The following is a 922,746-nucleotide window of genomic DNA, read 5'->3' on the forward strand; positions in this document are numbered from 1 at the left end:
CTGGCTTGCTCCCAGATCAGCAGGCTGGCGACGCGTCCCGGCTCCGTTTCCAATGCATGCAACAGCGCTCGATTGACCTGAAGCTTTGTGGTTCCGGCGCGGATAGCCAATATATTGCTGAACAGGGCCAGCAGGAAAGTGATTGCGGCTCCAATGCTAAGCATGCTCTGGGCTAGCATAGCCAGTGGGTCTGCTTGTAGCGAGGACAGCAGAAAGCGGCGGTCGAGCAGATTATCGAGCCGCAATGAGTTTGTGAGGGTTTTGCGCACATATTTGAGCGTCGCCTCATCGTTGCTGGTACGCAGCCAGACGTGATTGAGGGGTAGGATAGCCAGACCGTTTTTGATTCGATAGTTGATAAGGCTTTGATAGTCAACCAGCATGCCATTGCTGGTGCCCGGAATGTGAGCGACGCTGGCGAGAACCACATAGCGAACCGCGCGTGCAGTTTTATTGGGCGTCGTATGTTCGTAGAGCGAGAAGGCCATGCCTGGATGCAGAGAGAACATTTGCATGGTCGGGTTATCAACAATAGCTGGCACGACATGAAATTCTGTTGCCATGAGCCGCTGGTCAATCAATTGATCCATCATTTGTGACAGAGAAACTTCTGGATTTTGGCGCGGCCAGAGAGCTGTACGAGCAAATGTTGCCGCATCGACGGCCTGAATCTGGATGGCGTCGCCTGATGCACTATCACTCATGGCACTGGTAATGGCTCCAACGGTGACAGAGGTTGCGCCACGCATATGCAGATAGGGGGCAGCAACAGCCTGAATCGATGGAGAGGTGGTCGTCAGCGTACCGCTAAAGTCGGCTCCAACCACGTTGGCGGCGATATCGTTGATTCGTCGCTCTTGTGATGTGGTAAATATCAGAGCGAAGATAGTAAAGGTAATTGCCAGCACGAGCAGCATTGTCATACGAGCAAGGCCGCGCGGAGAGCGAATTCGATGCATCACAGTCAGCATCGGCGTTGTCGCGTAGCCGGGCTGCATAATCTGGATACCAGCCATCGACAGCAGAGCGATACCACGCAGGCAGAGTGGGAGGATACCGGCAAACAACAGCATTGGAGCAAATGGGGCTGTGAGCGGGAATGGTGCTGGTATGATGCTATCGCGTGGTCTGACAAGACCAAGCAGCAGTACATAGGATGCCAGGCCGATCAGAGCCAGCAGGATCTCGAGTTTCACATGCTCTTTATGCGGTGGCTCGATTTCACGGACTGCCTCGTTGTGCAGGCGCGGCATAGTGCGATGGAGTGTGTAGTATAGCGTCGCGACGATGATCCCAAGAGATAATAGCATCGTTCCACTTGCATAGTGCCAGGTATGCAGGAAGAAGGGGAGCGGGTTATGCCAGAATGCTTGCAACAGGTGTCTGCCGGGAAAGAGAGAGGTGGCGCTCAGATAGGCCAGGGGAGGACTGATGAGACAAGCAAACAGAGCAGCGCCAGCGCTTTGTGGGAGCAGCGAGACGAGCATCTGACGCACGCTGGCACCCCGATGATGCAGAACTGCCAGCGTATCGGCCTGTCGCTCAACCAGCGCCCGCGCCATCAAATGGACGAAGAAGAGTAGCAGCAGGAACACTTGTGACGCGATGCTGAGCAGTGGCAGGTGTGCGGCGCTGAGACGGAGGCGTAGCTCTGTTGTTGGTGACACCTCCATCAGTGCTGGAAGCAAGCAGGCGAGAAAAATCTGCCCGATCATTGCCAGACTCATCAAGAGAAAAAGCAGTCGTTGTTGTCGCCAGTGCCAGATCGCGCACGATATCATAGCGGGAATGGCACGTTGTCGGTCAGTAGGAGTGGTCAATGACCGGGGAATAAGACGCGCCATATGGTTTCCTTCTCTACATGAGATGCCAGAGATGCGGACGCTGCATGATAAATAGAGATGCGAAAGGGAGCAACTACCGTCTGCTGGCTGGCATTGAGTTTGCCTACGTACCATTGTAGCACGAAGATTTCATGTGGGACAAGCATTGTAATGGTTTTGTGTGGGAGAAAAAGGCCGTCGCCACCAGCAACGAGACGAGCGGCAGAGTCGTTGCTGGTGGTAACAGTACCGATGCCACCCATACATCCGGGAAGAGTTCTGCTGGATGTATGGGGGCGCAGGGGTGCTTATGGTTTCAGGACGACCTTGATGCAGCCATCCTCTTTATGTTTAAAGATCTCATATCCATGTGGAGCCTCATCGAGGCGAAGGGTATGAGTGATGATAAACGAGGGGTCAATCTCACCATGTTCAATGCGCTCTAAAAGTGGCTGGAGATATTTCTGTACGTGCGTCTGGCCCATTTTGAACGTCAGCCCTTTATTAAAAGCGGCACCAAAGGGGATCTTATCGAGGAAGCCACCATAGACGCCCAGGATAGAGACGGTGCCACCTTTGCGGCACGCCTGAATCGCTTCGCGCAAAACGTGAGGGCGGTCAGTGCTTAAATGCGTTTTCTGCTTGGTCATATCGATAGCGGCATCCAGCGTATCCCCATGTGCTTCCAGGCCAACGGCATCGATACAGGCATCGGGTCCGCGCCCGCCCGTCATCTGCTTGAGCGCTTCAATGACATCGGTTCCTTCGTAATCGATAACCTCGGCGTGTCCCTGCTCAGAGGCCATGCGCAGGCGTTCGGGGACGCGATCAATGGCAATCACGCGAGCAGCCCCCAGCAAATAGGCGCTTCTAATGGTGAGCTGTCCAACGGGTCCGCAGCCCCAGACCGCTATCGTATCGCCGGGCTGGATGTTGCAGTTCTCTGCTGCCATATAGCCGGTTGCGAAGATATCGGAGAGGAAGAGAACCTGCTCGTCCTTCAGCTGGTCCGGTATTTTGATCGGGCCGACATCGGCGAACGGCACTCGCGCATATTCGGCCTGCCCACCAGCGTAGCCACCGAAGAGATGTGAATAGCCAAAGATGCCAGCTGCCGAGTAGCCATACATCGCTTCGGCAAGGGCAGCGTTGGGATTAGAATTATCGCAGAGCGACCACAGTTGTTGCGAGCAGAAGAAACAGCGGCCACAGGCAATCGGGAATGGCACCACCACGCGATCACCCTTTTTGAGATTTTCCACCCCATTGCCAACTTCGACGATCTCGCCCATAAACTCATGGCCCAGAATATCGCCCTTCTCCATCGTGGGAATATAGCCATCGTATAGATGTAGATCGGAACCACAGATTGCTGTCGTGGTGATCTTGACGATGGCATCGCGTGGATTGAGTATTTTTGGGTCAGGTACGTTTTCTACCCGCACCTTATGAGGACCATTCCAGCATAATGCTCTCATTCTTGCCTCCTGATCTTTTATTGCCTCTGCCTTTTGGTCGTGCCTTTGGGCTGACCCTTGATTGTTGCGATCTCGCCCGCCTCCATCAGTTCTTTAAAGCGGCGCAGATCCTCCAACGCCTCTTTATCGGCCAGATAACTGATTACCTGTTTCATGTTTTTCCGTAAGAAATTGCGGGGCGAGGGATAATCGAGTTCGAGCGTCACAATAGTACCGCGACCATCGGAGGCGGGTACAAAATAGACGCGCCCGGCCTGAGCCACCACGAATTTTTTCCCCAGCACCCTCCATTCGAGCAATTGTCCCGGCTGTTCCTGCGTAAACTCGGCGTACCATTGAAGCTTCTTGCCGGAGGGGAGGCGTGCTGTCCAGTGCGATGTTTTCGCATCCGTTTGCTGGACGTTTTCAACTCCCATCATATATGAAGGGGCCTTCCCGATATCATGCCAGGCACTGTAAAGTTCTTCGGGCGAGCGGTTGATCGTCATAGAACGACGCACTCGCGTTCCTGCCTGTTGTGGTATGGCAACGAGGGTCACTTCTCGTCGCGATGTGCTGATGCCAAGCGCCTTGTATACCAGACTGCGCCCACTGATGCCGCGATAAAGCAGATCAGCACCGAGTAGAGCAACAAAGGTGCCGGGAAGGTCGAGGCGGCGCAGACCATAGAACGTCAGCAGGCCACCTGCGATGCTTGAGAGCCAGCGTTCGGGCTGACCAACGTTGACGTTTGCCTGCCCTGATTGCGTGGGAGCATGCATTCCTTCGCTCCTGGTTGTCTCTGTTGACGTTTTTGTAATAATTGCAGACATGCTTTTCTCTTCCGTAAGGTAAAGGACGTTCAAAGACATAGGTATCACGGCAAGAGCAGCAGAAGGGTTTCGCATGAGGTTTGATCGCTCACAACGACAGCTTCTTATGCGGGGTCATCACAATTTTATGAAAATATTGTCTATTGATTGATTTTATTTGCCATTTCTATTGACAAATTTTACTATCGTATGTTACTATTACCATGTCGTTAATGAAAAATAACAGAGAGAAAGAGATATTCCCTTCATAGGTAGCGATAATCCCTTATGATTGTTGCTACCTGAAGGAGATATGAGTCATCCCAGACTGTTTCCTTGCGGCTCTCGCACGCCTCAGCGCCTTCAGCAGCGAGCCGCTGTGCGGCGAGCAGTGCGGGCAGAGGTCGTCACAAAACAATTCGGGATGCCTCATAAAAGGAGAGCTATAAAAAGATGTACCCACTCATAACGAGAGATCCTGTAAGTGGTGCGGAGCTGATAGTGACCCGGTTGGAGTGTCCCGAGAGCGGAGTCGCGATCGAGGGGCGTTTCAGCCTGGGTTGGATTGGCCGCCTGACGCGCGAGCAGCTCGATTTTGTTGAGATGCTGGTGAAATATCGAGGCAACATTCAGCGTCTGGCAGCTGAGAAGAACATCGCCTACAACACCGCGCGCAGCCGCCTGGACGAGATCGTCGCCGCGCTGGGAGGTACTCCCGAGAACGATGGACGTGTAGATCGTCGGGCCGTTCTTGATAGGCTGGCGGCAAAAGAGATCAGCGTTGAGGATGCTATGCGCTTGCTGAAAGGCTAACCCATGTCTGCGAAGGAAGAGCGAGATCGTATCTTGCAAATGGTTGAGGCTGGTCAGGTATCAGCTATCCAGGCGTCGGAGCTATTGGACGTGCTGGAAGAGGACGCCGAGCCGCCACGCGACCGCAGCCGAGAGCGACGTGATCGGACATTGCGCGTGCGTGTTACGAGCCTGAAGGCGAGGCAGCAGAAAGTATATGCCATTGCCGCACTCCCAATCAGCGTTATTCAGGCCGGTATGCGGCTTGGGGGGCAGATGATCCCGCAATTGAACAACAGCGCTTTACACGATTTATTACAGGCTATTGAAACGGAGTCCTCCGGTCGTCTGTTGGATCTGCAAGACCTGGAAAGAGGCGAGCGTCTGGAGATTTTTGTTGAATAAAGAGCAAAAAGCAAAGCAAAAAGGAGTTTACAATGCAGCAGACTTTTCCTGCGGGTACGGCGCAGCGTGTATTGATACATTCTATTCATGGCGATCTCAAGGTGTATGGCTGGGATCAGCAGACGATCCAGGTCGATGCTGAGGGGAATGTTGAGCGGATGGTGCCCGAGGGCGACACGTTGAGCATTTACGTCAGCCACAATTCTCTCGGGTTACAGGTGCCGGTCGAAACCATTGTTGTTGTGCAGGACGTGCACGGCGAGATGCGGATCGAGAGTGTGCGCCGGGCAGAGATCCGCGAAGTGCGCGGAGATGTTGGCATCAAAAATATTCGTGAGAGCGCGACCCTGACTAATATTGGTGGTGATACAAGCCTCGTCGATATCAGCAACGAGGTCTCGGTTCACAATATTGGTGGGGATATGGAAGTGCGCAATGTGCCTCTGGTGCGTGTTGGCGGCAACTTGAAGGGGGACGCGGCGTTCCTGAACGTGAATCGTCTGGAGGTCGAGCAGATTGCTGGATCGCTGGCGTTAAAAGCTGTTGAGGAGGCTGCGGTTGGTAGCGTTGGCGGTGATCTTGAGGTGACAGAGAGCGTGGCCGTGTTGCGCTGTGGCAATGTTAGCGGCGATTGTCAGGTCCAGGGCGGCGGTAACGCTGAGGTGCAACTGGAAAATGTCGGCGGCGATTGCAAGGTGAACGGAGCCGCTCGCTTGAATGTGAGCAACGTCGGTGGCGATTGTCGCGTGCATGGCAATGCCAGCGCTGAGGTTGCGGTTGGCAATGTTGGCAGCGATCTCTCGATTGTAGGGGCCGCACACATCACTAGCGGCATGATCGGCAGCGATTGTACGTTGCGCGACGTGCAGGGCGACGTCACGCTGGGTCATGTTGGCAGCGATGCGGTACTCACCGGTGTTGGTGGCAACTTGCAGGTCGGCAATATCGGCGCGGATGCGCGTTTGAAGGGGCTGCACGGCAATATTCAGGTTGGCAGCATTGGCGCGGATCTGGAGTTGCAGGCCGATTTCCCGCCTGATAGCAACACGCGGCTCTATGTTGGCAAGGATGCGCGCGTGGTGTTGCCAGAGAGCGCAAACCTGACCATACGTGCCTATGTGGGCGGCAGCGTGAAGGGCCACGCCATTGTCTCCAGTTCTGCCGGTAATCAGGTCAATCTGACCTACGGCGAGGGCGCAGCACAGCTGGATTTGACAGTGGGACATGATCTCGTGCTAAAAAGCAACGATGCACCGCGTAGCAGCAGCAGCACCGCTTCCAGTTGGGATTGGGGCTGGAACGAATTTGGCCGGGAGATGTCTGATTTCGGGCGAGAGATGTCCGAATTTGGGCGCGAACTGAGTCTGGATATTACCGCAGCAGTGCAGGAGGCAACGGCCTCGCTTGGTGCTGAGATTACTGGCAGCTTTGCACAGGCGGCGGAGGAGAAAGTGCGTCGCGCCCAGCAGTATGCGGAAGAGCAGCGGCGCAAGGCTGAGGCCCGAGCGCAGAAGATTACCCAGGAGCAGATGCGACGTGCCGAAGAGGTCCAGCGTAAGGCGATGGAGCGCACGCAAAAGTTTTCTGAAGAGCAGCGACAACGAGCGCAAAAAATGGCGGAGGAGCAGAGAAAGCGAGCCGAGGAGTGGCAGCGCAAGGCTGAAGAGCGAACTCGCCGTTTCACCGAAGAACAAAGAAAGCGGGCTGAGGAACATGCTCGTCGCGCCCGTGAGCATGCTGAGCGCATCAATATCCGCATCAACAACCGCGAGTGGCGCATGGATTCGGAGCGTTTAGAACGTATTCTGGAGCAGGCCCAGCGTGCGGCATCTGAGGGCGTGTATGGAGCTTTAGAGGCTGTGGAGCAGGCATTGAACAATCTGCATATCCCGGTGCCACCACCAGCGCCACCAATGCCACCGGCTGGAGAGGCGATTCCGGGCACGCCAATCCCGCCAGCACCAGCAACGCCGCCAGTAGTTGCGCCAATCCCGCCAGCACCAGCAACGCCGCCAGTGGTTGTGCCAATTCCACCGGCATCACCGATTGAGCATTCCGAAGAGGAAGTCAATCACGAGCAAGAGGATAGTGATCTGGATGCAGCTGGTAGAGAAGAGGAGAAGCCTGCACCTGTTGCGGCCAATCCAGAGCAGGAGCGCGAGGCGATACTCAAGATGATCGCTGAGGGCCGCATTACCCCGGAAGAGGGCGATATGCTGCTAGAAGCGCTGGGCAGCTAATGAAAAAAATGTCGTAGTCGCGCGATTTATCGCGCTTGTGCAGAGATGTGCGATAAATCGCGCGACTACGACATTTTCGCTATTTCGCTAGCTTATGCAGAGCCGTGATCAGCTTCTCGATCTCCTCGTAGGTGTTATAATGCGTCAAGCCCACGCGCACCAGTCCTCCATGATCCTCCAATCCCAGCTGTTCGGTGACGGACAGGGCGTAGAAATTGCCATCCCAGACGTAGATCTGCTCGCCTGCCAGCGCTTCGGCAACGGCGCGGGGAGAGTGGCCTTGCAGCGTGAACGAGAAGGTTGGGACGCGTTGGTTCATGCGTTCTAGATCGGTGATGCCATAGAGATGAAGGCCTGGAACCGAAGTTAGCCCCTTTACCAGCGCCTTGTTGATATCCAGCTCGTAGGCTTCGATGGCGGCCATCCCTTGCTTGAGCGCCAGACCACGACCGCTATAGCTGTTTTGATACTGAGCGGCAAATTCGCTGCCAAACGTGATACCAAGCCAGCTGAGATATTCAAGCACCCCTAATATACCGGAGATCGACTCGAAGCTCTGCGTGCCAGTCTCGAACTTGTCGGGTGGCAGTTTGCCTGAGGGCCGCACTTTATAGGCTGTCAGGCGGTCCAGCAGGTCGTATTTGCCGTAGAGGATGCCGGTATGTGGTCCAAAGAACTTATAAGCGGAGCAGGCCAGAAAATCGCAGTCCAATGCCTGCACATCAATTCCTCTGTGCGGAGCAAGCTGGACGGCATCGATAAAGCAGACCGCACCAACGGCGTGTGCCAGTTGTACCACGCGCTGCACGTCGTTGATCGTGCCAACGGCGTTTGAGGCGTAGCCCACTGCCACAATCTTTGTACGCGGAGTAATCTGCCGCTCCATCTCCTCCATATTCAGTGTGCAATCTTCGGGATGGAAATCGACCCAGCGCACCTGACAGCCGCGATCTTCGGCGATCAGCAGCCAGGGCGCAACATTAGCATCATGATCCAGGCGCGTCGCGACCAGTTCGTCTCCGGGTTGCAGGGTGCGGGCGAGGCTGCGACTGATATGCAGAGTCAGGCTGGTCATGTTCTGACCGAAAACTATCTCCTCTGGTCGGGCCGCGTGCAGAAAATCGGCTACCGCCTGTCGCGCCTCCGCAATGGTGGCATCGGATGCGACGCTGGTATGGAATGCGCCACCATTGTTCGCGTTGCTGGTGAGAAAATACTCTTGCATGCGCTGAATCGTTTCCTGGGCCACCTGCGTTCCGCCGGGATTATCGAAAAATATTGCGCCAGTCTTGAGCGAGGGAAAATGAGTACGAACCGTGTCCGTCTGAAGCATGATATCTCCTCCATCCAATGTGAGCAGCACTGAAACATAGTCGCGTTGCCAGTTGGCAATTGCGCCTGCTTCATTGTATCATCTGATTCTTTGATGAGTTGTTTCATTATGAGGAGCATTGAGTATGGATGCAAACAGGTTGCAAATGCCATCTGAGTTGAGGCGCTTGCTGGGTGATGGCGAGTGGCTGGCCGATACAATGGGGTGTTCCGACTCGCAGGTTTTTCATGTTGGACATGGATATTTGAAGATCGTGCCGCGTGTGTCGTTGATGAACCTGCGGGCCGAAAAAGATCGCATGCTCTGGTTGCAGGGACGCCTGCCCGTTCCCGAAGTCTATTATTATGGCGTCGATGAGCAGAACGAATATCTCTATATGTCTGAAATTCCCGGCGTAATGGCCTGCGATCCGGTTTTTCGTAATGATATGCCCGAACTGATTGCTCTATTGGCGGAGGCCCTGCGTATGATGCATGCTGTGGATATTGCGCAGTGTCCCTTCGATCAGAGCCTCTCGTATCGTCTGGCCCTCGCGTATCAAGGCGTGCAACAGGGCCGTGTCGCTGAGGAGGCGATCACTGCCCGTTATCCCGATCTAATCCCTGCCACGCTCTATGAACATCTGACCAGAGTACGTCCAACCGAAGAGGATCTCGTTTTCACACATGGCGATTTCTGTCTGCCGAATATTCTGCTTGATCGCGAACGGCACCGTGTCAGCGGCTTTATCGACCTGGAATACGCTGGCATGGCGGATCGGTATCGCGATTTCGAGCGGGTGTGCTGGAGTCTTGGCTTCAATTTTAGTCGAGAATGGATACCAGCATTATTGAAGGCGTATGGTCTGGAAGAAGAGGATCAGAAGAAGATGATGTTTTATGCGCAATTGGAAGACCTCTTGTGGGCCAGCGAATTGCCATGAAAGGATGAGTAAGAGCGCTGACCAAGACTGGCATGTAACGCAATGGCGGGATGGCGCGTGTAAAAGGGAGCAATACATCTCCGTCGTTAGATGGAAGAAAGGAAGTGAGGTGTCATGCATACTCGCCAGCTTGGTAACACTGATATGCAGATTACTCCTATCGGATTGGGGGCGTGGGCAATTGGCGGTGGTGGTTATGCATTTGGCTGGGGACCGCAGGAGGATCAGGAATCGATCAAGACGATTCAGCGTGCAATGGAACTGGGCGTGAACTGGATTGATACTGCGGCCGTTTATGGCCTGGGGCATTCAGAAGAAATCGTCGGTCGCGCCATCAAAGGACAGGCCTGGAAACCATATATCTTCACTAAATGTTCTCTTGTGTGGGATAGCAATGGTGAAGTTTCTAATAGCTTGAAAGCCGATTCAATCCGCCGCGAGGTGGAGGCCAGCCTTAAGCGCCTGGGCGTCGATGTGATCGATCTGTACCAGGTTCACTGGCCCAATCCCGACAAGGATATTGAGGAGGGATGGAGCACGCTGGCGCAATTGAAGAAGGAAGGCAAAGTGCGGGCCATCGGCGTCTCGAACTTTAACGTCGAACAGATGCGCAGGGCGCAGAAGATTGCGCCTATCGATTCGTTGCAGCCTCCCTATTCTCTGATCAATCGAGAGGCTGAGCGCGAGATCCTGCCGTTTTGCCAGGAGAATCATATCGGTACGATTGTCTATTCGCCGATGGCTTCCGGCCTGCTCACGGGACAAATGAGCAAAGAGCGTATCGAGAATCTGCCCTCCGACGATTGGCGCAGAAACAATCCAGAATACCAGGAGCCGCGTCTCTCACGTAATCTGAAGCTGGCTAATGTGCTGAACGATATTAGCTTTGTGCATAACGTCACTGCGGGCGTGGTTGCTATTGCCTGGACGCTGCAAAATCCGGCAGTGACCGGGGCTATTGTCGGTTCGCGAAGCCCTGGACAGATAGAGGATCTTCTCATTGGAGCCGAGTTCCGCCTGACCGATACCGAAAAAGAGCAGATCGAAAAGTTTCTGAAAGATAATCCCTGATCCGCTGAGACTGTATTGAAGAGTGCAATGTATGCAGACCGTCATTTCTGAATGAGTGGCGGTCTGCATACATTGCTTTTTGTTATGCCAGAGGAAGCAACCAGCGTTCAAACCAGGCGGAGGCGAGGCGGGCCACCTCGCCAAGCGAGTGCTGATCGGCAAAGAGAGAAGAAACGCCCTGAACTGGCTCAAACTGCTTGTTGTGTTGAAGCAATGCCAGTGCCTCTTGCTGCGATTTGACGGTATCCTCGTCTTGTTCGGCGGCGATTAACAGAGTTGACGCGAGGACGCCTGGGAGCGCTGAACGGGCAGATTCCAGCGGTCCACCGGCCACAACAACCGCAGTTGGGATATCGGGGCGCTCCGCTGCCGCAATCAAAGCTGCTGCACCCGCTATGCCGCTCCCAAAATAGCCGGGAGAGAGATGCGCTGTCTCTGGATTCTCCATGAGCCACTCGGCCAGGCCAATGATGCGTTGTTGCATGACCTCTGTATTGAGCCGAAAATACCTGGTTTGCGCATCCAGTTCCCTCTCTTCGCTGGAGAAGAGATCAACGATCAATGTCGCAATGTTGTGAGTATGGAACACCTGAGCGAGATTGATCGCCGTCTGATGAGGATTCTCTTCGAGCGTCTCGATGCCATAAGTCAGAATAACCTGCCCCTTCGCCTGTTGGGGCAAGAAAATGATGCCATTAAGATCAACCGCGCCTGCTGATACCTGGATCAGGCGTCCATCATATGTGTTTTGAGCCGTTTCATTCTGACGATGCGTTGTGTCTGACATGCTATCTGCTTCCTTTCCGTGACCTGCTCTATGTTATTCAGTTATTACTGTTATCACGATTGTAACTGGCCTTCGTCTCAGCGCGAGGATCTCTACCAGCAGAAAGGGAAAAGTTTGCTGGAGAGGATTCGGGGCATCATAAATGTTGGTGATGTATTAAAAAGTTATCCATCGGAAGTAAAATCTTGCTTTACTATATACTCATATTTTGATTGAAAACAGTGATGGATACCTGTAACTTTTTGTGGAGACATGCCGTGTCCAGATGGAACACCTGATTATAGTAAACCCAGGAATAGTCAGGAAGGGAGTACAGAGATATAAAGCACAGAAGATGTATGAGCATTGAAAAAACAAAGTGGGTCAGATACATTAGAAGCAAAGGAGAAGTTTATGACAACGAGGCGTACAACTGTAGTAGGAGTTTTTAATGATAAGACCCTGGCCGAGCGAGCGATAGATGCGCTCAAAGATGCTGGTTTCAGCAATGATGAGATTCGCTATTCTGGCGCTAGCGGCGGAGGGTTTTTCGATAACTTGAAGGGTTGGCTCGCTGGCGAAGGTACCGGGACGACTGGTAATGTGGAGAGCGATCTGAAAAATATGGGTGTACCGGAGGGCGAGGCCAACTATTATGCCGGAGAATATGAAGCCGGTCATCCTATTGTTGCCGTAAAATCTCCAGGCCATGAAAATGATGCGCTTGCCATTATGCGCAGCAATGGAAGCTCTCATTACGAAATGACCTCTGATGCGACGGGAACCGCTGCCCCATATACCAGCCGCGACAAAGATTACACTGGCACAACGATGGATACGGGAATGAGGACGGGTTACGCCCAGCAGTCTGGCATGACAAGTGATGAGGCGGCAAGGAATGCGCAGCCTGGGATGATCAATGAGACAGCCGTGCCGGATACCGGGACGACAAGCAGGGATATCAATATGATGGGCGAGAATGCACCCCAATCCGTTCGTGTGCGTGAGGAGCAGCTTCGGGCCGAGAAGCAACGCGTACAGAAGGGCGAAGTTCAGGTGCATAAAGAAGTGGTCGAGGAGCAGAAGAGCTTTGAAGTGCCAGTCAGACATGAAGAGGTGGTGGTTGAACGCAAACCAATCGTTGAGCCACGCCCGACCGATGTTCCTCTTGGACAGGATGAGACCATTCACATCCCCGTCAGCGAGGAGCAGGTCAATGTGACGAAGACTCCCGTTGAGAGCGAGGAGATCTCCCTTCGCAAGCGCCAGGTCGAGGAGCAGAAGCGTGTGAGCGATACCGTGCGCCGTGAGGAGGCCCATATTGAGCCAAGCGGCGATGTTCCGATTGTGAACGAAAGCGATGAGGAGAAACGCCCATAACCCCATTTGATAGGATTGTCACTGAAGGGTATGGAAGGAGTGAGCCATCGCTCGTCACCCTCTCGAAGGCCAGATCATCCGGCGAGACAGATGATCTGGCCTTATGTTACGCTCAATCTCCCTATTGTACTAGACTGCATTGGCGCTATTGTGCGATTGTTGCTGGTCGGTTAAACTAAAAGGCATAATCACCTTGCTCTCTTACCGCTATTTATGTGGCTGTAAGGAATAGAACTGTAGTTAGAGAATAGCAATTGACTTTGTGTTTCCCGAAAAAATAAACATGAAGGATTATAAAGAGGAATGGATATGGTCAAGACGACTCTCCCCGAAGATTGGCAGGATTTGCTCGCAGACGAACTCGAAAAGCCCTATTTCCAGCAACTCTATAACTTTGTGCTGGAGGAGCGCCAGAAACATACAATCTTCCCTCCGGCTAAAGAGGTCTTCTCCGCGTTGCGGTTGACTCCATATGAGAGAGTCAAGGTAATGCTGCTGGGTCAAGATCCCTATCACGATCATAATCAAGCACATGGACTCTGCTTCTCAGTGCGCCCTGGTATTACTCCGCCGCCATCGCTGCGCAATATCTTTAAAGAACTGCACGATGATCTCGGTTGCAGCATACCCAACAACGGCTATCTCGTTCCCTGGGCCGAGCAAGGAGTATTGTTGCTCAATGCAGTGCTGACCGTTCGTGCGCATGAAGCCGCATCCCACGCCAACAAGGGCTGGGAGACCTTTACAGACGCCATCATTCGCAAAGTCAGCGATAAGCCCGATCCTGTGGTGTTTGTGTTGTGGGGGAACTACGCGCGTAAGAAGAAAGCTCTGATTGATAAATCTCGCCACGTTATCGTCGAGTCGGCTCACCCCTCGCCTCTTTCCGCTAAACAATTCATGGGTAGCCGTCCCTTCTCCAAGATCAATGATGCCTTACGTGGGTTTGGCAAAGAGGAGATCAACTGGCAATTGCCCGATCTATAACAGCTACGTATCATTTCAGGATACTGTTGCTATCTGCAATGGTATCCTGTTTTATTTTTGGCCTGTCTATTCTGCCTTGAGAGGTGGCGTATTAAGAAGTAGAAGTGATATATAGTTTATGTATACATTCCTTATCAGGAAAAGACGGAATAGAGAGTTAATGTTACCATGACAAACACAGATGCAACACGACAAGGCAGATCTCCTCAAGCTCCCTTGATATTGGCGCTCGACGTTGGCACATCTTCAACGCGTGCCTTGCTCTTTGACGCAGCAGGGACAAGAGTTCCCGATATTGTTTCGCAACACCCATACCAGTTGACAACCGCCAGCGATGGCGAGGTCTCGGTCGATGTCGAAATGCTGGTGGATGTGGTCGCGCAAACCATAGATGAGGTGCTGAGCGCGGCCGGCTCGCTGGCACAGCAGATCGGCGCGGTGGCGATGGATACCTTCTGGCATGGCTTGATTGGGATTGATGCCTCCGGGCATCCGATTACCCCGCTGATTACCTGGGAGGATACGCGTGCCCATCAATCCGTATTGGAACTGCGCCAGCAATTGAACGAACAAGCCGTCCATGATCGAACAGGCGCACGTTTTCATGCCAGTTATTGGCCTGCCAAATTGCACTGGCTAGCAAAGCAGCAGGCCGAAACGTTCTCAAAGGCGGCCCAATGGCTTTCTTTTGGCGAATATTTGCATCGTAAGTTTATAGGCAAATCGGTTTGTAGCCTCTCGATGGCCTCGGGCACTGGCATGTTGACGACGCGTAAACATGCCTGGGATCGCGAGTTGATGGAGATGTTGCACGTGAAACCTGAGCAGTTGCCGGAACTGGGCGATACACATGATAGCGTGCAGGGCTTGAAGGCCGAATACGCTAAACGCTGGCCTGCTTTGCGCGATGTGCCCTGGTTCCCGGTTCTCGGGGATGGTGCCGCGGCCTGTATTGGCTCCGGTTGCACGAACAAAGAACACTGGTCGCTGACTATCGGCACATCCAGTGCCATTCGAGTGGTTGTGCCGCCCGATCTAGTCGTGCCGCCGCCCGGACTCTGGCTCTATTTGGTCGATGGCAAGCGCGGCGTGCTGGGTGGAGCCTTGACGGAGGGCGGTAATCTCCTGGCCTGGCTGGATGAGGTTTTGAAACTGCCCAAATTAAAAGAGGCCGAACCGCTGGTCGCAAAGGTGCCACCTGATGGGCATGGACTGACCATCCTTCCGTTTATTGGTGGCGAGCGCAGTCTGGGCTGGCATGCGGAAGCGCGTATGACCGTGAGTGGCATCTCGATTCATACCTCGCCGGAAGAACTCTTGCGCGCAGGGATGGAGGCGCTGGCCTGTCAACTCCATGCGGTCTATGAGCAATTGCATACAGTGTTGCAGATGGATGGCAAGACGCCGCAGGTTATTTGTAGTGGAGGCGCTCTGCTCAGTTCCACCATCTTGCGGGAAATTGTCTCTGATACCCTGGATGCGGCTCTCTATCCATCGTGGGACACAGAAGCATCAGCGCGCGGTGCCGCACTGCTCGCCCTTGAAGCGCTAGGTTTGGTCGCGGATATTGCGCAGATTTCCCCCGATGTTAGCGAGGGAGTGCAGCCGAATCGTGATCGTGGCGCGATTTATAGAAAAGAAGCTGCGCGACAAAGAGAACTTTATCAAAAGCTACTAGGTAATTAGTCCTGCTTGCTATTGTCTCTTTGTGGTTGCTCGCCCGCTTTACATCAATGGGCGAGAAAATGGTATCCAAATACGCTAAACCAACCTGAAGCCTTGTGTTAGTGCATTTGGATACCACCTTCGCGTTGCCTGTACCTCTTTTCCTGAAAGAAAGTGTATATCCGACAAATGGATATCGTCTTTTCCCTATCCTCCATAGTTATTGCTTCTATTCTTTTTGGCATGAAAGCACACCACAGGCCAATCGGCAGAAATTGATCAACCTGTTGTTCTACTACAACTTTTACTATTTTATGTGGGAATTCCTATAAATGCGTAGTGTGGTTATTTTTGATATAGCAATATATGTGGTGAATTACAGCGGATTCGGATATGGTATTATCCGGGTAGTATGATATACTACTTGCCATTATTCTTTCCTAACCTCTGCTTTTAGCAAGTTAAGAGGGGGCGTCAATGACTGATGTATGGGAGCAAGTACCGCTTTTTTCAACGCAGAAAATCCGTCGCCGCAGTTTGCTTGAACGTGCGCTAATGACTGGCGTATCGCTCATAAGTGTAGGGACAACACTACAATCCTGCACAACTGACACGGGATTGACAGGCAGCAGCCTCAACTTTGCGAACTGGGCTTCTGCTGAAACGGCGACTCGCAGCAATATTGACAAAGCGTTGCAAGCTTTTGAGACCCAGAACCACGTCCAGGTGAATAATATCGGCATGCCGTTTGACGATGTGCTGAACCAATTGACCGCGATGACGAACGCGGGTATTCCACCTGACGTGATGGAATTGAGTGGCAACTGGCCCCACGTGCTCGGCGGTACGGGCGCGCTGGCGGATCTCTCACAGTTTGCCAGCCAGGATTGGCGCAAGGATGCATTCCGCAATAGTTTTGAGGCTGGAACCTATAAAGGTACATTGTATGCCGTTCCGTTTAGTATTACTCCCCATGGCTTTTGGTACAACAAAAAACTGATGACAAATGCCGGCCTGGATGCGACAAAGCCACCGCGCACCATTGGAGAACTGAATCAGGCGATGGAGATGTTGCGCGAGGCGCTCCCGGCAGATGCTTATCCTCTTGGTATCGATATCTCGAAAACAGAATACGCACTGATCGGCTTCTGGCCCTGGATCTGGACCTTTGGCGGGAACCCAATGGTGGACGATGGAAAGGGCAATGTGGCGATCAACTGGGCGGACGATGGCACGGTGGCGGCGTTTCAATGGTTGCAGGATATCGTTAAGAAGCGCTGGACCCCCAATGGGCAGGCGATCAAGGCTGAGCGCGACTTGATGGCATTTGAAAAGCTGGTCTTTAAGCTCGACGGCCCCTATCTGACGGGCATTATGGGCGATTCGAATCCCGATGTCTTCGGTTCGGTCGAGAAAGTCAACGCATCCTTTGGCGTGACAACCACACCGCTTGGCCCTGGCGTCTCTCAGCCCGTCACCTGTGCCGATATCCACAACCTGGGCATGTCCCAACTCGCTCAGAATAAAGCTCTGGCCTGGAAACTCATCGACTTTCTGACTACTTCACGAGATGTCATCCTCTCGTTTTTAATTCCCGAAGGAGGCGTGTTGCCTCACCTGAGCTTTAATACCGACACTCAGCTTTACGCCAAATATTACTCCGACAATATCAGCCGGTCGTTTATTACGGACATCATTCGCACAATGCGCCCACCTGCCTTTGGCATACACTACAGTACCGCAACGATGGCCGTCGTGACCGCTTTACAGGAGATCGCGAATGGCGCTCAAGTCAAACCACGCCTGCGTAAGCTGACGGACGAGGTGAAGGCAATCTATCGGTCCTGACCATGATCATGTTCTCGTGGCTGGCGGGTGCCACGACATCACAGAATGCGCGGTCTGCAAAGAAGAGGAGCATCAATGTTAAAGTTCCTGAAATTTCTTACGAATTTGTCGATATTCCGCCGACTCTTTCTGGCGGCAACGTTGACCGCTCTCATCCCTGGCGTGGTGATCTTTATTCTCGGTAGTTCCTACATTAATACATTGACGACAATCAATGAAACGGTCAAAACGAGTAATGGTGCGGTGAAGCTGGCGACGGATCTACAGGCGGATATTCTGCGTATGAACGCTCTCCTGACGGGATTGGAGAACAATCCTTCGGCCAGCACGGTGATTCAGATTAACAAAGAGGTGCGTGATCTGGGCAACGATTTCAATCAGAAGTTGAATACCTATGAGCAAAATTATCAGATTACGACCTCTGATAATATGAAAAGCGTGCGCGATGTTCTCAACAGCAATGGTCTGGGAGGACAGACGCCGATCAGTCAGCATAGCATGATCTTTGTTGTCAAGATGCAATGGGGCAAGTATCTGAGCGCACAGAACAAGGTTCAGCAAGATTTACAGCAGCACGCCAGCAATGGAACCCTCACAACTGATCTTGCGCAGGCCAACCTGCTCTATCTGCCGCTCAAGGGCAATCTTGATAATCTGGTCGGTCTGACCGAGAATATCAACGAACTGGTTGTCCAGGTGAACGCGTCGCAGATTACCCCGACCATTGTCTGGACGATTGTAGCCTTCCTGTTCAGTACGGTTGTCGTCTTCTTTATTGGCTACATCGTAAACATCACGATTACGACCCCTTTGCGTCAGTTGGCGCTGCTCACACGTCGCATTGCACGCGGCGATACACAGGCTCGTGCGGCCCTCAGTGGGCGCGATGAGATTACGCTGGTTGCTACCTCGATGAATAACATGCTCGACAGTATCGTACGCCTTATGCAAGATGTGCAGTCTCAGCGTGATGTCTTGCAGTCTCAGGTGGAGCGTTTGATTAGTGAGGTGAGCGGTATCGGTGAGGGCGACCTTGGCAGGCAGGCGCAGGTGACGGATGATGCGCTGGGCATCCTGGCCTACTCTTTCAACTACATGATTAAAGAGTTGAGCAGCCTGGTGGTGCGGGTCAAGATGGTAGCCCAGGAGGTGGACAGGCTGACGGCAACTACTCTGGAACATATGACGCAACTGGTAGAGATTGGCGATCATCAGATCGTACGCATTAACAGCGCCGGTGCGGAAGTGGAGCACATGGAAAATCTGACCCGTCAGGTCTCCGAGCGCGCCCACGTCCTCTATAATATTGCGGTCGAGACGCGGCAAATAGCGGAGATGACACGTGGTGCCGTGCAGCATACGATGAATGGGATGAGGCACGTGCATGAGAATGTGCAGGAGACTGGCGGCAAGGTAAAGTCGCTGGGAGAAAACTCACGTGAGATCAACGATATCGTCGCTATTATTACCAACGTTGCCTATCAAACGAATCGTCTGGCGCTCGATGCATCTGTTCAGGCAGCAATGGCGGGTGCCAATGGGAAAGGATTCGCGGCGGTGGCCTCGGATATCCGGCGCTTGTCTGAACAAACAAAGGAGCAGGCCAATAGAATTGCGCGTGTCGTTCGTACCGTCAATGTGAATATTGATAACGTGGCGGCTTCCATGCAGGATACCGAACAGAAGACGGCGGACGGTACGAGAATGGCTATGCAGGCAGGTCGCGCGCTGGAATCGATCTTCGATGCGGTGGAGAGGCAGGCAGGCGAGATCGAGAGCATCAATAAGATGACGATTCAGCAGTTGAGCTACTCCAGTTCTATCGTGAATACGATGCATAGCCTATCGAAAACAACGCTGGAGAGCAGCGATAGCACGCGTTCAGCCTCGCAAAATATGTGGGGACTGGCACAACTGGTTGAACGCTTGCGGGCCTCCGTTGAGGTCTTCAAATTGCGTGAGGATCAGCAACAGTCTCATCTTGTGGAGGCTCAAAGGAGTGGATCACTTCAGAGCCGGGGCAATATTCCATCTGGTCCCATCTATCAACGACAGGCCCAGTACAACAGCGGTAGCCAGCCGCTCAGGAGTGGCTCGAACAACAGCGGCAGCCAGCCGCTCAGGAGTGGCTCGAACTATCAACTCCCTCCTCAAAAAACGTTCACTACTGACGAACGGCAGAGAAGTAATAGACTCCGTAATGCGTGAATAATAGCTGTGGAAGATGGAATAATAATTGCGGTATTCCATCTTCTTTGTTTATATACGTGTGGACGTTATTATCATTGATGCATCTCCCCTAAGATTTCGCAGATATGTTGATCATTTCTCTTTGCAAAAGCGCCTGCATATCTTTTGTTATCCTCTTAACCTCTGCTTCTGTGAATGCCCCCATAATATATTTATCAGGCCTGACTAAAATATACGATGGCAGTTGCTTTTTAAAGAATGGCTGCATCCTTTTTGCCTCAACATCCACGCAGCGTACCCCCAATGCTTGCCATGCTTCATCTACTGCATGTCTGCTCTGCTCTGTCTGCGTTGCATATAGTCGTATCAATGAGAAGGAGTTATCCAGCACTTCGTCGAGCAACATCTGCTTGCCATTGTGCATGATCGTTGGCTGGGGGAGCAGAAGACCTCGATAGCGGTCGTTTTTTCGCTGTGTGCGTGGCAGCAGGAAGCCATTCGTGTATCCTGGCTGCGGTTTGACGCGCATGGACTCGACCGCTTCGCGCAGAGGGGGGATGTGCTGAACGATGCCACGAAAGAAGAGGTCGCGCAAGAGTGCTATTGGGCGCTGGATTGGCATGATGAGCAGGCCGAGGATCGAAGAGAAGAGAACCATCTGTTCTGCGTGCGGGTGGCGTTCCTGGTGATAGGTTTCTAACAACTCAGGACTGGCCTGCTCCTGCACGACCATTGCCAGCTTCCAGCAAAGGTTTTGAGCATCGCGCATTCCGCTATTCATGCCCTGTCCGCCAAAGGGGGGCATCAGATGCGCGGCGTCTCCAAGCAGAAAGACGCGTCCCTGTGAGAAGCGCGTCGCAATGGCGGCATGAAATGTGTAGATGGCCTGTCGAATAATCTGAGATGTCGTCGTTGTGGACGCTTCGGGCTGCGTTGCTCTGGTTTGTTGGATCAGGGCTGCGATCGTTGTGGGACGCAACAGATCTTCTTCGCGATCCCCTGGCAGCAGCATAAATTCCCAGCGCCTCCCGCCGTTGGGAGCCGGAACCGTCACAGCTGGACGCGCAGGATTGCAGAAGAAGATAATCGGTTCCTCCTGACGATCTACCTGCTCAACGCAATCGATCACCACCCAGCGCTCAGAGCTGGATGCCCGCCGCCCGGTTCGGCGCAACGGCAAGAAGCGAGTCAGCGGAGGCTGTAAAGGAATGTTGAGCATGTGTCGAATACTGCTTTTTCCGCCGTCGCAGGCCAGCAGATAGGCGCATGCGATATGGCGAAGCGTTCCCTGGGGAGTGCGCACAGTAATAGAAACACCCTGCTCGTCCTGCTCGAAGTCCTCAAGCGTATGTTGAAACAGGATATCGACACAGGGGAAGCGCTGTACGCCTTGTAGTAAGATACCTTCAAACGTCGGCTGGTGAAAGGTAGAGATCAGCGGATGGCCGTTATGGTAGCTGCTGGGAGAGACTCTGGCAAAATAGCGACCATTAGAGATGTAGTGGGCATCGACAGCAGGCAAGATATGGGCGCAGACCTCGTCAAGCAGCCCGACTGCCTGACAGATACGCAGCCCCTCATCATCGATCGTGATCGCTTTCGGATATTCGCTCAACTGCGCCTGACGTTCTAATAGCAGTGTTGTGATCCCGGCCTGTCCCAGCAGATTTGCGGCGGTCAGTCCAGTAGGACCAGCCCCAACAATCACGACCGCTACAGATGTATCGATGGCCCTATCCATTGTGCGATCCCTTTTTGAGAGCCAGCACCACGTTAGCACCGCCTATGCCACGACCACCAAGCAGAACTGTATCCGGTTCGTGCCGTGCAAACGGTTGAGCCTGCCGAGAGATGATGGGCAACTCATATGCTGGTTCCTGCTCTTCACAGTTGAGAGTGGGAGGAACAACGCCGTGCTTGAGGGCCAGCAGCGCCGTGATTGCGTCGATAGCGCCAGCCGCCGCATAGCTATGCCCGATCATCGTGCGTGGTACGCTCACTGGAACCTGAGAGAGTTGTGAGCCAAAGACCTGATGCAGCGCTCGTGCTTCTCCCTCGTCAGCAGAGGGGAGTGCACGTCCATCGAGGCTGAAGTAAGCGATATCTTCCGCCTGGGTCTGTGCCTCGGCAAGAGCCATCTCGATCGCGCAGGCATAATAGGTGCCGTTGGAAGATGGTGCAACCAGACCGTTCGCCTCGTGTGCCTGCCCATATCCCACGATCTCGCCGTAGATGGGTACACCTCGTTTTCTGGCGTGCTCGTAGGATTCGAGAATGCAGATGCCAGCCCCTTCAGCCAGGATCAAACCTGCTGCTCGTCGATCAAAGGGGCGGTAGGCGTGAGGATCATCGGTGAGCATGCCGACGCCTTGACGAGCCATAACCTGAAGGATCAGAGGGTCCAGAAAGGCTTCGCAGCCGCCTGTGATAATGACATCAGCCACGCCGCGCTGAATCGCCTGATATGCCATGCCCAATGCATTGAGGCCGCCAGCCGTATCGTTCATGGGCACTTTGCAATAGCCTTGAATGCCGTAACGAATAGCCGCCTGACCAACGTTGGTAACATTGAGCCAGGCAATAGCAGTGTAGGCGCTAACGAAGCGTGGTCCGCGCGTATAGAGTGTTTGCAGTTGCTTGAGTACGTAGTCCATGCCCCCCAGCGTATTTGCAATGACGGCTCCGACGCGCTGTGGCTGCTCTTGAACCATATCGATCTGAGCGTCAAACATGGCTTCTTGAATGGCGGCCAGCACAAAATGAGTCATCCGGGCGCTACGGTTCACCATTTTTCGGTCGATATGCTCTTCGGTGATAAAATCGTTGACCGCGCCTGCCACCCATGAGGATGCGTTGTGTGGTGAACTTAAAGGTGTGATGGCGGGAGTGCCCTGACTGACGGCTTGCCAGTATGCCTCTTTGCCGATACCGTTTGCCGCGACGACTCCCAGGCCGGTAATGACGACGCGCTTGCTATCTCTCATGGGTATCTATCCAATCTGGCCGCGCGAGCACCAGTACACTATTTACGCCTCCAAAACCGCTGGAGTGGCTCAATGCGACATCAACGGTAGCCGGGCGAGCAACATTGGGGACGTAATCAAGGTCACAGTCCGGGTCGGGATGCTCCTGGTTCAATGTTGGTGGGATTATCTGCTGATCCAGCACCAGGGCCGTCACAACCGCCTCAATCGCGCTGGCAGCTCCTTGTGTATGGCCAATCATCGATTTAGTGGCGCTGATGGGTATGCGATAGGCCCAATCGCCAAAGACCGCTTTATAGGCTGAAGTTTCTGCTATCTCGTTGGGTAACGTGGAACTGCCGTGCGAGTTGATGTATCCTATGTCGCTGTGGCTGAGGTGGGCCTCGTCTAATACCTGGCGCAATAAAAGTTGTAATGGTTCGCCTTGTGGGGGAAGTGCCGTCATATGGTAGGCATTGCTATTTGAGGCAAAGGTGACAATTTCAGCGTAGATATGTGCTCCCCGCGCCAGGGCGTGTGTGCGTTCTTCTAGCACAACCAGACCAGCTCCTTCTGCCATCACAAAACCGTCGCGTTTGTGATCGTAGGGGCGTGATGCCTGCTCTGGTCGCTCGTTATAGGCTGTGCTAAGGGCACCTATGACGCAAAAAACATCCAGCCCGATAGGACTGATTGCTGCATCGGTTCCCCCGGCCAGCATACAATCAGCTCGCCCTTCCTGGATCTGCCAGAACGCCTCTCCGATGGCATCGTTTCCCGCCGAACAGCCCGTCGCTATGACCATGCAGGGACCATGCAAGCGATGATGGGCGGCAATACTGGTAGCGGCAGCATGGGTCATAAAGAGACTGGCGGTGATCTCTTCTGTTCCTTCCAATAGAGGCGTGTGGCTCCCAGCGTCAGTCAGCTTCACCCACAATTTTTCGCCCTCTTCGACATAATGCATAGCCGTGCCCATATAAACACCTGTGCGCCCACGTTCTGCTTCGGTAGTATCTTCCAATCCGGCGTCTTGCCATGCCTGATGAGCGGCAGCGAGACCAAATTGAATACCTCGATCCATGTGGCGTATTTCATCCGGGGTTAATCCCCAGCGCTCAGGCTCAAAGTGAGCAACTTCTCCTGCGATCTGTGCTGGCAAGTTTTGTGCATCGAAACGAGTAATCCTTTGAATGCCGGAAATGCCGTTTATGCAAGAACGCCAGAACATTTCTTTACCAACGCCATTGGGGGTAACAACACCCAATCCCGTAATAACCACCCGGCGTTGTGGGCGAGGCTGCACTCCACGCATTTAGCTCTCCTGTATTGCTGATTGTCTCACTGTATTGTGTTGAATATTTAGAGTGTATAAGAATGCTTCTATCAGCGGTGTGACCTGCTCAGCCTGCGAATACATAAAGAAACGCTCTTTACCGGCAATGACGTGATAGCCTGCGCAAGAGGGAAGGTGTTTTGCCAGCCAGGATGTTTTCGCCTCTGGTGATAATACATCGTCAGCACGATTAATCAGCAGTATGGGCATCGTCAGTTCGTCAATGTGCTGCCGTATATCGAATGAGTGGATGATTGGCAGGACAGAACGCTTATAAACAAGGGGCCATTCGGCGATCTTGCAAAATTGCTCGTTGATGAGAGAGCGAGGCAAGGCTGGTGCTGTGGTGTTGTCTGGATTACAGGCCGTAATATAGTTGATAACGGTACGGCGTAAAAATGAGGCGGGAAGAACATATTCAACAGGAAGGCGGAGCAGTAGCTCGTGGAGCAGCCAGATAAACGGATGAGGAGCGATTTGATAATCGGCAGCCTGCGCGATAATGGTGAGGGAGCGGCAACGCTGCGGATAGCGGAGCGCAAACTCGAAGAGCACCATTGCTGCATCTCCATGTCCTAGAAGGTCAACCTGCTCCAGCTGTAAACTATCAAGCACCTGGCGCAATTCCTCGGCCCGCTCTTGCAATCCAATTGGTTGCGTGCGCGTCTCTTGACGACGATAGAGAATGACACGTCGAGACTCTTTAAGCGCCTGGATCTGGCGAGCATAGACAAACTCAAGATGTTCAAGAATCGGCACGAAAACCAGTGGTGCACCCTTGCCAAGATCGATCAGGGGCAAATCAACCGGTCCAATGGGGACGCGTTGCCACAGCGATTCGAGCTGGTGAACGTCGCTATGAAAGGTAGAGTCGTCGATCCAGGAATTGTTGTATGCGGTCAATCTTGGCCTCCCGTCATGACGGCTGTACTGTGCGAAGGGTCAAGCGTGGTTCTTTTTGGAGAGATGGGCAACTATACAGCCTAACTGCGTTCTTCTCTCGTTAGTATATAATACAGCAAAGGTTGCAGGAAAGCTGTGACCTGCTGAACAATTTTGGCGTTATCGAAACTGCAATCAGGAATGCTCCTATGAAAACGGATAAGCGACAAAACGGTGTGCTCGATGCGACTGTTCGCCAGTGGATCGAGGCATTTAATGCTCATGAGGTGACAGCAATTGTGCGTCTCTATAAAGACGATGCAGAGCTATTTGATTCGGGCATGGATCGTCCACGTTCGGGTCGTGGCGAGATAGAACAGTGGTTTACATGGCGTTTTCGCAGCACTCCCTCTATTGCATATACGCCCCATGAGCAGCAAGTCGTAGAGAGTGGGGAGATCGCCGTGACGTGGACGGCAAGCGGGGCGGGACCGCGTTTTCTGGGTGGTCGCCCCTTTCAGGTTGAGGGAGAGAGCCGCTTCACACTGCATGACGGACTCATTGCCCGGCAGCGTGGAACCTATGATCATCTCTCTGTGCTCAGACAAATCATTCCTGTGTTAAAGTGGCTGCCGGAGGGAGTGGCTCGTGGCGTGTACTCCCTCTACCTGTGGCGCAATGGGCCGCGCTAAATCATATTATTGGTTCAGCGGCGCACCAGCCTTTGTATCTGACCGAGCATGAAAAACATGTTTTGTGTCAGGATCGAGCGGGTATAGTCAAGCGTGGTTGGTGGGATGGTTAGATCGAGGGTGAATGGCTGAGTGGCTCTGGTCAGTTCCAGCACGGCAATAGCTCGCGCGCCACTCCGCAGATCATCGTAGCGCGCGTTAGCCAATAGTTCGGGCGCTGTTTCGATCCAGTGTTGACGAGGGTTGATCCATTTACGCTCACGAGCAATGCACTGGAGAAACGTCGTTGAGACTGCGTCGTCGGGCAGACCGTATTTTGTCACCAGCAGATCCAGATATGCGGTGCTGGCCTGCACATACCAGCCGCCGTCAATCAGCTTGCCAAATGGGAGCGTAATCAAGGCACGTCCACCATCTTCAAGCAGATCGTAGAGCTTGGCAATGGCTTTGAGTGGGGCTTCTAGATCCGAGCTTTTCTGTTGTTCCCCGAAGTTCCCGAGTGGATCGCAATTCTGTCCCACATGTTCTACCGTAGAGATACAGACAACCGTTTGATATTTTTTGGACGGTTGAATGTCGAAGATATCAATATTTTCGATACCAGAGCCGACCTCGAACTTGTCAACGATATGCCTGTGGCGCAGACCAAGCGAATCACTCAGTGCATTCTCGTAGTGTTGGAGAACGTTGCCTACTTCCAGTATCGGTTCTTTGCCGACCTGCTGGGCGAGAAAATCAAACGCCAGCGGAACTTCGACTGCACGCTCTGCGCTGTTATTAAAGGCGATGCGATTGTAAAATAGCTGTCTGCCCTGGTAAGTGAAATGCCGGTTCCAGGAGCGTGGTTGGTTAGTAAGAAAAGATGACGAGGCTGAAACGTGTGACGTGTCCGTTTGCCCGATATCTACCATGAAGAACAACTCCTTACTTATGTCTGCGTGATGATGAGGAGAAATGCATCAAATCTTTATGCAATGCTAATTTTATTGAACACTATCGGTCGGAAAATGTCCATTCGGAAGAGACGAATAGACCATACGCGAAAATAGTGCCAGTACTGTAAAGAGAGATTGTATTTTTGGTGGTGCCTGCCGAATGTTATAAGTGGGCAAGCAAAAGAAACGACCCGGTTTGATAGATGACTCAAACCGGGTCGTTTCTTTTGCTTGCATATTATGCTGAAGCTTTGTGCTGTGCCATCACTGCATGCTCGTCTGAGATCTCTTCCAGAGAGCGTTGGCTGGTCTCTGGCAGCGTTACCAGTGTCAGTATCAGCCCTGCTCCAGAGACAATCGCTGCAACTCCCATTGCTCCTGGTAGATGGAAAACTGAGAGCAGATAGGGGAAGAGGAGCGCACCCAGAAACGCACCGATCTTGCCCAGCCCGGCAGCTATGCCATGTGCGGTGCTACGAACCATGACCGGGAAGACCTCGGCGGGATAGACAAAGGTTGTCACGTTTGGACCAAACTCGGTGAAGAAGTAGCTCATGCCATAGAGCAGCAGGAATGGAACGACCATTGTTGTCAGACCGGGGAAGAGCGCGAGCACAGCATAAGCCAGCGCCATCATCCCAAAGCCAACGCACTGTATCCACTTGCGGCCCAGCCGATCAATTGTGAGCGCGGAAAGGATGTAGCCGGGCAGCGCCGCCACCACGAAGATGAGCAGGGTATAGAGCATATTTGGGACCAGCTCAGAGTGCGGATTGAGCGATTTCAGGACGAGCGGACTGGAGATGGTCGTGCCATAGTAGGCGATATCGAGTAGGAACCAGGTGCCAGCTGTGCCAATAATCCAGCGTAGGTAGCGTGGGGTGAGCAGCAGATAGGCCCAGGATTTCTTCGGTTGTTTTGACTGCTCGCCCTTCTTTGTGCTGACAACTTTCTTTGCGTTGCCATTCTTCGTGACCATTGCAACGGTATTACTGGCCGCTTCAACATCGCCATGCATTGCCAGCGCAAAACGCGGAGTTTCCGCGATCTGACGGCGCAGATAGAATGTTGCCAGGGCGGGAACCGCACCGAGGGCGAGCATCAAGCGCCAGACCAGATCGTGGTTAAGACCGGATAACAGTAGCCCCAGAGCTACCAGAGGACCAACGACCAGTCCGAGACCCTGCATCGAGAAAACCATTGTGATCAGCTTGCCACGATCACGGCGATTGGCGTATTCGCTCATCAATGTTGCGCTCAGCGGATAATCGCCGCCGATGCCGAGGCCCAGAATAAAGCGGAATATGAGCAACGAGATGATATTTGGCGAGAAGGCGGAGAGAATAGCGCCGATAGCCAGTACAACTAACGTCATCCCGTAGATGGTATGTCTGCCAATGCGGTCGGCTAACCATCCGAAAAGATAGGAGCCGAGCGCCGCCGCAAAGAGAGAGGTGCTACCAACCAGACCCACTTCAAAGCTTGAGAGGTTCCAGAGCGGGGTGAGAATTGCCAGGGCCACACCGATAATGAAAAGGTCGTACGCATCGGTGAAGAAGCCCATACCGGAAGTAATCATGGCTTTCCAGTGAAAACCTGAAATCGGGCTGTTGTCCAATTCTTCCAAAACTGCTTTTGCGTGTGCGTGTGAAGTTGTTGTTTCTTCTATATTGTCTTCTACTATCATGAAATGTTCCTCTCCTTGCTTAAAGGATAGGTCTGCTGGTCAAAAAACATACATCTCAACTATATTACGCCTCAATTGTTATTGGATTGTTAAATGGAAGTTAAGCCTCTGCAAAAATATGCCATGCCGAGGAAGAGTCGAAAAACAGCTCACATTACCCTTGACAATGCCATTGCTGTCTGCTATATTATAAATAGCAAATAGCTATAACTTGAAAATCATTGAAGATGTAACGTCGTTTGTAGTAGAGCGTATTTGTAATAAGTGGTGGGATGGAATGAGGGAGAGTTAGCAAGTTTTTTCTTGCAAGCAGGAGCAGATAAGCATGTATAGATATCATCGCCCCCGGCGTTGGCGAGGCAGATTCTTTCTTCCATTCATTTTCTTTGCGGTTTTTGCCAGTTTTGGTCATGGGCCAATTGGTATTTTAACCTGGGTCGTGCCGATCATTATCTTGCTGGCACTGGGAGCAATAGTCAGGGATCGCTGGCTTATGTATCAGCAGCCGTATCAGAGCAATCAGCCTCCTTATCAACAGAATACTTATAGCGATCAGTATTATCGGCCACAGACCTATACACCTTACCAGCAGGGCTATCGTCCGCAAGAGGCAGCAGAACAGCCACGCGAGACGTATCAGGAAGGTGAGCGGACCTATTCCGGCTCTCAGCAGGAGCAGTATCAAGAATATGAGCAACCACAGGCCCAATATCCTGAGCAACTGCCTCCTATGCAATAAAGCACCCTCTTGTATGTTTATTGGGTCAGCTTTGACAACTGTAGATTTATGGAGATGTGTGCCAGAACGTCGAGACCTCGATGGCTCTGGCACATATTGTTTGTAAGAGTTGGCCCGCTACATTTTCTGCCCGCACTTTGCCTTTATCAGAAATAAGAAGATCTTTAATAAGATATGCTGATATGCGTCGATATAGATATATAGATATTGATGGATATGCATTATCCACCGCCTCTAGAAGAGGAGTAGCTATGTACTATCAGAATCGGCGCGGTTGGCAATACAGACAGAGGCCCGTGTCGAGGACCGTATTCCGTATCTATGCATTGCTCTGGCTTATTCCCGTTGTATTCTTTCTAGCAGCTCCCACCAGCAGCGGTTTGCTGGTAGCGATATGTCTTGCTGTTGTCGTCTGGATCTTTACGGCAACCTGGCAGAAACCTGGAGGTACGCAAGAAGAGGGCAGAAAATATCAATCACTTGAGGGCGAATCGTCTCTCCGAGCGCGTTTAAAGCAGCCATCTCCATCGCGTTATGAGAAGGAAGCGTTGAGCGAGAAAATAGTGCATTATGACGATTACGAGCAGCCCCAGGCTCACTATCCCGGGCAAAGACAGCGAGGAAGCTGAGGTAGAAGAGTAGCCTGTGTTGCTGTCTTGACATTTTGTAGAGAAGGAGGGAACCTATGAATGTATTGATCGAAATAGTAGCAACGATCTTTATGGAATTCGTCGTGAATGCGGTGTTAAGCCGTATGAGCGAGAAAGAGCAATAAGCCCCTCCTAATCTGTATGTTTAAGAAGGGCTTATTGCTCTTTTTTGTGTGTGTTCAGGGAATCATGCTGGTTTCTGCATCGAGGGCCAGGACGAAGCGAGCGAGCAGTTCTGCCACCTCATCAACATCCTTGAGCGAGACGATTTCGGAGCCGGTATGCAGATAACGGCAAGGAATGCTCACCAGCCCGGTTGCGACACCGCCACGTGCGATCTGAATATTGTCGGCATCAGTATAGGTGTAAGATGGTTGAACATCGACCTGCCAGGCGAAGCCAGCCTCCTGAGCCATTTTGACAAGCAATTGATGGACACGTGGATTGACATGGCCTCCAATCGTAATGACGGGGCCACCATTCAGTTTGATATCGCCAAGCTCTTGTTTAGAGGTGCCTGGATGGTCAGAGGTGGGCGTAACATCGACGGCGATAGCGATCAGGGGATCGACGCTGTAGGCGCTGGTACGCGCGCCACGTGATCCGACCTCTTCCTGTACTGCCGAGACGAAGGCGACTTCAGCCTTGAGTTCGGCTACTCGTGGATGGATGCGGCGCATTGCTTCGGCTACTGCGAAGACACCAGATTTATCATCGAGAGCGCGTGAAGTTATGATATCGCCTCGCAGCACCTCCAACTCGGCGGCGCGGGTTGCCACTGTGCCGGGCGGAACAAGACCGAGAGCCTCTTCACGACCGGAAGCGCCAATGTCGATCCAGAGATCGGAGATGCGAGGCAGGCGTTCTCGCTCTTCGCCACGCAAATTATGAATCGGCTTGCGACCAATCACGCCCGGAACCGGACCGTTTGGCGTATGCAGCGTGATGCGGTTGCCCGGAAGAGTCGCGGCATCGAAGCCGCCAATGGTTGCGAAATAGAGGAAACCTGCCTCATCGATATGGCGTATTATAAAGCCGAGTTCGTCACAGTGGGCCGTAAGCATAACACGTGGGTTGCCGCCTGGATGCAGGGTTGCAATCACGTTGCCGTGAACATCGGTGCGTACCTCATTGGTATACTGTTGGATCTCCTCACGAATGACCTGTTGCACAGGCTGCTCAAAGCCCGAAGGACTGGGGCTGGTAATCATCCGACGAAGAAATGCTACGCGATTCTCATCCATACAAACCTCTTCTTCAGAATAAAAAAGAAGGAGCAACGGGCTAGTGAGAGATAGAAAGCTGCTGCTTTCATCTGACAATGGCCTGTTGCTCTTTCTGCAAGATTGCTTAGCGCACGAACTGTTTCAATACCTCATCTACACCGGGATGCATACGATTCAGTCGTAAATCTTCGGCACCAGTAGAATCCGTCTGCACAAGCAAAATACCCTGCTGGATACATAAATTAAGAAGCTCTCGTGCCGATTCGCGAGTTAAACGTCCTCGGAAACGGTTTTTCGGATTCATGGGATCGCCGATAAAATTAGAAACACCAATGATAGTGCGCCATGACCAGTTACGATCGATATAATCAAGGAACTGTAAGAATTGGGGATCGAGGACATCCATAGGCGGTGTCCCATACGGGTTTGGTTGGTACTGTGAAATGGCAGGCATTCCACCTGTGTTGCCGCTGGGAGACATTTGTGTCACATTCGGTACGGGAAGAGCGCCTGTGTTTCCTGTGATGCCGCTGGGCGTAGGTCCACCGGGGACTAATGGGACAAATTGATTTGCACTGCTTATAAGATCTCGGCTGACGGTTCCTGGGATACCTACAACTATAACAGTTTTGTTCAAACGTAACTTTAAACGAGCACTGATACGAGTAAAATCTTTATCGCCAGTCATCAGAACAAAGGTAGAGATGGTGGGGCGATCGAACACGGTTTCGATGATATCCATCAACATATTTAAGTCAACAGTACTTTGCACAACAGTACTTTGCACAATCGTACTACCCCCGCTAGAGTTGACGGCGGGCATATGGCCTGTATTACCTGTATGCTGAGTAGAGGTAGTGGGATATCCTAAAGGACCGGTATTACTCTGCCCAAGAGGGCCGGTGGGGTTTTGACCATAGGCGCTCTGATAGGGTAGAGTGTGACGATAAGACTCGCGCTGCTGATATTCGGAAACTTGATAGTTCTCCTCTGTGGTCGGTTCATCATCCGTCAGGATGTTGTCATCAAGCTCCTCTTCTTGCATCTCAGCATCAGGATCGGAAGACCAGCCATTCTGCGCCGTTTGTGGTGTAATGGCAGGTAGAGAACCTGTATTGCCAGTTCCTCCGGGCCAGGGCTTGGGAAACGAGCCTGTAGAGCCACTGCCACCTTGTTCCGCAACATAGTTGGGCGATCCTAGCGAACCTGTGGGCATATTACCAGAAGCATAATGAATAGTACCCATACGAATACGGTCTCGCTGCTTGGCTGGACAATCAACGCGATCGATCATCGCAGCCGTCAGGCTTCCCTTAAATGGTTCCGGTTGACGAGACCAGTCCGCATAGGCGCGGGCGACCATAACTGTTCCATAGCGACGGGCCACAGCTATTAATTCCTGTGGATCAGGCTCCCGCCGTTGAATATTCAGCATACTGTAACGAATGTTCTCAAAATCGATGAATAAAGCAATATCTTCGGGCACAACCTTTCTCCTCTCTCATTGGGGAGAAACCGCGCAGGCCAAGATTCATGATTGTTCAGGTACTCGGACAACCTTGCAGTACATCCTCATGCTATGAAGCATATCATACTTTATTGGTAAAGTCGAGAGGTCTGCGCTTTACTTTACGTAGCTACTATGGTATATTCTGTATTTGGGAATGGATACGTTTTACAAAAGAGTATAAAAGTAATGGAGCTAACAAAAACTCACCTCGATGATGCGATTTGTCCCGTCGCTCGCACCGCTGAAATTATCAGTGGCAAATGGACGCTACTTATTATTCGCGACCTGACCTCTGGTGTCAAACGCTTCAATCAACTTGAGCGATCTCTATGCGGCATCAGTCCGAAAACTCTCTCCGAGCGCTTGCGCTCTCTGGAGGAGGAAGGTGTGCTTCTGCGCCGGACGTTTGCAGAGGTTCCACCTCGCGTTGAATATTCTCTCACTGAGAAGGGACGCGATCTGGTGGGGGTCATCGAAAGTATGCGTTCCTACGGGAAGCGTTGGTTATGCGACGACCAGACCAACCAGAAATAGCCTATTCTACGCCTATACTTGCCTCCTTCCTGAAGAGAGGAACCGGAGGTGAACCCCGGTTCTCTAGTTCTGCTTAACCCAGTTCATCGTCTAGAGTGTCATTCCCACCAACTCGCGGCGATGATCTGCCAGGAAGCGGTGGAGCACTCCCGTTGTGGGTGTAGCGCTCTGCTCTTCGCTTTGTTCCTCTTGTCTTCTTACCAGTTCGTAAAGGCTGGCAATATCATAGCGCATTTGCACTTGAAGCTGACCTTCACTATTGAACCCTTCTACAAAAAGACCGTCCTCTTCTTCATGAATTGCGATGCTCTTCACACCGATCTGATCAAGAACCTGACCGACTGCGTGCAAAATGCTCGCATAACTGAACGTGGTCGGCATTGAACCCTCCCTAAATATTTGGAGATTGTCTCGAATTTCGAGTAAACTACTTATGATATTGCCATACAACACCGGTTGTATGGTAGTTTCATGCTCTTTTGACGTATACTGGACAAACAGATCTCTATGTTCTATGCTCCAATAAAACGGCTCTTGATTATCTGGTAGAGTTTTCCCGCAACACCACATCATGCTTCGAAACGTGAGCCAGACGAACAAAATGTTCCTTCGCTCCCGTTCCACACGCTATGTTATCTTGAGCGTGTTCTCTATCACCAAACAATTCCATGAGATACAGGTTTTGTTTATCTCACACTGCACTCGGACAATTTTATCATTACCACGCTATAAACGTCAAGTTTACCGTTTTGGCCCCGCTCCGTTCGCAAGCTCGCCATTAGAGCGCCATGAGTTCTCTTTTACTGTGGATGTTGTATTTGTTTTGTCCAGTATTGCCTGGTCCGATGCGCTAAGAATCTCTATCGCTTTTAGACGCCAGAAACGCGCGCTCGCAGGCCGTTTGAGCGAAAGAAGATCTGCTAACGCCTCGTCGGTCGTATTAGGATTGGCTTTTAGTGTTTCAATCGTCATTTGCAATTTGTCGGGGTTGCCGCTTTTGTCGCTGGTGACGGCAGCCGTTGAGCCTGTTGTTGCTGCACTATTCTTGCCTGTGTCAGTGGTTGCGTCGTGAGCAGGCGTCTCCAGTGTCACGAAATGCCCGGTAATGGGTCGATTGTCCTCGCTCTTCTGGTCTATGGCCTCTGGCGTTAGCTCACTCGTGGGGCGTTGCGTCACTGCCGTTGTGACATCAGTTGGGGAGAGGCGAGTACCGCTGGCCAATGCACGGCGCAGGGTCGCCACTGGCAGTTGTGTTTGCTTTGCCAGCTCGCTCAAGGCACTGATTTGTACGGCCTTGTCTTTCTTTTCTTCCGCTGCCGTTTCTGTAATAGTTTCTGCCATCATCGTATAGACGATTCCGAGCAGTGGGAACGCGCTTGCCATAAATGGAAAGACATTGGTGAGCCAGGGGGCAGCAGATTCGGCCGAGCTGAGCATGACGCCATTGTGGAACTGCTTCGCATATGCCCAGTTCACAGCCCAGGAGAAGATGGTACACATAGTGATCAATAGCCAGTGTTGCCAGACTGCTCTGGCTGTACGGTATTTCCTGTACCGTTGAAAGGCGGTCCATGAGAGAAGATAGACAGTAACATCAATACTAATTGCTATTGCATAACTTACAACCCACCACCAGACTCCCTCCGGCCCATTCGTTGGTTCAAATGAGGCGAAGAAGTAGGCTACGTGGGGGATAGAGGCCGCTAGAAAGACGGCAAAAGCGATCCAAAAAAAATATTTCATAGACGTATTGAGAAAGCTCCCTCCACTAACTAATACCCTGAACAACTCAATATGAACAATCTAAAAGTACCTATTATAAAGTTGTGAGTCAATCTCGTGGTATGTCTGTAGTACCATGAGGCTAATTTCTAGGACTTTTGGGGAGGGACTTCTCAAGAAGGAGAGACTTGTCAAGCGCAATGGCTGTAATCCTGTGTAACACACTGTAACCCTGAATCACCTGTTATTGCTGTCAGTTTTGCTGTCATGCTTTCGGTCCTTCCAATGGCTTAACAAGCCGATTTATCAGAAAGTGTACAAAGAATGAAACGTAAGGCAAATGGGTTGGAAGTAGGAAAGAGCCTTCTTTTCTGGGGAGACTGGCAGTGTGTGAAATTACAGCAGCTTCTTCGTCTATTAGAATGGAATACTTTTATCTACCGATCATTCTTGTTGATTATGTTGTACAAGAAGGAATAGTAGTTTATGAGCCAGTCTCCGACCCCGGATTCATCATGGAAGGGCCTACCATCCTGGTTGTTTTTTACCTTTTTAGTTATTGGACCACCAGCTGCTCTCGTGGCCTTTGCTCGCACCATCACACAAAATCCAGTTCACATTGTGCTGCTTGTGCTCAGCTATGAAGTGCTTCTATTCCTTGGTCAATTTGTGGGAAAAGTCTGGAAACAGCTCGAAGAACCCCTGCTCACCTATCTCGTTCTATGGATCACAACCCATGTGAAGGAAATGATCTCACGCTCATACCGACAGTACTGTCGGTATGTGGTGGCTGAACATCAAGTCTTCGATATCAAAGGACTTAGTACACGCACAGCCCATGATCTAGAATTGAAGCAGGTGTTTGTTGACCTCCATCTCCATCCCTTACCCCCTCATCAAGCCTCCGCTGATCCCATTCGTGTACCCGATGCTCTCCAAGGAACTCACTCTCTCTGGGAGTACCTCTCCAATTCTGAGCTTGCAAATCCTCATCTTGTGATCCTTGGCGCGCCGGGATCTGGGAAGACCACCTTGCTCAAACATCTGGTCCTCACATTAGCACAGCCCAAGAAGTTTCGACGGCGACTTCGATCACATTCCTTTCCGATCCTGCTCTTTTTGCGTGATCATGCGCAAGCTATTGCTGAGAAGCCTTCCTTCTCACTAGCGAATGCTGTCGAGGAGCACATGCAGCGAAAGTGGCAACAGAGCATTCCCGCTTCCTGGATTGAGCAATATCTGAAGCGAGGTAAGTGCTTGATCTTGTTGGATGGGTTGGATGAGGTGTCCGATCGAACGATGCGTCAATCTGTAGTAGCCTGGGTCGGGCGACAAATGATTGCCTACGGACACAACCACTTTGTGTTGACTTCCCGTCCTTATGGATATCAAGAGAATCCTCTGGATGGGGTGACTGTGTTGGACGTACAGGCATTTACCTCGGATCAAGTAGAGCGTTTTATCCAGAACTGGTATCTTGCCAATGAACTCAAAAGTTGGGGAAAGGATGATCTAAGTGCTCGGTTGCATGCACGTGAGGGTACACAAGATTTGCTCAGGCGGTTGCAACAGGCTCCTGCACTGCTTTCATTGGCGGTCAATCCCCTGCTACTGACGATGATCGCCACGGTCCATCGCTATCGCAGTTCGCTGCCAGGTAAACGGGTTGACCTCTATGAGGAGATCTGCGAAGTCTTTTTAGGCAAACGGCATGAATCTCGTGGCATCACCCAGGAGCTTTCGCCTGCGCAGAAACAACTGGTACTCCAACCATTGGCCTATTGGATGATGCAGGATGGCAGACGAGAAGTGACTTGCAAAGAAGCGCTTCTGGTAATTGAGCCTGCCTTAGTGCAGGTCAACGCACAAATGCCAGCGGCAGACTTTTTACAGTTTATTGAGAATGAAAGTGGCTTGCTTCTGGAGAAGAATCCAAGCAGCTACGGGTTCGCGCATTTGACCTTTCAGGAATATCTGGCAGCAGTACACATAAAGGAAGAAGGCATGGAGTCTGTTCTGGTCGCACAGGTGAGCAATAGTTGGTGGCACGAAACCATCCATCTGTATTGCGCGCAAGCCGATGCAACGCCAGTAATCCAAGCATGCCTGAACGAATCATCACTTCAGGTAGAGGCGCTAACCTTGGCATTTGAGTGCGACGAGGAGAAGCTGAAGCTTCAGCCACAAGTCCAGGCCCAACTTAACGCCATTTTGAAGACTGACCTGGAGGATGCTAGACCAGAACGGCGACAGATGATCGCTGAAGTACTCTTGACGCGGCGATTGCATCGTATGATTCCCCTGCAACAAGGAACGTATATCGATACCTCTTTCGTGACCTGTGCAGAATACCAAGTGTTTCTCGAAGAACAACGAGTACAAGGCCACTATCACCAACCAGATCACTGGAGTACGTTCTCCTTTTCACAAGGGTCTGCAAGTAGTCCCGTGTTAGGCGTTCGGCAGTCTGATGCGCAGGCTTTTTGTGCTTGGCTCACGGCTCGTGACAAAGAAGGATGGCGGTATCGCCTGCCTCAAATAGGAGAATGGTCGCTCAGAGAGAGGACGCAATGGAAAGCATTGTTGGTAGAGACAGGTTATTGGACTGATGATAAATCTTTTGAGTGGGTACAAGGATCGATGCCTGCTGCTTTGCGGCGAAACCTTGAGGTGGTCTTTACCCTCAACCCCGACCGTAATCTCGACCTCGACCACGTCCTCCAGCGCGCTCTCACTATCAATTTCGACCTCGACTCTGCCCTCACCTTCACCAGCGACCTCGACCACATTCTCTACCATGCCCTCACCAGCAACCGCTTCTACGATCGTTTCCACACCCATTTCCTCGACCGTTCTTTAGCCCTTGCCCATGTCCTCCTCCTCACGTTCGCTCGTTTCTTCGCCAACAACCTCGTCAGCCCTCTCACCCGTATCCTCTTCAGAGATATCCCCATCGGCGTTGTCAACGACTTGGCTAACGACCTTGCCAACCAGGGCGAGATCACAATCGCCGACATCCTCTCGAACGCCCACAATCTTACTCTTGATCTTGTCCACGGCCTCTCCAGTATCCTCGACCGCAACAGCAAACTCGACCGCAACAGCAAACTCAACCGCACCCTCCTCTGCGCTCACATCCTAGCGTGTACCCTCACCAATGCCATCATCCGCCCCCTTGTTCGCCCTCTTGCCTTAGATATATGGATCACACTTCGACTTCTCCAAGAACGTATCAGAGGAAATTTCCCTGCTTATGAGGGAATCTTGCTCGTGAAGGAACACCCATCTGCTGAATGATGGAGATCATTCAGCAGATGGGCAATGGAATAATCCAAAGAGGCAAAGTACATCTTAGAGCCTCTCGATGGCTACATATCCGCTATGGAAGTTTGCTGTGTTAATGAGCCTGCCACATCTCATTTTGACTTTTCACACTGTCAAAATGACTGTCAATCCCCCTTATCTCATGATGCCTGAAAGCGAAAAGGCAAGGAAAACAGCACGCTGAAGAGGTAAAGGACAAGCTCTTCTTGCCAGAAATGGGCGATCTAGCAGTGTCAAGCACTCCATGCGAAAAGCACGATTGCAAGGCTCACGCGCATGTTCTTCGAGCAGTGCAGAGTTGCACACCGTTGCTCAGAATAAAGTACCGTTACTGTCAATCTACTGTCAAAAGATCGTGCCTCAAATGCTCTTCCTGAACGATTATAACACATGCATAATACTCTCACGTTGACTTTTACAAATCGCAATTTTCTGAGCAGGGAGGATAGATGACGCTCAAACGTCGAGAACTGCTCGATTGCTAGAATACCTTATTCATCTCTGGCATGGACAGGAGAAGCATTCTTTGACTTGTACGTTCACAATACCTCTCAACCTTGCTACGCATTCACATCTACATTAGCAAAGGAAACCAAAGAGCATATGATCTTTGAGATAGTACATTAACTCTCCATATCTCTCCATACACTTTTTTAGCATGAAGCGAGATGGAATACTTCTCTTGTGGAGCAGATTAGCTGTTGCATTGTGTTGCACAGGATTGCACAAAATGGACTACTATTGGTGTCAAGCTTGGGGCCATCGGACACATGTTTAGCACACTCCTCGAGCGGTTTCAATGAACCTACACTGTTATGCATTTAGAAGTCCCACTACTCTGTCAATCTTCATGTGTCGAATAAAGATTGACAGAGTAGTGGGACTATGATTCTGAGATATCGTTTGGTTAGCAGCATCGTATTTTCCAATTAGTCGCCCCAAGCATATACAGCTTCCGCGATTTTTCGATAGTTAGCATTGAGTGTAGGTTCGAGTAACAGGATAGCAGCCAGACGGCGAGAGATGCTAGTGACTTCGCGCGCTTCTCCGGTGGTAAGGGAACGGCCAAGAAAAGTATACTCACGGTAGCTAAGCCATTTTTTAATAACCTGATAGCCCCCAATTCGATAATCCCAAATCCGAGATGGAATGTTTTCCCAGTAGATATGCTCATTGAGGTAAATATCATAGGTTTTTGTTCCAAAAGTTGCTTGTACGTCCTCATTGCTCAATCCTGCAACTGCAAACTGCGCTAACTCATCCTCCCTATAGGAACGTTCAATGCTCTTACCTCTGCCTGGCATAGTAACACCGTCTTTGCCTGCATGTCCCCAACCGCCTCGCACTTCAAGGCTTTCAGGGGTGATGTTTTTTTTGCCTGTAGAGATGAGGACGCCTATTTTACGCAATGCAGGGTTTGCTCCGATATCAAAAGGCTGCACAGTATCGAGGAGCGCCGCAAGCTGCGTACCAAGAATGGCTGACTCGCGCAATTGCTCGGCACTCGTAGGAAGGGGAATGCGCGGCCAGTCCTCGCGTATTCCATCAGAGTTTTCCTCCAGATAAGCAGGAGTAAAGCCAATGGCTAGCGAGTGCATCCAGATCAGTGATGCTGCTTCACTATTTGAATCGGGGTCGCTAATTCCTAAATTCACTAAATACTGTCTTGCCTTAACAGAAAGATTTGCCACAATACGCTCACGCATCAGAGAGTCAGTAAAGAGTGGACTTTGAGCAAGGTTTTCAGTTATCTGTTGCACGACAGTTTGGCGGAGGCGTATAGGGAAACAGACGGCATCAGCCATGAGCAGATGGTCATCAGAAAGACCTCCGACAAAGTAAAAAGGAACTCCTTCTGGACTTGCTGTTCCTTTCATTCGACTGAGAACAAAGCTATTACCCTCCCAGCACTGTGCCCAGAGTGATGGGCGTGGCTCGTTCCAGAGCGGTCGCACAGGGCTATAGTAGCACCATCTCATTTCAAACGGGCGTACAAAGTAGCGACGCAGGCGCTCTGATTGATATTTCTCTGCTGCCAGTACTTTAGCTCGTGTTCTTTTAGGATCAAAGCGAGCTGCATCTTTCGTCAAACCGCTGGAGAGTGTAGTCAGTTCTTCCCAGCTTGTATGCGGATCATAATACATTTGCATACGTTGTTCCAGCCGCTTTTTATCAATATCTATGAGTGCCCCACCCCGTTTTTCCATGAGTCCGTTGCTCGCTTCATTAGCAAACTCGTTCAGTTTGGGCCATTCACGATAGCGAGCCGCTACATTTGAGGGACGAAAGGAATAGCGGTTCTCGTGGCAAGGTTCAGCTCGCACATAATGAGATACAAAGCTCGGATCATGTAAACTTGCAAGAAGTTCAGCTCTGCGATCAGCAGCTTTTGCAGCAGTCAAATTATTGCGAAATACTACTTCGGCTTGATCAGTACAACGCATGCCGGATTTTACCCAGAGAGATATTGCTGTTCCTCTAGTTATGCCAGGGGAAAACCCTTGAACCGCAAATATCGTTTCACTCGTTTTACCATCTGGCGCATACTCGGAAATAGCTCGATCTCCGTGTAAATTCTCAATCCAGATTTTGTCGAAAGATGAAAGTAAATGTTGGCGCAGAACTACATATGATGGATCTGCCAGCCAAGAGTAATTGGAAATGAAACAGACAATTCCTTTTCTCGTCATATTTGCAATGCGGCGTTCGGCTAATCGAAAGAAACGAGCATAGAGTTCATCTAAATTAAACTTTTTAATTCCCCACTCGGTGACCAGTCCTTGTTTATAGGGCTGGACCAGATCACCTTCTTCCTCAGGACTGGTTCCAGCAAAAGCATTGTAAGGAGGATTGCCGATGATAACAAGAATAGGTGTTTGTTGTTTAACATGTTGGGCGGCATCACGTTCCTCTTTCAGCTCCGGCCAACCACTTAAAGTGGCCTGGACATACCGTTCTTTCTCTGGGTTAACTGGTATCCATCCAGTAAGCGCATTGGTTAAATAGATGGCTGCACGTTCGTCTTGATCCTCGGCAATAGGCGCTCCCAGCTGCTGCAACAACAATCCTAGTTGGAGATGAGCAACGACAAACGGAGCAGGTAAGATCTCAAAGCCAAAGACACGCTCAGTGGCAGCCCGCTTCACGTCAAGCATTGTGAGGGCATCTGCTCCCTGCTCTTCGAGTGTTTTTGCAATGCGTCGGAGTACGGCCACAACGTAGCTACCCGTACCACAGCAGGGATCAAGCACATAGACGTTCGGGTCGGCCAAACCGCTAGTAATGCCAAGCTCAGTACGCAGCACCTTATCCACCCGCTCTACCATATACTCGATAATCTCACGAGGGGTATACCAAACACCCAGCTGGTCACGCAGTTCGGGATCATAGGCTTCAAGAAAAGGTTCGTAGAAATACTGTACTGCGTGGCCTTCATCAAAGGAGGCAAAAAATGCTTCGCGGTCGATACGATTTAAGGCATTACCTGTCCAGTTCATTACTTCTACAAGGCCAAGAGGTGCCAATTGGTTTCGATTCACTACTTGACTAAAGAGTGAGCTTACCATCGGCACATGCAGGAGCCAACCTGACACCCGCCAGTCGAAGTAAGCTCCAGGACGATTTCCTTCCTCTGTCTTATTCCAAAGCACCCAGGCTGAAAAAACGCCATAGAAGAGAGTCTGAATGAGAGTAGAACGGAAGAAGTGGTCCCCGCGTTCTCCTGTAAACTGCATGCCGAGAGCTTCCTCCAATGCTGTGCGCAAACGAGTGAGAGCGGCGAGTTCTGCATGCTCAATTCTTATGCGAGCATCACGAGCATAGGAAGCAAGAAACCATGCAACATCTTGAGCATGGATCAGGGGAGCGGCCTGAAGCATAACACGCTTCAAATACTCAACCAACTGTTCACCCTTGTCAACTGCAAGCGAACGTGGTTGCTTAGCAGCCTGCCAGAATTTCGCTTCGCTCTCAGCTAAGCGAAAACGCTCAAGTAGTTTGACATTTGTCCCATCTTGCACAATCAGCTGGAAATCATAAAAGTTTGTTACCAAGACCTGCCCGTACTGTTTAAGATACTTAGCAACCTGCTTACTGTTTACAGTGGTCAGCACATCCTCACGCGTACTTTTCACCTCGATCGCGCCACGCTCAGGCGTTTGCGTAAGCATACGATTTGTATCTGGTATAGCAATTTTAAATTGATTGAGCGTAAAAAAACCACCATCCGGTATACCATCACCCTTACTACGCGGATGGATAATACAACGAACTTGGAGCTTTTTGCCAATTTCGTTAAAAAGGTTAGCGAGAGCAGGATAATTAGAGGTTTCTTTAACACCTGTAATGTGATTTTCCCAGAGGCGGTTAAGATATTCAACCACAATATTTATTTCAGCAGACATAACATGACCTTCTAAGTAGCGCGCTACAGAACCTTCAGGTTCAATTGCCTACAGCTAAATAATTCATGAAGAAGTGCCCGGAAATCTATAGGAGTCTTTTAGCTATCTAAGTTGTAGAGTTATACAACTTAGAGCATCTGTTAAGCAGGGAGGAGAATAAGGTGCAATCTAAAAGTTTTCAGCCCCCATATGATACGCGACCACTTAATGTTTTCTAGTGTACTCTACAATGAAGAGATAATGCAAGCTTTCTCGATAAAAAACTTCTATGGGTGCAAGGCATATGATCTGAAGTTCCTAAGGGTCTATTCTACTACTCTAGCACTGAGACGGCTAAACACGGAGTAAGTGTTGCCTCTAGAGTAAATCCCTACCTTACTGATTTATAGCCCAAATCATCATATCGTCAAAAACTGGACTATTTCTCTAAAACATTAAACTTCGGTTTTGAGATCTCGCAGTAATCGATCTAATGATTTTTTATAGGTGTCACATTGTTTCCAACATGTGAAGTCGCCGATGTTACGTGTGTTGCGAATGAGTGTAGGCCAGCCATCTCCGATGTTCATCACAGCGTTATCTAAACGGATTGGAAAGAGCACAATATGACCTCTCTTACGTTCTTTGGCAAGTGCTGTTTCAACTTCCTGTTCAACCCATTGGCTACAAACGGAGTGTTCAGAGAGAATAAGCAGAAGTTTTTCGTAGAGGTGAATGGACTCATCGATACGTGAGCGTATTTTGTCACCCCACTTCAAGTCTTCAGGAGCAAACCAGCAACGGACACCATTGCATTGTAAATCTAAGTAGAGTTGCTCTACAAAAAGCTGATCTTTGGTGGAATAACTGATAAAACATGAATGGAATTTGATATGCTCGGCTATTAGTGACTGTGCATAGAGAATAAAAGGCTCTGGAACACCAGTCCCCCGAAGAAATTTTTCAGAGATCTTCCCATGTGACTGATAAATTGTATCAATGCTAATAGTCGAAGGTCCATAATGTTTTATAGTTGCAAGCCCTTTTGCTAAACTGAGATCAACTGCTCCCCAGATAGTCCATCTGGCCGAAGCTTGCTCAAATATAGTGCCTTTAAGACTAGCTGTTCTAAAGTCAGTTCCATTCAAATGTGCATGGCTTAAATCGGCATGATTAAGATTAGCCCCCATAAAGCTAGCACTGCCTAGATAAGCGCCTCGTAGGTTAGCTCTGCTCAGATTAGCTCCGTTGAAGGCAACAAAGAGAAGATTGGTTTTAAAAAAACTTGCCCCGACCAAATCTGCCACATAAGCAAAAGCTCCATTGAGATTGCTTTCATCGAAAATAGCATAAGACAGATAAGCCTCATAGAGATTAGCATGAATGAGACTCGCTTTTCTTAGGTTCGCTCCGTGAAGGTCGTAGTCGCTAAGATCTGCATTATCCAATGTGGCACTACTGAGATCTGGTTGTACCTCAGCATATTTTTGCCTCCATTGATTCCACGTCTTCGCCCCTTGTCTAAGCAAATTGAGATGCTCTTGATTTGCCATACATTTCCTTCTCGCTAAGTAGCCATACAGCATTCCATCAAGCTGATACGAATGTTGTCCTGCATTCATGCCATTGGCGGCAACTGCTCTGGATATTGCGCTTGTAGCTGATCTTCATATATTGCTGCGGAATCCTCTTTCGGACTCTCATTGGTATGCCCTGGAGCTTGTTCCCGATACCCCTGCTCATAAAGCGGCTGTTCTGGCAGAGAATGCTCCAGGGCAGCTTGTGAGGGCTGCACGTCAGGAGGCGCTGGCATGGGCTTCTCAAAGGAGGAGAGGATCTGCTGAAGCAACCGATAAATCCAGGCCGGGTGCATTGCGGCCCAGAGGATGAGCAAGCCTATTCCTATGGAGAAGAGCATCAGATAGTTTTGAGATGCGAGTCCATAGAGCACAAGCAGGACGGCGAGGACTGGGAAAAGGTTCCGTATTTTCTGTGCGGTCGTGTGTGAGGGCTGATGTCGCATGATGTCACCTCTTTTATTGTGGAAGAAAACACCTACCATAAAGAGTATACGCGGAATATTGCCAGATTTAAAGTGATAGTAGCAATGTGGGTATTATTCTTGTTCTGGCCCGTGCTGCGGACATGATTAGCAAAAGAGCAAATGAGTCTCTCTTTCTTTGTTTCTCCATACATTGACAAACGTAACAGAATATATTATTAAAAAATTATAGCGCGTTTTATAGACTGAAGGTGCATTATGCCGTTCGTTGCAAAAGATAAAACAACAGGAAATCGCATTGATATTACAAAACTTGAGAAACCTCGTTTAATGCTTCGAGCAGATGCTTGTATTTGCCAGTTATGTGAGAAGCCAATGATAATTAAGGCAGGTCTGCACAGACGGGCACATTTTGCGCATCATAAAGGGGAATGTGTTTCTGAATATGAGCGTGATCCAGATACCAATCCAGAAAGCCCACAACATCTGGCTGCAAAAGATTGGTTACGAGTTATGCTTCCTAAGCAGTATGTCGAGTATCGGGATGCGACACTTGAATTTGAGGTTCCAATTATAGAAGTCAGAAGAGTGGTTGATTTATTGGCGGTCTTTCGTACTGGGCATAGAGTAGCCCATGAAGTTCAGTTGTCACCAATCACCCCAGAAGTCTTGCAACAAAGGACGGACGACTATGAACAGGCCGGAATTGACGTTGTTTGGTGGCTTGGTAAAAGTGCGAAGTCAGAACCCAATCAAGACTGGTGTCTACAAACATTTGGACTCGTTTTCCTTATCGATCATGAGCAGATCTACAAGACTATCCATGATCAATCTCACGGATAGTCTTCAATGTTCTTGTATTGTTGAGAATGCATCTGTATCTGCCATTTTTTCAAGTGCAAGTTTTTCTTATGTGGATATATTAGTATCGTGCAGATGTCTTGTAAGAAATGAGGATGAACTATCATCTAATATGGAGCATTCTAATACATTTCCTGAGACACGATTAATGAGGGAAAGAAGATTGAGAATAAGCGAAATATGGAAAGATGTTTCGAGTCCCTCTTTTGAAAGCATGGAAAGGCACAGAAAAGTGTTAAGAAATTGGTTAGCACTTTTCCCAAATATGCCAGATGTAGATGAATTTGGCCGCCCCTGGGAACTCCATAAAAGAACTGGCAGAACTCCAATGCAACTACGATATTTTAAGCTCATCAAAAACAGAATAGTTGATAACTGATGAATAAAAGTAGTTAAGGGATCGCACGCATAGTCCATCTATATAGTAATTTTCATTGCTGATGTTACATGGGTGATGAGGTCTTCTATCTGGAGACCTCATCTTTTGTTCGGGATTTCCTCTATGTATATTTTCGCGCAAATGCTGTATATTTTGCGCGAAGTTCCTTAGCTCGATCTTCCACATCAGATAAAGGCATCCAGCGGCACTCGTAGCCAAGCAGTTTCTTGAAAATCGCCATGTGTCGTTCGCTAAAATGCACCGTTCCGTCGTCATCAATGTGTTCGATCCCATCAAACTGTTGAGCCGTTGTATTGATGCTTACAGCCTCGGTTAGTGTGATTCCATTGGGAAGAACGACTTCCACGCCTTGCGCGTTGACTTTCACAGGAAATGCTCCTGGCAATCCATTAGGACCAGGAGCATGTATAACCGTGCCTCTGTCGTTCACCATCCCATCGAAAATGATGGCTGCTGATGTTGCGGTCATTTGATTACCTGGTGTGCGTTTCAGGGTGCCAGGAAGAAGATCAAACACAGTACTCATCGTCAGTTGTTGTGTGAGATCTTGTCCATCTACTGTGACAGAGAGATGAAATGGAGCGCCGTCAGAAGTCCCTTTACGAGACGCCCAATAATGAACATGATGCTGTGCCACTAAGCGCACATCAATCTTTTCTACTGGCTGACTTAACTTGATGGCGAGGGATTTTTTGAGCGCAGGTATATTGTTCGCTATGTCGCCAATGCCGGTTGTTGGAGCAAGACCAACCTTGTTTAAGATAGCGTGGACGACGTCGGGATAGGTGGCATTCATCACCTTTACGTCTAGACCAGTTTGTTGCACTGCAAGCATCAACTTGTAAACTAGCGTGAGATGGAGTGGCAACCACGGGCCTATTTGAGCTTGATAGAGTCGTTCTGCAACCTGCTTGGGTAGAGCATTGAGTACTCCCCATTTTTGCAACGTTGCCGCGCAGAAAATAATATCTGGCTGAAATTGTGTGATCACTTCAGCCGTGTGTTCCACGTTCATAAGATCAACAGAAGCCAACTCTACTTCAGGGTACAAACCAAATTGCATTGCGGCGAAGAGGGAGAGATTTGTTCGTTGTTGAAGATAATCCTGCTTTCTCCCCCCGATGAGAAAGCGGTGTTGACCTGGAACACGGAGAAAAAGGTCGAAGACGTTGGCCCCAACGTCTCCTAACCCTACAAAAAAGATGCGTTGCACAATGACCTCTTATCTATTCTTTTGTAGTTGGAAGCGTTCGATGATATGTTGGATTGGATCTTCCTTGAGCCAATCTGTTGGCATCTCTTCAGTGAAAATGTTGATCGCCTCATCATACCGTTTTTTGCTCTTGAGTGCGAGAGCGCTGGTCAACCCATCATCAAAACACTCAGCATAGCGATCTAGATCTCTTAACATGATTGCTGCGCGGCCTTGCTGGTTACGGATCTCCAGCCGGTTACGCTCAGGAACAACTATTCCGAGGTCATTGACTGTACCGAACATATGCCATGCTTGCTCATATTCACCTAAATCAAGGTGGACAGAGCCGGTATAGAAAATCAGAAGATATTTTCCATAATCAGCCAGGGCTGCTACTGGATCACGATCGGCTCGTGAAGGAAAGGTTTCTTGTGCTAGCTCAATGTAGAAACGAGCTTCTCGTTTACGGCCAGTTTTTGCAAATGCAGAAGCCGAGGCTGCGTAGACACGTGATTGAAGCAACGGAGAAGCTTGATCAACATAAGTGAGGGCTTCCTGATAGGTTCTGAGTGATTTCTCGGGTTGTTTCGCATATTTGTGCGCTACTGCCAGCTCCGTGAGGGCTGAAACTAATGTATTTCCTTCGCCGGAAAGTCTTGCATGCTCTACTGCCTGCTCGCAGAACGCTACTTTATCTTGTAAACGAAGGTTATGGGCAGTAAGCACACTTTGAAGCCGCAGGCCTTGCGAAGCAAGTCTTGCTGCTTCCTTATGCTGAGGAGCTAATTGTAACATCTTTGGAAGAAAGGTCGATAGCATCTGCCCGGAGACATCCAGTTCTCCGTTATTGCTTAATCCCCAACAACTCGCAATCATCGATTCAAAGTAGGCGTAGGTTTCTTGTGAAGGAGAGGAAGATGTTTGTGCATGGGCAAGTCTTTCCCACGGTTCAGCGGTCGTGAGGATCTGAGGAGCCGCGATAGTCGCTCCTGCTATTTTCATTAATTTTGCGAGGGCATCCCTTTTCGATTTATCAAAAAGTACCATTGCCGTAGTGCCTCCTAGCCTCAATAAGTCAGAGATAGCAGCTTCTTCTTCGCTCGTGAGCAGTAGTATCTGCCGATCGTCATCGGAGTAGAGTAGTTCTACAAATCCTAGATCTGCATCGGAGCAGCCGAAGGCTTCACGTAAGAGTTTGCGAGATTCAAAGTTTGGAGAGTGTGTTCCATGTTCCCATCGTTGGTATGTTCGCACAGAGACTTGTGCTTGCTCAGCTGCCTCCTCCTGAGACCAGCCTTTTCTGATGCGAGCATCGTGCAATCTTTTGTTCACTTCACCAACTCGTTTCTCATCTCATAGAGTACTGACATCTTCTTCTTTGTCCAGGGCAATACAGGTAAAAGATACTTTATGCGAAAAGTGTCGTCAAAGTGACATGCTTCCTTGTTGCTAACCGTGTCGTGTTTTTGACAGGATAATTACGCTATCCTGTCGTGGTACATTACTTCCTTATCCTGTAATCTTCTTCCTAGAAAACAACTGCGCATCGAGGTCCGGTGAATATCCTGGAACGAGACGCATCGGATCTCATACAGAATCGGTTACTACTGTGAGAAATGCGGAAACACACGAATTGTTAGCGCTATCAACAAGTATAGCATACTTGGAGCTATGGCTTCATTTTTCGGGAGAGTCGTATGGAAATCACTGTCATCGATGATGCCTTGCAGGTAGAACAATTCCAGGGCTGGCTCTCTACTCACGCGACCCAAGTTGTTGGACGCGCAGGAATGTGTTTTCTCTCCCCTCTGGCAACGTGGATCTCTGAGCGAACAGGATGCCTTTGTGGGACAGACGATCTGTTCTATGGCCGGGCGGCAGTTGCCAATTGTTCCTGGCACCTGCTTCCCCAATGGGCTGTGCGTTTCAACGCTCGACTAGAGCGCATTGCCTTTTGCCCAGTGACCGGATTAGAAGCCTTACAGGAATTAGCACACATCAAAACGACTATTGTTTTCACTCAAGCCGCGTAGTACTCGCGTTGATGGCAAGACAGCGGAGAAAGGATTTCATAGTATGCCTGATATCAATGTCACAGTGAATCTCTGGTTTATGATTGCTCTTTGTCTGGTCAGTATGATTCTCGGGGGATTGCTTTTCAATAATCGGGCGGGAAACCGGGATAGTTATCGGGATCGCTACTAATTATGGACGAACTGTGGTTGTTAAGTTTTTCTCTCGCTTTCGTGATTTCCTTCATCTCATTGGTGATTGGGTTCTTGATTGGGATAGTCGTTCACTGGTTGGCAACACGTGAGCAGCGTCACATTCTTAAACGGTATCGCGAACGCGAACAGCAACGCAAACGATGGAATCAACCAGTGGAATGAGAATAGGAGCAAAAAACATTTCCCTTATAGAAATTGACCGGCCTGACCGTCAAAGCGGCGTGCCGGGTGCAATTGCCCGGCCAGGCAGTATGTCCAGGTGATGCAATCGTTTGATGAATTTTTAGCCGAGGAGAGGTGCTTTTATGATGAAACGTTCTCGTGAGCCACAACCAATTATTCTCCCGCTGTCGAGATATGAGAAGGCAACACAACCTACATCAGTTGACCAGCCTGGTTCCAATTCGCTATGCGGTAGATGCGATACTCCCACTGAGGTTGGAGGCCGCTTTTGTGGTCAATGTGGCATGCAACTTATACCAATGGGGACGATACTGGTCTCGCTGAACTACGATGGCATAGAGTCAGGGATAGGTGCAGGTACAGCGAGATGAATTGAGGTACTAAGCCTTTTTAGCCACATGAGGATTATTGCCATTTTGAGAGGGGGTAGGCGCTGCATCAGAATGGCTGGTTGATATGGATTTACGACGCCCTTTCGGTCCTGGTTTGCGCGGTTGGGCAAGGAAAGCTTTAAGGGAATCTTCGTAGACCATCCAGTCATGAGCCGGTTTGATCCCTTCAATTGTCTTATTTCTCAGGAGGCGCTGGATATGTTCCCGACTCAGGCCGGATAACTGCATAGCCTCCGTTGTGGAGAGAAGCACGCGACCATCACTAAGAACTTGTGGCATTCGATCCTCTCGTTAGTAATGCTGTATATCCGTCTAAATTTCATCTAAGTATAACATTGATTTAATTTTGTGGCTAGACACTTGACAATTATGCTGTGTATGCTGCATAATATAGTTATGAATTATGACGCATATACGTCATAATTGTCAAGGGCAAATAGAAAGACACCTGCGGCTGCAACCGTAAGTGTCTCCTAGAACCCAACAACGGCATCGGTACTGTCTAGCCTGGAAAACTGTCAGTGCCGATGCTCCAGAATCAGGTCTACAGGCATTATAACCTATTGGACCTGATGGCGCACTTCACACAGATGAATATCGATCCACACCGCAGGTGAGCAGCCACGGCTGATTGAGGTCACTCCGACTGTTTTCATGGATCGATGAGAGAACAGCACGTTAACAAACAGATACCCATTGAGCCTTGAGGGATTGTCTTGAAGGTGCAGGAAGGGGTCTCAAAAGGTCTCGTGGTCTAGCGAGGATGATAGCAAGCTAGAACCAGTGTCGTGACGAAGGAAGCAACGTTGACTCAGCGCGATACAAGCGAGGCTCAAACGCCCAGCTAGTGGCGTGCTCCCACAGAGCAAATAACTCTCGCGCCAGTGAGTGGCGCGTTACGAAGTGGCTCCGCGCCTGGGATCGGTGGCGCGAGACGAAATAAACCACACGCCTGGTTGCGTGGCGTGAAACGAAGTGACGCTTCAGAGGGAGCGAGAGAGGTGATGCTCGGAAAGGATGGGTAGCAAGAGAGCATCCCTCCCGTAAGCCCTCATTGCCTGACCGTCAAGCGGTGTGCCGGAAGTGCAATCCTCCGGCCAGGCAATAGCCAGTCCTTATGGCTGGTAAAGAATAACCACATTTTACTAGAAAGGAAAACGACGTGTCTCTCACACCAGAACAAATAGCGGCGATTGAAGCTAGAGCGCGTGCTGATGCCGATGCTGATGTGCAACGCCTGGCGGCAGCAGGCTATTCGCCCGAGCAAATCAAAGCGATGGCGAGCGAATTAGCCTATGAGAGAGCGACACAAAGCTGGAATGTTCACGCTCACGAGTACACCTCGGAGATGCAGGAGCAATCACCAGTGGAGCCACCTTCAGCCGCGAAACCCTGGTGGAAATTCTGGTAGCCCGTTTTCTCAATACCTGGTCCGTTCAAGCGGGAACTGAGGTGCAATCCCTCAGTTGGGTCTTTCGGATTGAAGTCGTAGTGCGTTCTGCGAACGAGTATCGCCCAGCAAGCCCCTATTAAGACTTCTGCTGGGCAATGTCAGTGCAGCATAGGAGGCCGCAAATGGCACTCTATTCTCCTCCATCTTTTTCAGAGGATGAAGAAGAGAATGAAGACTTCGTTTTTCCAGTGCCCGAAGAGAGCGATGAGGATGACGAAGACACGGAATTGGTTATCACGATTGTCCCGTATGAGGAAGGGCTTGCCATCCTCAATGCAAATGTGTAGTGCTTGCCTGTTGAACTTTTCCGGAGCCTGATCCGTCCAAGCGGGAGCTGGGGTGCAACTCCTCAGTCAGGTCTTGTGCTTGCGGGTTGTAGTGCGTTCCTGTGGTTTCCCTCATAATCTCATCTTAAAGGAATACGGTGATGCAACACCTTTCTGATGCGCCACCGCGCTGTCTGGTCTATCATGCCAAAGATCTCCAGATGAGGCACACTCCCTGTGCAGAGTACTGGTTGACAGACCGTATCCAACACTATCAGTTGGTGGCAGAAGTGGCAGCGAGAGTGGAATATGTGCGCGCCTTCACGACGCATACGCGTCTTTCCTGGATGTCGCGCCAGGAAATTGTCTGGTTTCTTCCTGATGAACCCCTGCGCTCCACTGCTATCGGCGATGTGATCTTTGTGTGTGAAACCGGGACGGCCTGGCTGGTCCAGCATCGTGAACTGCACCATATCCCCGCTGGATGGTATGGAGGCAGTAATATGGATATTCTCAATGCCTTGACGCTTGCCCGCCGCATGCATCACGGCACGATCTACTATCGGGATCAGGTGGGCAATAAGGCAGTAGTGGAACTGACGAAAGAGGAGGGAAACGTCAGCACGGTTCTCGTCAATGGTCGGTATGGCTCCAATCTCAGCGTCTTGCACCACTCTTTCCTGGATTTAGATCATTCTTGGTCTCTTCGTTGTCCTCTCTAATGCGGAAAAGAGCGAGGGCGGGCCTCCTTGCACGGATACTCGCCCCCAAGTGACTGCGATCTCCTCACACACCTGGTCTCTCTTCGAGCATACCGATGCGAGTACTGGTGTCAAGCACACACAACAAGAGTGAAAGGAAACCGTTCATGTCAATGCAACAACTGCCTTCCATCCGTACGCTGAGCAAGGCTTTCGCCAATCCAGAACGCGCCTTTACGCATGCTGATCTGGTTGCATTCTTTCAGACCTCCTTTGGCACCTATCAAGATCCAAGCTATGAGCTGCTGAAAGTTTCCCTTTTACCAGAAATCGCCGTTCCAGCCACGTGGCAAGTGGATTATCGTGCGATCTATCCAGGCGCGCAACCACGTCATTTCAGTACGCTCATCATCCAAAAAGAGGGCTATGATGGCAAGCCGTACCTGAATATCACCATGCCGGAGGAAGTTCCCTCGGGGTTTTCTATGCCCCAGGAGGAGGATGCTGAAATGGAGCGGCGGGAGGTGGACGTGCTGAAAAAATGGAAAGAACAGCGAGCGCGAAAGCAGGAAGAGGATGCGACGGCTCCCCCAGACGAGCCTGCGGAGTAACCCCTTTCCTCAAGGGAGACAACGGAAGCACTCAAGCAGCCAAGCCTTGTGAATACGAGCGTGAGTTGAGTCATTATGATGCCAGATCCGTCAAAGCGGTTGCCGGTGGTGCAATTCCCCGGTCAGGCTTTTTTTCTTGAGCAGTGTAGTGCATTTTGCTGTGACGTGTTCCCGGCGTGCGTCGATGGAGTGTGTCTCTAGAGCAAATGAACGCCCAAACAGTTCTGACTCAACTGTTTGGGCTTCGCATGCCGACATAGGAGGTCGAACATGCTTGGTCTCTATTTTACCTCAGATGACGATGAGGTGGAAGATGTTTCTTCAGAGGAGGTCCATACCCCCTCCAATCCGTATTGTGGCGATCTGAATTGCTGGTGTCATACCAGCGTTTCCTATCATGTGGAAGTCACTGAATTACCTGAAATCGTTGATGCAGCAGCCTACGCAACCGCATTGAACTTTTACGGCGTCTAAGAGGGAAACTGGCAAGAGCCTTGTTTCCCTTCCCTCCGTTTCAACTCATCGCAGCATCTTATGTGTTCATTGTCGTCTGGTCTCTGGTCGCTGTGTTCTTCATCTGGAAACGGTGGCCAGGTGCGAGCCGATAGTGGCCCAGTGCTGGTAGTGCGTTCTCTGTAGAGCAGCGTGTAGGAGTAAATCATGTCACTCCTGCATGTTTGGATATGAATTCTCTGGAGGTTTGATGATGGAAAACAAGACGGCTCAATCAGGGGGTCATCCCCCTGGAGCCGTACCAAACAAGGAAGCGAAGCAGCGAAAAGCAGAACGAGGCGAGGGCAGGAAGCAGACACTTGCTAGCTTGCTAGCTGGAAGCATTTTTTGCGTGATGCTCAATACTGTCGGCATGCTGGTCTACTTCTCCTCTCTCGAAGCCGCCTGGTGGATACGCGGCCTGGTGGCAGTGATACTCCTGGGAGAACTTGTTCTGTACTTCTTATGGGGCATGGTCGTGGAAGGTCGCATCAGCAAACAAACCCTGCTCATGGCTTTGTGCAGGCCAGTGCGCCGCATTGCTCTATTCCTCATACATGTGACAGCTCCCTATGTACAGGAGGAAGGTCTTCTGCTGGTGGTCCTCGATCTTTCAGTGCCTTCCTCTGACACGCAATCACCCGCCAGCGAGGTGCAATGATGGCAGAGCCGGATTTGATCCCTGAAGGGTTTCAGCGCGACCAGCTACCGCCATCAACGAGTGCAGAACTGCCAGGACAGGCGCAAGGGGTGTTTTTTACGCTGGAATTGGATATCCATGAAGCCCTTCTCCACAAAATCGAGGGCTGGTTTGAGGGGCGTGACGAAGTGGTCTTGGTGGACTATGGCAAGACCGATAAAGAGGGTCTCGGTTACATCATGCTTGAGTGGGAAGAATGCGAGGTCGATTCCCTGTTCCTCGCGATCCTGCGAGATGAACCAATGGTGATCGATTTCACCACCTATACACGCGATATCGGCGAAGACGAAGAAGAGGAGAGCTAACTATGACCACTACCAGACGTTCGCGCAACACGCGCGCACCTGCTAGCACGACCGCTGGCTCGGTTGTTGCGCCGGTCTCGACGGTGAGCTATGCGCCGTCTACCCATCCACCCAAGTTTATCACCCTCGTTGGTGTCGGCTTCTTGATCCTGTTCGTGGTCGCGCTGCTCACGCAGATCCAGACGAACGAAGCATTTATCACGAACGCTGGTCAAGTCAACGTCTACAAACCCAATTGGGCCATTTTGTGGCAACCCATTGCACTGATCATGGGCGATCTGTCGCCACAAGATGCCATCGCCACGATCTTTGGCTGGGGCATCGAGTTGATTTACCTGGGTTTTGTCGTCGGCTACGAACTGATGCAACATTCGGTGGCACGCTCAGGCTTGCTCATGGGACGCATTTTCAAGACCGGTTCATGGATTATCGTCGGCTTCAATATGTGGACCGACTACAACTACGGCACGCTCTCGACCGCTGCCTGGGGGCATGCCGCCTTCGCGTTCATCACCGCGTTTATCGTCGGCTTTTTCGGAACCATTGGCCTCGCGCTCATCGAACATGGCTGGTCGCGAGCTTAACACATAAGGGATACGAACATGGAAGATCAACGCCAGCTGCCAACCGCACCTGACCAGATTGGGGAGCCAGCCCTCCCCATCTGGCAGCGCATCACCAAAGGGCAGGTGATCGTGACCAGCGCGGCGCTCGTCGCCTCGGGTGCCGCTGATGTAGCTATGCACTTCGATAAAACGGGCATGTTCTTTGGCTTGTTGGCCGTTGGAGCCATTGCCAGACATAGCGATGAGATCGCGAAATGGTTGGTTCCTGGCAGCGGCGCTGAGACCCATGCTCGTCTTGTTGAGGCCACACAGCACGTCGTGAATACTGTTTCGCCAGCGACTCCGATGGTCTATGTTGACCAATCGGCGCAAGCCAAGCTCAAACGGCTCTTCGGCTTCCGCTCGGAGAAAACCGCTGGCCTCTATCTACAAACGCCAAGCACCGCACCAGTTCCGCCACAACAGAGCGCACTGGCTACCAGCGCCGCGTCAATACAACCGTCATCAGAGATAACTAGCACCAGCCAGGGGCGAGCCTGGAGAAAAGGCGCGCTGAAATGGGGCGAGTCAGTACGCTTTGGCCGTCGCTTCGATCCTCAATTCAACAGTGTCTTTGGGCGTGGATTGCTCATCACTGGCACACAAGGAGCAGGCAAAACCAACTTAATCGGCTCGACCATTCTGAGTGCGGCACGCAACAATGTGCCGTGTTTGCTGGTCGATGTGAAGGATGAATACTATCCCTTACGCGAGAAGCACCAGACAATTATCTCGTGTGGGCATCCCGACTATGCAGATGAGGCAGGCACGCCATACTATAGTGTGACGCCAGAGAACGCCGAAGAGTTTGCGCACGACCTGATGGAGTATGGCGCGCAGGCCATCTTTAACGTCCAGTCCTACGCGGACGCCAATGAGATGGCCGAAACGCTCGCGCTGATCTTGCCCGCGCTGATCGACTGGTCGCGTGGCCTGGACAACGAGGAAGAGCGACCGCCATGTTTGATTGTCACCGACGAGGCGCACAATCTCGTCCCAGAACAACCAGCGCTCTCAGCTCTGCCCATCAGCAAGCCAAACTTTCAACATCTGAAAACGGCCTATAGCATGATTGCCAACATGGGCCGCTCCTATGGCTATACCCTTGTGATGGCAACGCAGCGGCTCGCCAACATCTCGAAAGCCTCGATTGCTAACCTCAATATCCAAATCATCATGAAACAGGACTTAGACAAGGATATCGAGCGTTGCGAGGATTATATTGGGAAAGAATTGTGCAAGCAGTTGCGTGATTTGCCGACAGGTCAGGGCTTTGTACGTGGTCTCTCGAAAAATCCGATGTTAGTGCAGTTTGACAAGCAAGAGGCGCGTCATGTCTCAAAGACACCAAATCTTGAGCGAGCGCAAAAAAGATACAAGCAGAACGCTGATCGCTTGCCAGAGAGAATGCGTGTCCAGGTTACGGCAGCAAATAAGCATGTACGGCCTGGCCAGACGCCGGTTGAGCGTGAAATTTCTCGACGTTACGGCCGTAACGTCACCAGTGAACATCTCGACCAATTTGAGCTTGACAACAGCGATGTTACGGCCGTAACTTACGGCCGTAACAATGCAGTTCCTTCCGCTTCTGGAGCCGCCGTAAGCGGGCAAAATACCGCCGTAACTCCTGGAAGTGAGTTACCAGGTGGCTGGGACGAGAAAAAGCTCGATATGTTACCGGGATTTTACCTCGTGTTTAACAGCCTGGACGACACACTCAAAGCGTTACAACTTTCGACGAGCCAGAAAAACCGCGATTTTGCTCGCAACACGTTGAAGCAGCAAGGAATCTGGAAGGAGGCCAAATAATGGCGGCAACACAAGCGCTTCTCACGAAGAAAAAGCAACTCCCGCTCGCCGTCCGCGCTGGCAAGCGCATCACGAGATGGTCGAAAGCGCTCTCGATTATCCTCGCGGCCAGTGCCGAGCCGCTCATGCGCTACACGACGATCTATCTGGCGCTGGCAACAGCATTGCCAGTTATCAAGGTTGATGCGCTCTATAGCGCGTGTCAGGGTGTCGTGATTGCAGCTCCTGAGTTCGTGATTATTGGCGCGTTCAACATTGCTGACGAGGAGTTGAAGCGCAAAGACGGCCAGCGGACATGGGGCTGGATACTGCGCATGATCTGTCTGCTCATGAGCCTGATCATGATTGCAACGTTCGTGGACATCTTTATCGTGCGCTTCGACGAACTGGCGTTGAAGCTGCTCAACTTTGCCAGATGTTTGATAGCAGTCGGTTTTACAGTGACGTTGGGGAAGCTGGACCGCGACGACGAGGATGAGGAGAGCGCGGCCAGCGCCAACACGCAACCGGCAACGACGAACGGACCGGCTTCCGCATCATCACAAGCAACGCTCGACCAGGCGCTTGCAAAATTGAAAGATGAACTGCTTCAACAGATCCGCGTCGAGGTTCGTTCACATATTCACGTCGCCGAGGTCGTCGAAGCAGCGGACAGGACATCACTTGCAAACAATCTGCTGCCTACTGGCAATAGGACAGCGACCGCCGAAACAGGAGGACAGGACAGCGAAAGCGAGAGGACAACGACCGCGAAAGCCTCGCAATCAATAGGACACGAGAGCGATAGGACAGCGGAAAGCGAACAGGACAGCGACCGCTCAACGGTTAGGACAGCAACCGCAAAAGTCGAGAAGGCAGGCGAAAATAAGCTCGACTTGACACTCGACTTCTTACGAGAGAATCCGGGCCGCGCCATCTCACCAGATATTGACGCGCTGCTCGCTGCCCACCTGGGCCTCAATCGGCCTGCCAGCGCTCGTTTCTGGCGGTTGAAGGCACAAGAACTGCTCGACGCGGAAGCGGGTAACAAGAGCAACGATCAAGGCGCATTCGCACGCGTACTGGCCTACGTTCAGACGCACGAGCCGACCACACAGAGAGAGGTCGCTGGTCATTTGGGTATCACTGAGCGAACAGTGAGACGCCACTTTGCAGCCTTACGCGCAAGCGGACAATTGCCAATCACCTGGACGCGCAATGAAGAGGACAACAACCAAGTAGGAGGACAGGAAAGCACAACGCAACCAATAGGACAGCCGACACCGGAAAGCGACCCATCGAACGAGCGGACAGAGGACAGCGAAGAACAGGACAGCGAAAGCATGGACAATGTTGTCCTCTTCCGGCACGCTGCTCGATAGGACAGCAAAAGAGCCTCATTCGCCAAAGCGAGTGCCAGCGTGCGAACCTCTGGCGAGGCATTTTAAGTTTGGCTCGTAGTGCGTTATGACAAACAAGCTTCCCGCATGATCGATGGAGGAAAGCAAAAAAGTGAGGGAGACATGAAGAACAGTATCTTTTTTAAAGGGTCGGAACACAAACAGCGTTTTGTCGAGGCCATGCAACGCATCGGAGGGAAAATCTACCAGGGGAAGTTTGATCCTGAGTATGCAACAGCTGTGTACGTCTTAACGGCGGATCTTTCCACCTGGCGAAAGGCGGGAGACTATGTAGCCTGCGATGGCATTGATGTTGAAAGACTGCTCGAAGAGGTGGACTTTTCCGGCAGCTATCAAGTCCTCATCAGATGGGCCGGGAATCTGTTCAATGAACAGCAGCACCTTGACCCTATCGAGACACTCCGCCTGGATGAAGGCAACTTTCAGCTCGTCCTCTCTGCACTGCTCATTCGGCGCTACGGCCTCCAGGTGAGCGACTTCACCTCTTGAGCCAGCAAAAGCATCCTCTCGTATCAGAGAATGTGCTACGCGTCGTCACATCGATCCTTCAACCATTGCATCCCTCATTCATCAAAGGAAGGGCCGGAGGGCAACCCTCTAGCGAGGTAGTGGCGTTGGGCTGTCGGGCACTGCAAGAGAAGATGCTGAGAAGGAACCGTGACTGAATCACGGCTCCTCTTGAGCTTTGCATCTGGTGATCAGAATTCTGCCTTCCTCCTTCCTTTCTGCCTTGATTCTACAAGATACTCAACGGCCACCCCAGCAGCATAGAGGAGAAAGAAATTGAACAGAGTCCCACTGACAAAAGACGACAACGTTTGAAGGAGATTCCCCCAGTCAACAAATTTCAGTGTCAGGGCATGAGCTTTCTCGTCGAAGAAGACTGGGAAGTACACCAGAAGCAAGTGAACCATATTGAGGGCGAGAATCATCCAGGCAGCTCGTTTACACCAAGTGCCTACCTCATGATCTTTGAACACATGTAAGAGTCTATCCATAGCAAATCCCTTTCCTGTAGGACGAGGATCACGATGTTTGTGCTATGTCAGCAAGAGTTCTCTCTGCCTTTTTGAAGAAGAAAAAGAGAGGGGTTGTCAGCCTTCACATTGTCTTCCCCAGCGTCTCACTTTCCCTCAAGAGGCTGTCAATGGTCTATGCAGCAAAGAACCTGAGCTGTTCATTGGGTGAGTATACCCTAGAAAGGGTGAGGGTGAGATTGGAAATGGGTTGGAAACGAGTTGGAAACATGAGAAGGGAAAGACTTATCTGACTCGTATCGACGTATGAGTCAGCCAACTCGACGAGGCCGACTCTCAATCTATTCGGTCAGGGATTTCTTGATCCCCATTGTGCTTGGCGCTCCATTAGGATCAGTTCTTTATTGGGTGGAGTGAGAGGAGGGCTGATCAGGTGGGAACAGAGACAGGCTCCAGCCCCACCTGATCAGTCACTTACTGCTGCTGGCGCTCGTTGTTCAACGATTGCACAGCAACGTCGTGGTCCTTATCGACCTCGTCCTGGCTACCCTTTGCCCTGAGAACTCACCCCTCCTCAACTTGTCCAGCCGCCGACTGTCTTCCTCACTTCTCTCATGAGGATCTACTTCATCATGAGAGAAATGAAGAGCGAGGGAGCCTTACGCTTTCTTAGCAGACGGCCGACCGTGGCAGTCTGAGCAATTGCAGTGTTTGGTGGCAACCGCATTGCCTACTCGCATTTGTTTGCAGTGCGAGCCGCATTTGTCAGACACTTGCCCTCTCCTTTCAGGGAAGATTGAGCCGGGAAGAAGAGGCGGGCAGAGAGAGGCCGCAGCTCTACTGCGTACAGCCCCTCTCGCACTCGCTAAAGATCGTCGTTACGGATTAGAAAGAAGGCCGATGCCTACGCGTTCGGGCAGACGGGATCGTGCCCGTACGACTTCTCCTTATCACAGCACCAGTTGTAGGCGCAGTTGTTCTCGCCGGGGGCATGGTCCTCCCAGCAATGGATACACGTTGCCATTACGTTCGTTCACCTCCTCTCAGGAGAGTGATGGAACGGACGGGGGATACTACCTCCTGCCTCATGAAGATCTTGTTATCGGTGCCCGCTTAGTGGTCTCGATTTACCGACCACTGCGGGAGTCGTAGTTCTCGCATGTGGTGTTACCGCAGTAGTACCAGCCGTCTACGAGTGTCATGGCTTTTTTGCACGCGTTACATTTCATCATGTTGGTTCACCTCCTCTCGTTCCTCTACAGGGCAGGGATTCGGGGAACAAAACATGCTGTTCCAGTGTGGCTCCTCATGTGGTGGGAGGTTCCGTCCCGGAACGACGATGTCCGGGACGGAACCCCATCACTCACTCAGGTCAGCCACCGTTGCAGTGGTGGTTGACGCAAGCCAGCCCCATGCAGCAGGTCACGCACTGCGTGTGCTCGCAAGCGGGCGGAGGGCTAGCCATCGGGATCGGGTGCACAGGCACCGGGATCAGATCAGGAAACATGTTGGTTCACCTCCTCTCGTTCCTCTACAGGGCAGGGGTTCGGGAAACGAAACATGCTGTTCCCCGAAGACTTGTCTGACGCACACCTACACGTGGGTCAGCCAACTCTACGAGGCCGACTCCCAATATATCTGCTCAGGGATCAAGGGATCCCTCTTGTGCTCGGCACTCCGTTCGGATCGGTTCTTTCCAACCAAGCCCCAGCGCAAGCGCAGGAACGTGGCTTCTACCGAGGAAGGCGAACCGTGCCTTGAGAGGCGCCTTAAGGTAGTTCTATACAACACTTTTGTTATAGCTCAGAAAAGGAGAAAATACAGTAGGAAAGAGATAGAAAAGAAGTTGAAACTGAGTTGAAAATAGATTTGATAGAGAATAAAATAAGATATTTAGTAGAATATATGATGTTTTATACAAAAGAAACTTTACTGAATAAACTTAATAATTTAATACGTATCGATATGAAGATGCGTGTAAAGGATTTAGAGAGGAGCAGAGAAGCTTTTCCTTCATGATACGATCCACTCACAATGCAGCTTCTTCCAACAACTGAGGGACAAAGAAGAGGTGGAACATCTACCGCACATAGTGGCGTAGCACCACATCCAGGCGATTATGTCCAAGAGCCTGTGAGACCAGAAGAATCGCCTGACGGTCATAGTCTCCTGGATGCAAGCGGCCTGTTGCTTTCGGTAAGGTGCGCCTTGGAGCATGATGCAGATAGAGCGCCTGTGCATAGGCCCGCCGGTAACTATGAATGTCCAGGTGCTTGGGAAGATGTGGAAAGACAAGGGCATCAGCCTCTTTGCCTTCTTGTATGACGGCGAGGACGGCCTGTTCATGGCCCGGAAGCACTGGCACCTCTCGCGTCTTCCCCCCTTTGCCGCTAGCAACATGGACGGAGATCGTGCCATCGTGTGTTTGAGAGATATCTCGAAAGTGCAACATTTGCACTTCTTGGCGACGCAACCCGGTCGCTGAGAGGAATTGAAGCAGCGGCTGCCAGTTGGCTGGTTGAAAGTGGCGATCATGGGCGACTGCAAGACGAGAGCGGGTGATATTCGCTCTGCTGCGACGCGGGAGGGAAACCTCTTGTGCTAAGGTGCGATTGTCAAAAAAGAGCCGGAGGGCAGAGCGCTCAACCTGGAGCGTATAGGGACTTTTTCCTTCGGCAATATGCTCACGGAGCCACGTTGCTACCAGCTCGTTCGCCTGGGTATCCAGATCCTCCAACTGTTTGATCTGATAGGTGCGACGCGCCCAACTGACGAACTTGAGGGTATGTTCCTGGTAGACTGAGCGGGTTTTGAAGGAATGGATCATGCCAGTGGAAACTGACCAGACCTTCCCCTGTTGCGCACGCAACGTCTCTTTGGCTTCGCGGCGGCTCTGCCCGATTGCCATCTTGTGATCCAGGCGCTCTAATGACGCTTTGATAATACTTTTGGAGTGTGTCGCCATGCGCTCACGTCCTTTCAGAGAGGAGGCAGAGGAAAGGGGTACTACCAGAGAAACACATGACGAGGACGGCAGGAGCAGGTCAAACTTGTACGTGATGCAACGCTGGCGCTAGACCGGCGAGGCGCATACGAGACCTCACGACCTGCCTTTTGTTCTCAAGATGACCTCGACACTGTTTAGAACTCCATGCTCTCGCAGAGATTTCTAACCGCGTCGCCCATCTCGAAGCGAGCAGGAGCAGGAACATCCTACAGAAACGCACAACAAGGACATCTCACGATCCTGCCGAAGGACTCTCGCCACCGGCAGGCCATATTACCAACCGTTGGTAATATGCTGTGGCAAAGTTAAAATTATTTTAACTTCTCGTTCTCGTCAAATTTAGAAAATTTCAAAATTTGCGGGAAAGTTAGAACCGTTCTAACTTTGCGAGAAAAGTACAAATTTTGTACTTTTCTTTGAGCAAGTCCGTTATGTGCGGGAGCAAGCTCAACCAACACCAGGAGGACGAGTCCCGGTCATTTCCAGGAGTAAACTCAACTGGGCTTGCAGACTCACAAGAGACACGTGCAGTGCAAGCACTGTTTCAGCGTGTCTGACCGGCTCGCTGCCAAACGCAAGCGAAGCATCAAACAATACGATCATTGTACCAGAGAAGCGGACGAAAAACCAGCCGTGACGCGTCATTTTGCAGAAGGGACATTGGAGGGAATGATTGCATCCATCTCCATAATCGTCAACTGCTCTCGTAGCGGATGCGCGTCTGTGATACGAGCCAAAAAGAAGGTCTGTTTCCTTCCAGATCGAGGAGGTGACTTCTCAAAAGTTGAGAAACGTTTCTCGGAGTTTTGGCCGATCTCTACCTCGTATTGTCAGCCGAGTTTCGGTATCATTGTTTCTTGCTGAGGATGTTCTGGAGCCGAAACTCAGGCCAATCGCACCGAATTTTCCTCAATTTGGAATCCTCCTCATGTTTTGGTGCATTTACTTCTGGTATTGTGGCCTGAAGCTTAGTATGATTGTTCCAGGAACCCATAGCCTTGAGGAGGAAGGAGAAGCGTCGATGAACAGTTCATAGCCAAAAAAGAAAAGTGCTGGCAGATGTGAGGCAACACTTCTACCAGCGTTTGTACCTCGCATTTGTATGGTCATCCATTCGCGTGAATCTCGTGTTTGCACAATCGAGATTCACGCTCTCAAAGGAGTTACAAATTTATGATAACACACGGAATCTATGCAGGAGAACCCCGTGATGCTATGCATGCAACCCTTTCATGTTCACCCCTGAGATACCAGCGGCTCCTGCGCGGCTGGTCGCAGCAAGATGTTGCTGATGAACTCTACAAACGATGCGCAGAGGAAGGCAAAGCCGATGTTGCCATTTGCGCCAAACTGGTTGGACGGTGGGAACGCGGCGAGAGCAAACCACGCCCGATCTACCGCAAGCATCTTTGTACCCTCTATGGTCTCACGGCTGAGCAACTTGGATGGCTCACCGGGTTGGAGGCGTGACCGTGAAGCAAGGAAAACACACACGAGGTGCCGTCGGTTCTCTCACCTATCAGAAGCATCTTGACACCATGACCGTCGAAGAGGGGATCGCCTGGCTCATGGGAATGAAAGAGCGCCTCACCTCCAAACAGCAACGAGAGCGCCGCTATCTGGATCGGCGAGCAGCTCGCGGAACCCAGACGCCGACGGATGATGCCTACGAGCAAGATCAAGTGCTGGAGTCGGAACTGTTAGCGCTGCTTGAAGGCCTCATTGACCAATTTCAGCGCGATATGACAGGAGGCCAGAGATGAAACGCGAGAGCTTATGGGAAGGAGAGCGCCTGACACTTGAGCATGCTCAGGAATTGACCAGAGAGTCGTTGCAGCTTTATGGGGCAGGATATCGTCACTGGGCAATTGCCTACAGCGGTGGGAAGGATAGCACCGCCCTTGTCACGTATGTTGCCTCTCTTATTCAGTCAGAGATGATCCCAGCTCCCTCTTCACTGACGGTCTTGTATGCCGATACCAGAATGGAGTTGCCGCCGCTGCATGCCTGTGCGATGACCATTCTGAGCGAGTTGCAGAAAGCGGGCATCAAGACCCAGATTGTCTTGCCTGCCCTGGATGACAGGTTCTTTGTCTATATGTTTGGTCGAGGTGTCCCTGCACCGAAAAACCTGTTTCGCTGGTGTACTCCTCAGATCAAAGTGGAACCGATGGAACAAGCACTCGTCAGCTTGCGAAGCCAGTATGGGGAGAAGTTCCTGATGCTGACCGGGGTGCGCCTAGGTGAGAGTGCGGCTCGCGATCAGCGCATTGCCCTCTCCTGTTCCCGTGATGGGGCCGAATGCGGACAAGGGTGGTTTCAAGCCAAGACGCCTGAATCCGTCGCCGATACGCTGGCCCCCTTGCTGCATTGGAGAGTGTGCCATGTGTGGGACTGGCTGACCTTCTACGCACCAACTCAGAGCTTCTCAACCCAGCTGGTGGCCGAGTCCTATGGTGGCGATGAGGCCGAAGAGATCAACGCTCGGACTGGCTGTGTGGGCTGCAATCTCGCATCAAAGGACGTTGCTCTCGATACAGTGCTGAAACTTCCTCAATGGCACTATCTTGCCCCTCTCAAACGGTTACGTCCACTCTATCAGGAGTTGATGAAACCTCGCTATCGCCTTCGCAAGCAGGAGGAGCGCAAGAAAGACGGTTCCCTCTCCAAGTCGCCGATGCGTATGGGGCCATATCACATGGATGCCCGACGCTATGGATTGAGTCAGGTCCTCGCCATTCAGAACGAGGTGAATCGGACCGCTAGCGAGCAAGGGCGACCACTGATCGATCTGATCAACGAAGAAGAGCACGCTCGCATTTTAGAGTTAATTGCTTTGAATACCTGGCCGGACCGCTGGACCGGTCAGGAAGTCCGCGCTGATGTTCTGGTGCCACAGATTGTGGCAGAGGGCATTGTCCAGCCTTTGCTAGAGATGAGCGAGGTGCAAGCATGATAACACTGGAAGATTTCCTCATCCGCAAAGCGAGTACTCCAGCGCCAACCATTGTCTGTTTATGCGGTTCAACTCGCTTTTCACAAGCGTTTCAAGAGGCCAACCTACGAGAAACGCTGGCCGGAAAGATTGTGCTTTCCATTGGCTGTGATACGAAATCGGACTACGATCTGGCGCTTGGTCCGGTTGATAAAACCGCCCTGGATCTGCTTCACTTCTTCAAAATCGATCTGGCACATGAAGTTCTGGTGCTCAATGTTGGCGGTTACATAGGTGAATCGACCCAACGCGAGATCGCCTATGCCAGAAAATCAGGCAAAGTGATCCGTTGGCTGGAGCCGGTCTATGAAAGCGAGGGATATCTCCTATGAATGTGCCAGCGCTTCGTTCTCCGCTGAAATGGATTGGAGGAAAGTACGCCTCGGCCTCGCGCATTGTGGCGGCTTTTCCTTCGCCGCATAGCTATACCACCTATCTGGAGCCGTGTGGGGGCGCGGCTCATGTCCTGATGCAGAAGCCCAATTGGGGCCATCGGGAAATTTACAATGATCTGAATGATGACCTGGTGAACTTCTGGCTCCAGGTCCGTGACCACGCGGACGGGCTGGTTGCCTCTCTCAGCACGCTGCCTTACAGCCGCAAACTGTACTACGATGCGCATAGACGGCTTTTTGATGGCAGCGAGAGAGACCCACTTGAGCGGGCGGCCCTGTTCTTCTACGTGTTGCGCGGAACTGGCACTGGTTGGCTCCGAGCAGCGCCAGTTGGCTGGAACAATACAACAAGTAGTGCTGCGGCCTATCGTTCCGTTCTGGATCTCTTTACGCTGGTTCAAGAGCGGCTAACGCAGCCAAAGGTGATCATCGAGAACCGGGATGTGTTGCGTGTGCTTGAAGAGTATGATTCTCCGACCACGTTGCATTATGTCGATCCCCCTTATATTGGAGCAGAATACTATTATCAGGCTGGAATACGCAAGCACCCCAAACAGCGCTTCGATCATGAGCGTTTAGCCGAACGGCTCAATATGCTACAGGGCTATGTCGCCCTCTCCTATTATCCTCACGCTGATCTGGATGTGTGGTATCCCGCACCTCGCTGGCGTCGGCTCGTTTGGCATCAACACAAACCCTCGACACTGGCGGGAGCTGTTGGAGAAGAGATGCGCGAAGCCACTGAAGTGTTGTTGTGCAATTATCCATTGCCTGTGCAATCCCTGTGGTCTGAGTCCTTAGAAGAAGGTGGCGTATGAAACTACTTCTTGGAGGAAATGTGCAGATAATTTGGGGAGTGACAGGAAATGATGGTTGCCTTCTCACGACTTCTCAGGCTGTTGGAAGCTCTATTGTCTCTCAGAGAATAAGCATGCCTTTTCTTACGCATCATCAAATCTGGCTTTGCTTATCTGCTCCCTTTTCCGGTCGGTTTTCAGGTTTCCTTCCAGGTTCTGTTCTGGTTTACAGGTGCTTTTCAGATCGATTTACAGATTTACAGGTTTCCTTCCAGGTTGATTTCAGGTTCAGTCCAGGTTCTATATGCTATATCTCCAATGTCATCAGGAGCAATGCTGTACACCGACTTGCATTGCACTGTCTCATGTTCATGAAAGCGAGGAGATCCTATGGCAACACGTCGCATGCTGCCCACCAAGTTCTTGAAAGACCCTGATGTGATGGCACTCAGTAGTGGCGATGTCCGGCTGATCCTCATCGGCCTAGTCCTTAACGCTGATGACGAAGGCCGGGAGCTGGCCCACACCAAGTTACTAGGTCGGGAATTGGACTATGCCCCGGAGATCATTGAGCAAGCCCTGCAAGAACTGGAGGCCAATGACCTCATTCAACTCTATCAGGGAGGCAAACATCGCTACTATAGCCTGACCCGCTGGTATGAGTGGCAAACACTCAATAAACCCACACGTTCCAAATATCCAGCGCCTCCTTCATCAGAGGACAAACATCAGGAGCTTTCTGAAACGGGAATCATTACCTCCCAACTTTCCCCGGAAAATCCGGGGGAATCCGGGAAAATTCTAGATACTCCCGGAAAAACCCCGCTAGAAGGGGAAGGGGAAGGGAAGAGAACTGAATCTGAAAGGGAAGAGGAAGAGGAAAGTAACGTTATTCCCTTTCCCCCTTTGTCCACCCGCGTCGACGGCAACCAGATACAAGAGCAAGCGGATCAGCAGCAACACGTGACGCAGATGAGTGTCCAGGTGGCTGAGATCCTCAAACTCGCGGCAACTCCCCCTTTGAGGCGATTGGTGGCGGAATTTCTGCGCGTTCCAGGCCTTTCGCTGCTCAGTGAAGCCGACGCCGCTCGTGAATGGATCGATGATCCCGCACGCAACAAGAAACGACAACGGATGACGCTGGCATTTTTCCGGCGCTGGCTCAAACGTGAACGCGAAATGGTGGCCGAACGTCAGGCAAAGTGGCAACAAAGCGCGGAGACAAAGGCCATTGGCACTAGCAGTCGTGCTAGTGGCGCAACTGCTAGTGCTACAGGGCAGAGCGCCACTCATCGCAGTCTGATGCATTTGGAACAGGAATACCGCGCCGCCTTCAATGGGCCTGCACGGGCTAGTGAACGAAAGGAACAGAGCTAAGCCATGATGGAACGAGCGTTACCTTTTAGCATCGAGGCAGAAGAAGGAGTCCTGGGAAGCTTGCTGATTGATCCTGATGCACTGGATCTGGTGATGGATCTGCTCTCGGCGGATGACTTTTACCGCGATGCACATCGCACCCTGTACGAGACGATTCTCACGCTGGCAGCACGCCGGGAACTGGCCGATTTCATCACGTTGTGCAACGAATTGGAACGGGGAGGCAAACTCAAAGCGATGGGAGGCCGTGCCTTCATTTCCTCGCTGGTGAATGTTGTGCCGACCAGTGGCAACATCGAATACTACGGTCGCATTGTGGCATTGAAGGCATTGGCTCGCCGCCTTATTCACGTTGCAGGGCAAATTGCCGGGGCTGCGTACACCGATGAAGAACATGCGCTGGAGACGGCTGAGCAACTGATCTTTGCTCTGGGGCAGAGCCGTCTGACGTCTGAATTCTCCCACATCAGCACCATCATCGAGGAGTGCATGGAAGGCTTACAGGCACTGCACGAACGTCAAGAAAAAGTCATTGGCGTGCCGACGGGCTTTCACCATCTCGATTTTCCGCTAGGAGGCCTGCACCCTTCAGACTTGATTATCCTGGCCGCTCGTCCAGCAGTTGGAAAAACGAGCTTTGCGCTGAGTGTCGCCTCCAATGCCGCCTATCAGTCTGACCGTCATGTCGCCGTCTTCTCTCTGGAAATGAGCAAGAAACAGTTGGGCATGCGCCTGGTGTCGATGACCTCGCAGATCGATCAGCAACGGCTTCGGACGGGATGGATCATGGATGAAGAGTGGGAACAGGTTATCAGTGCTATGAACGCACTGTCCTCAGGGCATTTGTGGATCGATGATACCCCTGCGCTCTCTGTCCCAGCCTTACGCAGCAAGGCCCGACGTTTGCACACCCAACACCCTCTGGATCTCATCGTGGTGGACTATCTGCAACTCATGCATGCCGCTTCAGACAAACGCTCTCAGAACCGGGAGCAGGAGATTGCGGAGATTAGCCGAGGTCTCAAAGCTATTGCCAAAGAGTTACAGGTGCCGGTGCTGGCGCTCGCTCAACTCTCCAGGGCCGTCGAAAGTCGTCGGAACAAGTTTCCACAACTCTCCGACCTGCGCGAATCGGGAGCCATCGAGAACGATGCCGATGTGGTGCTTTTCATCTACCGGGAGGAACTCTACGACCCGGAAAACATAGAGGCCAGGGGCACCGCTGATATCATCATCGCCAAACACCGCAATGGACCTGTCGGCACCATCAGGCTAGGTTTTGATGCTGCTCGCACCCGCTTTCATACGCTTGAATTGAGTTCTTCAGATGAAATTGGCTCTTCACATAGTCAGGAAGACACGGACGCTGAACAATAACGCTTTGTTGTAAGAACAAGCAGGAAGGATATACCTATGGACAAACGAAAGAAAAAGACTCCCGTGAGCGAGGTGCTTGCTCCTCCCATATTGCTGACCATTGGACAAGTTGCTAGTGCCTTGCAGGTGAGCCGTAACCAGGTCTATCGTCATATCAAGCGCAATGGATTGCCTACCGTCAAGATCGACAACGGCTTTATGCGGGTATCGCGTGCCTCTCTGGAACGCTGGATTACCGAACATGAACAGGCAGGTTAGCGAGGGAAGCACATGAAGAAACCATTTGGCTGGTACGGGGGCAAGGAAGCGCTTGCTCCCACCCTCGTCTCACTCTTACCCGTGCATCAGGTGTACTGTGAAGTGTTTGGTGGCTCCGGGGCGCTCCTGTTTGCCAAGTCGCCAAGTCCCCTGGAGATCTTCAACGACCTGGATAGCGGCGTCGTGAATTTTTTTCGCGTGCTACGTGATCCTGAACAGGCCGAGGTGTTGCAACACCAGCTGGCCCTCACCCCCTATGCGCGTGAAGAGTATTATGCTTGTCTCAAACATTGGGAAGAGGCACCAGATCCCATCGAGAAGGCGCGGCAGTGGTATGCGGGCGTGATGCTCAGTATGAATAGCTCCATTCGCAACACCGGCTGGAGCAGTACCAAGAAGCCGGGATCGAACCCTGCACGTGGCTGGACTAGCAACATTGCGAATCTGAGTGCCTGTACCAGCAGGCTCGCCCATGTCCAGATCGATCATCGAGATTTTGAAACGGTCATGCACGCCTATGATAGCCCTCACACGTGTTTTTACCTGGACCCGCCCTATGTGTTGGAGACCAGGCGCAAACACCTGTGTTATCACCACGAGATGAGCGAGGTGGACCATGAGCGGCTGCTCTCTTGCGTTCAGCAGGTGAAGGGGATGATTTTGCTTTCTGGCTACGCTCATCCCCTCTATCAAGAGGCGCTGGCTTCCTGGCATTGTCTGACGCTCAATGTCCGCTGTTCTTCGGCGGTGCGAGTATCTGCTGAAAACGGGGAGGCGACACGCGCCAGCTGGACGCGCACCGAATGCATCTGGATGAATGCAGCTTGTGTGCAGTCCCAACCCTCATTGTTCCATGCTCTCATGGGTGATGAAGATAGGCAGGAGATTCTCCTGAAGCAGAGCCATCATGGTGAAAGGGAAAAGAACGTATGACGCTCGATATCACGGTTACTGATATGTTTTGCGGTGCCGGTGGCTCAACGACTGGCGCAACGCTTGCAGGGGCTTCTGTGCAGCTAGCGATCAACCATTGGCAGCGAGCTATAGAGACACACAATACGAACTATCCCAACACGCTGCATGCGCTGACTGACTTGCACACAGCCAGTCCCAGACGCTTCCCTGGCACAACGATATTGATTGCATCGCCTGAATGTACGTCGCATAGCCTTGCCAAAGGCCGCAAGCGCAAAGAGCAAGGCGCTAGTCTGTGGGATACAGGTGAGCCAGACCTGGCAGCAGAAGCAGAGGAGCGGTCGAGGTGTACGATGTGGACACCCCTTGACTGGGCCGAATATCACGATTATCAAGGAGTCATTCTGGAAAATGTCGTGGATGCTCACCTTTGGCGTCCGTTTCAGGCATGGTTGCAGGCGTGGCAGAGCCTGGGGTATGACTTTGAACTGGTCTACCTCAATTCGATGCACGCGCATCCGACACCCCAGAGTCGAGACCGTATGTACTTTGTCGCCTGGAAGCACGGCAACCGCAAACCGAATGTGAAGATCACACCAGCTGCATACTGTCAGAAGTGTGAGAAGAAGGTGGACGCGGTGCAATGTTGGAAGAAGCCGAGCAGGCGTTACGGCAAGTACAGGCAGCAATATATCTATTGTTGCCCTGGCTGTGCTATTGAAGTGGTGCCCTACTACTATGCCGCCATGAATGCTATTGACTGGTCTCTTCCAGCGCCACGTATCGGCGACCGCACAAAGCCGTTACGAACGAAGACTATGCAGCGCATTGAGTACGGACTAAAAAAGTTTGCTGGTCATCCATTTAGCATCCCAATGACCAGGGTACAGGATCGACTCAGAGATGTGACACAGGAGCCATTCCCGACCCAAACAGCAACGGAAACACAAGGGCTGGTTATGCCTTTTATCGCAGAGTTGCATGGGACATCAACGGCTCGTGGCGTGACCGAAGCGCTGGCGACGGTGTGTGCTGGCGGCCAGCATCACGGTCTGGTCGTGCCATTTCTGCTCAACCTTAACCATCTAAACACACGTGCGACATATGTCACTGCACAGCCATTTCCTACACAGACCGCCTATGACGACAATGCGCTTCTCATACCACCATTTCTTATGGATCATTTGGGAGAATACCGACCACGCGCTATCACCGGACCCTTTTCAACCATCTGTGCGGCAGGCAATTACCACAGCGTTGTCACACCTCCAGCCTGGTTGATGCCCTACTACAACAATGCTCAACTCGTCCCGGCCACTCGGCCTGTGCCGACGGTCACGACATTGGATCGGTGTGCGCTGATCACTGGCAAAACGATCTCCGTCGAGGAGTGCGGATTCAGGATGCTTGTCCCGAAAGAGATACAAGCAGCGATGGCTTTCCCTCCTGAGTATGTCATCACAGGGACGCGGCGCGAGCAAATCAAGCAACTCGGCAATGCCGTTACGCCTCCTGTGATGAAGATACTCATGGAGCGGGTCATTGCCTCGCTTTCTTGAAAGGAATCCTATGAATGCTAACCACATGCAGGTCTATCCCTGTGGCTATAGTCGAGATGCAGCCCTGATCAGACATCTGATGCAGACAGATCCCTGGATGCTGCTGATTGATACCCGTTACACACCTCGATCACAGATGCCAGCCTGGAATGAGGCCGCGCTACGGGCAACGTATGGAGCGCGTTATCGTTGGGCAGGAAAGTACCTGGGCAATCAGAATCATGCGAGAGGAGGGCCAATTAGCTTGAGGGATGCAGAGACCGGGATTGGAGGACTCATCCGCTATCTCCGAGAGGGCTACCCGCTCATACTGCTATGCGGATGTCGTGAATACAGTCAATGTCATGTAAGCATGATTGTCTCGCTGTTACAAGCTGTGCTCTCATCTGTGCAGGTGATCCTGCCAGAGACGCTGCCACAACCAGAGAGTGTGCAGTGCATTAGCGTCCGGCAACCCTGGACCTGGATACTGACGCATCCAGAGATTGTGCAAACCTGTGGCATGCCACCCAAAGCAGTCGAGAATCGGGACTGGTCTACTCGGTATCGCGGCTTGCTCTACTTACATGCTGGATCACAGGTCGATGAAACACTGTTTCATCCCGATGGGCAACTTGATCACGCGTTCTGGCAATGGCGCTTTGGGGAGCCTGGAACACGCTTAGCTGAACGGATGCCACAAACGAAAGAGGCATATTCCCGCAAAGCGATTGTGGGCAAGGCGGAACTGGTTGATGTGGTCGAGGAATCCGACAGCCCCTGGTTTCTTGGCCGCTACGGGCTGATCTTGAACCAGGCTCAGCCCTTTGGCCCGATTCTGAACTATCCTGGAGCGCGGAAACTGTTTGCCGTGCCCCAGACAGTCATTGAGCAGCGAGAGGACAAAACCGCATGAAAACCACGATTGAATGGACGCAGCGATCCTTGCCAGATGGCACAATCGTTCCTGGCTATACCTTCAATCCCTGGTGGGGATGTTGCAAAATCGCCACTGGTTGTAAGAACTGCTATGCAGAAGGGTTCGCCAAACGCGTTGGCAAAAAGATATGGGGGCCAGCCTCAACAACGCCACGATGGACGTTTGGAGAGAAACACTGGAATGAACCATTGAAATGGAATCGAGAGGCCCAGCGGATCGGACATCGCGCCAGCGTCTTTTGTGCAAGCATGGCAGATGTGTTTGAAGAGCATCCGCAGTTGCCGCCAGAGCGCGAGAAATTGTGGGAACAGATTGACAAGACGCCCTGGCTCAACTGGTTGTTGCTGACCAAACGGCCTGAAAATATTCTCTTGATGGCTCCCTGGCAGCGGCAATGGCCCGATAACATCTGGCTGGGAACCTCCGTAGCTGAACAAGAGGATGCAGACGAAAATATCGATCATCTTCTGGGTGTGCCTGTTGTGGTGAGGTTTGTGAGTTATGAGCCAGCACTAGAGGAGGTCGATTTTACTCCCTGGCTTTCCGACCTCCAATGGCTGATTTGCGGCGGCGAGAGCGGTCCAACTTCGCGTCCCTTTGATCTGAATTGGGCGCGTGCCGCACGAGAGCAGTGTCAGGCAGCCAACATTCGCTTTTTCTTCAAACAGGTGGGAGGTCGGTATCACAACAGCGGTGGGCGACTGCTCGATGGACGGACCTGGGATGAACTCCCACCGGAAATACCAGAACTGATGATGCATGGGTAAGTGAAAAACAAGCAGTATGATTTCCCCTGGTGTACCAATCACCAGGGGAAGTGAAAGGAAAGAAACCATGAAGCAATCTCTTCGTGAGAGTGTGCGTGCAATGTCTGACCAGGAGGTTCAGGACCGCTACAGCCAGGAGACGTTGAAGCTGAAAACGTTGTTGCAGGTTCAGAGACCAGGAGATCCATTCTTAGGATATCCCAATACCGCGATGATGAACTGTTGCAAGCAAGAGTTGGAATACAGGAGCCTGCCAGTGCCCCAGGTAGTTTCCCCTGGAGGAGAGAAGCCCCCGCGCTTCCCGGTCACAAAAACGATCAACAGAGCTGTGCTTGACCATCATAGAGGGGTAAATAGTGGCGTGTTCTGTGAGGTTGAACGATCAAGTCAAGAGCGGTTTGTCTATCAGGTATGGGAAGCCAGAACGAGGAGAGGCGTGCTTTACGTACACACGCTCAACGGATGGGCGTTTCCTGACCATGTGTGGGTTTGCTCCACCGAAAATGCGGCAGAGCAGCACACGCTGTGGGAAGCGTCTTGATACGGACAATCAGGGCTTGTTTTGAGAGCACAAAAATCCATCCAGGCCGAACAAGCCCATTTCTCGCCTCTCTGAGCCTCAAAAATGAGTACTCTCGGGAGTATGTCTATTCATCGGATCGTCTTTAACTCTTAGAAAAGTGAGATCATAAATTATGCCTCGGCGGAAGAAAGAAAAAGGCATACGCGGCTTCGGTTCCGTGTATCAGCGCGGCAGCGATGGGCGCTATGTTGCCAAGTATAAGGCTGAAGACACCAGGAGCGGATACAAAGAAGAATATGCTCGTACGGAAGCGGAAGCCTACGCCAAGCTAGAGAAAGCCTGGCTAGCAAAACAGCAAGGACGATTAGCCACCGGGCCACAGCAAACGGTAGAGCAGTTTTTCGAGTATTGGTTAGAGGACGTACATCAAGGAAATATCAGCTATAGCTCATACAGGCAATATAGAAAGTTGCTTCGTAATTATGTTTTGCCTACACTTGGAAAGACGAAATTGCAGAACCTTTCAGCAGATCAAATCAATGCTTTGTATACTAGCATGAAGAAAAGAAAGTATGCGGCGGAAACGATTCGGGCGGTACATCGCATGCTCCATAAAGCGTTGAAAGATGCAGTGAACTGGAGTCGTCTCTCTTTCAATGTGTGTGATAAAGTACAACCCCCTCGTGCTGAGAAGCACGATATTCAACCCCTGGACAAGGAACAAGCTCAGAGGTTACTAGAGGCCGCGAAAGGAACCCGTCTGGAAACCTTACTCATTCTTGCGGTCACGACCGGGATGCGGCAGGGCGAGTTAATTGGTCTTAAATGGCAGGATATCAATTTTGAAGAAGGCGGTTTGCAGGTTCGCCGCTCTGTAGGGCGTGATAAACAGGGCCGTCTGGTTGAGAACCCACCGAAGACGGAACAAAGCAGACGCAAAATTCTGTTACCTCGCTTCGTTATGGAGGCGCTGCTCCAGGAAAGGAAACGTCAGGCCGCTATGCGGGTACGATTTGCCAGTGTGTGGCAGGAGAGAGATATAGTCTTTGCGGCAAGAGCAGGAGGCTTTCGCGATCCATCCGAGATACGAAGAGAGTTCAAAAACCTCTTGAAAGAGGCTGGTTTACCCAATATCCGCTTTCACGATCTGCGTCACAGTGCTGCAACCATCTTACTGAGTATGGGAATACATCCAAAGCTGGTGCAAGAACTTTTAGGGCATAGTAGTATCACAATGACAATGGACCGATACTCTCATGTGTTGCCCTCTATGCAGCGCGAAATGATGAATAAGTTAGATGACCTTTTTACAGGGGAATAGGTTCTTTTGAAACCCCAAGCTGTTGACGCCTCGCTCGTTGAGCCATTAAAATACGGTTGCATTTATCACGAGAAAGCCGACCGCATGGCTCAACTTGGCGTATGGAGTAACGTAGCTGGAATGAGGGAGTTATGGAAGAAAACAAACGCATCATCTTCTACTCTTGGCAGTCTGACCTGGATGGCAAAACGACTCGTTCATGCATCGAGGAGGCACTCAGGCGAGCGATTAAAGCGCTCAAAAAAGATGACACGCTCGATGTGGAGCCGGTGATTGAACGCGACACAAAAGGTGTGCCTGGTTCACCTGACATTGCCAAGACAATTCTAGAGAAAATCAACCGGGCGCACATATTTGTCGGAGATGTCACCATCGTTAACCAGGGCGAAAAGCGTCTGACACCCAACCCGAACGTGGTGTATGAACTAGCGTATGCTCGGAGGGCATTGGGCAGTGAACGTATTATCATGGTGATGAATACTGCCTACGGCGCTCAGCCAGATTTGCCATTCGATCTACGCCAGCACCGGGCAATTGGCTACCTGTTGCCGAAGGATGCGGTGGAGGTTGAGGGGAGAAGCCGGGCAGACATACGTAGAGATTTGGAGAATAGACTCAAAGCGGCACTCCTCGACATTTTGAAATTAGACGAGCCACTGCCGATTGCAGTGGTATCATTTGCAGAAAAAGCCATGAATGCTATCAGAGAAGGACATCCTGATATGCCTGCTCGCGTACGTGACTATATGGCGGATCTGGTTGCGAGAATTCCGCTGATTCCGCCTACCAACAAGCAGGACATACTTGACGAACAGCTGGTCCAGGCGATAGATGCTTCGACCACGCTAGCCGTCGAATTTGCGCATGTCATCACTGTAATTGCTGAGAGAAATGTAGTCGAAGCGGCTCAGACCGTATACGAGGGATTTGCTGATATCCTCAATTTGTATACGTTCCCGCCAGAACAACACTCAAGAGGTGATACCTTCACCCGTGATCTTGCAAAGTTTCTCGGTTATGAACTGTTTATTATGTTCGTTGCCCTTCTGATCCAGAATAAACGCTGGGAACTGCTGGCGACGCTCCTTGACGAAGATCTTTATGCGCGAACCAGCAACTATGCCCAGCCTGCCTTTGTCCCATTCACCGCGCTTTGTCAACCTGTAGCGCTGCTCTACCAACGCAATGAGCGCCTGAGTTGGCATAAGCTGTCACTTCAAGGAAACATACTGTACGACCGGCATGTGGCAGGCGAACTTGCGACTTGCGTGCCGGTAGAGCAGTTTATAGAGGCGGATTATTTTCTTTTTCTACGAGATTTGCTCAAACCAGAAACAAAGCCCAAACAGATGAATTGGCGGGCTTGGACTACTCTACCTATGGGGAAGCCTGCCAGCTATCTTTATAAGGCTGTTCGAGGCGATTTTGCCGAGCAATTGGCTCGTTCACTTGGCGTTCCTGATGTTCCGACGTTACGTAGCCGATTGACCGAGCGGCAAAATACACTTACCATCATGTGGACATCTGGGTCTAACGTGATTTGGTTCGATCCTTTGGAACGGTTCGACATCGACAGCATCGGTAGCCGCTAGTCTGCGGCTGTGTTAACGAGTAAATCTAATTTTCACAGCTATTTTGATGGTTTTGCTGTCAAAATAGCTGTCACGCACAGCTATTGGCCTTATTGGTGGGGCATAAAGCAAGGTGGGAAGGCGGGATATGATACTCTCATTTCCTGATTGTGGCTACGTCTGTAGTACCATGAGGCTAATTTCGCCCGGCTATGAAAATATGCCGAGAAAACTGTTGACAAGCCGCACGATCTGTGGCATATTATGCAGGCACCGGAAACACGGATGCAAAAAGAAAAAAGCACATTCACAACTGAACATAATTCCTTCAATTTTGCTGAGGACTTCAGCAAGAGAAGAAACCGAGAACCATTCCATCAACAGAGGAAAAGACAAGAAGAACGAACAAGCTACACAGAGGACAGGGTGGATGCCTTGGCGCTTTGGACCGAAGAAGGACGCGGAGACCGGCGAAACGTTCCGGGGGAGCTGCATGCAAGCGTTGATCCCGGAGAGTCCGAATGGGGCAACCCCTCCAGAGTGATGTCTGGAGACCCACATCTGAATCCATAGGATGTGAGGAGGTCAGTGGGCGAACTGAAACATCTCAGTAGCCCGAGGAAGAGAAATCAACCGAGATGCCCGGAGTAGTGGCGAGCGAAACGGGAGCAGCCCAAACCGTTCCTTCGCAAGAAGGGGCGGGGTTGTAGGACCGACAACATGTGCGTTTGGTGTACTTGAACAGGCTGGAACGCCTGACCAGAGCGGGTGAGAGTCCCGTAGAGCAAGCACCGAGCAAGCGGGTCGGGATCCTGAGTACCACGAGACACGTGCAATCTTGTGGGAAGCTGGGGGGACCACCCTCCAAGGCTACCTATCCAAAGCGACCGATAGTGAACCAGTACCGTGAGGGAAAGGTGAAAAGCACCCCGAGAGGGGGATGAAAGAGTCCCTGAAACCCTGTCCTTACCAGCAGTCAGAGGTCACTGTATCGTTGCGATACCAAGGACTAATGGCGTGCCTTTTGTAGAATGATCCGGCGAGTGCATCGGCGTCGCCTGGTTAACTCTCGTTAAAGAGAGGGAGCCATAGGGCAACCGAGTGTGAAGAGCGCGTCTGTGGCGTCGATGCGACCCGAAACCGTGTGAGCTACCCATGAGCAGAGTGAAGCGAAGGTGAAACTTCGTCGAGGCTCGCACCCACCAGTGTTGCAAAACTGGGGGAGGACTTGTGGGTAGGGGTGAAATGCCAATCGAACACGGAGATAGCTGGTTCTCCCCGAAATGTATTGAGGTACAGCCACCAGAGAGCATCTGTTGGAGGTAGAGCACTGTTTGGGCTAGGGGCTAAGTGCTAGTTACCAACCCCAGGCAAACTGCGAATGCCAACAGCATAGACTGGTGAGTGAGACGGCGGGGGCTAAGCTTCGTCGTCAAAAGGGAAACAGCCCGGACCACCGGCTAAGGTCTCCAACTCAATGCTCAGTGTCAAAGGCAGTCTCTGCGCAATAACAGCCAGGATGTTGGCTTAGAAGCAGCCACCATTGAAAGAGTGCGTAATAGCTCACTGGTCGAGTGCAGAGGCACCGACAACGTAGCGAGGCTCAAGCATTGGACCGACGCCGTGGATTCTAGTGAACAACTAGAATGGTAGGGGAGCGTTCTGCGTGCCGAGAAGCCAGATCGTGAGGACTGGTGGAGCGCGCAGAAGTGAGAATGCCGGAATGAGTAGCGTAATGTCTGTGTGAATCAGACACACCGAAAGCCTGAGGGTTCCTGGGCACCGTTGGTCGTCCCAGGGTCAGTCGGGTCCTAAGCCGAGGACGTCAAAGTCGTAGGCGATGGCAAGCAGGTAGGATATTCCTGCACCGGAGACGGTCGTTATGAGAGAAGGGGGGACGCGGTAGGGAAGGTGATCCCAGCAAGTGGACAGGCTGGGTGCCTTGTCTGAAGCGCGTGATCGAGGCAAATCCCGATCACACATCGCGTGACAGCAGGGCCGAGTCCGCGCAAGCGGGCGGTAGTCATCGGTCCCCAGGCCGCCAAGAAAAGCCTCTATCCAGAACGTTCTCCGCCCGTACCGCATACCGACACAGGTAGGCAAAGAGGAATCTCTTCAGGTGAACGAGCGACCCTCTGTTAAGGAACTCGGCAATTTGACCCCGTACCTTTGGAAGAAGGGGGGCCTTAGTAATTTGTCCCTTTATGGGATGGATGAGGAGGCGGCACAGAATAGGCCCAACCGACTGTTTACCAAAAACACAGGTCTCTGCCAACACGAAAGTGGATGTATAGGGGCTGACTCCTGCCCAGTGCCGGAAGGTTACGAGGAGCGGTGTGCGTAGCTGCGAATCTAAGCCCCGGTGAACGGCGGCCGTAACTATAACGGTCCTAAGGTAGCGAAATTCCTTGTCGGGTAAGTTCCGACCCGCACGAAAGGAGTAACGAGTTGGGCGCTGTCTCAACAGAGGACTCGGCGAAATTGAAGTACCCGTGAAGATACGGGTTTCCCACGACAGGACAAAAAGACCCCGTGGAGCTTTACTACAGTTTGGCCTGGATACGAGATATGGCGTGCGTAGGATAGGTGGGAGCCGGAGAGACCAGCCTTGTGGGGTTGGAGGAGGCAACAGTGAAATACCACTCTCGTGATGTGTTGTATCTCATCTTTACCCATGATCTGGGAAGGAGACAGGGCCAGATGGGTAGTTTGACTGGGGCGGTCGCCTCCCAAAGAGTAACGGAGGCGCTCAAAGGTTCTCTCAGGGTGGATGGACATCACCCGGACAGAGTGCAAAGGCACAAGAGAGCTTGACTGCAAGACGGACAGGTCGAGCAGGGACGAAAGTCGGACTTAGTGATCCCACTAACCCGCGTGGAAGGTTGGTGGCTCAACGGATAAAAGCTACCCCGGGGATAACAGGCTGATCTTGCCCAAGAGTTCACATCGACGGCAAGGTTTGGCACCTCGATGTCGGCTCGTCGCATCCTGGGGCTGGAGTCGGTCCCAAGGGTTGGGCTGTTCGCCCATGAAAGCGGCACGCGAGCTGGGTTCAGAACGTCGCGAGACAGTTCGGTCTCTATCCGTCGTGGGCGTAGGAAGAGTGAGGGCAGTCATCTTCAGTACGAGAGGACCGAGATGGCTTGACCGCTGGTGTGCCAGTTGGGGGGCCTCCCCCACCGCTGGATAGCTATGTCAAGAAGGGATAAGCGCTGAAGGCATCTAAGCGCGAAGCCGCATCCAAGACGACTCTTCCCATCTCTTCGTGAGATCAAGATCCCAGAAAGAACATCTGGTCGATAGGCTGTCTGTGGACACCTGGTAACAGGCGCAGCCAAGCAGCACTAATGATCGTACGGCTTGTTGTCACCCGTTGTCTTTCTCCTGGTTGATGGGCATGGCTCGGTTTCGCTCTTGCCGTCGTCAGCAAAATTGAGGGAATTATGTTTGGAGTGCTTGAAAAGCCAGTACTATACAGAATATAAAGCATAAACATTCTGTATAGTACTGGCTTTTTTGTGATAAGTTGAGGCGTGGACCATTTTCAGTTGTGAAGATTTATATAGTAGCCTACCGAAATTGGGCAGGAAGAAATGGTAGTACCGATTGTTTTGCTGTGTATTGTCTGGGAAAAGTGGAGGGTCTTCCCGACGAAGCGGGAGACGATGATGAGCGAGGCGTGGAAGAGGGCGAAGCGGGAGGATGTCGCAAACGAACGCGAATACGCTCTAACTCTCGCCTGACACCAACCATGCTTCCAGGACGCATGCGGCTATCTAATTCAAGCATAAAGGCCACCAGTTCCGCAAGCTCTTTTGGCAGAGCAGGGTTATAAAATCCGAGAGGCTGGAAGTGGAAAAGCGGATCGTTGTCTTGCGGATCATGGCCGGTCAGGAGTTGGTGAAGGATAACCCCCAGGCTGTAGATATCGGAGCGCGGCGTCGTCTGTGCTTTTCCATACTGTTCTGGTGCGGCGTATCCTACCGAGCCAAACGCCAGCGTATCTTTAGCTTGCCCACGTTTGAAGAGGCGCGCAACCCCAAAATCGATCAGATAGATGTGCTTCTCAGAGGTAATCATGATATTGAGCGGTTTAAGATCGCGAAAGATAATGGGTGTTGGTCGCGTATGCAAATAGCCCAGGACACGGGTTAGTTGAATACCGATATCGATGACCTCTAATGTAGGCAGCACCCGACCAGATACTTTGGAGGTATAGTCCTCCACCGTTTCCCCTTTAATGAAATCCATTGCCAGATACCAGCGTCCACCCTCTTCAAAATAATCATAGACGCTCGGCAAATTAGGATGGGTCAGGCGAGCCAGCATGTTTGCTTCCTGCCTGAAGCGCTCGGTTGCCTCGTCGATCTCCTGGGCATTTAAGTTGTGCTGGCTCATTTCCTTGATCGCTACCTTGCGCCCAAATTTAAGATCCCGTGCTTTATAGACAGCTCCCATACCTCCTTGTCCCACCATTTCTAGAATACGATAACGGTGATAGAGTATATGTTGCGGCTCCAAGCGGCCGGTGAGACCCCCCTGCCTGGGCGATACGACTGGTGTTGGGAGTGTACCAATGATGAGTTTTTGTCCACAATGAAAGCAAAAGATAGCCTTCATCTGACTGGCTGCCCCACAAACTGAGCAATAGATCACATCAGATGACATCGTGATCCCTCATTTCGGCACCTCTTGGTATTATGAACTTGATAGTATGAAATTGATAATAGCTTCTTTTGGTAATAAAGATAGCATAACATACTTGTCAGCCCCTTGCTATGAACTTTTGCACACTTTGGAGCTGGCTTCTATAGCCAACGCACAGCGTATCTCCTGCTGCACCTCGGCATCTTCTTCCCAAGCGCATGCCTCGTGCAGTGCGTTGATCGCTTCTTCCCCGCCAATGCGTCCCAGCGCCCAGGCAGCATGTCCTCGTACCAGCGCTTCTTCATCATGTAAAGCGCCGATGAGCGCTGGAACGGCCTGGGGATCACCAATATTTCCCAATGCAACGCAGACATTGCGCAACAGTCCACGCCTTTTCGCCCGCTTAATCGGACTGCGGCGGAAACGCTCGCGGAACTGTTCTTCTGTCAGCGAAAGCAGCGGAATGAGTTCGGGACAACTGCCAACAGCCGGACGTGGCTGAAATTCGGGATGTGGATGAAATTCTTTGCCCCGCCTCAGTATTTGTGCTGAAGCAATAAGCTCACCTTGAGGGCGCAACCCCAACCTTCTCTCAGCCACTTTATTGACTGGGCAAACCTCCTGGCAGATATCACAGCCAAAGATGAGGTTGCCCATCAACGGACGCAACTCTAAAGGAATGCTGCCTCGCAATTCTATAGTGAGAAAGGAGATGCAGCGCGGAGTGTCCACCTCGTAAGGATTGGGGAGCGCTTTCGTCGGGCAGGCATGCAGACAGATCTCACAACTGCCGCAATTGGCCTTGAGCGGCTCGTCAGGAGGCAAAGGAAGATTGGTGACGATCTCTGCCAGAAAGAGCCACGATCCCCAGCCCTTTGTCAGAATATTGGTATTTTTGCCGTACCAGCCCAGGCCCGCGCGTTGAGCAACGGCCCGATCCACCATGCGCCCTGTATCAACAAAGAGCCGTGTTGCCAGCTCTTCTCCCACCTCATCACGTGCCCGTTCCTGTAGCCAGGCGGCGAACTGCTGAAGCCGGGGTTTAATGATATCGTGATAGTCGTCTCCCCAGGCATAGCGCGAGATTTTCCCGCGTGGTGCGCCATCTTCGGGCATGTCTGGCTGTTCCGTGAGATAGACCATACCCAGAGCGATGATTGAGCAAGCATCCGGCAAAAGTGCATCGGGATGGCACGACACATCGGCCCGTTCCGCCGTAAACCAGGGCAGGCCATCCATCAGTCCGCGCGCGATACGATCTTTAATGATTCGCTTGGCTTCAGGAAACTCTTGTGCTGTTGTGATATGGACCGTATCGAAGCCAAGCGAATAGGCGTATTCTTTAATCGTCTGTACTGTTAACATGACCGTGTTCGAGTTTCTTATCAGTTGGTAATGTCGCGCCTCTTCGTGATCCACCAGGCCAATCCGATAAAAATTGCCAGATAAAAGATCAGCACGAGCAACGCGTGAATATCGGACGTGAGCGAGAGAGGCCTACCAAGCATATATTCTATCTGATTTTGCAAGAGGGTGTTGACATTGTTGCCAATGAAGTAGGTTGGAATACCTTTCAGGATCTCGCCGAAAACGCCGCCAACCTGTCCTCCAATTGCATCCAGTAATTGTCCCAGAACGCTTTCAAGTACCCACCAGACCAGCGCACCAGCCACCCCTGCGGTGGTTGTGCGGCCCAGCGTGGCCAGGCAGAGCGCGATCATTGCGTACATGAAGAGACCAAGGATCGAGAACAACAGGTAGAGAAGCATATGCAGCACCCAGGAGCCGCTCAAAAATGCACCATCGGTCGCGATGCCGGTAAACAGATTGAGGATCGCCCCGAAGCCCACACCGATGAGTAGAACGATACACAATCCAAAGGCGATACAGGCCAGGATAGCGCCGACTTTGGAGAGAATGAACTGTGTCCGGGTCGGGCCGCGCGTAAACATCAGGCGAATGGTGCTAACGCTGTATTCTCCTCCAACGATAGTGCCAGCCAGGATGACGATTAGCAGCAGGCCAATACTTTGCGCGATGGTATTGGCGGTATAGAGCGAATCGGGTAGGCGCAACGCAACCGAAGCCTGTTTCACGGTCTCCTCTTTGCTCCGTGCTGCCTGTTGAATCTCGCTTGCTGTCGGTTTATGATTCAGACAGGCATCGATTCCTGGCCGGGGAACGGACGAGCAAGGAGGCGGTAAAAAGCTACTGACATCGTTTCTGGCGATGATAATGGGTGTGAGCGCGATGGCAAAGAAGGCAATGAGCATCACGAAGATAGCAATGACGCTCAGGATCTTTGACATGCTGCGGCGGCGAATCTTGTAAAGCTCGACACCAACCAGGCGCAGGACCACACTAAAAAAGTCGGCCCGCCCCATCACAACGGTATCGCGGCGTATGGGCGATGGAATGGCGCTCTCTTTATTTGTACTCATAGCCGCACCCGCTTTCCAGTGTCAGAAATCTCATGAAGGGCGGTATGGTCTTCAGCAGGCGTGCCGGCAAGAGCTTCCATACCAGCGTGCGTGGACGTTGTGGTAACTTCCAGATAAAGATCTTCCAGGCTGCCCTGCTGAGGATGGATTTCAGCAGCAAAAAGGTCGTTATGGGCAAGTAAAGCGTTGATCTCTGCTGAACGGTTGGTTGAGGCGTCAACAATCAATACCGGCTGCTTCCAGCGGTTGGACTCGATATGCACGCCACGTATCCATTCCAGGCCGTTTTCCTGTCGTTGTTGCAGGAACTGGAGCGCCTGTTGCATCTCCTCTTCATTATTCATCCGTACCTCTACCCGTTCGCCTTCTTTTAACAAATCACTTACGTTGCCCTGTGTGACCAGATTGCCTTTCTGCATAATCGCCACACGATTACATACTTGCTGCACCTCATGTAAAATATGGCTGGAGAGAAAAATGGTCTTGCCCAGCGAAGAGAGACGCAGGATCAGGCGGCGAATCTCGATCATGCCAGCCGGGTCCAGCCCGTTGGTTGGCTCGTCGAGTAGGACCAGTTCGGGATCAGTAAGCAGTGCGGCAGCGATGCCGAGACGCTGTTTCATACCCAGAGAATACTGCCGAAACGCCAGCTTTTCATATGCCTGTAGCTCGACAATTTCAAGCACTTCGGCCAGGCGGCGATCGTTGGATTTGCCTGACATCATTCCCGATGCAGCAGCGATCACGCGCAGGTTGTCGAGACCAGATAGATAAGGATAGAAGACGGGGGTTTCCACGATTGCGCCGACGCGCAGGAGGATTTCTGGCAATAGATAGGCATTATCCATGCCAAAGAGGATTGCTCGTCCGGCTGTAGGGCGGATCAGCCCGAGCAGCATGCGTATGGTGGTTGTTTTCCCAGCTCCATTGGGGCCAAGAAAACCAAAAACATCGCCTCGCATGACCTCAAGATGCAGATCATTGACGGCGATCAGGTTGCCATATGCTTTCGTTAATCTATGTGTGCTAATGACTACGGTTCCATCATAATGAGGGATTATCTCATCCACTACCGGCTCCTTATGCTTTTTGGCGGGATTGGTTCTATGTTCTTTCTTCTGGTTATACGAGCTATGGATAGCGAAGTTTCGCACCCGTCTAGTATGCACAGTTTCGAGGGCTATGGCAAGTGTTTGCGGCTGATGCATTTCTCATATCCACATTTTATAATACGTAGGAAGCTAATCTTTATTAAAGAGAGGAAACGTAGTGGCAACATTAACTGAAGAACAGCGTCAATTTTTATTGGGTAAGATCAAAACGGGCAAACTGGCGACGGTACGTACCGATGGGAAACCGCATGTGGTGCCGGTCTGGTATCATCTCGATGGCGATATCATCGTCTTCAATACGGGAAGCAAGACCGTTAAGGCCGTCAATATGCGCAGAGATCCTCGGGTCTGTCTCTGTATCGACGATGAGCAGCCACCGTTTGCCTATATTCGCCTTGAAGGTATTGCGGCGCTGAGCGGCGATCTGGAAGAGGTCAAGCACTGGGCCACGCTTATCGGCGGTCGCTATATGGGCGAGGATCAGGCTGAGGCGTACGGCAATCGCAATGGCGTTCCTGGGGAGTTGTTGGTACGAGTAACATTGACGAAGGTGTATTTTGAAAAGGAGATTGCGAGTTAGTTTTTTTGACATAGCGTTACAGATTTTGAGCATCAATGATCGGTCGCATCTACAGGGTGTATCCGAAAAGCAGTAGGAACAGTATATAATGTACATAGACTATGTGTTCTAAACCTGGGAAGGAGATCGATCATGCACGCACGAGTATCTACAGTACGCTTTCAGGCTGGTGGAGAAGATGAAGCTCTGCATATTTTTCGCGATATCATGTTGCCAAGTGCCAGCAAGCAGAAAGGCTTTAAAGGGGCGCTGATCCTCAAGAGCGATGCAGACCCGGAGGAGCATATTATCATTAGTCTGTGGAAAACGGAAGAGGCGATGCTGGAGAGCCACGCCCCCGAAGATCTTGTTCCTCAATTAGAGCCGCTTGAACAGCTCATCGCTGAAAATAAGCAAGGAACATATGAAGTGCTGCTACATATGGAATAAGACCCATTAATGTACGTGATTGCCTGACAATCAATAGTATGAAAGATCGAGAGACCTGTTGTTGAGCGTGGGACAACCCACGCTTGTTCGGGGTGGGCGTGCTATGCTATAATCTGACGAGGAAAATTGTTCATCAAGGGCGTCTGATACAGACATCAAAGTAATTATCATACCTTCCTCAAACACTCTACATTCAGTGCTTTGAGGTCTCTGAAATATTCAGGTATCTTAACTGCCCATCGTGACGTATAAGCCAATACCTGTCTCCCCTGCTCCATGTGCTAACATATCGCTTTCTTGGTTGGTATACAGGGTACACAGCACTGGAGGCCCAGGAAAGGACTTTTGAAGATGATTGATCCCGATAGCGAGTTGGAACCTAGATACCGATCTATCGCAACAACACCCGATTGGTATCAAACGAATATACCCTGTCAGGTAGGCTGTCCGGCTCATACCGACGTGTCTACCTACATTGGTTTAATTTCGCAAGCCCGTTTTGATGAGGCATATCTGCTCAATCGTAAGGCAAACGTGGTTCCTGGTGTGCTGGGGCGAACCTGCGCCCGTCCATGTGAACCCGTCTGTCGCCGTAACAAGATTGATGGAAAGCCGATAGCTATTTGCTGGCTGAAGCGTGCAGCTGCCGACCACCGCGAGTACCGCCATCACGCCCAGCGGCCTCCTGTCACCAAAGATAAAAAAGTCGCTATTATCGGCGCTGGCTCTGCTGGGCTGGCCTGTGCTCGTGATCTGCGCGAGATGGGCTATCCCGTCACCATGTACGAACAGTATCCGACCGGTGGCGGCGTGATGGTCAACGGCATTCCCGTCTGGCGTCTCCCCCGTGAAGTCACGCGCGAAGAGTGCGACGAATATATGGAGGATATCGGCGTCGAGGTTCAGTACAATACGCGTGTCGGACGCGATGTGAAGCTGAGCCAGCTGCTGAAAGACTACGACGCCGTGTTTATTGCCGCTGGTTGTTACATCCCGAATGCGATGACCGGCCCTGATAATAAGGTCATCCCGGGAGCCAACCTCAAGGGCGTCGAGGATGGTATTCGTCTGCTTGAGAAGACCAATTATGGCGAGCCTGCCTTTATTGGCAAGAAGGTTGCCGTGCTGGGTGCGGGCTTTACCGCTATGGACTGCTGCCGTACCGCGATTCGCTTCGGTGCGGAGAAGGTCTACGTCATGTATCGCCGTTCGCAAGAAGAGCAGCCTTCCGATGAGTACGAGGTGGACGAGGCCAAGCTGGAGCATGTAGAGTTCCAGTATCTTGTCACTCAGAAAGAGGTACTGACGAACGACGGCACCCATGTGAGTGGCATTCGCTTCATCCGCAATAAGCTGGGTGATCCCGATGCCAGCGGTCGCCGCCGCCCAATCGCGATTGAAGGCTCCGAGTTCGATGTAGATGTCGATACCGTGATCCCCGCCTTCGGTCAATATAGCGACACCACCTGGCTGGAGGCTGAGGAACTGGGCCTTGAGGTTAACAAATGGGGCGTGCCTCTGATTGGCTACGACGATTGGATGACGAGCCACCCCGGTCTCTTTGCAGGTGGCGACTACACACAGGGCGCACGCAACCTGATCTCGGCCATCGGCGATGGTCGCGATATTGCCGCCGCAATTAACCGCTACCTGGGTGGAGTTGATAAGCCTGCTGAGTCCGCCGAAGAGGTCGAACTGCCCGACTATCGTCGCGGTATGGTCGATAACTACGAGTCGATCCCCTTTGAGTTGATCCCATCGCTGCCGCTGCACGATCGCTACAGCAATACGCGCGAGACCGAGAGTGGTTTCACGCCGGAGCAGGCGGTTATTCAGGCGAGGCGCTGTCTGCAATGCCAGTTGAATATCATGATCGATCCCTCGATCTGTATCCTCTGTTCTGGCTGCGTGGACATCTGCCCTTATGACTGTATCAGCATGGAAGGTCTCTCTCGCGTGGTGAAAGGTGATCCGATGCATAAAGGCACCGAGAACTGGCGCGGTGGGGCCGATATGATCATCGATGAAGAGAAGTGTATCCGCTGTGGCCTGTGTATCGTGCGCTGCCCAACAGATGCAATCTCGATGGTGCAGTTCGAGGTTTCCAGCCCGAACGATCGCTGGAGCGTCTCGAAGATCCCCATGCTGAATGTGCGTTAATCTAGATTGAGAACATGTGGAACCTCTTCATAACGAAGAGGTTCCTTTTCTTTTTGGAGTTGCAATGATGCGGCTAGCGAAAAAGCGCTCTTGAAAATGAAGAGCATCTTGCATCTGTTCGTGCGAAAAATTCATGTCCACAGGTGCAACAATGAGTTTGTCTTCGTTGTCGTCGTCGCGTACAACGATGCCAATAACCACACCCTGAAATTCCGTGATTGGCGTCGTAATGCCAAGTAGATACGCGTCGATCTCCATTCCATCGCCGCTGACCGTTGCAGGCAGATAACCATAATTGATCGGATAGATGATATCGCTATGTCTGGGATGTACGCTTCCCAATGGACGATCAATGATTACACGCACCGTTCTGCCCATATAATCGCGCAAATCTGGTCTCATTGCTCTTTTGCCCTCGTTTGCACTATACAGAAGATAATCCTTTACGTTACAATCATCGAAAACACGTAAGGAGTAGACACTATGAAACCATATCTGATGCAATTGAGCAAGACAATGGCCTATGCATTGCGCCATCAGCCCGCGCAATTTGGTCTCACGTTGGATGAAGAGGGCTGGGTGCTGGTGGATGACCTGGTGGCAGCTTTGCGTCGTCATCGGCACGACTGGCAGGGCGTGGGGCCGGAAGATTTTGCGCAGGTGATTGCGCAGTCGGACAAGAAACGTTACGAGATGCGCGATGGCAAGATTCGCGCCTATTACGGCCATTCCACGCCGCAGAAGGTCGCCCAGGAGGTCAGCGCTCCTCCAGTTATCCTCTTTCATGGCACAACGCCCCGGGCCGCTCGTATCATTCATGTGGAGGGACTGAAGCCAATGAGACGACAATATGTTCATCTTTCCGCCGATCTGGAAACGGCGCGTCAGGTTGCTTTGCGCAGAACACCCAGGCCCATCATATTGCGAGTTTCGGCTCTGGAGGCGTATCAAGAGGGTATCAAGTTTTATCTGGGAAATGATTCGGTCTGGCTGTCAGAGCCGGTCCCACCACGCTTTATCACAGAGGGACACGATGAAACAGGTTAAGAAACAGAGAGAAAGGACGACTGGCTATAGTATAAATGCCTTAAAAAATTGACGAACTATTATTCATCCCTGTAAGCTCCGGTAGTAGAGTGACGATATTTGTCGGGAAGTTGTTCATAGTCGTGTTTTAGAATAGAGGAAAAGAAGTGTTATGCGTAAAATTACGGCATCTGTACTCGTTGTGGTTGCATTGCTTGCGTTAGGGGGTTCGGCTCTCGTTGCCTTTGCCAAAGGTCCGGCTGTGACTACTCCTTCACATTCAACTACTACATCTTCTGCCAAACCTCGCTGGCATACCTATTGGAAGATGGAGCGCTTCATGCCGCAGATTAATGGTGGTTTCACACCGGCGCAATTGCAGAAAGCATATGGGATGAATACATTACAGAATAAAGGTGCTGGTGTTACGATAGCGATTGTCGACGCATTTGGTAATCCGAATGTCCAGGCAGATCTGAACAAGTATAGCGCGACATTTGGTTTGCCAACAACGACGGTCAAAACAGTGTATCCCCAGGGAAAGCCCGCCACGTTTAATCAGGGTTGGGCGTTAGAGACGAATCTTGATGTGCAGATGGCGCATGCGCTGGCCCCCAACGCGAAAATTGTTGTGGAGGCAGCTATCAGCCCAACGATTGCAAATCTGATGGCAGCTGTGCAGGACGCATATACCAATCAGGGGGCTAATATCGTATCAATGAGCTTTGGGGGAGCCGAGTTCACCAATGAGATCAGCGCGCAGGCTGATGGTATTTTCTTGACTGGTCACAAAAGAGGTGTGTCTTTTACAGCCTCTTCGGGCGACCTGGGGAACGGCGCGCAATATCCCGCCTCTTCGCCGTTTGTCACCGCTGTTGGCGGAACCAGCCTGTTTACACAGCCCGATGGGACGTATGTGAGGGAGACCGCCTGGAACGGTAGTGGTGGTGGTCTGAGCCAGTTTGAGGCGCGCTCGGCATATCAGAGGGCATTCAACAATCATACCAAGCGTGGTGTACCAGATGTGGCAATGGTGGCTGATCCCAATACTGGTGTCGTGGTGTATGACAGCTTTGGCATGGAGGGCGAGAAGGGCTTCTTTATTCTTGGTGGAACCAGCGCCTCGGCCCCCCTTTTCGCAGCTGTGCTGGCCGTTGCCAATCAGCAGCGCGATGTCGATCTCAAGAACACCAATACTGCTTTGTATAACGTGGCTGATACGCATTACGCGACAGATTTTCATGATGTGAAGACTGGCAGCAATGGAACCTGCGGGACCATTTGTCAGGCGCATAGCGGCTATGATTTCGTGACCGGCCTGGGGAGTCCAGTTGGATCGCAACTGGTGTCACATCTGGCACAGGCAGCAGCATAAAGCGAGATGAGCGATAAGCAAGGGTGCAGCATGTAGCATCCTTGCTTTTGCTTTTTGGAGCCGTTTGTGAGGATATATACAAGGAAACAGTGTACATATGTATATTGCCCATTTGTACTAATAATTTGTAATAAATAGAAATAAGTAGCACAATAAAGAATATAAATGAATATTGGTGGATATGTGTTGGTGATCGTTCGATAGAGAAGGTAAAATGCTCTATAAATCTAGACAACAATACGTGATGTTGGCAGCGCTGTCTTTCTGCGCCTGCCTGCTACTTGTTGGTTGTGGTGATGGTATCCCGAATGTGGCCAATGCCGCGAGTGTGGCAACTGGAACGCCTGTGCAGAAAGCGGCATCATCTCCAGGACAGGTGGCAACGATGCCCACGTCAGGCAAGACCGCAACAGTTGGGATTACGGCGGCAGCTGGAACTCCGATTCAAAGCAATGGGGCCGCTCCAATTGAGATTGCTACCTCCACGCCAGTTCCAGGCGGCAGTTCTACCAGTCAGCAAATAGTGTTGAAAGATCGTGCCCTTGTGATCAATACCGTGAGCAGGCAAAAGGGGGCGAATCCCGATCCAGTGGCGATCAATATTGCGATAACGATCAAGAATACTGGCGATCGATCAATTCAGAATCAAGCGGCCTTTTTTCAACTGGTTAGTGCTGGTGGAGACTTCTTTGGTCAGACAAATAGTTCCGATAATTTCTATGGCTCAATTGCTTCTCATACAATCCGCAGTGGTACGATTACCTTTCAACTTCCCGCATTGGCAACCAAAAACCTGCGGCTGATGTATCGCTCGGAAGTCTCGTCGGAGGCGTTGTTGGTTCCAATTAATGCGTAGAGGTGTTGGGTAGACAAATCTGGGAGGGTATAACATGTTTCTCCACAGATTTGTCTATGGTGTGGTATTTGGTGGAACTGGTAATCAAGTCGTCGCCATAAAATCGACGATCAGATGGGCAAATTCTTGCCCCTTATCTTCTTGCAGGAAGTGGCCCGCACCGGTAATCGTCGTGTGAGGCATGCCCTGTGCGCCTGGAACGAGTGACTGGAAGATGGTATCGCAGCCGCGAGTGACAGGATCGGAATCGCTAAAGGCGGTCAGGAAGGGCTTTTTCCATTGCTTGAGTACCTCCCATGCCTGGCGATTGGGTTCGGAAGCTGCATCGTCAGGTGTGGTGGGAACGAGCAGCGGAAACTCGCGCGCTCCTGCCAGATAGCGCTCATCGGGAAAGGGGGCATCGTAGGCGGCGATCACCTCTGGCGATAACTCGGTGACGGTCGCGCCTTTTACGATGCCGCCCGGATGAAAGACAGGTGTCTCCTGGGAATAGCGCTGCCAGCGCAAAAAGGCCGCACCGGGAGGTGTATCTCCGGTAGGAAGGAAAGTGTTCGCGGCGATGATGCGAGCGAAGCGCCACTCGTGCTCGGTCGCCAACCGCAAACCGATCAGCCCTCCCCAATCCTGACAGACCAATGTAATATTCCAGAGATTGAGCGCGCGCATAATGGTGCGCATCCACTCGACATGCCGTTGATAAGAATAGGATGCACGTCGAGCAGGTTTATCTGAGCGTCCGAAGCCCACCAGATCGGGGGCAACGGCGCGGTAGCCAGCCGCAGTCAGGATCGGGATCATTTTGCGATAGAGATAGCTCCACGAAGGTTCTCCATGCAATAACAACACGGGATCAGCATCCTCTGGCCCCTCATCGATATAGTGGACACGCAATCCGTTGATTTCTACATAATGTGGCGTGAAATCGTAGCCGGGCAAGTTGGCAAACCGCTCATCTGGTGTGCGGAGAATGTCCATATTTGCTCCTCAAATCTAGGTGCAGCTCCTGGTGAATGCAAGCGGGAGGCGGCGGCAATGAGAACCGCCTATTTTCCTCGCTATTACGTGTACCGTACACACTGCTAGTATTGTATCACCGATAACAGCATGATTGTTATGTCGCCGAGCTTTTTTGGGCAAATTTTCTCAGCCATATGGAACTTTTCGGAAGTGTGATCTCACTGCATAGCGACGAACGGGCCTGTTCGCTTCTCAAGCCATGTGAGCTGGTATGTTCTCTGCATACATAGCTATGGATGAAGAATGGATGAATGCACCACAATATAAATGCCGCAAAAATTAGGAGCCACTTGATGATCCAAAAAGATACTGTTGACGTATTTATTAGAATGCGTAGGTGTGTGTAGTGCTACCTGGGTAAGGATGGCTGCCCTGGTGGCCTACACATGCCTCTCGTCCCTTCATCTCTGATCCCCTCGAAGAATACGCATATTTTTCTGCTCACCTCCTTGCTCGGGCCTTTCTGTGTCGCTATTTTTCTGTATAGTTGAGAAACGTTTCTGGCGTTAGAATCGTGGACAAGGATGTGGGTGGTTATAGAATTCCTTTTGAACGTCAAAAAGGTGAAGAAAATATAGGAGGTTTGTTTTTATGATGTCAAATGAAGAGAGAGCCACAAACACAAGTAATGCGTACTTTGATCTGGTAAGTGTGTTGTATCATTCATTAGAAGGTGCTCGCACATATGCCATTTATGTGCGTGATGCTCAGAATGCTGGTGATCAAGAACTTGCCCAATTTTTCTCACAGCGGCAGCAAGAGGAGACCAATTGCGCAGATCGAGCCAAGCAGATGCTTTCCTCACGGGTTACGGCTGCGACTATAGGCCAGCAGAATGTCAGTCAGCAGCCACCAGCACAGCAACCCTGGAGCTAGGCTTCTACGACCGGCCTTCGGTCACAAAAAGCACGTGCCTGCCTTTCTACGTAATGGTTTCGGGCAGGCATTCGCTTTTGTATCATAGGGAACACAGTTCGCAAGCTTGCATCTTATCTGTGGGTGTGTGAACCGTGTTCCTGCGATTTACTCTTTGTGGTGAGCTACACTTCCGCCCCCAGACCAACATTCGCTCGTACGTTGGTTTCACTGAAGGTTTCTGCGTCGGCTTCGTCCCGCGTGACCAGCGATCCTATAATGGCAGCTGCAAAGCCAAGCGGTATGGAAACGATGCCCGGATTGGTCAGTTTGAACGGTGCCGCCGCGCCCATAATGCTCGGGCTGATGATGATTAACACCACCGAACTGATGAGGCCGACCAGCATGCCAGCGATCATTCCAGTGGTATTGAAGCGCCGCCAGAAGAGTGTTAGCACAATCGCCGGAACGTTAGCGCTGGCGGCAATGGCGAAGGCCAGGCCAACCAGAAATGCCACGTTCTGATTTTTGAGTGCAATAGCTAAAATGATCGACAATACGCCAATAACGCCAGCTGTCACTTTGGCTACCACCACCTGTTCGCGCTCATCTTCCCGACCACTCTTGACCACGTTAAGCCAGATATCGTGGGCAAAAGCGGAGGCACCAGCAATCGTCAGACCCGCGACCACCGCGAGGATTGTCGCAAAGGCCACCGCTGCAATGAACGCCAGGAAGATCGTTCCCCCGACCTTTTCCGCCAGCAGAGGCGCGGCCAGGTTGTTGTTCAGCACAAATTCCGATCCCTTTTGCACGCCGATATGAGCTTTCCCCAACAGAGTTGCGGCACCGAAGCCCAGGAAGGTCGTCATGATATAGAACGCACCAATAAGGATGGTGGCCCAGACGACCGAGGTTCGCGCCGCTTTTGCGCTGGGAACGGTATAGAAGCGCATGAGGATGTGCGGGAGACCAGCGGTACCAAGAATCAGTGCCAGGCCAAGCGAGATCAGGTCCAATGAGCCGTAGGTGCCGTGATAGAGCAAACCCGGTTGCGTATAGTGTTTAACAATCGGGGCTGCGCCGTTGGCACAGGCGGTGGCACCAGCAGCCAGCGTGCTACCATCGGCACAATATTTGCCCGTGACGTTGAAAATGGCGTCGAAGAACTGGGTAAAAGAGAAGTTGAACTGTGCCATCACGATGATCGAGAGCAGAATCGCACCGCCCATCAACAGCACAGCTTTAATAATCTGTACCCAGGTTGTTGCCAGCATGCCGCCAAAGATGACGTAGATGATCATCAGCACGCCAACGCCGACGATGGCCCAGGTAAAGTCGATAGCCGGGATGAGCAGATTGACGATGGAGCCTGCGCCGATCATCTGTGCCAGCATATACATCAGCGTCACCACTAGCGTTGAGATAGCGGCAACCGTGCGCACCGACTTTTTGCGCAGGCGGAGGGCCAGCACATCGGCCATTGTGAACTTGCCAGTGTTGCGCAGTGGTTCGGCGATCAGCAATAGCACCGTTAGATACGCTACCAGCCAGCCAACCGAATACATAAAGCCATCGTAGCCATTGAAGGCGATCAGGCCAGCAATGCCCAGGAATGAGGCTGCTGACATATAGTCACCGGCTACGGCGATGCCATTTTGTACACCGCTGATCTGGCGTCCCGCCGCATAAAATTCGGTAGTCGTCTTATTGCGACGCGAGGCCCAGAAAGTAATGCCGAGGGTAATGAGGACGATAATGCCGAACATGATCAGCGTTTGGGTTTCTTTTGTCATTTCTTTTCACCTTTTACACGAGTAAGAATATTGTGGGCCAGCCGATCAAAGGTGCCGGCGCGCCTGACGTAGAGGGCCATGACGATCCATGCCATGATGAACTGTGAAAGGGCGAAGAGATAGGCAATGTTGATGTTGCCGATCACATTCACGTCAACGACATCTGGGAAGTAGCCGACGAGAATAAGGAAGCCGAAGTAGTAGACGAGAAAAAAGATAGTTGCGGGGATGATAAAATTGCGTTTCTCGCGTATAAGCTCGCGAAAATCGCTGTTACTTTCAATCGCCTGCCAGTTTACATCCTCAGTCTGCCCGGATACAGGCGAACTGGGAATAGAGCGACGATCCTCACCAGGAGCGGCGAGATCCGACATGGGCCATACCTCCATCTCTGGAATAACCATGACAACGTTGTGCTGATTAACGTACAGATTAGAGTACAGATTCCAAATGGGATGACGGGGGTAGCTGAGACGATGGTTCGTGCGCTGTTGAAATGCTACGTGATAGTGGGGAGCAGCCAGCTGGCTCTTTTCTTCTCCTTAAATAGAGCGCTACTGTAAAAGCATGTGATATAAGTATGTTATTATTGGAATAACGCACCTGATAACCCTGCCAGCCCCCCTCCCTGTTCTGGTCAAGTAGTGCTTTGTACAGCCATACTTGACACGCATGGACACTATGCTGATACAGTATTACGATGAATACCAGTGTATCTGAAGCATACTTGAACCCCTATTTTTTGTCAAGTGGTGATCCCTGCTTCATGTGCCATAGTCTTTGTAGACGATATTTATACAGGATCTTCAGAATGTTTGTTTTGCTGCTCCGCCAGGAAGGCGCGCGCCAGATAGAGGGCCGCGATGGTGCGAGCATCTCGTAAACGCCCACTTTGTATCAGTGTCTCAAATGTGGAGAGTGCAACCTTTTCTTGCTGGATAGGATAACACTCGTCACCTTTTAAGGGACTGGGAATAAGGTCGCGCGCGAGGTAGAGATAGCTGCGCATACTGAAGTATTTGGCGAATGGTTGGAGTTCTCCCAGAAAATCGATCCTGTTAGGAGCCAGCCCGATTTCTTCTCGCAACTCACGTATGGCCGTTTCGCTATGATCTTCGTCGGCCTCCGTCGCACCTCCTGGCAACACTAACACTGGTTCGCCAAAGGCCGGGGAAGGTTCTGTTAGTAGGATCACCTCGTTTTGTTCGGTAAGTGGTACTGCCAGCGCTTCGTTGCCATTCTGCACAAATTCGCCATAAGCATTACTACGGAGAGAAAAATAGTCTCCCTCGTAAAGAATAGTTGCGTCTGTCATAATCTCAGTTCTCCCATATTTGCAACTGGTGAGCTTTCCGAGTATTCGTATAAGCTATACGTAATGCTATACGGGTTCTAAAAGAAGAGCGTTTCAGGTTACGCATAGTACGATCAGTTTGGTAAGCAAGAGGGGAAGATAATCGGCTCGAATGGCAAGGAATGTTCAACGAGGGAAGATTCAGCCCTTATCATGGCAAGAGCACGTAAGGGCCGAAAAGGGATAGCACTATGAAGCAATGATCGCTATAACCCCAGCTTTTCTATGAGATCGGCGCGAGTTGGCGTAAAGATATCGTACATTTCAACGGCAGTAAGTGCAACTGCCCTATGTACAACATTGCTTGGAATGGATATCAGATCGCCCGCTTTTAACACCGTGCGCTCCTCTCCCAGGGTAAACTCAGCCTCTCCACTCACTATGATCGTCATTTGTTCATGGGGATGAGAATGGGCGGCCGGACCAGCACCAGCCTCAAAGAACAGATGAGTCACCATCAGTTGTTCGCCAGCAAAGCCCTGCATTTGCACACCCGGAGCCGTCTCTACAGTGTTCTGGCTGGATAAACTGATCGTTTTCATACGATATCTCCTTCTTAATGCATACTCTAAACACGTTGGAAAACGTTATCTTTTCTAGATCATACTCAATTTGCTTAAGAAAAACAATGACTTTACCTACACCTATCACACGCAATTTCTCAATGAAAAATGGTAATTTTTCACTGCAATACTCCAGCTTGTGAGAGATAATAGCGAAGACTTAGTAAGATTTGGGAAGGAGCCTGAAGAGAGACTATACCTTTTGGGGCATTACATGGACTAACTTCTATTCATTGTGTTATCCTGCGCTGTAAAAAGAGCTTTTCAATGGAAGCTCGTTTGCACGGTAGCTCCCTCAATGTACAGGTAGTTCCAGAAAAGAAGCACTACTGTTCAGCTTAAAGAGACAGCAGCTAGTTCTCTTTGTTGAATGAAGAGATGAGAAAGCGATTACATGTGTAATTTTCTGATTTTATTGTGTTAAGGGAATCTTCTTGAGTATATTTGCACTGCATATTGGGTGAGCGAAGGACTGGCGACCCGTTGAGCTATCAACGGGTTCTGTAGCTATCAGTTAAAGAGGAGAAAACTGTGTCACAAGTATCACCGCAAACTTGCCCAAAATGCCATGCGCCAGCTAGCCCAGGGCAAGCATTTTGTCCAAACTGTGGAGCGAGCCTTACCAATCCGAGTGGCGTCTTTCCGCCAACGATGGCGGCATCGTCGTCGGGCAGTGGAGGGATGTTTCCGCCAACAGTAGCAGCATCGGGGCCGCCATCGCAGCCGGAGGGAGCGGGAACGTTTCCGCCAACGGTAGCAGCTACGCCTGGTTCCGGTCCGAATACGGGTGGAGGATATAATGCATCAGCACCACCACCACCGATTGGACTGCCCAATAGCACCTATGGAACGCCTCCGGGCTATCCGTCATCGAGCTATGATCCCTATAGCGGGACTGCAACGCCACCACCGCCGCCGACAGATCCCTATTCGGGTGCGCCACAGTCCAATCCCTATGGAGCACCACCTCCACAGCCGGGACAATATATGCCGCCGCTAGGCACACCCAATCCTTATGCTATACCGAACAAGAAAAAATCACCTGCGCTTTATATCGTGCTTGGTATCGTGGTTGCCGTTCTCGTCATTTGCGGCGGAAGCGCCTGGGCGATGTCTAAAGCGTTCAGCGGTGGCGATAAAACGGGCACTGGTGGCAGTAGCAGCGGAGGTAATAGCAGTGGAGGACAGTTTGCCGCCGAGCAGAAGGTGGACTTGAGCGTGGTCTATTCCAGCGTTCAATTTACCTTCACTTCTGTTCAACAGGCCGATAAGTTCTCTGATGATTCGCTGTCCGGTTTATCGTATAGCAGCAAGAAAAATTATGTGCGCGTCAATTTCAAGGAGCAGCAGACATCACAAAAATCTTCCTACTTCTCGTATCGCTCCTCGTTTCTGCTGGTCTTGCCTGATAAGACGACCGTTTCGCCTATAAAATCGCTGGAATATAGCGGTCCCGAGGGTGGCGTTGTGCGCACAAACTGGGTGGATTTCGAGTTGAAGGATCAGGTAGATCTGAGCAAACTTTCGTTGCGTCTGGGAGCTTCTGACGAGGCGCAGATGACCTTTGATCTCAAAACCGGGGCAGATGTTAGCAAGTACAAGCCGCAGCAGGTCACTCTCAATAAGTCGTTCCAATATGCCGGTATGGATTGGACGCTGAAGGATGCCACACAGATTTATTATAACAATGGCAAACAGGCAAAAAATGGGAAAGTTTTTGTGCTTGTGAATCTCAAGGCGAATAATCCCGATGGCAACGGAAGCGTTTACCTGTATAGTGGGTTCCTCCGTCTGAAATCTGGCGATACGGTGAGTGCGCCCACATATGACTCCAATCTCGACGATTTTGATATCATTGAAGCGGGAACCTCCAATTTGCAGGGTATGGCGGTCTTCGAGACCCCACCATCCAGTACCTATACGTTGGAGTTTACCTCTGGTAAGAATATCACGGGCACATCAGTCGCTTTCTCGATAGGGAATGGCAGCTAGCCTGTATAAGCATCTGAACCCCGAAGAGCCGTTTCTTCGGGGTTCGTTTTTATTTAGCGTCCTCCTCCAACCGCTAGAATCGCTCCGGTACAGTATGAAGCTTCATCCGAGAGGAGCCATAGAATGGCAGCCGCAACCTCTTCAGGCTTGCCTGCGCGCTGCATTGGCACTCCCGGCGCGATGCGCTGGATACGTCCAGCATCTCCGGCATTCGCGTGAATTTCAGTTTCTATCAGACCAGGGCTGACGCAATTCACGCGAATACCTTCGCTGGCTACCTCGCGAGCGAGGCCCAGGGTGAAGGTCTCTACTGCCGCCTTCGATGCCGCGTACTGGACGTATTCATTGGGGCTACCCAATTGGACGGCGCGCGTCGAGATATTGACAATCGCTCCGCCCTTGCCTCCATTTTTTGTGGACAGGAGGCGCACCGCCTCACGTGAACAGAGCATGGTTCCCAATATATTGACCTCTAGAATACGGCGCAGGCTCTCGGTTTCCTGGTCAACAAAACGACCCAGCTTGCCAGTAATGCCCGCGTTGTTGACCAGGGCGGCTATCGGTCCCAACTGCCTGGTTGCCGTGTCGAAGAGCGCTTTGACGGCTGCTTCATCGCTCACGTCTCCCTGTACCGCCAATGCTTTTCCCCCGCGCCCACGTATGGTGGCAACGACCTCCTTTGCTCGATCAGCTTGATGCGTATAGTTGACGCAGACGGCGTACCCTTTTTGAGCGGCAAGAAGGGCTGCTGCCGCTCCTATTCCTCGTCCACTGCCCGTAACGATAATGGTGTCTGTCATTGATTATGCTCCTGAAAGAGATTTCGCTGTGAGCCATTGCGAGGCCCGCTATTTATTTTAAAACGGGGAAATAAAATAAACCATCCCGGCGTTTTCAATAATGAAATCCTAACTAATAAAAAGTTAGTTTCTTGACAAAATATAGTCAAAGGTATACAATAATTTCTGTAATTAAAGATACTTACTAAAGGTAAGTTGACTTCTCATAACAAGGATGAGCAAAGAAAATGGAGAGCTATACAATGGAAATTTCGCTGGGACTTGCAGTACTACGGATCGTCGTTGGCTTGCTGCTGGCCGGACATGGGGCGCAAAAGCTCTTTGGCTGGTTTGGTGGACATGGTTTTGCCGGGACTGTTGGTTTCTTGCAGGCGAAGGGATTTAAGCCTGCTGTGCTATGGACACTATTGGGCACGCTAGGCGAATTCGTCGGAGGTCTATTGCTGGCGCTGGGTTTCTTGAGTCCCCTCGGCAGTATCGCAGTCTTTGCCAGTATGCTGATGGCCGTTCTCAAGTTTCACTGGAAACAGGGGCTATGGAGTACGCAAAATGGCTATGAATATCCGCTTGTGCTAGGTGTTGTGGGACTGTTCTTTGGGTGGGTTGGCGTTGGCAGCTACTCGCTGGATGCGCTGCTGGGCATTGCTCTGCCGGGCGTCCTGTTCGGGATTGGCGTCGTCGCAGCCATTATCGTTGATCTTATTGGTCTGCTTACCAGCCGTCAACCTGCTCAACAACATCAAACAGCTGAGGCAGCATAAGTACGAAAAGAGAACATACCTACCGTTCTTAGCTGTGTTCCCTGTGTCATACGCCGCTCTTCTGTTCTAACGGAGGAGCGGCGTTTTATTGTCCTCAAAGCCTACCTTTCTGACATCAGTAAAAACACTTTCCATGACGATCTTTATCTATTTGCAAATGGCCGTAGACTATATTGTGTGTGACTGGATACCTGGTACTGCTGCAAAAGTGTCCCTGCGAGGGAACTTGCAATAATGTATAGAATCAAAGAAAGGTGGTTATGTGTATGTTGAGACAGATCTATCGTTCGCGAGCTGCTCGATGGATTGGCGTGATAGGTATTGCACTGCTGTTGCTTGCTGGCGTCGCTGCATTTGCGCATCAGGGTGGTGCAGCACATGCTCAGATGCCTGGTCAAAAGCTTGCAACAGGCGAGCATGCCTCTTCTACTAGAGGCTGTTCGTCTGTTGATAGTATTAGCAATGGCGATTTAGATGTTGCGCTTGATCAGTGTGGCGATACGGGAAGCATGTTTAAGGCGACGGTTATTGATTGGAGCGCGACCTCTACTTCCATCAAAGCGGGGCTACAGGGGCATGGCATGCCCTATACGAACCGCTGTAAAAACTTTGCTTGCTCCACGCCGCAATTTCCTGCCAACGCTGGCGACACTATCTGCTATCAGGGATTTGCAGGTACGACGCAAACGGATGTCGAGTGCTACACAGTTCCAGCAAATAGCAACGGTTCGACAACCCCTATATTCAAATTTCAATAAGCAGCGTATTGATGGGCGAGGTTCCTTATTTGAAGGGGCACTGCTGATCTACCTGGATGGTAGTACTGCTTCAGATTGTGAGTAGTACTACCATCGTCCAGGATGTGCAGCCCATATCCTTTTGTTGTTAGTTTGCGGTGTATTGCAGGAAGGTGGCGGGAAGTTTCCCCTGGGAGCGAGAGAGCGTATCGCTATCGATCATCGATGTTCCCTGGTGTTCTATGGTCTCTAGTCCTTTGACGCTTCCCAGATCGACGTTGTGAAAGACAGTCCAGCCGATTCTGGCTCCGCTCAAATCTGCCTGAGAGAGCGAGGCGCCACTGAAATTGGCTCGTAGGAGGTTGCATTTGCTGAGATTGGCGCGATTGAGGAGGGCAGCAGTGAGATTCGCGCCGCAGAGATCCGCCTCTTCCAGTCGTGCATCGTCCAGGTGGGTCTGTGCCATATATGCTCGATCCAGTTGCGTGTTAGCAAGGTTGGCCCCGGACAGATACGTGCCGTAGAGGTCCGAACCACTCAGTCGGGCACCGTGCAGATCGGCCCCGCTCAAATTCGCTCCGGTCAGGTATGTCTGTTCTAGCGTTGCAAAGGAGAGAACGGCGTGACTGAGATTGGCCTCGCGCACATCAGCCTGCGACAAATCGGCTCGTTCCAGATTTGCTCCTACCAGTCGTGCCTGAAAGAGTTCTGCCTTGCGGAGATCGACACCTCGAAGATCGACCTGATTCAAGTATGCCTCGCGCAGGTGCGCTTTGAGGAGATCGGCTCCTACCAGTGCCGCCGTATGGAGATCGGCGCTGTTTAAATACGCGCCGCGCAAATTCGCCCCGCTCAAATTGGTGTTATCCAGATTGGTCCAGCTTAACGTTGCCCCGCTCAAATCTGCCCGACTGAGGTTCGTCTGGCTAAGATTGCTCCGCGCAAGGTTAATCTCGCGCAAATCGCAGCCACTTAAATCCACCTTACTCAGATCGGGTGCTAGCTTCCTGTTTGCACTCCTCCAGGCATTCCATACCCCGACCCCCTGCTTCAAAATGTGTAAATGCTGTTCATTCGCCATGTATGAATTCCTTTAGTTCGCCAGGATGCTTTTTTGAGATGAAGAAATGACCTCCTTTGAACCATTGTACTCTTCAGGTTGCAGTCCTGCAACATAGTATTACCACATTTACGCATCAGAAGCGCGGATATCGTCCAGCCTGCTGGTACTTTTTCCCTATTCTATCTCCCAAAAAATATGAATGGTTGAGTTACAGAAGCAAATTGTTAACGTACTTTTTAGCTATCTTTACAGTCTCTTTCTAGTACTATTTGCTAAGCATATTGAGCATGTTGCATTGCCCCTATTATAATAGGCACCTGATGAAGCATTACTCCCTTAGCATCTAGGGGAAGTATGCTTTGACTCATACCCGTAAGCTTGTGTTGAATGTCCGGGGTATGAGGCAAGTAGCGATAATAGAAGAGGTCAAAAGCATCTATGGATTTTACTGGAAGCCAGAAGATTAATGCCTCCCGTCAGGCTGTATTTCAGGCTCTTTTGAACCCGGAAGCAATCAAAAATAGCATTCCTGGTTGTGACTCGGCTGAGTTTGTCGATTTCCCAACCGGCCGCCAGCTCAAATTGACCGTCACCACCAGCATTCCAGGTGTCGGTGGCCCTCACACCATCTATTTGCAGACCGGACAGGTCGTGCCTGATTCTCGCGTTGAGTTGATTACCGAGCCAACCAGCTCTCTGGGCACCATTCGCGCTCGCTGCATTGTTGATCTCGCTGATGATGGCGCGAACACGCTGCTCACCTACAACGCACACGCCGATCGCGAGGGAAAGGTTGCTGCCGTTCCTGAGTTGATTGTCAAAGGTGCGGTCAAAGCAGGTCTGGATCAGTTCTTCAAGAACCTGGAGAAGCAGGCCAGCGGCACTCATGCTTAATGGCCTTTGCTGACCAGACAATTGGCAAGAGTGGGTCGGCCCCGCGAGGGTCGGCCCACTTTTGTTCGCGTTTTTATAGGAGCTACAAGAGTTGTTTATTGATGCGTACATGCCGCAGTCCAAAACCGATCAATCGAGCCGGAAACGCCCTGAGCAGGGGAATGCGTTGTAAGAGGCGCAGCGGTAGTGGTGGTTGAAATGATGTATTCATTTGCAGTACTCTGGTGAGGACGAACCGCTGGAGCAATGTCTGAAATGTTTGAATGACGCGCGTTGGTAGTTCGCGCTCGTTCTGAACAGCGGCCAGATCTTGCGTCTGCACAATACCAAACTGGAGCTTGCCAGCGAGATGGTTGCCTGCGACCACTGCATCTTGAATGGCATATACTATCTCCTCCAAGTTCCCTTGAATGGCGTATTTCAGTTCATCCAAATCGAGAGGCAGCAGCCAGATAGGGTAAAGCGCGTTGTCTTGGCGTAACGTATGTTTATTAGCCGTGTTGATGTAGCGGCGCGTCGTGTCATAATCCCCGAAAAGATAGACATCATCCAACTGAGGGCAGACATCACTGTAAGAGGCAGCCTCACATAAGGCCCGATTGCGCCCCGGTAGTGGCAGTCCCGGTTTCCGGCTGACTTCCAACCGTTCCGCTTCTCCCCGGATAGAGACCCAGCTTCGTTTAGGCAGAAGCTTTAATAGTTCCATCTTGGGAGCGTCATAATAATAGTGCCGGATGATATGATCCTCTTCTTCTGTAAACGCACCTGTGCGGTTCGCACCCGATTTCCAAATATAGGCAATATCCAGGCGTGGGCAGATAGCATCCAGCCAGTCAATCGTCAGGCGCAACCAGTGTGTAGAGACGATTTCTATCTCGATGCGGTTGATGAGGATATGAAAGGCCCGCTGCTTCTTCTCGAAGGGAAAGCTAGCCCACACTTTATCAAAATTTCCAAGCAGGTTATGCAGCAGCTCGATTTCTTCCGAGCTATCCATAACGCCGAGCTGTTCCTTCTTCGCCTCCAAAGCTTTTTGCTTCTGCATTAGCTCGACCTTTTCCTCTTCCAGCATGTCGTACATCGGATCATCTACACTGGTTTTCATGCGCTTTTTCGCGTTCTCCACGAGCTGTCTTGTAAGCTCCTCCAGTTGCTCATGGATGCTGACAAAATTCTCAGTATGCTGGGCATAGACCTGCTCTAGCGCGACTTTTACCTTGTCCTGAATGTTCCCGTCGGCAGACTCAAGCGCTTTCAGGCGCTTGATGATGAGAGCATCAAATTGATCTCCCGCAAGATGCAGGAACTTGACTTTCCGCATGTCGCTATCGCGGCTGCACACCCCGATGTAATAAGGTTTCCCCCGATGGGTATCCGGCGTAATATAGGCGTTCAGCTCAGGCCGGGGCGACTTCGCCAGCATCTTGCCGTGCAGGAGCAGTTCCAGCGGTGCTTCACGAACTTCCTTCAGCCGGATAACGCCTCTGTTTTTCTCCAGCGGCTCTCCCTCCAACGTATAGCCGGTTAATTCCGCGTATCCTTCGGCAAAGAGTTCATAATCCAGAATGGGATCGTGATGATCGGTAATGGTATCCGGCCTGTCCATGCGGGGCTGGAACCAACCGATATACATGACATTCTTGAACCATTCCCGAAGTGTATTGGGATCACGCGGTTTATATCCCACGCCAGCAATATGGTGCATATTCGTTTTGAACTGATAACGCTCCCGGTCCTCTTCAGGGATTTCTGGGAAAAGATACTCTTTCGCCGCTACTTCACGGGTGAGCTTGCCCATATGCCAGGAAAGCGCCTGTGCTCTCAGCGCAAGTTTTCGTAGTTCTTTGGCCCACGGCTCATAGATAACGATTTCCTGTTCTTGTTTCTTGCCTTTGACGGCGGGGCCCGGAGGCAAAGCACGCCCGTCATAGCCGCCTTTGTCCGCCTTATTTTGCTTACACAATTGCATATGCTTGACATGCCCTTCAATGTAGCCGTAAGCTTCGCGCATCTTGTCCTGGAAGGCAATCAAATCTCGATAGCTCGTAAAATCATAGACTTTGGTACGTTCACCGTTGGTGGCAGAGGAGAGAGAAGGCACAATCACCTTAATTCGTTGTTCTTCAGCGAGTTTCGTAAACACGCCGACTTGATCGAGATGCTTGTTTCTGAACAACCTATCTTCTCTAGCCAAGACAAGAGTACCTATGAGACCCTTGTGCATATCTCGATAAAGACGGTCAAGTTCTGCCCGCTGGTCAATCCGTTTTTGCCCAGAGACGCCCGCACCTTCATCATAGAGTTGTACCTGTGGCTCCTCGTCATTGTAGAGTAGGCTTGCGTACTCTTGCAGCCCTAGTTGGGTTTCCCGACTTTCCGCCATTGCAGTATCCGCCCCGGTTTTCGACTGCCTCACCAGGACAGCGGTAGCGCGTTTTCGGTCAATATCCGGCAAGACCTTGATGAAGAGATGAGGACGGTGTTCCGCTTGGCGGAGGACAAATGTTTTGGGTTCTGGCATGCCTTTGCTTCCTTTCTCGTTGGCTCAAGCGACGATAGATGAAAAACGCTCTGTCAGCCGAAGTGCCTTGCCTCTTCCTATGATGAGACCAGAAGAAGTGGGCCTGCGTGTCCTCCAAGAGTGTGATGAACAGAACAATAGACTTAGAAATACTATACCATAAAACGATGCTTTTCGCTAGAAACCGTATGATAGCGACACACTTCAGAAAGGACCGTTGCGTAACTCTTGACATCGTCATACTATGAATGGCATACTGGGTGAGAATGAATCTGTGTTTTGGAGGGACTGTAGCGATGACACTTGAAGGATACCGAGTGAAGTTGGGATGGTCGAAGGCGCAACTAGCCCGTGAAGCAGGTGTCCGTGCCGCGACGGTAAGTGATGCGGAAAAGGGCAAGAAAATCTACAAAGCAACCGCCGGAAAAATTGCGAATGCGCTCAGTGCGGCACTCGGACAAGAAATAACATATGAGCAGATTGAAGGGCTGGCTTTTGCCGACTGACAACGAGGCGAGAACGCTCAGCGCCTCTCGTGCGATTTGATACCCTGCCTTTCAAAACGTAGTGAAATGTGTTCACCACAGCCCTAATTGCTGCACATCGGTCGGACAGGGCATCTCCATGACACCTACGCTGTTTTGATCGGGATGCAGTACACCGCACTCTTGGGGAGTGTGTGGCCCTAGCCGGGCAAGAAACCTCATCAGGATATTGTGAGCGCTATTCTCATCTCGATCCATGACGAGTCCACATTCTTTACAGTGATAGGTTCGCTTCCACAGTGGCATCGGTTGCTTGTGTCCACAGCCACTACAGTTTTTCGACGTGTCACGCTCATCTACAATTTGGAGGTCTTTTCCGTACAACTGGCACTTGTAAAGCAACATCTGAATGAAAGTGTACAAGCCCCACTCATTAAACACCGCTCGGTTCAGGTGCTTGTTCCGTTCTCGATGTTCTTTCATGACCATTTGCCGTTGTGAAAGATTTCCAACGACCACAGTTCTCTCAACCATTCGTCGTGCTATGAGATGGGACGCTTTATGCAAGCTATCCCGTTGTTTGCTGCGTTTTTTTTCAGAAACCCGTTTGTAGACGTTGCTCAGATAGCGATACCGACGTGATTTCTTTTTACACCGATCTCGCTTTGAGCGAATCTTGTCGAGTTGGTGATTGTACCACCCAGCGCCTTTGAAGCCACCGACGCGGTAGACCTTGCCTTGCTCGTTGACACCCGTTGCCAATGTCTTGATGCCCAGATCGAAGGCGACTACGCTGTTATTGTCACAGGTTCCCTCCTCTTGCTCTGCGACAAATGAAGCGTAGTAGTGGCCTCTGGCATCTCGGCTGATGGCAACTTCTTTGTATCCGGCTGGGGCTTCCTCAGTGAGATTCGCAAGGATATCAGGGTGCTTCTTGTTTTTGCCCTTGCCTCCTGTCGGAAGTCTGAGCGAGAGACCATCGACTTTAATGTACATCGAAGGATAGACCAGCGTAAAAAAGCAATGACGTGGGCGTACACGTGGAAAACCGGGGTTCTCTCCTGCCTTGAGACGACGGAAAAAAGCTTGCATGGCTCCATCCAGACGGAAGTAGACCTCTGCCAGCAGCTTACCGTAGACCTGACATAACTCAGGATCATGCTGTTTGCTCTCTTGGAGCGTCTTCTTTGCCCCTGCCCAACCGGGCCAGCGCTCTCCATTGCGCAATTTGCAAATCCACCAGTTATACAATCCTCTGCACTTGCCTTGCATGAATTCTAGCGTTGTCGCGTCCTGGGATGAGACTTCAAGCCTGATCTTTGTGCAAAGCAGCATCTTTAATCGCTTTCTTGTAGGAGCGCAACCCGTGAAGACGCGCTCCAAAAACGGTGATGATAGCCATGAGGTCTTGGACAAGTTCTTGCTCAGGCGAGAGGCTATCGCCATTGACCACGATGAGTTGTGTATTGTGACGTTCACAAAAGGCTTCAAAGTAACCGTAGCCAAAGCGAACCAGTCGATCATGGTGCGCGATGATGATGCGTCTGACGTGTCCTAATTCCACCATCTCCATCAGGCGGTTAAACTGCTTGCGTTTGTAATTGAGTCCACTGCCGATATCCTGCATCCATTCATCAATGGGAATGGCGCGTTCTTGGCAGTAAGTCTCAAGTGCCTTGATTTGATTGAGCAGATCAGGTTTTTGTCCCACACCTGACACTCTGGCATACACGATGGTCTGTCCTTTCTCAGCCGCTTTCAATCCTCGATAGTCAAGGTACTGATCGTGGGTATAGTAGCGTCGATTCGTCGGACTGCGATGAGCCTTTAATCTGCCTTCCCGGTCCCATTTCTGCAAGGTATTGGTTGTTCGTCCAATGAGCTTCCCAAATTCTTTCGGTGAATATATATTTGACATACATACGTTTTACTACGTTTCAATATGTTTGTCAAATCTCCTAAACAGAGAGATTGCTCCACTGCCTGTGCAAACTCAACGAAGTATCCAAGTTTCTAGCTTGGATACTTGTCAAGAGAAGAGAGAATATACCGTCTTAATTTCTCGACTTCATCAGGTCGAAGCAATGACAGCGCAATATCGAAAGGAACCTCACTTATTTCCTGTGGTACGCGGGTGCCGGGAGCGTCATCAGAACATCCTTTGGATCTGGTAGAATTTCGCAGCCGACGCTCTCCTCTCTTTTTGTCCGATTCTGGCTGTGGTGGGGTATCTGCTGGTTGCATCATGCATCGCTCCTCTTTTCGTTGTATGACAGGCGTATGACAAGACATCCTTCTCAAAGAAACCCATCTGCGAGTGCTCATGCCTGCCTTCCTGGTGGAGCAGGCAAACAGACTGCTGGGATCATCCCCGCTCTGGGTTTCTGCTCGGCTATTGCTTTGAGTATAGCGGGAGTCTCTCGCAAAGAAAAGAAGTACGTGTACCAAAACGTGAGAAGCTTTTGGTGCAGCGCCAAATTGCGTCTGATAGGGGTCTTCGCAGGAACCTCTGGTGAGGGTGCATAACACAAGCAACGGCGGGAAACATGGCTCATCCCTCGGCCCTCACCGGGAAACTGTTTGTTGTGCAAAGCAAAGTTAAAATTATTTTAACTTTGGGAAAATGACCAACGCTGATCGTGTTCTCCTCAACGTGTTGAGATCACACGACATGCCTCTTGCCCCAAACACTTCGGCAAATTTAGAAATTTTCTAAATTTGCCGAAGTGTTCTCTTCTTCTGTATGATATGCAAAGAGAAGAAAGATCTATGAGGACAAGGCAGTAATGATCGACCAACGAGAGGAACAGGTGCGTCTGCGTCTGCCGCTCTCGGCTTCCCACATCGAACAGGCTGTGGCCGCCTTTCGTGAACAGTTCCACGCTCCGTGCTACCTGTACCTCAAAGGACATGTCACGATTGTCACAGGAGAACTCTGCGTGATCCCAGAGTGGCTGCCAGTGGCCCGCCCTGATCATGAATTGGACCTCCTCGGTCTTGGCGATCCAGAGATCTCCCAAGAAGACGAAACGTTGGTGTGGGTGGCTCCTACACGGGCCTGCTTTCTGCTGCTTTCGACTACCCCATTGCCGTGATCTCGTGCCACACGCCCTCCTATCTCGTCACCCTTGTCCACAAGCGACGAAGTTGGCGAGGCGGACGTGCCTGTATGCATCAGAGACACGCTTGAATAACAAATATGCATGAGGAGAATCTTATGAGTGATGATCTTTTCGCGGCACCTCCATTGAAGGCAACTGGTAAATGTCCTACCATGTGAGCAACTTTTGCCCTCAAACATGAAAGATTGCCCGCAATCTTGAGTATTGAGATGAACGAACCAGGGTAAACCGCTCCACGCCTAGTTTTTTCCATCGATACCTTGTAAATCATCTCAAACTGCCTGAGAAAAAGTGAACATTGGAAGACACGACAAGGTTTCGTACCTGATGGTGCAGCTATGCTGCATGGTTTCTTGGCATACTTTGGGAAGAGCAGAGAGACAGCAAAGACGCACGCTAGCTGTCACCACATGCAGGGTCGTGGGTATCGGCAGGGGCTGAGGTCTGGTATCTGGCCTCGCTCAACCAGATCTCTGTACCCGGTGGCACATCTTCGGGTCTCAGGTCTCCAGCAATAGTGAGGGTCAATACAGGGTTCGAGGGGTCGCTGGTGGTGTAGAAATCGTTCCCTTCGGCTTTCCAGACTTCCTTGCCGGGACCTCCTTCAGCGGCGTAAAGCTGATCCAAGCTTGCCCAGCCCTCGACGCCGAAGCTGGCTATGGTAGCATGCAGGATACGCCCATCGGGCAGAGAGAGTTCAAGCCCTTCACCTGGCATTGGCATCAGCATATTTGGTTTCCGCTCAATCAGGCCACTGATTGGCACGCGTGGCAGAACCTGCAATTGATCGCTGAAGCGCTGCGAACTCTCTACTGTGAGCAAATGGAAACGCATTGGGAAACCTCGACTTCTCTCTTTCTTCTAGAAAGTATATCAGTGCGCGTCTTTGCTGTCTAGATGCTTCTTCTCTCTCTGGAGCTGGAACTTGGTCCATTGAGCTATGATGAGGAACGCAATGTACACGTTTTGGAGAAAGTCTCCCTGATGGGGAGCGGCTTCCCTGGAGAACGTGTGTTTCAGTATTCAAGATTGAGGGCAATCTTTCATGTTTGAGGGCTAGATTGTCTCACTTCGTGGGGCATTTACCAGATGGCTGGTAAATAACTTGAAATGTGGTCACTTTTTGCCCTTAAACCAGCACTTTTGCCCTCAATGTTAAGCTACACTACCACTGATCAGCCTCCGAAACCGCGAAAGACGATGGATTGCAATGCTCTCATTTTTGTACATTCAGGCTGTTCATGCGCCGTCACAAATGGACAACACATCGCTTTGAGTCACCTGCTTGTGATATACTGGAAAGACGATACTGCCTCTATAAACAGAGGCGCATTTTTGTGTCTTGCAAAGAACCAAAGCAACAAGGAGCAAAACAGTATGGCAAATCAGGAACAGCTTGCTCTTCTCAAGCAGGGAGTGGCAGTATGGAATGCCTGGAGAGAGCAGAATCTCGCCATGCTCCCTGACCTCTCTGGTGCCAACCTCTCTGGTGCCGACCTCAATAAAGCCCGCCTCTCTGATGCCGACCTCTCTGATGCCGACCTCTCTGATGCCAACCTCTCTGATGCCAACCTCAGTAGAGCCCTCCTCAACAGAGCCCGCCTCAACAGAGCCCGCCTCAACAGATCCTTCCTCATTGAAGCCGACCTCTCTGATGCCCATCTCAAAGGTGCCGACCTCTCTGATGCCCACCTCAAAGGTGCCGACCTCTCTGGTGCCGACTTCACTGGTGCCCACCTCGATAATGTCGACCTCTCTGGTGTCGACTTCTATAGTGCCGACTTCACAGATGCCACAGGACTCTAAGGGATGTTCGAGGGATGTTCTTCGAGAGGCATCCCTTCTCCTGACGACGCCAACCGACCGTTGCTCTGCGCTTCCTTCCACCAACAGGCTTTCCACCATCCCCATCGCCAATTTACAGTTGCCAGGTATCTTGATCCGCTTCTGAAGCCATATTCTCAATGATGGATCACGACTGTCCACCTATAATGGGGGCGGAAAACTGGACAGGCCAATGAGATAAAAGAGCAGGAAGGAGACAAGTATCCGCAAGGAGGAACGCCGTGGCAAGTTCACCAAAGAAATACAGCAGCGACTTTAAGGCAAAAGTCGCGTTAGAAGCTATCAAAGGCTTGGAAACGCTTAATGAAATTTCTTCGGAATATGGAGTGCATACAACCCAAATAACGCAATGGAAGAAACAGGTGCTGGATGAACTGCCACAGATCTTTGCTCAACCAGGCTCGGAGCGAGCCAAGAACGAGGAAGCGCTCATCGCCACTTTATATCAACAAATCGGCCAACTCAAAGTGGAGTTGGACTTTTTGAAAAAAAAATCAGGCCCCTACCAGCACTGAGCAAAAGCGGCTTCAGGTGGAACCCGATCATCCACACCTCTCAATCGTGCGTCAATGTGAATTGTTGGGTTTAGCCCGTTCAAGTTACTCTTATGAGCCTGCACCTGAAAGCGAGGAAGATGTGCTGTTGATGAGGCTGCTTGATGAACAATACACGCGTCCCCCTTTTTATGGGAAACGCAAGATGGTCAAGTTCCTTCAGGATGAAGGCTATGTCGTGGATCGCAAACGGGTCAGGCGACTGATGCAAAGGATGGGTTTAGAAACGATCTACCCGAAGCCTCAGTTGAGCCAAGCAGGTTCGCCATCTGTGCGCTATCCCTACTTGTTACGAGATGTGAGCATTGATCGTATCGATCAAGTTTGGAGCAGCGATATCACCTACATCCGCCTGGCACGAGGCTTTATCTACTTGGTCGCGATTATCGATTGGTTCAGTCGTTTTGTGCTCGCCTGGGAACTATCTACCACCTTGGATACCAGCTTCTGTTTGGAAGCATTGGAGCGAGCACTGCGAGCTGCATGCCCAGAGATTTTCAATACGGATCAAGGGGTCCAGTTCACGAGCCAGGAGTTTACAGAGCGTTTGCGGTCTGCACACATTCGCATCAGTTGGGATGGACGTGGACGCGCATGAGACAACATCTTTGTCGAGCGCCTCTGGAGAAGCGTGAAATATGAGGAGGTCTATCTTAAAGACTATCAAACCGTTTCAGAAGCAAGATCCAGTTTGAAACAGTACTTTCAATTTTATAATCATGAGCGATATCATCAATCACTAGACTATCAAACGCCCGTTGCTGTGTATCGCTCCCATCGTTCACAATGACTTTTCCTTCCTGCTGAGTTCACTCTCAAAATTGGCCGATTAGTGTCTAGACAAACGGTACCACCATAGATATCACCTTTGGCGGATCGCTGCCACCACAATAAATTCCGATTCAGGGTGCGGATGTACAGGCTTAGGACGGTGGAGCTGGTGGCACATCTTGTTGCAATGCGATCTCTATCAATGGTAATTGACACTGATCCTCGAACAAATGGGACACCAATCATCGAACAACGACAGGAAACCTCGAACAGCTCGGACTTTTGTACAGGGCTTTTGAATAGCCCTGGATAACTCCCCCTGGTCATTCTTGCTAGACTGTAATGACAATATTTCCCTTTTTTTGCCCGCTTTCAGCGTATCGATGGGCCTCGGCAATCTGTTCCAATGGATAGCGCCGATCAATGACTGGTCGGATCTTCCCGGCTTCAAGAAACGCTTTGATGAAGTTGAAGTCTTCTGTGTATTCGCTGGTTGAGCGGGCTTTCCAGGCGATGACTTGCTTGCCATTTCTCCTGCCTAAAATCTGCTGTGACAGCCTGGGATTCGCGAGAAGATAGCGCCCATTCTCTTTGAGCGACCGTCCACCTTGAAGAAAGGTCTTTGCACCAGTCACGTCAAAAATCACATCGTAGGTCTGACCATTTTTGCTGAAATCTTCTTGCGTGTAATCAATGACCTGGTCCGCTCCAATCGCACGCAGCATGTCCAATTTCTCTGTACTGTCTACAGCAGTCACCTCGGCTCCCAGGCACTTTGCTAATTGGACCGCGAACGTTCCCATACTGCCGCCCGCCCCATTAATCAATACCTTCTGTCCACTCTGGATCTTGCCTCTTCTCAGAAGGTACGCGACATCCAGACCGCACACCGCGAGGGTGGCAGTTTCTTCGTACGTTGTATTGGACGGTTTGATGACCAGCGCTCCATTCTCAGGTAAGCAGGCGTACTCAGCATACGCGCCCAGACCAGCCCAGGCAAAAACCTGGTCCCCTTGTTTGAAGCGCGTGACCGCTTTGCCGATGGCTTCGATTTCTCCAGAGAGTTCCTGTCCGAGTATTTTCTTTCTTGGTCTTCTGAAACCAAAAACTATGCGTATAAAGAGCTGCACCGGGAGGGGAAATGCGAGGCTTCGTAGCCCACAGTCCCCTGCTGTGACTGTCGCGCTGTGAACTCTTATCAGGACTTCATGGTCCCTGGGCATGGGCTTCTCTCTGTCTTGAAGCTGAAGAACTTCTGGAGGCCCGTATTTTGTACAGACAATGGCTTTCATGTGCGTTCCCTCCTGAAGGGAAGGACGATTCTTTGAAGAGGTTCTCCAATGACACTGAGGAGGAAACGTACAATTTGTTCGAAAATTGATGTCAGCTATCTCAACGTCAATCTTCGAACAAGAGGCTTTCTCAAGCTCAAATTTGTTCGAGATTCCATGTCAATTACCAAATGAAGAGCTTTCCTACACGTTCCCTACAAAACCATGAACTGATGGAATTTGCCACCTCAGCATTGCCGCTTGTGTACGGTTCATGCAGAAGGGGTAATGAAGGAGAGACGATTATCAAAATTACAAGCGGCATTTGTGGTGTCTTTTGAGCTGTGTAGATTTGACTCCACTTGTCCAACTGGCAGATGATTGACTGCGAGGAACGAGAGCGCATCTATCTGATTACCGCCACACCGTGTGTTCCTCGTTCCGCCTGTCCAGCCTGTGGAAGTCTTGCTGTTGTTAAGCATGCAACGGATGCGCAAACCATCCGTGATTTACCATGCCACGGAAAGCAGGTGCTCATCCAAGTGAATAGGACAAGATACCGCTGTAAGGCATGCCGGAAAACGTGGTTTGAGGTTTTACCTGAAGTGGATGAGCACCGATCTGCGACCTGTCGCCTGATCCGCTATGTGCAACAGCAATCGCTCTTCCGCCCATTTGTTGCGCTGGCCGCTGAGGTCGGACTGGACGAGAAATCAGTACGCACGATCTTTCATAACTATGTGGAAGAGCTAGAACAAGTCATGCAGCAATCCACTCCCAGAGTTCTCGGACTGGACGAGCTGCAACGGAACGGGACAACCACGAGCAATGATCACCGATATCGAGGTCAGGCGCTTTGTCGAGGTCTTGCCCGACCGGAAAAAAGCAACGATTGCACGTTATCTGGAGCATTTGCTTTATAAAGATAGAATTGAGGTAGCAGTCATTGACATGCATGCGCCGTACCTTCAAGCCTTGACTGAGCAATTGCCGCAGGTGTTCGTCGTGATCGACCGCTTCCACGTCATTCAACTTCTGAACCGTGCAGTGGATCAGGCACGTAAGGCCATCCGTGAGTCTCTTCCTGACCGCCAAAGACGACAATTAATGCACGATAGATTTTTACTCTTAAAAAGGCACCGGGACTTAAAAGAGAGTGAGTTGCTGATCCTGGAAGCCTGGCTCAACCAATTCCCACAACTCCAGGCGGTCTATCTCTGCAAAGAGGCGTTCGCGGATATCTATGAGCTGCCCTCCCTGGAAGAGGCGGAAGAAGCTTACGTTGCATGGCTTGAGCGCGTGGAGCAATGCGGCATCAGTGAATCATTCGGCGAGTTCCTGCGAGCGGTAGAGAATTGGTATCCCTGGATTTTCAATTACTTTCTTCACAAGCATACAGGCGGCTTTGTGGAAGGTGCTAACGCGCTGGCTCGTGCTGTAGACCGTGCTGGCCGAGGCTATTCGTTCCCTGTCCTACGGGCGCGACTGCTTTATGGACAACACCTGCTCCGTCAAACCAAGAGGCGGGCACCGAAAATCGCTGATGTACAAGAGTCGTCAGATGTGGATGGTCAGTTGATTGGCATCACGCCATCCACATCTGAAGCACTGTCTGAGTTTTCATGAGAGTAGAGGCCATCCACCATTATTTCCGAAGACCCCTTTTTTTAAGGATGTGTGTGGTAGTGTCGCCATGGTTTTTGACCTGCCTTTCCTACCTTGCCTCTCAACAAAAGCACAACGCTTTCCTAGAATACAGGATAGACGAGACCTGTCACCTACTCATCTCAAAAGCTGCCCAATGCATCACAACTGGCTCACGGTTGGGCATCTCAGGATCTCGTCCGAACATTCAGCTTACGGAAAGTGGTGTCTGGACGGATCTGAATTTACAGCTATCGGACGCTCTCCTCCGCTCCCGGTGGGATTTCCCTGGTAGTCAATGGCTGTGTTGCTCACGCTTCGTGCTGATTGCTCACTTGTCACCTCAAAAGCTGCTTACTTGTGGGTTCTTACACACTCTCGGTGAAAAGGATCTGTCTCCGCTTCGCAATAGCATTTCTTCGTGCTCAAAATGCAAGGACTCTTTTCTGGATAAGCTCATCCTTCACCTAAATTGTGTAAGAACCACTCGTCACCTTATTTACCATCAGGATAAGCACCAGGGACAGGTCTTTTTGCTTGTAGGGGGCAGATTGCCCCCTCAAGCACAACGGAGCGATAAGCAACAAACGAAGCTTGCACACAAGTTCTTCCAACGGGCCAACACAGCTCAGGCAAACGTTTCGACAAAGGACAAGAGGGCGAAGAGATCCTCGACGGTGACACAGCAGTAGAGAATCTGCTGCTCATCATTCTGACGCTGAAATGCATACAAATAGGCTGTTTCGTGTTGCCTGCTCGCCATCGCGGTGCATTCCTCAAAACCGTGTTGCTGGAGTCGGTGGATGGCCTCCTCCACAGTATCGTGGACGCTTGTACTCATAGCTATCTCCCTTTCCTCACCATAGGTGCACTACTCTTTTGAGAGAGAATCTAGAGGGACTGGCACGGATTGTCAATGAAATCTTCATTAAAATATGATGCAGCGAGAGAACAGGTGATGTTCGCCAGTGCCCATAGGATCGAACACAAAGACACCCATGAAACAAACCCAAGTGTTCTCCTTGGGTGATGACAAGTACGATGTCACCACCTTGAGAAGATCACACGTGAGCGGATGTGTTTCTCTTCCTCACTGCCCTGGCTGCTCAGGTAGGGCGCTCCACCAGATCTCCTGCCGACGCTCCGATGTGCTTGCTTTCCGTCATCTCTCTCTTTCCTGAAGAATATGTACATATTCTTCATGTTCTCATGCTGAAGCATCTGCGACCATCAACAGATGAGTAGGCGTGCTGCTTGCTTGCTTGCATGTGCTACTCATGCTCTTTCTTTTCCTTGAAGAACAAAAACAATTCATCAGGCAAAGATTTGAGTTCTTCATCACTCCCTTGCTTCAGCTTTTAGAGAGAGCAGTGAGCTTCCCCTCTTGTTTGGAGGCATCTGCTCACTTTGCAGCATGGTCTGCTCTCAAGCAGTCACATGTCACCTCGTAGTCGAGAACCAGATCGGATAGAGCTTCATCACAGGATGCAAGATGTTTCCTGCGGCATGCCAATGGAGATCACGTGTCGCAAATGAATCATCGTCTCACGTTGTGCTTCCCTGCTCGCGAGGAACACAGGGAAGCGTAAAACAAAAGGTACTCCCCTGCCCTGCGATTCCCGCACTTTCCACCCAAATCCGCCCCCCCATAGCTTCTACTAACTGTTGGCTGACATACAAGCCTAAGCCAGTACCGTACACCTTGCTCATCATATCACGCCTGAGACGGAAAAATTGATCAAACAGGTGTGGAATCTCCTCTGGTGGAATACCAGGGCCAGCATCCTTCACGCAAATACAGACCTCTTGGGCCAGATGCTCCTGGTGTTGGACCGTCGTCGGGTCGTACAAGGCAGCACTGATAATGAGAGGAGTATGCTCTGGAGCATATTTTGTGGCATTGGAGAGCAGATTCCGAAGCACCTGGCGCACAGAGTGAGCATGCGCTCGCACCACGAGACGCTGGGGAACCTGGATGTGAAGATCGTACAGATGCAGGCGACGTGGATCAAAGTGGTCAATCACGTCACGAACCACTTCGCTCACAGACAATGCTTCCAGAGCAAGAGGTTCTCTCTCCTGACGAAGGTACAGGGCATCGAACATCGTATCAACGAGTCTCTGTAATTCTTCACAACTAGAGAGCGCATTGCTCAGAAACGTGGCTCTGCTTGCCACATCAAGCCGCTCATGATATTCCACCAATAATTCCAGATAGCCATAGGTAGCGGTTAAAGGAGTCCGCAACTCGTGGTTCACATTCAGGAGAAATTGCTCTCTGAGTTGGTTCAATTGCTGTTGTTGCTCGTAAACAGCCTCCATTCTCTGCTGTGTCTCATCTGAGACATCGAACAACTCCCGGAAGGAGACCGTGATAAACCCTTCCAGCAAGAGAGCAAACCCTCCAAGCGCAAAGAACAGATAGATGCGGTGCGAGAGAAACAGACCCGTATGAGAGATGCTATGAAAGAGCAGGATGACCAGCAACATCCCAATGAGGCAAACGGCCATTCCGCGCAGCTTAAATAACCAGGAGGCGAGAACAATAGGAAGACTCAGAAAGAGACTGTTTCCGGGGTAAATCTCCTCATACATCAGGATATAAGTTGCCAGGCACATCAATGCTGCCACAATGGCAATGCTCAAGCGGGTGGCAGAGGAGAGATGGAGCATGGAACGGAAGCAGTGGGTCATGTAGCGCAAAGGGCAACCTCCTCTTCAATGAGATGATGGTCAAAAGAATGACCGAGGATATCTCCTCCTATGATCGAAAATCCGCACACAAACGACATCTCTCATAGCGCACCATAAGCAGTAGAAGCAGAGAAAAAAGGTAAAATTGCAGGCATGGTGATAGAATATCATGCGAAGAGCAAGATTGCAATCTCTTTTCACTAGAGAGAGATGTTGGAAGAGAAGAAAGCGAGAGCACTGATAAGGAAGGGGGGGCTCTCGAAGCCGAGGAGGGCATGAAAGTCCCCTTCAAAAGAGGAAAGGGATGTCTTGTATTTGGAATTAAAGGAGTGAGTTGGAGTGATGACCAATGAGTGGAGAGGATCATTCCGAGAGAAACAGCCTGATAAACGGCTGGCTGTGGTCAGTGAGAGCATGGAGCAATCGGCCCCATTGCGGCAGGACTGCCACCGCAGCAGTTCTGCCGCAATGGGAGTTTCCTGACGATCTCATCCTGATGCTGAGTCACCTTGGATCACTTGAGAGTGTCAGGACGTTCCCCTTGCTCAAAACAGGGAAAAACAAGCGCACGAGCAGTGCGACCTGCTCCTCTGCATCCCCTTCTGGCTCTGGCAGTGAAAACGTGCGTTTTGGGCAGTTCTCCGATGAGTAAGCATAGAAGCGAGACCTCTCGTTTCTATCAAGCATCAGAGGAGGTCTGCTTCTCCAAAACGCACGTTTGATGACCCTAAGCGTCCTATCCATGTATTCAGAAAGATATCACACCTCTACAAGACAGAAGAACTCAGATGTTGGACAAGATTACATGCCTGGTCGTGAACTTGCATCGTGAGCGCCACAACGGTGGAACACATCCACTACGGCTTGTTGTTGACCAAGGGCCTCGACGGTGACGATGGGGCGACCTGCTTGAAACTCGCTTTGGTAATAACGGGCCTCCTCTTCCGGTACGCCCAATTTCACCAGTGCGCCTGTGAGCCCTCCTACCAGAGCACCAGCAGCGAGTCCTCCTAGCGTTGCGGCTAGTATACCGCCTGCTATTGCCGGACCAATGCCGGGGATGAGAAGAGCAGCACCAGCTCCCAGAAGACCACCGGCCACACCACCACTAGCCGCTCCAAGCGCAGCTCCTTCGCCCGGCTTTTTTTCAGAAACTTTCCCTCCTGTCTCTTTTTCGTCAGGGACGACATACCCTATCTGCTCGTCCCTAAACCCAAGGCCATGAAGTTCAGTGATGGCTTGTTCTGCATGAGGACGATCAGGAAAGACACCAACTACTGTTGAACGTTGCGTCATAGCCATAGAAAACCTCCTCTGGTTGCAGCAACTCTGCTGCATTCTACTCCTTCACCATCTTTTTCATGTATGGCGAAATATATGTACAGATGATGGCTTTACATTGTTACTATTTCTCTACACTTTGTGACGAACCTGGAAATGGGTAAGTATACATCGATTTTTTGAACGAATACGTCTCCTCATAGATCCTCTCTATATACGTAGCAGAGGAAAAGAAGGAGACACTGTGGACGTGGACGTGTTGTTTCCAGGGGATTGGCACTTCCGACATGCGCACGTACGTTATGAGGCGGATCTAGTCGAGCAGAGGGAAGCAAGGAATTCATGTATCGAGTTTGAGAAAAGAGCGAAGAGTGAGGGTCTGTTGCGACTTCATGGTCAGGAGGAAGAACACATCGCTTGGGTCTTGAAGGAATCCATTCCTCGAATGGATTCCTTGCCATCCTCCTTTCTCTCCTCGTGCTGATAAGCCAACAGGTGCGTGCCTTCTCTGATGGCGCAACCTGGACCCGAGATACTAGCAAGGGGACTCAGGCTTCTCATCCCCAGCACTCCACACAGGCTCAGCCAGGAAAGCTGGCTCAGATAATCCCCTCCGATCCAGACGCCAGGGCGCGAGGGAGCCTCCCAGTCGCTCCCTCACTGGAGGCATGATGACCCTTTGGGTGCCACCTCGCCCAGGGTGATCCCGAGCAGATCGGCCAGTTCGGTGGTAATTTGAATCACGTCATGAGCGATTTCGGGACGAGTCAGTTGATACGCATGTTCCTCCTCAAAACACCATCTCAACATTTCTCCTCATAAGGCAGACCACATCTCGCCGCGCGCTTGCAGCAGGTGGGAAATCGCGCCTATTTGCGCAATCAGCGAGACCTTTGAGGGCAAGGTGTACAGGGTTCTCCAGGGACGCAACGAAGGGGACATCATAGGGATCAGGAACATCTCGATGCCAGCCGAGGTGATACGGGGGATTCGGGGCATGCAGCGGGCTTCTTCATGAGAGGATAGTAGAAAGGTTCATCGGAAATGAACCCGGCATAGATCAATTCCGCTTTTTTCAGTGTCATCCAGAATAGAGCATTATTGACGAGGTTTTTCGTCAAATTCAATGTTTTCAAAGAGGTGAAAGTATTATGGAACCTGATTATGAGAAGATTCTTGCTGATCTTCGACAGGATATGCCAATCTGAGAGACAAGGCAGAATCTGGAAGTTGGCAACGGCAAGCATATAGCCAAATTCACCAATTTATTGAGCAGGCCAGTAACGCCGCGTACACTAGGAAAATGCCGAAGAATCAACATGCTCTCGATACACAGATAGCACTCAATAGCCTTGCACGGGTCATTGATCCTCCACAAGCACGCCCGCTGGTCGTTGCCGCAGTCAACAGGCACACACGTGAAGCGCAGCTACCGATCTTCTATCTACTTATAACTTGATTGCCTTTGCACTGAGGGCCGCCAAACATTCATATCTCAACCATATTCCATAGTCCTCAGTGCAAGAGCAAGGAGATATTACATAACAACTATACACAAAACAACCCTATGGTTTTACGCAACAAGCAAAGAATCCAGGATGATGAAACATCTGCGCAGTCATATGGTAATAGGAAATGCCGATGGCATCTACCGGCTGGGGAGGAACCATCAGTGCTGCCAATGGAGAAGAAGCTCTCCTCCGCTCCCCGATCTTGGTCACACCTGTCATATTGTTCCCTAGTATCTGCTCGTTAGAATCGAACAATATCTGCCCTGAAACCTTTCTCAGACAGAGGTATACATATCAAGCGCACAGCTTGCTGATAACGCGCATCTCGCTCGGCGCGGCGAATGGCGATAGTCCGCGCAACCTGCTTTCCTGGGTCTGGGCGCCACTCTTACACCGCGACAGGCTCCTCGACCTTCGCGAGGATCTCTTCTTCTGCTTGTTGACTCGCGTCTTTCATCTCGGAGAAAACGCGTGCTAAGAGCCGTTGCACTGCATCTGACAAGTTCTACATACATGAAAGCGGTCGGCAACCTGAATCGCCTGCGGGGCACCAGTAGAAGCCGCACTGGCATATTCCGCTCCTCGGTCGCGGCTCACGTGAGTGATTTCTGAGTGAGCGGCCATCCAAGTAGAAGCGGTTTCCGCCTGTCGGTCCGTCCGGCAAAAGGTCGATAATCTGGTGGGCGTCCAGGTCAACCACGACGGTGCCGAACGTTCTGCCACGCCGAAACAAGAAATCATCGAGACCCAGACACTCCACATACTCTGCGAATGAGGTGGGCAGCGCTATGATCCGGCACACAATCGTCATCCGGACGTGGTGATTCCCAGATGCGCGCGTCTGGCCGCGCGCCGAGCCTGCTACGCGTTGCTAACCCGATCGTTTGCAACGTCTCGTTCAAGCGGGTTGTCATTCTGCGCCCACGCAGGTCACGGTCTCACAAAAGAACTTACGGACGTGGAGAATCAATCGCATCTGCTGTCTCGCGCAGGGTAGGTCTTTCACCACTCGACGATAGTGACTATGCAGGCGGGTCGCGAGCTGCTGCTAGAGCGGACACAATGCGCTCGGTGAAATGGCAGTCACATGGAGCACCCATTGATCCTCGCGCTGTTCTATCTGGGTCAGTTCCAATCCCTCGCCCAACGGGTAGAACTGAGATGTTTGAGGAGGAAGTCCTGGTCTGGCTCTTCGGCCATCGCTCTTTCCTGAAAACAGCGCATTCATTTACTCGTCGTGAGGCGTTTCTTCAAATGCTCCCAATGCACGCAGAGATGCCTTTTGAGCTTCAGAGAGTCCTCGGATACCTGTGATGTTGAGGCGCTCGTAAGGCCGGTCGCGGCGTAATGTGCGCACCTGCTCGCCACTGTGCAGGTTCCAAAGTGCGATGACCCCATCATCCCCGCAGCTGGCCAGCAGACGACCATCAGGACTCACCTTGAGCGCCTGTATGGTTCCCTGGTGGGCTTCTTGCACCTGCACGCACTGCCCGCTGTGAGCATCCCACCAGCGCAGCATTCCATCACTGCCTCCGCTGATCAGCCTCTCCCCGCTTGGAGTCCAGATCAGGGCAGAGACCACCCCCGGATGCTCCGCCAGGGCGAACACGCGCTCCCCGCTCTGCACATCCCAGACAAACCCCTCGCCCCTGTCGTGGCTACCTGAGCCCGAGGCCAAGCGAGAACCATCAGGGCTGAAGGTCACGCTCATGACAGCCCCCGAATGTCCCGCCAGCTGCTGGAGCAATGTGCCATTAGAAGCGTCCCACACATACACGTGACCATCGTCACCTCCACCAACGATCCTCGTGCCATCAGGACTCCAGGCCACGCGGCGGATCCAAGTCGCGTGCGAACGCTTCACCCACCGTAGGGAGCGAGAGGCCACGTCCCACACGAGAGCGTTCTGCAGAAAGCTCCCACAGGCGAGGAAACGCCCATCGGGACTCCAGGCCAGACCGAAGAAAACCGTGTCAGCTGAGTCGAGGTCGCGTAGGACATGGACGCAGATCCCGGTAGTTGAGTCCCAGAGATAAATGGCATTGTCCCATCCAGAACTTGCGAGCAAGCTTCCATCTGGACTCCACCCCACACCGGTCACGACCCAACGATGTCCGTGCAACACCCTTAGCAGCGAGCCTCCAGTCACATCCCAAAGAGTCACCGAGGTATCGGGGCCTGCACTGGCGAGTTTGATACCATCCGGGCTCCAGTCGATGTCAAAGAGGGAGGCCGTATAGCCCTGTAGGATCCGCAGCACCTCGCCGCGCTCCACGTGCCACAGCCGCAGCGTGCCATCATCGCTACCACTGAGCAAGCTGCGGCTGTCGGGAGTGAAGACCAGGCCTTCCACCAAATCACTATGTCCCTGCAGCGCCACCCGAGAGCGGCCCTGCTGAACATCCCAGAGTCGGATCGTGTGATCAAAACCACCACTGGCTAGCGTGGCTCCATCTGGACTCCAGGCCACGCAATGCACCCGCTCTGTATGCCCCTCAAGCGTTTGCACGCAACGTCCGCTGACCCATTCCCACAGCTTGATGGTGCCATCCCAGCTTCCGCTGGCGAGTCGGTGCCCATCGGGGGCAAAGGCCAGACCTCGCACCCAGTTGCTATGTCCCTCAAGCGTCTGAGCACAGGTCATCGGCTCGCTCTGCTGCCTCTGCCACAGCCGGATCGTGCCCTCAACGTCACCACTGGCGAGACAGCGCCCATCCGGGCTCCATGCGAGGCCAACGACCGGACCTGGATGTGGCAGCGTTTGCAACTGTTTCCCGCTTTGGAGATCCCAGAGCTGGGCGGTGGCATCATTGCTCCCTGTGACCAACAAGCAGCCATCGGGGGAAAAAACCACACTATTGACATGGTGTGTATGCCGCCCTGACCAGAGCAAGGCATGACTTTCGATGTCCCAAAGTTTGACGCTGCCATCCCAGCTCCCGCTGGCAAGCGTGCGCTCGTTCGGACTCAAGGCGAGGGTCGTCACAATGTCCGTATGCGCCTGCCAGATGCGATGTAAGATCTGGCCTGCCTCGCGCCACACTTGCACTTCTCCCCGCCTGCTGCCTGCGGCCCAGTACAGTCCGCTGTGGCTGATGCCCACAGCGGAGATGGCATCGAAGGTCTCGGTAAAGATGCTCTCACGCATCAGCGCCCCGGACAGCTTCGCATCTTGCATCTGGGCACCTTGCAGATAGGCTCCCCGCAGGACGAGGTGTGAGAGATCCAGCCCACGCAGATCCCCGCGCAGCAACCACAGCAGCGCCACCAGATTCGCCGGGCCATACCCCTGGGCCTGTTCATCCCAGGGACGCAATGTCGAGAGCAGTTCGCGTAAGTGCTCCTCCACCTCGACTCGCTCCCGGTACATCCTTTTAAGGACATCCAGCAGGGGAGTAAGGAGCAGCCGCTCTTGCGTCTGCCGCACATACTCTTTGGCCTGGGCTTGCGAGAGTCCATGTTCACACAACAGCGAGAGCTGCCCACGCTGAATCTCCTGGCTGGCCGTGGTGACCAGCCGGTCGGTCATGTACTCCAGCACCACCGATTGCAAAGTAAAACTGCCAGTCCGTTGCCCCCGCTCGATGAGACTGCGTCGGTGCAACCCATCTATGGCTTCCAACAGTTGCGCAGGCGAAAGCGGAGTCACCAGCACTCGGAAGAGTTCCTCCAGACTCGCCGTCTCGCGCAGAATGGCCAGCCAACACAACACGGTCTGCTCGAGTGCCGAGATGCGGGCGTATTGCTCGTCCAGCAGTGCTCGCACCCCTCCAAAGACCACCTCACCTTGCCTCAGAAACGGAACAATCTCGCCTCCGAAGATCTCCACGATGGTCTGCGCCACGATCTTTAAGGCCAACGGGTTGCCCTGATACACCTCGACCAGGCGCGCCTGATCTTGCCGGGAACCCACTACCTCTTTCTCTGTTAGGATCTGTGTGCCCGCCAGGCCGTCCAGGCCCCTCAGGCGCAAAGCACGGACAGAGGAGCGGTTGCCTTCCAGCAGCCCGAGGTCTGCCAGTTTCTCCCGGCTGGTCAATAGCAGGCAACTCTGGTGCTTGGTTTCCCCAAGGTGGCGAAGGAGTCGGGCATATTCTTGTGCATCTGTACGTAGGTAACCGTGACTCGTCCCTTCCTCTAAGAGAACCTCCACATTGTCCAGCACCAGGAGGACCCGCCGAGCGCGCAACTGCTCCATTAGCCGACGGAGACGTTCTTCCAGGGGGTCCGATACTTCTGGCTGTGATTGAGGCTCAAGAATCTGCAGGCAGCTTTGCACCAGCTTGGCACAGGTGGGACTATCACGCAGGGAACGCCAGATTACCACATCGAAGTGGCTGGCCACCTGGTGCATCACCGTGATGGCCAGTGCCGATTTGCCAATGCCGCCCATGCCCAGTACGCTCACCACCCGACAGCGCTCCTCGACCACCCAGCGTACGAGCGTGGCCAGTTCCGGTTCGCGGCCATAGAAGATGGGGACATCCAGCGCCTCTCCCCAATCCAGCAGTTGCATTGGCGTTGACTGAGTTGAAGGCAGAACATCCGGTCGGAGTGTCTCCTGTGGCTCGGGGTGTAACATGGCCAGCGAGGGGCGCGTGTGGCCGAGCAAGCTAGCAAGCCAGTTTTCATTGAGCAGCACCTTCTGGTGTGCCGCGTGCCACAGCTCGCGAATCTCCTCAGCCTCACGCCCGGCGGGAAAAGCTGAGGCTCGCACTGCCAGCGTGATGAGTTCTTGGAGATGCTCGGCTTTGGGATAACTGTTGCCTCCCTCCCACCCTGCGACCGCTTTACGCGAGACGCCAAGCCGCTTGGCCAGGCCTGTTTGCGTCAGGCCTATCTGCGTACGCAACGTCAGGATCAGTTGCCCGAAGGCATAGTCACGCTCACTATACAAGAATCTGTTCATGGGAAGTCTCCCTTCCGCCTGACCCAGCCTGGACTACCACGAGGAAACGATGGGAAGTGCATTGTCACCTGTTGTCCAGTGACTTCCGCTTCCCACCTGCGGTATACTCCCTTCAGCAAGCCTGATCCAAAGGAGAGGCACATCCTCTCAGATCGGATGATCGAGCAGCGTCGTTCCTGATCTGAAGAAGATCTGATATGAGCGTCGGATGTTCGCTGGCTCCGAACTCAACTGAGAGCGAGTGGATGTACTCTGTACGCGGGTCAACGCCTGTCTGGGATGGGATGGAGGGCCGGTCAAGCAACTACCTCCCATCTCTATTACTAAAATAGTTTGCTCTATGATACCACACGTACTGGCTTTTTGCTTGCTTGGTGAGAAGGAGGTTTCTGAAGTGCTCGTGAGGCCCAGTGTACGATTTTTCGACTTTGGTAGGGAATTGAGAAACGGAACAACCCTCCCCTACCAAAGTCGAAAAATCGTGCAAGAGGTGGCAAGGGATTGGTGACCACTCTACGTTTTGTACGAGGAAGTGATGAGAAGTGCATTATCACCTGTTGTCCAGTGACTTCCACCTCCCGCTCCAGGTATAGTACAGCTAATGTCTTTGTTGTTTCGCGAAAATGGGTTTCATTCGACCCAATCTTTGAAGAAGGAACTTAACATGTCCCATCATCTTGATACGCCTCTGGCACGCCAGAACGGCCAACTCTATATCGACGACCTGTACGTCTTTGCCGGCAACCGCAGCACGGTGTTCGTCATGGACGTCAACTCCACCATCACCGAACGCTATGTGCAACAAGGCTTCCATCCTGAGGCACGCTACGAGTTCAAGGTTCACTTCGAAGGAGCCGATTTCGAAGCCCTGACGTACCGGGTGTCCTTCGGCGAAGCTAACGCAAACGGACGACAGGCCGTCCAGTTGTATGCTCTCACTGGAGACGATGCACGCGAGGACTTTGCAGTCGGCGAACTTCTGCTCGAAGGACGGACCGGCGAGACGGTTACCGGGTCCAACACCCGACTGTGGGCAGGGCGCATCAGCGACTCGTTCTACATCGACCTGTCGCTGCTTGGCATGGTCAACTCAGCTGTGAGAAACGGGACGGCACTCGACCTATCGGGATGGCGCCCGGAGAAGGCGCAGAATAATTTCACTGGCACCACTGTTGAATCGATCGTACTGGAGGTCTCCCACCTGCACCCGCAACTACAGCCTGGGGCCAACATCGGCGTCTGGTGCGTCACCAAGCTTGCCACGGACTCCGGTGGCTGGCGGCAGATCAATCGTGCCGGGCGTCCCATGATATGGCCGATCTTCTGGCCCGATGATACCCACTTCACCAATCCCGCCAACACGCGGCACCCGTCCGAGGACTTCGAAGCCTCCGGCAAGGACATCGGAGACCTCATCGCCGCCACCGTTGAGGCCAGCGGCACCTCCGATGATCCTCAAGGATACGGCCAGACCGTGGCTCGGGAGCTGTTCCCTGACGTCTTGCCCTACGTGGTAGGGACGCCTGCGACCTACAGCTTTGCCGCTCGCAACGGTCGCACGCTGGCCGACAACGCCCCCGAAGCGATGCTGTCCCTTGTGGTGAATACGGCTGTGCCTTCCGGGCTTAAGCCATCCATATCGAAGCAGCTCCGAAGCAGGGAGTTCCCGTACGTTGTGCCAGCGTGAACTGCTGCAAATCTCGGGCTTATTATGCCATCGAGCATACCAGGTTCGTCCATGACCACAGGTTTACGATCATGAGGGCGTCGAAATTCCCGCAGGATACGCTGACATTGGACCGAAAATGAAAAAGTAAGGAAGAACGTTTCCAAACAGGAAGGAGAAAAAAATCCTATGAGTACAGGCACTATCACCACACAAGATGGAATCTCAATCTTCTATAAGGACTGGGGTGCAGGTCAACCTGTCGTCTTCAGTCATGGTTGGCCACTCAACGTTGACGCCTGGGACGACCAGATGCTCCTCGTGGCCTCCCAGGGCTATCGCGCCATTGCCCATGATCGGCGCGGTCATGGCCGATCCAGTCAGCCCTGGGAGGGCAACGATATGGACCATTACGCCGACGATTTGGCGGCGTTGCTCGACACGCTCGATCTAAAAGATGTTGTTCTGGTCGGCCACTCCACTGGTGGCGGCGAGGTGGCCCACTACATCGGTCGCTACGGCACCGCCCGCCTCTCCAAGGCCGTCCTGGTGGGCGCAGTGCCCCCGCTGATGCTCAAGACCGCCTCCAATCCGGGCGGATTGTCCATCGAGGTCTTCGACCAGATCCGTGCGGGCGTCACCGGGGACCGCTCGCAGTACTACAAGGATCTGAGCGTCCCCTTCTACGGGGCCAACCGAACGGGTGCGAACGTCTCACAAGGGGTGTTGGACATGTTCTTGCTCTGGTCGATGCAGGTTGGTCTCAATGCCGCCTTCGACTGTATCAAGGCCTTCTCAGAGACGGACCAGACCGAAGATCTCAAGCGCTTCGACATCCCTACCCTGATCATCCATGGCGATGATGACCAGATCGTGCCAATTGCCAACTCGGCCCTGCTCTCCGCCAGGCTCATCAAGGACGCGACCTTGAAAGTCTATCCAGGTACACCCCACGGCCTGATGAGCACACATAAGCAGCAGTTTAACGAAGATCTACTGGCATTCCTGAGATCATGATCGCGTAAGGCATCCCCAGTGGCACACTGGGGATGCCGATCTAGTTGGAAGTAATTTTTGAAGTTAATCCTTAAAAGGTTAGTCGGTTTTCCCACCAGGTTCCTGGTGGGTCAGTTCTCTTACCTGTGACCCACCAGGCTCCTGGTGGGAATTTTAACAGCAGAAAGGCACTCTCGCCACCTGAGAGAAACAACAAGAGAAAGAGAAATGGATCATTACGTTCAACGCTCTCATAGTAAAAATATGTTGCCCACGCTTGTCGATCACATGCAGGCGAAGCAAGCACTCGCAGGAGATCACGGTTCTTTTGAAGTCTTGATGAAAAAGTATGAGCAGGCTCTCCGTTGCTACATAAAGGGAATCCTCAAAGACCCGGAACTGACAGCTGATGTCCTCCAATCGGTCTTTTTTCAGCTTTATGTCTCTCTGCCAAACTTGAGAACCAATCTCCCGCTCAATGCCTGGCTCTATCGCGTGGCGTATAACCGTTGTGTAGACGAACTGCGCAAGAACGCTCGTCGGCGGGCCGTGCCCTTTTCCCTGTTGCAGGGGGAGGATAACGAAGATGAGCATGCTCTGCTTGAAATGCTCCCAGATACGCTCCTGACCCCAGAAGAAGTCCTTGAACAGCTAGAGCTTCATGAGCAATTAGCTCATGCGGTGGAGACTCTTTCCCAACCATTTCGTGCTGTTGTCTCTCTGCGCTGCTTCAGGGGACTCAGTTTCTCTGAGATTGCGGAAAAGCTGAATATACCGGCGAGCACCGCCAAGACCTACTATCATCGTTCGTTACCACGGCTGCGTGCTGCATTACAGGAGAAAATAAGTTGAGCATTCAAGATTCTTTACCCATGCTGGGTCCTGAGGCTGTGGAGGTGACGCTGCGTATTAATGGAGATGTCTCTACCCTCCTGCTCGATCCCCGCACGAGCTTGCTTGACGCCTTGCGCGAACACCTGGATCTGACTGGCACCAAGAAGGGCTGCGACCAGGGAACGTGCGGGGCCTGCACGGTCTGGGTAGATCAGCGGCGGGTTCTGGCGTGTCTGACGCTGGCTATCACGTGCCAGAGCCACGAGATAACGACCATTGAGGGGCTGGCGCAGGGAACAGACTTGCACCCCATGCAGCGTGCGTTCCTCTCCCACGATGCCTTTCAGTGCGGCTATTGCACTTCTGGTCAAATCATGTCAGCGGTGGCTCTGCTCGATGAGGGGCATGCGAGCAGCGACGCGGAGATCTCTGAGTGGATGAGTGGTAATATCTGCCGTTGTGCCGCCTACCCCAACATTCGTGCTGCTATCCGCGAGATCCGCGATGCGAAAGGAGCAAACCCCCATGAAACCGATTAGCTATGCACGTGCTACCGATATCGCCAGCGCCGTCGCCACTGTCAGCGCTGATCCGACCAGAGCTTTCCTTGCTGGTGGCACCACGGAGATCGACCTGCTGCGCCAGGGTGTGGTCACGCCAAGTGGACTCGTTGATATCAATGAGTTACCACTCAAACAGATTGAGAGCCTTCCCGATGGTGGCCTGCGTATTGGTGCGCTTGCCCGTATGAGCGAGGTCGCCGAAGCATCCGATGTCGTCGAGCGGTTCCCGGTGATCGCCCAGGCATTGGTATTCGGCGCCTCAGCGCAGTTGCGACACATGGCCTCAATGGGGGGCAACCTGCTCCAGCGAGTGCGCTGTAGCTATTTTCGCGATGTGTCCTCCCCTTGCAATAAGCGTGAGCCAGGCAGTGGTTGCGCCGCACTAGATGGCATCAATCGAGGGCATGCGATCTTAGGGACCAGCGACCAGTGCATCGCTACCCACCCTTCGGATGTTGCCGTCGCCCTGGTCGCCCTTGACGCTCTCGTCCATGTCACTGGACCCAACGGTAAACGGACGATCCCCATCGACGATTTCTTCCTGCTACCTGGTGCTACTCCTCACCGTGAACACCCGCTTTCGCATGGTGAACTGATTGTAGCAATCGAAGTACCAGCCTTGCCTCTGGCGCGCCAGTCGCTGTATCTCAAGATTCGTGATCGCTCCTCGTATGAGTTCGCCCTGGTTTCCGTGGCCGTGGCGCTCCAGCTCGATGGAAACGTGATTCGTGATGTTCATCTGGCGCTTGGGGGAATCGCTACCAAACCCTGGCGTGCGCGTCGAGCGGAGCACATTCTACTTGGGGCAGAGGCTCAACGAGCAAACTTTCTCCGAGCAGCACACGAGGAACTCATCGGAGCTGCGCCACGCAAATACAATACATTCAAGGTTGAACTCGCGGAGCGGACCATCGTCCGCGCCCTGGAGATGATTACCACGATGGGAGGCAGAGCATGAGTCCTGCAATCGGGCGGTCCGTTGATCGTGTGGATGGCCGTGCCAAGGTGACTGGGGCCGGTCGCTACTCCGCTGAAATCGCTCTCGATACTATGGCGTATGCCGTCCTCGTTGGCGCACACGTGCCGAGCGGACGAATCAGCATGATCAATACGAGTAATGCTGAGCAGGCCGAGGGTGTACTTGCCATCCTTACTCATCGCAACATCGAACGGATTGCGGCACAACCTCCACTGTTGCCCTCATTGCTTGGTCAATCCGCACCCGGCGAGACCTTCTTTCCGATGCAAGACGATATTGTGCAGTATGCCGGTCAGCCAGTCGCAGTCGTGATCGCCGATACACTCGAACGTGCCCAACATGCCGCAACGTTGATTCAGATCAGCTACGAGGAGACGCCCTCGATCACGACGCTCGATCAGGGGCGCAACCACGCCTATGAACCCGAGCGGATCTTCGGAGGCTTAATCCCTGGGCGAGTGGCTCGTGGCAATGTCGAGGCGAGTCTGGCCGAAGCAGACGTGCGCATTGGCGTGACCTATCGCTTTGCCGCCAACCATCACAATCCCATCGAGCCATCGGCTACCACCGCCGTCTGGGATGGGGACCAGCTGACCCTTTACGACTCGACGCAGGGCATCACTGCCACACAATTAACGGTTGCGGCGCTGCTGGGCCTCTCGCCGTCGAAGGTGCGGGTCATCACGCACTTCATCGGTGGTGGGTTCGGCTGCAAGGCGATGATTTGGCCTCACGTGACGCTCGCAGCACTCGCCGCCCGCCATGTTGGGCGTCCGGTCAAGCTTGCTTTGAGTCGCGAGCAGATGTTTAGTTCCTGTGGACACCGCGAGGAGCAGTTGCAACAGGTTGTGTTGGGCGCGAATCGGGATGGGCACCTCGCTGCATTTCGTCATCACAAGCTCTCGCCAACTTCGCCCTTCGATGATTGGGCCGAGCCATCGCTTGGCATGTCGGCGCAATTGTACACCTGTCCGAACTACGAGGGCATCTACCGGCTCATCCGCACTAATACGATGACACCAACCTTTATGCGCGGCCCCGGTGAGACCACCGGGATGTTCGCGTTGGAGTGCGCTATGGATGAACTTGCGTACGAACTCGGCCTTGATCCACTGGAGCTGCGGCTGCGCAACCATGCCGACGTGGACCCCGCCACGGGTAACCCCTGGTCGAGCAAGGGCTTGAAGGAATGTTACCAGCGTGGAGCCGAACTCTTCGGCTGGCAGGGGCGCAACCCAATCCCCCGAACGCTTCGCGATGGGAACTGGTTGATCGGGACAGGGATGGCGACGGCGGTCTATCCAGTGGCTTTGTTTATGCCGACCCAGCGGGCGCGTGCCCGCCTGTACGCCGACGGGAGCGCCGTCATCCAGGCAGGCACCCAGGATTTTGGTATAGGTATGGCAACTGTCATGACGCAAGTGGCCGCAGATGGACTTGGCGTCCCGCTCAACTGTGTTCGCTTCGAGTACGGAGATACCGAGCTACCCAACAGCTCTGCTGCTGTTGGCTCATCAGGTGCGGGCATGGTGAGCGCCGTTGTCCATAATGCCGTCACTGCCTTACGTGACCAGGTGATCGCCCTGGCTCTTGCCGATGAGCGATCACCGTTGTATCATGCTGATCCTGCTTCAGTGGTGGTCAGCGATGGGCGAATGATGCTGCGTGACCGGCCGAATAGAGGGGAGACCTATGGAGAACTCCTCCTGCGTCATCACCTGCAAGACACCGAGGCACTGGGAAGCTGGACCCCTCCACCGCTGAACACGCCCTATGGCCTCGCGACGTTCGGTGCCCAGTTCGCCGAGGTCGCCGTTGATGCCGATCTTGGGCTGGTGCGCGTCCGGCGTCTGGTGGGCGTTTTCGCTCCTGGTCGCGTCCTCAACCCCAAAACTGCTCGCAGTCAGCTCATGGGCGGCATGCTGTGGGGACTGGGCCAGGCGTTACTGGAGGGTACTTCCATGGATAGCCAGCGCGGGCGTTGGGCGAACGCCAGTCTGGGTGAATATCTGGTCGCAGTGAATGCGGATGCACCCGATGTCGAAGTGGACCTCATCGAAGTCCACGATGAGATCGTCAATCCGCTCGGCGTCAAGGGTTGCGGAGAGATTGGGCAGGTTGGTGCTGCCGCAGCCATCGCCAACGCCGTCTTTCACGCCATTGGTCGCCGCATCCACGAATTGCCGATCAGAATCGAGCACCTCTTATAAACCAGGGCGGGAGCACTGGCGGCATGGTAATGTCAGTGCTGAACAGAGCAATATGCATATCCCAACAAGGAGATGAAAGTGACACAACCCATACAGGAAGTGCCTGCAAAGACAGAGCCTGTGACACTCATTGAAAAAAGGACGCTCAAACCTGGACATGAACACGACTTCTATGCCTGGGTTCAGCGCGCGGTCGCCGCAAGTGAGCGTTTCCCAGGCAATCAGGGAGTGACGATTCTCACGCTGGGAAAGGAACAGCCGGAAGACCGTTATGTCATCCATCGTTTCGCTAATGAAGCCGCAGAGCAAGCCTGGATGCAGTCGGAAGACCGGGCCAAATTAGTGCAAGAGGCAGTGGCCTTCTCGACTGCCTCCACACAAACGTCGAGTGGGCTGGCGGCATGGTTCACCCTGCCTGATCGGTTGGAGGTCTCGCCTCCCAGGTGGAAGCTGTTTCTCGCGATCATCCCCTCAGCCTATCTCGCCAGTCTTCTCATTATCCTGGTGCTTGATGCATTCTTGCATGGCTGGCCGCTTTTCATCACCAATGGGATAGTGACAGTGTGCCTGGCCTTTCTGCTGACGTATGTGGGACTACCACTGACCACACACCTCTTGCATGCGTGGCTCTACCCACAGCAGAAGAGGATACTATGAATATGCCTATGGGGGGCAAGGGTACATGATCATACCTTGTCCACTCGTTCCTACAAAACAGGAGGATTTCCATGATCCAAAGCTCATCTCTCCGTTCACCACTGGTGCGTCGAGCCATCGAAGCCATCAACGAGGGCCGACTTGAAGATTTCCTGGCGTTATTCGCAGAAAACGCCACGCTCATCGATGGTGCCACCTATCGTGGCCGAGAGGCAATTCGAGCGTGGGCCCAACGAGAAACATTTGGAGTCCAGATGCGGATTGACGTCCAGCGAGAAACCAATGCTGATGGCACTTTCCTGGCAATCGAGGCCATGTCTCATGGAGGATATTCCGGTCCAGGCTCGTTTCACTTTACGCTGCGAGGGGACATGATCGAGCGTTTAGTGATCCACTAAGCGAGGGAAGAGCATATGATGCCATCACTCCCTGCGGTAGTTCAGGCGAGGGTTGAACCTTTCCTGGTAATCTCAACTGTTGATTTGATAGTGTACTTTACATGAAAGAGGCTTAAAGATGGATTTTCGTCAACTCGGTTTGACTGGCCCACGCGTTTCTGAGATCGGCCTGGGCTGCATGGGCATGTCCGATCTCTATGGTCCTGCGGACGAGACAGAGAGTATCGCAACCATTCACGCGGCGCTGGATGCCGGGATGACCCTGCTCGACACGGGCGATTTCTACGGCATGGGCCACAATGAGCTGCTCTTGAACAGGGCGTTACAGGGACGCTCTCGTGAACAGGTAACGATCAGCGTGAAGTTTGGCGCGCTGCGCGATGCCGATGGCAACTGGCTGGGGAACGACGGGCGCCCAGCCTCGGTCAAGAATTTCCTGGCCTACACGCTGCGCCGTCTGGGCACGGATTATGTGGATGTGTATCGTCTGACGCGGGTTGATCCGACCGTGCCGATTGAGGAGACGATCGGTGCCATCGCCGAGATGGTCAAGGCAGGTCACGTCCGGCACATCGGGCTCTCGGAGGCCGGGGCAGCGACGATCCGCCGCGCCGCCACCGTGCATCCGATCTCTGATCTCCAGATCGAGTACTCGCTGCTCTCGCGAGGCATCGAGGCCGAGATTCTGCCAATCTGTCGCGAGCTGGGTATCGGCATCACCGCCTACGGTGTGCTTTCGCGTGGCCTGCTGAGCGGTCACTGGTCCAAAGAGCGCGTCCTGGCTCCCGGCGATTTCCGCGGCATCAGCCCACGTTTTAGCGGAGAGAATCTCGATCGCAACCTGGAGCTGGTAGAGGCGCTGCGTGCCATCGCCGAGGCGAAGGGCGCGACCGTCGCACAGATTGCCATCGCCTGGGTCCTCTCGCATAGTCAGGATATCATTCCCCTGGTCGGAGCACGCCGCCGAGAGCGACTCACCGAGGCCCTGGGGGCGACCGCGCTGCAACTGAGCGCGGACGACCTTGTGCAGATCGAGCGCGCGGTGCCAGCCGGTGCTGCAGCGGGTTCGCGCTACGCGACGCCACTGATGACTGAGCTTGATAGCGAGCGCTCATAGCAGCAAATCTGCACAGCAGGGTTCACAAGCAGTAGCGATACGCGGCGCGTTTTCTGGTCGCAGAGCTGGGGTTCGCGTTTGAGCGATTGAAAGCACTGGGCAAGCCATTTGGGAGGAACACATACCCCAGTGGCAATGGCTGGCTTCGCGACTGAGCGATTGAAACCAGTGCAAGTAGTTGTTACTCGTGAGCAACACACAAAGTAGTAATGGAAAGCTTCACGACTGAGAGATTGGAACACAACCGGGCTGGCCGTGATGTTACTATCCTGCAAGCTGGCAAGTACGAGGTTCGCGACTGAGAGAGAGAGAAGCGGGTTGAGCATGGCAAGATGGTTCTATGATTCAGTTGGAAGCCATCAAACCAGACATGGCGAGGAATGCATGAGACGCACTCCTCGCCCTCGGCTCAGTCTTCGCTTTCGCCTCTCCCTTCACCGAGGGAGATCCCAAGCAGTTCGGCCAGTTCCTTCGTCGTCTCAACCACGTCATGAGCGATTTCGGGGCGAGTGAGATGATAAGCATGTTTCTCCTCAAAACGCCATCTCAACAGTTCTCATCACCAAGATCGAGAGCATCTCGCCTCGTGCTTGCAGCAGGTGGGCAGTCGCGCAAGAAGGCAGGTAACGGGGAGAGAGCACATGTTCAGCTATGGTGCGCACTCCTGAGCATCCCTCTTGCTTTGTGATGATCTTTTTGCTCTCTCTACTCTTCCCGCTGTTTTTTTGGAGTGACGGTCTATGTCGGCGTCTACCACGAGCCATCCTGTCTCGTGCTTCCTACGTCACAGGCAGGCCGTTGTAGCCCCTCGACAATACAACAGTGTCGAGGGGCTACACCCTATCCAAAAGATCAATCCTGGGTTATCAGTAGATCACGCAAGACCAACAAGATTTCCTGATAGCCCCCAGTGTGTCAACATTGGGCGTTGGCGGGTACAATCAGCATTGTCCACTCTGCCTACGATACTCGATGGGAGCCTGCTGGCCCAGCGTCATCAGATCGAGATTCATCCTCCAGCCATTTCCACTTCGAGCGAGAAAATAAAAGGGAGTATTGTGTTGCAAATGTCTTGAAATCGGGGACAAGAAGGAAGAGGCGTGACGAGAGCAGAAAGCGTGACGCTAGACAGACGATGTGCTTTCAAAGCCTCTCTGTTCTCTTCAAAAATAGAACGGTTCTACTTTTGAGGGTGAGATGCATACCTTTACAGAAAGGCATCCTCATTTTTCAGCATGAGGACAAGCAAATAAGACTCATCGGTTGCCGTTCCTCTTCCTCACCCCCGTAGCTGAATGTCCCCTTCTCACGCTCCCACTCCTAGAACAGGAGAACGAGAACATCAGGCAATTACATCATCTTACCTCTTCTTAATTTTTGAGGGACGTTTCTCGGTGTTTTGGACAATCTATGTTTCCACACGCACATACATCTTGCTCTATACTACCAACACGACAAAGCAACGGATACAAAGAAGAGCGCTGGCCCTGCTTCCTCTTTTAGGAGACGGAGGAGGGAAAAGGGCACACCTGCTCACGGCCTATCTGGATGAGTGGTTGTGCTTCCTCCAAACAGCAGGTATCCTCCGAACAGCGCTGACAGCGCGATTGATAGTTGATGACGTGTCCGCGCCGATCCAGCTCAAAGTGGCAGCAGTCTAACAACATCTGTCTGAGCTTTTCACGTGCCCGTTGCACCCGTGATTTGGCTCCCGAAAAGGAAATGCCCAGGCGGAGGCTCAGTTCCTTCTGGGTGAGACCCTGATACTCGGTCAGGATTAAGGCTTGACGGTCTGGTACGGGCAAACGCAGCACCATTGCACGGATCGAGGGGAACAGTTCGCTGACGATATCATCATCTGGTAACTCTGCTGGAAGCTCCTGGGCCTCGGGTTCCTCTAGCGACGACGTGCTTTTGTGGCGACGGTAATAATCAATGATGGTATGACGAGTGATCTGATAGACCCAGCCTTCCAGATTTCTCCAAGTGATGATGTCTCTTCTTGAAGAGACGCAGAGCAGACCAAAAGGACGCAGATGTTCTCGGTCCCATCCCTTAGTGCTGGACCACCTCTACCTCCGCGCTTCTTGTCTGTTCCCTCTGTGCGCGGGCACTCAGCAGCAAGACGAATGCCGCCAGCAGGAAGGCTCCCACACACAGCCAGAAAGCCAATTCATAGCGTTGTAACTGGTCATAGAGCCAGCCTGCCGCCAGCGGTCCCAGTCCTCCACAGAGCGCCACTGGAACGCCTTGTACTGCCGTAATGGAACCATAGGCACGACGGCCCACCTGCTCGGCCATTACCGAGGCACGCAGGGGAGAAAACGCTCCATATGCTGTCCCATACAGGAGAACGTAGCAGATCACCCACAGGAGGGAGGGAGCCAGAATCAGCACCGCAATGCCTGCTGCCTGGGCTATTATACTCACCGTCAGCAACGTCTGAGCGCTCATGCGTTGACTGAGCATATTGAAAAGATAACGCCCCGGCAAACTGACCAATCCCAGCATCCCGGAGAGGGTTGCCGCCAGGATCAGATCATACCCACGGCCAATCAGGAAGGCCACCTGATGCACAAAGACCACCGTACCGCCCAGCGTCACCAGCGAGAGAGACGTGGTGATGAGCCAGAAGGAGGAGCGATGGAGCGCCTGATGCAGGGAGAGACCTAACAACACACGCTTTGCCCCCTCCTCACCCAAAGGTTCCCCATCAGGAGAGAGTCCCAGATCTTCCGGGTGCCGCCTCAAGAGCACTGCATGTAAAGGCAGAGCGATTACTAGCTGCGCCAGGCCCAGCACCATCAAGGTAGCACGCCAGCCGATGTGCGCAATCAGCGCCCCAGAGAGGGGAATACAGATGGGAGAGGACAACCCTCCCACCAGGGTCAACACGGCAAGCGCCATCCCACGCTTGCGCACAAACCAGTTGGCGACCACCGTAAAGGTGACGGGATAAAGCGTGAGCGCCATTGCCACCCCCATCCCACCTGACCAGAACAGGTAGAACTGCCAAAGGGTCTGCATCTGCGTCAGACCGAAGAGGGCTATTCCTGCCAGTGCCGACCCTGCGCTCATGAGTAAACGCGCTCCAAAACGATCCAGCAACGGACCAATCGGCACGCCGAGCAGTCCAGAAATGATCAGACCAGCAGCATAGGCTCCAGAGACGCTGGCACGATCCCACTGGAAACTCTGGCTGATGGGAACCACCAGGACCCCGAAGAGGTACTGTGTGGTCCCATAGGAGATGATCGTTGTGATCCCCAGCCCCCCATCAACACCCACCCATAATAGAGCGTTTTTGTTGTTGCTCGCTTCATAGCACCCTGCTAGTGGCTTTTCGCTCCTGTTGCTCGTCGCGGCAGCCCAACGGCGAGCAAGGGACTGGACACCGCCGGAGCGCAGCAGGCTCCTCCATCGCTGGAACAGACGCCCGTTTCAGGCAGGACCAGTTCGACAGCACGGGCGGCTTCCCACTCTCCGCACAGTGCCGCCACAATTGAGCGCACCTGCTCATAGCCGGTGAGCATGAGAAAGGTGGGGGCGCGTCCATAACTCTTCATACCGACGAGGAAGAAATTGGGTTCCGCATGGGTCAGTTCGTCCACCCCATGCGGCGGGACGGTGCCGCAACTATGTACATTGGGATCAATCAACGGAGCAAGGGCCATCGGACTTTCCAGAGCTGGATCAAGGGAGAGTCGCAGCTCACGCAGGAACGAGAAATCTGGGCGAAATCCTGTGGCAGCAATCACCTCATCCACTGGCCCAATCCGCTCCTCTTCGCCTATCATAACAATGCCTGCTGGCGTGCGAGCCAGCGCATGGATCTGCACTCCCGTCACCAGGCGCACCTGCCCACGCTTAAGCAACGCCAGCGCACGTGTGCCCAGGTGTCCACGCTCCGGCAACGCATCACTCTCGCCTCCACCAAACATCTGTCCGACACCAGCACGACGAATCGCCCAGAGGATCTGTGTCTCCGGTTCCTGCTCGGCCAACTGTGCTAACTCTAACACAGCTTGCTGAGCGGAATGTCCACTACCCACCACCAGCACGCGCCGCCCGGCGTAGCGCTCCCGCTCGGTTCCCAGGACATCAGGGATGCCATAGAAGATCTGCTGGTGCAGCGAGCGCTCTCCCAGCGCCATCATGCCATGTGCGCCCAGGGGATTGGGGGTCTGATAGGTGCCTGATGCATCGATCACGGCTCGTGCCAGCAGTTCTTGTTCCTCGCCATCAGCCTGCTGATAGCGCACGACGAACGGAGCCGCCTCGCGGTCAGGCGTTTTCACTTTATCCATTCCCAGGCGGCTCACGGCACTTACCCGTGTCTGGAGCCGCAGGACGGCCCGTATTGCTGGCACCTGAGCCAGAGGGAAGAGATAAGCTTCCACCAGTTGCCGTCCGGTTGGGTAAGCATCGGGATCGGGAGCCTGCCAGCCCTGTTGCTCTAACAACGCCTGGGCTTGCTGATCGACCAGATAGCGCCAGGGAGAGAACAGGCGCACCTGCCCCCATTGCAGCATGGCAGCCCCTACCGTCTCGCCCGCCTCAAAGAGAACGGGCGTCTCGCCTCGGCGCAACAGGTGGGCCGCCGCAGCCAGCCCCACTGGACCCGCACCAATAATGACTACTGGGAGTGTCTGTATGTCTATCTTCATGGTATCCTTCTTCATCCTATGCGATGTATTGCAAGCAGTTTCCTGCTCTGTTTCTAGAGACGGCACTCCGTCCAAAAGGACGCAGAGCAACATGTCACTGAGGACGCTAGGTGAGGTTGTGAGCGAAGAGATACTCGACAATCACCACATCGTGCCACACGCCATCAAGTTGTCCATGCTTCTCATAGGTGCCGACTTCTCGAAACCCAAGTGAGCGCATCAAACGGCGACTGGCCATATTCTCCACGAAGATACGCGAGAGCAATTTCCAGAATCCCGCCTGCTCAGATTCCCGCATGAGATGGGAAAGCGCTAAGCGGCCAGCTCCTTTGCCACGCCAATCACGCCGCACATACACCGAGAACTCGGCAATCCCCTCATACCAGGGACGATGATACCGATAGGGGGAGGTGGAAGCATAGGCAATGATCGCTTGCTTTTCTTCGACGACCACAATGGGATGCCTTTCATCAAACCAGCTTTCGATATCGGCTGACGTTCGCAATCGGGTCTCGAAGGTTCCCACCCGATCTTCAATCCCCTGATTGTAGATCAGTGCGATGGCCTGAGCATCGGCAGAGGTGGCTAGACGCACGTGCATGATGGCCCTCCACCTGTCACAGGAACGTGCTTGTCTTCGGCCAGATCAAGCAACCCCTTTTGTAACCACTCAAGGGCTGTATGAACAGAGGCGCGAACTTCAGTGGGGATGCGTTCGAGCGCCTGATCTGCTAATCCATTGAGCATCTGATGTAACTCCTGAACACGATCTTGTCCAAGCGCCGAGAGGGAGACGCGTACCGTGCGGCGATCCGTCTGGCTGGGAACTTTGACGACCAATCCCTCCTGCACAAGTAGCTCAACTGCTCGGCTGGTCCAACTTTTATCAAAGCCAATACGGTGGACTCAGTTCCGCCAATGTCATCTCTCCCCTGCGTTCTAGTTCGGTCAAGACGGTACATTGGGTGACGGTTGTCCCAGAACATTGGGTGACGCAACTGCGCTGAAGTTGTGTGTGCAAACGCGCCACTTCTCGCAGCAATGCTCCAGTTGAATGAGGCTGTTCCATATCCTGCTCCTGTTTTTCTGGATGATACGTTGCCTCAACGCACCTGTGTTGAAAACTTCAATGTCCATCTATTCGTTGTGACTCGCAACGTTTATGTGAAGAGTATAGACTCCATCGAGATCGTTGTCAAGCGCAACGTTGACAACAGCAACAATTGCAGGGAGTTGCGTCTACACCTTGCTTTCGGCGAGACTGGCATTGCCAGGAGAGGATGCGTTAGTCGAGGAGCGGAGCCAGCGCTTCAGGTGACGGATAATGAACGCAGCATCAGGGCCACCTCCTCGCAAGGTTGCAGAGGCAAACGTGCGCTGGAAGTTGAGTCCTAGATAGTAAAGTCCTGGCGCCGTGAGGCTGATCCCCTGGTGCTGCAACGCTTGCCCCTGGGCGTCAAGTGCACCAAGATCGGCCAGAAAGCCGAAAGAAGGACGGTAGCCCGTCGCGAAAATCACGCTGTCCACTGCTTCCAGACTCCCATCCTCCCAGACCACCCCTGCGTTCGTGAAGCGTTGGAATAGGGGACGCCGGTCGAGCGCTCCGGTTGCAAATGCCTCCTGATAGCGTCCAGTCTCAATGATCGCTGTTGGTGCATGCTGCTCCCAGAAGCGACCCAGCGGGAGGCGATCCAACCCCGTGAGCCAGGCCCAGAAGTGGATATCCCGACCAAGTACTCGTTGTGGACGATAGCGCAACGGCGCTCGGCTGGCAATGGCGACACGTGCCATCCGAGCCACCTCGACGGCAATCTGAACAGCGGATTCACCCGCTCCTACGATCAGTACACGTTGTCCACGAAACGGTTCAGGGCGGCGATAGGCGGCTGAGTGGAGGATCTGTCCCCTGAAGAGATCTTGTCCAGGGAACAAAGGCAAATTGGGATGATGAAAGGCTCCAGTGGCAATAATAATGCTCAACGCTTCGTAGCTCTTTCCAGTAGAGGTATCTACGCGGAAATGCTGTCCTACACGCTCAATTCGCTCAACACGAGTCTGCAACTGGATTGGCAGATGAAACCGCTGGGCATACGATTGCAGATAGGCAATGACCTCATCGCGCTTCGGATAGCGCTCTGGTGGCCCTGGAAATGGCATCCCTGGAAGCGATGAAAACCGAGCGGGCGAAAACAGCGTCAGACTCTCATAATACGCTCCCCATGATCCTGTCGGGGACGATCCAGCTTCCACTATCAGAAAATCAAGCCCAGCTCGTTGCAAGGTGTATCCAGCGGCAAGTCCCGCCTGACCTGCCCCAATCACAAGGGTCTCAAACATAGCTCTTCGTTCCTCTTGTATGAATTCGACCATTCCCGAAATGACGAAATGAAAGAGCGTAGAAAGCAGGGAGAGAGGTGTCTACCATTACGGTTCGCAGCAACGCGTAATCAGTTGGGTAAGATGGGCAAGTTGTGTGAGGGAGCGGTCCTTGTCCGGTCGGTAATAGACCTCCTTGCCCTCGCGACGAGAGGTAAGCAGACCGCTGCGCTTCAGAATGGTTAGATGTTCAGAAGCTGTTGATGCTCCCAATCCCGTCTGTTCGGCTACCTGACTTACGGTATGTTCCTGCCCGTCGAGAAACACGTGAAAGAGGATTCTCTGCCGGGTTTCACTTGCCAATCCGTGCAAAAATTCCTGAAGCTCCGTGGTTAATTCGCTCATAAGGTGCTTTCATTTCAACATTTCGGGAAACGCCGATGTATTTAGTATACAGAGGAAAGGAACGAATGTCAATCGGCTTTAAAGAGTGGTTCAACACACAAAAAAAGACCAGTTCTTCATAATCATTCCTGACCGCAGAACTGGTCTTTCTCGAACAATGTCGATTAGTTGCAACCACGATCCTGTCGCGGCAGTGCCACAGCACTCCTGCTTTTGTGAAGCGTCACAGCAAGATGCTTGCTTCGATGGAGAACAGCATGCCAGAGGGCGTGATCTCTCTCGCATTCCGGGCTTCTGTTGAGTGAGAGAAAGGTCGCTCACGACTTGTTGTTCCGTTGCTTTTTGGGAGTGGGATGTGCTCATAGAGACTGCCTTTCTTTGTGATCCTGGAAACGTAACCATCGTGACTTCATTCAGAAAGACGCATGTCCCCAGAAAAGGACGCATCGGGCCTTCTTGAAGGAAGAAGCAAGATGCTCCACCACTTCTCGATGCAGATGCCATCACCTTTCTCTTGCTTCAGACAAAGCGAGGTTCGTGTTTCGTAGGAAAAGGATACTGACGCTTGTTTTTTCTGTAGCACTCAGGTATATTTATATCAAAGTTTTTTGAAACAAAAAATATTGGAGTAAATAGGTGAACAGCATGGTATTTGCCAGGGAACAAGCTCCTGAGTTCTTCAAAATGTTAGCGCATGAGATTCGCTGGCGTCTCCTCCAATTGCTTGCCCGTAGCGACTACAGTGGGCAAGAACTGGTACGCCTGCTCTCACAGCCACAAAATCTGGTCTCCTATCACCTGAGACTCTTAGCCGAGCATCATCTGGTGAAGGAGCGCAGAAGCAGCGCGGATGAGCGTTCCATCTACTATAGTCTGGACCTTGAGACGCTGCGCACCCTCTACTTTGGTGCAGGAAATATGTTACATCCTCTGTTGGCGACCAGTGAAACGGAAGAGATACTTGCGCGAGAGACGGTCGCACGCCTGGCTCCGCTGCGTGTTCTGTTTCTCTGCACGCACAACAGCGCTCGCTCCCAAATGGCCGAGGGAATTTTGCGTCATCTAGGAGCAGGGCGTATTGAAGTGATAAGCGCAGGCAATTATCCAACCACGCTTCATCCGCTTGCGGTCCAGGCGTGTGCCTCCATGCATATCGATATTCGTCAGCAACGCGCCAAGCACCTCGATGAACTGCACGGTCTCACCTTTGACTACATCATTACCGTGTGTGATCGCGTTCGTGAGTCCTGCCCCACCTGGCCTTCCGACCCGGATCGGCTGCATTGGAGTTTGCCTGACCCGACACAAGCTCAAGGAACTGAACAAGAGCGTGTAGCCATCTTTGAACAGACGTGCCGCGAGTTGCTGATCCGCATCCGTTCCCTATTGATCCGCATCGAGCAGGAACATACTGCGTACACTGAGGAAGGATCGTCCTGCTTGTGAAGAGGTCTCTGATCACGTCTCCCATGCTCGTCATCACAGATGATGCAGACAGATGATTCGTGGAGTCAGCTCTTGTTTCCAGCAGAGCTGAGAGGCAGGCGGCCAGCGATCTGGAGAGAAGATGACCTTCCATTTTTGGAGGAAACATGACACAAGAAACAGTGAGTGGCAGACCAGAACATGCCATGACGCCCTCAACAGTCCCAGTCCACTCACAATGGCAATGGCCTCCCTATGTGGCTGAGGCCATCGGCACCTTTGGCTTGGTCTTTGCTGGCTGTGGAGCGATCATGATTGATACGCTCTCGAAAGGCCAGATTACGCATGTAGGAGTGGGACTGGTCTTTGGTCTCATCATCACGGTGATGATTTATAGTTTGGGACATGTGAGTGGAGCGCATTTCAATCCGGCGGTAACGCTTGGATTTGTACTGGCGCGGCATTTTCCGGTGCGACGACTTGCTGGCTACTGGCTCGCACAACTGCTGGGAGCCGCACTCGCAGCCTTGTGTCTGCGGGTGCTCCTTGGAGATGTGGCTCATCTGGGCAGCACGGTGCCGATGGGCAGCGGAGGCACCTGGCAATCGTTCGGACTGGAAGTGATCCTCACCTTTTTTTTGATGTTTGTTATTATGGCAATGGCAACCGATACGCGAGCCATTGGACAGGCAGCGGCCCTGGCAATTGGATCAACAGTTGCTCTGGAAGCGATCTTTGCCGGTCCCGTCTGTGGAGCTTCCATGAACCCAGCCCGTTCACTTGGCCCAGCACTGGTCAGTGGAACCTGGACCGATCAATGGGTCTACCTGCTCGCACCTTTGCTTGGAGCTGTTGCAGGCGCGCTCGTGTACCGTCTCTTGCGCGATGCTGGGCAGCAGCGCCACATGCCGATCTTATCAGAAAACGGTTTGTGCGAGCAGGAACACATTGGCACGGAGAGTAGGCCAAAGGAGCAAGGGGCAGGAGTAGCAGAGTAATGCTTAGTGGGAACAGACCGTTTTCCCACCTCCTTACATCAGAAGCACGAGGAGCATAATACATGAAACGACGCGTTCTTTTTCTGTGTACCCATAATTCGGCCCGCTCGCAAATGGCAGAGGGGTTGCTCAGATACTTGGGAGGCGAGCAGTTTGAAGCTTATAGTGCTGGAACAGAGGCTGCCCATGTACGTCCCCTGGCGATCCAGGTCATGAGCGAACTGGGCATAGATATTGCTGGGCAGACCTCAAAAACACTGGATCGGTATCTGACCGAACCCTTTGATGAAGTCATTACCGTGTGTGACGCTGCGGCTGAAACGTGCCCCTTTTTCCCAGGAGCCAAGCACAGGCGGCACTGGTCCTTCCCTGATCCTTCCCAGGCCAAAGGTAGCACAGAGGACCAGCGGATGGTGTACCGCACGGTGCGTGATGCCATCCGTACCCGCATTGAAACGGAACTGCTCAACACACCATAGAGAGAGGGGAAATACTCTCCCTCGGACAAGGGATGTCGGTCTCACACCTTCGGCGCGATCGTCACCGTTCCAGTGGTCCCATCAAGTGTCAGGAGGTCTCCGGTCGCAATCCGCTCGGTTGCCCCTGCCACCCCCACGACAGCGGGAATGCCGTACTCACGGGCCACAATCGCTCCATGTGCCATTGCCCCTCCGACCTCCATGACCAGCCCTGCGGCTTTGAGAAATAAGGGGGTCCACCCTGGATCGGTGGAGGGAGCAACCAGAATCTCCCCTGGTGCAAGCTGCGCAGCATGTGGATCAAGAATCACTCGTGCTGGAGCCGTTACCCGACCAGGAGAAGCTGGCGTTCCCCGCAAGGCCATCGCTTCTTCCTGCTCAGCCATTCGTCCCGTTGCCGGTTCAGTGCCGTCTGAGAGCAGGACCAGGGGGACGTGCCGCCGCCCAAGCTTTTGCTCAAAGGTTGCTCGTCGCTCTCCCACGGTTACACGCAGGTTGGCTCCGGCAAGAGCCGCATGGATTTCGGGGAAGGTGAGAAAGAAGACATCTGCGGCCTCGCTTAGCTTCCCCATCTGATAGAGTGCTTCTCCAACCGGCCAAAGCAAGACACGTGCCTGGGCAAGCTGCAAACCGAGGACAAAGCGCGTCATCTCGCGGAAACCAGAAAGGGTATGAGCGCGGGTCAGCAACCAATGCACCAACCATCCACGAACCCGGGACATGCGCTTGGCACGTCGTGAAAGCGTCTCAATCATGGCTTGCGCCACGTCCCTGGCGCGTTGCAGTTGCAGCTCTGGCGCATAGGCGCTCTCCTCCATCTGGACATATCCGCTGAGCAGATGAAACACGTAGGTGGAGTCCTCCGACCAGCGTACGACCCCCAGATCAAGGTCACAGACGCTCTGATGGCCGTACTCCTCCAGGAAATGTGCCATCCCCTCTTGCAAATGAGCGGGGAGCCGCCCCTGCTGATAGTCTCGTGCCAGATGCGCGGCAGGTGTTGTCGTCAGCAGATGCAGGCTTTCCTCATTCCCTCGAAGCTGCATGGAGAGCTTCCACAGAGCGGAATGCATCTGGATGGTGGGATTGGCAGGTGAGCCGCCCAACACAGACTGGCACTCACTCTCCGAAGCCAGATCACCAAGCAGCCGTCTCGCCAGGGCAAAGCTCTGCATGCCAGCCAGCATGACGGGTGAAACACGAAAGGCGACGCGGGCGCTCGCCAGCAACAGATGCTCCGCTTGTCTCAGAGAGGCACTGGCCGGAGTAGCTGGTTGGGTCTGGAAACCGCAACGAAGTCGTGCAACGTCACGCTGCACTCGTCTGATGGCAACGATAGGCGCGAGAAGTGCTTGCAGCAGATACCAGGGCAAGCGGGTACGAGCAAAGAGCAACACCAGGGGACGAGCAACAGCCAGCCAGGACATCGAGAGCGGCTTGAGCCGTGGGTCAGTAGCGAGTTGCGCAAAACTGGTAGCAGCATGGACTTCGGCCTCCCGCATGGCGTTGGTAAGCAAGCGACGCCCAAAGGGACTGCGTAAGGCAGCAGTGACCTCAAAGAACGGACGACTGGCGACCTCTGTCACAAAATTGGGGCCAGACAACAGGTCGGGAGTAGGATGACCAAGAAGCGTGAGAAACCCAGATGAAAGGTATCGCACACTTGAGAGGCCTAGAGGAGTAAAGGGGCGATAGGTGCCTTGCTGGACGCCAATGGCCAGGTAGACACGTAGCTCGTCGGTTTGCAAGACGCCATCCGGGAGGGGAAAGAGCGTCGTAATGGGTCGTGTCTGAAGCAGGAAAATGGAGCCAGTGGCATCAATGGCCCACTCGATATCTTGTGGCGTCCCAAACCAGGCTTCAACATGTGCCCCAAGCGTTGCCAGCGTGTGGATCTGTTCATCAGAGAGACAGAACTGTTCAGATGAGGTAGAGGCTTCCACGGCTCGTGTTCCACCAGAGGGATTGGCCTGGATCACTCCCTGCTTGTTGCCCAAACGCCGCTCAATGATCTCACCAGTGGTGGTTCGGACCACAAAGTGATCCGGGTTGGTAGTCCCGGAGACAACGGCCTCGCCTAAACCAGGGTTCGCATCAATGACGGCTTCTCGTCGTTTTCCAGTCAGGGGATTAGCAGTAAAGAGGACACCCGCCACCGCTGCCTCGACCATCCGTTGCACCACGACAGCCAGATGCACATTTCGCGGAGCAATACCCAAATTAGCTCGGTATTGGGTCGCGCGCTCCGTCCACAGCGACGCAAAACAGCGCTGGACGGCGGCAAGCAGTGCCTCGATGCCAATCACATTGAGAAAAGTTTCCTGCTGCCCTGCGAAAGAGGCTCCAGAAAGATCCTCGGCGGTCGCCGAGGATCGAACGGAAACCGGCATAGGTGAACCCGCAGAGAGGATCTGATAGGCATTTGTTGTGGCCTGGATCACTTCTAGTGGCAGAGGGGTCTGACACAAGGCTGTGCGGATGGCTGTTGCCAGTTCGGTTTGGCGGGTGCTATCCTCACGGGAAACAGCCTCTAATCTCAAAAGAGAAGTATCAAGCAACGCCTGAGTCGCGATCTTGTCATAGGCAACGGTGGTGATACAAAAGCCCGCTGGTACGGCGAAACCAGCATGGATCAGTTCACCCAGATTGGCAGCTTTGCCTCCAACCAACGGAAGTGCTCTTCGATCAAGTGTCTCCAGAGGAACAATAAGAACGCCCTCATCAGGATGGTTCTCATCAATCATGCTCCATGCCTCCTTTGGAATACGTCGTTTCGATGTGAGTATCTATCTCCATTGGAGTGTACCCACATTCGGATAGGACGAGAAGTGAAATTCCTCCAGATGTGACCATGACAAATATCATGAGGGAAGGGTTCAGAGTGAGTACCCTGCGGGTGACGGCTGTTTTTCGCCAGATCACCCACACGATATACCTCCGTCTATGCACAATAGCTCAGGGAGGAGAATACGACCTAGACGTGCGTATGCGCTGTGATGATTTCTGCACCAAATGGCAGCAAGAAATGGGACGCGTAGCTTTTGCGGTACACGTGCTGTAACGTCTTCAAATCCTGCCCGTTGCACATATGTCTTGAGTAGGACCGGACGACAGGCTCCCACCCATCCTGTTGCGTAGAGCGCTTCAAACCAAGTCTTCTCAGGTCGATTTTTACTCATGTTGAGTAAGATCAGCCGACCTCCAGGCTTCAAGACGCGCTGGAATTCGGCCAGAATGGGAGCAAACTGATTGACAGCGAGCAGATCGAACATATAGGAGTTGTAGAGCACATCAAATGTGTGCTCAGGATAAGGCAACTGTCTGGCATCTCCTACATGGGCAACGGTGTCAATCACTTCCTGCACTGTGGGGCAACCCATATCATGAGGCGTCAGAGTAGGATCAGATCGATCATGGACTCCTCATGTGGCCTCATCCTCTTCCCTCCCCTGGATGCAGATCTGCTGGCCCAACGTCACCAGATCGAGATTCATCCTCCACCCTTTGCCGCTTCGAGCGAGAAAATAGAACAGAGTATTGTGTTGCACCTGTCTTGAAATCGGGGGCAAGAAGCAAGAGGCGCGAGCAAGCGGTGAGCCACCAACGACTCTAGAAAACGCCATTCCCTCATTTTATCGCTATTTCTCGCACTAGTACGTTCCCATTTGGGAAGCACGAGCCGTTTTCGTCTATGACTATGAGTCCACCAGTATATGCGAATCTTCTCCAGCTGTAGTATACTAGCCACATCAGGAAAGAAGGGCTTTTCTCTGGAAGTCGAGTGCTTCAGGGAAACAATTTCAAAAGAGGAATGAGATATCCTGTGTTGGAACGAAGGAGTGAGCAGGATCGATGCCGGATGAAGTGACAGACTCGTCACAAGGGGGGCAAGCAGGGAAACGGTTGGCTGTCGTGGTGGGAGTCAATGGGCCATCCGCTCCTGGCCGAGCGCCTCTGCGCTATGCGGAACATGATGCAGAGGCGATGGCTGAGGTCTTGCAGAGTGAGGCATGTGGTTTTGAGTTGTTCGCTCCTCCTCTGCTTGGAGAGCAGGCCACCGCCGCCGCCATCAAAGATATGATTTTTGATCTGGCTGAGTCTCTGGGTGAGGAAGATACGGCACTCTTCTATTTTAGTGGGCATGCCGAGGTGATGCCCATTGGAGCTGATCTCGATGAGGTCTATTTGATCAGCCATGATTTCAAGCCGACGCGGACGCGTTACGACAAAGACGCAGAGCTTTCCTTGCGGTTGCTCCGTCGCTGCTTGTTTGAGCATGAGAAGGCACAAAACATCCTCATCATCCTGGACTGCTGTTATGCAGGTCAATTTCGCGACAGCGCTCCTGATCCGTATCTGGATGAATTGCAACATCGGTTGCGCTATTATTTTGGGGAGCCTGGAGCCGAAAGTCCTGCCCGTCGAGGGGGAGTGCGTTTGGCGCTCACCGCCACAGGAGAAACCGTTGCCAAAGAAGCTGATGGGCATGGTCTCTTAACAGGACATCTGCTCACTGCTTTGAAGGGGGAGCGAGAGCAAGCGACCACGCAGCAAGGAGAAATCACGTTCACCAGCCTCTTTGGATATCTTGCGAAATGTATGCCGCTGGAGCAAACTCCTCATTTCTTTGGAGCGGGTCGTGAGATGATCCTGGCAAGATATCATGACTTTTCACAAGGGCAACGTCAAAAACGAGAGCAGGAGGCACGACATGCGGAGCGAGAACAGCGCCTTCGCTCCCTGCTCGCCGATCATCACGGATTTCTGAACGACCGTCTAGAGAGTTTTGTAGGACGTTCGCAGGAGTTAGAAGACGCACGCCAGCAGGTTGCTGCCCTTCGCTCAACGGGAGGGTATCTCACCATTACAGGGCAAGCTGGTCAGGGCAAGAGCAGTCTGATCGCCAAACTGGTTGAGGAACAAGCCCAAGCACAAGGTAGTCTGGAACGGGTCGTCTTCCACTTCATACCTCTGACGCCTCCTCCCGATTATCAAGTGGCGCTGCTGCGCAATCTGATGGCACGGCTCATCCTCAAATATGATCTCTCGGACTTGTATGTTGCCAGCGAGAGTCGAGCGGCACTTGGAGAAGGCTTTCCCAGAGTCCTGCAAGAGATCGCTGAAAAGGGGAAGCAAGAAGTTCTTTTCATCGACGGGTTGGACCAACTGCAAGCGGACCCGCAGACAGGACTGCGTGATCTGAGCTTTTTGCCGCAAGGTCCAGGTCAACCGCCACCCGGCATTGTCTTTGTCCTGGGAACCCGTCCCAATGATACGTTGCGTCCCTTGAACTGCTCTCGTCCCATCAAGAATATCGCCTTCCCCCTTTGAGCCGTCACGATTTCGATCAGATCTTAGCCCATCGTAGTGTCGTTCTGGCACATTCTCTCGCCGACCGCTTCTACCGTGCGGGAGGGGAGAACGCGCTGTATCTGGATTTGGTGGCAAAAGAATTGGCGGCTCGCCCGCTGTTGTCGGAGCCACATGTCGAAGACATCGTTCGACGCTTGGCAGATGATCCAGCCAATGTGTTTTCTTTGACCATTGATCGGCTTCGTCAATCAGAATCGCTGTGGACGACGGTGATCAAACCAATGCTTGGCCTCCTGTTGGTCACACAAGAACCGCTCCTGCGCGAACAAATGAAACAATTGCTCAACCTTATCCCCTCTTCCCATGTCGATGGAGAACAGCTCAATCAGGGATTAGAGCGGCTGGGCGGTCTGGTGGTGATCGACGCCCAGCGCTGTTATAGTTTGTTTCATCTCAAATTCCGCGAGCATCTCCACCAGAAGGAAGCTCATCTGACCAAGAGATATATTTTTGACATTGAGGATGTGCAACATTTTCACACATATTTCATTGCATGGTGTGAACTCTATGGGGTGGAGGGTATCTGGGAAGAGGCCTCCTCTCATCTCTCGGAGCAGCAACGTCGTCGCTATGCACGAGCGCATTATATTATGCATCTTTATGAGGCCGGTGTGTGGAAGAAATTGTTTCAGATCTTAGATGAGGGCGTTTACGGCAAAGCCAAAATCCGTACTGATCCCAGTATGCGCAGCTATGCTCTGGACCTAGATCTGGGACGACAAGCATTGAGTCATCTAAAGTGGCATTGGAGAGATGCACTCCAATCTCTCCCTCGTCTGTGGCAATATACCCTCTTACGTGGAAGTCTGGCAAGCAGGGCTGATAGCTATCCACGAGAGGCGTTTCTGCTTCTGCTTCTGCTGGAGCAGGAAACAAAAGTGTTGGGTTTGGCTGAATTACTGACGAATCCATACTATAAAGCAGACATTTTCATGTTAATTGCCAACCATTTGATGATGAAACCTGACCGGAAACAGGAGGCGTTGCAACTGTTTGCACGATCCAAACAACTGATACTTTCTCTCTCCGTTTTTCACCAAAGAGAGAGAGCATTAATGACATTGGCAAAAGCGCTAGGGCAAGCAAGGCAGTGGCAGGAGGCAGAACGGATTGTCGTCTCTATCGTTGATCCAGCGGCCAAGGCACAAGTGTTGACCATCATAGGGAGCATGTTAAGACAAGCTGGACATTGGCAAAAAGCCAAGCAAAACTGGAAGAAAGCCGCATACATTTTGCTCTCTATCACTGTTTCTGAAGGGAGAATGGATGGACTGATCGCATTAGTAAAAGCGTTAGGGCAAGCAGGGCAGTGGCAGGAAGTAGAACGGGTCATCCACTCCATGTCTGACGAGTGGTGGCAAGCCAGAGCTGTGAGTGAATTGGTGGTGGCATTGGGGAAAGCAGGATACCAGCAAGAAGCAGAACGGATTTTTCTTGCTATCTCTGACCAAGAACAAAGAATGAATGTCTCTATCAAGCTCGCAATAGCATTAGGACAAGCAGAGCAATGGCAGGAGGCAGAACGGATCATCTCCTCTATGCCTGACGAAGAGAGGAAAGCCGCAGCCTTGAGTGAGTTAGCTCTAGCGCTAAGGCAAGCAGGGCAGTGGCAGGAGGCAGAACGGATCATCTCCTCTATGCCTGACGAAGAGAGGAAAGCCGTAGCTTTGAGTGAGTTAGCTCTAGCACTGGGACGGGTGGGTCAGTGGCAGGAAACAGAACGCATTATCAGCTCTATTCCTGATGAGTGGATGAAAGCGGAAGCCTTGAGTGGGTTAGTAATAGCGCTGAGGCGAGTAGGTCAGTGGCAAGAAGCGAAGTTGGGTATTCTTTCTATTTCTGACCGAGAGCAAAGAGTGAAAACGTTTATCAGGCTCGGCATTGCATTGGGACAAGCAGATAAATGGCAGGAGGCAGAACTATGTTGTCAAGAAGCAGAACGGATTTTTCTTGCTATCTCTGACCAAGAGCAAAGAATGAACGTCTTTATCAAGCTTGCAAGAGTATTGGGACAAGCAGATAAGCGGCAAGAGGCGGAACGAATTATCTCCTCCATGTCTGATGAAGAGAGGAAGGGGGAAGCTTGGGGCGAATTAGCTCTAGTATTGGGACAAGCAGGGCAGTGGCAGGAGGCAGAACGGATCATCAGCTCTATTCCTAATGAAGAGAGGAAAGTCACAGCCTTGAGCAGGTTGGCAGTAGCATTAGGACAAGCAGAGCAGTGGCAGGAGGCAAAACGCATTATTGGTTCTATTCCTGGTGGGTGGGTGAAAGTGGAAGCCTGGAGTGAGCTAGTGATAGCATTAGGACAAGCAAGGCAGTGGCAGGAGGCAGAACGAATTATCTACTCCATGCCTGATAGGCGGGTGAAAGCCATAACATTGAGCAGGTTGACGATAGCGTTGGGACAAGCAGGGCAGTGGCAGAAAGCAGAACGGCTTATCGGCTCTATTCCTGATGAGTGGATGAAAGCGGAAGCCTGGAGTGAGCTAGTGATAGCATTAGGACAAGCAGGGCAGTGGCAGGAGGCAGAACGCATTATTGGTTCTATTCCTGGTGGGTGGGTGAAAGTGGAAGCCTGGAGTGAGCTAGTGATAGCGTTGGGACAAGCAGGGCAGTGGCAGAAAGCAGAACGAATTATCTACTCCATGCCTGATGAAGAGAGGAAAGCCGCAACATTGAGCGGATTGGCGATAGCGTTGGGACAAGCAGGGCAGTGGCAGAAAGCAGAACGAATTATCTACTCCATGCCTGATGAAGAGAGGAAAGCCGCAACATTGAACAGGTTAGCACTAGTATTGGGACAAGCAGGGCAGTGGCAGAAAGCAGAACGAATTATCTACTCCATGCCTGATGAAGAGAGGAAAGCCGCAACATTGAGCGGATTGGCGATAGCGTTGGGACAAGCAGGGCAGTGGCAGAAAGCAGAACAGCTCATCGGTTCTATTCCTGATGAAAGTCGTCGAACGCAGGCAATTTCTCACCTCATACGTGTTTTTGCTCAACAGAAAGAAGCAGACCATATCGTTTCTCTCGTGCAAAAAGAATGGTTACGTGCTGTCAGCAGAGAGCAGGCATGTGAAGTCTTCCCCCTTGTTCTGCCTCTCATTGCTGAGCATACCGAGTTAGGCATAGAGTTGTATCACGCCTTTGCTTGGGTGGATTCCTTCTTACAAGGATAATGTCTGGCCTGAAGTGCTAAGGAACGAGAATAGTTGCTCTTTTTGAAAAAGGGTAGGTTTGAGAGGAGAACCGTCCATGACGCAGATATCCCCTCGGTCAGAGGATGAACAGAAATGTACAGTCATATTAGAATTGGTCACAGACCCGAATGACCACGATCCTGCTCTGCTGAGTGCAATCGGACACGAGGTGGTTCACTTGGCGCAAGCAGAAGGCTACACCACGCGACCTGCACCCTATACCGGAGAACGAGGGATCGAAAGTTTCCTGGTCGAACTGGTCACATTCATTGCAGCCAATCATGCCACCATTGCAGAAGGCATTGCTGATATCAGTGGCCTACTCACGGTCTGTACTTCCCTGGTGCCATTACTCAAACGCACGAAAGAAGCTCATACCCAGCAAGTCGGGCCAACAGGACAGCACGACTCATCCATCAAATTGACCATCGAGATTGACGGCAAACCTCTGGTGATCGAAGCTGCCGATCTCACCCAGGCCGATGCTGTACTCAAATTGGCCCTCAAGTATCGTGCCTTGTACCCGACGACCGCGACCCAAGTAACGCCAAACAGCACGATCAAGGTGCAAGGACAGATGCATGCACGCAAACGCAGGAGGCGTAGATAGAGAGACAAGATTTCTTCCCCAGATCAGTTCTGAGTGGTGAGCAGAACTGGGGCATACGGCAAGGAGTTCGTGAAGCTTTTGCACGGGCAACGGCGGCACGACCTCGGTGTCGGGCTATCCACCTCACACGGCAGCGGAGAGGGATGAGGTCAATCATGGATTTCCGATGAGCCTCCTGCTCTTCGTTCTCTTCGATGAGAGCCTACTGGCTCACTGTCATCAGATCAAGGTTCATCTTCCAGCCGTTCCCACTTCGCGCGAGAAAATAGAACGGTGCATTGTGTTGCAAATGTCTTGAAATCGGGGGCAAGAAGGAGGAGACGTGACAAGAGTGGAAAGTTGCATAGGGAAGAGCAAGCTCTCGTTACCTCAGCTACCGTTGTCGTTGAATTCAACGGAACATCTTTTTTTGAGGAAATAGTAGTGGAGGCGAGTATCTATGAATCAATCACCAAATAACAATCTAAATACATCAAATTTCTACAATGAGCAGACGGAAGCCTATCCAGCGTATCATCCACCACACCCACCGTATCAGCAGCAACCGCTCTATCCACCAGCGCCATATCAGCAGCAGTATCCATTTCAACCACAACTGCCTTCCCAACCGTATCCGCCGCACCCTGGCTCGTTCATCCCACAGCCACCACCTGCACAGAAACCGGGACTCTGGACGCGCTACCGCTCAGCAAAGAAAAGCGTACAGTGGGCGATTGGCTGCGGCTCTCTCCTGCTTGTCTTGATCGCGTGTAGCGTGTGCGCCTCGGCCAGCGCTGCTCCCACTACGCAGCATCCACAAACAGTTCAGGCCAGCGTGACACCGACTGCTCAGGCACAAACCCCTGCTGTCACGCCTACAGAACTGCCGTTCACACCAACGCCAACAGAGGAACCATCTCCGATTATCACACCGTCACCGACGCCTCTGCCAACACAGCCACCAACGCCCACCTTTGTACCGACGCAACCACCAACACCGACACCACCTCCTGCACCAACGCCTACCTCTCTCACGCATACAGGTGTCAACGGAAACCCCCTGGGGATATGACTTTGAGCAGGGAAATTATATCATCGATCCACCTGCTGACTTCTGATCCGGCCAATACTTCTCGTGCATCTCGTCATTTGAAAATGGCACTGGCTATGTCGTGGAGTGTGGCGATGGCCTCTATTCCAAGTCGGGAGGTCAGAAAGGAATCTGCTCGAAACATGGAGGCGAGCAAGCCATTCTGTACTCACACTAACTTCACGAACTGGCTGGCCGAAGGTGAGCCAGCCTCTCAACAAAAAAGATGCACCGCTGAGTGTACGATGTTGTTGGCCTGTGGGTGCATCCCTTCTCTGTTCGTTGTCGTGATGTATCCAAACAGACCGCTTCTCGCCACGCGCTTGCAGCAGTTGGGAAGTCGCGCAAGAGGGTTGGTGACGGATCAAGAGCTAGTGGGCAGCGCTGAGGAGCCATCCCCGGCATCCCTCTTCCTTCGTGATGGTCGTTTTGCTCTCTCTGTACTCTTCCTACTTTTTTATGAAGTTTGATGTTTTTACCGGATGCTCTCAAGAGCGACACCTCTTAGACGTGGCACGCCAAACGGAACAGAGTTGTCTCTCTGCGAGCCAGGGCCGAAGCCTGCATCATCGTTTCATGGAGAGGTGTTGCATGGCCCTTGCCGCTCACCTCTCGCCAAAGGCCGTCAACGTCGAAGAGAGGTGACACTGAGCTTCCCCCAGTTTGAAAGAGCCCCCAAAGCGGAGATATACTAAGTCAAGCTTGGAAAGGAATCAAACATGGGAAAAGTTCAAAAAGTCTACAGCAAAGAGTTCAAAGAGGAAGCCGTGCGGCTGGCCCAAACCAGCGGTAAACCCATTGCACAGATCGCCCGCGAGTTGGGCATCTCCGATTCAGCCATCCATGGGTGGCGCAGAGAGTTGGCAGAGCATGGTCAGGAAGCCTTTCCAGGCAAAGGGCATCAAACTGCACTGGAAGAAGAAAATCGTCGCTTGAAGCGCGAAGTCGAGAGACTCCAACAGGAGCGTGACATCCTAAAAAAGGCGGTGAGCATCTTCTCGCGGGAAAACAGATGAAGTATCAGTTTATCGAACGATACAAGCAAGAATTTCCCGTGGTGGTCATGTGTCAGGTACTTGGTGTTTCTGAAAGTGGCTTTTACGCCTGGCGCAAACGCCCGGTTTGTCAACACAAACGAGAAGATGCTCAGTTGATTGAAAACATTCGCGAGGAATTTCACACGCATCAGGGCCGCTATGGGAGTCCACGCATCTACAGGGAGCTGCGTGATGGGCAGATCAAGTGTTCACGCAAACGGGTTGCCCGGTTGATGCGGGAAGTGGGATTGTGTGCCAAGTGCAAAAGGCGACGGGTGATGACCACCAAACGAGACCCAATACATCCAGTTGCTCCCAATGTCTTGAACCGAGAATTTCGAGCTGAAGCGCCCAATAGAAAATGGGTGTCAGATATTACATATATTCCCACAGCGCAAGGATGGCTGTACTTAGCCGTGATTCTCGATCTCTACTCGCGAATGGTGGTGGGGTGGTCGATGTCGAGTCATTGCGATGAAGAGTTAGTCGAAAAGGCATTGCATCTAGCGCTTGGCCGTCGCCGTCCAGTTTCTGGATTGTTGCATCACAGTGATCGAGGCAGTCAATATACTTCGCAAGCGTATCAGTTACAATTAGAGCAATCTGGAATGATCGTTAGCATGTCGCGTAAAGGAAATTGCTGGGATAACGCCGTAATAGAGAGTTTCTTTAGCACACTGAAAGAAGAGTGTGCTTCCCACACACTCTATGCATCTCATGATGAGGCACGCTTGGCCCTCTTTACTTATGTAGAGATGTACTATAATCGCATTCGACGACATTCAACGCTTGGGTATCTGAGTCCATTCAACTACGAACGGATGGGGAATCAGCCAACGTTACGTTACGTTTGACGTAATACAGTTCATCTGTTAGAATAACAACGTCAACGATACATAACGTCAAAACGTTTTCCTTCATCCTCATCTCAAACCTCTGGAGACTCTACGAAACCGGGGCAAGCTCACACATTCCTCCTGGATGATCAAACGTTGGTGTATATGGTGAGGCGAAGCTGGGCAAATTTAGAAATTTTCTAAATTTGCCACTCCATGCTTCAGCAATCTCTTGCGTGATCTTCCAGCGATGAGGAGCCATCCTGAGCATCCCTCTCCCTTCGTGATAATCGTTTTGCGCTCTCTGCTCTTTCTGCTATTTTTTCTGGAGTGACGGCCTGTGGCGGCGTCCACCACGAGCCTGCCTGCCTCGTGCTCGCCTCGCGTTAAAGGCAAGCCACTGCATGAACATGGGCCAAGACCAACGTCTATCGGAGCCGGAAAACGAACAACAAGAAGCACGAGATCAGGAGGATCTTCTCAGAGAGTGAGTGTTAAGCTTGGATGTTTTACGGAAAAGGAGGAGCGAACAAGGACAGCATGCGTCACATTGGCGGCCTCACACATTGGAAGGACCACGACGCACCTATCGACGAGGGTTGCAATGCTTGTTGCGCAACTTGAAACAGGAAAAGGCATAGCTGCTTGCCCAATGTTGACAGACAAAGAGCAACCAGGCAGCAATCCCATGTAGAGAGCGCACCACGTGTTAGTGTATTCGTGGTGTGGAAGAAGATACTCCATACCCAGCAGAGCTATATTATATGAACAAGAAAACAACTTGGTAGATCTACATCGTTTGACCATATAAGTTGGATTATGAAACGTGCGATTATTCCTGCTATGATTGATGATCCATACCCATTGCTGTATACTCAGGAGAAAACGGTAGAGGTGGACGACATGGCAAATAAAGAACATGTGAAGATTATTCGGCAAGGAATAGCCGTTTGGAACGAATGGAGAAAGAAGTATCCAGAGGTACGACCTGATCTCAGAGACGAGAATTTCAACGGGGCTGACTTTAATGGAGCCGACTTTAACAGAGCCAGACTCAATGGAGCGAGACTCAACGATACCACGCTCAGAGGAGCATGGCTCAATGATGCCAATATGAGCAGTGTGAATCTCAGAAGGGCGGACCTCAGAAGGGCGGATCTCAGAAGGGCTGACTTTAGCGAGGCGAGCTTCAGTGGAGCGTGGTTCGACGATGCCGACTTGAGTGATGCCAATTTGAGTGGAGTCATGCTCAGCGACGCCAACTTGAGTAATACTAACCTCTTTGGGGCCAACCTCAGTAGCGCTCACCTCTTTGGAGCCAAATTTACTAACGCACGTACTGGTTGGACAATATTCAGTAATATTGATCTGCACAGCGTCAAAGAGCTTGAGAGCGTCAAACATGAAGGGCCATCGACCATCGGCATAGATACCCTCATACGCTCGAACGGAGATATCCCTCCATCGTTCCTCAAAGGTGCAGGTGTACCCGATGAATTGATCGAGTATGCTCGGTCCCTGATAGGACGAGCTATCGAGTACTACACCTGCTTTATTAGCTATTCCAGTTTGGATCAGAACTTTGCCGAACGCCTCTATGCCGACCTGCAAAACAAAGGTGTGCGGTGTTGGTTTGCCCCTCACGATATGAAGATCGGTGATAAGATCAGAACACGTATCGATGAGTCCATTCGCATATATGATAAATTGCTCCTGGTCCTCTCTGAGCATTCGGTCAATGCATTCGGTCAATAGTGCTTGGGTCGAGAAAGAGGTGGAGACAGCTTTCGAGAAGGAGAACCGCAACAAGAGTTCGGTGCTCTTCCCGATCAAACTAGATGAAACGGTGATGCACACCGATCAAGCATGGGCCGCTGATATCCGTCGTATGCGTCATATTGGGAACATGACCCAATGGAAAGATCATGATGCCTATCAGCGTGGGTTGCATCGCTTGTTGCGCGACTTGAAACAGGAAAAGGTGTAGCTACTTGCCCAACACGGGGAAGCAAGGAGTAACTAAGCAGTAAACCCATAGAGGTTGCACACCACGTGTTACTGTATTCGTGCCGTGATGATCGAACAAGTGAGTATTTCTGCTACGATTGATGATCTATCTCCATTGCTGTATATTCAGAAGAAAACGGGAGAGGGAAATGATATGGCAAATGAAGAACATATGAAGATTATTTGGAAAGGAAGCGGCATTTGGAACGAGTGGAGAAAGAAGCATCCAAAGATAATACCTGACCTCAGACATGCCGACTTCAGCTATGCCAACCTCAGTTATGCCGATCTCAGCAGTGCCGACCTCAGTTACGCCAACCTCAGTTATGCCGATCTCAGACATGCCAGTTTCAAGGATACCCATCTCAGTTATGCCCACCTCAGCTATGCTCGCCTCATGAATGCGGATTTCAGCTATGCTGACCTCAACGATGCTAACTTGGAGGGTGATCGCTTCATGAATGCTCACCTCGCCCACCTTAGCAATCCCTCCTTCTGGGATACCCACTTCGACAGTGTTAACTTCAGGGGCGCCAACCTCAGGAATGCCAACTTCAGCTATGCCAACCTCAGCAGTTCCAACTTCAGCGACGCCAATCTCAGCGACGCCAATCTCAGACGTACTAATCTCAACGATGCCGACTTGAGGGGCATTCGCCTCATGAAAGCCGATCTCAGCAGTTCCAATCTTAGGGAGGCGGACCTCAGGAATTCCAATCTCAGGGGTGCTGACCTTAGGGGTGCTGATCTTACAAAGGCCATCGTTGCATGGACGATCTTTGGAGACTTGGATCTTCGTAATGTCACAGGGCTTGAGAACATCGAACACACGGGGCCATCGACAATCGGCATGGATACCATCACGCGGTCGGAAGGAGATATTCCTGTCTCGTTTCTCAAGGGAGCAGGAGTCTCTGATGGGTTGATAGAGTACGCAAAATCCCTGATAGGACGAGCCATCGACTATTACACCTGCTTTATCAGCTATTCTAGCCAAGATGACGCCTTTGCCGAGCGGTTGTATGCTGACTTGCAAAATGAGGGTGTACGCTGTTGGTTCGCGCCCCACGACATGAAGATCGGTGACAAGATCAGGCCACGCATTGATGAGTCCATTCGCCTCTACGATAAATTACTCCTGGTTCTCTCCAAGCACTCCATTGATAGTCAATGGGTAGAGCATGAAGTCGAAATGGCACTGGCAAAAGAGCAAAACACGAAACAAATGGTGTTGTTTCCTATTCGTTTGGATAAGGCTATCATGGAGATGAGCCAGGATGGGTGGCCTTCGGAAGTTCGCCACACCCGACACATTGGCAACTTTGAGCACTGGAAAGACCACGATAAGTATCAGGTAGCATTCACCCGCTTGCTGCTTGACTTGCAAGCCAGGAGCGCTCTCAAAGGGGTAAACAGCCTTGATCATGAGAAGGAAAGCAAGCAAACATCCGTGGCGGCGAGCGTCTCTACACCGCCACGAGGGACACAACACGGGAACGAGAAGGCCATTTCCCCTTCTGGTCGTTCCTCTTCGCGAAAGAAAAGAGATCCATAAACCGTGTATGTCATCACGTCAAACCCCATTAGCTCAGCAGTGGCATGCTCGTTTCAGTAGCTCCTGATGAGCTGTCTACCCTGCTCCAGCTTCAACATTCCTGTTCGGAGAGGTCAAGCGCTAGGCTCATTTCTCTGTCCTGGAGTTGCCTTACTTCCCTGAACAATGCCTGCAATTCTAGAAGGATCTCTGCTCTCCGCTTTTGGCGGCACCCGCGAGGAGATGGCATATCTCACCTCTGTCCTCACAACCTTCCATCTGTCCTGGGAACACGTACCGTCGCACACTGCTCTGACAGGCATCATGCTCCAGTTTTTTGTGCCTTCCTTGCTCCTGAGCAGATTGCCTTTCCTTCTGGTAAATTGGGTGAGACTTCGACCGATTTTGAGGGGCCATGTAAGAATTCGGCGTGAAACATAGGAATTGACTGGAAAGACGCTGGAGAAAACGCCTCTTATCCAGGGTATCAACTTAGCCAATATTACAAGTCTTAGTGGCTCCTACGTTTTACAATAGCATCATAGATGAGCAGTAGAATGGGTAGCGCGATGAGGGCAGTGGAATTAGCGAGCATTTGAAAGAGCAATACAGTGAAAAATGGGAGGATATTAAACTGCGCTTTAAAACTATAGGAGATGAGGAGGCTTCCCATAATTATTGCAATTGCACACATGATGATGGCAATGCCCATAGTACGTTTCCTCGCGCTCTGTTTTTTCGTTAGAAGTAGGGTGAGGCCAGGTAAGAAGCCACAAATTGCACTCGCAGTATACCACTGCCAAGAAAACTCTACAGAAACAAATCCAGCACCCATAAAATACCCATTAACAAAAACGAAATAGGGGAGGGAAACAAAGGAACCAGCAAAGGGCCGTCCGAAAAGATTGAATGCAAGGACATCACCAGCTAGGGCAACGACGAGTCCGATCCAAGGGCCAAACTTGATGCTGAGAAAAAAAGGGATACAGAGAGTTAAACCAAACAGTATCTCCATGAAACCAAAGTCCAAGGTGTTGAGTTCGCTAGTGCTGAGCGGGAGTGAAAGAGTAAAAAATATGGGGCCATTGGCACGTAAGAAGAACCATCTCAGGCCACCATAGATGGCAATGCCAAATAGCATAGCGACTGTCTGTCCTTTATCAAGGAGAATATTGCTGGTGCGCCCAGAGCTTAGCGAGGTTAGATTGGTATCTCCTGTCGTAAGTGGGGGTGAACTATTTGCCTTATGGTTTTGGTGTCGATCAAGGATCTGCAAGGTAGCCAGTATCGCAGCTGGCAGAGCGAGACCTAAGCCGAGCAGGGCTATCAATATCGAGAGATCCATGCATGCTCCTTCCTAGTTGCGTGCCTCTTTCCCTTCTTTAACTGCCAACCACTTTCCAATCCGAATCAACCTCGACCCACCGTTTTTCGGTATGAGGCGTATTCATTTTGCGTTTCTCATGAGATTTGAACCGAAGCGCACGCTCGCGCCAAGCAAGGGTGCGCATTCTTCCACAACCAGGACATTCAACAAGCTGTGTGGCGCTGTCTTGAAAACGTTTGAAGTCGATGGAAACAAGCCCTGGAAACGTACATTTGGGTGTTTTACCCTGCACCTGTTCTTCCGCCATTTCTACCGTTTCCGTCATGTTCTGCTGTCCGTTGGTGGATACAGTTTCCCGTTCCGTTTTGCCCCCATTCTCACCTTTCTCTCGTGGAGCTTGGAGAGCTTCGATGCTTGGACCGGCTCCATCGATGATCCGCAGTGTATCACGACGCAACACAAGCAGCGTTGCGGCTTTCTCTAGCATCTCGACCAACACATCCGTGGACTTTGCCTCATACGACCATTCGAGAGCGGCCTTCACGAGCTTCACTAGGGAATTCATCATGACGCGGCCAGAATTGGTCGGGTCATGGACCGATTGCGTGAGCCAGGTGTAGATGGAACTTCCCCATTGTCGCAAGTTGATTTGTGGAAGGGCTTCACGGTACACTTTTTCCAATGCTGCTAAGATCTCTCGCACTTCTTCGCTGGTGTGCCCTTCGATCCGGCAGTATGGTTCGAGTGGGTCGAGGCGGCGGAAAAATTGCTGCCAGGTGGTATCTGGCTGATCGAAAAAATGCTTCAAAGGGATCGTGTTCCCTCGCCCGGCAGCAACCAGACATACGCCAAAGGGATGATTGTACTGTAAGTGCTCCTGGTCCGTCAGTTCCTTAAGGAACATCTGATGTTCCAAAGAGAGATCATGCGCATCATCCACGACCAGGCATTCTGTGCCATATTGGTGCAGGTATCCCATGAGTTTGGGCTTACGAGTACGCCAATTTCCTCGCAACGGGATTCCCAGAGCCGTGAAGAATTGTTTGGTGGAGTAGATTTTTCCCTGCACAGAAATACCCATGGATACGCTTTGCCTCCTCTGAGAAAAACATCCGTGTTGCGCAGTTGTCATTGTTATGTTACCGCAAATGAGTCATCAATCGCAAAGGACTTTTGATCATAAACAAATCTCTACCGTCTTTCTTTGTAACAGGGTATACTTGTTTCACTACCAGAGCTTGCTGGGCCAATGAGAGACGTGCAACATGATGAATGCCTGGAGGACATCGTATGGCAAATCAAGAACATCTCGATATTCTCAGACAAGGGAAGAAGGCGTGGAACCAATGGCGCAAAGAGCATGCAGATATTCAGCCCGATCTCAGCGGGGCCAAACTCAGAGATGCCAATCTCGTATGGGCCAATCTTAGCAGGGTCAATCTCAGCGGGGCCAGTCTTGTCGGTGCCGATCTCAAGTTGGCCGATCTTAGCGATGCCAATCTCAGGGGAGCCAATCTTTACGGTGCCGATCTCACCAGAGCCTGGCTTCACAGAACCGATCTCACCGATGCCAATCTCAACGGAGTTCTGTTAGGCCCTGTGTTAAGAAAGATGCCTTGTAGCCGCAAAGTAGATAAGTGCGGCACAGTTTTTGCTTAGAGTGCTCCAGAGGTGCCCATCATCCGTGCCAGATCATCGACAGAAACACGCGTGTAAATGGTCGTTGTTGCAATATCAGCATGACCCAGTAATTGCTGAATAGCAGGAAGAGGCATCGGAGGGCGGTCCAATCCATAGGCCGCAGGATCAAGAAGTGCTTTCGCGAACGTATGACGCAGGTCGTGAGGGCCGAGAGGGGAAGGGAGCTTTGCGGCCTGGCCCAGTTTGGCAATAATCTCCCGAATGCCGCGCTCCGCCAGAGGACCGCGCTGGCCGAGGAAGAGATGCCCATCAGGCCAGCGACTCCAGGAAGCAACGGCTTCTCCCCAGAGAACTGCCCGCTCACGCCAGTGTTCGGCAAGCTGCTCACGATAGGTGAAATAGGCATCGAGCGGTTCTCGTGCTTCCTGGACCAGCGGGATCTCGCGATGTTTGAGTCCCTTGCCTCGCCGAATAATCAACAATCCGCGTCGGGCGGAGATCTGTACATCAGGGATCTGGAGAGCCGCGACTTCTGAGACGCGCGGGCCTGCATAGCGAAAGAGGGTTGCCAACGCCAGAGCCAGGCCATGATCGCGCCGAGCTACGGCTTCTGCACAACGGCGAACCGCATTCCATTCAGTCTTAGACAAAGCGGCAGGCGCTGGTTCCACGATGTCAATCATGGTCAGGTGGCGAAAAGGATTGGTCCCCTCAATCGTATCGAAGAAGAGCATGAGGCTAATCAGAGCCCGATTGATCGTCGTCGGAGCATAGCGTTTGGTGAGCAAGTGGTCTCGATAGGTTTTGGCATCGGTGGCTGTGACTTCAGTCGCCTTGAGACCAGGGTGTTCTTGTTGCAGCCAGGTGGCAAAGCGGCGAGCATCCTGGGTATAGAGCGCGATGGTTTTGGCAGACAGGTCTGGGCGCAGGTGCAGTTGCTCCCGGCCTGGGTGGCAATCTCGCTCCACATAGCTCCTCCTGGTTATCGGCAGAGTTCCATTATCGGCGCAGTTTTTCGGGAGATAGCGCTCGCAACTCTGCCGATAATATACCACACGGAGGAGAAAACTGTGCCGATAATCCTTCTTTTCGGCACAGTCTCATTTTTCCGCGGCTTGCGCAATGAGGAAAATCGCAGAAAGCGCTCCAATTTGCTTCTGTCCAACACGCAGCGGCTGGTCACCTGGCTTGTCCCGCTCTTCCAGTTGTATGTGTGCCTCCCCGTTACATGCCTGCGCCAACCAGTGGGAGCGCAGCGGGCACGACAATCACAAGCGCGCCGTAGAGGATCAGGGCCAGGCCCACTCCCTGGGCAATGCGTTCTCCTCGTGGGAACATTCTCTCTGCGAAGATCACAACGGTAAGCCCTGCCATCGCTACGATATTCATGATGCCCAGGGGGAAGAGGAGGACAGAGAGCAGCCAGTTCGATCCCAGGCAATAGATGCCATGCTCAAGACCCATACGAAAGGTGCCAGTGGAGCCGTCACGCCACCCACCACGAATGAAATCCAGAGGCGTGCAGCATTTTGTCAGGCAGACCCGTTTGAGGGGGTAAGCTGGTAGAGCCCGGCCAGCACCAGGATACCGCCACTCATGCGGGCCGCGTTCATCATGATCCAGGGGATCTGCCCGGCCAACCCCGAGGCGGCGAGCGCACCGAGATACGCGAACACGCCGAAGAGCGCCCAGACCAGCAGGTACGTGCCCACGAAGATCCAGGGAGCGACATTGGCCCGCCAGCCAGTGTGTTTCTCACGCTGGACCCGTGCGAAAGCCAGGTTCATCGTGGCGGTCGCGGGAAACATCATCGCGATCATCATCACGACCCAGATCGCCAGGAACCACGTGGCTCCCATTCCCATTGTCATGCCCATGTCCATACTCTTCATCATGCTCGACTGCCAGATCAGAATTACCCACGACGCGGCGGCCAGGATCACGAGCCCCGCCAGAAAAAAAGGATGTTCTCGTTGCAAACGCATAGTGCTCTCTCTCATTGTTGCGAAGCCGCGCCTCCAGGGTACGGCAGTTCCCAAACCTGGGGTCTATGCACTCAGTTCTCGTATTTGTTGTGGTGCCAGACCCGGGCCATTTTATTTCCCAGTTCATGATTTTTGCCCCCTTGCACACGTCGCATGGGGAATGCGGACGGGAGCGCGGGACCGATGGGGACCCGGTCCCGCGCCGGTGTTCATGGTTTTACTCCTTGTCGTACTCGTCGTGGCGGCGCCACCAGAGGTCGGTCTCGTTGCGACCCAGTGGCGCACGGTCGAGCCAGGGGTACATGCCCCAGATCGCGTCCAACCCGCGCGCGTAAGTCGAGTAGGTATGGTAGACGACGCCATCCTCAAGCGCGAACGCGCTCATGCCAGGGGTCTGCCGCGCAAACGTGGCGAAGTCCGTGCCGCTACCCGCCGCGAACTTCGCCATGGCTTCAGGTGCCACCTCGTCCGCGATGATGTCCTGGGTGCGTGAGCTGGTGTCGCCCTTGCGATAGTTGTATTCAATGGTCCCCGACTTCTGCTGCTGCTCCGTAAAGGAGACGCTGAAGTCGTAGTTGAAGTCGCTGCCGAACGAAGACGCCCAGGGGAAGCTCCAGCCCATCCGCTGCTTGTATGCCTGCAGTTTCGCGAGCGGAGCCAGTGACACTGCGCAGAGCGTGACGTCGTGATTAGCGAGGTGGACGACTGAGCCATTGAAGCCGTCGGCAATCGACGAGCAGGTCGCACACCCTGCCGTGAACTCGGGTCCGAACATGAAGTGATAGATGAGCAGTTGCGAGCGTCCTCTGAAGAGATCAGCGAGGGAGGCTGTGCCCTCGTCGATCTCGAAGCGGTACTCCTTGTCGATGCGGACCCAGGGCAGTTCCTGCCGGAGCCTGGCCAGTTCGTCGCCGCGCCGCGACAGCGCCTTCTCTTCCTCCAGCAGCTCCAACCGGGCTGCAAGCCACTCTTCACGTGTTCCAGTCTTGTGATTGGTCATGGTTTCTCTCCTTTTTGTCGTTCTATTCCTGTCGTTACGACACCCCAAACCGACGGGCAAGCTGTTCTAGTTTCGTGACGGCATCCCAGACACGCGGACGTGGGACGGGCAAAAGCATGGTTCGTTCGATACGATCAGAAAGGGCCATAGGATCTCCTCTCAAGTGACGCAAAATGCGCCTGTCTTTTTGTATAAAGGCAACTCTCAGGTTGCCTATTAGCGAGTATACCAGAAAAAATGCCAAAAGGCAACCCATAAGTTGCCTTTTTCAGGGATATCAGAAACAAGCGCAAGATTCGCGCGTGTGGTGGGAGCGAACCTACGATACCGGCTTGACCTCCGCTCCAATTTATGCTTTTAGTCACACAATCCTTTCATAAAGAGACATTCCTCTTCTGTCTCTTTTCTGGTTATCTAGTTGACCTGATCTGCTCTTGTCCATACGACATGTGTTTGAGCGAAACGACGAATGGTATCCAGATGAGTTGCATGAGAGAAATCAGCAGGCTCTCATACGACTCTCGCGCAGTCTTGTGATCTTCTTGCGGGGCTTCGCCCCTCGAAATGAAAGGGGTGGATCTCTGTGCCAGGGAGCTTACTCCTCCCTGGCGCTCTGATCTTTCACCGGAGCCGATGGTGTGCTTGGTTCCTCAAGCAGATAGTTCCGCAGGGCAGCCAGACGCTGATCCCATTGGGCTTCAATGTCCTCAATCCAGGTCGTGACGGTCTGCAATCCCTCTGGCCGTGGCATATACCGCCGCTCCCGACCCGTCTCGCGGGCCGTCACGAGACCAGCCTGCTCTAAGGTCACCAGATGCTTGATGATGGCTTGACGCGTGATGGGCAAACGGGTGGCGAAGCCCGCTGCTGTCCCTGAGCCTTCTTCGCATAATTGTTGAAGCAAGAGACGACGCGTGGGATCAGCGAGCGCCAGAAAGACTCGCTGCGAATGTTCATCCGTCATCACCTGTTTCTCCTCTCCGCCTTCGCGAGATGCTTGTATCGATCACCTCCAACCCCCACAGGGGGCACAGCAAGCAATACGAACGGGCCAGGACCGGGGCCGTCACTACACGACTTCCTGGCTCTGGAGGGAAGCACGCAAGCCGTTCAGGCACTCTTGCCAGCCATCAAAGTTGTCGCGATAGGCTTCCTCTGCCGGAATAGGCTGGGGCAGGGAAGCAAACCCCGACTCCACCAGCGTCAAGAGGGTCCCTTCGGCGCGTTCTTCCAGGGTAATGTCCACCAACGTACTGGGTGCGGTGGCAAACGTGAGCCTGGGATGACCCACCGCATAGGAAGGCCAGCGAAAGGCAAAACGCTGCTCTGGCTCAATGACTTCGATCACGCCAGGATAGGGGCACGGTTCATTTTCCCAGGTAAATTGGATGGCACCGCCGACGCGAAAATCCATATCACTCACGACCCCAAACCAACGGGCAAGCTGTTCTGGTTTCGTGATGGCATGCCAGACACGCTCACGCGGGACAGGCAAAAGCGTGGTTCGTTCGATACGATCAGAAAGAGTCATTGGGTCTCCTCTCAGGTGACGCAAAATGCGCATGTCTTTTTTTAATATAGGCAACTTTCAGGTTGCGTATAGAGAGTATACCAGAAAAAACGCCGAAATGCAACCCTGAAGTTGTGTTTTTTAGGGATATGAGAAACAAGAGCAAGATTCGCGCGTGTGGTGGCCGTGGACCCGATGGCACGCTCACGGCACCGGTCAAATGCGCGGTTCTCCCTATTCGGCTCACGCTGTTGTGCAAGCTGCAAGAGCACTGGTTAATGCCCAATGAGAAGCACGAGCAGAGAGGTGAATTTCATCAATAGGATATTCAGGCTGTCTCTCTTGCCAGCGAACACTTTCTCTTGCTACACTCGGCGGGGTTGATACATGCGCTCCGCATGAAAGAGTACCCACGCACTAAGGGGAAGAGATGAAGCGAACGTGGACATCAGAGGAGTTACTCGAACACTTTACCCTCCTATCAGACGAGTTAGATGCGGTCGGTAATAAATCGGGGGCAACACGCCTGGGATTTGCCGTTTTATTCAAATGTTTCCAATATGAAAGCCGTTTCTTGTGTTCCAGGCAAGAGGCAGCTCCTGAAGTGGTTCGCTTTCTCGCGACCCAGGTGGGCGTTGACCCGGCGCTTTTTGCGCAGTATGCCTGGGAGGGGCACACCACCCAGGCCCATCGAGCGCAGATCCGCGCGATCACGAAGGTCCGCGAATGTCGTCGCGCCGATGAAGAAGCCCTGCTCACCTGGCTCTGCACCGACATCCTTCCGCATGAACACCATCCCGAGCGCCTTCGCGAGCTGACTCGTGCCGAATGTCGAACACGTGCGATTGAGGTTCCTGATGATCTTGCCATGCTCATTGAAACAGCATTCGCTTCCTACGAAACGCAGATCTATGCGGTGGTCATGGCCCGCCTTACCCCAGAGATGCAAAGCCGCCTGGATGCTCTTCTGGTGTCTCCTCCGGTGACCGAGGGAGAAGAGGAGGAAGAACTTCCGCTGAACTTGTTACGCCTCGATCTGGGTCCAGTCGGCGTGGAAAGCGCGCTCTCGGAGATTGCCAAGCTGCGCTCGCTGCGTGCCATTGGCTTGCCAGCCGACCTGTTTCAAGGGTATACACCGAAGCTGGTGGAGCGCTTGCGGCGACGTATTACTGCTGAGTCTCCTTCCCATATTCGCCAGCATCCCCAGGCCATTCGTCTGACGCTGCTCGCTGCCCTGGTCGTTCAACGAACCCAGGAAGTGACTGACGCCCTGGTCACGCTGTTGATCCAGATTGTGCATCGTATCGGCAAACGAGCTGAGCACCGCGTTGAAGCTGTTGGTAATTGCCTTACGACATAAGTGGGTTTTGCCCTCAAACCTGGAACATTGCCCTCAATGTTGAGCACTGGTGCTTCATCAGTTGCCCAGAATGGGCTTTACAAGCCAATCACGCTCCTCAAAAAGTGTAAATGAGCGGTGGAATGGATGCAAGACTGCGCTGGTGTGAGATCAAGAGAGGACGAAAATCGAAGGATGTATACGCTCTCTTGAACCACAAAGAAAGATCCCGCGGATCTTCCAAGCAAGGAGGGCCTGAAACATTGGGTGCCCCACAGCTTTTTGCAAAGAGGGAGAAGTCGGCAAAGTCAAGGAGGGACAAGGAGACCAGCCTTGAAGAGGAAGGAAAATTGCACATCTTGCCTTGCTCGCGTAGCGGGATACCATCCTTGGGTTTCTCATTAGGAGAGGCGCATTCGTCCATGTTCTGCCCACTTGCCTTGCGGCAGATACGCCAGTATACTATAGGCAGAGAAAGCAGCAGGGAGGATGCGATGGCAAACCAGGAGCACGTTGACCGACTCCGGCTGGCAGCAGATCCCAGAAAGGTCGTGATGGAGTGGAACCTCTGGCGCACGAACCATCCGGATGAGCGACCTGATCTCGTCGGTGCCGACCTGAGCAAGATTTGGCTGAAGCGCGCCAACCTGAACCACGCCAACCTGAGCGGAGCTAATCTGAGCCATACTGACCTGGACGAGGCTGATCTGAGCTACGCCAGACTGATCCAAGCTAACTTGAGACAGGCTGCGCTCAATCGGGCCAGTCTGCGCTTTGCCAGGCTGATCCAGGCCGATCTGAGTGATGCCAACCTGAGCGGGGCTGACTTGAGCCATGCCAAACTGATCCAAGCCAAGCTTCACCGGGCTGACCTGAGCAGGGCGGGCCTGTGGAAGGCCAGCCTGGGCGAGGCTGACCTGAGTGATGCCAACCTGAGCGGGGCTGACCTGCGCCATGCCTGGCTTGGTAGCGCCAATCTGAGCGGTGCCGATCTGAATGAGGCACGCCTCGTTGAGGCCATCTTGCGGGGAGCCAATCTGGATCACGTGGTGGTGAGCAGCGCGAACTTTGAGGGAGCCGACCTGCGCGGTATTCCCTGGCTGCTGATCATGGAACTCACGCTGCAACCAAGAACGAACTTCGACAAAATTCAATGGGACCGTTTCACCAACGAATAAGGGCTTTGTTTCTCGGCTCCCGCCAAACAGCTTCTCCCTCTTTGCAAAAAGCTGTGGGGCACCCGAAACATTGTGCAACGTTTCTCGTATGGAAACAACGTTGTGCAAACAGGCGAGTGAACAAGCTCCGTGAACGGTGGCCTGGAGAGTGATGAGACATCTCAGACCGTGTTTGAGAATACGCAGAGGTGCGCCGGAACGCAAGAATTTGAGAGGGCGAGCCTCAAGCAGATGCGGTGCTACACTGAGGCTCTGGCGGCGGATGAGGCGATCTGCCTGGCTCCCAGTGATCCCGACAACTGGCGACGTAAAGCCGAGGGGTTGTGTAAGATGCATCGGGGTCGCGAGGCGCGACAGGCCGAGGCGGAAGTGGCACGTTTGAGCCGTGGGTCGCAGGGAATGCCGTAAATCTACACTGAAATAAGTTTGGACCAGAGTGCTGTCCTATCACCAATTTTTGTGGCAGATAGATTCATCTGCTTGTAATACGTTAGTGGAATGTCGCTACCTTTTATGTCTGTGACTGCCCTTGCAACCACCTGATAGATTCTCCCATCCGCTATCTGGTAATATGACCAGTATGGTGAGCCTACCGTCTGTTGAAGCTGCATTTTCCAAAGCACCTTCCCATTTGCTCGTACTGCTTCAACATATTCAGGGCCTAAACCAGAACTTACTGTTACGAAGAGGATGCCTCCTGTGCTGTCGAGGGTAACTCCCCCCATCCCTCCATCGACATGAACGCTCCAGGGGATTGTGCCGCTTTTTGCCTCTATCGCAAGCAATGTATCATCCATAGATTGCGCATAGATGATTCCATTCGCCGTAAAAAGGGAGCCGGGATGATAGTCGATGTCCTTCTTTGCTACATTCCAGAGAAGAGAGCCATTTTTCGTGTTCACTCCGTAAAGTATCCCCTGAGACTCGACACCAAGAATCCCATCAGATGTGATGATAGAATGGACCAGAGGATCTTCAGGGCCCGCAGTGATAGCATGTTGAGGCTCTCCATCTACTGTTGGTGGATGAAAGCTCCAGAGCAGTTTACCATCCTTTTCCTGCACAGCATCAATGATGCTATCTCCTGTTTTCCGCCATCTCGTGAGAAAAACTACGCCACCTGCTCTGATCGGTGATGTCGCATAAGATGACCAGAGCACTTTGCCATCACGCGCCTGGAGGACAAAGAAATTATTCTCTGCGCGTACGAACACGCGGTCCCCCTCCACTTCCACGTCTTGTACACCTCCTCTGTCTAAAGGAGCGATGGTCGTTTTCCAGATCTGCTTTCCATTGGCTGCCTCTAATGCCAGGAGCGAGGGGTCTCCACCATTCCCCGGCGAGACGGTTGCGTAAACGATCCCATTGCTAACTGCATCAGCATAGATCCACCAGGTATCTTGTGCCTCAACATGCCAGCGTTCTTGACCACTTTCCACATCTATGGCAAGAAGCGCTTTTGGTGTCTGAACATAAGCTGTTGTGGCATCAGCCACCTGCATGGAAGAGTAGGGGAAAAGGGAAGAAACGTTCGACTTTCTCCAAAGCAACGCACCAGTATCTGCACGAAACACCGCTAGAGAATTACTCTTGATAGAGTTGCTTGCATACCAGGCATAGATTCTTCCGGAGTTGAGAGTCAACCAGGGAGCAGTTGTGGAGGACCCCACTCTAGGAATGCTGGGCCCTCCCAGACACGCTGTAAGGACCAATGGAGAGACAAGCGTACCTAAGAAGAGGAAGATGAGGGAAGATGGGAGAAAGTATCTGTTCGGAATGTGCTTCATTGAGTATCCTCTTTGACCAATTCCACGACTCATAGCCGAATATGCATCTTTCCTGCTCCTCTTGTTCTACAGAGAGCCTCTATAGAGAGAGAATTGTTGTATCTCATTGTAGATGATACTCGTGCTCTTGGTCAAGGGGATTGGAGGGTCAGAAAGTAGCGGCGCGAGGGATCGAGGACACATGTCAGATGGACAGCGGGGAGTGATCCGTCGGCCATCTGGCATCGAAGCAGAATGAGCGCTCACTGAGCCGCCACGGGTGTCACCTTCTCAGAAGTTAGGATATCTCCTCTCAGAACGTTTTGTGGGAACAGAGCACAACGTTGCGTCACGTTGCTTTTTCTACGATCTTCAGGTTGGACAATGGCTTGGTTGTAGGAGAGACGAGCGTCCTGCTGGAACCTTCCCTCCGCTTACAGAGCGTGTAGAGGGACAAAGGGCGGATAGCTTCTTGCCCAAATTTACAACGACTGACCACAACAAGCCGCCTGGGGAGCCGATAGCTGCGGTGACTGGACTGAAGTCGTTCAACATTGAGGGCAATGTTCCATGTTTGAGGGCCAGATTGTCTCACTTCATAGGACATTTACCAGCTGTCTATATCAACGATCTCAAACGAGTTGCAGGAAAAACGCGCATTCTGTATAAGATCGCTGATGCCGCGCTGGAGCATCCTGATAAATCCGTTCGAGACGTGGTCTTTCCGGTCGTGAACGAACAAACCTTGCGCGACCTGGTGGCTGAATACAAAGCGCAGGGGGGAGCGTACCGGCAAAAGGTGCAAGAGGTCATGCGCTCCTCGTATCGCAATCATTATCGCCAGATTCTCCCGGCCTTGCTGGAGGTGCTCGACTTTCACTCGAACAACACCGCGTATCAGCCCGTGATTGAGGCACTTGCCGTTGTTCGCGAGTACGTGAGTAGCCGGGTCGCCTGGTATCCCCTTGAGGTCAGCCCTCCTCTTGAGGGTGTTGTTCCCGATTCCTGGGAGAACATTGTGACCGAAAAAGATAGCGCTGGGGAAACCCGTGTCAATCGCCTGACCTACGAACTGAGCGTGTTGCAAACCTTGCGCGAGCGCGTGCGGAGCAAAGAGATTTGGGTCTCGGGAGCCGCCCAATTTCGCAACCCGGAAGACGACCTTCCACGTGATTTTGACCAACATCGAGCCACCTATTACGCGGATCTCAACCTGCCCCTTTCGGCTGATGAGTTCATTGCTTCCTTAAAGACGCAGTTGACGACGGCGCTCGCCTCCTTTGAACGCTTCATGGCAAAAAAGCCGAGCGATGTGGCAATTGGCACCAAACGCGGCAAAGGCTGGATCACGCTCTCTCCGCTTCCGAAGCAACCTGAACCCAAACATCTTCCGCGCCTGAAAACGGAAATTCTGCGCCGATGGGGTGTGCTCGGCTTGCTGGATATGCTCAAAGAATCAGTCATGCTCACGGGATGCCTGAACTGTTTCCAGTCAACTGGGAGCCGTGAAGCCATCGACCCCGAATTACTGCAAAAGCGTTTATTGCTGTGCATGTATGGGATGGGAACCAATATGGGACTCAAGAGAATGGCTGGCGTTGACCCAAACATCACTGCCGAAGATTTACGCTATACGCGACGGCGCTATCTCCACAAAGAGCACATGCGCGCTGCCATCGCTCAGGTGGTCAACGCCTTGCTTCGCGCTCGGCTGGAGTCGATCTGGGGAGCGGCGACCTCTACCTGTGCCTCTGACTCCAAACGATTTTACGCGGTCGATCAGAACCTGCTGACGCAATGGCACGCACGCTATCGTGCGCCAGGCGTCCTGGTGTACTGGCATGTGGAGCGTCGCTCTGTCTGCATTTATTCGCAGTTAAAGTCTTGCACGTCCTCTGAAGTGGCTGCCATGCTGGAAGGAGTGCTTCGCCATTGTACCGATATGACGATCAAGCACCAGATGACCGATTCTCATGGTCAGAGTGAAATCGGGTTTGCTTTCAGTCATCTCCTCGGATTTCGCCTGCTGCCTCGCCTCAAGCCGATCCACTCGCAAAAATTAGCGTTGGTGGAGGCGGACACACAGGACAACTACCCACACCTCAAAGAAGCTTTGGGAAAGCCGATCAACTGGGAAGCAATAGCGCAACAATATGATATGATGGTCAAGTACGCCTCAGCTCTCAAGACAGGAACGGCGGAGGCCGATGCGTTGCTACGGCGATTTACACGTAGTAACCTTCAGCACCCCACCTATCAAGGGCTTCACGAGTTGGGCCGTGTGATCAAGACCATCTTCCTCTGCGATTATCTCAGCGATGTGCGACTCAGACAGGACATCCAGGAAGCCCTGAACGTCATTGAGCAATGGAACAGTGTGAATGGCTTCATTTTCTCCGCTCGTGGAGGGGAGCTGCTCTCCAATCGCCCGGAAGATCAAGAGATGGCGCTCCTGTGCCTGCATCTGATCCAGGTCAGCCTCGCCTTGGTCAATACCCTCCTGCTCCAGGAGGTTCTGGCTGAGGAAAAATGGAAGCAGGCCATGAAGCAGGAAGACTGGCGTGGCTTGACTCCGCTCTTTTATCAGCATGTGAACCCGTATGGACGCTTTACGCTCGATATGACTGAGCGCATTCCTCTCTCTCAAACGACCATTGCCTAAAGAGGTGATTCTTCCAAAACTGTGCCGCACTTATCTACTTTGCGGCTAGAGGGCGTCTTCCTTAACGTAGGGCCTGTTAGTGAAAACCGATCTGACAGGAGCGATCCTCACTCGCTGCTACATTTATGGCATAGCTGTCTGGGATGTAAAACTGGAAGGAGCAACACAAAATGACCTAATCATCACTCCATCTCCCGAAGCAACCATTACCATCAATAATCTCAAGCCGGAAGGAGCAACACAAAATGACTTGGTCATTACTCTCGATAATGAGCCAACCATTACCGTTGATAATCTCAAGATAGCTCAGTTTATCTACCTTCTGCTGAAGAACGCAGAAATTCGTGACGTGATCGACACGATCACCTCCAAAGTGGTCTTAGTTCTTGGTCGATTTACTCCCGAACGGAAAGCCGTGTTGGACGCGCTGAGAGAAGAGCTACGCAAACACAATTACTCGCCCGTGTTGTTTGACTTCGACCAACCAATCAGCCGTGATCTGACAGAAACCATCAGTACGCTTGCCCACCTGGCTCGGTTCATCATCGTTGATCTGACAGATCCAAGCAGCGCACCACACGAGGTCGCAACTGTGATTCCTCACACGGTCGTTCCTGTTCAGCCTGTGATTCTGAGTGGCGAGAGAGAATACAGCATGTTTCGTGATCTGAGGCAGAGATATCATTGGGTATTGCCCACCTACTCCTACGCCGATCAAACCCATTTACTTGCCACGCTCAAAGAGCATGTCATTACCCCTGCTGAGCAGAAGGCACAGGAGTTAGAAAAGTGGTAGAGATGAGATGTCACGGTTGTGCTCTTTCCTCGAATCATAGAGATTTGATCAGGAGATACAAAAGAGAGAATCATAGGCAATCGAGAGACCGTTTCAAGTTGGTGGGCGGCATCGTGTTCCTACTATCACAAAGGGTGCGCCGTATGACACGCTGCAATGAGGGCTTTCACGCTTGAGCGATTGAATGCCTGGTCTGGATCGATTTGAGTATTCTGAAGATGATACGACAGCTCAGACAGAAGAAAGCAATACAGACCAAGCGAGGGAGCGAGTGACACCTCCTCGCTCTCAGCTCAGTCTTCGCTCTTGCTTGTTCCTTCAACGGGGGAAATGGCAAGCAGATCTGCCACTTCCTGCGTCGTCTCAATCACGTGTTGCCTCTTCTGTTCCTCTGGCTGCTGTTGCCGTGTGCTCTTGCCATCCCCAGGCATCACGCAGGAAGGTCTGGAACGCTTGCTGGTTGAACTGGGGTGAAGCATAGGCGACATAGCCATCGGGCCGCAGGAAGTAGCATGCCCCGGATTGGAACCCTGCCCGCTCCACCTGCGGGGTAAAAGGGAAGCAGGTCAGAGGAAATTCGGGATGCTGGCGGGCAAAGGCTTCGATCTCAGGCGAGGCAGTTCCGTACACCTGAAGTTGAGGGCGTAAGCTCCCCAGCGCATCATAATTGCCGCCCCCCTCCTTCCAGGCTATCCAGGGCAGACGATCCCCTGCCTGCACCCTGCCCGCCTGTCCCCGGCTTATGGGGCTCTCATGATAGTGAATGCGGGTCTGTGAGATCAGGCCAAAGAAGGCTCGTGGCACCGAAGAAAACCAGGAGAAGACCGTGAAGAGGGTCGAGAGCACGAGGTTGCGCACCAGTTGCACTCCCCTCGAACGGCTGGTCATCAGAGTAAAGATGCGGTCGGTGGTCCTTACCAGCAAACGCGCAAACGCGATGCGCTCCGGTTCGTAACTTGCCAGCAGCCGCTCGTCAGCTTCCCCGTTGAGGACCGCCGCCAGTTTCCAGCCGAGGTTGGAGGCATCCATCAGTCCGGTATTCATACCCTGAGCACCCACCGGGCTATGAATATGGCCTGCGTCTCCTAAGAGGAAGACGCGACCACGACAAAACGCATCGGCGACCCGATGATGAATGTGATAGGTCGTAAACCAGTTCACCTGGCGGATCTGCATATCCGTGCATTGTTCAATCTGAGGGCGAACCTCCTCAAACGTTGGGTCTGCTTGCCCGGCCACCTCTGGGGGAAGCACGCTGATCACCCGATACTTCTCAGGACCAAGAGGAAAGACCGCATGGAGCTGGTTGTGCTCCAGCCACAGACCAATCGTATTCTTTATGCTCTTGGAGGTTCCCATGAGATCTGCGAGAAAGAAGCGCTGGGTGTAGGTTTCCCCGGGAAAATCGAGGCCGAGCAGATGGCGCACCGTGCTTTTGGCCCCATCACAGCCACAGACATACTCAACCTGCAAGGACTCCATCTCCCCGTTAGCACGCCGCAGTTGCACCGTGACCCCTTCCTGGTTCTGCTGGAGATCTACCAGTTCCGTCTGTAACATGATCTCTCCGCCGTGCTCCAGGTAGTGTTCACGCAAGAGCTGCTCCGTCTTCTCCTGGGACATCAGAAACAGGTAGGGGTAGGCACTGAGTCCTTTTCCTATCTCGCCAAGCCTGATGCCCCCGACTCTGCGTTGATTGACCAGTAGATCGAGGCCCTGTGCAGCAACTCCCTGTGCCAGGAAGCGATCAACGATGCCTAACATCCCATACGTTTCGAGGGTGCGAGCCTGGACCCCGATGGCTCGTGTCTCATGAATATTCGCATGCTCCTTTTTATCGATCACGAGCGGGCGTCTCCCCAAACGGACCAGCCAGCCAGCCAGCATCAGACCGGTCGGTCCTGAACCAACAATCAACACCTCTGCCTTCATCTGCTTTCTCCTTCCTTCTTTGCCTTCTGTCATGACTCATGGATACTGTTGCTCTCGCTTCATTGTACTCCTCTTCTCCCCGGTCATGCTTTGTGTTCTCTTCTGACTCCCTCTTCACAGGTCGATCTTCCAGCTCATCAAGAAGCCCTCAGATCTTTCCCTCAGACGCACTCGTCCAAGCATGTGGATGCGTTGTGCCCTATTAATGGGGGAGAAGATCACCTGTGCCGTCAGCGCAGGATTCTTCTGCGTCAGGAGGACGTGAGGCAGGGAGTTCAAACAACGAGATGAGTTCGGGCAGGACATCTGCTAGCCGCTTTTGGCGGTACTTGGAGGAGATCGCGTATGCTCCTTCGCTGGAACGGAATTATGTTGTTGCATCTGCACCTTCTTTCTGACTCACTTTCTGTATGAGCCACTGGTTAATTGGCTGGACAATTAATAAGGGTGATGAAAATTAACATGGCAACAGGCCGTTGAGCATTGTTGTTACGACAATATCTACAATCTGTTGCTGGCTGTACTGTAAAGCGAGTGGATCGCGCAAAACGTGGCGGCGCAACACAAAAGCCATGACGCTGCCGATAAACATTTGAGCTACTAGCATGCTGTCGGCCTGCCGCAGTTCTCCACGTTCCATGCAGGCGGCGAGATAACTGCTCAAGGAAGAGACTACTTCTCCCAGGACATTGGCAATCAATGGTGAAACAGCTTCGTTATGAATTGCTTCTGGCAGCATAACTCGTAATATCTGGACAAAATCGTCGCCCTCCACCCTTTGCAATGCCTGTTGCGTGAGCAGGCGCAGAAATGTTTCGGGTGGAAGCGCCCGCGATTCCTGGGAGAGAGCGCGGACGAGGCGGGCTGGAGAGCGCTCCTCGATCATAGCCTTGAGAACCGCTTCCTTATTCTCAAAGTAATGGTAGATCAGACCCGGAGTAATGCCCGCCTCCTGCGCAATATCTTTATTGGTGGCTCGTGTAAAGCCTTTGCGTGCGAAGGCGCGCATCGCCGCATCGAGAATTTGCTCACGTCGATCTTCGATCGTTTTTGGAGTTCTTGCCATAACACTGATCCCCTTAAAACGCATTACAATAATTAATTGACTGTTTGATTAATTATAATGCGAGAAAAAGGAAAAGTCAAGGGGATGGATGCGTGTTTTGATATGAACTGTTATCCTTTGATATTGACAAAAATAAACATGGCGATGATAGTTGTGACGATCATGACTACGATGACTGCGGGTTGAGGAAAGTGGAAGGCGATATCAAGAAAAATTGTTGCAAATAGAACGATTAGCGAGAAAAGAGAAGCGAAGGCGAGTCTGGCAGGTGGATTCAGGTGTTTCACATGTATTCTCCTAAGAACAAATTAGCAGGGCATCTATCGGGAAAAGATGCCCTTAGCAGCGTACCGGGAGGGAGCCGTTCGCCTGTGATGAGCGACGGCTGTACCGGACGTGAAGTTATGAGACAAGCTCGAAGGTTCGGACCTCAAGCACACGGGCCAATATACGAAGGTGATATGGCTCAGGATCGACGCGTCCGGCTTCGAGATGGGTAATGGTATCCCGGCGCAGGCCCGTCAAATCCGCCAGTTGTCCGAGGCTCAATCCTTTGCGCTGGCGAAGGATGCGGAGATTGGGTAAACCGCGAGATTTGCCCAACTTCACCCTGTTGGTCAATTGTTTCATGTGCCTCTCCTTTGAGGTGTGATGGTATTGCTTCTGTCGCCATTGCCAGAGAGCATTGCTTCCCACGGGGTAAGCATATGGTACTACTAACTAATACATAGCATACCCGATGAAGCAGGATGCTGTCCAGTATTACAAACTTTTTGGGCAGACGTTGCAATTTCTGGCGATGGGAACAGCAACAATATCTTTTAACGAAATAATTGTGGAATAAAGCGGAGAAGCGGTAACTATTTCGCTCATTTCCATGATTATTGTGTTAAAAGAAGTTGACAAATTTCTTTCCTGTCAACTGTTGACGTAATCTTCACTCGTACTCTTCATTAAGTAGTACGCTCTACCCTGCGATCCCGTTGCAGAGGATAGGCCAGAACTCCCAGAATTCAGAATTTAGAGCGAATTTAGAGTGCCTCTTGTTTACCTGGCCCCCATAACAGTCGATACTGATGATCGGCAAAGCGGCGATAGAACCAGGGAATGCCAGCCCCGGACTCGCCACGCAGGTAGGAAAGGACCGGTTCGCAACGGAAGCGCAGAGGATCGGCCTCCAACTGGTTCAGCGCCTCAACAAGCGGCCAGAAGCGAGCCTGGATCACGTGTCCATCAGGATCATTGCAGGCGATATCGCCGCGCCAATCCTGGATCTCAAATACATAGACGACCAACTGGTGGTTTTCTGACAGGTTATCGTACTGAGCAATATAGGCTAAATGGCCTGGATGTATAATTGTCAATCCAGTCTCTTCTCGTGTTTCGCGTGCCAGTGCCTCATGCAGTAATTCGCCCGGTTCAACACTGCCGCCGGGCAAGATCCAGACAGGCACGGGATCATACGGTTCTTGTTGCTCGATCAGGAGAAGTTCTTCATCGCGTCGGATCAGCGCAACGACTGCCTGATAAAGAGATTGTTGAGTTTGCATAGAGTACCTTCCCAGTAATGCATGCGCCAATAGTCCAGGTTTAGAGCCACCAGTCGGCGATATTCCAGGTGTTCATTGATGGATTGGCATTGAGTATGACATTATGCACGCTTGCATCAATAGTATGACTATTGATGTCAGTACACAGAGGAATAACATACATCTGGTTCGCCAATCGCTGTAGAAAGCGATGATAGGCAGCAACCCTCTCAGTAAATGCCATGCTGCTTCGTCCTTGGGCAAGCGCCTGATCGATGATTGCATCATGCACACGCCCATAGTTACCCGCTTCCGGGTGGCTGGTATCAGGGATTTGTGAGGAGTGGAAGACGTTATACTCGTCATCAGGCTCAGGACTGTTGGCATACGTAAACAATGCTAGATCAAATGCACCCGTTGCCAGTATACCACTTTTTGTATAGATGTCAAAAAATCTATTGAGAGAATAGGTCTCTATTTTTACCTGAATGCCGATAGCATACAAATAGCGTTGGATGGCCTGAGCGATAAGCAGGCGGAGAGGAGATTGTGCTGTTGTCGCCAGATGCAACGTCAACGCCTGTCCCTGTTTCGTGAGCATACCACGTACGTCAGGGTGCCAGCCCGCACGCGCCAACAATTGACGAGCGGCGACGGGATCGTAGCGGCTGGCAGCAATTGATGTATCGTAGAATAACGATGGAAGAGGTTCTACTTGCGTTGCGCGTCTGGCACAGTCAGAGGCATGGAGTGTGGTGCGTATGAGGGTACAGATATCAATTGCAAGTTGAATGGCCTGGCGCACATTGCTATCCTGTAGCAGCGGGCGCGATAGATTAAAGTCGAGGTGTTCGTACGCAGCAGTTGCTCTCGTTTGCACTTGAATCGAAGATGGTAGATGGATGAGTGCGCCCAGGTCATCGTCTCTATAGCCCAGAGAAACGCCGACCTGCCCTTGCTGCACGGCCTGAACGAGCACGCTGGTGTTTGCGTAGGTTTGATAGGTCAGGTGAGCGATGAAGGGGCCGCGAAAGCTACTTGAGTGATAATAGGCGTTGGGGATGAGTGTGTAACTTTGATTCTCGACCATGCTCTGTATCACATAGGGGCCACTGGTCACGCGGGGTGTGGAAAAGATTGCGGGTGTGTTTTGCAGATCGATAGGGGCGATTTGCTGCCAGACGTGGCGAGGAGCGGCGTAGGGGAGATACGAGAGGTAGGGGCCAAAGGGACGCTTCATATGCAGGATTACCGTGAAATCGTCCGGCGTCTCGATGTTGTTGATCTGATCGTAGCCTGAGCGAATCGTCGCCCCCGTCAATGCATTTTGGTTGAGCTGCCACCAGTATTGAAAGTCCCCGGCCAGCAGTGGTTGCCCATCGGACCAGTGCAGATCGTGACGCAGATGCATAATAATCATTTTGCCACCATCGATCACTCCACCATTTTCGGGGAGTGGTACCTCCGTTAGCTGATCGGGCAATATACGAAACTGGGCATCATAGATCACTGGTTGGCCCCAGAGCGCGTTATTGATAGCCAGATCAGCGTCGGTGCTGGAGAAGAGAGGGTTTGCTGTGGTGGGAAATGTTGCACTCCCCAGAACAAGTTTTCCGCTGGGTGAGCGAGCGGATGTAGGTGTGGCCGTATAATGGCTCAAGAGAGGAGAGCTGGTATGTTGCTCAGGAGTCGGGTTGCTGCATGCAACGGCCAGCACAAGGAGGCTGAAGAGTGCAAAGATCTGCCTCATCAGCTGGCTCAAATGCGCATGTCTCATGAAAGATGCATCGTGCTTCTCGCGGGCGTGATCGGTTTATCGGGGTCGGGAACTATCAGAATATCGCTGTCATAGATATCGCCGACGTAGGTAAACCCGAGATCGTCTGCTGATTGCTGCAAACCATCGAAGCGGCTCATATGGGCGATGCGCGACACGTCGAGCGGGGTAAGGGATGTTGCGATCTCCGCCAACACCTTGCCATCTTTGTCGATGCCATCGCGCTGGTCGCCTTGAATCCAGAATATGATGCCGTTGCGTTCGTAGATCAGTTCGACGCTGCCATTATCGACCCAGGTATGCGTTGTTTTATTAATGCTATGCCATTGACCATTCACCACCAGCCCTGGTTCTCCATTGGAGCCGATCTTAATTTGATGCGATGAGTTGATCGCGACCCCCTGCAACACTTTGCCATCACCCATCGGCTTGAGTTCCAGGATGATAATGTTGCCGGTGCCGTGTGGCTGGACGCCGGGCAGTGAGAGCGTGCAGACCAGTTGCATGATCGGGCCATCGGTCCAGACATTTTCAGAACCCTTGTAGAGATTCACGCTATCCACGCTGTAATGAGCGGGCAGATAGCTGGGCCAGTGGACCTGGAAATTCAGGTTTTGTTGCATCTCCAGCAGGCTCAAGCGAGGAGGTGAGGTCTCCTGAACTGGTGCTGGCTGTTCGGCCTGCGATTGGTGCGCTGGTGCAGGATAGGCATAGAACTGCACTACCCCGCTGTGTGGACCTGAGAGGAGATAGACCATGCCTGCCGCGAACGAATTGCTGGTGACAACCATTGTTACCAGCATAAAGAGCATGACGGCGGCTACCAGTGCAGCGAGCGAGCGCCGAACTGGATAAAGCTGAGCAAAAGCAGGTTGGGGATGGAAGAGGCGACGCTGCAATTTAAGCTGGCGAAAGACGCGCGCACGTGTTTTCAGTTCGAAGCCATGTTCCACCGGCTGAAAACGCGGGTTTTCAGGTTCTAGCAGCGTTTGAACAAAAGAGGGTGGCATCTCCTCCTTTTCAGGAGAGAAGAGGACACCCAGTTCTTGAGCAAACTCAATATCATCCTCGGAGAAATCATCAGGAAGAGCCTGATGCTGCATGGGAAGATCATCATCTGACGCATGCAGGTTGCTTTCAAATTCGCTCATACTCATATGCATGCTCCTTGAGCGCTTCGCGTAGGCTTTTTCGCGCTCGCCAGAGACGAGTGTCTACGGCGTGACGAGATAATCCCGTCTTGGCTGCCAGTTCCTCCGTACTGGCAAATTTAAAATAGCGTTGATAGATTAAATAACGTTCAAGCTCCGGCAACGTTGCCAGGGCGAGGTGCAATGCTTCGCGCCTCTCACTCTGTTCCAGTAAGTGTTCCATACTGGCTTCTGGATGTGGCGGAAGTGCGACTCTGTTGTCTCCGTCATAGCCCCAACTGGTTGATTTGCGGCTATGTGTTCCATCTGATGTGTGCCATTGGCGATCCTCATCAGCGGACTGGATACTATGTGCCTGGCGACGGCACAGTTGGCGTCTTCGGTCTAACGCAATATACTTTGCGCGCATCGTCAACCATGTGCGCAAAGTTCCTCGACCGGGGTCGAAGGTGTTAATTTCTTGCCAGACAGCTACGAAGAGATCGTTTACGCATTCCTCTGCATCTTGCAGAACGCCAACCCCGTCCAATACCAGACGAATAAAATAAAATACTTCTCTAGAATAGCGGGAAATTAGCGTTTCCAATGCATCGGGATCACGCTCATATAGCCGTTGGGCGAGGTCATCGTCTGACCAATCCTGTCGCACCATCTTCGCTCCTTGCAGACCTGTGTATATCTCTCAGTGATATGGTAAGTCGAGGCACCCTGCTTGTAGTCTCTCGTAAGCAAGACAACTTACTCCTGAAGGGAGAGATAGACATGATTACTGCTCACTCGCCATCCCTATGATACATATACGTTGTGCAGCCCGTATATCTCACATAGTTCTGACTCTCTACAATTTTGCTTAAAAGAACGGTAAATGTCAAGGTCTCTGGTGTACCTGTTCATCGGGCCATGAATATGGAAGCTGACAAATTCGTGTTTGGTATTCAAGTAATAGGAAATATATACGCACGAAAAAAGCATGAAACAGTCTGGCACCTGAGACTTGCTTTACAACAGCATATGCTGCATCGCACCCTGCGGTCACTCCAATTACGAAAACAATGTATGGAGGGAATAGATGACCTTCTTATTGTAGCACCAGATGTAGAGAATGGCGAGAGGTAAATTGTTCAGTTGCGTTCCTGGTGGACTTCTCCAATAGATTTTCTATTGGAGAAACGATGTCACAAACCAACCACCTCATGCATCTCTATATGCAGAGCAGAGTTATGATGTCTGCTGTTGACCCGCACACCATCAGTGGTGCCGTAGGGAGAAAGGATTGCCACATGTTAGGGCTGCACTGGCCTGAGTTGCTCATTATAGTCTCGCTGGGTGTTTTACTTTTTGGCTCGAAGAAGTTGCCCGAGTTGAGCCGCTCTATCGGTAAAGGTATTGTGGAATTTAAGAAAAGCGTGAGCGGGGCAAGCAGCGACGAGAAACTACCGCCCCCGAAGGAATAGTACGCTGTTTTCAATCTCGTACAGGTCAGACAGCTTGTGTATGAGAAGATCTGCTCTCGTTATTTGACCGTGCCAGCTATTGCCAGGATCTTGGGTATCTGGTCGCCTTGTATCTCCAGACAGTGCCAGTTTTCGCCTTTATCGGAACTGGCATAGATATTGCCATCGCTTAAACCCGCGTAGAGCTGCCCTGCTAGACAGGTCAGGGCATAGGGAAAGTGGATCAACGAGGAGAGGACAGGTTTCCAGGGGCCGCTCTGTTGCCAGCGATAAATTGCGGCCTGTGCATTGGGGGAGTAGTGGGCCTGGCGCGGACCTGGACAGGCCGAGATGTACCAGCAATCGGGATCGTCTGCATCGACGGCGAGTCCCCAGGTGTAGTGATGGGAGCGTCCCGCATCGAGGCGTTCCCAGGATTTGCCGCCGTCGCGACTCCATGCCGTGCCACCGCCGCCAGCTTCATAGGCTCGTCCTGCTGCCTGTGGATGCCAGGCGAGGGCGTGAACATCGCGTTGAGCATTAAAGCGATGATCCTCCCACGTTTCTCCTCCATCCTCGCTATACATTAACCCTCCAAGCTCTATGCCGACCAGCAACACCTGTGCATTGTGGGGATTGGGTGCGATCCAGCGAACGTGCGAGGTCCAGGGTCGGGGAGGGAAGCTCCAGGTTGGTGCAGAGGGAATAGCGCGCAAGGCCGCTAATTCGCGCCATGTCTCGCCTCCATCGTTGCTCTTAAACAACATGCTTGGTTCGCAACCTGCGTAGACTGTGCCATCAATGGGGCTGACGGCGAGCGAGAAGATGTTGGCTTGTGGAAGATCGAGATGGAGCCAGGTGATGCCACCGTCCGTGCTTTTCCACATGCCGTTGTCAGAGGAGCCGGCGTAGAGCGTGTTGCTCTGCTGTGGATCGAGGGCCAGACATTGGATGCCTTGACCCTGCAATTTGAGCGAAGCCGTCCAGTTCCCCAATTGTTGCTGGAGGTGCGCAAGACCATCGCCGGTTGCTACAAATAAGTTCATCATTGTGATGCCTCCTGAATCAGGTCATAATCTATCTCCTATGCGTTATTGTACTCTCTATTGCTACTACAACGAAACAAGGACATCCAGTAATTTTGTTACGATAATCTGCTAATTTTGATGGGCGATACGCCAGCACTCAAGGGCAATCTCCCAATCTTCCTCGGTGTGCACGATCAGGACACGCACCGCTGAATCGGCGGCGGCAATATCCTCGTCAACCGGGGAGGCGGCATTTTTCTCAGTGTTCAGGCTCAGGTGGAGATAGCTTAGCCCATCGCAGGCACGCTCACGCACGAGTGGAGAGTTCTCGCCAACGCCACCTGTAAAGGTCAGCACATCTATGCCGCCCAATGCTGCAACCATCATACCGATAAAGAGTCGCAGGCGATAGACATAGATATCAAGCGCGAGCATGGCTCGTTCGTTCTGCTCTTTCTCGATTGCGTGCAAAATCTGGCGTAGATCACCAGAGACGCCAGAGACCCCCTTCAAACCGGACTCTTTGTTGAGGATGCGTTCGAGCTGACCAGTATCATAGCCTTTTTGACGTTGCAGATAGAGCAGGATACTGGGGTCTATCGATCCTGAACGCGTGCCCATCATCAACCCTTCCAGCGGCGTGAAGCCCATCGTGGTATCGATGCTATATCCATGCTGAATGGCTGCTAGCGAACATCCATTGCCCAGGTGACAGTTAACCAATCGCAATGTAGAGGGGTCGCGCCCCAGAATTTGGGCGCTGCGCCGCGTGCAATATTGATGGCTGATGCCATGAAAGCCGTAGCGTCGAATGCCTTGCTCAAACCACTCATACGGACCCGGATAGGTGATGACGTGTGGCGGCATCTGGCTATGGAAACTGGTGTCAAACACGGCAATCTGCGGCTGACCCTCGAATAACTGCTCTGCTGCTTCGATTCCCTCAAGGTTAGCTGGGTTGTGCAGCGGCGCAAACTCTGCTAATTGTTGAATAGCGTCTTTGACCTCTGCGGTAACGCGCGTGCTTGTTCGATAGCGGTCACCACCATGCACGATACGATGCCCAATCATTGCGATGTCGTCTGGTTGCTCAATGACTTTCGTTGGACCGCCCCACAGCATTTGCAGCATTTTGTCGGTGATTTCGGGGCGTGATCGTGTCTCGATCTCCTCTTCGTGCTTCTGTCCGTGTCTATTTTCTATGGAAATGACGGCTTTTCCATTCGTTCTGGTCCAGTCCGCATCTCCCTTCCAGAGTGGCTCAGGTGCCTGCTCCGGTAGCGGTTCCTGTACCTCATACAGACGTATTTTCTGGCTGCTCGATCCAGCGTTTAAGACAAGTATTTTCATGTTGTTGCCAGTATTTCCTTTACTATATGCTGTGTTTAGCAGATAATGTTTCTCAGGTCTGTGGCATCGCACTCTAACTCTTCGTAGAGCCGAAGAATGCTTGCTCTTTGGCTTTGCACTCTAGCATCACATCATACTCTATCCACGTTAGACTGCAATAGAAGGTGCTGTCTTTTCATCCTTCATTGGTAAAGGTGTGATAGCTTTGTGCGAAATTCATCGCTTGACAGAAAGAGATGATGATGGTAGACTGGAAGTACAGACACCAAAACAAACCCTATCCATTATTGGCAGAGAAACGCCTGGTTTTGTTGAGCCAGGCGTTTTTTGCTATCCTGGTCTAATCACGTTTATGAAAAGCAAAAATACATACCAGATCGAATTGAAGAGCATTGAGGTTGAGGGACGGCAGATACAATATAAGATTGTGGGAGAGGGAGAGCCGATCATTCTGGTACATGGACTTTCTGCCTCTTCGCTCTGGTGGAAGCGCAATATTCCCGCCCTTTCGCCACAATACCGCCTGTATCTTGTGGACTTACCAGGGTTTGGTTCGCTAGGATATGCTCGTCATCGTTTTGTTCTCAAGCATGCTGCTACCTGGCTGCTCAAGTGGATGGAGGGCGTAGGATTACAGCAGGCGCATTTCATTGGACACTCGATGGGAGGCTATATCTGTCTCTGGATTGCCGCGCATCATCCCGAAAAGGTTTCGTCGCTTGTATTGGTATCACCTGCTATTTCGCCCAATGCCCACTCAGTTGTTGAATATCTGGTGCCGCTTGTGACCTCTGTTCGCTATTTGACACCGGCCTTCTTTCCCATCCTGGCATACGATGCCCTGCGAGCCGGGCCGCTTGCTATTATCCGAGCTGCAAGCGAACTATTAACGGTGGATGTGCGTGAGGAATTACATATGCTTATTGCGCCGATATTGCTGGTATGGGGCGAACATGATACGTTGGTTCCGCTTTCTATAGGCTATCATATGCGCGATGAAATGAGACATGCCCGCTTCCTGCTCCTCAAGCGGGCCGGGCATGTTAGCATGTTCGATCAGTATCAGCAGTTTAATGCCGCCGTGCTGGAATTTTTGCACTCCTGCCGCTGATGTTCTGAGAAAAAAACATCCACTACAACATTGTAGTGGATGTGATCAGGAAAGATGGGCCTTCTGCTGCGTGGTAGGGACACAGAGAGAGGGTCAGCAGAGAAACCCGTCAGCCACAACGTCTGGTAGTATGCTAGACTTCTTGCTGGCGTAACAGGGTGCTGGCATTTCTCAGTGTCTCACTGAGCGAGACAACATTGCCAATTACTGTCAGCGCGGGCGATGTTAGGCCTTCTTCTCTGGCGCGTTGAGCAATATTCTCGACAGTTCCGGTGACGATGCGCTGGTTTTCCGTTGTACCTTCTTGAATAAGGGCGGCTGGCGTGTCCGCAGACAGTCCACCCTCGATCAAATGTCTGGTAAAATTGGGGAGGGCGGTAACGCCCATCAGGACCACCAGCGTTCCACCCAGGGCTGCCAGTGCCGCCCAGTTGACGGCCTGCTCTTTGTCATGACAGCCCTCGTGCCCTGTAACAAACGTGACTGACGAGGCATGGTCGCGATGTGTGACGGGAATACCTGCATAGGCCGGGACAGCTACAGCCGAACTCACACCCGGCACCACCTCGAAGGGAACGCCAGCCTCCGCCAGCGCCTCCGCTTCTTCGCCACCGCGTCCGAAAATGTAGGGATCGCCACCCTTCAGACGTGCCACTGTACAGCCCTGGCGAGCATAGGTGATCAGGAGAGTATTGATATCTTCCTGGGGTAAGCTGTGATTCTTCGGTCCTTTGCCTACATACATCAGCGCAGCCCCTGGACGTGTCTCCTCCAGAAGCAGCGGACTGATCAGGCGGTCGTAAAGGACGACATCAGCATCACGCAGACAGCGCAACCCCTTCACGGTCATCAGTTCGGGATCACCCGGACCGGCACCGATCAGATAGACTTTGCCGCGTCGTGGCTTTTCATAGAGGTCGTGGAAGTCCTCTATTGTGGTGTAGTGTTGTTCATTTTGTAGTGTCATTGTCACTGCAATCCTCGCTCTGCCAGCCTGGTCGCAAGCGTTGTTGTGGTAGTTGCGACTCCATGTTGCTTTAACAGTTGTACAGTAATGGTGAGCGCCTCCTGCTCGTTGCCAACGGAGAGGAGGTGCAGGATCTCCGATGTGAAAAAGTCGCCGAAAAACTGATCGCGCTGATCGTAGGAGATGTCCTTCCGTTCGCGCAAGAGCGTTCGGGCGACGGTTGCCAGTTGCATATAGCGATCATATGCAGGCGGGAAGGTATCTTCCAATTGCTGCCGAATCCGTTTAGCGAGGCTGGGACTTGCCCCTTCGGTTGAGACAGCGATGGTAAGCTGACCGCGCCTCATGATCGAGGGTAGGATAAAATTGCATCGCGCCGGTACATCGACGATATTCACCAGTTGCCCGCGTTCCTGCGTTTCCTGCCAGATCTGCTCGATTATCTGCGGATCGTTGGTGGCCGCGATCACCACAAAGGCACGCGCCAGATCGCCCGGCTCGTAGGCTTTGCTCAAGAGCGTTACCTCCTGACGAACCGCCTGTTCTTGCAGTTCTGCGCTGAACGTTGGGCTGATAGCGGTGACGCGCGCACCGCTGCGGAAGAGGGCTGCCGCCTTCTCCGCTGCCAGCGCGTCGCCACCAATAACGATAGCTTCTCGACCCCGCACATCAAGCATGATCGGGTAATACTTAGGCATGAAGCTCTTCCACCTGCGCTTGTCTGGCTGCTACACGGGCCTGCAATTCTTCAGCCCCCAGCCGATGATAGAAGTCGCCAAATGTCTCGCCTTCCTTCCGCTCCTCTTTCCAGAGTGCCAGAAGCGGGCGTAATGTTGACGCGATATTTTCGATACGTACATTCTGGAGGAATTTCTCGTTCTGGCGCGTATTGCCCCAGTCACCACCTAGATGGAGATTATAGATCCCTTTGGAGCGTCCCACCAGTCCGATATCGCCCAGGTATGGGCGCGCGCAACCGTTGGGGCAGCCCGTCATACGAATGCTGATCGGCTCTCCACCAACACCGACCTCCTGCATCACCGCTTCGATCTCTTTGACGACATCAGGCAGGATGCGCTCGGCTTCGGCTACGGCCAGACCACAGGTTGGAAGGGCGGGACAGGCCATTGCCCAGCGATATGTACCAGATGCCGAGGGATCAATCGCGATCCCGTACTCGCCTAACGTGGCCTCGATTGCTTTGCGCTGCTCCGATGGGATGTCAATCAGCAGAATATTCTGCCAGGCCGTCAGGCGAACATTGCAGCGGAAGTGCTCGACCACGTGGCGTAGACCAGCCTTCAAATTGTCCCTCACGCGTCCATTGACCACGTGCAGACCCAGGAACCAGCGTCCATCTGCTTGCTGATGCCAGCCGAGATGGTCGTCCACATGGTCAAAATGTACGGGACTTGGATCACTAAGCTCTGTACCCAGGCGGCTCTCTACCTCAGCACGTATCCACTCGATGCCGCGCTCCTCGACCACATATTTCAAACGAGCATGTTTGCGGTTCGTGCGGTCACCGTAGTCCCGCAAAGTCGTGAGAACGCTCTCGACGGTTTTAAGTACCTGATCAGGCGTGATATCGCCTAGCGGCGTTCCCAGGCGAGGATAGGTCTCAGCCTTGCCGTGCGTGGTTCCCATACCACCGCCAACCAATACGGTGAAGCCGACCAGTTCGTCGTTTTCAACCTTTGCTACCAGCCCGACATCCTGCGTGAACACATCAATACAATTATCGTCAGGGTATGCAATGCCTACTTTGAATTTGCGCGTCAGATAAGTGGGGCCGTACATTGGCTCGACATCTTCTTCCGTCTCGCCAACGGTGCTGGCCTTTTCGCCATCAATCCAGATCTCATGATAGGCTCGCGAGCGTGGAGCCAGATGCATCGCGACTTTGTGCGCAATCTCTTGAATCTGAGCCTGAGAGCGATTGGCAATGGGGGCGGGACAGGCCATCACATTGCGGTTGACATCCCCACAAGCCGACAGCGTTGAGAGCAGAGATTTATTGATATTGTACAGGACCGTGCGGATGTTGCCCTTGAGGACGCCGTGCAATTGAATGCTCTGGCGCGTCGTGAAGCGCAACGATCCATTGCCATAGCGGTCTGCCAGTTCATCCTCTACCAGATATTGTTCGGCTGTAAGTGCGCCACCCGGAATGCGTGACCGAATCATGAATTGATAGGCCTTCTCCGCACCGGCTGCCTTGCGCGCCTGCCGTGCATCACGATCCTCCTGCTGATACATGCCGTGAAATTTGATGAGCTGGACCTGATCTTCGCTAAAGCGGCTGCTGTCCTCCGCCAATTCCTCTGCAATGCGCCCACGAAGGTAGTTGCTGTTGGCTTTGATTTGCTCAACTTTACTGCCTACGCCCGGTCCCAGATGCTTGAGCGTAAACGTTGCGGTGTCCTGATCGTCGTGTGTTGTCATTGCATCTCCTCATTTACATGCAAGTTAAGGCGACCACAGGAGGTGCTTCGGCGGTGAATGTGGGATGCCTGGTCACTATGGCTATCCTTTCACATCCTTCGTGGTCAAATGGTGTTACCTTTATCCCTTGTGCTTCCTCTGAATTGTTGATATAGTTAATCAACAAACTAATTTTCTCTCTGTTAAGAGAACTATAAAGTTTGTAGGATGCCCTGTCAAGCCCTACGCAGGTATTGGACATCCAATTCAAGGAAATATGTGAGGAGTATCTACATGCACATTCTTTTGAGTTGCATCTCGACGAAACATTCCATGCTCAAGAAGCATTGGAAGGATTCAAAGGAAGATCGTGAGAAAACGGAGTGTCCTCTGACTGTTCTGGGCAGCCAGGCAAAGCCTAAAGAAGATCAGGGTGGTCTTCTCTGTGTGCTGAATGGCGGCCCATCTGTGCAATCGGCTGTCGAGTTGTCGATGCCTGCTGGGATGGCTCCTTCGGATGGTGGCGTGCTGGTAGCTGCGCTGGATACCATTCATGAAGTGAGCCATGATCTCTCTACAGTCAAGCGCGATGTGATCAGTCTGCCGGTATTTAACCTGTTGCACTCCCTTACACGGACGAAACGCGGTTATCTCGTTGCGAGCACTGGTCTGGACGCTATCTTTGAGTTCACGCGCGAAGGCGAGATCCTCTGGGACTGGTGGGCCACCGATCATGGCTTCGAGTATGCGCCAACCGGAGAGCGCCGTATTCTTGACAAGAACGCCGACCATCGCGGTACCAAATATGGCACTCTGGCGCAGACCACGCACGTCAACTCGGCGGCTGAACTGCCCGATGGACGCATTCTTGCCTCTCTCTTCCATCAGGGTATGATCGTTGCGATTGATCGAGAGACCGGCAACTGGCAGTCTGTACTGGAGGGATTGGATCATCCTCACGCGATTCGAGTGATCGCAGACAATTACATCTCGCTTGCCGATACAGGCCGTGGCCGTGGCTTGATAGTCAAGATTACCGATGGCAAAGGCAGCATTGAAGCAGAGGTGGATGCCAATACAAACTGGTTGCAGGATAGTTATTACGATCAGCGCAGCGACTCCTGGATTCTGGTGGACGGCAAAAATACCCGTGTTACCGTCCGCACAGGCACAAATGGAGATCGCCTGCTGACTCAGTATAACCTTGATCCCGAATGGCGCTTGTACGAGGCCATGCCCCTCTACTAAATATTGTGTGCTGTTTCCAGGCGCGACAATGGCGTCGTGCGTTTTTTCTCCTTCTGAATAGCCTCCTTATCATAAGAGCTAAAAGCGAAAAATGTGAATATACAGCTAATCACACCAACGGCTGATGAAGAACATCACGTTTAGCGCGCTCCGCTCAAACTAGGTGAATAGATCCGTAATAGAAAAGCGAACCTCTTGCTTGCCTGGCGTAGATACTCCTTCGCCTCTTCAGAATCAAAAATCGTTTCATGCTGACTGTTAAACACCAGCACGCCTTGCGGCTTCAGGTTTCTCACAACATCCTCCGGGCCAACTTCAAAAATAGGCGTGAGCGCGGAAGAGCGATAGGGCCAGATGAGGCGATGGGCAGAGAAGTCGATAAAGTGTTCATCGTCGCTCTTCCAGTGTCCATCCTTCGTCTGATGCATATGAGCGATACGCTGCTGTCCTGTCAGGTAGACATTTCCTGCTGAGCCTCGCTTCTTCCTGGCATCGTTGCCTATATAACATCTGGTGCGCTCCACACTGGCTGGTGAAATGCCCCAGTGTGCTCGAATCAGGAGGTCGTCTTCCTCAGGTAAGAAGATTGCCCCGCGATCCACATGATTGTGAAAGCGTGTCGCGGTCAATTCAAGCACTTCGCTCAGTATCTTTTGCCGTGTTTCAGTTGTCACGTGATTCTCCTTCCTTTTCCCATGTCATAAAGAGTGGCAGGTGTGTAAGTACAAGATCGTCAATCTGCTCAATATACTCCTTCTGCTGCATTTTTCGCTCCAAACGCTTATATTTTCGCCACAGCCATGTAAAACTAATGGTTAGACCAATAATAATCAGAATAAGAAACACGATGATGGCATAGAGGTCTGTGGCGGTCATAAGTGCTTGTAGTCGCGTGAACAACGATTGCATAATACCTATTCCGATCTGGCCGAGTGCGTTTTGGGAAATAGCGTCAACAGCATAGAGAATAAATCCCGCTATCGTAACACCGCCGAGAAGCCTGATATGGAGCAAGCGAGACCATTTTCCTGGTCGGGCGGATAGTGTTGTTCGCCTTTGAAGTAGATGTAGTCTTTGCCTCATATTTCTGTATCCTAAATCCCTTGATCGGATGAACGCTGTAAGCCTTCTTGTCAGTATAGATCTATTGCCACATGTCAGCCTTATCTGTATGATGCTGGCAAGAGCGCACGGATAGAGGGTTCGGGACAAGCAAGCATCAGAAACAAATAAGCCTCGCCAGGTGTTCAATTCCTACATTCTCAATAATAAAATTGCCCATCTGTCTGCTTCTGCCAAAAAGCTGACAGAAGCGAGTCAAACAGGCAATATATCCCCTTTAATAAGTATTGACGAGTTTGGTCTGTTTTTTTCAAGCCAGATACCCATGTATTTCTGATTTCTGGTCGGAAATGCGATCATTGTAGGAGTTGGATGTTGGAGAAAGGATGGAGTGAAAGATGAGCAGAGAGTGTACTGAGAAGAAAACCGTTCTTAGTACACTCTCTCGCATGTATATGAATGGTGCGAAGGCCATATGTAAATTACATGAATGATGTGAAGACAGGGTAAGTTTGTATTATCGCTCTGCTCTGTCCTGCCCTTGCTCCCTTTTCATTTGCCGGATCAACTATCCAACGTTCCCTCGCGCAATCCTACAGGAAGTGGCGCGGGACGTTCGCATATGCTTGCTAGCTCCACATGCCGCCCCTCGCGCGAGGCGTCGTGAATGGCGTGCATAATATCGAGGACATGATAGGCCAGTTCGCCGTTTGCACGATGCTGGCGACCCGAACGCAGCGCATAAGCCATATCGGCCACGCCCAGGCCACGACTGTTCTGTGTATAGCCATGCGTCAGTGGCACCTCAGCCCATTCCTGTTCTCGCGCTTTGCGTACGCGCACCACGCCACCAAAGGTGTTGGGATCGGGAACGCTCAGCGTCCCTTCCGAACCGTAAATCTCAATGATCGGCGCGTGATGCCCCCATACGTCGAAGCTGGTGATGATCGTACCAATCGCGCCACTAGCGAAGTCCAACACGCCTGCAATATGTGTTGGTGTTTTCACCGCGATCTTCGTTCCATATTTGGGCTGACTGGTAATGGTGCGCTCAGAGAAGCTAATCCGCGCTGAGCCAGTGACACGACGCACAGGGCCAAGCAGGTTGATGAGCGCAGTTAAATAATATGGTCCCATATCGAACATCGGGCCGCCACCAACCTGATAGTAAAATTCGGGATCGGGATGCCAGCTTTCGTGTCCATGTCCCATCATAAACGCGGTTGCAGCCACCGGCTCACCGATCACTCCGTCGTCAATGAGCTTGCGACACGTTTGCAGACCGCCTCCCAGGAAGGTATCTGGCGCACCACCAACGCGTAGCCCTCGTTCGCGTGCCGTTGTCAGCAGCGGTTGGGCTTCCTCACGCAGCGCGGCCAGCGGCTTCTCGTTGTACACCGATTTTCCCGCCTGGAGCACCGTCAGACCGACCGGGCCATGAGCTTTGGGGATCGTCAGATTGACCACAATGTCAATGTCTGGATCGGACAGCAACTCTTCGACACTACATGCTTTAGGAATGTCGAACTCAGCGGCCCTCGCCTTTGCACGTTCCAGGTCGATATCCGCACAGGCGACCACTTCGAGGATCTCGAAACGCTTGCCCGCTTGCAGATAAATAGGGCTGATGTTGCCGCAGCCGATGATACCAATCCGCGTTCTAGAATCTGTCATTGTTTTTCTGTCTCCCGAGTTGTTCCTTCCTGGCAAACCACCAGGGTTCCCTTCTTGTATAAACAGAATACCTTCTCTATGACCTTGAGATCAACCCCTGCTAGCTGATTTTCGCGTGTTATGCATCATTTTATCTGTTATGTCGCCGCTGTCGATCAATCTCGTACAGAAAAATCGAGGTGGCGCAGGCCACATTTAGCGAAGAGGCAGAACCAGCGATAGGGATTTTCACGATGGTATCGCACAATTCGCGGTATGTTGCGCTCATGCCCCATGTTTCGTTGCCCACTATCAGTATCGTTGGAGTGGTGAAATTGTGTTCCTCAATGCTGTAGTCGGCCTTCTCGTCGCTGCCCACGATCTGTATCTGACCATATTGCTTTTTCAGCGCGTCAAACCAGGGCAACAACTCTTTATGTGAGGGCAGGCGCACAGTGGGCAGAGCAAAGAACGAACCGGTGGATGAACTGATGGTTTCGGGATCGTATAGATCAACGGCGTGACCAGTAATCACCAGCCCATCTACATGCAGGGCATCACACGAGCGCAGGATCGTTCCCAGATTGCCAGGATTGGCCGGTCGATCAAAAATCACAATCAAGGGTTTCTCTTTGAGAGGGATGTGCGCGAGGTTATCGTCAGGCATGGCAACGATAGCTATAAGTTCCGATGCCTCCTCTTTATTGCTCAACTTTTGCATCAGCGGCGAAGGTAACTCATAATGAGTTTGCGCTTGCGAATCGCGGAGGATATTTTTGACCCAATCTGAAGGCTTGTGGTCGCGTGCATACAGGAAGGCGTTGATGGTCCAGCCATGCTTGAGCGCCTGGTTGATTGGTCGCACGCCTTCCACAAAAAATTCCTGGTGTTTGTGTCGCTTCTCTCGTTTGCGCCGCAGTGTCTCCACATGCTGAAAATCATTGTTCTCTGAATATATCTTGACTACTCTTGGCTTCATCTCTTCAACCTCGTTTGTAAGTGTCTGGTCGATAGTGATTCATTCATAGTAGCGCCTTTCGCGCTAACTGGCAATTATGCACTGTTTCTGACGGCCTCATCCTGCTAAGAAGCAGACTTCTTATAGTAATTTTGTGCGTAATTTGAAGAGCAAGAATCAGATAGTTTTCGCATCTGTCTCTTTGTATACTCCAGGTGAGGAAATGCCGCGTGAGATAGCATGTGGCTTGAAAGGAGAACAATAATGACAAAATCCTACTACAGTACGGTATTCCAGGAGTCTGCCGATCAAATCTGGGCAGTTATTCGCGACTTTGGCAACTATACCGTGTGGGTGGAAGGTGTCAGCGAAACGTTCATTGAGGATGGCAAGGCGGGTGATCAGGTTGGAGCCATCCGCAATGTTTGCTATAGAGATAAGAATATCCGTCAGCGGTTGCTGGCACACTCGGATCGCGACCGCTTCCAGATCTACGAGTTCTGTGACCCTATCCCCTATCCATTGCGTCATTTCGAGGCGACTTTGCGCATCACTCCTGTTATCGATGGAAACGGAGCCTTTATCGAGTGGTGGGCTACATTCGACTGCGAAACTGCTGAGGAAGATCATTGGTCGCCGTTCTTTGTCAACTCGTTCGCACAATGGCTAGGGTCGTTACGCGCTCATCTCACTAATTAAGCATCAGGCTTATGGGAAAACGATCTGGTCGGTATGACTAGTGGATGGAAATTTCCTTTCACAAACAAGGCATTTCGTAGTGTAGCGATTTATCGCTACACTACGAAAGATTTTGCCGCTTTTGGTTGTTACGATTTATAATCGCTCTACGACAAGAGACCTTCCCGCCTTTGGCTGACAGGAGCGATTAGATCACTTCCAGGCCATCGACATCGGGTAATGATTGGTATGGGACGTGTGGTTCGGTCTGATACCAGAAAGAAGTTGAGGCGATATCATCTTGCAAAGGGAGATAGCGGTGGCCGCTGCGCCAGCCGAGCGCCTGAATGGTCACGCGCAGATCTTGCTCGAAGCGGATCGGGTCCATGATGTGCCAGCGATACATGCCGAAGCGCTGTTGGCTGCGATAGAGTCCGTCCGGCTTGATCACCTGTGGCAGGCCAAGAAATGGCGTGGAATAGACGCCATAGTTGCCCTGTGGATGCTCAAAGTTCCAGGCACCGCCGAAATAGTCTTCGGTACCGGTCCCACAGATAGTGGGAAAATCGTTATCGCCGTCGAGATAGAATTTGATCTCGCCTTCGCCCCACCAGCCAGTATTGTTACTCTGCCATGCCAGATAGGTGCCGACGTAATGGCCCATGCCCTGCACATTGTCGAGCAAGGTGTGTACCTCTTTATAGGGTAACGGATTACTGCGCCTCCATTGCGCATGGAAGTAGCCAGCATCTTCTGGGACATCGGTTAGCGTGTAATCGATCTGGTAGTAGACGATGGCGTCTTCTGTACCCACATTCTCCAATGTCAGGCGTGCATGCTGGCGAAATGGCATCTCCCAGTACGAGTTCATGCCACCAGCCGGGTTGACCGCAATGGGTTGTGAGTTGACGCTGCAACGCTCGCACCAGCCATTGACGAAGAAGTCGCCCAGCGGACATTCTATCGAGGGCTGTTCCTCGCCATCCCAATAGGCGCGCAGGATCAGTCTGCGCCAGTTGGCGGGAAACGTGGTCAGCCAGAAGTGTTGTATCGCGCCCGGACCATCGATCTCTCCCAGTATAAAGGTGCTGTTGGCAGCAATGTTGACGGACGGCGAGATTTTCCAGCCCTGCCCCAGATCACGCGCACAACTGGCACCCGTTCCCTCCGTCGCCATACCGCCGCGTCCTTTCTCGCCAGTGAAGTTCTCAGGGCTAATCGAGCGTGTTTTTGCTCGTGAAAGCCGCGAAATATTGCCCAGGCCCATTCCCAGACCGTTAAAATTGTACTGCGTTATCACTACGTATTATCCTCTTTCTAACATATGAAAATAGCTATTGGCATCCCTCCGATTTCGTGGATGCATCAATTATTGGTGCATCTGGCAAATGTTCTGGGGGAGAGAAGTTCTCCCCACCCGTAGCGACAAGGGGGGTGTGGAGGGGCTGCGGGGGCCTTGCGCTTGTCGCCCTCCCTTTATCGTCGGTGCAACAGCGACAAGCGCAAGGCCCCCGCCAAGACCCCACAACCCCCCTTGTCGCTACGGGTATCCCAAACATCCTTTGTGCTCAGAGCCATTTCCCCTTCAATTGCCGGATGCATCAATTATGCACGCTGGAAAAGTGGGGCCAGCGCGTTATAAGTCTCTTTATAGAGCGCATAGCCCTCATCGTAGATCGTGTGCGTTGACAGATCAGGTTCTACTGTGATGCCTGGGTGGACCATCTCCTGACCCGCCGTTTGCAGATCGGGATAGGCTCCGGCTCCAACAGCTGCACAGATGGCACTGCCAAGCGAGACCGCATCCGGGACGGTGGTGAGTGTGAGGGGAACGCCCGCGACATCGGCCAGGATTTGCAGCCAGAGCGCGCTGCGTGTCCCTCCACCACAGGCCGTGATATGCGTTGTCGGCACTCCCAACTCGCCCAGCTTTTCCAGAATGTGTCGGTTGCCATAAGCGGTCCCCTCATAAACTGCTCGCAACAGATGGCCCGGCCCATGTGCGGTGGTCAGACCCCAGATGGTGCCGCGTGCGCGTGGATCTTTGATCGGTGTGCGGCTCCCCTGCCAGAAGTCGAGCACCGTCAGGCCATCGGCCCCCGGTTTGATAGCGGCAGCGGCAGCATCGGCGGCAGCATAGCGCTCCGCTCCAACTGGCAATGCTCCTCCTAATAGATCGAGTAACCAGCGTACCGTGCCACCTGTGCTGGCTTGCCCCGCCTCAATCGTCCAATCGCCGGGGATGACAGCATCCTCGAATGGACCCCACAGGCCGGGATCGATAACTGGCCCTGGCGATTGCACAAGCTGACAGGTCGAGGTACCGGTGATGAGAGCCAGCGTGCCAGGAGCCAGTACATTCATGCCGATCATGCCAGCATGGGCATCAATGCCGCTCATCGAAACGGCTATCCCTGCCTGCAATCCCAATTCCTGAGCCGCTTGCGCGGTCAACTCGCCTGCTTTAACGCCCATTGGTACGACTGTACCCGGCGCTTTCTGCGGCAGGTCTTCCAGGCCCACGCTCTGTAATAAACTGAGCGGCCAGCCAGCAGGTGTCGTATCATCCGCGTTGGCGCGATAATGCCACTTGGCGGCGGCGCTGTTCAGAGGAATGGCCCAGGAGCCAGTCAGACGCCAGGTGAGCCAGCCCATTTGCTCCACCAGATAGGTTGCCTGTTCCCAGAGCGCAGGTTGCTGTTGCTTGAGCCAGAGCACTTTAGGGATCGGCCATTCCGCAGGGACATCGCCCCCGCAATAGCGCAGAATCGGATCATGCGTCTCCGTCAGTTGTCGGGCCTGCTGAGTTGCGCGCAGATCCATCCACATAATGCTGTCGGTAAGCGGATTACCTGAAGCATCGGTGAGCAGGATGTCGCATGGCGCGTCGATGGCGAGTCCGATCACACGTGACGTATCTACATTGCTCGCCGCCAGACAGGCGCGCACCGCCGTTACCAGTGCATGCCACCAGTCGGCGGGACGCTGTTCTGCCCACCCTGCCTGGGGATAGAGCGTTGTGTAGCCCTGATCGTAAAAGTGAAGCGGCTCCCCTTGCAGATTGAAGAGACCTGCACGCAGGCTTGTCGTTCCTGCGTCGATGCCCAGGACATAAGCGTTTGACCTGTCCGCTGTACTCATAATCACTCCTCAGATGGATTAGCGGCCCTCGCCATACACGCGCGCCTCGATGCCCAGCAGATTGGCAACCGTGCGCAACTCTTCAACCCAATCGCCATAGACGGCGTGAATATGGTTGCTGGCATATGTTGCGATAAACTCATCGGCGGAACACTCGAAGCGGGTAAAGGCGTGCGGCCACGCCAGATCAGTTTGCTTCATCAGCGACATGTTCTTCTCTGCATCGTATTGTACAAACTCGCCGCGTAGAATCGCCAGCCAGTACTTGCCATTGAGCCGGGTCAGGCGAGCAAACGTTGCCTTGCCTGGATGCGCCAGATGATGCACGCTCGCCCCACCAGCCGGGAAGTAGAAGCCTTCCGGGTAGAAGTGGACATTGGACAGGTTATCTTTAGGGTCAAATGAGCCGCCCGCAAAATAGGTCGCATGCTCGCCGGAGTTACATAGATCCCAGATGCCCAGATCGGCATGATAGTGGCGCACATCGGCGAAGAGAACCGGCGTATGTGCCAGATGCTTGAAGATCTGCATCGTCAGCGCCGCATCCATATCGGCCTCGGTCGCGCAGACGTGTGGCTCGTGTGGCCCGTCCCAATCGTAAGGATCATTGAGGAAGGCTTCGGTGACATCCATTGTGCAGAAGTGATTGGTCAGTTCGGGCTGTGCTTTGATGCCGGAGAAGTCGAGGCGATACTCCTCAATAAGCTGTTTCATCGCATAGGTGGCGCGAATCTGCGTCTGGAGCTTCTCTGGTGTGAGCTGTTGCCCATCGTAATGAATATGTCCGATGTTCTCCTCCAGCCACTTGAAGGCCGAACTTACCTTTGCCTGTGGCACCTCGGCAGCCAGACGGATGATTTCGCCCTGGTCGATGTGTTCGACATCGACGCCGAAGACGGAGAGCCATGTGGCGGGATCGGCGGTTGCGGTATACATTCCCATCGGACGGCCACCAATCAGGCCAAAAGTCTGTCCACGCAGTCTTGACACGGCCCCGGCAGCGCGTACAAATGTGCTGATGCGATTATAAGTGGTGTTATCCTCGATATCGCCATACGCACGTGCATATGGGGTGCCAGCCTGATTCAGTCCGCCGGCGCTGGCAAGCATGCCTACCAATCCAGGGTATTGCGGATTGATATTACTGAAGAGCAGGAAGGGACCGGGCGCAAAACGCGAAGCCAGCGCTGGCAGGTGCGGAAATACCCAGACGGCGAAGTTGAAAATAGTACAATCGCAGCCATTGGCGGCAAGGCGTTTGGCCTCACGCACGGCGCTTTCGTTGGTGCAGATAATCTCTTCACCGGCGATCACGCGATGCCCATCTGCTTCGAGGTGATGGCGAATACGATCCTGAGAACGACGATTCAACTCATCTACCTGCTCAGCAACGAACGGACGGCCATCAGAAAAGGTTAACAAACCTATAGTTGCCATTGAATCTGCGCTCCTTTCAGAGACAAGCGAAAATATTAACGGTGAGATGTCATCTCCTCACAGGCGGAATGCTCTGGCTCAGGAGGGCGAGAAGATCCGCGAATGCAGAGCGTGGGCGCCAGCATAATCTCCTGCCGTGAACATGTTTCCGGCTGTTGTAGGCGTTGAAAAAGGCGTAACGCTGCCGTACTGCCCAGTTCATACACCGGTTGCGTGACCGTGGTGAGTGAAATGGCACTCAGGGCGGCCCAGGGCATCTCGTCGAAGCCCACAAGAGCGATATCGTCGGGAATACGTAGGCCGCGAGCAGTAATGGCCTCAAGCGCCCCTATGGTCATCACATTATTGCCAACAAATAACGCATCGATAGGTGGTTGCACATCTAACAACTCCTGCGTTAGCTGATACCCGTCTTCCTGCTTGAACGTGCCATTGCGCTCAAGCTGCGGATCACGTGGCAGGCCCACATCTTTGAGCGCCTGACGATATCCCTCCAGGCGTTCGCGCCCGGTCGTCACCGTTTTAGGTCCACTGATAATGCCGATGCGCCGATAGCCATTGGTGTGCAGATGCAAAATGGCATCGTAGACGCCACGCTGATTATCGATCAGGATCACATCGGTACTGGCATCTTTAATGCGCCTATCCACCGCAACTACCGGAATATGATGCTGGTGAAATGGTTGTAATATGTGTGGCTGTTCGCGTGTGGGAACTACCAGCACACCAGCGACCCGTTCCGCGCACAACACCTCAATCGACTGCTGCTCCTTCTGCGGATTTTCATCCGAATTGCAGAGAATCAAGCTATAGCCGTTGCGATGTGCGACATCCTCGACTCCGCGAATCAGTGTGGTGAAAAACGGATTTTGAATATCGCTAATCAGCAGACCGATAATGCTTGAATGGTTGGCTCGCAATAGCCGCGCTGCTCGACTCGGCTGATAGTTCAGCGCCTCAATAGCGGCGCGCACACGCGTTACCACCTCTGGATTAACATGTGCTGTCCCGTTGAGGACGCGTGAAACGGTCGCGATTGAGACTTTTGCATGCCTGGCGACATCTTGAATGGTTGCCATGTGTTTACAGTTTTATCTTTCCGGTAGCGAGTAAATGAGTGCCCAGTATTGCCCCACTCATAGCTCTGTACCCGCGCTCGTGTTTCCATGTCTAGCTATGAAATCATTTTCAAGATCCATTCGCTTGATGCCGGGAGAATGAAATAATATGAAAATGATTTCATAGCAATGGAAAATGGATGTCGGGTAACATCTCTTGAGATGAGTATAGTGAACCGCATCTTGCTTTGTCAAGAGCGAAAAAGAAACAGATAAAAAGGTAAAATCAGGGTAAAATGAGAATTTTAATTGAGATTTTAAAATTCCTTGCTGGAGGGTTGACAAGAATAATCCGGCTGTGTACTATGTTGTGTAATGAGACGGCACAAATATGTGAAAACAATTTCAAGGTTCTGATGGGGAATTATCGTTTTTGTAAAGAAAATGTTTTCACATAGTGGCTTTGTTTACTCGCGAGAAACGGCCTCTCTCTATCTGTCAGCTCTCTATTGCCCGGTTTTCCGGCTAGAGATGCTGTATAGAAAATGGTGGGGATGGTGGTTTGGCCTCCTGCAAGGTTGCGCTGGCCTGGCCTCGCCCCTCAACGTCTTTCATGAAAACCGTTGCGGAACGTTACCGCAAAAGAAAGACATGGTGAATGCATGGACACAGAGCGTCCTCAACTGCAAAAGTTTGAGAAACAAGACTTTTCTCGCCGATCATTTTTGAAAGGTGCCGGTGCTACCAGTGCGGCGGCCCTGAGCGTTGGTGGTATTTCTAGCTTGCTGGCGGCTTGCGGAGGGAGTAGTGGCAGCAGCGGTGGTGCGTCTGGCGCAATGCAATTCTGGAATTTCTACGCCCCGGGTGGCAGTTCCAAGCAGCAGGCTCAGTGGTTTGTGTCGATGGTTGATGCCTGGAACAAAGCCAATAAGAGCCAGATCAAGCTCACGTACATTACCGATTACACTAATGGCTCCAAGCTTCAGACCTCGTTTGCTTCGGGTCAGGGACCAGACCTGTTCCTGATTAGCCCCGGCGATTTCTTGCGCTACTACAATGGTGGGGTGCTGAAAGATTTGACGCCGTACATCGATAAATCGGTCCAGGACGATTTTTATCCTGATGTGATAGCCACACGACAGGTTGACGGGAAGATTTACGGTATACCAATGGAAGTGGAGCCGATGGCCTTCTACTATAGCGTCGATGCTTTTGAGAAAGCCGGACTCAACGAAAACGATGTGCCGAAAACCTGGGACGAGTTGTTGGAGGTAGGTGCGAAACTCAAGACCGCCAAACGCTACGGTATTTTATTTGAGACGACCCCCGGCTATTATCAAAACTTTACCTGGTATCCTTTTCTCTGGCAAGCTGGTGGCGAGGTGGTTGATCCCAACACAAAGAAGAGCGGCTTTAACTCTGAGGCAGCGGTAAAGGCATTGAAGCTCTGGCAGGACGCAGTAAAGCGTGGAATCGCACCCCGGACTACTGTTGGCACTGGTGGCTCCGATATTGTGGCGAATATGAACGGCAACTATGCTGCTATCGTAAATTGCGGCATTTGGGGTATTTCGGCGATGCGCGAAAGCGCTCCCAAATTCAAATATGGCGTCTTCAAGTTGCCGATTCCCACTGGTGGCAAGGATAGGACGATTGGCGGCGGTTGGGCGTTCTGTGCCAATGCCAAGGGTCCCAATGCTGAGGAGGCCGCCAAGTTCTGCGCCTGGGCACTTGCTTCTGCAAAAGAAGATTCTATTCAGCGCGGCGTCGATTGGATCATCAAAGCCAAGTCTGATATCGGGCCACGTAAATCGGTGATGGATGCGGCGGCAAAAGATGGTGGCTTTAGCAATGGGCCGATGAAGATCTTTAAGGATGAGATTGCTCCAGGCGTTCGCGGCGAGCCACGCTATCCACCAGAGGTCTATAAGCCCGTTTCCGATGCGATTCAGGCCTGTATGCTCAATGGTGCTGATCCCCAGCAGCAAGCCGAAAATGCTGCTAAAACCATTGATACCTTCCTCAGCGGCTATTCGGGAGCGCCGATGTTCTAATTTATAAAGGCATGACGGTAGTAGCGCCAATCCCTTGCGGTTGGCGCAATTCCTTGCGGTTGTCGCTTGCCGCATGTACTGACCGCAAAATCACAATCAACTGCTATTGATAATGTAGTCTGGTTATTTGGAGGCCAGAGGGTATGAGTACGACTTCCGCTGTTCAGGAGAAAGACGGAGTACGTCAGGTTCGGGGGAGGTATCGCGGTAGCGGCCTCTCTCGCAAACATCGTGAGTGGATTGCCGGGTATCTCTTCCTGGCACCGGACTTGCTAGGATTGCTCGTGTTTCTGGCGGTTCCAATGCTGATTTCGCTTGGTCTGGGCTTCTTTGAAGTTGATGGATTCGGCAATTTTAGTTTTGTTGGCACGCGAAATTATCTTTTGATGTTTGCCGACGCGCAATTTCTTACCAGCTTGCGCGTCACTGTAACCTATGTAGTGCTGGTGGTTCCTGGCATTTTCATTGCTGGATTGCTGCTGGCGCTGCTGGTAAAACAGCGCATCCCTTTTGTGGGTATTTTGCGTAGTATGTTCTTTATTCCTAATGTCGTGAGTCTGGTGGTGGTTGGGTTCGTCTGGAAATACATGCTGGCCGATAATATTGGTCTGGTGACGCAGCTGGTGCAATCAATGGGGCTTGGCTCGTTTTCCTGGCTGGGTGATCCCCGACTGGCGTTGGGAACGGTGCTGTGTGTGGTGATCTGGTTCAGCATGGGCTACAACATGATTATCTTTCTGGCTGGATTGCAGGAGATCCCACGCGAATATTATGAGGCGGCAAGCATTGATGGGGCCGGAGGTTGGACATCTTTCTGGAATATTACCTGGCCGCTGCTCAGGCCAACCAGCTTCTTTGTCCTGCTTACTCTGATGGTCTCTGCTGTGTCGGGTCAGAGCGGCTTTGACCTGATTTATGTGATGACCAAAGGCGGTCCGGTGAATTCAACGGCGCTGGGTATCTTCTACATCTATCAACAGGCATTCCAGTTCGGACATTATGGCTATGCCGCAGCGATGGCCTCGTTCCTGGTCGTGATTATGCTTGTGGCTACCATCATTATGTTTGCTGTGACGAAGGGAGGTCGTTTTGATTTCGAGTAATATGGCCGTGCGCTCCGAATATCTGAGGCCAAAGCGCATCATTGTATTTGTGGTGACGCTTATCCTGGCCCTCTTAACGATCTTCCCGTTGCTCTGGATGCTCTCAGCAGCTTTCAAGGGACCGGACGAGACCGGCTCGAACAGCTTGATTCCACAGGCAGCCACACTGAGCAATTTCATCTACGTCTTTACCCAGGTGCCTTTCCTGACCTATATGCTCAACAGTTTTTTTGTTGCAGTGACTGTGACGGTGGTTGCCCTGCTCTTTCATTCGATGGCGGCCTATGCGCTTTCCTGGCTCAAGTTCCCCGGACGCGATGTAATCTTTCTCGCCATTTTCTCGACGTTTCTAGTGTCGCTCCCGATTATTCTGGTGCCACTCTTTATCCTGGTTAAGACGCTGGGCCTGCTCAACTCCTATGGCGGCCTGATTATCCCTGCTATCTTCAATGCTTTTGGCATTTTTATGCTGCGTCAGTTTTATATTACTATTCCGCGAGAACTGGGCGAGGCGGCAGTACTCGATGGGTGTAGCTACTGGCAAGTCTACTGGCATCTGATCCTTCCTTTAAGTAGGCCGATTATGTCGGCCCTGGCCGTCTTTTTCTTCCTGGCAAACTGGAATAGCTTTCTCTGGCCTCTTACTATCACCAGCGATCAGAACTTTTGGATGGTCCAGATTGGTATTGCGGCCTTTCAACAGCAATACTCCTCAGCCTGGAACTACGTTATGGCGGCATCGGTGGTTGCGGCGATACCAACATTACTGCTGTTTTTCTTCTTCCAGCGCCAACTGATTGAATCGATCAAATCTACCGGTATCAAATAAAATCTCGCTTCTATTGAGGTATGGAGGTAATGGGACTTCTCTAAGGTGGAGAGAGTCTCATTATCTCTTGCCAATCTCCACAAAAAACGTTATGATCGGCGTGTCCTCGGGAAACTTCTATCAAGGGGGGATCAGTGTCTATGCCGGATATTCTGAACTATGTTGTCCTCATCCTTTTTTGTATTCTGGCTGGCTGGTTATTGGGCCGCCTATCTTCTCGTCGTCAGCGCTCACTCCCGCAGGACAGGTCGCGCGAAACGATCTCTGCTCGTCGCTCTGTTCAAGTTCGCCCTATTACATATGAGCGCTTTCCTCGATTGCGCGAGAACATTCGTCAGGTGCAGGTGCGCCGGGAACTGCTCAATACGCTGACCGCGCCTTCTGCCTCGTTCGTCGCCCTGCTGCGTTATCGTGCCATCGATCTCTACCGTTCTCAACACGATGTTTCCTGGGAGGAAGCTGCACAGGCGATCAATGCTTTGTACGATAATGCTGCGTTAGCTTCTGGGCAACAGGGTGCTGATCCTCTTGTGACGGCGCTGCTGCTGCAAGCTGGTTGTCGCCAGGATGCAATGATCTATTTTTGTCAAAGCACTGGTGCTATATCGAGCGAGGCTGTAGGGGCGATAGACTTTCTCCAAAACCTGCTCAATAAGAATGACTGGTCCTTTGCGCAGGGTACGTTTGAGCTTGATTTAGCCTCATTGCAATTTCTTATCCATTGCGGTTACGAAGCACTGGCGATCCGCTATTACCGCGAACGAACTGATGTGAGCCTGACGGAGGCGTACAGGATTGTGCAAGATATGTCCAGAGAGGTATTTAGCCAGAAGAGCAGGTAATGTGTTGGAGCAGTTAGCAAAGGAAGTTGAGCAACGCTGTAAAGCTGTGGTCTCATGACAATCTTCGCTATTAGATCCACTAGTGCGCACAACTCCCATTTTCTAATTCATTTCCAACTCAGTCCCAATTCCATTTTTTCCTTTTTGAAGCTATAACCATAGGTGAAACATTCAGGCTGGTTTACTACATCTTCTGTATCACAATCTTGATCATCTATGGGATTCATCACTTGAAAAAGGAAATACAACGATGAAACAGCTCTTCTCTGTCCGTTTGCCCAGATGGAGATATCACCTGGCTTTACTTGCGATGCTTGTGGCAATCTATGTGCCTGTCAGCGCGTTTTTGCTTGCTTCCAATGCACAGGCGGCATCACAGACCAGCTACGTTGTCGTTCTTGACGCGCTCCACCCTGGCGAAAGTGTCTCTCAGGTGCTTTCTTCTGGGTACGTTGCCGGTAATCAACCCCTGGCAGCGCTCGCCAAATCAACGCTGATTATCAAGTTATTCCCTGATAACAATTGGAAGGGGGGCCAGTGTCAGTTTATGGTTCCAGAGGCACTTGCTCTGAAACGGTCTCCTATGGCATGCCCAATTCTTCCCTCAAGAAGGTCCATTCTTTCTATTCCTATGGCGGCTGTCGGACAACAACGGCTTATACAAAGACCAATTATAAGGGAAGCGCTTATCACTGGGACTTATATAGCCCAAAGTATGTGGGGGAACCGTGGAGATCCCATTTTAGTTCGTTTATTAGCAGTTGTGGATGCGTAATTTTTGGGTAATCTGCAACCCTCAAAGTCCGAGAGGCCATTTCATCTGATAAGTTACAGACGTGTATGAGAAGGATCATAAGCCCTTTCCATACACGTCTGATACTACTACATTATGCGCGTTTTACAGCCGCTAAACGGTGCTGAAATGCTGTAAACGGGCCGCTGTGATTGGCCGGGATATGTCCATGTAGATGCGTTCCGTTCTCTTCATATTCCTCGCTGTCGATAGTACCGAAGCGATGGAAGAGAGCCACCAGATCGCCGCGCTCGTAGGGGATCAACACGTCCAGTTCGACGAATTGCCGGATCAGGGCGTCGCTGATGCAGCGTAAAAGCGCATCAATGCCGGTGCCGTCGATGGCTGAGACGCGCACGCTCGGCATTTTCGCCGCCAATCCTTCCAGATGCAGTTGCATATCGGCAGGCATCTGGTCGATTTTGTTAAGCGCGATAACCACTGGCAGGCCACCAGCGCCGGTTTCCTCCAACACCTGCTCCACGACTTCGATCTGACGCAGCACGTGTGGATGTGAGGCATCGACTACATGTAGCAGGAGATCAGCCTCGCTTGCCTCTTCCAGCGTGGCGCGGAAGGCCGCAACCAGCGTTGTTGGCAGGCGTTGCACAAATCCCACCGTATCGGTCAGGAGAATTTCCTGGCCGCCGGGCAGCCGCACGCGCCGGGTCATGGGATCAAGCGTGGCGAAGAGCTTATCTTCGGCCAGACTTTGTGTTCCAGCCAGACGATTGAGCAGGGTTGATTTGCCCGCGTTGGTATAGCCTACCAGTGCCACGACGGGTGCACCAGTATATTTGCGTCGATCGCGATGGAGTTGTCGCTGTGCGCGTACCTGCTCGATCTCCTCTTCAAGCTGATCTTTCTGGCGACGCAGCATACGGCGGTCAACCTCGATCTGCTTCTCACCTTCGCCGCGCTGCTGTGTGCTACCACGCTGTCGTGAGAGGTGGGACCATTGGCGCGCCAGACGAGGCAGATCATACTCGATCTGAGCTAGCTCAACCTGTAAGCGACCTTCACGAGTGCGGGCGCGCTGTCCAAAGATGATTAAGATCAGCGCTGTGCGGTCGAGAACCGGGACGCCAAGTTCGCGTTCCAGGTTACGGTGCTGAACTGGTTTGAGTTCTAGATCGAAGATGGCGGCGTCGCAATCATGAAATTCGACCAGTTCGGCGACCTCTTTCACTTTGCCCGTTCCAAGCAGCGTGGCGGGATGGGGATGCTCCATCTTTTGCACGATGCGATCGGCACAGGTCACGCCAGCAGTGGAGGCCAGTTGCTCCAGTTCATCCATCGATTCCTGCACGGGCCACTCGTTCTCAGGCATCTCCACTCCCACCAGAATTGCGCGTTGTGGTGCCTGGGAGAGCAGGCCGCTCATCGGTTTATCGTCTTGTATTTGTGTCATCTGTATTTGTGTATTGGGGGCATTGCGTTCTGTCATACGTGTCTCCTTCGCAATAGAGGTTTTCTGCGCCGTTGCATGATTGGTAATGGTGGTGTTTATCTGCTTGCCGTTATCTGTCAATGCAGCCCTCCAATGAATAATATTGTGAATCATGAAAGAAGATGTGTCATCATCTGACGGAGCGGTGAGATAGATGTTGTAGGAAAGCAGGTGGTGAAGCGGCAGGGAAAAGGTGTAATCTGGAAAAAGCCAGATAGTGTGTGTAGAGCACAAAAAAATGATAGCCTTCTTCACCATGTCCCACAACAGCACAGGTCAGACCGCAACAAAGGTTGCAACAGGTCAGATGGATTCTGTGTAATTGTTGTGGAATTAGTTGAAAACTATCACGCTCGTTTGACGCTCCTGATGAATTGATTGTATATAAGTATACACGAAAATGGCCCAAAAATCAAGGGCTGGCGGCGAACGAAGAAAAGCTATAGTGTCGCCAGCCTGTTGCGTTAGTGCGCATGTCTCTTATGTTTGAAGAGATGGAGGCTCGTTCTTGCAGGATGAGAAACGATCAGGGCCAGGGCGAACAACAGTCCAAGCAGACCACTGAAGCTTGCGGCGGCCCAGGGAAGCATGTTGCTCATACCGCCATTGCCGATAGCGACAAGCACAATCGCGACAATACAGCTTAACGAGAACCAGAACTCCCACCAGCGCCATAAGTAGGCGTGAGCGGTATCTGGGACCGTGAGCAACCTTTCTCCAAACAGATAGATGCCAATTGTTGTCAGAATGAGTATCAAAATGTATCCCATTGCCTTACCTCCCTGTGTGGGTCTCGGATCAATTCCTGTTTCGTTGCTTTAACTATAAGCGAGCAACGTCTCTACCCCATCACAAAGCGTTCAGGCAAGGTTACATTGGCGTCACAGAAAACAAGCAATAATCACGAACCAAGCGTCAGAGGTAGTTCATTGAGGCCGCGAAAGATCATAGCGGGAAAGAACTCAACCTCTGCTTCGTTCTCGATTCTAGGGGCGGGCAAACGTCTGATCAAAGCGCCCAGAGCAATCTCGGCTTCGAGCCGGGCCAGCGGCGCGCCCAAGCAATAATGGATGCCCTGTCCAAAAGCGAGGTGACGATTTTCCGCGCGCTGGATGTCCAGCCGGTCGGGATCTGCGAATTGCGCCGGATCGTGGCTGGCGGCTCCCAGAACTGCATAGACGTTTTGTCCGGCCTCGATCTTTTTATCGCGGAGGACCAGATTTTCTTTTGCTTTGCGCGCCGTAACCTGCACCGGCCCGTCGTAGCGCAACAGTTCCATAACCGCCAGTTGCAGCAGGTCGGACTGCTCTTTAAGTAATTGATATTGCGTGGGGTTGCGCAGCAGTGCCAGCATGCCGTTGCCCAGCAGGTGCGTTGTGGTTCCGTGACCAGCGGCAAGCAAAAGAATGCAGTTGCCAAGCAGCTCTTCCTCGCTCAACATACTGCCGCCCTCTTCAGCTGTAATGAGAGCCTGGATCACGTCGTCTTTGGTCTGAGTGCGGCGCTGAGCAATGATCTGGCGGAAATAATCCATAAACTCGCTGACGCCCATAAATGCTTGCACCAGTTGCTCCTGGGTCAGTTCGCCGCCGTCAAGAATTGTACCGAAATCGTTGGTCCATTTAAAAAATATCTCACGATCCTCTGGCGGCACTCCCAACATCTCAGCAATGACAATTGCTGGCAATGGATATGTAAATTCTTGAATAAGATTGATATGTCCCTGAGGTAGCGCTTTGTCGAGTAGATCATCGACGATCTGTTGAATATGTTCGCGCAACCCTTCGATAACGCGTGGTGTGAAGGCTTTTGAGACCAGGCCACGCAGACGTGTATGATCGGGTGGATCGAGAAAGAGCATCTGGCGGGTGAGCGCACGCATGGGGGAGCCAAGCGCCTCCACCATGTCCGTTGGCATCCATTCTTTATCAGTTACGAAACGTTGAGCGGAAAAGCGAGGATCGCGCAGCATTGCCACTACATCGTTGTAGCTGGTCAGCACCCAGCCGCCCAATTGCTCATCCCAGAAGACCGGATCGGCCTTGCGCAACCTATGGTAGAGTTTGTAAGGGTTGGCGACGTATTCAGGTTGGTAGACATCGTTTAAACTGAGTCGGGTATCATTGTTCTGTTGCAATGGATTTCTCCTCTGAAATGAGTGCACATGGTTCTTGCCAACGTCAGATACATGTATATCTATATATGATACTGTACGAATGAGCTGCACTGTTGTTGTCTGTTGTAGAGCGAAAAAGAAGGACAGAACAATGCATCTCCTCGATTTTTAAGATGTCGCTTCGATACTATTAAATGTCCTTTCAATTTTTACGAATTCTTTAAAAGAAGAGCTTCATTGCGTTTTACCATGTAAAAGCAAAACAGTATCTGGAAGGGAGTACAGCTGCAATGCAAGAATCAAACCTGGGCTATGACAGGCAAGCAACTATAGAGGAAGTTTTTGAAAGACTTGATACCGGTACGGTCACTCTCCGTGTGATGCCAATCACTGAAACATACCTCGCCATCGATGACGATTCGGAAGAGGAGGAAGATGACGATTTGGAAGAGGAAGAGGAGGAGGAAGGTGAACCTCTATCAGAGCAAGAAAAATATGTACCAGTAGAGTTAGAAGTTGCAAGAGGTGATGAGTGGTCCCAAAACTTGTTGTACGTGGTAATACCACACATCAGAACGCTCACCACGGAGAGAGTGATAGAATTAACACATCCCACAAAATCTGGATTGTTAATTGCGTACATCGACTACTACGATGTTGCTACAGAAGACATTCTTGCCTATATTCGATGGCGATTAGAACAGGCTCATTGGGTATTCGTCCAAGAATTGGAAGATTGGGAAGATGATGAAGAAGAAGAGAAGTACTATCGTATAATTTACCAAAGGCTCGGATAATTGTAACTTTCATCTGTATTGTAGAGGGAAAGAGAAGGATAGAACAATGCATCTCCCCGATTTTCAGGATGTTTTACAGGCGAGGCGTCGTATTCGACCCTATCTGGCAAAGACACCCTTACATTCCTATCCCGCGTTAAATACACTGATTGGAACTGAGATTTATGTAAAACATGAAAACTATCAGCCAGTGGGGGCGTTCAAGGTGCGAGGTGGCATTAACCTGATCTCGCAATTAAGCGCGGAGGAGCGCGAGCGCGGCGTTATTGCTGCCTCGACTGGCAATCATGGGCAGTCAGTGGCATATGCCGCGCGGCAGTTCGGGGTCAAGGCGATCATTGTGGTGCCAGAGAAGGCGAATCCAGGCAAAGTGGCTGCGATGCGTGGTATGGAAGCGGAAGTTATTTTCTATGGTGCGACCTTCGATGAAGCCAGGCTACATTGTGAAGAATTGGCCCGCGAGCATGGGTATCGCTACATCCATTCTGGCGACGAGCCGCTGCTGATTGCGGGTGTGGCAACGGCGACGCTAGAGTTGTTGGAGGATGAGCCGGGCATAGAAGTGATCATTGTGCCGATTGGCGGCGGCAGCGGCGCGGCGGGAGCCTGTATCGCGGCAAACACACTCAATCCAGCCATTCGTGTAATCGGCGTGCAATCCGAAGCCTCCCCTGCCGCTTACGAAAGCTGGCGACAGCAGCGTTTAGAGACCGCGTCCAATCGCACCATCGCCGAGGGGCTAGCGACGGGAACGGCGTTTGAGTTGCCACAGAAGATTATGTGGGGGCGGCTCAAAGAGTTTGTCCTGGTGAGTGATGAAGAGATTTTGCAGGCAATGGTACATATGATCGAACGTGCTCACACGCTTGCTGAAGCAGCAGGCGCGTCAACCCTCGCCGCCGCCTATCGCATGCGTGATGAACTGGCTGGCAAGAAGGTAGCAATCATCTGTTCTGGTGGGAACACGTCGCTGGAGCATTTGAAACGCGCGTTAAGTCTATAAATTTATAAAGCGCGTAGTGATGATTTTTTGACAATAATGATATGTTCGTATTCGAGCGATTTATCGCAGTGGATACCATATGAAGTAATTCAGGTCACCGCGATAAATCGCTCGAATACGACAGCTTGAGTGCGTTTCTCTTATGCACGCTCCAGTAATTCGTCATAGCGAGTATCATAGAGAACAGTACGTCCCTCCGGCATGAGCAGGAGCGTGTCCGGGTTGAGATGGCGCACGAACTCGATATCGTGCGTGACAGCTATGATGGTACCGTTGTAGCTGCTTAGTGCTTCACCAATAATGTTGCGCGACATCACATCAAGGTGCGTGGTCGGTTCGTCGAGGATTAACAGATTGGGACCATCCAGCACCATCTTTGCCAGCGCTAACCTCGTTTTCTCGCCACCACTGAGCGTGCCGATCTGTTGGAAAACGCGATCCCCGGTGAACAGGAAACGCCCCAGGATGCTTCGTACGCGCTTCATATTATCCGGCAACACGTCGCCCGCCTCGTGAATGACGGTATTGTCGTAGTTGAGTCCCTCGTTCTCCTGAGCATAGTAGCCCAATCGCACGCGGTCGCCGATCACGACATCACCTGCCGTCAGTGGGGTCAGATCGAGCAAGGTGCGTAACAGCGTCGTTTTTCCGGCACCGTTCAGCCCGACGATAACCAGCCTTTGGCCTCGCTCCACCTGGAAGTTGATATCGCGGAAGATCTGCCGCTTGCCATAGCTCTTACAGAGACCTTCGGCGAGCAATACGGTGCGCTCGCTTGCATAGCGAACCGGAAAGTCGATCTTGATGCTGCGGCTGCTCTGGACCTGCTGCGGCTTGCTCTTTTCCAGCGCCTCGATGCGTCTATCGATGGAGTTGCGCTGGCTTACCCTGGTAGCGCCGAACTTGCGTAGTTTTTGCGAGGTTTTGCGCAAGCGCTCGATCTCGCGTTCCTGCAAGCGTCTGGTTTTTTCGATCAAGGCCAGAGCATCGCCGGTGATGGTCAGGTAGTTAGAGTAGGTGCCGCGATACTCCTCAACTTTGTGTGTAAACTCGTTGAGGCGCAGGATCTTAGTAATGCTGCGATCAAGCAGATCGATGTCGTGTGAGATGATCAGGATGGCTCCCTGATAGCTTTCCAGGAACTCCATCAGCCAGCCAGTCGCCTCTACATCGAGAAAGTTCGTTGGTTCGTCGAGTAGCAACAGATCGGGAGACTGGAATAGCAGCCGCACCAGGGCGAGCTTCGTCTTTTGTCCACCGCTGAGCGTGCTGACCGTGCGGTCCAGCGTGACGCCTCCCAGGTTTAAGCCTGCAATCAGTTGTTCGCAGCGAGCATCGGCATCGTAGTAGCCAAGCCGCTCCAATGCATCCTGTGCCAGCGCAAAGCGAGTAAGCTGTGTTTCTAGCTCGCCGTCATCCTGGGCTGCTGCTATGCGTGCTGAATGTTCTTCATAAGCTGCAATGGCTTTATCCAGGCCAGTGCTACTGAAGATGAAGTCGCGCACCAGCTCGCCTCCCGCGATTGGCGCTTCATGGGCGACATCCTGCGATAGATAGCCATAGCTGCGCGGTAGCATAACCGTGCCGCTATCGCTCTCCTGGAAACCAGCAATAATTTTAAGCAGAGAACTTTTGCCTGCGCCGTTCACTCCGATCAACCCGGCTTTTTCTCCGGGGGCGACTGTGAAAGAGACATCATCCAGCACCATGCGCGGCCCGTAAGCAAGATGAATATGATTGATCTGTAACATATATATTTTCTCCTGATATGCGCTTCCTGAGTATTGATTAAGAAAGAGATGTTGGTGGGCTTATGCGTGTTAACATCTGGACAGTTTGAGCGAGCAGACTGCTGATGCGGTGTGAGTGGGCAAACAGTCTCTCGTGGGTGCGTGTGGCGGGAAGCGCAGCGAGTCTCGCAACATAAAACAACGAGAGATCGTTGTCCGGCGACACACGCCATCGAAAGAGAATGAAGTAGAAACAGGAAGTGGGAAGATGCGAGGACAATGCTAATGGGTTTAGCCAATAGCACACAATACCAGGGGCGAGTCGCCCCGACACCTTAACGCCGTATTTCCTGCCGCATAAGCCCTGGCGTGGTCACTCTCATGCGGCGATGCGGGCTGTAAATGGTGATACCCCGTTCATAATGTTACATTCCTGTAGAGTCATAACAAACAAAATCTATCAGCACCAAGATTACCATGCAAGCACATGAATGTCAAGATCGCGTCTCAACCTGAGGGTCCGTCAATTTTTTTACAGTCAGGAAGCGGCTGCAAGGGCCGAAAATAACTCACATCGGGTTAAATCGCCCATTTGCGGTCCGCTGTAAAAGAAACGGTGAACCACTTTTCGTAAGGGATGGTTTGTAGTTGCTGATGCATCTCTTTTCTAACTACATCGGAATCCTCTATAGTCAGCGCGCGAGTTTTTCCTCCGACCACAAAATCAATTTCAATAAAAATGTAGCGCCCAACTTTCGCTACGCGCACAAAGGACTCCGCAAAGGCATAGGACTGCTCTACACGCTGGACGATGGCCTCTATTTCATGTTGTATCTGCGGCTCTGGCGGCATATCGAGGAGTTCTTTGACGTTTTGTACCATTGTAGTAATAGGAATGCGTAGAAAAAAAGGCGACATAATGAGTACCATGAAAGGATCAATGTATGGTAACAGAAAAATGAAGGTGTTGGTGCGAGAAAGAATCCACCCTATTGTAAAGCCTGACAGTACACCGACACTGAGCAGTATACTGAGCAACCACTGCTTTTTCTCTAAATCGACAAAAGCTGAATGAAGTGTTTTGCTGCGTCTAGCAATGTAAAGATAGCAGGCGAGACAGCCCAGCGTTGATACAACCGCGTAAAGAGTTACCAGGCCGAAATCTATGTGACTTCCTCCTGACAATATCACCAGCACAGCTTCAACGATGGCATAGACACACAGAAAGGTGATGCCCAGAGTTTGGATAACAATCGAGAGAGGCTCCATAGCGCTTTTTCCAAACGGAAATCTCTTATCATCCGTTTGCTGGATAAATCTGAACGCGAAAACGCCCACTAAAGAGAAAAGGGTGTTCAAAAAGGAGTAAAGACCATCGAATATCACTATTTGAGAATGGCTAAAGAGGCCCCAGACGATACCGATTAAAGCGAAGGCTAAACCGGCATACACAGAGACGCGCAGAATGTGAGATTCTTGCCGCACATCTGCTACCATAATTATCCTCGCCTTCCATATACCTCGCACTATCTTAGTAAAAAACCATCAAAGACAGGGAGATATCATGTAAAACAATCAAGTATGTGTTGAGTTTTCTCTCATCATGCTCCTCTTGATATTCATATTATATTCCTCCGTCTCAACCACTCAACCATGCCACTGTTTCGCGAAGTGTTGCGTTAAGTTGCGGTAGAGCATAGCTACATATTTGTTTTATTCTAAAGACAGCCAGCGATGAAAACTCATCACTGGCTGCGGCTGACTTGACGATACCGCTCCTTTATTCTGGTGAAATTACGGCTGTGTCCAGGTATACCAGGTGGTATCGTATTGACGGTGGTCATAACTATAAGTAAAGCTGTACTTGAGTATCTGCCCTGAGTGCATACGATGCATATCAAAGCCCCAGCGATTACTATCGCCTGAGTAGTTTGTGTACACATTTTCTGGTGCGTGACCAGGAATGACATAATGCAGGATGATGTAATCTGCTGACCAGCCACAGGGCTGGAACCAGGGGTGTAGATATGTCTGGTCGTTCGCGTCCACCCCATAACTAAAGTTGTATGCGTTGATGCCAGGTGTAGGCGTCAGGCTGGAGCCTGGAGTGGGGGTAGCTGTTGAACATGGTGTACATGTAGATGTTGGATTGGGTGTAAGAGTAGGTGTGAGACCTGGAGTGGGAGTAGATGTCGAACTTGGGGTAGGGGTAGGCGTAGGAGTGGATGTCGAACTTGGGGTAGGTGTGAGACCTGGAGTGGGAGTAGATGTTAGGCATGGAGTAGAGGTAGGTGTGAGAATGGATGTTGGGCATGGAGTAGGGGTGGGAGTGAGAGTAGATGTAGGAGTAGGGCTTGAGGTAGGAGTGGGAGTGGATGTAGGAGTGGGAGTGGATGTAGGAGTGGGAGTAGGAGTAGGAGTAGGGGTGAGAGTGGATGTTGAACATGGGGTGGATGTTGAATTGGGTAGACGAATCTGTCCATCGGTGTAGAGACCGTTGCGGGAAGCGTTCACTGCTTTAGCATAGGCTGCATATCCCAACTGGTTAGGATGAAAAGAGCCATCGATATCGCTATTTGTGACTTCATTGATCCATTCGGCGCTCTGATCTTTGGTGCAGGCCTCGTGTCCCTGGAATGTGTTCACCCCATCTACGAAATATGCATCGCCAAACAAGGTAGCCTCTTGAACCACAGTGTGCAGTTGAGTTGCCAGCGTCCGCATCATTGTCATCTCGCTTGTACTCAGACCAGATTTCGTGATCGCATTATGGCAGACGGCCTGATCTGGAGCGGCAACCAACAGAGGATAGGCGACCACAAAGATATCGGCAGCTGGAGCCGTTTCACGAATCTCTTCGTAGACCTGAATCAGACGACTCTTTAAGTCAGCAATTTTCTGCGACAGGGCGCTCTGTTCAGAGGTACAATCGCTAACAATGCACTTTGTCAATTCTGGAGCAAAGCCGATGTCTCCTCCTCCAATGCTGATGGTAATGATGGAATTGTTTAGCCCGCTGCTGCTCTTCAACTGTTGCAGTTGTGTGCCAGCAGATCTCTGGGCAGTTTTGTCTATATTGTCTGTGGTCGCCCTGGAGCAGGCAATCATCGTGGGTGATGGAACTCCATTCCCAATCTGATAGGCGTAACTATTATTGGAGCGGGCACATGTTGCATCAGTATATGGTGGCGCTCCCTCGCCAGAGGAATATGAGTCGCCAAGTGCGATGTAAGAGCTGTAAGAGCCGGAAAATCCCTTTGTACGTACATCTATGTATGAGGAGGGCAACCCTGTCGTACTTCCATTCAACGGGATGATCTGAAAACGATACCAATGTCCTACCGCAAGTGACTTAACGGTGAACGTATTTGTCGCTGCTTGCAGATCAGAGGTACTTACGGTTCCTGTTGCCAGGTCTGTAGTCTGAATTTTATAAGCCGTAACATCTGATGCAGGTTGCCAACTTAATTGTACCGACTTATCACCTGGAGATGCTGTAAGATCTGTGGGCTGAGATGGAGAGATGCTAGCGGCAAAACTGTTCCCAAGAAACGCACTACCAAATACGATAATGCTGAGTAGAATGATAACGAGGAAAGAGATCCCTCTCACCAGCATAGGTTGGCGATGTCGTTTTTCTGCCTCTCTAGAATCTTTCTGGATAGACATTACGATTTACTCCTTTGGTTGCTCATCCGTGAAAATATTGTACAATAAATTTTTATGGTATACATTACATAAGTAAAAATACTTTTATTTATGTAATGTATACCATAAAAATGTATTTCAGTTTAATCGCTTACAGGGTATCTTTGTTGTGTCCTCGTTTGCCGTGAGGCTCTAAATGCAAATCCTCTGCTAGTCTGAGTATAAAGGAAAAGAGCTTGCTACGTAGGGGGAAGTAGGGAAAGCTTTCTGTTTCTTGAAAACATGTTGAGTGCTGAGTGGGTTGTCAGGAAATATCAAGCTAAAGATTAGCCATGCCACTGTTTCGCGAATTGTTGTGTTAAGTTGAGATAGAGCATGCCATAGGTTGCGCTCGGCTCGATCATTGAACCTTCAAACCATTCGTTAAAGCTGGTAATCGTGATCCATTCTGGATCGCTAGCCATCGCCGCCTGCCACTCTGTTGTGTAGGTTGCTCCGTTGTTGCGGGCGATGCTATAGGCTCCCTGACGTCCGGGGACACGTGTATCATCGTAGCCGGGAATGATGCCAGCAGCCCAGATTTTGTTTGTGCCATTAGCTTTATTGTAGGTGTCAACTTTGTTGCGAAAACCCTGATCCACCGCAGGCATCGTATTGCTTTGCAATCCCCAGTAGCCGCCACTGAAGAGGTGGATGCCGTCGAAAACGTTGAGCATCGTGGTGTCAACGCCTTCTGCGGACCAGATCATCTGATGATTAGGATCAACCTGGCTGCGAATTGAGGCCCACTGGTCCAGCGTGCGTCCGTTTGCCAGTGGTGCCCAGAAAAAGAACACGGGCTTTCCCTGCCAGTGAAAGTAATAGGGGCTGTTGGTGTAATGGGCGCTCATATATTGGAGTGCGCTTACGATCTTGCTGGTGCCTTGCAGGGCGGGTGCGTTGCTTTCAAAATAAATCGTCGAGGCGAAATGAGCACCGGTTTGCTTTTCGAGTGTCGCCGAGTAGCTCAGGACTTTTGCGAAGTTCTTGTCGGTCTGATCGCCCGCGCCCCACCAGGAGCTAATAAAGCCTGTAATGCCAGAGGTGGCAGCTGAGGAGACCTGGCGCTGGATGGTGGCGTCGTCGCTGGAATTGTATTTTGTGCTGGGCAGATCGGACATGGTGTTAGCGTTCCAGGTTGACATATTATACCAGGGGTAGAAGAAGGCCAGCACCGGACGCCCGTTGGCCAGCACTGGTGGCGCGGTGGGAGATGGCTTAGGAGCTGGAGTTGGTGTGATGCGATGTCCAGGCACCTGCATATTCATTGTGCCTTCCGTTGGCGTCGGAGTTGGGATACTTGTCGCCGTTGCCGAACCGACCGGGTTCTTTTGTGCCTTATCCTGATTTGTATCACCCTGACAAGCCGAGAGAAAGATCAATAGAACAATACATATGCATGTGATGATGCATGTTTTGACATCAAACCGCTTGACTGATTTGAACACGCTAAACACACCCCTCTGGTAGTCTTAGCTCGTAGTTGCGCGATAAATCGCGCTTGCCCAAATTGATATATAATTTTTCAACAAGCGCGATAAATCGCGCAACTACGAACTACATTATTATAGTTAAAAATTTCTTGGTTGGAGAGTATAAAAGTAGGACGTTTGGGGAGATTGGACACGACATTCAGCGGTGAAAAATAGGACATTTGGGTGAATACAGGTAGCATTAGAACGCTACCAGTTGAAGGAAGCGTTGTTCATTAAAATGAAGCTGGAAGAACGCGTTGAATGTGGAGAAAAGTGTATCCATAATCAGGCGATAACAGAGATGATCGAACAAGACTGGTATCCAGTTGAGGAAGGGCGAACTGTTGGTACAACAGGAAGTGAAAGGGGTGTGATTCTTCAGGATGAAGAATATGTTCGAGGCGGACGCATTACTCTCGAACAATGCCGATACCCTCCTTTTGCGATTACCTGTGGTGTTTACGGCTGGATGGTTCATACCACCTTTGCTTCATCTCTGGGTGAGGCAAAGGAAACATATGTCGCAATGAAAAAGAGGCTGGAAGAAATCTGTCGGCTCGTCCCCTCTCTTGATGACGTGAATGTGGAAGAGAAGTGCGACCATGTAGTGAATGTTCTCGAAGCGTTTGTAAGAGATTTTTGAGGTTCGTTCCCTGGAAGCTGCATTGGCATGTTCTGGTCAAGCTAAAAGCGATTTGTGCCTCCTCAATTGCCAGGCGTGAGTCAAAGATTCTCGACTCACGCCTGGCAATTGTAATTTATGCTGGCGGTTGGTGGGGGACGATCAGCGCTGCCATAACGTTTTTCATCAATTGTTGTATGCCTGCAATGACCGGCGTTTGCCCCGAACAGTTGATGTCCTGACTGAAACGATACTCATCGAGGGCGCTGGTCCAGTAGATGCTGCCGGTGGCGAAGACCATCGCTTTTGATGGAGCAATATAGAACGTGGTATTGCTGTTATCCTGTTTCCCATCGTCGGTGATGGTTGGACTGGTGGCGAGGATCTGTAATCCTCGTGGCGTAGAGCCATTATTAAACACCTTATCCCATTCATAGCCGACCAGACCACAACCATATACCTTGCCCTGCTCTAGATTGACACCCCGCAACAGATCGGTATGGGTGTTGGAGGCAAATTTCCAGGCATATCCCTTTTGTTTGTGGGTGAGATCTGAGAACATAATACCAACGAGCGCGTTTTCTGGCCGATTGACGACTGGATCGCGCCACTGTGTGGTGACACGGCTGTTGTCTTTGCCATAGAGGGGATCACGGTTTAGATCGTGCTGGTCGGTTAGCACTTTATAGCCAACAACGGTTTGATTGGGGTTGCCTGTGCTGCTGGGTTCAAAGCGAATTTGCCAGTAGCCATCATCGGCCTCCAGAAAGGCCAGCCCAATGCCATGATCGCGTGCCGCCTCCACACCATCACGCATTTCTTTGGACCAGTATTCATCATGTCCGAGCGAGATGTAGGCTTTGTGTTTGAGCAGCCATTCGGGATGGGTATGTAGATCGACGCTGCTCATATAAGAGAGGTCATAGCCATTGCGCTCCATCCAGCGGATCGCGTTGGCCTCAAACATCAACGCTTGATCGGCCCCATCGCCCTGTGTGCTGGGGCGCAAGAACGAGACTTTGACCGCAGGTTGCTTGCCGATGCTGTTGTAGTCATAGAGGCCGCGCCCGCCCCAATTGTTGTACGCGGCATAAGTCGTATCGGCTGTGACCGCAACATATGGGGAGGTGGGATTGCCAAGCACATCAAATGAGGTGTAGGTTTGATAGCCTTGCACATCGGTGAACTTTGCCAGATAGAGGCCGCTGGTCCAGTCGGACGGGATGGTAAGCTTGTACGATGGCTGCCAGCGCGCCTCGATCAGCCCGGTTTGTTCGTCCACATAGCATGTGCGACAATTGACCAGCTTAGAATGGTCGTCATCGTAATAGCCCTGCTCCTGACCAGTTAGCGACGGTACAACAGTCATCAAGCGCGCGCCCATGCCCTGATACCAGCCTAAGCGATAGATGGCGAGGTTGTAGTGTGTTCCCGCATCGTGGGTGCTGACATAGAACGTGAGCTGCTTGCCGGGCGAGATCGAGCGTGCGTCAACATATGCTTGAATCTCGGTCGTGGCAACACGTCCATTCGGGATCTGCCAATCGCTGCTACCCTGCTGCATGTTCTCGCGTGCAATCAGCGTATCTGCTGAGGCTTGCTGCGGGTCGCTATGACTGGTAGTGATCTGCCCCCCATTAGCCGGAGCAGGCCAGAAGAAGCTTTGTCCCAGCATTATGAGCGGGGCCGCCAGGCCAATGATTACGATCAGGACGGTTATAACGATGATGCGTTGCTTCATAGTCTATCTCCACATAAAGTATCAATTCAACTACAGGAGAGAAGATAACATATGAGAGGGGAATTCCTGCTGAATCGACGGTGTGTATATGATAGAAATTGAAGTAAGCAGGTAGAAATATCAGCACTGCATTATAGCTGTACAGCGGCGGCAATTTTCGTATGGATCAGTAAACTGAGCAGAGAAAGGGTTGACAAACCAGAGGCGTCCATGTTATATACTTACACAGACAATTTAAACATAGTAAAAAGCTTTGACGGGACGAGTAACGAGATACTCTACATCTAGAGAGCAGGCGGCTGGTGGAAAGCCTGCATGTTAAGCCTCGTGAAAAAGACCCCGATGCTGCGAGAAGAAATCCCCTGATAGGGTGCCCCAAATCAGGATTGAAAGTAGAACTCGCCGGAGACCCCCGTAATCGGGTTGTAGAGGCAACCTTTATGGTCGCCCCTCAGAGGTTGTTACCGCGAGGTGACAACAAATGAAGGTGGTACCACGAGAGCAAGATTTCAATGAGAATGATCGCTCTTCGTCCTTCCCAGAGCGGAGGATGAAGGGCGTTTTTATTTGCCCAGAAAATCTGCCGCAATCGTAATTAAACAACTGCATAACGTAAAGGCTTTGCTGGGACGAGTAACGAGGTTCTGTAGCATCCAGAGAGCGGGCAATTGGTGGAAAGCCCGTATGTCAGATTCGTGAAAAAGACCCCGAATAGCCGCGAGAAGAAATCATTCCATAGAGAATGAGAGTAGAACTTGTCGGAAGCCTCCGTAATCGGGCAGAAAGCGTGGAAGCAATCGTTCAGGGATTGCTTCTTCCCAGAGATGTTGATGCAACGTTGCATTGACGAATGAAGGTGGTACCGCGAGAGCAGAGAAAGATGATCGCTCTTCGTCCTTCCAGAAAGGATGAAGGGTGTTTTTTTTTGTCATACATGTATCAATTGTACATATCATCGTTGGAGGAAACGACAAATGGCACACTGCCCCGAATGCGAAGCTGAGATCACAGTTGGACAGGATACGCTGGTTGGCGAGATCGTCTTTTGCCCTGATTGCAGCGCAGAACTGGAAGTTTTGAATGTCGAACAGCCCGAAGTTGGCCTGGCACCGCAGGTCGAGGAAGACTGGGGCGAATAGGTTTGTAAGGTAGAGGCAATTCTGCTGGTTGCCTGTGATAAAGAGAGGGAGTAGAAACAATGCGTCTGGCGATTCTAACATCGAGAATTCGTGTGGAAGAGAAACTGCTGGTTGAAGCGTTGAAGCGTCGAGGGGTTGAGTTTGAGCTGATCGATGATGGTGAGTTGCTGCTCGATCTGGCACGCCCGGATGCACGCTGGCGCTCCTATGACGCCGTTTTCTGCCGCAGCGTCAGTCAGTCGCGCGGACTGGCAGTCTTGCAGGTATTGGAGCATTGGGGCATCCCTGTCTTCAATTCGTCTGCCACGACAGCCACCTGTAATGATAAGCTGCTGACTACCCTGGCGTTACTGCGCGACAATATTCCCACTCCACGCACGATGCTGGCTTTTGATGCGCCTCATGCAGTTGAGGGCATTGAGCAGCTTGGCTATCCGGCAGTACTCAAACCCGTGACTGGCTCCTGGGGACGTCTGCTGGCACGCATCAATGATCGCGACGCAGCTGAGGCGGTGCTGGAACATCAGGAGACACTCGGCTCGTATCAACACCATATTCATTATATTCAGCAATATGTAGACAAACCTCAGCGCGACATCCGGGCCTTCGTGGTAGGCGACCGGACCATCTGCGCCATCTATCGCAGCAGCGAGCATTGGGTAACGAACACGGCTCGTGGCGCGGTTACAACCAATTGCCCGGTCACGCCTGAGTTGAACGACCTCTGCGTACGTGCTGCCCATGCGGTAGGCGGCGGCATTCTCGCGGTCGATGTCTTTGAGGACGAGGAGCAGGGCTACCTGGTCAACGAGATCAACGCCACGATGGAGTTCCGCAACAGCATTGCTCCAACCGGAGTCGATATTCCCGGCGAGATGCTCAACTATATCCTGGGCGCGGTCCGTCATACCGGCGAACTGGATCTAGTGCCTGTGAATGTAGTACGTGAAGAGCGCGAGGAGGTAACGGTATGACCTCGACCGCTCGCGTGCGAGCCGCAATTGTTGGCGGCTCCGGCTACACCGGGGGAGAGCTGGCGCGTCTGCTGCTCTTCCATCCCCAGGTGGAGCTGACGCAGGTGGCCTCAAGCAGTCGTGCCGGGCAATTCCTGCATAGCACGCATCCGAACCTGCGAAAGCTGAGCACGCTGCGTTATTGTCATCCAGATGACTTGACAGGCTGTGACGTACTCTTTCTCTGCTTGCCACATGGTTCTGCGGCACAGGCAATCGAGCGTTACCGAGGGCTGGCCCCGCGCATTATTGATCTGTCAGCAGATTTTCGTTTGCGCTCCCCGGCACTCTATGAGCGCTGGTACGGCCATGCTCACCCCGCGCCACACCTGTTGAACGAGGCGGTGTACGGCTTGCCCGAATTGCATCGGGCGCAACTGAGAGATGCTGCAATGGTCAGCGGTCACGGCTGCAACGCCACAACCGCGATTCTGGGACTGGCTCCCCTCTATCGTGCCGGGATTGTTAATCAGGATATCCCGCTGGTGTTGGAGGCCAAAGTTGGCTCGTCGGAGGCGGGTGCGGCTGCGACCATTGGAAGTCACCATCCGGATCGCAGCGGCGCAGTGAGATCGTTCCAGCCGACCGGCCATCGTCACACCGCCGAGCTAATTCAGGAGTTTGGCGTGGTCTCGAATAGTGAATTGAGACAGACCATCGCCTTCTCCGCTACGGCAATCGAACTGGTGCGTGGCGTGCTGGTCACGGCTCATGTCTTTGTCAACGAGCGTATCGAAGAGAAAAATTTGTGGCGCATCTATCGCGAAGCCTATGGCCGCGAGCCGTTTGTGCGCCTGGTCAAAGAGCGCAGCGGCGTCTATCGCTATCCCGAACCAAAGATCCTGGCTGGAAGCAACTATTGCGACGTGGGCTTTGAACTGGACGTTGAGCAGCAGCGCGTGGTAGTCATGGCGGCCCTGGATAATCTGATGAAGGGCGCGGCTGGTGGCGCGGTCCAATCGCTGAACTGCATGTTCGGTTGGGACGAGACGCTTGGCCTTGAGTTCCCTGGATTACATCCTATCTAAAGAAGATTTTTATCTACGCAGGTGTGCGACAAATAAGATTGCATAATGGTGAAAGAACGGAGCTTAACTATGACGCTGGTAGTAAAGATTGGAGGAGCAGAAGGGGTTGCCACGGCAAACGTTGTGCAGGAGATTGCCCATTTTGTTTCGCAAGGGCGACGGGTGGTGCTACTGCATGGTGGCTCTGACCTCACCAATACGCTTTCTGAGCGGCTGGGACACGAGATTCGCATGATTACCTCGCCCAGCGGCATGACCAGTCGCTACACCGATAGTGAGACGATTCGCATTTTTGCGATGGCAGTTGCCGGGCAGATCAACACTGAGCTGGTGGCCCTCTTGCAGCAACACGGCGTCAATGCGCTGGGGCTGACCGGGGTAGATGGTCGCTTGATGCTGGCGAAGCGCAAAGCGGTTGTTCGTTCGGTCACACCAGAGGGACGTGTCCAGATCTTACGCGACGACTATACCGGCCAGATCGAACAGATCAACGCCCAGCTATTGCAACAGTTGCTCGACGCGGGCTATACCCCCGTGATTGCGCCGCTGGCACTGAGCCATCAGGGAGAACGCTTGAATGTCGATGGCGATCGTGCCGCCGCTGCTGTAGCTGCCGCGCTGCATGCCGAAGAGTTAGCGATTATGACCAATGTTCCGGGTTTGCTGAGCGATCCCGCCGATCTCAATACCGTCATTCACACTATTCCGGCGAACCAGTTGAGCGAGTATATGGATTATGCGCGAGGACGAATGCGCAAGAAATTGCTGGGAGCGCAGGAGGCTCTCCAGGGCGGCGTACGGCGCGTCTGCATCGGTAGCAGTTCGCTCCAGGCTGTCCTCAACGGGGCAGGAACCAGTATCGAGACAGCGCCTGCTGAAGTCTCGGAAATCTCATAGGGAAGGAAATGTTATGGTTGATACTGCTATGACCGCGATCATTGAACAGGAAAATACCTACACCAGCGGTGTCTATAGCAAGCGCCCCGTTGCCATCGTTCGCGGAAGCGGCGCGGTTGTCTGGGATGCCGAGGGGCGCGAGTATATCGACTGTATGGCTGGACATGGTGTAGCCAATATTGGGCATGGTCGCTCTGAAGTTGCCTCCGCACTTGCTGCCCAGGCCCAGCGGCTCGTGACCTGCTCCGAAACGCTCTATAACGATGTGCGTGCAAACCTGCTGCAACGACTGGTGAGCCTGTTGCCGGATGGACTCTCGCGCGTCTTCCTCTGCAATAGCGGAGCCGAAGCGGTCGAAGGTGCGTTCAAGTTCGCGCGTCTCGTTACTGGACGCACTAACATCATTGCTACCCTGCGCGGCTTTCACGGACGCAGCATGGGAGCGCTTTCTGCTACCTGGGAGCCACATTATCGCGAACCCTTTGCGCCTTTGTTGCCCGGTGTCAGCCACATTCGCTACAACAATCTGGAGGCCGCTGAGGCCGCAATTAACGATCAGACGGCGGCGGTGATCGTTGAACTGGTGCAGGGCGAGGGCGGCGTCCATGTCGCCACACAGGAATTTATCACGGGGCTGGCCCGCCTCTGCCGCGAACGTGGCGCACTCCTGATTGTCGATGAGATTCAGACCGGTTTTGGTCGTACTGGAAGCCTTTTTGCCAGCGAACAGTATGGCGTGCAGCCTGATATTCTCTGCCTGGCGAAAGCGCTTGGCGGCGGCGTTCCAATGGGTGCGATCTGCCTGGGAACGCGGGCAATCGAAAGCGGACGTATCGGCAAAGGTGTTCATGGTAGCACATTTGGCGGTAATCCGCTGGCCTGTGCCGCAGCCCTTGCGACGCTGGATGTGATCGAGCGTGAAGAGTTGCCAGCCCGCGCCGCGCGACGCGGCGCGTATGCGCTTGAGCGCTTGCAAGCGATCCATTCTCCCCTGATCCGTCAGGTGCGTGGCAAAGGTTTGCTGCTGGGCATCGAGTTGACGAAACGCGCTCAACCCTATCTGGAAAAACTATTGGAGCGTGGCGTTATCGCCTTACCCGCCGGACCAAATGTGATTCGCTTGCTGCCACCCCTGGTCATCACTGAAGAGCAGCTGGCGCACGTGCTGGATGTCATCGAGGAGGTGCTGACCGGAGGGCGCTCAGAGCATTCGACCTCGCCGCTCCCACGCGAAGAGTCGTCGAACGATGCGGAGGCGGTGCTGCTGTACAATATGCTTACCATACCCAGCTATTCCAGCCAGGAGGGGGCGCTGGCCCACTATCTGGCGGAGCAGGCCCGCACGTTTGGTTTGCACGCCTATGTTGATGAAGCTGGCAATTTCGTTGCCAGCACGCACGCAGCTTACGGTGGACAAACAGATGAGGCCGCGCCAGAGACGACACCAATCGTTATGTTAGGCCATATGGATACGGTACACGGCAATATTCCCGTTCGTCTGGAGGATGGCATTCTCTACGGACGCGGAGCCGTTGATGCGAAGGGGCCGCTGGCCGCGTTCGTGTGTGCCACTGCTCGACTCGCACAGAGTGGCAATCTGGCCCGTCCGGTGATCGTGGTTGGTGCGGTCGAAGAGGAGTCGGCTACCTCGAAGGGGGCACGAGCAGTGGTCAATCGTTATCGCCCAGAGGCGTGTGTGATTGGAGAGCCGAGCGGCAGTCAGGGCGTGACGATTGGTTATAAAGGACGCTTGCTCATACATGGTCGCGTCGTTCGCCCCTTGAGCCATAGCGCTGGTCCACAGCAGAGCAGCAATGAAGATGCCACCGCGTTCTGGGAGCGGGTGCGCCAGCACGCCGCCGAGTGGAACAAACAGCACGCCGGGAACTCGCCCTTTGCCTCGTTGATGCCCTCATTGCGTAGCATCAATAGCCAGCAGGACGGCCTGGAAGAGCAAACAAGCTTCATGATTGGCTACCGCCTGCCACCCAATTTCGATATTGCCGAGTTGCGCGAGAAGCTGGGGCGCTGGGCCTACGAAGACGATATCCAACTGAGCTTCACAGGCGAGGAAGCAACCTTTCAGACTACACGTACAACGCCGCTCGCTCGCGCCTTTAACGTAGCTATCCGCGCTACTGGCGAGCAGCCGGTCTTTAAATATAAAACCGGTACATCCGATATGAACGTGGTTGGACCAACCTGGGGTCAGAACATTGTGGCCTATGGGCCCGGTGACTCGCGCCTGGATCACACGCCACAGGAGCATATACGCATCGCTGAATACCATCACGCCATCGACGTACTCGAACGAGTGTTACGTCAACTCGCGGTGCAGGGAGAGAGAACACGATGAGAAGATTAACTCTGCTTGATTCGACGCTCCGCGAAGGCGAGCAGTTTTCGGGGGCGTTCTTCACGCACGAACAGCGCGTGAACATTGCTCGTCTGCTGGATGCCGTTGGTGTGCCTTATATCGAGGTGCCGTCGCCCATCTCTTCTCCCGAAACGACCCAGGCGATCCACGAACTCTGTTCTCTCAACCTGCGCTCACGGATCATTGCCCATGTGCGTTGTGTAGAGGCTGACGTACAGGCCGCGCTTGATACGCCCGTGCATGGAGTCAATCTCTTTTATGGCACTTCGAACGAGTTGCGATCATATAGTCATGGGAGACCCATCGAGCGGATTATCACGGATTCGGTGCCGTTGATCCGCAAGATTCGTGAGGCCGGGCGCTACGTGCGCTTTTCGGCGGAGGATGCATTTCGCAGCGATATCGTCGATCTGTTGATGGTCTTCGATGCCGTTGTCGAGGCCGGTGTGCAGCGCATCGGCCTGCCCGATTCGGTAGGCATTGCCACGCCACGTCAGGTGGAGCGCCTGATCCGCATCTGTGCCGAGCGCTATCCCGATGTGGGTATCGAGTTTCACGCGCATAACGATACCGGTTGCGCCATTGCTAACACTATTGCAGCTTTCGAGGGCGGTGCTGACTGCCTGGATGTTACCGTACTGGGCATCGGTGAGCGCAACGGCATCGCCTCCCTGAGCGGCATCATTTCGCAGTTATACATTCATTACCCCGAACAATTGAACGAATATGATCTGACCCGTCTGATGGAGCTTGACCAGTATGTGGCGAGCTGTTTGAATACCGCTATCCCTTTTAATATGCCGATTACCTCTGCCTATGCCTTTGCACATAAAGCGGGCGTGCATACAAAGGCGGTACTGAGTAATCCACGCGCGTATGAAATACTTGATCCCGGCGATTTTGGCCTCTCGCGTAGCATTACGGTTGGTTCGCGTATCACCGGGCGCTATGCTGTGGGCCATCGTGCGGCCTCGCTGGGGCTTGAGCTCAATAATGATGAAGTGATTCGTTTGACTCAGGCGCTCAAAGAGCGTTCAGAACGTGGTTCGCTGAGTCAGGAAGAAGTTGATACGTTTATTCTCAACTGGTATCAGGAGAAAGGAAACTTGATATGGGAACGCTAGTCGAAGAGATTTTTAGCTACAAACTGGGCCGCCCTGTTGAGCAGGGGGAGACGGTCGTGACCGAGGTTGACCATGTGATGAGTCACGATACGACAACCCCGCTGGCGATGCAGGCATTTCGTAAGCTCTCGAAGTTGACTGGCGGAAAAGTCTTCGATAAAGAGCGCGCTCATCTCGTTTTCGATCACATCATTCCAGCCTCGACCATTGCAGCCGCCACCCTTCAGCGTGACATTCGCGGTTTCGCCAAAGAGCAGGATATCAACATCTTGCAGGAGGGCATCTGCCATCAGGTCTTGCCGGAGAAAGGCTTCGTCACACCCGGCTCCATTATCGTTGGCGCTGACAGCCACTCATGTAGCTATGGCGCGTTTGGTGCCTTTGGAACCGGCATGGGGTCCACCGATATTGGCGTGGCCTATGCAACCGGGCGCTCCTGGTTCCGTGTGCCAGCAACGATCAATGTGAACATGACGGGCGAATTGCCCTTTGGTGTCTTTGCGAAAGATGTGACCCTGGAAATGGTGCGTATCATCGGCGTGGATGGCGCTAACTATCGCGCCCTTGAATATAGCGGCGATCTGGTCGAGAGCTTCTCGATGAGCGAGCGCTTCACCTTCTGTAACATGGCAATCGAGATGGGCGGCAAAGCTGGTATTGTCGCAGCCGATGAGAAGACGGTCGAATATTTGCGCGGTCGTACCGACAAAGAGTATCCTATGATCTCGGCGCGTAATCCCAAATACGAGCGCGTGGTTGAGATCGATGCCTCGAAATTGAAGCCGCTGGTTGCCTGCCCGCCCGATGTCAACAATGTCGTGCCAGCCGAGCAGGTTGAGCATGTCAAAATTGATCAGGTATTCCTGGGAACCTGCACCAATGGTCGTCTCGACGACCTTGAGATTGCAGCAAACATCTTGCGCGGCAAACACATCCATCCTGAGATCCGCATGGTGATCATTCCCGCTTCTCGCGAGATCTACCTTGAGGCGATGCGGCGGGGCTATCTCGAAATCTTTGCCCAGGCCGGTGCTTCGGTTGGCACACCCGGTTGTGGCCCCTGCATTGGCCGTCACTTCGGCGTGCTGGCTCCCGGAGAGCGCGCATTGACCACCATGAACCGCAACTTCACCGGTCGTATGGGCGATCCGACCGCAGAGATTTACCTGGGCAGCCCTGCAACAGTGGCCGCAACCGCTCTGACCGGGCATATCACTGATCCACGCAACATTTTGTAGCTGGTTGGCAAGAAGAGATGAAAGGAACATACCATCATGGGTCGTATCTGGAAACTTGGCGATAACGTTAATACTGATGTGATTATTCCTGGTCGCTACAATGTGACGACGGACCGGGCGCAACTGGCGAAATATTGTCTGTGTGAGGTGCTGCCGGACTTCGCGCCAAATGTACAGCAGGGCGATATCTTGATGGCGGGACACAATTTCGGTTGTGGCTCGTCCCGCGAACACGCGCCCTCCTCGATCCTGGGAACTGGCGTGAAAGTCGTGATTGCTCGCAGCTTTGCCCGCATCTTCTATCGCAACGCCGTTAATATTGGTCTGCCTATCTTGATCTGTGAAGAGGCGGTCCTTGCCAGCGAGGATGGACAGGAGCTTGATGTCGATCTTTCTACCGGTCGCATTCAGAACCTCACCACCGGGCAGGTCTTCCAATCGGAGCCGCTCGATCCCTTTGTGGCGCGCATCGTGGAAGCTGGCGGCATTATCAATTACATTCTCGCAGAAGGAACCTTGCGATGAGCAACACGCCTTCTCAGCTCAATGTCTGTGTGATTGGTGGGGATGACGCTGCTCCCGAAGTGGTGCATCCTACCGTCGAGATCTTGCGTCAGCTCGCGCCGACGATCAACTTTGTGCAGGCGATCAGTGGGCGCGAGGCGCAGGCCGAAATAGGAGAAACCTTTCCCTCCGTTACTCGCGATGCCATCGATTCGGCGGATTGCACGCTCTTTGGCGCGAGTGGTGGTCCCAGTCGTCCGATCCTGTGGTATCTGCGCTGGGGCAAGGAGACGTATGTGAACATACGTCCGGTGCGCTGGCGTCCAGGCTATCTTTCTCCCATGCGCTACCCCGAACGCATCGACTATGTGATTGTGCGCGATAATCTGGAGGGGATGTATCCTCCGCGCGAGGGCGATCTGGCCGAGCTGAGCACGCTTGCCAGCAGCGGTTCGTGGTGGCAGGCTCCTCCGGTTCATGAAAAGGGCGCGTACTCTGTGCGGGTCAGCACGGATCGACAGATGAGCCGCGTGGCAGTGGCAGCCTGTGAGCTGGCTGTACAGCGACAGCAGGCGGGGTATCCTGGACGCGTGACACTGGGAGCCAAGTATTCGATTCAGCCGCGCACGGATGGTCGCTTCCGTGAGATCGTGCGCGAGACGGTCAAGCAGTATTCTGGTCTGAGCTATCAGGAGTTTCTGGTTGACGATCTGGCCCGGCGTATGGTCGCGGTTCCAGAGACGCTTGATGTGGTTGTGCTGGGCAACGAGCACGGCGATATCCTGGCCGATGCTGCCAGCGGAACTATCGGTGGGTTGGGACTCTCGCCGAGCGCCTGCTACGGTGAGAACTACGCCTATTTCGAGCCTGTGCATGGTTCAGCGCCCGATCTGGCTGGAAAGAACGTCATCAATCCCACCGCGATGCTGCTTTCGGGCGCGATGTTCCTCGCGCACTACGGTTTTACGGAGCAGGCGCAAATGCTAGAGAGCGCTGTTGCCGAGACGTATCGTGAAGGAACAACGCTGACCGTCGATCAGGGCGGCAATGCCAGTACAACCGATTTTGTGGCGGCTGTACGACGCCAACTTGGATTATAAATTTTCCACATAGCGACAATCCCTTGCGGTTGTCGCGGTAAAAGATGCAAAAAAACATCTGCCGCGACAGCCGTAAGGGATTGTCGTATATAGTGGTTTCAAAAATGGGCATCATCAGGGCTTGACCCTCACATTAATGGAAGGGTCTATACTTGCACTAAAAGGAGAGGCAGAGAGGCAATGCAGGTTGGAGACTTGGCGAAACAGAGTGGGGCGAGCATTCGTTCGCTGCACTATTATGAGCAGATGGGCGTATTACAGGCCCGTCGTCAGCCCAACGGCTATCGAGAGTACGATGAGCAGGCGATAGAGCGAGTGCGCTGGATTCGCAAACTGCTGGGGCTTGGTCTCTCACTTGAGGATATCAGACTGCTCGCTCCTTGCTTTGAAAGGAACGAGGCGGGAGAGCCGCTCTGTTCGGCGGCTGTTGCGAAATATCAACGGAAACTGGCAGAGATCGACGAGCAGATGCGCGAGCTTCAGGAGTTGCGCGAGCGCATTCAACGCTATCTGAAAACGGCCTCGCCTCAAGAGAAGGAGATGTATTTATGATCATCGATGGTCATGCCCATGTCATTTTGCCAGTCGAGCGGCACCTCGCCCTGATGGATGCCGCCGGGGTGGATCGTACAATCCTGTTTGGCACGCGTATTCATCCCGAACGTGCCGACAATCTCGACGCTCTGGAAAAAGAGCTGCGAGTGCTGGATACTGTGCTGGCGGGCGATGCAAATAACGCCCTGGACACCTATCAGCGCACGACCGCCGAACTTGCTGAGGTAGTGCAAGCATATCCTGAGCGTTTCACCGGCTTTGGAAACTTGCCTCTGAGCCTGACGCATGATGAGGCTGCGAACTGGATACAACAGCATGTGCTGGCAAACGGGTTTCGCGGGTTGGGAGAATTTACGCTTGCACCGGGGCAAATAAGACAACTGGAAACAGTGTTTGAGTTGGCGAGCGATGCTGGCAACCTCCCGCTCTGGGTACATACGTTTGCCCCGCTGCGTTTAGAAGATATCCAGGAACTTATCACGTTGTCTCGTCGTCATTCCGATGTACCTTTGATTTTGGGGCATCTAGGTGGGTTGTACTGGCGCGACATAATCCGACTGGCAAAGGAGAACTCGCAGACCTATCTTGATCTGTCGGCGACGTATACCGTGATGGCACCTCTCATGGCGATTCGCGAGTTGCCGGAGCGCACGATATGCAGTTCTGATGCGCCGTTTGGTTCTCCGCTGGTTGCTCGTGTGACGGTCGAACAGGCAACAGAGAGCCAGGAAGTGCGAGCGCGTGTGTTGGGTGGCACGATCGCGCAACTGTTGCGGATTGGATAGTATTGCTTTTGCGTATAGTCATTATTTGAGCAGGGAGGTGAACTGACAAAAAACACGAAGGAAATGTTGTAGCAAAGCTGGTCTGTATGACAATATAATAAGTATTATGTGTCGTTTTTGTATAGTATAGTGAAAGGAGAGATGATGCAGGGAACGCATTCAAAGAAGAACATCTCTTTTGCTTCTTATTGCTATTGGCTGGGTATGGGCATTCTTTTGATTGGAAGCTTTATGCTGTTTTTTTTCACTCCTGCCAGCGCTCAGGCCAGCACTGCAACCATTGTTACGTATCAGGTGACAGGTCCACAGATCCCGGTGGGACAGAAGGGAACTTTAACCGCAAGTTGTGAGAGCGGAGAGCAGATGTTGAGTGGCGGCTTTTCTGGTGACGCATTTGAGGGCGCGGTTAAGGTTGTGGAGAGCTATCCATCGGCCCCGAATACCTGGACGGTGACGGTTGATAACTCGATAGCGCCGAGTTGGGTGCAAATGACGGTGAGCGTCTATTGTCTGCAAGCCAGCTCCTCAATCGGGACAACGATTGTTCACGCGACGCAATCGACGGCGGGAACGCAGATACTGGCCTGTCCCAGAGGTTCGGTGCTGCTCAGCGGGGGATACACCGGAACTGCACAGCCCTCGATCTCAAAACCAGATGCTAATAGCTGGCAATCCAATGCGGCAACTGTTTATGCTATGTGTGCGAGACGACACGTGACCGCCAGTTCGGTGGCGACGGCGGCTCTGACCACGCCTCCTGTTGAGGCTGAAGCTGGAGCAACCGCCACCTGTGCCTCCAATCAACTCGCGACAGGAGGAGGGTTTAGCGTCGATAGTGGGTCAGTCAGACCTATAGTTAGCAGCCAGGACACGACGACTGGCTGGTCTGTTGCTGTCGCAGGCTCACCCTATGGATCTCCAACGACTATGACCATCTCGGCTGTTTGTACCTCTATTGCGTGATAATATATCAAAACATGATATAAAAATTACGCTTTTGTGCGATTGGCCTGCTGCTCTCGATATTCTGCCATCACAGCAGCATGTTCGGGAGAGCGCAGGCATTCCTCTTGAGCCGTGACAAGTTCTCCCATGAGCGTTGCGGTATCCTTCTCGAAAGCTCCGTTGATCTGGCGTTTAGTGTGCTTCAGAGCCGTGAAGGGAATGGCGAGTAGCTCCTGAGCCAGTGCTAGCGCTCGCTCGTCCATCTGCTCAGGTTGTACTACCTCGTCGATCACACCCAGCGATAATCCCTGTTCGGCGGTGAAGCGCTCCCCAAGAAAGCAGAGACGTTTGGCGGGAGCGGCACCGATCAGACGAGCGAGGCGCATGGGTCCCAGCGCGGCGACGACTCCTTCGCGAACGGCGGGAATGCTGAGAATGGCATCGCTGGCAGCAAGACGGAGATCGCAGGCGAGGGCAACCTGCAAGCCGCCACCGAGACAATAGCCGTGAATAGCGGCGATGGTGATGGCGTTGAGCGAGGCCAGAGTTGTGACGCCACGCTCCCACGTCACAAACCAATCGAGCAAGAGACGTCCCTGTGCCAGTTCTTTGACATCCAGACCACTGCAAAACGAACGCCCTTTGCCACTGACGATCACCACCTGGATATCGGGTTGCTGCGTCAGATGATCGGTGATGGTGATAAGATCCCGTACCCAGGCTTCGTTGGCGGCATTGAGTACTGCGGGGCGGTTAAAATAGAGGCGGGCGAGTGGCCCTGTGGTTTCGCAATACATGGTTTCCAGTGCGAGCGTCGCCATGGTTATATCTCCTTTGATAGTGGAATGTCTGTCGATCACTCATGCAGTCTATAGAAATTGGGCCAGACTGCGAGAAAGTGATATGTGCAATTCTATTGTATCGCATAAAATGAGTGTATACTGCTGTCAGTAGAAGTTGCTATGGATATATCTCTGTCCATGCCTCTTGCCAGTCATAAACAAAGATGTGAGAACAGACAGAAAGGGAAGAACAGGTTATGCAACTGAAAGACAAAGGCGTTTTAGTGACCGGGGGTGCATCTGGCCTGGGAGCCGCCTGCGTGCGCTTATTGACGCAGGCTGGAGCGAGGGTGGTGATTGTCGATCTCAATGAAGAGGCGGGAACTGCCCTCGCAAAAGAGCTGGGATCGGCTGCCCTCTTTGTCAGGACGAATGTCACCGCCGAAGACGAGGTGCAGGCGGCTGTAAAAGCGGCAGTGGAGCATGGTAAGGGTCTCTCCGTCGCCATCAACTGTGCTGGTATCGGGGTTGCGGAAAAGACGTTTGGTAAACGAGGCATACATAGCCTGGAGTCGTTTACACGCGTCATCCAGATCAATCTGATCGGGACGTTCAATGTAATACGGCTGGCCGCGGCAGTGATAGCTGAGAACGCCCCCACTGAGGAGGGCGAGCGAGGCGTCATTATCAACACCGCATCGGTGGCTGCCTTTGACGGGCAGATCGGACAAGCGGCGTATTCTGCTTCAAAGGGCGGTATTGCTGGCATGACGCTGCCCATTGCTCGCGATCTGGCAAGCTACGGCATTCGCGTGATGACGATTGCGCCTGGTATTTTTGATACGCCGCTGATGGGAAGCCTGCCGGAACCTGCACGTATCTCGCTTGGGCAGCAAGTTCCCTTCCCACCGCGCCTGGGACGGCCCTCAGAATATGCCGCGCTGGCCCGGCACATTATTGAGAATCCCATGCTCAACGGCGAAGTGATCAGGCTGGATGGCGCTCTCCGCATGCCATGGAACGTTCGTTAGACAACAAAGACCGGCTCCTTACTTGAGGGGCTGGTCTTTTATAGTAGATTGAGGCATCGTGCAGTGTGATACCTGACCGATTAAGCGTTATGTCGAGCCTCTGTTCTCACTTCCTCGTTAGTCACAGGAGCGGGATTCTCCGTTTCGGCTTCCTCCTCAGCTACCGTATCACGTTGAGATACAGCAGGAGGCTCCTTAGAACGCGCTGCTTCCTCCTCAGCTATCGTATCACGTTGAGATACAGCAGGAGGAACATCAGTACGTGCAGTCGTTGTCCTTCTATCGGCAGGAGTCAGTTCTCGTTCTTCCTCAGCACGAGCGGCCTGCGTCGAAGTGTCTGGTGCAGTGGTTCTGAGACGAGCATTGATATCAAATGCTCCATTCTGACGTAAGAGGCGGAAAGCCTCCTCTGGCCTATCATCAGCATTCATCAGCAATAGTATACGATTAGCCTCCAACTCCTGTTGATAGTGATGTGCTTCGTAGTCTGGCATTCCCATTTTTGTTAAATCATCAACAGTATTTGAAGCCACAGATGCCTGTCCTGTAAACATGCCTTTGAGATTATCAAAAACACTCCCGTTACCGCGCTGTACCAGCCTGATTCGATTATAGCTAAATCCATTACGCCTTAAGTCATCTATTGCCTTTTCAGCACATGCATTATCGGGCAAAACGCCAATTACTGTTGAAATTGGATCTCCACCCATTTATAGTACCTCCTTTTTCAAAACATGATATCTAATGACCATGTTCTAAAATTAAGCTCTATAAAACATTAGAGCATTCATGGTGTAACTGCATACCTCTTTTGTAATAGAGTAGATCAAAGGTGCTCAAATTTCAAATCTATTCTACATTGTCACACGTAATAAAGGTGAAAAAGGATGCAGAAAAGAAAGCGAAACTAACTTAGCTGTTCCAGAGTGTAAGTAACAAGAAGTACCTTAATACGGCATTTGAGAAAAGTGTAAACAAGACTTGAAAAGCTAGGAGGAAGCAGATGCTAAACATTAGCCGGACACGTCCCCTGGGAATTACAATCATCGCTATTATTATGGCAATCTATGGCATATTAGGCATTATAGGTGGAATTACCCTGCTAGGATCTAACTCCACATTTGGAATAATTGCTCTCATCTTGGGCGTTCTTGAACTGGTCCTTGCCTGGGGTATGTGGAGTTTACAAAAATGGGCGTTCTGGGCCACGGTCGTCCTTGAAGTTCTCGCAGTGCTTAACGGTATATTCGCACTCACTGGAGGAAATACTGGCGGTGGTATTACTGGACTTGTGATCGCTCTGATCATCCTGATTTACCTGTTTGCAGACCCTCATGTGCGAAGTGCATTTCGTACGTGAATCTAGCGGACTGCTTTCATTGCAACAAAGCCAGACGCGCAAAAATGGGAACCAGCTTCTGGTGGCACTTGAACCTTCCACGTGCAGTGATTTTACCATAATGAAAGCAGACGGTATGTGCAAAGATGTGTTAAGGTACTTAGATAGCCGATTTCGTTGAGAGGAAGCTTCCTGATAGGGAAAGTCTTCCTCTCACGACTTTTATTGCGAACCGTACTACTTGTGTTCAAGCGCACGGTAGGTAGCTAGTACGTTAAGCCGGTGGGCATGGATGTTGTAGGGATTGGCTACTGGAGCGAAGGGATTGGTGGGTGGCAGTTGCATTGTGTCCGGGAGTGGATGGGCAGCCAGCGTCTCGTCAAGGCTCAAGCCCTGCTTGATGTCAGTACTGATCTGTTGCTGTAACATTTGCAGATAGGCCACCAGGCTATCGAGGGCGGGTGTTGCTTCTGCCATCGGTCCGTGTCCGGGAATCAGGGTTTTGACAGGCAATGTGGCTTGCATCTTTTGGATTGTTTCAATATATGGTTCCGGTCCCCCTTCCAGCAGCATCGGGGCAAAACCATCTTTCACTGTAAAGTTGCCTGTCCATGCGACCTGAGCATCGGGGACATAGACGATTGTATCGCCCAGCGCGTTGCCAGGGCCGAAATGCCAGAGTTCGACGATCTTATTGCCCAGATCGATTGCCATAAAGTGATCGAAAAAGATGTCAGGTAGTCGCCACTCGACCACATCAGCCAGGGCCGCCGCATTGCCCTTCATGTTCTCTGAACGAATCCGTTTCTCGCGCTCCAGATCCCGCATGCTGGCCCGGTTCTGCCGTGAAGAGACAATCTTTACTTCAGCAGGAAAGACATAGTTACCGAAGCTGTGGTCTCCATGATAGGTTGTGTTTACGACATAAAGTAGAGGTTTATCGGTAAGCTGTTGTACTATGTGCTGGATCTGTCGGGCTATATCTCCGTTAATGCCAGCATCGATAACCAGCACGCCTCGCTCTCCGATAATCACGCCGTTGTTGTCTTTAGGTGGCGTATTTGCCATTAATGCATAGACTCCCTCAGAAAGCATCCGAGGTTCCAACACCAGTCCGGCGGGATTAAGATCTGGACCGATATAGCCCGCTGGACGTTCTTCGATTTCCTGACTATTATTGTCAACTTGATACATCAGTTTTCTCCTCCTTGCTGAAAACATCTGATCCTTCTGTTTAACTGCTAATTGCCTTCATAAAAAGATCGATACTCGGCGCTAGTTGAGCAGAGGTAGGCGGCTGTGGAGGTTCGTCACCGCTCAAAAGGCCATTGAGCAGGGCATAGGTAAGCAGGCTGCCGATAAACATGAGGGCCGCCGCGTCCCAGTCGATATGCGTTATCAGCCCCTCTTCCTGCGCCTGCTTTAAGAGCGCCGCAATATAGGCCAGTGATCGTTCGGGGACGGTCGTGCGAAAGCGTGTGGCAAGTTGTGGAAAGCGCGGCGTTTCGGCGATAATGACCCGCAGCAATGCCAGATACTCCGGTTGCATCATAATGGTTGCGATCTCCTGAGCCAGCGTCATCAGAGCCGCTCGTAACGCATCATGATCCTTCAGATCAGGCATGTGATCAATTGCTAGCAATTGATTATGAGGGTTGTTCAGCGTCAATTGCTGTAGTACATCGGCAAAGAGATCTTCTTTGTTGGTGTAGTAACTATAGAGCGTCTGCTTGGAAACTCCCGCCTCAGCTGTGATCATGTCCATGCTTGTAGCCGTAAAGCCTCTTTGTAGAAAGAGACGTTGCGCTGCCACGCGCATTTGCTGGCGCTTCATCTGCACACGCAAAGCCTGTTTTTCAGTCACTATCTTTTCCTCATTGCAATCAAACTAGACCGTACAGTTTGATCATAGGATAGAAGAGAGGGGTTTGTCAAGGGCAAGAAGCTTCGGCTATGGGATCTCCATCGAGATTGTATTTATAATTCAAAGCTGAGTGCTGGTCGCTTGAAGAGTATTCCGTTATGTGATGGTGCTGCATCAGGGTTGGTGACTTGCAGCAAGACCTGGCTGTCGGGGCCAATATACTCGCGAAGGCGGGAATGATTGCTGGCGAGGGTGTAGTAGTTATTGAGTGGAATCTGGTCCCAGGTGCCGGTTTGCCAGTTGTAGAGCGCAGTTCGCAGGGAGCTAAAGTCCTGGAATGCTATCTGATTGTCATCGATATTGGGAACGCTGATCGTGAGTCCTTTGATATGAGAGGTATCCAGAGCGGAGAGGTCAAACGCAAAGTTCATGCTTCCCAACTCCATCATATAGACCCCTGGCAGCACCATTTCATTGTTGAAGCCCGTCGATGCAATCACCTGCCCTTGAATGAGATCAGATGAGAGCTTTGGCGTTACATCCAGCGCGATGTTGAGTGGCATCTGCACAAAGCTCTCGTGAAAGCCTGTGGGAACGGTGCCGTTGACCGTTGTCGTCTGCATGTTGTCCAGTGGCTGATCGGCCCAGCCGATGAGGGTTGCGGGTGTACCGTCGAGCAGCAATGGATCGTCGGTGCTGTTCCAGGGGATGCTCGGCAGACCGGGGCGCAGCGAGGTGATGTTTTGCTTGCTCAGGTTAACAATCGCATTGCCGCGACAGGGACCGCCGCAGGGAGGGAGCGAAGAACCATTCCCGTTCAGTGCTGCCAGGAGCGCCATGTGCCGCTGGAAGTCGGTTTGCGGTTGATCTCCCCGCTCATAGGGGAAATACGAGGCCGGGAGACCGCTACTTTGCGCGAGCTGATCGGCCAGCGAGGTATCCGGGTCGCGAGGCATTTGCAATGCCAGATCGATCTTCTGGGTCTCCCCTGCTGGCAGGGTGCCGATAGCGACGAAGCCGTGTGGCAGCAGAATATAGACATCGCTCAAAGGGGCCAGCGTATTTTTTATTGTGCCAATCAGCCTGTTATTACGAATAGTGAGATGGGTGCTGATGGCCCCGTTCAACTGTCGATCCTGTTGTGCCACCAGTGGATGGAAGGTCCAGGGGCCGCTATCGAGCAGCGCAACGTTGGTGGCATGAGCCTCATAAGTAACGGGCGTTGATGGATCGCCGGAGATCATAAACGCGTTGGACGAAATCAGAGGTAAAGGGATTACCTGGGCCAGCGTGCCAGCCGGGAGCCGGACATGGAAATCGCCCTCGTTCGGCACAAAGATACCCATATATGTTGTGATTGATACGTTTGAGTTGTTCTGGTTGATTTGCACAATCGAGATGCTATTATCGGTGAGTGACGAACCCTTTTGATAGAAGGCGACGCCGTAAGAGAGCAGCGAGAAGACCAACATGCTACTGAGCATAATGCGCCAGTTCCAGAAAGGACGCCGCAACTTCTGTACAATCAGCAAACGCACTGGACCGAGTATGGCCACATATGCGAGCAGCAACAGGACCAGTATCCAGGGCATCGTCCAGATGTTATTTTGCAGGATAGAGAGGATGCCGCCGCGTATATTGACGTTGCCAGGTCCGCTATAAGATTTGGGGGCCAGCGGCGAGATCAATAACTGATCGCCGAGCGTGCGTAGCAGAATTTGTAGCCAGAGCGCGTTGGTGCCGGGCCAGAGGGGAAAGGGAGCCGTAGCGGGATCAAATGCCAGATAGCAGATTGTTCCCTGTCCCTGCTTTGCCGTGACGATCAGCGGGGTAACGCCAGATGCCAGCACAACGTTTCCCCGCAGAGCCGATCCCAGATTCTTCTCTCCCCGTGCTGCCAGCGTTGCAAAGCTCACCTGCAATGGCGCATTGAGCGTAGACGGCGGGGACTGTTGACCGGGCAGGGGTGCGGCAAGGCTGCCAGCGGAGAGCATCGGCGTGCCAGGGGCGAGATCGATGGTGGTGTATACATCGACCGGTAGCAGGTCTGATGGCAGGGGGGATAGTGTATGTCTCCAGTTGGGACCGCCCACCGCGATCAAAGCGCCTCCCTGATTGATCCAGGTTTGCAGTGCTGAACGCTGGACCGCACTGAGCGAACTGGTCGTGAAATTGTCGAGGATGATGACATCAAAATTTTCCAGTTCCGATGAGAGGGCAGGCATCGTTTGAGCGTTCAAATGAGTAAGCTGGATAGATGAAACCTGATTGGAGAGCGTCACATTGGAGAGATAGTTCAGAGTTGTGTTATCGTCGGAAAGCACGCCGACAGAGGTCTGAACACTGCCGATAGTATCGATGCGATGCTCCTGAAATGCTAGCACTTTGCCGTGTTGATCGAGTAGTTCGGCCAGGACGCCGTGAATGTTAAAGGCTCCCACGTTGAAAGGAATATGCAGCACTACCTGTCGCGATTGTCCATGTGGTATCGAAATAGACTGCTCGAAGCGCTGTCTGGAGGCAATATCATTGGCGGTGGGACGATACAGGCCGCTGTAGATTTTCAGTGAGATGATGCCGTTCACGTCCTGCCGACCCGGATTATTGACCGTTACCCACACTGGTAGCCAGTAGCCCATCCGCGCCTGTGCGCTCAGGCCGACGTTGATCCGGAGCGAGATCTGATTGTCCGATGGGGAAACTGAGGAGGCCCAGGCTGAGGAGGCTCCATTGCAGAGGCACAGGGCAAGCGCGATACAAATACTACTCACGACCTTACTGAGTGCCGACAGATGCCAGTTGTGCTGTGTACACGGCATACATCCGAGCCTTTCCTGCTAGCGGAGCATCGTTCAAGTCTTATATGTGCATTTTTTAATGTCTCCTTTCATTATAGTATGTCAGTGCACATCTATCCAGATCTCTGCACACTTTTTGGCAAATTGCGCCGATATTAATGAAGATGAACAATGTATGACGGCGATCTCCCCCGCGATAAATCGCTCGGCTACGACACGGGGGAGGATTACCGGCTTATTCCCTTAATGATATTTGCGTGCTATTTTTGCAGTTTGCGGAGAACAGCAATGCCAACGACGACGCCCGCAGCGAGCAATACTAGAGGAACGGGAGAATTGCTTTTTTGAGGCACGCTTACGGCACCTGCTGGCTGGACGAGAGCGGTAAGCTGATCGAGCATTTGATCGTAGATGCGATGCAGCCCAAGCGGGGCAAATGTGCGCTCAAAGAAGCCGCCAACGCCCTGGCCGCCTTCCCATTCAGTGGCGACGCTGACCCGGCTCTGCTGCCCGCTTTCCAGCGGCGACACCGTCCAGGTCGTGACAAGTGATGAATTGGTGTCGCGCTCTTGAATGACCTGTCCCTTGACGGCCTCGTTCACCTGGATGCGATATGGACGCTCGCGGCGGGCAGCTTGCAAGCGATAACGCACAACAGTTCCCTCCCCATTGCCGCCTTGCTCGACCTGATAATCGAGGAAGTTTGGCGTCAGGAACAGGGGGCGTTTCGCTTTATAGTCTTTAAGGGTATCATACACCTTTTCAGGTTGCGCGTTGACCACGCGCTCATTCTTGACTTCTATCTTGCTCATAGAATTGCCTCGTATCTTGTTTTCAGCACAGAACCCGGTTGCTCTGTACATATCTACATGTATTATAGTGGGAAGGAGCAACTCTATGTGACCGATGCTTCCTCCTTCGGGCTATTAAGATAGTCCTCGATGGCCGGTTCGCACAGAAGCAGTGCCAGGGCGGAGAGGCCGTCGGCAATCTCGCCTTTGCGCGCCATCTCTCTGACCTGCTGATAGGAGACGGCGACAGTATAGAGCAGTTCTGAACGCTCGGGGTGCGTTGGCCGACCCGCTGCTACATCGGATGCAAAAAAGATGGAGCAGACCTCATTCGACATGCTGTTATTTGTCGAGAAGCTACCCATGAGTTGTAGCTGTTCACAGGTCGCGCCCATCTCCTCGTAGAGTTCGCGGCGAACAGCCTCCTCCGCGCTTTCCAGTCGTTCCCCGTCCTGTTCCAACGAGCCTGCGGGACATTCCCAGTACCAGCTATGGGTCGGATAGCGATATTGACGTAGCAGCAGAATCTCGCCGCGACAGGTACATGGAACGACCAGCACAGAGCCAGGATGTTCGATATAAGTATAGCCAATCTCATCTTTTGTATGAGTCAACACCCTGTCCTGACGTAGCGCTAACCAGGGTGATACAAGCCATTGGACCGATTCTAGCGTGCGCCAGGGATCGGGCCGCCTATATTTATTCTCTTCCATTATGTCTCCTTTCAAGCTGCGCAGAGTTCGCGCCTGAAGAAGTAGATGGTTGTGCGAATGCCTTCTTCCAGACTGACGAGCGGTTTCCATTGCAGCAGATGTTCCGCTTTTTTCGGACTGAAATAGGCGCAGGGGATGTCTTCTCCATGCGCCGGAGTATGGATGATCTCGACTTGATAGCCGACCACCTCTGAGAGAAGCTGGTAGATGCGATTGATCGACGTGCCAGCACCTGTTGCGATACAAAACACGTTATTGGAGCCTCGATCCAGTGCAAGCAGATTTGCGCGGGCCACATCGCTCACATAGACGAAATCTTTTTGCTGCTCCCCATCCCCATGAATAGTGATTGGCTGGTGTTCGAGGAAGCGCCTGGCAAACGTGGCAATCACGCCGGATGTGCCGCCGGGGTTCTGGCGCGGACCGTAGATGTTGCTGTTGCGCAGAATGGTATAGGGCAGGCCATAGGTTTGCTGCCAATAGCGGATATACCATTCTCCGGCAGCTTTGGTGATCCCATAGGGAGACTGAGGATGCACCGGAAAGGTTTCATCAACGGGCATGCGCTCAGGAGTGCCATAGACGGTGCCTGACGAGGCGAAAATGATCTTCTGTACGCCTGTGCTGGTGCAGTTCACCAATATGGTTAGCAAACCTTCTATATTGACCTGGGCATCGAGCAGAGGATTGTTGGCTGAGACTACCACGCTTGATTGGGCCGCCTGATGGTTGACGATATCCGGGCGGACATCTTTGAAGATGCGCCTGATGTGATCCTGATTGACAATGCTAGCCTGATAACACTTGATATGCTTCTTCTGCCTGATAAGCTGCTCCCCATAAGCATTATGAATGGTATCCACCACAATAACCTCGTGTCCAGCGGCGAGGTACTGATCTGCAATGGTCGATCCGACGAAGCCCAGGCCACCCGTCACTAGAATTCTCATGGCTATGCTCCTTTTTTGCGCATGCAACATTGACAAGATGTAACAAGTAGTTCGTAGTCTCGCGATTTATCGCGATGCTCTAAGCGCCTATGATGCTGCCCAATCGCGATAAATCGCGAGACTACGAACTACTGGGAGTATTACCGGGTTTAATGTTCATCAGCACGGCACGCTTGCCCTCTGGAAGCCTGTTCAGTAGTGTTTCCAGTGTTTCGGTTTGATACTCTTTATCGGAACGTTGTAGGATCTGGGAGAGTGTATTAAAAAAGCCCGTATGTATGGTTGACCAGGTGAGCGTATCGAGAAGATCAGCTACGGTGCGAGCTGAGCGAAGATCATGCTCTACTTCGCGTGTGATATGTGCATATGATCTATCGGCCCTGTGTAGATCAGGTAGAGTATTGACGCCCTGGCTATCCCATACCGTTCCCATGTTGAGCGCGTAAACCTGTTGGTTGCGTGCCGTCAGCTGCCTGATGAGAGCGAGAAAGTCCAGTTCGCCAGATGGACCGCCCTCTTGTTGCTGTTGCGCCAACGTATGCAACCCGTCGAACAGGCAAGGACCGTTGACGAAAAAGATGCCGCAATCCTGCTCACCGTTGGCTGGTATGACATCGCCTCTTCTTGCCTGCAATACATCGATGATCGTACCGTCAGCGCCACGCAGCAGGCTTACATAAGGGTAACGTTCCCATTTCGTCGGGATGGTCATTGGATTATGGGAGAGCTGGTGAAGGGCGCACCCGGCAAACACGAGGCGCTCGTTGAGCGCGCCCATGTCTCCCCAAACGACGATGAGATTGTCCTGAGAGTGCAGATGTTCTTTGATACTCAAAAGGGCGTGACCTGTCCCACACGGTTGTTCCTGAATGCACCAGAGAGGATCATGCAGGCCATCCTGCTGCACCACTGCCTTAGCGGCGGAGTCACTGGCGCGGTTGACGATGACCAGAGGGTGAGGATCGAAGGGAGCCAGGGCGTCGAGGATGCGCAGCAGGATCGGGCGGCCAATAGTTCCCCGCGCCAGTATCTTCGGCGTGCCGCTCTGGAAGCGGCTTCCTTGCCCGGCGGCGACGACGATCACGCGTGCTGGTTTCAGCACCACCTGATAGATATGGGCGACGTCAGCGGCCTGACAGATGATCTCTTGCACCTCCTGACGAGACAGGCGTGGCTTCTCACGAGCGAGGAGGGCGCGAATCGTCTCCCGGGCGGGTCTCGCTGCTATATGCATTCCTCTACCTCTCTCAGGCTTGTCTGAATGTTTGCTTTGAGCAGCACCGTGCTGAGCGCATCCAGTAATTTCTCGTGCGAATGGACGCCAGGTTGCTGCTGATCTTGCAGTGGCTGCTCCTCTACTTCGACGAGTGCATAAAGTTGCTCACGTGCGATAGGAAGCGCATCTCCCCGCTCTCCAGGAGGACCATCAGGGTGATTCTGCTCCACCAGCACATGAGAGACAAACGGTTCCAGGTGCCAGCGCGAGATAGGGGTGCGAGCATGCGCCCGCGTGACGTTATGCCAGAAGGCGTTCATCAGCCCGGCAACGGTGAGCGGTTCGCACTCCTGCACCAGATTGGCGATCCAGAGGCGCGGCACCTCAAGCGAGGCCAGTTCGGGAGTCAGCAGCATCGCGCTTGGCACAATGCTGGAGAAGAAGGTGCCTGGAGCATACAGAATGCCCTGGGCCTGCCTGACAGCCATTTTTGCTCGTTGCGTTGCCTCAACTCTTGCGGAAAAGGCGCTCTCCAGGGCGTGGCTCGTGCTTGTGGGATCACCAATCTGCTCGATAGTTGCGGCCTCCTGGCGTGACAACTGATGGTGAAGCAGGTGAATGCGCCAGATGGGAGGACCAGGAGGACGATCACATATCTCCGCCTCAGTGGTTAGAATGTGACCATCTTCCAGCACGGCAACCAGATAGGCAATCTCTTCACTGACCACCACAATATCGGCAGGCAGCTTAAACAGTTCGGTGAGGTAATCAATTGCTCGTTGATAGCCCCCATGCAGGTGAGCGCACCCGACGAGCAGAGCATTACGCACCGCTAAATCGCGAAAGTCAAATGGTTGCCCTTTCTGATGCTCGCCCTGTTTCGTCACCGTGAGAAATGCGTTAATGGCTCGCTCAAGCTCCATGAAGATGTGAAAGGGTAGTTCTGGGAGATGGATAGCGTCGTACAGCATGCGTCGGAGATGGGTCGCATTCCCTTCAATGGGGAGCCGGAGCTGCAAAAGGTCTGAAAGCGCCGGGATCTCTCCATCTCGTGCCAGCATTGCGATCAATTTGGCCGGATCAGACGGCCCCAGGCAATCGAGATGGTTGCGAATTCGCCCGGTACTCTTGCCGTCATCGTAGGCGTTCACCAGAAACGTGATGCGCGGAAATCGCTTTGCCAGCATGGACCCGAAGTGGTGAACGCCGCTGCCACCGCAGAAGACAACCAGAGAATGAGGTATGCAATTACCCATGAAGTGTTTTCTCTCCACTTTTTATGCATTACTAGTCATTGCCGCGAACTCGTTTTCTCGACAGGGGTGAGCCAGCCAGACGGTGCGGAGGCTCCACTCTCGCAAATTTCGATATAGTAATCTCGACAGCGCGTTGTAAGCGGTCCGGGCATGCCATCGCCGGGCAGGTAGCCATCGATCCCGACAACGGGCTGCACCTCACAGAGCGTGCCACACAGAAATACTTCGTCGGCCGTATAGAGTTCTGTACGTACTATTTCGCGCTCCTGCACTTCCATAAAGAATTCATCGTGTAATAAGCTGATGATCCTTCTGCGTGTAATACTTTCTAGTATGCCAGCGCTGAGCGGTGGTGTTGCCACCATCGAATCTTTCACGACGAACACTGCGGCACCCGACGACTCGGACACCGTATCGCGATTGTTGAGCAGAATGGCATCATCAAAGCCGCGCTCTCTGGCCTCAATAAATGGGAGTCGGAAGGCCATATATGAACCGCCAGCTTTGATGCGTGGCGAAAGGTTTAACTCGCTCGAACGTCGCCACGAACTGACAGTGCAGCGAATGCCCCGATAGAGCGCATCGCTATGTGGCGAGGGAAAAGCGGCAATATGCATGCCTGATAGCGTATCTTTCGCCCGAGAGCCATATCGCCCATGATCGATGTAAAGTGTGGGACGGATGTAGGCATGTTCTCGCAGATCGAGCGCCGTGAGCAGTGAATTGATGGCTTGCAGCGTGGTGTGGAAGTCGGTGGTGATAGGAAATTTGAGTAGGCGGGCCGATTCGTTCAGACGGCGCACATGGCTCTCAAGGTCAAGCACATAGTAGCGCTGTTCTTCGGGATTCCAGAAAGCGCGGATGCCCTCAAACACGCTGGCCCCGCGAATGGCAAGCTCGGACCAGACATGCACTTTCGCATCTTCCCAGGGCACCAATGATCCATTGAACCATATCAAATCAGGAATGTAAGAGTCCATACATATCTCCTTCTATGGAAATAGTCAGTCGGTACTTTCTATCGTTACTATGTATCGTCGTTTATAGCGTGAAACCGTAGGTTGCTGCCCCGATGACTCCTGCCATCTCATTCAAGATCACATGCACAGGTATTGAGGCCAATAATGTGGAAAGTTGCCCCTTGTTAGTAAAGGCCTGCATGAAGGCGTCGCTTTGCAGGAAGGGGAGAATATAGGGAGGGATGCCGCCTCCGATATAGACGCCGCCAGTTGCCAGCATTCTCAGCGCCATATTGCCAGTCTCGGCACCTAGAAGACTCGCAAATAGCTTAAGTGTCTCAACACACAGAGGTTCCACATCATCTAGCGCCGCCTTGACGATGACCGGAGTTGGGTCATGTGCGTTATTAAGCCGGGTGGCTAACCATTGCGGCTCTCCAAGACCGCTTGTTTCTTTGAGGAATGCGTAGATATGTGGCAGGCCAACGCCACCACAGAGGAAATCATAGCTGACATGGCTGTGCGTGTGAAACAATGCTGTAAGGAGTCCGGCCTCGTGCGCATTGATGGGGGCCACGTTCGCAAGCCCTCCCTCGGATGGATAGACCTGATAGCGTGCGCCGTTCCAGAGCAGAAAGGCTTCGCCCAGTCCCGTGCCAACTGCTGCCACCGCTATCGGTGCGCGGGGAACGGGTGTTCCAGCATTCAACGTGAATAGCTCGCAGGGCGTCAATACTGGAACGGCGTGAGCAATTACTTCCAGATCGTTGAGCAGATGGACTTCGGGAATCGCCAGATCCTCTTGTAACTGGCGCGCATCCACAATCCAGGGTAGGCTAGTAACTTTGACGCGGCCGTTGAGAACCGGGCCAGCGATCCCGAAGACAGCCCGCGTAATGGGATAGGAGATATCGGTCAGAAAAGCCCGGACGAGGGCTGTGAAGCTCTCATAACCGGCACTCGGCAATTTCGCAGTTGCCAGGGGTGCGCGCAGATCATTTGGCGAGGCAAAGAGGGCAAGCTGCGTTTTCGTCGCTCCATTATCACCAGCCAGCAACATAGTTGAACCATCCCTTCCATACGAAAGCGTTTATATATTCGCCGCGTAAAACCCCTACATTCCTGTATGGGGATGGGAGCGGCGTTCCTTCATAGGGTGCTTCACATGTTTCACTATCGTATGTGAATGGTGAATGCTGAAGAAGATGAACAATCTCCTCGTCGTAGTCGAGCGATTTATCGTGGAATCCCGCCTATGCGCGATAAATCGCTCGACTACGACGAGGAGATTGTTGAAGTGCTGCTTATTGATACATGACGAGCATGGGTGGCGGATCGAGTGCTAACACCGCAGAGGGGGGCATCAGCGGTTTGTCCAGGCGATAAAAGAGTTTCATGCCCGGATATTGTATGAGCTGTTGCTTATCGAAGATCCGATAATCATCGATCTTCTCGCCAGGTGTGCCAAAGCCATCTACGCATGTGACGATCTGCACACCTGGCTTGAGATGAATCTTTTGCCAATCGGGGAGCATATCCAGGCGAAACTGGTGAATAATCAGGATCTTGGGCGGCAAATGATGGGTCTGAACGAGCGTGGAGAGCCGGTCGATCACGCCATTAATCTCGGTGGCGGTCATACGACCAAAGACCTCGTCAGGGATAGCGCCAGGCGGCATATCGAACTCGGGATCGAGCGAGAGATCCACTCCTGGCCTTTGCAGATAGTCCCAGACCAGATCGACTTCTTTTTGCACGGTGCTATGGCCGACCTGCATATCAAAAAAGAACAAAGCATGGTGATCATTGGCCAGCTGGATATAATGCTCAACCGATGCGCGCGGCATGCGATACACCCAGGAGTTATCTTTCATCGGGACCGGCTGCACAACGGGTGTTACATAATCGAGCGCGGGAATAACTGGATGAGTCGGATCAAGTTGTGCGTAGGCGGCGGCCTGCTCTTGCAGCTTTGCCATTAGTTGATTGTCGCCATATTGTCCGATTGGACCCATGACATCGGAGAGCGGGTTGCCATAAAACGCTAGCAAGCGATGGGCGGAGAGACTGGTGTTCCACGCCCAGCCATCGGGACCGTGAAGATAGTGCAGGGTTGAAAGCATGTCGCGCAGTTTTTCTTGCGATGAATTGCTGGAAGCATGGTGCGAAGCTGTGGGACTGGTATGTGGCGTAAGGGAGTTAGCAGTTTGTAATGCAGTATGTGGTTGAATATGGAGTGCTGCCTGACTCGGTGGGACGAACAGGTGGCCAGAGATCAGGGCTAGAGTGACGACAATGGCGCACAGCCCTGCCACGCCTGCTACGAATTTTGCACGCATATGTGTATTGCTCACTTCCTGCACGATAATCCTTCACCACCACACCTCCGTCAGAACATGAGTAACACAGATAGGTGTAAATGTCAAGCAGGCAAATATTCTTGTAGATTTTGGCAACGATAGCAGCGCAGATATCGTTTTCAGGCAACGATTTCCTCCTCCTCGCTATCCCAGACGTGGGCATAGACCGTCATTTGACCATCCAGTGCGATCTGCACCCAGTTATTGAGCGTGGAAGGAAGAGTCGCCTTCAAAGAGGAGGCATCGCTACAATCTTTGCTAAATGGTTTTGTCATCTCCCGTAATTCAGGGATGTACATAAAAAAGTCTTGTTGTGGTAAGACCTGATTACCCAATGCTTTGTTCCTTTCTACTTTTCAGGTCCAATGATCTACCTATTAAGAGTATACGCAACGAATGTAAAAAGAATGTGAAGAAACCATCGCAAAATTGTTACAAAAAGTAAGAAGACAATTTCGTACGCATTCTCATTACAAATTGTAATACGCAGGCGGGTTGCAATGCCAAAAAGTGGGTAGATTCTTTGAGGCGGTGCAGGAAATAAGAGTAAATTCTGTCTGGGAAGAAAGACAAACATGGTGTACACATTTCTTGCTTCTTCGTGTTAAAATCAATCTGTTACCAATTTTGTATGTCATGCAAAATGGCGATAAATTTCTGGATACCCAACTGTACCACCTTATATTTTTTGCGATTATGTATAAAAATATATGTATATTTGCATGGTGTATTTGAGCTGTGGATGATTGGTAATGCAAATGGATTATCGGGGAGGGTATGTTCGTGGATAGTTTCCCAGATTTTCAGAAAGACGTAACGAGTCGAGAGCAGATAGTAGAGCTTCAAGAAGAGGCGCGGCGGGCGCGTGAAGAGCTGCGGGTACTTACTAAGGTGAGCAATGTGCTGCTCTCTCCAGAAGCATTGCGCGATCTACAAACTGTATATAGGACGATATATCAGCAGCTAAAATCACTGCTGCCTATCGATTTTTTTGCTATTGACCGTTATGATCAGCGGCAGGAAAAAATCATCCAGGAATTCAAGGTAGAAGATGGCGAGATCCTGTCTTTTCCTGCTAATAAAGCACTGCCACCACTATTTCTTGAGTTTCTCGGGCAGGAAGAGCAGGCATTGATATTTTACTCGACGCAAGAGGAGTGGATGAGGATCAAGGCGGCCATGCCGAGATTAGCAGATACTCTAGAAAATGACTTGTCGCTTCCTTCTGGTAGAAAGCCTCGGTCCGGCATCTCTCTTGTGATCAGGCATGAGAAGGAGCCGCTTGGTATCCTTACTGCACTCAGCTTTAAAGAGCATAGCTTTGAACGGCAGCATCTTGATATGTTGATCGCCATTAGCATGCAGATCGCTATTGCCATCAAAAACGCCTCCATGTATAGCGAGTTACGCCAGGCGCTCAAAATTGCTCAAGAGTCCGAGCGTTTGCAGAATCATTTCCTGATGACCGCCTCCCATGAGTTACGCACGCCGTTGACGGCGGTTCAGGGCTATCTTGAGCTGCTCGATACGTTTAGCGGGACGCTTTCCGAAGACACGAAGAAGCAGTTTCTCAGCAATGCTCATCGTGCCAGCGAGGAGTTAGGGCTGTTGCTGGGCAATATCATGGATGCCAGCCGTATCGATCAGGACAAGGTTGAGATGCATCTGCGTTCCATACGTTTGCTCGATCCCATCTGTACGATAGTAGAGATCATGGAGCCACTACTCATACGCGAGAGCCGTCCGGTAGAGATCCATATCCCGGATACGCTCTACGTCATCGCCGATGAATTACGTTTCAGACAGGTGATGCTCAACTTGATAGGTAATGCGCTGAAATATTCTCCCGCGCCACAGGGGATTGCGATCAGGGCAGAATCGTTGACCTACGACCAGCTTACCGACCGTATTCCGCTGACGAAACAGATCGCACCGCTCTCTGTTCAACAGCGCTATGCAGTGGTTGCTTTGCGCGATTGGGGTCCGGGGATCGCGCCAGAAGATCAGCAACGCCTCTTCACCAAGTTTATGCGCCTCAATAGAGCCATTAACAGTACGCAGCGCGGTGCGGGCCTGGGCCTGTACCTCTGTCGGCAGTTGACCGAAGCGATGAATGGATATATCTGGATGGAAAGTGAAGGTATCCCTGGAGAAGGATCAACCTTTTATGTTGCCCTTCCCCAGAGCGAATAATCAGAACCAATCGGTGCTGGCAAGCCAGGCGTGCCCTGTTGGGAAGAGGATGGAAAGCACGGCAAGCATCTCGTCGGAAGCGTTTGAGATCGTCTGAGCAACAGATCGATAGCCAAAGAGCAGTTGTGTAAAAGCCTGCGGCGTGATCTGTATCGCCTCGACGCCCGATGTGACATGTTCAGGGTCGCCCAGCGTGATCTGTCGCCCATCGATATGCAGCGCGCACAACTCGTCACCGATAGCGAGAACCACTCGTCCGTTCCATTGTGCCAGTCCACGCTGCCAGCGTGCCTGAAGTTCTGGCAGGATCGATTGCAGCAAGGTTGGCAGGTGGACGATGCGCGCCATCCACCCGGCGTGGCGATGGTGATAACTTTCGGCTCGTAGCACCCATTCCTCGGCGGGATGCTGCCAATGCGAGGTGTCAGGCACTTCCAGATGATCAAGCATCCATTGCACGAGCCGATCATGAACCGGCAAGCGATAGCGCAATGTCGCCGGAGGCGTATTGTTCTCTTTGAACATCACAGCATGGTGTTGCATCAGTGCCAGCAGCGCCTCCCAGTTGTCTGCCGCAACTTCTTGCACGAGATTGCCATCAAATCCGCTGAGATATCCCTGCACGGCTCCATCGGGGGTCAGCGCGACCACATCGGGTGAAGAACGCGTCTGAAGGCGATAGCGCTGTCGCTCCAATGTGCGCACAAAACAGCCAGTATATGAGCCGTACTGCTGGTTGTAGAGCCTGAGCGTTGCCTCCGCATCATCAACGGTACATGCACGAACGCTATAGTTGCTGGCCGGTACAGCCAGGATTGCCGAGCGATCAACTTCCACAACGGAGAGATCGAGCATGTCGGTATAGCCATAGCGATAGTAGAACTTGGGGATGCCGTCGAGCAAGAGCAGGGCATGGTTGCGACTGCGAGCGAAATCGATGGCGTCGCGCATAAGGGTCGTTGCCACGCCCTGTCTGCGATGCTCAGGATGGGTGACGACAATGCCGATGCAGCCAGTGGAGATACGAGCCGTGCCCATTCGCATCTCGCGCTCGTACATCATATATCCGCCCGTTTGTTGCTCGCCAAGAAAGGCACCACGCAACTGCTCTGGACGAAAATCGGGCAGGCCTGTCATGAAACGCTGCCAGCGCTCCACGCTTTCAGGAGAGGGATTCGGCGAGAACTCCTGGTCGGCAAGCATGAGTTGGAGATGATATTCTGCGGGCGTTGCCAGTGGTCGCACGATGAGAGAAGTTTCGGTCATAACGGTTGCTCCTTCTTATGATAGTTCATTCTACCATCAGTTGTCTGTGCTTCCAGAAGCATGTGAGAAACAAATGCCTCGACATCGGCAGCGCGGCGGCAACGTACAACTTTGTGCATGAAGGGATGTAGTTTGCGTACGATCTCCACGTTGCCTTCAAAGGCGGGATCTTTGCTCAGATAAAAGCCTCGTGCATAGAGGAGGAAGCGCCAGAGCTTGAGTAGACCTGGATGTCGATTGATACCTGCGAGACTGGTGCGGATGTGACGCGAGACAATACGCCAGGCCGCAATACGCCAGGGCAGATCCAGCCAGACAATATGGTCGGCCGTCCGATAAAGCTCCTCCGTCCAATCCCAGCCACCACCTTCGCAGATCCATGCCGCTTGATCCGCAATCTGGTGAATATCAGCCAATTTGGTTTCTAGAGGGTGCTCGGCACCGTACCCGTTTTCCCACCCGACGACATCCATTTCATAAAAGGGGTGCGAGAGTTGCTGGGAGAGCTGTTTGGCAAGTGTTGTTTTGCCGCTGCCGGGGCCTCCCACAATATATATCCGCATCTTGTCGGACATGGTTGCTCCAATCCATCTATCTTTTCACTTTGTCCGGATATATTACCAGCATTGCCTTTGCATACACAAGCAGGGATTGTAACCAGGCGACCTGTAATCTGCCTTTGTGATAGAATTGTTGTGTAGGCTGATGGATGACGTTTTCTGTGGAGAAACCATCTGACATGACGGTTGGATGGATGACGTTCTTTGTATTTTGTTGCAATGATGCAGATTAGATGTGAGTGAACCAGAGAAGGGAAAGGTATCTATGGCACGATTGCGGGTTGGTCTTATCGGCACAGGAAGAAAGAAGGAGCGGCCAGATGCGACAGGTTTTGCGATGGCTTATGCTCACGCCGACGCTTACCGAACGCTTGCGGATCAGTGCGAGCTGGTAGCATGTGCGGATATTGTACCGGAGAACGCCGAAGCATTTGCACGCGCAAACGGTATCCCGCAGGAGGGAATATTTACCGATTACAAAAAGATGCTGGCCGAAAGCAACCTTGATCTCGTTAGCGTTTGCACCTGGCCGCACCTGCACGCACAAATGGTCATCGATTGTGCCGTTGCCGGAGTGCGCGCCGTCCATTGCGAGAAGCCGATGGCCGATTCGTGGGGAGCCGCTCGCCTGATGGCGCAGGAATGCGAACGGCGCGGAGTGCAGCTGACCTTCAATCATCAGCGCCGCTTCGGTGGCCCGTTTAGAAAGGCTAAAGAACTGCTGACGAGCGGTGCGATTGGCGAACTTCAGCGCGTCGAGATTGCCTGCTCTAACCTCTTCGATTGGGGGACGCACTACATCGATATGGCCGGATTTTATTCGGGAGATCAACCGGCTGAATGGGTGATGGGCCAGATCGATTATCGCACGCAGCACTTCGTTTTTGGCGTCCATATCGAGAACCAGGCCATCGGGCAGTGGCGCTACCGAAACGGCGTCTTTGGCTTTATCGCTACCGGTCTCGGCGAAGAGATGGTTGGCGCGGATAATCGTCTGATCGGCACCGATGGCATTATCGAGGTTGCTGTGAGACCGACTGAGCCAGATGCAAGACCATTTCATAGAGAGCCGCTTTTGCGCGTGAAGCAGCGAGGGAGCAGCGAATGGGAAGTGGTAGATACGGGCGAAGGCATCCATTCGTTCGACTTTATCGGTCGTGGCCTTGCCGATGCTATCGATGCATTGCAGACGGGTCGCGAACCGGAGTTAAGCGCCCGCCGCGCCCTCAACACGACTGAGATCATCTTCGCGCTCTATGAAAGCAGCCGCAAACGAGGCCGCGTCGATCTCCCCCTGATGATCGATGACCACCCATTGGTGGCGATGCTGCAATCAGGCGACTTGCATCCAGAGCCGCGTCCATAGCACAAAAGAAGAGATATTCTCATCCCTGATGGTTGTTGCTTAACAGCTATCGGGGATTTTTTGCCTGGATGGTCGATATGCCTGCATTTGTATGTATCTGTATCATGTATAGAGAAGGGTGTTATACGGATACCTTCTGGTGGTTAAAGAGAGAAGCTTATGAATATTAAACACTATAAAGGTGCAGCATAAAGCGTCGCGCAATTTCTTGACAACCTCCTCTTTTTCAGATATAATAGAACGTACGGTCTAATTGTAGGATGTACTGTTGACATCGCCTGGCAAAATGTGACTTACTATAGAGAGATACGATATGCCCGACCGTTTCTCCTCTCAAAAAGCTGTGCTGATTTTGCAGAACCACGACCATATCTGCCGAGAGAAGCACGAGAGCAGAAGTTAGTGTGCTTGCCTTCCTTACATGATCGTGTCCATCACACATTACAGGTGAGACGCATTCCCCTCACGTTTATTGTGGAATGGTTAACCAAGAAGATGACATTGCCATCTGCCCCAGAGGAGCCGTACGCCATGACTTATACACGCCATAATTATGTTGAAGAGCAGCGAGAGGCACGCCTGTATGCCGATCAAATAGCAGGCATTTGCGAAGAACTTCATCTTACACTCGATCCCATTGATTGGCAAGAGTCCGGCATGCGTGCATTAGTTAAAGTGAACGGTATTGAGATCGCCCCTCTGATGGATCTCAGTCAGCGCGAAAGCGAGAGCATTTTGCGTTGCGTTCGGATCAAGTTGCTGGAACGGGTCGCGCTCGATACTATTCATGCTCGATCAGATTGTAAAGCGATCATGTGGAGTCCCGTCGATGTCGTGCAGCCACAAGCATTTCTCAGCCTCTGGGTAATCACTCTTGAAACCGATGAACGTGTACCTGTTACTGAAACTATCTCTGATGGACAGCGTATCTATAAATACTACAAATTTGAGCGTAATAATCAACAGCAACTTACCGGGTTATTCGGGCCGATGAATAAGGGCGAGTTTAATGTGGGAGATACGATCACAATTCAGGAACGCGAGCGCCAGTATACGGGCGAGGTGATCTATATTATGCCTCCCGGCAAAGCGCCTGCGACCCGTAAATATGCCACAAGAGGATTTCATAACGGCTCGGCAGCAAATACAAATGAGGTGGCGGCACGCTATGTCGTCGATTGCAACGATGGCTTCCCCCATATTATCAATCAGGGACAGGTTGCTCGTTGATGATGGCCGCGTGCCCGATAGGATATGGATAAGAGACAGGAACGATTAGACTTGCTCGAACGGCAGATGGAGCGCCTGAGCAAACGTATTGATCGATTGGATCGACGCAGCAATAGATATTCGTGGACGCGGGTTGCCATCTTTTTTGGTGGCTTAGGAGCGAGCCTGCTGGCATTTTTCGTGAATGGCTGGCTGTGTGCAGCACTGGTAGTGCTCACACTGCTGGCCTTCGCTATTGCTGCCTATTATCATAGCAAGATTGATCGCAGCCTCGCCCGGCATAGCGTGCTGCTTCATATCAGGCGAACGCAGGTTGCGCGCATGCGGCTGGATTGGGAGCATATCCCGGACCGCTACCGGGCAGATCCGCGCCCCGAACATCCCTTTGAGATTGATCTGGACATTACTGGTCCTCATTCGCTCCATCGCCTGCTCAATACAGCGGTTTCGCGTGAGGGAAGTACACGCCTTGCGAACTGGTTGCTCAGCACCAGGCCAGATCTTACAACTACTCAGCAGCGTCAGCAACTTGTACACGAGTTAACGCCACTGGTGCGTTTCCGCGATAAACTGCTGCTCCATTCGCTGATTGCCTCACAACATATGGCCGAGCAGGTGGAGGGCGAGCGTTTGCAGCGCTGGCTCTCGCAACATATGCCATCCAGTTCTTTGCCTCTGCTCTTCTGGATAACTACGCTGCTCAATGCGCTAACCCTGGTTCTGCTGGTGCTCAACCTGTTTGTGGCGATGCCGCAGTTCTGGATATTTACGCTGGTGGGTGGCTTATTGTTCTTCTTTCTCACGGCAAAGCAGCGCGGCGATATCTTTGAGGATGCCAGCTATTTGCGCTACTCTTTTGCCACCCTCAGCGCCGTTTTCACCTATCTTGAGCAGTATCCCTATGGTCGCCACACTCATGTCAGACAACTCTGTGAGCCTTTTTGGGCTGATCATACGCAAAGTCCATCGCGCCTCTTGCACCGTGTTGGGCGTGTCGCTTCTGCTGCGACACTCAAGAATAATGGCCTGCTCTGGTTGATCGTAAATGCGCTGATCCCCTGGGATGCGTATTGTGCCTATCGCTTGAGCCAGTATAAAGAGCGGATCGCGCAACGGCTTCCGATCTGGCTGCATGTCTGGTTTGAGTTGGAGGCGCTCTGCTCTCTTGCCACCTTTGCCTATCTCAATCCTGAATATACGCTGCCCGAAGTGGTGTCGCACGAAGAGGAAGCAGTCCTCTTTGAAGCGCAAGCGTTAGGCCATCCATTGCTGTCAGTCGAGAAGAAGGTGACGAACAGCTTCTCACTGGATCGATCCGGTGAGGTGATTATTATTACGGGATCGAACATGGCGGGCAAAAGCACGTTTTTGCGCACGCTGGGCATCAATCTCTGTCTGGCCTATGCTGGCGGTCCCGTGAATGCTCAACGGTTGCGCGTCTCGCTGTTTCGTATCTTCACCTGTATTCGGGTCAGCGACTCGGTGACAGAGGGCTACTCCTACTTCTATGCCGAGGTGAGGCGATTGCGCCGCCTGCTCGATGCGCTTGAGTTGCCGAACGAGTATCCGCTGTTCTTCCTCATCGATGAGATATTCAAAGGCACTAATAATCGTGAACGCTTGATTGGGAGCCGGTCGTATATTCGGGCGCTGGTGGGTCGCAATTGTGTCGGCGCAATCTCGACGCACGATTTGGAACTGGTGAAGTTGGCCGAGAGCGTGTCGCAGGTGCAAAACTATCATTTCCGCGAAGAGGTTGTGAATGGCAATATGGTATTTGATTATATATTGCGGCCCGGCCCCTGTCCCACGACCAACGCGCTGAAGATCATGCAGATGGAGGGGCTGCCGATAGAGGAGAAAGCATGAAGCACGAGGATCATGTGCATTTGTTACGTAAGGGTGTGCTGGAACCTGGTGGTGTCTGGGCCGACCTGGGCTGTGGCGAGGGAGCGTTTACGCTGGCCCTTGCCGATCTGCTCGGACCGAGCTGCACGATCTATGCGGTTGATAAAAATGCACGGGCGCTTGAGCAACTTGAACGGACCATGCATGCTATGTTTCCCGCCGTGACGCTGCATTGCCTCGCCGCAGATTTCACGCAACCTCTCAGCCTGCCCACGCTAGATGGAATTGTGATGGCGAACTCGCTGCATTATGTGCGCAAGAAGGAGGCGATGTTGCAGAGTGTGCATGGCTATCTGCGATCCGGGGGCAGTCTGTTGCTGGTGGAATACAACACTGATCGTAGCAATCCCTGGATACCGTATCCCCTCTCTTATGAGGCGTGGAGCGCGCTGGCAGGTCGCAGTGGATTGAGAGAGACGCATTTATTAGAGAAGGTGCCCAGCCGCTATGTGCGTGAAATGTATTCTGCCGCGAGCCTGGTTAGTTGAGCATGGCGATAATCTGGCGAATGGTTTTGATATGCTCCAGAATCTCATCGCGATCTTTGGCGTCGGGAGCCTGGTCGAGATAGTCGGTGAGATCGTGCAGGGCGCGTGAATAGCGCTTTAACTGAAGATAGAGGATGCCACGATCCCGTAGCTCGAAGGCGAGATGTGGTGAGAGCATGATAATCATATCGCAGGTGGAGAGCGCGCGTTGATACTCCTCCAGATCGATGTAGGTTTGTTTGAGATTGTTGAGGACGCGTGTTAGCAATTGGCGATGCGTGATTGGCTCGAACCAGTGGGGTTGAAACTTCGCTTTGTTGCGGATGAGGCGGCGAACCAGCGTGTGGCATTCCTGTTCGGTGAGAAACTGTCCATTCTCGAACGGGTCGATATAGATGCGTTCATCAGGTAAGCGATAGCCGACCATGAAGTGATAGGGCAGGCCGATGCCGTCGATCTTGATGCCAACGCGTTTCCCAACTTCCATATACAGCAATGAGAGCGTGATTGGGATACCGGTATGATTATCGAGGACTTTGTTGAGAAAGCTATTATCGGGGTTGTGATAATCGGTCAGGTTGCCTTGAAAGCGTTCCTCGACAAAGAGAACCTGATTTAATGCGTCGAGAACTGCGAACGGTTCGGTCTCTGAGGGAAGTTGTGGGAGGATATCGTGGTCAGGCAGAGCGAGAATCGCCCGTACCCGCCGCGCAAACGCGTCGAGTTGAGATATATAGTGCGCCATATCGAGGTCGGGATACTCGACGCTGGCAATTAAAAGAGCCGCTTGAGCCAGGTCAATCGTTGCATCATCTCCAGCGAGCAGGGCTGCAAACGCTCGATAGGTGCGTTGTTGGGCTGTATCTTTGGGAAATCTTTCTGCCATAATCTTAGCGCATTAAACCATAAAATGAGGCATTTTGCAACACCCCGGCCCTTAGAAAGCTGGGGCGACGGTGGACGCAATCGTACTGCTGAGAAGGTTAATGAAGGAGCGAGGCAACAGTGCTGCCAATATGTTGGGCAATAGCCTGCTCCTCTGCTAAAGACGATAGCCCCTCAGTGTAAATGGTGAGGATATAGGTTTCCTTGCTCCCCATAACGATACCAGACGAGTTCATCGCCCAGAGGCCATCAGGGGCCACGACCCAGCCATTTTTCATAGCAACAGTAGTTCCAGCGGGAGCTGTATCCCCAACCCCTACCTTCTGATCCTGCTCCACCTGTTCCATCAGGCTCAGTGCTAGCGCGCGATGTGATTGATTCAAGATTTTGCCTTGCTGCAAAAGCGTGAGCAGATCTGCCATTGCCTGGGGCGTGATCAGGCTATAGCCCCAGGCATTTGCTGATGGAGTCAGACCATCAATGTCCTGCGCTTTGAGGAGTTGTGTGATGCTGTCAGCTCCATTCATTTCATCGAAGTAGAGGGTGGAAGCGGCATCGTTGTCTGAATTCTCGATCATCGTTGTCAGCAACGTCAGTTCCTCAGCGCCTGGCTCTCGCCCCTGGCGTTCGAGCATGTCAAGAAATGTGAGCATGATAGGTATTTTCATTGCACTGCCAGCAATGAACTGTTGATGTTCTTGATAGGTGTAGTGGCGTTGATGGGAAACATCAAAGATGGAGATTCCCACGTGGAGGCCGAACGGAGCAAGAAATGTGAGCAGTTCTGGAGCAAGAATATCCAATGATGCCCACTCCTCCGCGTCTTCTGAAGGCAAAAATGTTGTGGCTGTTGCTGGTATCCACCCGCTTTTTTTGCCGGTGGGGGTGGACCACGAAACTGCATACCAGAGCGTTTCAGCCGCCCAGCAAGGGTTTTGCAGCAGCGTGAGCGGGAAGTGTAATCCAATATGGGCAATCTCTGAACCAGGATCAGGCGTTGTGAAGAGGGCCGTTGCCTGCCTGCTCCAGATAGTTCGTTCTCCGGCAAATGCGATGGAGGCAGTGATGGGGATGCACCCCAGGCTCTTTTGCTGATGAACCTCACTGGCGACCGTTGCAACGGTTTTCATCTGTGTAGCAGCAGCAACAGAAGATTGTTTGCGAATAGAGGAAAATACGGGCTCTACAGTATCGATGATAAGAACGTGTAATAAGATAGCAAATGCAAACAGGCTGATATACCAGACGAACAATTTGTTGGGTGAAGCATTCATAAGTCATCCCTATTCTGACATTGATTCTCTCTCTTTTATTCTATTCGGCAAAGAAAATATGCTTTTCAACCCCGGATGTTGCCTGTATGGATACAACGCTACCCACAGCGAATTGGTGACTGGCATCTGGCATATGTAGATGGAAAATGGGTCATATGACTCACACTGACTGGCTTTCTCCTGACATATACTAGTGATGTTGATGCCAGACCAGCAGAGGCTCTTCTCTGGTCGATGCATTGTTTATCAGGAGGTAGCTATGTTACGCAATCTTTATCGTTTTTACCTCTATACTGTCTATATTGCTTTGCTCGTTTTTGTTGCTGTCATTACCGGGCGATTATTGAATGCGCTCTTATCGCTTACCCCGTTGCGCGGCTCATATGGCTATGCGGCTTCACAGGCCGAAGTTGTGCAGGCGCTGGTGTTTGCAGTGGTGACGTGGGTAATTGCAGGTGCTCTGGGTGGGCTACATTACTGGTTGATCCATCGAGATATGCGGAGTAATCAATCTGCTGGCACCAGTGCGATTCGCTCTTTTTTCCTGAATGTGACCGAAGCTGTGGCTATAGCGATAGCCGCGCCACTCATCGGCTTTTCTGTGTTTAGCAGTCTTGGCTTTTATGGGGGGACCGATGCCGCCAGTCCTCTGTCATACGCTCTACCGGCTCTGACGCTCTTCGGGTTGTTGGAATGGGAGCGACGGCGCACAGAGATGCAGTCCAGGGCTGCGTTAGCCTTTCAGCGCTTGCATCTCTATGGCGTGCAGATCTTTCTGCTCAGCTATGTCTCGTTTGCTTGCTTTAACGTCGTCAGGCCTTTGGTAGATGGAGTGATTTTTGGTGGCAATGTTGCATTGGAGCAGTGTCGCAGCTATGCAGGCGTGAGCGATTGCCAGGCTCCCAACCTGTTCTACCTGATTGTCGGCTTACTCTGGTTTGTGGCGCTCTGGATTGGTTATGGTTGGCTGGTGAGAGATGATAAGGCGCGCCTGCTCCGTCTCATCCTGCATGGAGCCAGCTTTGCTTATGGTGTAGGCTTTCTCCTGGCTGGCATCTTTTTTGCAGCCCAATTGCTCATTTTACCGTTGTTCAATACGCCCGCCGCGCTTGTCGATATCCTGGGAGCAGGTGCACAGTACGATTTCCTTTCGCCGCTGCTGCTTGGCGTGCTCGTTGTTGTCGTCTACTATCGCTGGCTGAAGAGAGCCGCACGAGAGGGGATGATCGATGAGGATGTACTGATTTTGATGGAGATTGCCATCGCTGATGTACTATCAGCGGCGAGCTTCTGGTGGGGATGTGGAAATCTGCTCTATAACCTCTTTCAAACATTGACGCCGATACCCAACGCGCCTGATGCGAAATCGTGGGTAGCCGCTCTTGCATTTGTCGTTGCTGGGCTGGGTTATATTCCACTGGATCTCTCTCTGCTGCGTCGTAATGCTCGCGAGGCGGCGACTGCTGGCGGACCGCGTCGTGGGGCAGTGTTGGCCTTGCTGGGCGGCGGCATTCTGGCGCTGGCAATTGGCGGCGCGACGGCGCTTTATGCCTGGATGACGGCGCTGTTAGGTTCAGCAATTACGAACTGGCAGATAGTGATGCATACAGGTCTGGCAACCTTTATCGTGGGCCTCTTCCTGGCTGGCATCTATCTCTGGTTTGCGCGCAGAGAACATCTGTTAGGATTGCGTCACAAACAACAGACAACAACCGCTGTATTGCCAGCTGACGAAGCCACTAATGATGTTTCTGCCAGCTCTACAGAGATTGTTGCCCCAAGCACGATTGAAGGTGTGCTTGACGAGCTATTGGCCGGTAAGATCACACGCGATGAGGCCGCAGAGCGTATTCACGCTTTGAGCCATGTGCCTGTGAGCGTCGGTCATCAGGAATAGCTCTACATTATGCGCTTTGTGAGAAGCGGGGGAGCCAGCGCGGAACAGTACGCAGGTAGGTTTCGTAACTCTCGCCAAACTGCTGAAGCAGCTCTGGTTCCTCAACCAATGTCACGAACAGATGAGTCGTTACCCAGAATAGCAGTGCATAGCCAACTAATGGTAGTGAATGAAAAAGAATCGCTTCACCAATGATTGTAGTCAGGACGCCAACATACATCGGATTGCGCACCCATTGATATGGTCCGGCCCTGACCAGAAAGATCGGTGCATCGATGGGTGCTGGCGTCCCTTTGCCGATGAAGCTGAATGCTCCTGCACACCAGAAGTAGAGGCTTACTCCAAGCAGGAGAGGGAGCAAGCCAATCAGCCAGAGTGAGGGAGCAGGCATAATTGCTTCATGGGACCAGCGCAACAGAAGCCAGGGAACTACACCTGTTACCGTTCCCGGCACCAGAATTGTGAAAATGAGTGTTTTTAGCGCGACCATAGTAGCTCTCCTTGCTTTTATCAGGACGACACTACGTCCTGGCGGGTTCAACAACTGATGACGCGACGCGAATAAAATGCTGGACTTTAAGCAGCCGCAAGATAGTTCGCTGAGGCAAAGGGAACTCGGCTCGTGCAACGTCTGAATTCATTGGTTCAGGTTTTCCTATCGTATAGGTTTTTCCTTGCCAGATCAGCGATCCCTGTTCCGCTGCGAGCAGATTACGATACCAGTCTACATGAGGACCGTACGTTAATGCGATAATAAATTCTTTGCCTCTTGACTCGACCATGATAGGGGTTTCGTACGTTTTGCCACTACGTCGTCCAACATGGCGAACGACAGCAAACGAGTTGCGAGAATAGCCGGCAAACTTGAGTATAAAGCGGTTCAAGAAGCGTTTATTGAAGTAGCGCAAACGATTGGGAAACATCATATCCTCCTCGAAGGAATCAGAAAACAATGATCAGGGTGTCAATGCGCGTATCATGACTTCGATGAGCGCGTCGGCCCGGTCGAAAGCTGGAGGTGGTGGCTGTTCTCCTGCAAACATAAGGTTAGTGAAGCCATAGGTTATCAATCCACCGATCAGGGCGCGTGTGACGGCTTCCAGATCAACGTCTGCGACGACGTGCTGCTCCCTGGCCTCTTGCAGCATCGTTGTGACGATCGTGAGACCGCGCTGCGTGATGGTGGAAAAGAACAGGGAGCCGAGTTGTGGAAAGCGCGCCGACTCAGCGATAATCATACGTACCAGAGCCAGATATTCAGGCTGACTCATGATCGACAAAATCTCATGGGAAAGTTGCATGAGAGTCTGACGCAACGACGAGAGATCCTGCGGACGGGGCAACTCTGCAAGCCAGGTGGAGAAGCCCGGTTGCTCCTGTATCAGATGCTCCAAAACATCGATAAACAGTTCTTCTTTACCGGCATAATGACGATAAAGCGTCTCCTTCGAGGAAACACCGGCCTCCGCCAGAATAGCATCGATGCTCGTCGCCAGATACCCGTGCTGAAGAAACAGGTGATGTGCGGCACTGCGGAGCCGCTCTCGTGTTTGTTGAACGCGTTTGTTCTGCCTCTGTTCCATTTTTCTACTCATATCGAAATCGTAACGTACCATACGTTACGATTATGACATAAAAAAGAGAGATTGTCAAGGGTGGAACGAGTTCTGTTATAGCGAATAACCTCATTTTGGTTCTGCACGTAGAATAGCATAAATGGATCAGGGAACATAGAAGTATCATGAAACGAGAGAATATGGAGCAAGAACTATTTCTTGGTGTGAATGCGACAATTGAGCAGCGCTGGCAGGCGTTGAGCCTCAATATTCAGGCGTGCTATGAACGTCTCGCGGGCGATAGGGAAGTTGTGCGTGAGGCTGGAATCATGTGGACCTGCGGCCATGTGGCTATTTCCGCGGTCGATGTTTCTCAAATCAATGAGCAAATAGGTCGTCTCGTGAACTGGTATCGTCGTCAGCTCCCCTTGCAGGGAGCAATTTGCTGGTATTTGACAGCGACGCCACCAGGAGACCTTGCCGCACGCATGTTTGCTCGCGGATTTGAACCAAACTGGCAACCGCACTGGATGTGGTGTGAACTGAGCTATCTCAAAGAGCATCACACGTACCCGTCCAATGTGAGCATTCGAGTGGTTGAAGATGATCCAGTATGGCAGGTAGATAATCTTCCCTACTATAACAAGAAAGATGTTGCAATCCTGGCAGCCCTGGCGCATGTTCAGCCTCGCCGCGTCTGGCACCTGGCTGCGTTTCGGGGGCAGCAGGTGGTCGGACGCTGTTTTCTGAATGTGACGACGGGTGAGCGCGGGATAGGTGGATTATTCAGTATGGGAGTGATACCTGCCGCTCGTAAGCAAGGCATTGGAACCGCTCTTGCACAAGCTGCCTGTGAACTGGCTCGGCAGGTGGGTTGCCATCATGTCGTACTAAATGCAACTGAGATGGGCGAACCTGTTTACCGGCGTGTTGGTTTCCAATCGATGGGATATGGTCACACCTGGTATCTAAGGGATCGGACACTTGCTGCTTCCGCGCTAACCGAGGAGCAAGTAGCATTGCTAGAGGCAGTTGGGCGAGGTGATATTGCTCTGCTCGATGAGGCCAGTAAACGCGTTGAGGAGAGAGTACTGCATGAAGCGGCACCCAATGGCCTGACGCCGCTTGACATTGCTGTGCGTTGTCAACAATCTGCATCGGCTGAATGGTTGGTCAAGCATGGAGTTTGCCTTGATCTTCTCTCAGCCTGGGATCTGGGCTGGAAAGAGCAAATCCCGATCTTGCTTGCCAGCCATCCCGAACTGGTGAATCTTCAACGTGGCGAGTGGCGCGCAACTCCACTGCATACAGCGATCCAGCGAGACGATCTTGAACTGGTTAAACTGCTGCTCGTAGTTCCGCATGATCTGAGTATCAAGGATGGGGAGTTTGGATCAACGGCTTTGGGGTGGGCGAACTACTTTGAGCGTCCAGAGATGATCGCGCTGATTGAGCAATGTCAAACAAGGTGGAAGCGCTAAACACACTATCCCTCTCCACATGAGAGAGGGATAGCAGATTTCTATCTAATAGCAAGTTTACCAGTTGTCGCTGAAATCACCGCCAAAGTCGCCGGCATCAGGGAAGCTCTCTTCGGCGGGTGCAGCATTAGCTTCTTGTGACTCGTTTTCAGCCATTGCCTGCCCCAATCCATAGCCCAGTACACCACCAGCGGCGGCACCTATGCCACCAGCTACCCAGGGATTGACGCCCTGTTGTTGTTGGGCATAGCCTTGCTGTTGCGCCATGTATCCCTGCTGTTGAGGCCCATATCCTGGCCCATCGTTATTGTATGGCCGATAATATTCCTGGGGGCCGTCGCGCTGTTGAAGCGGTGTCTGTCCCCCTGGAAACATGGCATACTGGCGTTCGGCTGCGCGACGACCAAGCATATAGCCAATACCGCCAGCCACAATCGCGACCAGACAGATCAATAAGAGGCCCGTCATGTATCTAATCTCCTCCAAGCCTGGGAAGCCTGTTTGTCTATATATCTCAATTCTGACTACTATCTAAGAAATGTAACGATACGTGTTGCAATGTATCTAGACAGTATGATACTGCATGTTTGTGAATTGATATTGAGAGGTGGCTGAAGTGAACCTGAGAGAGCTCAGCGGTCCAGCGGTTGCAGGGGAGCGGTAGATATGCCTATAGCCTTTTGCGGCCTGTTTTCTTGTAACACGTTTTTCTTACGCTGTCTGATCATTGCTCGCTTTTTACCTTGCCACCACTTCCAGACAAGAAATGCCAGCACGAGAACCGTAAAGATGATTCCACTCGTTTGCCCGATGATTCTTTCCACAAGATCGAAGTTCGCCGCCACCAGATATCCCAGCAGGCTAAAAGCCGTGTTCCAGAGCAGGGCCGCGATTACTTCAAAGAGCAGGAATTGATGGTACTTCATACGGGTAATGCCAGCGCTGAGGGCGACAAACGAGCGCAGATGGCCGACGATATGGGAGATGAGAATGGCCTTGCCGCCATGTTTGTAGAGCATTCTTTGCGCGAGCCGGATATGTCCGGCAAGGCGCAAGCGCCGTCCCAGCGCTGTTTTACCCCAGCGTGTTATCAAATAGGCCAGTGCGTACCGACCGAGCAGATAATCGATATGATAGCCGATGACGGTTCCCAGCCATGCGAAGAAGATGACCCAACCGAGTTGCAGTGTTCCCAAGCGTGCATAGAACGCGCCCAACAGTGCAAGCGAATTGCCGGGAAGCAACAGACCGAGCAGTGCTGTATTTTCACCTAGCGCCCCGAGAAAGACGATGGGATATCCATATTGGTTGTAAAGTGTTTCTAGCGCTTTAATCCATTCAAGCAACGAGAAGGCTGGCATATATAAACTCCGCGAACTGGTCGGCGATTTGAAAAAACAACACTAACAGCTTATCCTGTTTGTCTAAGGGGAGACTGTGAATTTGCTGAAGCCAGCCTGAGAGCTGAAGCAAGCAAGCAATTTCTCAGCTTAGATTCAGATTCTTCCCAGTCTCATTTCATCTACAGAGCATATCCTTGCTATAAGGGAACGAGGTCGTTCTTTGGACTGAGGGGAGAGGCGACGGGGCTTCTCTTCTCTTTTTGCTGAGCAATCCTCCCAGTAAGAGGGGAGCGCTTGATAAACCGGCCGGCAACTGCTGGTGCCTGCTGCCCGGGTTTATCAGTCGCGCCCCTTTTTCTGCCCGCTTACACACCTCACTAAATAATGAAGATTAACCAAATAATCCAGGAAGTCCCTCATGTTGTAGTCGCGCGATTTATCGCGCGACTACAACATGAGGGACGTTTACCGCTATAAGTTGTTAAAACATACCATTGCCACCTTGACAAATACCGCAGTAAGAGGGTATATTACCTATGTCTTCCATATCTTGATAGCTGATTCCAATATATGGAATTCTGAGGTAGAGAAATTGATGGACGGATCAGAAATACGCGAGACAAAGGTGGGGGTGCTGGATAAGGCGATGGCAATTTTGTTGGCTTTTCCGGCTGGGAACGTTGCCCTCTCTCCCCAGGAGATTGCGGCACGCACAAATATGCCACTGCCCACTGTTTATAGGCTGGCTCAGGCATTATGCGAGCATGGAATGTTGATGAGGGATGGACAGCAATTTCGGTTGGGTATGACACTCTTACGCCTGGGGACAATGGTTGCCGAGGGGATCGATGTGCGGCGGCAGGTGCAGGGGTATTTGCGCTGGCTCAATGAGCAGACGGAAGAGAACGCCGAACTGCATATTCGCCAGGATGAGACGCGCATCGTGATCGAAGTCGTGAGCAGCCCACACAATCTACGCCCATTTGCCGATATTGGCGCGCCGCTTCCCTTGCATCGAGGGGCAGCTGGAAAGGTGTTACTGGCGTGGTTGTCCACAGCGGAACGAGATGCGCTGATCGACGCCAGCATTGCTCGCTTTGACGATAAACAGTTCGATAAAAGCGCGTTTGTGCAGGAGTTGGCACAGGTGCGTGCGCAGGGATGGGCCTATAGCGATGGTGAGCGTGCCTCTGGCGTTTCGGCACTAGCCGCACCAATTTTTGAGGTTGGCAACAAGCAGGTTGGAGCTTTGACGCTCGTTGTACCTGCCGCCCGTCTGGGCGAAGAGCAGCGCACCCGTTATATCCCGCTCGTCCAGGAAGCCGCCCGGCGTGCATCATATGATCTGGGATACGCAAAATGACTTTCAATCGTGATAAAGATAGAGGATAGGAGAAAAGGAGGTACAGATGACCTTAGTTGAGAAATTAGCGAGTTTTGTCGTGCGGGCCAGCTATGACGATATCTCGGAGGCGGCCAGACAGCAGCTCAAGATTCGCATTCTGGATGCTCTGGGCTGTGCAATTGGCGCATTGGAGGGTACGCCTATTCAGCGATTGCGCGTCCATATCGAAGAATTCGGCGGTAAGCCTCTGGCTACACTGATCGGCGGCGGCAAGACGGCTCCTGACCGGGCCGCTTTCTACAATTCGGCCCTTGTGCGCTACCTGGACTACAACGATAGCTATCCGACCAGAGGCGAAACCTGCCATCCAAGCGACAATCTGGGGGCTGTGCTGGCCGGGTGTGAATATGCAGCGAAGAGCGGCAAGGAACTGCTCACCGCACTGGCAGTTGCCTATCAGATACAGGGCAGGCTTTCAGAGGTTGCGCCGGTACGAGCAAAGGGCTTTGATCATACAACTCAGGGGGCATATGCTGCCGCAGCAGGTATCGCGAAAGCGTTGAGCCTGGACGTGGCACAAACGGCGAACGCTGTTGCAATCAGCGGAACGGCGAACAATGCGTTGCGCGTGACGCGTACGGGCAAGCTCTCCAACTGGAAGGGGCTGGCCTATCCCAACACGGTCTTCGGCGCAACGCATGCAGCTTTTCTGGCGATGCGAGGCATTACGGGGCCGCTAGAAGTCTTTGAGGGCAACAAAGGCTTTATGGAGGCAATTGCTGGACCCTTTACGCTTGATTGGCAGCACGAAAATCTGGAAGCAGTCCTGAACAGTAGCGTGAAGAAGTACAACGCCGAATTTCATTCTCAATCGGCCATCGAAGGGCTATTGGAGCTACGGGCTGCCCATCAATTGCGCCCCGAAGAGGTAGAGCGCATCGAACTGGACACGTTTGATGTGGCGTATCACATTATTGGTGGCGGCGAGGAGGGCGACAAGCAACGGATCAGCACGAAGGAGGAGGCCGACCATAGCCTGCCCTACATGCTTGCTGTGGCGCTGTTAGATGGCACCGTCTCGCCCGCGCAATATGAGCCGCAACGCATCTTACGCGAAGACGTACAATCGCTCTTGCGCAAAGTGCAGGTGCGATCCGACGCAGACCTCAGCAGCCGTTTCCCGCAAGAGATGCCCTGCCGTTTGCGCGTTGTCCTCAAGAGCGGAGAGCAGTACAGTACTGAGAAGCGAAACTATGAAGGATTTGCTACGCGTCCAATGTCATGGGAGAGTGCGAAGGGCAAGTTTGAGCGCTTGGCAGCTCCCTATGCCGATCAACAATTGTTGCTGATGATTGAAACGATGGTTGCGCACCTGGAAGATGTCGAGGTGCGGCAATTGAGTGAAGTTCTGGCAAAAGTAGGAGGAAAGAACAATGAGTGAGCGAGGATTTTCTTTTATTCGCACCAACGAGCGCGAGGGCAAGCCGCGCATGCGTGGGATCACAGAGATTCGCGGGCCCTATTACACGCCGATGGGCAAGCGTTATCTGGAAGATGTGCTGGAAACGATGGGCGAGTACGTTGATTCGCTTAAATTTGCCGGTGGTTCGTTCTCGCTGATGCCACCACAGGCATTGAAGGACATCATCGATACCGCACATCGGTATAACGTGATGGTCTCTACTGGTGGCTTCATCGAACATGTGCTGACACAGGGCAGCGGAGCCGTTGATCGCTATATTCAGGAGTGCCGCAACGTTGGCTTCGACATTCTGGAAATTTCCAGCGGCTTCATCACTATTCCGGTCGATGACTGGCTGCGTCTGGTTGAGAAGGTGCAGAAGGCGGGATTGAAGGCCAAGCCGGAGGTTGGGATTCAGTTTGGAGCTGGTGGCGCGAGCGCGGCAGAAGAACTCGAAGCCGAGGGGACGCGTGATGTCGAGTGGGCCATCGGGCAGGCGAAGCGCTTTCTGGATGCAGGTGCCTACATGATTATGATCGAGTCCGAGGGCATCACTGAAAACGTCAAGACATGGCGCACGGATGCAGTAGCGAAGATCATTGGCGCGTTGGGATTGGAGAAAGTGATGTTTGAGGGGGCCGATCCCGATGTCTTCGCCTGGTATATCAAGAATTACGGGCCTGAAGTGAATCTGTTTGTCGATCATTCACAAATCGTACAGCTTGAATGCTTGCGTGCAGGTATCTGGGGAACCAAGAGTTTGTGGGGACGCGTGCTGACATTCAAGGGCTAGTGCACCGGTCGAGAAATCAAGCAGCGGCTTGTTTGACCACATCGAAGGATATCCCCGATGTTAAACAAGGCGGGCGAGAAGATGGCTTCTCGTCCGCTTTACCAATTTGCTGCCATCACAAGAGAAGCCCACACGGAAAAAGGGGTTCACTATATTTTTAGCACATATATTTCCCTTTGGATAAAGCCAAATGGTATTATATTGTCACTAATACCATAACTTCGTCATCATCTCAAATCTAAGCGAAAAGCGAGTTCCACTGACAAGGCCTAGCTTACGGGAGTGAGGAAGAAGAAAATCGGATCATGGTAGGGTGATCGACTCAAAGGCCCAGAAGAATCTGCTAAGGAGTATGAAAAAAACATGGCAGTCAAACGAACCGGAGGATATACAGTACAGCACTTTCTCACCATGCTCGTTCTCGTCGGCGGCATGGTCTCGCTGGCACTGGAAATGTGTGCAGAGCGCTTACTGGAAGCCTACTTTGGAAGCTCACTTTTGATCTGGGCTCTTTTGATCGGCACCATCCTGTTATCCCTCACAGTGGGTTATTTTCTCGGAGGCAAATTGGCCGATCACTATCCTTCGGCACAGGTTCTCTGTACTTTGACAGCTCTGGCAGGACTCACTATCTCGCTTGTCTCATTTGCCAGCCCCGCTATCTTGAATTGGTCAACTACCGGATTGAAGAATACTTCTCCTGACGCTTTAGCCTCTACCTTGCTCATCGAAATAACGCTCTTCGCCGTGCCAGTCATCCTGCTTAGCTTTATCTCTCCTTTTGCTATCCGCCTGCTCTCTCGTGAGGTGGGAAGGAGCGGACGCTTGAGCGGCTCGTTGTATGGCCTCTCGACGCTGGGAAGCATTCTCGGCACCTTCTTGCCGTCCCTGCTTCTCATCCCTTCCATCGGCGTACGACGCTCTCTGCTCCTCTTTGGGGTGTTCATTTTTGCCGCTTCACTCTGGGGAATGCGCCGCATCTGGCGCTTCTCAGTGGTAATCCCCTTGATACTACTGGTACTGCCGCTAGGACCGCTCAAAGTGATACCAGACTTGCTTTATGAGAAGGAATCGCCTTATAACTATATCCAGGTGACGCAACTCCCCGATGGCACACGTCAGCTTCTGCTCAACGGCGATGAGAGCATTCATTCCATCTACTATTCAGACCATCGCAGGATACTTACTGGTCGATACTGGGACTATGGCATAGTAGCTCCTTACTTCAATCCAGGCTTTCAGAAACGTCAGTTGCAACGAGTGGGCATTATTGGTCTGGCTGGCGGGACTATGGCACGCCTGTTTACGCAGGTCTATGGTCCTGTGGCTATCGATGGAGTGGAACTCGATCCAGAGGTTGTCAACGTGGGACGCCAATATTTCGATATGAATGAGCCGAATCTACATGTGTATATCCAGGATGGGCGTACCTTTCTGGCTGCCACACAGAAGAAGTATGATGTGGTGATTTTGGATGCTATGAATCAATCGCATATTCCATTCCAACTCGCGACCCGTGAATTCTTCCACCTGATTCGTGACCACCTCTCGCCTACGGGCGTTGTTGTGCTCAACGCATTTCATACCAGGGATTATCGACTGGTGCAGGCCTTTGTGAACACGTTGAGCCAGGTGTTCCCCAGCATATATACTTTTGATGTGCCAGGGAGGCTTACCACCGAAATAATAGCAACCATACAGCCCACTTCTCTGGAGACCTTTCGGGCGAATATGGCACAGTTCTCCCCCATGAGATGATGGGACAACTTGCCAAAGAAGTCGTCCCACAAGCTCAACGGGGACATTCCAATGGGAGGCTGATCTTCACTGATGATCGAGCACCCGTAGAACTGCTTTCCGATCTGGTATTACTGAACTAGGTTAGCACAGTTCTCCCTCCCAAGGCTTCTCGGCCCTGGTTGCTATTGCGGTTCGTCGCCCTGTTCCCAGAAGAGGCCGAGGCGTGCGGTCGTGCCACCATCGACGTAGAGGATTTGTCCCGTGATGAAGTCGGCGGCGTCAGAGACCAGGAAGGCCACCGCCGGAGCAATATCTTTAGGAAGACCTGGGCGTCCCCAGGGAACCAGCGTCGCGCCGAATTCGCTCGTGTAATTTGCCAGATGTTCATAGCGTGGCACCTCGATGAGTCCTGGCCCGATTGCATTGACCCGGATATGATCGGGAGCCAGTTCTATTGCCAGTTCGCGTGTAAAGGCGTTGATCGCGCCTTTAGTGGCGGCATAGACCGAGTGCCGGGGGAAGCCAGCATAGCCATGTACCGAGGTGATATTCACAATCGAGCCACCGCCGCGCTTGAGCATGGAGCGAACCGCTTGCTGAGCGCAGAAGAAATAGCCCTGGATGTTCAAGTTAAATACTTCGTGATAGACTGCTTCGGAAATATTGAGAAATTTGTCGGCCCGTGTCACACCGGCGTTATTGACAAGAATATCCAGCCCACCAAAGGCATTTACTGCTTCATCGACCACGCGGCGACACTCCTGAATCTGCCCGAGATCGCCCTGTATCAACAATGCTCTGCCGCCCATACGTTCGACCTCGGCAACCGTTTCTTTTGCGCCATCCGCGCTATGAGAATAATGGACGCCAACAGTGGCTCCTTGTCGCGCCAGTTCCAGCGCGATGCCCTGTCCGATCCCCAGCCCGGCTCCTGTGACCAGTGCTATTTTCCCTGAAAGTGTACTCATATCATTACTCCTCATCAACGTTCATTCGCAACATTGAACAACCACGAATGGAGGGAAATCTCCGGGTTCATTTGTTACAACTCATCATGGATAAATACCCTTCTATTGCTTAATAGTATCTCAGAGTGCGCACACCGAACAAGTCTTCGCCGTATGTTTGCTCCATTGTGAGAGGCGTTGCGCCTGTGCGATAATAGTTCTGCGTGGCTCGCGAAGAGGCGTCTATGAGGAATGTATGAGATAGCAATCAAAAAGAGGAACGGAGAATTTCATGCAGCTTATTCGTTATCGGCTTTCCCCGACACAGACCGTTGTTGGCATCACAGAAGATGGCAAGCTTGTTGGATATATTCCCGCATCGTTTCATGCGTTGCTTGGTTTGCACACTGATGAATTGCGTATACGGTTGGAACAGGTGACTCAGGCTCAGGAGGCGGCGTTTTCTTTTTCTGATGTGCTGGCACCAATCGATGGCGAGACCGAGGTATGGGCGGCTGGGGTGACTTATAAGCGCTCGATGGATGCCCGACGCGAAGAGAGCGAGACGCCAGATATTTATAGTAAAGTCTACGCCGCAGCACGCCCGGAACTCTTTTTCAAAGCAGTGGCGCGTCGGGTTTCAGGGCAGGATCAACCGATTGCGGTGCGTGCGGATTCGACCTGGGATGTTCCCGAGCCAGAACTGGCGCTGGTGATCAATGCGTATGGCGAAATCGTCGGCTATACAGTTGGCAACGACGTAAGTTCGCGCAGCATTGAGGGCGAGAATCCTCTCTATTTGCCACAGGCGAAGGTCTATGCCGGAAGCTGTGCGCTGGGTCCAGCCATTACACCGGCCTGGGAAATCGCCGACCCCTATAGTCTTACCATGTATATGACGATTGAAAGAAATGGTGAGACCTATTGGACAGGTCAAACGAGCGTGGGCAATCTGCATCGCCGTTTAGAAGAACTGGTGGAGTATCTCTATCGTGAAGACGATTTTCCCGGTGGTGCTATTCTTTGTACGGGAACTGCGCTGGTTCCTGACCATCCGTTTACATTGCAGTCAGGCGACACGGTGAAGATTACCATTGACCAGATCGGGACGTTGCGTAATCCGGTGGTGAGGGGGAAGGCAGCCTATAAAACAGACCGAAGCAACGATGCAGTAAAAAATGGATAAACAAATGTAATCATTTGATATAAACATGTTAAGTACATGATATTTTCATGTTGCCACTCCATCGGTTATGATGCATAGGGGGAATAGCATCACACCCATCCCCATTTTTATTATCTGTCTCGTCGGGGGTATTCGTGATTCATTACGAGTACGAAGGATTGCCGGTTTGTAGTAGTTGTTTGTTTGAATAGGGGAATGGTAGCATGGCTGATTTCAATGACCCGCTGCGTTTTGATCTATTTCAACAGATCGTGTTATGGCTGAATAGTAGTATGTATGGTCATCGTAAGGGAAGGCACTATCTAGAAACCAATCTCGCGTTACTGGAACGCGCCACTGACAGAGAACTTACCAGGTTGATAGAGGCGGAGGCGGAAGATAAACCAGAAATGAAGCAGCAGATGTATCGCCATCGTTTTCTCCTTCAGGATGCACGGAACCGGGGGGAGACGACGGAGGCGATTCGTGAAGCCTATGTCAATATGTATGGTGGGCTGGCCCTGGATATCCCAAACTGGCTGGAAGAGATCGAGCAACAACGTCTATTTTTGAAGCGCTTGCGCCGCCCTGAGCGCACCCGCAAGGCGGAGGTCTCTTTATTGCAAACAGCCTTTGCTCTTATGGCTGACGCTCCCGCGCTCTCTCCTGAAACCGTCGCCGAGTTGCATAACGAGCTGGGGGTTGCATTGCTGCAAGGTGCTTATCAGCCAACGCAGGAGGCTCGTTTACAGGCTTTGCAGATGGCAGTTGCCAGCCATGAGAAAGCCCTTGCCACTTATACCTTTGAACGCTATCCATTGCAATATGCAAAAACTAGGATGTATCTGGGCGCTGCTTATCAGCAGTATGGTCTCTCGGGTCGACTGGATGAGGTGGAGCAAGCGATTGAGTGTTATCAGGAGGCTGCACGCGTCTATACTCCTGATACTGCCTACGACCAGTGGCTCCATTTGCAGACTTCGCTGGGTGCAGCTTATTTGCAGCGAATTGTTGGCGATCCCTGTGACAATATAGAGCAAGCGATTGCTTATGAGCGCGTTGCTTTACAACATGCCCTTACATCAGCCGCGCCCGCTCTCTGGGCTACTATTCAGATTAATCTGGGGGACGCGTATCGACAAAGAATTGTTGGCGTCCATCAGCAAAGTCTGGAGCAGGCCATGGTCTGCTATCGCTCCGCTTTGCAGGTCTTCACCCCGCAACAATATCCCGTTGAATGGGCTGGTATTCATACTCGTCTGGCCTCCATTTTTCAAGAGCAGGCGATGAACGAGAGCGGCGGGCGAGACAAACATTTGCGCTGTGCGATTGTCTGTTATGAAGGCGCTTTGCAGATCTATACGCCCGACGCCTTTATGGTTGAGCAGGCGGCAACTCTGGTCAAGCTGGCACAGGTCCATAGAATGCGCGCTCAGGATGGTTCGCGCTATGAACTGGATCAAGCGGCCCGCTGTTATCGAGCCGCTCTTCAGATCTTTACCAGCAAGGCATTCCCGGCTGAGTATCGCCAGACATTATGCAGCCTTGCCGAAGTCGAGCAACTGCGGCAGGAATGGTTGCAAGGGGGATCAGTGAACCAGCCACAACAGCAGACGGAGTATAATAACTGGAATAATTCATCAATCGTGTATCGCCCATAAACGCGGGTCTACTGATGAAGGGTTGTTGAAGTTCACTCGAACTTCAACAACCCTTCAATTTTTATGGCGTCTTGAGAGTTTGGCGATTGTTTCTTTTTGCTGCTATACTGAAATATTCGGTACGCGGCCCCTGTTAGAAAGGAAGTATTACGTCATGTCTGAAATTGAGAAACCGGCACAACTGAACAGTCGTAGCCGAGCTATTACTGAGGGAGATATTCGCGCCCCCAATCGCTCGATGCTTCGTGCTGTCGGCCTGACCGATGAGGATTTCACGAAGCCGCTCATCGGCGTGGCAAGCACCTGGGCTGAGATTACACCTTGCAACTCACATATCAACCGCTTGGCGGAGAAGGTGCGAGAAGGCGTTCGTGTTGGCGGTGGTGTGCCACAGATTTTCGGGACCATTACAGTCAGCGACGGGATCGCGATGGGAACGGAGGGCATGAAGTTTTCTCTGCCAAGCCGCGAAGTGATCGCTGATTCGATCGAACTGGTCAGCAATGCACAGCGCTTTGATGGTGTGGTTGCAATTGGCGGTTGCGATAAGAATATGCCAGGATGCCTGATGGCGCTGGCCCGGCTCGATATCCCCAGTTTATTTGTTTATGGCGGCACCATCATGCCAGGCACCTGTCGCGGCCACGATGTCGATATCGTCAGCGTCTTTGAGGCTGTTGGACAGTTTAGCGCCGGGAAGATTTCGCGCGAACAATTGAAAGAGGTTGAGTGTAGTGCAATTCCTGGTGCAGGCTCTTGTGGAGGCATGTATACGGCTAACACCATGGCCTCCTCTATCGAGGCGCTGGGCATGAGCCTCCCTGGTAGCTCATCGATGCCTGCTGTCACCGCTCGTAAAGCGCAGGATTGTTACGAAGCTGGACAGGCCATTATCAACCTGATCGAGCGAGGTATTACACCGCGTCAGATTCTCACCAGGGATGCCTTTGAGAACGCGATTATCCTGGTGATGGCGCTTGGCGGTTCTACAAACGCCATACTCCATCTGATCGCGATTGCTCGCCAGTTGGATCTGCCCCTGACTATCGATGACTTTACACGGGTTGGCAAAAAGATTCCCCATCTGGCTGATCTCAAGCCCGGCGGCAGATTTGCTATGACGGATCTTGATCGAGTTGGCGGCGTGCAGGCGGTCTTGAAAATGTTGCTGCGTGCGGGCTTCTTGCATGGGGACACTTTGACCGTGACTGGCAAAACGCTGGAGGAAAATCTGGCCTCCGCTCCTGATCTGGCTGAGGGACAGGATGTCGTGATGCCGCTGGAGAAGCCGCTACATCCCAGTGCGCCGCTCGTTATCCTCAAGGGCAACCTGGCTCCAGAGGGCGCGGTCTGTAAGATTGCGGGCCTCAAGGTCACGAGCCATCGTGGTCCCGCGAAGGTCTTTAACTCTGAAGAGGAGACCTTTGACGCCATTATGAACCATCGCATCACGCATGGTGATGTTGTGGTCATTCGTTATGAAGGCCCGAAAGGTGGTCCGGGCATGCGCGAGATGCTGGCCGTGACTGCCGCGCTGGTGGGACAGGGCTATGGCGAGACCGTCGGTTTGATTACTGATGGGCGTTTCTCTGGTGGCACACACGGCATGGTCGTTGGTCACATCACCCCGGAGGCGCAAGTGGGCGGTCCCATTGCGGCTGTGCAGGATGGCGATATCATCACCATCGATGCCGAGCAAAATCTGCTTGCGGTCGATCTGAGCGAAGAGGAGATTGCTCGCCGCCTACAAACATGGCAGGCACCACCACCCAGGTACAAATCGGGCGTGCTGGCGAAATACGTGAAGCTGGTCGCCTCAGCCTCCAATGGCGCAATTACCGAATAAAACCACTTCGTACAATGGTGCGATGACGAGATAAAATCATTTCGTAGTCGAGCGATTGATCGCGGTGGGGATCGCATGACAAGCGCCCCACTATCAATCGCTCGACTACGAAATGATTTTATTGCAGAGGTAGCTCTGGTTGTTGGATTTCCTTCTTCTTGACCAGGAATTCGTCTAGCACGGGCTTGGCGTGGTGTTCATGGCCGCGTATCAGTTCGTATACTAGAGCGCCCAGCGTTGCTCCAACAAATGGGCCAACAAAATAGAGCCAGATCATGTTTAATGCCTCGCCACCGGCGAAGAGTGCGGGACCGAGACTGCGCGCCGGATTCATGCTTCCCCCTGTGAGAGAATTGGCAAACAGGCCGGAAACGATAATCACGAAGCCAACCGTTAACCCCCCATCGGCACGGATGAAGCGCTTATCTGTGGCAGTTCCCATGCTTACCATCATCAAGAAAAAGGTGAGTAATGTTTCCAGGATCAGACCAGGGAGAATACCAACTTTGAGCATACTCGCGCCATAATGTGCGGCGAGTGCTTTTTCTGGGAAGAGCAGGAAGTGGAGAAAGCTGGCGAAGATTGCACCCACAAATTGTGCGACCCAGTATGGGAGAACGTATCGCCAGGGGAAGCGTCGTGCTACCGCAAAGCCAAGCGTGATGGCAGGATTGAAGACGGCGGCTGAAATGTAGCTGAACATATAGATCATCGCGGCAATGGTCAGCCCAAAACCCAGGTGAACCATCAGGATACCGGCGAAATTATCTGTATCGCCAACCATTGCTCGCACACCACAGCCAAAAAAGACCAGCGCAAAGGTGCCAATAAACTCGGCGGCATAACGTCGTAAATTATCCACGTGCATCATCGCTCCTCGGATAGACTTATCTATCTATGATACGAGCGAGCGGCTTCCAGCAGATACTAAAAAGGATAGGTGACGAACTCATTACTCGTAGCGACAATCCCTTGCGGTTGTCGCTACGAGTTTTAGGATAAATAAGAAAATATACGAATCAGCGTGTTTATATATATTTGCGCACGAAATTGTACATCTCTTCCTGGTGAAAATGGGTGCCGCCCTCATGCCCGTTGTAGGGATAGATCTTGATGGCTTTTTCGCTGCTCAGGTGATTGTAGACCGCAAAGCCGCTGGAGGGTGGACAGGTGGTATCGAGCAAGGCTACGGAGAGTAGGACCGGGCAGGTGATGCGTGGTGCAAAGTTCATGCCATCAAAATAGCTCAGAGTACGATAGCTCTGCTCCACGTCGTATGGATGGTTTTTCCAGTAGTTGACCAGTTCTTGATACGGGCCGGTAGTAAAGACTTCGACTGAGCGGCGGAAATGGCACAGATAGGGCACATTGGGCAGTGCTGCCACAATCCCCTTCTCGCGTGCCAGCGCTGCCACTGCTAGCGTCAGACCTCCGCCCTGACTGGTCCCCATGACCGCAATTGCCCCGGTTTCAGGTTGCGAACGGACGAAATCAACGGCGCGCACACAGTCCATGTAGGCGAAACGATAATAATAATTGGATGGATCGAGAATCCCCTTCGTCATGCAACCAATCGCATAGCCGCTGGGGTAGGCGTGATTATCGGGCGTATCTCCACTCTGGCCGCGCGTATCAACAGTAAAGACGTTATAGCCCTGCAATGCCCAGTGCAGAAACTCGGTCGGTTGCCCCTTGCTACCGCTGTAGCCGTGATAGTGAACAAGCGTGGGGACCTTTCCATCAACATCAAGACGATAGCCAGCCTTTGGCACGATATACCAGCCAGCGACACGCGTTCCCTGACCAAAGCCATCGTAGCGCACCTTGTAGACCGTCACGCGCTCAACGGGATAGGGATATTCTTCGATAGTAGCATTGAGGGGCTGCGCATCGCTTTCCGCCAGCGTTTGTTGCCAGAAAGCATCAAAATCGCTTTTCGCTGTCAGGTCGGGTACGTACTGCTCAAGTTCTGCAAGGGGTTTGTCAACGATCATCAGTGATTGCATCCTTCGTCGTGAAAGAAAGAGGCGCGGTCTATTAATTATGGGAAGTTCCCGGAGCCATAAGTGAAATCTCGTCAACCACGCCTCTTCGTGATCCAAAAAATACCAGGCAAATTTGCCATCGATAAAAATAATGATACGGATGAGCGTGGGCTTTGTCAAATAGAGCCGCTCTGGTCGGGAAAAGAAATGCAGGATCAACGGGTAGAAGGTATGGACGCAAGTTTCTACCCGTTGAGTATCTAATCTAGCACTTCATGAACAATATAGAGTGGACGCGCCCGCACTTCATCGTAAATGCGACCCAGGTATTCGCCAATGATGCCCAGGAAGATGAGCTGAATGCCGCCCAGGAACAACACCAGAATGAGCGTCGAAGCCTGACCAGCAATAGCCCCTGTAAGCAGGCGAAGGATAATCGCAATCACAATTCCGATCAGGCTCAGGCCGGCCAGCAGGAAGCCAAAGCTGGTGGCGAGTTGCAGCGGTACATGGCTGAAACTGGTGATGGCGTCGAGCGAGAAACGGATCATTTTGTTGAGAGGATATTTGGTCTCGCCTGCGAAGCGCTCATGCCGTTCATAAGAGACTGCCTCCTGCCGAAAGCCGACCCAGACTGAGAGACCACGCATGAAACGATGCTGTTCGCGCATCGTAATCAACACATCCACAACGCGCCGATCAAGCAGACGAAAATCGCCAGTATCGCGCGGAATATTGATCGAGGTGATGCGCTCGATCACGCGGTAGAATGCTGCTGCCGTGAGCAGTTTGAAACGCGTCTCGCCCTCGCGTCGTGAGCGCTGGGCATAGACCACCTCGGCACCCTCTTTCCAGCGCTCGATCAATGTGAGTATCACCTCTGGTGGATCTTGCAGATCGGCATCCAGAATAATCACCGCCTGACCGCGCGCGTAGTCCAATCCGGCAGAAATGGCGATCTGATGCCCAAAGTTACGCGAGAAGTTGATAGCATGGACGCGCGGATCTTTGTCGTGTAGCTCCTGCATGATGCGGAATGATGCATCGCGGCTGCCATCGTTCACAAACAGCAGTTCAAATGGCTCACCCAGGCTATCCATAACGGCGATCACACGCTCATAGAAATGTGGCAGCGTCTCCTCTTCGTTAAACACAGGAGCGACAATCGAAAATGTAACAGGCTGCTGCGTTGAATTTGACCGTACCGGCTTACGTGCGGTTTGCAGACCATTTTTTTGCTCAACCATGCTTTGCTCTCCTTACGATGATAGCTAGTATGTTAGCCGATTCCGTTCTGTTTGTGAATGGTTCATTAGCATTTTGCACTTCTTTCCCCATTCTCTGCAAGACTTTCTGTTATTCAGTTCTTGCTCAGTTCCTGGCTTTTTGCCGATGCCGGAAAACTCCTCGGTCGAGCAGCACGAAATTGGCGAGTGCGCCCGCTCCTATCCCGGCTATGGCTGCAAGTTGATCGGGGATCAGCAGATGGGCCAGAAAGAACACAAGCTGGTTGAGCAGCGCCGTGCCCAGGATAGAGCCGTGAAAGGCCAGCCAGCGTGCCAGCAAGCCTTTCCGTTCTGTCTGTATGCGATCGCTCCAGGTAAAACTGATGCTCAATACAAAGTTTACTTGCGCCGAAAACAAGAAGGCGATGATATTCGCCAGCAATGGTTGCCAATCAGCGCGTGTCAAAAGGAGGAACAGGAGCAATTGAATGAGTCCACACAGCCCGCCAGTGAAGACAAAGCGCAATGGCCGCGCTCTCTCAGAGAGCAGTAAAGCGACGAGGCGTTCTTTTTTCATTATCTATCCCTGTGGTGCGCAATCAAACAGCATGGCCTGGACGCTGCGATCGGCGGTCATATCAACGCTGCCGTTGGCATGAGCAACGCCCGGCTCGATTTGATCGGGCGAGACAAGGTGGCAGTGAGCAATCTGCCAGTGCAGAATATCGTTCTGCATAGGAAAGCTATTATCTCGCGATGACTTGTTGCCCTTTCCCTGGAAGGATTTCTCGATCATTTGTAGGATTTGCGGTGGCAACTCGTGAATGTCGATTTTCAGCGAGGGTAGGAGCATATAGCGCACGCTGCCGTTCTTCACCAATGTTTGAAACTGCGCTGCCGTGAGAATCGGATCGCTGCCAATATAGCCACCAATGGCCATCACTGGTTTGCCAGTATCGAGAATGAAGGGTGCTGCGCTGGGAGCATTCAGGGTTGAAACCAGGAAACGCGTCTGCCCCTGATGCGCCAGCAAGTAGCGAACTAACGCAGGATTCGCATGGGCCGTGTGTGGTATGAAGCTGTTCGTCAACGCCGAGAACGATGATGATGCAGACTGAGTCGGACCTGCGGTAACGCTGACCGGTTCAAGCATATGCTCCGTCGTGGCCAGGCTCCACGTTGCAGGCCCAATAAGCAGCACGAGCATTCCTGCCACCACAATAGGCATGAGAGGGAGCGTTTTCAGCAAACGAGGGAACAGTCGTGTGCCAGTCAGCAGGAGCGCGGCGATCAGGCAGAGGCCAACCACAAGCGGGTTCAGCCATTTACTCCAATCGGGATAGGCAGAGAGGATCAGCCATTGCGCGCCAGCGGCGAAGGCAAGCGTGAGCGGTAACAGCCAGCCTTTCCAACCAGGTTGACGATATGCTTCCCATAGCCTGACGCAGCCAATTGCAGCGAGAGCGCAGATGGCAGGCGCTAACATGACCAGATAGTAGCCATGCGGAAAGAGCGCCACGCTGAAGAAGACGAAGAGTGTGATGAACCATGTACACCAGAGAATCAATCCCTGTTGTTCTCTCGTGAGAGGCACTGGTGGAAGCTTGCGTCTGAATGTAATAATCAGGCCGAAGAGCGCGATCACGAGCAACCAGCCGATCTGTCCACCCAGTTGCTTATTGAGCAGGCGAATCGGGCTGGGCAGACCAGTTTCGCCAATGCCAACCAGCGTCACAATCTGCGAAAAGTTCCCGGTCTCGCTGCCGGCTCCCGCATTGCTCAGCTTCATGCCGGTGATACGATTCACGCCATTGTAGCCCAGCGCCAGATTTAGCTCTGAATTGGTGGTGCTGGAACCGACGTAAGGCCGCTGTGTTGGCGGTGTAAGATCAACGGCGAGTAGCCAGGCGAACGAGACGGCGAGTAGCACAACGGCGGCCAGCACTAGATGCAGTATGCGCGTGCGCAGGGACAGCGGTGCTGCCAGGAGGTAGACCAGAATCAGCGCCGGAAGCACCAGATACGCCTCCAGCATCTTGATATTAAAGCCAAGTCCGACCAGGAGCGCACCAAGCAGTAGCCAGCGCAGACGACCCGTTTCAGCGGCAATGCTCACCATCAATACAGCTAGCAACGTGACAAAAACGAGCAGGCTATCGGGCGTGTTGTTGCGACTCGCCGCCACGCTCACCGGCATCAGCGCCAGAGCAAGCGCCGCTAGCACGCCAATTGTTGGCCCGAAGGAGCGACGAACCAGCACATAGAGCAGCGCAACGGAGGCGATCCCGGCCAACGCCTGGGGCAGCAGCAGACTCCAGCCATTGAAGCCAAACACGGCTGCGCTGGCCGCCTGCAGCCAGAAGCCCAGTGGCGGTTTGTCGATGCTCACAAAGCCACCTGGATCAAAGGAAAGGAAAAAGAAATTATGCCAGTTGAGCAGCATACTTTTGACTGCAGCGGCATAATATGTGTTGCCATAGCCGTTCTGATCCAGACGAAAAAAGTTGAGAAAAGCGGCCGCAAGCAGGATCAGAGTCAACGCCACCTTATGCCAGATGGTTGCGGGATGGATATCTTTCCGTTCTATGGGTTGCCGAGAAAGTTTATGTCTATCGGTAGTAATGTCCATACTGGATAATCACCTCTTTAGCGGTAAAAACGATAATGTACAGCTTTGTGAATGAAAGTCCTTGCTGTAGAAAGAATAAGGGAAAGAAGAGTATTTGCCATCGTTCTGATTCGCCATCTTGCTCTCCCCCATTCAGGGGAGTGGTTGAGCATATCAACATAGCGTTTTGAACACCGATGGTTTAAAATGGAATAAGTTGCGATAAATACCTGGCGCGTCGAAGCGCTAATAGCCTATGTTGCAGCAGACGGGCGTTTTTCAAAGAAGGAAACGTGCCAACATGAGACTCGAAAAAAGCATCGTGATTCAGCGTCCAGTTGAGACAGTCTTTGCCTTTATCACTGAAATGCAGAATGTGCCGCGCTGGACACCAGCCTGTGAGATTCGGCAAACGGGCGAGGGACCAATCGGCATCGGCTCGCGTTTTGTGCAGCTTGTTGATGTGCTGGGGCAAAAGTTTGAGATCACCACTGAAATTACAGCCTATGATCCACCTGAAGTTTTTGCGCTCAAAACGATTTCGGGTCCATTTCCCTTAGAAAACATCTTTACGCTTGCCCCCGATGAAGGGGGAACGCTGGTCACGGCTGTTGGCGAGGGCGAACCGGGAAGCGTCTTGAAGCTGGCGAAACCGTTAATGGCGGCAATGGTGAAAAATCAGGTGGAGAGCCAGCTGCGACAGCTCAAGCGCCTGCTTGAAGAAGAGGAAAGCTGAGAGACCAGGTGTAACACTATGCGAATATTACTTTGAGGGGGAGTAGGTATTGAGAATGTTATAATGTAAATAGATCATCTTTGTTCCATGCGACATCCTCACATAGATCAACCAATGATTGTTTGATGTATTGGTCAACGAAGAGCGTCCAATTGATCGGGAAAGGCAGAGAGCGAACGTGGTAACGTCATCTGGCAATGTACGGCCCTTATGGGAACCCTCGGAAGAATTGCAGCAACAGGCGAATGTCACACAGTATATGCAGTGGCTTGCGACGGAGAAAGGCCTGCATTTTCATTCGCGTGCAGAGCTATGGGCGTGGTCGGTGACAAAGATCGAAGATTTCTGGGCCTCGATCTGGGAATATTTTCATATCCAGGCGTCACACCCTTATACTGCTGTACTGGCTGAGCGCAAGATGCCGGGGGCCACGTGGTTTCCTGGCGCTGAGCTGAATTTTGCCGAGCATATATTTCGCAATGCCACCACTGAGCGTCCCGCGCTGCTCTTTCGCTCTGAACGGCATGCGCTGGTAGAGGTTTCCTGGGAAGAACTGAGCCAGAAAGTCGGTGCGATAGCCAGTGCGTTGCGTGCTGCGGGCATTGAGCGTGGTGATAGAGTCGTTGCTTACATGCCCAATATTCCAGAGACGTTGATCGCTTTTCTGGCCTGCGCGAGTATAGGTGCCATCTGGTCAAGCTGCTCTCCTGATTTCGGCACGAGCAGTGTGATTGATCGCTTCAAACAGATCGAGCCAAAGGTGCTCTTTGCCGTCGATGGCTATCAATATGGCGGCAAAACGTTTGATCGGCGCGCTATTGTGGCGGAATTGCAACAGGCGCTACCAACAGTGCAGAAGACGGTGTTGTTCCCTTATCTTCTGGGCGAGGTTGAGCCAATTCCTGAGAGCCTTCAGCGTACCGTCACCTGGAGCGACATGCTGAAAAATCCCGCTTCCTTGCGCTTTGAGCAGGTGCCTTTTGATCATCCGCTGTGGGTTCTTTATTCCTCTGGTACAACCGGCCTGCCCAAAGCCATTGTGCAGGGACATGGTGGCATCTTGATTGAACATCTCAAGAGTTTAGCATTGGATTTCAATATAAAGCCCAATGATCGCTTCTTCTGGTTCACCACGACGGGCTGGATGATGTGGAACTTGCTGCTTAGCTGTTTGCTGGTTGGTGGCGTGATGTTGCTCTACGATGGCAGTCCAGCCTATCCCGATAGCGGCGCGCTCTGGAAATTTGCCCAGGATACGCACATGACGTTCTTTGGCACCAGTGCTGCGTATATTGCAACCTGTATGAAGGCCGGAATAGAGCCAGGTTCTACCTATGATCTGAGTGCATTGCGGGGACTTGGCTCGACCGGTTCACCCTTGCCGCCGGAGGGCTTTCAGTGGATCTATGAGCATGTCAGGCACGATATCTGGTTGGCCTCGGTCAGCGGTGGCACCGATGTTTGCGCGGCATTTGTTGGCGGATGCGTTTTGTTGCCGGTTCATCTGGGCGAGTTGCAATGTCGGGCGCTGGGCGCAAAGGTCGATGCATTTGACGAGCAGGGGCAGCCGCTCATCGACGAAGTGGGCGAACTGGTTATTACGGAGCCGATGCCCTCCATGCCTCTATTCTTCTGGAATGATCCTAACGGGGAACGCTACCAGGAGAGTTACTTTAATATGTATCCAGGTATCTGGCGGCATGGCGATTGGATCAAGATCACGCCGCGAGGCAGTGCTATTATTTATGGCCGCTCCGATTCCACGATTAATCGTATGGGCATTCGGATGGGGAGCAGCGAGATCTATCGTGTCGTCGAGGGTCTGCCGGAGGTATTGGATAGCCTGATGGTTGGTGTCGAGCAGCCTGGTGGGAAATATTACATGCCGCTCTTTGTCGTGTTGAGAGAAAATGTACAACTAGACGACGAACTGAAGGCAAAGATCAAGGCGCGGCTACGCAATAACGTTTCGCCTCACCACGTCCCTGATGAGATTATTGCCATTCCAGATGTGCCGCGCACATTGAGTGGCAAGAAGTTGGAGGTGCCAATTAAAAAGCTCTTTATGGGTGTACCAGTCGAGAAGGCTGTGAGCAGAGGAGCGCTGGGGAATCCTCAATCACTGCAATTTTTTGTGGAATTTGTCAACAAAATACCTCACTGATGATGGATAGCTCTCACATGGATGTGTGGAAATTTCTGAATACAATGGTGCAAAAAATCCTCATATTCTGCGTATAACAGGTGCAAATAGTTGTATCTGTCGGTGTCATTTTTCGGGGAAGAGCAAAGGCTGCGAACCAGGAGACTGCGCTTCCTCAGTCGTTTATAAGGAGATACATGCATTTATGAATCATAATCCAACCTCCTATGGTGGTTCGCAGGGGCAGGGTCAGCCGCCAGACCCCTATCAGGAGACGAGGTTTGCGTCAAATCAGTCTGGCTCAAATCCTAACAATTATCCAAATAATCCCGGCTCAAATCCCAATTACCCGAATAATCCCTATGGTGCGCCGCCTCCCCCACCATCGACACCTGGAGGAGCGCCCTATGATCCCTATGCAATTCCTCCGACGATCTCCGCCAATCCAGCGCAACCACCGTCGAATCCCTATCAATATCCAAATAGCGCGCCCGGCGTTAATACGCCTCCGCCAAACCAGTATCCTTATCCCAATCAAGGGCCACCGTCGAATCCGGCGAATCCGCCAGCGCAGTATCCTTATCCCAATCAAGCGCCACCGGCAAATCCGGCGAATCAGTACTCTTATCCAGGCGGCTTCCCGCCAGCCTATAACGCACCGCCTCCAGCACCGCGCCGCTCTTCGGGCAGCAAGACGGTGCTGATCATCCTGGCGATCCTGGTTGTGGTTGGTGGGCTGGTGGCTATCATTGGTGTAACATCGCGTAACAACCAGATTGCCAGCGATAATCAGCATGCTACTGCGACGGCGAATGCAAACACTGCTGCCACAGCTCAGGCGCAGGTGCAGGCAAAGGCAACCTCCACGGCCCAGGCAAATGCCACTGCAACTGCGGTTGTTTCGACTTATCCCTTCAGCGCCAATCTCAAGCTAAACGATCCGCTGACGGATAACAGCAAAGGGATCGGTTGGGTGACGGATAAAGGCTGTGCGTTTGCGAGCGATGGCTACCATGCCAGTGAGCCGCAGAGCAATGTGTATTATACCTGTCCTGCGCTGAAAGCAAGCTATAAAGACTTCACCTATCAGGTGACGATGAATGTCACAAAAGGGTCGGTTGCCGGAATTACGTTCAGAGGAAATGATAGCGCTCGGAAATATTATTCGTTCATCTTTGATCAAACCGGCGGCTATGTCCTTTTCCTGTACACCCAGGATGGGCAGAAGCCACAGACTTTGCATGAAGGTACAGCGGACAACTATAATGCGCATCAGGCCAATGATCTTGGCGTGGTCGCTCGTGGCAATCAGATCAAGCTGTATCTGAACAAGCAGGAGTTGACGACGGTTAGCGATGGTACTTTTAGCAGTGGTCAGATAGGTACTATTGTCTATAATACGAGTGGACCCGTCGAAGCTGTGTTTAGCAACGCAAAGCTCTGGCAGTTGTAATCGTTCGAGCCACTCTACAGCGTCAATCACGGGGCGTGACCATCAAGGTTGCGCCCTTTTCTTTGTTGGCGTGCCTATTTCACAACCAGCCTGTGAAGGAGGTTGCAGAAATTTTATCGGTTTTTACCTATACTATTACCATATCCTATAGTATGATAGCGATACCATAAATATCTGGGGGGAAGAGCAAAGGCTGTGCCGGGAGATTGTACTTCCTCTGCTGTGTAGTCAAGGAGAAAAACACCGATGAATCACAATCCCACCTCCTATGGTGGTAACCAGGATGGGCAGCCGCCTCAAACGTATCAGGAGACGGTGTATGCGTCAAACCAGCCTGGCTCAAATCCAAATAATTATCCGAGCTATCCACCCAATCCATATGGAGCGCCGCCTCCGCCATCGTCGCCTGGTGCTACGCCGATTGATCCCTATGGAGTGCCGCCAACGGTTGCCGCAAATCCGGCGTCGGGTCCAGCGAATCCGTATGGAGCGCCGCCACCGGCGAACCCGTATCCCTATCCTAATCCGCCATCGGGTCCGTCCAATCCATATGGAGCGCCGCCAAATCCCTATGTAAATAATGCGCCGCCACCAAATCCCTATTCCTATCCGGGTAATGGAGCGCCGCCACCGTATCCTGTGGCACCGCCGCCTGCTCCTCGTCCATCGGGGAATAAGACGGTGTTGATCGTGCTGGCTTTGCTTGTCGTGCTGGGTGGTCTGGTGGCAATTATCGGCATCTCAGCCCGCAACAGTCAGATTGCCAGCGATAATGCTCATGCTACCGCTACTGCCGATGCAGGAAGCAAGGCAACGGCAACTGCACAGGTGAATGCTACCGCCACCGCAGTTGTCTCAAACTATCCTTTTAGCAACAAGCTCACGTTTAGCGATCCGCTGAAGGACAACAGCAAGGGCGTCGGCTGGTATGTGGATAAAGGCTGTAAGTTTGCGTCCGATGGGTATCATGTTATCGAAACGACTGCTAATGTGTATTATACCTGTCCATCGAAGAACACGAATTATAGCAATTTTACCTATCAAGTCTCTATGCAAATTACGCAAGGCGATCTGGCTGGTATCTCTTTCCGAGGTAATGAGAATCAATACAGGTATTATACTTTTGTTTTCAGGAAAAGCGATAGTACATACTGGTTGCTTCTGTATACTGAGAAAGGTGTAAAGCCGCAGACGCTCGATAAAAATACGACCTCCTACTTCAATGGGACCGGCACCAATCAACTGGGCGTGGTTGCACGTGGCAGCAAGATCACGCTGTACGTCAATGGGCATCAGTTGACCTCGACCACTGATAGCACGCTGACCAGCGGGCAGATCGGCACCGTTGTCTATAATGGCGAGAATGAGGGCGATACCGTTGAGGCCGTCTTCTCCGATCTCAAACTCTGGCAGTTGTAACAAGTTACTGCGCAAGTGGGTCATACCGAAAAGGTATGACCCACTTTTTTTTTAAGCAAAGTAAGTAAAATATGATTGAACTCCATAAAAAGAAATAGGGGGCAAGAGCGTCATCAGTTTGTATAGGAGTTCGTCGGCTTACTATTGCTGAAAACCATCTCCTGGCCCTGGATACTCGGGGTGTGGTGGTTGTCCCTGGCTCATTTGATGTCGTTGTGCTTGCGCCAAATCAGCCAGTGGAGTCCAATTAGCCTGCTGATCCCCTTGTGCCAGTCGAGCCAACTCAGCCTGTTGAGCTAAATTATCCAGCGGAGTCCAATTAGGCCGATGATCCCGTTGTGCCTGCCGAACTGATTCAGACCTATTGAATTTTGCCGCGTATGATCGCGCGAAATTTGCCTGTTCTTCCCAGTTAAATCTGTTCACGCTCTCCAGGCGAGTCTTGTATTCTTCATTACCTTTCTTTATTACATCTCGTCGATAACGTGCTTCTAGCGCTCGTTTGTCTAAAGGAGCCTCAGGGAGTTTAGGGTTGCCCGATGATTCCGGTTCAAAGGCGGCGGACCTATGACGGTTTCCCCATTCCATCTGTAGCAAACGGTCTCTGTATGCTTTGTATTCATGATTACCGGGTAAGTCTGAGTTCGATCCCAATGCCTCGGCGCTCGCTGGCTGTGCATACCATTGGAAAGCATCACCACTTGTTGGCGGTTGTCTACTGCTTTCTGGATAGCTTGTCGGCACTTCAAAACTTCTCCCATGTCGGTCAGTCATTTGCCTTCCTTTCACTAAACTCACTAAACATACGTGGAATTGAAGCATACCTGCAACATCGGAGAAAATAAGAGGGATGGAGGGAAAAATAATACTGTATTAAAGGGCCGGCGAACGCCATCATAATTGTTAAGGAGTCCAGACTTTGGCATCTGTAAAAGCCGTATCTGTTAGAGGACCATCGGTACTGACCCCTAAGTTGATCGCCCCACTACTTCCAGTACTATCATCGATACTATGAACGAGAGCGTGATTAATGTAAAGCTCGATGTGGTTCCCAATAGCTACAACGGCTATCAGGTTGGGCTGGTTGAGAGTAGTCTGAATGGCAGCCGAAGAGTCACTGATCAATGTTGTATTACTATGGGGGAAGTAGAGGATCAGATAGTACTGTCCCCCCTGGCAAATTTCAAAGAAGTAGGTACTCGGCGTACTGCCCCGAAACGTCATTCCGGCGCATTCGCCTTTTGTGATGGTGGCCTTGACCTCAAAGGTGAAATCTTTGTAGGAAAGCGTCGGGGTGGGACAAAAATAGGTTCCTCCCTGCGTCTGAGTGAGGTGAAGGGCGCCGTCGTTGAACTGACAACTACTTCCAAAGTTCGTATTTGAGCCGTTCTGCCAGTGGTCAGGCTTACTTAATGGATCAGACAACGCCTGATGCCAGTTGGCAGGAGGGTAGGGGAGGGGAGGAGTTGGCGTCGGAGCCGTGGTTGACGTTGTATGTGGGATGGGGGTGGTGATAGTCCTCGGGATCAATAGAGCCATCCCTCCTGGAATAGTGTAGATCATCGTGCCAAGTACCAACAAGAGAGCCAGCGAGATGAGCGCGATGGTCAGGCTTTTTTGGTGCTTCTTGCGTCCATGTCTTATCTCGACGGTGCCAGGAATTTGTGCAAAGGTAGGAGGCGTAGAGGGAAAAGATGGAAATGGAGGAGTGGGAACGGTTTCTGCTCCGTTGGCGGCGGTCTGAGCATTGTGGGGGAGAACGGTAGGGATGGAGTTGGGGAGAAGCTGGTTTGCTGCACCATTTTGTAAGAATGGTGATGATGAGGGAGACGCAGGGGTGAGTTGGCTGGCGGCCTTGAGGGCTGTAGCAAAAGCGTGGATGCTTGCAAAACGCTGTTTGGGATCTTTGGAGAGCGCAATCATGACAACGCGTTCGACATCGGCGGAAATCAGGGGGTTGTGCAGGCGCAGCGATGGTGGTGAGGCGAGCTGGTGTTGCATGGCGACCTCTACGGTTGTTCCCTGGAAAGGGTGTCTGCCACAAAGCCATTCGTAGACCATCACAGCCAGAGCGTACTGATCGCTCGCCGGTCGCGGCTGGCCATTGAATTGTTCGGGGGCCATGTAGGGAACGGTCCCTGCAACGCTTTCTTGCAAATTGGAAGAGGAGGTACTCTGGGCGATAGTCGAGATGCCAAAGTCGCTCACCAGAACGTCATTGCGAGCATTGAGCAGCATATTTTCTGGCTTGACATCGCGATGGACGAGGTGTTGATCATGAGCGTATTGGAGAGCCTGAGCAATGGGTAGAACGTAATGGATGACCGTGGACACAGAGAGGATCGAACCCTTTGGATGTTGTGCCCGCAATGTCCCGTGAGGCGCAAACTCCATGACCAGAAAGGGAAGATCGTTCTCACCAACCCCAAAATCCAAAAGGTGAATGATGTGTGGATGGTTCAGGCGTATGGTGCGGGCCTCATTGATGAAGTCTTTGAGCGCTTCTTTGCCAGTGAGGGGACGATGAAGTATCTTGACTGCCGCCTGGGTATGATCGCGCTGATGCTCACCTAGATAGACATCGCCACATCCACCTCCCCCCAACTTCTCTACGAGACGATATTCACCGAATTGAACTCCTACAAGATTCATCATATAACGTTCTCTCTCTACTTTTGTCTTTAGAGCAGCCTCAAATGGATCTTGAGCTTACTTATGAAGAACGAGTCATGATCGCATTGCCGTTATTATAGCGACATGAAACTCTGCTGGCAAGCGGGATCTTATGCTTTATCTTGCTTACCCACTTCGTGGGGCAAATCGTTGAGATGTTGATACATGAGGATTTGCTGAACAGATTGGGCATGATATATTGTATATATCGAAAGTATTGGATTTACCGATCAAGGAGGCGAATGTGAAGGCAGAAAAGAAAGACACAGCGATCGAGCATCTGGATGTCCTTATTGTCGGAGCTGGAATCTCCGGGATCTGTATGGCCTATTATCTACAGACGCGTTGCCCACAGAAGCGATTTGCACTTTTTGAAGGCCGCCAGGCAAGCGGGGGAACATGGGATTTGTTCCAGTATCCAGGAGTGCGTTCCGACTCTGATATGTACACGCTTGGATACAGCTTTCGTCCGTGGCAGGATGCAAAAGTGATTGCCGATGGGCAGTCCATCTTGCAGTACTTGCGTGAAACAGCGGCGACGTTTGGTATTGACCAGCACATCCGGTTCAACCACCAGGTGCGGCGCGCCACATGGTTCTCTGCTGAGGCCCGTTGGATGGTTGAAGCAGTATGTGGGCCTGAGCAAAAGATTGTTTCTGTTACCTGCAATTTTCTCTGTATGTGTACCGGCTACTACGATTACGAGCAGGGATATACGCCTGTCTTGCCTGGGATCGAACACTTTACCGGGCGCATCGTCCATCCTCAGCACTGGCCTCTTGATCTCGACTATACAGGAAAACAGGTGGTGGTCATCGGAAGTGGGGCAACCGCAGTGACGTTAGCTCCAGCACTGGCTGAGCAGGCAGCCCACGTTACGATGCTTCAACGCTCGCCTACATATATTGTTGCGCGTTCCGCGAGTGTAGACAAAGGTAGAGGAATACACCGCTTTCTTCCTGCCTGGCTTGCCTATCGTCTGGCGCGCTGGCAGTCAATTCTGTTTGGCATCTACTTCTATACCCTTACAAGACGCCGACCTGAAGTGGCGAAAGAACAACTCCTATACCAGGTGCGCCAGCAGCTTGGTGACTCCTATGACATCGAGACCCATTTGACTCCTGCGTACAATCCCTGGGATCAACGACTGTGTTTGGCACCAGATGGGGATTTCTTCGCTGCGATCAGGGCGGGCAAGGTATCGATTGTCACGGACCAGATTGAGGCGTTCACTGAGCAGGGCATCAAACTCCGTTCGGGCGATGATCTGGCGGCAGATATTATCGTGACTGCCACAGGGCTGACTATGAAGATCATGGGTGGGGTACAACTCGTCGTCGATGATGTTCCTGTGGATCTGGCCAGGACGCTCATCTATAGAGGTATGATGTACCGGGATATCCCCAACCTCGCCTTCGTCTTTGGCTACATCAACGCCTCCTGGACGCTGAAGTGCGAACTGATTACGCAGCGCCTGTGTCGGATCTTAAACTACATGGATCGGCACGCCTACGCCCAATGTACCCCAAGACTCGGAGATCACGCCATCGCTGAAGAACCAATGCTGGTGGCACTTACCTCGGGCTACGTTCAACGAGCGCGAGATATGATGCCCCGTCAGGGTTCCAGCAACCCCTGGAAGATGCACCAGAATTATCTGCGTGACGTGTGGAGCTTGCGCTTGAACCACGTGAATGACGGAACGATGGAGTTTACGCGTCGCACCGATCCGCAGGCATGACCGCATATTCACGGGTGAAAATATATGATCATGCCTGTTTGCTCTGTTAGACGATGCCGAGACAGCTTTCAAAAGCCATCCTGGTTGCCTCGCTCTCCCCCACAATCACTGCCAGATCTTCCACATAACCTTGAATGTTTTGCTGCCGTTTCGCGATAAAGTCGTGTCGTGAGGCGACCGATAAGCCTTTGATTGCCAGTTCCACCGATTCATACTCCAGCGCTATCAACTCTCTGATCCGGGCAATCTCGCTCTTATTCTCAGCACTGTGCATGGAAAGTATCCCTCCTCAGTTATCTAATGATATAATTAGATTGCTACTATATCGCCTGATCCTCCGCGAAGAGATACAGTAGCTCTAGATGGTATGTTATGATACACATCTGTATGCTCCAAGTTTATCTCTCCTATTGAGTAAAAACTACCATAAAAACTACCAGCTATCTTACAGTCTATTACCAGTTGGCTTGCACTTTTTTTCTTAGCGACTTAAAAAATGTACAGAGAGGCGTAGAGGGATTGTAGAGGCCGATATGCAAACAAATGAGGCTGTGTTGGAGAAATATTGTCTGTTGATGGGTCGCACGCCGTTGTGCGACTCCAGGAGCAGCGAGAACGTTCTCGCTACTCTCATCATAATATCCCTCTCCAAATAGATGTACATGAATATCACGTCTCATCAGGTTTTATTTATCGATAGCTTTGCTGCGAAACATGCGCACAAGAGACCAGGCAGAGGGCAGGAGCAAGCTGGCCGCAGCGAGTTTGATCAGGTCTGGCACAAAGAATGGGAGCATGCCGGTGGTGAACGCTTTCGGCAGATCACCATGCAACCAGAAGGTGAGCCAGGTGAGACCGATAAGATAGATTGCCAGCAGCCCGGGCAGCATGGCCCAGATCGCGGTTGTGTAGCGACGATCCAGTTGACGCTCACAGCACCAGCCAATGAGAAATGCTGCAACTGGGTAGGAGAACAGGTATCCAGCGGTTGGTTGTGTTAATAGATAAGCGATGCCACCACCATTGACAAAGACCGGCAGCCCGGTGGCTCCCTCCGCAAGAAAGAGCAACATCGTCAAGGTTCCTCTCCGACTTCCTAATGTCGCAGCTAAGAGCATCACGGCGAATGGCTGCATTGTAAAAGGGACGTAGGGGGAGAACAGATAAAAGCTCATGCGTGAACTCAGGGCCAGCAGGATGCTACCGGCAATGATCAACGCGACATCACGGGCGAATATGCTTACCCGTTGCTGAGGTATAGGAATGATGGTATCGACAATAGTTGTTGCGGTAATCGCCATAGAGTAAAAGCTCCTTTTGCAATGAAATAATACATTCATAGACAATGTCTACCTTACGAACAGGCGTCCGGTGTACATGTTGTCTCTTCGTTGATTGGATGTTCCTCCAGTTCAAAACCCAGATCTGCTATCATCTGCCATGTTTCATGATAGTCTTCTCCTGGTTCTGTGAGGTAGCCCGAAACGAAGACCGAGTTGGCCACATAGAGCGCGAGCGGCTGTAAGCTACGAAGATAACGCTCACGGGCTGCGGAGAGGCGGACCTCCTGACCGGGATTGAGCAGACGGATCAGACAGAGGATACGCAAACAGTCGTTGGGACTCAAGGATTGCTTATAGTGTTCAAAGGGGGTGCCTTTGATGGCGAATAGGAAGTTAACCGGAATCGATTGGGGTTCCAGTTCGCGCAGGGCCAACGCGATATCGATGATATCTTCTTCGCTTTCTCCCTGCCCGAAAATCGCGCCCGAACACAATTTCAGCCCGGCTCGACGTGCGCCCTGGAGCGTCTCGATACGATCCTGGTAGGTGTGGGTAGTACAGATCTGAGGATAGTATTGCTCACTGGTATTGATGTTGTGGTTATACTGCTCTACGCCTGCTTCATAAAGCTGATGAGCCTTTTCTTCTGAAATGAGGCCCAGGCTACAGCAGCAGGCTATCCCCACCTCTTCTCTAATGCGTCGGACGGCCTGAGCGATAAAATTGATCTCGCGCTGAGTCGCTCCACGCGTGCTGATCACGATGCAATAACGGCGACATCTGGCTTGTTTCGCGACATGAGCCTGTTCAAGCAACCGCTGCATGCTGACCATCGGGTAGCGCTCAATATCGGCGGTCGAGATGCGCGATTGCGAGCAGTAGTGGCAATCTTCGGGGCAGAGACCGCTTTTGGCGTTGATGAGCATGTGTAAGTGCATGCGTCTGCCACAGAAATGTTCTCGGACGCGAAATGTAGCGCTCAGCAGATCCAGCAGGTGTGTATCGGAGCAGTGCAAGATCGCCTGGCACTCTGTGCGTGTGAGCGTTTCGCCAGCGATAGATTTGTCTGCCAGCGCTTGAAAATAGTGATTGTGTTCCATAATGGATAGACCTCTTTTGCTGAGTGATCTTTCTTTTTTTGGTCATTGTCATGTGTATTCATTGTGTTGCTGAAAGTGGCGTTTGGATGGATGTTTTGTGCCTTGCAAACATATATATCAACCGACCAAGAACGAGCGCGAAAGCCATGATAATTGTTGCAATCCCCACATATTGGGCGAGCCTGACCTGACCGGGTACAATAGCGAACCTTTGAGGTTGCCAGCGATATTTTCTTCGGCGCGTGAGGTCGATAATTCTGGCCTGTGCGAGAGAAGGTTGGGTGGATCGCTGTTCAATTATGTGTTGCTGTGCGAGAAAGCGAAGCCAGACCCGTTGGAGAGACGCGTCATAATCGGCAGGCAGATAGTAGTTCTGGAGATCGTCGATCATTTCGCGCTCAAGAGCGTGAGCCGCATCTTCATTGGTTGACGGAAGCAAATAATGTGCGATTTGTTGTTCGACTATCCGGGGCGAAAATGCTGAATGTGTTTCTTCCATCAGTTGGTCCCTCTGTTTCTATACATAGTGCGCAACCTATTGAGTGTACGCGATAGCATGGTGCGTACAGCTCCCTCTCGCTTGCGCACGACGGCGGCAATTTCCACACAATTGAGCCCGCAGCCGAAATGCAATTGGAGGACTTCTTGCTGCTTTGCGGGGAGGCTTTGCACGAAACTATGCAGGTGGTGGTAATCCTCCTTCTGTAGCAGCACTGCTTCAGGCGTATTGCGCTCGTCATCGACAACCTCGCTCGCCTGCTGAAAAGGGTTCGTCTGCTGACGGCGAGCGAGGCGTTTGTGAAAATCAATCACCTTATTGCGAGCGACCGTCCAGAGCCAGGCTCGTTGCTCGTCCTCGCTCCTTGCGGCAAGCGTATGTTCGTGTTCAAGAAGCGCAAGAAAAACTTCTAAAAGGAGATCTTCCGCATCCTCTCTCGTCGAGACGTGGCGACAGACATAGGAGAAAAGCTTCACCGCATACCGTTGATACAAGCAAGCGGGTAGCGAATATTGCTCTTCCTGGGAAAATGCTGGTCTTCGGAACATCGTAATACTATACCCATATCTTCCACTTGAATGTGTACTCTCTTCAGTTATTCATTCTATGCAACGACAGAGGAGCAGAAGTGTTACATTTTTTGCTGGGGAAATAAGACGGCTGCAATGATTATTGACAGGTAAGCTATTCTAGAAATATCGGATAAAGCTCGTCCAGAAAGTTTTAAAAAGTGATGAACACATTCTATTGAGACGCCCTGATGAGTTAGCATCTTCCACCAATCGCTAACTCATCGATCAATAAACAGTTATCCTCTCACGCTCCGACCACATTGTTGCGGGGCTATTTCTGTTGCTCACTTTCCACGTGCTCCGCCTCTTTCTCGTTATCATAAAACATTTGATAGAATTGATAACAGGAAAAAGGAGCTTTTGATAATCTTTATGGAAGAAACGACTCACACAAAACAGGCCGGTTCGTTCTGGCGGAATGGTGATTTTCTGCTGCTCTGGAGTGGGCAGGTGGTTTCCACGCTGGGCAGTAGCGTTTCTGAACTGGCACTGCCGTTGCTGGTGTTGATCCTGGTGCATTCGCCTGTCCAGGCCGGGCTGGTGGCGGCTATTCAAATGGTTCCGTATCTCCTTTTTAGCCTACCAGTTGGAGCACTGATAGATCGCTGGGATCGCAAGCTGGTTATGATTGTCTGCGATATAGTGCGCTGGCTGGCGCTTGGCTCGGTGCCGCTGGCCTTTCTTCTGGGACACCTGACCGTCGCGCAGTTATATCTCGTGGCCTTTATCGAGGGAACGGCCAGAGTGCTGTTTGAGCTGGCACAGCTCTCATCGCTGCCACGAGTAGTTCATCCCGACCATGTGCCGCGAGCCTATGCGATGGACGAGGTCACGACCTATCTAGCCTCGCTGCTCGGTCCCAATCTGGGAGCGCTGATCATCAGTCTGGCACGAACCACGATCATAGGAACCATCCTTGCTTACTTGATCGATAGCATCTCCTATCTGGTCTCGGCCCTCTCGCTCGGCTGTATTCGCACTTCGTTTCAAACCGAACGCGTCCTGGTGCAAAAGCGCTCGCTCTGGAAGGAGATGATCGAGGGATTGCGCTTTCTGTGGCAACAACGCCTGTTACGGATGCTGGCGCTGCTGACGATGAGCGTGAATTTCTTCCAGGCCGGGATCAGGCTTGATATCATTGTGCTGGTACGCGATCAGTTGCACCTCAATACCCTGTTGCTCGGCTTGATTCTCAGTGCTGATGGCGTTGGTGGACTGCTGGGTGGACTGCTTGCTCCCTGGATCAAAGAGCGTTTACGCCTGGGACAGATCATTATCGGCTCGCTGTTGATCTGGAGCGTTGCTCTGCTGATGGCGACGCTGGCAAACTCTGCCGTTTTGCTGATCGTCAGCCGGGCGTTGGTTGGCCTGATCTGGCCTGTTTATGCTGTTGCGGTGGTATCCTATCGCCTCTCGCTTGCTCCTGACGAACTGCAAGGGCGCGTCAATAGCTCGTTTCGTTTGCTTACCTTTGGCATCGAGTCGGTTGGGGCGGCAGTTGGTGGCGGGCTGCTCGTTGCCATTGGGCCACGCTTCTCGCTGGGCTTGGTAGCAGCTGGTTTGTTGCTGAGTACGGTTGTAGCAAGCTGTACAAGCTGGCGCGGGGCCAGATAGGGCCAATGCCGGGAAGGTGCAGGGACGCGTCTTCCCGGCAGGCAATGTGCGTGTAAATTATTGCCCCTGTGCAGCGTGTTACTTTTGTCGAAACAAGAGCCGCAGCTCATCCACTCACTACCACGATCAGGATGCTCGCTCTTGCAAGCGTACTAGAACGCATCAGGAGATTGTTGATGTCCCGTTTCGCCTCGTTCTCAACACGATCCGCGCATGCCGGTCGTGGTCCCGCGCGTCCTTCCGTCTCGCGCCCACTGACGCCGCCCATCTATCAGAGCACCGTCTTCGCCTATGAACATCTGGAAGATCTGGATACGCTCAATCCCGATAAACATAGCCACAGCTATTATCGCTACGGCACGCCAACGCACGATGCTTTGGAGGGGGCAATGTGCGAATTAGAGGGAGGCGAGGATGCAGCGCTTGCGGCCTCTGGCACGGCGATACTGACGGCTATTGCTTTCACGCTTGCCAGTGCTGGCGACTATCTTGTTGCGGATCGACATCTATATGGCGGCACGTACACATTTTTGACGGAGGAGCTGCCTCGCCTCGGCATACAGACGCAACTGGTGGATGCCTGCGATCTGGACGAGGTGAGTTATGCGTTGCGGAAGGGAGCAAAGGCGCTCTTCGTTGAGGCTATTACCAACCCGACCATGCGTATCTGCGATTTGCCAGCGCTTTGCATGCTTGGAGAGCGCTATGATGTGCCGGTAATTGTCGATGCAACGTTCGCCTCTCCTGCGCTGATCCGTCCTCTAGAGTATGGCGCGGCGATCTCCTGGCATTCTATCGCTAAATATCTCGGTGGCCATAGCGCGGCGGTTGGTGGTGTGGCGACCGGGGAGCATACGTTGATAGGGGCTATTCGTCAGAAGATCGCGCAACTGGGCGGCTGTCAGAGTGCGATGGATGCATGGTTAACGTTGCTGGGTTTGCCGACGTTGCCATTGCGTATGGCGGCCCATTGTCGGAATGCTCAGGCCATTGCCGACTATCTCGCACGACATCCCGCTGTAGAGGCGGTTTATTTCCCAGGATTATCCATGCATCCACACTATGAGTTCGCCAGCCAGCTCTATCCCAATGGCTATGGTGGTATGCTCTCTTTTACTCTGAATGGCGAGATGGAGGCGGTGCAACGGTTGGTTGAGAGGCTCAAATTGATCGTCTTTGCTCCCAGCCTCGGCGACGTGACCACCACACTTGCCTATCCCTACGCCACCAGCCATTATGGGTTGCCCGATGACGTGCTATGTTCGTTGGGCGTAGAGAGAGGGCTGGTGCGGCTCTCCGCTGGCATTGAAGACTCTGCCGATATCATCGCCGATCTTGAGCAGGCACTCTCCTGATCCCGTTTGCGCCTCCTGCTACTATTCTGGTTTATCTAGTGGATAGCGTGGTCGAGCGGGCTGATTGACCACGTAGCGGAGCGTCTCGCCGCGAGCATAGCGAGCAATATTCTCGGCCAGGACGCGTGCGCCGTTTTGATAAAACGCATCGGTAATACCTGCAATATGCGGTGTCGCCACGACATTTTGCTGGAAAAGAGGATGTGCAGGATCGACTGGCTCTTCCCAGAAGACATCGAGGCCCGCACCTGCAAGGTGTCCACTTTCCAGCGCCTGCAAGAGCGCATCGTGATCCACCAGACCACCGCGTGCGATATTAATCAGATAGGCGCCAGGTTTCATAGCAGCTAACGTCGCCTCGTTGAATAAATGGTGGCTGTTCTGGTCGTAGTTCACGGAGGCGATGACGTAATCGGCGTCGTGCAGAGCGGTGTGCAGAGCACTGGTGGGATAGATATGCTGGAAACGAGTTCCCGCAGGTGCGCCGCGTTCAGGATGTTGACGCACGCCTATGAGCTGCATGCCAAAGGCGTTGAGGCGTATCGCAAGCGCACTCCCGATGTCGCCCAGCCCGACGATACAAACTGTTTTACCCAGCAGGGCGTTGCCAGATGGCTGTCCCCAACGTTGCGTCTGGACAGAGACCTCGCATTGTTTGAGGTGGCGTGAGAGGGATAACATGAGTAAAATGGCATGTTCAGCGACCGAATCGGCGTTGCCCGTGCCGGCAGCTGGCAGGCGCGCGACCCAGATGCCAGCTTCGGTGGCTGCATGTACATCGATCAGATCTAATCCCACACCGAATTGTTGAATGAGGCCAAACTTTCCCCGCTGAAGTAGATCGCGCCCCATTGGTGTCCAGAATGGGACCACGATATCAACATCATCGATAGATGAGGCCAGCGTTTCACGTGTCGAAACGATGATTTCGTGGCCCAGCAAGAGGGGAGCAAGGTTTTCCCAATGCAAGTCAGGTGCAAAATATTCTTTGCCAAACAAAATTTTCATGCTTCATCCTTTTTGGGTGTAATCCTGGTCTTTTAGAACGAAAGACAGGCTGCTATGCCCATCATTGAAGGGAGCATGTGGCTTCGCTGGCACCGCAAATTGGTCAAACACATCCTTCTGCTTGCCGGTTTCTGCATGAAATTACACAATCATGCCGGAATATGCTGTGATCTGTGCATATTTACCCTTGAATTTGCGCGATTTTAAGTGTACACTTTCAAAAGTGTATTACTTATAAGCATATCACACATATGCATCTTTCTTTCAAAGCAAGGGAGCCTTATTTTGTCCTCAAAGCAGAATCCGTTAAAAGCGGCGCGTATCTCTATCTCGCTCATCTTCCTGTTTCATGGCACATTGATGTCAAGCTGGGCCGCACGCATCCCCACTGTTCAGCAGCAGTTGCATCTGGATACAGGCACATTGGGCTTCTCGCTGTGGGGAGCAGCGGCGGGAGCGATAGCAGCTTTCCCACTTACTGGCCTGTTGATCGCTCGTCTGGGAAGCCGCCTGACGACCATAATTGGTGGCCTATTCTTCAGCGCTTCGCTGGTGCTGCCTGCGCTGGCTCCCAATCCACTGCTGCTTGGGCTAGCCCTGACGCTTTTTGGAGGTGGAACGAGCATGTTAGATGTGGCGATGAACGCGCAAGGCTCCGCTGTAGAAGAGAGTTATGGCCGTCCAATTATGTCCTCTTTTCATGGATTGTGGAGTATGGGCAGTATTGTCGGGGCATCCATTGGCGGAATCATGGCGGGATTGAATATCGCTCCTCTGCCGCACTTTCTGGCTGTAGCGGCAATATTGGCTGTGAGCGTGCTGATTGTGAGCCGTTGGCTGTTGCCGATTGCCCCGGAGTCAAGCAAGCAAACGCCTATCTTCGCACGTCCTACAAAAGCCTTATTGGGCCTGGGTTTTATCGCGTTCTGTTCCTTTATGTGCGAAGGAGCAATCACCGATTGGAGCGGCGTCTATCTCCATAGCACGCTGGGAACCAGCACCAGCATTGCGGCGGCAGGATTTGCATTTTACTCGTTCGCGATGACAGTTGCGCGTTTGACCGGTGATCGTTTAACGCAGCTTCTCGGTCCCGTCAGGCAGGTACAGCTCAGCGGTGGTCTTACAATACTGGGCTTATGTCTGGCTCTGCTGATCCCACATCCGGTTGTCGCTATTGTAGGGTTTTGCTTTGTTGGTGTTGGGCTGGCGTGCGTTGCGCCTCTCGCGTTTAGTGCTGCTGGTCGCATGCCGGGTATGTCGCCTGCTGTGGCGCTGGCTGCGGTGGCTACGGTGGCCTATAGCGGCTCTCTGATCGGTCCGCCGCTTTTCGGCCATGTCGCCGATATCATCACGCTACGTGGCTCTCTGGGTCTGGCAGTTTTGCTCGGTGTGGGCATTTTGTTGCTGGCTCGCACGGTCGGTCATGCTCCTCTCCAACAAAACCAGAGCGAGGGGCAGTTGGTAGAGCCGCAAGAATTGATCTCATAGTTGTGCCTGTGAGGAATGAAAAAATTTGTACGGACCTGATTTATCACGTCCCCGATTTATCCTATAATTCATCAAGAAATGTTGGATTGCGCAAGATGATCGTTAGAAATAGTGATTAAGAGAATCATTTCGCTAGGTAATGGATAAATCAGGGGACGTGATAAATCAGGTCCGTACAAACTCCTTTTATCTCCGAAAAGAGCTATTCAAATAGTATAAGCAACATCGCTTGCCTGCACAATATTTTCCCGTCCACTGTACAACGGGATTTTTTTATGCTATAAAAACTGAGTGTCTCTTTCATCTCACAACCAATCACCGAAACCTCGTAGCAAAGTCATAGCTATCATCATGAGTGCTTCTTTGTAGGGCGGCTAACAGCATATTTCTAGAAGTAAAGCCTCATGTCTCCATCTCTTGTGGGCATTATTGCGAATCCTGCATCTGGTCGCGATATTCGCCGCCTGGTTGCTCATGGCACCGTCTTTGATAACAATGAGAAGACGGCGATCATCCGTCGCGTACTGGTCGGACTGGCTTCGGTTGGCGCGACACGCGTTGCCTATATGCCCGAACACGACTTTGGGATCGTGCCTCGTGCGCTCGCTGAACGCTCGGGGCAACGCGCATCGACCTATGCCGCGCTTACAGTCGAGCCGCTGACCATGCCGCTCGCTGGCACCAGCGCCGATTCCACGCTCGCCGCGACCTTGCTTGCCGAAGCCGGAGCGGGTTGTATCATCACGCTGGGCGGCGATGGCACGAATCGCGCAGTGGCAAAGGGGAGCGGAGCCGTCCCGTTGATTGCCATTTCCACCGGTACGAACAACGTCTTCCCTTCGTTTATCGAAGGCACCCTGGCAGGCATCGCTGCCGGTTTGATAGCCAATAGCGATGTTGGTTACACCACGTCTTATCGCTCTCCCTGGATGGAGGTGAGCGTCGATGGAGCCGTCAGGGAGTATGCGCTGGTGGATGTCGTCGCCTCAGCCTATCCTTTCGTTGGAACCAGGGCTATCTGGGATCTCGATCTGGTCCGTGAGGTGGTGCTGGCTCGTGTGGCACCAGCCACGATTGGCCTCTCTTCTCTTGGTGGCATGCTGCTGGATCATGAAATGGATGCGGATCAGCGGCCGGGAATGCATGTCGTGCTGGGATCAGGAGGAAAAGAGGTATTGGCAGCGTTAGCGCCTGGGCTGGTGCAATGGGTGGGTGTCAGGAGCCACCGCCGTCTTGCTGTAGATGATGTTGTTCAGCTTCAGCAATCTGTCGGCACGATTGCGCTGGATGGTGAGCGCGAGATTGAATGTTTAGCGACAACCAGTATTGAGGTACGGTTGTGTGCCGATGGTCCCGTTGTGGTCGATGTGGCGGCGGCGCTGGCGGCTGCGGCCCGTTCCGGTTCTCTGCATCGTTAATCATCCTTTTTGATCGTGAGAGGTTATGCCTGTGTTGCTCAGTGAGGAGAAAGTTTATGTCAACGCAACAGGACACTATGCATCGTATGCAAACGCCCGATTCTGCGCTGCTGCTCAAGATGTATGAGCAAATGGTGAAGATACGACAATTTGAAGAACGGGCAGGACGTGAATTTGCAGCCGGGAAAGTGCCTGGCTTTGTGCATCTCTATGCTGGTGAGGAGGCCGTCGCGGTTGGTGTCTGTAGCCATCTGACCGACGACGATTTTATTACCAGTCATCACCGGGGACATGGACATTGTATCGCGAAGGGCGTTGATGTGCGCGAGATGGTCGCAGAATTGCTAGGACGCGAGGCCGGTGCCTGTCGTGGTAAGGGCGGCTCGATGCATATCGCCGATGTACACAAGGGCATGCTTGGCGCGAACGGGATTGTGGGCGGAGGGTTCCCGCTGGCGACGGGAGCGGGACTGACCGCGAAACAGAACAGGCGTGGGCAGGTCGCCGTTTGCTTCTTCGGCGATGGGGCCGCGAATCAGGGCACCTTTCACGAGAGCCTGAATCTGGCGAGCATCTGGAAATTGCCGGTTATTTTTGTGGCCGAAAATAACGGCTATGCCGAATCAACCCCTGTTACTTATCATATGAGCTGCCGCGATATCGCCGAACGCGCCGTCAGCTACGATATGCCCGGTGTGACCGTTGATGGTCTGGATGTACTCGCCGTCTATGAAGCGGCTGGTGAGGCTATCGCTCGTGCTCGACGTGGTGAGGGGCCAAGCCTGATTGAATGCAAAACTTACCGCTACTATGGTCATTTTGAGGGCGACACCATAACTTATCGCACGAAAGAAGAACTCGCCTCCTATCGAGATCGTGACCCCATTGTTGCCCTGCGCCGAACCCTGGAGGCGCGCGGCATTGCGACGGTGGCAGAACTGGATGCCATTGACCAGCGCGAAGCCAGCAGCATTGATGATGCCTGGAAATTTGCCGAGGGGATGCCCTATCCCGCTCCGGAAGAGGCACTCACCGATGTCTACGTTAGCTATCCCTAGCGCAAAAGAAGGAGAACGATGATGGCTATTGCAATTCGCCAGTTGACTTATGCACAGGCGATCAATGAGGCGCTGCGGTTGGAGATGCGCCGTGATCCACGCGTAATCTTGATGGGCGAGGATGTCGCCGGTGGTGCGGGCATTGCGAATTTCGAGCAAGACGATGCCTGGGGTGGTGTGCTGGGCGTAACGAAGGGGCTGGTGCAGGAGTTTGGTCGTGACCGCGTGCTGGACACTCCCATTACGGAGGCGGGCTTTATCGGTGCTGCTGTTGGAGCCGCTACAACGGGTTTGCGTCCGGTTGTGGAGCTAATGTTTGTCGATTTCTTTGGCGTCTGTTGGGATATGATCTTCGATCAGGGGGCTAAGCTGCGCTATATGTTTGGTGGCAAAGCAAAATGTCCGCTGGTCATCCGTACTATGATTGGTGCTGGCATGGGAGCTGCCGGACAGCATAGTGGTACGCATTATTCAGTTTTTACGCACATGCCAGGCATAAAGACTGTAATACCTTCTACGCCCGCGGATGCCAAAGGGCTGCTTGCCACAGCGATTCGCGACGATGATCTGGTGGTGGTGTTTGAGAACAAGATGCTCTATGCCATGAGCGGCGAGGTGCCAGAGAGCGAGTATACTATTCCCTTTGGCAAGGCGGACATCAAGCGCGAAGGGAGCGATGTGACCATTGTTGCGATCTCGCGCATGGTTCATCAAGCACTGACCGCCGCCGAAGCGCTGGCCGCCGATGGCATCTCAGCAGAGATCGTCGATCCGCGTACGTTGTCGCCACTGGATGAGGAAACGATTCTGCAATCGGTCGCTAAAACGCATCGTCTGCTCGTGGTTGATGAGGATAACCCCCGTTGCAGTGCCGCAACCGATATCGCGGCGCTAGTGGCCGATAAAGCCTTTACGGAACTCGACGCACCTATCAAACTGGTGACAGCCCCTCATACGCCGGTCCCTTTCAGTCCACCGCTGGAACAATTCTATGTGCCCAGCCCGGAGCGCATCGTTGCTACTGTGCAGGAAATCATGGGTTAACAACCAGTGAAGGACGGGAAACAGCGGGTTCGTCCTGCTGTTTCTCTATGAGCGGAGGGTTCTATGGCGACTATTTTAAGCATGCCAAAATGGGGTCTGGCGATGAAGACTGGGCGCGTGGTGGAATGGCTCAAGCGGCCCGGCGACATCGTGCAACAGGGCGAGCCGATTGCTGAGATTGAGAGCGAGAAGGCCGTGAACGAGGTAGAGGCACCAGCAAGCGGCATTGTTCGCCTGCTTGTTGTGGAGGAGGGCGATAGTACGGCGGTCAGCGAACCATTGGCCGTGATCGTGGCTCAGGGCGAGGAGCTATCTGATGAGCAGGTGGCAACGCTATTGCGTGAAGATGCTGAGGCGAGGCGGCAGCAGGCCGAGGCGCTGACAAAAAAGCGTAGCACCGCGAAAGCAACTGCGACTGCTGCTGCTGGAGGAACGCGAGTGGCGAGAAGCGAGGGAGAGCGTGTGCAGGCATCGCCCGCGGCCCGAAGGCTTGCGCAGGAGTTGGGTGTCGATCTCACAACGCTGGTTGGCACCGGGCCAAAGGGCATGATTGGGCGCGAAGATGTTCTGCGTGCCGCTGAAGAGGTGCGAGCAGCTTCTTCAGAGGAGTCGGAAGAGCGCACCATTGATGTTGGTGGCGTTGCCGTACATTGTTTGCTTGCTGGTCCAACGAACGCGCCGCACGTCGTGTTTGTGCATGGGCTTGGCGGCTCGCTCACCACCTGGGCGCTGAACCTGCCTGCATTTGCCGCTCGCTTTCGGACCTGTGCGCTCGATCTCGTCGGTGCTGGTGAGAGTGCCAAGCCAGAGGTGCCTTATAGCGTCAATGCGCTGGCCGACTTTCTCGCACGTTTCTTGCAGGCGCTTGGACCAGACTGGCAGCGTGTGAATCTGGTGGGGCACTCGCTTGGTGGGGCCATCGCCTTAGATTTCGCGAGTCGTTATGCTGAGCAGGTCGAGCGGTTGGTGCTGGTAGATAGCGTTGGGTTAGGGAAAGAAGTTGATGAGGCGTTCCTGCATCTGGTGCATAAGGAGCCAACCCCGGAGCATATCCAGGCGGAACTGGCCTGCTTTTTTGCCAATGCCGATCTTGTTCAGCCAGCGTTGATTGAGCAGCTCTGCCAGTTGCGTCGTCAGCCGGGAGCGAGAGAGGCGCTGCTGGCAATGGCCGATGCAGCATTTCAGGATGGGCAGCAGCGGATCGATCTCCGCCCCACGCTAGCTGGATGTGAGAAGCCTGTATTGCTGATCTGGGGCGCTGCCGATGAAATACTCCCGGTTGCGCACGCTCAAGCTGCCACATCGCCTCGTATACAGATTACGGTTTTCGCGGATTGCGCTCATTGCCCATATATTGAGAGCAGCGAGCGATTTAACGAGATTGTTATGCAGTTTCTCAGTGCAGCATAGAAGAGCGAATTCACGTTGCAAAAGATAGTGCGCTGGCTTCACTGCTTGCCAGGTAGAAGAAAAAGATGTTATGATGTTTTCATACAGGTCGATTTAATTGTGGTGTGAAATTATCAGAGTGAGTCCTCGTGTAGGTGTTCGTAATATGGTAGGGGCGATGGCTTGTCCTCGCTTACCTGAACAATTGAATAACAGCCTTGTAGTGCTGCATCATGCAGAAAGACCTGCATATTTTCGTGCCTGCCAGGGAGGTTTTTATGCATCCCACTCGCCGCCTCACACTGATTATTGTCTCAGCCGTCGTGGTGATTGGCCTGCTTGCCATCACGCTTATTGTGCTCCTCGTATCGCGTCCTGGCTCATCTCAGCAGCAGAAAGCCGCGCATGGTGCTCCATACAGCATTGCTCTGAGCAACTCGTTTATTGGCAATACCTGGCGTGTGGAGATGGAGAACGAGTTTAAGGGTGCCTGTGCGATGCCGCCCTATAGCCAGCTTATCAAGTGTTCTGTGTACAACTCCGGCAATGATGTTACCAAGCAGACGCAGCAGATTGATAATCTCATTTCGTCGCACGTCGATGCTATCGTACTCAATGCCGCCTCGCCCACTGGCCTCAACGGTGTTATTCAACAAGCATGTAATGCTGGTATCCTGGTTGTCTCCTACGATAATGTCGTTACGGCTCCCTGTGCGTTGAAGGTCAACACCGATCAGTACAAATTTGGTCAGCAGTTGGCGCAATTTCTGGTGGATAACTTGCAAGGGAAGGGCAATGTGATTATGGTAACGGGGGTGGCAGGAACAGATGTGGATCAGCAGCGCAACGCTGGTGCCGACGCCGTGTTTAAGGCCAATCCCGGCATCAAGGTTATCGCACGCTACACAGGTATGTGGGCCTCGGATGTGGCTGAGCGGAATACCGCCGCGCAGTTGCCATCTTTGGAAAAGATCGATGGTGTCTGGTGTCAGGGTGGAACTGATGGAGTGATTCGCGCGATCCTTGCGGCCCATCGTCCGCTGCCAAAAGCGATTTCAGGCGAGGCAGAGAATGGCTTCAGGCAGTACATGTTACAGTATCGCTCGCAGGGATTGAAGGCCATGTCGATTGGTCAGCCTCCCTTCCTGGTGCTGGTTTCGCTGGAACTGGCGACGCAGGTATTGCAGGGCAAGCACGCCAAAGCCGATATCACAATCCCTTTCCCCTATGTGACTACCGATACCGTCAAGGAGGGCGAGACGACCTTTAAAGATCAGTCGAGCAGCTTCTTCGCCGATTTTACTGATAGCGGCCCCAATGCCGTCGTTTCCGTCTGCGTGGAGATGGCGACGCAAGGGAAACCCTGTCCGGGGACGCTGACCGTAAAATTACCCTGATCTCTTCTTCTTTTACATTATGAGCAGGAGCGTAGGCTGTGGCGAATATTGAAGGTATTGAGATCTCCCGGTCATTCGGCGGTGTACAGGCACTTCGCCGGGCTTCGTTTGTCGCGGAGTCCGGTGAAGTGCATGCGCTGGTTGGCGAGAACGGAGCAGGCAAAAGCACGCTGATCAAGATCCTCAGCGGCCTGTTGCGACCAGATGAGGGAAAGATTTGTGTGCAGGGTCGAGAGTTTTTGTTAGAGAGTCCCAAGGCGGCGCTTCGCCTGGGCATTGGTACGATCTTTCAGGAATTGACGCTTTTTCCGGCGATGACGGTAGCCGAAAACCTGTTAATGGGCCGTGAGGTGCGTAACGCTGGCCTGATCAATCGGGGCGCAACGGCGGCAACTGTGCGCGATCTCTTACAAGAGTATGGTGTTACAGGTATCGAGCCGCTGGAATTGATCGCCAATCTTTCGCTCGCCCAGCGTCAGATAGTCGAGATTATCAAGGTGGTTTCGCGTCGTCCCCAGATCCTTTTTATGGATGAACCAACCTCCGCGCTGGCAGAGCAAGAGGTCGTCTGGCTGTTTGCTCTGGTGCGCAAATTGCGCGATGAAGGCGCATGCATCGTCTTTACCTCTCATCGCTGGAACGAGATTAAGGATATCGCCAATCGTATCACGATCTTCCGCAACGGCGAGAACGCGGGCACCTACGAGGCAACGGCGCTGAGTGAGCAGGAGGCCGTTGAGCGCATGACCGGGCGTAAATTGGAGATGCTCTATCCCGATCCCGTGCCGTTGCAGGAGCGGGTGCCAATGTTAGAAATGCGCGATCTCACCGGCGCAAACCTCCGTGATATTGCATTGACGGTTCACAAGGGAGAGGTGCTGGGCATCGGCGGGTTGGCCGGGCAGGGACAGCGCGATCTCTTACAGACCTTGTTTGGCATGCATGCGATACACGGTGGCACGATTCTGCTACAAGGCAAAGAGGCGCGGATCGGCAACCCGCGCGAAGCTATTCAACGAGGGATCGCGTTCATTCCAGAGGATCGCAAAACGGAAGGCTTGCTGCTCCCCCTGCCTGTCCGTCAAAATCTCACGCTGCCCATCCTGGGACGCCTCGCCCGGAGCGGTTTTATCCGTCGTCGCCAGGAAGAAGATCTTATTCGCAGCATGATCGATGCCCTGGCGATTCGCACGCCCGATAGCGATCAACCGGTTGGGCTGCTCAGCGGTGGCAATCAGCAAAAAGTGTTGATCGGGCGCTGGCTGTTGACGCAGGCGCGGATTTTTCTACTCTACGATATTACGCGCGGCGTGGATGTTGCCACCAAACACGATATTTACGAATTGATTCACCGTCTGAGCGAGCAGGGACACGCCATTCTCCTCTATTCCACCGATACCGAAGAGATGGCGCACCTCTGTCATCGCGTGCTGGTTATGCGTGAGGGGCGCATCACTGACGAACTGGACGGCCCCCATATCGCACCCGAAGCCATTGTTGCTGCATCTTTGTATGTAACTGCACCTGTTGAATAGATGCGAGGTATCACAAGATGAGTGCGACCGAGACGAGAACGAGCCGACCAATCCCCGTACAGGAGCGCCTGAGCTATTATGGCGCGCAAAACGTGCCATTGTTGCTGAGTATTGGTATTCTGGTAGTGATGATTCTGCTCTACCTGATTTTGTTTGTACTCAGGCAGCAGCGCCTCCCTGGTAGCTTCGAACTGTCAACCACGCTTAATAATAGTATGACGTTGGGATTGGCCGCGCTTGGTCAATCGCTGGTGGTCCTGACGGGCGGCATCGATCTCTCGGTCGGTGGCATCGTTGATGTGACAAATAGCGTGGCGGCGCGTCTGATGCAGGATAATCCAGGTTCTATCGTTGGCGTTACCCTATTGGTTTTGGTGATCGGTGCCGGGGCAGGTCTGCTCAATGGGCTACTGGTGACGTATGGGCGCTTGCAGCCAATTATTGTTACGATTGCAACGCTGGCGATCTGGCAAGGGGTCGCGCTGCTGGTTTTGCCACAACCCGGTGGCTCGATTCCTGCGGTGGTGACAAATCTGCTGGCTGGCGATTTCGCCGGTTTGCCAGCCAGCCTCATTATTTTCATTCTCCTGATCCTGTTCTGGCAGGTGTTGCGTCGTACGCCCTTCCTGGTTACGCTCTACGCTATTGGCAATGACGAGCGAGCCGCACGCGCCAATGGTGCATCTGTGGAATTGGCGAAGGTTGGCGCATACATGCTGGGCGGCGTTTTTGCTGGTGCCGCGGGACTCTATCTGGCGGCATCCTCCACTTCCGGTGACGCGACAACTGGCACTCAGTTCACGCTAACCTCAATAGCAGCGGTTGTGCTCGGTGGTATTAGTCTCTTCGGTGGCAGAGGGAGCGCGGTTGGTAGCCTGATCGGAGCCTGCATCCTCACTCTGCTGCTTAATGTCCTCTTTTTTGCCGGGGTCAATCCGCAGTTGCAGGAGTTCTTTCAGGGTCTTTTCCTGATCCTGGCCGTCGTCGTTAGCACGTTGATTCGCCGTTTGCTTCAGAGTACACGTTGAGTGCAGGAGGAAGAGCTATGAGTACACAGCGCCGCACGCTTCGTTTTAGCTGGCAGCGACTCTCGCGTAGTCAGCGTGGCACTTTGCTGGCATACGTTGCCGTGATAGTCCTGTTTATTGTGGGGGGCATCTATCGTCCGGGTTTCGTCAGACTGGATAACATCGGTCAGTTGCTTTTGCTGGCCTCATTTGTGGGCCTTGTCGCGGCTGGACAGACCTTTGTAATCCTGATCGGTGGCATCGATCTCTCAGTTCCCTGGGTGCTGAATGCAATGGCCGTGTTGCTCACGACAACCTCGTTAGGCCAGGATAGCCGGGCATGGTGGGTCGTGCCGCTGGTGCTGGTACTTGGTGCGGTGATTGGAGCCGTGAACGGGCTGGGCATTGTGTTCTTCGATATCCCGCCAGTAGTGATGACGCTTGGCATGAACGGTATTATGCAAGGGCTGGTGCTCGGTCTGACGGGTGGCTTTACCTGTGCCACCTGCAATTCGGTTGCACCTCCAGCGGTTCAGACGGCCATTGCTGGTCAGGCGGTGTTGGGACTCCCTAATGGGCTGCTGGTCTGGATTATTGTTGCGCTACTCGTTGGTCTGGTACTCAGTGCAACGACGCTGGGCCGTCGCATCTATGCGTTGGGCAATAACGCAGTGGCGGCCTATCTTGCAGGCGTGAACGTGCGAGCTGTCACCTTCATTGTCTATGCGTTGGGAGGACTCTTTGCGGCGCTGGCTGGTATTGCCCTGACTGCTTTTGGGCAGCAGGCAACGCTGGGCATGGGTGATCCCTTCCTGTTCGATAGCATCGCAGCCGTCGTGATTGGTGGCACCTCTATTCTAGGAGGGCGCGGCAACTACTGGGGCAGCATCGCCGGGGCCATCTTCCTTGTCGTGTTGCGTGCTGTGCTGCAACAATATAGTATCTCCGAAGCTGGCCGCAGCATTGTTACGGGTGTTGTGATTCTGGTGGCGCTCTTATTGTATGGGCGGGAGGCTCGCGAGGTTTAGAATACCCGTCGTTTCTTGTCCAATTTTACAGAGAGAATGTGAAGTTCTAGCGTTGCATCATTTTTTCGAGTCGTGTTTTGACAGAAGGCCACTCGCTCTGAATAATGCTGTAGTAGACCGAATGGCGATAGGAACCGTCGGGCATGATGAGATGATTACGCAATGTGCCCTCTCTAACCGCTCCTAAGCGTTCAATAGCCCGCTGTGAATTGGTGTTGAGATGGTGTGTTCTCAATTGGACACGAATTGCTCCCCAGACTTCAAAAGCGTGGTACAGGAGAAGATACTTGCATTCGGTATTGACCCCGGTGCGCTGGACTGAGGGTGTGAGCCAGGTCCAGCCAATTTCCAACCCATGATCCTGAAGCATAAAACTGTGATAGCGTGTTTCACCCACTGCACAACCTCGTTCGAGACTGAAAATAGCAAAAGGAAGGCATGCACCTGCTTGCTGGCTTTGGAGAACAGACGCGATGAGTTGCTTCATTTCTGTAAGGGAGCGAGGTTGCGAAACTGGCTTGTAGGTCCACAAACCTGCATCTCGACTAGCTTCGTACAAGTCACTTGCATGTTCCATCTGCAACGGCTCCAAACACACAAGGCGTCCTTTCAGCGTTACCGGCTCAATCTTCATCATGAAATTGTCTCCCTGTCATGAAAATCTTCATCTCAGCCCAGTGTAACACGCGCCCTGGCAGAGCAAAAAGAACCAATGGACACAAGAAGAAGCCAGCCAAAGAGAAGATACATCTAGGGTGCACCTATCACGGCATGGAAATGATGAGATTGGCAGATTAAGCCAGAGATAGTTAGCTCAGACAAAACAAACCTGAAAGGCGGGAAAAGGAAGATGTAGCCACCGGCGCTCTGGCATATCCTTATCGCGCTTTCCACACCCGTACCGTCTTATCCCACGAGGCCGAGGCGATGCGAGAACCATCGGGCGACCATGCCAGCGAACGGACCGAGGCGGCGTGACCAGTATAAATATAAGAATGCCCGCCATCTACAGCGTCCCAGACCTGAACTGTTTTGTCGTCGCCTGCCGAGGCAATGCGTTTGCCATCAGGCGACCATGCCACCGCGTACACAAAATCGCTGTGTCCGTAATAAACATAGACATGATCGCCGCCTGTCGCGTCCCAGACCTGGACCGTTTTGTTCTCGCAGGCCACCGCAATACGTGTGCCATCGGGCGACCAGGAAGCAGCCCAGAGCGCCGTTCCATAGGGGCTATAGACAAAAATATCGCGCCCGGTGAAGGCTTCCCACTCTCGCGCCGTTTTATCGTTGCTGGCTGAGACAAGATACTGGTTGTCCGGCGACCAGCTCAGACCATAAATATTGCCGCTGTGTTTCTTATAGCTGAAGAGCGTATCGCCATTGGTCGCATCCCAGACCTTGACGGCTCGATCACCTCCGGCAGAAGCGAGGTATTTGCCGTTGCGCGACCATGCGACGGACCAGACCCAGGAGGTATGGCCGGTGTATGTAGTGGGATAATACCCATTGACGGCATCCCAGATCTGCACCGTCTTGTCGTAGCTGGCGGAAGCGATGCGCCTGCTATCGGGCGACCACGCAAGACCATAGACAGTATCGGTGTGGCTGGTATCAGTATAGATCGGGGAGCCGGTAGCGGCCTGCCAGACCTGGACCGTTTTATCGCCGCCAGCTGAGGCCAGTAATTCACCGTTGGGCGACCAGCCGACCGTCCAGACCAGCCCGCTATGCCCTTTGTAGCTATAGAGCGTGCTGCCCAGGCCAACGGTTGGCGTCGCCTGTTGTGCTGCTTCCATGCTCTTTTCGCGATAGATGCCCCAGGCGGCAACTCCACCAGCCGCAACCACGAGGCTACCAGTTAAACCTATCAGTATCGCGCGACGCGAGATTCCAGGGCGTTCGTCAAGCTTGGCCTTTTCTGAGAGGTGCCGTTTCTCAGCGATTTCAGCCGATAATGGAGGCTCCTTTGGCACCGGTTGTTTTTCTGCTTGCGCCATGAAAGCGGATGCAGGCAATACCTCTTTGAGTTGTTCTCCTGGATCGGTTGGCGTGGGCGTACTTAACGTCTCGACAAATGCGGCTGTCTCCTCGTCTTCGTCCAGCAAGGGAACCGTTTTGGTAGATTGCTCATCTTCCGATGGGTACGCTGCTTCAGTAAGCGAGTTTGTGGAGGGGAATTGCTCTGAAGTTGCCACAAGCGCCGGAGCGATAGCCTGATCTGGCAAGAGCGGCGCGAGTCCGGGTGATGACGATGGGTTGGAGAAGGCTGTATCCTCGTTGAGCGACGTTGTGGCAACCGTCTCCCTCCATGCTTGTTCAAGGGCGCTGGCAAATGCTTTAACTGTAGGGTAGCGCTGCTCTGGATCTTTCGAGAGCGCCTTCATGATGACAGTCTCAACCTCGACAGGCAGCTCTGGCACCTTCTCACGTAGAGGTGGTGGCGCGACCAGCGTATGCTTGACGGCAATTTCAGTGAATGAGCCTTGAAATGGCCGTTCGCCACCGAGCCACTCATAAGCAACTACTGCGAGCGAATACTGGTCGCTTGCTGGAACTGCACGCGATTGGATCTGCTCCGGTGCCATATATGCAATCGTCCCGGCCATATCCTGCATGTTGTCCTCCCCATGCAGTTGCCGGGTACTCTGAGCAACGAGAGCAATGCCGAAATCGCTGAGCAGCACTTCATAGCGACGGCCCAGCAGCATATTCTCCGGCTTGACATCGCGGTGAATGATTTTCTGGTCGTGCGCGTATTGCAGCGCTTCGGCGACCTGATTAACATGGCTGACAACGGTAGCCAGTGGTAGCTTTGTTCCTTTGGGGTAGAGCTTGCGCAGCGTCCCGTTTGGCGCATAATCAACCACCAGGAACGGCGTCGTCCCCTCGATGCCAAATTCCAGCACGCGTACGATATTGGGATGAACCAGTCGTGCGATAGTGCGTGCCTCACGCCGGAATTGCTCGGCATCCTCTCTGGCTAATTGCGCGTGCAGTACCTTGATGGCTGCTGGCATATCTAAATAAATATGAGTTCCCAGATATACCTCAGCGAAGCCTCCCCTCCCTATCAAGCGTATCAGTTGGTAGTTCCCGAGGTGCTGTCCTACGCGATTTGCCATATGCCCTTTCTCCTTTTCTCAGCGAAAGACAGGCCGGTGTAAATACGTGTGTCACAGAACAATGCAAACTTGAAAAAGCATTCTTGCACATTTTAGAAAATTATAAAAGATGCGTCAAGAAACGGTTGAGATTCTAGCAACCTAGACTATAAGTCCATCCCATACTATATCATGTATTGTGGTTTTTCTGAACAGGTATGGGAAGGGATGCAAGCGGCGATCAGCCGCTATTTCCCTTCCCTACGCACGATATGTTTCCAGACAGAGTTCCTATTGGGGCTAATATCCCCTGTGAGGATCGTACAGGTTGCGCAAGGGCTGCCCGGCTCGGTAGCGCCGCAGGTTATCCGCAAATATATCGGCCAGACGGGACTCGTAGAACTCGGTGGCACCGGAGATATGGGGGGTCAGGATGACGTTGGGGAGATCATATAAAGGGTTTGTGGACGGCAACGGTTCTTCAACGGTGACATCCAATCCTGCCCCAGCAATCCAGTGCTCTCGTAGCGCACGGATCAGCATTTCTTCGTCGATCACGCCGCCACGTCCAATATTCACAAGATAGGCGTTGGGCTTCATTGCGCGCAGCTCTACCTCGCCGATCAGCTTTTCCGTTTTATCGGTTAATGGCACCGCGATCACAACATAATCGCTGCGGGCCAGCATATCGCGCAGTTGCTCAATGGGGTAGAGTTGTTCGACATCGGGATCGTGCTCGTTGGCGCGTGTGGAGAAGCGGGTCGCCAGGACGTGCATACTGAATGCGTGTGCCACCTGAGCAATATGTCGTCCAATACTGCCCAGGCCGACGATGCCCAGCGTGGTCCCGGTAAGTTCGCGCTCGCGCAACGGATACTCGGAGCCAGTATGCGCCCAGATATGGCGATCCTGAAAGCGGACCATATCAGGCCACGAGCGGTTAAACATCATCATACTGCAAAATACATATTCGGTGATATTAGTAATATGAACGCCGGAAGCCGTAGTTATCAGCACACCGCTATCTGGTTGGAGAATGGGATGGTAGCGTAGTTTGTCGATGCCCGCGCCCGGAAATTGCAGCCAGCGCAGGTGAGGTGCGACCTCTCGCCAGTTTTCCGGGACATCCGAACCACAAAGCACCTCGGCGTCTCGCAACTCTGTCAGCAGCTCATTATCGTTATGGACCGTGATGACCTCTGCATTTGCAGCTTCGCGTATCTTCTCCAGTGATGCTGGCGCAAATCCAAAAGCAGTTACCACCCTGGGATGATCACTCATGGGTTCTCCTTCGCTCGATCTTCTTATAGTAATATTAGGATATCAGCATACTCTTTATTCTTTTCACATTCTGGATCAGAGTGCAATGGAGAGGTCGAATGGGCAATTTATGCGCGATGCTGCGTCAGCCATTGTACCGCAAAATCGATAATAGGCCGCTGAGGAAAGAGACGGACTTGAGCAGAACCTACCTTACCGGTTTTCACTGGCTTTGTCTGTTCAAATTCCTGTCCAATGGTAGGGAAAGTCTCGGAGTCCATTTCTATATCTTTGTATGTTTTCCATACACGTTGCCCATGTTCAAGTATCGGCGCTCCTTGCAGAACTTGGATTGCTCCTGGAGTGCGATACTCAGCTAGATGCAGCGATGTGCAGTTGTCATAGCCAACTCCTAGCAATAGCACAGAACCATCAAGATCATAGACGCGAGCCAGTGGTGAATCTTCACCAAAAGAATAGTTGATGCTATGGTTGGCGGTAATAGCATCTGCATGTTTTCCCCAGGCGGCAAACGAACCCTGGGGATGAGCGCTTCGCATGGTGTCAGGCCAGGTCCGCAATGTTTCTGCAATTTGTCCCATAAAAGATGATGGTGTGATTTGAGGGTCAAAAGCTGGCATGGTATCGTAAATGGCTTGCCACCAGGATTGAGGAACAGGTGGATTCTCCCACTGAGCAGGATCGGAGTAGCCAGGTGTATGCGTTGGCATGACGAGCGTGCCCTCTGTAGTAACTACATCCATGAGTGCCTGTACAACGGCCACTGGCCCGCCACTAACCCAGCCAATGGAGCGTAGCGAAGAATGTACAATCAGGGTCATACCTGCTACAACTCCTATGTGCTGTAGGTCTTTTGCTAGACTGGCTCGTGTACGTGGAAATGGGGTCTCATATATGAGTTGAGACTCGCTCATAAATCTTCTCCTTGATATAATCTTTTCGTCTCTCCCTAAACTAAGGCGGTCTAAATTATATCATCAATCACTTCAAAGCAGGATTGGCTAAGGAGAGAGGCGTTCTGGTATATCAGAAGTCTCTTTCGTAGTGGAGCGATTTGTCACGTTGGTGGAGGCACCTGTGATGCGGCCCCAACGCGATAAATCGCTCCACTACGAAAGAGGTTACCGGGTTTGGTTGTAAAAACTCATAATAGACAGGTACGAGTAATTCTTGCCCTCTATTACTATAATAAAGAGGGAGAATGTAACGGATCGCAAATCGACCTTACGAAGAGAAATGATATACTATTGTGAACGGGAGAAATTACGTAAGACGTGTGCTTTTTTAGGGAAAGTGAAACAGAGAGTACCTTTGGGTAATTTTCATTGTAGCGTTTGATTGCATCTTTACCTACGTGTTAGGATAGAATCGTCTTGTATATCACGCTGCAAGTAGCATATGGCCTGATAGAACGTTCTTTATGGAGAATATGTTCTTAAATGAGGCTACAATGGCAGTGCAGAACAAAGTTGTGCTGTGTTGGAAGAAATCCAGTTCTATGAGAAATCCACCGAAAATTCTAATTATCGATGATAGCTCGACCACTCGCTTCTATATGGCCTCGGTCTTGCAGAAAGCGGGATATCAGGTTATGGCGGTCCCGGATGGAGCAGAAGGGTTCTCCCTTGTGCTGCATGAGCCGCCAGACTGCCTGATCGTAGATGTCGTTCTGCCTGGAATGGGCGGCTTTGAAATCTGTCGGCGGCTACGATCCAGAGCAGCGTTGCGCAGCATGCCTATCATCATGGTTAGCACCAAAAATACACCAGTAGATCAAGCCTGGGGGCTGCGCCAGGGAGCAAATCGCTACTTGCCAAAACCGTTTTCTGAAGAAGATCTGGTGAAGGCAGTAAACGAGTTTTTGCCACCTACATATAAGCATCCATCCGTAACTGTCAAGCCAAGTGCGGAGACAGGGCCACGACCGGCTGTGCAAAGCATAAATGCTGAGCCGCGACCAGTTGTGCAAAATATGAATGCTGAGCATCGATCTCCTGTACAGAGTACGAGTGCTGAGCATCGATCTCCTGTACAGAGTACGCAACAAAAGACTGGTACTGGATCGCGACCCTCTGCCCAGCAAAATGCAACTGGGGCAGGTGGGCCTCGTTTATCCAGTATTCGCCCGATCTGGTTTAAATGGGTTCCTCAGCGGCGCGAGGGCGATAATATGTTGTGGATGAATGATCCACAATCGATTATTGTTCGTGATATGCAAATCCGCTATTTCTATGCCGCCATCGATGGGCAAAGAAATCTGGAGCAGTTAGGCATGATCATGCGCATGAGTACGGACGATATCTTGAGGGTGGTGCGTATCTTAGTAACGCAACATCATATCGTGTTATATGAACCAAATGGGCAACCGGTCGATTATGCTTCTCTTTTTCCTGAGCATTCTTAAAATACTATTTTGCTGTATGATGTTGAGCAAAAGGGGCTGCTTCTATGGCTTGCTCATAATGTCATGATCTGTATGATGTATTGTTGTAGTAAAAAATATCTTCTACTTACTCTTTTGATGTTGTTGTTTCTGGTGTTCCTGCTATTCTTTTGCAATATTGAGCCATCCCTATGAGGGATGGCTCGTTTATCTTATTGTGCCGTAAAACCCCTGCATTCCTGCATGGGGTGCTTCACTTTAGACAATACTGACGCGGCTAACACGGGTATACCAGTTGCCGAGTGCTACCCGGGTCTGATTGCAGGTATAGAGCGGCGATTGGGTTGTATTGGTAAGGTACTGGGCCAGTGTGCAGGTCTGGCCGCTGTACTCGGAAGCAATCCAGACATCGTTGCCAACAGGCACAGCCGCACCATAGTCGCCCCAGCGTGGTCGCGCTACCCCATCGGTGCCATAGTATTTATACTCGCTAAAACCATCCTGCGGTCCCTTGCCTGCTGCGGCAATATGTAGTGGTCCGACGCCATGCACATCGATAGTCGCGTAAGCTGCGCTGGGAAAGTCGTTAGAGCCGGTGAGCGTAAAGGCCATCACGCCCTTGCCTGAAGTTGTCACCCCCACAGCTGGATAGATTAGATTGGCGTTAGCAGCGGCATAATAGCCGTTTTTGACCAACTTTGCCGTCAAGCCGCTGGGCAGCGAAGAGGGGGCGACGATAAACCATTCGATGCCAGCTAGCGTGGTTCCGTTCACTGTCACAGAGGTATCAAGTGCGCTCCACAGCAACCCGGCGGAGTACATGACCTGCTGAATGCGGCTATCGTTGCTGTCTAGTGGCCCCTCTGTTTCAGGTGCGTACTGATCCGGTTCGCCATTGAGGGCTGTTGCGCAGGCAGTATCGTTGAGACATTGCCCGAGCGGGAAATCCCCAGCCTTCTGTGTTGAGTGGTCGGGAATGCTGTAGGATTGCACGCTAAGAACCTGATTGTTGAGCGCGATCTTCGGAGTGCTGGAATTGAGCGAATTGGTGTTGGAGAGCGACCAGACAATTAGATCTTTCGATGTGCCAGTTCCATTGGCTTCTTCTGCCGCATCGGAGCTGAGAAAGTATTCGGTCCCGTTGCGCGCCGAAGAGAACTGGCTATCCGGCGAGAGGGCCGGCCAAACAGTAAAGCCAGGATTGCCGTTGACCAGACCAATTGTATCGATCTGCGTTACCTGTATCGTTGCCTGATTTGCTGCAAGCGCCTGTTTCGAGAAGGCGTAAATCTGGGCGGCGTGGAAGCCATCGCCAAAGAATGGATATTCGTTGGTGGTAATGTAGAAACCTCTGGCGTCCACGCCCAGATGTGGATAGTCGCCCAGGCAGGGGCCACCGTCGCAATTATGATTGGGTGTGCCCTGCGTGCCATCGTCCTGCGTGGGTAGATGGTAAATTGTCCACTTCCCGGTAGGATCAGCCGTCTGGCTCACCGCGATATCGATGTGGTTGACGCCAGTTAATGCTCCGCTTGCACTATCGACCTCAAGGGTGAGGACGATCAAGAACCAGCGATTGGTGGCTCGATCGAAAGTGCAACTTGGATCGGTTGGCTCTGGACCGAAGACCGGAGGCGAGGTACGCTGGATCTCTGCTGGATAGCCGAAGAAGGTGTTGAGATCGGTCACACCCAGAACTGATTTGCCGCTGGCGTCGTAGACATTCAGTACGTCGTTGACGACCTCAAGCTCTTTGCCTCCACCAACACAGAGACCCTGATCGGGCGGCTCCACAGTAAATTGATTGCCATTATTGGCGAGGCGCTGTTGGCGCAGCGTGAGGCCATCGAAACTGGTCTTGAGATAGGTGGTTGTTCTATCCCATGTAGCTCCTGTTGCAGATGGCCCGTTGCTGTTATGTCGGGAGAAGCTGCGGTTAACCCCATGCCATTTTTTGCCACCCTGTCGCGTGGCATTGGCTGTAGCAGCATCGGCGCTCAGCCCTGTGAAAATCTGGTCGATCTCTGGCTTCTGGAACTTGTCGGTGCCGAGCGGCGTAGAGACAATCTGCGTGGTTCCTCCACTGCTGATTTGTCGTGTAACTGGATTTCCGAGATCATGAGCGATTGTCGAGGCAGCATGAACGCTCTGCCCGGTAAAAAGAGTCGCTATGATCGTGAGAAGCATAGCGAAACTGCTCAATACGAGCAAAAGAGGGTGTTGTCTTGTGTTTGGCAAGATAAATACTCCCTGTGCCTGACTAGAGTCACAGTCCAGACGCCCGCAGACATTTTCCTTCCCTGGGCTTCGGGCGGCCTGGTTGCAACTGACGAAATAGAAGAAAAATGAGCTAATTGGAGCAAATGCCTCCACTGGTTTGCCTGCAAAATCATTGGCATTGAGAGTTTCGCAGGCGGCAATTGCGACGAGCGAGAAGAGAAAAAATCTCCATATTCAGTATAAAACATACGATTTAATAATTGAAGAGTGCAAAAGTACTATAGCATGCTTATAGATGAAAGAAGTTAACTGAGAAAATGTGCCGCTAATGCCGCGTTTCATTCCTGGAAGTCACCTCGAAATATGAAATACGATTTTTTATGTTGTAAGAACTGGTATCTAAAAAGCGCTAAATTCGCTTGTATCGGTCCTGAGAATTGTCTTGATGAACATCCTTTTTTGTTTAAAGCTTGCCAAAAAAACTTTTAAAAATGTGGTTATAACTTAAAAATATTCGAGGTTTATAATAAAAATAGATAAATTACATGGGAACTTGCAGATGTAAAGGTTAATATTATATACTTGTAAGCGTTAATGCAATATATTGTTTGTCCATTATTGTCAGATAATATAGCCTCCTGTAAACTTAAAAGATTAGAGATTGTAACGGCATACGTATGAAAGGATTAGATCTATGCGATACAGTAGGAACTTATCTGATAGTGACGATATTTTCGATCCTCATATAGATCTAATGCTCAAGCAATTTGAATATATAGAAAATAATTTTCCTGAACTCTATGCTTGTATTGATTTGGAAAAGGTTATAGCGACTGTCAGCTTATTTCATCGTGATAGTGCGAGAACAGCTGACTTTGAAGCAACACAGCAGGGAGGACGAGGAGAATTATACACTTATGCTCAGAAAAATCTTTCAGTACGGCAGGTAGGCATAACGCAGCTATTTCGTATGATTGCTCCAGAGCAAGATTTACGTAAGTTTTCTAAAAAATACACAGTTCTTGATGCGCTAGGTGGCGATGGTACTCTTACACGTTCTCTTTTAAACGTTCTCTCTTCCAACACTCAACCAAGCATTTTAACAAGCGACATATCAGCATACATGGTTAGCGCTGCACGGGCACATGGTCTGCCCGCTATACGGCAGATGGTACAATCTCTTGTGTTAAAGGATAATTGCTTAGACGCAAGCATTGTTGCCTATGGTTCACATCATATTCCGGTCAACCAGCGTCTACAGGCGTGCCAGGAAACGTTTCGTGTTCTCAAACCGGGAGGGCATATTGTTTTCCATGATTTTGAAAACGCTTCTCCTGTTACGATGTGGTTCGCCAATGTTGTCCATCCCTATTCCTCAACGGGACATAATTTTCCTCATTTCACTTCAGAAGAGCTAAGGTCTTATCTAGAAGGAGCAGCTTTTGAAGATGTTAAGGTTGAGTATATTTACGATCCGTTTATTCTCTCAGCAAAATCCTCTCAGGAGGCGATATACATGTTGGGAGAATATTTGCTAAATATGTATGGATTGGTAAAACTAGCTGATACCTATCCCGGGCAGGATCAAAGAATGCTGGCTTATACTCTGGCCGATAAGTGCTTTCGGTACAATTACCCTGACCTGGGCCTGCCAACATCTTTTGGAGCGGCCCAGATACGTATTTTTCACGACCATAAAGATTGGTTTGTAGAAATGCCTCGTGTTGCTTTAGTTGGAACCGGGGTAAAGCCTGTCCATAAATGAGGCAAGCTTGTTGCGATGCTTGTCAACCTTTTTACTCGTGCATCATGATACTAATGCATTTCAGCCTCCTCTAAATGTGATCCTTTGTCGAAAGGGCCTGGAGACAATTTTAAGGTAAAAACGACATGTGCGGAATAGCTGGTATTATCAATAATGGTGTTGTTCTGAACAGCGAGCGATGCAAAGAAAAGCTTGATCTGATGCTTTTACAAATGAAGCATCGTGGTGATGCAGAGCTTGCTCATGAAACTAAAGTTTGGCCATCTGCTGCAATTGGCTGTAATCGTTTAGCTATTGTAGACCGCGAATTTGCTCGTCAACCGCTGACAGATGAGCAAGGTACAATATTTGCAGTGTTAAATGGCGAAATCTATAATTACCGTGATCTTTATCACGAACTGGTGGCACTGGGCCATCGGTTCAAAACGCTTTCGGATACAGAAGTTCTGGTTCATGGATATCAGGAATGGGGGGAAGATATCACCAGTCATTTAGATGGCATGTTTGGTTTCATCCTTTATGATAGCCGAACAAATATATTTTTAGCTGCCCGCGATCATATAGGAATCAAACCCCTCTACTACCTCTATGAAGATAACACCTACTTTATTGCATCGGAGATGAAAGCACTATTACCACTGGGTCAAAAAATACAGGTTTTGCAACCCGGGCATTATTTGACATTCAATGGTATAAAGAGATATTTTCACTTCCCAAAAGACTGTATTCATGTTGATGAATCGGAAATGATCTCTACATTTAGGGATCATTTTATTCGTGCCGTAAAGAAAATGGTACAAACAGATTTACCTATTGGGGTTATTTTTAGCGGTGGCCTTGATAGCGCAGCTGTGCTAAGTATTGCAGCTCGCTATCATTCCGATGTTACAGCTTTTACTGTTGGATTTGCAGGCGCACCAGACATAGAGGTTGCGCGTAGATACTGCCAGGAAAATGGTATTCGACAACACATTGCCTATCTGCAAGCGGATGCTATGATTAACGATTTTCGCCAGATCATTTATTATGGAGAAACGTTTGAAACAATAGATATTATGGATGCCAGTGTTTTATCACCGGCTTTCAAACTGGCTCAAGAGGCGGGGATAAAAGTTGTGCTTTGTGGAGACGGAAGTGATGAAGTCCTTGCAGGGTATGATTTCTTCAAGTCGTATCCAAACCCTGATTATCTTATGACCTATAGACTCAACAACCTGCATAGAACGGATCTGCAACGTGTGGATCGCAGCAGTATGCGCTATACAGTTGAAGCAAGGGTTCCCTTCATGGATAAACCGTTCTTATGCTATTCCTACAGCTTACCGATGTCTCTCAAATTGCGTAACGGGGTCGAAAAATGGATATTACGGGAAGCCTTGAGGGAATATCTACCAGATTACATTAGCCAGCGACCCAAAATACGTATGCCGGAAGGTTCTGGTCTTCACTATCAGTTGTTAGATTTCGCCCATAAGCAAGGGAAAAATCTTAAAACAAGCTTTGGAGCGGAATTACATATTGAGCAACCAGATGTGGCCTACTTTTTGGATCAATATATACAAATGGGTTATCCATTGCCCCAGGAGCGCTATAAAAAGCCTGTTTTGGATTTTGCAGAGAATGGGTATTTTAAATTTACGAAAGATACATAAAAATAGAAATACTGGTGGCAACGAAAGATGTAGCGGGTCAGGTTTTTTTGTTTTGGGTATTGACTAACGTCATATTAAGCATAATGGCGTTTGAAGATAGGAAGTTATGCAGGTACAGCTGGCTAGTTAGGAAGGGGATCTTGTATGAGAAATGATAGGTTTAACGCTTTTATATACCCTCACGAAGTTTTTACGCTTTTCCAGTTGCTATATGAGCGTAATCCAAAAGAAGCTCAGAAGCTTCTTCCCATTCTCCTCTTGCAAGCTCCAGGAGGTGGAGGGATCAGTATGGTCATCGATCTTCTCGTGGAGCGCTCGATTTCTGCTTTGCCTCATGCTCATCTCGACTTTGCCCATAATAGCACTCCTGCACTATTGCACGAATTACTTCAATATATCTGCAATCAAATAAGTATCTCAGAAAATTCAGGTGGGAAAAAATTGACATTTCCCAGATGTCAGTTAGGTTTAACCGCTATTCTCGAACCCACAAACGAAAATATAGATGAATTACGCAAAAATATAGAGAAAAAGATAGCAAGAAGCTTACCTCTGCATGAACAACTAGATGATTTGATCAGTGCGACATCAAATTTTCTTTTTGTCATTGCTTTATTGCTCGTTTTATTTAAGTGGTTACTCAAAATACTGGAAAGTCTCCCCTCATTACGTGATCTGCTGTGGAGTTCGACAATAAAATGGTATAAACGCCGCAGTCAGGATTTGAGGTTGCCTCCCTCTTCTGACATCGTCGATATTCTTATCGTCTTACGTCAATGGAGCAAATCAACCGAGACCAAGCAGCGGCAGGCGGTTGCGAAAAGACTATTGTTTGATGCGTTTCTTGAAGATTTGCGCGAAGCATTTGACACGAAGAGAATGAAGAGTGCCAGGGAGCGAACAACTCATATAGCGCTTTTTCTCGATAACTATGATTTCTCGCTGTCTGGAGGAGCAGGCAACGAGTTTCTGAATATGTTGATAAAAAATCGTCTTGATGGCAAGACAGATCCCCTTCTAGTTGTTGCTGGTAGCCATCAGCGTCTCTTCGACACGACTGAGCCGGCCCAAAACCCTCCCTTTGATTGGCAGGAAGAAAACCTGACGCAACGAGAAATGAAGGAGCGTGCGCAAGTTCTCTATGACCAGTGGGAGGCACGTCTTTTCAAAGAAAAGCGCCAGCTAGAGCCATTGCTTTGTCTCCCTCTCTGGTTACATGACTTTGGGCTAAATGAGACAGCGTCATATCTCTCCAGAGTTATAGGTCAGGGACAATCCTCAGCGTTTGAGTATTTCACGCTAGCAGAAGATATTCAGAGCGTCACTCATGGGCATCCACTCGCCCTGAGTCTGATCACAGAGGTGCTACAAGATGCCCGTGTACGGGAAAGGCATGTTTCAATGGGGGAGGTGATGAACGAACCTCTCCCTCTGAGCATATCAATAGCACTCAATCAGGAACAAACAACTATTGGAGCATTTCTGCTTTCAGTTCTGCTCCGTCAGATCTCACCGTCAGAACAGATGCAACTGGCCTATTGCTCTGCTCCCCAGACGCTTGATATTCCTATTCTGAAAATGCTATTTGGGCTTCACAGCGAAAAAGAGGCTGGAGAACTTTGGATGCGTTATAGCAAGTTCACTTTTGTTCGCATAAATGAGCAACAAAAAATGATTTTGCATCCGCTTGTACGAGATCTTCTGACGCAATCCCTGCTCTCTCTATCTACTCCGGGCAGGAATTATTACAAAGTAACCCATAGCAATCTGCGAGAGCATTTTGCTGAGCTTGCAGTATCTCAGAATAATCCTGAACAGTGCCAGGATGCTCTGGTTGAAGAGGCCTATCATGCGCTTACGCTAGGTGATCCAGAGCCAGCCATTACATATATTTGTACTGCGACAGAAAAGAAGGATGAGAGATGGAGAGCGGATTTGCAAGCTATTGTCCAGGCTTCTACAAAATTCATGCCTCAAGATAGTAAGCGGGCGGCAGTGAACGCATTATTTCAGGCAAAATTACACCAAAGGCTAAAAGATGTTGTAACAGCGCTTGTCCTGGATTCGTGGTTTCTCCATATCCCAGGGATTAGCACTGTTGAACGTGCTGAAATATACTATGAGTTATCTGAAGCGTATCGTTATCTGCCAGATCATCATCAAGAGGACCAGGAAATAGCCAGTGACTACTTTAGCAAAGCTCAGATGTTATTGCGGCAGAATTTATCGCAGGAAATAGTTTCAGTCTTTCGTGTTCCTATTAAACCCTTTCCCGTTCGGAAGATAAGCAAGGTATGGCGTACTCTGCGCCTCGCACTCGTCGGACTGCTCGTCCTGGCGTCGCTGACCTCGTATCTCTTTATGTATTATGGCCAGTATGCCAGAACCTTTTGCCATCCTTACGGAGTATTGTCCCCACGCAGTGTCATCTATTCGGCGTACTTTTCGCCTGATACGCGTGTGGTTCGGGCAGACGATGGTGAATGTATTGGGATTAGTGATGGCTCATTCGCCTTTGATGTGACGAAAAATCACACAGTAGAGGCGTATAAAACGCAAGCGGCAGATTATTTTATGAATGGAGATGAAAACAACGCAAGCATATACTGGGAAAAAGCTCACGATGAAGATCCCTCCGACGCAGAAACGTTGATCTATGAAGAGAATCAGAATGTGATGAATCTTGTTGCAACAGAGCATTTTTCCTATGTCACAATTGTTGTGTTTACTATGCTGACTTCATCTCCGCAGCATCAAAGAACAGCGCCTGGACGAGATGATCTCAGAGGGGCCTATATTGCACAAAAGCAGCAAAACAGCAATTTCAAGACACCTCTCATACGTATTCTCATCGCCAACGCTGGTGATAGAGCCATTTATGCGGTTCCAGTTGCCGAACAGATCATTGAGGCACAGAAGGTAGATAAAACGATTGTGGGGGTGATTGGTCCGCCTCAAAGTCGAGATGAAACAGTTCAGGCTACTAAGTTACTGGGGAAAGCGCATATCCCGGTTGTCTCCGCTGCTACTTCGAGCGATTCATTTACGAATATATCACCGTATTTTTTCCGTGCCTCTGCTAATAACTCTGATCAGGTGAACATGGCTGCACAATATGCAGAGAGTCGTCTGAATGCACAAACGGCTGTGCTTTTTGAAGATCCTCACGATAATTATAGCGCAAATCTAGCCGAGAAATTTGTCACGCGATTCCAGACGCAAGATCACCATACGATCTTGAAGAGGGAAGAGTATAATGCCAAAGATACTGAAAACTTGAGTAATACGCTGGCGGAAGAGATCAATAATGCCTGTACATATAACCCGGACCTGATCTATTTCAGTGGGCGAGCAGACGAGATGCTGATACTGCTCAACAACTTTCCTTTCTGTGGCAAAGGCAACAAGACAAAGATTATGGCCGCAGATGAACTCGATCAAATCATTAGCGAAGCGGGAGGGAAGTTTCCTGCGACTGCCGGAGGTCGTCTGTATTACACGTCGTTTGCCTCGGTGCATGAGTGGGATCATCCGAGTCAGAATCAATGGTATCCGACCCAGTTTTTTGCAAGTTACCGAGCTATTTTCGATGTGGTGTCCCAATCATCAGGGCAGCAAATAATGCCAAATGGACATGTGATTCTGGCATATGATGCAACAATGCTGTTTTTAGATGCGATTACAAATACTGTAAAGCGGACAAAAACTGTTTTCTTTAGGCTTGAAGAGCTAAGGGATTCCATTGCAGCCATTCATGGGGAGGATGCGATGCAGGGAGTAAGCGGCGTCATCGATTTTGGAGCGAAGCCAACGGGTGATCCTGTTGGGAAAGCCATTGTCATTTTAGCCGTTGACGAGCAGGGCGGTGTAAAACTGGCGGAAACCTTAAATCGATTACACTTAGATGCGCCTGCCGAAAATACTGTCCACCTCCAGGGGAAGTACCCGGAATAGCTCTGATGATGATGTTGATCATTGAGTCAAAGGGAATGTAAAGGCCTTTGACTGGATATTTTTTCGATACCACGATACACCTAGATTGCCCCCTGAGAGATTAATTGCATAGCATGGTCGATCAGCGTACGGACACGTGAACCAAAAATGGCAAAACGCTGATCGTGCGTCTGGCCGCGTAGCCAGCGGATATAGATTTGTTGTACGATCACGCTCAATTTAAAGTAGGCGAAAGTCAGGTAAAAGTGCATCGAAGAGAGGTCTAGTCCGCTTCTTTGGGCGTATCGTTTCATGAATTCGGTACGGTTCATAAAGCCTGGTAGATAGGTGATCGTGGGCAGGATCGCCCGCAGTTCCTCTGAATCGTCGGGCTGTATCCAGTAGCTTAATGTGACCGCAAGATCAAAAAGTGGATCGCCAACGGTTGACATTTCCCAATCCAGGACAGCGACGGGTCGTGCCAGATCCTGGGTATCCAGCAGCATGTTATTGAGCTTGAAATCGTTGTGGATGAGGGTGGGAGCCGGGCTGGTGGGGATATGCTCAACCAGCCAGCGAGTCAATGCAGTCACATCTGGACTTTCATTGGTCTGCGAGCGGTTATAGCGCTCGATCCAGCCTCTTACCTGACGTTCCAGGAAACCCACTGGATGACCAAAAGCAGCCAGACCAGCAGCCTGCCAATCGATGGCATGGATCTCTACCAGGGTGTCAACCACCGTTTCAGAAATGCGCCAACACAGTTCAGGCGTTACCTCTGTTCCGCGTGGGAAGGTGTCGTTGAGGACAATGCCTTTACGTCGTTCCATGATATAGAATGGAACTCCAATGATCTCCAGGTTGTTACAAAAGAGATAGGGCCGGGGAGCCAGGGGGAAAAATGGGTGGATATGCTCTAGCAAGGAACTTTCGCGCTGCATATCGTGTGCTTTAGGAGGCACAGGGCCAAAAGGTGGACGGCGCAGAACTCCCTCCCATTCACCAATTCGCACTAAATAGGTCAGATTGGAAGCTCCAGAAGGGAACTGACGTACCTCCCATGTTCCAGTGCCGATGCCGGGAATGTGAGCGTGTAAGTACTGCTCGACTTTTACCCAATCGAGCTGCTCACCCGGACGTACTTCAATCGTCTCATCATTCATGCTGAGAAGCCCTCTTCATTGAGGAAATAGATGTTTTCTTTGCTGTATCTGTTAAGTATAACATAGCAGCGTATGCACATCTAGCTCGTAGATTGCCGTCTTATTCCTCTGTCTGATTGAGAAGTGTGATCTTGTTCACAAAAACGATACCTCCCACAAAAAGTGAAATTTTTTGGCTCGAGCTGGCGTTATAGCGTGTAGAGGCTGCAAACGCAGCCTCTTTCATTTGTCCAAGAAAAGAGAAGGATTGCTTACAATGGATCGCTCTCACAATAGAGGTAGCAGCAGCTACCGACTGTGGCTTACCACTGCCTCGCTGTTTGTCATGTTGTTTGTACTTGCTGCCTGTGGCTCCGGTTCTGGTGGTGCCACGAACCCGACTCCAGGAGTTACGGCGACGACAACCACAACCAGCGCGGCCACCGCCTCCCCTACAACTGCCGGACCAGCTTCCGGCTCGACAGGTGCGCCAACGAAACCGAAGGTGCCATTGATTGATATTCGTATGTTGGATCGTATGAATGGCTGGGCTTTAACGAAAACGCAGATCTTAAAGACCGCTGACGGCGGCCTGCACTGGAAAGATGTGACGCCCTCTGCTTCTCCGATCACTTCGCAGGCGGTGGGACGATTTGTGGATGCAAACCATGCCTGGGTTGTGAACGCGCTGGAAAATGGTGATAGTGTTACTATTCGCCGTACTATTGATGGCGGCCGGAGTTGGCAGGCTACGACTATTAGTTCAATGGCTCCGAACGTGATTGATCCACCGCACTTTATCAACATGCAAGAGGGATGGTTGGAGATCGTTGGTAGTCCAGGTGCAGGTAATGAACAGGCTGAGATCTGGCATAGCACGGATGGCGGCCTGCACTGGAGCCGCATTTATACCACTGCTCAACCGGGTAAATACCTGACAAATGAGGGCTTTAAATCAGGTCTTTCTTTTAAAGATGCGCTCAATGGTTGGGCTACACTGAGCAGCGATACCGGCAACTCGCTCAATTCGGGTTTGTATGTAACGCATGATGGCGGCAAATCCTGGATGAGGCAGGCAATTCCTGAGCCGCAAAACATTGATGCCATTGGTACGACGCCACCAGTAATCTTCGGCAATACCGCTATCCTGCCTGCATACACCTCTACTAACGGTCAGCAAAAATTGTTGCTCTACGTTTCGCATGATGGTGGCGAATCCTGGGCACCCACAACTCCGGTTGCGCTCCAGACCAGTAATGTCTATGTCATCGATCCCTTGCACATCTGGGCAACTGAGGTGCAAACGGGCCAGTTTTTCTATACCAGTGATGGCGGCAAAACCTGGCAGCATTCGGCAAGTGGCCCCGGTAAAATTCAGGCATTGAGCTTTACTGACACGGCCAATGGCTGGGCCGTCACCGAATCCTCTTTGCTGCATATGGCAAATGGCGGTTCCTGGAACGTTATCAATTATTCCATCCAATAGTATAGTATAAATGCTTTGTGCTGTGACAAAAAGATGCAGATACATGTACCTGCATCTTTTGCTTTTAAAAAGAGCGAAAAGAAGTTTTCAATGCAAGAATGTATTGCTATATATCAAACTCTGCCAGCAGGGGCAAATGGTCGCTGGCGTCTTTACCGGTTATATCCTCTCCGTCTGTATGCACCTCGCAAAATGTGAGGCTGGGGGCAAGTTCCGGGCTGGCAAAAATATAATCGATGCGCGTTCCCGGGATAGCGGCGGGATAGGTATAGCCGAGCTGGTCAGGATGGAGATGGCGGAAACTATCGGTGTAGCCTGCATCCAGTAGCAGATCAATTCCGCCCTTTGCGTAGCGATAGCCCACTATATCCAGCAGCGTGGTGCCTGGAGGTCCACTCAGGAGCGCTTTAATCAGCGCTAGTATGACTCGTCCGCGCAGTGTGCGTGTGATGCGCTTGTAGGAAGAGGCGCGTAGATAGAACTGATAACGGAGGATTGTGCTGGCAGAGAATTTATCACCAGGGGCCAGAGAATTAAAATCCCCCATAACGAGGTGGGTGGTGCCCTGACGAGGCTGCATAATGTTCAATAGCTCCTGTACTTCGCCCCGCCGTTTGAGGTTGCTCTCTGTTCCTCTATACATACTGGCTGTTAGATGAATCACGAAAACGGTCACAGGTTGTCCACTGCTGGTTTCTACACGCACCTCCAACACATGGCGGCGCGTAAAGGTGGTATGGGGGCGCGTATGAACGATGGTTTCCAGGATGGGAAGGCGGCTCAAAACGGCCACATTCCAGTCGTTGAAGCGTGTTCCTCGCCCACTCAAGGCAAAGTGCATCCCTGTGCGCTTTGCCAACTCCTCCACAACATCCGCATTGGTTGCCTCAACCAGTCCCACCACGTCGGGGCGGGCTGCACGGATCATCTTTTCGAGCGCATCGACGCGTGGTGTGCCGCCCAGTAAAATATTATATGAAAGAACGCGCATTATCGCTTACGATCCTTTCCAAAGGCCTCATTGTTGAATGTATATCGCCATAGATATTGTAAAACATTTCGTACGAGTGCGCGCCCTTTTGAATGGTCATTTTTAGTGGCTAAAAACTGAATAGATCGATTCGCTATTCAATAAAAACGGCAACCCGAAGCAGGTCGTGCCTATCGTACATCCCCGGCCCTATACCTCTCGGATTGCCCTTTAAATGAACGGTAGAAGAGGCCGTAATTGGGAAATTATCGCTATAGACATTGTTCTCAAGTCCATGCTATAACAACGCAAGGAGTATAACATGTGACTACTTTTTGAACAACTTTTAGAATCCTTTTTGAGAAAAAGTAATCTTTGTCTTTAGACTCGTTTTGTAGTACTCTACAACAGAACGCTGCCGTTTGGAATTTGTTGTGTGAGGAGCTTTATCACGATGAACATCGAAGTCTATGAAATTAACTTCTCATTGGATCAACCCGGCTATTCTGCCCAGCGTATCCTTGAGAAATTGCAACAAAGGCTCACACAGGCGAAGACACCTACAGGAGGGCAGTTGTTTCAGATACCTCATCATGTCTTACTGGTGGATAATCATAGGGAGCGCGTACGTTACTTTGGATCGCTGTTGAGTGGAGCGGGCTATCAGTATATGGTGACTGCAACAACTGTTGAAGCTTTTACGCTTATTCTGCAAGGAAACTGTATGCCATTTGCCTTAATTATTGGACAGGAAGATGCAAAACAACGCTTCTTTCTGAATCGTCTTTTTCAACGTATGGAGCAACAGTATGATTGGGATCTCCTGTTGATCCGCCTGCAAATGCAGCCCATCAGAAACGCTCTCCCGAAATCTCATTCTCTGCTTCCATTAGATGAGAATGCAACTCCCCCTGCTCTGCCATCTGTTACCCCTCCTCCAATGACTAGCATGAGCGGGTTGCCCCAATTCCCTCCTTCATTTCCGCAACCCAATCCACAGTTGCCAGATGGAGGCTCATTCTCTGGTATAACTTACTCGTCTCCGTCTGCGCCAACATCCACTCCGATAACCCCTTTGCCGCCGGTCGCACAATCGACGGGACCAATTCCCGCCGAGCAATTATCCTTCGCTCAATCCTCGCCCGCTCTATCCATACCAGAAGTGCCGTTACGCCCTGTTGAGAGAACTGCCCCGAACGTTCCGCTGGAAGGGCAGGATATCGGTCGCTATCGCGTCGTTGCTCGGATTGGCACTACACAACAGGTAAGCAATACCTATCGCGCCTATGATCGTCTCCGCGAGAAGGAGGTGGCACTCAAAGCGCTGCATGCCGATACGATACCGCGTCACATGCTGGAGGAAACGACGGATGAAGTGAATCTGTTTCAGCAAGAGGCCAGGCTGATGGAGGATTTGGATCATCCACATATTCTGCGCGTCCTGAATACGGGTCGGTCTTATATCAGTGGGGCATCCTTCATCTATAAAACAATGCTGTTGTGTTCTGGCGGCTCGCTGGCTCAATGGCTGCGCGAACATGGCGCGCGCAGCGTCTTCTCTCCACAGGAGGTGTTGCCATTGATCTGGCAGCTGGCCGACGCTTTACAGTATTTGCATGATCATGGCCTTGTGTATCAAAACTTCAAGTTTTCAAATATATTGATTAAGGGTGAGGTTGACGATCTGCGAGACCTGCAAATTGTTTTGAGCGATATTCCAGCGGTGCAGAACAGGGCGTACATCCCCAAAAGTGTTGACACGTATGCGTATGTGGCCCCTGAGCGCTGGGCGGGAACGGCGCTGCCAGCTTCGGATCAATATGCGCTTGCGGCTATCACCTATGAACTGCTCGTTGGGCGTCCCCCGTTTCAGGGAAGTTCGGAGCATACCATGAGGTTATTGCACACTACTATGCAGGCTCAACCGCCGCGTATGCATAATCCAGCGCTGCTCCCGGTTGCCAACGATATTCTGCTGCACGCGTTGGAGAAAAAACCGGAGAATCGTTTCGCGTCCGTTGCCGCTTTTGCGCAAATCTTTCGGAGTTACTTTGGGCAATGAAGATGGGAGAGCATTTTTTTCAAGACGGAGAAATCTTCTATGGGTATGTACATCTTACAACGTACATTGGCCCATAGAAGGAGCGATGGTGCTTCTCCGTTTACCTGCTAAAGCTTGCTATCAATGCTTCTGGGTAATCGCCTGCATTATTTGGTGAATCTTGCTACTAATGCTTCCGCATAATCGCCCACAATGGGGATCTTCACCTTGGCGCCGCGATATGCCTGAAACATCAGGAAGAGCCAGGTTGCCAATGCCGCAACCGTAATGACCGTTCCAATCAAGCCCAGAATTGGTGCCAGGAGAATAGTGCCGAGGAAAGGGATCGCGCCAATGAGACGGATAATAACCTGTAGGATGGTCACACCACCAAAGAACAGGAATGATTGCGCGGCACTAAAGCGCACGAAGCTGTTTTTTCGCTCCATAACCAAAAAGACCAGCCCGCTTACCCATCCCAGAGCATAGCTAAAAATGGCCGCCTTGTTGGGTTCCATCTTCATACTAGAGGCGCTAGAAGAAGCATGTGTTCTCTGCCTTTTTGTGGCGCTCTCCGGCGGTTGGTAAAACGTTTGTTCTTGTTGCTGCTGCTGTTGCTGGCCGGAGCTGGCTTGTTGTTGATCGTACCCCGCATAGGTGCCCTGTCCAGAACGATCAGCGTATGGGTCATTGGGATCATAAGGCTGTTGAGCAGAAGATGGTGCTTGATATCCCCCGCTATACCCGCCGCCATAACCACCATACGAGTTGTTCTGGTCAGAATTTTGACCTTCATTAGAATTTATACTCATGCCTGGTCCTCTTTCTTGCGAAAAGACATCTCACCTTTTTAATACGCCGCATCCTCTGAAAGGTTGAATGCTTTGCCAATGAGAAAGAATGAGAGCGAGTTTTACTTTTCGGAGGATGGGTGCAGGCGACTTTCCGCCGTTATGTTGGCACTACTATAACATATTCCACGCGAATTCGGCAGACGGTTTTCTCCTGGTACCGGAAATACCAGGAAAGAGAATCTCGAACAAACAGTTACCTCGAAACGTACTACTTTATGATGTCCGTAGATTTGATGTGAATGAGAATTTTGCGTCTGATTGTAAGTGATTGCTGTGCATTTTTCTTAACCGGACTTTCAGCGCTGTTCACATTTTCATGCTGAAAAGGAGTAAATCATATGTCTATTGGACCCGATCCTGAAAATAACTTTGGAACTCCGGTGCCCCCGCCACCTCCTCAATATGGAATGCCTGTTGACGTTCCACCAGTTACACCTTTGCCATTGTCAGAAGCTATTCGTCAATTGCCGGACCAATATGTGCGCGTTGTGACTAGACCTGGGGCAGCTACCTTCGCTCAGGAGCAGGGGAAAGCGTCCTGGGATATTGTTTGGGTCCAGCTTGCGATTTTTACCGTCATCAGTGTAATCGCTAACCTGGTTATCTTCAATGTAACCATGTTCTCTTACCCTGGGATGAACACTTTGCCGCAAGGCGTGCAGATTATGCGGAGCTTTTCTGGCGTGTTCCCCCTGAGCTATATTATCCTGACGCCGTTGAGCTTTTTTATTGGAACGGGGATCTATCATTTGATCGCAAAAGCCTTTGGTGGGCAGGGAACCTTCCTGGCGTATTGCTACAGCTATATGTTGTTCTATGTGCCACTGGGTGTCGTTTCGCTCGTGCTGAGCATGATCCCTTTCCTCAAATACCTGGGCTTCGCGGTTAGCATTTATGAGATTGTCCTTCTGGTCTTTATGACGATGGCGGTGCATCGCTTGAGCGGAGGCAAAGCGACGCTGGCTGTACTCATCTTGCCCATCGCGCTCATCGTGCTTGCTTGTGTGATAGGCGCTATTGCCGTTGGTCTGATGATGAGTACGCACCGCTAAACAATTGGAATAGCTCATCTTCTCAAGTAACCTGATGAGCTATTGCGTCGTAGTGGAGCGATAATGAATTTTGCCTTGAAGTCCTACGGGAACGAACCAGAACCGATGTACAGCACTCTTAATTGTAAGCACGTGAAAGCAAAAAAACAAGACCACATCGCCCCTAAAAAGTTAAAGATGAGGCAACGAACTGTTAAGCGAGATCGAGCAAGCTGGCTATGGGGATGTAAAGGTGGTACGCGAGTTTCGTGATGAGCTTCAAGCATCGCATTACTGGCGTGAGTAAAGCGTTCATACCACCACCAATGGGAAGGGAAAGAACACCTACCTTCCCTTCCCTATCATCAACGTTTAACTGCGTTGAGCAATCAGTGTATTGAGCAAGACGACCACATTGTCAAGTTTCTCATCCTGCTTCTCGAAACGACCCTCCAACTTCTCGAAGCGGCTGTTTACGTTTTGCTCAAACGTATCCAGACGGTTCTCCAGTGAATTTAAACGGCTCTCTTGTGATCCGAAACGGCTCTCCAGAATGGCAAAACGACCTTCGATATTCCCCAAGCGCGTATCAATAGACCCAACACTTGTCTTGATCTCTTTGATATCCATCTCTTGTTTGGATACGATACCAAGCAATATGGTCATATGACGGTTGATCTCGTCGATGTTCACACCAACTCGCTTTTGTGATTGCTCCAAAGCCGTCAACCTTTCTTCAGAAGACAACATTCTAAACCACCTTTCCCAAGACCCAACGTCTCTATTTCAGTATAACAGATTCTTTTGATATTCTCTACTTCCCTCCCACAATCGTCCTCCGCCAATCATGCCTCTATACTAGCAGATGACGCTCTATTTTGCCAATGATTCAAGTATCGCTTGAGCATCATTTTTCTACCACAACACAACACATGCGCGATAAATTACACAACCCTCCCCGTTTCGTAGTGGAGCGATGTATCGCGTTGGGGGGAGCCACACTACAAGCTGCTCCACTACGAAACACATTACCGTCCTTGATCAGCTACCTGCGTGCCGGTCGGGTTTACGCCGCCATCGCCGTAGAGGAAGCAGTTGGTCCAATGTCCAGCACCAAGATCGGTCTTTTTGGGGAAACGTTCGCGGCAGACTGGCATAACGTGTGGGCAGCGAGGATGAAAGCGACATCCCTTTGGTGGATTAATCAGGCTGGGAATCTCGCCACGCTCCGGGATGGTCGCCAGATGTCCCGCCTTCACACGGTCGGGGTCAGGCGCGGCAGAGAGCAGTAATTGCGTGTAGGGATGCTTGGGGCGCTGTGTGATCTCCTCGCTCGATCCTCCCTCCACCATCTGGCCCGCGTACATCACCACCGTATCCTCCGCGAAATAGCGCGCGCTGGCGATATCGTGCGTGATAAAGAGGAATGCCAGTTGCTCCTCATCCTTCAGCCGCAGCAGCAAATTGAGAATATCGAGGCGAATCGAAACATCGAGCATCGAGACCGGCTCGTCTGCCAGCAACACCTCTGGCTGTACGGCCAGGGTACGCGCAATCGCGATACGCTGTCGTTGTCCACCGCTCAACTGATGAGGATACTTCTCGATAAACTGCTCGGCAGGTGTCAGGCTCACACGCCGCAAAAGCGCAAGCACCTGCTCCCGCTCCTCCGCTGCCGTGCGAACATGCTTATAGATACGCAACGGGCGGCTGAGGTGATAGTGGACATTATGCACCGGATTGAGCGAACCAAAGGGATCTTGAAAGATTAGCTGGATATGGCGGCGATATTCGCGCAGAGCGGCCCCACCAGCCAGTTTGACCGGCTCACCACGAAAGCGCAACGTGCCAGATGTGGGATCGTAGAGACGCGCCAGCATACGCGCAACCGTCGTCTTGCCGCTGCCACTCTCTCCCACCAATGCCAATGCTCGCCCAGGATAGAGGGCCAGCGACGCATCATCGACCGCGTGAACGGCTTGCGGGGCGCTAAAGAGCCGAAACTGCCGAAGGGGGAAATCTTTGCGTAAATGTTCGGCCTCCAACACAGGCTGCTTGCCCCGATCACTGCGCGGCATCGTTGCCGATTGATTGAGCATATCCATCAGGCATTACTCCCTTCTGCCAGCGTTCCATAGCGTTGCGTAAATTCTTCCATTGTTGGCGGTGCGGCCTCCCGCGCCCGTTTATCGTACAGCAGGCAAGAAACAAGCTGCCCCGGGTTCTCTGCCAGCGCGGGCTGCAAGACTGGCACAACACTTGAACAAGGATTGAACGCCAGCGGACAGCGCGGGTGAAAGGGGCAACCGGATGGCACTGCTCGCAGGTCGGGTGGAGAGCCAGGAATGCCCACCATCTTTTGCAAGGGGCCGTGCAACCTGGGGAACGAGTTGAGCAGGCCAAAGCTATAGGGATGGCGCGGATGCTCATAAATATCTTTGCTTGGCGCCTTTTCCACCATCTTGCCTGCATACATAATCGCAATCTGATCGGCCAGTTCTAATAATAATGACAGGTCGTGTGTAATAAAGATCAAGGCAGTCGAGAACTCACGACAGAGGCCGCTAATCAACTGGAGAATTTCGCGCTGCACCACCACGTCGAGGGCCGTCGTTGGCTCATCCATGATAATCAGTTCGGGATTGAGGGCCAGCGCAATTGCAATCACCGCTCGCTGTCGCATGCCACCGCTCAACTCGTGGGGATAGCTGTTCAGGCGGTCCGAAGCGATGCCCACCAGATTGAGCAGATCAATTGCACGCTTTTTGCGCCCATCCGCTCCCATCTCAGGCCGGTGCGTCTTCAGCACATCCATGATCTGCGTGCCGATGGTCAGGACCGGGTTAAGCGAGTTCATCGCGCTCTGAAAGACGATTGACATCTCGTTCCAGCGAAACGCCCGCAACTGAGCCGCTGAGAGTTGCAGCACATCGACAGGCTCCCCTGGCACCCGTTTGACCGCGCCACGCTTCGCCACCTTCTGCACCGTCTCCTCTTTGCGTGGAGGATAGTACAGCACCTCACCATCGGTAATATATGCAGGAGGGCGCAACAGGCGAGAAACAGCGTAAGCCAGTGTTGACTTGCCGCACCCGCTTTCGCCAGCCAGTCCGAGGATCTCGCCCCGTTGCAGCGTAAAGCTCACATCATTGACGGCATGAACGGTCCCGTTGGCCGCGAAATAATCGACGCTGAGATGATTGACCTCAAGCAATTTGTTGTTGGTCTGCGCATCTGTTGTCATATTTAAGCAACCACCTTTTTGTTTTTGGGCATCTTTGACCCGGGTTCGGTGCGCAAGCGTGGATTCGCAATCTCATCGATGCCAAAGTTAATGAGCGCCAGTCCCGCACCCAGAACGGCGATACACAGGCCGGGCGGCACGAACCACCACCAGAGGCCCAGCACCAGCGCATTCGCCTTCTGCGCCCAGTAGAACATCGTTCCCCAACTCACCGCATTTGCATCACCCAGGCCAAGAAATTCGAGCGTTGCCGAGGCGAGGATGACGTAGAGCGTGGTGGTGACGAAGTTTGCGGCTACAATCGAGATCTCGTTGGGCAGGATCTCCCAGAAAATGATGCGCAGATTGCTCTCGCCACAAGCACGAGCGGCAGTCACAAACTCACGACTGCGCATTGAAAGCGTCTGCGCCCGCAGCACACGCGCTCCCCACGACCAGCTTGTCACCACAATCACCAGCGCCACCGTCTGTGGGCCGCGCGGGAAATAGGATGCCAGCACAATTGCCAGCGGGAGAGCGGGCAGGATCAGGAAAACGTTGGTCAGCAGCGAGAGGACCTCGTCGATGAGTTCGCCCAGATAGCCGCCAACCAGCCCAACGACCACCGAGAGGACCGTCACCGCGATACCCGTGACGAAGCCCCAGAAGATCGATGAGCGCGTTCCCACAACCAGTTGGTTGAAGACATCCTGACCAGTACTCGTCGTGCCCAGCCAATGAGCCGCCGAAGGAGCTTTGTTCGCATCGTTAGAGAGCAGATTGGGGTCTTGATGAATGAAGACGGGGCCGAAGAGGGCCACCAGCAAAAAGAAGGCCACGATGATACTGCCTGCCGCCACTTTGCGGTTCACAGTCAGTGCCCTCCACACGGTCGCTACGCCATCAAGCACACGTAGATAGACCGGACGATCGAGCGTCAGTGGCACCGGAATCGAAGAAGACCTGCCCATAGCTATGCACTCCTTCCCTGGCGAACACGAGGGTCAAGCGCAGTATACAACAAATCTGCTAAAAAGTTCGCCCCCAAAACGGCCAGAGCGATAATCAAAAATATGCCCTGCAACAGCGTGTAATCTTGCCCCTGGACGGCCTGCAATAGCGAATAGCCGATACCTGGATAGGAGAAAACAATCTCAGTCACCAACTGTCCACCAACGATAAAGCCAAGCGAGAGGGCGAACCCGGCCACATTGGGCAGGATCGCATTGCGAGCCGCATATGCAAACATCACGCGGAGAGAGTGCAGACCTTTCGCATTTGCCATCAACACATAATCTTCAGAAAGCGTCATAATCATCGAATTGCGCATCACCAGCATCCAGCCCGCGACCGACGAGAGCACGATAGTTACAGCAGGTAAGATAGCATGATAGATAGCACTGAGAATAAAATCGCCATTCCAGCCAACATCAAGCGTTATATCATAGCCATCGGAAAAGGGGAACCAGCCGAGTGAGAAGCCAAAAATATAGACGATAATCAGAGCCAGCCAGAAGTAAGGAATCGCAGACAGAAAGGTCATTGCAGGAGAAAGGATCGTATCGAGGAGAGAACCGCGCTTCCAGGCCATCACAATCCCGATCAGGCAGCCCAGCACAAAGCTAATCACAACGGAGACCGCGCCCAGGATCAGCGTCCAGACGATCCCCTGTGAGATAACGGTCGTAACCGGCGTGGGATAGGCGGTGAAAGAGATGCCGAGATTGCCGTGCAATAGATTGTTCAGATATTGGAAATACTGGAGCCAGAGCGGATCGCTTGTGTTGATGCCAAACGACGCCTGAAGCGCTTTCAACGTCTCAGGACTCACCGGCCCTTTGCGTTCAAAACGCAGCAGCAGCGATTCCGCCGGATTGCCAGGAGCCAGGCGAGGAACAATAAAGTTGAGGGTAATCGAAGCCCAGAGAGCCACCAGATAGAAGCAAATGCGACGAATCAAATGGCGCATTGCAAACACTCCTTATTCATATAAAACGCGCAGATGTGGAGAGATCCGCGAGAATCCCTCCACATGGGTTGTGCAGTGCGCCTATGCGGGTGAAAGGTGCGTAACCACAATCTCATTGTCGGGAGCCGCATATGCAGCACCAACAGCGAATGGATGGTCTTTATCAGGGAAGCCGGTGAAGTTCTTCGTCGTATATTCGTACCAGGAAGCGGCATTCACCAGAGGGATGTTTGGCAGCTTCTCAGTATAGATCTTTTCGAGACCGGTAATGGCCTGCTTCTGTACGTTCTCATCGGTTGAGGATGCGTATTGCTGCAAGAGCTTGTCAGTCTCGCCATCATGCCATTTCCCCCAATTGTAGCCTTTGGGGGAAAGGTTCGCGCTATTGAGATGGGTATTATAGAGGTAGAACGGGCTGGGACCACCGAAGAGACCGCCGATCAGCATGTCGTAGTCGCCATTGTTGCGAGCCTGGAAATAGGCGGTATCCTGCATCTCGTTGATGGTGATATCGATGCCCACATCTTTCAAGTTCTGCTTGATAATCTGGCACATCGTCTCCCAGTCGGTCCAGCCAGACACAACATCCAGCTTGAAGGAAAGCTTCTTGCCGCTCTTATCGGCCAGAATGCCATCAGCGCCTTTGGTGTAGCCAGCGCTCTGCAACAACTGAGTCGCTTTGTCCTTATCGGGCGAGGCCTGCACAGTGTTGGTCAGCGTGGAATCGAGGAACTTGTTCTGGTTGGGCAGGATCAGGCCGGTGGTGCTGGCGGGATCAACATAACCGCTTTCAGCCTGCTTCGAGAGCTGGGTACGATCAAGTGCGAGGCTGACCGCCTGCCGGAACGCGAGCTGGTTGAAAGGAGCTTTGGTCAGGTTAACATAGATCGTGAACATATCGGTTGGGGCCATCCAGTAATGGTTGTGCGCTGGATCTTTGGCAACAAACGTATTGTCCAGATCGGGCGCGAAGAAGCCGCCCCAGTCGATCTCGCCCTTCGCGATCTTGAGTTGCAGCGTCGTATTGTCCTTCACCGAAGGATACTGCACCTGCTCGACCTTCACCTTGTCGGCCTGCCAATAGCTGGGGTTTTTGGCGTAGACCAGCACCTGTGGGGAAAATTTCTTAAAGGTAAAGGGGCCGGTGCCAACAGGCTTCTCATTGGCAAACTTGGTGGGATCACCAGCGGTCGAGAAGATATGCTTTGGCACAATCCAGGTCTGGCCGCCGATATACCAGAACAGTGGGACATAGGGCTTGCTAAAGGTGATCGTCACCGTGTTGGCGTCGGGAGCTGTGACGCTGCTGAAATAGGTCCAGAGCGCGTTGAGATCTGCTGCTGGATACTGCTTGAGCATATTGAAGGTGAAGACCACATCATCGGACGAGAAGGGCTGACCATCGGACCATTTGACATTGGGCCGCAACGTGAACGTAAGTTGCTTGTGATCGCTGCTCCATGTGTAGCTGGAGGCCAGCAGAGGCGTCTCCGATCCATCGAGCTTGTTGACATAGTACAGAGGCTCATATACCAATCCCTGGATGCCTTCATTGGGAGAGGGATTGTAGGGGCTGAGCGCCTGCGTGAAGTCGCCACCAACATGAGCGCCAACCGTTAGCGTCGTCTTTTTCGCGCTGTTGGCAGAGTTGCCGGTGCCGCTAGAGCCACCACAAGCTGCCAGCACCAGTCCGAAAATAACCAGGAGAGAGAAAGCAAGCATCCCGCCCTTCATCCGTGAGCGAGAGCGTGCTATAAGCGCATTGGAAGTCATCTGAAACCTCCTCACAACGATAAACAGGGTGTTTATCAGCGTAGAAAATACCAGGACAACGGAACAATATGAACAGGACATGAGTATTTGTCGGGGCATCAGTAATGAATGCAAACAGAGCGACGTTGCGCAATTGTTAGATCCAGGTCTATGCAGTGACACGAGATAACGATAGATAAGCAGGTGAACCGCGTTGTCTTTCACCTGAAGTCCCTTCCTGGGTTTGTACTCCTCCTTCCTCCTTCTTTCAACTGTTGTCGCAGTGGTTCATCGTATACCATTTAAAAGAAGAATGAGTAATCGCCGGGTCGATGCTCTTGCGTCGGATAGAGATTGATATATATGTACTGTACTCTGTATTACGGGTATTGTCAAGACATCTAGACCACTAGACCATTTTTGTAGTATAGTAGAGGAAGAATATCGAGTCTGCCTGAACAGAACCATTGGTGCATCTGGTAAATGTATCGGATCTCAACTCGTGTATGGTAGGGGCGATGGTGGCCCCAGGGCGAGGACAAGCCATCGTCCCTACCATACACGATCCCATCCATTTGCCGGTGTGTCAGATATCCTGTTCCCCTACCGTACATGGAGGATGTTATGTCATTGCTCGAACAGGAAATTCGCAGCCAACCGGAGGTCATTGCCCGCCTGTTGGAACGCGAAACCGATCATATTACACGCATCGTTGCCCAGTTGCCCGCCTTTGACTATGTGATCATTGCCGCGCGTGGCTCGTCCGATCATGCCGCGACCTATGCGCAATACGCCTGGGCGACGTTTGGCGGCTATCCAGTTGCTCTTGCCACGCCATCGCTGCACACCATGTATCACAAAGCGCCTCGCATGAATAACGCTCTAGTTGTTGGCATCTCGCAATCGGGACAATCGCCCGACATCATCGCCGTGCTGGAAGAAGGGAAGCGACAGGGCCGTCCCACGCTGGCAATTACCAACGATGGCAGTTCTCCCCTGGCAGCAATGGCAGATCACGTCATTGAGCTACACGCCGGACCCGAACGCAGCGTTGCCGCCACCAAGACCTATCTCGCTCAACTGGTCGTCATGATGCTCTTTGCTGCTGCCTGGAACGGTGATCGTCAACGCCTGACTGAAGTGCAGCAATTGCCGGACATCATCGCCGCAGCACTACAAGGGAACGACGAAATCGCACAACGGGCCGAACGGTATCGCTATATGGAGGAGTGCGTCGTCATCGGGCGTGGCTATAACTACTCCACCTCCTACGAACTGGCCCTCAAGCTTAAAGAACTGACCTACGTGATGGCCACCTCGTACTCGTCAGCCGATTTCCGACACGGGCCAATCGCCACCATCGATAGCGGCACCCCAACGCTCCTCATCATGCCAACCGGAGCCACCTTTCAGGATATGCTCGAACTGACCAGCGAATTACAACAGCGCGGGGCCGAACTGCTGGTCATTTCCGATTCTGCTAAGGCGCTGGCAGCAGCCAAAACCTCTTTGCCCATTAAAGATGGCGTTCCTGAATGGCTCAGTCCGGCTCCCGCCATCATTCCGGGGCAACTGCTGGCGATGCACCTGACCATCAGCAAGGGCTACAATCCCGATGTGCCGCGCGGATTAAACAAGATCACGCGAACGTTGTAAATGTGCGTTTCTGTTATATATTCTCAATTTCTTTCGTAGTTTCCCGATTTATCGGGGGGGTCGCACCCTGCCTGGGGAGAAGTGGCATCCCCTCCCGATAATGATTTTTCACAACCAAGATCGGGGACCTCTTTCGTAGTGGAGCGATTTATCGCGTGGGTGGAAGCACCCGTGATGCGGCCCTATGCGATAAATCGCTCCACTATGAAAGAAAGGACACTCTCATCATAATCAGAGGCATTCCCAATTATACTGTTAGTGATGCCACACGCTCGCGCCACTGGTCCGTTGTGAATGTAACCACGCCTCGGCAGATCGTGGCTTGCAGGTTCAGGTCGCGATCCATAATCACCAGATCCGCATCATAGCCCGCCTGCAAACGTCCTTTGCGGTCCGCCACTTTCGCAGATTCCGCTGGATTGAGCGTCTGCATCCGTACCGCTTCGGAGAGCGAGACTCCGGCAAACTTCAACATATTGCGCAGCGCCAAGTCCATCGTCAGGACGCTTCCGGCCAACGTCTCATCGTCCAGACGGGCGGCACCATCAACGATATGCACGCGCTGACCAGCAAACTCAAAAGTACCTCCATGCATGCCCGCACATCCTTGCGCATCGGTAATGATGATCGTACGCTCAGGGCCGAGGAACTTCACCAGAATATGCATCAATGCAGGATGCACATGCACGCCATCGCCAATGAGTTCGCCGTACACCTGGGGCGATTCGGAGACGGCAGCAAGCGGTCCCGGATGGCGATGATGCAGGGGACGCATCGCGTTAAAACAGTGCGTCATGTGCGTCGCGCCAAGCTGAATCGCTTCCAACGCCTGCTCGTAATCCATATCGGTATGTCCCATGCTTACCGTCACACCAGCCTCAATCAGTCGCCGAATCATTGTCGCTGCCCCTGGTAGCTCTGGAGCCAGCGTAATCAGGCGCAAATAACCACCTGCTGCCGCCAGCACCTCTTCGGTCTCAGACTCATTGGGGATACGTAGCCAGGAGGGTGGATGCGCACCACGACGGGCTACGTTGATATACGGCCCCTCCAGATGAATACCCAGCGGCTCCGCGCCAACGGGCCTCTCGAGCCGTTTTGCCTGCTCAATCGCCTGGGCTGCCGTGTGTAGCTGCTCGCTGGGAATAGCATTGGCAACGCCAACCACTGCGATCAGGCAGGAAGTGACGCCCGTACTGGCAGTCCAGCGTAAATAAGAATGAATCTCCTCTGCGTCGGTTGTATGCAGATTGAAGCCACCTCCACCATGCGTATGCACATCAATAAAACCGGGCATGATGACGACATCTGAGGCGTCGATCACCTGCCCGGCATTATGCTGTGAATCATCGATAGTCTCGATCCGCGCGTTATCGATAGTAATGTCGCCGACAGCAATATCTGTTGTGGCATCGACCAAACGTGGACCACGTAACGTAAAACGCATTGATCTTCTCCCTTTACATACACACTATGAATAGCGAGGTATGAGATGCCTGCATGACGATCAACCTCGATACGACCTCAACCTCAATGCTGCTCGACACAGCCTCAACGCAGGTTCATGCAACACTGACAACCGCAAGGGATTGTCGCTACGACAACCGCAAGGGATTGTCGCTACGACAACCGCAAGGGATTGTCGCTACTGTATATACCTCTTCTTGACCCGTTCCCACGTAGCGACAATCCCTTGCGGTTGTCGCTCTCGCTCACCTTGACCCGTTCCCACGTAGCGACAATCCCTTGCGGTTGTCGCTCTCGCTCACCTTGATCCGTTCCCACGTAGCGACAATCCCTTGCGGTTGTCGCTTTCGCTCACCTTGACGCAACAGCAAAAGTATGCGATGATACCTATATGAAAGTGGTATATACAATATACCAATTATACCACTTTCTATACCACTTTTGATAGCAAAGAAAGGCAAGCGTACAGGCAGTAACACAACTCAGAATTCTTGATAACGAGCATTGCTAGCGGCGATGGCTCTGCGTGTCATTTTTGGAGGAGTTGCCTTTCTATCAGTCTAGACGCGCTGATGGAACAAGAGACGCCTTGCAGAGAAGCCAGGGAAACGATTGGAACGGATGTATGAACACACTTTTCAAAAAAGGCCCACTCCCACGCTACTATCAGTTGAAAGAGATCATGAGGGAGAAAATCCGTACCGGTGAATGGAAACCGGGCGACCTTATCCCCTCGGAGCGCGAACTGGGCGAGCAGTATGGCATCAGTCGCATGACCGCACGGCAAGCAATTACTGAGTTAGTGAACGAAGGTCTATTTTATCGCGAACAGGGGAAAGGCACCTTTGTCAGCCACCTGAAAATCTCGCAACAGTTAATTCGTCTCACTGGTTTCACAGAGGATATTCGCGCGCGAGGACAGCGACCGGCCACCAAAGTTCTCTCTGCAACCATGTGTGCCGCCGATGAGAACACCGCCGAACGCCTACGCATCAAAGAGGGGCAGCAGGTCTTCTGCCTGCGTCGTCTGCGCCTGGCCGATGGCGAACCACTGGCAATCGAACAATCGCAACTGAACTTTATCGGCTGCGAACGGTTGTTAGAAGAAGATCTGGAGCAGAACTCGCTCTATCGGCAGCTTGAGACCAAATATGGCATCCCCTTGCTAGAAGCCGAACAAGAGTTGGAGGCTGGTCTGGCCGGACGCGAAGAGGAACAACTCTTGAAAATCCCGGCTGGCAGCCCCGTCCTCTTCACGCGCCGCACCACCTATACAGAACGTGACCAGCCCATCGAATATGCGAAAGCAGTCTATTGTGGCAGCAAGTACACGTTCTACACCAACATGAAACGCGAACAACTCATATCGTAACCGCCGCATGCAGGAGGGAGCCAACTTGTACTCCAAACCAGCTTCACAGCAGTATTATCTAGGCATAGACGGCGGTGGCAGCAAAACGCTCGCAATTCTTGTGGATGGTGATGGTCAGGAGCGCGGTCGCGGCATTGCAGGCAGTTCCAATTACGCCGCCGTTGGCCTGGAACCGGCACTCGCCAGCATTCACAGCGCCGTTGAGCAGGCAACACAAACACTCGGTCCCATCTCCATTCAGAGCGCATGGCTGGGACTGGCCGGGCTTGATCGTCCAGAAGACCACACGACCCTCTTCCCTCACCTCCGCTCGCTTGCCACCATCGTTCGCCTGAGCAACGATGCCGAACTGCTCCTTAGCGCTTTAGACAACGCTGTGGGAGTAGCTATCATCGCTGGCACCGGCTCGATTGCGCTTGGACGGGATGCGCACGATGCAAAGGCGCGTGCTGGCGGTTGGGGACATGTGATGGGTGATGAGGGCAGCGGCTATGAGCTTGGACGACGAGCGTTGCAGGCAGCTGCACGGGCTGCTGATGGTCGCGGAGAGCCAACACTTCTGCTCGACCTGATTCTCCAACACTGGCAACTTGAGCAGGCTGACGCTATGATTGGTGTTGTCTACCCCGACGACGACAAAGCAGAGATAGCGCGTCTCTCAAGCTGTGTCTTTCAAGCATCTGGCCAGGGAGACGCCATAGCTCGCTCGCTAATCGAAGAGGCCGCCGCAGAACTGGCCCTGGCAGCGCTAACCGTGAGCAAAGCGCTGGATCTCCCAACGGAGCTGCCGCTGGCCCTGGGTGGTGGCTTGCTCCTTCACGAACCCGACCTGCGCGAACGCCTCTTGCAGCATATCCATCAGCAGAGGGCCACTGGTCAGGTCGTGATCGTTGAACATCCGGCCCTCAGCGCAGCACGAGCAATGATCCATCTCGCCACGTCGTCGTAGCGACAATCCCTTGCGGTTGTCGCGGATGCAGAAAGGATGCAAACACGATGCCTCTGAACATGAGCCTGGAAGAACAAATTGGTCAGGTGCTGGTTGCAGGTTTTCCTGGCCCGACGCCTTCCCCCGAGATCATCGATCTGATTCAACGCCATCACGTCGGCAACATTATTTTATTTTCCCGCAACATCCAGAATGCCCAACAACTACGCCGATTAACCAGTGAGTTGCAGCGTATCGCCAGGGAAGCAGGGCATCGCCACCCGCTGCTCATCGGTATCGACCAAGAAAATGGTTCGGTGCGCCGCCTGGGATCGGATGCAACAATCTTTCCCGGCAACATGGCTCTCGGCGCAATCGGATCGGAACAAATGGCATATAAGATTGCGAGTGCGGGCGGTCACGAACTGCTGGAACTGGGGGTAAATCTGAACTTCGCCCCTGTAGTGGATGTCAACAACAATCCCGCCAATCCAGTCATCGGCAACCGCTCGTTTGGCGAAGATCCCCAGCAGGTCGCACGCCTCGGCAGCTCCGCCGTCAAAGGCTGGCAGGATGCCGGTGTGATAGCCTGTCTCAAACACTTCCCCGGTCACGGCGATACAGCAGTCGATTCGCATCTAGCGCTCCCCATCCTTCCCTATGCCCTGCAACGATTGGAAGAAGTCGAGCTGGTGCCGTTCCAAAGCGGCATTGCAGCGGGTGCGGCGATGATTATGAGCGCGCACATCTCTTTTCCCGCCATCACGCATGACGAGGCGCTCCCGGCCACGCTCTCGCCTGCTATCCTGCGCGGGCTGTTGCGCGATCAGTTGGGCTTTAAGGGCGTGATTATCTCCGATTGTCTGGAAATGAAAGCAATCTCTGAAGGCGTCGGCATCGCACGGGGAAGCGTCCTGGCACTGCTGGCAGGCATAGATCTGGTCCTGATCTCGCATCTCTATGAGCGGCAACGAGCAGGCATCAACGCCATCAAAGCCGCGCTCGACTCCGGCGAGCTGCCACACGAACTGCTTCAACAAGCGGTTGAGCGCGTCATCCAGTTGAAGCAGCGCTATCTTTCCTGGGAAGATCAAACGCCACCCCAGGCCCATTTACAATGGGTTGGCAATGTAGCGCACCAACAATTGAGCGAGCAGGCATACGCGCTCTCGACAACGCTTGTCAGAAACCAGCAAGGGCTGATCCCGCTGCAATTGCAATCGAAACAGCGCCTCGCCATCGTCTATCCAGTGAAACAGGCCTGGACGGAGGTGGCTGATCGCAAGCTGGCAATTGATGATCTCGTGCAGCAAGTTCAGCAACGCCACGCCAACGTCAGCGTTCATCCCTTTAAGGTGCAAAGCGACGACCTGCAAGATCTGCTCAATCAGGTGCGGGAAGCGGATATTGTGCTGGCAATCACGGTCAACGCCAATCTCGACCCGCAACAAACCGCTCTGATGCAAGCGCTGGTTCAATCTGGTCAACCCGTGATCGGTCTGGCCGTCCACAATCCTTACGATCTGATCGCCTTCCCGCAACTCGGCACCTATCTCGCCTCTTACGAATACACGCCACCCGCGCTCACTGCCGCTGTACATGTGATCTTCGGTGAGCGTGAAGCGCAGGGACACTTGCCAGTAAGCTTGCCGGGGATAAGCTAATTACACGGGACGAATACGATTCCCATAATGCTGGACGAGTCGCTGGTTATTCTCGATCCCGCCCGGCACATTGGAGGAGATATAGACCGGAGCCTCTTTGCCACGCGCAAGCAGGAGACGAATCGTTTCGGCGGTGAGCATCTGGGCTATGAGCGCTCCACTCATGGAGGAGCCAGCGCAGGCTTTGCCGCCATTGGGCATCTCTAACAGCGCATCGCCATAGGGGATACAGCTATCGATCACGACATCTGCCAGATCATACAGTTTGTGACCCGAAGCATGGCGCGAAGCCGTCTGCCGCGAGGATACCAGCGAGGTTACGGCGACCAGAGGGTGCCCATGCTGCTTGACATGCAGTGCAACCTCGATAATCGCTTGATTGATGCCAGAGTTGGAGGAGATAATAAATGCGTCCTGTGGCTCGATAGGATAGCAGGATAAAATCTCCTGCCCTGCCTCAAGATCCCGCTCGATATTCGGGCTGACCACGCGTTCCAGCGACCAATGCTTATAGAGAGCCAGATTTTCCAGATCGATCCGATTCACCGGCACCAACCCACCAGCGCGCCCGGCCATCTCCATAGTAAATGCGCGCGAATGTCCCGTGCCATACGCCTGAATCACACCATCCCGTTCGATAGCATCGGCAAAGATTGCTGCTGCCTGACGAATCGCCTCCGTCTGAGTCTGCCGTACGCGTTCCAGTATCGCCGACACTTCCTGCCAGAACGACTCTATACTCACCTGCGAGTTTTCCATAGATTGCTTCACGGCTCCTTTTTTCTCTATTTTTCTGTATATTACCACCAGAACCACCACATACATGAACTTTCTGCCTATCGTCACCTGACGAACAGTACTTTTTTCGACTTTCCCCATTCTTGTGCTAGCGAGATATAATACAACGGTGTACACAGGTGAAGCCGTTCCCACTGAGCATAGAAGCACGGAGCCAGAAAACCATCCATGAAACAACCACTCAAGTTTCATCAGGTATTACGAGCTGTGATTAAACGCGCCAACGCACGGCACAGACGGGCCACAAACACCACTCTCTCCCTCTATACCATCGCCCAGGACGTGGGGCTGGACATCACTACCTTCATTCTCGTCTTGCGTGGAGAAGCCATCCTCGAACACGCCTATCTCTTCCCCTTACTCATTTATCTCGGCTGCGACGAACACGAGCAGCGCTTCATCTTCCACCTCGCCGAAATTGCGGCCAGAGAGAGCTATATCCAAACTGAGCCAAGCACGGAAGGCTATTCTCTCAAGCTCTTCCAATCTCACGATGATACTGACCCGGAAGCCGACCGCATCACCGACGAACATCCCCGCTTATAACACTTCGCTATTTCCGCCTACAGGCCATTAGAAGTGTCAACGGCCTGTACCGCTCCTTGCTCAACACCCACGTATCCTTTTGTATAAGTTATCCCGTAATAAGAATAGCAAATACCATAGGAATAGCACGATCATAACTACAGTCATCTCAGTAAAAATCATTATAGCATTCCGCAATTCATAGATGTTATCTGAAAGGACACCAGTTCTATGAACCAGAATACAGAGATAGAATCGGCAAAACAGGAGATGCGCGAAGCAAAGCAGCAGGCGCACCACGCAGCAACCGGCCATTGGATGGTACTGCTTGCTCGATTAGGCTATATCGTCAACGGAGTCGTCTATATCATTATTGGCGGTCTGGCAGCTCAACTCGCCTTTGGACATGGTGGTGCGGCCACAGACCAGAAAGGCGCGCTGAAAACGATCTACGCCGAACCGTTTGGCCGCATCATTCTGGCAATCGTAGCCGTTGGGCTGGTCGGCTATGCGCTCTGGAGCTTTGTACAGGCTCTCTTTGATACAGAGAGGAAGGGGAAGGACACTAAAGGCATTATCGCTCGCGTTGGCTATGCAGTAACCGGCATCTCCTACGCTCTGCTCGCATTTGGAGCCTTTCAGATGGTCATGGGGACAAGCAGTGGTGGCAACAGCTCGTCAACAACCACGCAGAGCTGGACGGATCATTTGTTGCAGCAACCGTTTGGCGTTGTGCTGGTCATCATTATCGGCGTAGGCGTCATCGGGCTGGCCTGTTTCTTCTTCTATAAAGCCTACTCGGTCAACTTCCGCTCGCACTTCAATCTGGCCGGACTGGATCCACTCTTGAGCAAAGCGGCGATGACCTCGGGGCGTCTGGGCTATGGAGCGCTGGGAGTGGACTTTCTGATCGTTGGTATCTTCCTGATCGTTGCCGCGCTCAATCATGATCCTCACAGCGCAAAAGGGCTGGACACGGCCTTGCAAACGCTGCTCCATCAGCCCTTCGGACCGGTGCTGCTCACTATTGTTGCCCTCGGCTTCATCGCATATGGCGTCTACTCGTTTGTGGAAGCGCGCTATCGACGCATTGGCCGTGAACAGTAACAGAGAGCAAGAAAAAAGATGCGTTTCATCTCGCCAGGAGGAGAAAAACGCATCTTTTTTTTAGTCTTTGGAGCGAGGATCAAAGGCATCGCGCAGGCTATCTCCCAGGAAGGAGAAGGAGAGGACGATCAACGCCAGCACAATCGAGGGTAACAACGTTTCCCAGGGATACACAGTTACGACGTTGGAGCCATCAGCGATCATCAAACCGATGCTGGCACCGGGAGGACGCACGCCCAATCCCAACAGGCTGATGCTGGCCTCACCGATGATGACGTTCGAGATATTCAACGTCGAGGCGATAATCACAATGCTGAAGAGGTTGGGAATGATGTGGCGCGTAATAATCCGTACATTACTGGTCCCGGCGGTGCGCGCCGCCTCAATAAACTGCTGCTGCTTGAGTTGGAGCGTCTGCCCACGCACATAGCGAGCCATCAGGGGCCAGATCGTAAAGGCGAGGCCCAGCGAAACCAGCACCAGGCGCGCATTCCCGTTCGGACCAATCACCGGAATAGACTCCAGATGATCGTCGGCCCACGAACCAAAAATGCCAGTCAACAGGATCACAAAGAGGACGCCAGGGAAGGCGAACATGATATCAGTAAAGCGAGCCAGAAGTTGATCGATCCAGCCGCCATAATAGCCAGCCAGCACACCAATCGTCACGCCAAACACGATATCCACTAGTTCCACCACAAAGGCCACCAATAGCGAGATCAACATACCCTGCATCAAGCGAGCGAACAGGTCGCGACCCAGCGAATCGGTTCCAAGCCAGTACTGACCCGATGGCCCCTCGTCAAGACGGTCCTGCTCCTGGTGATCGAAAGTATGATAGACCGTCGAGGATACAACTTTATTCGTAGCCGTGCTTTTATAGGCACCACCAATATGTTGATAGATCAGCGGCCCAAAGATGGAAACGAGGACAAACAGGAGGATGAGCGCGATACTCGCTATCGCTCGACCATCCCGGCGCAATTTGCGCAACGATTCTTGAAAAGGCGTCGCGGGAGGCTTGGCAGCTTGTAGCCCCTCTTGAGGAGCGGTAGGAGCAGATTCGCCTGTCTCGCTGATCACCTCTAAGAACTCTGGTGCGCCAGTATCAGGAGCAACTACCCCTTGAGAGACCTGCTCGGCAGGCTTTTCTCGTGCATCCATTGATGGCGGCCTCCTTATTCAACCTTGATGCGTGGATCGACAACGGCATACAGAACATCAGAGAGCAGGTTCCCAAAGACAACGCCAATGGCGATCAGCATCGTCGTCGCCTGAATCACCGGGTAATCTCTTTGATAAATTGAGTTAATGGTAATACGAGCAATACCGGGAATATTGAAGATCTGCTCGATAAAGAACGAACCCGCAACCAGCAGGCCGAAGCTCAAACCGATGACCGTCACCAGCGGGATCAAGGCGTTGCGGAACGCGTGACGATATACCACAACTCTCTCAAGCAGCCCCTTCGCACGCGCCGTACGGACATAATCCTGGCCCAACACTTCCAGCAGACTCGTCCGGGTCAGGCGCGAGAAGTAGGCGAAACCGGCGGCACCAAAGACGAGAATAGGCACCAGCTTATACTGAAAATCTGTCCAATCGTATTGCCAGGGCGCTCCCCATTGCGACACCGGCCATTCTATGCCTGTCACTTTGTTAAACTGCAACACAAGGATTTGCGCGAAGACAGCCAGCACAAACGAGGGTAGAGCATAAATCGTTAACATCACGGTCATATTGACAGTATCCACCCAGGTTCTTGCCCGCAACGCCGAAATGATGCCCAGCGGGATCCCCAGCACCAATTGGAGCAGAAATCCCCAGAAAACCAGTTCGGACGAGATCGGCACTCCCTCTTTGAGAATATCCCAGACCGCGCGATTTTGAAAATGATATGAGGTGCCTAAATTGAAATGCAGCAGGTTCGAGAGGTAATGAAAATACTGCTGATACCAGGGAAGATCCAGACCATAATCATGTCGCAAACGAAGCCAGATAGCATAATTAAACTTCTCACCCATCAGGTCACGAATGGGATCACCGGGGGCAAAATAGCCCATGATAAAGGTGATAAACGTGACTCCGATGATCACAAAGATCAGGCCCAGCAATCTTTTGACAAAAAATCGGATCATGAACTTCCTCTCCAGTATTGAGAGTCATAAGATTGAAATGTCAGGGCAGAAATTGAAGAGCACGGAAACTTCCCATGCTCTTCAACCATCCTACCTACAAAATCAGCCCTACTGGGCGATGTAGACCTGTGCCCACTGCTCAGCGGACAACTGATCGTAGCCGTTTAGCTCGTAACTCACTACCTTTGGATTGATTAAGCGGTTGATGTTACGGTGGTAGAGAGGAATCCAACCCACATCGTTGACGATCTTCTGCTCGGCATCCTGGTAGAGTTTGAAGCGCTCCTCTTGATTCGAGCTGGCATCAGCCTGCTGCAATTCTTTCTGCACAGCCTGCTGCTCGGCAGCTGCGGGGCTATTGTTCTGACCGTAGTTCGACTGGTTATTCGAGACGCCCTTGGCAAAGAAGACGCTCAGCCAGTCCTGGGGATCAGAATAGTCGGCACCCCAGCCAGCGAACCAGATCTGCGCACCTTTGGGGTTGTTCTGCGCCGCCTGGATAGTGTCGTTGAACTTGGCGAGTTCCAACACATCCTGCTTCACCTTCACACCCAGATTGTCCTGCCACTGCTGAATGATCGCGCTGGCGATATCCTGGGTGAGCTTCTGGTTACGGTTGGTGAACGTCAACACTGGCAGATCTGCAACGCTCTTGATCCCCAGCTCTTGCAACCCTTCCTGCAACAACTGCTTGGCCTTATCAGGATTGCCAGAGGTGCTGGTGGTACCATCTGGCCCCTTGATATTGGGATTGTATGCCGGGAAGTTGGGTGGAATGATGTTGTTAGTGGGCTTGTGAGCGCCACGGTTGACACTCTTGTTCAAGAGATCTTTGTTGATTGCCAGCGCAAACGCCTGACGAACTTTGATATTGTTGAACGGCGGGGTCAGGTAATTGAGCGCCAGATACCAGGTGTTCAACTCAGGAACCGTACGGAATCCCTTAGCTGATTTGGCGGCATCCAGATTGACGGGCGGGATCGGCGTGTAATCATACTGACCGGCCTGATAGCCCTTGTAGGTCGTATCGAGGTCGCCGGAAAGCAGGAACTCGATCTTCTTCAGCTTGGGCTTGGTGCCAAAGTAGTTGGAGTCAGGGACAACGGTAAGACCGGTTGTATGAGAGTAGGACTGAACCTTGAAAGGTCCAACAGTGCCGCCCTCTTCCATATGATCGGTCCATTTGGTGCTGTACTTATCGATCAGCTTCTTATTGACGACGCTGGAAGCTGTGTAGGTCAGGGCCGCGAGGAAGTAACCAGCAGGTTTGCTAATCACGATCTTGACCGTCTTAGGATCGGGTGCCAACAGGCTGCTCCCAATCAGCGTCTTGACCTTACCAGCCTGGATCTCATCGTAGCCCTTAATCAGATCAAAGTAGAAGGCCACTTCCGACTTTGTTGCGGGATCAAGCGTACGATTAATGCTATAGATGACATCCTGTGAAGTAATCGGCGTACCATCGCTAAACTTCAGATTGTCTCTCAGCGTAAACGTATAGGTCAGGCCGTCCGGGGAAACCTGATGCGATGCGGCCAACTGGTCAACGACAACACCTTTGGCATCCAATGCAACCAGGCCGGAAAAGATCGTGCGAGCAATATAGTTGCCGTCAGAATACTGAATCAGGCCGGGGTCCAGACTGACAAAATCCGAGTTTGCAGCTTGCGGCCAGCGAAAGACCTGTTTATCATCGGGAGCTGGCGCTGAGCCATTGCTGGCACTACCAGAATTACCAGAAGAAGCTCCGCCGCCGCCACAGGCAGAAAGCAGCATCGCCACGAGGAGCAGCAGGGTCGTAATGAGTCCTGGCATCCACATTTTACGTTGTGGCATAAATATTCTCTCCTTACAACAAAAAATAGCTTGTCATATACAGCCCTAAAATGACCATACATGCATACAGAAGGACATCAAAAACTGATGAGTTTTTGCCCCATTCCTCCTTCATCAGAAAGAAAACGCTCAGGGAGATGTTTTCGCTCTGTCAACATATCTGTAATAAGTAATACGTCAATAATCATGCAGCACTCACACGCAATTTCCACTGCTTCCGATCAGGTGCATAACATGTACTACAATACTGATTTGAATGCTGTGACTGCTAAGCAACCTATTCATCATGATGGCACGGTTCATGATGCACTGAAGTAACAGCAACTATCCGCCCACAAAGCATCTGCCCATCCTGCTAAAGGGCATAATGACGCATGGAGGCTTAGTTACTGCTCTCACAGCATACTCAACAAATATGAATTGAAACTGAGATGTTCCTGAAGACAGACTGAGAATGCTGGCACAGTTCACCCACCAGTCCTTCAAAGTGGCACACATCTTGCAGCACCGCCACTTCCATCAATAATACCATGCCATGCCAATAGAATGCAACGTGCTGGAGACCCGCAGCGAGGCATCTCCAGCATTTCAGCTCACATCTACACCAACTGCAAGACATGCTCCGTTGATTGCTTCGTTGGTTGCTCCTCTTCTTGCGCTGGCAGCACGATATACTCTGCATCAGTCTTGCGCTTGAGGCGCAGCAATACCAGAGCGATAAAGGCTACTCCTCCTGTCACCAGCGATGAGCAGAGAGCGGTAGCAAGAAACATCGGCTTTTTCATGATCCCTCCTTGAAAAACTCTTCCTGCAATATCCAGTAGAGCCACTACATCATAGTAAAAGAATATCTATTACAATACGAAGACATCGCTCTTTCTGGTTCACAAGAATCGATGAGGCGCAAAAGTGCAGCATATATATTAGGGATGGAGATCACAGTCTCGTCTCTTTACTCAGGCCGATTGAGAGGAAGCAGAACAACAGGGCAAACGCTGCTTCATCGTAATATATAATATCTATACAATGTCAGCCCATGTATCCCACAATTCCCAATTGTATTTCTGTCTTTTGCACAGGAAAGGGGTAGTGACTATAATGAATACAAAGGTGTATCGTAGTGAACTGACACCGGTAAGCTTTCTTGAACGCAGCGCCCTGATCTTCCCGCACAAAACCGCCATCGTCTATGGTGAACGACGCTACACGTATCGCGAATTCGCGGAACGCGTCTACCGTCTCGCCTCCCGTCTGCGCGACATCGGCCTGCATAAACATGATCGTGTCGCGTTTCTCTGTCCCAACACGCCTCCGATGCTGGAGGCGCACTATGGCATCCCCGCAGCCGGGGGCATTCTGGTAGCAATCAACACTCGACTGAACAGTCAGGAGATTGGCTTCATCCTCCAACATTCTGGCGCGAAATACCTCTTTGTGGATCGCGAACTTGCCCATCTGATCGAGCCGCTCAACCTGGATGCCATCGAAGTGATTCACATCGACGACAGCGACCCGGAGAAAGATCCTTACGAGCAATTTCTGATTCAGGGTTCGCCCGAACCGGTCCAGAGTTGGCTCCAGGATGAAGAGGAGACGATCTCCATCAATTACACCTCCGGCACGACCGGCAACCCAAAAGGCGTGATGTATACCTATCGTGGTGGCTACCTCAACGCGCTGGGCGAAGTAATTGAAATGGGTATGACTAGCAGCAGCGTGTATCTGTGGAGCCTGCCGATGTTTCATTGCAACGGCTGGTGTACGACCTGGGCAGTGACCGCCGTTGGAGCCACACATGTCTGTCTGCGCAAACCAGAGCCGGGCGCGATGTGGGATCTCTTTGAAAGCGAGGGCGTGACCCATTACAATGGCGCTCCTACCGTGCATATCTTCCTGGTCAACCATCCAAAGGCCCATCGCCTCGAACGCCAGATTACCGCGACCATCGCCGGTGCCCCGCCATCTCCAACGCTGCTCGCACAACTGAAACCGCTCAATATTCGCCCCATCCACGTCTACGGCCTTACCGAAACCTACGGACCATATACGGTTTGCGAATGGCAGAGCGAGTGGGATCAACTCTCCGACGAGGAGCAGGCACGTTTACTGGCACGGCAGGGACAGGGCTATGTCACCGCTGAACGGGCACGCATCGTCGATACCGAGATGAACGACGTACCCCGTGATGGCGTGACGATGGGCGAAGTTCTGATGCGCGGGAACAACGTCGCAAAAGGCTATTACGGCAACGAAGAGGCCACTGCTAAATCGTTTGAGGGCGGCTGGTTCCACTCCGGAGATATCGGCGTCTGGCATCCCGACAACTATATCGAGCTGCGGGACCGCGCCAAAGATGTAATCATCTCGGGCGGCGAGAATATCTCGACTATTGAAGTGGAACAGGTTATCGTGCAACATCCCGCCGTGCTGGAATGTGCAGTCGTTGCCATTCCTGACGAAACATGGGGCGAGCGACCCAAAGCCTTTGCGACCCTCAAGCCGGGGAAAGAGGCCACCGAAGAGGAGATCATTGCCTTTTGCCGCGAGCGTATGGCGCACTTCAAGTGTCCCATTGCCATCGAGTTTGGCGAGCTGCCCAAAACCTCCACCGGCAAGATCCAGAAATTCGTGTTGCGCGAGAAAGGCTGGGCCGGACGCACCAAACGCATTAATTAGTCCCGTATTGCCTGTGTACTGGCTCCTGTTTCCTGGTGATCTGGTACTTGCTCCAGCGCGCCTGGAGCGTTGGAATGATCCCGCGCGGCATCAACAGCATCGTCACCAGGAAGAGGATGCCGTAGATAACCAGATAATAGCTGCTCTCGCTAAACTGGAGTGTGAAATATTGTTGTGTTGATTCCAGAACGAAGGCACCGAGAATGGGGCCAGTAAGCGATCCCAGGCCACCCAGAAAGGCCATCAGAGCAACAGCGAGGTCGAAGAGGGGATCGAAGGCAACCGCTGGATAGATCGACTCGACAAAATAGGCCCAGGTTGCCCCAACCATACCGACGATCAGGGCTGAAATCATAAACGCCGTCAGCTTGGACATGCCAGTTTTCACACCCAGACTCAGAGCGCGATCCTCATCGTCGCGAATCGCCAGCAAACCCAACCCATATTTCGAGTTGCGCACCCACCAGGAAACCGCAATCGCCACGAGCAGCAGCGCCAGAGAGGTATAGTAGAAGGGTGTGTTGAAAAAGTCGCCGCCCCAATCAGTTGGAATGGGCAGGCTGAGGCCGGTCGAGCCTTTGGTAATGCCCGTCAGATTATAGGTGAGCAGTTGCAGAATGAAAAACATAGCAATTGTCACCACAACGAAGGTATGCCGTCGCACGCGCAGGGCAATCCAGCCGAGGGGGATCGAGAAGAGCATCGCCACCAGCCCGGCCACCGGCACCAGCAAGAAGGGGAGATAGCCACCTGGCACCTTCCAATCCTGACACATAATCGCCAGCGCATACGCTCCAACGCCAAAATAAGCAGCATGTCCGAGGGCAATATAGCCAGTATAGCCCGAAAAGATATTCCAGCCAGTCGCCGCTGCCGCGAACAGCAACGTAAAGACCGCCACGCTCGTCACCGCTGGATTAGGGAAGAACAGCGGGAAACTCAGAGCAAGCAGTAACAAAAGTAGCAAGCTAATCGTTTTCACTCGTTTCATTGCCTTCTTCCTCCCACCTGCCCGAACAAGCCCTGTGGTCGCAGGATCAGGATAATGACCAGCAGAACGAAAAAGACGATATTGGCCCAGACCGGCGACCAGACAACGGCGGTCACATCCTCAATCACCAGCATGCTCACCGATGCGATCAACGCCCCCGACAAACTGCCCATGCCACCAAAGATAATGATCGCCAGCAACCGCGAGATCAGGTCGTAGGCGCTATTGGCGTTGAATGCATTGGTGGCTCCAAAGGTCATGCCCCCGGCAGCAGCGAGCGCAACCCCAATACCAAAGGTAATCGCCGAGACGCGCTCGACATTGATGCCAATCAACTCGGCAGCCGTGCGGTTCTCCATCGAGGCGCGCAGGCTATAGCCAAATTTCGTGCGATAAAGCAGGATATATAGTGCAGCCAGCAGGATGACAGCCAGCAAGAAGCCAAAGACATAAATATAAGAGAGGTAGAAGCTGCCAACGCGAAACGAGGCGGTAATATACCAGGCGTGCAACTGCACGAGATTCGCGGAGAAGATGAGATTGAGAATACCTTCGATCACCAGTGCTACGCCAAATGTCACCAGGATCGACAGCATCGTGCGTTCGCGTTTGATGGGACGGATAAACAACAACTCGATCAGCAATCCCAGCACAAACATAATCGGCATGGTCAGAAGCAGGCCGAGAAAGAGGTCGATATGGAGATACTGTTCCAGCATGTAGCTGAGGTACGCCCCCAGGATGACGAGCGCGCCCTGACCGATATTGATGATATCCATCACCCCGAAGACCAGCGTCAACCCCGATGCCATCAGCGCATAGACGCCTCCGGTTAATATGCCGGTCACGATGGCTTCAATAATAATGAGATACATAACATGTCCTCTTTTCGTGGACGAACAATAGATGAAAAATTACATTTCCGCGCAGCAAGGGTGTCGCCACGCGGAAATGCAGGGTTAGCATTGAGAGACTAGGGCCACGCGGGTTTGGGATATTCCGGTTTACTGGTCGCTTTATCGGTAGGATAGACGAGTCCGACAGATCCCTTCTGCCACTGGAAGACGTAGACGAGGCCGGACACGTTCTGGCCCACATCGTCGAACTTCGCATCGCCCTGGACGGTCTGGAAAGTATCGCCTGAATGCAGTTCTTTGATCAATGCCGCATTGTTGATGCTGTGAATCTTGTTTGCAGCCTGATAGAGTACCTGCCCGACTGAGTACGCCTCAGCAGTATCGGCGCTGATCTGATCTGCGGTGCCTTTGTACTGCGCCAGGTAATCTTTGACCATCTGAGCATTCTGATAGGTGTTGAGCGAAGGAAACCAGCCATTGGGATAGAAGATGCCCTCAGCCGTCTTGCCGCCACCGATCGGTCCAGTAAACTGAGATCCCTGATCAGGTCCGGCAGAGGCAACGATGGCTTTGGGGTTGAAGTGCTGCTGCTTGAACGCCTGAACGTAAGCAATCATATCGGGAAGCATTGAGCCTAAAATGACGAGTTGTGCGTTGGAGCCGATAATCTTTTGTGCAATCGGAGTAAAATCAGTGGTCTCCGCTGGATAGACCTGATAGGAGGCCGTCTTAATGCCGCCTTTTTCCAGCAGTTGCTTTGCCTGATCGACCATCGGTTGAGTGAATGGATCATCCTCGGTGGCATAAGCGGCTGTCTGAGGTCGCTGATCTGGCGGCAATGAGAGAATATATTGTGTAAAGCCGTTGAGCTGGCTGACGATAGGAGGCGATACGTCAAAAATATTATGCAACCCCTGCGTAAAGACGGAGGGACCGCCGCCTGCCCCTTCAAGCATCGTATAGCCGTAACGATTGGCAACAACAGATGCAGGTTTGGTCAGCAATGTAGAATACGGGCCTAAGACAAGATCGTCATGATCCACATTAATCAATTTTTGATAGTTTGTCACTACCTGGGTTGTGCTGCTGGCATCCGAAAGAAAGGTCAACTTGACTTGCCGGCCTAGCAAACCGCCCTGCTTGTTGACGCTATCTGCCCATAGTTGATAGCCCTGCTCGGTCGCTTTGCCATCGGCGGAAAAGTCGCCGGAGAGTGAAACTGAAACACCAATTTTGATCGGAGCCTGAGACTGACTCGTGCTGCTTGTTGTGGATGTGGTTGCCCCCTGCCCACATGCGCTACAAACAGCCAGAATCAGGATCAGAGCGCCAACGGTGTTGAGAGCGGTCCATCGCGCCACCATGTGTCGTTTGCGCACATTGTCCTCCTTGTATGCAATAGAAATACATAATACCTACATTACGCCGTTTTTCGGGGGAATCCACACCTTGCTTTCAGGATGTTTTTGGATAGGAAACTGCGCCAACGAAAAGACATGCCTTTTCGTCCGCTATTGGTATGATAAATAGACCAGATGAGAGGAAAATGAAATTCTATACGCATTCTCAGCTATTCATGTTAACGCGGCAAATGCTCTCCCTATTCGATCAAAGTGCGGTTCATCCAAAAGTGTTTCGCACAGGGAGAGACACATCCTTTAGGATAAAAGTTCCTCTGGCTTGCAGCGAGATGCCGGGATAGCATACAACACAGGGAGAACGATAGATGTATCATTCTCCCTGCTTCTATTGACTACTATTGATAGGACTATAAAAATGACGTTACATGCACAATGGCAAGCGCTGGATTCTCTCATCGCGACATGGTGGGAGGGAGATCTGCATACCGCTCGCGAAGAAGATTTGCGTCAGGATAGCACCGGCACGCTCCTGTTCCTCCCTCATCCCTATAGTTCGGCGGGAGGCAGCGAGGCCACGTTCCCGGAAATGTACGCCTGGGATACCCATTTCATCAATCTGGCCCTGCTGGAACATGGACGCTATGATCTCGTTCGTTATCATATATTAAACTATTTATTTGAGATCGAGCGTTATGGATTTATGCCCAACGGCAACCGTACGTTCTACACGACACGCTCACAAACGCCCGTGTTCCCGAATAGCATCTGGAGCTACTATCAGGCCACCGGGCAACGCGATATCCTCCATCTCGCCTATCCCTTGCTCAAGCACGAATATACTGATTACTGGCTGGCCTCTCACCACCAGACGCCAACAGGATTGGCAACAAACCGCGATCTGGGAGAACCCAATGTTCCTCCAGAACTGGCTGATGAAGCGGAGACCGGCCTTGATTTTACCGCGATCTTCGAGGGTAATGTTCGCCAATGCACGCCGCTGATTACCAATTGTGCGCTCGTTCAGTACGCCCGTGTGCTGTCATGGATGGCGCAGGAGTTGGGCGAACGCACCGAGGCGCTACGCTGGCAAATGGAGGCGAAAGAGCGCATTCAGCGCATTCAAGATCTCTGCTGGAACGAAGAGGCCGGTTTCTTCTTCGAGTACAACTACGAAAAACAGCAGCAACTCCCGTACTGGTCGCTCTGTGCTTACTGGACGCTATGGGCCGCCATCGCCACTGAAGAGCAGAGCAACCGTCTGGTCGAAAACCTCTCACGCTTTGAGCAGCCCTATGGATTGGCCACAACCGATCAACAGTACCGCAGCCCGCATACCGAGTTCGATTGGGTCCAGTGGGGCTACCCGGCTGGTTGGGCACCACTGCACATGATTACCGTCAGTGGTCTGGATGCGTACGGCCATCACGAGCAGGCCCGTCGTGTCGCGGAGAAGTTCCTCTCTCTGCTGATTCAGATCTATCAACAGACTGACAAGCTGTATGAAAAATACAACGTTGTGGATGGCAATGTGCAACTGCCGAAAGAGCGTACGGCAGAGGTGCCATCACTGCATGGCTGGACATCAGCTGCCGCTGTGATTCTGGGCCGTCGCGTCTTCACGGACCGCCTGGCCTTTTGATAACATGAGCTGAAAATCTCGTTGAAGAGCAATTGGCTGATATTGGCTGGTTGCATTTATGTAAATTGACTCTGGACAGCTTCCACCAATAGGGCGTACAGTCTAATTAAGGTGTCTCTCGCCTGTACGATGGCGAGAGACACTTGTATAGTTTGTACGTTTTATCACGGTAACAAGGGAGATCAAAGATGCAGATAAGATGGGACCAGCAGTACGCTCAACGCACAAGCCGTATGAGCAGTTCGGCAATTCGTGAACTGTTAAAACTCACCGAATTGCCAGATGTTATTTCTTTCGCCGGCGGGCTACCTGCCCCAGAAGTCTTCCCGGTAGAAAAGATCTCTGCTATCTCACAACGCCTGCTGCAAGAGGCCGGACCACAGGCACTCCAATACAGCGCAACAGAAGGATATCGTCCCTTACGCGAACTGCTGGCTCAAGCCGCCTCTCAAGACGGCGCACCCGTTACCGTAGATAACGTATTGATTACTTCAGGTTCGCAACAGGGATTGGACCTCCTGGGCAAAGTGCTGGTCGATGAGGGCGATACCTTGCTGGCAGAGTCCCCAACCTATATGGGCGCGCTTCAGGCATGGGCACCCTATGGAGCCAGTTACGTCACGCTTCCATCGGACGACGACGGCCTGGTTCTCGACGATCTGGAAGCCGTCTTGCAGAAGCGCCCGAAGTTTATCTATATCCTGCCCAACTTCCAGAACCCCAGCGGGCGCACGCTCTCACTGGCACGCCGCCAATATCTGATCGAAGCGACCACACGCTACGGCATCCCCATCGTGGAGGATGATGCCTATGCTCGTCTCCGCTTTGAAGGTGACCAGTTACCTTCGCTGATATCGCTTGTAGTACAGCAGAGCAGCGACGATACTGGCTATACGGGCCACGTTATCCACCTGGGCACGTTCTCGAAGATCCTCTCGCCTGGCATCCGTCTGGGATGGATCATCGCCCCGGCCCAACTTATTAGCAAACTGGTCCAGGCCAAGCAAGGAACCGACCTGCATACGCCGACACTGACACAGATGCTCGCCTATGAAATGGTTCGTGCTGGACACGTCGAAGAGCATATCCCGCTGATCCGCAATGTCTATCGTACACGACGAGATGCCATGCTTGCGGCCCTCTCGGAACACTTTCCAGCCGATGTTACCTGGACACATCCTCAAGGCGGTATGTTCCTCTGGGCAACTTTACCGGAAGAAATGGATAGCAGCAAAATCCTGGAGGAGGCGGTTCAGGAGAAAGTGGCCTTTGTGCCGGGCGTGGCCTTCCATCCCTGCGGCGGTGGAGAAAACACCATGCGCCTCAACTTCTCTAACGCCAGCCCGGAGAAGATCCACGAGGGCATCACACGGCTTGGGCAGGTGCTTTCCAGACAAAAAAGCGCGGCTCGATAACACAAACTAAAATTACCCAGAAGTTTCGTAGTCGAGCGATTTATCGCGGTGGTGGAAACGCTTGTGAAGCCGCCCCACCGCGATAAATCGCTCGACTACGAATCACTTTATCGCATCTATTGCTTTCAGGACTGCGCTGGCCTTGCAACAACCAGGTTGCTCGTGACAACCTTCTCTGGATGAAGTTTGATAATGACGCGATTCGGCTCTTTGACCAGCTTCAAAAACTGCTCCCTCTGCTCCCCAGCAGTGTATTTGATCACAAGCCGCTCTGCAAGCTCGCCAGCATTGGGGTGAGTCTGATCGAAAATCTCGGCCTCTCCATATGCTGCCACATAGCCTGGACCCTCATCAACAATCAGCGAGATCGACGGATCACGCTGGATATTGGCATACTTGGCACGATCTGTCGTAATGCTGACATAAAAATCCTCGCCGTCCCATAAATACCAAACTGGCGTCACATGAGGTGCGCCCGAACGCCGATTGACGGCAAGAATAGCGTTATTGCGTTGCGTCAACAAATCTTGTAACTCTTGAGGAATCATAACGTGTTCTCCTCCAACTACTCTTCTCTCATATTTCAGCAGCCCATCACAGGCCACTGTTTACTGTAACTCATACCATTACAGTTTAGCAGCTAACTGTAAGAAAATCAAGTACAGTTTCTCGAAAAGCCAGAGTAAGATTGCAGAGGATCAGTGATTGACGGTGGAGCGCTTTATCATCGATGCGATAGTATGGTTGCTGAGGGTTTGCAGAAGGCTCTGTTCGGCTTCGGCAGCTACCTCATCTAAGGCTTGTTGGAGCGGCTCGTTTTCTCCCCGAGGACAGGCCATCTCATCGTGAGGTGTGGCAGCTTTGACGGCCAGATAGACCTCGGCCAGTGTGATACACTCAGCCGGTCGCGCGAGATAATATCCGCCATCGCGCCCCTCACGAGCAAGCACAATATTGGCCTGCCCAAGCTGTGCCATGACGCGCCGCAAAAAGACCGCGTGGGCATTCAGGCCACGTGCCATCGCAACGCTTGAGCAGATATCACCCGTCTCGGCAAGGATTACCAGCCCCCGCACGGCCACTCTGAACCATCCAGAAATGAGCGTGTTTTTGTTCATAGCAAGATTCATACCAGCACCTCCACGTTAATTGTAACCGAAACGAGTGCAGTTTGCCAATAGGACGCCCGTTACTGTTGCTTACGCCCCTTCAACAGCGCAACATCGGTATTGAACTGTTTGAGATGCCCATCATCTGCGGTCACAGCAAAATACCGCTGAGCTTCCTCGCTGGCAGTGAGGATGAAACGCTCCAGTTTGGCCTTCTCGCTGGCCGCAAGCTGAGAGCGCGCCGTCCAGTCATCGTAGTTGTGGGTACGGCGAAAGACCTCTTCCAGTTCAACGGACAGACCAGCATCGGCAAAGAAGCGCCGCCACTCTATCAGCGTGCAGCAGCGCCCATGTGAGCTATCGCGCCGCTTCTCAACGGTATTGATAAAAGTGTCCAGTGCAGAAGCATCGGGCGCGATATTATCAATGAGCAAGAAGATGCCGCCCGGCTTGAGAACGCGTGCAACCTCCTGCACAAAGCGCGCCACATTGGGAAAGTGGTGAGGGGCGATGCGACAGGTCACGCGATCAAAGCTGGCAGAGGCAAAAGGTAAATTCTCAGCGTCAGCCGGCACAAACTCGGCGTTGGTCACGTTCTGAGACAACAGAAATGCACGCGCTTTTTCCAGCATACGTGGCGTCAGATCGCTCACAACAATGTGTGCGACATGTGGTGCCACAGCAAGTGCAGTATGTCCGCCGCCGGTCGCAATATCCAGCGCTTGCTGCTGCGCATCCCATTCGCCTAGATCTACAAGCCGTTGCAGATCCGAGCCTGTCCGATGTGTGGTGCTGGTCACATAGTTCTCTGCTGTGCGGCTAAAGTAGTCCTGCACACGAGCTTTTTTCTCGTCGCTATCCTGCGGTGATGTTTGCGTCATATCTCGTTACTCCTCTCTTTGAATCAGCAAGCCCTCGTTTCCGCGCAAATGGATCTCGGACAACCGCACAGAGTCTTCCCGATCCAGGTGCGTTGAGATAAGGACACGTCCCTGTCCGTTTTCGTCAAGTTTGACAACCTGTTCCTGAGCCGAGAAGTTGAGAGCCACCAGATAGCGCGTACCCTCGTGCTGACGCTGATAGACGAAACAGGTGCTGTTATCTTGATCGAACGATTGATATGAGCCAATCGTCAGGGCCGCAAGAGATCGGCGCACGTTCAGCAAGGTGCACGTCAGCGCCAGGAACGAGCGCGGGTCTTGTTGCTCCGCCGTGACATTATAGGTTTGATAGTCTTCGGCGACCGGCAACCAGGTGGTCACGCCTGGCGTGCTAAACCCGGCGTTGGTGCTGCCGTCCCACTGCATCGGCGTGCGCTCGTAATCGCGGCTATGTTCAGGATTGTCCTTGCCAGCTGGATCATACAACAATTCACGCGGCACATACCCATTGAGCATCCCAAGCTCATCTCCATAGTAGCAGGTCGGGGTTCCGCGCAACGTCAATAACAGCATCTGTGCCACTCGCGCCTGCTCACGGCCAACCCGCGTGGCGATACGTGGTCGGTCGTGATTGCCCAGCACCCAGTTTGGCCACGCTCCATCGGGTAAGCCGTTCTCATATTCATCCACGATCTGACGAATCGCACGTGCCTCCCAGGTCGGGTTGGTCACAAGCTGGAAGTTGAAGGGGAGATGTGTCTCGTCGAGCGTCTCGCCGTAATATTGCATCAGACGAGGAATTGGCAAATAGATCTCACCAATAAAGACACGCTCACCATAGCTATCGAGCAGGCTGCGCATCTCACGGATAATATTATGAACTTCTGGTTGATCTTCAGAATACTGCCGGAATTGACTCAAGACGGGAGGATCGCCCGGCTTCCAATCGGGATTCGAGGGATTATCGCGCAACTGCTCATCTTTAATCAGCATCCAGAGCACATCGACGCGAAAACCATCAACCCCACGATCCAGCCAGAAGCGCAGAACATCATACATCGCCTCGCGTACCAGCGGATTGCGCCAGTTGAGGTCGGGCTGTTTGACATCGAACAGATGCAGATAATACTGACCCGTCTGCTCATCGAACTGCCAGGCGGAACCGCCGAAAAAACTGGTCCAGTTATTGGGAGGACCACCATCAGGAGATGGATCACGCCAGATATACCAGTCGCGCTTTTCGTTCTCCTGGCTGGCACGGGACTCCTGAAACCAGGGATGCTCGTCGGATGTATGATTGGGAACGTAGTCGAGAATGAGCTTGAGATCGCGCGCATGGGCCTGCTCGATCAACACATCCATATCATGCAGAGTGCCAAAAATAGGATCAACATCAACATAATTGGCAATATCATACCCAAAATCGGCCATTGGAGATGGATACATGGGAGAAAGCCAGAGCGCATCGACGCCGAGCCAGCGCAGGTAATCTAGCTTGCGCGTAATGCCCGCAAGATCGCCGATACCATCACCATTACTATCAAAAAAGCTACGGGGGTAAATCTGATAAATCACGCTAGTTTGCCACCACGAGGGCGTTTGCAGCATATGTTATTCCTCCACATATGACATATTTTCCGCTAGAATGGCTTGCTGCCTGCTTAATTATGGGCAAGCACCATCCTATTCTCTTGACGCATGCTCTCCTCAAGACTATAACATGCATAGAACAACAATATCACACAGATAGATTGGTGCGTAAGCATGACAAAGATACCTGCGGGATTGGAGCGGAGGCGCGAAGATCTGGCACTTATTACCGGGCACGGTCGCTATGTCGATGATCTCAGACCAGCCGCCGGTCGTCCTCCTGCCCTCCATATCGCGTTCGTGCGCAGCCCGTACGCTCACGCGGAAATAGGCCAGATTTCCCTGGATGCGGCCCTGGCACTGCCCGGAGTCGTTGCAGCATTTACCAGCCCAGAGCTGGCAAGTACCATGCGCCCGATTGAGGGTGCCACGATACCTGGCAGCAAAAGACCAGAGCGGCGTCCGCTGGCAATAGGCAAGGCACGCTATACAGGCGACCCGGTAGCGGTCGTCCTGGCCGAGAATCGCTACCTGGCCGTAGATGCCCGCGATCTGGTGGATGTCGATTACGAGCCGCTGCCAGCAGTGATTGATATCGAAGCAGCGCTGGCACCTGCCGCTCCGCTGCTGTATGAGGAGTTCGGCTCAAATGTGGGCCTCGTCGCAAAGGTTGAGGGCGGCGATATCGAGGCCGCATTTGCACAGGCGGACCGAACGCTACTCCTGCGACTGGTGAATCAGCGGCTCGTGCCTGGCTCCCTCGAAACACGCGCCTGCATGTTCGACTTCGACCCCGAAAGCGGCCAATTGACAGCATGGCTCTCCTCGCAATCGATCTTCCGCGCCCGCGAAACGCTGGCAAACTTCCTGGGCCTCGATAAAAGCCGCATCCACGTCCAGAATGCTGATGTTGGCGGCGGCTTCGGTGCCAAAAACGCCTTTCTGGGTGAAGAACAGGTAACGGCAGCGCTGGCAATGCGCCTGGGACGTCCGATCAAATGGATCGAGGATCGCACCGAAAATCTGATAGCACAAACGCATGGCAGGGGTCAGATCAGCTATGTTGAGGCTGCATTTCAAAACGATGGTCGCTTGCTTGCCATAAAAGCGCGTACGGTCGGCGATATCGGAGCCTTTGTCGCGGGTGTCTCACCGGCAATCCACGCACGCACCGGCCTGATGCTCAACGGTCCCTATCAGGTTCAGGCGATCGAGAGCATTACGCTTGGAGCCTTTACCAATAAAGCGCCAACAAACGCGTATCGTGGCGCTGGTCGTCCCGAAGCCGCCTATATTCTGGAACGCGTCATTGATCGTATCGCTCATGTGCTAGAACTCGATCCCGCCGTCGTACGCAGCCGCAATTTTCTGCCGCCGGACGTTTTCCCCTATCGAACTGTAACGGGTGTGCAGTATGACAGCGGCAATTATCAGGCGGCGCTGGATCGTTTGCTTGAATTGGGAGATTACCAGGGGTGGCGCGAGAAACAGCGTGAACGGCGAGCATCTAATAGTGACAAACTCTTAGGTATAGGTCTTGCCACTCCTATCGAGTTATCAGGAGACGCAGGAGCCGCGCCCGGTCCTCGTGAAGCTGCGACCGTGCGCATTCGTCCCGATGGTACGCTGCTGGTGCAGAGCGGCGTCTCACATAACGGGCAGGGACACTTCACGGCCTTTGCTCAGATCGTCGCCAACACCTTGCACGTTCCGGCTGAGCAGGTAGAGGTCCAGATGAACGATACGGCGCTGCCAGCATTCAGTATCGGCACCTTCGGCAGTCGCGTCACCCAGATGGCAGGCTCCGTCGTGCTGCTGGCGGCTGAAGCTGTTCGCGAGAAAGCATTGCAGGTTGCGGCCCACGTTCTCGAAGCTGCCCTTGCCGATCTTGTGCTGGAAGATGGACGCGTCTTCGTGCGAGGGACGCCAGCGCACACGGTTGATCTCGGCACATTAGCGCGTCTGGTGGAAGAACAACCCACGCTGATTGAGCAAGAACCGCCTAATCCCGTAAACGGCGCACCAATCGCAGGGCTGGCAGCATGGCGCTCATTTGCAGCTGAGGGGGCAAGCTATTCCTCTGGCGCTCACCTGGCCATTGTCGAGGTTGAGAGCGAGACTGGGAATGTCAGCATCTTGAGCTATGTGGCGGTAGATGATTGTGGACGCGTCCTCAACCACTATCTTACCGAGGCACAAATACAGGGCAGCCTGGCTCAAGGAGTCGGACAGGCGCTCTATGAAGAGGTTGTCTATGACGAAGAAAGCGGTCAGCCACTCACTGCAACCTTGATGGACTACGCTCTCCCCAGTGCGGAACAGATACCAGACTTCGTAACGGATTTCGTGGAGACGCCTTCACCCTTCAATCCGCTGGGAGCGAAAGGCGCTGGCGAGGCTGGCTGTATCGCGGCACCGCCAACCATTGTCAATGCCGTGCTGGATGCGCTGGCACCGCTGGGCATTGCCACAATAGATATGCCGCTCAAACCTGAAAAGATCTGGACGCTGATCCAATCCGCACGCCAGGGAAAGCTCGCACAGCATGAACTGGCATTTCCTGAGTACTTCACACGCCATACACAACAATAAGACCGCAACGGCCGCAGGAGCGTTGATCTATGCACCTCCTGTGGCCCACACTATGTCTTTTCTGAAACGACAACAATATGAGACTGCTTATTCGTTTCCCAGCTCCTCATCATCGGGCTTTCCCGTATATGGTGGCAATTGCCAGAGTTCTTGCTCCACCTGTTGCCAGACGAGCAACTCTGCCTGTCTGAGATCGATAGCATGCCCCTTTCTTAACTCTTCCATCATTACGTCGGAGACGCGCTGACGAAAGTTTGCCAGATATTTCGCCTGAAGACGATAATATGGCAAGACATGCAAATTGATGTCGTTCATAGCGTAGAATTCATGGGCCTCGAAGACCAGCACCAGTAATTCGGAATACTGCTGGATCAACTTTTGTCGAGCAGGAGTAAAATAATCAGGTTGCGTACAGGAAACAAGCAGGCAACCCGCAACCCTATCAGAGCGAAAAATAGGATAGGCTGCCGCACTTCTCTCCCATTGCACCCAATGAGCAGGCAACACCCCTTGCTGCTCTTCGCTATTTTGAATGATGCGCGGGTGACAGGAACTCACAGCATATCCCGCCAGTGACTCGGCTCCAAGAAAGACGGCATACGACTCCAGATTGATCCCCCAGGGAGGCGTACCATAGCCAGTGCGCTCGCGCAAGCTACAAACCTTTCCATCTATCGAAGGAGGCATACACTGCGCAATAGTGACAGCCATACCCACCTGGAGAGGATCGAGTTGCCCCAATATCTGCTGTAATGTCAGGCTCATTACAGACCAGGAACGTTGCAGCACAGGCGTCGCTGAATAGGCGTTGAAAATACGAGCATAAAACTCTGAAGGAATCTCGTCTTGATCGTCTTCTTTCATGGTTTCTTCGTCAGCAAAGGAAAAGGTAGGGAATTCCTGCCGAATCAAATCCAGCATAGTACTCCGGTATTGTGGAGGAATCACAGTCATTAGATGACGCAAATGGATGGGCCTGGGCGTTGAAGACTTACCGACCCAACGTGAGAGCGTAATAGCGTTGACTCCTAACGCTTGAGCAATCCTTTGCTTCTCGTGGACATCTTGAATCAGGATTCCCAGCAAATCTCGCCAGGTATGAAATTTTTCCACGTAGCTCACCTTGCCGCCAAATAATTTATGCAAATATGCAGGTCTCTTATCATAACAGTTCACACATTTCAGGTCAACTGCTTGTCTGTGCCCATTTTCATAACGAGTAGAAAATAGAAAAATAGAGAAAATAGAGATAACGCTTTCACCGCTATGACATCTGGGCAGTTGTTCAGACCGTTTTACCCATGCCGTCATGGGACATGATTTGTAGTATACCATGCCTGCCCCATTTGTGGCCCTATACTTATGATGAAAAATACCTGATGCTTGCTCAAAGTACAAGATTTTTATGATCTTTTTATATCACAAAGTTCGTGGCTAGTAATGGGTAATTTTACCGATGTATCAAGCTGCTTCAATCAGTACACTTACAACTAGTAAATAAAGATGAAAAAATATTCATTTTTCTGACAGAGTTGTCAGAAAACCAGGCATGGCACACTCTAGTTCTACTAAATTAAGAAGGCAGGTCTTTTCATGCCTTTCATCACATAAAATGCACATTCAACATGTATGCTGCTTGATAAGCTACCATCTTGTGGCAGAAAGGAATTTAATGTATATATGGAAGCTATCAAAGAACACTCCGAACTAAGTTATTACAACATTTGCCTTGATCAAACAGAACTTATCAAAATGAACTCTGTTACCGCCTCGCATTGCAAGCATTTTATAGAAAAATATGTCATTGGGATCACCATATCAGGCGCCAGGCGCATAGAGTATCGCAACATCGTTTCAGAAGGAGTCGGCGGGGGTAGCATTTATGTACTGGAGCCTGGAGAAACGCTGATCAGTCAGGCAAAAAATCTCACCTGTCAGCACTTATACGTCGAACCGGTATTGCTGCAACGTATAGCGGAGGGAATTGACGAACAGGGGAAGCCCCTGCCACATTTTCGTCTTCCTCGAATTCTTGACGCATCTCTATATGCAACGTTACATGCTCTCTACGCAAGATTCGCCGATCCCATTTCTCATCTACAACGGAGGGAAATGCTCTTTCATGCTCTTGGGAATTTGCTTCTTTCCTATTCAGAAAATCGTAGCACTCCTCGTCGTCTGGGATGGGAACGCCCGGCTATCAAGCGCGTCAAAGCGTACATGGACGAGCATTATGCCGAAGAGATCTCCCTGGAAGATCTCGCCTGCATTGCCAACCTGAGCGCATTTCATCTCGCCCGCATCTTTCGACAGGCCATTGGTCTGCCTCCTCACGCTTATCAAGCTCAAGTACGATTGGATCATGCCAGGAGATTACTCTCTCAAGGCCTCTCTGTTAGTTATGTTGCCAGCGAAACTGGCTTTTTTGACCAGGCACACTTTACCCACCAGTTCAAGCGCTACTTCGGTGTGACGCCTGGCACCTATATGAAAACCGCACGTTTCTATAGCCTTGCAGATACCGAGTCTGCTCCCCTAGCCAACACAGATGAGCTACGGAGCGTTTTCAGTTCTTCCCCAGAATAAGAGCTAAGAAAAATAGCACGAACACATTCCCTACTTCACTTTCGCCTTGATAATTTTAACTAATAATCTAATAATCTCCCTTACTTCGTAGTGGAGCGATTTATCGCGTAATTCTGCATATACGCGATAAGTCACTCCACTACGAAATCTGGTGGGTGCCTGGAACTGAATCCCCATTCCCAACTGGTATTCATTGCTAGCCGTGGTGGGCATTACTCCCCTTCCTGGACCTCGATGATTTCATCAGCCTCCTGTGATTAGTAACATTTGAAAACTGATGTTGGAGACGCCTGGCAACGCTCCAACATCAAAAGAGCGAGCTATCTCTCTGTCCACTTCTCAACTGCCCTCCCGCACGCGCAACACTGACACGGCGATAGGACAACTGCTAGAGCATGAAGCACAATACTGACAGAACAGAATGCCCTGATTTCCCCTGCCCGGAGGAACCGCTATAAGTATAGCTGAGCAAAGGCGAGGGTACATCCGTAAAGTCACCTGCTTCCGTCTTGATTTGGGGAAGCAATGAACCGGTAATTCTACCAGGTATATCTGACAAAATAATAGGGTAAGCGGCTGTGCAAAGAGGAATCTACCTCCAAATTTCAGTCACCTCAACATCTCCCATAAGAGGCATATTCACATTCAGATAGAGGCAAGTCTGGGTGAATATGCCGTCTTGCCTCAGCCTTCCTAATTTTGCAGCTTAAAGAAGATGTGCCTCACCAAATACGGCGTGCAACTTCTCAGCAAATGCTCGTGGATGACTGATAAAGCCTGCATGATGACCAGGGAACTCTACAACGGTAGCTCCAAGAGCCTTTGCTACTGCAACAGCACAAAGATAGCCAAGATATGCTCGTCCAGCACTTCCTCCAGCAATCACGATGGAACTCGACGCCGCCTGAAGCGCGGGAATATCGAGTCGGTAGTGCTGGACCGCTGGAAATGTATACTTGAAGAAGGCTTCAGCATCGACCTCCCTCCATTGCGGTATGTTAACCCTTGCTTCCACATTCTGGTAGTTCACTCCAATCTGGATCGCAAACTGACGTAGTGCTGAAGCCGCTCCCTCACTATGATACGTCTCAAGAAGTTGCCCGTGTTCTGGATCAGGAGCAGGCAACAGATAACGTGCCGGTGGCTCATGTGCGACCAGGCTATGCACCTGCTTGCTATGATGTGCAACCAGATCTAACCCGATAAGAGCACCTGCACTACTCCCAAACACATAGGCAGGTTCACTTGAAAGGTGCATGAGTATACGGTAGGCGTCGTTGCTCTGCATCTCCAGATATACCTCCTCATGCTGATCATCAAGTGAACTACCCGCTATCCCTCTCCGGTCGTAGGTGACGACGGTATACCACTCAGCAAGATGGCTGGCAACTTGCTCAAAGCTCTCTCCCACACCACCTCCACCCGCAATCAGGAGCAGCAGAGGACCAGAACCACGTATCGTATATGAGAGGCTGGCCCCCGGGACACGCAACAGATCACTCTTTTTAGCAGTCATATGGAATCCTCCTTGCCGTTTTTCTTATACGGTGTGACGGAGATACTATTTCTAGTGCGAAACGGGGGGATGATTAACTTCATGAGAGAACTGGTTTGCAGGTATTCTAAGCGCCTTTTGTTGATGTCGTCGGCGTATCCATGCAAAAAGCAGTGTTCCCAGCAGTATTCCTCCAAGCAAACTGTAGCGCACGATAGGGCTGACTACCAAAAACTGTTCCACTGGTAGCGTCACAACCAGTACACTGTTTATGCCACATTCCAGAAGCAAAGCGCTCCCCCAAATAAGAGTGACTGTTACCCAGGATGAGCGAGGAATCTCTGTGAGCAGATGTCGGGGCTGTTGTTGATTGGAAGGAGTCCTAGATAGCGTATTTTCGATGAGCCATAGCAACAACGGCCTGGGAGTCAAGAGTGAGACGAGCAACAGAACGCCATGAACTCCGATGATTAAGGAAACGCTGAGCAATACCCATCTCGCGTCGTTAAATACCAATGCGATGAAGATTTTGAGCCCAATCGTCAACAGAGAAAGTATTCCAAGTGGATTGAGACGATGGCGGCTCACTAAACTCATTCCTGTACGAACTACAGGGGCAAGACCGGCAAGCACCAGGGCAAAAACTGCTGACATATGGGGTAATGCCAGGCGGTAGATAAACACAGGAGCAACGACGCTGAAGATGAGATCTGGTAACATGGCATTCACGATCTGGCCTCTGAGTTGATGAAAGCTTGATCTAAGATGCTCTGACATATTATTTTGTGCCCTTTCCTTGAAACTCGTTTATATGTCGTCATGTAGTGATTACGTCCTTGCGTGTGGACGCATAGTTCTATTGGGATATACACGGCTGATGTACAAATCAGCCGCAATATATACCTTCGCTGCCTCAAGACTGATGTGCTGATGGCATGAGGATGCGCAAGAGAATAGCAGTTTCAGGAAAGTGGAACTGCTCAGGTCCATATATTGCTCTTCTAGTCAGTCCGACAAGACAGGCAAAAAAAGCTGTTATCATTTGATCTGGATCATCCGTCGCAACCTCGCCACTAGCCTGCCCTTCAATGATCAGATGCCTCATCAAATCTTGAAGAAGCTGCATTCGCTCACGTACCAGTTCACGTAGTTCTCCAGATGTCGCCTTATCGCTGAGTACCTGGCTTAAAAGTTGATGGAATTCGGGATGTTCACGCCTGTTTTCCACCAGCTTTGAAACCAACAAAGCCAGACGTTCTCCTGGCGTCCCTGGCATCTCTTGAATGTCGCTCAAAGTAGCGGGATTGGCTTGCAATGCTTGTTCAATCAACGCCCGGAAAATTGCCTCCTTGTTGGCAAAATAGCGATAGGCTAGCCCTTGACTGACTGCAGCTTCAGCGGCAACATCGGCCATTGTCGCCGCCTTCCCCTTATGCGCAAAGACTTTCCTGGCAGCATCCAGGATCTTTGCACGTTGTATTTCGCGCTGATGTTGATTCGTTGCATCTATGTGCTGCATAGCAAAATCCTCTTTCCTCGTGAATGAATGGTTCATTCACGAGTATACTTACCGGGCTTATAGTTGTCAAGTGTGTAATGGAAGGCAGATATAATAGATACCCTACATCACATCTCAAACAACTGACCTTTTTCGCAATGAGGGATGGCGTTCATCACAAAGAATGCTTCGGCGTGATGCACAATTTGCATCACGAGACCATGTTTTTCCGGGGAGGAGTATGATGTACTCTTCTCATGTGTTCAAGGCCCCGCCAGATCAGCGCGGGGTCTCTTTTTCTCTGAGAAAGGATTCGTGATGTCGAAAGCTGAGCACAAACCTCTTCCCCTGTGGCACAACCGGGACTATTTGCTGCTGTGGGGCGGTCAGGTGGCTTCCTGGAGGATGCGTCGACGCTCTTGGAAACGCAGGCGCAATCCTCTCAAACTATGCGAGGTGAAGCGTTCTCTTCGTTACGATCTCTCTTCCACCTGCTCCTCCAGGTTCCAGATCTGGCGAAGAGCCTGCAATGCTTCATCAAGGCCTGCTCCAAGGGTACGTGCCTGAGCGGCAAATTGTTCTGCTGCTTGCTGCAAGCGGGAAGTGCGTTCCTGCGACGAGAGCATGGGACGCCGTTCAATGATGACCGAACCGCGTCGGCCCTCCCCTTCTTGAGATAGTTCTTTCTCGATGACTTTCTCTCTCCCTTCTCAGACTAGAGAGCGCTGAGCAGTTCCGTTTCAATGCGAGTACGGATGGCATCGCGCACCTGACGATAGACGGCCCGCTGCTCCTCTTCGCTGCCTTTGGCCTGTGATGGATCGGAGAAGGACCAGTGCCGCCTGTGTCTGGCCTCTGGGAAAAAGGGACAGGTTTCAGCCGCCGCGTCACACACCGTAATAACTTCATCAAAGGGTTCGCTCAGATACCGATCCAGTGTTTTTGATGTCTGCCCGGCAATATCGATACCTAGTTCACTCATGACCTCAATTGCCAGAGGGCGAACATGTGTGGCCTCTGTCCCAGCACTGTGAGTTTCAAACTGCTCACCTCCCAGGTATCTGAGCGACCCTTCTGCCATTTGCGAACGGGCAGAATTATGGGTACACAGAAAAAGAACGCGTCGTTTCATGTGTTCTACTCCTCTTCATGATACTGCTTCCTTGTTTGCTTTTCTTCCGCTCTCGCTACAGGTTCTCTGATAAGGTTAGGGGCGACGCTGATCAGCGTCGCGCAAGATCCGATAGACAAGAGCGCCTGCAATAGCTCCGAGGAGCGGCGCGAGCAGGTAGATCCATTGATCGGTCCAGGTTCCACTCATCAGGGCCGGGCCAAGCGAACGAGCCGGATTCATCGACGCTCCGCAGATGGGGCCGGCAAAGTTCGCTTCCAGGGCAACGGTTGATCCAATGGCCAGGGCCGCCGCCTGTCCAACGGCCCGCGTATCGGTTGCCATTGCCATAATGACAAACATTAAAAAAAAGGTGAGAATCGCTTCCAGCCCGAACGATTGCCAGATACCTCCGCAGCCCATTGGTACCGTGCTGCCCAAACGGGCCACATTTCCAAGCAACACCCGCAAGCACCCTGCGGCGAGAGCAGCACCTAGCAGTTGTGCAAGCCAGTAGCCAGCCAGCCGCCGCAGCGGAAAATGCCGTGCCAGCACAAATCCAAGTGTCACCGCCGGATTGAAATGCGCTCCGCTCACATGTCCCAGACTATAAATCATCACGGTGATGATGAGGCCAAAGACCAACCCTATTCCAACATGCGTGATCTGGCCTTTCGAGAGCGTATCAATCATGATCGCTCCACAGCCAGCAAAGACCAGACCAAAGGTGCCGATGGCTTCAGCCACATAGGGAGTCCATTGCCACTGTGAGTGGACGGGGACTGTTGAAGGCGTTATGGCATGCCCTGGCCTACCACTCACTGTTTCTTGTGTCATGTTTCCTCCAAAAATGGAAAGTCTTCTTCTCTCCAGGTTGCTGACCGCCTGCCTCTCTCTGCTCTCCGGGAAACAAGAGCCAACTCCACGGATCGTCTGTCTGCATCATCTGTGATGACAAACATGAGAGATGTGGTCATAAGCCTCTTCACAAGCACGACGATCCTTCAGCATGCGGAGCATGTTCCTGTTCGATACTGAGTAACAGAGAACGGATGCGCTTCAGCAATTCACGGCATGTCTGTTCAAAGACGGCTACACGCTCTTGTTCAGACCCTTGAGCCAGTGCCGGGTCAGGCAAACTCCAATGCAACCGTTCCGGGTCACCAGGAAAGGTGGGGCAAGACTCACGAACGCGATCACACACGGTAATGATGTAATCAAAGGTGAGGTCGTGCAGTTCATCGAGAGGCTTGGCGCGTTGCTGACCAATATCGATGTGTATCGAGGCACACGCCTGGACTGCAAGTGGATGAAGAGCAGTTGGATGATTTCCCGCGCTCATCACGTCAATACGCCCGGCTCCCAGATAACGCAAGATCCCCTCGGCCATTTGCGAGCGCGCGCTGTTGTGAGTACAGAGAAACAAGATGCGTAGCGGAGCCAGACGCGCAACCGTCTCCCGCACGAGCGTCTCTTCTGTTTGACTGGTTGCCAGAAGTGGATGTAACGCGTCACCTGCGCCAAAGTAGAGGGTACGTAATATCTCAAGGTCCAGGCTATAGTAGATGGAGCGCTCATCGGCGCTACTTCTGCGTTCCCTCACCAGATGATGCTCTGCTAAGAGTCTCAGGTGGTAGGAGACCAGATTTTGTGGCTGCGAGAGCAAGCGCACCAGTTCTTGCCCACTGTAATCACTGCGGGCAAGCAGTTGGAGGAGACGCCAGCGTATCTCATGAGCCAGCACTTTGAAAAATTCAGGGGCTTGTTTCCCAGCAACGGCTATGCTGTTCATCTATTGCTCCAATAAATTTTGTTTCAAATTACTTTGATGTAAATATAGCTGAGGGCAACAAAAAAAGCAAGTTTGTTCGCCATCTAAGCAGGCATCTTGCTGTGATGCTTCGCAAAAGCAGGCGTGTTGTGGAACTTCCACGACTTCTGCGACAGGGAGTATCATCGTTGCCACTGGAGCCTTCCATCATCCAAACTTGCCTCAGTTCCCCGGACAGGATCGCTTCAGAGGACAGATCCTCCACTCCGCCGCTTATCGCCGCCCTGACCCGTTTCGCGGGCAACGCGTTCTGGTCGTGGGAGCAGGAGAATCGGCGGTGCAGATTGCCGTCACGTTTGCTTCTACAACCTTGCGAGGGGTTGGTCCCGATGCCGCATTTATTGTTCGTCACCTGAAGCGCTGGCTCCACTCCTCGGTTAGACCATCCTCTCCTGGCAGTTCCATCCTCGCTGAAAGCACCGTGTAGGACAGGCTTTCCCCTCTCGTTGTGATTCACAACGTTGCTGTTGACAACGATTTTCCTGGAGGGTATACTTCTCCTATAAACGTTGCGAATCACAACGAAATGACGAGAGAGAGACGCTCCAGCATGATTGCCATAAGCAACACATGAATGAGGAGCAGAGGAGTAGGAGATGGAACAGCCTTTCTCAACTGGAGCCTTGCTGCGGGAAGTGGCGCGGCTACATGTGCAGTTGCAACGCAATTGCGTCACGTTTTGCGGTGGAACGACCGTCACCCAATGCACCGTTCTCACTGAACTGGGACGCAGTGGGGAGGTCACGTTAGCGGAACTGAGTCACCGCATTGGCTTCGATAAGAGTTGGACCAGCCGAGCGGTTGAGCAGCTGGTGCAGGAAGGATTGGTCGTCAAGATCCCCAGCCAGACGGATCGCCGCACCGTGCGTTTATCTCTCTCCGCGCCTGGACAGGATCGTGTCCAGGACTTGCATCAGATGCTCAATGGGTTAGCGGACCAGGCGCTCGAACGCATTCCTGCCCAGGAGCATGCGGCGGTTCGTACGGCCCTTGAATGGTTGCAGAAGGCGTTGCTCGATCTGGCTGAGGACAAGCAGTTTCCTGTGACGGACGGAGGAACATCATGCACGTGCGTCTAGCGCTCCCGACCGATGCCCCGGCTCTGGCGACGATTTATAACGAGGGGATTGAAGATCGTGTCGGAACCTTTGAGACCCAGGCACGTACTTCCGCTGATATTGAGGAATGGTTTGATGGAAGGCATCCAATTGTGGTGGTGACAGAGGGATGCGACGTGATCGCCTATGCTTCCACCTCGTCGTATCGCCCACGTTCTTGCTATGTGAGGATCGCTGAGTTCTCGGTGTATGTGCGGCGCGATTGGCGTGGCAAAGGTGCCGGCCGTCTAGCGCTCTCCTCTCTCATGCAGGAGTGCGAGCAGGTCGGGTTCTGGAAACTGGTCTCGCGCATCTTCGTCGAGAATGCCGTCAGCCGCCGCTTGATGTGCTCGCTCGGTTTCCGAGAAGTGGGCATCTATGAGAAGCATGGGCAACTGGATGGCGTCTGGCGCGATGTGGTGATTGTTGAGTACCTCTTCGCTCGTAACCTTACCTAGCGCGCCCAGGGACAAACTGCCCTGCGCCCTTTTGGACGCGCTGGCGTCTGTAGAAACAGAGCAGAGAACTGCTTGAAACTCTTCAAAGAAGGATATTGAGAACGATGGACACACTCCCCCTTCCAGTCGTGATTATTGGTGCGGGTCCGGTGGGATTGGCCGCTGCTGCACATCTCCTGCACCGAGGCGAGACACCCATGCTGTTTGAGGCGGGTGAGACCGTAGGAGCCTCCATGTCGCAATGGGGGCAGGTGCGCCTGTTCTCTCCCTGGCGCTATCTAGTGGACCAGCAGGCACAGGCGTTGCTAGAGGAACAGGGCTGGCAGGCTCCTGACCCAGACGCCTACCCGACCGGACGGCAACTGGTGGAAACCTACCTCTTCCCGCTGGCCCAGGTGCCAGCAATGCAGGCCGCCCTGCGGCTCCAGACGCGGGTGAGCGCTGTGAGTCGCCTGGGGATGGATAAAGTGAAAACGCCTCTCCGCGAGGCGGCTCCGTTTGTCGTACGGTATCAGCCGAAGGACGGCGAAGAGCAAGAACTGCTAGCGCGAGCCGTGATCGATGCATCAGGTACCTATCACACTCCCAATCCGCTGGGCGCGCACGGTATGCTGGCGCTGGGAGAGCGCTCGTTACGCCAGCACATTTTTTATGGTATCCCTGATGTTCTGGGTGCCGAGCGAGAGCGCTATGCACGTCGGCGTGTCCTGGTGGTGGGTAGTGGACATTCCGCTCAGCAAGCGGTGTTAGAGTTGGCACAGTTGGCTGAACAGGAATCGGAGACGCAGGTGTGGTGGGCCATTCGTCGTCCCGGCGTCGGGCAGATGTTTGGTGGAGGTGAGAGCGATGCTCTCCCAGAGCGGGGACATCTGGGGGCGCGTGCGCTGGCACTCCTTGAGCGGGGACAGGTACGTCTGGTTGCCGGGGTGCAGATCCATGCCTTGAGCCACACTCCAGAGGGCATCGTAATCGCAGGCGAAGAGGAACACATTGGTCCAGTCGATGAAATCATTGCCGCCACCGGGTTTCGCCCGGATCTCTCGTTCCTGCGCGAACTGCGGCTCTCCCTTGATCCGGCCATGGAAAGCCCGGTAGCGCTTGCTCCTCTGATCGATCCCAATGTGCATAGCTGTGGCACGGTCCCCCCGCATGGAGTAGACGAATTGACTCACGCAGAACCCAATTTCTTCCTCGTCGGGATGAAGAGCTATGGACGCGCTCCTACCTTTCTCATGCTCACCGGCTATGAGCAGGTGCGCTCGATTGTGGCGGCGCTTTGTGGTGAGTGGGAAGCGGCTCGAGCCGTCGAACTGGCCTTGCCTGAAGCAGGGGTCTGTTCCAGCGATGAAGGAGCATGTTGCGCTCCAGCAGCCTCCAGCCCCTTGCTCACCATTGGTCTCCCGCGTCGGGCGACGGGAGCGAAAAGTCGCTAAGGGACTAAGTGAGGATGAAGCAACCGATAGCAGGAACCCTCTATTATGGCTGGGTGTTGATGGGGGTGCTGGGAGTAACCACGATCATCTCTTATGGGACCACGCAGTACCTCTTCGGGGTGCTGGTGGTTCCCATCAGCCAGAGCCTCCACTGGGATCGAGCGAGCGTCTCTGGAGCCTATAGCGCCAGTCTGATCGTCTCTGGACTGCTGGGTGTGCCGATTGGTCCGCTGCTGGATCGCTTTGGAGCGCGTCTGCTGATGAGTGCGGGGTCGGCTCTGGCGGGAATGGCGCTGCTCGGTCTGACGCAGATGCAGACCCTCTGGCAGTTCTACCTGCTCTGGTCAGGGGGGATGGGACTGGCAATGGCGCTCACGCTCTATCCCGTCACCTTCACGGTGGTCGCCAACTGGTTTGTGCGCAAGCGGGGGATGGCACTCGCCGTATTGACGCTGGTGGGCGGGTTGTCCTCACCCATCTGTATCCCCCTCTCTGGGATGCTGGTTGCCCACATCGGATGGCGAGCCACCTTGATGGTGCTGGGACTGGCGCAGTTGGTGATCGCCCTGCCCTTTCATGCGCTCGTGTTGAGGCGACACCCGGAAGATCTGGGCCTCGCTCCTGATGGGGAACCTCTGTATGAGGGCGTGGCAAAGAGCGGGTTGTCGGGTCTCTCACTGTCTCAAGCGCTCCATCGCTCCTCCTTCTGGCTTCTCACCGCATTCCTCTCGCTGGTGACGCTGGGCAGTATGGTGGTTTTTGTCCATCAGGTGGCCTTCTTGATTGGTCGCGGCTACGATCCGATCCTGGCGGCAACCCTCTCAGGGATGCTCGGATTAGTCAGTTTGCCCGGTCGCTATCTCTTCAATATGCTCAGTACCCGCATGAACGCCCAGATGTTGCTCACGGTCAGCGTGCTAGCACAGGCAGCAGGCATTGCGGTGCTGGTCCTGGCTCCCTCGCTGCTGTGGGTCATCTGCTACGTCCTGCTCTATGGGACCGCCTATGGCGCATTCTCTCCCCTGCGTGCTTCAGTGATGGCAGAGCATGTGGGTCGGCGCGCCTATGGCTCGATTACAGCGGTGCAAGGAGTGCCGATTGCCATGTGTGGTGGGCTGGGACCACTGGCAGCGGGCTGGCTCTATGATCGGCTCCAACGCTATGAGCTGGCTTTCTGGCTATGTGTGGGAGCCTTTCTGCTGGCAGCACTGGGCTTGCGACTGAGCGCCCAGCCACAGAAGGAACATGCTAGGGGCAACGAAGAGATGGCGAAACCGTAAGAACTGGCGGCAGAAAGCACCTGCATCCTTTTGGTCTGCTGTACGTCTCTCAAGGTGAGAAGAGAAACCACCATGTGAAGAAATGAGGTTCATATGCGGCCCAAGTTGCTGGGCGCGTTTGATAAAGCGAATCTGTTTCACCGCTGCTTCAGAATATTGCCGGTAGCCAGAGGCCCGCCGTGTTGGTTCCTCCTGCAACCCCTCACGCTCATAGAAGCGAATGGTTTCAATACCGACGCCACAGAGACGCGCCCCATGCCCAATTGAGAAAACTTCCATCGCTCTTGCTCCTTCCAAAAACACTATACACCCTGTACCATACTACAGAGTCAAGAGAATCGCGATAGGAGTTCTCAATCGCATTGACCGTTGTCTTGATTTTGGCGACAAGATTGGTTACGCTTGAGCAAAGAGGAACCCTATTCCCGATCAAGGGAGAGAGGAACACAACATGACAGCACAGCATACAACGTCGTCTGGTGCTGAATCTTCTCAATCAATGACAAGCCAGAAGAGCTACACGAGCGGCATCAGCGACACTCCGTTGCTTGGTATGACCATTGGAGATCTCTTCGATCAGACGGTCGCAACGTACCCAGACCACACGGCGCTTATTTCGCGAGCGCAACAGATTCGCTTGAGCTATCGACAACTGCAACAACAGATCAACCAGTGCGCACGGGGGCTGATGCACCTGGGTTTGCAGAAAGGCGACCGCATCGGCATCTGGTCTCCCAATCGCGCGGAATGGTGTATCACCCAGTTTGCCACCGCAAAAATCGGCCTGATTTTGGTCAACATCAACCCATCGTATCGTGTTCACGAGCTAGAATACGCGCTTGGGCAATCGGGATGCAGTGCGCTGGTGCTGGCCTCCACCTTGAAAAGCTCCAACTACGTTGAGATGTTGACCAGCCTGGCTCCCGAACTCAAGCAGTGTAAGGCGGGACACCTTCAGAGCGCCAAACTGCCCCAACTCCATACGGTGATTTGTCTGGACGATGCGGCCCATGCTGGTATGTATCGCTGGAGTGAGGTGATGGAGCAAGGCGATGCAATCACCGCAGAGCAACTGGCGGAGCGGCAACGTGAGCAAGAGTTCGATGATGGCATTAACATTCAATATACATCAGGTACAACGGGATTTCCTAAAGGGGCGACGCTCAGCCACCATAATATCTTGAACAATGGCTATTTTGTGGCTCGCCTGCAACACTTTACCCACGAAGATATCCTCTGCATCCCAGTGCCGCTCTATCACTGCTTTGGCATGGTGATGGGCAATCTAGGCTGTATTACGCACGGAGCCACAATGGTCTATCCTGCCGAGGGCTTCGATCCCCTGTTGGTTCTGCAAGCCGTGCAAGAAGAGAGGTGTACAGCCCTCTATGGTGTGCCAACCATGTTTATCGCCGAGTTGGAACACCCTGACTTCCACCGCTTTGACTTGAGCAGCCTGCGAACAGGAGTCATGGCCGGTTCTCCCTGTCCAGTTGAGGTCATGAAGCGCGTGCAGAGCGAGATGCATATGCGCGACATCGAGATTTGCTACGGTATGACGGAAACGGCTCCCGTCTCAGCACAAGGACACATTGATACGCCGTTTGAGAAGCGTGTCAGTACGGTTGGGATGGTTCATCCCCACCTGGAAATTAAGATCATCGATCCTGCCAACGGCAAGGTTGTCTCTCTTGAGCAACCCGGCGAACTGTGTACACGCGGATACAGTGTCATGCTGGGCTACTGGGACAATCCAGAGGCCACCGCCGCTGCCATTGATCCAGCTCGTTGGATGCATACCGGCGATCTGGCCACACTGGATCAGGAGGGCTATATCAACATCGTTGGCCGCATCAAAGATATGGTCATTCGAGGCGGCGAGAATATCTATCCTCGCGAGATTGAAGAATTCCTTTATACTCACCCCAACATTAGCGATGTCCAGGTCATTGGCGTTCCTGATCCCAAATACGGGGAGGAAATCGTCGCCTGGATCAAGCTCAAACCTGGCGTCCAGATGAGCGAAGAGGAGATCACAGCCTTCTGTCGCGGCAAGATCGCTCACTACAAAGTCCCACGCTATATCAAATTCGTCGAGGCGTTTCCCATGACCGTCACTGGCAAAATCCAGAAGTTTTTAATGCGCCAGCAATCCATTGAAGAGCTTGGCTTGCAAGGTGCTGCCGCCAGCGAAACAGCATAGATGACGATGCCGTTGAGGATCACGTGAATGCAGAGATTGCCCAAACCAGGGATTATAACGGCAACGCGTCAGCTTGCCCGCAGTGTCCACATGACCAATAATACTAGTTATGTGCCACTAATGGATGTGATAAGCGTTTCTAAGAACGGAGGGGATCGCAGCCATCTTACTAGCCCCTACTATGGCGCGGTTGTACGTGAATCGTTATATTCATATGGGGCCTCGTTTTACTGGTAACAGAAAACGTGCCCTGGCTAGGGAAGAACACCAGTAGAGCCTCTCCAGGTTCGATGGCTACCCTACGATTGAGCGCTTGGGGGGCCTCCTCCTTCACGGTACACTGTTGGTCCACTCCGATACAGAGCACTTGCCTTATCCCATCGGATGGATTATGAAAATACATCTGCCCCTTGCCCTTCATCAAGACGGAAGTTTGGGAAAAGCCGGTTTGCGTCAAGTTCACATGAGGGGCAAATGCATAAGCCCCGATGTTGTAGCAACCTGCCAGCACAATACCAACCAGGAATATCAGGCCACCCAGTGGAAGCTGGACTTTGACCTGACTTATACGAAGGTCAGCTAAGCCCCACCTATGCCTGAGTACCCTGGCATATCCAGGGAATATATAGTTGAAACCATTTTGAATTGAGAACAGAGGAGATCAAATGTCTACATCAGTGCTCTACATGTCGATGTCCCTTGACGGCTACATTGCCGGCCCCAACGACGAAGTGGGCAACCCTGGCGGCGACGGCTTCATGCGGCTGCATGAGTGGTTCACTACTCCAGACGGAGCGTTCTTTCGTCCGTCCGGGGAGGCCGGACAATTGATCGACGAAATAAACGCGACCGGCGCGGTCCTGGTGGGTCGGCGGCTCGCGGAGCAGATCGATCACTGGGGCGGTGATCATCACGGTGCTCCTATCTTCGTCGTCAGCCACCAGCCGCCTGATCCCTCGGTGGCCAAGTATCCGTTGGTGACATACGTAACCGATGGGATCGCCAGCGCAATGGCACAGGCCAAGGCCGCCGCCTCTGGTCGCGACGTGTTAGTGCATGGTGCGTACACGGCGCAACGAGCGCTGGAGGCAGGGGTGCTGGACGAGTTGCAGATCCATCAGATCCCGGTGCTCTTCGGTAGTGGTCGTCGGCTTTTCGAGGTATTGCCTTCGCGCATCGAGTTGGAGATCGTCCGGGTGATCGACACACCGCAGGCTACCCACATTCGCTACCGCGTTCGGAGCTAGCGCCGGTCTTCTTAGGCATACCTATTCTGCCAGCTTCAACGCCTTCCACACATCTGCCATCGTTCTGCTCCTGCGCAGGGCCGTATCTCGCTGCTCCTGGGCCTGACCATCTGGCAAGAGAAAGGCTTTCCCATTCTGGCGAGAGTCTCGCTGAATTTGGGATGCGCGGGGGCGGCGAAGTGCCTCGTATTCGCCCAACCGCTGCTCAATCTCCGATGGTTCGGCTCCCTGGAACGTTTGGGCCAGGACAACGGCGTCCTCTATGGCCTGAGCTGCTCCCTGGGCCTTATGTGGCAACATGGGATGGGCTGCATCTCCAAGCAACGTAAGATGACCATGGTTCCAGCGTTCAAGAGGCTCCCGATCATAAAGCGCCCAACGTCTTGTCTGACCAAGCGCATTGATGATCTGCTCGACTCTCTCGTCTCCACCTCCAAAGGCCTTTGCCAGGTCTTCAACTGCGCCAGGCTCATTCCATGACTCTACCATCCAATCGTCGTTGGGAATCACACAGACGACGTTTAACAGCCGTCCAGACGAGATGGGGTAGCTCACCAATTCCCTCCCCGACCCGAGCCACACTATTATCCTGGGGGTGTGTTGAAAATCCCAATCTGGCAGGTGCTCTCTCGGGATGAGTCCACGGTAGGCACAGGTGCGGGAGAAGCGTGCCTGATCCTGGCTGACAGATTGACGCACAACGGAGTGAATGCCATCGGCTCCGATGACGAGATCAACTTGCTCCGTTGAATTGTCGGCAAATGTTAGTGTCACCTGCCTATTTTCCTGTTCAATGCGAATACAACGTTTGTTGAGGTGAAGTGCTTGAGAAGGAATGTGTTCGCGTAAGATGGTATGTAAATCAGCGCGATGAATGGTCCAATAAGGTGCCTCTTGCTGTTCTGCCCCACCACGGTTCAGCGGGATGTGTGTCAGCAGGTCACCATTTTGCCAACGCCTGATTTCCAGGGCCGTGGGTTCCACCACAACCTCGCGTAAATGCCTTTCCAGGCCAAGCTGAAAGAGCAGGCGTGTCGTATCAGGACCCAACTGAATGCCCGCGCCGACTTCGCCGAATTGAGATGCCTGCTCGTATAATGCGATATCAAAGCCTGCTCGCCACAAGGTGAGACCTGCTGCCATGCCGCCAATACCTCCGCCAATAATCGCGATCCGAAGTGGTTGCTTGTTCATATCACTCTCTCCCTGACTTCATTACTTTCGCCTGACTTTTTGTGCACATCCCTCCACTGCGATCCAGGAAACAGCAATAGTATAGAACTGAACCTCCAAACCCACATCACCCATTGTGGGTGATTACGACATGTGATGAACGCGCGGCATGCTCTGGCAATCATGCACCGTCAGAACCAGCTCGTGGCGGAATAATCGGCCACTTTATACTGGAAGCTCCTGTTCTCCCTCGCCATCTTCACACTCCCGCTGTTCTTCTCTCACCCGCCAGAATCATCCTTTTAGGGTGATGCTAACACCCGCTGGTTGCAGGTATACTGGGCACGGTGATCATACAAAAATCTCTGATGAGCGAAGAGGAGAAAAAACATGGAATACATCATTCCCAGAGGGCAGCTTGGTCCAGGGCATCTGTTTCAAGGAAAGGAGTATGGGGGTGTTCCCATTTCATTTTTCTGGGTCCAGGCGCAGCCCGGTCAGGGTCCTCGATTGCACGTTCATCCCTACGAAGAGGTCTTTGTGGTACAGGAGGGTCGGGCAACCTTTACTCTGGGTGACACCACCAGAGAAGTAGAGGAAGGGCATGTCGTGATCGGACCAGCTCATCTTCCCCACAAGTTCGTCAATTCAGGAGCGGACCAGCTCAAGATGATCAATATTCATCCTGGCAAAGAGGTCATCCAGCAATGGCTTGAGGAATGAGACAGGAGAGACCGGGCCGCATTCGTCCAGGGAATCTCTTCCATTCTTTCTGAGGAGTTAAAGAACATGAAACTAGGACTGCATCTGTATGATTTTCACTGGCCGGTAGGAGCAGACCAGGCAGGCCCCACGCTAGCTCGGATTGCCCAAACCGCTGAGGCCAGCGGATTTGATCGCATCAGTGTGCCAGATCACGTGTGGCAAAGTCACCATCTGAACGGGCCAGAGCGGGAAATGCTGGTGGGCTATACGACCCTGGGCTACCTGTGCGCGCACACTAGCCGGATCAAGCTTCTCGCTCTCGCCACGGCATCTCCCTACTGGGCACCGGTTTTGCTAGCAAAGACGGTCACGACATTGGATGTGCTTTCCGGAGGTCGGGCCTGGCTGGGTATTGGAGCGGGCGATTACGAAGAGGAGGCACACGCGTCCGGGCTTCCCTTCCCAGCGCTCAAAGAGCGCTATGAGCGCCTGGAGGAGATGCTCCAGATCTGCCTGCGCATGTGGCAGGGCCAGCAGGGAGATGAACGCCCATACGAGGGGAAACATTACCGCATCGGCCGCACGCTGAACCTGCCCCAGAGCCTCACCCGGCCTCATCCACCAATCCTGATTGCTGGCGGTGGCGAGCAAAGGACGTTGCGCCTGGTCGCACGGTATGCCAGTGCCTGCAATTTACGCCCCGGCCCGGATATCCCGAAGAAACTGGAGATCTTGCGCCAGCATTGTGAGGCTGAGGGACGGGATTACCATGCGATCGAGAAGACGTGTGCGGGTGCCTTTGATGTGGGCGAGGATGGTTCGAGGGTTGGCGAACTGATCAAGCAACTACAAGATCTCGCCGCTATGGGCATTGAGACGGTCCTGGGTGTGGTCCCGCATGTGTACCAGATCAAGCAGCTAGAGGTGATCGGTCGCGAGGTTATTCCTGCTGTTGCAGAGCTATAAATACAAAAAGAGGCCCGGTTGTGGTCATTGGACGCAGCAAGAGAGATCGGCTGAGGTCAACACCGAAATTATCGCTTTTCTGCGATAGAAGATTATATCATTAGCGAAATAGCTTGAAAGAGATCAAGAAAGGATTCATTCATGAATAGACAGCAGATGGAGCAAGAGATTATACGACTGGCAGACACCTGGACTGCTGCTGAATTGCGCGGAGACATAACCTTTATTGAGAAAACCCTCACCGATGACTTCGTTGGAATAGGGCCACTTGGCTTTCTGTTAAACAAGCAGCAGTGGCTTGAGCGACATCGGTCCGGTGAACTGAAGTACGAGACGCTGGACCTGGATGATGCTCAGGTCCACATGTACAGTAGAGTAGCTATCCTGACCGGCAGCTATGTCCAGACCTCAATCGCTCGTGGACATGGTGTTAAGGCTCAGTTGCGCACAACCCTGGTGTTTGTCCAACAACAAGAAACATGGCAACTGGCAAGTCTGCACTACTGTAGCATTGGTCAGCCACCGACTTTCACACAATCCCCGCAGCCCTAGAGGTTCGGAGGTATCCTACGACTGATACTCGCTATCAATCGGCATGAACGAGACGGGGCTGACGCGGTAGCGTTGGTGGAACAATAAATCTGGAGTAATACAAGGAGAGATGCGAGGTGTTTGATACAACATCTTCTCAGCCACTCGGTAAGACAACGCGCTTTCGCTTGCTTCATTTCTTCAAAGAGAGTTTCGCGCTTCATCCACTATTGACTCTCGTAGGGATGACGAATGTGCTGGTGCTACTGGCAGCGTTAGGAGGCATTGTCGTTGATCACAGGATTATTACAGGAATGCCAGCGTGGGTAAAGCCAGCCAAATTTGCCATTTCGATCAGTATTTATAGCTTTACACTCCTGTGGTTGCTCAGTTTTATTAAAGGACAGAAACGGCTAGTAAGCATGGTGGCGAATGGGACTGCGGTCTTTCTGACGGTTGAGATAGTGATTATTGTTGGGCAGGTTATACGAGGAACGACCAGCCATTTCAATAATAATACGCCACTGGATAGAACCCTTTTCCTGATTATGGCTGTTTTCATCGCTCTGGTATTCGTCATGGGTATAGTCGCTGCCATCTTGCTGCTGCTCCAGCGTCAGCAAGATCTCGCTTTTACATGGACGTTGCGGCTGAGTATGTTCATTACCCTGGTGGGCATGGCAGCGGCATTTTTGATGACAAGGGGACCAACCCCGCAGCAATTGGAGATGCTGCGAACTGAAGGACATACCTCAACTATTGGTGCTCATAGTGTCGGTGTTCTCGACGGAGGGCCGGGTTTGCCGTTTGTTGGATGGAGTACGGAGGGCGGAGATCTGCGCATTCCTCACTTTGTTGGGTTGCATGCGTTGCAGGTGTTGCCGCTGTTCTGGTGGCTGTTCCTGCGCCGCTCAAGGTTGTTGAGAGATAGCCATCGGGTGGCGCTGGTCTGGACGGTGGGTGCGGGGTATCTGGGAGTGGTGGGATTGCTCGTATGGCAAGCGTTGCGGGCGCAACCGCTCATCGCTCCTGATGCTGATACGTTGAATGCGTTCTCAATATTGATCAGCGCAGTGGTGCTGACGGTAGTGGTAATAGTGCTTCATGCACGTACAAATGCTAAAATAGTTTAGATGCGAGAAAAAAGAGTGTAGAGAGTGGGATTGGGCGAGAGATAAGCCAGGAGTTTCGTAGGCTCATACAAAATAAAAGGAGAAGAGAATTAGATGACGAAGAAAACGCTTGCCTTCGTAGTCTACCCGGGCATATCCCTGCTAGAATTAGTGGGCAACCGCACCGTGCTGGGAATTATCCTGGCACAGGAGGGATCACCCCTGAAATTCCTGGCAATCATGGGAGGAATCTTTCTTACCTCATGAAAGCGCCCCTCCCCCCTTGCACGTTTCGTTCCGCTCCACTATACTAGAAAACGGTGAATCCCAGCCATCACCGTTTTCCATCCCATTCGCCCATCTGAAAAGATATTATTTTCTACTATTGATAACTATTTTTTATAGATATTGTTGAGGATATATATGGGTGTTGAGAATACTACTATAGGCAACTATCATGTTTTGTCTATCATCGCATATGGCTCTTTTGGACGAGTCTATCTAGCCCGTCACAATGTGCTTGCCAACCGCACTGTTGCGCTCAAATTAATGCATACAGTGCCACTTTCTTCCACAGAAGAACACCAACAATTTCTGCACGAGGCAAAGATTCTCGAACTCCTGCAACATCCCTTTATTCTCCCTATTCTAGATGTAGGTATCCACGATGGAATGCCTTATATTGTCTCAGAATACGCGGAAGGCGGTTCTCTGCGCCAGTATCTGAAAGAACATCAGGGGCAACTATGTGAGTTAGAAGAAGCGCTGGCCATCCTCTCACAGATTGCTCAAGGACTGCAACATGCACACCAGCAGAATATCATCCATCGTGATATCAAGCCAGAGAATATCCTTTTCAATGGCAAGAAAGAGGCCTTACTCGCAGATTTCGGCCTCGCAACGATGCTTGCGACAGCCAGCGTCAAATATGTGACGAATGCCGGTACACCACGCTATATGGCTCCCGAACAGTTCCAGGGTCAGATCAGTAAGGAAACCGATCAATATGCACTTGGTTGCATTGCTTATGAACTCCTGACCGGCCACGCTCCTTTTGATGGCATAGAACCAATTGCACTTATGTATCAACATGTACATGTTACCCCCCAATCACTTATCCAGTATAATCCACAACTGCCGCCATCAATCGATCAGGCCATTCTCAAAGCCTTGAGCAAACAACGTCAGGATCGCCATACAGATGTCGAAGCATTCATGGCAGCTCTATCTACCTCTACACAACCTCTTGCATCGACGCCTCCAGCAACTCAAGTTGTCATGTCATCAGCAATGCAAGAGGCAGCAAGTCCCACATCCAATTCCTCTGATGCTACTCTCCCTCCTACGAAGATCGCAGAAGACAACATTCCCATCAGCCCACACGCGCCCTCAGCTAATCACGTTCAGAGAGGGGACGAGCCACAAGGCACTACCATTGTCCCGGCGAATCTGCCCGCAATCAGTCCAATTGCATCGAACAATCATTCAAGACTATCTTCTCGGCCTGAACGAACACAGATAGATAAATTCGGATTTCTCATGCCGCGCATTACGGGATCAACGCGGCGCGTAGCGGTAGCTGCGCTAGTTCTAATACTTGTCGTTGTTGTCGTCAGTTCTTCGCTCTGGACCTGGCAAAATGCTCATTCAGCAAAAACACAGGCACCATTGCAACCAACAAACACCGCAATGCCTACCCTGACCACCATAGCCAGTCCGACCACCGCATCAACGCCTACACGCATCACGGATGTCAAACCGATTCCGCCTACTCCTACTCCTACACCCATCCCGCCTACTCCTACGCCAGCACCAGTCCCACTAAAATTGGTGGCGAGTTCAACGGCGATACCAAGTAGCTCCAGCCAATGTACTTATGTGTCAAGTGAAGCCAGCTACATTTGCCCCATAACACTGAGTACTTCATCAGGTAATCCAGGAGCTATTCACTGGTCAAGCTCCTATGCAGTGCAAGGTTGTTACACCACTTGCGAACCTACCAGCATAGGGATAAGCCCATCTTCAGGTACTTTGAATGCTGGTGATACCGTACACGTTTCTATTTCCTCTCAGGGAGATTGTTATCATCCAAGCAAAAAAGGGTCTATCACTTTTTCTGGCCCCGCGAATGCCGTTACCATTTCATATAACTGCGATATCAATTAAAATTAATATGAAAGGAGCGAGGCAACCCCTCTCTCCATATCGGTTTCTTAATAGAGAACGTTTTTTGTTGCCAGAGTTCTCAAATGTCGAACTCTGGCAACAACGTCTGGATTTCCTCATCTTGACGATCATCAGCATTGGAATCGATATCCCCGTGCCATAAGCGCTGCATCTCTGCACTCGTCAGCAAGAGTTCGTCCAGTGTACCCTGTGCCTCCACTTTTCCATCTTTCAATACAAGAATATGATCGGCCTGGCGCAAGGCTGCGCGACGATGCGAGACGGCAAGCACCGTTGTATCGCTCTGGGCGAAGATGCGCTGCCACAAGAGCGCCTCCGTCTCCACATCAAGCGCGCTGGAGAGGTCATCCACGACAAACAGGGCCGCCGGACGCACAAACATGCGCGCCGCAGCCGCTCTCTGGATCTGCCCTCCCGACAGACGCACGCCCTTCGGACCAACCACCGTCTCCAATCCCTGCTCCATCTCTGCGATATCTGTCTCCAGCACCGCCAGTTGCAACGCCGCGTTGAGATTTTGCTCGTTTTTGGGCAGTCCTAGCAGAATATTGTCGTGCAAGGTATCACTGAACAGACGCGGCACCTGTGCTGTATAAGCGCTATGAGGCGGCACAAAGAAGGTCGCGGGATCATCAACAACGCGGCCATTCCAGGTGATCTCGCCTCGTTCCTTTGGCAACAATCCCAGCAATGTCTGCAAGAGCGTTGTCTTGCCAGAACCAATGCGGCCCGTAATGACCGTCAATGTACCACGCCGAATATGCAAATCAATCTCCTCGATGCCGCGTCCGGTATCGGGATAATGGTAAGTAAGATCGGTAGCGTCTAGCTGACTCAGCGCATCGTCATCCTGTAGCAACAGAGCCGGCACCTCTGGCAGCGCTCCCTTCGTATAAACAGGACCATGCTCAACTAAGCTCTTTGATGGCGCTCCTCTTAACAGCGTCAGCAGTCGCTCAACGGAGACCTCCGCCTGCTTATACCCGGTGAGTATCTTGCCAAAGTGAGCCGTGAACTCAGTGAGCCAGCCCAGATAGTAGACGAAGAGCGAAAAGTCACCAAGCGTGAATGTTCCTGCATGCATCGATTGTCCTGCTAACAACAGAATGACGCCGGTTCCCACGCTCACAGTATTAGCGAAAAATGCCTGCAACACCTGATCGAGCAAACGATCCCGCACAGTTTTCTCAAGGCGCACATTGTTCAGTCGGCGAAAGTGCTCGATAATGCGCTCTTCAGCACTCGCCACCTGGATCGCCTGCACAGCTCCAAATAGTTCTCCCAGAAAGCCCGTGACATCGCCCATCGCCTCTCGACTCTCGCGCCTGCGCCGCCGAATCCGCTGTCCAACTGTATTGACAACGGCAGTGACGAGCAACAGTGGCACAAAAACGGCCAGGGTAATCCAGCTGTTAATCGTAAACATGACGACAAAGGCGAACGACGCAAAGACCATAAAGGCGATCAGGTCATTAAAGCCCATCAAGAACGTAGAGTTATCGTCCACATCGTCGCGCAAACGACTGATTGCCTCGCCCGACGAAGCCGGGAGCGCCCGCGCTCCGGGAAGTTCCAGAATGCGCGTAAAAATGTTCTTTTGTAGCAATGCCGAATTGGTGAACATAAACGGCGCGTTGGTTAGCTGGCAACCGTAGAGAAAAACGATGCGTCCCAGCGCACTACCCAGCACGAGGGCGGCCAGCCACCAGAACGGGATATCGGCCTGTGGCCCCGCACTGAGCCGATCGAAGAAATCACGCGCCACAAAGCCCAGGATCATATCAAAAAGCATGAGCATGATGATCGAGAAACAGTTGAGAAAATAGAGCCAGGGCCGAAAGCGGATCAAACCCCAGAAGAATTGCCAACCCTTCATATCTGCTCTCCCTTCGTGCTGATGGATCGAGACGGGATAATAACGTCCTCCACCATGTCGTTAGCCTCGTGTGCCGTTTGCAAAAGGCGAGAGAAGCGCGACGTTGGATCGGCGGCAAGCTGTACCCGTTCTCCACATTCACTGATACGCCCCTGATCGAGAATCATAATCGTATCGACACGCTGAATCGTATGCAGGCGATGCGCAATAATGATGCCGGTACGCCCCTTGAGCAGCTTATCCACCGCCCGCTCAATCAAGCTCTCCGTCGCCGGGTCCAATCGTGAAGAGGCTTCATCCAGAATCACCAATCCTGGATCGCGCAGAAACACGCGGGTAAAGGCGAGTAGTTGCGCTTCACCCGCCGAAAGGCCACCGCCACCAGCTGCAAGCATAGTATCCAGACCATCGGCCAGCTTGTTATACCATCCCATCAGTCCAAGATCTTCAAGCACCTGGAGAATGCGTTCGTCGCTGATGCTCTTCTCAAAAAAGGTCAGATTGTCGCGGACAGTTGCATGGAAGAGTTGCACATCCTGCGTCACCATGCCGATGCGCTTTCTCAGATCAGCGATAGCGGCAAAGCGTATATCCTGTTCGCCCAGACGAATGCTACCTGTCGCGGGATCGTAAAGCCGAAAGATGAGGCGCGTCAGAGAAGTTTTGCCGCTACCAGTACGCCCCAACAGGCCCAGCACCTTGCCCGGCTCAATGCGAAACGACAGATCTTTAATCACCATCTCTTCCTCGCCATAGCCAAAGTTCACATCTTCAAACTCAACGGCCAGCGGCCCTGCCGGAAAGGTCACGCCAGGACCATCCTCCAGACTGCTTTTCACCCGCAATAACTCGCGGATGCGTACCAGACCCGCGCTTGCTAGTTGAAAATCCTCGATCTCTTGCATAATGCCCATAATTGGCTGATAGATCAGGAGCGTATAGTAGTAGATGATAAAAGCAGTGCCAAGCGTCATCACGCCTGCCCGATAGAGCCATGCCGCCAGCACAAAAGCAAGCAGGTTGCCAAACGCAAAAAGCAAGATAGGCAAGCCCCAGGGAACGGCACCGATCAGCCGTGCTTTCCACGCAGTGCGCAGGCGTTCGCGGGTATGGGTAAAGAGGCGGCGCAACATATAGCTTTGCGCACCATTTGAACGGATATCTTCTGTTCCGGTCAGACGCTCCTCCAGAAAACCGTAGAGATTCGCGCTGGCCTCGCGGAACGCTTTCCAATGCGGTGTGGCGATGTTGCGCACCGCAAGCAAGGCGAACAGCACAATCGCGGCAAAGAGGATCAATGCCAGACTGACCCGCCAATCTATCCACATCAGCACAATCAAGATACCAACTAGCAGCAGCAGATTGCCAAAGATACGAATCACAAATTGCGAAAAGAAGTTTGCCAACGCCGTCACATCACCATCAACCCGCTCTATCAACGCTCCCGGCGTATACTCCTTATGAAAACCAAGATCCAGGCGGAGCAGGTGCAACGCGAGATCAACCCTCAACGCATTGGTGGCTGTCCAGCCCACACGTTCGCTGAGGTAGGTCGCCGCAATAGTCACAAGTTGTTGCACCAGCGCCACGCCGATAAAGAGGAGCGCGATCTGAACAAGAAATGACGGCACGTGCGGCGAGGTCACAGCATCAATAAAAGTACGCAATAGTTGTGGATTCAGCAATTGCAACCCGATCCCTCCCAGGAGGCAGAGCGCAAGCAAGGCGACCCGACGCCACTGAGGGGCAAGATAGGTCACGAGCAATTGCCGATATTCTCCCAACGGGATATGCATGTAGAACATCCTTTTCTTACCACGCGAATCGACCTGTTTTGCAGGCAGCAGCGAGGACCGCTTATTATTGATTGCTTAGAAGTGTTACAGCATGCAGAGAAAGGCACATATAGTCTCGTCATAGAGAATGAATCATCCCTCGTTGCAGAGGTTGGATAGATCCCTTTTACGTAGACTACATGCGTGAGCCAGTAGAACAGCTCATAGACAAGAAGAAAATGCTCTTATATTTTTGATAGATTTCATACGCTCATAGAAGCAATGGTAGCATAAGCTCACAAAGCCTGTCAATCCTTTTGAGGGACAAAGCGGCTTAATGAATGAGGGTCCAGACTGCCTGCGTATGCATCTCTAATGTTTGGGCGTCGATCTGCGTTTTGTTCGCATCTACATATAAAGGCAGGTGGATGGAAAACAGGCTACCTTGACCTTGCGTACTCTGAACATCAATATGGCCCCCGTGTCGCTCCACGATCTTGCGTGCGACATACAGACCCAGGCCCAACCCGGCATGTGGGCCATAGGCTTTGACATCAGGCATCCGAGAGAGTTGTTCTGAAATTTGCGTCACGAAGTCGGGAGGAAGTCCATCGCCTACATCACGAATCGAAATAATCGCCTCATAGCCCGATTGTTGCAACGTGATAGTAATCGGTGAGCCTTTAGGTGCCTCTTTCTGCGCATTGCCCAGCAAGCTCACAATCACCTGGCGTAAGCGGTCCGCATCAACTTCGGCCTCAACCAGATCGCCGCGAAATTCACAGGTGAAGGCTGGCCCAACTCCCAATGTATATTCATCGAGCAGGTGATGGCAGAGATCGACCAGGTCGTGAGGTGCGCGGCGTAACACAAACATATTGGTATCCATCAGTGAACTGTCCAGCAAGTCCTGCACCAGCGTCTCCGTGCGCTCAACAGAATGCTCCATATCCGCCAATCCCTGCTTGAGTACATCCCCAGGCACCTCTGCATCAAGTTGCCGTTGCAAGAGCTGCGTCATCCCCTTTAAATTCTCCAATGGAGCTTTCAATTCGTGGGCAACGATTTTCATAAACTTCTCTTTGGTGGCATTGGCGGCCTCAAGCTCTGCTGTACGCTTCTGTACCTGCTGCTCCAACACATTTGCATGCATTGAGAGGGCAATATGCTGCTCCGTGACTCTCCGCTGCAATTGATGCGCATGAATAGCACGCAGCAGCGCCGCCACCAGGGTATCGCGATCAACCGGCTTGAGGATATAATCATAAGCGCCACCGCGCAGCGCTTGAATTGCCAGGTCGTGCTCACCATGACCGGTGATAAGTAAAACTGGCGTTTCAGAGCGTATCTCGCGCAGCTCTTTTAAGAGCGCTAGCCCATCCATGCCTGGCATCTTAATATCACTGATAATCGCATCATAATCATACTGTCTGGCTAATTCTAAAGCCTTTTGAGCGGAATCGCAGGTGTCAATTTTGATCTCTTTTATCCGTAGATAAAGCGTTTGTGGCAATGCCCGCAATAATGCAGGATCATCATCCACAACGAGAATATATGGTGTACCGGTCATGGTTATAAATGGCCCCTCTCTCTATTCTTTATTTAAGATACGAGTCAGCCTGATAGAATGGTTTCGTCTCCGCAAAGACAGGCGGCAGCTGTTAGGATATACAGAGGGGATATACAGGTACAATTCAGAGAAGAGAGGAGCAAAGTGCAATGATTCAGAAGGGCCAATGGCAAGAGACAGCGGTGCGCGATCTGGTCACATTGTTGGAGCCACAGGAGGCGGTGCGAGCGCTGATTTTGAAAGGCTCATACGCCAATCCCGCTATTCAGCCCGATATCTGGAGCGATATCGATATAACGCTAGTTGTCTCCGATGAGAAGCTCTCAACGTTTTTTCCCACGCTCTCCTGGTTAGAACCGTTGGGCGACCTCTACACTTTCGACCAATCGACGCATGCTCACGGTGGCACCACACGCGCCTGCTTCACCGATTTTCGACGTATCGACTGTACATTCGTGGAAGAGGCACATTTTCTGGACCAGCCTATCCACAGCACGGCGACAAGGCTACTCTTTTCGCGCTCACCTGTTGTTGATGACAATCTGGCACACATCACGGTCGGGCCGCCAGCCGCGCCGCAGATAACTTCGGCAGATTTTAAGCATATGAGCAATCAGTTCTGGTTTAAAGGCATGCTTATTACCAGCAAAGTGATGCGCAACGACCTGCTGATTGCTACCCATTTAGCGCTAGAACTCATACAAGACCTCTGCATCCTGGCGATGATGCTGCGGGACCGCACATACGGCACGAGTCACCATCGCCAGGGCGGTATGGGTAATGATTTCATCGCTCAACTGAACCAGACACGCCACCTGTATACGGCGCTGGGCATCCTCGAAACCGTCAAAGATTGCAGCATCCAGTTTGATAGCCTGGCCCAACAATGGGTGCCGGGCTATCAGGAACGTCGTTATCCCTTGCTCGCCTGGATCGCCCACGCCCAGGAAATGCTATCTGGACCAGATATATAGCCAAAAGTCGTAGTCGAGCGATTTATCGCAGAAAAGTGGAAGACCGCGATAAATCGCTCGACTACGACTTTTGAAGATCACTTACTAATTTCTAGCTGTAGCATAACGGCTCTCATCTTCCGCCGATTGCTCCTGAGCTTGCGGCAATGTTGCCCGCCGCTCTTTTGTACTCAGCTTGCTTCCCTTCTTGATCCAGGGCCATTCAAGGAAACGATAGAAGGCGTAGGAGAACGGGAAGACGACCAGGGCCACACAGACCCAGAAGAGGGCATACACGACGCCATCGTGCCAGCTCTGCACATAAGGGAACACATAGGCCATAAACGCAAAGATGATGGGCAGATGCCAGATGTACAGGCTGTACGAGATGCCACCAACCCAGCGCAACGGCATCCATTCAAACGGGCGCTTTAGCTCAAAGGGGCCGAAGAGCAGAGCCATCATACAGAGACCATACCCCAGCGCAAAGCCAATCTCCACCAGCCAGCCGCTTCGGGCAATATACGGCTCCAGAAAGGCGAGGGCTGGAACATTGGGCCACAGCGCCATAAACAATAACCAGAGCAGGCCGCTCAACCAGAGCAAGGGCGAGACACGCCACAGCCGCATGGTGAGCCAGTGATCACGCGAGGCGTTGCGCGTGTAGACGTAGCAGAGGCAAATGAGCATGCCAATGGCGAAATCCTCAAAAAATTTGCCACCCACGCCATAGAGAAAGAACAGCACATAGTTGAAGGACTCGCGCGGCATCAGCACAGTTGCGTCGGAATGGGCAAAAAAGTAGTTGCCCCAATAGCGCGTAAAGAGTCCCCAGGCAATCATCAGCAACAGACAGCCAATCAGCGCTGGCACGCGCCATTGGACCTTGAAGCGGTTCAGCAGCCAGCGGAAACCGAGCGCCAGGAAGGGCAGCAGCATATAGAACTGCCACTCAATCGCCAGCGTCCAGAAAGGACCATTGATGCGCTGAAAGGTTGCTGTATCGGAGTCCATGAAGAAGATGAGAAACAGGAACAGCTCGCGCCAGTGTGCTGGCTGGAAGTACTCAGGATGCGCGAACAGCACAATCAGGAAGAGCGAAGCATAGTAGCCCGGGAAGATGCGCAAGACGCGTTTCGTGAAGAACGTGCGCACTGAGGGCCACGAGTCTCCCATTATCAGCGCCTTTGCATAGGGCATGAACAGCAAAAAGCCGGAGAGTATGAAGAACAGCGTCACGCCGGTCCACCCCATCACTGCAAGGGAGCCAACGGCTGGACTGATCTGATCGCGCGGCCATATATGTACGAACTGAGCTTGAAGGTTCACATGGTAGACAATCACTAAGAGACACGCAATAGCACGAACACCATCCAGAACTGCAATCGCATTTTTCTGAACCGGATTTGGGAAATGAGCAATCAATATACACCCACCTGCCTACAAAAATAAGAGTTTTACGTAATAATAGTAAAGGCATGACCGCCACACCTTCTTTTTGGTACACGAATAAACTTGGGGAAGCGAGGACAGCAATAAGAGAAATTGGTCAGAACTTCCCCTTTATCTATAACGCAGCGAGGACAAAGACGGACACAGGCGCTCGGGCTGTTGACAAGTTACTATAGGTCATGGTATGAGTCAGTGTACTATGTACACCTATGGAGACTTGCACCTTTGCGAGCGAAATAGTATCATCTTTAGTTGGCACGACTACAAGATTCATTGTGTACCAGTATCATAACCGTCGTCGTCTATTTCGCTTGTGGAGGGGAGGCAGGGCTACATTATTCACCCAGACGGGCAATCTTTTGCAAAAAGACGTGTCGAGGGGCTATCATACATGTGAGGAAACCAATCCCATGAAGAGTGAACGTAGTCACAGGGAACCGGCCCGCTATAGGGCGACGTATGATAGATGTGTAAGGTAGAGAAAGCAACGCTATGTCAGGACGCGAGCAATCGACTCACTCACACTTTGTAGCTTTAAGAAAATACCAGGAGCCGTCATGAATACGGAACAGAAAAAACAACCAGGGGTAAAAAACAATACTACCGCCAGCAGCAAGCAGGGGACAGTAACATTACCAGGTAATGAGGATAAAGAGACCCTGCTGAACTACTACTATCAGATGGTGCATATCCGCCTGTTCGAGGAGAAGTCGAGCGAGATGTACACCAAAGCGCGTATTGGCGGATACTGCCATCTGAATCTCGGCGAAGAGGCCACCGTTGTCGGCTTTTGCACAGGTCTCGGCCCCGACGATTATGTGTATACCAACTATCGCGAACATGGGTATGCACTTGGTCGCGGCATCACCTCAAACGCTGTGATGGCTGAACTGTTCGGCAAAGTCACCGGTTGCTCGAAGGGGCGAGGTGGTTCGATGCATATGTTTGACAGCGAGCGCCGCTTTCTCGGTGGCTATGGCATCGTTGGTGGACAGGTGCCACTGGCGGTCGGCGCTGCATTTGCCGTTGCCTATCGCCAAGGAAAAGAGGTCGTAGCCTGCCAGATGGGCGATGGCGCGACCAATGGCGGACCATTCTACGAATCACTCAATCTTGCCAAGATCTATCATCTGCCAGTGGTGTTCTTCGTTGTGAACAACCAGTACGGCATGGGCCTGCGCGTTGACGAAGGCTCCGCCGTTGGCGAACTTTATCGCAAGGGCTGCATGGCCGATGTGCGCAGCGCCCGCGTGGATGGAACCGATATACTGGCCGTGCGCGATGCCATGCGTACCGCCGTTGAGTTTGCTCGCAAAGAACAGGAACCTTATCTCCTCGAAGCTGTCAGCTTCCGCTTCCGAGGCCACTCTGTCATTGACCCGGACCGCTATCGCGACAAAGAGGAGGTCCAGCGTGGACGCTCCCGCGATCCCATCACCCTCTTTGGAGAGCGTCTGAAAGCAGCTGGCCTGGCTACCGATGCTCAATTACAGGAATTAGAAACACAGGCCCAACAGGATGTTGACGCGTCGGTTCGCTTCGCCGAAGAAAGTGCCTTCCCACCAGTGGAAAGCCTCTTCGACTATATCTATGCCGACGAGCAGACCACGAGCAATGCTCAATAAGAGAGGGAAAAGTAGCTTTTATGGCTGAAATTACTATTCGACAGGCAATCCACGATACGCTCCGCAGCGAGATGCTACGCGATGAGAATGTCTTCCTGATGGGTGAAGAGATTGGCGTATTTGAAGGATCATATAAAATCACAGCGGGACTGCTCAAAGAATTTGGCCCCAAGCGCGTTGTTGATACTCCTATCAGCGAAAATGGGTTTGTCGGCCTTGCAACGGGTGCCGCGATGCTGGGCTTGCGTCCCGTCGTCGAGATCATGACGATTAACTTCATCATCCTGGCGATGGACGAGATCATCAATCACGCAGCGAAAATCTTCTACATGTTTGGTGGGCAAACGCCCGTTCCACTGGTCATTCGTACTCCAACAGGACCGGGCCAGCAGCTTTCAGCCACGCACTCACAAAGCCTGGAAGTCTGGTTCGCCCATGTGCCGGGCCTGAAAGTCGTTGCCCCCTCGACTCCTGCTGATGCGGTCGGTCTGTTGCGCACGTCTATTCGCGACAACAATCCGGTCATCTTCCTGGAAAACGTCAACCTCTATAACGTCAAGGGCGAGGTGCCTGAAGGCGATTATACGATTCCCTTCGGCAAAGCCAGAATCTTGAAAGAAGGAACCGATCTGACCGTCGTGAGCTACCTGCGCATGGCACAGGCCGCCTACGATCTTGCACTGCGACTTGAGCGCGAGAATCAGATCAGCGTTGAGGTCGTGGATATTCGCTCGTTGCGCCCCCTGGATACTGAGACCATCGTCAATTCCGTGAAGAAGACCAATCGGGCCATCATCTTTGAGGAAGATTGGCGCTCGTATGGGGTGGGCGCAGAGATCGCCGCCACCATTCAGGAAGAGGCGTTCGATTACTTGGATGCACCGATCAAGCGTGTTGCCAGCCCCGAAGTTCCTTTACCCTATGCAAAACCATTGGAGCAAGCCGCATTAACCGGTGCCAAACAGCTCCTCGAAGCCATTAACGAGCTTGCCCCTCGCCGAAGGAGATATAGTCATGCCTGAAATCAGCATGCCCAGACTGAGCGATACCATGCAGGAAGGCACGATCACGCACTGGCTGAAAAAAGCGGGCGATGAGGTCAAAAAGGGAGAGATCCTGGCCGAAGTCGAGACCGATAAAGCCAACATGGAGATCGAGTCGTTTGAGTCTGGCATCCTTGAACAGATTCTCGTACAGGAAGGCGAAACTGCCCCCATCGGGCAGGCTATCGCCATCGTTGGAGACGGTGCTGGAACCAAACAGGCCGCTCCCGCCAAAACAGAAGCAAAGTCGGAAGCAAAGGTTGCACAAAGCGCGCCCGCAGCCCCTGTTGAAGTTGCCGCGCCTCAAAGCAACACTAGCACGAGAGAAGCATCAACAACCAGCAAAGATGGTGGCCGAATCAAAGTATCGCCGCTGGCTCGCCGCATCGCAGAAGAACACAGTATCGATCTGCAACAGATTCAAGGCACCGGCCCCGGTGGACGCATCGTGCGCGACGATCTGCAAGATTATCTTGAGAAGCAACGCACCGCCGCACCTGCTGCACAGCCTGTTGCCGAGCCTCAGCCAACGACACCAGCAGCGCAACCCGCTCCAACAGCAGTCGCAGCCGAGGATGTGGAGATCATTCCGCTCACCAACATGCAGAAAACGATTGTGCGCCGCCTGACCGAAGCCAAGCAGACGGTCCCACATATCTACATCAGCAATGAGATCGACATGACCGATGCTCTGGCCCTGCGCCAGCAATTCAATGCGTCGGCAGGTGAGGGCGGCGTGAAGGTCAGCGTCAACGACCTGATTATCAAGGCGTGCGCGCTAGCTCTGGAGAAGTTCCCGGAAGTGAATAGCTCCTACAAGGACAATCAGTTCCTGCGCCATAAACACATCAATATTGGCATGGCAGTTGATGTGCCGAATGGTCTGGTAGTCCCGGTCATCCGCGATGCTAACATCAAGGGCGTCCGCAGCATTGCCCGCGAGACAAAAGCGCTGGCCGAAAAAGCTCGCAACAACAAGCTGACCGTGAACGACATGAGCGGTGGCACGTTCTCAATCTCCAATCTGGGCATGATGGATGTCACAGAGTTCAAGGCGATCATCAATCCGCCTGAAGCGGGGATTCTGGCGATTGGAGCAACCCGCAAGGTCTTCGTTCCCGTCGATGGTCAGCCCGTCGTGCGCGATATGATGAACACCACCATCTCCGCCGACCATCGCGTGCTGGGTGGGGCCGCCTGCGCTCGCTTCCTGCAAGAGGTCAAGCGCCTGCTGCAAAACCCCTACTCGCTCCTGGGCTAGCGGGTATACTTTCCGCAAACAAAAGCCCCTCCTGAAGATCTTCAGGAGGGGCCGTTTATTTTTATGTGCTAGTGACCAGTCGAGATCCAGCCGCCAGTATAGTCTACATAAGCTTCAGCAGCTTTTTCGTCCATAACTTCACGATGGCGCGACAACAAATCGAGTAATCCTAACGCCTCTTCCGCGCTCAGGCTGCAACTGACACCACCAGAAACTCCCACCTGATGGCTATACAGTTTGAGGCTGCCATTCTCGTCCATCCAGGACTGGATACGACCCACTTTTATACGATCCTGCGACATCATCGTGTCTCTCCTTTGCCCGCTTCTTCTTTGAAAGAGCGTCCATATGCTTGCATTCACTGGCAGATAGAACAACAACTCAGTTTTTCTTCTGACACATCAGTATGTACCTATAATACGGTATAGGAGGCCGCTTTGTCTACAAAATACTTGTCATATTTATACAGTTTTTTTGACCATCATTTAGTTACTCTGCACAATGGCCTGGAGGAAGATAGAGAAGTTCGCTTTTTGGTTAAGGATGAGCACAGGGATAGAAAAATGGGGGAATAACAGAGTAAAAGGGAGTGCAGAGTCCATTCCGCCGAAATAAGCAACCTTGCTCTTTTATAGGGAACTTTTACTCCGTTATACAAGAAAGAATAACAAATGCAGGAGAGAAAGTCCATACATAAATTTATATAAGCGTATGACACCGCATAGATAAAATATATATATCTTCTCATCTCATCAGTTCGTTTTTATGGTCATATCATACCATGTTCTCTTCCGTTTCTTTGCCAGGCAACGACATGGGCAGACTATACAATAGCCCTCAATGAACACTCAAATTTTCTTCATCTTCGCTCAAAATTTCCTCTGGGAGTATCCTCATTGCGATAGTTTCTCTATTTGTTCTTGTGCAGAATGTACAAAATATAACACTACTTTTTTTGATGGATTATCCCTATGATTAGCAACCACTGGCTCCGTATACTTAAAGAGTGAAGGGAGAACATCTCTCCTCCCTCATCGGGAAGCTTCTTCTCAGCGATGATAGCTGCATGAGTGGTAATGATGCCATACGGTCATGTGGATTTATTTCTCACTACTTTCAGAAAGGGACGATGACATGGCAGCGCAATCATCAGGCGACAGCGGCGGTATGAAGCCCACACTAGGTCTTACTGGAGTGACGATTAACGCAATGGCGTTGATCGCCCCCGGCGCGTTTCTCTGGACCACATACCAGATCCAGGCAGTGCCAGGATCAGCGCCTAACATGTGGTTCTCGGTTTTCTTAGCAACGGCGATAGCTATGCTCACTGCTATTGCCTATGCATCCCTCGCCAAACGCTATCCCGAAGCGGGAGCTGGCAGCTCGTACTTTTTTGCTGAAGCGGCTGTTCTGCACAAAGAAGAACACAAGCATTTTAAGTACGCGCGGCTGAGCAAGTTCCTCGTCGGTTGGGCCTCTCATCTCTACTATTGGATCTATCCAGGGGTGATGGTTGCCTTTATGGGCCTGGTTATCACCTACATTATTCAGACGTTTGCCCCCAGCTTTGGCGCGCCCTGGCAAGAGGTGCTGGTCTGTATCGTTTTCGCCTGCATCGTCGGCGTGATTGCGTATATTGGTGTGACGGGCGCAACCGTTGCCAACATCATTATCAACGTTATTCAGATCCTCGCGCTCGTTAGCTTTTCGATCCTGGCAATCGTCTATCGCGCTACCCATCCTGGCGTTCATTACCTGCATCCCAGCGCCCTGAGCGTCATCATGCCTCACGATCTCGGCGGTCTCATCTTCCAGTCAACCATCGCGATCCTGCTGGTGGTCGGCTTTGAGTCGGCAACAGCGCTCGCGGCGGAGGCCAAGAATCCTGGTCGCGATATCCCGCGTGGCGTACTGCTCTCGCTGGTTATTCAGGCCGTCATCTTCTACTTTCTCGAATACTTCGCAGCTAACTTTGTCATCAACGACTCCTATAAAAGCGCGGCGGGTACGGGTTTCGCAGCTGCCAACGCCTCAGCAGCGCCTATTGGTGATATGGCACAAATTCTGGGCAATGCTCTGCTGGGCGGCAACGGCCTGGCCTATGCCATGATCCTGGCGGCAAGCGTAGTGATCGCGTTGGTTGGTACCTCGCTTTCCTGCCTGAATACAGGTGTGCGTGTGACCTACGCGATGGGCAAAGATACTGAACTGCCGATCATCTTCGGGTTCCTGCATGGTCGCTTTCGCACTCCCCACGTTGGCGTTATCGTCCTGACAGTCATTTCTGCTATCGTCGGCTCATACGGTGTGCTGGATGTCAATAAGCTGACACAGGTCACATTGATCTCGAACATCGGCACATTTCTACTTTACGGGATGACCTGCATCATCTGCGTTGTCGCCTTCGTAGGTATCGCAGGTCGCAGCATCTTCAATACCGTTATCGCCCCCGTACTGGGAGCGGCGCTCAATATTCTTATGCTCGTTGGCGTCCTGTATTATGCCATCACATCAGGAGGTGCATCGCAAACAAACACCGTCATTGCGGGGGTTTTCTCGCTAGCGTGGTTAGTGATCGGCTTCGGCTATCTCTACATCCGCAAGCTCATCACAGGGCTTCCAATCCTGTATAGCCCGGAACATAAAGATGAGAAGCTGAAGAGTGCAGAAGATGGAGGAGCGATCAGTGCAGTTGGCGGCAATTAATCCCGCTCATCTGGCCTCGCCCAAAGGCAGTTCCCCGGCGAAAACACGCTGGGGAACTGCCGCTGCCACTCGATCACACACGCTAACTCAATGAATGTCGATTTCGTCTCTGGTGACACCACCTCTCGTATGCTATACTAGAGGCACGAGACCCTGTTGTCTAACTATCTGAAAGGCCCACAGAGTCTATGACTGCAACATATGCACCAGGTGCGCAGGTCGACCATTATGAGATCATCCGCATGCTTGGGCATGGTGGCATGAACCGTGTCTACCTTGCCCGCGATATGTTGAACCAGCAAGAAGTGGTCTTGAAATTTCCCAACGACGATTTGATCGGTGATGTGGCCGTCTTTGAACGTTATAGACGTGAGGCCGAGATCGGTACGCGCGTCAAGCATCCACATGTGCAACACCTGCTCAATATGGATGAGAAACGTTCGCAGGAATATCTGGTCATGGAGTATATCAAGGGTCGCACACTACGAGCGATCATTGAGGACCATGCCCCTGATCCGCTACCGGTTGCCGAGGCCATCCGCATCACAATCCAGCTTGCCGATACATTGAAGTATTGCCATGAACATGGTGTTTTCCATCGGGACATCAAACCGGAGAACATCATGCTGCAAGAGGATGACTCGATCAAAATCATCGATTTCGGGATCGCTCTGCTGGAAGGCGCACGGCGCGTTACCTGGCGCGGTCTTTCAAGTACCGTTGGCACACCGGACTATATGTCCCCCGAACAACTAAAAGGCGAACGGGGAGCAGCAAGTTCCGACATCTATGCAGTTGGCATCATACTGTACGAGATGCTGTGTGGCAAAACGCCCTTCGATGGGGAGAATATTTTTGCGGTCATGAATCAACACGTCTCGCAAGATCCACCTTCCATCCTCGACTTCAACCCGCGCCTCTCACCAGCGCTGGCAACTGTGGTGATGAAGGCCATCCGCCGTGACCCGCATAAGCGCTACCAGAGCATGAACGATCTATTGCACGATCTCTGCAATCTGGAGAAGGTCGAGCCTGTTCCGTATACACCAGAAACCCCGGCGATGAATCGCTCCGGTCGCATGGTGATTACGGCCACGCTGATCATCATTGCCATCTGTCTGGCAATCATCGCCTTTGGCTTCCTTGTACAATTTCTCCATAACGCGGCCCATTAATAGGTCGAGGCATACAAGGGAAAATCAGGCGCTCATCTCTCCACGTTAGCAGCAGACGCATCAACACTTTCTGCATGTTGTGCTTTTTATATCTGTTCAGATGGAAGGTGGGAGCATGTCAACAACTCAACGCGTCTATGTTATAGGTGATATTCATGGTCAGCTACAGAAGCTTTTAAAACTGCTGTTGGACGCTCACCTGATCGATGCATCTCACGCCTGGAGCGGAGGACAAACGACGCTCTGGTTTATGGGCGATTTTGTTGATCGCGGGCCAGATGGTATTGCCGTAATGAATCTGGTGATGCGCTTGCAACAGGAGGCGGCACAAGTGGGCGGCAATGTCTCTTCACTCCTGGGCAATCATGAGATGTTGCTCCTGGCAGCTTACCGCTTCGGCAGGCGCTCGACCGGACTTGGCAGCAATTTTATTACTCGCTGGAAGCAAAACGGCGGCAATCGCAAGGATATCGCCAGCCTCACGCCCCGTCATCTCGAATGGATGGCTCAGTTGCCTGCAATGGCGCTGGTTGAGGACGCGCTGCTCCTGCACGCCGACGCTCCCCTATACTTGAAATATGGCGGTACGATCGAAGAAGTCAACGCCAATGTACGCGATCTGCTGCGACACAGCGACGCCCTGGCCTGGGAAGAGTTGCTCGAAGACTTCGCCCGGCGCGGCGTTTTCCTGAGCGGCATTTACGGATTGGAGTTCGCCGAACGTTACCTGAAACAATTTGGCGGAAAACGGCTGGTACACGGGCATACGCCGATCAATACCATGCAAAACTGCTCGCCCAACAAGGTCCATGCTCCCTGGATCTACGCCGATGATCTCTGCGTCAACGTCGATGGTGGCTTATTCCTGGGTGGCTCGGGTTTCGTCTATCAGCTTCCAACAACAAACGACGCTCTCAATACTATTCAAACGATGAGCTTGTAATAATGTTATTCTATTTTTCCCGTAAAGGAGCAACCAAAATCCATGCCAAATTTAACGCTAACTCTCCTACCTCAGTTGTATGCGGTCTGTAAGCTGCATCCTGATAAATACATTCCAAGTTGGGCGCTGGTGGGAGATTTCGTCTCGTTGACGCACACTGACGAGGAATTGTCCGTTGTCTGTCCCCAGGAAAATGTGCCTCTAGAGGCGAAGGCGGAGCGTGGATGGCATTGCTTAAAAGTGATTGGCGAGTTTGATTTTTCCCTGGCAGGCATTCATGCCTCGCTCGCCGTTCCGCTGGCCGAAGCCAATATCAGCATTCTAGGCATAGCCACCTATAGCACCGACTATATTCTGATTAAAGAGGCATATCTGCAAGATGCCCTCAATGTGCTGTTACAGGCTGGCCATACTATTCAACGATAACAAAATTATTGCTTGCGCACGCTCTTGCCCATGTCTATGAGGTACAATATAAATAGACCCTGATGCTTATCCTCTATTTATAGTACCTGAGCTTCTTTTATTGGAGAAGCAAATGGAGAAGATTTAGCATGCAATTACAAAATCTTACGCCAGATCAACTACTGACGACGACACGTTCAGTGCGCAAGCGGCTCGACTTCTCGCGCCCGGTGGAGATGGACGTTATCCGTGAATGTCTGGAAATCGCGCTCCAAGCACCAAGCGGCAGCAATGCGCAACAGTGGCATTTCATCGTCCTGACCGACGCGGAAAAACGCAAAGCGCTGGGAGCTATTTATAAACGAGCATTCACAATCTATCGCAAAGACGCAGATGCGGCCAACGCTAAAAGATATGGCAACAACCCTCAACGCATGGAGATTCAAAAGCGGATCGTCGATTCATCAACGTATCTGGCCGATCATATGCACGAGGCACCGATCCATTTGATCCCATGTATGAGGGGTCGCTATGAAAACGCAAAGACCGTTGGACAGGCTGGTGCCTGGGGATCAATCTTGCCAGCAACCTGGAGCTTTATGCTGGCGGCACGCGCTCGTGGCCTGGGAGGAGCCTGGACCACCTTACACCTCATGTTTGAGCAGGAAGCGGCGGAAGTCCTGGGCATCCCGTTTGACAAAATCACCCAAGCCGCGCTGATTCCCGTCGCCTACACCCAGGGCACCGATTTCAAACCGGCATCTCGTGAACCGCTAGATTCAGTCCTGCACATCAACGGCTGGTAATCCCGAGAATCGTCGCAACAAATTGTTAAGCTCTATGATTGATGTACCCGGCAAGCATCACCCGAATATGGCAGGGGCGATGGCTTGTCCTCGCCCGCCTCCCCATGCAGGGTCCAGGGCGAGGACAAGCCATCGCCCCTGCCATATTCGCTCTTCGCTCCAACGTTCATGCGACTTCTTCCCGTGCTTGACATATCAAACATACGTTCTATATAATAGAGGTATGCAGACCTTTATCAAGCCAGATACCATCACCAGGCTTGCCCAGATGGGCGAAGCAACGCAATATGAACCGGCAGGCGATCAACCGCTCAGCGAGCGGAGACGCGCCCCATATCAATCGCAAAGCCTGGGGGAGTGTATTACCAACGTCGCAACCCCGACAGGTCGGCGACCTATTCTGAAAACACTTTTAACGACTGCTTGTGAACGTAATTGCTTCTATTGCCCATTTCGAGCGGGACGCAGCAAGACGAAGCGCATCACATTTAGCCCTGATGAACTGGCAGGTGGCTTCGATACGTTGCAGAGAGCGGGGCAGGTGGATGGCTTATTTCTCTCGTCTGGCATCATCAAGGGCAGCGTAACCACTCAGGATAAGATTATCGATGCCGTCGAACTGGTGCGCCATCGCTACCATTACAAAGGTTATGTGCATCTCAAAGTGTTGCCCGGCATCGAGTACGATCAACTCTATCGTGCAATGCAACTGGCTGATAGGGTCTCCGTCAACCTGGAGGCACCCACGCAGGAACGCCTGAACGAGCTGGCACCTAAGAAAGAGTTTACCCGCGAACTGCTCACCATGCTGCAATGGGCAGTGGATATTCGCAAGCAACATCCAGAGCAACAGCTTGCCCACACCGTCACGCAATTTGTTGTCGGCGCGGTTGGCGATACCGACCTGGAACTACTTTCGCTCAGTCAGCGCCTGTATCGTGAGATGGGACTGCGTCGCGCCTATTATTCGGGCTTCTCTCCAATTGTGCAGACGCCATTTGAGAATCTTACCGCTACTGATCCTCTACGTGAGCATCGCCTCTATCAGGCCAGTTTCCTCCTGCGCGATTATGGCTGGAACGTCAAGGATCTCGCCTTTTTAGCTAGCGGCAACCTGCCAACCCGGATTGATCCCAAACAGGCATGGGCCGATCAACATTTACTCCACACCCCGATAGAAATCATGACTGCCACACGTACCCAGTTACTACGCATTCCAGGCATCGGGGCCAGCGCTGCCGACGCCATTTTGCAAGCACGGCGACGAGGAAAGATTACCGAATTATCTCACCTGCGCCGCCTGAATATCCATACCCCTGAAAAAGCCGCGCCCTACATCTTGCTTAACGGCCATCGTCCTCTCCAACAACAAAGCCTGTTCTAACTTCTGCTCTCGCCGCATATGAAATGTAGGAATTCCCTTTCGTCGTGGAGCGATAATGTGCATTATCGCATTGGCACGGCATAACAGGGTATTCGAGCCAACGCGATAAATCGCTCCACGACGAAATTTGTGCCGATGTGTTCGTTGTGAGTGGCTCGTTAGAGGGCGGTATATAATACAATAGAAGAGATAGTACCGTGTAACTATTGAGAGAATGAGAGGAAATCGTCGTGTCTGATACGATTGTTGTTTCGGCATTGAATGTTTATCCGATCAAATCGTGTGCGGGTATTGCGCTCGATGTGGCCCAGCTTGGTCCGCGTGGCATCGTGCATGATCGCTCTTTTATGCTGGTGGATCGTGAGGGCATGCTTATCACTCAGCGCGAAGAGCCACGTATGGCCCTGATCCGGCCCGCAATCAGCACTCATGGTGATTTGACTGTACAGGCAACAGGCATGCAGGCGTTGACGATTTCCAGCAACCAGCACGGGCCGCGCTATCCTGTTACTGTCTGGAAGTATACCGGCGATGGCATCGATCAAGGCGACGAGATTGCGGAGTGGTTTAGCCGCTTTCTGAGCATCAATTGCCGTCTGGTGCTCTTTCCTAACGATGGCGTCAGGAGGTCGAATCCAAAGTACGCCAGCCGCGAGCAGGATCAGGTTGCGTTTGCCGACGGCTATCCCTGCCTTTTAATCAGCGAGGCCTCGCTCATCGATCTCAATACGCGCCTGGAGCAGCCTCTCCCCATGAATCGTTTTCGCCCAAACATCGTCGTCAGCGGGACGGAGCCGTATGCCGAGGACACCTGGCGCATGATTCGCATTGGCGAGGTAACGTTTGATATCGTGAAGCCCTGTGATCGCTGCGTCGTTACCACCACCGATCAGATCACGACGCAACGGGGCAAGGAGCCGCTCAAAACGCTGGCAAAGTATCGTCAGGCAACGGATAATGGTGTCATGTTCGGGCAAAATCTGACCTATGCGCGGCCCGGCCCGATTCGGTTGGGAGATCGTGTTGAGATCATCACACAAGATGCCATGGCAAATTTCGCGCTAAAGGGTGCGCGTGTATAAATAGCTTAGGTTATAGTTTGCGCAACAGTGCTTCCTGTATAGCGTGGTCTCGCCCTTTGCGGAGTATGAGATGTGCCCGTTCGCGTGTTGGCTGGATATTTTCCCGCAAATTGATGCCGTTGATCCCGCTCCAGATGCGTCGGGCCGTCTCAACAGCTTCATCAATCGTCAGTTGTGCATAGCGATGGAAATAGGAGGCGCTATTGCGAAATGCCGTCTCGCGCAGGGTGAGGAAGCGTTCGATGTACCATTGTTCGATGTCTACCGCTTCGGCATCTACATAAATGGAGAAATCGAAAAAGTCGGAGACGAAGAGGCGCAGGGGCTTGCCCGGCTGTCCGCTTTTCGTTTGCAGGACGTTTAACCCTTCCACTATAAGGATATCTGGTTGTTTGACGATCTGCGTCGTATCGAGAATATCATAGGTGAGATGCGAATACATCGGGGCTGCGACCTCTGGGATGCCCGATTTCACATCATGGAGAAATTGGAGCAAACGGCGCTGGTCATAGCTTTCTGGAAAGCCCTTGCGCTGCATCAGTCCACGCTTCTGTAAGATGCGGTTGGGATAGAGGAAACCATCGGTTGTGACCAGATCGACATGGGGATGCGTCGGCCAGTCGGCAAGCAATGCCTGAAGGATACGCGCCGTCGTACTCTTGCCAACCGCCACGCTGCCCGCGATCCCGATAATATACGGGACGTGTGTTCGTGCGTTGTTCTCTAGCGAATTGGTATCTATAGGATGTAGAAACGTTGCGCTGGCTGCATGCAGATTTTGTGTAGCGCTCACATATAGATTGAGCAGACGCGAGAGTGGCAAATAGATTTGTTCCACCTCTCGCAGAGAGACACGTTCATTGAGGCCGCGCAGTCTAGCGAGGCGCTCCTCTGAAAGCGTCATCGGCGTAGATGCGCGTAATCTTCCCCAATCCTCTCCACTAAAGCTGATATAACGTGAAAACTGCTCGCTGTTAGCCGTTGTATGCTCCATTATTGCTTATTTCCCACATGCCCGCGAGGGCGACGGGCGCAATGAATTGCCGCCCCCACCCATCACGCAATGAATTGCGCTTTCATCCCTTTCTGACCATCATGGGAAACGAGGAACAGAGGCGATTGATCGCCCGATCTGGTAGAGACGGCAATTCATTGCGTCCGATCCCCTCTTTTCCTTCCCTTTTCTACAACGGCTTAATGGCCCATCGCTAACTTACTGCTCGCTTGTGACAACATCAACGCTATAGGGTAAAGGTGCGAGGGTGTAGTGGCGCTCCTCTGTACCTTGCACCGTCACCTGCACGGGAGCTGGAACTCCAGGACTTTTCACGTCGGGATACCAGAGGCGGCCACGCTGGACGACGATGAACAGCCCGTAGATGTCGCCCTGTGCTGTGAAGGTCTCGCTGCTCTCCCCTTTGTATGGCTCGATGCCCAGCAACTCCTGCAAATGCGAGACCTGAGCCAGCACATCATCCACCGGCAGCCCGATCTCGCTCACATGCAGCATATCGGTTGGTCTGAAGTCGCCGGTAGTCTCCCCGGGCAGATCGTAATGGGCGATAAATTCCAGAATATTGTCGGCTGGATCACGAAAGTAGATTGACCAGGAGTTCCACGAGCCGCCCGTAAACTCAGTATGCCCGGCGGGATCGGTGACGAGCGGGAAACGCGCCTCGGCCCATTGTTTCGCCTGCTTGACCTTGTTGCGGGGAACGGTAAAGGCCACATGATAGAGTGGCTCTCGCTGTTCCGTTACCTGGAATGTCAACCGCGTCGAACCGGCCTGCACCGTGAACGCCTGATCGCTTGCTGCGACGACTGGCAATTCCAGCGTGTGTTCATAAAAGTCTCGTTGGGCGGCGAGGACGTGTGTCTCTAAGACTAATTCTGTAATATGCATCGGTTTCGCCTTTCATTGGTGCTTTCTATCTTACATCACTTTCTCGTATAGCTTTTCGCTTCACTGAAGTATTGCTAGCATAGCAGAGAGGCGGCCTGGATGCACTGTCCAGAGGATATAGAGTATGCTGTACCAATGGTCAGATAAGGGATGTAAGCAAAAGCGCCCTACGACGAGACGCCTTTGCTTTGTAACATCTACTTGCTATCAGACCTTTGTGCTGGCGGCGAGAGGAGTCGTCACGACTGGCACGTCAGCGACATCAACCCAGCGGCGCTCTTGAGCTGATTGTATCACAGCATCGATGACTGCCTGAGTACGCATGCCATCGTAGAAGGTGGGGATATCGGTCTTGCCATGTAGGATATTCTGGATGAACGCGAAATCCTCATCGTAGCGGAAAACGGTGGTTGGTTCGCCAACTGAGGGATCACGTGGTGAGCCAGGATAGACCAGAAATTCAGTTGGCACCGGAACGCTCTCCAACTTACCGCCTGGCTTGCCGATCATGATCTCGTGGGGCAGATGCAGATGGTAGATCAGCGTCCCTTCGGTGCCGTAGACCTCGAATTCGTCGAGACTGCGACCGCCAGCTTCTCGCCCTTTAGCAACCTTGCTCAAATCAAAATTAGCCGCCGCACCCTGCTCAACGCCCACGCCTTCGGCAAATTCGGCAAGGAAGATGGCGAAATCCTCCACATCGGCGGGAATTGGCTTGCCATCGGGTCCAGCACGTTCGGGAATAAACGTACGTGTCAGGCTGACCACGCGTGCGATCGGGCCGATGAGATCCTGGCAAAAGTCGATGCGATGCGCGCCCATATCGCCAACCTCGCCGGTGCCAGCCAGCGCGCGATTTTGTCGCCAGCCCAGCGTCGTCTCGCGTACCTCTTGCAAGCGAGCAACCCGCAAATGGCGTGGCAGACCGATGGTGCCTTTTCCCAGTAAATATTTGAGGTAGCGCATCGCTGGCACAAAACGATAGGTGAAGGCCGTCATATGCACTACACCGGCCTGTTGAGCCGCTTCGTACATCTGGACCGCCTCAGCATAGTTCATTGCCAACTGCTTTTCGACCAGTACATGTTTGCCCGCTGCGATAGCTGCCAGCGCGATTGGGGCGTGCATGACCGTTGGTGTGGCGACGACGACCGCATCGACGGCTGGATCTTGCAGTAGATCGTGGTAGTCCGTAAAAATATGGTCAATATGATACTGTGCTGCCTTTTGTTTCAGCAGATCAGTATTGCTATCACAAAATGCGACAATTTCTGCATCTGGGCACAGTTGCAGCCCCGGCAGGTGAACGTAACTACTGATGCCGCCAACCCCGATAACTCCAACTCCCACTTTCGATTTTTGCATGATATGCTCCTTCTAGTCGAGATGAAAAACTTCTTCTAGTTCTAGCATGGCTTGATCTGCACGCAATCCGGGTGCAATCTCGAAGAAGCCGTCCATATAGGTTTGCCAGCGCAGATTGATCTCCTCATGTTCCATGTTGTCGAGTACCTGAGCAAAGCTCTCGTCAACCTCAACATAGCCAAAGATGGTGCCATCTGGCCGCATAAAGAGTGAATAGTTGTGCCAACCTGCGCGTCTCAGGGCATCCTGCATCTCCGGCCACACTGCCTGATGTCGCTTTTTGTAGTCGTCGATCAGATCTTGCCGGACCTTCAGTTGGAAACCAACGCGTTTCACGTATCCTCCTCCTCTTGAGCAAACTTGCATCGTTTGCATAGGACGATGACACTCTCGCTGTTACCAGGGGAGCGTCGATACACGTATATATGTAAGTATGTGCTGGATTGTTGCGAGAAGCAAGGGCCGATTCTTCCACTGCGTGAGCAAATATATGTGATTTAATAGAAAATGGTTATGGATACATCTGGGAAATGGAGGAGAAATGTCGATTGTTTCCTGGCAGGGACGGTATCCTCTCCCGTAGCGACAATCCCTTGCGGTTGTCGCGGGTAATACCGACGAAACGAACAGGGGCCGCGACAACCGCAAGGGATTGTCGCTACGGGAGAGGGTAAATGCACCATTAATGGGAAAACGGAAAATGTATGGAGATAAAGCAAACGATGTATATGGAAGATCCCGATGTTGAGCGTACTCGTGAGATCTATGCTGCCAGAGAGCCAGAGATCGAGCGCTATCTGGATATGCGAGGGCGCGTGAATAGCTGGCCTCTTCGCAAGCGAGAGAGCAGAGATATCATACTTGGCTATTTGGTATCCGCGTTTGAGGAAGGGCGCTCGTATACGGAAAAAGAGGTCAACGAACTGCTTGATCGTTACATCGTCTTCAACGATCCGGCAACGGTGCGCCGCGTGTTGTGTGATTACGCCTACCTCAAACGCACGCGAGATGGTTCGCGTTACTGGCGTGAAAGATGAGATTGAAAGGATTCAACGTGAAACAACAAAATGTCGCTCTGCAAGCGGCGATAGCCACCGCCGAAAAAATATTGGCCGACACTTTTGGAGGGAAAGTGCAGCTTGACAAGGGTAAGGAGCTTGGAGGGAGCGAGCGTACAATTGTCTTGCGTTGTCATGTATTGGACGGTCCGACAGCAGTGCCAGCCAGCGTTATTGTCAAAAGAAGTATGATGCCTATCTTTGACTCTGATACCATAAGCGAACCATCCTGGCTGTTCTTCAATGATTGGGCCTCGGTGGAGTTTCTATCGAGGGGGGAGGCCACAAGTTCGCTCGTGCCAACTTTTTACGGAGGTGATAGAGCGGCAGGCGTGTTTGTGCTGGAAGATCTTGGACAGGGTCGGCGGTTGGATCACTACTTGCTTGGCAATGATTCTGTAGCTGCTGAACAGGCTCTACAGGCCTATGCAGCTTTACATGGTCGCTTGCATGCGCTTTCGTGCGGGAAACGAGCCGAGTATTTGCGTATTCGTGAGCGATTAGATTCTAGCATCTCAGATGCAACTTATTACAATTATCGCTGGTTATTTCCGACTTTGCACAAAATAGCGGCTACGCTAAATATTTCAGTACCATCAAAGGTTGATGAAGAACTGGGGATAGTAACCGCTTCTCTGGTGGATCCTGGTCCCTTTCTCTCCTTCGTTCAATCTGATGCTGCACCGGATAACTGCCTGTTTGATGGCACAGCCTGGCGGCTGTTTGATTTTGAGGGGGGCCGTTATACACATGCTTTGTTGGAAGGTGTCTATTGTCGTATGCCATTTCCGACATGCTGGTGTGTTTACCGTATGCCTGAAACGGTCATAGAGCGTGTCGAGGCTGCCTATCGAGCCGAATTGGTACAGGGTTGTCCCGAAGCTGCTGATGATAGCCTCTTCTATAGCGGTGTGGTTGGAGCGTGTGTTGCCTGGGCGCTCAACTTTCAATTTCTATGTCCGCTGGAAAAGATGCTAGAATCTGATCGTTGCCTGGTTGCATTGACGGATCGGGAGCGGTTTCTGCTCTATTTGAATGCAGCAGTGCGTGTTTCAGAGAACTTTCATCATTTTGCTGAGACTGGAGCCACCTTGCGTGCCATTGCCGTTGAGCTTGAACGCCTCTGGCCAGAGGCGACCAGCCCCAGCTATTATCCGGCTTTTCTACCATTGCTCCCAATGCACGATTGATTGCAAGGGAACCCGCGAGGCTCGCTTGAAGTCTGTGCCAAGCGTATAGGCGACTGGGATCAGCGCGGCCTGCGTCACTCGTTCGTAGGGGATACCCAGGATTGCAGCAGCCTGGCGCTCATAATAGAGATGGAGCGTTGTCCAGCATGTTCCCAGGCCACGAGCACGCGCTGCCAGCATAAAACTCCAGGTTGCCGGCAAAATCGATCCCCACGTTCCGGCCTGTTCCACTGAAGGTTGACCATCCACGCGATCATAAATACACGGAATGAGCATCACCGGCACTCTATGTATATTGTCGAGGAGATATTGCGAAGATCTTCTCACCTTGCGATAGCTTGCCACCTGTTCTGGCGCGGTCGCACTGGTTGATGTGGTGAGGCGGCCTGAGAGGATAAGCTGTTGATAATGGGCGAAACCTTTGCGGTAGATATCGCCAAGCGCTTCCCGCTGTCGTTGACTGGTCACAACCACAAAATGCCAGTTCTGATTGTTACCTCCCGTTGGTGCCTGAGCCGCCAGTTCCAGACATTCCTGAATGACCTCCCGCTCAACCGGGCGCGAGAAATCCAGCCGTTTGCGTATAGAACGAGTCGTTGCCAATAATTCATCTGGCGTTAGTGGCAATAGTGACATGTATATGATCCCCCTGAAACGATATGTCTTTATATGGTCAATGTTGCTGATTGTTCCCTTATCATAGCATTGTATACTGCTGTAGATGTATAACTTCTTCGTTTCTAGCAAAGGTGATAGCGTTCTATGCTCAGTGCTTTTTCATCTCCGTTATTTCTCTATCATTATTTTGAGGCCACACATGGACCTTTTCGCAATCTCTCAGACCTGGAAAGTGAAGCTGCTGAGGCAATATTACAGCAATTGCGTGATGAGGGAAATTGCTTTGCTGCTCGCCGCGCTCCCGATTATTTGCGTATCAGACGAGAATTGGAGGAGCGTATCCGTGCGTTGTTTGTACAGAAAAGGGGACAGCCTCGACGCGAGCGACCGCATTATATGATTGTTGGTGCTTGCGATTGGCTCTGCACGTGGTATCAAGAGGTTGATGTGGTGACGATCCCGTTGAGCGCTTTTCATCCACAAACGATCAGCTTCACCTATGGCGACTCGTTTCCTGCCATGCTTTATACTGATGGCAAGCCGTATCGTGATCAGGTATACACGTTAGATGAACTGCAAAGCCTCATTCAGCAGTATGGCTTGCCGCAAGACTGGAATCAGGATGGAGCATGCGGGCCAGAGCGCTACATCGAGGCCCAGATCTGGGACGATCAACCCCTGCAGGCATATATGTATTCATGAACAGCAGGATCAGCGCACCTTTTGCGAAGCCGTAATCGGCAAATCGTCCACTTCCAATTCGCAATCGTCCAGATTGACAAGCAGGCGATACGTTCCGGCAGGGATGGCATGCAAGACGAAGCTGCCCATATCATCGATCTGTGTGGATGTAATGGGTCTGTAAAGCTGATTGTGTTTGGCAAGCAGGTGCAACTCCACCTCTTTTCCCTCAAATACATCCAGCGAGATTGCGTCGTTCATATGGGTGAGAGTGCCAATTAGCGTATATTTCTCTTGTTTGTCGGCGGAGAGATCGAGCAGCAGCGAGTACGCCTCGGCTCGGTATTGGCGCGGCCAGCCCGTCGTTTTTACTGTGTTGCGTACAACCAGCGATGGCTGTGGTGGCTGCAAGGTGGCGACGATGCGGCGGACCGTATCTTCTATTGTGTCCATCGGGCCGTCCGTCAGTTCCGTATCTGCCAGAAAGCGCCGCGTGTCTGCAACTTCTTGTGCGCATAGTGGGCATTCGCGTAAATGGGCGGTAATTTGCGCTCGTTCTTCTTCTGCAACTTCGCCAGCACAATAAAGACTCAATTGCATGCTGCCCGGGCATTGATGGCGATAGAGGCTTGAGACAAGAAAGGCGTTGATATCTTTATAATTGGCTAAACGCTGCTGACACGTCGGACATTGCTTGATGTGTGCTCGCGCCTCCTGTGATAAAGGAGCTTCGTCGAACACGTATTTCAAGATATCTTCATCGCCCGGTGCCATTGTGTTCAAACAATTCATGCTCGTTTCCTTATCAGCACACAATCCCCCTTGAGCGTTCGTGTGCCTGCCGATAGAGTAATGCTGCTTAACAACTGGTATAATAAAAATGTACGCTACCTACCAGAGTAAACGGTAAAAGAGCATTACAGACTTTCGAGCTGCCTATCAGTTTATTTCTTAGCTGGTGAGACAGATATAGCTTATGATAGATTTCGCTTAAAAAGCACTTGAAAAAGCCTTGTTGTATATAACTTTAATATTTCTTGTCTAACTTTGTCAAGAAAAGATTGCCCTATGCACAACCTGGGGCTGAATAGGGTCAATAGCGGAACATCTCGCTGATGCTCTCGCGGTTATGAATGCGCTTGATTGCTTCGGCGAACAGTGGAGCGACCGAAATCACTTCAATTTTCTCCGAGAACTGCACCGGCTGATTTTCGACGGTATCGGTAATAAACAGCTTTCTAATCGGGCTGCGGTTGATGCGCTCGATGGAGCCTCCGGTCAGCACGCCGTGCGTCACAGCCGCGTACACCTCTGTTGCGCCATGTTCGATCAGCTTTTCGGAGACGCTGGCGAGGGTGCCACCGGACGTGAGAAAGTCATCGACAACCACCACCGTCTGATCTTTGACGTTACCAATAATCTGCAATACCTCTGCCTTCTCATCGTGTGCGACCCGCTCTTTGTCTGCAATAGCAATGGAGACGCCCAGGCAGGAGGCGTAGCGGCGAGCCTGTTTTGCGAACCCGACATCCGGCGAGACGATCACCACGTTATTCAACCTGAGCGCTTTGATCCGTTCGCACATCGTTGGCAACGCATAGAGATTATCGACCGGGCGGTGAAAGAAGCCCTGGATCTGTGGGGCGTGGAGGTCCATCGTCACCACACGATCAGCTCCGGCAACCTCGATGGCATCGGCGCAGACGCGAGCGCGAATGGAGACGCGTGGCTCGTCCTTCTTGTCGCCTTTGGCATAGCTAAAGTAGGGGATTACGACCGTCACCGACTCGGCTCCGGCGCGTTTGAAGGCATCGATCCAGAAGAGCAGCTCGACAAAGTTATCGTTGGTGGGAAAGACAGTTGATTGCACAACATAGACGCGTCGCCCCCGCACATTCTCCTGGATGCGCACAAATGTATTGCCGTCTGAGAAATGGAGCGTTTCATTCAGCCCTTGAGGGATATGGAGATAGTCGCAAATGCGCGCCGTCAGCTGCCGACTCCCACTTCCTGCAAAAACCATCATTGGATCGTCACCAATCACAACACACCTCCTGCAAAGGATGGAGCGAGGAGCCTGGCCTTATTGAATGGAACGGGCAAAGCTCCCCAGAACACCTTATAGTCGCTCTCTAACTGCTTACCTCTTCATAGCGACCACCGAGATGTTGAGCCAGGAACTTTTCGGCGGCAGCATAGAATTTGATCCGATTCTCAGGCTTGGCGAATCCATGCCCCTCATCCGGGAAAAGCATGTATTCATAGTCTACGCCGTTGCTCTTCATAGCTTCAACAATCTGTTCCGACTCCGCCTGCTTCACGCGTGGGTCATTGGCACCCTGAGCGATGAGCATCGGGATCTTGATCTGATCGGCCTTGAAGAGAGGCGAGCGTGATTTTAGGAAATCCTCCTCCGTATCCGGGTTGCCGACGCGCTTATGGAACGTTGCCAGGAACGTAGACCAGTAGGGAGGAATGGTTTTGATCAGGGTGATGAGATTGCTGGGGCCGACGATATCGACGGCACAGCAGAAGAGGTCGGGCGTAAAGGTTGCCCCGGCCAGCGCTGCATAGCCGCCATAGGAGCCGCCGTAAATTGCAACTTTTTTGGGGTCAGCGATGCCCTGGTCAATGGCCCAGTGAACCGCATCGACCAGATCGTTGTGCATATTGCGCCCCCACTCTTTATCGCCAGCATTCAAGAAATCTTTACCATAGCCGGTCGATCCCCGGAAATTGACCTGCAAGCAGGCGTAGCCACGATTAGCAAACCATTGCGCCTCCGGTCGATAGCCCCAGCCATCACGTCCCCAGGGACCGCCATGCACGTTCAGGACCAGGGGCAGATTTTTTGCCTCGAATCCAACTGGCAGTGTCAGATAGCCGTGAATGGTCAGGCCATCGCGAGACGCGAAGGAGATTGGTTCCATATGTGCCAGAGCGTATTCTTCCAGTGCTGGTTGCGTGGCAAAGAGAAACTGCACATGCTGATTTTTGCGATTATAGGAGTAGAAAGCGCCCGGCCCATTATCCACCGTGATGGCAACAATCCAGGTCTCGTCGGCGTCGTCGCGCCCAAAAATCGAGAAATCGCCTTCGCGGATATCGCGGATGCGGTCGAAATCAATCTGGATGGAGGGATCGAGTACCTGCCATTCGACGCGATCTTTGTTAAAAGCGACCGCCTGCACATCGCGGGTGTCGGGATGGAGCATCACATGCCCCACGTCATATTGCGGATCTTCAGCAAGGACCGTATTTTCGCCGCTTGCCAGATTCAGTTTCGTGAGGCGGCTGGCGTTGGCGTCGCGCGAATCTTGCAGGTAGAGGGATTGTCCATCAACGGTAAAGGCGACAGGACCGCTGGTGAGGGCATCGTCGGAACTCCAGATTATCAGCTTGCGCCACTCGTCCTGCTCACTGTCGCGTATCAACAGTTCGAGGCCGCCATCAGGTGTGGCAGCGACCGCTCCACGTACTTTCAGTTGAGCGTCAACGGTCCAGCCAGCGATATTGCCTGGATTTTTCGCCACCAGAGTTAAATCGCCGCTTGTCAGATCAAGGTGATACACATCATGGACCTGGATATTCTCTTTATTCAGGCCAATAATGAGATCGTTGGGGAAATGTTTGTCGTGTTCAATGATTTGAGCCTGTACATTGTCGAATGGTGTGAGATCCCGCGTCTCTCTGGTCTCGATATGGGTAGCATAGAGACGCCAGTTTTCGTTGCCGCCCACGTCCTGAATGTACAGAATATGTGTATTATCGGCGGCCCACATATAGAAGCGCACGCCGCGATCTTTATCTGAGGTGACTGGTTGATAGTTATCGCTGCCGATATCACCGACCCAGACGTTGAGGACATTATCGACAGGTGCTAAATAGGCTAAGCGCTTGCCATCGGGAGAGATCCGGGGACTGGTCTTGACGGGATTGCCGAACAGGACGTTCCTGGGGATCAATGCTACATCTGGTTGAACAGCCATACGATGTAAATCCTTTCAAGCTTTAATACATATGTCACCACTCCGGGCAGCCAGACAGACGGCAAACGATGCTGAAATGGCGACGGAGTTTTTGAGTTGCTACTGTGCAGTTATGTATTATACCATTTTATGTTGCCTGCCGTCGTGATAAGGATGAGGTAGGTTTATCATGTTGTTAAGCGTCTATTGTCGATATTATACATTGATAATCGATGTTTACGATAATTGAAGGAAACGAAGGCGGGAGTTCTGGGCTGTAACGCTGAATCGGCCAGAGCGGGTAGCACTCTGAAGTTCACCTGCCAAAAGTGCATTGCACGGCGCATCCCGCACGCTAACTGAAACTGTTGCCTGGGTCTTTTGTTCTTACATGCCTTGACACGTATATACTCCTTGGAGTATACTATGGAAGTGGAAATTATGTTCGAGCCACATGGAGCAATCAATACCAGCGAAAAGGAAGTCAAAGAGAAGACGACGCGATCCAAATCGCGAATGTGACAAAGGAGAAACGAAATGAAAATCAAAGTGACTACGTTATACGTGGACGACCAGGACAAGGCGCTGCGCTTCTATACGGAAGTACTGGGTTTTGCCAGGAAGACGGATGTCAGTCAGGGGCCATATCGTTGGCTGACCGTGACCTCACCCGAGGAGCCGGATGGTACTGAACTACAGTTGGCGCTGAACGACAACCCCGCTGCCAAAACGTATCAGCAGGCGATCTTTCAGCAGGGCCAGCCTGCGGCCATGTTCTACACCGACGACATCAAGGGCGACTATGAGCGGATAAAAGCCGGAGGTGCCGAGTTCACGATGCCACCTACAGGCGTGACCGGCTCGACCATTGCGATGCTGAACGATACCTGCGGCAACCTCATTCAGCTTACCCAATTGGCGCGCTATTAAGGGTGGCCGTTCAACAGGATGGCAGTTCGGTGGGCGTCGATGCCTGCGGCTTGAGTTGCGAGATACCTCGGCGCGCCACACGCGCTGCCATCGCGTGGAGTATACTAAGAGAGTGGAAACTGTGTTTGAAATCATTGCGGAGCCGAACCGCCGCGCGATATTGAGCCTCCTGGTCTCGTCACCACAGTCGGTTGGAGAGATCGGGCGTCAGCTTGGCATGTCGCAGCCGACCGTGTCAAAGCATCTGCGCGTGTTGCGCGAGGCTGGTTTCGTGGAAGCTACGGTAGATGCTCAGCGCCGTCTCTACCAGCTGAAACCTGAACCACTTCAGGAGGTGGATGCCTGGCTGGCTCCGTTCCGTCAGTTCTGGTCCGCTCACGTAGATGCTCTTGCACGCCATCTCGATCACATGGATCAATCAACACCAACGGAAGGAAGATGAGGAGAAAAAGATGATCGATCACGAGCAGTACACACCGGGGCCGGCCAGTGGGGCACAGGTACGAAAGGACGGAGACAAGTGGACGCTCATTCTTGTCAGAGAGCTGCGCCACTCGCCGGAAAAAGTCTGGCAGGCGCTTACCGATCCGGCGCATCTGCGCGAATGGGCACCTTTTGAAGCCGATGGGAGCCTGAGTACGGTTGGAACTACTGTGAAGCTCACCGCAGTAGGAGCGCCCACGCCGCAGGTTTCCGAAACAAGGGTGATACGAGCCGACGCTCCCAGAGTGCTTGAGTACAACTGGGGTGGCAATGATATCCGGTGGGAACTCGAAGCCACAGGTCTCGGCACGCGTCTGACGCTATGGCACAACATCGGTTCCCGCTTCATCTCAATGGGTGCAGCCGGGTGGCACATTTGTTTCGATGTTCTGGATCACCTTCTCAGCGGAACTCCCATTGGTCGTATCGTTGGTGGCGAGGCGATGAAATTCGGTTGGCGAAGGCTCAATTCGGAGTACGCTCGGCAATTTGGTATTAATGTTCCGAACTGACCACGGGGCTTATTGTGGTCCCGTCAGCATCTCTTGATAGACTGCGTAAGTCTGTCTGGCAATCTGTTCCTGTGTGTAGTTGTCCAGCACGCGCTGGCGACCGCGCCGGGCCAGATCAGCATAGAGTGCGGGATCATCGAGCAGCTTGCGCACACAGGCGCTCAATTCCTGAGCGTTGTCCTCTGCAAAGACCAGGCCAGCGTCTCCGATAACATAGGGGATCTCGCCAGAGTTGGAGCCAATTACCGGCGTCTCGCATGACATCGCCTCGGCCAATGTGCGCCCAAATTGCTCTTTCCAGTTGTTGCGCGTCAGTGAGGGCAGGACGTGGACATCAAAGCGCTCCAGCTCGCGTGGCACCTCGTAAGTTGGCACGCCCGGTTTGAAGATCACGCGATCCGCCACGCCCAGACGTGCCGCCTGCACCTCTAACTCGCTTTTCATTGGGCCACTGCCTATAAAGACTGCCTGACAGTATTCCGGCAACATAGTGAGTGCCTCGACGATCAGCGGCAGCCCCTTTGCCTCGATCAGTCGTCCAATAAAGCCAAGCGTGAAGGGATCACCGGGTTGACGTGGTGGACGGGGAGCGCTCCGACGGTAGATATCGGTATCGAAACCGAACTGTGGAATAATCCGCACCGGCCCACGATACCCCTTGCGCTTGAGTACTTCGGCGGCGTCGCGATTGCCAGCCAGCGCCATTGCGGTATGGCGATAGTTATAGAGTTCAAACTGGCGAAATGGTGGTGGGTATTGGCGATAAAGGTTCTGCCAGGTGAAGAAGAGGGCGCGTGCTTTCTGCTGAGTAGAGAGGAACATCGCCTGAAACGTCGCGAAGTTGAACGGTTCCTCGTCGATATGCACCACCTCTGGCCGCACCTCGCGCATGATCTTTCTCAACTGTGGATAGTAATGGAGATGATAGTTGCCGTTGAGCATCATTGGTGTCTCGATCATGCGATATCCGGTGGTGTAGAGCCGTTCCAGCGTTAACGTGCTGCCATCGTCGTGCTTCCAGTATGGCGGCGTCGCCAGTGTTAGCTCGACATCTGGAAATTTTGCCAGTTCTTCCAGCTTGCGCTGCGATGTACCTGCGACCAGCGCTTTAGAAATCATCAGTACGCGCATCCCGGTTATCCTACCTCTTCTTCTGGTTTTTCGCTCTTTGCAGCGTCTCTTCGTAGACGGCGATGGTCTCCTGCGCTGCTTTCTGCCAGCTAAATTGGGCTGCGCGTTGGAGCGAACGAGCGCGCAGATCGTTTTGCAGCTCCGGGTCCGTTAGCACACGGCGCATTGCTGCAACCAATTCCTGTATATTTTCTGGATCGACCGTAATCGCTGCATCCCCTACAACTTCTGGCAGCGAGGTGCGATTGGAGCAGACCACTGGCGCGCCACAACTCATTGCCTCCAATGGATCTAAGCCGAAACCTTCATAGAGCGATGGAAAGACAAACGCACTAGCCCCGCTATACATGGCTGGCTTATCTTCCTCTTCAATAAAGCGATAGACGATCTGCCCGCTCATGCCCAGATCGGCTGCAACGGGTCGTGGATCGGGAAAGAGCGGTCCCTTGTGCTTATCGGGATTGCCAGCAATGAGCAGTTGGAGGTTAGGATCGCCGATCTGTCGATAGAGATGAGCGAAGGCGCGAACGAGTTGCGGCACGTTCTTGCGCTGGTCCAGACCTCCCAGGTAGAAGATGTAGCGCTCACCAACGTCATAGCGTGCCCGTGCTGCAGCCAGCGCTGCGGGATCTTGCACTGGCTGGTACTCATCACCGGCAGCTTCGTAGATAACACGAATGCGCTCCTCTGGTATCTTGAGAGCATCGATAATATCCTGTTTGGCGTGCTGCGAGACGGTAATAATCAGTTTCGCGTTGCGGGCGGCCCGCGAGACCAGACTCATATAAGCTTTCACTTTGGCGTCGGGCTGATAGGCCGGGAGGCGCATAGGGATCACATCGTGGACGGTGACGACTGTTGGAGTACGCGGCAACAGCGGTGGAGCAAAATAGGGGACGTGGAAGACATCGACGCCTGCCTTACGAGCCGCCGCCGGGCCTGTCACCTGTTCCCACAGCAGCTTTTCGACATTTTCGTTACTTTGCGCAAAGCCGGGTACAGGCTGAACCTGATAGGGAAAGTTTGGACTATTGGTGTTGCGAACTTCTTCAAATTCTTGTGGGCCTAATAAAACATAATCATTTTCTGTATCAATTTCGCTTAATGCTTGCAATAGATGCATCATATATTGTCCACTACCTGTGGCAGGATATTGGAAGAACATTGCATTAATGCCGATTTTCATTAGTGATTACCTCATGTCTGTGAACACGGTCTCCCCGTTATATAGTTTTTGATAGATAGTCAACATTTTACGAGCAGAGGCGGCCCAGGTATAGTGTTTGATCTGTTCGTAGCCCTTTTGTCTCAGATCTTCTCGGAGCGCCTCATCATCTAACAGGCGTTGTATTGCATTGCTCAAAGCATCAATATTGTGTGGATCGACCTGGAGAGCGGCATCACCCACAACTTCTGGTAGCGATGAGGTATTAGAGGTAATAACGGGAGTGCCACAGGCCATAGCTTCCAGCGGTGGGATGCCGAAGCCTTCAAAAAACGAGGGGAAGGCGAACACATCGGCCATGCTGTACAGCGTGATGAGTTCCAGTTCGCTCACACGGCCCAGAAAGCGTACTTTTCGTTCCAGTTGTAGTTCTGCCACCAGATTGCGCGTCTCTTCGTAGAGCCAGCCCTCGCCACCTGCAATCGCCAGCATCGCAGGGCCGTGCTTGCGCCGTTGTGCCTGATGAAACGCCTTGATGAGGCCGAGATGGTTTTTGCGCGGTTCCATTGTGCCAACTGCCAAAACAAGTGGATGCTTCAAATGATACTTATTGCGCGTAGCTCCCAGCAGCACGGGATCGGTAATACGGCGAAAATGGGGTGCAACGCCGTTGGGAACCACGGTGAGCTTCTCCTGCGGTGCCTGGAAGTGGGCAATAAGCGTGCGGCTGACTTCCTGCGAGACAGTGGCGATCACATCTGCTCTCTCGATAGCGTCCGGCACCACCTTGCGCAAATATGCTGCCAGCGAGGGAACGGCATACTCAGGATGTTCTATAAAGGCCAGATCGTGGACCGTGACCACCTTGCGTACAGAGCGGCCAAGCGGTGGGAGGACAAAATCGGGGCCATGATAGATATCGGTCTGACCGGCGAACAGGGTTGCAGGCAGGGGAACGCGCCAGCGATACCAGAGGATGTTGAGGTAGCGATCTGGAATAACGATGTTTCGCCCGCGCACATTTGCTGCGTTGGGGAAAGGATGCTCTGCTGTTGGGCGACCGCTGGTGAGCAGGGTATACTGGTTGCTCTGATCCTGTTCCAGTATGGCTGTGACAAGGTTGCGAACATAGGTGCCGATGCCTGCCCCCTGTCGAATTGCCGCCGTATAATCTATTGCGATACGCATGAAACGACCTTTATTGATGTAGCTTTATTGCTGAAAAATAAAAGGAGAGGGTACCCTTGCTCGGCCATGTATGGATGATAATGGCGAGAAAAGATACCCTGTTGATAGATGCTGCGTGCTTAGCCTGGAGGCCAACCAAGTTCGCGACCGCCGAGCAGATGAAAGTGCAGGTGAAAGACGGATTGCCCGGCGTGGGGGCCAACATTGGTCACGAAGCGATAGCCCTCCTCCAGATTGAGTTTATGGGCCAGCCTTTGGGCGACGATAAAGATATGTGTCAAAACAGGACCATCCTCTGGGGTCAGATCCGCCATCGAGGGGATATGACGCTTTGGAATGATCAGAAGATGGTGGGGAGCCTGTGGATTGATATCCTTAAAGGCCACCACATCCTCATCCTGATACACAATATCGCTGGGAATCTGGCCCTGGACGATCTTACAAAACAGACAGTTCTCCATAAAAACCTCAAAACCCTGGAATGTGGCAATGAATGAATCCGGGAATATAGGTCGTAGTCGAGCGATTGATCACAGGGGAAGCCTATCATGCGCCCCGCGATCAATCGCTCGACTACGGCCCCATCTCGCCAGTTGTTATGTTTGCATTGCTGCGTTATTCTGCCCTCTCTGAGCTGTTCTCGGCAAATGGTGCCGTGCTGACCGTTGCCTGCTCGACAACAACGCTTGCCGCAGCTTCAATGGGCGTTTGCTCTTCAGTTGATTGATCTGGAGATTCACTTGCGGCAGCCTCAGCCTTTTGCTGCTCTCTGGCCTCGCGAATGAGGGCGAGTTCTTCCTCATGCAGCACTGGATCGTTGTACTGTGGCAGGTTCATCTCCTGACGAATCGTTTTGATAGCCTGATAGACCTCGCCCGGCTTGAAGTTGAGCTGTTCCGCTAACTGTTTGTGAACGCCAACAGGTGGGACAGGCAGGAATGGCTCGTATAGCGCCTTGATCTTTTCCAGTTCTTCGGAGCTTCCTTTGTACGTCTGCACTTCCCACCAGCTAGGAATGTGCTGGCGATCCCGAAATTCTTTGACGATCTTCTTGACGGCCTTTTTAGGGATGCTTAGCTCTTTGGCGATCTGGGTACGGATACCATCAAACTCGCTCGGCGTTGCCAGTTCTGTATAGCGTAATTCGACCTGTGCCACCTGTTCTGGCGTAGGTTGGAATGGCTGTGGTGGCGGCGTCTTCTCTTTTTTGAGCCTGGGTGGTGCTGCTGGCCTGGCTGGTTTGCCTTTGCCCTTTGGTCGTTGTCCACCAGGGCCGCCAGGTCGTGGTCCTCTCTCGTGTGGAGGGCGACCAAAGCCACCTTCTACCGGCTGGCGAGGACGCTGGCCCAGTGTGGAGGAGAGGCCATTTCCTCCGCCCACGCGATAACCGCCGGGACCGCGATCATTTTCTCGATAGTTGCCAGGGGTGCGACCGCCTTCTCGATAACCGCCGGGAGTGCGACCACCTTCTCGATAACCGCCGGGACCGCGCCCACCTTCTCGATAGCCGCCGGGACCACGATCATTCTCGCGATACCCACCGGGGCCGCGCTGCTGATCTTCACGGCGTTGACCGGGGCCGCGATATCCCCCTTGCTGCCCACCCGAGTTATCTCGTGATGCAGGGGAGGTTGGTAATTTAGGAGGACGTGCGGGTTGGTCAGGTTGCCCAACTTTTACGTCGTCGAGAGTATCAAACCAGTGGCTCGTGTTGCTTTGTGCTGGTTTGGGCTTGGGAGGAGGTGCAACGGGACGGCTTGTTGCGCCTGGCCCGTTTGGTCCTGCCGCTCTATTTCCTGGAGGTGGCGTATTTTTAGACGCCAGCTTTTCTTTTCTGGCTTTTTGTGTGCAATCGGGGCAAGTTACTTCTTTAGCATTTGCCGACTGAAACCACTTGCCGCAAGTGATGCACCGCATCTTAATCTTGCTCATGCGCGAACTCCCCTGTTTTAAAAAAATTGATCATCAAATGTTTGTTGTCGGAATGCACTTTCCATTCTAGTAGGTTTCAAGCGCTTTGTCCACCCCTTGTTTTTATTGTACTGAAAACGGGTATCATTCCTCTTCTTGTTGCATCTTGTCTAACAGTTGAGCATGAAATTTACCCTCTCCGCTGTCAACATTGCTGTCAGATTTTTGCCCCATTTTGTTGTGCCAATCCTCTTAATTATGAGGCCAGTATTCCTAAATTGTAGATTTTGGCGGTTGCTCAGGCTATACTAGAGGGGTAGCTCTCTAAAGGGCGGCTGCTACTCGACAGAGTTTGAAACGTCAGTTGAGATGCCAGTACGACGATCGAGATCACTCTAAAGGGCTGATCCCACCCGGCAGAGTTTGCAACTCCTCTAAGAAGTCGTCCACGTTAATGAGTCCGCCCTCTTAAGAAGCGATCCAACCCGGCAGGGCTTGCAACAGTTCAGGATGCAGTTGCAGGTACAGAGCATCATAGTCCAGAGGACGATCCCACCTGGCAGGGTTTGAAACACGTATAGGCAAAGGATTGCGCTTCCCGCAACAACAGTCGAAAGGACTGATCCGGCCCGGCAGGGTTTGAAACAGTAGCGGGATAACTGACTTGGGCTACTGTGCGGGATTGTCGAAAGGACTGATCCAACCCTGCAGGGGTTGTGCAAATAAAAAAGGGAGAGCTTTTGATGACTCCTCCCTTTTTTATTTGCAATTTCTAAAGAGGATGTATGAGTTAGGGATATTCCCGGCCGGGAAGGTGCCTAACTTGGTGTGGATCAATTGAGGTTACTTTCGTAAAGGCTTTCCAGCGAGAAGAGAGATAAACGGAATAGAACCAGTGGTAGAGAGATAGGAACCACCAATAATCAATAGGAAATCTACTATAGTAGCAATGGTGAGTTATTCATAGAGCAACAACACGCCTAGCAACACTGAGACGGTGCCACGACTAGCTCCGACTTCACATAAGCAGTTTTTGGCTCTCAAATCTGTACAATTGCCCTGGATGGTTGTGCAGGTTTGAGAGCCAAAAACTGCTAGCATTTCGTTTTAACGTTGCCCTACCTATTGAAGAAACGCCAGGAGTTGAAAGTTGATGGTTCCTGGTGCTAAATGCTTATTGTTATCTTGCATAATCGCTGTGACTTGAACGTTTACTGTGTTCGCGCTCACTGTGGGATTGACGCTCACATTAATACTTTTTACGTTGTGGTCGATACCATCTTGATATTGGAGCGAAAAACCAGAGACTATTCCAAGTACCTGTTGAACATCGCTAGGAAATATAAATGCCTGGGAACCTCCGTTAGGAAGGGTGCTGCTAACTACTTGCATAGTGCCGCTAACTGCCACAGGGCCGCTAACTGCCACGGGGTTGCTAACTACTTGCTGAACCATTGTTTAAATCCTCATTTTGATATATTTCTTATCGAAGGAGTTTCTCTATTTCCTTCGGTGTGAACCACACATTCAATATAGGGAAGAAGCGAAAACATATATTTAAATAAATCGGTGAAATCTGCGCGGCAAATCCAACCACGGAACGGTCTCAGGGCAAACGTACAGGCTTGAGGTACAAAACTGTTTGTGTTTTATGCCTGTTACTACCGATCTCAGTTAAGCACTTTTCCCCATTTCATCCAGAAAAGTGTTTCATTTTAGGGTATTTGATGGCTAACTGCTGTCAGATGGGGTTATTTTGTGATCTGATGGTATCGTGGATTATGGATTAAAGCGGGTTCATGAGAAATAATACATGTTAAATGCAGTGCTACACTTTCTAGTATGGCAAGTTGTATCAGAGGTGTCACGTAAATGAGACGTGCATTCACAAATTTTGTACTATTCTCCATTCGTCAAAGAATGTTGATTTAGTAGTGAGCCAGCCCCTCTCAAGAGGGAGGCGATGGGGGATGAACAATTCCACCATTTTCCTCTTGAGAGGGGCTGGCTCACTACTAAATCAACATATCCGAACACGATCTTACTTTAAGGTCTCATCTTACCTATCGATGGCCTGTACTCCTTACGAGTGGATAAGTCATAGACTGAGTGAAAAAGAAATAAAGCTTGTGTATCCCCTTCTAGAAAAATCATGCCCCCTTTCTCTTGTCCCGCGTCATATACGACCAGTGATGCTGACAAATCGAGCAGCTCAGGTTTACAAGCTGTCAGTTCTTGCAATGTGTCAGTATACGGCACCCCACCTCGTGTAGTCTCAACTGCTCCTAGATCGACAGCGTGATAGGTGGCTTCAAGCAGAGTATTGGGCAAAATCTTTCCTACATATGCAAGGCGTTGCCTCAAAGAGTTTATGGGGGGCATCAGCATCTCCTCTTCGATTGATATTTTTCCATAATTATGGAGTTGCATCGAAGCGGTATTTGGTTATGGGTTTACACGCGGATAGCAAAAATGGAAAAATATGGTGTGGAAATGAGTCGAAACGGGTAGCCCCTGGTCAAACCACATACTCTTGTAAGTAGGAGCAATCAAGGAGCAGTTGTAGGAGTTGCTGTGGCATTTCCTTTCCCTTTGCCCTTTGCCTTCCCCTTGCCGTTATTATTATCTGCTCCATTGTTATTTGTATTTTCTTTGTTAGCGCTATTGCCATTATTATCTGCTCCATTATTATTTGCATTATGATTGCCGTTATTATTCTTATCGCTAGTGTTGTTGACATTATCCCCGGTAACAGAGAACGTCAGTGTGTTTGTTTGTGCTGCTGTACCATCTGGATTGAGGATGCCAATCGTTTGTGGTGGCTGCTTGCCGGACCAATCCACGGTGAAAACCATACTGCCATCTTGATTTTTCATGATAGCGCTGGACTCGACAATTTGATTGTCTACTAATAACAGTGCGCTAGATTGGAAATGTTCGCCTGTGATGGTAATTGTTGCCTGCTTTTGCGAATGCGAAACAACCATGACAGCACTATCTACCTCGGGAATAGTGGCGTGCAGTCTTCCCAGTTCATCAGTGGTTAAAAGCTTTTCTGATAACCTTAGTCGCGGCAAGATATCGTGTAATGTCTGGCGAGCATCTGCTTTAAGCGTTGTGAGTTTGTTCGATAGGTTGTCCTTATCTGGCCCTGTAGGTAGCGCTTGAATAGACTGAGCAAACTTGTTTATTTGTTGATCCAGATCCGCTAGAGCCTGTCGATAGGTCGCTGCATGTGCGGGATCGGCTAGCTGCGTCAGAGTCTTCAATTGATCGCGGGCCTTACTCCAATTTGCTTCCGCCTGTGCCTGTTCCGTGCTGGTGTGGGGATTTTCGATGCCTTGCATCCATTGTTTGACTTCATAGAGTGGATTACCTGAATTGGAGGCCTGAGCCGCCACTGTCAGCGTACCCAATGTGATCGCTAGAAGCAGACAAATCAGTGCAATGCTAAGCGCGAGTGGCATGCGATAAGTTCGCTGAAATAGGCGGTTTCTCGGATATGCTGCGCTTTGTTTTTTTGACAGTGTGGCATGATGAGCTAAGATGCGCGCCTCTAAACGTCGAGCAAAGTCAGAATCCACCTGTAATTGAGGTGCCTCTTGTAAGCGTTGTGCGAGCATTGCCAGTTCATCCACATCCGAGTCATGATCATTTGTGGGCTTAGATTGTGGGATTGAGCGGGAGGACAGTGGTTGCTTGTTCTGTCTTTGGCGCTCAAGTCGGTCGTTGAGACGATCAGGAAATGAGTTCATTGTGTGTCCTCCTGATGCTGAACATGGTGATAGGAAGCCTCTTCAGAGGAATTTCGTTTCCTTAATAAGCGCTGTAAGCTGTTGAGCGCTCGAAATTGTAAGGCTTTGACCGCGTTCTCTTTCTTGCCCACCATCTGTGCGACCGTTGTTACGTCGTATCCCAGAATTAACCGACTAACCAATACCTGACGCTGCTCTTCCGTCAGTGCATTGATCGCCTGGGCAACAGCCAGCCATTCATCACGCGCTTCCGCCCATCTAACCGGATCAGTGTCGGGATGGCTTGTCGGAAGAGATATTGAAGCTTCATCTTCCTCCCAGGGAGTGGCTTCTAAAGAAATAGAGGCTGGAACATGTTCTCGTTTGCGATAATAACCCGCGACGGTAATACGCGCAATCTGGAACAACCAGGATGCAAACGTTGCCTCACTCTTTGCTCTCACTTTGTGGATGCCTTCGACCATCTCCAAAAACACCTCAGAAGTCAAATCTTCCGCAATAGAACGATCAGGAACACGTGCTGCAATATACCAAAAAATGCCCGGTAGGAATTGGCGATACAGTACACTGATAGCCTCAGATTCGCCCTGCCGTGCATCGTTTAACAAGGAAGGAAACGTTGATAGCCGTTCATCCTGTTCGGACATTTCGCTCCCAGGAGGTCGCCGCCAGAAAACCATTGACCCTACCTCTCCCATAATAAAATGGAGGAACCTCATCCTTGCATTTTTTTAATCCCACCACAAAAGGATCTCCTCCTCCTAAAGTTGTAATAAAGGCCATTTTAGTTACGGGTTAGTGAAATGTCATCTGTATAGGCTATCTGGGGGAGCAGGATATCTTTCTTGTTTTGTTTAAGCAAAACGCTGTCAATTACTTTTGTCTTAGGCCGTAACCAATCTGTTATGGCATACAACTACTCGGATAGTTAACAACAATGAGGTTGATATCCAGGCAGAATTGTATGTATTCTTGCCATCGCTGTTTTCGCGCAATAAAAGAAAGGATGCGTATCATGGGATTGCGTAGTATCCTGGCCGTAGTGTTAAAAGGCAAAGTTTTGGCGGTTGTTCTTGTCGTTACTGCTATTGTCGGCGGTGCAACGGTTGCAATGGCCTCAACTCCCGCAGAGCACCAACTTGTTCATCAGACTGCTATTCTGGGAAAAACAGCTACGTCAACTGATCATCAGGGTAAAAATGATCATGGAATGCTCACTCCGGGAATAAAATCGCAGGGAACAGCCACCCCTGGGATAAAATCGCAGGGAAAAGGCCTGGAGAATAACGATAGTCAGCAGTGCGCAGGTTTACCAGAGATACAACGGCTGGTAGCAAAATTTTCACTAAGTGTAGACCATCAGAGCGATGATGTAGAGGCAATATGTTCACTGCATGACGGTAAGTTCAAGGGTACAACGGCCAACGGCCTGACAATTTCCACGACTACTGTGTATGGATACGGTGAGATCGATCAATTGCTAACAGAGGCTCAATTTCTGGCCGCCCATGACAGGGGAAACATGAGCGGCAAATTGACAAGCGCCAACGCCCGTATATATTTAGCTGATACCTTGCATTATTGTGGTGAAACTCCACTGAAAGCATGCCTGAAGGCGAACCGGTCTGACGCACATTCTAACAATAATGGTAAAAATGACAACAGCAAAGGAAAGCCAACCAGTACCCCTACTCCGAAACACTGAAAATATAACGGGAATGTTGGAAATAGGGATATTTCCAACATTCCCTATCTTTACAGGATTCAAAGGAGGCCTTATGTCAACCATACCAACTATTTCTGCTGAAGAACAGGTGTTTCCACTGACGAGATTGATTTTAGTCGTAGAACATGATGTAGATTTTGGTGCTTTCCTGGTACAGTCCATCAGACGGAAGGCTCACTACAGGGCGATCCTGGCGACAAATGGACCGGAAGCTTTCAAGATCATCCAGCAACTTAAATGTGATCTCTTTATTCTAGATTACCATTTACCTAATGTAGATGGATTTGAATTGTACGATCAAATGCGTGCCGTAAGGGGATATGAAGGCGTACCAGCTCTTTTTCTCAGCGTAGAACGCCATGCCACAAATTCCTCGAAGCGAACCGACCTTGAGGGATTATTGCAGACTGTTCTGAACCTGCTAGATCCAGAAATCGAAGATTTTATGTTGAACTAACAAGATGGTGACAGTAATTTTGTTTGTATCCAGTATTAGAAGCTGCCCATCAGCCCTCTAATACTGGATACAAGTTTTTTGCATCAAATAGCCTCTGCTCGATTTTATAAAATAATTTGATAGGAGGCACGAAGTTTTAGCATCATCTTCCCCCATCTCATATGGTATGCTTGTACTGTACAATTCCTCCCATGTAGCCGAAACTGTCGTTGTTCATACAAGTTTTCGATGAAGAAAGCGAGCGGCCTCATGTATGACTATATTATTGTTGGAGCTGGCTCTGCTGGCTGCGTGCTGGCCCATCGTCTGACCGAAGATTCCTCCGTCTCTGTTCTCCTCTTAGAAGCTGGTGGCCCCGATACCAAACAGGAGATTCATATCCCGGTTGCCTTCTCCAAGCTCTTTAAAACCGCCGTCGATTGGACTTATTATACAGAAGAGCAGGAACATCTGAACGGGCGTAAGCTCTATTGGCCGCGTGGCAAAGTGCTTGGCGGCTCCAGTTCCCTCAACGCTATGATCTACCATCGCGGCAGCCGTCACGATTATGATAGCTGGGCCGAGTCTGGCAATCAGGGCTGGGGCTTCTCCGATCTCTTGCCATATTTCAAAAAGGCCGAACATCAAGAGCGTGGCCCATCCGATTATCATGGCACCGGAGGTCCACTCAATGTCTCTGATTTGCGTACCGTCCATCCTCTCGCCAGCGTCTTTGTTGATGCCTGTGCCGAAATTGGCCTGCCACATACCAACGATTTCAACGGAACTGATGAGATGGGTGCAGGTATCTTCCAGGTAACGCAGAAGCGCGGTCAGCGTTGGAGTACCGCCCGTGCTTACTTACAACCTGCCCTTACACGTCCCAACTTGACCGTTCGCACCCAGGTTCATGTGACGCGTCTGCTCTGGGAGAATACACGCGTCGTTGGTATTTCTTATATCCATGAGGGCAAAGAGGTGCAGGAGCGGGTCGAGCGCGAGGTATTGCTTTGTGGAGGTGCGGTCAATTCTCCCCAAACCTTGTTGCTGTCGGGCGTAGGTCCAGCGGACGCGCTCAGGCAGTTGGATATTCCCGTTGTGGTCGATCTGCCAGGCGTGGGACAACATCTGGAGGATCATCTCTCAACGGGCGTGCTCACTGTCTGCAAGCAGCCGATCTCGCTGGCTGGGGCCGAGAGCATCGTCAATCTGCTCAACTACATGCTCTTCAGGCGCGGGCCGCTGACCTCAAACGTCGCCGAGGCCGCAGCGTTTCTCAAGACGAACGATGATCTACCGACGCATGACCTGGAAATACTGCTTGCTCCGGCATTCTTCATAGCTCACGGGGCAGAGAATCCCCCCGGACATGGCTTTACGCTCGGTGTGATCCTCTTGCGTCCGCAGAGTCACGGCTTTATTGCTCTGCGCTCCAATGATCCGCTTGCACCACCGATCATTCAGCCCAATTACCTGGCAAGCGATGCCGATATGCAAGTACTGGTTGATGGCATTAAACTGGCGCGTCGGATTGTTCAGGCACACGCTTTTGATGCGTTTCGAGGCGATGAGGTTGCTCCGGGCGAAGCTTCACAAAGCAATGAGGCCATTGCTGAACAGATACGTGCGCATGCGGAAACCCTCTATCATCCCACCGGCACCTGTAAGATGGGCAGTGATGTAATGGCCGTTGTCGATGACCAGTTGCAAGTGCATGGCGTAGAAGGTTTGCGCGTCGTTGATGCCTCGATTATGCCCTCGATTATTGGCGGTCACACTAATGCGCCTACGATTGCAATTGCCGAAAAAGCGGCTGATCTGATCAAAGGGAAAATCCAGCAACGTGCTAGTCAGGATCAAGGAGAGCAAGCTCTTCCTTAAAGAAGCGGTCAACGTCGCGCAGGCTGGATGTGCGGCGTGCTGGTGGGAGTGCGTTCAATACCTGCCGGCCATAGCCCTTTGTATGCAAGCGCGTGTCGAGGATTGCCATCACTCCGCGATCCTCACGCGTGCGCAACAGGCGGCCAATCCCCTGCTTGAGCCGCAGCACCGCCTGGGGCAAGACATAGGTTCCGAACCAGTTCTCGCCTGCTGCCTTCATATGGGCCACGCGCGCCTCGTGTACAGGATCGTCGGGCGGATCAAAGGGCAGCTTATCGATCACAACTAGCGAGAGCGCATCGCCCGCGATATCGACGCCCTCCCAGAAGCTTTTCAGTCCGAACAACACGGCACCCTCTTCTTCACGGAAGCGGCGCGTCAGTTCAATACGGGTCATATCGCCCTGTTTAAGCAGAGGGTAGGGTAGATGCGGCGACATCAGTTCATAGGCCCGGTCGAGCATGCGTTTGCTGGAGAAGAGCAGGAAAGCCCTGCCCCGCGAAAGCTTGACCAACTTGTACATCTCACGGGCAATGGCTTTCATATATTCATCAGAGCCTGGGCCGTAGGCGGGTGCGGGCAGGTCGTGCGGCAGATAGAGTAGGGCGTTGCTTTCGTAGTCGAAGGTCAGAGGCAGGACGCGCTCTAAAACGTTACTACGCTCGATGGGATCGAGGCCGATGCGACGACGGAAGTAGGAGAAGTTCGGTCCTTTGTCCTCCGGTTTTGCTGGATTGGGACCGACCGTTGCCAGCGTTGCCGAGGTGCAGATGACGTTGCACTTGTCAAAGAGGCGCTGCTTGAGCCAGCTTGTCACATCCAGCGGAGCCGCTGAAGCTTGCAGCGTGATGCCACCGCGCGAACTTTCGGTGCGATCCACATAATAGACGAATTTTTGCGTATCGGCCAGCGAGAAGACGGTGCGGAGGCTCTCAGAGAGATTCTGGGCGCGCTTCAAGAGCTTGTCGTAAAGCTGACCCTCTTTCTCCGGCAGATCTTTTGGACGCTGTTTGCGCAATGAGTCGGCTAGATCGCTCACGACGCTTGCGAGGCGCAGTCCCTCTTCGAGCGGCGCTTCCAGATTGGCTCGTCCGCGCAGACCGGGATTGGCGACCTGTTCGAGCCGTGCCCACGCCTCCTGTGCCTTCCTCATCGTCTCGTCTTGCAGCGACATCAGCGTATGATCCTTGAGCATGCGCTGGGCCAGGAGTGTCTGAATTTGCATCGGATTGACGGTAATAGTAAATGAGCGGGTGGCCTCTTCTTCCAGATGATGCGCCTCATCCAGCACGATCACGTCGCGCTCAGGCAACAGAAAGCCATCCATTGCCGCATCGAGCAGCAGGAGGGTGTGATTGACCACGATTACCTGCGCTCGTTGCGCCCGTTCACGCATGGATCGCACGTAACAATCCATAAAGTAGCCGCACTTGCTCCACGCGCACTGATCGCTATCGGTGGCGATGCGTCCGCGAATATCGCCAGGGAGCTGGAAGCCCAGCGTCTCAAAGTCGCCCGTAAAGGTTGAGTCGGGATCGTTGATGATATCGAGCAGATGCTTAAAATCGCGATTTTTGGCGAAGAACTGCATCCCCGTGCGTTCGGTCTCGAACCGTTCCAGACAGATATAGTTATTGACGCCCTTGACCAGTGCAGCCTCAAAATCCTTGATATGTTGTTGTATAAAAGGAATATCCTTATAGAAAAGCTGCTCCTGAAGCGCCTTGTTCGCCGTACTGACGATTGCTACTTTGCCAGAGCGTACAACGGGGACGAGGTAGGCTAAGCTCTTCCCTGTACCCGTGCCAGCCTCCACAATTGCTGGCACATTCTCTCTGAGAGAGCGCGCGACGAGGCTTGCCATCTCGATCTGGGCAGGTCGCTCTTCATAGCCGGGCAGACTTTGCGAAAGCACACCGCCCTCGCCGAGATCGCCGGTAATGACGCTTTGCAGACGCGACATTCCTCCTCCCGTTACGCTGCCTGTTGGGAAGAGCGGTTCGTAATCGTCCAACTGCTCTGAAGCTCTGGCGGGCTTATCTGGTTTTTCAGCGACCAGTTTGCTGCGAAGCGTCGAACCATTCTGTGCTGGTGCTTCCTCACTACGCTCTTCGCCTGATTCCTGTATCTCTAGCTTGTGACCATTTTTTGGGGGAAGTGATACCGGCAACGGCGTCTCAGGTGCAATATCTTTTAAGGTTGGTTTGGTAGCCTCTATTGCAGGCGTGGTGGGTATCGTGCTCATTGGTGGTGGCGTAGGATGTGAGAGGAGAGAGAGAGGCGAAGAGGGTACGGTCAGGTGTTGCCCATTGGCACTCTTCGCTACTTTGCTTTGCGGAGCCACAGATTTGACGGCAAAACCCATCAATGCGCTGAGGTAGTGATCGGCGAAGGCGCGGGTGTGAGGGAAGCGGTCCTCCGGTTTGCGAGCGAGTGCCTGCAAGATGACCTGCTCAACGGCAGGCGAAATAGCCTCGTTCAGACTGCGTGGCGATGGGAAATCCTCGTGTTCTTGTTGGTGGAGCAGTGCATCGCGCTCAGTCGCAGCATAGGGACGGCGGCCACAGAGCCACTCGTAAGTCATCACTGCCAGGGAATACTGATCACTGGCAAATTCTGGCTGGCCGTGTAGATGTTCGGGAGCCATATAGGGAATAGCCAGGGGATCGTCCGCGACGCCGGGCAGGGCAAATTCAGTGAGCATTGTGTTGTTGCGCGTAATGAGTATCAACACGCCAGGATGGAGATTGCCGTGTATGAGCTGGCTGACGTGCGCATAATGCAGCGCTCCGGCGACGGGAGAGAGGACGCGTTTCACTTCGTCGGGGGCGAGCTGTTGTCCCGGCGCGATATGTTGCCGCCAGGTTTCGCCTTCTACGTACTCCATGATCAGATAGCCATCATCGCCATCGAACTGAGCATCAAGCGTATTGATAATCATGCGGTCCTTGAGCTTTTTCAGTTGCCGCGCACGTGTTAAAAATGCCTCTTTGCTCTCATTCGTGGTAAAGGGCTGTCGCAAGCGCTTGATGAGAAGCTCCTTTTTGCGCTGCTTGCCCGAATAGAAGATGCCCGTAGAACTCTCATATAACAGCCCGGTGATGAGATAGGAACCGATCTGCTGAAGCTCTACCTCTGCCATGATGCCCTCGCTTCCCCCTGAAATATGAACACTTGTTTTGTATGCACATGCAGTATAGCACAGTGCCGGGGACTGGACAATGGAGTTAGCGGGCTATTCTGGATGTGGGAGGAGAAAGAATGTACCAACTACTTGACAGAAAAATTTCTCTGGGGTAATATTAGTGTATAATTTACACTAACTCGACCTGGCTGTATGAGCGGCAAGTGAAAGATATCTCTATTACTATAGTATAAACAAGTAATAGGTGGTATGTCGAGGCTATAGCCAGGAAATTCTATCACTGTACGGCACGTCTCTCGCTATTTTGAGCCAGAATGTTGCTCGATAGGGAGAGAAGCGATCTATACAGGGAAAGAACCAGAATACATGGAAGAGCAACGCATAGCAACAGACAGTCTCTCGGAGAGTGTTGAGGCAACAACAGGTACGATGGAGCAGGAGTCGGAAGCGATTCATTACGATGTCAATAAATACGAGCGTCCGTCTGTGACAGTTGATGTTGTCATGATGAGCTTGCGACAGCGCGATTTGCAGATTTTGCTCATCAAGCGCCGTTCCTGGCCATATGAGGGAATGTGGGCCATTCCTGGTGGCTTTGTCAACATGGACGAATCGTTGGAGACGGCGGCCAAGCGCGAATTGCAGGAAGAGACCGGTGTACAGGATGTCTACCTGGAACAACTGTATACCTTTGGAGATCCCGGACGCGATCCACGCACGCGCGTCATCACCGTTGTCTACTTTGCTTTGCTCGATTCTGAGCGCTTACAGGTGAGAGCCGCCAGCGATGCCGCTGATGTCGGCTGGTTCTCAGTGTACGAGCTGCCTCCGCTGGCTTTCGATCACGCAAAGATTCTGGATTATACGTTGAACCGGCTACGCGGCAAGCTGGAATATACAACCATCGCGTTTAACCTGCTGCCCGAACAATTCACCCTGCGCGAGCTGCAACGCGTGTATGAGATCATTCATCATCGCAGGTTGGATAAGCGGAATTTTCGCAAGAAGATTTTGACGACCGGGATTTTGGAAGATACCGGCGCGAAGAAGATGGAGGGAACTCATCGCCCGGCGCGTTTGTATCGTTTCAACCCGGCTGCCGAACACAAATTGTAGCTTGACACCTATAAGCATTTTTAGGACGTAATTGCATCATCAGGCGTCGATGCAATATTCTTGTGGAGAACTTCAATGGCAACCTCAGACCAGTTTCTCAATGAGCTTGTCACCTGGGAGCAAGATCTGCCTTCGCTTTCCTGGGATGATTTCGTGGTGGAGGCCCAGCAGGGGAAGATCGCGCTGTTTAGCGTGGATATGATTAACGGTTTCTGTCACGAGGGGCCGCTTGCCAGCCCACGCATCAAGGGGATCATTCCAGCAGTTGTGGCGGCTTTTCAGGGCGCACACGCGTTGGGTGTACGCAATTTTGTGCTAGCACAGGACTGTCACACGCCCGATTCCGTTGAATTTGCCGCCTTTCCGCCCCACTGTCAGGCAGGAACCAGCGAGGCGGGGACAATTCCCGAACTTGCCCAGTTGCCTTTTGCCAATCTTTACACCATCGTCGAGAAGAACTCTCTCAATGCGTTTCATGGCACATCGCTGGGACAATGGCTGGAGGAGCATCGCGATCTGAGCCGCGCGGTCGTTGTGGGCAATTGCACAGATCTTTGCGTCTATCAGATGGCGATGCATTTACGACTTTATGCCAACGCGCATAACCTCCCCTTGCGTGTGATCGTGCCTGAGAACGCGGTGCAAACCTACGATACGCCTATAGAGGTGGCGAAGCAGATTGGGGCCATGCCACATGATGGCGATTTTCTGCATTTGTCGTTTCTCTATCATATGCGCTTGAACGGCATTGAAGTCGTGCGCGAGATCAAGGGCTAGAGCGCCATTCTCAATCAAATTTCAATGTTTCTTTGCTAGCATGTGGGCCGGAGAGATCATCCTGCTTAACTAGAAGTTGCAATGGCGCGTGACTTATATGCTCAGGATCTCTCCCCCGCTTTTTAGCCTCGCCGTGCAGTATGAGATCTGTGAAGGTGTCCAGCCGATATAATCGACGCGAGTGCCATTAGGCGTTTGCAGCAGTGCCCCCTCAGTTGGCAGTGGCAGGTCAGTATGCGGGTCCCATAAAGCAGGCAGCGATGGATCATAGGGATTGCGCTCGATCTGCTCCTGACTGACGGGCGTTGGATAAAGACGGCGGATATAGGTATCGAAGAGATAGCGTGGTACATGCAATATCTCGCGCCGCCACACGATCTGCCCTGTCTCCTGCTCTGGCGCTGAGTCCTGATCCTCTCCATTGCCAGTACGTAGCAACACCGCAAACTGGCGGGCCTCCTGTGGACTCAATACGACCCGTTCGAGGTAGCGACTGCGTGGATTCAGAATTGCAAGCACCTGCGCGCTGGAGTGCAGTAGGCGGCGCAGCCACAGAGCTGGATTGACCAGGTAGATCCCTCGCTCTTCTGCCACCACCGTTTCACCACGCCTTTCGTGGCGACTGAACCAGACCTGATAGATGTTCTGTTTATATTTGAAATCGCAGCGACAGGCCTCCCAGGAAGGATAGCCGCGGCGCTGAATCTCACGCCGCACATAGCCACCGAGCGCTGCCAGTGCTGCTATGCCTCCCACAGCCAGGCCGGTGACAACAAATGTACTGCGCAAACTGTCCATTTCCTTCATGATGGTGATACCTCCAGCAGATCTAGCAATTCATGTAATGAGTGGATTAAAAGGCAATCGACGCGGCTCTCCGCCAGTTTCTCCTCGCGATCCAGCAGGATAGGGGTAATGCCAACTGCACGTGCCCCCAGCACATCCTGAACGTAAGAGTCGCCTATGTGGAGAGTATAGTCGGCGATGGCATTGCAGCGCTGCAACGCCAGATCATACAGCATTGGCGACGGCTTCGCGTGCCGTGTAGCTGCTGAGATGAGCAAGCAATCGAAGTACCGGGTGAGATGCTGATGGCGAAAAATAGGGCCGAGCGCGATCCCCCAATCAGAGACCGCGCCCAGCGTATAGCCATGTGCATGCAGAGCATCAAGCGTGGGCAAAACATCCTGGTACATTTGCCAGCTCGTATGTTTTTCAAATTCCTGATTGATGGCCTGCGAGAGTTGATAGAGTCGGGCCTCGTCATGTTCTTCCACGAAGGGACGGAGCAAATTCATATAATAGCCGATCCAGAACTCTTTGATCGCCTCCTCGCTGGCCCAGGTATGACGGTTCAGTCGTTGCTGCCGCAAAAAATAGTCTTCTGCAATATGCATGCGGTCTCGCACTGCGTCCAGGTGGATATGTAAATGAAGCTGCTGGCAGACATGATGACAAATTTCAGGTAACGAAGGATATGGATGTAGTAAAGTGAAACCTACGTCAAAGAAGATAGTACGTATAGCTTGTGGTTGTGCAATTGGCATCGTGAACCTTTACTTTCTCGACGGCATACAGGAAGTCTAACATGCTCTGCATTGCAGTGTCAATAGAACCGGGAAGCTGATAGCATCATCTTGAAATGTAGAAAATCAATAACATGTTTTTGCAGCTAGAACTCTTATACTGGAAGAGTACAGAAGAGATCTAAAAGAGAAGAGATCAGGGCAGATATACTCTGATCTCTTCAGCGGTTTCTGCGGCGAATCAGGAGGCGAACATCGTCTGGAGCTTGTCGGCCTGGTCTACCGCGATCAGATTGTCAATAAACTCGTCGAGGTTGCCACCCAGGACACCGGGCAGGTTATGGCGAGTCAATCCAATGCGATGGTCGGTGACGCGATCCTGCGGGAAGTTATAGGTGCGGATCTTCTCGCTGCGATCACCGGTCTGGACCTGCGAGCGGCGGTTTTTGCTCAATTCCTCCTGCCGTTTGGCCTCTTGCAGATCCCAGAGGCGCGATTTCAGCACCGTCAACGCCTTCTGCTTATTTTTTAACTGCGATTTTTCGTCCTGACAGGTAACGACCAGGCCGGTGGGCAGATGGGTGATGCGTACTGCCGAATCGGTGGTGTTGACGCTCTGCCCGCCGTGACCGGTGGAGCGATAGACATCGACGCGAATCTCATTGTCTTTGATCTCGATCTCAGTCTCATCGTCCGCCTCTGGCAACACGATCACTTTGGCTGTCGAGGTGTGAATGCGACCGTTTGCCTCGGTGACGGGGACGCGTTGGACACGATGCGTCCCGCCCTCGTATTTCATACGACTGTAGGCACCCTTGCCTTTCACAACAAAGGTAACATCTTTGATGCCGCCCTGCTCTGTCTCGTTAGCATCCAGGACTTCGATTTTCCAGCGGCGACCATCGGCATAACGGCTATACATGCGGAAGAGTTCGGCAGCGAAAAGAGCCGCCTCGTCGCCACCAGCTCCACCCTGAATAGTTACGATGGCGTTTTTCTCATCCATGATGTCTCGTGGCAGCAGCGCGACCTTGACCTCTTCGATCAGTTGCTCGCGGCGGTGTTTGAGTTCTTCCATTTCTTCAAAGGCCAGATCGCGCATTTCGCCCTCTTCGCTGTTGTAAAGCTCCTGAGCATCTGCGATTTGCTGCTCTGTCTCGATGATAGCATTGTATTTTTGTACCACCTCTTCAAGCTCTGCGTGTTCGCGGCTGTAGCGCTGCAATTGCTGGATGTCTTCAAGTACGTCCGGTTGGGCCATCAAGGTATTGAGTTCTTCGTAGCGCCGGGCAAGGCTGGCGAGCTTATCCATCAGGTCCATAGTTGTTCCTCTTTCTTCTTCTTTCTATTCCAATCCACTCAACCGGACCATTGCATCACTCAGAAATGGGTGAGAACGTATAAAAAGCGGGTCAAAGCGGATGGTGTGTGACAGGTGAATAGTGCCATGATCGTTTCTTATAAAAGATAGCAGGGGTAAAGTGAGGTATAGCTACCCGGCGGTGAGCAGGTAGCGTTCAGTGGTTGCGTGGCAACTGATGCGTGCTGCATATTTAAAGTGATAGTCGAGATAGACTTCTGCGTGAGCAGAAGATAGTCCTGTTTTCATGACATCTATTATATCATGTCTCGTTGTGAGCGTGTAGTGGAGACAAGAATGCGCCGTTTGTCCCGGGTGTCGCATGTTCCGCAAATGGTTTCCAACGGGTCCGCACTCAGGAGTAGGCTCAGCAAGAGGAGGGGTTGGGTCAGGATCGGGCAGCTCATACCCACACAGCTAGGCCGCGTGGGTATGAGCTGATGTGGTGCTTCCCTCTCAGTATGGCTCCTAGTGCCGCGCAGAGGCGAGAGCGCGGCACTATTGAGGGCTCGCGTACCATTCGCATGGTTCGGAGCCAGATCCGACAAATGGTGCTGCCAGAGCGTGAAGATGCTTGACCGTGAGAGAGTGGCCTATGAGAATGTTCATCTCACGTCTCTTCTGTTCTCCTTTCACACTTACAACGCATCAAACCACCAGCCATGCAAGTGTCGGATCGTGGTGATCTCACAGGTGTGATAACTATTGTGGGCGATCATGCTGTAGATGAGATGGCGGCGCGTATTCCACACTTCACCTTCAGCGACAGACTGATCTAACTCAGCATCTGTTAGGGTCTTCACATACTGGGCGAGGGTCGCATTCGCCGCCAGGACACGTCTCCGCGCTTCTTGCCAGGCGGCTTCATCCGTTGGATCATCGATGGGGGGCCATCCGCTTCCATCCTCCGACCCAAGTGCTGCACTATCAACTGGAAGGTGCTGGAGTTGGAGCAACGCCACTTCCTGCCAATAACGCACATGGTTGACCACTGCCCAGACACTGTTAAAGTGCGGCGCTGGAACGGTCGCTGCCTGCCCGGCTGTCAAGCCATCGGTCGCCGTTGCGAAAGGGGTGAACCAGCCAGGGGTAGCGCTCGTGAACAGCAGATCAAGCGCTTCAGCTGTAGAGGGGGCTTCAGACATAGAATCTTCTTTCTCGCTTTCTCTCATGTATTGAAGAGGGAAGCAGCAAGACACATCGTCTGTGCTGCATCTCCCTTCCAGGAGAGCATCTCCTGATAAAGAAAGGATAGTGCACGAATATTGTCAGCCGTCTGTCATATTTCAAGAGATTTTCTCAGTGCTATTGACAAGATATGTAATCTGCCACGCTTGCTCTGAAACTGGTGCGCTGGTTAGATATGGGACAGAATTTTACCCAACTTTTACCAACTCATGCTCTAATAAGTAAATAATGAATCTCTAGCATGAAATACATTTTTTGGATAAAAGATAGGAGGTGTGGCTTCCTGCTTCTCAGTTTTTTTGTTAGCCACCTCATAGTTAATCCAGTATGTGAGGAGTATACTGTAGATGGTTAGAAATAATAATCAGTTATTGCACCGGTAAAAGCAAGCTGTGAAGGAGGGTTAAGGTGTACTTTTGCTTTATTTTGGAAGAAAGATATGTGCATAAGCCGATGCCAATGGTCGTGGCGGATCAATTGGAGCAGTGGGGACATAAAATAGACGTGTTGCAGCCCTATGCGGCCGTGACCAGCCTGACCGATCTCTCGCTCTGGAAATATGACGCTTATGTGCTGAAAACTGTCTCTGATGGCCCTGGCCTGACTATTTTAGAAGCGGCTGAGGCAATAGGCATTCCAACTATCAACAATTCGCGGGCGATTCGGCTTGTGCGCGATAAAGCGGTTGCAGCTGCCTACGCTCATGCCTGTGGACTGCCCGTTCCCCTGACTTATTTTGTCGGGCATCCACGCGCGCTCTCAAAAGTGCCACATGATGCCTACCCGGTCGTAGTGAAGCCTAGCAATGGCACCTCGATGCAGGATATTCATCTCGTGCGTACGCCAGAGGAGATGGCAATGCTGACCCTGGATGAGTCAACGCACTATCTGGCGATGCGCTACGTGGAAAATACTGGCTATGATATCAAGCTGTATGTGACTGGGCAGGAGGTGCATGCTGTGACCAAAAGCTCTCCTCTGCATGGGCAGGTGCAGGAGGACGAGATACCAGTCTCGCGCGAGATGCTCAAACTGGCTCGTCAGGTGGGGCAGGTCTTTGGCCTCGATCTCTACGGCGTGGACGTGCTAGAGACGTCGGAGGGATTGGTGGTAGTCGATATCAACGATTTCCCCAGCTTTTATGGTGTGCCACGCAAAGTGGGGGCAATCGCCGAGTACATTCTCCATGCAGCCTATCGTGCGCGCCGCGAACGGGAGAGGCACGAGGAGCGCCGCACACTCTTACAGCGACGGCGTGCATCCCTCCATCGTCAGGATACAACCCTGGTGCCAGCAGAGTTGATGCGCTATAATCCCAATGTCAAGCGCGTTCAGACACATTGAAGAGCGCTAAATGCCCGATATCGTTTAGCGTATAGAGGACGCGCGTCGTATCTCGTACACGAATCGTTGTGATAGATGTATTGGCGCAGGGGAAAAAGAATTCTTTCTCCAGCCCCAGAACTTCAGCGACATAGGCGTTGATGACTCCACCGTGAGCAAAGATCAATACCCGATCGCCAATATGCTGCCGCGCGATCTCGTCGATGGCTGTAACGACGCGCAGGCGAAAGGCTTTGGACGGCTCGCTGGTGCGCAGAGAATCCCAGCTTCCACTATTGCTCACAGTTCGTACAATCTCTATCTGGCGGTCGGTCAGCGCTTTACTCAGTGCGACCAGATCGCCGCTCCCTCCATCATGCTCTACAGGAACAGCATCGGCCAGGTAAATCTCCTTTACATCCTCAACAATCGTGATTGGCAGATGTTGCAACTCAATCGTGGGAGCGGCGGTCTCCTGGCAGCGGCGCAATGGGCTGCTATAGGCTGCGTCAAATGCGATGGCCTGGAGCCGCTCGGCCAGCAGTTGAACCTGTTTGCGCCCCTTCGTACTCAAGGGGAGATTGTCGTAGACGCCGCTGGGGATGATTTCTTCCGGTCCTGGAATGGCGTCGCCGTGTCGTATTAGCCAGAGTTCTGCGGCCTGAGCGTGTTGTGCAAGAAATGGTTCGTTCATATGATTCCTAAATATATAGAATGATTGTTGCCATGAGGCGAACGATATTTCTTCCTCATTCGCCTCATCAATTATGTATATTATGAAGTGTGCTGACGGATGATGGAGCGAGCGAGCGAGCGTTTGTGAACCTCGTCTGGCCCATCGACGATATGCAACGTGCGACCATGCGCCCACATCGAGGCGAGCGGGAAATCGTCGGAGAGACCAGCGGCACCGAACACCTGGATGGCGCGGTTGACAACATTGGTGAGTGCCTGGGGAGCCACGATTTTAATCATAGCGATCTCGTTCTGCGCAGCCTTTTTGCCCTGCGTATCGATGATCCAGGCGGCTTTGAGCGTCAACAAACGCGCCTGTTCGATCTCCAGTTGCGATTGCGCGATCCATTCCTGAATAACGCCCTGTTCGATCAGCCGCTTGCCAAAGGCCACACGCGATGCAGCTCGCTGACACATCAATTCAAGGGCATATTGTGCGCCACCGATGGCACGCATGCAGTGATGGATGCGCCCAGGCCCCAGGCGTGCCTGAGCGATAGCGAAACCGCTACCCTCCGTGCCGAGGAGATTGCTGGCTGGAACACGAACGTTTTCAAAAAGCACCTCGCAGTGCCCCTCGTTATCGACGTAGCCCATTACTGGCAGGTTGCGCTTGATCGTGACCCCGGGCGTTTCGCGTGGAACCAGGATCATGCTCTGCTGGTGGTGGCGGTCTGGATTGTGGGGATCGGTTTTGCCCATGACGATGAAGATTTTACAGCGTTCACGGGCGGCCCCGGAGATCCACCATTTGCGCCCGTTTAGCACATAGTTCACATAGCTGTCTCCGTCGCGCTCGATGGTGAGCTGGATATTGGTGGCGTCCGAACTTGCAACGTCCGGCTCAGTCATGGCAAAGGCGGAGCGTATTTCGCCGTTGAGCAGCGGTTGAAGCCATTGCCGCTTTTGCTCTGCCGTGCCAAATTGGGCCAGGATCTCCATGTTGCCAGTATCGGGTGCAGCACAATTAAAGACTTCGGAGGCCCAACTGACGCGACCCATGATCTCGGCCAGGGGCGCATATTCCAGGTTGGTTAACCCCATGCCATACTCTTTGTCGGGCAAAAACAGGTTCCACAAGCCCTCTGCTTTTGCCTGTGCCTTCAGTTCGTCTACGATCTCAGCGTGATGGTGGGGATTGCCAGAGACAGCAATCTGTTCGTGATATGTTTGCTGGTTGGGATAAATAGCACGCTCCATAAAAGCCGTGACACGCGTGCGCAATTCGTTCACCTTTTCTGGATAAGCAAAATCCATTGGCTGCTCCTTCTTTGTATGCGGCCATTCATCTGCTTTGAATATATCACATCCTTCGTGCATGTGTTTGCTTGCGCATCCAGGCTGTGAACCTTTTCGCATACGTTGTATGCCTATGTGGTCCTATCTCCGTATCAAAAAAAGGGTCAGGATCGTGATCAAAAGGAAAGAGACAATTTGATGCAGATTGATATCTTCCTCACCTGTATCCTCTGTGACCCTGAGATTCTGGAATAAGATAGTGGGATACGGTGTTATCTATGGTAGACGCTACGAAAGGTTGACACATCCCCTCGTATCATCTACCTCACGAGGCCATCTGCCTGCATCGTTGAAGCAGTTGCGGTGAGCGGAAAAAATCTTACCATTTATTTTGTCCTGTGGGAATAACATCTGTGAACCCACTGTTATCATAGGTGAGTTAGCAATCACAAAGAGAGAGTGCTAGACAGCGGCAGAGATCCGTGTTATAATCTTAGCAGTCGTCTGAAGAGATTGCTAACAGACAATGGGGATGACCCTCATCTCGTAAGAAACTAATAACGAGGAGCATGCAATAGAATGAAATGTGAACGTTGCCAGAAAAACCCGGCCCGTGTGCGTGTCGATCAGGTGGTTGATGGACGGCGTGAGTCGCACTATCTGTGCCAGTCGTGTGTTGACGAACTGATGAACGCTATGGGTCAGATGGGCGGCCTGGAAGGTCAGGTACCCGGTGCTCCCTTTCCTTTTTCCAACAATAACAATAGATCTGCCTCGTCAGCTGGTGGGGTAAATACAGCCACCGCTGAGCGTCAGGCTAAACATAGCAAGACACCAACTCTAGATCAATTTGGGCGTGACCTGACAGCCGAAGCTGCTGAGGGGAAATTGGACCCGGCAGCCGGGCGAGCGCGCGAACTGCGCCGTGTGATTACTGTCCTGGGTCGTCGCCAGAAGAACAATCCAGTACTTATCGGCGAGCCGGGCGTTGGTAAGACCGCCATTGTTGAAGGGCTTGCCCGCCGCATTCAAGAGGGTGATGTTCCTCCTGGATTGCGCAACAAGCGTATCGTCTCGCTGAATATTGGCGGCATGGTAGCCGGAGCAATGTTCCGGGGCCAGTTTGAGCAGCGCATCAAGTCTATTCTTGAGGAACTGCGAGAGTCGCCCGAGACCATCGTCTTCATCGATGAGTTGCATACAGTCGTTGGGGCTGGTGCAGCTGAGGGAGCAGTCGGTGCTGGCGATATGATTAAACCCGCTCTGGCGCGTGGTGAACTGCGCTGTATTGGCGCTACCACGCTTGATGAGTATCGCAAACACGTCGAGAAAGATGCGGCTCTGGAGCGCCGTTTCCAGCCAGTCATGGTCAATGAGCCAACCGCTGAAGAGGCCATTGATATGCTGCATATCGTCCGCGCCAATTACGAGGCGCATCACGGTGTCAGCATTACCGATGAGGCTATCGAGGCGGCGGTGAAATTGTCTGATCGCTATATCAATGATCGCTTCTTGCCTGACAAAGCTATCGACGTGATGGATGAAGCTGGTTCAGCTCTGCGTCTGGAGGCAACTGAGAAAGGGATTGTCAGCCCGACCCTGATTGCTGATCTGGAAAAAGAGCTGGCTGACATTCAGGCGGAGAAAGAAGAGGCCGCCAACGCTGAGGATTACGAGCGTGCTGCTAGAATGCGCCAGCAAGAGCTAGTAACGCTGTCGAATCTGGAAAAGGCTCGTGCACAGTCCGGCGATGTGATCTCGTTGATCGTCTCGCCTGAGCATATCGCGCGTGTCGTGGAGGCGTGGACCGGGGTTCCTGTGAGCCAGATGTTAGAGAGCGAGCGCCAGAATTTGCGCAACCTTGAGGATGACCTGCGCAAGCGTGTCATCGGACAGGATGAGGCGATTGGGGCCGTTTCTCGCGCGATCCGTCGTTCGCGTGCGGGTCTGAAAGATCCGAAACGCCCGATTGGTTCCTTCCTCTTCCTGGGTCCAACTGGTGTTGGTAAGACTGAGCTGGCGAAGGCTCTGGCAGCAGAACTCTTTGCTGGTGAGGAGAACATGATCCGCTTCGATATGTCGGAGTACATGGAGCCGCACACTGTTGCCCGCCTGTTTGGTAGCCCTCCTGGATATGTTGGCTACGATGAGGGTGGTCAGTTGACGGAGCAGGTACGTCGTCGCCCGTATAGCGTCATCCTGTTTGACGAGGTTGAGAAGGCACATCCAGAGGTCTTCAACGCGCTGTTGCAGATTATGGATGACGGGCGCTTAACCGATGGTCAGGGCCGCACGGTAGACTTCAAGAATACCGTTGTGATTATGACCAGCAACGTGGGCAGCGCTGATCTCAAGCGGGCAGCACGGATCGGCTTTGCGGCAAAGAAGGACGATCAGGGGGTTCGCGACGAGCAGCAGGAGGCGATCCGCTCGAAGGCGCTGGATGGCTTGAAACGCGTCTTCCGCCCAGAGTTCATCAACCGTATCGATCAGATCGTGGTCTTCCAGTCGCTAGGGAAAGCGGAACTGTATCGCATCGTTGATTTGATGCTGGATCAGGTGCGCAATCGCCTGCACGAGCAGAAGATCGAACTGGTAATCACCGACGAGGTGCGTGACTTCCTGTTAGAGGAAGGATACGATGAAGAGTATGGCGCACGTCCGTTGCGTCGGGCGATTCAGACCTACGTTGATGATGCCCTGGCCGATGCGTTACTGGCCGGCGAAATTGCCAGTGACAAGGAAGCAGTGTTAACGGTGCAGGACGGCAAGATTGTTGTCTCTGCACGGGAAACTGTCCCGAACGTGCAATAAAACAAGCAATTGAAAGTGGTAGCGCTTCTCATTGAGAGGCGTTACCGCTTTTTTATTTGTGTTATTTTTGTTGTGCGCCAGCCACGCTTTTCTTGCCCCAGGCCATCTCTAAGAGCCATTGTCCGCAGAATGTGTGAGAGCGCATTTCCAGGCAGGCCTCTTGATAGAGATGCTCGAACTCGTGCGGCTTTACTCCTCCCATCTTCAGGACGAACGGTTTGATCTGGCGCAAAAATATGAGGGCGTTATCAACCATGCCTATATTTGCTTCTGCCTCTGCCGAGAAATCGAGCGTGTAGGTGCGCTGTTGTACGCCACGACAGCCGCTCTCGTACAACAGGTCTTCCAGGGGCAGGGTCTGTCCAATAGTCAGGGGGCGTCCCACAGGAGTTGAGCGTAGCCCGGCGTTTTGGAGGGCGTGGACGTAGTACTCGCTCAGCTTCTCGCAGGCCAGACTGCTGCTGACGCCATAGTCGCATTCTACCAGTCGTATGATCCCTTCGGGGCGTGTGATGCGCAGGCAGGTGTGCAGGAGATTGGCCCATTCTTCGGTGGGAAGAAAGGTGTTGAGAAAGCGCGCATTGACCAGGTCGAAATAATTGTCGGGAAAGTCCAGGGGATGCAAGATGTCCATCTCCTGGAAATATGCATTGGAGCGACGCTGGGCACGGGCTTGCGCACGAGCGTAGCGGATATTGATGCGACTACGATCCACACCAATAACGGTTGCTTGCGGATAGGCAAAAGCAATATCGAGTACCCATCCGCCAGGACCACAGGCCAGATCAAGGATATGCTGCACTGGTTGGGCAAGCGTTTGTTCTGGTAATGGCCCGCCCATATAGCGATGAAGGAGACGATTCTGGAGCATCTGGCGGGCCGTCTCGGTTGGCTCTTCAGGATCGATTATTGTGATGATTTCGCTTTGTGTTACATCTGAAGCTGTAAACATAGCTCTTACCTCATATATTCTCTGTTTCTACTATCTGATCGTCGCCGTTGACCGAGATTGCAATGCCAGTTCTCGGCGCTAGATAGGGAATAGCATTATAAGATGCCAGGGATAAGAATACCCAGGTGTTGCTGAACGGTATCAAGGATGGCCTGGGACGGCATGGGTTTGATGAGATAGGAATCGGCCCCCGCCAGCTTTGCTTTGAGGCGGTCGAGGACTCCGTCATGGCGTGAGATCATGACAATGGTTGTGTGGGCAAAGGTGGGTCGTGTTTTGAGATAGCGAACTACCTGATACCCATCCATATATGGTAGCTCGATATCCAGGAACACAAGGTCTGGCGGTTGTGCCGGCTTCTCTTTAAAGAAATAGCGCAATGCTGATAGCCCGTCATTGAATGTGATGACCTCGTAGCTTTCTCGCTTCAGGCACGTTTCGATGATTTTGCGCACCGTTTGCGAATCATCAATAACTGCGATCAGGTTGCTCATATCTATCCCGTCCTCTCTACGTATCTGCCGCTGTTACATACTATATACAATACCGTTTCTCTTCTGTGTGTATTTCCTCTCGCTAAGAAGAACGGTTCCCATATCAGAATAATTCGGGAATCTAGCTTCTCTCTCTTTACTTGGTATGAGAGTTCGGCGTTGTCTGTGTTAAAATAAGTGTAGCATGATAGATGTCATAAAACAATAATACAGATGTATGGTAATGAATCAGTAGCGTTTGCTCTTCAGAAAAGAATTTATGTGAGGTATGTTTCAAAAGTAGTTACACTTGACAAGAGGCCACAAGTTCGTTTTATGATAGCACACTGTGGAATTTCTCTGTATCTGTAGCATTTGCCACTAGCTCTACTTTAGAGGAAAGAGATGGCTGAGATAGATAATGAATAAGAAAACATTTTTTATGGCACATTCCTGGCATATTTTCTTTACTGGCCTGTGTTCCTCCTAATAGAATGGCCGGTCTACGATATATTCTCAGTGGGAGGGAATGGCTGATCCGGTTTCAGCCTTTCTGCTGTAATATGATCAGTCACTAGAATATTGACGATACGTGCCTTGAGCAGCGCGCGAATTGCCGGGATACAGGCGTAGCTGGCACCCGCTACAAGGATAATCTTCATGCGTTCGCGCCGGACGCGTTCTCTGAGGAGAGGAATCTCTAGCCCTGTGAGATAATACGGCAGAGGCGTGAGCTGATCATTAATAAAGTTACCTTCTGCATCGAAAACCCAGTGATTGATATCCCCAACCGGTTTAAGCGCTTGCAGGCTTTGGAGCTGTTGTTGTGAGATGACTCCGCGTGCGACCAGATCGTTCTCGGGGCCGCTGGGCCAGACACCCATCATAATTACGTTGGCCTTGTTCATCGTTTGGATGACATCTCTCACCAGCGGCAGCGAACGAGCCTGGCACTGTTGCTCTTGCGTCTCGACGATGGCAGGTATGGGCAGCCAGGCATGTTTGGCCCCGTAAGCGGTGGCGATATCGTAGGCGACCAGATTAGAGTCACCGATGCTGGGCCGTGTTTCGACGAAGCCAATGGTGGGGACAACTTCCAGGCCAGACAACATCTTGCTTGGTTTGAGATACCTGACGATGTTTCTCATGATGCTCTTTCCACCCGAGACGGCCAGGATGTCGTGGTCGGTGATGAGGTGGTCCAGGTAGTCGGCAGCTGTCGCGGCAATATCTGCTACAATGTCCTCGATGATTTCATTTGGCTTTGTGGGATCCATCGTGCGACCCGGGACAAGGACCAGATCTTCCAGCCCTAATGTATAGCGCAGATCGCGAGCGAGATTGCGCAGATAGCCAGTGCGCTCTTCTGGCACGACTGAGATATGGACGATACGACACTCACGCGCTTTTTGGAGCGCCTTGCCAATGGTTTGCCGTGAGCAATAGAGCATCCGGGCAATATCTTCTTGAGTTTGTCCATCGACATAGTACATGTAAGCAATTTTGCGCAGGAAGCGGTCATCTGACAGTAAACTCCCTTCTGTTATATTGCGCTGGACGTTTCCCTGTTGTGTGGTTCCCTGTTGCGTGGTTCCTGAGAGCATGTGCAGCTTCCTTTCGCAAAACACTACCAACATCACTATTGAATAGGAACATTTTTGTGTACGACTGACTACTTTCTCTATTGCTTATATTTTCAACAAAAGAGTGGGTATGTATAATAGAATACAGAAAACAGGGAGAAACTGCAAGCGCTACATGTGATATTTGCATATATTGTTGTAAATGTCATGCAGTTCTCTATGAAAGTATAAAGCATCAAATATTCGTAATATTTTGAGGAGGAAATAGGTGTGATTGAAGCAGAGCTAAAATGTCGGTTAACGCCTGATGTGCGCAGCAAGCTGAATGATTATCTGGGGACGATGCAATGGCGTGGTGATGTGCATAATCTGGATATCTATTATGATACCGCCTCCTGGGAGCTTTTGCGTCGGGCTGTATTTGTACGCATCCGCAATCAGGCACGTCTGGAGTTTAAATTTAACGAGCAAGCGGAACAGCATCATGTGCATTGTACCGAACGGACCTTTCCATTAACTGCCAGCGGTGCGGCGATAGAGCAAATAAACGGATTGTTTGCCTCATTTCTTCCCGCATGGCATGCCGCATCTGATGTGACGACGGCTATAACGGGCAACTATTTGATCGAGCTGGCGCGGATTGATAATCGACGCGAGGTGTATACTGACGGTTTGTTAGAGGTGAGCATCGATGTGGTGGAGGGCCTGGGCAATTTTCTGGAGATGGAGATCTGTTGTTCAGAGACCCAGGAGATTGAAAAGGCGCTGGCAACCTTGCAGAGGCTCGCTCATGATCTACGGGCCGAACATATTCAAGTTGGTTATGTTGAGTTATGGTTACGTGAGCATAATCTGGCTGCATACCAGGCCGGCAGATATCATTTGTAGGAAAAGATCTATCCTATGCTCTAGCAAGTACCAACAGGGCTTGCTAGAGTGTGTGCGAAGAACTTTGTTAGATCAAGCCAGCTTACGGCTGTGGAGCAATCATCTGCTGGTCGATTTTACGAGAGATCTTCTCAACGCGCTGTGCCATTGCCATTTCTTGATCCAGGTTTTGTTTGAGCAGTTGAGCGCATTGGGTCTGTCCCATCATGTTTGCTTTTTCCACCAGCCCCCGATAGGAAGCAATTTCATAAGCTTCTGTTTTGGCGGCCCCGCCAGCATCGAACATGGTGATCAGGTCTTGTGTGGGATTTTCCTTGAGGAAGGCGTCATGCTCTTGTTTTAAACCAGCAATGACATAGCAGGCTGAACGATCAGGCTGCGATCCCAATTTCTGGAAACATTGCTCAAGATTGAGGACTTGCTGGCGTGTCTCCTGTTCATGCTGCTTGAAAGCATCCTTGAGATCGTTGTTATTGCATTCCTGTGCCATTGCGGGCAGCATTTGCAGAATCCTCTGCTCTGCATCATACATATCGCTCAAATCATGGATAAAAAGATCGTTTGAGTTTTGCATGGTCATAGCTTCTTTGCTCCTTTCACGTTATAGCTGTTTTTCCTGTACTGTAAAAATCTTTCTCTCGTGCTAGCCGTTCAGATAATGAACAGGCCAGAGTGCCCATTTGGATATCACGTTTGAGGGAACTAGAACAATGACATCTCTTGCTACATCCTTTGTTCGTTGATTCCATTGATACGCTTTTGTATCTTTTTCCAGAGCCCGGTCGTGCTTATTAGAGGAGGAGACTTTTGATGCTATTTATTGTTGGGACAAAGACATGCAAAAACAGATCCAGGTCTGTGTGTAGAGGTGAGGTGGCTTCATAATAATCGCAAAGCCTACGAAAGTTAGCGACGAAAGAAGAGAAAATGCAGCAAGATAATCGATCTGAAAATTGTAGGGTAAATTCACTGACAGGATCCGTTCGCGATGATGATCTGGCGCAGCAGTTACAGGCGTGTGAGGAGCGTTGCCGCGCTTTGGTGGCCGAGCGGCAGCAATTAATTGAGCAATTGCATGAGAATGAACGACGTTTTCTTTACAAACAGGCAGAATTTCGTGAACGAGAACAGGAATTATGTGAAGCAAATCGACGTATAGAGGAGTTTCTAGGTATCGCCAGTCACGAGCTGCGTACGCCACTTACGACGATTAAAGCGAATGTGCAGCTTGCAAAGCGCCGTCTTAAGGCTCTTATATCGCCAGGACAGACTGATAACTCTGCCGAGAAGGCGGGCCTGGCTGTAGAGATGCTGGTGCGTGCGGAGCGCCAGATCAACGTATTGAATCGCTTGGTTGGGGATATGATTGATATCTCTCGTATTAAAACGGGCAAATTACAGGTGCATTTGCGGCAGGAGCCATGTAATTTACGCTCTATTGTGCAAGAAGTCACCCAGGAGCAACGAAAGGCCAACGCCGCTCGTACCATTCATATGACGCTGCCTGCCAGTGAGAAGGTTGCTGTGGTCGCTGACCCGGACCGGATTGGGCAGGTGCTCACCAATTATTTGACCAATGCACTGAAATACTCGGCGGCAGACAAACCGGTTGAAGTGCACTTGCTTGTCGAGGATTATAATGCGCGCGTGCTCGTACATGATGAGGGGCAGGGATTGTCTCTGCAAGAGCAGCAACAGGTCTGGCAATGTTTTTATCAAGCCCAGAATGTCAACGTTCTGAGCGGCTCCGGTGTTGGGCTGGGACTCGGCCTGCATATCAGCCAGACAATTATTGAATTGCATCAGGGACAGGTGGGTGTGAAGAGCGTTGTTGGTCAGGGATCAACCTTCTGGTTCACACTACCGTTGGTTCAACAAGAAGAGAGAAATCCAGGAGAATAAAAGACGTGAAGATACGTAATCTAGCGCTGGCAGGTGCTATTTCACTTGGTGCTCTAGGTGCAGGTATAGCACTAAAGAGCTTTTTACCACAAAAATTTCCTGTGACGCCTGAGCTGGAGCAGCCGGAGAAGATGTTAAATACTGCTGATTTCCCGGCGATTGAGGTTTCGTTTTTACGCTGTGCCAGTGTTACCTGGCCCGAGCCTGTGATGGTGCGCGGAACCACCTCGCTTGCGCCCTGTCGGATCGGTTACAGTGCGGTGTTGATACGCCATCCCCAGGCAACCTTTCTCTATGATACCGGGCTTTGCGGCGATATCTACTTATTTCTACGTGAGCAATCGCTTTTCTTCCGTTCGACGCTGGCACGCTTTACCTTTGAGCAATCGCTGGCCGGCCATTTGAAACGTCTGGGTGTACGACCCTCCGATCTGGATTTTGCATTGATATCGCATCTGCATTGGGATCATATCTCCGGTGTTCCCGATATTCCGATGGTGCCTTTGCGTATTGCGCGTGTGGAATATGAGGACGCGCATTTGGATCTTAAAGATCGGCGTCGGCAACTGTTGCGCAGCCTCCTGGGAGAAAATAATATTACGTTGTTTGAATGTAGTGGGCCTCCTTATGAGGGATTTTCCGCCAGTCTGGATCTCTTCGGCGATGGGTCAATTGTGCTTGTGCCTTTGCCTGGCCATACTTCCGGTAATATGGGGATGTTTATCAATCGTTCCAATGGGTCGCGCCTCTTCCTGCTTGGTGATGCCGCACATCTCGCTCAGAACTATCTCTTGCCGGCCACTCCACATGCTATCTTCTGGTCTAGAGTGACCTGGAACGACGTGATTGCTCGTAAGACGCTGCTTGATCTGCATCGCTTCTCTTTTCGTCATCCCGAAGTCACGCTGATCCCTATGCATGATGCGCAATTGCAGGAGGCTTGTATGCAGGTTGAGCAGCAGTCCTTGTTTGGTGTTCACTGATAACGTGGCCCGGCGTCAATTTGCCCAAACCTTATCGGTATGTTACACTGCATATTACAGGGATATTGTGCGTACGATGGTGGGATAAGAATGAGAGCTACCCATACCGATGTTTATATTGATAGCCGGGGGCGCCGTCTCGAACGGATGAGTCTGGCGCAACGAAAGGCTCTGCGCCGCCAGTATAAGGCGAAGATACCAGTTTGGCGTCAGCCGCTTGTCGGCTATCTCGCTAGCGTTCCCCTGGTAGCACTTGCTCTATTGACTACCAGTACGCTTAGAGGAGCGCTGGGTGATTTTCACTTTCCCAGCGCTTTGCTTATACTGGCAGTGCTGATTGTTGCGACTGTCTGGGGGGTTGGCCCCTCGCTGTTTACCCTGTTCTTGAGTGCGGTTCTGCTTGAATACAATTTTGCGCTCCCACCCAATCAGTTTCTCATCAGGAATTGGGTAGATGGTGTGCAGTTGTTGCCTTTCCTTGTCTCCGGTATGATCGTGGCGATCATTACGGCCCAACGTGAGCGCGCCCGCTTAAAGACGCTGATGGCCGAGCAGGAGTTGCAGGAGTATGCGCAAGAGTTGGAGGAGATCAATAGGAAACTGGAAGATGCCAGTCAGATGAAGGATCGTTTTCTCTCGATTGCTTCTCACGAACTCAAGACGCCAATTACCACCATTCGCGGTCAGGCCCAGTTAGCGCTGCGTCGTCTCTCCAAGCAGCGGTCGTCGCCAGATAATCTGGAGGGGGTGCAGAGCGCTTTAGAGCGCATCAACGATCAGACCTCGCGCCTGACTTCCTTGATTGATGAACTGCTTGATGTCAGCAGTATTCGCAATGGCAAAGCCGAGTTGCGTAAACGCCGGACCGATCTAAGGGATATTTGTCGCGAGGTGGTGGAGGATCAGCGTTTGTTAACTGGCCGTTCAATTCTTCTGGATATGCCCTCTGAGCCGGTGAAGCTCTCGATTGATGCTGATCGTATTTCTCAGGTGCTTGTCAATCTGGTCAGCAATGCCGTGAAGTACTCGCCCGAAGAGAGTGCTGTGGAGGTGTGTGTGCAGCAGGAGCCAGAGGATGTACTCATTCAGGTTCGCGATTATGGTAAAGGCATTCCAGAGGATCAGCAGGCGCAAATCTTCGAGACCTTCTATCGTACTCCTGATGCAGAGGCATCGACCAAGCAGGGCTTAGGGCTTGGTCTGGCGATTTCCAGAGAGATCGTCGAGCGGCACGAGGGCCAGATCTGGTGCGAGTCGCAACCCGGCAAGGGCAGCAGCTTTTTTGTGAAGCTACCCTTGCGCTAACGACATCTTGATTGATGCAGGCCCGCATTTTTATCTTTCCAATTAAAATCTTCGATGTCTTTTATTTGATCACAGCCACGACAATGTTTTGTAGGCATGTTTTTCTCCCTGTATTTTGTTGAGGAAGGACAAATGTTCTTGCTGTGGATAGTATAAAGCTGAATTGTAGAAAATCAATTACCAGGTGCTTATCAGAAAAATATCTTGGAGATATCAGGAGGAGAAAGTGGTGTGTAGCTGTAAAAATGGCAAGAAAAAACCGCTTGAATCCTGGATTCAAGCGGTTTTGACAGGGGCGAGAGGACTCGAACCCCCGACCGGCCGTTTTGGAGACGGCTGCTCTACCAACTGAGCTACACCCCTAAGTTCGTGAAATGATAATAGCAGAGAACGCAACATTTGTCAATACCCTGAGATACTCCTTATTGTCTGCCCCATAATTTGCCAATCAATCCCTCGCGTTTAAACCTTCTGTACTATCTCTGTTACGGCGAATAGGCGTGGGATAAATCTTAAGAAAACATATATAGGAAAGGCTGAGTATTTTGCGGTGTATCTTCCTGATAATGGAAAGGTTTACATGGTAAAAGTTGATGAAGCTCCTACAAGCTCGAATATGACGCTGCGTTTTAAAAGTGCAGGCCTTGTTCGCGGCAACCATAAAAGTACTCGTGTGGTTCCATATGAGGAAATAGATGCTCTGCGTTTTCACTGGGCAGAAGATTATGAAATTTAACAAAAAGAGGTACAACACTCGGACGAAGGGGGAAAGCTCGGCTGGAAAGTAAAATACTTAAGGCGGAGAGGGAGGGATTCGAACCCTCGGAGGGATTGCTCCCTCAGCGGTTTAGCAAACCGCCGCACTAGGCCACTATGCGACCTCTCCATGTAGATGGCTCTTTCTTAAAGAACCGCTTTATCGGGTCTTAGTATAAGGCACGGCGCACTAATTGTCAAGGTATTTTCTGGATATTTTCTGAGCAACGAAGAAGATTGATCCAGGACAGACAATACTTCTCCTGATTTATCCTTTTCTCGTATAGGGGTTTGCCTGTGTCACATCATGCGAGGTTTTACGTCGTAAAACCTCGCATGATGCTATTGCATACTACTTACATTGCTGCAAATTCGGCCAGTAGCGCGGCGACGTGCTTGATGTTTAGAATGTAGTCGTCCACGCGAATATTTTCGTTGGGCGCGTGGGTGCGCGATTCGCTATGACCGACGCCAGCACCGCCAATCGCCGGAATGCCATAGCGCTGGCTGAGTGCCTCCATCGGTCCGGTGCCAGCAGTGCGAACCTGGACATGCGGCTCTATGCCATAGATCGTGCGAGCAGAACGTACCAGTGCCTCTAACAACGGAGTATCGATTGGACTCTGTCCCGGATATTCCGTCCCTTCTAGTTCAATCACCTCTACGTCATCAAAGCCCCGCTCTGTCAGATAGCGTCTCAGATGACCCAGAATCTTCTGAGGATCTTGATCGGGCACCAGTCGGAAGTCGATTTTGACGCCGGCGATTGCAGGTATGACCGTCTTTGAGCCGGAGCCGCTATAGCCGCCCCAGATGCCACAGATGTTGCAGGTTGGCGCGTAGAGCAGTCGTTCGGTCGGTGTTGTCTGACTTCCAGATGGCCCAGGGAGGATCGCGCTTTCCCAGCTCTTCTGGTATGCCTCGACATTGACTGGGAAGCGTGCCAGAAGTTCTCGCTCGCGTTCGCTCGGTGCTTTGACATCATCGTAAAAGTGAGGGATAAGGATATTTCCCTCCGCATCTCGCAGCGCATTCAGGGCCGCGATAAGCCTCCAGACCGCATTGGGAGCGAGTGGAGCATTGCTGGAATGCAGATCGTAGGCCGTGCCTCGCGTACGCAATTCGATGTAGAGGATGCCTTTGACCCCGGCATAGATGCCCAGCGCTCCTTCTGCATCGCGATAACCAGTTTCCCACAGGCAGGCATCGGCATTGATGAGATCACGATTGGCAGCAGCGAATGAACCAAGGTGGGGGCTGCCGATCTCTTCTTCCCCTTCAAATAGAAACGTTACATGACAGGGCAATGACCCATATACCTCACGCCATGCACGCGCTGCCCAGAGACGTGCAACCAGATTTCCTTTGTTGTCGGCAACGCCTCGCGCATAGAGATAGCCATCGTGGATGGTGGCATCAAAGGGTGGAAAGCTCCAGGCGTCGAGAGGCTCTGGCGGCTGTACATCATAGTGATTGTAGATTGCCAGACGACGCGCTGAATCTCCTGCAAGCTGTCCGACGACGACCGGATAGCCCTCTGTTGCGATGATCTGCGTCGCAGCACCAAGCTCGCTCAGTGAGGCCTCTACCATCTTTGCCATCTCTTCCATACCCCAATTTTGAGCGGCAACGCTTGGTTGACGGCAGAACTGTTGAAGATGGGTGAGAGCGGCATCGCGGTGCGAGTCGATCCAGGCGAGGACGGGCGCGAGTTGTTGCATTCGTTCTGACTGTGGCATAAGGCCAGCTCCTTTTGCTGTAATATCACAAGTGGAGGATCAAAGAAAAGATGTATATCTGTGCGGCTCATCACTCCATTGGCATAGATGGAGTGATGAGCCGATATAGCAAATTATACACTCAACTTGAGGCCGTTTTCCTCAAGCACTGATCGAATCGACCATATCCAGCAATTGAGCCAGGTGGAAGGGGATTTTGCGTATGATGGGGAGGCGAAGTTTTTGAGCCAGGTCAATATTCCACTCGTGAAAGGTCAGTATAAGCACTGGGAGATGTTGGCGCTGTGTCAGCCGCCAGATAGCAGGAAAGGCTTGCCCTTGCTCTCCTGGTTCGATAATCACAAGATCGCAACAAGAAAGTGTTTCAGGAGCCTCTGGATAGACATCTACTTCGTGTCCGTCCAGTTCCAGCGCATGCTGTACAATGTCCCGTATAGACAGTTCCTCTTCGATCACCACAATATGCATACTTCTACTCCTTGCTCTTGTATAAGAGCCTCTACAACCTTCATCACAATTCGCATTACTATAGCATAGAAAATATTTGTGACGCATTAAAATATCGTTTGAATTATCATATGAAAAACAAATTGATAAGAATGTAGTAAGTAATGAGGCAATAATGAATACTTGAGCTTCGTAAAATATATAAAAATAAGTGTTATACATGAATAATTTGGCCTGTATTATTATATTTGCTGCTAGTACTATTGGATAAGAGTAAGGTGATAAATTCTGGAAAATCTTTGTCAAAATATGCAGAAGCTAGAGATTTTGTGAGATTTGTAGTTGCAATGCCGGGGTAATCACGTTATGATATGAAATATTCTGAATAAAATCGATGAGAAAATACCTGCATATACATTTGCTGGTTGGTGATCTCTTACATTGAGAAGTAAGGAAGATGTATGCCACAGTTTTCGCTCTCCTCGCCGGCGCAGACGAATGCCAGTCTCGTTCGTTTTTTGAATGCCTGCCATAGCCGACCTGTTGATGCTACTCCCGTCTGGTTTATGCGTCAGGCCGGTCGCTACATGTCTGAATATCGTGCATTGCGAGAAAAATATAGCATTCTAGAAATGATTAAGACCCCGGAACTGGCCTGTGAAGTCACAATGCAGCCAATACATGCTATGAACGTGGACGCTGCCATCATTTTTGCCGATATCTTGCCCCCTCTGGAAGCGATGGGCCTGCACCTGGAATTTGTCAAAGGTGAGGGGCCAGTAATCCATAATCCCGTGCGCACCAGGGCAGACGTAGAGGCGCTGAGAGTGGCGAATCCCCAGGAGCATCTCTGGTTTACGCTTCAGGCGGTGCGGCTTGCTCGCAAAGAACTGGACCCACGCGGTATTCCACTGATCGGCTTCAGTGGTGCCCCTTTTACGCTGGCATCGTACGCTATCGAGGGTGAAGGTAGCCGTTCGTATGTCCTCACCAAAGGATTGTTGATGAGCGATCCAACCGCCTGGCATCTACTGATGAGTAAGCTCAGTGAGATGGTGGGGCAGTATTTGTTGGAGCAGGCAAGAGCTGGTGCCCAGGCGTTACAACTGTTCGATAGCTGGGTGGGAGCACTGAGTCCTGCCGATTATCGCGAACATGTGTTACCGTACAGCCGTCGCGTTATCGAAATCGCTCGTCAGGGCAACGTCCCTATCATTCATTTCAGCACCAATACTAGCGGCATGCTCGATGTTATTCAGGAGGCTGGTGGCGATGTGATAGGCGTGGACTGGCATACCGATCTGGACACTGCCTGGCAACGACTGCGACCCGGTACCGCCATTCAGGGCAACCTGGACCCTGTGGTTCTGCTCGCTCCCTGGCCCGAGGTGGAGAAGCGTGCGAAGCAGATTCTTGATCAGGCAGCAGGGCGGCCCGGCCATATCTTCAACCTGGGTCACGGCATTTTGCCACAGACGCCACTTGATACCGTGCGTCGGCTCGCCGATATGGTCCATGAATATAGTGTCACGCGCGCCGCATCTCTTCCGGTTGGATAGACAATCATCTGTGACGATAAGAGAGAATATGTGTAAGCTGTTGTTAAACCTCATACTTGGTGCATTCGCGAAATCTTAGGGGATGACCGAATATGGCAGGGGCGACGGCTTGTCCTCGCCCGGCTCCCCAGGCAGGATGAAGGAACAGCAAGCGAGGACAAGCCGTCGCCCCTGCCATATTCGGGTGGTGTTCCCTCCACCATTTGCCATATACATCGATACCCCTTCTCCATTTATTATTATACAGGCAACAGTTTTATCAACTCGCGTCGTACCAGCTTCCCGGCAGAATTTCGAGGAAGGTGCTCGACAAAGTAGATCGCTTTGGGATGTTTGTAGCGAGCGAGCCGTTCTGCGGCATACGCTAGCAAACTTGCAGCCTGTACATCGCTTCCGGTCCGTTGCCGAATGAAAGCTACTGGCACCTGTCCCCACTGTACATCGGCCCGCCCACAGACCCCCACCTCTTCAACGTCAGGGTGAGCGAGCAAGATTGCCTCGATCTCTGCTGGATAGACATTTTCGCCGCCGGAGATAATGAGATCCGAGCGCCGATCCAGCACATAGAGATAGCCCTCCGCATCGAGATAGCCCATATCGCCAGTTGAGAGCCAACCATCGTGGAACGCCTGCGTTGTGGCTTCGGGACGTTCTGCGTAGCCCGGCGTAATCGTTGGTCCTTTGAGGTAAATTACCCCTTCTTCTCCCGGTTGCGCTGGTTGCTGATCGCGCATGATACGTAGCTGCACGGGGGGCAACGGACGCCCGGCAGAACCCAGCTTGCGCAGCGCATCGGCAGGTGAAAGCGTAACAGCTTGAGAGCACGATTCGGTCAGGCCATAGGTCTGTACGACCGGGATAGCGCGTCTGGCGCAATCTTCTAATAATGGACGGGGTGCGGGACCACCTCCCAGCAGGACGCAGCGCAGCACAGTTGGGTATTGTTTGTGATCGGCATCGAGCGCCGCCAGCATGCGTTGCAGCATCACCGCCACTACCGAGATAATCGTTACACCATCCTCGCTGATCGCTCTATTGATTGCCTCCGCCTCGAATCTCTCATGCAACACAACGCTGATGTTATAAATAACACTGCGCATCAAGATGGAGAGGCCACCAATATGAAAGAGTGGCATGCAGGCCAGCCAGCAATCATCGGGCTGGTGTCCTAGATTGAGGGCTGAACCAATAGCATTCCACCACTGCATCCCGTAAGTGATAATGACTCCCTTTGGATGACCGGTGGTGCCAGAAGTATACATAATCACCTGAGTTGCGTTGAGATCGATCAGTGAGCGTAAGGAACACTCGCTTTCTGCCACTGGTATCGCCTCTAGAGAGACATTTCCTGCGACATCGGCAATCAAGGTGGTGTGAGGGATATCAGGCAGCTGCAACTCGTCGGCTAGCGAGGCATAGCGAGAATCGCTTAACAACAGCATGGCTTTTACATCCTGTAATTGCCAGCAAAGTTCCTGCGGGGTCAGGCGCGTATTGAGCGGAACAAGGATGGCACCAAGACGAGTCAGGGCATGCACACAGGCGACATAGGGGAGGCCATTGGTGGCAAGTAGAGCGACGCGGCTCCCCTCCTGCACGCCAAGCGTGGCGATCTGGCGTGCAAGACGATTGGCCCGTTGATCTAAATCTGCAAAGCTCCAGCGCACCGCTCCACATTTCACAGCCAGATGATCGGGCGTATTTTCGGCACAGCGCTGCAACCAATCGGGCAACCAGCGAGCAAGTGATGTATCAGATATGTCCACTATAGTTCTCTCATGACGTTATTGTATGGTCCTACGATATTTTGCCAGCGCTGTTCTATCAAGTGTTACACCCAACCCTGGTTGTTGCGGAACGACCAGGATACCATGCTGGAGAGAGCAAGGCTCGCAGATGAGATTGTCGGCAAGAAGTGGTAGCGTGGCAAAGCCGCATTCGAGCGTAATGTAAGGAAGCGCGGCGGCCAGATGGAGCGCGCCGAGCAGTCCAACGCCGGTTTCTATCATGCTGGTTACAACACATGGAACATCATATTTTGCCGCTTCGTACACAATGCGCTGTCCCACACGTAGCCCTCCGACCAGTTGTGGCTTGACGATCAAAACATCGGCTGCCTGCCAATCCAGAACACGGCGGGCACTCTCCAGGTTGTAGACAGCTTCATCTGCGGCGATGGGGATGGAAACCTCCTGACGAAGCCGGTACATGCCGCTGAGATCGTAAACGCGCAGGGGTTGTTCGACATATTGTATCGCGAACGGTTCGCAGGCTGCGAGAATCGTGCGGGCCTGTTCAAAGCTCCACCCTTCGTTGCCATCCAGCCGCAGATGGATCTCCGGTCCGACCGCTTTGCGCACAGCCGCAACCCGCTCGATCTCTTCATACAGGCCGTGTCCTATTTTGAGTTTGAGGCAACGAAAGCCAGCAGCTACCGCCTCACGAGCCTGACGTGCCGCCGCCTCAACTGGTTGCGCTCCAATAACCGCATTCGCTGCCACTACTGTTTTCGCTGCATTCGTTGCCAGTAACGTGCTTATGCTGCATCCCTCTTGTTTGCCAAGGGCGTCGAGGAGCGCGATTTCCAGTCCGCAGGCGACCCCAGCAGGCAGTTCTCCCGCTTCCTGCTGGATAGATACGTAGTTCAACGCCTCGATCAAAGTTCGCCCCGACAGGTGAGCGGCGATGGATGGAAGGATTGTCAGGGCAGCATCGAGCGTTTCGCCCCCAAATTCCGGCATAGGGGCGATCTCCCCTATGCCAGAGCCGTTTCCTTCAACAAAAACTTCTACTATGGCTCCTTCGCGCATCGTCAGCGTTCCATGTGCAGTGGTAAAGGGGTGACGAAATGGGACGCTATAGGGATACCATCGCATCTTCGTAATTGCCATGCGCGTAGCAACCTATGGGAGACGTGGGAATCTGGAGAAATCGGGCTTGCGCTTCTCCAGGAAGGCGTTGCGTCCCTCTTTCCCCTCTTCGGTCATGTAGAAGAGCATTGTGGCGTTGCCAGCCAGTTCTTGAATGCCAGCGAGACCATCAGTATCGGCATTGAAGGCAGACTTCAGGAAGCGCAGGGCAACCGGACTTTTTTCCAGAATCTCCCTGGCCCACTGGATTGTTTCCTCTTCCAGGAGCTCCAACGGCACAACCGTATTGACCAGACCCATATCCAGGGCTTCCTGCGCTGTGTACTGGCGGCAGAGATACCAGATCTCGCGCGCCTTTTTATGTCCGACGACGCGAGCCATATAAGTTGCGCCCCAGCCTGCATCGAAGCTACCAACACGTGGTCCGGTCTGTCCGAAGCGTGCATTATCGGCTGCAATGGTCAGATCGCAGAGGAGATGAAGAACGTGACCGCCACCAATAGCATAGCCTGCCACCATCGCAATAACCGGTTTGGGCAGATATTTGATGGATTTTTGCAGGTCAAGGGCGTTGAGCCTGGGGACGCCATCGCTGCCAACATAGCCACCTTCACCGCGCACTTTCTGATCGCCGCCGGAACAGAAGGCTTTATCGCCTGCGCCGGTCAGGATCACGACGCCGATCTCCTGATCTTCGCGGCATCTCTCGAAGGCGTTGATGAGTTCGTTCAACGTTTCCGGGCGGAACGCGTTGCGCACCTCCGGGCGGTTGATGGTGATTTTGCCCATCCCTTCCGCCTTCTCAAAAATAATGTCGGTGTAGTCACCTATTTTTTCCCATTCAACTGACGACATAGAATAATCTACCTTTCAAGGTTTGTAAAAACATGCGGGTATGGTCGTTTTCCTACTCTTTACTATAGTGCAGAAGCCGGAATTGAGCAAGGAAAACTTTTCTTATTATACATCGTATTACGATATAACGGAGGGTGAGACATTACATGCCTCGCCCTCACTCATGGTTACTTTGCCTCATGGGAGTTTTGTTGCCAGAAGCGGCGGCGCACCTCCTGTGGCGTGAACCCAGTTTCCTGGCGGATGCGGCGCGAAAAGTGATAGCGAGACTGGAACCCGCACTGATAAGCGATAGTGCCTATCGGCAATCCAGTTTGTTCGAGCATTTTCACCCCTTCCATGACCCGCTGCTGCCAGAGATATGCAATCGGGGTGAGCGTGAGATATTTTTGAAAGAGGCGTATCAAGTGAAAAGGACTCACTGCCGCGAACTCTGCGATCTGTTGGAGCGTGAGCGGCTCCTGAAGATGTGTCAGGATAAATTGTTGCGCCTGAATCAGCGGAGCAGGCGGAGGGCCATTAGTAGAGCCGTTTGCTGGCACGAGCGCATGTTCGCCTTCTCCAATATAGCGCCAGAGCATCAGGAGAGCCAGCGATTTGAGCATCTCCTGTGAGGTGGAGAGAGGCATGGTTGGCAGTTGCAGCGCCTCACGCATAAGCTGAGTCATCGAGGGAGACAACGGCAAGGGCCAGGACAACCTTTGCAGGCGCGCAAGCAGCTCAGAGGCAAAGGTTGGCAGTGCGATATGCACCCAGCTATGATGCGTTTCACCTGCCGTGTCAAAGGCAAAATATTCTTCGTGTTCGGGGAGCAGGATGCAGACAGACCTTGAAGGCGCTTCTCGTAGCGTGCCATCAACCCACAGACGCATATGTCCCGAGTGGAGCAGCACCAGTTGGAGCGTCTTCTGATAGCGTGGCCCCAGTGTTCCCCCCGGGGGATAGATCACCTCACCAACGCTCACCTCCTGGGGCCAAAAACGCTCGTCATGTTGCATACTACAGCACCTTTTCCAACGATGGCCTCTCTTGTAGAGAATATCTTCTATCTGAGTAGTATATCCGATAGCAGTATTTTCATCCAGAAGAGGTCATCATTGTGCAGGGCTTTCCAGTTCTCCGCTCAAAGGGGTGCAGGGGTCTCCCTGCCGGGGCCTGGGGCGTCCCCAGTTTCCTTCCCTCCTTCGCGCGCCGCCTGCGGCGGCGCGCAAAAGAGAAGAAAAAAGGTTTTTGCGGGGACACCCCGCACCCCGGCAAAGGGCTGCCGCCCTCTGCACTCCCGCTAGATGGGAGAATTGGAAAGCCCTGCATCATTGTGCGGTGCCGTTCTTATTCGCTGCGGAAAGAGGTCATGTTTTCAGTGCCGCTCACCTCGATCACTGGCTGCCCATCCTTTTCCACCCACACGCCACAGGGACCGCCCGGCTCTATTGCCTCAAGTGTGACAACGCTGCCATCCATACGTAATATTGGTTGCATAAATGTTGTGGCTTGTTCGGCATTGCCGGTGATGTAATGGCCGATCAATGCGCGACGGAAGCGGTCAGCGGTGGTATTCGGCAAGCTGCCATGTACCAGCCTGCCATTGAAGAAGAGGACATCACCCGGCTCCATCGGTATCGGTTGAATCTCCTGCTCTGGTGGAATCGGGACCGTCACATCGGTAAAGCTCTGAGTGGTGTCGGCCTGTGTCGTGCAAAGGATGGGCCAATCATGGCTTCCTGAAACAACCTGCATGCAGCCGTTCGCTTCGTCGCAGCGGTCCAGGGCGAGCCACGCCGCCATACACGTTCCAGGCTGGACCTTGAGAAAAAACTGATCTTGATGGAGTGCCTGACCACGCGCTCCCGCCGGTTTGAAGTAGAGCATGGTCTGTACCGCATACACTTCCTCACCTGCTAACGTGGTCAGCGTATGATTGAGGCGCTCATCAAGTAGCCAGCGCAAACTGGTATCATCCCAACGGTGCATATGGATCATGCGAGGATAGCGTTTGAGCGGATCATTGCTGGTAGCATCGACGCCAATCAGATCGCCGGGGTGAGATCCCTGCGCACGTAGTTGCATATAATGTTCGCGCAACGCTGCCACTTCATCGGGAGAGAAGAGTTGACGGGCAACAACATATCCTTGCTCTTCATAGGTGCTTTTCAAACTCAGCGTAGAAAGCATAACCATGCCCTTTCCTGTGTTCCGCAAGAGGAGGCACGCAATTTCCTCTCCCTTGCCTGTGACCTGCTAGAGAATGAGAACAGATGAACGCTGTTCTCTAGAGCAAGTATAAGGGCCATAGAGCGTTATGACGATAGCAGAAATTGTCCAAGATGTGTCTGTAATTGCGCTTTCTCTGAAGGTGACGTTAAAGTGTAGCGCAAAACTCTACTACCAGTTGCACAAATTGCTCCGGCTGTTCCAGGTGAACCGTGTGGCCTGCTCCCGGCACTACAGACCATTGTGCATGAGGTAATTGAAATTTCATATCCTGCGCGATGGCACAGAATTTCTTGTCCAGTTCGCCAGTGAGCAGGAGAACGGGGAGTATAAGCTCTGGCAAGGCATCATGTAGTGCTGGTTGTGTGCCGGTGCCAACGCCGCGCAAACAGTTTGCCAGCCCGTGAGCAGTATTGTTTAGTCGTTGTTGATGAAGAGCCTCTTGTTGTTCTGGAGAGAGCGCGTCCTGGCTGGCAAACAGGGGCAGACGTTCCCAGTAGTGGACGAAGGCTGCAACCCCTTCGCGTTCGATACGATCTGCCAGAGCCGAATCGCTCTTGCGGCGCTGCTCTCGCTCGTCTGGATCGGCAATGCCGGGCGAGGCGCTTTCCAGGATCAGAGCGCGAAAGTAGCCAGAGAAGGCCGTGTAGAGGGCGATACGTCCACCCATCGAATAGCCAAGCAGAATCGCTTCATTGGCCTGAATGCCCAACTTTTGCAAGACTGCGATGATATCGGCTCGACAATGCTCCATACTATAGCGTTCTGGCTCGTTTGGTTCATCTGATAGCCCATGCCCCAGCATGTCGAGCGCGATTACGTGGAAGCTGTTTGCTAGCTTATCCAGCAAAGATCCCCACCCACGAGCACTGCCGGTAAAGCCGTGCAGGAGAACCAGGGGACGCTGGCTCGCCTTGCCACGCTGCTCTATGCTGATATACACACCGTTGACTCGTAGACGCATATATTTCCCTTTTAAACCATTATTCGGCTGGTATACCATGTTCCAGCAAATAGCTGCGGAACTGCTCAGGCGTTCGTACTCCGTGTTCGAGGACGGCATTGTAGATATCTGTGCCGCCGACTTGATAGGGGTAGGTCGCATGATGGCACCAGACATCCTTGATCCATAAGATTGCTAGCTTTGTCTCCTCTGTCATCTTTTGATTTAAGTACTCTATATATGCTAGCTGAGTACGTGGAGCATCTGAGAGCCAGAACGAGAGGTCAATTTTCCATTCGTTGCCTGCTTCGTTCTCATAGTAAACTACAAAATAGTAGCGTTCGTCGCCGCGTAGTTCAGCAGGAGCATATTTGCCTGTGTCATTATGATAATGCAGCTTTGTGACGCGAGGATGGACCAGCAATGGCTGTACCGCCGCGAAGATGAGATCGGGAGTGGGATGTGGACAGAGAATGTTAAAGTCGAGATCGCGCCAGACCATCAACCCTGCCATCGAACTGCCAATTTGTTCCGGTTTGCCGACCTGCGAGAGCAAGGAGTGCAGGTTGAGTTTAGCAATCACCTGTTGTGCCTCGGCTTGCAGGGTGCCTTGGCGACGTAGCAACTCTGCTACATATGCTGCGTCCAAAATGTCTTGTGGCATACCTCACCCCCGGTTTTCACTTTTGATCGAGCGCCTCCGCAACAGCTTTCCAGAGCTGTCTATGCATGCTGACGTTGCTTGCTCGTTCGGTACGCACCTCGACGACGTGCAGCCCTCCTGCGCTGATACCCTGTGTGATGGAACTGCGAAAATCTTCCCATTGTTCGCAGCGTTGAAATGTGCCGCCATACATCTGTACGGCGTGGCTGAAATCCAGGCCAATCGGGGTGCCGAAAAGTTGCTCAAAGTGTTCCGGGTAGGTGGCCTGGGGCAGAAATGAGAAGATTCCACCGCCATCATTGTTGATCAGTACAATCACCAGATTGAGCTTATGTAGACGGGCGGCGAGCAGGCCGTTGAGGTCGTGGAAAAATGAGAGGTCGCCGATCACCAGGACCGTTGGCTCATTGTTGCCCATAGTAGAATCTGAAGCTGAAGCCGCCGCGCTTGCTCCTAACGCACTGGAAATCACTCCGTCAATGCCGCTGGCACCACGATTGCCCAGCAGACGGATCGTGCGCTCGTTGTTCCAGAAAAAGGTGTCCAGATCGCGCACTGGCATGCTATTGCCCGCGTACAATGTGGTCCCCTCTGGTAGCAGATCGGCCAGTTCGGTAAAGACTCGCCCCTCGAAAAGCTCAGGGAAATCCTGAAGCGTGCTATGCAATGCCTGCCGTGTGACCTGATCGACCCCTTGCCAGCGCTGCAACCATGTCTCTGTTGTGCTGATGGGCAGCGACTCTAGCAGGCGGTTGCAGAGGGCGAGCGGGTTCGCGTGAATCATCGCCGAGGCCAGTTGCGTTGGTTCCTGCCATTCATCGTTGCCGTCGATGACGATTTGTGGACAGGTGGCGTAGCGTTTGAGGTAGAGTAGTAGTGGCTTGGCGGTGGGCATGGCTCCAAAGCGGAGGATCAGTTCTGGGTCTGCCTGCTCAACGAATGCGTCGATGCGCAGAAAGGCATCATAGCTGGAAAGGATATGGCTCTGATCGTGTGGGCCACAACGCAGTTGCGAGAGCGGATCAGCCAGGATGGGATAGCCCGTTTGTTGTGCTAGCTTCGTGAGCGGATCGATGAGATCGGGATCGAGCGAGGTGCCTGCGACGATCAGGCCGCGCTTTGTCTTACCGATCTGCTCGGAGAGCTGTTGCAGTGTTGTATCAGATGGAATGCCCAGTTGCGCTTCACTGACACTGATGTAGGGAGCATCCAACCGACCATCCCACGCCAGCGGATCACGCTGTTCGACCGGTGGTAAGGGTGCTTCGGCCAGTGGTTCGGGGATCAGCGGTTCGCGAAATGGCAGATTGAGATGGACCGGACCAGCCGGGATCGCTTGCGTAAGCGACGCGGCGCGGTTGGCTAGCGTGCGAATATAGCGGAGTGCCGCGTTGGAGGCTTCGGGAAGCGCTACATCAACGAACCATTTGACGTGTGTACCATACAGCCGGTTTTGATCGATAGCCTGGGGCGCACCATTATCACGCAACTCGTGAGGCCGATCCGCCGTCAACACCAGCAAGGGGATATGGGTCAGATGCGCTTCGACAATAGCCGGGAGGAAGTTTGCAGCCGCCGTTCCCGACGTGCAGAGCAGTGCCACCGGCTGATCAAGCCGTTTCGCCAGTCCCAAACCAAAGAAGGCAGCGGAGCGCTCGTCGATATGCAGCCACACACGGATAGCGGGATTTGCTGCAAACGCCATTGCCAGAGGTGTTGAGCGCGAGCCGGGGCAGACGATGACATGTTGCATGCCACCTCGTGCTAGCTCCTCGACAAAAGCATGGACATAAACATAGGTCGGGTTCGCCTGCTTTTGTCGTTCAACTGTGTTCTGTTCCATTGCTGTTCCTCAATCTCCACCGCCAAGCCCACGTAACATCACGGCAAATTTCCAGCACGTCTCGGCGTATTCGCTTTCGGGTTGGGAGTCCGCAACAATGCCACCTCCGGCAAAGAGCGTCGCCTGTGCCTCGTCAACCAGCGCAGAACGCAGCGCGACGGCAAATTCACCGTTGCCGTTTGCGTTGATCCAGCCGATTGGTCCAGCATACCAGCCGCGATCCAACTGTTCAAATTCGCGCAGTTCTGCCAGTGCCGTTTCGCGTGGGAAGCCGCCAACGGCTGGTGTGGGATGTAGTTCGCCGATGGCATCGAGAATGCTCTTGCCGGGCAATAGTTTGCCAATGATGGGAGTTTGCAGGTGCTGAATATTTTTGAGCCGGAGCAGCTGCGGTTTGTCCGAAACCCAGACCTGCGAGCAATAATGGGCCAGCGCTTCTCGTATCATGGTGACAACGATAGCGTGTTCACCCTGATTTTTCGCGCTTTGCAATAGCTCCAGATCAAGTTGTTCGTCTTCTTCTTCGCTATTCCCTCGTGGTGCCGAGCCTGCCAGAGCCATCGTCTGGATCTGTCCATCAGAGGTACGGAGCAGGCGCTCTGGCGTCGCTCCTACAAAGTAGCGTTCCCCTCGTTGAAGCGCAAAGACATACGCCCCCGGATAGCTAACGCGCAGACGGCTGAGCGTGATTTCAATGTTAAACGGCGTCTCTTCACTGCTTGCCTGAATGCTGCGGGCAAGCACGACCTTTTGATAGTCGCCAGCGCGGATCTTCGCAACGGTGCTGGCAACCAGCGCTTTCCACGTCTGGGCCGGCAAAAGGTCATGCGTGGTAAACTGAATATTGATGTCGTCGTTTGCCAGCAATTGTGCTTCCGACGTGGACTCAATCGTCAGACGTAATTGTTGCATATGCTGATGCATTTCTGCCGCACATTGTTCAATGTCATCAGCTTTCTGGATCAATTTATTGATGGTGAGCGTTGCGCTCTCTTCCTCAGTGCGAAAGAGCAGATAGGGCACAACAAGCAGACCATCAGGAAAACCTTCCCACAATGCAGTGCGAGGATGCTCCGGGTCGAAGGCAAATCCTCCTATGAGCGCTGGCCCTTGCAGGTTTTCCGGTAGGTCTTCCTGCGTATTGTTGACCAGCGTGTGTTGCTGAAGGTGACGCCAGACAGTTGAGGTGGTGGTGAAGCGATTCGGGCCGTTTGTTTCAATCATAGTAGCAGTACCGACACCAACGAGCGTTCGTTGCTCAACCGGCAATTCCCAGTAAAAGCGATCTCCTATGTTTAACAGCTTAAAAGCATGAAAGATACGCAGGGGATGACATGGAACAACGGATTGAGTAAAACTGATCAGAACAGGATGATCAGATTGAGTGGCTTGTTGGGTGGCCTGACGGAGCATTGCGAGCAATTGTTGGCGTTCATTGGCGATTGGCCATGCTCCGGTTGTATTATTTGATATCGGTGTACCCGTAAAGACAGTATCCATAAACCTCACTCAAGCACGGACAATATGAAAATGGCACGTAACCATCCTCTTTCCGTGAGCATTGCTTGGCGTATAATGCGCCGACCAGAGTTGAGAATGGCTGGAAGTGTCCCCATGAGGCAACGTTGCGGCGCGGCAATGATTCATAAACCAAAAAGCAGTGCCTATAGTATTATAGCACGCAGAATCTAGTTCAGGTCGAGAACCTGCCACCGCTCCTTGTGGATGACTTAAAATGATGAGGCAAGATGTCATAAACCTGGGACCGATTCTACCTTGTAGGACTGCATTTCTTGTGTTACACTGCTGTAAATTTTATTGATGAGTACACTTCTAGTATAATAGAAGATGGATTTCATCTATCTCTTATTATGTACCTGTAACATATAATGTACAGTGTTGGGCGTGGGACTGTTCTGGGGGCTGTCCCACGCTCGGAGGAGAAACCTATGAAGCATGATCGAACGCATCCGCCCGGAGCGGCCTCTACTCCTCTTTCTCTTCCACGTCTGGGGCGTCCTGTCCTCTCTCTCTGGGACGCGGTAGGGCAGGCGTTGGCAATTGCGCCTGTCTTTAACATTGCTGTCGTGCTTCCTCTTGTAGTGGGTGCGAGCGGCGTTGCGACGCCTTTTACAATTATCCTGGCGACGCTCTCCATGCTCTGTGTGCGCTGGGTCATGACTGTCTATGCGCGTCGTTATGTGGGGGCTGGTGGCGTCTACGATTATGTGCGCCATATTTCACCTTCTCTGGCGCTCTTTACTGCCTGCCTCTACTTTGCGGGCGTACTTGTGCTGAGTGCAGCTGGCGGTTATGCCTTCATCGGCCTGCTCTGTGTGCAATTTCTGCCACCTGTTTTTGGTGTAACTATTCCCTGGTGGGTGTTTGCGTGTCTGGCAGCGCTGCTCGTCTTTCTTTTCCATCTCTTCGGGAGTGGGTATGTGACGCGCGTACGTCTGTTGTTCACCGCGCTTGCCGTCTTGCCCATCCTGTTTTTATCGTTGACCATTATTATACATGGTGGTGATGCTGGCAATACCTTGCTGGCGCTACTTCCTCTCAATACGCCAGCACATGCGTTGCTGCAAGGTACGCTCATTGCGATGGCGCTTTTTGTGGGTATTGAGGCCACGCCCGCTGTCAGCGAGGAGGTTAAGGATGCGCGGAAGATTATTCCGAAAGCGACCGGGATCGCGCTCTATGGCGTGGCATTTCTGTATTTGCTGGTCACATATGCATCTTCTATTGGCTTTGGGCTGGACCATGTGGGCCGATGGATCACTGATACCACCCCACTAATGACGCTGGCACTTCGCTATGTGGGGGGATGGTTTACGATCTTTATTGAGTTTGCGCTAATGCTGAACGCGTTGACAGCTGTCAGTGCTTTTACATCGGTCATTGCCAAAGGGACGTTTGCTCTTGCCCGACATGGTTTTTTACCATCGGTGTTCGGGCGGACCACTCACTTCCGCTCCTGGTCGGTTATTCCTCTGCTGGGCAACCTGGGCGTTCTCTGTTGCGCGCTGCTGATGATCATTGTCTTTACGGCGGCGAATATCGATCCCTTGCTAGGTTTTGGGATTATGGCGACGTGGGGAATTTTGCTGGTGATGACCACCTATTTAATCCTGGCGCTTGCCGCTATTCCTTTGCTGATGCATAGTGCGACCCGCTGGTGGCATTGGGGATGTCTGGTGGTTGCGCTGGTAATGCCTTTTCTTGTGCTATACGGAAGTATGGTGCCTTTCCCGTTCTGGCCTGCCAATATAGCACTCTATGGCGCTTTTCTGACCGCTGCCGCCGCGATCATCTGGATCTCACTCCTGCATATGTTCCGACCCGAGCGGCTCAGAGCTGCTGCGGAACCGTATGCCTGGGAAAATAATCTGGATGAGGAGCTTGAACAGGCTTGAGTACAATCAAAGGATGTCATAGCACTGCTGGCGTCCTTTGATTGTACTTCTAACGGCTTTGTATTAATGGTGTGAGACGGTATCGCTCAATGAAGTCTTGCCGTGCTTCTGGTAAATCTCCACATATTTTTGAGCCATGACACGCGCCGAAAACATTTTCTCTACATGCTCTCGTGCTGCGTTGCGGTCGAGATCGTCGATATGCGGTATTCGTTCGATCATCTCATCAAGATTCTTGACGAGGAAACCGCTCTCACCGTTGGCAACCACCTCAGATGCGGCCCCACGCTCGAAGGAAATGACTGGACAGCCGAGAGCCATCGCCTCGATCATGACCATGCCAAACGGTTCCTCCCATTCGATGGGATTAAGAAAACCGCGCGCACGACTGAGATAATCGATCTTCTGACGCATATTGGCGGGACCGAGCAGGCGAATCTGCTTACCGTCTGCTTGCGGCTTGATCTCTTCATGATAGTACCGCGCCATGTCTTTACTGCTTCGGTCAATGGTTCCAGCCAGCACGAGCGGCACATCGGCGCGCTTTGCGGCTTCAATTGCCAGGTGCGCTCCTTTCTCGGGAGTGAAACGACCCAACCACATAAAGAAATCTTTGCGCGATTTGCCAGTTGGCTGATAGGTTTTCATGCTGATGCCGTTATAGACCACGCCCGTCATATTGAGCGGCAAACGCTTCAACTCCTGGCGGCATGCGTGCTCGCTGATCGCTACTAGCGGCAGATCTTCCGCCCAATCCATATAATAACGGTCGGCATCGCCAGACCAGTCGCCGACGTGATCGAAAGGGAAATGGCTGTGCAGCGTCGCAATATGTGGCGTGGCAAGCCGGGCGATCAGTGGGAACACGTACATGTCCGAACTGGATGAGAGATGTGCATGTACAATGTCAAAAGACTTTTCTTTAATGTCATCAACAGCTTTTTGCAAATGATAAAAGGCTTTTAGATGCGCCGCCCAGGGAACTTTCTCTTCGAGCAGCGATTTGGGAAAGAATGAGATCTGTTGCGCCGATGTTTGCGAATCTCCAGGCGCATATAGCGTAACCTCGTGTCCCATTGCTACCAATTCTTCCACAAGATTAGAGATGACCGACTCCGTACCACCGTAATTTTTCGGGGGAATCGCGATCCAGGGCGGCGCGATCTGGGCAATTCTCATATAATATCCTCCTTGCTCTATACTTCCGGTTTCGTTCTCGACCGGATAATGTTATTTCAACACAAAACTCTTCTGAACTTATTACGGCTCTGCTGCCCACAATGCAGACTCATCAATAAAAAGCAAGGAGGATAATATGCAATACCTGTACTCTTTTGGGGGCAATGATCGTCGTATAGGTAGGGATGATGCCTCTGAGCAAATCTGTTATCTCTAACGTTAAAAGGTGGGAACATGTCGATCAAGCGGCTTTTAAAACTATTTGATACGCGCCGTGCGTTATTATTGTGTATTCTTTGCGCTATTCCTCTTTTTCTTACTGCATACGTCTATTACAAATATTCAAGTCCACAAGGAGACGAGCCGCACTATTTGATTATCAGCCAGACCTTACAAATTTATCACTCTATTGATGTCATGAAGGATTATACACACGGCGATTATCTGGCTTTTTATCCTAAACCGATTGATGCCCATGTCTCGCCAAATGCTGAGGGAGTGATGCTGCCAATGCATAGTATTGGCGGCCCGATCATCTGGCTGCTCCCCTTTATGTTGCATGGTCGGTTGGGCGTGATCCTCTTTATCGCGCTTTTAACGCTGGTTGCGATTCTCAATATCTATTATTTCCTTCTAGAAATGGCGATACGTCCAGCCTATGCCTTTTTTGTCAGCCTTGCCTTTGCGCTCGGCTCTCCGCTGTATGTGTTTTCGCATCTGACCTTTATAGAACCTATTGGAATGCTTGCCTGTATTTATATTGTACGGGTCTTCTTCCAGCAGGAACTGCGCCAGCGCGATTTGATTGGTAGTGGCATTGCGCTGGGCGTGTTGCCCTGGATACATATTCGCTTTGCCCTGATCGAGGTCGTGTTGTTCGCCTTTCTGCTTTTGCGCCTCTACCGAGAGAATGGGCTGCACAACATCAGGCGCTATGTCGCGTATCTGCTGCCAGTTGTTGCCCTGTTTCTGCTCTTTGAAGCCTACAATCTGATTTTCTGGGGTACGCTCAATCCTGCTCCCAATCAGGCGAACTCGGGGCAGATTCCCTTCAAGTATTTGCCGTTTGTGGGTCTTGCCGGAACCTTCATGGATCAGGAGTTTGGCCTGTTTACCAACTTTCCCATGTTTATTTTTGCTTTACCCGGTATTTTGCTCACATTGAAAAAGAAATACCTCTCCCTGCATATCTTGCTCTTATTGCTATTTGTTCCCTATCTGCTGACCTTCACCACATTTCGCCTCTGGTCGGGAGGATGGACGCCACCGACGCGCTTTCTGGTGGTTCTGGTGCCTACTCTGGCGTTTTATATCGCCTGGGCACTGCAACAGGCCAGTAACAGGTTGCTCAACATCTTCTTCATGCTTTGTACGCTGTTTGCCTTTGCCTGTGGTGTTGCCTATATTGGCGCGCAAAAGCTGGGCTTCAATAGTGGGAAGGGGACGAGCCTGGCGATGCTACATTTGCAAGATCTCATTCATCTTCCCATCACAAACTACGTGCCATCAGTGTATCGCCCTGATCAACTGAGCCTGTTCGCGTTTTGGATTGTGGGCATACTTGGTATTACGGCCATTACTTATCTGCTCGGTCGTGCAAAGGCTTTTTATTAGAGCAGGGCTTTCCAATTCTCCCATCTAGCGGGAGTGCAGAGGGCGGCAGCCCTCTGCCGGGGTGCGGGGTGTCCCCGCAAAAACCTTTTTTCTTCTCTTTTGCGCGCCGTCGCAGGCGGCGCGCGAAGGAGGGAAGGAAACTGGGGACACCCCAGACCCCGGCAGGGAGACCCTGCACCCCTTTGAGCGGAGAACTGGAAAGCCCTGTTTATTAGAGCAGCTTATTTGACAAAAGGGGTTTATTATTTTATACTGGTAAGTAGATTGAGTACTCAGTCAAAAACGTTAACAATTGAAAAGCACAGTACGGACATATACCCGAAGGCCAGGATATTGCCCGCCAACATGCTGTATTGAACAGTAGTCCTTGTGGTTTAACACAGTATCAAGGAGGTTCTGAAAACTATGAAATCATGGACTCGTTGGCAGGATTGGGTCTCTCTTGTACTGGGAGTCATCCTCTTTATTACGCCCTGGGTCTTTGGAACGGCAATCAATGGAACGCGTTCCTGGGATGCCTGGATTCTCGGCATCATAGGTGTCGTTCTTGCGCTTATTGCGTTGGCTATGGTCAGCGCGGCGACCGTTACTGAATGGATCTCGGTGGTTCTTGGGATCGTGGTGTTCATTACGCCCTGGATCTTTGGTTTTGCGACGCTTGGCGCAGCCGCGTGGCCTGCCTGGATCATTGGCGCTCTGTTTGTTATCGTGAATGCCTGGGCCTTGTACCAGACGCGTACACCGCGCGTGGGGGTGCCTGCCTAGTCTAGAATGTTCGTGAACAATAGCAAAAATTGTTTGCCGGGTGCGGAGACAATGTAGTCTCCGCACCTGCGTATGCCTGCGTATATATAATGGAGTATGATGACGATAGATAACACGAAAGAGCTTCCCCCAGAAGAGGCGCGCACCCGTATTTTGAATGCAGCGCAAACGCTGTTCGCTGCTCATGGTTTTAACGCTACAACAACCAAAGCTATTGCCGAGGCCGCTGGAGTGCCAGGTGGCCTTATCTTCTATTATTTCCCCTCCAAAAAAGCGTTGCTCGCCAGCGTGTTGAAAGAGCGCAATGTTCTTATCGAATTGAGCACTGTTGTTGAGACACTGCGGGTCTCTGATCCCCGAACCGCCTTGATGACGCTCGCCGTCCATTACATCGAGTCGTTGCGGCAACATAGAGAATTAACTGCTATACTGCTCCGCGAGTTTCTTTCGCATCGTGAAATAGCTGAGCAGTTTCACGCCTTGCGCGAAGAGCATGTCGCCCTGATCGCATCCTCTATCCAGAAGCTTTTGCAGGGGAAATGCACCTCGCCTGCACAGCAGATCCAGGCGAGGGCGCGCACATTTTTGTATAACCTGATTGTGATTGGCATTATCGAAGAGCCACCCGCACCACCTCATTTTATCGAGGAGATGGTTGATATCTTGCTTGGTGGCCTTCAACTCTCTGTTAACGCTTGAACACGAGAAGCTTTCTGTACCTCTAGCCAATTTGTCTCTTCTTGCGTGTCCTCTTCTCGTGTAGAATCGTCCTATACTTTGACGATCTGAACAGATAATCGCAAAGAAGAGGATGAACCACCCGTGTTAGAAGAGAAGAAGTCTACTGAAGTTGCAATCGATCTTACCGACGCCACTACGACAAGTCAGGCAGAGTTGCCACGCATCGCCCGGTTTGCTCCCTGGCTGTTGCTGTTGCTCTGCCTGCTCCCATTTCTGCTCACGGCGTATGCCTATTTCCACCATTCGCATCCACAGGGAGACGAGCCGCACTATCTCGTGATCAGTCAGACAATGTGGCTGTATCACTCTATTGATGTGATGAAAGACTACAATCATCAGGACTATCTCTCGTTTTATCCCGTGCGGCTTGATCCTCATATCTCTACTAGCGCCTCCGGCCAGGTATTGCCTTTGCATAGCATCGGCGGTCCTTTCTTATGGCTGATCCCGTTCGCGCTGGGTGGACGCCTGGGGACGCTTTTCTTTGTCTGCCTGCTCTCTGCCTTGACGGTCCTCAACATCTATTTTTTGCTGCTGGCAATAGGGATTCAGCGACGCTATGCCTTTGGTGTCAGTCTGGCCTTTGCGCTGGGATCGCCCATCTATGTCTACTCACATCTGACTTTTGTAGAGCCACTGGCTGCGCTGATCTGTATCTATGTGATGCGCATCATCTGCCAACCAATCAGGCGCACTGGCGATCTCATTGGCGCATCGCTGGCCCTGGGGTTACTGCACTGGATACACATCCGTTTTGCGCTCGTCGAGATGGTGCTCTTTGGCTTCTTGTTGGTGCGCCTCTATCTCGACAATCGCACAAATAGCACGGGCCAGTTCAAGCGCTACGCCGCCTATCTGCTGCCATTTCTGGCGCTTTTCTTGCTATTTGAACTTTACAACCTCACCGTCTGGGGAACGCTCAACCCGGCTCCCAATCAGGCCAATGCGGGCAAGGTGCCCTTTCAGGCGCTCCCTTTCACTGGCATAATCGGTATTTTCTTCGACCAGGAGTTTGGTCTATTCACAAACTTTCCGCTCTTCGCCTTTGCACTTCCCGGCATCCTCTTAACGCTGAAGAGAAAATATTTGACGCTGAATCTTCTGCTGTTAGCGCTCTTTGTGCCATATGTGATTATGGTGGCTTCGTTCGATTCGTGGGCTGGTGGTTGGGGGCCGCCTGCTCGCTTTATTCTGGTGCTTACGCCAACGCTGGCCTTTCCAGTGGCCTATGCGCTGCAACGAGCAGGCAATATGGTATTGAACGGTTTCTTTGCCCTGTGTACCCTCTTCGCCGCTCTGATTGGCGCGGCCTATATCTGGGCCGATAAGTCCGGGTTTAACGGTGGGCATGGCGCGAGCCTGGCGATGCTGTATGTGCAAAAGGTCACGCACATCGTTTTCACTCCCTATATCCCATCGCTCTTTCAGCCGCATCAGAAGCCGCTCTTCCTGGCGTGGCTGGCAGCTCTGCTCGTACTTACGCTGGGGACATGGCTGCTGGCTCGTCGGCAAGCGGTAGCATGAACCAGAACGTCGCTCCCTGGCCTGGACTGCTCTCTACTCCTACCTGTCCTTGATGCTGGGCGATGATGGTTCGCACGATATATAGTCCCAGGCCCAGCCCTCCACCCAAGTTGTGATAGCTAGAATGGTGTGTTTGATAAAAGCGATCCCAGATATGTTCTTGCTGCTCAACCGTCAGGCCCGGTCCTTGATCGCAAACGGAGACTCGCGCCATGTTTCCCGCGACCGTCAACTTGACCTGGATTGTCTGGTGGGAGGGGGTGTACTTGAAGGCGTTCGTCAGGTAGTTGGTTAAAGCTTGCTCGATACGGTCTGCGTCTGCTGTTACCGGCACGGTTGGCTGAAGGGGCAAGGTCAGAGTAATGGTGCGGGCCGAGGCGACCTGTTGATTGGCTACCACCTGTTGCACAATTGCGCTGAGATTACAGGGCCGCAGATGCACCTCAAATTTTTGCATCTCTATCCGTGACACATCCAGCAGTTCGGCAACGAGGCGAATTTCAATCTCCGTTTGCCGTTGTGCCTGTTGCAACATGGTATTAAGCTTGCCTGAGAGCCTGCCCATCTCTGCGGAGGTTTTGGCCAGACGCTCGACATACAATTGGGCCAGCTCCAGAAACCCCTGGATACCGGTTAGCGGTGTTCTCAGTTCGTGGCTGACCATGCTGAGAAACTCGTCTTTGCGCCTCTCGGCCTCTTTGCGGTCCGCAATATCAAGGATCATCACCAGCGCACGATCTCGCATCTGGTTGATGGCAGTGGCAACCACCAGTGCCGGGATCTGAGTGCCGTTTTTGTTGACATAGACCTTCTCTTCCGGGAGTGATGAGCCATGTGTGATCAGAGTTTTCCAGGAGCGCGTACGAACAGAGTGATACTGCGGGGCCAGCACATCCTTCACGCGTAGCGTTCCTCCCACTAACTCCTCGCGGCTGTAGCCCAGAAGTCGCGTCAGGCGTCCATTGACCTCATACATGTGCCCATCTTGATCCGTTACCATCACGCCAACGATGTTGGAATCGATGATGGAGCGAAACTTGCGTTCGGAATCTTGCAACTGCTGTTCCAGCAGGTGGCGCTCGGTGACATCACGGTACACGGCAACGCCCCCGATAATCTGCCCTGCTGTGTCGCATAACGGCGTGCCTCGAACATCAAGAAAAAGATCCTGTCCCGATCTGCTGCGACAGATCAGGCTGATGGTCTCCTGACCCGAAAGATGCTCACCATGTAGCACGCGGAACAGCGGCCACTGATCCTGCGGCAGCAGCACTCCATCCAGATCGCGTGGAATCGCCCATTTTGCGCGTTCATCAGGAAACAGCAGGACAGGGCTGGCGTCTTTATCCAGCGAGAACAGCGTGCGAAAGGCGGCGTTGGTGTGGATGATACATCCTTGATCGTCACAAACAGCCACGCCATCGGTCATGGCTTCAAAAATAGCTGCAAACTGCTCCGCCTGCGTTTGCGCCGCCTCCCGCGCTGCCTGTTCGCAGGCAAGCGATTGTTTATATTTGCTGATATCGTGCTGTTTGCAGACGATGGCCCGCACCTGGGGTTGGTGCAGCAAGTTCGTGATGGTTCCCTCTATCCAGCGCCACCTGCCGTCTTTGCGCTGCAAACGATATTCTAGGACGAAGGGCTTCTCAACACGCCGCGCCGCATAGGTGAGTTGCTCTCTCAATTTCTGTTGATCGTCTGGATGAAGCAAGGTTGTGCTGTTAAGACCGACCAGCTCTTTGGGTGTATAGCCAGCGAGATCGGCAGTTGCAGGACTGGCGTAGGTAATGGTGCCATCGGTTGTGAGCAAGAGAAGTGAATCGGTACTATGTTCAATTAGTGAGCGAAATAGCTGTTCGCTTTGTATCAGAGTTTCCTCTGACATGTGCTGTTCCCTTCTGAATTGTCCGCTGTACAAGGTCTGTTCTCTACAAATAAATAGGTAATAAGAAAGAAATTCGCGCAGGTAGTTTGTATATGGTCTCGTTGGAAGGAGCCTTTCGCTATAGTATACGATAGATATCGAGAAAAAGAAATATAAAGATCAGGGTAAGAGCGAAAATAAAATACACCAATTAGTCAGTAATTCGCTTTAATAAAAGAAAGATGGGAGTATAAAGTGGACCAAAAATAGGCAGTGAATGGGCTTAAATTAGTGGATCTGATATGTTACACTTCTACATGTGCCTGAAAATTTACAGGAAAGTGAAGATTAGATCAGGACATTGAGGTGGTGTCATGTCGATACGCATTCTTATCGCGGACGACGAACCCCTGCAACGTATGGACCTGAGAGATATGCTGACTGAGCAGGGATATCAGGTCATCGGTGAGGTGAGAGATGGCCTCAGTGCAGTGACGCGAGCGCGCACCGAACGGCCCGATGTGGTGATTATGGATATCCAGATGCCTGTCATGGACGGGCTAAGCGCAGCAGAGATCCTCATCAGAGAACAAATTGCTCCGGTTGTCCTTGCAACGGCCCTCAGCGATCAAGATTCAATCCATCGTGCAAAACTTGCAGGCGTTATCAGCTATATTATTAAGCCATTACGTGAAAGTGAGATCGCTCCTACTATCGAAATGGCTCTTGCTCGTTATCGCGCATATCGTCGTATTGAAGCAGAAGTAGATGCTCTATTACAAGAACTGACGCGTCCCCCAACTCCGGCAGCACATAGCAGAGTGCAGGGACGGCAGACAGTGAAAGCGCACGAGATACGCGCTCACAATCGCAGCATACGATAAGTTCAATGAACAAACGAGCATTTTCTTGATCTTCATTGAAGATAGTTCCTATTCTGCAAAAATTATCACATTTTTGTCAGTAATGCTCCTCTATACTCGATATCGTTGACTTTGCCTCTAGATGATGCTATGAACTATTCCATGAAACGATGAAGTTTCATGTGTCAAGCAAACCACACCAGACCCCTTTCAATGTAGAGAAGACCTTCATTCTGTGAGAATGGATTCTCAGGAGCAGAGAAGGTCTCAAGCAACGTGGTACTTCATTGAGCAAGGAGAAGCTGATGAAACGCAAAAGACCTCTACAAATGTTCACCATGATGATTGTGATCCTGCTGACATGTGCGGCAGCTTTGAGCGTTATGCTGTTGCCCGCGACGGCGCGTGCCGCTGCTCCCAGCGGGCTGCATGTGGTGGGCAATCAGATTGAAGATGGCAGCAACCACGCGATCGTCCCGCATGGCGTTGATCGGATGGGAACGGAATACCAGTGTACAAAGACGGCCAGCAATGCTCCCACATCGTTTGATGGGCCGGTTGACCAGGCGTCAGTTAGCGCGATGTTGACCTGGGGCGTGACCATCGTGCGTGTTCCGCTCAACGAGGATTGCTGGTTAGGCATTAATGGTTTTCCCGCCAATGGCCGAACCGTTGCACAATATCAACAGGATGTTGTTAGTTGGGTCAATTTGCTGAATCAGAATAACCTGATCGTTATTCTTGATCTGCACTGGAATAACTCTGGCACCAATCAGGCGACGGGCCAGGAGCCAATGCCCGATTTGGATCACGCTCCCGCCTTTTGGACCTCGGTAGCGAACACTTTCAAGGGCAATTCCTCCGTGATATTTGACCTGTACAACGAGCCATATACCAGTAGTTGGACCTGCTGGCTCAACGGTAGCACAAGTGCCAGTGCCAGTCCCTGCACCGATGTTGGTTTTGCTGTGGCAGGTATGCAAACATTGATCAATACGGTGAGAGCGACAGGGGCCACAAACATTATTATGCTTGGTGGCCTCGCCTATTCCAATAATCTCAGTGGTTGGTTGGCAAACAAGCCGACTGACACTCAGAACAATCTGGTGGCCTCGGTGCATATCTACAACTTCAATAGTTGTGCCAACAGCAGTTGTTGGGATTCGCAAATTGCGCCGGTGGCTGCGCAGGTGCCGGTGCTGGCCGGTGAGATCGGCGAGAATGATTGCGCTTCCGGCTTTATCAGCACATTGATGAGCTGGTTCGATCAGCACAATATTGGCTATCTGGCCTGGACGTGGACTAATGCGAACTGTTCACAGACGCCAGCGCTGATCAGCGATTATACAGGCACGCCAACGAACTATGGTGCAGGCTTCAAAAGCCATCTGCTCTCGCTAGGAAGCGGCACTCCCACGCCGACACCCACGCCAACCCGGGGAACAACGCCGACCGCGACACCTACACAGGGAATGACCCCAACAGCGACACCCACACAGATCACAACGCCAACAGCAACATCAACACCGCCTGGTGGTGCCTGTAGTGTGCATTATGTGGTGCAGAATCAGTGGCCTGGTGGCTTTACCGCCAATGTTACTGTCAACAATACTGGCTCAAGCGGGATCAATGGCTGGACGCTGAGGTTTACGTTCCCGGCGACCCAATCGATCTCGCAGGTATGGAATGCCAGTGTCTCACAGTCGGGGGAGCAGGTGACGATTCAAAACTTGAGTTATAACGCGACGATTGCAGCTGGCAGCTCAGCCGCGTTTGGCTTCAACGGTACATGGAATGGCAGCAATCCCACGCCAACCTTGTTTACGCTCAATAATGCAACATGTAGCGTCGTGTAGTGCGACGATGGGAGCGAAGAGGCTGTTTGACCTGCTTCTTCGTTCCCTATTTCATTACTGGAATTTGCTGTGGGTGTGATCCAAGGCTTTCCGTGAGGCTTCGGCTAACTCAACAGGGTTGCCCGTTTTGAATGTATGGCTAGACTACTTGCCAGGCCAATGCCGCTGGCGATAAGCGCTTCGCGACGTGTGATGAGTTTCTCCTGTTTTTCCATTTTTGGGAATGTGTCTCCTTTCAGGCATAGCGATTTCTCCTTTTATTCTATATATGCCCGACAAATCCGCATATACAATATATGTGGATAGAGTATGTATGAAAAGGAGGCAGGCTATCTTGTTCGCGCCCTCAATTTTCTATGAGTCTTCTCTCGCTGCTTCAAGAGCTTGCTGATAGCGAATCCAGCGTGGTTGAATGTGTTCGATGGGAGTATCGAGATCGAAGAGGCTGAGCTGGGTATCGGGACGGAACAACTGCTCGAAGTCTGCGGGGGCGAAGGCTTTGCGCAGGCGAGCGGCATAAGAAGTTGTGAGAAGGCGCACATAGTATTCGACATCGTAGTCGCGGCGGTTGGCAACGTCGGCATAGCGGATTGAGACATCGGGCGTTGTGGCTGGTCGCTCGCCGTTGGCACGAGCGCGCCAATCATCGCTGACTGGAGCCTCTTCAGTCTCGTCAGGGAGCCAGACGTAGCCCTTTGTTGAGCGGTAGAAACGCACACGCTCTCCAGGATGCCAGTGTGTACGACCCGCCTTGATCAGAGCCTCATATGCTGGTTCCTGATGGGTCTGGCGAGCGGCATGATAGGTCTCGGGCTTTTTGGTGAGCCGTACCTGTGTGGCGAGATCGGAGGCCGGAAGCTTGCGCTTACGCAGCGCCTCGACCGTGTCAAGATAGCCGGCTCGTACATCAACAATATTGCCGAGCATAGTGTTGCGCAGCGCCTTACGCAAGAAGCGCTCACCAAAAGGTTCTGAGCGGCTTGAGCGCAACGCCACCCCATGCACGATCAACCGACCATCATAGGAGAGCAGCGCGTAGTTTTTCACCTCGTGGCTCAACATGGCGCGATAACGTCCCTCGTATTCCAGGCGTATCCCGGCAGGGAGTTCGGCTCCGATTTCGGCGATCAGCATGCGCTCTTGTTGCTCGGTCCAGTCGGGTGGAACGGCGAAATAGACGCCATCGGTATCAGCCTCGATCAGCGCCATGCCGCGCTGTTGCAGAGCATCGAGTACCTGCTGAAGGATTGCGCGGCCACGACGCGTTACTTCTCCAGCTGCGCGACCATCGGCGAACAGCGCCATTGAACCGGCCCCCATATAGCCATAGGCGGCGTTGATCAGGATCTTCATGGCGGCCTGTGTCGCAGCGTGATGGTTTGCCTCAATAGAACCAGGTTGCGCCGCACGAGCTGCCTCTTTGTGCTGAAGTCGGAGATCGGTCAGGCGACCCAGGATATATAGCAGTACGCCCAGGCGGTCACAGGATGGGCCGATCTGAAAGGTGCGCATCAGCGAGGGGTATAGCGAGGCAACGTCGGCTTTGGCGACGTGTTCGGCGACCCCGGAGGCGAGCAATTGCACCATGCCCCCTTCATGCAGGCCCCCCTCTGCGGATTGTTGCGCGGCTTGATAGGGCAGGGCGGCTCCGGCATGGAGGTAGCTGCGAACCAGAATCGGCTCTAGAATGCCCATCGCGGGACCAGCTGAGGCGAGTCGTTCATAGCGGCGCGGAGCCATACTTGCAAGCGCGAAGGGTGCTCCGAGCAGGCGACGCGATAGCCCATCAACCTCTGTTACGTCATCCAGGGCATAGCGGCGCACGCGGGCGGGGTCGCGCCGATAGGTTTCAAAGATGTCAGAGCCTTCGATATAAGTGCGGTGTGAAGAGGCGATGCCAAAGTAGCGTGCCACATCTTTGAGGCCATAGCTCGGTATATCGCGTACAACGAAATCGTGGCGGCGCACGGCATCAAGCGTATCGATTAGTTCGCGACCGGCGAGGCTGTAACGGGTGCGTTTACGGGCTTCGGGACCGATAGCTAGCGTTTCCTGATAACTGTCCAGCGTTCTCCGGGGACTGCCAGCACGCCCAATTTCGAGCGTGACGCCAGCGGCCAGGGCGCGATGCTCTAAGAAGGGCAGGTCGAAGCCGAAGAGATTGTGATTCTCAATCACGTCGGGATCGTGTTTGAGGATCAACGCGCAAAGCTCCTGAATCATGCGCTTCTCATCTTCGGGGCCAGGAGCCTCTAGAGTTGTTGCCAGGCCGCGATTGTCGCGTACAGCAATCAGGAAAATGCGTCCACGATGAGGATCAAGGGCGGTCGTCTCCAGGTCGAACTGCATTCTGTGGAGGTTCTCGTAGCTCATATCACGGAAATAGACCTGGCCTGTCTGCATCAAATATTGCTCAACGGGACCAACGGAATAGTAAGTATCCAGGTCGTTCATCGCGGTGATGCGCTGCCCGAGCCGTCGTGATGCCCCGGTCAATACGGTGCTTTCCAGCACCCGCATATTGCGTGAGAATAGCACATAGCGATACGATCTGCCAGGGCCGTCCAGTTCTTTGTAGGTGACGCTGGCGTGCATGGTGTCGGGTGCGAAGGGTTGCAGCATAGACCCGAGATGCTTGAGATCATCTAAGGTAGTAGCTAGCATCCAGGGACGATACGAGTCTCTGGTACAGAGGATACGTTCGCCATCCCGCCGCCAGATCACGGCTCTGCCATCGCGTTGTGCCCAGACGGAGACGATGCCCGGTGTGGGGTTCCAGCCAAATAGATATTCGTCCTCGTTGTGTTCTCTCATCGCACCTGATATTCTTTTTCACATCAGAAACATATGTTCCAATCATACCATATAGGAGCGCTCATCGCAAGCGCTCCAGTGTGGTGGGGTGTCCTTCAGATTTTTGCACCGTGGACGACCGCAAGGGTTGCACCCTACCATACGCGAGCGTGGACCGCACGACCCGTCTATGGCAGGGCGCGACCCTTGCGGTTCGTCCACTTGCCCCTCTGCTAGAACTTCCAGACCCGCTGATTGGCAAAGGTGATATCGGTTGCGTTGCCGTTGTCCCAGGCATCGACGCCGATCTGTCCAGTGCCATAGGTGCTATCCGTGAAGGTCGTTACCAGTTGTTTGTTCACATAGAGGGAGAAGTTCGTTCCTTGCGCGACGACTCCAACGAGGTTGGTCTGGTTAAGTCCCTGGTGCATGCCTGCTGTTCGCGCGCCGTAGAGGAGATTTCTGAACTGTCTGGCCGCTCCCTGATCGATATCCACCGAATATTTTCCATCCTGGCAGATGTTAAACATGTACTCTTTGTTACCCTCAGTCCCATCTTCGCGGAAAATGATGCCGCCACAATCGCCTTTCACTATTGTTAACTCGATATCGTATGCAAAGTCGGTGTAGGACGCTCCTCCCCAGCAATAATCGGCGGTCTCCTGCTGTGAGTTGGTCAGATGGAGCGTACCGTTGATGGTCTGGCATTCTCCCATCTCAATAATCGGGTTTTTCTCCATCACTACCAGGGTGCCTTTGTTATTATAGGGATTGGGATTGGCGGCAACGACCGATGCGGTGGCGCGTGCATTGGCTTGAGCGGTTGCGGTGATGTGGCCATTTTGTGTAGTCACCGTGCCCGTTGCGTTTCGTGCTACCCCGGTCTGCTGAGTAGAGACTGTGGCCGTTGCGTTCGTATTGTCGATCTGCGTCTTCTCGTATGGAATCGCAATCGCGGCGATGCTCCCGAGAATGATCAGCACGAGAATACCGATAATGAACGGTTTGGCACGCGACTGAGGACGTGGAGCCGGTGGTGGCGCTCCATAATTGCCGGGCTGTGGCCGTATATAATTGGCATAGTTTGGGTTCGAGATCGGAGGCGGCGTCGCGTTAGGAGGATAACGATGATATTGAGGCGGAGGAATTGGCGTATTTTGCGCTGGTGGTCCTCCATAGGGCGACGAATGAGAGGGTGGTTGTCCATAGGGTAGTGATGCCAGCGTGGGAGTATTTTCATTCGGAACTGGCGGTATCAGGTGATGTGGCTGATTAGGGTTGTTTTTTCCCGATTCTGGCGGGTAGAAAGTAGACATATATTTTTTTATCCTTTGCCCACTTGCACTGGTGTAGCTAGTACCTCCTGACGCATTACGCGACAATATAGGAGAGCGAGAACGCTCCCCTACATATAGACGCATGCTGAAATAAGTTTTTGCTTGCAAATCTCGTTGGTAACTCTACAGGAGTTTATAAAGTTCATAGGCCGGGACGCATGTTTCTGAATTGCCGGGGATAAAGACAACATCGTTGCGTCCACAATAGTAGAGCCGCTCCCAATTGGCGACTGCCTGTTGCCAGCGTACAATCTGTTGGGCATGTTCGGCCTTTTTGATGCGTGATTTTCTCCCGAGGACGACGAGCAGGCTCACGAAGCCTGCGGTACACACGGTGAAGAGGGCAGCGCCTATCAGACGTTCGCTATTGTCCGCTAACGCCATTCCCAGCCCAACCAGACCTACCGCAAAGCAGAGAAAAAGAAGGAGGCCAACACCACAACCTTCTCCCTGGGGCAGTTGCGGCTGTGGCGGTGGTGCCAGGCGCAGGCTGCGATTGGTTTGAGACATGCCAGTCATATTAGTCTGAGCCACTCCAACGCCGACGACTCCACCGGCCATGCCCACACCTACCGTTCCACCCGAATAGGCTCCGATCGATGTTCCGGCCTCATATACGGCGCTGACCTTTTCTACACGGTCTATTTGTTTGCAGATGGGACATGTGAAATCCTCTGGGGAATGCTGCATAGAGAGATCCAGCCCTTTCTTCATTTCTATATGTTCTGCTCATGAATAGTGTAATATTGCTATGTTTTATTGCAGTATAGCATAAACTCAGGGATGGCGTGTACAGGTATGCAGGGACAAAAAAGGAACGACCACCAAACGGACTGGTGCGGAAATCCGTCTCGTGGCCGCCCTCGGAGTGAGGTAGTCAGGGTGAAAGGTATCTGGTTTATATATGGCAGGGGCGATGGCTGGTCCTCGCCCATGTATCTCACACGTTTGAAATTATATATTGTGAGATTACACCCGAACAATTGGCATTGGCGTCGAGGCCAGCATCAAGATGTAGCCGGTAGAGAGGATCGATGAGATGTCGATCCCGAAGTGGCGCAGCTTGATCCGGGTGCGCGAGAGAGCATCGCGGACCGCACGCATCTCCTGATCCCAGCTGCCATCTGCTATGGCCTTGTCGAGCTTTTTGCGGCTCAGCTCCACAACATCATCGCTGGTACGCCCATTGTAGAAACTGGCGTAGAGCACTTCATAAGGACAATAATAAGGGAACATTTCCAGCAGAGGCAGCAGGACGCTCAGCTCTGTGCTGGTAAACTGTTCCTGCACCATCATTTGGAGACGATCACCTTCATAAGAGAGATATGATAACGTGCCGAATTTCGTATTCAGGGCCAGGATATGCCCCGGTGGTAAAGCATCTTGTAATGAGAAATGCATGATTTCTATATCTTTTTTGAGGTCGCAAGTGGCTGCTTTCCCTTTGCGTACATAGACCTTTTGCATGATAATCTCCTCACTCGGCTGGATAGATGAGTACAAACCGGGTTGCGTTCATGTGTTCGTTGATAAATACAAGGGACGCAATAAAAGTGAAACCTCTGTTCGTAGTCGCGCGATTTATCGCGCATGAGCCTAGATATGATACAAAGACAATAGATAATTGCAACTCATGATGCCGAGTATGCCCAGCACCAGGAGGGTGAGTAACATCATAAAAATTGTGTCGCGTTTGCGCCGCAATTCCCACGACGGGAGCGGACGATCGTAAGGGCTGTACAATGGTGTCGTTGTTGGCAGGATGATCGCAGTAGGTTCGGCCTGCTGCATAGCACTGTCGGTACGTACTGGTCGTCTCTTTCTATTCGGTGTACGACGAATTTCCGGCTCGTCCGTGTGCTGATAGCCTTGCATTTTGTATTGCAGCCATTCGCCGGTCTGCATCTCGGGCTGGATGAAGTCATCGTTGGCCCCATCCAGCACTGATGCAGAGGTTGGTGCGGACGGAGCGATCGGCTCGATTCCGCCGGTTTCGCCAGCATATTCCCATACCGCTTGCGCACTTTCCTTGTGCGTGGAGATACCGCTTGCGCCCTCCAGCGGTATCAGCGGCACGGTGCGTAATGGCCTCCGTACCATCCCTCCGCTCCGTTGCGGGTCCATCCGCTGCTGCTGGCTAGCCACGCTGCCCCTCTCTGCCGATACACTCCGCTGCATGTCGCCGGATGAATGTACTGGCTGGAAGATGGAGCCATCTTCTGGCATCGGTCTCATTTGCATTGTTGATCCTCCGTGCGTCCCTTCTCGGTCGCTTTGATGACGATGCTCAGACGCGTTCGTGCTGCTCTATCGCTCCTGCCCGGTGTGGCCACTCTTATGTGAGCCTGACCCGGGCGCTGGCCTCGACCATGACCCCTACTATAGTGTATTTTTACGATAATGCCTGTTCTTCTTGCGTTCTTTTCCATTGGAACGTTGCCTTTAACCTGTACAAGTCGGCTTCTCATAAGTCTGCGATCTACGTCTCTCATTCAGGCGATGTTCCTACATAGATTATGTCAAATAAGCATGTACATAGGTAAGATCATGTGTTATCATTTTTTTAGACATATTTATCATTTTTTTTTCCTGAGTAAAGGGATGATAAAGTGGCACACATACCCGGCTCAGAACCACAGCCTCGCATCGGCCTGACAGCGGCGCGCATGGCTCTTGATAAATCGCAACAGGAGATTGCCGACGAACTGGGGACGACTCACGTTAATGTCAGTCGTTGGGAGCGCGGCATCACCAAACCCAATCCGTATTTTCGCCGCAAACTGTGCAAGTTGTTTGGCAAGACGGAGGCAGAACTCGATCTCGTCGTTGTCCCCGCCTCTGCGCCAACTGCGACACCTCCTCAAAGCGTGCGGGTCGATGTAGCTCCCACGCTGCCGGTGACCGATCCCTTGCCCGATCTCAACGAACTGGCCTTGTATGATCCCGCTATCCCATTGCAACCGGCGATTCAGCTTGTGGGACGCGATGGCGATATAGCGCGGATCAAGCAGCGGTTGTGTGCTGGTGGCAATGTGGCGTTGACGGCGCTCAATGGCTTGCCGGGTGTGGGCAAAACGGCCCTCTCGATCGCGCTGGTGCATGATCCCGATGTGCGCGAACATTTCCGCGATGGTATTCTCTGGGCTGGCCTGGGACCGAACGCCAATATTCCCAGCCTGTTGAGCCGCTGGGGAACGCTGCTGGGCATTTCGCAGACGGAGATGGCTGCGTTGCATGGTCAGGAAGATTGGGCCAAAGCGATTCGCAGCTCTATCGGTTTGCGCACCATGTTGCTGGTGATCGATGATGCCTGGGATCTCATGGAGGCGCTGACCTTTAAGGTGGGCGGCCCCAACTGTGCTCATCTGGTCACGACGCGTTTCCGCGATATCGCCTCACATATCGCCGTTGGTGGTGCGACCGAGTTGCAGGAATTGTCGGAAGAGGAGAGCATGACGCTGCTCCGGTTGCTGGCTCCCGGTGTGGTGGAGCGCGAAGTGCAGAAGGCGCAAACGCTGGTGCAGGCTGTGGGCGGTTTGCCCCTGGCCCTGACCCTGATGGGTAACTATCTGCGCAAGCAAGGATATAGCGGTCAGACGCGGCGTATCACGGCAGCTCTGGAACGATTAGGCAAAGCCGAAGAGCGCTTGCATATCAGCGAGCCACACGGCCCGGTCGAAACGCATCCCAGCCTGCCCGGAGATATGCATCTTTCGCTCCACTCCGTCATTGCCGTTACCGACCAGTTGCTTTCATCTGAGACGCGGCAGGCGCTCTACTCCCTGGCCGTCTTCCCGCCCAAGCCGAACAGCTTCTCGGAGGAGGCCGCGCTTGCCGTGATCGACTGCGACGTGGACAATCTGGACCTGCTCGTCGATTCCAGCCTGCTAGAGTACACCGCGTCTGGTCGCTACACCATTCACCAGACCATCTCCGACTACGCCCGACAGCATTTACAGGAAAAAAAACCTCATGAACAACTCATCAATTTCATGATCGAGCTGGTGGAGGGGCATAAGAAGGACTACGAACTGCTCGACCTTGAGAGCAACATTATCCTGAGAGCGCTTGATTATGCCTATGAGCTGGACATGAAAGAGGAACTGGTGCGAGCGGTAATCGCATTTGTGCCCTACATGCAGGCGCGCGGCTCCTACGACAAAGCGGCCCAGCACCTCCAACGCGCCCACGAAGCCGCCAAAGCCCTCAATGATACCGACAACATCATCGCCACCCTGATCTACTCCGGTGAAATCGCCCAGCAGCAAGGAAATTTCGGGCAAGCCGAGTCAACCTTCCAGGAAGGTCTGAAACTGGCCCGACAGGTTGAGAATAAGATCCAGATTAGCGCGCTGCTGCATAATTTGGGGTGGGCCACCTGGAAGCAAGGCGAACTGAAACAAGCGGAAGTGTATTTACAAGAAGGATTAAACCTTGCTCGTCAGATGGAAGACGAAGAGCGAATTTGTGGGATTTTGAAAGTTATTGGCTCAGTTGCTACTCATAGTGGGCGGTATGAACAAGCGGAAGTGCATTTACAAGAAGGATTAAACCTTGCTCGTCAAATCGGCGATCACGAACAGGTATGTCTACTGTTGATTAATCTTGGCGTAGCTTCAGCAGAGCAGGGGAAGTATGAACAAGCAGAAGTCTTTTATCAAGAAGGATTGATACTCGCACGCCAAAGTGGTCATCGTGAACGGATCGGTGCGCTTTTAGCGAATTTAGGGGATGCGGTAATTGAACAAGGTGATTATGCAAAAGCGGAAGAATATTTTAGAGAAGGATTATTATTAACCAGACAGATTGAACATAGGGAATGGATGAGTGTGCTATTAACTAACCTGGGCTTGACTATGCATAAGCAAGGTGAGCATTTGCAAGCCGAGACGCATTTGCAAGAAGGATTGTCTTTGGCTAGGCAAATAGGAGTTCCACAAATGACCGCTTACGCATTATATGAATGTGGTAATTTTTATTTAGATCAACGTAATATAAGCGTTGCGGAGACGACATTTCGTGAGATGCTCAAGGTTATTCCTGAAGTTTGTCAGGATTTAATTGCTCTTGCTTTATATGGATTAGCGCGTACATCTTCTTTTCAAGAAAATTATGATGAAGCCCGGGTATTAGGGGAAAAAAGTGTAACTATTTTAGAAAAGATGGGGCATCGTAAAGCATCAGAGGTGAGGCAATGGTTGAACGAGGTGAGAGCTTAAATTTTTTGAAGAGTTTGAGGAGTAACTAAAAATTTCTAGTTACTCCTCAAAATGTATGCGGCATGGTTTTATTAATGAGACCAGCTATAATCAGGCGTCATCATCCCGCCAGTTGCAGCACTTGTCGCTGTTGGTGTAGCAGTTGTGGTTTGGGTCGTATGTGAGTGTGTACCTGCTGCGTGAGTTTGTGTTAGTACTGGTGTCAGTACTAGAGCCGTCGCGAAGATCAACAGAGCGGCGAGAACGACGATCCAGCGAATCATGTGCTTAAACATTGTGTGTCTTCCTTTCCTTCTTCAGAGGCCAGCTCCAACTTCTCCAGATGAAACCCTCCTGCCGCAGCGGTGGGCGAGCCGCTACAATGTCTCTCGCTGCGATTTTGGCGGTAATGCCCTTATCTGTTTTCATGCGCTACGTCTGTACGCTTGCCAGGAAGAGACACAAGACCTGGCCTCTCTAGAGCTACAGGATAAAAATGGGCGCATGCTAACAGCGACTATGGATTTCATCTGGTTCGATTGCGCTATTCCCCGAAAATAGCTTCCCTGAATTTCCTTCAATCCATCTTTTTTGCGCTTGCCAGCAGAGTTCTCACTGCCATTGCACTATGTCTTGCCCGCTCCTCCCACGCGTTTGCACCCCCGCCTCTCAGTGGTCTCCCTACCACTATTCGGTCTCCTTACAACTCCCGATAAGCGGTTCCTGCGTAAGGAGGAGCGGTAGACATGTGTACCGTATGAATACGGCAACCTTGCTGGCAATATTCGGTTGGTTATGAGCGTTGATTGGGTGAGTCGGTTTGGATCTGTAACATCGCGATGTCTTATACCGTGTTTCCTCAGTACCAAAAGGGATAGTATAAGATCTTTTGAGAACCTTCAGGTTTCCTTCGCATCTTGATAGGAAAGTACTAATCTGCATTAAAAACATATAAAGATCAGGCTGCTACTAGTGAGAAAATCGGGTTGGTATAAGACAAATTGATTGGTTGATGGCGAGTGCGCATAAGACAATTACGCTTATTCTTTTGTAATGCCCTTGATACAGTCAACAGTAGCTTACCTGATACCTTTTCAAACCTTCAACTTTTGGGAGCGGATAGTACCGATGGCAGTCCTTCATCCAGCTATACCATCACGCGCGATGATGGCCTCAAAGCTAAATTCGGGACGTTGAGCCTGGGGCATCCAGCGGAGGATGATCTGGGTAGAGAAATTACAGACGGTGCTCTGCCATACCAGCTCAAGCGTGCGCAGGAAGATCTCAATGCTGGTAAAGATGTCTCCTTTGGTAAGATAACGCTCAATGCTCAGGGCATCAAGGTAATGAGCCACTGGCGGCCCTGGAACGAGATTGAGAAGATTTTTCTAGAGGACGGCATGCTGTTTGTCTTGAAACATGGCGAACTCAAGCTGCTAGGTCTCTCCGTCGCGGTGATAGTCATTCCCGATGTGTATACGTTGTTGTTACTTGCGGAGTATGCCAGGAAGAAATAATCGTGGGCCAGCTTTTAGAGCATGGAAGCTGGCCTGAGTATTTAGCCGATCTTATATGTTGCCAGCCCCTTTGCCACGGCACCGCTTGAGGCACCCTGCACATCTATATCGACATAGACAAGGCTTTTCCCTCGTCGCAGCACCCGCGCGGTGGCTTGTAGATCCTCTTTATTGGCCGGGGCAAGATAAGTGATGGTCAGATTGACCGTTGAGCCGCGAATCTTGTCCGGGACGGGTGCATCAGACCAGGCGGCGACCATCGCAGCAGTATCGATCAACGAAGCGAGCGCACCACCATGCACGGTGGTTCCGATAGTGACCATTGCACATTTTTACTATTTGGTGACAACCTATGCTCCTTTTCATATTCTTTATCTTCCAATGTTCCGTAATTCTTTGCTGATGTAGGAATCGAATTATGTGTATTTCTCTCCCTATCTATATACAATCTATCCGCACGGTGCATGATGCTAACCCATGATCTATCAGGAAGTGCTGCTAATATCTCCGCCCCATCTGCTTTAGGATACATTTCATGCAATATAGCTTCCTCTTCCGGCGTCCATCTGGTTTTATTGGAATACTTTCGCTTAAAATGGCCTGTGTCTATAAAATTCCCTATAGCCTCTTTCCAGTGGATATCTATCTTTAACCAGGTAGGTGCAACCTGCCATAACACGACTTTTCGTGTTACGGCACCAACAAAGCGTAACCTGACTTCAAAGGATAGCTTGTCCCACTTTGATGTGATATCTGGAAGGAGTGAGTGTATCTCATACAATGTTACTTCCTCATCCTCATCCTCCGGTGCTTCTAGCTTGTTTTCCCATTCTGCTATCTTTCCCTCTAATCCCGCCATCTGGTTAGCGTACTCAATTTTCATTTGCTTTGTTTTGGGTATTTCATGATCGTGAAGCGTGTCAAACATCTCTTGCCAGCGTGCTTGTGCATCCTTAATCTGCTTCTGTATAAGGCTTTTGTTGTATGCTTGTGCAGCCGTGATTTCAGCTAGCCTTTCTTCTTGTTTGTCTTTCCAATCGTCAAGCTTCTTGAGTGCTTCAATCCGCTCTAAGAACTTTTCAAGGAAAACAGTGTCAATCAGTTGCACATCCGCAGCATATCTAAATTTTGAAGATAGACCGCTTTTCTCATTGCTCTGATAATAGGTGAATTCCTTGCCGCCGTGACGTGGACCTAATGAAGCATACATGCGTTGATTCCTGTCGTCGTGAAGTACCTTTTTAAGGATGCCTTTTGCTTCTCCAGGGCGCGTTACCCGCTCTGGTTTTCTCCTCTCCCCGTTCAGGTCGTAATTGCTTAGCCGCTTATGGGCGTAAGTAAAGAGTGTTTCATCTATAATTGAGTCATGATTGTTTTCGATTACACCGCCGTTGATTGGTAGCCACCAACCAATATAGACAGGGTTACAGAGAATATATCTAACCCCGTATATGGTAGATTTGTAATTTCCTGCATATGGGCCTTCTTTTATAAGGGATGATCTCTTATGTCCCCCTGCGGCGAATTTGCTTACATTTTTTGGATCTATCCAGTCCTCAAATTTAGGGAAAAGGAAAGGCATTTTTTCGATTTCTCTACATAGTTCCCATATGTTGCCATCCAGTTCAAGGAAACGGTGGAATAGCCATTTGACAACTTTTGCATGTGGCTCGTAGATGATATATTTCTTTCTCTTTGGGTCTGATCTGTCAACAATGTATCCAGGGGCAATAAACCTACCATCGTAGTAACCGTTGCCGCTGGCTATAGCTTTGCCTCCACCCATGACAAGTTTCATCCAATCAAGATGACGTGCCGCCTCTTCCGCTTCTAACATAAACACTCTTTGGCAGTAATCATCTTGGAAATTGAAGTCCATTCTTAGAGTAGATTCTTGTTTAAACTAACAGCTTTTTACGGAAGACGGCAAGCCGTTCCGTGAAAAGAGCGAAAACGCATGAAAAAGCCAATCAGCTGTCTATTTTGGGACCAGTGGAGGCACTTTCGGCTTCTGATGAATGATGTGAAAGCGCTCAGCTTTGCGAATCGTGGCCCCTTTAGGTCTCCCTGGCGATTTTCCGCGAGGTCGTGGAGAACGAGCAGGAGTGCCCAATTGTGGCAACAATTTGCTCATCGCTCGACGCACCTGTTGCGGGGAAAGCTCGCGGTGTCGGTTTTCCCACGGGCGAAGCTGAGGAGTAACCAAGTAACGAGAAAGCACCAGCACATTGTGGGCAATTGCCACCAGATGGCTCCAGCGCTCAAACTGTTCTGGGGTCCGCAACTTGGGCTTGTCCCACAGCAGACTTTGTTTGTCAAAACGATACCCATGTTCTTGGCTGAAGCGATGGACGTAGCTCAGAGTGGCGGCAGGCAGATCAGCGCTTGCTTGTCCAATCCAGACAAACCAACTGACTCGTGGATCACACTTGGTTCGCTTGGCCTGTGGGCGTTCCACGCGGATCACGCACAGCTTCAACCAGCCAGCCTCCTTGAGCGTGAGCTTGTGCCACCAACGCAGTTGCACCGGGCGTCCAACAGTATCAGAGCCAGACCACGTGCCGTCTGGGTCGCTGTGCGTTGTCACATCGCAGGGCTGCAATTTCTCTCCGCGTTTGCGTGGGGCACCACGTTTGCCTGTTGGCGCTGGAGCTGGACGGTAAAAACAGCGATTCTTCTTGAGTCGAATCAACGTGCCTTGAACGGGCAAGGTACTCAATTGACACCACAACCAAGCAGAATCATAGCCCCGATCCATCAAAATGATCGTGTCAGTCGGCAACTGGGGAGCAAGCTCCCTCAACTGCGTCCAAGCCATCTGCTGAGCAGTGATCGCGGTCTCGATCCTCTGCACCGAGAGGACATAGGTCCAACTACTAGGCTGCTCCGGCAATGCCACCACCGTCGAAAATTGCCAGCCATACGTCCTGGCCGTTTCGCCTTCCGGCAAATTGTGAACCATTTGGGCGCTGCGATCTGCCGAGGTGACAGCTTTCGGACGGGCGATCCCGGTGGCATCCACCGCCAAGCGCAAGGGAGAACAAGAGGCTGGGCGGAAGTTTACCAAGACCTCTCGCAGGTGCTTTTCATTGATGCGCCCATCTTCCAGCGCTTCGTAGACGCTTCCCCAGCCCCGCTCAAAATGCGGAGACAGCGACAATTCTGGCAACGAGTGCGCTCGATCCTCTGTCACCAATGCATCCAACAGATTGAACAGGGCATCTTTGGCCCGTTCCAACGTCCCATACACCGCGTGACGAAAGGCTTTGAGTGTGTTAAGGTGCATACGAGTTTTGCTCCTTGTATCTTTGGGTTGATACTGGAACTTTACTCGGTTGAGCGACCTTTCGCAAGATCGGTCGCTCTCTTTTGCTCCGTTAGTTTAAACAAGAATAGAGTAGATATCCATACATCATTTTCGTAACATGCTCTCATCAGCGTTCCAGGTTTTACGAGCCATTTGTCCCTGGTCAAGCGTTTGACATCTATTGCTCCTATCCAGCTTATTTTCTTTCCATCTACTAGTGCTTTCCCCTCAATTGCTTTCATCACATAGGACATACCGGGCATATCATGGATGTCCATTGTTCCGCTCAATCCTTCGTCATCTGTTACTACCTCGATGTGACCTGTACAACCTCTGTTTCTGAAATGCTCCACAAATTTATCGGTTTGCATCTCAAATGAATGAATATTATTCTGGAACTGCGCTAGAGTAGACTGCCGTACATAGAGGATGCCATTTTCATCTTTGGGAAACTCAGTATATTCTTGTCTTAGATTGTGGTTTGGGTTTGGAAGGATGCTTCTGATCTTCTTTGGGCTTTTCTTTTTCTGAATCATCTCTTAATCTCCTTAGTTCATCGGCTATATCTTGCAACACTGTATAGAGTATGAGTTTCTCTTCTGATGACATCTTCTGCACTCCTGCTATAGTGAGGTACCTGCTCGTCGTTCGGGTGCTGATTAGCTCGATTCCCTTAGCATCAGTGTACAAGAGATAGGTAAAACAGGCAACCCGATACATCGTGTTGTGTAAAACGTAAAACCCGATGATAACCCGATAAGCAAGGAGGTTGTGAAGCATTGGGAGATGATCTGGCCCGATGACAACCCGATAATTTGGGATGTCTTTATCCTGCACTACCCGTACGCATACGCGGTGGTCTGCCGTTCGGGGCAACGTTTGTACTGCCACTTTTGTTTGTTGTCGTATGCTGTAGGTTTCCTGGGTCATGCTCGCTGTTACCTCTCTTGCTTCTCTCGATTATAGCATAAGTACATTTGATACTTTAATCAGGCGTTCTAATTCTATACATACTCGGCATGTATACCGTATGCGCTTCTCAAGCAGTTTGGCGTACACGATGCATACCGAGTATATAGAGCTAGTTCCTCCTTTCCTGCTCACTTTCTCCCGTTCAAAATTCATCTGTATACAGTGGTGTTTCGGTGAAACGGTCCGGTTGCTCGTTATTGCTCTGGTGTGCCGTCTGTTGTTTGTGCTTTGCCCACAAGGGTTTGAAGCTGTGCGGTATCCAGGTCTAAGACGGCATAGACTTCTGTATAGCGGTCATGTTGGCTCATGTGGGCGCTGACATGCTCTCGTAGGGCTTGTAGGGTGTTTTCTTCCAGGGTGAGCGGCAAGCCGTCGAGAAAAAGGGTCGGCTCTCCTCTCTGGTTAGTACACACCATCCAGACTCGCGTGCCTGGCTCCTGACCCTCACGCGTCGGATAAGGAATAATGCGGGTGGCCTGCGAGCCTGCTGCCTGGGGTTGTGCCTGGGCGACAATCTGCTTGAACTTCAGACGATGCCCGTTCAACAATCGCTTTCCCCACTCGTTGTAGATCGCTTCTTTCACTGCGTTGACCTGAACTTGTAAAGCCGTGCGTTCTCGTCGCTGCTCCTCTGTCAGCAACATCGAGAGGTTGAAATTATCCAGCGCTTTGTATAAGGTGTCGATCTCCTCAATGAGCCGGTTCAATTGTTCGTTTTTGATGCGTGCTAACGTGCGCGTGATGGCTGCTACAAGCTGTTTCGTCTCCTGGCTCGGTGGTGGTTCCGGCTCCCGGTAGAGGCCGGGATAGATGTCTTTCGAGTCCATGTAGCTCTTCCTTTCCTGTGAGTTGTCTGATGAAATAGGATGCGCGTGCATAGGCTTGTGCGAGACTCTCCTGTAGGGCGTAGCGTTCTCGTTCGCTCAAGTCGTGCTGGTCTATCGCTTTGAGGGTCGCTATCACCTGTTTGACTCTCAAGAGAGTGTGGATCACGTCTTCATTCATCGCTGCTGCCCTTTTGTGTGGTGGAAGGCGACTCCCTCTTGCCTTCCACCGCTCCCTTGCTCTAGTGAGGATTGTAGGGATTGTGACGGATCACCTGATCTGCATCTTCCTCTTCCTCTTCGTCCAGAATGGCGTATGCCTCTTCAGGGGAGAGCAGGCCCAACACAAGCATTTCTCCATCTTCGCCTTCCTCTCCGTTCAAAGCGTAAATCAGTTCTTCCTCTTGCTCCTCTTCTTCGTCTTCCGGGTTCGTATTGGCTGTTGTCTCGGCTGCCATTGTTGCTTGTCCTTTCGACTCTTACTGTTTGCTTGTCAACACAACGACGGTATGAGCGGCCTACGAAGAAGCGCTGTACAAGACAGTAATATGAATAGCGGTGATATCCTGCGGGATCGTCGCCGTATTGGTGCCTAGAGGACTGCTGATGTCGAGGGAAACAGCGCTGACTCCTGGTTGCTGCGTCAAGAATGCCGTTGCTTGCTGCTTGCTCATGCCTGCAATCTGCTCTTTGAGGGTTTGTAAGCGTCCCTGGAATTGATAGGCAAAAGCAGCTTGTCCCTTAACCTGTAAGGTCAGTTTGGTTCCCTGGCTCCTGCTCTGCGTGACGCTCACGTGTGGATCGCCTGTGATGGCGTACCCGTCGCCGAGTTGGGTTCGGGCTTGCTGTTCCAGGTCGTGTGTGACCTGTGCTTCTACTGCCTGGGTCTGATACGCTCCATCTCGACAGGCTGCTGTGAGCGTGATATGGACCTGGGTTGCCTCTTCTCCGACCTTGTGGTCTGTGACCGTCTTCATCTGGCACACAGGGGGTACAGCCGCTTCTCCTGGCTGTAGTTGCGCTTGAAAGGTTGCGTTGATGCTGTGGGTCATCGACGCTTGTAAGGCGCTGATCGCGTGGTCTAGATCACTCTGTGTGACCATTGAGTAATGCCTTGCGTTCTGCCCTCCGCTAAAGGGTCCATTGCTCACAAACACATTCGCTCGACAACACGCGCCGTAGATGTCGCCTGCTGCAATATTGCCTTGTGGCCCTGCCTGGACGCTGTGAGCGCTCACGCTGGCGCGTCCATTGGTGGCAAGGTTGCCTGCCGGGATCACGGCGTCTTGCTCGGTCACGACCTGGATACCGTCGCCTCCGGTCAGGAACGTTCCTGCTGGCACTGTCTGTACAGCAGGAAGGGCATTGTAAAACGTGATGGTCCCTCTGGCCGCTCTCGTCTCCTGCTCTCCGGTGCCGGTGGTCTGCTCGGTGTGAGCCTGGGTCAGGGTGAAGGATGCGAGCGCTCGTCCTGGGATGGTGACAGTCGTTGTACTGCTCACGGTCTTGATTGCTGGTATCAGGGTAATGGTTGCTACTGGTTGCAACAGCGGCGGGATCAGCAGGAACACAAGCATGCTGAGACTCACGAGGAGCAAGATACCTCCCGTCCAGAGCAACCTGTGCCGCTTGGGGGCTGTGGCATCCTTGTTCTCGGCTTGCTGCTCGACGCGCGTCGGTGTGGCTAGCTCCTGTCCTTGTGCGTGGTCTTCGGGTTGTGGCTGTTCCATAGTCGGCATCTCGACGGGAGGGCGTGATGGTGCCTGCTCTTGCTGGCTTTGCTGAACGATGTTCAAGGCTTCGTTGATCGCTCGTTGGGTTTCTTCATCCATTGGGGGTGTCTCCTGACTGCTGGTTCAAGGTCAGACGGGTAGAACGAATCATCTTAATAGCATGCGGGGGCAGTTGTGAGCAAGGATAACAGAGGGCTTGCTCTCCTTGCTCGGTCGTGAGGGTATGCCCGGAGAAATGAGCCGGACAGGTGGGCCGTCCACACGCTGCGCAATCCTCGCCCGTTGGAGCATTACAGAGGACGAGATAGCCACTATTGGGAATACGCACTAAGTGCATACAATCCTCTTCGTCTCCTGGGAACTGCTGTTCCACGATGAGAACCACATGATGCGTATCTGTGGGATCAAGAAGGGTGCTATAGGCGTTCATATCGCTTTCTTTCTGAGGAGAAGAGGGAAGGTTCATGCTTCCCTCTCCAAGAGACTACAGGGCGTTTTTAAAGCGATGACCATCGTTGTAGAGGATAAATTTGTTGTCACTACACGTGACCACCATATCAGGCTTGTGGTCGCCGTTCACGTCTTCAAACGAGATGGTGACGGGGGCTTGATCTGCCTCTTTGCCGCTGAGTTGTGCCACGAGATAGAGGTGTAGATCATCCTTGCCTGGCGTCCCGGTGGGGATCTCCACCACTTCGATCAAGCCGTGATTATTCATGGCAAGAAAGCGGGTACTTGGTGCCTGGGTGGTGCCGTGTCCAACAGTGGCCTCTACTTGAGAGAGACGGGGGAAACCGTACTGCACCTGATTCATTCCGCTCGTCCATAAAGGGGGAACAACCAGGGCAAGCGTGATCCCTACAACAATTGATCCCCCGACAATCATGATGTGTGGCAAACGCGCCCGTCTGGGTGCTGGCTTCTTGTTCCCCTGATACCGTCGCACCGATGATGGGGGACGAGGTGTTTCATACGCACGCTCTAGCTCCTCCTCTTCCTCCTCAAGAGGGGGATTGGTCATAGGAACAGACTGCCGCTGTACTCCATAGCTGCCGGTTGTGCGCGGGGTATCCTCTGGATGAATACCCGCATAATGCCCGGCGCGGTGGCGTGAGGCTTCCGGCTCCTGCGTGGTACGTGGGGCAACGGTGGCATGGCTGCGGGCTGGAACCCGGTTGTAGACATGCTGTGCTTTCTGCTCTCGTAGCACGGTGCGGCGTCGCTCTTGGGTCATAGGGGAACCACTCCTCTCTGCTGGTGGGTCGGACACTCAAGCGTGTAGGCATGTGCGACCTGGGGAAACCGTAGCCCGTTTGCCTGCAAGCATCCAGGGCAATAGATCACCACGCCACAGGTCAAACACACCTGTTCACCAGGGCGAAAGGTGGGCGTGGTGCTATGGCGTCCCTGCTGGCAATCACGGCGGGCTTGGGCTGCGGCTGCGGCGCGTCGTTGGGCGGCGGTCAGGGCTGGCTTACGAACGCGCATGACTTCCCCCCTGTGGATCGTTCAACAAACGAGCCGCCGACTCAAGCCGCATGTTTCCTTGTGCAATCAGGGTCAAGAGGGCTTGGGTCAGTGTACGGTGTCGCTGGCACAGACACAAGGGGTCAGAACAAAAAGGCTGGTGCATGCTATGCACAAACAGAAGAGGCACGCCATCTTGAGGTGTGCGCGTGTCCGTTGGCTGAAAGGGAGTCAACGAGGAATGGTTATTGTGTTCAGGAAACAAGGTACTGACTCGTACACTCATATTCGCTGCCTTTCTCTCTGCTGCACTCCCTTGCATTGTGCAAGGGATGCGATACAATGGTGATACCAAATCACCATTTGGGGCTACCTGGAAATGCTGGATGCTTGGTCGGCTGTAGCATTTCCAGGGCTGCACTACAAAGACAGTACTACAGATTACCTAATAACCTCCTTTCCATTCAAAGCAATCTTACTAACAACAACTATCGATAACTAACAGTATAAGTATCAACAACTAACATGTCAAGCCTTTCAACTACCATTAATTAACGTTTGCTACTATACCTGACACATGCTAAAATAATCAGCAAAGCGTGATTAGGAGATTAGAATGGCGAAAGGAAAATGGGTAACTTCAGACGAAGGCGTCAAGCTCTATAATGAGGCGGGATTATCAGAAAACACATTTTTCAGACATGTGAGAGAAAAGAAGATCGAAAAATATTTGCCAGACCAGCGACAGAGGGGAGCGCTATATAATCTCGACGATATTAAAAAGCATACCAGTTACCAGAGCAAAAAAACAAAGCAACGTCTCACGGCACTGCAAAGCATCAACGAAGTAGAGAGCAAGACAGATTGGTTCAAAGAAGCTGATCTTCCCTATCTATTAGCACTCGACTATGAAATGTACGGTATCGAGGAATCATTAGATCTCTCTATATCTCATGGATGGTGGGCAAAAAATGCCTTTATATGCCGTATACTCTACAATATAAGAGATAGAAAAGATATTTGGGGATATATAACGATGATTCCAATGGAAGAGGAAATAATATTTAAGCTTCTGCGACGCGAGATGCATGAACGAGATATTAGACCAGAGCATATATTAACCTATGAGCAAGGAAAAGAATATTTTATCTATGCAGCATCAGCGGTGCTAAGGCCAGAACATAGAAGTCATCTAAGAGGTCTGCTTAAAAGTATACTTAACTACTGGTGTGAGCAATATCCGAAGGTTAAACTATCAAAAATTTACGCTTATGCAGATAGCAAGGAAGGCTGGTTTCTTATAAAACATTTATTCTTCTCACCACGGTATGATATAGATAAAAAAGCGTTTGAACTAGATTTACAACAAATAAACCCTTCAAAAATGATAACATCTTTTCAAGATTGTTTGAGAGAAAAAGAGGCTTTGCAAGAATAAATCCATATAAACAGCTAATGATTTCCTCAAGCTCTAGCCTCGCTCTTCCGCTGCTTTGTTGAGATAAGCGCTAGCCTTAAAAATCCGCTTTGCGGTTCCTTCCGCACAGATCATCATGGGTGCCGGGTTTCCCATGATGATCTGTGCGGGGGTGGAGTTGGGGCAACGCTACGGCGTTCATCAAGCATCCCCGTCTGCAGCGGTTGAGGCAAAGGTCGGAGTGCTAGATCGTTGGGGTTGCGGCGTCCCGCAGGGTGGCGTACGACCTTGATACGATGGGCTACGCTTGGAGAGACGAGACGAGCGAGGGTACGGATACGTCATCAATGCAGAACCCCCGCTCGTCTCGGCACGCAATGCCTAGCCCGTCGTGTCAAGGTGGAGACGCCAAGTCGCTTTGTTGTATTGTTCGGGCATCTATTTTCCCTCTCCTATGAACTCTACATAAAGCCTATGTATCCATTTTTCCAGATACATAGGCTTTATGTAGAAACAAGTGGCTTGTCATGTTGCTTGCTTATGTGCGTACATACCAAATATGTAAAATTGGGGTGCCCTTTATCTTGCTTACCCCACAAGCGGGTCAAACCGTTGGGGGAGCACGCATGTTCAGGGTTGGTTAAAGAGGTACAGGGGATAACTGTTGAAGTGCCGATTCCGTTGGATTTGGGCGACAGAGGTTGAGGTGTGCTCGCTCTCTGTTCGGAGGATTGTTCGCTCTGCTCGCTTTTGCTCGTTCATTGTTTACACTTTCGGGGTAGAATGCCTGTGGCGAACGACGCTAGGAAGAGTAGATATGAGGGGAGCAGATAGGGAAGGTGATGACGTTCAGGGTTTGCTAAAACGTTCGGGGCGAACGCTGGCACGACTCACACCGGACGTTCCTGGTGTTTGGGGTTGTTCGCTTTTCTCTCCTAGGTGTTCGCCCATTCGAGGTCTGGTGTTCGCGGCGAACAGTGTGAGCATCTTCTTTGGGGAACTGATCGAAACAAAAGCGCTTTATGCTCCCCACACCTTGATCGTGTGATCCCCGCTCCCACTGACCAGGGTCTGCCCATCTGGACTGATCGCTACACTGTAAACAGTGTCTGTGTGGCCGGTGAGGGTGCGCAGTTCTTGGCCCGTCGACAGGTTCCACACCTTGATCGTGTGATCCCCGCTCCCGCTGACCAGAGTTTGTCCATCTGGACTAATTGCTACACTCTCAATAGTGTCAGTATGACTAGTGAGAGTGCGCAGTTTTTGACCGGTCGACAGGTTCCACACCTTGATCGTGTTATCATGGCTCCCACTGACCAGAGTCTGTCCATCTGGACTAATTGCTACACTCTCAATAGCACGTGTATGGCCGGTGAGGGTGCGCAGTTCTTGGCCCGTCGACAGGTTCCACACCTTGATCGTGTGATCCCAACTTCCACTGACCAGGGTCTGCCCATCTGGACTAATTGCTACACTCTCAATAGTGTCAGTATGACTAGTGAGAGTGCGCAGTTTTTGACCGGTCGACAGGTTCCATACCTTGATTGTGTCATCCCAACTTCCACTGACCAGGGTCTGCCCATCTGGACTAATTGCTACACTCTCAATAGCATGTGTATGGTCGGCGAGGGTGCGCAGTTTTTGGCCGGTTGACAGGTTCCATACCTTGATCGTATCACCCGCGCTCCCACTGACCAGAGTCTGTCCATCTGGACTAATCGCTATACAGTAAACTGGGCTTGTATGGTCGGTGAGGGTGCGCAGTTCTTGGCCGGTTGACAGGTTCCATACCTTGATCGTGTTATCATAGCTCCCACTGACTAGGGTTTGTCCATCTGGATTAATCGCTACACTTATAATTGTGCTTCTATGGCTGGTGAGGGTGCGAAGTACTGTCAGGTTTCCGATCTGAAGGCGAGCCGTCCATCGCTCGATCACGTCGTGGATTCCTGTGGTGACATCATAGAATGCTACATCGAGGTCATGCCAGGTTGTTACAGGTTTGCCGTTGGTTGGGAGAGCTTGTAGTTTGCCAAGTGGCTCTCCATGCCAGTAGATGGGACGAAGGATGATGGGAATGACGGTGGCCTCTCCGTTCTTATGTCGCTCAAGTGCGCGTTTCATTTCGATGCCATAGCAGTAATCGGAGTCCATAAAATCTGGGCTGACCAGCAGCAGGATGATGTGCGCGGCGTTCATGTGGTCCTTGATCTGCTGTTCCCATTCTGCTCCGGGGCGAATCTCGCCATCATCCCAGACTTCAATGAGGCCCTGCCGTTGGAAGGGTCTGAAGTGGGCCTTGAGTTCGGCAAGCAGCGTTTTGTCTTTTCGCGCATAGCAGAAAAAGATGGCAACGGGCATGGATTTGTATCCTGCGATATATTTCCAATTAAGAGATTGGGAACGAGTCGTGATCGAATTGCCGTTATTATAGCTGCATGAAGCTCTGCTGACAAGTAGGCGTACCTAAAAGCACTGAAAGAACGATGATCTTATCTTGCTTGCCCCACCAGCGGGTTAAACCGTTGGGGAATAGCTCCCGTTCGGGTGTGCTGAAATGTTCGGGAGTTCTGTGGGCAAAAGAAACCAGGGAGCAATGTTTGTACTCCCCGGTATTGGATGCCCTCATTATGGTAAAATCAAGCTGCTGAAATAATCTCCTTAATAGAGCGAAGAATAAGGAGAATCTCTTGAAGATCACCCCTTGAGCCAAAATTGGGTGATGGTTGTGACGACCTCAGGTATGAATGGGAGCGCGAGGACCGCCTCGCCCGGCTGAATGCTCACGAGGCGGATACCCAGATGCGCGACATAGGGCGAGGTCGGGAGAAACTGACGCATGATGTCCTCGCCTGACAGTGGCATACTGCTATTTTTGTCTAACACAATAGCCTCCTCTTTGAGTGTTGCTTAGAGAAATCAATTGTATAAGTCTATTGTGTCTAAAAAGTAGCTGCTCTGTCCATAGCTGGCCTTGAGCGTCAGATCTGTTGTTCCCCTATTGCGGTGCGTATGGTGGATAGGGGGACGACGGATCTTGCGGGTAGGTGGGAGGGACAGGTGGTGGTGCATAGCCGGGCACAGGCGGCATCCCGGGCATCGTGCGTCTCTGATCCAATTCATATTCAATGGGCCATTTGGCGAAAGCCAGAATGCATAGCAGAACCAGCAGCCCGACCCCTGGAATCAGCCCGATCAGGCTCATCGCGCCACTTTGACCTGTTTTGGCGAAAATGCGCCAGAACAGAAAGATCTGGAACGCAATAATTGCAATGATGAAAAGACAATAGAGTGCAGTGAATATAAGCGCACCCGCTGCCGAACCGCTACTACTCATCTATGAGTTCCTCATTTCAGTGGTGATGCAGAAGAAGCCCGTGCTTTCGCTTTAGCCTCTAATGATTGGTCAGTGTATGTCTGTTTACTCGTCTTCTATTCTAGATAACGAACAACTGCGAGATTATGAACAGGACAACAAAATAGTATACACTATGTTCTGCACCGCTAATGAGGATGCATTCTTCACGAGGTTATACCAACGCGGCGTACAGCTCATCTCGACTTTTCTTCCCGTAATATTATTATGTCTCTATCTCTCTATTATACTCGGTAAGCGAAACAAGCATATATGAATTGGAAAGGATGTGTCCGACTGTATAGAAGGTACACGGAGAAATATGGGGAGATGTGACAGATCTTCTCTAAACAGAGTAGACAAGCACGAGTGAAAAGCTGTTTTGTGTATTTGATACAGCCTATATAGGCGGGGACATGATACGAGTGCTGAACTTACTCGTTGTAATAGATTAGTGCGAGCGCACGGGGGAAATAATTTTGCAGTGGATTGTGAGATGAATTTTTTTGAGTTGGAGTAACTATTTTCGGGCCACGAGAAAGGAACTTATTCATTTATGAAATGGTATCCCTATGGACACGATTTCGGAAACGCGGAGATGGGAGGGGTGACTGTTGTCAATGCAAGAAATGTCTCTTTGAGCATTCCAACCGCTTTTGCCAAAGCCGATATCAATGCAATGCAAAATCTTGGCATTCGTATGGACCAGTCGGACGTGCATATCATTCAATTTTCTGGTGAAGAACTGGCCTACTCCGTTGGTGATCTGGCACTGCAACAATCGGTCGAGGTGTATCATGGGCGCGGCGATATTCAGCGTTACTCGAGTCGCTACAGCTTACGCGGTCTGCTAACGATTGCAGGAACCCTTATCCCTGACCCCGAGTTTGGCCTGTATGTCGTTACTGGACTACCTGCCGAAACGTATATCAAAAACATGCCGCTACGTAACAACATTAAAACGGCGCTGGATGGCACGCATGTATTCACACTGGATAACGGGAAGACGTGGCGGACCGCAACAATCGAAGTGGCAACTGTTGTCATGGAGGGTGCGGGCGCTTTGATTGCGTATGGCGACAAGAACGCCAGTAAAACGACTGAGAGTGCCGTGATCGATGTTGGTGGTCGTACAACCGACCTGTATGTCGCGCGAGGGCAAATTCCTGTCACCGAATATTGTAAGGGCAAACCGTTGGGCGTGGAGACTGCTACACAGCTGCTCATGGATACCTTCGAGGCCAAGTATGATCGTCCGCTTTCTCTGCTCGAAGCGCGTGAAGTGATGCATGCTTATGCTTCAAATGGTGAGCGCAATTTTCCCGATATCTCTGTGTACGGCAAAACCATCAGTGCGCTTGAACTGGGCCGACTGGCGCGCGAGGCCGTCAATCAGGTAGGTGGCGAGATTGCATCGTTTGTGGCGATGGCGTGGCGTCAGAGCGACCGTGACGCGGTGGCAGCCAGCTTCAAGCCGGTTCTGAATATCGGTGGTGGCGTCTACTATTTCTATCGCGTGTTGAAGCAGCGCATTCCACACCTTACGCGTCCCGATGAACCTATTCATGCGAACGCGCTAGGCTATTGCAGCCTGGCTGGTCGCCTGCTGATCCGCAAATTCCAGGCCAGTAGTACCAGCAAAGCGTGATGTCTATTCCCTATCCGCATGCAGATGTGCTATTCTCGTAGTTAGCGCACACATCTGCATGCCAGGAAAGTATTAGAGGAAAAGAGGCCATATGTCACAGCATTCTGAAAAGTATCTGCATTTTAACGTGGGCCTGCTCAAGGAATCATTCGCCCTGCAAGCGCTCTGGCAGGATGCGTTAAAGTATCATATGATTGACCAGCCCGGTAAACTTATTGCTCTGCGCCTCACCGAATATTATGAGTTGGTGGCGCGAGGCATGTTGCCCCAGGGGACGAGCGCGCCTTTCTCGGCAGCCCCAACCATCAGCACACATGGGGTCAGGGAAGATACCCATCCTCGGCCGGCAATCAACAACAACGGGAATCATCGTCAGTCTGAAGATGAGCAGCTGCTATCTGCCTCCCAGGAGGCGGATCACAATGCTGAGGAAGCCGCCGATTACTGGTCAGTTCTCTAATGTCCCGGGTTGTTTGAGCAAAAAAAGCGGGAGTCACTCCACTATTGCGGAGTGACTCCTTTATGCAAACCTCATCCCCTCGTGGCGACAATTTCTTGTGGTTGTTGCGGTAAAAATTCGATTTATGTGTCTTGCTCGCGTAACCACAAGGCATTGTCTATGGCGACGACTGCAAGGGATTGTCGCTACAACAACATCATACGCGTACGAATAAACAAGAAAAAATTCTATGCATGAGCGCAGATAAACGACTATGCATCTCCATCCTCTCCATTCTGGCCGATCCCCTGGACGTTGCTGGTGCCGCACGACTGGCAGCGTCGCACCTCCCACGAGGTGAGCGGGCCATTGACACTCATCTTTATATGCCGTATAAGATCAGGCTCTAAAGGAAGAGGGGTCTGGCACTGTGTACACAGAAGCTGTTGATACTCAATTCCAGAACCGGGATTTCGATACTCTTCCTGCATAATTGATACTCCTTATCGTTATTTGTCAGGAACCTCTGTCAGGAGTACGAAGGATTGTATTCCTATAGTAAAGTGTAAAAGGTTAACCGGGTAAATAACAATGGTAGTTCTACCCAATAAATGAAAGTGTAATCTGTACGCTTTCGCCTCAGATTTGCGCCGCCGAGCCGTAGTATTGGACATCCTCGCGGAAGCCGCCGTGACCTTTGCCAATTTTACTGTAGTCTTCGATCAGTTCGATGGAGCGCAAGTATTTGACCATCTTATAGCCAAGCTCGGTTTCAACGCGGAGGCGTAGTGGAGCACCATGTTCGATGGGGAGCGGTTCGCCGTTCATCTCATAGGCCAGTATCGTTTGGGGATGGCGTGCCGTCTCCATATCGAGTATCTCATAGAATGGCTTATTTTGCATGTCTGGCGGCGTGTCGGGATAGGATTGTTTGCCTACCTGATACGAGGTGAAGACGACATACTGAGCTTCCGGTTTGACGCCGCACAGATCCAGCACTTCAGAGACACAGACTCCTCCCCATTCTGCAATCCCGGACCAGCCCTGAATGCAATTATGTCTGGTGATCTGCTGCTGTTCGGGAAGCTCGCGGAGATCTTCCCGCGAGAGGCAGAGCGGCGTACTGACCAGCCCCTTGACCTCCAATCGCCAATCGGTAAAGCCATGATTTGCCAACTCCAGAAACTCGCTTGAGACGGGTGGGCGGCCATTGACCCAGAAGTAGGGCGAGATGTCTTTGGAGGTGAAGCGCTGAACAGAGGTTATTTTGTGCAGGAGAGTATGCACGACGCGGTCAACTACCGACCCTAACGCATGCTGCATTTTTCTACGATGACACAGCGTGTACCATGAAGCCCAGATATAGACGAGAGCGACAACGATCAGTGCGGCAACCGCGATCAGCACCGCCTCGGTGACGCTGCCCTGCTCGCTGCCGAAAACGATATTGCGAATGTTGTCCTGAAAATAGACGATCAGCACGAGGAGCGTGTGGATAATGATAAAAGCGATAAAAGCCAGCAGACTCAGGAAGTGCAGGCTTCGTCCCGCCTGTCGTCCACCAAAGAGCTTGACGTACCAGGGAAAGCGCGCCTCGACCGCCGGGGACATGGTGGCTCCGGTCAGCAGCATAAACGGGGCAAGTAGAAAGACAATGCCCGCATAGGCCAGTTGTTGCAGAGGATCATAGGGCTGAAAATCGCTTTTGGGTGGCAGGTGAAAAGTGATGTAGGTTAGAAAGGTGTGCCAGGCATTTGGAATAATTGACCAGGAAGTCGGGATCAGGCGGCTCCATTCGCCTGTTGCGAAGAGCAGCACGACATAAATAAGGCCGTTGAGTATCCAGAAGATCACCACAAAGAAGTGCCAGAGGCGACCCATGCCCAGATTGTCCTTCCCTGGTTGAGCGATCAGAGGCGTGACTGGTACCTCCTCGTCCATTGAGGTCCACAGTTTCCCTTCAGGAATTTTTTTATGCGTAAATTTGAGCCATTCGCTTCCAGGTTTGCAGCCATCGTTGAAGTACAGGCGAGGATGTGCCGCGAGTATTTGAATACCGCTCCGCATCAACAACCCAATAAAGAGTAAATTAATGTAATGGGTTACGCGTAACCAGACAGGGAATCCTACTGTGGCAAACGTAACGTGTAGATCTATCATCTCGCACATCTCCCTTGTGCATCCGTTTGTGGAGCTTCTGTCGTTAACCGATGTATCGTACATGCAATGACACGCTTTGAAATGATAAGAAGTTTCGTTGTGCTGCTGCGTTTATTTATAGTAGGATGATAGGCCATTGCTTGACATTGCATAGCCTGTATCGTCATAATCCAGTTGAAAGCAAATGTTTCTAGTGTCGCGATATGTAAGGAGGCAAGAGAAGCGTAGATGAAACAGGATAATGGAGCAGCGCTTTTTGGCGCAGGCGATCCACGCGGCGCGGCCATTGGCGTCATCGAGGCCGCGCCGGAGGACGATCGACAGAGCATTCTGACCGCGATTCTGACGCAGGAGAAGCTGAAGCGCAAACAGACAGTCGTTGTGTTGCCGGAGCAGAGCGAGGCTTTTCATAGTCCCCTCGACTTCAAGGAATTTGCGAGCGCCTTGCAGGATCTTCAGACAGAGCTTGTTTTTGTGCTGCCTGCCAACTCCAGCATCATACGTCAGGTGCGCCAGTCTCAGTATCAGGTGTTTCTCTCGCTGGAAAACTACGCTCAGTATGCCCGGCAGTTTCTTAATCCTCCTCCTCCCGACGAAGAAATCGCTACAGAGGCCGATAAAACACTTCCAACGGATCAGAACGCGCCCCCGCCTGTTCCGAGTGACGATGCCCCGACCACTCCGCTTGCCTCTCCAGTTGCTAATGAAGGGGATGAAGTACAGGAAGAAGCTAAGAAAGATGATGAAGAAGGGGAGGATGAGGAGATACCAGTTGTGCCTCAACTGGTATCTCCTGTACCATTGCGGGCTTCGCTCTTCAGGCATCCACCTCCACCTGTTCCTCAAGGAGTCGCTCCGCTGCCAGAACAGGATGCATCCGATAACGAACCTTCTGCGATACAACCTGTTCCCATAAATCCGCGTTCTCGCCGGGCAGGACGTATCTGGACGTTGCTTGCGCTGCTTTTGCTGGTGATCTTACTACTTGGAGGCGTTCTGGGCACAATAGGTGGCATCTTACCTGTGGCCGTGTTGTTTCCCAGTATTACCTCGGCGACGGTGACGATTACGCCTGACAGCCAGACGTTTCAACAGTCCTATCAGATAGAGGCAGTTACGACGCTGGCCAATCATGCGCAACGCCAGGTGCAGGCCCGCTTCCTCTCGATGACGACACCTCCGCGCACAAAGACCGTCGCCGCTACAGGAACCGGGAGCTATCCCGCGCAACATGCATTGGGCACGTTGACCTTTTATAACGCCCTCTCCGAAGAGCAGAAAGTGCCTGAAGGCACTGTTTTTACTGATGATAAGGGCGTTCAGGTGATCAGCGAGGAAGACGCACTCATTCCAGCAGCTCTGCCACCGGAGGAAGGGATAGTTACCATCCAGGCGCGTGCGTTATTGGCTGGAGCAAAAGGCAATACGTTCCAACTCACGGCACCGCGGCCCTGCTGCTTCTCTGGAATTAGCGTCAAAGGCAACGATGATTTTCACGGTGGGCGCGATGCCCGTAACTATACCTATGTGCAACAGAGCGATATCGAGGCCGCCACCAGCGCGTTGACGGCAACGGTGCTGAGTGCTGGACAAAATGCGTTAAAAGCACAGATGGCACCGGGCGAGCGCGTAGGGGGAGATCCTCAATGCCTGCCCGATGTTGCTTCCAATCATCCTGCTGGCGAGCAGGCCGCGAACGTTACCGTCACATTGCAAATCACCTGTACGAGCGAGGTCTATGATATTCAGACGGCGCAACAACTGGCTGAAAGTCTGTTTAAGGCCGATGTTGAGAAGCGTGTCGGCCCAGGGTATGCTCCGCTCGATCACGTTGCAACAACGGTTAATAGCGTCCAAAAGAAGGACGCTAGCGGCACATTGCAGTTGCAGATCACGGCTATGGGAGCATGGAGCTATCAGTTTCAAAACGAGCAGAAACAGACCTTTGCTCGCCTGATCGCGGGCCAGCAGGCTAATCAAGCGGTAGCAAAGCTACTGCAACAACGAGGAGTGCGCAAGGCGAAGATCGATCTTTCACTGGCATATAATAACATGCTGCCTGCCGATCCCCGGCGCATCGCGATCATCTGGCAATCGCTGCCGTGATACCAGATCAATATAAGCCCTGCAACCTGCGCACGTTGGGGAGCGTCGTTCTGTTTTTGACCTCTAGCGGAAATGGCTCACTGGTCTGAATATAGCGATAGACCTGTAGATACGTCTGTTCGCTCAAAAGGATAGCATTTTCGGTTGCGCCAGCTTGCAGGCGGGCGGCGATATTGATCGTATCGCCGATTGCGGTATAGTTTTGAATGCGCTCTTCCGAACCGATATTGCCAACGACGGCCACGCCAGTATTGACGCCGAAGCCAAAGGCGATGGGGATGCCCTGCGGATGAGCGCGCTGATAGGAGAGTACCTCCTGACGCATCTTCCAGACGGCGCGAATGGCATGAAGCGCGTGCCCTCGTTGGGGCAGCGGCGCGTTAAAAATCGCCATCACCTCGTCGCCCTTAAAGCCAGTAATCGTGCCTTCCTCTTCCCAGATCTTTTCCACCATCATTTCCATATAGATATTGATTAAATGCATGGCCTGCTCTGGCATGAGATGTTCGCAGAGGCGGGTATAGCCGCGAATATCGGCAAAAATGACAGTCACCTCTTTCAGCTCGCCTCCCAGCTTCACTGCTTTAGGATGCTGCATAAGCTGTTCAACTACACTGGGGTGAACGAAACGTTTGAAGAGGCGGCGCACCTCCTGTGCCTCATCCTCCTTACGTTTTTGAGCTGTATAATCATCGATAACCAGTGCCGTACCGATGTAGTCTCCCTGGGGATCGCGCAGGGCGGAGATGGTAATGTTGAGATAGATCTGTCCGTCGCGTCCGGGTATCGTGCAGACGATTTTGTGCGAGGCTGGCGGTGTTGCTTCATTGCGCTGTCGTGCGTTGTGGAGAAGTTCAATTAGCTCAACTTCTGGGCGCAAGCTGAAGCAATGCTGATAATGTTGTCCCACCGCTTGCAGCGGGTTCATTTTGAGAATAGTGGCAGCAGCCGCGTTAAATGTGGTGATGATTCCCGCCGCATTGGTGGTAATCACGCCATTGGCGATGGAGGCAAAGATATTATCCATATATTGTTTGCCTTCGTGTACCAGTTCGAAGAGACGCGCATTATCGATGGCGATTGCGGCCTGATGACAGAAGGCGACTAGCAGATCAAGCTGTCTGGGCTGAAAAGAGGCACCGGGCGAGAGCAGATCAACATAGACTGCACCGATACACTTCTCGCGCACAACCAGCGGCGTACACATCAGCGCGTAGATGCCGTAGCCCTGCATGCTAACCGTTGGATCAAACAGATCCGTGTCGGTCACGGCCCGGCGCGTCTTCACGACCTGATGAATGCTGCTCATGCTGATCTTAAAGGCATCTTTAGCGATGCTCTGGGCATGAGCGCTGCGCGCGATTTTAAACTCTAACTTATTCGTCTCGGGATGAACCAGCATCAAGAAGCCACGATCCGCCCTCATTACTTTGATGACGCGATCCATAACCAGCAGAAGCACCTCATCCAGATCGAGAGTCGAGTTCAGGGTGCGAGCAATTTCATACAAGGTCTCTAGTTCGTAGCGATTGAGATTGCCAGAGGAGGATGTCACCATTGATAGATCTCCTTCTACATGGATGAGCGTGGTTAAGGATATGCACTATACTATAGCATATTGAGTCATCATGCTCCAGAATGAAGATGTCTATATATCACTTTCATTGGCTTCTAATAATTTCGCTACGGGGTCGTTGCATTACCTGGTCGATCTGTGATATACTTTGTCTGATACAACAAACGATACAACATCGTAGTGAATTAAAGAAGAGATTGATTTGTGAGGAGGATTGGTATCATTGATGGCGACAATCGGACAGGATAGGCAGAGGGTTGGGCGTCCACGCAGTAAGCAGGCACAGGAAGCTATTCTTAGTGCCACGCTAGAAGTACTTGCCGAAGGGGGCTACACAGCGCTTGGCATTGAGCAGGTAGCAACACGAGCCGGTGTGGGCAAGACGACGATTTATCGCTGGTGGGCATCGAAGGAAGAGCTTGTGATTGATGCCATCAAGACGCTGCAAGCGGAGGCACCAATCACCGATACTGGCAGTTTTGATACCGATATCCTCACCATCACGCAGCATGGCATTCACCTCTGGAACACTCATCGCAGGCTGTTTTTACGGTTAATCGGAGAGGCGCATGAGCATACCGAGCTTTTTGATGTGTTTTATGCTCGCCTGATTGAACCTCGTCAACAGGTATTCGTTGAGATGGTCAGGCGCGCGCAGGAGCGGGGCGAACTCAGGCGGGATATCGATGCGCGGATCATGTTCAGGGTTATGGCTGGAGCACTCTGGTCCCACTTCCTGTTCTCCGGCCCTATACCTGTCTCTTCTCAGGAAGTGGAGCGTATTATGAATGCTCTTTTACAAGGATTTGCCTGTCGCTAATCTCTGTCCAGTTGCTTCTGGAATTAGTCTTTATTGTGGTGCAATGCAGGATGAAAGGATGAGATGATGACAGATCGTACGTTAGTAGATTTGACGACTCAGGAGTTCAGGCGTAACCCCTATCCACTGTTTGCGCAACTGCGTGCCGCCCAACCGCTCACCCGGTTTACTATGCCTGGCAATGCGACTGCCTGGATCGTGACGCGCTATGCCGATGCTCAGGAGATCCTGAAAGATACGACACACTTTGCCAAAGATATGCGTAAGGTCGCGCCATCCGCGTTTGTGGAGAGCATCTTTCAAGGAGAGGGAGGCGAAAGCTTACGATTATTAAGTCAGCACATGCTGGCGTCAGATCCACCTGACCACACGCGCTTGCGCAAACTCGTCTCTAAAGCATTTACGTTGCGTATTGTCGAACAACTGCGTCCTCGTATTCAACAGATTACCGATGAGCTGCTCGATGCAGTGCAGCCACAAGGACGAATGGAGCTAATCGGCGATTTTGCCTTTCCGCTGCCAATAACCGTCATCTCCGAGCTGCTCGGCATCCCTGTAGAGGATCGGCCCAAATTTCGCATCTGGACAAGCGCGCTATTCAACGTCTCCTCCAACCTGTTCGAGCAGACGAGGAGCGTTCCCGTTGAGGCACAGCTGTTTGCCGACTACCTGCGCAAACTCATCGCTTTGCGCCGTGAGCAGCCCACCGATGATATTATCGGGCATCTGGTGCAGGTCGAGGAAGAGGGCGACCGGCTCTCTGAGAATGAGCTGATCTCAATGATCTTTCTGTTGATTACCGCTGGCCACGAAACAACGGTCAATCTGATTGGCAATGGCACGCTGGTATTGCTGCAACATCCCGATCAGTGGCATCTGTTACAGCAGCATCCCGACTACATTGAGTCGGCAGTGGAAGAATTGTTGCGTGTGACGGGACCGGTGATGATGGCGACGCCGCGCTGGTGCTCTGAAGAGATGGAGTTGCACGGACAAACGCTTCACAAGGGCGATCTGGTGCTGGTGGCTCTGCTGTCGGCCGATGAAGACCCGGACCACTTTCCCGATCCTGAGAAGCTTGATATCACGCGTGAGGAGCGGCAACATCTGGCCTTTGGCAAGGGCATTCATGCCTGTATTGGTGCTCCTCTGGCCCGGTTGGAAGGCCAGATTGCTTTTAGTACGCTTGTGAGGCGCATGCCTGGTTTGCGGCTGGCAGCTGATCCCGACAAACTGGTCTGGCGTGGTTCCCTATTGTTGCGCGGCCTGGATGCGCTTCCGGTCACGTTTTAAGTGTAGCAAGTACATGATGAAGAGAGAGCCGTGTTTATTCGGCTCTCCCTTTCTTTGCTGGTTTCTTATCTCATATTGCACTGGCCGAGCAGACGCCATACGTCCGGTCCCGCAACGCCATCAACTTTGAGATGATGTCTGGCCTGAAAATTTTTCAGCGCAACCAGCGTCTCATTTCCAAGTACGCCATTCACACGCAGAACGCGATTCTGCGGTCCTCTGAAGCCCTGCTTATTCAGGGCGTTCTGAAGCTTCTTCACCGCGTCGCCTCGATTGTTCAAATGGACCGTCGCCGGGCAGACCAACCGCTGAGCAGGAGGCCGCTGTTGCTGAGTGGGGAGCTTCTGGGCTGTGGAGGTGCCAGGAACGGGACGTTGCGCCGCCAGAGTGGTAGTAGACGAGAATGCGAAGACTGCGAGAGCGCAGAACAACGCGATACTGAGCATGCTAACGATGCGGTATTTATGGAACATATTAAACTACCTGCTTTCTTTCTACATCAGAGGAACGAAAAGTCTGTTATCCCTATTCTGAGTGTGGCGTGAATATCTTCCCTAATATGTTAGCTAGCTTCATTTTCTCGCCATAATCAGTGTAGCTTATTTGTATAAAGAAGTGATGAAGAAGTTATCAGATTTCGATGGAGGTTTTCTTGATGGAAAAGAGGCTAGAAGTATAGCCAGCGGGCGAGAATCCTGCTATCATGCATGTTATGAGTAGAGCGATCTTCTTTCAAGGTGGCACGCTTGTTTTGCAAGACGTTCCCGAACAGGAGCAGTTGGCGGCCCCGTTTCAATGGATCAAAGGGCGCTGGCGTTGCGAGGGCTATCACTATCGCGCATTGCGGCCCATCCTCCATCAGCTGGCTATTCAGAATACAGTTCCGCGCTGGAAGTCGCTCAACTTCACGCTCCATGATGCTCGTGAGCCGCACGATTATCAAGTGGAAGCGTTGACGGCGTGGGATCAGGCAGGACAATGTGGCAGCATCATTTTGCCGACCGGCGCGGGTAAAACGTTCCTCGCTATTCAGGCAATCCATCGGGTGAACCGCTCCACAGTGGTTGTTGCGCCAACTATTGATCTGTTGCATCAATGGTACGCCCGGCTCGTGCATGCCTTCGGGACGGAGGTTGGCGTCTATTATGGCGGTGAGAAAAAGGTTTTGCCTCTGACCGTGACGACCTATCATTCGGCGGGCGATCTGATGTCCGATTACGGCAATATGTTTAAGCTGCTGATCTTTGATGAGGTGCATCATCTGCCCGCCCCCAGTTGGGGCGAGACGGCGCTGATGTCGCCAGCACCTTTGCGGCTGGGTCTGACGGCGACGTATCCTCAGGAGCACGAGCAGGGCAACGGTCGCTGGCATGTCGATGAGTTGATCGGCCCGATTGTGTATACGAAGCGGATGGAGGATCTCGTCGGGCTGCAACTGGCGCGCTATCGTACACAGCGGGTGCGCATTGACTTGACCGACGAAGAACGTGCGCGCTATGATAGCGATCATGCAATCTACATGGGCTTTGTGCGCACGCGACGCCTGCCGCAACGTCATGGGCCGGGCTGGTTGCTTGAGTTGATGCGGCTCTCCGCGTTTGATACCCAGGCCAGGCGCGCACTCCTGGCTCGTCAGCGCATGCAGCGTCTTCTGGCGCATGCGGAAGGCAAGTTCACGTTGTTAGAACATCTACTACAGGAGCATGTAACCGAACGAATCCTGGTCTTTACGGAGCATAATGCTGCTGCCTATGAGATTGCCCGGCGCTATCTCGTCCCCGTCATTACTCACGAAACCCCGGCTGCCGAGCGCAAACAGATCCTCGATGGCTTTCAATCCGGCATCTATCGCGTTATCGTGACCTCACGCGTCCTCAATGAAGGGGTCGATGTGCCAGAATCGAAGGTGGCTATTGTCCTTGGTGGTACGTCCGGCGCTCGTGAATATGTGCAACGGTTAGGTCGCGTTTTGCGGAAGGTTGAACATAAAGAGGCGATCCTGTACGAAGTGATTGCGCGCAAGACGATAGAGGAAGGCAAGGCCCAGCGGCGGCAGCGAGCAAGAAAGGCTCTCGCAGGCTAAAAGAGATCAAACATAGAGCGCGATCATCGATAATAACTCATCTATATCAAACGGTTTTGCCAGAAAATCTTCCGCTCCTGCCTGACGTGCCGTTTCCTCGGCACCTGGATGTGCTGAGAACATAATCACAGGTATATGCTTCGTCTCGTTCTGGCTTTTGAGATACCTCACGATATCCCGTCCATCTTTACCTGACAGCAGAACATCCAGTAAAATCAGGTCTGGCAATCCACTATTACGCAGCTGTTCAAGATACTCGCCCTTGTCGGAGGTCAAAATTGTATAGCCCTCTTCCTCTAAAATCACCTGGAGGAAGAGCAAAATATCCGGCTCATCGTCTACTACCAGTATTTTCTTCGACTGACGTTCCATTCTTTCTCTACCTTCTCCGCTTGGTTTGTGAAATTGCTCTCTATCTCATTATTCCTCTTCGTGAAGGAGGGGTAGGAGGACCGAAAACGTTGTTCCCATGCCCTTTTGACTGCTGACCCTGATCCGGCCGTGATGCCGCTCGACAATCTCTTTAGAGATGTGCAGGCCAATGCCAAGCCCTGGATACGTTTTTAGATCCGGCTCATTGATTTGGTAGAAGCGCTCAAAAATCTGTTCCTGATAGTCTGCTGCTATGCCAATACCAAAGTCTTGCACGCGTATGACGGCGCTGTTCCCTTCTTTCGTCACCTGTATGAGGACCTTGTTAGCCTTTGGAGAATACTTGATGGCATTGGTGAGCAGATTGATAAAGACCTGTCCTATGCGATCTCTATCACCCAGAATGCGCACATGCTGTTCGCGTGTGGAGACGTCCAGTATCAGGGCATGAGTTGATGTGGTGCCCTGCACGTTTTCGATAATTTCTTCAACCAGCTCATCCAGTTCAAACGGTTCTTCACGATATTCGAGGCGTCCAGCCTGAATTTTGGAGAGATCCAGTAGATCACTAATCAGCTTGGTGAGCTTGTTCAACTGGGTATCCATGCGAGCCAGGAAGCGCAAGGACTCTTCATCGCCGAGCCGTTGAAAGCGTCGGACCAGCAATTGGGTAAAGCCTTTGATGGAGGTGACGGGTGTTTTCAGTTCGTGGCTGGCCATCGAAATGAAATCGTCTTTGCGTTGTTCTATCTCTTTTTGCCTGCTAATATCGCGCGCAATTTTAGCTGCCCCAATAATATGGCCTTCCGCGTCTTTGACTGGAGAGATGCTCAGAGAGACATTGACGCGCGTGCCATTTTTTCTGACGCGCACCGTTTCAAAATGCTGAATGCGGATGCCCTGCCGCAGATTACGAATGATCGTATCTTCTTCCGAGCGCAATTCAGGGGGAATAATCATGATAATTGGTTGACCGATTGCCTCTTCAGCGCTATAGCCAAAGAGTTGTTCGGCGGCGTGATTCCAGCTTGTAATGATGCCTTCCAGCGTTTTACCGACGATGGCATCGTTGGATGATTCAACGATAGCTGCCAGCCGGTAGTGCTCTTCCTCGCGGCGTTTGAGCAGCTCTTCGGTCTCTTTGCGTTCGGCCAGCTCCTCCTGAGCCTCCTGATAGAGACGGGCGTTATCGAGGACGAGAGCGAGGCGACGCGCAATCTCGGTAGCAAAATCGAGATCATCCTGTGTGTAGTGTCGATGGGGTTGGACAGAAGAGAAGGTGATGGCTCCCATGGTTCGGCCACGAACTATCAGAGGCGCACCCATATAGGATTGTAGTCCGAGCGTATGAATGATCGGGAGAGCGGCGGGATTCTCCTGTCCAAGCGGGGTTAGCGTCTCTTCGGTGATGACCGAGATCAGTTCAGGCTGCCCGGTCTCCAATAATGTCTGTACGCCGTGTGTAGCGCTGATGCGACCCTGATACTGCTCGTAGAGGTCTTTCACCAGGGTAATTTTTTGCGGATCAATATGGCTGGCAACGATGGCCTTGATCTGGTGTTCGGCGTCGATCAGGACGATGCGGCAATAGTCCGCGAGATCTGGCACTATCAGATCGGCGACCTCTTGTAGGGTGATCTGGTGGTCAAGGGAGGAGATGTAGAGATCGCTAATCTGGCTCAACAGGTGCTGCCGCTCTTCGATCTGCTTGCGGTCGGTGATATCGTGAAAGTTTGTGACGATGGCCTGAATTTCTGGCTCTTGCAAAAGATTAGTGCTTGTTGATTCAACCCAGCGCCACGATCCATTTTTATGCAGTATCCTGAATTGTTGGGTCTCGCTCAGACCAGGTGTGGCGACGAGCTGCTGGAATGCCTCGGCAAGCGAGGGGATGTCATCGGGATGAATGAGCGTAAAGCCATTGAGCTGGATAAACTCTTCCGGGCTGTAGCCCAGGACGCGTTGAATGGAGGGGCTGGCATAGGAGTAGTTGCCGTTTTGATCTGATAAAAGGATTACATCGTTGCCATGCTCAATTAAGGCACGAAAATGCTGCCCATTGAACTGCAAGATACCCCGTGTGTGGTGGTTGATCGAGGTTGGCTGTAGGGCTTCCTGACTTTTTGATTGCTCAATGGTCATCGTTGTATCCTTCATAATAAAAGCAAAAACATGCAAACGTACCCTTAAATAATAGTCTCTTTCCTGGTGCTACTATAGCATTTTTCTCTCATCTTCACAATCTTAAGCCACGCGCGTTCTTACTGCTCAGCATCTTTTTTGCGTCTCTTTGATGGTTTTCGTGGAGCTTCGGGGCGCGGACCATAGACGCGCTTGGCCATGTTTTCGACGGTCTCCATAACCTCTTTCATGACCGGTTTTTGTTGAAAGAAGATCACCTCACTTACTGTGTCCTTAAAATCTTCTTCCGTGACGTTGAGCTTCTTATAGACAAGCAACAGGAGGTGAGAGCAATTGGCGGCTCTGACTTTTTCGATCTTGCGTCTGAGATACTGGGGATGCCAGAAGCCGACCAGTTCGATCAAGATCTTGCGGCTTTCGTCCTGCTCGTCAACCAGCGCGAAGTCCGGGATCATGACGGTATCTCCCAGCAGCAAAACATCGCTTTCGCGCCTGAGTTGCCAGTGGCCACGCTTTTCGCCTATCTTTTGCTCAAATTCGTGGGCGAAGTCGGCTTCGAGCTGGCTATCGAACATGCCTGCACGTTTGAAGTGGGAGCGTAGAGCGCTATTATGGTCGAGGCGATAGATCATCGTTGTCTGTGCCTGGGGAGGCCGCACCTGTGCCAGCAAGCGCCAGCGCTCGCACAGCAGCAGAGCAGGGAGAAAGACGGCCATCTGTCGCCCATAGCGCAAGGTTGACGAGACGAACGGCGAGATCGGGCCATCAATGGTAATGCGATAGCCACCATCTTCTATCGGCTCGGCCCAGAACATGAGTTTACATAGCTTGATAAAATGCCATAGTTCTTTGTAGTTGGAGGCAACCTCGATGATGATTTCAGATGCCCAATAGAGGACTCCACGCGCCAATTCCAGGTTATAGCGCATGATGAGTTCTTCGGAGGTCCAGCTCGGCCCAACGTCACTGAGAATGTAGTTGGCGGTTCTATCGGCGAAGATGGCCTGCTCGATCTGCTCGATTGTCGTTCCTAGCTCGGCGGCGATCTCCTGCATGATCTCCTGACGCGTCTTTGCCTGAAATAGCTGTGGTTGCGCAAAGGCCGGACCTTGCGTGAAGAGCTTTTCGCGCAGTTGAGCGGGCACTATAGGGCTTTCCTGTGGAACGAACGTGGCGGCGTCGCAGAGAACTTTTACCAGGCCTCGTATCACTGTATAATCGGTGCGCTCTCCCTCATACGCGTTGACCGTATCTTCCCATGCATGCTGTGTGGAACCGGCACGCTGGCGAAAAAGCGCAATGAGATCGGAGGCTGTTTGTTGCCAATGTGTATCGTGGGGCGCGATCATCTCTACGCCCAGCTCCGTTCCCCTCTGACGTAAGAGCGGCTTGACCAGATCGGCGGTGAGCATACTGTCCCTTCTACTTGTTCTTTTAAGAACGTTTGAACCACTACCTTGCTGCATTTTAGAGTATGAACCTCATGTTGTCAATCTGAATATGTCGAATGGTTGAACAATTTAGAACGTCTAGCCTGTCGTAGTGGAGCGATTATAAGTTGTAACAACCAAAATATCGCTCCACTACGAAATACCTTACCGGGTTTGTTCGTAAAAACTCATTATCGCGGAAAAGCAGAAGGCCGCGATAAATTGCTCGACTACGACATGGGTGACAATATAGTCCCAATTCCAGCTTTAGCATGTTCAATAAGAAAGATAAAAGGTAGGGAAAATATAGCTGAGTGGAACTTTTGTTCTCTTGACTCGTATTACTATAAAGACCATTTGTACTATCTGGATACTGTTTGCAGCAGATGTGGAGGGATACCTATGGCATCGGTTATTACCCGGCAAGGGAAACGAGTAGAGGTCATTTCGCAGAACGATTTGCGCTCTCCCGTCAATCAGGGGACATATGTGCGAGCGTATTGTCATATTCATGGCAGCGATCATCAGCGTTCGCTCTCCATTCGTCGCTCCAGCGGTTGGGGACACTGTTTCAATGCTGCCTGTGATGCGGTGGTACTGGTTGCCGAGTGGAACCCCTCTGTTGCTGCTCGTTTGCTGCATGGTCAGGAGCAGGATGTTGTTGCATCTCACGTAGCGACTTTTTCCTGGCCGCAGCAGCAACGTTTGCCCCTGGCGCTCCAACCGATGCTGCTGCATGTCGTGGAACCCCCACTGCCCTGGCAACAGGACGAATTACATGGACTTGCTCGGGTTGAGAGACAGATGACGAAGGCGCTGCTTCGTTCGCAGCGAGCGCAGGCGTATCTGGCCGGACGTGGTATCCCTCTCTCCTTTGCACATGATGCAGGGGTGGGTTATCTCCCACCAGTCATGCTCTCTCATGTGCCAGCGCATCAGTCGTTGCTGCAAAGATGGGCCGCGCGCATGGTTTTTCCACTGGCGACGCCAACCGAACAGGGATATATTGGCCGCAGTCTATGGGGATGGCAACCCGGCATGGATGAAAATATGCACAAGGCGGTGCTGGAACGTTATGAGGGCAAAAGCGCGGCGCGACGCTGGATGAAGACGAAGCCAGCGGGCTGGTTCTCTGTCCCATTTGAACAACTGGCCCCTCGCTTGATCCTGGTTGAAGGAGCCTTTGATCGCCTGACACTGCTGGCAGCTGGCTTTGATCGGCGCGAGGTCGTGGCGCTGGTCGGAACGGCGCTTCAGATCGAATGGTTGCCGCCCCAGGTTCACAGCGTCGTACTGGCCCTCGATGGCGATCAGGGAGGCCAGGAGGCGGCACGGCGCATGGCTGACCAGTTGAGGCAGGAGGGTTTTGCTGCTGAGATCTGTCTGCCATCGGCTGATTCGTGGGGGAAAGATTGGAATGAGCGCTGGCGACGGATTGGCCGGGAGGGAATCCAGCCTCTCCGCGCCTTCTGTCCTGCGCTACGCACGGCTTGATTGGCTCTCTCTGTCAGGTTCTTTCTCTGCATCCTCCTCGTGATAGCGTTGTATCCACTGCTCAGATAAAGCATCCGCCTGTTGTTTCATGCGCCTGGCACTAAAAAGCGGTCGGTCTGGTATAGCGATATCAAGATAGCGCAAAATCTGTAGCGCAGTCTCTTCATATGCAGAGACGAAATCTTCGTAGACGACGGTAAATGGGGCGATGTCGTTCTGGATAAAGAATTGTTGCCATGCAGCTTCATTCACTTCAAGTTGCTGTTTCAGATGGTTAATAGCTGCGAAGTTGAAGGTGAGAGGCTGGTGATGGAACTGTCCCCCGGGATGCATATCCTCGTCGAGTTTCCATGCCTGCGTTTGAATTGCCTTCCAGAGCGAGACAGCTTGCCGCACTTTGTCACGGCGTATCACAGTGATGTAGCGAAGGTTGGGAAAGATGGTGGCAAACAGTTGAGGAACGGGCAAGACGCTGTACTGAGGGATGGTTCGCAGATTGCTCACAAAATCGTCAAGGTAGCCCCACATTACTTTTGCCCCGAAAACGCCATTAGGAGTTGTCGCTTGCTCGATGGTTCGGGCGAGATACTCGCCATAGTCTGTATCTGAGATGTATGCTGGTGGTGGACCATCGCTAGCGCCCAGCAGCGCAATGAGTTCCGCATTTTCCACGCCAGTAAAGTATTCTAATGGTCTTCTGGGGCGGCCCGACTCCTTCAGCGACTCAAAGTATTCCTCTGGTCTGCCTGCCAGACCAGTGTTGATCAGCGCTTCACACAGTAAAGTGCTTCCGCTGCGCGGTGTTGCACAGATGAGGTAAGAGCAGAGCGGGGACATGAAAACCTCCTGCTTAAACAAATCTAGCTGCCTGCGACAGGAACTCCATCATAACATATTTGTCCCCAATAAATCACGATGGGGTCTATGCTAGACAGTACCATAGATTTACCATTCTTTCAAGTTATTTACTTTATTCCAAAAAGTTATTAATATAGAGGGAGAGGAGTTTTTATACTCTTCCATTGTGAGTAACAATTATGGGCCAGGAAAATATTAGATAGAAAAAGTCGTGCTATAATATGGTGTATCAGATGTTATATCATATACACCCGCAAACGACGTGGTTTTATGCAAGGAGTTGTGTACATGCAAGCAAATCAACCTAATATTCTCTATATTCACTCTCACGATACGGGGCGCTATGTGCAACCTTATGGACATGCTGTTGACACGCCAAATATACAAGCTCTGGCCGAGGATGGTATTTTGTTTCGCCAGGCGTTTTGTACTGCCCCGACCTGCTCGCCCAGCCGGACCAGCCTGCTCACTGGCCAGTATGCGCATAGTGCAGGCATGCTTGGTCTCGCCCATCGTGGCTTTGCGCTGCATGATTATCGACAACATCTCCTGCATACCCTGCGCGATGCTGGTTACTATGCGGCACGAATTGGCGAGGAACATATCTCATCCGATTCCTCTCAGGTCGGCTATGATTACGTGGCTCCCCTCAAAGAGACGCACGCTGCTGTGGTGGCTCCTACGGCTGTGAGCCTGTTGCGCGATGGCTTATCACAACCGTTCTTCCTCTCGGTTGGCTTTTCGGAGACGCACCGGGACTATCCGCCAGAGGATGCGCACGAGGTCAACTATACGCTGCCACCTGCACCGTTGCCCGATACTCCCGAAATCCGGCGCGATATGGCTGCTTTTAAGGCCAGCGCACGCGAACTGGATCGCGGTATTGGCGCGGTTTTGGATGCTCTGGAGCAGCGTGGTCTGGCGGAAAACACGCTGGTGATCTGTACCACCGATCACGGGCTAGCTTTTCCACGTATGAAGGGCTTTCTGACTGATTCTGGTATCGGCGTGATGTTGATTATGCGTGGACCTGGAGGTTTTCGTGGGGGCAAAGTGTGCGATGCTCAAATTTCCCAGATCGATATCTTCCCGACCATCTGCGACCTGCTGGAAATCGACTGCCCATCCTGGCTACAAGGCCAATCGTTGCTGCCGCTCATTCGTGAAGAGGCCGAACAGATTCATGACGCCATTTTTGCTGAGGTCAACTATCACGCCTCGTATGAACCAAAGCGAGCCGTCCGTACGCGCCGCTGGAAGTACATTCGCCGCTTCGACGATCACGTGGGACCGATCCTGCCCAACGTCGATGATAGCCCCTCGAAGAACGTTTTGCTTAAAGCTGGTTGGCAGCAGCAGATACGACCATTGGAGGCGCTCTACGACCTGATCTTTGATCCTATTGAATCATGCAATCTGGCCTCTGATCCCTCAATGGCAGGGGTGTTGGAGGAGATGCGTATTCGTCTGGAAGAGTGGATGCGTGAGACCAACGATCCCCTGCTGCAAGGTCCGGTGCCTGCCCCCGTTGGAGCGGAGCTAAATGATCCCGATCAGATCTCTCCTGACGATATTACCTATCGTGTTGTATAGCGCCAGAAGTTGGTATAGAATACGTCAGGTATTGGAGAAGGTCAATTCGCAACTCTTCGTTCAACTGCCATCAGGAGTGCTATCGGCTAACATGCTCATGGCGGCATATCTTACTTATAAGGAGAGCTACGATGATAGACGTGAATGAAATCCTGGCGGCTTTTTTTCAAAAACGGCCTGCCTGCGATAGCGATGGAGTGTTTCATTATCTCCTGCGAGAGAGGGATGGAGCGCTGGTGGTTGATATCACTCCATACGGGCCTCAGTGGACGGCTGATTTCCTGAGAGATACCTTGATTATCGATTGTATCCGCGACGAAATATGTCTGGGCTGGGGCGACTATCGCGCAACTCTCGGTTCATTTCCTGTGGAGACTCTGCTATTCAGGGATGACGAAGACGACAAAAGGCTTATCTTTGTTTGCTCAGATATCGTTGCTACCATCGACCTTCCTCCTTCTGAAGTGCTTCAGTTTCGGGTTGATCGCCGCGACTTCTTCTACAACATGATCTATGAAGAGCAAATTGATCGTGTTCTCTCGGCACAAAGATGAATAACCTTCATCGTTACGTGATTATTAGTGCGTTCGGCAAATGAGAAAGGGGAAGCGCCACCCGTGTATGGCAGGGGCGATGGCTTGTCCTCGCCCAGCTTCCCAGGCGGCGCAATGGGGTAAATCAGGGCGAGGACAAGCCATCGCCCCTGCCATACACGATCATTCCCAAGATTTCGCGGATATGCCGATAATCGTGCAATTGCGAATTTTACAGTGTAAAGGCTAGCGCGAATGATACACTTTATCAGCCGCCGCCAGGGCTGCTCCTGGCGTAACCTGCACACCGCAGCGGGGTAGCACATGCTCTAGTGCAGCTAGCAAGGTGTCCACGCTCTTGCGGTTGGCGTTGTAGCCCATCATGCCGATGCGCAAGAGGCGCCCCTTGAGCTGGCCGAGGCCACCGCTGATCTCGATATCATACTCGCTCAGGAGTTGTTGGCGAATGGCTAGCTCGTTCGCTTGTTCCGGCAAATACACGGCGGTCAGGACTGGGAGCGCGCAACCGGGCTGCGTGTATATCTTCAACCCTAATGCCTCGATGCCAGCTTTGAGCGCATCGCCATGCAACTGGTGACGCGCCCAGCGTGCCTCCAAACCTTCCTCCATCGCTATCCGCAACGCCTCGCGCATGCCGTAGATCAGGTTGCTACAGATGGTATGGTGATAGAAGTGGTCGCCGTTCCAGTAGCGATTGAGCAGTTGCAGATCAAGATAATAGCTCTGCACTGGCTTGCGCCGATTCTGGATCGCCTGCACCGCCCGCTCGTTGAGCGTCACGGGAGCCAGCCCTGGCAGCGCGCCCAGACATTTCTGGCTGCCCGAATAACATGCATCGATCTTCATCTCGTCCACGTTGATGGGGATACCGCCCAGGCCGCACACGGCATCGACCACAAATAGCGCGTTGTGAGCGTGGGTGACTCGTTCCAGATCGGCCAATGGCTGATGCAGCCCGGTGGAGGTTTCCGCAATGACGGTGGCGAATATCTTGGCGTGAGGATACTCCTGAAAAGCTCGCTCAAGCTGTGCTGCCTCCATCGGTTGGCCCCATTCGACCGGCAGATTGACCACATGAGCGCCTGCGCGCCGCGAAATCTCCGCAATCTGTCCACTGAAATAGCCCACGTTGCCAACCAGAATCGTATCGCCCTCTTCTAACAGGTTGGTCAATACCGCCTCGGCTCCTGAGAAGCCCGAACCAGAGACGCAGAGGGTCATCTCGTTGTTTGTCTGGAACATCCAGCGCAATAGCGCTGCGGTCTCTTCCATGATTTTGAGTAGGACTGGATCGAGATGGCCGAGTTGGGGAGCCGCCGAACTCAAGAGGACGCGGGGGTCAACGTTGCAAGGGCCGGGGCCGAGTAACAGGCGATTGGGTAGATTCAATTCGCCCAGTGCTACCATAGCTGAATCAGTTGCGACCTGTGCCATAAGATATGCGCTTACCTTTCATCGTTGTACAAAACAATCAGACATTGTTTCATTGTATCTTTGATCGAGAGCGGGATCAAATCTTGCTAGACCAGAGCCTCCGGGTTGAGGATATTGGGAGGACGCTGCTCGCTGGCATGCGCTACGATGTTCTCGCTCGCCATTGTTGCCATGCGGGTGCGGGTCTGATGCGAGGCGCTGCCAATGTGCGGCAGCAGCACAACATTCTCCATACTCAACAGCTCAGGCTCAACGGCTGGCTCGTTCTCAAAGACATCCAGACCGGCCCCGGCGATAGTGCCACGCTGAAGCGCTTGTACCAGCGCCTTCTCGTCTACCATCGGGCCACGCGCCGTGTTGATCAAAAAGCTGCTCGGCTTCATCATCTCTAACTCTTTTTCACCGATAAGATGGTGTGTCTCCGGTTTGTAGGGGGCTTGCAGACAGACAAAATCGGATTGGCGCAGTAGATCTTCCAGCGAGACATAGGTAGCATTGTAGCGCTGTTCCTCTTCGGCTGGCAAGCGGTGCGTGTTGTGATAGAGCACCTTCATATCAAAGCCGCTGGCTCGTTTGGCGACCAGCTTGCCAATTCTGCCCATCCCAATGATACCTAGCGTGGCGTGGTGGACATCTGCCCCACAAAGCAGCAGCGGGCCCCAGCCGGTAAATTTACCCGCACGCAGGAAACGTTCGGCTTCAGAGATGCGCCGGGCGATTGCCATCAACAGGCCAAAGGTCAGGTCGGCGGTGGTATCGGAAAGCACGCCTGGTGTGTTGGTGATGGCGATATTGAGCCTCGTTGCAGCAGCGACATCGATATTGTTGTAGCCAACAGCCATGTTTGCTACCAGCTTCAGACGTGGCGTTGCGGCGGCGCAAGCTTCTAATAGACGTGCATCGATGGTGTTGGTGACGAGACAATACAGATAATCGTGGCCGGGGGCGCGCTGGAGCAGTTCGTCGGCGGACCAGATCACGCCCTCCTCCCGATTGGCCTCTACATCGCCGACAGCTTCCAGTAGTGGATACGCTGCCTCTGGTACTTGCTGAGTCACAAGAATCTTTGGTCGATCTGCCATGAAATTTTCCTCACGAAAAATAGAGTACCCTCATTGTACCAGATGATTTAATGAAGGCGAGTTCAGAGAGTCAAATATAACAACATACAGAACAGAGTATGCTGGATCAGGAGGGCGCAAGATGAAATATCAGGTTACTTATCGTCTCAGGCATCCTCAAGTGTTGCCAGCGACCTCACGGGCGGTCGTGGATGCGCACAGCCATAGAGAACTGGATGCACGTTTAGCCAGAATTAAAATGAAGTGGCAGGAGCAGGGCTATACAGTTCAGATCGTGAAGGTGATTGCCGGGTTGCGTCAGAGCATATAGGCTCATTATCTCGCCTGTTGTTGCAGATAGGCATGTACCTCTGCGGCGGAGTCAAGCGCGAGGGCGTGCGTGGCAATACTACGCGCCTCAACAGATGTATAGCGCCGTATCGCCTGCTTGACAAGCGGGATGGCGAGTGCGTTCATGCTCAACTCATCGAGTCCCAGGCCAAGCAGAACTGGTGTTGCCAGTGTATCACCTGCAAGTTCTCCACAGATGCCCACCCAGCGATGGTGGGGGCGAGCCGCTTCGATGACCATCTGGATCAGGCGAAGTACGGCGGGATGCAGAGCATCGGCCAGTCCGGTAACGGAGGTGTTGGTGCGGTCGGCTGCCAGGGTATATTGTGCAAGATCATTGGTACCGATGCTAAAAAAGTCCACCACCTCGGCCAATCGGTCGGCGATCAGGGCCGCTGCAGGCACCTCGACCATGATTCCTATCTCACAATATGTAGCCGCCTCGATGCTGCGTGCGCTCAGATCAGCCCTCGCCTGTTCGATATAGTACCGCGCCTGATGAATCTCCTCGCATGAAGTCACCATCGGGAACATGATTTTCAGATGGTGGCCCGCGCCCGCCCGTAACAGCGCCCTCAGTTGCGTCTGAAATAGCTCTGGCAACATGAGCGTGAGGCGCAACCCGCGTATGCCCAGGAAAGGATTCATCTCAACTGGCAATTGTAGATAAGAGGCCGGCTTGTCTCCACCAATATCGAGCGTGCGCGCCACGACTGGATGCTGTCCCATCCCTTGCATGATCTCTCGATAGACCGCCGTTTGTTCCTCTTCATCAGGAGCCGCGTCGCGATTGAGAAACAGGAATTCTGTGCGTAGCAGTCCAACCCCTTCGGCACCGTACTCTAATGCTGCTTTTGCCTCGGCGGGTCCACCCAGATTGGCCGCGATCTCAATGCGCTTCCCGTCCAGTGTCGTGGCTGGTTGATGAGCATATTTGAGCGCTTCCTGTTGACGCTGTGAGTGGGCGTTGATGCGCTGCTGATACTGGGCAATGGTTGCCGCGTTCGGCTCGATCAGCACCGTGCCGTGCGTGCCATCAACAATAACGAGGGTGTCGTTGTCCAGGTGGCGAATATCGTCTCCCAGCCCCACAACTGCCGGGATGCCAAGCGCTTTCGACAGGATTGCGACGTGTGATGTGGGGCCACCAGAGGAGGTGCAGAATGCCAGCACTTTCTTCTTTTTCAGCACAACCGTATCAGAGGGGCCAGATCAGCCGAGACAATCACCACCGGTTTCTCCAGATGGGTTGCCTGCGCGCTTGCACCTTGCAAAATGCGCAGCACGCGTTGCTGAACGTCTTCGATATCCTGTGTGCGTTCGGCAAGGTATTCATCGCCCAACGTACGCAGCGTTTCGGCGTATGAATGGATCGCCTCCTGCCAGGCATATTCAGCATTGCAACGCTGTGCCTCAATGGTGGAGCGCACCTGTTGAAGCAGGTCGGGATCGCTGAGGAACATCTCATGGACTTCAAAGATGGCCGCTTCTCCACTGCCACCATCTCTCATCGCCTGGACGGAGAGCGCATTGACCTCCTGTTGAGCCTGATGGAGCGCCTCCTGGAGACGACTGATTTCTTGCTCCGGGTGTTCTACCTTCTGGCGCTCGACAACAAGCTTGGGAACCTCATAACAGAGAATTGGTCCGATGGCGAGGCCGGGTGAAGCGCCGATCCCCTGTAACGTCTTTGTAGGCATCGTTGCTTACTCCGTTTCGTCAAAATTGCTCTGGATCAGGGTACTTAACACTTCAACTGCTGCTTGTTCGTCGTCTCCTTCGGCGGCGATACGTACGTGGTCGCCCATGCGTACAGCGGCGGTCATGACCGACAGGATGCTTTTCGCGTTGGCTGGCGAGGTTCCTTTGGTCAGATTTTCAATGGTAATACGTGAAGAATATTTGGCGGCCTGGCGGACAAATATTGCCGCTGGCCGGGCATGCAGGCCCACTTTATGCTGAACAACCGCCTCGTTGGATGCACTCATGAAGAACTCCTTTACCAGGACATTATAGCTGCAAACTGTCTGGATCGTTCTGACGCAGAGTCGAATCCGCAACTACTTCTAATACGGGCTGGATGGCAGCAAGGAGTCGGTTCTTTGGCATCTCAACAGTTCCCTGTGTCGGGCTGGCCTCTACTGTCTGTCCATCATTGGACGCAGGTTCCTGGGCCTGAGCGATGGGCGTTTGTGTGGCCTGCTGCTGGAGCAATTCTAGCGTCACACGCCGCGCGGCCTCTCTGATCGCTTGCATTCGTGCTGAAGAAAGAGCAGGTTCTCCTAGTTGTTTATTGTGCTGACTGGGTTTCGATTGCATGCTGAAAACCTCCTCGCTATGATCTTCGTGAAGAATACTCATATCGTTAGCATACCACGTTCTTCTTGTGTAAAACCATTCCTCTCTATAGTTTGTTCGGACCGGTATGTATTATTGTTCTTCTTGCAAGGCGATGGTGCGCAATGTCCAAGCGACCCCATCTTGATCGTTGGATGGCGCGATCAGGTCGGCAACGGCTTTGACCTCCGGTACAGCATTTCCCATCGCTACCCGCTTGCCAACGACCTCAAACATGCTGAGGTCGTTGCGACTATCGCCAATGGCGAGAATACGCTTCAGGTCAATATTAAGCTGAGCCGCAAGTCGTTGGATCGCCTCGCCTTTGGTGGCGTGTATCGAGGTAATCTCCAGGTACGGTGGCGCAGAATAGGTCATATAGATAGGAAGGTGGTGCTGTTTTAACTTCGCCTCAATACCCTGAACGATGGCAGGATCTTGGCACATGTAGACCTTGACCGGCTCGATATGCGCATGGAGAATATCATCTGCTCGAATAAAGTGTGCTTTAAATTCATCTGCTACGGTAATATCAATCTTATATGCTTCCGAAAGGTAGTGCAGTTCTTCTTCGCTGCCTTCATAGAAGATACGATCTGATTCTTGAAAGATGATGGGTGCGTGGGCCTCGCGTGCGTATTGCACGATGACGCTCAGCACTTCCGTTGGCATCGCACTATAATACAGGGTCTTGTTGCTCACTGGATCGATGATATGAGCACCGCTGGAACTAATAAAGGGCAGCGTCAGGGCCAGTTCTTTCACAAAGGGGTCCATCGTCAGGCGTGCGCGGCCTGATACCAGTGTGACGCCAATATTGTGTGCCAGCACGTCGAGAATCGCCGCCTTCGTGCCCTCGGTGAGACGATTCTCCGAGTTCACCAGTGTACCATCGACATCAATAGCCACAAGATCATAAGGATATGCCATAGTGTTGTATTCCAATCTGCCTTTCTTTTGCGTGTACAAAAGCTATCGTTTTCCCTTTAATTTACAATCAAGAGGGGTTTGTCAGAGGATTGAGTGAGAGGCACCTGGACGACCAATGAAGCCTCTACTTCTATTTTCGCTTGCTCGTTGGGTGCTGGTCAAGGGGCAAACAGAATTGTTAGAAAATCCTTAATTCTTTGTCGATGTGCTCTGCCACGCTCAAGAAGATTTGACATGTATGATTGAGCAAATTATACTGTAATGTATACTGAAGGAACAGTAATAGTTTATACCTGTCTGGCGTAAATGATTTTTTGTGCAAAAGAGAGACAGGGCTGACCGCCATCATAAGGGATGCGGCAGGCTGACACGTCCAGAACGCGAATGTTTGAGGCACGAAGAATTTACGTGGTTGTGTGGCGATATCTCCCCATCGCAAGATGGGGAGATATCCGTTGGGAAGGAGTATCGTATGTCAAACGCGTTACCTCACGGATACATGGCGCTCGTGGGAAGTGAGCGGAACTTGCCTGCTCAGGCTCGTCTACTTGGGTCGGTCGATCCTCAAGAGCAACTGGAGGTGAGCCTCTATTTACGTCCCCCCGCTGGTAGTGATCTGACCAGCTTGCTGCAACAGCGCACAGAGTCCGGCGCCCCTCATCTCGGCCCTCATTTGACGAGAGTAGAATACCTGTCACGTCGTGGCGCAACAGCTGAGGATATTGCAACTGTTGAGCGCTTTGCCCATGACCATCAACTCACAATCGTACGAATAGACCAGCCAGCGCGCAGAATGACCCTCTCCGGCACGGTGGCACAGATCAGCAGTGCCTTTGCCCTTGAGATCCAGCACTACGCATTGGCAGAAGGCACTTTTCGTGGTCATAGCGGCCCCATCTACCTGCCACATGAGTTGAGTCAGATCGTTGTTGGTGTGTTTGGCATCGATAATTTCCCGCTGGCAACCCCATACATTAGATATGCGCAAAAACCGGCCGCTGGCAGCTCCTTTTCACCGCGCGATGTTGCTTCTCTGTACGATTTTCCGCTGAAAAACGATGGCAAGGGTCAGACCGTCGCCATTATCGAGCTAGGAGGCGGGTATCGCACAAGCGATTTTCAGACTTACTTCCGACAATTGAACGTGCATATGCCAAACGTTGTAAGCGTCTCCGTTGATGGGGCGCGCAACAGTCCCACTGGCGATCCAAAGGGGCCAGATGGCGAAGTTGACCTGGATATCGAGATCGTGGGCGCGATTGCTCCGGGTGCTACTATCGCGGTCTACTTTGCTCCCAACAGCGTGCAGGGATTTGTCGATGCGATCACTTCGGCTATTCACGACACGACACACCATCCTTCGGTCCTCTCGATCAGTTGGGGCGCACCCGAAGACGCGTGGAGCAGTCAGGGTATCCAGGCGATGGATCAGGCGTTTCAAGATGCCGCCGCGCTGGGTGTGAGCGTCTGTTGTGCATCTGGCGATGGTGGCGCGTGGGATGGCGAGTATGATGGACGCGCCCATGTCGATTTTCCCGCCTCTTCGCCGTATGCTCTGGCTTGTGGCGGCACAACGCTCACTGCCGGGAGGAATAACACTATCAGCGAGACGGTCTGGAACAATGGTCCTGACAGAGCGACAGGCGGCGGCGTGAGCGATGCCTTTGCACTTCCTTCGTGGCAGACCGACGCCAACGTGCCCCCATCCGTGAACGATCAACACATCGGGCGTGGCGTGCCAGATATCGCGGGTGATGCTGATCCAGCCACCGGCTATCAAGTGCGCGCCGATGGGTCAAATATTGTGGTTGGTGGCACCAGCGCCGTTGCTCCATTGTGGGCGGCTCTGATCGCTCTGATCAACCAGCAGCGGAAGCAGCCGCTTGGCTACTTGAACCCGGTCCTCTACCAGCATGCCTCTCTCTTCATGGAGAATGCCGCCTTCCACGATATCACCACCGGCGATAACGGCGCATATCAAGCGGTTCCCGGCTGGGATGCCTGCACTGGCTTTGGCTCTCCCGATGGCGCTGCTCTGCTCAAGACGCTGCAACAATTGACCACGCCGGGTATGAAAGAAGTGAAACCAGAAGGATAAAAATCCAGATATAATCTCTGCGTTTGATCTTCTGAGGGGGAGAGAGATCTTCGGCAAAGACCAGCGTTGCTCTTTGCCGAAGATCTTTCTTATGGGCAAGAGTACAGGGCATTGCCAAAGAAGCTTACAGGTTCTATCTGAATTTGTCCCTATTTCCCTCTTTATAGTCAGTTGTCTTCAGATAGTATTGATGGTAGTTTAAAGTAGTATGATAAAGCAGCCTGAAGGAGTTTAATGCTATGGCAGGTGATGGTCCCAGAAAAAGAGAAATCCCGAACGCGCTCCCTTCAGCGAAAGAGAACTCCTGGAGTCCTCACGACGCAGGCCAATCCTCGCGAGGTGATAGTTCCGGCCTCAATCTTAAGAAGATTGTATTGGGCGCTGGTGTCGTGGCCGCTTCTGGCCTATTAGGAGGTGCTGAAGCAGCCGCACTCAAACCTGAAGCACCCGGAGCCGGTGCCTATCTCGCACAATCTACTGAAGTCGTCAATTCCAAATATGGAAGAGGTGCAGGCGAAGCCCCCATCTTAGGGCCAAACGAAAAAGCTCTAACTACTCCTGAAGTACCTACTCCCCCGACAGCGGCCCCTGATACGGTTACGGTTACTAAAACTGTAACTAGTGTAGAATATGTCACTTTCACTCAAAAAGTGGCGAATGACGGTAGCTCGGATGAATTCAATCCCAAGAGCTTTGGACTTGGAGCTCTAACTGTCGCGACCGCAGCGGCTCTAGGTGTTGGAGGTGCTGCTGGTGCTGCTGCCTTAAGGCGAAAGCTACAACAACCCCCTAACCGTGTTCGGGATAGAGGAGATGTTCGAACCGAGCATGGAGGAAGTTCGGAAATAGAATTGAGGCAGCAAGGGCGTACAGATCAACAAGCAGATAATCGGGATAAAGGAGGTGCTCAAGCTGAGCGTAGAGGAAGTTCGGAAACAGGCTTGGGGCCAGGGCCTGTAGATCAACAAGCAGATTATCGGGCTCAGGGCTTGTGAATTATTGCTGAGACCATTTTTGGGGGAAGGAGGAAGGCAGAAGCCTTGTGAGGATGGGAGGCAGAATGACGCCTGGTAGCGGCAATCTGAGAGGAGCCAGCACGATGGATCAGGGTAAGAGCAAGATTGCGGAGCGAAGCGAGAATCTGAGAAGCGGACTCAGTGCGCAGGCGGGATCGGTCTTCTCCAAAGGAGACATCGCGAACGTAATGAAAAGAGTTCTCAATGCTCCAATGACCCCGCACGAGGGCAAGTAAGCGTTGTGGATTGGCTTGGGTAGGAGTCAGAGAAGTAATCAGGTAGACTACTTCTCCGACTCGTTTTTCCCGTTTTGCCGCCAGAATATTATTCAACCTGACCCACTCATTCTCCTTCATTCTCAACCCTGTCAAGACGATCAGGAACATCCACCTATTTCATTTCATGTGATCCTGGTCGGATTGACATGTATCCTTCCAGGAGGGCGGCTCTCTAGGGAAGCGTGTTCAAATGTGGTTTAACCGTGTTTGCGAAACTATAGCTGTTGGAGGCGTCCCAACTGATCGACCAGTCCATCGCACCTCGAATCGTGGGATAGGTCGTTGATGGCTTGAAAGAGCCACAATTGTTGCCCGTTGCCAGGCAATCGAGCGCGGCATTCACGACCGATGGCGACACATAACCACCACCGGCAGAACTGGAGGCAGGCAGGCCCAGCCCGACCTGATCCGCGCGTAACCCTCCTTGCAATTGAATACAGGCTAGAGCCGTGATAAAGTCCTCGGTGCCTTGCGCATACACTTTCCCGTCACAGCCAAGCATCGTGCCGGAGTTGTAGTATTGCATGTTGACGATCGTCAGGATGCTTTTGATATTCAGCGCCAGCTGGAAGTAGCCGTTGCCGGTCGATTGCATGTCGATGGTCTGTGGGGCCAGCGTGATGATCAGGTTGGAGCCAACTTTGGAGGAAAGTTGTTGTAGCGCGCTACCCATATAAGTAGGATTGATGCCGTTCTCCAGGTCGATATCAACGCCGTCAAACTTATAGGTAGTGATCAGGCCATAGACGCTGTTGGCGAAGTTCGCGGCACTCGTTGCATCCGAAACGCTGATCGTGCCGTTCTGTCCACCAACGGAGATAATGACCTTCTTTCCTCTGGCATGCAGCGTGGCGACATCGCTGATGAACTGTGCGTTCGTGTAGCCTCCAAGCGCGGACGACAGCCCCGAATCGACGGAGAATGTCACGCCACCGGGATTGGCGGGATCGGCATTGGCGAAGGCGACCGCGATGATATCATAGTTGGAATTGACATCGCTGAGCCGGAGCGGGGTGGCACCATTCGTGAAATCTTGCCAGTAGCCCGTCAAGACATGCTTGGGCAGACTGCCGCAGTTTGTGCATGCCGTTGGCGTCGGAGTAGGTGTAGAAACTGTTGTTGGCGTCGAGGTGGGAGTTGATGTCTTTGTTGCAGTCGGCGTTGGTGTAGGTGTACTTGTGCCCGCCGGACCGGTCAGGTTCACGTCATCAACATAGACATTGCCCTGCGCGTACCAGCCATGCATATAGATCGTTATGCTGCTCGTTGAGGCCGTTGTGGTAAACGCGTACGAGAGCAGGGTATAGCTGGTACTGTTGGTCCAGTTGTTGCCGTAACTGTTGACGCCAAGATAGGCGTATGGCCCGTCCACATAGGCACTCAGTGTGTAGGCCGTGTTGGGCTGGACGCTGATGGTCTGGGTACACTGTCCTGTGGTGGAAGAGCTGGGAGTGAGTTGTAGCGCGTGGGAGCCGCCGTGAACCGGGCTGCTGACCACGACATCGCCAGCATCGCAACTCCAACCATTGAGATTGCCAGTCTCAAAATCTGGATTGGTGACAAGATTGTTGCCAGCTGCCAGGGCAGCTGATCCTCTGTTAAAAAACAGAAATGTCCCTATGCTACTGAGGACAAGAAATACTGTGACGGAGGTAAGCATGAGATGACGTGAAGAGTAACGCATGTAAAGCTCTCCTTGCTGTGATGAGTTTCGTTGTAGTCCTTTACGGCAAGCCTCAACTCATGTCTGCTGGCACAAACAGACACTAACACATTCCCTGTGTCGATAAGCTGCGAACCTGCCAGAAGCACAACTGCCTCTTAAAACTAAGCATAATCGATTCTGGTCTAATTATCAAGATGTCTATACCACCTGGGCCATAAGGAGCAGAGAAGTTTCATCACGACAGAGTTGCGACAAATTTGTAACACTTATGCCATCACTCTGCGACAAGTTACCGGTAACATAGAGAGAAAGCTATTGCAAAGCAGATGCAAAGACGGATCGCAAGCATATTTATAAAAAAATTATCAATCAGAGCGGCTTCTTTGGAAGAAAACAATTAAGGACGGATTACATTTATGCCTACTGGAACTTTGATGCTTTCAGCTTCTCAGCAAGCTTCTTTTGTACAACAGAGACCTGTTATTGCGTTACGGAATATTACGAAAAGTTATTGGATGGAGCAAACCCATGTTTCGGCCCTGAATAGCGTCTCGCTTGCGGTGCAGCGCGGCGAGTTTGTGACAATTGTTGGGCCGTCCGGGTCGGGAAAATCCACGCTGATGAATATGATCGGTTGCCTGGATCGTCCAACCAGCGGCGAATACTGGCTGGTTGGGCATCTTGCATCGCAGATGAAACGCGCAGAACTGGCGAAGATGCGCAATCGCTATATCGGTTTTGTCTTCCAGGGCTTTAATCTGCTGCCCCGCGATACGGCAATTGCCAATGTTGCCCTTCCGCTCATCTATAGCGGAGTGGGCAAGGCAGAGCGCGAGAAACGGGCACGGCAAATGCTGGAACTGGTCGGGCTAGGGGCACGCATACACCATCGTCCCTCGCAGCTTTCGGGCGGTCAACAGCAGCGTGTTGCGATTGCACGCGCTCTGGTGACGCGTCCGTCCCTTTTGCTGGCCGACGAGCCAACGGGTGCGTTAGATAGTCGCACCAGCAAGGAGATCATGGAGCTCTTCAAAGCGCTTCACCGCCAGGGAATGACTGTTGTTCTCGTGACGCATGATCCAGGTGTTGCCACTTCTGCGGAACGGCAGGTCATCTTGCGCGATGGCAGTATCATTCATGATGGTCCCGCTCTGCCTCTGGCTGAACTGCTGGCGGCGACCAGTATCGACTATGAAGAGAAGGACGCTCGCGAGGCATAACGAAGGAAACGGTGCAAATTATGAGACAAGTTGCGAAGGCTCCGCTCAATCCGCCCGTGCGCGTTGTGGATAGCGTGCCTCGTGTCAGAGACAGTGTAGAGAATATGCCAGGGGCCACGTTTGGTGGCATTTTTGGCAATGTCTTGCATGCTCTCTGGGCGCATCGCCAGCGCTCCATTCTCACCATGCTGGGCATCATCATTGGTATTGCCGCGTTTATTAGCGTGGTGACGTTATCGCAGGGGGCGACGGATCGCGTCCTCTCTCCCTATAACTTTCTAGCAACCATCATCACTGTCAGCCCTGCACGCGGCTCTGTGACGACGGCGAATCCATATATGCTCACGTCAGGCGATGTCCAGGCACTCGGCAAGCTCTCGCATGTGACCGGCATCAGCCCGATTATTGGCAGCTCCTCCACCGTCATCTACGGCAAGCAGGGATGGAGTACATCGGTCCAGGGCGTCTCCTCCACCTATCAGATCATGCAGAGCACGCAGATGACGATAGGCGAAGGCAGGTGGTGGGATGAGGGCGAGGAGCAGAGCCAGCGTGCTGTGGCGGTGATTGGGAGCGGGACGGCCAGCAGTCTCTTCGGCACGACCGATCCCATCAACCAGACGATCCGCGTCGATAAACAACTATATCGCGTAATCGGCGTGCTTGAGGCGACTGGTGGCAGAGGATCAGCCGATGATGTTGTTTATGTTCCCTATACCCGTGTGTTGAATCCGACTATCCCCAACCAGATTCAAACAATTATCGCCCAGGTTGATAGTACTGATAGCCTTGATAGCGTCTCAATGGAGATGCAGGTGTTGTTAGAGCAGCGCCATCACATTCTGCCAGGAACACAGGGCGGCTTTGAAATTACACAGGCCATTACCGAACTGCAACAGGGTCAGCAATCGTTGAGCATTCTGTCCGCACTGATGATCAGTATTGCCACATTCTCGCTTGTGGTGGGCGGCGTTGGCATTATGAATATGATGCTCGTCTCGGTAACAGAGCGCACGCGTGAGATCGGGTTGCGCTCGGCCCTCGGTGCGCAACCGATTGACATTACCCTGCAATTCTTGTTGGAAGCGTTAATGCTCAGTCTGATAGGCGGCGCATTTGGTGTGCTGTTCGGGCTGGGGCTGGCCTTTGCGATCACCAGCCTGGTTGGGTTCCCTTTCCTGGTCAGCATTTCCTCATTTGCGCTGGGCTTTGGCGTTGCAACGGCTATTGGTGTAGGCTTTGGCCTCTATCCGGCGATTCGCGCCTCGCGCCTTGATCCTATCGTGGCTTTGCGCAGTGCATAAGATTGGGGTCGGGAAACGATCAAACGTTGGCAAGAGCGGCATATAATAATATGGTAGGCGCTCTTGCCGACGTTGATTGTTTTTGATGGAGGAATCTTATGCAACCCTGGTCGTACAAGACTCATGGCCGTTATGAAGAACATGTGTTTGTTAGCGAGGTGCTGAAAGATAATCCTTTGCACGATGCGTATGAGAGGCCGCTGTGGGTCTATGTGCCGCCCAACTATGACGCGGAACCTGAGCGGCGCTATCCTGCAATCTATGTCATTCAGGGACTCACCGGCCAGCTTGATATGTGGCGCAATCGCTCGCCGTACCGCAAGAACTTTCCCGAACTGGCGGATGAGCTCTTCGCCAGCGGCGATACTCCCCCCTGCATTGTCGTCTGGGTGGACTGTTGGACCTCGCTTGGAGGCAGTCAGTTCCTCGATTCTCCCGGGACAGGTCGCTATCATACCTATCTCTGCGATGAGATTGTGCCCTGGGTCGATGCCCATTATCGCACGCTGCCCGAGCGCGACCATCGCGGCATCACCGGCAAATCGAGCGGTGGCTATGGTGCGATGATCACGCCCATGCTGCGTCCCGATCAGTGGGGTGGGCTGGCAACGCATGCTGGCGATGCGCTCTTCGAGATTTGCTATGCTCCAACCTTTCGCGATTCTGTGCGTGCGTTACGGGATCACTACAACGGCTCTTTCGAGGGATTCTGGGCCGATTTTCGCAGCCGTCCGCCCCTGTCTAAAGATGTCGATATGCTGCTCCTGAACGACTGGTGTATGGCCGCGTGCTATTCTGCCGATCCCGATGGTACGGTACATCTTCCTTACGATATCGAGACTGGAGCCTTGATCCCGGAGATCTGGGAGCGCTGGCTTGCTGTGGACCCGGTGAAGATGGTGCCGCAACATGCCGATTCTCTCCGCACGATGAAGGCGATCTATATCGATTGTGGCAGGCGCGATCAGTTCTTTCTCGACCTCGGCGCTCAGGCATTTCACCGCGCCCTTGAGACAGCTGGTATCACTCATGCTCACTTTGAACTGTTCGATGCCACACACAGCGCTATCGAATACCGCTATCCGATCAGCTTGAAATATCTTGCTGAACGACTTGCACCGTAAATAGAATGTTTTCGTGCTTGCTTGGCAAATCAAGCAAGTACGAAAAGTGTTTTATATCATCGTAACAGAATCTTTTACCACTGTGGCCGTTCTCTCCACTTTCATACGTAATCCGTGCTTCAGCCGTAGAGTGACGCGTGGTTTCGGCACGACGGGGAAGCCTGGAATGAGGCGCGGAGTGTAGCGCTGCATAATTGTGGCAAGTAACAATTTGGCCTCCAACTGGGCGAAGGGCATACCGATACAGATGCGTGGTCCGCCCCCAAAGGGAAAGTAAGACCAGGGCTGCACTTTCTCGTCATTCTCCGGGTTCCAACGCTCTGGTCGGAAGGTGTTTGGATCTTGCCAGAGATCGGGGTGATGATGAATGACCCACTGGCTGAAGAGGAACGTCATACCCTCCGGGAAGTGGTAGCCGCCCATCTCAAACGGGACCAACGACTTACGCCCCATCGCCCATACCGGTGGATACACGCGCATCGATTCATTTATCACCCACTCGGTGTACGGTAGGTTCGGGAGATCGTTCAGGGTTGGCGTGCGGCCTGCCAGTACCGTCTGTAGCTCCTGTAAAAGCTTCTCGCGTGGTTCTGGATTTTGAGCCAGCAGATAGAAGGTCCAGTTCAGCGCGTTGGCCGTTGTCTCGTGGCCTGCCGCCATAAACGTGATCACATGATCTCGGATTTGCTGCTCGCTTAGTGGATGCTCCTCATCCTGCGTGGCGAGCAGCATAGAGAGGACATCGCCGTGATCCTGTCCCTCTGCCTTACGCTCGCGGATCAGCTTATAGATGAAGGCATCAATACGCCGTTTGGCCGACATGCGCTTGCCATAGAGCGTGAAGGGGAGATCGACATAAATGTTGAGCAGGCGTGCCAGGAGGCTGCGTCGATGCTCAATCATCTGCGAAAAATTGCGTCCCATCTCATCGATCTGATCGAGCAGCTCAAGCGCGAAGAGGCTGCGTACCACGATGCGTAGCGTTAATTGTTGCATGGCCTGGGCAATATCGACAACTTCGCCCTCGTGCCAGGTGTCTAGCATCTCCTGTGTATATTGCACCATATAGTCAGCATAGCTCTCGACTCGTTTCTTATGAAAGGCTGGCTGCACAAGGCGGCGCTGTTGCCGATGGGCCTCGCCCTCGATGGTGAGCAAACTTTCGCCCAGCACCTCCATCAGATCGCCACCCGCGCTCTGCGTTGCCATAAAGTCGCGTGGATGCTCGGTGAGCAGGTAACGGACATATTCCGGGCGAAAGAGCAGCACAAATGGCCTGGGACCAGCGTGCATCGTGACCATATCGCCATACGTGCGCTGCATGCGCTCCACAAATTTCAATTGATCGCGCTGAAACTCTAGTAGATTGCCGAAGAAAGGGTGTGGTTTGGGGCCAGGAGGCAAAGATTGTATGTCTTTCATCTGTATTCCTCGTTATGAACTATAAGAATGTACAAATGATGTACACAAGGCACGAAACATGAAGCGTTACAGATCAGCGGGTCGAGTGAGAATTTCTTCGGGCAGGCCATGACGCAGGAGCGAGAGTGCCTGTTCCGCCATCTCGTCGGGGCCAGGCGCATCGTTTTCAAACCACCAGTGAATGCCCTGCGTGATAATGCCAGTCATAAAGCGTGCCATTAGCGGCACATGATAGGCGGATAAGACATCCTCATTCTCAAAGGTTTCCAGTATTTGTGTCAGACAAGAGAGCAGTTCCTCGTGAGGACGATAGCTGCGAACGGGTCCGTTGCTTCGAGCGCTCCAGGCGATTTGAAAGAGATCGCGCCGCGTGTAGGCATGGCGAAAGATGGCACGAATCAGTGCTTCCAATGTGTGCCCCTGTGGATTTTCTACCATCGTTGCCGCGATCTGCTCGTGCATCTCTCGAAAGTCCTCGTCGATTAGCGTCGTAAAGATCTCATCCTTATCGCGAAAGTGCAGGTAAAAGGTGCCGACGCCAACATCAGCCAGCTCTGTGATATCGGCAATGCTGGCCTCGTGATAGCCGTGTTGAGCAAAGGCGAGATGAGCAGCCTTCAGGAGATCGGTTCGCGTGCGCATCCGTCGTCGCGACGCACGATCTTTCCCTCGCTCGCCATCATTATTTTGTGAAACTTTCCTCATATATGAATGATAATTCACTTTGCTTGAAAAATCAAGGGGAAATAGGGTTAGAATTGAATTAGCAAATTCCTCTCTTGTTTGCTAGCAACAACAGGGTGAAATCGTGTAAAATGCTGATGGCTACTCTTGTCAAAAGAGAGAGAGTCTGCTAAATTTATTACCAGATATTGAGGCTCAGTGCCGGTAATACTTTCAAGATCTTGAGGGAAATGATCGTATAAGGAGGACAGATTCTATGGCTGTTGAGGCTCATAGAGAGACGATGGGGTTCCAGGCAGAGGTAAAAAAGCTGCTGGACCTGATGATTCATTCACTGTATAGCAACAAAGAAATCTTTCTGCGCGAATTAATCTCGAACGCTTCAGACGCTATCGACCACTTGCGTTTCGCCATGCTTTCGGATGCCGGTTTGCATGAAGATGATGCAGAGCTACATATTCGCGTGTCTTACGATAAAGAGGCGCGCACCGTTACCATCTCCGATAATGGAATTGGCATGACACGCGATGAAGTTGTCGAAAATATCGGCACGATTGCCAAATCGGGCACTAACGAGTTCTTCCAGTCTTTGACCGGAGATCAGCAGAAAGATGCCTCGCTGATCGGGCAGTTCGGCGTTGGCTTCTATTCTTCGTTTGTCGTGGCCGACCGTGTGACGCTGGTAACGCGTAAAGCTGGCGAGCCTTCAGATCAAGGCGTGCGCTGGGAGTCAGAGGGGCATGGCGAGTATGTGCTCGAAACGATAGACAAGCCCGGACGCGGTACCGACGTGATCCTGCACCTGCGCCCCGATGAAGATGAGTTTCTGGACGGCTATCGCCTGCGCGAGATCGTCAAAAAATACTCTGATCATATCACAGTGCCTATTCTGATGCCCGCCGAAGGCGAAGAGGCGCAGGGGGATGAGCGTATCAATCGTGCCTCGGCCCTGTGGACGCGTTCCAGAAGTGATCTGACCGCCGAGGATTACAACGAATTTTACAAACACCTGACGCTCGATGTGGACGAGCCACTGGCCTATGTACATAGCCGCATGGAGGGAACGCACGAATATATTCTGCTGCTCTACATCCCCGAACATGCGCCGTTTGATCTCTGGAATCGCGAGCGTCGTCACGGCATCAAGCTCTATGTGCGCCGCGTCTTTATCATGGATGGCAGCGAACAGTTGATGCCCAGTTATCTGCGCTTCGTGCGTGGTGTGGTGGACTCCAACGATCTACCCCTGAACGTCTCGCGCGAAATCCTTCAGCAGAATCGGCTCGTGGATAATATGCGTTCCAGTGCGGTGAAAAAAGTGCTGGGCGTCCTCAACGACTTGAGCACAAAGGAGCCGGAGAAATACGCAACCTTCTGGAAAGAATTTGGTCGCACTCTGAAAGAGGGATTGGCAGAGGATCATGCCAACCAGGAGACGCTTGCCAAATTGCTGCGTTTTGCCTCGACGCAAAATGCTGGTGATGAGCAGAACGTCTCGCTGGAAGATTATATAGGACGCATGAAGCCCGGTCAGGAGAAGATCTTTTTCATCACCGCTGATAGCTATGCAGCTGCGAAAGATAGCCCATTGTTGGAGATCTTCAAGAAGAAGGGCGTTGAGGTGTTGCTGCTCTCTGATCCCGTTGATTATCTGTTCGGCACGGAACTGCACGAGTTCAACGGCAAGCCTTTGCAATCTGTTGTGAAGGGAGCTATTGACCTGAGCAAAGTCGAGGACGAGCCGGGGACGGAGAAGCAGCAGGAGGAGCCGCAGCCATCCGCTAACGAGATTGACGCGTTGATCGAGCGCCTGAAGAAAGCACTGGGCGAGCAGGTCGCCGATGTGCGGGTAACAACACGTCTGACCACCTCACCTGCCTGTCTGGTGGTGGGTGAGTACGATATTGATCCCAGCTTACAGCGTATCCTCAAAGCGGTGGGTCAGTCGGTGCCATCCATGAAGCCCATTCTGGAGATCAACCCGACGCACGCTATTATTCGCCGCATCAAAGACGAGGAGAACGAGCAGCGCTTCGGCGATTGGGCCAACGTCCTTTATGACCAGTCAGTTCTGAGCATGGGCGAGCAGCTTGAAAACCCGGTGCGCTTCGTCAGCCGCCTCAACGATCTGTTAGCGCATCTTTAATATCACTCTGGAAAAGAGAGGAATCTCACCATAATTTTTGGGTGAGATTCCTCTCTTTTGTTGTGGTTGCGCGGATTATTGGTGCATCTGGCAATTAGGACGGAGAGGATCACCCGAATATGGCAGGGGCGACGGCTGGTCCTCGCCCGATCGCAGCACAATATATGTAATAGGGACAGGCCGTCGCCCCTGCCATATTCGGCCTTCCCCTGGAGACCACCATAATAAATTGTTAAAACCTATTGTCGCATATTTCTGTACATACGCGATAAACTGCACAACTACGGAATAAGCAACACTTTCCCTTTTGTGTGCCTGCCTTCCAGGTAACGATGTGCCTCAGCTGCATCTGACAGCGGGAACGTTTTATCGACGCGCACCTTTACGGTCCCCTCTTTGATCCAGGAGAATAGCTCGTTGGTGCGTTGCAAGAGTTCCTCGCGGGTTGCTATATAATGGACCAGCGTTGGGCGGGTCAGGAAGAGCGAGCCTTTGGCATTGAGGATTTGTGGGTTCACGGGTGCGACCGGACCGCTGGATTGTCCATACAGGACGAGATACCCACGTGGGCGTAGCGAATCCAGGCTCTTGTCAAAGGTGTCTTTGCCTACCGAGTCGTAGACGACGTGAGCGCCCTTACCATCTGTGAAGCGCCTGGTTGCCTCTGAGAAATCTTCGCGGGTGTAGTAAATAATCTCATCCGCGCCGCTGGCACGCGCCAGTTCTGCCTTCTCCTCAGTTGAGACGGTGCCAAATACTCGTGCGCCGCGCTTCTTGGCAATCTGGGTCAGCAATTGCCCGACGCCTCCGCCTGCCGCATGTACCAGTGCGAAATCTCCAGGTTGCAATGGATAGGTGCTGGTTGCCAGATAGTGTGCCGTCAAGCCTTGCAACATGGCCGCCGCCGCATCCTCCAATGAAACGCCGTCAGGAACGGGAATGAGGCGAGCTACTGGAACAATCGCATATTCAGCGTAGGATGCCTGAACGGAGGTATAAGCCACCTTATCTCCCGGCTTGACCTCTGTTACGCCATCTCCGACTGCATCGACGACGCCGCTTCCCTCCTGCCCTCCAATAAACGGGAGGTTGATCTGGTAGAGTCCTTTGCGCTGGTAGACATCGACGAAATTGACGCCTGCTGCTGCAAGTTTCACTCGTGCCTCTCCAGGGCCGGGCTGAGGCGTTGGCACCTCTTCAAGGGTCAATACTTCAGGGCCACCAGGGTTGTGAATCCGTATTGCTTTCATAGGGTTTTTCCTCGTTTCGTCTTTACTATCAATAAGATAGTATCATATTTGCTTTCCCTCTTACGAACTCAAGCGGTGGCTGACAAACTGAACTGTATTACGTGTGTTGGGGAGTCCACCAGATAATCGCGCTGACCATTTCATCCGCAGGAATTGCCAGCATGCCATCGCGTTTCACCAGCCAGGAAGCGAGAAGCTCGTGTAGTTCAGTGCGTGTAGCTTCGTCTTGTAGCAGGATCAAATGCTCTGCCAACTCTTCTACGGCTATATCGAGCGAGGGGAAACGCATGCTCCCTGGCGTCTTTACAATGTCCACGTTGGCATAGATGCCCATTTCGTACAGTACAGCCAGCGCATCAATATATCCGGGTTGCTGTTGGCGCGCATCCCCATGAAAGTGCTGCCAGAGCGGAGCGGTGAAGGCGTCAAAGTGCAGTGCTCGCATATAGAGATAGCAGGATTGACGAGCGGCGGCAGACAATTTTGCGAGAAACGTATCAACTTCGCGAATGGGATAGAGCACGTGGCTACAGATGACAATATCGGCTTGAATATCAGAAGGAGCGTCCTGCCAGGTGGTGGGAACAGTGGAAATATTGGCGAGACCCTGAGCGCTTGCCTCCTGCTCCAGATAGCTCAACATGGCAGCATTTGGCTCGACGGCGATGACTTGCCTCACCAATGGCGCGAGGGCCAGAGTGAAGCGCCCGGTTCCTGCACCCACATCGAGGACCGTTGTGTCTGGTATGACAATCTGGCTAAGTTTCTGGAAGAAGGGATCGCTGGCTGTTCGCGCGCGCGTTGCACGGTGGTAGCCCTGCGCTCTGCGATTCCAGTAGTCGGCGCTGCTACTGCCAATCTCAGCGTAGGCTGCATCCATCTGTTGTGCCCGTGCGTCGATTAAAGATTTCCAGCGTTCAATTGCGTTTTGCATACATGCCTCGTTACAGATAAAATAGAAGAAACAGAACCCTGCTCTGTAGGGGCGTGCGCTGAGAACCCGTCTATCGTGCCCTTACCGATAAAGATATGATACACTATCACAGCAGGTAGCAGGTTTATGAAATACCCCTTTTATTGTGAAAAAGTTCACACAGGGCACGATCATGACCGGATCTATTCTCCATGCTCGCTCTTGCCACCATTATTGGCAAGGAGAGGAGCGGCTCTCTATCAAGACCTTCTTCTCCGGGCGCGTGTTCTATGCGGCTGGTGGAGGCATTCATGCCGTTGATCCTCAATCGTATCTGGTGCTGAATTACGGCCAACCCTACACCATCGCGATCGATTCTGCCTCTCCAGTCGAGTCTTTCTGTCTCTTTTTCGATCCTGGTCTTGCTGAGGAGGTCTATCATAGCATGACCTCTAAACCTGAGCGCCTCCTTGCCTTGCCTGAGCCACCAGCCAGGTCAGCAATTCACTTCTTTGAGCGCATCTATCCCCACGATGATCTGCTCACCCCGGCTTTATTGCAGCTACGAACGGCTGTAATGTTGTGTCCCCTGGAGCATGATTGGCTAAACGAACAATTTCATAGTATCATGCAACGCTTACTTCAGGTCCATTTCAATGTCTGGCGAGAAGTTGAGATGCTTCCCGCTGTGCGTGCTGCAACTCGTGAGGAGATCTATCGGCGGCTCTATCGAGCGAAAGATTATGCCGATGCACTGTTTGACACACCGCTTACGCTGCATGAACTGGCAGATGTTGCGGCCCTCTCGCCCAATCACTTTTTGCGCACCTTCAAGCAAGCTTTTCGACAAACGCCCTACCAATATATCGTGAGCAAGCGTGTAGAGAGAGCGCAGGTGCTTCTACTGCATAGCGATTTGTCGGTAACAGACATCTGTTTCTCGGTTGGCTTTGAGAGTCTCGGCTCCTTTAGCTGGCTCTTTAGGCGTCGCGTTGGTCTCTCGCCTGATCGTTTTCGGCGTCAGGGTAGAAGTTAAGTGCTCAAAAAAGGTGATTTTGGAGAAGCAGACGCGTTTCGCCTCTGGCATACTGGTTGAGAAACTTTTACACTGGAAGGAAAGAGGCAATGGAAAAGAAAGCAGCTATAGAGGCAGAATTGGTGAAAGATTTTGTGGCACAGGCACATGGAGATTTGCAGCGCGTGCGGACGTTATTGGAGCAAGAACCAGGACTGATCCATGCTGCCTGGGATTGGGGTGGAGGTGATTGGGAGACTGCGCTAGGCGCAGCCGCGCATATGGGCAGGCGTGATATCACCCTCTATTTGTTAGAGAAAGGTGCAAGGATGGATCTTTTCACAGCAGCTATGCTCGGCGAACTGGCGATTGTCCGCGCTGTTCTGGCTGCCTTTCCTCAAATGCGTCATCAACGCGGTCCGCATGGTATCCCTCTATTGAGTCATGCACAGAAGGGAGGCAAGGAGGCCGAGGCAGTAGTGGCGTTCCTGGAATCTTTGGATGTAACGCCGTAATATCATTGTCAGTCTGCCCTCACCAGAACATCACGCAAGACACAGGCGTTATTGTGCTCGCTATCTTTCGCGGCAAAGAGGAGCGTAAGTGATCCCTGTTCAGCAATCTGGTGGAGCTTCTCTAGTGCTGCCTGTTGCTCAGGTAAGTGTAGCTCAGCTTCATAGCGTTGGCGAAACTCGGCAAATTTTGCCGGATCATGCTGGAACCACTTGCGCAGTTCGTTGCTGGGGGCTATCTCTTTGAGCCAGAGATCGATGGCGGCGTTTTCCTTCTTGACGCCGCGTGGCCAGAGCCGATCCACCAGAACTCGCTTCCCATCATTCGGCCCTGGCTCGTCATAGATGCGTTTGATTGCTATTGTTTGCCTGCTCATACATACCGTCCTCTTCCATTAGATAGCTCTCTATTCTTCTATAGAATAGAACGTATGCAGACGAGTGGCGGCGACAATTATCGAAACGTAACCAGCGGAGACGGCTAGCTCTCCGGTGAAGCGGCTGGTCTGTTGCCCCAGAAGGTCATATAATGCCACATGCCGCGAAAATCCGGGGCGTGCATTTCAATGAGCGTTTGCTGATAAATTTGCTCGTACTCTTCCTCTGAGATAGCTCCCGATTTGATGATGAAAGGTTTCGACTGTATGTAAGCGATCTCTGTATTGCGATAAATGTCGGCCCAGGCTTCGCAGTCGGCGGAGTATTCCAGGGCGTGAAGTGCCTGTTGCATGTGAGTATAGCCGGCGTGACGCATCATCCAGGGAATTGTGTGCGTCATGCCGAGCGTGCGGCCATTGGGAGAGAAGCCATAGCCGACGCGCCAAAGTGCCTGGCAACACACCTCACATAATTGTTCCAGCGCCGGGCTACTGCTCATGCCCATCTCGACCAGTTCGGTGAGACGCAGCACACCACCAGGCCGCAAAATGCGAGTACATTCGGCAATAAAAGATCCCCAGGAGTCGCGGGGCAGGACGCCAAACAGGAAGCGAGCATTCACCAGATCAAAGGAGGCGTCGGGAAAGTCGAGTGGTTCAGCAATGTTCATAACGCCAAACGAGGCGTTGGTCAGTTGCTGGGTGCGCGCTCGCGCGTTGGCATAGTCCACCATGATGCGGCTGATATCGACGCCCGCCACTTCCATATGCGGATATGTAAATGCTGTGTCTAAGACCCAACCGCCGGGTCCACAGCCGAGATCGAGTACGTCATGAAATAACTTAGGGTCAGCAATGCCAACCAGCACGCCGCCCATTCCCTTTGTTATAAATCGATCCAGGTGGATCAATCGGGCCATTTCGGTTGGACTCTCTGAATCCAGAAGATAGGTATTTTCTGCCGGTTGATCGGTTGCCATCGGGCTTCTTCCCCTCATAAATGAGCGAGCGTAGAAAAATAATGTAGATTGCTGCTTTCCTGTTGAAATGGCTCTAGCAGCCTGGGTATTGCTTGCAGTATACAGCATGCCAGAAAATTGCACAAGTTACTTTAAAATAAGTACAGTTTATTGGCGCAATCTCGGGCGAATGTTGATATTTGGTTCGACGGGCTGTTGCCCCGCCATAAGCATATCAAGCATAGAGAACATGGCCTGTGCTAAAAGCGCAGGATCATATTCGATGACCGTCATATTTTTTGTGCGGCCAAAGAGGATAGGCGAGCCAGCGTTGGCGTGAGTAACAAGTTTGATATCACGTCCCGGGCGGATGCCCAGCTCTTCAAAAGCCACCAGCGCGCCATCCGTCATCATATCGTTAGAGATTACCAGCCCATCGGGTTGCGTGCTAACCGGCCCCTCGAAGACTTCATGGGCCAGCAGATAGCCCTGTTCTTGCAGCGAGAGCGATGTCTGCGAAGGGGGCGTATGTGGAATACGGATCAATTCAGGGTAAAGCGTTTTTTTATGCTCCTGAAGAAGTTGGCGAAACAAGTGTACATCGCCCATCTTTTCTAATGGATGTGAGGCCACGTTATAGGCCCACCAGCCCATTTTTTTGCAATTCTGGTGGATCAGTGTCTCGGTTGCTAGGCGGCCAAACTCATCGCTATCGAGAGAAATGGTCCACTCGCCCCCGCCTGCGAAGGTCACGCAGGGGATCGTGCCTCCGTTGAGCAGACCCGCCCTGCCGGTCTGTATCCCAACGGCCAGCACTCCATCGACGCGTTCTGCCTGCAACATCGCCTCTACCGATGCCGGAACCGAATATTCAGGATCATCGGTCTGTTTCACCAGGTGAAAGGTGCAAATCTCATCTTTAAAGGTGCTTCTTTGCAGCGCCTCCTGTTCTAATTGCACCCAGAGCATGCTCCAGAACGGTGAAGCGGGCGCGGCGAAGCTCTGTGAAGAGACAAGGATATGGATAGATTTATGATAGATCCTGGGCGAAACAAAGATTCCCTGTCGCCGTTTTGTATAGATAACATGTTCGGCCTCTAACAGCATCAGGGCTTCACGGAGTGTGACGCGTGTTGTTGCCAGCTCCTCACACAGCGCGCGCACCGTTGGGAGTTGTGCTCCTGGCCCCTTCTCCAGTGCCAGGGCGCGTAGGCGCTGGCAGAGTTCCTCGACTTTGGTATCGGCGTGTGCAGTTTTAATCGCCATAAATATATTGAGTCCTTAAATATTCACTGTATCGCGCGTACAACATTGGGAGAGATGTGATATTCATCATAGCAAATTTAATGGAAACAGACCATAGGATAGCTGTGCTTACGCTGTACTAGGACAAGTATAGAGGGTGGTAGTGCCCTTGTCAAGCTCATTTTTGTTCTCTGGCCGAAAATTTTCCATCTTCTACTGCTATTCTTCATATTTTATAGGGATGGAAGAAAAATAGTGCTCTTTTTGTCAGTTTCACCGACAAGGACTTGACAGGAAGAAAACGTTTATTCTATACTTGGACTAGTTCACGATGCTCTCTTAATTCTACGTTCTCTAATTTCTATTTGTCTGATCTGACGTTACATCCCTGTTATAGTCACCTCGACCAAAAGCACATATTTGGGATAGCAGACTCGACTTTGCGTAGAAGCATTGTCTGTTTGTACACAAGATCAATGATAGACGGAGGGAAAAGCTCTCCACAAACCCTGACACATGTTCGATGAAGAGCAATCAAGGCACACTGAATCGGTTTCTTTTTCAAGCAAAGGAGCGGATCATCATGGACTTCTCATCCCGTTTCAGTCGGCGCACTTTTGTCAAGACGGCAGTTACAACAGCGGAGGCAGCAACGCTAGTGGGCGTGCTGGCGGCCTGTGGGGCTGCATCGGGGACTGGCGGCACGTCCTCAAGTACCATCACGCTCACCTATTGGGACTGGTATGTGAGCCAGGCTCCCTGGGTTGATAACGAGATCAAGCTGTTCCAGCAGGCCCATCCTGATATCAAGATCAAAAAGATCACGCAGGGGACCGAGGACTATGATAACCTCTACGCCTTAGCCTTCAAGAGCCACAACGCGCCCGATATCGCAATGATCCCTCAGAAGCCGAAAACCAACATTCAGGTCTCGCAGGGCTGGTTTATGCCGATTGATAAGTGGGCCAACAACACCTGGAAAGCGCGTTTCCCCGCAGGTGTCTTACATGAAGGAACCAATACTTTTAACGGCAAGCTCTATTCTGCACCTCTAGCTGGCACCTCGCCCTGGGTGCAACTCTATATCAACAATAAAATTTTTCGTGATGCCGGGCTGGTCAATGGTGATGGGAGTATCAAACTGCCCAAAACCTGGGATGATGTGACCCATTTTGCCGAGACGATCACAAAAAAGAGTGGCGGTCATGTCTATGGGCTGGCCTTTGGCAACAGTGCCTTTAATTTGTTGCAATGGTGGATGCAGGTCTTTATTCTGGGGGCTGGCTCTCCTGGTGGTGCGTATGATCTGGATAGACGTGTTGGCAAATACACCTATGGCACGGATCGCAACTATACCGATTTTCTGACCCTTTTCAAAGAGTGGAAAACCAGAGGTTATTTCTATCCCAGTTCGATGAGCATCTCCGACGAGGTAGCGCGTGCCTATTTTGTGAGCGGCAAGTTTGGCATGACCGTTGGCGGCGTCTGGAACCAGGCCGAGTGGACGCAGCACAACTTCACTGATTATTCGCTGACGACGCTCATCTCGCCAACCGAAACACCGAAGGGCTATTTCCCGGTGACGCCTGGTAGCAATGGCAATGGCGTCTTCGTCGGTATCTCTTCGCAGACCAAACATCCCGATGAGGCCTGGGCCTGGTTCGACTGGCTCTATAGCGTCGAGGCTGGCAAGCGCTGGGTGCAGATGGGCGAGGATATCTCCATCTTTCCACAGAACAACGATCCGGCGCAGGTCAAGTTTAAGCCCTTTGCTCAGTTTGTCGGCCTCTCGAAGCTGACGATGAACGAACCTGATCCCAATGTGCGCAATCCGCAGACGGCCAACGTGGAATTGCAGGCGGTCAAGCCCGATATGGGCGATATCATAGCTGGCTTTTATACTGGCCAGATTGCGAATATTCAGTCTGCTCTTTCCGATCTGGCTGATCGTATGCAGAAGGCGCAGGATGATGCGATCAAGCAAGCGCAGCAGAAGGGCTATAAGGTTAGCGCGGCTGATTACACGTTCCCCGATTGGGATCTGACCAAACCGTATGTGACTAAACCGGCCCAAAGCTAGCTGTGATGGTCTTTGCATACCCCCCTCACAGCAGGAGAGAGAGATGTTGCTGTTTAACGTCTCTCTCTCCCCTTTGATCGATATAACCGGAAGGAACTTATTGCTTATGCAAGCACCAACGCTCACGGATACTCAGGAAGCTGTCGGCCAGCGTCGGCGGCATATCTCTCAGCGCACCCTCTGGCAGGAGATACGCGCCAATATCTGGTCGTATATCTACGTTACGCCGATGGTGGTGTTGCTGCTCGTGTTCGTCGTCTATCCTATTTTTGCCTCGCTGGGCTATACGTTCTATCAATGGAATGGCATCGGCGACCCCTCGAACTACGTTGGCCTCGATAATTTTGTGCGCGTCATTCACGACTCGTTTTTCTGGGGAGCCTTTCTCCACACGCTTGTCTATACTGTTGTGCTGGTGCCGATTCAGCTCGCGCTGGCCCTGGCCTTGGCGCTCGTGCTCAATAATCCTAAATTGCGCTTCGCCTCATTCTATCGCTCGGTCTATTTTATCCCTGCCGTAACCTCACCTGCTGTGATTGCAGTGGTCATCCAATTGATCTTTTCTAATCTGGGTGACAATGTAAATCAATTATTAGCCAACTTGCATATTACTCGTGAACATATTGACTGGTTGGGCGACCCACGTTTTGCGCTGGGCCTGATCATTGGAATTGGCATCTGGAATACGCTTGGCTATAATCTGGTCTACTTCCTTGCTGGCCTGCAAACTATCCCGGGAGAACTCTACGAGGCGGCTAGAATCGATGGAGCCAATAGCTTTGGTCGCTTCTTTTATATCACGATCCCCATGTTGCGTGCTGTTGGTCTGGTGATTGTCATTCTGGCAATCCTGGGCAGCCTTCAGGTCTTTGATCTGGTGTTGGTGCTGACAGATGGTGGCCCGTATAGTGCTACCGAGGTTGTCAACACCTACATCTATCATCAGGCGTTTGGCGGTTCTGCCCGTGCCGGTGTGCAACCAAACGTTGGTTTTGCCTCGGCAGCCTCGTTCTTCTATGGGTTAATTCTGTTGGGACTCTCCGTTGCCCAGGTGCTCATTTTCCGCTACATCAATCGCCAGCGTGCAGTTGAGCGCGGCCAATAAATAGGGAGGACTTTCATGGGTGTCTCTTCACTCTCGCGTGGACAACAAAAATCGGGTATTCTCTTCTATAAAGTTCGGCAGAAGGGGGCATTTGGGCTGACCCACCTCATTCTGCTGGTTGGCGGCATTATCTGGATGTATCCATTTCTCTGGATGCTGGGCAGTTCGCTCAAGACCAATGCCGATTTCTTCGATCAGGGACTCAATATTTTTCCGCGTCAGATTGAGTGGTCCAACTATCCCAATGCCTGGAACGAAGCCTCGTTTGGGCAATTCTTTGGCAATACCGTCATTGTCGCGGGATCAACTGTGATTCTCGTTTTGCTCTTTACGGCAATGGCTGGATATGCACTGGCGCGTACTGAGTTTCCAGGCAAGAAGTTGTTGCTCGGCCTGATTGCGCTGACCCTCTTTCTGCCTCACGGCTATACTATTTTGCCGGTCTTCGATCTGGTTCAGCATCTTGGCTTGTTGAACTCGTTGACATCAATTATTCTCGTACAGACGGCAGGTGGTATGGTATTCAGCACCTTTCTGTTTATGGGCTATTTCTCATCGATGGAGCGCGAGATCGAGGATGCCGCACGAGTTGATGGGGCCAACTTCAATCAGCGTTTCTGGATGGTGATGTTTCCCCTGGCCGGTCCCATGCTGGCGACGGTGGCACTGTTTACCTTTATCGGAGCCTGGAACAGCTTCTTTATCCCCCTTGTCTTCACGCTTGGCACACCTGAACTGCACACGCTGGCCGTTGGCATGTATGCCTTTATCGGCGAGAACAGCACCAACTGGACCTATCTGGCCGCCGGTTCGGTGATTACACTGGGACCGATCATGGTCGTCTTCGTGCTGCTACAACGCTATTTCATCAATGGCGTTGCTGGTGCAGTCAAGTCATAATTTCTCTTTTTTACTGCTATTTTCACAACTAAGGAGCATAGGAACATGGATTTGTCATCTCGTTTTACACGCCGCAATTTTGTGAAAACCGCTGCAACGACGGCAGGCGCGGCAACACTGGGAGGCGCTCTGGCCGCCTGTGGTAGTGGATCAGGGGCAGGTGGTAGCTCTTCAGGAACGATTACGCTCAACTATTGGGATTATTTTGTCAGTCAGGCTCCCTGGGTCGATAACGAAATCAAGCTCTTCGAGAAGGCCCACCCCAACATCAAGATCAAGAAGACGACGCAGTTGAACTCGTCCTACGCCAACCTCTATGCGCTGGCCGTAAAGAGCAAGAACACGCCCGATGTCGCGATGATCCCGCCGCAGCCAAACTTCAATATTCAGGTCGCCGATGGCTGGTTTCTACCCGTTGATAAATGGGCTGGCACATGGAAAGCGCAGTTTCCTGAAGGCACCTTCCACGAAGGTAACAACGTCTTTAACGGCAAGACCTATTCTGCGCCCATCTCTGGCGCAGCCCCTGGCTCCAGATCTACGTTCATAATAAGATCTTCCGCGATGCCGGACTGGTCAATAATGATGGCAGCGTCAAGTTGCCCAAAACCTGGGATGATGTGACCCATTTTTCTGAAGCGATCACGAAGAAGAGCGGAGGTCAGGTCTACGGATTGGGCTTCGGCAACAGTGGCGGTAGCCTGTTCCAGTGGTTCACCCATGTCTTTACGCTGGGGGCTGGAGCTGTTGGCGGCGGGTATACTATGGATTATCGCGTTGGTAAATACACTTATGCGACGGATCGCAACTATGCCGATTTCATAACGCTGATGAAGGAGTGGAAGACGAAAGGGTATATGTACCCCAACTCTGTGAGCATCTCCGACGAGGTGAGCCGGGCCTATTTCGAGCGCGGCAAGTACGGCATGACGATTGGCGGCGTCTGGAACCAGGCTGAATGGACGCAGCATAACTTCACCGACTACTCGCTGACAACGCTGATTTCGCCGACCGAAACGCCGAAGGGCTACTTCCCGACCAGTCCTGGCGGCACTCTCTGGGCTATTCCTGCCGCGACGAAGCATCCCGAGGAATCATGGCTCTGGTTTAGCTGGCTCTATGGCGTCGATGCAGGCAAGCGCTGGACGCAGACGTTCAACGAGGATCTCTCAGCCTTTCCTCAGAATAACGATCCTGCTCAGATCAAGTTCAAGCCCTTTGCGCAATTTGTTGGCCTTGCCAATCTCGCCAAGCCTGCACCCGATCCCAACATTCGCAATCCACAGACGGCCCATGTCGAGGTGCAGGCGGTCAAGCCCAATCTGGATGATGTCATCGCTGGCTATTACACCGGTCAGATTAAAGATCTTCAGTCCGCGCTCTCCGACATCCAGGCCAGGATGCAGAAGGCGCAGGATGATGGCGTCAAGACAGCGCAGCAGAAAGGCTACAAGGTTAGCCCCAGCGACTACATCTTCACCGATTGGAACCCAACCGAAGCCTACATCACCAAGCCCGCTCAGTAGCCCACTTTATTCGCTCCCTCGCGGCTGTTCTTGCAGCGCCAGCGAGGGACGCAGTTTGGCCAGCGCCTCCTGTTCGCGTGGACTGGAGATGGTGAGATCGTAGCTATCTTGCCGGACCGCTTCAAGATACTGATGGACCTTCTGCTCTGAGTAACCCAGACGAATGAGCGCCTGATCCAGCAGGGCCAGTCCACCCTCCAGCTCAGGATAGATCACAGAGGTTGCACCCAGTTCCGTCAACTGGCGCACATTATCTCTTGTTGCCGCTCGTGCCAGCAGCAACACGTCCGGGGCCACGCTATGGGCAGTGGCAACGGCGGTGGCGGCGGCAACTGCATCTGGTATCGTAATCACGACGGCTCGCGCTGTTGGTAGATGGGCGTGCAGGAGGATCTCCGAATCACCCGCGTCACCATAGAGCGTAGGGATGCCCTGTTGCCGTAGCTCCGCAACACGTCCCGCGTCCAGTTCCACCACCAGGAAGGAAACATCCAGGCGTGTCAGGACTTCAACGAGGTGTTGTCCAACTCGACCATAGCCGACGATGACCACGTGGTTGTGCTGTACTTCGTCAGTCAGTTCGGGCACTGGTGCATGGCGGTCTAGACGACGCCAGAGCGCAGGGGTGGAGCGTAAGCCTTTCTCGATCCAGGGTAGCCCCCAGAATATCAGGGGGTTGATGACGATGGAGAAGAGCGCTCCCATAAGCAGGAGTTGATACTGCTCTTGTGTCAACAGCTTTAATGCCAGCCCGGATTGCCCCACGAGAAAAGAGAATTCGCCGATCTGGTTGAGCGAGACGGCGAGGATCAGCATTGTACGAGCTGGACGCGCAAAGAACAGTCCAAGCACGAGGATGATCAGCGACTTGCCGATAATAATTAACGCAGCCAGCGAGAAGACTTCAGCGGGCCGTGTGACCAGTAAGAGCGGGTTGACCAGCATGCCTATTGAGACGAAGAAGAGGACGGCAAATGTCTCTCGAAAGGGCAATATTTCTATTTCCACCTGATGAGAGTACGCCGACTCGTTGACCACCACGCCCGCTAGAAAGGCTCCGAGCGCCAGCGAGACGCCAAATAGCGCCGCAGCTCCAAGCGCGGTGCCAAGCGTAATAACCACGACCGCCACGATAAACAATTCGCGTGAGCGGAAATGTACGATGTGCTGTAATGCCCAGGGGATGATGCGAATGCCGACAAATAGCATGATGGCGGCAAAGATCGCTGTCTTGAGCAAGGCCAGCCCCGCCGTCAGCCATATTGGTTGCGTGGATTGTGCAGAAAATGCTGGCAGTAGAACCAGGATGAGCACCGTCGCCAGATCTTCCTGTACCAGCCAACCAACCGCGACCTGCCCGGTCGTCGTGTTCAGTAAGCCGCGATCCATCAGATTGCGCAGCACGACGACGGTGCTGGCTACCGCGATGGATAGCCCCAGGACGACGCCAGATGCCAGTTCCCAGCCCCAGAATCGGGTGAGCAAGATCCCTAGCGAGGCGCAGATCAGCATTTGCAAGATGGCTCCCGGCAAAGCAATATCACGCACTGCCCATAGATCGCGCAATGAGAAGTGTAATCCCACGCCGAAGAGCAGAAAGATAATGCCCAGGTCGGCCAGTTCGCGAATAGTATGCTGATCGCCAACAAAGCCAGGTGTGAAGGGGCCGATGACGATCCCGGCCAGCAGATAGCCAACCAGTGCCGGGAGCTTGAGACGGCGCGCAATAATCCCGCCAACAAACGCTGCTACCAGAGCAACCGTAATATTGATTAAAATGGGGTAATCCTGCAATTTGCTCTCTCCTCTCTCCATGCCGCTAACCAATCAGGGTGGTCGTCTGCCCAGAGGAGAAGGCCATCGCTTGAGGAAAATACCATATCCGCAGAACAGACTATCTTGATGTTCAGGTGCTTTTTTACCACTATTACGTGTTGTGAACAGAGGATAGACAGACTCCGCTCACTGCCCTTTCAGCGTAACACAAAAATGTTGTCAAGAACAAATGCACTGATATGTTATAACAGCTTTACAATGGTCACGCCCTATATTTTGGAAAAGTAGTCGATCCTCCAAATTTCGTAGTCGAGCGATTTATCGCGGAAGGGGGGATTACGCCACGCGCTTCCGCGATAAATCGCTCGACTATGAAAGTGCAGGTGTTACAGAGTATCGTTGCCAAACATGGGGCCGAGGATGCTGGCTGCGCGAGCCAGCATTGTGGAGATCGGAGGGATGCGCAGCATGGGACGTAACATGGCCAGCGCATCACGAACGAAGGTGAGCGCATTGCTGGTTGTGGTTTGTCCCTCGCTACGATCCTGTAGCCAGAAAAGAATCAGAAGCAGGTGCAGGCCATAGAGGATTGTGGCTAGATCATCCTTTTGTTTCTCATGGGGAGCATCCTTTGCTCCTATTGCGACAACGGCGATGATGCTGCGACTTTTGCGGCGTATATGCGCGACCTGCTCTCCGAAGACGGCAACGCTGGAACGCGGATTGAGAGCCGCGCCGAAGAGAGCTGCGAGCGTTTCCCGGTAAGGAGCCATTAATGCGAAATGAGCCTGTGTTATCCGCTCAAAGCGTTCGACCAGCGTGCTTGCTGGTAGCGCCTTAACTTGCTCTTCCAGGTTTTGTACAAGCAACTGGTAGATTGCGAGCACCAGATCTTCTTTGCTGCTGAAATAGCGATATGCTAATCCGGGGGAGCATTCGGCGAGAGCCGCGATGTCGCGCATCGTCGTTTTTTCGTACCCTTTGCTGGCGAATAGCTCCATCGCGCTATCCTGAATGCGCTTCCGGGTTAACTCTGCTTTTTGTGTTTGTGTCTTTTTTATCTCCTGCGGTAAGTCCATACCAACTCCCTGCCTCAACAAGTATCTTTGAGGGGAGTATGCGGGGTCGCACTTATTTTGTCAAGCTCTGCTTGCTTGTTTGTGGTCCTCCCGCTTAGAACCTGACGCCAAACAGTGGCAAGATCCACTGATGGGCAACCACCATCAGAAATAGAGCCATTGCCGTGAGCATGCCCAATCCTAGCAGGCGTTTGCGTGGTGAAAAAAGCATGCTGATCGCTAGAATGAATAGCACCAGTCCAGCAATAGGGAGCAGGCAGAAGAACACCATCATTGCGAGTGTAAAAAAGATGCTCTCATAGCCTCGCGAGTTGGAAATGATAATTCCAACGATAAATGTCAGGGCTGGAACGGCTCCAAGCAGCACCCCTTGCAAAAAGCTCCAGATCCATCCCCATTTGCCCTGCTTGATACGTTTAAGTCGTAGCCAGACCTGATCGGCGCTTTTGGGTCGTTTGCGCGTGTCGGCTTCGGTCATCTCATCGAGCAGTTGTTGCAGCGGCGCGGGAATCTGTGGATGCATCACCTGACCGCTTCCCGCGTCATCTTGCATCTCCAGCGGCTCTTTTCCCGTTACGAGCGTTTGTAGGGTCACGCCCAGCCCATAGATGTCGGTGTAAGGGGTGGTTTGTACGACGCCGTATTGTTCCGGGGCCGCATAGCCGGGCGAACCCAGCGGGCCCGTATCTCTGGCCTGGCCTGGTACAAAGCGGCGTGCAATGCCAAAATCGATCAGGTAGACGCGCCCATCGTCGCCCCACATCAGGTTGGCAGGTTTGACATCGCGAAAAATAACCGCTGGTTTCTGCGTATGGAGATACTGCAAAACGTCGCAGACCTGCATGCCGACCGTCAATACTTGCTTGAGCGGTAACGCACCATCGGGAGACTGCTCCTGGTACTCTTCGAGGGTTTTCCCTTTGATAAAATCCATCACCAGATACCAGTGTTCCGCATCAGAAAAATGGCTGTAGATGCGTGGCAGATGCTTATGTTGCAATTTGGAGAGCAGCGAGACCTCGCGATTGTAGGAGTCTGTCGCGTCGATGATCTGTCGCGGCGTCAATTTGCTGATATTGATTTGTTTGATGGCGACCATCTTTTTGCGTTTTTTATGATCTCGCGCTTGATAGACGACGCCAAATCCTCCCTGTCCGACAACCTTGATGATACTATAGCGCTTCGCCAGCAACGAACCCGGCGGTAATGTATCGCTGTCGGAGTCGCTGGCCGAGGTTATTGTTGGCGATCCCATCGTTAAATCGATTGATATCGATGTGGTGTGGTTATTGAGCGATGAGGTGCCGCGATAGCCCCGATAGTAGGGCTGAATCGATGTTGATGCTCTGGGGGCCGGCTTGATTTGTTCCAACGACTGTTGACAGGCAAAACATTCCGTTGCCTGTAATGGATTTGCTGCTCCACATTCGTCACAGAAGAGCGCAAGAGGGATGGTCATCCGCTGCATCCTTTTCCCAGTAATGCTCATCATTTTACTCTTTAATAGACGTTTCATAACGTCTATTAGTTGCGCCTGGCGCTGACTTTATGTCCATTTCATAGAAATGAACATGTTTACTCTTCTGTGCGCTATTGTAAGCGTGTGTGGATCAAGAGTCAAGGAAAATAACCCATAAGGGTACTATAAGGCAAAAATGGGATAACTTGGGAGGGAGAGTAATACTGGCTGCTCCCTCCTTTGCTTAGTCGTATGGAACCGTTACCGCTGCTTTCGACGAAGGTTCTATTTGATCAATATCTATTGTTACCCGCCTTTCCGGTTCCCGCTGTTCCTTTTGCCATTGAAGCTCCTGACGTTGATAGTCTTGCAGTACTCTCATCGCGCCTCCCAGGACTCCCGCCAACATGGTAAAGAGTGCTTCCGCTCTGGGATCGCTTATGCTTGAGCTATCCGTTTTGCATGCCTGTTGTGCCTGTGCCAGCAGATGATGGATGCGTTGGGTTTGCTGTTCAGGTGTCATCTGGCCTTCGTGTTGTCGCTCCATTCTCTCCTCCCCTGGTTGTGAGTGGTGAACTGTTTTCTACTGTTATACACGGCAAACAATTCCACACGGTAACAATGATTGCCTGCTTGCTCTATTTGCCTGATTTGCATAAAAATTTTAAACATACTTTTTATGAAAAACTTCATCTTGAAACGATCATGATGCCTGATGGCGAGGTGGTTGGTCCTGATACAGTGAAGAAGACCTGTTGCATCTCACAAAATGTCGATGAGCATGTCAAATTTGTCCAGCAATACGCTGATCTGGGCTTTGACACGTTCTTCATTCACAGTGCAGGCCCGGACCAGAAGGCATTTCTTGAGGGCTATGGATGTGATAGCTTGCCCAAACTACGCAGCCAGATTCATGGCCGTGTTGCCGTTGCCAGTGCCGATTAGCGTACAATAGCTCGATGCCGTCATGAAAAAGATGGCGGTATCGATTGCTAGCTTGTAGTCTCTTCCTCTTCCTTGATATCCGCTGTTGCATCCTCAAGTGCTGGCACAGGTGCGTCGGTCTCAAATAATAGGCGCAGGTAGTCGTTCAGGAAGACGCCCTGTGGATCAAGCCTTGCACGTACGCGCCGAAAATCGTGCCAGCGTGGGTACAGTTCTGTCAGGCTATACGCGTCCTGGGTGTGGAGCTTGCCCCAATGGGGGCGTCCCTGGTAACGCCGAAAGATCTCCTCAACCTGCCGGAAATATTCTTTGTAGGGCATGCCGCAATACATGTGGACGGCGACGTAGAACGATTCACGCTGGTAGGCTGGACTGAGCCAGATATCGTCCGCGTGAACGAAGCGGCACTCGATAGGGAAATGTACCGCGAACTGGTTGCGGTTGATGCACTCCTGAACCTCTTGGACCACGCTGCGTGCATGCTCGGCTGGAATGTTATACTCCATCTCGTTGAAGCGAACCCAGCGCGGCGTGGCAAAGATGCGATGGCTATACTCAACCTCATCCACACTGGCAATCAATGAGGCCGAGAGCCGACTGACTGGCTGGCAGAGTTGCGGTCTCAGGCGGCAGGCTTCAGAGAACAGCCAGTAGACGCCGTTCTCCAGCACAACCTTGTTGAAATTGCCCCAGAGCGTATCCAGGACATTTTTTCCCTTGAGGGGCGTATCCGTTTCGTTGGTAAACTTGGCCTGTACGTCGTTGGTATAGGGAAGCCAGAAGAACTCGAAATGACTGTTTTCCTGCTTATAGCGCTCAAGATTATCCAGGCATTCGGAGAGCGGCAGGCGGTGGCTCTGGAAGTGTAGACGTTTGAATGGTACGACGCGCAACTTAACGCGTACAATCACGCCCAGCATGCCCAGCGAGACCTGAGCCGCTTTAAAAATGTCGGGATGTTGTTCGGGTGAGCATTCTAACAGTTCGCCGCTGGCTGTAACCAGGGTCAGGCCGACTATCTGCGTGGAGATCGTACCAAAACGCGCGCCGGTTCCGTGCGTGCCTGTGCTGATGGCTCCGGCGATGCTCTGTTCGTCGATATCGCCGAGATTTTCTTGCGCCAACCCCTGATCGAACAGCTCTTCTCCCAATTTCTTGAGCCTGGTTCCAGCCAGAACTGTGACCGTATTACCCTCTTCCTCATCGATATCGATCTGTTCGATGCCCTGTAAATTATCCAGAGAGAGCAGAATACCGTTGGTCTGTACGACCGGAGTGAATGAATGCCCGGAACCAACGACGCGCACATGGTTCCCTGCTTGATGCGATTTTTGCACGATCTTGCTCACATCTTCAATACTTTTCGGCTTCAAAATTGCCTCTGGCGAGCATTCCACCACTCCCGACCAGTTACTCCATTGTGTCTGTCCGGTACTCATGCTATCTAGCCTTTCTGTGTTTGTTCAAATAAAACATTGCCCATCGCCACGATATGTCGTCACTTCATCAACGATTGCTCCATTGCTTACAAGGAGGAGGCGCGTGAAGCGCTCGCAGAGTTCGCCGGCCTTTGCGTGACGCATGAAGATGGGGTCGCCCATGTGCAATTCTAGCGGTCCTGTATAGCGAATAGGAGTTTGCACCTCTCCTGCTCCCTCGAAAGGCGTGAGGCGTGCTCCTGCTGGCAGATAAGGCTGCGGTTGCTTGGCAAGTCCAACGTCTCCTGATGCTATATAGCCCCCACCCTGACAGGTGTAGAGCGTTGGAGAAGGACGACGAATGATCTCGATAGCATATCCAGCGGCGGGCTGATACCGGAATTCGTGGAAGTTATCAAAGAGGGCCGGGGAGTAAAAACCGGAGCCAACCGTGATTTCGGTCACGACCTCTTCCTGGCGTGTTGTGGCGATGCTGCCCGTCCCGCCGCCATTGACGAAACGCAACTGCACTCCATAGCTTTTGATTAGCTCAACAATTTCTGCCCGGCGTACTGCCAGCTCTTTGCGAGAACGTTCTTTGAGCCAGCGCACCAGCATGTTTTTCGCCATTTGCCGGGGAACTGCATCGCCCACACCGGCGATCTGCGACTCGTATCCCATCAGGCCCACAAGCTGAACATGTGAGGAGGCAAGGATGTGTTCGATCAATGGCCGCACTTGAGCACTGGTACGCAATGATGAGCGCCACACGCCAAAATGCAGGCCCGGAAAGTCTGAGGACATATCGATGTCCAGGCAGAGCGGCAACTGTACGCCATACTTTTGCGCCACACGTTCGGCCTGTTCGATCTGGTCGAGGCTGTCAACCATGAGCGTGATATCGCTGCCTGCTCCGTTTGCCTGGGCGACGGCTGCAATATCCTGCTCGTGCCAGATGGGATAGCCGAGTAGCAGATCTTGAAAGCCCTGCGATGCCAGATAGACCGCTTCACGCGCTGTAAAACACATGATCCCTTGAAAACGAGCGTTGGCGGCCAGAATACGTTTCAGTATTGCTACACTGCGCAGCGACTTGGAGGGGAGGCGCACCTGCTTGCCTTCCGTGCGGGCAGCGATGGCGTGAATATTCTGATCCAATACATCAAGATCCACAAACGCGAAAGGCATCTGGCGGCCAGCAAAGACTTTCTTATAGTAATGATAATCTCTTGCTTGTGTTGTGGACTCGTCGATTGTTGCTGGGGATGGAGATGAGGCAGCTTGAATAGATGTTCCTGCTGGTGGTTCCTCGTGCTTCTGATGTAGCATGAATAGCCTCCTCAATGCTATGAGTCGGGAATAGCCTGACTACGCAACCTTGCATAGATGGGCAGCACATAAGCTGCAAGTGCTACCCTAAAATTGTAGCATCAAGTATGCGCGTCGTCAAAAAGGTTGCTTTAATGTACAGGGCTTTCCAGTTCTCCGCTCAAAGGGGTGCAGGGTCTCCCTGCCGGGGTCTGGGGTGTCCCCAGTTTCCTTCCCTCCTTCGCGCGCCGCCTGCGACGGCGCGCAAAAGAGAAGAAAAAAGGTTTTTGCGGGGACACCCCGCACCCCGGCAGAGGGCGGCAGCCCTCTGCACTCCCGCTAGATGGGAGAATTGGAAAGCCCTGCTTTAATGTAAGTCGTAGTTTCCCGATTTATCGGGAGGGGGGCACACCCAACCTGGGGAAAGTGGCTCCCTCCCGATAAATCGGGAAACTACGACTTACCTTACCAAGTTTGCTCGTAAAAACTCATTATTGAGGAGGCTGGTTTTTTCGTAACGTCGCTCCACACGATTCGCGTATGATAAGTTGGGGACGTAGACGTAGCTCTCGCGGCTCTCTATCGCGCTGTTCCAGCCGATCAAATAAAAACTGAGCCGCCTTTTGCCCAATCTCATAGGTGGGCTGGCGTACTGTTGTCAGTTGGGGATGCAGCACGGATGCCCACTCGAAATCATCGAAGCCGACCAGCGCGATATCCTGGGGACAGCATAGCCCGAGCTTCGTTAGCGCCTGGAGGGCACCAATCACCATCAAGCCGTTCATCAGAAAGAGGGCGGTTGGACGTTCCCCCGGCTGTGTCAATAGTTGCATGGCTCCGTTCTCGCCGCCCTCTACCCGCGAGTCTGCCGTCGCAATCAGGGCCGGGTCGAACGGGATATTGTGCGCCTCAAGTGCTTGCCTGTAGCCGGTCAGGCGCTCCTCGGTTGTGGTGATGCCCGAAATGCCTGTTACGGTCCCGATGCGGCGATGCCCGAGCGCGATCAGATGCTCAACCGCCGTCCTCGCTCCAGCTATGTTATCAACCAGCACTGCGTCGATTCCCAGTTCAAATAACGAACGGTCAATGCTGACGAGCGGCAGGTGGTGCGCTGATCCGGCATGCAAATATTCATGACTTCCTGTTGTCACTGCCACAATCAGTCCATCCGCTCGTTTGCTCTCCAGCAGCCGAACGTAGCTCATCTCCTTTTTCAAATCTTCGTCGGTATTGCCCAGAATCAGTGAGTAATGATGCTCGTTCGCAACATCTTCCACGCCGCGCACGATACTGGTAAAGAAGGGATTGGTGATGTCGGAGATGATGAGGCCGATGGTGTGGCTCGTCTGGGTCTTCAGGCTCCGCGCCAGGCTGTTACGCTCGTACCCCAGTTCCGCTATGCTTGCTTTTACTCGTTCCGCTAATTCGGGACTCACATATTTATTGCCGTTGATGACGGCTGATACCGTCGCGACAGAAACCGCAGCGTGGGCCGCTACATCCTTAATAGTAGTTTGACGGTCAGCAGACATCGCCATAGCACTTTACTCTCACTTTCGAGCATAACGCATATATTTTGCTTGAACGATTAGCTAATCGTTTTGCTAAACGGTATATCGAACGTATCATAGACTTCTCTATCCTGTCAAGTGGAGCAGGAGTTTGCCGCGAAAATTTCTTATAGTTGCTTGACAAAGCTGAAAGTGATATGTTATAGTCAGAAAAACGATTAGCTAATCGTTTTTCTGATGTATTTATCCCGCATAGTTCTGGATCAGCAGGGAAAGCTGTTCTGCCGAGTCTCCCTGGATGTCCATAGTGTTTCTCTCTTTGCAACAAGAAGAGAGGTTTGATCCAACCAACAGCCGTTTTCCTGATGAATATTTTCTCTTAACGCAAAATTGCTCGTAGTGCATCAGTGTAGAGTGCATGAGAAGGAGGGTTTTGTTCAGGAGGATTTACGTCGTTTTCCCTTTTGTTCCGTTCTTCCGTATGTCATGTTGGGCTTTTTATCGGACAACGTTTCGTCTCGTTTGGCTAGATATACTGTGAAGGAAGTTCCAATGAAGATTACTATACGAGCCATAGGCGTGCTTACTGCTCTTTCTTTGCTGCTAGCTGTGTTGGCGGCCTGTTCGCCAGCTAGCCAGTCCTCATCGTCCTCCTCTTCAGGTTCGGGTAGCACAACGACGCTAACGGTAGCTACCGTAAACAATTCGCAAATGGTGCAGATGGAGCAGTTGACCAAGCAGGTCTTTGAGAAAGACAACCCCAATATCAAGGTCAATTTCGTCACTTTGCCCGAAAACGATCTGCGCTCAAAGGTGACGCAGGATGTTGCCACCAATGCTGGCAAGTTCGATGTTGCCACTATTGGTAGTTACGATACGCCGATCTGGGCGCACAACGGCTGGCTGCAAGATTTGCAACCTTATTTTGACAAGATGTCAGCACAGGATAAGGCCAGTTACAATTATGATGATCTGCTCAAGCCGATCATGGCCTCTCTGTCCTATCAGAACCATCCTTACTCTGTCCCCTTCTATGGTGAGAGCAGTATGATGATGTATAATAAGCAGCTTTTTGCTCAACATCATCTGACTATGCCCGATCATCCGACCTGGGACCAGATTATGCACTTTGCTCAGGTTCTCAATGATCCTGGACATGGGGTTGCAGGTATTGTGCTGCGCGGTCAGTCTGGCTGGGGCATGAACATGGCTCCTCTGGATACCATGATCAACACTTATGGCGGCAGCTGGTTTGACATGGATTGGAAGCCTCAGCTGACCACTCCGGCAGTCAAGCAGGCTGTGACCGATTATGTGACGCTCTTGCAGAAATATGGGGAGCCGGGTGCCTCCACTTCTGGCTGGCAGGAGTGCATCAGCTTGATGGGTCAGGGTAAAGCCGGGATGTTCTATGACGCAACCTCGCTGGCCGGTGTGCTGGAAACCCCCTCGTCATCGAAGATCGCAGGACAGGTTGGCTATGCTTATGCACCTACCAAAGTTACTGAGAATGGCAGCCGCTGGCTGTGGGCATGGTCGCTTGGCATGGTCAAGAGTAGCCATAACCAGGATGCCGTCTTCAAATTCCTGACCTGGGCCACCAGCCCACAGTACCTCACTCTTGCCGGGAAGACCTTTGGTTGGGCCAATGTTCCGCCCGGAACGCGCACCTCGATTTACCAGAACGCCGACTATAAAAAGGCCGCTCCGTTTGCCGAGGTGACGCTCAACTCAATCAACACAGCGACCCCGGATCATCCCACGCTCAATCCGGTTCCGTATCATGGCGTGCAATATGTGGGCATTCCACAGTTTGAGTCGGTTGGGCAGACGGTCAGCGAAAACATTTCTGCTGCGATTGCTAACAAGATGACCGTGACTCAGGCGTTAGAGCAATCGAACCAACTGCTTGCCTCTCAGGTCAATAAGGACAATACTGCCGGGTATTAGTTTGGCCCCTGTGTGATGTTGTCTCGGTGGAGAGGGCAAACTTCTCCATCGAGACATCTGCTCAACGATGGAGAGACTATCACGAGAAAGGTTCGGTTATGAGTCGGATAGACGCTGCTCTCTCGCAAGGCGCTCAGGGACTCAAAGGTGCTGCCCCTGGTCGGGCGGCACCTGTACAGAGCATGCAGCGAAGCAAAATTACGTGGCTGCATGTCCCGGCGCTCATCTTTATGCTTATTATGACCCAGATTCCGTTCCTGCTGGCTGTCTGGTTTAGCCTGCACAACTGGAATCTGTTACAGCCAGCCGAGGGATTTCCTTTTGTAGGTCTCTCCAACTATGTGAACGCATTCCTGCATGATGCGCGCTTCTGGCCTGTTATTGGTCATACTATCGAACTGGTCTTTGGCTCTATCTTGATTGCGCTCATTGCAGGCACGATTCTGGCGCTGCTCTTGAATCGCCCCTTCCCCGGGCAGAACGTGTTGCGCGGTCTGGCAACGATCCCGTTTCTGGTCACGCCTTCGGTAATGGCGCTGGTCTGGAAAAACCTGATGCTCAGTCCCAGCACTGGCATAGTAGACTGGGTGTTGCACCTGGTGGGCATGCCTGCTGTCCCCTGGTTCTCGGCCTTGCCACTGGAGAGCATCATCTTTATTGTGGCCTGGGAGTGGACGCCGTTTGTGATGCTAGTCCTGTTGGCTGGCCTGCAATCAATCCCCGAAGAGGTGCTTGAAGCCGCTCGTGTCGATGGCACTGGCAAATGGTTGCTCTTCTGGCGCATCATCTTTCCCATGTTGCGACGGCCCTATGAAGTCGCTCTTTTGTTCGGCACAATCTTTATCTTTCAGACCTTTGGCGAGATCTATCTGACGACAGGTGGTGGACCTGGTGTGGCGACGAATACGTTGCCTTACTATACTTACCTGACCGCCTTTAATTCCTGGCAGATCGGGCAGGCGGCAGCTCTCGGCGTGATTGGCGTCGTCATCGCTATTCTGGCTGCACGAGCTATGTTGCGCTTCACCGCCGATAATACACCAGAAGAAAGGGGCTAATGCGATGGTACTGAGCAAAAGATGGACGAATAATCTCTGGACGATTCTCACCTATGTACTGGTGCTGGTAATGGTCGTGCCGGTTATCTGGATGGTGATTACCGGCTTCAAGCAAGAGGCTGATGCATATGCGACGACGCCCTCGCTGATTTTTCAGCCGACGCTCTATCAATTTCAATTAGCATTCAACGCAGGCTTTATTGCTTATCTGTTTAACAGTACGGTGTCGGCGCTTGTCTCCACTGCACTTGCGATGGTGCTGGGCGTTCCTGCTGCTTACTGTATGGTCTTCCAGATGCGCAAAAAGTCCTCCAACGATATGCTCTTTTTTGTGCTTTCAACGCGTTTTATGCCGTTTGCCGCAATTCTGGTGCCGCTGTATGTGATCGTTTCGCGCCTGAACCTACTGGATAATCTCTTTACCTTAATTCTCGTCTATACCGCGATGAATCTTCCCCTGATTATCTGGATGGCACGGTCGTACTTTCTGGATCTGCCAAAAGAGGTTCTAGAGGGAGCGTGGCTGGACGGTTGTAATACCTGGCGCACCATTATTAATATCGTGGTGCCGATGGCTGCTCCAGGGCTGGTTGCGGCGGCACTGCTGGCGATTATTTTTGCCTGGAACGACTTCTTCTTTGCTGTCACCTTGACCTATACCGAGTCGCCCACACTGCCAATTATGGTGGCCGTCTTTTCCAGCAACCAGGATTTGTTCCTGGCAAAGATTTCTGCTCTGGCGACCACGATTATTATTGTGCCGGTAATTCTGGGTATGTATGCACAGCGACACCTCGTTCGCGGTCTGACTGGCGGTGCGCTAAAATAGGGGAGACGTAGCAATAAGTAGCGAATAGAGAGGACTTTTTATGCGTGCTGTAATTATCGATGCTCCTGGCAAGTTTGGCGTGGGCAGCGTGTCCGATCCCACGCCGCAACCAGATGAACTGCTCATTCGTGTTGAAGCGTGCGGTATTTGCGGGACTGATCTGCATATTATTGATGGCGATTCCCCGCTGGCTCACTATCCGATTGTGCCCGGTCATGAGTTCGCGGGCGAGGTGGTCGCGGTCGGCAGTAACGTTGCGCAAAAAGGGAGCTTTGCGGTTGGAAGCCGTGTGGCAGTCGAGCCAAATATCTATTGTGGTCAGTGCGAGCCGTGCCGTTCGGGGCATGAAAACCTGTGTCTTAACTATACTGCTCTTGGCGTCACGCTCAACGGTGCCATTGCCGAGTATGTGGCGGTGCTTGCTGCCAAGTCGTATCCATTGCCCGATACGATGTCGTTGCGCGAAGCGGCGCTGATCGAGCCTGTTTCGTGCGCGGTACACGGTATGCATAGCCTGAACCCAAAATCGGGCGATACCTTTTTGATCGTTGGTGCTGGCACGATGGGACTGCTGCTATTGCAACTCGCGCGACGCGGCGGGGCATCGCGGATTGCTGTTGTCGATGTGAACGCTCAACGTTTGAAGCGGGCAGAGAGCCTGGGAGCGACCCGGACGTATACAGGCGTGCAGCAAGCGCTGGCAGATGAGCCGCTCGGCTTCAATTGCGTGATTGATGCGACGGGTGTGGCTCCGGTGATCGAGCAGGCGTTTCTGGCGGTCAAGCGCGGCGGAAAGTTTATGGTCTTTGGCGTTGCGTCTCACGAGGCACGCGTCTCTCTGTCGCCGTTCCGCATTTACAACGATGAGATTACGATAGTTGGTTCGATGGCGGTTCTCTTCTCTTTTCAAGCCGCGCTCGATCTTATCGCCAGTGGTGTGATCGATACGCAGGCGATGCTAACCGCTGCCTTTCCTCTGGCTGATTTCTCAGAGGCGCTGGCGGCCGTACGGCGCGGCGAGGGACTCAAAACACAGGTGCTACCCAATGCATAAGTTGTATGGGGAAACGGCATCAATCTAACGAAAACGGAGAGTTATTCATGGAAACGATGGATGTCGTCACCTGTGGTGAACTCCTCGTTGATTTTGTGGCAACGGAGGTCGGAGTCACACTTGCTCAGGCTTCCAATTTTCAGAAGGCTCCTGGCGGCGCTCCAGCAAACGTTGCTGTTGGCGTTGCCAGGCTGGGCCATCGCGCAGGCTTTATGGGTCAGGTTGGCGACGATGAGTTCGGTCACTTTCTAGCTGACACACTATACAGCAACGGCGTCGATACGGGCGGGTTGCGCTTCTCAACGCAGGCACGAACGGCGCTCGCGTTTGTCTCGTTGCTTGCTCAAGGAGAACGTGAGTTTATGTTCTATCGTCATCCGAGCGCTGATATGCTCTGGCGTCCTGATGATGTTGATCCCGCATTCGCAGCCAACACGCGTATCTTTCACTACGGCTCTATTTCTTTGATCGATGAGCCGAGCCGCAGCGCGACATTAACTGCCCTGGCATACGCGAAAAGCAATGGTGCGCATCTTTCCTATGATCCAAATCTGCGCCTCTCGCTCTGGCCCTCTCCTGGAGCCGCGAGAGCTGGTATTCTCGCCGGTTGGCAGCATGCGGAGGTCGTCAAAGTTAGCGAGGAGGAATTGCACTTTCTAAGCGAGGAGAGCGTGCTTGAACGGGCCGTCAGTTCGCTCTGGCACCAGAGCTTGCGATTGTTGGTGGTGACGCAAGGGAAGGTTGGCTGTACCTATTTCACGGCAAAAACCAGCGGACATGTTCCCGGCTTCTCTGTTGTCGTGAAAGACACGACCGGTGCTGGCGATGCCTTTGTCGCTGGCATGCTCAGTGGCCTGTTGATCGGAGAGTTTACCTGGGAGCAGGCGATGATTGAGAGGGCGCTGACGATGGGCAATGCTGTTGGAGCCATGTCTGCTACCCACGTTGGAGCTATGTCGTCCTTACCATCGCGTGAGATGGTTCAGTCGCTCCTCTCAACCTGAGCGCTGCCCTGAGAACACAAGCGATAACGAAATAATAGATAGTGTGCCTGGGGAAGAACCACCAGGCATTTCTTTTTGTGTTCCTCTCTCGCTTTGTCAGATCAGTATCCTTGCTCAATTGATCATGTTATCTAATAGGGAGAGCCACAGTATCCTGAATGTAACGAATTTTGCTGAGTAACGATAAGTAAGTAGACTGTTGACAGAAGTGATGGAACTTCTCCGAAAAAGAAGGATCACTTTAGTATTATGAAATAGACATGGATGTATATGATGAGAAATAGTGCTATCCAGAAGTGTATGTATGTCTTGAGTATTGGTTTGCTGGTCACGCTTTTCGCGGCTTGTAGCGACCCCGCAGGCTCGTCTGGTGCCACACCAACGCCGACCTCTGCTAATACCACACCAACGCTGACCACTGCTGCAACTGCAACTCAACCCGCAACCACAAATCAACCTGCAACTCCAACACCTGTAGCAGGGACAGGAAAAGCGCCGACCACTGTTGCGAAGGCGACGAGTGCTACAACCGCAAATCAACCTGCAGCTCCAACATCTGTAACAGGGACAGCGACAGATCTTCAGCCCTTTACGGGAGTGGATTTTACTATGCTCTATCCCGCCAAATGGCAAAAGACGCACAAGTCTGGTTCACCAGTAGCAGCGAATCAGCCCCCGTCACAGACTTATAGGTTTGTTGCTGCCGATAATGTTACAGGCTTTCTTGTTAAACGTCATTCAGGCGAGCAGGCCGTTGGTGGTAGTGTCAATGAACTGCTCGGTGGCGAGTTTAGATGTGATACTGGTGATAAATCGGTGCCATCATCTGCGGAGACAGCTGATGGTGTCTCATGGTCGCAGGTTGACCTCATCTGTCTGGTTGCCAGCAACAATTACGAGGTGCGCGAACTGGTGAGATCTGACTCACAATATGGGCAGACAGTGATTATGTATGGTGCCTATCAGAAAGTGGGCAATGGTGCTGTTGTCCCTGATTTTGCCCATACCAAAGCAACCTACTTTGATCCTATGCTAGCCTCATTTAAGTTCAAATAATCAGATCGAGGGAACAGAAAATGAGGCAGGGATAGCCACCCGAATATGGCAGGGGCGATGGCTTGTCCTCGTCTGTGTGGGCATCACGCCACCTGGAGAGCCGGGCGGGCGAGGACAAGCCATCGCCCCTGCCATATTCGGTCGTCCCGGAGGAGTTAGTTTTTTTCTTCCTCCTCTCGATTGCTTACCCCGGCTTCAGCAAACGTCAGCATCTCATTATGCGTGTGTAAGGCTCCCTCAATGAGATGCATTGCCAGGACCGCTCCTGTCCCTTCGCCAAGACGCAGGCCTAGGTTCAGCAATGGGGCCAATTCCAATGCTCGCAAGATATGCCCATGTCCCTGTTCGACGGAAGTATGCCCGGCGATCAAATATTGACAGGCGGCGGGGCATAAGCGAGCGGCAACCAGCGCAGCGGCCCCAGAGATAAAGCCATCGATCACTACTGCGATGCGTTCTGCTGCCGCTGCCAGGATTACTCCCACCAGACCGGCTATCTCCAGGCCACCAACCTTCATTAGCACGTCGAGAGGATTTTGCGGCTCAGGTTGATTGATCGCTAGCGCTCTCTCAATTACCACTATCTTGTGGTCCAATTGTGCATCGTTCAGGCCGGTGCCGCGCCCCGTGACCTGCGAGACCGGCAATTGCAACAGATCCGCAGTAATAGCGCTGGATGCGGTGGTATTGCCAATGCCCATATCGCCGGTTGCAACAAGCTGTACTCCCTGTTGAGCTTGCAGGATATCGATCCCGACGTTGATAGCAGTCAACATTTGCGCTTCTGTCATGGCGGCTCCTTGAGCCATATTTGCTGTGCCAGGGGCAACTTTGCGGGAGACGAGATCAGGATGGTGTAGTTCGCTTGCCACACCAATATCCACGATGACGACGCGGGCGTTGGCCTGTCGTGCCAGCGCGTTGATCGCCGCGCCACCATGTAGGAAGTTTTGCACCATCTGCGGAGTGACCTCCGATGGGTAGGCGCTCACTCCCTCGACGGTCACGCCATGATCACCCGCCATCACAATCACAACTTTTTGTTCGATGCCTGGTAGTGCACGGCGTTGTATTCCTGCAATTTGAATGGCGAGCTTCTCAAGTCGTCCGAGGCTTCCAGCAGGTTTGGTAAGATTCTCCTGCCGCTGCCTTGCCTGCTCCATTGCCTCCACATCGAGCGGTTCAATGCGTGCGATGAGATCGTTGATGCGTTGTCTATCTGCTTGCTTTTCCATTATGCTTATCCTCAAGATTAAAAGTTAGAAATATCATCTCTATAGTAAAGGGCTTTATCTGAACAGGTCAAGACGAAAGAGGAGGCAGAATGGAATTCGATAAAACTTTTTCCACGCGACGGCTCTGGCTGGTGCGACATGGCGCGACACTTTGGAATAGCGAGCAGCGCTTTGGTGGTCATAGCGATATTGCGTTATCAGAGCAGGGATATGAGCAGGCGCGCTGGCTTGCGGAGTTTCTGCGTGCTGCTCCTATCGGGACGATCTACGCCAGCGATTTGTTGCGAGCACGCCAAACGGCAGAAGTAATTGCACAATCTCATCCGCTAGTATCTATTCAGACATTGGAGGCGTGGCGCGAACTGAATTTTGGAGTCTGGGAGGGACTGACCTATGCGCAGATTGCAGAACGCTTTCCTGATCGACTGGCATTTTTCACCGACCCTCTCCATGCTTCGCCACCTGCCGGAGAAGCGTTCTCCAGCCTGCTGCAACGGGTGCAAACGGCCTTTCTCGTTCTCGTCCATGATGCCGCCAGGCAAACAGATCAGCAAGGTGATATTGTGCTGGTCAGTCATGGAGGGCCATTGCGTGCGCTGTTGTGTTGTATACTGAGAATGCCATTGGAGCGCCAGTGGCAATTGCGGCTCAATCCAGGCTCGGTCAGCGCGGTAGAGTTTCTCCCAACAACTGACGAGATGATCCCTGATGCCACGCTGACTCTGTTGAATGTACAGTCTCCTCACTGTCTCAACGACTACGTTACATAATGTACGATAGGATAGCTTCAGGAGGTGCTACAGTATGCAGGAAATGCAGAATTTTGTTCGGCGAACAATTCAGCAGGCGAAAGAACGCATTGATCGTCTCTCGCAACGGCGTTCGGATGCGTCGCAGAGCGCATGGCCCACAGGCCCAGGGACGCTGCCAGACGATGTGCCGCAGCAGCCCCGATCAAGCTTTGGTGTGCAAGTGATAACGCAGTATGAGGAATTTCTTGCTGCTGTGCGTTTCTTGACTGTATTGCCGGCTCCGAGCAGATCACGCTTCGCGCAAACAGCAGAGACGCTCCCTACTCCCATCGTTGGCAGCGGCTATTTCTCGCTCGTTGGGCTGTTGCTTGGCGTGTTGCTCGCTCTCTGGGCGCTGTTTTTAAGCGCGTCTCTCCGCTTGCCCTCGCTGGTGGTGGCCGTGCTGGTGCTGATCGCGCAGATTTTGCTCACGGGAGGGCTGCATCTGGACGGCTTAATGGATTCCTGTGATGGCATGTTTGGCGGGACGAGTCGAGAGCGCAAACTGGAAATCATGCGCGATAGTCGCGTCGGGAGCTTTGGCGTGCTGGGTGGTGCCTGCACTTTGCTCTTTAAATTTGCCGCGTTTGTCACGCTTGCCGATAGCAATTATCTGCTCCCTCTGGCATTATTGATGGTGTTGCCGCTGGCTCGCTGGGCGATGGTGCTGACTGTCTACATCTTTCCAGGCGCACGTTCCGCTGGTTTGGGAGCAGATTTTCGCCAGACCGTGACGCGGCCCCGTTTGTTATTAGCTGCTATCATCGCCCTGATCGTCGTCCTCGCGGTGGGACGCCTGCCCGGTCTGGCCGCCTGGTTTGGTGGTACTCTGGCAGCTCTGTTAGTGGGTGTCTGGGCCACACGCGTCCTCGGCGGTCTGACCGGTGATATTTACGGTGCAATTGAGGAGGTCGCGGAGATGGTGGCTCTTCTGGTCCTGGTTCTTCTGCGCTTCACGTTTTGATGCAACTTGAAAATATGTAGGGAGAGAAAGAGGTAATGATGTATGTTTGTTGATGAAGATGGGGAGGCGGTCGCAGTGCGAGAAAATCCACAGCTTATTCTCGTGACCGGTGGCGCGCGTAGTGGGAAGAGTACATATGCCGAACGATTGGCCCGGCGGAGCGGTCGCAGCGTTGCTTATATAGCAACTGCAACCGCAGGCGATGATGATATGCGCGATCGCATCGCACGTCATCAGGCAGCGCGTCCCACCACGTGGCAGACAATCGAGGAACCGCTGCATCTCGCCGGAGCAGTGTGTCAAGCGGCCTCACTCGCCGATATTATTCTGCTGGATTGTATTACTGTCTGGCTCTCAAACTGGCTACTACTACAGGATGAGCTAAGCTCCATAGAGTCCACCCCTGCCAGCGTCTATAGCGAGGGCGCTCTTCAGGAAATTGAGGTATTGCTTAGAGAGGCACAGGCGCTCAATGCTCAGCAAAGGCTGGTGATCGTCACGAACGAAGTCGGGCTGGGCATTGTACCCGCATTTGCGTTAGGACGCGTCTACCGCGATGTGTTGGGAGCCGTAAACCGACGATTGGCACAGGAGGCCGCACGCGTCTATTTCCTGATAGCCGGGTTAGCGGTTGATATCAAGCGTTTGCACGAAGAGGCGTCCCTCTAGCAACTTGCGAATGTTCCTGAGATTGTTATATAGTAGGGCCGTTAATCATTGTTCTGTTTTCATCAGGTGGCTGTGATGATGTCATCGCGGCAGAATAGGGAAGTTGGTGTGAATCCAACGCAGTCGCGCTACTGTAACTGGTATGCGGTTTCCATCGGGAAAGATGCCACTGTTCTTTCAGCAAAGGGCGGGAAGGCGAGGAAACAGCAGACAAGCCAGAAGCCAGGAGACCTGCCTGATGAAGTATGCTCTGATCCTTCGCGTTATAAGGGGCGAGCTGCCGAGGCATATTTTTTCTTTCTGTCTCTGGTTGATCTCCATTGCGCGCAAGGTGACGTTATCATTCTATGGAGGTTATCCAGATGCGCACCTGTCAGCATAAGCTCGTTACCACTTCTCACCTCCTGATCGCGCTGCTTGCCTGTCTCCTGTGTTTAGCGGCGTGTGGTGGAACTGGAAATGGTACGACGACAACGGCAACAACGACCGGCACGACCCCTACGCCCATCTTGACGCCAGCGGTTGATGCCTATGGAACCCCTATCACCTATCCCAAAAGCGCGCCGCAAAAAATTGTGTCGCTGGTGCCGAGTATGAGCGAGATTCTAGGTGGACTCAATTTGCAAGATCGGGTCGTGGGCGTTGATTACTACACCAATTACCCGGCAGAGATGGCGAAGAAGCAGAAAATCTCTGATACTGGCGGTAAATATAATGTTGAGCAGATTGTGGCCCTCCATCCTGATCTCGTCCTCAGCGCAGGTGGTATCACCAAGCAATATGATAGCCAGTTGACGCAGTTGGGTTTGCATGTTGTCGATCTGCCATCTCCTGATATTGCAGGGACATTACAGCAAATCCAGCTTGTCGGCCAGCTTACCTTTACTCAGGATGCAGCCAGCGCGCTGACGAAGCAGATGCAGCAGCAGATAGATACCGTGAAGGCGAAAGTTGTGGGAACGAGCGCGCCAAAGGTGCTATTGGAAGTTGATGATAGCACGCCGGGCAAGCCTTATGTCTTTGGTGGCGGCTCCTTTGGTGATGAACTACTGCAATATGCCAACGCAACCAATATTTTTCATACCAACACCTCCGGTGGCGGCTATCCCCAGGTGACAGACGAGGCTATTATCTCTGCAAATCCGCAATTTGTGATTCTCACGGAAGACCCGAAATATGGTGGCGATGCAACCCAGGTCTATAAACGTCCGAATTGGGGCAGTATTGATGCGGTAAAAAACCGGAAGATCTATCACATCAATACAGACATTATGCAGCGTGCTGGTCCGCGTATCGTGCAGGGATTGCAGTGTGTGGCCCAGGTCGTCCACCCCGATAAGTTTTCCGATCCCATTCCTGCGTATTGTCAGGTGGCGGCTTGAGAGATGAGGGAATGATGCGTCATAGACGGGCAAGCAGGAACGGGCGCGCGATTGGTATAGTATTGCTACTGGCGTTCGTATTTGATCTCTGGGGCGAACCGTCAGCAAACTGGCACCCTGTCATCTGGTTCGGCAGGCTGATTCGCTGGTTGGAGCGAGGTGCGCCACGTGGCCGTTTGCCGCAACTCCTCTATGGGGCTGCTATGCCTGTCATCGCCGCCCCGCTCGTCTGCACTCCTGCTGCGCTGATCCATAAATTGGCGCTGCGTCTTCGTGCTGCCTGCAGCAATGCTCTCTGTGGCGATTTGCTCTATGCGCTCGTGGAGGGAGGCGTGCTCAAGCCCTTCTTTGCCTTGCAGATGCTGGCGGAGGCCGGTCGCGCGGTTCGGTTGCCGCTGGAACAACACGATCTTCCAGCGGCTCGTCAGGCTTTGCAAAGCCTGGTGAGCCGCGACAGATCGCAATTATCGGCGGAACTGGCAGCAGCGGCGGCTATCGAATCGTTAGCCGAAAACCTGAGCGATTCGGTTGTGGCTCCGCTGTTTTATTACGCCCTGTTTGGTTTGCCTGGGGCTGCGCTCTATCGCCTTTGCAATACCTTTGACTCGATGATTGGCTATCATGAGCATTATGAATATCTCGGTAAAGCAGCGGCCCGCCTCGATGACCTCTTAAACCTGCTCCCATCGCGCCTGAGTGCCTTGCTGATCATCGGTTGCGCGCCGTTGTTTGGTGGGGATCAGCGGCGTGCATGGCGCATTTGGCGGAGGGATGCCCGTAAGACGGCCAGCCCCAACGCCGGACAGCCGATGGCGGCAATGGCCGGAGCGCTTGGGATACAATTGGAAAAGGTCGGACATTATCAGCTTGGCGATGCCGAGAGACCGCCGACCCCTGCCGATATTAGGAAGGCGGAACTGATGGTCTGGCGCGTGGGCATTCTGGCCCTGTTACTGGTAATGGGAGGCCGTATCGTTTGGAGCGCTCGCTATGACTGATATGCACAAAGAAGAGCCTATGGTGGTACACGGGGCCATCGATTACGGCGAACTGGCGCAACTGGGGCTGCACCCCTCAGAAATTCTCGACTTTAGCGTTAATAGTAACCCATATGGCACCTCATCGACAGTACATGAAGCCATCGCTCAGGTTGCGCTGGACCGTTACCCAGACCGTGCCTGTTTACAGTTGCGTCGGGCAATTCTAGAGTACGAACTGTCGGGTGTTGATCTGTCGATGTCATCGCTGCTGTGTGGTAATGGCAGCAGCGAACTACTCTGGGCAGCTGCTCGCGCTTTTCTTGCGCCCGACAAAAAAGCCATGATTGTTGCGCCCACGTTCGGTGAATATCGCGCTGCATCATTGGCAACTGGTGCTACTATCAGCGAGTTTCGTCGGGCCGAAACTCAGCGATTTCAACCTGATCTGATCGAACTGCAAGCGCGTATTGTGAGGGAGAAGCCTGATGTGGTTTGGCTCTGCAATCCCAACAATCCTACCGGCGTATGGATGGAGCAGGAGCAGCTTGCTCAGGTGCTTCAGGCGTGTTCCAACGTTGGAACGCTGCTGATCGTTGACGAGTCCTACTGGCGCTTCGTCACCCCTCCCGTTTCTTATACCGCCGTGACATTGCTGCAAGGAGGGATAAACGAGCATCTATTGGTCTTGCGCTCGCTCACCAAAGATTTTGCTCTGGCAGGCGTGCGGTTGGGTTATGTTGTTGGTTCGTCGGGACGTATCGGGCTCGTGCAGAGGCAGTTGCCATCGTGGAATGTCAGTGGATTTGCACAGGCAGCTGGCGTGGCGGTATTGGCTGATCGCGCGCACCTTGCAACCACGCTGGCAGCCCTTACAGTTGAGCGTGAGGCATTCTTCGCGGCTTTACGAGAAGCCGATCTGCATGTCTTGCCTTCGCGCACGCATTTCTGCCTGATCAATGTTGACGATGCTCAGCATGTCAGGCAAGAGTTGCTCAAGCGACGGCTGTTAGTAAGGGATTGTACCTCGTTTGGTTTGCCGCGCTTTATTCGCGTTGCGACTCGGCCCGCTCATGAGTGGAGACAACTGGTGCAGGCATTGCAGGAGGTTGTACAAGCATGAAGAAGCTGGCAAAAACGCTAATGGTGCAGGGAACGGCTTCGACTGTTGGCAAAAGCACGCTTGTTGCCGGACTGTGCCGCATTTTTACACGGGAAGGTTGGCACGTTGCACCATTCAAAGCGCAGAATATGGCGCTCAATTCGTGGGTGACACGCAGTGGTGGCGAGATTGGGCGCGCTCAAGTGGTCCAGGCGGAGGCAGCCGGTATCGAGCCAACCGTTGAAATGAACCCTATTTTGCTCAAGCCAGAGGGACATTCGCGGAGTCAGGTAATCGTTATGGGGCGTCCACTGGCCTCACTCGAAGCGCGGGAATACTATCGCAACCGCGCCACCTTGTTGCCAATTGTGCAGCAAGCGCTGAATACGTTACGTCAAGAATACGATCTGGTGATTATCGAAGGCGCTGGTAGTCCGGTTGAGCTGAATCTGGCCGAGAAGGATCTGGTCAATATGGCGGTGGCGCAACTGGTCGATGCTCCGGTGTTGCTGGTGGGCGATATTGATCGCGGCGGTATCTTCGCCTCGTTGTTGGGCACGTTGAAGCTCTTGCCGCCTGCTGATCGCGCCCGTGTTAAGGCTTTTATCGTCAACAAATTTCGTGGCGATCTCACGCTCTGGCGCGATGGGGAGCAGATGCTTGCAAATATGGGTGGCATTCCCGTATTGGGTACGGTCCCTTTCTTTCAGCATATTCGGATCGCCGAAGAGGATGTCGTGCCGCTCGACGAGGGGACCGCTGCTATTATGCAGGATAATCGAGATGCGACGGAGCGTGGGTGTCTGGAAATCGTGATTGTGCGGCTCCCTTACCTCAGCAATTACGACGAGTTTGACGCTCTGGCTGCTGAAAAACGGGTGCATCTCCGTTTCGCCGCCTCATCCGACGAGTTTCCTGCTCAACCCGATCTCGTCATTTTGCCAGGCACGAAGAATACGTTGAGCGACCTGGCCTGGCTCTGGCGACGAGGATTGGCACAGCATGTTCGACGGCTGGCACAGAACGGCAGCGCGGTGCTGGGAATCTGTGGCGGCTATCAGATGATGGGCGAGCGGGTGAGCGATAGCGCAGGCTCCGAAGCCGATCCGGGCACAACTGAACCGGGCCTTCATCTCCTGCCCGTCGAGACCTTTTTTGCGCCACTCGATGAGAAAACAACGCAACGATGCCACGCTCAACTGATACCTGCTGCTGTGCGCGGCCTGTTTGCTCGTATCCCGCAACAGCCTTTGCAGACTTACCAGATCCATGTGGGACGTACAATCATAGCAACTGAGCTGGGAACTGGCACCTCAGTTTTTAGTGTTGATGGCGCTGATGATGGCTGGCTGAGCGCTGATGGCTGGTGTGCAGGTGCATATTTACATGGCTTGTTTGAAAATGACGCCTTCAGGCATGAATTGTTGCGAGCGTTGTTCGAGCGACGTTTTGCTCAGCCTCTGGTGGATGAGCAGACGCCGTTCAATCGTCACGAGGAGTATGATAAGCTGGCGAATTGGCTCCAGCGCTATCTGGATATCGATCAGTTGAAAGCACTATGTGAGCTAGAGTAAGGCAGGGAAAAACGATGCAAGAAGAAGAAAACTACGAAACGGTGCCGCTTGAGGAGCCGGATGGACTGAGCGAGGAGCGACTCTCTCGCGTGCGTCAGGAGTTGGCCGAGGCGCGTGCCAAACGCAAGCGTGGGCGTACGGGGTTGGTGATCGTCAATACCGGCAATGGCAAGGGTAAGACGACGGCGGCGCTGGGCGTGTTGTTGCGCTCATGGGGCCAGGGTATGCGCGTGGTGATGCTGCAATTTCTCAAGGCCAAGACCGGCAAGTGGGGAGAAATTCGCGCCGCCCAGCGTATGGGCGTTGAGATTATCCCGCTTGGCAAGGGCTTTACCTGGGAGAGCGACAATCTTGAGCATGATCGTGCGCTGGCCCACCAGTGCTGGGAGCAGTGCCGCGAGAAGATTGAAAGCGACCAGTACGACGTGGTAATCATGGACGAAATCACCTATGCCATCAACTATGGCTGGCTTGATCTGGAAACAGTACTCAACACATTGCGCAACCGCAATCCCGCCATGCACGTGATTTTGACTGGACGCGATGCTCCCGCCGGGCTAGTTGAATATGCCGATCTGGTGACGGAGATGCGCGAGATCAAACATCCCTACAAAACGCAGGGAATCATGGCACAAAAAGGCATCGAATTTTAAGCGTTGAAGCAGGCAAACAAAAACGCTGCTCATGCACACTATGCGAGGAGCGTTTTTGTTTGCCGAATCAGGATTTTGGTTCGATCAGTGTTCCCAGGCGGCGCATCTCCGGCCATAAGAGTGCGACCAGGATAACAACCAGAATGGTGCCAACGCCGCCGCCAGCAACCGTCACGACTGGACCGAGAAATTGAGCTGCCAGACCTGACTCGAAGCCGCCCAGCTCGTTGGAGGCCGTGACAAATAGCGCGTTGACCGCCGAGACGCGACCACGCATGGCATCCGGCGTTCTGACCAGCAAAAGCGTATTACGGATCACAACGCTGATATTGTCCAATCCACCCAGCACGAAGAGCATAGCGAGTGAGAGCCAGAACGAACGTGAGATGCCGAAAATAATCGTCGCCGCGCCAAAGCCCGCAACCGCCAGCAGTAACGTGCGGCCAGCCTTTTTAAAGGGTGGTCGGCGCGTCAATATAAATGCGATCACCAGCGCTCCGATAGAGGGTGCGGCACGCAGCCAGCCGAGGCCCGTTGGTCCGACGTGGAGAATATCCTGAGCGTAGATCGGCAGCAACGTTGTGGCACCTCCAAAGAGGACGGCGAACAGATCAAGTGTAATAGCCGCCAGAATGACCTGGGTTTTGCTTAAAAAGCGTAATCCCTCTGCTAACGAACTGAGCGTCGTTTGTGGCTCGCTCTGGTGTACTGGTCGTTGCCTCACCCGCAATTGGATGAGGAGATAGGTGATAATCAGCCCCGCCAGGGTATTCAAGGCATAGACTGGAGTTGCGCTGCGAAACACTGCAATCGCGAAGCCTCCCAGCGTCGGACCAACGACGGAGGCCAGCTGCCATGAACTGCTCGCCCAGGTTGAAGCATTTGTGTAAGCCTCTTCGGGAACTGTATGAGCAAGAATCGATTCAGCAGCCGGGCCGTTAAATGCCATTGCCACCCCTCCCAATGCCAGGCATGCGTAAACGAGTGCGATAGAGCTATGGGTATACGAGAGCCATGCCAGCCAGAGCGAAGTTAGCACTGCCAATGCCTGGCTGAGCACCAGGATCGTCTGGCGGTGAAAGCGATCTGCGATATGTCCCGCTGGCAGTGATAAGAGGATGACAGGCAAGACCTGTGCCAGACCAACGCCCCCCAGTACCAGTGCTGAATCACTACGCTCGTACAGTTCCCAGCCAATGGCAATATAGACCATTTGGGTTCCCAGCGAGCCGACGAAGCTGGCGATGAGAAAGAGGCGAAAATCACGGAAACGAAGCGCGAAATAAGGATCATGTGCTTTGACCGTCGAGACAGGTTCTTTCGCTGATACCAGCGCTTCTTTGTCGCTGTGTATTTCCTGTTCATATTCGTTATTTGTCCAGTGCAAGTTATTACCTCAACATAATATGAAGAAATAAGCAGAATATAGAGAAAAAGTTTCAAGGAAATTATGAAATACGTCGTAAATGAGTAGAGTATGGGTTCAGGAAATCAATTCCTGAACCCAGTTTATCTATTCTTTACTATGCTATTCATAGCACATCCTTAGATGAAATAGCAAGTAGAATAGTGCTAATGATTTTGGATGGAGAGATAGGATGCAGGAAGCAATGGACCTGTTGCACTGGCACCTTGCGAGCACGATCATTCAAGGAGTTGGCGTGGCTTGCATCCCCGGAGATGTTGGTTGTGCTGGCGTTGGTGGCGGCACAGGTGTCGATGGAGGCTGCGTTGGTCTTGCGGGCGTTGGGATAGGCACTGCCATTGTTGGCGTCGGGGCGTGCGTTGGCGTGGCGACTGGCGCAGTTGGTGCGACTCCGCTTGCTGGTGTAACCGTGCTGCTGACTCCTCCGTCCTGACCGCTTTGACTGCCGCCTCCCTGTGCTGGCATAGTTGACTCCGGGGTAGGCGTTGCCTGCGTTCCGTTGTTACTTGCCGCATTGGTTTGATACCACGAGAAGCCCAGCGTCAGGAGCAGCACAAGCACAATAATGGCCCCTATGATCCATAAGATGCGCCTTGTCGCTGGTTTATTCTGTTCGAGATCGTTTACATCAGGTGGTCGTTGCTGGTCGGTCTGCATTAGTCTCTCCTCACGCGTCATACTGTTCTCGCCCTCAACACGTGAGGAGGGGAAAAAGAGTTTCAGGCTATGCACTCTGTTTGATTGCGCAAATCACGATATAGCCCGGAACATGCCAGTATCGCTCCGCCTGATGTTGTCGCGCAACGTTCTCATCTAGCTGAGGCTCGATCACGGCCTGGATGCTGCATCCCGCCTGGATCACGCTGTTGAGATAAGTGCTGAGGGGGCGATGAATGAAATGGCCGTAGGTCTGTTTGACCGTACGCTCTTGAAAGTAGTCGCGTATCTCAACATAACCCTTATGCTGCCATTCTGTGCCCGGTTCTTCAAAGCAGGGATGTAGAATTGAGAAGATCAGTTGCCCCTGGCTTTTGAGTGCAGCGATGCAGTTATGCAGTGCTGGCAAGTATGTTGGGATATCCATAAAGACCATATTCGCAATCACAAAATCAAACTTATTTTGTATGGGCGACCACGTAGAGAGATCCTCTTGCAGATAGGTGATGCCCAGCGCTTCCGTCTGCTCTCGTTGCGCGGCATAGGTGTACCACTGAGTGCCCGGTTCGATTCCTGTTACGTGTGCACCTCTTTTCGCCAGGAGCCGCGAGAGATAGCCCTGGCCGCATCCTGCATCGAGAATAGTTTTGCCTGTTACATCTCCCAGCAGTGCGAAGAGGGCAGGGTTCAAGAGGTGTTGCCGTGTGAAATCGCCTTCGTCGCCAAAGTTTTCCGCGATATGTGATGGGATACGCGAATATTCCTGAATGATCTCTGTATTGGTGATATCTGTCATATGTTTCTCCAATTGTAAGCAGATGTTCTCTTATTATCGTATGTTGAAAACTGGCCCTTTCGGTGGAAATGGCAGCGTGCGTCCGACAGGGAGCAGAAACGCATGTTCGCGCTTAATAGAGAGACGATCGCAAAAGCCATCGGTAATAATGAGCAGAGGCCCATTTTTGGGAAAATCCTCGGCCTTTTCCAGCAGATCAATGCCTGGCTGCAAGATCGTGCCGCCGCGCCCACGTACTTTGACGTTGCCCGCTATCTCCTCGGCTGGCATGTAGCCCTGATCAAAGGTGGCCGCGTCGCAGAAAACGACGCGCACAGCTGCGACATCGCGTGCGATACTGTAGCTTGCGATTGTTCCCAGTGCTTTTGCCAGGAGCGTACGATCCATTGAGCCGGAGGTGTCAAGCAGTACGCCAAAGGTACGATGACTATCCTCTGGTGGGGCAATCCAGCTTGCTCGCGGGATATCGGGGGTGCTGGATTGACGACGGCTCACACGTGCGTAGGTGCGCATCTGCTCAAGTGGAGGGAAGTGTTCGTCGAACCAGTGAGCCAGTTCCACATCCCAGGGCACCGGCGGTTGACCGAGGGCGCGAATCTCTTCGATCAAGCCTGCCGAGAGATAGCCACGCTCCTGCTCTTGATGCAGCAACAACCCCTGGCTCAAGCAGCTACGATAGAACTCGTCGAGGCTCTGCCCATCGCTGTTATGCCACCATCCGGGTTCGCTCAGCATATCTCCCATCCCCACGCCACGCAGTGTTGATAGCTTACGATAGCGCCGTAGATCGCGTACGATCAGGTCGTAAATCGCTTCCGCCGATTCGCCTTTCAGTGTTGGATCATACAAAGCGCCGATGTGCGGTAAATCGCCAACTCCCATCTCGACCAGCCAGCCATTGACGACGTAATCGCAGGCGACGTTCCATAGATAGAAATCACGTCCTTCGCAGCGCACATCGTGTCGCAAGCCAGCGTGCAGCAATTCATGAGCCATCACGAAGCGCAATTCCTCCTGGGTTAGCCCGGCTCGCGGATTGATATAGATCTCGCGCTGCTCCATATTGATGGCTGCAACGGCGATGTTCATGCGATGGCAAAGCAGTTGATCTTCGATGATTTCAAAGCTGGCAGCCAGCGCGCCGAGCAGTGGATAGGACGTGATGAACCAGCTTCGTGCGCGCTGGGCCTCGCTCATCACGCGTCCATCGGGATCGCGTGGTGGTGGCGTTACTCCTCCTGCGATATCTACTGCGTCCGCCACCGCCAGTTCCAGCCCCTTTGCGAAGTGATCCTGCCAATCGACCTCGTAATATTTTGCCTTTGCAACCTCGATCATATCAATGGGGGTCATCCCGGCAGTGCCCGTTGGCCGCAATTGTTCTGGCTGTCCGCGCTCACAGAATACCTCGAAGATCCGCTCCTCTGAGCGCGTATTGATCCCTAATGCCTGCACCTCCTGTATCAGCCCTTGCAACTCCTGCGGTGGCTGACCGAACTTGAGATCGGCCAGGAAACGAGCGATATAGCAATCACAGGCCGCATTCCACAGCTCCCGCTGATACTTTTTCTGCTGAAAATGACCAAAGCCTAGATGTAGCAAGCAATGGGCGAAGATATAACTCCACTCTTCCGGTGCGCCCATTTTTGATGCATTGGTGTGGATCTGCCCATTGCTTGTTACGACCGCCCAACCATCCTGAGGGCAGAGATTACTGTCCTCTTCGTAGGTGTGATATGCCAGCGGGCCAAAGATGGGATGTACATATAAGGACCGCCAGCCTATGATGCGGTTGACTTCGGCCTGCGTCTGGGATGATGCTCGCTTATTACCTTTTCGCGACATCGCGTTCCTTCTTCTCTACAATGCGGGGCAGATCGCGTACAATCTCCACCATAAACCAGGCTGGCAACGACTCTTCCCCGTCCTGTTTGGAGACTACCATCTGGGCTATTTCCAGGCTGATTGCGGCCAGATCTTTCAGCAACGCCTTTGCCCGGAATGCCAGGTCGCGATGGTGTCCGGTGATCGCAGCTTGCTGTGCTGGCAGCTCTTTGAGTAGATGGGTGCGGAACGATTGAGCCAGGAAGTAGAGGATATCGCGATCCTCCGGGCGTGCTGGCCAGCTCGCCTCGCCCTTCAAAATGGCGGTCAGACGATATTTGCTCCTGACCTGTTTCACAAATGCCTTAAATTGTCCGGCATGGTGAGGCGTCAGACAGCCAAAGGCCAGCACTTCCAGCGTTTGATCGTTCAGGCGCTCTCCATACTCTTTCAGTGCATCGCTCAACATATGCCAGGAGCGCGGCGAGGAGAACGGTTCCTCATGCTTGGGTGGTGCGTGCCAGAGATGATCCGGACGATTCTGGATATACTCGATCACCCAGGGATGGATAGTAGAGTATTGCGCCCATTCAAGCCAGTCCCGATGTGAGACGGTCAGATGGACATGGACCATACGATTGAGCAAGGCCGACGACATGGGCTTAACTATCGCGCTATCCTGCGCCCGGTTGCCTGCCCCGATGACAACTGATCCTTCTGGTAGCGTATATTCGGCAATGCGTCGCTCGTGGATCAGGCTATAGAAAGCCTTCTGCACTTCATGGCTGCATGCATTCAGTTCATCTAAAAACAGACAATATGGCTCGTTGCGAGCGATCATGCGCGGAGGGCAGAAGCGGCTGGTGCCATCGAGAATTTGTGGCACACCGATCAGATCTTCGGGAGCAAGCTGACTGCCCAGCAGCGAGACGCAGGGCAACCCTACCTGCGTGGCAAATTCCTGTACCAGTGCGGATTTCCCGATTCCTGGCTGGCCCCAGATAAAGACAGGGCGAACAAGTGCAACATTGAGCAAAAGATCACAGAGTTGTTTTTGCGTAACAGTGATAGCAGGATTCAAGGTGACTCATCGCTTTCTAAACTTCTCACGGGCAGGGCGCGTTCTAGCAGCGGATGGATGATAATACAAAGCAGCGCCAATAAGCCCTGTGTAGAAACATCTCACAATGTTCGTGTGTATACCCTGAAAAGAATCATCAAAGAAGAGTGCGAGCAGATTTGCTCGTAGCGCGTGACGAAACTACGCCTGGAAGGAGACGAGCGTAGTTAGTCCGAATATGTGGGCAGGAGAAAACCATTGCAGCATGGAAAATTCTCCTTTCTTGAGGTCGCTCTTAAAAACTATCAAATCTGGCACAAATGCCTTATCATCATTAATTGGTGTTTTGTCAAGTAATTGTATTGAGAATAATGTACAGTATTTCTCGCCAGTTGTCAATGGGGTTGATGATAAAGTTCATGGTCCTTCTCGCAAAGGGCCATGAACCATACAGTGTGAATGTAAGACGATTAGCTGGCGGATGTAGGTCGTTGTCGAGCTGCCAATGACCGGGAGGATGAAGGCATCCTGCGAGTCGTAGGTATTGGGTGAGTTGGGAGCCAGGCTCGCCGCTGATGTCCAGGGACCGCTGAGCGAGGTTGCGCTAACATAAGTATTGGGATTGGGTGCCCAGCCCGTTGGCGATGAGGTAATCAGGTAATAACGTCCGTTAGCTTTGAACATGCCCGGAGCTTCCAGTCGTGAACTGAACGTGTAGACGCTACCAGCATCGCTCAGATAGTCGGACGAGAGCCTGTCGATATTCAGGGCGGTGTTGTTGCTGGTGGCATAGATCAGGTAAGCGCTGCCGTTGGTATCCTCAAAGACTGTCATATCGCGGCTCTGATTGCCGTTGGGATTGTAGCTGCCACGATAGGTATAGCTGCCATCAACGGTTGAACTGGTGGCGACGCCTACTTTTGCCTCGCCGTAGCTGCTATTGTCGATATGCAGGTACATAACGTAGGTGCTTGTCGAGGCATTATAGATGACTTTGGGCCGTTCGACCACTCTGTTTGGTCCCAGATCGTCGCTGCTCTGGACTGCCAGAACATTATTGCGAAACGTCCAGTTGACGAGATCGGTTGATGAGTAGCAGCTAATCGCGACAAAGGCTGAATTGTTGCTGGCGCGGTTCTCGCCAAACCAGTAGTAGGTGCTGCCCACCTTAATCAGCCCTGTCCCGTGTGCCTGGATGCTATTGCCGCTGGAATCCGTCCAACTACCACCGGGAACAATTGATTGAGATGGGACGGTGGCTGCGTGAGCTGTCAGGGAACCGGTAGAGGCGAGGAGAGAGATGAGAGTAAGAAGCGAGGTCAATAGTACGACAAGACGACGTGAAGAGCGATAACAACACTGTAGAGATGGGAGCCAGAAGTATGGATTGCTCATCATTGAATCCCTCCAAGAATTGTGGCAAACGTTGACGAAATTATTGGAACATGTGCTTCCTTCCTATGAAGCACTAGTAAAAGTATAAGGAAAAAACTTACTTTCGTCAATGATAAAACAAAGCATCTGGAGCGAGAAATGGCGGAAATGAGGCAAATGGCCATAACGTCCTACCGTACAGATTTCGATTGTGGCTTTGTGCATCGTCACTATACTTAGAAACACATAAATGGCAGACTGAGAGGTATAGGGCTGAGAGATGGTGTGAAGCCACCTTGCACGACAAAAGCGGTGATTATAATTGTAAAAATCATAAGAATCGCTGAAAAATTCAGAAGAACTTCTCATGTCAAATCGGTTTGGCTATGCTATACTCATAGACGCTTGAGCTATACATCGTTGATTGAATAGAGGCTTGGAGGCGTAGTATCTTGAATTCCATGCAAAAATCACTGGTAGCGTTCGATACCGATCACATCAAAAACTATGTCTTTGGCACTGATAGATTAAAAGAGATTCGCGGAGCCAGTTCTCTGCTTGATCGCCTCAATCGCACTGAGATGGAAAAAGCAGCTACGGATTTACATATCAATATTAAAAATATTTATGCTAATGGTGGTTCTGGTCTATTTGTTGTAGATAAAGATTCCATCAAGGACTTTGTGCAGCGTGTACAGCAGGTATACAGGAAGCAGAGTAAGGGAAAAGCATCAGTTACCTATGCAATACAGGATTTGCCTGAAGATGTTTCAGACGCAAATATCATGACCTGTGATCTGGAAAAGGAATTGGAACTATTAAAGTATCGGCTTATTGAGAAGAAAGGCTGCCCCAATTCTGTTTTAGCTCTTCCGTCCCATCCATTTATAACGTATTGTAGCTCGTGTGGTGTTGAATATGCTGAAAAAGGGAGCCTTGATGCGCAGGAAACGGGAACATTTTATTGTGCAAGCTGTATTGAAAAGCAAAAAGAAGACATCAGGATAAAGAATCATATATCGAGAATAATTCGAGACTTGCGCTCATATCGAATTATGGGAGCTGAACAGGTCGCAAAATTTGATTTGTGGGAACGTATACTCTGGTTTTTGGATCAAGAGAAGTATGACTTGACCCGCTCAGGAGTAGATCGCCCCGAAGATTTTAATGAGTTTCGTCAATTTGCTGAAGCAAAAGAATATATTGGGCTGATTTACGCTGATGCGAATAATATGGGTCAAATAGTTGATACATTGAAATCGCCAGAAAAAAGGGAGATATTTGCTTTTGAGGTTGATAAGGCTATTCATCAAGCGATGGCGATAGCAATCAAGCAATATTTGCCTATTGTTGATATTGTTCGTAATGGCAAATCTGAGCCAGTTTTTCCGTTTGATATTCTACTGGTCGGTGGTGATGACATTGTGATGGTAACTAATGCCGCTAAAGCAATGGATGTTGCTTTGACCGTCGCTACAAGATTTCGTGAACTTGCTAATAATGAACGAATCAGGAAGTTGACTTCAATCAAGCTCAGTTTATGTGTCGGTGTGGTGCTAGCTCCCATCAAGTATCCCTTTGGTCTGTTACAGGACATGGCTGAAAGCGCTCTGAAATTTGCCAAGACAGCAGCAGCCAACGATAAGGAGGAAGTGAAGGATCAAAAGGAACGAGATGCATTTGATGGCACGCGCATTAATTTTCAAGTTGTGACAGGTGGTAGTCATCCCAATTTTAATGAGACATATAAGAAAACTTATCAGAAGGTAGATAAAAATCGATTCCTTGAGTTCCATGCATCGTTGCGCGCTTACAAACCAGAGGATTTGGAGCTTCTGCTTAATGCGATTCGTGAGGGGCATAGGCTCAATCTGGGGCGAACCAAACTGCATCAGTTGCGGGAAGCGATCCTGGAGAAAAATTTGACGACATCGGTACAGAAAGGGTTGGCAACGCTGCGCAACTGGCGCGAGAAGCAGAGAACATATGTGGTTGGACAGGTCTATGGATTTGGTCAGCGCCGTCAGATGCAGCGTAGCGATCCACGTAACCCTATCTCAGATTTCCCACATGTGACCTTTCCCTGGTTCGCTGATGGAACACATAAGGAAAGAAACGTCTATCGCACCTCTTTGCTTGATTTTATCGAACTGTATGATTTTGTGACAAGAGAAGGGGGGAATAATGGCGATGAAGTTTGACCGTATTTCTATTACCTATAACCTGATCTTTGAAACCCCATTTCACTGTGGCACCGGCCTGCGTTCAGCTTTGATTGATCGCACGGTTGTTCGTGATCACGAACAATATCTCTATGTTCCTGGCTCAACTATCAAAGGTGTGGTGCGAGAACACTGCGAACGATTGGAGCGTATGTACAGCGAGCGCGACAATACAGACGATCCGATTGGAAGTCCACACGATGCCAGGGCAGCACTCACGGCTCTTGGGAAACCTGTTACGATGATCTCACGCATTTTTGGCTCTCACTACAATCCTGGCTCCCTCTTTTTTGAAGACGCCCGCTTGAGTGAAGACGATAAAGAGTTATTTCTGGGGAGCAATGGCGACGATAGATATAAAAGCTTGCAGACCGATCTGTATACTCAGGTGCGGCTCCATCGTCCAACGCGCACTTCCGTAGCGGGGGCGCTCTATACCAGCGAGTTTGGTGTCAGAGATACAACCCTGGAAGGTAAGATTAGTGGTTGGCTGCGCTGTACTCCTATTGAGGAGATTAACCCGCAGGGACCGACCTATTCTCTACTCCTTTTGTTAGCGGGTCTGCACATGCTTGATCGTATTGGCGGGAATAAATCAACCGGTAAAGGGAAATGTCGGTGTGACGTTAAAACAGTGAGAATTGGGGAACAATCTTATTCAAAAGAGCAGTGGCAGCCCTGGTTTGAGCATCTGGATGCCCTGGCTAAATCTCCCGCACAGAATGAGGAGGAATGGGAGGAATGAGGCAGATATCTATTCAACTTACTGCCGAGTCGCCACTGGCTATTCGTGCCGATCACGCTCCCCATGGTGCGGAAGTCGCCAATTATATTCCTGGCACAGCGTTTGTTGGTGCACTGGCAGCTGTGCATCGTATGCTCTATCCCAACGAAAAAGAGCAGTTCGAGCGGTTGTTTCTCCATGAATCGGTGCAGTATCCAGATTTGTATCCGGCGATGTTTAAGGACAAAGAGTTACAAGGCTTACCATGTCCCGTTTATCCAGTGCCGAAAACAGCTCAGAGTTGTAAACGACACAAAGGTTTTCTCTATCCACTCGATGATGAGAATGATGCACATGGAGTGCGCGATAGCCTGGTTGATTGGGCACTATTCAAACTGGGAGAAAAGAATAATCCTTTGAATGCCCTCAATGTGTTGAAAAAATGTAAGAATTGCCCTGAGCCTGGATGTGAAGTCACAATGGATCATTTCTCCGGGTATTATCGACGTAATCCCTCTGTACCAAAGCAGATATATGGTGCAACCATAGATGAACACACGCACCTTCAAACACGTACAGGCATTGATCGCGAATCAGGGACCGTGCAGGAAGGTATTCTGTATAATCGCAGGGTTTTTGAGGAGGGTATGCGCTTCTGGGGAGCCATTCGTGTCCCCAATGACGAAGAACTGCTCTCGGATTTGATGGAATTTCTCGCTGAGGCCGGTGAGCAAGGCCTGGTGCGTATTGGCACGGGGCGAACACGGGGAATGGGCATGGCATCGTTTCGAGCAGAGCATGACGAAGATGAGGTGCGCGATCCCTACACAGAATTTAAAAAACGCCTGTCACTCTTTAACAAGCTGGTACATAAGCAGGCGAAGGATGAGTTAGAACTAGAAGATCCGCGCTACTTTTTCGCTCTCACGCTGCATTCTCCTTTGATCCTGTGTGATGAATTCTTGCGTTATCGTGGAACAATTGATGAGCAAACTTTATTAAAAGACCTTCTTCACTGGGAGAATGGCCTGGAACTTGAACGAATATATCAGGCGGCCAGTGTACGACGCATGACCGGGTGGCAGGAAATATGGGGGACGCCGCGTATGAATGAATATGCTATTGATACCGGTTCCGTTTTTTTGTTTGCATGCAATGTTGCAGAGGGATCGCCTGAAAAAGAGACTTTGCTGAGCAAGCTGTTTGAGCTTGAGGAGCGGAGCGCAGGAGCAAGATGTGCGGAGGGGTTTGGGCGGATATGTGTGTCTGATCAATTTCACCAGGAGAGGACTAGGCGATGAACAGAGAGATGCAGATTATTCGTGAGGTGAATATTCAGGCGGAAATTTTTTATCCAGACTCCGTTCGACTTGGCGATCACGCCGCATCGGTGATTGGTCGTTCTCGCCGCTCCCAGATGACCGGATTAGAAAATATCGCTGATAGCGCGTTGAAAACATCGGATATCTTTGACTATATTAAACGACAAACAGCGCGTTTCTCTTTCTGGCGGCAGAGCTTTCCCAATGAGAACCAGTTTGCAACAGAAAGACATGCAACAGACAATATAGCATTTGGTGAGCGCCTAATCCATCATCTTCAAATTGATCTGGCTGAGAGACGGGATACGATTTGTGGTTCTGAGCGGCTCAATATTGACGCGTCCACCTATGAGAATCAGCATTTGCGACGACAGGTTCACCTGCTACTCATTCGCCAGTTTATTCATCAGATGGTAGCTCAATATGAGTTTCGTGCCAGCCTGACTACTATTGCACGAAGGGAGCGTCATTAAATAATGCTCTCCGCTCCATTGCTTCAACGGCTCTGGGATATGAGCGATAACGTATTGTATCCAGAGGCCGTGACCTTCATTCGGCGTCTGATCAACGAGAAAGGTTGTTCACCGCTGCCTACGAGCCAGGTCATGGGGTTGTTAAATATTGCTAATGCGGCCAATTATAGTGAACTGGTGCATTTTATCAGGCATCAGCGTGAGCGCAACTGGCCTGACTCAAAGAAAGATATCAAGACCTTTTATACCGAACTGGACCTGTGGTTCGTCACGCTGAGAAATAGATTGGTCAGAAATGAATTTCGCCTGCTTTCCAAAGGGCTGAGTCCTGTTGCTGCTAATAGAGAAGTTGATGAGATAATGACAACTCTGGCCCACGAGTTTATTCAGCATCTCGTCGCCGAAAATGGGGTGCTGTCATCTCAGAAGGCAGATGAACAACGATCAAGGAGAAGATAGAGCCATGACCACACAACGTTATGAGTTGCGCAACCGCTATATCTTTACTGGCAAGTTAGTGATGCTGACTGCTTTTCATATTGGCGGAGGTCGTGCCACTCTGAGTAGTAGTGATAGCCCTGTCGTGTTGACGCCAGAACAACTTCCCTTTATTCCCGGCTCAAGCTTCAAAGGAGCCTTGCGCAGCACTATTGAAAAACTGGTCCCCAGCCTTCCCTCCGAAGCAAAGCTTTCTTCCTGTGGTTTGATTGAGCCGCTCGACGGCGAGGAAAAACCAAAGTCAGATAAACCTCTTTGTCCAACAGTGCGGCAGCGAGATATTACGCAAGAGAGGCGAGAACGTCCGGGCGACGCGGAAAAGATCCGTGAGCAGGTGCTTAAAGAGCTTTGCAATACTTGTCAGCTTTTCGGTTCGCCTTTTGCAGCGGCGCGGGTGAATATAGGCGATCTCTATATGTCATCGAGGGAGTGGAACGGGGCCGTACAGATTCGTGATGGTGTGGCTATTGATCGTGATAGTGAGAAAGCCAAAGATCGTCTAAAGTACGATTTCGAGGTTGTTCCTGCCAGCGCCACTTTTGACCTGACCATCACCCTGGAGAATGCAACGAGCGAAGATTTGCAACTGTTGTGTATGGGCTTGAGTGAGTTCGTGCATGGGTTTGGCTTTATTGGAGGAAAGCGTTCGCGTGGATTGGGAGCCTGCCGCCTGGATGATCTGGCGATTCGCTCGTTGAGGTTGGACGAGAAGGATCTTGATAAGAAGGTTCGTACAGAGCGCTTAAAGAATTACCTGTTGCGGGGAGAAGCTTCGCTCGAACCAGAGGATCGCGAGAAATTTCTGGATCGACATATCACTGCAATTTTTGACCATACAGCAGCTTTGCGCTGATTGTGCATTGAAGGGAGTTGAAGGTTATGTTGAAGAAACTGGTGAACGAAGCTTTTTTTACGTTGCGAATCACTGCGACCGGGCCGATCCTGATCAAATCCGGGCGCGCAACGATCAGCGGTCCCGATATGACGCCTGTGCTGACCTTTCGAGATGGTCGGCAAGAGGTCTTCTTGCCTGGCAGTTCGCTCAAAGGCGTGTTTCGCAGCCATAGCGAAAAGGTGATATGCAGTCTGAAACCACAGGTGGTGTGTTATCCCTTCTCTGGCAACGAAGATAAGGAAGTTGATCTGGAGCAGCGGCGGAAAGACTATCGCGACTCATGCGGTGCAATGTTCAATCTGTTAGCCAGGGATGAACAAATGCGTAAAAAGCTCGAAGATGAGACGCATTATGTCTATGCCAACTCCTGTCCAACTTGCCGTCTCTTTGGTTCAACTGGTTTTATTGGGCGTGTCTCCATCAGCGATGCGTATCTGACCTCTCAGGCGATTACAGAGCAGCGTGATGGGGTCGGGATTGATCGCCTCACTGGTGGAGCGAGTCATGGAGCCAAGTTTGAGCTAGAGGTGGTCAGCACAGGAGCCATCTTTGAGACAGATGTTCATCTGCGCAACTTCGAGATCTGGCAGTTGGGGATGCTCTTTGTTGTGTTGCAAGATCTGACTGACGAGTTAATTCGTATCGGGTCTGGCCGCTCGCGTGGATTGGGGAAAGTCACAGCCGAGATCAGCGATCAGGGTCGTAATGGGCGTCCAGGTGGCTTTGTGACAAGCAGTATACGTGGCACCAGCGAGCCAGAAAATGAGTTATGGGGTCTGGGGCGCTGGCTCAATGACGGTAGCTATGGCACGCAGCAGAATGATCTCCTCAAGAATGTCAAATCATCAGAACGAAACCAGCGCGGTATTCGTAGCCAGCGCGTTTTTAGTGGTGAGGCTCTGGCCGCATTGCAAGAGGCTGCTATTGCTGATTTTATCGCGCGTATGCAGGGCTGGCAGCAGCCCGATGTCCCTAAACATTTGCCCGATGTCTCTGAGTATCTTCAGCGTAATGGATATGCCAGACGTTAAAGAGAGGATGCGGGAGGAGTAAACAACTGCGATGGCAAATGAAATATTGTACACAGGCCAACTCACAGAGATAGATTTTCTCGCCTTGCTCAAAGCATGCCACGCCGCCAATATGTTTGCAGAGGCGCTGGTTTTAGCTGAGCAATTTCCCAACCGGGTAGTTAAAAAGAAAGAGCGACAGGATTTACTGTTTTTCAGGAATGTTGTCTCGCACATTCCTTGGAACGACGATCACGCTGCTCCCTGGCATACCTACCTGTCAGGTCGCATCTTCACTGAGCAATGGGAATTGCGTTGGGCGCGACAGCAGCAAAATATTCGAATTGTCTATCTTGGGCTTTCTGAGTATGGCGGGATGTTACGCGATTATCATCTCAAAGATAAGAGCGGTCTGCTTGTTGAATTGAAGAAGAAATCAAAGCCGAATGAGTATTATCTCTTTGGTGAGCGATTGCGCCCGGAGGATGTGAAGACGATTATCTGGGCAGAGCCAGGCGATTTTGCAGAAGCACGTATTCCTCGCCTGTTAAGGTATCCGCCTGCTAATTGGAAGGGAATATACCCGAAAGATTCAAAAGATCCACTGGAAATGTCATACATGCAATTGCTGGTGTGTGAATACATCGATGAAACGGGGAGCGTGGTGTTATCTCGTTTCCAATGCTTGAAAGCGGCAGAGGGACGACAAACAGAGGGAGGACAGTAAGTATGAATCCATATGATTTTGTACGCATTGATTGGGGTAGGCCGCCTGAGCGTCGGTCTCCTATCTGGCACCATCGTCTGGTGTCTCAGCAGGGGACGCGTCTCTTTTCGGGTCAGCTTGAGGTTGATGTGTATGCTGAAACTCCTCTATTCATTGTTGATCCCCGCGCCGTCTCGTCAGATCCAAAGAGGCCAGACCGTTTTATTCAGAACAGCCAGGGGCAATATATTATTCCGGGCAGTTCGCTTAAAGGTCTGCTGCGTGGCCTCGTAGAAACGCTTGGCAATGGTTGCCTGACTCTGTTTGATGGGCGTTATGAGCGTGGTAAGACTGACTATACACGAGAAGTTCCCCGCGAGTTTCAACATTGCAGCGAAACGGATAAATTATGCATTGTCTGTCGTCTTTTCGGGACATTAAAGGAACGTAGCAGAAGCATTTTTCTTGGCAAGGTCAATATTGGTGATGCGGTGGTCTCCAATGATGAGGTGTATCTGTACGATTCGATTTATACAAAGCCGTTGATGGAGCCGAAGCCGCACCATGAAAGCTTTTATCTTGATGAGTCGAAAAAGCATGTCGCCGGGCGCAAATATTACTTTCATCATTCACCCGATTATGAACCACTCACGGAAAAAGGTATTATTCGCATGGGGGGCAGGCCCGCCAATCGCTTTATTCAGCCGTTGGATCATGATACAAGGTTCCATTTTCGGATCGATTTCACCAATCTGGAAGCCGATGAGTTTGCAGCTTTGCTACTGGCTATTATCCTTGAAGAGAATATGCGCCACAAAATAGGGTATGGGAAGCCGCTGGGCCTGGGTTCGGTCTATCTCTATCCTACACGCCTGACTCTGGTTGACTACACTAGACGCTACAGCCAATCAGACGCGGGACGTGGAAAAACAATATTGGAAGAAGAGAGCGGTCTATGGGCATTTATGAATGAGCAACTTAACGAATTTTATGAAAAGTATCTGGTGCTGGTGGCAATGGATGATTTGAAGAGAATCTGGCGCTGGCCTCCTGAACCTGACGTTGACTACTATTATCCCAGCAAGCGCGATTGGTTTGATACAGGTGCGAGCAGAGGAAAGCGCATTGCAGATACGCGCCATGTCCCCTAGTTTTTCAGGTGTTTTTCATGGAAAAGGATATTCAAGAAGATTTTTTTATTAGTTATCATGAACAGGACCGCGCCTGGGCCGAATGGATTGGTGGACAACTTGAAGCTGCTGGCTATACGTGTTTTATTAAAGCCTGGGATATTCGTCCAGGCTTTAATCTGGTACTAGAGGTGCATGAAGCTTTACAGCGAGCAGAACGTCTGATTGCCATTTTTTCTCCCGTATACCTTGCCTCTATCGATGCTGCTGAGTGGGCTGTTGCTCTGAGCGAAGATCCGGCAGGAAGGCGTGGGAAATTACTACCGCTACGAGTGCAGGAATGTGAGCCTGAAGGTTTATTGAAACCTATTCAGAGTATAGATATTTTTGGACTTGATGAGACGGTTGCGCGTAAAAGATTGCTTGAAGGTGTTCAATCTGAACGAGTAAGGCCATTAGAGCCGCAATATCCCGGTTTGCCCTCTCATGTTCTATCACCGGCGTCTGATTTCCCGGGCAAATCAAATATTCTCATCGCCTCCTTGGGCGAATCTCCCGCTGTCATCTCCGCGATGTATGATCTTTTAACGGTGCAAGAAAAGCTTTCACTTGATCGATTGGTAGTGCTGTGTCCAGGTGGTGACAATGTGAAACGGGCGTATAAACTGGTACAACAGGCGCTCCCTGAACTTGCCACTGAGGGACGGCTGGTGTGTAAAGAGTTTTCGTTTAAAGATACCTATAGCTGGCGAGATACCTGTGAATTTCTAAAAGAACTCTATATGCTGTTGAATCACCACCAGGAGAAAGGTGACGCTGTTTACCTTTCGTTGGCTGGTGGCCGTAAGAGCATGTCAGCGTTGATGGCCTGGATGGTGCCGTTTTTCTCCTGTATTAAGAGGCTCTATCATGTGATTGATAAAGATGAGCAGGTCAGCAGCCATCCTCGTTTCTTTTTGCCTATAGATGAGATAGAGGAGAAGTTGCAGCACAGCGACAAATTTGATTATGTAATGCATCCTCCTGAGGACAAAGTGAAGCTGGTGCAGATTCCTTTTGAACAGGGGTGGCAATTGAGTCAGGCCAGGCGCTCTGAATTGCTCAACGCTACCTGGGATGATCTGGCAAAAAAGGAGTATGAAGACGAGCAGGCGTTGCTCATGGTTCAGTCAATGGTGCAACCAGCAGTGCCTTTGCAAGTATATGTGACAGAAAAGGTCGTACGTCAGTTCAAGGAGTTGCGTCAGTGGGATGCGGTGGCAGCTCGGGCGGTAAAAAACGGCTTGCTCAGCATGGGCGAGGCAGCAGTGCTTCAGCATGAATTGTGTGATGAAGCTGAACAGGAGACCTTACTCTTTCAGCAGAAAGCTTCAGCGAAAGCGAAAAAGCTGCTGCGCTTCTTCAAAGGAGTAGATGCGGCTGTTCGTCCAGTCTTTTATACCGAGCCAGGCGATATTGCTAACGATTCCGATCACCCAATAAGCAGGGTGGTGGTCTGTGCTTTGGAGTCTGCTATGATGGGGAGATACTACAAACCACTAGCAGAGATTGCAAATGAAGCCGATTTCTCGTTGAAGGGAACCCTTGATCTTGATCATCTGCTTGTGCCGCCTGCACGCTCTGAAAGCGTTCTGATCGTGCCTCTAGGGAAATATCCTATGGTCGCAACACAACTCTATGCGCTGTTGAAGTTCCAGGAAGATCGTTGTATTCGTGAGGTCGTGCTGATCTATCCAGGTGTAAACTCAACAATTCATTACGGCGCAACGATTATCAAGGATGCGTTACGTGATGAATATCAAATACCGTGCAAACTGGTACGGGTCAAAGGAGAGCAAGAAGGCCAGTTTGATGATATTGATTCTGTGGAGGCGTGTAGCTCCTTTCAGACGGCGTTGGAAGAGGTGATCGATGAGGTACGTCATCGGTATCCTCAGTGTAAGATCGATCTCTCGCTCTCAGGTGGACGTAAATGCATGACCGCCATGACTATCTTTGCCGCCCAACGCAAACACATTTCGGTCGTCTATCATACTGTGGTAAAAGATGAAGACCTGAGCGAGAAGATCGAAAATGAGGCAAATATGAATGCTTTAAAGAAAACAAGCCTGGGTAAGCAAAAAATGAGAAATCGCTTGTTCTTACGTGAATATTGTCCACCCGATGATTACTATTCCAGATTTGCCCTGTTTAGAGTGCCCGTCTTTCCTGCCACAGACTGACCAGGATCATGACGAAAACGCAAAAGAATCTCTTGTGTATAGCTGGTTCTTGTTCATACACAAGAGGTTCTTTTTATTCCCTGATCGCTTGCTTCGCCATCAGTTGCATCTCTCCCCACGTCTTCTCGGAGAGAATGCGTTTCACAAGCGGCACGCGTGCGGGGGCTACCGAAAGTTCTTGTACTCCTAATCCTACTAATAGTGGGACGGCCTCGATATCGCCAGCGAGTTGGCCGCAGACGGCAACGGGTATGCCAGCTCGACAAATCTGACCGATAAGGCGCAAGGTTGCAACACCTAGCGGGCGGGCGCGGTCTTTTACGTGTGCGTTGGTGCGATCAACAGCGTAGGTATATTGCACGAGATCGTTGGTGCCTATCGAGGCAAAATCGATCAGGCCACGAAATTGATCGAGCGTCACTGCCGCCGCTGGCGTCTCAACCATAATACCAATAGAAACGTTGCCAACTGGCTTCCCTTCGCTCAATAACTCCTGTCGCGCTTGCTTGATCAGCGCTTTTGCAGCCTCAACCTCTTCTGGTACAACTACCATCGGCAACATGATGCGTACGTCGTGGGTCGCGCCTACGCGCAAAATGGCCCGTATCTGTGGGAGAAAAACCTCTTTGGGGCGATCAAGGGCCAGGCGCAGGCCACGCCAACCGAGAAAGGGATTGCCCTCCTCCGGGATATCCAGTCCAGGAACTGGTTTGTCGCCTCCAATATCGAAAGTCCTGATAACCAGCGGTCGCTGCAATACAGAGGCCACATCCTTATAAATAGCGTATTGCGCCTCCTCAGTAGGCAGCCCTTGCGCAGCGAGAAATTCGGTGCGGAACAAACCTACTCCCTCGGCTCCCGTCTCGACCGCTTTTTGAGCCTCGGCTAGCGATCCAATATTGGCAAATACCTCAATATGCACACCATCAGCAGTCTTGCCCGGACGCTCTCGATATACCTCAAGATCTTGCTTTTCTCGCTGCACCACCGCCAGACGTTGCTCGGCAGTTGTCAGCGTTGCTTCGTCCGGGTCGATTGTCACCATGCCCTGATCCCCATCAACAACTAGCGTTGTCCCCTCGGCAATCTCAGAGAGCGCCCCGGCAACACCAACCACCGCAGGAATGCCCAACCCTTGAGCCACGATAGCAAGATGACCGGTGCCCGATCCCGTTTCAGTCACAACCGCTTGCAGCAGCGCAGGATTCAGCCCAACCGTTTCGGCCGGTGCCAGATCTTGTGCAACTAGAATTGCGGCCTGATCCAATCTCACTTCCAGCGAAACCCCTTGCAGTTCTGCGACGATACGACGGCTGACCTCCTGCACATCTGCTGCTCGGGCCGCCAGATATTCATCAGGAATGCGTGCAAGTTGTTCGGCATAACTGCTTGCCACGCGGGTAATCGCCGCCTCCGCCTTAAAGCCTTCTTGAATAAGATCAATAGCCCCCTGTTTCAATTCGGGATCATCCATCATCTCGCGTTGGGCTGCCAGAATAGCAACAGTGGTTCCCTGTGCGGCGCTCTGTAGCGTTTCCATACGCGCAATAGCATGCGTAATAGCCTGTTCGAGACGTGTCGTTTCTTCTGAAGAGGCTGTTATATGTTGGGCCATGATATCAACTGAAGGAGCGGGGCGGATGCTATGGGCGATACCAATTGCCAGCCCCGGGGATGCAGGAATGCCACGTAGAATCTTCATCCTAAATCTTCCTCAAGCAACGTGGACAGCTTTTTGATCGCCATTTGAGCATCATCGCCATCGATTTTCAGCACAACCTGATCGCCCTGTTTTGCACCAAGCGTAAGGATGGAAAGAATTGATTTCCCATTGGCTGTCTTGTCGTTTTTTGAGACCGTGATCTGGCTCTGAAATTCTTTCGCTTTTTGTACAAAAATCGCAGCTGGTCGCGCATGTAGCCCTGATTTGCTACCCAGGATCACTGTTCGTTCTTCCTGCGTCTGTTCCATACCCATTGCTCCTTGTCACCAATTTGTTTTTGTGAGCAAGCAATCTTCACTATGTCAAGCCCTGGTATGGCTTCATGAGCAGCGAGGCCATACCAGGAGCAAACAATCACACTTTCAATACAAAAAGAGTATCACGTCCAGCTCGCACTATCCCGCTGGCCCGACGCACAATAGTTCCGTTTCCAGAAGAAACGACCGGGCTGAGGATCACCCTGCCAGCTCGCTCAATAACAGCTCGATCAAAGCGTACAATGGGTGTCCCAACCTTGACCTTCTGGCCCTCTCTGGCAATATTTTCAAAGCCCTCACCGTTGAGTTCGACGGTATCGAGGCCGATATGAACGATCAGCTCAATGCCTTCTTTTGTCGAGATGCCAAAGGCGTGACCACCCGGAAATAGTTTCACAAGCTCGCCAGCAATGGGGGCTACGGCAATCTGGCCACTGGGATCGATTGCAACGCCATCACCCACCATCTTCTGTGCAAAGACTTGATCCGGGACTTTTTCCAGCTCAACTACTGTGCCATCAAGTGGTGCTAGAACGTGTATCTCTGCCATGATTCATATACCCTTTTATTGCGTTACTTCTCGGCCTCTTCTTCCGCGCCACTCTCTTTGAGGATGCGTTGCATGCTGCTGGCAATGTTGTCTGATTGCATCCCCATCACCACCTGAACGACCTTGCCCTGCTTCATCACACCAGCAGCACCGAGGCTCTTCAACGTTGACTCGTCAATCTTGTCCGGCTCAGCGATAAAGAGGCGCAGACGGGTGATACACCCTTCGACACTCTCAATATTTGAACCGCCGCCCAGTGCCGTAATGATCTGTGTTGCCAGCGTATCACTACTGTCAACCGCAGCAGCAGTCTTTGCCTTCTCTTTGGATGGGGCAGGACCACGCTGGCTTTCAGGCAAGATCCAGTCAGCGGACAGGCCAGTTGAGGCCTCTCCACGTCCCGGCGTACCCAGGTTGAAGACGCGGATACAAATGCTGAACAGGAAGTAGTAGATGACGCCATAGATGACGCCAAGTACCAGCACTAACCAGGCATTGGTCGTATTTGGCTTGGTGAAGTTCAACACGTAGTCGATCAAGCCTGCTGAGAAGCCAAAGGCGATTTTAATGTTAAGCAAAGCGCTGATGAACAACAGCGTACCAGTCAGAAGTGCATGGATGACGAAGAGTACCGGTGCGACAAAAATGAAGGCGAATTCGATAGGCTCAGTGATACCGGTCAGGAACGACGCAAAGGCTGCGGAGAGCAAGATACCAGCAGCAACTTTGGGATAGCGTGCCTGACGAATCATTGCCAGCGCTGCGGCGGGCAGACCAAACATCATCATCGGGAAGAAGCCAGACTCGAAGAGTCCCGCAGAAGGATCACCAGCGAAGTAGCGCTGAAGATCGCCATGCGTGCCGTGAAAATCGCCAAGTTGGAACCAGATGTAGCTATTGATGATGTGATGTAGGCCAAGTGGAATGAGCAAGCGATTCAAGAAACCGTAGATGCCAGGGCCGAGAGGTCCGAGCGAGATGATACCGACGCCAAGCGCATTAATACCTGCTTGCACGGGTTGCCAAACGAACCCAAAAATGACACCTAGCACGACAGCGGCCAGGCCGGTGATGATCGGTACAAAGCGTCGTCCACCAAAGAAGCCCAGGTAATCGGGGAGGCGAATAGTGTGATAGCGGCGATAGAGCCAGGCTGCTACCAGACCCATCAGGATGCCCGAAAGCACATCCATGTTGTTGTTGTGCGCACCCTTACCAAGCGGGATAAAATCGTTAAAAACAGCGGTAAATATGAGAAATCCAACGAGTCCCGATAATGCAGCGGCTCCTTCGCCACCAGCCAGACCAAAGGCAATACCAACAGCGAAAATCATCGGCAAGTTGCCAAAAATTGCTCCACCTGCATCAGCCAGAAAGGGAATACCGGTGGCATTGGGATTCTGTAAAATGGCCTGCCAGAGATCGGCCTGTCCGAACCTGAGCAATAGCGCTGCGACAGGAAGAACGGCGACTGGTAACATGAGAGAACGGCCTAGACTTTGTAATGCGCCAAGTACGCGATTACTGAGATTAGAACTGTTGGGTGGGGTGGTTGCCTGAGATGATGTGTCAATAGTACTCATAAATAACCTCTCCTCTTGTGAAAGAGATAGATGGAGTTACTAAGTATGCAACTCCTTTTCTTGCCCCAATTCAAGTAACCTTACGTGGTTGCTCATGCGAACCAGATACACGTGTATCACGTGTGATGTTATAATGAGTAATGAGCCGAGTATCAACGTCATTGTGATATGGGCCTGTAACGTTTGCTCCTTTCTGATTTTAGTTGTGGCGAGGAATGGTTTTTACATGGAAACTTATGAATGAAGTACCTGCACATACTATATGCTCTGCGGGAGAATTTGTCAAGACATCTAGACCACTAGATATATATAAGATTTTGAAAAAGGGGAAAAATGTTCTTTGCTATGCCGTTGCGATTTGCAGGAGGTAGGAGAAGATGGAGAGAAAAGACTCAGTGGGCAGTGAGAATCTTGTATGCTCTCACTGCCCACTGAAAGGATCTGTCATAACTGTCTATACATTAACAAACGCCCGCTGTGCCAGCGGGAACCCCATTACAGATTTCCTCTTTCACAAGATAGTGGTCTGCCAAGACGGTGGAGTTGATATTGTTGCGGTCAACGGTCACGGGCGAATCGAGAATAGAAGGAATGTTACCGCCATCAAATGTGGATGTGGTGACGCCTTTTGTTAATGTATTGACGTTTGACCCATTGGAGAGAGCTTTGACCAGATCAGCGACGGATTGGGCTTCGCGTGCGATAGGTTTGTAGGCGGTCATACTTTGCTGCCTCAGCAAAATATTGCGAACTGCATCTGCGCCAGCATCCTGGCCGGTGACGAGAACCTTGCCGTTCAGCTTGACCGCTTTGAGCGCTTCAATGACTTTACCTGCCATATCATCGTTGGCGACATAGGCAATCTGGATGTTATTATGCTGGTCGGCCAGCGCTGCCTCCATCTCTGCCTGTGCTGTGGTGCTGTTCCAATCGGGTGTAAAGGTCTCAGAGATATACTTGAGGGTGCCATTAGCGAACATAGGGTCGAGGATAGAATGCATGCCCATGCTGAAGAGTAGCGCGTTCGTATCCGTTTGGGAGCCGCTAATCAGCACAATATTCGGGATTGTTCCTTCCTTTTGATACTGTTGATAATGGTCTGCGATATACTGAGCCTGGATCTGTCCAACTTTGACGTTGTCAAAAGAGACATAGTAGTTCAGGTCTTTTGATTGGATCAGGCGGTCGTAGGCGATCACGGGAACGTTGCGCGCTTTGGCCTTTGCGATGATAGCGGCAGCAGCGACGCTATCGTGAGCCGTTACGACCAGGATACAATCGCCGTTTGCCAGATCTGTTTCGGCCTGATTCAACTGTGTGTCAGAGTTATCGTGGGCGTTACTATAATCGATCTGGGCGTTAGGCATGGCTGTCTTGATGGCCTGGATCAGCATGGGATGGTCTTTTGTCTCCCAACGAGCGACGTTAGTATCGGGCAGCAGGATGCCAACTTTGGTACAGCCTTTGCCGCCAGCGCCAGAGGGCAGATTGCCGCCTGTGTTGGCATTGCTGTCGCAGGCCGTCAGTAGCGTGATCGAGAGAATGAGGAGACTGATCAGCAGGGTATTGAACCAGTTCCGTCGTACGAATGTTTTCATCTGTGTCGTATCCTTTTGCCTGTACTATTTTCCAACCACCTGACGGAGTTGTTCGATAACTGTTTCTAGCTGCGAGGCCGCTTCATTTGCTGATGTTGCACCCTCAACTAGCTGTTCTGTCACCTGAGTCGTGATGCGTATAGCGGTGGAGAGGCTTTTGCTACTTTTTTCCTGGTGGGAAATGGCCTTCTCGATATAATTTGCTGTAGAGATGATCTCGGCCAATCGCTGTTGTGCGCGCTGGATATCAAGCCCTCCCCATTTTTGTGCCAGTTCTCCACTCATTTCGTTCAGTCTATGAGCAGCAACGCTGGCTGCCTCTGTGTAATATTGCACCGATTTTAGCCCGACCTGAGAAGATTCAACGATCCATTTTTGTTCGGTTGCTTTGACCTGTTCGCGCGATGCCTGCGTTTTAAGCATCTGGCTACTGGCGAGCAGCGATGATACTGATTGCAGGATAGGGCGGGTGATGCTACGACCAACAACAAGACCGACAAGTGCGGCCAGCAGTGTGATGACGGCGGCAATCAACAGGAGGTAGAAGTCCTGCTGGTTGGCTGCTTTGGTAATCGTGTTAACCGGCCTGAGTACAAGATATGTCCAGGGAACGGTCTGACATTTGACGCGGTAGGCCTGGAACGCTTCATTCTGCAAAGCGGGCGTGAACTGGAATGTAGTTGGTGCCTGAGCGTCCTGTTGTAGTATCGTCGTCAGCGTCGAATCAGCGGAGGCTGTCACTGGTCTATGGTCATTGCCATAGAGATTTTCGTCTGCGACGCGTTGTTGAAAGTCCTTTGAAAGAGGTGCGACGGATTTGAAAAGACCCTGGGGCAACGTAGTCAGGGTTGTATCGGTGTTTGTGTATGCAATGCGCACGCCATGATTGTCGAGAATCATCGCGTAGCTGCCTGGAACCGCGTTTGTTTCGTTATTGACCGCTGTCCATATTTCGCTCAGCTTCACAGTGGACCGTTCAAATCCCAGTAATGTATTATCAGTAGATGTGACAGAGGCATAAATATCAACAAATGCCATATGCGTATTATCGTCATAATACACATCTGAAGTCATTGCTCTATTGCTATTGTGCAATTGGTCGATGATCTCGGGCGGGATAGTATATTTGCCACGCGTCCCAGGAGGTGCAGGATAGGAGAGGCGAAGCTTGCCCTGTGGATCAAACAGCGACCAGTTGCTATAGTTTGTATCGAGGTGATAGCCCAGGGCCAGTTCATTCTGGGCTTGAAGTTGATAGGTTTCATCTCCAGATAGATATTTTTGAATGGCGAAGAATTGTCTAAGATAACCTAGATTCTGCAAACGGGCAATAAACAGAGAATCAATGGCTTGTGCATGCACTTGTGCATCGTTTCCCATCTCAGTTGCAGCCTGTGAAAGGAGCGTAGGACGCAGGATCAATTCGCTTCCGACAACCGTGATTAGTAATGGGAGGACCACTGCGAGTACGAGCAGGGCAGAGAAACGCGCGGTCAAAGATAATCTTCTGCGAGGAGATGGCGCGTGTTGGGATATAGACATGGGATATATACTCCTGTAACTTACTGTTGAATCAGACCACTACGCTCTAGATCGTTGAGTAGTATTTGTACCTCATTGAGATTGCGAACCATCAAACGTGCCAACTCATGTATGTTCCGTTGCCCGTTGATGAGTAAGAGTAAGCGCCGCTGCATTCGGGGAAGCTGGATGTTTTCTGGATATTGTAGCGCTGCATCTCCTAATTGGGTACGAAATGGGAAGAGAGGCCGTCCTTCCGCTGCGCCATATGAATGCAATCCTCCAGTTGTGTGTGTCGATGCTGGACCGCCAGAATACTGCCCGCTGGCGGCCCCATTATTACCGGGATAGGAAGTCTGAGACGACGTGAATGGAAAAGTTGAAGAGGTTTGTTGTCCTTCATGGTTGATGAAGGAAAAGCGGCAGGCCTGCCACATATTGAGATAGTTAAAGGCAGCCAGTCCGCTTTGCTGGCCTACTTTTGCTTCGACTGCTCTTCCACCAGAGAAGGTAATGAAGCCCTCTTCTAATGTTCTGCCCTCGCCACGCTCGACTGTGAGCGTACCACTCTTGCATCCGATGTGTATGATGTGAATGATATCTGCGAGGTTATCCGTCATAGTTTCTCGTTGTGGTTGCATATGAACTCACTTTAGTCGCTCACGACTGGTAAAAATATCAGAAACTACGAAACCCGCTCATACAACTGGCTGTACTGAAGTATGATGTATGGGTGAAGAAGTTAAATAGATAAACATCATTGTTTTTTCGTCGAAACCTCTATCCTTTCCCTTACATAATTACTGACCTGTTGTTTGTTTCAAAGGGAAAAAACTATACCTGATATAAGATACACCACGCCTGCAATATAGTACAGTCTATAAGGACTCTTTGCAACCCATGATTTGTGGCTCTTTCGTGTTTCACAGTTTCCGAGTACGAGAAGATGAGAGGCGCTGTCACTGATAACGCCAGCGACATTAGCATGTATATTACCACATATTTTTTGACGAAAAAGAATAGCAATTTAATCCTATGTTTCTGTAGGATAGCGGATGAAAATGATCAAATTGTAGATGTTGAATGGCGTTCATATCTGGGAAGATTTTTCCAGGTTAATACGAAGCAGGACTTTCTCTATATAATGAAGCGCTTGCGATGGCTGATCAAAGTGGTTACGATATGGATGATAGATAACCGGGAGCAATCCTTAACAACCTGATTGGGATGATTTGTAACACTATTGCTACATTCCCCTAAACTTGCTGTCATTTGGTAGTTCGCTGTCAATAAAAAACGTCTCAAGTTACTGTTAAAGCCACTTGAGACGTTCTCTATGGTATGGAGAGTGCCGAAGGGGGGACTCGAACCCCCACACCCTTTCGAGTACAACGCCCTGAACGTTGCGTGTCTACCAATTTCACCACTTCGGCGAATCTTTCTTGTTCCCTCGGAACGAAGCCTATATTACAGTATCTCCACCAACTTGTCAAGAGGTTTTCTGGCAAATTGTTGGGATTTTTATTTCCCCTCCCTGGTTTCCTCTGAAACTTTACTATTCGTGTTATAATAACAACATGTCCCGTTATTGGTCGCTATGTGGCTTGCATTGCTCTTCGTCATCGGGCGGAAAAACATGCAAGCTGTATTAACGTGTGTCAATGTGGAGCCTGTATGCAAGAGCAGACTGAACACACCTTGTCCCATGAAGAGATGCTATCAACTGCACCCGTGTATGCCGCCATCGATATTGGCAGCAATACCGTTCATGTGGTGGTTGCTCGCTGTTTCGAGGATCATGTAGCGATACTGGCAGATGAGCTAGAACTGGTGCGTATCGGTGAGAGCGTGAATGCCACTGGAGCGATTTCCTCACAGAAACGTGACCAGACCATTGCTACCCTGCAAAAATATCAAGCGTTGGCCGAACACTATGCTGCGACCTCCGTGTTTGGGGTGGCAACTGAGGCAATCCGTCGAGCAAGCAATAGCGCAGAGTTTCTCGCGGCGATCCGTGAGGCAACCGGGCTGGTTGTGCATATCATTGGCGGCGATGTGGAGGCTGCGTTAACATTCTATGGAGCTACCTACGAACTTTCTCAGCACGGGTCGCCTCCCGTTGATATAGCAGTCGCAGATCTGGGTGGCGGAAGCATGGAACTGATCTTTGCCCATCAGTTGCAGATCATTTGGAGTACCTCTCTCCCAATAGGATCTGGCTCACTGCATGATCGCTATGTACCTTCTAATCCTCCAACCCATCAAGAGGTGGCAACGGCTCAGACTTTTTTGCTTGACCATTTCCAGAAAATACCTGCGCAGACACATCTTGCTGCTTTGATCTTCGTGGGGGGAAGCGCCAACACATTGTTGTACCTTGCTCGCTATTCCCTGGGAGTCAGTCAGGCAGAGACGCAGCTGTCGTATGAAGATGTTGTGCGTTGTGAAGGAATTTTGCGCGTGTTATCTGCCGATGAGGTGGCCCGACGCTATCCGATTAATCTGCAACGTGCGCGCATTCTGCCGGCTGGCGTGTTGATTATTCGCATGCTGATGGAGCGGTTGCAACTAAAAGAAATCTATGTGAGCGCTCATGGTATCCGCGAAGGTGTCCTGCTCGCACGTGTACGCTATGGAGAACAGTGGTTGACGCAACTGCAGGATAATACAACACATGCTGGAGAGCATGCATAGACTGGTGGAAAGATGCATGGAGAATGTATAGAAAAGTGGAGTAGATAATGGAGAGCGTTGAGAGCGATTGGTTTGGTATGCGCGTACTTGAGATGTATGGTGAGTAAACATATATCTCGGATCTAAAGGAGGACTCTACACATGATGCCGTCTAGTTCGATTGAAGAATTAAGCTGGTGGAATTTTGCTCAGCCAACAAGCGAGGAACTTGAGCAGAGCGGGGGGTTACAGGTGGAGGACTGGCCTCACGCGCGTCATGTCAGGCGTTTGTCCGTAGAGTTGTTCGACGCCACGCTTCCTCTACATCAACTGAATGAGCGTGCGCGTTATCTACTTGAGCGTGCAGCTTTTTTGCATAACACCGGCATGCTGGTCGAGACACGTCGTCACCACAAGCATTCATTTCGCTTGATCAAAGAGACGAAGTTGCCTGATGTGACCGACAGCGAGCGGCACGAAATCGCCTGCATCGCTCGCTACCATCGTCGTGCGCTTCCCAGCAAAGAGCATGCCGAGTTTGCGACGCTGAATCATGCTGCCCAGCGACGAGTCTCTCAATTGGCCGCACTTGTGCGCATCGCGGACGCACTCGATTATAGCCATGATGGGTGTGTGTTAAGCTTGGCAGATGATCCATCCTTATGCGACAAAACGACCTGGACAATTACGCTCTCGGTGCGCTCCCTGGCTGATCTCGATGAAGAACTGGGGCATGCTTACGAGAAGGCCGATCTTTTCGAGAAAGTCTTCAAACGCAAACTGCGTCTAGTTGTCCAGTATCAAGATCCGCAATAATATTTTGCCGAGAAGATAGCCTTTTATGCTGTCTCCTGCTCATAGAGCACTATCGACGCGCCACAGGCATGGTCGGGATGAAGCCAGAGTTCGTTGCGTGGGGTGTCTTGATACGTGTAAGTGACCCGGTGGGAATCGAGATAGTGCCGGGCTGCCTCCAGATCCGCCACAGCGAGTGTAATGCGACAAACGCTCTCGCCGAACGTCTGCAAATATTTGCGCAAAGCACCACGCTCCGGTAAATGTCCCGCCTCCTCTGTAGGATCAATGTTGGCAGGCAGCGGTGTTGCCAGCTCGAAACATTGTTCTCCATTGCCCAGTCTGAAGGCAACGAGCATCGCATCCCATGAATCAACTTCGCCCGTGTACTCGATTGATGGTGTGAGATCATAGATATGCTGGAAACGTGTTGTTGCTTCAGGTAAGTCTGCCACAACGAGCGTTGTGCTGAGGACGCGAGTTGCGCCGAGTGGATGTTGTGGTGGTGTGGACCAGCCTGCAAGACGCCGCCGTCGTTCCTCTCCGCTACTGTCGTGCTGAATGAGAAAGGGATAATGCTGCGTCAGGTCGGGCCGCCCAACATCGGTACGAATCCAGCCGCGCCGTCGATCATTGGTGCTACACAACTCTCCTGCATTGGGTCCGATAATGGAGATGCCGCGCTTAACCATCGCCTGACTATCGGCGGAGATGTCGTTGGATGCAAGCACGAAATTGAGATAGCCATCCCCCTTTGCCAACCGATCAAGCATGCTTTGTTGTGCCTCAGCGCGGTCACGAACGGTGATCAATTCGAGATAGGTGTCGCCAATCACGATAATGCGGTTCGCTGTCCCGCCGGTTGGATGGATGCCGCCACCGCTGACCGCCAGCCCGAGATCTTCCTGAAACGTTCTGGTGGCCTCTCCCAGATTATTTACGCCGATAATGATATGGTCCAATCCCCAGAGATAATTCATACACAAACCTCATTTCTGCTCGGTGAAAACGTTCGCTCAAGGTATATTGTAGCCTACTTAAAAGTATATTTGAGCGTAAAGAAAACAGGCTCTGCAAGAACGACTTCTTGCGGAGCCTGTTTATATTTGATCCTGAACGGGAAGGATGCCTGTATGATAGCTATTAGCCGCGCGCTCGTGCCAGTTCGCGGGCCTCGCGCTCTCGTTTATTGGTGGGTTGCTTGCCCTTGTCACGATTGAACCAGGCGAAGAATAGCTCGTGCTTCTCCCACATCACGAGCAACATACTCGCGTTAAAGATGGAGGAGAAGGTACCGCTGAAGATACCAACCAGCAGTGTGAGCGTAAAGGTATGCACGCTACTGCCGATGGTGCTAAAGAGCGTCAGAGCCAGCAGCGTTAGCAATACGGTGAGCGATGTATTGAGCGAGCGCGTCATCGTCTGAATCAGGCTGGCATTCACTACGTCTTCAAACGACTCAGAGGTATGACGCTGCATGTTCTCGCGGATACGGTCGAACACCACAATCGTATCGTGTACTGAGAAGCCGACGACCGTCAGCAGAGCGGTCAGGAACAGAGCGTCGATCTGGATACCGGCAATTTCTCCGAGAATAGAGAATACGCCCAGAACCACCAGTACGTCGTGCAGCAGGGCGATGATAGCACAGGTGCCATAGCGCCACGCACGGGCGACCTTACGGAACGAGAACCAGATGTAGAGCAGGATAAACGCAGAGGCCGCGAGCACTGCCAGGACCGCATTTCTGGTGGTTTCTTCTGCGACAGAGCCACCAACAGAAGAGATGTTGGTGAACTGGAGATACGGTCCATTAGCATTAAGAAATGCAGCTTGAATGCGTGGCTGATCGCCCTGTCCCTGGTTCTGGATGGGCGAGGTCGTCAGAATGGTAATCGTCTGCGCCGTCGTTCCTTGCGTGATGTTTACCACGTTAACCGGAGTATTAGCAGCGCTGGATGACGTGGCGGTCGGTGTAGCAGCAGGAGTAGCGTTTGCCGTTGGCGTCACTTGCACTGCGGTTGTTGGCGTTGCTGCTGCGGTTGGTTGTGCCGTTGGCGTCGCCGTCAGCCCAGGAGTGCCGGTGTTGGGTAGTTTGCTTAATAGTTGCTGAATATCGCTCGTCTTAGGTGCGGTGTCGAAGCCGGACAGTGTGAGCAGCGTAAAGGTTTTGTTGTCCGCACCAGGAACATCGAGCGGTTGCACATTGATTTTGGGATATTTGTTTTTCAGGGTGGTCTGGATCGAGTTCAGGACGTTGCTATCGATCTGGGTATTGAGACGCACCCAGACCGTTTTCTCGCCATGATCGCCAGCAAGAGCCTTATTGTCGCCAAAGATAATCTGAGGATCGCGCAGGCCGAGCGGAGCGATATACTGTTCCACTTCCGCTGTCGTCTTAAATTCTCTCTGTGGACGAAACTGAATGCTTGATCCACCGGCAAAATCGATGCCGACTTTGAGATGAAACACAGCCAGCGAGATGATGCCCGGAATGATGATCAGCAGCGAAAAGGCTAGAAAGACAAAACGATATTTGACAAGGTGTAACACGGCATCCTCCTCTACACTGTGCTGTTTCGTCGCGCCAGAGTTGCCGAGGCAAGCGAACCAGCCGGAAGGCCAAACAGTGCAGGATGATTAATAACGCCAGTTGGCACAAGCAGATTCAGAAACGTGCGCGTGACCGTGATAGCGGTAAACATACTGATCACGACGCCCAGGAACAGGGTTGTTGCGAATCCGACAATGATCGTGGCACCAAAGTTTGTCCCAAAGCCGTAGAGGACGGCGCAGGTAATCATAGTTGCAATGTTTGAGTCGCGGATCGAGGGCCAGGCGCGTTTCCACCCGATATCAATAGCCGAAGCAAGCAGCCTGCCATCGCGTAACTCTTCTTTCATACGTTCAAAAATCAGAATGTTTGCGTCTACGGCCATACCAATCGAAAGGACAAAGCCCGCGATACCGGGTAAGGTCAGGGTGACAGGGATCATCTTAAAGATAGCAAAGGTGAAGATGGAGTACAGCACCAGCGCGATATCTGCAAGGAAACCTGGCAGGCGATAGTACAGCAGCATGAACAGGATGACGACGCCGAGACCGATGGCGCCAGCGATCATGCTTTTGTTAATGGAGTCCTGGCCGAGGGTTGGGCCAATGCTTTGCTGACTGGCAATTGTGAAGCTAATGGGGAGCGCGCCATATTTCAGGACGTTCACCAGTTGTTGCGCCTGCGTCAGCGTAAAGCGACCGGTGATCTGTCCACTACCGGGAAGCTGGCTCTGGATGACCGGCGACGAGATCACGCTTTTGTCCAGGGTAATCGTGAAGTAGCTGCCGATGTTGCTGGCGGTAAATTTGCTGAGTCGGCCAATGGCATCGCCTTTCATCGCAAACTCGATGAGATAGGAGCCGGTCTGTGGATCCTGGCCAACTTTGAGCGATGACGGATCGAGGTCGTTACCGGTGAAGAGCGCCTTGCCACCCGGATTGTATTGTGCATAATCGGATGGATTCAGAGTGGTTCCTTCGGGAACGCTGGTTTGACCTGTATTCCAGAATTCGAGCGTGCCAGTTTTGAGCAGATTTTGAATGGCTTCTTGCTGATTGCCGCTAAAGCCGGGCAATTCAACAGAGATGCTCGGCTCTCCGTTTGTTCGTTGAATACGAATGGTGGGTTCGTTCACGCCCAGACCACCATTGACACGCTGCTCGATACGTATGCGTGCGGCATCCATATTTTCGTCCGATGTATCCTGCCCCGCTTTAGGTACGAGCAGAACTTGTATGCCTCCCTTGAGATCAAGTCCCTCGTGGATGGTAAAAGGGTTATTAATACCGTATAGAGGCTTTTCATTTGCACCGGCGTTGGGCCAGAAAACTACATAGGATGCGCCCAATGTTAATAGGATGATGAAAAAGAGGAGTGTCAGTGTTCCTCGGCGCATATGTTGCTATTTCCTCTCACTCAATATTTGTAGAGTTCTACATTGAAACACTTTATTGAAACACTTTCGCCTGACTGCCTGCCTTTCCGCGCTGCGCAGCACATGGCCTCTCTTTCTTTGTAGAGATACAGAGTAGAGATACAGACTGCGCCATGATTCTTGTGCAGTATAGCATAGTTGGTTTGCCTTGACTATCCCGCTCATTATCTATGCAGATGATAATCCCTGTTGTATCCTACGTTATCCTCTCAAGAAAAGTCAGCTATCGCTCAAATAAGCTGTGCCATGAGGAGGACTCTAGGAGATTTAGGGAACATTATTCCCATAAAGGGCAACGTAGGTACATGGTCACATCAAGTTCATCCGGTCCTGTGTGACCATGTGGGCAGGCTCGCAATAAGTATGCCAGTGCTTTTATGCGGTGTGGAGTATTCAATATTTGGTCAATTTTGGCTGTGCTTTTTGTCTGTGATCGTCCAAACGGCGTGGGTGCTTGGAAATTGTTGGCCTGTCGCATCCAGATCTTCTTCTTCTATCATGGATTCGGGAAGCAGAGGCAGCATCAGAAAGAAGGTGCTACGGTTTTCTGGAAAGCGCTGTACCTCCAGGTGGCCTCCATGCCGCTCCATAATTTTTCGCGATACATACAGGCCCAGACCCAGCCCGATATGGGCATTGAGGTCGCGGACCGTGATAATCGCTTCATGTTTGGCCTGTTGCAGGGTGACAGTAATCACATTTGACTCCTCTAGTTGTTCGGGCGTTCGGGCCAGGAGCGTGTCGAAGACCTGACGAACCTGCTCTGCGTCAACTTCTGCCTCGACCGGGGCATGCACAAACTCGCAGACGAGCTTTTGTCCGTAGCGTTCGGCATGTTCATTGAGAAGCGTCTGGCACAGCTCTATAAGGTTGCGGCGCTCACGATGCAAAATAAACATGCCCGTTTCGAGGCGCGATGTGTTGAGCAGATCTTGCACCAATCCTTCTGTGCGTGCGATTGACTGCTCGATCTCTAAAAAGCCCTGATTGACGATATCATCAACCTCTGTCCCCTCAAGTTTCTGGCGTAATAGTGTCGTGATATTTTTCAATCTATTAACTGGAGATTTCATTTCATGTGTGACCAGGCTGATGACTTTATCTTTTGTGGCGTTGGCTTCGATCAGTTCGTTGGTGCGCTGCATGACCATGCGCTCAAGCGAGCGGGCATGCACTTCCAGGGCAAGCTGCTGCTCTTCGACCCGACGGCGAAGCTGGCAGGTCTGGATCGCACGCAAGAGGGCTGCTACGAACGAATCGCGGTCAATAGGTTTTTGAATATAATCATAGGCTCCTCCTCGTAGAGCTTGAATCGCCAGATCATGTTCCCCATGTCCAGTAATCAGTAGCGTTGGCGTATCTGGTTGCACTTCTCGAATCCGCGCGAGCAGTCCCAGTCCATCCATGCCCGGCATCTTGATATCGCTGACGATGGCATCGTAGCGCTGTTCGTGAATCATTTTGAGTGCCTCGAAGGGCGAATCGGAAACATCAACACGGATTCCAGGCATGCGCAAAGTAAGGGCACGAGGAAGCGCACTTAGCAGAGCCGGGTCATCGTCAACAATCAAAATATGAGGCGGTGGTGTCAATGATGGCTGTAAGATAGAGGCGTTTGCGATGCCAGAATCGTAAAAGCGAGCTGGTAATCCTGTATGTAAACGAATGCCGACGTGATCAAGCGTAAATAAATACCATCCTCCTGCATCTACCGCGACCTGTCCGGGAACCCAGGAACCAAAAACGCGAATTTCTACGTTATCCCCAGTTTGTAACTCATATCCATCCAACTCCAGGCAATTGTACTCACTATTGTAGATCAGCGTACCGGTTGCCATACGAGCGGTGTTTTCATCGGACATATAACCTCCTGCGCATTTATTCCCGTCGTTTTTGTTGTAGCACGAGCTAGCAGGTGGATCAGTTTCAAATTCCGACAGATAGATGGTCAAGAGCGAGCAGAACTGGTCGATAGATCTGGATAAAGCATCAAATTTCTTAGAGCCGGCGAGCCCATCCGTGAGATGAGACGGCGATACTGAAAAGGAGTGCAGTTGATGATGCCAGGTTGCAGGCGCTTGCTATTTCTGCCGTTGCTTATTTGTACATTGTCGGCCTTTACGGCCACAGGATATTTTACGCTATATCGCGCCTCCGCTGCAAATGCGGTGGAAGCGTCTTTCACGCGGGCCTCAAACGAGTTTGGGGTTCCTGTAGAGCTTTTGAAGGCGATTTGTTATATGGAGGGTCGCCTGAGCAATCATGGCGGTAGCCCAAGCATCGATCAGGGCTATGGATGTATGCATCTGGTAAAGAATGCTCGCGTCAACACGCTGGATCAAGCGGCGCAGCGATTGGGGGTGAGCGCGTCTCGGCTCAAAACGGATATGCCGACCAATATTCGCGGCGGCGCTGCACTGCTGCACGATGAGGCTCTGCAACTTTCTAGCAATCATGTACTCCCTGCAACACTGGCCGATTGGTATAGTGTTGTGGCTGCATATAGCCATGCTACGACGCGCGCAACAGCTCTGATGTACGCAGATGGCACGTATCGCATATTGCAACACGGATTTTCCGCGCAGGCTGAGGGTGGCGCGATGATCGTGCTGGCTCCACAGCTTGTAAAGCCAAATGTGATGATGGCCGCGAACATAGCTGCTAAGTCGTCACTTCCAGATGGTTGTGTTGACGATGGCAAGGTGGATTATGCGGGCGCGGTGGATTGTATCCTTGATCCTAAGAAGTTTGATTGCAATCAGGTCGCTGCAAAAGCAGCCTGCACCTATCAGAGTGCTCAGCGGCCCAGACAATATAAGGTGTTGCAGGTGGTCATTCACGATATTGAGGGCACCGCACTGGATGCACTGAATATTTTTCAGAATGCAAGCCAGCAGGTGAGCGCTCATTATATTGTTGATGGCGATGGCACAGTTTATCAGGTATTGCACGACCAGGATATTGCTTATCAGGCCGGCAACCTCTGGTATAATCAACACTCCATAGGTATAGAGCATGCAGGTTTTGCCGTTACTGGCTGGAAGTGGTATAACGCGACCGAATATCTTGCTTCGGCAAAGCTTACGGCGTATCTGGTGGAAAAGTATCATATTCCTCCAGATCATGATCATGTGGTCTCGCATGGTATTATTCCAGCCCCTTCGCTGGCTACGACGCCCAATCATGTTGACCCTGGACCGTACTGGCTCTGGGATTATTATCTTGGCCTGGTGCAAAAATCTGGAGTATCTAATGTTTGCAGTCGGAAAAACGCTCAGATGGTGCGCCTGCATTCTGTAGCTGATAGTTCTCCAAATGGTCAGGGAGAACAGAGCAATTTTAGCTACTTTTATCTCTATAGCAGCCCCACGACGGCTTCATCCCGCATACAGCGAGCGGGCAGTAGAGATGATCCAATCGATGAGACGGATAATGTGGAAGCTGGAATGAGCTTTTCTTATCTCAAGAAAGTGGTTGATCCTGCTGGAACAGGTAATATGCTGTATGAGATCTGGTATGGCGCTGAGGATCAGGCCAGGCACGATCACTTTGCGCGCGCAGAGCTGGGATGGTTGGCGATACCTCGTGGCAATGCCGTTGCAGGTTGCGGCGTGCCCGTCAAGCTACAGGCAAAGAGTGGCGGCACTGTTAGTGTCTCTGGTGTGCCTGTGACGGGAAGTACTTATGTGATTGGCGATGCTCCTCTGCAATCGACCTTCGTTTCGGCGTATACTGTGTTGGAGGATGGCACGTCCAATCAATGGTATGAGATCAACTATAACCATCGTCAAGCCTGGGTGCCAGCCAGTTCAGTTGTACCTATGTCGTCGTAGATCGATGAGATGATGAAAAGAGGAGCAGGGATATGCAAACTGCAATGGATGGAGCGCTGCGTCATTTGTTAGAGGCATTATACGAAGAGGGAGCGCGCAACGATGCTCACGAGCAAGAACGCCGGCGTAAATTGCTCAACCTGGAGCCAGAGACCGCTCATTTGTTGAGCGTGCTGGTGCAGAGCGGACGGCGCAAGCGCTTGCTTGAGATTGGCACCTCTAATGGATACAGCACGATCTGGCTGGCATGGGCGGTGCAAACGACGGGCGGCCAAATCATCAGCATTGATCGAGAGGTGGCGAAACAGGAGCAGGCCGCGGCCAACCTGCAACGCGCCGGATTGCGCGGTCTGGTAGAACTGCGTTGCGGCGATGCAACTGAGTTGGTGGCTGATGTACCCGGCCCCTTTGATTTTGTCTTTTTCGATGCAGATCGTTTCAGCGCACCTGCACAACTCAAGTTGCTCAGCACAAAGCTGACGGAGGATGTGCTGCTTTGTGCTGACAACGTGCAATCGCACCCGGATGAGATTGCCGGATATTTGCAGGCAATAGAAGCTCTCCCTGAGTTTGAACATATGGTCATTCCTGTCGGGAAGGGATTAAGTCTGGCGTACAGGGCGGCGGCAAACGTTCACAAGCCGTAATTGTTTGTATTTTTCTACCCGCTATGATAAGCTAGGGGCGAATTGATTTTAATATTTCGTAGTCGCGCGACTACGAATGATGGGGAAGACCTCATTATAGTTTGTGAGAAAGCATCCAGTACAGCATGTCTCTATCCCTCGATGCTCAAGCGTTATTGCAACTCCTACAACTGGCCGATAGCGCCCTGCCCATTGGTTCGGCTGCCCATTCTTTTGGCATCGAAACGCTGGTGGCAGAGGAGTTATTGACGGCCGAGCATCTGGCAGAATTTTTGGAAGACTATTTGCATGAAACAGGTACATTAGAGTGCATTTTCTGTCGCAGGGCTTATCTGCTGGCTTCGTCTCTGCGTATCGATGAATTTGAGCCGCAATGGTTGGCGTTAAACGATGAGTTGAGCGCCCTCAAGACAGCACGTGAAAGCAGGGTCGCCAGCGCAACGCTTGGACGCCGCTTCTTGCAATTGGTGCAGGGATTGGATGAAAATCCCTGGTTGCATCGGGCAATTCTCTCTGCGAAAAATGCAAAAGTTGATGTCCATTATAGCGTGGCCTTTGGACTGACTGGACACTTGTTGCGCGTGGATGAGACCGCAACGGTTCTGGCCTATTTGCAACAAACGCTCTGGTGTCTGGTCTCAGCTTGCCAACGCCTGATGCCGCTTGGTCAGAGTCAGGCCAGCAGAATCGTCTGGCAACTCAAGCCAACGTTAATCAGTATTGCCGAGCGCAGCAAAGAAGCTGCCTCTTCCTCTGAAGACATCGTTGTTTTCGCGCCTCTCCCGGATATTGGCAGCTTGCGCCATCCACTGCTGTCAACCCGGCTCTTTATCAGTTGATATTGTTAGATTCTGGTACGAAGAAACGATGCGCCAAATAGCACACACTTCGCCGCCCGTTATGGAGGTCAGGGGACATCTGGGGCTGCGCTTTGCCTATCAGCACGATGGGCAACAGACCCGATTGGTTGCCAGCGAGCAATCTCCACCGTTGCGCGTTGTCCGTGCCTTCTCTTTACAAGACGGTGCGGCCCTGGTCCATCTTCATAACCTATCAGGCGGGATACTCGGTGGCGATCAATTGACGCTCGATGTGGATATCGGGCCGCAAGCAAGCGCCCAGCTTACCACCACCGGAGCCACTCGCCTCTATCGCTGCCGACCAGAGATGCCAGCTGCTGTGCAAACCACCACCATACAGGTGCAACAGGGTGGGTTGCTCGAATATCTGCCCGATCCATTGATTCCTTTTGCCGGTTCGCGCTATCGTCAGCAGACGACAATTGAACTGGCGGAAGATGCCGGTCTGTTCTGGTGGGAGGCTATCGCTCCTGGTCGTACGGCGCGGGGAGAACTCTTTGTCTATGATCAATTACATGTAAGCACAAAGATTACGTCGCAAGGAAGGCCGCTTGCGATAGAGCGCTATACTCTCGAACCTCAGCAACAAAGCCTCGCATCTCTGGCCCGACTCGGTCCCTATACCTATTTTTGTAGCATGTATATCTGTCGTGTTGGCCTGGATGCTGCGAGCTGGCTCAAACTGGAACGTACACTCAATACGCTTGCTCATCAGATCAGCACGCCAGAGAGCATTGTATGGGGCGTGAGCAGCCTGGTGGCGCATGGACTGGTAGTGCGTGGCGTGAGTTGTCAGGGATATACTATAGTAAACGGCCTGACAAAGTTCTGGCAAGAGGCAAAGCAGGTACTCTATGGAAGAGAGGCAATTCCACCACGAAAGGTGTATTGAGCGATAGGTGAACGTATTCAACAGTATCAGTTTGACAAAAGCATAGCGATTGGCCTGTATAGGCAGGCAGAAAGAGGAGGGAACGGTGCAATTAACGGGACGTGAGCAGGAAAAGCTCTTGATTTTTGTCGCGGCAGAACTGGCTCGCAAACGGCAGGCGCGCGGCCTCAGGCTCAACTATCCCGAAGCGGTGGCGATTCTGACGGCGGAGATCATGGAGGCAGCACGCGATGGTAAGAGCGTCTCTGAGATTATGGCATTCGGCACCACTATTTTGCGGCGTGAGGATGTGATGGAGGGGATCAGCGAGATGATCCATGAGGTCCAGGTCGAGGCCACTTTCCCTGATGGCACAAAGCTTGTCACGATTCATGATCCCATTAAATAGCAGGAGGGCAGTATGAAACCCGGAGAATATCTATTGGGCGATGGCGATATCCAGGCCAATGTAGGACGCCAGACGGTGATGGTGCTGGTCAAGCATACAGGAGATCGCCCGGTCCAGGTTGGCAGCCACTATCACTTTTTTGAGGTTAATTCCTCCCTGCACTTTGATAGACAGGCCGCGTATGGTATGCGGTTGAACATCGCGGCGGGTACAGCGGTGCGCTTTGAGCCAGGAGAAGAGAAAGAGGTCAGTCTGGTTGCCTTTGGCGGTGAACGACGCGTTTATGGTCATACCGGAAAAGTGAATGGTGCGCTTTAAGACCATCGAAAATACTGGAGAATCTGGCAATTGAAGAGGGAATGACTCTGGGCACAGAGGATGTTGGGTCTACCCGTAGCGACAAGACCTTCATGAACAGGGTTCACCACCCAGCATGAAGGTCTTGTCGCTACGGGTGGGAGGAACCTTCTCTCACCCCAGCGCATTTGCCGGATACACCAATAATCGTGCAACCACGACATGCGAGGGATTTCATTAGAACAAGAAGTAGCGTTGCGCCATTGGGAGGACGGTCGCCGGTTCGCAGGTGAGCAGACCTCCATCGGCCCGTACCTCGTAGGTTTCAGGATCGACCTCGATCTTTGGCGTTGCGTCATTGTGGATCATATTGGCCTTCCCGACGGTACGGCAATTGGCAACGGCAACAGCGGTTTTATGGAGTCCCAATTTGTCTGGTATGTTCTCTTCAAGGGCGGCCTGTGAAAGGAAAGTAAGGCTGGTGGATGCCGTTGCACCGCCAAAGGAGCCAAACATCGGACGATACAACACAGGTTGGGGCGTGGGAATGGAGGCGTTGGCGTCACCCATCAGGCTCCAGGAGATAAAGCCACCTTTGACGATCATTTGGGGCTTCACCCCAAAGAAGGCCGGTTGCCACAGGACCAGATCAGCCAGCTTGCCCGGCTCAATGGAGCCAACATGCTGTGCGATGCCGTGCGTGATGGCGGGATTGATCGTGTACTTGGCAACGTAGCGCTTGACGCGATAATTATCGTTGCGCTCAGAATCCTGAGCAAGCGGGCCGCGCTGCACCTTCATCTTGTGTGCTGTCTGCCAGGTGCGCAAGACCACCTCACCGATACGTCCCATCGCCTGCGAATCGCTGGAAAGCATGCTGAAGACCCCCAGGTCGTGGAGAATATCTTCAGCGGCAATCGTTTCAGGCCGGATGCGGCTTTCGGCGAACGCGACATCTTCCGGCACTTGAGGATTGAGGTGGTGGCAGACCATCAACATATCTAAGTGTTCGGCAATCGTATTATGGGTGAATGGCATGGTTGGATTGGTCGAAGATGGCAAAATATTCTGGAATGAGGCAATGCGAATGATGTCGGGCGCGTGACCACCACCCGCCCCTTCTGTGTGGTAGGTATGAATGGTGCGACCGTTGATAGCCGCGATGGTATCTTCAACAAAGCCAGCTTCGTTGATCGTATCGGTATGGATGGCAACCTGAACATCATAGGTATCGGCAACCTTCAGGCAGCTATCAATGGCAGCAGGTGTCGTGCCCCAGTCTTCGTGCAGCTTCAGGCCACAGGCACCGGCGCGGATCTGCTCGATCAGTGGTTCCTGGGTGGCGGTGTTGCCTTTGCCCAGAAAGCCGAAGTTGACGGGCCAGTGTTCGGCGGCTTGAAGCATACGGGCAAGGTTCCAGGCACCGGGCGTACATGTGGTCGCGTTAGTGCCTGTGGCCGGACCAGTGCCGCCGCCAATCATAGTAGTGATACCATTGGACATGGCTTCATAGATCTGTTGGGGAGAAATAAAATGGATGTGGGAGTCGATGCCGCCTGCCGTCACGATCATATTTTCGCCAGCGATAACTTCAGTGCTAGAACCAACAATTAAATCTGGATCAACCCCATCCATCGTATCAGGATTGCCAGCCTTGCCAACTTTCACAATGCGTCCATCTTTCACGCCGATATCGCCTTTCACGATGCCCCAGTGATCGATGATCAGTGCGTTGGTAATCACAAGATCCAGCGCTCCGTGCGCTCCCTCTCTGGTTGCGCGGCTGCTCTGGCCCATGCCATCGCGAATCACTTTGCCGCCGCCAAAGGTGATCTCATCGCCATAGACCGTAAAATCTTTTTCCACCTCGATAATCAGTTCTGTATCAGCCAGGCGAACGCGATCTCCGGTGGTGGGACCGTAGAGATCGGCGTAGGTTTTGCGGGGAATGTGTAAACTCATAAGCAATGCCTCCCTTTTTTGTTACCTGATGGTGAGCAGCATGGGAGCTGTCGTGAGACCTATTCAGAGCAGGTATTTCCTATTGTTTCAGTATACCATGCCTGCATGCTGATTCAGCATTTCGTTGCATCGCTGTACAGACGCGTTGCATAATGAGGGGCAAAGAGAAGCTTGATAGCTGCTCTAAAAAGCCTGTGTGAGAAAAACAAGCAAAGGGTTTTACTATGTCTGAGAATCATCTTCAACGCGCCTTCCGTGTGGGCATTGCGGGTCCGGTGGGCAGCGGCAAAACCGCACTGGTGGACTGCCTGAGCAAGCGACTGTATCCCCGGTATAATCTGGCGGTCGTTACCAATGATATCTACACGCGCGAGGATGCCGAGTTCTTGCTGCGTCAGGGAACGCTGCCCGAAGAGCGCGTGCGCGGTGTGGAGACTGGTGGCTGTCCTCATGCAGCGATTCGCGAAGATGCCTCGATGAACCTGGAGGCTATTGCGGACCTGGAAGAGAGCCTGCCAAACCTTGAACTGGTCTTTGTGGAGAGTGGAGGAGACAATCTGGCGGCGGCCTTCAGTCCCGAACTGGTGGATGTCTCTATTTATGTGATCGACGTATCGGGCGGCGACAAGATCCCGCGCAAAGGTGGGCCGGGCATTACCCGTTCGGATCTGCTGGTCATCAACAAAATCGATCTGGCCCCGTATGTAGGGGCATCGTTGGAGGTGATGGAGAGGGACGCCCTCGCACAACGCGGCAAGCGTCCCTTTGTCTTTACCAATCTCAAAGCCAGCACTGGACTGGATACGGTCATCGATTGGCTGGAGGCGCAGCTTCAAACGCCAGCGGAGCAGCGGCGCGCTCTAATCGAGATTCACAGCTATGCGCCGTCACATCACCACCATCATCACGATTGAGCGTGTTTATCCTTCCAGCGCGCGTTTTGCCAACAATGCCAGTGTGCTATCGTCCATCGGGGGATGATGCAGCCCGGCACGCACGTCGCGATAGTAGCGCTGTAGCGGGAAGTTGAGAGAGAGGCTGGCACCACCGACGAGGCGCATTGCCAGATCGACAATCTCGACCGCGTGGTTGGTGACTACATATTTTGCCGCCGCCAGATCTCCATTCGTCACTTTAGTAGCATCAGTGCTAAACTGCTCTGCAACGCCAAAGAAGACAGCTTTGCTCTGGATCAGCGCCAGATCCATCTTCGCCACCTTATCCTGAATATGCGGAATGGAGGAGATTGGCTGATTGAGCGAGTTGGGACGGCGACGGCGGGCAAAACGGATCGCTTCATCGCGCGCGGCCTGTGCAATGCCGAGATACACGGCGGTTGTTGGGAAGCCCCAGGCTGCGAGTCGTCCTTGCACGCCCGGGTCTTGTGACATGCGGGCGTTGAGATGGGCTTCGGGGCCGACATGCACGTTTTCTAAAATGAGATCGTTGCTGCCAGAGCCACGCATTCCCAGCGAGTTCCAGGTGTTTTCGATGCGCAGGCCGGATGTATCGTGTGTTAGCAGGAAGTTGCCGCGATCAGAGGTCAGTGGAGGTAGCCCTGCGTCTCCCGCGTCGTCCTCGATAGCGCAACTGACGATGATGAAATGCAGGGCGTAGCTGCCGGTGGTGAAGGTTTTGCGCCCGTTGATGACCCAGGAGCCATCGGGCTGGCGGCGCGCGGTTGTCGTGGGGCGTCCGCCGCGACTGGGACTGCCGGTAGCTGGCTCGCTCGCAGCCAGATTCAACAATGCTCCCTTCTCGACGACGGCGTGACATATCAGCTGTAGAGCTTCGTCGTCGAGTGGCAACTCTTCGATCAGGCGCATGACATTGGTAAAGTGCATGCTGACAGCGAGGGCGGTCGAGGCGTCGCCCTGTGCGAGGCGAAACTGTGCCAGCACCACATCTAACAGGCTGGCACCCCAGCCGCCAAGTTCGCGGGGAACGGTGAGCGTGAGGTATCCTGCTCGTCGCAAATCATCAAAGTTTTCGAGCGGAAACTTTCCCTCCCAATCGCCCTCTGCCGCTCGCTTTGCAAAGATATCGGCCAGTTCACCGGCTATTGTACACAGTTTTTTCTGTTGCTCAGTCGCAGGATACGCAAGAAAGCTCATGCAAGGACTCCTTAGTTGCTATTGAATGACACGAGTTCATTACAGAAGCAGCCCTTTCCTCTATTGCCTATCGCGCTGAGAAATCCTTTGTCCATGCACTAATAATGAATAGCACGAAATCGCATCTGGCCGTCTTGTGGGTGTATCGGTATTGCCAAACGCAATCAGGCACGCAGCAACAACGTAGAGTGGCACCTCAATACAAGCAGCCTTCAAGCCGTTCGACCAAGGTAGACCTGATGGTTGACGGAACTGTTAAGCAGGTCATTGGCCGTCCCCTGCAAAGCGAGCGTATCACCCTGCAACACGTAGGCTCGCGTGGCAATAGAGAGCGCGAGTTCTGCATTCTGTTCTACCATAAAGATTGTCACACCGAGGGCATTCATTTCAACTATTTTGTCCAGAACTTGCTCCACAAACTGAGGCGCGAGTTTCTTTGTTGGCTCTTCCATACAGATCAGCCGGGGCCGACTGATGAGCGCGCGGGCAAAGGTCAGCATTTGTAATTCGCCGCCATGCAGTGTGCCTGCTCGCTGGTGGCGTCGATCTGCCAGATGTGGGAAGACAGCAAAGACACGCTGCATATCGTCGCGTACAGCCGCTCGTCCCCGACGTATATAGGCTCCCAGGCCAAGATTCTCCTCGATGGTGAGATTGGGATAGATCTCCTGTACATGCGGGACCGCCGATACACCGCGCCGCAGTATCTCTTCCGGCGAAAGCAGCGTAATAGCCTTGCCATCCAGCAGCACCTCACCGGCCAGCGGACGCACCAGACCCAGAGTAACCTTGAGCAGAACGGATTTCCCAGATGCCTTTCCGCCCAACAGTGAAACGATCTCGCCCCTGTTCATGTAGAGTGAAACGTTGTTTACTGCCTGAGCCGTTTCCTTTGGCGTGCTATGGTATGCACTGATTCCTTGCAGTTCTAGTAACGGAGACAGCGTGGCCTCCGGCTTGACGAGTAATCTTGTCGTTGCTCTTGTCACAACGATCACCTCTTTCTTCTGGCATGCCCCAAATCCATATGGGGTTCATCAGAAATAATTATTGATAAAATTGACTAACTATATCAACAATAGAGTTGCGAAAAGGACTGTTTGATAAGGTTGAAGAAATTATAACATATCAGAATGAATTTAATAACTAACAAGAATGGATATATTTCTGGCCGTTTTCCTATGCGAAGCATACATATAATTGCTTGTGTTTGCGCGAAAAAATAGTGGTAGCTCACTTTTTTAATAAAAATTTAAATTTTTTCGGTCACAATTAGAGAGTAAGCATGGCTTGAATATGTAGCTATCAGCTGTATTGCCGCAGGTATCAGTGCTAATGGGAGACAGAAGTATATCTAAAGTTATACATGATTGATCGGTGGGAGAAAAAAAGATATACTCTTGAGAGATCATGTTGGTTTATATAGATTTGTAAGCAACCAGAGGATGAATTTTTTTGATTGATCTGACATAGATGTGCGTAGGAACGTCGTACATGTGGGTAGTACACGAATGATATGAGGTCATCATGCAAAATAGGATTTTGCTAGTAGAAGACGACGATATTGTGGCCGAAGCAGTAACGTATAACTTAATGTGGAATGGCTTTCAGGTCACGACTGTTGTGGATGGAGCCAGCGCGCTCAAGAGCGTGAAAGAGGAGATTCCAGATCTGGTTATTCTCGATATTGCGCTGCCACACATGAATGGGTTGGAGGTGTGCCGCGAGTTGCGGCGAGCGAGCAATACCGCCACTTTGCCGATTATTATGTTAACTGCCAGGGGGCGTGAAATCGATAAAGAGGCAGGGTTGGATGCCGGGGCAGACGATTATGTGACCAAGCCCTTTGAGCGTCGAGAACTGTTGGCTCGTGTGCGTGCGGTATTGCGCCGGGCACAATATGCTCCGCAGCAGCCGGTGGAGCGGAAGCGGCAGGAAATTATTGAGCCTGTGTTGGCTCCGACTGAAGCCCCGCTCGTGATTGGTCCGCTCACAATTGATCTGACCGGGCGGCGCGTCGTTCGTCAGGGGAAAGAGTTGGAATTAACCTATCGGCAATTTGAATTATTGACCTATCTTGTGCGTAATCGTGGAATCGTCTTAACGCGCGATCAGCTTTTGCACCATGTTTGGGGCCATGACTATGAAGGCGATCAGCGGACTCTGGATGTGCATATTCACTGGTTGCGCGAATTTATTGAAGAAGATCCCAAAAATCCCCGTAATATCGAGACCGTTCGTGGGATTGGCTATCGCTTTCGGTAGCCAATCATGTCTGTATGGTGTGTTGCGTCAGGGTTGCTCTGGGGTCGTGGAGTGGGAGGCCGGAGCAAGCTCTAGAGTAAAGCAGAAGCGGCTTCCTTCTCCTGCCACCCCTGTACTTTCCACCCAAATCTTCCCATGCATCGCCTCCACCAGTTGTTTACAGACATATAGCCCCAGACCTGTTCCACGCACTGCTCCCGATACATCGCGCTTTAAGCGGGCGAAGCGCTGGAAAAGCTGAGAGATCTCTTCTGGTGGGATGCCTGGTCCGGTATCCTTAACACAAATCCGTACTCGCGACGTAGGCAGCGATTTTCCCTGTTCCGGTTCTAGCAGTTCCGCGCTAATGCTGATCTGCGTCTGCTTGGGGGAATATTTGAAGGCGTTGGAGATCAGGTTGCGCAAAATTTGGCGAAGATATTGATGGTCCGCTTTCACCTGGAGCGTCTCTGGCACGGCAAGTTCTAGCGTGTAGTCTTCGCGCTGGCGTGGATCGAGATAGTCTATAACTTCTCGCGTAATGGAGGCAAGTGAAAGATCTTCCAGCGGCGGTGGTTTGAGGCCACTGCCAGCTTTGGTAGCATCGAGGATACTATTGACCAGATGCATCAATTCCTGACAACCATATTTGGCCCGGCTCAGAAAAGTTTTTTGCTGCTCACTATCCAGTTGACCGTGATAGTCGAAAAGCAATTCGAGGAAGCCGTAGACTTGCGTGAGGGGCGTGCGTAGTTCGTGGCTCACATTCATGATAAATTCATCTTTAAACTGGTTGAGCTGCTTCTGTTGCTCATAGGCGATGGCATCGGCAACCATTGTTTCGAGCATGGCATTGACCGAGAAAGAGACGGCGGCTATCTCGTCGCGACCCTCAACCGTCAAGCGCGTATCGAGCCTGCCCTGCTCAACCGATTGCGTCACGCTGCGAAGTTGATTCAGGCGGCGCACAAACGTATTGGAGATGAGGGCACCAGCCATAATAATGCCCAGGCAGGCAAGAAGGGCGCTGATGATCGTCATAATCAGTTGGTCGCGCCCCTGAATGGCGGTGGCATCACGGATCGAGTTGGTCAGGCGCTCGTTAAACTGAATCAGGCCGTGCAGCGCGCTCTGTGCATCTGCATAGGTTGGCTCTCCCTGCAAACGTGCCAGCCGCTCCGCTTCCTGACCATTTCTCTGCGCAATATAGTTGAGAATTTGCTCTTGCGTGGTTTTATAGAGCCGCCAGGTGCGCAGCGCACTATCGACCAGTACAACCTGTTGCCCCACCTGCGCCTCGTGGTTTGCCTCCTTCAATACTTCTACCTGAGACGGATTACGATAGAGCAAATGGTTGGCCTGATAATCTAACAGCAGCTTTTCATAGCGATCAGTTAGTCCCTGTACAGCTTTTTGTTGAACGGTCAGTGTTTCCTGAGAAATAATGGGAGACTGGACCGTATCGAGCATTTCGCGTATTTCTATGGTGATTAACACAAGAATATTGCTACCCAGGGGCAAGATCCGGCTTGTTTGCACAAGACTTTGATAGAAATTTGTGGCTTTTCCCATATCCTGGGTGCGGTAGAGGCCGGTCCCACCGATAGTCAGGGCGGCGATCAGGGCGGCGGTAAGAAAGCCGAGCGTTAAGCGTTGCCCAACGGTGAAATTGAGCAAAAAGCCGCTGGTATGCGAACGCTCTTTATTGGCGTGTTTAGCTCTTTTCAATATATGAGATGTTTTAAGCGAGTCGGGCGCTAGCATGTGTTGGGTAAGGTTCATAGCATGTTTGTTCCATCTGGCAGACTGCTTGCCGTAACCAGGATCAGGAAAACGTTTCTCTGCTAGTATTGTGCTTGATAGCGATTAAATAAACGTTAAGTAAACATTAAGAGAAGGATAGGGAAATTTAATAGAGAAAACTTTTTATTAGCTTCTTATAATACAGGTTATTACCATGAAGGAGAAACAAGTAATATAGGTAAAATTTGTATTCATCCAATTCGTCACCTATTGAAAAACCGTTCGGCTTGTGCTACACTCAATATCTGTATATTGATGATGTCATGTGCAGAGAAGCACGACGTTGTTCAGCTTACATCCTCAGATCAACAAATGCCTTGTCTTTGCAAAAAAGAAACTTTTGCCACGTACTGTATTTTAGTAATGCGTCCTGTTTGATTCGATGGTGAATCTTGCGCCCAGCCATAGTGCGACTTCAGTACAACATCCAGCGATAATGGAAATGTTGTCGTTCCAGGGAAGGAGAAGAAGCTATGCCAGGGGACAGGTCTATTTCCTCTCAACTCCCAATGATTGTCTTTCCCAGGAATGGAACGGTTGCACCTACTCTGCGGCCAGGATGTCTCTGCACCTTGTACATGGTTGCCTTGCCTGTCTGACCATGTAAGTGGAGCGCGGAGAGGAGAAGTGAGGCTTCCTCTTCTCATTGTTCCCCCGATAGGATTTCTCAGTTGGCGGGTAGTGCGGCCCATCTGATGTGTTGTTATTGTGTAGAGGCGCAAGGAAATGCGTCAGTCAGCAAAGTGAGAGGTCTCTATTATGGCAAAGTATATTTTGAGTTTGGATCAGGGTACCACCAGTTCACGTGCGATCCTTTTTGATCACGACGGAGCCATTGTCAGCGTCGCCCAGCAGGAGTTCCCGCAAATTTACCCGGCCCCAGGACTGGTTGAGCATGACCCGGAGGCGATCTGGTCGAGCCAATTGACAGTAGCGCGCGACGCTCTCAAGCAGGCCGGGGCGTCCGCTGCCGATGTTGCCGCTCTGGGCATTACCAATCAGCGCGAGACGGCCCTTGTCTGGGACAAGACGACGGGGCAACCTGTATACAATGCCATTGTCTGGCAGAGTCGTCTGACAGTGCCTATTTGTGATGCATTGACGGCGAAGGGCTTTGATAAGGAGATTCGGGCGCGAACCGGGCTGGTTACGGATGCGTATTTCTCAGGCACCAAAGTCAAGTGGATTCTCGATAATGTCGCGGGGGCGCGTGAAAAGGCCGAGCGAGGAGAACTGCTCTTTGGCAACGTCGATACCTTCTTGATGTGGCGTCTCTCCAAAGGTCGTGTGCATGTCACCGACTACTCTAATGCCTCGCGAACGCTGCTCTTTAACATCTACAATGGTCAATGGGATGATGTGATTCTGAACGAGTTGAATATTCCACGTTCGATGTTGCCAACTGTCATGCCTTCTAGCGCCGTCTATGGAGAGACCGATCCAGAGTTTTTCGGTGGTTCGATCAAGATGGCGGGCGATGCAGGTGATCAGCAGGCGGCAACGTTTGGGCAGGCGTGCTACGAGGTGGGTATGGCGAAGAACACCTATGGCACCGGCTGCTTTATGCTGATGAATACCGGCTCGAAGGGCGTTCCTTCGCAGAATGGTTTGCTAACCACGCTGGCCTGGGGTTTGAATGATCCACAGCATCCCGATTTAACCTATGCGTTAGAGGGCAGCATCTTTATTACTGGGGCGGCTGTACAGTGGTTGCGCGATGGTTTGAAGGCTATCGAGAAGAGCGTGGACGTTGAGGCGCTGGCCGCAACCGAGCCTGATAATGGTGGCGTCTATCTTGTTCCCGCCTTTGTAGGTCTGGGCGCGCCGTATTGGGACTCTTATGCGCGTGGCACCATTATTGGTTTGACGCGTGGCTCGACTATCGGCCATATTGCACGCGCCACCCTGGAATCGATGTGCTATCAGACTCGTGATGTGCTGGAGGCGATGACGGCGGATAGCGGGGTGCAGGTGAAGGCGCTGCGTGTCGATGGTGGTGCAGTCGTCAACAATCTGTTGATGCAGTTCCAGGCGGATATCCTGGGGGTAGCGGTGCAGCGACCGAAAGTGGCCGAGACAACGGCGCTAGGTGCGGCATATCTGGCTGGGTTGGCTGTTGGGTTCTGGCAAAGCACCGAGGAGGTCGCCGAACACTGGGCGGTGGATCGTACCTTTGAGCCACAGATGAGTGCCGATCAACGCGATGCGCTCTATGCTGGCTGGAAGCGTGCCGTTGAGCGCTCACGCAATTGGGAACAGCCTTCGTAACTCTCATACTGTCATAGTATACTCTGTCCAACCTCATCCGCAAAGCGAGCGTCAGTCGGATATGGCAGGGGCGATGGCTGGTCCTCGCCCGGTGGCCCTGGTTCTCGCCCGGCGGCCCGTCCCAATGCGTCACGATGGGGAGGCGGGCGAGGACCAGCCATCGCCCCTGCCATATCCGGTCCCGGCCCGCAGGAAGTTCTAGATGCATCAACGAATGAGGTGTGACAGAGTAGTAGTTGCGACATGCTCAACAGAGAAAATGGTATAGCACTTCCATCTGCCATCAGGAACTGTTCTTGTAGTGTCGTATGGTTGTTATTTGTTACTGTCTATGCAACGACAAGAATGGAGTGGGCGCTCATGGCAACGCGAGCTGTAGAAAGAACTGCCTCTCTCGCCGGTACGTGGGGAGAATGTATTGCGGAATTTTTAGGAACGATGGTGCTGATCCTCTTTGGCGATGGCTGTGTCGCCTCTTTTGCGCTTTTCACGCACGTTGATCCCGTCCCGTTCGCACGCGAATGGATAGTGATCATTTTAGGATGGGGGTTGGCTGTGATGCTGGGTATTTATGTGGCAGGGGCAATCAGTGGAGCACATATTAACCCTGCCGTTACGCTTGCTCTGGCCGCGCGTGGCAAATTCCCCTGGAATAAGGTACTGCCATACTGGGCGGCGCAGATGTTGGGAGCATTTGTCGCGGCGGCGATCCTGTACTTTGTCTATCAGGGAGCCATTGTCAACGCGACTGGTGCAAAGAACGTGGCCGATGCAGTGGGCGGCGTGTTTTATACCAGCCCCAAGCCGTTTGTTGGCCCGTTTGGAGCCTTCTGTGATGAGTTTGTTGGCACAGCGTTGCTGGTTGGCCTGATCTTTGCGATTGTCGATGCGCGCAACCAGCCGGTCCAGGCCAATCTCAACCCGTTCATTATTGGCATGTTGATCGTGGCAATCGGTGCCTCGTTCGGCCTGAATACCGGGTATGCCATCAATCCTGCTCGTGACTTTGGGCCTCGTCTCTGGATTGCTATTGTCAGTGGTGGTGCCAGCTTGAATACCTACTATACTCTGGTTGCTATTATTGCTCCCCTGCTTGGAGGTGTCGCAGGAGCCTTTATCTACGATTTCACGATTGGCAAGGTGTTGGAGGCAAGAGGGTTGAAGAAATCGGGAGATGTGGAGACGCTGGGCGAAGCGGTACGAGAGCCAGCGGTAGATGATATCATATAGTCATAGAAATGAGATACGGAAGGATGCTGCGTTCCGTATCTCATCCCCTCTTGTGAGCATTTTGTGTTTGGGTGCAGTCTTTTTTATCGCATAGCGTGATATCATACAGAGAGACGTGCTGAGAAGGAACCTGAAGCATAACAAAGAGTATTTTCGGTATATTTGAAGAACGTAGAGAAGAGGTGTGCTAGCGGTAGTACACCGGTGAGAAAGAGGTCAACATGAAAAAGCTCATTAATAAGCCAGAAGATGTCGTCAAAGAAGCGCTGGCAGGCATGTTGGCTGCGCACCCTGATCTGCTTCGCGTCGATGTGGAGCAGCAGGTCATTGTTCGTAAAGACGCGCCTGTTCCCAATAAAGTAGGGGTTATTTCTGGTGGTGGCAGTGGTCACGAACCGATGCATGGTGGCTTCGTCGGTCGCGGAATGCTCGATGCCGCCTGTCCCGGAGCTGTTTTTACCTCGCCTGTCCCGGATCAAATTCTAGAGGCGACAAAGGCTGTTAGCAGTGGTAGTGGTGTCTTACATATCGTCAAAAACTATACAGGCGACGTGATGAACTTTGAGATGGCGGCAGAGTTGGCCGCTGCCGAAGGGATTGAGGTTGCCAGTGTGGTAACGAATGACGATGTAGCGGTGCAGGATAGCCTCTATACAGCTGGTCGTCGCGGCGTGGGCGTGACGGTATTGTTAGAGAAGATCGTTGGCGGTTTTGCCGAGACAGGCGCGCCTCTGGAGCAGGTGGCAGCGCTGGCACGCAAGGTCAACGAGCAGGGCCGTAGCATGGGTATGGCGCTCACCTCCTGCACTGTCCCAACGGCAGGCCACCCCACGTTTGAGCTAGGCGAAGATGAGATGGAGATTGGTATCGGCATTCATGGTGAGCCGGGCCGTCGCCGCGTCAAATTGGCTCCCGCCGCTGAGATTGTCGAGATGCTGGCGACACCGGTAATCGATGATCTGGGATTGAAGGCGGGCGAACAGGTGCTGGCCTTCGTCAACGGTATGGGCGGCACACCGTTGATTGAACTCTATATCGTGTACAACGAATTGCAGCGCATCTTGAAGGGTAAGCAGGTCAGCATCGGTCGGTCGCTGGTGGGGAGCTATATCACCTCGCTGGAGATGGCTGGCTGCTCGATTACGCTGGTGCGCCTCGATGATGAACTGGTGAAATACTGGGATGCGCCAGTGCATACTCCTGCCTTGCGCTGGGGTGTATAAGGGCAAACAATTGTATCGTCCGGCCCCTCTAGAAAAAGGTGGGACCGGACGATAAAGAGAAGTGAGCATAGGATTTGTATCGGTGCTAGCGCAGGGATTAGCAAGGGGACTCCCAATGAGAGAGGTGCCTATGCTCACCCTTTTTCTTCCTACGAGGCCAGAGAAATCCCCGACCAGTCTCCAAAGTACAACCCCTGGCTGTTTAGCGTCAATCCTTGCACCTTTGAGGGAATGATTGCGGCCTGGGATTGATGATCCAGCGGCAGCCAGCCAACGTTATCGATGGCGATCCGTTCCGCCTGTGTATAAAGTGAGAGGCGCTGTTCTCCCGAGGAGTTTTCTGCCTGGGCAACCAGCTTGTCGAACTCTGGATTGTTCCAGAAGCCGTTATTATTGGCTGAGGTCGAGAGCAGGCTCAGATTCAGCCACTCGTACGGATCCGGGAAATAGACGCCCCACTGCGTAAAGCCAAACTGAACTGTGTGCTTGGAGGTTTCATCGTTATAAGATGTCAACTCCATCGGGTTGAGTTTGACCTGAACGCCCAGCGCCGTTTGCCACATCTGTTGCAGGGCCGCTGGCTCCTCTGGTGGCAGTTGCGAACTGGGATAGCTAAAGGTGACTGGCGGCATTTTGCTCACATCGGGATAGACCGATTGCAACAGGGATTTGGCTTTGGCCTTATCAAAGGGGATGCCTGCGTAGTCCGGTTGCGCTCCTGGCTCGCCAGGCGGGATGATTGTGCTGGCTGGAGTTACTGTGTCTTTGAAGATAGCGTTTGCCAGCGTCTTCTTGTCGATAGCGGCTGCGAACGCCTGACGAACCGCTGCTTTATCGAATGGAGCCATTTTGTTGTGGAAGAACAACAGATCGCTCTGAAGGATCGGCTTGCGTATGAATCCGGGTAAGTCTTTCGCTGTCTGCTGGTCCGTCGCAGTGAGACCCCAGACGAAATCGTACTGACCGGCACGATACGCTTTAAACGCCGTTGCAGGATCTTTGACGAAGAGCATATCGACTTCTTTGAGCTTTGTTTTGGCACCATAATAATGTGGATTTGGCACCAGCACCATTTTGACCCCGGATTGCCAGGATTTAATCATAAATGGTCCAGTTCCAACGCCGTTGCCCGCTGCATGCTGCGTCCAGGTTGTTTGTCCATATTTTTCAATAACCTGTTGATTGAGGGGACGGAACAGCGCAACCGTCAATAGCTGCAAGAAGTAGGCTGTTGGACGTACCAGCGTAACCTGCAAGGTGTGATCATCAACGGCCTTGACACCCGTTAACGTCTTGCTCTTGCCACTATTAACATCTTTTGCACCGACAATAGATTCTTCAAGGACTGGCGCTATAGGCGATTGGGCTTCTGGCAAGAGCGCACGAGTCCAGGTATAGACATATGTCTGAGCAGTAACCGGAGTTCCATCGGAGAATGTGATGCCTGGTTTGATATGGAAGGTATAGACCTTGTTATCGCCAGAAATATCCCATGTGGCCTGGTCGGGCTGAACGTTGAGATCTTTATCCGAGCGCACAAGTCCACTGAACACCATATTGATGGCAAGATTTGAGTTCGAGTCCGGTCCGCTTGCCGGGTCCAGACGGGCGATATCGGTTGTGCCGACGTTGGGGAAACGTAGCACTTGCTGGCTCGCCGTCGTATTCGTGTTGCCCTGTTGTGTTGTGCCACCGCCGCACGCTGCCAGAAATACCAGCAGAGCCGTAAGCGATAGCGTCACAAGAGAGCCAGCGCGCCAGTTTCGTGTGAAAGACATAGAGAATTCCTCGCTTTCCATCCCTATCGTGTGGAAATAGCCAGATAAATACCGGGTTGATAGATAGGTAGCTTGTATAGAATATATAACATGTGGCTATTTCACTTCAATTCCGATAATGTAGGGGAAAGAGGGAAAAATTGAGCGTCTGTCAGGAGTAGCGCCAATCCCTTGCGGTTGGCGCTACGATTTCCCAGATGCACTGGTTATGCGAATACGTCGGCGACATAGCGGGTGCTGGTGCGCTCCAGCTCGTCAGCCCAGGCATTGGCCTCTTCAAGTGAGCATTGTTGCGCTTCCTGATAGATGCGAACGAAGGTGTCGCGTACCGCCGGAGCCATATGTTGTCCATCGCCACAGACGAAGATGCAAGCCCCGCGCTTGAACAGATCGACGATCTCGGCGCGGTCGTGCCAGAGCCGATGCTGCACGTAGCGGATCTCTCCATCGGGAGCCTTTGAGAAGGCCGTCTGCAACTTCACAATGCCATCCCGTTCCCATTGTTCTAGTTCGTCGCGATACAGGTAGTCCACATCGGGATGCCCACAGCCAAAGAAGAGCAGCGTCTCTCCATGCTTTTGTCTGCTGGCAGCTTGCATTGCGCGCTCTTGAAGGAAGCCTCGAAATGGCGCGATCCCTGTTCCTGCACAGATCATGATGATCGGTGTTTCCAGCGATGAAGGCAGATGGAATGCCTCCTGGGATGGTCGAACAGCGACCGAAACCTTTGTACCCGGTTGTGCGGAGGCGAGGTAGTTGGAGGCAACCCCCAGGTATGTTCCCTGCCCGGACCATGCAGGAGCTTCAACCAGCGCAAAGGTCAGTGTGCAGTGATCCTCTTTCCAGAGCGGCGAGGATGAGATGGAGTATTGCCGGGAATGCATTGGCGGCAACATCTGAAGAAATTCCGCGAACGAGAGCGTGCAGGCGGGTGCGCGTTCGAGCAGATCCAGCACGCTCACATATCTGTGCAAAACTTCTTGCTCATACCGTTCTTTTTGTGCGATTCTCTCCAGTTGCGCTTTTTCCGGTGGACATTCGGTGGCTTTTGCTAGTGCCGCTACCTGCTTCCGCGTCGCTGGTTGTCCCAGTTCCACATAGTTTGAGAGCAGTTCGCTCACGCTGACGGGATACTCGATCGGGAGCGAGGTCTGGCTATCGCTGGCCTTGTGAACGATGATCTGGGTATCTGGTGTCAATCCAAAGCGACGCAAGACCCGTTCCACATTTGGGAGTGGATTCGTCGGCAGCACGGCCAGATAATCGCCCGCGCGATACGTCATACCCTCCGGTAGCGAAATCTCAAGATGTAGTTTGGAGTGTGCCTGGGGAGAAGAGAGCGCGACCAGTTCACGGTTCTCGATGACGGTTCCCTGTTGCACATCGTTTTGTCGGAGCAGTGCTGAACGCGTTGCAGGCACGACTTCGACCTCGTATGCAGGACCAGTTGGTTGTGTTTGTGCCGTCTGTCCAAAGGCCGGGGCCAGATCGCTCCACAGCGTATCGTACCAGTGGTCAAAGTCGCCGAAGAAATCGCCGCGTGCATCTGCTGCGCCGCGTTCTTTCAGGCGGGTTGCTCCTGCGGCTACGAGTCGCTCGTCAATTTTTTTCGGGATCGCCTGAAAGGTGCGAATCCAGTCGCGATTGCCACAGCCAAAAACTGTAAATTTCACATTATGCAACTCGCCCGGCTTCAGTGAATCGATCCAGGCGACGAATTGCCGGGCGTTGTCGGTTGGTTGCCCCTCATAAGAAGCCGTCACGATTACGACGGCCCCTTCGGTGGGGAGATGTCCAACATGCGAATCAAGCGTGGCGAGTTGGGCGGCATACCCCTGCGCCTTTGCATCAGAGGCTATGCGCTGAGCAAACGCTTCTGACGAGCCGCTGTTGGAGCCGAAGAGAACCAGCAACGGCGTGTGCGGGCCGCTAGACTGACTAACAACGGGAGCACTGCTCTTCAATGGGCGCTCAACGGCAGTCATAAAGCGGCTCCCCGGCTCAATGCTGATCGTGCCCCGGCTTCTAGCACGAATGAAGAAGTTATCGGGCTTGAGGGTCAGCGTCTCGCGGATCTTGAGCTGGTATGAAGGATCTTGTTCGATCAGATCAAAGCGCTGGAGGATCATCGAGAGGACGAGTTGGGCTTCTTGCAGGGCGAAGGGACGACCAATGCAGGCGCGTTGACCGTTGCCGAAGGGCTTCCATGAATTGGCGGGAACGTGTGCAAAGGCTTCAGGTGCGAAACGGTCGGGATTGAAGGTCTCCACATCGCCTCCCCACGCTTTAGGATCGCGGTGCAACATAGGCAGAAGCACGAGAATGGTCTGGCCTTTGGAGACAGGATATTTTCCGGCAAGCAGCGTATCCTCGTAGGGCTGGAGTGCGATAGCTGGCGCAGTGGGCCAGATGCGCAGAGCTTCTTTCAAGACCTGATCAATATAGGTAAGCTTTGCCAGATGCTCAAAGCGAGGCATCTCGCGTCCAAGCACCTCGTCAACCTGTTTGCGCGCACGGGCGAGCGTCTGGGGATTTTTCAATAGTTCGTAGAGGGCGAATGAGAGCAGGCCGCTGGTGGTTTCGTGTCCCGCTATCAGGAACGTTACCAGCTGGTAGCGGATATTTTCGTCACTGAGTCCTCTGCCCGTTGTCGGATCGTGCCCTTGCAGCATGCGATTGAGCAGATCATGTTTGGATGAGGCGTCAGGATCATGCTTTCGCCGTTCAATAATCTCGTCGGCGAATTGATGCATATAGTGGATGTCGCCAGCATACTGGCGCTTAGTGAGGACCATAAGTTGGTTCTGGATGGGTAGGCGTCTCCCGCGTGCGCCCGATTCGCTCAGGGCTTCGACCATGGCATGCACAAAAGGATGCATCTCGTTTTGATAGAAACTATTGAGGCGATAATCAAAGGCGCATAGGGCGATGGTATCGAGCGTGAGCCGCGTCATATTATCGGGAACGTTGACGACGGCATCGTCGCCGAAGCGCTCCCAGCGAACCATCATCTGCTCAGCGATATCGAGCATGGAAGGGAACATATCGCGAATAGCAGCAGGGCCAAAGGCTGGCATAAGGACATGATGTGCTGCTGTCCAGTTTAGTTCTTGCGTATAAGCTGTGAAGAGTCCATCACCAGCAAACGCACGAATGTTTTCTAGCGGTGCATGCACTTTTTTGTCGAAGCGTTGCTCATCGCACAGTTCGTTGACCAATTCTTGCGAACTGACTACTATCATATCCCGCTCAGGGAAGCTCAGGCGAAAGATGGGGCCATAGGTCCGCGCCAGTCGCATGAGACCCTGAACGGGTCCGTTAGGGTCCATATCTTTGAGATTTTTTAGTAAAGGATCGGGTTTGGGTTGAGGAATTGTTGTTAATAGCGCATGTTTTTCCATTGTTGTTCCTTGTTTATGTCTGGCTTGTAAAAACATGGGCTGGTAAACCATGTTGTAGTATACGTATGACCTGATTTGCCATTGTGTCGGGGTCGGGCGTGTCGTGCTCGAACCACCAGGCGATGGCCTGCGTAATCATGCCAGTAAGCAGGCTGGTGAGAATGGGCAAATCATAGCCGATCAGCGCCGCCTGCCTGTGGGCATCTTCCAGAATCGTCGCGATTATCTCTGCTATCGCATGTTGGACGCGTGAGGGCTGCGTGAGCTGCTTGCTGCCCGTTAAGGCAATACGGAAGAGTGCGCGCTGCTCATAAGCATGATGCAGGATGGCGTGTATCACTATTGAGAGCGTTGCGCCGTCCGGCTCCTGTGCCGCTATCGCTTCCATGACTCGGCTGCGTGTTACTTCAAAACCTTCGTCTAAAATCGTTTCAAACGCTTCGTCTTTGTCATGAAAGTACAGGTAGAACGTGCCAACTGCGATATCTGCACGCTCAGCGATCTCGGCGATGCTGGCCTCATGATATCCATGTTCGGCGAACACATCTCGTGCCGCGTTCAGTATATCGGTCCTGGTACGCTCGCGTCGTCGCGCTCCTCGGCGTTTCTTGCCCAGCTTAATTGAATCAATTTTCATAATATGAATTCTAATTCAGTTTTGAGCGGATGTCAAGAGGCATTTTGTGGAGAATAGGCGCAATCCCTTGACAGGATGGCGCGGAAACAGGTACACTTTTCGTATACGACAAATGTTGACCAGGGGCCATTGTGCTCCATTGATTGAAAGGAGATGTGCTATGCAGCGCGAAGTTTATGCAAACTCAGCCACATCACGTCTCAGGATGGTCAGCAGTATCAAGCGATAGCCGATACATATTACTTTGAGCGAATGGCCGTCCTTTCCAGGGCGGCCTTCTTGATTCCAGGGTTGCACACGTGATGTGTGCAACTTTTTTTTATTGAGAAAGGTGGTGCTATGCCATGAAAAACACTTTTTTACAAACAACATTGTTTATCATTTCAGGAGTAACACATGTCGAAAAAGACAAAGTTCAAAGAAGACGATTTTATAGATGAAGCTGAAGAGCAAGATCCTATTGTTCAGGCTCTCGATACCTTTTTTGATGAGGGGCTGATTACCAATGTGTTGTATGAAGTGAAGAGCGGTAAGGAGGCCACCGTCTATTGTTGCGAGGCCCATCCCTCAACCGGCGTAGAGTTGTTAGCGGCCAAATTCTATCGTCCACGCCAGAACCGCAATTTCAAAAACGATGCGGTGTATCAGGAGGGGCGCGTTATTCTTGATAGCCACGCGCGGCGAGCTGTAGCGAATAAGTCGCGGCGTGGGCGAGAGATGCAGTTCTCAATGTGGATCGACCACGAATTTGAGGCATTAACCGCGCTCTATAAAGCCGGAGCCTCGACGCCCCGACCTTTTGCGCGTGCCAGTAGTGCCATTCTGATGGAATATATGGGAGATCAGCAGCAGGCCGCATCTGCGCTACAACACGTTTCGCTGGAACGTGAAGAGGTGTACCCACTGTTTGAACAACTCATGCAGAATATCGAATTGTTGCTCTCCTGCAATTACATTCATGGCGATCTGTCCGGCTTCAATATCCTCTATTGGGAGGGGCAGATCAAGATTATTGATTTCCCACAGACCATCGATCCCCGTTTCAATGTCAATGCCTTTTCCTTGCTGGAACGCGATATCAACAACGTGTGTCGCTACTTTGCGCGCTATGGCCTGCAAAGGGACAGCTTGCGCCTTGCAAACGCCCTCTGGCGTAAGTTTATGAACGCTGAATTGTGAGCAATCAGGGAGTTGTGCCATCATAGCACCGCTCCCTTTCGCTTATATGGTCGCTTGCAGATGGCGCAACTTGCCAGGCGCTACGATAAGATCAACTTCCTGTATCTGTCCATCTACAACTTCAAACGCGAAGACGGCATCCAGCCTGTCATATGCGTAGATTACGACGCCCGGACGCCCATTGATTGCCACCAGTTGCCAGCGCCACTCGGTTTGTTGCGAGACCCGCCGGGCCACCTCGATCAGATAGCGTGCCGCCTCTTGAGCGCCGTAGATCGGCATAGGCCAGCGCAACTCGCCTCCATCGCTATAGAGCGCCACATCTTTTGTCAGCAATTGTAGCAGGGCCTCCATATCTCCATCGGCGGTGGCCTGGATGAAGCGCTCGAAGAGTGGCGCGCTCTGTTCTGCTGATACCGAAAAGCGCGGACGCTGCGAGGCCAGACGTTGTCGCGCCCGATAGACGATCTGGCGGCAAGCATGGGCGTTTTTGCCGACGATGCGGGCTATTTCGTCGTAATCATAGTCGAACACCTGGCGCAGCAGAAAGACGGCCCGTTCGACAGGAGAGAGCGTCTCCAATAGCCGCAGAAAGGCTATGGAGAGCAGCTCGCTCATCTCCACATGCTCGCCCGGCTCTAAGGTAGAGACCGGCTCCGGCAGCCAGATTCCATCGTAGGATTCGCGCTGCGCCCTGGTTGAGCGCAACTGATCGATGCACAGGTTAGTGATGATGGCGCACAGATAGGATTTGGGCGACTGAATCGCTTCGTTGTCATTGTGGGCGCGGTGCCAGCGCAGAAACGTCTCCTGGACGCAATCCTCCGCATCCATAACGCTACCGAGCATGTTATAGGCGATAGAAAACAATAGCGGTTGATACGCTCGAAATGTGTTATCACTGTCCATATGTCTATCCCAGGAATAGCATGTCTTTCATTGTTGCACAGGAACGTTTGCCAAGATGAGCTGAGATGCCTGACGTGCGCTGGCGAAGCTGGCGTTGGCGAGGTAATCTTCCTGACCAACCCAATCTCCAACAATATAAAGATTACGCACATTGGGTATCGCGGGTTCAGGTCTGCCAGCCAGCCCTTTGCGTCGAGCTTGCAACATATCACCAGTGACCTGCATATGTGGCAAGTATTGTTGTGCCACTACTACGTTGCGCCATCCTGGTTGCAGGCGATCCAGCCATTCCTCCATCTCGCGCCGGTCTGCCTGCGCGTCGCTCTTCTCGTTCGGTCTGAGATACTTTACCACATGGATGAGTGCGCCACCTGCCGGGGCCAGATCGCTATCCCTGGAGTGGACCGAATAGAAGAGAGGGCGCTCAAAATGCAGGACTACAGAACGTTGTGGGTCTGGTAGAGGCCGTATCCCGATATCCAGACAGGCAGCGTAGACCGGGATCGTTTGCTCTGCCAGTTTGCGCAATAGAGCATGTTGACCGTGAGCGACAAGCCGTGCTGCGACCGCTGGCTCGGTTGCCAGAACGACCGTCGTTGCTTCTATTGTCTTACCATCGGCGAGATAGACCAGATGAGCCTGTTCGCCCACTTCTACAGCCGTCACTCGTGCTCCTGTCTGTAAGTTCGCCCCCGCTGTTCGTGCGACCTGGGCCAGACCGTTGACGAGCGTTTGCCAGCCGCCATTGATGCGGAGCGCGGGAGGCTGAGTTGTGATGAGGTGAAGCGCGAAACCGGCATCGATCAGTTCCGGGGCGTGTGTATACATTGCCAGCCGAACCGCCGCCTCGAAAAATCGCCTCACGACAGGCTGTGTGGTGGATTGTTCTAACCAGTCCTGTATACTTATCCCCTGCCAGCGTGTCGTGTCGCTTTGTTTTAAACCTATCAATAGTCGCGTCAGTTCAGCACGAGCCTGATCGTTCAACAGGCGACTTGTGCGTATCGTTTCGGCATTCAGCGGCAAGGGTTCGATGCCGTCCTTATAATGAGCCTCGTACATGGAGCGGCCCGATGATGTGGCGCTATAGGGAACGTCCAACTCGTGCAGCACCGCCTCGCCAGGGCCGGTCTGATAGAAGGCGTGGATGCCACGATTAAAGAGAAAGCCGCTTTGTTCCGTTGTGATGGCTCGTCCGCCGAACTGTCCCGCTTTTTCCAGTACCAGGACCGAGCGCCCGGCGCGTGCCAGATACGCCGCCGTCGTGAGTCCTGCCAGACCACCGCCAATAACCGCTACATCCGTCCGTGAAAGATGTTCCATGTGTTTCTTCTCCTGATATTGATGGGATTTTGTACAGGCGCTGAGGAAGAGAACCTCAGCGCATACACGGGACGGGAGAGCGGGTCAATTTGTCACAGGTTGCAACTCCAAAATTAGCTTTGAGCAAAAACAGATTCCCATTGATGAGGTATTGAGCGAAGGCTCATATATGATCGAAAAGAATACTAGTACTTTTACTATAATGCTTGTCTTTACAGTGCTCTTACAAGTATCCTGTATGTATATTTTATGGAGGTATTGCTGCTGATGATTGATGATGTAAAGCATGCCGGAGGCAATACGAGTGATGTAGGGAGGATTGGAGAGCAATCAGGCAATTATCGATTGAACAAACTGCTGGGGCGTGGTGGCTTTGCCGAGGTCTATTTGGGCGAACATATTTATTTGAAGACACCAGCTGCCATCAAGATCGTGCATCAGCGTTTGAGTGGTGATGCTCTTGAGCAATTTCTCACCGAGGCACGCACCGTTGCTCGCCTGACACATCCTCATATTGTCCATATTCTAGAATTTGGTATGGAGGGCGAAACTCCTTATCTGGTGATGAGCTATGCGCCATATGGCTCGTTGCGTCAGCAGCATCCGCGTGGCAGCATTTTGCCCGTCGAGTTAATTATTTCTTATGTAGGGCAGGCGGCGCTGGCCTTACAATATGCCCATAACCAGCGCATTATCCATCGTGATATCAAGCCGGAGAATATGTTGTTGGGGGAGAATCGTATCTTGATGCTCAGCGATTTTGGACTGGCAATGCAGATGCATCAGTTGACGAGTACGCCTACCCATCGCATTGGTGCCCAGGAAGAGATGATCGGGACGACGACCTACATGGCCCCTGAGTTGTTTGAAAGCCGACCATGCGAGGCCAGCGATCAATACGCGCTCGGCGTCGTCGTGTATGAGTGGTTCAGCGGCTCCCCTCCGTTTGTGGGGAGCGATGTAGCGGTCGTGCGGCAACACATTTACGCGGCTCCCCAGCCGTTACGGAGCAAGGTTCCGACGCTTTCGCCAGCTATCGAGCAAGTGGTGATGAAGGCGCTGGCCAAAGATCCACAGGCGCGTTTTGCCTCTGTGCAGGAGTTTGCGACCGCGCTGAAGAATGCCTGCCTTGCTCCTGGCCGTGTAACCAGCAGACCATTATCTTCATTTGCCCCCTCCGGGCCGTTGAAGACCAATCCGCCGCGTTTGCGCTCTGGTGAGCATGCTTCGGAAACGGTGGTGGATCTTGTGCCTGGAGCTGCTGTTCCCACAGCTCAGTCAGGCACTACATATTTCTGGGAGAGGTTGTCGCAGCTTCAACAAAAGCTATCCCGGCGGCAAATGATCGTTGGAGGAGCTGGCCTGGTTGCTGCCGTTGGCCTCACTTCTTTTGGTGCCTGGAGCCTCATCCATGCACTTTCCGGTGCATCGCAAGGCAGACCGGGCAAGACGCTCCCCGTCACACGCCATCAAACTGCTACAGTCGCTCCCGCCACGCCAACGCCAGGTGTGACGCAAAAGATAATCAATACAATCAGTAGTCGTCCATCTGCCAGTGCCGGGCCGGTGGGGCATCTGGATCTCTTTGCGCGTGGAGGCGATAACGCGTTGTGGCATCGAGCCTATAGCGCCGGCTGGCAAGCGTGGGAATCGCTGGGGGCACGCTCCCGTATGATCCTGTAGCGTCTTCCTGGGCGGCCGGGCGCTTCGATGTATTTGCGCGTGGGGCCGATAATACGTTGCAACATATGTGGTTTGACGGCACGTGGCATCCTTGGGAGTCACTGGGCGGCGCGATTACCGCCGATCCCGCAGTTGTGGCCTGGGCAGCCGGGCGGCTGGATGTGATTGTGCGTGCGGCGGATTCCAGTTTGGTCCATAAAGCATACGATGGCACCTGGCATGATTGGGAGGCATTAGGTGGCGCGCTTACATCAAGCCCCGTCGTGACCTCATGGGGACCGGGGCGGTTGGATGTGTTTGCGCGTGGAGCTGATAATGCGTTGTGGCATAAAGCGTTCGATGGAGCTGCGTGGCATGATTGGGAATCGCTGGGTGGTCTGCTCACCTCTGATCCAGCGGCGACCTCGTGGGGGCCGGGGCGGTTGGACGTGTTTGCGCGTGGCGATGGCAATGTGTTGCTCTATAAATACTATGATGGGCGATGGCATGAGTGGATGTCGTTGGGTGGCATCCTCACCACCAGCCCATCGGCTGTCTCCTGGGGCATCAATCACATTGATGTATTTGCCAGGACGGAGAATAATGTATTGTTGCGCAAATGGTACGAGGGAAGCTGGCACGAGTGGGAGACAGTACCATAGGCATAGGATACAGGAGATCGGGCCAGAAAGCCTCTTCTGACCCGATCTTTTGCAATCTCAGATTGTGCTAGTAGCCCTGATTATGATGATGCTGGTGGTGATGGTGCTGCGGTTGCTGCTGCTCTTCCTCGCGCAATTCGCGGCGTAGCTCTTGCTCTTCGCGACGCAATTGATCAACTTCCTGTTGCAGATATTGATTCTGCTGCTGGTACTGGTTCTGTTGATATTCTCCCTGAAAGCCCTGGTTATAACCGCCGCCAAACTGCTGATTACCATATTCGTTCTGTTGCTGATGCTGCTGGTGGCGCGAAAGCATATGTTTGGCGATCAGCCCGGCCAGCCCTACGGAAGCACCTAGCAGGAGGGGATGGCTAAAGATGGTTTGCAACAGATTCGGCCTTTCCTGACCCAATCGCAGGAAGTTGTGGGCCAGTGAGTTGGTATCATTCGGATCAGCCTGATATTCGGGCGGCATCTGCTGTACCAGCGCGGCACGTTGCTCATAAGGCATCTGCTCAAAGTGCTGTCGATAGAGGTTATGCTGCGTATCTATTGGAGCGCCCTGCATAAATTGTGTGATATGTCCCAATGCCTGGAACGGATCAAACCCATTGTAGTTGCCAGAGTCGTACGCCTGTGAGTACTGCTGATAAACCTGCTGGTTATTATTATCAAACGGCCACATGAGCCATCTCCTTTTCTTTTTTTACCTCTCACGGGTAAAAAAATGGAAAACGTTGTTTCGACTACTGTCGTGTGATTGGGGCAAAGTTTGACTTTGCGGAGGAAAAGCTAACATAATTCTTGTGTTATTGTAAAGGGGGTATTGTTGAGTAGAGGTGAACTGCGATAGTGGGGCTGTGAAAGAGAAAAGCATGGAGATGTATTTCTCTTACGTCTCCATGCTTTTGAAAAAACATATTAGAGATTGCGTGCTACGAATTGGAAGTACGTTCAGGATTGACATATTCGGGATAGGCTGGTTCGTAGGAGCCGGGTGTTTTAGCGGTGAGCGTGTCCTCCGTTTTGGTGTTCATCGCCGTCTCTGCCGTCTGTTTTAAATTGCTGTAAGTTGCTGAGGGCTGCCCCTCACTCACCTGATACGCCTCCATCTGGTCGCTCTGACCCATGAGTTGCTGGAAGCGGGAGCGCAAGAGCTGTCGCATATCGCGTCCGGGCATCGGTGCGATCAGAAGTCCAATGCCCACGCCAATTAATACAGCATTAAAGAATTTGTTCATGAATCGCTCTCCTTTGTTGAGACGTGTAGTGACAACTGTTCGGGCAAGTACCAGATGATATACGAGCAGTCGAGAAGGAAAGTTTCACTTGCTAATCCCTGTGCCGTTCCCGCAAGATCTTCTCGGCATGTTCGATATCGGCCTCAATCACATCGGAATTGACCGCGACAGCCTGCGTGCCATCAGCGGTTGTGGCGACCCCGGTCTGCGAGTTATCGTCAGGACGCTGACCGGGCGTTACTGCTCCAATCTTCTTTGCGCGCCTGCCTTCATCAGGCGTAGGCGACATGCCATAATGATAGGCATCATGCTTGATGAGAATATTTTTCGCTTTCTGCCAGCGCGCGCCAGGGTAAAGCACAAGAATAGCGCGCCCTGCCTGATACGCGCGTTCATAAAATTGCGCCTCGCCCGACTCTATACCCATGTCCTTGAGATTCTGTGCGATGGTTTGATGCGACGGAGCAGAACGTGCCTGCTGATGAATGCCCTGCTCTTGAATTCCAGCACGGTGTAGCTCCTGGATGGCATTATTCATGCTGGTCTGATTATCGAAGACGACCAGCAGAGGCGTTGATTGCCTGGTCATGATTCTTTCTGCTCCTCTCTGAAATGTGACCCTGCTCTTTCCACGCTGCCACTACTTGCAATGGATACGTCATTCAACTTCGCTGCTAAATCATCATCAGCTCGCTCTTTGCGAACGTGTTATCTAATGAAGTAGTAGATAGATTTATCCATTTGCTGCGTAAAACCTCTGCGTTCATGTATGGAGATAGAAGCGACGTTTCTTGCTTGGAGGAGAGGGGTGGATATGTAGATATATTTCGATTGACAAAATCGCCTCATAGCCCTAGAATGCAAGAGAAGTGAGGCGGGTAGGAGCAAACACATGTCACAGGCAAAAGACCGAGCACACCCAAAAAAAGAGAAGAAGGTGTGCGAACCTAAAGACCCCAATCTGCGCCGTAAAGCCTATAAATTCCGGCTATCCCCCACAAAAAAGCAAGTGGACAAGCTCGGATGGATATTGCGTCGTTGTAAAGAGGTGTATAATGCGGCACTGGAAGAGCGTCGAGAAGCCTACCGTATGAGTGGCGTTTCCGTCTCTTACCGCATGCAGGCTGATCAATTGCCAGCCATCAAACGTTTGCGAGAAGAGTACCGCGACATCCATAGTCAGGTGCTTCAGGATGTCTTACAGCGACTCGATAAAGCGTTTCAAGCATTTTTTTGCCGCGTGATGAATGGCGAGACCCCAGGCTTCCCGAGGTGGAAAAATGGAGACCGCTATCATAGCATCACCTATCCGCAGGGCGGTTTTGAGCTTCTGCACGGCAACCGGCTGCACCTCTCGAAAATCGGCCATATCAAGATCAAATTGCACAGAGCAATGCAAGGGAAGGTCAAGACCTGCACGATCAAGAGAGAGGGAGACCAGTGGTACGCGATCCTGACCTGTGAATATCTGCGTGATGTCGCCACCGCCTTTCACCCCTCGGATGAAGAGGTGGGCGTGAAAGTCTTTGCCATGCTTTCGACGGGTGAGGCGATAGAGAATCCCCGCCACCTGCGAGTAGAAGAGAGCAAGATGGCTGCCGCTCATCGTACCATTCACCGGCGCAAGAAGGGGAGCCACCGCCGCCATCGGGCGAAAAAGGAACTTGCGCGAGTGTCTCGCAAGGTGCGCAACCGACGGCGTGATTTTCATCACAAAACCTCACGCTCACTCGTCGAGCAGTATCGAGTCATCGTGTTTGAAGACCTTCAGATCAAAAATCTGACGGCGACTCCCAAGCCCAAACAGGACAAAGAGACCGGCAAGTATTTGCCCAATGGAGCGGCAGCAAAAGCCGGTCTCTCGAAGAGTATCTTAGACGCAGGATGGGGCAACTTTGTCCGACTCTGTGCCAGCAAAGCGGAAGAGGCTGGCGGTACAGTGGTCAAAGTCGCGCCCCATTTCACCACGCAAGTCTGTAGCGAGTGTGGGGTGGTGGCCCAAAAAGATCTCTCAGTACGCTGGCATAGCTGCCCGGGCTGTGGAGCGGAGTTCGATCGTGACCACAATGCCGCTCGCAATATCCTGCATCGCTATCAACGCAACAAACTGATTGGGGCAGGAAGTGTCCCACAGAAGCCGGTCTCCTTGCGTCCAGAGGAACCCATTCTGTAGAAGCCCCTGCATTCCTGCATGGGGTGCTTCACATGAGGTAACAGCTATGCAAGTTGAGGTTCAGAGCAAACAAACCATCTTTCACGATGTGTTTACCATTGAAGAAGCAAAGGTGCGCTTCCAGAAATTTAACGGCGAGATGAGCCAGCCAGCGCGTCGTATGGTGTTTGAGCGTGGAGATTCGGCGGCGGCGCTCGTCTTTAATCGTGATACGCAAAAAGTGCTTTTTATCAATCAGTTCAGATACCCCACCTATGATAAAGGGCCAGGCTGGATATATGAGGTGGTGGCTGGCACCATTGATGAGCACGAGCAGCCGGAGCAGACGATTCGCCGCGAGATACACGAAGAGATAGGATACGAGGTACGCCACGATCTGATCCCTATCGCCACGTTTTATGTCTCGCCCGGTGGCAGTTCCGAACGTATCCATCTCTATTATGTAGAGGTTGGCAGCGCCGATCACGTCTCTCAAGGCGGCGGTGCGGCATCGGAACACGAGGATATCGAACTGGTGGAGTTGACGCTTCCCGATCTCAAGCATGCAGTGGAGCAGGCGCAGATTTTAGATGCGAAAACGCTCATCGCCGCTCAATGGTTTCTCAACAAAGTGTCTCATAGCTAGCAGGCTGTGTTTGTTGTTAGAGCCGGAAAGAGTTGAGGAGAAAAAAGGAACCAGGATAGCGGCGTTGCTATCCTGGTTCCCGATGCAGAGGAGATCCACACAGCGATTCAAAGAGAGAAAGGTATTTGCTAGCTTGAAAGAGCTTGTGTGGCGACTTTGGTATCAATAATTGTTGACCAGTCAGGCTCCTTTGAAATAACGCCGAGCTGATGGAGCAGCTTGCTCTGATCGACGACATCGGCTTTGCGTTTTGTGCCGGTCGTCTTGTGCGTGGATACCCGCCATCTCTTCTACCCTCGCGTTGTCAGTGCAGTCGCCTGTGTTTGCAGGCGAGGCAGTGCCGTTTGCCCCAGCAACTCGATGCAGCGCAACGAGTCGGCATGTTGCATGCCAGCGGCGTAGACCTGACACATGATTTCATCGAAGCCTGCCTCTTGTTGCCATGCGCTCAGCTGCTCAACAACCTGTTCTGGTGAGCCAATGACAGCGTTGAGGCGGGTGAGTATCTCACGGTACTCTTTGCTGTCGGTGCGACCATCCCAGGCGATGTCCAGATCGTATCTGGCATAGTGTGTGATGGTCTGGCGCGTCTGCTCATAGGCATCCTGCTCGGTCTCTGCCACGTAGACAAAGCGCAATTGAGAGATACGACCGGATTTTTCAGCCAGCGCGGTGCGATAACGCTGGATCAGGTGGAGATGACGATCAACGCTACCCACGCGTGGGATAAGCAACCCATATCCTCCTTTGCCGGCAATTTCGGGCGTGGAATTGCTGGCTGCCAACCAGATAATGTCCTGGGCCGATTGCACTGGCTGAGGATTGATCTCTATCTGCTGAAAATGGAAATAGTCGCCTTGAAAGTCAACCAGGCCGCGATCAAATGCCTGGCGCAAGATTTCGACTGTTTCGAGTGTTCGTGATGTCTTCTCCTCGATGGGAATGTTGAAACGGGCAAATTCACTGGCCTTGTTCCCGGCTCCTGAGCCAATCCCCAGACGTAGCCGACCATGTGAGAGCAGATCAAGCAACGCGCTATCCTCAGCCAGTCGTAGCGGGTGATAGTATGGAGCCTCAACAATAGCAGTGCCGAGACCAATTTGTTGGGTGATAGCGCTGATGCGAGCAAGATGAAGCAATGGAGCAGGCATACGACCGTAGATTTCAAAGTGATGTTCGGCCAGCCAGATGGCATTGAAACCAAATCGGTCTGCTGCCTGCGCCTGTTCCTCAATTTCTTGATACAGTTCAGAAATAGCCTTGCCGGGAAGGATATCGAAGTTATAGAACAGCGAAAAATGCATCCAGTCTCTCTTTTCCAAAAGTAATAGATCGACTTTATCATAATTAAAGATATCATAACTTTATCATTCTTGCAAGTTATAAAAATAATTCTTGTAAGTTATTGATAAGAGAAAGTCGATCTATGAAGAATCGCAATAAACTGAATGTTTGCTATTTTATGTAGCCTTCTTGATTGTGATTGAGCCGGTGCCAACGTCAATAAAGACCTGAGCATGAGGAATGGCGTTGGTATCGCGAAAGGCATTGCTCATTGTGCCAGATTGGATGCTGGCATGAAGTTGCATGACAGTGATCGCTGGCAAGGTCAGGGTTACGTTCCCACTCTGCGTGTTTATCTTATAGTCGCTTTTGGGGGCAATAGTTCCTGTGTAGGTGATTGAGCCTTGCCGCGTTTGGAGCAGCGATTGATCGTGCAGTGCGCCATGCTGAATGAGGATGTCGCCGTTCTGCGTGATTGCCTTGAGTTGCCCATCGATAGTGCTACCTCTAATGGAGCCGCTGTTTGTTTGTATAACCATCGCACCCTTGACGTTGTTGAGCGCAATATCGCCGTTCTGGGTAGAGATGCTGGTCGGTCCAGTGACATCTTGCACCGAGATGCTGCTATTGATGGTTGTGACCGTGACTCCGCTGATGCCATCGATGGCAATCGAGCCGGAGTCAATGGTGATGCGTACTTTGGTGGCGCGTGGCGAGAGGATTTCGTAGTTGACGTTCTGGTTTGCCGCCTGATTGATGATGCGAACGAGATCGTGTCCCTGCTCGTCGTGCGATTGGGTATAGTGGAGGAGATTGTTCGCGTCTGCGTTTGCTATCTGGTCGCTGCTCGTTTTGATGACAAGAGAACCTGCTTTTCCTGCTGCAATGCTCACGTTGCCTATGCGTCCTTGTAGCTCAATGATCGGATGGTCGCCGACCGTAATGCTGTTGCTTTCAGGGGTGGCTTCGCTATGCTGTTGGATATGAGGAGGGGAGGCGCGTTGATGGATCGTGATGGAACTGGTGGATTGCGGAGCGCTGGAGGGGAAATGGAAATACGCGGATGCGCCACCAACTACAATAATACACAGGAGAGCCAGCACCAGACCAGCTTTGAGTGATTTGAACAGGGGACGCAAGCGGATTCTTTTCAAAGGATGCGACGTGGTTTGCCCCGTGATTTCCTGCAATGAGAGCGGGGTCGTCTGCTGCGATTGATTAGGAACAGGTCTGGCCGGGATCGCTCGTAATCGAGCTTCTGTCGTCGGCGGCAGGGGTAGCGAAGGCTGGCTGGAGGCATCTACCAGCGATTCTGCTGGTGTGGGTGCCTGCACTTCCATTGGGGAGACAGCAAGAGGAGGTGTGGCTTCGTCGGGACTTGTGGCGGGAGTTGTTGCTTGTTTGGGTGGGAAGAGTGGCATTGGTTCCAGGCCGGAGAGTGATGGCAGGTCCAGAGTGGTTTTCCCCACGATATCGTTTCTATTGCGTGCCTCGTGGCGCTTCTTTGCCGCAGTTGCCAGATCTTTCTCAGTCTGTTTATTCGTTGCGTGATCTACCAAAATAGAAACTTCCTTCCTGATCCTGTTGTAATGTTACTCTCACTACCACGTTTCGGGCCGTTTGTTGTTTACCGAACAGGTAAGAAGTCAGGGATAGGCCAGATCAACAGGAGCAGGGGAGAAAAGACTCGCCTCCTCTGCTCTGCCCTCGATTAATCGAATTTAATGGTATAGAACAGGGAGCCGCTGCTGCTCTCGCCAGGGTGTACTTCTAGTAGATGGGCAATGTCACGGAGTTCCGGGTTCTGGTGAAAGTTCACGGCGTCGGTGGAGCAGGTTTGATGCTCGACGCAAACGAAGGGCGAACCGTCTGCCGGGGTGTAGATGACGATATGGGTGAAATCGTCAGTGCCTCCGATCTCAAGCTGAAATCCCTGCGTCTTATAGTTAATGACTGCTGGCTTCTGCTCGTGCAGGCGAGTATAGACGTGATCAAGCTTCAAATACCTAACCGGGATCGGCGTGCTTAGATCGTACATTGCGTACATGATCTTGTTGACATCGAAGACGCGCCCGGTGGGGAGCAGCTCGTCGTCTGCCTCCATGACGGCCTTGGCGGGAAGGTTGACTACTGTCTCTTCTTTGCCGGAGAGCAGTGAGAAATAGGGATGCAGCGCGAAGCCGAAAGGTAAATCTTTCGTCCCCTTGTTCTCGACCTTATACGTGATCGTGACGCCGCTACTGGTCAGCTTATAGGTGAGCGAAAAGCGGCTAGGAAATGGGTAACTGGCAAAATAGGGCGCGTCCTCGTTCATCTCAACATAGGTAGTAACGCTGGCCCCTTCTGGCGTGACAACTGGTTGCTCATATTGCCAGGGGCGGTCAAAGACGAGGCCGTGAATGAGGACCGCATTTCCCTGTGGCCTGGTGACAGCTTCCAGCGAATATGTCTGTCCCTGATAGGTATAGCGTTTATCCCTGATTCTGTTGGGGAGAGGCCAGAGAACGAAATTGCCGGTGAAATCCATCCGTTTGAGCGCTTCCAGATCGCAGTAGAGAATATCATGGTTGCCGACGCGCAGGCGAAACATATTGCTGCCTAGTTCGGGAGCGATGCCAACCGTCATGCTATGCTCCGGCCGTGCGGGATCTTGATAGGAGAGCGAGATAACGGTGGAACCTATCTCCGGGTCTTGCTCCACCGTTGCAGCGTACGGACCTGTGTTTGTGTGATGTTCTGTTGTCATAGCAGAGTTGTCCTCTCAAAAAAATACATTGTCACTTCTTAATAGTATCACGTCGGTTGCATAGCACTGATCTCCTGCCCCATCTCAGTTGCCCTCCTGGTTGCCTGCTCAACGGCCTTTTTGAGCAGATCAGGCAGGTCTCCCTGTTCCAGAACGGCTAGCCCGGCCATCGTTGTTCCATTAGGTGAAGTCACCTGTCGCCGGAGTTCCTGGGGATTTTTCCCTGTCACCTTGAGCATCTTAGCAGAACCATACAGGGTTTGTATCAGCAGTTCGCGGCATGTTTCCTCTGAAAGTCCGACCTGTTGCCCCGCCTGCATCAAGCTTTCGATCACATAATAGATATAGGCGGGACCGCTGCCCGAAAGACCTGTGACGGCATCGAGTTGCTGTTCTTCGACCTCGGTAACGCTACCAATGGCAGCAAAGATCTGTTTTCCCTGCTCCAACTGCTCAATCGTTGCATGCTTGCCGCGACTGATCGCCGTTGCCGATGCCTGCACGAAGCTGGATGTGTTGGGCATCGCGCGTATCACCGCCACGCCTTCCACCAATTGCGACTCGATGGTTTCAGTCGAGACGCCAGCCACTACCGAGATGACCATCTGTTGAGGCGTGATGTTTGCGCCGATTTCTTGTAATGCCTGATGGATATCGAACGGCTTCATAGCGAGGATGATGATATCTGCTGCTGCGATCTCCTGTTCTCTCTGCTGGCTGATATGTATCCCGTAGCTCTGGCCGAGTTGAAAGAGTCGTTCGCGATTTTTGCGATTGTTGACCGTGATCTGCTCTGCTGGTACAACTCCCGCCTCCAGCAAGCCTTTCAACATCGCCTCGCTGATCGCGCCTGCGCCCGCAAAAAAGAGTAGTTTCTCTGCTAACATCGTGCTATCTGCTCCCTGATTGTAATAAAAAAAGCTCTTTCATCGCAAAGGACGAAAGAACCAGTTTCGTGATACCACCTTCATTTAGCAGCATCTATTGATACGATGCTGCCCTCATTTCCTGATAACGGGAGGTTGGCCCGGCGTACTCATCGCACGCAACTCCGGGGCGGGTTCTGCCACAATCGCGGTGAGGTCTTTCAGCCGGTGGACCCTCACTCTCTGAACACAACCAGGTGGGCATGCGTTCCCCTTCAATGCTGTCTATTTTTTGTATATCATAACACATACAATCACTTGCAGGTTCGTTATAAAGATGGGAGATTGTGCGTTTGGAGCAGAAAGTTGAGAACATCATGAAAATTGTAGATCGATATAGGCAGGGTGCAAAGTTAGCGGATCTATTATGAGATACATACTGATGGAGGCTAGAAGAGAATATATTACTGAAATCATGTATGGGCGACAGTTGGATTGTTTTTCAACTGTGCTCATACATGATTTCAGGGTAGTTATTCAATAGGCGTCTTTGTGCAACTAGCTCAGGCTACTTTCCATAGAAATCCTTGCTCAAGAGAGTTCCGTCATGTTGAAGCGTTTGATCGTTGCTTGATAATCATCGAAGTAGTAGACGGTTATGCCAGCTTCAATCTCTTCCGTGAAGTTCGCTTGTGCAGCTGGTTCAAGTTTTTCGATGAGAGGTTGAAGTAGCTGTTGTTCGGATACCCTGTCCCATCCGAATTCTGCTGCGAACAGTTTCTGTGCCGACTGCAAAGCCGTCACTGCTGAGGCGCGAAGGAGTTGATCCAGCACAGTTGGATGTGCCAGCAGTTGCTGCACAAGTGCTTGATGAAATTGTGCCTGCTCAGGATGAGAAGGTGTTGTTTCATCCGTCTCAGCATTGAGAGTCGTTTCGACGTCGATGGTGAGACGAAATGTGCGGCACACAAGAGAAGGCGATGTGGACATGCGATATTCCTTTCCTCTGCTCCCATAGAGTGGGGAGCGCAATGTACAGGTGTTATCAACGATGTGCTTCTATGATATGGCGAAAGGAATAAGGCAATCTTGCAAATGTGTGCGATTTTGTCAAAAATCTGCTCGGATGGAGTGATGGTGTCGATAGGCTCATGGAGTAAGGCCGCGATAGCGTTTGAACACCTGGGTCAGGATCTTCCAGCACACTTCACATAGATCTTGGAGAGTTGCACAACTGGGGTAAGGATATCATAGAATGAGAGAGGAGAGGTGGTTGGGGAGGAAACAACATCAATGAGCCTCTGCTGACTGGTAACTCAGCGGTACACTCTTAAAGAGAAACATTTTTCAGAGGAGTATCCGTCATGGCTATAGCCGTAACATCGTTAACACAGCGTCCTTCCTGGAAGGCGCTCTCTGAACACTATCAGAAGGTCAAAGACCTGCATTTGCGCACGTTGTTCGCAGAAGATAACCAGCGTGGCAAACGTTTTGCTCTGGATGCGGCTGGCATCTATTTTGACTACTCGAAGAATCGCCTCACCGACGAAACCATCCGTCTCCTGCTCGATCTGGCGAACTCTTCGGGTCTACGCGAGCGCATCGACGCCATGTTTCGTGGTGACAAAATCAATGTCACCGAGCAGCGGGCCGTGCTGCATGTGGCTTTGCGTGCCCCTAAAGATCAATCCATCGTCGTCGATGGCGAGAATGTTGTTCCTGCTGTGCATGCTGTGCTGGATAAGATGGCCAATTTCTCCAACCGTGTGCGCAGTGGTGCCTGGACCGGCTATACTGGCAAGCGCATTCGTAGTATCGTTAATATCGGGATTGGCGGCTCGGATCTTGGCCCCTATATGGCCTACGATGCGCTCAAGCATTATAGCGACCGTGACCTGACATGCCGCTTTGTCTCGAATATCGATGGCACCGATTTTGTCGAGGCCACGCATGATCTTGACCCGGCTGAGACGCTCTTTGTCATTTCCTCAAAAACGTTTACGACGCTGGAGACGCTGACCAATGCTCGTTCGGCGAGAGACTGGTGCGTGAAGGCGTTGGGCAGCGAAGATGCAGTGGCGAAGCATTTCGTTGCAGTCTCCACCAATGAGAAAGAGGTGGCAAAGTTTGGCATCGATACCGCCAATATGTTCGAGTTTTGGGATTGGGTCGGTGGCCGCTATTCGTACGATTCGGCGATTGGCCTCTCGCTGATGATCGCCATCGGGCCAGAGCAGTTCCACGAAATGCTGGCAGGCTTCCACGAAATAGACGAGCATTTCCGTACTGCGCCGTTTGAGCGCAATCTGCCTGTTCTGTTGGGCTTGATCGGGATCTGGTATAACAACTTCTTCGGAGCTGAAACGGTAGCGATACTGCCCTACGATCAGTATCTTGGCCGCCTGCCATCGTACTTGCAGCAGCTTGACATGGAGAGCAACGGCAAGCATGTTGATCTGGAGGGCAACACAGTCAATTACCAGACCGGACCGATTATCTGGGGCCAGCCTGGAACCAATGGACAACACGCCTTCTACCAACTCATTCACCAGGGAACAAAGCTGATCCCGGCTGATTTCATTGGTTTCAATCACTCGCTCAATCCCATTGGACGACATCACGATCTGTTGATGGCAAACTTCTTCGCTCAGACCGAAGCGCTCGCCTTTGGTAAGACCTCGCAGGAGGTCGCAGCTGATGGCGTCCCGGCCTTCCAGGTGCCGCATCGCACCTTTGAGGGCAATCATCCCACCAATACCATCCTGTTTGAGCGACTCACGCCAAATACGTTGGGCAAGATCATAGCGCTCTATGAGCATAAAGTCTTTGTCCAGGGAACCATCTGGAATATCAACTCGTTTGACCAGTGGGGCGTCGAGCTTGGTAAAGTGCTGGCGAACCGCATTATCCCCGAATTGGAGAGCGCCGAAGCACCGAAACTCTCCCACGATAGCTCAACCAATACATTGATCCAACGCTATCGTGCCGCACGCGGAAAGAGCTAACCTTTCCCCTTCGTAGTTTCCCGATTTATCGGGAGGGGTGCGCTACCAGCCTGGAAGGAAGCCGCACCCCTCCCGATAAATCGGGAAACTACGAACTACATTACTGCTTTTGAAAGGAAAAATTCATTATTGGCTGACGAATTGAGTGACGGTCTCATACAAGACTCGCGCACCCCATTGCAGAGAGTCGATATGGATGCGCTCGTTGTGCCCGTGAATACCGCCCCACGCTTCTGATCCGCTGATATAGCGTTCGGGGGAAAAGCCATAGATTTTGGTGCCAAGTCGGGAGACATGTTTGGCGTCGGTTCCCCCCGTCAAAAGCACAGGAATAACCGTCGCTTCCGGGTCATGTTCTTTCAACACGTCTTTGATGATCTGGAAGAGCGGCGAGTCAAGATCGGCCTCCAGCGGGATGGAAGGATCGAGAAACTCGATATCCGCATCTGTGCCAAAGATCGCTTGTAGCTCCTGCAAGAATTGTTCGGGTGTCCAGTGAGGAAGCGTACGGGCGTCAAGCTGGGCGTAGGCCACCGATGGGATTACGTTGATTTGTGAGCCGGAATGAAGCATTGTTGGGGTAACGGAATTACGCAACATGGAACGCAATTCTTTTTTAAACGTGTCCTCAACGGGCAAGCGTTCAACGGCAACATCGGCGGTCGCTTCGTCGGCCAGCACAGCCAGAAATTGTTCGGCGATATTGGGCGGTTGCGCCTGGGCGATGCCGCGAATATAGCCACGCACGGTATCGGTGAAGTGAACGGGCGTATTGGCCCCTTGCAACTTGAGCAGCAGCGCGGAGAGCTTGAGAATGGCGTTATCATCATGGGGGATCGAGCCATGTCCGGGTGTTCCGCTGGCACTCAACCGGAAACGAGAACTCCCTTTTTCAGCCGCCTGAACCGTATAGTAGCGCTGGCCGTTAATCTCTAAGCCATAGCCGCCGCCTTCGTTAAGGGCATATTCGGCCTGAATGAGTTCCGGGTAATTCTCGACAACCCATTGTGCCCCGTGATGTCCTCCCGCCTCTTCATCCGCTGCCGCCATGAAGATGACATCGCGCTTGAGCGGGACGTTATGGCGCTTGAGCAACAGCATACTCATCAACTCCATCGCCACCATGTTCTTCATATCCAGTGCCCCACGACCATAGAGATATCCATCGGCAATTTCCCCACCAAATGGATCATGCGCCCACTTATCGGGTTCCACCGCCACGACGTCGGTATGGGACATCAAGAGCAGCGGTGCCTCGCTGCCGTCGCCTTTCAAGCGCGCAATCAGCGTTCCCCTATCTGGCGCAGGGCCAACAATGGTGCAATCAATGCCCTCTTTTTGCAGCACGTCGCGTAAATATTCAGCCGCCCTTGTCTCGTTGCCTGGTGGATTGCGCGTATCAAGCCGCAAGAGGTCGCGTAGTCGCTCTATGACTTCTTTCCCTGTTACATCCCAATCTGGTTGTGTTGATGCATGTGTTGCCATGAAACTATCTCCTCTGTCTGCCTTATTGATAGCCGTATCGTATCACACAGCTATGGCCGCTGTGACCCAAGTTACGGTGCCTGCTGATTTGTGATTATTTGTTGATACATGCGCTGGAAGGCGGCACCCTGGGGCGTGATGCTATCATTCAGCCCGATCAGTGGCAGCGGCGTATTGGTGGCGGCATATTGCATTGAGGCAAAGACGTGATTGGCAGCGAGCGTCTGAAGCGCCTTCTCAGTCCAGGCGCTCATAAATGCGGCATTGTCATGCTTACCATCGTTGGTGTTGACGCGACCATTGGGCAAAACGTTAAGATCGGGTGCATAGTTCCATTCAGTGATCATAATCGGGAGTGTGTGCCCGATAATTTGCTGCATGGCGTCCCGTGCGTCGCGGATATGATCGACCCAGCCGTCAATGCCAGCAATGCATGGATTGGCCTGAGATTGATGGCCGCACACGTATTCGTGCCAGCTTATCTCGTCTGGCTTTGGCTGTGTCTGCTGCAAAAAGGCCGTTAGATTGGCCCGATCGTATTTGTAGCTGACCGGCCCGATGAAATGCGCCTTTGGATCAATCTGTTTGAGCTGGGGGATGATGGTATTCCAGGAGGCGGTGTAGCGCTGCATGGAGATGCCCTGAAGATCCTCTTCGTTGCCAAATTCGTAGTACACGGTCGCGCTGCCAAAGACCTGTTTCATATCCTGTACGACGCGCCGATCAACCGATAAAGGATCTGGCACCAGCGGCCCATTGAGAATGACCAGCGGGACTGCGCCGATCTTTTTAATTGCCTGAGCTGCCTTGATTTCGACAGCTTCGGGCACACCAGGTCTTATTGGCATACGAATCATTTGCACATGGATCTGCTGTAATGCCTTTTGCGTTGCGGGAGAATCGAGCATCTGATCGGTTGTTGCACTGGCGAACAGCGACATGTTGGTGCCGAAAATCAGCGGCGAAACGGGATTGGTTGCCGGGGATGGAGAAGGCGTTGGCGAGAGTGCTAAGCTGGTTAGCGGTTGCTGATGTGGGCGGAGTATGATGCTGGCACTTAGACTCACAATTGCCAGCACTGCCCCCAGGATGGTGAACAGAAAGCCCAGTTGTTTGCGTGTGAACTTTTTTCCAGAGCCTTGAGGATTTGGCGTCATCAGTACATAAACTCCTGATCAAGAAATTTGCATGATGGTCAGGTATAACGATCATGTGGTGGCTCTATTTTCAGAATAGCCGTAGAGAAGAGTAGCACACCGCGCCCTTTCTAACCAGTGGTGATCTGAATATGCAAACTGGCATGGCCCCTGCTCTCTGTTCAGGGATTGAGTGAGGGGCCACGCCAGCTTTCGCTCTCGTTCTCTATAGAAAGACGTTAATCCTCCTCTATATATTGAAGAACGATGCCAGGATCGAGGTAGATGCGATCACCATTACTGAGCGCCATCTGACTGATCCGGTAGCCTCGCCATGTCAGTCCATTCAGACTATCGGCATCTTCGATAATCCAGACGCCATCGTTCTGATAGAGCAAGGCGTGGCGACGTGAGACGCGTGGTGAAGCGATTTGTATATCGCTTTTGGAATAGCGCCCGATGGTAAAGCTGGGTTGGTCTAATGGATGTTCGCTGACAATTTTGCCATCGACCTGAATCTGGACCTGGGCTTTCGTGGATGGATTCAGCTCATGGAACTCTACTTCCGAAGGTGGTTCCTTTGGACCTGTGGGCAATGATGGTCTGGAGATTGGCGTTACGGGTATTTGCGCGGTCATTTTTGATGTAACCGATGTGATGGCTGGTGTAACCACCGTGACCTCACCGGTATCAGCGTCGAGAGCGGTGTCAATGCCCGTCAGTGTGTCTGCATCTACCAATGCATTTGCGCCGACAAGAGCGCCAACTCTGGCTGTTTTGCGTGCCATGCGTTCAGCAGGTGGCAGCGTTTTCACATGCACTGAGCGTACAACAAGTGTTTCATCCTCATCACGGTCGAGGTTATAGCGGTTTTGTTCCTCCAGTAGATGGGTAAATACGCCATTTTTGGCCTTTAACTCGTCGAACGCTCCCCGCTCAACGATGTGGCCTTCGCTCATAACGATAATCTCATCGACCTTCCCTAGCGTACTGAGGCGATGCGAGATGGTCAGTACCGTTCGTCCACTGATCAGAGTATTGAGCGCGCGCATGACCTCGGCCTCAGATTCAACGTCGAGATTGGCTGTTGGCTCGTCGAGAATCAGGATTGGCGTATCGCGCAGGATTGCCCGTGCAATGGCCAGCCTTTGCTTCTGACCGCCAGAGAAGTTGCTGCCCTGTTCGCGCACCACCGTATCGTAGCCATTGGGCAAGCGAGTGATCATCTCGTGAATGTTTGCTTTCATGGCCGCCGAAATGATCTGATCCATCGTGGCACCGGGGAGACCTGTCTCGATATTCTCGCGGATCGTTCCCTCAAAGAGGACGGAATCCTGAAGCACGAGGCTGATGTTCTGGCGCAATACCTGTAAGGGATAGTCCGAGATCTTCACGCCATCGATGAAGAGCGAGCCTTCTCCTATCTCATAAAAGCGTGGGATCAGCTTGGCGAGCGTTGTTTTGCCGCTGCCAGAGTAGCCAACCAGCGCGACCTTACGGCCAGCCGGGATGGTGAGATTGATGTCTTTGAGGACCGGCTGATCGTGTAGATAGTTGAAGCGGACGTTTTCAAAACGAATATCACCCTTCAGGCGAGTAGGTCCACGATACTCTTCGATCGTATCGACCACCTCGGGAGCCTGATCCAACACTTCCTGGATGCGCTCGGCCCCGGAAGAGGCATTGCTGGCAACATTGGTGAGCTTTGAGAGGTCGCGCATAGGCTGATAGAGCATCTTCAGGTAGGTGAGAAACAAAATCAGCGTCCCAACATCGATAGTTGATCCCTGGATGGTGAAGATGCGCAAATCCATGCTATTGCCGGCTGCGACGTAGCCACCCACGCCGATAACCAGCAGCGTACCGAGAGCGACCAGCACGGCGACCAGCGGTGTAAATTGTGCCTGGAGCCGCCCTGCCTGCATTCCGGCTGCCTGATGGCTTTGCACGTATGCGCCAAAGCGTGTGTTCTCGCGCTTTTCGAGCGTAAAGGCGCGAATAACGGTCAGCGCGTTCATATCTTCTGTGGCAACATCCGCAATTTTCCCGGCTGCCTTTGATTTTTTGCGCGCGGCTCTTTTAATGCCTCCGGTATAGCTGAAGACAAGCAGGAAGAGCAGCGGCGTGATAATTAGCGAGAGAATGGTGTATTGGACGCTGATGAAGAGCATGATCGAGGCAACGCCGATCAGCGTGAGCGAGCCAGCGAGGAGATCGACCAGGCCATCCGTTACGAGCTTCTCGATATCGGCAATATTGCCCGTAATTCGCTGCACCAGATCGCCCTTCTTCTGTCGGTCGTGCCAATCGAGCGAGAGGCGTTGCAGGTGGTCAAACAATTCTGCTCGCAGATGTGCGCTGAGTTGTTGGGCTATAAATGTCGCTAGATATAGCTCGATGTAGGACATAAGAGCGCTTAGCAGGCTGAAGACCAGCAGCATGAGCAGAGAGAAGACGATGACGCCGATAACGCTGTGCTGCGTAATTCGGGGACTGGTAATCGAACTTGGATCGGATGGCGTCGCCGGGCAGGGCGCGGGCGGCGGTGTTCCGGGCGGTTGATTCGCTGCAACCGGGCGCAGCGAAGGATCGAGCAGCGGTGTATCGAAGAGAGAGAGGACGGGATCGAGAAATGGGAAACTGCATGCAGGGTCTGATCCCGGGTTGTTCACTTTACTCGGGATAAATTTAAGTGGCATCGCCGCCAGCAGGTCACAACCTACCTGGCTGAATGTGACCAGAATAGCAAACACAACCAGCAAGCGATAGCCCTTCAAATTGCGGTAGAGAAGACGAGCTAGAATCATCATATGTTATCCTATCGGTTCACAATATATTCTTCTTGCGCTGAAAGGGCCGGCGGTAGCATACTGGATGGAACGCTGCAATCCCTCTGGATAGGTGTTGAAGACAACAAAATTGCTGGCAATTTGTGCGTGATCTTCGGTACAGATGGGGCTGTTTCGTGAGGAAATTGCTGCTTCATACGCTGAGCTGTTTCGATCACGCTGCGAGCAACAAGCTTTTCCGCTTCCGGCACGTTGCCGAAACTGGGGAAGTCGTTGATATCCACAACTATTGGCCCCTTGCTTGTCTCGACCACATCCAGGCCGTAGATATCGAGGCCAAAGAGCCTGCCTACTTGTAATGCCAATGAACGCAGGGCAGGACTGACGGCAGCAGGGCGCTTTTCCACCTCTATTTCAGGATGCAAAGGTGAACGTTTGGTGACTGCAAAGACGTTGTTGCCAGCAACGTAGATTTTGGTATCAAAGCCGTTATTGACCTCATAGTGCTGGGCCAGCCAGAAACTCCCATTGGTGGTCCCGTTGGTGGCCTCGATATCAAGCGTTGTCAGCGCGGAAGGGGTGTCTATATAGTGAATCTGGCGACAGGAGCTCCCATTGGTAGGTTTTACAACTAAGGGAAAATATTCTAGCGGAACCTGATTGAGCAGGCGTGGATGCGCTACAAAATAGGTAACAGGCATAGGAATATTTTGTGCTTGAGCCATTACCACTGCAATTGCCTTGTCGCGCACACGACGAATGGCCCAGGAGTGATTAATAGTGGGAATGCCAACGGCCTCTGCCGCTTCCAGGAGCGAGAGGCCAGGGCCGTCCGAGACGGTTTTCAATACATATGCATCATAACGTTTTTTGGGTAGATCTGATAAGCTGGTAATAGTATCCTGAGGTACCAGGATATCGACCGAGTGGCCCCATTGCAGAAGTTGATTGGAAACGATAGTTGGCATGGAGTCGTGCCGATATTGTTCTTCAATAATAAAACAGAAATGCACCGTTTTTCCCCCTAGATTACAATAATAGATTTATTAGTAAGCTCTTCGGGCGGTGACAAGGGGCTATTCTGACGCCGGGGTGGGTTATATATGCTCTTTAAAAATTTCTTCTGGGAAACATTGGGATTGCTCCCCAGGTTTTTCTATTAAAAAGCATAACCGCGCCTCTACCATCAACTGTCCCTGGTTGACCTGAAGAGTTACAGAAATCGCCCTGATTACGTATTAATAGAATTATTTAGTTGTAAGGTAGTGCAATAGTTTCTCGTTACAAGAAACTGTTCTAAGAAATAGACTATCTTATTGTAACAACGATTTGTATGCATGAGTTTAACATAAAGATTAAAATCATGTTAAGATGACGAATGAAAAATGCTGATATTGTATAAAATATATGTTATACTTCTTTGTAAAATATCTATGTTAAATTTATGTTAATAAAATGTAAAGGAGATTTGCAATCTCTATGATTTCGGATTTACATCACCTTGCAACAGGTACGATAAGAAAACATCTTTTTCTCGCAGGAATCTGGGTAGTGTCAATAGCTCTACCGGTATTTTTGATCGCGCGAGTAGGGATACAGTTTTTTACCCCTCCTCCATCTGATCGTTTACTTATGGAGCGCGATATTGCGCTTCCAGATGCTTTCCCCGATCCCGCTCGTACTGCACAGAACCCTTTTGCGCCGGGTGTTGCCAGGTCGTTTGATCACTTTGACTTTCAGGTGGTTGACCCCCAACTGCACCTGCTTTTTTTAGCGCATACCGGGCCGAACCCGGACCGTGAACATCAGGTCAACCCCCATTTTGATCCCGAAGCCGATGCAAAAAACGATGGTAATATTATCGTTTTTAACACTCAGCAGCAGAAGATCGTGGGCCTGCTTCCCATCCCACAGGTGACAGGACTGACCCTGGATACTGACCAGCATCACGTTTTTGCTGCGGACTCCAATGATAACATTATTTACGACATTAATGAGAAGACGATGAGAATTAGCCCTATTATGTTGCAAGAAAATGATAGCCCGGATGGGCTGGCTTACGATCAGATCGATCATCTTGTTCTGGTTGCCAATCCTGGCTCACCAGCGAATCCCGATGAGACAAATGCAATTGAGCGAAAAAACCAGAATGTGACCTTTATCAATGCGCGAACAGGCAAAGTGGTCGGACGAGTTAGGCTGGGAATTGATGGCAAATGGGGCGATGATGTAGGGCATGTGCGTTTTGACCCTCAATTGCATCGCGTCTTTGTTGCGGTCCAGCAATTGCCCAATCCCGATAGTACGGACCCCAATCTGACACCTCCAACGGGTGCTGCCTGGCTTGTCTCGATTGACCCGCTGACGATGAAGGTAGTCCAGCGACTCCATTTGCCCGATACCTGTATTACGCCTCATGGTTTGCTCATTGATCCTACCGTCCATATCGGTTTTCTTGCCTGCGTCGATTCCAATCCCGCCAGTCTGATACGTATCGATCTGCAAAAGATGGCTGTGATTTCAGAGAAGCCCTGGATCGTAGAGTCGAAACCGGATATGCTGGCGTTTGACCGTACGCTGCACCTGCTTTATGTGGCTTCAGCTAGCGGGTTGACCGTCTTTCAGCAAAAGGGTCGCTCTTTTAAATGGCTGGGTAGCTATAGCTTTGGCGTCAATATGCACTCTCTCGCTGTGAACGAGCAGACGCACGAACTCTATATTCCGCTTGCTCGTATGGGAGGGCGGCCAGTGCTGCGAATCATGCGGTACAACTTTGAGCAGTATCATGATTGATTATGCCATATTGCTCTGGCAGCAAAGGCGGACGCCTGATCGCGTCCGCTCTTTGCTATGCGAGTATCTGGTTGATCGCTCGCAACAATTCATCGACATCAAATGGCTTCTGAATAAGGGGGATGTTGCGCCTGATGAACTCTTCTTCATTCACCAGGCTCGCCGTGATGATAATAGCAGGGACATTTTGTAGCTCCTCGATGCTGTGGAGCCGATCATAGAGATCAAGGGCGGTCATACTGGAAAGGCGATAATCAAAAAGGAAGAGATCAGGCCGCGCGGCTTTGATATCATCGATACGGCGAAAAATCTCCTCTTCATCCGTAAACTGAACAAGCTGATAAGGGGTTTCGGATTGCACTAATAGCCGAAGCATATCTGCGTTGCTAACATCATCTTCCGCTAATAAAATAGTTCTTCCCTGATTGTTTCCAGCTTGCGGTTCGTCCTGGATGATTTCATTCTCTGAGCCTGACGACATCGCTACCTCCTGAAATAATGGCAAGCGAATAAACCTCTCGAAGATAAAAAATAACGTTCGAGGTACAGAGCTAGTATAACACACAGTTGAGATATGGAAAAGCCATCAGACTAGTTGAGAACTGGCTTGATGGCTCTTTTGTCTCTGTTGAACTCTACTGACGCGTGTAGTTAATAAGAACAACAAATAACGCATCTTTATTAAAGAGGGACTATGCAGCACGCGAAGCACCACCCCGAAGAGCCAGAGGCACCGGCAGTACACAAACGTTCGTCTCTCGGCATGCGCACATTGACCGTTTGTATTGGCTTGCCGATTGTACTGGTGTTTGTCTGGTTAGGAGGATGGGCTATGTTTGCTTTGCTGGGATTGGTACTGGTGTTAATGACGCTGGAACTGCGCTCTCTCATGCGCCGCACGCCGTCTCAGCCTTCCCTCTGGTTCAGCTTGCTGGTGGCATTTTTCTTGCTTGTGCTGGCTATGTTTCCTCAACAGCGCACGTTCTTGCTAGAGATAGGCATTGGCGTTGCGCTTCTGCTTTCGTTCCCGTTGCTCTTTTCCCGCCTGCCTGCACAAAACGCATTGAGCGATTGGGGGTTGACGCTGGCCTTTGCCCTCTATCTGGGCTGGCCGTTGAGCTGTTTATTGTTGTTGCGTGGCGATCAGGCGGAGCAGTTTTACGCTCTTCGAGCTGATATTCCGCGTGGCGTGTGGTGGGTGCTGCTCGTATTGCTGGGAACATGGAGCTTCGATACAGGAGCTTTTTATATTGGACGCGCTTTTCGGGGACATCAGCACCCACTGGCGGCACAGATCAGCCCTGGAAAAAACTGGGAAGGGTTGATCGGCGGGACATGCTGTGCGGTGGTGAGCTGCATCATATTGACCCGACCGTTGGAGCTCCCCTGGTATCTGGCGGCTCTGCTGGGCGTTGTGCTGGGGTGTGCTGGTATGTGCGGCGATCTGAGCGAGTCGTTTATCAAGCGGCAGGCTCATGCTAAAAATAGCGGTACGATGTTGCCTGGACATGGAGGCATTCTCGATCGTTGTGATAGTATCCTCTTTGGATCTATCATTGTCTATATATTTTCGGTGCTGGTTGGCGGCTGAATTTGAGAAGGGAGAGCGTGCGTGTTATGACGACGTATAAAGTGGGCGTGATTGCAGATACACATGTGCCCGAATTTTTGGCAGAACTGCCAGCTAGCGTCGCACAGGTTTTTGCTGGTGTCGATCTCATCGTGCATACAGGGGATATCACCGGCCTGGAGGTGTTGGAGCAATTAGGGAAGTTGGCACCAGTGAAGGCCGTCAAAGGGGATCACGATAAGCTAGATTTGCCTCTACAGCTTGTGATCGAGATAGGAGGCGTACGGATTGGAGCATGGCATGGGCGGCGTCCGCGCTGGCAGGAGTTTCCCAGCCTGCTCTTTAACACGTTTTCCAGCCGCTATCATTCGTGGGGTGGTTTTCAAAGACAGGCTGTGCGGCGTTTTAGGCTGGTCGATGTGATTGTTTTTGGACATTTTCATCGATCCTATATCGGCTGGCAGCAGGATGTCTTGCTTTTTAATCCCGGTGCTGTCTATCATCCGACCCATGAAAACATCCAATCGCGCCTGGTGATAACTCGTTATCCCTGGCAGCGTTTGTATTTGCGTCGGGCGCTGCTCCGTCCAGCAGGTGTTCCCACTGTGGGGATCTTAACCATTGAAGATGGGAAGGTGCATGCTGAAGTAGTACCCCTTCCCACAGTTCTGTGATCTCAAATTGTCGTAGTCGAACGATTTATCGCGGAGGGGAGTTTGTTGCACGAATCCCCGCGATAAATCGTTCGACTACGACAATAAATGTTCAACCTTTTACTTTTCTGGATCGTTGACTGCGATATAGCCAAGTCCGAAGGCGGCCCCGTCTTCCAGCAGGCCCAGTGCAGCATTTGGCAGGTGCGTGATTCTGGCTAATGCGCTACGAGCATAATAACCCGCGTAAGAGCCTGCGACAGCTGCGACTGCGCCCAGTATTGCTCCAAGCACGAGCGAGCGCTGATAGCGATGGCAAATGCGCATCCCGGCCAGAGCGCCGAGTCCAATGCGTGCCAGGAGCGGCCCGGTCGAGATGCGGCTGGGGATTTGTGGAAGTTTATCGCCGACCAGTTCACCGGAGGCAAGAACATCGGTTACTACACGCGTGACTGGAGAACTGAGAATCTGTTCAACCGTATTGGTTGGAGCGGGGTCAAGCTCACTCGTTCTGTTCAGCATGGCAAACGGGGTTAATGAGCGCAACCCGCCAACGAAGCCAAGCAGGGCGGCGCGAGTATAGATTGCTGTATCGTTCTCATGGGAAATTGTTGGCAACTTCTCCAATACATCAGAAAATGGAGTATTTTTTTCGCTTATGCGCCATGTCGTCATAAAGTACTTTCCTCTCTTATACAGGTAGTTGTTTTTATTATAGTCTCTTCCTATGTTTACCACGGAACGTCCATGCTGAATGGTTCATTTGCTCCAATCATTTGAAATCAATCAGTGTTATAATTATCAATGCGGTTTGTGAGTGTTGAAGAAAGGATGATATATGCAGATACAAAAACAGGGAAATAATACGTTTGTGCCGGTGGCGTCGGATGCTTTGTTGGCTCGTGTGACGTTGGCGGGAGATCAGAAAGCCTTCGCTACTCTGGTCCAGCGCTATGATACGACCATATTTAATTTTGCCTATCGCTTTTTAGGAGATGAGCAGCAAGCAGGTGATATCTTGCAGGAGGTATGTTTGCGCTTCTATCATGCCTTACCTACCAGCACGACTGAGACCACTTTTCATCTGTGGCTTTTGCGTATGACGTATACCTGTTGTATCGATGAACTGAGGAGTAAGCCAGGAAGAATCTATCGCCTTTCTCAATGCTACGGGGCATATGGGATAGAAGAGACAGGCCGTGTTGGCGACTTTGTCGGACCTGTGCCTGCCGCTTTGTCCGCGCGGTCAGACTTTCAACAGGTAATGCAACAGGCGATGATGGCATTGTTGCCAAAGCAGCGGGCTGTGATTATTTTGCGCTCGATTTTACGTTTGAGCTTTGAGGAGGTTGGTCGGATAGTAGAGATCCCAGCCTCGACCGCGCAAGCCTGTTTTGTTCAGGCAAAAATGCTGGTGCGCCAATATTTGCGCGAGTGCCCAGAACTGATGATCACCGGCTTAGAAAAGATGTAAGAACAGGGAATGGATACATCTGTTATTTTGAGTGCCACTGAGCATCGTACCTGGCCCTTGCCTTCCGGCCCCTGGGTGATGACTCAGATCTGGCATGAGCTGCTCTTTGCTCACTGGCCTGTTGCGCTGGATGTCTTGCGTCCGCTCGTGCCTGCGGCGTTGCCCCTTGATACCTTTGAGGGGCAATGCTGGGTTGGCGTTGTGCCGTTTCATATGTCGTATGTGCGACCACGCGGCGTGCCATCTATACCGGGCCTCTCCGCGTTCCCCGAATTGAATGTGCGTACTTATGTGACCCTCAACGGGATTCCGGGGGCGTATTTCTTTAGCCTCGATGCTGGCAATGCCCTTGCGGTTGCCCTGGCCCGTAAGCTGTTTCATCTGCCATATTTTCCTGCGCAGATGAGCAGCAAGCGGGTTGGCGATACGATCCACTATCGCAGCATGCGTACCCATCACGCGGCTCCATCCGCTGAGTTGCTGGCATCCTATCGACCTGTCGCTCCGGTTACGTATAGCGTGCCAGATACGATGGAACACTGGTTTACTGAACGCTATTGCCTCTATACGGTTGTGGGTCAGCGCGTCTATCGCTGTGATATCCACCATCTCCCCTGGCCGTTGCAACTTGCCGAACTGGACATGGTGCACAATACAATGGCAGAGGCAGCTGGTTTACACCTGCCATCTCCCCCTGCTTTTCTTCATTACGCGCAAAAGCTCGAAGTACTGGTCTGGCCTTTACATCGCGTACTGTAAATTTTCTGATTTGAAAGATAAAAAGTCAAGAGGGAGACATTACTTTATTTAAACGAGACTGACTAGTATTTCGTTGCTTGCCAAATTGATGTAATCTATGCGAGGATTTCTGACGTACTCTTGTATGAGTTGGAGAAAACGGAGGTTTTCGCATGGATTGCCAGGAATTTCAGGAATTATCGGGTGCCTATGTTCTAGGGGCGCTGAGCCAGGAGGAACGTCGGGAGGCTGAGGCACATCTCTCTCAATGCACCAGTTGTGTACATACATTGCAGGAGCTAAAGAAGGCGGCAGACTATTTACCCTTTGCTGTCCCTTCTGTCGAGCCTTCGGCGTCTGTGAAAACACGTCTTTTTGCCACCATTCAGGCCGAGGCGGGCCAGCAGGTGCAGAATACTCAGGTTCGGCCACTGATGAAAAAGCAGGCTCGCCCCTCGTGGTGGAGCTACTGGCAAACACGTGTGCTGGCAACTGTCGCTGCTATTTTCCTTCTCCTTTTCGGTGGTATGGCTGCCTGGAATATCGCCTTACAACGACAACTGGCGACGACTCCCCCTTCCCTCACCACAACCATTCAGGGGACCAACCAGACAAGCGGCATTCAGGGTGTGGCTCTTTATCTTCCTCAAACGCGGACAACTACTGTGGTGGTGCGTGGGCTGCCTGCGCTCGCCGGGACCACGATCTATCAGGGCTGGCTCATCAAGAATAATCAGCCGCAGAGTATTGGCCGGTTCGATGTTCGTGATGGGACCGCAACCCTCAATTTTTCAGGCGATGGCGGTGCATATGATGCCATTGCCATTAGCCGCGAACCGGGACCACAGGCCAGCCAAGATCACCCGCAAGGGCCGGTTGTGGCAACTGGTTCATTGCCCCGCGTACAGCAACGTATTGCATGGAGGTATGATGGGCGTGTTTAAGAACAGCCACAACATGCAAAATAAGCAAATAGGCAGGGAGCAGGCCATGAATGCTGGCGAAGTGAGCGATGAAGTTCTGATGACGGCGATTGCTGGTGGTGCGCTCTGGGCGATGGATGCGCTTTATGAGCGTTATGCTCGTCTACTCTATTCGCTGGCTTATCGCATGATCTCTGATCATCAGGTGGCGGAGGATCTCTTGCAGGAGTCGTTTTTGTCGGTGTGGCGCAATGCTTCTTCCTATTCTGCGCGCAGTGGGGCAGTTCACAGCTGGCTCTTCTCCATTATCCATCATCGAGCCATTGATTATTTACGGGCTATCCAACGTCGCGCGACCCTCAATCCAGTCTCCCTAGACGCGGTAAACCCCGAAGACTATTTTGACTCCTCCGATACCTGGGAGCAGGTCTGGACTTCTTATCAACAGGCACAGGTGCGCCAGGCGATTATGGCATTGAGCAAGGAACAGCGATTGGTGATCGAACTGGCTTATTTTCAAGGATGGACCCAGGCAGAAATCGCGGAGGGATGCCATCTTCCCCTCGGTACTGTGAAGGCGCGTATGCGTCTGGGCCTGTTGCACTTAAAGCGCTTACTTGAACAGCAGGGTCTTCAGGAACGTTAATCTTCTGTTCTGGCTTCACGCTGCCTTCCATCAGAGACTACGCTTACCGCTCCAGTTGGATTACTTTTTGGATCTAAATGATAAATTTTCATGTTTGAAAGAACATATAGACCTTAAAGTCTCTCATCTTTGAAAAAAAACTGCTGCGGGATTATAATGGAGGTCGGATTTATCAGTATCTATCGCATATTTTCTCAACTCTCTATAAAAAGTATATCAAGAGGAGCGCAGCATGTCCGAAGAAATGGATTTTATCGGTAAACGTATTGGGAATTATCAGCTTACTTCCCGTATCAGCAGTGGTGGGTTTGGTCAGGTCTACCTGGCTCGGCATACGCTGCTCAAAGATCGCGTGGTTGCTGTAAAACTGTTGCACATGTTTTTGCAAACACAGCAGGAGCAAGAGCAATTCTTGCAAGAAGCTCAACTTTTAGAGAGTCTGAAACATCGTTATATACTCCCTTTGCTCGATGTTGGCTTTCTCGATACTACCTCAATCCCGTATTTGATCACCGAATATGCTTCAGGTGGCTCGTTACGGGATCGCCTCAACCATATAAAAACGCAGCCGCTCTCAATAGAACAGGCGGTTACTACTCTGGCGCAGGTGGGAGAGGCGCTGTATTTTGCACATCAACATAACATTATTCACCGTGATCTCAAGCCAGAGAACATCCTCTTTAATGCGCAAGGCGATGCCTTGCTTGCTGATTTCGGCATTGCCACCGTTGCGGCTGCCACGACGCGTTCGCAGTTGATGACAAAAATAATGGGCACTCCAATGTATATGGCCCCTGAACAATTTCAAGGGAAGATCAGTCGGGAAAGCGATCAGTACGCGTTGGGGTGTATTGCTTACGAGCTGTTTACCGGGCGGCAGCCTTTTCAGGCACCCGATTTTATCGCGATGGGTTTTCTGCACGCGACGGAGCAACCAGAGTCGTTGCGACAATATAATGCTGTTTTATCAGGCGGTGCGGAGCAGGCTGTATTGAAAGCCCTCGCCAAGCGGCGTGATGGACGTTATCCTGATGTCCAGGCTTTTGTGTCGGCTTTGCAACTGGTAACTCCTGCATCTTCATCGGTGCCACCAGTCCCACTATCAGCACCAACTGTAGCGTCTTCTTCGGCAGCTGTGACCGAGACATCGCTGGATCAGGCTGCGTTACAGGCGCTCGTCAATAAGGTGCAGGGCGTGCAAAGCGCAGGGAGCAGCAATAAGGAAAATGAGTTGTTTGCCTGTGAGCAGGAGATCAGGCGGAATCCGAACAACGCCAAACTCTATAACCAGAAGGGCGATCTGCTAAGTACGCTGCTGAGGGATGAGCAGGCGTTAGAAGCCTATAACAGGGCAATAGAGCTAGATTCCACCAATGCCGAGTTTTATTATAACCGAGGAAACACGTTGGCGAATTTAAAACGCTATACCCAGGCGCAGGAGTCTTTTGAGCAGGCAGTTCGCTTGAATCCCAATCATGCCTGGGCATGGAGCGGCCAGGGTTGGGTTCTCAATATCCTGGAACGAGATGAAGAGGCTTTGCGTGCCTGTGAACAGGCTCTTCGCCTCGAACCTAATGATGCCGTCACCTATACCAGAAAAGGAAATGCGCTTTGGGGTTTGAAGCGCTATGAAGAGGCGTTGGAAGCACATGAGGACGCCATTCGTCTCAGGCCGCGCATGGTGGCTGCATATAATAATAAGGCACTGGTGCTGGCAGAGATGAAGCGCTATCCCGAAGCGTTAGACGCCTATAACATGGCGCTTCGTATCAACCCTGATTATGTGAATGCATATAGCAATAAGGCACGCGTCCTCTATCTCCTGAAACGGGATGAAGAGGCGGTAGAGACATGTGATAAAGCTCTTTCCCTTGATCCTCAGAATGTGACGGTGTATAACAGGAAAGGGCTGGCGTTAATTGGTCTCAAGCGGTATGAAGAGGCGGTTGCTGCGTTTCGACAGGCAACGGTGTTGAGTCCCAGCTATAGTGATGCGTTTGGCAATATGGGCTATGTGTTGTGTCTGATGCAGCGCTACGAAGAGGCGTTACAGGCCTGTAATCAGGCTATCAAGTTAGATCCCAGGTTTGTGGCGGCGTATGGCAATCGGGCCTGGATTCTCAATAATATGAAACGCTATGAAGAGGCTCTGGTTGCCTGTGAAGATGCGTTGCGCTTCGATCCCAGGAACGTAACTTATCTGATTCGCAAAGGCAATGCCTTCCTCGGCTTGCAGCGTTACGACGAGGCGCTGCAAATTTACGATCAGGCGTTGCTGCTCGATCCTCAGTCTGTTTCTGCTTTCATCAATAAAGGCATCATCTATAAGACGAAGCGCCGCTATGAAGATGCGTTGAAGATGTTTGATCAGGCATTAGCTCTTGATCCTCGCGATGCGGCGTCGTATAGCGATAGAGGCGATGTTTTGTATGATCTGGGGCGCTATCAGGAGTCACTCGCTTCCTACGAAAAGGCAGCTCAATTGGGGACGAGGGATGCCAGAAACTACAAAGATCGTGCCAATGCGCTCTATAAACTGGGGAGATATCAAGAGGCGCTGGCTTTGTACGAGCAATCTATTCAGATCAACTCTTCATATTCCCCGGGCTATCATGGCAAGGGTATGGCGCTTAGCGGGTTAAAACGTCATTCTGAGGCGCTGGCGGCTTACGATCAGGCGTTGAAGCTTGATCCGTCTTCTCTCAGCATCCAGAGCGATAGAGCGTGGACGTTGTATCAGCTTGGGCGGGATCAAGAGTCGTTGGATGCCTGCGATAAGATATTGCGTGTAGACCCCCAGCATCTGTCCACATTAAATCGCAAGGGTATTGCGCTCCTGGCTTTGCAGCGCTATGAAGAGGCACTGGATATCTATAATCAGGTGGTGCGTCTGGACCCTGAGTACGCCGCAGCCTATAACAATCGTGGATTGGTCTTTAAGGCGCTTAAACGCTACGAAGAAGCACTGGTTGCATACGACCAGGCGCTACGCATAAGCCCGGACTATGCGCTGGCCCACTACAACCGGGGGCTGGTTCTCAATCTGCTGGGTCGGCACAAAGAGGCTCAGGAGGCGCTAGATACCTCTCGTCGGCTTGGCTATCTGGATTAGCCTGATCGAAGGATTTAAGCAATAAAAAGCGGGAAGATGCCTCATATAGGGCATCTTCCCGCTTTTTATTGCTCAATCTTTATCTTCTCGTTTGGAAATAGCTCCTGGATGAACAATAAAAAATGCAATTCACTTATTAATGAATTGCACAAGACCGGAACCGACGAGATTCGAACTCGCGTTCTCCTGCGTGACAGGCAGGCATGTTAGGCCACTACACCACGGCTCCTGATGACGCTTTTGATCGCGCCTTACGAGAAGGAATAATACCAGACTCTTCTTATCCTGTCAAGCTTTTTCCTGAGCAAATTTGATCGTGTGCTTTTCGAGTAGTTTGATCTATGTTAGAGAATAGAAAACAAATTTATCAATGCGGTGAAAAAAACAGCAAAAATTTACTATTTTAGAGTTGCTTAGCCTGTTATGTTGAGGTGGCAGTTTTGCGGCAGAGACAATAAATAATTCTCAATATATATAACTGTGTTGTATATATTACTAGGAGCAACGTATGCAGATTGTTCCCCAATGGGAAACGGAACGTGTTTCGTCGTTTTACCAACACGTCCTTCAAACTCCCTTATGTCCATATGCTGGTGCTCAGACTCACTGGAAAGAACTCTACCTCAAAGATGAAACCGCACAGATCACCAAAGCCTTCAAGTTTCGAGGAAATTGTTATCGACTCTTGTGCACGCACCCCACTCCCCAGGTCGTAACAGCGGCATCCACAGGAAGTCACGGATTGGGACTTTCAATAGCTGCTCGCGTTCGTGGTATTCAGGCTCACATCTTTGTTCCGGCCAAAACAGCTAGCGTCAAGACTCAGGCGATGGAGGCGAATGGAGCCACCATCGAGAAGGTGAATGGTGACTATGAGCAGGCCAGATTGGCTTCTCTCACTTTTGCAGAGGAAACAGGAGCAACACATATTTCTGGATTTGACGATTACGATATTATTACAGGTAATACCAGCCTCTTTGCCGAGATTGAGGCCCAGTATCCTCAAGGCTTCGACGTGATTTTCGTCCCGGTTGGAGGTGGAGGACTCCTTGCGGCCTGCCATCTCTACTTTCAACAATTGAAGAGGAAGGTGAAGATCGTTGGAGTTGAACTTGATAGTGCCCCAGCGATGTCTCTCTCGCTCGCTCAAGGAAAGAGAGTAATGTTAGAGCGCGTGGAAGGCCGTGCCGAGGGTCTTCCTCGGCTTAGAAGCTGAGCACCGTTATGCTGTGCTAGAGATGGGAGCTGAATGGGTGGGTGAGCTTACCTGGTTATGTAGCATTGTCCGTCCCAACTGGTCGATTGTCACCAACGTTGGCTCCGCTCATCTCAAAACTTTTGGCTCCCCAGAGCGAGTTGCAATTGCTAAGAGCGAACTGGTCGAGGCGCTCCCACCAGATGGTATTGCAATTCTCAACTATGATGACCCTCGAGTACGTGCGATGAGCCAGAAAACCCAGGCCCGTGTCATGTACTACGGTCTGGATGAGAAAGCCGAAGTTCGGGCCAGTGACCTACAAGGCGATGCACTACATGGATTTTCTTTCATGCTTCATTATCACGATGTGCATCTGCCAGTGCAACTCCGCATCCCTGGCCAACATGGGGTGAGTGCAGCCCTGGCTGCTGCCGCAGCTGGATTTCTGGCCGGTATAGCGCCTGAGGCGATCAGTTCGGCGCTTGCCGCCCTTGTCCCGGTGAAAGGACGAGGTGAGATCAAGCTTGGACCCAACGGGAGTACCCTCATTGATGATTCTTACAAGGCCAACCGCCAGTCTATTCTCGCCGGAATCGCGGTGTTACATAGAACTGATTTGATCGGCGGGGGAAAGCGCTGGGCCGTTCTGGGTGATATGCTCGATCTTGCTAACTTCGCCCGTGACGAACATTACGCGACCGGTCGTGCGCTCGTCGGGCAAGTCGATTACCTGGTTGCTATTGGCGATCAAGCCCGCTTCTATGTAGAGGGAGCGCGAGACGCGGGTATGTCAGCGGACAAACTCTTTTTTTTCAAAGCCGACCCGGCGGATCATGATCAGCTCGAGGCTGCCAAGCAGGATGTGATCGATTTCCTGCTCAGCAACGTCCAGAACAACGATCTCCTTCTCCTCAAGGGTTCCAATCCACTTGGCTTACAAACCATGCTTGAACAATTTTAGAAGGTGAGAGAATGATGCAACAAAAAATTCGCGTTGGCGTGATCTTCGGTGGTCGTTCTAGCGAACACGACGTTTCTCTCCATTCGGCTGCTTCCGTCTTAGCAAACCTGGATACAGAGAAGTACGAGGTGATTCCTCTGGGTATCACCAGAGAAGGGGCATGGCTCCTTGGCGTGAACCCGGATGAAATGCAAGCACTTGGAGAGATGACGGGTGGGCAAGGAAAGAGACAACAACAAAATAAGGTTGTGCTTGCTGGAGATGCTGTTGTCTATGATGTAAAGTCTCTTGAAAGCGGCAAACGGGTCGGCATTGGTCCTTTGGATGTTGTTTTTCCAGTGCTTCATGGCCCTTATGGAGAGGATGGAACCATTCAAGGGTTATTAGAGATGATAGGTATTCCTTATGTGGGATGTGGAGTTCTCAGTTCTGCGCTTGGTATGGATAAGGAAAAGATGAAGATACTCTTTCAAGCTATTCATCTTCCTGTGATCCCTTTCCTGACATACCACCGCTATCGGTGGGAGCAGACACCAGATGCGATACTGATGGATGTCGAGCAGCAGCTCGGTTATCCCTGCATCGTAAAACCTGCTAACATGGGATCAAGTATTGGTGTGAGCAAGGCCGAGGACAGCGAAACCCTGAAGCAAGCCATTACGCAGGCAGCTGAGTATGATAACAAGATCATCCTTGAGCGCTGGCTGGATGTACGAGAAATTTCCTGTGCAGTACTGGGCAATGAGGAGCCGCAACTCTCACTTATTGGTGAACTGGTGACGCAGGAGGCAGTTCTCGACTACGAGGGAAAGTACCTTCATTCTGCTTTCCGCTTTCAAGTCCCAGCTGATATCCCTCAATCGCTGGTTACAGAATGCTTCTCCATGGCAAAGCAAGCCTTTCATGTCCTGGACTTGAACGGTCTGGCTCGTGTGGATTTCTTTCTTGACCGCAATGATGGCCGCATCTATCTCAACGAAGTCAATACCATGCCAGGCTTTACGCCAGACAGTGTTTATCCTAAACTGTGGAGCGCGAGCGGTCTGTCCTATCCCCAACTCCTCGATCGGTTGATCGAGTTAGCGCTGGAGCGTCACCAAGATCGTCAACGCATTCGCACGAAATAATAGTCGAGGATAGCGCCTCAAAAGCTTCTTAACATGCAGACGTGTAGAAGAGCGCTCTTCTACACGTCTATTTTCGTGTTATGCTGGTAGTATCGCTGAAACAGGGGCAAGATCAATCACAGTCCAGCTATCAACATATTTAATACAAGATGCATAGTGGGCTGTAAGTATTGCATATATATGTCCTATCCTTCTATCGTCTGTAAGGCGTATCATCAGGACATGATTCCCTTTACGTGCTTCATGTAGATAGATATCGCCAAAAGCATCATCCATGAAAGAGAGGAAACGTGTCAACATCTTTGCAAAGCGGTTTTGCTGACGACTTTTCTGCTCAGCAGCTTCTATGAAATCCCAACTCGCCATCACGTGAATATTGCTGGCATGAAATCCGGCGTTTCGCAACATATAGACTGCCTGCACCATATATTGGAGATCGTTTATAACGCAATGCACGTATTTGCTGGGGAAGGGGTGTGCAGGAAACTCTCGCTGAGATGATACAGGTAACTCATAGGTATCTTGCACTTCTATATGCTTCACTTTAGAGAAACCTCCAAGTTGGTTCTATTTTTTCATTGATCGAGACGCTTATAACCAGGATAGCATCATTTTATTGGAAATGGACAAGAAAATGTGCCTGTTTCACTCTGATTTTCTCTCATATTGACTGGCGAGAAAAATTTCTTGCCTGCTTTCTATCAGCTAACCTCAGTATTTACCTGTTGCCTGTCTCTCTCGTTATAGGACTTCTACGAATCTACTACGTGAGAGGGTTTCAGTTTTTTTGCGGTGTACGCTTGACGATGACTCTCTTTTCTTTTATAATTTCCTTTATTAAGTGAAATATTGCAATGGATATGCATGATATGACAGAAAATAGCGTGGAAGCAGCTATACCGAAAAAACATTCTCGAAAGCGTCGAACGGTCGTTTTCGTGACTGTCACTATCATGAATGGTGTGTTGTTGACAATACTTGGATTTGCTCTGTTGACACCCGCAGCCAATCAATCTCAGACAACTACCTCCAAAAACAGCTTCCTCGGTGATGTGCATAGCCCGCTGTCAGGTAAACCCGCTCCAGACTTCGCTCTCTCCATGTTAACAAAGAGCAACGTTATCGTGCATTTAACAGATTTTAAAGGTGAGGTAGTTGTGTTGAACTTCTGGCAATCATTTTGTGATCCCTGCAATACAGAAGCACCATTTCTGCAAAAAACATGGACACAGATCCATGAGCAAAAGATCGTTTTCATTGGAATTGATGTGCCCGATACGCCCGCAGCGGCTCGTACATTCTTGCAGAAATATGCCATTACGTATCCCAACCTTGAAGATACACTCGATGGTTCGATAAGCTCTCGTTATAGTATCGATGGCTTCCCGGAGACCTATTTTATCGACCAGAATGGCATCGTGTGACCCTTGCTTCTTTGCAGGGACGCGAGGTTGCGCTGGCCTTTATCGATTCGCGCTGCAAAACGTTGTGTCCATTAACGGCGACGATCATGTATAACGCGAAGGCGCGACTGGAGCCTGTTGCTGCTCAGCATATCTCGCTGGTTGCTATCAATGCCAATCCAGCGGCAACGAGCATTACAGAGGTACAATCCTGGTCGATTGAACACGGCATGCTGCATCAATGGGTGTTTCTTACGGGTACAAGCCCGCAACTCCAGACTGTGTATCATCTCTATGGTATTTACGATCAGGTGAGTTCAGATGGGCAAGTGGTGCATGATCCATCGATCATGATAATCGATGCTCAGGGACATGAGCGGCTCTACTTTGAGACGTTTAGCTCAAATAGCCAGGCGGACCTGAACAGCGAAGAAGCCGGGCTGTCGGCTGGTATGAAGCAATGGCTTCCTGTTCATTGAGTTCTACCAGTTTTTGTAGCAGCTATTGAACTGGTCAGGAGATTCTCATGAAATCTGTACATGCGCGTGTGATTACCAACTATATTGATTTGATGAAGCCGCACGTGACAGTGTTGTTGCTCGGTGTGACAGCAGCGGCGATGGCGATAGCCCATCAAGCGTTACCGCCTCTCATGCTGGTCATTTCGACGTTGTCAGGTGGCGCAATGGCAGCGGGTAGCGCGAACTGCATCAATTGTTATATTGATCGAGATATTGACCAGATTATGGGAAGGACGCAACATCGCTCTTTGCCTGCTGGCCGTGTGGAACCCCGGCGGGCGCTGATCTTTGGCATCATCCTGGGCGCAGGTTCTTTCTTTGTGCTTGCCATCTTCGTGAATTTGCTCAGTGCTATACTGGCCTGTTCAGCCATTCTTTTTTACGTCTTTGTGTATACGCTTGGCCTCAAGCGGACATCGACACAGAATATTGTGATTGGTGGCGCGGCGGGAGCGGTGCCTGTCCTGGTTGGCTAGGCAGCTGTGACCGATAGCCTGAGCTTACCGCCGATCTGGCTTTTTGCTATCATCTTTTTCTGGACCCCTCCACATTTCTGGGCACTTTCGTTGCTGATTCAGAAAGATTATGAAAAGGCGAACATCCCGATGTTACCTGTTATGAAAGGCGAAGAGGAGACGAGGTGGCAAATCCTGCTCTATTCGATCCTTTTGCTGGCTGTGACGCTCGTACTTTTCGGTATGGGAGCTATGGGCTATTTTTATCTGATTGGGTCCGTTTTGCTGGGTGTAGGAATGATCTATCTGGCGTTGCGTCTCTGGCGCGACAGGTCGAATCACTGGGCGCGAACACTTTTCTGGTACTCAAACATGTACCTGGCACTGATTTTCGCTGTCATGGTCCTGGATCGGTTGATTATACGCTGAAGTCTTGATAAAAGGAACTTACACCTTGTTCAGGATTTTGTTATCTCAGTTCTGACAGAACTCTTCTATCCCCACTTTTTTAAGGCGGCGATAGAAGAGTGTGCCTTGTTGGTATTGTTTTCCATTAGTTGATCTGCTAGTGCTACCTGTTCCACTGAGAGCATCTCTATGATCGTCATATGGATCTGGCTCGCCTCCATCGTTCGATATGATTTGACTTCTACACCCAGAAATGAGTGCCGATGGAGAGGTTCAACGTGACGGCCCACGTCATATACAGCAGCCAGATACCAGTAAGGAGCTGCCATAGCGCGACCAGGCGACTACCAACAGGGAATAGCCCAAAACGAGTGGGAGCCTCTGTCAGGTAGATAAGGGAGAGGCCGATAAACACAATCGCAACAGGGACGTCAGCAGCGGCGAAGAAGATGACGACGCCAAGTAAGGACAGGAAGAAAAAACTGATGGCCATCCAGGCATCAGGGAGAGCGCTTGCACCAACGAAGCGGCGCTCAGCCATCGCAAGCCAGTGAATTCCGTAGGCTGTAAAGGCAAGTGCCGCCATGTAGAGCGGCGAAGTACTGGTACTTCCCGGTTTTGCAAAGATGTTAAACCATGTCAGCCCCGTGAGGAGATAAAGGCCAGTAATAATCTGTAACACACCCGGCATCCAGAACCCTCACATTCCCATCGTCTGCTCGATTTTGGGAGTGGCTTCGTTGGGGTAGCCGAACAATGCTTGTCCACCCCAAACAAAGTAGCCAGTGCCCAGACCAAAGAAACCGATCGCTATCGGAATGAACGCCGACTGTGGGAAGACGAACGGTGTCACCTCAGAAAGAACAAAGTGGAGCATGGCAAAGCCTCCTTGTTTGTAATCAGCATGATGAACACGGTCTATAAGGACGTGGTAAAGAAAAAATAGCTAGGATAGTCAGATTAGGTATGAGATGTAAATCTACAATATGTCGATCAGAAACTCTATAATTAAATAACAAAATCATTAAATGCTATCTATATAATTAAGAAATATACAACCAAAATCAAGCAGCGCAATACAGCCAGATATGAATTTGGCCGAGCGGGGGTGGAGGAAATCGTTAGAGGCAATCAAAAATGTCCGTGCCCTGCAACGGGCCAAATCCATTAATGCCGGACTACTTTCTCTTCCCAAAGGAGATCGCTAAATGATTTACTTGCGACCCTCTGTCGGACTGGCTCAGTCCTTTCGACGTCAAAGAGTTTGACGGTTCCAAGGAGATGGGTGGAAGTTTCAATCCCTGTCGGGTTGGATCAGTCCTTTCGACTGTTACCTCTCTAGTATGGCCTGAGCAGTCGCCAAAATCCATCATATGCAAGAGATTAGCAGGGCTTTCCAGTTCTCCGCTCAAAGGGGTGCAGGGTCTCCCTGCCGGGGTCTGGGGTGTCCCCAGTTTCCTTCCCTCCTTCGCGCGCCGCCTGCGACGGCGCGCAAAAGAGAAGAAAAAAGGTTTTTGCGGGGACACCCCGCACCCCGGCAGAGGGCTGCCGCCCTCTGCACTCCCGCTAGATGGGAGAATTGGAAAGCCCTGAAGAGATTAGGAAAACTGGCCTCATGGTTAAGAGGATCGAGACAGCAAATGAAGCAAATATTTGACAGCAGTGACGGCGGAGAGGGTAAATTTTATGCCCAACTGTTAGACAAGATGCAACAAAATGAGAATAATAGCAGCTTTCAGTACAATAAAAACAAAGGGTGGACAAAGCTGTTGAAACCGACTAGAATAAAAAGTGTATTCCAATATGTATGACGATCACTACACTGTAGCAATTCTGTAGTAACGCCCACTGGTAGAGATATTTTTTCACACGACCTCACACTCAAACCACTGAGAAATCAAGCACATGAAACACCTCTGCGTACATTGAAAGGCAAGAGGTCAATAGTTCAAATCCTCCGTACCAAAAGAACGCTACCTTTTAACAGATATCTGGATAAACGTATTCTTTATGGAGAGAAAGGGCAAAAAATATTATTTGAAGCAGAAGGAATTAGGTAGGACCCGGTTAAGAGGGGCCTATCCACAGTCGATAGAGGCTAAATGAGGAGACGATACTCACACTCTTGTACATGAAAGAGAGTACAGGTATGAATCTTAAACAGGTGAAGGCACTCACATTCGATGTTTTCGGCACTGTTGTAGATTGGCGTCATAGCATTATACGTGAAGGGGAACAAATTGGACGTCAGAAAGGGCTTACAGTCGATTGGGAAGAGTTTGCCAATAAATGGCGTAACGGTTATGTTTCTTTGGTGGGAGAAGTAAAAAATGGAGAGCGGGCTTGGACAACTGTAGACTCCTTAAACCGTCTGTCTCTGAACAAATTGCTTCGCGAATACCAAATCAATGATCAATTTACTGAAAATGAAAAAGACAACTTCAATCGTGTATGGCATCGCCTTCTTCCCTGGCCTGATGCTATTCCTGGACTCACTTGGTTGCGGAAACGTTATATTCTCGCAACGCTATCAAATGGAAATATATCTCTGCTGGTGAATATGGCGAAGTATAGCGCTCTCCCCTGGGACTGCATTTTTTCAGCAGAATTAGTGAAAGCCTATAAAGACGATGCTCATGTTTACCAAATGGCGATTCATCTTCTCGGTTTACAGAGTTATGAGGTGATGATGGTTGCTGCACATACATATGACTTGGACGCTGCTAAGAGGCAAGGTATGCAGACAGCCTTTATCTGGCGTTCGCAAGAGGAGCTGCAGCGTCCACATAAGTCGAAGTATGACATTGTCTGCGACGATTTCCTGGCGTTAGCACAAAAGCTTGATGCATGAAGTAGATAAGATTAGTAGTTATTGTGTCGGCCAGTAATCTGCCACTCTTACCCATCCACGTTCACTTCTCATGTTAATCATCCCTCGTGAGCGGCGAGCTATTGGCTCCTGCCCTAATATGAAAATGATATGAAACCGCTTACTAAACCATTGCAATTGTTCGAGCGCTATGTTACTCTAGCCTTGGAGAACTTTAGCGCAGTGCCCGCGCCGATGTTTCCTGCGCCTGTGGTGGGCTGCGATCAGCGGCGATGCGATTGCGCTCCTTGTGTCTGACACTCAGAGAAGTGTCAGGGTCCTTTCCTGCTCGTCATCTTCGGTCACAGGTGACCGAGAGGTCCTCTCCGCTCTTTCTGTCGTAGGACGGTTGAGTGGAGGCAGACTGAGAGCAAGGATGGCAGGATAGCCGTCTCCTGGCTGCTCGCGAACCATCTTGCCAGCAGCAAAGCGGTACGATCGGGTCCCGGTTCGTCGCCCGATGGTTGTCTCTCTGCTCCTGTGCGCTGGAACGCTGCGGTACGGAGAAGAGGGAGCAGGCACGGTTTCTACTGCTGCCAGATGAACCCTGAACTGCCAGGGAGAGGTCCCCCCTGGGAGACATCGCTGGCGCACATGCCCGTAGCACTGTGAGCAGCGATGGAACAGTGGATCACATTCCCTCACGCGCTTGCGCCTGCTCGCGCCATAGGTCCGTCGTGGCACCTCATCCCTGATCAGGTCAGAAACAAGGGAGGAGGGTAATCCGTTAACGTCGTCTGGGCGAAAATGCCCGGGGTCAGGAGGTGAAACTACAACTTAATAGGAAGGCAGAAGGGGTAAGCAGTTCCAACGTGAAGGGAGCAGAGCAGTGAAAGGCTCTGTCGGAGAGAAGCCTCGCGATAGGTTCAGGTCTTGGCCTGCCGAGCGCCGGATCAGCCTCCTGATGGCGGGGTTCACGGTCATTTTCCTCCTGATCGGCATTCTGCGGATCGTGTTCCGCATGCTGTGGATCGTGGCGCAGGGTGCCCGGGGCTTCTTTAGAGAAGCAATACCCGCGATGTTCAAGAGCTTGACGGTAGCTCCACCAGCCTTCAGGAAAGCCAGTCGTCTCGCCCACTGTGGGGCCGTCTTCTACATCGGCCAGTACCTGTTGTTCCTGTATCTGGTGAAGGTGAAGTCGGGGTTCGTCGTAGGACGCCTCGGCTGGATCCCGACCTGGTACGCCATCTTTGTGATGAGCATACCGATGAGTTGGTATCTCTCGCTGCTCGTGGGGCTCTACCAGTTCTACTGCCGTCGCGGCAAGCGACTTCCCAACAGCGATGTAGAGTGGCAGCAGATCCTTGAGGCCACGAAAAGGCTCTTCCGGCGTGGGACGGTCATCGGTATCATCAGCTCCCTCGCCGCAACTCCTCTCGGAGTGGGGCTCGCCATGCTTCTCAGTGTGCATGGGCTGCTGCAATTTTCGCTGATTCAGCTTGTGGAACTCTACCTGAGCAACAAGATTGGGGTGAAGACCAATACCTTCTGGACGGGGCTGTCAACTAGAAGGCCGGGAGTCGTTTCGAAGGAAACTCCGTACGGGCTTCTGGCTGCCAAGGTCTGGCGCAGAGCATTGTGCTGGTGGGTCGTGCCGGTCTGGCAGGGCGCAGCTCTTACTGGATCGAGTGGCGCGTGGGCCGGTTCTACTTGCTTGGGAGTCGATCCTGCTGATCTGGTCCAGGCAGTAACGCCTGACGGGTACAAGCATCCGGCTGTTAAGCTCGTTGCCCGGGTGCGCGGTGAGTTGAGCGAGCTGGCACGCAGCAAGGTAGCCAACGCGGTGAGAACGGCCCGGCGAAACCGGCAGTATGGCCGGTGGGCTGTTCTGAGGCTTCGGCTGCTGGGCAAGTTTCTCTTGTCCATGCTGCTGCAACCGTTGGGCCGGGCATCTATCCGTTCCGTGCGGTGGCTCTTGCCAAAGCGCGAAAACGCCGAGTTGCAGTCACTCATGCGTCTGGTGCGTGTGGCCCACGTTCTGGGAGTTATCCTGCTGTTCACGCCGGTGATGCTGTTCCGCCTAGCGCCTGGCGCGGTCGTGCGTCGCAAGAACGACTTCATGATCTTCTCTCCCCTGGTTGGGCAAGTGGGGATCAAGTTCATGATCGAGGAAGAATCGGGCATGAACTACTACCTGGCCGAATATGGGCAATGGCCTTGCGGCGACGAGGCGGAGATGGAGGTCTTCGGAAACGCTGGGCGTCTCATGGTGACGAGCGTGCCCGACACCGCGGCCAACATCGGGCCAGTCCAATGGGCGACCAACTGGCTCAACAGGTTGATCGGCAACCACAACGCGCAGGTCTATCGGGTTCTGCCTGGTGGCCTTAACATTATCTTCGCGGGGCCTATGACTGCCGCGCAAGCGCAGGCCCTCGGCAAAGGTTCGGAGCAGGAGACTTCCGAGCCTGAGGTAGAGAGCAACACTCTCTGACCCCTTTCTGGCCTCAAAGGAGTCACCACATCCAGTGGTGGCTCCTTTCCTTTTTAGCCGGGGGAATGGAGCTGAACTGCTTGTGCTAGAATGTCCCTCGATCCCCCCTTGACAATCCTTCTCTTCGCTTGTATATTTCTCGTAAGCGTTTTCATTCTATTTTCAGAAAGAGGTTGGTGATGTCAGCAAGTTTACGGGAGGTGGCGGACAGAGTCGGCGTTTCTTTAGCGACTGCTTCTCGTGCGCTAAACGGTAAAGGCGGGGTGAAGCCAGAGACTCGTCAGCGCGTGCTAGAGGTGGCTCAGGAGTTACAGTTCTCCTTCAGCATGGCTGCGCGCGGACTCGTGACTACAAAGACCGAAACGATCTGCTATGTGGTCCATCAGAGGCATGCCCCTTTCGATGGTGATCCTTTCTATCCCATCATTATGCATGGGGTTGAGGCCGAGCTGAGGCGGCATGACTATCATCTGCTGCTCAGCACAATTAGCGATGAGCAGTTTAAGGATGTCTCGGCCTTTAAGCCTGTTGCGGAGCAGCGCGTGGATGGAGTGCTTCTGGCCGGGCCGGATATTTCGCCGCGCTTTATCCTGGCGCTGAAGCAGCTTGAGGTGCCTGTGCTGCTGATCGATAATGTCCTGGAGAACGGGACGGTTGATGCTGTGTATAGCGACGATATCCAGGGAGGTCGCCTGGCGACACGGCACCTGCTTGAACATGGACATAGCAAGATCGTGGCGCTGCTCGGTCCTGAGGCGTGGGCCAGTTCGGCTCATCGCGGGCAGGGCTATCGCGAGACGATGATAGCAGCCGGCCTGGCGCCGCACATCTTCCACGCTGAGGGTACGACGCTGGAGACTGGTAGCAGCATGATGCAACAGGCATTGCAGGCTATTCCGGATTTGACGGCGATCTTTGCTGCCAACGATGCAATGGCGCTGGGGGCGATGCGGGTGCTGGCACAACAGAAGCGACGTGTGCCGGAAGATGTGGCAGTGATTGGCTTCGATGATACGAACTATAGTACGCTGGTTGATCCTCCTCTGAGTACGGTGAGGATATTTAAGCACGAGATGGGGCGGGCTGCGGCCCGACGTATGCTGAGCATGTTGACGGATGAGAACGGAGGTCCGGCGATGCAGACGGTACTGGCAACAGAGTTAGTGCCACGCCGTTCTTGTGGTTGTGAGGATCAGCCTCTATAGGTTTTGCAGGATGAATACAACAAAGAGAAGGAGGTGCAAAGGCCAGAAGAGAGGCCTATTTTTTAAGACTGCCCTATGATCACACAGAGACCCTCATTATGCAAAGGTATCATTGCCATCCTTGTTTCTCTGAGAGAGCATATAGTGCAAAATTAGGAGGATTCAGCTATGGACAGATCAGCAACGAAGCTGAGAACTATGATCCGCTGCGGCCTGCTCGTCCTGACGACGAGCATTCTACTGGCCGCTTGCAGCGGCGGAGCACCCGCAACAGGCATGACGAACTCAAGCCAATCGATTACTTTTTGGGCCGCGCCCAATCCCCCGCAACAGGCGTTCTGGAGCGGTATGGCAAAGCAATATATGGCTCAGCACGCTGATATCAAGATTACGGTGCGAGCGATGCCGGAGTCGCCCAGTTCAGAAGCGGCCATTCAGGCAGCGCTGGCGGGCGGCACTGGCCCGACTGCCTCGGAAAATATCTTCACAGGGTTCTCTGGACAATTAATTAATGATCAGGCTATCCTACCACTTGACCAGATGCCGGGATGGGGTGACCTCATCACGGCTCGTCATATGAATCAGAGTATTACTAGTTGGAAGTACAGCGATGGGCATACTTATGTCCTGCCAATTTATACTAATGCTATCCTGCTGGCCTGGCGTCTGGATCTTCTGAAACAACTCGGCTATGATAAACCTCCTCAGACCTACAGTCAGGTGATGGATCTAGGCACGAAGCTGAAGCAGAAATTCCCTGATAAGTTTATCTGGGCGCGGGGTGAGCTGACGCAGAATACCTGGTGGCAGCGCTGGTTCGACTTCTTCACCCTCTATGATGCCGCCAGCAATGGGCAGGGCCTGACCAGCGGCAACAAAGTCAGTGCCGATGACCAGAGCGCCATCAATACGCTGAGTTTTATGAGAGATCTGGCACAGAAGAAACAGTTGTTGACGCAGACGGCCGTCGATCCCTTTGAGACAGGTACCAGCGTGATGAGTATTATCGGACCCTGGCAGTTTACCTACTGGCAACAGAAATATCCGCAATTGAAGCTCAACAAGACCTATGTGTTGGCGCCTCCACCCGTCCCGGACAGTTATCCTGCCGGGCAGGCCATCAAGACCTTCGCAGATGCCAAGGGCATCGTGATCTATAAACAGGCTTCGGCGGCGCAGCAGCAGGCTATGTGGCAATTTGTGAAATGGGTTTTCTCTAATCCTGCGCACGATCTGCAATGGTTGCAGACCACCGGCCTGCCATCTGCGCGCGATGATCTGAGTGCTAACACGGTTTTCAAGGCGTATCTGGATCAGCATCCAGAACTGGCCAGTTTTGCCCAAAATATTCCGAATGCAGTCCCGCCGTTGACCGCGCCAAAGTATACCGACATCCAGGTGGCGCTGGGCGATGATGCAGTGATACCAGTTGTGAAAGGTCAGATAGCACCAGATAAGGCCTGGGAGAACTGGAAGAAGGCAGTTCAACCGCTGCTGGGCTAGCTGCTTCGGGTTAAGGTGCCAGACAGAACTGTATTCTGCCTGGTTTCCTGCCCTCACATAAAGGCCGCTTAGCATACCAGGAGAAGGTCAGAAAATGCTTTGTCCTTCTCCTGGCTTGAGGAACGTTTCCGATGACGGATACACAAAGTAACGAGACGATAATTGAACAGGATCAATTGGCCCCAACTATCTTAGTAACGAAGGCCGTACAACGCGTTGCCAGTCGCCAACAGTGGCAGCGTTTCTTCAGAAATTTCTGGCTCTATCTCATCGCTATCCCGGTGCTTCTGCTGATGATTTTGCCCTATTTCTATCTCTTTGTGCAATCGCTAGCACCCTGGGATCAGGTTGATAGCGTTTTTGTGCCCAGCAGCTTCACCTGGCGCTCCTATGAGTGGATCTGGACTGGAGGCGGCTATGGTCTGCCGCAGCCCTGGCTTCAAGCGCTGTTCAATAGTATGCTGGTCACGATCGTGGATAGTGTGAGCGTTGTGATTGTAGGGGCTATCGTCGGCTATGCCCTCTCGGTGCTCCCCTTTCGCGGGCGCCGCACCATCAACACGTTTATTCTCTTCCAGATGTTCTATCCGAGCATTATTTTGCTCGTGCCGACCTTTCTGATTATTCGTATTGCTGGACTCTACAATACCTACTGGGCCATGATTATTCCGCGCCTGGTCAGTTTGTGGGCCATCTTTATGTACACCAGTTTCTTTCGCTCCGTCTCCCCTGAACTGATAGAGGCGGCGCGCATTGATGGAGCTAGCGAGATACGCATCATTTTTCAGATGATGCTACCTATCGCACGCGGTATTACCACCGTGATCTTTCTCTTCGTCTTTATGGAGCGCTGGACAGAGCTCATGTGGGATCTGATTGTCGTCAAGGACCCGGAGACGCAGACGCTGAATGTGCTGCTCTCGACCTTATTTGGACCCTATCACTCCTTTCCCGGCCCCTTATATGCTGCCGGAACCATCCTGACATTGCCGATCCTGGTGCTTTTTCTGGTGTTTAGCCGCAATTTTGTGAAGGGCGTGCAGCTCGTTCTACGTTAAGAGAGGAGAGGAGCTATGGTTCTGCCACTAACGGCACGAGGCAAACGCAGCTCATTCAAGAAAGAATTGCAGGGTTGGACTCTGACCAGTCCTTATCTGATTTTTACTGCCATCTTTTTTCTGATTCCATTGATCTGGAGCCTCTTTTTGGTTTTTCAGCGCTGGGATCTGATCGCACCAACGCCTGTCTTCGTCGGGTTGGCAAACCTCAAAGAGGCGCTGACCAGCCCGCGCGTCTTACAAGCATTTCTGGTGACTTACAAATTTATGCTGCTCTTTGTGCCGCTGGTGATGGCTGTCTCAATCGGCCTGGCGATGCTGGTGCACCATTTGCCGCGCTACAAGCCGCTTTTTGCAGTTGGCTTCTTTCTCCCCTATCTGGCCTCGGGGGTCGTTATCTCGTTAGTGGTACGAGGAGTAATTTCTTATAACAATACGTTTGAGACGTTTCTACGCCATAGCTTTGGCGCATCCCCTGATTGGCTTAACGATGGCACGCTGGCAACACTCCTTATTACCCTGATGATGATCTGGAAATTTGCCGGGTATTATGCGCTGATTTTTCTATCAGGTTTGCAGAGCATCCCGGCAGATGTGTATGAAGCAGCGTCGCTGGATGGAGCCAGTGGCTGGAAGCAGTTCTGGCATATCACGCTGCCGTTGCTCTATCCAGCATTCTATACGGTGCTGATCATTGCCGTTGGACTGACTTTCTCGATCTTCACCGAGCCGTTTGTGCTCACCAATGGAGGGCCGCAGATGGCGACACAGACCTGGCAGTTAGAGATCTATTATCAGGCGTTCGATCTCTTCCGCGCGGGTTACGGCGCAACGGTTGCTCTGCTGAATGCTGTGGCCACGCTTATCTCGATTTTGATAATTCGCTCCCTTGTTGAGGCCTGGGGACGTCGCAACGGTTGGGAGTAAAAGGAGAATGTTTGTGATCGATACAATACAGAGATATGTCCAGAATCCGCTGCTACTGCCTGAGCATATCAGACCGAGTATGGATGGGCTGGTGGTTGAGTGTGTGTTGAATCCGGGGGCCTTTCGTTTCGCAGGGAAGATCGGGTTATTGCTGCGGGTGGCGGAGCGGCCTGTGCAGGATGAGGCGAGTGTAAAGACGGTGGTTATTGATCCCGCTGCGCCGGGTGGGCAGCGCATCCTTGCCTTTCAGAAAGATGATCCCGATCTGGTCTCTCTGGAGGAGGACTCCAGAGGCTTTGTCTATCGGGGTCAGCCTTATCTTACCACTCTTTCGCATTTGCGCCTGGCCTGGAGTGAAGATGGTTTGAACTTTCGGATAGATCCGACACCAACGCTGCTGGGACAGGGCGAACTTGAGGCCTTTGGGATTGAAGATTGCCGAGTGACCGAGATCGATGGAACCTACTATCTGACCTATACGGCGGTATCTGTGCATGGCTTTGGTGTGGGTCTGATCAGCACTACCGATTGGGAGCATTTTACGCGACATAGTATGATCCTGCCTCCCAATAATAAAGATTGTGCGCTCTTCCCACGGAAGATCGGCGAGCACTATTTTGCGTTGCATCGGCCCACGATGGAGGGTGTGGGTCGCAATCAGATCTGGCTGGCGCAATCGCCGGATCTGCTGCATTGGGGGCAACATCGCCCTTTGATCAAGACGCGGTCTGGCATGTGGGATAGCGCACGTGTGGGGGCAGGAGACGCGCCAATTTGGACGGAGGCTGGCTGGTTGGAGATCTATCACGGGGCCGACGAAAATAACCGCTACTGCCTGGGCGCATTGCTCCTTGATCCTAACGACCCAAGCAAGGTATTAGCCCGGTCAGGTCGGCCAATTATGGAGCCGATCATGGAGTATGAGAAGGTTGGTTTCTTTGGAAGTGTGGTCTTTACTAATGGGACGGTTGTCGAAGGGGATCGTGTTCTGATGTACTACGGGGCGTCGGATCAGGTGGTCTGTGGCGCGACACTCTCATTACGTGAGATCCTCGCATCGCTGCACACGCTGTGATGGTTGTTGAGCGCAGCTTCTGAGTACCCCTCTACTGCAATGAGAATGCTTCGCAGCCCATGGGCCTTCTTTGGGAAGAGGGCAGTACCGCCCTCTTATCTCGCATAATAATTTTTCCGGGCAGTTCAGAGGAAAGTGGCCAGTTTCATGGTGGGATGTACACCTGGTGACAGCCAGTGTAGCGCTTCCCCCATGGAGACGAAATAAAAAGAACCTGCAATGTCACAGGTAAACTGTGACAGGCTTCCCTTATAATGAGAAAGCTAGATCATTTCTATTTTGCCAACGGAGGGACGCCTTCATCCTGTTTCCCTCAGAGAACGTTTCGTCTGGTTGCCTCGTTTTTGAACAGCGTGAGAGTCAGCCGCGAACAGTTATGTGGGAAAGCTTGCCACGCTTGCATCTAAACCACCGTAATACCGCGTCTTTTTATTCTGAGAAGCGGGAAAAGTATCCTGAGAAACGTCACGAATTTTTACTAGGAAGGAAAGAGAGGAAAGTTCCTATGAAAACGATGGAAGGAGCTTCGTGCTTCAAGCGGCGTCTCACACTCGGCTTTGTCATCAAGATTCTGACAATTGTTGCCTGCTCACTGATGATGTTTTTTATGGCACCATCAGTGACGCAGGCGAATAAGAATGATGATACGCAAGCTTGCGTCGCGTCCAGTACCGTCTTTTGTATCGCGCCAGAGCAGCCACAGAACAATCCAGACAACAATTCTGCTTGCGGCACCGGGCAGCAATACTATACAGGAAATGATGGTGTTGCAAATATCGCCTGGACCAATACCTATGGGAATCTCCATTGCTTGACCGTTACCTGGGATCTGAGTACCTATGCCCACGGCGCTGTCGGCCCTCTTACTACTGGCTCGTGTGATGCCTCGATGTATGTCCCTATTCATCATGCCACGGCGAAGCTTATCTATGGCCTGGTTATCAATGGTCAAAGAACCGGAAATATCTTTGGGGGTGCCATCGATCAAGGTCAATATAGCGATGGGGCCTTTGTGGTTATAGGCCATCTGAATCTGCACCCAGGTGATAATGTAGGCGTCGTCCTTGAGGACGATATCGGGGGTATGTATAGTGCGCAAATGGGATGGGGTACAGATGCGTCTCACTCACTGAAGTTGACTTGCTAGGGAATTTGGCCGAAGGTTCAGACGAAGCAGGTCCAATGATTGGAAATCAGGCCGAATCGCGCGGACAAAGCAGAAATCATTACCATATATAATGAGGCGAGTGGCTTATAACAACAAGACGACGTCTCGGCAAACTGTCCCCTCGTCTCCCTACTGAGCTATTCTTTCGACTATTATGCTTGCCTGGATGCTTCTTTCTCTCTGTTCTCTCTTAAAAAAACACAGAAAAGGAAACTTTGTATGAGGAAATGGTTCAAGTCTAAACTTCTGGTCATGCTCCTACCAGTGCTGGCGGCGCTGATGGTTCTGCCCTTCTGGTGGGCGGGTAGCACGGCGTATGCCGCTACGGAGAGTATAGCGTCGGGTACTGTTCCCTGGAACAACGCCAACGGCGACGGAGCAAGTACGCCTTTTCAGATGGCCGCCATCAGTTCGGTCTTTTCGGGAACCCTCGCCTGTCCCAATATGATCCAAAGTGTCCCTCCGCATGGCACACCTACCTTGAGGATCTGGTTGATCGAAGATTCACATGGAGGCCGTCTGGATGCCTCTGGAGAAACCCACTGTACCCAGACACCAACTCCCTGGTCCTTGTCGGCTGGACAAAATCCTGCCGGTCACTACCATCTCTGGGTGAATTGCCATTGGGGAGGCTGCGGCCACGATGTCACGGTCTCCTATATCGTCGATACCAAGCCCGTAGCTCCTGTCGTTACTAAGCCCGTAGCTCCTGTCGTTACTAAGCCCGCAGCTCCGGCGGGGAACACGCTCACGGCTGATCAGTTGCACCAGACGCTCAACAATCAAACGCCCAAGCTTGGGCAGGCTTGGGCGGTCCACACAGGCTGGGCGACCAGTGCTTCCCCTGGTACTGGCTCCTTCCCAAGCAGCACCATACAGAGCAAAATCGCAGCCGATGCTCTCATTACCTGTAACAACCCGACTGGTACTCTCAGGATGTCGCTCAAGATTTCCCCCAACAGTTCACTCAATCCAAACAAGGTTCTCAACTCCACCAACCTCTCCTGTCAGAGTGGGAGTGGGCATACCGATGATCTGAGTGTACATACCGACAGGGGCTTTATCGTCACCTTTGACAATGCTATCAATACTGGCAACTGGGCTGTCAAGTATGTTGCCTCTGCTGATAAGCCTCTACCGACACCACCCAGCCCGCCTTCCTGCACGAACAATTGCAATCCAGTTTCCTGTACCAGCAACTGCACCACCAACCCGCCTCCATGCAGCACCAGCACCTGCAAAACCAACCCGCCTCCATGCAGCACCAGCACCTGCAATGGCAGGACAGTTCCAACGAGTGCCTATGATGCCTGTGTTGCTGGTATGAAGTATGTCTGGTCGGTAACCCCAACAGATCCTGGGCCGTCCTGTGACACAAAAAACGCCAATTCAACAACGTATAACGCTTGTGAATGGGGTTACCTGGGAGGTGATCCTGCTGCCTATGGTCCGGCTAAGCCTTATGCTGACAAATTTTGTGCAGGCTATCATCCGACCCCCCCAAAAATACAAGACACAGCAGCATATGGCTATTGTCAGGCTGGAGTCTACGCTCTCCAATACGCTCACGAGAAAGCAGCAGATTGCTCACAGTCATCCAGTCTTGATAGCAAGATTGCCTGTGATTATGGATATTGGTACGATAACTACGAGCTTACCTTCGATCATGGCAGCATCATTGTAAAGGGAGATCAGCAAAAAGCTGATCAAGCATGTAATTCCATCTATCATAGCTAATTCATGCGCCTGGAACGCTCAGGTTCTCATGCCGTAATCATCTAGCTGACAAAAGAAGGGAGTCATGACTCATTCCCGAATTTGCTGGAGAGGCAAACCGGGAGAGGGCGTAAGTCAACCATAAGCGGTTGAGAACCTCGCGGAGTCGGGGCTTCCCGCTTCCGTTTGCCGGTCCGATGACACCAATAACACAGCCAGAAGATGCACTCTTGCGCATCTTCTGGCTGTGTTGCAAGAACATCATGAACTGAACATTCCAGTTAACGCTAACACAGATTGCTCACATACGTCGAGTCCTGGGAGTCTGAATGACTGTATCGCCGGGTGCGTTCTGGATGATTGGCAGAAAGATGACCTTAATGAGACGTTCACGGAGCAAGTAGACAGACTGAGGCAAGAAGCTACGACAATAGGGCCGTGTAGCTCCTATTACGGATAATTGCTTGCTTCTACCTTCTAGCATGGTGTAAATCATTTGATTTCATAGGTGCAAAACGAGCGGCAGAGGAGGGAAACGTTCCTGCATCTTGCCATACGAGGCAACTCATCATAGGGCGATGCCTATTTCTGTGTACTCATGCTTATAGACCACGAAATTAAATAGTTCTCCCTCACTTTGTGTGAATCGAAAGAGTCCAAAAGGAAAGCACTGAAAATGGTTCCCACCCGAAGCCTGTTGAAGCGAATGGGGAAGGAGCATATGTTGGAGCTTTCACACAAAGTGAGGGAGAGCTATTTTGCTGGCAGAAATCACATAATTCATCTGTGGATGAGCTATTTCAATTGTGCTTTATCAAGCATCCCAGCAATCTCTGTACCTACATTGTCTTACTTATAGTTGCTCATGCTTTACGGCACGTGCAACAGGAGCCACAGCAGCCGATGCTCGACGGTGCTTCTGTGCTACAATCTGCCCCACAGGTCCTGACGCCTAAGATGATTGATGATCTACGCGCAGCCCTCGCGCACATCACCGTCTCTCAGGAGCCAGAGACACAGTAAGCATTATCCTCTGCTCACAGCGAACAGGGGGTGAGCACCGTCCAAGAAATTCTTGTTGGACAGAAGGACAAACAAGGGGAGGCGAAGAAAGAAAACAATTACGAACGGGTGAAGGTGTATCTCTCCACGCATTCAAAGGTAACGGATCGAGACATTGCCGAAGCTTTAACGATGAGCACGAATACTGCAAACAAAAGGCGAAGACTCATCCAGGATGCAATGAATAGAGTGAATGCTATGAGTGACAAACCTTAACGCTATCAAGAAGAGGACCTGGATATCGAGTCCAGGTTCTTCCCCTCAGTTTCTCGGCAAGAGGAGGTTCTTCTTGCCATGCCTTTGTTCTACACTACCGAAACGGACTTGATATGATTCGCTGCCTCCCTGGAGAGCCTCTTGAGAGTCGTGTTTATTTCTTGAGAATTTCTTGAGCCAGAAAAGGATTCCCCTGAGTATATCTTGAATGCAGAGAGGATATGCTAATGGAAAGAAGAAGAGACCATTTACGATGTCCCCTCTCCAGGGGAAAAACCTTTGACAACACACCGGCGCATCATCATTGAAAGCCGGAAGGAGTTGCACCTGTGAATCAGCGGGACTATTCACCAGACGCGATCGTATCAGAAACCCGGAGCTATCAACAAAAACCTGAACTCGTCGATACCGAAGACCCCAGCATTTTGCTGAGCACCGAGATGCTGCAAGGCAGCAAGCCGGGCAACGTTCGCGTCCGTCTTGTTCGCCCATCTCAGAAGATGTTTCGTCGCCTCGATGCCGGACTGTTGGAAGCAACAGAAGCTGCTGAGCAACCACGTACACCGCTGGAGCGTGCCGCTCTCTCATTCAAGCGTTTCGTGATAGGCGCACCTCTGGCGACCGCTCGCGAAAAACACGAGCGCCTGACGAAATTCAAAGCTCTGGCGGTCCTCTCCTCGGATGCCATCTCTTCAGTTGCATATGCGACCGAGGCCATCCTGGTCACATTTATTGCTGCGGGTTCGCAACATCTCTGGATAACGCTGTTTATCTGCCTCGCCATCGTCGCTCTGCTCGCAGTTGTTGCGCTCTCCTACCGCCAGACCATTCCGGCCTATCCCAATGGTGGGGGATCGTACATCGTGGCAAAAGAGAACCTGGGAACGCTGCCGGGCTTAATTGCAGCTGGCTCCCTGATGATTGACTACATCCTCACCGTCTCCGTCAGCATCTCTGCTGGCGTGCAGGCGCTGGTGACGCTCTTTCCATCGCTTGCTCCATCGGTCGTCACGATAGACGTACTTCTGGTTGTACTGATTACCATGGTGAATTTACGAGGGATCCGCGAATCGGCCTCGATCTTTGCCCTACCAACCTACCTTTTTATCTTCAGCGCTCTGCTGTTAATCGTTGTTGGCTGTGCCAAGGCGTTTCTCTTTCAGCACCAACCGCTCTTTGGCACTTTCCACCCCTTTGTCAAGCCTGTAGAGACGCTCAGCCTGTTTCTGATTCTCCGCTCCTTCTCAGCCGGGTGTGCGGCTATGACTGGAACTGAAGCCATTTCTAACGGCATTCCCGCATTTAAAGAGCCATCCTCCCGCAATGCTGCGATTACCCTGACCTGGATGGCTGTCATTCTTGGCACGCTTTTCATCGGCATCACCGTGCTGGCGCTGTCCTTTGGCATCGAGGCCAGCCCATCAGGAAACCCGACAGTGATTGGTCAGGTCGCACAGCAGGTCTTCTCTGGCCCCCTCTTCTTCATGTACCCGGTGTTCCAACTAGCAACGCTCTTTATCCTGACGCTTGCGGCCAATACCAGCTATTCGGATTTTCCCCGCCTCTCGTCTCTGCTGGCGCGGGACCATTTCCTGCCTCACCAGTTTGCCTTTCGCGGCGATCGCCTCGTCTTCTCAACTGGGATCGTGGTGCTGGCGGTGCTGGCAGCATTGTTGCTGATCGTCTTTAAGGGAGATACGACGCTGTTGCTCAACTTGTACGCTGTGGGCGTCTTCATTTCCTTTACGCTTTCACAGGGAGGTATGGTGCGCCACTGGTGGCGTTTGCGTCATGAGGTGAAAAGTTGGCGGCGCAGCCTGATCATCAATGGCTGTGGCGCGTGTGCCACGCTGCTTGTCGCTATGGTGATCGCCGTCACGAAATTCGCGGAAGGAGCCTGGATCGTGGTTCTGCTCCTCCCCCTGTTGATCCTGATGTTCCTGTCCATTCATCGCCACTACCTCTATGTCGAGCAAGAACGCACAACAACTCTCCCCCTCTCTCCCACAGCCATTCACCACCGCCTCATTGTACCAGTTGGTCGGCTGGATGAGGTGACGAGATCAAGTCTGGTCTATGCTCGCTCCATCTCACCGAACGTCACGGCGGTCCATGTCCGTCTCGATGAGCAACAGAGCAGTGCGTTGCGCCAACAGTGGGAGGAGTGGCAGGCAAACCTGAGTATACGAGAGCAGGTATCACTCGACATCACTGAGCCGCTGGAGCGTTCACTGGTGCGAACGCTGCTCACTTATATCAACGAACTACAACGGCTGCACCCGGAAGCCAACCTGACTGTGGTTCTGCCTGAACATAGAGAACAGAGGACGCGTCCTCGCCTCTTTACACATCCCAGACTCTTCCAGCTAAAGGTGGCTCTCTTTTTCCGGCCACAGATTATTGTGACCAACATCTTGCGCAACGAATATAACGGGCTAACACTGTCGCGTACAAAGCCAATCCGTCATCGGTTTCTTGTGCCTATTGCGGAACTGGATCGCGTCTCTGTGCAGAGCCTGGCCTATGCCCGTTCGATCTCTCCACACGTGGTCGCGGTCCATGTCGCCATCAACCCACACGAAACGGCGCTGTTGCGTGAGAAATGGGAGCAATTGCAACAACATCTCTCGAAAGAGGAGGAGACTGCTCTGGTCATCATCGAGTCGCCATATCGTTCCCTAACGCGACCACTCCTCGCCTACATTGAGACGATGCGCGAGTTACATCCGGATGAAACGCTCACCGTCATTCTGCCAGAGTTTGTGGTGGCTCACTGGTGGGAACATCTCTTGCATAACCAGACCGCGTTGCAACTCAAAAGGGCACTGTCGGCACTTCCCAACATTGTGATAACAAACATACCCCAACATCTTCAACGGCATGCACAAATACAATCTCAAGAAATAAGCAAAACAAGGATATAGCGTCATCACGGCGATCATATCATTTCGCCCGAAGCCTATGAGCTTCCCAGCGATTAAGACAAATGCGCCCGCCAACAACAGGCGGGCGATACTCATCAGTATAAGCTTCGCAGACTTAAAAACTCCTCAAGAGGATCTTCCTGTCCTCAGTTTCGCGGCAAGAGCCTCTTCTCTTTGCCGGGTTGCTCCATCTTTTTGTAACATCAGCAATCAGGTGGTATTTCTTTGACTGCTGTCTTTCTTGCACAGGTCTTTGAGACTTTTTTGAGTTCTTTGTCAGCTTTTGAGAGCCTCTCTTGAGCCTTTTTCGAGTACAGTCTTTGCTTGAGGAAAGATCTTTGCTCAGTTCGTTCCCGGATCTCATCTCTATTTCATGCTCATACTTCCAGGCATTCGTCCGGTATTGAGGAGAAAGAAATGCATATTCATTCGTTTTCATCTTTTCCAGCGTTGAAGGCTCAAGGAGGTCGTTCCTGGCAGCGCACCTTCTGGGATAGCATCCTTGCCATTGCCGGGCCATTACTCGTGACGCTTCCCCTCTTTCTGTTGCACCTCTATCCACTGATTCCTAACATTTCTCTTCTCTATCTGCTGGTGGTACTGGGGCTGGCGAGTACACGTGGGAGGTATGCGGCCATTCTAGCATCGCTGGTGTCGACGCTCGCCTTTGACTTCTTTCTGGTTCCTCCCCTGTATGCCCTCACGATGTACCGGCCTGAAGAATGGATCGCCTTGTTCGTCTTTCTTGTTGATGCCATCCTCACCGGTCAATTAGCCGTCCTCTTGCGCCAACGGGCAGAGGCAGCCAGACGCCAGGAGCGGGAGACGCGTATTCTCTATGAACTGGTGCGCCTTATCTCGATCAGCGATCATCTGGGACAGCAGTTGCAAGCCATTGCCGAGTCCATCATCACTGTTTTCTCATCCTGGGGTATTCGGGGATGCGCATTATTCCTCCCTGACCCGACTGGCAAACTCATCAATCGTGCGGCTGCTCCCCAGACCGACCTATCCCGCCCCTTGTCATCCGACGAACAGGCGGTTGCCTTGCAAGTTCTGAGGGAGGGACGCTCGCTTGGATTCCACGAGATGGCTCTGGTGCGTCATACCGCAATGGGAGCCGTCTCCCGCGTGGTGATTCACGGCTCCTCGTTTCAACAAGCCATGCGTCTTCGCTTCATTCCACTCAAATGGGGTACGCGTGTTGTTGGTGTGCTCCTCTTGCGAATTGAGGGAGGGCCTCTCAGCTACGCAGAAGAAGCGCATCTCACTGAAGAGCAGGAGCGAACGCATCCCCGCACGACCTTTTTCTGGACGTTTCTCGATCAGGCCGTTGCAGTCGTTGAACTGGCGCGCCTGCGGGATGAGGCACTGGATATGGAGATCTTACGGCGCACCGACGAGTTACGAGCAGCGCTGCTTTCGTCGGTCTCGCACGATTTGCGCACTCCGCTCGCATCCATCAAAGCCGCTGCCAGTAGTTTGCTTCAGGAGGATGTTGACTGGGATGAAGAAGAACGCAAAAACTTTGCGCTGGCAATTGAACGTGAAGCTGATCGCCTCAATCGCCTGGTGGGAAATTTGCTGGATATGTCGCGTATTGAAGGAGGAGCGCTCAAGCCAGAGAAAGACTGGTATGCTTTGCCCGATTTGATTGAAGATGTCTTACAACGAATGCAGCCGCTATTGAAGGATCGCCCGATCCAGGTGGACCTTCCCCCGGATCTGCCATTGGCCTCGTTCGATTATGTCCAGATGGATCAGGTACTCACCAATCTCGTTGAGAACGCAGCCCGGTATACGCCTGCCAGATCACCGATCGATATTGATGTCCAGCATCAGAAGGACGTGCTCCTTCTTCATGTTGCTGACCGTGGTCCGGGTATCCCTGAAGCCGATCTGGAGCGCGTCTTTGATAAATTCTATCGTGTGCAACAAAAAAAGCAGGGTTCCCCTTCTCCGCTGGGGACTGGTCTTGGTCTTGCCGTCTGTAAGGGTTTGGTTGAGGCGAACGGGGGCCGCATCTGGGCACAGGCACGCGAGGGAGGGGGAGTTGTGTTTACTGTGGAATTGCCGCTTTCATTACAGGAAGGATCATCTTTTCCGCCAGTAACACAAGCACCCTGAGCAGATGGGCGTTTTTACAGCAGCAAAGATGCTTGCAAAAACAGGCAAAACTCCTCCAAGCAATCCCCTTTCAATTCATCGAAATGGTGGAAGATCCAAGATGTTTCATGTTATGGAAGCTTACAGGAGGAGTTGCTCGCTCATCTGGACGGTGGCTTTGCCCTCTTTTTCCATCTCGGACGTTGGCGCAATGCCGATCCCATCATCCATCCTAGATCGATCACGTATAGGACAATTACCACGTCCCCCACAGTTGTAGTCAGCCACCCTGGTGGGAGCATCTGATCTACACCCCACAAGATGAATGCCAGGCTCACCAGCAAGGCTTTGAACAGCTCAAGCGGTTTGGGACGAGTGAGCACCTGAAAGCCTAGTGAGGCCGCACCAATGAGCAAGAGAGGAGCCGCCGAGACAGGTGCATGTGGTAGGCTGACGAACACCTGGGGAGCCAGGTCGCCTAGCAGCAGCCCTCCCCCAGTGAAGAGCGCCAGCACGATGAGCAGCCAGGTGAACACATACACCGCTCCTTGTAGAAGGGACATTACAGCAGGATGTGGTTGGCATGATGAAACGTCGGAGGAATGGGAAACTGCTTCCTGGTCAAGTATAGGCTTCATGATCTCATATCTTATGGCACGGTACTTTGCTGCTTGACAGAGAGTAACGCAAGCCATCCTTTCAACAACAGTAGTTGGAAGCTGAACTTGTGTGGGTTCTTTGAGCAACGCTGCCGGTCATGAGATCATTCATTACCACACGGCTATCCCTCAACCCCAGCCGTGATAGCCTATCCTGGCATGGATTGATAGATTTCTCTCCTATACCATAGAGCATCCATGAGATTCTGTCAAGAATACCCTCTTTGTGCCCAGGGCTTTCCAGTTCTCCGCTCAAAGGGGTGCAGGGGTCTCCCTGCCGGGGCCTGGGGCGTCCCCAGTTTCCTTCCCTCCTTTGCGCGCCGCCGCAGGCGGCGCGCAAAAGAGAAGAAAAAAGTTTTTTGCGGGGACACCCCGCACCCCGGCAAAGGGCTGCCGCCCTCTGCACTCCTGCTAGATGGGAGAATTGGAAAGCCCTGTCTTTGTGCCTATCCTATTTGTCTACGCTACTCAGCAGCAAAACGATAGCCCACCCCGGGGATCGTGAAAATAAAGCGTGGGTGCCTCGGATCGGGTTCGATCTTGCGGCGCAACTGCCCGATGAACACGTGCAACGAGTGGGTTTGCGGCTCTACATCCACCGCAGGCCCCCATACTTGTGTCAAGAGCATTTTGCGAGTCAGAATCTTGCCGGGATGCTGGATGAGCGCCTTGAGCAGATCGTACTCGGTCGGAGTCAACATGACCTCTTGATCGTGAACGGTAACGTATCGACGATCAATATCGACTTGTAATGGGCCAATGGTGATGACTGCTGCTGTTCCTGAAACGGGACGCGCAGCACGGCGCAGGGCTACCCGGATACGTGCAAGCAGTTCCTGCAATCCAAAGGGTTTGGTCACGTAATCATCTGCCCCCAGATCCAGCGCCTCGACCTTCTCACGCTCCATTTCGTGGACAGAGAGGATGAGAATCGGAATGTTTGAGGACGCACGGACACGCTGACACACTTCTAATCCACTCATATCTGGCAATCCAAGATCCAGAATAATCAGGTCAGGATGATCATCGCTCACCGCTTGCAGCGCCTCCTGCCCACTTTCCGCCGTGAAAACTTCATAGCCCTGGGTCATCAGACTCCGCCGGATGGCTCGAATAATCTCCCGCTCATCATCGACGAGCAAGATCCGTGCTCCGCTCTGTTCATCCATGCGACACTTCCTCTGTACGGGTGAGAGGCAACGTGAAGGTGAAGATCGCTCCTCCTCCCTCTCGATTCTCTTCCCAGATTCGTCCTCTGTGGGCTTCGATGAGTCCTCGGCACACGGCCAGGCCTATTCCCGATCCAGGGATCTGTTTTCCTGGTTCCAGGACCCGGTAAAATTTATCGAAGATGCGTTCCTGTTCCTCTTCTGGAACCCCTGGCCCCTGATCGGCCAGGCGGATAAGCACTTCCTGGGTGGTCGTTTGAACCTGCAAATGAAGTGGAGACTCGGGTGGGCTATAGCGAACAGCGTTCTCGAACAGATTGGTCAACACCTGGGTGATATGAAGATAGTCAAGTGCCACCACAGGCACATCGGCAGGAATGTCCACCTGCACTGTTCGTCCACTGAGTAAGGGCTCCAGATTCTCCAGCACTTCATAGATCAAGGTGTCAAGAGGGTAACGCTCTTTCTGAAGTTTGAGCGCTCCCCCTTCAATGCGCGACAAATCAAGTAAATTGCCAACGAAGCGATTTAACCGATCTGCCTCTCGTTCAATCGTCCGGGCGAAGGTTTCTCTGGCTTTGTCATCCCACTGGATGTCGTGTTGCAACAGGTTTCCGGCCACGGTCTTGATGGTCGCCAGTGGGGTGCGCAAATCGTGCGAGACCGATGAAAGCAAGGCCGCACGCAGCCTATCAGTCCGACGCAACACTTCCATTTGCAGCGTCTCACGACGGAGGCGTGTACGCTCGATCACGGAGATGGCCTGATCAAGAAACGTCCAGAAAAAAGCCTGGTGGACATCAGTGCTCCCTGCTGGCGTCTCTGGACACGTACGTTCGATGGCTGCCAACAGGTCGCCAGCACCACACAGTCGCAGAACGCCCAGAATCCGTCCACCAGTCTTCAACGGCAGAAAGCGAATCTGCCCTGTCTCGTCGGAGGTGGGATGCCTGCTCTGGGAGAAGGATCTCAAGCGCGCGACCAGCGGATGTGGTGTTGATACAGGGGAGAAAGTTGGAAAGACGCTGCTCTGCCCCGTTTGGGCAACGCGCTGTGCCAGAGCTTGCTCATCCGGCGAGAGCAAGATCTGCGAGGTGAACTTGGGCGCACTCGCCTGGATGACAAGCTGGCCGTGTGCATCGGGTAAGAGGAGGGCGCTGGAGCGAACACCCCAGGAGCCAAAGACGTTCACAACTGCTTGTACAATGCTCTGAAGCAATCGTTCAGGAGACTCATCTTCAACAGTGGTGCGGACCAGATCGTAGAGGATGTGTGTTTCCTGTTCGCGTCGGTTGGCATTCTGTGCCTGCAATCGTAAATGGAACGCTAATTGTCCAGTCAGCAGCGCGGTGACGAGAAAGATACAGAGTGCAATCCACTCTTCTGGTCGATCGATGGTAAAGACATAGAGCGGAGGGATGAGAAAGTAGTCAAAAGACAGAAACGCGACGATGGAGGCGACAAGGGCTGCGTAGAGGCTCCGCGTACTCGCCAATGCCAGCACAATCAGCAGATAGATAATCGAAATGTTGGGAATACGCGGATATAATTGAAAGGTATAGATGAAACCTGTAATGCTCAGCGTGCCCACGAGAGCAAACAGGCTATCCAGTGTGTAGCGTTGCCAGAGCCCAACCATATGAGCTGGTACGGGGGGCAGTGCTATTCCCACATGCATGGTGTGTTCCCCTCCTTTGCACATCATCCCGTTTATGCTCTTTGCAAAACAGGCATTCCACAAGACATAACCAGCATAGACGTATCGGACTTTATAGAGAAGAGAGGCATGCCGAGAAAAATGCATATTCTCTGTTCCTATTACTATAGGCCACAAATGATCAAAATGAACTCTAGAAAATGTATCTTGTCCTCAAGATTCCCTCATGAAAAAACTGGGAAAGGTATGTTGCCAACAGTACTTGAAATGAGAAGAGACCAGGAGCACCTACATGCTTCCTGGTCCCTTCTCTGTGAGCCTTCCTTATTGCACCAAATGCCCTACGACTTCTGCCACAATGTGGAAGGGAACCGGAGGGAGAAGAGACCAGGAGCACCTACATGCTTCCAGATCCCTTTTTCCTCCGTTGAGGCTTATCGTACTTCACGGTGATGTTCTACCGGGACGGTGACGGTCACGCCTCCCTGCGGCAGTGCGGGACCGCTCACGGAGAACGTAACGGTCATTTCCCCATCCTGGGACTCGGTTCCGTTCACCATGACGGTCAGAGAGGCGTTTCGACCCAGTACACGGTGATCATACAGATCCCACGCGAGCGCGGTAATGAGCGCGCTTGTGGCAACTGCCTTTATGATGAGCGGACTACTGGTCAGCAGGCTGACTAGCCACGATGCTGCTGAGAAGCCGATCACCAGGATGTTCAAGTGATGGGCCAGGTACTTGCTGACGTTCTGAGTACTGCGTATCCTCTTGCTGTTCTTTCGTAGGTGGATTATAGTCCCGAGGGCCAGTGCACACAGCCCGATGCCGACGATTATGTCAGCAAGAATATCCATCGTCCCATTGCCTCTCGTCGTCCTACCACTTTATCTGAACGATTGCTTGCTCGATCTGTATTCTTGAGTGAAGCCAGCCTCCTCTCATGTCTGGTTTCCCAGATGTGCCTGTGCGCGTCGCCACTCAAGCAGCGAGCGCTTGCCTACCACATGAGCGAGAGAGATGCCTGGCTGCGTTTCCGCGCCTATGAGCATCTTTCTGCGCATCATCAGTTCTTCAGCGATGTCTTCCACTGTGGCATGTGGTTGATATCGCACGTGAAACAGTAACGTAAAATGCTTCTTTTCCATTGCCGTTCCAACGTTTCTAGCCTTTTATCGCTTCTAGCTCCGATGAAAATGAAGCTAGTTGATAGCAGGCTGGAGAGAACAAGACCGATTTCACTTCATGACAAGTATAGCATGATATAGTGCAAAATGCCCTAAAGGATCAGTAATGTTGCTGAAGCTTTATCTCAAAAATCCATCAAGGCTTTACAGACAGGGAACCAGAATGTGGATAATCCAGGTGAGAAAGCCCTGCATGAGGTCTTTTACGGATGTCCGTGAACTGGAACTCTGGCTGTGTTTCTGAGGTTCGCAGGAGGATGCTGTGAAACTGAATTGTCATCATGTTGTTGTTCGTTGTAGGGTTCTGGCGTCGATAGGACGAGCGAGAAGAAGGCACTCTCTGGTTGCTCTTCCCAGCCGTGTTTGGTGTAAAAATGGCGACGATACGATTCGCGAATGCGCCTGTTGACCAGGATTAGTTGCGTGCAGCCGCGTTGGTGAGCAGAGGTATAGACAGCATCGAGGAGGCAGCTCCCAACGCCGTGTCCTGTTTCATCCGGGCGGAGAAACAACTCTGAGACATAGCCATCGCTTCCCCGCAACAAGTGGAAAAACCAATGGACCGCAACGTAGCCGATAACTGTTCCTTGTATAGAAGCAGATAGGCTCGACGAAGGTACTCCTTGCTCTGAGTTGTCAGGTCTTCGTTCGGCTACTAATATCGTATGGTTCTCTTCACGAATACAGTGTTCAATGCGGTCGGCAACCTGTGCCTGCGTCTGCATTACCGGTTCGTTGCTGATTTGCTCGGACCAGTCTAATACACGAATGATCTCGGCAATTGCCTGACTATCTTCCATACGTACTTCACGAATAATGATTTCCTCTTGTGGCATATTCATTGTCCTTAACAAAGAATAAAACGAGAGCTTTGCTCCTCTTTCATAAAAAATTCGCGAGATAGGTTTCTGCTAGCCTGCCAATAGTATCGTCTATAGGAGATCAAAACGGTGTCCAGGTTGTTTGAACATGTCTCAAAAGTTGCTCAAAATGTTTCGTTGGTGCCTACTGCTCTCTTTCAATTAGAAATCCTTGAGGCGGCGCGCTATGCCCCAAACGGTGAGCAGCCCAATAAGCGGAAACAGCATACTGCTCAAGAGAATATTATGTAACACTGCTGCATTCGTTAGTGTATAGGTTCTGGAGTAGTAACCTCGGTTCGCCTGGCCGAGACGATCAACTGCATCAGTGAATGCAGAGAAGTTGTCGTTCGATTTTCCCGTACTCAGAGTCTCGGCGTCGTGAATCCTCGCAGGATTCGTTGTCTTCATCGCAAGGGCACGTATCTGTGGGTCAATATCGGTGTATATCTTCCAATGTGACTGTATGTTTGCCAATGGCTGATCTTCTTCGGGCCAGGTGCGATTGCCAACCGCTTGTGCAATCAGGGCGTTGACGTGTGTTCTGTTCGTGTCCCAGTCCTGCTGCCATCGCTGTATCTCGGCCTGATCGCTAAAATCGACCGCGATCAACCAGCGCGACTCGTCTGCATTGGCCGCAGTAGCGTAGCGTTTCAGCAGAGTAGAGTCGTACACGCTCTCATAGGCATCCTTGACCATCAGTCCAAAGGCTCCATGGCGTCCTGACATCCCTATAAAATTGGTGAGCACTACAAAGCTCACCACGAAGGCGGTCAGTGTTGCGAGGGTGAGTCCAGGGTTCACCAGGCGATGCGTCAGTAGTATCATGCGAAGAAGGACAAACACAAGCAGTCCACAGAGGACAAGGCAGAGGAGGCTCAGAAGTGCTGTCGTGATCCCAAGAAAGTTCATCGTATCAGTATAGGCGGCATCCAGATAGCCTTTATTGATACTGCTCAGGCAATCAATATTCTCCTGGAGACTCCCCAGAGGCCAGTCGTTGGCGGCAATGCTTCGACCTTCTATGTTGCAGTTTGGAAGAGTGGCTTCATCGTATACAGGAGTATTATTGGCATCGAGCGTCGGGGGCTTCGTGATACGTACATTCAGCACATTTGTAGCGGCGAGATAAGCCTGGTACGCCTTTTGAAGATGTTCATCATGTGGATCAGTTTGACTCGCTGCTAACCCGTATTCGTGTTCTTCAATGGCAATGTCATTGCTATATTCTTCAAGGCCCGCCGTGATGCGCTGGAGGGCTGTACGCTCACCGGGATAGGTCACGTTATGGATCGCAATGTACAACTGTTTGTTGGCGAGGATCAGTTCGGCATCAATATTGAGTTGATCGCAATCGTGGCCCGTGAGATTGCCTGGGTTGCGAGTACTGCCAATAATGGAGCAAGGGGTCTGTTCGGTCAACGAGGCTGCTGCCAGATAGTCGGCGGCCTTTGCATCAATATCCTCAATATATTGAGACATGGCCTGTGCCGCGTCGATACTGGGCACACTTCCATTGGCAATCATATCCAGATCCGTAGAAGCCTGGCGTAGCGCTTGTGTGATGAGTAGACCAGCCACAAGTGAAAGGATGAAGAGCGTGCTGGCAAAGGTGAGAAACTGCCCTTTGAGGGTCTTGCGGGCCTGTTTCCAGATGTTACGCAGGTTGGTCCTCCGTCGCACTGTACGCGCTCTCATGGAGGATCTAGAACCTTGTGAGATATTTCCTGGCTGTGATGATGAAGGCGGAGGCTGCGGGATGTGTGTGGATACCGCCATAACACGTGGTCCTTCCTTCTATTTCAGCTTCGAGGTCCGACCAGCCTGGATTGCCAACGTCTTTTTCGCAACAGCATCGGCGTGTTGATTGAGGCGAATGGTTCCTCTGGCATCTCTGAATACAATAGTCGTGAGTAATTTGGTCATGTGGGCGTTCCCAGTGCGTTCACTGATCTCTAGTGCTTCGCCCAGCAGGCGAGTCGCACGCTCTTTGTCTCCCGCTGCGAGTGCCGCCTGCCCGTCATTGATCCGCTGTGATAGCTCTTCCTGATGAGTATAGTGCGCTATATGTGGCTCAAGTCGGGCGGCCAGATTCATATCTTCGGTCCATTCCGCGAACACCCATCCAGTAGAGGTACTCTTTTCCTCCTGCTCGCCAGCGTCGGCTATCACGCACTTTATACTGGGGCGCAGCATTAAAAACTGTTGACCTGGCTGGTAGACCGGTATCTCAAGTTCGCAGAGGTAATCGTGCTGCTCACCTGCTGCAAATGAACCAAGAGAGACGACGTGCTGACGTGGATTGGCCGCGTCTGGCTGCACGCTGAGAGGAACAATGCTCGGATAGACCCGCTGGATCTGCTTGATGGTGACGCCAATTGGAGACCAGAGCGAAAGGCGCGTATTGGTGACAGCCGTCTTGCGCATCTCGCCGAACGCAGTTGTAAAGGCCGATGAGACCTGTTGTGGAGTAGGTATGATATCGGCGCTCCCGTGGGTGGCGTCGGCGAGAGAGCGCAGTTCTGCAGCATCCCAGTCAGTCCCAACCCCCCAGGCGCTAATACTGATGTTTGCTGCGGCGCAGCGAGCGACCGCCTGATTGAGTGCAGCGCGTTTTTCCCCTTCATTCTTGCCATCGGTCAAAAACAGAATCTTAGTCGCCCGTGTCTGATCCTGGCCGAACTTCTCTGCAACGAGGTTCAGTGCTGTACTCATACGAGTTCCCCCGCTGGCGGTCACTGTTTGTAGGGACTGGACTGCACGCCGTTTATTCTCTAGAGTGCCCGGCGCAGGTCCAAAGATGATGCGTGCATCGGTGGTAAAAGCAACTACGAGAAAGATGATTGTCTCGTCGAGAGCTTGCACTACCCGGATCGCGCCATCACGCGCTGCACTCATCCTCTCTCCACTCATTGAACTAGAGCGATCAAGGGCAATACCTAATGCCAATGGTGCTGGCGCGAGCGCAACGGTGGCATCCACTCCAATTGAAAGGACAGCCTGGAGCCTGTTTTGATTGAGACGGAGGTATGGGTTATTGTGTGCGGTAATAGTAAACATCAGGAATTCCTTTTCTTTATTCTATACTCTGTCTCTTACCAGAGACGCCAGGGAGCGACCTCTAGCGCACGACGAACCACCACTTCGCGATTTTGTGGATGCTGTTCGCGCTGCAAGTATTGTCGATAGCTTTCCTCTGCCGCCGTGCCTAACGCTTGCGGGCTAATGTTAGAGATTCCGGCAATCGTGACATGTGGTGGAAGTTGTCTGGCACGAGCCAGTTGCCAGGCGGCTCGATAGACATCACCCCGCGCGAGGTAGTAACGAGCATCTTCAGTACGTCCCGCCAGAACATGTACCGCTTGAGACGCATTTTCAATATTTTGGATGGTCAGTGGCGCTATCCGGTTGAGGTAGAGATCACAGAGCAACAACTGGGCATCAACGTACTTTCCTGCCGCCTCGCTGACACCTCCGAGTACCTGTGTCGCCTCATCCCAGCGCTGTAAATTGAGCAGCGAACTGGTGAGACCCAGTATGGCCTCCGTATTGCCCGGATCAGCAGTGAGTACGCTCTGGTAGAGCATTACAGCGGTGGCGTCATCGTTTTGCTTCGCACACACACGTGCGAGCGCTTGCAGCGGAGGTAACTCGCCGGGCAGCGCATCGATCAGCTCACGATACATGCCGGCAGCCGCTCCGAAATCACCTTGCGCTTCAAAAAGTCGTCCCGTGTACCAGATCACCTTCCAGTGACCTGGAGCCAGGCGTTGCGCGCTGTTCATCTCGGCTTGTGCCTGTGGGAACTCGCCTTGTTCGACAAACACCTCTGCAAGACGGAGATGTGCATCGATGCTCGCGAGATTGCGACTGAGAGCTTGTCTGTAGAGGTCGAGTGCGCGAGTAGAGTTCCCACTCCGTAGCGCCTGGTCCCCGTAGCGCAGAAGGTCGATGGCTTTGTCGTTCTCTTCGAGAGCCGCCTCACCACGCGGGCCAAGCTTTCCCGTCGTGGTGGTGACACTTGACACGAACAGGCGGGAGTTGACTGGAATACCTGGCTTTCCCCCAACAATCAGTCGCAACACTCCTGCAAGCTGGTCGCTCAGTTCCTCGGTGCTGCGAAAGCGCTGCTCTGGCCTACTCGATGTGCCTTTCACGAGCAGACGATGGAGCGCAGGATAGTCACGGAAGACCTTGTAGCGTTCGATGGGTGGCATGCCGAAAATGGGATCGGCGAGGTCCATCTGTGTGACCAGGTAGGCCAGGGTGCGGCAAATCGAGTAGAGATCGGTCTCTGGTGAGGGTGTTTTCACGGCTTCGGGCGCATAAAAGCCGTGTGTTCCATAGACATCATCAGGCTTCGGGACATGCTTAATCACGGTCCCCAGGTCAATGAGCTTGATAATCTGTGTCCCATCTTTGAGCACCTCAAGCATCACGTTCTGGGGTTTGAAGTCACAGTACACCAGACCCAGCTTTGCCAGATAGCTGAATGCAGGAAGGATACCCAGGATGGCGTTGATCGCATCTGATACCGCAAAGGGATGTCCCTGTTCCTCCATCATTTGCTCCAGAGTGTGGCCCTGGACATATTCCATGACAATATAGCCCTGGGTTCCTCTCGTGACAAAATCGTAGATGGAGACGATGCTGGCGTGCTTAATAGCCGCCAGGAATTCGCGCTCTTTGACGCTCTGGGCCACCAGATCAGGATCATCTTCACTGAGCAAGGCTTTGATGACAACGCGACGCTTGAGAATCTGGTCGTCGGCAAGGTAGACCGCGCCCATACCACCTTCACCAATTTCTTTGAGTATTTTGTATTTCTCATTGAGAAGACTCCCTGAGACCAACTGCGTTGTAGCTGGTTGGCTGAGAGCAGACAGTGCGGTCGAATCAGAACCTGTGGCTGTCGTATAACGATAGCCACAACGGTTACAAAATTTGACACCAGACACACGAGGTCCAGAGCAGCGTGGGCATATTTCCAGCCCAGGTGCAACGGTTCGGGCAGGTGGTGTCATCGCAATCGTCATAAGGACGGCACCACAGTTTTCGCAGATGTCCTCGCCTGGAGAGACAGGCTGCTTGCAATTTGGACACGCTGTCATCGTGCTGCTACCAGCAGAGGAGTGAGAGACAGGGGAGGGAGTTGAAACGGTCGTACGCAATGGGGTAACAGGGAGAGGTACAAGGACAGCGCCACAGTTCTCACAAATGTCATCAGTAGGGGCAAGTAGCTGATGACAATTTCTACAAGTACGTACGTTCATGGTATTTCCTTATGAAGAAGCGAATGAAAAACTCACAGGAGGGGCCAGAAAGGGCTGATGACTCCTCTCCTTTGAAGGTTGATGCTCTTCAATGCAAAAGCATACCATAACATGTCTCAAGAACTCTTCAATATTTTAAAGAGATATATAAAAATTTCATCATTTTAATAGACAAGTGCCATACTTGGTCAAAAGTACGTTAAGGGCGAAGCATCGTACCAAAGAGGCGGTATTATCTGCAAAGGAGGAAGGCATAGAGAGCATATTCTTACTGTAGAGCAGCGGTTGAAAAAGAATGACTCATCGATCTCGCGCAAGCCTGAGAAGTGCTCTCATAGCTGAACGTGGTTTTCCGTGATCAAATCCATATGGGCAACGACATATTGCTGCAAAGCTCTGGCTTTGAGCCGACTGCCCCCTACTACAACATCGAAGTTGCAAGCTCTGGAAGCATGGTCACTATCACCTCTGATTGAGGCTTTGAGAGGTCAGCGCATCCATATCTTACGTCTCTTTTTAAGAAGTTTTTCCCTCCTCATCTCGGTCCAGGGTGAACAATGCTTTTTGCAACTCTCGTTCCTGCTGCCGATCCCGACGACTTTCACCACGACCAAGCAAAAAGACGCATGCAACAAGAACGACGATGAAAATGACAATGTAAATCATCTTGCCTGCTTTCTAGCGCCTTGCGCCGACGAACCAATTACCATAACCCAAGAACACTGCCGAATGAATAAGGGACGCGCTGCTTCTCTTTGCGTTAGCGAGCAGTCTGGTGCAAGAACTGTGCAAGCAAGCCGAAGGCGATGATGAGAAGACAAACACTAAGGATGACGAATCCGATCCTGATGATGTAGCGATATCTCCCACCCAATTTGGGTGGATCGGGAAGGTAATCACGGGGTGTGACTTCATCCAGGTGAGAGAGGTCGTGTAGGAGATCTTGCATGGTAGCATAGCGTTTCTCTGGCTCCCGCCTGATTGCACGCATCACCACCGTCGCCAACGTAGGGGAGAGGTCAGGGTTCCATTGCAGAATGGAAGGCGGATCATCCGACATATGCTTGTTGATGAAGGCAAACGAATCTTGCTCCTCAAACGGTACTCGTCCACAGAGCAACTCGTAGAGCACCACGCCAATCGCATACACATCAGCTCGCTCATCCCCCTCCTCGCCGCGTAGCCGCTCTGGTGACATATAGGTGGGTGTTCCGATGGGAGAGGGAAGCATCTGGAACGTGAAGCGGCGGCGTGATGTGGTTTTTAACAGAGCGATACCAAAGTCCATCAGTTTTACCTCCCCGGTATCGAGAACGAACAGGTTTTCTGGTTTGATATCGCGATGAATGATTCCATGTGCATGGGCAGAGACCAGCGCTTCACAGATAGGGAGCATGAGACGGATCGCCTCTTTGGAGTCCATGTGGCCGCTCGTCTGCTTGTATAGCACCTGACGTAGTGTGCAACCATGTAGATACTCCAGGACAAGATATTCTTGCTGTCGCGACTCTCCCTGGTTGAGATGGTGCTGGATGGTGGGATGATCAAGGAGTTTGCCAATCTCACCTTCACGTGTGTAGCGCTCAAAGATGGCGGCTCCACCGATGAGATCGTCAAGAGGGAACTTGAGGACCACTTCTTGCTGGCTTTGCAGGTCATGCGCCAGATAGACCCGACTGGATACCCCCTGTCCCAATAGACGCAGGATCTTGTAGTGGTCAACCTGCTTCCCTGGCTGATAGTATGCATACATGTGATTTCTCTCTCCTTCAGACAAAAGAGGAATCATTCTATCGTTCATCCTCTTGATCCTCATCTAAGGGAACCAGATGGATATCGATGCCTACCTTTAAGCGGAGCAAACGATTAATCATAGAGCCACGCAGGATCTCTTCCCAGCGACTGCGTGTGGGTTGTCCTAGCACCAGTTGGGTCACCTGCCGCTCTTTTGCAACTTCGACCAGGGTGTGCGCAATATCTGAGTTCTGGAGGCGAATGACTTCCGCTCCTAGATCCTCGGCGAGCAGCACATGGTCTTCCAGGCGGTGCCATGCGGCCTCTCGGTGTCGCTGTGCCTCTGCACCATATTTGAGCAGGCCAATGAGCTTGCTCGTCCAGGAGAGATAGCCCACGGGTTGGATTGAGATGGCGATAAGTTCTGCATGGAGTCCATGAGCCAGCCGCCAGGCATCACGCAGAACCTGACGGCTGTGCTTACGATGATCGAAGCCAACCAGGACGCGCTCGCTGGCAGGCCACAACTGACTGATATGGTGCTCAGTCATGTATTGTTGGAGTTGGGTCTCGGTTTTCTCCGCCGTTCGTCGCAGGGCCAGTTCACGTAGCGCAGTCAGGTTGCCCTCGCGGAAGAAATTGTTGAGCGCTGGCTCAATGCGGTCTGCCGGATAGATATTGCCATGCCGCATCCGCTGGCGCAGCGCACGCGGGGAGATATCGACCAGCTCGACTTCCTCGGCCTGATCGAGAATACGGTCTGGCAGGGTTTCACGCACGCGCACTCCAGTGATACTGGCTACCAGATCGTTGAGACTTTCCAGATGTTGAATATTCAGGGTCGTCACCACGTCGATCCCGGCATCCAGCAACTCTTCCACATCCTGGTAGCGTTTGGGATGCTTGGAACCTGGCGCGTTGGTATGGGCCAGTTCGTCCACCAGCACCACCTGGGGACGCCGGGCCAGAAGCGTCTTGGTATCCATTTCCTCCAGTGTGATCCCACGATAGGTGACCTGTTTGCAGGGGAGGATCTCCAGGTCTCCCAGTTGCGCCTGCGTTTGGGCACGGCCATGCGTTTCCACGTAGCCAACCACCACGTCCGTTCCTCGTGCCTCGCGGCGATGCCCTTCACTGAGCATGGCATAGGTTTTCCCGGTCCCTGCGACCGCACCCAGGTACACACGGAGCCGACCCCGATGAGGCTTCTGCTGGTCTGAACCGGGAGTCTCTCCACCCCTGGTTGCGGGCAGAGAGACGTTCAGATCACTATCGCGGAGACCGTAGCGCGTGAGCAGCGCCTCTGGATCGGGACGTCCCTCTTCGCGGTGATGTTGGTCCATTGACTCCTGGTTCATCACAGACCTACTTGGTTCCATCCAGAGCCAGGTTTAAATCCAGGACGTTGACGTGAGGTTCCCCAAAGATCCACAGGAAACGCCCTTGGATATGGTCCTCGACCAGCTTGTGGACCGTAGCCTCGCTCATGCCACGCGCTTTTGCCACGCGTGCTACCTGCAAGAACGCTGCCTCTGGCGAGATATCCGGGTCCAGGCCAGATCCTGATGCCGTCACGATATCCGATGGCAGGGGTGTATTGGGGGCCAGACCATTCTCCTTGCGGAACTGGTCTGCGTAATTTTTCACACCTTTGTAGGCTCCTCCATTGCCGTCGATCAGTTGTTTGTTGGTTGGTCCAATATTGGAAGCCGTCGAATTATCAGCCGCATATGGTTCTGGGGTTCCGGTCGCCGGGTTCACGGTCACCGAAGGCCGCCCATGAAAGTATTTCGGCGAGGTCCACTGTTGCCCAATGAGATCCGAGCCGATGATTTTCCCGTTGACGGTATGCAGGCTGCCATTGGCCTGATAGGGAAAGATGACCTGGGCCAGCACCGTCACGATGCCTGGATAGATCAGGCCTGTGATGATGGTCAACAGTAATGTCATCATAATTGCAGGCCGCACGTACTTCATCACAAGGTTACGGCGGGGTGATGGAGTTGGTTCATCAGCCTGGGTTGGTGGAAGTTGGGTTACGCTCATAGGTTCACTTCTCTCCTTCGCTCTATAGCTCGCCCCTGTGCATCCAGCAGGCTCATTGCCACTCTGGATGCACGAGCTGTATCCATGCCAGGAGCCCCTACAGGGTCAGGTGGAGGATTTGCAGAATGACATCAATGATCTTGATGCCGATAAAGGGAATGATGATCCCTCCCAGGCCGTAAATCAGCAGATTGCGGCGCAACAGCGGACCGGCACCGATTGGACGATACTGCACACCGCGCAAGGCTAGCGGGATCAACGCAATGATAATCAACGCGTTAAAGATCACTGCTGAGAGCACTGCGCTGTGAGGGGTTGCGAGACCCATGATATTGAGTGCGTTTAACTGCGGATAGGTCACCGCGAAGGCCGCCGGGATGATCGCAAAATACTTGGCAACATCGTTGGCAATACTAAACGTGGTGAGCGCTCCTCGCGTTATGAGCAATTGTTTGCCCACCTCGACCACTTCGATGAGCTTGGTCGGGTTGGAGTCCAGGTCGACCATGTTGGCCGCTTCTTTGGCCGCCTGGGTGCCCGTATTCATGGCAACTCCCACATCGGCCTGAGCAAGGGCAGGGGCATCATTGGTTCCATCACCGGTCATGGCAATCATACGGCCACCCGTCTGCTGCTCGCGGATCAGTTTCATCTTGGTTTCAGGAGTCGCCTGGGCCAGGAAGTCATCCACGCCCGCTTCCTTCGCGATGGTGGCTGCGGTGAGCGGATTGTCACCCGTAATCATGATGGTACAAATGCCCATCTTGCGCAATTGATCGAAACGGGCGCGCATGCCGGTTTTCACGATATCCTTGAGTTCGATCACTCCTAACAGACGTGCCTGCTCTGTGGAGCCATTGCCATCGATGGTCTCGGCCACCACCAGCGGCGTGCTACCAGCGCGTGCGATGGTATCCACGATCTGGCGCACCGCATCGCCGTTGCTTCCCCCGTGTTCTGCCACATAGGTCACGACGGCGTCAGTAGCGCCTTTCCGAATGCTATGCAAAATTTTGCCCGTTCCGTTGAGATCGACGCCACTCATGCGGGTCTGGGCGGTGAAGGGGATAAATTCAGCTGCGGCTGGGGTTTCTTCCGAGAGCCCATAGTGCTCTTTTGCCAGGGAGACGATGGAACGGCCTTCTGGCGTTTCATCGGCCAGACTGGAGAGCAAGGCGGCACGAGCGAGATCCTGCTCGTTGACTCCAGGCAGCGGCACGAATCGACTGGCCTGCCGGTTGCCCAACGTGATGGTTCCAGTCTTGTCGAGCAGTAGCACATCCACATCACCGGCTGCTTCTACTGCTCGCCCACTCATCGCCAACACGTTGCGTTGCACCATGCGGTCCATTCCCGCAATTCCAATAGCGGAGAGCAGGCCACCGATCGTCGTGGGGATCAGACAAACCAGCAGCGCGATCAAGGTGGTGACTGAAACAGGGTTGCCAGAGTAGATGGCGAAGGGTTCCAGCGAGACACAGACCAGCACGAAGATGATGGTCAGACTGGCGATCAGGATGTTGAGCGCGATTTCGTTGGGAGTTTTCTGCCTTTTGGCCCCTTCCACCAGGGCAATCATGCGATCCAGAAAGGTCTCACCTGGATTGGCGGTGATCTGTACCACGATCCAGTCTGAGAGCACCCGTGTCCCACCAGTCACGGCACTGCGATCTCCGCCACTTTCGCGAATGACGGGAGCCGACTCCCCAGTAATGGCCGACTCATCGACGGAGGCAACGCCTTCCACGACCTCGCCATCGCCGGGAATACTATCACCTGCCTCCACCAGCACATAGTCACCTTTACGCAGTTCTGGGGCCGCTACCTCTTGAACCGCGCTGATGCGGCTACTATTGGCCAGGCGTTTGGCCATCGTCGTCGTGCGTGCGCGTCGTAGCGTATCGGCCTGGGCCTTGCCGCGTCCCTCGGCCATTGCTTCTGCGAAGTTAGCGAAAAGGACGGTAAACCAGAGCCAGATCGCGACGGCCAGCACGAACAGGGTTTCTGCAAGGAGTTGACCCTGCGGAAGACTAGCCGAGGGCTTCGTGAAGAGAAAGCGAATGAACTCGATGGTCGTGATCACGCTGCCGACTTCAACCACAAACATCACCGGGTTCTTTGCCTGCCAGCGTGGATCGAGTTTTTTGAACGAATCGAGAATGGCGCGCCGAATGATCTTGGGATCGAAGATGGAAATGTCCCCTTTGCTGCGCGTTTTCCAGGACCGCGTTTCTAATTCGGGCTGCTGTGGGGTTTCCAACATAGATTGACTCATGATGCGCTCCCTTTAGAATGTCTTGCCTGAAAGCATCAACAAATGCTCCACAATCGGCCCCAGCGAATAGGCTGGGAAGTAGGTCAGTGCTCCGACGATCAAAATGACCCCGATCAGCAGTCCAACGAACAATGGTCCGGTAGTGGGGAAGGTTCCGAGTCCCGCAGGCACGACACGTTTCTGGACGAGCGAACCACCAAAGGCCATGATGGGGATCAGGAAGGCAAAGCGTCCGATTAACATCGCGAATCCCATCGTCCAGTTGTAGTAGGGCGAACCACTCAGGCCAGCAAAAGCAGAGCCGTTATTGCCATTGGCCGACGTATACGCGTAGAGAATCTCCGAGAGTCCGTGTGGTCCGGGATTGAGAATAGAGACGGTTCCCTGCTGAAGCACGCTGGCGACTGCGGAAAAGCCCAGGATCGAGGCGGGCAGGATCAACAGCGCGAGGGCGGCCATCATCACCTCCTTGCGCTCAATCTTTTTGCCCAGGTATTCCGGCGTGCGTCCCACCATCAGTCCGGCAATGAAGACGGCGATGATGGCAAACATCAGCATACCGTATAGCCCGGAGCCGACTCCTCCGAAGATAATCTCACCCAGTGCAATGTTCGTCAGGGGAATCATCCCACCAAGTGGTGTGTAGCTATCATGGAAGCTGTTAACCGCGCCGCAGGAGGTATCAGTCGTGGTGACTGCCCAGAGCACCGAGTTGGTGATGCCGTAGCGCACCTCCTTGCCCTCCATATTGCCACCGGACTGCGTAGCGGTGACGGCCTGGTTGACGCCATAGGTCGAGAGTTGCGGATTGCCAACCTGTTCTGCTGGCAGAGCCACAGCCATGCCCACCAGCCAGATGGAAGCCGAGACGGCCCACAGGGCCCAGCCTTGCCGCGTATCACCCACCATTTTGCCGAACATGTAGAACAAGCCTGCTCCGATGGAGATGATGGCCAGCATTTCAATGAGATTGGTTAGCTCGTTCGGGTTCTCAAAGGGATGGGCAGAATTAGTATTGAAGAACCCGCCGCCGTTGGTACCCATTTCTTTAATAATCTCTTGAGAGGCCACTGGCCCCTGAGCGATGGTCTGGGTTGCTCCATCGAGGGTATGCACGACGGTATAGGGGTTGAAGTTTTGTATCACCCCTTGTGAGACCAGCACTAGCGCTCCGATAATAGAGACGGGCAACAGGATGTAGAGTATACAGCGCGTCAGGTCTACCCAGAAATTGCCCAACGTCTGGGCGCTGCGACGAGATAAACCACGTACCAGCGCCACGGCGAGTGCGATGCCCGTGGCAGCAGAGACGAAGTTGTGAAACGCCAGGCCAGCCATCTGGGTAAGATAGCTCATGGTCTGCTCACCGGTATAGAACTGCCAGTTGGTATTGGTGGTGAAGCTAGCTGCCGTGTTGAATGCGAGACGTTCCTCAACCGGGCCGAGTCCCTGTGGGTTGAAGAGGGAGCCGTGCCATTGCTGTGTGCGCTCCAGCAGATATAGCAGCAGCATCCCGGCTACACTGAAGAGCAGCATGGCAATGACATAACCGCTCCACTTCTGCTCCTCTTCGGGATCGACCCCACTCCAACGATACAGCAGCCGCTCAACGGGAACCAGAACGGGCGAGAGCCAGGTACGCTCTCCCGTAAAAACCTTTGCCATATAGAGGCCCAACGGCTTGGTCACCAGGAGCACCAGCAGCAGAAAAACAAGGACCTGCACGACAGAATTTACTGTTACAGGCATGATTTTCACCTCACAGATAGAAAAACAACACTAGAACTTTTCAGGCGCAAGCAGCGCAATGACGAGATAAATCGTGACGGCCAGGGTAATGATCCCGACCAGGATGTATTCGAGTGGCGTGTTCATGGCTTTCTCCGTTTTTCGTTCTTTGCTAGAGACGATCACAGCCAATCGTGAGTTCGATCAGGGCAAAAAACGAGATGATGGTGACAACAATGATAATGAGATCAAGCATGCAATGGTTCCTCCTCATATTTGCGTGAGTCGCTTGAATCAACGCTCATGACCAGATGAGATGACATACTTATGTTCTTTCCGACGCTCTGCCGCTTCGACGGCCAGACGCAACAATGCGTCCATAGGGAAGGGCTTGGGCAGATATGCCAGCGGGCGAAATTCGGCCAGACGGCGTGGACTGACCCGTACAGCAGAGAGTACGACGACAGGTAACAGTGAGTGATCATCGTCGATCTGCTGCCTCTGGAGAGAGCCTTCCCGCTGTGCAGTTCGCAATACATCCCAACCCGTCTGGTCAGGTAAATTAATATCAAGAAGAATCAGATCAAAAGTGTTGGTACGAAGTTGTGTCAACGCACTCTCGGCATCTTCTGCAATGGAGACAGTATGATACCGCGCCAGGAGGTTTCGTTCAATCAGGTTGCGCAAGACTGCATCGTCTTCCACCAGTAAAATCTGTGCACCGATAACCTGTCTGTCAGGCATATGATCTTCTCCTTCGTCTTGTAGCACTTTGTGGAGAGGACGGTGAGGATATGCAGATAACACCTCTGCTGTTCCTATCCTTTCACATCCATCACTAGTATACGTGAGAATATATAAATGTGTGTTCTTAAGTGTTGTCTATTCGCTCAAAAATGGCTCAAGATTTGTCTTCCCCATTCATTTTGCTGGAACTTCTTCGTTAAAACGGTAGCCCACACCAGGAACGGTGAGGAGAAAGCATGGATGGAGCGGATCGGGTTCGATCTTCTGGCGCAAACTCGCTACATAGACATGCAAGCTATGCACTCTGGCATCTGCTTGAGCGCCCCAGACGTTCTGCAATAACATTTGTCGCGTCAGAATCTTGCCACGATGGGTAAGCAAGACTTTGAGCAGATCGTACTCGGTTGGAGTCAGATCGATGATGTGTCCATCGCGTTGGACCCGACGTTGAGAGAAATCGACGCACAGCGACCCGACCTGGATCTGTGGTTCTGTTCCTGCTTGCATGTTGGCAACGTGACGCAGGGCGACTCGGATACGAGCCAACACTTCGTTCATGCCAAAGGGCTTCTGGATGTAATCATCTGCTCCTTGATCGAGACACTCGATCTTGTCACGTTCCTTCTCTTTGGCCGAGAGGACGATAATAGGCACATTGGAATGTTCGCGTATCCTCTGACACACTTCGATCCCACTCATTCCAGGTAAGAGCAGATCAAGGAGAATGAGGTCAGGACGACGCTGCAACGCTGTCCTCACTGCATCCTCTCCAGTCCTCGCTGTGAGGACAACGTACCCATGAGCGGTGAGCGAAGGCGAAAGCGCACGCACGATTTCCCTCTCATCATCTACAACCAGGATACGCGCACCGGGCTTATTCATAGCAGTATCCTTTCTCGTGAGCCGATAGGCAGGACAATCGTGAAAACCGTTCCCCCACCTTCGCGCGCTGTCGCCCAGATGCGTCCATGATGCGCCTCGACAATGCCTCGGCAGACGGCCAGGCCGAGACCGGAACCTGCCGGAGAGTAGTCCTCATGTTCTTTGTCCAGCACCCGGTAGAACTTGTCAAAGATGCGTTCTCGGTCGGCGGGCGCAATGCCAGAACCGCGATCTGCGACGAAGAGGCGTATCTCGTCTCCGCTCCGTTGGGCACGAATCTCAATAGGAGTGACTGGAGGTGTGTACCGGACCGCATTCTCGATAAGGTTGGTCAGCACCTGATCCATCATGACGTAGTCTAGTTCAACTGGTGGCAAGTCCGTGGGCAGTTCGGCCTGCACAACTCGTCCTTGCAACTGTGGCTGCAAGCGATCCAGCACTTCGTAAATGAGGGGAGGGAGCGGGTAGCGGTCCTTGTCCGGTTTGAGCGCTCCATCCTCAATGCGCGAGAGGTCCAGGAGATTGCCAACCAGACGATTGAGCCGATCCACTTCGCGCTCTATCGAGGAGGCAAAGCCACGCCTGACTTCCTCATCCCACTGAACATCTTCTTGCAGCAAAGAACTGGCGGATGCTTTAATGGCGGTCAGCGGGGTGCGCAAATCATGGGAAACAGAGGAAAGCAAGGCGGCACGCAGAGCATCGGTACGTTGTAGAAGCTCGATGCTCAGGTTCTCATGGCGCAGCCGTGCCCACTCGATTAATGCTGTAGCTTGATCCAGAAAGGCCCAGAAGAAAGCAGTAGAGGCATTGGCGTATTTGGGGACTTCTTCTGGCCGTTCTCCATGCAAGAAATGTTGTGCCGCATCCATAATCCCCAGACGGATCACACCGATGACTTGCTGCCCCATTGAGAGCGGGATAAAGAGGCAAGACCGAGAGGAGGTGCCTCCCTTTTCCATACGAGACAACTGGAGACGGTGAGTAAAACGAGCCAGAGTCGCTCTGACTGAAGGGAAGCTATTGCTGAGATCGATGATTCGTCCGTGAGCCATAGCTACCTGGGCGATAGCCAACTCATCAAAGGACAACGAACTCTCTTCTCTGAGATGAGGGGCGCTTGACCGCACACACATCGCTCCTGTCTGATCAGGTTGTAAGAAGACGCAATCGCGGATGCCCCAGGAGGAAAAAACATCCACGACGGCCTGAGTAATGGTATGCAGTTGCTGCTCCAGGCTATTCTCATGTGTAGTCAGACGTATCAGATCATAGAGAATGTGCGTTTCGTGCTCGCGCTGAGTCGCTTGCTCTGCACGTCTGCGAAGAACTACAGTCAGTTGACTGGTGATCAAAGCATCGACCAGGAAGACAAACAGGGCGATCCACTCCTCAATACGATACACAACAAAGGTATACACAGGGGGAACAATAAAAAAGTCGAAGGAGAGGAATGCGACCACCGAGGCGAGGATGGCTGAGTAGCGTCCACGCGTACTGGCCAGCCCCACGATCACGAGCAGATAGACAATGGAGATATTGGGAATACGCGGATACAGATGCCAGAATGCAATAGCCGCTGTCACCAGCAGGCAACCAGAACAGGCCAACACACTATCCAACAGAGAGTGCTGCCAGCGGGGGGCGGTCCTCACCTCAAAGGGGGGAAGAGATTCGCGCGAACTCATCAGAGAACAACCTTTCCTTCTTCTTCATAACACAAAGGCAAATCCTCTGTGAGCAGTATACCGAAAACGAAATCAAGGTGTATTCTTGATTGCAGAGAAAGTACTCAAAGTTTGCTCAAGAAAATGCAGGCATCAGCAAACAGATGGCTCAACGTCTTGACAGTATAAGTGAGGTCTCATAGGATAGACCCAGGCTGCCAGACAAAAAAGAAGAGGGCGAAGAGATGGACCCGGAGAAAGAACCATCCCTTGAGCGTGAGAAGGTACAGCATACGCCAAAGGATCACCATGTCTCACCTGGGAACGACGATTTTGACCTATCTGCACCCGTTATGGAAGAACTGCGGGGAAGCAGGCTCGGTAGCGTCCGGGTGCGGATTGTGCGTCCCCAGCATCCAACCTTTCGGCGCACTACAGAGGGGGTGTTGGTGGCAACAGAACGAGCTTCGACGCCAGAGGGCCGCGTTGCCCGCTCCGTTGCAGCCATCAAACGAGTGTTGATTGGGCCACCACTAGCAACGGCTATGGCGGAACAGGAACGCCTGACGAAAATCAAGGCGCTAGCGGTGCTCTCTTCTGATGCCATCTCTTCGGTCGCGTATGCGACGGAGGCGATTCTGATCAACCTTGTGGCGGCTGGATCGCTCTATCTTGGTCTGACGTTTCCCATCAGTCTGGTGATCATTGCGCTGCTGATTATTGTTGCCATTTCCTATCGCCAGACGATTCCGGCCTACCCCGGTGGAGGTGGATCATACATTGTAGCGAAAGAGAACCTGGGCACGCTGGCTGGGCTGATCGCTGCTGCTGCTTTGCTCATCGATTATGTTCTCAACGTGGCAGTGAGCGTAGCGGCAGGTGTCCATAATCTGGTGTCGCTTTTCGGAAGTCTCGCCCCGTATGTGGTCCCGCTCGATGTAGCCCTGGTTCTGCTGATTACGGTGGTCAATCTGCGCGGTGTCCGCGAGTCTGGCAATGTATTGGCCTTGCCGACCTACTTTTTTGTGGGCAGCGCTCTCCTCCTCATAGTGGTGGGGATCTTCAATGCCTTTGTTATTCACCATCAACCACTCATTGGGCAGTTTGCGCCGGTCAAAGCCATTGAACCGTTGTCGATCTTCTTGATCCTCCGCTCGTTCGCCACCGGATGTTCTGCTATGACTGGCGTCGAAGCGATTTCTAATGGAATTCCTGCGTTTCAAAAACCGGAGACGCGTAATGCCGCGATTACACTGACATGGATGGCTGGCATTCTCGGTACCTTGTTCTTCGGCATCACAGTTCTGGCGATGACCTATGCTGTCCAGGCCAACCAGGATGGGAATCCGACCGTGATCGCATTGATTGCCGGGAAGGTGTTTACTGGTCCCCTCTGGTTCCTGTTCCCGATATTTCAACTGGCGACGCTTGGGATTTTGACGCTCTCGGCTGAAACCAGCTATTCGGACTTTCCGCGCCTGGCCTCGCTGCTGGCACGCGATCGTTTTCTGCCGACGCAATTTGCTTTTAAAGGAGACCGGCTGGCATTTTCGGTGGGAATCGTGGTTCTGGCGGTACTCGCCAGCTTGTTGCTCATCGTCTTCCAGGGCAATACTAATCAACTCATTAATCTGTTTGCGGTTGGCGTCTTCATTTCCTTTACGCTTTCGCAGGGAGGGATGGTCTTCCACTGGTGGCGGCTTCGGCAGGAGCAGAAAGGATGGCTGCGGAGTATGCTTGTCAACGGTGTGGGAGCCGTCACAACGCTGCTCGTTGCCCTGATCATCTCCATCACCAAGTTTGTGGAGGGAGCCTGGATCATTGTTCTGCTCATTCCTGTGCTCGTCTTGACCTTCCGTGCCATCTCTGCCCACTATCACTACGTGGAGCGCGAGCGGACCACCGATCTGCCACTTCATCCACAGGATGTTCACCATCGCTTGATTGTCCCGATTGACCGCCTGGATCGGGTAGCCATCCAAAGCCTGGCCTATGCACGTTCCATCTCCCCACAGGTGACGGCGGTCCATGTGGCGATTGATGAGGGAGAGGCAGAACAGATGCGTATTGCCTGGGACGATTGGCAGAAACACCTCTCAGAAAAGGAGGAGACGCATTTGCTGGTGATCGAATCTCCCTATCGTTCGCTGATCCGTCCCCTCATGGCGTACATTGATACTATTCATGAGCGCCACCCCGATGAGACCCTCACTGTTCTTTTGCCCGAGTTCGTCGTTGCCCACTGGTGGGAATATTTTCTCCATAACCAGACGGCCTTGCGCCTGAAAGCGGCGCTGTTCTTCCGGCCAGGTATTGTGGTTATTAATATGCCATTGCATTTGCAAGATCGACCAAGAGCGCCAAAGCACCGTTGAGAAGATCCAACAGAGCATCGTGGAGATATCGTTCTCGTCTCGGCTCTTCTTGAGCCTCTAAGAAGAGAAGCTGTTCGATGCTTTCATAGTTTTTCTTGCTTGTGTTAATGGAGAAAAATAAGCTCTATCTCGTCAGCCTGATCGAGTTATGAGGAATAATTGTTATCATGAGATCGGTATGGATTACTACTATTCTCATTTGAATCGTCCTGAAGGTACATGCTTTGAGCGTTCGAGTACAGGTTGCTCTTGTAGCTAGGTCGCCGCCGAGTGTAAATGGGTCTGGAAGTGTTGCTATTCTCAAACTGGGGAAAAGGCGTATACTCAGGATTGTATGGATTGCTACTATTCCCATTTGGAGCGTCCTGAGAGCCTGAATCTGGGTAGAGCGTGTAAATGTAGCTATTAGATGACTATGTAGGGTATTTGGACGTATACCCTCTCTGATGTGGTGAATTTGTCGGATTCATTATTTACAGCCTTTCCGCATTTCCGCTGCGTACCTGAGCGCTTCTAGCTGAGATGTTTTCCGATAATGCCAACCCCGCTATACTATTGGACATCTCCCTAACTCCTAGCAGTTCTCCCAGATAATCTCTCTATATAGGAATATCTACCGAGCAGATGTATATATGAGTGGGTAAGAGATTACACAACTTTTTTGTTGGATGTAATCTCTTACTTTTTGCTCCGTCACTAATAATATTGAAGAAATCTCCAACATCTATTAAAAATCGAATCTTGTATTGGATTAAAATGCATTGATAACAACCATTATATAGTAAAGCAGGATTGAAGCACAAATGAGGCGCAAACAAAGGAAGAAATCTCACAGCCTCCTCATAACCACAAAAAGCTGAAGTTTATGCATATTTGCTGATCTGTTACTTCAATCAAAGAAGGCTAAAAAAGCCGTCGTTTTTTGGCTTGAGGTGCGCATTGACACGTTTCCCAATGGAAATATTTGTTGCTAGTATCAACAAACTTGGGTAAGCTTCAATGGATGGTCTAAAGCTGGCTTCTCTAGAGAGGAGGGCAAATCCTCGAGGGGAAGAAGGAAAAGACCCGCAACAGTGATTGTTGTTGCGGGTCTGATCGCGGAAGTGACGGAACCGACGGGCGTTTGATTATTTTCAAGACCACCAGCGTAACGATATATTTGTGTTTTTCTCTTTGATTATCTTTAAATTGTTCCTCCGAAAGCGCAATTTGCTTGATATAAGGTAACTATATGCGACAATTTGTAAACGTACGCTAGTCGTGGTAGTAGGTATGGTGTATTTTGATACCTGATCTATAGTAAGGTCAATTTATTAAAATGGGTGGTCATCGAGATCGCCTAGTGATTCCAGTTCAAGATAATCTAGAATTTTTTGTACTTCTTCTGCGTTTTCTGTGTTTCCTCTCGACCTATAAGCATTCCTCCATGTTGTAAGCCTGCTTTTGATTTTGTTTTGCGCCTCTTGTGGTAAGTTTTGGTATTCAGCATCTAGAAAATATTTTGCACTTGTTATTGCATATTGTGTATTCACGAATTCTTTTATGATAATGTCGATTAACTTCACGATATCTTCTAGTTCCAAGAATATGCTGATCCCCTGCAAGTTATCTAGCATGTGTTCATAAACAGGAACACTTTCTAAGGTCGATAATATATGCTTTGTGATAATCTGTATGTCATGAGGAGAGTAGTACACTAAATCGGTGCCTTTGAAAAATTCTAGTTCATACATTTTTACTATTTCGGTGCTTTCCTCTTTTATGATTTTTAGGAACTGTTCTGTAACGGCTTTTTTCGTTTCGTCAGAGGCTATGTCAAAAGTTTGGCGATAACATTTTGTCAATGTAGTTAAGGATTTTTGGCGTCCTTCATTGTCTGGTGACAATTCGTCTGATGTATTCAGTGACAAATATTTTTGGGGAATTGCTGTTAGGAGAAGCTGTCTTTTTTCGTTCTCCTTTGTATTTTTTAATAAATATGTTAGTATGGATGAAACTGAAGAATCTGATTCGATTTTCTTTATGATTTGTTCCGCTGTATATCCGTAAGTTTGCCTTCTTTTAGTCGAAATTTCTTCAACGATCATTCTGACCAGGGCCTGAGCAACTGTTGCACTGTTTTCGTCAACTGTTTCGTTAATTCTTATTGTTCTTTCTGGATGAATCAGGTTTCTGTACTCTCTAATAACATGAGATAATTCTGCGGATTTATTTGTAAGTACGCCTTCATTTTTGCATATATTGATCATATTGACAAATCTAATGTTTTTTAAATCAGTAGATGTTCGTCTTGAATATTCTGTCTCTATAAGATAATCAAGAAGTAGTGTTTCTATAATACTACCTGCAAGTACATGAACAGCTTTCCATGCATTTGATTTCATGCATTTTTCTAGCTCGTAGTAATCATTTTCCAGGGAATTTCTAAGGGAAATGTCGCTCATAAAATCAAATGTTGTCATACCCAGTATCCTCTACTTATTTTACACATGGTGTTTGTATAAACACCCACTGAAGATATTTTTATTTGCATGCCCATTTTATCTTGTTCAGCTTATGGGTGTGCGTATTATAACACAAAGATTTTTGAGTTGTAATAGGATTGGGTAATTCGAGGGGCGGATACGAACTGCACCGTTTATCTTTGTCCCTGATCGTCCTCCTGGCGCTTAGAATGGCCTTTTATCGTTTGCTGGTATTGGTGGTTTCTTGTAGAAATTTGTAGGGGTTGCTGTAGTTTGTGTGGCAGGGTTCCGGGCCTGGTACATTGCCACACAATTTTATGTATTAATCATCTTTATGGCTTTGCTAGTAGGGTATATATACTGAGTGTCTATAGATCGGGAGAGTTGAACTCCGCAATAGGCATTTTTTAACTGGCTTAGATGCCGTATTGATGGGCATTCTGAGCTTAGGCCGTTGTTATTTTGTCTAATCTCGTCTAAATTTCCCACTTGTGTCTAATGGTTTTGCTCCCTGTTTTGCTCCCACAAGTTGTTGCTATTTCAAGGGTTCTCTTGGTTTAGTAGCTTACCAAGAGGGTGAACTTTATTGTACTCTTGTTGAGAATCTTTGCTTTTTTCTAGCCTTTCAATGGTAATCTCTTTGTTGTGGTGGGCATTTGCATTGTTGGGATCGAGGGAGATAGCTCGCTCATAGGCTTCTAGCGCATCCTGATGTCGTCCAAGCTCACCAAGGGCTACACCTTTGTTGTAATAGGTATCTGCATCGTTGGGATCGAGAGAGATAGCTCGCTCGTTGGCTTCCAGTGCATCCTGATGTTGTCCAAGCTCACCAAGGGCTACACCTTTGTTGTAATAGGTATCTGCATCGTTGGGATCGAGAGAGATAGCTCGCTCAAAAGCCTCTAGAGCATCCCGATGTCGTCCAAGCTCACTAAAGATTGCTCCTTTGTTGTGGTGGGCATTTGTATTGTTGGGATCGAGGGAGATAGCCCGCTCATAGGCTTCTAGCGCATCCTGAAGCCGTTCAAGCTCATCAAGAGCTACACCTTTGTTGTAATAGGTATCTGCATTGTTGGGATCGAGGGAGATAGCTCGCTCATAGGCTTCTAGCGCATCCTGATGTTGCCCAAGTTCACTAAGGATTGTTCCTTTGTTGAAATAGGCATCTGCATTGTTGGGATCGAGGGAGATAGCTCGCTCATAGGCTTCTAGCGCATCCTGATGTTGCCCAAGTTTACCAAGAGCTATACCTTTGTTGTGGTGGGCATCTGCATTGTTGGGATCGAGGGAGATAGCTCGCTCAAAAGCCTCTAGCGCATTCTGATGTTGTCCAAGTTTACCAAGAGCTATACCTTTGTTGAAATAGGCATCCGCATTGTTGGGATCGAGAGAGATAACCCGCTCAAAAGCCTCTAACGCATCCTGAAGTCGTCCAAGTTTACCAAGAACTATACCTTTGTTGTGGTGGGCATCTGCATCGTTGGGATCGAGAGAGATAGCTCGCTCAAAAGCCTCTAACGCATCCTGAAGTCGTCCAAGTTTACCAAGAACTATACCTTTGTTGTGGTGGGCATTTGTATTGTTGGGATCGAGGGAGATAGCCCGCTCATAGGCTTCTAGCGCATCCTGAAGCCGTCCAAGTTTACCAAGAATCACGCCTTTAACAAGAAAGACAGGAGCCTTGTTGGAGTTGAGAGAGATAGCTTGTTCAAAAGCCTCTAGAGCTTCTTGATGTCTATTGAGCATAATCAGAAGCGTACCTTTAGCAAGAAAGATACGAGCATTGTTGGGATCGAGGGAAATAGCTTGTTCAAAAGCCTCTAGGGCTTCTTGGTATTTTTCAAGCTTAATAAGTGCAATACTTAGATTAACAATATTATCTGTATCTCTTGATGAGACAAATATATCTTTGAGTTGAACTAGATCTTGAAACAATTGATGAGGGCGATTTGGAGTAGGGTAATTCGTAATTACTTGGTTAAAATAGGAATCTTTGCGAATTGCTAATGTTATATCATGGTTTCTTTCTGCTATTTCTTCTGTAATGAATTGTTTAATTATTAATTGATTTATTGCTTCTTGCCATATCTTTTCGTTTGTAAGGATGTCTTTTTCGTTAAAGATATCTGCACATATAGTGCGTAGATATCTCTTAGTATATGTTGACATGTTTACTCTTGCTAGGAGTTTCATAGCATGTAGGACTGTTGCTGCGGGAGTGTTTTGTAGTTTCAAATACTCACTTTCTTTTGTTGAGAGGCCAAGGACTAGTGATCCTAGTGTACCATCCCAATCTTCTCGATGAGAGCTTCCATGTTTTTGAAAATCAGCAATTATCCCAGCAACTTTGGGATTAGTAATGTCTCCGTCAAAACGATGGAGTTGAATAACCGTGAGTTTGGTGATAAGCTGGCCTAGCTCTGCTTTTACTTGTGTTTCATCCTCTAGACGGCATGTGGCTACGATCACGACTTTGTGTACATTTTGAAATGTTGTTTCTACTAAGGAAAGTAATCTCGTTGTGCGGGGATCGTTGATGAGAGCTTTCTCACTGCCAGACCCTCCTTGATTAGAGACATAGTCCTGGAGATCATCGATAAAGATCACAAGGTGTTTGTTGTGTTGGATTTCTTTAAGTAGAATATTCTCTATGGTGTAGTCTGGCCTCCAACGCAAGACAGGCCACTGAGGTAAGGTGTGTGTGAGTGCCTCAAATGCTAATCTTGTTTTACCTGCATTCGCTTCACCAAGAATGAGGACGCCCTGTTTGTCGGCAGATATGTTACAGCTAATGTCGAGTAGAGTTTGAGAGGTCGCATTGTAGATGTCTTTGATTGGTGTAATGATGTAGGGAAAGTTTGCGGCGGCATCGTCACCCATTCTAAAGCTACCACGAATGAGTTGACTTGCGAGAGGTAATCGAAATGTCTCAGATTGTTTAGGAGAAAACGGATAGAGCCATTGACCTAATGCCACTAAGGTACTTATTCCTGCAAGAATACCAAGCGCTATATCGATACTGGTGGAAATGCTACCGTAAACAATCAATGCTACGCAAAAGAATATTATAAGTGGTGCAATAATGGTAAGGAGGAAGTGTATTGAGAGGAAACGTTTATACCAACTTGGTTCTACCATGTTATTACATCCTTTGTCGTCAGGGGTAAATTATCAAGTATGAATGGTAGTATAACATTACTTAGCAATATTTATTTATAGGAAGCTTGTATGAATGTAAGTATCGATTTGATTAGTAAATTTTTTACGTGTTTTACGAAGCATAAGGATGATTACTTGCACCTCTGAGCATTATTGGTAAGTTTCGAGGGACGGATACGAACTGTATCGTTTATTCTCGTCCCTGATTGTCCTCCTGGCGCTTGAAATAGCCTTTTATAGTTTGTTGGCATTGGTGGTTTCTTGTAGGTGGTTGTGGAGGTTGCTGTAGTATTCCTGTTGTTTGTGTGGCAATGCACCGGGCCTGGAGCCTTGCCACACAATTTTATGTTAATCATCTTTATGGCTTGTCGTTAAGTCGAACTACCTCATGGTTTTGCTGTCTGAAAATTATGTTGAGAGTTTGGGTGTTCTTTCTTGTTTTCTACCAGTGATTGAATATGTCTTGGACAGAGGGCAGTACCATTGTAGTGCCAGTAAGCCGTATTTGGACAACGCTGGCCGGGAGATGTTTCTATTTCACACTGACAGGCATGTATTTCTTGTAATCCTAAAGTGTTATGGTAGTATGGAGCAAACATTTGGTGTAGAGCTATACGAATGAGCCTGATGTGATTGAATGCTAGATCAGGAAGGCTTTCTAAATTTTCTACTGAATACCATTGGACATGGGCTGCGTCGTCCCCAGCTTCTATTCTAGCGTCTGGACCTAGTGGTTCTGAAATCACGTACAGGAGGCAAAGATACTTGCCACGTGGGTCTTCAAAGTCTTGGAAGGTTTGTACTTGCTTGAAGAGGTGGAGAGGTATATTGAGTCCCGTTTCTTCATATGCTTCTCGTTGAGCAGCAACTTCTAATGACACATCATCTGTGTTTAGATGGCCTCCTGGCAACGCCCACATGTCCTTGTATGGTTGCTTCTTGCGTTGAATGAGGACTATTTCCCATCCTGAGTCAGAAGGGGAAAGGCGTGGAATAACTATATCGACTGTGACCAGAACACCTGCTGCTTGATCTGACATAAAACTGCCTCCCTTTGGATGTGTCCTATAAGGTCTCTATTATACCATTATCCATATTCACACACGTTTGTCGAGAGTATTTGAAAATGAAACGGATGTGTAAATCTTTCCACACATCCGTTTTTTGTTTGGGAATAGCTATAACTGTTTCTGCTGTTGAATATTGGTGTGTATATATGCTTTTTATTTTAGGTAGTTCATTTCGTTGTAGTATATGGTATTAGAATAATACTCTCCTCAAATCTAAAGGTGTGCTTGTTCCTTTTATTGATCGAACAATCAACATAGTTTACTTAGATACACATAACCGGTGTGATTGTATGCGCATCGTAACGTAAGTTATATCGATCATAGTCGAAGAACATAAAAGGACGATGTTATGGATCAGTTTGCATCTATCCTGAGTCATCTTTCACTGCAAAATATAGTTGAGATTGCAACTATAATTGGCGCTATTGGCCCTTTGCTTACTCAGGGAAATGGGGTTAAGAACGATACGAGGGTTATCATTCGCTATGTATCCAATGATTTTGATGTAACCTCTGAGCAGTTGAATAATTCAGGCTGTGTTTTTAGGGCTTTTTTGTATATTGCTATAATGGTTTGTTCAGTCGGACTTGTGATATCACTACTCCACGCTCCTTTTGCTCAAGCTCTGTTTCCTCCTCCATCTTCTACACAACAAGCTCAAACATTGGTCCAGACATTTTTTGATGACATTAACAATAAGGATTATCAATCGGCCTACTATCTGACAAAAGATGGTTTTTCAAGGAGTTACGATGAATTTGCTGATGGATATAGTCTTACAGAATATAATGAAATTTCATTTGAAAAGGTAGAGAAGCTTGCAGATAATACAGTAAGGGTAGTCATAGTTATTAAGGCAACTGAAAAATTATTAATAGGCACAGGTTCCGTTACTAGTTATTATCGCAGTACCTATATTACTGGCTTAGATCACGGAAGGTATGTCATCCTAAGAGGAACCGCCGTGAAAATTAGTAAGCCGTAGAGATGGGTTGATTTATATCTGATAGAGAGTAGGGAAAGTAGGTTTGGCTTGGTTAGCCAGCCTACTTCATTTTGTCGCCTTTTTTTGTATTTTGATGTCATGATCCTTCTTTGAGAGTGTTGTTACTGGAAGAAGTATCTGAGCTTGGTTGATCGGTCCAGCGAGTAGCAGGTAAGCCGCTTACTTCTATGAGGTCATTGAGAGGTAGATCAAGCGCCCATGCGATTTTTACAATAGTGCTGAGCGAAATATCTCTGTAAGGATCACGAAACAGGCGTTGGACCGTTTTAAAATCTACGTTTGCCGCTCGTGATAAGGTTGATTGGTTAAATCCTCGCTCTAATGCGGCTTCTTTTACCTTCAGGCGTATTTTCATGCTGAGATTGTAGCAGTCCCTTTTGCTTGACAAAATTCACCTCTTTGGGTTAACCTGATAGGGTACCCTTTAAAGGGTAATCGGCAAAATCGAATTGATGGGGAGGAGAAGATGATACGGATAAAGGCTGAGCCTGATATGTATCCTGAAGCGGTGGCCCTACTGATCGAGCATGGGTGTGAAGTCAAGCGGTCTTCTACCTGCTGTGAAGTAATCTTACCTGAAGGTTCTACCAGAAAGGAAATATTGTTTCGCTCCGTTTCTGAGCGTTACAAGCTGGTGTTGCCTGATGGATTGGAGATGAAGGAGATCTATAACAGGTTTGTTGAGAGAAGTGCTCTCTATTTCTATGTCTGATAATGTTGAACTTGATAAAACCCTTGTAGGATATCTAGCAGAAAGATATTTTACAAGGGTTTTGGTTTTACGAAAAAAGTAGCTTTTCTGCTGCCTCGTGTACAACTCCATTACTATAGATGAAGATTTGCTTGCTATTAGAGATTTGCTTTTCTGTAAATTTTCCATTCGCTTCTAATAAAAGTAGCTTTCCTGCCTCAACATCCCAGGGGGTTGTTGCATGATTTACAAGTACGTCTGCTCTCCCACAAGCCACGTATGCTAAGTCAGTTGCGGCAGTCCCTATCATTCTTACTCTTCTTGCCTGGGTGAGTAGTTTAGAAACATCCTCCAGGCGTTCCATCGTGATGTTTGGGTCCCCTTCTTTCATGATGTCTCCGATATGGATTATAGCTTCATCGAGGTTCTTTGTTTTGGAGGTGTTTATAAGCCTTCCGTTGAGGCACGCTCCCTGACCGTAAATGGCCGTAAACATTTCATCTCGTGTTGGAAGATAGATAACGCTTCCTACTGTGATCTGCTTGACTACTAATGCGATGGCTACAGCAAAAATGGGGCTTCCATGCTGGAAATTTGCTGAGCCATCAAGCGGATCAACAATCCAGTATCGATCATGGTTGCCCTCATGTCCGGCCTCTTCTGACAAGATACCAATATCAGGAGCATCTTTGCGCAATTTTGTGAGTATTATGTTCTCAGCCTCCAGGTCGATATCTAGAAGATCGTCACGTGAGGATTTTTGGTTTTTGATCGTTGCTTGCCCTAATTTTTGAATTAAGTACTGGCCTGCATCTCTTGCAGCATTTTTTGCTATTTCTAATAGTCTAGGTACGTCTGTTGTATCTACAGTGTTTGAATTCATATATTTTTACGTCTCTCCTCTATTGAGGTATCATCAACATCTGTTGAATTATCAAGGATGCGTTTTACTACTGATGTGTAATAGTCGAATAGACCTCCCGCGTTTTTTCTTTCTAGAACGAGTATAGGTGTTTCTTCGCCTCGCCCATAAGCATAGCTTTGTACTGTCATGAGCGCGTCGTCCACGATGTAGATATTGAAGCGAGGGATCATATCATATACCCGGAGTTCTAGCAGTGGGCTTTTTGAGGGATCAACTTTGGCGATTTGTTTTCGTAAACCTCCTATTACAATAAGATTTGTGTTTGTAAATCTTGCCAAGACGCCTGGATCATATTCCTCTTCTTCTTCTCTTTCGGCACATCTGGTTCCTTTAGGGTCTAAAAAGCAGAGTTGTAAATGGCAGTTGTCTTCAAGGATTGATCTTTTTATTAGCTCTCTATCGTAGTTCATGGCGATTGCATTTAGGCTAATGCCTGCTGCACGAATGGAATGAGCGTTTTCAAACATCCGGGGATATGAGAAATCCTTGTTGAACTCTGTTCTTGTTTTGTAAATGTGTTGTAGTTCTCCCCATGTTTCATAACTGGCCTTCCAGCCTGCTCTTGTTTCAGGGTGTGCTATTGGTTTATTTGCAGATGGGTTGGTCTGCTCTTTGCTTCTTGTGATTATTTCAGCAAGTTTTTCAGGAGCAACCTCAAGAAATTTTGCTAATCGTGGTATTTCCTGGCTGCTGGGAGTTCTCTTTTTCCGCTCCCATGCCGAAATTGTCTCGAATGAATAGGACCAGTTTTCTGCCATTTCTCCCTGACTCCAGCCCATGTTTTTTCGATACGTTCTCAGTAGGGCCGAGAATTCTGTTTCCATGTTATCACTCCTTCGTTGTTTGTTCCTTTTATTTTTCGTACAGGTCTCCGTACAGTATTTCGTACGTACTCATATCGTACAATATTTTTGGTACGATTTCAAGTACGAAATGTACCTGTTTTTAGAGTTCTAACTATGGCAAACTTATAAATGTGTTGAGGATAGTTATTAGCGAGATAGAGATGAAGGAGTGGAAAACATATGATGAAACAGTGCCGTGAACCTCAGCCCATTATTCTGCCGATATCGAGGCGTGAGGCAGCTTTTCAGACAACTATTGTAGATCATCCTGCTGTGACTTCTCGTTTTACGGCTTGCTATTGCGGTACTTGTGGCTCTATGAACGAAGCAGGTAGTCGGTATTGTGGGATGTGCGGTAGCCGTCTTGCAACTGGTGTAGAGGGTGCTAGCCAACGTGGTAGGACACGCTAGCTAGCTGTGAGTATTGAGTCACTACAACGATGGGTTTCGTTAGTTATCACACTCGCTCTGTATTGTGAGGGGCGAGGCATCATCTGTCAAGATGAAGAAGGAGAACTGCCAAATGGGATGGCTGGCTACTCAGTATAAGCAGGTTCAGAAAGAACCACGGCATGCGCGGGTGCGTCTGGATGTGATTGTATGTGCTGATTGTCGGAGGCCGCTTTCTCAGACACATCAAACAGCGCATTTCGGCGAACGATGCCGCCCGTGTTGGAAATCACTTGTGGTGCCTGTTCCTGGTGGAAGTGTGGTCCTGGATCAGTATTGTGAAGGATGAGATGAAGAGGTTGGGGATAGGGATGTCTATGGGGTCATGTGGTGAGAGTATTTCACTTCTGCTCGTTATTCATGTTTTGCATAAAAACAGGGAGGTGAAGCCTATGGATATACATGTGTGGTTATGGATTGCGTGTGTAGTGACGGTGCTGGCGGCGTGTCGGGCGTGGTCACGGGTCAAATGGCTTGCTGTTAGTGTGATGTTGGTAGCTTCAGTGCCGCTGGGCCTGCTGGCGTTGGTCGTGCATTAATCAGGAAGGGGGTGAGAGCATATGGGTGAGTATGAAAAAGAAAGTTGGATTGTGCGTTGGTCGCCTGTGATTGTTATGGTGATTGGCTTCTTGTTCGCGCTGGTCTGCATGTATGGACGGTGAGTCGGCGCTAGGATCGTCGGGTCTGACAACTGAATTGGCGGCATGTCCTTAACCGCCATTCCTTTGGTTGACCCCTGCTCTATTCGTGCGTCAAGCGTGCCGTATTGAGTGAGCAGAGAACAGGTAAAGGAGAATATGCCTATGATTTTGAATGCACTCGTTTTGAATGGGAGTGTCCAGGAGAGCAATTTTTTCGATCAGGTGACAGGTGTACAGAAGCCAAGTTACACCGTCAATTTAACGGTTCTGGATGCGGATACGAATGAGAAGTATGAGTGTCAATTGACTGAGGGCTTTCCGCGCCTTGAGGAGTTGAAAGAGGCACGACGACAGGGAGCACCTCCTGATGTTCAGCGGCAAATTGCCGTCCAATTGGAGGCAGAATTACCGCCGAAGATGGCAACGTTGCCACTTGAGGTACTCAAGTTCAAGGGCAAACAGGCGTCGTTTATCAAACTGGTGTGTCGGCTGGCGCAAGTGGCCCAGACGGTCTAGGAAGGGGTGAAAGATGCAACAATGGGCGCTGGGTTTACGGCAAGGGATAGGAGGGATGCGGGGACAGAGCCGGGTATGGATCAGAGAAGCGGAACATTTTGTTTTGCGTGTGGTCTCCCTGGCCTTCTCGCTGGCCTCGGCTCATGCTATTCGCTGGCTGTTGTCCCCGCTTGATGGGGTTGATGTGCTTCAGGTGTATATCACCTGGGGCGTGGCGATTGGGTTTGGCATTCTTGGGTTTTTCCTGAGTCGGGGGCTGGCTCATCGCATGATGAATAAGGAGAAGATTTGGGCCTACCTTCCCATCTGTATTGTCGTCGAGTTCTTTGAGATTTTCTGTAACTTCTGTTTGGCTGCGTCGGTGATTTCACGGGCCACATGGTTGAATGAGGTTCCTCAAGCGCAACGGCATGTGCTAGAGATACTGGTCTATATCGCATTGTCTATTGTCCCTTTGGTTTCGATGCTCTTAGCTGTGGTTGATATGGATTTGGCGCGACAGAAACAGGGTGGCGGTGCCAAGCCAAAGGCGGTGAATCCTTCGGCGTGGCAGCAGCAGCCAGCAGCACAGGGCGGATATGCTCAAGGCTATAACGGCAACGGTTGGCAACAGCCAGCAGCCACCAAGCAAGCTCCAGGGAGTAATCAAAATGGTGCGGCCCCTTTGGGGGTGGTGTAGAGTTGTCGGTTGATCCTGCAACGGGTGTCGTGATGGTTGGGGATGTAAAGAGACTGAGTAAGGAGGCGGCGGCAGTGGTGAGGGAATGTATAGCAAATGGGCAAGAGGTGGTGTTTAAGGATCGGCATCAGTGGCGGCATTTTCACCGTCATCAGTCGGTCAGATAGCGAGGGTATGAGATGCATGAAGAAAGAGGCGCGTGTTGGGCTGGTCGGTTCACACGCGCTTTGTTTGTGATAAGGAGGTGTGCCTATGGATACCTATGAACAAGACATGATGAACTACGGACGTATTAAACAGCTAGCTAAAGCCAGTGGCCGACAGGTGAAAGACTATATTGTCCTGGCTCCACAAAATGACCCGTTCTACGTGGGGACGCCTGGGGATATGGAGCTTGGGCAATGGTTTGCTTCGTTGTGGCAAGCCTTCGGGTATGGGTCCAATGTGCATATCCGGCGTGTGCATTATCAAATTATCAGCCAGAACCCGCCTGTGTCGTTGCCTAACGGCTTGCCATATGAGAATACAGAGAACTGTTGGAATGTGCTGAATATGGCTTCTAAAGCGGCGCGTTACCTGGGGTTGGTCAATCCAGCGGCTTTTGATGATCGGCGCAATCCTGACCCGGTCACGTATGCTGACCATCGGCAGTATGCTCCAGAAGTGGTAACACGTATGGGTCTGTGGCTCTCAGACTTGCAGTTCCCGCCCTTTCCTGATTTGCCCAAGTATCGTATTGAGGGTTACGGTGCAGATCAGGCATATCATCTGGAAATCTGGTGTGAGAAGTCTACGATGAATGACGTGCTGGTGCCGCTGTGTCAACAATACGGGGCGAACTTGCAAACGGGCCTGGGCGAGTTGAGTATTACGGCGACGCTCGCTCTGGTTAATCGTTTACAGCAAGCCAATAAACCGGCTCGTATTCTCTATGTCTCCGATTTTGACCCGGCTGGTCAGTCGATGCCGGTGGCGGTCTCACGCAAGATTGAGTACTTTGTACGCTCACTTGGGCTGGATCTGGATATTCGGGTGTTTCCCGTGATCCTGACGCAAGAGCAGGTGCAGTACTACCAGCTGCCGCGCACCCCCATCAAGGAAACAGAGCGGCGGCGTGAAGCATTTGAGGATCGGCATGGCAGCGGGGCCGTCGAGCTTGATGCACTGGAGGCGCTCTACCCTGGAACGTTAGTGGGTATTCTGAAACACTACCTGGATAAGTATTATGACCATTCGCTTGCAGAACGGATACAGGAGACACGGGAGGCTCTGGAACAGCAATTGAGTCTGATTTGGCAACAGATCGAGGGCAATCATGCGTTGGAATTGAGGGCGTTGCGTGCGGAACATGGGCAACTTAAAGAGGAGTTTGAGGCGCGTATGTCGAGCTATAGTGAGCATGTTCAGCGGTTATGGCAAGCTATTCGTCAAGAGTTGGCTCATTCTATTCCTGATCTGGCTCCCTATACGCCGCCTCTTCCTTACATTCAGGGAGAAATTGGTGAGGGGCTGTATGATAGCGCCCGTGACTATATGGAGCAGGTAGAGGTCTATAAGCTGTTCCAGGGTCGGTTATAGGAGAGAGTGGAGATGGATTTCTTGATGGTGTTGTTTTGGACTCATGGCTTTCCGTTGTTGGCTGTGGTCTCGCTGGTGGCAATGGGAGTGGTGATAGGGGCCGTTCGATGGCACAAGAGGCGGGTGAGGTGTGAGGCGTGCGGCTGTGCATTTCAGCCGGAGGATGGGTACTATGAGCCGGGAGAGTACGCCTATTGTCGGGATTGTTGTCATTGGTAAGTGGTTTTCGGAGGTCATAAAGAGATGTACGCTGTGACACGTGAGATTGTTGAGTTGTATGCGTCGTTGTTTGTGCATTGTCGGTCGTATTATGCGGTACAGCAGCGTGATGGGTCTTATCGACCCTCACGCCAACCGCTGACACTGGCGTTATTGGCAAGCCATTTGCAGGGAAGATTTACGCTTGGAACCTATGTGGTGGATCGAGCGGGGTATTGTTCGTTTGCGGTCTTTGATGCGGATAGTGAGGATGGGTTAGAGCGGTTGGCGCTTTTAGCACGTGTGCTGGTAGAGCAGGATATTTTTCTCATACTGGAGGCCAGTCGGCGTGGTGGGCATGGATGGGTGCATTTCAAGCAACCAATACAGGCGGTAGTGGTGAGGACATGGCTCTTGCCTTATGCTCAAGCGTTTGGAATGGAGTTGTACCCAAAGCAAGACGAGGTGCGTGCTGATGGGTTTGGCTCGTTAGTGCGGCTTCCGCTGGGAGTACATCGACGAAGTGGGGGATGGTATCCGTTTGTGGTGGTGTCTGATGGGAGGCTACTTGTGCCAGTAGGTGAGACGGTGGCAGCGTGTTGTTTGTGGGCTGGTGAACAGGTCCAACGGGTGTCGGTGCCGTGTGAGGTGGAAGAGAGTGTGTATGAGGAAAACAATGGGGAAGTGGTGGCCTTTGGTGCTGGGCAACTGGGGCGTGGGATGATCCGGGCATGGTGTCGGGAGCAGGATATTGTGGAAGTGATTGGCAGATATACCCTTCTGGATCGGCGTGGTGTTGGGCGCTGTCCGTTGCCAGGGCACCATTACCGGGGGGATGCGCGTCCAAGTTTGCAGGTCTTTGGGGGTGATGACCCGCATTGGTATTGCTATACCTGGGGGCGTGCTGGGGATGTGTTTGATTTTCTGCGGCTCTTTCATGGGCTTTCGGTTCGAGAAGCCTGGGAGCGTTTACAGCAAGGAATGCTGTTCTAGAAAGAAGGTGATGCCTATGGCGATTGGTTGGATCATCATGGTGTTGTGGATGGGTGGATTGTGTTTGCAACTGGTGGGAGGAAAGTATGCACGCTTGGGGTTGCTCCTCATGGGGATGGGAATAGGTGGCTTTGCGGTTTTTTGGCTCCTGCTTGGTGGGGTGCATGTGTATTGGTAAGGGGGGTCGTGTGATGCTGAAAGTGCTAATCGTGTTCTCACTCGTCTGTTTGCTGGTGATAGGAGTGTGCTTGTATACGGTTGAGTCGGGGAAAAAGCAGGTCACGATGACAATGCAATGGGTGCCGTCGTCCTGGTCGATTGTGGGCAAGCCGACGGTGTCCATTGAGCAGATAGAGCAGGTGCTAGCTTGGTGTCATGCTCCGACAATGGGAGTCGGCCCGGCGCTCTATGCTGGCGGTGTGGACGCTGGCATAGACCCGGTGTTTCCTCTGGCGTTCTTTCTGCATGAAAGCTCATGTGGCAATGCTGGGGCGGCGCGTCAGACGCATTCGTTAGGCAATATCATTTGTACGGCTGGGTATGCCTGTATCGGTCGGTTTCGTGCCTATGGTTCCTGGGAGGCGAGTGTTGATGATTGGTATCGGCTGCTCAAACAGGAGTATGTGGCGCGTGGGTTGGTGACGGTGGATCAGATCATTCCTGTCTATGCTCCAGCGAGTGAGAATAATGTCCAGGCATACATATGTGCAATCAAGAGTGCGGTCAAAACGTGGCGGAATGGGCAAGTGGCCGTACAAGGAGGGTGTTAGCGATGGGAAAAGAGCAGATGATGTGGGCACTCATTCGCATTCGTCTCAATGTGGCTGAGATCGACCTTGATTGTTGTGGGGAATGTTCCCCGTTTGTCAACGTGTGGGCAGAGATCGGGCGTACGTTGGTTGCTTGTGACTGGACATGTCTGATGACGAGAGAACACATGCAGGACATTTGGGATGCGTTGGTTGAGGCGGAGTATCCAGGGTTTCAGGTCGCTGATAGGGTGCTCTTTGAAGAGTATTGGCAAGCCATGAGAGGAGGTGGGCATGCTCAAGTGGTTTGATGTTTCGCTCTATTCCTTCTGGCCTGTGTCTATTGGCCCTGGGGTGATTGCTGATGCGACGGCGCGGGTGCTGGCGAAGAGTGCATTTCAGGCTATAGAGGGCTTGATGCGCCATTGTGGGATGAGGCGGGCGGCGTATGTAGTGGCGTATGCGGAAGATCATTCAGTGGTCTATCGCGGGTATCGGGTGGCGGTGCGGTTAGATGAGCGAGTGGTGAATGTGTGCGTGAGGAGGTGTGATGTGTTCCGAGCTTCACTCAGGCGCAAGAAGATTGAGGCATGTGCAAGCTATGTGGCATGAGTGAGGAGGTGTGGGTGAAGCATCGGAAGCTCTATCCCGACAATTGGGAGGAATTAGCCTGGACCTGCAAAGAACAGGCCGGGTGGTGCTGTGAGCATTGTGGGGTACCACATGGAACACCAGCTATCTCACAGCGAACGGGAGAGGAGTACACCATTTACCTCGCAGCGGCCCATTTAGACCATGATCCCTGGAACCCGTGTCCTCGTTTAGCGGCGTTATGCCCCTCCTGTCATGGTCGGTATGACTGGCATGATTATGAGCGCAAACGCTGGTTAGAATTAGAAATCTTGCGACATCAAGTATGGATACAGGCACATGGGTATGGTGAGATGGAATAAAAGGAAATGGCAAGTCATGAGAGAGGAGGTGAAGCTATGGATGAATTAATCTCTGAAGTTGATGCGGCATTGAGGCGAGGTGATTGGTCGGCGGTAGTGATGGCAGGTTCTAGCTTGTATGGGACGGCGGCTGCGTGTGGGGAGTGGCGATTGGCAGAGAGCATTCGTGATGTCGTGGGGATGGCATTGTTTGTATTAGAACATCCTGGATGTGAGCAGATACCATTGTTTAGTCAGATGTCTTTGTCTTTAGCAGTGGTAGTGAGTAGACGGGCGAAGAGCTAAATGTGGATATATTGTGGATAATCTGTGGATAACTACTACATATTGATTTTGGGCAAGATGGAGATGCGAAAATGGCAAGCTATGAAGAGGCGTGTGATGATCCGGGTGAGATGTTTGATGATGGAGAAGGAGGTATGCCTATGCTTGAGGTTGGTATGAGAGTTCGTATTCTAGTGCCGTTTGAAGATGGGGGATATAGAGAAGGGATCATTTATGAGTGCTGTCCTGGGCGCCCCTGGCCCTGGCATGTGTTGGTTGATGGATGGTCGGAAAAGTGGGGAGGAATTGCTTTTGCAGGGGAAGAGTTGGAGGCTCCTGGATGGAGTGTAGTGAAGAGGAGGCAATGAGGAGGCGTCGTTTATGCTCAACGTGGGTATGAGGGTTCGTATTCTGCTGCCGTTTGCGGATGGAGTGTATAGAGAGGGGGTTATTGTTGAGTATTGCGCTGATTGCGAGTGGCCCTGGCATGTGTTACCAGATGGGTGGGAGGAAGGGGTTGATTATGCTGAGGAGGAGCTAGCACCTGTGCGACCTGAGCCAGTTGAAATAAGTGCGTTATGGGGTGAACTTTGGAACGAGGAGAAGCGTTGTAGAGCAATTCGTTGGGGTGGCGTACCTGTTGCGGACGAGGGGCGCTTGCCCTAATGACGTACCTCACCACACCCCCCATCTCTCGCCCAATGTGGAGGTGCAACGACTGTGGGTGTTTGCCTGGGTGGAGTGGTTGGGCCTCTCTCCCGGTGGCGGGTGCGCTTGTACGCGGCGGTGGGGTAGGGGCCCCGCCGAACGACGTACAAGCGCCGGGGCCTTCCCTTGACCCTTATAAGAACATATCACACAAGTACTGTTAATACATTATCGTGAACCTCTCTTGACAAGGCCAATGATGAGGAGGCACGAGCCGCAGAGGAGAAATGACATCGTAATTCTCTCGAAGAAACCAGGAAAATCATGGATGGAGTAAATAATTGGTCGTAGTAGTGCAGGTGTAAGAAGTGTTCCAGCAATTGTGGTAACTAAAATGAGGACTGAAATAGCGATAAGAGAGACTCCGGTGATAATGAGCTTGCGGTAAGGTGGATCAGAGCGCATATATATCACCTCAATGTCGAATAATAACGGTTACGTGCAGTAAAGTATAACAGGTTCAGCTTTCATAAAGCAAGGTAGAAAGAGGGGGAATAGTGCCTATGGAAAATGAAGTAGCATTGAAGCAGGATCGGCGATTATGGCGGGTGCCAACACTGGAAGAGCAGGCAGATACAGCGGAAAAGCATGGGGTGGATACGCTGCTCTACTGTCGGGATCGCTGGGCGGTACGGCACTGGTGGGTACATAAGGAAACAGGTGAGAAGCAACGGGCGCGGTGCAATCGGTGGGAGTGTACCTATTGTGGGCCGCGCAAGGTGGATTTGTGGCGGCAACTGGTCAAGCAAGCCGAACCAACGTTGTTTTTGACGCTCACGAAAGCTGGCAAGACGGTCGAAGAGGCTGCGCGTGCGCTCACCACGTTTGTGCAGGCATTGCGTCGGGGATCAAAAGGGAGAGGGCCGAACCGTGTAGGGGCGCGTCCGGCCTATCCTGTGGAGTATTTTGCAGTGCTAGAGGAACATGCGAACTTTCAGGAGAACGGGTTTCACTGGCATCTGCTGATTAAGGGCGTGGATCATATCCCGTATGATGAGGTGATTGTGCCGCTGTGGACCTCGGCGGTGTTCGGCAAGGATCGCCAGCACTTACGCAAGGTCTACGAAAAAGATGGGGAAGAGGTGCGAGAGGAGCGGTATGGATGGGTCGAGCGGATACGCAATCAGCGAGCTATTGGGTATGTGACCAAATATCTCACGAAAGCTGTGGGAACAGGTCGGCGTGGTGTGAAGCAGGTCAAGCATAAGCAGCTTCAAGCAGTGCTTGACCCGATTGGTGATGGGGGTTATGAGTATCGAGCGCGTGTGGATGAGCAGGGGGACGTGGTGACGGAGATAACGGAACATGTGAAAGAGGTGGTCAGTAAGGCGCATCGCGTTCGCTACTCGCGTCAATTCTTCCCAGAAAGTGTGGCAGAGATGCGCAAACGGCTCTTCGCTGGCCTGGAAGGGGCATCAGAACAGGGTGATGACAAGCCAATAGAGGAAAATGTGGAGCAAGAAGAGGAGGGGTCGCCCTGGCAACTGATGGAAATGCAAGAAGAGGAGGTCAATATTGAAATTTATGAACAACAGCGATCTATGCAACTGTTGAGTGAGATAGATGAGGCGGGAGAAGATGATCTTGTGAAAGTGGATCAACTGAAGCGTGAGGCGCTGGCAACGGTGTCGGAAGAGGTTCGGGAACTGAAGAGGGATGTGTACCGACAACGAAAGCGGCGGCGCTTGTTAGAAGTGCTTGAGGATATGAATGAGGGTCGCTGTTTCTTATCCAGGCGCGTGATTAACATCTGGTGTTATCAGCGTCAATACGCTCGGCGTGCTGCCTGATGGATGAAGTAGCGTCTTTTCACTTTATAGAAAACAAGGAGGTGGCCTATGGTTGAGAGAAGTGTAGTGTTTGTTCAGCCGGTACAGGTGACGGGTAATGTTGGTAGAAAAGGGAATGGTTCGTGTACTGATAAATTGCCTATAGAAGTGGTTGCACTTTTAGATGTGTTTGCTCGTATAGAGGTTCGTCGTCGGGCAAAGTTGGCTACTGAAGGGAAGGTGGTTTAATGGCTCGACAAAAGAAGCATAATAATCGTGTTTATCAGTTGGTGGGTGAGCCTGCTCCTGGTAGTATTATTGTTGGTTATGTTCGCTATAGTTCTGATATGCAGGACGCGTATACCCTTGCAACGCAGGAACGTGTGATTACTGAATTTGCAGAAAAGCGCGGTTGGGCGATTGCTCGTTGGTATGAGGAACCTGCGCATAGCGCAAAGTATGAGGATGTCGAGAAACGTCCTGTTTTCGCGCAATTGCTTCGTGATGCTGATGCAAAGAAGTTTCAGGGTGTGTTGTGCTATTCAAACAATCGTTGGGCGCGTAATGTCACGTTATCCACTTCATCTATTGCACGTTTGCGCCGCGCTAAAATTTGGTGGGCTACAGCCGACGGGCAGTTTGATATTGACCGTATTCAGGAAGACGCAGGTAGCATCATCCACACGATTGACTCTCAAATGAGTGAGGCATATGTACGTCAGCTTTCTAAGCGTACAATTGATGGCAAAGAGGATCGTGCTCGTGAGGGGTATCATAATGGTTGGGTTCCCTTTGGGTATCTTCCTCCTGAATATCCTGCGCCTCCTCCAAATGCAACTTCAACGTGGAAGCCTCCGCGTATGCCTGTTCGCCCTGACCCGGTGACGTTTCCAGCGCTGGTGCGCATTGGGGAGCTGGCGGCGCAAGGCTGGACAGATCGGGCGATTGCTGATGAGTTAGAGGGGTATATGTCCCGTACGTCTCGCTTTGGTGAGCGTAAGCTGACGAAAGATACGGTGGCGGCTATACGGCGTTCCTGGTTCCCGCGTGAGTTTGCTCCTGGCAGTGGTCACGGTACGATTGATACGCCTTCTGGTGAACTGGTCGAGGGGAAACATCAGGCTGCATGGCCCTATGAATTGTGGCAACGTATTGTCGAGGCGAAAGCGAGTAAGTATCGGCGTCCACGAAAAGATGCGCAAAAACGACCACATGAGTTCAGTCGCATCATTGTTTGTGCTGCATGTCGGCGTCCTTTGCGGGTATCGTTTGGACATAATGCAGTACCTTACTACCGTGATACGAGCGTTGAGCGCAAGTTGCCATGTTCAATACAGGGAAGCTTTTCTGTGAGAAGCAATTTCGTTGTGGCACAGTTTGGGGAGGTGTTGAGAGCTGTGGAATTGCCTGTTGAATGGCGTGAGGAGATTGGTAAGCGGTGTAATGCTGTGGCAGCAGCTGGCGATACTGAGGGGCAGCGTATACAGCAACGTCGAAAAGATTTAGAAGCAGAGCAAAAGAGAGTACTAACGCTCTTTACGAAAGGATACATTACTGAGGATGAGTTGGATCAACAGATGGGGCGCATGCGCGCAGAGTTGTTTGCTTTGCCGGTCGTAGTGGCTCAGGATACGCAGGAGGTGGTACAGGAAGCGCTTTCGATGGGCGAAACGTTGGGGCATATGGCCGATTACTGGAATGAAGCTATGCCAGAGGAGAGGCGTGATATTGTCTGGTCGTTGTTGAAGGTAGAGGGGTTGATCTATGATCTTGAACGGCAAGCCATTATTGGACTGTTGCCCCGTGATGGGGTGTTGGTAGTGTTGGCTATGGGGTTGGAAGCAACAAGGATGTGGGAACAACGTGACGGCGGGTTGTGGTTGCGTGAAGAGTACTGGCCTCCACGTGTTCAGGTTGGCCCTCGTGTACCGCCTCCACAAAAGCCAAGTATGACACCTGCGCAACAAGAGAGAGCGATTATGCTTATTCGGCAAGGGATGTCTCTGCGAGAGGTGGCGAAACTGTTTGATACCTCGTATCAATCGGTCTATCGTTTGGTGAAGAAAGCAAAGTTGTTTGTAGAGCGGCCTGAGTAGTAAAATAAAAAAGCACCTGAGTTCTACAACTCAGGTGTCATACTGGTATACCTTCGGAACTGACGAGTGGCTGGTATGCCTAAGTGCAGAGAGATTGCCCTTCCTCCGGGCCTGTCTATCATGGCCTCGTACATTTCTGATAGTCTCTCCTGATTTCTGTTTGTCTTGTCACCTAGCACTTCTTGTTGATGCAATAATTGATCTCTCCCTTCACACCGCTTGCATATTTGTATTCGTTTCGGTTACACTTCAATCTGAAGTTCCTCCGCAAGTTGAGTATCAGTCAATATATCAAAATGAGGTTCAAGGAAGATCTATGACGACGATTTACGATATTGCAAAGGCTGCGGGAGTGACAGCGACGACTGTTTCTAACGTGCTTTCTGGCAAAGGATCGGTCGGTGCGGCCACCAAAGCACGGGTTCTCAAATATGTCCAAGAACTCGATTATCAGCCTAACCTCATTGCACGCAGTTTGATTAAGGGACGTACTGGCGTTATTGGCCTAGTCGTGGGTGATATGAACAATCCGTTCTATGCTGAGACGACAGCCGCTGTTGAACGCTTGGCCTACACCGCTGGTTTACGCGTCTTTACTACGACCTTCTCTGGAGAAGATCAGGTGGGACAGAAGCTGCTCGAAGATCTCATTTTACGGCAAGTGGATGGCATCCTGGTCACTTCTGGTAGTTGGAGTGAGCAACAAACCATTCGCTCGGTGTCCGCCATGCAGCTTCCTATTGTGTATTGTTTCTGGGAAGGTACACAGCCCACTTCCTTGCTCTCTATTGCCCTTGACTTCAAGCAAGGTGGGTTCTTGGCAGGGCAACATCTGCTCTCGCTAGGGCATCGACGGGTGGGTGTGATTACCTGTTTCGATAGTGAAGGAAATGATGCTCATGGTATTCGTGTCGCCGGTCTTCAAACCGCGCTCTCCCAGCACGGTCTTCTCCTTGACTCTACACTGTTGCTGAATGGACAGTCTTCGATGGAAGGCGGGAAAGTAGCGGCCTATAAACTGCTTACACATCCTGATCCACCGACCGCCATCTTTGCTACTACCGATGCAATGGCTATTGGGGCGATGACAGCCGCCTGGGAACTTGGTTTGCAGATCCCACGTGATCTCTCTGTTGTCGGACTCGATGATATTTCGCTGGCAAAATATGTGGTGCCATCCTTAACCACCATCACTATCGATAGAGTGGCCGTCTTATCGCACGCTATCAAATTACTGCTGGACTCTATTGACGGCCAGCAAGTCACCTCGCCGCCCCCTTTTTCCGTTTCTCTTGTCATACGTGGCTCAACTGGTCGATGTCCTTGAGAGCTTATTTGGCAACCGATTGCTTTTGCAATGGGTGAGGAGATTGCTTGCTCAGAAGCTATATCATGATGTGGTAGTTGGCAGTCGAAAAGGCTGATACGGCCCTTTGAGGGTGAAAACAAAATGGAGCGGGATTCTCTTCACGTATCTATTTGTTGGTGATTTGGGTGTAAAAAAGGATGAAAACGCATCTAATGGTTTGTGAAGAAAGCAAAGACTGAGGCGCGGTCTGCTGAGTAGTAAAAAAGCACCTGAGTTCTACAACTCAGGTGTTACGCTGGTGCGTCTTAGGACGGAACCGACGGGATTTGAACCCGCGATCTCCTGCGTGACAGGCAGGCATGTTAGACCACTACACCACGGCTCCTGATGGCGCTTTTTACCACGCCTTACGAGAGAGAATGATACCAGACTCTCCTCATCCTGTCAAGCCTTTTTATGACGAAATTTGTTCAGGAAATAAGTCAGGCTCCATCCTTCTACTACTTGATAGAGGGATGGAGCCTGACTCAGAGGTGGTTACGTTTCTCCTTGTTTGTCTGACTACTGGTTTGTAGTGGTAGCCACAACGGTTGGTGTAGCCGTCGCATCGTTGGTCGTCGTTGTGGCGGTTACAGTTGGCGTTGTGGTTGTTGTCTGGGTATTCCCGTTGTTCGTTGTAGTGGTAGCCGCAACGGTTGGCGTAACGGCGACATTATTGTTCGTCGTCGTGGTCGCCTGGTTGGCCGTCAGCGTCACAGTTCCCGTTGCGCCATTTGCTGTAATCGCGCCACAGCCAACGATCTGATTGCCATCGGTGATTGCCAGGAACCAGTTCGTCGGCAAGGTATTTCCCTGCACATTGCGGATCAGCGCAAAGGCATTGATATTGCCCTGGCGATCAGTTGTCTCCTTTTGTGAAAGGACCGGTTTGCCGGTGCAACTGTCAGGCGAGACTGTAACCGTGACCTGTTTGCGTGCATTATTCGGATAATTGAGCTTCATCACCAGGACAGTGCTATGGCTCTGCGTATACAATTTCACGGTCGCTGAACCTTTGACAACATTTGTTGTCGGCGTGGTCGTGGTTGCCGTTGGGACCGGGGTATTGTTCGCGAAAGTTGCAGCGGTCACGACCCCATCGGCACCCGTTGTCAGCGTGATGGGGTTCTGGATTTTGAGCAGGCCGACGCAGTTGATGCCATCAGCGCTCAGGCTAGATGCCAATCGGCTTGCCAGGAAGGTAAAGAGATTGTTAGCTGCTCCGGGATCGGGAGAAGGCTGGTTCTGGAAGGCCTGCATATTAGCCTGTAAGCGTGGCATACCAACATTGATCAAATTGGTGCAGTACGTGGCAGTATCGGCATCGCGGAGGTTGCGTACAGTTGGTTGGTCAACACCAGCACGGTAGGCGTTCGTCTTTCCGATATCCAGTTTGCCGTTGTTGAGAACCATCGGGTCGCCAGCAGGGATCAGAGCTACCGGTGCTGCCTGATGTGCCGCTGCCTGCAACTCATCCAGTGGCAGAGCAGAGACGAGAGTATTGTTATCGGTCAGATCAGGAGCCTGCCAGGATTTGCAGCCGAGGGCAGGATCAAGGAAGCGGGTGAGCAGGGCATTATCGCTTGGATTGCTGATAACGTTCGGGTTATTGAGCTTTGCTTTATTAGCCGCTGAGAACTGGGCCGTCTGGCCGTTAGCTGTCACCAGGTATTGCGTCTGCACATTGTCGCTCTGGTCCATATCAACAACGAAGAAGTCGCGCGATGTGGGACAGTCTTTGCCATCGTTAGCTGTTCCCAGAGCCGGAACCGTTATTTTGCCAGCTTTGATCGCTGCGTTGGCTACCTGGAAGAAGGCTGGAGCATTACAGTAGGCGAACTGTCCAAAGACGCTGCCACCTGTGCCGTTGACACAGTTTCCCGATGCCCCTCCTCGAATGTTGAAGTGGTGGTTGCGTGCGCGGTGAGATTTCACCAGCGTCAGGTTGTTGGCATTGTAGCCAAACCAGATACCTACAACGGCATTCCTGGGCAAGTTAGGAACGACGGGCTGGACTGCTGGTTTGGTTCCCTGGTCAACTACCAGTGGAGCATAGATCGATATTTTGCCAGTTGCAGGATCGATGATCGCCGCCTGAACAAAGGCCGATTGGTTGGCGTTGGCCTCATGGCAGGCTCCCTGCTTGGGATCGGTCGCAGCCAGTTGATAGGGTGTTGCTAACCCTTGCGCGGTCAATGGATTGTTAGGAATGACAAGCGAACAATCCGGGTTGTCTTCCTGAGCAGCGTGTGAGGCGAACTGAGTCGAGAGGAATACGCCTCCGGCTATCAGGGCAAGTATCACCGGGATGCTAATGCCGATAAGGAGAAGCGGGGAGAAGCGACGCTTTTTGCTCGAAGGCCCTTCGAGCGCCGTCACAGGGTCGCGTGGTTTCGTGAGCATGTCTAGTTCCTCTAATCTTTACAAATTTTTGCGCTGCTTGTGCAGTGTGTAGCGCTGGCGACCTGTTCTTCAAACATACGATCATCGGGTAGAAAAGACAGGCCACTTTTCATTGACGCAGTTAAGATGTTCCATCAAGGTTCGCTAACCAGCCATCCTATCAGGATGTACAAAGGTGAAATATGTTGCTGCGTTCTGGGTCGAGATCGAAAATATTTTCTGAACACAGGTATACCATACTTTTTGCCTCATCCTTGCTGGATTCTTTCTCTACTACTCGAAAAGTACTAATGTGTAGTTGAGAAATCTCAACCACACAAATTTTTGAATGGTAAATACTGGCTATATAAGTAAAAATAAAGCTGGTTATACGTATAGGGCTGTTTTGGTACTCTCGGGGAGAGTATCAACGGATTGCGTGACGAAAAAGAGAGCAAATAGTGATAAAAATGTGACGCCTGTTAGAAACAGACAATGCTTGAAAGCAGTAAAAAGAAGTCCTATAATTAAGAAGACCTAAGTAAAATGGAATGGAGCATAAAACATGAAATTTGGCTATTTCGATGACAGTAATAAAGAGTATGTCATCACTACTCCGCAAACTCCCTATCCCTGGATCAACTATCTTGGCTCCGAGAACTTCTTCTCCCTGGTTTCACATACCGCCGGTGGATATTCTTTCTATAAAGATGCACGGTTCAGACGCATTACCCGCTATAGATATAATAATACGCCTCTCGATAGTGGGGGGCGCTATTTTTATATCAACGATCAGGGCGATTGCTGGACCCCCGGTTGGCTGCCTATGAAGCAGGAGCTTGCAAAGTACGAGTGCAGACATGGTCTGGGCTATAGCCGCATCTACGGCGAAAGAAACGGCGTTGGCGCTGAAGTACTCTTTCTTGTTCCGCTGCATGCCGACTGCGAAATACAAAGAGTCAAGCTGATCAATACGACTGACGCGCAAAAAGACATCACGCTCTTCTCCTGTGTTGAGTTCTGCCTCTGGAATGCGCTGGATGATATGACCAACTTTCAGAGAAATTTTAGTACTGGAGAGGTTGAGATAGAGGGTTCTACTATCTACCATAAAACTGAGTATCGGGAGAGAAGGAACCACTACGCTTTTTACCATGTCAACGCAGATGTGGCGGGATATGATACCGATAGAGAGAGTTTTATCGGGGTGTATAACGGATTTGACACACCTCAGGTCGTGTTGCGGGGCGAATCAACGAATTCGCAAGCGATGGGCTGGTCTCCTATTGGCTCTCACAGCCTTGCCGTCTCGTTGGAGCCGGGCGAGACAAAAGAGTATATCTTTGTGCTGGGCTACATCGAAATGCCTGAGCAGGAAAAATGGCAGGCACCAGGAGTAATCAATAAGCAAAGAGCTTCTGCTGTGATCGAACAGTTCAAGGACGCGGAAAGCGTGAACACAGCCTTGAGTGCCTTGCAAGAGCGCTGGAATGATCTGTTGTCGCGCTATAGTGTGCAAACGGGCGATGAAAAGCTCAACAGGATGGTGAATATCTGGAACCAATATCAATGTATGGTGACATTTAACCTTTCGAGAAGTGCCTCCTACTTTGAGTCCGGCATTGGTAGAGGGATTGGCTTCAGAGATTCCAACCAGGATATTCTCGGCTTTGTGCATCAGGTGCCAGATCGGGCGAGAGAGAGAATACTGGATCTCGCCGCGACACAATTTGAGGACGGCAGCGCCTATCATCAATATCAGCCCTTAACGAAAAAGGGCAATAGCGATATCGGTGGCAACTTCAACGATGATCCTCTGTGGCTGATTTTGTCAACCACCGCATATATCAAAGAGACAGGCGATGTGGGCATTCTGGATGAAATCGTCTCTTTTGATAATAACCCGGACAAAAAAGCGAGCCTGTTCCAGCATCTCAAAGCCTCCTTCTACCACGTCGTCAACAATCTGGGGCCACACGGCCTGCCCCTTATTGGGAGAGCCGACTGGAACGACTGCCTGAACCTCAACTGCTTCTCAAAAGTTCCCGACGAATCGTTCCAGACTACGACCAGCAAAGATGGGAAAGTGGCGGAGTCGGTGCTGATCGCTGGTATGTTTGTCTTTATTGGCAGCGAATTTGTTCAGCTCTGTGAGTATCTGGGCCTGAACGAAGAGGCAGAGGCGGCTCGTCGCCATAGAGATTCCATGCAGGAGACCGTGTTAAAGTATGGCTACGATGGTAACTGGTTCCTGCGTGCCTACGACGATGCAGGCGACAAAGTGGGCAGCCGCGAGAATGCGGAGGGGAAAATTTTTATCGAGACGCAGGGTTTTTGTGTCATGGCCGGTATCGGCCTCGAAACGGGCGAGGCGCAAAAAGCACTGGATTCGGTGAAAGAGCATCTGGATACCCCGCATGGTATCGTACTGCTGCAACCCGCCTATACTCGCTACTATGAAAACCTCGGCGAGATATCGACCTACCCGCCCGGCTTCAAGGAAAATGCAGGCATCTTTTGTCATAACAATCCCTGGATTATGATTGCCGAAACACAACTGGGCAGGGGCGAGAGAGCCTTTGAATATTACGCGAAGATCGCTCCCGCCTATACTGAGGAGATCAGCGAGATTCATAAAATGGAGCCATATGTCTATGCACAGATGATTGCTGGCAAAGACACTCCGAAGCATGGAGAGGCCAAGAATTCCTGGTTGACCGGTACCGCAGCATGGAATTTCATCGCCATCAGCCAGTGGATTCTGGGGATCAAGCCAGGATATACTGGCCTTGTTGTTGATCCCTGCATCCCGTCCGCATGGGATGACTTTGCAGTCCAGAGATCGTATAGAGGCACAACCTACCAGATTACCGTGAAGAATCCCCAACATGTTTCAAAAGGGATAAAAGATGTGATTGTAGATGGAAAAAGCATCGATGGAAATGTGTTGCCTGCTTTCGATGATGGGCAAGAACATCGTGTTGAAGTGATCCTGGGGAAATAGAGGCGAAAGAGTATCAGGGAAGCAGATGAATTCGCTTCCCTGGTATACATTTAATACACGATGATGTCAGGTGCGGTATAATGGAGAAGCACAGTTAGGTGCGGGATTTGCTGGTTACTCGGAATGGAAGGGTGAGCGATATGGCAGCACAACAACCCGAAGTTTCTCTCTCCCCGTCCATAAAGGATGAGGCGCGTAGCATTGCTTGTGTGATCTGTCAGGCTGTCTATGTACCCTCGCTGCGGCATGAGCATCTCTTGCTGGCTCCTGCTGCCCTGGAGTCGGCGTTTATGGGGATGTGCCATTTTTGCTTTCGCTGTCGCCGTCCCGCCTGTCCCGAATGCTGGGATGATGTACATGGCGTCTGTGGTCGTTGTGGAAGCGAGAGCCAGTTGCCTTTCCGCCGCGACGTTGCTCCATTGAGTTCGCAACTCGTTACCGCATCCCGACAAGCACAACTGGAGCGGGAGACGGCGGCATTGTTGCCCGTTGCGCCTCTTGTTTGTATTACCCCGGGCCCGTTTCGCCGTGTACTTATTGAGCAGCGCGCGACGGCTCCCATTCCGGCAATAGTGCAGAGCATGGTCAGCAGGCCGGGGTGGAGAGGGACAACCCAGACCATCCCAGCAGTCAAGATCGATGAGATGCGAACACGGCCAGAGGCAAAGAGCAGGCGGGCCAGCAGTTTTCGACGGATTGCTTCGACTCTATTGAGTATCGTGCTGGTGATGCTTATTTTGCTTATTGTGGCCGCATCTATTTCTGAAAATATAAACATATTTATTGCCAGTACTCTTCACGTTGACATTCGCGCCGAGATAGCGTATCTTTGGCAACTAATTACACAGCTATTTTAACGAAATTGCCTGGTTCTGTTGAGTTATGATTATGGGTGTGGAGGAGCAGAACCCATCTCATTTCCTGTATGATTGAAGAGGTTGGTGTTATGGATATCCTGGTGGATGGTTACAATGTAATTAAAAATAATATGATGTTTCATGCTCTGGAGATCAAAAATCTGGCGAACGCACGCGATTTATTGATACGACAACTAAAGAATCGCTATCGTCATAGCGAGCATAGGATCATTGTGGTCTTTGATGGTGATGGCAAGCGAGAGCAGGTGTATCATGAGGATCATATTCGGATTATCTTTTCGCAACATGGCGAGACAGCTGACGCGGTGATCGTGCGCCTGGCAACGCAAGCGCGACAAGCAGGTAGACGTGTAGAAATGTATAGCGATGACGCAGAAATCTGCGAGAACGTCCAGCAGCAAGGAGGCAGCACGCGCACAACAGGGTTATTAACACAGCAGTTGACCAGGGGACCACATGACATGGTGACGAGAGTAATGCACCGACAGGCCATGCGCAAGATGTACGGTATTGATCCTATGTATAAGGGTGACGACGAAGAAGAGATTACTCCTCATCCTGGCAAGAAGCAGGGAAAGAAGAAATCTCGCCGTCGGCGATAGGGCTGGCAAGCTGGCAGCAGACATTTGCCATACCCTCCGCCATATCTCCATGCAGCCTTATTTCTGTGCGACTGACGAGACTTTCTCCACTGAATCACTTGCAGGGGCAGGAGCCTCTTGATGGTTGGACACCTTCTGTGTGTTGTGAGATGAGCCAAAGCGCGTCTGAAGGACATAGGTAAATGCCTCGAAGAAGATTTTCTTGGACATTTTTGATTTGCCCTCGCGCCTGTCCTCAAAGATGATAGGCGTCTCCACTATTCTATATCCACGTTGCAGCACCCGATAGGCCATCTCCACCTGGAAGCCATAGCCCTGTGTCTGAACGGTTTCCAGGCCGATATTTTCCAGTACTTCGCGTCGATAGCAGCGGTAGCCTGCGGTGCAGTCCTGTATGGGCATGCCCAACATAAAGCGAACAAAAATATTGCCGCCACCACTGATAAAACGGCGGAAGAGGGACCAGTTAGCCGTGCTGCCACCTTGAATATAGCGGGAGCCAATTACCAGATCGGCATCCTCGATCTTGCTGAGAAAATCGGGCAAATAGCGTGGATCGTGCGAGAAGTCCGCATCCATTTCAAATGCGGCATCATATTTGTGCTCGATTGCGTATTTAAACCCCGCAATATACGCCGTGCCGAGGCCAAGTTTACCGGCGCGGTGCAAGACCTGGATACGCGAATCCTGCTCGTGGAGATCGTCGGCGAGTTGACCGGTCCCATCGGGTGAGTTGTCATCAACGATGAGAATATCTGTTTTGGGAGCATTCGAGAAAATCGCCTCTACGAGAGAAGGGAGATTCTCTTTTTCATTATAAGTAGGAATGATGATTAACGTTTTCATACAGTTGTTTCTCCAGTGTGTGCCGACGACGGTGTGAGGGCCGCCGTGCGTTCGTCCAGGGGCGATATGTGAGCATGTTGCTTTGCCGCCTCTCGATCATCCCCCTCAATTGGTGTGGCGTCAATGCCCGGAAAAGCGCGGAAGAGAAGGACTGCACCGACTCCGACGAGGAGACCAAACCAGAGGGTGCAGAGTCGGATCAACAGTGTTGCCGCGCCTCCTAGAGTAGCTGACGTTGATACTAAGAGCCGAGTTAATCCTAACATACTCCCATCGGCGGTCCCCAAACCTCCAGGTAGGCCAGAGGCCGAGCCGATCAACGATGAGACGGCCAGAATAAACATCGTCTTGATAAAGAGATCGAGGCCACCTGCCACTCCGAGGCCGTGATATACGAAGTAGAGGGCCACGCATTCTCCCGACCAGGAGATCAGGCCGATAGTGATCGCCAGTAACAATGGTTGCCATTGCAGAAGTATGTAAGAACTCTCGTAAAATGCACGCAGCCAGTGTGCTGCTCGTGCGATTCCTCGAATACGTTCACCTCGTTCTAAGAGAGCGAGGGAAAGCGTCCGGTTTTGAATCAGGATGATACCTGTTACACCAAGAACTAGCAGGACGAGTAACGGTTCCCAACCAAAGCGGTAGAGTAACAGCCCCATCGATGCCAGACCGAGCATTGCGATCCCGTCAGTGAGTCGCTCTGCAACAATGATTGGCGAGGTTTGGCTGATGGGCACCCCCGTCGTACGTTTAAGAAAATAAGACTTGAGTAGTTCTCCCACCTTGCCAGGCGTAATAGCCATCGAGAGTCCTGATAAAAAGATCAGCAGACTTCTGCCGATGGGGAGATGAATCTGTAGCCGTTTTAAATAATACTGCCACTTCACGAAGCGTCCGCCGTAATTGAAGGCGGTGAAACCCAGGATGAGCGGCAGATATTCCCAGCGGAAATGAGCCAGTGCAGCGAGCATACGCGGGGCGTCTGCATAGAAGGCGATGCCTGTCATGACTACAAAGGCCAGTACTAGCGAAAAAGCTATGCCGGAACGAATTTTACGCGTTAGCAACAACTACAGGCTCCATTAATCAGGTAATAGATAGAGAACAGCGATGACCGCTATAACACAAATCAAAACGGTTGCGAGGATATGTCGGTCACGCAGTAGGACTTCTTCTGGACTTCCGCCCTCCTTTTTCATATATACAAGGTACATATACCGAAATATGCCATAAAGGACGCAGGGGACGGTGATCAGCAAACGATGATTGCCGGTTGATCCCTGGATAGTATAGAGGCTATAGGCCATTACAGTTGCGGCAACGACAACCGTGATCATCTGATCGAGCATAGGAATACTATACTCTTGCAGAATACGGCGGTGATGGCTGGCCTCACCCTGAAGTAGAACCAGTTCGTTGCGCCGTTTCCCCAATGCCAGAAAGAGGGAGAGCAAACAGGCGACCATCAAAAGCCAGGGTGAGACGCGAACTGGGATGGCAACCGTACCACCCAGGGTGCGCAGGACGAAACCGCTGGCTATGATGAAGACATCGATCAGCACCACATGCTTTAAGTTGATGCTATACAGGACCATGAGTAAGAGATAGGCAATAATCGAGAGGGCAAAGAGGACATTGCCGCCGCCGAGCGAGGCGTAAATATCCGGTTCCGTTCCCTGCTTGACAAGCGGTAACTGGAAAAGCATGAGCGTCAACGCAGTGCAGGCCAGGATCAGTATCCCCATTGCGACGATAGCCCAGGAGATGGGTAGTCGTCCCGAAGCCAACGGGCGCAACCGCTTGACTGGATGTTGCTTGTCTTTTTCCAGGTCCAGTATATCGTTAAGCAGATAGATACTGCTGGAAGCGAGGCAGAAAGCCACGAATGCCAGTGCTGTGCGTTCAAAAGCAGCAACATTAAACAATTGTTGCGAAAAGATGAGGCCTACAAAGACGGCAAAGTTTTTGGGCCATTGCCTGGGGCGTAATTCGGAAAACAGGGCCAGAAATCTGTCCCAGATTCCTTGTCTGGTCAGATCAGGTGTAGCAGGAGGATTGGGATTGTTCTCTTGTGCTGCTTGCTGGTTATTTTGCGATGTAACCACTTTCTCCAAGAAGACCTCATTCCTTACAAAGCAATACACTATGATATACCCGATGTACTTCTGGCATACTTCTGATTTAATTTGGGAACGTACCGTCCCGATAGGGGGTAACAGGGAACCCAAAAGTCCAGGTTGGCGTGCCAGAACTAATAAATGCGCCGTTTCAGATCGTTCAGCTTATGGACGGTGACGCGATGCTTATCTGTACTGATAAAGCCCTTATCGGTGAAATATCCCAACACTTTATTAACGCTTTCGCGCGATGCACCCACCATTGAGGCCAGTTCGGATTGGGTGAGGCGCATATCGATCAATGTGCCGCCGCCAGGCTGTTGCACACCATGTGTCCCTGCCAACTCTAACAGCTTCTTCGCTACTCGACCGTATACATCCAGGAAGATAAGATCTTCAACCTGCTGATCGGTGTTGCGCAAGCGTTTGGAAAGCACCTCTAATACCTGAATGGCAATTTTGGGGTTGCGCATAATGGAGCTATGAAAGTCGCTTCGTTGCAGCGTGTAGCACTCAACTCTCTCCAGCGCGATCACGTCGGCGGAGCGCCCCAGGCCGTCCAGAAGAGATAGTTCACCAAAACATTCGCCTTTGCCTAAGACCACAAGCGAGATTTCCTGACCGTCGGGACTGATGAGGCAAATTTTGACTTTACCTTCTTTGATGACGTACAATACCTGTCCAGGGTCGTCACGATGAAAGATCACTTCCCCTGAACGGAATGCGCGGCGCTTGACAACGCTTGCCAACTCCTGGATGTCGTCATCGCTCAGCCCGGCAAAAAGGTGAACCTGTTTCAGGTATGTGGACTCGTTATCTGCCTCCATCGTCTTTTTCCTTTATCATTTGCGTGAACATATTTACTTAGGTGTCGCCATCATAGCATAACACTTCTCTACATGCAATTGGTGGGAATGTACGCAGGGCTTTTCAGTTCTCCGCTCAAAGGGGGGCAGGGGTCTCCCTGCCGGGGTCTGGGGTGTCCCCAGTTTCCTTCCCTCCTTCGCGCGCCGCCTGCGGCGGCGCGCAAAAGAGAAGAAAAAAGGTTTTTGCGGGGACACCCCGCACCCTGGCAAAGGGCTGCCGCCCTCTGCACTCCTGCTAGATGGGAGAATTGGAAAGCCCTGAATGTACGGATCAGGTCATAGACGAGAAAAAGGACAGGTGAGCAGGCTCTATGGTGGTTCTCCCCGCTGTGTGCTATAATATCTGAGTACACAGGTCGGAATTAAGACATTTATCTTTAATTTTGTGGATTTTATGAAAAGGAGGCAGCAGTCGCAAAAAGAGAGACGGCTGCTCATGAGGATAAGGTATGGCGGATACAATTACTGCCGACATGATTATTCATGATGTGGTGACGAAATATCCCAACACGGTGAAGGTCTTTCACGGACATGGCTTGCCCTGTACGGCCTGCTCCGTTGGTTCCCGCGAGAGCATCGCGGGAGGTGCGCGCACTCATCGTTTCACTCCTGAGAAGCGAGATCAGTTGTTGTCAGACCTCAATGCGGTCATCCATGGAGAGATTCCTTCGGTCGCGCCAAAGAAGGCTCCGGTTGGTAAAGGTATTCCTTTGAACATTCTTTCCGCAGATCCTAATCGCAAGATCAAGCAGGTGATCGCGATTATGAGCGGAAAAGGTGGCGTGGGAAAATCGCTGGTAACAGGGCTGCTGGCGGTGTCTTTGCGACGACAGGGACAGCGTGTGGGCATTCTCGATGGCGATATTACGGGACCAAGCATCGCTCGTATGTTTGGCACAACTGGCAGCCCCACCAAGTCGGCCAGTGGTGGCATCGAGCCGCTGCGCAGCAAGGGCGGGATCAAAGTCATGTCGATGAACATGTTCCTCGAAAAAGAGAGCGATCCGGTCGTCTGGCGCGGTCCGATGGTCTCCAGCGCCATTAAGCAATTCTACAGTGATGTCGATTGGGGCGATCTCGATTACTTGCTGGTCGATTTGCCTCCCGGCACTTCCGACGCGCCTATGACCGTTATGCAGGCGCTTCCGGTTGATGGTGTCGTCGTCGTCTCGTCGCCGCAAATGCTGGCAACGATGATTGTGATGAAGTGCATCCATATGGTTCAGCAACTCAAGGGTGTGATCGTGGGCGTCGTTGAAAATATGGCCTACTTCGAGACTCCTAATGGTGAACGGTACGAGATCTTTGGTGCCAGCAATGGCACGGAGCTGGTCTCTATGACTGGCGCTCCGCTGCTTGGACAACTGCCGATTGATCCCTCGCTCGCCGCGCTGTGTGACTCCGGCCGAGTCGAGGAGTACTATGCTGAGGCATACGAACTACTCGCCGCCAATTTCATCAGCACGTTAAAGATCAAACGCTAAGCTCGTCGCGAAGGGCAATTACTAATATTGCCCTTCGCACCTCTCCTGTTTTATTATCTTCTTTTGCATTTATCTCCTAAAATCTCTGCCTGGCTTGACTCCATTCCCTTTCCATGTGTGGCACTGCCATATATCCTCGGGTCGTTCCTGGAATTCTCTAGAAGTTCTGGCATGGTAAATACCCCCTATTTCTCAGCCAGAGAATGAACACGGAAGAGCGAAAATATGGCCAGAGAAGGTGATTTGATCGCTCCTATATGTTATAATAAGAGCAGTTTGAAGAATAAGTTTTCCATTTTTGAATGTCACCAATAGAAAGTATTTCGGTAAATAACGAAATAAAGTCGTGAGTATTTATGCGAGGGGATGTTTGTATGCAGGGGACCATGCACGGTGTGAAGACTATTTTGCTTGTGGAAGATGATTCAAGCAATGCAGAAATGCTCGAACTTCTGATCCATACCGAAACCCCCTATCATGTGTGGGCGTTTCAAAGTGCGGCAGACGTACTGGAACGCCTGGAAGAAGTGAAGGCATTGCAGCCTGCCCTCTTCCTGCTTGATTATCATCTCTCCTCCATGACCGCCCTTGATCTCTACGATCGTTTACATAGCACCGATGGATTAGAGCAGATCCCCGCTATGGTTATTACTGCCAGTCTGGTGAACGAACTGGAGCCTGAATTTATGCGGCGGAATATTCCTCTCTTTTACAAGCCTTTTGAACTTGACGATTTTCTTTCCTCTCTTTCCCGCTGTTTGCAAGACTAGCTGTTTCTGCTGCAACACTCATTTTGTCGTATCTTGCGTGTCTGGGGAACTGCTGCTGCGTAATGGAACGCTGGTGCTTCTTCCCTGTCTCATTTTTATGCTTTGATACGTGTCAGAGATATATTTCACTCACCTGTAAAGTTTTATCGCTTTGTTGACCTCATGCTATAGTAGAGCTGAAGAATTGTAGTACCTGAATAGTAATAATGGTGATAGTTGTGCAGCATGACAAGCTGTAAGGAGCATCGTAGCTATGGACAACATGATATCCGCAAAGGCTGTCAGGACAAATATCCCGGCCAGAATGGATCGCCTTCCCTGGAGTGGATGGCATTGGCTCGTCGTCATTTCGCTTGGTATTACCTGGGTTCTTGATGGACTTGAGGTGACTATTGTTGGCGCGATTGCCGGTGTTCTCAAGGAGCCGCAGACGTTGCATTTTACCGATGTGGAGGTTGGGGCAGCTGGTAGCGTTTATCTCGTAGGTGCTGTGATCGGGTCGCTGTTCTTCGGTCGCCTCACAGATATACTTGGCCGCAAAAAGCTTTTTATGATTACCCTGGCTGTCTATCTTGGCGCGACCATCTTAACTGCATTCTCCCCCAATTTCTACTGGTTTGCTGCCTGTCGTTTTCTGACTGGAGCTGGGATCGGTGGCGAATATTCAGCTATTAATTCAGCAATCGACGAACTTATTCCAGCACGTGTGCGCGGCTGGACAGATCTTGCTATTAACGGGACGTGGTGGGTTGGCACGGCCTTTGGCGCAATTGTGACCGTGTTTCTGACCAATCCTCGTCTGTTGCCTGTGGATCTCGGTTGGCGGCTCGCGTTTGGTCTGGGCGCGATTCTTGGACTGGCGATCCTGCTTGTACGTCGCTACGTCCCAGAGAGTCCGCGCTGGTTGATGATGCATGGTCGCTTCGATGAGGCTGATGAGGTGGTGAGTATGATTGAGCGAGAGGTGATGAGAGAGGATAAAATCAAGTCGTTGCCTGAGCCAGAGGGAAGTATGCTGATTCGTCCACAAGGGACGGTAAGCTTTTTGCAGATTGCGCGCACAATGATCAGCTTGTATCCTACGCGCTCGCTGCTTGGCTTCTCGCTAATGGTTGGTCAGGCATTCCTCTATAACGCCATTTTCTTCACCTATGGTCTGGTTCTCACGACGTTCTACCATATTCCGGCAAGTAACGTCGGATTATACCTCATTCCGTTTGCTATCGGCAATGTACTTGGGCCGCTCACCATCGGGCGTTTGTTCGATACACTTGGCCGGCGCAAGATGATCAGCTTTACCTATATCATCTCAGGTGTTCTGCTGGCGATTACCGGTTGGATGTTTGTGCAAGGGATGCTTGATGCGGTGACGCAAACAATTTGCTGGTCAATCATCTTCTTCTTTGCTTCGGCGGGGGCCAGTTCTGCTTACCTGACCGTTAGCGAGATCTTCCCGTTGGAAACGCGCGCGCTGGCAATTGCCCTCTTCTTTTCGGTTAGTACCGCTGCCGGAGCTACTGCACCGATACTGTTTGGACTTCTGATTCAGGGTGGCGTACGTAGCGTTTTCTATGGTGATCTGCTGGGCGCAGGTCTGATGGCAGCAGCAGGTCTGATCGCCGTCTTCTTCGCGGTCGATGCCGAGCGTAAGTCGTTGGAGAGTGTGGCTCGTCCGCTCTCGTTTGTAGAGGATGAAGAGATTGTGCTGCCGCATGCAACGTAGTCAGGGATAGCAGGCGAGTTACTATATACGATGGCTTCCCCTCTCTCGTTAGAGAGAGGAGAAGCCATTTTTGCAAGCTTTGTCGAACAGGTCATCCTGGCGTAACGCTTTTTGGACGCTTCCCCTGTATAGTTCAAGTGTGGAATGGTTGGGAATATATGTTGAAAAATAACGAAGAAAGCATAAATGATACAGGGAGTATAAAGAATATGTGCCGTCGTCGATTACTGCTATTGCTACTGGTGCCTCTGTTTCTGCTTCATGTGCTGGTATCGAGCGTTGTTGGTTGGGTAATTTTTGGCGACGATGGAGGTGCGTCAGCCAGAAGCAAGAAGACGATGCAGCAGGCATCGCCCACCGCTCAGGTCAATACTTGCATTACTCGCTCTGGCAGTGCTCAGTCTTCTCAGCGTGTGTCTGGCAATCCTCCTCAATATAGAACTGGCGTGGGCAAGATTGCGTTAGGCGTCGTCTTTGCCTCGTGTCAACATAAGATTCGCGCTGTCTGGACGCGTGCTACCGGATACAATGTCCATAAACTGGTCTGGCGTAGCCCCGCTTATGCAAATGGTGCCTGGCAGGAGATCAAGAAAAAAGGCTTCCAGACAGAGGAGACAATTACCCAGGTCCAACCTTCTACACGCTATACCTTTAAGGTCCAATCCTGCAAAGACGCCTGGATTCTGTTTTGCTCCGACTGGTCGCCGGCTGTGAGTGTCGGGACCGGGCCATAAAAGGGCAAAAGAAAGAGACATAGCAAAATTGCTACGCCTCTTTTCTCACAGGCTTCTCTCTATGATCACCACTTTCTGATTTTCTTTGGTGTTATCCGAATGGCCTGTGAAAAATCGGCGGCCATCGCAGCAGGCGTCGCCCATCCCTCATCCTGGATATGTGTTCCGTACTTTTCGACATATGCAGGCATCTCTACACTGATCTCTGGATCATTGACCAGTTCTGCCGTACCTTCAATGATGACGACATCTCCGCCACCATTGGTGCCGTCGAGCGCCAGGGTGACGCGTGGATTGTTTGGCAGGTTGCGGATCTTCTGTTTATTGGGCTGGCTGAAAATCAGGACGGTCCCATCCTTCCACAGGAACCAGACTGGTACAGTATATGGGCGTCCCTCTGGTCCTACGGTTGTGAGCCAGCCAATCACATCGGAACGTAAACGCTGTTCGGCATGCTGTCCCCACTCCGTCGTTACATCAAGCATGTAGAAAATCCTTTCCAGACATAAATAGATTGCAGCTTTTCAGATGCTAAATATATCTATATGTATGAATACACAGCACGCTTGCGATTTATTCCGTGAGCGTGCATTAGCGAAGCACCTGCCCGGTGAGCATCCATTCCGGCAATTCGAGTGGATGTTTCATTTCGGGAGCCAGTTGTGGCGTATAGGATCGTTCGTGTGTGCGGCGTTCAAAGTCAGCGCGTGCCGCCTGGCGGAGATCAGCATCGGTCAGGATGTCTATGCCGGTGGCAACCAGTAATCTTGCTGCCTGAATAGCTCCTTTTCTGCCGATACTCATACCGTGACTGGCGGTGGCAGCCCAGGTATGGACGGTGACTCCAAGCGGCATGGTTGGTATATTGCTGCCCATCGTGGGAGTATTCCAGCTGACATCGCCAACGTCTGTCGAGGCTCCAATATGAAAGGTATCAGGCGGAAGCGAGTTTACATGAGTTACCAGACCTTTTGGTTCAACGCCATAGCTGCGCTGCATCTCTCTGGCGAATGCCTGCTCCTCTTCTGTATACGTCGGCACGCCGAGGCGTTCGAGATGAAATTGCATACGCTCGCCCAGCGGCGTATTTGGCAGCAGATCATACAGCGCGGCATAGGCCACTGCCTTTACTTTTGTCTGAGTGGCGAGGGCGGCTCCTTCGGCTATTTGTTTGAGCCACACGACAGATTTTGCAACGCGCTCGGTATCGATATCGCGTATATAGAGTCGGATGCGTGCATAGTCTGGGACCACATTTGGAGCCTCGCCGCCTTTCTCGAAGACATAGTGGAGGCGGGCTGTTGGTTCGAGGTGTTCGCGCATGAGGTTGGCTCCATGTGCGAAGAGTTCGGCGGCGTGGAGGGCGCTGCGACCTAGCCAGGGCGAAGATCCGGCATGTGCGGTCTTGCCGAAGAACTCAATCTTCAGACTATTGGTTGCCAGCGATTTGATATGTGTCACTCTCGCCTCGTCTCCGGGATGCCAGTGCAGCGCGGCGTCAAGGTCGTTGAAGAGGCCTTCGCGCGCCATATAAATTTTTGCCCCTTCAGTTTCTTCTGCTGCACATCCATACAAGCGAATGGTTCCAGGGATGTTCTGTGCTACCAGTAGATTTTTGAGCGCGATAGCGGCCCCGATCGTTGCGGCACCAAAGAGATTATGTCCGCAGCCATGTCCGCTGGTCTTTTGATCCTTGCGAGGCTGCTGATAAGGTACGGCCTCGTTGCCGAGGCCGGGAAGCGCATCGTACTCGGACAGGATGCCCAGGATGGGCTTGCCGCTGCCCCATTCGGCAATAAATGCTGTTGGCACATTTGCGGTCCCGACGCTGGTGATGGTGAAGCCCTCAGCACGCAAAATATCGATGAGCATTTGTGCCGATTTTACCTCAACAAGGGAGAGTTCAGCGAGGTTCCACAGTTCATCGGCAATACGTTCAATCGTGGGCGTAACCTGTTCGACTGCCTGATCAACAATCTCGAAGCGGGGTAATGTCGTCATGGAAATAATCCTTCCTGGGAGAGAGAACAGCTTCTATTTTTGTAATATATAACAGAGCAGCCTATCACTACCAGCTATGGGGTGATGCGTCGCTCACTTAAAGAAGCCTGTTTGGTAGTTCTTGATGGAGGGTGCGCTGGGCATCAAGGAGAAATTCGCTTATGTATTGCTCGTGTGACAGTTGTATAAAAAATAGGGCGACTCGTAGCGACCAGATCGAAACCGAAAGGAAAAATCGTTCTCGTTGTTGTCTGTTAGTCAAATCAACGGCAAACATGGTGAGTAGTTCGTCCCATTCGGACAGAGGGTACTGCCACCAGAGAACTTGAGCTATATCACGTACAGGATCGGAAAGGTGAAGTTGATCCCAGTCGATGAGGTAAGCGGTAGTTGGCGTGGCAAGCACATTACCGGGGTTCGGGTCGCAATGCGAGGGCACTAACCCTTCTCCCTGGATCTGAGAAAGATGCTGTTCATGGCTATCGAGCAGTTTTTCTATCATAAGCGCCCAGGTGTGCTTTACTGGGGTAGCGCGGAGTAATATGGAGATCAGAAAGATGTTGGATGATGTGGTGATCGATGCCCAGTTTAATGAACACTTTGCGGTTTGTAGCGGTGGCGACGAAGCGCTGCCCGACATTGAAGCCCTGTGGAGGATGATCAAGTTGCCAGTGAGTTGATTCGATGTTTTGCTGTAAAAATTGGCAAATCTCTTCTTCATGTATGGATGCCATGCTCTATTTCTTCCTTGCGCGAACTAGCTTATGGCGAAGCAATGGTCAGACAAATAAGAGAGCAATGCCAACAGTTTTAAGGGTTGGCATTGCTCTCCGTGAAGAGGCATTCTCTATTGCCGAATACTCTGTTCGGGACGTTGGATGCGGCGCAATAGATGTCCGATGCCGCTATCTTGAGCACGATGCCAGGTACTACAATAGGGCTTCCCTTTGTCTCGTATCTGACAGCGGGAGCAGATAGGCTTGCTGCAATAGGCGCAACGCTGTGATGTGGCTGTTCCACAGAGTTGGCAGCGTGACGTGCTGAACAAAGACATAGAAACACCTCCCTTCTCAGGAACATCTTTCTCTTTTTTTGTACTCTCATCATGTATTACGCTATTGCAGCGAAAGAGTTAGACATTCGTGTGAGCAGCGGGGCGTTTCTTGATTGGCTGTACTGCAAAAAATGCGGCAGGATTAGATGCTTCTGATGAACGAACCCAGCACTTTGCAAAAGACCGCGTGGCTGGCTAAATCGGCCAGAGCCATACGGACATGAGCATCTTCGCGGTGTCCCTCAATGTCGAGGTAGAAGACATACTCCCAGGCGCGTTGACGAGATGGGCGCGACTCCAGTTTGAGCATATTGATATTGTTGGCGGCGAGCGCACCCAGGCAGCGATAGAGCGAGCCAGGTTGATGGCCTGTTGCGATTACTAACATCGTTTTGGCTGCTCCCGCGCGGCGCTGTGCCGGCTCGCGCCCCAGCGCGATAAAGCGTGTATAATTATCTTTAATCGTCTGGATGCCACGTGCCAGGATATCGAGTTCATAGAGTTCAGCAGCACCTGCTGCTGCGACGGCGGCTACACCTTCCAGATGCTCCTCACGAATCATTTTGGCGCTACCCGCTGTATCGTAGGTGGCGACAATCTCTACTCCCAGTTCGCGCAAATAATTATCGCTTTGCGCCAGCGCTTGTGGGTGCGAGATGACGCGCTTGATATCGCTCAATTGCTGACCTGGCAGACAGAGCAAGCAGTGATTGACCGGGTGGCCGATCTCGCCGATCACATAGAGATCGTGCTGGCGGAGGAGATCATAGGTATCGTTAATACTGCCTGCTTGCGAGTTTTCGATGGGGACCAGCCCATAATCAACTTCGCCTGCTGCGACTGCCCGGAAAACATCGGCGAAATTGCGGTAGGGACGTGGTTCTGGTTTCACCTCCGGGTCTTGTCCGAAGTGCATCTGGACCGCCTCGTCTCCGAAGGCTCCGCGCTCGCCCTGGAACGCTACTGTGATGGTGCGAGGGTGATCGGATGAAGATGTATATGATTCCGCTTGATTTGTTTCAGTTGATTGTGTCATGACAGAAAATGTCTCCTGATGTGAGTGCCTGAGATCGGCAAAGCAATGACTTGGGCGATTGTCCCAGCTTCACGGAAGATTGTCAAGAGGTTGGATGTAGGAAGCTGGTGAAGACAAAAATAAACAGGCTCCACACGAGGGAGCCTGCTATAATGCCTGCAAATTTATGCTGTCTGGAAGTGGTTTTTGTGGTAATATTTCATCCCAGTGCCAACAACCTTCACCGGCTGTAGCTCTGCAAGCATGATGCGCTCGCCGCACTGCTCACAAACGCGGGCGGTCAGATGATTTACCTGTTCGCGGTTTGCCAGCGAAGCACGAGCCGTCTTTGAAAGTTCACCCTTTTTCGGCATGTATTGTATCCCCTTTCGCCTACTTATTCGATGTCGCTTGAGTTTTTGTATCCTCTACATATATGAACACGAGCAGTCCATATTTTCTTCCCAATTATAACATAGACCCATCGGGCAGACAATTGGCCAGCAAGCGTCAAAAAGGGAAACTGAAAAATATCCAGTTTCCCTTAATATACGGTATAGTACAATTTACAACACAACTTACAGTACACTTTGAGGATCTGTCTACAGTGAACTGCCTACAAACCTCACGCTACGAAGCTGCATTACTAAAAACGCATTACGTTACCGTCGTACAACAGAAATACCCTGTTGTGAGAAGTTGTTGTAAACCTCTCTGTGGTGTCAGACGAGGGGGAATCGGAATAGTAACACGATACCCATTTGGTCTACCTATGCCCAGGAAATATGAAGTGTACGTTGTCGCGGTCCATCAAGCTCCACAAGGATAATGCGTTGCCAGGTGCCCAGTAAGAATTGACCATGTGCAAATGGGATGGTGAGAGAAGGACCGATGAGTGATGAAAGGATGTGGTCTGGGGTATGAGAGGGATCGTGTGGGTGACGATACGACATTTTCGGGAGCAGACGGCGTAAGGCATCAAGTAGATCGAGATCGGTGCCTGGATCAAGATCGGCGGTGGTGAGTGCGCAGGTGGTGTGAGCAACAAAAAGATAACAGATACCGCTCTCCGTCTTTGCCTCCTGCAAATGTGCCTCGACGGTATCCGTAATATCGACGACCTGATCTTTCTTTCTTGTATTCACAGTAATAGTTTTCATGAGGAACTCCTGATCGTATGTTGCACCAGAGAGAATAGTAAAGATTACCTATCTACCATTCTTCATCATGTGATGAAAGAATTATATGCTACTGCCCATGCTTATAACAATTTCATCAATGATATTTAAGGAGGAAGCAATCTCAATGCAGCGAGATTCCCAGGCCGCGCAGCACCATCTGAATTGCAACAATCGTCATCACCGGAATGAAGATCAGGCGCAGAGTTTTGTTGCTCAGGTGCATCAGTAGACGCGCCCCTAGCAACGCTCCTAGCAGGATTCCTAACGCGACGGGCGCCGCGATCAAGGGTTGCACATCGCCGCGCGCAAAGTAGATACCAGCGCTGGCGGCGGCTGTTACTCCGATCATAAAATTGCTGGTGGTCGTCGAGACTTTCATCGGCAAACGCATAATCGTGTCCATCGCCAGCACTTTAAACGTCCCGCTGCCAACCCCTAGTAGCCCTGAGATCACGCCTGCCATATACATAACAAAGAGACCCAACCGTGTGCGCGTCACCTCATAGGTAATCTCCATGCCGGAATATTGGTCGTGATAGCTCCCGGAGAGGCTCAACAGGTTTGCCCATCGGTCATTTTTCACTCCCCTCGGAATCTCTTCGCCTAGCTTGAACAGCAGTGGCACCACTGAGATCAGTAGTACAATGCCGAAAATGATGAAGAGGAGTGGGGCGGAAAGGATGCCTGATAGCAGCGCTCCACTGATCGCACCAGCTGTGGTGGCGATGCCAAGAAAGGTACCGAGTCGAATATTAGTGATGTTATCGCGTACATACGCTACTGCCGCACCGCTGGATGTCGCTATGACTGCAATAATGCTGGCTCCAATGGCATACTGAATGGGCAGACCAAAGATCAGGGTAAGCATTGGCACGATCAACACACCTCCACCCAGGCCAACCAGCGCGCCAAGCACACCCGCCAGGATCGCACCGAAAAAGATAAAGGCAAGTGTCGCCAGTGAGAGGGGCATTATGCTCCTCCCTTGCCTAACATGAAGCTGGTGAGCAGAATGCCCAACAGGATCAAAGCTATCAGGGCATAGCGTCGATCATGCTCATGGTTAAATGCGAATATGGAGACAACAACTCGAAGAACAGGCGTAGCGATCAAAAAAAGTAGACCAGTTGCAATGATCGCCTGTGGTTGCAACTGCAATAAGCCGCTCCACACCTGTCTAGGCGTGTGGGGAAATGTTTGCAAATGGAGTGGTACAGCGGCTCCAATTTGTAGAAGCAGGAACAGGAGGCCGGCAATAATCATCAGTGCACTGCATAGCACGCCGATCTGGAGGATGCGGCTAATAGCTGTTGCCAGCAATGCATCTTCTTTACGTTGAGAAGGTAAGGATGAGAATTCCTGCGGACGTTGTGCTTTCCCATCGTTTACACTATGAATCGTATGCATCGTCATTTTTGTCGTCCCCCACTAATGTTACTCTTAGTAATTGTGCCAATCATGCCGGGCATTGTTCTTAGATGAGCGAGAGCTTCCTCAAAGAAGGGGTAATAGTGTGGTGCTGCCCCATTTTCCAGGTTTGCCAGTGAACCGGCACTCTTTCAGTATATCGTAAGTTCTGTTATTATTCCAATACTGATATTTCATTATTTCAATAAGATGGAGGAATGGATATGAGATTATATATATTTATGAAAATAATAGATGGGAAGAATGAATCGGCGCTGTGTCTTTAGAAAAGCGAGCAGCGTGTAATAGATATCACTTCTGCGTCTGCCTTAATCAGAGGGGGTGGCGACGCGTTATCAGGACGCTGATTTCAACTGTTTATGTCGTTTCTAAATGAAAAATTCTGACATGATGCCGGGAAATCGCGGAAAAAAGAGGATAAAGGCATAAATAGATGGCTTTATCATGTTATTATTTATATGCAGGCATGCCATTACTGTCAGTCGTACGCTAGAAAAGGAGCTTGCCTTGATTATCAATGTACCGAACAGGCGCTTCCCGCGACCATCATTAAAGCAGATCGTGTTTGGTGGATTGAGTGGAGGCATTGGAGTGCTGGGAATCATTTTTGCTGTAGCGCTCTTTATTGTAGAAACGTTGATACGTCCAAAACGGCTGACCAACTTCATTGAGCAGTATACCTTCAGTCCCTTTGAGCTTGATTTGCCAGCGGAGGAGGTTGCTTTTGCGCCTCTATATGGAGAGCATCTGGTCAGTGGTTGGTATATGTCATATCCACAGGCCACTACAACCATTATTGTCTGTCCCGGTTATCGAGGGCGCAGATCCGACGTGTTGGGCACCTGCGCTCAACTCTGGCGAGCCGGACATAATGTGCTGAGCTTCGAGTACTATGGGCATGGCAGCGTGGTTGGTAAGCCAATTACGCTGGGATATCGCGAGATCAATGATTTTATGGGAGCCATTGAGTATGCCAAAAAGCGAGCGCCGCAGGCGAGGTTAGGGGTCGTTGGGTATTCGATGGGGGCTGCGGTTGCGATTATGGCGGTGGCACGCTCAAAAGAGGTTGAGGCGATTGTGGCGGATAGCGCCTTTGCCACTCACAAGAGCGCCGTTGCATACGCTGTGCGCCGCACATTGCATATGCCATTTATCATTTTTGACTGGACAACTGATTTTCTCCTCTGGTTGCGGGCCGGCTATCGCTTTCATCAGGTTGAGCCGTTGCGCGATATCGGGCGTATAGCGCCTCGTCCTATTCTGATTATTCATGGGTTAAAAGATACGGTGGTAGATCCTAAAGATGCATCCCTTTTGTATGAAGCTGCCGGAGATCCAAAAGAACTCTGGTTGTTGCCGAATGCCGAACATTGTGGAGCCTACTTCGAGGACCGTGCGGTTTATGTCAACAAAATGATAGAATTCTTTGATTTGTACTTGAAAAAATCCCGCCCTCCTATTGATCTACAACCTCGCAAGGCAGAAGATCCCGCGATCGGAGCGGAGAAGAAGAGCGGGTCGTCATTCTCAGAAGCGAGCTAAGAAGCAAAATCTAATGTAATGGTCATGCCATCACGAGCGGCACGCGTGGCAGGAAACACACGGCGTGCCGCTTTTTCTGCCTGCGAGGGATCATTGATCTTAGGACTAAAATGAGTCAGCACCAGCGAGTGAGCGCCAGCGGCTTTGGCGATACCAGCGGACTCCTCAGCCAGCATGTGGGCATTGGCGCGTGCAAGGGGCAAATCTTCCGGGTTATCATACATACTCTCACAAATGAGCAGATCGACATCGCGTGCAAACGAGGACAGGGCCGTCGTTGGCCGTGTATCGGTGATAAAGGCCATGCTGATTCCGCGTCTGGGAGGACCGAGTACCTGTTCCGGTTGCACTGTCTGCCCGTTGTATTCAATGGTCTCTCCCTTTTGCAGGCGCGACCAGAATTGGACCGGCAGACCGAGCGCCTGTGCTTTCTCTGCTTGGAAGGCGGGCCGTCGTTCCAACTCCACACGATATGCTAGGCAGGGAATGCCGTGAGCAGCGGGAGCGCAGGAGCCACGTAGTCCTCCAGGCAACGTAAACTGTTGTTCGCCGCGCATCTCCCGAATCTCGATCGGGAAAGGCAGTTCTTGAGCGATACGGCGCAGCCCTTCGACGACATAGTTTGTACCAGGAGGGCCGTAGATGATCAGTGGTTCGGTGCGACCGGCGTGGGCAACCATAAAGAGGACGCCGGGCAGCCCTGCCACGTGATCAGCATGCATGTGGGTCAGGCAGATTGCCCCCAGTTGGCGGAAACCCCAACCCAGAGATTTCCAGGGAACTTGCGTTCCCTCCCCACAGTCGAAAAGGACCAGATTGGAGCCACAGCGCAGCAGGGCGCACGAGAGCCAGCGGTTCGGCAGCGGCATCATACCACAGGTTCCCAACAGACAAATATCAATCATGAATCAATCCTTGCTTACCAGTTATTTTGATAGGCCCATGAGAGAGCCACAATGATAGCCGAGAAGACCGCAACGACCGTCAAAGCCATGCTGATCACCAGAAAGGGGAAATCGCTCAGAATGAGTACACAGGCAAAGATGATCCAGAAGATGGCAAAAATGAACGCAAGATATCGCCATGCTTGCTTGCGCCGTTGCATTGCCTTCCCTTTCTGTTGCTTAAACGGAGCCACGCTCTATAGTATAGCAGGTGAGAGCTATGCCATGAGGAAGGGCGTATGCTATGATAGAGAAAACGCAAGGGGTAGGCATGAAAAGTCAATTATTGCTGGTTGATCGCTATCGGCCAGAACAACGCCAGAAGTTCCAGGTGGTCATAGACGCTGGACAACTGCACAAATCTGATGAGCTTGAATTATTGGAACCGACGCAACTCCGTCCTCTGGCAATGTTGAGCCTGAAGATGCTGGTTGTTGGCGGCATCGTCTTTGTGGTGCTAAATCTGGCCGCGTTTTACTGGCAGCAACACACCTTGCAATTTTCTCTGTCTTTCTGGGGTGTCGTCCTCTGGCTTGTCTGCAATATCGTCAGCTATATCCTCGTTTTACCTCTGCATGAACTGATACACGCTCTGGCCTTTCTCTTCTGGGGAGGTAGACCCTACTTTGGTGCGAAGTTGCCTCTGGCACTTTATTGTGGCGCGAAAAGACAGTTGTTCTGGCGTAACCATTATCTCGTCGTCGGGCTGGCTCCTCTGGTCATCATCACGTTGGCTGGCCTGTTGTTCACGCTCTTCTCGCCCGTCCTGGCTTCCTATGTACTGTTTGCAACCGTTGGCAACGTGGCCGGAGCCGCAGGCGATGTGCTGGTGGCGGTAAAATTGTGGCGACAGGATAACAGGATACTGGTAGAGGATACTGAAGTCGGGTATAGAGTCTGGCGGATAGAGGAAGAGCGTCCAGGTGCCTCGTTTCATTGACCATGCTCACCTTGTGTGATACAATTTTACACAATTGGTAAAAAACCTCGATAGAGACGGAAGATCATTGGATTATGCCTATTACCCCCGATATTATTATTGATGCTTTCAAACAAAACGGCTTGCGTATTACAGGTCCACGACGCACGTTGGCGGCTCTACTTATCGAGACAATCGGGAAAGATTTCACAGTTGAGGAATTGTGGGATATGGCGTTGCGGCGTGATCCAGATGTAGGGCGTGCAACAGTGTTCCGATCGGTCGAAATATTGCGTGATTTACATTTGCTCGACCGCATAGAATTTGCCGATGGTTCGCATCGCTTCCGCCTGTGCCAGGAAACGGGACACCATCATCACCATATTACCTGCTCCAATTGCGGGAAAGTGGTGGAGGTAGATGCGTGTTTGAGCGAGGAGCAGATTGCCAGCGTCGAGCAACTGGTGGGCTTTTCGGTTGAGGGGCATCGCCTGGAATTTTTTGGCCGCTGTGATAGTTGTCGTCGTTGAGCGAGAAAGAGCATATGCCAGAATTACCAGAAGTGGAATATACGGCACGGCAACTGCGTGCCTTGATTGTTGGGGCCGCCATCCAGGAGGCCCATGTTTTTTGGACGCGTACGATTGGTTATCCTGATTGGCATGATTTTTGTGCTGAGATTGTCGGCAGGCGCATTGAAGGAGTGCGCAGGCGTGGCAAGTTCCTCCTGCTCGATCTCAGCGGCGATTTTTTTCTCTCCATTCATCGTCGCATGAGTGGCAATTTATTGCTTTTATCTCCTGGTTGGCAGATAGATACTAGTCTGCGCGAAACGGATAACGCGGCCTGGCAGACGAGAGGGCCAACCTTCCTTCCTCCAACTGCGACAGATGTTGCTTATAGTCGTGAAACCTCCCATTGTCGCGTTTGTTTTGATCTGGCTGATGGACGACGCCTGCTCTATACCGATCCGCGTAAATTTGGGCGCATGGAGCTATGGCCGTGTTTCTCTGAAGCGGAAGCGTTGCATGGGTTAGGACCGGAGCCGCTGGAAGATGCGTTTACAGTGGAGCATTTTGCGGAAGAACTGGCAAAACGGAAGACGGTTATCAAGCAGGTGTTGCTGGATCAATCGGTAGTCGCGGGAGTTGGCAATATCTATGCGGATGAGGCGCTCTTCTATGCCCACATCCATCCTTTGCGGCGAGCCAATAGCCTGAACGCCTCAGAGATCGACGCCTTGCGCGAGGGGATTATCTCCGTGCTTGCGCTGGGTATAGAGCATGGGGGAACCAGTTTCAGCGATTACCGCGATCTGGCGGGCAAGGCCGGTAACAATTTCGATCATGTGCGTGTTTTCCAGCAGGACGGGAAACCATGTGTGCGTTGTGGAACCCTGATCGAGCGGAGAGTGATTGCACAACGCAGCACGCACTTTTGTCCGACCTGCCAGCAGCTTATTGCGGAGTAAAAAACGCAGACGAACAGGTGACTTTTGTTTTATTGACGGTAAATGAGACATCAACGGTCGCGGGAACCCGGCTGGGCTGTCGTCCCTGCAACGAGAGCGTGAAGACCACAAAGCCGCCTTTGTCGCTTTTCGGCTGAGTGTCAAGTGTGAGATCGCTGTTCTGGAAATGCGCTACCGCCTGAGCCGTTGCCCCGGCAACCCCCTGAGCATCCTTACCAACCAGTTTGGCGTAAATAGAGATGGTACTGTATGTGCCGGGCGCATTGTTCGAGGCCCAGGAGCCGCAACGATAAGGTGGTACAGTCGGGACTGGTGAGGTCTGTGCCTGGAACGATGGATTGATGGTTACGGTCTCCACCGGCTTGATTTGATTCACCGTTGGTCCGCATGCTGTGAGTAAGCATAAAAGTCCAGTGAACGTCATAGCTACGAAAAAAAAGCGTATTATCTTCATCATTCGAACTTCTACTAACATAAAGATTTTAGCCACTATTGTATTGAAAAACGCTCCCTTCTGGAAGGGAGGAGACGGGTGAAATATCCTTTTGGAAATACATGGTACAGTATATCATAGATATGCGAGATGGTCGCATGCAAATAGCTCCACGGCTGGACGTTGTGATGGGGAGGGAAGGAGCGATGGCAAATGAAGTTCGAGAAAAGAAAGGAAGGTGTTTCCATGTGGGTGAGAAGGGGCATGAAGTGATAATGATTCGGGTTTTAGTGCCTATATTCGTTATTGATGAATGAGAATGTACTACTGTTGGCTTGCTGATTGTGATGAACTGTGTTACACTAGCAGTGTCATGCGATTTCAGGTGAGCAATCTTTGTGTAATGATCGACAAGAGGTGTTAGTTTTTGTGAAACACGAGGATGAAAGACCGCTAGAACTTTTGAGTCAATTGTTTGGTGAGGAAGCATTGGGGCGAATTGTTCCAGGAGGGCCGGGCCAGCAATTGCAAGAGTTGGGGACAACAGGCGGAAAGAATGCATCGCGGGAATCAGTACATACGAATGTCTCACCTGTGATTGAGACCCGTCCTGATGCTGGGCGAGAGCGACGTAAAGGCGCTCCAGAGGTCATTTTTGGAGAGACGAAAGAGACCGCGCAAATTATCGCAATGGCGCATGGGCTGCTGGCAGGAACCGGGCGAGCGATTATCAGTCGTCTGCGCACTGATTCGCTAGAAGAAGTCAAAGCAGCCTTCCAGGGGTACACAGTGCGTACCCGTGATGCGGCGCGGGCGATGGTCATTTATGGTCCTGAGTTCGTCCCAAACAATACAGGAGGGCATGTCGGCGTTATTAGCGCAGGCACCTCGGATATACCAGTAGCGGAAGAGGCCGCAGTTATCGTGGAGGAGATGGGTTGCCGAGTGACGTGTATTTACGATGTGGGGGTGGCCGGGCTGCATCGTTTGGTCACGCCATTACGGGATCTCTTCGCTGATAATGTGGATGCAATTATCGTAGCTGCCGGAATGGATGGTGCATTGCCATCGGTCGTAGCAGGATTGGCTCCGGTTCCTGTTATAGGGCTACCAACGTCGATTGGTTATGGTATGGGCGGCAAAGGTGTTGCCGCATTACTTTCGATGTTGCAAACGTGTGCGCCGGGCCTTTCAGTGGTCAATATCGATAATGGCGTTGGCGCAGGGATTACCGCTGCGCTTATCGCGAATCGGGTGGCACAGGCGCGTGAACGTCAATCGCAGTAGGGAAGCAGCGAGATGTTCTGTTTTTAGAATGTCTCACCGCATTATAAGTTGGGCAAACGTGGGTACGAAGTCAAAGAGAGGCGGGACTTTCTATGGCAAACAACAAGCGAGGACCAGAACCGGGATCACAGAAAGCGAAACATGGAGGTCAGGCCGTACGGGAAAAGTACGGCCCTGAATTTTACTCGAAAATCGGCAAAAAAGGTGGCGAAACCGTGAAAGAGAAACGGGGCGCAAAATTTTATGCTGAGATTGGGAAGAAAGGGGGGGAGTCTACAAAGCGTCAACAGGGATCAGAGTTCTACTCGAAAATCGGCAAAAAAGGCGGAGAGCGCGGTCGCACTGCACCTGAGAACTCAGCTTCAGAGCAGCAAGAATAGCAGATCGCACCCCCGATTCTGATGTAAAAACGACTACTTACCACTTACAGCGCGGAAAGTCAGACCCGGCAATGTTCATCTTCCCTCTTCAAGATAAGATGCATTGCCGGGTCTGACTGGATACGATTATTCATGACGTTTCAAGAACGGCGGCACATCAATGGGATCATCGCCGTTGCCGTCCATTGGATAGGGCTTTGGAGGCTCCTGGCGGCGTCCCAGCCCACGAATGCCACGTAAATCGTTCAAACTCCGCTGTGTTCTTTGCGGAGGAGCGCCCTGCGCTGGTGGCCCTGCCGGTCGAACGGTGGGTGGCTGTTGTGGTGGAGGTGGTGGTGTTCCTCCCGAATAGCTTCCGTATTGACCTGCTGGACGAACCGTTGGCGGAGGTGTCCGGGGCGTCATGGGAGGCGTTCGGTATGGCGTAGCACCAGTGTTTGTTCCTCCAGGATGATTTGACCCGGTACGATTTGGTAGTGAATGCAGCGACGCAGAAGATCGAAGTTGATCCGGGCGCACCGCTTGCAAGCGCGTCGTGGGGATCTCTTCCATTCCTGCGGCAATCAACGTCACGCGAATGGTATCCTGCAATGTGGGATCGATAACCGCTCCAAAGGTGATATCTGCCGCATCGTCGATAGCTCCTCCGATCCGTTCGGCGACTTCGTGAACCTCGAAGAGCGTCATATCTTCGCCACCGGAGATGTTAAACAGGACACGTCTGGCCCCGCGAATCGTCACATTCAAGAAGCCGCCTGCGATAGCCTCTTCTGCGGCCCGTTGAGCGCGATTACGGCCTTGCCCCTGGCCGATGCTCATCAAGGCAGAACCAGCCTCACAGAGAACGCTGCGCACGTCGGCGAAGTCCACATTGACCATGCCCGGTACGTTAATGACCTCCGCAATACCCTGCACGCCCTGACGCAGGACATCATCGGCAATCTTAAACGCGTCAGATAAGTTATAGTCGCGGGCAACAGTGGTCAGCAGGCGATCATTAGGCACGGTAATTAACGCATCGATTTCTTCGCACAGATCCTTCAAACCTTGCTCTGCTGTGCGGCGGCGGCGCGTGCCTTCAAAAGAAAACGGGACGGTCACGATGCCGATGGTCAGCGCCCCCAGTTTCTTGGCAATAGAGGCAACTACTGGTGCGGCACCTGTGCCGGTACCACCGCCCATGCCTGCTGCTATGAAGACCATATCGGCATCACCCAGCGCCGCACGGATCTCCGCCGCGCTTTCGGTTGCTGCACGCATACCCACTGCGGAGTTCCCTCCAGCTCCCAGCCCTTTTGTATAGTGCTGTCCCAGGCAAATACGATCAGGTGCCTGAGAAAGAGCAAGTACCTGGGCGTCGGTATTCATCGCAATATAGCGTACACCCCGAACCTGCGTGGCAATCATACGGTTGATCGCATTCATGCCGCCGCCACCGACACCGACCACCACGATATCGACATGATGGGGAGCCTGTGAAAGAGCATCGAACGGTGAGTAGGAAGTGTAAGAAGCATTTTCGTCGGTGTCGCGTGATTCCCAATCCGAATGAAAATGCTCATTTTGCTGTAGTCGTTCTTCTCCTTCTACTTCATGGCGAAGAACGGCCCATTGATCTTCCTGCTCTTCTTCCATGTTTGGTCGGGGTCTCGCATTCGCTACCCAGTGTTCCGGGGCGATGTCGCGATTGAACGCGTTGTGGGATATTGGCTGCATGCACACCCCCATTTCCTCTCATCGAACATATGAGCACGTTAACACGCGCCGTGCGTGAGATATTGTGAACACATGCCGACTCTTCTCGCGTGTTTTGTTTTTCTGGCCGATTCATTCATCCCAGCAAAACAAAAAATACCAGGCTAGCGCTCTGCTTTTAGCTACGGAGTACCTGAAGCTATAAAAGCATTCCATTCGCATTGTAACAAGAGTGTCAAGTCTGTACTCAATGTTTAAATATGTGCCAGGGATGTTAAGCCTCTCTCTTAGATAACGTATGAGAAGGTGAAAAGTGGTACTTGTAATTTTGTATATATCTATTTTATGGGCGTAACCTGTGTAGAGCAGGCAATCCGACAGAGAAGACCGTAACGGCTCTGTCGTTTGCATCTGTGAGAGCTGCTGAGAGAGCAATGCGCTCCTGATGCTATTGCAACAGAGCCGTTACGGAAGAGGTGAGAAGCGTTACTCTTTTTTGAGTAAGCCGGCTTTGGCAGCTTTCTTCTCCCTCTGCTCTTCTTTCTTCTGCTTGTTAGATTTTGGTGCAGCTTTTTGTGTTTTTCGCTGTTCTTTATTTGCCACGAGCAAACCTCCTGATCTGAAAATACAGGCCGCTACGTGGCGGCCTGGTATCTATCTGTCCACCCATATTGTAACAAATCTCGAGAGCAACGAACAGCTTAAAGAGGAGGAGTTTTTACTGGTATTGCTCATGCAATAATCTTTCTTCAAAGCTGGCGAGGGCATGTGTGATCATACGCAAGACGCCACCGATATCCATTGGTTTGCGGAGTTGGTAGACGCCCCGCTTTTTTAATTCTTGCTCTGGCAGCGTCGCACTCATCATAATTGCCGGGACGCCGCGCGTCTCGTCAAATTGCTGCAATCGATCATACAATTCCAACCCGTTAATACCTGGCAGCCGATAGTCCAGTAAAAGCAAACAGGGATGGATGCGTGGTGCTTGCTCCAGCGCTTTCAGGCCGTTATCGATCACTATGCTATTGTAGGGTGTTTCCTCATCGAGAAGTTGTTGGAGAAACTGCCCAATGTCAGCATCATCCTCGACAATTAAGATAGTGGTGTTACGTGGGCTTTGGGTCGCTGGTGGAAGAACCTCCCCTGGCATGACAAACTCCTTATCATTCTGCAATGGATGTGAAAACCGCGAGTTCCTATACGTCTTTCTAACGGATAGACAGTGTTAATGGTGACGTATGAATGCCTCAATTGTATCACGAATCTTTCTTTCAACTTTTTTCGACCTGGCTATTTTCTCTCACCCCTGGTCCCGCGTGCCTGCTGCGATGATTGGTGTTGGTCAGGGCATTGACAGGAAACTTTGTCATGCTGCCATAATAGATAGAGATAAATATTTGTATGATAGGTTCTCCGATTGATTATGGACTCGACGAAAGGCTCCACATGATACAGGCTCTCGTTTTTGATTTTGATGGTTTGATTTTAGATACAGAGATATCAGCATTTCAATCCTGGCAAGAAATTTATCAAGAGTATCGTTGTGAACTTCCTCTTGAAAAATGGGTAGCATGTGTTGGAGGCGGAGTGGAACTCTTTGATCCTTGTGATTATCTCGAAACGTTACTCAACATGCCGATTGCGCGCGAGACGTTGCTCAGCAGGCGTCGGCTCCGCCATCACGAGATGATCAGGTCGTTGAGCGCATTGCCCGGGATAGAAGAATATATTCTTGCTGCCAAACAGTTGAAATTAAAGCTGGCCGTTGCTTCCAGCTCGTCTCGCGAGTGGGTCGAGGGTCATCTCAGTCGTCTGAATTTGCTCAAATACTTTGATTGCCTCTGCTGCGGTGATGAAGTGACTCACAAGAAGCCACATCCAGAGCTGTATCTCACCGCGCTTGCAACTCTCGGCGTGCAGGCGAACCAGGCGTTTGCGCTGGAGGATTCTCCTAACGGCGTGCAGGCGGCTCAGCATGCTGGTCTGTTTTGTGTGGCCGTCCCGAATATTATTACCCGCGAACTGCCACTGGCCCATGCCGATCTGCGCCTGGCCTCTTTAACCGATATGTCGCTGGTTGAGGTCATTGCTGAAATTGAGCGCAGGCGTACCGTTGCTGAAGAGGCAGAATCCATCTCCCGTTGATGTCAGATAAAACATACGGATAAAAATTACGAATACACGATACAAGCAAGCGATGTTTTACAGACATCAGATTATAGAATAGATGAGTAAGATATCGCTTGTATGTACAGTGCAGATTATTTTCGCTTGACTTGATCTTCATCTATTGGTTACAATAGAGGCGATGAGAAACGAACGGCGAAGAACGCTGTTTTTCCGATGAAGTCTGTCAGGCGCGGTCAGATATGTATTCTCTAGAGAAGAGCCTATCAGCTTCGTTAATCAGGCGGCCTGTGTGAAAAGGGGTGTGGCAAGATCGTGAGTGGGACCAACCGCAGCATCATGGTAAATGATCAAACAGGGATGGATGGTTTACGTTGTCAGTTTAGAAATATCTCCTTTTTCACTATCTCATGAATACGTTGAAATGCTCACATGGGAAGAGCTATGAATAAAAGATTGGAAGATGGGGGCGAGCAGCCTCCCCCGACGATGACAGATCGGATAGAGAATTCTTTTACCTGCAAGATAGATGCAGTAGAGGACGCGCAATGCCCTTTTGAGGTCATTTTTGAGCAGGTGGCAACCGGTATTGCTTATGTTGCACTCAGCAGTCAACTCTTGCGCGTCAATCGCTATATCTGTAATATAACAGGGTATGAGCGAGAAGAGCTATTGCAGCGTTCCCTGCTTGATTTTGTCCCTGAGGAAGAGAAGAACGCCATCAGGACATTTTTTGAGTGTTGTATTCGTGAGGGAGCGACTGGACGCACTATCGAGAAGCGCAGTTTGCGCAAAGATGGCTCACTGCTCTGGGTCAGTATGACGCTATCACTGGTGAAGAAGGCTACAGGGGAGCCGGGCTATGTGATTGCGGTGATCCAGGATATCAGCGAGCGCAAACGTGCAGAGGAGGAGCGTTATCGCCTGGTACAACATAAGCAGGAAGTGCTGCATGGCCTGCTGGCGATGGCTGAGGCGCTGGTTGCGGTCGATGATAGTGAGCGAGAGCGGCGAGAACCGCTGGCTGAGCAGGGATACGTTTCGACGGCGGCCAGCGAGGTAGGGCAGCGATTGGCTGAGCTAACGGGAAGCGTTCTGGGTGGTGTGTATACAATGATTGCGGTGATTGAGCCGGATACCAATCAGGGGCATGACGGCGAAAAAAATGAGAGAGTGCGCCCTGTTGCAACGTTTGGCATCGATCCACATTATCAAGCTTTTTTAATGGATCGTTTACAGGGGACGCGGCTCAATGACTATTTTTCCGCTGCCCAGATAGAGCGCCTGCGGGCGGGTGAGATAGTGTTTGTTGCTTCTTGTCGGCCCTTGTTTGAGGGGAAAGAGAGTCTGGATGGTGTGCCATGCGATGTGCTGATGGCACCGATGCGTATCAATGGCGTGCTGGTCGGCGTGCTGCTGCTGGAAAAGGGTGATTCGGGCGAGTGTAGACCGGAGCAGGTATATACTCAAGATGAGATGGCGCTCGTTCGTGCCGTAGCGCGGCTGGCAGCACTGGCGTTGGAGCGTGAACGTTTGTTGCAGGAGCGCGCGGAAGCAAAGGCCAATGCGATTGTATTACGTGAAGCGAATCGGCGCATGGATGAGTTTCTTTCCATCGCCAGTCATGAGTTGAAGAATCCGCTGGCAGCTATTAAAGGGAACGTTCAATTGGCGGAGCGCCGGCTGCACTCGACTATCCGCCGTTCTCAAGCTTCAAGTAGATCAGGCAGCGAGGAGGTTGATCGCTTTAAGGGGGCGTTTGAGGCGTTGGGGATTGCTGATCGGCAGGTGAGCCGCTTGAATCGGTTGGTTGGTGATTTGCTCGATGTTTCCCGTATCCAGGTGGGGAAGATGGAGATGCATCTTGCTCCAGTTGACTTGCAAACGATTGTGCATGAGGCGGTGGAGAGCCAGCGCCTCGCCACTCCTGAACGCACTATACATCTAAAAGAACTTACACTGGAGCCGCTCTTTGTGCTGGCTGATAGAGATCGGATCGAGCAGGTGATCATCAACTATCTGACAAATGCCATCAAATATTCGCCTGAAGACAGCACCGTGGAGGTGAGCCTGGGCGTTGGTGATGGAGATGCGCTCATCGAGGTATGCGATGAGGGACCGGGCCTGCCAGGAGATCAACTGCAACTCATCTGGGAGCGTTTTCATCAGGTGAATGAGGGAAAGAAACATCTGGGATCAGCGACCAGCGGGTTAGGCCTGGGTTTATATATTAGCAAAACGATTATTGAGCAACATCACGGACGCTATGGGGTGCGCAGTACTCCTGGCTCTGGTTCTGTCTTCTGGTTCAGCCTGCCTTTGCAAAACAATAGTGCATTGGTTGGTGGAGAGCACTGAGAGGGGAGTTGACAGGTTGTGATATAGTATAGATGCGTGATGCACCCATAGCTCAGTGGATAGAGCACTAGTCTTCGGAACTAGGTTGTCGGGGGTTCGAATCCCTCTGGGTGCGCTTAATTTTTTATAGCTGCCTATATATCAGGCGGCTATTTGTTTGTGCTATTGCCCCAGTTCATCAGAAAGCTCATCTTTCAAATAATTGGCATTCCGCATCCTCAATGACGAGATCATAGCGATGCATGTACCCATTCGGAGTCAGTACAGTATATCCTGCCTTAATTAGTGCTGCGGCAATCACCGCCTCGCTTTCTGCACCCATTGCCCCCTTTATACCCTTTTCCTTTGGAGTCGGTCGAAAAAATCCCATATTCTTCACTTCCTGTTCTTGACTGTATGATGAGCTTTAATTTTGCCGTGATGATCTGTTTTATACTGTGCTTGTTCTCTCTCAGGGAGAGACAAGTCAACGGATATATTCACGATACTCTTCCGATCTGTATTTGTTTTTATCTTTCCAGAGCATAGATATCATCGATGACTTACTGATTGAATTAAATTGTATTTAGCGTTGAAGATATAATATATTTTAGGATTAATAGGTGATACGGTCAAGATAATAGTACTTCTTCGTATGCAGGGTAGAACTTAGATACTCTCTTAACCGGCCTCTTTGCCTACAAGAGGCCTAAATGAAAGCAAACGTGCAGGGGAAAATTCTTGCTTTTGTTTTACTCTTCCTGCTATACTTCATAATTGGGGACTAACCAGGCAACATCTCAACTTTTTCTTCCAGAGGGTTTCATAGAAGCAGCACTGCTCTATCCTATTTGTGTAGCAAAGACAGTAGCTATTTCTTCTAAAAGATCGACATTTTTGTCTCCTTTTCGCATACTTTTATCAATGAAACAAATTTCACTTCTAGCAAGCGAGTAGTATACCCCGGGAATCTACCACTCTCTACTACAAAAAGAGAGTAGAATTGGGAGAATGCTATGCAATGTCAACGCTGCGGTTTTGTTGGTACCGGGCTGAATGGCCGATGTTCGCGTTGTGGATACCAGCAGGAAACAATCTCTGCTGTAGGGAATCGATTGCCACGAGCCATTCAGATCAGACCAATCAGCACTGCCCCGGCAAGCGAGATCGCTTTAATGCGTGGGGATGTCCTGCGCAAAGGGCGCTATCGTTTGTTGGAGGAGGTAAAACTTCCCAAGAATCAACAGGGCCAGGGAACGGCCTGGCTCGCAGTTGATACACAGTCTACACGCAGTCGTGTTTTGATACGTCGTTGTACATTTCCCAATCATACTGAAGAGCAGGCGGCGCGTATTATCGAGAGCATCGTCACTCGCCTGACACAGTTATCTCAACATCAAGGTTTTCCCCCCGTTGTGGATGTATTTAGCGAATACAGGGCGTACTATATTGTTCAGCAATATCCGGCCGGAGAAAGCCTGGCTTTCTTGATGCAGCAACAGGGGGGAGCATTACATGAGCGCGAGATCGCGGAATATGGGCGGCAGTTGTGTGCTATTCTGACCGTCCTTGCCAGCCAGCAGCCACCTCTGGTGCATGGAGCCATTAGCCCCGAAACGATTATTGTTAACCTCCAGGCTCGACAGGTATCTCTTATTTTCCTACCTTTGTTTTCACCTGATGCATTATCTAAAGACACGTCATCAGGTTATATGGCACCAGAACAGGTACGAGGTGATATCAGACCCTCATCTGATCTTTACTCGCTGGCCGCCTCGATGCATCATGCTGTGACTGGATTTGATCCGCGAGAGCGTTTGATCCACTTCTATCCTCCCGCCCGGCGTCTCAATCCTGTGGTCACTTCGGGTATGGAGGCCATTCTTAGTAAAGAACTGCGCCTCTCAGTCAATCAGCGGTATGCCAGTCCTGTAGAGATGCAGCGAGATCTTCAGACTCTCCTGTCATCCTATCCCTCAGTTTCAGAAACTCCCCCTCCTCCAGGTCAAATGTACTCCCCTGCCTCACAACCGTCACGAAAGCCACGACAGCAAAGAACGATTTTTGTGCTGGTGGGAGCATGTATTGCTCTTGTGCTGATTCTGGTGGCTGCGCTGCCATTTATTAATAATGCGAATCAAGCGGCGCAGAGAAATGCGCAAAAAAATGCTCAAGAGGCAGCCTGGCGCGCTGAGTTGGCTCAAGAACAGCAGTTGCTTGACAAAAAAGGGATCGGCCTCAGCGATGGGAGCTTTATCTTTGATACGTATCCGGGACGGAGCGATGTTGCTTTAAAAAAGCAGGCAGCTCAGGCGCTTCAGAAGGGCGACATGGCGAATGCCGTTAATTTCTTTTCGCAGGCCGTTTCATCCGATCCAACTGATGGTGAGGCGCAAATCTATAATGAAAACCTCCACGTGCTGCAAAGCGGTTCTTCCTATATTACAATTGTGCTTGGCATCGCCTTTGATTCAGGGGCAGATGACCTGCTACGGGCAAGACCTGATACGCAGGGAGCCTTTATTGCGCAATATGAGATCAACAAACAGGGGCTGCTTCCTCATGGGCTAAAATTACGCATTCTGATCGATAGTTGTGGACCCCAGCGAGCCGACGTTTCGACTGTAGCCCAACTCGTTGCGAATCGAGTGAAAAAAGCAGGCAATCCCGATCATATCGTGGGCGTTGTTGGCTGGCCCTTTAGCTCGCAAACCATCAACGCGCTTGATATTATTGCCTCCGTTCATTTACCGTTGGTCTCGCCAGCTTCCAGTGTGAAGCTCACCGGCAGCAGCCCCTATTTCTTCCGTATAGATCCACCCGATGATGTGGAGGGAAAGCTGCTGGCGAATGCCTCGCAACAAATGCATGTGAAGACCGTTTTTGTTTTGCGAGATCCAACCGATCCCTACAGCGTCTCCCTGGCCGATGCCTTCAGTGCCAGCGCCTCAAAGCTTGGCATCCAGGTGATCAATAATCAGGCTGGCCATTTTACTGAATCGAAGACGACGGTGGCAGATTATCAAAAGATCGTGGCCGATGCGGAAAGTCATGGCGTCAATCAGATCTTTATTGCTGGCTATAGTATCGATGGAATTCGATTGGCACATGCTCTGGGCAATGCGATCAGAAATGCTCCCTACAACACCACCTTGAGCAATCTCTCCGTCCTGGGTGGCGATGGTGTCGATACAACCCTGGTGATTGGCCAGGGCAACGGCCCGGATGCTCAGATAGCTGCTACCTTCCCCCAGGATATGCGCCATTTAAGCTTTACAGCCTATTGTGCGCCTAACGAATGGGATTTTCTCCATATTGCTAAAAATCAGCAACCCCCATTCTTCACTGATTGGGTAAGCTTTTATCAAGGGGCTGGCGTTGCTACCACCAATATTCAGCCTCCGGGCAATGATTCGATGATGGCAACCGATGGCGTTCAACTTATCGCGAAGGCTACTACATATGTTCAGGGAGACCTCATAGGTCAGTCTACACGGGATGCGTTAGCCTCATTGGGACACGGTAACGTTCTCGCTTTTCAGGGAGTGACGGGGCGCTTTACGTATGATAAGCAGGGTAATCCTATCGACAAGGCAATGGTCGTTTTATCTGTTGTGCAGAAGGGCAACGAGAATGTGATCGACCTTCAGAATGTGGTTGGCACATTCCGTTAAACATAATCTCGTCGAGGATATTGTCTGTCATGGTCAATATCCTCAGAGATCCTCTCCGCAAAAGTTTCCTCTTGCCAGGCCAATGATATGACAATTATTTCCCTTAGAGGGAGCCATGATCATATCCGTCATGTCTATACTCAATACAAGGCTTCTTGGCAGGAAGAGGAAAGGCACCTCACCCCCAGAGTTTCTGCGTGCTGCTGCTGCACAGTAACGCTCCGGCGGCATTGATATGCTCTACCTCGGCGTGTGTGCGGATAAATCCTCCGGCGATGAAAGGTCCCTGGAGCTGGGCGAGGAGTCTTGGAGCCACTTCAGGGAAGATTATGCCAGGCAACACCTCGATGATATCAGGTTGAGAACGAGCAACCGTGCGTACACCTGTTTCAAAGGCCAGATCATCGAGCAGCAGGAGGCGCTGGATCGTTACCAGCTTTTCCGCTCGTCCAGCGGCGATCAGTTGCGAGCGACTGGTAATGATGGCATCGACTCCCAGATCCCGTAAATAATGGATACCTGTGCGATCCTTTCCGATACCACTGATGAGGTCGATGTGAACGACAACCCCTTTGTTTCGCTCATGAGCTTGCAGTATAAATGAAGAGAGATGAAACGCATTACCTTTGAGGATGAAGACGAGGGCAGCCTTTGACGATAATGCAGCGACAAATTCCTCCTCGGATTTGATGGCCGCCGCAACAGGATATTGCTGAGCTAAGCGCAAAAAATCTCTTACCTGCATTTTACCCTACCTTTCTTTATTATTCAACTATTAGTAAATAGCTGGTAGAAATGGGCATATGAATGGAGATGGAACAATGGCGATTTTTGTGTCATCTTGTCTTGCTCAGCTAATACAAAGGGTGAGGCTTTCTATAGATCATCAATTATATACTTTTAAGCAGCAATTTTAAATAGCGCTGGTAAGCGGAACCAGGGCTTTCCAGTTCTCCGCTCAAAGGGGTGCAGGGGTCTCCCTGCCGGGGCCTGGGGCGTCCCCAGTTTCCTTCCCTCCTTCGCGCGCCGCCGCAGGCGGCGCGCAAAAGAGAAGAAAAAAGGTTTTTGCGGGGACACCCCGCACCCCGGCAAAGGGCTGCCGCCCTCTGCACTCCCGCTAGATGGGAGAATTGGAAAGCCCTGTAAGCGGAACTACTTGACAATGGTACATTCTCTGATTAATATATAAACAGAATAGAACCAACAAATGAGACATAGGTATATTTGTTGTCGCATAAGGACATTGTTATGAAAAGTCCTGAGCACCCCAGGGATGCTCAGGACTTTTTTTGCAGGAAAGGGAGGACGGCATGCTTGCTCAGACAAAACGTTCGCTTATAGAAGTGTTGTCGCGCAACAAAGTTATCCCTGTCGTTGAGAACCGAACACAATTCCTCACTGCCCTGACAATGTTAACGCCTTACGTTCTTTTTCTCAGAAATTGCGACCTCTTTGATCTCAAAGCGTTGTGTCAGCAGGCAGCACAACAGGGCTACTTGCTGTATGTCAATGCCGATCGTATGAATGGCATCCATCCTGACGCAGCTGGCCTTCACTATCTCGCTGAGCAATTGCACGTTGCTGGTGTTGCATCGACAAACTTAAAAACACTAACGTTGGCTTCGACGTTGGGACTGAGCACGATGCTCCATATCTTTGCCGCCGATTCGACCGGGTTAGAGAGCGCAATCGAAATGGGGAATGTAACAGCGGTCGATCTTTTCAATGTGTCACCAGCTTTAGTTGTTCCATTTATTGCTGAAACGCTGACAACACTATTGACACGTCCTTTTATCGCCTCTGGATTGATCTCGACGCGCAGGCAGATCCAGGCAGTTGTGCAGACTGGCGCTCTTGGGGTTGTTGTGCCGCAACCGGAACTCTGGTAAGAGAGCTGCCAGGAAAACGCTATAGTGTCAATTCTAGCCGATGATTGCTAGCCGTGTTTCTTGCAGAGGTATGTATTAATCACTCTGCTATAGAGAATTTGGGCATTGTCGCTTGAGTCCAATCATTACGTTGGTGTTTTAGGAGGACGCGGGCGCGTCCAGAGAAAGGGTGTGAGCTATGGCTAAGTATGTCCTCGCTTTGGATCAAGGCACAACCAGTTCAAGAGCAATTCTCTTTGGTCGCAATGGATCAATTGTGAGAGTCACTCAGCAGGAGTTTCCCCAGATTTATCCCGCGCCAGGGCTGGTTGAGCATGATCCAGAAGCCATCTGGTCCAGTCAGCTTGCAGTGGCGCAACAGGTGATCAAACAGGCAGGCGCTACCGCCGCCGATATCGCCGCGATCGGCATTACCAATCAGCGCGAAACGGCGCTTGTCTGGGAGAAGGCAACCGGGAAGCCGGTCTTCAACGCCATCGTCTGGCAGAGCCGCTTAACCGCGCCTATTTGTGAGGAGCTGATCGTCAAAGGCTTTGACAAAGACATCCGCGAGCGGACAGGACTGGTGACGGACGCCTATTTTTCGGGAACAAAGGTCAAGTGGATTCTTGACAACGTTCCGGGGGCGCGCGAGAAGGCGGAGCGTGGCGAATTATTATTTGGTACCGTCGATACCTTCTTGTTGTGGCGACTTTCTAATGGCCGTATCCATGTTACGGATTACACCAATGCATCTCGTACACTACTCTTTAACATCTACACGCGCGAATGGGATGATGTGCTCCTCAAGGAGCTTGGCGTGCCTCGTTCTATGCTGCCAACAGTGATGCCATCGAGCACAGTTTACGGAGAAGCGGACGCCGAGTTCTTTGGTGGACCAATCAAACTGGCTGGTATTGCGGGCGATCAGCAAGCAGCGACGTTTGGACAGGCCTGCTATGAAGTTGGCATGGCAAAAAACACGTATGGGACCGGCAGCTTCATGCTGATGAACACAGGTGCGCAGAGCGTGCCATCGCAAAATGGCTTGTTGACTACTATTGCCTGGGGGTTGGGAGATCCGGCTCACCCACAGATAACTTATGCACTGGAGGGCAGCATTTTTGTAACCGGAGCCGCTGTGCAATGGTTGCGCGATGGCCTCAAGGCGATTCAGACGAGCGTTGATGTCGAAGCGGTGGCGGCGACGGAGAAAGACAACGGCGGCGTCTACTTCGTGCCCGCCTTTGTAGGATTGGGCGCTCCCTATTGGGACCCTTACGCGCGTGGCGCGATTGTCGGACTGACGCGCGGCTCAACAGTTGGGCATGTGGCACGCGCAACATTGGAGTCGATGTGTTATCAAACGCGCGATGTACTGGAAGCCATGATTGCAGATAGCAAGGTTGACCTCAAAGCGCTGCGTGTTGATGGAGGGGCATCGGTCAATAACCTGCTGATGCAATTCCAGGCCGACATTCTCGGTGTGCCAGTCCAGAGGCCGAAAGTGGCGGAGACGACCGCGCTTGGTGCCGCCTATCTTGCTGGATTAGCTACAGGTTTCTGGAGCAGCCAACAAGAGGTCGCGGAACAGTGGGCGATTGATCGCACATTTGAGCCGCAGATGGGAGAAGATCAGCGCAACAAGTTGTACGCGAATTGGAAGCGTGCCGTCGAGCGTTCACTGCGCTGGGAACAAGCATAGACGACGGTACGAGAGCCTGTAGGCAGCTAGTAGCACGGTTTTCTTTTAGCTTAGAAAGGACGAACATGTGGTGGGGGCGATGAGACCTCCTACCGCATGGTTTGTAAAGACGATGCGATCTTTATCATCAACTGTTCGGACAAGCAATTTCTCCGATTTGCAGAACAACCATTTTGACGTGCTTGTGATTGGTGGGGGCGTGACGGGAGCCGGTGTCGCACTGGATGCAGTGGCGCGAGGATATAAAGTGGCGCTCATCGAGAAAAAGGATTTCGCCAGCGGCACCAGCAGCAAATCAACCAAACTGGTGCATGGCGGCATTCGCTACCTCCCCGAGTTTGATTTTGCCCTGGTGCATGAAGCGCTGGTAGAGCGTGGACTGCTGCTCCAGAACGCTCCCTATCTGGTGCGACCTGTGGAGTTTGTGCTGCCTATCTATAAAGGAGACCGACATCCAGTTGGCATGCCGTTTACAACGCCGGGTGGGGTCGGTCTCAGTCAACTTCTCAATATTGGTCTGTCTCTCTACGATATGTTGGCCGGGCGACGCAATATTCGCTGGCATCGCCATATCAGCCGCGATAAGGTGATGAAGCTTGCACCCGCGCTGGTAACGGACGGCTTGAAAGAGGGCTTTACCTATTACGATGCTCAGACGAACGATGCTCGTCTGACGCTTGCCCTGATCCGCACCGCAGCCCAATACGGAGCAACCATTACAAACTATACCGAAGCTGTTTCTTTTCTTGAGGAAAAGGGCAAGGTGATTGGCGTTACTGTGCGCGACAAGTTCAGCAGTCAGGAAGCGGTGGTTCGTGCGCGTCACGTGGTCAACGCGACGGGTATCTATGCCGAGCAGGTCGAGGAACTGACCGGGACCGAGCCGCAGATTCAGATCGAGCCAAGCAAAGGCGTCCATCTGGTATTATCGCGCGAAGATCTGAAATTGGGCGATGCTGCGATTGTGTTACCAGAAACGGAAGATAAGCGTATTCTGTTTATTGTTCCCTGGGGATCGCGGGCAATCTATGGCACGACCGATACTGGTTCCGGCGATCTGGAGCATCCAGCCGTGACTCATGAAGAGATTGCCTATCTGTTGAAATACTTGAATCGCTATCTGAACCTGCATCTAACGGAGCGAGATATCGTTAGCGCTTATGCTGGCTATCGTCCGCTGGTGAAGCCGCGCAATACGAATGCATCCACTGCGAAATTATCGCGTACTCATGCAGTTTTGCAGAGTTCGTCGGGGATTGTTTCGATTGTTGGCGGCAAACTGACCACCTATCGGCGCATGGCGCAGGATACGGTAGATGTGCTGAGCCGTCGAGATAACACAAAACCCGTTCATCCGACGCAGTCGCTCCCGTTACAAGGAAGTGCAGACTGGGGAAAAGCGCAGGAGGAGGTTGCGCGACGCGGTATCGCGCTGGGACTAACGCCAGAGATGATACAACATATGAGCCGTAGCTATGGCTCGGTGGCCCATACCGTGTTTGATTTGATCGAGCAGGACGCCGCGCTTGCAGATCCGCTGATCGCTGATTTGCCCTATGTGAAGGCTGAGGTTGTGTATGCCTGTCGCCACGAGATGGCGATGACGCCAGAAGATGTCCTGTCGAGACGTACATCAATTATACTGGAGGATCGGCAGCGCGGGTGTGGTGTGGTCAGTGAGGTGGCGGCAGTGATGGCGCAGGAACTTGGCTGGTCATTAACTCAGCAGGAAGCATTGACGAATGACTATCTCTATGAAGTGCAGCGACAGATGGCGGCAGAGAAGAGGCCGGAGCAGCCGGGCGTTCTTGAAGAAGGGATGGTGAGTCCCTCTCCTCAACAGATGTGAGCGTGCAGGGCGAACAGGCAGATAGAGGGAAGCATTTCTCCGTCTGCCTGTTTTGAGCACCTTGAAGTGAATAGATTTGTTGAGGGGAACGAGGTTTCCCGCCAGGTGCCATCAGCCTGCGAGGGTGAATTGTATGGTGGCCTGTTGCGCGTTTTTGATGCCAAAGCGATAAGACATCTTCGCAGGAACATTTGCAGTCAGTTGATACCACTGATTTGTCGTTGTGATATCTGTCCAGGTATTGCAATTCTGTGTATTGATAAAACAGATCTGCATCTGGATAGGAGCGGTGAGCTGGCTGAATTTGACATTGACGCCGTGGCAGATGGAGGATGTGGAGAGCCAGGGAGCGTGCGAGGGCAAGAGATAGATATTAGGAGAAAGTGCATACGGTCCTAAAGACACACTTTGATTGTAACAGGCCGCATTTGCCTGGGCAGTTGCCGTTGCAGCGGCATAAGCAACCTGGGCAGTTGCTGCTGAACGGGTTGCTTGCTGGTGGACCAGTGTTGTTTGTCGCACAGCTTCAGCAGTTGCTTGCTCCGATCTTACCTGTGCCTGGTGTACCTGTGTGGTTGTGATGATCCCGGCAGGGACGATCAGGAGTAGCGCAAGCAAGGCGAGTACAGGTGTACTGATGCGGAGCTTTGAGATTGGTTGGCTACGATTTGACGGCAGCGGAACGCCAGTGGAGGGGCCGATCGTCGTCTGTTGAGGCGACACGAGTTCGGGGAGAGACGAAACCATCTGCGGGGTCATCGCTGGTTGCGAGTAAGAGATTACTGGTGGTGGCAGCACCGGCGTCGGTACGGATTTTTGTGTTGGCAGAGACCCCTCCGTTGAGAAGGTTGGTGTGGTCTGAAAACTGAGTGGACCATAGGGAGAAGAGGAGAACTGTTGCAACGCCCCTACAAACTCCATGATGGAGGGATACCGTTGTTCTGGCGATTTGGCAAGTGCTTGCAGAATAACGTCATCGACGCCCGCAGGAAGCTGAGGATTGATGTGGCTGGGTGGATCGGGTTGTTTTGTGAAATGCTGACGCATCACCTGTTCCAGGCTGCCAACAAACGGGAGGCGACCGGTCAGTAATTGATAGGCCATCACCGCCAGAGCGTACTGATCGCTTGCAGGCACAGGTTCGCCTTCCCACTGTTCAGGGGGCATCGCGTTTGGCGTGCCACGAAACTGGTGACTGTGTGTTGAGTTTGAGGAGATGACGCGAGCAATACCAAAATCCGTGAGTAAAAGGTCGGGGCGGCGATTGTGATGCTCGCGCACAAGAAAATTGGCAAGCTTGACATCCTGATGCACGATGTGATGGTCGTGGGCGTGTTGCAGCGCATCGGCGGCTTGTAGCAGAAAGCCTGTTGCATCGTTGAGTGTCAATGGAGTGGTCAGTTGCTGGCGCACCAGCCAGTTGGCAAAAGAACCTTCGGGGCGATAGGGCATAACGATATATAAGAGTGCGCTGTGTTGTTCATAGACTGTTTCGCCAAAATCGATCAGTGGCAAAATATTTGGATGGTCCAGAGAGATAATGACTTGCATTTCGCGGTGAAAGAGGCGCGACACCTCACCCACCGTTGCCGCATGGCTAAGAAATGGTTGAGGATCAATCTGCGCTATTTTGACTGCAAGTTGACGCGGAGTTCTGATATCCTCTGCGACATAGACTTCCCCCATTCCACCTCGACCTATCAAGCGAAGTAAGCGATAATTGCCGAGTTGCATTCCATCAAATGGCATAAAATAATCCCTCAAATAGAAATATGGTTTTAACTATACCATACGAAGGCCGTTGAGCCTATTTTTGAAGCTCCAGGTGCGACAAATGGTAATGTGCTGCTGTGAAAACGCACGCCGTCAAACGTTAAAGAACTTCATTTCTCCAGCAGCAATAGCGACGGTGAGCGTATTTTCAGCAGGTGCTAGAGGGCAGATCCAGCGTGGATTATAGGCGCAGGAGGGATTGTAGGCGTAGTTAAAATCAAGTATCATGCGTTTCCATCCAGTTTCGTTCGGGATAGGTACGGGTGTGCTGCCTTTGATAGTATCAAAAAGGTAACGCCCACCGCCATAGCTTTCTTGTGGGCATGTGGCGTCACGAAACGGGAGGAACAATCCACCGCCGTAGATATCAAGCCAGTAAAGAGAAAGAGTGACGGGTTGCCCATCAACAATCAAGGAGACCTGTCCAACAGTCGTCATGTTCAGAGATTCCTGCTCACTTAAAGTCATATGCTGGCTCTCAGATGCCACATTTGTATTCACTGTGACAGTAAAGCGCAGCGCTGGATTATAGGGAAAATAGCGCAACCCTTGAAATTCGCGCTTCTGCTCTTCGTCGAGGGCGGATTGGGGATGAGATGCAAAGAGGTTGTCGCGCTCTTTACGGAAGCGTTGGAGGGTGAGGGCAGGATCTTCACTGGCCAGCAAAGCCTGATTGCGCTTATGATACGAGGTTGCTACACGACACCGATAGTCATATAAGTCTAAATAATGAGACATTGCTCTTTTAATTCCCTTCTTTATAAAGGTGCATCTCTACATATGCCTTATCCATGAGCTAATATAAAGATGTTTCTATCAAGAAAATCGCTAGTATTGTACAACAATTCCTATGGGCGATTGAACAACCCCGGCTAATCTGCTACTATCTGCATAGTATGTCGTGAGGAGGCTCTTTGCATTTGGATAAAATCGAGCAGCAGCTCAAGCAGTATTTTGGCTATGATGCCTTTCTTTCGGGCCAGCGTGAGGTGATCGAGCAGATTCTTGCGGGACGTGACGCATTTGTCTTGATGCCAACGGGAGCTGGAAAATCGCTGATCTATCAGTTTTCGGGCCTGTTGATGCCTGGCGTTACCATCATTATCTCGCCACTGATCGCGCTTATGCAGGATCAGGTCGATCGGTTGAGTGCTAATGGCATTGCCGCGACGTTTATCAATAGCACGCTGAGCCAGGAAGAGCGGGAGCAGCGGGAACGGGGTCTTCTCACCGGCAAGCTCAAACTCGTGTATGTTGCTCCTGAGCGGTTGCTGACGCAGAGCTTTTTGCAACTGCTTGATGAGGTACGAGACCGTGTGGGCCTCTCGCTGCTGGCGGTTGATGAGGCCCATTGTGTGAGTGAGTGGGGACATGATTTTCGTCCTGAGTATCGGCAGCTTGGCCGTGTACGACAGCGCTATCCCCAGGTTCCCGTGATAGCGCTCACTGCCACCGCGACCGAACGGGTGCGCGATGATATCCTCACACAGCTCACCCTGCACGATCCATCCATCCACGTTGCCAGCTTTAATCGTCCCAATCTCCTCTATGAGGTGCGTCAGAAGAACCAGCAAGCCTATCGCGATCTCGTGGGTCTATTGCGAGAACTGCGCGACGATTCGGTGATCATCTATTGCCAGAGCCGTAAGAGCGTTGAGGATATCAGTACTGCGCTCAGGCGTGATGGCATCACTGCGCTCCCGTATCATGCGGGACTCACCAGCGAGCAACGGGCGCAAAATCAAAACAGCTTTATTCGCGATGAAGTGCCTGTGCTGGTGGCCACAATAGCCTTTGGTATGGGGGTTGCGAAGCCAGATGTACGGGCCGTCATCCATTATGATCTGCCAAAAAGCCTGGAGGGATATTATCAGGAATCGGGTCGGGCCGGACGCGATGGATTGCCAGCGCGCTGCATCCTCTTTTTTCAGCGCGGAGATCGCGTTAAGTACGAGTTTATTCTGGCCCAGAAGGAGGATGAGCAGGCATATTTTCTGGCGCGCCAACAACTGCAACAGGTGATTGCGTACGGCGATAGTATCGAGTGCCGCCGTCGCGCGCTGCTGGCGTATTTCGGCGAGACCTTGCCCGATGAGCATTGTGGCAATTGTGATAATTGTTTGCGCCCACACGCTGAGATGGAAGATAGAACGATTGATGCGCAAAAGTTCTTATCGTGTGTCTCGCGGACGCAACAGCGCTTCGGCATGCGTTATATCATCGATATCTTGCGGGGAGCTAACACGCAGAAGATCCGTGATCTGGGGCATCAGCAGTTGACCACCTATGGCATCGGTAAGGATCTGAGCGTTGATGAGTGGCGATATCTGGCCCAGGCGCTCTTGCAACAGGGCTTAATGAATGAGACGAGCGACGGCTATCCCGTATTGCGTTTGAATCGGCGCTCCGTTGAAATCTTGAAAAGGATGCGCAATGTGGAGGTGCCAGCCATGCCGGGGCGTCGGCAAAAGGCAACTGAAATTGAGCCAGCAGCGTCACCCCTCTCCGAGCTTGATCTGGCGTCGGCGGGATTGTTTCACCATCTGCGTGGTTTGCGTAAACAGCTTGCCGACGAGATGGGTGTTCCTCCCTATGTAGTCTTTCCTGATAATAGTTTGCGCGCTATGGCCCAGCAGCGTCCGCAAAGTGCCGCACAGTTCGCTCGCATCCCGGGCGTGGGGAGTCGCAAGCAAGAAGCTTTTTTCACCCCTTTTACTCATGCGATCCGCGAGTATTGTGAACTGCATGAGCTGACCCTGGAAGTGGAGTCAGGCGAGACGCGGAAAGAAGTAAAAAGGGGAAACGCTGCGGCGACGAGCGCGGGGCCATCGACTCGTCTGGTGACATTAGAGATGTACAACGCGGGGAAAAGCGTCGAGGAGATTGCCAGGGAGCGCAATTTGAAGGTGAGTACGATCATCAATCATCTGGCCGAACTCATCGAGACGGGCCAGACGATTGATGTGGAAGAATTGATCCACGTTGACCGTTACGAAATGATTGCCAATGCGCTGCAACAGGTCGGCGGCGTGGCACTGAAGCCGGTGAAGGAATGGCTTGGCGACGACTATTCCTACGAAGAAATTCGTCTTGTTCGAGCGCTGCTGCACCGCAAGCAACATGAACTATGATATGTCCTTGCCGATATTTTTGGCAAGATTGCGTCGTGCTGCCGAAAGTGAGGCCCGGAGTAATTGCTTCTCTGCCTTGTCCGCAGGCCATTGGATCTGCTCGATATCGCAGCGATGCTGTTTAAAGGCATCGACCAGCTCTACCAGGTCGTCCACCTGATCCTGTAACTGACAGATCATTGCCTGTTTCTGGCGTGGCGGCAGCTCCAGTACTCGTTCGATGACTTCGTTGAGCAGCGACTCGCCCTCCATCTGCTGTAATACCTCATCTTCCGGGTCGGCTATGCTCCCAAATTCCCCATGATATTCCTCACTTTCTCCGGTGGGAAGTGGCTGTATAGCTCTTTTGCGCCGCAACATATCGATGATTTCGCTATAAATGATGCTTCTCACGTATGCTTGTGGGCAGCGAATGGAGTCTCTTTCGAGTATATGCCAGAACTTGATACGGACACGCTGTATAATCTCATCGGTTTCGAGATATTGCACCTCCTGAGGAGCAAAAGAAGGATATCTGCTCAGGTATCTCTTCACCTGGGACTTGATATAATCATCGCTACATGCTAAAACCATTTCGTATGTTGCTTCTGCCTGTGGGGTCTTTTCACCGATTTTTTGATAATTACTCATACCGCCGTTCCTTTTTTGATCGTAAGATGACCGATATATCCATCACGGGCGCTTGAATATGACTTCAGCAACTCGTTCTAATATGTATAGATGTGTGAAGAATTCTTCAACACATTCAAAGAGTAAGCGATGGAGACGTATTAGCCTATGGTGAATAGGGGGCAGGGAGGGGGCAAGTAGGGGGCAAAATCTACGCCTGTAAGTCTGGTAAGATGGTGAAAAATCGATTATACTGATCACCAGCAATAATAGTGCGCAATATGTTCTCCGATCAAAGCATGGGTGCAAACAACATAACCAGAAAACAGCCAGTTCCTAATCTCCAGTTACGGAATGAACGGGAAAAACGTGGCTGGACGCATAAGGATGTTGCCGATAAGATCGGCCTGCCCGACTCTCATACGGTTGGCCGATGGGAGAGGGGTCACTCTATCCCCAGCCCTCATTATCGTCAAGCACTCAGTCGTCTTTTTGACAAAAGCCTGGAAGAACTGAATCTGCTCCAATCTCATGAAAATGAAATTGCGCCCTCTCCTGTTGAAGAGAGCGAGCAGGTCCCTGCATCTCAAGGTAGCTCTGGATTTGCGCAACCTCCCCCCAGATTCACCTCATTTGTTGGGCGTGAACATGAACTGACCGAGATATACGGACTACTCATACGTCCAGATATATACTTGCTGACTCTACTAGGAACTGGAGGGATCGGTAAGACGAGCCTGGCAACGCAGATAGCGTTCAAGATGAGGGAGCACTTTGCGGATGGTGTCTGCTTTGTCTCACTGGCGGCACTACGTGATGCAGAGCTGGTTCTGCCTGCTATTGCCGATGCGCTCGGTATTCAGGGGGATAGTAAACTGCAACCCGGTGCGCAGATCAAAGCAGTTTTGCGGGAAAAGCATGTGTTGCTTTATATTGATAATTTCGAGCATGTGGTGGCAGCTGCTCCGCTGCTTGAAGATCTGTTGCGTGCCTGCTCACGTGTGAAGATGCTAGTGACAAGCCGTGAGGCGCTGCATCTCTCGGCAGAGCGTGAGTACAGTATTGCGCCACTGGAGACGCCAGATGTACAGCAGTTGCCGGAGCCAGCAGCGTTGATGAGCTATGCTTCAATTGCTCTATTTGTGCAGTGTGTACAGGCTCGGCAGGGAAACTTCAAGATAACGCACAACAATGCGGCGGCGATTGCCGAACTTTGCGTGCGTCTGGATGGTCTCCCACTGGCTATTGAACTTGCGGCGCGTATGAAGATGCTTTCACCGCAAGCACTCCTGATCCGCTTTTCGCAACGTTTGCGCCTGTTGAAGAGCGATCTTTATCTAACAGATGAGCGTCATCGGACGCTCTATCAGACCATTAAGTGGAGCTATGATCTGCTCAATGTTCACGAGCAGTGGCTTTTTAGGCACCTCTCTATCTTTGTCAGCGGTGCTACATTGGAAACCATCGAGGCATTTTTCGGTGCTGGTGAGCAATGGAAGGGTGGGGACATTCTGGAGGGGGTGCTCTCTCTCTTGAATAAAAGCTTACTGCAACAAAGAGAACCAGAGAGCGAAGCACCCCGCTTTTTTATGCTTGATACGATTAGAGAGTTCGGGCTGGACTGTTTACAGACCTGTCATGAGCTGGAAGAAAGCAAGCGAACATATGCCCTCTACTTTCTAGCTGAAGTTGAGCAAGCTGCGCCGCAATTAAAGGGACCGCAGCAGGCTATGTGGTTGCAGCGATTGGAGCAAGAACTCGACGATTTGCGTGCAGTGTTGAACTGGTTGATCGAGATCAAAGACGTGGGACTGGCTTTGCGTTTCTGTGAAGCGTTTGGCAAATATTGTGGGTTGCGTGGCTATTGGAGCGAGGAGCAGCGCTGGTTGAAGGCGGCTCTGGCCCTGCCACGGCAGCCAGAGCCGCAAGCAATACGCGCGCGGGTGTTACGCCGCGCCGGGCACCTCGCCTATCGTTTGAGAGATCTGGCAGCAGCTCGCGCTTTACAGGAGGAGAGTGCCAGGGAATCGCGAGAGAGCGGCGACCAGGAGAATCTGGCGGGTGCGTTGAGCGGATTGGCGCACGTGCTCTCTCGACAAAATGAGATTGCGGCGGCGGCTCAACTGTTTCGAGAGAGTGTGCAGATTGCCCGACAATGCGGGAATGGTTGGGTGCTGGCCAATGCACTGGAAAGCATGGGGCGTTTTATCTATCGTCAGGAGGGGAAGGTTGATGAAGCGCGTGCTGTGCTGGCGGAGAGCCTTGTGCTGGCGCGGCAATTAAATGATAGTGAGAGCATTGCTCGTTTTCTCACCACGCTGGTTGACCTGGAGATTGCTGAAGGAAACATGCGGCAAGCAGAGGAGATGGCGCAGGAAAGCTATGATCTGGCGCAACAACTGGGCACCAGACCATTAATTGCCCTGGCGCTCGACGCTTTAGGCGATATTGCCTTCTTTGAAGCAAACTATGAGCAGGCGAAACAGCGCTTTGAGCAGCGGATCACGATGGCGCGTGACCTGGGCGATGTATCGACGATTACCCGCAGAGCGTTGAGGGTTGCCGATTGTGCCCTTGCACAGGGGGATGTGGTTCAGGCGGCCCGACTGATAGAAGAGAACCTGGAGTCGCTATACCAGCAGAAAGATAGAGCTGCGATCATGACCGCCCAGAATATTCGGGGCGATGTGCAACGCAAGAACGGCGCTGTAACAGAGGCCATTGATTTATATCGAGGTGTGTTGATGCAGTGCAGCGTGTCAGGCGATAGGAGAAACAGAGCAAGATGTCTGATTGGTCTGGTTCATTGCTTGCTGCTTCAGGAACACATGGAGCAGGCAGTCTATCTCTTTGGATATATGGAGGGTGAGATCGGGTCGAAAGCGCGCAAGAGTCTTTATCTGGCGCAATATACTGACTATAAGTGGGCAGAAGAAAAAGTGCAGATTCTCGCAGCGGAGGCGAGATATGCGCAAGCCAGAGATGCAGGGCGAGGGGCATCGCTTGAAGAGGTAATGAAGAGAGTAAACTGTATTGCTTATGATTGATGTGATGGTTATTCATTATATATGCTTGATGATTTCCTTGCAGATACGGGTCAGTTCTTTGTTCCGCATTGAGCTAGAAAGGCTGCCAAGAGGCTTTGCGGGGTTATTTACCGCCTGATAGTCTTTAAGTTCGGTGTATTGATATAAACAATGACCGACTGCGATCCAAAGAATAGTGACATGTTCTTTCTTGGCTGCTTCCAGAATAGGTGTAAGCTCATGTTTTGCGATAAAATCTGAGGCAAGAAAATTTGCGGAGACGAGGAGAACAGCAACTTTCGCAGAGCTGATAGCATCGGTAATTTCTTCATACCACCTTGTTCCCGGGACGATATGGGTATCATCCCATATTTTAATCTGCCCTGCTCGTAGAAGAGGAGCAAGCATGTCATACAGTCTATCCAGCCAGACCTTATCTTTGCGGCTGTAGCTGATGAAGACCTGGTCGCGCACTGTTTGTGCCATGATAACAACTCCTTGAATGTATTTCCTCGCTGCACAGTGTCAGTATATAGAAACGTTATTCTCCTGTCAACTGGTACTGTAATGCTCATACCATTTTTTAATTTTCTGACCTCTTTGCGTCTCTTCTAATAGATGCATAGATTGTTTAAGGGAATATAATGATGAAAAGCAGGAAGATTTGTAGTAATATGTTTTATAGAGGGGAAGATACCGCATAGCACTTATTGGTTGATGGGATACATGGATGTTGAAGGCATAATGGCTTATCCATGTATGATAGCTTAGAGTATGAGGCTTTTTGGGTGTTAAGCTGAACAGAGATCAGGCAGGTTGAGTATGGCTTTTCCACATGCTATTTGCATTTTTTGTTCATATGTACTATCCGATCGAAGGGACAAAAAGCTATTTGATAAGCTTTGTTCTCATTTGCAGGCCTGGAAGCGGCAAGGTGTTATCGAAGACGTGTATGATAGTGGAAGTGGAGCAGGAGAAACGCTGATGTCATATATAGAAAACTATATTAATAAAGCAGACATTATTGTATTGATGGTAAGTGCTGAATTTTTTGCATCAGCATGTTGCTACGAGATAGAGCTAAAACATGCGCTAGAGCTGAGCAAGGCAGATATGGTTCGTTTGATTCCGGTGAAGTTACGTCCCTTTGAACTGGCGGGATCGCCATTGGCACCGTATCGCTCCCTTCCACTTAGCGGCAAGCCTATCAGTGAGTGGCCCAGGATCGATGCTGCCATGGTGGATGTGGTCAATGGAATCTGGAAGGCGATCGAGGAAGTTAGAACGCATGTGGGTACGCGTGCGCGTATCAATCCTGAAAAGTTGCCCCTGTATACGGTTCCATACAGACAAAATCGGTTTTTTACTGGTCGAGATGACGAGCTGAATGCGTTACACACCTATTTCTTTGCGCCTTCCCAACCTTTTCAGGAGACGCGCATTCAGGCATTGAGTGGTTTGGGAGGCGTTGGCAAGACCCAGCTCGCTGTTGAATATGCCCGTCGTTCTAAGCAGAAGTATCAGGCTATTCTGTGGCTCAATGCATCCTCGCGCGATATCAAAGCAGCGTTGCGTGTGCTTGTTGATCAGCTCTCTTTGGTGGTAGAAGAGCCGATAGATGAGCAAAAGCAGATGAAAGCGATCAAGCATTGGTTGCGTTTTCAAGAGCGCTGGCTGCTTATTTTAGATAGCCTGGACGATTTTAGTTTGATCGACCAGCTTGTTCCCAATCAAGGAGGGCATGCCCTTCTTACTGTGCATTACCAGAGCACTGGAACGTTTGCCCATGTTTTTCATGTCAAGCCAATGGATAGGCAACAAGGAGCATTATTCCTGTTACGTCGCACGGGGATCATTGAGGAGCAGGCTCAGCTCGATGCAGCATCCAGAGATGACTATGCCATTGCCAAGTCTGTTGCGGAGAGGTTGGGGGGATTACCGCTGGTACTCGATCAGGCGGGCGCGTATATCGAGGAGACCCCGCTCTGTGATCTGGCCGGATATCTCACGGTATATGAGCGAGAGAGGGCGAACCTGCTGAACCAGCGAGGGAAGTTCTCCGAGAATCATCCAGAGTCGATCATGGTTACGCTTTCGCTGGCATTTGCTGAGGTGGCGCAAAGGTGCCCTGATGCCATTGAACTGTTGCGGCTCTTCGCTTTTCTGCATCCAGACTCGATTCCAGGGGAAATGTTTGAACAGAGGGCTGGCGTCTTTGAGGGGGCTTTGCAAAAGTTTGCTACAGGTGTTGCTGACTGGCATGATCCCTTTTCAGCGCTCTTTGACTATTCGCTGGTGCATCGTTGTAGCAGTTCGACGACGTTGAGTATTCATCAGATCGTGCAGGAAGTTGTGATAGAGCAACTTTCGGAAGAATTAAGGCTGCAATGGGCATATCAAGCCGTGCGGCTGGTCAACTCCGTTTTTCCCGCAGCAGAGTTTAGTAATTGGCCGATCTGTAAGACATATTTGCATCAGGCGCAGAAATGTGCGGAGCTGATCGAGCAGTTTCACTTTACTCAGGATGAGGCTGCCGAACTGTTGTGGCATCTGGGCAATTATTGTTACCAGCAAGCAATGTACAGCGGGGCCGAACGCTATCTCACCTATGTATTACAACTCTATGAGCAGAACATGGAGAGCAACCAGCTACAGATTGCAGAGACCCTTAATATGTTGGGATTGGTCTATAACGAGCAAGGTAAGTATGCGGTGGCGGAAGGGATCATTCAGCGGGTCATTGAGATACGAGAGCGAGAGCAGGGCGTTGATCATCCAGATATAGCTCATGCCTTCAATAGTTTAGGATTAGTGTATAGCGAACTGGGGAAATATCAAGATGCTGAAATCTGTTATCAGCGTGTTCTTTCCATTTATGAAACTGCGGTAGATGTTAATCCTCTTGATGTTGCCGTCACGCTTAACAATCTAGCCGTGCTGTATGATGATCAGGGAAAGTATAAAGAAGCTGAAGAATTTTATTTGCGTATCTTGGCCATTGAAGAAAATGCGCTGGTGGAGAATCATCCAGATCTGGCAATCACCTATAACAATCTAGCAATAGTGTATGAGGAGCAGGGGAATTACTGGCAGGCCAAAAATATGTATCAACGTGCATTAGCGATTCGGGAACAAAGCTGTGGAGAGCATGACGCTCGGACCGGGCAGAGCCTGAGCAACCTTGCAGGCATTTTTGCGCTTCAGAAGAAATACCGTAAAGCCGAAGAGTATTATCAACGAGCGCTGGATATCTACAGAAAAACGTTTTCCGCTGAGCACCCAGAGGTTGCCTTGGTTTATACCTGTCTTGCTTCTCTGGCACGCCTTCAGAGAAACTATCAACAATCAGAGATGTACTGGCGAAAAGCTCTTGCTATCAATGAACGGATGTTGGGGAGTGAACACCCGGAGATGGCAAGGGTGTTCAATGGGCTGGGACGCGTCTATCTTTTACAGGAACGAAATGCCGACGCTATCTCATTCCTGGAGCGAGCACTCGCTATTCGCACTAGGGCGTTGGGCCTTGAGCATCTCGATACCGCCGAGTGTCAGGGACTGCTAGCGGAAGGATTTGTGCGGCAGAGGCGTTATGAAGAGGCTGAACAGCTATTTCAGCAGGCTTTGCATGTCTATCAGCAAACTTCTGGTCAGAGAGACCTTGATCGCGTCTTTATAATGGAGCACTATGCTCAGCTTTTGAGTCGCTTAAATAGGACGGAGGAAGCGGTATCACTGCAACGTGCGGCCCGCTCCCTCAAGAGAAAACATACTCAGGCTTTACGGATGTTGGATAGGGATGAGTAAAACATAGTCAAGCACACCTTTACAGATGTGAAGCGCTTTCATCGACCTCCTTTTGTTTTATCCTTTTTGACATTTCCCGACTTTTTTGTCGAGGATGCACCACTATTGCCTTGATTTTGATCTCCAGAACTTACTTGCTCTTCGTCTTGTTGATTCTCCGTAGAAAGTATATGTAACAGTCTCTGAATCCAATGGATGGAACAGAATCTATTGAGTAACGCTCTATAGCGTTGAAAAATATGCGTATTTCTATGTGCAGATCTTTCGGTATGTAGGCGCTCGATCATCTATGCAAACCTCCTGATAGATCCGTCTAAAAAAGGAAATCACGTTTCGCTGCGAAACGTGAAATGTCTATACAATATCCCTGCCGTCCTTTATGATCATTTGGCTACAATGTTAGACATTGCAGTCAAATGATTATCTATGAGAATATTGTAATAAATCTGAAATGTTTTAGCAAGGGGGGGGTGTACATTTTGCTGAGAAGATATTTGACGCAAATCTATATTGTAGAGTTTAAAAAAACTCCAGTATAATGAACAGACGATGGTCGTTGCCCAGTTTCCCAAAATGATATAATACGCCTGCAATCAAAAATTGAAATACCTCTAGCATTTTGCGATATAATCCTTCGTAAGTTGTTGGCTGTAGATAGAAATAGTTGAGTTCTAATGAAGTAGCTCAACCCTCATCAAGGAGGAGGTTCTTCATGGCGCGTTTCATTTTAAGTCTCGATCAGGGAACTACCAGTTCTCGTGCGATTCTCTTTGATCACGACGGTTCTATAGCGCAGGCTGCTCAGCAAGAATTCCCTCAGATTTATCCGCAGCCAGGCTTCGTTGAGCATGATCCTGAAGCGATCTGGTCAAGTCAGCTCTCCGTTGCTCACCAGGTGTTGAAGGATGGGAATGTCAATGCTTCAGATATCGCAGCTATTGGCATTACCAATCAGCGCGAGACGGCGGTTGTCTGGGAGAAAGCTACTGGGAAGCCCGTTTATAATGCCATTGTCTGGCAGAGCCGCCTCACCGTGCCGATCTGCGATGAGCTAAAAGCAAAAGGATTTGATAAAGAGATACGTGAGCGCACAGGGCTGGTGACAGATGCTTATTTCTCGGGAACGAAAGTCAAGTGGATTCTCGATAACGTCCCAGATGCCCGCGCGAAAGCAGAGCGAGGTGAACTGCTCTTTGGCAACGTCGATACTTTCCTGATCTGGCGTTTAACAAAGGGGCGTGTCTATGTCACCGACTATTCTAACGCCTCGCGCACGCTACTCTTCAACATCTACACGCGCCAATGGGATGATGTCATTCTACAGGAGCTGGGTATCCCTCGTTCGATGTTGCCGACCGTGAAACCTTCGAGCGGCGTCTATGGCGAGGCGGACCCGGAGTTTTTTGGCGCTGCTATCCCCATTGCCGGAGCAGCCGGAGATCAGCAGGCGGCAACGTTCGGACAGGTCTGCTATGAGGTGGGCACTGCCAAGAACACCTATGGCACGGGCAGTTTCATGTTGATGAACACGGGCGAGAAGGGTGTGCCATCACAAAATGGCTTGCTGACCACCATTGCCTGGGGTCTGGGAGATCCTGCCCACCCGCAAATCACCTATGCGCTGGAAGGCAGCATCTTTATTACTGGAGCTGCCGTGCAGTGGTTGCGTGATGGCTTGCAGGCTATCAAAAATAGTGTCGAAGTTGAAGCGCTGGCAAATCTTGTTCCCGATAATGGCGGCGTCTATCTGGTGCCAGCCTTTGTAGGATTGGGCGCACCCTATTGGGATGCTTATGCGCGTGGTACGATCATTGGCCTGACACGCGGTTCAAACATGAGTCATGTGGCGAGAGCAACACTGGAATCGATGTGTTATCAAACGCGCGAAGTGGTGGAAGCAATGACGGCAGATAGTAATGTCCATCTCAAAGCTTTACGCGTCGATGGAGGTGCGGTCGTCAACAATCTGTTGATGCAATTCCAGGCCGACATTCTGGGCGTGCCAGTGCAGAGGCCAAAGGTTGCTGAAACAACTGCGTTGGGAGCAGCCTATCTTGCAGGTCTTGCTGTGGGCTTCTGGAGTAGCCAGCAAGAACTTTCTGAACATTGGCAAATTGATCGCACGTTTGAGCCACAGATGAAGCAAGATCAGCGCGAGCAACTCTATGCAGGTTGGAAGCGTGCCGTTGAGCGCTCTCTGCATTGGGCACAACCATAACGGGCGACAAGCGAAGCAAGTGTCGCCATTTTATCAGCGTTATCTGTCATCTCAACGTTCTTGTATGTTTGTGTGCTGGGCGATGACGTTCACATCTGTTCGGCTTGTGTCTACGGATACTGAAATGGAGCAAACATCATGGAAAATCAGGCATTAGAGAGAACTTCAACTCTTGCAGGTCTCGGAGGAGAATGTATCGCTGAATTTTTAGGAACGATGGTCCTGATCCTCTTTGGTGATGGCTGTGTTGCCTCTTTTGGCCTCTTCACAGGTATTAGTCCCGTTCCCTTTGCCCAAGAATGGGTTATTATCGTAATAGGGTGGGGACTGGCGGTCATGCTGGGCATATATGTGGCAGGAGCGATCAGCGGAGCGCATATTAATCCTGCTGTCACGCTCGCCTTTGCCGCGCGAGGGAAATTTCCCTGGAGTAAGGTGGCCCCTTATATGATTGCCCAGGTGTTAGGCGCATTTGTCGCAGCGGCAATCCTGTACTTTGTCTATCGAGGAGCTATTGTCCACTCGATTGGCACAAGGAATGTGGCTGATGCGGCTGGCTATGTGTTCTATACCCTCCCCAAGCAGTTTGTCGGCCCGTTTGGAGCCTTCGGAGATGAGTTTGTTGGCACTGCTCTGCTGACCGGGTTGATCTTCGCGATTGTCGATGCTCGTAATCAGCCTGTTCAGGCCAATCTTAACCCGTTTATTATCGGTTTATTGATTATGGCGATAGGTGCCTCGTTTGGTTTGAATACTGGATATGCCATCAACCCGGCTCGTGATTTTGGTCCGCGCCTCTGGATCGCTATCGTCAGCGGTGGCGCAAGTTTGACCTCTTATACCTGGATTCCCATTGTTGCACCGCTGCTTGGAGGTGTTGTGGGTGCTTTTATCTACGACTTCACGATAGGGAAGGTGCTAGAGGCCAGACGTGTTCAGGCGTCGCAAGAGATCGAAACAAGAGGCGAAGCGGTGCGAGAGATCTCTCCATCGACTGAGACGCATGGGAGATCGGTTCGCGAACCTTGATCGGAATAACAAGAAGAGATTTTAAAAGGAAGTCACGCGCTCGACGTATTGATAACTTGCAGTATGTCGGGCGTGTGGTTTTTTGGTATAGAAAAGCTGGTTGTATTGTGGCGCTAAAGTAATAGAACGCTTGACAAATTATCGTTGTCTAAATTATTACTAGTATAATGATATTTCTCCGAGGAAAGTACTTGCTCGCTGTTTGAGCAGCGCAACCTCCCCAATGCTGTGGCAATGTGAGTGTGGTATCTGGTTATGATTCATATAACCGCTTGTATGGCGCGGCAATGTTGCGTGAGGTATTTGATCGTGAATTGTATAGCTGCTTGTCTGTCAATGCCTGTAAAAGGAGGCTAAACTGTTGATCGTCCATTGGGAACGCTGTTTGTGTCCAGATTGTACTCTTGTATGGGAAAGGAATCTTGATGGTGGCTGGCGTTATATCGCTCGTGTGGCTGTACCGCTGCCGGTAGAAAAGACCTGCCCGATCTGTGCGAGCAATTTGTATATGCGATGGGAAAGACCACTTCCTGTATTGCCGGATTCCGAAAAATAGCCTGCACGTCTTGAGCTTTAAATGTAGTCAGATATGAGATGATAAGCTTTCAGCAAAGAGAACTGGCTTTGTGATGACGCTCAGCCATCGCAAAGCCAGCTGTTTGCGCCCATGAGCTGGTTTCAACAGCACGTTATGGCTTGAGAATAACCTTCGTGTAGCCCTCGATGCGCTTGTCAAATTTGTCGTAGGCCATCGGCGCATCGTTGAGCGAGACGTTATTGGAGACGATAAAGCTGGGTTTAGCTCTGCCTGCAATGATCATGTCGCGCAGGTAGCGATTGTAGCGCTTCACGTTGCATTGTCCGGTGCCGAGGCGCAGACCTTTCTCAAAGAGTTTGCCAAAGGAGAGAAGGATTTGTCCGTGTTTGGCATGTGGATCAACCCCGCCCGGATCGGATGGAACATAGAGGCCCGGAATACCAAGCATGCCTGTCGGGTTCACGGCCTGAATGAGCGCTTCAAGCACGACGGAAGGCGCTTCTTTATCCTGGCCCGGTTGGACGGCCTGGTAACCGACGGCATCGACGCCCTTATCAACGCCATCGCCGTTGCGCATCTGACGAATCTGTTCGACGGGATCGCCCTTGCTAAAATCGATGGGGATCGCTCCAATATCCTTCACTTTTTGCAGGCGCTCGGCCACGCGATCAACGACATAGACGACAGCGGCTCCACGAATCATTGCGCTATAGGCAGCCATTGCGCCGACAGGACCGGCTCCAAAGACTACAACCGATTCGCCTGGCGAGACCTGAGCCAGCTCTGTGCCATGATATCCGGTGGGGAAGATATCGGCTAACATGGCAAAATCTTCTTCATGCTCATTTCCCTGCGGCAACTTTAGCGCATTAAAATCGGCATAGGGAACACGGAGATATTCAGCCTGACCGCCCGGATATGGTCCCATCGCTACATAGCCATAGGCACCACCAGCGAACCCTGGATTGACAGTGAGGCAGAAGCCTGTAAAGCCGCGCTCGCAATTCTTACAGAAGCCACAGGCGACATTAAAGGGCATGACGACCCGATCTCCCTTGTGGAGCGTGGTGACGCCAGGGCCTACTTCCTCGACAATGCCCATGTTCTCGTGTCCAAAGACGATGCCTGGTTGTGCCGCCGTGCGCCCTTCGTACATATGCAGGTCAGAGCCGCAGATACAACTGGAGGTGATGCGTACAATGACATCATTTGGATGCTGAATCTTGGGGTCCGCAACCTGTTCGACATCAACTTTAAACGGTCCTTTATAAACTACAGCCCGCATGATTGGCTCCTTTGCTAGTCTTCTCAGGGTCAAAAAGCTGTTACTGCTTATCAAGAACGCACTACAAATTGCCGGTTATCTGGTTGAATGCCTGTCTTCATAACAGGATGAGCTAGCATCTCTTACAAACACACGTACCCTGTTCATTTTCTGACTGCAATGTTGGAGATGTGTAGTTTTTTCTGTGGGCGTTATCTTATTGCTATCTCTTTCGCACAAGGGACTATATACCATATTTTCAGGCAAGAATCAATGTAGATTATAAGAGCATTATGGAGGATAGTAGTTCAGCTTATAGTAAGAGTATAAGCGATGCAACGGCCTGCTCTCTGGATGTGTAGCATACGGTCAGTGCATCACATATACTCTCACAATCGCATCACTTTTTATTGCGATGTTACGCGTGTTGTTCGTGTCGCGCAACTACTTCATCGATGGTGCCAGCCATATAGAAATGATCCAGACGAATGCGGTCGTGGCGTCCTTCGAGAATTTCTTTGACCCCGCGTACCGTCTCCTGTCGCGAGACATATTTGCCCTCGATGCCTGTATAGATCTCGGCTACTGTCATAGGCTGAGTCAGAAAGCGCTGAAGCTTGCGTGCTCGCATGACCAGCGTTTTGTCCTCTTCAGATAGTTCATCAATGCCCAAGATGGCGATGATATCCTGTAGCTCTCGATTACGTTGCAGGACGCGCTGTGCTTCGCGCGCGATGCGATAATGTTCTACGCCAACCACTTTAGGATCAAGCAGGCGGCTGGTTGAGGTGAGCGGATCAACTGCCGGAAAGAGGGCTTGCTCGAAAAGGGAGCGCTCCAGCACGACCGTTGAGTCGAGATGGGCAAATGTGGTGGCAGGAGCCGGATCGGTGTAGTCGTCGGCGGGGACGAAAACGGCCTGCAACGAAGTGATCGAGCCTCTTCCTGTCGAGGCGATGCGCTCCTGCAATTCGCCCATCTCTTCCGCCAGATTGGGCTGATAGCCAACAGCCGAAGGCATACGTCCCAGCAGGGCCGAGACCTCAGCACCGGCCTGCGTAAAGCGGAAGATATTGTCGATGAAGAGCAGTACATCTTTGTTCTCTTCGTCGCGGAAGTATTCGGCCATTGTGAGCGCACTCAGTGCTACGCGCAGGCGAGCGCCCGGAGGCTCATTCATCTGCCCGAAGAGCATGACGACCCGTTGCAGGATATCAAGTTCGATGAGTTCTTCGTAGAGATCGTTGCCCTCGCGCGTGCGTTCGCCCACGCCTGCAAAGATGCTGTAGCCGCCGTGATTGTGCGCGATATTGTGAATAAGCTCTTTGATGATGACCGTTTTCCCGACGCCCGCGCCGCCAAACGTGCCAACTTTTCCGCCCTTCATGAAGGGACAGATCAGATCGATGATTTTCAAGCCGGTTTCCAGTATCTCAGCCTGAATCTGCTGGTCTTCGATAGAGGGAGATGGCTTGTGGATAGGGTGGAGCGGTGCCTCTGTCACTGGCTCTTTGTTGTCTACGGTTTGCCCAAGCACATTGAAGATGCGCCCCAATGTCTTAGGACCAACTGGAACCGAGATCGGTCTGCCCAGTGCTGTGACTTCGGTGCCGCGTTGTAAACCATCGGTTGCTCCCATTGCGATACAGCGCGTCCAGTTGTTGCCCATATGCTGTTCGACCTCCAGCGAGAGATCTGCGCTGCTATCCGCTATGTGTAATCGCAACTCTTCATAGATGGCGGGAAGCTGATCGCTGGGAAATTCGACATCCACGACCGCTCCCTGCACCTGTACAACCTTGCCTTTCACCTCAGTCTTTGTTGTTGTCATTCACATTACTCCTATACTGAGTGATATCTTGTTGTTCTGCCCCTACTGTACAAAAAAAGGGCAGTACGGACATGACTTGAATGACGTATTTGCGCGGTGCTGACGATGCCGAGGAAGACAGGCTGAGGGTAGGTAAAAATACGTAGATGGTTGTTACCAGGGGCGAGACTGATACTCAACCATTCGCCCCTGACAAAGCTAATGAGCGAGGGAAAGCTGCGGCTCTTGCGTCCAGGCCATTGTTTGCTGAACGAACAAGCGAGCGGCTGGAGATGCCTTTTCCTGTGACTTAACGGCGAGACCAATTTCTAATTGTTGTGGTGGATCAAGCGGGAGTGCCACTACACCCTCTAGCTTCTGGGGCAACAACATACGCGGCTGGACCGTGATGCCCAACCCCTCGCGAACCATCGCTAAGATTGTGGCGCTATCGGTGGCTTGATAACGCAGTCGTGGCCTGGCCTTGCTGATATCGATCCCCGCCATTTCCATCAGTTGAAATGAACAACCAGCCTTTGCCATCACAAAATCTTCTTCGTTCAGCTCGTGGGGCGGGACTGCATCGTATGCGTTCAGGCGGTGGTTGAGCGGAACAATGGCGCACAGTTCATCGCTGGCGATGCGCTTGCTCTCCATGCCTTTTGCTGGATGAACCACAAATCCAACATCGATAATGCTATTGCCAATCCACTCATGCACTTCAACCATTGTACCTTCAAAGAGAACCACATCGATTTCGGGATATTGCTGTTGAAAGCGCGTTAGCACGCTGGCGAGCAGTCCCGGACAGAGAGAGAGAATGCTTCCGACGCGCAACTTCCCTTCGGCGACTCCATGTGCAGCCTTTGCCTCCTGTTCGATGGCTTCGGCCTGTGCCAGCAGTTCTCGCACATGAGGCATGATCCGCTGACCGGTGCTGGTCAGCGCAACCACACCTTTGCGGTTGCGTTCTAGTAGCGTCACCCCCAATTCGCTTTCGAGGGCCGCCAGCGCGTGACTGACCGCCGATTGGGTCATATTTACCGCATAAGACGCTTCTGTAAAGCTGCCCATTTCGGCCAGCGCAACGAAACATTGCAGTTGGGAGAAGTTCATATGTTGATCCCTCATAAGATTATGACAAATATGATTTGCATTCATTATAGCCGAGCATGTATACTTCTGACAAGTGAAGAGATTGAAGGCAATCATCATTCCAGGTAACAAAGACGATATCCGAAAAGCTTTGTCATTATTGAATTTATAAATAGTGTGTATATTGGAGATAGAATACCCATGCAAGATTTTTCGTTAGAGCAGCAGCGCGATCAGGCTGTGCCTGTAAGCAGTAAGGAGACATCCACGCGTGTCAAACTGATTCACGTGTTGATTCTGGGAGGGTTGAACGCATTCGGGCCGCTCTCGACCGATATGTATCTCCCCTCGCTGCCCGCTATTAGCCGTGATCTGGGAGCTACGATGGCGCAGACACAGATTACCTTGAGCGCCTGTATTCTTGGGCTGGCGCTGGGGCAGGTGATTGCGGGGCCGATCAGCGATGCTATTGGGCGGCGACGGCCCTTGCTCATCGGTATCGCGGCCTATGTGCTGGCATCGCTGCTGTGTGTTTTCGCGCCATCAGTGGCAACGCTGACGATCTTGCGTTTTGTCCAGGGTTTTGCCGGGGCTGCGGGCCTTGCGATAGCGCTTGCCACCGCCAGCGATCTCTATTCTGGCGTTGCTCTGGCTCGCTGCTTTGCTCTGTTGATGCTGGTGCAGGGCATCTCACCTATCGTTGCGCCGGTTGTTGGCAGTCAGTTGCTCGTCATCACTTCCTGGCATGGCGTCTTTGTAACGCTGGCTCTCATCGGGGTGTTCATGCTGCTGGCCTCGGCGTTCGGATTAGGAGAGACATTGCCGATGCAGCGCCGCCAGAGCGGAGGTCTGGTTGCCACGTTAGGAGCTTTCCGTGATCTGTTGCTGGACCGTCGCTTTATCGGCTATGCACTCTCAAGCGGTTTCGCCTTTGCCGCGTGTATTGTCTACATCTCTGTGTCGCCGTTCGTGCTACAAAACATCTACGGTGTCTCACCCCAGATCTTCGGCTTGCTGTTCGGCATCAACGCTCTCGGATTAGTCATTATGAGTCAGGTCAGCGGCAGGCTTGTAGGTCGGATAGCGCCACAAAAACTATTGGCATGGGGAATGGCTGCTATCGCCATTGGTGGGGTTGCCCTGCTGGTGGTTGTACTGAGTGGTATTGGCCTTGTTGGGGTGTTGGCTTCGGCTTTTGTAATCACGGGCAGCCTGGGTTTCATTATGCCAAATATCACGACGCTGGCACTCAGCGATACGAAAGCGGCTGGGAGTGCATCGGCATTGTTAGGTGTGTTGCAACTTGCCCTCGGTGCTATCACCGCACCGCTGGTTGGTCTCGGTGGTACAGCATCCGCACTGCCGATGGCTGCTGTGATGGCTGCATTTGCCATTGCCACGCTTGTTACGTTCCTGGTGCTCTGCCGCCCTGCTCGTGTGTCGCAAGTTGGGTAGCGAATCATCGATCCAATCAGGCAAGATGTTGCGTGATGGCAAAGCGGGTAGCGGCGCTGCGGGAGGAGACACCTAATTTGGCGTAAATGGAGCGGAGGTGGGTGTTGACGGTGCGCGGACTGAGAATCAGCGTTTCGGCAATTCGCGCATCGGTCATTCCAGCCGCCACCAGCCGCAACACCTCCACTTCTCGCGCTGTTAGTCCGGCGGGATATGCTGGTGGGCGTGATTGCTGATTGTGTGCAGATTGTGCTGGTAGGCGGATCGTGGCGATCAGAGCTAGCACGAGATGGAGGGCCATTGACCAGCCAGATCCCCAGTTTTCTTGAAAGGCTGTCTCGTTTAGCTCCGTTCGCAATGTGGCTATTTCCTGTTCGTAGGCTGCTTCCTGTGCCGGAGTGCGAGGAACCTGTAGGGTATCGTGAAGAGCGCCGACCGCGCCAAAAAACTGTACGGAGCGTTCGGGCAGACCGGCCTGTTGGCACAGACTGGCGAATGCCTCAAGCGCTATCGTCAGGCCCAACTTATCTTCCAGTTCCCAGCAGAGATGAATGCTTTGCTTGAGCAGCAGGATGGCACGCTCAAGCTGCGATTGCCGACGAGCGCTATCGCCAAGACCAAAGAGCGCTCCCGCCATTGTAAGCCGGTCGCCTGATGCACGCGCCAGAGAGAGGCATTGTTCGTAGTAGTCGATAGCCTTTGGCAGCGAGTCGCGGAGCCGTTCGAGGTCGCCAAGCCCCAACAACAGGAGCGCGATACCGGGCGTGTGCCCCATTTCGCGAGTCAGGCGCAGGCTCTCTTTGAGATAACGAGCGGCGGTCGTCATATCTCCCCGGCAAATAGCGACCTGTCCCAGCCCGGTGAGCGCATTAGCCTTCTCCTGCTTATAGCCCAGCGTGGTTGCCAGGGAGAGGCTCTCTTGAAAGGTGGTCTGGGCCTCGCCATAGTTGCCCTCCAGACGCAGAATATCGCCGATGCAGTTCAGGCAGGTTGTTCTGTTCCAGCGGTCGCCGATCTCTTGAAAAAGCTGAAGGCTATGCTGATAGAAGATCTGGGCTGAGCGCAGACGCCCTTGTAGCCGCATCGTGCTGCCCAGATTGACCAGCACGTCGGCCTGACTGAAGAGGTCGCCACTTTCACGCAGGAGCATCAGGCTGATGTGATGACGAGTGCGTGACTGCCGAACCTTGCCCTGTTTATTCAACACTTTACCGCAAATATTGTGCAGGATGCCGCGGCACCAGCGATCCTCGTTCCCTTCCAGCGCTTGCATTCCCTTTTCCGCATGTTGCCAGGCGTGATCATAATTGCCCTGATGTAGCTCAAGCTGGGCCAGCATGCCATAGGAGAGCGCCTGAATAATCGGCTTCTCGATGGTGGCGGCAAAGAGCGCGCTTTCTGTCAATCGTTCTTGGGCAAGCGTTAATTCGTGGCGCGAACTGGCGATAATTCCTGCTCCATAAAGAACTTTGTTTCTGGCCTCCTGAGCTTCTGACGGAATAGATTTGTCGCTGGCGAGTAGCTCTTCAAACCAGTTACGGCCTTCATTGAGCAGGCGGCGATATTGCGTATATCCAACCAGCGCGCCGGCCAGACGCAGGCCCAGTACAATCTCTTTTCGCTCTATCGTCCAATGCAGTGCTGTCCACAGGTTTGCAGATTCACGGTCAAGCCGTCGCAACCAGCGATGTTGATCGACGCCTTGCAGGTAACGTTCTGCGCGCTCTGCCAGATGAATATAGTATTGTGCATGTCGCCGCTGGACAGCCTCGCATTCGTTCTGAGCATCCAATCGATCCAGCGCGTACTCCCGAATTGTTTCTAGCAGCATGAAGCGCAGTTCTCCAGTGTTCTCCTCAACGGGCCGGATCAGGCTTTTATCGACCAGCGAGGAGAGCAGGTCGAATGGCTCTATTTCGGCATCTTTGTTGATAGCCTCCGCAGCTTCCAGCGTCCATTGACCAACAAAGACGCCCAGGCGACGAAACATGCGTTGTTCGGCTTCGGTCAGCAGATCGTAGCTCCAATCGAGCGTGTTGCGTAGTGTTTGTTGACGTGCCGGCAAATTGCGTGCGCCGCCAGTAAGCAGGCTGAGTCTGCTATGCAGGCGGCTCAAGATTGCCTGTGGTGGGAGCAGCTTTACGCGTGCAGCTGCAAGCTCGATAGCTAGAGGAAGTCCATCGAGCTGTGTGCAAATCTGCGCAATGGTCTGCATGTTTTCGGGCGTCAGGGTGAAACCAGGTTTGACGGACTGTGCGCGTTCTACGAATAAGGTGACTGCCGCAAACGAGGCGATGTTCTGTTCAGAGGAAGAGACTGAGAGGTCCGGCACCTCTAGAGGATGGATGGTCAGCTCGTACTCGCCGTAGATGTGAAGCACCTCTCGACTGGTCGCCAGCACGTGGAGATGTGGAGCGTTTGCCAGTAGTTCGCTAATCTGATTGCCTGCCGTCAGCACATGCTCAAAGTTGTCGAGGATGAGCAGCAAATGTTTCTCGTGCAGATACTCGCAGAGCCGTGCAAGAAGCGGTTGATGAGGTACTTCTTCGATGTGTAGTGCCTGAGCAATGGCAGGGATAACCAGCACTGGATCGCGCAGAGGGGCCAGTGAGACAAAGAAGACGCCATCGTGAAAGTGCTTGAGAAGTCCCAGGGCAGCCTCCAATGCGAGGCGCGTCTTGCCAACACCGCCCGGTCCGGTGAGCGTGAGCAGGCGGCGATCCGGGCGGAGCAACTGCGTGGCAATGGTTGCTATCTCCTGGGACCTGCCAATTGTGGCGGTGAGTTGTGCAGGCAAGTAATGAGGGTATAGTGGTGGTTGCGCGGATTCCATTTGCCCCTGATCCTCTTGTGTGCTCTGTTGCGATGATGGCCGTCGTTTCTCTCTTTGCGGCTATTATCTCACCACTCAGCCATCATCGCAACAGGACAGTGATCAGCGCCTATTCGACAACGGTGGCGCGGCGAATGCGCGGATCGGTGAAGATATCAAACTCGTCGCGGCTGGTCGATGAGAACTCCGACACAATCGCCCCTTCATTGCCTGCCTGGAACCAGTGCAGCGTATTCGGGGGAATGGTATATTGCTCGCCCGGATGCAGTTCGATCTCATGTCTGACTGTATAGTAGTTTTCGCTGCCTGCTGGAGGCTGTGCCGAAAGATTGGCTGCTGGCTCGCCTTCCACATAGAGATAGACGGTTCCCTGACGGCAGCGGAAGGTCTCCTCTTTGCCCGGATCGTTGCCGATGGGTGGGTGGCGATGTTCCGGGCAGGTCTGACGAGGAAAGAGGATCAGCTCTTTGGCGCAATAACGATCGGTATTGATGTAAATAACCAGGCAGAGTCCCGTCTTTTCCAGTTCGCTCAGACCAAGATCGGCAACCTCGATCTTGCCAACCTCTTGCGGCGTCAACACGATACCTGCACGTTGCAAATAGTCGTTTGCTCGCGTCTGTGCGGCGGTAATCTGTTCCTGTGTCAGCATCTTTGCACCTTCTTTCATAAGTTGAACAAAATAACTCGATAATGATTAAAGCTTCGTCTGGGGAAGAGGTGGCAACATTACCACCTGCTGCTCGCGCTGTGATTGCAGGGCGGCAGTAAATAAAAGGTGGCTCTGGGCCGTTTCTTCGGGCGTGACGCAATGGAAAGGCTGGCGCATAGCGTCGCGATGGACAAGCTCGTCGCAGAACGTGGCCCACATTTGCAGGATCGAATCGGAGAAACCGAACTCGAAGATGCCACCCGTGATGGAGGGATAGGCCGAGACGGAGCCGAGATCCTCCACTTGCCAGTGTTGCGAGCCTCCACTATAGGCCATTGTTCGCAGCGTTTTGGGGTATTTCGTGCTGAACTCGGCCGAAAACTTTGTTCCCAGGATACGGATGTACCAGGTGTTGGTTTCCCCCGGAGCAATGCGTTTGGTCTCTAGCAGCATCGGGAAGTGCTGCTCGCGGGTCTGGACCTCGCAGGCAAGAATGGCGTTGTCCCATGTCTCACAGGCAACCATATTGCCATCGGGTCCGGGCCGTTCGGTGACGATATTTGAGAGCAGCGCCCGTACGTTCGCAGGAAACCAGCCAGAGCGCAAGGGAATATGTAGGACGTGCATGCCAAGATCGCCCATGCAGCCATACTCGCCGTTGGTGGCGATACGCCGTTTCCAGTTGATCGGCTTGTTCGGGTCAAGGTCGCTACTATGCAAAAAGCCTGCCTGCGCCTCGATAATAGTGCCGAAGCGCTGTTCACGGATAAATTCGTAGATCTTTTGCGCTGCTGGGAAGAAGGGCATCTCAGAGGAGCAGCGCACCAGTAATTCAGGATGTGCCTGGACCGCTTGCATAATCTGACGATTGGCTGCCTGGTCAATTCCGAACGGCTTTTCACCAAGCAAGTGCTTTCCCGCCTGGATGATATCGATGTATAGCCGCTCATGCAGATTATGCGGGACGGCACAATAGATGGCGTCTATATCCGGGCTGGCGAGCAAATCATGATAATCTTGCGTAGCGATCTGGATGGTTGGGATGTTTTCCTGAAACCAACTGAGCATGGTGGTGTTGGCATCGCAAACGCCCACGATACGTGGGATGACATCCTGATCCAGCAGGTGGCACCAGCGCGCAACCGCACTGGCAAACTCTCGTCCCATCAGGCCGCAGCCGATAATGCCAAATTTCACTTCGCGTTTTTGCATGGACCTTACCCTTCTTTCAGTATGTGTAGAGCCTGCTCAGGAGTTGCGTCGTGGTGGACGATGTGCATCAACGCTTTCACCATGCTTGCCGGTCGTGGATGCTGGATCACGTTGCGCCCATAGACGATGCCTGCCGCGCCCTGATGCATCACCTCGTGTGTGCGGGTGAGGATTTCCTCTTCTGATGCTTTGCCGCCGCCTCGTACCAGGACGGGACAACCGGCTGCAATCTCGATCACCTGATGATACTGGCTGGCATCATCGCAAGGATCAGCTTTAATAACGTCGGCCCCCAGTTCGACGGCCTGGCGTACGAGGGGCAGAATTTTGTCGATATCGCCATCGACCATGTAGCCGCCAGCCTTCGCGTTCTCTTGCATCACCAGCGGTTCGATCATCAAGGGCATGCCGTAGCGGGTGCATTGCGGCTTCAGGCGACAGATATTTTCGACGCACTGCGCATAAAGTTCGGGCTGATCCGGCAACAGCAGCAGATTGATCACAACGCAAGCGGCATCCAACGCCACCGCCTGCTCGACCGCGTTCTCGATCAGACGACTGAACAGGAAGCGTGGCAGCGTTTTGCCATAGACGTTGGCGGCATCGGTACGCAGCACCAGTGATGGCTTCTCTTTGCCTGGCTGGTCTTGTAGAATGGGAGCCAGTCCGGTACTGAGCTGGATCGCATCGGGATTGGCGGCGACGACAGTTGGAATAGCTTTGCGCATATCTTCAATGCCAGCGAGGAATGAGCGCTCGTTAAAAAAGCCATGATCGATGGCGACATCGAAGCAGCGCCCATCAGCGGCGAATAAACGACGTAAACGGGGAGTGATATTCATAGTGATATTCCTTTCGTAATCCTGATGTAACTATAGTACCTGGAAAGGAAAGATCGCAAGATATAGATATATCGTCACTTGTTTTTGCTCCAACCTGACTTCTTCTGGAAGTACATACAAATACAGAGAAAAAGTGAAATTATAGATGGGCTATGTTGATTCATATCTCTGTGTATGATACATTATTGCTATAAAGGCTGTAAAAACATATCCATCAGTAAAAGAAATGCTTCATCTCGTTGGGTGTAGAAAAGGCAAGAAAGAGCTTTCGTGCGAGGAGAGAAAATACGATGCAAACTCCACAGACCGATAAAGATTATATGAATGGGATGCATCAGAGAGACGTGGAACATCAGTCCCCGGAAGATAGCATTGCAGAGCAGGATAGGTGGCAAAAATGGCGTCAGCCGCTTGTCGGCTATATTTGTGTGTTTCCCTTGCTTGCTATCATGCTCTTGCTGACGCTGGCAATCAGGCAGGTGGTGCCGGACTTTGCCTATCATTCTTCGGTCTGGATGCTGGTTGTAGTAGTAGTGGCGTTAATCTGGGGAGTCGGTCCTACCTTACTCATGATGGTACTTGGCCTGATCTCCCTTGATCTCCTTTTCAGTCTTCCTGCTGATAGGCTGAATATGGTTCGCTGGCCGAACGTCATACAGCAATTGCCCTATATAGTTGCGGGGTTAGGTGTTGCCGTCATCACCTCACAACTGGATCGTAGCAGGCGGCGCGCGCAGGTTGTGGGCCAGCATTTGCAGGAATATGCTGATGAGCTTGAAGATACTAATCAGCAGCTAGCGGAGGTGAACCGGAGGTTGGAGGAGGCAAATCAGATGAAGGATCGCTTCCTCTCCATTACTTCGCATGAGCTAAAGACGCCGGTGACGACTATTCTGGGGCAATCGCAATTGTTGCAGCGCCGTTTGACGAAGTGGAAAGAACCCGTTGTGGAGGTGGCGAAGGTCAAGCCGACGTTGGAGAGCATCGATGGGCAGACCAGACGTTTGACCGGCCTGATCGATGAGCTGTTGGATGTCAGCCGCATCCAGGTGGGCAAAGTGACGCTGAATAAGCAGATGGAAGATATCAATAAAATCTGTCAGAGTGTGGTTGAGGATCAGCGCCTCGTGTCGGGAAGAGAGATACGGCTGTCGCTGCCGCCTGCGCCAGTCGAATTGCTGGTTGATGGTCAGAGAGTAACCCAGATCATGAGCAATCTTATTGGCAATGCTGTGAAGTACTCATCGGCTCCTGCCCCCATCGAGGTGGCTATCAGGCTGGAGGGGGATCACGTATTGTTTGAAGTGCGCGATCATGGGCGTGGGATGTCGCGAGAGCAGGTAGAGCGCATCTTTGAGATGTTCTATCGTGCGCCTGAAGCCGAGTCGTCCAGAACGCAGGGATTGGGGCTGGGACTGGCAATTGTGAAAGATCTTGTTGAACGGCACAATGGGCGCATCTGGTGTGAATCAGAAGAGGGGAAAGGCAGCAGCTTCTTTGTGGAGTTGCCGCTCGCTGTTAGCATCCAGACGCAAAGCCATTGACATCATAAACGGCAGATGGTATCTTTGCTACAAGTCCTTTACTATGAAGCGAAGGCGACCACTACTTGTAGATCTGGAAGGAAATTGTATGGTATCGAGACGACGAAACGTACCGCACGGTGAAGGTTTTGCGCTCGTCCAGGCACGTGTCAAGGCGTTGTACACGTTGCCCAGGGCCGTACTATGTTTTTTTTCGGATCTTCTTTCAGAGAAAATGCGCTGATACAAAAGCTTGAGAGCACAGCGCAGAACGTCGAACCGACAGGCTGTGGGCGATACAGGTGATCTCGCTCGCGGCTTTTCTTTTTGTCTCCATCGTTCCTTTCTTACAAGCTTCCGGGCGGGATACATGTCGCCTCGGTCTCTTTTGCATGTTCAAATGAATGAGAATGGAGCTTGTAATGAAATCTACATCGAAGCCAGTCGTTGAAACGCAGGTAATGCAACCGCTCTGGCGGAATCGCGATTACCTGCTGTTGCAAGGCGGCCAGATCGTTTCGTATATCGGAAACCAGCAACAGTTTATGGCGCTGCCGTTGCTGGTGTTGTTGCTCACAGGATCGGCAGTGCAGGCGGGCATTGCCGTTGGTTTGAATACTGGCGCGATCATTGTCGTCAGCCCGATTGCTGGTGCGCTGGTGGACAGGTGGAATCGCAAAGCAACAATGCTGATCTGTGATGCTGGTCGAGCGCTCGCGACGTTTACGGTCCCGCTCGCTTTCTGGCTGCACCTCTTGACGATGCCCCAGATATACATTGTTGTTGCAATCGCCGGTATTTTTGGCACGGTTTTTAGCGTCGCAAACACCGCTGCTTTACCCAACGTGGTATCTCAAGAACAGCTACCAACAGCCCTTGCACAATCGCAATCGGCATATACGGTTATTCGTGTGTGTGGTTCACTGGTCAGCGGCGTGTTGTATAGCATCGGGGCTGTGTTGCCATTTCTGGCGAATGCTGTTTCGTTCGCTGTATCGGTACTGTCGCTGGGCCTTATTCGTGGCAATTTTCAAACGGCCAGGGAAGAAACGACTCGCCAATCGCTCTATAGTGCTATCTCAGAGGGCTTTACCTGGCTTTGGAAGCAGCCCGTCTTGCGATTTCTCACCATTCTTGATGGCGCTGATAGTTTGCGTTATGGAGCTGGCTATCTGGTGATTCTCGTGCTTGCGAAGGAGCTACACGCGTCGGCGGGAGAGATTGGTGCAATCTTTACGGCGGCGGCAGTGGGAGCGCTTGGTGGCAATCTGGTCAGTAATCGTGTGCGGAGGTTGTTAAGCTTTGGCATGATTGCGGTCAGCATGCTCTGGCTTGAAGCGCTGGTCTTTCCCTTCTACGCGCTTGCTCCGAACATTTTCGTCATGGCCCTCATCGCCATTGCTGAAGAGTTTATCGCTCCCATCTACACGGTTGCTTTGAACACATATAGACAGGTTGCAACGCCGGATACGATGCGCGGTCGGGCTGCCAGCACCGTACAACTGGTAACGCAGGGCGCTCAATCGTTGGGAGCCATCGTGGGAGGTGTTCTGGTTCAGACGGTGGGTGCGAAATGGGGCGCGCTCATTCTGGGAGCGTGGCTGATCATGCTGGCGATCACGACCACGCTCAATAGGCGCGTGCGCCGTGCATCGCTTGAGATATAATAGGCTCATGAATACATTGATATCTTATCTACGTGAGCATTATCCTATCGACAGACTCGGCGATGTGACCTGGGCGCACGCGGTCAATAGCAAGGCCAGACTCAAGCGTTTCCTAAATGACCCGGAGACGATGGTGCTTGAGGCGGATATTTGCATTTCTCCGCGTGGCGATGCCGTCGCAGCTCATCCGCCCGTCAACGATAGCGACCTGAGCTTCGACGAGCTGGTGGAGGCGGTGGCGTCCTCCAAGCAGGGGATAAAGCTGGATTTCAAGGACGCAGAAATAGTCATTCCCTGTTTGGTAAAATTGAAGGAATTGAATCTATCGCAGCCAGTTTTACTAAATGCGGATATCTTTCAGGGAGGTGGTGGCTATCGGCCAAAGTTTAGTGCCGTTGGTTTCCTGGCTCTTTGCCGTAAGCTCTATCCCCAGGGCATTGTGTCACTTGGCTGGACCACCACATCTGGCCCCGACGCGGCCTATACAGGCGAGCATATCGATGAAGCATTGGAGCTATGTCGCGGTGTGCAGCAAGCGACTTTTGCGGTGAGGGCGAGCTTGCTGACTGCTTCCTGGCGTCATCTCGCTCGCCTCTTGCAATCGGAAGGATACTCATTGACGATCTGGAATGCAGAGCCAGTGGAGCAAGAGTTGCTGGTCTGGATGCGCGAAAACACCGATCCTACCCGCACGTTGTACGATCTGTCCGATCATGTAAAGAATCCTATCAGGGGTTGGTGACTGTAGTATCTTGATGAGCATGAAAGCTTGTTATTTCTCATGCTCATCAAATCAGGATTTTTCAGTTTTAATGAGATATTACATCTTTAGCTCGTACTTTTAGAAAGCACAAAACTGCGATAATCGACCATTCCTGTTTTGAGCCATCTATACATTTCTGAGCCTTGCTGAGCAGCGAAGTAGAAGAAGACCTTGCGGAGGAAGGGAGGAACTTTCTGCTCGATGAGTTGTTGTTTCCGTTCGTGGTCAAGATCCAGTGCTTTTAGCACATTATCGTTGATGCATGTATTGTTTAAAATGGTTAGCCCGGCATCCAGAAAGGACTTTTGCAATGTCACAATATTTTCCGAGTTACGATAGTCGGCAAAGAGCAGGTAGCCGCCTGGACGCAGAACTCTAACCGCTTCAGCGAGAAAGTGTTTCATGCGGCCATAACCATATGAAGACTCGATATTGATAATGACATCGAAGGTATTGTCTGCAAGCGGTAAATTTTCCGCGTCGCCTTGAAGAAAGTGCAACCCCTCTACATGATGGTAAAAGTTATTGCAGAAAGTAATCGCATTTTTTGAGATGTCCACTCCAGTCAAAGATTTTGGTTTGAGGTAGCGCTTCACATAAGATGCGCCGCCGCCGCGCCCGCAACCTACTTCCAGCACATCCAGCCCTTCTAGATCTATAGTATGAACGACGTGATGGTACATCTGAAGGCAGTAGTGGTTGTGAATATCTTCATCGTTGAGCGTAAGTTGTTCTGTATGAGGATCAAGAGAGACATAGCCGAGGTTCATACAGGTCATGTAGGCATCTTTGTCCAGGGCTGACAGGTATTGGAACCAGTTTCTAATGAGAAAGCGCCTGATATCTGGGGAGAGATAACAGGCAGCGTCAAAGAGTTGCGCGAGCATAGTGTTCTCCTTTCCCGTCTGGCATGTCTTTTTAAGAAATGTTGCATAAAGAAAGTGCTTGCCCTTCGCTGCTCTGATGGTCCCCCTTTCTGTCCAGCAGCAGTAGCAAAAGCATCATGAATGGTTACGTCCCATAATGTATGCGGACCCATAGTATTTATACGCTCGGATGAGGTAGTGAGTTATTTATAACCTCTACACTACGTTGGAGTGCCCATTGAGCCATTTGCCAATCGTGGTGGAGAATATTGTCATAGACCTCTGATAGCCCGATGCGCAGTTGATAACAGAGAAGACGCTCTCTATAATTAGATAAATGCGTTAAATGTGCTTCATAATATGTCGCTTGAGCCGCCATACAATCAAGCCATGTACTCCAAAAATAAGCCGTTGCCACATCGAAGAGCGGATCACCAAATTTGGCGCAATCCCAATCTAGCACTGCCGTAATGCGCGTGCCATCAGTGAGGATATTGTTTGAGCCAAAGTCGCCGTGAACAAGGTGGCGCTCTTCTGGACAATACTGGATAAAAGAGGTGAAAATAGCAATGATATCGTTGAGTGATGCCTGATCTATATGGCCCTTTGCATGGTCTTGATAGAAAGAAGCAGTATTAAGAATGGAGAGAAGATATTCTCTCCACGTTGCATATTGCCCCCGTCCGTCCGCATCGAAGTTGCCATATCCGCTGGTATGGGAAAGACCATACTCTTGTAAGGCCGACCAGATATCGGCGGTCGGTTGAACTAGCTGTTGGATGGCCTTGTGATCGACATCTTGCAGCGTCAGCCCTGGGACGTACTCGCTGATGCAAAATGCGTGTCGCTCATCAATGTGTCCAGGCTGGATAACTTCTGGGATGGGTATCCTGTCTGAATGGAAATTCTTGTAAGCATAGACATCTTTTTGAAAGCCTTCAATGGACCTGTTAACGCGAATGACATAGCCAGTTTCGCCCAGCGCAAACGAAAATGCCTGCGAGACCTCGCCCTCTTGCATGGGACGAACATCTTGTATCTCATGCGAGAAACGTTCCCTGAGAAACGCTTTCACTACTTGTACTGAAAGATTGGTCTTCTTCTCCATGATTGACATTATAGCCCAAAGAGCATGTCACCTGATTGCAGACACAATCAGGTGACATGCTCTTTGGGCTACGTTTTGAGTAAGGGCTACGATTGAGCGCTTGCAGGTTCGCCCTCTGGTGAGAGCGTAGTCCAGGAGAGACGCCAGCCTTCACGGAAGGCTACGAGCAGGCGCAGCGCTATCAGCGCGACCAGGGCCAGCAGCGCCAGGACCAGCATACCAAACGCGTAGGAGCCGCTCAACTGCTTGACACTGCCTAAGAGCGTTGGCAGGAAGAAGCCGCCCAGACCGCCGAAAGCTCCGACGATACCGGTGGCAATGCCGATCTCTTTGCGGAAGCGCTGCGGAACGAGCTGGAACACTGCTCCGTTGCCCATGCCGAGAATGCTGACACTGATGACGATGAGCCAGCCCATAATATTGAGCGGGAATAGGAACGAGGCCAGCGCGTAGAGCAGGGCAATCAGCGTAAAGAAGATGGTCAGCATGCGGATACCGCCGAATTTGTCTGAGAGGTAGCCGCCAAGCGGACGCAATGTACTACCCATAAAGGCTGCCAGAGCTGTGAGCGAGCCTGCATCAATAGCGCTGAGCTTATATTGCACGTTGAAGAAGATCGGTAGGAAGGTTCCCAAGCCAACGAAGCCGCCGAACGTCACGCTGTAGAACAGGCAGAACCACCAGAGATCACCACGTTTCAAGGCCACCAGATAATTGCTGATCGATTGGCCTTTCGGCTGGTTTGGGCTATCTTTTGCCAATAGTACGAAGACCAGGAACACTATCGCCAGAGGGATGATGCAGAAGCCCATCACGGCCTGCCAGCCAAAGCTGGCCGCGATACGTGGCGCGAAGTAGTTAGAGATCACCGTTCCGATATTGCCTGCCGCTGAAATGCCCATCACAAGCCCCTGCTGTTCCGGTGGATACCAGCGGCTGGCAAGCGGCAGTGCAACGGCGAACGAGGCACCCGAGACGCCAAGCATCAACCCGACCAGAATGATCAGGGGAAAGTTGATCGGGGCCAGCCAGCCCACCAGCAGCGGGATAAAGAGAAAGATCAGCATCAATGTGCCAACCAGTTTGCCGCTGTAACGATCACTCAACAACCCGATGAATATACGTGCTATAGAGCCGCTGAGCGTAGGGATAGCGACCATCAATCCCTTCTGAGCATCGTTGAGGCCAAGATCTTTCGTGATGTAGATTCCGAGCGCCCCCAACAGTACCCAGATGGTGAAACAGAGATCAAAATGAAGAAAGGAAGCCAGGACAGTAGCTGGTGAGCCTGAGCGCTTGACTGTTTGTATGTGCAAGCTGCACCTCTTTTCTGTTGTGTCTGGCTATGGGCCGCTTGATAAAAAGCGGACCAGCAATAGCCAGAAATATTCTGAGATAGACGAAAAACTATGCTAGCAATTACGCCATATACTCGGCGAGCGTCTTCACCAGATGCCCCATTTTGGGATGCTCTGGGATGACGTGGGGAGTCACACCGTACTGGTGCAGCACGCCGGTACAGGTGGGTCCAACAGAAGCGACAACGGTTCTACTCTGTAAAGCTGTCGTTAGCTCATGTGTGAGATGCATGTCTTCGGCGACGAGGAAAAGGTGGCGGATCTGGATCTGGCTGGTGAAGACAACGGCGTCTACATGCCCGTCGATAATTTCATGGACCAGTGTTTGCAGTGAGGTGAGATCTTCTGGCAAGAGCCATTCATAGAGACAGAGTTCTTCGATAGAAGCTCCTCTCTCCTTTAATGCACTCGTGAGCTGTTCGTTGCGCTCGCCATAATGGACCACGCCAACGACTTTGCCGTTAAGATCGAGCGTGAGCGTAGCCTGTAACAGTTCTTCGGTCGTGTATGGCTCTGCCGCGCTCAATGCAATAGGAATGCCCGCTCGCTTCAGCGCTGCACCCGGTTTGGGGCCGCGACTGACAACGGTGAGCTGCCGGAGCGCATCTTGCAGTTCGGCGAGCCTGCCGAGCTGCTCCGCCTGCTTGAAGAGCGCATTCACACCTACCCCTGTAAAAAACACTGCAATCGAAATCTTGCCCTGGGTGAGGTGATTGATAAAGGTCGTCACCTCGCTCTGACTCTCAATAGGAACCTCGCGGACCGCTGGTACGTTGTAGGGATTACCGCCATGACGACGTACCAGGTCCGCCATCTCGCTGCTCATGCGGGCTTCCAGCAGCGCAATTCGCGCGTCTTTGAAACCACTCATCTCATACTCCTCCTAATATGTTTGTCCAGATAGTGTTTAGAGATATGATACAGCGCACAAGCAAGCAAATCAGCAAACTCTCTCCAGTTGGTCCCTTAATTCACAGTGAGCAGGAGATCGCCCTGTTCGTTCACCGTGACCGTATAGGTTTTGAGCGCATCACAGGTGCTCCCCAGCGCCTCACCGGATACCAGATCGAATTTATATGAGTGCAGAGGACAGACTACCTTGTCGTCTCCTACGATGCCATCGGCTAGCGGTCCATTTTTGTGTGGGCAAGTCGCCTGCACCGCAAACACTTTGCCGCTGCGAGTATGGAAGATGGCAATCGCGGCCTCTTCTACCTGGAAGGTGCGCCCCTCTCCCTGCGGGATTCTAGCGAGAGGCCCCAGGTTGTAGATGACTTTGTTTGGTGGTAACACGATTGACATGATAGTTTTGCTCCTCTTTCTAGTGGGCTGGGATGATATTTGACTAGGATAAGGCCGGAATTTTCTCAACGACATTCAGGACTTGTGAAAACTGTGTCGGCGTAGCTGGTGTGACCGCTTCTTGCCAGGGATCGACGTAGGCATCGACGCTGGCCTGGATCGCCTCGTCCAGACGTTGACAGATGCCTTCGGAGTCCTCCACCAGCAATTGGCGTAGATGATCGATGCCCAGGCGCTCCACAAATGCCCAAGTGCGTTCCAGATATTTCGCGTTTTCGCGATAGTATTGCATGAAGCGTCCCATATAGAGGAGAACCTCGTCGTGCGATCCAACTGTACACAGAACGTCGCCTTTGCGCACCTGCGATCCTGCCGCGCCGCCGATATAGATCTCCCATTTGCCGCCCTCGATAGCGACCGCGCCTAGATCTTTGGTTGTGGCCTCCGAGCAGTTTCGCGGACAACCAGTGGTGGCGAGCTTCATCTTATGGGGAGATTCTATTCCCTGGAAGCGCTTCTCAATCTTGATGCCCAGCCCGGTGCTATCACCCACACCATAGCGGCAGAACTCGCTGCCCACGCAGGTCTTGCAGGTGCGGAACGATTTGGTATAGGCATGTCCCGATGGCATATCCAGCTCTTTCCAGACTTCGGGCAGCTTGTCTTTGGGGATGCCGAGCAGGTCGATGCGCTGTCCGCCAGTGATCTTCACCATTGGCACCTTATATTTATCGGCCACGTCCGCGATCCGGCGCAGTTGTTCCGGCGTCGTCACGCCACCGTAGATGCGCGGGACCACACTAAACGTGCCGTTGTTCTGAATATTGGCGTGGACGCGATCATTGATGAAGCGAGCATCGCGCTCGTCCTCGTAATCCTTGCCCCAGATCGTTTTGAGCAACGAGGCGAGGCCAACTTTGCTGCCTGCATCTTCTTTGCCGCCTGCCAGTGCTTGAAAAACAGCGGAGACGCTGCGTAGATTTTGCTGTTTGATCGCCTCGATAAGTTGCGGCTTGGCCAGCGGCACGCCTGGTACATAGTAGTGGATCGATGGATCGTCGACCATCACGCCATCGGAGGCAAACTCTAAGAGCGCCTGCACCTGCGATTTGCAGGAACCGCAGCCCGTCCCGGCCCGCGTCGCATCACATAGCATCTTGAGGCTACGCTTGCCGCTTTTCACTGCCGCCACAATCTGTCCCTTCGAGACGCCGTTACAGTTACAGATCTGCGCATCATCCGGCAGATCTGCGACGTTGAAGGCCGGAGCATCGCCGGAGAGCGGGAAGAGCAGTTCCGCACGATTCTCAGGGATTACCTCTTCTCGATCAAAAAGTTGAAGCAGGCGAGGGGTGGTTGCGTTCTCCCCTAGCATGATCGCGCCAACCAGTCGTCCTTTATTCACAATCAATTTCTTGTAGATGCCGCGCGATGGTTCAGAGTAGGTGACGATCTCATCGCTCTCACAGGTGCGCTCTTTCGCCCCCATCACAGCCAGTTCGACGCCCATGACTTTGAGCTTGGTGGAGACTTTGGAGCCTTGATAGGTGTTTTGTTCCTGCTTGTTGGTGAGAAGATCGGCGAGACAACGAGCCTGCTCCCAGAGAGGCGCGACCAGGCCATAGATACATCCGCGATGTTGCGTGCATTCGCCAATCGCGTAGATATCAGGTGTGCTGGTCGAAAGATCGTCAGCGATTACGATCCCGCGCTCAACGTGGATACTGGCCTCTTTTGCTAGCGTGATATTGGGACGAATGCCAGCCGAGATGACGCACATATCGCCCTCTAAGACCGAGCCATCAGAGAATAGCAGTCCCTCGAAGCGCTCGCTGCCCAGGGCCGCGACACTATTCTTTTCGAGGTGGAGATGTACTCCCATGTTTCGTAGCGTTTCGTGTAGCATCTCGCTGGCTGCCGGGTCCAGTTGCACGTTCATCAATTGTGGCAGTAGATGTATGACATGGACCTCCAGACCGCGATTGAGCAGACCCCGAGCTGCCTCAAGTCCCAGCAGACCACCGCCGATGACGATGGCTTTGTCGCACTGGCTGGAATAATTGGTCATGCTCTCGCAATCGTCGAGCGTGCGGAAGATGAACAGTCCTTCGCGGAACTGGCCGTCCTCTTTGTAGAGGTTTTTCATGGGCGGGATGAAGGGAGCGCTGCCCGTTGCAATCACCAGCTTGTCGTAGTGCTCAACGGTCCCGTTGTCAGCATAGACCATCTTTTCAGCAGTGTCGATGCGGGTGACGGGGCTGCCGCTGTGCAGGGTGACGTTGTTGTTTTTGTACCAGGCCAGCGGATTGATAAAGATATCCTGCGGATCGTGCGTTCCCGCCAGCACGCCGGAGAGCAGAATGCGGTTGTAGTTGCCATAGGGTTCATCGCCAAATACCACGATGTCAAAGTACTCATTGCCCTGACGTGCCACGACCTCTTCGATGAACCGAGCGCCAGCCATTCCGTTTCCAATAATCACAAGGCGTTGTTTCTGAGTCATTAGTTCTCCTCCATTGCATGTTCTACCGGCTCGATTCTGACCGCGCATATCTTAAACTCAGGCATGCGGCTTGTGGGATCTAGCGCCGGGTTGGTCAAGCGGTTCACAGAGAGATGCCCTCCCCAGTGGAAGGGCACAAAGATGGTATCTTCACGAATGCTACGCGTCACTTTCACTTTCAGCACGATGCTGCCACGCCTGGTGGAGAGCTTGACGAGATCTCCGTTGGCGAGTCGGTAGTGACGCGCCGTTGAGGGATGGATTTCGACAAATGGCTCCTCCATCATATCGTGCAGGCGCCCCACACGTCGGGTCTGACTGCCTGACTGATAATGTGTTAGCACGCGACCAGTTGTGAGGTATAGCGGATAATCCGCATCAGGTTCTTCTGCCGGCGCTGCATGCTTCACGACCGTAAAGCGTGCCCGTCCAGTGGGTGTTGGAAATGTTTCTTGAAATAGACGGGGCGTGCCAGGATGATCCTCGCTGGGACAGGGCCAGAACACTCCCTGCTGCTCCTCGATCCTCTCGTAGGTGATGCCCGAATAATCGGCGGTGCCACCGGCGCTAGCCTGACGTAGCTCATCGAAGACCTGCCGCGCATCGGTAAAGGAGAAGTATTGCCCCTTGCCCATACGCCATGCCAGTTCACAGAGGACATCGATCTCAGTTCGTACCCCTGGTGGCGGGTCAAACGCGCGTTTGCGCAAGATTACGCGGCCCTCTAGATTGGTCATGGTGCCTTCTTCTTCCGCCCATTGCGTCACCGGCAGGACGATATCGGCCAATTTTGCGGTTTCTGACAGGAAAAAGTCTGCGACCACCAGGAAATCGAGCTGCTTGAGCTTCTCCTCGATATGCAGCGCATCGGGTACGGAGACAGCGATATTTGATCCCATTACCAGCAGAGAGCGAATGCCGTTGTCCTGGCCGATAGATGTGAGCATCTCATAGGCCGATTTGCCGGGACCGGGCAGATCGCTTTCTTGAATGCCCCAGACCTGCGAGATATGCTCGCGTGCAATAGGATCATCGATCTTGCGATAACCCGGCAACTGATCCGCTTTCTGTCCGTGCTCGCGCCCGCCCTGACCGTTGCCCTGACCTGTGAGACACCCATAGCCACTGTATGGCCGTCCCATCAGCCCCAATGCCAGAGCAACGTTAATGTACGCCAGGGTATTATTGACGCCCTGGCTCTGCTGTTCGACGCCACGAGCGGTCAAGATCATCGCCGAGCGAGCGCTACCAAGCATACGAGCGGCCTGCACCAGTTGCTTTTCCGGTACGCCAGTAATGCGCTCGACGCGTTCGGGCCAGTAAGTCGCGGCTACCGCTTTAATTTGATCGAAATCGTCGGTGCGTGTGCGAATATAGTTTTGATCGATCAGGCCATCGCGAATAAGGATATGTAGCAAGCCATTTGCCAGCGCAGCATCGGTTCCAGGCATGAGCCGCAGATGTAGAGCGGAGGCGCGTGCAGTCGTTGAAGTGCGCGGATCAACCGTGATGAGTCGCCCACCACGATTCTGCTGCTGATCGATATACTGCATCATGGGTGGCATTGTTTCGGCGATGTTGCTACCAATCAGTAGTATTACCTCGGCGTGCGCAACGTCTTCTATCGGAAATGGTAGCCCCCGGTCGATGCCAAAGGCCCGGATAGAGGCAGCAGCGGCGGAAGACATGCAGAAGCGACCATTGTAGTCGATATGTTCGGTGCCTAATGCCACACGCGCAAACTTGCCTAGCAGATATGCCTTCTCGTTTGTCAGGGAGCCGCCGCCGAAGATACCGACCGCATGCGGGCCATAACGCCGCTGCTCTTCCTGAAAAGCCTGCACGATACGACTGAGCGCTTCGTCCCAGGTAATCGGCAAAAACGCTCCACTTGCCTGCCGAGCAAGCGGTGTGAGAAGGCGATCTGGATGAGAGAGCGTGGCTGGTGCGGTCCATCCTTTGATGCAGAGACCGCCCTGGTTGACAGGGAAGGTAGCATTGCCCGCCACCTTCGCTTGTTCGCGCGATCCCTTGAGATGGATACCACACTGAAAGGCACAATAGGGGCAATGCGTGGCGACATTCACCGGCTTGAAAGTATGATTCTTTTGAAACGCAACAGGCTTCTGCACGTTTTTCTCCCAGTATGATCGACTAAACGCTCTTTGTTCTCCCCCACAAGCGGCTTCGTCATCTGGGGTCTTCATCGTGTTGGCAACGCCTTTTGTACCAGAACTCTCTACAAGAGAAGATTGGTTACATGCAACACTGCCTGGAGGCGGTCCAGAACAATTCAAATTTGGTGTTTGTGTATTATGCACAAAATCATTGTGTGCTTATACATTATCACGCGGGAAATAGGATGTGAACTGATAAAAGTGCTAAAATGTTGCGCTGGACATTGTGCAAAGTGTATAAATTACGAAATGGAGAATGGTGATAAATCGGCCTGGGGAGCCGATTTATGGGCTAGTTGCAATATGATGAGGCTGGAGGATGATAATGGCAACTTTATACAAGACAGAGAGCTTCATTTTCATGAAGGAAGCAAGGCGTATAATGAAAATAGGCAAAGTGCATAAATTTGTTGACTATTGAATCGGCCCCACAAAAGTATCTGCATGCGTCTTCTAGAGCGGCTTAAAGGGTAGTTGGCAACTGCTGTCTTAAATAGAGGAGTCTGTGGCGTTCTATGGTAAAATAGCTATAAGCTGAAGGACTTTCTTGTAGAGACGGCATTTATTTGGTAAAGGGTAAACAGTGTGCCGATTCATGCAAAAGGGTGAGCAGTTATGAAAATACAATTATCGCAAGAAAGCCGTAAGGCTGCTTCCGGGTCTGCGTCGCAGTGGCGTGATCGCCTCTATGTGGCGATGATGCGCCGGATGACGGATCGTTCAAATGTATATGCGCTTCCAACAGAGGGTGAGAGGCGCTTCGTTTGCACCGGCTTTATTCTCAGCATGTTTAGTATTGTCGCGGCATTTTTTCCTATTTGTGGACTGCCGATTGCAATTACAAGCCTGGTGATGGGGCTGGTTGGTCGTCGTGTGCCTGGGCTGTACACAATGGCAACCTGGGCAGTGGCGCTGGCCGTCATCGGATTAGGGCTGACCCTGGTTAACATTATTATTGGCGTCAGCATTTATTTCAGTGCCTACGTGTGGGGGTAGGGCGCAGATCCCCACACAGCAGTTGCTTATGCAACCGAACCAGCGTGTATCGTGCCAAAGCGTGCCACCTGGAAGCGATTCAGCGCTACCGGGGGTGGTGTTTCACACACCAGGCTGCTGAGCAGTTCACCCAGCAATGGGCCGAACTTGAAGCCGTGTCCTGTGAGGCCGGTGGCGAAAACGATACGCGGATCATCAGGCAGATAGTCCAGAATGAAATCTTCATCCGGGCTGACATCATAAATGCATGAATCGACATGCGCAAGTTCGGCCTGCTCCAGCGCTGGTAGCAATGTTCGTAGCTTCCTTGCAATATGCGTCACTACCTGCTCATCCATATGTGGCATTTCATCAGGGTCTACCGAATTACCAAAACTATGAGAGGTGCCTTTAAGCCAGCCTGGACCATATCCTCCGCATGTACTATGGATAGGAAAACCATAGAGATCATCGGCCTGGAAAGCCGGGAACGTGTTGCGCTTGAAGGCAGTTGTAGGAAGATTGGCAAAGTAGAGGACATACTGACGCGTCAGGCGAACCGGCAGACGCTGATCTCCCAGCAGCCGGTGGACCCAGGGACCAGTTGCTATCACAACATGATCCGCTGCCAGCACGTCTCCCGTGTGGAGGTGTAATCGTACCGGGTACTGTCGATTGTCATGTGCAATACGCGTCACACGGACCTGCTCGCGGATGATCCCTCCCATGTCAAGTATCAACTCTTTCAGGGTATGTAAACAAAAAGAAGCATGTAAGATACCACCGTCGGTATTATAAGTAAATAATTCATACAGCTTTGTATTAAATTGAGGAAATTGTGTAATACATTCCTGTCGGGAAAGAGTCTTTACAGGAATTCCTGCCTCACGCAATACATGATAGCTTGCCCTGGTAACGGTATCGTTTTCGTGGCCCAGCGAGAGCAGGCCGGTTGGCGTATAAAGAATACGCCTGGATGTCCGCTCCAGACTTAGCCAGCGATTCAAACTGAGCTGAACCATCTGCGTATAGAGTCTGTCTGGCCCATACTCAAAACGGAGTAGGCGCGAAAGACCATGCGATGTCGAACGGCGGTGATCGACAACTGCCTGTTCCAAAACAGTGACCTGTTTCATGCCCTGCTTTAAGAGCGCGTAGGCTGTTGAGAGTCCGACTATGCCCGCTCCTACAATGACGATTTTTGGTTGGTACACGATTGTCGCTCGCCTCCTGTCGGTTTGTTCATACAGAGGAGTATAACAGACCTTCCATTTAAAATCAATCAAATGCAGAAATCATTCTTTGAGAAAATAATAAATTTAATTGAAAATACTTGCATGTCATTTGTAATTACAGTGTAATATCTTTGTGAACGATTGTGTTGTTGAAAAGCAATAACAAATGAAGATAGAATGAGTGCTGAGGTATAACATCTCATCGCTTTTGCGTAAGCTGATTTCATTCAAAAGTGGCTCTTATCGTCAGCGGTAATGGTGAAGCAAGCCTGTGCAGAAGCGCGTTCATACTGAACTATAGAATTCTACAGGGGAAATCAGGCAGAAAATATGACAAAAATAGCAACATCCTCGCTACAAAGGCTCTACATTGCACCATCAAGTCGTCTCGCAGGAACGCCAATCGTCCCTTCTTCTAAATATTACACGTTACGATATTTGTTAGCGGCAACACTGGCTGATGGCGAAAGTCGGGTATTTTTTCCGGCGGAAAGTGATGATAGCGAAGCCCTCTTTCGCGGTTGCCGGGCATTGGGCGCAGAATTATCATGGGAGGACGAACAACATACCGTCTTACATGTACGCGGAGTGGGTATACCCCACAATGACGGATCGGTGACTATTGACGTGGGCAATGCGGGGGCCGTTCTGCGCCTTTTGTTGGGATTGGGCGCTTTTTTGCCCGACGTGACCTTTGTGACCGATCATCCACAATCGTTGGGCAAGCGACCGAACCGCGAGTTGTTGGAGGCGTTGACCGCGCTAGGAGCCACGTGCGAGAGTAGCGACCCGGAGGGATATCTTCCTATCACCATACATGGCGGCAAGCTGCATGGCGGTGAGATTGCTATTTCTGGCGCGCGCAGTTCACAGTACCTCAGCTCGTTGCTTTTCCTTGCCCCTTTGATTGGGGAAACATTGGAGATCGAGGTTGTTGATGGTTTGAAATCGCAGCCGTTTGTACGCATCACGCTGGATATCTTGCGCATGGCGGGAATCGCCGTTGAGCATGATTCTGAGTTGCGCCATTTTACGATTGCTGGCGGTCAGCGCTACCAGCCGCGCGAGTATGTGGTGCCGGGCGATTATCCTTCCGCCGCTGCTCTGCTGGCTGCCTGTGCTACTGCCAGCGATCCGAGTAGCCTTTTGCAACTTGCTCGTTTGCAGCCCGGAGATGAAGTTGGTGAACCCCTGCTGGCCGCTTTTCGTGCTCTGGGGGCCGATCTTCAGGTTAACAACGATACTGTCACGTTGCGCGGTGGACGCCGCTTGCATGGAGCCGACATCGACGGAGACCAGATTATTGATTGTATCCCTGTGCTGGTTGCTGCGGCCTGTTTTGCTGAGGGGGAGAGCGTCTTTTACAATATTGAAAGCTTGCATTACAAAGAATCCGACCGCATTGACGATCTATGCGCCGAACTGCGGAAGGCCGGGTGCGCTGTCATGCCTCGCCAGGACTCCATCCTTGTGCAGGGCCGACCTCGCGGCATCGAAGGCGGCGTCGAGGTCGATGGGCATAGCGATCATCGTGTGCTGATGGCGCTTGCCATTGTCGCTTTACGCAGCCAGCGCGGTCTGACGCTGACTGGAGTAGAGCATATCGCCAAAAGCTATCCTCACTTCTTCACCGAACTGCAACAACTGGGCGCTGACATACAATTTATTTCGTAGTTGCGCGATAAATCGCGCTTTGCCTCACTTACTTCAAAGTTTGAGCAAAGCGCGATTTATCGCGCAACTACGAAAATACTCTAGCAATTACGCCTGGGCAATGCGAAACTGGCAGCGTTGTATCTCTCCGCTTTCGCAGTGGTTTTGTACCGAAATGCCCACTATTTCAGCGATAAATGCTTCGACGAGTTGACAGATGGCAGGATGGTTCTGTGCCGCCGTTGCCAGGGGGCAGGCGTGGCTATGAATACAGTAGCCGTTCTCGCACTGCTCAAGCTCCGCCATTCCTCCCATTTCGTTTAACGCCTCCACTGCAACATCGAGCCGCTGCTGCAACGTGCTGGAAGTGCTATCTCGCTGTGCAGCAAGTGCGCGACCGGTTTCTTGCAGGATCGTTTCTAGCTCTGCTGGCTCTAGCTGTTTTGCCAGGACCGCTAGCAGTCGTTGGAGAACCAGGCCATAAGCTTTGGGAAAGAGCTGCTCTGCTGCAGGAGTCAGATCATAGATATGGGCTGGTTTGCTGGTGCTGCGGCGCTCTCCTCGCTGTTGAACGATACCATCACGCTCAAGCGTGGTGAGATGGGTGCGCACGGCATTATCGGTAAGATCAAGCGCCTGCGCCAGTTCATCTACTGTGCGGCTGGCCCGGCGCAACAGCACTACAATGCGTCCACGCGTGCTGCTGAAAAAACGCTGATTCCAGTTCGTAATAGCCATCGTGAGAACCTTTCGTTGTTGCGACCACTATACAGAGTATGGCGCGGTTTGTCAAGAAAGTCAATAATTTCATTGACTTTCTTGACAAACTATGGTATGAAACATACATGATCTGGTCTTGTTGATTGATAAGTTCGCTGATGATGAGATTGCATCGAGTCCTGATGCATTTTCTCCACCTGGGAGGACAAAGTAATGTCTACATCTGAGAACGAAGCCGTTTCGACTCCTCGCCAACCAGCTCTAGAACGTTTTAGCGATGGATTGCAGCACGCAATTCAGGCAGTGATTGGTGCGCGTAGCAAACCGCCTCGACTCTTTCGTTCGCTGCTGAACGGAACCTTATTGGGCCACCCTTTACACCCGGCAATCACTGATATCCCCGTAGGTGCCTGGGTGCTGGCGGCAATTTTTGACATCATCTGGCTGATTGCTCCCGCTTTCTCTGCCTGGGCCGCGCAGGGCGCATTTGTGACGGTCATTGTTGGTCTGATTGGTGCCGTGCTTGCCGCCGTAACAGGCCTCGCCGATTGGAGCGATACTTATGGTGGTGAACGGCGCGTTGGTTTGTATCATGCTGGCCTCAACGTCCTGGCGGTGGTGCTGTACCTGGTCTCTTTTTTGTTGCGTTTGCCGGAAGGAGCGCGGGAGAATGTGGCCGCCGCCATTCTCGGTTTCCTGGGACTTATTGCGGTACTTGCTGCTGCCTATTTCGGTGGCGATCTCGTCTTTGTGAAGGGAACAAACATCAACCATACAGCGTGGGAGGCGGGCAATGAGGAGTACGAGGCCGTGATGCCTCTTGATGAGGTGGCGGAAAATAAGCTCTATCGCGTCATGGTGGGTGGCGTTCCAGTTGTTTTGCTCCGTCAGGGCTTGCAGTTGTACGCTATCTCCGCAACCTGTTCGCATGCTGGTGGGCCACTGGACGAGGGCACGCTGACCGGTGATGTCGTCGAGTGCCCCTGGCATGGGTCGCGCTTCTGTATGCGTGATGGGCGAGTCCTCACTGGTCCCGCGACGGTGGCGGCTCCCCGCTATGATGTGCGTGTGCGCAATGAGCAGATAGAAATCAAACGTCGAGAGAGCTAAAGTGCGATAGCGATAACTGGCTATTGGTAACTCCTATGAGCAAGAAGTGTGCGAGCAAGGTACAGGCATGGTTCGCACACTTCTTGCTTGCTGGAACAGGGCTTTCCAATTCTCCCATCTAGCGGGAGTGCAGAGGGCGGCAGCCCTTTGCCGGGGTGCGGGGTGTCCCCGAAAAAAACCTTTTTTCTTCTCTTTTGCGCGCCGCCGCAGGCGGCGCGCGAAGGAGGGAAGGAAACTGGGGACACCCCAGACCCCGGCAGGGAGACCCTGCACCCCTTTGAGCGGAGAACTGGAAAGCCCTGCTTGCTGGAATCAGGGGATGGAAATTATCGGGGTAGAATGATACAATACTCGAAGCTATTTCTGAGCTACGTGGCATAGAGGTTGAGCGGGATCACTTCTGCATCGTCCTGCAATGGATCAGAATTGTTTAAGAGGGACTCTTCTTGAGTTGCGCGTGGCGTGGAGGAAAGACTAGATAAAATCCATTGCGAAGCCGAAAGGAAGAGGCTGTGTATAGATTTAAAGGCTTTGATAGTGCTGAGTGTGGTGATAGCATGTCCGCGCTTGAGGCAATCGTCAATGCCTGGATGGAAGGGGAACATCCGCGCATTCGCCATGTGTGTCAGAGTATGCGTGGTGAGCATATTTTGCTGACGTTTGTATATGAGGACACAAAACAGTTGGAGCAACGCGTCTCCTCACACGCTCAGACTGGCGTGACCGGTGGATATCAGCGCTTTTTTGATGAGGATCTCTCCGATGATCGCCCCACCAGTCCGCGTATTCCAGCGACGCCGCCGCCCATGCATTAGCTGTATTGCATGGATAAAAGATCACGTGATAGTTCAGTGGTATCCACAGGCTTTCATAGGTGCGTGTGTACAGCACAGTAAGGATTGTGATGTCAGTTCCATATCTGATCTATAGCACTCCAGAGGGCGAGATTCGCGAGGAACCTCGTCTCAGGGCGCTTGCCTTTGGTGATCGTCCGCTGGAGGCTTCCGAATTAATACCGTTGCCTGATGGCGTGACGCTTTCGATGATGCCTGATCGTCTGGCCGTTGGGCAAAAGCGCAACGGCGAACGGCAGGTGTTGTCGCGCGGGCGCGGCTGGGCTGTAGCTGCATTGCTGCCCATTGGTTACACACGTACCCTGCTTCCGGCATACGAAAAAGTGCCGGAAACTGAGCCGCTACCCTTTTTTGGCTATAGTGCCGTTGCCGGTATCAACGGGCGCATGTATGTTGCGGCGGTGAAGACCGATAATCCGCACAAATGGCATCCGCGCTCGTTTCCACGTCGGAAGCTGGAACGGCTGGTTCGTGAGAAGCAGGAGGCGCACCCACAAAATCGTGTGATCGGACAGCACGCTCACTGCGCGCTTGATTACTCGTGTCCCACCGCCAGCAATTTATTCTTTGGCCGCTGGGAAATGGCGATTGCGGTCTCGCCCGGCTGCAACTCTCGCTGTATTGGCTGTATCTCCAAGCAGGAGGAAGAGGATCTGATCTCCCCACAGGATCGTCTCACCTTCATTCCAACGGTTGACGAGATCGTCGAGGCAGCTGTGCCGCATCTGGAGCAGGCAGAGGAGGCCATCGTCAGCTTTGGACAGGGCTGTGAGGGTGAGCCTCTGATGCAGTGGAAGCGCATTGAGCGCGCCATTAAAGAGATGCGTGCGCGTACCGATAAGGGCGTGATTAACATCAACACCAATGGCAGCAATCCACGCTGGGTGCAACGCCTCTACGATGCAGGGTTGGATACCATTCGTGTCAGCACCATTTCCGGGTATCCTGAGACCTACAATGCCTACTATCGTCCCATTGGTTATACATTTGAGGATGTCAAAGAATCGCTCAAGCGTGCCCACGACGAGGGCGTTTATAGCTCGATCAATCTGCTCTGCTTCCCTGGCATGATCGACCGTGAGCGCGAGGTTGAGGCGCTGCTCTCGCTGGTGCGTGAGACCGGGCTGCGGCTGATCCAGTTACGTAACCTCAATATTGACCCCGAAGTGCTGCTGCCCCGCCTGCCAGCGCTCGATTCGCTGGGTAAAGCGCTGGGGATACCAGCTCTGATCGAGACATTGAAACGCGAGGTTCCCGATGTCGAGATCGGCAACTTCACGCGCCCAGTCAAACGCGATTTCAAGCCTACCCCTGCACTTTAATATTAGCTCAAGCTTATCGGGCCAGCTTCACCAAGAGGCTGGCCTTCTTATAGTCTTAAAAACACAGTTGCAGTGTTGAAGGAGCTGTATCTTCTCATGCAAGAAGCAACAAACTACATTTTAGGAAAAGTGACAGCCTTTATCGTCCGGCAAAGAAATGCCCAACAAGAACTGCTGGTTTTTGCTCATCCCACAGCTGGTGTTCAGGTGCCTGCGGGAACGGTAGAAGGGGGAGAGGTGTTTGAGAATGCTGCTCTCCGCGAAGCTCAGGAAGAGACGGGGCTAGAAGGTGTACAACTGGTCAAAGAATTGGCTCGAACTTCATATAGTCTTCAAAGCAATCGCTATGCTTTTATGTGTGCGTCACCATTATTTCGTGAGCCTGCGTTGATAGCGGAGCATGTGGATACTGGCTATGGCGACGGGTCCATTTTTCGGCGTGGGATGATCGTCTCGCTGGAGAGAGTAGAAGGGAACTGGTCTGAGATCAGGCATGATGAGTGCGATTTGAACGTTGATCCCCCCAAGCTGCAATTCAGCGTGCGTGGATGGGTGCCCTCGCGGTGTTTATCTTCCCAGCAGAGCAGGCGTTTTTTTCTGTTGACTACCACTCATGAGACGTCCGATAGCTGGGACCATCTTGCGGAAGGGCGTCATCTCTTCCATCTCTACTGGGTGCCGCTTGTACCGCGACCACAACTGATGTCTCCGCAAGATGAATGGTTGGATCTGGTATACAAGCAATTACTGGCATATAGCACTTGATGCTATTTACGACGAAATTTCTTTTTTGAAGCCTTTGCTATCTTCTGTTTTGCCTTATTTGATCTCTTCCTCACGGGCCTTCCACTTTCCTGTTTCGCGCAACATCCTGCGTGCTGCAACCGCAACAGGATCGACTTCCAGCGTTGCCAGGCAATCGCGGGTCGCGCATCCTTCGGGAGTGCCGAGCAGGTGGCCGCTATAGAAACAGGGCATGCAGGGAAGATCGAGGCGAACGACGGTGGCGTGGTTCTCGTCTGCTCCTCCCGTATATGGTCCCCATGCCTTGTGGTTCGTTAAACCAAAGATGGCAACCGTTGGGGCACCCGCTGCGACGGCGAGGTGCATTAGTCCTGCATCGTTGCCCACAAAAAGATCGACCAGTTCCAGGACCGCCGCCGCTACCTTGATCGAGCCTTTGCCTGCGAAACTGCGCACGGGCATGGCAGAGCGCATCATAGCGATGATCTGCTGGTGAAGGTCGGCCTCCTCTGGCCCTCCCATGAGTAGCAGCTGGCCGCCAACATCATCAAAGAGCGTATCGGCAAGTTTGGCGAAGCGCTCTGGCTCCCAGCGACGGGCTGTGCTATAGCCGCCACTTCCTGGATGCATGGCGATAATCGGCTGCGACACGCTCTCCGGCGCATCATCACCATAGACCAGTTGCCGTGCGGTAGCACGTTCTTGCTCGCTCAACGGTATCTCTAAGCGCGGGTTATTCGTCGTTGCGCCGACTGCCCTGGCAACGGCGAGAGCGTACTCGGCCTCATGCATTGCGCCAAAACCGTTATCCTTGACGCGTACATTGAGAAACCAGCCGTGTCCATTGTCCAGCCCAACGCGCCATTTCGCTCCGGTTGCACGCATCAAGGCTTGATGTTTTAAGCGACCGAAAAATAGTGTCAGATGGTGCAGGAGCAGCACCGCATCATAGCGACCAGCACGTAAGGTTCGCCATAGGCTAGCCAGCCGCAGGACGTTTTCGGGATGAGTGAGGAGCTGTTTAGGATGGTCGAAAAGGTATTTGTCCAGCACGATGATATTATCGATAACTGACCAGCCATTGAGCAGTCCCGCCGAATCAGGTGTTACCAGCAGGTCGATGCGCGCCTGGGGATAGCTTTCACGGAGCGCTCGCAGAGCCGGTGTCGCCAGCAAGAGATCGCCAATTCCCGCCATCTTCACCACAAGAATATGTGCGGTTGCTGGCAGGGCAATAGATGTGTGTGCGTTCATGAAGTAAAAGACCATCCATAATGCGAAATTCTACAACGTTCCTGAAACCCGATCCGCTCGTAAATTCCCTGGCTCATATCTGATGGCGAAAGCATCGCAATGCGATAACCAAGTCCCTCAGCTTCCTGGATGGCATGCAGCGTCATGGTTGCACCGATGCCCTGCTTGCGTGCTTCGGGCAACGTTGCAACTCCATAGATGCCAGCTACGCCCGCATGGAGGAGCAATGAAGTGATTGCTACCGCCTTCTCGTTTAGATAGCCGATATAGTGATGCCAGGGGTGATTGTTGCCAAAGCCAATTTTCATGTAGGTATCGTAGTAGCCTTGAGCGATCTCCTGGGTGCCGTCGAAGCCCTGCATCTCTATATCGCGTAGTTGGAGCAGCGTCTCGCCATCCAGCACCTCGCGAATAACAAGCTCTGACGAGGTTGGCACGCTGGTCTGGATTTGCTGGATTTCGACGGCCATACCGATGGTATCGACCGCATACACAAAGCCATACTCTTCCAGATGGGCTGCCAGATCCGCTGGACGGCTTGATGGACCAACCGACCAGCCAATATCGACCCGGCGCTCTTTAAAATATGCCAGCGTCTCCTCAATCCTGGTATTGATGTAGGCGGTCTTATCCTGCGCAAAACGTGTCAGCAAGACACCGTTGAGATGTGGCCTGCCCGTGAAGAACCAGAGGAGTTCTGTATCCTCGTGTACCTCGCCGCCCGGCAGACCACGCCCGAAACTGAGCATCTCTTCGGCAAAATTGCGCTCCATCGCTGCTGGCAGGGCTGGATCATTCAGATGTTGTAGGATGTTCTGCATGTTTATGTATCCTTTGTTTGCACGCTGGCATGTGTGCCGTTGTCTTGCAATTTTTCCTGCACAACGCTAAAGACCCGATCCGGCGTAATATCCTTCATACATTGCGTGGTGAAGAAACGGCAGTCAGCCGGCCCTTTTGCATTGTAACACGGACTGCACCAGATATCACTCCGCAAAATCGTGGCTTTCGGGCTGACAGGGCCGCTGAGCGCTGGATCGGTAGGGCCGTGAATAGCGATGAGAGGCGTGCCAACGGCAGCTCCAATATGCATGGGGCCGCTATCTCCGCTGATCAGGAGGTCAGCCTGCTGCAAGAGCGCGGCAAGCTGCGGCAGGCTCGTTTTTCCCGCCAGTACAATAGGATGCTCTTGCATATGTTGTGTGATGCGCTCAATCAAGGGAAGATCGACCTGCGCACCTGTTAACACCACGTTTGCCCCATACTCGCGTATCAAACGATCTATCAGCTTTGCCCAGTAAGGGATAGGCCAGCGTTTCGACTGTCCATTGTTGGAACTGACATGGCAGGCGATCAGCGGCTTGTTGGCGTCCCATCCCTTCTGTTGCAGCAGTTGCTCGACTTGCTGGCTGGCCTGGGGATCGACAAAGAGCTGCGGCACGCGATCATCAGGTTCGATGGTTGCTCCAGCAGCCCGAGCCAGTTCCAGACAATAATCGACCTCATGTTTGTGGTCGTGCGTGTCCCAATGCTTGCCCGGCACATTATCGGTCATAAAGCCGGGATAGCTCTCTTTGCCGAAGCCAAGACGACGTGGCGCGCCGCTGAGAACCGCCAGAATTGCCGCCCAGGGTCCAAAGACGCTGATGGCGAGATTGTATTGTCGCGCGTGTAAACGCCTGCGGAGAGCCAACGCCTCTCGCCAGTTTTTCCCTTGAAACAACGCCTGTGGCCGCCGCCAAATATTAGGGTTGTAGCTGATGATTTCGGCCAGATCAGGATCGGCGGTCGCAATCGATGCGCTTGATGGGATGGCGAGCAGATCAATCTCTGCCTCTGGATAGGTCCATTTAAGCGTTCTCACCACCACAAGCGAGAGGGTGAGATCGCCGATCAGATCCATCCGAATAACCAGGATGCGTTTTGGGTGAAAATGGTGCGTATTGAGCGGCTGAATATCTTTGCTGGCACGTGCAACTTGCAGCCCTGCTCCAGCAATGCTCATGGCTCCATAGATGGTCGCAAGCAAGATGCGTTTGCTGGTCTGGACAGCGAAATTGCGCAGTTTGCGACGCGAGGCGGGACGCGTCGGATAGCCATATTCGTCTCGATTATTCCATTGTGCTGATTGTGTCATATCTTTCCCTACTCGGAGCTTTCTTGCTGCATTATAGAGAGAGAAAGGGGAAGTTGCAATCTTTTCCTCCCTTTATCCTCTCCTTTGTTGCGCAGACATATGCAGCCAGGTAATTTCTCCATCCTAACCTCTTGCGTATTAGCCATAAAGCTGAGTACGATACAGGTAATGGAGATATCTTTTGTTCTCTAAAAGATCATACGCAGTAGTTGCCTGGGGGATACCTATGACAGTTGAGACAATTATTCGCACGATCAGTCTTATCCTGGCTCCTGTGGTGATGGTTTCGAGTTGAGTGCTTTTTTTGAATGGAGTGCTTCAGCGCTATTCTGCTATCACTGATCGTATGCGCACGATGCATCTGGAACGTCTTGAGATTTTGAGAATGACCGCTGACAGCGTGAGTGGAGCCTTACAGCGCGCTTGAAGTAGCGTTAGGGGATGAAACCGCTCAAACAGCGGACAATGCTAGATGCCCGCTGTGTTTTGCAGAGATGAGCAAATTGCTGTTAAGCAGTGAAACGATTGCGCAGCAATATCTTGCTGGTTCCGTCCTGTGCGGAGATCTGTTTCACTGCTAACGAAATGCGGTTGTCCTCGTTGAGTGCGTTCCAGTAGGTATCCAGCACGGCCTCCGCGCTGCCTGTGCATGGCAGAAGCAAGGGGTCGCCGCTAAAGCTGGGTAGGGGATTGCCCTCTCCCTGATAGGTGGTAAGACCAAACCCGAAGCCCGGAATCGGCGTGGCTGGACGATAGGTAAAGCGATCTGTATTGGTGGGATCGAGCGGGTTGGCCTTCAAAATGTTGAGCGTAACGGCCCCTGGTGATCGGCGGAGATCAAGCATTCCACTGATGCGTGGTGTGTAATGCGGTGCATCTGGCTCGCGCTCTCGTCTGGCGAGCGCCCCATCAAAGCTGCCACCTGTTTTCAGCGCCTCATAGATAGTACGTGTCTGATCTCCGTTGCTGACCAGATAAAGGAAAGGTAATGCCAGCATCGCCTCATAGATGATCAGGCTGGGATCATCCACCAGGGCGGCATCAACCGGCTCAGTTCTCAGTGTACTTCCTTCTGCGATGAACTGACGATTGCGGCTGTTGGCGCTACGGCCCATGATCCAGTAGATAATCAGCCAGGTCTCGTCTACGGAGGAGCGACCAATCACCAATCCGCGTCCGGGATAGGGATTGTGTTGCAGGTGATGCTCAAAGTTGTGAGCTGCAATAGTATCTGCGTTCATTCATTATATCCATGTTTTCTGCGAAATATCTGTTGCCCGACAGAGGATTCTGATCGAGGCTACCTCTGGAAAGATAGCAAATATTTGCCTTTTGCGCAAATTCTGAAATACAATTGTTGTAAATAAATCTATACAGGAGTGCAAAGCTATGAGAAATTCGCTGAAGCGTCGCGTCGAACTGGCCGATTTTTTGAAGAGTCGGCGTGCTCGTCTGCGCCCGGAGCAGTTCGAGTTGCAGACCTTCAATAAGCGACGCACCCCTGGATTGAGGCGAGAAGAGGTGGCTCAACTGGCCGGGCTGGGTGTTTCCTGGTATACCTGGCTGGAACAAGGGCGAGATATTCAGGTCTCCGATCAGGTGTTGGAGCGCCTTGCCAGTGTATTGCAACTGAATGGGGCGGAACGTTGCCATTTGTTTGCCCTGGCTCGAAGCTCTGAGCCGCATTTCGTACCAACTAATGAAACGCCGCCACAGGATACCGTCTATCAGGCGATTTTGGATGGGTTGGGCTTCTATCCTGCACAGATATATGATCGACGTGCAACCATAGTGGCGTGGAACGAGAGCGCCAATCGGGTTTTTGGCGATTATACCAGTCGTTCCGAACGGGAGCGCAACGCCACCTGGTCCGTCTTTATGAATCCTGTTTGGAAGAAGCTGCTGGTGCATTGGGAGCAATCGGCGCGGCAGAGCGTAGCTTTGTTGCATGCTGCCAGTGACCGTTATAGCGATGATGTCTGGTTGCAGGAGCTGGTTGCTGATTTGAAGCGAACCAGCCCGGAGTTTCGCGCGTGGTGGCCGTTGCATGATATTATCCTGACGTGTGACGGCAAGGATGCTGGCGGGATCAATCATCCGCTGGTGGGCCGCCTCACGTTGCGACCCACCACACTGGTTTTACCAGAACGGCCCGACTTACAGATGGTCGTGCATATGCCCTTGGAGGACACCGAGGCCAAATTGCGAACGTTAATGGATGTTGGAAGTCGGGCCGTTCTGTCCAGGTCATAATAGGAGCTAAAGGGAGCCGACCAGTTGGAAGAGTCGTTTGCGCTCGCTCTCCTCATCAGTAATTGGAAGGAGTTGCAGCATCAGTTCGTCGAGGCCGCTGTCTAGCAACTCCTTGATCTTGCTGCGTAGAGTGGCCTCGTCACCGCTAATCACCAGTGATTGTGCCAGTGCATCCAGTGCTTGCTCATCGCCGTTCAGTGCTTCGGCAAACCCTGCCAGGGCGAACATACGAGCATAAGGACCAACTGGAATTGCCATTTGTATCCTCTTGCGCTTCGTTGCCAGCACTGCCCGCTCATCTGTACTCAGCGCAATCGTTATATGGGCAATGAGGGGTGGGGCTGGTCTTTGAGCTGCCTTGGCTCCGGCTTGCAGTGCTGGCAGTGCCTGATCAAGAAGATAGGGGATAGGGCTGACATAGGAAATTGCGCCATCGGAGACCTCGCCTGCCAGCCGAAATGCTTTCGGTCCGACTGCGGAGATCAGCAGTGGGATTTGAGCAGTACGTAGTGTTTGGGCTATGATCGGGGCCACAATATTATCGTTCCGCAGATGGAAAAACTTCCCCTGATATCCTGTGGCATTCTCCCATAAGAAACCGCGCATAATCTCGACATATTCCTTGAGATGTGCCAGAGGTGAGGGCTGCGGTATGCCATACAATTCCTGAATTAATATCGGGTTGCCCGTACCAACTCCCAGGCGCAGGCGTCCAGGGGCCAGATCGTGTAGTGCAAGTGCTTGTTGGGCCAGTTTGAGTGGATGCTGCGAGTAGCTGGGAACGATTGCACTTCCCAGCCTGATGTGCTTGGTCTGCGTGACGGCGGCTGCAAAAGCCGTTATAACATCGGTAAAGCCAGCGTTCTGGCCCCATATCTGCCGTACGCCAGCCTCTTCAGCCTTACGTATCCTCGTAACGATGTCATAAGCATTTTTCGCCTCAACCCAGACGCCAACTCTATCACGAATAGAACGTTGGGCAACTGCTGCTGCCGTCAATAGCTGTGGCACTTCTTTTTGCGACATAATAGCTTTTCTCCTTCTTTCTTCTGTATCGAATATGCACTTTCACATGCTGGATGGTGAAGTGCATAGACAATCATCTGTCAGGAGCTATTATGAAGCAGTCTCGTCAGTTCAAATAGGAGCCAGCTTATCATGGGTGTGGCAGTAACAGTTTAGCCAGCAGCGGAACGTGGTCAAGCGCAGGCGTTGTTGAAGCTCAGAAAGTATCGGCTAGTGGGCCAACTCTAGCAATTGGGTGATGGCCTCTTCGACACGCTGTTCAGGAACACTGCGCACACAGGGATGGTCTGCCAGTTCTTCTGGGGCAAAGTCGAGACGACCACAGGGGATAAGTGGGCAGCCGGGGCAACGCTGTTGCGAGGCAATCACGATATGGCGAGGTGCAGTGCCCCAGGGACCGAAGATGCGCCTGTCGGTGGGACCAAAGATATTGACTGTTGGCGTGTTTTGAGCCGTTGCAAGGTGCAACGGTCCGTTGTCGACCCCCAATACCAGCTTTGCCCGCTGCAAAAGAGCGGCAAGTTGGCCCACGCTCATATCAGTAATGAACAGGGGTGCAGGCTCGATGTTGCGAGCGATCTCCTCCAGCATGGGACGTTCGGAAGGGCTACCACTCAGCACAATCTGTAACGGGGTAGGCGATGATGTGGCGGTGAGCCAGTTCGCGCAATGCGTCCAGGCTTCTGTGCGCCAGAGCTTGACGGCTGCTCCCGTGCCTGGGTGAATAACTACAATTGGCGTTTCTGTCGCAATTCCAGCACTCCGCAAACGCTCTTCAACCCAACTTTGCTCTTCGGCTGTGACGGCGAACTGCTGCGGATAGCGTTCAGGAGTGTAGGGTTCTTCTAGTGGCGCCTGATCGAGCGCTTGCAAGCCAGCGCTGATGAGACGGAGATTGGAGACGGTAGCATGCTCAGGCTGGGGAAAGGGCAGTGCATGGGTGAGAAATGGTGTTCCCGGCGCGATGTCATATCCGATGCGGCGCGGGATGCCAGCCAGGTAGAGCAGCGCCGCACCCCACCAGAAGTCGGGGCGCAGGTTGATAGCGAGATCATAGTTGCCGCGTTGCAGTTGCCGCGCCGTTTGCAGCAGCAGCGTATATGGAGCAAGCGGCTTTTGCGCAGCGCGACGGAAACCCGGAAAAGGACAGGTGAGCAACTGATCTATAGCTGGATGACGAGCAACCACCTCACGCGACCAGGGACCGACCATCATAGTGATATGAGCCTGGGGCAACGCCTCTCGTAATGCCTGAAGCACGGGCGTTGTCATCACGAGATCTCCCAAATGGTCTGGGCGAACCAGCAAGATGCGCGGTTGATCCGACAACTTTTGTCGCGCCTGTCGATTGGCATATGGAGCGCCGCCGATGCGTATAAGTTGTAAGATCGACGCACGCAGCACGTTTTTCATGATCTCGCCTCACTGTTGTGTGGGCTGGCAATAAGGCGTTGGGCCGTGCTCCACACCTCGTCAACGCTCACGGCCTGCATACAGGTGCAGTTGTGGCACTCGCGCATCTTGCCCAGGAAGAAGCAGGGTTGGCCCGTAGGATGGTGCCAGATGGCAATATGTTTGGGGTCGTCGGGTGGATATGGTCCGTACTCCTGCGGGCTGGTGGGACCAAAGATAGCAATGACCGGAATATTCACGGCAGCAGCCAGATGCATCGGGCTGCTATCGTTGCCAATGAAGAGCGAGCAGGCTTCGAGTTGTGCCGCCAGCTGCCCAAAGCTCAACGTTCCAGCCAGATCAACGACCTTACCAGTCGGAACATCCAATCCATCTATCAGCGCATGCGTGAGCGCAGTATCATCTGGCCCGCCAATGAGCAATACATCGGCATCCAGTTCATGCACAAGCCTGTAAACGAGTTGGCGGTAGCGTTCCAGCGGCCAGCGTTTGGCTGTTAGCTCCATACCAGGATTACTGCCTCCACCTGGAAAGACCGCTATCTGTGGATGAGATGAGCGACGTATCACCTCCCGTTCAGCGGATGTTGGCTCAAAATGCATGCGTGGGTGATCGATGGTCAGCCCAAGCGCGCGGGCCAGATCGAGATAGATCTCGGCCTGATGTTGTAACTGTGTGGGAGTAGTAGAGACCGGCACACGATCGGTCAGCGAGAAGCCGCGACCCTGACTATCTGGTCCGACGCGTCGTGGCACACCTGCAAACCAGGGAAGCAGGGTGAGCATAGGGGAGCGGTCCAGTACGAAGGCCAGATCGAAATGATGACGGCGCAACTGGCGTGCCAGCACAAAGTATTCGCTCAAACGATAGCGACCAGCAATTCCAACGCTGCCACAATCGATCACCTGATCGACGATGGGCTGATGCTCAACAATCACCTTCGACCAGCTTCCTGCGATATAGGTGATGCGGGCTTCTGGATAGTTCTGGCGAATGACCTCTAAGAGCGGCGTGGTCATAATCAAATCGCCCAGACAGCAGGGCTTGATGACCACGATTGAGCGCGGATGCTGGCGTGCCCTTCTTGTCGCCTGCAATGGTTGCTGGAGCGCATCGAGCAGGCCAAATGGCACTCGCAACAGGATGCACAGGGCGGTAATAATTTGCTGGCGCAGAGTTAGTGTCCTCCATCTTTGGCTTGCTGGCCCTCTGGCTCCTCGCCGCGCACCGTTTCCAGATCGGCGACATGAGGCGGTGGCGGTGGTGTTTCGGGTGTGTAGACCGTTGGCTGCTCAGCTTCAGTGGACTCTGAGCGTGTCGTTTCTTGTCCAGTTGGATAGAAGCCTGAACGCACGGTTGGTAAATGTTGTACTGCACTGCTCTCGATATAAGAGCCGCAGTTAGGACAGTAAGTGTTGCCAGGTATCAGTTCGGCCTGACATTGAGGACAACGGGTCGTTGTTGGCACTCCTGGTGGTGGGGGAGGATTATTTGTGTTGAGTAATAGCGTATCGAGAGCACTGACCGTCGGGGGTTGAACTCCTGGGGGCGGTGGTGGTACTGGAGCAGGTATGGTGTTTTCCACCGTCGAATAGCCTGGAGGCGGTGGAGCGGTCAGTGCAGATGGCATCAATGGTATTGGCACCGTTGGTGCAATCTCGCCGCCCGTGATTGGGTTTGGCCCGGTTGGTGTCTGTCCAGTTGATGATTGTGGATGAACCGATCCCTGGTTCAGTAGCAGCTTGAGTTCGTGTTGCGCCTGATCGAGTTGTTGTCGCAGGATTGCGAGATCCTGACAGACGGGGAGGAGTTCGCTCTGAGTCAACTGTCCTGCCGCAAAAACCTCCATTGTGCGCGTAACCAGCAGATTGTTCTGCGTTGTCAGCTGGCGTGACAGGTTATCAACGGTGGAACGGAGTCGCTGGATTCTGCCAATGCGGGCCGCTTCGTGGGATGCTTTTTCCAGGCCGCGCTGCATAGATTCCCAGATGTTGCTCATGAGTAACAATGCCCCCTTTTATGAAGAGATAATCATTAGCGAGTTCGACTATGGCTACGACGCGTGATTGTTATACACAGCAAGATGAGAGCCGTTTTCAATTATAACAAAGTAGAGGTATGAAGTCGAGGGCAGTAGCCGCTGTAAGATGAGCAACTGGCGTGGATCTCATCCCACCAGGTGCGTAGATATCCTGGCCTCACAACTGGATATCTACGCATTGAACGAAAAACTACTTCTTTTCCGCACTGAGAATCGCATTGACGGTCGTACCACAGACGGCGCATTGGCCCTTGAGCGCAGGTTTGCCGTTTTTCATGGTCACTTTCTGTCCGTTTTTCATCTCAGTTTTGGTTTTGCATTTGACGCAATAGTACAGGTCTGCCATGTTTTTTTACCTCCTACATCCTTGTTAGAAAAAAGTGATGTTTTCGCCGCCAGAACCGACCACGCGTGTCAGATGTACTTCGTACCCCTGACGGTGCAGTTGTTGTTGCACAGGTGCTGCCTGATCTAAGCGGGAAAACGCCGCAAAGAGTGTTGGACCACTGCCGGAAAGCCGTACATGAGAAGCGCCTGCCTGTAGCATATCTTCGCGCGCCTGCGCGACTTCAGGATAACGTTCCAGCACGCCGCGTTGCAGGCCGTTGTGAAGATCCTCCAGGTGTAGCTCGCCCTGATTGATAAACGCGGAACAAATTGCCCGGCTGTGTGATCCATCGGTGTAATCGTCGGGTGGCAAGCTGCGAAAGACTGCCGCCGTAGAGACTCCGATAGCAGGCTTGAGCAAAAGCAGCCAGCGCATTGCTGCCGGCCAGTGTGGAGCAAGCGGTGTGATGCGTTCGCCACGCCCCTCACAGAGCGCCAGTCCTCCCGTCAGGAAAAATGGCACATCTGATCCCAGCGAAGCTGCAATGTTGAGCAGGTCCGAAGAGGATAATGAGAGTTGCCACCATTGCTGCAATGCAAGCAGGACAGCAGCAGCGTTGCTACTGCCCCCTCCCAGTCCAGCAGCCACAGGGACATGCTTCTGTAGTTCAATCATGACTCCCTGTGAGAGAGAGAGCCGTTGGCGCACCGCTTGAGCTGCCCGTGCAGCCAGGTTATCATCACCGTTGAGTTCGGGTCGTGAGCAAATAACGCGTACCGTATCTTCTTCTATCGCCGTGAGGCAGATGGTATCATACAGATCAATGGTCTGCATGACCGTGACCAGCTCATGATAACCGTCGGCGCGCTTCCCCAGAATATCAAGGGAAAGGTTGATTTTAGCATACGACCGAACAAAGTGCGTGCTACCTGTTGCATAGCCAGGCTGTATGGTAGTGTGTGCGTGACTCATGCGTGCATTGTGCCTTGAGATGGATAACTTGTCAAGCACAGGGTCACGCATATATACCAAAAGTCTTGGATTTTGCAGCTTGTTTTACCTGCATTGCCCCCTGTTATACTCCTGTTTATGCGCCTATCCCTATCTGAATAGCCTGAAACTCCCTTTTGTAGAAGGGTATAATGAAGCTATGCTATACTGTGGCGTGTGCATACACCAATGTTGCTACTTTCAAGTACATCTATTATCGTTTTTTACTCCCTGATTTCTGGTAGGATCTATGGATATCACGGTTGCCTATTTTCATCCCCTATTTCATGCTGATACTGTAAAACGAGATTTTGAACAAATACGTGCTACCGGTGCTACCAGTATCGTGTATGCTGTTCATGAGCAGGAGGATCAGCGCTGGCCGCGTGACCTCGAACGTGGCCTGAAACTGGCTCAGGAGGCCGGATTAAAGGTCATATTGAGCCTGGGGCGCTATGGCAATCTCTTTGCCGGTCCCTCCCATATGCCAAGCTGGTATACGTTTCGTCATCCTGAGACATGCGTCAAAGATCGTCACGGCCGTTTTCATAATGTTTCTTGCCACAATCATGAATCTTTTCGTTCCTGGCTCTTTCACGAAATAGAATATTTACTTTCTTCTTATCCTGTAAATGGTCTTCTGCTCGATGAGCCTCGTTGCCCCGATGTAACCTGTTTTTGCTCTGTGTGCCGTGCCCTCTGCCCGGATATTACCGATTTGCAACACTTCCAGCGCCGCTCTTTTATCGATTTCCTCGGCGCGCTCTTCTCGACCGTCAAGCGCACGAATAGCAATGCAAAGACCGCCATTGTGTTGTTGCCGCAAGATCTCAATTTGCTTGATGAACTGGTTACGATCCCTCAACTGGATACGTTGGGCTGTCATTTGTTCTGGCAATTGCTGAACGAAGATATCTCGATGATGGAAACGTGGGGGCGCGCAGTGGTCGAAGCGGCGCGGCAACACGATAAACGGAGCCAGCTCTGGCTACAAAACTTTCATCAGGACGAGGAGGGAGAGCAGTTGTTGGAGCAGTCCTGCACAAAACTGCTCAGTGCCGAGCCGGATGAAGTGGCCTGTTATTATTATTGGCGCAATAATTTCGATCCCGAACGGGTCTGGCAGACGACACGCACGCTGTTGCGCCGCATTCCTCGCCGCCAACTCTACTGGCAATCTTCTTCCGCTCGCTTTTCCTTCCCTCAGACGTCGGCGGCTGCGAACTCGACTTCGACTCAGGAAGGAGTCCAGTAAACAACTCGGGCTGTATCAGTGAGATTGAACAATGAAAATCACTGATACAGCCCGAGTTGTTTACTGAATAGATTTTAGCGACGAATGCCCGGAACGTTGCTATCTTTCTCTTCCTGGAAGAGTTTTTCCAGCAACTCACGGACCTGTTTGAGCTGCTGCGTTGTGGTGTCGCCACTCTCGCTTGCAGTCAGGATGACTGCCTGCACACCTAGAATTTTCAGGGCATGAGCGTCTTGTTCGTTGAACTCAGCCTGAATCGGGACGAATGCCGGATACTGGGCCACTTCGCGCAAGCCACGATAGTAGGCTGCATCCTCAATGGTGAGCGTGCCAGGGCTGGCCTTGAAGCCAAAGTCTACCAGCACCGCACCAATGCCGCTCAGAGCTGCCAGGCTGCGAATCGCCAGCGGCACGAAGAAGCGCGAGAGGTTGTCCTGCGTTGCGGCCTGCAAGGGGACCGTGACAACTTTCTCAACTTCTTTGGTCTCAATCGCCAGCAGGTGTGCGGGGGCGTTGAGCGGCAAAATGATATATTGAATGCCCTGTTCTTTGATCTGAAGCAGGCTGTCGTGGGTCAGTTTCTCCCAACCACCGGTCAGGCGCAGTCCCGTTACCAGATCTTCGTTCAGAGCACGGGCAGATGCAATCTCCTGTTTGATAGTTTCAAGCTGAGCGGTTTCTTTCCCATTCCAGGCGAAAAGCAGGCCATCGGCTCCTGCCTTGATCGCCGCCTCAGCGCTGCCCGCCGCAACGGTAGGAAACTCAACGACCAGCGAGGCAGCGTGGGGTTTGGATTCGGGCTTGCTTTTCCCCAGAAAGCCCATTCCTCCGCTGCTTTGTGTTCGGCGTGCCTGCGAAAACAGATCTTGCAGTTTAGCCATATGTGAACAAATCTCCTTATCGTAGCATGGAGCAGTTTCACCTGTTCCGTGCTGTAGAATGTAGCGTTATATGATGCTCAGGGTACAGATGTTGAGTCCATTATAGCACGTTTGCAGATGGCTAGCAGACACCTGTATAGACTGTGAAGCAGACTTTTGATAGGCAAGCTGAATGAAGTCGTAGCTTGACGCGACCATCTTTCTGTTTGATAATCGAGACGTGTAAGAAAGATGATGTCTATAACGGGCATGAACGTTCGCTATAAAAGGAGGCACTCTATACTATGCTTTTTCCCTATAATCAGGTGCAGGAGGCTGTCGCGGCGATCCAGGTGCGGACGACGCTCAAACCTGCTGTGGCGATCATATTAGGGTCGGGGTTAGGAGATCTGGCGGCAGAGCTGGAGAACGCGGTTGCCGTTCCATATGCCGAAATTCCTCATTTCGCTCAATCAACGGTATCGGGACACGCCGGGCGTCTGCTGCTAGGGATGCTGGAGGATGTGCCGGTGCTGGTGATGCAGGGTCGCTTTCATTTCTACGAGGGACATTCGATGGCGGTGTTAACGCTACCCGTCCGTGTGATGCGTATGCTGGGAGCCGAGACGCTGATCGTCACCAATGCAGCTGGTGGGGTCAATCCTGCCTATCAGCCGGGCGATTTTATGTTGATTCGCGATCATATCAATCTGCCTGGTCTGGCCGGGGCAAATCCGCTGATCGGACCCAATGAGGAGCGTTTTGGCGAACGGTTCCCGGCGATTGCCCATGCCTATGATGCACAACTGAACGCTCTGGCCTACGAGGTGGCAGCTGAGCGCTCGACGATCACGCTGCACGAAGGTATTTATACAATGGTGGCTGGCCCAAGCTTTGAGACGCCCGCTGAACTGCGCTTTCTGCGCACGATAGGAACCGATGCGGTCGGGATGTCAACGGTGCCGGAGGTCATTGTAGCGCGCCACATGCAGATGCGGGTGTTGGGGATCAGTTTGATTACGAACAAGGCAACTGGCGAGGAAACAGGAGAGGCCAGTCATGCCGAGGTATTAGAAACGGCGAACTCGGTTCGCCCGAAGTTCGCCGCTCTGGTTCGTGGGATTGTGCGCAAAATGCAAGGGGCATAAGAGACGCTCAAAACGAACTAGTTTGCATTAATCTTGAATGGAACCCAACTCAAATTGTAGAATTTGCCATCCCAGTCGGCTAAGACGACAAGCCAGTAATCGCCGGACTTGGCTGTCGGGGAGACGCTAAATTTCCAGAAACCATGTCCCTTGTCGTCGCACATTTGCGTTTGCGAGTGCTGAGAGTCTGTAAAGGTTAAGCTGTTCTCAACCTCCCCTTTAATGGGTTGTGGTATTGCTTTGATATTGGTCCCAACAGCCGCGGTTCCTTTTAGCGCATCGTCAGTGCTTTTTGACAACCAGAGTTTGCAGGTAATGCCTGGTGCTTCTATTGCTTTGCCACTCTGGGCGCATTTGCCTGATTTGTCTACAGCATGTATCTGGAAGGTGTGGATGGTTGTTCCGTCTGCCACTCCCACGTTGTCGGATTGATCAATGATGGGGCAGCCGAGCGGCTGTGGTTCGGTTTTCGGAGCCGTCGTTGGTTGAGATTTCTGAGCGACCGGATTGACGGTTGGTGCCGCCGTTGGTTGCGCCGCTTGTTTGGGACGGGTGACTGCGCCTACGGCAAAACCTATAATCAGCCCGGAAAGGGCAAATAATGTAATAGCGGTAATGATGAGCGATTGCGTGCGTGCCGGGCCACCGTTCTGGCTATTCGGCGGCATATTTGGTTGTGGTCTGGACATTGTTTGTTGCATGCTATAAAAACGCCTTCTGCTTGTCGTTCAATGCTCAATCCTTGTCCACATGATACCACGCTCTCGCCAGCCCATTGATAAAAACAAGCATGCTATAGCCCAAATAGGTCTCTTTTGCCCGGAGAAAAAAAAGAGACCGGTCGCACTCTGGGGGAACGCGACCGGCGCACCTGGACAGGGGTGTGTGGGGGAAAAGCTTCCAGGTACGGATACCGTCCACCACGAGCAGCGCAGCATGACTCGCCAGGGTAGATGAGACAAGAGATACCATACTGATAGCGAGCCGTGCTGTGCTGTGAGATCTCTTGTATGCTCTCATATGAATATGAACGCGACCTGTTTCATATTTGGGATATTTTGCGGCGAAATTTTGCAGTCTTTCGTTCCGGGATTGCGAATGGTAGAATAGAGAGAATAACCTGAAGATATCTGAAGAGAGTTGTCAATCTCCTGATGAAAGGGGTCTGTTTATGGGCGGATTTCATATGCTCGACATTATTGTTGTCGCTGCGATAGCTCTGGCGCTATTCGGTCCCAAAGCGTTGCAATCGATGGCCCGAAGCGCTGGTAAGGGTGTCGGGCAGGCCAAAGATATGAAAGATAAGCTGATGTCCGATTTACCAGTAGAGGACATTACGAAGATTACAAATAACATCCCGCAGATTCCTCTCAATCCACGCCAGGCTGTTGGAATGCTGCTGGCTGCTGACGAGAGCAAGGCGAAAGAGGCGAAAACCGCGCCAAAGAAGGCTGAGGAAGAGAAAAGTCAGGAGACAAAAGCGAACGAATCGTAAGTACGGGTTGTATACCATCATTGCAGACAGATCTCATCAATGAGGGAGAAGATGTATGCAGAATCTCGACCAGATGAAATGTGAGGTGTGCAGGGCTGGCGCGCCAAAGGTCACTGACGAAGAGGTGGCAACGTATTTGCAGCAAGTGCCAGGATGGTCTATCGTTGAAAACGATGGCGTCCAGCGGCTTGAGCGCGTTTTTACTTTCAAGAATTTTGTCGATGCGCTGGCTTTCACCAATAAAGTTGGACAGATTGCCGAAGAAGAGGGTCATCACCCAGCTATTTTAACGGAATGGGGCAAAGTGACGGTGGCCTGGTGGACGCACAAAATTGGTGGTTTGCATCGCAATGATTTTATCATGGCCGCCAAAACAGATCAGCTTTACAATGCACCCAGTTAATAGCTTCTCCAACCAATTAAGAAGGGATAAGGACGGCCCTGAATAAGCAGCGGGCCGTCCCGTCAGATTATTTGCGTACCCCGGCCAGGGTCGCCAGCACATCAAATAGCACGACAAAATCTTCTTTGGCCCATCCCATCCCTTTTGCCGCCGTCAGAAATTCGTCCGTGACAGCAGTGGTAGGCAGGGGAACACCACTCTCCTTTGCCAGCTCAAGGGCCAGATGCATATCTTTTTGCATCATATTGACATCGAACCAGCCCTCTTTCTCTTTATCGATAATTAACTCGGCGCGGTGCTTTGTGGCTGGAGCAACGGCGGCGCTTTTCAGCCACGCTTCGATGGCGATCTGGCGGGGAACGCCGTTTTTCTCTGCTAGCAGAACTCCTTCGCTCAGGCTTAATATCTGAACAGGCAGGCTGAGATTGATTGCGATCTTCATCACGAGCGCCTGTCCGTTGCCTCCGATATAGGTCACATGCGATCCCACATCGAGCAGGATAGGTTTGATCTGCTCAAATGCCGCCGGGTTGCCACCAACCATGAACGAAGAACTGCCATCAGCGAGTGTGACGAGATTACCGGAAATAGGAGCGTCAAGCATCTGCGATCCTGTAGCGGCCACCTGCGCGGCGACTTCGCGTGAGACCGTTGGGCTGACCGTGCTGATATCAACATACAGTTTGCCCGGCTTCAGTGCGGCGAGAATGCCATCGTCGCCATTGACTATCTCACGCAATGCGCTGGAATTGCTGACCATGCTGAACGTGATATCCGCCGCTTCAGCCACCTGGCGCGGCGTCTCGCCCCATTTGAGGCCTGCGTCGATAAGCCATTGGGCTTTCTCACGCGTGCGATTATATCCAGTGACGGTATGACCCGCATCTAAGAGTCTTTTGGTGATGGTGCCCCCCATCGTCCCCAGTCCAACAAAACCAAGATTTGCCATGTCTACCTCTCCTTCATAGAGAAACAATACTTCCAATTGTATGTTCTAACATATTCCGTGAGGCTATGGAAAGCTGTGCCTCTGCTGTATTGTATGGTGTTGAGGGGGCGAATCGTCAAGGATGACGAAGATAGTGCTATATCGCGAGCAGCTTCCCAGGCTGTCTCATAGAAAAAGATTGCTATGATTGTTTGTTTTCCCAGGGGTAATGTTGCATATCATCGTGGAGAAATTGGAGGAAAGCTGTTCCGGTGAGGGAGTGTGCCAGCCGTTGATGCCAGGCCACCATGACGGTGCGCGGCAGGATGGGGGGATCTAAGGTGAGCGCAACGATGGCCTGACCGGGTGCTTCTGCCACTGTGCGAGGCAGGACCGATATACCTAGTCCCTCAGCAACCAGCGCGCGTACGGTGCCGATATTGCCGCTTTCGAGCAAGATATGTGGCGTGAAATGGCCTCTGTTGCTCAGGTGGATGAGTGCCTGTCGCAGTCCCGATCCCGCTTTAAAAAGCAGAAATGCCTCATCTTGCAACTCCTCTGGTGCAATACTCTTGCGGTGCGCCAGCGGATGGTCTGGGGAGACGATAACGACGATCTCTTCCTTGAGGATGGCTTCGACGACGATATGGGGATCGATTTTGTGAACAGGGAAGATATCTTCAATGGCGTGGATCAGAGCAAGATCGAGCTGTCCCTGTGCTATTTGTTCCAGGAGATCTTCGGTGACGCTTTCGTGCAAGGTGATCTCGATGCCTGGATAGTGGGCATGAAAACGCGCTAGTAACGCTGGCAAGCGGTACATACTGAGCGATTGGAGGACGCCGATTGCTACGCGTCCCCGTTTCAGCGTGGCAAATGTTTGCAAATCAGCCCGCGCCTGCTCTACTGCTGTCAGGATGCGTTCGGCATGTTCCAATAGAGCTTCTCCAGCAGTGGTCAGGCGTACGCGCCGACTGGTGCGCTCAAAGAGGGTGACGCCATATTCCTGCTCCAGAGCCTGTATCTGTTGCGAAAGCGCCGGTTGAGCAATGCATAACTCTTCCGCTGCCCGTGTGAAATGTCGTTTGTGTGCCACCATAACAAAGTAGCGAAGCTGGCGCAATTCCATTGATGTCTCCATGCATAAGCTAAACATATCAATTTCATTGTATCAATATATTGGACTTATTGCTATTTCTATGAAATACTTTGTAGAGGAACTTCTGCACAAATGCGGTAATTGTCAAGCATTTTTCAACATTCAAGGGAAAGCCAAAAGGTCATTATGGAAAAGAGCGTGGATACTATTGATCGTCGATCTCTCGCTGTACTGTCATCGGGTCATCTGTGTATTGATCTATGCCAGGGCGCTGTCCCTGCGTTTCTCCCGTTTCTGGTCGCCGAGCGGCACCTCACCTATGCCGCTGCTGCCGGGCTGGTGCTGGCAACCAACATTGCCTCTTCGGTCGTGCAGCCCCTCTTCGGACAATTTGCCGACCGCTTTTCCGTTCTCTGGCTGATGCCCGTTGGCTTGCTGCTGGGCGGGGCTGGCTTAGCGCTCACCGGTCTGGTTCCTGGCTACTGGGATCTGGTACTGGCTTTGATGCTCTGCGGAATCGGGATTGCGGCATTCCATCCCGAGGCGTCGCGTCTGGTCAATGCTATTGCGCAAAAACGGCGTGCTACGAGCATGAGTATTTTCTCTGTTGGGGGGAGCCTGGGCTTTGCTGTGGGTCCGCTGCTGACGACGGCGATTCTGGTCTCGCTGGGCTTGCAAGGCTCGCCCCTGTTGCTGCTGCCAGAAGCCGCCCTCGCTCTGATCATCTTCTTCAATTTCTCGCGCTTCCAGCCGTATTCAGGGGCCAGCAAGACGCACAAACAGGCGCAGAGTGCTGTCCAACAGAATGCATGGGGAGCCTTTGCGCTGCTCACGGCGGTTGTGATTTGTCGCTCTATCGTCTTCTACGGACTCAACACCTTTTTACCGCTTTATTGGATCGGCATTTTGCATCAGACAAAAGCGGAAGGCAATATCGCGTTAACATGTTTCCTGGCTGTGGGCATTATCAGCACGTTGATTGGCGGTCGGCTGGCAGATCACTATGGACGCCGCATCATCGTGTTGATCGCGCTGATCGGTCAGGTGCCAGCCGTGTTGTTGTTTGCCGCCTTTGCTCCGCTCAACCCACTGCTGGCCCTGATCCTGTTGATCCCTGTATCTTTTACTATCTTTGCGCCCTTCAGTACGATGGTCGTGATGGGACAGGAGTATCTGCCAGGGCGCGTAGGAACCGCTTCTGGTGTTACGCTTGGGCTGGCCCTGACAGTTGGAGGCATTGCGGTCCCATTATTTGGACACCTGGCTGATCTGTATGGGCTACAGATGGTCCTGTTCTCGCTGGCTATCGTGCCCGTGATCGGCGTAGCGCTGGCCTTCATTCTGCCTCGTCCACCGCTGGTTGTTGCCCATCGAGAAGCTGCTGGATAATGGATGGAGAAGGCAGATTAAAGTCTTGAGCTAGCGTTCGATGAGGGCAACGGCGTAACAGGCGATGCCCTCGCGACGGCCTGTAAAGCCTAAGCCATCCGTTGTGGTCGCCTTGACGCTGACCTGATCGAGAGCGAGATGGAGATGTTCGGCAAGATGGGCGCGCATCGCTTGAATGTGTGGACTCAGTTTGGGCCGCTCTGCAACGACGGTCGCATCGATGTTACTAATGCCCCACTGTTGCTGACTCAGCAATTCGCGAGTGTAGTCGAGAAAAACGGCGCTCGGCTGATCTTTCCAGCGTGGATCATTGGAGGGAAAGTGGGTGCCAATGTCGCCCAGTGCAGCGGCGCCCAGCAGGGCATCGACGACGGCATGAATGACCGCATCGGCATCAGAATGCCCGGCGAGGCCATATTCATAGGGAATGGTAACGCCCCCCAGAATCAAGAGACGATCAGGCGCGAAGGCGTGTACATCGTAACCAGAACCAATGCGTATAGTCATGCTTTCTGTCCTTGTAAAAGTACTTCAGCGAAGATCAAATCTTCCTGTGTGGTGATCTTAATATTGGTGTAGGAGCCGGGAAAGACCGCGACGTGCTGGCCAAGCAGCTCGATTAGCGTCGCATCGTCCGTGACATCGTTCTGCGCGATGGGCGAGTGATGGGCCTTGTGAATCAGGGGAAGGAGAAGACCTGCGGTGTCTGGATAGCCCAGAGTTGCGAGCGATCCAGAGTCGCGTGAATAACGCCATCCTGTACCTGCTTAATCGTGTCCTTGACTGGAACTGCCGCGACCGCTGCCATATGCTGTTGTGCTGCCTGTAAGCCGGCTTCTATGATGGTTGGCGTCACGAATGGGCGCGCGCCGTCGTGGATCATCACCCAGCGGGTCTTCGGGGCCAGCGTATCGAGGCCAATGCAGACCGAATCCTGGCGGCGACTGCCACCAACAACGACGGCACTAACTTTATGCCATTGCTCCTCCTGACACAGTGCGCGGGCATCGGCCAGCCGTTCTGTACTGGTCACGAGGACGATATTGCTAATCAGTGGCGACAATTGGAAGGCATCGATAGTATGGGCGAGTATGATGCGGCCAGCCAGGGGGAGCCAGAGCTTATCGCGACCCATACGACGGCTCGCTCCGGCGGCGACGATTACAACGGATGCTGTTTCTTGCATAGAATCAGGAGTGTATCCTCTTCTTTCGTTTCTGGAAGAGTTTATTCTCTTCCTTAATATATAGAAATAGAGTTTCAGGCAGAAAGAACGGGCAGATCGCTGGAGAGCGATTGCCCGCAAAGAGTGTGATTAGCAGCGTGCCGTGTTCCCGCGCCTATTTTTGTTTGAACGTCGATTGTGCTGGCGGGATCACAACGCTGCTTTGCTTGGGATGGGCGAAGATCATGCGACCCGCAACGGTTTGCAAGACACGAGTGACGGTCACTTCAATCGTCATGTTCATGTATTGCCGTCCATTCTCGACGACAATCATTGTGCCATCGTCCAGATAGCCGACGCCCTGCCCCAACTCTTTGCCATCTTGCATAATTTTAATGTGAATGTCTTCTCCAGGCAAGAGGACTGGCTTGATCGCGTTTGCCAGCTCATTGATGTTGAGCACCTTGACGCCCTGAAGTTCGGCGACGCGATTAAGGTTGAAGTCATTGGTAATAATGGGGCAGGTCTGATTTTTCGCCATTTTGACCAGCTTGCCATCCACATCAGCAATCCCTTCAATATCGGTATCGACGATCTCGATGGGCACGGTGGCATCTTTTTGCAGGCGGTTTAGAATTTCCAGTCCCCGGCGTCCGCGATTGCGGCGCATTGTATCGGCGGAGTCGGCAATGCGTTGTAACTCGTTCAGGACGAAGCGTGGCACAACCAGGGTACCGGTGATAAAGCCGGTCTGACTGATATCGGCGATACGTCCGTCAATGATCGTACTGGTGTCGAGCAGAATTTGCGTGACGGGAATAAAGCCGTTGTGAGACTTTTCGCTGTCCCGTTCTTTATCTTTCCGCTCACGTTCGCGTTCGCGCTCTTCGTCCCGCTCGCGTTCGCGTTCGCGAGCGCGTCGTGCCCAGGCGTTCTGGAAAAGGTGGGTGATATCGTTTTTGCGCAAGACGGCGATCATGACGCCGAGATAGCCAAAGAGAACAGCACCGACAAAGGGAAGCAGGCGACCCAGCAGCTCCGGTAAGCTTGCCAGGGGAATAGCCAGAAGAGCGGAAATGATAAGTCCGACGGTGAGGCCGATGGCAGCTGCGATAAGATCGCTGGCAGCGGCAACACGAATTTTGTCACGCATCCAGACATAAGGTTTGACCGTGACATAGGGTGTGACAATGAAAGCGGCGATGCCAGCGATCACTGCAATGGCGGTTATCCAGGGCCAGCCAATGGCTGTGCGGGGATTAACGCGATAGAACTCAAAGAAGTAAATGCCAAAAACAGTGCCGATGGCAATAAGAGACCCGACGATGCGGGCTATAGGGTTAGTAAACATCCCTGCATCCTCCATAGCAGTACACATAACGTGTGTGTGATGACTCAATGGCTACGTGAGGTGAAGTCAGCGGCAAGGACGGTGATGATAATAAAAATGATAAGTGCAAGAAAATGTTGCCTTCACCTGCTGACCCTGAATGATGCACGTCGAACCGTAAAATCATCATATCGAATATGCAGTATACATCTTTCGCGTACAGGAATCAATAGTTGTACTCGTACCAGGACTATTGATGGTGTGAAAGTGCCACCAGACGCGATCGATCCGATCTATATATAACCTGATGGTGGTTATCGTGATCTCGCTTAATGAAACGTTGTGGCCGTTCTCATTGGTTCAATAGCGGTACTGAAACGGGCAAAGCGCCTTCGAAGCATTACATGGTTGGTTTGTCACCTCCAATTACTATTGTACACGACTTTCCCACATTCTACATCCTGGTGACGATCTCCGCAACTGAAACGCTAACATCCCTGCATTTGCTTGTGATTGCTACCGTTGAGCTTTATTTTTGATTGAAGAGTATTTCCAGGGCAACTGCCAGAGAACTCGCGGTGAGCACTTTGAAGTCGGCGGGAAGGCCGGACTCCTCTAATTCCGCTTTGATTTGCGTACCCCGGCCTGCGCTCGGTATGACACAGCGTTTAAAGCCAAGTTTTGCGGCCTCGCGTACCCGCAAAGGGAGACGGCTCACGGCACGTAGCTCTCCTGAGAGGCCCACTTCGCCAATTAACGCCATATCGGGTGGGATGGATTTCTCGCGATAGCTGGAGGCGATAGCAGCTGCGATGCCGAGATCGATAGCGGGTTCCTCCAGTGTGAAGCCGCCAACCACGTTGGTATAGACATCGTGGTTGTTGACCGCCAATCCCACGCGTTTGGTGAGAACTGCCAGGAGCATCAGGAGCCGATTGTGTTCTATCCCGTTGGCGGTGCAGCGGGCGATGCCAAAGTTGCTGGGTGTCACGAGTGCTTGCACTTCGACGAGCAAGGGGCGCGTTCCCTCCATGCTCACCACAACGCCTGATCCATTGGCTCCGGCGGCGCGATCAGCCAGAAAGACGGCGGACGGATTAGGCACCTCTAGCATGCCTTCACCGTGCATCTCGAAGACTCCGACCTCGTGAGTGGCCCCAAAACGATTTTTCACACCACGCAGCAGGCGGTAAGAGTGGTAGCGTTCCCCTTCCAGATACAGCACTGCATCGGCGATATGCTCCAGTGCTTTCGGACCGGCAACGGTTCCCTCTTTGGTCACATGGCCGATGATGAAGATGGGAATATGAGTGCTTTTTGCCAGTTGCATCAGTTGTAGTGTGCATTCGCGCACCTGGCTGATGCTGCCAGGTGCAGACGTGATATGCCCAGCAATCACGGTCTGGATGGAGTCAACGATCACAAGGGCTGGTTTCAGCCGATGGACGGCCTCAGTGATGACCTCAAGTTCGATAGCTGCTAAAAGATAAAGTTGTTCGCCGGTGATATCCAGGCGTTCCGCACGCATCTTGACTTGCTCGATAGATTCTTCGCCAGAGATGTAGAGGACCGGGCCGACCTCCTGTGCAATGGAGCCAGAGACCTGGAGCAAGAGCGTTGATTTGCCGATGCCGGGTTCTCCACCGATCAAGATGAGGGAGCCAGCAACAAGGCCACCGCCGAGAACGCGATCCATCTCTGGATAGCCAACGGAGATGCGCGGTTGGGCCAGCGGTTTGATATCGGGGAGAGTAACCGGGCCTATTGCGCTCTGATGTGATGAGGATGGTCCCAGCAATGTCTGGCGGCGTTGTTGAGCGGGCGTGGAGGCCGTCTCGACCACCTCTTCTAGAGTATTCCAGGTGCCACAATCGGGGCATTTTCCCATCCACTTGCTCTGTTCACCGCCGCATTGCTGACAGACATATTTTGTGCGGAGCTTTGCCATCTTTTTTGCATCTTTACTGTAATAAGTAATCAGGAGAGAAAGAATATAGGGAGAGAGCGCAACAAGGGGGCGTGAATATTCACGCCCCCTTATGCTTTCGTTATGCTTCCGAACTGGGACCACTATCGCCACCAGCTGAGAGCGCTGCTTCAGGGGTTGCAGGTGGCGGCAACTGCTCGATGCGGCTGCGAACCTGGAGAACCAGGTTGCCATCTTCCACGACGGCCTCTACCAGATCGCCGGGACGGTACTTACCCTGTAACAGACCTTCGGCCAGAGCGTCTTCAACCATGCTCTGAATCGTGCGGCGCAACGGACGTGCACCATATTCAGGATTGAAGCCCTTCTCAATGAGGAAGTCCTTAGAAGGTTGTGGCACGACCAGTTCGATCTGCTGTTCCGTCAACTGCACGCGAACGCGGTTGAGCAACAGATCGACGATGGCGTACATCTCTTCCATGCGCAGTGAATGGAAGACGATCACTTCGTCAATACGGTTCAGGAACTCAGGTTTGAAGGTATTCTTCAATTCACCGAGCACCTTGTTTTTCATGTTATCGTAATCGGCCTGCTGAGCTTTCGCTTTGTCTTTCGACTGACGGAAGCCGATCGATGCCTCTTTATTGAGCAGGGCAGCGCCGACGTTCGATGTCATGATGATAACGGTGTTGCGGAAGTCCACCGTGCGTCCTTTGGCGTCGGTCAACTTGCCATCTTCCAGAATCTGGAGCAGCATATTGAAGACATCGGGGTGAGCCTTTTCGATCTCGTCGAGCAGGATCACGCTGTAGGACTTGCGGCGAACAGCCTCGGTAAGCTGACCACCCTCTTCATAGCCGACGTATCCTGGAGGGGCACCGACCAGACGTGCGGCGGCGTGACGCTCCATGAACTCGGACATGTCGATTTTGATCAGTGACTCTTCGCTGCCGAACATAAACTCGGCAAGCGTCTTGGCCAGCTCAGTCTTACCAACACCAGTTGGACCCATAAAGATGAACGAACCGATCGGGCGTTTCGGATCTTTCAGACCCGCACGGGCGCGGCGAACGGCGCGTGCGATCTTCTCAATCGCCTCATTCTGACCGATAACGCGAGCGTGCAGAGCCTCTTCCATCTGGAGCAGGCGCTGTGACTCTTCCTGCGCAATACGCATCACAGGGATGCCGGTCCACATTGAGACGATCTGAGCGATTTCCTCTTCGCCAACGACGGGTTTATCGCTGCCACGCTCGCGATGCCAGCCGGACTCCAGCTTGGCGATGCGGTCGCGCAGTTTCACCTCGCGGTCGCGCAATTCGGCGGCCAATTCGTATTCTTGCTGCTGGATGGCAGCTTCCTTCTCGCGAAGCACCGACTCCAGACCCTTCATCGCCTCTTTGAGGTTGAGAGGAGCCAGAGAGTTCTGCATGCGCACGCGGCTGGCAGCTTCGTCGATCAGGTCGATGGCCTTATCCGGCATGAAACGATCAGTTATATAACGGCTCGCCATATCGGTTGCGGCTTTGAGCGCCTCATCGGTAATCGTCAGTCGATGGTGCTGCTCATAGCGCTCGCGGATACCTTTGAGGATCTCAATGGTTTCCTCAACCGAAGGCTCGCGGACAATCACTTCCTGGAAGCGGCGTTGAAGGGCAGCGTCGCGCTCGATGTACTTGCGGTACTCATCGAGTGTGGTGGCACCAATACATTGCAGCTCACCACGAGCAAGCGCAGGCTTCAGGATATTCGCGGCATCGACTGCACCTTCAGCGGCACCAGCCCCGACGAGGGTATGAACCTCATCGATGAAGATGATGCAATCGCGGCTGTTACGAATTTCCTCAATAATCTTCTTCAACCGCTCTTCAAATTCACCACGATATTTGGTACCGGCGACCAGGGACCCGACATCAAGGGTCAGCAGGCGTTTGCCAGCCAGCGTCTCAGGCACTTCGCCAGAGATCAGGCGCTGGGCCAGACCCTCAACAATGGCCGTTTTACCGACGCCAGGTTCACCAATAAGAGCAGGATTGTTCTTATTACGGCGGGAGAGAATCTGGATGACGCGTTCGATCTCCTGATGGCGACCGATGACGGGGTCAAGGGTGCCTGCACGAGCAGCGGCGGTGAGGTCGATGCCCATTTGATCGATCGTGGGTGTTTTGGAGTGTTTGGGTTCGCGCTCGCCGGAGGCACCAGACTGGCTGAGCACCTGAATGGTCTGCGTACGAACTTTTTCGAGGTTGACGCCCAGGCTTTCCAGAACGCCAGCCGCGATACCCTCTCCCTCACGAACCAATCCGAGTAGGAGATGTTCGGTACCGATATAATGATGATTCAGGCGACGAGCTTCATCAACAGCAAGCTCAATCACCTTTTTGGCACGCGGCGTTAAACCGATCTCGCCCAGGACGATGCGGTCGCCACGACCAATGATAAATTCAACGGCGCTGCGAACTTTGTTCAGTTCGACACCGAGATTAGCTAGAACTTTTGCAGCAACACCTTCGCCTTCGCGTACAAGGCCCAGCAAGAGATGCTCTGTACCAATGTAATTATGTTGGAAGCGTTGAGCTTCTTCTTGAGCGAGGCTCAAGACCTTCCTGGCCCGCTCTGTGAACTTATCAAACCTATCTCTATCGTTCACCTGTTTGTCACCCCCCTTTCAGTGGCAGAGGGTGGAACCGAGCCCTCTGTGTCGCTCAGGTAAACTATTTGCTTCATCATACAACACCCAACATACAGCGTCAAGGATAACAACCGTAGCCTCCCGTCTGTCAATAAACGCTCCTTACTTCTTACTGAGAAACAATCGACCTCCGCGCTGCCCTACTAGAGACGTGTACGCAGCGGAGAGGTCGGATGGATCATCTGTTCAGGTACGACGTGCTTAACCAGCAAGTGAGCTTACTTTCTTGTTGCCTCCGTATCTTCTTTGATGCGTTGACGAGTGGCTGTGCGGAGTTCAACGCAATTCCTTCAGCCGAGAGCGATAAACTGTTGTCTTTCTACTCTGAATAGTCAGAGAAACGACTTGTCATAGAATAAGATGAAGTTGTACAGAAAGAAATGCTTCGTGTACAAACGACATAGAGTGTCAGATAGAATCTCTTTGACAAGCCGACGCTGGAAAGACTTCCTGTCTCGCCTAGTAAACTGTGCATTCCATCATACTACACCTATTTTATAGCGTCAAGGATATCAATTTCTGATGTTTTTGTTTCAGAGAAGGTGTAGAGAAGGCTGCTACTGTTTTCACTACGAATGAAAAAAAAATCGGGTTGAGTTGCTGGCTGGCTGCTCAACCCGATACAGGGAATTCTGTGAAGAAGATTCGGTGGATGTAGAGAGGGAGGAAAATTTTCCTACTCTCTACATTGCTTACTCGTTGTTGTCCGTCTCTTCTTTTGTGCGCTGTCGTGCCGCGCGGAAGGCTTCGGCCATAGCGGTTAGTTCGCCATCGTCCCCGAGACCTCCGAGGTGCGCATTGTCACCGGTTCGCTCGCGCTCGCGACGATCATTCCGCTCGCGTCTGGGGGCATGCTCCGGCTGAGAAGCTGCTTCCAGCGAAGGAGTTGTTGACTCCAGCGAAGGAATAGCTTTCTCAGGTGTGGGTGCGGCTGCAACCGGGGCCGCTGGAGCTGCGCCAGTCTCCTCTGCACCTTCTGGGGCCGCCTCTTTTGCTTCGGCGGTCTCATCGGTCTGGCGGAGGCTCAGGCCCAGACGACGACGCTCAGCGTCGATACGTAGGATGCGCAGTTGTAACTGAGCGCCTTCATGAAGAACCGTTTTGGGATCAACTCCTTGAGGAAGTTCTGACTGATGGATCAGACCCTCGATGCCATCTTCGATGCGGGCAAAAGCACCGAAGGGAGCGATCTTTGTCACGGTGCCAGTCACCATCTGACCGGGCGTGTAGCGCTGTTCGACTGTTGTCCAGGGATCAACCTCGGCGCGTTTGATAGAGAGAGCGATTTTCTTCTTCTCTTTATCGACGCTGAGAACCTGGACCTCGACTTCCTGGCCGACATGAAGCACTTCACTGGGATGGTTGACGCGGCTCCATGCGAGCTGGCTAATATGGACCAGTCCGTCGGCACCACCCAGATCCACGAAGGCACCAAAGTTAGCGAGGTTGCTGACCACGCCTTTGCGCACTTCGCCGGGTTTGAGTTCATCGAGCAGTTCCTCGCGGCGGCGCTGACGCCATTCCTGGACGGCCAGGCGCTCCGAGAGGATCAGGCGATTGCGCGCTCGATTGATCTCGATGATTTTGAGTTGCAGTTCTTTGTCCTTCATCGCCTGAAGTTTGGCCGCAGTCTCCTGGTTCTCGCCGCCAGCCGCAACCTCTTCGCGCTTGAGGTTGAGGATCTGCGAGATCGGCACGAAGCCACGAATACCTGCGACATCCACAATCAAGCCACCCTTATTGTAGTCAATGACTTTGGCTTTGAGGAGTTCGCCATTTTTGAACTGCTCTTCGGCGATGCGCCACTGGCGCTCGGTGTTGGCCCGTTTTAATGAGAGAACCGCATGCCCCTCCGATGTTTCTGGCTGGATCACATAGACCAGCACTTTGTCGTTGAGGTGAAGCTCACTAAAGGAACCATAACCGGTAGCTGGCAATTCTTTGGTTGAGAGGACGCCCTCAGACTTGAGGCCAATATCAACCAGAATTTCGTCCTGGTCGATACGCACGATTACGCCTTCGACCACATCGCCTCGCTTAATGTTGATGGGAGTTGTTGAGAGTGCCAGCAACGCTTCCATCTCATTTTGGTTCATGTCTTCTACTTCGGGGTTGCTGTTGTTTTGCCCTTGTGGGTCATTGCCTTCGATCATCGTCTGTACCCGCCCGCTGTTAAGATTTTCCGCTGGCTTCGTCGAAAGGTCGCCGTGCTGTTGTGCTTGCATGGGTAAAAAACCCCCTTCGATCCACGGTTATTGCCCGTGTCGATGATGCTCTCCCTGGCTTGTGCTGACAAGAGTATGCCGAGATTACTATTCCCGATATAGCAATCGGTGTTCCCTGCCACTGCTGCTACCCTGACGCCCCTTTTGAAGAGCGAGAAAGGCCTCATTATTGAGAAGCACGGGGAGTATACCATCGGACCTGGGCTTATTCGGAGGAGGTACTCAGGCGGTCATCGTTTCGGTCTTCTGTACTTTGTTGTAAATTGAAAAGTACTTGCTGGACCTGTTGTTTGCTCTACAGAACGGTGATACGAAACGATACTCGCAGGCAGGTAAGCCATAGTACGACACATATAGTGCGCCTGGACAAAGCATACCCCCACTCGATGCTGTAATTATACCAAAAGCCGTCCTTGAATGCAAGACAATACGCAGCCTTTTAGCAACTCTCTCCGATGCCAAATTATTATATCACAATTCCACATTGTACCATAGTAATGCAAGCTTTGACAGGGAAATATCGCAAAACTATGAGGTGAAAATCCATACTCTGGACGAGGAACATGGCATTTTTTTCTTCTGTCCGCTTGTGGGGCCGAAATGAAACACAAGAAGTCAAGAATATGCTACAATAAAACTATGGAGGTAGACACGACTGCAACGATCTTGCGCACCTTACGCGAGCGCCTGGCCCCTGTTGAACGGGCCGACGTGCTCATTGATACCGTCGAGGGTGAGCGTCCACATGCCCGGAAAGCGGCTGTTTTGCTGCCCCTCTTCGTGCAAAACGGGAAGCTCTCGCTTTTATTTATTCGCCGTGCTAGTACGTTACGCGCTCATAGTGGCGAAATGGCGTTTCCGGGTGGCAGTAGAGATGCGACCGACGCCTCGCCCGTCATGACAGCATTGCGGGAGGCGTACGAAGAAATTGGCCTGGAGACGGCCCGCGTTGAGGTGCTTGGCTTGCTGCCTCCAGTTTTTACCGTCGTCAGTAATTTCATCATTACGCCTGTAGTCGCTTATTTACCCTGGGGTCCGGGCGAATTACGCTTACAACGCAGTGAAGTAACGGAGGTTATTCTGGCATCGCTCAGCGAGCTGGCCGATCCTCTCATTGCTCGTCGTGAGCAATGGACGCGCGGCGGCGTTACTCGTACCGTGTATTTTTATGATTATGGTTCCCATTGCATCTGGGGAGCGACGGGAAGAATGCTCAATGCCTTGTTGGGATTGTTATAGTTGAGCATAAATAGAAGGAACCATAACCATAGTAGCTGCAAAGGGGATGCTTGCTCCATAGAAACTTGAAAGATGCCGGCAATTGACCAAATAGTCATAGAACTCTTGTCAATTGGTGGCATTTGACTACAATAAAAAGTGAAGGCCATTGTGTTCTGAAATAAAGGTCTGTAGTGCGTACGTTGTAAGCTGTTCTTTGAAATTGCGGTTGGTCAGTACGTGTCCCTAGTGGAGAAAAATCGTGACATTGCCGACACCAGATGCTCGCTTTTCGCAATCCCAGTCGCAGCGACCACGAATGAGCCTACCAACTCACTCGATGCCTATATCACCCTCATCATCATCTCCTTCATCACCTTCTCTCTCTACCCCCTTCGGGTCTGCTGCTGATTCTGCTGAAAACGCTGAGCATCAACATGCCATTGATTTTGCCACTCACTCCTGGGATCTGGCTACTGGCGGATTAAAGACGTTGACCGCAAAACGGGAACTCCCCACTCGACCGGACCGACGAACTGCGGGCGTAAAGATTGATGATCGGGCGGTTTCACGTAGTTATACCTTTGCCCTGGTCATCCTGGCCTGCGTTTTGTTGATGCTGATCGGTGGGGGTGTGGTGTTATTTGTAATGCTTCAGCCATAACAGAATGGGAGTTACGCTGTTCACGATACCTTTCACACCATAGCTATCGCGTCATGCTACTCGCGGCTGGAATCCCATGCAGGTCGCTGGCGTATCTGATAGCCTTGAGAATGGCTCTGGCGAGCGTATCGGCTGCTGCTGCACCGACCATGCTGACGTATTGCGCTGCGAATGCGGGATCAGGCCTTGTTTGTGACTGTGGTCCCAGAGCGAGCGCAAAAACTGTGTCACCATCAAACATGGTATGTGCAGGTTGAATAACCTGCGCCATTCCGTCGTGTGCCATCTGCGCGACTTTGTTGCAATGCTCTTTCGAGAGAGCCGCGCTGGTGGCGATGACGGCAATAGTTGTGTTGCCAAAGGGGTTGGCGGGTAAAATGCCAACCCCTAGGGGATCGCGTGCTCCAGCGATGATTTGCCGTGTGTCTCGATCAATAATATTGCCCAGCGCGTTCACGACGACGAGAGCACCAACCAGCGTGCCATCTGGGAGACGCGAACTGGCCGAGCCTATCCCTCCCTTCATCGCCAGGAGAGGGCCGGTCTGTTTGCCCACCGTTGCGCCGGTGCCCCCACCGACGTTTCCCTGAGCGATGGGGCCGCCACTGGCCTGTTCGCAGGCGCGATATCCCGCTGCGGCATCGGGGCGTACCGTTGCGGAGCCAAACGGCAGATCAAAAATGGCGGCGGCGGGCACAATTGGAACGGTTGCGACGCCAACGTCGAGGCCAATTGTACGCTCTTCCAGATAGCGCATCACTCCGCTGGCCGAGTCCAGGCCAAACGCGCTGCCACCGGTCAGCACGATTGCATGGACCTCCTCGACCAGATGCAATGGGTGCAACAGATCGGTCTCGCGGGTGGCTGGTGCGCCGCCGCGTACGTCCACGCCTCCTATCGCCGCTGTATCGCAGAGAACGACGGTACAGCCCGTTCCGGCTTCCAGATTTGTGTCGTGTCCTACACGAATACCGGGGATATCAGTAATGTCATCATGCATGAGCTGTAGATACCTTTCCCTAGTTTATAGATGCGATTATATCGATTTACGTTGTTTCCTGCCCATCGGGCGGAAGAATAACATAGCGCCCTTTGAAGGATACGGCCAGTTCCGAGCCATCGTAAATCTCCGCCTGCAATTCGATACGTGCTCTGTGATGTTTGCGAAACGTGTTTTCCAGGCGTGTAATTTGCGCGGGAGATGGCCTGTCACAGGAGGCGCGAAAATCGCTCTGTACTGGTAACAGATAACTATTCGTGCTATCCTGAATGACGATTTTGCCATGTAGCTGGTGCTCTTTGAGGATGAGCCAGAGCTGGCCCCACCCTGCCAGTGTCACCAGCGCGTTGAGACTGCCAGCAAACGCGGTGCCTTTATGATTGATGTTCTGGGCCAGCGGCGCGCTCAGCACAAGCCGCTGTCCATCATAGCTCTCAACGGTGATGCCAAGATGTTGGGTAACCGGTATTTCCCGCCTCAATGTTTCCTGTAATTCCAGTAACAGATGCTCCATAAATAGTTTCCTTAGAAAATATAGCATTCGCTGCGTGAAATTGTGATTCCTGCGGCGCTGAGTGGACAGATGGGATGTTTGTGTCCCAAAGAGAGGCAAAACCAGATGGTTGCTTCCGCCTCAGTATATATTATCGTCCATATTCTGTGAAGTGGACTGCGTGAAGGTATACGATCATTTTAGCAATAAGGGCAATACTAGAGCCTTAATATAATATATGTGTTTGATGATTGCGTTTTGTGGAAAGAGGTGAAACGGTATATTGATTTTTATCTTGATTAAATGTTATTCTATGGTGGGGCTTCCAGAAATGGTGATGGCTGTGACTGGCCATAAAGCAGTTATAAATGTTCTTTTCATGTAGGAGTTGGCGGATTTTATGGACGAAAAGTATGAGGCCCAGACCTGGCCTGAATTGCTGGGATTTTTGACTGAGAGTCCCAGGGAGCGTAGCCGTATAGCACGCGAGGTTGGAGTACAACCTGTGACGCTGGTACGCTGGGTGAAGCAAACGGCCAAACCTCGCGAGGAAAATATGCGAGCGTTGCTCAGCGCGATCCCTCATGACTACTATCACGTATTTGCCCGCTTGAGTATGGCGGATTTTCCCAGCCTGGTTGTAGGGCATCGGAAAGGAGTTCTTGTTACACCAGATCCCCCTCCAGAGTTTTATATGCGCGTCTTGAGAGCATATGCCCACACCCCATCCGCTCTGTATCCACATGCGCTGTATGATCTTATTCTGCAACAGATTATTGTGCATCTGGACCCTGAGCGGCAGGGGATGGCTGTACGTATTGTACGCTGTGTGCCCCCTCTCCCGGATAAAAAGGTTCGGAGCTTGCTTCAGATCGTAGGGATTGGCACCGGTCCCTGGCAACGAGATCTGGGGCAGCAAATGATCTTTCTGGGGGCGGAATCACTGGCCGGAGCTGCCGCCACACATTCTCGCCTCATGGTCGTGAATAGCCGCGATGAGCATACACTCTCTCCGATCCATTGGGAAGAGTATGAGCAGAGCGCGGCGGCGGCCCCTATTTTGTGGAAAACAAAAATTGCCGGCTGTTTGCTCATTTCCAGCGTCCAACCGCACATATTTAGTGAGACATATTTGTCATTGGTTGAGATATATGCGTATCTCATGGCCCTGGCGTTTGAACGAGAGACCTTTTTTGATATTCAAGATATCAAACTTGCTCTTATGCCTCAATATACCGAGCAGGCTCGCTTTTTGAAGCATTTCAGCCAGCGGGTGTACCAGAAGATGAACGAGAGCGCGATAGAGCATCAACCCATCACGTTTTCCGTCGCTCAGGAACGTGTCTGGCAAGAGATCGAGAGCGAAATGTTGCGCTTTTTATCATCGGCGATCGAATGAAAAGACGACGGAGTGGAGTAAAAGTGTTGCCTGCTGTATTACGTTATTACGCGAGTTTCTATTTGCCTGTGGAAGGAGCCGTACTGTATGGAGACGTTTCGGCCTGAAGAGAACCGCTATGTCATCGATCAAGAGAGTAGTGTGGAGATGGCCCGCCTCATGGAACTGGATATACTCACAACGAAGTGTATGGGAAGCCTGTTTCCTGCCGACGTTGCTCTCTCTACCATTCACGATGTTCTCGATGTCGCCTGTGGGCCTGGTGGGTGGGTATCCGAGGTCGCCTTCGCTCATCCAGAGAAGCGGGTTGTTGGCGCTGATATTAGCCATTCGATGCTGAGTTATGCTCGTGCCTACGCTGAGGTGCAGGGATTACAGAACACCACATTTTATTATCGCTCCGCTACTGAGCCGCTGGATTTCCCTGATGATTCGTTTGATTTCGTCAATTCCAGGTTCATGGTGGGTTTTATGTGGAAAGAAGCCTGGCCGAATTATATCCAGGAGTGTGCGCGGATCATACGACCCGGAGGGGTCATTCGTTTGACGGAATCCGATTGTATGAGCGGACTCAGCGCTGGCAATAGCGTTGCCCTCTCGTGGTTCAACAGAATAATGGTGCGTGCCTTTTATCGTACTGGGAGAAGTTTTTGTGAGGATGAAGATGGTTATCAAGTGGGGGTCACTCCCATGTTGCCAAAATTCCTGAAAGAAGCGGGTTTTCAAGCAATTCGCGAACAACCTCACCTGCTCAATTTTTCGGCTGGTACTGAGACCCGCGAGCGTATGTTCAAGAACTTGCAGATCGGGTTGAAATTAGTACAGCCGTTTTTAGTAAAAGCAGGAGTCACAACTGAAGAAGAGGTTGAACGCTGCTATCAACAAGTGATCACCGATTTTATGAGCGAAGATTTTCGCGCAGCATGGTATTTCACCAGCGTTTATGGTGTGAGAGGAGAAAAATAAGAGAATAGGGCTGGTCCACAAGCCAGCCCTATTCTTTGCCTTGCGTCAGGAGCGAGCCGGCACGATGGCCTCCCGGAGACGGTTCATTGCTTGCGCCACCGTCTCTTTTTCGTTATAGACGGCAGAACCGGCGACGAGTAAGTTGGCTCCCGCTCGTACGACCTGGGGGATCGTGGCGGCATTGATGCCCCCATCGACCTCGATATCGCAAGAGAGGCCGCGCTGAGTGACAAGCTGGCGGGCCTGTGTGATTTTGGGGAGTGTTTCGGGTATCAACTCCTGTCCACCAAAGCCAGGATTGATCGTCATAATCAGCACCAGATCGATCAGCGAGATCAGATCTTGCAGCATAAAGACAGGCGTGGACGGGTTGAGCGCGACCCCGACCTGCTTCCCAGCGGCCTTGATCTTTTGAATATTGCGATGCAGGTGAGGGCTGACCTCATAATGTACGATGATGACATCGGCACCCGCCTGCGCGAACGTCTCAATATAATCCTGGGGATTGGTGATCATGAGATGCGCTTCCAGCGGCAGCTTTGTGCAGCGGCGGACCGCCTCGACGACCAGCGGCCCCATTGTGATATTTGGGACGAAATGCCCATCCATCACATCGATCTGAATGCGCTGAGCGCCTGCCGCCTCAGCCTCACGCACCTGCTCGCCGAGCCGCGTAAAATCGGCCGAGAGGATAGAAGGGACAAGCCCGATCTGGTTCCCGATCATCGTATGTTCCAATTTCCTATTGCCTCTTTTTCAGTTTAGCCGCTGCCGCAGTATCGAGCATCCAGGTCACTTCGCCCTGAGACGGCTGCACAATCTGAGCCGGGTACTCGTCCGGCTGATGGTCGCCCTCCAACACTGCCTGTACCGCCTCCTCTTTGTCGGCTCCCGTGACCAGGAAGAGGATATGGGCAGCGGCATTGAGCAAGGGAGGAGTGAAGGTCAGACGTGCAGGCGGTGGCTTGGGAACGCTGACCGGCATGACCAGACGTTGTTGTTCGTGCAATGATGCCTGATGTGGAAAGAGCGAGGCTGTATGTCCTTCTGGACCCATACCAAGCTGGATCAGATCAAATTTGGGCACGCCGTTTGTGCCAAAGACGTTGCGCATCTCCCGCGCATATGCCTCTGAAGCTGCATCTCGATCAGCCTCATCAGCTGGCGTACGGTGGATCTGGTTGGCAGGGATTGGCACCTTGCTCAGAAAAACCTCTTGAGCCATGTGGTAGTTGCTATCAGGGCTATCAGGAGAGACGCAGCGCTCATCGGACCAGAAAATCTCGACCAGATTCCAATCAATCTGGCTCACGTATGGCTCACTCGCCAGCAGGCCATACAATTTTTTCGGCGTGTTACCGCCGGAGAGCGCAAGGGTAAAGCGTCCGTGCGTCACAATCGATTCCTGGGCAACCCGGACAATGTGTTGTGCCGCTTCATGACTCAAGATGTTGGTATCAGGATAAATGGCAATATGCATACCTGCTCCTACGTGTTTTACTCGGCGAGCATCTCAAACACTTCGTGTAATGCTGCCTCATAAAGGTGGTCGCGACCGATAATTTCTAGTTCGTCGTGTAACAGAACGCTGGCGTCTTGCGGGGTCGCGACGTTGACAGTGCGTTGTGGGAGCGTTCCTCCCTCCTCTGGCAAATGGGCAGAGGTGAGGACGTTATCGGTTTCATCCTCGCGATTAATGGTGAACGTTGCTCGCTTATTATCGATGGTGCTGCTCAAGCGAACAAGACAGAGCGAACCCGGTTGTATCCCTGATTGCACGCGTGGTCGAATCTGGATACTGCCGCGTCCACTATGCCCCAGCTTAGTTGTTGTTTCTTTCGTGGCAAGGTCTATGTGTAGCGGCCCCGTGTTGCGCACAATATTCCAGATATGTGTGCCGGTCTCAGGATCGTGCAGGTTCTCTTCGCTGCCGTTGACCTTCCAGTTCAGACTATTTTTCAGCCACCCCGCCAGTAACAGAGCGCGAGTGGGGTTGGGAGAGATGTCTCCCTGTTCGTTGGCAAGATGTCTGGCAAGAGGCGCAACGGCGTGTTCCACCTCAATGTTATAGACTCCGGCCAGGTATGGTTTATAGGCAGGCACATCAAAGAACTGAGCAACAAGTTGCCGCCAGGGAGTGATGCGGCCCCAGTTGAGATCACTCAATGCACTATCAGGCGCTTCCTGCAAGAAGGTTGAAAGTGAACTGACACTCTGTTCAGGAGTAAGGAACGTGTTTGAATCGACAATGACTCTGCTACTCAGATCCGTGAGCTTGTGTAAGATAGTCTCATCCTGGGGAGGATCGCCCAACCACCATAAATAGACCGGCAAGTCAGGTTTGAGTAGCGGTTGAATAAGAGATGCAGAGGCGCGAGTAGCTGCACCGGAGGCCAGGATAGTGACCTGCTCAAAGCTGTGGCGCATAATATCGGAAATGATAGGAAACGAGCGCAGAGTAGCCCACGTCGTTACATCGGTGGGGGACTCTGCGCTCGTGTTCAGAATCAATAATATTACTCGCGCGATATGCGTACTAGAAAGGTTGCGCAGGAGTGCGCTTGCGCGCTGGGCAGAAGGAATATCTTGCGCACAAATCACAAAATTAAGGACACTCGTACGCACATTCATGTTCTGACTGATACGAACGTTATCAGCCGACATACGCCAGAAGTAGGAGAGAGTCTCTTCCACTTCTTCCATGCGTACCATTTTACCTGCCCAGGGTAAGCGCACCCCTGGGGTCTCGGCGATTTCCTTTGTCATTCCCGAACCCCTTCATAGTTTGAACCGCGATGTTCGCAAGGACGGCACTGTGCTAACGTTTTCGTCACTACAAACCAAAGGTTGAGACTAGGGTCTGCGCCACCGATAACCATCACGCCAGATAAATTCGTCTGCTGCCTGTGGACCCCAGGTGCCAGACTCATAAGTCAGAATGCTGGAACGTGGTTCATTCTGCCATTCGTCGAGAATGCCCTGAACAAATGTCCAGGCCGCTTCTACCTCATCACGCCGGGTAAAGAGGGTAGAGTCGCCAAGCATACAATCGAGCAGAAGGCGTTCGTATGCCTCCGGCTGCTGGCGTACGAAGGAAGAGCCATAGAAAAAGTCCATATTCACGGAGCGGATCTGCATATCCGTGCCAGGCACTTTGGCACCAAATTTGAGTGAGATGCCTTCGTCGGGCTGGATACGAAGCGTCAGCGTGTTTGGCTCAACCTGACCCTGTGCATCACTGCGCTTAAAGAGCATCAGCGGTGCCGTTTTAAATTGGATCGCAATTTCGGTAACGCGCTTTGGTAGATGTTTCCCAGTCCGTAAGTAGAATGGTACGCCCGCCCACCGCCAGTTGTCAATAAAGAGTTTCATGGCAACGTAAGTTTCGGTCGTCGAAGCGGGATTGACCCCATTTTCTTCCAGGTAGCCAGGAACCTGATGGCCGCTGACCCAGCCCGATCCATACTGCGCACGGATGGTATTGTTGATAACATCGCGTCCCACTAATGGCTGAAGAGCATGCAGCACCTTGACCTTTTCGTCATGAACTGCATTCGCTTCAAAGGCGATAGGTGGCTCCATCGCTACCAATGTAAGCAACTGAAGCATATGGTTTTGCACCATATCGCGAATTGCCCCGGATTCTTCATAGTAGGCTCCACGACCTTCAATACCTATGTTCTCAGCCACCGTGATCTGGACATGATCGACGTAGCGCCGGTTCCAGATCGGCTCGAAGATGCCGTTTGCCAGGCGGAAGACCAGGATATTCTGGACCGTCTCTTTCCCGAGATAGTGGTCGATACGATAGATCTGTTCTTCTTTAAAGACTTTGCCTATCTGTCGATTGAGTTCACGGGCCGAGGGCAGATCATGTCCGAACGGCTTTTCGACGATGATGCGGGTCCACCCTTTACGGTTTCTGTTCAAGCCGGCCGCACCAAGATTTTGGATGATTTCCGGGTATTGACTGGGAGGCGTGGACAGGTAAAAGATGCGGTTTCCGCTGGTGCCACGCTCCTGATCGAGCTTGTTTAAGAGGTTTGCCAGCTTTTCATACCCGGCAGGATCATGGAAGTTGGATTGCAGGTAGAAAAGACCGGAGGCAAAACTCTCCCACACCTGGGGGTTAACGGGCTTTTGCCGCGAAAATTCGTTGACCGAGTCAAGCGCTTGTTGACGAAACGTTTCATCGTCGTAGGGGCGTCGTGCAAATCCTACGACCGAGAAGCCCGCTGGGAGGGGATGCTCCAGCGCCAGATTATAGAGCGCTGGGAGCAATTTGCGGTGCGTCAGATCACCGGTCGAACCAAAGATGACCATGACGCACGGTTCAGGGCTTTGTTTGATGCGTAGCCCCTCTCGTAATGGGTTGGGCGCCTCGACTACGCTACGTTGAGGCATGAGCAATCTCCTGATGTGTTTGCTAGAAATTTTCTGTTATTCTGCTGATTTGACGGCGTGACCCCCAAATTCCTTACGCAGAGCCGCAATAACCTTTGCGGTGAAGGATTCGTCCTGACGTGAGCGGAAACGCTCAAGCAGAGAAAGAGTGATCACCGGTGCCGGGACATCGGTGTCGATGGCCTGCTGGACGGTCCAGCGACCCTCGCCGGAGTCTTCGACATAGCCCCGAATGCTCGACAGATCGGCATCATGCTCAAAGGCAAGCTCCGCCAGTTCGAGCAACCAGGAACGCACCACACTGCCCTGGTTCCACAAATGCGAAATGGCATGCAGATCAAGATCATACTGTTTGGCCGCTTTCAGGATTTCAAAACCCTCGCCATATGCCTGAAGCATACCATATTCAATGCCATTGTGCACCATTTTGACAAAATGACCAGCACCGGCAGGACCGCAATGCAAATAACCATCGGGCGGTGCCAGCGATTTGATGATCGGCTCGACATGCTCGAAGGTAGCCTTTTCGCCACCAACCATCATACAATAGCCAACCTTCAAGCCCCAGATACCGCCGCTTGTACCGGCGTCCATGAACTGGAAGCCTTTGGCGGTCAATTCCTGGCTACGACGAATGGAGTCGTGATAGTTGGAGTTACCGCCGTCGATAATGATATCGCCCTTACTGAGCAGAGGCGTCACTTCGTTAATCATGTCGTCGGTTGCCTGACCAGAGGGAACCATGATCCAGACGATGCGCGGCGTTTGCAGCTTCTCGACCAGCTCCGGGATGCTATACGCGCCCTGCGCGCCTTCTGACACGATCTCATCTGTCTTAGCAGCTGTGCGATTCCATGCAACAACAGTGTGTCCATCACGCAGCAAACGGCGAACCATATTTGCGCCCATGCGCCCCAATCCAATAAAGCCGATCTCCATGTTTTTCTCCTTATACATGATGGGCGAAGTCCTCGCCGCCCATTACGAGTGTTTTTTCGTTTTTATTCTAAATAGCCGATGAACGACATATCGGCAGAAGCGTCTGCGTGCGGATTTTTAGACCACTGATTTGCTTGCTCATCGCTCTCAAAACCGCGTACCATATCCCTGATATAGGCACGTGTATACGGCGTCGTTGGTGACGACTGTACCAGCGGTTTCATTAAGAGCATCTGGAGCAAGCTCATAAGTACCCTGTGTCACGGCAGACGAAGGGATAACTCTCAACGATGGGAGCAATGCCAGATTATAGGCTTCAAATGGTTAAAGCCCACTATTCGACTCATAACAGGGACAGCGAACAAACGCTGTCCCTGTTTACGCAAGGGTAGTACGCTCATGATGTTGCGCTTAGATGGCCTCGACGACCATTTAGTGAGCAACCTGTCCGGCGATAGCCTGTCTCTTGCTCTCAATACCGGCGAACAACTGGTGGAACGAGTCGGCAAATTTCTTGACGCCCTCGTCCTGGAGCTGCTGGGTGACCTGCTGGTATGAGATACCCTGGTTCTCCAGAGCATCCAGCGTTGCCTTTGCCCCGTCGATATCGTCTTCGATGCTATGGCGTACTTTGCCATGATCGCGGAAGTTGACGATGGTTTCCAGCGGCATCGTATCAACCGTATCGGGACCGACCAGTTCCTCTGCATAGAGCACGTCGCGGTAGGCTGGATTCTTGGTGCTGGTGCTGGCCCAGAGCGGCCTCTGTACGTGCGCGCCTGCATGCTTAAGCGACTCGAAGCGTGGCGTGCTGAAGATGCGCTCGAACTCCTGGTAGACCAGTCGTGCGTTCGCAATCGCAGCCTTCCCCTGCAAGCCCTTGAGCTTCTGCTGTTCGGCAGTATCGCTGGTCGCCTTGATTTTGTCGTCAAGCAGCTTGTCAACCAGCGTATCCACACGGCTCACAAAGAAGCTGGCGACAGAGGCGAGCGTGCTGATATCCTCTCCCTCGCCGTTGCGATCTTCCAATGCCCGCAGATAGGCATCGGTCACATCGCGATAGCTATTCAGCGAGAAGATAAGGGTGATGTTGACGTTGATCCCTTTGCGCAGGGTCTCGTAGATGGCAGGAATACCTTCGGGGGTGGCCGGGATCTTAATCATCAGATTAGGACGATCCACCAGCTTCCAGAAGCGCTCCGCCTCGTTGATTGTGCCCTGAGTATCATGTGCCAGCTCAGGGGAGACCTCCAGGCTGACGTAGCCATCTTTGCCCTCGGTGCTATCGTAGGTCGGGCGCAGTAGGTCGGCAACCGTGCGGATGTCGGAGATTACGACTGCCTCGTAAATCTCGTTGGTGCTTTTGCCTTCTTTGACCAGTTCCGTGATCTGTTGATCGTAGGCGTGGCCGGCGCTGATCGATTTCTCAAAAATGGTGGGATTGGCGGTGACGCCGACAACACCATCTTCGTCCAACATCTTTTTAAACTGACCAGATGCAAGCTGAGCGCGGTCAATATTGTCGTACCAGACGCTTTGCCCCTGATTTTTCAGTTGCAACAGTGGATTTGTCATATGTGTCTGCCTTTCAATTCGCTCCGTGTTGATACGCCTGTTTGTTCGCGCATCAGCATGGACAATTCTCTACAGTGTTCGTTCTTAACCGTTACTCTCTATTATGTACGCAACCTCTATGCGGGGATACCGCTTTGTTCGTAGTTGCGCGATTTATCGCGAATTTCTTGACACGCTCGGTAAATCGCGCAACTACGGGACGAGGCGCTAGAGTAACCCTTTGGCCTGCTCTACGATATTGTCAGCGGTGAAACCGAACTTCTGGAAGACCGTTTTGGCAGGGGCGGAAGCGCCGAAATGATTGAGGGTCACGGTTGTACCCTGCAATCCTACATACCGTTCCCAGCCCATCGGAGAGGCCGCTTCAATGGCGACGCGAGCGGTAACGCTCTTTGGCAGAACCGCCTCTTTATACTCTTCGTTTTGCTCCTCGAACAATTCCCAACTGGGCATACTTACTACACGAACGGCTATTCCCTCTTGATGCAACTTGTTGGCCGCATCCAGGGCGAGCGAGACCTCGGAGCCGGTGGCGATAAGAATGACTTGAGGAACACCTTCACTATCTTGTAGCACGTACGCACCTTTTGCGGTGTTACTTGCCGCACCCAATTTTGTGCGGTCGAGCGTGGGGAGTGCCTGCCTGGTCAGCGCGAGGGCGACCGGACCATGATGGCTGACTGCAACGCGCCATGCCTCCGCCGTCTCGTTGGCATCGCCAGGACGCAACACGGTCAGGCCAGGAATGGCGCGTAGAGCTGCCAGTTGCTCGATTGGCTGGTGCGTGGGGCCGTCTTCACCTACGCCGATGCTGTCGTGCGTGAAGACATAGATCGTTTTGATGCCCATCAGGGCGGCCAGACGGATTGGTGGGCGCATGTAGTCCGAGAAGATCAGGAAGGTCGCACCAAACGGGATCAGACCGCCATAGAGGGAGATACCGTTCATGATGCTGCCCATTGCATGTTCGCGGATGCCGAAGTGCATGTTGCGTCCGTTCTCGACTGGCCCGAAATCGCCCAGTCCTTTGACATAGGTGTTGGTCGAGGGGCCAGGTCAGCAGAACCACCGATGAGATTGGGCAGCCTGGGAGCAATGGCGCTCAACGTCTTACCAGCGGCGGCGCGACTTGCAAGTGCTTCTCCAGTTGCAAAGGTAGGAATATCGCTATCCCAGCCCTCTGCCAGTTGGCCGCTCAATTCCCGCTGCCACTGCGTGGCCAGCTCTGGATACGCGGAGGCATAGGCGTTGAAGCGCTCCTGCCACTCCTGCTCCTGGGCTGCACCGCGCTCGATGGCCTGCCGATAGTAGGCGAGGCTCTCTTCAGGAATATAGAACGGCTCCTCGGAGGGCCAGTTGAGGTTGCGCTTGGTCAGAAGCACCTCATCCGCTCCCAGTGGCTCACCGTGCGCTTTGGAGCTATCCTGTTTGTTCGGGCTACCGTAACCAATGTGCGTGCGAACGATGATCAGCGAGGGGCGCTCGTCTGCCTGGGCTGCCAGAATTGCCTGTTCCACTGAGGCCAAATCGTTGACATCGGCGACGCGCTGGACATGCCAGTGGTACGCTTCAAAGCGGCGACCAACATCTTCGCCGAATGCCAGATTGGTCGAGCCTTCTATGGTGATGTTGTTGTCGTCGTAGAAGTAGATCAGTTTACCCAGCTTTAAGAAGCCCGCGAGGGAGGCAGCTTCGGCTGTGACGCCCTCCATCAGGTCGCCGTCGCTGGCAATGGCGTAGATATAATGGTCGAGCAGGGTGTGGTCGGGGCGATTATACTGGCTGGCGCGGAAACGTTCTGCAATCGCCATGCCAACGCCATTGGCGAAGCCCTGACCAAGTGGGCCAGTGGTGGTCTCCACGCCAGGGGTGTGCCCGTATTCCGGGTGTCCGGCGGTGCGGCTTCCCCACTGACGGAAACTCTTTAGCTCGTCGAGCGGCAGGTCGTAACCTGTGAGATGGAGCATGCTATACAGCAGCATAGATGCATGACCGGCGGAAAGAATGAAGCGGTCGCGGTTGGCCCATGCAGGATTGTGTGGATTGTAGTGCATGAACCGGGTCCAGAGCAGATATGTGAGGGGGGCAAGGGCCATCGCGGTGCCAGGGTGCCCGGAGTTGGCTTTCTGGACTCCATCCATCGAAAGCGTGCGAATCGTATTGATGCAAAGCTCTTCCAGGGTATTTTTCTGGATGGGCGTCTGTTCTTGTATTGTCATCAATCCTCCGTGTACGTTCTTATTTATTGTATCTGATACACTAAGTCGTTACCCATATCATATCACATCCACAACCAAAAAGTAGTGGTTGAGACGTGCTGATATTTGAGCCAATCGATGTTTAGGGTAACTATGTGTGCAACTTGCTCAAAAATATGGCCGCTTATCTCATGCATCTCTCTTTGCCTTCTGTTGCAACTCATAGAGTTTGCTGATTGCCTCAATAGGCGTTAGCTCATCAATTGCAAGGTTTTTAAGCTCTTCCACCAGCGGGTGTGGCTCGGATGCAAAGAGGGTCATTTGCCAGGCGGCGGGCATGGTCATATCGCGCATCGTCTTGCGGCGCGTTTTGGCATCTCCTGTACGCTCCAGTTCTTCCAGAATCTCCTGGGCGCGATGAATCACCGGTCGAGGAATACCTGCAAGCTGGGCGACGTGAATGCCATAGCTTCTATCGGCACCTCCTGGTACGATTTTTCGCAAGAAAATGACCTGCCCATTTTCTTCTGTGACGGCGACGTTTAAGCAGCGAATGCGCGGCAACAGTTTGGCAACCTCCACCAGTTCGTGATAGTGGGTGGCAAAGAGCGTGCGTGCTCCGCAGCGCTTGTTGTTGTGCAGGTATTCAACAACGGAGCGTGCTATCGCCAGTCCATCATATGTGCTGGTGCCTCGACCAATCTCATCCAGGATGATCAAACTGCGCGGTGTGGCATGGTGCAGAATGTTGGCGGTTTCCACCATCTCCACCATAAACGTACTCTGCCCGGTTGCCAGATCGTCCTGCGCGCCGATACGCGTGAAAATGCGATCCACCAGACCGATAATCGCGGACTCGGCGGGGACGTAGCTGCCGATCTGCGCCATCAGTGCGATCAGTGCGACCTGTCGCAGATAGGTGGATTTACCGGCCATATTGGGGCCGGTGATAATGGAGATCTGAGCCTCCTGGTTGGAGAGGTTGGTGTCGTTCGGGATGAACGGCGTGTCCGATTGCGTTTGCTCCACGACAGGATGGCGACCGGCAACGATGTGGACGGTATCGCCATCGTTTAGTTCTGGCCGACAATAGTTATATCTGGCCGCCACCTCCGCGAGGCTCAGGAAGACATCGATTTCGGCCAGGGCATGAGCAGTATCGAGAATACGCTCGGCGGCGTGAATGGCGATGTCGGAGCGCAGTTGAACGAAAAACTCGTTCTCCATCTTATTGATGCGATCCTGCGCATTGAGAACCAGTGTTTCGTACTCTTTCAGATCGGGCGTGATATAGCGTTCGCTATTCGTCAACGTCTGGCGGCGCTTGTATTCGGTTGGCACACGGCTGATATTGGAATTCGTGATCTCGATAAAGTAGCCAGTTGCGCGATTATAGCCAACCTTGAGCGTGCTGATGCCGGTGCGTTTGCGTTCGCGCTGTTCCAGATTGGCGATCCACTGCTTACCATTTTGGGACGCGTCTTTCAACTGATCAAGCTCCGCACTGAAACCCGAACGGATAATTCCACCTTCATTGATGCTCAGGGGAGGCTCATCCACAATAGCCTGCTCGATCAGTTTGATAATATCGTCGTTATCGCTGAGCCGCTGCATCACGCGCCAGAGCGAGGGCTTTTCCTGTTCAACCTCTTCTGTGAGCGTAGAGCGGATCTCGGCGGCAGATTGCAGGCTGCTGGCAAGCGCGACAAGATCGCGTGGATTGGCGATGCGTTGTCGTACGCGATTGATCAGCCGTTCCACATCGCCTATGCGCTTGAGCGACTCGGCGAGTCGAGCCTGGAGCAACGTGTCGTTGAGCAGTTCGGTGATCGTCTCCTGACGCTGCTGTAAGATAGGAATATCGAGCAGCGGTTGATTAATCCAGCGGCGCAGCAACCTTCCACCCATCGGAGTGCGCGTCCTGTCAAGCACCCAGAGCAATGATCCTCGACTGGAGCCGCTGCGCCCGGTTTCAAACAGTTCGAGGTTGCGGCGCGTATAGGGATCGAGGGTCATAAAGTTGTTGATATGGTAGGTTTCCATCGCCGTGAGATGCTGAAGCAGACCTTTTTGCGTTTCCTGTACGTAGGAAAGTACCGCGCCGGCAGCTCGAATAGCCAGCGGAAGATGGGCGCAACCGAAGCCCTCAAGCGATGACACCTCAAATTGTTGCAGCAGGCGGTGACGAGCGTCGTCCTCGGCGAAGTAGCGCGAGTCGTGCGGCGTGACGTGTCCAGTCAGGCCATTGAGCAGCTTGACCAGCGGGGCGACATCATCTTCGTCTTCGTCAACATCGGGAATCTCAGCGTTGGCGTTTCCGTTGCTGCCAAGCTTCGTGACCTGTTTCTCGTTCATCACGGCGGCCAGCCAACGCCGCTTGCGACTGCCGGGGCGACTATAATGAGCTTCGACGAGGACTTCAGCCGGGCCGACGCGTGCGATCTCCTGTTGCAGCGCCAGCTCTGGCTCCGGCGTGCTGAATTGCGTCACAGCGAACTCGCCGGTGGTGATATCGATATAGGCCATACCAACCGCATCGCGTCCTAGCACGACGGCGGCCAGAAAGTTATTGCGTTTCGCCGCTAACATCGCGGGATCAATAATCGTGCCGGGCGTGACCACGCGAACGACTTCGCGTTCCACCAGCCCCTTAGAAAGAGCCGGATCGCTGGTTTGCTCACAGATAGCGACCCGATAGCCTTTGCTGACAAGGCGGGCAATGTAGCCATCGGCGGCATGATGAGGAACTCCCGCCATTGGCGATTTTTCGCCGCGCCCAAAATCACGGCGCGTCAGCGCGATCTCTAATTCGCGAGCAACGATTTCTGCATCATCATCGAACATTTCGTAGAAATCGCCCATGCGAAAAAAGAGAATAGCATCGGGCTGCTGCTGCTTGATTTGTAAGTATTGCGTGCGAACCGGGCTGTGGATCAGATTTTCTTTTGCATAGTCTTCAAATAACACGTGCTACCTCCCTCAAGCTCCGCATCCAGTATAAGCCTAATTGCGAGCGGCGTCAATTTGCCATGCGGCATAGGGGACTCTTGTTTCATCGTGTGTAAACTCTACACAGGATGGCGGAGAAGCGTATATTGTTTCCAATGGCATTTGTGGTAAAATCGCTGCTACTGCTCAAAAATAGCCACATTGGTTCGTTTAGTCTTATTAGTCTTAGCAGGAAGAGTCAGTAGGTGTATTATATATGGGAAGCTTGTTTCTAAGGAGGCCCATGTGTTCTACCTCATACTTGTGCTGTTTGTGATTGTGGGTAGTGTTCTCACCATCTTGACTGTACAGAATTTGACCACTTCGGTACAGTTAACGCTTTTTAGCCTGAAGACGCCAGGCATTCCATCTGGTCTGCTGATCTTCCTCTCATTTTTGTTGGGTGCCTTGCTGCTGTATCTTGTGGCTCTCTTCTCCGCTCGTCACGATCAGCGCAGGCTTCGCAAACTGCGTCAACGCGTGAGAGAGCTGGAGCAGGAGAAAATGCAGGCTCGTTCATCGCAACCGCTGCCAAATCAGCCACCGCCAATGAACATGCCGTCAGGGAATATGCAACCGCCAATGAACATGCCACCCAATATGCCCCCGTCTGGAATGAATATGCCACCCAATATGCCCCCGCCTGGAATGAATATGCCACCACCCAATATGCCCCCGCCCGGAATGAATATGCAGCCGCCCTCGTCTCAGTCGAAGAACCCGATCCAGATGCCGGGGATGTCCGGGCCGATGCAAAATTAATAGCTTCTATATAAATTATTTTAAATATATTGTATTGTTGCGCTACCCCTCCGGCTTATGGATGGGGAGCGCGACAATATCTGGCCTCCAGCAAAAAAGGACTGCCCGGTTGCTAGCAGGTAATCACCATATAATTGTTAGCAACCAGGCAGTCTTATTCGCCTCGTAGCCAGGCCAGGAATTTGAGCCATAGGCGACGGAAAAAGCCCTGATGCGGCTCTGGCAGGAGTGTCGAGGGAGTTTGAGGGAGCGATGGGTTGAGGCTGGTAGAGTAGTCGCTCGACTCGCGCCAGATCGGTGCCGCAGCTTGCTGGATAGCAGGTTGTTTGCTAGTCTCTCCATAAATATCTGGCAACGATGTTGTGGAGGGAGTTATTGCTTGCGGTGGCGGCGTAATCGCTGGTAAACCCGGGATTGTGTTAGCTTCGACAATCGATGCTATTTCCTGTGCTGGCGTGGTCGTTTTATCTGGAACAATCGTCGGCATCGTTGGTTGCGTTTCTGCATCGACGGTTGCTCTCAATGGTGTTATTCTGCTTGTGGAGAAGGTAGTTTTAAGAATAGCAGGGATAGCGATGGTATCCTCGTCGCTTCCTTCCATGTGAAGCGCGTGTGGGATCTCAGCCTCTACAGATTTGATCTCTGTGCTGGCCGAGGGTAACGAGAGGTCAGACGAACTTTCCTCCTGAGTTAGTAGGTTCTCTGCTAAAGTGAGATCAGAGTTATCTTGAACGTCATGATTGAGCACGGCGGCAGGTTCATGAACAACCTCGTCAACAGCATCGGTGGGAGCTGCGACGCTCTCATGGTCGTTATCGGCCTCGTCGTTTTCATCCTCATCAGAAGCTGTTTCTAGCACTTCTTCAGACGTTACCTCAACTTCTTCCTCGTTCTCTGGCAACTCTTCAACTTCAGGAGTTGTTGAAGCTGTATCGGTTCCTTCCTCGTCGGCAATGGATGTGGTAGTTTGAGATTCCGGTTCTAACACATCTTCTGTGGTTGTTTCAATTGTAACCTCTTCACCGTTGCTTGTCGCGTCTTCAGCAACCATTTCAACTGGAGCCTCATCATTGTTACCGATTGTATCTTCGACTTCTGGCGAATCAGCCGCTTCAGATAGGCTCTTGACTTGAATTTCTTGCTCTTCGCTTTCTTGCTCTGCATCCTGCTCTAACGTCTCTAGCTCTATCACTTCGTCTACATCTTCAGTGAGAACTTCGGAGGTTGCCTGTTCGTTCTCTACTGGCTCAACAACTGCATCTTGATCCTCTACAGACGCTTGAGGGGTAGTTTCTTCTTCCTGGATCTCGACTTCTTCTGGATGGATGGTTGTCTCAGTTGTTCCACTGGCTATTTCTGGCTCTATCTCGGCGATATTATCTTCTGCCTCATCACTGGTATCAGTGGGCGCAGAGATATCAACATTGAGAACTGCATTAGCATCGCTGGTTACCATAGGGGATATCTGCTGTGCAGGCTCTTCAAGTTCATCAGCCTGATCAGTTTCCCTCTCTATAATCTCTATTGTTTCAGATATATCACTGCTTGGGACATCCTCTTCGGCCTCGTTGTCAGCAGCAAGTTCGCCTGGGGCTTCTGACTCCTCGTCACTGGAAATCTCTTCGTTGGATGTCTCAGCAATCTGTGCAGCCTCTTCTTGAGTAGCGGTTTCAGCAGCGGCATCTTCGGGCGATGGAGATGTGACGGTCTCTTCGCTGATTGTTGCTTCCTCTGCTGGTTCCACTCTAGCTTCTGGCTGGATCGCCTCTTCTTCGTCGCTCAACAGCTTTTGTAGAAGGAGTTGCTCGGTAGATTCATCAAATACTTCTGCGGTGGTAGCAGGCTCCTCTGGCTCGTCGGTGGCCTCGCTTTCGTGCATTGAGCCTATCCAATCGTAGGCACCTTCTAGAGCATGCATGCACCATTCCGTATAGTTGCCGTGAATGATGTCCAGGTGTTCGCATTGCTCAAGGAGTTGCATGGTATGATCAAGCCAATCATCTCCCCGCTCCAACATTTGATCGAGGAGATCGTTGTCGTTGACATCATGGGACTGCAATTGGGCCAGGACCGCTTGAGCGATGGGAGAGGGATGGTATTGTTCCAGCAATTCGGCATTTACGGCCTTTTCTTGCTGGACCTGCTCGATCTCGGCCTGGATTGCCTGTATCCGAGATGTGATACTCCACAACTGATAGCTCTGATAGAATTGCTCAACATCCTGCGGCTGCAAACGGGCAAAAAGAGTGGCGATGTTGCTATCCTGTGCTATCTGTCCTGCTTGATGGTTGTCAGGTTGAATCTGAGCAACGCTCTCAGGGATATCATTCTCGATGTGATTCATTCTTTTGATCCTCTCGCTGCTCCTGTGAACCAGAAGAAGTCTTTCTCCAGCGTTCGAGCCACCGTTCGACCAGACGATTTGTACGTAACGTTTGCTGGTCTACAGGGTTGTTGGGGAGTTGATCTGGCGCGGTGGGCGCAGAAATCACATTCTCAAGCCATGCTGGAATCCTGGGTCGTGGAACGGGATTCGTATGCTGATGAAAGAAGGTTGTCATATCTGGAGGCAGGAGACCTTCCTCCCCTGACAACGCTCCTGAGCGGCGAGTGTTGGCCGCTGGAAGCTGTATTTTCTGAGCATCTAGATTGGGTAGCCTGCCCCAGGCAAGCAGAGCCGGAGAAACGGGCGCTGACTCCTCTCCCTCCACCTTAAAAATATTGTGAGGCGCGGCAGTTTCTTCCTGCGGTTCGTCAATAAATAATTGCTGCGGTAAAATTGTTTGTGCAGAGGGTTGATTGCTGGCTATCTGTACCTCTGCCTTATGAGCGTTGAGAAGTGCCTGAATAATCGTGTTATCTGAGGAGGCGGAAGTTGTTTCTGCCAATGTGTGGGCCTGTGCCTGGAGCAGGGCCAGTTCGGTTTGTAACTGTTCCAGGCGCTTACCTAATTGCTCGTCAACTTCTCGATGGTGTCGCCACTGTTGATATTGGCCCATTGATTACATCCCTACCTGGCAAATCCTTACCAGTTAATCCCTACATGGTAGACGCACTATGCACCCGCAGTATAGATACTCTATATATTATCCATTCCAGGGAAGTATAGCATGCAGGACACCAGGAAACAAGTTATACAGATTATATATATCTTGCGTACTAGAGTGATACACCAGTACATTCACCCGGCCATCATATTGGTTTGCCTCTACTGTTTCCTGGTGTACCACTGCTAAAAAGATTGGTTACGCTAAGCCGTCTCGCTCAACAGCCGTATTGTACGAGATTCGTAGCAGAATACCGATGATAATATAGTTAACGACGATAGAGCTACCACCGTAACTGAGGAATGGTAGAGTCACACCGGTTAGCGGCATAAACTTGAGATTACCAGCGCTGATGACCAGCGTTTGAATAGCGAAAACCGAGGTCAGGCCAGCCGCCAGCAATTGTTGAAATGCATCAGAGGCTTCGATAGCGATGCGGTAGCCGCGATACACAATGAGTAGATAGAGGCCGATAATAGCGAAAAGACCTGAGAGGCCCAGTTCTTCGCCAAGCGCCGTCAGCACCATATCCGACTCAACCACCGGCACAAAACCCGCACCCGCTGGATGTCCCAGTCCCAGACCAGCACCAAGAATGCCGCCGCTGCAGAGCGCGATCAGCCCTTGCACGATCTGGCCGGCTCCGATAATGTTCTGGTAAGCATCGTCGCTGGCTTGCGTCCAGTTGACAACATCGATTTGTACAATGGCGAAGCGCGCACGTACATAGCTGAGCAGGCTATAGCCGATCAGGGCCAGGAAGATGAAGAGGCCCAGGCTGACGAGGACATAGGACAATTTTCCGCTGCCCAGGTACATCATGCAGAGGAACAGGCAATAGATCATCAACGCCAGTCCCAGGTCACGGACGATCAAGAAGAGGAGCAGCGATATGCCCAGCATCATCAGCAGTGGACCGAGTTGACGGAGCGGCGGGAGTCGCAGCCCGCCCAGACGCAGGTAGCCCTGAGCCAGAATATCGCGGTTTTCGCTCAGATAGCCAGCAAAGAAGATCACAATGGTAATCTTCAATAGCTCGGATGGCTGTAAGTTGAGAAAGCCCTGGATACCGAGCGAGTCACGAGTAGGATCGTTGGAGCGGAAGGTGAGAACACCTTTGATCAAGTTTGGGAGCAGAAACAGGAAGGTCGCGGCAATCCAGGTATATTTGTAACGACCGAGCCAGTTGACGTTGCGTAAGATGAACAGGGTGCCAATGCAGGCGACCAGCCCGATAATCACCCAGCGCAATTGGAAACCGCCGAGACCGGGGATGGGAGCCGGATTGAGATTGGGTCCGAGGCGCGTTGCCATCATCACGCCGATGCCACTGAGCAGACCGACGACGGGGAGCAATACCTGATCGGCTTTGCGGAAAAAGAAGCTCATGACAACATTGGCGACGACAAGGGCGGCGATCAGACCAATGGCTGGCGTCAGACCCTCCAGCGGTGGGAAGTTTTTAGGATTGAGCGAGGCGCGTTGATCCGTCGCATTGGCCACCAGAAACAACTGTGTGGTGGCTAGCACCAGAAGTAAAAAGGGAATGACCAGCAATCCTAATTCTTTCCAACGATATCCTCGGAAGCCTCCTGGCGATAGACTAGCCATGTATATAACACCTCTCTATTTGCTGCATGCACTCGACTGAACGCGAGGAAGTATCTAGAGAAACTGGCAAAGGATGCTCTGAGAGCCGGAGATCAAAAGGAGCATCTGCTTATTGAGTCAATTTAAACTGTATATATCCAACACGTACGATGTCGCCCCATTTTGCTGGCACGGGATCGCGGGCTGGCTGATTGTTGACGTAGGAGCCGTTCACGCTGCCTGCATCCTGCACATACCATGTACCGTTACGAAGCCAGAGGCGTGTATGTTCCGCCGAGATGAACTGGTCGGTAAGCTGAATCGTGTTGGTGGGACCACGCCCGATATTGGTCTGAGGCGCAAGGTCAAAACGCGTACCTGGCATGAGATTACTTGGGCCGCTATCGACAACAACGAGATGACCAAGTACCTGTGATGTTCGATTCCCTACCCCTTCGTTCGCAGCCGCCGTCTTCCTGAGATCACGCGTAATAGCGATCACTACCTGCATTAAAAAAAGGTAGAGAAGAATAATGAATAATAGCCTTAATATGAATAAAAAAGAATCTATTTGCAATGGCATAGATTAGATGTCTCACCTTCTCTGGAAGTAGAAATCGTAACTACCGATAGTGAAACGATCACCATTTTGTAATACATGCTGACGCATATGCGGTGTTGTATTGATCGTAATGCCGTTTGTGCTGCCAAGATCGAAAATGGCGAATTGACCGTCTGGTTGATATTTGATTTGAGCATGATAGCGTGAGACGCGCTTGTCTTCAACGATGATGTCGTTGCTGAGTTGACGGCCAATGTTGACGATGGGTTTTTCGATACGATAGGTTTGCTGCCCGGCCTGTGGCAACTGGATGGTGAGCCAGGCCTGCGGCATCGGTGGCGGCATGGCAGGTGCGCCGTGTCCGCTGGTGGGATGACCTGTTCCAGAGCCGGTTGGGATACCAGGGAGATTTTGTCCCTGTGGCAAGACGGCGCGCAACTGTGCCAGTTGTTCTGCGCTGAGTGCCTGTGTTGCCATCCCTCCATCCCCACTGCTACCTTGAATCTCCATTTCGACCTCGATACGGACCGAGCCAATGCCCAGCGAGGTGTCCGAATGCAGGCGGATCACAGGCATGGCACGGAGTGTATAATGACGATGCCGGGCAAATTCCACCAGATGAGTTTGCCAGTCGCGTACCAGAGTTGCCTGACCGGGCGCAAACTGCTGGTGATCTTTAATGCTCAGGTAGACATCATACACGGTAGGCGCGAGCCGACGGCCCTCGCCTTGCAGGAGGGTATTATCCTCCATCGCACGCTCCAGTTTGCGCTCCAACTCCACCGGTTCTATCCGTGAGGGGAAGAGACGTGCAAATGGTCCCTCGAATAAGCGCTGTATAAACGCCTCAAATTGGCCAAGAAGGTTCTGGCGAGCTTTCAATGGCTCACCCTCCTATCGCTTTGACTAAGAAGAAGATGTTGGCGAGCTTTCAACGGCTCACCCTCCTGTCGCTAAAATCTGACGCGCCTGCTCTGCATCAGCCGCGATTTGAGCTTTCAAAGCTTCGATATTCGGGAAACGTTGTTCGTCTCGCAAGCGCGTTATAAAATCGAGCACCAGATATTTCCCATAGAGGTCCAGATCGACATCCAGTAAGTGGGCCTCAACCAGAAGCTCTTTTCCATTAAACGTGGGCCGAATGCCAATATTGGTTACACCGTTATAGACGGGAGAACTGGTAGTCGCGTCACTTCCTACTCCATCCTGTACCCGAATACGAACGGCGTAGACGCCGTTAGCGGGTAACAGTTTGTGCGGGTCCAACTCCAGATTTGCGGTTGGGAAACCAATCTGGCGGCCTCGCTGATCGCCCTTTTTCACGATCCCACTCACTCGCACGGGATGGCCTAATAATTCGTTCGCCTCACTGATGCGCCCGTCGCTGACCAGCGCACGAATGCGAGTGCTGCTAATACGGGCATGTTCGGCCTCCTCTAGAGAAATAGCGCGGACGGTGATCTGATGTTCCTGTCCATAGTGTTCTAGAAAGGTGATGTTGCCCATGCGGTTGCGACCAAGACTGAAATCTGTGCCAACCACCAGCCCCTTGATCGTAAAACGCTTGCAGAGGTTATCCATAAATTGCTCGGCGCTCATCGTGGCGACTTCACGCGTGAAATGGATGACGATAGAATCGGTAATGCCGCTAAATTGCCGTAATAATGCCAGTTTTTCTTCGACCGTCGTAAGATATTGCACAAACATTTCAGGGCGTATGACCGTCAATGTATGCGGTGAAAAAGTTACCACCACCGGAGTACATTCAAGCGCCTGGGCCATAGCTTGTAGTTCATGCATCAAGCGTTGATGCCCTTTATGAATACCGTCAAAGTTGCCAATCGTAATGGCAATTGGTTTTTGATTCGTAATTGTTGTAGTGTATTCCATTTGTTATGTAAAGGGTATTCCTGCACAATTGCGTCTGAAAGTACCCATGCTCTAAATTTTTTTTGTCTGTACTGCCCCTATAGTACCACAGCCTTTGCACACTAGCAATAATAGTAGCCATTCATAGGGATCGAGGCATTCTCGATCCCGCGCCGCTTCTGGCAAGCCTATGAGCCGCTGAACACTTTCTTTGGCTGCCACTGCTGATGCTGGTGATCCCAGGTAGCAATGGCGAGAAAATGACCCTCTGTATCATAAATACGTGCAAGATCGGTGGTGGGTTGAGGATCTTCAGAGCGAAAGGCATTGCCATGCAGGACGCGAGCAATCGTAGCGGCATCCAGTGTCAGGGCCGTGTATTCCTGTAACACGCTATCTGGAGCGAAAAGATAGTTGGCAATTGTGCCTTGCTCGCTTGCTTCGGCCAGTTGCTCTAATGTGATACTGGTTGCCAGCGTGAAAGGGCCGCTGCGAGTGCGGATCAATGCCGAGAGATGTGCGCCGCAGCTCAGATATTCTCCCAGATCGTAGGCCAGCGAGCGAATATACGTCCCCTTACTGCATTCAACTGCCAGCGTGAGCTTCGGTGCGTCCCAGGCGAGGATTTGTAATTGATAAATTTCAATGCTGCGTGCCTCTAGCGTGATCTCTTCACCTGAACGGACACGTTTGTATGCGGGTTGCCCCTGGATTTTGATGGCCGAGTAGCGGGGAGGCGATTGCATTTGTAGCCCAAGAAAGCGTGGTAGCGCCTCCTCTATGCTGGCCTGTGTTAGATTGCCAGGGTCAGCTGTACGCGTAATGCTCCCTTCGGCATCGTAGGTGTCGGTGACGATGCCGAAGGTAATCTCTGCCTGGTATGCCTTGCCGCTCTCGCTAAGATATTCAGCAACCCGCGTACCATGACCAACGCAAATAGGTAAAACGCCGCTGGCGGCGGGATCGAGCGTACCAGCATGACCAACGCGCCGCTGATGCAACGTTTTGCGCACACGAGCCACGACATCATGTGAGGTCATGCTGGTTGCTTTATTGATGTTAAGAATCCCATCCATGTTTTTCTCTCCCAACCTCGACGCTTATTCTGTTTGAAACTCTTGTTTCAACACTGCCAGCACGAGCGGGATAGCCTCCTCCATCGGTTTGTTGATCGTTGCACCGGCTGCTCGCGCATGACCACCACCGCCCAGGTTTTTGCAGATGTTGGCGGCATTGTAGGGAGCCTCGCAGCGCAGGCTCAGACGGGTGATTGTGGGATCACCATAGTTTTTAAAGAAAGCGGCGATCTGCACCCCCTCAATGTCGCGCAGCATCCCGGAACAGTTATCATCCATTTCGGGGGTCGCGCCCGTCTCTGCCAGCACCTCGTCGGTTGCAGATGACCAGATCAGGCGGCCATTGCACTCTGTTTGTGCTCTGGCAATGACGGCGGACTGGAAGCGGGCCTGTGCCAGTGGTCGTGTGCGATACACGGGTTGCGCAATGGTAGCGGGCACAGCACCAGCTGCCAGCAAAATGGCGCTGGCCTGCATCGTGCGCGGAGTTGTGCTGGTGAATTGGAACGAGCCAGTGTCGGTGATAATGCCAGTGAGCAGGCAGAGTGCCGCCTCGGCATTGAGTGGAAGTCCCGTCTGTTGTTGAAACAATACCAGCAGTTCGCCGGTAGCGGCGGAAATAGGATCGATAATGTTGACCTGCCCACATCCGTCGCTGCTGATGTGGTGATCTATATTAAGAATGGGAGCGTGATCGAGGAAGGAGCGATGGCGCTCATAGAGGTCGCCAAAGCGCGTCAATTCGCCTGCATCCAGCGCGATGACCAGATCAAACTGCTCATCGCCCAGTGTGGTCTGGAGCGTTTCTACACCGGGCAGAAAAGAGAGCATCTTCGGGGCCGGATCTGCACAGGCGGGGATGCAGGTTTTACCGATAGCTTGCAGGACGTGAGCAAGCCCGAGCGCAGAGCCAATGCAATCTCCATCGGGATGCTGATGGGCGAGCAGGGCGATGCGCTGTGCTTGCTCTATCATCGTCATGGCCTGCTGAATCAGAGCCGGATCAATCTGTGGCGATAATTGTGTGGCGTCGTGTGTGTTCTTCATTCTCCCTCTGGATTGCTTGCTATTTCGCGATCTTCTTGCTCGACCTGATTAATCAGTGCGAGAATACGAGCGCCTTCCTCGATAGACGTATCAAGTTTAAACGCCAGCTCTGGCATATAGCGTAGCACCAGGCGTGTTGCCAGCTCGTGGCGTAAAAAGCCGGTTGCGTTCCTCAGCCCCTTCATAGTCTCTTTCTGCTCTTCCGGGCTGCCCATGACGCTGACAAAAATCTTGGCGTGGCGCAGATCACCACTGACCTCAACATGGGTAATGCTGGCAAAGCCGACGCGCGGATCTTTCACACGTGTTCGCAGCAGTTCACTTAGCTCTGCCGCAATCAACTCTCCCAGCTTCTCTTGCCTGTGGGGATTTGGCATGGTTCTGATCCTTTCGGATACTAGCAAAAAGGCATCTACAACGGCAACGCGCCGTATCGGGGAGGGGTTGCCCTTCCCCGATACGGGGCCGTTGTCATTGCACATGCCTTGCAATCTCGTTCTTTATGCTCCAGCTTTTACACGCTCTTGCGCATATGCTTCGATGATATCTCCAGCTTCAACCTCATTGTAGTCTTCGAGGAGAATACCACACTCGTAGCCAGTTAAGACCTCGCGTACGTCATCTTTGCCACGACGGAGGGATGCGATCTTCCCGTCGTAGACTTTTTCGTCCTTACGCAGTACGCGTGCCTGCGAGGAACGCGTGATCTTGCCATCGGTGATGCGGCAGCCAGCGATCAGTGTCTTGCCAGCTTTGAAGATCTGAACGACCTCTGCATGTCCCTCGATGACCTCCTGGAATGTTGGTTCCAGCATGCCAGCCAGGGCCGCTTGAATGTCATCGATCAGCTTATAGATGACATCGTAGTAGCGGATCTCGACGCCCTCTTTCTGGGCCTCGCGTTGCGCCGCGCCATCGGTCTTGACGTTGAAGCCAATCACGATAGCGCCAGAGGCGGCACCCAGGTGAACGTCGGTCTCGCTGATATTGCCGATACCCTCGCGGATCAGACGAACCTTCATGTTCTCTTCGCCGATCTTCGAGAGCGCGTTCTTCACAGCTTCAGCAGAACCCTGCACATCGCTCTTCAGCACCACATTTAGCTCTTTGACCTTGCCCTCCTGCATCTGTGTATACAGAGTATCAAGGCTGACCTGGCCGAGCGGGGCCGATTCGTTGCGCCGCTTCTCCGCTTCCTGTTGTGCGCGCTGTTTGGCTGTGCGCTCGTCGGCAACCACCTCTAGCTGATCGCCAGCTTGGGGGACTTCCGGCAGGCCCATGATGCTAACAGGCGTGCTGGGTGGTGCCTTCTGGATGCGCTTGCCACGATCGTTGAACATGGCGCGAACCTTACCAGCAGTCGTACCAACCAGGATGTTGTCGCCCATCTTGAGCGTTCCCTGCTGAACCAGCACCGTTGCCAGTGGGCCGCTGTTCTTCTCCAGCTTGGCCTCGATAATGACGCCGGTTGCGGGACGGTTGGGATTGGCGCGAATATCCTGTAGCTCTGCCACCAGCAGGATGTAGTCGAGCAGATCGTCGATGCCGATATTCTTTTTCGCGGAAATGGGGACGCAGACGGTATCACCGCCATATTCCTCAACCAGGAGGCCGATATCGGCAAGCTGCTGCTTGACGTGATCAGGATTCGCATTTGGCCGATCGATCTTATTAAGTGCGATGATGATTGGCATTTTCGCCGCACGTGCGTGATCGATAGCTTCACGCGTTTGTGGCATCACACCATCATCAGCCGCGATAACGATAATCGCAATATGCGCTACCTGAGCGCCGCGCGCACGCATCGCGGTAAAGGCCTCGTGACCAGGGGTATCCAGGAAGGTGATTTTCTTCCCGTTAACCTCGACCTGATACGCGCCGATGTGCTGCGTAATGCCACCTGCTTCACCATCAGCAACCTTCGTCTTACGAATGGTGTCGAGCAGAGATGTTTTTCCATGATCGACGTGACCCATAATGGTGACAACCGGTGGGACGCTGATGGTCTGCTCGTCGCTGCGAGCGTTTACCATCGCCTCGCTTGCAGAGAGCTGGCGTTCGCCGTTGCCCGTCGTTGCTGATGAGTTTGTCGCTGCCGTCTGGCTTGGCTCGAAACCAAGATCCTGAGCGATCAGTGCTGCTTTTTCGTACTCCACCACCTGATTGATATTTGCAAAGATGCTGTGTTTAATCAGCGTGCGAATGATCTCGTTTGGCGTGGTTTGCAACAGATCGGCCAGATCTTTGACGACGATCTGTGGTGGGAGAGAAACTGGTCCGGTTGGTTTCTCTTTTACGGCTGCTGCACGTCGCTCCGCTCGTTGGGCTGGAGACTGACGCGGAGGAGCTGAGCGACCTGAACCTGAACGGCCTGGCCCTGAGCGACCCGGGCCGCCTGTATGTGTGGGCGCGCCAGGACGCGTGGCTGTGCCACCCCCGGTATTGCGCTGTCCGTATCTCTGCCCTCCAGCGGGATGTGACCCCTGTTGTGGACCCGTCGTACCGCCCGAAGCTGGGTAGCGTTGCTGCTGGGGAGCGTGCGTCGTATGCCTCTGCCCGTTCCCGCCAGGACGCTGCTGTGCAGGCCGCGCAGGTGCAGTTGCTCCTCCGCTTGCCTGATTGGTTGCCGGGCGCTGCTGGGCCTGCCCTGTTGCGTTGTTAGTGTTTGGATGTGAACGTTGGGTGGTATATGAATTATTAGAGCGTTGTCCATAATTGCCTCCACCACGTTGCGAACCACCAGATGAATGTTGCTGCTGACCCTGTGCCGGACGCGCATGGGGAGCAGGTGTAGACGTTGCCGTAGTACTATTCTCGTTTCCGTTATGCGGACGTGTATTTTCGTTTCCGCTATGAGAACGTGTCTGGCCCTGTTGATTGGGGGAACGACGCCGAGGTGCCGGTCTTGCTTCCTGTTCTTGATTGCCTGGTACAGTGCCTTCTGGTTTAGAGCGGGCCGTTGTCGTTCTCGATCTAGGGTTTACCGATTTTGCCTGCTCGGTACCATCTGTAAAATCAGATGTGTCTCTCATGAAGAAGACTCCCTTCTATCATATGATGCGCCTCAATGGTTGGCGACGGAAATCTCTCTTCACAGCCATAGAAAAGGTCTGTCACCCCTTCCATTTTATAGAGGAGAGGGAGACAGACCCTCGTTGGTGCAGTGCCAGGCGTATATTCGTCTGCGCTCTCTGGCGTTAGTGGCTATGTTTATTTAATCATAGCTTCGCTCCGCAAACATTCGCTGCTACAACTGCCCTTTAGACGAGGGGCTGTGTCTCTATAAAGAGTAGAGATAAAACGACGACACATTGTTCAATCCTCATCCAACCTGAAGATTGGATGCCAGTATTGAAGACTGCCTGCCCTCCCGGTGGAGGGCAGAAAAACTACATGGCGATTGCTAAAATTGTGAACTGATTACTTATCAAACGTCTGACGAGCAACCGCCAGACTCGTGGATACTATAGCTTACTTGATGAATCCTTGCAACGTATGACAGTTCGATTTCGCCAGGATACTCTGACGCAAACTACGTACCTTATTATACACTATTTTGAAAGTATTACCCCGATGAATATTTTTTCTAGCCAACTTTAGTCAGTGGGCAGCGTTGCCACGTATGCCTCCAGATTGGCGCGGTCTTCATCGGAGATCGCTATTTCAAATTCGTGTTCGAGACGCTTGCTTTTCAGGGCATTTTTCCAGCAAGTGAGACGAGCGCAGAGATACGCTCCGCGTCCCGATTTCTTGCCGGTATCATCGATGAGTACATGCCCATCGGGTGTCCGCACAACGCGCAAAAGCTCGCGCTTGGATTTCGTTTCCCGACAGGAGATGCAGGTGCGCAAAGGGACATGTTTTGGTCGTTTTGTCTGTTTACTTGCCGTTTTTACCATCTCTCCCCTTGCTCTCTATCATAATTATGCCTGTTGCGATGGCCCCCACCGCGTTTGTTGTTGCCGCCCTCGTGACGACGTTCCCGGCGAGACGAGGTGACAGCTTCTTGCGTGTCCTCCTGGATCTCTTCGTAGACCTCACCTTCTGCCGGTTTGGTGACATCGACGCGCCAGCCGGTAAGCTTGGCGGCCAGACGTGCATTTTGTCCGTCTTTTCCTATGGCGAGAGACAACTGCTTCTCTGGAACGGTGACGAGCGCGGTATGATCTGACTCGCGTAGTTCCACTTTCAGTGGCTTCACCGGACTCAGCGAATGTCCCACGAATGTTGCCGGATCAGGACTCCACTGGATGATGTCAATTTTCTCTTCATTTAGCTCGTGAACGGTATTATTGATGCGTGATCCTCGCACACCGACGCATGAGCCGATCGGGTCCAGCCCTTCTTGCCGTGAAACAACAGCTACCTTCGTGCGGCTACCCGGTTCGCGTGCAATGGCTTTAATCTCGACAGTTCCCTCATAGATTTCTGGAACCTCCGACTCAAACAAGCGGCGAACAAGGTCGCGGTGCGTGCGCGAAACCAGGATCTGTAGCATCCGTCCCTGCACCCGGCGTACATCATAGACATAGACGCGGATGCGCTGCCCTGTACGATAGCGCTCGGTCGGCACCTCTTCGCTGGGAGGCATGATACCCTCAATTTTGTCGGTCTTATCGAGGTCGAAATCAAGCAGCCAGCCGCGAACGGGATCTTTGCGCGTGAGAGTGCCAAGACGGATTTCACCAACCCAATTTTTTATCTGCTCATAGAGGTGTTCGTGTTCTGCCTCACGGATACGCTGCAAGATAACCTGTTTCGCTGTTTGCGTAGGAATACGTGCGAAGATGAATGAAGAATCAACATCGACAAACTGTCCGAGGGCCGCTTTCGGATAAAGACGCTGTGCCTCTGCCAGAGAGATCTCCTCGTTTAGATCTTTGACCTGGGCTACGACACGCTTGGATGCCCAGACGTGTACTTCTCCATTCTTATCCACCTCAATGCGGACATTCTCACCGCCACCAAAACTCTTGCGGTACGCCGCTAGTAGGGCGGTCGCAACCGTCTCCATTACCACTTCGCGGGGTAGTCCCTTTTCGGCAATCAGTTGTGCGATAGCCGCCTGAAATTCGCTCCTCATATGCCTTATTCCTCCCGCTGGTGCCCAGTAGAAACGACATCAATTTTTCGTGTGCAAAGAAAAAAAGTCTCTGGCAAACAGAAAAGTGGACGGATGCCCACTTTTCTCAAAAAAGTTTCTCAATTCTGCTTGTATTATATCATGGAATATTTATTTTGTAAATCAGACGGCCAGCATGATCGCCTTGCTGAATGCTTCCACATCTACAGTAAATAACGTTCTCTAGCTCCTTTTTATTCCATATTGTGTTATTCTGTCTGACATTGTAGAGCTAACCGTCCTTGTGGAACCGGGTTATGATATACTCCTTATTGATTAGCCCTGTTAGTTTAGTGTTGATCCGTGAATATAAAGGAGTACCACCTATGGCTGTTACTCATGTCAACGAGGACGAGAAAGCACTGATCGAGGCAATTCGTGAACTGGCGCAGGAACGCGTGGCACCGCGCGCCGCCGAGATTGATCATACAGCGCAATTTCCCTGGGATATCAAAGAACTGCTGGCACAACAGGATATCCTGGCGATGCCCTTTCCCACTGAGTATGGCGGTGTGGGAGCAAGCGAGCTGGCAATTGTGATGGCGATTGAAGAGCTGGCCCGTTGCTGCGCCACCACCAGCCTCATCCTGGCCGCACAACAGCTGGGCGCTCTCCCTATCATGTTGGCTGGCACCGATGAGCAAAAACGCACATATTTTCCACGCCTCGCCAGTGGCGAATGGTTGGCAGCTTTTGGGTTGACCGAATCTGGCTCCGGCTCTGATGCGGCAGCAATGAAAACCCGTGCCGTGCGGCAGGGCGATAAATATATTCTTAATGGCTCCAAGCGCTTCATTACAAACGGTGGCCTCGCTCACGTTAATTCGATCTTCGCCCTGACCGATCCCAATGCCGGCACGCGCGGCATCAGCGCTTTTATCGTGGAAGACGACTTTCCAGGCTTTGCGGTTGGGCGCGTCGAAGACAAGATGGGGATCAAGGGATCGCAAACCGCCGAGTTGATCTTTACGGATTGTGAGGTGCCGGCTGAAAATTTGCTTGGGCGCGAGGGCGACGGCTTTAAGATTGCTATGATGACGCTGGATCGCACACGGCCCGGCATCGGCGCTCAAGCTCTGGGCATTGCTCAGGGGGCACTTGATCTGGCCGTCTCTTACTCCAAACAGCGCGTCCAGTTCAATCGTCCAATCGCCGAAAATCAGGGCATTCAGTTTATGTTGGCGGATATGGCAACGAAAGTCGAGGCGGCTCGTTTGCTGGTCTATAATGCGGCAGAGATGATTGATCGTGGCGATGTGAGCTTTGGCAAATATTCCGCGATGGCAAAGATGTTCGCCTCCGATGCCGCCATGTCCGTTACCGGCGATGCCATTCAAGTACTCGGCGGTTATGGGTACATGAAAGAGTATCCTGCTGAGCGGATGATGCGCGATGCCAAGATCACCCAGATCTACGAGGGGACCAACCAGATTCAGCGCCTCGTGATTGCGCGTGCGCTTCTCTCGGAAGCCCTCTAATGCTAATGTGAGCATGGTTGAGTGGGCGCGATAGATAATCGCGCTCATTTTTTATGTCTATAAATTGAGCAGGGAGGGTATGTAAAAAATGGAATTAGTAATTTTTATTGGCCTGCAAGGTTCTGGCAAAAGTACCTTCTATCAAAAACACTTCGGGGAAGACTATGCATATGTGAGCAAAGATTTGTTGCAAAATAACAGGCGGCCAGCAAGGCGGCAACTGCAACTGATTGAGGAAGAGCTTCAGGCCAATCGCTCGGTCGTCGTTGATAATACTAATCCAACGCTAGAAGATCGTGCCGTGTTAATTCAACTGGGGCAACAGTATGGTGCTACGGTGATCGGGTATTATTTTGTACCAGAGGTAAAAAAGAGTCTGGAGCGCAATCAGCTGCGGGTCGGCAAAGAACGCGTGCCCAATATCGCCATTTTTGCAACTGCAAAGAGGCTCGTACGTCCAATATATGCAGAAGGATTTGCTCAGCTTTTTTCTGTGCAGGCCTGTGACGATTTCACGTTTGAGATTTCCGAGTGGCAAGAACACGATACGAGAGGATCAAGCGGATGACGATGAAAGATACAGGGAGGTGGCTTGTCGCGGGAGCGCTCCTCATGCTGTTCATCAGCGGGTGCGGCTATCGCGCCAATGCTTCCATGACCGTGCCCAGACCAACCGCCTCTTCTGGCACAACCCCTACTACAACAGCTCATGCAGGCATCGTCAACGCTCCTGTCACCACGACCGGCTGCGGAAAAGCTGCCCCTGCTGCGCCTGGAACGTCGGTTGATCAGACGATAAGCTCAGGAAATATCCCGCGCAAATATCGGCTCCATGTGCCTGTGGGCTATGATCCCCAGCGACCGGCACCGTTGGTGCTTAATATTCACGGTCACGGCGGAACGGCGAGCTGGCAGGAGCGCAATACAAGCTATTCAGTGCTGGCTGATCAGCAGCATTTTCTGGTGGTCTATCCGCAGGGCACGCTTGGGTCTGATAGAAAGACAGGCTGGGCAACCGGCGGGAGGATCACTCCCCATGTTAATGATGTCTTATTCTTCAGCGATCTGTTGACGGCGCTACAGCAACAGTTATGTGTGGATGCTCATCGCATCTACGTTACAGGGATGTCTAACGGTGGCGGCATGACAAATTTGCTGGCCTGTCAGATGGCAGGGCGTATCGCTGCTGTCGCGCCGGTCGCAGCAGCGATTTACCGCATTGTTGGGGGATGTCATCCGACGCGACCGATACCATATCTGGAATTTCACGGGACAAGCGATCCGATAGTCTATTACAATGGTGGCCCCGCTCCGGGCTTTTTGCCAGTGATGCAAACAATGCAGGGATGGGCAGAGCGCGACGGCTGCACTGGTAGCCCCACGATTTTTTTTCAGCGGGCCGATGTTACCGGCTTTCAATGGACCAGTTGTCAGGGCGGCGCGATGGTGGAGCATTATCGTATTCAGGGTGGAGGTCACGCCTGGCCCGATGCGACGATGCCCTCTCCTAACGGCGTCGTCACCCGTACGATCTCGGCAACGACCGCTGGCTGGCAATTCTTCCAGCAATATCGCTTGCCCTGATCAATGTTGGGAAGGCAGCGTCGCTTCATACTCTGCTATAAATTCCGTGAAGTTGTACGCAGGTTGATATCCCAACATCTGCTCTGCCTTTTGAATAGCATAGACTCGATCAATCTTTGCAGGCAGTTGCCAGTCATAGCGCGCGAATAGCTGATCTATATCGGGAACATAGCGGCGCAATACGACTGGAACATTGTGGAACAACTGGGTCGTGTCGCTTTGCTGGAAGGGAGAGCGCGCAGCAATATTGAATGTATCGCAATGGATCTGCTGATTGGTGACAGCCAGCATATGGGCTGCAGCCACATCGCGTACATCCACGCCTCGATACAGTCGGTAGATTGCCAGCAAGTCCGGGGGTTGCGCGAAAAAGCGTCCAACGCGCAGGCAGATAGTGGGCAGGCCCATATGCAGAGCAAAGTGATAGCAGAGCTTTTCGGCCATGATTTTTGTGTGATCGTAGATATCGCGTGGGCGCGGTTGAAGATCTTCAGTCACCCAGACCGCTTGACCGGACGGCACTATTGCATGGCCGTAGAGCGAGGTAGTACTTGTGTAGACGAAACGCTGAATACCAGCCTGGAGACCCGCTTCCAGCAAATTGAGCGTGCC

815 protein-coding genes, 6 tRNA genes, 1 rRNA gene, 8 pseudogenes and 1 riboswitch (2 of these 831 running past the window's edge) are annotated in these 922,746 nt (G+C 52.1%); of the genes and pseudogenes, 397 read left to right on the forward strand and 433 right to left on the reverse strand.

Annotation, left to right across the window (positions count from 1 at the left end):
* The 4 genes in view from K3T83_RS24080 to K3T83_RS24095 are tightly spaced (at most 45 nt apart) and all read right to left on the reverse strand, a layout consistent with a single transcriptional unit that may run on beyond the window.
* Positions 1 to 1,844, reverse strand: the 5' portion of a protein-coding gene (locus K3T83_RS24080) for a hypothetical protein (protein ID WP_220205471.1). 286 nt of this gene lie to the left of the window's left edge; 1,844 of the gene's 2,130 nt are visible here — the first part of the coding sequence; it begins with the start codon at positions 1,842 to 1,844; its stop codon lies beyond the left edge, outside the window.
* Positions 1,817 to 2,086, reverse strand: a complete 270-nt coding sequence (locus K3T83_RS24085) for a hypothetical protein (protein WP_220205472.1) — start codon at positions 2,084 to 2,086, stop codon at positions 1,817 to 1,819. Before K3T83_RS24085 ends, K3T83_RS24080 begins: the two co-directional genes overlap by 28 nt.
* 45 nt (positions 2,087 to 2,131) lie before the next feature.
* Complete coding sequence (locus K3T83_RS24090; protein ID WP_220205473.1) at positions 2,132 to 3,301, reverse strand: zinc-dependent alcohol dehydrogenase; 1,170 nt, start codon at positions 3,299 to 3,301, stop codon at positions 2,132 to 2,134.
* A 17-nt stretch (positions 3,302 to 3,318) separates the two neighbouring features.
* Positions 3,319 to 4,113 carry an SRPBCC family protein gene (locus K3T83_RS24095; protein ID WP_220205474.1) on the reverse strand — a complete coding sequence of 265 codons (795 nt, stop codon included), beginning with the start codon at positions 4,111 to 4,113 and terminating at the stop codon, positions 3,319 to 3,321.
* A 432-nt stretch (positions 4,114 to 4,545) separates the two neighbouring features.
* Between K3T83_RS24095 and K3T83_RS24100 the strand changes: the two genes are divergently transcribed.
* Genes K3T83_RS24100 through K3T83_RS24110 form a run of 3 tightly spaced genes read left to right on the forward strand, consistent with a single transcriptional unit; the run spans position 4,546 to position 7,529 of the window.
* Positions 4,546 to 4,905, forward strand: coding sequence for a DUF2089 domain-containing protein (locus K3T83_RS24100; protein ID WP_220205475.1), 360 nt, complete (start codon positions 4,546 to 4,548; stop codon positions 4,903 to 4,905).
* Between the two features lie 3 nt (positions 4,906 to 4,908).
* A complete protein-coding gene (locus K3T83_RS24105) occupies positions 4,909 to 5,289 on the forward strand; it encodes a hypothetical protein (RefSeq protein ID WP_220205476.1) in 381 nt (126 codons plus the stop codon).
* 32 nt (positions 5,290 to 5,321) lie between these two features.
* The gene (locus tag K3T83_RS24110; protein WP_220205477.1) at positions 5,322 to 7,529 is read left to right on the forward strand and encodes an SHOCT-like domain-containing protein; all 2,208 of its coding nucleotides are present in this window, start codon (positions 5,322 to 5,324) and stop codon (positions 7,527 to 7,529) included.
* A 79-nt stretch (positions 7,530 to 7,608) separates the two neighbouring features.
* Here K3T83_RS24110 and K3T83_RS24115 read toward each other — a convergent pair whose 3' ends face one another.
* Complete coding sequence (locus K3T83_RS24115; RefSeq protein ID WP_220205478.1) at positions 7,609 to 8,862, reverse strand: cysteine desulfurase-like protein; 1,254 nt, start codon at positions 8,860 to 8,862, stop codon at positions 7,609 to 7,611.
* A gap of 124 nt (positions 8,863 to 8,986) precedes the next feature.
* Here K3T83_RS24115 and K3T83_RS24120 point away from each other — a divergent pair, with 124 nt between their 5' ends.
* Both K3T83_RS24120 and K3T83_RS24125 read left to right on the forward strand, forming a co-directional pair.
* The gene (locus K3T83_RS24120; RefSeq protein ID WP_220205479.1) at positions 8,987 to 9,784 is read left to right on the forward strand and encodes an APH(3') family aminoglycoside O-phosphotransferase; all 798 of its coding nucleotides are present in this window, start codon (positions 8,987 to 8,989) and stop codon (positions 9,782 to 9,784) included.
* Positions 9,785 to 9,898: 114 nt separating this feature from the next.
* Positions 9,899 to 10,855, forward strand: a complete 957-nt coding sequence (locus tag K3T83_RS24125) for an aldo/keto reductase (RefSeq protein ID WP_220205480.1) — start codon at positions 9,899 to 9,901, stop codon at positions 10,853 to 10,855.
* Positions 10,856 to 10,937: 82 nt separating this feature from the next.
* Here K3T83_RS24125 and K3T83_RS24130 read toward each other — a convergent pair whose 3' ends face one another.
* Positions 10,938 to 11,642 (reverse strand): dienelactone hydrolase family protein, encoded by a 705-nt coding sequence (locus tag K3T83_RS24130; RefSeq protein ID WP_220205481.1) that lies wholly within the window; start codon positions 11,640 to 11,642, stop codon positions 10,938 to 10,940.
* Between the two features lie 393 nt (positions 11,643 to 12,035).
* Here K3T83_RS24130 and K3T83_RS24135 point away from each other — a divergent pair, with 393 nt between their 5' ends.
* From K3T83_RS24135 to K3T83_RS24155, 5 genes are all read left to right on the forward strand, one after another.
* Positions 12,036 to 13,001, forward strand: a complete 966-nt coding sequence (locus tag K3T83_RS24135; RefSeq protein ID WP_220205482.1) for a YsnF/AvaK domain-containing protein — start codon at positions 12,036 to 12,038, stop codon at positions 12,999 to 13,001.
* Positions 13,002 to 13,310: 309 nt separating this feature from the next.
* The gene (gene ung / locus K3T83_RS24140) at positions 13,311 to 13,988 is read left to right on the forward strand and encodes a uracil-DNA glycosylase (RefSeq protein WP_220205483.1); all 678 of its coding nucleotides are present in this window, start codon (positions 13,311 to 13,313) and stop codon (positions 13,986 to 13,988) included.
* A 168-nt stretch (positions 13,989 to 14,156) separates the two neighbouring features.
* Entirely contained in the window at positions 14,157 to 15,674 is a 1,518-nt protein-coding gene (locus K3T83_RS24145) for a gluconokinase (RefSeq protein WP_220205484.1), read from the forward strand.
* Between the two features lie 456 nt (positions 15,675 to 16,130).
* Positions 16,131 to 17,501 carry an ABC transporter substrate-binding protein gene (locus tag K3T83_RS24150; protein WP_220205485.1) on the forward strand — a complete coding sequence of 457 codons (1,371 nt, stop codon included), beginning with the start codon at positions 16,131 to 16,133 and terminating at the stop codon, positions 17,499 to 17,501.
* Between the two features lie 75 nt (positions 17,502 to 17,576).
* Positions 17,577 to 19,709 carry a methyl-accepting chemotaxis protein gene (locus K3T83_RS24155; RefSeq protein WP_220205486.1) on the forward strand — a complete coding sequence of 711 codons (2,133 nt, stop codon included), beginning with the start codon at positions 17,577 to 17,579 and terminating at the stop codon, positions 19,707 to 19,709.
* A 91-nt stretch (positions 19,710 to 19,800) separates the two neighbouring features.
* Here K3T83_RS24155 and K3T83_RS24160 read toward each other — a convergent pair whose 3' ends face one another.
* The 4 genes from K3T83_RS24160 to K3T83_RS24175 are packed head-to-tail and all read right to left on the reverse strand — an operon-like array spanning position 19,801 to position 24,893.
* Positions 19,801 to 21,432: a bifunctional 3-(3-hydroxy-phenyl)propionate/3-hydroxycinnamic acid hydroxylase gene (locus K3T83_RS24160; RefSeq protein WP_220205487.1), complete on the reverse strand. Its 1,632-nt coding sequence runs from the start codon at positions 21,430 to 21,432 to the stop codon at positions 19,801 to 19,803.
* Complete coding sequence (locus K3T83_RS24165; RefSeq protein ID WP_220205488.1) at positions 21,425 to 22,675, reverse strand: beta-ketoacyl-[acyl-carrier-protein] synthase family protein; 1,251 nt, start codon at positions 22,673 to 22,675, stop codon at positions 21,425 to 21,427. Before K3T83_RS24165 ends, K3T83_RS24160 begins: the two co-directional genes overlap by 8 nt.
* Positions 22,665 to 23,969 carry a beta-ketoacyl-[acyl-carrier-protein] synthase family protein gene (locus K3T83_RS24170; protein ID WP_220205489.1) on the reverse strand — a complete coding sequence of 435 codons (1,305 nt, stop codon included), beginning with the start codon at positions 23,967 to 23,969 and terminating at the stop codon, positions 22,665 to 22,667. Before K3T83_RS24170 ends, K3T83_RS24165 begins: the two co-directional genes overlap by 11 nt.
* On the reverse strand, positions 23,970 to 24,893 hold the full coding sequence (locus K3T83_RS24175; protein ID WP_220205490.1) for an alpha/beta fold hydrolase: 924 nt from the start codon (positions 24,891 to 24,893) through the stop codon (positions 23,970 to 23,972).
* A 188-nt stretch (positions 24,894 to 25,081) separates the two neighbouring features.
* Here K3T83_RS24175 and K3T83_RS24180 point away from each other — a divergent pair, with 188 nt between their 5' ends.
* Positions 25,082 to 25,564 carry a nuclear transport factor 2 family protein gene (locus tag K3T83_RS24180; protein WP_220205491.1) on the forward strand — a complete coding sequence of 161 codons (483 nt, stop codon included), beginning with the start codon at positions 25,082 to 25,084 and terminating at the stop codon, positions 25,562 to 25,564.
* Between the two features lie 14 nt (positions 25,565 to 25,578).
* Here K3T83_RS24180 and K3T83_RS24185 read toward each other — a convergent pair whose 3' ends face one another.
* Together K3T83_RS24185 and K3T83_RS24190 are read right to left on the reverse strand one after the other, a co-directional pair.
* Entirely contained in the window at positions 25,579 to 26,475 is an 897-nt protein-coding gene (locus K3T83_RS24185) for a hypothetical protein (RefSeq protein WP_220205492.1), read from the reverse strand.
* Between the two features lie 262 nt (positions 26,476 to 26,737).
* Positions 26,738 to 28,186: an MFS transporter gene (locus K3T83_RS24190; protein WP_220205493.1), complete on the reverse strand. Its 1,449-nt coding sequence runs from the start codon at positions 28,184 to 28,186 to the stop codon at positions 26,738 to 26,740.
* Positions 28,187 to 28,511: 325 nt separating this feature from the next.
* On the opposite strand from K3T83_RS24190, the gene K3T83_RS24195 reads away from it, so the two are divergent.
* Together K3T83_RS24195 and K3T83_RS24200 are read left to right on the forward strand one after the other, a co-directional pair.
* Positions 28,512 to 28,925 carry a hypothetical protein gene (locus tag K3T83_RS24195; protein WP_220205494.1) on the forward strand — a complete coding sequence of 138 codons (414 nt, stop codon included), beginning with the start codon at positions 28,512 to 28,514 and terminating at the stop codon, positions 28,923 to 28,925.
* 251 nt (positions 28,926 to 29,176) lie between these two features.
* Positions 29,177 to 29,554: a hypothetical protein gene (locus K3T83_RS24200; RefSeq protein ID WP_220205495.1), complete on the forward strand. Its 378-nt coding sequence runs from the start codon at positions 29,177 to 29,179 to the stop codon at positions 29,552 to 29,554.
* A gap of 200 nt (positions 29,555 to 29,754) precedes the next feature.
* Here the strand turns inward: K3T83_RS24200 and K3T83_RS24205 are convergent, their stop codons facing one another.
* Positions 29,755 to 30,819 (reverse strand): M42 family metallopeptidase, encoded by a 1,065-nt coding sequence (locus K3T83_RS24205; RefSeq protein WP_220205496.1) that lies wholly within the window; start codon positions 30,817 to 30,819, stop codon positions 29,755 to 29,757.
* A gap of 106 nt (positions 30,820 to 30,925) precedes the next feature.
* Positions 30,926 to 32,287: an NYN domain-containing protein gene (locus K3T83_RS24210; RefSeq protein ID WP_220205497.1), complete on the reverse strand. Its 1,362-nt coding sequence runs from the start codon at positions 32,285 to 32,287 to the stop codon at positions 30,926 to 30,928.
* A 210-nt stretch (positions 32,288 to 32,497) separates the two neighbouring features.
* Between K3T83_RS24210 and K3T83_RS24215 the strand changes: the two genes are divergently transcribed.
* The gene (locus K3T83_RS24215; protein WP_220205498.1) at positions 32,498 to 32,845 is read left to right on the forward strand and encodes a winged helix-turn-helix transcriptional regulator; all 348 of its coding nucleotides are present in this window, start codon (positions 32,498 to 32,500) and stop codon (positions 32,843 to 32,845) included.
* Between the two features lie 90 nt (positions 32,846 to 32,935).
* Here K3T83_RS24215 and K3T83_RS24220 read toward each other — a convergent pair whose 3' ends face one another.
* Together K3T83_RS24220 and K3T83_RS24225 are read right to left on the reverse strand one after the other, a co-directional pair.
* Positions 32,936 to 33,226, reverse strand: coding sequence for a hypothetical protein (locus K3T83_RS24220; protein ID WP_220205499.1), 291 nt, complete (start codon positions 33,224 to 33,226; stop codon positions 32,936 to 32,938).
* 360 nt (positions 33,227 to 33,586) lie between these two features.
* Positions 33,587 to 34,588, reverse strand: a complete 1,002-nt coding sequence (locus K3T83_RS24225) for a hypothetical protein (RefSeq protein WP_220205500.1) — start codon at positions 34,586 to 34,588, stop codon at positions 33,587 to 33,589.
* 465 nt (positions 34,589 to 35,053) lie between these two features.
* On the opposite strand from K3T83_RS24225, the gene K3T83_RS24230 reads away from it, so the two are divergent.
* The gene (locus tag K3T83_RS24230; RefSeq protein WP_220205501.1) at positions 35,054 to 37,864 is read left to right on the forward strand and encodes an NACHT domain-containing protein; all 2,811 of its coding nucleotides are present in this window, start codon (positions 35,054 to 35,056) and stop codon (positions 37,862 to 37,864) included.
* Between the two features lie 956 nt (positions 37,865 to 38,820).
* Here K3T83_RS24230 and K3T83_RS24235 read toward each other — a convergent pair.
* The 3 genes from K3T83_RS24235 to K3T83_RS24245 form a co-directional block, all read right to left on the reverse strand.
* Positions 38,821 to 42,294 carry a type ISP restriction/modification enzyme gene (locus tag K3T83_RS24235; protein WP_220205502.1) on the reverse strand — a complete coding sequence of 1,158 codons (3,474 nt, stop codon included), beginning with the start codon at positions 42,292 to 42,294 and terminating at the stop codon, positions 38,821 to 38,823.
* 434 nt (positions 42,295 to 42,728) lie between these two features.
* Positions 42,729 to 43,826, reverse strand: a complete 1,098-nt coding sequence (locus K3T83_RS24240) for a toll/interleukin-1 receptor domain-containing protein (protein ID WP_220205503.1) — start codon at positions 43,824 to 43,826, stop codon at positions 42,729 to 42,731.
* Between the two features lie 65 nt (positions 43,827 to 43,891).
* Positions 43,892 to 44,296, reverse strand: a complete 405-nt coding sequence (locus tag K3T83_RS24245; protein WP_220205504.1) for a hypothetical protein — start codon at positions 44,294 to 44,296, stop codon at positions 43,892 to 43,894.
* A gap of 237 nt (positions 44,297 to 44,533) precedes the next feature.
* On the opposite strand from K3T83_RS24245, the gene K3T83_RS24250 reads away from it, so the two are divergent.
* Complete coding sequence (locus K3T83_RS24250) at positions 44,534 to 45,118, forward strand: competence protein CoiA (protein ID WP_220205505.1); 585 nt, start codon at positions 44,534 to 44,536, stop codon at positions 45,116 to 45,118.
* A 518-nt stretch (positions 45,119 to 45,636) separates the two neighbouring features.
* Here the strand turns inward: K3T83_RS24250 and K3T83_RS24255 are convergent.
* Complete coding sequence (locus K3T83_RS24255) at positions 45,637 to 46,749, reverse strand: hypothetical protein (protein ID WP_220205506.1); 1,113 nt, start codon at positions 46,747 to 46,749, stop codon at positions 45,637 to 45,639.
* 9 nt (positions 46,750 to 46,758) lie between these two features.
* Complete coding sequence (locus K3T83_RS24260; RefSeq protein WP_220205507.1) at positions 46,759 to 48,063, reverse strand: helix-turn-helix transcriptional regulator; 1,305 nt, start codon at positions 48,061 to 48,063, stop codon at positions 46,759 to 46,761.
* Positions 48,064 to 48,428: 365 nt separating this feature from the next.
* Between K3T83_RS24260 and K3T83_RS24265 the strand changes: the two genes are divergently transcribed.
* From K3T83_RS24265 to K3T83_RS24275, 4 genes are all read left to right on the forward strand, one after another.
* Positions 48,429 to 48,764, forward strand: coding sequence for a hypothetical protein (locus K3T83_RS24265; protein WP_220205508.1), 336 nt, complete (start codon positions 48,429 to 48,431; stop codon positions 48,762 to 48,764).
* A gap of 43 nt (positions 48,765 to 48,807) precedes the next feature.
* A complete protein-coding gene (locus tag K3T83_RS57280) occupies positions 48,808 to 48,936 on the forward strand; it encodes a hypothetical protein (RefSeq protein ID WP_268963474.1) in 129 nt (42 codons plus the stop codon).
* A 2-nt stretch (positions 48,937 to 48,938) separates the two neighbouring features.
* Complete coding sequence (locus tag K3T83_RS24270) at positions 48,939 to 49,121, forward strand: YhcB family protein (RefSeq protein WP_220205509.1); 183 nt, start codon at positions 48,939 to 48,941, stop codon at positions 49,119 to 49,121.
* A gap of 143 nt (positions 49,122 to 49,264) precedes the next feature.
* Positions 49,265 to 49,513: a hypothetical protein gene (locus K3T83_RS24275; protein ID WP_220205510.1), complete on the forward strand. Its 249-nt coding sequence runs from the start codon at positions 49,265 to 49,267 to the stop codon at positions 49,511 to 49,513.
* Positions 49,514 to 49,522: 9 nt separating this feature from the next.
* Here the strand turns inward: K3T83_RS24275 and K3T83_RS24280 are convergent, their stop codons facing one another.
* Positions 49,523 to 49,813, reverse strand: a complete 291-nt coding sequence (locus K3T83_RS24280; protein ID WP_220205511.1) for a helix-turn-helix domain-containing protein — start codon at positions 49,811 to 49,813, stop codon at positions 49,523 to 49,525.
* Positions 49,814 to 50,696: 883 nt separating this feature from the next.
* Here K3T83_RS24280 and K3T83_RS24285 point away from each other — a divergent pair.
* The 12 genes from K3T83_RS24285 to K3T83_RS24340 all read left to right on the forward strand — a co-directional run bounded on the left by K3T83_RS24285 (position 50,697) and on the right by K3T83_RS24340 (position 60,005).
* Positions 50,697 to 50,945: a hypothetical protein gene (locus K3T83_RS24285; RefSeq protein WP_220205512.1), complete on the forward strand. Its 249-nt coding sequence runs from the start codon at positions 50,697 to 50,699 to the stop codon at positions 50,943 to 50,945.
* A 164-nt stretch (positions 50,946 to 51,109) separates the two neighbouring features.
* Positions 51,110 to 51,274 carry a hypothetical protein gene (locus K3T83_RS24290; RefSeq protein WP_220205513.1) on the forward strand — a complete coding sequence of 55 codons (165 nt, stop codon included), beginning with the start codon at positions 51,110 to 51,112 and terminating at the stop codon, positions 51,272 to 51,274.
* A 140-nt stretch (positions 51,275 to 51,414) separates the two neighbouring features.
* Entirely contained in the window at positions 51,415 to 51,975 is a 561-nt protein-coding gene (locus K3T83_RS24295; protein ID WP_220205514.1) for a hypothetical protein, read from the forward strand.
* A gap of 146 nt (positions 51,976 to 52,121) precedes the next feature.
* The gene (locus tag K3T83_RS24300) at positions 52,122 to 52,565 is read left to right on the forward strand and encodes a hypothetical protein (protein WP_220205515.1); all 444 of its coding nucleotides are present in this window, start codon (positions 52,122 to 52,124) and stop codon (positions 52,563 to 52,565) included.
* A 270-nt stretch (positions 52,566 to 52,835) separates the two neighbouring features.
* A complete protein-coding gene (locus tag K3T83_RS24305; RefSeq protein WP_220205516.1) occupies positions 52,836 to 53,039 on the forward strand; it encodes a hypothetical protein in 204 nt (67 codons plus the stop codon).
* Positions 53,040 to 53,268: 229 nt separating this feature from the next.
* A complete protein-coding gene (locus K3T83_RS24310) occupies positions 53,269 to 53,718 on the forward strand; it encodes a hypothetical protein (protein ID WP_220205517.1) in 450 nt (149 codons plus the stop codon).
* Positions 53,715 to 54,062: a hypothetical protein gene (locus K3T83_RS24315; protein WP_220205518.1), complete on the forward strand. Its 348-nt coding sequence runs from the start codon at positions 53,715 to 53,717 to the stop codon at positions 54,060 to 54,062. Before K3T83_RS24310 ends, K3T83_RS24315 begins: the two co-directional genes overlap by 4 nt.
* Before the next feature lie 2 nt (positions 54,063 to 54,064).
* Positions 54,065 to 54,646: a hypothetical protein gene (locus K3T83_RS24320; RefSeq protein ID WP_220205519.1), complete on the forward strand. Its 582-nt coding sequence runs from the start codon at positions 54,065 to 54,067 to the stop codon at positions 54,644 to 54,646.
* Between the two features lie 18 nt (positions 54,647 to 54,664).
* The gene (locus K3T83_RS24325; protein WP_220205520.1) at positions 54,665 to 56,476 is read left to right on the forward strand and encodes an ATP-binding protein; all 1,812 of its coding nucleotides are present in this window, start codon (positions 54,665 to 54,667) and stop codon (positions 56,474 to 56,476) included.
* Positions 56,476 to 57,837, forward strand: a complete 1,362-nt coding sequence (locus tag K3T83_RS24330) for an HTH domain-containing protein (protein ID WP_220205521.1) — start codon at positions 56,476 to 56,478, stop codon at positions 57,835 to 57,837. The genes K3T83_RS24325 and K3T83_RS24330 overlap by 1 nt, the downstream gene beginning before the upstream one ends.
* Positions 57,838 to 57,978: 141 nt before the next feature.
* On the forward strand, positions 57,979 to 58,365 hold the full coding sequence (locus K3T83_RS24335; protein WP_220205522.1) for a hypothetical protein: 387 nt from the start codon (positions 57,979 to 57,981) through the stop codon (positions 58,363 to 58,365).
* A 1,388-nt stretch (positions 58,366 to 59,753) separates the two neighbouring features.
* A complete protein-coding gene (locus K3T83_RS24340) occupies positions 59,754 to 60,005 on the forward strand; it encodes a hypothetical protein (protein WP_220205523.1) in 252 nt (83 codons plus the stop codon).
* Positions 60,006 to 60,933: 928 nt separating this feature from the next.
* Here the strand turns inward: K3T83_RS24340 and K3T83_RS24345 are convergent.
* On the reverse strand, positions 60,934 to 61,818 hold the full coding sequence (locus tag K3T83_RS24345; protein ID WP_220205524.1) for a site-specific integrase: 885 nt from the start codon (positions 61,816 to 61,818) through the stop codon (positions 60,934 to 60,936).
* A 1,215-nt stretch (positions 61,819 to 63,033) separates the two neighbouring features.
* On the opposite strand from K3T83_RS24345, the gene K3T83_RS24350 reads away from it, so the two are divergent.
* From K3T83_RS24350 to K3T83_RS24425, 16 genes are all read left to right on the forward strand, one after another.
* Complete coding sequence (locus tag K3T83_RS24350) at positions 63,034 to 63,330, forward strand: helix-turn-helix domain-containing protein (protein WP_220205525.1); 297 nt, start codon at positions 63,034 to 63,036, stop codon at positions 63,328 to 63,330.
* Positions 63,306 to 63,623, forward strand: coding sequence for a hypothetical protein (locus tag K3T83_RS24355; RefSeq protein ID WP_220205526.1), 318 nt, complete (start codon positions 63,306 to 63,308; stop codon positions 63,621 to 63,623). Before K3T83_RS24350 ends, K3T83_RS24355 begins: the two co-directional genes overlap by 25 nt.
* On the forward strand, positions 63,620 to 64,816 hold the full coding sequence (locus tag K3T83_RS24360) for a phosphoadenosine phosphosulfate reductase domain-containing protein (protein WP_220205527.1): 1,197 nt from the start codon (positions 63,620 to 63,622) through the stop codon (positions 64,814 to 64,816). Before K3T83_RS24355 ends, K3T83_RS24360 begins: the two co-directional genes overlap by 4 nt.
* The gene (locus tag K3T83_RS24365; protein WP_220205528.1) at positions 64,813 to 65,187 is read left to right on the forward strand and encodes a hypothetical protein; all 375 of its coding nucleotides are present in this window, start codon (positions 64,813 to 64,815) and stop codon (positions 65,185 to 65,187) included. The genes K3T83_RS24360 and K3T83_RS24365 overlap by 4 nt, the downstream gene beginning before the upstream one ends.
* Positions 65,184 to 66,068 carry a DNA adenine methylase gene (locus K3T83_RS24370; RefSeq protein ID WP_220205529.1) on the forward strand — a complete coding sequence of 295 codons (885 nt, stop codon included), beginning with the start codon at positions 65,184 to 65,186 and terminating at the stop codon, positions 66,066 to 66,068. Before K3T83_RS24365 ends, K3T83_RS24370 begins: the two co-directional genes overlap by 4 nt.
* Positions 66,069 to 66,437: 369 nt before the next feature.
* On the forward strand, positions 66,438 to 67,424 hold the full coding sequence (locus K3T83_RS24375; RefSeq protein ID WP_220205530.1) for a hypothetical protein: 987 nt from the start codon (positions 66,438 to 66,440) through the stop codon (positions 67,422 to 67,424).
* Between the two features lie 3 nt (positions 67,425 to 67,427).
* A complete protein-coding gene (gene dnaB, locus K3T83_RS24380; protein ID WP_220205531.1) occupies positions 67,428 to 68,801 on the forward strand; it encodes a replicative DNA helicase in 1,374 nt (457 codons plus the stop codon).
* A gap of 36 nt (positions 68,802 to 68,837) precedes the next feature.
* Entirely contained in the window at positions 68,838 to 69,059 is a 222-nt protein-coding gene (locus tag K3T83_RS24385; protein ID WP_220205532.1) for a helix-turn-helix domain-containing protein, read from the forward strand.
* A 12-nt stretch (positions 69,060 to 69,071) separates the two neighbouring features.
* On the forward strand, positions 69,072 to 69,992 hold the full coding sequence (locus tag K3T83_RS24390; protein ID WP_220205533.1) for a DNA adenine methylase: 921 nt from the start codon (positions 69,072 to 69,074) through the stop codon (positions 69,990 to 69,992).
* Positions 69,989 to 71,533 carry a DNA cytosine methyltransferase gene (locus K3T83_RS24395; RefSeq protein ID WP_220205534.1) on the forward strand — a complete coding sequence of 515 codons (1,545 nt, stop codon included), beginning with the start codon at positions 69,989 to 69,991 and terminating at the stop codon, positions 71,531 to 71,533. The genes K3T83_RS24390 and K3T83_RS24395 overlap by 4 nt, the downstream gene beginning before the upstream one ends.
* A gap of 10 nt (positions 71,534 to 71,543) precedes the next feature.
* Positions 71,544 to 72,428: a hypothetical protein gene (locus K3T83_RS24400; protein ID WP_220205535.1), complete on the forward strand. Its 885-nt coding sequence runs from the start codon at positions 71,544 to 71,546 to the stop codon at positions 72,426 to 72,428.
* Complete coding sequence (locus tag K3T83_RS24405; RefSeq protein WP_220205536.1) at positions 72,425 to 73,219, forward strand: DUF5131 family protein; 795 nt, start codon at positions 72,425 to 72,427, stop codon at positions 73,217 to 73,219. Before K3T83_RS24400 ends, K3T83_RS24405 begins: the two co-directional genes overlap by 4 nt.
* 67 nt (positions 73,220 to 73,286) lie before the next feature.
* Positions 73,287 to 73,760: a hypothetical protein gene (locus tag K3T83_RS24410; protein WP_220205537.1), complete on the forward strand. Its 474-nt coding sequence runs from the start codon at positions 73,287 to 73,289 to the stop codon at positions 73,758 to 73,760.
* A 154-nt stretch (positions 73,761 to 73,914) separates the two neighbouring features.
* A complete protein-coding gene (locus K3T83_RS24415; RefSeq protein WP_220205538.1) occupies positions 73,915 to 75,063 on the forward strand; it encodes a tyrosine-type recombinase/integrase in 1,149 nt (382 codons plus the stop codon).
* A gap of 131 nt (positions 75,064 to 75,194) precedes the next feature.
* Positions 75,195 to 76,655 carry a nucleotide-binding protein gene (locus K3T83_RS24420; RefSeq protein WP_220205539.1) on the forward strand — a complete coding sequence of 487 codons (1,461 nt, stop codon included), beginning with the start codon at positions 75,195 to 75,197 and terminating at the stop codon, positions 76,653 to 76,655.
* Positions 76,656 to 77,037: 382 nt separating this feature from the next.
* Positions 77,038 to 80,002, forward strand: a 23S ribosomal RNA gene (locus K3T83_RS24425).
* Positions 80,003 to 80,204: 202 nt separating this feature from the next.
* Here K3T83_RS24425 and K3T83_RS24430 read toward each other — a convergent pair.
* From K3T83_RS24430 to K3T83_RS24445, 4 genes are all read right to left on the reverse strand, one after another.
* Entirely contained in the window at positions 80,205 to 81,302 is a 1,098-nt protein-coding gene (locus K3T83_RS24430) for a serine/threonine protein kinase (RefSeq protein WP_220205540.1), read from the reverse strand.
* A 108-nt stretch (positions 81,303 to 81,410) separates the two neighbouring features.
* A complete protein-coding gene (queG, locus tag K3T83_RS24435; RefSeq protein WP_220205541.1) occupies positions 81,411 to 82,646 on the reverse strand; it encodes a tRNA epoxyqueuosine(34) reductase QueG in 1,236 nt (411 codons plus the stop codon).
* A gap of 20 nt (positions 82,647 to 82,666) precedes the next feature.
* Positions 82,667 to 83,722, reverse strand: coding sequence for an ABC transporter permease (locus K3T83_RS24440; protein ID WP_220205542.1), 1,056 nt, complete (start codon positions 83,720 to 83,722; stop codon positions 82,667 to 82,669).
* Positions 83,719 to 84,792, reverse strand: coding sequence for an ABC transporter ATP-binding protein (locus K3T83_RS24445; RefSeq protein WP_236064976.1), 1,074 nt, complete (start codon positions 84,790 to 84,792; stop codon positions 83,719 to 83,721). Before K3T83_RS24445 ends, K3T83_RS24440 begins: the two co-directional genes overlap by 4 nt.
* Before the next feature lie 199 nt (positions 84,793 to 84,991).
* Here K3T83_RS24445 and K3T83_RS24450 point away from each other — a divergent pair, with 199 nt between their 5' ends.
* The 3 genes from K3T83_RS24450 to K3T83_RS24460 all read left to right on the forward strand — a co-directional run bounded on the left by K3T83_RS24450 (position 84,992) and on the right by K3T83_RS24460 (position 88,003).
* The gene (locus tag K3T83_RS24450) at positions 84,992 to 85,414 is read left to right on the forward strand and encodes a PPOX class F420-dependent oxidoreductase (protein ID WP_220205544.1); all 423 of its coding nucleotides are present in this window, start codon (positions 84,992 to 84,994) and stop codon (positions 85,412 to 85,414) included.
* A gap of 132 nt (positions 85,415 to 85,546) precedes the next feature.
* On the forward strand, positions 85,547 to 85,843 hold the full coding sequence (locus K3T83_RS24455) for an antibiotic biosynthesis monooxygenase family protein (protein WP_220205545.1): 297 nt from the start codon (positions 85,547 to 85,549) through the stop codon (positions 85,841 to 85,843).
* Between the two features lie 351 nt (positions 85,844 to 86,194).
* A complete protein-coding gene (locus tag K3T83_RS24460) occupies positions 86,195 to 88,003 on the forward strand; it encodes an FAD-dependent oxidoreductase (protein ID WP_220205546.1) in 1,809 nt (602 codons plus the stop codon).
* A gap of 27 nt (positions 88,004 to 88,030) precedes the next feature.
* Here the strand turns inward: K3T83_RS24460 and K3T83_RS24465 are convergent, their stop codons facing one another.
* The gene (locus tag K3T83_RS24465; protein ID WP_220205547.1) at positions 88,031 to 88,405 is read right to left on the reverse strand and encodes an inorganic diphosphatase; all 375 of its coding nucleotides are present in this window, start codon (positions 88,403 to 88,405) and stop codon (positions 88,031 to 88,033) included.
* An 81-nt stretch (positions 88,406 to 88,486) separates the two neighbouring features.
* Here K3T83_RS24465 and K3T83_RS24470 point away from each other — a divergent pair, with 81 nt between their 5' ends.
* The 3 genes from K3T83_RS24470 to K3T83_RS24480 all read left to right on the forward strand — a co-directional run bounded on the left by K3T83_RS24470 (position 88,487) and on the right by K3T83_RS24480 (position 91,260).
* Entirely contained in the window at positions 88,487 to 89,050 is a 564-nt protein-coding gene (locus tag K3T83_RS24470; RefSeq protein ID WP_220205548.1) for an RNA 2'-phosphotransferase, read from the forward strand.
* Positions 89,051 to 89,201: 151 nt separating this feature from the next.
* The gene (locus K3T83_RS24475) at positions 89,202 to 90,404 is read left to right on the forward strand and encodes a S53 family peptidase (RefSeq protein WP_220205549.1); all 1,203 of its coding nucleotides are present in this window, start codon (positions 89,202 to 89,204) and stop codon (positions 90,402 to 90,404) included.
* Positions 90,405 to 90,618: 214 nt separating this feature from the next.
* On the forward strand, positions 90,619 to 91,260 hold the full coding sequence (locus tag K3T83_RS24480) for a DUF4352 domain-containing protein (protein ID WP_220205550.1): 642 nt from the start codon (positions 90,619 to 90,621) through the stop codon (positions 91,258 to 91,260).
* An 84-nt stretch (positions 91,261 to 91,344) separates the two neighbouring features.
* Here K3T83_RS24480 and K3T83_RS24485 read toward each other — a convergent pair whose 3' ends face one another.
* Entirely contained in the window at positions 91,345 to 92,235 is an 891-nt protein-coding gene (locus K3T83_RS24485; RefSeq protein WP_220205551.1) for a haloalkane dehalogenase, read from the reverse strand.
* A gap of 633 nt (positions 92,236 to 92,868) precedes the next feature.
* On the opposite strand from K3T83_RS24485, the gene K3T83_RS24490 reads away from it, so the two are divergent.
* Positions 92,869 to 93,153, forward strand: coding sequence for a hypothetical protein (locus K3T83_RS24490; RefSeq protein WP_220205552.1), 285 nt, complete (start codon positions 92,869 to 92,871; stop codon positions 93,151 to 93,153).
* 164 nt (positions 93,154 to 93,317) lie between these two features.
* On the opposite strand, the gene K3T83_RS24495 is transcribed toward K3T83_RS24490, so the two are convergent.
* From K3T83_RS24495 to K3T83_RS24510, 4 genes are all read right to left on the reverse strand, one after another.
* Entirely contained in the window at positions 93,318 to 94,928 is a 1,611-nt protein-coding gene (locus tag K3T83_RS24495; RefSeq protein WP_220205553.1) for a solute symporter family protein, read from the reverse strand.
* Complete coding sequence (locus K3T83_RS24500) at positions 94,925 to 95,302, reverse strand: DUF485 domain-containing protein (RefSeq protein ID WP_220205554.1); 378 nt, start codon at positions 95,300 to 95,302, stop codon at positions 94,925 to 94,927. Before K3T83_RS24500 ends, K3T83_RS24495 begins: the two co-directional genes overlap by 4 nt.
* 419 nt (positions 95,303 to 95,721) lie before the next feature.
* The gene (locus K3T83_RS24505) at positions 95,722 to 96,243 is read right to left on the reverse strand and encodes an NUDIX domain-containing protein (protein ID WP_220205555.1); all 522 of its coding nucleotides are present in this window, start codon (positions 96,241 to 96,243) and stop codon (positions 95,722 to 95,724) included.
* Positions 96,244 to 96,488: 245 nt separating this feature from the next.
* Positions 96,489 to 96,824 carry a cupin domain-containing protein gene (locus tag K3T83_RS24510; RefSeq protein ID WP_220205556.1) on the reverse strand — a complete coding sequence of 112 codons (336 nt, stop codon included), beginning with the start codon at positions 96,822 to 96,824 and terminating at the stop codon, positions 96,489 to 96,491.
* A 552-nt stretch (positions 96,825 to 97,376) separates the two neighbouring features.
* On the opposite strand from K3T83_RS24510, the gene K3T83_RS24515 reads away from it, so the two are divergent.
* Positions 97,377 to 98,837, forward strand: coding sequence for a zinc-ribbon domain-containing protein (locus K3T83_RS24515; RefSeq protein WP_220205557.1), 1,461 nt, complete (start codon positions 97,377 to 97,379; stop codon positions 98,835 to 98,837).
* A gap of 53 nt (positions 98,838 to 98,890) precedes the next feature.
* On the opposite strand, the gene K3T83_RS24520 is transcribed toward K3T83_RS24515, so the two are convergent.
* Positions 98,891 to 99,637, reverse strand: a complete 747-nt coding sequence (locus tag K3T83_RS24520) for an SDR family oxidoreductase (RefSeq protein ID WP_220205558.1) — start codon at positions 99,635 to 99,637, stop codon at positions 98,891 to 98,893.
* Positions 99,638 to 99,879: 242 nt separating this feature from the next.
* Here K3T83_RS24520 and K3T83_RS24525 point away from each other — a divergent pair, with 242 nt between their 5' ends.
* Together K3T83_RS24525 and K3T83_RS24530 are read left to right on the forward strand one after the other, a co-directional pair.
* Positions 99,880 to 100,398: a DoxX family protein gene (locus K3T83_RS24525; RefSeq protein ID WP_220205559.1), complete on the forward strand. Its 519-nt coding sequence runs from the start codon at positions 99,880 to 99,882 to the stop codon at positions 100,396 to 100,398.
* Positions 100,399 to 100,664: 266 nt separating this feature from the next.
* Positions 100,665 to 101,156, forward strand: coding sequence for a hypothetical protein (locus K3T83_RS24530; protein ID WP_220205560.1), 492 nt, complete (start codon positions 100,665 to 100,667; stop codon positions 101,154 to 101,156).
* Positions 101,157 to 101,283: 127 nt separating this feature from the next.
* Here the strand turns inward: K3T83_RS24530 and K3T83_RS24535 are convergent, their stop codons facing one another.
* Positions 101,284 to 102,216, reverse strand: coding sequence for a pentapeptide repeat-containing protein (locus K3T83_RS24535; RefSeq protein ID WP_220205561.1), 933 nt, complete (start codon positions 102,214 to 102,216; stop codon positions 101,284 to 101,286).
* A 420-nt stretch (positions 102,217 to 102,636) separates the two neighbouring features.
* Between K3T83_RS24535 and K3T83_RS24540 the strand changes: the two genes are divergently transcribed.
* Entirely contained in the window at positions 102,637 to 103,092 is a 456-nt protein-coding gene (locus K3T83_RS24540) for an SRPBCC domain-containing protein (protein WP_220205562.1), read from the forward strand.
* A gap of 82 nt (positions 103,093 to 103,174) precedes the next feature.
* Here K3T83_RS24540 and K3T83_RS24545 read toward each other — a convergent pair whose 3' ends face one another.
* A complete protein-coding gene (locus K3T83_RS24545) occupies positions 103,175 to 105,613 on the reverse strand; it encodes a recombinase family protein (RefSeq protein ID WP_220205563.1) in 2,439 nt (812 codons plus the stop codon).
* 296 nt (positions 105,614 to 105,909) lie between these two features.
* On the opposite strand from K3T83_RS24545, the gene K3T83_RS24550 reads away from it, so the two are divergent.
* On the forward strand, positions 105,910 to 106,119 hold the full coding sequence (locus tag K3T83_RS24550) for a helix-turn-helix domain-containing protein (protein WP_220205564.1): 210 nt from the start codon (positions 105,910 to 105,912) through the stop codon (positions 106,117 to 106,119).
* Positions 106,120 to 106,191: 72 nt separating this feature from the next.
* On the opposite strand, the gene K3T83_RS24555 is transcribed toward K3T83_RS24550, so the two are convergent.
* The gene (locus K3T83_RS24555) at positions 106,192 to 107,433 is read right to left on the reverse strand and encodes an RNA-guided endonuclease InsQ/TnpB family protein (RefSeq protein WP_220205565.1); all 1,242 of its coding nucleotides are present in this window, start codon (positions 107,431 to 107,433) and stop codon (positions 106,192 to 106,194) included.
* Positions 107,405 to 108,016: an IS607 family transposase gene (locus K3T83_RS24560; RefSeq protein ID WP_220205566.1), complete on the reverse strand. Its 612-nt coding sequence runs from the start codon at positions 108,014 to 108,016 to the stop codon at positions 107,405 to 107,407. The genes K3T83_RS24555 and K3T83_RS24560 overlap by 29 nt, the downstream gene beginning before the upstream one ends.
* Before the next feature lie 868 nt (positions 108,017 to 108,884).
* Between K3T83_RS24560 and K3T83_RS24565 the strand changes: the two genes are divergently transcribed.
* Positions 108,885 to 109,193: a hypothetical protein gene (locus K3T83_RS24565; RefSeq protein WP_220205567.1), complete on the forward strand. Its 309-nt coding sequence runs from the start codon at positions 108,885 to 108,887 to the stop codon at positions 109,191 to 109,193.
* A 423-nt stretch (positions 109,194 to 109,616) separates the two neighbouring features.
* Here K3T83_RS24565 and K3T83_RS24570 read toward each other — a convergent pair whose 3' ends face one another.
* Positions 109,617 to 110,054, reverse strand: a complete 438-nt coding sequence (locus K3T83_RS24570; RefSeq protein ID WP_220205568.1) for a hypothetical protein — start codon at positions 110,052 to 110,054, stop codon at positions 109,617 to 109,619.
* 543 nt (positions 110,055 to 110,597) lie between these two features.
* Here K3T83_RS24570 and K3T83_RS56390 point away from each other — a divergent pair.
* Together K3T83_RS56390 and K3T83_RS24580 are read left to right on the forward strand one after the other, a co-directional pair.
* Positions 110,598 to 111,026: a pentapeptide repeat-containing protein gene (locus tag K3T83_RS56390; protein ID WP_308441686.1), complete on the forward strand. Its 429-nt coding sequence runs from the start codon at positions 110,598 to 110,600 to the stop codon at positions 111,024 to 111,026.
* 260 nt (positions 111,027 to 111,286) lie between these two features.
* Positions 111,287 to 112,409 (forward strand): annotated as a pseudogene (locus K3T83_RS24580) (IS3 family transposase).
* Positions 112,410 to 112,722: 313 nt separating this feature from the next.
* Here K3T83_RS24580 and K3T83_RS24585 read toward each other — a convergent pair.
* Positions 112,723 to 113,613 carry an NAD(P)-dependent alcohol dehydrogenase gene (locus K3T83_RS24585; protein WP_236064977.1) on the reverse strand — a complete coding sequence of 297 codons (891 nt, stop codon included), beginning with the start codon at positions 113,611 to 113,613 and terminating at the stop codon, positions 112,723 to 112,725.
* 425 nt (positions 113,614 to 114,038) lie between these two features.
* On the opposite strand from K3T83_RS24585, the pseudogene K3T83_RS57995 reads away from it, so the two are divergent.
* The 3 genes and pseudogenes from K3T83_RS57995 to K3T83_RS24595 all read left to right on the forward strand — a co-directional run.
* Positions 114,039 to 114,224: pseudogene (locus K3T83_RS57995) on the forward strand (transposase family protein); the annotation flags it as partial.
* 42 nt (positions 114,225 to 114,266) lie between these two features.
* Complete coding sequence (locus K3T83_RS56400) at positions 114,267 to 114,584, forward strand: hypothetical protein (protein WP_236064978.1); 318 nt, start codon at positions 114,267 to 114,269, stop codon at positions 114,582 to 114,584.
* Complete coding sequence (locus tag K3T83_RS24595; protein ID WP_220205572.1) at positions 114,490 to 115,287, forward strand: transposase; 798 nt, start codon at positions 114,490 to 114,492, stop codon at positions 115,285 to 115,287. The genes K3T83_RS56400 and K3T83_RS24595 overlap by 95 nt, the downstream gene beginning before the upstream one ends.
* Positions 115,288 to 115,933: 646 nt before the next feature.
* Here K3T83_RS24595 and K3T83_RS24600 read toward each other — a convergent pair.
* A complete protein-coding gene (locus K3T83_RS24600) occupies positions 115,934 to 116,146 on the reverse strand; it encodes a hypothetical protein (RefSeq protein WP_220205573.1) in 213 nt (70 codons plus the stop codon).
* 704 nt (positions 116,147 to 116,850) lie between these two features.
* Positions 116,851 to 117,999, reverse strand: coding sequence for a sensor histidine kinase (locus K3T83_RS24605; RefSeq protein ID WP_236065132.1), 1,149 nt, complete (start codon positions 117,997 to 117,999; stop codon positions 116,851 to 116,853).
* Between the two features lie 342 nt (positions 118,000 to 118,341).
* Between K3T83_RS24605 and K3T83_RS24610 the strand changes: the two genes are divergently transcribed.
* On the forward strand, positions 118,342 to 118,482 hold the full coding sequence (locus tag K3T83_RS24610; protein ID WP_220205575.1) for a hypothetical protein: 141 nt from the start codon (positions 118,342 to 118,344) through the stop codon (positions 118,480 to 118,482).
* Between the two features lie 318 nt (positions 118,483 to 118,800).
* Here the strand turns inward: K3T83_RS24610 and K3T83_RS24615 are convergent, their stop codons facing one another.
* Positions 118,801 to 119,301 (reverse strand): hypothetical protein, encoded by a 501-nt coding sequence (locus K3T83_RS24615; RefSeq protein WP_220205576.1) that lies wholly within the window; start codon positions 119,299 to 119,301, stop codon positions 118,801 to 118,803.
* A 396-nt stretch (positions 119,302 to 119,697) separates the two neighbouring features.
* Between K3T83_RS24615 and K3T83_RS24620 the strand changes: the two genes are divergently transcribed.
* Positions 119,698 to 119,952, forward strand: coding sequence for a hypothetical protein (locus tag K3T83_RS24620; protein ID WP_220205577.1), 255 nt, complete (start codon positions 119,698 to 119,700; stop codon positions 119,950 to 119,952).
* On the opposite strand, the gene K3T83_RS24625 is transcribed toward K3T83_RS24620, so the two are convergent.
* Positions 119,938 to 120,090, reverse strand: a complete 153-nt coding sequence (locus tag K3T83_RS24625) for a hypothetical protein (protein WP_220205578.1) — start codon at positions 120,088 to 120,090, stop codon at positions 119,938 to 119,940. The two genes, K3T83_RS24620 and K3T83_RS24625, sit on opposite strands and share 15 nt — an antisense overlap.
* 6 nt (positions 120,091 to 120,096) lie before the next feature.
* Entirely contained in the window at positions 120,097 to 120,279 is a 183-nt protein-coding gene (locus tag K3T83_RS24630; protein WP_220205579.1) for a hypothetical protein, read from the reverse strand.
* Positions 120,280 to 120,583: 304 nt separating this feature from the next.
* On the opposite strand from K3T83_RS24630, the gene K3T83_RS24635 reads away from it, so the two are divergent.
* Entirely contained in the window at positions 120,584 to 120,739 is a 156-nt protein-coding gene (locus K3T83_RS24635) for a hypothetical protein (RefSeq protein WP_220205580.1), read from the forward strand.
* A gap of 182 nt (positions 120,740 to 120,921) precedes the next feature.
* Positions 120,922 to 121,269 (forward strand): hypothetical protein, encoded by a 348-nt coding sequence (locus tag K3T83_RS24640; protein WP_220205581.1) that lies wholly within the window; start codon positions 120,922 to 120,924, stop codon positions 121,267 to 121,269.
* On the opposite strand, the gene K3T83_RS24645 is transcribed toward K3T83_RS24640, so the two are convergent.
* From K3T83_RS24645 to K3T83_RS24655, 3 genes and pseudogenes are all read right to left on the reverse strand, one after another.
* Complete coding sequence (locus K3T83_RS24645) at positions 121,266 to 121,532, reverse strand: transposase (protein ID WP_220205582.1); 267 nt, start codon at positions 121,530 to 121,532, stop codon at positions 121,266 to 121,268. The genes K3T83_RS24640 and K3T83_RS24645 overlap by 4 nt on opposite strands.
* 169 nt (positions 121,533 to 121,701) lie before the next feature.
* Positions 121,702 to 121,824 (reverse strand): annotated as a pseudogene (locus tag K3T83_RS24650) (hypothetical protein); the annotation flags it as partial.
* Positions 121,825 to 122,019: 195 nt separating this feature from the next.
* On the reverse strand, positions 122,020 to 125,700 hold the full coding sequence (locus tag K3T83_RS24655) for a WD40 domain-containing protein (protein WP_220205584.1): 3,681 nt from the start codon (positions 125,698 to 125,700) through the stop codon (positions 122,020 to 122,022).
* Between the two features lie 664 nt (positions 125,701 to 126,364).
* On the opposite strand from K3T83_RS24655, the gene K3T83_RS24660 reads away from it, so the two are divergent.
* From K3T83_RS24660 to K3T83_RS24700, 9 genes are all read left to right on the forward strand, one after another.
* Complete coding sequence (locus K3T83_RS24660) at positions 126,365 to 127,387, forward strand: DUF4331 family protein (protein WP_220205585.1); 1,023 nt, start codon at positions 126,365 to 126,367, stop codon at positions 127,385 to 127,387.
* Between the two features lie 168 nt (positions 127,388 to 127,555).
* The gene (locus tag K3T83_RS24665) at positions 127,556 to 128,383 is read left to right on the forward strand and encodes an alpha/beta fold hydrolase (protein ID WP_220205586.1); all 828 of its coding nucleotides are present in this window, start codon (positions 127,556 to 127,558) and stop codon (positions 128,381 to 128,383) included.
* Positions 128,384 to 128,590: 207 nt separating this feature from the next.
* Complete coding sequence (locus tag K3T83_RS24670) at positions 128,591 to 129,214, forward strand: RNA polymerase sigma factor (protein ID WP_220205587.1); 624 nt, start codon at positions 128,591 to 128,593, stop codon at positions 129,212 to 129,214.
* A gap of 20 nt (positions 129,215 to 129,234) precedes the next feature.
* Positions 129,235 to 129,735 carry a (2Fe-2S)-binding protein gene (locus K3T83_RS24675; protein ID WP_220208291.1) on the forward strand — a complete coding sequence of 167 codons (501 nt, stop codon included), beginning with the start codon at positions 129,235 to 129,237 and terminating at the stop codon, positions 129,733 to 129,735.
* Positions 129,722 to 130,717: an FAD binding domain-containing protein gene (locus tag K3T83_RS24680; protein ID WP_220205588.1), complete on the forward strand. Its 996-nt coding sequence runs from the start codon at positions 129,722 to 129,724 to the stop codon at positions 130,715 to 130,717. Before K3T83_RS24675 ends, K3T83_RS24680 begins: the two co-directional genes overlap by 14 nt.
* A complete protein-coding gene (locus K3T83_RS24685; RefSeq protein ID WP_220205589.1) occupies positions 130,714 to 132,948 on the forward strand; it encodes a xanthine dehydrogenase family protein molybdopterin-binding subunit in 2,235 nt (744 codons plus the stop codon). The genes K3T83_RS24680 and K3T83_RS24685 overlap by 4 nt, the downstream gene beginning before the upstream one ends.
* Positions 132,949 to 133,026: 78 nt before the next feature.
* Entirely contained in the window at positions 133,027 to 133,605 is a 579-nt protein-coding gene (locus tag K3T83_RS24690; RefSeq protein ID WP_220205590.1) for an antibiotic biosynthesis monooxygenase, read from the forward strand.
* A 71-nt stretch (positions 133,606 to 133,676) separates the two neighbouring features.
* Entirely contained in the window at positions 133,677 to 134,003 is a 327-nt protein-coding gene (locus K3T83_RS24695) for a nuclear transport factor 2 family protein (protein ID WP_220205591.1), read from the forward strand.
* Positions 134,004 to 134,121: 118 nt separating this feature from the next.
* On the forward strand, positions 134,122 to 135,120 hold the full coding sequence (locus K3T83_RS24700) for an aldo/keto reductase (protein ID WP_220205592.1): 999 nt from the start codon (positions 134,122 to 134,124) through the stop codon (positions 135,118 to 135,120).
* On the opposite strand, the gene K3T83_RS24705 is transcribed toward K3T83_RS24700, so the two are convergent.
* From K3T83_RS24705 to K3T83_RS24750, 10 genes are all read right to left on the reverse strand, one after another.
* Positions 135,075 to 135,446 (reverse strand): hypothetical protein, encoded by a 372-nt coding sequence (locus K3T83_RS24705; protein ID WP_220205593.1) that lies wholly within the window; start codon positions 135,444 to 135,446, stop codon positions 135,075 to 135,077. The genes K3T83_RS24700 and K3T83_RS24705 overlap by 46 nt on opposite strands.
* An 83-nt stretch (positions 135,447 to 135,529) precedes the next feature.
* On the reverse strand, positions 135,530 to 135,670 hold the full coding sequence (locus tag K3T83_RS24710; protein ID WP_220205594.1) for a hypothetical protein: 141 nt from the start codon (positions 135,668 to 135,670) through the stop codon (positions 135,530 to 135,532).
* Between the two features lie 949 nt (positions 135,671 to 136,619).
* Positions 136,620 to 137,156, reverse strand: a complete 537-nt coding sequence (locus tag K3T83_RS24715) for a sigma-70 family RNA polymerase sigma factor (protein ID WP_220208292.1) — start codon at positions 137,154 to 137,156, stop codon at positions 136,620 to 136,622.
* 19 nt (positions 137,157 to 137,175) lie between these two features.
* The gene (locus tag K3T83_RS24720) at positions 137,176 to 138,408 is read right to left on the reverse strand and encodes an MFS transporter (RefSeq protein ID WP_220205595.1); all 1,233 of its coding nucleotides are present in this window, start codon (positions 138,406 to 138,408) and stop codon (positions 137,176 to 137,178) included.
* Between the two features lie 44 nt (positions 138,409 to 138,452).
* On the reverse strand, positions 138,453 to 139,787 hold the full coding sequence (locus K3T83_RS24725; RefSeq protein WP_236064980.1) for an NAD(P)-binding domain-containing protein: 1,335 nt from the start codon (positions 139,785 to 139,787) through the stop codon (positions 138,453 to 138,455).
* 106 nt (positions 139,788 to 139,893) lie between these two features.
* Positions 139,894 to 140,388 (reverse strand): arsinothricin resistance N-acetyltransferase ArsN1 family A, encoded by a 495-nt coding sequence (locus K3T83_RS24730; protein ID WP_220205597.1) that lies wholly within the window; start codon positions 140,386 to 140,388, stop codon positions 139,894 to 139,896.
* Positions 140,373 to 140,639 (reverse strand): winged helix DNA-binding protein, encoded by a 267-nt coding sequence (locus K3T83_RS24735; RefSeq protein WP_236064981.1) that lies wholly within the window; start codon positions 140,637 to 140,639, stop codon positions 140,373 to 140,375. The genes K3T83_RS24730 and K3T83_RS24735 overlap by 16 nt, the downstream gene beginning before the upstream one ends.
* Positions 140,640 to 140,673: 34 nt before the next feature.
* Positions 140,674 to 140,856: a hypothetical protein gene (locus K3T83_RS24740; RefSeq protein WP_220205598.1), complete on the reverse strand. Its 183-nt coding sequence runs from the start codon at positions 140,854 to 140,856 to the stop codon at positions 140,674 to 140,676.
* 170 nt (positions 140,857 to 141,026) lie between these two features.
* On the reverse strand, positions 141,027 to 142,124 hold the full coding sequence (locus tag K3T83_RS24745; protein WP_220205599.1) for a flavin-containing monooxygenase: 1,098 nt from the start codon (positions 142,122 to 142,124) through the stop codon (positions 141,027 to 141,029).
* Between the two features lie 87 nt (positions 142,125 to 142,211).
* The gene (locus tag K3T83_RS24750; RefSeq protein WP_220205600.1) at positions 142,212 to 142,508 is read right to left on the reverse strand and encodes an ArsR/SmtB family transcription factor; all 297 of its coding nucleotides are present in this window, start codon (positions 142,506 to 142,508) and stop codon (positions 142,212 to 142,214) included.
* A gap of 645 nt (positions 142,509 to 143,153) precedes the next feature.
* Between K3T83_RS24750 and K3T83_RS58000 the strand changes: the two genes are divergently transcribed.
* From K3T83_RS58000 to K3T83_RS24765, 3 genes are all read left to right on the forward strand, one after another.
* Positions 143,154 to 143,954, forward strand: a complete 801-nt coding sequence (locus K3T83_RS58000) for an arsenate reductase/protein-tyrosine-phosphatase family protein (protein WP_236065134.1) — start codon at positions 143,154 to 143,156, stop codon at positions 143,952 to 143,954.
* Positions 143,955 to 144,100: 146 nt separating this feature from the next.
* Positions 144,101 to 144,931: an MIP/aquaporin family protein gene (locus K3T83_RS24760; RefSeq protein ID WP_236064982.1), complete on the forward strand. Its 831-nt coding sequence runs from the start codon at positions 144,101 to 144,103 to the stop codon at positions 144,929 to 144,931.
* A gap of 62 nt (positions 144,932 to 144,993) precedes the next feature.
* Positions 144,994 to 145,410 carry an arsenate reductase ArsC gene (locus tag K3T83_RS24765; RefSeq protein ID WP_220205601.1) on the forward strand — a complete coding sequence of 139 codons (417 nt, stop codon included), beginning with the start codon at positions 144,994 to 144,996 and terminating at the stop codon, positions 145,408 to 145,410.
* Between the two features lie 41 nt (positions 145,411 to 145,451).
* On the opposite strand, the gene K3T83_RS24770 is transcribed toward K3T83_RS24765, so the two are convergent.
* Together K3T83_RS24770 and K3T83_RS24775 are read right to left on the reverse strand one after the other, a co-directional pair.
* Entirely contained in the window at positions 145,452 to 148,154 is a 2,703-nt protein-coding gene (locus K3T83_RS24770; protein WP_220205602.1) for a PEP/pyruvate-binding domain-containing protein, read from the reverse strand.
* A 174-nt stretch (positions 148,155 to 148,328) separates the two neighbouring features.
* Positions 148,329 to 148,775 (reverse strand): class I SAM-dependent methyltransferase, encoded by a 447-nt coding sequence (locus K3T83_RS24775; RefSeq protein WP_220205603.1) that lies wholly within the window; start codon positions 148,773 to 148,775, stop codon positions 148,329 to 148,331.
* Between the two features lie 48 nt (positions 148,776 to 148,823).
* Here K3T83_RS24775 and K3T83_RS24780 point away from each other — a divergent pair, with 48 nt between their 5' ends.
* From K3T83_RS24780 to K3T83_RS24825, 10 genes are all read left to right on the forward strand, one after another.
* On the forward strand, positions 148,824 to 148,967 hold the full coding sequence (locus K3T83_RS24780; RefSeq protein ID WP_220205604.1) for a hypothetical protein: 144 nt from the start codon (positions 148,824 to 148,826) through the stop codon (positions 148,965 to 148,967).
* 295 nt (positions 148,968 to 149,262) lie between these two features.
* Positions 149,263 to 150,741: a caspase family protein gene (locus tag K3T83_RS24785; RefSeq protein WP_220205605.1), complete on the forward strand. Its 1,479-nt coding sequence runs from the start codon at positions 149,263 to 149,265 to the stop codon at positions 150,739 to 150,741.
* Positions 150,738 to 153,965, forward strand: coding sequence for a tetratricopeptide repeat protein (locus K3T83_RS24790; RefSeq protein ID WP_220205606.1), 3,228 nt, complete (start codon positions 150,738 to 150,740; stop codon positions 153,963 to 153,965). Before K3T83_RS24785 ends, K3T83_RS24790 begins: the two co-directional genes overlap by 4 nt.
* A 76-nt stretch (positions 153,966 to 154,041) precedes the next feature.
* Entirely contained in the window at positions 154,042 to 154,596 is a 555-nt protein-coding gene (locus K3T83_RS24795; RefSeq protein WP_220205607.1) for a hypothetical protein, read from the forward strand.
* Between the two features lie 439 nt (positions 154,597 to 155,035).
* Positions 155,036 to 155,647, forward strand: coding sequence for a hypothetical protein (locus K3T83_RS24800; protein ID WP_220205608.1), 612 nt, complete (start codon positions 155,036 to 155,038; stop codon positions 155,645 to 155,647).
* A gap of 2 nt (positions 155,648 to 155,649) precedes the next feature.
* Complete coding sequence (locus K3T83_RS24805; protein WP_220205609.1) at positions 155,650 to 156,135, forward strand: hypothetical protein; 486 nt, start codon at positions 155,650 to 155,652, stop codon at positions 156,133 to 156,135.
* A 249-nt stretch (positions 156,136 to 156,384) separates the two neighbouring features.
* A protein-coding gene (locus K3T83_RS24810; protein WP_220205610.1) for an IS3 family transposase occupies positions 156,385 to 157,556 on the forward strand; the annotation gives its coding sequence in 2 pieces (ribosomal slippage) (positions 156,385 to 156,652 and positions 156,652 to 157,556; 1,173 coding nt in all).
* A gap of 885 nt (positions 157,557 to 158,441) precedes the next feature.
* Entirely contained in the window at positions 158,442 to 159,293 is an 852-nt protein-coding gene (locus K3T83_RS24815) for a toll/interleukin-1 receptor domain-containing protein (protein WP_220205611.1), read from the forward strand.
* Positions 159,277 to 159,525 carry a hypothetical protein gene (locus tag K3T83_RS24820; RefSeq protein WP_220205612.1) on the forward strand — a complete coding sequence of 83 codons (249 nt, stop codon included), beginning with the start codon at positions 159,277 to 159,279 and terminating at the stop codon, positions 159,523 to 159,525. Before K3T83_RS24815 ends, K3T83_RS24820 begins: the two co-directional genes overlap by 17 nt.
* Before the next feature lie 174 nt (positions 159,526 to 159,699).
* The gene (locus tag K3T83_RS24825) at positions 159,700 to 161,100 is read left to right on the forward strand and encodes a toll/interleukin-1 receptor domain-containing protein (protein ID WP_220205613.1); all 1,401 of its coding nucleotides are present in this window, start codon (positions 159,700 to 159,702) and stop codon (positions 161,098 to 161,100) included.
* 490 nt (positions 161,101 to 161,590) lie between these two features.
* On the opposite strand, the gene K3T83_RS24830 is transcribed toward K3T83_RS24825, so the two are convergent.
* Positions 161,591 to 162,424: a hypothetical protein gene (locus K3T83_RS24830; RefSeq protein WP_220205614.1), complete on the reverse strand. Its 834-nt coding sequence runs from the start codon at positions 162,422 to 162,424 to the stop codon at positions 161,591 to 161,593.
* 37 nt (positions 162,425 to 162,461) lie between these two features.
* A complete protein-coding gene (locus K3T83_RS24835) occupies positions 162,462 to 163,487 on the reverse strand; it encodes a zinc-binding metallopeptidase family protein (RefSeq protein WP_220205615.1) in 1,026 nt (341 codons plus the stop codon).
* Between the two features lie 209 nt (positions 163,488 to 163,696).
* On the opposite strand from K3T83_RS24835, the gene K3T83_RS24840 reads away from it, so the two are divergent.
* Positions 163,697 to 164,065: a pentapeptide repeat-containing protein gene (locus tag K3T83_RS24840; protein ID WP_236064983.1), complete on the forward strand. Its 369-nt coding sequence runs from the start codon at positions 163,697 to 163,699 to the stop codon at positions 164,063 to 164,065.
* On the opposite strand, the gene K3T83_RS24845 is transcribed toward K3T83_RS24840, so the two are convergent.
* The 5 genes and pseudogenes from K3T83_RS24845 to K3T83_RS24870 form a co-directional block, all read right to left on the reverse strand.
* Entirely contained in the window at positions 164,062 to 165,015 is a 954-nt protein-coding gene (locus K3T83_RS24845) for a tyrosine-type recombinase/integrase (RefSeq protein ID WP_220205617.1), read from the reverse strand. The two genes, K3T83_RS24840 and K3T83_RS24845, sit on opposite strands and share 4 nt — an antisense overlap.
* Before the next feature lie 256 nt (positions 165,016 to 165,271).
* Positions 165,272 to 166,047: pseudogene (locus K3T83_RS58005) on the reverse strand (DUF2182 domain-containing protein).
* 202 nt (positions 166,048 to 166,249) lie between these two features.
* On the reverse strand, positions 166,250 to 167,032 hold the full coding sequence (locus K3T83_RS24855; RefSeq protein ID WP_220205618.1) for a DUF899 domain-containing protein: 783 nt from the start codon (positions 167,030 to 167,032) through the stop codon (positions 166,250 to 166,252).
* A gap of 595 nt (positions 167,033 to 167,627) precedes the next feature.
* Entirely contained in the window at positions 167,628 to 167,996 is a 369-nt protein-coding gene (locus K3T83_RS24865; protein ID WP_220205619.1) for an ArsR/SmtB family transcription factor, read from the reverse strand.
* Positions 167,997 to 168,101: 105 nt separating this feature from the next.
* Positions 168,102 to 168,563, reverse strand: a complete 462-nt coding sequence (locus K3T83_RS24870) for an SRPBCC domain-containing protein (protein ID WP_220205620.1) — start codon at positions 168,561 to 168,563, stop codon at positions 168,102 to 168,104.
* A gap of 128 nt (positions 168,564 to 168,691) precedes the next feature.
* Here K3T83_RS24870 and K3T83_RS24875 point away from each other — a divergent pair, with 128 nt between their 5' ends.
* The 4 genes from K3T83_RS24875 (at position 168,692) to K3T83_RS24890 (ending at position 171,467) form a co-directional block, all read left to right on the forward strand.
* The gene (locus K3T83_RS24875; RefSeq protein ID WP_220205621.1) at positions 168,692 to 168,865 is read left to right on the forward strand and encodes a hypothetical protein; all 174 of its coding nucleotides are present in this window, start codon (positions 168,692 to 168,694) and stop codon (positions 168,863 to 168,865) included.
* A gap of 107 nt (positions 168,866 to 168,972) precedes the next feature.
* Positions 168,973 to 169,902 (forward strand): DUF4158 domain-containing protein, encoded by a 930-nt coding sequence (locus K3T83_RS24880; protein ID WP_220205622.1) that lies wholly within the window; start codon positions 168,973 to 168,975, stop codon positions 169,900 to 169,902.
* 473 nt (positions 169,903 to 170,375) lie between these two features.
* On the forward strand, positions 170,376 to 171,059 hold the full coding sequence (locus K3T83_RS24885) for a pentapeptide repeat-containing protein (RefSeq protein WP_220205623.1): 684 nt from the start codon (positions 170,376 to 170,378) through the stop codon (positions 171,057 to 171,059).
* Between the two features lie 168 nt (positions 171,060 to 171,227).
* The gene (locus tag K3T83_RS24890; protein ID WP_220205624.1) at positions 171,228 to 171,467 is read left to right on the forward strand and encodes a hypothetical protein; all 240 of its coding nucleotides are present in this window, start codon (positions 171,228 to 171,230) and stop codon (positions 171,465 to 171,467) included.
* Between the two features lie 2 nt (positions 171,468 to 171,469).
* On the opposite strand, the gene K3T83_RS24895 is transcribed toward K3T83_RS24890, so the two are convergent.
* A complete protein-coding gene (locus K3T83_RS24895) occupies positions 171,470 to 172,633 on the reverse strand; it encodes an outer membrane protein assembly factor BamB family protein (RefSeq protein ID WP_236064985.1) in 1,164 nt (387 codons plus the stop codon).
* 664 nt (positions 172,634 to 173,297) lie between these two features.
* On the opposite strand from K3T83_RS24895, the gene K3T83_RS24900 reads away from it, so the two are divergent.
* Positions 173,298 to 175,487: a Tn3 family transposase gene (locus K3T83_RS24900; protein ID WP_220205626.1), complete on the forward strand. Its 2,190-nt coding sequence runs from the start codon at positions 173,298 to 173,300 to the stop codon at positions 175,485 to 175,487.
* A 79-nt stretch (positions 175,488 to 175,566) separates the two neighbouring features.
* On the forward strand, positions 175,567 to 176,283 hold the full coding sequence (locus K3T83_RS24905; RefSeq protein WP_220205627.1) for a hypothetical protein: 717 nt from the start codon (positions 175,567 to 175,569) through the stop codon (positions 176,281 to 176,283).
* 363 nt (positions 176,284 to 176,646) lie between these two features.
* Here the strand turns inward: K3T83_RS24905 and K3T83_RS24910 are convergent, their stop codons facing one another.
* The 8 genes from K3T83_RS24910 to K3T83_RS24945 all read right to left on the reverse strand — a co-directional run bounded on the left by K3T83_RS24910 (position 176,647) and on the right by K3T83_RS24945 (position 184,390).
* Entirely contained in the window at positions 176,647 to 178,215 is a 1,569-nt protein-coding gene (locus K3T83_RS24910) for an FAD-dependent monooxygenase (protein WP_220205628.1), read from the reverse strand.
* Between the two features lie 457 nt (positions 178,216 to 178,672).
* Positions 178,673 to 179,281 (reverse strand): TetR/AcrR family transcriptional regulator, encoded by a 609-nt coding sequence (locus tag K3T83_RS24915; protein WP_220205629.1) that lies wholly within the window; start codon positions 179,279 to 179,281, stop codon positions 178,673 to 178,675.
* A gap of 110 nt (positions 179,282 to 179,391) precedes the next feature.
* Positions 179,392 to 179,568 carry a hypothetical protein gene (locus tag K3T83_RS24920; protein ID WP_220205630.1) on the reverse strand — a complete coding sequence of 59 codons (177 nt, stop codon included), beginning with the start codon at positions 179,566 to 179,568 and terminating at the stop codon, positions 179,392 to 179,394.
* A gap of 115 nt (positions 179,569 to 179,683) precedes the next feature.
* Positions 179,684 to 179,911 (reverse strand): helix-turn-helix transcriptional regulator, encoded by a 228-nt coding sequence (locus tag K3T83_RS24925; protein WP_220205631.1) that lies wholly within the window; start codon positions 179,909 to 179,911, stop codon positions 179,684 to 179,686.
* A gap of 401 nt (positions 179,912 to 180,312) precedes the next feature.
* Entirely contained in the window at positions 180,313 to 180,831 is a 519-nt protein-coding gene (locus K3T83_RS24930) for an NUDIX domain-containing protein (RefSeq protein ID WP_220205632.1), read from the reverse strand.
* Between the two features lie 40 nt (positions 180,832 to 180,871).
* Positions 180,872 to 182,587: a peptide ABC transporter substrate-binding protein gene (locus K3T83_RS24935; RefSeq protein ID WP_220205633.1), complete on the reverse strand. Its 1,716-nt coding sequence runs from the start codon at positions 182,585 to 182,587 to the stop codon at positions 180,872 to 180,874.
* Positions 182,584 to 183,744 (reverse strand): hypothetical protein, encoded by a 1,161-nt coding sequence (locus K3T83_RS24940; protein ID WP_220205634.1) that lies wholly within the window; start codon positions 183,742 to 183,744, stop codon positions 182,584 to 182,586. The genes K3T83_RS24935 and K3T83_RS24940 overlap by 4 nt, the downstream gene beginning before the upstream one ends.
* A complete protein-coding gene (locus tag K3T83_RS24945) occupies positions 183,725 to 184,390 on the reverse strand; it encodes a sigma-70 family RNA polymerase sigma factor (RefSeq protein ID WP_220205635.1) in 666 nt (221 codons plus the stop codon). Before K3T83_RS24945 ends, K3T83_RS24940 begins: the two co-directional genes overlap by 20 nt.
* Before the next feature lie 520 nt (positions 184,391 to 184,910).
* Between K3T83_RS24945 and K3T83_RS24950 the strand changes: the two genes are divergently transcribed.
* Positions 184,911 to 185,192 (forward strand): Sec-independent protein translocase subunit TatA/TatB, encoded by a 282-nt coding sequence (locus K3T83_RS24950; protein WP_220205636.1) that lies wholly within the window; start codon positions 184,911 to 184,913, stop codon positions 185,190 to 185,192.
* A 59-nt stretch (positions 185,193 to 185,251) separates the two neighbouring features.
* On the opposite strand, the gene K3T83_RS24955 is transcribed toward K3T83_RS24950, so the two are convergent.
* Both K3T83_RS24955 and K3T83_RS24960 read right to left on the reverse strand, forming a co-directional pair.
* On the reverse strand, positions 185,252 to 186,220 hold the full coding sequence (locus K3T83_RS24955) for a WD40/YVTN/BNR-like repeat-containing protein (protein WP_220205637.1): 969 nt from the start codon (positions 186,218 to 186,220) through the stop codon (positions 185,252 to 185,254).
* 108 nt (positions 186,221 to 186,328) lie between these two features.
* Positions 186,329 to 187,549, reverse strand: a complete 1,221-nt coding sequence (locus K3T83_RS24960; protein WP_220205638.1) for an acetate/propionate family kinase — start codon at positions 187,547 to 187,549, stop codon at positions 186,329 to 186,331.
* Positions 187,550 to 187,754: 205 nt separating this feature from the next.
* Between K3T83_RS24960 and K3T83_RS24965 the strand changes: the two genes are divergently transcribed.
* Positions 187,755 to 188,660 (forward strand): alpha/beta fold hydrolase, encoded by a 906-nt coding sequence (locus K3T83_RS24965; protein ID WP_220205639.1) that lies wholly within the window; start codon positions 187,755 to 187,757, stop codon positions 188,658 to 188,660.
* A gap of 133 nt (positions 188,661 to 188,793) precedes the next feature.
* Here K3T83_RS24965 and cobA read toward each other — a convergent pair whose 3' ends face one another.
* Genes cobA through K3T83_RS24980 form a run of 3 tightly spaced genes read right to left on the reverse strand, consistent with a single transcriptional unit; the run spans position 188,794 to position 192,072 of the window.
* On the reverse strand, positions 188,794 to 189,627 hold the full coding sequence (gene cobA / locus K3T83_RS24970; protein WP_220205640.1) for a uroporphyrinogen-III C-methyltransferase: 834 nt from the start codon (positions 189,625 to 189,627) through the stop codon (positions 188,794 to 188,796).
* Positions 189,628 to 189,629: 2 nt separating this feature from the next.
* Positions 189,630 to 190,325 (reverse strand): precorrin-2 dehydrogenase/sirohydrochlorin ferrochelatase family protein, encoded by a 696-nt coding sequence (locus K3T83_RS24975; RefSeq protein ID WP_220205641.1) that lies wholly within the window; start codon positions 190,323 to 190,325, stop codon positions 189,630 to 189,632.
* Positions 190,318 to 192,072: an NADPH-dependent assimilatory sulfite reductase hemoprotein subunit gene (locus K3T83_RS24980; protein WP_220205642.1), complete on the reverse strand. Its 1,755-nt coding sequence runs from the start codon at positions 192,070 to 192,072 to the stop codon at positions 190,318 to 190,320. Before K3T83_RS24980 ends, K3T83_RS24975 begins: the two co-directional genes overlap by 8 nt.
* 273 nt (positions 192,073 to 192,345) lie before the next feature.
* Here K3T83_RS24980 and K3T83_RS24985 point away from each other — a divergent pair, with 273 nt between their 5' ends.
* Entirely contained in the window at positions 192,346 to 193,299 is a 954-nt protein-coding gene (locus K3T83_RS24985) for an aryl-sulfate sulfotransferase (protein WP_220205643.1), read from the forward strand.
* A 140-nt stretch (positions 193,300 to 193,439) separates the two neighbouring features.
* Here the strand turns inward: K3T83_RS24985 and K3T83_RS24990 are convergent, their stop codons facing one another.
* From K3T83_RS24990 to K3T83_RS25005, 4 genes are all read right to left on the reverse strand, one after another.
* The gene (locus tag K3T83_RS24990) at positions 193,440 to 193,973 is read right to left on the reverse strand and encodes a hypothetical protein (RefSeq protein ID WP_220205644.1); all 534 of its coding nucleotides are present in this window, start codon (positions 193,971 to 193,973) and stop codon (positions 193,440 to 193,442) included.
* Positions 193,963 to 194,382 carry a hypothetical protein gene (locus K3T83_RS24995; protein WP_220205645.1) on the reverse strand — a complete coding sequence of 140 codons (420 nt, stop codon included), beginning with the start codon at positions 194,380 to 194,382 and terminating at the stop codon, positions 193,963 to 193,965. The genes K3T83_RS24990 and K3T83_RS24995 overlap by 11 nt, the downstream gene beginning before the upstream one ends.
* A gap of 543 nt (positions 194,383 to 194,925) precedes the next feature.
* Complete coding sequence (locus K3T83_RS25000) at positions 194,926 to 196,035, reverse strand: Gfo/Idh/MocA family protein (RefSeq protein ID WP_220205646.1); 1,110 nt, start codon at positions 196,033 to 196,035, stop codon at positions 194,926 to 194,928.
* Between the two features lie 130 nt (positions 196,036 to 196,165).
* Positions 196,166 to 196,993 (reverse strand): RNA methyltransferase, encoded by an 828-nt coding sequence (locus tag K3T83_RS25005; protein ID WP_220205647.1) that lies wholly within the window; start codon positions 196,991 to 196,993, stop codon positions 196,166 to 196,168.
* Positions 196,994 to 197,236: 243 nt separating this feature from the next.
* Between K3T83_RS25005 and K3T83_RS25010 the strand changes: the two genes are divergently transcribed.
* Positions 197,237 to 197,671: an SRPBCC family protein gene (locus K3T83_RS25010; protein WP_220205648.1), complete on the forward strand. Its 435-nt coding sequence runs from the start codon at positions 197,237 to 197,239 to the stop codon at positions 197,669 to 197,671.
* A 187-nt stretch (positions 197,672 to 197,858) separates the two neighbouring features.
* Here the strand turns inward: K3T83_RS25010 and K3T83_RS25015 are convergent, their stop codons facing one another.
* From K3T83_RS25015 to K3T83_RS25030, 4 genes are all read right to left on the reverse strand, one after another.
* Positions 197,859 to 198,917: a glycoside hydrolase family 172 protein gene (locus tag K3T83_RS25015; RefSeq protein WP_220208296.1), complete on the reverse strand. Its 1,059-nt coding sequence runs from the start codon at positions 198,915 to 198,917 to the stop codon at positions 197,859 to 197,861.
* Between the two features lie 338 nt (positions 198,918 to 199,255).
* Positions 199,256 to 200,791, reverse strand: a complete 1,536-nt coding sequence (locus tag K3T83_RS25020; protein ID WP_220205649.1) for an FGGY-family carbohydrate kinase — start codon at positions 200,789 to 200,791, stop codon at positions 199,256 to 199,258.
* Positions 200,792 to 200,809: 18 nt separating this feature from the next.
* The gene (locus K3T83_RS25025; RefSeq protein ID WP_220205650.1) at positions 200,810 to 202,228 is read right to left on the reverse strand and encodes an L-fucose/L-arabinose isomerase family protein; all 1,419 of its coding nucleotides are present in this window, start codon (positions 202,226 to 202,228) and stop codon (positions 200,810 to 200,812) included.
* Positions 202,229 to 202,263: 35 nt separating this feature from the next.
* On the reverse strand, positions 202,264 to 203,307 hold the full coding sequence (locus tag K3T83_RS25030) for a LacI family DNA-binding transcriptional regulator (RefSeq protein WP_220205651.1): 1,044 nt from the start codon (positions 203,305 to 203,307) through the stop codon (positions 202,264 to 202,266).
* A gap of 641 nt (positions 203,308 to 203,948) precedes the next feature.
* Between K3T83_RS25030 and K3T83_RS25035 the strand changes: the two genes are divergently transcribed.
* From K3T83_RS25035 to K3T83_RS25055, 5 genes are all read left to right on the forward strand, one after another.
* Positions 203,949 to 205,340: an extracellular solute-binding protein gene (locus tag K3T83_RS25035; RefSeq protein WP_220205652.1), complete on the forward strand. Its 1,392-nt coding sequence runs from the start codon at positions 203,949 to 203,951 to the stop codon at positions 205,338 to 205,340.
* Between the two features lie 143 nt (positions 205,341 to 205,483).
* Positions 205,484 to 206,443 carry a carbohydrate ABC transporter permease gene (locus K3T83_RS25040; protein ID WP_220205653.1) on the forward strand — a complete coding sequence of 320 codons (960 nt, stop codon included), beginning with the start codon at positions 205,484 to 205,486 and terminating at the stop codon, positions 206,441 to 206,443.
* A gap of 1 nt (position 206,444) precedes the next feature.
* Entirely contained in the window at positions 206,445 to 207,272 is an 828-nt protein-coding gene (locus tag K3T83_RS25045) for a carbohydrate ABC transporter permease (protein ID WP_373324607.1), read from the forward strand.
* A 140-nt stretch (positions 207,273 to 207,412) separates the two neighbouring features.
* The gene (locus tag K3T83_RS25050; RefSeq protein ID WP_220205655.1) at positions 207,413 to 208,114 is read left to right on the forward strand and encodes a hypothetical protein; all 702 of its coding nucleotides are present in this window, start codon (positions 207,413 to 207,415) and stop codon (positions 208,112 to 208,114) included.
* A gap of 250 nt (positions 208,115 to 208,364) precedes the next feature.
* The gene (locus K3T83_RS25055; RefSeq protein WP_220205656.1) at positions 208,365 to 208,889 is read left to right on the forward strand and encodes a hypothetical protein; all 525 of its coding nucleotides are present in this window, start codon (positions 208,365 to 208,367) and stop codon (positions 208,887 to 208,889) included.
* Positions 208,890 to 209,001: 112 nt separating this feature from the next.
* Here the strand turns inward: K3T83_RS25055 and hflX are convergent, their stop codons facing one another.
* The 3 genes from hflX to K3T83_RS25070 all read right to left on the reverse strand — a co-directional run bounded on the left by hflX (position 209,002) and on the right by K3T83_RS25070 (position 212,494).
* Positions 209,002 to 210,354, reverse strand: coding sequence for a GTPase HflX (gene hflX, locus K3T83_RS25060; protein ID WP_236064987.1), 1,353 nt, complete (start codon positions 210,352 to 210,354; stop codon positions 209,002 to 209,004).
* Between the two features lie 467 nt (positions 210,355 to 210,821).
* Positions 210,822 to 211,127, reverse strand: a complete 306-nt coding sequence (locus K3T83_RS25065) for a hypothetical protein (RefSeq protein ID WP_220205657.1) — start codon at positions 211,125 to 211,127, stop codon at positions 210,822 to 210,824.
* A 131-nt stretch (positions 211,128 to 211,258) separates the two neighbouring features.
* Positions 211,259 to 212,494 carry a cytochrome P450 gene (locus K3T83_RS25070; RefSeq protein WP_220205658.1) on the reverse strand — a complete coding sequence of 412 codons (1,236 nt, stop codon included), beginning with the start codon at positions 212,492 to 212,494 and terminating at the stop codon, positions 211,259 to 211,261.
* Between the two features lie 269 nt (positions 212,495 to 212,763).
* On the opposite strand from K3T83_RS25070, the gene K3T83_RS25075 reads away from it, so the two are divergent.
* Both K3T83_RS25075 and K3T83_RS25080 read left to right on the forward strand, forming a co-directional pair.
* The gene (locus tag K3T83_RS25075; protein ID WP_220205659.1) at positions 212,764 to 213,270 is read left to right on the forward strand and encodes a hypothetical protein; all 507 of its coding nucleotides are present in this window, start codon (positions 212,764 to 212,766) and stop codon (positions 213,268 to 213,270) included.
* Positions 213,271 to 213,316: 46 nt separating this feature from the next.
* Positions 213,317 to 214,273, forward strand: a complete 957-nt coding sequence (locus K3T83_RS25080; RefSeq protein ID WP_220205660.1) for a threonine ammonia-lyase — start codon at positions 213,317 to 213,319, stop codon at positions 214,271 to 214,273.
* Positions 214,274 to 214,413: 140 nt separating this feature from the next.
* Here the strand turns inward: K3T83_RS25080 and K3T83_RS25085 are convergent, their stop codons facing one another.
* The 4 genes from K3T83_RS25085 to K3T83_RS25100 all read right to left on the reverse strand — a co-directional run bounded on the left by K3T83_RS25085 (position 214,414) and on the right by K3T83_RS25100 (position 221,138).
* Positions 214,414 to 216,024, reverse strand: a complete 1,611-nt coding sequence (locus tag K3T83_RS25085) for an ABC-F family ATP-binding cassette domain-containing protein (RefSeq protein WP_220205661.1) — start codon at positions 216,022 to 216,024, stop codon at positions 214,414 to 214,416.
* Positions 216,025 to 216,582: 558 nt separating this feature from the next.
* On the reverse strand, positions 216,583 to 217,500 hold the full coding sequence (locus K3T83_RS25090) for a cation diffusion facilitator family transporter (RefSeq protein WP_220205662.1): 918 nt from the start codon (positions 217,498 to 217,500) through the stop codon (positions 216,583 to 216,585).
* 297 nt (positions 217,501 to 217,797) lie between these two features.
* Positions 217,798 to 219,672: a GDSL-type esterase/lipase family protein gene (locus tag K3T83_RS25095; RefSeq protein WP_220205663.1), complete on the reverse strand. Its 1,875-nt coding sequence runs from the start codon at positions 219,670 to 219,672 to the stop codon at positions 217,798 to 217,800.
* A 305-nt stretch (positions 219,673 to 219,977) separates the two neighbouring features.
* A complete protein-coding gene (locus K3T83_RS25100; RefSeq protein WP_220205664.1) occupies positions 219,978 to 221,138 on the reverse strand; it encodes a glycoside hydrolase family 99-like domain-containing protein in 1,161 nt (386 codons plus the stop codon).
* A gap of 241 nt (positions 221,139 to 221,379) precedes the next feature.
* Here K3T83_RS25100 and K3T83_RS25105 point away from each other — a divergent pair, with 241 nt between their 5' ends.
* The gene (locus tag K3T83_RS25105; protein WP_220205665.1) at positions 221,380 to 221,808 is read left to right on the forward strand and encodes a hypothetical protein; all 429 of its coding nucleotides are present in this window, start codon (positions 221,380 to 221,382) and stop codon (positions 221,806 to 221,808) included.
* Between the two features lie 115 nt (positions 221,809 to 221,923).
* Here K3T83_RS25105 and K3T83_RS25110 read toward each other — a convergent pair whose 3' ends face one another.
* Entirely contained in the window at positions 221,924 to 223,528 is a 1,605-nt protein-coding gene (locus tag K3T83_RS25110) for a N,N-dimethylformamidase beta subunit family domain-containing protein (RefSeq protein WP_220205666.1), read from the reverse strand.
* A 974-nt stretch (positions 223,529 to 224,502) separates the two neighbouring features.
* On the opposite strand from K3T83_RS25110, the gene K3T83_RS25115 reads away from it, so the two are divergent.
* From K3T83_RS25115 to K3T83_RS25170, 12 genes are all read left to right on the forward strand, one after another.
* Entirely contained in the window at positions 224,503 to 224,667 is a 165-nt protein-coding gene (locus K3T83_RS25115) for a lysine biosynthesis protein LysW (RefSeq protein ID WP_220205667.1), read from the forward strand.
* 59 nt (positions 224,668 to 224,726) lie between these two features.
* Entirely contained in the window at positions 224,727 to 225,641 is a 915-nt protein-coding gene (gene lysX / locus K3T83_RS25120) for a lysine biosynthesis protein LysX (RefSeq protein WP_220205668.1), read from the forward strand.
* Positions 225,638 to 226,708 (forward strand): N-acetyl-gamma-glutamyl-phosphate reductase, encoded by a 1,071-nt coding sequence (argC, locus tag K3T83_RS25125; RefSeq protein WP_220205669.1) that lies wholly within the window; start codon positions 225,638 to 225,640, stop codon positions 226,706 to 226,708. The genes lysX and argC overlap by 4 nt, the downstream gene beginning before the upstream one ends.
* A 69-nt stretch (positions 226,709 to 226,777) precedes the next feature.
* On the forward strand, positions 226,778 to 227,605 hold the full coding sequence (locus K3T83_RS25130) for a [LysW]-aminoadipate kinase (RefSeq protein ID WP_220205670.1): 828 nt from the start codon (positions 226,778 to 226,780) through the stop codon (positions 227,603 to 227,605).
* A gap of 13 nt (positions 227,606 to 227,618) precedes the next feature.
* Positions 227,619 to 229,961 carry a [LysW]-lysine hydrolase gene (locus tag K3T83_RS25135; protein ID WP_220205671.1) on the forward strand — a complete coding sequence of 781 codons (2,343 nt, stop codon included), beginning with the start codon at positions 227,619 to 227,621 and terminating at the stop codon, positions 229,959 to 229,961.
* The gene (locus K3T83_RS25140; RefSeq protein ID WP_220205672.1) at positions 229,958 to 231,106 is read left to right on the forward strand and encodes a LeuA family protein; all 1,149 of its coding nucleotides are present in this window, start codon (positions 229,958 to 229,960) and stop codon (positions 231,104 to 231,106) included. Before K3T83_RS25135 ends, K3T83_RS25140 begins: the two co-directional genes overlap by 4 nt.
* A complete protein-coding gene (locus tag K3T83_RS25145; RefSeq protein WP_220205673.1) occupies positions 231,094 to 232,344 on the forward strand; it encodes a 3-isopropylmalate dehydratase large subunit in 1,251 nt (416 codons plus the stop codon). The genes K3T83_RS25140 and K3T83_RS25145 overlap by 13 nt, the downstream gene beginning before the upstream one ends.
* Before the next feature lie 36 nt (positions 232,345 to 232,380).
* Complete coding sequence (locus K3T83_RS25150) at positions 232,381 to 232,869, forward strand: 3-isopropylmalate dehydratase small subunit (RefSeq protein WP_220205674.1); 489 nt, start codon at positions 232,381 to 232,383, stop codon at positions 232,867 to 232,869.
* Complete coding sequence (locus K3T83_RS25155; RefSeq protein ID WP_220205675.1) at positions 232,866 to 233,948, forward strand: isocitrate/isopropylmalate family dehydrogenase; 1,083 nt, start codon at positions 232,866 to 232,868, stop codon at positions 233,946 to 233,948. The genes K3T83_RS25150 and K3T83_RS25155 overlap by 4 nt, the downstream gene beginning before the upstream one ends.
* Positions 233,949 to 234,128: 180 nt before the next feature.
* Positions 234,129 to 234,500 (forward strand): MerR family transcriptional regulator, encoded by a 372-nt coding sequence (locus K3T83_RS25160; protein WP_220205676.1) that lies wholly within the window; start codon positions 234,129 to 234,131, stop codon positions 234,498 to 234,500.
* Positions 234,497 to 235,288 carry an amidohydrolase family protein gene (locus tag K3T83_RS25165; protein ID WP_220205677.1) on the forward strand — a complete coding sequence of 264 codons (792 nt, stop codon included), beginning with the start codon at positions 234,497 to 234,499 and terminating at the stop codon, positions 235,286 to 235,288. The genes K3T83_RS25160 and K3T83_RS25165 overlap by 4 nt, the downstream gene beginning before the upstream one ends.
* A 141-nt stretch (positions 235,289 to 235,429) precedes the next feature.
* Positions 235,430 to 236,251: a hypothetical protein gene (locus K3T83_RS25170; RefSeq protein ID WP_220205678.1), complete on the forward strand. Its 822-nt coding sequence runs from the start codon at positions 235,430 to 235,432 to the stop codon at positions 236,249 to 236,251.
* A 26-nt stretch (positions 236,252 to 236,277) separates the two neighbouring features.
* On the opposite strand, the gene K3T83_RS25175 is transcribed toward K3T83_RS25170, so the two are convergent.
* Entirely contained in the window at positions 236,278 to 237,054 is a 777-nt protein-coding gene (locus tag K3T83_RS25175; protein ID WP_220205679.1) for an enoyl-CoA hydratase/isomerase family protein, read from the reverse strand.
* A 218-nt stretch (positions 237,055 to 237,272) separates the two neighbouring features.
* On the opposite strand from K3T83_RS25175, the gene K3T83_RS25180 reads away from it, so the two are divergent.
* On the forward strand, positions 237,273 to 238,046 hold the full coding sequence (locus K3T83_RS25180; protein ID WP_220205680.1) for a 3-hydroxyacyl-CoA dehydrogenase: 774 nt from the start codon (positions 237,273 to 237,275) through the stop codon (positions 238,044 to 238,046).
* 80 nt (positions 238,047 to 238,126) lie between these two features.
* Here the strand turns inward: K3T83_RS25180 and K3T83_RS25185 are convergent, their stop codons facing one another.
* The gene (locus tag K3T83_RS25185; RefSeq protein ID WP_220205681.1) at positions 238,127 to 238,756 is read right to left on the reverse strand and encodes a general stress protein; all 630 of its coding nucleotides are present in this window, start codon (positions 238,754 to 238,756) and stop codon (positions 238,127 to 238,129) included.
* Between the two features lie 293 nt (positions 238,757 to 239,049).
* On the opposite strand from K3T83_RS25185, the gene K3T83_RS25190 reads away from it, so the two are divergent.
* Positions 239,050 to 239,406 carry a hypothetical protein gene (locus K3T83_RS25190; RefSeq protein ID WP_220205682.1) on the forward strand — a complete coding sequence of 119 codons (357 nt, stop codon included), beginning with the start codon at positions 239,050 to 239,052 and terminating at the stop codon, positions 239,404 to 239,406.
* A 216-nt stretch (positions 239,407 to 239,622) separates the two neighbouring features.
* Here the strand turns inward: K3T83_RS25190 and K3T83_RS25195 are convergent, their stop codons facing one another.
* The 10 genes from K3T83_RS25195 to glk all read right to left on the reverse strand — a co-directional run bounded on the left by K3T83_RS25195 (position 239,623) and on the right by glk (position 250,992).
* Complete coding sequence (locus K3T83_RS25195) at positions 239,623 to 240,579, reverse strand: MBL fold metallo-hydrolase (RefSeq protein WP_220205683.1); 957 nt, start codon at positions 240,577 to 240,579, stop codon at positions 239,623 to 239,625.
* A 40-nt stretch (positions 240,580 to 240,619) separates the two neighbouring features.
* Complete coding sequence (locus K3T83_RS25200; protein WP_220205684.1) at positions 240,620 to 241,249, reverse strand: TetR/AcrR family transcriptional regulator; 630 nt, start codon at positions 241,247 to 241,249, stop codon at positions 240,620 to 240,622.
* A gap of 113 nt (positions 241,250 to 241,362) precedes the next feature.
* Entirely contained in the window at positions 241,363 to 244,068 is a 2,706-nt protein-coding gene (locus K3T83_RS25205; protein WP_220205685.1) for a DUF8815 domain-containing protein, read from the reverse strand.
* Between the two features lie 239 nt (positions 244,069 to 244,307).
* Complete coding sequence (locus K3T83_RS25210; RefSeq protein WP_220205686.1) at positions 244,308 to 244,859, reverse strand: SRPBCC family protein; 552 nt, start codon at positions 244,857 to 244,859, stop codon at positions 244,308 to 244,310.
* An 83-nt stretch (positions 244,860 to 244,942) separates the two neighbouring features.
* On the reverse strand, positions 244,943 to 245,551 hold the full coding sequence (locus tag K3T83_RS25215; RefSeq protein ID WP_220205687.1) for an NUDIX domain-containing protein: 609 nt from the start codon (positions 245,549 to 245,551) through the stop codon (positions 244,943 to 244,945).
* An 11-nt stretch (positions 245,552 to 245,562) separates the two neighbouring features.
* On the reverse strand, positions 245,563 to 246,501 hold the full coding sequence (locus K3T83_RS25220; RefSeq protein ID WP_220205688.1) for an NAD-dependent epimerase/dehydratase family protein: 939 nt from the start codon (positions 246,499 to 246,501) through the stop codon (positions 245,563 to 245,565).
* Positions 246,502 to 246,622: 121 nt separating this feature from the next.
* Positions 246,623 to 247,735, reverse strand: a complete 1,113-nt coding sequence (locus K3T83_RS25225; protein WP_220205689.1) for an NTP transferase domain-containing protein — start codon at positions 247,733 to 247,735, stop codon at positions 246,623 to 246,625.
* Entirely contained in the window at positions 247,726 to 248,973 is a 1,248-nt protein-coding gene (locus K3T83_RS25230; RefSeq protein WP_220205690.1) for a 2-phospho-L-lactate transferase CofD family protein, read from the reverse strand. Before K3T83_RS25230 ends, K3T83_RS25225 begins: the two co-directional genes overlap by 10 nt.
* A 35-nt stretch (positions 248,974 to 249,008) precedes the next feature.
* Positions 249,009 to 249,953, reverse strand: a complete 945-nt coding sequence (locus K3T83_RS25235) for an aminotransferase class IV (protein WP_220205691.1) — start codon at positions 249,951 to 249,953, stop codon at positions 249,009 to 249,011.
* A gap of 61 nt (positions 249,954 to 250,014) precedes the next feature.
* Positions 250,015 to 250,992, reverse strand: coding sequence for a glucokinase (gene glk / locus K3T83_RS25240; protein ID WP_220205692.1), 978 nt, complete (start codon positions 250,990 to 250,992; stop codon positions 250,015 to 250,017).
* Between the two features lie 126 nt (positions 250,993 to 251,118).
* On the opposite strand from glk, the gene K3T83_RS57295 reads away from it, so the two are divergent.
* Entirely contained in the window at positions 251,119 to 251,250 is a 132-nt protein-coding gene (locus K3T83_RS57295; RefSeq protein WP_268963475.1) for a hypothetical protein, read from the forward strand.
* On the opposite strand, the gene K3T83_RS25245 is transcribed toward K3T83_RS57295, so the two are convergent.
* Positions 251,237 to 252,286 (reverse strand): hypothetical protein, encoded by a 1,050-nt coding sequence (locus tag K3T83_RS25245; protein WP_220205693.1) that lies wholly within the window; start codon positions 252,284 to 252,286, stop codon positions 251,237 to 251,239. The two genes, K3T83_RS57295 and K3T83_RS25245, sit on opposite strands and share 14 nt — an antisense overlap.
* A gap of 125 nt (positions 252,287 to 252,411) precedes the next feature.
* Positions 252,412 to 252,627, reverse strand: coding sequence for a hypothetical protein (locus tag K3T83_RS25250; protein WP_220205694.1), 216 nt, complete (start codon positions 252,625 to 252,627; stop codon positions 252,412 to 252,414).
* A gap of 448 nt (positions 252,628 to 253,075) precedes the next feature.
* Here K3T83_RS25250 and K3T83_RS25255 point away from each other — a divergent pair, with 448 nt between their 5' ends.
* Positions 253,076 to 254,485 (forward strand): sensor histidine kinase, encoded by a 1,410-nt coding sequence (locus tag K3T83_RS25255; RefSeq protein ID WP_220205695.1) that lies wholly within the window; start codon positions 253,076 to 253,078, stop codon positions 254,483 to 254,485.
* Here the strand turns inward: K3T83_RS25255 and K3T83_RS25260 are convergent, their stop codons facing one another.
* A complete protein-coding gene (locus K3T83_RS25260; RefSeq protein WP_220205696.1) occupies positions 254,486 to 255,751 on the reverse strand; it encodes a GNAT family N-acetyltransferase in 1,266 nt (421 codons plus the stop codon).
* The gene (locus tag K3T83_RS25265; RefSeq protein ID WP_220205697.1) at positions 255,748 to 256,326 is read right to left on the reverse strand and encodes an AAA family ATPase; all 579 of its coding nucleotides are present in this window, start codon (positions 256,324 to 256,326) and stop codon (positions 255,748 to 255,750) included. The genes K3T83_RS25260 and K3T83_RS25265 overlap by 4 nt, the downstream gene beginning before the upstream one ends.
* 250 nt (positions 256,327 to 256,576) lie before the next feature.
* Here K3T83_RS25265 and K3T83_RS25270 point away from each other — a divergent pair, with 250 nt between their 5' ends.
* The 4 genes from K3T83_RS25270 to K3T83_RS25285 all read left to right on the forward strand — a co-directional run bounded on the left by K3T83_RS25270 (position 256,577) and on the right by K3T83_RS25285 (position 261,303).
* Positions 256,577 to 257,677, forward strand: a complete 1,101-nt coding sequence (locus tag K3T83_RS25270) for a Gfo/Idh/MocA family protein (protein ID WP_220205698.1) — start codon at positions 256,577 to 256,579, stop codon at positions 257,675 to 257,677.
* Between the two features lie 531 nt (positions 257,678 to 258,208).
* Positions 258,209 to 258,907 carry a hypothetical protein gene (locus K3T83_RS25275; RefSeq protein WP_220205699.1) on the forward strand — a complete coding sequence of 233 codons (699 nt, stop codon included), beginning with the start codon at positions 258,209 to 258,211 and terminating at the stop codon, positions 258,905 to 258,907.
* A 24-nt stretch (positions 258,908 to 258,931) separates the two neighbouring features.
* Positions 258,932 to 260,776, forward strand: a complete 1,845-nt coding sequence (locus tag K3T83_RS25280) for a MutS family DNA mismatch repair protein (protein WP_220205700.1) — start codon at positions 258,932 to 258,934, stop codon at positions 260,774 to 260,776.
* The gene (locus K3T83_RS25285) at positions 260,773 to 261,303 is read left to right on the forward strand and encodes a class I SAM-dependent methyltransferase (protein ID WP_220205701.1); all 531 of its coding nucleotides are present in this window, start codon (positions 260,773 to 260,775) and stop codon (positions 261,301 to 261,303) included. The genes K3T83_RS25280 and K3T83_RS25285 overlap by 4 nt, the downstream gene beginning before the upstream one ends.
* Here the strand turns inward: K3T83_RS25285 and K3T83_RS25290 are convergent.
* Complete coding sequence (locus tag K3T83_RS25290) at positions 261,296 to 262,189, reverse strand: SirB1 family protein (RefSeq protein ID WP_220205702.1); 894 nt, start codon at positions 262,187 to 262,189, stop codon at positions 261,296 to 261,298. The two genes, K3T83_RS25285 and K3T83_RS25290, sit on opposite strands and share 8 nt — an antisense overlap.
* Before the next feature lie 97 nt (positions 262,190 to 262,286).
* Positions 262,287 to 263,462 (reverse strand): serine hydrolase, encoded by a 1,176-nt coding sequence (locus tag K3T83_RS25295; RefSeq protein ID WP_220205703.1) that lies wholly within the window; start codon positions 263,460 to 263,462, stop codon positions 262,287 to 262,289.
* A gap of 259 nt (positions 263,463 to 263,721) precedes the next feature.
* Here K3T83_RS25295 and K3T83_RS25300 point away from each other — a divergent pair, with 259 nt between their 5' ends.
* A complete protein-coding gene (locus K3T83_RS25300) occupies positions 263,722 to 265,359 on the forward strand; it encodes a hypothetical protein (RefSeq protein WP_220205704.1) in 1,638 nt (545 codons plus the stop codon).
* 7 nt (positions 265,360 to 265,366) lie between these two features.
* On the opposite strand, the gene K3T83_RS25305 is transcribed toward K3T83_RS25300, so the two are convergent.
* From K3T83_RS25305 to K3T83_RS25315, 3 genes are read right to left on the reverse strand one after another with little or no spacing between them, the layout of a single operon-like run.
* Positions 265,367 to 265,849 (reverse strand): methyltransferase family protein, encoded by a 483-nt coding sequence (locus K3T83_RS25305; RefSeq protein WP_220205705.1) that lies wholly within the window; start codon positions 265,847 to 265,849, stop codon positions 265,367 to 265,369.
* 31 nt (positions 265,850 to 265,880) lie between these two features.
* Positions 265,881 to 266,285, reverse strand: a complete 405-nt coding sequence (locus K3T83_RS25310; protein WP_220205706.1) for a nitroreductase family deazaflavin-dependent oxidoreductase — start codon at positions 266,283 to 266,285, stop codon at positions 265,881 to 265,883.
* A gap of 30 nt (positions 266,286 to 266,315) precedes the next feature.
* On the reverse strand, positions 266,316 to 266,942 hold the full coding sequence (locus tag K3T83_RS25315; RefSeq protein ID WP_220205707.1) for a TetR/AcrR family transcriptional regulator: 627 nt from the start codon (positions 266,940 to 266,942) through the stop codon (positions 266,316 to 266,318).
* A gap of 158 nt (positions 266,943 to 267,100) precedes the next feature.
* On the opposite strand from K3T83_RS25315, the gene K3T83_RS25320 reads away from it, so the two are divergent.
* Complete coding sequence (locus tag K3T83_RS25320) at positions 267,101 to 268,396, forward strand: GNAT family N-acetyltransferase (protein WP_220205708.1); 1,296 nt, start codon at positions 267,101 to 267,103, stop codon at positions 268,394 to 268,396.
* Positions 268,397 to 268,453: 57 nt separating this feature from the next.
* Here K3T83_RS25320 and K3T83_RS25325 read toward each other — a convergent pair whose 3' ends face one another.
* Together K3T83_RS25325 and K3T83_RS25330 are read right to left on the reverse strand one after the other, a co-directional pair.
* Positions 268,454 to 268,864 (reverse strand): hypothetical protein, encoded by a 411-nt coding sequence (locus K3T83_RS25325; protein WP_220205709.1) that lies wholly within the window; start codon positions 268,862 to 268,864, stop codon positions 268,454 to 268,456.
* A 164-nt stretch (positions 268,865 to 269,028) separates the two neighbouring features.
* Positions 269,029 to 269,757 (reverse strand): DedA family protein, encoded by a 729-nt coding sequence (locus tag K3T83_RS25330; RefSeq protein WP_220205710.1) that lies wholly within the window; start codon positions 269,755 to 269,757, stop codon positions 269,029 to 269,031.
* Between the two features lie 577 nt (positions 269,758 to 270,334).
* Here K3T83_RS25330 and K3T83_RS25335 point away from each other — a divergent pair.
* The 4 genes from K3T83_RS25335 to K3T83_RS25350 all read left to right on the forward strand — a co-directional run bounded on the left by K3T83_RS25335 (position 270,335) and on the right by K3T83_RS25350 (position 275,097).
* Complete coding sequence (locus tag K3T83_RS25335) at positions 270,335 to 271,102, forward strand: IclR family transcriptional regulator (RefSeq protein WP_220205711.1); 768 nt, start codon at positions 270,335 to 270,337, stop codon at positions 271,100 to 271,102.
* A 46-nt stretch (positions 271,103 to 271,148) separates the two neighbouring features.
* Complete coding sequence (locus K3T83_RS25340) at positions 271,149 to 272,525, forward strand: MmgE/PrpD family protein (protein WP_220205712.1); 1,377 nt, start codon at positions 271,149 to 271,151, stop codon at positions 272,523 to 272,525.
* Positions 272,518 to 273,339, forward strand: a complete 822-nt coding sequence (locus K3T83_RS25345; protein ID WP_220205713.1) for a phosphosulfolactate synthase — start codon at positions 272,518 to 272,520, stop codon at positions 273,337 to 273,339. The genes K3T83_RS25340 and K3T83_RS25345 overlap by 8 nt, the downstream gene beginning before the upstream one ends.
* Before the next feature lie 363 nt (positions 273,340 to 273,702).
* Positions 273,703 to 275,097, forward strand: coding sequence for a spermidine synthase (locus K3T83_RS25350; protein ID WP_220205714.1), 1,395 nt, complete (start codon positions 273,703 to 273,705; stop codon positions 275,095 to 275,097).
* A 164-nt stretch (positions 275,098 to 275,261) separates the two neighbouring features.
* Here the strand turns inward: K3T83_RS25350 and K3T83_RS25355 are convergent, their stop codons facing one another.
* On the reverse strand, positions 275,262 to 276,047 hold the full coding sequence (locus K3T83_RS25355) for an SDR family NAD(P)-dependent oxidoreductase (RefSeq protein WP_220205715.1): 786 nt from the start codon (positions 276,045 to 276,047) through the stop codon (positions 275,262 to 275,264).
* Positions 276,048 to 276,318: 271 nt separating this feature from the next.
* On the opposite strand from K3T83_RS25355, the gene K3T83_RS25360 reads away from it, so the two are divergent.
* The 3 genes from K3T83_RS25360 to ilvD all read left to right on the forward strand — a co-directional run bounded on the left by K3T83_RS25360 (position 276,319) and on the right by ilvD (position 280,698).
* Complete coding sequence (locus K3T83_RS25360; protein WP_220205716.1) at positions 276,319 to 277,212, forward strand: fumarylacetoacetate hydrolase family protein; 894 nt, start codon at positions 276,319 to 276,321, stop codon at positions 277,210 to 277,212.
* A gap of 203 nt (positions 277,213 to 277,415) precedes the next feature.
* Positions 277,416 to 278,852 (forward strand): tetratricopeptide repeat protein, encoded by a 1,437-nt coding sequence (locus K3T83_RS25365; RefSeq protein ID WP_220205717.1) that lies wholly within the window; start codon positions 277,416 to 277,418, stop codon positions 278,850 to 278,852.
* A 154-nt stretch (positions 278,853 to 279,006) separates the two neighbouring features.
* On the forward strand, positions 279,007 to 280,698 hold the full coding sequence (gene ilvD, locus K3T83_RS25370) for a dihydroxy-acid dehydratase (protein WP_220205718.1): 1,692 nt from the start codon (positions 279,007 to 279,009) through the stop codon (positions 280,696 to 280,698).
* 118 nt (positions 280,699 to 280,816) lie between these two features.
* Here the strand turns inward: ilvD and K3T83_RS25375 are convergent, their stop codons facing one another.
* Positions 280,817 to 281,560: an MIP/aquaporin family protein gene (locus K3T83_RS25375; protein ID WP_220205719.1), complete on the reverse strand. Its 744-nt coding sequence runs from the start codon at positions 281,558 to 281,560 to the stop codon at positions 280,817 to 280,819.
* Between the two features lie 166 nt (positions 281,561 to 281,726).
* On the reverse strand, positions 281,727 to 282,692 hold the full coding sequence (locus tag K3T83_RS25380) for an acetylxylan esterase (protein ID WP_220205720.1): 966 nt from the start codon (positions 282,690 to 282,692) through the stop codon (positions 281,727 to 281,729).
* 72 nt (positions 282,693 to 282,764) lie between these two features.
* On the opposite strand from K3T83_RS25380, the gene K3T83_RS25385 reads away from it, so the two are divergent.
* Positions 282,765 to 282,947 (forward strand): hypothetical protein, encoded by a 183-nt coding sequence (locus tag K3T83_RS25385; RefSeq protein WP_220205721.1) that lies wholly within the window; start codon positions 282,765 to 282,767, stop codon positions 282,945 to 282,947.
* On the opposite strand, the gene K3T83_RS25390 is transcribed toward K3T83_RS25385, so the two are convergent.
* The 3 genes from K3T83_RS25390 to K3T83_RS25400 form a co-directional block, all read right to left on the reverse strand.
* On the reverse strand, positions 282,944 to 283,930 hold the full coding sequence (locus tag K3T83_RS25390) for a glycosyltransferase family 2 protein (protein WP_220205722.1): 987 nt from the start codon (positions 283,928 to 283,930) through the stop codon (positions 282,944 to 282,946). The two genes, K3T83_RS25385 and K3T83_RS25390, sit on opposite strands and share 4 nt — an antisense overlap.
* Positions 283,931 to 284,054: 124 nt before the next feature.
* Entirely contained in the window at positions 284,055 to 284,486 is a 432-nt protein-coding gene (locus K3T83_RS25395; protein ID WP_220205723.1) for a GtrA family protein, read from the reverse strand.
* Positions 284,487 to 284,489: 3 nt separating this feature from the next.
* Positions 284,490 to 286,538 carry a glycosyltransferase family 39 protein gene (locus K3T83_RS25400; RefSeq protein WP_220205724.1) on the reverse strand — a complete coding sequence of 683 codons (2,049 nt, stop codon included), beginning with the start codon at positions 286,536 to 286,538 and terminating at the stop codon, positions 284,490 to 284,492.
* Positions 286,539 to 286,818: 280 nt separating this feature from the next.
* Between K3T83_RS25400 and K3T83_RS25405 the strand changes: the two genes are divergently transcribed.
* The 4 genes from K3T83_RS25405 to K3T83_RS25420 all read left to right on the forward strand — a co-directional run bounded on the left by K3T83_RS25405 (position 286,819) and on the right by K3T83_RS25420 (position 292,268).
* Entirely contained in the window at positions 286,819 to 287,253 is a 435-nt protein-coding gene (locus tag K3T83_RS25405; protein ID WP_220205725.1) for an SRPBCC family protein, read from the forward strand.
* Between the two features lie 178 nt (positions 287,254 to 287,431).
* Positions 287,432 to 289,417, forward strand: a complete 1,986-nt coding sequence (locus K3T83_RS25410) for an acetoacetate--CoA ligase (protein ID WP_220205726.1) — start codon at positions 287,432 to 287,434, stop codon at positions 289,415 to 289,417.
* Positions 289,418 to 289,601: 184 nt separating this feature from the next.
* On the forward strand, positions 289,602 to 290,849 hold the full coding sequence (locus tag K3T83_RS25415; protein WP_220205727.1) for a hypothetical protein: 1,248 nt from the start codon (positions 289,602 to 289,604) through the stop codon (positions 290,847 to 290,849).
* Between the two features lie 246 nt (positions 290,850 to 291,095).
* Positions 291,096 to 292,268 (forward strand): hypothetical protein, encoded by a 1,173-nt coding sequence (locus K3T83_RS25420; RefSeq protein ID WP_220205728.1) that lies wholly within the window; start codon positions 291,096 to 291,098, stop codon positions 292,266 to 292,268.
* 141 nt (positions 292,269 to 292,409) lie between these two features.
* Here K3T83_RS25420 and K3T83_RS25425 read toward each other — a convergent pair whose 3' ends face one another.
* Both K3T83_RS25425 and K3T83_RS25430 read right to left on the reverse strand, forming a co-directional pair.
* The gene (locus K3T83_RS25425; RefSeq protein ID WP_220205729.1) at positions 292,410 to 293,042 is read right to left on the reverse strand and encodes a hypothetical protein; all 633 of its coding nucleotides are present in this window, start codon (positions 293,040 to 293,042) and stop codon (positions 292,410 to 292,412) included.
* A gap of 129 nt (positions 293,043 to 293,171) precedes the next feature.
* Complete coding sequence (locus K3T83_RS25430; protein ID WP_220205730.1) at positions 293,172 to 294,923, reverse strand: serine/threonine protein kinase; 1,752 nt, start codon at positions 294,921 to 294,923, stop codon at positions 293,172 to 293,174.
* A 262-nt stretch (positions 294,924 to 295,185) separates the two neighbouring features.
* Between K3T83_RS25430 and K3T83_RS25435 the strand changes: the two genes are divergently transcribed.
* The gene (locus tag K3T83_RS25435) at positions 295,186 to 296,682 is read left to right on the forward strand and encodes a flavin-containing monooxygenase (RefSeq protein ID WP_236064988.1); all 1,497 of its coding nucleotides are present in this window, start codon (positions 295,186 to 295,188) and stop codon (positions 296,680 to 296,682) included.
* 46 nt (positions 296,683 to 296,728) lie between these two features.
* Here the strand turns inward: K3T83_RS25435 and K3T83_RS25440 are convergent, their stop codons facing one another.
* The 5 genes from K3T83_RS25440 to K3T83_RS25460 all read right to left on the reverse strand — a co-directional run bounded on the left by K3T83_RS25440 (position 296,729) and on the right by K3T83_RS25460 (position 300,112).
* The gene (locus tag K3T83_RS25440; protein WP_220205731.1) at positions 296,729 to 296,956 is read right to left on the reverse strand and encodes a hypothetical protein; all 228 of its coding nucleotides are present in this window, start codon (positions 296,954 to 296,956) and stop codon (positions 296,729 to 296,731) included.
* 412 nt (positions 296,957 to 297,368) lie between these two features.
* Entirely contained in the window at positions 297,369 to 297,983 is a 615-nt protein-coding gene (locus K3T83_RS25445) for a biotin transporter BioY (protein ID WP_220205732.1), read from the reverse strand.
* A 53-nt stretch (positions 297,984 to 298,036) separates the two neighbouring features.
* On the reverse strand, positions 298,037 to 299,065 hold the full coding sequence (bioB, locus tag K3T83_RS25450; protein ID WP_220205733.1) for a biotin synthase BioB: 1,029 nt from the start codon (positions 299,063 to 299,065) through the stop codon (positions 298,037 to 298,039).
* A 58-nt stretch (positions 299,066 to 299,123) separates the two neighbouring features.
* Positions 299,124 to 299,564 carry a hypothetical protein gene (locus K3T83_RS25455; protein ID WP_220205734.1) on the reverse strand — a complete coding sequence of 147 codons (441 nt, stop codon included), beginning with the start codon at positions 299,562 to 299,564 and terminating at the stop codon, positions 299,124 to 299,126.
* On the reverse strand, positions 299,564 to 300,112 hold the full coding sequence (locus tag K3T83_RS25460; protein WP_220205735.1) for an RNA polymerase sigma factor: 549 nt from the start codon (positions 300,110 to 300,112) through the stop codon (positions 299,564 to 299,566). Before K3T83_RS25460 ends, K3T83_RS25455 begins: the two co-directional genes overlap by 1 nt.
* Before the next feature lie 384 nt (positions 300,113 to 300,496).
* Here K3T83_RS25460 and K3T83_RS25465 point away from each other — a divergent pair, with 384 nt between their 5' ends.
* Positions 300,497 to 301,750 (forward strand): MFS transporter, encoded by a 1,254-nt coding sequence (locus K3T83_RS25465; protein ID WP_220205736.1) that lies wholly within the window; start codon positions 300,497 to 300,499, stop codon positions 301,748 to 301,750.
* A gap of 176 nt (positions 301,751 to 301,926) precedes the next feature.
* Positions 301,927 to 303,105: a trans-sulfuration enzyme family protein gene (locus tag K3T83_RS25470; RefSeq protein WP_220205737.1), complete on the forward strand. Its 1,179-nt coding sequence runs from the start codon at positions 301,927 to 301,929 to the stop codon at positions 303,103 to 303,105.
* Between the two features lie 21 nt (positions 303,106 to 303,126).
* On the opposite strand, the gene K3T83_RS25475 is transcribed toward K3T83_RS25470, so the two are convergent.
* The gene (locus tag K3T83_RS25475) at positions 303,127 to 304,113 is read right to left on the reverse strand and encodes a 2-hydroxyacid dehydrogenase (RefSeq protein WP_220205738.1); all 987 of its coding nucleotides are present in this window, start codon (positions 304,111 to 304,113) and stop codon (positions 303,127 to 303,129) included.
* 285 nt (positions 304,114 to 304,398) lie between these two features.
* On the opposite strand from K3T83_RS25475, the gene K3T83_RS25480 reads away from it, so the two are divergent.
* The 9 genes from K3T83_RS25480 (at position 304,399) to K3T83_RS25520 (ending at position 315,477) form a co-directional block, all read left to right on the forward strand.
* A complete protein-coding gene (locus K3T83_RS25480) occupies positions 304,399 to 305,601 on the forward strand; it encodes an MFS transporter (RefSeq protein WP_220205739.1) in 1,203 nt (400 codons plus the stop codon).
* A 404-nt stretch (positions 305,602 to 306,005) separates the two neighbouring features.
* Entirely contained in the window at positions 306,006 to 307,019 is a 1,014-nt protein-coding gene (locus K3T83_RS25485) for an NAD(+)/NADH kinase (RefSeq protein WP_220205740.1), read from the forward strand.
* Between the two features lie 77 nt (positions 307,020 to 307,096).
* Positions 307,097 to 308,077 carry a thiamine pyrophosphate-dependent dehydrogenase E1 component subunit alpha gene (locus tag K3T83_RS25490; protein WP_220208299.1) on the forward strand — a complete coding sequence of 327 codons (981 nt, stop codon included), beginning with the start codon at positions 307,097 to 307,099 and terminating at the stop codon, positions 308,075 to 308,077.
* A gap of 21 nt (positions 308,078 to 308,098) precedes the next feature.
* Positions 308,099 to 309,121, forward strand: a complete 1,023-nt coding sequence (locus K3T83_RS25495) for an alpha-ketoacid dehydrogenase subunit beta (protein WP_220208300.1) — start codon at positions 308,099 to 308,101, stop codon at positions 309,119 to 309,121.
* Positions 309,122 to 309,184: 63 nt separating this feature from the next.
* Entirely contained in the window at positions 309,185 to 310,531 is a 1,347-nt protein-coding gene (locus K3T83_RS25500) for an acetoin dehydrogenase dihydrolipoyllysine-residue acetyltransferase subunit (RefSeq protein ID WP_220205741.1), read from the forward strand.
* Between the two features lie 257 nt (positions 310,532 to 310,788).
* The gene (locus K3T83_RS25505) at positions 310,789 to 311,907 is read left to right on the forward strand and encodes a sugar ABC transporter substrate-binding protein (RefSeq protein WP_220205742.1); all 1,119 of its coding nucleotides are present in this window, start codon (positions 310,789 to 310,791) and stop codon (positions 311,905 to 311,907) included.
* A gap of 38 nt (positions 311,908 to 311,945) precedes the next feature.
* Complete coding sequence (locus K3T83_RS25510) at positions 311,946 to 313,442, forward strand: sugar ABC transporter ATP-binding protein (protein WP_220205743.1); 1,497 nt, start codon at positions 311,946 to 311,948, stop codon at positions 313,440 to 313,442.
* A gap of 17 nt (positions 313,443 to 313,459) precedes the next feature.
* On the forward strand, positions 313,460 to 314,470 hold the full coding sequence (locus tag K3T83_RS25515) for an ABC transporter permease (RefSeq protein ID WP_220205744.1): 1,011 nt from the start codon (positions 313,460 to 313,462) through the stop codon (positions 314,468 to 314,470).
* 17 nt (positions 314,471 to 314,487) lie between these two features.
* Positions 314,488 to 315,477: an ABC transporter permease gene (locus K3T83_RS25520; RefSeq protein ID WP_220205745.1), complete on the forward strand. Its 990-nt coding sequence runs from the start codon at positions 314,488 to 314,490 to the stop codon at positions 315,475 to 315,477.
* A 46-nt stretch (positions 315,478 to 315,523) separates the two neighbouring features.
* Here K3T83_RS25520 and K3T83_RS25525 read toward each other — a convergent pair whose 3' ends face one another.
* The 4 genes from K3T83_RS25525 to K3T83_RS25540 all read right to left on the reverse strand — a co-directional run bounded on the left by K3T83_RS25525 (position 315,524) and on the right by K3T83_RS25540 (position 320,776).
* Positions 315,524 to 316,114 (reverse strand): GNAT family N-acetyltransferase, encoded by a 591-nt coding sequence (locus K3T83_RS25525; protein WP_220205746.1) that lies wholly within the window; start codon positions 316,112 to 316,114, stop codon positions 315,524 to 315,526.
* Positions 316,115 to 316,355: 241 nt separating this feature from the next.
* Positions 316,356 to 318,602 (reverse strand): serine/threonine-protein kinase, encoded by a 2,247-nt coding sequence (locus K3T83_RS25530; protein WP_220205747.1) that lies wholly within the window; start codon positions 318,600 to 318,602, stop codon positions 316,356 to 316,358.
* A 279-nt stretch (positions 318,603 to 318,881) separates the two neighbouring features.
* The gene (locus K3T83_RS25535; protein WP_220205748.1) at positions 318,882 to 319,862 is read right to left on the reverse strand and encodes a D-2-hydroxyacid dehydrogenase; all 981 of its coding nucleotides are present in this window, start codon (positions 319,860 to 319,862) and stop codon (positions 318,882 to 318,884) included.
* Between the two features lie 107 nt (positions 319,863 to 319,969).
* Positions 319,970 to 320,776: an AAC(3) family N-acetyltransferase gene (locus K3T83_RS25540; RefSeq protein WP_220205749.1), complete on the reverse strand. Its 807-nt coding sequence runs from the start codon at positions 320,774 to 320,776 to the stop codon at positions 319,970 to 319,972.
* 584 nt (positions 320,777 to 321,360) lie between these two features.
* Between K3T83_RS25540 and K3T83_RS25545 the strand changes: the two genes are divergently transcribed.
* Positions 321,361 to 322,266, forward strand: a complete 906-nt coding sequence (locus tag K3T83_RS25545; RefSeq protein ID WP_220205750.1) for a response regulator — start codon at positions 321,361 to 321,363, stop codon at positions 322,264 to 322,266.
* Between the two features lie 237 nt (positions 322,267 to 322,503).
* Here the strand turns inward: K3T83_RS25545 and K3T83_RS25550 are convergent, their stop codons facing one another.
* Positions 322,504 to 324,483, reverse strand: a complete 1,980-nt coding sequence (locus K3T83_RS25550) for a hypothetical protein (RefSeq protein WP_220205751.1) — start codon at positions 324,481 to 324,483, stop codon at positions 322,504 to 322,506.
* A 676-nt stretch (positions 324,484 to 325,159) separates the two neighbouring features.
* Here K3T83_RS25550 and K3T83_RS25555 point away from each other — a divergent pair.
* Together K3T83_RS25555 and K3T83_RS25560 are read left to right on the forward strand one after the other, a co-directional pair.
* Positions 325,160 to 326,230, forward strand: a complete 1,071-nt coding sequence (locus K3T83_RS25555) for a class I SAM-dependent methyltransferase (protein WP_220205752.1) — start codon at positions 325,160 to 325,162, stop codon at positions 326,228 to 326,230.
* A 125-nt stretch (positions 326,231 to 326,355) separates the two neighbouring features.
* Positions 326,356 to 327,882 carry an asparagine synthetase B family protein gene (locus K3T83_RS25560; RefSeq protein ID WP_220205753.1) on the forward strand — a complete coding sequence of 509 codons (1,527 nt, stop codon included), beginning with the start codon at positions 326,356 to 326,358 and terminating at the stop codon, positions 327,880 to 327,882.
* A 207-nt stretch (positions 327,883 to 328,089) separates the two neighbouring features.
* On the opposite strand, the gene K3T83_RS25565 is transcribed toward K3T83_RS25560, so the two are convergent.
* Positions 328,090 to 328,239 carry a hypothetical protein gene (locus K3T83_RS25565; RefSeq protein ID WP_220205754.1) on the reverse strand — a complete coding sequence of 50 codons (150 nt, stop codon included), beginning with the start codon at positions 328,237 to 328,239 and terminating at the stop codon, positions 328,090 to 328,092.
* A gap of 1,167 nt (positions 328,240 to 329,406) precedes the next feature.
* Here K3T83_RS25565 and K3T83_RS25570 point away from each other — a divergent pair.
* Positions 329,407 to 331,836: an ABC transporter substrate-binding protein gene (locus K3T83_RS25570; protein ID WP_220205755.1), complete on the forward strand. Its 2,430-nt coding sequence runs from the start codon at positions 329,407 to 329,409 to the stop codon at positions 331,834 to 331,836.
* 80 nt (positions 331,837 to 331,916) lie between these two features.
* Here K3T83_RS25570 and K3T83_RS25575 read toward each other — a convergent pair whose 3' ends face one another.
* A complete protein-coding gene (locus tag K3T83_RS25575; protein WP_220205756.1) occupies positions 331,917 to 332,978 on the reverse strand; it encodes a phosphotransferase family protein in 1,062 nt (353 codons plus the stop codon).
* 256 nt (positions 332,979 to 333,234) lie between these two features.
* Here K3T83_RS25575 and K3T83_RS25580 point away from each other — a divergent pair, with 256 nt between their 5' ends.
* A complete protein-coding gene (locus tag K3T83_RS25580; protein ID WP_220205757.1) occupies positions 333,235 to 334,443 on the forward strand; it encodes a WD40/YVTN/BNR-like repeat-containing protein in 1,209 nt (402 codons plus the stop codon).
* 106 nt (positions 334,444 to 334,549) lie between these two features.
* On the opposite strand, the gene K3T83_RS25585 is transcribed toward K3T83_RS25580, so the two are convergent.
* Entirely contained in the window at positions 334,550 to 335,434 is an 885-nt protein-coding gene (locus K3T83_RS25585; RefSeq protein WP_220205758.1) for an endonuclease/exonuclease/phosphatase family protein, read from the reverse strand.
* 433 nt (positions 335,435 to 335,867) lie between these two features.
* On the opposite strand from K3T83_RS25585, the gene K3T83_RS25590 reads away from it, so the two are divergent.
* Entirely contained in the window at positions 335,868 to 337,475 is a 1,608-nt protein-coding gene (locus tag K3T83_RS25590; protein WP_220205759.1) for a serine/threonine protein kinase, read from the forward strand.
* A 146-nt stretch (positions 337,476 to 337,621) separates the two neighbouring features.
* On the opposite strand, the gene K3T83_RS25595 is transcribed toward K3T83_RS25590, so the two are convergent.
* The gene (locus K3T83_RS25595; protein ID WP_220205760.1) at positions 337,622 to 338,266 is read right to left on the reverse strand and encodes a DUF4870 domain-containing protein; all 645 of its coding nucleotides are present in this window, start codon (positions 338,264 to 338,266) and stop codon (positions 337,622 to 337,624) included.
* Positions 338,267 to 338,646: 380 nt separating this feature from the next.
* Between K3T83_RS25595 and K3T83_RS25600 the strand changes: the two genes are divergently transcribed.
* A complete protein-coding gene (locus tag K3T83_RS25600) occupies positions 338,647 to 339,360 on the forward strand; it encodes a Yip1 family protein (RefSeq protein ID WP_220205761.1) in 714 nt (237 codons plus the stop codon).
* Positions 339,361 to 339,711: 351 nt separating this feature from the next.
* On the opposite strand, the gene K3T83_RS25605 is transcribed toward K3T83_RS25600, so the two are convergent.
* The 6 genes from K3T83_RS25605 to K3T83_RS25630 all read right to left on the reverse strand — a co-directional run bounded on the left by K3T83_RS25605 (position 339,712) and on the right by K3T83_RS25630 (position 346,304).
* The gene (locus tag K3T83_RS25605) at positions 339,712 to 340,089 is read right to left on the reverse strand and encodes a hypothetical protein (protein ID WP_220205762.1); all 378 of its coding nucleotides are present in this window, start codon (positions 340,087 to 340,089) and stop codon (positions 339,712 to 339,714) included.
* 278 nt (positions 340,090 to 340,367) lie between these two features.
* Complete coding sequence (locus K3T83_RS25610) at positions 340,368 to 341,444, reverse strand: oligopeptide/dipeptide ABC transporter ATP-binding protein (protein WP_220205763.1); 1,077 nt, start codon at positions 341,442 to 341,444, stop codon at positions 340,368 to 340,370.
* Positions 341,444 to 342,583, reverse strand: coding sequence for an ABC transporter ATP-binding protein (locus K3T83_RS25615; RefSeq protein WP_220205764.1), 1,140 nt, complete (start codon positions 342,581 to 342,583; stop codon positions 341,444 to 341,446). Before K3T83_RS25615 ends, K3T83_RS25610 begins: the two co-directional genes overlap by 1 nt.
* A gap of 2 nt (positions 342,584 to 342,585) precedes the next feature.
* Entirely contained in the window at positions 342,586 to 343,533 is a 948-nt protein-coding gene (locus K3T83_RS25620; RefSeq protein WP_220205765.1) for an ABC transporter permease, read from the reverse strand.
* Between the two features lie 2 nt (positions 343,534 to 343,535).
* Positions 343,536 to 344,531 carry an ABC transporter permease gene (locus tag K3T83_RS25625; RefSeq protein ID WP_220205766.1) on the reverse strand — a complete coding sequence of 332 codons (996 nt, stop codon included), beginning with the start codon at positions 344,529 to 344,531 and terminating at the stop codon, positions 343,536 to 343,538.
* Positions 344,532 to 344,612: 81 nt separating this feature from the next.
* Positions 344,613 to 346,304, reverse strand: coding sequence for an ABC transporter substrate-binding protein (locus K3T83_RS25630; RefSeq protein ID WP_220205767.1), 1,692 nt, complete (start codon positions 346,302 to 346,304; stop codon positions 344,613 to 344,615).
* 603 nt (positions 346,305 to 346,907) lie between these two features.
* Here K3T83_RS25630 and K3T83_RS25635 point away from each other — a divergent pair.
* Complete coding sequence (locus K3T83_RS25635; protein ID WP_236064989.1) at positions 346,908 to 347,939, forward strand: SIS domain-containing protein; 1,032 nt, start codon at positions 346,908 to 346,910, stop codon at positions 347,937 to 347,939.
* Between the two features lie 247 nt (positions 347,940 to 348,186).
* Here K3T83_RS25635 and nagA read toward each other — a convergent pair whose 3' ends face one another.
* Positions 348,187 to 349,386 carry an N-acetylglucosamine-6-phosphate deacetylase gene (gene nagA, locus K3T83_RS25640; protein WP_220205769.1) on the reverse strand — a complete coding sequence of 400 codons (1,200 nt, stop codon included), beginning with the start codon at positions 349,384 to 349,386 and terminating at the stop codon, positions 348,187 to 348,189.
* Positions 349,387 to 349,439: 53 nt separating this feature from the next.
* Here nagA and K3T83_RS25645 point away from each other — a divergent pair, with 53 nt between their 5' ends.
* The 4 genes from K3T83_RS25645 to nagZ all read left to right on the forward strand — a co-directional run bounded on the left by K3T83_RS25645 (position 349,440) and on the right by nagZ (position 353,370).
* Entirely contained in the window at positions 349,440 to 349,607 is a 168-nt protein-coding gene (locus K3T83_RS25645; RefSeq protein WP_220205770.1) for a hypothetical protein, read from the forward strand.
* Positions 349,608 to 350,031: 424 nt separating this feature from the next.
* Entirely contained in the window at positions 350,032 to 350,778 is a 747-nt protein-coding gene (locus tag K3T83_RS25650; protein WP_220205771.1) for a GntR family transcriptional regulator, read from the forward strand.
* A gap of 25 nt (positions 350,779 to 350,803) precedes the next feature.
* Positions 350,804 to 351,727, forward strand: a complete 924-nt coding sequence (locus K3T83_RS25655; protein WP_220205772.1) for a BadF/BadG/BcrA/BcrD ATPase family protein — start codon at positions 350,804 to 350,806, stop codon at positions 351,725 to 351,727.
* A 47-nt stretch (positions 351,728 to 351,774) separates the two neighbouring features.
* On the forward strand, positions 351,775 to 353,370 hold the full coding sequence (nagZ, locus tag K3T83_RS25660) for a beta-N-acetylhexosaminidase (RefSeq protein WP_220205773.1): 1,596 nt from the start codon (positions 351,775 to 351,777) through the stop codon (positions 353,368 to 353,370).
* Here the strand turns inward: nagZ and K3T83_RS25665 are convergent, their stop codons facing one another.
* Entirely contained in the window at positions 353,371 to 354,129 is a 759-nt protein-coding gene (locus tag K3T83_RS25665) for a sugar isomerase domain-containing protein (protein ID WP_220205774.1), read from the reverse strand.
* 207 nt (positions 354,130 to 354,336) lie between these two features.
* On the opposite strand from K3T83_RS25665, the gene K3T83_RS25670 reads away from it, so the two are divergent.
* Both K3T83_RS25670 and K3T83_RS25675 read left to right on the forward strand, forming a co-directional pair.
* Positions 354,337 to 354,714: a hypothetical protein gene (locus K3T83_RS25670; protein WP_220205775.1), complete on the forward strand. Its 378-nt coding sequence runs from the start codon at positions 354,337 to 354,339 to the stop codon at positions 354,712 to 354,714.
* Between the two features lie 210 nt (positions 354,715 to 354,924).
* Positions 354,925 to 355,800 carry a DUF1206 domain-containing protein gene (locus K3T83_RS25675; RefSeq protein ID WP_220205776.1) on the forward strand — a complete coding sequence of 292 codons (876 nt, stop codon included), beginning with the start codon at positions 354,925 to 354,927 and terminating at the stop codon, positions 355,798 to 355,800.
* 60 nt (positions 355,801 to 355,860) lie between these two features.
* Here K3T83_RS25675 and K3T83_RS25680 read toward each other — a convergent pair whose 3' ends face one another.
* The 4 genes from K3T83_RS25680 to K3T83_RS25695 form a co-directional block, all read right to left on the reverse strand.
* Positions 355,861 to 356,964 carry an ABC transporter permease gene (locus K3T83_RS25680; protein WP_220205777.1) on the reverse strand — a complete coding sequence of 368 codons (1,104 nt, stop codon included), beginning with the start codon at positions 356,962 to 356,964 and terminating at the stop codon, positions 355,861 to 355,863.
* 14 nt (positions 356,965 to 356,978) lie between these two features.
* The gene (locus K3T83_RS25685; RefSeq protein ID WP_220205778.1) at positions 356,979 to 357,938 is read right to left on the reverse strand and encodes an ABC transporter permease; all 960 of its coding nucleotides are present in this window, start codon (positions 357,936 to 357,938) and stop codon (positions 356,979 to 356,981) included.
* Positions 357,939 to 358,046: 108 nt separating this feature from the next.
* A complete protein-coding gene (locus K3T83_RS25690) occupies positions 358,047 to 359,774 on the reverse strand; it encodes a peptide ABC transporter substrate-binding protein (protein ID WP_220205779.1) in 1,728 nt (575 codons plus the stop codon).
* Positions 359,775 to 360,373: 599 nt separating this feature from the next.
* The gene (locus K3T83_RS25695) at positions 360,374 to 360,559 is read right to left on the reverse strand and encodes a hypothetical protein (protein WP_220205780.1); all 186 of its coding nucleotides are present in this window, start codon (positions 360,557 to 360,559) and stop codon (positions 360,374 to 360,376) included.
* Positions 360,560 to 360,872: 313 nt separating this feature from the next.
* Between K3T83_RS25695 and K3T83_RS25700 the strand changes: the two genes are divergently transcribed.
* Positions 360,873 to 362,450: an acyl--CoA ligase family protein gene (locus tag K3T83_RS25700; protein ID WP_220205781.1), complete on the forward strand. Its 1,578-nt coding sequence runs from the start codon at positions 360,873 to 360,875 to the stop codon at positions 362,448 to 362,450.
* On the opposite strand, the gene K3T83_RS25705 is transcribed toward K3T83_RS25700, so the two are convergent.
* The 3 genes from K3T83_RS25705 to K3T83_RS25715 all read right to left on the reverse strand — a co-directional run bounded on the left by K3T83_RS25705 (position 362,443) and on the right by K3T83_RS25715 (position 365,677).
* Positions 362,443 to 363,441 carry a branched-chain amino acid ABC transporter permease gene (locus K3T83_RS25705; protein ID WP_220205782.1) on the reverse strand — a complete coding sequence of 333 codons (999 nt, stop codon included), beginning with the start codon at positions 363,439 to 363,441 and terminating at the stop codon, positions 362,443 to 362,445. The two genes, K3T83_RS25700 and K3T83_RS25705, sit on opposite strands and share 8 nt — an antisense overlap.
* On the reverse strand, positions 363,438 to 364,316 hold the full coding sequence (locus K3T83_RS25710; protein ID WP_220205783.1) for a branched-chain amino acid ABC transporter permease: 879 nt from the start codon (positions 364,314 to 364,316) through the stop codon (positions 363,438 to 363,440). The genes K3T83_RS25705 and K3T83_RS25710 overlap by 4 nt, the downstream gene beginning before the upstream one ends.
* A gap of 98 nt (positions 364,317 to 364,414) precedes the next feature.
* Positions 364,415 to 365,677, reverse strand: coding sequence for an amino acid ABC transporter substrate-binding protein (locus K3T83_RS25715; protein WP_220205784.1), 1,263 nt, complete (start codon positions 365,675 to 365,677; stop codon positions 364,415 to 364,417).
* Between the two features lie 397 nt (positions 365,678 to 366,074).
* On the opposite strand from K3T83_RS25715, the gene K3T83_RS25720 reads away from it, so the two are divergent.
* Positions 366,075 to 367,298, forward strand: coding sequence for a trehalase family glycosidase (locus K3T83_RS25720; protein WP_220205785.1), 1,224 nt, complete (start codon positions 366,075 to 366,077; stop codon positions 367,296 to 367,298).
* Between the two features lie 188 nt (positions 367,299 to 367,486).
* Positions 367,487 to 368,713 (forward strand): aminotransferase-like domain-containing protein, encoded by a 1,227-nt coding sequence (locus K3T83_RS25725; protein ID WP_220205786.1) that lies wholly within the window; start codon positions 367,487 to 367,489, stop codon positions 368,711 to 368,713.
* Between the two features lie 125 nt (positions 368,714 to 368,838).
* Here the strand turns inward: K3T83_RS25725 and K3T83_RS25730 are convergent, their stop codons facing one another.
* The 4 genes from K3T83_RS25730 to K3T83_RS25745 all read right to left on the reverse strand — a co-directional run bounded on the left by K3T83_RS25730 (position 368,839) and on the right by K3T83_RS25745 (position 372,311).
* Entirely contained in the window at positions 368,839 to 369,261 is a 423-nt protein-coding gene (locus K3T83_RS25730) for a PPOX class F420-dependent oxidoreductase (RefSeq protein WP_220205787.1), read from the reverse strand.
* 150 nt (positions 369,262 to 369,411) lie between these two features.
* Entirely contained in the window at positions 369,412 to 369,843 is a 432-nt protein-coding gene (locus tag K3T83_RS25735) for an RrF2 family transcriptional regulator (RefSeq protein ID WP_220205788.1), read from the reverse strand.
* A 59-nt stretch (positions 369,844 to 369,902) separates the two neighbouring features.
* Complete coding sequence (locus tag K3T83_RS25740; protein ID WP_220205789.1) at positions 369,903 to 370,703, reverse strand: class I SAM-dependent methyltransferase; 801 nt, start codon at positions 370,701 to 370,703, stop codon at positions 369,903 to 369,905.
* 6 nt (positions 370,704 to 370,709) lie between these two features.
* Positions 370,710 to 372,311 carry an alpha-amylase family glycosyl hydrolase gene (locus K3T83_RS25745; RefSeq protein ID WP_220205790.1) on the reverse strand — a complete coding sequence of 534 codons (1,602 nt, stop codon included), beginning with the start codon at positions 372,309 to 372,311 and terminating at the stop codon, positions 370,710 to 370,712.
* 156 nt (positions 372,312 to 372,467) lie between these two features.
* Between K3T83_RS25745 and K3T83_RS25750 the strand changes: the two genes are divergently transcribed.
* Entirely contained in the window at positions 372,468 to 374,885 is a 2,418-nt protein-coding gene (locus K3T83_RS25750; RefSeq protein WP_220205791.1) for a xanthine dehydrogenase family protein molybdopterin-binding subunit, read from the forward strand.
* 87 nt (positions 374,886 to 374,972) lie between these two features.
* Here the strand turns inward: K3T83_RS25750 and K3T83_RS25755 are convergent, their stop codons facing one another.
* Positions 374,973 to 375,998, reverse strand: coding sequence for a GAF domain-containing protein (locus K3T83_RS25755; RefSeq protein ID WP_220205792.1), 1,026 nt, complete (start codon positions 375,996 to 375,998; stop codon positions 374,973 to 374,975).
* A 567-nt stretch (positions 375,999 to 376,565) separates the two neighbouring features.
* On the opposite strand from K3T83_RS25755, the gene K3T83_RS25760 reads away from it, so the two are divergent.
* Entirely contained in the window at positions 376,566 to 377,471 is a 906-nt protein-coding gene (locus tag K3T83_RS25760; protein ID WP_220205793.1) for an AraC family transcriptional regulator, read from the forward strand.
* Between the two features lie 706 nt (positions 377,472 to 378,177).
* Here K3T83_RS25760 and K3T83_RS25765 read toward each other — a convergent pair.
* The 7 genes from K3T83_RS25765 to K3T83_RS25795 all read right to left on the reverse strand — a co-directional run bounded on the left by K3T83_RS25765 (position 378,178) and on the right by K3T83_RS25795 (position 383,367).
* Complete coding sequence (locus K3T83_RS25765; protein ID WP_220205794.1) at positions 378,178 to 378,987, reverse strand: alpha/beta fold hydrolase; 810 nt, start codon at positions 378,985 to 378,987, stop codon at positions 378,178 to 378,180.
* A gap of 51 nt (positions 378,988 to 379,038) precedes the next feature.
* The gene (locus tag K3T83_RS25770; protein ID WP_220205795.1) at positions 379,039 to 379,743 is read right to left on the reverse strand and encodes a VC0807 family protein; all 705 of its coding nucleotides are present in this window, start codon (positions 379,741 to 379,743) and stop codon (positions 379,039 to 379,041) included.
* 136 nt (positions 379,744 to 379,879) lie between these two features.
* Entirely contained in the window at positions 379,880 to 380,485 is a 606-nt protein-coding gene (locus K3T83_RS25775; RefSeq protein WP_220205796.1) for a TetR/AcrR family transcriptional regulator, read from the reverse strand.
* A 452-nt stretch (positions 380,486 to 380,937) separates the two neighbouring features.
* Entirely contained in the window at positions 380,938 to 381,090 is a 153-nt protein-coding gene (locus K3T83_RS25780; RefSeq protein WP_220205797.1) for a hypothetical protein, read from the reverse strand.
* 89 nt (positions 381,091 to 381,179) lie between these two features.
* Entirely contained in the window at positions 381,180 to 381,596 is a 417-nt protein-coding gene (locus K3T83_RS25785) for an arsenate reductase ArsC (protein ID WP_220205798.1), read from the reverse strand.
* A 75-nt stretch (positions 381,597 to 381,671) separates the two neighbouring features.
* The gene (locus tag K3T83_RS25790; protein ID WP_220205799.1) at positions 381,672 to 382,412 is read right to left on the reverse strand and encodes an MIP family channel protein; all 741 of its coding nucleotides are present in this window, start codon (positions 382,410 to 382,412) and stop codon (positions 381,672 to 381,674) included.
* Positions 382,413 to 382,560: 148 nt separating this feature from the next.
* The gene (locus tag K3T83_RS25795; RefSeq protein WP_220205800.1) at positions 382,561 to 383,367 is read right to left on the reverse strand and encodes an arsenate reductase/protein-tyrosine-phosphatase family protein; all 807 of its coding nucleotides are present in this window, start codon (positions 383,365 to 383,367) and stop codon (positions 382,561 to 382,563) included.
* A gap of 70 nt (positions 383,368 to 383,437) precedes the next feature.
* Here K3T83_RS25795 and K3T83_RS25800 point away from each other — a divergent pair.
* The 5 genes and pseudogenes from K3T83_RS25800 to K3T83_RS25820 all read left to right on the forward strand — a co-directional run.
* A pseudogene (locus tag K3T83_RS25800) lies at positions 383,438 to 383,833 on the forward strand (NAD(P)-binding domain-containing protein); the annotation flags it as partial.
* A gap of 169 nt (positions 383,834 to 384,002) precedes the next feature.
* Entirely contained in the window at positions 384,003 to 384,485 is a 483-nt protein-coding gene (locus tag K3T83_RS25805; RefSeq protein WP_220205801.1) for a MarR family winged helix-turn-helix transcriptional regulator, read from the forward strand.
* On the forward strand, positions 384,470 to 384,961 hold the full coding sequence (locus K3T83_RS25810) for an arsinothricin resistance N-acetyltransferase ArsN1 family A (RefSeq protein ID WP_220205802.1): 492 nt from the start codon (positions 384,470 to 384,472) through the stop codon (positions 384,959 to 384,961). Before K3T83_RS25805 ends, K3T83_RS25810 begins: the two co-directional genes overlap by 16 nt.
* A gap of 104 nt (positions 384,962 to 385,065) precedes the next feature.
* Positions 385,066 to 386,394 carry an FAD-dependent oxidoreductase gene (locus K3T83_RS25815; protein WP_220205803.1) on the forward strand — a complete coding sequence of 443 codons (1,329 nt, stop codon included), beginning with the start codon at positions 385,066 to 385,068 and terminating at the stop codon, positions 386,392 to 386,394.
* 14 nt (positions 386,395 to 386,408) lie between these two features.
* Positions 386,409 to 387,674 (forward strand): MFS transporter, encoded by a 1,266-nt coding sequence (locus K3T83_RS25820; RefSeq protein WP_220205804.1) that lies wholly within the window; start codon positions 386,409 to 386,411, stop codon positions 387,672 to 387,674.
* Here the strand turns inward: K3T83_RS25820 and K3T83_RS25825 are convergent.
* Entirely contained in the window at positions 387,573 to 387,953 is a 381-nt protein-coding gene (locus K3T83_RS25825; RefSeq protein ID WP_220205805.1) for a MerR family transcriptional regulator, read from the reverse strand. The genes K3T83_RS25820 and K3T83_RS25825 overlap by 102 nt on opposite strands.
* Before the next feature lie 220 nt (positions 387,954 to 388,173).
* Between K3T83_RS25825 and K3T83_RS25830 the strand changes: the two genes are divergently transcribed.
* From K3T83_RS25830 to K3T83_RS25840, 3 genes are all read left to right on the forward strand, one after another.
* Positions 388,174 to 389,877, forward strand: a complete 1,704-nt coding sequence (locus K3T83_RS25830; RefSeq protein WP_220208301.1) for an AMP-binding protein — start codon at positions 388,174 to 388,176, stop codon at positions 389,875 to 389,877.
* A 27-nt stretch (positions 389,878 to 389,904) separates the two neighbouring features.
* The gene (locus K3T83_RS25835; RefSeq protein ID WP_220205806.1) at positions 389,905 to 390,114 is read left to right on the forward strand and encodes a hypothetical protein; all 210 of its coding nucleotides are present in this window, start codon (positions 389,905 to 389,907) and stop codon (positions 390,112 to 390,114) included.
* A 428-nt stretch (positions 390,115 to 390,542) separates the two neighbouring features.
* Positions 390,543 to 391,124, forward strand: a complete 582-nt coding sequence (locus K3T83_RS25840; protein ID WP_220205807.1) for a dihydrofolate reductase family protein — start codon at positions 390,543 to 390,545, stop codon at positions 391,122 to 391,124.
* Positions 391,125 to 391,145: 21 nt separating this feature from the next.
* Here the strand turns inward: K3T83_RS25840 and K3T83_RS25845 are convergent, their stop codons facing one another.
* On the reverse strand, positions 391,146 to 392,318 hold the full coding sequence (locus K3T83_RS25845) for an FAD-dependent monooxygenase (protein WP_220205808.1): 1,173 nt from the start codon (positions 392,316 to 392,318) through the stop codon (positions 391,146 to 391,148).
* Between the two features lie 369 nt (positions 392,319 to 392,687).
* Here K3T83_RS25845 and K3T83_RS25850 point away from each other — a divergent pair, with 369 nt between their 5' ends.
* The 6 genes from K3T83_RS25850 to K3T83_RS25875 all read left to right on the forward strand — a co-directional run bounded on the left by K3T83_RS25850 (position 392,688) and on the right by K3T83_RS25875 (position 397,777).
* On the forward strand, positions 392,688 to 393,020 hold the full coding sequence (locus tag K3T83_RS25850) for a cupin domain-containing protein (protein ID WP_220205809.1): 333 nt from the start codon (positions 392,688 to 392,690) through the stop codon (positions 393,018 to 393,020).
* Between the two features lie 66 nt (positions 393,021 to 393,086).
* Positions 393,087 to 393,968: an LLM class F420-dependent oxidoreductase gene (locus K3T83_RS25855; protein WP_220205810.1), complete on the forward strand. Its 882-nt coding sequence runs from the start codon at positions 393,087 to 393,089 to the stop codon at positions 393,966 to 393,968.
* Positions 393,969 to 394,109: 141 nt separating this feature from the next.
* Positions 394,110 to 394,520, forward strand: coding sequence for a nuclear transport factor 2 family protein (locus K3T83_RS25860; protein WP_220205811.1), 411 nt, complete (start codon positions 394,110 to 394,112; stop codon positions 394,518 to 394,520).
* A 116-nt stretch (positions 394,521 to 394,636) separates the two neighbouring features.
* Positions 394,637 to 395,632 carry a hypothetical protein gene (locus tag K3T83_RS25865; RefSeq protein WP_220205812.1) on the forward strand — a complete coding sequence of 332 codons (996 nt, stop codon included), beginning with the start codon at positions 394,637 to 394,639 and terminating at the stop codon, positions 395,630 to 395,632.
* A gap of 93 nt (positions 395,633 to 395,725) precedes the next feature.
* The gene (locus K3T83_RS25870; RefSeq protein ID WP_220205813.1) at positions 395,726 to 395,878 is read left to right on the forward strand and encodes a hypothetical protein; all 153 of its coding nucleotides are present in this window, start codon (positions 395,726 to 395,728) and stop codon (positions 395,876 to 395,878) included.
* A 156-nt stretch (positions 395,879 to 396,034) separates the two neighbouring features.
* Positions 396,035 to 397,777 carry a serine/threonine protein kinase gene (locus K3T83_RS25875; protein WP_220205814.1) on the forward strand — a complete coding sequence of 581 codons (1,743 nt, stop codon included), beginning with the start codon at positions 396,035 to 396,037 and terminating at the stop codon, positions 397,775 to 397,777.
* A gap of 79 nt (positions 397,778 to 397,856) precedes the next feature.
* Here K3T83_RS25875 and K3T83_RS25880 read toward each other — a convergent pair whose 3' ends face one another.
* From K3T83_RS25880 to K3T83_RS25890, 3 genes are all read right to left on the reverse strand, one after another.
* Entirely contained in the window at positions 397,857 to 399,674 is a 1,818-nt protein-coding gene (locus tag K3T83_RS25880) for an ABC transporter ATP-binding protein (protein WP_220205815.1), read from the reverse strand.
* Positions 399,671 to 401,470 (reverse strand): ABC transporter ATP-binding protein, encoded by a 1,800-nt coding sequence (locus tag K3T83_RS25885; RefSeq protein ID WP_220205816.1) that lies wholly within the window; start codon positions 401,468 to 401,470, stop codon positions 399,671 to 399,673. Before K3T83_RS25885 ends, K3T83_RS25880 begins: the two co-directional genes overlap by 4 nt.
* Positions 401,471 to 401,783: 313 nt before the next feature.
* Positions 401,784 to 403,019, reverse strand: coding sequence for a hybrid sensor histidine kinase/response regulator (locus K3T83_RS25890; protein WP_220205817.1), 1,236 nt, complete (start codon positions 403,017 to 403,019; stop codon positions 401,784 to 401,786).
* 149 nt (positions 403,020 to 403,168) lie between these two features.
* Between K3T83_RS25890 and K3T83_RS25895 the strand changes: the two genes are divergently transcribed.
* Positions 403,169 to 403,993: an aminoglycoside 6-adenylyltransferase gene (locus K3T83_RS25895; RefSeq protein WP_220205818.1), complete on the forward strand. Its 825-nt coding sequence runs from the start codon at positions 403,169 to 403,171 to the stop codon at positions 403,991 to 403,993.
* 84 nt (positions 403,994 to 404,077) lie between these two features.
* On the opposite strand, the gene K3T83_RS25900 is transcribed toward K3T83_RS25895, so the two are convergent.
* The gene (locus K3T83_RS25900; protein ID WP_220205819.1) at positions 404,078 to 405,397 is read right to left on the reverse strand and encodes an acyltransferase family protein; all 1,320 of its coding nucleotides are present in this window, start codon (positions 405,395 to 405,397) and stop codon (positions 404,078 to 404,080) included.
* A 584-nt stretch (positions 405,398 to 405,981) separates the two neighbouring features.
* Between K3T83_RS25900 and pdhA the strand changes: the two genes are divergently transcribed.
* Genes pdhA through K3T83_RS25915 form a run of 3 tightly spaced genes read left to right on the forward strand, consistent with a single transcriptional unit; the run spans position 405,982 to position 409,353 of the window.
* Positions 405,982 to 407,049, forward strand: a complete 1,068-nt coding sequence (pdhA, locus tag K3T83_RS25905) for a pyruvate dehydrogenase (acetyl-transferring) E1 component subunit alpha (RefSeq protein WP_220205820.1) — start codon at positions 405,982 to 405,984, stop codon at positions 407,047 to 407,049.
* 20 nt (positions 407,050 to 407,069) lie between these two features.
* Complete coding sequence (locus tag K3T83_RS25910; protein WP_220205821.1) at positions 407,070 to 408,071, forward strand: alpha-ketoacid dehydrogenase subunit beta; 1,002 nt, start codon at positions 407,070 to 407,072, stop codon at positions 408,069 to 408,071.
* Positions 408,064 to 409,353 carry a dihydrolipoamide acetyltransferase family protein gene (locus K3T83_RS25915; protein ID WP_220205822.1) on the forward strand — a complete coding sequence of 430 codons (1,290 nt, stop codon included), beginning with the start codon at positions 408,064 to 408,066 and terminating at the stop codon, positions 409,351 to 409,353. Before K3T83_RS25910 ends, K3T83_RS25915 begins: the two co-directional genes overlap by 8 nt.
* 68 nt (positions 409,354 to 409,421) lie before the next feature.
* Here the strand turns inward: K3T83_RS25915 and K3T83_RS25920 are convergent, their stop codons facing one another.
* Complete coding sequence (locus tag K3T83_RS25920) at positions 409,422 to 409,658, reverse strand: hypothetical protein (RefSeq protein ID WP_220205823.1); 237 nt, start codon at positions 409,656 to 409,658, stop codon at positions 409,422 to 409,424.
* Positions 409,659 to 410,487: 829 nt separating this feature from the next.
* Between K3T83_RS25920 and K3T83_RS25925 the strand changes: the two genes are divergently transcribed.
* From K3T83_RS25925 to K3T83_RS25945, 6 genes are all read left to right on the forward strand, one after another.
* Positions 410,488 to 412,059, forward strand: a complete 1,572-nt coding sequence (locus K3T83_RS25925; protein WP_220205824.1) for an APC family permease — start codon at positions 410,488 to 410,490, stop codon at positions 412,057 to 412,059.
* The gene (locus K3T83_RS57300) at positions 412,025 to 412,153 is read left to right on the forward strand and encodes a hypothetical protein (protein WP_268963476.1); all 129 of its coding nucleotides are present in this window, start codon (positions 412,025 to 412,027) and stop codon (positions 412,151 to 412,153) included. Before K3T83_RS25925 ends, K3T83_RS57300 begins: the two co-directional genes overlap by 35 nt.
* 94 nt (positions 412,154 to 412,247) lie before the next feature.
* On the forward strand, positions 412,248 to 413,234 hold the full coding sequence (locus tag K3T83_RS25930; protein ID WP_220205825.1) for a serine/threonine protein kinase: 987 nt from the start codon (positions 412,248 to 412,250) through the stop codon (positions 413,232 to 413,234).
* Positions 413,235 to 413,349: 115 nt separating this feature from the next.
* A complete protein-coding gene (locus K3T83_RS25935) occupies positions 413,350 to 414,177 on the forward strand; it encodes a metallophosphoesterase family protein (RefSeq protein ID WP_220205826.1) in 828 nt (275 codons plus the stop codon).
* Between the two features lie 42 nt (positions 414,178 to 414,219).
* The gene (locus K3T83_RS25940; protein ID WP_220205827.1) at positions 414,220 to 414,603 is read left to right on the forward strand and encodes an ACT domain-containing protein; all 384 of its coding nucleotides are present in this window, start codon (positions 414,220 to 414,222) and stop codon (positions 414,601 to 414,603) included.
* A 128-nt stretch (positions 414,604 to 414,731) separates the two neighbouring features.
* The gene (locus K3T83_RS25945) at positions 414,732 to 415,388 is read left to right on the forward strand and encodes a nitroreductase family protein (protein WP_220205828.1); all 657 of its coding nucleotides are present in this window, start codon (positions 414,732 to 414,734) and stop codon (positions 415,386 to 415,388) included.
* A gap of 32 nt (positions 415,389 to 415,420) precedes the next feature.
* Here the strand turns inward: K3T83_RS25945 and K3T83_RS25950 are convergent, their stop codons facing one another.
* Complete coding sequence (locus K3T83_RS25950) at positions 415,421 to 415,558, reverse strand: hypothetical protein (protein ID WP_220205829.1); 138 nt, start codon at positions 415,556 to 415,558, stop codon at positions 415,421 to 415,423.
* Positions 415,559 to 415,611: 53 nt separating this feature from the next.
* On the opposite strand from K3T83_RS25950, the gene K3T83_RS25955 reads away from it, so the two are divergent.
* Both K3T83_RS25955 and K3T83_RS25960 read left to right on the forward strand, forming a co-directional pair.
* Entirely contained in the window at positions 415,612 to 416,772 is a 1,161-nt protein-coding gene (locus K3T83_RS25955) for a radical SAM protein (RefSeq protein WP_220205830.1), read from the forward strand.
* A 230-nt stretch (positions 416,773 to 417,002) separates the two neighbouring features.
* A complete protein-coding gene (locus K3T83_RS25960) occupies positions 417,003 to 417,854 on the forward strand; it encodes an MOSC domain-containing protein (protein WP_220205831.1) in 852 nt (283 codons plus the stop codon).
* Between the two features lie 10 nt (positions 417,855 to 417,864).
* On the opposite strand, the gene coaA is transcribed toward K3T83_RS25960, so the two are convergent.
* A complete protein-coding gene (gene coaA, locus K3T83_RS25965; RefSeq protein ID WP_220205832.1) occupies positions 417,865 to 418,848 on the reverse strand; it encodes a type I pantothenate kinase in 984 nt (327 codons plus the stop codon).
* 41 nt (positions 418,849 to 418,889) lie between these two features.
* Here coaA and K3T83_RS25970 point away from each other — a divergent pair, with 41 nt between their 5' ends.
* The gene (locus tag K3T83_RS25970) at positions 418,890 to 419,066 is read left to right on the forward strand and encodes a hypothetical protein (RefSeq protein ID WP_220205833.1); all 177 of its coding nucleotides are present in this window, start codon (positions 418,890 to 418,892) and stop codon (positions 419,064 to 419,066) included.
* 1 nt (position 419,067) lies between these two features.
* Here K3T83_RS25970 and K3T83_RS25975 read toward each other — a convergent pair whose 3' ends face one another.
* The 3 genes from K3T83_RS25975 to K3T83_RS25985 form a co-directional block, all read right to left on the reverse strand.
* Positions 419,068 to 419,757 carry a VOC family protein gene (locus tag K3T83_RS25975; protein ID WP_220205834.1) on the reverse strand — a complete coding sequence of 230 codons (690 nt, stop codon included), beginning with the start codon at positions 419,755 to 419,757 and terminating at the stop codon, positions 419,068 to 419,070.
* Between the two features lie 207 nt (positions 419,758 to 419,964).
* Complete coding sequence (locus K3T83_RS25980; RefSeq protein ID WP_220205835.1) at positions 419,965 to 421,122, reverse strand: Gfo/Idh/MocA family protein; 1,158 nt, start codon at positions 421,120 to 421,122, stop codon at positions 419,965 to 419,967.
* A 12-nt stretch (positions 421,123 to 421,134) separates the two neighbouring features.
* The gene (locus K3T83_RS25985) at positions 421,135 to 421,458 is read right to left on the reverse strand and encodes an L-rhamnose mutarotase (protein WP_220205836.1); all 324 of its coding nucleotides are present in this window, start codon (positions 421,456 to 421,458) and stop codon (positions 421,135 to 421,137) included.
* Positions 421,459 to 421,826: 368 nt separating this feature from the next.
* On the opposite strand from K3T83_RS25985, the gene K3T83_RS25990 reads away from it, so the two are divergent.
* The gene (locus K3T83_RS25990; RefSeq protein WP_220205837.1) at positions 421,827 to 422,159 is read left to right on the forward strand and encodes a DUF2087 domain-containing protein; all 333 of its coding nucleotides are present in this window, start codon (positions 421,827 to 421,829) and stop codon (positions 422,157 to 422,159) included.
* Positions 422,160 to 422,176: 17 nt separating this feature from the next.
* Positions 422,177 to 423,370, forward strand: coding sequence for a hypothetical protein (locus tag K3T83_RS25995; protein WP_220205838.1), 1,194 nt, complete (start codon positions 422,177 to 422,179; stop codon positions 423,368 to 423,370).
* Here K3T83_RS25995 and K3T83_RS26000 read toward each other — a convergent pair.
* Positions 423,344 to 424,006: a nitroreductase family protein gene (locus K3T83_RS26000; protein ID WP_220205839.1), complete on the reverse strand. Its 663-nt coding sequence runs from the start codon at positions 424,004 to 424,006 to the stop codon at positions 423,344 to 423,346. The two genes, K3T83_RS25995 and K3T83_RS26000, sit on opposite strands and share 27 nt — an antisense overlap.
* A gap of 126 nt (positions 424,007 to 424,132) precedes the next feature.
* Here K3T83_RS26000 and K3T83_RS26005 point away from each other — a divergent pair, with 126 nt between their 5' ends.
* A complete protein-coding gene (locus K3T83_RS26005; protein WP_220205840.1) occupies positions 424,133 to 424,690 on the forward strand; it encodes a hypothetical protein in 558 nt (185 codons plus the stop codon).
* Between the two features lie 9 nt (positions 424,691 to 424,699).
* Here K3T83_RS26005 and K3T83_RS26010 read toward each other — a convergent pair whose 3' ends face one another.
* From K3T83_RS26010 to K3T83_RS26020, 3 genes are all read right to left on the reverse strand, one after another.
* Positions 424,700 to 425,461: an anti-sigma factor family protein gene (locus K3T83_RS26010; RefSeq protein WP_220205841.1), complete on the reverse strand. Its 762-nt coding sequence runs from the start codon at positions 425,459 to 425,461 to the stop codon at positions 424,700 to 424,702.
* A 301-nt stretch (positions 425,462 to 425,762) separates the two neighbouring features.
* The gene (locus K3T83_RS26015; RefSeq protein ID WP_373324608.1) at positions 425,763 to 426,695 is read right to left on the reverse strand and encodes a ribose-phosphate diphosphokinase; all 933 of its coding nucleotides are present in this window, start codon (positions 426,693 to 426,695) and stop codon (positions 425,763 to 425,765) included.
* 106 nt (positions 426,696 to 426,801) lie between these two features.
* Positions 426,802 to 428,658 carry a S9 family peptidase gene (locus tag K3T83_RS26020; protein ID WP_220205843.1) on the reverse strand — a complete coding sequence of 619 codons (1,857 nt, stop codon included), beginning with the start codon at positions 428,656 to 428,658 and terminating at the stop codon, positions 426,802 to 426,804.
* A 516-nt stretch (positions 428,659 to 429,174) separates the two neighbouring features.
* Here K3T83_RS26020 and K3T83_RS26025 point away from each other — a divergent pair.
* From K3T83_RS26025 to K3T83_RS26035, 3 genes are all read left to right on the forward strand, one after another.
* The gene (locus tag K3T83_RS26025; protein WP_220205844.1) at positions 429,175 to 429,567 is read left to right on the forward strand and encodes a VOC family protein; all 393 of its coding nucleotides are present in this window, start codon (positions 429,175 to 429,177) and stop codon (positions 429,565 to 429,567) included.
* Positions 429,568 to 429,679: 112 nt separating this feature from the next.
* The gene (locus tag K3T83_RS26030) at positions 429,680 to 430,009 is read left to right on the forward strand and encodes an ArsR/SmtB family transcription factor (RefSeq protein WP_220205845.1); all 330 of its coding nucleotides are present in this window, start codon (positions 429,680 to 429,682) and stop codon (positions 430,007 to 430,009) included.
* Positions 430,010 to 430,019: 10 nt separating this feature from the next.
* Positions 430,020 to 430,562, forward strand: coding sequence for an SRPBCC family protein (locus K3T83_RS26035; RefSeq protein WP_220205846.1), 543 nt, complete (start codon positions 430,020 to 430,022; stop codon positions 430,560 to 430,562).
* Between the two features lie 9 nt (positions 430,563 to 430,571).
* Here K3T83_RS26035 and K3T83_RS26040 read toward each other — a convergent pair whose 3' ends face one another.
* The 8 genes from K3T83_RS26040 to K3T83_RS26075 all read right to left on the reverse strand — a co-directional run bounded on the left by K3T83_RS26040 (position 430,572) and on the right by K3T83_RS26075 (position 440,359).
* Positions 430,572 to 431,693: a glycosyltransferase family 4 protein gene (locus K3T83_RS26040; RefSeq protein ID WP_220205847.1), complete on the reverse strand. Its 1,122-nt coding sequence runs from the start codon at positions 431,691 to 431,693 to the stop codon at positions 430,572 to 430,574.
* Between the two features lie 10 nt (positions 431,694 to 431,703).
* Complete coding sequence (locus K3T83_RS26045; RefSeq protein ID WP_220205848.1) at positions 431,704 to 432,879, reverse strand: glycosyltransferase family 4 protein; 1,176 nt, start codon at positions 432,877 to 432,879, stop codon at positions 431,704 to 431,706.
* Positions 432,880 to 432,885: 6 nt separating this feature from the next.
* Entirely contained in the window at positions 432,886 to 434,046 is a 1,161-nt protein-coding gene (locus K3T83_RS26050; RefSeq protein ID WP_220205849.1) for a glycosyltransferase family 4 protein, read from the reverse strand.
* 119 nt (positions 434,047 to 434,165) lie between these two features.
* On the reverse strand, positions 434,166 to 434,507 hold the full coding sequence (locus K3T83_RS26055) for a histidine triad nucleotide-binding protein (protein ID WP_220205850.1): 342 nt from the start codon (positions 434,505 to 434,507) through the stop codon (positions 434,166 to 434,168).
* A gap of 154 nt (positions 434,508 to 434,661) precedes the next feature.
* A complete protein-coding gene (locus K3T83_RS26060) occupies positions 434,662 to 435,978 on the reverse strand; it encodes a hypothetical protein (protein WP_220205851.1) in 1,317 nt (438 codons plus the stop codon).
* A gap of 1,101 nt (positions 435,979 to 437,079) precedes the next feature.
* Positions 437,080 to 437,412, reverse strand: a complete 333-nt coding sequence (locus K3T83_RS26065) for a hypothetical protein (protein ID WP_220205852.1) — start codon at positions 437,410 to 437,412, stop codon at positions 437,080 to 437,082.
* 1,094 nt (positions 437,413 to 438,506) lie between these two features.
* Positions 438,507 to 439,712: a hypothetical protein gene (locus K3T83_RS26070; protein WP_220205853.1), complete on the reverse strand. Its 1,206-nt coding sequence runs from the start codon at positions 439,710 to 439,712 to the stop codon at positions 438,507 to 438,509.
* The gene (locus tag K3T83_RS26075) at positions 439,709 to 440,359 is read right to left on the reverse strand and encodes an RNA polymerase sigma factor (RefSeq protein WP_220205854.1); all 651 of its coding nucleotides are present in this window, start codon (positions 440,357 to 440,359) and stop codon (positions 439,709 to 439,711) included. The genes K3T83_RS26070 and K3T83_RS26075 overlap by 4 nt, the downstream gene beginning before the upstream one ends.
* 368 nt (positions 440,360 to 440,727) lie before the next feature.
* Here K3T83_RS26075 and K3T83_RS26080 point away from each other — a divergent pair, with 368 nt between their 5' ends.
* From K3T83_RS26080 to K3T83_RS26090, 3 genes are all read left to right on the forward strand, one after another.
* Positions 440,728 to 441,417 (forward strand): hypothetical protein, encoded by a 690-nt coding sequence (locus K3T83_RS26080; protein WP_220205855.1) that lies wholly within the window; start codon positions 440,728 to 440,730, stop codon positions 441,415 to 441,417.
* Positions 441,418 to 441,490: 73 nt separating this feature from the next.
* Positions 441,491 to 441,895, forward strand: coding sequence for a response regulator (locus K3T83_RS26085; protein WP_220205856.1), 405 nt, complete (start codon positions 441,491 to 441,493; stop codon positions 441,893 to 441,895).
* Positions 441,896 to 442,144: 249 nt separating this feature from the next.
* Positions 442,145 to 443,755 carry a GMC family oxidoreductase gene (locus tag K3T83_RS26090; protein WP_220205857.1) on the forward strand — a complete coding sequence of 537 codons (1,611 nt, stop codon included), beginning with the start codon at positions 442,145 to 442,147 and terminating at the stop codon, positions 443,753 to 443,755.
* On the opposite strand, the gene K3T83_RS26095 is transcribed toward K3T83_RS26090, so the two are convergent.
* Positions 443,721 to 446,897, reverse strand: a complete 3,177-nt coding sequence (locus K3T83_RS26095) for a helicase C-terminal domain-containing protein (RefSeq protein WP_220205858.1) — start codon at positions 446,895 to 446,897, stop codon at positions 443,721 to 443,723. The genes K3T83_RS26090 and K3T83_RS26095 overlap by 35 nt on opposite strands.
* Before the next feature lie 369 nt (positions 446,898 to 447,266).
* On the opposite strand from K3T83_RS26095, the gene K3T83_RS26100 reads away from it, so the two are divergent.
* Both K3T83_RS26100 and K3T83_RS26105 read left to right on the forward strand, forming a co-directional pair.
* Positions 447,267 to 448,016, forward strand: coding sequence for an NUDIX hydrolase (locus K3T83_RS26100; protein ID WP_220205859.1), 750 nt, complete (start codon positions 447,267 to 447,269; stop codon positions 448,014 to 448,016).
* Positions 448,017 to 448,091: 75 nt separating this feature from the next.
* Positions 448,092 to 448,793, forward strand: coding sequence for a cysteine hydrolase family protein (locus K3T83_RS26105; RefSeq protein ID WP_220205860.1), 702 nt, complete (start codon positions 448,092 to 448,094; stop codon positions 448,791 to 448,793).
* Between the two features lie 93 nt (positions 448,794 to 448,886).
* Here K3T83_RS26105 and K3T83_RS26110 read toward each other — a convergent pair whose 3' ends face one another.
* From K3T83_RS26110 to K3T83_RS26125, 4 genes are all read right to left on the reverse strand, one after another.
* The gene (locus K3T83_RS26110; protein ID WP_220205861.1) at positions 448,887 to 449,582 is read right to left on the reverse strand and encodes a hypothetical protein; all 696 of its coding nucleotides are present in this window, start codon (positions 449,580 to 449,582) and stop codon (positions 448,887 to 448,889) included.
* A gap of 14 nt (positions 449,583 to 449,596) precedes the next feature.
* The gene (locus K3T83_RS26115; RefSeq protein WP_220205862.1) at positions 449,597 to 450,340 is read right to left on the reverse strand and encodes an HAD family hydrolase; all 744 of its coding nucleotides are present in this window, start codon (positions 450,338 to 450,340) and stop codon (positions 449,597 to 449,599) included.
* Between the two features lie 220 nt (positions 450,341 to 450,560).
* Positions 450,561 to 451,634, reverse strand: coding sequence for a peptide chain release factor 1 (gene prfA / locus K3T83_RS26120; protein WP_373324609.1), 1,074 nt, complete (start codon positions 451,632 to 451,634; stop codon positions 450,561 to 450,563).
* 683 nt (positions 451,635 to 452,317) lie between these two features.
* A complete protein-coding gene (locus K3T83_RS26125) occupies positions 452,318 to 452,824 on the reverse strand; it encodes a DinB family protein (RefSeq protein ID WP_220205864.1) in 507 nt (168 codons plus the stop codon).
* Positions 452,825 to 453,308: 484 nt separating this feature from the next.
* Between K3T83_RS26125 and K3T83_RS26130 the strand changes: the two genes are divergently transcribed.
* Complete coding sequence (locus tag K3T83_RS26130; protein WP_220205865.1) at positions 453,309 to 454,211, forward strand: ATP-grasp domain-containing protein; 903 nt, start codon at positions 453,309 to 453,311, stop codon at positions 454,209 to 454,211.
* On the opposite strand, the gene K3T83_RS26135 is transcribed toward K3T83_RS26130, so the two are convergent.
* On the reverse strand, positions 454,189 to 454,884 hold the full coding sequence (locus K3T83_RS26135; protein ID WP_220205866.1) for a histidine phosphatase family protein: 696 nt from the start codon (positions 454,882 to 454,884) through the stop codon (positions 454,189 to 454,191). The two genes, K3T83_RS26130 and K3T83_RS26135, sit on opposite strands and share 23 nt — an antisense overlap.
* An 80-nt stretch (positions 454,885 to 454,964) precedes the next feature.
* Complete coding sequence (locus K3T83_RS26140) at positions 454,965 to 456,182, reverse strand: acyl-CoA dehydrogenase family protein (RefSeq protein ID WP_220205867.1); 1,218 nt, start codon at positions 456,180 to 456,182, stop codon at positions 454,965 to 454,967.
* 561 nt (positions 456,183 to 456,743) lie between these two features.
* Between K3T83_RS26140 and K3T83_RS26145 the strand changes: the two genes are divergently transcribed.
* Positions 456,744 to 458,978 carry an ATP-dependent Clp protease ATP-binding subunit gene (locus K3T83_RS26145; RefSeq protein ID WP_220205868.1) on the forward strand — a complete coding sequence of 745 codons (2,235 nt, stop codon included), beginning with the start codon at positions 456,744 to 456,746 and terminating at the stop codon, positions 458,976 to 458,978.
* A 61-nt stretch (positions 458,979 to 459,039) separates the two neighbouring features.
* Here the strand turns inward: K3T83_RS26145 and K3T83_RS26150 are convergent, their stop codons facing one another.
* From K3T83_RS26150 to K3T83_RS26160, 3 genes are all read right to left on the reverse strand, one after another.
* Entirely contained in the window at positions 459,040 to 459,930 is an 891-nt protein-coding gene (locus K3T83_RS26150; protein WP_220205869.1) for a class I SAM-dependent methyltransferase, read from the reverse strand.
* A 95-nt stretch (positions 459,931 to 460,025) separates the two neighbouring features.
* Positions 460,026 to 460,424 (reverse strand): response regulator, encoded by a 399-nt coding sequence (locus K3T83_RS26155; RefSeq protein ID WP_220205870.1) that lies wholly within the window; start codon positions 460,422 to 460,424, stop codon positions 460,026 to 460,028.
* A 482-nt stretch (positions 460,425 to 460,906) separates the two neighbouring features.
* Positions 460,907 to 462,007 (reverse strand): sugar-binding transcriptional regulator, encoded by a 1,101-nt coding sequence (locus tag K3T83_RS26160; protein ID WP_220205871.1) that lies wholly within the window; start codon positions 462,005 to 462,007, stop codon positions 460,907 to 460,909.
* A 249-nt stretch (positions 462,008 to 462,256) separates the two neighbouring features.
* On the opposite strand from K3T83_RS26160, the gene K3T83_RS26165 reads away from it, so the two are divergent.
* Positions 462,257 to 462,874 carry a CYTH domain-containing protein gene (locus K3T83_RS26165; protein WP_236064991.1) on the forward strand — a complete coding sequence of 206 codons (618 nt, stop codon included), beginning with the start codon at positions 462,257 to 462,259 and terminating at the stop codon, positions 462,872 to 462,874.
* An 82-nt stretch (positions 462,875 to 462,956) separates the two neighbouring features.
* Here the strand turns inward: K3T83_RS26165 and K3T83_RS26170 are convergent, their stop codons facing one another.
* Positions 462,957 to 463,454, reverse strand: coding sequence for a YciE/YciF ferroxidase family protein (locus tag K3T83_RS26170; protein ID WP_220205872.1), 498 nt, complete (start codon positions 463,452 to 463,454; stop codon positions 462,957 to 462,959).
* Between the two features lie 347 nt (positions 463,455 to 463,801).
* Between K3T83_RS26170 and K3T83_RS26175 the strand changes: the two genes are divergently transcribed.
* From K3T83_RS26175 to K3T83_RS26185, 3 genes are all read left to right on the forward strand, one after another.
* On the forward strand, positions 463,802 to 464,776 hold the full coding sequence (locus K3T83_RS26175; RefSeq protein ID WP_220205873.1) for a sensor histidine kinase: 975 nt from the start codon (positions 463,802 to 463,804) through the stop codon (positions 464,774 to 464,776).
* Between the two features lie 5 nt (positions 464,777 to 464,781).
* Positions 464,782 to 465,759, forward strand: coding sequence for an MBL fold metallo-hydrolase (locus K3T83_RS26180; protein WP_220205874.1), 978 nt, complete (start codon positions 464,782 to 464,784; stop codon positions 465,757 to 465,759).
* A gap of 90 nt (positions 465,760 to 465,849) precedes the next feature.
* The gene (locus K3T83_RS26185; protein ID WP_220205875.1) at positions 465,850 to 467,064 is read left to right on the forward strand and encodes a sensor histidine kinase; all 1,215 of its coding nucleotides are present in this window, start codon (positions 465,850 to 465,852) and stop codon (positions 467,062 to 467,064) included.
* A 290-nt stretch (positions 467,065 to 467,354) separates the two neighbouring features.
* Here K3T83_RS26185 and K3T83_RS26190 read toward each other — a convergent pair.
* Positions 467,355 to 467,427 (reverse strand) — tRNA-Trp (locus tag K3T83_RS26190).
* Positions 467,428 to 467,644: 217 nt separating this feature from the next.
* On the opposite strand from K3T83_RS26190, the gene K3T83_RS58010 reads away from it, so the two are divergent.
* Positions 467,645 to 467,800 carry a hypothetical protein gene (locus tag K3T83_RS58010; RefSeq protein ID WP_236064992.1) on the forward strand — a complete coding sequence of 52 codons (156 nt, stop codon included), beginning with the start codon at positions 467,645 to 467,647 and terminating at the stop codon, positions 467,798 to 467,800.
* A gap of 63 nt (positions 467,801 to 467,863) precedes the next feature.
* Here the strand turns inward: K3T83_RS58010 and K3T83_RS26200 are convergent.
* The 3 genes from K3T83_RS26200 to K3T83_RS26210 form a co-directional block, all read right to left on the reverse strand.
* Positions 467,864 to 467,950, reverse strand: a tRNA-Ser gene (locus tag K3T83_RS26200).
* Positions 467,951 to 468,176: 226 nt separating this feature from the next.
* Positions 468,177 to 469,559 (reverse strand): M20/M25/M40 family metallo-hydrolase, encoded by a 1,383-nt coding sequence (locus tag K3T83_RS26205; protein ID WP_220205876.1) that lies wholly within the window; start codon positions 469,557 to 469,559, stop codon positions 468,177 to 468,179.
* Positions 469,560 to 469,700: 141 nt separating this feature from the next.
* Positions 469,701 to 470,027, reverse strand: a complete 327-nt coding sequence (locus tag K3T83_RS26210) for a response regulator transcription factor (RefSeq protein ID WP_220205877.1) — start codon at positions 470,025 to 470,027, stop codon at positions 469,701 to 469,703.
* Positions 470,028 to 470,467: 440 nt separating this feature from the next.
* Between K3T83_RS26210 and hemE the strand changes: the two genes are divergently transcribed.
* Positions 470,468 to 471,565 carry a uroporphyrinogen decarboxylase gene (gene hemE, locus K3T83_RS26215; protein ID WP_220205878.1) on the forward strand — a complete coding sequence of 366 codons (1,098 nt, stop codon included), beginning with the start codon at positions 470,468 to 470,470 and terminating at the stop codon, positions 471,563 to 471,565.
* 75 nt (positions 471,566 to 471,640) lie between these two features.
* Here the strand turns inward: hemE and K3T83_RS57310 are convergent, their stop codons facing one another.
* The 10 genes from K3T83_RS57310 to K3T83_RS26260 all read right to left on the reverse strand — a co-directional run bounded on the left by K3T83_RS57310 (position 471,641) and on the right by K3T83_RS26260 (position 482,451).
* Entirely contained in the window at positions 471,641 to 471,775 is a 135-nt protein-coding gene (locus tag K3T83_RS57310; RefSeq protein WP_268963477.1) for a hypothetical protein, read from the reverse strand.
* 29 nt (positions 471,776 to 471,804) lie between these two features.
* The gene (locus K3T83_RS26220) at positions 471,805 to 473,331 is read right to left on the reverse strand and encodes an o-succinylbenzoate--CoA ligase (protein ID WP_236064993.1); all 1,527 of its coding nucleotides are present in this window, start codon (positions 473,329 to 473,331) and stop codon (positions 471,805 to 471,807) included.
* 18 nt (positions 473,332 to 473,349) lie between these two features.
* Positions 473,350 to 474,456: an o-succinylbenzoate synthase gene (gene menC, locus K3T83_RS26225; protein WP_220205879.1), complete on the reverse strand. Its 1,107-nt coding sequence runs from the start codon at positions 474,454 to 474,456 to the stop codon at positions 473,350 to 473,352.
* A 12-nt stretch (positions 474,457 to 474,468) separates the two neighbouring features.
* A complete protein-coding gene (menB, locus tag K3T83_RS26230) occupies positions 474,469 to 475,290 on the reverse strand; it encodes a 1,4-dihydroxy-2-naphthoyl-CoA synthase (protein ID WP_220205880.1) in 822 nt (273 codons plus the stop codon).
* A gap of 167 nt (positions 475,291 to 475,457) precedes the next feature.
* Entirely contained in the window at positions 475,458 to 476,288 is an 831-nt protein-coding gene (locus K3T83_RS26235; protein ID WP_220205881.1) for an AraC family transcriptional regulator, read from the reverse strand.
* A 331-nt stretch (positions 476,289 to 476,619) separates the two neighbouring features.
* Positions 476,620 to 477,468 carry a phytanoyl-CoA dioxygenase family protein gene (locus tag K3T83_RS26240; protein WP_220205882.1) on the reverse strand — a complete coding sequence of 283 codons (849 nt, stop codon included), beginning with the start codon at positions 477,466 to 477,468 and terminating at the stop codon, positions 476,620 to 476,622.
* Between the two features lie 181 nt (positions 477,469 to 477,649).
* Positions 477,650 to 478,465, reverse strand: coding sequence for a 2-succinyl-6-hydroxy-2,4-cyclohexadiene-1-carboxylate synthase (menH, locus tag K3T83_RS26245; RefSeq protein ID WP_220205883.1), 816 nt, complete (start codon positions 478,463 to 478,465; stop codon positions 477,650 to 477,652).
* A 19-nt stretch (positions 478,466 to 478,484) separates the two neighbouring features.
* Positions 478,485 to 479,108, reverse strand: coding sequence for a hypothetical protein (locus tag K3T83_RS26250; protein WP_220205884.1), 624 nt, complete (start codon positions 479,106 to 479,108; stop codon positions 478,485 to 478,487).
* A 16-nt stretch (positions 479,109 to 479,124) separates the two neighbouring features.
* Positions 479,125 to 480,951, reverse strand: coding sequence for a 2-succinyl-5-enolpyruvyl-6-hydroxy-3-cyclohexene-1-carboxylic-acid synthase (gene menD / locus K3T83_RS26255; protein WP_220205885.1), 1,827 nt, complete (start codon positions 480,949 to 480,951; stop codon positions 479,125 to 479,127).
* 9 nt (positions 480,952 to 480,960) lie between these two features.
* Complete coding sequence (locus K3T83_RS26260; protein WP_220205886.1) at positions 480,961 to 482,451, reverse strand: isochorismate synthase; 1,491 nt, start codon at positions 482,449 to 482,451, stop codon at positions 480,961 to 480,963.
* 449 nt (positions 482,452 to 482,900) lie between these two features.
* Between K3T83_RS26260 and K3T83_RS26265 the strand changes: the two genes are divergently transcribed.
* Positions 482,901 to 484,367 (forward strand): APC family permease, encoded by a 1,467-nt coding sequence (locus tag K3T83_RS26265; protein ID WP_220205887.1) that lies wholly within the window; start codon positions 482,901 to 482,903, stop codon positions 484,365 to 484,367.
* Positions 484,368 to 484,430: 63 nt separating this feature from the next.
* Here the strand turns inward: K3T83_RS26265 and K3T83_RS26270 are convergent, their stop codons facing one another.
* On the reverse strand, positions 484,431 to 485,546 hold the full coding sequence (locus K3T83_RS26270; protein WP_220205888.1) for a glycosyltransferase family 4 protein: 1,116 nt from the start codon (positions 485,544 to 485,546) through the stop codon (positions 484,431 to 484,433).
* Positions 485,547 to 485,780: 234 nt separating this feature from the next.
* Here K3T83_RS26270 and K3T83_RS26275 point away from each other — a divergent pair, with 234 nt between their 5' ends.
* The 4 genes from K3T83_RS26275 to K3T83_RS26290 all read left to right on the forward strand — a co-directional run bounded on the left by K3T83_RS26275 (position 485,781) and on the right by K3T83_RS26290 (position 490,190).
* The gene (locus K3T83_RS26275; RefSeq protein ID WP_220205889.1) at positions 485,781 to 487,160 is read left to right on the forward strand and encodes a hypothetical protein; all 1,380 of its coding nucleotides are present in this window, start codon (positions 485,781 to 485,783) and stop codon (positions 487,158 to 487,160) included.
* Positions 487,161 to 487,565: 405 nt separating this feature from the next.
* Positions 487,566 to 487,925, forward strand: coding sequence for an SPW repeat protein (locus K3T83_RS26280; protein ID WP_220205890.1), 360 nt, complete (start codon positions 487,566 to 487,568; stop codon positions 487,923 to 487,925).
* A 96-nt stretch (positions 487,926 to 488,021) separates the two neighbouring features.
* The gene (locus tag K3T83_RS26285) at positions 488,022 to 488,624 is read left to right on the forward strand and encodes a TetR/AcrR family transcriptional regulator (protein ID WP_220205891.1); all 603 of its coding nucleotides are present in this window, start codon (positions 488,022 to 488,024) and stop codon (positions 488,622 to 488,624) included.
* Between the two features lie 123 nt (positions 488,625 to 488,747).
* Positions 488,748 to 490,190 (forward strand): hypothetical protein, encoded by a 1,443-nt coding sequence (locus K3T83_RS26290; RefSeq protein WP_220205892.1) that lies wholly within the window; start codon positions 488,748 to 488,750, stop codon positions 490,188 to 490,190.
* Here the strand turns inward: K3T83_RS26290 and K3T83_RS26295 are convergent.
* Entirely contained in the window at positions 490,144 to 492,075 is a 1,932-nt protein-coding gene (locus K3T83_RS26295) for a PAS domain-containing sensor histidine kinase (protein ID WP_220205893.1), read from the reverse strand. The two genes, K3T83_RS26290 and K3T83_RS26295, sit on opposite strands and share 47 nt — an antisense overlap.
* A 353-nt stretch (positions 492,076 to 492,428) precedes the next feature.
* Here K3T83_RS26295 and K3T83_RS26300 point away from each other — a divergent pair, with 353 nt between their 5' ends.
* A complete protein-coding gene (locus K3T83_RS26300) occupies positions 492,429 to 492,938 on the forward strand; it encodes a response regulator (RefSeq protein ID WP_220205894.1) in 510 nt (169 codons plus the stop codon).
* Positions 492,939 to 493,222: 284 nt separating this feature from the next.
* Entirely contained in the window at positions 493,223 to 494,773 is a 1,551-nt protein-coding gene (locus K3T83_RS26305; RefSeq protein WP_220205895.1) for a cellulose binding domain-containing protein, read from the forward strand.
* A gap of 354 nt (positions 494,774 to 495,127) precedes the next feature.
* Here K3T83_RS26305 and K3T83_RS26310 read toward each other — a convergent pair whose 3' ends face one another.
* The 5 genes from K3T83_RS26310 to K3T83_RS26330 all read right to left on the reverse strand — a co-directional run bounded on the left by K3T83_RS26310 (position 495,128) and on the right by K3T83_RS26330 (position 501,144).
* Positions 495,128 to 497,587, reverse strand: a complete 2,460-nt coding sequence (locus K3T83_RS26310; RefSeq protein ID WP_220205896.1) for a DNA polymerase domain-containing protein — start codon at positions 497,585 to 497,587, stop codon at positions 495,128 to 495,130.
* A 212-nt stretch (positions 497,588 to 497,799) separates the two neighbouring features.
* Positions 497,800 to 498,882, reverse strand: a complete 1,083-nt coding sequence (locus K3T83_RS26315; RefSeq protein WP_220205897.1) for an atrophin-1 family protein — start codon at positions 498,880 to 498,882, stop codon at positions 497,800 to 497,802.
* A 144-nt stretch (positions 498,883 to 499,026) separates the two neighbouring features.
* Positions 499,027 to 499,593 carry a hypothetical protein gene (locus K3T83_RS26320; RefSeq protein WP_220205898.1) on the reverse strand — a complete coding sequence of 189 codons (567 nt, stop codon included), beginning with the start codon at positions 499,591 to 499,593 and terminating at the stop codon, positions 499,027 to 499,029.
* A gap of 279 nt (positions 499,594 to 499,872) precedes the next feature.
* Entirely contained in the window at positions 499,873 to 500,370 is a 498-nt protein-coding gene (locus K3T83_RS26325; protein ID WP_220205899.1) for a hypothetical protein, read from the reverse strand.
* 129 nt (positions 500,371 to 500,499) lie between these two features.
* Complete coding sequence (locus K3T83_RS26330) at positions 500,500 to 501,144, reverse strand: hypothetical protein (RefSeq protein ID WP_220205900.1); 645 nt, start codon at positions 501,142 to 501,144, stop codon at positions 500,500 to 500,502.
* A gap of 368 nt (positions 501,145 to 501,512) precedes the next feature.
* Between K3T83_RS26330 and K3T83_RS26335 the strand changes: the two genes are divergently transcribed.
* On the forward strand, positions 501,513 to 504,122 hold the full coding sequence (locus K3T83_RS26335; protein ID WP_220205901.1) for a helix-turn-helix domain-containing protein: 2,610 nt from the start codon (positions 501,513 to 501,515) through the stop codon (positions 504,120 to 504,122).
* Positions 504,123 to 504,193: 71 nt separating this feature from the next.
* Here the strand turns inward: K3T83_RS26335 and K3T83_RS26340 are convergent, their stop codons facing one another.
* A complete protein-coding gene (locus K3T83_RS26340; protein WP_220205902.1) occupies positions 504,194 to 504,397 on the reverse strand; it encodes a hypothetical protein in 204 nt (67 codons plus the stop codon).
* 813 nt (positions 504,398 to 505,210) lie between these two features.
* Between K3T83_RS26340 and K3T83_RS26345 the strand changes: the two genes are divergently transcribed.
* Entirely contained in the window at positions 505,211 to 505,618 is a 408-nt protein-coding gene (locus K3T83_RS26345) for a DUF6585 family protein (protein ID WP_220205903.1), read from the forward strand.
* 41 nt (positions 505,619 to 505,659) lie between these two features.
* Here K3T83_RS26345 and K3T83_RS26350 read toward each other — a convergent pair whose 3' ends face one another.
* The 11 genes from K3T83_RS26350 to K3T83_RS26400 all read right to left on the reverse strand — a co-directional run bounded on the left by K3T83_RS26350 (position 505,660) and on the right by K3T83_RS26400 (position 514,207).
* Positions 505,660 to 505,941 (reverse strand): PaaI family thioesterase, encoded by a 282-nt coding sequence (locus K3T83_RS26350; protein WP_220205904.1) that lies wholly within the window; start codon positions 505,939 to 505,941, stop codon positions 505,660 to 505,662.
* Entirely contained in the window at positions 505,893 to 507,455 is a 1,563-nt protein-coding gene (locus tag K3T83_RS26355; RefSeq protein WP_220205905.1) for a recombinase family protein, read from the reverse strand. Before K3T83_RS26355 ends, K3T83_RS26350 begins: the two co-directional genes overlap by 49 nt.
* 141 nt (positions 507,456 to 507,596) lie before the next feature.
* Entirely contained in the window at positions 507,597 to 508,904 is a 1,308-nt protein-coding gene (locus K3T83_RS26360; protein ID WP_220201520.1) for an NF041680 family putative transposase, read from the reverse strand.
* 41 nt (positions 508,905 to 508,945) lie between these two features.
* On the reverse strand, positions 508,946 to 509,461 hold the full coding sequence (locus tag K3T83_RS26365; protein ID WP_220205906.1) for a recombinase family protein: 516 nt from the start codon (positions 509,459 to 509,461) through the stop codon (positions 508,946 to 508,948).
* A gap of 630 nt (positions 509,462 to 510,091) precedes the next feature.
* Positions 510,092 to 510,724 carry a hypothetical protein gene (locus tag K3T83_RS26370; protein WP_220205907.1) on the reverse strand — a complete coding sequence of 211 codons (633 nt, stop codon included), beginning with the start codon at positions 510,722 to 510,724 and terminating at the stop codon, positions 510,092 to 510,094.
* A 239-nt stretch (positions 510,725 to 510,963) separates the two neighbouring features.
* Positions 510,964 to 511,179 (reverse strand): hypothetical protein, encoded by a 216-nt coding sequence (locus K3T83_RS26375; RefSeq protein ID WP_220205908.1) that lies wholly within the window; start codon positions 511,177 to 511,179, stop codon positions 510,964 to 510,966.
* 60 nt (positions 511,180 to 511,239) lie between these two features.
* Entirely contained in the window at positions 511,240 to 512,553 is a 1,314-nt protein-coding gene (locus K3T83_RS26380; protein ID WP_220205909.1) for a baseplate J/gp47 family protein, read from the reverse strand.
* The gene (locus K3T83_RS26385) at positions 512,546 to 512,884 is read right to left on the reverse strand and encodes a hypothetical protein (RefSeq protein WP_220205910.1); all 339 of its coding nucleotides are present in this window, start codon (positions 512,882 to 512,884) and stop codon (positions 512,546 to 512,548) included. The genes K3T83_RS26380 and K3T83_RS26385 overlap by 8 nt, the downstream gene beginning before the upstream one ends.
* A gap of 54 nt (positions 512,885 to 512,938) precedes the next feature.
* Positions 512,939 to 513,688, reverse strand: a complete 750-nt coding sequence (locus tag K3T83_RS26390; RefSeq protein ID WP_220205911.1) for a hypothetical protein — start codon at positions 513,686 to 513,688, stop codon at positions 512,939 to 512,941.
* Positions 513,685 to 513,942 (reverse strand): hypothetical protein, encoded by a 258-nt coding sequence (locus tag K3T83_RS26395; protein WP_220205912.1) that lies wholly within the window; start codon positions 513,940 to 513,942, stop codon positions 513,685 to 513,687. The genes K3T83_RS26390 and K3T83_RS26395 overlap by 4 nt, the downstream gene beginning before the upstream one ends.
* Positions 513,929 to 514,207: a hypothetical protein gene (locus K3T83_RS26400; protein WP_220205913.1), complete on the reverse strand. Its 279-nt coding sequence runs from the start codon at positions 514,205 to 514,207 to the stop codon at positions 513,929 to 513,931. Before K3T83_RS26400 ends, K3T83_RS26395 begins: the two co-directional genes overlap by 14 nt.
* A gap of 330 nt (positions 514,208 to 514,537) precedes the next feature.
* Between K3T83_RS26400 and K3T83_RS26405 the strand changes: the two genes are divergently transcribed.
* Entirely contained in the window at positions 514,538 to 515,359 is an 822-nt protein-coding gene (locus K3T83_RS26405; RefSeq protein ID WP_220205914.1) for a hypothetical protein, read from the forward strand.
* A 999-nt stretch (positions 515,360 to 516,358) separates the two neighbouring features.
* Here K3T83_RS26405 and K3T83_RS26410 read toward each other — a convergent pair.
* From K3T83_RS26410 to K3T83_RS26420, 3 genes are all read right to left on the reverse strand, one after another.
* Complete coding sequence (locus tag K3T83_RS26410; protein WP_220205915.1) at positions 516,359 to 517,699, reverse strand: toll/interleukin-1 receptor domain-containing protein; 1,341 nt, start codon at positions 517,697 to 517,699, stop codon at positions 516,359 to 516,361.
* Positions 517,700 to 518,035: 336 nt separating this feature from the next.
* Positions 518,036 to 518,224 (reverse strand): PaaI family thioesterase, encoded by a 189-nt coding sequence (locus K3T83_RS26415; protein WP_220205916.1) that lies wholly within the window; start codon positions 518,222 to 518,224, stop codon positions 518,036 to 518,038.
* 112 nt (positions 518,225 to 518,336) lie between these two features.
* On the reverse strand, positions 518,337 to 518,675 hold the full coding sequence (locus K3T83_RS26420) for a hypothetical protein (RefSeq protein ID WP_220205917.1): 339 nt from the start codon (positions 518,673 to 518,675) through the stop codon (positions 518,337 to 518,339).
* Positions 518,676 to 519,249: 574 nt separating this feature from the next.
* Between K3T83_RS26420 and K3T83_RS26425 the strand changes: the two genes are divergently transcribed.
* Entirely contained in the window at positions 519,250 to 520,341 is a 1,092-nt protein-coding gene (locus tag K3T83_RS26425) for a ParM/StbA family protein (RefSeq protein ID WP_220205918.1), read from the forward strand.
* Between the two features lie 91 nt (positions 520,342 to 520,432).
* On the forward strand, positions 520,433 to 520,801 hold the full coding sequence (locus K3T83_RS26430; protein ID WP_220205919.1) for a hypothetical protein: 369 nt from the start codon (positions 520,433 to 520,435) through the stop codon (positions 520,799 to 520,801).
* A gap of 251 nt (positions 520,802 to 521,052) precedes the next feature.
* On the opposite strand, the gene K3T83_RS26435 is transcribed toward K3T83_RS26430, so the two are convergent.
* Together K3T83_RS26435 and K3T83_RS26440 are read right to left on the reverse strand one after the other, a co-directional pair.
* Positions 521,053 to 521,271: a hypothetical protein gene (locus tag K3T83_RS26435; RefSeq protein WP_220205920.1), complete on the reverse strand. Its 219-nt coding sequence runs from the start codon at positions 521,269 to 521,271 to the stop codon at positions 521,053 to 521,055.
* A 148-nt stretch (positions 521,272 to 521,419) separates the two neighbouring features.
* Positions 521,420 to 522,940 carry a molybdopterin-dependent oxidoreductase gene (locus tag K3T83_RS26440; protein WP_220205921.1) on the reverse strand — a complete coding sequence of 507 codons (1,521 nt, stop codon included), beginning with the start codon at positions 522,938 to 522,940 and terminating at the stop codon, positions 521,420 to 521,422.
* Positions 522,941 to 523,168: 228 nt separating this feature from the next.
* On the opposite strand from K3T83_RS26440, the gene K3T83_RS26445 reads away from it, so the two are divergent.
* Entirely contained in the window at positions 523,169 to 525,046 is a 1,878-nt protein-coding gene (locus tag K3T83_RS26445) for a baseplate J/gp47 family protein (RefSeq protein WP_220205922.1), read from the forward strand.
* A 7-nt stretch (positions 525,047 to 525,053) separates the two neighbouring features.
* On the opposite strand, the gene K3T83_RS26450 is transcribed toward K3T83_RS26445, so the two are convergent.
* The gene (locus K3T83_RS26450; RefSeq protein WP_220205923.1) at positions 525,054 to 526,604 is read right to left on the reverse strand and encodes an adenylate/guanylate cyclase domain-containing protein; all 1,551 of its coding nucleotides are present in this window, start codon (positions 526,602 to 526,604) and stop codon (positions 525,054 to 525,056) included.
* Positions 526,605 to 526,848: 244 nt separating this feature from the next.
* Between K3T83_RS26450 and K3T83_RS26455 the strand changes: the two genes are divergently transcribed.
* Together K3T83_RS26455 and K3T83_RS26460 are read left to right on the forward strand one after the other, a co-directional pair.
* Positions 526,849 to 527,442, forward strand: a complete 594-nt coding sequence (locus K3T83_RS26455) for a TetR/AcrR family transcriptional regulator (RefSeq protein ID WP_220205924.1) — start codon at positions 526,849 to 526,851, stop codon at positions 527,440 to 527,442.
* A 63-nt stretch (positions 527,443 to 527,505) separates the two neighbouring features.
* Entirely contained in the window at positions 527,506 to 528,735 is a 1,230-nt protein-coding gene (locus tag K3T83_RS26460; protein ID WP_236064994.1) for a cytochrome P450 family protein, read from the forward strand.
* Between the two features lie 65 nt (positions 528,736 to 528,800).
* Here the strand turns inward: K3T83_RS26460 and K3T83_RS26465 are convergent, their stop codons facing one another.
* Complete coding sequence (locus tag K3T83_RS26465) at positions 528,801 to 529,208, reverse strand: peptidoglycan-binding domain-containing protein (protein WP_220205925.1); 408 nt, start codon at positions 529,206 to 529,208, stop codon at positions 528,801 to 528,803.
* A 230-nt stretch (positions 529,209 to 529,438) separates the two neighbouring features.
* On the opposite strand from K3T83_RS26465, the gene K3T83_RS26470 reads away from it, so the two are divergent.
* Positions 529,439 to 530,818 (forward strand): DEAD/DEAH box helicase, encoded by a 1,380-nt coding sequence (locus K3T83_RS26470; protein ID WP_220205926.1) that lies wholly within the window; start codon positions 529,439 to 529,441, stop codon positions 530,816 to 530,818.
* A gap of 6 nt (positions 530,819 to 530,824) precedes the next feature.
* On the opposite strand, the gene K3T83_RS26475 is transcribed toward K3T83_RS26470, so the two are convergent.
* The 3 genes from K3T83_RS26475 to K3T83_RS26485 form a co-directional block, all read right to left on the reverse strand.
* Positions 530,825 to 531,190, reverse strand: a complete 366-nt coding sequence (locus tag K3T83_RS26475) for a response regulator (protein WP_220205927.1) — start codon at positions 531,188 to 531,190, stop codon at positions 530,825 to 530,827.
* A 48-nt stretch (positions 531,191 to 531,238) separates the two neighbouring features.
* A complete protein-coding gene (locus K3T83_RS26480) occupies positions 531,239 to 533,332 on the reverse strand; it encodes a PAS domain S-box protein (RefSeq protein ID WP_220205928.1) in 2,094 nt (697 codons plus the stop codon).
* Positions 533,333 to 533,451: 119 nt separating this feature from the next.
* Positions 533,452 to 534,744 carry a DUF790 family protein gene (locus K3T83_RS26485; protein WP_220205929.1) on the reverse strand — a complete coding sequence of 431 codons (1,293 nt, stop codon included), beginning with the start codon at positions 534,742 to 534,744 and terminating at the stop codon, positions 533,452 to 533,454.
* 420 nt (positions 534,745 to 535,164) lie between these two features.
* Between K3T83_RS26485 and K3T83_RS26490 the strand changes: the two genes are divergently transcribed.
* The gene (locus K3T83_RS26490; RefSeq protein ID WP_220205930.1) at positions 535,165 to 536,256 is read left to right on the forward strand and encodes a toprim domain-containing protein; all 1,092 of its coding nucleotides are present in this window, start codon (positions 535,165 to 535,167) and stop codon (positions 536,254 to 536,256) included.
* Here K3T83_RS26490 and K3T83_RS26495 read toward each other — a convergent pair.
* Positions 536,242 to 537,093, reverse strand: coding sequence for a Stf0 family sulfotransferase (locus K3T83_RS26495; protein ID WP_220205931.1), 852 nt, complete (start codon positions 537,091 to 537,093; stop codon positions 536,242 to 536,244). The genes K3T83_RS26490 and K3T83_RS26495 overlap by 15 nt on opposite strands.
* Positions 537,094 to 537,402: 309 nt before the next feature.
* Between K3T83_RS26495 and K3T83_RS26500 the strand changes: the two genes are divergently transcribed.
* Entirely contained in the window at positions 537,403 to 538,707 is a 1,305-nt protein-coding gene (locus K3T83_RS26500; protein WP_220205932.1) for a sulfatase family protein, read from the forward strand.
* Positions 538,708 to 538,838: 131 nt separating this feature from the next.
* The gene (locus tag K3T83_RS26505; RefSeq protein WP_220205933.1) at positions 538,839 to 539,261 is read left to right on the forward strand and encodes a hypothetical protein; all 423 of its coding nucleotides are present in this window, start codon (positions 538,839 to 538,841) and stop codon (positions 539,259 to 539,261) included.
* Positions 539,262 to 539,486: 225 nt separating this feature from the next.
* Here the strand turns inward: K3T83_RS26505 and K3T83_RS26510 are convergent, their stop codons facing one another.
* Entirely contained in the window at positions 539,487 to 540,695 is a 1,209-nt protein-coding gene (locus K3T83_RS26510; RefSeq protein ID WP_220205934.1) for a pyridoxal-phosphate-dependent aminotransferase family protein, read from the reverse strand.
* An 86-nt stretch (positions 540,696 to 540,781) separates the two neighbouring features.
* A complete protein-coding gene (locus tag K3T83_RS26515) occupies positions 540,782 to 541,777 on the reverse strand; it encodes a 2-hydroxyacid dehydrogenase (protein ID WP_220205935.1) in 996 nt (331 codons plus the stop codon).
* 121 nt (positions 541,778 to 541,898) lie between these two features.
* On the opposite strand from K3T83_RS26515, the gene K3T83_RS26520 reads away from it, so the two are divergent.
* Positions 541,899 to 542,087 (forward strand): hypothetical protein, encoded by a 189-nt coding sequence (locus tag K3T83_RS26520; protein WP_220205936.1) that lies wholly within the window; start codon positions 541,899 to 541,901, stop codon positions 542,085 to 542,087.
* A gap of 5 nt (positions 542,088 to 542,092) precedes the next feature.
* On the opposite strand, the gene ptsP (K3T83_RS26525) is transcribed toward K3T83_RS26520, so the two are convergent.
* From ptsP (K3T83_RS26525) to K3T83_RS26545, 5 genes are all read right to left on the reverse strand, one after another.
* A complete protein-coding gene (ptsP, locus tag K3T83_RS26525; RefSeq protein ID WP_220205937.1) occupies positions 542,093 to 543,280 on the reverse strand; it encodes a phosphoenolpyruvate--protein phosphotransferase in 1,188 nt (395 codons plus the stop codon).
* A gap of 11 nt (positions 543,281 to 543,291) precedes the next feature.
* The gene (locus K3T83_RS26530; protein ID WP_220205938.1) at positions 543,292 to 543,807 is read right to left on the reverse strand and encodes a phosphoenolpyruvate-utilizing N-terminal domain-containing protein; all 516 of its coding nucleotides are present in this window, start codon (positions 543,805 to 543,807) and stop codon (positions 543,292 to 543,294) included.
* A gap of 6 nt (positions 543,808 to 543,813) precedes the next feature.
* Entirely contained in the window at positions 543,814 to 544,095 is a 282-nt protein-coding gene (locus K3T83_RS26535; RefSeq protein WP_220205939.1) for an HPr family phosphocarrier protein, read from the reverse strand.
* A gap of 22 nt (positions 544,096 to 544,117) precedes the next feature.
* A complete protein-coding gene (locus K3T83_RS26540) occupies positions 544,118 to 544,426 on the reverse strand; it encodes a hypothetical protein (RefSeq protein ID WP_220205940.1) in 309 nt (102 codons plus the stop codon).
* A 111-nt stretch (positions 544,427 to 544,537) separates the two neighbouring features.
* A complete protein-coding gene (locus tag K3T83_RS26545) occupies positions 544,538 to 545,374 on the reverse strand; it encodes a Cof-type HAD-IIB family hydrolase (RefSeq protein WP_220205941.1) in 837 nt (278 codons plus the stop codon).
* A 472-nt stretch (positions 545,375 to 545,846) separates the two neighbouring features.
* Here K3T83_RS26545 and K3T83_RS26550 point away from each other — a divergent pair, with 472 nt between their 5' ends.
* Entirely contained in the window at positions 545,847 to 547,472 is a 1,626-nt protein-coding gene (locus K3T83_RS26550) for a S53 family peptidase (RefSeq protein ID WP_220205942.1), read from the forward strand.
* A gap of 239 nt (positions 547,473 to 547,711) precedes the next feature.
* A complete protein-coding gene (locus K3T83_RS26555) occupies positions 547,712 to 548,467 on the forward strand; it encodes a hypothetical protein (RefSeq protein ID WP_220205943.1) in 756 nt (251 codons plus the stop codon).
* Here the strand turns inward: K3T83_RS26555 and K3T83_RS26560 are convergent.
* Positions 548,455 to 548,844: a transposase gene (locus K3T83_RS26560; protein WP_268963478.1), complete on the reverse strand. Its 390-nt coding sequence runs from the start codon at positions 548,842 to 548,844 to the stop codon at positions 548,455 to 548,457. The two genes, K3T83_RS26555 and K3T83_RS26560, sit on opposite strands and share 13 nt — an antisense overlap.
* A 94-nt stretch (positions 548,845 to 548,938) precedes the next feature.
* On the reverse strand, positions 548,939 to 550,450 hold the full coding sequence (locus K3T83_RS26565) for a chitinase (protein WP_220205944.1): 1,512 nt from the start codon (positions 550,448 to 550,450) through the stop codon (positions 548,939 to 548,941).
* 416 nt (positions 550,451 to 550,866) lie between these two features.
* On the opposite strand from K3T83_RS26565, the gene K3T83_RS26570 reads away from it, so the two are divergent.
* From K3T83_RS26570 to K3T83_RS26580, 3 genes are all read left to right on the forward strand, one after another.
* On the forward strand, positions 550,867 to 551,652 hold the full coding sequence (locus K3T83_RS26570; protein ID WP_220208306.1) for an ABC transporter ATP-binding protein: 786 nt from the start codon (positions 550,867 to 550,869) through the stop codon (positions 551,650 to 551,652).
* Positions 551,653 to 551,672: 20 nt separating this feature from the next.
* A complete protein-coding gene (locus K3T83_RS26575; protein ID WP_220205945.1) occupies positions 551,673 to 552,956 on the forward strand; it encodes an ABC transporter permease in 1,284 nt (427 codons plus the stop codon).
* Positions 552,957 to 553,054: 98 nt separating this feature from the next.
* Positions 553,055 to 554,080: an alpha/beta hydrolase gene (locus K3T83_RS26580; RefSeq protein WP_220205946.1), complete on the forward strand. Its 1,026-nt coding sequence runs from the start codon at positions 553,055 to 553,057 to the stop codon at positions 554,078 to 554,080.
* A 51-nt stretch (positions 554,081 to 554,131) separates the two neighbouring features.
* Here K3T83_RS26580 and K3T83_RS26585 read toward each other — a convergent pair whose 3' ends face one another.
* Positions 554,132 to 555,502 carry a cytochrome P450 gene (locus K3T83_RS26585; RefSeq protein ID WP_220205947.1) on the reverse strand — a complete coding sequence of 457 codons (1,371 nt, stop codon included), beginning with the start codon at positions 555,500 to 555,502 and terminating at the stop codon, positions 554,132 to 554,134.
* A gap of 66 nt (positions 555,503 to 555,568) precedes the next feature.
* Positions 555,569 to 556,207, reverse strand: a complete 639-nt coding sequence (locus tag K3T83_RS26590) for a TetR/AcrR family transcriptional regulator (RefSeq protein ID WP_220205948.1) — start codon at positions 556,205 to 556,207, stop codon at positions 555,569 to 555,571.
* A gap of 235 nt (positions 556,208 to 556,442) precedes the next feature.
* Here K3T83_RS26590 and htpG point away from each other — a divergent pair, with 235 nt between their 5' ends.
* A complete protein-coding gene (htpG, locus tag K3T83_RS26595; protein ID WP_220205949.1) occupies positions 556,443 to 558,332 on the forward strand; it encodes a molecular chaperone HtpG in 1,890 nt (629 codons plus the stop codon).
* A gap of 281 nt (positions 558,333 to 558,613) precedes the next feature.
* Here the strand turns inward: htpG and K3T83_RS26600 are convergent, their stop codons facing one another.
* A complete protein-coding gene (locus K3T83_RS26600; protein ID WP_220205950.1) occupies positions 558,614 to 559,582 on the reverse strand; it encodes a quinone oxidoreductase family protein in 969 nt (322 codons plus the stop codon).
* A gap of 97 nt (positions 559,583 to 559,679) precedes the next feature.
* Positions 559,680 to 560,516, reverse strand: coding sequence for a class I SAM-dependent methyltransferase (locus K3T83_RS26605; RefSeq protein ID WP_220205951.1), 837 nt, complete (start codon positions 560,514 to 560,516; stop codon positions 559,680 to 559,682).
* A 172-nt stretch (positions 560,517 to 560,688) separates the two neighbouring features.
* On the opposite strand from K3T83_RS26605, the gene K3T83_RS26610 reads away from it, so the two are divergent.
* Both K3T83_RS26610 and K3T83_RS26615 read left to right on the forward strand, forming a co-directional pair.
* The gene (locus tag K3T83_RS26610) at positions 560,689 to 561,531 is read left to right on the forward strand and encodes a helix-turn-helix domain-containing protein (RefSeq protein ID WP_220205952.1); all 843 of its coding nucleotides are present in this window, start codon (positions 560,689 to 560,691) and stop codon (positions 561,529 to 561,531) included.
* Positions 561,532 to 561,620: 89 nt separating this feature from the next.
* On the forward strand, positions 561,621 to 562,025 hold the full coding sequence (locus tag K3T83_RS26615; RefSeq protein ID WP_220205953.1) for an ankyrin repeat domain-containing protein: 405 nt from the start codon (positions 561,621 to 561,623) through the stop codon (positions 562,023 to 562,025).
* Between the two features lie 8 nt (positions 562,026 to 562,033).
* Here K3T83_RS26615 and K3T83_RS26620 read toward each other — a convergent pair whose 3' ends face one another.
* The 3 genes from K3T83_RS26620 to K3T83_RS26630 all read right to left on the reverse strand — a co-directional run bounded on the left by K3T83_RS26620 (position 562,034) and on the right by K3T83_RS26630 (position 564,624).
* Positions 562,034 to 562,399 carry a DUF488 domain-containing protein gene (locus K3T83_RS26620; RefSeq protein WP_220205954.1) on the reverse strand — a complete coding sequence of 122 codons (366 nt, stop codon included), beginning with the start codon at positions 562,397 to 562,399 and terminating at the stop codon, positions 562,034 to 562,036.
* 104 nt (positions 562,400 to 562,503) lie between these two features.
* Entirely contained in the window at positions 562,504 to 563,379 is an 876-nt protein-coding gene (locus tag K3T83_RS26625; protein ID WP_220205955.1) for a class I SAM-dependent methyltransferase, read from the reverse strand.
* Between the two features lie 147 nt (positions 563,380 to 563,526).
* On the reverse strand, positions 563,527 to 564,624 hold the full coding sequence (locus tag K3T83_RS26630) for a GntR family transcriptional regulator (RefSeq protein WP_220205956.1): 1,098 nt from the start codon (positions 564,622 to 564,624) through the stop codon (positions 563,527 to 563,529).
* A gap of 562 nt (positions 564,625 to 565,186) precedes the next feature.
* Here K3T83_RS26630 and K3T83_RS26635 point away from each other — a divergent pair.
* From K3T83_RS26635 to K3T83_RS57320, 5 genes are all read left to right on the forward strand, one after another.
* Positions 565,187 to 566,683, forward strand: a complete 1,497-nt coding sequence (locus K3T83_RS26635) for an ABC transporter substrate-binding protein (protein ID WP_220205957.1) — start codon at positions 565,187 to 565,189, stop codon at positions 566,681 to 566,683.
* 106 nt (positions 566,684 to 566,789) lie between these two features.
* Positions 566,790 to 567,788: a carbohydrate ABC transporter permease gene (locus tag K3T83_RS26640; RefSeq protein ID WP_220205958.1), complete on the forward strand. Its 999-nt coding sequence runs from the start codon at positions 566,790 to 566,792 to the stop codon at positions 567,786 to 567,788.
* Positions 567,789 to 567,803: 15 nt separating this feature from the next.
* Positions 567,804 to 568,688 carry a carbohydrate ABC transporter permease gene (locus tag K3T83_RS26645; protein ID WP_220205959.1) on the forward strand — a complete coding sequence of 295 codons (885 nt, stop codon included), beginning with the start codon at positions 567,804 to 567,806 and terminating at the stop codon, positions 568,686 to 568,688.
* A gap of 45 nt (positions 568,689 to 568,733) precedes the next feature.
* Complete coding sequence (locus tag K3T83_RS57315; RefSeq protein WP_220205960.1) at positions 568,734 to 569,312, forward strand: extracellular solute-binding protein; 579 nt, start codon at positions 568,734 to 568,736, stop codon at positions 569,310 to 569,312.
* A complete protein-coding gene (locus K3T83_RS57320; protein ID WP_268963479.1) occupies positions 569,288 to 570,214 on the forward strand; it encodes an ABC transporter substrate-binding protein in 927 nt (308 codons plus the stop codon). The genes K3T83_RS57315 and K3T83_RS57320 overlap by 25 nt, the downstream gene beginning before the upstream one ends.
* Before the next feature lie 6 nt (positions 570,215 to 570,220).
* Here the strand turns inward: K3T83_RS57320 and K3T83_RS26660 are convergent, their stop codons facing one another.
* From K3T83_RS26660 to K3T83_RS26675, 4 genes are all read right to left on the reverse strand, one after another.
* Positions 570,221 to 572,008, reverse strand: a complete 1,788-nt coding sequence (locus K3T83_RS26660) for a cation:proton antiporter (protein WP_220205961.1) — start codon at positions 572,006 to 572,008, stop codon at positions 570,221 to 570,223.
* Positions 572,009 to 572,376: 368 nt separating this feature from the next.
* On the reverse strand, positions 572,377 to 573,069 hold the full coding sequence (locus K3T83_RS26665; RefSeq protein WP_220205962.1) for a TetR/AcrR family transcriptional regulator: 693 nt from the start codon (positions 573,067 to 573,069) through the stop codon (positions 572,377 to 572,379).
* Between the two features lie 94 nt (positions 573,070 to 573,163).
* Entirely contained in the window at positions 573,164 to 574,528 is a 1,365-nt protein-coding gene (locus K3T83_RS26670) for a serine/threonine-protein kinase (RefSeq protein ID WP_220205963.1), read from the reverse strand.
* 244 nt (positions 574,529 to 574,772) lie between these two features.
* Positions 574,773 to 575,075: a hypothetical protein gene (locus tag K3T83_RS26675; RefSeq protein ID WP_220205964.1), complete on the reverse strand. Its 303-nt coding sequence runs from the start codon at positions 575,073 to 575,075 to the stop codon at positions 574,773 to 574,775.
* 158 nt (positions 575,076 to 575,233) lie between these two features.
* Between K3T83_RS26675 and K3T83_RS26680 the strand changes: the two genes are divergently transcribed.
* Positions 575,234 to 575,473 (forward strand): hypothetical protein, encoded by a 240-nt coding sequence (locus K3T83_RS26680; protein WP_220205965.1) that lies wholly within the window; start codon positions 575,234 to 575,236, stop codon positions 575,471 to 575,473.
* 47 nt (positions 575,474 to 575,520) lie between these two features.
* Here the strand turns inward: K3T83_RS26680 and K3T83_RS26685 are convergent, their stop codons facing one another.
* The 3 genes from K3T83_RS26685 to K3T83_RS26695 all read right to left on the reverse strand — a co-directional run bounded on the left by K3T83_RS26685 (position 575,521) and on the right by K3T83_RS26695 (position 579,731).
* Entirely contained in the window at positions 575,521 to 576,912 is a 1,392-nt protein-coding gene (locus tag K3T83_RS26685) for a D-arabinono-1,4-lactone oxidase (protein ID WP_220205966.1), read from the reverse strand.
* A gap of 24 nt (positions 576,913 to 576,936) precedes the next feature.
* Positions 576,937 to 578,079: an amino acid deaminase/aldolase gene (locus tag K3T83_RS26690; protein WP_373324611.1), complete on the reverse strand. Its 1,143-nt coding sequence runs from the start codon at positions 578,077 to 578,079 to the stop codon at positions 576,937 to 576,939.
* Between the two features lie 611 nt (positions 578,080 to 578,690).
* Positions 578,691 to 579,731, reverse strand: coding sequence for a LacI family DNA-binding transcriptional regulator (locus K3T83_RS26695; protein WP_220205968.1), 1,041 nt, complete (start codon positions 579,729 to 579,731; stop codon positions 578,691 to 578,693).
* Positions 579,732 to 580,262: 531 nt separating this feature from the next.
* Here K3T83_RS26695 and K3T83_RS26700 point away from each other — a divergent pair.
* The 6 genes from K3T83_RS26700 (at position 580,263) to K3T83_RS26725 (ending at position 586,661) form a co-directional block, all read left to right on the forward strand.
* Positions 580,263 to 581,660, forward strand: coding sequence for an ABC transporter substrate-binding protein (locus K3T83_RS26700; RefSeq protein ID WP_220205969.1), 1,398 nt, complete (start codon positions 580,263 to 580,265; stop codon positions 581,658 to 581,660).
* Positions 581,661 to 581,758: 98 nt separating this feature from the next.
* On the forward strand, positions 581,759 to 582,718 hold the full coding sequence (locus K3T83_RS26705) for a carbohydrate ABC transporter permease (protein WP_220205970.1): 960 nt from the start codon (positions 581,759 to 581,761) through the stop codon (positions 582,716 to 582,718).
* Positions 582,719 to 582,722: 4 nt separating this feature from the next.
* Entirely contained in the window at positions 582,723 to 583,547 is an 825-nt protein-coding gene (locus K3T83_RS26710) for a carbohydrate ABC transporter permease (protein ID WP_220205971.1), read from the forward strand.
* 40 nt (positions 583,548 to 583,587) lie between these two features.
* Positions 583,588 to 584,601, forward strand: a complete 1,014-nt coding sequence (locus tag K3T83_RS26715; protein ID WP_220205972.1) for a zinc-dependent alcohol dehydrogenase family protein — start codon at positions 583,588 to 583,590, stop codon at positions 584,599 to 584,601.
* A 47-nt stretch (positions 584,602 to 584,648) separates the two neighbouring features.
* Entirely contained in the window at positions 584,649 to 585,605 is a 957-nt protein-coding gene (locus tag K3T83_RS26720; protein ID WP_220205973.1) for a PfkB family carbohydrate kinase, read from the forward strand.
* A 270-nt stretch (positions 585,606 to 585,875) separates the two neighbouring features.
* Positions 585,876 to 586,661 carry a hypothetical protein gene (locus K3T83_RS26725; RefSeq protein WP_220205974.1) on the forward strand — a complete coding sequence of 262 codons (786 nt, stop codon included), beginning with the start codon at positions 585,876 to 585,878 and terminating at the stop codon, positions 586,659 to 586,661.
* A 155-nt stretch (positions 586,662 to 586,816) separates the two neighbouring features.
* Here K3T83_RS26725 and cobT read toward each other — a convergent pair whose 3' ends face one another.
* Positions 586,817 to 587,896, reverse strand: coding sequence for a nicotinate-nucleotide--dimethylbenzimidazole phosphoribosyltransferase (cobT, locus tag K3T83_RS26730; protein WP_220205975.1), 1,080 nt, complete (start codon positions 587,894 to 587,896; stop codon positions 586,817 to 586,819).
* Positions 587,897 to 587,985: 89 nt separating this feature from the next.
* On the opposite strand from cobT, the gene K3T83_RS26735 reads away from it, so the two are divergent.
* The 8 genes from K3T83_RS26735 (at position 587,986) to cobO (ending at position 596,008) form a co-directional block, all read left to right on the forward strand.
* The gene (locus K3T83_RS26735; protein ID WP_220205976.1) at positions 587,986 to 588,666 is read left to right on the forward strand and encodes a histidine phosphatase family protein; all 681 of its coding nucleotides are present in this window, start codon (positions 587,986 to 587,988) and stop codon (positions 588,664 to 588,666) included.
* 34 nt (positions 588,667 to 588,700) lie between these two features.
* The gene (gene cobS / locus K3T83_RS26740; RefSeq protein WP_220205977.1) at positions 588,701 to 589,651 is read left to right on the forward strand and encodes an adenosylcobinamide-GDP ribazoletransferase; all 951 of its coding nucleotides are present in this window, start codon (positions 588,701 to 588,703) and stop codon (positions 589,649 to 589,651) included.
* A gap of 42 nt (positions 589,652 to 589,693) precedes the next feature.
* Positions 589,694 to 590,320 carry a bifunctional adenosylcobinamide kinase/adenosylcobinamide-phosphate guanylyltransferase gene (gene cobU, locus K3T83_RS26745; RefSeq protein WP_220205978.1) on the forward strand — a complete coding sequence of 209 codons (627 nt, stop codon included), beginning with the start codon at positions 589,694 to 589,696 and terminating at the stop codon, positions 590,318 to 590,320.
* Between the two features lie 47 nt (positions 590,321 to 590,367).
* Positions 590,368 to 590,573: riboswitch (cobalamin riboswitch) on the forward strand.
* Positions 590,574 to 590,667: 94 nt separating this feature from the next.
* A complete protein-coding gene (locus tag K3T83_RS26750) occupies positions 590,668 to 591,702 on the forward strand; it encodes an ABC transporter substrate-binding protein (protein WP_220205979.1) in 1,035 nt (344 codons plus the stop codon).
* An 11-nt stretch (positions 591,703 to 591,713) separates the two neighbouring features.
* Complete coding sequence (cbiB, locus tag K3T83_RS26755; RefSeq protein WP_220205980.1) at positions 591,714 to 592,700, forward strand: adenosylcobinamide-phosphate synthase CbiB; 987 nt, start codon at positions 591,714 to 591,716, stop codon at positions 592,698 to 592,700.
* A complete protein-coding gene (locus K3T83_RS26760; RefSeq protein WP_220205981.1) occupies positions 592,693 to 593,802 on the forward strand; it encodes a pyridoxal phosphate-dependent aminotransferase in 1,110 nt (369 codons plus the stop codon). Before cbiB ends, K3T83_RS26760 begins: the two co-directional genes overlap by 8 nt.
* A complete protein-coding gene (locus K3T83_RS26765; protein WP_220205982.1) occupies positions 593,799 to 595,355 on the forward strand; it encodes a cobyric acid synthase in 1,557 nt (518 codons plus the stop codon). Before K3T83_RS26760 ends, K3T83_RS26765 begins: the two co-directional genes overlap by 4 nt.
* Positions 595,356 to 595,369: 14 nt before the next feature.
* Positions 595,370 to 596,008: a cob(I)yrinic acid a,c-diamide adenosyltransferase gene (gene cobO / locus K3T83_RS26770; RefSeq protein WP_220205983.1), complete on the forward strand. Its 639-nt coding sequence runs from the start codon at positions 595,370 to 595,372 to the stop codon at positions 596,006 to 596,008.
* Between the two features lie 67 nt (positions 596,009 to 596,075).
* Here the strand turns inward: cobO and K3T83_RS26775 are convergent, their stop codons facing one another.
* The 6 genes from K3T83_RS26775 to K3T83_RS26800 all read right to left on the reverse strand — a co-directional run bounded on the left by K3T83_RS26775 (position 596,076) and on the right by K3T83_RS26800 (position 603,169).
* Complete coding sequence (locus tag K3T83_RS26775) at positions 596,076 to 597,395, reverse strand: MFS transporter (RefSeq protein WP_236064995.1); 1,320 nt, start codon at positions 597,393 to 597,395, stop codon at positions 596,076 to 596,078.
* A gap of 261 nt (positions 597,396 to 597,656) precedes the next feature.
* Positions 597,657 to 598,091 (reverse strand): hypothetical protein, encoded by a 435-nt coding sequence (locus K3T83_RS26780; RefSeq protein ID WP_220205984.1) that lies wholly within the window; start codon positions 598,089 to 598,091, stop codon positions 597,657 to 597,659.
* 67 nt (positions 598,092 to 598,158) lie between these two features.
* On the reverse strand, positions 598,159 to 598,887 hold the full coding sequence (locus K3T83_RS26785; RefSeq protein ID WP_220205985.1) for a class I SAM-dependent methyltransferase: 729 nt from the start codon (positions 598,885 to 598,887) through the stop codon (positions 598,159 to 598,161).
* Between the two features lie 33 nt (positions 598,888 to 598,920).
* Positions 598,921 to 600,732 carry a vWA domain-containing protein gene (locus K3T83_RS26790; RefSeq protein ID WP_220205986.1) on the reverse strand — a complete coding sequence of 604 codons (1,812 nt, stop codon included), beginning with the start codon at positions 600,730 to 600,732 and terminating at the stop codon, positions 598,921 to 598,923.
* Entirely contained in the window at positions 600,716 to 601,792 is a 1,077-nt protein-coding gene (locus K3T83_RS26795; protein ID WP_220205987.1) for an AAA family ATPase, read from the reverse strand. Before K3T83_RS26795 ends, K3T83_RS26790 begins: the two co-directional genes overlap by 17 nt.
* 396 nt (positions 601,793 to 602,188) lie before the next feature.
* Complete coding sequence (locus K3T83_RS26800) at positions 602,189 to 603,169, reverse strand: family 43 glycosylhydrolase (RefSeq protein ID WP_220205988.1); 981 nt, start codon at positions 603,167 to 603,169, stop codon at positions 602,189 to 602,191.
* A gap of 437 nt (positions 603,170 to 603,606) precedes the next feature.
* On the opposite strand from K3T83_RS26800, the gene K3T83_RS26805 reads away from it, so the two are divergent.
* The 10 genes from K3T83_RS26805 to K3T83_RS26850 are packed head-to-tail and all read left to right on the forward strand — an operon-like array spanning position 603,607 to position 614,347.
* Positions 603,607 to 605,346, forward strand: a complete 1,740-nt coding sequence (locus K3T83_RS26805) for a Cas10/Cmr2 second palm domain-containing protein (RefSeq protein ID WP_373324612.1) — start codon at positions 603,607 to 603,609, stop codon at positions 605,344 to 605,346.
* Entirely contained in the window at positions 605,330 to 606,112 is a 783-nt protein-coding gene (locus tag K3T83_RS26810; RefSeq protein WP_220205990.1) for an RAMP superfamily CRISPR-associated protein, read from the forward strand. Before K3T83_RS26805 ends, K3T83_RS26810 begins: the two co-directional genes overlap by 17 nt.
* Positions 606,109 to 607,392: an RAMP superfamily CRISPR-associated protein gene (locus tag K3T83_RS26815; RefSeq protein WP_220205991.1), complete on the forward strand. Its 1,284-nt coding sequence runs from the start codon at positions 606,109 to 606,111 to the stop codon at positions 607,390 to 607,392. Before K3T83_RS26810 ends, K3T83_RS26815 begins: the two co-directional genes overlap by 4 nt.
* Positions 607,389 to 607,886: a hypothetical protein gene (locus K3T83_RS26820; protein ID WP_220205992.1), complete on the forward strand. Its 498-nt coding sequence runs from the start codon at positions 607,389 to 607,391 to the stop codon at positions 607,884 to 607,886. Before K3T83_RS26815 ends, K3T83_RS26820 begins: the two co-directional genes overlap by 4 nt.
* A 3-nt stretch (positions 607,887 to 607,889) precedes the next feature.
* A complete protein-coding gene (locus tag K3T83_RS26825) occupies positions 607,890 to 608,345 on the forward strand; it encodes a hypothetical protein (RefSeq protein ID WP_220205993.1) in 456 nt (151 codons plus the stop codon).
* A gap of 4 nt (positions 608,346 to 608,349) precedes the next feature.
* Positions 608,350 to 609,237, forward strand: coding sequence for a type III CRISPR-associated RAMP protein Csx7 (csx7, locus tag K3T83_RS26830; RefSeq protein WP_220205994.1), 888 nt, complete (start codon positions 608,350 to 608,352; stop codon positions 609,235 to 609,237).
* A gap of 26 nt (positions 609,238 to 609,263) precedes the next feature.
* A complete protein-coding gene (gene csx7, locus K3T83_RS26835) occupies positions 609,264 to 610,310 on the forward strand; it encodes a type III CRISPR-associated RAMP protein Csx7 (protein WP_220205995.1) in 1,047 nt (348 codons plus the stop codon).
* A 31-nt stretch (positions 610,311 to 610,341) separates the two neighbouring features.
* Positions 610,342 to 611,016: a hypothetical protein gene (locus K3T83_RS26840; RefSeq protein ID WP_220205996.1), complete on the forward strand. Its 675-nt coding sequence runs from the start codon at positions 610,342 to 610,344 to the stop codon at positions 611,014 to 611,016.
* A gap of 2 nt (positions 611,017 to 611,018) precedes the next feature.
* A complete protein-coding gene (locus tag K3T83_RS26845; protein WP_220205997.1) occupies positions 611,019 to 612,146 on the forward strand; it encodes an RAMP superfamily CRISPR-associated protein in 1,128 nt (375 codons plus the stop codon).
* A 17-nt stretch (positions 612,147 to 612,163) separates the two neighbouring features.
* Complete coding sequence (locus tag K3T83_RS26850; protein ID WP_220205998.1) at positions 612,164 to 614,347, forward strand: TIR domain-containing protein; 2,184 nt, start codon at positions 612,164 to 612,166, stop codon at positions 614,345 to 614,347.
* Between the two features lie 73 nt (positions 614,348 to 614,420).
* Here the strand turns inward: K3T83_RS26850 and ptsP (K3T83_RS26855) are convergent, their stop codons facing one another.
* From ptsP (K3T83_RS26855) to K3T83_RS26890, 8 genes are all read right to left on the reverse strand, one after another.
* A complete protein-coding gene (gene ptsP / locus K3T83_RS26855) occupies positions 614,421 to 616,049 on the reverse strand; it encodes a phosphoenolpyruvate--protein phosphotransferase (RefSeq protein WP_220205999.1) in 1,629 nt (542 codons plus the stop codon).
* Positions 616,046 to 616,318 carry an HPr family phosphocarrier protein gene (locus K3T83_RS26860; RefSeq protein WP_220206000.1) on the reverse strand — a complete coding sequence of 91 codons (273 nt, stop codon included), beginning with the start codon at positions 616,316 to 616,318 and terminating at the stop codon, positions 616,046 to 616,048. Before K3T83_RS26860 ends, ptsP (K3T83_RS26855) begins: the two co-directional genes overlap by 4 nt.
* 106 nt (positions 616,319 to 616,424) lie before the next feature.
* Positions 616,425 to 616,877, reverse strand: a complete 453-nt coding sequence (locus K3T83_RS26865; RefSeq protein ID WP_220206001.1) for a PTS sugar transporter subunit IIA — start codon at positions 616,875 to 616,877, stop codon at positions 616,425 to 616,427.
* Between the two features lie 23 nt (positions 616,878 to 616,900).
* Complete coding sequence (locus K3T83_RS26870; protein ID WP_220206002.1) at positions 616,901 to 618,460, reverse strand: PTS transporter subunit EIIC; 1,560 nt, start codon at positions 618,458 to 618,460, stop codon at positions 616,901 to 616,903.
* Positions 618,461 to 618,921: 461 nt separating this feature from the next.
* Entirely contained in the window at positions 618,922 to 620,058 is a 1,137-nt protein-coding gene (locus K3T83_RS26875; RefSeq protein ID WP_220206003.1) for a sugar ABC transporter substrate-binding protein, read from the reverse strand.
* Between the two features lie 24 nt (positions 620,059 to 620,082).
* Positions 620,083 to 621,600: a cache domain-containing protein gene (locus tag K3T83_RS26880; RefSeq protein WP_220206004.1), complete on the reverse strand. Its 1,518-nt coding sequence runs from the start codon at positions 621,598 to 621,600 to the stop codon at positions 620,083 to 620,085.
* 20 nt (positions 621,601 to 621,620) lie between these two features.
* Positions 621,621 to 622,220 carry a DUF4388 domain-containing protein gene (locus tag K3T83_RS26885; protein WP_220206005.1) on the reverse strand — a complete coding sequence of 200 codons (600 nt, stop codon included), beginning with the start codon at positions 622,218 to 622,220 and terminating at the stop codon, positions 621,621 to 621,623.
* Between the two features lie 708 nt (positions 622,221 to 622,928).
* Positions 622,929 to 623,012 (reverse strand) — tRNA-Leu (locus K3T83_RS26890).
* Positions 623,013 to 623,253: 241 nt separating this feature from the next.
* Between K3T83_RS26890 and K3T83_RS26895 the strand changes: the two genes are divergently transcribed.
* The gene (locus tag K3T83_RS26895) at positions 623,254 to 624,273 is read left to right on the forward strand and encodes a Ppx/GppA phosphatase family protein (RefSeq protein WP_220206006.1); all 1,020 of its coding nucleotides are present in this window, start codon (positions 623,254 to 623,256) and stop codon (positions 624,271 to 624,273) included.
* Between the two features lie 141 nt (positions 624,274 to 624,414).
* On the forward strand, positions 624,415 to 625,068 hold the full coding sequence (locus K3T83_RS26900; protein WP_220206007.1) for a hypothetical protein: 654 nt from the start codon (positions 624,415 to 624,417) through the stop codon (positions 625,066 to 625,068).
* A 23-nt stretch (positions 625,069 to 625,091) separates the two neighbouring features.
* On the opposite strand, the gene K3T83_RS26905 is transcribed toward K3T83_RS26900, so the two are convergent.
* The 4 genes from K3T83_RS26905 to K3T83_RS26920 all read right to left on the reverse strand — a co-directional run bounded on the left by K3T83_RS26905 (position 625,092) and on the right by K3T83_RS26920 (position 630,898).
* A complete protein-coding gene (locus tag K3T83_RS26905) occupies positions 625,092 to 626,027 on the reverse strand; it encodes a VOC family protein (RefSeq protein WP_220206008.1) in 936 nt (311 codons plus the stop codon).
* Between the two features lie 163 nt (positions 626,028 to 626,190).
* Positions 626,191 to 627,600, reverse strand: a complete 1,410-nt coding sequence (gene secF / locus K3T83_RS26910) for a protein translocase subunit SecF (RefSeq protein ID WP_220206009.1) — start codon at positions 627,598 to 627,600, stop codon at positions 626,191 to 626,193.
* A gap of 11 nt (positions 627,601 to 627,611) precedes the next feature.
* A complete protein-coding gene (secD, locus tag K3T83_RS26915; protein WP_220206010.1) occupies positions 627,612 to 628,997 on the reverse strand; it encodes a protein translocase subunit SecD in 1,386 nt (461 codons plus the stop codon).
* A gap of 443 nt (positions 628,998 to 629,440) precedes the next feature.
* The gene (locus tag K3T83_RS26920; protein ID WP_220206011.1) at positions 629,441 to 630,898 is read right to left on the reverse strand and encodes a response regulator; all 1,458 of its coding nucleotides are present in this window, start codon (positions 630,896 to 630,898) and stop codon (positions 629,441 to 629,443) included.
* A gap of 195 nt (positions 630,899 to 631,093) precedes the next feature.
* On the opposite strand from K3T83_RS26920, the gene K3T83_RS26925 reads away from it, so the two are divergent.
* The 6 genes from K3T83_RS26925 (at position 631,094) to K3T83_RS26950 (ending at position 635,974) form a co-directional block, all read left to right on the forward strand.
* Complete coding sequence (locus tag K3T83_RS26925) at positions 631,094 to 632,869, forward strand: N-acetylmuramoyl-L-alanine amidase (protein ID WP_220206012.1); 1,776 nt, start codon at positions 631,094 to 631,096, stop codon at positions 632,867 to 632,869.
* A gap of 32 nt (positions 632,870 to 632,901) precedes the next feature.
* Positions 632,902 to 633,516: an O-methyltransferase gene (locus tag K3T83_RS26930; RefSeq protein WP_220206013.1), complete on the forward strand. Its 615-nt coding sequence runs from the start codon at positions 632,902 to 632,904 to the stop codon at positions 633,514 to 633,516.
* 125 nt (positions 633,517 to 633,641) lie between these two features.
* Positions 633,642 to 634,355 carry an urease accessory protein UreF gene (locus tag K3T83_RS26935; protein ID WP_220206014.1) on the forward strand — a complete coding sequence of 238 codons (714 nt, stop codon included), beginning with the start codon at positions 633,642 to 633,644 and terminating at the stop codon, positions 634,353 to 634,355.
* A 28-nt stretch (positions 634,356 to 634,383) separates the two neighbouring features.
* Positions 634,384 to 635,268, forward strand: coding sequence for an urease accessory protein UreD (locus K3T83_RS26940; RefSeq protein WP_220206015.1), 885 nt, complete (start codon positions 634,384 to 634,386; stop codon positions 635,266 to 635,268).
* An 85-nt stretch (positions 635,269 to 635,353) separates the two neighbouring features.
* Positions 635,354 to 635,656: an urease subunit gamma gene (locus tag K3T83_RS26945; protein ID WP_220206016.1), complete on the forward strand. Its 303-nt coding sequence runs from the start codon at positions 635,354 to 635,356 to the stop codon at positions 635,654 to 635,656.
* A gap of 12 nt (positions 635,657 to 635,668) precedes the next feature.
* Complete coding sequence (locus tag K3T83_RS26950; protein WP_220206017.1) at positions 635,669 to 635,974, forward strand: urease subunit beta; 306 nt, start codon at positions 635,669 to 635,671, stop codon at positions 635,972 to 635,974.
* Positions 635,975 to 636,190: 216 nt separating this feature from the next.
* On the opposite strand, the gene ureC is transcribed toward K3T83_RS26950, so the two are convergent.
* Positions 636,191 to 637,915: an urease subunit alpha gene (gene ureC, locus K3T83_RS26955; RefSeq protein WP_220206018.1), complete on the reverse strand. Its 1,725-nt coding sequence runs from the start codon at positions 637,913 to 637,915 to the stop codon at positions 636,191 to 636,193.
* A gap of 224 nt (positions 637,916 to 638,139) precedes the next feature.
* On the opposite strand from ureC, the gene ureG reads away from it, so the two are divergent.
* A complete protein-coding gene (gene ureG, locus K3T83_RS26960; protein WP_220206019.1) occupies positions 638,140 to 638,829 on the forward strand; it encodes an urease accessory protein UreG in 690 nt (229 codons plus the stop codon).
* A 6-nt stretch (positions 638,830 to 638,835) separates the two neighbouring features.
* On the opposite strand, the gene K3T83_RS26965 is transcribed toward ureG, so the two are convergent.
* Both K3T83_RS26965 and K3T83_RS26970 read right to left on the reverse strand, forming a co-directional pair.
* The gene (locus K3T83_RS26965) at positions 638,836 to 640,029 is read right to left on the reverse strand and encodes an acyl-CoA dehydrogenase family protein (RefSeq protein WP_220206020.1); all 1,194 of its coding nucleotides are present in this window, start codon (positions 640,027 to 640,029) and stop codon (positions 638,836 to 638,838) included.
* Positions 640,030 to 640,241: 212 nt separating this feature from the next.
* Positions 640,242 to 641,018 carry an ABC transporter ATP-binding protein gene (locus K3T83_RS26970; protein ID WP_220206021.1) on the reverse strand — a complete coding sequence of 259 codons (777 nt, stop codon included), beginning with the start codon at positions 641,016 to 641,018 and terminating at the stop codon, positions 640,242 to 640,244.
* A 538-nt stretch (positions 641,019 to 641,556) separates the two neighbouring features.
* Between K3T83_RS26970 and K3T83_RS26975 the strand changes: the two genes are divergently transcribed.
* A complete protein-coding gene (locus K3T83_RS26975) occupies positions 641,557 to 642,294 on the forward strand; it encodes a response regulator (RefSeq protein ID WP_236064996.1) in 738 nt (245 codons plus the stop codon).
* A gap of 27 nt (positions 642,295 to 642,321) precedes the next feature.
* Here the strand turns inward: K3T83_RS26975 and K3T83_RS26980 are convergent, their stop codons facing one another.
* Complete coding sequence (locus K3T83_RS26980; RefSeq protein WP_220206022.1) at positions 642,322 to 644,055, reverse strand: sensor histidine kinase; 1,734 nt, start codon at positions 644,053 to 644,055, stop codon at positions 642,322 to 642,324.
* A gap of 780 nt (positions 644,056 to 644,835) precedes the next feature.
* Here K3T83_RS26980 and glpK (K3T83_RS26985) point away from each other — a divergent pair.
* The gene (gene glpK / locus K3T83_RS26985; RefSeq protein ID WP_220206023.1) at positions 644,836 to 646,344 is read left to right on the forward strand and encodes a glycerol kinase GlpK; all 1,509 of its coding nucleotides are present in this window, start codon (positions 644,836 to 644,838) and stop codon (positions 646,342 to 646,344) included.
* Positions 646,345 to 646,355: 11 nt separating this feature from the next.
* Here the strand turns inward: glpK (K3T83_RS26985) and K3T83_RS26990 are convergent, their stop codons facing one another.
* Complete coding sequence (locus K3T83_RS26990; protein ID WP_220206024.1) at positions 646,356 to 646,628, reverse strand: hypothetical protein; 273 nt, start codon at positions 646,626 to 646,628, stop codon at positions 646,356 to 646,358.
* A gap of 76 nt (positions 646,629 to 646,704) precedes the next feature.
* Between K3T83_RS26990 and K3T83_RS26995 the strand changes: the two genes are divergently transcribed.
* Together K3T83_RS26995 and dhaK are read left to right on the forward strand one after the other, a co-directional pair.
* Entirely contained in the window at positions 646,705 to 647,574 is an 870-nt protein-coding gene (locus K3T83_RS26995) for an MIP/aquaporin family protein (protein WP_220206025.1), read from the forward strand.
* Between the two features lie 221 nt (positions 647,575 to 647,795).
* Positions 647,796 to 648,797 (forward strand): dihydroxyacetone kinase subunit DhaK, encoded by a 1,002-nt coding sequence (gene dhaK, locus K3T83_RS27000; RefSeq protein ID WP_220206026.1) that lies wholly within the window; start codon positions 647,796 to 647,798, stop codon positions 648,795 to 648,797.
* A 149-nt stretch (positions 648,798 to 648,946) separates the two neighbouring features.
* Here dhaK and K3T83_RS27005 read toward each other — a convergent pair whose 3' ends face one another.
* The 3 genes from K3T83_RS27005 to K3T83_RS27015 all read right to left on the reverse strand — a co-directional run bounded on the left by K3T83_RS27005 (position 648,947) and on the right by K3T83_RS27015 (position 654,613).
* The gene (locus tag K3T83_RS27005) at positions 648,947 to 650,575 is read right to left on the reverse strand and encodes a peptide ABC transporter substrate-binding protein (RefSeq protein WP_220206027.1); all 1,629 of its coding nucleotides are present in this window, start codon (positions 650,573 to 650,575) and stop codon (positions 648,947 to 648,949) included.
* Positions 650,576 to 650,781: 206 nt separating this feature from the next.
* The gene (locus K3T83_RS27010) at positions 650,782 to 653,976 is read right to left on the reverse strand and encodes a bifunctional cytochrome P450/NADPH--P450 reductase (protein ID WP_220206028.1); all 3,195 of its coding nucleotides are present in this window, start codon (positions 653,974 to 653,976) and stop codon (positions 650,782 to 650,784) included.
* A gap of 13 nt (positions 653,977 to 653,989) precedes the next feature.
* Positions 653,990 to 654,613: a TetR/AcrR family transcriptional regulator gene (locus K3T83_RS27015; protein ID WP_220206029.1), complete on the reverse strand. Its 624-nt coding sequence runs from the start codon at positions 654,611 to 654,613 to the stop codon at positions 653,990 to 653,992.
* 396 nt (positions 654,614 to 655,009) lie between these two features.
* On the opposite strand from K3T83_RS27015, the gene K3T83_RS27020 reads away from it, so the two are divergent.
* Positions 655,010 to 655,792: an RIO1 family regulatory kinase/ATPase domain-containing protein gene (locus K3T83_RS27020; RefSeq protein ID WP_220206030.1), complete on the forward strand. Its 783-nt coding sequence runs from the start codon at positions 655,010 to 655,012 to the stop codon at positions 655,790 to 655,792.
* 42 nt (positions 655,793 to 655,834) lie between these two features.
* Here K3T83_RS27020 and K3T83_RS27025 read toward each other — a convergent pair whose 3' ends face one another.
* Both K3T83_RS27025 and K3T83_RS27030 read right to left on the reverse strand, forming a co-directional pair.
* The gene (locus tag K3T83_RS27025; protein ID WP_220206031.1) at positions 655,835 to 656,701 is read right to left on the reverse strand and encodes an RNA polymerase sigma-70 factor; all 867 of its coding nucleotides are present in this window, start codon (positions 656,699 to 656,701) and stop codon (positions 655,835 to 655,837) included.
* A 27-nt stretch (positions 656,702 to 656,728) separates the two neighbouring features.
* Positions 656,729 to 658,024, reverse strand: coding sequence for a phytoene desaturase family protein (locus tag K3T83_RS27030; protein WP_220206032.1), 1,296 nt, complete (start codon positions 658,022 to 658,024; stop codon positions 656,729 to 656,731).
* 267 nt (positions 658,025 to 658,291) lie between these two features.
* On the opposite strand from K3T83_RS27030, the gene K3T83_RS27035 reads away from it, so the two are divergent.
* On the forward strand, positions 658,292 to 659,707 hold the full coding sequence (locus K3T83_RS27035) for a serine/threonine protein kinase (RefSeq protein ID WP_220206033.1): 1,416 nt from the start codon (positions 658,292 to 658,294) through the stop codon (positions 659,705 to 659,707).
* Entirely contained in the window at positions 659,668 to 660,348 is a 681-nt protein-coding gene (locus K3T83_RS27040) for a PLL family lectin (RefSeq protein WP_220206034.1), read from the forward strand. Before K3T83_RS27035 ends, K3T83_RS27040 begins: the two co-directional genes overlap by 40 nt.
* A gap of 67 nt (positions 660,349 to 660,415) precedes the next feature.
* On the opposite strand, the gene K3T83_RS27045 is transcribed toward K3T83_RS27040, so the two are convergent.
* The 3 genes from K3T83_RS27045 to K3T83_RS27055 form a co-directional block, all read right to left on the reverse strand.
* Positions 660,416 to 661,033, reverse strand: a complete 618-nt coding sequence (locus K3T83_RS27045; RefSeq protein ID WP_220206035.1) for a hypothetical protein — start codon at positions 661,031 to 661,033, stop codon at positions 660,416 to 660,418.
* 250 nt (positions 661,034 to 661,283) lie between these two features.
* Positions 661,284 to 661,589: a YtxH domain-containing protein gene (locus tag K3T83_RS27050; protein WP_220206036.1), complete on the reverse strand. Its 306-nt coding sequence runs from the start codon at positions 661,587 to 661,589 to the stop codon at positions 661,284 to 661,286.
* 91 nt (positions 661,590 to 661,680) lie between these two features.
* The gene (locus K3T83_RS27055) at positions 661,681 to 662,178 is read right to left on the reverse strand and encodes a hypothetical protein (protein WP_220206037.1); all 498 of its coding nucleotides are present in this window, start codon (positions 662,176 to 662,178) and stop codon (positions 661,681 to 661,683) included.
* Between the two features lie 303 nt (positions 662,179 to 662,481).
* Between K3T83_RS27055 and K3T83_RS27060 the strand changes: the two genes are divergently transcribed.
* The gene (locus tag K3T83_RS27060) at positions 662,482 to 663,762 is read left to right on the forward strand and encodes an RNA-guided endonuclease InsQ/TnpB family protein (RefSeq protein ID WP_236064997.1); all 1,281 of its coding nucleotides are present in this window, start codon (positions 662,482 to 662,484) and stop codon (positions 663,760 to 663,762) included.
* 46 nt (positions 663,763 to 663,808) lie between these two features.
* Positions 663,809 to 664,387, forward strand: coding sequence for an NUDIX domain-containing protein (locus K3T83_RS27065; protein ID WP_220206038.1), 579 nt, complete (start codon positions 663,809 to 663,811; stop codon positions 664,385 to 664,387).
* A gap of 290 nt (positions 664,388 to 664,677) precedes the next feature.
* Here the strand turns inward: K3T83_RS27065 and K3T83_RS27070 are convergent, their stop codons facing one another.
* The 5 genes from K3T83_RS27070 to K3T83_RS27090 form a co-directional block, all read right to left on the reverse strand.
* Positions 664,678 to 665,691 carry an LLM class flavin-dependent oxidoreductase gene (locus K3T83_RS27070; RefSeq protein ID WP_220206039.1) on the reverse strand — a complete coding sequence of 338 codons (1,014 nt, stop codon included), beginning with the start codon at positions 665,689 to 665,691 and terminating at the stop codon, positions 664,678 to 664,680.
* 156 nt (positions 665,692 to 665,847) lie between these two features.
* On the reverse strand, positions 665,848 to 667,230 hold the full coding sequence (locus K3T83_RS27075; protein WP_220206040.1) for a DUF4097 family beta strand repeat-containing protein: 1,383 nt from the start codon (positions 667,228 to 667,230) through the stop codon (positions 665,848 to 665,850).
* A 152-nt stretch (positions 667,231 to 667,382) separates the two neighbouring features.
* Positions 667,383 to 668,417, reverse strand: coding sequence for an aldose 1-epimerase (locus K3T83_RS27080; RefSeq protein ID WP_220206041.1), 1,035 nt, complete (start codon positions 668,415 to 668,417; stop codon positions 667,383 to 667,385).
* 47 nt (positions 668,418 to 668,464) lie between these two features.
* The gene (proC, locus tag K3T83_RS27085; RefSeq protein WP_220206042.1) at positions 668,465 to 669,304 is read right to left on the reverse strand and encodes a pyrroline-5-carboxylate reductase; all 840 of its coding nucleotides are present in this window, start codon (positions 669,302 to 669,304) and stop codon (positions 668,465 to 668,467) included.
* 570 nt (positions 669,305 to 669,874) lie between these two features.
* A complete protein-coding gene (locus K3T83_RS27090) occupies positions 669,875 to 670,273 on the reverse strand; it encodes a hypothetical protein (protein ID WP_220206043.1) in 399 nt (132 codons plus the stop codon).
* Between the two features lie 374 nt (positions 670,274 to 670,647).
* On the opposite strand from K3T83_RS27090, the gene pgi reads away from it, so the two are divergent.
* Positions 670,648 to 672,288, forward strand: a complete 1,641-nt coding sequence (pgi, locus tag K3T83_RS27095; protein WP_220206044.1) for a glucose-6-phosphate isomerase — start codon at positions 670,648 to 670,650, stop codon at positions 672,286 to 672,288.
* Positions 672,289 to 672,414: 126 nt separating this feature from the next.
* On the opposite strand, the gene K3T83_RS27100 is transcribed toward pgi, so the two are convergent.
* The 4 genes from K3T83_RS27100 to K3T83_RS27115 form a co-directional block, all read right to left on the reverse strand.
* A complete protein-coding gene (locus K3T83_RS27100) occupies positions 672,415 to 673,773 on the reverse strand; it encodes a M20/M25/M40 family metallo-hydrolase (RefSeq protein ID WP_220206045.1) in 1,359 nt (452 codons plus the stop codon).
* A gap of 71 nt (positions 673,774 to 673,844) precedes the next feature.
* Positions 673,845 to 674,930, reverse strand: a complete 1,086-nt coding sequence (locus K3T83_RS27105) for a hypothetical protein (protein ID WP_220206046.1) — start codon at positions 674,928 to 674,930, stop codon at positions 673,845 to 673,847.
* A gap of 218 nt (positions 674,931 to 675,148) precedes the next feature.
* Positions 675,149 to 677,719, reverse strand: a complete 2,571-nt coding sequence (locus K3T83_RS27110) for an ABC transporter transmembrane domain-containing protein (RefSeq protein ID WP_220206047.1) — start codon at positions 677,717 to 677,719, stop codon at positions 675,149 to 675,151.
* Positions 677,720 to 677,727: 8 nt separating this feature from the next.
* A complete protein-coding gene (locus tag K3T83_RS27115; RefSeq protein WP_220206048.1) occupies positions 677,728 to 678,711 on the reverse strand; it encodes an ATP-grasp domain-containing protein in 984 nt (327 codons plus the stop codon).
* Between the two features lie 538 nt (positions 678,712 to 679,249).
* Here K3T83_RS27115 and K3T83_RS27120 point away from each other — a divergent pair.
* Entirely contained in the window at positions 679,250 to 680,491 is a 1,242-nt protein-coding gene (locus K3T83_RS27120; protein WP_220206049.1) for a YncE family protein, read from the forward strand.
* A gap of 55 nt (positions 680,492 to 680,546) precedes the next feature.
* On the opposite strand, the gene K3T83_RS27125 is transcribed toward K3T83_RS27120, so the two are convergent.
* A complete protein-coding gene (locus K3T83_RS27125; protein WP_220206050.1) occupies positions 680,547 to 680,972 on the reverse strand; it encodes a response regulator in 426 nt (141 codons plus the stop codon).
* Between the two features lie 213 nt (positions 680,973 to 681,185).
* Between K3T83_RS27125 and K3T83_RS27130 the strand changes: the two genes are divergently transcribed.
* Positions 681,186 to 682,082 carry a phosphatidate cytidylyltransferase gene (locus tag K3T83_RS27130; protein ID WP_220206051.1) on the forward strand — a complete coding sequence of 299 codons (897 nt, stop codon included), beginning with the start codon at positions 681,186 to 681,188 and terminating at the stop codon, positions 682,080 to 682,082.
* A gap of 26 nt (positions 682,083 to 682,108) precedes the next feature.
* The gene (locus tag K3T83_RS27135) at positions 682,109 to 682,735 is read left to right on the forward strand and encodes a metallophosphoesterase family protein (RefSeq protein ID WP_220206052.1); all 627 of its coding nucleotides are present in this window, start codon (positions 682,109 to 682,111) and stop codon (positions 682,733 to 682,735) included.
* A gap of 99 nt (positions 682,736 to 682,834) precedes the next feature.
* On the opposite strand, the gene K3T83_RS27140 is transcribed toward K3T83_RS27135, so the two are convergent.
* Positions 682,835 to 683,389: a DUF4126 family protein gene (locus tag K3T83_RS27140; RefSeq protein WP_220206053.1), complete on the reverse strand. Its 555-nt coding sequence runs from the start codon at positions 683,387 to 683,389 to the stop codon at positions 682,835 to 682,837.
* Positions 683,390 to 683,552: 163 nt separating this feature from the next.
* On the opposite strand from K3T83_RS27140, the gene K3T83_RS27145 reads away from it, so the two are divergent.
* The 5 genes from K3T83_RS27145 (at position 683,553) to K3T83_RS27165 (ending at position 689,607) form a co-directional block, all read left to right on the forward strand.
* Positions 683,553 to 684,188, forward strand: a complete 636-nt coding sequence (locus K3T83_RS27145) for an RNA polymerase sigma factor (protein ID WP_220206054.1) — start codon at positions 683,553 to 683,555, stop codon at positions 684,186 to 684,188.
* Between the two features lie 9 nt (positions 684,189 to 684,197).
* A complete protein-coding gene (locus K3T83_RS27150) occupies positions 684,198 to 684,947 on the forward strand; it encodes a YqjF family protein (RefSeq protein WP_220206055.1) in 750 nt (249 codons plus the stop codon).
* 152 nt (positions 684,948 to 685,099) lie between these two features.
* The gene (locus K3T83_RS27155) at positions 685,100 to 685,870 is read left to right on the forward strand and encodes an anti-sigma factor (RefSeq protein WP_220206056.1); all 771 of its coding nucleotides are present in this window, start codon (positions 685,100 to 685,102) and stop codon (positions 685,868 to 685,870) included.
* 13 nt (positions 685,871 to 685,883) lie between these two features.
* On the forward strand, positions 685,884 to 686,495 hold the full coding sequence (locus K3T83_RS27160) for an RNA polymerase sigma factor (protein WP_220206057.1): 612 nt from the start codon (positions 685,884 to 685,886) through the stop codon (positions 686,493 to 686,495).
* A 232-nt stretch (positions 686,496 to 686,727) separates the two neighbouring features.
* Positions 686,728 to 689,607: a serine/threonine-protein kinase gene (locus tag K3T83_RS27165; RefSeq protein WP_220206058.1), complete on the forward strand. Its 2,880-nt coding sequence runs from the start codon at positions 686,728 to 686,730 to the stop codon at positions 689,605 to 689,607.
* A 155-nt stretch (positions 689,608 to 689,762) separates the two neighbouring features.
* Here K3T83_RS27165 and K3T83_RS27170 read toward each other — a convergent pair.
* Positions 689,763 to 689,836, reverse strand: a tRNA-Asp gene (locus K3T83_RS27170).
* 279 nt (positions 689,837 to 690,115) lie between these two features.
* Between K3T83_RS27170 and K3T83_RS27175 the strand changes: the two genes are divergently transcribed.
* Genes K3T83_RS27175 through K3T83_RS27185 form a run of 3 tightly spaced genes read left to right on the forward strand, consistent with a single transcriptional unit; the run spans position 690,116 to position 692,893 of the window.
* On the forward strand, positions 690,116 to 690,823 hold the full coding sequence (locus K3T83_RS27175; protein WP_220206059.1) for a threonine ammonia-lyase: 708 nt from the start codon (positions 690,116 to 690,118) through the stop codon (positions 690,821 to 690,823).
* Positions 690,792 to 691,766, forward strand: coding sequence for a UDP-N-acetylmuramoyl-tripeptide--D-alanyl-D-alanine ligase (locus K3T83_RS27180; protein WP_236064998.1), 975 nt, complete (start codon positions 690,792 to 690,794; stop codon positions 691,764 to 691,766). Before K3T83_RS27175 ends, K3T83_RS27180 begins: the two co-directional genes overlap by 32 nt.
* 11 nt (positions 691,767 to 691,777) lie before the next feature.
* Positions 691,778 to 692,893 (forward strand): D-alanine--D-alanine ligase family protein, encoded by a 1,116-nt coding sequence (locus K3T83_RS27185; protein ID WP_236064999.1) that lies wholly within the window; start codon positions 691,778 to 691,780, stop codon positions 692,891 to 692,893.
* 78 nt (positions 692,894 to 692,971) lie between these two features.
* On the opposite strand, the gene K3T83_RS27190 is transcribed toward K3T83_RS27185, so the two are convergent.
* The gene (locus K3T83_RS27190; RefSeq protein WP_220206060.1) at positions 692,972 to 693,436 is read right to left on the reverse strand and encodes a hypothetical protein; all 465 of its coding nucleotides are present in this window, start codon (positions 693,434 to 693,436) and stop codon (positions 692,972 to 692,974) included.
* Positions 693,437 to 693,762: 326 nt separating this feature from the next.
* On the opposite strand from K3T83_RS27190, the gene K3T83_RS27195 reads away from it, so the two are divergent.
* The 3 genes and pseudogenes from K3T83_RS27195 (at position 693,763) to K3T83_RS56420 (ending at position 695,701) form a co-directional block, all read left to right on the forward strand.
* On the forward strand, positions 693,763 to 694,317 hold the full coding sequence (locus K3T83_RS27195) for a TlpA family protein disulfide reductase (protein ID WP_220206061.1): 555 nt from the start codon (positions 693,763 to 693,765) through the stop codon (positions 694,315 to 694,317).
* Positions 694,314 to 694,775 (forward strand): SCO family protein, encoded by a 462-nt coding sequence (locus tag K3T83_RS27200; protein WP_220206062.1) that lies wholly within the window; start codon positions 694,314 to 694,316, stop codon positions 694,773 to 694,775. The genes K3T83_RS27195 and K3T83_RS27200 overlap by 4 nt, the downstream gene beginning before the upstream one ends.
* 92 nt (positions 694,776 to 694,867) lie before the next feature.
* Positions 694,868 to 695,701, forward strand: a pseudogene (locus K3T83_RS56420) (heme o synthase).
* Positions 695,702 to 695,921: 220 nt separating this feature from the next.
* On the opposite strand, the gene K3T83_RS27215 reads toward K3T83_RS56420, so the two are convergent.
* Entirely contained in the window at positions 695,922 to 696,362 is a 441-nt protein-coding gene (locus K3T83_RS27215; protein ID WP_220206065.1) for a hypothetical protein, read from the reverse strand.
* Positions 696,363 to 696,380: 18 nt separating this feature from the next.
* Positions 696,381 to 696,557 carry a hypothetical protein gene (locus tag K3T83_RS27220; RefSeq protein ID WP_220206066.1) on the reverse strand — a complete coding sequence of 59 codons (177 nt, stop codon included), beginning with the start codon at positions 696,555 to 696,557 and terminating at the stop codon, positions 696,381 to 696,383.
* A 1,272-nt stretch (positions 696,558 to 697,829) separates the two neighbouring features.
* Between K3T83_RS27220 and K3T83_RS27225 the strand changes: the two genes are divergently transcribed.
* Complete coding sequence (locus K3T83_RS27225; protein ID WP_220206067.1) at positions 697,830 to 698,531, forward strand: haloacid dehalogenase type II; 702 nt, start codon at positions 697,830 to 697,832, stop codon at positions 698,529 to 698,531.
* A gap of 279 nt (positions 698,532 to 698,810) precedes the next feature.
* Here the strand turns inward: K3T83_RS27225 and K3T83_RS27230 are convergent, their stop codons facing one another.
* The gene (locus K3T83_RS27230) at positions 698,811 to 699,233 is read right to left on the reverse strand and encodes a hypothetical protein (RefSeq protein ID WP_220206068.1); all 423 of its coding nucleotides are present in this window, start codon (positions 699,231 to 699,233) and stop codon (positions 698,811 to 698,813) included.
* A 73-nt stretch (positions 699,234 to 699,306) separates the two neighbouring features.
* Positions 699,307 to 699,960 carry a hypothetical protein gene (locus K3T83_RS27235; RefSeq protein WP_220206069.1) on the reverse strand — a complete coding sequence of 218 codons (654 nt, stop codon included), beginning with the start codon at positions 699,958 to 699,960 and terminating at the stop codon, positions 699,307 to 699,309.
* Here K3T83_RS27235 and K3T83_RS27240 point away from each other — a divergent pair.
* From K3T83_RS27240 to K3T83_RS27290, 11 genes are all read left to right on the forward strand, one after another.
* The gene (locus tag K3T83_RS27240) at positions 699,943 to 700,983 is read left to right on the forward strand and encodes a hypothetical protein (protein WP_220206070.1); all 1,041 of its coding nucleotides are present in this window, start codon (positions 699,943 to 699,945) and stop codon (positions 700,981 to 700,983) included. The genes K3T83_RS27235 and K3T83_RS27240 overlap by 18 nt on opposite strands.
* A gap of 179 nt (positions 700,984 to 701,162) precedes the next feature.
* Positions 701,163 to 702,188 carry a LacI family DNA-binding transcriptional regulator gene (locus K3T83_RS27245; protein WP_220206071.1) on the forward strand — a complete coding sequence of 342 codons (1,026 nt, stop codon included), beginning with the start codon at positions 701,163 to 701,165 and terminating at the stop codon, positions 702,186 to 702,188.
* A gap of 168 nt (positions 702,189 to 702,356) precedes the next feature.
* Positions 702,357 to 703,691, forward strand: a complete 1,335-nt coding sequence (locus tag K3T83_RS27250; RefSeq protein WP_236065000.1) for an ABC transporter substrate-binding protein — start codon at positions 702,357 to 702,359, stop codon at positions 703,689 to 703,691.
* A gap of 293 nt (positions 703,692 to 703,984) precedes the next feature.
* A complete protein-coding gene (locus tag K3T83_RS27255) occupies positions 703,985 to 704,749 on the forward strand; it encodes a carbohydrate ABC transporter permease (RefSeq protein ID WP_373324614.1) in 765 nt (254 codons plus the stop codon).
* Positions 704,750 to 704,764: 15 nt separating this feature from the next.
* Positions 704,765 to 705,676: a carbohydrate ABC transporter permease gene (locus K3T83_RS27260; RefSeq protein WP_220206073.1), complete on the forward strand. Its 912-nt coding sequence runs from the start codon at positions 704,765 to 704,767 to the stop codon at positions 705,674 to 705,676.
* 16 nt (positions 705,677 to 705,692) lie between these two features.
* The gene (locus K3T83_RS27265) at positions 705,693 to 706,751 is read left to right on the forward strand and encodes a glycoside hydrolase family 130 protein (RefSeq protein WP_373324616.1); all 1,059 of its coding nucleotides are present in this window, start codon (positions 705,693 to 705,695) and stop codon (positions 706,749 to 706,751) included.
* A gap of 505 nt (positions 706,752 to 707,256) precedes the next feature.
* On the forward strand, positions 707,257 to 707,898 hold the full coding sequence (locus tag K3T83_RS27270; RefSeq protein ID WP_220200987.1) for a hypothetical protein: 642 nt from the start codon (positions 707,257 to 707,259) through the stop codon (positions 707,896 to 707,898).
* 240 nt (positions 707,899 to 708,138) lie between these two features.
* Positions 708,139 to 709,656: a hypothetical protein gene (locus K3T83_RS27275; RefSeq protein ID WP_220206075.1), complete on the forward strand. Its 1,518-nt coding sequence runs from the start codon at positions 708,139 to 708,141 to the stop codon at positions 709,654 to 709,656.
* Between the two features lie 765 nt (positions 709,657 to 710,421).
* The gene (locus tag K3T83_RS27280; RefSeq protein WP_220206076.1) at positions 710,422 to 710,658 is read left to right on the forward strand and encodes a hypothetical protein; all 237 of its coding nucleotides are present in this window, start codon (positions 710,422 to 710,424) and stop codon (positions 710,656 to 710,658) included.
* Positions 710,659 to 711,242: 584 nt separating this feature from the next.
* Positions 711,243 to 713,837: an APC family permease gene (locus K3T83_RS27285; RefSeq protein WP_236065001.1), complete on the forward strand. Its 2,595-nt coding sequence runs from the start codon at positions 711,243 to 711,245 to the stop codon at positions 713,835 to 713,837.
* Positions 713,838 to 714,254: 417 nt separating this feature from the next.
* Complete coding sequence (locus K3T83_RS27290) at positions 714,255 to 715,964, forward strand: ATP-binding protein (protein ID WP_220206077.1); 1,710 nt, start codon at positions 714,255 to 714,257, stop codon at positions 715,962 to 715,964.
* 140 nt (positions 715,965 to 716,104) lie between these two features.
* Here the strand turns inward: K3T83_RS27290 and K3T83_RS27295 are convergent, their stop codons facing one another.
* The 19 genes from K3T83_RS27295 to K3T83_RS27385 all read right to left on the reverse strand — a co-directional run bounded on the left by K3T83_RS27295 (position 716,105) and on the right by K3T83_RS27385 (position 737,848).
* Positions 716,105 to 716,479, reverse strand: coding sequence for a hypothetical protein (locus K3T83_RS27295; protein WP_220206078.1), 375 nt, complete (start codon positions 716,477 to 716,479; stop codon positions 716,105 to 716,107).
* 587 nt (positions 716,480 to 717,066) lie between these two features.
* Complete coding sequence (locus tag K3T83_RS27300) at positions 717,067 to 717,771, reverse strand: response regulator transcription factor (RefSeq protein WP_220206079.1); 705 nt, start codon at positions 717,769 to 717,771, stop codon at positions 717,067 to 717,069.
* On the reverse strand, positions 717,764 to 719,449 hold the full coding sequence (locus K3T83_RS27305; protein WP_220206080.1) for an ATP-binding protein: 1,686 nt from the start codon (positions 719,447 to 719,449) through the stop codon (positions 717,764 to 717,766). Before K3T83_RS27305 ends, K3T83_RS27300 begins: the two co-directional genes overlap by 8 nt.
* Before the next feature lie 413 nt (positions 719,450 to 719,862).
* Positions 719,863 to 720,285 (reverse strand): hypothetical protein, encoded by a 423-nt coding sequence (locus K3T83_RS27310; protein ID WP_220206081.1) that lies wholly within the window; start codon positions 720,283 to 720,285, stop codon positions 719,863 to 719,865.
* A gap of 84 nt (positions 720,286 to 720,369) precedes the next feature.
* The gene (locus K3T83_RS27315; protein ID WP_220206082.1) at positions 720,370 to 720,576 is read right to left on the reverse strand and encodes a hypothetical protein; all 207 of its coding nucleotides are present in this window, start codon (positions 720,574 to 720,576) and stop codon (positions 720,370 to 720,372) included.
* Between the two features lie 242 nt (positions 720,577 to 720,818).
* Positions 720,819 to 721,451, reverse strand: coding sequence for a GNAT family N-acetyltransferase (locus tag K3T83_RS27320; protein ID WP_220206083.1), 633 nt, complete (start codon positions 721,449 to 721,451; stop codon positions 720,819 to 720,821).
* 186 nt (positions 721,452 to 721,637) lie between these two features.
* On the reverse strand, positions 721,638 to 723,173 hold the full coding sequence (locus K3T83_RS27325; RefSeq protein WP_220206084.1) for a tetratricopeptide repeat protein: 1,536 nt from the start codon (positions 723,171 to 723,173) through the stop codon (positions 721,638 to 721,640).
* Between the two features lie 99 nt (positions 723,174 to 723,272).
* On the reverse strand, positions 723,273 to 724,535 hold the full coding sequence (locus K3T83_RS27330) for a vWA domain-containing protein (protein ID WP_220206085.1): 1,263 nt from the start codon (positions 724,533 to 724,535) through the stop codon (positions 723,273 to 723,275).
* A 35-nt stretch (positions 724,536 to 724,570) separates the two neighbouring features.
* Positions 724,571 to 726,748 carry a protein kinase domain-containing protein gene (locus K3T83_RS27335; protein ID WP_220206086.1) on the reverse strand — a complete coding sequence of 726 codons (2,178 nt, stop codon included), beginning with the start codon at positions 726,746 to 726,748 and terminating at the stop codon, positions 724,571 to 724,573.
* Between the two features lie 516 nt (positions 726,749 to 727,264).
* Positions 727,265 to 727,414, reverse strand: coding sequence for a hypothetical protein (locus K3T83_RS27340; protein ID WP_220206087.1), 150 nt, complete (start codon positions 727,412 to 727,414; stop codon positions 727,265 to 727,267).
* Between the two features lie 94 nt (positions 727,415 to 727,508).
* Positions 727,509 to 728,501 (reverse strand): serine/threonine protein kinase, encoded by a 993-nt coding sequence (locus K3T83_RS27345; RefSeq protein ID WP_220206088.1) that lies wholly within the window; start codon positions 728,499 to 728,501, stop codon positions 727,509 to 727,511.
* A 37-nt stretch (positions 728,502 to 728,538) separates the two neighbouring features.
* Positions 728,539 to 729,825, reverse strand: coding sequence for a sensor protein KdpD (locus tag K3T83_RS27350; protein WP_236065002.1), 1,287 nt, complete (start codon positions 729,823 to 729,825; stop codon positions 728,539 to 728,541).
* Positions 729,826 to 729,847: 22 nt separating this feature from the next.
* Positions 729,848 to 730,462, reverse strand: coding sequence for a potassium-transporting ATPase subunit KdpC (gene kdpC, locus K3T83_RS27355; protein WP_373324617.1), 615 nt, complete (start codon positions 730,460 to 730,462; stop codon positions 729,848 to 729,850).
* A gap of 163 nt (positions 730,463 to 730,625) precedes the next feature.
* Positions 730,626 to 732,803: a potassium-transporting ATPase subunit KdpB gene (gene kdpB / locus K3T83_RS27360; RefSeq protein ID WP_220206089.1), complete on the reverse strand. Its 2,178-nt coding sequence runs from the start codon at positions 732,801 to 732,803 to the stop codon at positions 730,626 to 730,628.
* A 12-nt stretch (positions 732,804 to 732,815) separates the two neighbouring features.
* A complete protein-coding gene (gene kdpA, locus K3T83_RS27365) occupies positions 732,816 to 734,552 on the reverse strand; it encodes a potassium-transporting ATPase subunit KdpA (RefSeq protein WP_220206090.1) in 1,737 nt (578 codons plus the stop codon).
* 30 nt (positions 734,553 to 734,582) lie between these two features.
* Positions 734,583 to 734,678 (reverse strand): potassium-transporting ATPase subunit F, encoded by a 96-nt coding sequence (locus K3T83_RS27370; RefSeq protein WP_220206091.1) that lies wholly within the window; start codon positions 734,676 to 734,678, stop codon positions 734,583 to 734,585.
* Between the two features lie 147 nt (positions 734,679 to 734,825).
* The gene (locus K3T83_RS27375; RefSeq protein ID WP_220206092.1) at positions 734,826 to 735,275 is read right to left on the reverse strand and encodes a response regulator; all 450 of its coding nucleotides are present in this window, start codon (positions 735,273 to 735,275) and stop codon (positions 734,826 to 734,828) included.
* A gap of 177 nt (positions 735,276 to 735,452) precedes the next feature.
* Entirely contained in the window at positions 735,453 to 736,160 is a 708-nt protein-coding gene (locus tag K3T83_RS27380; protein ID WP_220206093.1) for a response regulator transcription factor, read from the reverse strand.
* Positions 736,157 to 737,848 carry an ATP-binding protein gene (locus K3T83_RS27385; protein WP_220206094.1) on the reverse strand — a complete coding sequence of 564 codons (1,692 nt, stop codon included), beginning with the start codon at positions 737,846 to 737,848 and terminating at the stop codon, positions 736,157 to 736,159. The genes K3T83_RS27380 and K3T83_RS27385 overlap by 4 nt, the downstream gene beginning before the upstream one ends.
* A 224-nt stretch (positions 737,849 to 738,072) precedes the next feature.
* Between K3T83_RS27385 and K3T83_RS27390 the strand changes: the two genes are divergently transcribed.
* Positions 738,073 to 740,202: an APC family permease gene (locus tag K3T83_RS27390; RefSeq protein WP_236065004.1), complete on the forward strand. Its 2,130-nt coding sequence runs from the start codon at positions 738,073 to 738,075 to the stop codon at positions 740,200 to 740,202.
* A gap of 1,313 nt (positions 740,203 to 741,515) precedes the next feature.
* Here K3T83_RS27390 and K3T83_RS27395 read toward each other — a convergent pair.
* From K3T83_RS27395 to K3T83_RS27405, 3 genes are all read right to left on the reverse strand, one after another.
* On the reverse strand, positions 741,516 to 742,664 hold the full coding sequence (locus K3T83_RS27395) for a hypothetical protein (RefSeq protein ID WP_220206095.1): 1,149 nt from the start codon (positions 742,662 to 742,664) through the stop codon (positions 741,516 to 741,518).
* A gap of 543 nt (positions 742,665 to 743,207) precedes the next feature.
* On the reverse strand, positions 743,208 to 745,805 hold the full coding sequence (locus K3T83_RS27400) for a tetratricopeptide repeat protein (protein WP_220206096.1): 2,598 nt from the start codon (positions 745,803 to 745,805) through the stop codon (positions 743,208 to 743,210).
* Between the two features lie 407 nt (positions 745,806 to 746,212).
* Positions 746,213 to 746,866 (reverse strand): NUDIX domain-containing protein, encoded by a 654-nt coding sequence (locus K3T83_RS27405; protein ID WP_220206097.1) that lies wholly within the window; start codon positions 746,864 to 746,866, stop codon positions 746,213 to 746,215.
* Between the two features lie 379 nt (positions 746,867 to 747,245).
* On the opposite strand from K3T83_RS27405, the gene K3T83_RS27410 reads away from it, so the two are divergent.
* The gene (locus K3T83_RS27410; protein WP_220206098.1) at positions 747,246 to 747,881 is read left to right on the forward strand and encodes a hypothetical protein; all 636 of its coding nucleotides are present in this window, start codon (positions 747,246 to 747,248) and stop codon (positions 747,879 to 747,881) included.
* 97 nt (positions 747,882 to 747,978) lie between these two features.
* Here K3T83_RS27410 and K3T83_RS27415 read toward each other — a convergent pair whose 3' ends face one another.
* Entirely contained in the window at positions 747,979 to 748,290 is a 312-nt protein-coding gene (locus tag K3T83_RS27415; protein WP_220206099.1) for a helix-turn-helix domain-containing protein, read from the reverse strand.
* Between the two features lie 78 nt (positions 748,291 to 748,368).
* On the opposite strand from K3T83_RS27415, the gene K3T83_RS27420 reads away from it, so the two are divergent.
* On the forward strand, positions 748,369 to 748,614 hold the full coding sequence (locus K3T83_RS27420; protein WP_220206100.1) for a hypothetical protein: 246 nt from the start codon (positions 748,369 to 748,371) through the stop codon (positions 748,612 to 748,614).
* A gap of 67 nt (positions 748,615 to 748,681) precedes the next feature.
* On the opposite strand, the gene K3T83_RS27425 is transcribed toward K3T83_RS27420, so the two are convergent.
* Positions 748,682 to 749,476: an inositol monophosphatase family protein gene (locus K3T83_RS27425; protein WP_220206101.1), complete on the reverse strand. Its 795-nt coding sequence runs from the start codon at positions 749,474 to 749,476 to the stop codon at positions 748,682 to 748,684.
* The gene (locus tag K3T83_RS27430; RefSeq protein ID WP_220206102.1) at positions 749,473 to 750,342 is read right to left on the reverse strand and encodes a DUF5919 domain-containing protein; all 870 of its coding nucleotides are present in this window, start codon (positions 750,340 to 750,342) and stop codon (positions 749,473 to 749,475) included. The genes K3T83_RS27425 and K3T83_RS27430 overlap by 4 nt, the downstream gene beginning before the upstream one ends.
* A gap of 201 nt (positions 750,343 to 750,543) precedes the next feature.
* On the opposite strand from K3T83_RS27430, the gene K3T83_RS27435 reads away from it, so the two are divergent.
* From K3T83_RS27435 to K3T83_RS27530, 20 genes are all read left to right on the forward strand, one after another.
* Entirely contained in the window at positions 750,544 to 750,774 is a 231-nt protein-coding gene (locus K3T83_RS27435; protein WP_220206103.1) for a zinc-ribbon domain-containing protein, read from the forward strand.
* Between the two features lie 431 nt (positions 750,775 to 751,205).
* Positions 751,206 to 751,352 (forward strand): hypothetical protein, encoded by a 147-nt coding sequence (locus tag K3T83_RS27440; protein ID WP_220206104.1) that lies wholly within the window; start codon positions 751,206 to 751,208, stop codon positions 751,350 to 751,352.
* A gap of 264 nt (positions 751,353 to 751,616) precedes the next feature.
* On the forward strand, positions 751,617 to 751,970 hold the full coding sequence (locus K3T83_RS27445) for a hypothetical protein (protein ID WP_220206105.1): 354 nt from the start codon (positions 751,617 to 751,619) through the stop codon (positions 751,968 to 751,970).
* A gap of 13 nt (positions 751,971 to 751,983) precedes the next feature.
* Positions 751,984 to 752,649 (forward strand): hypothetical protein, encoded by a 666-nt coding sequence (locus K3T83_RS27450; protein WP_220206106.1) that lies wholly within the window; start codon positions 751,984 to 751,986, stop codon positions 752,647 to 752,649.
* 2 nt (positions 752,650 to 752,651) lie between these two features.
* The gene (locus tag K3T83_RS27455) at positions 752,652 to 752,816 is read left to right on the forward strand and encodes a hypothetical protein (protein ID WP_220206107.1); all 165 of its coding nucleotides are present in this window, start codon (positions 752,652 to 752,654) and stop codon (positions 752,814 to 752,816) included.
* Positions 752,817 to 752,901: 85 nt separating this feature from the next.
* A complete protein-coding gene (locus K3T83_RS27460) occupies positions 752,902 to 754,227 on the forward strand; it encodes a hypothetical protein (protein WP_220206108.1) in 1,326 nt (441 codons plus the stop codon).
* Between the two features lie 12 nt (positions 754,228 to 754,239).
* On the forward strand, positions 754,240 to 754,446 hold the full coding sequence (locus K3T83_RS27465; protein WP_220206109.1) for a hypothetical protein: 207 nt from the start codon (positions 754,240 to 754,242) through the stop codon (positions 754,444 to 754,446).
* Positions 754,447 to 754,479: 33 nt separating this feature from the next.
* Positions 754,480 to 755,418 carry a TOTE conflict system archaeo-eukaryotic primase domain-containing protein gene (locus K3T83_RS27470; RefSeq protein WP_220206110.1) on the forward strand — a complete coding sequence of 313 codons (939 nt, stop codon included), beginning with the start codon at positions 754,480 to 754,482 and terminating at the stop codon, positions 755,416 to 755,418.
* 16 nt (positions 755,419 to 755,434) lie between these two features.
* Positions 755,435 to 755,596 carry a hypothetical protein gene (locus K3T83_RS27475; protein ID WP_220206111.1) on the forward strand — a complete coding sequence of 54 codons (162 nt, stop codon included), beginning with the start codon at positions 755,435 to 755,437 and terminating at the stop codon, positions 755,594 to 755,596.
* A gap of 13 nt (positions 755,597 to 755,609) precedes the next feature.
* Positions 755,610 to 756,188: a glucosaminidase domain-containing protein gene (locus tag K3T83_RS27480; protein ID WP_236065005.1), complete on the forward strand. Its 579-nt coding sequence runs from the start codon at positions 755,610 to 755,612 to the stop codon at positions 756,186 to 756,188.
* Between the two features lie 2 nt (positions 756,189 to 756,190).
* Complete coding sequence (locus tag K3T83_RS27485) at positions 756,191 to 756,478, forward strand: hypothetical protein (protein ID WP_220206113.1); 288 nt, start codon at positions 756,191 to 756,193, stop codon at positions 756,476 to 756,478.
* Positions 756,462 to 756,779, forward strand: coding sequence for a hypothetical protein (locus tag K3T83_RS27490; RefSeq protein WP_220206114.1), 318 nt, complete (start codon positions 756,462 to 756,464; stop codon positions 756,777 to 756,779). The genes K3T83_RS27485 and K3T83_RS27490 overlap by 17 nt, the downstream gene beginning before the upstream one ends.
* Before the next feature lie 14 nt (positions 756,780 to 756,793).
* Positions 756,794 to 757,120 carry a hypothetical protein gene (locus tag K3T83_RS27495; RefSeq protein WP_220206115.1) on the forward strand — a complete coding sequence of 109 codons (327 nt, stop codon included), beginning with the start codon at positions 756,794 to 756,796 and terminating at the stop codon, positions 757,118 to 757,120.
* Positions 757,121 to 757,156: 36 nt separating this feature from the next.
* Complete coding sequence (locus tag K3T83_RS27500) at positions 757,157 to 757,405, forward strand: hypothetical protein (RefSeq protein ID WP_220206116.1); 249 nt, start codon at positions 757,157 to 757,159, stop codon at positions 757,403 to 757,405.
* Positions 757,406 to 757,476: 71 nt separating this feature from the next.
* On the forward strand, positions 757,477 to 757,752 hold the full coding sequence (locus K3T83_RS27505) for a hypothetical protein (RefSeq protein WP_220206117.1): 276 nt from the start codon (positions 757,477 to 757,479) through the stop codon (positions 757,750 to 757,752).
* A 13-nt stretch (positions 757,753 to 757,765) separates the two neighbouring features.
* Complete coding sequence (locus K3T83_RS27510) at positions 757,766 to 758,050, forward strand: hypothetical protein (protein WP_220206118.1); 285 nt, start codon at positions 757,766 to 757,768, stop codon at positions 758,048 to 758,050.
* A gap of 545 nt (positions 758,051 to 758,595) precedes the next feature.
* Entirely contained in the window at positions 758,596 to 759,882 is a 1,287-nt protein-coding gene (locus K3T83_RS27515; protein WP_220206119.1) for a rolling circle replication-associated protein, read from the forward strand.
* A gap of 48 nt (positions 759,883 to 759,930) precedes the next feature.
* Entirely contained in the window at positions 759,931 to 760,110 is a 180-nt protein-coding gene (locus K3T83_RS27520; RefSeq protein WP_220206120.1) for a hypothetical protein, read from the forward strand.
* Positions 760,110 to 761,957: a recombinase family protein gene (locus K3T83_RS27525; protein WP_220206121.1), complete on the forward strand. Its 1,848-nt coding sequence runs from the start codon at positions 760,110 to 760,112 to the stop codon at positions 761,955 to 761,957. The genes K3T83_RS27520 and K3T83_RS27525 overlap by 1 nt, the downstream gene beginning before the upstream one ends.
* A gap of 316 nt (positions 761,958 to 762,273) precedes the next feature.
* Positions 762,274 to 763,284, forward strand: coding sequence for a LacI family DNA-binding transcriptional regulator (locus K3T83_RS27530; protein ID WP_220206122.1), 1,011 nt, complete (start codon positions 762,274 to 762,276; stop codon positions 763,282 to 763,284).
* Between the two features lie 293 nt (positions 763,285 to 763,577).
* On the opposite strand, the gene K3T83_RS27535 is transcribed toward K3T83_RS27530, so the two are convergent.
* Both K3T83_RS27535 and K3T83_RS27540 read right to left on the reverse strand, forming a co-directional pair.
* Positions 763,578 to 763,651: transfer RNA gene (locus K3T83_RS27535), tRNA-Asp, on the reverse strand.
* Positions 763,652 to 763,827: 176 nt separating this feature from the next.
* Positions 763,828 to 765,708, reverse strand: a complete 1,881-nt coding sequence (locus K3T83_RS27540) for a hypothetical protein (protein ID WP_220206123.1) — start codon at positions 765,706 to 765,708, stop codon at positions 763,828 to 763,830.
* Between the two features lie 544 nt (positions 765,709 to 766,252).
* Between K3T83_RS27540 and K3T83_RS27545 the strand changes: the two genes are divergently transcribed.
* The 3 genes from K3T83_RS27545 (at position 766,253) to K3T83_RS27555 (ending at position 770,171) form a co-directional block, all read left to right on the forward strand.
* Positions 766,253 to 768,691, forward strand: coding sequence for a glycoside hydrolase family 94 protein (locus K3T83_RS27545; protein ID WP_220206124.1), 2,439 nt, complete (start codon positions 766,253 to 766,255; stop codon positions 768,689 to 768,691).
* 140 nt (positions 768,692 to 768,831) lie between these two features.
* Complete coding sequence (locus tag K3T83_RS27550) at positions 768,832 to 769,548, forward strand: hypothetical protein (RefSeq protein WP_220206125.1); 717 nt, start codon at positions 768,832 to 768,834, stop codon at positions 769,546 to 769,548.
* An 89-nt stretch (positions 769,549 to 769,637) separates the two neighbouring features.
* The gene (locus K3T83_RS27555; RefSeq protein ID WP_220206126.1) at positions 769,638 to 770,171 is read left to right on the forward strand and encodes an NYN domain-containing protein; all 534 of its coding nucleotides are present in this window, start codon (positions 769,638 to 769,640) and stop codon (positions 770,169 to 770,171) included.
* A 57-nt stretch (positions 770,172 to 770,228) separates the two neighbouring features.
* Here the strand turns inward: K3T83_RS27555 and K3T83_RS27560 are convergent, their stop codons facing one another.
* The 4 genes from K3T83_RS27560 to K3T83_RS27575 all read right to left on the reverse strand — a co-directional run bounded on the left by K3T83_RS27560 (position 770,229) and on the right by K3T83_RS27575 (position 773,964).
* Positions 770,229 to 771,017, reverse strand: coding sequence for a polyprenol monophosphomannose synthase (locus tag K3T83_RS27560; RefSeq protein ID WP_220206127.1), 789 nt, complete (start codon positions 771,015 to 771,017; stop codon positions 770,229 to 770,231).
* Positions 771,014 to 772,087 carry a lysylphosphatidylglycerol synthase transmembrane domain-containing protein gene (locus K3T83_RS27565; RefSeq protein WP_220206128.1) on the reverse strand — a complete coding sequence of 358 codons (1,074 nt, stop codon included), beginning with the start codon at positions 772,085 to 772,087 and terminating at the stop codon, positions 771,014 to 771,016. The genes K3T83_RS27560 and K3T83_RS27565 overlap by 4 nt, the downstream gene beginning before the upstream one ends.
* 15 nt (positions 772,088 to 772,102) lie before the next feature.
* Entirely contained in the window at positions 772,103 to 773,125 is a 1,023-nt protein-coding gene (locus tag K3T83_RS27570; RefSeq protein ID WP_236065137.1) for a decaprenyl-phosphate phosphoribosyltransferase, read from the reverse strand.
* 146 nt (positions 773,126 to 773,271) lie between these two features.
* Positions 773,272 to 773,964 carry a Crp/Fnr family transcriptional regulator gene (locus tag K3T83_RS27575; RefSeq protein WP_220206130.1) on the reverse strand — a complete coding sequence of 231 codons (693 nt, stop codon included), beginning with the start codon at positions 773,962 to 773,964 and terminating at the stop codon, positions 773,272 to 773,274.
* A gap of 488 nt (positions 773,965 to 774,452) precedes the next feature.
* Between K3T83_RS27575 and K3T83_RS27580 the strand changes: the two genes are divergently transcribed.
* The 4 genes from K3T83_RS27580 to K3T83_RS27595 all read left to right on the forward strand — a co-directional run bounded on the left by K3T83_RS27580 (position 774,453) and on the right by K3T83_RS27595 (position 778,714).
* On the forward strand, positions 774,453 to 775,487 hold the full coding sequence (locus K3T83_RS27580; protein ID WP_220206131.1) for a P-loop NTPase: 1,035 nt from the start codon (positions 774,453 to 774,455) through the stop codon (positions 775,485 to 775,487).
* A 374-nt stretch (positions 775,488 to 775,861) separates the two neighbouring features.
* Positions 775,862 to 776,257 (forward strand): response regulator, encoded by a 396-nt coding sequence (locus K3T83_RS27585; protein WP_220206132.1) that lies wholly within the window; start codon positions 775,862 to 775,864, stop codon positions 776,255 to 776,257.
* A 253-nt stretch (positions 776,258 to 776,510) separates the two neighbouring features.
* Positions 776,511 to 777,980 (forward strand): MFS transporter, encoded by a 1,470-nt coding sequence (locus K3T83_RS27590; protein WP_220206133.1) that lies wholly within the window; start codon positions 776,511 to 776,513, stop codon positions 777,978 to 777,980.
* A gap of 209 nt (positions 777,981 to 778,189) precedes the next feature.
* The gene (locus tag K3T83_RS27595) at positions 778,190 to 778,714 is read left to right on the forward strand and encodes a hypothetical protein (protein WP_220206134.1); all 525 of its coding nucleotides are present in this window, start codon (positions 778,190 to 778,192) and stop codon (positions 778,712 to 778,714) included.
* A gap of 65 nt (positions 778,715 to 778,779) precedes the next feature.
* Here K3T83_RS27595 and K3T83_RS27600 read toward each other — a convergent pair whose 3' ends face one another.
* From K3T83_RS27600 to K3T83_RS27645, 10 genes are all read right to left on the reverse strand, one after another.
* Complete coding sequence (locus K3T83_RS27600) at positions 778,780 to 779,199, reverse strand: TIGR03667 family PPOX class F420-dependent oxidoreductase (RefSeq protein WP_220206135.1); 420 nt, start codon at positions 779,197 to 779,199, stop codon at positions 778,780 to 778,782.
* A gap of 106 nt (positions 779,200 to 779,305) precedes the next feature.
* Positions 779,306 to 780,715 (reverse strand): amidohydrolase, encoded by a 1,410-nt coding sequence (locus K3T83_RS27605; protein WP_220206136.1) that lies wholly within the window; start codon positions 780,713 to 780,715, stop codon positions 779,306 to 779,308.
* Between the two features lie 97 nt (positions 780,716 to 780,812).
* Entirely contained in the window at positions 780,813 to 781,217 is a 405-nt protein-coding gene (locus K3T83_RS27610; RefSeq protein WP_220206137.1) for a phosphotransferase family protein, read from the reverse strand.
* Positions 781,195 to 781,449: a hypothetical protein gene (locus K3T83_RS27615; protein ID WP_220206138.1), complete on the reverse strand. Its 255-nt coding sequence runs from the start codon at positions 781,447 to 781,449 to the stop codon at positions 781,195 to 781,197. The genes K3T83_RS27610 and K3T83_RS27615 overlap by 23 nt, the downstream gene beginning before the upstream one ends.
* A gap of 113 nt (positions 781,450 to 781,562) precedes the next feature.
* Positions 781,563 to 781,769 carry a hypothetical protein gene (locus K3T83_RS27620; protein WP_220206139.1) on the reverse strand — a complete coding sequence of 69 codons (207 nt, stop codon included), beginning with the start codon at positions 781,767 to 781,769 and terminating at the stop codon, positions 781,563 to 781,565.
* A 142-nt stretch (positions 781,770 to 781,911) separates the two neighbouring features.
* Positions 781,912 to 782,805 (reverse strand): prephenate dehydratase, encoded by an 894-nt coding sequence (gene pheA / locus K3T83_RS27625; protein WP_220206140.1) that lies wholly within the window; start codon positions 782,803 to 782,805, stop codon positions 781,912 to 781,914.
* A gap of 164 nt (positions 782,806 to 782,969) precedes the next feature.
* The gene (locus tag K3T83_RS27630) at positions 782,970 to 783,158 is read right to left on the reverse strand and encodes a hypothetical protein (RefSeq protein WP_220206141.1); all 189 of its coding nucleotides are present in this window, start codon (positions 783,156 to 783,158) and stop codon (positions 782,970 to 782,972) included.
* Positions 783,159 to 783,554: 396 nt separating this feature from the next.
* Positions 783,555 to 783,944: a secondary thiamine-phosphate synthase enzyme YjbQ gene (locus tag K3T83_RS27635; protein ID WP_220206142.1), complete on the reverse strand. Its 390-nt coding sequence runs from the start codon at positions 783,942 to 783,944 to the stop codon at positions 783,555 to 783,557.
* Between the two features lie 142 nt (positions 783,945 to 784,086).
* Entirely contained in the window at positions 784,087 to 784,938 is an 852-nt protein-coding gene (locus tag K3T83_RS27640) for a sulfite exporter TauE/SafE family protein (protein ID WP_220206143.1), read from the reverse strand.
* Positions 784,938 to 785,378, reverse strand: coding sequence for a DUF1634 domain-containing protein (locus K3T83_RS27645; RefSeq protein WP_220206144.1), 441 nt, complete (start codon positions 785,376 to 785,378; stop codon positions 784,938 to 784,940). The genes K3T83_RS27640 and K3T83_RS27645 overlap by 1 nt, the downstream gene beginning before the upstream one ends.
* A 522-nt stretch (positions 785,379 to 785,900) precedes the next feature.
* On the opposite strand from K3T83_RS27645, the gene K3T83_RS27650 reads away from it, so the two are divergent.
* Positions 785,901 to 786,935, forward strand: a complete 1,035-nt coding sequence (locus tag K3T83_RS27650; protein ID WP_220206145.1) for an alpha/beta hydrolase — start codon at positions 785,901 to 785,903, stop codon at positions 786,933 to 786,935.
* Here K3T83_RS27650 and K3T83_RS27655 read toward each other — a convergent pair.
* Both K3T83_RS27655 and K3T83_RS27660 read right to left on the reverse strand, forming a co-directional pair.
* Positions 786,932 to 787,840, reverse strand: a complete 909-nt coding sequence (locus tag K3T83_RS27655) for a ribonuclease Z (protein ID WP_220206146.1) — start codon at positions 787,838 to 787,840, stop codon at positions 786,932 to 786,934. The genes K3T83_RS27650 and K3T83_RS27655 overlap by 4 nt on opposite strands.
* A 14-nt stretch (positions 787,841 to 787,854) precedes the next feature.
* Positions 787,855 to 788,040 (reverse strand): hypothetical protein, encoded by a 186-nt coding sequence (locus tag K3T83_RS27660; protein WP_220206147.1) that lies wholly within the window; start codon positions 788,038 to 788,040, stop codon positions 787,855 to 787,857.
* An 83-nt stretch (positions 788,041 to 788,123) separates the two neighbouring features.
* Here K3T83_RS27660 and K3T83_RS27665 point away from each other — a divergent pair, with 83 nt between their 5' ends.
* The 3 genes from K3T83_RS27665 (at position 788,124) to mutM (ending at position 790,269) form a co-directional block, all read left to right on the forward strand.
* Entirely contained in the window at positions 788,124 to 788,819 is a 696-nt protein-coding gene (locus tag K3T83_RS27665; protein ID WP_220206148.1) for a DUF3267 domain-containing protein, read from the forward strand.
* Between the two features lie 74 nt (positions 788,820 to 788,893).
* The gene (locus tag K3T83_RS27670) at positions 788,894 to 789,328 is read left to right on the forward strand and encodes a Fur family transcriptional regulator (protein ID WP_220206149.1); all 435 of its coding nucleotides are present in this window, start codon (positions 788,894 to 788,896) and stop codon (positions 789,326 to 789,328) included.
* A 14-nt stretch (positions 789,329 to 789,342) separates the two neighbouring features.
* A complete protein-coding gene (gene mutM / locus K3T83_RS27675) occupies positions 789,343 to 790,269 on the forward strand; it encodes a DNA-formamidopyrimidine glycosylase (RefSeq protein ID WP_220206150.1) in 927 nt (308 codons plus the stop codon).
* Here the strand turns inward: mutM and K3T83_RS27680 are convergent.
* Positions 790,256 to 790,726, reverse strand: coding sequence for a hypothetical protein (locus K3T83_RS27680; RefSeq protein ID WP_220206151.1), 471 nt, complete (start codon positions 790,724 to 790,726; stop codon positions 790,256 to 790,258). The genes mutM and K3T83_RS27680 overlap by 14 nt on opposite strands.
* Before the next feature lie 405 nt (positions 790,727 to 791,131).
* On the opposite strand from K3T83_RS27680, the gene larB reads away from it, so the two are divergent.
* Together larB and K3T83_RS27690 are read left to right on the forward strand one after the other, a co-directional pair.
* Positions 791,132 to 791,989: a nickel pincer cofactor biosynthesis protein LarB gene (larB, locus tag K3T83_RS27685; RefSeq protein WP_236065006.1), complete on the forward strand. Its 858-nt coding sequence runs from the start codon at positions 791,132 to 791,134 to the stop codon at positions 791,987 to 791,989.
* Between the two features lie 92 nt (positions 791,990 to 792,081).
* A complete protein-coding gene (locus K3T83_RS27690) occupies positions 792,082 to 792,369 on the forward strand; it encodes a hypothetical protein (RefSeq protein ID WP_220206152.1) in 288 nt (95 codons plus the stop codon).
* 126 nt (positions 792,370 to 792,495) lie between these two features.
* Here the strand turns inward: K3T83_RS27690 and ftsZ are convergent, their stop codons facing one another.
* Positions 792,496 to 794,085, reverse strand: coding sequence for a cell division protein FtsZ (gene ftsZ / locus K3T83_RS27695; protein ID WP_220206153.1), 1,590 nt, complete (start codon positions 794,083 to 794,085; stop codon positions 792,496 to 792,498).
* A gap of 697 nt (positions 794,086 to 794,782) precedes the next feature.
* Positions 794,783 to 795,214: a response regulator gene (locus K3T83_RS27700; protein ID WP_220206154.1), complete on the reverse strand. Its 432-nt coding sequence runs from the start codon at positions 795,212 to 795,214 to the stop codon at positions 794,783 to 794,785.
* Between the two features lie 251 nt (positions 795,215 to 795,465).
* Here K3T83_RS27700 and K3T83_RS27705 point away from each other — a divergent pair, with 251 nt between their 5' ends.
* The 3 genes from K3T83_RS27705 to K3T83_RS27715 all read left to right on the forward strand — a co-directional run bounded on the left by K3T83_RS27705 (position 795,466) and on the right by K3T83_RS27715 (position 798,664).
* The gene (locus K3T83_RS27705; RefSeq protein WP_220206155.1) at positions 795,466 to 796,209 is read left to right on the forward strand and encodes an HAD family hydrolase; all 744 of its coding nucleotides are present in this window, start codon (positions 795,466 to 795,468) and stop codon (positions 796,207 to 796,209) included.
* Positions 796,210 to 796,635: 426 nt separating this feature from the next.
* A complete protein-coding gene (locus tag K3T83_RS27710; protein WP_220206156.1) occupies positions 796,636 to 798,549 on the forward strand; it encodes a sensor histidine kinase in 1,914 nt (637 codons plus the stop codon).
* A gap of 41 nt (positions 798,550 to 798,590) precedes the next feature.
* Positions 798,591 to 798,664 (forward strand) — tRNA-Arg (locus tag K3T83_RS27715).
* A 72-nt stretch (positions 798,665 to 798,736) separates the two neighbouring features.
* On the opposite strand, the gene K3T83_RS27720 is transcribed toward K3T83_RS27715, so the two are convergent.
* Complete coding sequence (locus tag K3T83_RS27720; RefSeq protein ID WP_220206157.1) at positions 798,737 to 798,919, reverse strand: group I intron-associated PD-(D/E)XK endonuclease; 183 nt, start codon at positions 798,917 to 798,919, stop codon at positions 798,737 to 798,739.
* A gap of 625 nt (positions 798,920 to 799,544) precedes the next feature.
* Here K3T83_RS27720 and K3T83_RS27725 point away from each other — a divergent pair.
* The gene (locus K3T83_RS27725) at positions 799,545 to 802,202 is read left to right on the forward strand and encodes an ABC transporter substrate-binding protein (RefSeq protein ID WP_220206158.1); all 2,658 of its coding nucleotides are present in this window, start codon (positions 799,545 to 799,547) and stop codon (positions 802,200 to 802,202) included.
* 178 nt (positions 802,203 to 802,380) lie between these two features.
* Here K3T83_RS27725 and K3T83_RS27730 read toward each other — a convergent pair whose 3' ends face one another.
* The gene (locus K3T83_RS27730; protein ID WP_220206159.1) at positions 802,381 to 802,947 is read right to left on the reverse strand and encodes a glycerol-3-phosphate responsive antiterminator; all 567 of its coding nucleotides are present in this window, start codon (positions 802,945 to 802,947) and stop codon (positions 802,381 to 802,383) included.
* A gap of 565 nt (positions 802,948 to 803,512) precedes the next feature.
* On the opposite strand from K3T83_RS27730, the gene K3T83_RS27735 reads away from it, so the two are divergent.
* The 3 genes from K3T83_RS27735 to K3T83_RS27745 all read left to right on the forward strand — a co-directional run bounded on the left by K3T83_RS27735 (position 803,513) and on the right by K3T83_RS27745 (position 807,624).
* Positions 803,513 to 804,091, forward strand: coding sequence for a glycerol-3-phosphate responsive antiterminator (locus K3T83_RS27735; RefSeq protein ID WP_220206160.1), 579 nt, complete (start codon positions 803,513 to 803,515; stop codon positions 804,089 to 804,091).
* 178 nt (positions 804,092 to 804,269) lie between these two features.
* Complete coding sequence (glpK, locus tag K3T83_RS27740) at positions 804,270 to 805,775, forward strand: glycerol kinase GlpK (protein WP_220206161.1); 1,506 nt, start codon at positions 804,270 to 804,272, stop codon at positions 805,773 to 805,775.
* Positions 805,776 to 805,932: 157 nt separating this feature from the next.
* On the forward strand, positions 805,933 to 807,624 hold the full coding sequence (locus tag K3T83_RS27745) for a glycerol-3-phosphate dehydrogenase/oxidase (RefSeq protein ID WP_220206162.1): 1,692 nt from the start codon (positions 805,933 to 805,935) through the stop codon (positions 807,622 to 807,624).
* Positions 807,625 to 807,735: 111 nt separating this feature from the next.
* Here the strand turns inward: K3T83_RS27745 and K3T83_RS27750 are convergent, their stop codons facing one another.
* Complete coding sequence (locus tag K3T83_RS27750; protein WP_220206163.1) at positions 807,736 to 809,373, reverse strand: serine/threonine protein kinase; 1,638 nt, start codon at positions 809,371 to 809,373, stop codon at positions 807,736 to 807,738.
* A gap of 117 nt (positions 809,374 to 809,490) precedes the next feature.
* A complete protein-coding gene (locus tag K3T83_RS27755) occupies positions 809,491 to 810,135 on the reverse strand; it encodes a DUF1684 domain-containing protein (RefSeq protein ID WP_220206164.1) in 645 nt (214 codons plus the stop codon).
* 176 nt (positions 810,136 to 810,311) lie between these two features.
* Here K3T83_RS27755 and recQ point away from each other — a divergent pair, with 176 nt between their 5' ends.
* Positions 810,312 to 812,528 (forward strand): DNA helicase RecQ, encoded by a 2,217-nt coding sequence (recQ, locus tag K3T83_RS27760; RefSeq protein ID WP_236065007.1) that lies wholly within the window; start codon positions 810,312 to 810,314, stop codon positions 812,526 to 812,528.
* Here the strand turns inward: recQ and K3T83_RS27765 are convergent.
* The gene (locus tag K3T83_RS27765) at positions 812,523 to 813,158 is read right to left on the reverse strand and encodes a sigma-70 family RNA polymerase sigma factor (protein WP_220206165.1); all 636 of its coding nucleotides are present in this window, start codon (positions 813,156 to 813,158) and stop codon (positions 812,523 to 812,525) included. The genes recQ and K3T83_RS27765 overlap by 6 nt on opposite strands.
* Positions 813,159 to 813,418: 260 nt before the next feature.
* Here K3T83_RS27765 and K3T83_RS27770 point away from each other — a divergent pair, with 260 nt between their 5' ends.
* Entirely contained in the window at positions 813,419 to 816,184 is a 2,766-nt protein-coding gene (locus tag K3T83_RS27770; protein WP_220206166.1) for a helix-turn-helix domain-containing protein, read from the forward strand.
* 15 nt (positions 816,185 to 816,199) lie between these two features.
* On the opposite strand, the gene K3T83_RS27775 is transcribed toward K3T83_RS27770, so the two are convergent.
* Positions 816,200 to 816,649, reverse strand: a complete 450-nt coding sequence (locus K3T83_RS27775) for a toll/interleukin-1 receptor domain-containing protein (protein WP_220206167.1) — start codon at positions 816,647 to 816,649, stop codon at positions 816,200 to 816,202.
* A gap of 336 nt (positions 816,650 to 816,985) precedes the next feature.
* Between K3T83_RS27775 and fxsT the strand changes: the two genes are divergently transcribed.
* From fxsT to K3T83_RS27790, 3 genes are all read left to right on the forward strand, one after another.
* Positions 816,986 to 819,967, forward strand: a complete 2,982-nt coding sequence (gene fxsT, locus K3T83_RS27780; protein WP_220206168.1) for an FxSxx-COOH system tetratricopeptide repeat protein — start codon at positions 816,986 to 816,988, stop codon at positions 819,965 to 819,967.
* Between the two features lie 712 nt (positions 819,968 to 820,679).
* Positions 820,680 to 822,185: a glycerol kinase GlpK gene (gene glpK, locus K3T83_RS27785; RefSeq protein ID WP_220206169.1), complete on the forward strand. Its 1,506-nt coding sequence runs from the start codon at positions 820,680 to 820,682 to the stop codon at positions 822,183 to 822,185.
* 138 nt (positions 822,186 to 822,323) lie between these two features.
* Positions 822,324 to 823,214 carry an MIP/aquaporin family protein gene (locus K3T83_RS27790; RefSeq protein ID WP_220206170.1) on the forward strand — a complete coding sequence of 297 codons (891 nt, stop codon included), beginning with the start codon at positions 822,324 to 822,326 and terminating at the stop codon, positions 823,212 to 823,214.
* Between the two features lie 689 nt (positions 823,215 to 823,903).
* Here the strand turns inward: K3T83_RS27790 and K3T83_RS27795 are convergent.
* The 3 genes from K3T83_RS27795 to K3T83_RS27805 form a co-directional block, all read right to left on the reverse strand.
* Positions 823,904 to 825,037 (reverse strand): glutathione-independent formaldehyde dehydrogenase, encoded by a 1,134-nt coding sequence (locus tag K3T83_RS27795; RefSeq protein WP_220206171.1) that lies wholly within the window; start codon positions 825,035 to 825,037, stop codon positions 823,904 to 823,906.
* 397 nt (positions 825,038 to 825,434) lie between these two features.
* Positions 825,435 to 826,847: a F0F1 ATP synthase subunit beta gene (gene atpD, locus K3T83_RS27800; protein ID WP_220206172.1), complete on the reverse strand. Its 1,413-nt coding sequence runs from the start codon at positions 826,845 to 826,847 to the stop codon at positions 825,435 to 825,437.
* A 198-nt stretch (positions 826,848 to 827,045) separates the two neighbouring features.
* Positions 827,046 to 827,942 (reverse strand): LysR family transcriptional regulator, encoded by an 897-nt coding sequence (locus tag K3T83_RS27805; RefSeq protein ID WP_220206173.1) that lies wholly within the window; start codon positions 827,940 to 827,942, stop codon positions 827,046 to 827,048.
* A 180-nt stretch (positions 827,943 to 828,122) separates the two neighbouring features.
* Between K3T83_RS27805 and K3T83_RS27810 the strand changes: the two genes are divergently transcribed.
* Entirely contained in the window at positions 828,123 to 829,376 is a 1,254-nt protein-coding gene (locus tag K3T83_RS27810; protein ID WP_220206174.1) for a multidrug effflux MFS transporter, read from the forward strand.
* Between the two features lie 16 nt (positions 829,377 to 829,392).
* Here the strand turns inward: K3T83_RS27810 and K3T83_RS27815 are convergent, their stop codons facing one another.
* The 4 genes from K3T83_RS27815 to K3T83_RS27830 form a co-directional block, all read right to left on the reverse strand.
* Positions 829,393 to 832,209, reverse strand: coding sequence for a tetratricopeptide repeat protein (locus K3T83_RS27815; RefSeq protein ID WP_220206175.1), 2,817 nt, complete (start codon positions 832,207 to 832,209; stop codon positions 829,393 to 829,395).
* A 109-nt stretch (positions 832,210 to 832,318) separates the two neighbouring features.
* On the reverse strand, positions 832,319 to 832,843 hold the full coding sequence (locus K3T83_RS27820) for a D-lyxose/D-mannose family sugar isomerase (RefSeq protein ID WP_373324618.1): 525 nt from the start codon (positions 832,841 to 832,843) through the stop codon (positions 832,319 to 832,321).
* Between the two features lie 63 nt (positions 832,844 to 832,906).
* Positions 832,907 to 834,073 carry a Gfo/Idh/MocA family protein gene (locus K3T83_RS27825; protein ID WP_220206177.1) on the reverse strand — a complete coding sequence of 389 codons (1,167 nt, stop codon included), beginning with the start codon at positions 834,071 to 834,073 and terminating at the stop codon, positions 832,907 to 832,909.
* Between the two features lie 5 nt (positions 834,074 to 834,078).
* Entirely contained in the window at positions 834,079 to 834,915 is an 837-nt protein-coding gene (locus K3T83_RS27830) for a class I fructose-bisphosphate aldolase (RefSeq protein WP_220206178.1), read from the reverse strand.
* 290 nt (positions 834,916 to 835,205) lie between these two features.
* On the opposite strand from K3T83_RS27830, the gene K3T83_RS27835 reads away from it, so the two are divergent.
* The 3 genes from K3T83_RS27835 to K3T83_RS27845 all read left to right on the forward strand — a co-directional run bounded on the left by K3T83_RS27835 (position 835,206) and on the right by K3T83_RS27845 (position 838,847).
* The gene (locus K3T83_RS27835; RefSeq protein WP_220206179.1) at positions 835,206 to 836,459 is read left to right on the forward strand and encodes an ATP-binding protein; all 1,254 of its coding nucleotides are present in this window, start codon (positions 835,206 to 835,208) and stop codon (positions 836,457 to 836,459) included.
* A gap of 401 nt (positions 836,460 to 836,860) precedes the next feature.
* Positions 836,861 to 838,105: an MFS transporter gene (locus K3T83_RS27840; RefSeq protein ID WP_220206180.1), complete on the forward strand. Its 1,245-nt coding sequence runs from the start codon at positions 836,861 to 836,863 to the stop codon at positions 838,103 to 838,105.
* A 7-nt stretch (positions 838,106 to 838,112) separates the two neighbouring features.
* Positions 838,113 to 838,847 (forward strand): FAM151A/B family protein, encoded by a 735-nt coding sequence (locus tag K3T83_RS27845; RefSeq protein WP_220206181.1) that lies wholly within the window; start codon positions 838,113 to 838,115, stop codon positions 838,845 to 838,847.
* A gap of 86 nt (positions 838,848 to 838,933) precedes the next feature.
* Here K3T83_RS27845 and K3T83_RS27850 read toward each other — a convergent pair whose 3' ends face one another.
* From K3T83_RS27850 to K3T83_RS27880, 7 genes are all read right to left on the reverse strand, one after another.
* Complete coding sequence (locus tag K3T83_RS27850) at positions 838,934 to 839,755, reverse strand: class I SAM-dependent methyltransferase (protein WP_220206182.1); 822 nt, start codon at positions 839,753 to 839,755, stop codon at positions 838,934 to 838,936.
* 157 nt (positions 839,756 to 839,912) lie between these two features.
* A complete protein-coding gene (locus tag K3T83_RS27855; RefSeq protein ID WP_308441692.1) occupies positions 839,913 to 840,851 on the reverse strand; it encodes a phosphotransferase family protein in 939 nt (312 codons plus the stop codon).
* A gap of 77 nt (positions 840,852 to 840,928) precedes the next feature.
* The gene (locus K3T83_RS27860; RefSeq protein WP_220206184.1) at positions 840,929 to 842,158 is read right to left on the reverse strand and encodes a nitrate/nitrite transporter; all 1,230 of its coding nucleotides are present in this window, start codon (positions 842,156 to 842,158) and stop codon (positions 840,929 to 840,931) included.
* Positions 842,159 to 842,261: 103 nt separating this feature from the next.
* Positions 842,262 to 843,071 carry a uroporphyrinogen-III synthase gene (locus K3T83_RS27865; RefSeq protein WP_220206185.1) on the reverse strand — a complete coding sequence of 270 codons (810 nt, stop codon included), beginning with the start codon at positions 843,069 to 843,071 and terminating at the stop codon, positions 842,262 to 842,264.
* 95 nt (positions 843,072 to 843,166) lie between these two features.
* A complete protein-coding gene (locus tag K3T83_RS27870; protein ID WP_220206186.1) occupies positions 843,167 to 843,502 on the reverse strand; it encodes a nitrite reductase (NAD(P)H) small subunit in 336 nt (111 codons plus the stop codon).
* A gap of 43 nt (positions 843,503 to 843,545) precedes the next feature.
* Entirely contained in the window at positions 843,546 to 846,005 is a 2,460-nt protein-coding gene (nirB, locus tag K3T83_RS27875) for a nitrite reductase large subunit NirB (RefSeq protein ID WP_220206187.1), read from the reverse strand.
* Positions 846,005 to 848,212: a molybdopterin oxidoreductase family protein gene (locus tag K3T83_RS27880; RefSeq protein ID WP_220206188.1), complete on the reverse strand. Its 2,208-nt coding sequence runs from the start codon at positions 848,210 to 848,212 to the stop codon at positions 846,005 to 846,007. Before K3T83_RS27880 ends, nirB begins: the two co-directional genes overlap by 1 nt.
* A 585-nt stretch (positions 848,213 to 848,797) precedes the next feature.
* Here K3T83_RS27880 and K3T83_RS27885 point away from each other — a divergent pair.
* Positions 848,798 to 849,178 carry a hypothetical protein gene (locus tag K3T83_RS27885; protein ID WP_220206189.1) on the forward strand — a complete coding sequence of 127 codons (381 nt, stop codon included), beginning with the start codon at positions 848,798 to 848,800 and terminating at the stop codon, positions 849,176 to 849,178.
* 26 nt (positions 849,179 to 849,204) lie between these two features.
* On the opposite strand, the gene K3T83_RS27890 is transcribed toward K3T83_RS27885, so the two are convergent.
* Entirely contained in the window at positions 849,205 to 850,371 is a 1,167-nt protein-coding gene (locus tag K3T83_RS27890; protein ID WP_220206190.1) for an FAD-dependent oxidoreductase, read from the reverse strand.
* A 351-nt stretch (positions 850,372 to 850,722) separates the two neighbouring features.
* Here K3T83_RS27890 and aroA point away from each other — a divergent pair, with 351 nt between their 5' ends.
* Positions 850,723 to 852,066, forward strand: a complete 1,344-nt coding sequence (gene aroA / locus K3T83_RS27895; protein WP_220206191.1) for a 3-phosphoshikimate 1-carboxyvinyltransferase — start codon at positions 850,723 to 850,725, stop codon at positions 852,064 to 852,066.
* An 87-nt stretch (positions 852,067 to 852,153) separates the two neighbouring features.
* Here the strand turns inward: aroA and K3T83_RS27900 are convergent, their stop codons facing one another.
* Complete coding sequence (locus K3T83_RS27900; RefSeq protein WP_220206192.1) at positions 852,154 to 852,783, reverse strand: helix-turn-helix transcriptional regulator; 630 nt, start codon at positions 852,781 to 852,783, stop codon at positions 852,154 to 852,156.
* A 195-nt stretch (positions 852,784 to 852,978) separates the two neighbouring features.
* On the opposite strand from K3T83_RS27900, the gene K3T83_RS27905 reads away from it, so the two are divergent.
* The 4 genes from K3T83_RS27905 to K3T83_RS27920 all read left to right on the forward strand — a co-directional run bounded on the left by K3T83_RS27905 (position 852,979) and on the right by K3T83_RS27920 (position 856,816).
* Positions 852,979 to 853,875 (forward strand): Rieske (2Fe-2S) protein, encoded by an 897-nt coding sequence (locus tag K3T83_RS27905; protein WP_220206193.1) that lies wholly within the window; start codon positions 852,979 to 852,981, stop codon positions 853,873 to 853,875.
* A 512-nt stretch (positions 853,876 to 854,387) separates the two neighbouring features.
* Positions 854,388 to 854,690 carry a hypothetical protein gene (locus K3T83_RS27910; RefSeq protein WP_220206194.1) on the forward strand — a complete coding sequence of 101 codons (303 nt, stop codon included), beginning with the start codon at positions 854,388 to 854,390 and terminating at the stop codon, positions 854,688 to 854,690.
* A gap of 89 nt (positions 854,691 to 854,779) precedes the next feature.
* Entirely contained in the window at positions 854,780 to 856,051 is a 1,272-nt protein-coding gene (locus K3T83_RS27915) for a radical SAM family protein (protein WP_220206195.1), read from the forward strand.
* A 96-nt stretch (positions 856,052 to 856,147) separates the two neighbouring features.
* A complete protein-coding gene (locus tag K3T83_RS27920; protein ID WP_220206196.1) occupies positions 856,148 to 856,816 on the forward strand; it encodes an NUDIX domain-containing protein in 669 nt (222 codons plus the stop codon).
* Positions 856,817 to 856,870: 54 nt separating this feature from the next.
* Here the strand turns inward: K3T83_RS27920 and K3T83_RS27925 are convergent, their stop codons facing one another.
* From K3T83_RS27925 to K3T83_RS27940, 4 genes are all read right to left on the reverse strand, one after another.
* Positions 856,871 to 858,049, reverse strand: a complete 1,179-nt coding sequence (locus K3T83_RS27925) for a glycosyltransferase family 9 protein (protein WP_220206197.1) — start codon at positions 858,047 to 858,049, stop codon at positions 856,871 to 856,873.
* The gene (locus K3T83_RS27930) at positions 858,046 to 858,870 is read right to left on the reverse strand and encodes a GNAT family N-acetyltransferase (RefSeq protein ID WP_220206198.1); all 825 of its coding nucleotides are present in this window, start codon (positions 858,868 to 858,870) and stop codon (positions 858,046 to 858,048) included. The genes K3T83_RS27925 and K3T83_RS27930 overlap by 4 nt, the downstream gene beginning before the upstream one ends.
* A gap of 2 nt (positions 858,871 to 858,872) precedes the next feature.
* A complete protein-coding gene (gene waaF / locus K3T83_RS27935) occupies positions 858,873 to 860,186 on the reverse strand; it encodes a lipopolysaccharide heptosyltransferase II (RefSeq protein ID WP_220206199.1) in 1,314 nt (437 codons plus the stop codon).
* A gap of 509 nt (positions 860,187 to 860,695) precedes the next feature.
* Positions 860,696 to 861,427, reverse strand: coding sequence for an IMP cyclohydrolase (locus K3T83_RS27940; RefSeq protein WP_220206200.1), 732 nt, complete (start codon positions 861,425 to 861,427; stop codon positions 860,696 to 860,698).
* 148 nt (positions 861,428 to 861,575) lie between these two features.
* On the opposite strand from K3T83_RS27940, the gene K3T83_RS27945 reads away from it, so the two are divergent.
* On the forward strand, positions 861,576 to 862,439 hold the full coding sequence (locus K3T83_RS27945; protein ID WP_220206201.1) for a helix-turn-helix transcriptional regulator: 864 nt from the start codon (positions 861,576 to 861,578) through the stop codon (positions 862,437 to 862,439).
* A gap of 6 nt (positions 862,440 to 862,445) precedes the next feature.
* Here the strand turns inward: K3T83_RS27945 and K3T83_RS27950 are convergent, their stop codons facing one another.
* From K3T83_RS27950 to ispE, 6 genes are all read right to left on the reverse strand, one after another.
* Positions 862,446 to 863,465 (reverse strand): LLM class flavin-dependent oxidoreductase, encoded by a 1,020-nt coding sequence (locus tag K3T83_RS27950; protein ID WP_220206202.1) that lies wholly within the window; start codon positions 863,463 to 863,465, stop codon positions 862,446 to 862,448.
* A gap of 210 nt (positions 863,466 to 863,675) precedes the next feature.
* Positions 863,676 to 864,878, reverse strand: a complete 1,203-nt coding sequence (locus K3T83_RS27955; RefSeq protein WP_220206203.1) for a glycosyltransferase family 9 protein — start codon at positions 864,876 to 864,878, stop codon at positions 863,676 to 863,678.
* The gene (waaF, locus tag K3T83_RS27960) at positions 864,875 to 866,011 is read right to left on the reverse strand and encodes a lipopolysaccharide heptosyltransferase II (protein WP_236065138.1); all 1,137 of its coding nucleotides are present in this window, start codon (positions 866,009 to 866,011) and stop codon (positions 864,875 to 864,877) included. Before waaF (K3T83_RS27960) ends, K3T83_RS27955 begins: the two co-directional genes overlap by 4 nt.
* Positions 866,012 to 866,055: 44 nt before the next feature.
* A complete protein-coding gene (locus K3T83_RS27965; protein WP_220206205.1) occupies positions 866,056 to 866,877 on the reverse strand; it encodes a zinc ribbon domain-containing protein in 822 nt (273 codons plus the stop codon).
* Between the two features lie 232 nt (positions 866,878 to 867,109).
* Positions 867,110 to 867,265 (reverse strand): DUF5679 domain-containing protein, encoded by a 156-nt coding sequence (locus K3T83_RS27970; RefSeq protein WP_220206206.1) that lies wholly within the window; start codon positions 867,263 to 867,265, stop codon positions 867,110 to 867,112.
* 24 nt (positions 867,266 to 867,289) lie between these two features.
* Entirely contained in the window at positions 867,290 to 868,219 is a 930-nt protein-coding gene (gene ispE / locus K3T83_RS27975) for a 4-(cytidine 5'-diphospho)-2-C-methyl-D-erythritol kinase (RefSeq protein WP_220206207.1), read from the reverse strand.
* A 268-nt stretch (positions 868,220 to 868,487) separates the two neighbouring features.
* Between ispE and K3T83_RS27980 the strand changes: the two genes are divergently transcribed.
* Positions 868,488 to 869,492, forward strand: a complete 1,005-nt coding sequence (locus K3T83_RS27980; protein ID WP_220206208.1) for a hypothetical protein — start codon at positions 868,488 to 868,490, stop codon at positions 869,490 to 869,492.
* Between the two features lie 74 nt (positions 869,493 to 869,566).
* Here the strand turns inward: K3T83_RS27980 and K3T83_RS27985 are convergent, their stop codons facing one another.
* A complete protein-coding gene (locus tag K3T83_RS27985; protein ID WP_220206209.1) occupies positions 869,567 to 870,373 on the reverse strand; it encodes a hypothetical protein in 807 nt (268 codons plus the stop codon).
* A gap of 284 nt (positions 870,374 to 870,657) precedes the next feature.
* Here K3T83_RS27985 and K3T83_RS27990 point away from each other — a divergent pair, with 284 nt between their 5' ends.
* Complete coding sequence (locus tag K3T83_RS27990; protein WP_220206210.1) at positions 870,658 to 871,500, forward strand: purine-nucleoside phosphorylase; 843 nt, start codon at positions 870,658 to 870,660, stop codon at positions 871,498 to 871,500.
* 17 nt (positions 871,501 to 871,517) lie between these two features.
* Here K3T83_RS27990 and K3T83_RS27995 read toward each other — a convergent pair whose 3' ends face one another.
* The gene (locus K3T83_RS27995; protein WP_220206211.1) at positions 871,518 to 872,201 is read right to left on the reverse strand and encodes a hypothetical protein; all 684 of its coding nucleotides are present in this window, start codon (positions 872,199 to 872,201) and stop codon (positions 871,518 to 871,520) included.
* Positions 872,202 to 872,671: 470 nt separating this feature from the next.
* Here K3T83_RS27995 and K3T83_RS28000 point away from each other — a divergent pair, with 470 nt between their 5' ends.
* Together K3T83_RS28000 and K3T83_RS28005 are read left to right on the forward strand one after the other, a co-directional pair.
* Positions 872,672 to 872,995, forward strand: coding sequence for a Sec-independent protein translocase subunit TatA/TatB (locus K3T83_RS28000; RefSeq protein WP_220206212.1), 324 nt, complete (start codon positions 872,672 to 872,674; stop codon positions 872,993 to 872,995).
* A 55-nt stretch (positions 872,996 to 873,050) separates the two neighbouring features.
* On the forward strand, positions 873,051 to 873,398 hold the full coding sequence (locus K3T83_RS28005; protein WP_220206213.1) for a 4a-hydroxytetrahydrobiopterin dehydratase: 348 nt from the start codon (positions 873,051 to 873,053) through the stop codon (positions 873,396 to 873,398).
* Between the two features lie 67 nt (positions 873,399 to 873,465).
* Here K3T83_RS28005 and K3T83_RS28010 read toward each other — a convergent pair whose 3' ends face one another.
* Entirely contained in the window at positions 873,466 to 874,347 is an 882-nt protein-coding gene (locus K3T83_RS28010) for an NAD(P)-dependent oxidoreductase (protein ID WP_220206214.1), read from the reverse strand.
* A 181-nt stretch (positions 874,348 to 874,528) separates the two neighbouring features.
* Entirely contained in the window at positions 874,529 to 875,455 is a 927-nt protein-coding gene (locus K3T83_RS28015) for a LysR family transcriptional regulator (protein ID WP_220206215.1), read from the reverse strand.
* Between the two features lie 168 nt (positions 875,456 to 875,623).
* Between K3T83_RS28015 and K3T83_RS28020 the strand changes: the two genes are divergently transcribed.
* Positions 875,624 to 876,814: an MFS transporter gene (locus tag K3T83_RS28020; RefSeq protein ID WP_220206216.1), complete on the forward strand. Its 1,191-nt coding sequence runs from the start codon at positions 875,624 to 875,626 to the stop codon at positions 876,812 to 876,814.
* Between the two features lie 30 nt (positions 876,815 to 876,844).
* On the opposite strand, the gene ispF is transcribed toward K3T83_RS28020, so the two are convergent.
* The 6 genes and pseudogenes from ispF to K3T83_RS28055 form a co-directional block, all read right to left on the reverse strand.
* Positions 876,845 to 877,321 carry a 2-C-methyl-D-erythritol 2,4-cyclodiphosphate synthase gene (gene ispF, locus K3T83_RS28025; protein ID WP_220206217.1) on the reverse strand — a complete coding sequence of 159 codons (477 nt, stop codon included), beginning with the start codon at positions 877,319 to 877,321 and terminating at the stop codon, positions 876,845 to 876,847.
* Positions 877,318 to 878,000, reverse strand: a pseudogene (ispD, locus tag K3T83_RS28035) (2-C-methyl-D-erythritol 4-phosphate cytidylyltransferase). Before ispD ends, ispF begins: the two are co-directional and overlap by 4 nt.
* A gap of 154 nt (positions 878,001 to 878,154) precedes the next feature.
* The gene (locus K3T83_RS28040; protein ID WP_220206219.1) at positions 878,155 to 879,330 is read right to left on the reverse strand and encodes a PIN/TRAM domain-containing protein; all 1,176 of its coding nucleotides are present in this window, start codon (positions 879,328 to 879,330) and stop codon (positions 878,155 to 878,157) included.
* Between the two features lie 508 nt (positions 879,331 to 879,838).
* A complete protein-coding gene (gene radA, locus K3T83_RS28045; protein WP_220206220.1) occupies positions 879,839 to 881,257 on the reverse strand; it encodes a DNA repair protein RadA in 1,419 nt (472 codons plus the stop codon).
* A 100-nt stretch (positions 881,258 to 881,357) separates the two neighbouring features.
* A complete protein-coding gene (locus K3T83_RS28050; protein WP_220206221.1) occupies positions 881,358 to 883,886 on the reverse strand; it encodes an ATP-dependent Clp protease ATP-binding subunit in 2,529 nt (842 codons plus the stop codon).
* Positions 883,887 to 884,620: 734 nt separating this feature from the next.
* Positions 884,621 to 886,153 (reverse strand): 30S ribosomal protein S1, encoded by a 1,533-nt coding sequence (locus K3T83_RS28055; RefSeq protein WP_220206222.1) that lies wholly within the window; start codon positions 886,151 to 886,153, stop codon positions 884,621 to 884,623.
* Between the two features lie 600 nt (positions 886,154 to 886,753).
* Between K3T83_RS28055 and K3T83_RS28060 the strand changes: the two genes are divergently transcribed.
* Entirely contained in the window at positions 886,754 to 887,392 is a 639-nt protein-coding gene (locus K3T83_RS28060; protein WP_220206223.1) for an NUDIX hydrolase, read from the forward strand.
* Positions 887,393 to 887,633: 241 nt separating this feature from the next.
* A complete protein-coding gene (locus K3T83_RS28065; protein ID WP_220206224.1) occupies positions 887,634 to 888,035 on the forward strand; it encodes a hypothetical protein in 402 nt (133 codons plus the stop codon).
* A gap of 43 nt (positions 888,036 to 888,078) precedes the next feature.
* Here the strand turns inward: K3T83_RS28065 and K3T83_RS28070 are convergent, their stop codons facing one another.
* The gene (locus K3T83_RS28070) at positions 888,079 to 889,035 is read right to left on the reverse strand and encodes a P1 family peptidase (protein WP_220206225.1); all 957 of its coding nucleotides are present in this window, start codon (positions 889,033 to 889,035) and stop codon (positions 888,079 to 888,081) included.
* Between the two features lie 46 nt (positions 889,036 to 889,081).
* Complete coding sequence (locus K3T83_RS28075; RefSeq protein ID WP_220206226.1) at positions 889,082 to 889,549, reverse strand: thioesterase domain-containing protein; 468 nt, start codon at positions 889,547 to 889,549, stop codon at positions 889,082 to 889,084.
* Between the two features lie 379 nt (positions 889,550 to 889,928).
* On the opposite strand from K3T83_RS28075, the gene K3T83_RS28080 reads away from it, so the two are divergent.
* Together K3T83_RS28080 and K3T83_RS28085 are read left to right on the forward strand one after the other, a co-directional pair.
* Complete coding sequence (locus K3T83_RS28080) at positions 889,929 to 890,927, forward strand: GAF domain-containing protein (protein ID WP_220206227.1); 999 nt, start codon at positions 889,929 to 889,931, stop codon at positions 890,925 to 890,927.
* A gap of 87 nt (positions 890,928 to 891,014) precedes the next feature.
* A complete protein-coding gene (locus K3T83_RS28085; protein ID WP_220206228.1) occupies positions 891,015 to 891,893 on the forward strand; it encodes a class I SAM-dependent methyltransferase in 879 nt (292 codons plus the stop codon).
* Between the two features lie 45 nt (positions 891,894 to 891,938).
* Here K3T83_RS28085 and rpe read toward each other — a convergent pair whose 3' ends face one another.
* From rpe to mutS, 9 genes and pseudogenes are all read right to left on the reverse strand, one after another.
* Complete coding sequence (rpe, locus tag K3T83_RS28090) at positions 891,939 to 892,619, reverse strand: ribulose-phosphate 3-epimerase (RefSeq protein ID WP_220208320.1); 681 nt, start codon at positions 892,617 to 892,619, stop codon at positions 891,939 to 891,941.
* A 16-nt stretch (positions 892,620 to 892,635) separates the two neighbouring features.
* Positions 892,636 to 893,373 carry a 6-phosphogluconolactonase gene (gene pgl, locus K3T83_RS28095; protein WP_220206229.1) on the reverse strand — a complete coding sequence of 246 codons (738 nt, stop codon included), beginning with the start codon at positions 893,371 to 893,373 and terminating at the stop codon, positions 892,636 to 892,638.
* A 17-nt stretch (positions 893,374 to 893,390) separates the two neighbouring features.
* Positions 893,391 to 894,659 carry a glucose-6-phosphate dehydrogenase assembly protein OpcA gene (locus tag K3T83_RS28100; protein ID WP_220206230.1) on the reverse strand — a complete coding sequence of 423 codons (1,269 nt, stop codon included), beginning with the start codon at positions 894,657 to 894,659 and terminating at the stop codon, positions 893,391 to 893,393.
* 87 nt (positions 894,660 to 894,746) lie between these two features.
* On the reverse strand, positions 894,747 to 896,297 hold the full coding sequence (gene zwf, locus K3T83_RS28105) for a glucose-6-phosphate dehydrogenase (protein ID WP_220206231.1): 1,551 nt from the start codon (positions 896,295 to 896,297) through the stop codon (positions 894,747 to 894,749).
* 36 nt (positions 896,298 to 896,333) lie between these two features.
* Positions 896,334 to 897,254, reverse strand: coding sequence for a phosphogluconate dehydrogenase (NAD(+)-dependent, decarboxylating) (gene gnd / locus K3T83_RS28110; RefSeq protein ID WP_308441693.1), 921 nt, complete (start codon positions 897,252 to 897,254; stop codon positions 896,334 to 896,336).
* Between the two features lie 44 nt (positions 897,255 to 897,298).
* Positions 897,299 to 897,469, reverse strand: coding sequence for a hypothetical protein (locus tag K3T83_RS28115; protein ID WP_220206233.1), 171 nt, complete (start codon positions 897,467 to 897,469; stop codon positions 897,299 to 897,301).
* 199 nt (positions 897,470 to 897,668) lie between these two features.
* Positions 897,669 to 898,811, reverse strand: a complete 1,143-nt coding sequence (gene tal, locus K3T83_RS28120) for a transaldolase (RefSeq protein WP_220206234.1) — start codon at positions 898,809 to 898,811, stop codon at positions 897,669 to 897,671.
* A gap of 207 nt (positions 898,812 to 899,018) precedes the next feature.
* Positions 899,019 to 901,030, reverse strand: a pseudogene (gene tkt, locus K3T83_RS58015) (transketolase).
* A gap of 168 nt (positions 901,031 to 901,198) precedes the next feature.
* Positions 901,199 to 903,976, reverse strand: coding sequence for a DNA mismatch repair protein MutS (gene mutS, locus K3T83_RS28130; protein ID WP_220206235.1), 2,778 nt, complete (start codon positions 903,974 to 903,976; stop codon positions 901,199 to 901,201).
* A gap of 267 nt (positions 903,977 to 904,243) precedes the next feature.
* Here mutS and K3T83_RS28135 point away from each other — a divergent pair, with 267 nt between their 5' ends.
* Positions 904,244 to 904,759 carry a lipopolysaccharide assembly protein LapA domain-containing protein gene (locus K3T83_RS28135; protein ID WP_220206236.1) on the forward strand — a complete coding sequence of 172 codons (516 nt, stop codon included), beginning with the start codon at positions 904,244 to 904,246 and terminating at the stop codon, positions 904,757 to 904,759.
* Positions 904,760 to 904,913: 154 nt separating this feature from the next.
* On the opposite strand, the gene K3T83_RS28140 is transcribed toward K3T83_RS28135, so the two are convergent.
* The 12 genes from K3T83_RS28140 to nusA form a co-directional block, all read right to left on the reverse strand.
* Complete coding sequence (locus K3T83_RS28140; protein WP_220206237.1) at positions 904,914 to 907,103, reverse strand: hypothetical protein; 2,190 nt, start codon at positions 907,101 to 907,103, stop codon at positions 904,914 to 904,916.
* Complete coding sequence (locus K3T83_RS28145; RefSeq protein WP_220206238.1) at positions 907,084 to 907,758, reverse strand: hypothetical protein; 675 nt, start codon at positions 907,756 to 907,758, stop codon at positions 907,084 to 907,086. The genes K3T83_RS28140 and K3T83_RS28145 overlap by 20 nt, the downstream gene beginning before the upstream one ends.
* Positions 907,759 to 908,004: 246 nt before the next feature.
* The gene (locus tag K3T83_RS28150; RefSeq protein WP_220206239.1) at positions 908,005 to 909,417 is read right to left on the reverse strand and encodes an FtsW/RodA/SpoVE family cell cycle protein; all 1,413 of its coding nucleotides are present in this window, start codon (positions 909,415 to 909,417) and stop codon (positions 908,005 to 908,007) included.
* A 109-nt stretch (positions 909,418 to 909,526) separates the two neighbouring features.
* Positions 909,527 to 909,979, reverse strand: coding sequence for an FHA domain-containing protein (locus K3T83_RS28155; RefSeq protein ID WP_220206240.1), 453 nt, complete (start codon positions 909,977 to 909,979; stop codon positions 909,527 to 909,529).
* A gap of 12 nt (positions 909,980 to 909,991) precedes the next feature.
* The gene (locus tag K3T83_RS28160) at positions 909,992 to 910,840 is read right to left on the reverse strand and encodes a DUF3662 and FHA domain-containing protein (RefSeq protein WP_220206241.1); all 849 of its coding nucleotides are present in this window, start codon (positions 910,838 to 910,840) and stop codon (positions 909,992 to 909,994) included.
* Positions 910,841 to 910,897: 57 nt separating this feature from the next.
* Complete coding sequence (locus tag K3T83_RS28165; RefSeq protein WP_220206242.1) at positions 910,898 to 911,848, reverse strand: bifunctional riboflavin kinase/FAD synthetase; 951 nt, start codon at positions 911,846 to 911,848, stop codon at positions 910,898 to 910,900.
* A gap of 167 nt (positions 911,849 to 912,015) precedes the next feature.
* Complete coding sequence (gene truB, locus K3T83_RS28170) at positions 912,016 to 912,903, reverse strand: tRNA pseudouridine(55) synthase TruB (RefSeq protein WP_220206243.1); 888 nt, start codon at positions 912,901 to 912,903, stop codon at positions 912,016 to 912,018.
* A gap of 24 nt (positions 912,904 to 912,927) precedes the next feature.
* Positions 912,928 to 913,950 carry a DHH family phosphoesterase gene (locus K3T83_RS28175; RefSeq protein WP_220206244.1) on the reverse strand — a complete coding sequence of 341 codons (1,023 nt, stop codon included), beginning with the start codon at positions 913,948 to 913,950 and terminating at the stop codon, positions 912,928 to 912,930.
* Complete coding sequence (gene rbfA, locus K3T83_RS28180) at positions 913,947 to 914,327, reverse strand: 30S ribosome-binding factor RbfA (RefSeq protein ID WP_220206245.1); 381 nt, start codon at positions 914,325 to 914,327, stop codon at positions 913,947 to 913,949. The genes K3T83_RS28175 and rbfA overlap by 4 nt, the downstream gene beginning before the upstream one ends.
* Positions 914,328 to 914,450: 123 nt before the next feature.
* A complete protein-coding gene (gene infB, locus K3T83_RS28185; protein ID WP_220206246.1) occupies positions 914,451 to 916,982 on the reverse strand; it encodes a translation initiation factor IF-2 in 2,532 nt (843 codons plus the stop codon).
* 564 nt (positions 916,983 to 917,546) lie between these two features.
* Entirely contained in the window at positions 917,547 to 917,849 is a 303-nt protein-coding gene (gene rnpM / locus K3T83_RS28190; RefSeq protein ID WP_220206247.1) for an RNase P modulator RnpM, read from the reverse strand.
* Positions 917,843 to 919,033: a transcription termination factor NusA gene (gene nusA / locus K3T83_RS28195; protein ID WP_220206248.1), complete on the reverse strand. Its 1,191-nt coding sequence runs from the start codon at positions 919,031 to 919,033 to the stop codon at positions 917,843 to 917,845. Before nusA ends, rnpM begins: the two co-directional genes overlap by 7 nt.
* Positions 919,034 to 919,398: 365 nt before the next feature.
* On the opposite strand from nusA, the gene K3T83_RS28200 reads away from it, so the two are divergent.
* From K3T83_RS28200 to K3T83_RS28210, 3 genes are all read left to right on the forward strand, one after another.
* Complete coding sequence (locus K3T83_RS28200; RefSeq protein ID WP_220206249.1) at positions 919,399 to 920,550, forward strand: acyl-CoA dehydrogenase; 1,152 nt, start codon at positions 919,399 to 919,401, stop codon at positions 920,548 to 920,550.
* 88 nt (positions 920,551 to 920,638) lie between these two features.
* A complete protein-coding gene (locus tag K3T83_RS28205) occupies positions 920,639 to 921,118 on the forward strand; it encodes an ATP-binding protein (RefSeq protein ID WP_220206250.1) in 480 nt (159 codons plus the stop codon).
* Positions 921,115 to 922,134 (forward strand): extracellular catalytic domain type 1 short-chain-length polyhydroxyalkanoate depolymerase, encoded by a 1,020-nt coding sequence (locus K3T83_RS28210; protein ID WP_220206251.1) that lies wholly within the window; start codon positions 921,115 to 921,117, stop codon positions 922,132 to 922,134. The genes K3T83_RS28205 and K3T83_RS28210 overlap by 4 nt, the downstream gene beginning before the upstream one ends.
* On the opposite strand, the gene K3T83_RS28215 is transcribed toward K3T83_RS28210, so the two are convergent.
* Positions 922,135 to 922,746, reverse strand: the 3' portion of a protein-coding gene (locus K3T83_RS28215; RefSeq protein WP_220206252.1) for an NAD-dependent epimerase/dehydratase family protein. Its footprint extends 252 nt past the window's final position; 612 of the gene's 864 nt are visible here — the last part of the coding sequence; the start codon falls outside the window, past its right edge; its stop codon occupies positions 922,135 to 922,137.

The sequence above is a fragment of the Reticulibacter mediterranei genome (assembly GCF_016587455.1).

What these genes read in the sequence shown, in the direction of transcription:
- K3T83_RS24085 (WP_220205472.1), bottom strand. Translation starts at nt 2,086, where the DNA reads ATGGGTGGCATCGGTACTGTTACCACCAGCAACGACTCTGCCGCTCGT.
- K3T83_RS24090 (WP_220205473.1), bottom strand. Translation starts at nt 3,301, where the DNA reads ATGAGAGCATTATGCTGGAATGGTCCTCATAAGGTGCGGGTAGAAAAC.
- K3T83_RS24095 (WP_220205474.1), bottom strand. Translation starts at nt 4,113, where the DNA reads ATGTCTGCAATTATTACAAAAACGTCAACAGAGACAACCAGGAGCGAA.
- K3T83_RS24100 (WP_220205475.1), top strand. Translation starts at nt 4,546, where the DNA reads ATGTACCCACTCATAACGAGAGATCCTGTAAGTGGTGCGGAGCTGATA.
- K3T83_RS24105 (WP_220205476.1), top strand. Translation starts at nt 4,909, where the DNA reads ATGTCTGCGAAGGAAGAGCGAGATCGTATCTTGCAAATGGTTGAGGCT.
- K3T83_RS24110 (WP_220205477.1), top strand. Translation starts at nt 5,322, where the DNA reads ATGCAGCAGACTTTTCCTGCGGGTACGGCGCAGCGTGTATTGATACAT.
- K3T83_RS24115 (WP_220205478.1), bottom strand. Translation starts at nt 8,862, where the DNA reads ATGCTTCAGACGGACACGGTTCGTACTCATTTTCCCTCGCTCAAGACT.
- K3T83_RS24120 (WP_220205479.1), top strand. Translation starts at nt 8,987, where the DNA reads ATGGATGCAAACAGGTTGCAAATGCCATCTGAGTTGAGGCGCTTGCTG.
- K3T83_RS24125 (WP_220205480.1), top strand. Translation starts at nt 9,899, where the DNA reads ATGCATACTCGCCAGCTTGGTAACACTGATATGCAGATTACTCCTATC.
- K3T83_RS24130 (WP_220205481.1), bottom strand. Translation starts at nt 11,642, where the DNA reads ATGTCAGACACAACGCATCGTCAGAATGAAACGGCTCAAAACACATAT.
- K3T83_RS24135 (WP_220205482.1), top strand. Translation starts at nt 12,036, where the DNA reads ATGACAACGAGGCGTACAACTGTAGTAGGAGTTTTTAATGATAAGACC.
- ung (WP_220205483.1), top strand. Translation starts at nt 13,311, where the DNA reads ATGGTCAAGACGACTCTCCCCGAAGATTGGCAGGATTTGCTCGCAGAC.
- K3T83_RS24145 (WP_220205484.1), top strand. Translation starts at nt 14,157, where the DNA reads ATGACAAACACAGATGCAACACGACAAGGCAGATCTCCTCAAGCTCCC.
- K3T83_RS24150 (WP_220205485.1), top strand. Translation starts at nt 16,131, where the DNA reads ATGACTGATGTATGGGAGCAAGTACCGCTTTTTTCAACGCAGAAAATC.
- K3T83_RS24155 (WP_220205486.1), top strand. Translation starts at nt 17,577, where the DNA reads ATGTTAAAGTTCCTGAAATTTCTTACGAATTTGTCGATATTCCGCCGA.
- K3T83_RS24160 (WP_220205487.1), bottom strand. Translation starts at nt 21,432, where the DNA reads ATGGATAGGGCCATCGATACATCTGTAGCGGTCGTGATTGTTGGGGCT.
- K3T83_RS24165 (WP_220205488.1), bottom strand. Translation starts at nt 22,675, where the DNA reads ATGAGAGATAGCAAGCGCGTCGTCATTACCGGCCTGGGAGTCGTCGCG.
- K3T83_RS24170 (WP_220205489.1), bottom strand. Translation starts at nt 23,969, where the DNA reads ATGCGTGGAGTGCAGCCTCGCCCACAACGCCGGGTGGTTATTACGGGA.
- K3T83_RS24180 (WP_220205491.1), top strand. Translation starts at nt 25,082, where the DNA reads ATGAAAACGGATAAGCGACAAAACGGTGTGCTCGATGCGACTGTTCGC.
- K3T83_RS24185 (WP_220205492.1), bottom strand. Translation starts at nt 26,475, where the DNA reads ATGGTAGATATCGGGCAAACGGACACGTCACACGTTTCAGCCTCGTCA.
- K3T83_RS24190 (WP_220205493.1), bottom strand. Translation starts at nt 28,186, where the DNA reads ATGATAGTAGAAGACAATATAGAAGAAACAACAACTTCACACGCACAC.
- K3T83_RS24195 (WP_220205494.1), top strand. Translation starts at nt 28,512, where the DNA reads ATGTATAGATATCATCGCCCCCGGCGTTGGCGAGGCAGATTCTTTCTT.
- K3T83_RS24200 (WP_220205495.1), top strand. Translation starts at nt 29,177, where the DNA reads ATGTACTATCAGAATCGGCGCGGTTGGCAATACAGACAGAGGCCCGTG.
- K3T83_RS24205 (WP_220205496.1), bottom strand. Translation starts at nt 30,819, where the DNA reads ATGGATGAGAATCGCGTAGCATTTCTTCGTCGGATGATTACCAGCCCC.
- K3T83_RS24215 (WP_220205498.1), top strand. Translation starts at nt 32,498, where the DNA reads ATGGAGCTAACAAAAACTCACCTCGATGATGCGATTTGTCCCGTCGCT.
- K3T83_RS24220 (WP_220205499.1), bottom strand. Translation starts at nt 33,226, where the DNA reads ATGCCGACCACGTTCAGTTATGCGAGCATTTTGCACGCAGTCGGTCAG.
- K3T83_RS24225 (WP_220205500.1), bottom strand. Translation starts at nt 34,588, where the DNA reads ATGAAATATTTTTTTTGGATCGCTTTTGCCGTCTTTCTAGCGGCCTCT.
- K3T83_RS24230 (WP_220205501.1), top strand. Translation starts at nt 35,054, where the DNA reads ATGAGCCAGTCTCCGACCCCGGATTCATCATGGAAGGGCCTACCATCC.
- K3T83_RS24235 (WP_220205502.1), bottom strand. Translation starts at nt 42,294, where the DNA reads ATGTCTGCTGAAATAAATATTGTGGTTGAATATCTTAACCGCCTCTGG.
- K3T83_RS24240 (WP_220205503.1), bottom strand. Translation starts at nt 43,826, where the DNA reads ATGGCAAATCAAGAGCATCTCAATTTGCTTAGACAAGGGGCGAAGACG.
- K3T83_RS24245 (WP_220205504.1), bottom strand. Translation starts at nt 44,296, where the DNA reads ATGCGACATCAGCCCTCACACACGACCGCACAGAAAATACGGAACCTT.
- K3T83_RS24250 (WP_220205505.1), top strand. Translation starts at nt 44,534, where the DNA reads ATGCCGTTCGTTGCAAAAGATAAAACAACAGGAAATCGCATTGATATT.
- K3T83_RS24265 (WP_220205508.1), top strand. Translation starts at nt 48,429, where the DNA reads ATGGAAATCACTGTCATCGATGATGCCTTGCAGGTAGAACAATTCCAG.
- K3T83_RS57280 (WP_268963474.1), top strand. Translation starts at nt 48,808, where the DNA reads ATGCCTGATATCAATGTCACAGTGAATCTCTGGTTTATGATTGCTCTT.
- K3T83_RS24270 (WP_220205509.1), top strand. Translation starts at nt 48,939, where the DNA reads ATGGACGAACTGTGGTTGTTAAGTTTTTCTCTCGCTTTCGTGATTTCC.
- K3T83_RS24275 (WP_220205510.1), top strand. Translation starts at nt 49,265, where the DNA reads ATGATGAAACGTTCTCGTGAGCCACAACCAATTATTCTCCCGCTGTCG.
- K3T83_RS24280 (WP_220205511.1), bottom strand. Translation starts at nt 49,813, where the DNA reads ATGCCACAAGTTCTTAGTGATGGTCGCGTGCTTCTCTCCACAACGGAG.
- K3T83_RS24290 (WP_220205513.1), top strand. Translation starts at nt 51,110, where the DNA reads ATGGCACTCTATTCTCCTCCATCTTTTTCAGAGGATGAAGAAGAGAAT.
- K3T83_RS24295 (WP_220205514.1), top strand. Translation starts at nt 51,415, where the DNA reads ATGCAACACCTTTCTGATGCGCCACCGCGCTGTCTGGTCTATCATGCC.
- K3T83_RS24300 (WP_220205515.1), top strand. Translation starts at nt 52,122, where the DNA reads ATGTCAATGCAACAACTGCCTTCCATCCGTACGCTGAGCAAGGCTTTC.
- K3T83_RS24305 (WP_220205516.1), top strand. Translation starts at nt 52,836, where the DNA reads ATGCTTGGTCTCTATTTTACCTCAGATGACGATGAGGTGGAAGATGTT.
- K3T83_RS24310 (WP_220205517.1), top strand. Translation starts at nt 53,269, where the DNA reads ATGATGGAAAACAAGACGGCTCAATCAGGGGGTCATCCCCCTGGAGCC.
- K3T83_RS24315 (WP_220205518.1), top strand. Translation starts at nt 53,715, where the DNA reads ATGATGGCAGAGCCGGATTTGATCCCTGAAGGGTTTCAGCGCGACCAG.
- K3T83_RS24320 (WP_220205519.1), top strand. Translation starts at nt 54,065, where the DNA reads ATGACCACTACCAGACGTTCGCGCAACACGCGCGCACCTGCTAGCACG.
- K3T83_RS24325 (WP_220205520.1), top strand. Translation starts at nt 54,665, where the DNA reads ATGGAAGATCAACGCCAGCTGCCAACCGCACCTGACCAGATTGGGGAG.
- K3T83_RS24330 (WP_220205521.1), top strand. Translation starts at nt 56,476, where the DNA reads ATGGCGGCAACACAAGCGCTTCTCACGAAGAAAAAGCAACTCCCGCTC.
- K3T83_RS24335 (WP_220205522.1), top strand. Translation starts at nt 57,979, where the DNA reads ATGAAGAACAGTATCTTTTTTAAAGGGTCGGAACACAAACAGCGTTTT.
- K3T83_RS24340 (WP_220205523.1), top strand. Translation starts at nt 59,754, where the DNA reads ATGCCTACGCGTTCGGGCAGACGGGATCGTGCCCGTACGACTTCTCCT.
- K3T83_RS24345 (WP_220205524.1), bottom strand. Translation starts at nt 61,818, where the DNA reads ATGGCGACACACTCCAAAAGTATTATCAAAGCGTCATTAGAGCGCCTG.
- K3T83_RS24350 (WP_220205525.1), top strand. Translation starts at nt 63,034, where the DNA reads ATGATAACACACGGAATCTATGCAGGAGAACCCCGTGATGCTATGCAT.
- K3T83_RS24355 (WP_220205526.1), top strand. Translation starts at nt 63,306, where the DNA reads ATGGCTCACCGGGTTGGAGGCGTGACCGTGAAGCAAGGAAAACACACA.
- K3T83_RS24360 (WP_220205527.1), top strand. Translation starts at nt 63,620, where the DNA reads ATGAAACGCGAGAGCTTATGGGAAGGAGAGCGCCTGACACTTGAGCAT.
- K3T83_RS24365 (WP_220205528.1), top strand. Translation starts at nt 64,813, where the DNA reads ATGATAACACTGGAAGATTTCCTCATCCGCAAAGCGAGTACTCCAGCG.
- K3T83_RS24370 (WP_220205529.1), top strand. Translation starts at nt 65,184, where the DNA reads ATGAATGTGCCAGCGCTTCGTTCTCCGCTGAAATGGATTGGAGGAAAG.
- K3T83_RS24375 (WP_220205530.1), top strand. Translation starts at nt 66,438, where the DNA reads ATGGCAACACGTCGCATGCTGCCCACCAAGTTCTTGAAAGACCCTGAT.
- dnaB (WP_220205531.1), top strand. Translation starts at nt 67,428, where the DNA reads ATGATGGAACGAGCGTTACCTTTTAGCATCGAGGCAGAAGAAGGAGTC.
- K3T83_RS24385 (WP_220205532.1), top strand. Translation starts at nt 68,838, where the DNA reads ATGGACAAACGAAAGAAAAAGACTCCCGTGAGCGAGGTGCTTGCTCCT.
- K3T83_RS24390 (WP_220205533.1), top strand. Translation starts at nt 69,072, where the DNA reads ATGAAGAAACCATTTGGCTGGTACGGGGGCAAGGAAGCGCTTGCTCCC.
- K3T83_RS24395 (WP_220205534.1), top strand. Translation starts at nt 69,989, where the DNA reads ATGACGCTCGATATCACGGTTACTGATATGTTTTGCGGTGCCGGTGGC.
- K3T83_RS24400 (WP_220205535.1), top strand. Translation starts at nt 71,544, where the DNA reads ATGAATGCTAACCACATGCAGGTCTATCCCTGTGGCTATAGTCGAGAT.
- K3T83_RS24405 (WP_220205536.1), top strand. Translation starts at nt 72,425, where the DNA reads ATGAAAACCACGATTGAATGGACGCAGCGATCCTTGCCAGATGGCACA.
- K3T83_RS24410 (WP_220205537.1), top strand. Translation starts at nt 73,287, where the DNA reads ATGAAGCAATCTCTTCGTGAGAGTGTGCGTGCAATGTCTGACCAGGAG.
- K3T83_RS24415 (WP_220205538.1), top strand. Translation starts at nt 73,915, where the DNA reads ATGCCTCGGCGGAAGAAAGAAAAAGGCATACGCGGCTTCGGTTCCGTG.
- K3T83_RS24420 (WP_220205539.1), top strand. Translation starts at nt 75,195, where the DNA reads ATGGAAGAAAACAAACGCATCATCTTCTACTCTTGGCAGTCTGACCTG.
- K3T83_RS24430 (WP_220205540.1), bottom strand. Translation starts at nt 81,302, where the DNA reads ATGTCATCTGATGTGATCTATTGCTCAGTTTGTGGGGCAGCCAGTCAG.
- queG (WP_220205541.1), bottom strand. Translation starts at nt 82,646, where the DNA reads ATGTTAACAGTACAGACGATTAAAGAATACGCCTATTCGCTTGGCTTC.
- K3T83_RS24440 (WP_220205542.1), bottom strand. Translation starts at nt 83,722, where the DNA reads ATGAGTACAAATAAAGAGAGCGCCATTCCATCGCCCATACGCCGCGAT.
- K3T83_RS24455 (WP_220205545.1), top strand. Translation starts at nt 85,547, where the DNA reads ATGCACGCACGAGTATCTACAGTACGCTTTCAGGCTGGTGGAGAAGAT.
- K3T83_RS24460 (WP_220205546.1), top strand. Translation starts at nt 86,195, where the DNA reads ATGATTGATCCCGATAGCGAGTTGGAACCTAGATACCGATCTATCGCA.
- K3T83_RS24465 (WP_220205547.1), bottom strand. Translation starts at nt 88,405, where the DNA reads ATGAGACCAGATTTGCGCGATTATATGGGCAGAACGGTGCGTGTAATC.
- K3T83_RS24470 (WP_220205548.1), top strand. Translation starts at nt 88,487, where the DNA reads ATGAAACCATATCTGATGCAATTGAGCAAGACAATGGCCTATGCATTG.
- K3T83_RS24475 (WP_220205549.1), top strand. Translation starts at nt 89,202, where the DNA reads ATGCGTAAAATTACGGCATCTGTACTCGTTGTGGTTGCATTGCTTGCG.
- K3T83_RS24480 (WP_220205550.1), top strand. Translation starts at nt 90,619, where the DNA reads ATGCTCTATAAATCTAGACAACAATACGTGATGTTGGCAGCGCTGTCT.
- K3T83_RS24485 (WP_220205551.1), bottom strand. Translation starts at nt 92,235, where the DNA reads ATGGACATTCTCCGCACACCAGATGAGCGGTTTGCCAACTTGCCCGGC.
- K3T83_RS24490 (WP_220205552.1), top strand. Translation starts at nt 92,869, where the DNA reads ATGATGTCAAATGAAGAGAGAGCCACAAACACAAGTAATGCGTACTTT.
- K3T83_RS24495 (WP_220205553.1), bottom strand. Translation starts at nt 94,928, where the DNA reads ATGACAAAAGAAACCCAAACGCTGATCATGTTCGGCATTATCGTCCTC.
- K3T83_RS24500 (WP_220205554.1), bottom strand. Translation starts at nt 95,302, where the DNA reads ATGTCGGATCTCGCCGCTCCTGGTGAGGATCGTCGCTCTATTCCCAGT.
- K3T83_RS24505 (WP_220205555.1), bottom strand. Translation starts at nt 96,243, where the DNA reads ATGACAGACGCAACTATTCTTTACGAGGGAGACTATTTTTCTCTCCGT.
- K3T83_RS24510 (WP_220205556.1), bottom strand. Translation starts at nt 96,824, where the DNA reads ATGAAAACGATCAGTTTATCCAGCCAGAACACTGTAGAGACGGCTCCG.
- K3T83_RS24520 (WP_220205558.1), bottom strand. Translation starts at nt 99,637, where the DNA reads ATGACAGACACCATTATCGTTACGGGCAGTGGACGAGGAATAGGAGCG.
- K3T83_RS24525 (WP_220205559.1), top strand. Translation starts at nt 99,880, where the DNA reads ATGGAAATTTCGCTGGGACTTGCAGTACTACGGATCGTCGTTGGCTTG.
- K3T83_RS24530 (WP_220205560.1), top strand. Translation starts at nt 100,665, where the DNA reads ATGTTGAGACAGATCTATCGTTCGCGAGCTGCTCGATGGATTGGCGTG.
- K3T83_RS24535 (WP_220205561.1), bottom strand. Translation starts at nt 102,216, where the DNA reads ATGGCGAATGAACAGCATTTACACATTTTGAAGCAGGGGGTCGGGGTA.
- K3T83_RS24540 (WP_220205562.1), top strand. Translation starts at nt 102,637, where the DNA reads ATGGATTTTACTGGAAGCCAGAAGATTAATGCCTCCCGTCAGGCTGTA.
- K3T83_RS24545 (WP_220205563.1), bottom strand. Translation starts at nt 105,613, where the DNA reads ATGCCAGAACCCAAAACATTTGTCCTCCGCCAAGCGGAACACCGTCCT.
- K3T83_RS24550 (WP_220205564.1), top strand. Translation starts at nt 105,910, where the DNA reads ATGACACTTGAAGGATACCGAGTGAAGTTGGGATGGTCGAAGGCGCAA.
- K3T83_RS24555 (WP_220205565.1), bottom strand. Translation starts at nt 107,433, where the DNA reads ATGCTGCTTTGCACAAAGATCAGGCTTGAAGTCTCATCCCAGGACGCG.
- K3T83_RS24560 (WP_220205566.1), bottom strand. Translation starts at nt 108,016, where the DNA reads ATGTCAAATATATATTCACCGAAAGAATTTGGGAAGCTCATTGGACGA.
- K3T83_RS24565 (WP_220205567.1), top strand. Translation starts at nt 108,885, where the DNA reads ATGATCGACCAACGAGAGGAACAGGTGCGTCTGCGTCTGCCGCTCTCG.
- K3T83_RS24570 (WP_220205568.1), bottom strand. Translation starts at nt 110,054, where the DNA reads ATGCGTTTCCATTTGCTCACAGTAGAGAGTTCGCAGCGCTTCAGCGAT.
- K3T83_RS56390 (WP_308441686.1), top strand. Translation starts at nt 110,598, where the DNA reads ATGGCAAATCAGGAACAGCTTGCTCTTCTCAAGCAGGGAGTGGCAGTA.
- K3T83_RS24585 (WP_236064977.1), bottom strand. Translation starts at nt 113,613, where the DNA reads ATGCCCAGGGACCATGAAGTCCTGATAAGAGTTCACAGCGCGACAGTC.
- K3T83_RS24595 (WP_220205572.1), top strand. Translation starts at nt 114,490, where the DNA reads ATGATCACCGATATCGAGGTCAGGCGCTTTGTCGAGGTCTTGCCCGAC.
- K3T83_RS24600 (WP_220205573.1), bottom strand. Translation starts at nt 116,146, where the DNA reads ATGAGTACAAGCGTCCACGATACTGTGGAGGAGGCCATCCACCGACTC.
- K3T83_RS24605 (WP_236065132.1), bottom strand. Translation starts at nt 117,999, where the DNA reads ATGACCCACTGCTTCCGTTCCATGCTCCATCTCTCCTCTGCCACCCGC.
- K3T83_RS24610 (WP_220205575.1), top strand. Translation starts at nt 118,342, where the DNA reads ATGACCAATGAGTGGAGAGGATCATTCCGAGAGAAACAGCCTGATAAA.
- K3T83_RS24615 (WP_220205576.1), bottom strand. Translation starts at nt 119,301, where the DNA reads ATGGCTATGACGCAACGTTCAACAGTAGTTGGTGTCTTTCCTGATCGT.
- K3T83_RS24625 (WP_220205578.1), bottom strand. Translation starts at nt 120,090, where the DNA reads ATGTTGAGATGGTGTTTTGAGGAGGAACATGCGTATCAACTGACTCGT.
- K3T83_RS24630 (WP_220205579.1), bottom strand. Translation starts at nt 120,279, where the DNA reads ATGCCCCGAATCCCCCGTATCACCTCGGCTGGCATCGAGATGTTCCTG.
- K3T83_RS24635 (WP_220205580.1), top strand. Translation starts at nt 120,584, where the DNA reads ATGCCGAAGAATCAACATGCTCTCGATACACAGATAGCACTCAATAGC.
- K3T83_RS24640 (WP_220205581.1), top strand. Translation starts at nt 120,922, where the DNA reads ATGGCATCTACCGGCTGGGGAGGAACCATCAGTGCTGCCAATGGAGAA.
- K3T83_RS24645 (WP_220205582.1), bottom strand. Translation starts at nt 121,532, where the DNA reads ATGATTTCTTGTTTCGGCGTGGCAGAACGTTCGGCACCGTCGTGGTTG.
- K3T83_RS24655 (WP_220205584.1), bottom strand. Translation starts at nt 125,700, where the DNA reads ATGAACAGATTCTTGTATAGTGAGCGTGACTATGCCTTCGGGCAACTG.
- K3T83_RS24660 (WP_220205585.1), top strand. Translation starts at nt 126,365, where the DNA reads ATGTCCCATCATCTTGATACGCCTCTGGCACGCCAGAACGGCCAACTC.
- K3T83_RS24665 (WP_220205586.1), top strand. Translation starts at nt 127,556, where the DNA reads ATGAGTACAGGCACTATCACCACACAAGATGGAATCTCAATCTTCTAT.
- K3T83_RS24670 (WP_220205587.1), top strand. Translation starts at nt 128,591, where the DNA reads ATGGATCATTACGTTCAACGCTCTCATAGTAAAAATATGTTGCCCACG.
- K3T83_RS24675 (WP_220208291.1), top strand. Translation starts at nt 129,235, where the DNA reads ATGCTGGGTCCTGAGGCTGTGGAGGTGACGCTGCGTATTAATGGAGAT.
- K3T83_RS24680 (WP_220205588.1), top strand. Translation starts at nt 129,722, where the DNA reads ATGAAACCGATTAGCTATGCACGTGCTACCGATATCGCCAGCGCCGTC.
- K3T83_RS24685 (WP_220205589.1), top strand. Translation starts at nt 130,714, where the DNA reads ATGAGTCCTGCAATCGGGCGGTCCGTTGATCGTGTGGATGGCCGTGCC.
- K3T83_RS24695 (WP_220205591.1), top strand. Translation starts at nt 133,677, where the DNA reads ATGATCCAAAGCTCATCTCTCCGTTCACCACTGGTGCGTCGAGCCATC.
- K3T83_RS24700 (WP_220205592.1), top strand. Translation starts at nt 134,122, where the DNA reads ATGGATTTTCGTCAACTCGGTTTGACTGGCCCACGCGTTTCTGAGATC.
- K3T83_RS24705 (WP_220205593.1), bottom strand. Translation starts at nt 135,446, where the DNA reads ATGCTCAACCCGCTTCTCTCTCTCTCAGTCGCGAACCTCGTACTTGCC.
- K3T83_RS24725 (WP_236064980.1), bottom strand. Translation starts at nt 139,787, where the DNA reads ATGAAGATAGACATACAGACACTCCCAGTAGTCATTATTGGTGCGGGT.
- K3T83_RS24730 (WP_220205597.1), bottom strand. Translation starts at nt 140,388, where the DNA reads ATGCACGTGCGTCTAGCCACCTCTGCCGATGCTCAGGCCATCGCACTG.
- K3T83_RS24740 (WP_220205598.1), bottom strand. Translation starts at nt 140,856, where the DNA reads ATGGAACAGCCTCATTCAACTGGAGCATTGCTGCGAGAAGTGGCGCGT.
- K3T83_RS24745 (WP_220205599.1), bottom strand. Translation starts at nt 142,124, where the DNA reads ATGTTTGAGACCCTTGTGATTGGGGCAGGTCAGGCGGGACTTGCCGCT.
- K3T83_RS24750 (WP_220205600.1), bottom strand. Translation starts at nt 142,508, where the DNA reads ATGAGCGAATTAACCACGGAGCTTCAGGAATTTTTGCACGGATTGGCA.
- K3T83_RS58000 (WP_236065134.1), top strand. Translation starts at nt 143,154, where the DNA reads ATGGTATTTGCCAGGGAACAAGCTCCTGAGTTCTTCAAAATGTTAGCG.
- K3T83_RS24760 (WP_236064982.1), top strand. Translation starts at nt 144,101, where the DNA reads ATGACACAAGAAACAGTGAGTGGCAGACCAGAACATGCCATGACGCCC.
- K3T83_RS24765 (WP_220205601.1), top strand. Translation starts at nt 144,994, where the DNA reads ATGAAACGACGCGTTCTTTTTCTGTGTACCCATAATTCGGCCCGCTCG.
- K3T83_RS24770 (WP_220205602.1), bottom strand. Translation starts at nt 148,154, where the DNA reads ATGATTGATGAGAACCATCCTGATGAGGGCGTTCTTATTGTTCCTCTG.
- K3T83_RS24780 (WP_220205604.1), top strand. Translation starts at nt 148,824, where the DNA reads ATGGACTCCTCATGTGGCCTCATCCTCTTCCCTCCCCTGGATGCAGAT.
- K3T83_RS24785 (WP_220205605.1), top strand. Translation starts at nt 149,263, where the DNA reads ATGCCGGATGAAGTGACAGACTCGTCACAAGGGGGGCAAGCAGGGAAA.
- K3T83_RS24795 (WP_220205607.1), top strand. Translation starts at nt 154,042, where the DNA reads ATGACGCAGATATCCCCTCGGTCAGAGGATGAACAGAAATGTACAGTC.
- K3T83_RS24800 (WP_220205608.1), top strand. Translation starts at nt 155,036, where the DNA reads ATGAATCAATCACCAAATAACAATCTAAATACATCAAATTTCTACAAT.
- K3T83_RS24815 (WP_220205611.1), top strand. Translation starts at nt 158,442, where the DNA reads ATGGCAAATAAAGAACATGTGAAGATTATTCGGCAAGGAATAGCCGTT.
- K3T83_RS24820 (WP_220205612.1), top strand. Translation starts at nt 159,277, where the DNA reads ATGCATTCGGTCAATAGTGCTTGGGTCGAGAAAGAGGTGGAGACAGCT.
- K3T83_RS24825 (WP_220205613.1), top strand. Translation starts at nt 159,700, where the DNA reads ATGGCAAATGAAGAACATATGAAGATTATTTGGAAAGGAAGCGGCATT.
- K3T83_RS24830 (WP_220205614.1), bottom strand. Translation starts at nt 162,424, where the DNA reads ATGGATCTCTCGATATTGATAGCCCTGCTCGGCTTAGGTCTCGCTCTG.
- K3T83_RS24835 (WP_220205615.1), bottom strand. Translation starts at nt 163,487, where the DNA reads ATGGGTATTTCTGTGCAGGGAAAAATCTACTCCACCAAACAATTCTTC.
- K3T83_RS24840 (WP_236064983.1), top strand. Translation starts at nt 163,697, where the DNA reads ATGGCAAATCAAGAACATCTCGATATTCTCAGACAAGGGAAGAAGGCG.
- K3T83_RS24855 (WP_220205618.1), bottom strand. Translation starts at nt 167,032, where the DNA reads ATGACCAATCACAAGACTGGAACACGTGAAGAGTGGCTTGCAGCCCGG.
- K3T83_RS24865 (WP_220205619.1), bottom strand. Translation starts at nt 167,996, where the DNA reads ATGACGGATGAACATTCGCAGCGAGTCTTTCTGGCGCTCGCTGATCCC.
- K3T83_RS24870 (WP_220205620.1), bottom strand. Translation starts at nt 168,563, where the DNA reads ATGACTCTTTCTGATCGTATCGAACGAACCACGCTTTTGCCTGTCCCG.
- K3T83_RS24875 (WP_220205621.1), top strand. Translation starts at nt 168,692, where the DNA reads ATGAGAAACAAGAGCAAGATTCGCGCGTGTGGTGGCCGTGGACCCGAT.
- K3T83_RS24880 (WP_220205622.1), top strand. Translation starts at nt 168,973, where the DNA reads ATGAAGCGAACGTGGACATCAGAGGAGTTACTCGAACACTTTACCCTC.
- K3T83_RS24885 (WP_220205623.1), top strand. Translation starts at nt 170,376, where the DNA reads ATGGCAAACCAGGAGCACGTTGACCGACTCCGGCTGGCAGCAGATCCC.
- K3T83_RS24910 (WP_220205628.1), bottom strand. Translation starts at nt 178,215, where the DNA reads ATGAAGGCAGAGGTGTTGATTGTTGGTTCAGGACCGACCGGTCTGATG.
- K3T83_RS24915 (WP_220205629.1), bottom strand. Translation starts at nt 179,281, where the DNA reads ATGGCAAGAACTCCAAAAACGATCGAAGATCGACGTGAGCAAATTCTC.
- K3T83_RS24925 (WP_220205631.1), bottom strand. Translation starts at nt 179,911, where the DNA reads ATGAAACAATTGACCAACAGGGTGAAGTTGGGCAAATCTCGCGGTTTA.
- K3T83_RS24930 (WP_220205632.1), bottom strand. Translation starts at nt 180,831, where the DNA reads ATGCAAACTCAACAATCTCTTTATCAGGCAGTCGTTGCGCTGATCCGA.
- K3T83_RS24935 (WP_220205633.1), bottom strand. Translation starts at nt 182,587, where the DNA reads ATGAGACATGCGCATTTGAGCCAGCTGATGAGGCAGATCTTTGCACTC.
- K3T83_RS24940 (WP_220205634.1), bottom strand. Translation starts at nt 183,744, where the DNA reads ATGAGTATGAGCGAATTTGAAAGCAACCTGCATGCGTCAGATGATGAT.
- K3T83_RS24945 (WP_220205635.1), bottom strand. Translation starts at nt 184,390, where the DNA reads ATGGTGCGACAGGATTGGTCAGACGATGACCTCGCCCAACGGCTATAT.
- K3T83_RS24950 (WP_220205636.1), top strand. Translation starts at nt 184,911, where the DNA reads ATGTCACAAACCAACCACCTCATGCATCTCTATATGCAGAGCAGAGTT.
- K3T83_RS24955 (WP_220205637.1), bottom strand. Translation starts at nt 186,220, where the DNA reads ATGATGAACTTATTTGTAGCAACCGGCGATGGTCTTGCGCACCTCCAG.
- K3T83_RS24960 (WP_220205638.1), bottom strand. Translation starts at nt 187,549, where the DNA reads ATGAAAATACTTGTCTTAAACGCTGGATCGAGCAGCCAGAAAATACGT.
- cobA (WP_220205640.1), bottom strand. Translation starts at nt 189,627, where the DNA reads ATGACACTACAAAATGAACAACACTACACCACAATAGAGGACTTCCAC.
- K3T83_RS24975 (WP_220205641.1), bottom strand. Translation starts at nt 190,325, where the DNA reads ATGCCTAAGTATTACCCGATCATGCTTGATGTGCGGGGTCGAGAAGCT.
- K3T83_RS24980 (WP_220205642.1), bottom strand. Translation starts at nt 192,072, where the DNA reads ATGACAACACACGACGATCAGGACACCGCAACGTTTACGCTCAAGCAT.
- K3T83_RS24985 (WP_220205643.1), top strand. Translation starts at nt 192,346, where the DNA reads ATGCACATTCTTTTGAGTTGCATCTCGACGAAACATTCCATGCTCAAG.
- K3T83_RS24995 (WP_220205645.1), bottom strand. Translation starts at nt 194,382, where the DNA reads ATGAGGCAAAGACTACATCTACTTCAAAGGCGAACAACACTATCCGCC.
- K3T83_RS25000 (WP_220205646.1), bottom strand. Translation starts at nt 196,035, where the DNA reads ATGACAGATTCTAGAACGCGGATTGGTATCATCGGCTGCGGCAACATC.
- K3T83_RS25005 (WP_220205647.1), bottom strand. Translation starts at nt 196,993, where the DNA reads ATGAAGCCAAGAGTAGTCAAGATATATTCAGAGAACAATGATTTTCAG.
- K3T83_RS25010 (WP_220205648.1), top strand. Translation starts at nt 197,237, where the DNA reads ATGACAAAATCCTACTACAGTACGGTATTCCAGGAGTCTGCCGATCAA.
- K3T83_RS25015 (WP_220208296.1), bottom strand. Translation starts at nt 198,917, where the DNA reads ATGGGCCTGGGCAATATTTCGCGGCTTTCACGAGCAAAAACACGCTCG.
- K3T83_RS25020 (WP_220205649.1), bottom strand. Translation starts at nt 200,791, where the DNA reads ATGAGTACAGCGGACAGGTCAAACGCTTATGTCCTGGGCATCGACGCA.
- K3T83_RS25025 (WP_220205650.1), bottom strand. Translation starts at nt 202,228, where the DNA reads ATGGCAACTATAGGTTTGTTAACCTTTTCTGATGGCCGTCCGTTCGTT.
- K3T83_RS25030 (WP_220205651.1), bottom strand. Translation starts at nt 203,307, where the DNA reads ATGGCAACCATTCAAGATGTCGCCAGGCATGCAAAAGTCTCAATCGCG.
- K3T83_RS25035 (WP_220205652.1), top strand. Translation starts at nt 203,949, where the DNA reads ATGGACACAGAGCGTCCTCAACTGCAAAAGTTTGAGAAACAAGACTTT.
- K3T83_RS25040 (WP_220205653.1), top strand. Translation starts at nt 205,484, where the DNA reads ATGAGTACGACTTCCGCTGTTCAGGAGAAAGACGGAGTACGTCAGGTT.
- K3T83_RS25045 (WP_373324607.1), top strand. Translation starts at nt 206,445, where the DNA reads ATGGCCGTGCGCTCCGAATATCTGAGGCCAAAGCGCATCATTGTATTT.
- K3T83_RS25050 (WP_220205655.1), top strand. Translation starts at nt 207,413, where the DNA reads ATGCCGGATATTCTGAACTATGTTGTCCTCATCCTTTTTTGTATTCTG.
- K3T83_RS25055 (WP_220205656.1), top strand. Translation starts at nt 208,365, where the DNA reads ATGAAACAGCTCTTCTCTGTCCGTTTGCCCAGATGGAGATATCACCTG.
- hflX (WP_236064987.1), bottom strand. Translation starts at nt 210,354, where the DNA reads ATGACAGAACGCAATGCCCCCAATACACAAATACAGATGACACAAATA.
- K3T83_RS25065 (WP_220205657.1), bottom strand. Translation starts at nt 211,127, where the DNA reads ATGGGATACATTTTGATACTCATTCTGACAACAATTGGCATCTATCTG.
- K3T83_RS25075 (WP_220205659.1), top strand. Translation starts at nt 212,764, where the DNA reads ATGCAAGAATCAAACCTGGGCTATGACAGGCAAGCAACTATAGAGGAA.
- K3T83_RS25080 (WP_220205660.1), top strand. Translation starts at nt 213,317, where the DNA reads ATGCATCTCCCCGATTTTCAGGATGTTTTACAGGCGAGGCGTCGTATT.
- K3T83_RS25085 (WP_220205661.1), bottom strand. Translation starts at nt 216,024, where the DNA reads ATGTTACAGATCAATCATATTCATCTTGCTTACGGGCCGCGCATGGTG.
- K3T83_RS25090 (WP_220205662.1), bottom strand. Translation starts at nt 217,500, where the DNA reads ATGGTAGCAGATGTGCGGCAAGAATCTCACATTCTGCGCGTCTCTGTG.
- K3T83_RS25095 (WP_220205663.1), bottom strand. Translation starts at nt 219,672, where the DNA reads ATGTCTATCCAGAAAGATTCTAGAGAGGCAGAAAAACGACATCGCCAA.
- K3T83_RS25110 (WP_220205666.1), bottom strand. Translation starts at nt 223,528, where the DNA reads ATGAAGCAACGCATCATCGTTATAACCGTCCTGATCGTAATCATTGGC.
- K3T83_RS25115 (WP_220205667.1), top strand. Translation starts at nt 224,503, where the DNA reads ATGGCACACTGCCCCGAATGCGAAGCTGAGATCACAGTTGGACAGGAT.
- lysX (WP_220205668.1), top strand. Translation starts at nt 224,727, where the DNA reads ATGCGTCTGGCGATTCTAACATCGAGAATTCGTGTGGAAGAGAAACTG.
- argC (WP_220205669.1), top strand. Translation starts at nt 225,638, where the DNA reads ATGACCTCGACCGCTCGCGTGCGAGCCGCAATTGTTGGCGGCTCCGGC.
- K3T83_RS25130 (WP_220205670.1), top strand. Translation starts at nt 226,778, where the DNA reads ATGACGCTGGTAGTAAAGATTGGAGGAGCAGAAGGGGTTGCCACGGCA.
- K3T83_RS25135 (WP_220205671.1), top strand. Translation starts at nt 227,619, where the DNA reads ATGGTTGATACTGCTATGACCGCGATCATTGAACAGGAAAATACCTAC.
- K3T83_RS25140 (WP_220205672.1), top strand. Translation starts at nt 229,958, where the DNA reads ATGAGAAGATTAACTCTGCTTGATTCGACGCTCCGCGAAGGCGAGCAG.
- K3T83_RS25145 (WP_220205673.1), top strand. Translation starts at nt 231,094, where the DNA reads ATGGGAACGCTAGTCGAAGAGATTTTTAGCTACAAACTGGGCCGCCCT.
- K3T83_RS25150 (WP_220205674.1), top strand. Translation starts at nt 232,381, where the DNA reads ATGGGTCGTATCTGGAAACTTGGCGATAACGTTAATACTGATGTGATT.
- K3T83_RS25155 (WP_220205675.1), top strand. Translation starts at nt 232,866, where the DNA reads ATGAGCAACACGCCTTCTCAGCTCAATGTCTGTGTGATTGGTGGGGAT.
- K3T83_RS25160 (WP_220205676.1), top strand. Translation starts at nt 234,129, where the DNA reads ATGCAGGTTGGAGACTTGGCGAAACAGAGTGGGGCGAGCATTCGTTCG.
- K3T83_RS25165 (WP_220205677.1), top strand. Translation starts at nt 234,497, where the DNA reads ATGATCATCGATGGTCATGCCCATGTCATTTTGCCAGTCGAGCGGCAC.
- K3T83_RS25170 (WP_220205678.1), top strand. Translation starts at nt 235,430, where the DNA reads ATGATGCAGGGAACGCATTCAAAGAAGAACATCTCTTTTGCTTCTTAT.
- K3T83_RS25175 (WP_220205679.1), bottom strand. Translation starts at nt 237,054, where the DNA reads ATGGCGACGCTCGCACTGGAAACCATGTATTGCGAAACCACAGGGCCA.
- K3T83_RS25180 (WP_220205680.1), top strand. Translation starts at nt 237,273, where the DNA reads ATGCAACTGAAAGACAAAGGCGTTTTAGTGACCGGGGGTGCATCTGGC.
- K3T83_RS25185 (WP_220205681.1), bottom strand. Translation starts at nt 238,756, where the DNA reads ATGGGTGGAGATCCAATTTCAACAGTAATTGGCGTTTTGCCCGATAAT.
- K3T83_RS25190 (WP_220205682.1), top strand. Translation starts at nt 239,050, where the DNA reads ATGCTAAACATTAGCCGGACACGTCCCCTGGGAATTACAATCATCGCT.
- K3T83_RS25195 (WP_220205683.1), bottom strand. Translation starts at nt 240,579, where the DNA reads ATGTATCAAGTTGACAATAATAGTCAGGAAATCGAAGAACGTCCAGCG.
- K3T83_RS25205 (WP_220205685.1), bottom strand. Translation starts at nt 244,068, where the DNA reads ATGCCGTGTACACAGCACAACTGGCATCTGTCGGCACTCAGTAAGGTC.
- K3T83_RS25210 (WP_220205686.1), bottom strand. Translation starts at nt 244,859, where the DNA reads ATGAGCAAGATAGAAGTCAAGAATGAGCGCGTGGTCAACGCGCAACCT.
- K3T83_RS25215 (WP_220205687.1), bottom strand. Translation starts at nt 245,551, where the DNA reads ATGGAAGAGAATAAATATAGGCGGCCCGATCCCTGGCGCACGCTAGAA.
- K3T83_RS25220 (WP_220205688.1), bottom strand. Translation starts at nt 246,501, where the DNA reads ATGAGAATTCTAGTGACGGGTGGCCTGGGCTTCGTCGGATCGACCATT.
- K3T83_RS25225 (WP_220205689.1), bottom strand. Translation starts at nt 247,735, where the DNA reads ATGCATATAGCAGCGAGACCCGCCCGGGAGACGATTCGCGCCCTCCTC.
- K3T83_RS25230 (WP_220205690.1), bottom strand. Translation starts at nt 248,973, where the DNA reads ATGGGTAATTGCATACCTCATTCTCTGGTTGTCTTCTGCGGTGGCAGC.
- K3T83_RS25235 (WP_220205691.1), bottom strand. Translation starts at nt 249,953, where the DNA reads ATGGACTCTTACATTCCTGATTTGATATGGTTCAATGGATCATTGGTG.
- glk (WP_220205692.1), bottom strand. Translation starts at nt 250,992, where the DNA reads ATGTTGCTGGCTGGTGATAATGGAGCGACGAAAACGCAGCTTGCCCTC.
- K3T83_RS57295 (WP_268963475.1), top strand. Translation starts at nt 251,119, where the DNA reads ATGGTGAATGCTGAAGAAGATGAACAATCTCCTCGTCGTAGTCGAGCG.
- K3T83_RS25260 (WP_220205696.1), bottom strand. Translation starts at nt 255,751, where the DNA reads ATGACCGAAACTTCTCTCATCGTGCGACCACTGGCAACGCCCGCAGAA.
- K3T83_RS25265 (WP_220205697.1), bottom strand. Translation starts at nt 256,326, where the DNA reads ATGTCCGACAAGATGCGGATATATATTGTGGGAGGCCCCGGCAGCGGC.
- K3T83_RS25270 (WP_220205698.1), top strand. Translation starts at nt 256,577, where the DNA reads ATGGCACGATTGCGGGTTGGTCTTATCGGCACAGGAAGAAAGAAGGAG.
- K3T83_RS25275 (WP_220205699.1), top strand. Translation starts at nt 258,209, where the DNA reads ATGACTTATACACGCCATAATTATGTTGAAGAGCAGCGAGAGGCACGC.
- K3T83_RS25280 (WP_220205700.1), top strand. Translation starts at nt 258,932, where the DNA reads ATGGATAAGAGACAGGAACGATTAGACTTGCTCGAACGGCAGATGGAG.
- K3T83_RS25285 (WP_220205701.1), top strand. Translation starts at nt 260,773, where the DNA reads ATGAAGCACGAGGATCATGTGCATTTGTTACGTAAGGGTGTGCTGGAA.
- K3T83_RS25290 (WP_220205702.1), bottom strand. Translation starts at nt 262,189, where the DNA reads ATGGCAGAAAGATTTCCCAAAGATACAGCCCAACAACGCACCTATCGA.
- K3T83_RS25295 (WP_220205703.1), bottom strand. Translation starts at nt 263,462, where the DNA reads ATGAATGCTTCACCCAACAAATTGTTCGTCTGGTATATCAGCCTGTTT.
- K3T83_RS25300 (WP_220205704.1), top strand. Translation starts at nt 263,722, where the DNA reads ATGTTACGCAATCTTTATCGTTTTTACCTCTATACTGTCTATATTGCT.
- K3T83_RS25305 (WP_220205705.1), bottom strand. Translation starts at nt 265,849, where the DNA reads ATGGTCGCGCTAAAAACACTCATTTTCACAATTCTGGTGCCGGGAACG.
- K3T83_RS25310 (WP_220205706.1), bottom strand. Translation starts at nt 266,285, where the DNA reads ATGATGTTTCCCAATCGTTTGCGCTACTTCAATAAACGCTTCTTGAAC.
- K3T83_RS25315 (WP_220205707.1), bottom strand. Translation starts at nt 266,942, where the DNA reads ATGGAACAGAGGCAGAACAAACGCGTTCAACAAACACGAGAGCGGCTC.
- K3T83_RS25320 (WP_220205708.1), top strand. Translation starts at nt 267,101, where the DNA reads ATGAAACGAGAGAATATGGAGCAAGAACTATTTCTTGGTGTGAATGCG.
- K3T83_RS25325 (WP_220205709.1), bottom strand. Translation starts at nt 268,864, where the DNA reads ATGACGGGCCTCTTATTGATCTGTCTGGTCGCGATTGTGGCTGGCGGT.
- K3T83_RS25330 (WP_220205710.1), bottom strand. Translation starts at nt 269,757, where the DNA reads ATGCCAGCCTTCTCGTTGCTTGAATGGATTAAAGCGCTAGAAACACTT.
- K3T83_RS25335 (WP_220205711.1), top strand. Translation starts at nt 270,335, where the DNA reads ATGGACGGATCAGAAATACGCGAGACAAAGGTGGGGGTGCTGGATAAG.
- K3T83_RS25340 (WP_220205712.1), top strand. Translation starts at nt 271,149, where the DNA reads ATGACCTTAGTTGAGAAATTAGCGAGTTTTGTCGTGCGGGCCAGCTAT.
- K3T83_RS25345 (WP_220205713.1), top strand. Translation starts at nt 272,518, where the DNA reads ATGAGTGAGCGAGGATTTTCTTTTATTCGCACCAACGAGCGCGAGGGC.
- K3T83_RS25350 (WP_220205714.1), top strand. Translation starts at nt 273,703, where the DNA reads ATGGCAGTCAAACGAACCGGAGGATATACAGTACAGCACTTTCTCACC.
- K3T83_RS25355 (WP_220205715.1), bottom strand. Translation starts at nt 276,047, where the DNA reads ATGAGTACACTTTCAGGGAAAATAGCACTGGTCACAGGAGCCGGGCTG.
- K3T83_RS25360 (WP_220205716.1), top strand. Translation starts at nt 276,319, where the DNA reads ATGCAGCTTATTCGTTATCGGCTTTCCCCGACACAGACCGTTGTTGGC.
- K3T83_RS25365 (WP_220205717.1), top strand. Translation starts at nt 277,416, where the DNA reads ATGGCTGATTTCAATGACCCGCTGCGTTTTGATCTATTTCAACAGATC.
- ilvD (WP_220205718.1), top strand. Translation starts at nt 279,007, where the DNA reads ATGTCTGAAATTGAGAAACCGGCACAACTGAACAGTCGTAGCCGAGCT.
- K3T83_RS25380 (WP_220205720.1), bottom strand. Translation starts at nt 282,692, where the DNA reads ATGATCGTTGACAAACCCCTTGCAGAACTTGAGCAGTACGTACCCGAC.
- K3T83_RS25390 (WP_220205722.1), bottom strand. Translation starts at nt 283,930, where the DNA reads ATGGTTGAGCAAAAAAATGGTCTGCAAACCGCACGTAAGCCGGTACGG.
- K3T83_RS25395 (WP_220205723.1), bottom strand. Translation starts at nt 284,486, where the DNA reads ATGAAAAAAGAACGCCTCGTCGCTTTACTGCTCTCTGAGAGAGCGCGG.
- K3T83_RS25400 (WP_220205724.1), bottom strand. Translation starts at nt 286,538, where the DNA reads ATGGACATTACTACCGATAGACATAAACTTTCTCGGCAACCCATAGAA.
- K3T83_RS25405 (WP_220205725.1), top strand. Translation starts at nt 286,819, where the DNA reads ATGAGACTCGAAAAAAGCATCGTGATTCAGCGTCCAGTTGAGACAGTC.
- K3T83_RS25415 (WP_220205727.1), top strand. Translation starts at nt 289,602, where the DNA reads ATGAATCATAATCCAACCTCCTATGGTGGTTCGCAGGGGCAGGGTCAG.
- K3T83_RS25420 (WP_220205728.1), top strand. Translation starts at nt 291,096, where the DNA reads ATGAATCACAATCCCACCTCCTATGGTGGTAACCAGGATGGGCAGCCG.
- K3T83_RS25425 (WP_220205729.1), bottom strand. Translation starts at nt 293,042, where the DNA reads ATGACTGACCGACATGGGAGAAGTTTTGAAGTGCCGACAAGCTATCCA.
- K3T83_RS25430 (WP_220205730.1), bottom strand. Translation starts at nt 294,923, where the DNA reads ATGATGAATCTTGTAGGAGTTCAATTCGGTGAATATCGTCTCGTAGAG.
- K3T83_RS25440 (WP_220205731.1), bottom strand. Translation starts at nt 296,956, where the DNA reads ATGCACAGTGCTGAGAATAAGAGCGAGATTGCCCGGATCAGAGAGTTG.
- K3T83_RS25445 (WP_220205732.1), bottom strand. Translation starts at nt 297,983, where the DNA reads ATGGCGATTACCGCAACAACTATTGTCGATACCATCATTCCTATACCT.
- bioB (WP_220205733.1), bottom strand. Translation starts at nt 299,065, where the DNA reads ATGGAACACAATCACTATTTTCAAGCGCTGGCAGACAAATCTATCGCT.
- K3T83_RS25455 (WP_220205734.1), bottom strand. Translation starts at nt 299,564, where the DNA reads ATGGAAGAAACACATTCAGCATTTTCGCCCCGGATAGTCGAACAACAA.
- K3T83_RS25460 (WP_220205735.1), bottom strand. Translation starts at nt 300,112, where the DNA reads ATGTTCCGAAGACCAGCATTTTCCCAGGAAGAGCAATATTCGCTACCC.
- K3T83_RS25470 (WP_220205737.1), top strand. Translation starts at nt 301,927, where the DNA reads ATGTCCCGTTTCGCCTCGTTCTCAACACGATCCGCGCATGCCGGTCGT.
- K3T83_RS25475 (WP_220205738.1), bottom strand. Translation starts at nt 304,113, where the DNA reads ATGAAAATTTTGTTTGGCAAAGAATATTTTGCACCTGACTTGCATTGG.
- K3T83_RS25485 (WP_220205740.1), top strand. Translation starts at nt 306,006, where the DNA reads ATGTCTCCATCTCTTGTGGGCATTATTGCGAATCCTGCATCTGGTCGC.
- K3T83_RS25490 (WP_220208299.1), top strand. Translation starts at nt 307,097, where the DNA reads ATGCATCGTATGCAAACGCCCGATTCTGCGCTGCTGCTCAAGATGTAT.
- K3T83_RS25495 (WP_220208300.1), top strand. Translation starts at nt 308,099, where the DNA reads ATGGCTATTGCAATTCGCCAGTTGACTTATGCACAGGCGATCAATGAG.
- K3T83_RS25500 (WP_220205741.1), top strand. Translation starts at nt 309,185, where the DNA reads ATGGCGACTATTTTAAGCATGCCAAAATGGGGTCTGGCGATGAAGACT.
- K3T83_RS25505 (WP_220205742.1), top strand. Translation starts at nt 310,789, where the DNA reads ATGCATCCCACTCGCCGCCTCACACTGATTATTGTCTCAGCCGTCGTG.
- K3T83_RS25515 (WP_220205744.1), top strand. Translation starts at nt 313,460, where the DNA reads ATGAGTGCGACCGAGACGAGAACGAGCCGACCAATCCCCGTACAGGAG.
- K3T83_RS25520 (WP_220205745.1), top strand. Translation starts at nt 314,488, where the DNA reads ATGAGTACACAGCGCCGCACGCTTCGTTTTAGCTGGCAGCGACTCTCG.
- K3T83_RS25525 (WP_220205746.1), bottom strand. Translation starts at nt 316,114, where the DNA reads ATGATGAAGATTGAGCCGGTAACGCTGAAAGGACGCCTTGTGTGTTTG.
- K3T83_RS25530 (WP_220205747.1), bottom strand. Translation starts at nt 318,602, where the DNA reads ATGGCAAATCGCGTAGGACAGCACCTCGGGAACTACCAACTGATACGC.
- K3T83_RS25535 (WP_220205748.1), bottom strand. Translation starts at nt 319,862, where the DNA reads ATGAGTGATCATCCCAGGGTGGTAACTGCTTTTGGATTTGCGCCAGCA.
- K3T83_RS25540 (WP_220205749.1), bottom strand. Translation starts at nt 320,776, where the DNA reads ATGAGCGAGTCTCAACTCATATATGAGACCCCATTTCCACGTACACGA.
- K3T83_RS25545 (WP_220205750.1), top strand. Translation starts at nt 321,361, where the DNA reads ATGAGAAATCCACCGAAAATTCTAATTATCGATGATAGCTCGACCACT.
- K3T83_RS25555 (WP_220205752.1), top strand. Translation starts at nt 325,160, where the DNA reads ATGCGATACAGTAGGAACTTATCTGATAGTGACGATATTTTCGATCCT.
- K3T83_RS25560 (WP_220205753.1), top strand. Translation starts at nt 326,356, where the DNA reads ATGTGCGGAATAGCTGGTATTATCAATAATGGTGTTGTTCTGAACAGC.
- K3T83_RS25565 (WP_220205754.1), bottom strand. Translation starts at nt 328,239, where the DNA reads ATGGGCAAAGTCGAGATGAGCATGAGGCAAAGCAGAAATCGAGCGCTC.
- K3T83_RS25570 (WP_220205755.1), top strand. Translation starts at nt 329,407, where the DNA reads ATGCAACTGGCCTATTGCTCTGCTCCCCAGACGCTTGATATTCCTATT.
- K3T83_RS25575 (WP_220205756.1), bottom strand. Translation starts at nt 332,978, where the DNA reads ATGAATGATGAGACGATTGAAGTACGTCCGGGTGAGCAGCTCGATTGG.
- K3T83_RS25580 (WP_220205757.1), top strand. Translation starts at nt 333,235, where the DNA reads ATGGATCGCTCTCACAATAGAGGTAGCAGCAGCTACCGACTGTGGCTT.
- K3T83_RS25585 (WP_220205758.1), bottom strand. Translation starts at nt 335,434, where the DNA reads ATGCGCGTTCTTTCATATAATATTTTACTGGGCGGCACACCACGCGTC.
- K3T83_RS25590 (WP_220205759.1), top strand. Translation starts at nt 335,868, where the DNA reads ATGAACATCGAAGTCTATGAAATTAACTTCTCATTGGATCAACCCGGC.
- K3T83_RS25595 (WP_220205760.1), bottom strand. Translation starts at nt 338,266, where the DNA reads ATGAGTATAAATTCTAATGAAGGTCAAAATTCTGACCAGAACAACTCG.
- K3T83_RS25600 (WP_220205761.1), top strand. Translation starts at nt 338,647, where the DNA reads ATGTCTATTGGACCCGATCCTGAAAATAACTTTGGAACTCCGGTGCCC.
- K3T83_RS25605 (WP_220205762.1), bottom strand. Translation starts at nt 340,089, where the DNA reads ATGTTGTCTTCTGAAGAAAGGTTGACGGCTTTGGAGCAATCACAAAAG.
- K3T83_RS25610 (WP_220205763.1), bottom strand. Translation starts at nt 341,444, where the DNA reads ATGGATATGCTCAATCAATCGGCAACGATGCCGCGCAGTGATCGGGGC.
- K3T83_RS25615 (WP_220205764.1), bottom strand. Translation starts at nt 342,583, where the DNA reads ATGACAACAGATGCGCAGACCAACAACAAATTGCTTGAGGTCAATCAT.
- K3T83_RS25620 (WP_220205765.1), bottom strand. Translation starts at nt 343,533, where the DNA reads ATGGGCAGGTCTTCTTCGATTCCGGTGCCACTGACGCTCGATCGTCCG.
- K3T83_RS25625 (WP_220205766.1), bottom strand. Translation starts at nt 344,531, where the DNA reads ATGCGCCATTTGATTCGTCGCATTTGCTTCTATCTGGTGGCTCTCTGG.
- K3T83_RS25630 (WP_220205767.1), bottom strand. Translation starts at nt 346,304, where the DNA reads ATGACTTCCAATGCGCTTATAGCACGCTCTCGCTCACGGATGAAGGGC.
- K3T83_RS25635 (WP_236064989.1), top strand. Translation starts at nt 346,908, where the DNA reads ATGTCATTGCTCGAACAGGAAATTCGCAGCCAACCGGAGGTCATTGCC.
- nagA (WP_220205769.1), bottom strand. Translation starts at nt 349,386, where the DNA reads ATGCGTTTTACGTTACGTGGTCCACGTTTGGTCGATGCCACAACAGAT.
- K3T83_RS25645 (WP_220205770.1), top strand. Translation starts at nt 349,440, where the DNA reads ATGACGATCAACCTCGATACGACCTCAACCTCAATGCTGCTCGACACA.
- K3T83_RS25650 (WP_220205771.1), top strand. Translation starts at nt 350,032, where the DNA reads ATGAACACACTTTTCAAAAAAGGCCCACTCCCACGCTACTATCAGTTG.
- nagZ (WP_220205773.1), top strand. Translation starts at nt 351,775, where the DNA reads ATGCCTCTGAACATGAGCCTGGAAGAACAAATTGGTCAGGTGCTGGTT.
- K3T83_RS25665 (WP_220205774.1), bottom strand. Translation starts at nt 354,129, where the DNA reads ATGGAAAACTCGCAGGTGAGTATAGAGTCGTTCTGGCAGGAAGTGTCG.
- K3T83_RS25670 (WP_220205775.1), top strand. Translation starts at nt 354,337, where the DNA reads ATGAAACAACCACTCAAGTTTCATCAGGTATTACGAGCTGTGATTAAA.
- K3T83_RS25675 (WP_220205776.1), top strand. Translation starts at nt 354,925, where the DNA reads ATGAACCAGAATACAGAGATAGAATCGGCAAAACAGGAGATGCGCGAA.
- K3T83_RS25680 (WP_220205777.1), bottom strand. Translation starts at nt 356,964, where the DNA reads ATGGATGCACGAGAAAAGCCTGCCGAGCAGGTCTCTCAAGGGGTAGTT.
- K3T83_RS25685 (WP_220205778.1), bottom strand. Translation starts at nt 357,938, where the DNA reads ATGATCCGATTTTTTGTCAAAAGATTGCTGGGCCTGATCTTTGTGATC.
- K3T83_RS25690 (WP_220205779.1), bottom strand. Translation starts at nt 359,774, where the DNA reads ATGCCACAACGTAAAATGTGGATGCCAGGACTCATTACGACCCTGCTG.
- K3T83_RS25695 (WP_220205780.1), bottom strand. Translation starts at nt 360,559, where the DNA reads ATGAAAAAGCCGATGTTTCTTGCTACCGCTCTCTGCTCATCGCTGGTG.
- K3T83_RS25700 (WP_220205781.1), top strand. Translation starts at nt 360,873, where the DNA reads ATGAATACAAAGGTGTATCGTAGTGAACTGACACCGGTAAGCTTTCTT.
- K3T83_RS25705 (WP_220205782.1), bottom strand. Translation starts at nt 363,441, where the DNA reads ATGAAACGAGTGAAAACGATTAGCTTGCTACTTTTGTTACTGCTTGCT.
- K3T83_RS25710 (WP_220205783.1), bottom strand. Translation starts at nt 364,316, where the DNA reads ATGTATCTCATTATTATTGAAGCCATCGTGACCGGCATATTAACCGGA.
- K3T83_RS25720 (WP_220205785.1), top strand. Translation starts at nt 366,075, where the DNA reads ATGACGTTACATGCACAATGGCAAGCGCTGGATTCTCTCATCGCGACA.
- K3T83_RS25725 (WP_220205786.1), top strand. Translation starts at nt 367,487, where the DNA reads ATGCAGATAAGATGGGACCAGCAGTACGCTCAACGCACAAGCCGTATG.
- K3T83_RS25730 (WP_220205787.1), bottom strand. Translation starts at nt 369,261, where the DNA reads ATGATTCCTCAAGAGTTACAAGATTTGTTGACGCAACGCAATAACGCT.
- K3T83_RS25735 (WP_220205788.1), bottom strand. Translation starts at nt 369,843, where the DNA reads ATGAATCTTGCTATGAACAAAAACACGCTCATTTCTGGATGGTTCAGA.
- K3T83_RS25740 (WP_220205789.1), bottom strand. Translation starts at nt 370,703, where the DNA reads ATGACGCAAACATCACCGCAGGATAGCGACGAGAAAAAAGCTCGTGTG.
- K3T83_RS25745 (WP_220205790.1), bottom strand. Translation starts at nt 372,311, where the DNA reads ATGCTGCAAACGCCCTCGTGGTGGCAAACTAGCGTGATTTATCAGATT.
- K3T83_RS25750 (WP_220205791.1), top strand. Translation starts at nt 372,468, where the DNA reads ATGACAAAGATACCTGCGGGATTGGAGCGGAGGCGCGAAGATCTGGCA.
- K3T83_RS25760 (WP_220205793.1), top strand. Translation starts at nt 376,566, where the DNA reads ATGGAAGCTATCAAAGAACACTCCGAACTAAGTTATTACAACATTTGC.
- K3T83_RS25765 (WP_220205794.1), bottom strand. Translation starts at nt 378,987, where the DNA reads ATGACTGCTAAAAAGAGTGATCTGTTGCGTGTCCCGGGGGCCAGCCTC.
- K3T83_RS25770 (WP_220205795.1), bottom strand. Translation starts at nt 379,743, where the DNA reads ATGTCAGAGCATCTTAGATCAAGCTTTCATCAACTCAGAGGCCAGATC.
- K3T83_RS25775 (WP_220205796.1), bottom strand. Translation starts at nt 380,485, where the DNA reads ATGCAGCACATAGATGCAACGAATCAACATCAGCGCGAAATACAACGT.
- K3T83_RS25780 (WP_220205797.1), bottom strand. Translation starts at nt 381,090, where the DNA reads ATGCTCTCGTCGCAGGAACGCACTTCCCGCTTGCAGCAAGCAGCAGAA.
- K3T83_RS25785 (WP_220205798.1), bottom strand. Translation starts at nt 381,596, where the DNA reads ATGAAACGACGCGTTCTTTTTCTGTGTACCCATAATTCTGCCCGTTCG.
- K3T83_RS25790 (WP_220205799.1), bottom strand. Translation starts at nt 382,412, where the DNA reads ATGACACAAGAAACAGTGAGTGGTAGGCCAGGGCATGCCATAACGCCT.
- K3T83_RS25795 (WP_220205800.1), bottom strand. Translation starts at nt 383,367, where the DNA reads ATGAACAGCATAGCCGTTGCTGGGAAACAAGCCCCTGAATTTTTCAAA.
- K3T83_RS25805 (WP_220205801.1), top strand. Translation starts at nt 384,003, where the DNA reads ATGGAACAGCCTTTCTCAACTGGAGCCTTGCTGCGGGAAGTGGCGCGG.
- K3T83_RS25810 (WP_220205802.1), top strand. Translation starts at nt 384,470, where the DNA reads ATGCACGTGCGTCTAGCGCTCCCGACCGATGCCCCGGCTCTGGCGACG.
- K3T83_RS25815 (WP_220205803.1), top strand. Translation starts at nt 385,066, where the DNA reads ATGGACACACTCCCCCTTCCAGTCGTGATTATTGGTGCGGGTCCGGTG.
- K3T83_RS25820 (WP_220205804.1), top strand. Translation starts at nt 386,409, where the DNA reads ATGAAGCAACCGATAGCAGGAACCCTCTATTATGGCTGGGTGTTGATG.
- K3T83_RS25825 (WP_220205805.1), bottom strand. Translation starts at nt 387,953, where the DNA reads ATGGAAGTTTTCTCAATTGGGCATGGGGCGCGTCTCTGTGGCGTCGGT.
- K3T83_RS25830 (WP_220208301.1), top strand. Translation starts at nt 388,174, where the DNA reads ATGACAAGCCAGAAGAGCTACACGAGCGGCATCAGCGACACTCCGTTG.
- K3T83_RS25835 (WP_220205806.1), top strand. Translation starts at nt 389,905, where the DNA reads ATGCAGAGATTGCCCAAACCAGGGATTATAACGGCAACGCGTCAGCTT.
- K3T83_RS25840 (WP_220205807.1), top strand. Translation starts at nt 390,543, where the DNA reads ATGTCTACATCAGTGCTCTACATGTCGATGTCCCTTGACGGCTACATT.
- K3T83_RS25845 (WP_220205808.1), bottom strand. Translation starts at nt 392,318, where the DNA reads ATGAACAAGCAACCACTTCGGATCGCGATTATTGGCGGAGGTATTGGC.
- K3T83_RS25850 (WP_220205809.1), top strand. Translation starts at nt 392,688, where the DNA reads ATGGAATACATCATTCCCAGAGGGCAGCTTGGTCCAGGGCATCTGTTT.
- K3T83_RS25855 (WP_220205810.1), top strand. Translation starts at nt 393,087, where the DNA reads ATGAAACTAGGACTGCATCTGTATGATTTTCACTGGCCGGTAGGAGCA.
- K3T83_RS25860 (WP_220205811.1), top strand. Translation starts at nt 394,110, where the DNA reads ATGAATAGACAGCAGATGGAGCAAGAGATTATACGACTGGCAGACACC.
- K3T83_RS25870 (WP_220205813.1), top strand. Translation starts at nt 395,726, where the DNA reads ATGACGAAGAAAACGCTTGCCTTCGTAGTCTACCCGGGCATATCCCTG.
- K3T83_RS25875 (WP_220205814.1), top strand. Translation starts at nt 396,035, where the DNA reads ATGGGTGTTGAGAATACTACTATAGGCAACTATCATGTTTTGTCTATC.
- K3T83_RS25880 (WP_220205815.1), bottom strand. Translation starts at nt 399,674, where the DNA reads ATGAAGGGTTGGCAATTCTTCTGGGGTTTGATCCGCTTTCGGCCCTGG.
- K3T83_RS25885 (WP_220205816.1), bottom strand. Translation starts at nt 401,470, where the DNA reads ATGCATATCCCGTTGGGAGAATATCGGCAATTGCTCGTGACCTATCTT.
- K3T83_RS25890 (WP_220205817.1), bottom strand. Translation starts at nt 403,019, where the DNA reads ATGACCGGTACACCATATATTCTCGTTGTGGATGATGATCCTGCATTA.
- K3T83_RS25895 (WP_220205818.1), top strand. Translation starts at nt 403,169, where the DNA reads ATGATTCAGAAGGGCCAATGGCAAGAGACAGCGGTGCGCGATCTGGTC.
- pdhA (WP_220205820.1), top strand. Translation starts at nt 405,982, where the DNA reads ATGAATACGGAACAGAAAAAACAACCAGGGGTAAAAAACAATACTACC.
- K3T83_RS25910 (WP_220205821.1), top strand. Translation starts at nt 407,070, where the DNA reads ATGGCTGAAATTACTATTCGACAGGCAATCCACGATACGCTCCGCAGC.
- K3T83_RS25915 (WP_220205822.1), top strand. Translation starts at nt 408,064, where the DNA reads ATGCCTGAAATCAGCATGCCCAGACTGAGCGATACCATGCAGGAAGGC.
- K3T83_RS25920 (WP_220205823.1), bottom strand. Translation starts at nt 409,658, where the DNA reads ATGATGTCGCAGGATCGTATAAAAGTGGGTCGTATCCAGTCCTGGATG.
- K3T83_RS25925 (WP_220205824.1), top strand. Translation starts at nt 410,488, where the DNA reads ATGGCAGCGCAATCATCAGGCGACAGCGGCGGTATGAAGCCCACACTA.
- K3T83_RS57300 (WP_268963476.1), top strand. Translation starts at nt 412,025, where the DNA reads ATGGAGGAGCGATCAGTGCAGTTGGCGGCAATTAATCCCGCTCATCTG.
- K3T83_RS25930 (WP_220205825.1), top strand. Translation starts at nt 412,248, where the DNA reads ATGACTGCAACATATGCACCAGGTGCGCAGGTCGACCATTATGAGATC.
- K3T83_RS25935 (WP_220205826.1), top strand. Translation starts at nt 413,350, where the DNA reads ATGTCAACAACTCAACGCGTCTATGTTATAGGTGATATTCATGGTCAG.
- K3T83_RS25940 (WP_220205827.1), top strand. Translation starts at nt 414,220, where the DNA reads ATGCCAAATTTAACGCTAACTCTCCTACCTCAGTTGTATGCGGTCTGT.
- K3T83_RS25945 (WP_220205828.1), top strand. Translation starts at nt 414,732, where the DNA reads ATGCAATTACAAAATCTTACGCCAGATCAACTACTGACGACGACACGT.
- K3T83_RS25950 (WP_220205829.1), bottom strand. Translation starts at nt 415,558, where the DNA reads ATGAACGTTGGAGCGAAGAGCGAATATGGCAGGGGCGATGGCTTGTCC.
- K3T83_RS25955 (WP_220205830.1), top strand. Translation starts at nt 415,612, where the DNA reads ATGCAGACCTTTATCAAGCCAGATACCATCACCAGGCTTGCCCAGATG.
- coaA (WP_220205832.1), bottom strand. Translation starts at nt 418,848, where the DNA reads ATGGAGCATACAACGGCTAACAGCGAGCAGTTTTCACGTTATATCAGC.
- K3T83_RS25970 (WP_220205833.1), top strand. Translation starts at nt 418,890, where the DNA reads ATGAATTGCCGCCCCCACCCATCACGCAATGAATTGCGCTTTCATCCC.
- K3T83_RS25975 (WP_220205834.1), bottom strand. Translation starts at nt 419,757, where the DNA reads ATGCATATTACAGAATTAGTCTTAGAGACACACGTCCTCGCCGCCCAA.
- K3T83_RS25980 (WP_220205835.1), bottom strand. Translation starts at nt 421,122, where the DNA reads ATGCAAAAATCGAAAGTGGGAGTTGGAGTTATCGGGGTTGGCGGCATC.
- K3T83_RS25990 (WP_220205837.1), top strand. Translation starts at nt 421,827, where the DNA reads ATGGAGATAAAGCAAACGATGTATATGGAAGATCCCGATGTTGAGCGT.
- K3T83_RS26000 (WP_220205839.1), bottom strand. Translation starts at nt 424,006, where the DNA reads ATGTCACTATTGCCACTAACGCCAGATGAATTATTGGCAACGACTCGT.
- K3T83_RS26005 (WP_220205840.1), top strand. Translation starts at nt 424,133, where the DNA reads ATGCTCAGTGCTTTTTCATCTCCGTTATTTCTCTATCATTATTTTGAG.
- K3T83_RS26010 (WP_220205841.1), bottom strand. Translation starts at nt 425,461, where the DNA reads ATGAATTGTTTGAACACAATGGCACCGGGCGATGAAGATATCTTGAAA.
- K3T83_RS26015 (WP_373324608.1), bottom strand. Translation starts at nt 426,695, where the DNA reads ATGATGGTTTTTGCAGGAAGTGGGAGTCGGCAGCTGACGGCGCGCATT.
- K3T83_RS26020 (WP_220205843.1), bottom strand. Translation starts at nt 428,658, where the DNA reads ATGGCTGTTCAACCAGATGTAGCATTGATCCCCAGGAACGTCCTGTTC.
- K3T83_RS26025 (WP_220205844.1), top strand. Translation starts at nt 429,175, where the DNA reads ATGAAAATCAAAGTGACTACGTTATACGTGGACGACCAGGACAAGGCG.
- K3T83_RS26035 (WP_220205846.1), top strand. Translation starts at nt 430,020, where the DNA reads ATGATCGATCACGAGCAGTACACACCGGGGCCGGCCAGTGGGGCACAG.
- K3T83_RS26040 (WP_220205847.1), bottom strand. Translation starts at nt 431,693, where the DNA reads ATGCGCGTACTGATGATTTCTAAAGCGCTGGTCGCAGGTACATCGCAG.
- K3T83_RS26045 (WP_220205848.1), bottom strand. Translation starts at nt 432,879, where the DNA reads ATGAAAATCGGCATTAATGCAATGTTCTTCCAATATCCTGCCACAGGT.
- K3T83_RS26050 (WP_220205849.1), bottom strand. Translation starts at nt 434,046, where the DNA reads ATGCGTATCGCAATAGATTATACGGCGGCAATTCGACAGGGGGCAGGC.
- K3T83_RS26055 (WP_220205850.1), bottom strand. Translation starts at nt 434,507, where the DNA reads ATGGAGAACTGTCTGTTTTGTAAGATCGTCCAGGGCCAGATTCCCAGC.
- K3T83_RS26060 (WP_220205851.1), bottom strand. Translation starts at nt 435,978, where the DNA reads ATGAGCAAGATTAAGATGCGGTGCATCACTTGCGGCAAGTGGTTTCAG.
- K3T83_RS26065 (WP_220205852.1), bottom strand. Translation starts at nt 437,412, where the DNA reads ATGGTTCAGCAAGTAGTTAGCAACCCCGTGGCAGTTAGCGGCCCTGTG.
- K3T83_RS26070 (WP_220205853.1), bottom strand. Translation starts at nt 439,712, where the DNA reads ATGAACTCATTTCCTGATCGTCTCAACGACCGACTTGAGCGCCAAAGA.
- K3T83_RS26075 (WP_220205854.1), bottom strand. Translation starts at nt 440,359, where the DNA reads ATGTCCGAACAGGATGAACGGCTATCAACGTTTCCTTCCTTGTTAAAC.
- K3T83_RS26080 (WP_220205855.1), top strand. Translation starts at nt 440,728, where the DNA reads ATGGGATTGCGTAGTATCCTGGCCGTAGTGTTAAAAGGCAAAGTTTTG.
- K3T83_RS26085 (WP_220205856.1), top strand. Translation starts at nt 441,491, where the DNA reads ATGTCAACCATACCAACTATTTCTGCTGAAGAACAGGTGTTTCCACTG.
- K3T83_RS26090 (WP_220205857.1), top strand. Translation starts at nt 442,145, where the DNA reads ATGTATGACTATATTATTGTTGGAGCTGGCTCTGCTGGCTGCGTGCTG.
- K3T83_RS26095 (WP_220205858.1), bottom strand. Translation starts at nt 446,897, where the DNA reads ATGGCAGAGGTAGAGCTTCAGCAGATCGGTTCCTATCTCATCACCGGG.
- K3T83_RS26100 (WP_220205859.1), top strand. Translation starts at nt 447,267, where the DNA reads ATGGAAGAGCAACGCATAGCAACAGACAGTCTCTCGGAGAGTGTTGAG.
- K3T83_RS26105 (WP_220205860.1), top strand. Translation starts at nt 448,092, where the DNA reads ATGGCAACCTCAGACCAGTTTCTCAATGAGCTTGTCACCTGGGAGCAA.
- K3T83_RS26115 (WP_220205862.1), bottom strand. Translation starts at nt 450,340, where the DNA reads ATGCCAATTGCACAACCACAAGCTATACGTACTATCTTCTTTGACGTA.
- K3T83_RS26125 (WP_220205864.1), bottom strand. Translation starts at nt 452,824, where the DNA reads ATGTCTGAAGCCCCCTCTACAGCTGAAGCGCTTGATCTGCTGTTCACG.
- K3T83_RS26135 (WP_220205866.1), bottom strand. Translation starts at nt 454,884, where the DNA reads ATGAACGAACCATTTCTTGCACAACACGCTCAGGCCGCAGAACTCTGG.
- K3T83_RS26140 (WP_220205867.1), bottom strand. Translation starts at nt 456,182, where the DNA reads ATGGATTTTGCTTATCCAGAAAAGGTGAACGAATTGCGCACGCGTGTC.
- K3T83_RS26145 (WP_220205868.1), top strand. Translation starts at nt 456,744, where the DNA reads ATGAAATGTGAACGTTGCCAGAAAAACCCGGCCCGTGTGCGTGTCGAT.
- K3T83_RS26150 (WP_220205869.1), bottom strand. Translation starts at nt 459,930, where the DNA reads ATGTTTACAGCTTCAGATGTAACACAAAGCGAAATCATCACAATAATC.
- K3T83_RS26155 (WP_220205870.1), bottom strand. Translation starts at nt 460,424, where the DNA reads ATGAGCAACCTGATCGCAGTTATTGATGATTCGCAAACGGTGCGCAAA.
- K3T83_RS26160 (WP_220205871.1), bottom strand. Translation starts at nt 462,007, where the DNA reads ATGCTCTCAGGAACCACGCAACAGGGAACCACACAACAGGGAAACGTC.
- K3T83_RS26170 (WP_220205872.1), bottom strand. Translation starts at nt 463,454, where the DNA reads ATGACCATGCAAAACTCAAACGATCTTTTTATCCATGATTTGAGCGAT.
- K3T83_RS26175 (WP_220205873.1), top strand. Translation starts at nt 463,802, where the DNA reads ATGCAGCAAGATAATCGATCTGAAAATTGTAGGGTAAATTCACTGACA.
- K3T83_RS26185 (WP_220205875.1), top strand. Translation starts at nt 465,850, where the DNA reads ATGAGAGCTACCCATACCGATGTTTATATTGATAGCCGGGGGCGCCGT.
- K3T83_RS58010 (WP_236064992.1), top strand. Translation starts at nt 467,645, where the DNA reads ATGGTAAAAGTTGATGAAGCTCCTACAAGCTCGAATATGACGCTGCGT.
- K3T83_RS26205 (WP_220205876.1), bottom strand. Translation starts at nt 469,559, where the DNA reads ATGCCACAGTCAGAACGAATGCAACAACTCGCGCCCGTCCTCGCCTGG.
- K3T83_RS26210 (WP_220205877.1), bottom strand. Translation starts at nt 470,027, where the DNA reads ATGCATATTGTGGTGATCGAAGAGGAACTGTCTATACGGGACATTGTA.
- hemE (WP_220205878.1), top strand. Translation starts at nt 470,468, where the DNA reads ATGCCACAGTTTTCGCTCTCCTCGCCGGCGCAGACGAATGCCAGTCTC.
- K3T83_RS57310 (WP_268963477.1), bottom strand. Translation starts at nt 471,775, where the DNA reads ATGGCAAATGGTGGAGGGAACACCACCCGAATATGGCAGGGGCGACGG.
- menC (WP_220205879.1), bottom strand. Translation starts at nt 474,456, where the DNA reads ATGGCAATTACGAAGATGCGATGGTATCCCTATAGCGTCCCATTTCGT.
- menB (WP_220205880.1), bottom strand. Translation starts at nt 475,290, where the DNA reads ATGTCGTCAGTTGAATGGGAAAAAATAGGTGACTACACCGACATTATT.
- K3T83_RS26235 (WP_220205881.1), bottom strand. Translation starts at nt 476,288, where the DNA reads ATGCAACATGACGAGCGTTTTTGGCCCCAGGAGGTGAGCGTTGGTGAG.
- K3T83_RS26240 (WP_220205882.1), bottom strand. Translation starts at nt 477,468, where the DNA reads ATGGTTATGCTTTCTACGCTGAGTTTGAAAAGCACCTATGAAGAGCAA.
- menH (WP_220205883.1), bottom strand. Translation starts at nt 478,465, where the DNA reads ATGCGTCTACGAGTCAACGGTGTGTATATCAGCATAGAGCAGCGTGGC.
- K3T83_RS26250 (WP_220205884.1), bottom strand. Translation starts at nt 479,108, where the DNA reads ATGCCACAAGACATTTTGGACGCAGCATATGTAGCAGAGTTGCTACGT.
- menD (WP_220205885.1), bottom strand. Translation starts at nt 480,951, where the DNA reads ATGGAACAGAACACAGTTGAACGACAAAAGCAGGCGAACCCGACCTAT.
- K3T83_RS26260 (WP_220205886.1), bottom strand. Translation starts at nt 482,451, where the DNA reads ATGGATACTGTCTTTACGGGTACACCGATATCAAATAATACAACCGGA.
- K3T83_RS26265 (WP_220205887.1), top strand. Translation starts at nt 482,901, where the DNA reads ATGAAGCATGATCGAACGCATCCGCCCGGAGCGGCCTCTACTCCTCTT.
- K3T83_RS26270 (WP_220205888.1), bottom strand. Translation starts at nt 485,546, where the DNA reads ATGAGAATTGCCCAGATCGCGCCGCCCTGGATCGCGATTCCCCCGAAA.
- K3T83_RS26275 (WP_220205889.1), top strand. Translation starts at nt 485,781, where the DNA reads ATGTCGATCAAGCGGCTTTTAAAACTATTTGATACGCGCCGTGCGTTA.
- K3T83_RS26280 (WP_220205890.1), top strand. Translation starts at nt 487,566, where the DNA reads ATGAAATCATGGACTCGTTGGCAGGATTGGGTCTCTCTTGTACTGGGA.
- K3T83_RS26285 (WP_220205891.1), top strand. Translation starts at nt 488,022, where the DNA reads ATGATGACGATAGATAACACGAAAGAGCTTCCCCCAGAAGAGGCGCGC.
- K3T83_RS26295 (WP_220205893.1), bottom strand. Translation starts at nt 492,075, where the DNA reads ATGTCAGAGGAAACTCTGATACAAAGCGAACAGCTATTTCGCTCACTA.
- K3T83_RS26300 (WP_220205894.1), top strand. Translation starts at nt 492,429, where the DNA reads ATGTCGATACGCATTCTTATCGCGGACGACGAACCCCTGCAACGTATG.
- K3T83_RS26305 (WP_220205895.1), top strand. Translation starts at nt 493,223, where the DNA reads ATGAAACGCAAAAGACCTCTACAAATGTTCACCATGATGATTGTGATC.
- K3T83_RS26310 (WP_220205896.1), bottom strand. Translation starts at nt 497,587, where the DNA reads ATGAGAGAACACAACGAGGACGAATATCTATTTGGCTGGAACCCCACA.
- K3T83_RS26315 (WP_220205897.1), bottom strand. Translation starts at nt 498,882, where the DNA reads ATGTCTACTTTCTACCCGCCAGAATCGGGAAAAAACAACCCTAATCAG.
- K3T83_RS26320 (WP_220205898.1), bottom strand. Translation starts at nt 499,593, where the DNA reads ATGCAGCATTCCCCAGAGGATTTCACATGTCCCATCTGCAAACAAATA.
- K3T83_RS26325 (WP_220205899.1), bottom strand. Translation starts at nt 500,370, where the DNA reads ATGCAAAAGGTCTATGTACGCAAAGGGAAAGCAGCCACTTGCGACCTC.
- K3T83_RS26330 (WP_220205900.1), bottom strand. Translation starts at nt 501,144, where the DNA reads ATGCAAATGAGACCGATGCCAGAAGATGGCTCCATCTTCCAGCCAGTA.
- K3T83_RS26340 (WP_220205902.1), bottom strand. Translation starts at nt 504,397, where the DNA reads ATGTTTAAGCACATGATTCGCTGGATCGTCGTTCTCGCCGCTCTGTTG.
- K3T83_RS26350 (WP_220205904.1), bottom strand. Translation starts at nt 505,941, where the DNA reads ATGGTCACTATCGGAACCACCGTGCATGGTGGTGCGCTCGCTTCGTTG.
- K3T83_RS26355 (WP_220205905.1), bottom strand. Translation starts at nt 507,455, where the DNA reads ATGTTAGAAGCGGAAGAGGCGGCACGTCATCTTGATTGGATGAAACTT.
- K3T83_RS26360 (WP_220201520.1), bottom strand. Translation starts at nt 508,904, where the DNA reads ATGCACCTTAACACACTCAAAGCCTTTCGTCACGCGGTGTATGGGACG.
- K3T83_RS26365 (WP_220205906.1), bottom strand. Translation starts at nt 509,461, where the DNA reads ATGATTCAGAAAAAGAAAAGCCCAAAGAAGATCAGAAGCATCCTTCCA.
- K3T83_RS26370 (WP_220205907.1), bottom strand. Translation starts at nt 510,724, where the DNA reads ATGGACTCGAAAGACATCTATCCCGGCCTCTACCGGGAGCCGGAACCA.
- K3T83_RS26375 (WP_220205908.1), bottom strand. Translation starts at nt 511,179, where the DNA reads ATGGCAGCCGAGACAACAGCCAATACGAACCCGGAAGACGAAGAAGAG.
- K3T83_RS26380 (WP_220205909.1), bottom strand. Translation starts at nt 512,553, where the DNA reads ATGGATGAAGAAACCCAACGAGCGATCAACGAAGCCTTGAACATCGTT.
- K3T83_RS26385 (WP_220205910.1), bottom strand. Translation starts at nt 512,884, where the DNA reads ATGAACGCCTATAGCACCCTTCTTGATCCCACAGATACGCATCATGTG.
- K3T83_RS26390 (WP_220205911.1), bottom strand. Translation starts at nt 513,688, where the DNA reads ATGACCCAAGAGCGACGCCGCACCGTGCTACGAGAGCAGAAAGCACAG.
- K3T83_RS26395 (WP_220205912.1), bottom strand. Translation starts at nt 513,942, where the DNA reads ATGCGCGTTCGTAAGCCAGCCCTGACCGCCGCCCAACGACGCGCCGCA.
- K3T83_RS26400 (WP_220205913.1), bottom strand. Translation starts at nt 514,207, where the DNA reads ATGAGTGTACGAGTCAGTACCTTGTTTCCTGAACACAATAACCATTCC.
- K3T83_RS26405 (WP_220205914.1), top strand. Translation starts at nt 514,538, where the DNA reads ATGGCGAAAGGAAAATGGGTAACTTCAGACGAAGGCGTCAAGCTCTAT.
- K3T83_RS26410 (WP_220205915.1), bottom strand. Translation starts at nt 517,699, where the DNA reads ATGCCCGTTGCCATCTTTTTCTGCTATGCGCGAAAAGACAAAACGCTG.
- K3T83_RS26420 (WP_220205917.1), bottom strand. Translation starts at nt 518,675, where the DNA reads ATGAGTAGTAGCGGTTCGGCAGCGGGTGCGCTTATATTCACTGCACTC.
- K3T83_RS26425 (WP_220205918.1), top strand. Translation starts at nt 519,250, where the DNA reads ATGAAATGGTATCCCTATGGACACGATTTCGGAAACGCGGAGATGGGA.
- K3T83_RS26430 (WP_220205919.1), top strand. Translation starts at nt 520,433, where the DNA reads ATGTCACAGCATTCTGAAAAGTATCTGCATTTTAACGTGGGCCTGCTC.
- K3T83_RS26435 (WP_220205920.1), bottom strand. Translation starts at nt 521,271, where the DNA reads ATGCAGGAAGAGTATCGAAATCCCGGTTCTGGAATTGAGTATCAACAG.
- K3T83_RS26440 (WP_220205921.1), bottom strand. Translation starts at nt 522,940, where the DNA reads ATGATAGATCTACACGTTACGTTTGCCACAGTAGGATTCCCTGTCTGG.
- K3T83_RS26445 (WP_220205922.1), top strand. Translation starts at nt 523,169, where the DNA reads ATGAAACAGGATAATGGAGCAGCGCTTTTTGGCGCAGGCGATCCACGC.
- K3T83_RS26450 (WP_220205923.1), bottom strand. Translation starts at nt 526,604, where the DNA reads ATGGTGACATCCTCCTCTGGCAATCTCAATCGCTACGAACTAGAGACC.
- K3T83_RS26455 (WP_220205924.1), top strand. Translation starts at nt 526,849, where the DNA reads ATGGCGACAATCGGACAGGATAGGCAGAGGGTTGGGCGTCCACGCAGT.
- K3T83_RS26460 (WP_236064994.1), top strand. Translation starts at nt 527,506, where the DNA reads ATGATGACAGATCGTACGTTAGTAGATTTGACGACTCAGGAGTTCAGG.
- K3T83_RS26465 (WP_220205925.1), bottom strand. Translation starts at nt 529,208, where the DNA reads ATGTTCCATAAATACCGCATCGTTAGCATGCTCAGTATCGCGTTGTTC.
- K3T83_RS26470 (WP_220205926.1), top strand. Translation starts at nt 529,439, where the DNA reads ATGCATGTTATGAGTAGAGCGATCTTCTTTCAAGGTGGCACGCTTGTT.
- K3T83_RS26475 (WP_220205927.1), bottom strand. Translation starts at nt 531,190, where the DNA reads ATGGAACGTCAGTCGAAGAAAATACTGGTAGTAGACGATGAGCCGGAT.
- K3T83_RS26480 (WP_220205928.1), bottom strand. Translation starts at nt 533,332, where the DNA reads ATGACCATTGAGCAATCAAAAAGTCAGGAAGCCCTACAGCCAACCTCG.
- K3T83_RS26485 (WP_220205929.1), bottom strand. Translation starts at nt 534,744, where the DNA reads ATGCTCACCGCCGATCTGGTCAAGCCGCTCTTACGTCAGAGGGGAACG.
- K3T83_RS26490 (WP_220205930.1), top strand. Translation starts at nt 535,165, where the DNA reads ATGGCATCGGTTATTACCCGGCAAGGGAAACGAGTAGAGGTCATTTCG.
- K3T83_RS26495 (WP_220205931.1), bottom strand. Translation starts at nt 537,093, where the DNA reads ATGTCCCCGCTCTGCTCTTACCTCATCTGTGCAACACCGCGCAGCGGA.
- K3T83_RS26500 (WP_220205932.1), top strand. Translation starts at nt 537,403, where the DNA reads ATGCAAGCAAATCAACCTAATATTCTCTATATTCACTCTCACGATACG.
- K3T83_RS26505 (WP_220205933.1), top strand. Translation starts at nt 538,839, where the DNA reads ATGATAGACGTGAATGAAATCCTGGCGGCTTTTTTTCAAAAACGGCCT.
- K3T83_RS26510 (WP_220205934.1), bottom strand. Translation starts at nt 540,695, where the DNA reads ATGGCACAGGTCGCAACTGATTCAGCTATGGTAGCACTGGGCGAATTG.
- K3T83_RS26515 (WP_220205935.1), bottom strand. Translation starts at nt 541,777, where the DNA reads ATGGCAGATCGACCAAAGATTCTTGTGACTCAGCAAGTACCAGAGGCA.
- K3T83_RS26520 (WP_220205936.1), top strand. Translation starts at nt 541,899, where the DNA reads ATGAAATATCAGGTTACTTATCGTCTCAGGCATCCTCAAGTGTTGCCA.
- K3T83_RS26530 (WP_220205938.1), bottom strand. Translation starts at nt 543,807, where the DNA reads ATGCCTACAAAGACGTTACAGGGGATCGGCGCTTCACCCGGCCTCGCC.
- K3T83_RS26535 (WP_220205939.1), bottom strand. Translation starts at nt 544,095, where the DNA reads ATGAGTGCATCCAACGAGGCGGTTGTTCAGCATAAAGTGGGCCTGCAT.
- K3T83_RS26540 (WP_220205940.1), bottom strand. Translation starts at nt 544,426, where the DNA reads ATGCAATCGAAACCCAGTCAGCACAATAAACAACTAGGAGAACCTGCT.
- K3T83_RS26545 (WP_220205941.1), bottom strand. Translation starts at nt 545,374, where the DNA reads ATGGCATATCCTTATGATCTTGTGGCTATTGATGTCGATGGTACACTG.
- K3T83_RS26550 (WP_220205942.1), top strand. Translation starts at nt 545,847, where the DNA reads ATGTCAAACGCGTTACCTCACGGATACATGGCGCTCGTGGGAAGTGAG.
- K3T83_RS26555 (WP_220205943.1), top strand. Translation starts at nt 547,712, where the DNA reads ATGGCAGGTGATGGTCCCAGAAAAAGAGAAATCCCGAACGCGCTCCCT.
- K3T83_RS26560 (WP_268963478.1), bottom strand. Translation starts at nt 548,844, where the DNA reads ATGAAGGAGAATGAGTGGGTCAGGTTGAATAATATTCTGGCGGCAAAA.
- K3T83_RS26565 (WP_220205944.1), bottom strand. Translation starts at nt 550,450, where the DNA reads ATGCGTTACTCTTCACGTCATCTCATGCTTACCTCCGTCACAGTATTT.
- K3T83_RS26570 (WP_220208306.1), top strand. Translation starts at nt 550,867, where the DNA reads ATGCTTTCAGCTTCTCAGCAAGCTTCTTTTGTACAACAGAGACCTGTT.
- K3T83_RS26575 (WP_220205945.1), top strand. Translation starts at nt 551,673, where the DNA reads ATGAGACAAGTTGCGAAGGCTCCGCTCAATCCGCCCGTGCGCGTTGTG.
- K3T83_RS26580 (WP_220205946.1), top strand. Translation starts at nt 553,055, where the DNA reads ATGCAACCCTGGTCGTACAAGACTCATGGCCGTTATGAAGAACATGTG.
- K3T83_RS26585 (WP_220205947.1), bottom strand. Translation starts at nt 555,502, where the DNA reads ATGAAAGACATACAATCTTTGCCTCCTGGCCCCAAACCACACCCTTTC.
- K3T83_RS26590 (WP_220205948.1), bottom strand. Translation starts at nt 556,207, where the DNA reads ATGAGGAAAGTTTCACAAAATAATGATGGCGAGCGAGGGAAAGATCGT.
- htpG (WP_220205949.1), top strand. Translation starts at nt 556,443, where the DNA reads ATGGCTGTTGAGGCTCATAGAGAGACGATGGGGTTCCAGGCAGAGGTA.
- K3T83_RS26600 (WP_220205950.1), bottom strand. Translation starts at nt 559,582, where the DNA reads ATGAAAGCAATACGGATTCACAACCCTGGTGGCCCTGAAGTATTGACC.
- K3T83_RS26605 (WP_220205951.1), bottom strand. Translation starts at nt 560,516, where the DNA reads ATGCAAAACGCAATTGAACGCTGGAAATCTTTAATCGACGCACGGGCA.
- K3T83_RS26610 (WP_220205952.1), top strand. Translation starts at nt 560,689, where the DNA reads ATGACCGGATCTATTCTCCATGCTCGCTCTTGCCACCATTATTGGCAA.
- K3T83_RS26615 (WP_220205953.1), top strand. Translation starts at nt 561,621, where the DNA reads ATGGAAAAGAAAGCAGCTATAGAGGCAGAATTGGTGAAAGATTTTGTG.
- K3T83_RS26620 (WP_220205954.1), bottom strand. Translation starts at nt 562,399, where the DNA reads ATGAGCAGGCAAACAATAGCAATCAAACGCATCTATGACGAGCCAGGG.
- K3T83_RS26625 (WP_220205955.1), bottom strand. Translation starts at nt 563,379, where the DNA reads ATGGCAACCGATCAACCGGCAGAAAATACCTATCTTCTGGATTCAGAG.
- K3T83_RS26630 (WP_220205956.1), bottom strand. Translation starts at nt 564,624, where the DNA reads ATGGCGATTAAAACTGCACACGCCGATACCAAAGTCGAGGAACTCTGC.
- K3T83_RS26635 (WP_220205957.1), top strand. Translation starts at nt 565,187, where the DNA reads ATGGACTTCTCATCCCGTTTCAGTCGGCGCACTTTTGTCAAGACGGCA.
- K3T83_RS26640 (WP_220205958.1), top strand. Translation starts at nt 566,790, where the DNA reads ATGCAAGCACCAACGCTCACGGATACTCAGGAAGCTGTCGGCCAGCGT.
- K3T83_RS26645 (WP_220205959.1), top strand. Translation starts at nt 567,804, where the DNA reads ATGGGTGTCTCTTCACTCTCGCGTGGACAACAAAAATCGGGTATTCTC.
- K3T83_RS57315 (WP_220205960.1), top strand. Translation starts at nt 568,734, where the DNA reads ATGGATTTGTCATCTCGTTTTACACGCCGCAATTTTGTGAAAACCGCT.
- K3T83_RS26665 (WP_220205962.1), bottom strand. Translation starts at nt 573,069, where the DNA reads ATGGACTTACCGCAGGAGATAAAAAAGACACAAACACAAAAAGCAGAG.
- K3T83_RS26670 (WP_220205963.1), bottom strand. Translation starts at nt 574,528, where the DNA reads ATGACCATCCCTCTTGCGCTCTTCTGTGACGAATGTGGAGCAGCAAAT.
- K3T83_RS26675 (WP_220205964.1), bottom strand. Translation starts at nt 575,075, where the DNA reads ATGGAGCGACAACACGAAGGCCAGATGACACCTGAACAGCAAACCCAA.
- K3T83_RS26680 (WP_220205965.1), top strand. Translation starts at nt 575,234, where the DNA reads ATGATGCCTGATGGCGAGGTGGTTGGTCCTGATACAGTGAAGAAGACC.
- K3T83_RS26685 (WP_220205966.1), bottom strand. Translation starts at nt 576,912, where the DNA reads ATGAGTACCGGACAGACACAATGGAGTAACTGGTCGGGAGTGGTGGAA.
- K3T83_RS26690 (WP_373324611.1), bottom strand. Translation starts at nt 578,079, where the DNA reads ATGCCTTTCGCGTTTGTGGATCTTGATGTATTGGATCAGAATATTCAC.
- K3T83_RS26695 (WP_220205968.1), bottom strand. Translation starts at nt 579,731, where the DNA reads ATGTCTGCTGACCGTCAAACTACTATTAAGGATGTAGCGGCCCACGCT.
- K3T83_RS26700 (WP_220205969.1), top strand. Translation starts at nt 580,263, where the DNA reads ATGAAGATTACTATACGAGCCATAGGCGTGCTTACTGCTCTTTCTTTG.
- K3T83_RS26705 (WP_220205970.1), top strand. Translation starts at nt 581,759, where the DNA reads ATGAGTCGGATAGACGCTGCTCTCTCGCAAGGCGCTCAGGGACTCAAA.
- K3T83_RS26710 (WP_220205971.1), top strand. Translation starts at nt 582,723, where the DNA reads ATGGTACTGAGCAAAAGATGGACGAATAATCTCTGGACGATTCTCACC.
- K3T83_RS26715 (WP_220205972.1), top strand. Translation starts at nt 583,588, where the DNA reads ATGCGTGCTGTAATTATCGATGCTCCTGGCAAGTTTGGCGTGGGCAGC.
- K3T83_RS26720 (WP_220205973.1), top strand. Translation starts at nt 584,649, where the DNA reads ATGGAAACGATGGATGTCGTCACCTGTGGTGAACTCCTCGTTGATTTT.
- K3T83_RS26725 (WP_220205974.1), top strand. Translation starts at nt 585,876, where the DNA reads ATGATGAGAAATAGTGCTATCCAGAAGTGTATGTATGTCTTGAGTATT.
- cobT (WP_220205975.1), bottom strand. Translation starts at nt 587,896, where the DNA reads ATGGAAAAGCAAGCAGATAGACAACGCATCAACGATCTCATCGCACGC.
- K3T83_RS26735 (WP_220205976.1), top strand. Translation starts at nt 587,986, where the DNA reads ATGGAATTCGATAAAACTTTTTCCACGCGACGGCTCTGGCTGGTGCGA.
- cobS (WP_220205977.1), top strand. Translation starts at nt 588,701, where the DNA reads ATGCAGGAAATGCAGAATTTTGTTCGGCGAACAATTCAGCAGGCGAAA.
- cobU (WP_220205978.1), top strand. Translation starts at nt 589,694, where the DNA reads ATGTTTGTTGATGAAGATGGGGAGGCGGTCGCAGTGCGAGAAAATCCA.
- K3T83_RS26750 (WP_220205979.1), top strand. Translation starts at nt 590,668, where the DNA reads ATGGAGGTTATCCAGATGCGCACCTGTCAGCATAAGCTCGTTACCACT.
- cbiB (WP_220205980.1), top strand. Translation starts at nt 591,714, where the DNA reads ATGATGCGTCATAGACGGGCAAGCAGGAACGGGCGCGCGATTGGTATA.
- K3T83_RS26760 (WP_220205981.1), top strand. Translation starts at nt 592,693, where the DNA reads ATGACTGATATGCACAAAGAAGAGCCTATGGTGGTACACGGGGCCATC.
- K3T83_RS26765 (WP_220205982.1), top strand. Translation starts at nt 593,799, where the DNA reads ATGAAGAAGCTGGCAAAAACGCTAATGGTGCAGGGAACGGCTTCGACT.
- cobO (WP_220205983.1), top strand. Translation starts at nt 595,370, where the DNA reads ATGCAAGAAGAAGAAAACTACGAAACGGTGCCGCTTGAGGAGCCGGAT.
- K3T83_RS26780 (WP_220205984.1), bottom strand. Translation starts at nt 598,091, where the DNA reads ATGCAGACCGACCAGCAACGACCACCTGATGTAAACGATCTCGAACAG.
- K3T83_RS26785 (WP_220205985.1), bottom strand. Translation starts at nt 598,887, where the DNA reads ATGACAGATATCACCAATACAGAGATCATTCAGGAATATTCGCGTATC.
- K3T83_RS26790 (WP_220205986.1), bottom strand. Translation starts at nt 600,732, where the DNA reads ATGTCGCGAAAAGGTAATAAGCGAGCATCATCCCAGACGCAGGCCGAA.
- K3T83_RS26800 (WP_220205988.1), bottom strand. Translation starts at nt 603,169, where the DNA reads ATGATGAGCAATCCATACTTCTGGCTCCCATCTCTACAGTGTTGTTAT.
- K3T83_RS26805 (WP_373324612.1), top strand. Translation starts at nt 603,607, where the DNA reads ATGCAAAAATCACTGGTAGCGTTCGATACCGATCACATCAAAAACTAT.
- K3T83_RS26810 (WP_220205990.1), top strand. Translation starts at nt 605,330, where the DNA reads ATGGCGATGAAGTTTGACCGTATTTCTATTACCTATAACCTGATCTTT.
- K3T83_RS26815 (WP_220205991.1), top strand. Translation starts at nt 606,109, where the DNA reads ATGAGGCAGATATCTATTCAACTTACTGCCGAGTCGCCACTGGCTATT.
- K3T83_RS26820 (WP_220205992.1), top strand. Translation starts at nt 607,389, where the DNA reads ATGAACAGAGAGATGCAGATTATTCGTGAGGTGAATATTCAGGCGGAA.
- K3T83_RS26825 (WP_220205993.1), top strand. Translation starts at nt 607,890, where the DNA reads ATGCTCTCCGCTCCATTGCTTCAACGGCTCTGGGATATGAGCGATAAC.
- csx7 (WP_220205994.1), top strand. Translation starts at nt 608,350, where the DNA reads ATGACCACACAACGTTATGAGTTGCGCAACCGCTATATCTTTACTGGC.
- csx7 (WP_220205995.1), top strand. Translation starts at nt 609,264, where the DNA reads ATGTTGAAGAAACTGGTGAACGAAGCTTTTTTTACGTTGCGAATCACT.
- K3T83_RS26840 (WP_220205996.1), top strand. Translation starts at nt 610,342, where the DNA reads ATGGCAAATGAAATATTGTACACAGGCCAACTCACAGAGATAGATTTT.
- K3T83_RS26845 (WP_220205997.1), top strand. Translation starts at nt 611,019, where the DNA reads ATGAATCCATATGATTTTGTACGCATTGATTGGGGTAGGCCGCCTGAG.
- K3T83_RS26850 (WP_220205998.1), top strand. Translation starts at nt 612,164, where the DNA reads ATGGAAAAGGATATTCAAGAAGATTTTTTTATTAGTTATCATGAACAG.
- ptsP (WP_220205999.1), bottom strand. Translation starts at nt 616,049, where the DNA reads ATGAAGATTCTACGTGGCATTCCTGCATCCCCGGGGCTGGCAATTGGT.
- K3T83_RS26860 (WP_220206000.1), bottom strand. Translation starts at nt 616,318, where the DNA reads ATGGAACAGACGCAGGAAGAACGAACAGTGATCCTGGGTAGCAAATCA.
- K3T83_RS26865 (WP_220206001.1), bottom strand. Translation starts at nt 616,877, where the DNA reads ATGGCAGAGATACACGTTCTAGCACCACTTGATGGCACAGTAGTTGAG.
- K3T83_RS26870 (WP_220206002.1), bottom strand. Translation starts at nt 618,460, where the DNA reads ATGAGTACTATTGACACATCATCTCAGGCAACCACCCCACCCAACAGT.
- K3T83_RS26875 (WP_220206003.1), bottom strand. Translation starts at nt 620,058, where the DNA reads ATGAAAACATTCGTACGACGGAACTGGTTCAATACCCTGCTGATCAGT.
- K3T83_RS26880 (WP_220206004.1), bottom strand. Translation starts at nt 621,600, where the DNA reads ATGTCTATATCCCAACACGCGCCATCTCCTCGCAGAAGATTATCTTTG.
- K3T83_RS26885 (WP_220206005.1), bottom strand. Translation starts at nt 622,220, where the DNA reads ATGCAACCACAACGAGAAACTATGACGGATAACCTCGCAGATATCATT.
- K3T83_RS26895 (WP_220206006.1), top strand. Translation starts at nt 623,254, where the DNA reads ATGCAAGAGCAGACTGAACACACCTTGTCCCATGAAGAGATGCTATCA.
- K3T83_RS26900 (WP_220206007.1), top strand. Translation starts at nt 624,415, where the DNA reads ATGATGCCGTCTAGTTCGATTGAAGAATTAAGCTGGTGGAATTTTGCT.
- K3T83_RS26905 (WP_220206008.1), bottom strand. Translation starts at nt 626,027, where the DNA reads ATGAATTATCTCTGGGGATTGGACCATATCATTATCGGCGTAAATAAT.
- secD (WP_220206010.1), bottom strand. Translation starts at nt 628,997, where the DNA reads ATGCGCCGAGGAACACTGACACTCCTCTTTTTCATCATCCTATTAACA.
- K3T83_RS26920 (WP_220206011.1), bottom strand. Translation starts at nt 630,898, where the DNA reads ATGTCCGATGAAAACACCGCTCGTATGGCAACCGGTACGCTGATCTAC.
- K3T83_RS26925 (WP_220206012.1), top strand. Translation starts at nt 631,094, where the DNA reads ATGATGCCAGGTTGCAGGCGCTTGCTATTTCTGCCGTTGCTTATTTGT.
- K3T83_RS26930 (WP_220206013.1), top strand. Translation starts at nt 632,902, where the DNA reads ATGCAAACTGCAATGGATGGAGCGCTGCGTCATTTGTTAGAGGCATTA.
- K3T83_RS26935 (WP_220206014.1), top strand. Translation starts at nt 633,642, where the DNA reads ATGTCTCTATCCCTCGATGCTCAAGCGTTATTGCAACTCCTACAACTG.
- K3T83_RS26940 (WP_220206015.1), top strand. Translation starts at nt 634,384, where the DNA reads ATGCGCCAAATAGCACACACTTCGCCGCCCGTTATGGAGGTCAGGGGA.
- K3T83_RS26950 (WP_220206017.1), top strand. Translation starts at nt 635,669, where the DNA reads ATGAAACCCGGAGAATATCTATTGGGCGATGGCGATATCCAGGCCAAT.
- ureC (WP_220206018.1), bottom strand. Translation starts at nt 637,915, where the DNA reads ATGAGTTTACACATTCCCCGCAAAACCTACGCCGATCTCTACGGTCCC.
- ureG (WP_220206019.1), top strand. Translation starts at nt 638,140, where the DNA reads ATGTCTGAGAATCATCTTCAACGCGCCTTCCGTGTGGGCATTGCGGGT.
- K3T83_RS26965 (WP_220206020.1), bottom strand. Translation starts at nt 640,029, where the DNA reads ATGAGCTTTCTTGCGTATCCTGCGACTGAGCAACAGAAAAAACTGTGT.
- K3T83_RS26975 (WP_236064996.1), top strand. Translation starts at nt 641,557, where the DNA reads ATGCAAAATAGGATTTTGCTAGTAGAAGACGACGATATTGTGGCCGAA.
- K3T83_RS26980 (WP_220206022.1), bottom strand. Translation starts at nt 644,055, where the DNA reads ATGAACCTTACCCAACACATGCTAGCGCCCGACTCGCTTAAAACATCT.
- glpK (WP_220206023.1), top strand. Translation starts at nt 644,836, where the DNA reads ATGGCAAAGTATATTTTGAGTTTGGATCAGGGTACCACCAGTTCACGT.
- K3T83_RS26990 (WP_220206024.1), bottom strand. Translation starts at nt 646,628, where the DNA reads ATGGCAGATGGAAGTGCTATACCATTTTCTCTGTTGAGCATGTCGCAA.
- K3T83_RS26995 (WP_220206025.1), top strand. Translation starts at nt 646,705, where the DNA reads ATGGCAACGCGAGCTGTAGAAAGAACTGCCTCTCTCGCCGGTACGTGG.
- dhaK (WP_220206026.1), top strand. Translation starts at nt 647,796, where the DNA reads ATGAAAAAGCTCATTAATAAGCCAGAAGATGTCGTCAAAGAAGCGCTG.
- K3T83_RS27005 (WP_220206027.1), bottom strand. Translation starts at nt 650,575, where the DNA reads ATGTCTTTCACACGAAACTGGCGCGCTGGCTCTCTTGTGACGCTATCG.
- K3T83_RS27010 (WP_220206028.1), bottom strand. Translation starts at nt 653,976, where the DNA reads ATGGAAAAACATGCGCTATTAACAACAATTCCTCAACCCAAACCCGAT.
- K3T83_RS27015 (WP_220206029.1), bottom strand. Translation starts at nt 654,613, where the DNA reads ATGAAAATTGATTCAATTAAGCTGGGCAAGAAACGCCGAGGAGCGCGA.
- K3T83_RS27020 (WP_220206030.1), top strand. Translation starts at nt 655,010, where the DNA reads ATGTCGAAAAAGACAAAGTTCAAAGAAGACGATTTTATAGATGAAGCT.
- K3T83_RS27025 (WP_220206031.1), bottom strand. Translation starts at nt 656,701, where the DNA reads ATGGACAGTGATAACACATTTCGAGCGTATCAACCGCTATTGTTTTCT.
- K3T83_RS27030 (WP_220206032.1), bottom strand. Translation starts at nt 658,024, where the DNA reads ATGGAACATCTTTCACGGACGGATGTAGCGGTTATTGGCGGTGGTCTG.
- K3T83_RS27035 (WP_220206033.1), top strand. Translation starts at nt 658,292, where the DNA reads ATGATTGATGATGTAAAGCATGCCGGAGGCAATACGAGTGATGTAGGG.
- K3T83_RS27045 (WP_220206035.1), bottom strand. Translation starts at nt 661,033, where the DNA reads ATGTGGCCGTTTGATAATAATAACCAGCAGGTTTATCAGCAGTACTCA.
- K3T83_RS27050 (WP_220206036.1), bottom strand. Translation starts at nt 661,589, where the DNA reads ATGAACAAATTCTTTAATGCTGTATTAATTGGCGTGGGCATTGGACTT.
- K3T83_RS27055 (WP_220206037.1), bottom strand. Translation starts at nt 662,178, where the DNA reads ATGACCAGGCAATCAACGCCTCTGCTGGTCGTCTTCGATAATCAGACC.
- K3T83_RS27060 (WP_236064997.1), top strand. Translation starts at nt 662,482, where the DNA reads ATGTCACAGGCAAAAGACCGAGCACACCCAAAAAAAGAGAAGAAGGTG.
- K3T83_RS27065 (WP_220206038.1), top strand. Translation starts at nt 663,809, where the DNA reads ATGCAAGTTGAGGTTCAGAGCAAACAAACCATCTTTCACGATGTGTTT.
- K3T83_RS27070 (WP_220206039.1), bottom strand. Translation starts at nt 665,691, where the DNA reads ATGCATTTTTCGCTGTTCTATAACTTCGATATCCTTCCCGGCAAGGCT.
- K3T83_RS27080 (WP_220206041.1), bottom strand. Translation starts at nt 668,417, where the DNA reads ATGACAACAGAACATCACACAAACACAGGTCCGTACGCTGCAACGGTG.
- proC (WP_220206042.1), bottom strand. Translation starts at nt 669,304, where the DNA reads ATGTTAGCAGAGAAACTACTCTTTTTTGCGGGCGCAGGCGCGATCAGC.
- K3T83_RS27090 (WP_220206043.1), bottom strand. Translation starts at nt 670,273, where the DNA reads ATGTCCACATCGCCTTCTCTTGTGTGCCGCACATTTCGTCTCACCATC.
- pgi (WP_220206044.1), top strand. Translation starts at nt 670,648, where the DNA reads ATGGCTATAGCCGTAACATCGTTAACACAGCGTCCTTCCTGGAAGGCG.
- K3T83_RS27100 (WP_220206045.1), bottom strand. Translation starts at nt 673,773, where the DNA reads ATGGCAACACATGCATCAACACAACCAGATTGGGATGTAACAGGGAAA.
- K3T83_RS27105 (WP_220206046.1), bottom strand. Translation starts at nt 674,930, where the DNA reads ATGACGCCAAATCCTCAAGGCTCTGGAAAAAAGTTCACACGCAAACAA.
- K3T83_RS27110 (WP_220206047.1), bottom strand. Translation starts at nt 677,719, where the DNA reads ATGATGATTCTAGCTCGTCTTCTCTACCGCAATTTGAAGGGCTATCGC.
- K3T83_RS27125 (WP_220206050.1), bottom strand. Translation starts at nt 680,972, where the DNA reads ATGTCGTCAGGCTCAGAGAATGAAATCATCCAGGACGAACCGCAAGCT.
- K3T83_RS27130 (WP_220206051.1), top strand. Translation starts at nt 681,186, where the DNA reads ATGCAGCACGCGAAGCACCACCCCGAAGAGCCAGAGGCACCGGCAGTA.
- K3T83_RS27135 (WP_220206052.1), top strand. Translation starts at nt 682,109, where the DNA reads ATGACGACGTATAAAGTGGGCGTGATTGCAGATACACATGTGCCCGAA.
- K3T83_RS27140 (WP_220206053.1), bottom strand. Translation starts at nt 683,389, where the DNA reads ATGACGACATGGCGCATAAGCGAAAAAAATACTCCATTTTCTGATGTA.
- K3T83_RS27145 (WP_220206054.1), top strand. Translation starts at nt 683,553, where the DNA reads ATGCAGATACAAAAACAGGGAAATAATACGTTTGTGCCGGTGGCGTCG.
- K3T83_RS27150 (WP_220206055.1), top strand. Translation starts at nt 684,198, where the DNA reads ATGGATACATCTGTTATTTTGAGTGCCACTGAGCATCGTACCTGGCCC.
- K3T83_RS27155 (WP_220206056.1), top strand. Translation starts at nt 685,100, where the DNA reads ATGGATTGCCAGGAATTTCAGGAATTATCGGGTGCCTATGTTCTAGGG.
- K3T83_RS27160 (WP_220206057.1), top strand. Translation starts at nt 685,884, where the DNA reads ATGCAAAATAAGCAAATAGGCAGGGAGCAGGCCATGAATGCTGGCGAA.
- K3T83_RS27165 (WP_220206058.1), top strand. Translation starts at nt 686,728, where the DNA reads ATGTCCGAAGAAATGGATTTTATCGGTAAACGTATTGGGAATTATCAG.
- K3T83_RS27175 (WP_220206059.1), top strand. Translation starts at nt 690,116, where the DNA reads ATGCAGATTGTTCCCCAATGGGAAACGGAACGTGTTTCGTCGTTTTAC.
- K3T83_RS27185 (WP_236064999.1), top strand. Translation starts at nt 691,778, where the DNA reads ATGATGCAACAAAAAATTCGCGTTGGCGTGATCTTCGGTGGTCGTTCT.
- K3T83_RS27195 (WP_220206061.1), top strand. Translation starts at nt 693,763, where the DNA reads ATGACAGAAAATAGCGTGGAAGCAGCTATACCGAAAAAACATTCTCGA.
- K3T83_RS27220 (WP_220206066.1), bottom strand. Translation starts at nt 696,557, where the DNA reads ATGCTCCACTTTGTTCTTTCTGAGGTGACACCGTTCGTCTTCCCACAG.
- K3T83_RS27225 (WP_220206067.1), top strand. Translation starts at nt 697,830, where the DNA reads ATGAATCTTAAACAGGTGAAGGCACTCACATTCGATGTTTTCGGCACT.
- K3T83_RS27240 (WP_220206070.1), top strand. Translation starts at nt 699,943, where the DNA reads ATGCTTCTCAGTGTGCATGGGCTGCTGCAATTTTCGCTGATTCAGCTT.
- K3T83_RS27235 (WP_220206069.1), bottom strand. Translation starts at nt 699,960, where the DNA reads ATGCACACTGAGAAGCATGGCGAGCCCCACTCCGAGAGGAGTTGCGGC.
- K3T83_RS27245 (WP_220206071.1), top strand. Translation starts at nt 701,163, where the DNA reads ATGTCAGCAAGTTTACGGGAGGTGGCGGACAGAGTCGGCGTTTCTTTA.
- K3T83_RS27250 (WP_236065000.1), top strand. Translation starts at nt 702,357, where the DNA reads ATGGACAGATCAGCAACGAAGCTGAGAACTATGATCCGCTGCGGCCTG.
- K3T83_RS27255 (WP_373324614.1), top strand. Translation starts at nt 703,985, where the DNA reads ATGATTTTGCCCTATTTCTATCTCTTTGTGCAATCGCTAGCACCCTGG.
- K3T83_RS27260 (WP_220206073.1), top strand. Translation starts at nt 704,765, where the DNA reads ATGGTTCTGCCACTAACGGCACGAGGCAAACGCAGCTCATTCAAGAAA.
- K3T83_RS27270 (WP_220200987.1), top strand. Translation starts at nt 707,257, where the DNA reads ATGAAAACGATGGAAGGAGCTTCGTGCTTCAAGCGGCGTCTCACACTC.
- K3T83_RS27275 (WP_220206075.1), top strand. Translation starts at nt 708,139, where the DNA reads ATGAGGAAATGGTTCAAGTCTAAACTTCTGGTCATGCTCCTACCAGTG.
- K3T83_RS27290 (WP_220206077.1), top strand. Translation starts at nt 714,255, where the DNA reads ATGCATATTCATTCGTTTTCATCTTTTCCAGCGTTGAAGGCTCAAGGA.
- K3T83_RS27300 (WP_220206079.1), bottom strand. Translation starts at nt 717,771, where the DNA reads ATGGATGAACAGAGCGGAGCACGGATCTTGCTCGTCGATGATGAGCGG.
- K3T83_RS27305 (WP_220206080.1), bottom strand. Translation starts at nt 719,449, where the DNA reads ATGCATGTGGGAATAGCACTGCCCCCCGTACCAGCTCATATGGTTGGG.
- K3T83_RS27310 (WP_220206081.1), bottom strand. Translation starts at nt 720,285, where the DNA reads ATGGATATTCTTGCTGACATAATCGTCGGCATCGGGCTGTGTGCACTG.
- K3T83_RS27315 (WP_220206082.1), bottom strand. Translation starts at nt 720,576, where the DNA reads ATGGAAAAGAAGCATTTTACGTTACTGTTTCACGTGCGATATCAACCA.
- K3T83_RS27320 (WP_220206083.1), bottom strand. Translation starts at nt 721,451, where the DNA reads ATGCCACAAGAGGAAATCATTATTCGTGAAGTACGTATGGAAGATAGT.
- K3T83_RS27325 (WP_220206084.1), bottom strand. Translation starts at nt 723,173, where the DNA reads ATGAGAGCGCGTACAGTGCGACGGAGGACCAACCTGCGTAACATCTGG.
- K3T83_RS27330 (WP_220206085.1), bottom strand. Translation starts at nt 724,535, where the DNA reads ATGTTTACTATTACCGCACACAATAACCCATACCTCCGTCTCAATCAA.
- K3T83_RS27335 (WP_220206086.1), bottom strand. Translation starts at nt 726,748, where the DNA reads ATGAACGTACGTACTTGTAGAAATTGTCATCAGCTACTTGCCCCTACT.
- K3T83_RS27340 (WP_220206087.1), bottom strand. Translation starts at nt 727,414, where the DNA reads ATGATTTACATTGTCATTTTCATCGTCGTTCTTGTTGCATGCGTCTTT.
- K3T83_RS27345 (WP_220206088.1), bottom strand. Translation starts at nt 728,501, where the DNA reads ATGTATGCATACTATCAGCCAGGGAAGCAGGTTGACCACTACAAGATC.
- K3T83_RS27350 (WP_236065002.1), bottom strand. Translation starts at nt 729,825, where the DNA reads ATGGACCAACATCACCGCGAAGAGGGACGTCCCGATCCAGAGGCGCTG.
- kdpB (WP_220206089.1), bottom strand. Translation starts at nt 732,803, where the DNA reads ATGAGTCAATCTATGTTGGAAACCCCACAGCAGCCCGAATTAGAAACG.
- kdpA (WP_220206090.1), bottom strand. Translation starts at nt 734,552, where the DNA reads ATGCCTGTAACAGTAAATTCTGTCGTGCAGGTCCTTGTTTTTCTGCTG.
- K3T83_RS27370 (WP_220206091.1), bottom strand. Translation starts at nt 734,678, where the DNA reads ATGAACACGCCACTCGAATACATCCTGGTCGGGATCATTACCCTGGCC.
- K3T83_RS27375 (WP_220206092.1), bottom strand. Translation starts at nt 735,275, where the DNA reads ATGCCTGACAGACAGGTTATCGGTGCACAGATTTTACTGGTGGAAGAC.
- K3T83_RS27380 (WP_220206093.1), bottom strand. Translation starts at nt 736,160, where the DNA reads ATGAATAAGCCCGGTGCGCGTATCCTGGTTGTAGATGATGAGAGGGAA.
- K3T83_RS27385 (WP_220206094.1), bottom strand. Translation starts at nt 737,848, where the DNA reads ATGAGTTCGCGCGAATCTCTTCCCCCCTTTGAGGTGAGGACCGCCCCC.
- K3T83_RS27390 (WP_236065004.1), top strand. Translation starts at nt 738,073, where the DNA reads ATGGACCCGGAGAAAGAACCATCCCTTGAGCGTGAGAAGGTACAGCAT.
- K3T83_RS27395 (WP_220206095.1), bottom strand. Translation starts at nt 742,664, where the DNA reads ATGACAACATTTGATTTTATGAGCGACATTTCCCTTAGAAATTCCCTG.
- K3T83_RS27400 (WP_220206096.1), bottom strand. Translation starts at nt 745,805, where the DNA reads ATGGTAGAACCAAGTTGGTATAAACGTTTCCTCTCAATACACTTCCTC.
- K3T83_RS27405 (WP_220206097.1), bottom strand. Translation starts at nt 746,866, where the DNA reads ATGTCAGATCAAGCAGCAGGTGTTCTGGTCACAGTCGATATAGTTATT.
- K3T83_RS27410 (WP_220206098.1), top strand. Translation starts at nt 747,246, where the DNA reads ATGGATCAGTTTGCATCTATCCTGAGTCATCTTTCACTGCAAAATATA.
- K3T83_RS27420 (WP_220206100.1), top strand. Translation starts at nt 748,369, where the DNA reads ATGATACGGATAAAGGCTGAGCCTGATATGTATCCTGAAGCGGTGGCC.
- K3T83_RS27425 (WP_220206101.1), bottom strand. Translation starts at nt 749,476, where the DNA reads ATGAATTCAAACACTGTAGATACAACAGACGTACCTAGACTATTAGAA.
- K3T83_RS27430 (WP_220206102.1), bottom strand. Translation starts at nt 750,342, where the DNA reads ATGGAAACAGAATTCTCGGCCCTACTGAGAACGTATCGAAAAAACATG.
- K3T83_RS27435 (WP_220206103.1), top strand. Translation starts at nt 750,544, where the DNA reads ATGATGAAACAGTGCCGTGAACCTCAGCCCATTATTCTGCCGATATCG.
- K3T83_RS27440 (WP_220206104.1), top strand. Translation starts at nt 751,206, where the DNA reads ATGGATATACATGTGTGGTTATGGATTGCGTGTGTAGTGACGGTGCTG.
- K3T83_RS27445 (WP_220206105.1), top strand. Translation starts at nt 751,617, where the DNA reads ATGATTTTGAATGCACTCGTTTTGAATGGGAGTGTCCAGGAGAGCAAT.
- K3T83_RS27450 (WP_220206106.1), top strand. Translation starts at nt 751,984, where the DNA reads ATGCAACAATGGGCGCTGGGTTTACGGCAAGGGATAGGAGGGATGCGG.
- K3T83_RS27460 (WP_220206108.1), top strand. Translation starts at nt 752,902, where the DNA reads ATGGATACCTATGAACAAGACATGATGAACTACGGACGTATTAAACAG.
- K3T83_RS27465 (WP_220206109.1), top strand. Translation starts at nt 754,240, where the DNA reads ATGGATTTCTTGATGGTGTTGTTTTGGACTCATGGCTTTCCGTTGTTG.
- K3T83_RS27475 (WP_220206111.1), top strand. Translation starts at nt 755,435, where the DNA reads ATGGCGATTGGTTGGATCATCATGGTGTTGTGGATGGGTGGATTGTGT.
- K3T83_RS27480 (WP_236065005.1), top strand. Translation starts at nt 755,610, where the DNA reads ATGCTGAAAGTGCTAATCGTGTTCTCACTCGTCTGTTTGCTGGTGATA.
- K3T83_RS27485 (WP_220206113.1), top strand. Translation starts at nt 756,191, where the DNA reads ATGGGAAAAGAGCAGATGATGTGGGCACTCATTCGCATTCGTCTCAAT.
- K3T83_RS27490 (WP_220206114.1), top strand. Translation starts at nt 756,462, where the DNA reads ATGCTCAAGTGGTTTGATGTTTCGCTCTATTCCTTCTGGCCTGTGTCT.
- K3T83_RS27500 (WP_220206116.1), top strand. Translation starts at nt 757,157, where the DNA reads ATGGATGAATTAATCTCTGAAGTTGATGCGGCATTGAGGCGAGGTGAT.
- K3T83_RS27505 (WP_220206117.1), top strand. Translation starts at nt 757,477, where the DNA reads ATGGCAAGCTATGAAGAGGCGTGTGATGATCCGGGTGAGATGTTTGAT.
- K3T83_RS27510 (WP_220206118.1), top strand. Translation starts at nt 757,766, where the DNA reads ATGCTCAACGTGGGTATGAGGGTTCGTATTCTGCTGCCGTTTGCGGAT.
- K3T83_RS27515 (WP_220206119.1), top strand. Translation starts at nt 758,596, where the DNA reads ATGGAAAATGAAGTAGCATTGAAGCAGGATCGGCGATTATGGCGGGTG.
- K3T83_RS27520 (WP_220206120.1), top strand. Translation starts at nt 759,931, where the DNA reads ATGGTTGAGAGAAGTGTAGTGTTTGTTCAGCCGGTACAGGTGACGGGT.
- K3T83_RS27525 (WP_220206121.1), top strand. Translation starts at nt 760,110, where the DNA reads ATGGCTCGACAAAAGAAGCATAATAATCGTGTTTATCAGTTGGTGGGT.
- K3T83_RS27530 (WP_220206122.1), top strand. Translation starts at nt 762,274, where the DNA reads ATGACGACGATTTACGATATTGCAAAGGCTGCGGGAGTGACAGCGACG.
- K3T83_RS27540 (WP_220206123.1), bottom strand. Translation starts at nt 765,708, where the DNA reads ATGCTCACGAAACCACGCGACCCTGTGACGGCGCTCGAAGGGCCTTCG.
- K3T83_RS27545 (WP_220206124.1), top strand. Translation starts at nt 766,253, where the DNA reads ATGAAATTTGGCTATTTCGATGACAGTAATAAAGAGTATGTCATCACT.
- K3T83_RS27550 (WP_220206125.1), top strand. Translation starts at nt 768,832, where the DNA reads ATGGCAGCACAACAACCCGAAGTTTCTCTCTCCCCGTCCATAAAGGAT.
- K3T83_RS27555 (WP_220206126.1), top strand. Translation starts at nt 769,638, where the DNA reads ATGGATATCCTGGTGGATGGTTACAATGTAATTAAAAATAATATGATG.
- K3T83_RS27560 (WP_220206127.1), bottom strand. Translation starts at nt 771,017, where the DNA reads ATGAAAACGTTAATCATCATTCCTACTTATAATGAAAAAGAGAATCTC.
- K3T83_RS27575 (WP_220206130.1), bottom strand. Translation starts at nt 773,964, where the DNA reads ATGGAGGCAGATAACGAGTCCACATACCTGAAACAGGTTCACCTTTTT.
- K3T83_RS27580 (WP_220206131.1), top strand. Translation starts at nt 774,453, where the DNA reads ATGGCGGATACAATTACTGCCGACATGATTATTCATGATGTGGTGACG.
- K3T83_RS27585 (WP_220206132.1), top strand. Translation starts at nt 775,862, where the DNA reads ATGCAGGGGACCATGCACGGTGTGAAGACTATTTTGCTTGTGGAAGAT.
- K3T83_RS27590 (WP_220206133.1), top strand. Translation starts at nt 776,511, where the DNA reads ATGGACAACATGATATCCGCAAAGGCTGTCAGGACAAATATCCCGGCC.
- K3T83_RS27595 (WP_220206134.1), top strand. Translation starts at nt 778,190, where the DNA reads ATGTGCCGTCGTCGATTACTGCTATTGCTACTGGTGCCTCTGTTTCTG.
- K3T83_RS27600 (WP_220206135.1), bottom strand. Translation starts at nt 779,199, where the DNA reads ATGCTTGATGTAACGACGGAGTGGGGACAGCATGCCGAACAGCGTTTA.
- K3T83_RS27605 (WP_220206136.1), bottom strand. Translation starts at nt 780,715, where the DNA reads ATGACGACATTACCCCGCTTCGAGATTGTTGATCAGGCAGTCGAACAG.
- K3T83_RS27610 (WP_220206137.1), bottom strand. Translation starts at nt 781,217, where the DNA reads ATGATAGAAAAACTGCTCGATAGCCATGAACAGCATCTTTCTCAGATC.
- K3T83_RS27615 (WP_220206138.1), bottom strand. Translation starts at nt 781,449, where the DNA reads ATGGCATCCATACATGAAGAAGAGATTTGCCAATTTTTACAGCAAAAC.
- K3T83_RS27620 (WP_220206139.1), bottom strand. Translation starts at nt 781,769, where the DNA reads ATGTCTTTGTTCAGCACGTCACGCTGCCAACTCTGTGGAACAGCCACA.
- pheA (WP_220206140.1), bottom strand. Translation starts at nt 782,805, where the DNA reads ATGACACAATCAACTGAAACAAATCAAGCGGAATCATATACATCTTCA.
- K3T83_RS27630 (WP_220206141.1), bottom strand. Translation starts at nt 783,158, where the DNA reads ATGCCGAAAAAGGGTGAACTTTCAAAGACGGCTCGTGCTTCGCTGGCA.
- K3T83_RS27635 (WP_220206142.1), bottom strand. Translation starts at nt 783,944, where the DNA reads ATGAAAACTATTACTGTGAATACAAGAAAGAAAGATCAGGTCGTCGAT.
- K3T83_RS27640 (WP_220206143.1), bottom strand. Translation starts at nt 784,938, where the DNA reads ATGCCCCTCTCACTGGCGACACTTGCCTTTATCTTTTTCGGTGCGATC.
- K3T83_RS27645 (WP_220206144.1), bottom strand. Translation starts at nt 785,378, where the DNA reads ATGACGATGCATACGATTCATAGTGTAAACGATGGGAAAGCACAACGT.
- K3T83_RS27655 (WP_220206146.1), bottom strand. Translation starts at nt 787,840, where the DNA reads ATGATTGATATTTGTCTGTTGGGAACCTGTGGTATGATGCCGCTGCCG.
- K3T83_RS27660 (WP_220206147.1), bottom strand. Translation starts at nt 788,040, where the DNA reads ATGCAACGGCGCAAGCAAGCATGGCGATATCTTGCGTTCATTTTTGCC.
- K3T83_RS27665 (WP_220206148.1), top strand. Translation starts at nt 788,124, where the DNA reads ATGATAGAGAAAACGCAAGGGGTAGGCATGAAAAGTCAATTATTGCTG.
- K3T83_RS27670 (WP_220206149.1), top strand. Translation starts at nt 788,894, where the DNA reads ATGCCTATTACCCCCGATATTATTATTGATGCTTTCAAACAAAACGGC.
- mutM (WP_220206150.1), top strand. Translation starts at nt 789,343, where the DNA reads ATGCCAGAATTACCAGAAGTGGAATATACGGCACGGCAACTGCGTGCC.
- K3T83_RS27680 (WP_220206151.1), bottom strand. Translation starts at nt 790,726, where the DNA reads ATGATGAAGATAATACGCTTTTTTTTCGTAGCTATGACGTTCACTGGA.
- K3T83_RS27690 (WP_220206152.1), top strand. Translation starts at nt 792,082, where the DNA reads ATGGCAAACAACAAGCGAGGACCAGAACCGGGATCACAGAAAGCGAAA.
- ftsZ (WP_220206153.1), bottom strand. Translation starts at nt 794,085, where the DNA reads ATGCAGCCAATATCCCACAACGCGTTCAATCGCGACATCGCCCCGGAA.
- K3T83_RS27700 (WP_220206154.1), bottom strand. Translation starts at nt 795,214, where the DNA reads ATGCCAGGGGAGGTTCTTCCACCAGCGACCCAAAGCCCACGTAACACC.
- K3T83_RS27705 (WP_220206155.1), top strand. Translation starts at nt 795,466, where the DNA reads ATGATAGGTTCTCCGATTGATTATGGACTCGACGAAAGGCTCCACATG.
- K3T83_RS27710 (WP_220206156.1), top strand. Translation starts at nt 796,636, where the DNA reads ATGAATAAAAGATTGGAAGATGGGGGCGAGCAGCCTCCCCCGACGATG.
- K3T83_RS27720 (WP_220206157.1), bottom strand. Translation starts at nt 798,919, where the DNA reads ATGGGATTTTTTCGACCGACTCCAAAGGAAAAGGGTATAAAGGGGGCA.
- K3T83_RS27725 (WP_220206158.1), top strand. Translation starts at nt 799,545, where the DNA reads ATGCAATGTCAACGCTGCGGTTTTGTTGGTACCGGGCTGAATGGCCGA.
- K3T83_RS27730 (WP_220206159.1), bottom strand. Translation starts at nt 802,947, where the DNA reads ATGCAGGTAAGAGATTTTTTGCGCTTAGCTCAGCAATATCCTGTTGCG.
- K3T83_RS27735 (WP_220206160.1), top strand. Translation starts at nt 803,513, where the DNA reads ATGCTTGCTCAGACAAAACGTTCGCTTATAGAAGTGTTGTCGCGCAAC.
- glpK (WP_220206161.1), top strand. Translation starts at nt 804,270, where the DNA reads ATGGCTAAGTATGTCCTCGCTTTGGATCAAGGCACAACCAGTTCAAGA.
- K3T83_RS27750 (WP_220206163.1), bottom strand. Translation starts at nt 809,373, where the DNA reads ATGCCATTTGATGGAATGCAACTCGGCAATTATCGCTTACTTCGCTTG.
- K3T83_RS27755 (WP_220206164.1), bottom strand. Translation starts at nt 810,135, where the DNA reads ATGTCTCATTATTTAGACTTATATGACTATCGGTGTCGTGTAGCAACC.
- K3T83_RS27765 (WP_220206165.1), bottom strand. Translation starts at nt 813,158, where the DNA reads ATGAGTAATTATCAAAAAATCGGTGAAAAGACCCCACAGGCAGAAGCA.
- K3T83_RS27770 (WP_220206166.1), top strand. Translation starts at nt 813,419, where the DNA reads ATGTTCTCCGATCAAAGCATGGGTGCAAACAACATAACCAGAAAACAG.
- K3T83_RS27775 (WP_220206167.1), bottom strand. Translation starts at nt 816,649, where the DNA reads ATGGCACAAACAGTGCGCGACCAGGTCTTCATCAGCTACAGCCGCAAA.
- fxsT (WP_220206168.1), top strand. Translation starts at nt 816,986, where the DNA reads ATGGCTTTTCCACATGCTATTTGCATTTTTTGTTCATATGTACTATCC.
- glpK (WP_220206169.1), top strand. Translation starts at nt 820,680, where the DNA reads ATGGCGCGTTTCATTTTAAGTCTCGATCAGGGAACTACCAGTTCTCGT.
- K3T83_RS27790 (WP_220206170.1), top strand. Translation starts at nt 822,324, where the DNA reads ATGGAAAATCAGGCATTAGAGAGAACTTCAACTCTTGCAGGTCTCGGA.
- K3T83_RS27795 (WP_220206171.1), bottom strand. Translation starts at nt 825,037, where the DNA reads ATGCGGGCTGTAGTTTATAAAGGACCGTTTAAAGTTGATGTCGAACAG.
- atpD (WP_220206172.1), bottom strand. Translation starts at nt 826,847, where the DNA reads ATGACAACAACAAAGACTGAGGTGAAAGGCAAGGTTGTACAGGTGCAG.
- K3T83_RS27805 (WP_220206173.1), bottom strand. Translation starts at nt 827,942, where the DNA reads ATGAACTTCTCCCAACTGCAATGTTTCGTTGCGCTGGCCGAAATGGGC.
- K3T83_RS27810 (WP_220206174.1), top strand. Translation starts at nt 828,123, where the DNA reads ATGCAAGATTTTTCGTTAGAGCAGCAGCGCGATCAGGCTGTGCCTGTA.
- K3T83_RS27815 (WP_220206175.1), bottom strand. Translation starts at nt 832,209, where the DNA reads ATGGAATCCGCGCAACCACCACTATACCCTCATTACTTGCCTGCACAA.
- K3T83_RS27825 (WP_220206177.1), bottom strand. Translation starts at nt 834,073, where the DNA reads ATGCAAAAACGCGAAGTGAAATTTGGCATTATCGGCTGCGGCCTGATG.
- K3T83_RS27830 (WP_220206178.1), bottom strand. Translation starts at nt 834,915, where the DNA reads ATGAATATCACTCCCCGTTTACGTCGTTTATTCGCCGCTGATGGGCGC.
- K3T83_RS27835 (WP_220206179.1), top strand. Translation starts at nt 835,206, where the DNA reads ATGCAAACTCCACAGACCGATAAAGATTATATGAATGGGATGCATCAG.
- K3T83_RS27840 (WP_220206180.1), top strand. Translation starts at nt 836,861, where the DNA reads ATGAAATCTACATCGAAGCCAGTCGTTGAAACGCAGGTAATGCAACCG.
- K3T83_RS27845 (WP_220206181.1), top strand. Translation starts at nt 838,113, where the DNA reads ATGAATACATTGATATCTTATCTACGTGAGCATTATCCTATCGACAGA.
- K3T83_RS27850 (WP_220206182.1), bottom strand. Translation starts at nt 839,755, where the DNA reads ATGCTCGCGCAACTCTTTGACGCTGCCTGTTATCTCTCCCCAGATATC.
- K3T83_RS27855 (WP_308441692.1), bottom strand. Translation starts at nt 840,851, where the DNA reads ATGTCAATCATGGAGAAGAAGACCAATCTTTCAGTACAAGTAGTGAAA.
- K3T83_RS27865 (WP_220206185.1), bottom strand. Translation starts at nt 843,071, where the DNA reads ATGAGTGGTTTCAAAGACGCGCGAATTGCGCTGCTGGAAGCCCGCATG.
- K3T83_RS27870 (WP_220206186.1), bottom strand. Translation starts at nt 843,502, where the DNA reads ATGTCAATCGTGTTACCACCAAACAAAGTCATCTACAACCTGGGGCCT.
- nirB (WP_220206187.1), bottom strand. Translation starts at nt 846,005, where the DNA reads ATGACTCAGAAACAACGCCTTGTGATTATTGGAAACGGAATGGCTGGC.
- K3T83_RS27880 (WP_220206188.1), bottom strand. Translation starts at nt 848,212, where the DNA reads ATGAAGACCCCAGATGACGAAGCCGCTTGTGGGGGAGAACAAAGAGCG.
- K3T83_RS27885 (WP_220206189.1), top strand. Translation starts at nt 848,798, where the DNA reads ATGAAAATACAATTATCGCAAGAAAGCCGTAAGGCTGCTTCCGGGTCT.
- aroA (WP_220206191.1), top strand. Translation starts at nt 850,723, where the DNA reads ATGACAAAAATAGCAACATCCTCGCTACAAAGGCTCTACATTGCACCA.
- K3T83_RS27900 (WP_220206192.1), bottom strand. Translation starts at nt 852,783, where the DNA reads ATGGCTATTACGAACTGGAATCAGCGTTTTTTCAGCAGCACGCGTGGA.
- K3T83_RS27905 (WP_220206193.1), top strand. Translation starts at nt 852,979, where the DNA reads ATGTCTACATCTGAGAACGAAGCCGTTTCGACTCCTCGCCAACCAGCT.
- K3T83_RS27915 (WP_220206195.1), top strand. Translation starts at nt 854,780, where the DNA reads ATGTCAGTTCCATATCTGATCTATAGCACTCCAGAGGGCGAGATTCGC.
- K3T83_RS27920 (WP_220206196.1), top strand. Translation starts at nt 856,148, where the DNA reads ATGCAAGAAGCAACAAACTACATTTTAGGAAAAGTGACAGCCTTTATC.
- K3T83_RS27925 (WP_220206197.1), bottom strand. Translation starts at nt 858,049, where the DNA reads ATGAACGCACACACATCTATTGCCCTGCCAGCAACCGCACATATTCTT.
- K3T83_RS27930 (WP_220206198.1), bottom strand. Translation starts at nt 858,870, where the DNA reads ATGCAGAACATCCTACAACATCTGAATGATCCAGCCCTGCCAGCAGCG.
- waaF (WP_220206199.1), bottom strand. Translation starts at nt 860,186, where the DNA reads ATGACACAATCAGCACAATGGAATAATCGAGACGAATATGGCTATCCG.
- K3T83_RS27940 (WP_220206200.1), bottom strand. Translation starts at nt 861,427, where the DNA reads ATGAACGCAGATACTATTGCAGCTCACAACTTTGAGCATCACCTGCAA.
- K3T83_RS27945 (WP_220206201.1), top strand. Translation starts at nt 861,576, where the DNA reads ATGAGAAATTCGCTGAAGCGTCGCGTCGAACTGGCCGATTTTTTGAAG.
- K3T83_RS27950 (WP_220206202.1), bottom strand. Translation starts at nt 863,465, where the DNA reads ATGTCGCAAAAAGAAGTGCCACAGCTATTGACGGCAGCAGCAGTTGCC.
- K3T83_RS27955 (WP_220206203.1), bottom strand. Translation starts at nt 864,878, where the DNA reads ATGAAAAACGTGCTGCGTGCGTCGATCTTACAACTTATACGCATCGGC.
- K3T83_RS27965 (WP_220206205.1), bottom strand. Translation starts at nt 866,877, where the DNA reads ATGAGCAACATCTGGGAATCTATGCAGCGCGGCCTGGAAAAAGCATCC.
- K3T83_RS27970 (WP_220206206.1), bottom strand. Translation starts at nt 867,265, where the DNA reads ATGGCAGACCTGTACTATTGCGTCAAATGCAAAACCAAAACTGAGATG.
- ispE (WP_220206207.1), bottom strand. Translation starts at nt 868,219, where the DNA reads ATGAGTCACGCACACACTACCATACAGCCTGGCTATGCAACAGGTAGC.
- K3T83_RS27980 (WP_220206208.1), top strand. Translation starts at nt 868,488, where the DNA reads ATGGATATCACGGTTGCCTATTTTCATCCCCTATTTCATGCTGATACT.
- K3T83_RS27985 (WP_220206209.1), bottom strand. Translation starts at nt 870,373, where the DNA reads ATGGCTAAACTGCAAGATCTGTTTTCGCAGGCACGCCGAACACAAAGC.
- K3T83_RS27990 (WP_220206210.1), top strand. Translation starts at nt 870,658, where the DNA reads ATGCTTTTTCCCTATAATCAGGTGCAGGAGGCTGTCGCGGCGATCCAG.
- K3T83_RS27995 (WP_220206211.1), bottom strand. Translation starts at nt 872,201, where the DNA reads ATGCAACAAACAATGTCCAGACCACAACCAAATATGCCGCCGAATAGC.
- K3T83_RS28000 (WP_220206212.1), top strand. Translation starts at nt 872,672, where the DNA reads ATGGGCGGATTTCATATGCTCGACATTATTGTTGTCGCTGCGATAGCT.
- K3T83_RS28005 (WP_220206213.1), top strand. Translation starts at nt 873,051, where the DNA reads ATGCAGAATCTCGACCAGATGAAATGTGAGGTGTGCAGGGCTGGCGCG.
- K3T83_RS28010 (WP_220206214.1), bottom strand. Translation starts at nt 874,347, where the DNA reads ATGGCAAATCTTGGTTTTGTTGGACTGGGGACGATGGGGGGCACCATC.
- K3T83_RS28015 (WP_220206215.1), bottom strand. Translation starts at nt 875,455, where the DNA reads ATGGAATTGCGCCAGCTTCGCTACTTTGTTATGGTGGCACACAAACGA.
- ispF (WP_220206217.1), bottom strand. Translation starts at nt 877,321, where the DNA reads ATGACTATACGCATTGGTTCTGGTTACGATGTACACGCCTTCGCGCCT.
- K3T83_RS28040 (WP_220206219.1), bottom strand. Translation starts at nt 879,330, where the DNA reads ATGTTTACTAACCCTATAGCCCGCATCGTCGGGTCTCTTATTGCCATC.
- radA (WP_220206220.1), bottom strand. Translation starts at nt 881,257, where the DNA reads ATGGCAAAGCTCCGCACAAAATATGTCTGTCAGCAATGCGGCGGTGAA.
- K3T83_RS28055 (WP_220206222.1), bottom strand. Translation starts at nt 886,153, where the DNA reads ATGCAAGCACAACAGCACGGCGACCTTTCGACGAAGCCAGCGGAAAAT.
- K3T83_RS28060 (WP_220206223.1), top strand. Translation starts at nt 886,754, where the DNA reads ATGAAACACAAGAAGTCAAGAATATGCTACAATAAAACTATGGAGGTA.
- K3T83_RS28070 (WP_220206225.1), bottom strand. Translation starts at nt 889,035, where the DNA reads ATGCATGATGACATTACTGATATCCCCGGTATTCGTGTAGGACACGAC.
- K3T83_RS28075 (WP_220206226.1), bottom strand. Translation starts at nt 889,549, where the DNA reads ATGGAGCATCTGTTACTGGAATTACAGGAAACATTGAGGCGGGAAATA.
- K3T83_RS28080 (WP_220206227.1), top strand. Translation starts at nt 889,929, where the DNA reads ATGGACGAAAAGTATGAGGCCCAGACCTGGCCTGAATTGCTGGGATTT.
- K3T83_RS28085 (WP_220206228.1), top strand. Translation starts at nt 891,015, where the DNA reads ATGGAGACGTTTCGGCCTGAAGAGAACCGCTATGTCATCGATCAAGAG.
- rpe (WP_220208320.1), bottom strand. Translation starts at nt 892,619, where the DNA reads ATGATCGGGAACCAGATCGGGCTTGTCCCTTCTATCCTCTCGGCCGAT.
- pgl (WP_220206229.1), bottom strand. Translation starts at nt 893,373, where the DNA reads ATGCATATTGCCATTTATCCTGATACCAACATCTTGAGTCATGAAGCG.
- K3T83_RS28100 (WP_220206230.1), bottom strand. Translation starts at nt 894,659, where the DNA reads ATGACAAAGGAAATCGCCGAGACCCCAGGGGTGCGCTTACCCTGGGCA.
- zwf (WP_220206231.1), bottom strand. Translation starts at nt 896,297, where the DNA reads ATGCCTCAACGTAGCGTAGTCGAGGCGCCCAACCCATTACGAGAGGGG.
- gnd (WP_308441693.1), bottom strand. Translation starts at nt 897,254, where the DNA reads ATGTATAAGGAGAAAAACATGGAGATCGGCTTTATTGGATTGGGGCGC.
- K3T83_RS28115 (WP_220206233.1), bottom strand. Translation starts at nt 897,469, where the DNA reads ATGCTCTTAATGAAACCGCTGGTACAGTCGTCACCAACGACGCCGTAT.
- tal (WP_220206234.1), bottom strand. Translation starts at nt 898,811, where the DNA reads ATGACAAATCCACTGTTGCAACTGAAAAATCAGGGGCAAAGCGTCTGG.
- K3T83_RS28140 (WP_220206237.1), bottom strand. Translation starts at nt 907,103, where the DNA reads ATGAATCACATCGAGAATGATATCCCTGAGAGCGTTGCTCAGATTCAA.
- K3T83_RS28145 (WP_220206238.1), bottom strand. Translation starts at nt 907,758, where the DNA reads ATGGGCCAATATCAACAGTGGCGACACCATCGAGAAGTTGACGAGCAA.
- K3T83_RS28150 (WP_220206239.1), bottom strand. Translation starts at nt 909,417, where the DNA reads ATGGCTAGTCTATCGCCAGGAGGCTTCCGAGGATATCGTTGGAAAGAA.
- K3T83_RS28155 (WP_220206240.1), bottom strand. Translation starts at nt 909,979, where the DNA reads ATGCCATTGCAAATAGATTCTTTTTTATTCATATTAAGGCTATTATTC.
- K3T83_RS28165 (WP_220206242.1), bottom strand. Translation starts at nt 911,848, where the DNA reads ATGGAATACACTACAACAATTACGAATCAAAAACCAATTGCCATTACG.
- truB (WP_220206243.1), bottom strand. Translation starts at nt 912,903, where the DNA reads ATGGATGGGATTCTTAACATCAATAAAGCAACCAGCATGACCTCACAT.
- K3T83_RS28175 (WP_220206244.1), bottom strand. Translation starts at nt 913,950, where the DNA reads ATGAAGAACACACACGACGCCACACAATTATCGCCACAGATTGATCCG.
- rbfA (WP_220206245.1), bottom strand. Translation starts at nt 914,327, where the DNA reads ATGCCAAATCCCCACAGGCAAGAGAAGCTGGGAGAGTTGATTGCGGCA.
- infB (WP_220206246.1), bottom strand. Translation starts at nt 916,982, where the DNA reads ATGAGAGACACATCTGATTTTACAGATGGTACCGAGCAGGCAAAATCG.
- rnpM (WP_220206247.1), bottom strand. Translation starts at nt 917,849, where the DNA reads ATGGTAAAAACGGCAAGTAAACAGACAAAACGACCAAAACATGTCCCT.
- nusA (WP_220206248.1), bottom strand. Translation starts at nt 919,033, where the DNA reads ATGAGGAGCGAATTTCAGGCGGCTATCGCACAACTGATTGCCGAAAAG.
- K3T83_RS28200 (WP_220206249.1), top strand. Translation starts at nt 919,399, where the DNA reads ATGGCTGTTACTCATGTCAACGAGGACGAGAAAGCACTGATCGAGGCA.
- K3T83_RS28205 (WP_220206250.1), top strand. Translation starts at nt 920,639, where the DNA reads ATGGAATTAGTAATTTTTATTGGCCTGCAAGGTTCTGGCAAAAGTACC.
- K3T83_RS28210 (WP_220206251.1), top strand. Translation starts at nt 921,115, where the DNA reads ATGACGATGAAAGATACAGGGAGGTGGCTTGTCGCGGGAGCGCTCCTC.